General features: G+C 65.4%; 810 protein-coding genes, 7 tRNA genes, 12 pseudogenes and 1 CRISPR repeat array (2 of these 830 running past the window's edge). Of the genes and pseudogenes, 426 read left to right on the top strand and 403 right to left on the bottom strand.

Going from position 1 to position 917460, the window contains the following annotated elements; all coding sequences use genetic code 11:
* Positions 1-801, bottom strand: the 5' portion of a protein-coding gene (locus tag MXF70_RS05225) for a fumarylacetoacetate hydrolase family protein (protein WP_248517951.1). 51 nt of this gene lie to the left of the window's left edge; the window shows 801 of its 852 coding nt (coding positions 1-801); its start codon is at positions 799-801; its stop codon lies beyond the left edge, outside the window.
* A 111-nt stretch (positions 802-912) separates the two neighbouring features.
* Between MXF70_RS05225 and MXF70_RS05220 the strand changes: the two genes are divergently transcribed.
* The gene (locus MXF70_RS05220) at positions 913-2262 is read left to right on the top strand and encodes a nickel pincer cofactor-dependent isomerase, group 22 (RefSeq protein WP_248517950.1); all 1350 of its coding nucleotides are present in this window, start codon (positions 913-915) and stop codon (positions 2260-2262) included.
* A 322-nt stretch (positions 2263-2584) separates the two neighbouring features.
* Here the strand turns inward: MXF70_RS05220 and MXF70_RS15235 are convergent, their stop codons facing one another.
* The 6 genes from MXF70_RS15235 to MXF70_RS05195 all read right to left on the bottom strand — a co-directional run bounded on the left by MXF70_RS15235 (position 2585) and on the right by MXF70_RS05195 (position 12506).
* Complete coding sequence (locus MXF70_RS15235) at positions 2585-3667, bottom strand: ABC transporter ATP-binding protein (RefSeq protein ID WP_259370401.1); 1083 nt, start codon at positions 3665-3667, stop codon at positions 2585-2587.
* Positions 3657-4826, bottom strand: coding sequence for an ABC transporter ATP-binding protein (locus MXF70_RS15230; protein ID WP_259370400.1), 1170 nt, complete (start codon positions 4824-4826; stop codon positions 3657-3659). Before MXF70_RS15230 ends, MXF70_RS15235 begins: the two co-directional genes overlap by 11 nt.
* 588 nt (positions 4827-5414) lie before the next feature.
* Positions 5415-7502, bottom strand: coding sequence for an ABC transporter permease subunit (locus MXF70_RS05210; RefSeq protein ID WP_248517949.1), 2088 nt, complete (start codon positions 7500-7502; stop codon positions 5415-5417).
* Between the two features lie 351 nt (positions 7503-7853).
* On the bottom strand, positions 7854-9272 hold the full coding sequence (locus tag MXF70_RS05205; protein ID WP_248517948.1) for a sulfatase family protein: 1419 nt from the start codon (positions 9270-9272) through the stop codon (positions 7854-7856).
* 292 nt (positions 9273-9564) lie between these two features.
* Entirely contained in the window at positions 9565-11352 is a 1788-nt protein-coding gene (locus MXF70_RS05200) for an ABC transporter substrate-binding protein (protein ID WP_248517947.1), read from the bottom strand.
* A gap of 881 nt (positions 11353-12233) precedes the next feature.
* On the bottom strand, positions 12234-12506 hold the full coding sequence (locus MXF70_RS05195; RefSeq protein WP_248517946.1) for a hypothetical protein: 273 nt from the start codon (positions 12504-12506) through the stop codon (positions 12234-12236).
* A gap of 138 nt (positions 12507-12644) precedes the next feature.
* Between MXF70_RS05195 and MXF70_RS05190 the strand changes: the two genes are divergently transcribed.
* Both MXF70_RS05190 and MXF70_RS05185 read left to right on the top strand, forming a co-directional pair.
* Positions 12645-13412 (top strand): IclR family transcriptional regulator, encoded by a 768-nt coding sequence (locus tag MXF70_RS05190; protein ID WP_248517945.1) that lies wholly within the window; start codon positions 12645-12647, stop codon positions 13410-13412.
* 1092 nt (positions 13413-14504) lie between these two features.
* Positions 14505-15686, top strand: coding sequence for an inorganic phosphate transporter (locus MXF70_RS05185; RefSeq protein ID WP_248517944.1), 1182 nt, complete (start codon positions 14505-14507; stop codon positions 15684-15686).
* 96 nt (positions 15687-15782) lie between these two features.
* On the opposite strand, the gene MXF70_RS05180 is transcribed toward MXF70_RS05185, so the two are convergent.
* Together MXF70_RS05180 and MXF70_RS05175 are read right to left on the bottom strand one after the other, a co-directional pair.
* A complete protein-coding gene (locus tag MXF70_RS05180) occupies positions 15783-16592 on the bottom strand; it encodes a DUF7260 family protein (RefSeq protein WP_445677855.1) in 810 nt (269 codons plus the stop codon).
* Between the two features lie 162 nt (positions 16593-16754).
* Positions 16755-17547: pseudogene (locus MXF70_RS05175) on the bottom strand (transposase); the annotation flags it as partial.
* 932 nt (positions 17548-18479) lie between these two features.
* Between MXF70_RS05175 and MXF70_RS05170 the strand changes: the two are divergent.
* The gene (locus MXF70_RS05170; RefSeq protein ID WP_248517942.1) at positions 18480-18914 is read left to right on the top strand and encodes a hypothetical protein; all 435 of its coding nucleotides are present in this window, start codon (positions 18480-18482) and stop codon (positions 18912-18914) included.
* A gap of 156 nt (positions 18915-19070) precedes the next feature.
* Here MXF70_RS05170 and MXF70_RS05165 read toward each other — a convergent pair whose 3' ends face one another.
* Positions 19071-19559 carry a hypothetical protein gene (locus MXF70_RS05165; RefSeq protein ID WP_248517941.1) on the bottom strand — a complete coding sequence of 163 codons (489 nt, stop codon included), beginning with the start codon at positions 19557-19559 and terminating at the stop codon, positions 19071-19073.
* Between the two features lie 337 nt (positions 19560-19896).
* Between MXF70_RS05165 and MXF70_RS05160 the strand changes: the two genes are divergently transcribed.
* The 5 genes from MXF70_RS05160 to MXF70_RS05140 are packed head-to-tail and all read left to right on the top strand — an operon-like array spanning position 19897 to position 26187.
* Positions 19897-20211, top strand: coding sequence for a hypothetical protein (locus tag MXF70_RS05160; RefSeq protein ID WP_248517940.1), 315 nt, complete (start codon positions 19897-19899; stop codon positions 20209-20211).
* The gene (locus tag MXF70_RS05155; RefSeq protein ID WP_248517939.1) at positions 20198-20596 is read left to right on the top strand and encodes a DUF7344 domain-containing protein; all 399 of its coding nucleotides are present in this window, start codon (positions 20198-20200) and stop codon (positions 20594-20596) included. Before MXF70_RS05160 ends, MXF70_RS05155 begins: the two co-directional genes overlap by 14 nt.
* Positions 20593-21480 carry a hypothetical protein gene (locus MXF70_RS05150; protein WP_248517938.1) on the top strand — a complete coding sequence of 296 codons (888 nt, stop codon included), beginning with the start codon at positions 20593-20595 and terminating at the stop codon, positions 21478-21480. The genes MXF70_RS05155 and MXF70_RS05150 overlap by 4 nt, the downstream gene beginning before the upstream one ends.
* Entirely contained in the window at positions 21477-22709 is a 1233-nt protein-coding gene (locus tag MXF70_RS05145) for a PD-(D/E)XK nuclease family protein (protein WP_248517937.1), read from the top strand. Before MXF70_RS05150 ends, MXF70_RS05145 begins: the two co-directional genes overlap by 4 nt.
* Complete coding sequence (locus MXF70_RS05140; RefSeq protein ID WP_248517936.1) at positions 22699-26187, top strand: UvrD-helicase domain-containing protein; 3489 nt, start codon at positions 22699-22701, stop codon at positions 26185-26187. The genes MXF70_RS05145 and MXF70_RS05140 overlap by 11 nt, the downstream gene beginning before the upstream one ends.
* A gap of 15 nt (positions 26188-26202) precedes the next feature.
* Here MXF70_RS05140 and MXF70_RS05135 read toward each other — a convergent pair whose 3' ends face one another.
* The 4 genes from MXF70_RS05135 to MXF70_RS05120 all read right to left on the bottom strand — a co-directional run bounded on the left by MXF70_RS05135 (position 26203) and on the right by MXF70_RS05120 (position 31654).
* Complete coding sequence (locus MXF70_RS05135) at positions 26203-26877, bottom strand: DUF7344 domain-containing protein (protein WP_248517935.1); 675 nt, start codon at positions 26875-26877, stop codon at positions 26203-26205.
* Between the two features lie 1197 nt (positions 26878-28074).
* Positions 28075-30654 carry an efflux RND transporter permease subunit gene (locus MXF70_RS05130; RefSeq protein ID WP_248517934.1) on the bottom strand — a complete coding sequence of 860 codons (2580 nt, stop codon included), beginning with the start codon at positions 30652-30654 and terminating at the stop codon, positions 28075-28077.
* Positions 30655-30929: 275 nt separating this feature from the next.
* A complete protein-coding gene (locus MXF70_RS05125) occupies positions 30930-31208 on the bottom strand; it encodes a DUF7521 family protein (protein ID WP_248517933.1) in 279 nt (92 codons plus the stop codon).
* Positions 31205-31654: a winged helix-turn-helix domain-containing protein gene (locus MXF70_RS05120; protein ID WP_248517932.1), complete on the bottom strand. Its 450-nt coding sequence runs from the start codon at positions 31652-31654 to the stop codon at positions 31205-31207. The genes MXF70_RS05125 and MXF70_RS05120 overlap by 4 nt, the downstream gene beginning before the upstream one ends.
* Before the next feature lie 365 nt (positions 31655-32019).
* On the opposite strand from MXF70_RS05120, the gene MXF70_RS15405 reads away from it, so the two are divergent.
* The 3 genes and pseudogenes from MXF70_RS15405 to MXF70_RS15395 form a co-directional block, all read left to right on the top strand.
* Positions 32020-32460 (top strand): hypothetical protein, encoded by a 441-nt coding sequence (locus MXF70_RS15405; RefSeq protein ID WP_375140830.1) that lies wholly within the window; start codon positions 32020-32022, stop codon positions 32458-32460.
* Entirely contained in the window at positions 32457-32849 is a 393-nt protein-coding gene (locus MXF70_RS15400) for a tyrosine-type recombinase/integrase (protein WP_375140829.1), read from the top strand. Before MXF70_RS15405 ends, MXF70_RS15400 begins: the two co-directional genes overlap by 4 nt.
* Before the next feature lie 379 nt (positions 32850-33228).
* Positions 33229-33457, top strand: a pseudogene (locus tag MXF70_RS15395) (ATP-binding protein); the annotation flags it as partial.
* A 160-nt stretch (positions 33458-33617) separates the two neighbouring features.
* Here MXF70_RS15395 and MXF70_RS05115 read toward each other — a convergent pair.
* The 4 genes from MXF70_RS05115 to MXF70_RS05100 all read right to left on the bottom strand — a co-directional run bounded on the left by MXF70_RS05115 (position 33618) and on the right by MXF70_RS05100 (position 38356).
* Positions 33618-34112, bottom strand: coding sequence for a DUF8045 domain-containing protein (locus MXF70_RS05115; RefSeq protein WP_248517931.1), 495 nt, complete (start codon positions 34110-34112; stop codon positions 33618-33620).
* 66 nt (positions 34113-34178) lie between these two features.
* A complete protein-coding gene (locus MXF70_RS05110) occupies positions 34179-36272 on the bottom strand; it encodes a hypothetical protein (RefSeq protein ID WP_248517930.1) in 2094 nt (697 codons plus the stop codon).
* 402 nt (positions 36273-36674) lie between these two features.
* Positions 36675-37376, bottom strand: coding sequence for a hypothetical protein (locus tag MXF70_RS05105; protein ID WP_248517929.1), 702 nt, complete (start codon positions 37374-37376; stop codon positions 36675-36677).
* Between the two features lie 383 nt (positions 37377-37759).
* Complete coding sequence (locus tag MXF70_RS05100; protein WP_248517928.1) at positions 37760-38356, bottom strand: hypothetical protein; 597 nt, start codon at positions 38354-38356, stop codon at positions 37760-37762.
* A 1138-nt stretch (positions 38357-39494) separates the two neighbouring features.
* On the opposite strand from MXF70_RS05100, the gene MXF70_RS05095 reads away from it, so the two are divergent.
* On the top strand, positions 39495-41873 hold the full coding sequence (locus MXF70_RS05095) for an MBL fold metallo-hydrolase (RefSeq protein WP_310736355.1): 2379 nt from the start codon (positions 39495-39497) through the stop codon (positions 41871-41873).
* A gap of 113 nt (positions 41874-41986) precedes the next feature.
* On the opposite strand, the gene MXF70_RS05090 is transcribed toward MXF70_RS05095, so the two are convergent.
* The 5 genes from MXF70_RS05090 to MXF70_RS05070 all read right to left on the bottom strand — a co-directional run bounded on the left by MXF70_RS05090 (position 41987) and on the right by MXF70_RS05070 (position 47989).
* Positions 41987-43381 carry an ATP-binding protein gene (locus MXF70_RS05090; protein ID WP_248517926.1) on the bottom strand — a complete coding sequence of 465 codons (1395 nt, stop codon included), beginning with the start codon at positions 43379-43381 and terminating at the stop codon, positions 41987-41989.
* 103 nt (positions 43382-43484) lie between these two features.
* Positions 43485-44225, bottom strand: coding sequence for a tyrosine-type recombinase/integrase (locus tag MXF70_RS05085; protein WP_248517925.1), 741 nt, complete (start codon positions 44223-44225; stop codon positions 43485-43487).
* Positions 44226-44530: 305 nt separating this feature from the next.
* Complete coding sequence (locus MXF70_RS05080) at positions 44531-45223, bottom strand: hypothetical protein (RefSeq protein WP_248517924.1); 693 nt, start codon at positions 45221-45223, stop codon at positions 44531-44533.
* 256 nt (positions 45224-45479) lie between these two features.
* Entirely contained in the window at positions 45480-46472 is a 993-nt protein-coding gene (locus MXF70_RS05075; protein ID WP_259370419.1) for a cytochrome d ubiquinol oxidase subunit II, read from the bottom strand.
* Positions 46473-46507: 35 nt separating this feature from the next.
* A complete protein-coding gene (locus MXF70_RS05070) occupies positions 46508-47989 on the bottom strand; it encodes a cytochrome ubiquinol oxidase subunit I (protein ID WP_248517922.1) in 1482 nt (493 codons plus the stop codon).
* A 353-nt stretch (positions 47990-48342) separates the two neighbouring features.
* On the opposite strand from MXF70_RS05070, the gene MXF70_RS05065 reads away from it, so the two are divergent.
* The 5 genes from MXF70_RS05065 (at position 48343) to MXF70_RS05045 (ending at position 54633) form a co-directional block, all read left to right on the top strand.
* Positions 48343-49410 carry an A24 family peptidase gene (locus tag MXF70_RS05065; RefSeq protein WP_248517921.1) on the top strand — a complete coding sequence of 356 codons (1068 nt, stop codon included), beginning with the start codon at positions 48343-48345 and terminating at the stop codon, positions 49408-49410.
* A gap of 71 nt (positions 49411-49481) precedes the next feature.
* The gene (locus MXF70_RS05060; RefSeq protein ID WP_259370399.1) at positions 49482-50216 is read left to right on the top strand and encodes a MogA/MoaB family molybdenum cofactor biosynthesis protein; all 735 of its coding nucleotides are present in this window, start codon (positions 49482-49484) and stop codon (positions 50214-50216) included.
* A 289-nt stretch (positions 50217-50505) separates the two neighbouring features.
* Positions 50506-52893, top strand: coding sequence for a heterodisulfide reductase-related iron-sulfur binding cluster (locus MXF70_RS05055; protein ID WP_375140841.1), 2388 nt, complete (start codon positions 50506-50508; stop codon positions 52891-52893).
* 225 nt (positions 52894-53118) lie between these two features.
* Entirely contained in the window at positions 53119-53721 is a 603-nt protein-coding gene (locus tag MXF70_RS05050; protein WP_248517919.1) for a conditioned medium-induced protein 4, read from the top strand.
* 252 nt (positions 53722-53973) lie between these two features.
* A complete protein-coding gene (locus MXF70_RS05045; RefSeq protein ID WP_259370398.1) occupies positions 53974-54633 on the top strand; it encodes a CRISPR-associated protein Cas4 in 660 nt (219 codons plus the stop codon).
* A 60-nt stretch (positions 54634-54693) separates the two neighbouring features.
* Here the strand turns inward: MXF70_RS05045 and MXF70_RS05040 are convergent, their stop codons facing one another.
* Positions 54694-55119 carry a hypothetical protein gene (locus tag MXF70_RS05040; protein ID WP_248517917.1) on the bottom strand — a complete coding sequence of 142 codons (426 nt, stop codon included), beginning with the start codon at positions 55117-55119 and terminating at the stop codon, positions 54694-54696.
* A 180-nt stretch (positions 55120-55299) separates the two neighbouring features.
* On the opposite strand from MXF70_RS05040, the gene MXF70_RS05035 reads away from it, so the two are divergent.
* Positions 55300-56505, top strand: coding sequence for an ATPase domain-containing protein (locus MXF70_RS05035; protein ID WP_248517916.1), 1206 nt, complete (start codon positions 55300-55302; stop codon positions 56503-56505).
* Positions 56506-56622: 117 nt separating this feature from the next.
* Positions 56623-57801: an aspartate kinase gene (locus MXF70_RS05030; protein WP_248517915.1), complete on the top strand. Its 1179-nt coding sequence runs from the start codon at positions 56623-56625 to the stop codon at positions 57799-57801.
* 285 nt (positions 57802-58086) lie between these two features.
* On the opposite strand, the pseudogene MXF70_RS05025 reads toward MXF70_RS05030, so the two are convergent.
* From MXF70_RS05025 to hisI, 3 genes and pseudogenes are all read right to left on the bottom strand, one after another.
* Positions 58087-58281: pseudogene (locus MXF70_RS05025) on the bottom strand (DUF7561 family protein); the annotation flags it as partial.
* Between the two features lie 86 nt (positions 58282-58367).
* Positions 58368-59549 carry a DUF7118 family protein gene (locus MXF70_RS05020; RefSeq protein ID WP_248517914.1) on the bottom strand — a complete coding sequence of 394 codons (1182 nt, stop codon included), beginning with the start codon at positions 59547-59549 and terminating at the stop codon, positions 58368-58370.
* A gap of 28 nt (positions 59550-59577) precedes the next feature.
* Positions 59578-59979, bottom strand: a complete 402-nt coding sequence (gene hisI / locus MXF70_RS05015; protein WP_248517913.1) for a phosphoribosyl-AMP cyclohydrolase — start codon at positions 59977-59979, stop codon at positions 59578-59580.
* A gap of 420 nt (positions 59980-60399) precedes the next feature.
* Here hisI and MXF70_RS05010 point away from each other — a divergent pair, with 420 nt between their 5' ends.
* A complete protein-coding gene (locus MXF70_RS05010; RefSeq protein ID WP_248517912.1) occupies positions 60400-62667 on the top strand; it encodes an NADP-dependent malic enzyme in 2268 nt (755 codons plus the stop codon).
* 31 nt (positions 62668-62698) lie between these two features.
* Here the strand turns inward: MXF70_RS05010 and MXF70_RS05005 are convergent, their stop codons facing one another.
* Positions 62699-63133: an NUDIX hydrolase gene (locus MXF70_RS05005; protein WP_248517911.1), complete on the bottom strand. Its 435-nt coding sequence runs from the start codon at positions 63131-63133 to the stop codon at positions 62699-62701.
* Between the two features lie 397 nt (positions 63134-63530).
* Between MXF70_RS05005 and rpiA the strand changes: the two genes are divergently transcribed.
* The 8 genes from rpiA to MXF70_RS04965 all read left to right on the top strand — a co-directional run bounded on the left by rpiA (position 63531) and on the right by MXF70_RS04965 (position 73569).
* Positions 63531-64253 (top strand): ribose-5-phosphate isomerase RpiA, encoded by a 723-nt coding sequence (gene rpiA, locus MXF70_RS05000; RefSeq protein ID WP_248517910.1) that lies wholly within the window; start codon positions 63531-63533, stop codon positions 64251-64253.
* A gap of 91 nt (positions 64254-64344) precedes the next feature.
* A complete protein-coding gene (locus MXF70_RS04995) occupies positions 64345-65031 on the top strand; it encodes a YIP1 family protein (RefSeq protein ID WP_248517909.1) in 687 nt (228 codons plus the stop codon).
* A gap of 160 nt (positions 65032-65191) precedes the next feature.
* Positions 65192-66910, top strand: a complete 1719-nt coding sequence (locus MXF70_RS04990) for a tryptophan--tRNA ligase (RefSeq protein ID WP_248517908.1) — start codon at positions 65192-65194, stop codon at positions 66908-66910.
* 649 nt (positions 66911-67559) lie between these two features.
* Entirely contained in the window at positions 67560-68039 is a 480-nt protein-coding gene (locus tag MXF70_RS04985; protein ID WP_248517907.1) for a hypothetical protein, read from the top strand.
* Positions 68040-68114: 75 nt separating this feature from the next.
* Positions 68115-68846 (top strand): SDR family NAD(P)-dependent oxidoreductase, encoded by a 732-nt coding sequence (locus MXF70_RS04980; protein WP_248517906.1) that lies wholly within the window; start codon positions 68115-68117, stop codon positions 68844-68846.
* A 291-nt stretch (positions 68847-69137) separates the two neighbouring features.
* Positions 69138-70694, top strand: coding sequence for a phenylalanine--tRNA ligase subunit alpha (gene pheS / locus MXF70_RS04975; protein ID WP_248517905.1), 1557 nt, complete (start codon positions 69138-69140; stop codon positions 70692-70694).
* Positions 70694-72562 carry a phenylalanine--tRNA ligase subunit beta gene (gene pheT / locus MXF70_RS04970; protein WP_248517904.1) on the top strand — a complete coding sequence of 623 codons (1869 nt, stop codon included), beginning with the start codon at positions 70694-70696 and terminating at the stop codon, positions 72560-72562. Before pheS ends, pheT begins: the two co-directional genes overlap by 1 nt.
* A 242-nt stretch (positions 72563-72804) precedes the next feature.
* On the top strand, positions 72805-73569 hold the full coding sequence (locus MXF70_RS04965; protein ID WP_248517903.1) for a polyprenyl synthetase family protein: 765 nt from the start codon (positions 72805-72807) through the stop codon (positions 73567-73569).
* A 169-nt stretch (positions 73570-73738) separates the two neighbouring features.
* Here MXF70_RS04965 and MXF70_RS04960 read toward each other — a convergent pair whose 3' ends face one another.
* A complete protein-coding gene (locus MXF70_RS04960) occupies positions 73739-73993 on the bottom strand; it encodes a hypothetical protein (protein WP_248517902.1) in 255 nt (84 codons plus the stop codon).
* Positions 73994-74251: 258 nt separating this feature from the next.
* On the opposite strand from MXF70_RS04960, the gene MXF70_RS04955 reads away from it, so the two are divergent.
* A complete protein-coding gene (locus tag MXF70_RS04955) occupies positions 74252-74845 on the top strand; it encodes a TetR/AcrR family transcriptional regulator (protein WP_248517901.1) in 594 nt (197 codons plus the stop codon).
* Positions 74846-74882: 37 nt separating this feature from the next.
* Here MXF70_RS04955 and MXF70_RS04950 read toward each other — a convergent pair whose 3' ends face one another.
* Complete coding sequence (locus MXF70_RS04950) at positions 74883-75581, bottom strand: LiaF transmembrane domain-containing protein (protein WP_248517900.1); 699 nt, start codon at positions 75579-75581, stop codon at positions 74883-74885.
* Positions 75582-75664: 83 nt separating this feature from the next.
* On the opposite strand from MXF70_RS04950, the gene MXF70_RS04945 reads away from it, so the two are divergent.
* Entirely contained in the window at positions 75665-77068 is a 1404-nt protein-coding gene (locus MXF70_RS04945; protein WP_248517899.1) for a CobW family GTP-binding protein, read from the top strand.
* Between the two features lie 69 nt (positions 77069-77137).
* Here MXF70_RS04945 and MXF70_RS04940 read toward each other — a convergent pair whose 3' ends face one another.
* Positions 77138-77455, bottom strand: coding sequence for a hypothetical protein (locus MXF70_RS04940; RefSeq protein ID WP_248517898.1), 318 nt, complete (start codon positions 77453-77455; stop codon positions 77138-77140).
* Between the two features lie 123 nt (positions 77456-77578).
* On the opposite strand from MXF70_RS04940, the gene MXF70_RS04935 reads away from it, so the two are divergent.
* A complete protein-coding gene (locus MXF70_RS04935; RefSeq protein ID WP_248517897.1) occupies positions 77579-77755 on the top strand; it encodes a DUF8107 family protein in 177 nt (58 codons plus the stop codon).
* 33 nt (positions 77756-77788) lie between these two features.
* On the opposite strand, the gene MXF70_RS04930 is transcribed toward MXF70_RS04935, so the two are convergent.
* From MXF70_RS04930 to MXF70_RS04910, 5 genes are all read right to left on the bottom strand, one after another.
* A complete protein-coding gene (locus MXF70_RS04930) occupies positions 77789-77998 on the bottom strand; it encodes a zinc-ribbon domain-containing protein (RefSeq protein WP_248517896.1) in 210 nt (69 codons plus the stop codon).
* Between the two features lie 113 nt (positions 77999-78111).
* The gene (locus tag MXF70_RS04925; RefSeq protein WP_248517895.1) at positions 78112-78525 is read right to left on the bottom strand and encodes an SRPBCC family protein; all 414 of its coding nucleotides are present in this window, start codon (positions 78523-78525) and stop codon (positions 78112-78114) included.
* Between the two features lie 124 nt (positions 78526-78649).
* Positions 78650-79258, bottom strand: a complete 609-nt coding sequence (locus MXF70_RS04920; RefSeq protein ID WP_248517894.1) for an IMPACT family protein — start codon at positions 79256-79258, stop codon at positions 78650-78652.
* Positions 79255-79884: a hypothetical protein gene (locus tag MXF70_RS04915; RefSeq protein WP_248517893.1), complete on the bottom strand. Its 630-nt coding sequence runs from the start codon at positions 79882-79884 to the stop codon at positions 79255-79257. Before MXF70_RS04915 ends, MXF70_RS04920 begins: the two co-directional genes overlap by 4 nt.
* A 139-nt stretch (positions 79885-80023) precedes the next feature.
* Positions 80024-80599, bottom strand: a complete 576-nt coding sequence (locus MXF70_RS04910) for an NADPH-dependent FMN reductase (RefSeq protein WP_248517892.1) — start codon at positions 80597-80599, stop codon at positions 80024-80026.
* Positions 80600-80665: 66 nt separating this feature from the next.
* Here MXF70_RS04910 and MXF70_RS04905 point away from each other — a divergent pair, with 66 nt between their 5' ends.
* Positions 80666-81271, top strand: coding sequence for a DUF7978 family protein (locus MXF70_RS04905; RefSeq protein WP_510631686.1), 606 nt, complete (start codon positions 80666-80668; stop codon positions 81269-81271).
* A gap of 330 nt (positions 81272-81601) precedes the next feature.
* On the opposite strand, the gene MXF70_RS04900 is transcribed toward MXF70_RS04905, so the two are convergent.
* Together MXF70_RS04900 and MXF70_RS04895 are read right to left on the bottom strand one after the other, a co-directional pair.
* Entirely contained in the window at positions 81602-82579 is a 978-nt protein-coding gene (locus MXF70_RS04900; protein ID WP_248517890.1) for an HhH-GPD family protein, read from the bottom strand.
* Positions 82580-82659: 80 nt separating this feature from the next.
* Positions 82660-82827: a hypothetical protein gene (locus MXF70_RS04895; RefSeq protein WP_248517889.1), complete on the bottom strand. Its 168-nt coding sequence runs from the start codon at positions 82825-82827 to the stop codon at positions 82660-82662.
* Positions 82828-83081: 254 nt separating this feature from the next.
* On the opposite strand from MXF70_RS04895, the gene MXF70_RS04890 reads away from it, so the two are divergent.
* Positions 83082-83639, top strand: a complete 558-nt coding sequence (locus tag MXF70_RS04890; protein WP_248517888.1) for a DUF1684 domain-containing protein — start codon at positions 83082-83084, stop codon at positions 83637-83639.
* 231 nt (positions 83640-83870) lie between these two features.
* Here the strand turns inward: MXF70_RS04890 and alaS are convergent, their stop codons facing one another.
* From alaS to MXF70_RS04870, 4 genes are all read right to left on the bottom strand, one after another.
* Complete coding sequence (gene alaS, locus MXF70_RS04885; protein ID WP_248517887.1) at positions 83871-86699, bottom strand: alanine--tRNA ligase; 2829 nt, start codon at positions 86697-86699, stop codon at positions 83871-83873.
* Positions 86700-86814: 115 nt separating this feature from the next.
* On the bottom strand, positions 86815-89061 hold the full coding sequence (locus tag MXF70_RS04880; protein WP_248517886.1) for an ATP-binding protein: 2247 nt from the start codon (positions 89059-89061) through the stop codon (positions 86815-86817).
* Complete coding sequence (locus tag MXF70_RS04875; RefSeq protein WP_248517885.1) at positions 89061-91103, bottom strand: PAS domain-containing protein; 2043 nt, start codon at positions 91101-91103, stop codon at positions 89061-89063. Before MXF70_RS04875 ends, MXF70_RS04880 begins: the two co-directional genes overlap by 1 nt.
* Positions 91104-91185: 82 nt before the next feature.
* Positions 91186-92184, bottom strand: a complete 999-nt coding sequence (locus MXF70_RS04870) for a S49 family peptidase (RefSeq protein WP_248517884.1) — start codon at positions 92182-92184, stop codon at positions 91186-91188.
* An 875-nt stretch (positions 92185-93059) separates the two neighbouring features.
* Here MXF70_RS04870 and MXF70_RS04865 point away from each other — a divergent pair.
* A complete protein-coding gene (locus MXF70_RS04865; RefSeq protein WP_248517883.1) occupies positions 93060-93941 on the top strand; it encodes a DUF7089 family protein in 882 nt (293 codons plus the stop codon).
* 527 nt (positions 93942-94468) lie between these two features.
* On the opposite strand, the gene MXF70_RS04860 is transcribed toward MXF70_RS04865, so the two are convergent.
* A complete protein-coding gene (locus MXF70_RS04860; protein WP_248517882.1) occupies positions 94469-95002 on the bottom strand; it encodes a cob(I)yrinic acid a,c-diamide adenosyltransferase in 534 nt (177 codons plus the stop codon).
* A gap of 117 nt (positions 95003-95119) precedes the next feature.
* Between MXF70_RS04860 and MXF70_RS04855 the strand changes: the two genes are divergently transcribed.
* On the top strand, positions 95120-95365 hold the full coding sequence (locus MXF70_RS04855; protein WP_248517881.1) for an antitoxin VapB family protein: 246 nt from the start codon (positions 95120-95122) through the stop codon (positions 95363-95365).
* Complete coding sequence (locus MXF70_RS04850) at positions 95362-95760, top strand: PIN domain-containing protein (RefSeq protein ID WP_248517880.1); 399 nt, start codon at positions 95362-95364, stop codon at positions 95758-95760. The genes MXF70_RS04855 and MXF70_RS04850 overlap by 4 nt, the downstream gene beginning before the upstream one ends.
* Before the next feature lie 186 nt (positions 95761-95946).
* Here the strand turns inward: MXF70_RS04850 and MXF70_RS04845 are convergent, their stop codons facing one another.
* The 3 genes from MXF70_RS04845 to MXF70_RS04835 all read right to left on the bottom strand — a co-directional run bounded on the left by MXF70_RS04845 (position 95947) and on the right by MXF70_RS04835 (position 100439).
* Positions 95947-98493: a heavy metal translocating P-type ATPase gene (locus MXF70_RS04845; protein WP_248517879.1), complete on the bottom strand. Its 2547-nt coding sequence runs from the start codon at positions 98491-98493 to the stop codon at positions 95947-95949.
* Positions 98494-98630: 137 nt separating this feature from the next.
* A complete protein-coding gene (locus tag MXF70_RS04840; RefSeq protein WP_248517878.1) occupies positions 98631-99110 on the bottom strand; it encodes a universal stress protein in 480 nt (159 codons plus the stop codon).
* The gene (locus MXF70_RS04835; protein ID WP_248517877.1) at positions 99111-100439 is read right to left on the bottom strand and encodes a putative manganese transporter; all 1329 of its coding nucleotides are present in this window, start codon (positions 100437-100439) and stop codon (positions 99111-99113) included.
* Between the two features lie 556 nt (positions 100440-100995).
* Here MXF70_RS04835 and MXF70_RS04830 point away from each other — a divergent pair.
* On the top strand, positions 100996-101166 hold the full coding sequence (locus MXF70_RS04830) for a DUF7838 family putative zinc beta-ribbon protein (protein ID WP_248517876.1): 171 nt from the start codon (positions 100996-100998) through the stop codon (positions 101164-101166).
* 863 nt (positions 101167-102029) lie between these two features.
* On the opposite strand, the gene MXF70_RS04825 is transcribed toward MXF70_RS04830, so the two are convergent.
* Together MXF70_RS04825 and MXF70_RS04820 are read right to left on the bottom strand one after the other, a co-directional pair.
* A complete protein-coding gene (locus MXF70_RS04825) occupies positions 102030-102401 on the bottom strand; it encodes a hypothetical protein (RefSeq protein WP_248517875.1) in 372 nt (123 codons plus the stop codon).
* Between the two features lie 118 nt (positions 102402-102519).
* Entirely contained in the window at positions 102520-103176 is a 657-nt protein-coding gene (locus MXF70_RS04820; protein WP_248517874.1) for an HAD family hydrolase, read from the bottom strand.
* A gap of 175 nt (positions 103177-103351) precedes the next feature.
* On the opposite strand from MXF70_RS04820, the gene MXF70_RS04815 reads away from it, so the two are divergent.
* Together MXF70_RS04815 and cgi121 are read left to right on the top strand one after the other, a co-directional pair.
* A complete protein-coding gene (locus tag MXF70_RS04815; RefSeq protein WP_248517873.1) occupies positions 103352-105898 on the top strand; it encodes an ATP-dependent DNA helicase in 2547 nt (848 codons plus the stop codon).
* A 55-nt stretch (positions 105899-105953) separates the two neighbouring features.
* On the top strand, positions 105954-106514 hold the full coding sequence (gene cgi121 / locus MXF70_RS04810; protein WP_248517872.1) for a KEOPS complex subunit Cgi121: 561 nt from the start codon (positions 105954-105956) through the stop codon (positions 106512-106514).
* An 88-nt stretch (positions 106515-106602) separates the two neighbouring features.
* Here cgi121 and MXF70_RS04805 read toward each other — a convergent pair whose 3' ends face one another.
* Both MXF70_RS04805 and MXF70_RS04800 read right to left on the bottom strand, forming a co-directional pair.
* Positions 106603-106986: a hypothetical protein gene (locus MXF70_RS04805; RefSeq protein WP_248517871.1), complete on the bottom strand. Its 384-nt coding sequence runs from the start codon at positions 106984-106986 to the stop codon at positions 106603-106605.
* A gap of 295 nt (positions 106987-107281) precedes the next feature.
* The gene (locus MXF70_RS04800; protein WP_248517870.1) at positions 107282-109015 is read right to left on the bottom strand and encodes a methyl-accepting chemotaxis protein; all 1734 of its coding nucleotides are present in this window, start codon (positions 109013-109015) and stop codon (positions 107282-107284) included.
* Positions 109016-109393: 378 nt separating this feature from the next.
* On the opposite strand from MXF70_RS04800, the gene hisA reads away from it, so the two are divergent.
* Complete coding sequence (hisA, locus tag MXF70_RS04795; RefSeq protein ID WP_248517869.1) at positions 109394-110125, top strand: 1-(5-phosphoribosyl)-5-[(5-phosphoribosylamino)methylideneamino]imidazole-4-carboxamide isomerase; 732 nt, start codon at positions 109394-109396, stop codon at positions 110123-110125.
* A 126-nt stretch (positions 110126-110251) separates the two neighbouring features.
* On the opposite strand, the gene MXF70_RS04790 is transcribed toward hisA, so the two are convergent.
* Positions 110252-111340, bottom strand: coding sequence for a TrmB family transcriptional regulator sugar-binding domain-containing protein (locus MXF70_RS04790; protein WP_248517868.1), 1089 nt, complete (start codon positions 111338-111340; stop codon positions 110252-110254).
* Positions 111341-111455: 115 nt separating this feature from the next.
* On the opposite strand from MXF70_RS04790, the gene MXF70_RS04785 reads away from it, so the two are divergent.
* The 3 genes from MXF70_RS04785 (at position 111456) to trpY (ending at position 114260) form a co-directional block, all read left to right on the top strand.
* Positions 111456-112709, top strand: a complete 1254-nt coding sequence (locus MXF70_RS04785) for an MFS transporter (protein ID WP_248517867.1) — start codon at positions 111456-111458, stop codon at positions 112707-112709.
* Positions 112710-113015: 306 nt separating this feature from the next.
* Positions 113016-113603, top strand: a complete 588-nt coding sequence (gene hisB / locus MXF70_RS04780; protein WP_248517866.1) for an imidazoleglycerol-phosphate dehydratase HisB — start codon at positions 113016-113018, stop codon at positions 113601-113603.
* Between the two features lie 153 nt (positions 113604-113756).
* A complete protein-coding gene (gene trpY / locus MXF70_RS04775; protein WP_248517865.1) occupies positions 113757-114260 on the top strand; it encodes a TrpY family transcription regulator in 504 nt (167 codons plus the stop codon).
* Positions 114261-114338: 78 nt separating this feature from the next.
* On the opposite strand, the gene MXF70_RS04770 is transcribed toward trpY, so the two are convergent.
* Positions 114339-114998 (bottom strand): hypothetical protein, encoded by a 660-nt coding sequence (locus MXF70_RS04770; protein ID WP_248517864.1) that lies wholly within the window; start codon positions 114996-114998, stop codon positions 114339-114341.
* A 181-nt stretch (positions 114999-115179) separates the two neighbouring features.
* Positions 115180-115863: a class I SAM-dependent methyltransferase gene (locus tag MXF70_RS04765; protein WP_248517863.1), complete on the bottom strand. Its 684-nt coding sequence runs from the start codon at positions 115861-115863 to the stop codon at positions 115180-115182.
* Positions 115864-116020: 157 nt separating this feature from the next.
* On the opposite strand from MXF70_RS04765, the gene MXF70_RS04760 reads away from it, so the two are divergent.
* The 4 genes from MXF70_RS04760 (at position 116021) to MXF70_RS04745 (ending at position 120028) form a co-directional block, all read left to right on the top strand.
* The gene (locus MXF70_RS04760; protein WP_248517862.1) at positions 116021-116599 is read left to right on the top strand and encodes a DUF7090 family protein; all 579 of its coding nucleotides are present in this window, start codon (positions 116021-116023) and stop codon (positions 116597-116599) included.
* 257 nt (positions 116600-116856) lie between these two features.
* A complete protein-coding gene (locus MXF70_RS04755) occupies positions 116857-118257 on the top strand; it encodes an ATP-binding protein (protein ID WP_248517861.1) in 1401 nt (466 codons plus the stop codon).
* A 99-nt stretch (positions 118258-118356) separates the two neighbouring features.
* Positions 118357-118782 (top strand): hypothetical protein, encoded by a 426-nt coding sequence (locus MXF70_RS04750; RefSeq protein ID WP_248517860.1) that lies wholly within the window; start codon positions 118357-118359, stop codon positions 118780-118782.
* 421 nt (positions 118783-119203) lie between these two features.
* Positions 119204-120028, top strand: coding sequence for an MBL fold metallo-hydrolase (locus MXF70_RS04745; protein ID WP_248517859.1), 825 nt, complete (start codon positions 119204-119206; stop codon positions 120026-120028).
* Between the two features lie 79 nt (positions 120029-120107).
* Here the strand turns inward: MXF70_RS04745 and MXF70_RS04740 are convergent, their stop codons facing one another.
* Positions 120108-121721 (bottom strand): PKD domain-containing protein, encoded by a 1614-nt coding sequence (locus tag MXF70_RS04740; protein ID WP_248517858.1) that lies wholly within the window; start codon positions 121719-121721, stop codon positions 120108-120110.
* 269 nt (positions 121722-121990) lie between these two features.
* On the opposite strand from MXF70_RS04740, the gene MXF70_RS04735 reads away from it, so the two are divergent.
* Positions 121991-122206 (top strand): hypothetical protein, encoded by a 216-nt coding sequence (locus MXF70_RS04735; RefSeq protein WP_248517857.1) that lies wholly within the window; start codon positions 121991-121993, stop codon positions 122204-122206.
* A 78-nt stretch (positions 122207-122284) separates the two neighbouring features.
* Here the strand turns inward: MXF70_RS04735 and MXF70_RS04730 are convergent, their stop codons facing one another.
* The 7 genes from MXF70_RS04730 to MXF70_RS04700 all read right to left on the bottom strand — a co-directional run bounded on the left by MXF70_RS04730 (position 122285) and on the right by MXF70_RS04700 (position 129673).
* The gene (locus tag MXF70_RS04730) at positions 122285-122881 is read right to left on the bottom strand and encodes a DUF7261 family protein (RefSeq protein ID WP_248517856.1); all 597 of its coding nucleotides are present in this window, start codon (positions 122879-122881) and stop codon (positions 122285-122287) included.
* Positions 122878-123321: a DUF7262 family protein gene (locus MXF70_RS04725; RefSeq protein ID WP_248517855.1), complete on the bottom strand. Its 444-nt coding sequence runs from the start codon at positions 123319-123321 to the stop codon at positions 122878-122880. Before MXF70_RS04725 ends, MXF70_RS04730 begins: the two co-directional genes overlap by 4 nt.
* Positions 123318-124073, bottom strand: coding sequence for a DUF7263 family protein (locus tag MXF70_RS04720; protein WP_248517854.1), 756 nt, complete (start codon positions 124071-124073; stop codon positions 123318-123320). Before MXF70_RS04720 ends, MXF70_RS04725 begins: the two co-directional genes overlap by 4 nt.
* On the bottom strand, positions 124070-124552 hold the full coding sequence (locus MXF70_RS04715) for a DUF7266 family protein (RefSeq protein WP_248517853.1): 483 nt from the start codon (positions 124550-124552) through the stop codon (positions 124070-124072). The genes MXF70_RS04720 and MXF70_RS04715 overlap by 4 nt, the downstream gene beginning before the upstream one ends.
* Positions 124549-125364 carry a DUF7289 family protein gene (locus MXF70_RS04710; protein WP_248517852.1) on the bottom strand — a complete coding sequence of 272 codons (816 nt, stop codon included), beginning with the start codon at positions 125362-125364 and terminating at the stop codon, positions 124549-124551. The genes MXF70_RS04715 and MXF70_RS04710 overlap by 4 nt, the downstream gene beginning before the upstream one ends.
* Positions 125361-127154, bottom strand: a complete 1794-nt coding sequence (locus tag MXF70_RS04705; protein WP_375140840.1) for a type II secretion system F family protein — start codon at positions 127152-127154, stop codon at positions 125361-125363. Before MXF70_RS04705 ends, MXF70_RS04710 begins: the two co-directional genes overlap by 4 nt.
* Before the next feature lie 155 nt (positions 127155-127309).
* Positions 127310-129673 (bottom strand): type II/IV secretion system ATPase subunit, encoded by a 2364-nt coding sequence (locus MXF70_RS04700; RefSeq protein ID WP_248517850.1) that lies wholly within the window; start codon positions 129671-129673, stop codon positions 127310-127312.
* A gap of 180 nt (positions 129674-129853) precedes the next feature.
* Here MXF70_RS04700 and MXF70_RS04695 point away from each other — a divergent pair, with 180 nt between their 5' ends.
* Positions 129854-130354 carry a hypothetical protein gene (locus tag MXF70_RS04695; RefSeq protein ID WP_248517849.1) on the top strand — a complete coding sequence of 167 codons (501 nt, stop codon included), beginning with the start codon at positions 129854-129856 and terminating at the stop codon, positions 130352-130354.
* Between the two features lie 51 nt (positions 130355-130405).
* Positions 130406-130894 carry a cupin domain-containing protein gene (locus MXF70_RS04690; protein WP_248517848.1) on the top strand — a complete coding sequence of 163 codons (489 nt, stop codon included), beginning with the start codon at positions 130406-130408 and terminating at the stop codon, positions 130892-130894.
* Positions 130895-130925: 31 nt separating this feature from the next.
* On the opposite strand, the gene MXF70_RS04685 is transcribed toward MXF70_RS04690, so the two are convergent.
* Positions 130926-132038 carry a mandelate racemase/muconate lactonizing enzyme family protein gene (locus MXF70_RS04685; protein WP_248517847.1) on the bottom strand — a complete coding sequence of 371 codons (1113 nt, stop codon included), beginning with the start codon at positions 132036-132038 and terminating at the stop codon, positions 130926-130928.
* 312 nt (positions 132039-132350) lie between these two features.
* On the opposite strand from MXF70_RS04685, the gene MXF70_RS04680 reads away from it, so the two are divergent.
* From MXF70_RS04680 to MXF70_RS04670, 3 genes are all read left to right on the top strand, one after another.
* Positions 132351-132527 carry a hypothetical protein gene (locus MXF70_RS04680; protein ID WP_248517846.1) on the top strand — a complete coding sequence of 59 codons (177 nt, stop codon included), beginning with the start codon at positions 132351-132353 and terminating at the stop codon, positions 132525-132527.
* A gap of 116 nt (positions 132528-132643) precedes the next feature.
* A complete protein-coding gene (locus MXF70_RS04675) occupies positions 132644-133156 on the top strand; it encodes a DUF371 domain-containing protein (protein ID WP_248517845.1) in 513 nt (170 codons plus the stop codon).
* Between the two features lie 151 nt (positions 133157-133307).
* Positions 133308-134909: an HVO_2922 family protein gene (locus MXF70_RS04670; protein ID WP_248517844.1), complete on the top strand. Its 1602-nt coding sequence runs from the start codon at positions 133308-133310 to the stop codon at positions 134907-134909.
* Between the two features lie 123 nt (positions 134910-135032).
* On the opposite strand, the gene MXF70_RS04665 is transcribed toward MXF70_RS04670, so the two are convergent.
* The gene (locus MXF70_RS04665) at positions 135033-135704 is read right to left on the bottom strand and encodes a glycerophosphodiester phosphodiesterase (protein ID WP_248517843.1); all 672 of its coding nucleotides are present in this window, start codon (positions 135702-135704) and stop codon (positions 135033-135035) included.
* A 54-nt stretch (positions 135705-135758) separates the two neighbouring features.
* Entirely contained in the window at positions 135759-136034 is a 276-nt protein-coding gene (locus MXF70_RS04660; RefSeq protein WP_248517842.1) for a HalOD1 output domain-containing protein, read from the bottom strand.
* A gap of 199 nt (positions 136035-136233) precedes the next feature.
* Between MXF70_RS04660 and MXF70_RS04655 the strand changes: the two genes are divergently transcribed.
* Together MXF70_RS04655 and MXF70_RS04650 are read left to right on the top strand one after the other, a co-directional pair.
* Complete coding sequence (locus MXF70_RS04655; RefSeq protein ID WP_248517841.1) at positions 136234-136938, top strand: SDR family oxidoreductase; 705 nt, start codon at positions 136234-136236, stop codon at positions 136936-136938.
* A gap of 198 nt (positions 136939-137136) precedes the next feature.
* Positions 137137-138438, top strand: a complete 1302-nt coding sequence (locus tag MXF70_RS04650; RefSeq protein WP_248517840.1) for an ABC transporter substrate-binding protein — start codon at positions 137137-137139, stop codon at positions 138436-138438.
* 203 nt (positions 138439-138641) lie between these two features.
* On the opposite strand, the gene MXF70_RS04645 is transcribed toward MXF70_RS04650, so the two are convergent.
* The 4 genes from MXF70_RS04645 to MXF70_RS04630 are packed head-to-tail and all read right to left on the bottom strand — an operon-like array spanning position 138642 to position 142710.
* On the bottom strand, positions 138642-139355 hold the full coding sequence (locus MXF70_RS04645; protein ID WP_248517839.1) for an ABC transporter ATP-binding protein: 714 nt from the start codon (positions 139353-139355) through the stop codon (positions 138642-138644).
* Position 139356: 1 nt separating this feature from the next.
* Positions 139357-140223, bottom strand: a complete 867-nt coding sequence (locus MXF70_RS04640) for an ABC transporter ATP-binding protein (RefSeq protein WP_248517838.1) — start codon at positions 140221-140223, stop codon at positions 139357-139359.
* The gene (locus MXF70_RS04635; protein WP_248517837.1) at positions 140216-141607 is read right to left on the bottom strand and encodes a branched-chain amino acid ABC transporter permease; all 1392 of its coding nucleotides are present in this window, start codon (positions 141605-141607) and stop codon (positions 140216-140218) included. The genes MXF70_RS04640 and MXF70_RS04635 overlap by 8 nt, the downstream gene beginning before the upstream one ends.
* Positions 141604-142710 (bottom strand): branched-chain amino acid ABC transporter permease, encoded by a 1107-nt coding sequence (locus MXF70_RS04630; protein WP_248517836.1) that lies wholly within the window; start codon positions 142708-142710, stop codon positions 141604-141606. Before MXF70_RS04630 ends, MXF70_RS04635 begins: the two co-directional genes overlap by 4 nt.
* 93 nt (positions 142711-142803) lie before the next feature.
* Between MXF70_RS04630 and MXF70_RS04625 the strand changes: the two genes are divergently transcribed.
* Entirely contained in the window at positions 142804-144138 is a 1335-nt protein-coding gene (locus MXF70_RS04625; protein WP_248517835.1) for a molybdopterin molybdotransferase MoeA, read from the top strand.
* Entirely contained in the window at positions 144135-146099 is a 1965-nt protein-coding gene (locus MXF70_RS04620) for a molybdopterin biosynthesis protein (protein WP_248517834.1), read from the top strand. The genes MXF70_RS04625 and MXF70_RS04620 overlap by 4 nt, the downstream gene beginning before the upstream one ends.
* A 56-nt stretch (positions 146100-146155) precedes the next feature.
* Here the strand turns inward: MXF70_RS04620 and MXF70_RS04615 are convergent, their stop codons facing one another.
* From MXF70_RS04615 to MXF70_RS04605, 3 genes are all read right to left on the bottom strand, one after another.
* Positions 146156-146956 carry an HAD family hydrolase gene (locus tag MXF70_RS04615; protein ID WP_248517833.1) on the bottom strand — a complete coding sequence of 267 codons (801 nt, stop codon included), beginning with the start codon at positions 146954-146956 and terminating at the stop codon, positions 146156-146158.
* Positions 146957-147102: 146 nt separating this feature from the next.
* Positions 147103-148116, bottom strand: coding sequence for a histone deacetylase family protein (locus MXF70_RS04610; protein ID WP_248517832.1), 1014 nt, complete (start codon positions 148114-148116; stop codon positions 147103-147105).
* A 162-nt stretch (positions 148117-148278) separates the two neighbouring features.
* The gene (locus MXF70_RS04605; protein WP_248517831.1) at positions 148279-148560 is read right to left on the bottom strand and encodes a 4a-hydroxytetrahydrobiopterin dehydratase; all 282 of its coding nucleotides are present in this window, start codon (positions 148558-148560) and stop codon (positions 148279-148281) included.
* Between the two features lie 190 nt (positions 148561-148750).
* Here MXF70_RS04605 and MXF70_RS04600 point away from each other — a divergent pair, with 190 nt between their 5' ends.
* Entirely contained in the window at positions 148751-149311 is a 561-nt protein-coding gene (locus MXF70_RS04600; protein WP_248517830.1) for a 16S rRNA 3'-interacting factor aDim2p, read from the top strand.
* 97 nt (positions 149312-149408) lie between these two features.
* Here the strand turns inward: MXF70_RS04600 and MXF70_RS04595 are convergent, their stop codons facing one another.
* The 4 genes from MXF70_RS04595 to MXF70_RS04580 all read right to left on the bottom strand — a co-directional run bounded on the left by MXF70_RS04595 (position 149409) and on the right by MXF70_RS04580 (position 153982).
* Positions 149409-150554 carry an ABC transporter ATP-binding protein gene (locus MXF70_RS04595; protein WP_248517829.1) on the bottom strand — a complete coding sequence of 382 codons (1146 nt, stop codon included), beginning with the start codon at positions 150552-150554 and terminating at the stop codon, positions 149409-149411.
* A 127-nt stretch (positions 150555-150681) separates the two neighbouring features.
* Positions 150682-151614 carry a carbohydrate ABC transporter permease gene (locus tag MXF70_RS04590; RefSeq protein WP_248517828.1) on the bottom strand — a complete coding sequence of 311 codons (933 nt, stop codon included), beginning with the start codon at positions 151612-151614 and terminating at the stop codon, positions 150682-150684.
* Positions 151611-152588, bottom strand: coding sequence for a carbohydrate ABC transporter permease (locus MXF70_RS04585; RefSeq protein ID WP_248517827.1), 978 nt, complete (start codon positions 152586-152588; stop codon positions 151611-151613). The genes MXF70_RS04590 and MXF70_RS04585 overlap by 4 nt, the downstream gene beginning before the upstream one ends.
* Before the next feature lie 107 nt (positions 152589-152695).
* A complete protein-coding gene (locus MXF70_RS04580; RefSeq protein WP_248517826.1) occupies positions 152696-153982 on the bottom strand; it encodes an extracellular solute-binding protein in 1287 nt (428 codons plus the stop codon).
* Positions 153983-154515: 533 nt separating this feature from the next.
* Here MXF70_RS04580 and MXF70_RS04575 point away from each other — a divergent pair.
* The 4 genes from MXF70_RS04575 to MXF70_RS04560 all read left to right on the top strand — a co-directional run bounded on the left by MXF70_RS04575 (position 154516) and on the right by MXF70_RS04560 (position 160249).
* Complete coding sequence (locus tag MXF70_RS04575; RefSeq protein ID WP_248517825.1) at positions 154516-155724, top strand: aminotransferase class V-fold PLP-dependent enzyme; 1209 nt, start codon at positions 154516-154518, stop codon at positions 155722-155724.
* Between the two features lie 156 nt (positions 155725-155880).
* Complete coding sequence (locus tag MXF70_RS04570) at positions 155881-156261, top strand: Rid family detoxifying hydrolase (RefSeq protein ID WP_248517824.1); 381 nt, start codon at positions 155881-155883, stop codon at positions 156259-156261.
* An 871-nt stretch (positions 156262-157132) separates the two neighbouring features.
* Positions 157133-158638, top strand: coding sequence for an RtcB family protein (locus MXF70_RS04565; protein WP_248517823.1), 1506 nt, complete (start codon positions 157133-157135; stop codon positions 158636-158638).
* A 99-nt stretch (positions 158639-158737) separates the two neighbouring features.
* A complete protein-coding gene (locus MXF70_RS04560) occupies positions 158738-160249 on the top strand; it encodes a cryptochrome/photolyase family protein (RefSeq protein ID WP_248517822.1) in 1512 nt (503 codons plus the stop codon).
* Between the two features lie 33 nt (positions 160250-160282).
* Here the strand turns inward: MXF70_RS04560 and MXF70_RS04555 are convergent, their stop codons facing one another.
* From MXF70_RS04555 to MXF70_RS04535, 5 genes are all read right to left on the bottom strand, one after another.
* Positions 160283-160843, bottom strand: a complete 561-nt coding sequence (locus MXF70_RS04555) for a class I SAM-dependent methyltransferase (protein WP_248517821.1) — start codon at positions 160841-160843, stop codon at positions 160283-160285.
* A 48-nt stretch (positions 160844-160891) separates the two neighbouring features.
* Complete coding sequence (locus MXF70_RS04550) at positions 160892-161113, bottom strand: YgaP family membrane protein (RefSeq protein WP_248517820.1); 222 nt, start codon at positions 161111-161113, stop codon at positions 160892-160894.
* Between the two features lie 120 nt (positions 161114-161233).
* Positions 161234-162097: a ribonucleotide-diphosphate reductase subunit beta gene (locus tag MXF70_RS04545; RefSeq protein ID WP_248517819.1), complete on the bottom strand. Its 864-nt coding sequence runs from the start codon at positions 162095-162097 to the stop codon at positions 161234-161236.
* Between the two features lie 102 nt (positions 162098-162199).
* Entirely contained in the window at positions 162200-162556 is a 357-nt protein-coding gene (locus tag MXF70_RS04540) for an SHOCT domain-containing protein (protein WP_248517818.1), read from the bottom strand.
* Positions 162557-162929: 373 nt separating this feature from the next.
* Positions 162930-163004: transfer RNA gene (locus MXF70_RS04535), tRNA-Val, on the bottom strand.
* Positions 163005-163157: 153 nt separating this feature from the next.
* Here MXF70_RS04535 and MXF70_RS04530 point away from each other — a divergent pair.
* Positions 163158-163787: a hypothetical protein gene (locus MXF70_RS04530; protein WP_248517817.1), complete on the top strand. Its 630-nt coding sequence runs from the start codon at positions 163158-163160 to the stop codon at positions 163785-163787.
* 53 nt (positions 163788-163840) lie between these two features.
* Here the strand turns inward: MXF70_RS04530 and MXF70_RS04525 are convergent, their stop codons facing one another.
* Positions 163841-164635, bottom strand: coding sequence for an NAD+ synthase (locus MXF70_RS04525; RefSeq protein WP_248517816.1), 795 nt, complete (start codon positions 164633-164635; stop codon positions 163841-163843).
* Between the two features lie 310 nt (positions 164636-164945).
* Here MXF70_RS04525 and MXF70_RS04520 point away from each other — a divergent pair.
* The 4 genes from MXF70_RS04520 (at position 164946) to MXF70_RS04505 (ending at position 167792) form a co-directional block, all read left to right on the top strand.
* Positions 164946-165016, top strand: a tRNA-Gly gene (locus tag MXF70_RS04520).
* A 361-nt stretch (positions 165017-165377) separates the two neighbouring features.
* Positions 165378-166412, top strand: coding sequence for an LLM class flavin-dependent oxidoreductase (locus MXF70_RS04515; protein WP_248517815.1), 1035 nt, complete (start codon positions 165378-165380; stop codon positions 166410-166412).
* Between the two features lie 101 nt (positions 166413-166513).
* Entirely contained in the window at positions 166514-167215 is a 702-nt protein-coding gene (locus MXF70_RS04510) for a TVP38/TMEM64 family protein (protein WP_248517814.1), read from the top strand.
* 157 nt (positions 167216-167372) lie between these two features.
* Positions 167373-167792 (top strand): DUF6677 family protein, encoded by a 420-nt coding sequence (locus tag MXF70_RS04505; RefSeq protein WP_248517813.1) that lies wholly within the window; start codon positions 167373-167375, stop codon positions 167790-167792.
* Positions 167793-167907: 115 nt separating this feature from the next.
* Here MXF70_RS04505 and MXF70_RS04500 read toward each other — a convergent pair whose 3' ends face one another.
* A complete protein-coding gene (locus MXF70_RS04500) occupies positions 167908-168522 on the bottom strand; it encodes a TetR/AcrR family transcriptional regulator (protein WP_248517812.1) in 615 nt (204 codons plus the stop codon).
* 315 nt (positions 168523-168837) lie between these two features.
* On the opposite strand from MXF70_RS04500, the gene MXF70_RS04495 reads away from it, so the two are divergent.
* Together MXF70_RS04495 and MXF70_RS04490 are read left to right on the top strand one after the other, a co-directional pair.
* Positions 168838-170289: an MATE family efflux transporter gene (locus tag MXF70_RS04495; RefSeq protein ID WP_248517811.1), complete on the top strand. Its 1452-nt coding sequence runs from the start codon at positions 168838-168840 to the stop codon at positions 170287-170289.
* A 216-nt stretch (positions 170290-170505) separates the two neighbouring features.
* Positions 170506-171555: a phytoene/squalene synthase family protein gene (locus MXF70_RS04490; RefSeq protein WP_248517810.1), complete on the top strand. Its 1050-nt coding sequence runs from the start codon at positions 170506-170508 to the stop codon at positions 171553-171555.
* Between the two features lie 55 nt (positions 171556-171610).
* Here MXF70_RS04490 and MXF70_RS04485 read toward each other — a convergent pair whose 3' ends face one another.
* Positions 171611-172207, bottom strand: coding sequence for a HalX domain-containing protein (locus tag MXF70_RS04485; protein WP_248517809.1), 597 nt, complete (start codon positions 172205-172207; stop codon positions 171611-171613).
* A 308-nt stretch (positions 172208-172515) separates the two neighbouring features.
* On the bottom strand, positions 172516-173781 hold the full coding sequence (locus MXF70_RS04480; protein WP_248517808.1) for an AGE family epimerase/isomerase: 1266 nt from the start codon (positions 173779-173781) through the stop codon (positions 172516-172518).
* 162 nt (positions 173782-173943) lie between these two features.
* On the opposite strand from MXF70_RS04480, the gene MXF70_RS04475 reads away from it, so the two are divergent.
* Entirely contained in the window at positions 173944-174555 is a 612-nt protein-coding gene (locus MXF70_RS04475) for a hypothetical protein (RefSeq protein WP_248517807.1), read from the top strand.
* A 40-nt stretch (positions 174556-174595) separates the two neighbouring features.
* Here MXF70_RS04475 and thiM read toward each other — a convergent pair whose 3' ends face one another.
* Complete coding sequence (gene thiM, locus MXF70_RS04470) at positions 174596-175468, bottom strand: hydroxyethylthiazole kinase (RefSeq protein WP_248517806.1); 873 nt, start codon at positions 175466-175468, stop codon at positions 174596-174598.
* Entirely contained in the window at positions 175465-176121 is a 657-nt protein-coding gene (gene thiE / locus MXF70_RS04465) for a thiamine phosphate synthase (RefSeq protein ID WP_248517805.1), read from the bottom strand. Before thiE ends, thiM begins: the two co-directional genes overlap by 4 nt.
* A gap of 236 nt (positions 176122-176357) precedes the next feature.
* On the opposite strand from thiE, the gene MXF70_RS04460 reads away from it, so the two are divergent.
* The 3 genes from MXF70_RS04460 to MXF70_RS04450 all read left to right on the top strand — a co-directional run bounded on the left by MXF70_RS04460 (position 176358) and on the right by MXF70_RS04450 (position 180048).
* Complete coding sequence (locus tag MXF70_RS04460; RefSeq protein ID WP_248517804.1) at positions 176358-177482, top strand: multicopper oxidase domain-containing protein; 1125 nt, start codon at positions 176358-176360, stop codon at positions 177480-177482.
* 346 nt (positions 177483-177828) lie between these two features.
* Positions 177829-178845, top strand: coding sequence for an MBL fold metallo-hydrolase (locus tag MXF70_RS04455; RefSeq protein WP_248517803.1), 1017 nt, complete (start codon positions 177829-177831; stop codon positions 178843-178845).
* Positions 178846-179040: 195 nt separating this feature from the next.
* Complete coding sequence (locus tag MXF70_RS04450; protein WP_375140839.1) at positions 179041-180048, top strand: AAA family ATPase; 1008 nt, start codon at positions 179041-179043, stop codon at positions 180046-180048.
* A 52-nt stretch (positions 180049-180100) separates the two neighbouring features.
* On the opposite strand, the gene MXF70_RS04445 is transcribed toward MXF70_RS04450, so the two are convergent.
* A complete protein-coding gene (locus tag MXF70_RS04445) occupies positions 180101-180418 on the bottom strand; it encodes a DUF5783 family protein (RefSeq protein WP_248517801.1) in 318 nt (105 codons plus the stop codon).
* A gap of 204 nt (positions 180419-180622) precedes the next feature.
* Between MXF70_RS04445 and MXF70_RS04440 the strand changes: the two genes are divergently transcribed.
* Together MXF70_RS04440 and MXF70_RS04435 are read left to right on the top strand one after the other, a co-directional pair.
* Positions 180623-181876, top strand: a complete 1254-nt coding sequence (locus tag MXF70_RS04440; protein WP_248517800.1) for an outer membrane protein assembly factor BamB family protein — start codon at positions 180623-180625, stop codon at positions 181874-181876.
* Between the two features lie 102 nt (positions 181877-181978).
* Positions 181979-183115, top strand: a complete 1137-nt coding sequence (locus MXF70_RS04435) for a thiolase family protein (protein ID WP_248517799.1) — start codon at positions 181979-181981, stop codon at positions 183113-183115.
* Positions 183116-183620: 505 nt separating this feature from the next.
* On the opposite strand, the gene MXF70_RS04430 is transcribed toward MXF70_RS04435, so the two are convergent.
* The 4 genes from MXF70_RS04430 to nikR all read right to left on the bottom strand — a co-directional run bounded on the left by MXF70_RS04430 (position 183621) and on the right by nikR (position 190286).
* A complete protein-coding gene (locus MXF70_RS04430; RefSeq protein ID WP_248517798.1) occupies positions 183621-184517 on the bottom strand; it encodes a coiled-coil protein in 897 nt (298 codons plus the stop codon).
* 294 nt (positions 184518-184811) lie between these two features.
* Entirely contained in the window at positions 184812-186677 is a 1866-nt protein-coding gene (locus tag MXF70_RS04425) for a glycoside hydrolase family 2 protein (protein ID WP_248517797.1), read from the bottom strand.
* Between the two features lie 760 nt (positions 186678-187437).
* The gene (locus tag MXF70_RS04420) at positions 187438-189507 is read right to left on the bottom strand and encodes a MutS-related protein (protein ID WP_248517796.1); all 2070 of its coding nucleotides are present in this window, start codon (positions 189505-189507) and stop codon (positions 187438-187440) included.
* Positions 189508-189836: 329 nt separating this feature from the next.
* On the bottom strand, positions 189837-190286 hold the full coding sequence (gene nikR / locus MXF70_RS04415; protein WP_248517795.1) for a nickel-responsive transcriptional regulator NikR: 450 nt from the start codon (positions 190284-190286) through the stop codon (positions 189837-189839).
* A 141-nt stretch (positions 190287-190427) separates the two neighbouring features.
* On the opposite strand from nikR, the gene MXF70_RS04410 reads away from it, so the two are divergent.
* Positions 190428-190616: a hypothetical protein gene (locus MXF70_RS04410; protein WP_248517794.1), complete on the top strand. Its 189-nt coding sequence runs from the start codon at positions 190428-190430 to the stop codon at positions 190614-190616.
* Between the two features lie 121 nt (positions 190617-190737).
* Here the strand turns inward: MXF70_RS04410 and gcvPB are convergent, their stop codons facing one another.
* Together gcvPB and gcvPA are read right to left on the bottom strand one after the other, a co-directional pair.
* Positions 190738-192177: an aminomethyl-transferring glycine dehydrogenase subunit GcvPB gene (gcvPB, locus tag MXF70_RS04405; RefSeq protein WP_248517793.1), complete on the bottom strand. Its 1440-nt coding sequence runs from the start codon at positions 192175-192177 to the stop codon at positions 190738-190740.
* 547 nt (positions 192178-192724) lie between these two features.
* On the bottom strand, positions 192725-194056 hold the full coding sequence (gene gcvPA / locus MXF70_RS04400) for an aminomethyl-transferring glycine dehydrogenase subunit GcvPA (protein WP_248517792.1): 1332 nt from the start codon (positions 194054-194056) through the stop codon (positions 192725-192727).
* Positions 194057-194215: 159 nt separating this feature from the next.
* Between gcvPA and MXF70_RS04395 the strand changes: the two genes are divergently transcribed.
* The 11 genes from MXF70_RS04395 (at position 194216) to MXF70_RS04345 (ending at position 206702) form a co-directional block, all read left to right on the top strand.
* Positions 194216-195049: an alpha/beta fold hydrolase gene (locus MXF70_RS04395; protein WP_248517791.1), complete on the top strand. Its 834-nt coding sequence runs from the start codon at positions 194216-194218 to the stop codon at positions 195047-195049.
* Positions 195046-196806: an AMP-binding protein gene (locus MXF70_RS04390; RefSeq protein ID WP_248517790.1), complete on the top strand. Its 1761-nt coding sequence runs from the start codon at positions 195046-195048 to the stop codon at positions 196804-196806. Before MXF70_RS04395 ends, MXF70_RS04390 begins: the two co-directional genes overlap by 4 nt.
* Positions 196807-197416: 610 nt before the next feature.
* A complete protein-coding gene (locus MXF70_RS04385; protein WP_248517789.1) occupies positions 197417-198142 on the top strand; it encodes a helix-turn-helix domain-containing protein in 726 nt (241 codons plus the stop codon).
* 137 nt (positions 198143-198279) lie between these two features.
* On the top strand, positions 198280-199134 hold the full coding sequence (locus tag MXF70_RS04380) for an SDR family oxidoreductase (protein ID WP_248517788.1): 855 nt from the start codon (positions 198280-198282) through the stop codon (positions 199132-199134).
* A gap of 177 nt (positions 199135-199311) precedes the next feature.
* Entirely contained in the window at positions 199312-200679 is a 1368-nt protein-coding gene (locus MXF70_RS04375) for an ABC transporter substrate-binding protein (protein ID WP_248517787.1), read from the top strand.
* On the top strand, positions 200679-201647 hold the full coding sequence (locus tag MXF70_RS04370; protein ID WP_248517786.1) for an ABC transporter ATP-binding protein: 969 nt from the start codon (positions 200679-200681) through the stop codon (positions 201645-201647). The genes MXF70_RS04375 and MXF70_RS04370 overlap by 1 nt, the downstream gene beginning before the upstream one ends.
* The gene (locus tag MXF70_RS04365) at positions 201644-202342 is read left to right on the top strand and encodes an ABC transporter ATP-binding protein (RefSeq protein ID WP_248517785.1); all 699 of its coding nucleotides are present in this window, start codon (positions 201644-201646) and stop codon (positions 202340-202342) included. The genes MXF70_RS04370 and MXF70_RS04365 overlap by 4 nt, the downstream gene beginning before the upstream one ends.
* Positions 202339-203400: a branched-chain amino acid ABC transporter permease gene (locus MXF70_RS04360; RefSeq protein WP_248517784.1), complete on the top strand. Its 1062-nt coding sequence runs from the start codon at positions 202339-202341 to the stop codon at positions 203398-203400. The genes MXF70_RS04365 and MXF70_RS04360 overlap by 4 nt, the downstream gene beginning before the upstream one ends.
* Positions 203390-204754: a branched-chain amino acid ABC transporter permease gene (locus tag MXF70_RS04355; RefSeq protein WP_248517783.1), complete on the top strand. Its 1365-nt coding sequence runs from the start codon at positions 203390-203392 to the stop codon at positions 204752-204754. Before MXF70_RS04360 ends, MXF70_RS04355 begins: the two co-directional genes overlap by 11 nt.
* Before the next feature lie 43 nt (positions 204755-204797).
* Entirely contained in the window at positions 204798-205871 is a 1074-nt protein-coding gene (locus MXF70_RS04350) for a 3-oxoacyl-ACP synthase (RefSeq protein WP_248517782.1), read from the top strand.
* Positions 205872-205952: 81 nt separating this feature from the next.
* Positions 205953-206702, top strand: coding sequence for a DUF5518 domain-containing protein (locus MXF70_RS04345; protein WP_248517781.1), 750 nt, complete (start codon positions 205953-205955; stop codon positions 206700-206702).
* A gap of 39 nt (positions 206703-206741) precedes the next feature.
* On the opposite strand, the gene MXF70_RS04340 is transcribed toward MXF70_RS04345, so the two are convergent.
* The 6 genes from MXF70_RS04340 to MXF70_RS04315 form a co-directional block, all read right to left on the bottom strand.
* Positions 206742-206921, bottom strand: coding sequence for a hypothetical protein (locus tag MXF70_RS04340; protein ID WP_248517780.1), 180 nt, complete (start codon positions 206919-206921; stop codon positions 206742-206744).
* A 101-nt stretch (positions 206922-207022) separates the two neighbouring features.
* The gene (locus MXF70_RS04335) at positions 207023-208366 is read right to left on the bottom strand and encodes a hypothetical protein (protein WP_248517779.1); all 1344 of its coding nucleotides are present in this window, start codon (positions 208364-208366) and stop codon (positions 207023-207025) included.
* The gene (locus MXF70_RS04330; protein ID WP_248517778.1) at positions 208359-209927 is read right to left on the bottom strand and encodes an AAA family ATPase; all 1569 of its coding nucleotides are present in this window, start codon (positions 209925-209927) and stop codon (positions 208359-208361) included. Before MXF70_RS04330 ends, MXF70_RS04335 begins: the two co-directional genes overlap by 8 nt.
* 350 nt (positions 209928-210277) lie before the next feature.
* Complete coding sequence (locus MXF70_RS04325) at positions 210278-211228, bottom strand: D-2-hydroxyacid dehydrogenase (RefSeq protein ID WP_248517777.1); 951 nt, start codon at positions 211226-211228, stop codon at positions 210278-210280.
* Positions 211229-211361: 133 nt separating this feature from the next.
* Positions 211362-212015, bottom strand: coding sequence for a DUF998 domain-containing protein (locus tag MXF70_RS04320; protein ID WP_248517776.1), 654 nt, complete (start codon positions 212013-212015; stop codon positions 211362-211364).
* A gap of 394 nt (positions 212016-212409) precedes the next feature.
* A tRNA-Val gene (locus MXF70_RS04315) sits at positions 212410-212484 on the bottom strand.
* A 237-nt stretch (positions 212485-212721) separates the two neighbouring features.
* Between MXF70_RS04315 and MXF70_RS04310 the strand changes: the two genes are divergently transcribed.
* Positions 212722-213999: a DUF5305 domain-containing protein gene (locus MXF70_RS04310; protein WP_248517775.1), complete on the top strand. Its 1278-nt coding sequence runs from the start codon at positions 212722-212724 to the stop codon at positions 213997-213999.
* 169 nt (positions 214000-214168) lie between these two features.
* Here the strand turns inward: MXF70_RS04310 and MXF70_RS04305 are convergent, their stop codons facing one another.
* Positions 214169-215125 carry a hypothetical protein gene (locus tag MXF70_RS04305; RefSeq protein ID WP_248517774.1) on the bottom strand — a complete coding sequence of 319 codons (957 nt, stop codon included), beginning with the start codon at positions 215123-215125 and terminating at the stop codon, positions 214169-214171.
* Between the two features lie 201 nt (positions 215126-215326).
* Positions 215327-216742: a signal recognition particle protein Srp54 gene (locus MXF70_RS04300; protein ID WP_248517772.1), complete on the bottom strand. Its 1416-nt coding sequence runs from the start codon at positions 216740-216742 to the stop codon at positions 215327-215329.
* Positions 216743-217094: 352 nt separating this feature from the next.
* Between MXF70_RS04300 and MXF70_RS04295 the strand changes: the two genes are divergently transcribed.
* The 6 genes from MXF70_RS04295 (at position 217095) to MXF70_RS04270 (ending at position 225949) form a co-directional block, all read left to right on the top strand.
* Complete coding sequence (locus tag MXF70_RS04295; protein ID WP_248517770.1) at positions 217095-217985, top strand: magnetosome magnetite crystal formation protein family; 891 nt, start codon at positions 217095-217097, stop codon at positions 217983-217985.
* 74 nt (positions 217986-218059) lie between these two features.
* A complete protein-coding gene (trkA, locus tag MXF70_RS04290; protein ID WP_248517768.1) occupies positions 218060-219394 on the top strand; it encodes a Trk system potassium transporter TrkA in 1335 nt (444 codons plus the stop codon).
* Positions 219395-219532: 138 nt separating this feature from the next.
* Positions 219533-221104, top strand: a complete 1572-nt coding sequence (locus tag MXF70_RS04285) for a TrkH family potassium uptake protein (protein ID WP_248517766.1) — start codon at positions 219533-219535, stop codon at positions 221102-221104.
* Positions 221105-221313: 209 nt separating this feature from the next.
* Entirely contained in the window at positions 221314-223560 is a 2247-nt protein-coding gene (locus tag MXF70_RS04280) for an amino acid permease (protein ID WP_248517764.1), read from the top strand.
* Between the two features lie 102 nt (positions 223561-223662).
* A complete protein-coding gene (locus MXF70_RS04275) occupies positions 223663-224091 on the top strand; it encodes a universal stress protein (protein ID WP_248517762.1) in 429 nt (142 codons plus the stop codon).
* A gap of 61 nt (positions 224092-224152) precedes the next feature.
* Positions 224153-225949: a formate/nitrite transporter family protein gene (locus MXF70_RS04270; RefSeq protein WP_248517761.1), complete on the top strand. Its 1797-nt coding sequence runs from the start codon at positions 224153-224155 to the stop codon at positions 225947-225949.
* A 22-nt stretch (positions 225950-225971) separates the two neighbouring features.
* On the opposite strand, the gene MXF70_RS04265 is transcribed toward MXF70_RS04270, so the two are convergent.
* From MXF70_RS04265 to MXF70_RS04245, 5 genes are all read right to left on the bottom strand, one after another.
* On the bottom strand, positions 225972-226778 hold the full coding sequence (locus tag MXF70_RS04265) for a class I SAM-dependent methyltransferase (protein WP_248517759.1): 807 nt from the start codon (positions 226776-226778) through the stop codon (positions 225972-225974).
* Between the two features lie 126 nt (positions 226779-226904).
* On the bottom strand, positions 226905-227939 hold the full coding sequence (locus tag MXF70_RS04260) for a hypothetical protein (protein ID WP_248517757.1): 1035 nt from the start codon (positions 227937-227939) through the stop codon (positions 226905-226907).
* Between the two features lie 171 nt (positions 227940-228110).
* Positions 228111-229658, bottom strand: a complete 1548-nt coding sequence (locus tag MXF70_RS04255; protein WP_248517755.1) for a tryptophan 7-halogenase — start codon at positions 229656-229658, stop codon at positions 228111-228113.
* A 143-nt stretch (positions 229659-229801) separates the two neighbouring features.
* A complete protein-coding gene (locus MXF70_RS04250; RefSeq protein ID WP_248517753.1) occupies positions 229802-231688 on the bottom strand; it encodes a Coenzyme F420 hydrogenase/dehydrogenase, beta subunit C-terminal domain in 1887 nt (628 codons plus the stop codon).
* Positions 231681-233420 (bottom strand): nitrite/sulfite reductase, encoded by a 1740-nt coding sequence (locus tag MXF70_RS04245; protein ID WP_248517751.1) that lies wholly within the window; start codon positions 233418-233420, stop codon positions 231681-231683. Before MXF70_RS04245 ends, MXF70_RS04250 begins: the two co-directional genes overlap by 8 nt.
* A gap of 499 nt (positions 233421-233919) precedes the next feature.
* Between MXF70_RS04245 and MXF70_RS04240 the strand changes: the two genes are divergently transcribed.
* The gene (locus MXF70_RS04240) at positions 233920-234972 is read left to right on the top strand and encodes a sensor histidine kinase (RefSeq protein WP_248517749.1); all 1053 of its coding nucleotides are present in this window, start codon (positions 233920-233922) and stop codon (positions 234970-234972) included.
* A 145-nt stretch (positions 234973-235117) separates the two neighbouring features.
* Complete coding sequence (locus MXF70_RS04235; RefSeq protein WP_248517747.1) at positions 235118-235855, top strand: 2,5-diamino-6-(ribosylamino)-4(3H)-pyrimidinone 5'-phosphate reductase; 738 nt, start codon at positions 235118-235120, stop codon at positions 235853-235855.
* 52 nt (positions 235856-235907) lie between these two features.
* Here MXF70_RS04235 and MXF70_RS04230 read toward each other — a convergent pair whose 3' ends face one another.
* Positions 235908-237740 carry a glycosyltransferase family 39 protein gene (locus MXF70_RS04230; protein WP_248517746.1) on the bottom strand — a complete coding sequence of 611 codons (1833 nt, stop codon included), beginning with the start codon at positions 237738-237740 and terminating at the stop codon, positions 235908-235910.
* A gap of 119 nt (positions 237741-237859) precedes the next feature.
* Entirely contained in the window at positions 237860-238093 is a 234-nt protein-coding gene (locus MXF70_RS04225) for a hypothetical protein (protein ID WP_248517744.1), read from the bottom strand.
* 436 nt (positions 238094-238529) lie between these two features.
* On the opposite strand from MXF70_RS04225, the gene guaB reads away from it, so the two are divergent.
* From guaB to MXF70_RS04210, 3 genes are all read left to right on the top strand, one after another.
* The gene (guaB, locus tag MXF70_RS04220; protein WP_248517742.1) at positions 238530-240038 is read left to right on the top strand and encodes an IMP dehydrogenase; all 1509 of its coding nucleotides are present in this window, start codon (positions 238530-238532) and stop codon (positions 240036-240038) included.
* 116 nt (positions 240039-240154) lie between these two features.
* Positions 240155-240877 carry a helix-turn-helix domain-containing protein gene (locus MXF70_RS04215; protein WP_248517740.1) on the top strand — a complete coding sequence of 241 codons (723 nt, stop codon included), beginning with the start codon at positions 240155-240157 and terminating at the stop codon, positions 240875-240877.
* Between the two features lie 219 nt (positions 240878-241096).
* Positions 241097-241702, top strand: coding sequence for a hypothetical protein (locus tag MXF70_RS04210; RefSeq protein ID WP_248517738.1), 606 nt, complete (start codon positions 241097-241099; stop codon positions 241700-241702).
* 27 nt (positions 241703-241729) lie between these two features.
* On the opposite strand, the gene MXF70_RS15225 is transcribed toward MXF70_RS04210, so the two are convergent.
* Positions 241730-241855: a hypothetical protein gene (locus MXF70_RS15225; protein ID WP_259370397.1), complete on the bottom strand. Its 126-nt coding sequence runs from the start codon at positions 241853-241855 to the stop codon at positions 241730-241732.
* A gap of 359 nt (positions 241856-242214) precedes the next feature.
* Here MXF70_RS15225 and MXF70_RS04205 point away from each other — a divergent pair, with 359 nt between their 5' ends.
* The 8 genes from MXF70_RS04205 (at position 242215) to MXF70_RS04175 (ending at position 250876) form a co-directional block, all read left to right on the top strand.
* Entirely contained in the window at positions 242215-243387 is a 1173-nt protein-coding gene (locus MXF70_RS04205) for an ABC transporter ATP-binding protein (protein WP_248517736.1), read from the top strand.
* Positions 243384-243515, top strand: a complete 132-nt coding sequence (locus tag MXF70_RS15220; protein WP_259370396.1) for a hypothetical protein — start codon at positions 243384-243386, stop codon at positions 243513-243515. Before MXF70_RS04205 ends, MXF70_RS15220 begins: the two co-directional genes overlap by 4 nt.
* Positions 243512-244336, top strand: coding sequence for an ABC transporter permease (locus MXF70_RS04200; RefSeq protein ID WP_248517734.1), 825 nt, complete (start codon positions 243512-243514; stop codon positions 244334-244336). The genes MXF70_RS15220 and MXF70_RS04200 overlap by 4 nt, the downstream gene beginning before the upstream one ends.
* A 101-nt stretch (positions 244337-244437) precedes the next feature.
* On the top strand, positions 244438-245193 hold the full coding sequence (locus MXF70_RS04195) for a TMEM165/GDT1 family protein (protein WP_248517732.1): 756 nt from the start codon (positions 244438-244440) through the stop codon (positions 245191-245193).
* On the top strand, positions 245190-245408 hold the full coding sequence (locus tag MXF70_RS04190) for an HVO_A0114 family putative DNA-binding protein (RefSeq protein ID WP_248517730.1): 219 nt from the start codon (positions 245190-245192) through the stop codon (positions 245406-245408). Before MXF70_RS04195 ends, MXF70_RS04190 begins: the two co-directional genes overlap by 4 nt.
* Positions 245409-245681: 273 nt before the next feature.
* On the top strand, positions 245682-246833 hold the full coding sequence (locus MXF70_RS04185; protein WP_248517728.1) for a sulfatase-like hydrolase/transferase: 1152 nt from the start codon (positions 245682-245684) through the stop codon (positions 246831-246833).
* Positions 246833-248305, top strand: a complete 1473-nt coding sequence (locus tag MXF70_RS04180; protein WP_248517726.1) for an oligosaccharide flippase family protein — start codon at positions 246833-246835, stop codon at positions 248303-248305. Before MXF70_RS04185 ends, MXF70_RS04180 begins: the two co-directional genes overlap by 1 nt.
* Positions 248306-248536: 231 nt before the next feature.
* Positions 248537-250876 (top strand): PAS domain S-box protein, encoded by a 2340-nt coding sequence (locus tag MXF70_RS04175; RefSeq protein ID WP_248517724.1) that lies wholly within the window; start codon positions 248537-248539, stop codon positions 250874-250876.
* A gap of 439 nt (positions 250877-251315) precedes the next feature.
* On the opposite strand, the gene MXF70_RS04170 is transcribed toward MXF70_RS04175, so the two are convergent.
* Complete coding sequence (locus MXF70_RS04170) at positions 251316-252656, bottom strand: sulfatase family protein (protein WP_248517722.1); 1341 nt, start codon at positions 252654-252656, stop codon at positions 251316-251318.
* A 374-nt stretch (positions 252657-253030) separates the two neighbouring features.
* The gene (locus MXF70_RS04165; RefSeq protein WP_248517720.1) at positions 253031-253774 is read right to left on the bottom strand and encodes a DNA polymerase sliding clamp; all 744 of its coding nucleotides are present in this window, start codon (positions 253772-253774) and stop codon (positions 253031-253033) included.
* A gap of 137 nt (positions 253775-253911) precedes the next feature.
* Between MXF70_RS04165 and MXF70_RS04160 the strand changes: the two genes are divergently transcribed.
* From MXF70_RS04160 to ftsY, 5 genes are all read left to right on the top strand, one after another.
* On the top strand, positions 253912-254094 hold the full coding sequence (locus tag MXF70_RS04160) for a hypothetical protein (protein ID WP_248517718.1): 183 nt from the start codon (positions 253912-253914) through the stop codon (positions 254092-254094).
* A 102-nt stretch (positions 254095-254196) separates the two neighbouring features.
* Complete coding sequence (locus MXF70_RS04155) at positions 254197-254382, top strand: hypothetical protein (RefSeq protein ID WP_248517716.1); 186 nt, start codon at positions 254197-254199, stop codon at positions 254380-254382.
* Positions 254383-254438: 56 nt separating this feature from the next.
* A complete protein-coding gene (gene rpl18a, locus MXF70_RS04150) occupies positions 254439-254615 on the top strand; it encodes a 50S ribosomal protein L18Ae (RefSeq protein ID WP_248517714.1) in 177 nt (58 codons plus the stop codon).
* Entirely contained in the window at positions 254612-255067 is a 456-nt protein-coding gene (gene pfdA / locus MXF70_RS04145; protein ID WP_248517712.1) for a prefoldin subunit alpha, read from the top strand. Before rpl18a ends, pfdA begins: the two co-directional genes overlap by 4 nt.
* 11 nt (positions 255068-255078) lie before the next feature.
* A complete protein-coding gene (gene ftsY / locus MXF70_RS04140; protein ID WP_248517711.1) occupies positions 255079-256305 on the top strand; it encodes a signal recognition particle-docking protein FtsY in 1227 nt (408 codons plus the stop codon).
* Positions 256306-256812: 507 nt separating this feature from the next.
* Here ftsY and argF read toward each other — a convergent pair.
* The 11 genes from argF to MXF70_RS04085 form a co-directional block, all read right to left on the bottom strand.
* Positions 256813-257739, bottom strand: coding sequence for an ornithine carbamoyltransferase (gene argF / locus MXF70_RS04135; protein ID WP_248517709.1), 927 nt, complete (start codon positions 257737-257739; stop codon positions 256813-256815).
* A 94-nt stretch (positions 257740-257833) separates the two neighbouring features.
* Positions 257834-258976: a [LysW]-lysine hydrolase gene (locus MXF70_RS04130; protein ID WP_248517707.1), complete on the bottom strand. Its 1143-nt coding sequence runs from the start codon at positions 258974-258976 to the stop codon at positions 257834-257836.
* Position 258977: 1 nt separating this feature from the next.
* Positions 258978-260126, bottom strand: a complete 1149-nt coding sequence (locus MXF70_RS04125) for an aspartate aminotransferase family protein (RefSeq protein ID WP_248517705.1) — start codon at positions 260124-260126, stop codon at positions 258978-258980.
* Positions 260126-261010: an acetylglutamate/acetylaminoadipate kinase gene (locus MXF70_RS04120; protein ID WP_248517703.1), complete on the bottom strand. Its 885-nt coding sequence runs from the start codon at positions 261008-261010 to the stop codon at positions 260126-260128. The genes MXF70_RS04125 and MXF70_RS04120 overlap by 1 nt, the downstream gene beginning before the upstream one ends.
* A gap of 39 nt (positions 261011-261049) precedes the next feature.
* Positions 261050-262102 carry an N-acetyl-gamma-glutamyl-phosphate reductase gene (gene argC / locus MXF70_RS04115; protein ID WP_248517702.1) on the bottom strand — a complete coding sequence of 351 codons (1053 nt, stop codon included), beginning with the start codon at positions 262100-262102 and terminating at the stop codon, positions 261050-261052.
* Positions 262103-262112: 10 nt separating this feature from the next.
* Positions 262113-262997 (bottom strand): lysine biosynthesis protein LysX, encoded by an 885-nt coding sequence (lysX, locus tag MXF70_RS04110; RefSeq protein WP_248517700.1) that lies wholly within the window; start codon positions 262995-262997, stop codon positions 262113-262115.
* 55 nt (positions 262998-263052) lie between these two features.
* Positions 263053-263217 carry a lysine biosynthesis protein LysW gene (gene lysW, locus MXF70_RS04105; protein WP_248517699.1) on the bottom strand — a complete coding sequence of 55 codons (165 nt, stop codon included), beginning with the start codon at positions 263215-263217 and terminating at the stop codon, positions 263053-263055.
* A gap of 254 nt (positions 263218-263471) precedes the next feature.
* On the bottom strand, positions 263472-265046 hold the full coding sequence (gene argH / locus MXF70_RS04100) for an argininosuccinate lyase (RefSeq protein ID WP_248517697.1): 1575 nt from the start codon (positions 265044-265046) through the stop codon (positions 263472-263474).
* Positions 265047-265050: 4 nt separating this feature from the next.
* On the bottom strand, positions 265051-266301 hold the full coding sequence (locus MXF70_RS04095) for an argininosuccinate synthase (RefSeq protein WP_248517695.1): 1251 nt from the start codon (positions 266299-266301) through the stop codon (positions 265051-265053).
* 425 nt (positions 266302-266726) lie between these two features.
* Positions 266727-267581, bottom strand: a complete 855-nt coding sequence (locus tag MXF70_RS04090) for a hypothetical protein (protein ID WP_248517693.1) — start codon at positions 267579-267581, stop codon at positions 266727-266729.
* Between the two features lie 145 nt (positions 267582-267726).
* Positions 267727-269172, bottom strand: a complete 1446-nt coding sequence (locus tag MXF70_RS04085; RefSeq protein WP_248517691.1) for a DUF7345 domain-containing protein — start codon at positions 269170-269172, stop codon at positions 267727-267729.
* 135 nt (positions 269173-269307) lie between these two features.
* Between MXF70_RS04085 and MXF70_RS04080 the strand changes: the two genes are divergently transcribed.
* The 6 genes from MXF70_RS04080 to MXF70_RS04055 all read left to right on the top strand — a co-directional run bounded on the left by MXF70_RS04080 (position 269308) and on the right by MXF70_RS04055 (position 274460).
* Positions 269308-269493 carry a DUF7554 family protein gene (locus tag MXF70_RS04080; protein ID WP_248517689.1) on the top strand — a complete coding sequence of 62 codons (186 nt, stop codon included), beginning with the start codon at positions 269308-269310 and terminating at the stop codon, positions 269491-269493.
* 96 nt (positions 269494-269589) lie between these two features.
* Complete coding sequence (locus MXF70_RS04075; RefSeq protein ID WP_248517687.1) at positions 269590-270090, top strand: 2'-5' RNA ligase family protein; 501 nt, start codon at positions 269590-269592, stop codon at positions 270088-270090.
* A gap of 710 nt (positions 270091-270800) precedes the next feature.
* Entirely contained in the window at positions 270801-271298 is a 498-nt protein-coding gene (locus MXF70_RS04070; protein ID WP_248517685.1) for a cation:proton antiporter regulatory subunit, read from the top strand.
* A 100-nt stretch (positions 271299-271398) separates the two neighbouring features.
* Positions 271399-272610, top strand: a complete 1212-nt coding sequence (locus tag MXF70_RS04065) for a cation:proton antiporter (RefSeq protein WP_248517683.1) — start codon at positions 271399-271401, stop codon at positions 272608-272610.
* Between the two features lie 168 nt (positions 272611-272778).
* A complete protein-coding gene (locus MXF70_RS04060) occupies positions 272779-273438 on the top strand; it encodes an ArsR/SmtB family transcription factor (protein ID WP_248517681.1) in 660 nt (219 codons plus the stop codon).
* A gap of 41 nt (positions 273439-273479) precedes the next feature.
* Positions 273480-274460 carry a hypothetical protein gene (locus MXF70_RS04055; protein ID WP_248517679.1) on the top strand — a complete coding sequence of 327 codons (981 nt, stop codon included), beginning with the start codon at positions 273480-273482 and terminating at the stop codon, positions 274458-274460.
* A gap of 126 nt (positions 274461-274586) precedes the next feature.
* Here the strand turns inward: MXF70_RS04055 and MXF70_RS04050 are convergent, their stop codons facing one another.
* Together MXF70_RS04050 and MXF70_RS04045 are read right to left on the bottom strand one after the other, a co-directional pair.
* Positions 274587-275228, bottom strand: coding sequence for a DUF8127 domain-containing protein (locus MXF70_RS04050; protein ID WP_248517677.1), 642 nt, complete (start codon positions 275226-275228; stop codon positions 274587-274589).
* Between the two features lie 745 nt (positions 275229-275973).
* Entirely contained in the window at positions 275974-277056 is a 1083-nt protein-coding gene (locus MXF70_RS04045) for a S1C family serine protease (protein WP_248517675.1), read from the bottom strand.
* A gap of 182 nt (positions 277057-277238) precedes the next feature.
* Between MXF70_RS04045 and MXF70_RS04040 the strand changes: the two genes are divergently transcribed.
* The 3 genes from MXF70_RS04040 to MXF70_RS04030 are packed head-to-tail and all read left to right on the top strand — an operon-like array spanning position 277239 to position 280527.
* The gene (locus MXF70_RS04040) at positions 277239-277799 is read left to right on the top strand and encodes an amino acid-binding protein (RefSeq protein WP_248517673.1); all 561 of its coding nucleotides are present in this window, start codon (positions 277239-277241) and stop codon (positions 277797-277799) included.
* Entirely contained in the window at positions 277799-278755 is a 957-nt protein-coding gene (locus MXF70_RS04035) for a homoserine dehydrogenase (RefSeq protein WP_248517671.1), read from the top strand. Before MXF70_RS04040 ends, MXF70_RS04035 begins: the two co-directional genes overlap by 1 nt.
* A 59-nt stretch (positions 278756-278814) precedes the next feature.
* Positions 278815-280527 carry a potassium channel family protein gene (locus tag MXF70_RS04030; protein WP_248517669.1) on the top strand — a complete coding sequence of 571 codons (1713 nt, stop codon included), beginning with the start codon at positions 278815-278817 and terminating at the stop codon, positions 280525-280527.
* A 165-nt stretch (positions 280528-280692) separates the two neighbouring features.
* Here MXF70_RS04030 and thiC read toward each other — a convergent pair whose 3' ends face one another.
* A complete protein-coding gene (gene thiC, locus MXF70_RS04025) occupies positions 280693-282165 on the bottom strand; it encodes a phosphomethylpyrimidine synthase ThiC (protein WP_248517667.1) in 1473 nt (490 codons plus the stop codon).
* Between the two features lie 163 nt (positions 282166-282328).
* On the opposite strand from thiC, the gene MXF70_RS04020 reads away from it, so the two are divergent.
* From MXF70_RS04020 to MXF70_RS04005, 5 genes are all read left to right on the top strand, one after another.
* Entirely contained in the window at positions 282329-282538 is a 210-nt protein-coding gene (locus MXF70_RS04020; protein ID WP_248517665.1) for a hypothetical protein, read from the top strand.
* Positions 282539-282568: 30 nt separating this feature from the next.
* Positions 282569-282832, top strand: coding sequence for a hypothetical protein (locus MXF70_RS15215; RefSeq protein WP_259370395.1), 264 nt, complete (start codon positions 282569-282571; stop codon positions 282830-282832).
* A 13-nt stretch (positions 282833-282845) separates the two neighbouring features.
* The gene (locus tag MXF70_RS15210) at positions 282846-283061 is read left to right on the top strand and encodes a hypothetical protein (RefSeq protein WP_259370394.1); all 216 of its coding nucleotides are present in this window, start codon (positions 282846-282848) and stop codon (positions 283059-283061) included.
* A gap of 488 nt (positions 283062-283549) precedes the next feature.
* Entirely contained in the window at positions 283550-283717 is a 168-nt protein-coding gene (locus MXF70_RS04010; protein WP_248517663.1) for a hypothetical protein, read from the top strand.
* Positions 283718-283753: 36 nt separating this feature from the next.
* A complete protein-coding gene (locus tag MXF70_RS04005; RefSeq protein ID WP_248517661.1) occupies positions 283754-284068 on the top strand; it encodes a hypothetical protein in 315 nt (104 codons plus the stop codon).
* 66 nt (positions 284069-284134) lie between these two features.
* On the opposite strand, the gene MXF70_RS04000 is transcribed toward MXF70_RS04005, so the two are convergent.
* The 5 genes from MXF70_RS04000 to MXF70_RS03980 form a co-directional block, all read right to left on the bottom strand.
* Entirely contained in the window at positions 284135-285064 is a 930-nt protein-coding gene (locus tag MXF70_RS04000) for a VOC family protein (RefSeq protein ID WP_248517659.1), read from the bottom strand.
* 60 nt (positions 285065-285124) lie between these two features.
* A complete protein-coding gene (locus MXF70_RS03995; protein ID WP_248517657.1) occupies positions 285125-285268 on the bottom strand; it encodes a hypothetical protein in 144 nt (47 codons plus the stop codon).
* Positions 285269-285312: 44 nt separating this feature from the next.
* Entirely contained in the window at positions 285313-285477 is a 165-nt protein-coding gene (locus MXF70_RS03990; RefSeq protein ID WP_248517655.1) for a hypothetical protein, read from the bottom strand.
* 466 nt (positions 285478-285943) lie between these two features.
* A complete protein-coding gene (locus MXF70_RS03985; RefSeq protein WP_248517653.1) occupies positions 285944-287251 on the bottom strand; it encodes an adenosylhomocysteinase in 1308 nt (435 codons plus the stop codon).
* A gap of 113 nt (positions 287252-287364) precedes the next feature.
* On the bottom strand, positions 287365-288696 hold the full coding sequence (locus tag MXF70_RS03980; RefSeq protein ID WP_248517651.1) for an amidohydrolase: 1332 nt from the start codon (positions 288694-288696) through the stop codon (positions 287365-287367).
* A gap of 363 nt (positions 288697-289059) precedes the next feature.
* Here MXF70_RS03980 and MXF70_RS03975 point away from each other — a divergent pair, with 363 nt between their 5' ends.
* Entirely contained in the window at positions 289060-289857 is a 798-nt protein-coding gene (locus MXF70_RS03975; RefSeq protein ID WP_248517649.1) for a hypothetical protein, read from the top strand.
* A gap of 175 nt (positions 289858-290032) precedes the next feature.
* Here the strand turns inward: MXF70_RS03975 and MXF70_RS03970 are convergent, their stop codons facing one another.
* The gene (locus MXF70_RS03970; protein ID WP_248517647.1) at positions 290033-290272 is read right to left on the bottom strand and encodes a DUF8593 domain-containing protein; all 240 of its coding nucleotides are present in this window, start codon (positions 290270-290272) and stop codon (positions 290033-290035) included.
* A gap of 560 nt (positions 290273-290832) precedes the next feature.
* On the bottom strand, positions 290833-291246 hold the full coding sequence (locus tag MXF70_RS03965; protein WP_248517645.1) for a hypothetical protein: 414 nt from the start codon (positions 291244-291246) through the stop codon (positions 290833-290835).
* 230 nt (positions 291247-291476) lie between these two features.
* Here MXF70_RS03965 and MXF70_RS03960 point away from each other — a divergent pair.
* Both MXF70_RS03960 and MXF70_RS03955 read left to right on the top strand, forming a co-directional pair.
* Positions 291477-291549, top strand: a tRNA-Gln gene (locus MXF70_RS03960).
* Positions 291550-291730: 181 nt separating this feature from the next.
* Positions 291731-291916 carry a DUF7479 domain-containing protein gene (locus tag MXF70_RS03955; protein ID WP_248517643.1) on the top strand — a complete coding sequence of 62 codons (186 nt, stop codon included), beginning with the start codon at positions 291731-291733 and terminating at the stop codon, positions 291914-291916.
* A 46-nt stretch (positions 291917-291962) separates the two neighbouring features.
* Here MXF70_RS03955 and MXF70_RS03950 read toward each other — a convergent pair whose 3' ends face one another.
* The 3 genes from MXF70_RS03950 to MXF70_RS03940 form a co-directional block, all read right to left on the bottom strand.
* A complete protein-coding gene (locus MXF70_RS03950; protein ID WP_248517641.1) occupies positions 291963-293093 on the bottom strand; it encodes a DUF63 family protein in 1131 nt (376 codons plus the stop codon).
* A gap of 197 nt (positions 293094-293290) precedes the next feature.
* Positions 293291-293374: transfer RNA gene (locus tag MXF70_RS03945), tRNA-Leu, on the bottom strand.
* Positions 293375-293788: 414 nt separating this feature from the next.
* A complete protein-coding gene (locus MXF70_RS03940) occupies positions 293789-295627 on the bottom strand; it encodes a Cdc6/Cdc18 family protein (RefSeq protein ID WP_375140828.1) in 1839 nt (612 codons plus the stop codon).
* 644 nt (positions 295628-296271) lie between these two features.
* Between MXF70_RS03940 and msrA the strand changes: the two genes are divergently transcribed.
* Both msrA and MXF70_RS03930 read left to right on the top strand, forming a co-directional pair.
* Positions 296272-296808 carry a peptide-methionine (S)-S-oxide reductase MsrA gene (gene msrA / locus MXF70_RS03935; RefSeq protein WP_248518358.1) on the top strand — a complete coding sequence of 179 codons (537 nt, stop codon included), beginning with the start codon at positions 296272-296274 and terminating at the stop codon, positions 296806-296808.
* Between the two features lie 343 nt (positions 296809-297151).
* Positions 297152-297418, top strand: coding sequence for a DUF7472 family protein (locus MXF70_RS03930; protein WP_248517639.1), 267 nt, complete (start codon positions 297152-297154; stop codon positions 297416-297418).
* Between the two features lie 39 nt (positions 297419-297457).
* Here the strand turns inward: MXF70_RS03930 and MXF70_RS03925 are convergent, their stop codons facing one another.
* The 3 genes from MXF70_RS03925 to MXF70_RS03915 form a co-directional block, all read right to left on the bottom strand.
* Complete coding sequence (locus MXF70_RS03925) at positions 297458-298537, bottom strand: DNA primase large subunit PriL (RefSeq protein WP_248517638.1); 1080 nt, start codon at positions 298535-298537, stop codon at positions 297458-297460.
* A 93-nt stretch (positions 298538-298630) separates the two neighbouring features.
* A complete protein-coding gene (locus tag MXF70_RS03920) occupies positions 298631-299500 on the bottom strand; it encodes an alpha/beta fold hydrolase (protein WP_248517636.1) in 870 nt (289 codons plus the stop codon).
* 65 nt (positions 299501-299565) lie between these two features.
* On the bottom strand, positions 299566-299730 hold the full coding sequence (locus tag MXF70_RS03915) for a DUF8014 family protein (RefSeq protein WP_248517634.1): 165 nt from the start codon (positions 299728-299730) through the stop codon (positions 299566-299568).
* Positions 299731-299935: 205 nt separating this feature from the next.
* Between MXF70_RS03915 and MXF70_RS03910 the strand changes: the two genes are divergently transcribed.
* The 5 genes from MXF70_RS03910 (at position 299936) to MXF70_RS03890 (ending at position 310200) form a co-directional block, all read left to right on the top strand.
* The gene (locus MXF70_RS03910; RefSeq protein WP_445677851.1) at positions 299936-303118 is read left to right on the top strand and encodes a DUF7289 family protein; all 3183 of its coding nucleotides are present in this window, start codon (positions 299936-299938) and stop codon (positions 303116-303118) included.
* 156 nt (positions 303119-303274) lie between these two features.
* On the top strand, positions 303275-306271 hold the full coding sequence (locus tag MXF70_RS03905; RefSeq protein WP_248517630.1) for a DUF7289 family protein: 2997 nt from the start codon (positions 303275-303277) through the stop codon (positions 306269-306271).
* 136 nt (positions 306272-306407) lie between these two features.
* Entirely contained in the window at positions 306408-307148 is a 741-nt protein-coding gene (locus MXF70_RS03900; protein ID WP_248517628.1) for a GNAT family N-acetyltransferase, read from the top strand.
* 109 nt (positions 307149-307257) lie between these two features.
* The gene (locus MXF70_RS03895; RefSeq protein WP_248517626.1) at positions 307258-308931 is read left to right on the top strand and encodes an Hvo_1808 family surface protein; all 1674 of its coding nucleotides are present in this window, start codon (positions 307258-307260) and stop codon (positions 308929-308931) included.
* A 90-nt stretch (positions 308932-309021) separates the two neighbouring features.
* On the top strand, positions 309022-310200 hold the full coding sequence (locus tag MXF70_RS03890; RefSeq protein WP_248517624.1) for a redox-regulated ATPase YchF: 1179 nt from the start codon (positions 309022-309024) through the stop codon (positions 310198-310200).
* 165 nt (positions 310201-310365) lie between these two features.
* On the opposite strand, the gene MXF70_RS03885 is transcribed toward MXF70_RS03890, so the two are convergent.
* Positions 310366-310833 (bottom strand): hypothetical protein, encoded by a 468-nt coding sequence (locus MXF70_RS03885; RefSeq protein ID WP_248517622.1) that lies wholly within the window; start codon positions 310831-310833, stop codon positions 310366-310368.
* A 278-nt stretch (positions 310834-311111) separates the two neighbouring features.
* Here MXF70_RS03885 and ileS point away from each other — a divergent pair, with 278 nt between their 5' ends.
* Positions 311112-314378 (top strand): isoleucine--tRNA ligase, encoded by a 3267-nt coding sequence (gene ileS, locus MXF70_RS03880; protein ID WP_248517620.1) that lies wholly within the window; start codon positions 311112-311114, stop codon positions 314376-314378.
* 138 nt (positions 314379-314516) lie between these two features.
* Positions 314517-315923, top strand: a complete 1407-nt coding sequence (locus tag MXF70_RS03875) for a calcium:cation antiporter family protein (protein ID WP_248517618.1) — start codon at positions 314517-314519, stop codon at positions 315921-315923.
* 51 nt (positions 315924-315974) lie between these two features.
* Here the strand turns inward: MXF70_RS03875 and uvrB are convergent, their stop codons facing one another.
* Positions 315975-318089: an excinuclease ABC subunit UvrB gene (gene uvrB / locus MXF70_RS03870; protein WP_248517616.1), complete on the bottom strand. Its 2115-nt coding sequence runs from the start codon at positions 318087-318089 to the stop codon at positions 315975-315977.
* A gap of 73 nt (positions 318090-318162) precedes the next feature.
* Positions 318163-319311, bottom strand: a complete 1149-nt coding sequence (locus MXF70_RS03865; protein ID WP_248517614.1) for a Fic family protein — start codon at positions 319309-319311, stop codon at positions 318163-318165.
* 558 nt (positions 319312-319869) lie between these two features.
* Between MXF70_RS03865 and MXF70_RS03860 the strand changes: the two genes are divergently transcribed.
* Entirely contained in the window at positions 319870-321036 is a 1167-nt protein-coding gene (locus tag MXF70_RS03860) for a Fic family protein (protein ID WP_248517612.1), read from the top strand.
* Between the two features lie 40 nt (positions 321037-321076).
* Here MXF70_RS03860 and MXF70_RS03855 read toward each other — a convergent pair whose 3' ends face one another.
* Together MXF70_RS03855 and MXF70_RS03850 are read right to left on the bottom strand one after the other, a co-directional pair.
* On the bottom strand, positions 321077-322078 hold the full coding sequence (locus MXF70_RS03855) for an AI-2E family transporter (protein ID WP_248517610.1): 1002 nt from the start codon (positions 322076-322078) through the stop codon (positions 321077-321079).
* A gap of 140 nt (positions 322079-322218) precedes the next feature.
* On the bottom strand, positions 322219-324714 hold the full coding sequence (locus tag MXF70_RS03850; RefSeq protein WP_248517608.1) for an ATP-dependent DNA helicase: 2496 nt from the start codon (positions 324712-324714) through the stop codon (positions 322219-322221).
* A 102-nt stretch (positions 324715-324816) separates the two neighbouring features.
* Here MXF70_RS03850 and MXF70_RS03845 point away from each other — a divergent pair, with 102 nt between their 5' ends.
* Positions 324817-325260, top strand: a complete 444-nt coding sequence (locus MXF70_RS03845) for a DUF2085 domain-containing protein (protein ID WP_248517607.1) — start codon at positions 324817-324819, stop codon at positions 325258-325260.
* A gap of 66 nt (positions 325261-325326) precedes the next feature.
* Complete coding sequence (locus MXF70_RS03840; protein ID WP_248517604.1) at positions 325327-325680, top strand: TM2 domain-containing protein; 354 nt, start codon at positions 325327-325329, stop codon at positions 325678-325680.
* 665 nt (positions 325681-326345) lie between these two features.
* Here MXF70_RS03840 and MXF70_RS03835 read toward each other — a convergent pair.
* The 5 genes from MXF70_RS03835 to MXF70_RS03815 all read right to left on the bottom strand — a co-directional run bounded on the left by MXF70_RS03835 (position 326346) and on the right by MXF70_RS03815 (position 330149).
* Positions 326346-326939, bottom strand: a complete 594-nt coding sequence (locus tag MXF70_RS03835) for a YIP1 family protein (RefSeq protein ID WP_248517602.1) — start codon at positions 326937-326939, stop codon at positions 326346-326348.
* 263 nt (positions 326940-327202) lie between these two features.
* A complete protein-coding gene (locus MXF70_RS03830) occupies positions 327203-327985 on the bottom strand; it encodes an OapC/ArvC family zinc-ribbon domain-containing protein (protein ID WP_248517600.1) in 783 nt (260 codons plus the stop codon).
* Positions 327986-327992: 7 nt separating this feature from the next.
* On the bottom strand, positions 327993-328385 hold the full coding sequence (gene dipB, locus MXF70_RS03825) for a divisome-positioning protein B (RefSeq protein ID WP_248517598.1): 393 nt from the start codon (positions 328383-328385) through the stop codon (positions 327993-327995).
* Between the two features lie 4 nt (positions 328386-328389).
* Positions 328390-329031, bottom strand: coding sequence for a divisome-positioning GTPase DipA (dipA, locus tag MXF70_RS03820; protein WP_248517596.1), 642 nt, complete (start codon positions 329029-329031; stop codon positions 328390-328392).
* Positions 329032-329336: 305 nt separating this feature from the next.
* Positions 329337-330149, bottom strand: coding sequence for a S24/S26 family peptidase (locus MXF70_RS03815; protein WP_248517594.1), 813 nt, complete (start codon positions 330147-330149; stop codon positions 329337-329339).
* 135 nt (positions 330150-330284) lie between these two features.
* Between MXF70_RS03815 and MXF70_RS03810 the strand changes: the two genes are divergently transcribed.
* A complete protein-coding gene (locus tag MXF70_RS03810; RefSeq protein WP_248517592.1) occupies positions 330285-331904 on the top strand; it encodes a DNA-directed DNA polymerase II small subunit in 1620 nt (539 codons plus the stop codon).
* A gap of 132 nt (positions 331905-332036) precedes the next feature.
* A complete protein-coding gene (gene rnhB / locus MXF70_RS03805; RefSeq protein ID WP_248517590.1) occupies positions 332037-332762 on the top strand; it encodes a ribonuclease HII in 726 nt (241 codons plus the stop codon).
* A gap of 55 nt (positions 332763-332817) precedes the next feature.
* Here the strand turns inward: rnhB and MXF70_RS03800 are convergent, their stop codons facing one another.
* Positions 332818-333813, bottom strand: a complete 996-nt coding sequence (locus MXF70_RS03800; protein ID WP_248517588.1) for a replication factor C small subunit — start codon at positions 333811-333813, stop codon at positions 332818-332820.
* Between the two features lie 271 nt (positions 333814-334084).
* On the opposite strand from MXF70_RS03800, the gene MXF70_RS03795 reads away from it, so the two are divergent.
* Positions 334085-334258, top strand: a complete 174-nt coding sequence (locus MXF70_RS03795; RefSeq protein WP_248517586.1) for a DUF5786 family protein — start codon at positions 334085-334087, stop codon at positions 334256-334258.
* A 21-nt stretch (positions 334259-334279) separates the two neighbouring features.
* On the opposite strand, the gene MXF70_RS03790 is transcribed toward MXF70_RS03795, so the two are convergent.
* From MXF70_RS03790 to MXF70_RS03770, 5 genes are all read right to left on the bottom strand, one after another.
* A complete protein-coding gene (locus tag MXF70_RS03790) occupies positions 334280-335140 on the bottom strand; it encodes a DUF7530 family protein (protein WP_445677850.1) in 861 nt (286 codons plus the stop codon).
* Positions 335137-336222, bottom strand: coding sequence for an NAD(P)H-binding protein (locus MXF70_RS03785; protein ID WP_248517584.1), 1086 nt, complete (start codon positions 336220-336222; stop codon positions 335137-335139). Before MXF70_RS03785 ends, MXF70_RS03790 begins: the two co-directional genes overlap by 4 nt.
* Before the next feature lie 113 nt (positions 336223-336335).
* On the bottom strand, positions 336336-337283 hold the full coding sequence (locus tag MXF70_RS03780) for an AEC family transporter (RefSeq protein WP_248517582.1): 948 nt from the start codon (positions 337281-337283) through the stop codon (positions 336336-336338).
* 150 nt (positions 337284-337433) lie between these two features.
* Positions 337434-337685, bottom strand: coding sequence for a DUF7123 family protein (locus MXF70_RS03775; protein WP_248517581.1), 252 nt, complete (start codon positions 337683-337685; stop codon positions 337434-337436).
* Positions 337686-338069: 384 nt separating this feature from the next.
* Positions 338070-338897, bottom strand: coding sequence for a molybdopterin synthase (locus MXF70_RS03770; protein ID WP_248517579.1), 828 nt, complete (start codon positions 338895-338897; stop codon positions 338070-338072).
* A 379-nt stretch (positions 338898-339276) separates the two neighbouring features.
* Between MXF70_RS03770 and MXF70_RS03765 the strand changes: the two genes are divergently transcribed.
* The 3 genes from MXF70_RS03765 to MXF70_RS03755 all read left to right on the top strand — a co-directional run bounded on the left by MXF70_RS03765 (position 339277) and on the right by MXF70_RS03755 (position 340385).
* On the top strand, positions 339277-339732 hold the full coding sequence (locus MXF70_RS03765; protein ID WP_248517577.1) for a DUF5807 family protein: 456 nt from the start codon (positions 339277-339279) through the stop codon (positions 339730-339732).
* Positions 339733-339830: 98 nt separating this feature from the next.
* Positions 339831-340148 carry a hypothetical protein gene (locus MXF70_RS03760; RefSeq protein ID WP_248517575.1) on the top strand — a complete coding sequence of 106 codons (318 nt, stop codon included), beginning with the start codon at positions 339831-339833 and terminating at the stop codon, positions 340146-340148.
* Positions 340149-340226: 78 nt separating this feature from the next.
* The gene (locus MXF70_RS03755; RefSeq protein WP_248517573.1) at positions 340227-340385 is read left to right on the top strand and encodes a hypothetical protein; all 159 of its coding nucleotides are present in this window, start codon (positions 340227-340229) and stop codon (positions 340383-340385) included.
* A gap of 19 nt (positions 340386-340404) precedes the next feature.
* Here MXF70_RS03755 and larE read toward each other — a convergent pair whose 3' ends face one another.
* From larE to MXF70_RS03720, 7 genes are all read right to left on the bottom strand, one after another.
* Positions 340405-341391, bottom strand: coding sequence for an ATP-dependent sacrificial sulfur transferase LarE (gene larE / locus MXF70_RS03750; protein WP_248517571.1), 987 nt, complete (start codon positions 341389-341391; stop codon positions 340405-340407).
* A 143-nt stretch (positions 341392-341534) separates the two neighbouring features.
* Positions 341535-342596: a DUF7972 family membrane protein gene (locus tag MXF70_RS03745; protein ID WP_248517569.1), complete on the bottom strand. Its 1062-nt coding sequence runs from the start codon at positions 342594-342596 to the stop codon at positions 341535-341537.
* Between the two features lie 149 nt (positions 342597-342745).
* Positions 342746-346057 carry a PKD domain-containing protein gene (locus MXF70_RS03740; protein WP_248517567.1) on the bottom strand — a complete coding sequence of 1104 codons (3312 nt, stop codon included), beginning with the start codon at positions 346055-346057 and terminating at the stop codon, positions 342746-342748.
* A 355-nt stretch (positions 346058-346412) separates the two neighbouring features.
* Positions 346413-347411, bottom strand: coding sequence for a lipid II:glycine glycyltransferase FemX (locus tag MXF70_RS03735; RefSeq protein ID WP_248517565.1), 999 nt, complete (start codon positions 347409-347411; stop codon positions 346413-346415).
* Positions 347408-349180 (bottom strand): alkaline phosphatase family protein, encoded by a 1773-nt coding sequence (locus MXF70_RS03730; RefSeq protein WP_248517563.1) that lies wholly within the window; start codon positions 349178-349180, stop codon positions 347408-347410. The genes MXF70_RS03735 and MXF70_RS03730 overlap by 4 nt, the downstream gene beginning before the upstream one ends.
* Positions 349181-349338: 158 nt before the next feature.
* Positions 349339-350424, bottom strand: a complete 1086-nt coding sequence (gene gfo6, locus MXF70_RS03725; RefSeq protein ID WP_248517561.1) for a D-xylose 1-dehydrogenase Gfo6 — start codon at positions 350422-350424, stop codon at positions 349339-349341.
* Between the two features lie 96 nt (positions 350425-350520).
* The gene (locus tag MXF70_RS03720) at positions 350521-351051 is read right to left on the bottom strand and encodes a DUF8173 domain-containing protein (protein WP_248517559.1); all 531 of its coding nucleotides are present in this window, start codon (positions 351049-351051) and stop codon (positions 350521-350523) included.
* 200 nt (positions 351052-351251) lie between these two features.
* On the opposite strand from MXF70_RS03720, the gene pyrG reads away from it, so the two are divergent.
* From pyrG to MXF70_RS03700, 4 genes are all read left to right on the top strand, one after another.
* Positions 351252-352907, top strand: a complete 1656-nt coding sequence (gene pyrG / locus MXF70_RS03715; RefSeq protein ID WP_248517557.1) for a CTP synthase — start codon at positions 351252-351254, stop codon at positions 352905-352907.
* An 84-nt stretch (positions 352908-352991) separates the two neighbouring features.
* A complete protein-coding gene (locus MXF70_RS03710) occupies positions 352992-353495 on the top strand; it encodes a hypothetical protein (RefSeq protein WP_248517555.1) in 504 nt (167 codons plus the stop codon).
* A 174-nt stretch (positions 353496-353669) separates the two neighbouring features.
* Entirely contained in the window at positions 353670-354587 is a 918-nt protein-coding gene (gene guaA / locus MXF70_RS03705; RefSeq protein ID WP_248517553.1) for a glutamine-hydrolyzing GMP synthase, read from the top strand.
* Between the two features lie 242 nt (positions 354588-354829).
* Positions 354830-355759, top strand: a complete 930-nt coding sequence (locus tag MXF70_RS03700; RefSeq protein ID WP_248517551.1) for a branched-chain amino acid transaminase — start codon at positions 354830-354832, stop codon at positions 355757-355759.
* 174 nt (positions 355760-355933) lie between these two features.
* Here MXF70_RS03700 and MXF70_RS03695 read toward each other — a convergent pair whose 3' ends face one another.
* A complete protein-coding gene (locus tag MXF70_RS03695) occupies positions 355934-356722 on the bottom strand; it encodes a DUF502 domain-containing protein (RefSeq protein ID WP_248517549.1) in 789 nt (262 codons plus the stop codon).
* Positions 356723-356888: 166 nt separating this feature from the next.
* Between MXF70_RS03695 and MXF70_RS03690 the strand changes: the two genes are divergently transcribed.
* From MXF70_RS03690 to MXF70_RS03680, 3 genes are read left to right on the top strand one after another with little or no spacing between them, the layout of a single operon-like run.
* A complete protein-coding gene (locus MXF70_RS03690; RefSeq protein WP_248517547.1) occupies positions 356889-358250 on the top strand; it encodes a tail fiber domain-containing protein in 1362 nt (453 codons plus the stop codon).
* The gene (locus tag MXF70_RS03685; protein WP_248517545.1) at positions 358247-359779 is read left to right on the top strand and encodes a hypothetical protein; all 1533 of its coding nucleotides are present in this window, start codon (positions 358247-358249) and stop codon (positions 359777-359779) included. The genes MXF70_RS03690 and MXF70_RS03685 overlap by 4 nt, the downstream gene beginning before the upstream one ends.
* Positions 359779-361611, top strand: a complete 1833-nt coding sequence (locus MXF70_RS03680) for a CARDB domain-containing protein (protein WP_248517544.1) — start codon at positions 359779-359781, stop codon at positions 361609-361611. Before MXF70_RS03685 ends, MXF70_RS03680 begins: the two co-directional genes overlap by 1 nt.
* Before the next feature lie 82 nt (positions 361612-361693).
* On the opposite strand, the gene MXF70_RS03675 is transcribed toward MXF70_RS03680, so the two are convergent.
* Positions 361694-362527, bottom strand: coding sequence for a proline dehydrogenase family protein (locus MXF70_RS03675; RefSeq protein ID WP_248517542.1), 834 nt, complete (start codon positions 362525-362527; stop codon positions 361694-361696).
* A 185-nt stretch (positions 362528-362712) separates the two neighbouring features.
* Between MXF70_RS03675 and MXF70_RS03670 the strand changes: the two genes are divergently transcribed.
* Both MXF70_RS03670 and MXF70_RS03665 read left to right on the top strand, forming a co-directional pair.
* A complete protein-coding gene (locus tag MXF70_RS03670) occupies positions 362713-363255 on the top strand; it encodes a CDP-2,3-bis-(O-geranylgeranyl)-sn-glycerol synthase (RefSeq protein WP_248517540.1) in 543 nt (180 codons plus the stop codon).
* Between the two features lie 183 nt (positions 363256-363438).
* Complete coding sequence (locus MXF70_RS03665) at positions 363439-363645, top strand: DUF7576 family protein (protein WP_248517538.1); 207 nt, start codon at positions 363439-363441, stop codon at positions 363643-363645.
* A 52-nt stretch (positions 363646-363697) separates the two neighbouring features.
* Here MXF70_RS03665 and MXF70_RS03660 read toward each other — a convergent pair whose 3' ends face one another.
* Together MXF70_RS03660 and MXF70_RS03655 are read right to left on the bottom strand one after the other, a co-directional pair.
* Complete coding sequence (locus MXF70_RS03660) at positions 363698-364813, bottom strand: AI-2E family transporter (RefSeq protein ID WP_248517536.1); 1116 nt, start codon at positions 364811-364813, stop codon at positions 363698-363700.
* A gap of 92 nt (positions 364814-364905) precedes the next feature.
* The gene (locus tag MXF70_RS03655; protein ID WP_248517534.1) at positions 364906-365367 is read right to left on the bottom strand and encodes a GNAT family N-acetyltransferase; all 462 of its coding nucleotides are present in this window, start codon (positions 365365-365367) and stop codon (positions 364906-364908) included.
* Between the two features lie 120 nt (positions 365368-365487).
* Here MXF70_RS03655 and MXF70_RS03650 point away from each other — a divergent pair, with 120 nt between their 5' ends.
* Positions 365488-366432: a glycosyltransferase family 2 protein gene (locus MXF70_RS03650; protein ID WP_248517532.1), complete on the top strand. Its 945-nt coding sequence runs from the start codon at positions 365488-365490 to the stop codon at positions 366430-366432.
* A 23-nt stretch (positions 366433-366455) separates the two neighbouring features.
* On the opposite strand, the gene MXF70_RS03645 is transcribed toward MXF70_RS03650, so the two are convergent.
* Positions 366456-368519: a DEAD/DEAH box helicase gene (locus MXF70_RS03645; RefSeq protein ID WP_259370413.1), complete on the bottom strand. Its 2064-nt coding sequence runs from the start codon at positions 368517-368519 to the stop codon at positions 366456-366458.
* Positions 368520-369053: 534 nt separating this feature from the next.
* Between MXF70_RS03645 and MXF70_RS03640 the strand changes: the two genes are divergently transcribed.
* Positions 369054-369917: a DUF4097 family beta strand repeat-containing protein gene (locus MXF70_RS03640; RefSeq protein WP_248517528.1), complete on the top strand. Its 864-nt coding sequence runs from the start codon at positions 369054-369056 to the stop codon at positions 369915-369917.
* Between the two features lie 51 nt (positions 369918-369968).
* Positions 369969-370319: a hypothetical protein gene (locus MXF70_RS03635; RefSeq protein ID WP_248517526.1), complete on the top strand. Its 351-nt coding sequence runs from the start codon at positions 369969-369971 to the stop codon at positions 370317-370319.
* A gap of 14 nt (positions 370320-370333) precedes the next feature.
* Here the strand turns inward: MXF70_RS03635 and MXF70_RS03630 are convergent, their stop codons facing one another.
* The 3 genes from MXF70_RS03630 to MXF70_RS03620 all read right to left on the bottom strand — a co-directional run bounded on the left by MXF70_RS03630 (position 370334) and on the right by MXF70_RS03620 (position 372860).
* Positions 370334-371368 (bottom strand): hypothetical protein, encoded by a 1035-nt coding sequence (locus tag MXF70_RS03630; protein ID WP_248517524.1) that lies wholly within the window; start codon positions 371366-371368, stop codon positions 370334-370336.
* A 251-nt stretch (positions 371369-371619) separates the two neighbouring features.
* Entirely contained in the window at positions 371620-371775 is a 156-nt protein-coding gene (locus MXF70_RS03625) for a hypothetical protein (RefSeq protein ID WP_248517522.1), read from the bottom strand.
* A gap of 2 nt (positions 371776-371777) precedes the next feature.
* Positions 371778-372860 carry a hypothetical protein gene (locus tag MXF70_RS03620; protein ID WP_248517520.1) on the bottom strand — a complete coding sequence of 361 codons (1083 nt, stop codon included), beginning with the start codon at positions 372858-372860 and terminating at the stop codon, positions 371778-371780.
* Between the two features lie 188 nt (positions 372861-373048).
* Here MXF70_RS03620 and MXF70_RS03615 point away from each other — a divergent pair, with 188 nt between their 5' ends.
* Positions 373049-373888 carry an alpha/beta fold hydrolase gene (locus MXF70_RS03615; RefSeq protein WP_248517518.1) on the top strand — a complete coding sequence of 280 codons (840 nt, stop codon included), beginning with the start codon at positions 373049-373051 and terminating at the stop codon, positions 373886-373888.
* A 27-nt stretch (positions 373889-373915) separates the two neighbouring features.
* On the opposite strand, the gene MXF70_RS03610 is transcribed toward MXF70_RS03615, so the two are convergent.
* The 7 genes from MXF70_RS03610 to MXF70_RS03580 all read right to left on the bottom strand — a co-directional run bounded on the left by MXF70_RS03610 (position 373916) and on the right by MXF70_RS03580 (position 381608).
* Positions 373916-374416 (bottom strand): DUF8055 family protein, encoded by a 501-nt coding sequence (locus MXF70_RS03610; protein WP_248517516.1) that lies wholly within the window; start codon positions 374414-374416, stop codon positions 373916-373918.
* Positions 374413-376074, bottom strand: coding sequence for an FAD-dependent monooxygenase (locus MXF70_RS03605; protein WP_248518356.1), 1662 nt, complete (start codon positions 376072-376074; stop codon positions 374413-374415). Before MXF70_RS03605 ends, MXF70_RS03610 begins: the two co-directional genes overlap by 4 nt.
* Before the next feature lie 49 nt (positions 376075-376123).
* Positions 376124-377803 (bottom strand): electron transfer flavoprotein subunit alpha/FixB family protein, encoded by a 1680-nt coding sequence (locus MXF70_RS03600; RefSeq protein ID WP_248517514.1) that lies wholly within the window; start codon positions 377801-377803, stop codon positions 376124-376126.
* A 2-nt stretch (positions 377804-377805) separates the two neighbouring features.
* On the bottom strand, positions 377806-378663 hold the full coding sequence (locus MXF70_RS03595) for an electron transfer flavoprotein subunit beta/FixA family protein (RefSeq protein ID WP_248517512.1): 858 nt from the start codon (positions 378661-378663) through the stop codon (positions 377806-377808).
* Between the two features lie 130 nt (positions 378664-378793).
* Positions 378794-379123 carry a 4Fe-4S dicluster domain-containing protein gene (locus tag MXF70_RS03590; RefSeq protein ID WP_248517510.1) on the bottom strand — a complete coding sequence of 110 codons (330 nt, stop codon included), beginning with the start codon at positions 379121-379123 and terminating at the stop codon, positions 378794-378796.
* 223 nt (positions 379124-379346) lie between these two features.
* Positions 379347-380642, bottom strand: a complete 1296-nt coding sequence (locus MXF70_RS03585) for an LEA/WHy family protein (RefSeq protein ID WP_248517508.1) — start codon at positions 380640-380642, stop codon at positions 379347-379349.
* A 105-nt stretch (positions 380643-380747) separates the two neighbouring features.
* On the bottom strand, positions 380748-381608 hold the full coding sequence (locus MXF70_RS03580; protein ID WP_248517506.1) for a polymer-forming cytoskeletal protein: 861 nt from the start codon (positions 381606-381608) through the stop codon (positions 380748-380750).
* A 211-nt stretch (positions 381609-381819) separates the two neighbouring features.
* Between MXF70_RS03580 and MXF70_RS03575 the strand changes: the two genes are divergently transcribed.
* Together MXF70_RS03575 and MXF70_RS03570 are read left to right on the top strand one after the other, a co-directional pair.
* On the top strand, positions 381820-384033 hold the full coding sequence (locus MXF70_RS03575; protein ID WP_248517505.1) for a CARDB domain-containing protein: 2214 nt from the start codon (positions 381820-381822) through the stop codon (positions 384031-384033).
* A 308-nt stretch (positions 384034-384341) separates the two neighbouring features.
* Entirely contained in the window at positions 384342-385769 is a 1428-nt protein-coding gene (locus MXF70_RS03570; RefSeq protein ID WP_248517503.1) for a hypothetical protein, read from the top strand.
* A gap of 69 nt (positions 385770-385838) precedes the next feature.
* Here the strand turns inward: MXF70_RS03570 and prs are convergent, their stop codons facing one another.
* Positions 385839-386717 (bottom strand): ribose-phosphate diphosphokinase, encoded by an 879-nt coding sequence (gene prs, locus MXF70_RS03565; protein ID WP_248517501.1) that lies wholly within the window; start codon positions 386715-386717, stop codon positions 385839-385841.
* 782 nt (positions 386718-387499) lie between these two features.
* On the opposite strand from prs, the gene MXF70_RS03560 reads away from it, so the two are divergent.
* Positions 387500-388330 carry a COX15/CtaA family protein gene (locus MXF70_RS03560; RefSeq protein WP_248517499.1) on the top strand — a complete coding sequence of 277 codons (831 nt, stop codon included), beginning with the start codon at positions 387500-387502 and terminating at the stop codon, positions 388328-388330.
* Between the two features lie 42 nt (positions 388331-388372).
* Here MXF70_RS03560 and MXF70_RS03555 read toward each other — a convergent pair whose 3' ends face one another.
* The 7 genes from MXF70_RS03555 to MXF70_RS03525 form a co-directional block, all read right to left on the bottom strand.
* Positions 388373-389329, bottom strand: coding sequence for a hypothetical protein (locus MXF70_RS03555; protein WP_248517497.1), 957 nt, complete (start codon positions 389327-389329; stop codon positions 388373-388375).
* Positions 389330-389584: 255 nt separating this feature from the next.
* Positions 389585-390679 (bottom strand): poly-gamma-glutamate biosynthesis protein PgsC/CapC, encoded by a 1095-nt coding sequence (locus MXF70_RS03550; RefSeq protein WP_248517495.1) that lies wholly within the window; start codon positions 390677-390679, stop codon positions 389585-389587.
* 253 nt (positions 390680-390932) lie between these two features.
* A complete protein-coding gene (purQ, locus tag MXF70_RS03545; protein WP_248517493.1) occupies positions 390933-391610 on the bottom strand; it encodes a phosphoribosylformylglycinamidine synthase I in 678 nt (225 codons plus the stop codon).
* The gene (purS, locus tag MXF70_RS03540) at positions 391607-391861 is read right to left on the bottom strand and encodes a phosphoribosylformylglycinamidine synthase subunit PurS (protein ID WP_248517491.1); all 255 of its coding nucleotides are present in this window, start codon (positions 391859-391861) and stop codon (positions 391607-391609) included. Before purS ends, purQ begins: the two co-directional genes overlap by 4 nt.
* Before the next feature lie 397 nt (positions 391862-392258).
* On the bottom strand, positions 392259-392447 hold the full coding sequence (locus MXF70_RS03535; protein ID WP_248517489.1) for a DUF7470 family protein: 189 nt from the start codon (positions 392445-392447) through the stop codon (positions 392259-392261).
* Positions 392448-392632: 185 nt separating this feature from the next.
* Positions 392633-393538, bottom strand: a complete 906-nt coding sequence (locus MXF70_RS03530; RefSeq protein WP_248517487.1) for a universal stress protein — start codon at positions 393536-393538, stop codon at positions 392633-392635.
* Between the two features lie 60 nt (positions 393539-393598).
* Positions 393599-394984: an eIF2B alpha/beta/delta subunit family protein gene (locus MXF70_RS03525; RefSeq protein WP_248517485.1), complete on the bottom strand. Its 1386-nt coding sequence runs from the start codon at positions 394982-394984 to the stop codon at positions 393599-393601.
* 156 nt (positions 394985-395140) lie between these two features.
* Between MXF70_RS03525 and MXF70_RS03520 the strand changes: the two genes are divergently transcribed.
* From MXF70_RS03520 to MXF70_RS03500, 5 genes are all read left to right on the top strand, one after another.
* A complete protein-coding gene (locus tag MXF70_RS03520) occupies positions 395141-395635 on the top strand; it encodes a metallophosphoesterase family protein (RefSeq protein WP_248517483.1) in 495 nt (164 codons plus the stop codon).
* Positions 395636-396347: 712 nt separating this feature from the next.
* On the top strand, positions 396348-397169 hold the full coding sequence (locus MXF70_RS03515) for a HesA/MoeB/ThiF family protein (protein WP_248517481.1): 822 nt from the start codon (positions 396348-396350) through the stop codon (positions 397167-397169).
* Between the two features lie 82 nt (positions 397170-397251).
* Positions 397252-399954, top strand: a complete 2703-nt coding sequence (locus tag MXF70_RS03510; RefSeq protein WP_248517479.1) for a glycosyl hydrolase — start codon at positions 397252-397254, stop codon at positions 399952-399954.
* Between the two features lie 271 nt (positions 399955-400225).
* Positions 400226-401191, top strand: a complete 966-nt coding sequence (locus MXF70_RS03505; RefSeq protein ID WP_248517477.1) for a succinylglutamate desuccinylase/aspartoacylase family protein — start codon at positions 400226-400228, stop codon at positions 401189-401191.
* 185 nt (positions 401192-401376) lie between these two features.
* Positions 401377-401910, top strand: a complete 534-nt coding sequence (locus MXF70_RS03500) for a hypothetical protein (RefSeq protein ID WP_248517475.1) — start codon at positions 401377-401379, stop codon at positions 401908-401910.
* A gap of 33 nt (positions 401911-401943) precedes the next feature.
* Here MXF70_RS03500 and MXF70_RS03495 read toward each other — a convergent pair whose 3' ends face one another.
* Positions 401944-402501, bottom strand: coding sequence for a sugar O-acetyltransferase (locus MXF70_RS03495; protein ID WP_248517473.1), 558 nt, complete (start codon positions 402499-402501; stop codon positions 401944-401946).
* A 223-nt stretch (positions 402502-402724) separates the two neighbouring features.
* Between MXF70_RS03495 and MXF70_RS03490 the strand changes: the two genes are divergently transcribed.
* The 3 genes from MXF70_RS03490 to thpR all read left to right on the top strand — a co-directional run bounded on the left by MXF70_RS03490 (position 402725) and on the right by thpR (position 409353).
* On the top strand, positions 402725-403144 hold the full coding sequence (locus MXF70_RS03490) for a PPC domain-containing DNA-binding protein (protein WP_248517471.1): 420 nt from the start codon (positions 402725-402727) through the stop codon (positions 403142-403144).
* Between the two features lie 61 nt (positions 403145-403205).
* A complete protein-coding gene (gene polC, locus MXF70_RS03485; RefSeq protein ID WP_248517469.1) occupies positions 403206-408299 on the top strand; it encodes a DNA polymerase II large subunit in 5094 nt (1697 codons plus the stop codon).
* A 481-nt stretch (positions 408300-408780) separates the two neighbouring features.
* A complete protein-coding gene (gene thpR / locus MXF70_RS03480) occupies positions 408781-409353 on the top strand; it encodes an RNA 2',3'-cyclic phosphodiesterase (protein WP_248517467.1) in 573 nt (190 codons plus the stop codon).
* Positions 409354-409377: 24 nt separating this feature from the next.
* Here thpR and MXF70_RS03475 read toward each other — a convergent pair whose 3' ends face one another.
* Positions 409378-410232 carry a class I SAM-dependent methyltransferase gene (locus tag MXF70_RS03475; RefSeq protein ID WP_248517465.1) on the bottom strand — a complete coding sequence of 285 codons (855 nt, stop codon included), beginning with the start codon at positions 410230-410232 and terminating at the stop codon, positions 409378-409380.
* Between the two features lie 137 nt (positions 410233-410369).
* Here MXF70_RS03475 and MXF70_RS03470 point away from each other — a divergent pair, with 137 nt between their 5' ends.
* From MXF70_RS03470 to MXF70_RS03450, 5 genes are all read left to right on the top strand, one after another.
* On the top strand, positions 410370-411413 hold the full coding sequence (locus MXF70_RS03470) for a phosphatase PAP2 family protein (RefSeq protein ID WP_248517464.1): 1044 nt from the start codon (positions 410370-410372) through the stop codon (positions 411411-411413).
* Between the two features lie 36 nt (positions 411414-411449).
* On the top strand, positions 411450-411797 hold the full coding sequence (locus MXF70_RS03465) for a hypothetical protein (RefSeq protein WP_248517462.1): 348 nt from the start codon (positions 411450-411452) through the stop codon (positions 411795-411797).
* Positions 411798-411931: 134 nt separating this feature from the next.
* Complete coding sequence (locus MXF70_RS03460; protein WP_248517460.1) at positions 411932-412225, top strand: DUF7130 family rubredoxin-like protein; 294 nt, start codon at positions 411932-411934, stop codon at positions 412223-412225.
* A gap of 64 nt (positions 412226-412289) precedes the next feature.
* A complete protein-coding gene (locus MXF70_RS03455) occupies positions 412290-413348 on the top strand; it encodes an E3 ubiquitin ligase family protein (RefSeq protein WP_248517458.1) in 1059 nt (352 codons plus the stop codon).
* 67 nt (positions 413349-413415) lie between these two features.
* Positions 413416-414465: a ketopantoate reductase family protein gene (locus tag MXF70_RS03450; protein ID WP_248517456.1), complete on the top strand. Its 1050-nt coding sequence runs from the start codon at positions 413416-413418 to the stop codon at positions 414463-414465.
* An 87-nt stretch (positions 414466-414552) separates the two neighbouring features.
* Here MXF70_RS03450 and MXF70_RS03445 read toward each other — a convergent pair whose 3' ends face one another.
* Positions 414553-414918, bottom strand: a complete 366-nt coding sequence (locus MXF70_RS03445; protein ID WP_248517454.1) for a NifU family protein — start codon at positions 414916-414918, stop codon at positions 414553-414555.
* A 126-nt stretch (positions 414919-415044) separates the two neighbouring features.
* A complete protein-coding gene (locus MXF70_RS03440) occupies positions 415045-416469 on the bottom strand; it encodes a zinc metalloprotease (protein WP_248517452.1) in 1425 nt (474 codons plus the stop codon).
* A gap of 252 nt (positions 416470-416721) precedes the next feature.
* On the opposite strand from MXF70_RS03440, the gene MXF70_RS03435 reads away from it, so the two are divergent.
* Positions 416722-417702 (top strand): formyltetrahydrofolate deformylase, encoded by a 981-nt coding sequence (locus MXF70_RS03435; protein WP_248517451.1) that lies wholly within the window; start codon positions 416722-416724, stop codon positions 417700-417702.
* Between the two features lie 157 nt (positions 417703-417859).
* Here MXF70_RS03435 and MXF70_RS03430 read toward each other — a convergent pair whose 3' ends face one another.
* A complete protein-coding gene (locus tag MXF70_RS03430) occupies positions 417860-418036 on the bottom strand; it encodes a DUF7576 family protein (RefSeq protein WP_248517449.1) in 177 nt (58 codons plus the stop codon).
* 646 nt (positions 418037-418682) lie between these two features.
* Here MXF70_RS03430 and MXF70_RS03425 point away from each other — a divergent pair.
* Entirely contained in the window at positions 418683-418940 is a 258-nt protein-coding gene (locus MXF70_RS03425) for a DUF8006 family protein (protein WP_248517447.1), read from the top strand.
* Between the two features lie 108 nt (positions 418941-419048).
* Here the strand turns inward: MXF70_RS03425 and ahbB are convergent, their stop codons facing one another.
* On the bottom strand, positions 419049-420137 hold the full coding sequence (ahbB, locus tag MXF70_RS03420) for a siroheme decarboxylase subunit beta (protein ID WP_248517445.1): 1089 nt from the start codon (positions 420135-420137) through the stop codon (positions 419049-419051).
* A gap of 141 nt (positions 420138-420278) precedes the next feature.
* On the opposite strand from ahbB, the gene MXF70_RS03415 reads away from it, so the two are divergent.
* Complete coding sequence (locus tag MXF70_RS03415) at positions 420279-421265, top strand: SDR family NAD(P)-dependent oxidoreductase (protein WP_248517444.1); 987 nt, start codon at positions 420279-420281, stop codon at positions 421263-421265.
* A gap of 59 nt (positions 421266-421324) precedes the next feature.
* Positions 421325-421525, top strand: a complete 201-nt coding sequence (locus MXF70_RS03410; protein ID WP_248517442.1) for a DUF8144 family membrane protein — start codon at positions 421325-421327, stop codon at positions 421523-421525.
* An 801-nt stretch (positions 421526-422326) separates the two neighbouring features.
* Here the strand turns inward: MXF70_RS03410 and MXF70_RS03405 are convergent.
* Positions 422327-423250, bottom strand: coding sequence for an alpha/beta fold hydrolase (locus tag MXF70_RS03405; RefSeq protein WP_248517440.1), 924 nt, complete (start codon positions 423248-423250; stop codon positions 422327-422329).
* Positions 423251-423498: 248 nt separating this feature from the next.
* On the opposite strand from MXF70_RS03405, the gene MXF70_RS03400 reads away from it, so the two are divergent.
* The 5 genes from MXF70_RS03400 (at position 423499) to MXF70_RS03380 (ending at position 429561) form a co-directional block, all read left to right on the top strand.
* Entirely contained in the window at positions 423499-424566 is a 1068-nt protein-coding gene (locus MXF70_RS03400) for an anthranilate phosphoribosyltransferase (protein WP_248517438.1), read from the top strand.
* Positions 424567-424753: 187 nt separating this feature from the next.
* Positions 424754-425491, top strand: coding sequence for a tetratricopeptide repeat protein (locus MXF70_RS03395; RefSeq protein WP_248517436.1), 738 nt, complete (start codon positions 424754-424756; stop codon positions 425489-425491).
* Positions 425488-425781 carry a DUF424 domain-containing protein gene (locus MXF70_RS03390; RefSeq protein ID WP_248517434.1) on the top strand — a complete coding sequence of 98 codons (294 nt, stop codon included), beginning with the start codon at positions 425488-425490 and terminating at the stop codon, positions 425779-425781. Before MXF70_RS03395 ends, MXF70_RS03390 begins: the two co-directional genes overlap by 4 nt.
* Positions 425782-426088: 307 nt before the next feature.
* Positions 426089-427051 carry a cytochrome c oxidase subunit II gene (coxB, locus tag MXF70_RS03385; protein ID WP_248518355.1) on the top strand — a complete coding sequence of 321 codons (963 nt, stop codon included), beginning with the start codon at positions 426089-426091 and terminating at the stop codon, positions 427049-427051.
* The gene (locus tag MXF70_RS03380; protein ID WP_248517432.1) at positions 427048-429561 is read left to right on the top strand and encodes a cbb3-type cytochrome c oxidase subunit I; all 2514 of its coding nucleotides are present in this window, start codon (positions 427048-427050) and stop codon (positions 429559-429561) included. Before coxB ends, MXF70_RS03380 begins: the two co-directional genes overlap by 4 nt.
* Before the next feature lie 465 nt (positions 429562-430026).
* On the opposite strand, the gene leuS is transcribed toward MXF70_RS03380, so the two are convergent.
* Both leuS and MXF70_RS03370 read right to left on the bottom strand, forming a co-directional pair.
* The gene (gene leuS, locus MXF70_RS03375) at positions 430027-432801 is read right to left on the bottom strand and encodes a leucine--tRNA ligase (RefSeq protein WP_248517430.1); all 2775 of its coding nucleotides are present in this window, start codon (positions 432799-432801) and stop codon (positions 430027-430029) included.
* 632 nt (positions 432802-433433) lie between these two features.
* Positions 433434-434441 (bottom strand): ornithine cyclodeaminase family protein, encoded by a 1008-nt coding sequence (locus MXF70_RS03370; protein ID WP_248517428.1) that lies wholly within the window; start codon positions 434439-434441, stop codon positions 433434-433436.
* Positions 434442-434650: 209 nt separating this feature from the next.
* Between MXF70_RS03370 and MXF70_RS03365 the strand changes: the two genes are divergently transcribed.
* The gene (locus tag MXF70_RS03365) at positions 434651-436306 is read left to right on the top strand and encodes a CARDB domain-containing protein (RefSeq protein WP_248517426.1); all 1656 of its coding nucleotides are present in this window, start codon (positions 434651-434653) and stop codon (positions 436304-436306) included.
* Positions 436307-436629: 323 nt separating this feature from the next.
* The gene (locus tag MXF70_RS03360; protein ID WP_248517424.1) at positions 436630-436908 is read left to right on the top strand and encodes a DUF8028 family protein; all 279 of its coding nucleotides are present in this window, start codon (positions 436630-436632) and stop codon (positions 436906-436908) included.
* A gap of 219 nt (positions 436909-437127) precedes the next feature.
* Here MXF70_RS03360 and MXF70_RS03355 read toward each other — a convergent pair whose 3' ends face one another.
* Positions 437128-438039 carry a DMT family transporter gene (locus tag MXF70_RS03355; protein ID WP_248517422.1) on the bottom strand — a complete coding sequence of 304 codons (912 nt, stop codon included), beginning with the start codon at positions 438037-438039 and terminating at the stop codon, positions 437128-437130.
* Positions 438040-438215: 176 nt separating this feature from the next.
* On the opposite strand from MXF70_RS03355, the gene MXF70_RS03350 reads away from it, so the two are divergent.
* The gene (locus MXF70_RS03350; RefSeq protein WP_248517420.1) at positions 438216-438842 is read left to right on the top strand and encodes a ribonuclease H family protein; all 627 of its coding nucleotides are present in this window, start codon (positions 438216-438218) and stop codon (positions 438840-438842) included.
* Positions 438843-439279: 437 nt separating this feature from the next.
* Here the strand turns inward: MXF70_RS03350 and MXF70_RS03345 are convergent, their stop codons facing one another.
* Positions 439280-440371, bottom strand: a complete 1092-nt coding sequence (locus tag MXF70_RS03345) for an aminopeptidase (RefSeq protein WP_248517418.1) — start codon at positions 440369-440371, stop codon at positions 439280-439282.
* A gap of 50 nt (positions 440372-440421) precedes the next feature.
* Positions 440422-441462 (bottom strand): nucleotidyl transferase family protein, encoded by a 1041-nt coding sequence (locus tag MXF70_RS03340; RefSeq protein WP_248517416.1) that lies wholly within the window; start codon positions 441460-441462, stop codon positions 440422-440424.
* Between the two features lie 126 nt (positions 441463-441588).
* Here MXF70_RS03340 and MXF70_RS03335 point away from each other — a divergent pair, with 126 nt between their 5' ends.
* Positions 441589-442626, top strand: coding sequence for a threonine aldolase family protein (locus MXF70_RS03335; RefSeq protein ID WP_248517414.1), 1038 nt, complete (start codon positions 441589-441591; stop codon positions 442624-442626).
* 84 nt (positions 442627-442710) lie between these two features.
* On the opposite strand, the gene MXF70_RS03330 is transcribed toward MXF70_RS03335, so the two are convergent.
* Positions 442711-442857, bottom strand: coding sequence for a DUF7859 family protein (locus MXF70_RS03330; protein WP_248517412.1), 147 nt, complete (start codon positions 442855-442857; stop codon positions 442711-442713).
* Positions 442858-442973: 116 nt separating this feature from the next.
* Between MXF70_RS03330 and MXF70_RS03325 the strand changes: the two genes are divergently transcribed.
* Positions 442974-444419 (top strand): PKD domain-containing protein, encoded by a 1446-nt coding sequence (locus MXF70_RS03325; RefSeq protein WP_248517410.1) that lies wholly within the window; start codon positions 442974-442976, stop codon positions 444417-444419.
* Between the two features lie 532 nt (positions 444420-444951).
* Here the strand turns inward: MXF70_RS03325 and MXF70_RS03320 are convergent.
* The gene (locus MXF70_RS03320) at positions 444952-446199 is read right to left on the bottom strand and encodes an outer membrane protein assembly factor BamB family protein (RefSeq protein WP_248517409.1); all 1248 of its coding nucleotides are present in this window, start codon (positions 446197-446199) and stop codon (positions 444952-444954) included.
* A gap of 158 nt (positions 446200-446357) precedes the next feature.
* Between MXF70_RS03320 and MXF70_RS03315 the strand changes: the two genes are divergently transcribed.
* The gene (locus MXF70_RS03315; protein WP_248517407.1) at positions 446358-447143 is read left to right on the top strand and encodes an ArsR/SmtB family transcription factor; all 786 of its coding nucleotides are present in this window, start codon (positions 446358-446360) and stop codon (positions 447141-447143) included.
* A gap of 169 nt (positions 447144-447312) precedes the next feature.
* Positions 447313-447900 carry a hypothetical protein gene (locus MXF70_RS03310; protein WP_248517405.1) on the top strand — a complete coding sequence of 196 codons (588 nt, stop codon included), beginning with the start codon at positions 447313-447315 and terminating at the stop codon, positions 447898-447900.
* Between the two features lie 112 nt (positions 447901-448012).
* Here the strand turns inward: MXF70_RS03310 and MXF70_RS03305 are convergent, their stop codons facing one another.
* Complete coding sequence (locus MXF70_RS03305; protein ID WP_248517403.1) at positions 448013-448462, bottom strand: universal stress protein; 450 nt, start codon at positions 448460-448462, stop codon at positions 448013-448015.
* A gap of 343 nt (positions 448463-448805) precedes the next feature.
* Here MXF70_RS03305 and MXF70_RS03300 point away from each other — a divergent pair, with 343 nt between their 5' ends.
* Together MXF70_RS03300 and MXF70_RS03295 are read left to right on the top strand one after the other, a co-directional pair.
* Entirely contained in the window at positions 448806-450125 is a 1320-nt protein-coding gene (locus tag MXF70_RS03300; RefSeq protein ID WP_248517401.1) for a twin-arginine translocation signal domain-containing protein, read from the top strand.
* A 181-nt stretch (positions 450126-450306) separates the two neighbouring features.
* Positions 450307-451233 carry a twin-arginine translocation signal domain-containing protein gene (locus MXF70_RS03295; RefSeq protein ID WP_248517399.1) on the top strand — a complete coding sequence of 309 codons (927 nt, stop codon included), beginning with the start codon at positions 450307-450309 and terminating at the stop codon, positions 451231-451233.
* Positions 451234-451308: 75 nt separating this feature from the next.
* Here MXF70_RS03295 and MXF70_RS03290 read toward each other — a convergent pair whose 3' ends face one another.
* The 5 genes from MXF70_RS03290 to MXF70_RS03270 form a co-directional block, all read right to left on the bottom strand.
* On the bottom strand, positions 451309-451479 hold the full coding sequence (locus MXF70_RS03290) for a hypothetical protein (protein WP_248517397.1): 171 nt from the start codon (positions 451477-451479) through the stop codon (positions 451309-451311).
* A 147-nt stretch (positions 451480-451626) separates the two neighbouring features.
* Complete coding sequence (locus MXF70_RS03285; protein ID WP_248517395.1) at positions 451627-453621, bottom strand: SpoVR family protein; 1995 nt, start codon at positions 453619-453621, stop codon at positions 451627-451629.
* Positions 453622-453656: 35 nt separating this feature from the next.
* On the bottom strand, positions 453657-454961 hold the full coding sequence (locus MXF70_RS03280) for a YeaH/YhbH family protein (RefSeq protein ID WP_248517392.1): 1305 nt from the start codon (positions 454959-454961) through the stop codon (positions 453657-453659).
* 4 nt (positions 454962-454965) lie between these two features.
* The gene (locus MXF70_RS03275; RefSeq protein ID WP_259370391.1) at positions 454966-457431 is read right to left on the bottom strand and encodes a PrkA family serine protein kinase; all 2466 of its coding nucleotides are present in this window, start codon (positions 457429-457431) and stop codon (positions 454966-454968) included.
* Positions 457432-457486: 55 nt separating this feature from the next.
* Positions 457487-459562 carry a PrkA family serine protein kinase gene (locus MXF70_RS03270; RefSeq protein ID WP_248517390.1) on the bottom strand — a complete coding sequence of 692 codons (2076 nt, stop codon included), beginning with the start codon at positions 459560-459562 and terminating at the stop codon, positions 457487-457489.
* A 584-nt stretch (positions 459563-460146) separates the two neighbouring features.
* Between MXF70_RS03270 and MXF70_RS03265 the strand changes: the two genes are divergently transcribed.
* Together MXF70_RS03265 and MXF70_RS03260 are read left to right on the top strand one after the other, a co-directional pair.
* Positions 460147-460530: a DUF5820 family protein gene (locus tag MXF70_RS03265; protein WP_248517388.1), complete on the top strand. Its 384-nt coding sequence runs from the start codon at positions 460147-460149 to the stop codon at positions 460528-460530.
* A 58-nt stretch (positions 460531-460588) separates the two neighbouring features.
* Positions 460589-461116, top strand: a pseudogene (locus MXF70_RS03260) (AAA family ATPase); the annotation flags it as partial.
* A 765-nt stretch (positions 461117-461881) separates the two neighbouring features.
* Here the strand turns inward: MXF70_RS03260 and MXF70_RS03250 are convergent.
* On the bottom strand, positions 461882-463333 hold the full coding sequence (locus tag MXF70_RS03250; protein WP_248517386.1) for a bactofilin family protein: 1452 nt from the start codon (positions 463331-463333) through the stop codon (positions 461882-461884).
* A 212-nt stretch (positions 463334-463545) separates the two neighbouring features.
* A complete protein-coding gene (locus MXF70_RS03245; protein ID WP_248517385.1) occupies positions 463546-464088 on the bottom strand; it encodes a hypothetical protein in 543 nt (180 codons plus the stop codon).
* A 126-nt stretch (positions 464089-464214) separates the two neighbouring features.
* On the opposite strand from MXF70_RS03245, the gene MXF70_RS03240 reads away from it, so the two are divergent.
* On the top strand, positions 464215-464727 hold the full coding sequence (locus tag MXF70_RS03240; protein ID WP_248517383.1) for a hypothetical protein: 513 nt from the start codon (positions 464215-464217) through the stop codon (positions 464725-464727).
* A 76-nt stretch (positions 464728-464803) separates the two neighbouring features.
* Here MXF70_RS03240 and MXF70_RS03235 read toward each other — a convergent pair whose 3' ends face one another.
* A complete protein-coding gene (locus tag MXF70_RS03235) occupies positions 464804-465349 on the bottom strand; it encodes a DUF7344 domain-containing protein (RefSeq protein ID WP_248517381.1) in 546 nt (181 codons plus the stop codon).
* Between the two features lie 245 nt (positions 465350-465594).
* Between MXF70_RS03235 and MXF70_RS03230 the strand changes: the two genes are divergently transcribed.
* From MXF70_RS03230 to MXF70_RS03210, 5 genes are all read left to right on the top strand, one after another.
* Entirely contained in the window at positions 465595-466050 is a 456-nt protein-coding gene (locus MXF70_RS03230; protein WP_248517379.1) for a hypothetical protein, read from the top strand.
* Between the two features lie 58 nt (positions 466051-466108).
* Positions 466109-467287 (top strand): CARDB domain-containing protein, encoded by a 1179-nt coding sequence (locus MXF70_RS03225; RefSeq protein ID WP_248517377.1) that lies wholly within the window; start codon positions 466109-466111, stop codon positions 467285-467287.
* A gap of 231 nt (positions 467288-467518) precedes the next feature.
* Complete coding sequence (locus MXF70_RS03220; RefSeq protein ID WP_248517375.1) at positions 467519-468649, top strand: ORC1-type DNA replication protein; 1131 nt, start codon at positions 467519-467521, stop codon at positions 468647-468649.
* Positions 468650-469124: 475 nt separating this feature from the next.
* The gene (locus MXF70_RS03215) at positions 469125-469343 is read left to right on the top strand and encodes a DUF8151 family protein (protein ID WP_248517373.1); all 219 of its coding nucleotides are present in this window, start codon (positions 469125-469127) and stop codon (positions 469341-469343) included.
* A gap of 117 nt (positions 469344-469460) precedes the next feature.
* Positions 469461-470462 (top strand): HVO_0234 family beta-propeller protein, encoded by a 1002-nt coding sequence (locus MXF70_RS03210; protein ID WP_248517371.1) that lies wholly within the window; start codon positions 469461-469463, stop codon positions 470460-470462.
* Between the two features lie 37 nt (positions 470463-470499).
* Here MXF70_RS03210 and MXF70_RS03205 read toward each other — a convergent pair whose 3' ends face one another.
* Positions 470500-471348, bottom strand: coding sequence for a phosphatase PAP2 family protein (locus MXF70_RS03205; RefSeq protein ID WP_248517369.1), 849 nt, complete (start codon positions 471346-471348; stop codon positions 470500-470502).
* A 104-nt stretch (positions 471349-471452) separates the two neighbouring features.
* On the opposite strand from MXF70_RS03205, the gene MXF70_RS03200 reads away from it, so the two are divergent.
* The 6 genes from MXF70_RS03200 (at position 471453) to MXF70_RS03175 (ending at position 475531) form a co-directional block, all read left to right on the top strand.
* Positions 471453-471692, top strand: a complete 240-nt coding sequence (locus tag MXF70_RS03200; protein WP_375140838.1) for a DUF8001 family protein — start codon at positions 471453-471455, stop codon at positions 471690-471692.
* Between the two features lie 79 nt (positions 471693-471771).
* Positions 471772-472155, top strand: a complete 384-nt coding sequence (locus MXF70_RS03195) for a helix-turn-helix domain-containing protein (RefSeq protein ID WP_248517365.1) — start codon at positions 471772-471774, stop codon at positions 472153-472155.
* A gap of 543 nt (positions 472156-472698) precedes the next feature.
* Positions 472699-473958 (top strand): threonine synthase, encoded by a 1260-nt coding sequence (thrC, locus tag MXF70_RS03190; RefSeq protein WP_248517363.1) that lies wholly within the window; start codon positions 472699-472701, stop codon positions 473956-473958.
* Between the two features lie 130 nt (positions 473959-474088).
* The gene (locus MXF70_RS03185) at positions 474089-474352 is read left to right on the top strand and encodes a PilN family protein (RefSeq protein WP_248517361.1); all 264 of its coding nucleotides are present in this window, start codon (positions 474089-474091) and stop codon (positions 474350-474352) included.
* A 139-nt stretch (positions 474353-474491) separates the two neighbouring features.
* Positions 474492-474866, top strand: coding sequence for a cupin domain-containing protein (locus tag MXF70_RS03180; protein ID WP_248517359.1), 375 nt, complete (start codon positions 474492-474494; stop codon positions 474864-474866).
* A complete protein-coding gene (locus MXF70_RS03175; RefSeq protein ID WP_248517357.1) occupies positions 474863-475531 on the top strand; it encodes a DUF8052 family protein in 669 nt (222 codons plus the stop codon). The genes MXF70_RS03180 and MXF70_RS03175 overlap by 4 nt, the downstream gene beginning before the upstream one ends.
* 222 nt (positions 475532-475753) lie before the next feature.
* Here the strand turns inward: MXF70_RS03175 and MXF70_RS03170 are convergent, their stop codons facing one another.
* The 4 genes from MXF70_RS03170 to MXF70_RS03155 form a co-directional block, all read right to left on the bottom strand.
* Positions 475754-477649, bottom strand: a complete 1896-nt coding sequence (locus MXF70_RS03170) for a carbon starvation CstA family protein (RefSeq protein ID WP_248517355.1) — start codon at positions 477647-477649, stop codon at positions 475754-475756.
* A gap of 213 nt (positions 477650-477862) precedes the next feature.
* Positions 477863-478837, bottom strand: coding sequence for an ArsA family ATPase (locus MXF70_RS03165; RefSeq protein ID WP_248517353.1), 975 nt, complete (start codon positions 478835-478837; stop codon positions 477863-477865).
* Between the two features lie 44 nt (positions 478838-478881).
* Complete coding sequence (locus MXF70_RS03160) at positions 478882-479178, bottom strand: DUF7990 family protein (protein ID WP_248517351.1); 297 nt, start codon at positions 479176-479178, stop codon at positions 478882-478884.
* A gap of 445 nt (positions 479179-479623) precedes the next feature.
* Entirely contained in the window at positions 479624-481726 is a 2103-nt protein-coding gene (locus MXF70_RS03155; protein ID WP_248517349.1) for a DUF460 domain-containing protein, read from the bottom strand.
* Positions 481727-481801: 75 nt separating this feature from the next.
* Here MXF70_RS03155 and pheA point away from each other — a divergent pair, with 75 nt between their 5' ends.
* From pheA to MXF70_RS03135, 4 genes are all read left to right on the top strand, one after another.
* Positions 481802-482605, top strand: a complete 804-nt coding sequence (gene pheA, locus MXF70_RS03150; protein WP_248517347.1) for a prephenate dehydratase — start codon at positions 481802-481804, stop codon at positions 482603-482605.
* Positions 482606-482685: 80 nt separating this feature from the next.
* A complete protein-coding gene (locus tag MXF70_RS03145; protein WP_248517345.1) occupies positions 482686-483084 on the top strand; it encodes a hypothetical protein in 399 nt (132 codons plus the stop codon).
* Positions 483085-483179: 95 nt separating this feature from the next.
* On the top strand, positions 483180-483635 hold the full coding sequence (locus MXF70_RS03140; RefSeq protein ID WP_248517343.1) for a peroxiredoxin: 456 nt from the start codon (positions 483180-483182) through the stop codon (positions 483633-483635).
* Between the two features lie 107 nt (positions 483636-483742).
* A complete protein-coding gene (locus MXF70_RS03135; protein ID WP_248517341.1) occupies positions 483743-484141 on the top strand; it encodes an Hsp20/alpha crystallin family protein in 399 nt (132 codons plus the stop codon).
* Positions 484142-484224: 83 nt separating this feature from the next.
* Here the strand turns inward: MXF70_RS03135 and MXF70_RS03130 are convergent, their stop codons facing one another.
* Positions 484225-484749 (bottom strand): hypothetical protein, encoded by a 525-nt coding sequence (locus MXF70_RS03130; RefSeq protein WP_248517339.1) that lies wholly within the window; start codon positions 484747-484749, stop codon positions 484225-484227.
* Positions 484750-484884: 135 nt separating this feature from the next.
* Here MXF70_RS03130 and MXF70_RS03125 point away from each other — a divergent pair, with 135 nt between their 5' ends.
* The 3 genes from MXF70_RS03125 to MXF70_RS03115 all read left to right on the top strand — a co-directional run bounded on the left by MXF70_RS03125 (position 484885) and on the right by MXF70_RS03115 (position 486444).
* Positions 484885-485226: a glutathione S-transferase N-terminal domain-containing protein gene (locus tag MXF70_RS03125; RefSeq protein ID WP_248517337.1), complete on the top strand. Its 342-nt coding sequence runs from the start codon at positions 484885-484887 to the stop codon at positions 485224-485226.
* A complete protein-coding gene (locus MXF70_RS03120) occupies positions 485227-485739 on the top strand; it encodes a redoxin domain-containing protein (protein ID WP_248517335.1) in 513 nt (170 codons plus the stop codon).
* Between the two features lie 66 nt (positions 485740-485805).
* Positions 485806-486444: an L-threonylcarbamoyladenylate synthase gene (locus MXF70_RS03115; protein WP_248517333.1), complete on the top strand. Its 639-nt coding sequence runs from the start codon at positions 485806-485808 to the stop codon at positions 486442-486444.
* A gap of 34 nt (positions 486445-486478) precedes the next feature.
* Here the strand turns inward: MXF70_RS03115 and MXF70_RS03110 are convergent, their stop codons facing one another.
* Positions 486479-487129 carry a class I SAM-dependent methyltransferase gene (locus tag MXF70_RS03110; protein WP_248517331.1) on the bottom strand — a complete coding sequence of 217 codons (651 nt, stop codon included), beginning with the start codon at positions 487127-487129 and terminating at the stop codon, positions 486479-486481.
* Positions 487130-487511: 382 nt separating this feature from the next.
* Positions 487512-488546 carry a DNA repair and recombination protein RadA gene (radA, locus tag MXF70_RS03105; RefSeq protein WP_248517329.1) on the bottom strand — a complete coding sequence of 345 codons (1035 nt, stop codon included), beginning with the start codon at positions 488544-488546 and terminating at the stop codon, positions 487512-487514.
* A 277-nt stretch (positions 488547-488823) separates the two neighbouring features.
* On the opposite strand from radA, the gene MXF70_RS03100 reads away from it, so the two are divergent.
* From MXF70_RS03100 to MXF70_RS03080, 6 genes are all read left to right on the top strand, one after another.
* Positions 488824-489558 carry a DUF120 domain-containing protein gene (locus tag MXF70_RS03100; protein WP_248517327.1) on the top strand — a complete coding sequence of 245 codons (735 nt, stop codon included), beginning with the start codon at positions 488824-488826 and terminating at the stop codon, positions 489556-489558.
* A gap of 1 nt (position 489559) precedes the next feature.
* The gene (ribB, locus tag MXF70_RS03095; RefSeq protein WP_248517325.1) at positions 489560-490288 is read left to right on the top strand and encodes a 3,4-dihydroxy-2-butanone-4-phosphate synthase; all 729 of its coding nucleotides are present in this window, start codon (positions 489560-489562) and stop codon (positions 490286-490288) included.
* Positions 490289-490450: 162 nt separating this feature from the next.
* A complete protein-coding gene (locus MXF70_RS03090; protein ID WP_248517323.1) occupies positions 490451-490855 on the top strand; it encodes a hypothetical protein in 405 nt (134 codons plus the stop codon).
* A gap of 41 nt (positions 490856-490896) precedes the next feature.
* The gene (locus MXF70_RS15205; RefSeq protein WP_259370390.1) at positions 490897-491022 is read left to right on the top strand and encodes a hypothetical protein; all 126 of its coding nucleotides are present in this window, start codon (positions 490897-490899) and stop codon (positions 491020-491022) included.
* Positions 491023-491061: 39 nt separating this feature from the next.
* A complete protein-coding gene (locus MXF70_RS03085; protein ID WP_248517321.1) occupies positions 491062-491547 on the top strand; it encodes a DUF309 domain-containing protein in 486 nt (161 codons plus the stop codon).
* Positions 491548-491623: 76 nt separating this feature from the next.
* Complete coding sequence (locus MXF70_RS03080; RefSeq protein ID WP_248517319.1) at positions 491624-492409, top strand: M14 family metallopeptidase; 786 nt, start codon at positions 491624-491626, stop codon at positions 492407-492409.
* A 19-nt stretch (positions 492410-492428) separates the two neighbouring features.
* Here MXF70_RS03080 and MXF70_RS03075 read toward each other — a convergent pair whose 3' ends face one another.
* Positions 492429-492875: a UPF0179 family protein gene (locus MXF70_RS03075; protein WP_248517317.1), complete on the bottom strand. Its 447-nt coding sequence runs from the start codon at positions 492873-492875 to the stop codon at positions 492429-492431.
* Positions 492876-493404: 529 nt separating this feature from the next.
* Between MXF70_RS03075 and MXF70_RS03070 the strand changes: the two genes are divergently transcribed.
* Positions 493405-495633, top strand: a complete 2229-nt coding sequence (locus MXF70_RS03070) for an ATP-dependent DNA helicase (protein ID WP_248517315.1) — start codon at positions 493405-493407, stop codon at positions 495631-495633.
* A 565-nt stretch (positions 495634-496198) separates the two neighbouring features.
* On the opposite strand, the gene MXF70_RS03065 is transcribed toward MXF70_RS03070, so the two are convergent.
* Positions 496199-496492, bottom strand: a complete 294-nt coding sequence (locus tag MXF70_RS03065) for a hypothetical protein (protein ID WP_248517313.1) — start codon at positions 496490-496492, stop codon at positions 496199-496201.
* A gap of 628 nt (positions 496493-497120) precedes the next feature.
* Between MXF70_RS03065 and MXF70_RS03060 the strand changes: the two genes are divergently transcribed.
* From MXF70_RS03060 to MXF70_RS15485, 9 genes are all read left to right on the top strand, one after another.
* A complete protein-coding gene (locus tag MXF70_RS03060; protein WP_248517310.1) occupies positions 497121-498323 on the top strand; it encodes an ABC transporter substrate-binding protein in 1203 nt (400 codons plus the stop codon).
* 2 nt (positions 498324-498325) lie between these two features.
* Positions 498326-499507: an ABC transporter substrate-binding protein gene (locus MXF70_RS03055; protein WP_248517308.1), complete on the top strand. Its 1182-nt coding sequence runs from the start codon at positions 498326-498328 to the stop codon at positions 499505-499507.
* Positions 499508-499575: 68 nt separating this feature from the next.
* Positions 499576-500523: a DUF7551 domain-containing protein gene (locus MXF70_RS03050; RefSeq protein ID WP_248517306.1), complete on the top strand. Its 948-nt coding sequence runs from the start codon at positions 499576-499578 to the stop codon at positions 500521-500523.
* 2 nt (positions 500524-500525) lie between these two features.
* The gene (locus MXF70_RS03045) at positions 500526-501326 is read left to right on the top strand and encodes a DUF7260 family protein (protein WP_248517304.1); all 801 of its coding nucleotides are present in this window, start codon (positions 500526-500528) and stop codon (positions 501324-501326) included.
* A gap of 150 nt (positions 501327-501476) precedes the next feature.
* Complete coding sequence (locus tag MXF70_RS03040; protein WP_248517302.1) at positions 501477-502505, top strand: HEAT repeat domain-containing protein; 1029 nt, start codon at positions 501477-501479, stop codon at positions 502503-502505.
* A 103-nt stretch (positions 502506-502608) separates the two neighbouring features.
* Entirely contained in the window at positions 502609-503754 is a 1146-nt protein-coding gene (locus MXF70_RS03035) for an ABC transporter substrate-binding protein (protein ID WP_248517300.1), read from the top strand.
* A complete protein-coding gene (locus MXF70_RS03030; RefSeq protein ID WP_248517298.1) occupies positions 503751-504941 on the top strand; it encodes an ABC transporter substrate-binding protein in 1191 nt (396 codons plus the stop codon). Before MXF70_RS03035 ends, MXF70_RS03030 begins: the two co-directional genes overlap by 4 nt.
* 113 nt (positions 504942-505054) lie before the next feature.
* A complete protein-coding gene (locus tag MXF70_RS03025; protein ID WP_248517296.1) occupies positions 505055-506188 on the top strand; it encodes an ABC transporter substrate-binding protein in 1134 nt (377 codons plus the stop codon).
* 66 nt (positions 506189-506254) lie between these two features.
* Positions 506255-506386 carry a DUF7552 domain-containing protein gene (locus MXF70_RS15485; RefSeq protein ID WP_445677854.1) on the top strand — a complete coding sequence of 44 codons (132 nt, stop codon included), beginning with the start codon at positions 506255-506257 and terminating at the stop codon, positions 506384-506386.
* A gap of 86 nt (positions 506387-506472) precedes the next feature.
* On the opposite strand, the gene MXF70_RS03020 is transcribed toward MXF70_RS15485, so the two are convergent.
* From MXF70_RS03020 to MXF70_RS15200, 3 genes are all read right to left on the bottom strand, one after another.
* Positions 506473-507249, bottom strand: a complete 777-nt coding sequence (locus MXF70_RS03020; RefSeq protein ID WP_248517294.1) for a DUF2797 domain-containing protein — start codon at positions 507247-507249, stop codon at positions 506473-506475.
* A 339-nt stretch (positions 507250-507588) separates the two neighbouring features.
* Positions 507589-508698 carry a glycosyltransferase gene (locus MXF70_RS03015; RefSeq protein ID WP_248517293.1) on the bottom strand — a complete coding sequence of 370 codons (1110 nt, stop codon included), beginning with the start codon at positions 508696-508698 and terminating at the stop codon, positions 507589-507591.
* 342 nt (positions 508699-509040) lie between these two features.
* Complete coding sequence (locus tag MXF70_RS15200) at positions 509041-509172, bottom strand: hypothetical protein (RefSeq protein WP_259370389.1); 132 nt, start codon at positions 509170-509172, stop codon at positions 509041-509043.
* A gap of 217 nt (positions 509173-509389) precedes the next feature.
* Between MXF70_RS15200 and MXF70_RS03010 the strand changes: the two genes are divergently transcribed.
* Entirely contained in the window at positions 509390-510400 is a 1011-nt protein-coding gene (locus MXF70_RS03010) for a glycosyltransferase (RefSeq protein ID WP_248517291.1), read from the top strand.
* 68 nt (positions 510401-510468) lie between these two features.
* Here MXF70_RS03010 and MXF70_RS03005 read toward each other — a convergent pair whose 3' ends face one another.
* From MXF70_RS03005 to MXF70_RS02995, 3 genes are all read right to left on the bottom strand, one after another.
* Positions 510469-512238 carry an ArnT family glycosyltransferase gene (locus MXF70_RS03005; protein WP_248517289.1) on the bottom strand — a complete coding sequence of 590 codons (1770 nt, stop codon included), beginning with the start codon at positions 512236-512238 and terminating at the stop codon, positions 510469-510471.
* Between the two features lie 195 nt (positions 512239-512433).
* Positions 512434-513546 (bottom strand): glycosyltransferase family 2 protein, encoded by a 1113-nt coding sequence (locus MXF70_RS03000; RefSeq protein WP_248517287.1) that lies wholly within the window; start codon positions 513544-513546, stop codon positions 512434-512436.
* Between the two features lie 174 nt (positions 513547-513720).
* Complete coding sequence (locus MXF70_RS02995) at positions 513721-514308, bottom strand: DUF7474 family protein (protein WP_248517285.1); 588 nt, start codon at positions 514306-514308, stop codon at positions 513721-513723.
* Positions 514309-514472: 164 nt separating this feature from the next.
* On the opposite strand from MXF70_RS02995, the gene MXF70_RS02990 reads away from it, so the two are divergent.
* The 3 genes from MXF70_RS02990 to MXF70_RS02980 all read left to right on the top strand — a co-directional run bounded on the left by MXF70_RS02990 (position 514473) and on the right by MXF70_RS02980 (position 517127).
* Entirely contained in the window at positions 514473-514916 is a 444-nt protein-coding gene (locus MXF70_RS02990; RefSeq protein ID WP_248517283.1) for a DUF7112 family protein, read from the top strand.
* A gap of 356 nt (positions 514917-515272) precedes the next feature.
* A complete protein-coding gene (locus MXF70_RS02985; RefSeq protein ID WP_248517281.1) occupies positions 515273-515632 on the top strand; it encodes a DUF4260 domain-containing protein in 360 nt (119 codons plus the stop codon).
* A gap of 133 nt (positions 515633-515765) precedes the next feature.
* A complete protein-coding gene (locus MXF70_RS02980) occupies positions 515766-517127 on the top strand; it encodes a hemolysin family protein (RefSeq protein ID WP_248517279.1) in 1362 nt (453 codons plus the stop codon).
* A gap of 102 nt (positions 517128-517229) precedes the next feature.
* Here MXF70_RS02980 and MXF70_RS02975 read toward each other — a convergent pair whose 3' ends face one another.
* Positions 517230-518414 carry an inorganic phosphate transporter gene (locus tag MXF70_RS02975; RefSeq protein ID WP_248517277.1) on the bottom strand — a complete coding sequence of 395 codons (1185 nt, stop codon included), beginning with the start codon at positions 518412-518414 and terminating at the stop codon, positions 517230-517232.
* A 197-nt stretch (positions 518415-518611) separates the two neighbouring features.
* Between MXF70_RS02975 and MXF70_RS02970 the strand changes: the two genes are divergently transcribed.
* Complete coding sequence (locus tag MXF70_RS02970) at positions 518612-519019, top strand: hypothetical protein (RefSeq protein WP_248517275.1); 408 nt, start codon at positions 518612-518614, stop codon at positions 519017-519019.
* A gap of 73 nt (positions 519020-519092) precedes the next feature.
* Here the strand turns inward: MXF70_RS02970 and MXF70_RS02965 are convergent, their stop codons facing one another.
* From MXF70_RS02965 to serA, 6 genes are all read right to left on the bottom strand, one after another.
* On the bottom strand, positions 519093-521324 hold the full coding sequence (locus tag MXF70_RS02965; RefSeq protein ID WP_248517273.1) for a DUF4397 domain-containing protein: 2232 nt from the start codon (positions 521322-521324) through the stop codon (positions 519093-519095).
* A 369-nt stretch (positions 521325-521693) separates the two neighbouring features.
* Complete coding sequence (locus tag MXF70_RS02960; RefSeq protein ID WP_248517271.1) at positions 521694-522398, bottom strand: DUF5828 family protein; 705 nt, start codon at positions 522396-522398, stop codon at positions 521694-521696.
* 71 nt (positions 522399-522469) lie between these two features.
* Positions 522470-522742, bottom strand: coding sequence for a DUF8007 family protein (locus MXF70_RS02955; RefSeq protein WP_510631685.1), 273 nt, complete (start codon positions 522740-522742; stop codon positions 522470-522472).
* A gap of 568 nt (positions 522743-523310) precedes the next feature.
* Positions 523311-524450: an outer membrane protein assembly factor BamB family protein gene (locus MXF70_RS02950; protein ID WP_248517267.1), complete on the bottom strand. Its 1140-nt coding sequence runs from the start codon at positions 524448-524450 to the stop codon at positions 523311-523313.
* Positions 524451-524571: 121 nt separating this feature from the next.
* Positions 524572-524733, bottom strand: coding sequence for a hypothetical protein (locus MXF70_RS02945; RefSeq protein ID WP_248517265.1), 162 nt, complete (start codon positions 524731-524733; stop codon positions 524572-524574).
* Positions 524734-524840: 107 nt separating this feature from the next.
* Positions 524841-526430 (bottom strand): phosphoglycerate dehydrogenase, encoded by a 1590-nt coding sequence (serA, locus tag MXF70_RS02940; RefSeq protein ID WP_248517263.1) that lies wholly within the window; start codon positions 526428-526430, stop codon positions 524841-524843.
* Between the two features lie 122 nt (positions 526431-526552).
* Between serA and MXF70_RS02935 the strand changes: the two genes are divergently transcribed.
* Entirely contained in the window at positions 526553-527359 is an 807-nt protein-coding gene (locus MXF70_RS02935; protein WP_248517261.1) for an N-acyl homoserine lactonase family protein, read from the top strand.
* Between the two features lie 50 nt (positions 527360-527409).
* Here the strand turns inward: MXF70_RS02935 and MXF70_RS02930 are convergent, their stop codons facing one another.
* Both MXF70_RS02930 and MXF70_RS02925 read right to left on the bottom strand, forming a co-directional pair.
* Positions 527410-527694, bottom strand: coding sequence for an amphi-Trp domain-containing protein (locus MXF70_RS02930; RefSeq protein WP_248517259.1), 285 nt, complete (start codon positions 527692-527694; stop codon positions 527410-527412).
* A gap of 83 nt (positions 527695-527777) precedes the next feature.
* Positions 527778-528218 carry a dCTP deaminase/dUTPase family protein gene (locus MXF70_RS02925; protein WP_248517257.1) on the bottom strand — a complete coding sequence of 147 codons (441 nt, stop codon included), beginning with the start codon at positions 528216-528218 and terminating at the stop codon, positions 527778-527780.
* Between the two features lie 119 nt (positions 528219-528337).
* Here MXF70_RS02925 and MXF70_RS02920 point away from each other — a divergent pair, with 119 nt between their 5' ends.
* On the top strand, positions 528338-528541 hold the full coding sequence (locus MXF70_RS02920; protein ID WP_248517255.1) for a DUF5800 family protein: 204 nt from the start codon (positions 528338-528340) through the stop codon (positions 528539-528541).
* Between the two features lie 80 nt (positions 528542-528621).
* Here MXF70_RS02920 and MXF70_RS02915 read toward each other — a convergent pair whose 3' ends face one another.
* Positions 528622-529197 (bottom strand): hypothetical protein, encoded by a 576-nt coding sequence (locus MXF70_RS02915; protein WP_248517253.1) that lies wholly within the window; start codon positions 529195-529197, stop codon positions 528622-528624.
* A gap of 52 nt (positions 529198-529249) precedes the next feature.
* On the bottom strand, positions 529250-529915 hold the full coding sequence (locus tag MXF70_RS02910) for a DUF7097 family protein (protein WP_248517251.1): 666 nt from the start codon (positions 529913-529915) through the stop codon (positions 529250-529252).
* 410 nt (positions 529916-530325) lie between these two features.
* On the opposite strand from MXF70_RS02910, the gene thsA reads away from it, so the two are divergent.
* Both thsA and MXF70_RS02900 read left to right on the top strand, forming a co-directional pair.
* The gene (thsA, locus tag MXF70_RS02905; protein WP_248518353.1) at positions 530326-532008 is read left to right on the top strand and encodes a thermosome subunit alpha; all 1683 of its coding nucleotides are present in this window, start codon (positions 530326-530328) and stop codon (positions 532006-532008) included.
* A gap of 342 nt (positions 532009-532350) precedes the next feature.
* Positions 532351-532770 carry a hypothetical protein gene (locus tag MXF70_RS02900; protein ID WP_248517249.1) on the top strand — a complete coding sequence of 140 codons (420 nt, stop codon included), beginning with the start codon at positions 532351-532353 and terminating at the stop codon, positions 532768-532770.
* 22 nt (positions 532771-532792) lie between these two features.
* Here the strand turns inward: MXF70_RS02900 and MXF70_RS02895 are convergent, their stop codons facing one another.
* From MXF70_RS02895 to MXF70_RS02880, 4 genes are all read right to left on the bottom strand, one after another.
* Positions 532793-533377, bottom strand: coding sequence for a GNAT family N-acetyltransferase (locus MXF70_RS02895; protein WP_248517247.1), 585 nt, complete (start codon positions 533375-533377; stop codon positions 532793-532795).
* 4 nt (positions 533378-533381) lie between these two features.
* A complete protein-coding gene (locus MXF70_RS02890) occupies positions 533382-533699 on the bottom strand; it encodes a cupin domain-containing protein (protein WP_248517245.1) in 318 nt (105 codons plus the stop codon).
* Positions 533700-533780: 81 nt separating this feature from the next.
* On the bottom strand, positions 533781-535292 hold the full coding sequence (locus MXF70_RS02885) for an MATE family efflux transporter (RefSeq protein ID WP_259370409.1): 1512 nt from the start codon (positions 535290-535292) through the stop codon (positions 533781-533783).
* 77 nt (positions 535293-535369) lie between these two features.
* A complete protein-coding gene (locus MXF70_RS02880; protein ID WP_248517243.1) occupies positions 535370-536062 on the bottom strand; it encodes a TetR/AcrR family transcriptional regulator in 693 nt (230 codons plus the stop codon).
* A 145-nt stretch (positions 536063-536207) separates the two neighbouring features.
* On the opposite strand from MXF70_RS02880, the gene MXF70_RS02875 reads away from it, so the two are divergent.
* On the top strand, positions 536208-536651 hold the full coding sequence (locus MXF70_RS02875) for an acyl-CoA thioesterase (RefSeq protein ID WP_248517241.1): 444 nt from the start codon (positions 536208-536210) through the stop codon (positions 536649-536651).
* Between the two features lie 48 nt (positions 536652-536699).
* Entirely contained in the window at positions 536700-537143 is a 444-nt protein-coding gene (locus MXF70_RS02870) for a DUF3054 domain-containing protein (RefSeq protein WP_248517239.1), read from the top strand.
* Here MXF70_RS02870 and MXF70_RS02865 read toward each other — a convergent pair.
* The 3 genes from MXF70_RS02865 to MXF70_RS02855 form a co-directional block, all read right to left on the bottom strand.
* Complete coding sequence (locus MXF70_RS02865; RefSeq protein ID WP_248517237.1) at positions 537099-538469, bottom strand: MFS transporter; 1371 nt, start codon at positions 538467-538469, stop codon at positions 537099-537101. The genes MXF70_RS02870 and MXF70_RS02865 overlap by 45 nt on opposite strands.
* 82 nt (positions 538470-538551) lie before the next feature.
* Positions 538552-539535 (bottom strand): phosphoribosyltransferase HisG-related protein, encoded by a 984-nt coding sequence (locus MXF70_RS02860; protein WP_248517235.1) that lies wholly within the window; start codon positions 539533-539535, stop codon positions 538552-538554.
* Between the two features lie 163 nt (positions 539536-539698).
* Complete coding sequence (locus tag MXF70_RS02855; RefSeq protein WP_248517233.1) at positions 539699-542179, bottom strand: hypothetical protein; 2481 nt, start codon at positions 542177-542179, stop codon at positions 539699-539701.
* 279 nt (positions 542180-542458) lie between these two features.
* Here MXF70_RS02855 and MXF70_RS02850 point away from each other — a divergent pair, with 279 nt between their 5' ends.
* Positions 542459-543085 (top strand): RAD55 family ATPase, encoded by a 627-nt coding sequence (locus MXF70_RS02850; protein WP_248517231.1) that lies wholly within the window; start codon positions 542459-542461, stop codon positions 543083-543085.
* A 559-nt stretch (positions 543086-543644) separates the two neighbouring features.
* On the opposite strand, the gene MXF70_RS02845 is transcribed toward MXF70_RS02850, so the two are convergent.
* From MXF70_RS02845 to MXF70_RS02830, 4 genes are all read right to left on the bottom strand, one after another.
* Positions 543645-544601: an FKBP-type peptidyl-prolyl cis-trans isomerase gene (locus tag MXF70_RS02845; RefSeq protein WP_248517229.1), complete on the bottom strand. Its 957-nt coding sequence runs from the start codon at positions 544599-544601 to the stop codon at positions 543645-543647.
* A gap of 115 nt (positions 544602-544716) precedes the next feature.
* Positions 544717-546078 carry an NAD(P)/FAD-dependent oxidoreductase gene (locus MXF70_RS02840; RefSeq protein WP_248517227.1) on the bottom strand — a complete coding sequence of 454 codons (1362 nt, stop codon included), beginning with the start codon at positions 546076-546078 and terminating at the stop codon, positions 544717-544719.
* A 458-nt stretch (positions 546079-546536) separates the two neighbouring features.
* Positions 546537-546917, bottom strand: coding sequence for a DUF1801 domain-containing protein (locus tag MXF70_RS02835; RefSeq protein WP_248517225.1), 381 nt, complete (start codon positions 546915-546917; stop codon positions 546537-546539).
* A 235-nt stretch (positions 546918-547152) separates the two neighbouring features.
* Complete coding sequence (locus MXF70_RS02830) at positions 547153-547365, bottom strand: hypothetical protein (RefSeq protein ID WP_248517223.1); 213 nt, start codon at positions 547363-547365, stop codon at positions 547153-547155.
* Between the two features lie 278 nt (positions 547366-547643).
* Here MXF70_RS02830 and prf1 point away from each other — a divergent pair, with 278 nt between their 5' ends.
* Positions 547644-548900, top strand: coding sequence for a peptide chain release factor aRF-1 (gene prf1 / locus MXF70_RS02825; protein ID WP_248517221.1), 1257 nt, complete (start codon positions 547644-547646; stop codon positions 548898-548900).
* Between the two features lie 328 nt (positions 548901-549228).
* On the opposite strand, the gene MXF70_RS02820 is transcribed toward prf1, so the two are convergent.
* Positions 549229-551793: a beta-mannosidase gene (locus MXF70_RS02820; RefSeq protein ID WP_248517219.1), complete on the bottom strand. Its 2565-nt coding sequence runs from the start codon at positions 551791-551793 to the stop codon at positions 549229-549231.
* Between the two features lie 90 nt (positions 551794-551883).
* Here MXF70_RS02820 and MXF70_RS02815 point away from each other — a divergent pair, with 90 nt between their 5' ends.
* Together MXF70_RS02815 and MXF70_RS02810 are read left to right on the top strand one after the other, a co-directional pair.
* Positions 551884-552645 (top strand): hypothetical protein, encoded by a 762-nt coding sequence (locus tag MXF70_RS02815; protein WP_248517217.1) that lies wholly within the window; start codon positions 551884-551886, stop codon positions 552643-552645.
* A 160-nt stretch (positions 552646-552805) separates the two neighbouring features.
* Entirely contained in the window at positions 552806-553072 is a 267-nt protein-coding gene (locus MXF70_RS02810) for a hypothetical protein (protein ID WP_248517216.1), read from the top strand.
* 261 nt (positions 553073-553333) lie between these two features.
* On the opposite strand, the gene larC is transcribed toward MXF70_RS02810, so the two are convergent.
* Both larC and MXF70_RS02800 read right to left on the bottom strand, forming a co-directional pair.
* The gene (gene larC, locus MXF70_RS02805) at positions 553334-554731 is read right to left on the bottom strand and encodes a nickel pincer cofactor biosynthesis protein LarC (RefSeq protein ID WP_248517213.1); all 1398 of its coding nucleotides are present in this window, start codon (positions 554729-554731) and stop codon (positions 553334-553336) included.
* 89 nt (positions 554732-554820) lie between these two features.
* Complete coding sequence (locus MXF70_RS02800; RefSeq protein WP_248517211.1) at positions 554821-555231, bottom strand: hypothetical protein; 411 nt, start codon at positions 555229-555231, stop codon at positions 554821-554823.
* A 407-nt stretch (positions 555232-555638) separates the two neighbouring features.
* On the opposite strand from MXF70_RS02800, the gene MXF70_RS02795 reads away from it, so the two are divergent.
* From MXF70_RS02795 to MXF70_RS02780, 4 genes are all read left to right on the top strand, one after another.
* A complete protein-coding gene (locus MXF70_RS02795; protein ID WP_248517209.1) occupies positions 555639-557864 on the top strand; it encodes a CDC48 family AAA ATPase in 2226 nt (741 codons plus the stop codon).
* A 222-nt stretch (positions 557865-558086) separates the two neighbouring features.
* Positions 558087-558542: a GNAT family N-acetyltransferase gene (locus MXF70_RS02790; protein WP_248517207.1), complete on the top strand. Its 456-nt coding sequence runs from the start codon at positions 558087-558089 to the stop codon at positions 558540-558542.
* A 100-nt stretch (positions 558543-558642) separates the two neighbouring features.
* Positions 558643-559119: a hypothetical protein gene (locus MXF70_RS02785; RefSeq protein WP_248517205.1), complete on the top strand. Its 477-nt coding sequence runs from the start codon at positions 558643-558645 to the stop codon at positions 559117-559119.
* A 247-nt stretch (positions 559120-559366) separates the two neighbouring features.
* A complete protein-coding gene (locus MXF70_RS02780) occupies positions 559367-559609 on the top strand; it encodes a DUF7123 family protein (RefSeq protein WP_248517203.1) in 243 nt (80 codons plus the stop codon).
* Between the two features lie 150 nt (positions 559610-559759).
* On the opposite strand, the gene MXF70_RS02775 is transcribed toward MXF70_RS02780, so the two are convergent.
* The 6 genes from MXF70_RS02775 to MXF70_RS02750 form a co-directional block, all read right to left on the bottom strand.
* A complete protein-coding gene (locus MXF70_RS02775; RefSeq protein WP_248517201.1) occupies positions 559760-560377 on the bottom strand; it encodes a winged helix-turn-helix transcriptional regulator in 618 nt (205 codons plus the stop codon).
* Between the two features lie 530 nt (positions 560378-560907).
* Complete coding sequence (locus MXF70_RS02770) at positions 560908-562053, bottom strand: SPFH domain-containing protein (RefSeq protein ID WP_248517199.1); 1146 nt, start codon at positions 562051-562053, stop codon at positions 560908-560910.
* Positions 562054-562125: 72 nt separating this feature from the next.
* Positions 562126-562683, bottom strand: a complete 558-nt coding sequence (locus MXF70_RS02765; protein ID WP_248517198.1) for an NfeD family protein — start codon at positions 562681-562683, stop codon at positions 562126-562128.
* Between the two features lie 102 nt (positions 562684-562785).
* Positions 562786-563187, bottom strand: a complete 402-nt coding sequence (locus MXF70_RS02760; RefSeq protein WP_248517196.1) for a DUF7312 domain-containing protein — start codon at positions 563185-563187, stop codon at positions 562786-562788.
* Positions 563188-563310: 123 nt separating this feature from the next.
* On the bottom strand, positions 563311-565101 hold the full coding sequence (pyk, locus tag MXF70_RS02755; protein WP_248517193.1) for a pyruvate kinase: 1791 nt from the start codon (positions 565099-565101) through the stop codon (positions 563311-563313).
* Between the two features lie 155 nt (positions 565102-565256).
* Positions 565257-565913 (bottom strand): HAD family hydrolase, encoded by a 657-nt coding sequence (locus MXF70_RS02750; protein WP_248517191.1) that lies wholly within the window; start codon positions 565911-565913, stop codon positions 565257-565259.
* An 86-nt stretch (positions 565914-565999) separates the two neighbouring features.
* On the opposite strand from MXF70_RS02750, the gene MXF70_RS02745 reads away from it, so the two are divergent.
* Positions 566000-566218, top strand: a complete 219-nt coding sequence (locus MXF70_RS02745) for a hypothetical protein (protein ID WP_248517189.1) — start codon at positions 566000-566002, stop codon at positions 566216-566218.
* 74 nt (positions 566219-566292) lie between these two features.
* Here MXF70_RS02745 and arcS read toward each other — a convergent pair whose 3' ends face one another.
* From arcS to MXF70_RS02730, 3 genes are all read right to left on the bottom strand, one after another.
* On the bottom strand, positions 566293-568140 hold the full coding sequence (gene arcS, locus MXF70_RS02740; protein ID WP_248517187.1) for an archaeosine synthase subunit alpha: 1848 nt from the start codon (positions 568138-568140) through the stop codon (positions 566293-566295).
* A gap of 289 nt (positions 568141-568429) precedes the next feature.
* Positions 568430-568618, bottom strand: coding sequence for a hypothetical protein (locus MXF70_RS02735; RefSeq protein ID WP_248517186.1), 189 nt, complete (start codon positions 568616-568618; stop codon positions 568430-568432).
* A 198-nt stretch (positions 568619-568816) separates the two neighbouring features.
* The gene (locus tag MXF70_RS02730; RefSeq protein WP_248517184.1) at positions 568817-571078 is read right to left on the bottom strand and encodes a beta-glucosidase family protein; all 2262 of its coding nucleotides are present in this window, start codon (positions 571076-571078) and stop codon (positions 568817-568819) included.
* A 265-nt stretch (positions 571079-571343) separates the two neighbouring features.
* Between MXF70_RS02730 and MXF70_RS15195 the strand changes: the two genes are divergently transcribed.
* Complete coding sequence (locus MXF70_RS15195) at positions 571344-571478, top strand: DUF7503 family protein (RefSeq protein WP_259370388.1); 135 nt, start codon at positions 571344-571346, stop codon at positions 571476-571478.
* Positions 571479-571482: 4 nt separating this feature from the next.
* Here the strand turns inward: MXF70_RS15195 and MXF70_RS02725 are convergent, their stop codons facing one another.
* Positions 571483-573555 (bottom strand): hypothetical protein, encoded by a 2073-nt coding sequence (locus MXF70_RS02725; RefSeq protein WP_248517182.1) that lies wholly within the window; start codon positions 573553-573555, stop codon positions 571483-571485.
* Positions 573556-573715: 160 nt separating this feature from the next.
* Here MXF70_RS02725 and MXF70_RS02720 point away from each other — a divergent pair, with 160 nt between their 5' ends.
* Entirely contained in the window at positions 573716-574072 is a 357-nt protein-coding gene (locus MXF70_RS02720; RefSeq protein ID WP_248517180.1) for a helix-turn-helix domain-containing protein, read from the top strand.
* Between the two features lie 87 nt (positions 574073-574159).
* Here MXF70_RS02720 and tgtA read toward each other — a convergent pair whose 3' ends face one another.
* From tgtA to MXF70_RS02705, 3 genes are all read right to left on the bottom strand, one after another.
* Positions 574160-575644: a tRNA guanosine(15) transglycosylase TgtA gene (gene tgtA / locus MXF70_RS02715; protein ID WP_248517178.1), complete on the bottom strand. Its 1485-nt coding sequence runs from the start codon at positions 575642-575644 to the stop codon at positions 574160-574162.
* A gap of 82 nt (positions 575645-575726) precedes the next feature.
* Positions 575727-576539, bottom strand: coding sequence for an AAA family ATPase (locus tag MXF70_RS02710; protein ID WP_248517175.1), 813 nt, complete (start codon positions 576537-576539; stop codon positions 575727-575729).
* Positions 576540-576749: 210 nt separating this feature from the next.
* The gene (locus MXF70_RS02705) at positions 576750-577490 is read right to left on the bottom strand and encodes a proteasome assembly chaperone family protein (protein WP_248517173.1); all 741 of its coding nucleotides are present in this window, start codon (positions 577488-577490) and stop codon (positions 576750-576752) included.
* A 100-nt stretch (positions 577491-577590) separates the two neighbouring features.
* Here MXF70_RS02705 and MXF70_RS02700 point away from each other — a divergent pair, with 100 nt between their 5' ends.
* Together MXF70_RS02700 and MXF70_RS02695 are read left to right on the top strand one after the other, a co-directional pair.
* Positions 577591-578502 (top strand): RsmB/NOP family class I SAM-dependent RNA methyltransferase, encoded by a 912-nt coding sequence (locus MXF70_RS02700; protein ID WP_248517171.1) that lies wholly within the window; start codon positions 577591-577593, stop codon positions 578500-578502.
* Entirely contained in the window at positions 578499-579107 is a 609-nt protein-coding gene (locus MXF70_RS02695) for a DUF7122 family protein (protein ID WP_248517169.1), read from the top strand. The genes MXF70_RS02700 and MXF70_RS02695 overlap by 4 nt, the downstream gene beginning before the upstream one ends.
* Before the next feature lie 53 nt (positions 579108-579160).
* Here MXF70_RS02695 and MXF70_RS02690 read toward each other — a convergent pair whose 3' ends face one another.
* Together MXF70_RS02690 and MXF70_RS02685 are read right to left on the bottom strand one after the other, a co-directional pair.
* Positions 579161-579622 carry a universal stress protein gene (locus tag MXF70_RS02690; protein WP_248517167.1) on the bottom strand — a complete coding sequence of 154 codons (462 nt, stop codon included), beginning with the start codon at positions 579620-579622 and terminating at the stop codon, positions 579161-579163.
* Positions 579623-579899: 277 nt separating this feature from the next.
* Positions 579900-580754 (bottom strand): annotated as a pseudogene (locus MXF70_RS02685) (transcription initiation factor IIB); the annotation flags it as partial.
* Positions 580755-580948: 194 nt separating this feature from the next.
* On the opposite strand from MXF70_RS02685, the gene MXF70_RS02680 reads away from it, so the two are divergent.
* Positions 580949-581461, top strand: a complete 513-nt coding sequence (locus tag MXF70_RS02680) for a DUF7858 family protein (protein WP_248517166.1) — start codon at positions 580949-580951, stop codon at positions 581459-581461.
* A gap of 84 nt (positions 581462-581545) precedes the next feature.
* On the opposite strand, the gene MXF70_RS02675 is transcribed toward MXF70_RS02680, so the two are convergent.
* From MXF70_RS02675 to MXF70_RS02655, 5 genes are all read right to left on the bottom strand, one after another.
* Positions 581546-582292 carry an AAA family ATPase gene (locus MXF70_RS02675; protein ID WP_248517164.1) on the bottom strand — a complete coding sequence of 249 codons (747 nt, stop codon included), beginning with the start codon at positions 582290-582292 and terminating at the stop codon, positions 581546-581548.
* 107 nt (positions 582293-582399) lie between these two features.
* Positions 582400-582825 carry an HIT family protein gene (locus tag MXF70_RS02670; RefSeq protein ID WP_248517162.1) on the bottom strand — a complete coding sequence of 142 codons (426 nt, stop codon included), beginning with the start codon at positions 582823-582825 and terminating at the stop codon, positions 582400-582402.
* A 111-nt stretch (positions 582826-582936) separates the two neighbouring features.
* Entirely contained in the window at positions 582937-583137 is a 201-nt protein-coding gene (locus tag MXF70_RS02665) for a hypothetical protein (RefSeq protein ID WP_248517160.1), read from the bottom strand.
* Between the two features lie 93 nt (positions 583138-583230).
* Positions 583231-584067, bottom strand: coding sequence for a M48 family metallopeptidase (locus tag MXF70_RS02660; RefSeq protein ID WP_248517158.1), 837 nt, complete (start codon positions 584065-584067; stop codon positions 583231-583233).
* A gap of 226 nt (positions 584068-584293) precedes the next feature.
* Entirely contained in the window at positions 584294-586279 is a 1986-nt protein-coding gene (locus MXF70_RS02655) for a hypothetical protein (RefSeq protein WP_248517156.1), read from the bottom strand.
* 439 nt (positions 586280-586718) lie between these two features.
* On the opposite strand from MXF70_RS02655, the gene dapA reads away from it, so the two are divergent.
* Positions 586719-587675, top strand: a complete 957-nt coding sequence (gene dapA, locus MXF70_RS02650; RefSeq protein ID WP_248517154.1) for a 4-hydroxy-tetrahydrodipicolinate synthase — start codon at positions 586719-586721, stop codon at positions 587673-587675.
* Positions 587672-588508, top strand: coding sequence for a 4-hydroxy-tetrahydrodipicolinate reductase (gene dapB / locus MXF70_RS02645; RefSeq protein WP_248517152.1), 837 nt, complete (start codon positions 587672-587674; stop codon positions 588506-588508). Before dapA ends, dapB begins: the two co-directional genes overlap by 4 nt.
* Before the next feature lie 62 nt (positions 588509-588570).
* Here the strand turns inward: dapB and MXF70_RS02640 are convergent, their stop codons facing one another.
* The gene (locus tag MXF70_RS02640; RefSeq protein ID WP_248517150.1) at positions 588571-588951 is read right to left on the bottom strand and encodes a hypothetical protein; all 381 of its coding nucleotides are present in this window, start codon (positions 588949-588951) and stop codon (positions 588571-588573) included.
* Between MXF70_RS02640 and MXF70_RS02635 the strand changes: the two genes are divergently transcribed.
* The 3 genes from MXF70_RS02635 (at position 588863) to MXF70_RS02625 (ending at position 590771) form a co-directional block, all read left to right on the top strand.
* Positions 588863-589930 (top strand): 2,3,4,5-tetrahydropyridine-2,6-dicarboxylate N-succinyltransferase, encoded by a 1068-nt coding sequence (locus MXF70_RS02635; RefSeq protein WP_375140827.1) that lies wholly within the window; start codon positions 588863-588865, stop codon positions 589928-589930. The genes MXF70_RS02640 and MXF70_RS02635 overlap by 89 nt on opposite strands.
* Before the next feature lie 206 nt (positions 589931-590136).
* On the top strand, positions 590137-590385 hold the full coding sequence (locus tag MXF70_RS02630) for an antitoxin VapB family protein (protein WP_248517146.1): 249 nt from the start codon (positions 590137-590139) through the stop codon (positions 590383-590385).
* Positions 590382-590771 carry a PIN domain-containing protein gene (locus tag MXF70_RS02625; RefSeq protein WP_248517145.1) on the top strand — a complete coding sequence of 130 codons (390 nt, stop codon included), beginning with the start codon at positions 590382-590384 and terminating at the stop codon, positions 590769-590771. The genes MXF70_RS02630 and MXF70_RS02625 overlap by 4 nt, the downstream gene beginning before the upstream one ends.
* A gap of 428 nt (positions 590772-591199) precedes the next feature.
* On the opposite strand, the gene MXF70_RS02620 is transcribed toward MXF70_RS02625, so the two are convergent.
* Positions 591200-591640: a universal stress protein gene (locus MXF70_RS02620; RefSeq protein WP_248517143.1), complete on the bottom strand. Its 441-nt coding sequence runs from the start codon at positions 591638-591640 to the stop codon at positions 591200-591202.
* A 111-nt stretch (positions 591641-591751) separates the two neighbouring features.
* A complete protein-coding gene (locus MXF70_RS02615; RefSeq protein ID WP_248517141.1) occupies positions 591752-592873 on the bottom strand; it encodes a sulfite exporter TauE/SafE family protein in 1122 nt (373 codons plus the stop codon).
* A 361-nt stretch (positions 592874-593234) separates the two neighbouring features.
* Between MXF70_RS02615 and lysA the strand changes: the two genes are divergently transcribed.
* Positions 593235-594551, top strand: a complete 1317-nt coding sequence (gene lysA, locus MXF70_RS02610) for a diaminopimelate decarboxylase (protein WP_248517139.1) — start codon at positions 593235-593237, stop codon at positions 594549-594551.
* 58 nt (positions 594552-594609) lie between these two features.
* Here lysA and MXF70_RS02605 read toward each other — a convergent pair whose 3' ends face one another.
* Genes MXF70_RS02605 through MXF70_RS02595 form a run of 3 tightly spaced genes read right to left on the bottom strand, consistent with a single transcriptional unit; the run spans position 594610 to position 596312 of the window.
* Positions 594610-595275 (bottom strand): MinD/ParA family ATP-binding protein, encoded by a 666-nt coding sequence (locus MXF70_RS02605; RefSeq protein WP_248517137.1) that lies wholly within the window; start codon positions 595273-595275, stop codon positions 594610-594612.
* Entirely contained in the window at positions 595272-595757 is a 486-nt protein-coding gene (locus MXF70_RS02600) for a DUF7857 domain-containing protein (protein WP_248517135.1), read from the bottom strand. The genes MXF70_RS02605 and MXF70_RS02600 overlap by 4 nt, the downstream gene beginning before the upstream one ends.
* A gap of 48 nt (positions 595758-595805) precedes the next feature.
* Entirely contained in the window at positions 595806-596312 is a 507-nt protein-coding gene (locus tag MXF70_RS02595; RefSeq protein ID WP_248517133.1) for a DUF7984 family protein, read from the bottom strand.
* 334 nt (positions 596313-596646) lie between these two features.
* Here MXF70_RS02595 and MXF70_RS02590 point away from each other — a divergent pair, with 334 nt between their 5' ends.
* The 6 genes from MXF70_RS02590 (at position 596647) to MXF70_RS02565 (ending at position 602743) form a co-directional block, all read left to right on the top strand.
* On the top strand, positions 596647-598575 hold the full coding sequence (locus MXF70_RS02590; protein WP_248517131.1) for a beta-CASP ribonuclease aCPSF1: 1929 nt from the start codon (positions 596647-596649) through the stop codon (positions 598573-598575).
* A 121-nt stretch (positions 598576-598696) separates the two neighbouring features.
* Complete coding sequence (locus MXF70_RS02585) at positions 598697-599368, top strand: DsbA family protein (RefSeq protein ID WP_248517129.1); 672 nt, start codon at positions 598697-598699, stop codon at positions 599366-599368.
* Positions 599365-599955 carry a hypothetical protein gene (locus MXF70_RS02580; protein ID WP_248517127.1) on the top strand — a complete coding sequence of 197 codons (591 nt, stop codon included), beginning with the start codon at positions 599365-599367 and terminating at the stop codon, positions 599953-599955. Before MXF70_RS02585 ends, MXF70_RS02580 begins: the two co-directional genes overlap by 4 nt.
* Positions 599956-600058: 103 nt before the next feature.
* Entirely contained in the window at positions 600059-601024 is a 966-nt protein-coding gene (locus MXF70_RS02575) for an ABC transporter ATP-binding protein (RefSeq protein WP_248517125.1), read from the top strand.
* Positions 601021-601917, top strand: coding sequence for an ABC transporter permease subunit (locus MXF70_RS02570; protein ID WP_248517123.1), 897 nt, complete (start codon positions 601021-601023; stop codon positions 601915-601917). Before MXF70_RS02575 ends, MXF70_RS02570 begins: the two co-directional genes overlap by 4 nt.
* A 247-nt stretch (positions 601918-602164) precedes the next feature.
* Positions 602165-602743 carry a hypothetical protein gene (locus tag MXF70_RS02565; RefSeq protein WP_248517121.1) on the top strand — a complete coding sequence of 193 codons (579 nt, stop codon included), beginning with the start codon at positions 602165-602167 and terminating at the stop codon, positions 602741-602743.
* A 9-nt stretch (positions 602744-602752) separates the two neighbouring features.
* Here the strand turns inward: MXF70_RS02565 and MXF70_RS02560 are convergent, their stop codons facing one another.
* Entirely contained in the window at positions 602753-603649 is an 897-nt protein-coding gene (locus MXF70_RS02560; protein ID WP_248517119.1) for an endonuclease III domain-containing protein, read from the bottom strand.
* Positions 603650-603718: 69 nt separating this feature from the next.
* Entirely contained in the window at positions 603719-604774 is a 1056-nt protein-coding gene (locus MXF70_RS02555; protein ID WP_248517117.1) for a sensor histidine kinase, read from the bottom strand.
* 156 nt (positions 604775-604930) lie between these two features.
* Between MXF70_RS02555 and MXF70_RS02550 the strand changes: the two genes are divergently transcribed.
* Both MXF70_RS02550 and corA read left to right on the top strand, forming a co-directional pair.
* Positions 604931-605098: a hypothetical protein gene (locus MXF70_RS02550; RefSeq protein WP_248517116.1), complete on the top strand. Its 168-nt coding sequence runs from the start codon at positions 604931-604933 to the stop codon at positions 605096-605098.
* Complete coding sequence (gene corA / locus MXF70_RS02545) at positions 605095-606075, top strand: magnesium/cobalt transporter CorA (protein ID WP_248517114.1); 981 nt, start codon at positions 605095-605097, stop codon at positions 606073-606075. The genes MXF70_RS02550 and corA overlap by 4 nt, the downstream gene beginning before the upstream one ends.
* A 46-nt stretch (positions 606076-606121) precedes the next feature.
* On the opposite strand, the gene MXF70_RS02540 is transcribed toward corA, so the two are convergent.
* The 3 genes from MXF70_RS02540 to MXF70_RS02530 form a co-directional block, all read right to left on the bottom strand.
* Entirely contained in the window at positions 606122-606280 is a 159-nt protein-coding gene (locus MXF70_RS02540) for a DUF8106 domain-containing protein (protein WP_248517112.1), read from the bottom strand.
* Positions 606281-606590: 310 nt separating this feature from the next.
* A complete protein-coding gene (ilvD, locus tag MXF70_RS02535) occupies positions 606591-608330 on the bottom strand; it encodes a dihydroxy-acid dehydratase (RefSeq protein ID WP_248517110.1) in 1740 nt (579 codons plus the stop codon).
* A 60-nt stretch (positions 608331-608390) separates the two neighbouring features.
* On the bottom strand, positions 608391-609560 hold the full coding sequence (locus tag MXF70_RS02530) for a glycosyltransferase family protein (RefSeq protein WP_248517108.1): 1170 nt from the start codon (positions 609558-609560) through the stop codon (positions 608391-608393).
* 241 nt (positions 609561-609801) lie between these two features.
* Between MXF70_RS02530 and mfnA the strand changes: the two genes are divergently transcribed.
* Entirely contained in the window at positions 609802-610881 is a 1080-nt protein-coding gene (gene mfnA, locus MXF70_RS02525; RefSeq protein WP_248517106.1) for a tyrosine decarboxylase MfnA, read from the top strand.
* 333 nt (positions 610882-611214) lie between these two features.
* Here mfnA and MXF70_RS02520 read toward each other — a convergent pair whose 3' ends face one another.
* A complete protein-coding gene (locus MXF70_RS02520) occupies positions 611215-611493 on the bottom strand; it encodes a winged helix-turn-helix transcriptional regulator (protein ID WP_248517104.1) in 279 nt (92 codons plus the stop codon).
* Positions 611494-611734: 241 nt separating this feature from the next.
* Between MXF70_RS02520 and MXF70_RS02515 the strand changes: the two genes are divergently transcribed.
* Both MXF70_RS02515 and MXF70_RS02510 read left to right on the top strand, forming a co-directional pair.
* Positions 611735-612136, top strand: coding sequence for a PPOX class F420-dependent oxidoreductase (locus MXF70_RS02515; protein ID WP_248517102.1), 402 nt, complete (start codon positions 611735-611737; stop codon positions 612134-612136).
* Positions 612137-612243: 107 nt separating this feature from the next.
* Entirely contained in the window at positions 612244-612951 is a 708-nt protein-coding gene (locus tag MXF70_RS02510) for a class I SAM-dependent methyltransferase (protein WP_248517100.1), read from the top strand.
* 91 nt (positions 612952-613042) lie between these two features.
* On the opposite strand, the gene MXF70_RS02505 is transcribed toward MXF70_RS02510, so the two are convergent.
* Entirely contained in the window at positions 613043-614020 is a 978-nt protein-coding gene (locus MXF70_RS02505; RefSeq protein WP_248517098.1) for an aldo/keto reductase, read from the bottom strand.
* A gap of 184 nt (positions 614021-614204) precedes the next feature.
* A CRISPR array of direct repeats spans positions 614205-615476; the repeat unit is 30 nt; unit sequence GTTTCAGAAGGACCTCTGTGGGGTTGAAGC.
* A gap of 349 nt (positions 615477-615825) precedes the next feature.
* Here MXF70_RS02505 and MXF70_RS02500 point away from each other — a divergent pair.
* The 3 genes from MXF70_RS02500 to MXF70_RS02490 all read left to right on the top strand — a co-directional run bounded on the left by MXF70_RS02500 (position 615826) and on the right by MXF70_RS02490 (position 619430).
* On the top strand, positions 615826-617079 hold the full coding sequence (locus MXF70_RS02500; RefSeq protein ID WP_248517096.1) for a GNAT family N-acetyltransferase: 1254 nt from the start codon (positions 615826-615828) through the stop codon (positions 617077-617079).
* A gap of 96 nt (positions 617080-617175) precedes the next feature.
* Positions 617176-618681 carry an Asp-tRNA(Asn)/Glu-tRNA(Gln) amidotransferase subunit GatB gene (gene gatB / locus MXF70_RS02495; RefSeq protein ID WP_248517094.1) on the top strand — a complete coding sequence of 502 codons (1506 nt, stop codon included), beginning with the start codon at positions 617176-617178 and terminating at the stop codon, positions 618679-618681.
* A gap of 104 nt (positions 618682-618785) precedes the next feature.
* Positions 618786-619430, top strand: coding sequence for a M48 family metalloprotease (locus tag MXF70_RS02490; protein WP_248517092.1), 645 nt, complete (start codon positions 618786-618788; stop codon positions 619428-619430).
* A 31-nt stretch (positions 619431-619461) separates the two neighbouring features.
* Here MXF70_RS02490 and MXF70_RS02485 read toward each other — a convergent pair whose 3' ends face one another.
* The 3 genes from MXF70_RS02485 to btuC all read right to left on the bottom strand — a co-directional run bounded on the left by MXF70_RS02485 (position 619462) and on the right by btuC (position 623365).
* Positions 619462-620739: an iron-containing alcohol dehydrogenase family protein gene (locus tag MXF70_RS02485; protein ID WP_375140826.1), complete on the bottom strand. Its 1278-nt coding sequence runs from the start codon at positions 620737-620739 to the stop codon at positions 619462-619464.
* Between the two features lie 65 nt (positions 620740-620804).
* On the bottom strand, positions 620805-622262 hold the full coding sequence (locus tag MXF70_RS02480; protein WP_248517089.1) for an ATP-binding cassette domain-containing protein: 1458 nt from the start codon (positions 622260-622262) through the stop codon (positions 620805-620807).
* Entirely contained in the window at positions 622259-623365 is a 1107-nt protein-coding gene (gene btuC, locus MXF70_RS02475) for a vitamin B12 ABC transporter permease BtuC (protein ID WP_248517087.1), read from the bottom strand. Before btuC ends, MXF70_RS02480 begins: the two co-directional genes overlap by 4 nt.
* A 166-nt stretch (positions 623366-623531) precedes the next feature.
* On the opposite strand from btuC, the gene MXF70_RS02470 reads away from it, so the two are divergent.
* Complete coding sequence (locus tag MXF70_RS02470; RefSeq protein ID WP_248517085.1) at positions 623532-624701, top strand: PGF-CTERM-anchored ABC transporter substrate-binding protein; 1170 nt, start codon at positions 623532-623534, stop codon at positions 624699-624701.
* Positions 624702-625004: 303 nt separating this feature from the next.
* Here the strand turns inward: MXF70_RS02470 and MXF70_RS02465 are convergent, their stop codons facing one another.
* Positions 625005-626438, bottom strand: coding sequence for an MATE family efflux transporter (locus MXF70_RS02465; RefSeq protein WP_248518351.1), 1434 nt, complete (start codon positions 626436-626438; stop codon positions 625005-625007).
* A 129-nt stretch (positions 626439-626567) separates the two neighbouring features.
* Here MXF70_RS02465 and MXF70_RS02460 point away from each other — a divergent pair, with 129 nt between their 5' ends.
* From MXF70_RS02460 to MXF70_RS02435, 6 genes are all read left to right on the top strand, one after another.
* Complete coding sequence (locus MXF70_RS02460) at positions 626568-626990, top strand: hypothetical protein (protein WP_248517083.1); 423 nt, start codon at positions 626568-626570, stop codon at positions 626988-626990.
* A gap of 254 nt (positions 626991-627244) precedes the next feature.
* A complete protein-coding gene (locus MXF70_RS02455) occupies positions 627245-629803 on the top strand; it encodes a DNA topoisomerase I (RefSeq protein ID WP_248517081.1) in 2559 nt (852 codons plus the stop codon).
* 149 nt (positions 629804-629952) lie between these two features.
* Complete coding sequence (locus tag MXF70_RS02450; protein ID WP_248517080.1) at positions 629953-631644, top strand: sensor histidine kinase; 1692 nt, start codon at positions 629953-629955, stop codon at positions 631642-631644.
* Between the two features lie 85 nt (positions 631645-631729).
* Entirely contained in the window at positions 631730-632428 is a 699-nt protein-coding gene (locus MXF70_RS02445) for a phosphoglycerol geranylgeranyltransferase (protein WP_248517078.1), read from the top strand.
* A gap of 156 nt (positions 632429-632584) precedes the next feature.
* Positions 632585-633562, top strand: a complete 978-nt coding sequence (locus MXF70_RS02440; RefSeq protein ID WP_248517077.1) for a phosphoadenosine phosphosulfate reductase family protein — start codon at positions 632585-632587, stop codon at positions 633560-633562.
* Positions 633563-633852: 290 nt separating this feature from the next.
* Positions 633853-634230 (top strand): DUF2237 family protein, encoded by a 378-nt coding sequence (locus MXF70_RS02435; protein ID WP_248517076.1) that lies wholly within the window; start codon positions 633853-633855, stop codon positions 634228-634230.
* A 42-nt stretch (positions 634231-634272) separates the two neighbouring features.
* Here the strand turns inward: MXF70_RS02435 and MXF70_RS02430 are convergent, their stop codons facing one another.
* The 4 genes from MXF70_RS02430 to MXF70_RS02415 are packed head-to-tail and all read right to left on the bottom strand — an operon-like array spanning position 634273 to position 637055.
* Positions 634273-634560 carry a winged helix-turn-helix domain-containing protein gene (locus tag MXF70_RS02430; protein ID WP_248517074.1) on the bottom strand — a complete coding sequence of 96 codons (288 nt, stop codon included), beginning with the start codon at positions 634558-634560 and terminating at the stop codon, positions 634273-634275.
* Positions 634561-634564: 4 nt separating this feature from the next.
* Complete coding sequence (locus MXF70_RS02425) at positions 634565-635209, bottom strand: hypothetical protein (protein ID WP_248517072.1); 645 nt, start codon at positions 635207-635209, stop codon at positions 634565-634567.
* Positions 635206-636207 carry an ABC transporter ATP-binding protein gene (locus MXF70_RS02420; protein WP_248517070.1) on the bottom strand — a complete coding sequence of 334 codons (1002 nt, stop codon included), beginning with the start codon at positions 636205-636207 and terminating at the stop codon, positions 635206-635208. The genes MXF70_RS02425 and MXF70_RS02420 overlap by 4 nt, the downstream gene beginning before the upstream one ends.
* Positions 636204-637055 (bottom strand): ABC transporter permease, encoded by an 852-nt coding sequence (locus MXF70_RS02415; protein WP_248517069.1) that lies wholly within the window; start codon positions 637053-637055, stop codon positions 636204-636206. The genes MXF70_RS02420 and MXF70_RS02415 overlap by 4 nt, the downstream gene beginning before the upstream one ends.
* Before the next feature lie 257 nt (positions 637056-637312).
* Between MXF70_RS02415 and metG the strand changes: the two genes are divergently transcribed.
* Positions 637313-639475: a methionine--tRNA ligase gene (gene metG, locus MXF70_RS02410; protein ID WP_248517067.1), complete on the top strand. Its 2163-nt coding sequence runs from the start codon at positions 637313-637315 to the stop codon at positions 639473-639475.
* A 240-nt stretch (positions 639476-639715) separates the two neighbouring features.
* Here metG and MXF70_RS02405 read toward each other — a convergent pair whose 3' ends face one another.
* Positions 639716-640306, bottom strand: a complete 591-nt coding sequence (locus MXF70_RS02405; RefSeq protein ID WP_248517065.1) for a hypothetical protein — start codon at positions 640304-640306, stop codon at positions 639716-639718.
* Between the two features lie 334 nt (positions 640307-640640).
* Positions 640641-642245 carry a helicase HerA domain-containing protein gene (locus MXF70_RS02400; protein WP_248517063.1) on the bottom strand — a complete coding sequence of 535 codons (1605 nt, stop codon included), beginning with the start codon at positions 642243-642245 and terminating at the stop codon, positions 640641-640643.
* 368 nt (positions 642246-642613) lie between these two features.
* Between MXF70_RS02400 and MXF70_RS02395 the strand changes: the two genes are divergently transcribed.
* The gene (locus MXF70_RS02395; protein WP_259370386.1) at positions 642614-644173 is read left to right on the top strand and encodes a Cdc6/Cdc18 family protein; all 1560 of its coding nucleotides are present in this window, start codon (positions 642614-642616) and stop codon (positions 644171-644173) included.
* 84 nt (positions 644174-644257) lie between these two features.
* Positions 644258-644740 carry a VOC family protein gene (locus MXF70_RS02390; protein ID WP_248517061.1) on the top strand — a complete coding sequence of 161 codons (483 nt, stop codon included), beginning with the start codon at positions 644258-644260 and terminating at the stop codon, positions 644738-644740.
* Between the two features lie 25 nt (positions 644741-644765).
* Here the strand turns inward: MXF70_RS02390 and MXF70_RS02385 are convergent, their stop codons facing one another.
* Complete coding sequence (locus MXF70_RS02385; RefSeq protein WP_248517059.1) at positions 644766-646958, bottom strand: elongation factor EF-2; 2193 nt, start codon at positions 646956-646958, stop codon at positions 644766-644768.
* Between the two features lie 147 nt (positions 646959-647105).
* Between MXF70_RS02385 and MXF70_RS02380 the strand changes: the two genes are divergently transcribed.
* Positions 647106-647495 (top strand): hypothetical protein, encoded by a 390-nt coding sequence (locus tag MXF70_RS02380; RefSeq protein WP_248517057.1) that lies wholly within the window; start codon positions 647106-647108, stop codon positions 647493-647495.
* A 33-nt stretch (positions 647496-647528) separates the two neighbouring features.
* Here the strand turns inward: MXF70_RS02380 and MXF70_RS02375 are convergent, their stop codons facing one another.
* From MXF70_RS02375 to MXF70_RS02365, 3 genes are all read right to left on the bottom strand, one after another.
* On the bottom strand, positions 647529-647873 hold the full coding sequence (locus MXF70_RS02375) for a hypothetical protein (RefSeq protein ID WP_248517055.1): 345 nt from the start codon (positions 647871-647873) through the stop codon (positions 647529-647531).
* A complete protein-coding gene (locus MXF70_RS02370) occupies positions 647874-648224 on the bottom strand; it encodes a MarR family transcriptional regulator (RefSeq protein WP_248517053.1) in 351 nt (116 codons plus the stop codon).
* A gap of 122 nt (positions 648225-648346) precedes the next feature.
* The gene (locus MXF70_RS02365; RefSeq protein ID WP_248517052.1) at positions 648347-650320 is read right to left on the bottom strand and encodes an aconitate hydratase; all 1974 of its coding nucleotides are present in this window, start codon (positions 650318-650320) and stop codon (positions 648347-648349) included.
* A gap of 182 nt (positions 650321-650502) precedes the next feature.
* On the opposite strand from MXF70_RS02365, the gene MXF70_RS02360 reads away from it, so the two are divergent.
* From MXF70_RS02360 to MXF70_RS02350, 3 genes are all read left to right on the top strand, one after another.
* Positions 650503-650973 carry a deoxyuridine 5'-triphosphate nucleotidohydrolase gene (locus MXF70_RS02360; protein WP_248517050.1) on the top strand — a complete coding sequence of 157 codons (471 nt, stop codon included), beginning with the start codon at positions 650503-650505 and terminating at the stop codon, positions 650971-650973.
* 556 nt (positions 650974-651529) lie between these two features.
* Entirely contained in the window at positions 651530-652360 is an 831-nt protein-coding gene (locus tag MXF70_RS02355) for a pantoate kinase (protein ID WP_248517049.1), read from the top strand.
* A gap of 205 nt (positions 652361-652565) precedes the next feature.
* The gene (locus MXF70_RS02350) at positions 652566-655430 is read left to right on the top strand and encodes a DUF1508 domain-containing protein (RefSeq protein ID WP_248517048.1); all 2865 of its coding nucleotides are present in this window, start codon (positions 652566-652568) and stop codon (positions 655428-655430) included.
* A 225-nt stretch (positions 655431-655655) separates the two neighbouring features.
* Here MXF70_RS02350 and MXF70_RS02345 read toward each other — a convergent pair whose 3' ends face one another.
* Together MXF70_RS02345 and MXF70_RS02340 are read right to left on the bottom strand one after the other, a co-directional pair.
* The gene (locus MXF70_RS02345; RefSeq protein WP_248517046.1) at positions 655656-655880 is read right to left on the bottom strand and encodes a DUF8150 family protein; all 225 of its coding nucleotides are present in this window, start codon (positions 655878-655880) and stop codon (positions 655656-655658) included.
* Positions 655858-656451, bottom strand: a complete 594-nt coding sequence (locus MXF70_RS02340) for a hypothetical protein (protein ID WP_248517044.1) — start codon at positions 656449-656451, stop codon at positions 655858-655860. The genes MXF70_RS02345 and MXF70_RS02340 overlap by 23 nt, the downstream gene beginning before the upstream one ends.
* Positions 656452-656742: 291 nt before the next feature.
* Here MXF70_RS02340 and MXF70_RS02335 point away from each other — a divergent pair, with 291 nt between their 5' ends.
* From MXF70_RS02335 to MXF70_RS02320, 4 genes are all read left to right on the top strand, one after another.
* Positions 656743-657564 carry a phosphopantothenate/pantothenate synthetase gene (locus MXF70_RS02335; RefSeq protein ID WP_375140837.1) on the top strand — a complete coding sequence of 274 codons (822 nt, stop codon included), beginning with the start codon at positions 656743-656745 and terminating at the stop codon, positions 657562-657564.
* A 250-nt stretch (positions 657565-657814) separates the two neighbouring features.
* The gene (locus MXF70_RS02330; RefSeq protein ID WP_248517041.1) at positions 657815-658744 is read left to right on the top strand and encodes a sulfide-dependent adenosine diphosphate thiazole synthase; all 930 of its coding nucleotides are present in this window, start codon (positions 657815-657817) and stop codon (positions 658742-658744) included.
* Between the two features lie 292 nt (positions 658745-659036).
* The gene (locus tag MXF70_RS02325) at positions 659037-659966 is read left to right on the top strand and encodes a phosphotriesterase family protein (protein ID WP_248517040.1); all 930 of its coding nucleotides are present in this window, start codon (positions 659037-659039) and stop codon (positions 659964-659966) included.
* A gap of 144 nt (positions 659967-660110) precedes the next feature.
* Positions 660111-660926 (top strand): DUF6159 family protein, encoded by an 816-nt coding sequence (locus MXF70_RS02320; protein ID WP_248517038.1) that lies wholly within the window; start codon positions 660111-660113, stop codon positions 660924-660926.
* Here the strand turns inward: MXF70_RS02320 and MXF70_RS02315 are convergent.
* Complete coding sequence (locus MXF70_RS02315) at positions 660895-661266, bottom strand: hypothetical protein (RefSeq protein ID WP_248517036.1); 372 nt, start codon at positions 661264-661266, stop codon at positions 660895-660897. The two genes, MXF70_RS02320 and MXF70_RS02315, sit on opposite strands and share 32 nt — an antisense overlap.
* A gap of 34 nt (positions 661267-661300) precedes the next feature.
* Here MXF70_RS02315 and MXF70_RS02310 point away from each other — a divergent pair, with 34 nt between their 5' ends.
* The 3 genes from MXF70_RS02310 to MXF70_RS02300 all read left to right on the top strand — a co-directional run bounded on the left by MXF70_RS02310 (position 661301) and on the right by MXF70_RS02300 (position 665148).
* Positions 661301-662689, top strand: a complete 1389-nt coding sequence (locus tag MXF70_RS02310) for a hypothetical protein (protein ID WP_248517034.1) — start codon at positions 661301-661303, stop codon at positions 662687-662689.
* 61 nt (positions 662690-662750) lie between these two features.
* Complete coding sequence (locus MXF70_RS02305; protein WP_248517032.1) at positions 662751-663017, top strand: HAH_0734 family protein; 267 nt, start codon at positions 662751-662753, stop codon at positions 663015-663017.
* A gap of 202 nt (positions 663018-663219) precedes the next feature.
* The gene (locus tag MXF70_RS02300; protein ID WP_248517031.1) at positions 663220-665148 is read left to right on the top strand and encodes a cation:proton antiporter domain-containing protein; all 1929 of its coding nucleotides are present in this window, start codon (positions 663220-663222) and stop codon (positions 665146-665148) included.
* A gap of 72 nt (positions 665149-665220) precedes the next feature.
* Here the strand turns inward: MXF70_RS02300 and MXF70_RS02295 are convergent, their stop codons facing one another.
* Both MXF70_RS02295 and MXF70_RS02290 read right to left on the bottom strand, forming a co-directional pair.
* The gene (locus tag MXF70_RS02295; RefSeq protein ID WP_248517029.1) at positions 665221-665592 is read right to left on the bottom strand and encodes a methylglyoxal synthase; all 372 of its coding nucleotides are present in this window, start codon (positions 665590-665592) and stop codon (positions 665221-665223) included.
* A gap of 60 nt (positions 665593-665652) precedes the next feature.
* On the bottom strand, positions 665653-666675 hold the full coding sequence (locus MXF70_RS02290) for a beta-ribofuranosylaminobenzene 5'-phosphate synthase family protein (protein WP_248517027.1): 1023 nt from the start codon (positions 666673-666675) through the stop codon (positions 665653-665655).
* A gap of 177 nt (positions 666676-666852) precedes the next feature.
* On the opposite strand from MXF70_RS02290, the gene MXF70_RS02285 reads away from it, so the two are divergent.
* Positions 666853-667425, top strand: a complete 573-nt coding sequence (locus MXF70_RS02285; RefSeq protein ID WP_248517025.1) for a DNA-3-methyladenine glycosylase family protein — start codon at positions 666853-666855, stop codon at positions 667423-667425.
* 56 nt (positions 667426-667481) lie between these two features.
* Here MXF70_RS02285 and MXF70_RS02280 read toward each other — a convergent pair whose 3' ends face one another.
* Entirely contained in the window at positions 667482-668846 is a 1365-nt protein-coding gene (locus tag MXF70_RS02280) for a putative ATP-dependent zinc protease (protein WP_248518350.1), read from the bottom strand.
* A gap of 353 nt (positions 668847-669199) precedes the next feature.
* Here MXF70_RS02280 and MXF70_RS02275 point away from each other — a divergent pair, with 353 nt between their 5' ends.
* From MXF70_RS02275 to MXF70_RS02240, 8 genes are all read left to right on the top strand, one after another.
* Positions 669200-669673 carry a GNAT family N-acetyltransferase gene (locus tag MXF70_RS02275; RefSeq protein WP_248517024.1) on the top strand — a complete coding sequence of 158 codons (474 nt, stop codon included), beginning with the start codon at positions 669200-669202 and terminating at the stop codon, positions 669671-669673.
* A 461-nt stretch (positions 669674-670134) separates the two neighbouring features.
* Positions 670135-671343: a DNA primase small subunit PriS gene (priS, locus tag MXF70_RS02270; protein WP_248517022.1), complete on the top strand. Its 1209-nt coding sequence runs from the start codon at positions 670135-670137 to the stop codon at positions 671341-671343.
* A gap of 55 nt (positions 671344-671398) precedes the next feature.
* Positions 671399-672373 carry a DNA replication complex subunit Gins51 gene (locus MXF70_RS02265; protein ID WP_248517021.1) on the top strand — a complete coding sequence of 325 codons (975 nt, stop codon included), beginning with the start codon at positions 671399-671401 and terminating at the stop codon, positions 672371-672373.
* A gap of 167 nt (positions 672374-672540) precedes the next feature.
* A complete protein-coding gene (locus MXF70_RS02260; RefSeq protein ID WP_248517019.1) occupies positions 672541-674124 on the top strand; it encodes a methyl-accepting chemotaxis protein in 1584 nt (527 codons plus the stop codon).
* On the top strand, positions 674121-675386 hold the full coding sequence (locus tag MXF70_RS15190) for a 2Fe-2S iron-sulfur cluster-binding protein (RefSeq protein ID WP_259370385.1): 1266 nt from the start codon (positions 674121-674123) through the stop codon (positions 675384-675386). The genes MXF70_RS02260 and MXF70_RS15190 overlap by 4 nt, the downstream gene beginning before the upstream one ends.
* A complete protein-coding gene (locus tag MXF70_RS02250; RefSeq protein ID WP_248517018.1) occupies positions 675383-675991 on the top strand; it encodes a hypothetical protein in 609 nt (202 codons plus the stop codon). The genes MXF70_RS15190 and MXF70_RS02250 overlap by 4 nt, the downstream gene beginning before the upstream one ends.
* Entirely contained in the window at positions 675988-676602 is a 615-nt protein-coding gene (locus MXF70_RS02245; RefSeq protein ID WP_248517016.1) for a plastocyanin/azurin family copper-binding protein, read from the top strand. Before MXF70_RS02250 ends, MXF70_RS02245 begins: the two co-directional genes overlap by 4 nt.
* Positions 676603-676879: 277 nt before the next feature.
* Entirely contained in the window at positions 676880-678511 is a 1632-nt protein-coding gene (locus MXF70_RS02240; protein WP_248517015.1) for an alkaline phosphatase family protein, read from the top strand.
* 144 nt (positions 678512-678655) lie between these two features.
* On the opposite strand, the gene MXF70_RS02235 is transcribed toward MXF70_RS02240, so the two are convergent.
* Positions 678656-681529 carry an autotransporter outer membrane beta-barrel domain-containing protein gene (locus tag MXF70_RS02235; RefSeq protein WP_248517013.1) on the bottom strand — a complete coding sequence of 958 codons (2874 nt, stop codon included), beginning with the start codon at positions 681527-681529 and terminating at the stop codon, positions 678656-678658.
* 469 nt (positions 681530-681998) lie between these two features.
* Here MXF70_RS02235 and MXF70_RS02230 point away from each other — a divergent pair, with 469 nt between their 5' ends.
* The 3 genes from MXF70_RS02230 (at position 681999) to MXF70_RS02220 (ending at position 687310) form a co-directional block, all read left to right on the top strand.
* Positions 681999-684104: an asparagine synthase-related protein gene (locus tag MXF70_RS02230; RefSeq protein ID WP_248517011.1), complete on the top strand. Its 2106-nt coding sequence runs from the start codon at positions 681999-682001 to the stop codon at positions 684102-684104.
* Positions 684101-685549, top strand: coding sequence for a right-handed parallel beta-helix repeat-containing protein (locus MXF70_RS02225; RefSeq protein ID WP_248517009.1), 1449 nt, complete (start codon positions 684101-684103; stop codon positions 685547-685549). The genes MXF70_RS02230 and MXF70_RS02225 overlap by 4 nt, the downstream gene beginning before the upstream one ends.
* A 228-nt stretch (positions 685550-685777) precedes the next feature.
* Positions 685778-687310, top strand: coding sequence for a flippase (locus MXF70_RS02220; RefSeq protein ID WP_248517007.1), 1533 nt, complete (start codon positions 685778-685780; stop codon positions 687308-687310).
* Between the two features lie 277 nt (positions 687311-687587).
* On the opposite strand, the gene MXF70_RS02215 is transcribed toward MXF70_RS02220, so the two are convergent.
* From MXF70_RS02215 to MXF70_RS02205, 3 genes are all read right to left on the bottom strand, one after another.
* Positions 687588-689852 (bottom strand): CDC48 family AAA ATPase, encoded by a 2265-nt coding sequence (locus tag MXF70_RS02215; RefSeq protein ID WP_248517006.1) that lies wholly within the window; start codon positions 689850-689852, stop codon positions 687588-687590.
* On the bottom strand, positions 689849-690094 hold the full coding sequence (locus tag MXF70_RS02210; RefSeq protein WP_248517004.1) for a DUF7127 family protein: 246 nt from the start codon (positions 690092-690094) through the stop codon (positions 689849-689851). The genes MXF70_RS02215 and MXF70_RS02210 overlap by 4 nt, the downstream gene beginning before the upstream one ends.
* A gap of 326 nt (positions 690095-690420) precedes the next feature.
* Positions 690421-691287 (bottom strand): DUF4397 domain-containing protein, encoded by an 867-nt coding sequence (locus MXF70_RS02205; protein WP_248517002.1) that lies wholly within the window; start codon positions 691285-691287, stop codon positions 690421-690423.
* Between the two features lie 506 nt (positions 691288-691793).
* Between MXF70_RS02205 and MXF70_RS02200 the strand changes: the two genes are divergently transcribed.
* From MXF70_RS02200 to MXF70_RS02190, 3 genes are all read left to right on the top strand, one after another.
* Positions 691794-692576 carry an alpha/beta fold hydrolase gene (locus MXF70_RS02200; protein ID WP_248517001.1) on the top strand — a complete coding sequence of 261 codons (783 nt, stop codon included), beginning with the start codon at positions 691794-691796 and terminating at the stop codon, positions 692574-692576.
* Between the two features lie 82 nt (positions 692577-692658).
* Positions 692659-692907 carry a DUF6199 family natural product biosynthesis protein gene (locus MXF70_RS02195; RefSeq protein WP_248517000.1) on the top strand — a complete coding sequence of 83 codons (249 nt, stop codon included), beginning with the start codon at positions 692659-692661 and terminating at the stop codon, positions 692905-692907.
* A 57-nt stretch (positions 692908-692964) separates the two neighbouring features.
* Positions 692965-693582 (top strand): DUF309 domain-containing protein, encoded by a 618-nt coding sequence (locus tag MXF70_RS02190; protein ID WP_248516999.1) that lies wholly within the window; start codon positions 692965-692967, stop codon positions 693580-693582.
* On the opposite strand, the gene MXF70_RS02185 is transcribed toward MXF70_RS02190, so the two are convergent.
* On the bottom strand, positions 693579-693965 hold the full coding sequence (locus tag MXF70_RS02185) for a hypothetical protein (protein ID WP_248516997.1): 387 nt from the start codon (positions 693963-693965) through the stop codon (positions 693579-693581). The genes MXF70_RS02190 and MXF70_RS02185 overlap by 4 nt on opposite strands.
* Before the next feature lie 111 nt (positions 693966-694076).
* Between MXF70_RS02185 and MXF70_RS02180 the strand changes: the two genes are divergently transcribed.
* Together MXF70_RS02180 and MXF70_RS02175 are read left to right on the top strand one after the other, a co-directional pair.
* Positions 694077-694481 carry a VOC family protein gene (locus MXF70_RS02180; RefSeq protein WP_248516995.1) on the top strand — a complete coding sequence of 135 codons (405 nt, stop codon included), beginning with the start codon at positions 694077-694079 and terminating at the stop codon, positions 694479-694481.
* Between the two features lie 105 nt (positions 694482-694586).
* On the top strand, positions 694587-694748 hold the full coding sequence (locus MXF70_RS02175) for a YccF domain-containing protein (protein ID WP_248516994.1): 162 nt from the start codon (positions 694587-694589) through the stop codon (positions 694746-694748).
* Positions 694749-694800: 52 nt separating this feature from the next.
* Here MXF70_RS02175 and azf read toward each other — a convergent pair whose 3' ends face one another.
* The gene (gene azf / locus MXF70_RS02170) at positions 694801-695574 is read right to left on the bottom strand and encodes an NAD-dependent glucose-6-phosphate dehydrogenase Azf (protein WP_248516992.1); all 774 of its coding nucleotides are present in this window, start codon (positions 695572-695574) and stop codon (positions 694801-694803) included.
* Positions 695575-696189: 615 nt separating this feature from the next.
* Here azf and MXF70_RS02165 point away from each other — a divergent pair.
* The 6 genes from MXF70_RS02165 to cruF all read left to right on the top strand — a co-directional run bounded on the left by MXF70_RS02165 (position 696190) and on the right by cruF (position 701812).
* The gene (locus MXF70_RS02165) at positions 696190-696615 is read left to right on the top strand and encodes a dihydroneopterin aldolase family protein (RefSeq protein ID WP_248516991.1); all 426 of its coding nucleotides are present in this window, start codon (positions 696190-696192) and stop codon (positions 696613-696615) included.
* A gap of 113 nt (positions 696616-696728) precedes the next feature.
* On the top strand, positions 696729-697490 hold the full coding sequence (locus tag MXF70_RS02160; protein ID WP_248516989.1) for a proteasome assembly chaperone family protein: 762 nt from the start codon (positions 696729-696731) through the stop codon (positions 697488-697490).
* Positions 697491-697548: 58 nt separating this feature from the next.
* On the top strand, positions 697549-697872 hold the full coding sequence (locus MXF70_RS02155; protein ID WP_248516987.1) for a tRNA-binding protein: 324 nt from the start codon (positions 697549-697551) through the stop codon (positions 697870-697872).
* Positions 697873-698247: 375 nt separating this feature from the next.
* Positions 698248-699954, top strand: a complete 1707-nt coding sequence (locus MXF70_RS02150) for a phytoene desaturase family protein (protein ID WP_248516986.1) — start codon at positions 698248-698250, stop codon at positions 699952-699954.
* Positions 699955-699958: 4 nt separating this feature from the next.
* Complete coding sequence (locus MXF70_RS02145) at positions 699959-700870, top strand: prenyltransferase (protein WP_248516984.1); 912 nt, start codon at positions 699959-699961, stop codon at positions 700868-700870.
* 84 nt (positions 700871-700954) lie between these two features.
* Entirely contained in the window at positions 700955-701812 is an 858-nt protein-coding gene (cruF, locus tag MXF70_RS02140; protein ID WP_248516982.1) for a bisanhydrobacterioruberin hydratase, read from the top strand.
* Positions 701813-701948: 136 nt separating this feature from the next.
* Here cruF and MXF70_RS02135 read toward each other — a convergent pair whose 3' ends face one another.
* Positions 701949-702911, bottom strand: a complete 963-nt coding sequence (locus MXF70_RS02135) for a phytoene/squalene synthase family protein (RefSeq protein ID WP_248516981.1) — start codon at positions 702909-702911, stop codon at positions 701949-701951.
* A gap of 556 nt (positions 702912-703467) precedes the next feature.
* On the opposite strand from MXF70_RS02135, the gene MXF70_RS15505 reads away from it, so the two are divergent.
* The 3 genes from MXF70_RS15505 to MXF70_RS02125 all read left to right on the top strand — a co-directional run bounded on the left by MXF70_RS15505 (position 703468) and on the right by MXF70_RS02125 (position 704455).
* Positions 703468-703593: a DUF8595 family protein gene (locus MXF70_RS15505; protein ID WP_510631684.1), complete on the top strand. Its 126-nt coding sequence runs from the start codon at positions 703468-703470 to the stop codon at positions 703591-703593.
* A 91-nt stretch (positions 703594-703684) separates the two neighbouring features.
* A complete protein-coding gene (locus MXF70_RS02130) occupies positions 703685-704356 on the top strand; it encodes a DUF7119 family protein (protein ID WP_248516980.1) in 672 nt (223 codons plus the stop codon).
* Positions 704357-704381: 25 nt separating this feature from the next.
* A tRNA-Lys gene (locus tag MXF70_RS02125) sits at positions 704382-704455 on the top strand.
* A gap of 220 nt (positions 704456-704675) precedes the next feature.
* Here MXF70_RS02125 and MXF70_RS02120 read toward each other — a convergent pair.
* Complete coding sequence (locus MXF70_RS02120; RefSeq protein ID WP_248516979.1) at positions 704676-706040, bottom strand: APC family permease; 1365 nt, start codon at positions 706038-706040, stop codon at positions 704676-704678.
* A 117-nt stretch (positions 706041-706157) separates the two neighbouring features.
* Between MXF70_RS02120 and MXF70_RS02115 the strand changes: the two genes are divergently transcribed.
* A complete protein-coding gene (locus MXF70_RS02115; RefSeq protein WP_248516977.1) occupies positions 706158-707195 on the top strand; it encodes a succinylglutamate desuccinylase/aspartoacylase family protein in 1038 nt (345 codons plus the stop codon).
* Positions 707196-707264: 69 nt separating this feature from the next.
* On the opposite strand, the gene MXF70_RS02110 is transcribed toward MXF70_RS02115, so the two are convergent.
* From MXF70_RS02110 to nrdR, 3 genes and pseudogenes are all read right to left on the bottom strand, one after another.
* On the bottom strand, positions 707265-708257 hold the full coding sequence (locus tag MXF70_RS02110) for a ribonucleotide-diphosphate reductase subunit beta (protein ID WP_248516975.1): 993 nt from the start codon (positions 708255-708257) through the stop codon (positions 707265-707267).
* Positions 708258-708358: 101 nt separating this feature from the next.
* The gene (locus MXF70_RS02105) at positions 708359-710932 is read right to left on the bottom strand and encodes a ribonucleoside-diphosphate reductase subunit alpha (protein ID WP_248516974.1); all 2574 of its coding nucleotides are present in this window, start codon (positions 710930-710932) and stop codon (positions 708359-708361) included.
* A gap of 124 nt (positions 710933-711056) precedes the next feature.
* Positions 711057-711518, bottom strand: a pseudogene (gene nrdR, locus MXF70_RS02100) (transcriptional regulator NrdR); the annotation flags it as partial.
* A 238-nt stretch (positions 711519-711756) separates the two neighbouring features.
* Here nrdR and MXF70_RS02095 point away from each other — a divergent pair.
* From MXF70_RS02095 to MXF70_RS02080, 4 genes are all read left to right on the top strand, one after another.
* The gene (locus MXF70_RS02095; RefSeq protein ID WP_248516971.1) at positions 711757-711912 is read left to right on the top strand and encodes a DUF7559 family protein; all 156 of its coding nucleotides are present in this window, start codon (positions 711757-711759) and stop codon (positions 711910-711912) included.
* A complete protein-coding gene (locus MXF70_RS02090) occupies positions 711909-712487 on the top strand; it encodes an Hsp20/alpha crystallin family protein (protein ID WP_248516970.1) in 579 nt (192 codons plus the stop codon). The genes MXF70_RS02095 and MXF70_RS02090 overlap by 4 nt, the downstream gene beginning before the upstream one ends.
* Positions 712488-712525: 38 nt before the next feature.
* Positions 712526-713590 (top strand): DUF7544 domain-containing protein, encoded by a 1065-nt coding sequence (locus tag MXF70_RS02085; protein ID WP_248516968.1) that lies wholly within the window; start codon positions 712526-712528, stop codon positions 713588-713590.
* Between the two features lie 162 nt (positions 713591-713752).
* Complete coding sequence (locus tag MXF70_RS02080; RefSeq protein ID WP_248516966.1) at positions 713753-714220, top strand: DUF5790 family protein; 468 nt, start codon at positions 713753-713755, stop codon at positions 714218-714220.
* Positions 714221-714341: 121 nt separating this feature from the next.
* Here the strand turns inward: MXF70_RS02080 and MXF70_RS02075 are convergent, their stop codons facing one another.
* From MXF70_RS02075 to MXF70_RS02050, 6 genes are all read right to left on the bottom strand, one after another.
* Positions 714342-714638, bottom strand: coding sequence for a DUF7521 family protein (locus tag MXF70_RS02075; RefSeq protein WP_248516965.1), 297 nt, complete (start codon positions 714636-714638; stop codon positions 714342-714344).
* Positions 714635-715012, bottom strand: a complete 378-nt coding sequence (locus MXF70_RS02070; protein ID WP_248516964.1) for a winged helix-turn-helix domain-containing protein — start codon at positions 715010-715012, stop codon at positions 714635-714637. The genes MXF70_RS02075 and MXF70_RS02070 overlap by 4 nt, the downstream gene beginning before the upstream one ends.
* Positions 715013-715093: 81 nt before the next feature.
* Positions 715094-716269 carry a CBS domain-containing protein gene (locus MXF70_RS02065; protein ID WP_248516962.1) on the bottom strand — a complete coding sequence of 392 codons (1176 nt, stop codon included), beginning with the start codon at positions 716267-716269 and terminating at the stop codon, positions 715094-715096.
* A gap of 90 nt (positions 716270-716359) precedes the next feature.
* Positions 716360-717367: a glutathione S-transferase family protein gene (locus tag MXF70_RS02060; protein ID WP_248516961.1), complete on the bottom strand. Its 1008-nt coding sequence runs from the start codon at positions 717365-717367 to the stop codon at positions 716360-716362.
* Positions 717368-717469: 102 nt separating this feature from the next.
* A complete protein-coding gene (locus MXF70_RS02055; RefSeq protein WP_248516960.1) occupies positions 717470-719284 on the bottom strand; it encodes a YcaO-like family protein in 1815 nt (604 codons plus the stop codon).
* A gap of 194 nt (positions 719285-719478) precedes the next feature.
* On the bottom strand, positions 719479-720222 hold the full coding sequence (locus MXF70_RS02050) for an Lrp/AsnC family transcriptional regulator (RefSeq protein ID WP_248516959.1): 744 nt from the start codon (positions 720220-720222) through the stop codon (positions 719479-719481).
* A 302-nt stretch (positions 720223-720524) separates the two neighbouring features.
* On the opposite strand from MXF70_RS02050, the gene MXF70_RS02045 reads away from it, so the two are divergent.
* The 5 genes from MXF70_RS02045 (at position 720525) to MXF70_RS02025 (ending at position 724717) form a co-directional block, all read left to right on the top strand.
* Positions 720525-720854, top strand: a complete 330-nt coding sequence (locus MXF70_RS02045) for a hypothetical protein (RefSeq protein ID WP_248516957.1) — start codon at positions 720525-720527, stop codon at positions 720852-720854.
* Between the two features lie 9 nt (positions 720855-720863).
* The gene (locus MXF70_RS02040; RefSeq protein ID WP_248516956.1) at positions 720864-721550 is read left to right on the top strand and encodes a potassium channel family protein; all 687 of its coding nucleotides are present in this window, start codon (positions 720864-720866) and stop codon (positions 721548-721550) included.
* Positions 721551-721557: 7 nt separating this feature from the next.
* On the top strand, positions 721558-723108 hold the full coding sequence (locus MXF70_RS02035) for a TrkH family potassium uptake protein (RefSeq protein WP_248516955.1): 1551 nt from the start codon (positions 721558-721560) through the stop codon (positions 723106-723108).
* A gap of 79 nt (positions 723109-723187) precedes the next feature.
* A complete protein-coding gene (locus MXF70_RS02030; protein ID WP_248516953.1) occupies positions 723188-723739 on the top strand; it encodes a CBS domain-containing protein in 552 nt (183 codons plus the stop codon).
* Positions 723740-723886: 147 nt separating this feature from the next.
* Entirely contained in the window at positions 723887-724717 is an 831-nt protein-coding gene (locus tag MXF70_RS02025) for a ZIP family metal transporter (protein ID WP_248516952.1), read from the top strand.
* A 456-nt stretch (positions 724718-725173) separates the two neighbouring features.
* Here MXF70_RS02025 and purM read toward each other — a convergent pair whose 3' ends face one another.
* The 4 genes from purM to MXF70_RS02005 form a co-directional block, all read right to left on the bottom strand.
* Entirely contained in the window at positions 725174-726202 is a 1029-nt protein-coding gene (purM, locus tag MXF70_RS02020) for a phosphoribosylformylglycinamidine cyclo-ligase (RefSeq protein ID WP_248516951.1), read from the bottom strand.
* A gap of 48 nt (positions 726203-726250) precedes the next feature.
* Positions 726251-726760, bottom strand: a complete 510-nt coding sequence (locus MXF70_RS02015) for a PIN domain-containing protein (protein ID WP_248516950.1) — start codon at positions 726758-726760, stop codon at positions 726251-726253.
* 3 nt (positions 726761-726763) lie between these two features.
* Positions 726764-727054 (bottom strand): UPF0175 family protein, encoded by a 291-nt coding sequence (locus MXF70_RS02010; protein WP_248516948.1) that lies wholly within the window; start codon positions 727052-727054, stop codon positions 726764-726766.
* A 68-nt stretch (positions 727055-727122) separates the two neighbouring features.
* Positions 727123-728031, bottom strand: a complete 909-nt coding sequence (locus MXF70_RS02005) for a DUF3267 domain-containing protein (protein WP_248516946.1) — start codon at positions 728029-728031, stop codon at positions 727123-727125.
* A 220-nt stretch (positions 728032-728251) separates the two neighbouring features.
* On the opposite strand from MXF70_RS02005, the gene MXF70_RS02000 reads away from it, so the two are divergent.
* The 4 genes and pseudogenes from MXF70_RS02000 to MXF70_RS01985 form a co-directional block, all read left to right on the top strand.
* Positions 728252-730999: an ATP-dependent helicase gene (locus MXF70_RS02000; protein ID WP_248516945.1), complete on the top strand. Its 2748-nt coding sequence runs from the start codon at positions 728252-728254 to the stop codon at positions 730997-730999.
* Positions 731000-731486: 487 nt separating this feature from the next.
* Entirely contained in the window at positions 731487-732536 is a 1050-nt protein-coding gene (locus MXF70_RS01995) for a hypothetical protein (RefSeq protein WP_248516944.1), read from the top strand.
* Between the two features lie 982 nt (positions 732537-733518).
* The gene (locus MXF70_RS01990) at positions 733519-734205 is read left to right on the top strand and encodes a class I SAM-dependent methyltransferase (RefSeq protein ID WP_248516942.1); all 687 of its coding nucleotides are present in this window, start codon (positions 733519-733521) and stop codon (positions 734203-734205) included.
* Positions 734206-734536: 331 nt separating this feature from the next.
* Positions 734537-735028 (top strand): annotated as a pseudogene (locus tag MXF70_RS01985) (PAS domain S-box protein); the annotation flags it as partial.
* Positions 735029-735674: 646 nt separating this feature from the next.
* Here the strand turns inward: MXF70_RS01985 and MXF70_RS01980 are convergent.
* The 5 genes from MXF70_RS01980 to MXF70_RS01960 all read right to left on the bottom strand — a co-directional run bounded on the left by MXF70_RS01980 (position 735675) and on the right by MXF70_RS01960 (position 739093).
* Positions 735675-736268 (bottom strand): hypothetical protein, encoded by a 594-nt coding sequence (locus MXF70_RS01980; protein WP_248516940.1) that lies wholly within the window; start codon positions 736266-736268, stop codon positions 735675-735677.
* Positions 736261-736662, bottom strand: coding sequence for a hypothetical protein (locus MXF70_RS01975; RefSeq protein WP_248516939.1), 402 nt, complete (start codon positions 736660-736662; stop codon positions 736261-736263). Before MXF70_RS01975 ends, MXF70_RS01980 begins: the two co-directional genes overlap by 8 nt.
* A gap of 872 nt (positions 736663-737534) precedes the next feature.
* Positions 737535-738044, bottom strand: coding sequence for a DUF8154 family protein (locus tag MXF70_RS01970; RefSeq protein ID WP_248516938.1), 510 nt, complete (start codon positions 738042-738044; stop codon positions 737535-737537).
* Positions 738037-738729, bottom strand: a complete 693-nt coding sequence (locus tag MXF70_RS01965; RefSeq protein WP_248516936.1) for a nucleotidyltransferase domain-containing protein — start codon at positions 738727-738729, stop codon at positions 738037-738039. Before MXF70_RS01965 ends, MXF70_RS01970 begins: the two co-directional genes overlap by 8 nt.
* 148 nt (positions 738730-738877) lie before the next feature.
* Positions 738878-739093, bottom strand: a complete 216-nt coding sequence (locus MXF70_RS01960; RefSeq protein ID WP_248516934.1) for a hypothetical protein — start codon at positions 739091-739093, stop codon at positions 738878-738880.
* A gap of 104 nt (positions 739094-739197) precedes the next feature.
* Between MXF70_RS01960 and MXF70_RS01955 the strand changes: the two genes are divergently transcribed.
* The gene (locus tag MXF70_RS01955) at positions 739198-739527 is read left to right on the top strand and encodes a DUF8065 family protein (RefSeq protein WP_248516932.1); all 330 of its coding nucleotides are present in this window, start codon (positions 739198-739200) and stop codon (positions 739525-739527) included.
* A gap of 98 nt (positions 739528-739625) precedes the next feature.
* Here MXF70_RS01955 and MXF70_RS01950 read toward each other — a convergent pair whose 3' ends face one another.
* The 5 genes and pseudogenes from MXF70_RS01950 to MXF70_RS01925 all read right to left on the bottom strand — a co-directional run bounded on the left by MXF70_RS01950 (position 739626) and on the right by MXF70_RS01925 (position 745509).
* The gene (locus MXF70_RS01950; RefSeq protein WP_248516930.1) at positions 739626-740021 is read right to left on the bottom strand and encodes a MarR family transcriptional regulator; all 396 of its coding nucleotides are present in this window, start codon (positions 740019-740021) and stop codon (positions 739626-739628) included.
* 213 nt (positions 740022-740234) lie between these two features.
* A pseudogene (locus MXF70_RS01940) lies at positions 740235-742499 on the bottom strand (hybrid sensor histidine kinase/response regulator).
* Between the two features lie 199 nt (positions 742500-742698).
* Positions 742699-744267 carry a hypothetical protein gene (locus MXF70_RS01935; RefSeq protein ID WP_248516926.1) on the bottom strand — a complete coding sequence of 523 codons (1569 nt, stop codon included), beginning with the start codon at positions 744265-744267 and terminating at the stop codon, positions 742699-742701.
* Positions 744268-744374: 107 nt separating this feature from the next.
* Entirely contained in the window at positions 744375-745181 is an 807-nt protein-coding gene (locus MXF70_RS01930; RefSeq protein WP_248516925.1) for an ABC transporter ATP-binding protein, read from the bottom strand.
* A 130-nt stretch (positions 745182-745311) separates the two neighbouring features.
* On the bottom strand, positions 745312-745509 hold the full coding sequence (locus MXF70_RS01925; protein WP_248516924.1) for a hypothetical protein: 198 nt from the start codon (positions 745507-745509) through the stop codon (positions 745312-745314).
* Positions 745510-745571: 62 nt separating this feature from the next.
* Here MXF70_RS01925 and MXF70_RS01920 point away from each other — a divergent pair, with 62 nt between their 5' ends.
* Both MXF70_RS01920 and MXF70_RS01915 read left to right on the top strand, forming a co-directional pair.
* Positions 745572-745742: a hypothetical protein gene (locus MXF70_RS01920; RefSeq protein WP_248516923.1), complete on the top strand. Its 171-nt coding sequence runs from the start codon at positions 745572-745574 to the stop codon at positions 745740-745742.
* A 93-nt stretch (positions 745743-745835) separates the two neighbouring features.
* Positions 745836-747350 (top strand): right-handed parallel beta-helix repeat-containing protein, encoded by a 1515-nt coding sequence (locus MXF70_RS01915; protein ID WP_248516921.1) that lies wholly within the window; start codon positions 745836-745838, stop codon positions 747348-747350.
* Between the two features lie 245 nt (positions 747351-747595).
* On the opposite strand, the gene MXF70_RS01910 is transcribed toward MXF70_RS01915, so the two are convergent.
* Positions 747596-748105, bottom strand: coding sequence for a DUF8154 family protein (locus MXF70_RS01910; protein ID WP_248516920.1), 510 nt, complete (start codon positions 748103-748105; stop codon positions 747596-747598).
* Entirely contained in the window at positions 748098-748907 is an 810-nt protein-coding gene (locus tag MXF70_RS01905; protein ID WP_248516919.1) for a nucleotidyltransferase domain-containing protein, read from the bottom strand. Before MXF70_RS01905 ends, MXF70_RS01910 begins: the two co-directional genes overlap by 8 nt.
* A gap of 683 nt (positions 748908-749590) precedes the next feature.
* Here MXF70_RS01905 and MXF70_RS01900 point away from each other — a divergent pair.
* Positions 749591-749977, top strand: coding sequence for a DUF7344 domain-containing protein (locus tag MXF70_RS01900; protein ID WP_248516918.1), 387 nt, complete (start codon positions 749591-749593; stop codon positions 749975-749977).
* Between the two features lie 93 nt (positions 749978-750070).
* On the opposite strand, the gene MXF70_RS01895 is transcribed toward MXF70_RS01900, so the two are convergent.
* From MXF70_RS01895 to MXF70_RS01885, 3 genes are all read right to left on the bottom strand, one after another.
* The gene (locus tag MXF70_RS01895) at positions 750071-750958 is read right to left on the bottom strand and encodes a hypothetical protein (RefSeq protein WP_248516916.1); all 888 of its coding nucleotides are present in this window, start codon (positions 750956-750958) and stop codon (positions 750071-750073) included.
* Positions 750955-751863 carry a hypothetical protein gene (locus MXF70_RS01890; RefSeq protein WP_248516915.1) on the bottom strand — a complete coding sequence of 303 codons (909 nt, stop codon included), beginning with the start codon at positions 751861-751863 and terminating at the stop codon, positions 750955-750957. Before MXF70_RS01890 ends, MXF70_RS01895 begins: the two co-directional genes overlap by 4 nt.
* Before the next feature lie 741 nt (positions 751864-752604).
* Complete coding sequence (locus tag MXF70_RS01885) at positions 752605-753285, bottom strand: class I SAM-dependent methyltransferase (RefSeq protein WP_248516914.1); 681 nt, start codon at positions 753283-753285, stop codon at positions 752605-752607.
* A gap of 276 nt (positions 753286-753561) precedes the next feature.
* On the opposite strand from MXF70_RS01885, the gene MXF70_RS01880 reads away from it, so the two are divergent.
* From MXF70_RS01880 to MXF70_RS01855, 6 genes are all read left to right on the top strand, one after another.
* Complete coding sequence (locus MXF70_RS01880; RefSeq protein WP_248516912.1) at positions 753562-754734, top strand: hypothetical protein; 1173 nt, start codon at positions 753562-753564, stop codon at positions 754732-754734.
* Positions 754735-754891: 157 nt separating this feature from the next.
* Positions 754892-755632 carry an ABC transporter ATP-binding protein gene (locus MXF70_RS01875; RefSeq protein ID WP_259370384.1) on the top strand — a complete coding sequence of 247 codons (741 nt, stop codon included), beginning with the start codon at positions 754892-754894 and terminating at the stop codon, positions 755630-755632.
* A 102-nt stretch (positions 755633-755734) separates the two neighbouring features.
* Positions 755735-756949: an ABC transporter permease gene (locus MXF70_RS01870; RefSeq protein ID WP_248516911.1), complete on the top strand. Its 1215-nt coding sequence runs from the start codon at positions 755735-755737 to the stop codon at positions 756947-756949.
* Between the two features lie 45 nt (positions 756950-756994).
* Positions 756995-758242, top strand: coding sequence for an ABC transporter permease (locus MXF70_RS01865; protein WP_248516910.1), 1248 nt, complete (start codon positions 756995-756997; stop codon positions 758240-758242).
* 219 nt (positions 758243-758461) lie between these two features.
* Entirely contained in the window at positions 758462-759886 is a 1425-nt protein-coding gene (locus tag MXF70_RS01860; protein WP_248516909.1) for a transposase, read from the top strand.
* Between the two features lie 649 nt (positions 759887-760535).
* Positions 760536-762806, top strand: a complete 2271-nt coding sequence (locus MXF70_RS01855) for a CARDB domain-containing protein (protein ID WP_248516907.1) — start codon at positions 760536-760538, stop codon at positions 762804-762806.
* 1250 nt (positions 762807-764056) lie between these two features.
* Here the strand turns inward: MXF70_RS01855 and MXF70_RS01850 are convergent.
* Positions 764057-765256, bottom strand: a complete 1200-nt coding sequence (locus tag MXF70_RS01850; RefSeq protein WP_248516905.1) for a beta-alanine-activating enzyme beta-propeller domain-containing protein — start codon at positions 765254-765256, stop codon at positions 764057-764059.
* A 135-nt stretch (positions 765257-765391) separates the two neighbouring features.
* A complete protein-coding gene (locus MXF70_RS01845) occupies positions 765392-765568 on the bottom strand; it encodes a hypothetical protein (protein ID WP_248516903.1) in 177 nt (58 codons plus the stop codon).
* 121 nt (positions 765569-765689) lie between these two features.
* Between MXF70_RS01845 and MXF70_RS01840 the strand changes: the two genes are divergently transcribed.
* Complete coding sequence (locus MXF70_RS01840) at positions 765690-765896, top strand: PGF-CTERM sorting domain-containing protein (protein WP_248516902.1); 207 nt, start codon at positions 765690-765692, stop codon at positions 765894-765896.
* An 893-nt stretch (positions 765897-766789) separates the two neighbouring features.
* Here MXF70_RS01840 and MXF70_RS01835 read toward each other — a convergent pair.
* A complete protein-coding gene (locus MXF70_RS01835) occupies positions 766790-767047 on the bottom strand; it encodes a hypothetical protein (RefSeq protein WP_248516901.1) in 258 nt (85 codons plus the stop codon).
* Between the two features lie 1214 nt (positions 767048-768261).
* Here MXF70_RS01835 and MXF70_RS01830 point away from each other — a divergent pair.
* A complete protein-coding gene (locus tag MXF70_RS01830) occupies positions 768262-769029 on the top strand; it encodes an FkbM family methyltransferase (RefSeq protein ID WP_248516900.1) in 768 nt (255 codons plus the stop codon).
* A gap of 191 nt (positions 769030-769220) precedes the next feature.
* Here MXF70_RS01830 and MXF70_RS15380 read toward each other — a convergent pair.
* The 4 genes and pseudogenes from MXF70_RS15380 to MXF70_RS01820 form a co-directional block, all read right to left on the bottom strand.
* A pseudogene (locus tag MXF70_RS15380) lies at positions 769221-769472 on the bottom strand (DUF5615 family PIN-like protein); the annotation flags it as partial.
* Positions 769381-769821: a DUF433 domain-containing protein gene (locus MXF70_RS15375; protein ID WP_375140825.1), complete on the bottom strand. Its 441-nt coding sequence runs from the start codon at positions 769819-769821 to the stop codon at positions 769381-769383. The gene MXF70_RS15375 and the pseudogene MXF70_RS15380, both read right to left, overlap by 92 nt.
* Positions 769822-769886: 65 nt before the next feature.
* Positions 769887-771419, bottom strand: a complete 1533-nt coding sequence (locus tag MXF70_RS01825) for a flippase (RefSeq protein ID WP_248516899.1) — start codon at positions 771417-771419, stop codon at positions 769887-769889.
* A 30-nt stretch (positions 771420-771449) separates the two neighbouring features.
* On the bottom strand, positions 771450-772418 hold the full coding sequence (locus MXF70_RS01820; RefSeq protein WP_248516898.1) for a hypothetical protein: 969 nt from the start codon (positions 772416-772418) through the stop codon (positions 771450-771452).
* Positions 772419-773663: 1245 nt separating this feature from the next.
* On the opposite strand from MXF70_RS01820, the gene MXF70_RS01815 reads away from it, so the two are divergent.
* Positions 773664-774602, top strand: coding sequence for a glycosyltransferase family 2 protein (locus MXF70_RS01815; protein WP_248516896.1), 939 nt, complete (start codon positions 773664-773666; stop codon positions 774600-774602).
* Positions 774603-774722: 120 nt separating this feature from the next.
* Here the strand turns inward: MXF70_RS01815 and MXF70_RS01810 are convergent, their stop codons facing one another.
* A complete protein-coding gene (locus MXF70_RS01810) occupies positions 774723-775910 on the bottom strand; it encodes a glycosyltransferase (RefSeq protein WP_248516894.1) in 1188 nt (395 codons plus the stop codon).
* A gap of 747 nt (positions 775911-776657) precedes the next feature.
* On the opposite strand from MXF70_RS01810, the gene MXF70_RS01805 reads away from it, so the two are divergent.
* Positions 776658-778148, top strand: a complete 1491-nt coding sequence (locus MXF70_RS01805; RefSeq protein ID WP_248516893.1) for a glycosyltransferase family protein — start codon at positions 776658-776660, stop codon at positions 778146-778148.
* A 71-nt stretch (positions 778149-778219) separates the two neighbouring features.
* Here MXF70_RS01805 and MXF70_RS01800 read toward each other — a convergent pair whose 3' ends face one another.
* The 4 genes from MXF70_RS01800 to MXF70_RS01785 are packed head-to-tail and all read right to left on the bottom strand — an operon-like array spanning position 778220 to position 782577.
* Positions 778220-779245 (bottom strand): DUF354 domain-containing protein, encoded by a 1026-nt coding sequence (locus MXF70_RS01800; RefSeq protein ID WP_248516891.1) that lies wholly within the window; start codon positions 779243-779245, stop codon positions 778220-778222.
* Positions 779242-780225 (bottom strand): hypothetical protein, encoded by a 984-nt coding sequence (locus MXF70_RS01795; RefSeq protein ID WP_248516889.1) that lies wholly within the window; start codon positions 780223-780225, stop codon positions 779242-779244. The genes MXF70_RS01800 and MXF70_RS01795 overlap by 4 nt, the downstream gene beginning before the upstream one ends.
* A 4-nt stretch (positions 780226-780229) precedes the next feature.
* Positions 780230-781303, bottom strand: a complete 1074-nt coding sequence (locus MXF70_RS01790; RefSeq protein WP_248516887.1) for a glycosyltransferase family 2 protein — start codon at positions 781301-781303, stop codon at positions 780230-780232.
* Between the two features lie 2 nt (positions 781304-781305).
* Positions 781306-782577 carry a nucleotide sugar dehydrogenase gene (locus MXF70_RS01785; RefSeq protein WP_248518348.1) on the bottom strand — a complete coding sequence of 424 codons (1272 nt, stop codon included), beginning with the start codon at positions 782575-782577 and terminating at the stop codon, positions 781306-781308.
* Between the two features lie 1189 nt (positions 782578-783766).
* Between MXF70_RS01785 and MXF70_RS01780 the strand changes: the two genes are divergently transcribed.
* The 4 genes from MXF70_RS01780 (at position 783767) to MXF70_RS15370 (ending at position 785949) form a co-directional block, all read left to right on the top strand.
* A complete protein-coding gene (locus tag MXF70_RS01780) occupies positions 783767-783982 on the top strand; it encodes a hypothetical protein (RefSeq protein ID WP_248516886.1) in 216 nt (71 codons plus the stop codon).
* Positions 783983-784814: 832 nt separating this feature from the next.
* The gene (locus tag MXF70_RS01775) at positions 784815-785087 is read left to right on the top strand and encodes a hypothetical protein (RefSeq protein WP_248516885.1); all 273 of its coding nucleotides are present in this window, start codon (positions 784815-784817) and stop codon (positions 785085-785087) included.
* Positions 785087-785233: a hypothetical protein gene (locus tag MXF70_RS01770; protein ID WP_248516884.1), complete on the top strand. Its 147-nt coding sequence runs from the start codon at positions 785087-785089 to the stop codon at positions 785231-785233. The genes MXF70_RS01775 and MXF70_RS01770 overlap by 1 nt, the downstream gene beginning before the upstream one ends.
* Before the next feature lie 239 nt (positions 785234-785472).
* Positions 785473-785949 carry a phage NrS-1 polymerase family protein gene (locus MXF70_RS15370; protein WP_375140835.1) on the top strand — a complete coding sequence of 159 codons (477 nt, stop codon included), beginning with the start codon at positions 785473-785475 and terminating at the stop codon, positions 785947-785949.
* On the opposite strand, the gene MXF70_RS01765 is transcribed toward MXF70_RS15370, so the two are convergent.
* Positions 785868-787100 carry an HNH endonuclease gene (locus tag MXF70_RS01765; protein WP_248516883.1) on the bottom strand — a complete coding sequence of 411 codons (1233 nt, stop codon included), beginning with the start codon at positions 787098-787100 and terminating at the stop codon, positions 785868-785870. The genes MXF70_RS15370 and MXF70_RS01765 overlap by 82 nt on opposite strands.
* Positions 787101-787272: 172 nt before the next feature.
* Between MXF70_RS01765 and MXF70_RS01760 the strand changes: the two genes are divergently transcribed.
* The 5 genes from MXF70_RS01760 (at position 787273) to MXF70_RS15185 (ending at position 791377) form a co-directional block, all read left to right on the top strand.
* Positions 787273-788523: an RNA-guided endonuclease InsQ/TnpB family protein gene (locus tag MXF70_RS01760; protein ID WP_248516882.1), complete on the top strand. Its 1251-nt coding sequence runs from the start codon at positions 787273-787275 to the stop codon at positions 788521-788523.
* Between the two features lie 71 nt (positions 788524-788594).
* On the top strand, positions 788595-788777 hold the full coding sequence (locus tag MXF70_RS01755; RefSeq protein WP_248516880.1) for a hypothetical protein: 183 nt from the start codon (positions 788595-788597) through the stop codon (positions 788775-788777).
* A 133-nt stretch (positions 788778-788910) separates the two neighbouring features.
* A complete protein-coding gene (locus MXF70_RS01750; protein WP_248516879.1) occupies positions 788911-790359 on the top strand; it encodes a ribonuclease H-like domain-containing protein in 1449 nt (482 codons plus the stop codon).
* A 341-nt stretch (positions 790360-790700) separates the two neighbouring features.
* Positions 790701-791117, top strand: coding sequence for a hypothetical protein (locus tag MXF70_RS01745; RefSeq protein WP_248516877.1), 417 nt, complete (start codon positions 790701-790703; stop codon positions 791115-791117).
* Positions 791118-791251: 134 nt separating this feature from the next.
* Positions 791252-791377, top strand: a complete 126-nt coding sequence (locus tag MXF70_RS15185; RefSeq protein ID WP_259370382.1) for a hypothetical protein — start codon at positions 791252-791254, stop codon at positions 791375-791377.
* A 229-nt stretch (positions 791378-791606) separates the two neighbouring features.
* On the opposite strand, the gene MXF70_RS01740 is transcribed toward MXF70_RS15185, so the two are convergent.
* Entirely contained in the window at positions 791607-791816 is a 210-nt protein-coding gene (locus MXF70_RS01740; RefSeq protein WP_248516875.1) for an NAD-dependent epimerase/dehydratase family protein, read from the bottom strand.
* Between the two features lie 186 nt (positions 791817-792002).
* On the opposite strand from MXF70_RS01740, the gene MXF70_RS15365 reads away from it, so the two are divergent.
* Positions 792003-792167, top strand: a complete 165-nt coding sequence (locus MXF70_RS15365) for an HVO_A0556 family zinc finger protein (protein WP_375140824.1) — start codon at positions 792003-792005, stop codon at positions 792165-792167.
* A 776-nt stretch (positions 792168-792943) separates the two neighbouring features.
* Positions 792944-796573 (top strand): PKD domain-containing protein, encoded by a 3630-nt coding sequence (locus MXF70_RS01735; RefSeq protein WP_248516873.1) that lies wholly within the window; start codon positions 792944-792946, stop codon positions 796571-796573.
* A gap of 106 nt (positions 796574-796679) precedes the next feature.
* Here MXF70_RS01735 and MXF70_RS15360 read toward each other — a convergent pair.
* The 3 genes and pseudogenes from MXF70_RS15360 to MXF70_RS01720 form a co-directional block, all read right to left on the bottom strand.
* A pseudogene (locus MXF70_RS15360) lies at positions 796680-797107 on the bottom strand (transposase); the annotation flags it as partial.
* A 238-nt stretch (positions 797108-797345) separates the two neighbouring features.
* Positions 797346-798515, bottom strand: coding sequence for a DUF1616 domain-containing protein (locus MXF70_RS01725; RefSeq protein ID WP_248516872.1), 1170 nt, complete (start codon positions 798513-798515; stop codon positions 797346-797348).
* A gap of 453 nt (positions 798516-798968) precedes the next feature.
* On the bottom strand, positions 798969-801005 hold the full coding sequence (locus tag MXF70_RS01720) for a DUF4129 domain-containing protein (protein ID WP_248516870.1): 2037 nt from the start codon (positions 801003-801005) through the stop codon (positions 798969-798971).
* A gap of 602 nt (positions 801006-801607) precedes the next feature.
* Here MXF70_RS01720 and MXF70_RS01715 point away from each other — a divergent pair.
* The 3 genes from MXF70_RS01715 to MXF70_RS01705 are packed head-to-tail and all read left to right on the top strand — an operon-like array spanning position 801608 to position 804088.
* Positions 801608-802723, top strand: coding sequence for a DUF58 domain-containing protein (locus tag MXF70_RS01715; protein WP_248516868.1), 1116 nt, complete (start codon positions 801608-801610; stop codon positions 802721-802723).
* The gene (locus tag MXF70_RS01710) at positions 802720-803208 is read left to right on the top strand and encodes a DUF8163 family membrane protein (RefSeq protein WP_248516866.1); all 489 of its coding nucleotides are present in this window, start codon (positions 802720-802722) and stop codon (positions 803206-803208) included. Before MXF70_RS01715 ends, MXF70_RS01710 begins: the two co-directional genes overlap by 4 nt.
* Positions 803201-804088, top strand: a complete 888-nt coding sequence (locus MXF70_RS01705) for a DUF7982 domain-containing protein (protein WP_248516864.1) — start codon at positions 803201-803203, stop codon at positions 804086-804088. Before MXF70_RS01710 ends, MXF70_RS01705 begins: the two co-directional genes overlap by 8 nt.
* Before the next feature lie 106 nt (positions 804089-804194).
* Here MXF70_RS01705 and MXF70_RS01700 read toward each other — a convergent pair whose 3' ends face one another.
* From MXF70_RS01700 to MXF70_RS01690, 3 genes are read right to left on the bottom strand one after another with little or no spacing between them, the layout of a single operon-like run.
* On the bottom strand, positions 804195-805262 hold the full coding sequence (locus MXF70_RS01700; protein WP_248516862.1) for an AAA family ATPase: 1068 nt from the start codon (positions 805260-805262) through the stop codon (positions 804195-804197).
* Positions 805246-806373 (bottom strand): DUF4350 domain-containing protein, encoded by a 1128-nt coding sequence (locus tag MXF70_RS01695; protein WP_248516861.1) that lies wholly within the window; start codon positions 806371-806373, stop codon positions 805246-805248. Before MXF70_RS01695 ends, MXF70_RS01700 begins: the two co-directional genes overlap by 17 nt.
* Entirely contained in the window at positions 806374-806649 is a 276-nt protein-coding gene (locus MXF70_RS01690) for a DUF8044 family membrane protein (RefSeq protein ID WP_248516860.1), read from the bottom strand.
* A gap of 239 nt (positions 806650-806888) precedes the next feature.
* Between MXF70_RS01690 and MXF70_RS01685 the strand changes: the two genes are divergently transcribed.
* On the top strand, positions 806889-807314 hold the full coding sequence (locus MXF70_RS01685; protein WP_248516859.1) for a hypothetical protein: 426 nt from the start codon (positions 806889-806891) through the stop codon (positions 807312-807314).
* Positions 807206-807499 carry a DUF7504 family protein gene (locus MXF70_RS15480; RefSeq protein WP_445677853.1) on the top strand — a complete coding sequence of 98 codons (294 nt, stop codon included), beginning with the start codon at positions 807206-807208 and terminating at the stop codon, positions 807497-807499. The genes MXF70_RS01685 and MXF70_RS15480 overlap by 109 nt, the downstream gene beginning before the upstream one ends.
* Before the next feature lie 15 nt (positions 807500-807514).
* Here MXF70_RS15480 and MXF70_RS01680 read toward each other — a convergent pair whose 3' ends face one another.
* The 4 genes from MXF70_RS01680 to MXF70_RS01665 all read right to left on the bottom strand — a co-directional run bounded on the left by MXF70_RS01680 (position 807515) and on the right by MXF70_RS01665 (position 812673).
* A complete protein-coding gene (locus MXF70_RS01680; protein WP_248516858.1) occupies positions 807515-808618 on the bottom strand; it encodes a hypothetical protein in 1104 nt (367 codons plus the stop codon).
* Positions 808619-808999: 381 nt separating this feature from the next.
* On the bottom strand, positions 809000-810196 hold the full coding sequence (ftsZ, locus tag MXF70_RS01675; RefSeq protein WP_248516856.1) for a cell division protein FtsZ: 1197 nt from the start codon (positions 810194-810196) through the stop codon (positions 809000-809002).
* Positions 810197-810398: 202 nt separating this feature from the next.
* Positions 810399-811886, bottom strand: a complete 1488-nt coding sequence (locus MXF70_RS01670) for a D-aminoacyl-tRNA deacylase (RefSeq protein ID WP_248516854.1) — start codon at positions 811884-811886, stop codon at positions 810399-810401.
* A 109-nt stretch (positions 811887-811995) separates the two neighbouring features.
* Positions 811996-812673 (bottom strand): TetR/AcrR family transcriptional regulator, encoded by a 678-nt coding sequence (locus MXF70_RS01665; protein WP_248516852.1) that lies wholly within the window; start codon positions 812671-812673, stop codon positions 811996-811998.
* Positions 812674-812813: 140 nt separating this feature from the next.
* Between MXF70_RS01665 and MXF70_RS01660 the strand changes: the two genes are divergently transcribed.
* Positions 812814-815480: an efflux RND transporter permease subunit gene (locus MXF70_RS01660; protein WP_248516851.1), complete on the top strand. Its 2667-nt coding sequence runs from the start codon at positions 812814-812816 to the stop codon at positions 815478-815480.
* A 162-nt stretch (positions 815481-815642) separates the two neighbouring features.
* On the opposite strand, the gene MXF70_RS01655 is transcribed toward MXF70_RS01660, so the two are convergent.
* Both MXF70_RS01655 and MXF70_RS01650 read right to left on the bottom strand, forming a co-directional pair.
* Positions 815643-815894: an MTH865 family protein gene (locus MXF70_RS01655; protein ID WP_248516850.1), complete on the bottom strand. Its 252-nt coding sequence runs from the start codon at positions 815892-815894 to the stop codon at positions 815643-815645.
* 182 nt (positions 815895-816076) lie between these two features.
* Positions 816077-818503, bottom strand: a complete 2427-nt coding sequence (locus MXF70_RS01650) for a thioredoxin domain-containing protein (protein WP_248516849.1) — start codon at positions 818501-818503, stop codon at positions 816077-816079.
* Positions 818504-818592: 89 nt separating this feature from the next.
* Between MXF70_RS01650 and MXF70_RS01645 the strand changes: the two genes are divergently transcribed.
* The gene (locus MXF70_RS01645; RefSeq protein WP_248516848.1) at positions 818593-818817 is read left to right on the top strand and encodes a hypothetical protein; all 225 of its coding nucleotides are present in this window, start codon (positions 818593-818595) and stop codon (positions 818815-818817) included.
* Positions 818818-818876: 59 nt separating this feature from the next.
* Here MXF70_RS01645 and MXF70_RS01640 read toward each other — a convergent pair whose 3' ends face one another.
* Together MXF70_RS01640 and MXF70_RS01635 are read right to left on the bottom strand one after the other, a co-directional pair.
* Positions 818877-819446, bottom strand: coding sequence for a DUF8057 family protein (locus MXF70_RS01640; RefSeq protein WP_248516847.1), 570 nt, complete (start codon positions 819444-819446; stop codon positions 818877-818879).
* 55 nt (positions 819447-819501) lie between these two features.
* Positions 819502-820212, bottom strand: coding sequence for an RAD55 family ATPase (locus MXF70_RS01635; RefSeq protein ID WP_248516846.1), 711 nt, complete (start codon positions 820210-820212; stop codon positions 819502-819504).
* Between the two features lie 194 nt (positions 820213-820406).
* Here MXF70_RS01635 and MXF70_RS15180 point away from each other — a divergent pair, with 194 nt between their 5' ends.
* From MXF70_RS15180 to glmS, 8 genes and pseudogenes are all read left to right on the top strand, one after another.
* On the top strand, positions 820407-820535 hold the full coding sequence (locus MXF70_RS15180) for a DUF8556 family small protein (protein WP_259370381.1): 129 nt from the start codon (positions 820407-820409) through the stop codon (positions 820533-820535).
* Positions 820536-820798: 263 nt separating this feature from the next.
* A complete protein-coding gene (locus tag MXF70_RS01630; protein WP_248516845.1) occupies positions 820799-821347 on the top strand; it encodes a DUF367 family protein in 549 nt (182 codons plus the stop codon).
* A gap of 214 nt (positions 821348-821561) precedes the next feature.
* The gene (gene glmM / locus MXF70_RS01625; protein ID WP_248516844.1) at positions 821562-822947 is read left to right on the top strand and encodes a phosphoglucosamine mutase; all 1386 of its coding nucleotides are present in this window, start codon (positions 821562-821564) and stop codon (positions 822945-822947) included.
* Between the two features lie 100 nt (positions 822948-823047).
* Entirely contained in the window at positions 823048-824286 is a 1239-nt protein-coding gene (gene glmU / locus MXF70_RS01620; protein ID WP_248516843.1) for a bifunctional sugar-1-phosphate nucleotidylyltransferase/acetyltransferase, read from the top strand.
* A 456-nt stretch (positions 824287-824742) separates the two neighbouring features.
* Positions 824743-825082, top strand: a pseudogene (locus tag MXF70_RS01615) (toxin-antitoxin system TumE family protein).
* 23 nt (positions 825083-825105) lie between these two features.
* A complete protein-coding gene (locus MXF70_RS01610) occupies positions 825106-825555 on the top strand; it encodes an HVO_A0114 family putative DNA-binding protein (protein WP_248516841.1) in 450 nt (149 codons plus the stop codon).
* 170 nt (positions 825556-825725) lie between these two features.
* A complete protein-coding gene (locus MXF70_RS01605) occupies positions 825726-826916 on the top strand; it encodes a sugar phosphate nucleotidyltransferase (RefSeq protein WP_248516840.1) in 1191 nt (396 codons plus the stop codon).
* Between the two features lies 1 nt (position 826917).
* Positions 826918-828747 (top strand): glutamine--fructose-6-phosphate transaminase (isomerizing), encoded by a 1830-nt coding sequence (gene glmS, locus MXF70_RS01600; protein WP_248516839.1) that lies wholly within the window; start codon positions 826918-826920, stop codon positions 828745-828747.
* Positions 828748-828819: 72 nt separating this feature from the next.
* On the opposite strand, the gene MXF70_RS15175 is transcribed toward glmS, so the two are convergent.
* Positions 828820-828948 carry a DUF8595 family protein gene (locus MXF70_RS15175; RefSeq protein WP_259370380.1) on the bottom strand — a complete coding sequence of 43 codons (129 nt, stop codon included), beginning with the start codon at positions 828946-828948 and terminating at the stop codon, positions 828820-828822.
* Between the two features lie 179 nt (positions 828949-829127).
* On the opposite strand from MXF70_RS15175, the gene MXF70_RS01595 reads away from it, so the two are divergent.
* From MXF70_RS01595 to MXF70_RS01585, 3 genes are all read left to right on the top strand, one after another.
* Positions 829128-830879: an ArnT family glycosyltransferase gene (locus MXF70_RS01595; protein WP_248516838.1), complete on the top strand. Its 1752-nt coding sequence runs from the start codon at positions 829128-829130 to the stop codon at positions 830877-830879.
* Positions 830880-831077: 198 nt separating this feature from the next.
* A complete protein-coding gene (locus tag MXF70_RS01590; protein ID WP_248516837.1) occupies positions 831078-831590 on the top strand; it encodes a winged helix-turn-helix domain-containing protein in 513 nt (170 codons plus the stop codon).
* Entirely contained in the window at positions 831587-832036 is a 450-nt protein-coding gene (locus MXF70_RS01585) for a toxin-antitoxin system TumE family protein (protein WP_248516836.1), read from the top strand. Before MXF70_RS01590 ends, MXF70_RS01585 begins: the two co-directional genes overlap by 4 nt.
* A gap of 32 nt (positions 832037-832068) precedes the next feature.
* Here the strand turns inward: MXF70_RS01585 and MXF70_RS01580 are convergent, their stop codons facing one another.
* From MXF70_RS01580 to MXF70_RS01570, 3 genes are all read right to left on the bottom strand, one after another.
* Positions 832069-833436, bottom strand: coding sequence for a sulfatase family protein (locus tag MXF70_RS01580; RefSeq protein WP_248516835.1), 1368 nt, complete (start codon positions 833434-833436; stop codon positions 832069-832071).
* A complete protein-coding gene (locus MXF70_RS01575; RefSeq protein ID WP_248516834.1) occupies positions 833426-834574 on the bottom strand; it encodes a sulfatase-like hydrolase/transferase in 1149 nt (382 codons plus the stop codon). Before MXF70_RS01575 ends, MXF70_RS01580 begins: the two co-directional genes overlap by 11 nt.
* Before the next feature lie 220 nt (positions 834575-834794).
* Complete coding sequence (locus tag MXF70_RS01570; protein ID WP_248516833.1) at positions 834795-835859, bottom strand: DUF2304 family protein; 1065 nt, start codon at positions 835857-835859, stop codon at positions 834795-834797.
* Positions 835860-836030: 171 nt separating this feature from the next.
* Here MXF70_RS01570 and MXF70_RS01565 point away from each other — a divergent pair, with 171 nt between their 5' ends.
* The 8 genes from MXF70_RS01565 to MXF70_RS01530 all read left to right on the top strand — a co-directional run bounded on the left by MXF70_RS01565 (position 836031) and on the right by MXF70_RS01530 (position 845089).
* Positions 836031-836906 carry a polysaccharide deacetylase family protein gene (locus MXF70_RS01565; RefSeq protein WP_248516832.1) on the top strand — a complete coding sequence of 292 codons (876 nt, stop codon included), beginning with the start codon at positions 836031-836033 and terminating at the stop codon, positions 836904-836906.
* Positions 836903-837934: a lysylphosphatidylglycerol synthase transmembrane domain-containing protein gene (locus MXF70_RS01560; protein WP_248516831.1), complete on the top strand. Its 1032-nt coding sequence runs from the start codon at positions 836903-836905 to the stop codon at positions 837932-837934. Before MXF70_RS01565 ends, MXF70_RS01560 begins: the two co-directional genes overlap by 4 nt.
* Before the next feature lie 212 nt (positions 837935-838146).
* A complete protein-coding gene (locus MXF70_RS01555; RefSeq protein ID WP_248516830.1) occupies positions 838147-839691 on the top strand; it encodes an alkaline phosphatase family protein in 1545 nt (514 codons plus the stop codon).
* A gap of 379 nt (positions 839692-840070) precedes the next feature.
* A complete protein-coding gene (locus MXF70_RS01550; protein WP_248516829.1) occupies positions 840071-841261 on the top strand; it encodes an NAD-dependent epimerase/dehydratase family protein in 1191 nt (396 codons plus the stop codon).
* Positions 841254-842246, top strand: a complete 993-nt coding sequence (locus tag MXF70_RS01545; protein WP_248516828.1) for an NAD-dependent epimerase/dehydratase family protein — start codon at positions 841254-841256, stop codon at positions 842244-842246. Before MXF70_RS01550 ends, MXF70_RS01545 begins: the two co-directional genes overlap by 8 nt.
* Positions 842243-843253, top strand: a complete 1011-nt coding sequence (locus MXF70_RS01540; protein ID WP_248516827.1) for an NAD-dependent epimerase/dehydratase family protein — start codon at positions 842243-842245, stop codon at positions 843251-843253. Before MXF70_RS01545 ends, MXF70_RS01540 begins: the two co-directional genes overlap by 4 nt.
* A gap of 24 nt (positions 843254-843277) precedes the next feature.
* Positions 843278-844126 carry a TrmB family transcriptional regulator gene (locus MXF70_RS01535; protein WP_248516826.1) on the top strand — a complete coding sequence of 283 codons (849 nt, stop codon included), beginning with the start codon at positions 843278-843280 and terminating at the stop codon, positions 844124-844126.
* A gap of 375 nt (positions 844127-844501) precedes the next feature.
* A complete protein-coding gene (locus tag MXF70_RS01530; RefSeq protein WP_248516825.1) occupies positions 844502-845089 on the top strand; it encodes a hypothetical protein in 588 nt (195 codons plus the stop codon).
* A 43-nt stretch (positions 845090-845132) separates the two neighbouring features.
* Here MXF70_RS01530 and MXF70_RS01525 read toward each other — a convergent pair whose 3' ends face one another.
* Together MXF70_RS01525 and MXF70_RS01520 are read right to left on the bottom strand one after the other, a co-directional pair.
* Positions 845133-845999, bottom strand: coding sequence for a DUF2334 domain-containing protein (locus tag MXF70_RS01525; RefSeq protein ID WP_248516824.1), 867 nt, complete (start codon positions 845997-845999; stop codon positions 845133-845135).
* Positions 845996-847156, bottom strand: a complete 1161-nt coding sequence (locus MXF70_RS01520) for a glycosyltransferase family 4 protein (protein ID WP_248516823.1) — start codon at positions 847154-847156, stop codon at positions 845996-845998. The genes MXF70_RS01525 and MXF70_RS01520 overlap by 4 nt, the downstream gene beginning before the upstream one ends.
* Before the next feature lie 71 nt (positions 847157-847227).
* Here MXF70_RS01520 and MXF70_RS01515 point away from each other — a divergent pair, with 71 nt between their 5' ends.
* Positions 847228-847470 carry a hypothetical protein gene (locus MXF70_RS01515; protein ID WP_248516822.1) on the top strand — a complete coding sequence of 81 codons (243 nt, stop codon included), beginning with the start codon at positions 847228-847230 and terminating at the stop codon, positions 847468-847470.
* A 112-nt stretch (positions 847471-847582) separates the two neighbouring features.
* Here MXF70_RS01515 and MXF70_RS15355 read toward each other — a convergent pair.
* The 4 genes and pseudogenes from MXF70_RS15355 to MXF70_RS01500 form a co-directional block, all read right to left on the bottom strand.
* A pseudogene (locus MXF70_RS15355) lies at positions 847583-847921 on the bottom strand (class I SAM-dependent methyltransferase); the annotation flags it as partial.
* A 195-nt stretch (positions 847922-848116) separates the two neighbouring features.
* Positions 848117-849028 carry an alkaline phosphatase family protein gene (locus MXF70_RS01510; protein WP_248516821.1) on the bottom strand — a complete coding sequence of 304 codons (912 nt, stop codon included), beginning with the start codon at positions 849026-849028 and terminating at the stop codon, positions 848117-848119.
* An 803-nt stretch (positions 849029-849831) separates the two neighbouring features.
* Entirely contained in the window at positions 849832-850554 is a 723-nt protein-coding gene (locus tag MXF70_RS01505; protein WP_248516820.1) for an SAM-dependent methyltransferase, read from the bottom strand.
* Positions 850555-850655: 101 nt separating this feature from the next.
* Positions 850656-851714, bottom strand: a complete 1059-nt coding sequence (locus MXF70_RS01500; RefSeq protein ID WP_248516819.1) for a glycosyltransferase family 4 protein — start codon at positions 851712-851714, stop codon at positions 850656-850658.
* Between the two features lie 125 nt (positions 851715-851839).
* On the opposite strand from MXF70_RS01500, the gene MXF70_RS01495 reads away from it, so the two are divergent.
* Positions 851840-852901: a glycosyltransferase family 4 protein gene (locus MXF70_RS01495; protein ID WP_248516818.1), complete on the top strand. Its 1062-nt coding sequence runs from the start codon at positions 851840-851842 to the stop codon at positions 852899-852901.
* A 140-nt stretch (positions 852902-853041) separates the two neighbouring features.
* On the top strand, positions 853042-854526 hold the full coding sequence (locus MXF70_RS01490) for a lipopolysaccharide biosynthesis protein (protein ID WP_248516817.1): 1485 nt from the start codon (positions 853042-853044) through the stop codon (positions 854524-854526).
* An 851-nt stretch (positions 854527-855377) separates the two neighbouring features.
* On the opposite strand, the gene MXF70_RS01485 is transcribed toward MXF70_RS01490, so the two are convergent.
* Together MXF70_RS01485 and aglG are read right to left on the bottom strand one after the other, a co-directional pair.
* Positions 855378-856520 (bottom strand): glycosyltransferase family 4 protein, encoded by a 1143-nt coding sequence (locus MXF70_RS01485; protein WP_248516816.1) that lies wholly within the window; start codon positions 856518-856520, stop codon positions 855378-855380.
* A 3-nt stretch (positions 856521-856523) separates the two neighbouring features.
* Positions 856524-857444, bottom strand: a complete 921-nt coding sequence (gene aglG / locus MXF70_RS01480; RefSeq protein WP_248516815.1) for a glucosyl-dolichyl phosphate glucuronosyltransferase — start codon at positions 857442-857444, stop codon at positions 856524-856526.
* Positions 857445-857567: 123 nt separating this feature from the next.
* Here aglG and MXF70_RS01475 point away from each other — a divergent pair, with 123 nt between their 5' ends.
* Positions 857568-860675: an oligosaccharyl transferase, archaeosortase A system-associated gene (locus tag MXF70_RS01475; protein WP_248516814.1), complete on the top strand. Its 3108-nt coding sequence runs from the start codon at positions 857568-857570 to the stop codon at positions 860673-860675.
* Positions 860676-860679: 4 nt separating this feature from the next.
* The gene (locus tag MXF70_RS01470; RefSeq protein ID WP_248516813.1) at positions 860680-861609 is read left to right on the top strand and encodes a DUF368 domain-containing protein; all 930 of its coding nucleotides are present in this window, start codon (positions 860680-860682) and stop codon (positions 861607-861609) included.
* Positions 861610-861720: 111 nt separating this feature from the next.
* Here MXF70_RS01470 and MXF70_RS01465 read toward each other — a convergent pair whose 3' ends face one another.
* The 5 genes from MXF70_RS01465 to MXF70_RS01445 form a co-directional block, all read right to left on the bottom strand.
* Positions 861721-861897, bottom strand: coding sequence for an RNA-protein complex protein Nop10 (locus MXF70_RS01465; protein WP_248516812.1), 177 nt, complete (start codon positions 861895-861897; stop codon positions 861721-861723).
* 38 nt (positions 861898-861935) lie between these two features.
* Complete coding sequence (locus tag MXF70_RS01460) at positions 861936-862733, bottom strand: translation initiation factor IF-2 subunit alpha (protein ID WP_248516811.1); 798 nt, start codon at positions 862731-862733, stop codon at positions 861936-861938.
* Positions 862730-862915, bottom strand: a complete 186-nt coding sequence (locus MXF70_RS01455) for a 30S ribosomal protein S27e (RefSeq protein ID WP_248516810.1) — start codon at positions 862913-862915, stop codon at positions 862730-862732. The genes MXF70_RS01460 and MXF70_RS01455 overlap by 4 nt, the downstream gene beginning before the upstream one ends.
* A 2-nt stretch (positions 862916-862917) precedes the next feature.
* Positions 862918-863199: a 50S ribosomal protein L44e gene (locus MXF70_RS01450; protein WP_248516809.1), complete on the bottom strand. Its 282-nt coding sequence runs from the start codon at positions 863197-863199 to the stop codon at positions 862918-862920.
* Between the two features lie 186 nt (positions 863200-863385).
* Positions 863386-864984, bottom strand: coding sequence for an ABC transporter permease (locus MXF70_RS01445; RefSeq protein WP_248516808.1), 1599 nt, complete (start codon positions 864982-864984; stop codon positions 863386-863388).
* A 55-nt stretch (positions 864985-865039) separates the two neighbouring features.
* Between MXF70_RS01445 and MXF70_RS01440 the strand changes: the two genes are divergently transcribed.
* The 3 genes from MXF70_RS01440 to MXF70_RS01430 all read left to right on the top strand — a co-directional run bounded on the left by MXF70_RS01440 (position 865040) and on the right by MXF70_RS01430 (position 868090).
* Positions 865040-865582 carry a gluconate 2-dehydrogenase subunit 3 family protein gene (locus MXF70_RS01440; RefSeq protein WP_248516807.1) on the top strand — a complete coding sequence of 181 codons (543 nt, stop codon included), beginning with the start codon at positions 865040-865042 and terminating at the stop codon, positions 865580-865582.
* The gene (locus tag MXF70_RS01435) at positions 865579-867213 is read left to right on the top strand and encodes a GMC family oxidoreductase (RefSeq protein WP_248516806.1); all 1635 of its coding nucleotides are present in this window, start codon (positions 865579-865581) and stop codon (positions 867211-867213) included. The genes MXF70_RS01440 and MXF70_RS01435 overlap by 4 nt, the downstream gene beginning before the upstream one ends.
* A gap of 100 nt (positions 867214-867313) precedes the next feature.
* A complete protein-coding gene (locus MXF70_RS01430; RefSeq protein WP_510631683.1) occupies positions 867314-868090 on the top strand; it encodes a dolichyl-phosphate hexose transferase in 777 nt (258 codons plus the stop codon).
* A 44-nt stretch (positions 868091-868134) separates the two neighbouring features.
* Here MXF70_RS01430 and MXF70_RS01425 read toward each other — a convergent pair whose 3' ends face one another.
* Positions 868135-868458: a DMT family transporter gene (locus tag MXF70_RS01425; RefSeq protein WP_248516805.1), complete on the bottom strand. Its 324-nt coding sequence runs from the start codon at positions 868456-868458 to the stop codon at positions 868135-868137.
* Between the two features lie 246 nt (positions 868459-868704).
* Here MXF70_RS01425 and MXF70_RS01420 point away from each other — a divergent pair, with 246 nt between their 5' ends.
* Entirely contained in the window at positions 868705-869913 is a 1209-nt protein-coding gene (locus MXF70_RS01420; RefSeq protein WP_248516804.1) for a tRNA sulfurtransferase, read from the top strand.
* A 37-nt stretch (positions 869914-869950) separates the two neighbouring features.
* Here the strand turns inward: MXF70_RS01420 and MXF70_RS01415 are convergent, their stop codons facing one another.
* The 3 genes from MXF70_RS01415 to MXF70_RS01405 all read right to left on the bottom strand — a co-directional run bounded on the left by MXF70_RS01415 (position 869951) and on the right by MXF70_RS01405 (position 872344).
* The gene (locus MXF70_RS01415) at positions 869951-870295 is read right to left on the bottom strand and encodes a lycopene cyclase domain-containing protein (protein WP_248516803.1); all 345 of its coding nucleotides are present in this window, start codon (positions 870293-870295) and stop codon (positions 869951-869953) included.
* A gap of 62 nt (positions 870296-870357) precedes the next feature.
* Positions 870358-871188, bottom strand: coding sequence for an ABC transporter permease (locus tag MXF70_RS01410; protein ID WP_248516802.1), 831 nt, complete (start codon positions 871186-871188; stop codon positions 870358-870360).
* Positions 871175-872344, bottom strand: coding sequence for an ABC transporter ATP-binding protein (locus MXF70_RS01405; protein ID WP_248516801.1), 1170 nt, complete (start codon positions 872342-872344; stop codon positions 871175-871177). Before MXF70_RS01405 ends, MXF70_RS01410 begins: the two co-directional genes overlap by 14 nt.
* Positions 872345-872454: 110 nt before the next feature.
* Here MXF70_RS01405 and MXF70_RS01400 point away from each other — a divergent pair, with 110 nt between their 5' ends.
* Positions 872455-873381, top strand: a complete 927-nt coding sequence (locus MXF70_RS01400; RefSeq protein WP_248516800.1) for a winged helix-turn-helix domain-containing protein — start codon at positions 872455-872457, stop codon at positions 873379-873381.
* 57 nt (positions 873382-873438) lie between these two features.
* Here the strand turns inward: MXF70_RS01400 and ppsA are convergent, their stop codons facing one another.
* Positions 873439-875985, bottom strand: coding sequence for a phosphoenolpyruvate synthase (ppsA, locus tag MXF70_RS01395; RefSeq protein ID WP_248516799.1), 2547 nt, complete (start codon positions 875983-875985; stop codon positions 873439-873441).
* Positions 875986-876324: 339 nt separating this feature from the next.
* The gene (locus MXF70_RS01390) at positions 876325-876693 is read right to left on the bottom strand and encodes a DUF555 domain-containing protein (protein WP_248516798.1); all 369 of its coding nucleotides are present in this window, start codon (positions 876691-876693) and stop codon (positions 876325-876327) included.
* A 303-nt stretch (positions 876694-876996) separates the two neighbouring features.
* Here MXF70_RS01390 and MXF70_RS01385 point away from each other — a divergent pair, with 303 nt between their 5' ends.
* From MXF70_RS01385 to MXF70_RS01370, 4 genes are all read left to right on the top strand, one after another.
* Positions 876997-877170 carry a hypothetical protein gene (locus MXF70_RS01385; RefSeq protein WP_248516797.1) on the top strand — a complete coding sequence of 58 codons (174 nt, stop codon included), beginning with the start codon at positions 876997-876999 and terminating at the stop codon, positions 877168-877170.
* Positions 877171-877279: 109 nt separating this feature from the next.
* Entirely contained in the window at positions 877280-877999 is a 720-nt protein-coding gene (psmB, locus tag MXF70_RS01380) for an archaeal proteasome endopeptidase complex subunit beta (RefSeq protein WP_248516796.1), read from the top strand.
* Between the two features lie 467 nt (positions 878000-878466).
* Positions 878467-879507 (top strand): PAS domain-containing sensor histidine kinase, encoded by a 1041-nt coding sequence (locus MXF70_RS01375; RefSeq protein ID WP_248516795.1) that lies wholly within the window; start codon positions 878467-878469, stop codon positions 879505-879507.
* A 157-nt stretch (positions 879508-879664) separates the two neighbouring features.
* The gene (locus tag MXF70_RS01370) at positions 879665-879973 is read left to right on the top strand and encodes an alpha-hydroxy-acid oxidizing protein (RefSeq protein ID WP_248516794.1); all 309 of its coding nucleotides are present in this window, start codon (positions 879665-879667) and stop codon (positions 879971-879973) included.
* Here MXF70_RS01370 and MXF70_RS01365 read toward each other — a convergent pair.
* From MXF70_RS01365 to MXF70_RS01355, 3 genes are all read right to left on the bottom strand, one after another.
* Positions 879961-880836 carry a hypothetical protein gene (locus MXF70_RS01365; protein ID WP_248516793.1) on the bottom strand — a complete coding sequence of 292 codons (876 nt, stop codon included), beginning with the start codon at positions 880834-880836 and terminating at the stop codon, positions 879961-879963. The genes MXF70_RS01370 and MXF70_RS01365 overlap by 13 nt on opposite strands.
* Positions 880837-881045: 209 nt before the next feature.
* Positions 881046-881861, bottom strand: coding sequence for a DUF5806 family protein (locus tag MXF70_RS15350; RefSeq protein WP_248518346.1), 816 nt, complete (start codon positions 881859-881861; stop codon positions 881046-881048).
* Positions 881862-882571: 710 nt separating this feature from the next.
* Positions 882572-883564, bottom strand: coding sequence for a DUF5784 family protein (locus MXF70_RS01355; RefSeq protein ID WP_248516792.1), 993 nt, complete (start codon positions 883562-883564; stop codon positions 882572-882574).
* Positions 883565-883715: 151 nt separating this feature from the next.
* Here MXF70_RS01355 and MXF70_RS01350 point away from each other — a divergent pair, with 151 nt between their 5' ends.
* The 3 genes from MXF70_RS01350 to lysS all read left to right on the top strand — a co-directional run bounded on the left by MXF70_RS01350 (position 883716) and on the right by lysS (position 887323).
* Entirely contained in the window at positions 883716-884009 is a 294-nt protein-coding gene (locus MXF70_RS01350) for a DUF7410 domain-containing protein (protein ID WP_248516791.1), read from the top strand.
* A gap of 699 nt (positions 884010-884708) precedes the next feature.
* Positions 884709-885440 (top strand): UMP kinase, encoded by a 732-nt coding sequence (gene pyrH / locus MXF70_RS01345; RefSeq protein WP_248516790.1) that lies wholly within the window; start codon positions 884709-884711, stop codon positions 885438-885440.
* Complete coding sequence (lysS, locus tag MXF70_RS01340) at positions 885437-887323, top strand: lysine--tRNA ligase (protein ID WP_248516789.1); 1887 nt, start codon at positions 885437-885439, stop codon at positions 887321-887323. The genes pyrH and lysS overlap by 4 nt, the downstream gene beginning before the upstream one ends.
* Before the next feature lie 17 nt (positions 887324-887340).
* Here lysS and MXF70_RS01335 read toward each other — a convergent pair whose 3' ends face one another.
* Positions 887341-888849: a hypothetical protein gene (locus MXF70_RS01335; RefSeq protein ID WP_248516788.1), complete on the bottom strand. Its 1509-nt coding sequence runs from the start codon at positions 888847-888849 to the stop codon at positions 887341-887343.
* A gap of 113 nt (positions 888850-888962) precedes the next feature.
* On the opposite strand from MXF70_RS01335, the gene MXF70_RS01330 reads away from it, so the two are divergent.
* The gene (locus tag MXF70_RS01330) at positions 888963-890741 is read left to right on the top strand and encodes a site-2 protease family protein (RefSeq protein ID WP_248516787.1); all 1779 of its coding nucleotides are present in this window, start codon (positions 888963-888965) and stop codon (positions 890739-890741) included.
* Between the two features lie 102 nt (positions 890742-890843).
* Here MXF70_RS01330 and MXF70_RS01325 read toward each other — a convergent pair whose 3' ends face one another.
* Positions 890844-891368, bottom strand: a complete 525-nt coding sequence (locus tag MXF70_RS01325; RefSeq protein ID WP_248516786.1) for a PadR family transcriptional regulator — start codon at positions 891366-891368, stop codon at positions 890844-890846.
* Positions 891369-891668: 300 nt separating this feature from the next.
* On the opposite strand from MXF70_RS01325, the gene MXF70_RS01320 reads away from it, so the two are divergent.
* Both MXF70_RS01320 and MXF70_RS01315 read left to right on the top strand, forming a co-directional pair.
* Positions 891669-893429 (top strand): heme-binding protein, encoded by a 1761-nt coding sequence (locus MXF70_RS01320; protein ID WP_248516785.1) that lies wholly within the window; start codon positions 891669-891671, stop codon positions 893427-893429.
* Between the two features lie 108 nt (positions 893430-893537).
* Positions 893538-893699: a hypothetical protein gene (locus MXF70_RS01315; protein WP_248516784.1), complete on the top strand. Its 162-nt coding sequence runs from the start codon at positions 893538-893540 to the stop codon at positions 893697-893699.
* Positions 893700-894468: 769 nt separating this feature from the next.
* Here MXF70_RS01315 and dpsA read toward each other — a convergent pair.
* The gene (gene dpsA, locus MXF70_RS01310) at positions 894469-895017 is read right to left on the bottom strand and encodes a DNA starvation/stationary phase protection protein DpsA (protein WP_248516783.1); all 549 of its coding nucleotides are present in this window, start codon (positions 895015-895017) and stop codon (positions 894469-894471) included.
* A 329-nt stretch (positions 895018-895346) separates the two neighbouring features.
* On the opposite strand from dpsA, the gene MXF70_RS01305 reads away from it, so the two are divergent.
* Positions 895347-896363, top strand: coding sequence for a PfkB family carbohydrate kinase (locus MXF70_RS01305; RefSeq protein WP_248516782.1), 1017 nt, complete (start codon positions 895347-895349; stop codon positions 896361-896363).
* Between the two features lie 109 nt (positions 896364-896472).
* On the opposite strand, the gene MXF70_RS01300 is transcribed toward MXF70_RS01305, so the two are convergent.
* Together MXF70_RS01300 and nirK are read right to left on the bottom strand one after the other, a co-directional pair.
* Positions 896473-897108, bottom strand: a complete 636-nt coding sequence (locus MXF70_RS01300) for a DUF502 domain-containing protein (RefSeq protein ID WP_248516781.1) — start codon at positions 897106-897108, stop codon at positions 896473-896475.
* 81 nt (positions 897109-897189) lie between these two features.
* Entirely contained in the window at positions 897190-898272 is a 1083-nt protein-coding gene (gene nirK, locus MXF70_RS01295) for a copper-containing nitrite reductase (protein ID WP_248516780.1), read from the bottom strand.
* Between the two features lie 327 nt (positions 898273-898599).
* Here nirK and MXF70_RS01290 point away from each other — a divergent pair, with 327 nt between their 5' ends.
* Together MXF70_RS01290 and MXF70_RS01285 are read left to right on the top strand one after the other, a co-directional pair.
* The gene (locus MXF70_RS01290) at positions 898600-900303 is read left to right on the top strand and encodes a DNA polymerase Y family protein (protein WP_248516779.1); all 1704 of its coding nucleotides are present in this window, start codon (positions 898600-898602) and stop codon (positions 900301-900303) included.
* A gap of 118 nt (positions 900304-900421) precedes the next feature.
* A complete protein-coding gene (locus MXF70_RS01285; RefSeq protein WP_248516778.1) occupies positions 900422-901540 on the top strand; it encodes a J domain-containing protein in 1119 nt (372 codons plus the stop codon).
* Positions 901541-901811: 271 nt separating this feature from the next.
* Here MXF70_RS01285 and MXF70_RS01280 read toward each other — a convergent pair whose 3' ends face one another.
* A complete protein-coding gene (locus MXF70_RS01280) occupies positions 901812-902006 on the bottom strand; it encodes a cold-shock protein (protein ID WP_020447035.1) in 195 nt (64 codons plus the stop codon).
* Positions 902007-902160: 154 nt separating this feature from the next.
* Between MXF70_RS01280 and MXF70_RS01275 the strand changes: the two genes are divergently transcribed.
* Positions 902161-902955 carry a DUF429 domain-containing protein gene (locus MXF70_RS01275; protein WP_248516777.1) on the top strand — a complete coding sequence of 265 codons (795 nt, stop codon included), beginning with the start codon at positions 902161-902163 and terminating at the stop codon, positions 902953-902955.
* Between the two features lie 45 nt (positions 902956-903000).
* Here the strand turns inward: MXF70_RS01275 and MXF70_RS01270 are convergent, their stop codons facing one another.
* Positions 903001-905112, bottom strand: coding sequence for an ABC transporter ATP-binding protein (locus MXF70_RS01270; RefSeq protein WP_248516776.1), 2112 nt, complete (start codon positions 905110-905112; stop codon positions 903001-903003).
* 397 nt (positions 905113-905509) lie between these two features.
* Here MXF70_RS01270 and MXF70_RS01265 point away from each other — a divergent pair, with 397 nt between their 5' ends.
* From MXF70_RS01265 to MXF70_RS01250, 4 genes are all read left to right on the top strand, one after another.
* Positions 905510-906133, top strand: a complete 624-nt coding sequence (locus tag MXF70_RS01265) for an FxsA family protein (RefSeq protein ID WP_375140834.1) — start codon at positions 905510-905512, stop codon at positions 906131-906133.
* Positions 906134-906202: 69 nt separating this feature from the next.
* Positions 906203-906276 (top strand) — tRNA-Ile (locus MXF70_RS01260).
* Between the two features lie 233 nt (positions 906277-906509).
* Positions 906510-906764: a type II toxin-antitoxin system HicB family antitoxin gene (locus MXF70_RS01255; RefSeq protein WP_248516774.1), complete on the top strand. Its 255-nt coding sequence runs from the start codon at positions 906510-906512 to the stop codon at positions 906762-906764.
* Positions 906694-907014 carry a type II toxin-antitoxin system HicA family toxin gene (locus tag MXF70_RS01250; protein ID WP_310736352.1) on the top strand — a complete coding sequence of 107 codons (321 nt, stop codon included), beginning with the start codon at positions 906694-906696 and terminating at the stop codon, positions 907012-907014. The genes MXF70_RS01255 and MXF70_RS01250 overlap by 71 nt, the downstream gene beginning before the upstream one ends.
* A 115-nt stretch (positions 907015-907129) precedes the next feature.
* On the opposite strand, the gene MXF70_RS01245 is transcribed toward MXF70_RS01250, so the two are convergent.
* The gene (locus MXF70_RS01245) at positions 907130-909418 is read right to left on the bottom strand and encodes a nitric-oxide reductase large subunit (protein WP_248516772.1); all 2289 of its coding nucleotides are present in this window, start codon (positions 909416-909418) and stop codon (positions 907130-907132) included.
* A gap of 179 nt (positions 909419-909597) precedes the next feature.
* Between MXF70_RS01245 and MXF70_RS01240 the strand changes: the two genes are divergently transcribed.
* The gene (locus MXF70_RS01240; RefSeq protein ID WP_248516771.1) at positions 909598-910326 is read left to right on the top strand and encodes a sugar phosphate isomerase/epimerase family protein; all 729 of its coding nucleotides are present in this window, start codon (positions 909598-909600) and stop codon (positions 910324-910326) included.
* 51 nt (positions 910327-910377) lie between these two features.
* On the opposite strand, the gene MXF70_RS01235 is transcribed toward MXF70_RS01240, so the two are convergent.
* Positions 910378-910779, bottom strand: a complete 402-nt coding sequence (locus tag MXF70_RS01235) for a YlbF/YmcA family competence regulator (protein WP_248516770.1) — start codon at positions 910777-910779, stop codon at positions 910378-910380.
* Between the two features lie 186 nt (positions 910780-910965).
* Here MXF70_RS01235 and MXF70_RS01230 point away from each other — a divergent pair, with 186 nt between their 5' ends.
* A complete protein-coding gene (locus MXF70_RS01230) occupies positions 910966-911115 on the top strand; it encodes a 50S ribosomal protein L40e (protein ID WP_248516769.1) in 150 nt (49 codons plus the stop codon).
* 110 nt (positions 911116-911225) lie between these two features.
* Here MXF70_RS01230 and MXF70_RS01225 read toward each other — a convergent pair whose 3' ends face one another.
* Complete coding sequence (locus MXF70_RS01225) at positions 911226-911831, bottom strand: MBL fold metallo-hydrolase (protein ID WP_248516768.1); 606 nt, start codon at positions 911829-911831, stop codon at positions 911226-911228.
* Between the two features lie 96 nt (positions 911832-911927).
* On the opposite strand from MXF70_RS01225, the gene MXF70_RS01220 reads away from it, so the two are divergent.
* The gene (locus tag MXF70_RS01220) at positions 911928-912536 is read left to right on the top strand and encodes a translation initiation factor IF-2 subunit beta (RefSeq protein ID WP_248516767.1); all 609 of its coding nucleotides are present in this window, start codon (positions 911928-911930) and stop codon (positions 912534-912536) included.
* 33 nt (positions 912537-912569) lie between these two features.
* On the opposite strand, the gene MXF70_RS01215 is transcribed toward MXF70_RS01220, so the two are convergent.
* The gene (locus MXF70_RS01215; protein WP_248516766.1) at positions 912570-912713 is read right to left on the bottom strand and encodes a hypothetical protein; all 144 of its coding nucleotides are present in this window, start codon (positions 912711-912713) and stop codon (positions 912570-912572) included.
* 22 nt (positions 912714-912735) lie between these two features.
* Here MXF70_RS01215 and MXF70_RS01210 point away from each other — a divergent pair, with 22 nt between their 5' ends.
* The gene (locus MXF70_RS01210; RefSeq protein WP_248516765.1) at positions 912736-913647 is read left to right on the top strand and encodes an aldo/keto reductase; all 912 of its coding nucleotides are present in this window, start codon (positions 912736-912738) and stop codon (positions 913645-913647) included.
* Between the two features lie 62 nt (positions 913648-913709).
* On the opposite strand, the gene MXF70_RS01205 is transcribed toward MXF70_RS01210, so the two are convergent.
* Entirely contained in the window at positions 913710-914498 is a 789-nt protein-coding gene (locus MXF70_RS01205) for an MBL fold metallo-hydrolase (RefSeq protein ID WP_248516764.1), read from the bottom strand.
* A 96-nt stretch (positions 914499-914594) separates the two neighbouring features.
* Between MXF70_RS01205 and MXF70_RS01200 the strand changes: the two genes are divergently transcribed.
* From MXF70_RS01200 to MXF70_RS01180, 5 genes are all read left to right on the top strand, one after another.
* On the top strand, positions 914595-915023 hold the full coding sequence (locus tag MXF70_RS01200; protein WP_248516763.1) for a DUF488 family protein, N3 subclade: 429 nt from the start codon (positions 914595-914597) through the stop codon (positions 915021-915023).
* An 85-nt stretch (positions 915024-915108) separates the two neighbouring features.
* On the top strand, positions 915109-915432 hold the full coding sequence (locus MXF70_RS01195; RefSeq protein ID WP_248516762.1) for a DUF433 domain-containing protein: 324 nt from the start codon (positions 915109-915111) through the stop codon (positions 915430-915432).
* Positions 915410-915742 (top strand): DUF5615 family PIN-like protein, encoded by a 333-nt coding sequence (locus tag MXF70_RS01190; protein ID WP_248516761.1) that lies wholly within the window; start codon positions 915410-915412, stop codon positions 915740-915742. Before MXF70_RS01195 ends, MXF70_RS01190 begins: the two co-directional genes overlap by 23 nt.
* A gap of 124 nt (positions 915743-915866) precedes the next feature.
* Positions 915867-916874 carry an aldo/keto reductase gene (locus MXF70_RS01185; RefSeq protein ID WP_248516760.1) on the top strand — a complete coding sequence of 336 codons (1008 nt, stop codon included), beginning with the start codon at positions 915867-915869 and terminating at the stop codon, positions 916872-916874.
* Between the two features lie 109 nt (positions 916875-916983).
* Positions 916984-917460, top strand: the 5' portion of a protein-coding gene (locus MXF70_RS01180) for a hypothetical protein (RefSeq protein WP_248516759.1). Its footprint extends 219 nt past the window's final position; 477 of the gene's 696 nt are visible here — the first part of the coding sequence; it begins with the start codon at positions 916984-916986; the stop codon falls past the right edge of the window.

The raw sequence follows: 917460 nt of genomic DNA, 5'->3' as shown, positions 1-917460 counted from the left end.
TTCGGTCGTCTGACCCGGTTCGAGCACGTCGACTGGGTCGCGGAAGATACCGACACCGCCAGGCGTACCGGTCGAGATAACGTCGCCGGCCTCGAGCGTCATCGACTGACTGATGTAGGAGACGAGTTCGTCGACGTCGAAGATGAACTGGTCGGTGTTCGAGGACTGCTTGACCTCGCCGTCGACGCGCATCTCGACGTCGACGCTGTTCGGGTCGAACTCCTCGTCGGCGACCAGCGTCGGACCCATCGGTGCGAACGTGTCGTAGCTCTTCCCGCGGAAGAACTGGCCATCAGTGTCCTGGGCTGTTCGACCGCTAACGTCGTTGATTACCGTGTACCCGGCGATGTAGTCTGCGGCGTCCGCCTCGGAGACGTCCTTACAGCGCGTCCCGATGACGACGCCGAGTTCGACCTCGTAATCGACCAATTCCTCGCCGTCAGGATCCGGGTGAACGATGGGATCGCCAGGGTTAGTGACGGACGTCGCGGCCTTCCCGAACAGCATCGGTCGCTCGGGAATTTCCTCGTCTTGCTCTTCGGCGTGATCTCGGTAGTTGAGGCCACAGCAGATGATTTTGCCCGGCTGGGGGACTGGGGCAAGCAACGAAATCGAATCGCCGTCGATCTGCGGCAGCGAGTCGTGCTCAATGAGCGTTTCCAACTTTGATCGATAGCGAGGGGACGATAGCTCGGCGAAACTCGGCTCTCCCTCCGGGAGGGACGAGAGTGCGTGGATGGTCGATCCGCGCTTCACACCCCACGAAGGGCCGGATCCGTCGGTATATCGAACGAATTGCATCACTTCAATAAGTGGTATTCCCTGCCTTAACTCTTGAGAAAGAGTCTACCGGGACTAAACGGATCCACTGCGACAGACACGTTTATCCCGTAACTGCCCTATCGATATGATATGCCATCGGAACAGTCCGAGAGTGCAGCAAACCACCTCTCGGTTCCGGAGGAAACGATACTCGATGCGTGTGACGACCCCCCATCGCCCGAGCTGGGGATCATTGAGCAAGTCTGGGACACCGATCCGATCCCATCCGAAGAGACCAGCGAAAGCGCGGCGCGCTCCGTCCGGGAGCTGTCGTTCAATGACGTCCCCGAGGGCGGTGAAGTCGCCCTGGGGGTCGGTAGCCGAGGCATCGCAAACCTCCCATCAATCGTAGCAGGGGTTGTCGAAGCGGTGTCGGACGCCGGATACGATCCGTTCGTCTTCCCGGCGATGGGGAGTCACGGCGGTGCGACGGGTGAAGGACAGAAGGAGATGCTGAACGAACTCGGGGTAACCGAAGACGCCATTGGCTGTGAGATCCGTTCGAGCATGGACGTCGTCGAGGTCGGACGGACGCCGGATAAGGACGTCCCGGTCGTCGCCGACGCCAACGCGGTCGGAGCCGACGCTATCGTACCGATCAATCGCGTCAAACCTCACACGGACTTCGGCGGTACCGTCGAGAGCGGACTCTCGAAGATGCTCGTCATCGGGATGGGCAAGCAACGCGGCGCAAAAATAGCCCACAAGTGGGCGGTGGACTGGTCGTTCCGGCGAATGATCCCGGAGATCACCGACCAACTCCTCGAGGCGCTGCCGATCGTCGGCGGGGTTGCCATCGTCGAAGACCAGTACGACGACACGGCGCTCGTCGAGGGTGTCCCCCCGAGTGGTTTTCTAGACCGAGAGGCGGAGCTACTGGAAACTGCATACGACATCATGCCGACACTTCCCTTCGAGGAGCTTGACCTCGTCGTATTCGACCGGCAGGGAAAGGAGATTAGCGGCCAGGGTATCGACACGAACGTCATCGGCAGGCGGGTGTTCTCGATCAATGAGCCCGCCCCCGAGAATCCCGACATCAAGCGGATCTACACGCGCGGATTGACCGAAAAAACTCACGGCAACGGGATGGGTGTCGGCTCTGCTGACGTGATCCACGAAGACATCGTCGCCGAACTGGACGCCGAGACGACACTGATCAACGCACTCACCGCAAGCACGATTCGCGGTGTTCGGCTACCGCCGGTCGTCGAAACCGACCGCGCCGGCGTCGTTGCTGCGCTGTCAACGATCGGCGTCGTCGATCCCGAGACCGTGCGCATGATACGGGCGGCAGACACGATGCATCTCAACCGACTGTACGCCTCACCGGCGCTAGTGGAGGAAGCCCGTAATCGGGACGACCTCCGTGTCGTCGAGGAGCCGTCGCCGGTCGAGTACGACGATGGGGAGTTTGTGGCTCCACCACTACTGAAATAACGTCGTCCCCAGCACCGCTCTTAGGAGTTTTCGCCGTCTCCGCGGTATCTGTGCCGTATCACCGACGCGCTTCTGTTGGAGACTGGTGATACAGCGGCGTGGGGGCTACCGGGCAGAACCGCACATTGATACCGCGTCAGTGGCATCCGACATGCCAACTCTGGGGAGTTACGGCGCCATTGCTGTACGGATTGGGCCAGTATGTTCGGCAAGAAGCCCGGCACGGTCGCTGCACACTCGAAGGCCACCTTCGCAGGCGATTTTTCGTTCGAAGGGTCCTGTAAACAACGGCGTAGTGAGAAAGCAACGGATAGCGAGTCCGTTACGACGTTTGCGTTGGAGTATCTTCCGAGAGCGGCTCGCTGTTCCAGTACTCGTGGTTCTCGTCCAAGAGGTAGCAGGCGGCCTGGTGATCTGTGCCATCGTCTGCCGAAATGAGTTCAGGATTCGTGTCCTTGCAGGCTTCTCGAGCTTCGGGACAGCGCGTATGGAACCGGCAGCCACTCGGCGGGTCAATCGGATCGGGGATGTCCACCGATCGCAGTGGAAGCTCGTTGTCGCTGGTCGAATTGAGGTCCGGTGTCGCCCACCGGAGTGCCTTCGTGTATGGGTGCTGAGGATTGTGGATAATCTGCTCGGGTGGGCCAATCTCGACGATCTGACCGAGGTACATGACGGCGATACGGCCCCCAGCCTTTTGCGCGAGGTAGCGGGCGTTCGAGATGTCGTGGCTGATGAACACGTAGGAGGTGTTGAACGCATCCTGAAGTTCCAGAAACAGATCCATCATTTCTACGCGCAAAGAAACGTCGAGCGCGCTGATCGCCTCGTCAGCAAGAATCAGGTCAGGGTTCATGAGCAGCGCTCGGACGAGCGCGACACGCTGGGTCTCGCCGCCGCTGAGCTGATGGGGGTAACGCGCCGCGTAATCGTCCGGCGGCGTCATTCCGACAGTTTCCAGCATCCCGTAGATATGGTTCTGTCGCTCCTCCTGCGAGAGGTTTGGCCGGTGCTTCTTGAGCGGAATCGAGAGGCTAGAGATCACCTTCTTGTTAGGATTGATCGAGCTCCCAGGATCCTGGTGGATGATTTGAAGCGACCGACGAATCTCCTTGAACGGGATATCGACGTCGCCTTTCCAGTCCTTGGCGTCCCACATATCCTGCCCCCGATACTTGATACTCCCTGCGGTGGGGCGCTCTAGACCAATAATGGACTTGCCCAGTGTGGTCTTACCACAGCCAGACTCCCCTACAAGGGCGATGACGTCATTCTCCTCGATTTCGAACGATACGCCGTCAACGGCCCGAACCGTGTCAGGTTCCTCGAACAGATCGAGCATCCCTGTCTCTTCCTCGAAGTGGATCGATACATCGTCGACCGAGATGATTGGTTCAGAACTCATTGTCTGCTACCTCGTTGGTACTGCCCATATTTTCAGAGGTCGATTCCGCCGTCGGTTCCATCGGCGACGCCGCGTCGTCCTCAGTGAGCAGATGGTTAAGTGGAATCGCCTCGACGGACTCTTCCCAGTGGTGGCACGCAACGGCATGATTGCTGCTCATGCTGTAGTATTGTGGATCCTGTTCGATGCACTCCTCCGTCGCCAGGGGACACCGCGGGTGGTAGGAACAGCCGCTCGGGACGGCCACGGGGTCCGGCGCTGATCCATCGATCGGTTGCATCTCGTCAGGCGGCGCATTCAGGTTCGGTGTCGCGTTCAACAGCGCGCGAGTATACGGATGGCCTGCCTCATCGATGAGTTCGTCGGTTGGCCCGGCCTCAACGAAGTCGAATGCATACAGTACGGCGACCCGGTTACATAGCTCAGCAACCAAGGGAAGGTCGTGAGTGATGAACAGAAGCGTGAGATTGTACTTCTCTTTCAGGTCCATCAGGAGATTGATGATGGACTGCTGCATGAGCAGGTCCAGCGCTGCAGTCGGTTCGTCCATCACGAGCACGCGGGGTTCCAGCACGAGACTGAGTGCGATCAGTGCTCTTTGTCGCATGCCACCACTCAGTTCGTGGGGGTACGCATCAAGGACGCGCTCGGGTTCGAGGTAGAGATCGGACAGCAGTTCGTGGGCACGCTCGATCCCTTCCCCGATATCGTAGTCGTGGGCCTTCAGTGTCTCCTTAAAGTGCCCACGTATCTGCATCGTCGGGTTAAACGAACTCATCGCGCCCTGGAAGACCATCGATATGTCCTCCCAGCGGAGTTGTTTGAGTTCTTCCGGTGAAACGTTCAGCAAATCAACCGACTCATCCGTTGACGGATGGTATGTAATATCGCCGGACAGTTGGCCAGGATCGACGACGGCGTCGAGAAGCGCAGAAGCAAACATCGATTTGCCGCTCCCGCTTTCGCCGACGACGCCCAACACCTCCTGTCGCTGGATGTCGATTGAAACGGAATCGAGTACTCGAGATTCGCCACGCTCCATGTCGAAACTGACGGTGGTATCACGGATTTCGAGGATCGGATCGGATACTGCACCACCTACTGGGTCGGATTCACGCTCTAGGGGCATAATCTCACTATATGCCTCCTCGTCCTTCACCGATATATTACTTTTGCTGTTTAACACCAACACAGCACGGGTTTCCTCGTCCGGAAGGGTTGGTTGTCAACCGAAATATTCCTCGACGAAGCGATCGGCATCGAATGATCGGATCGTTGCACCGCTTAGACGGTCAGCAACGATAGACGCGTCTAAGATCGTACAGCCGTGTTTGGGCCGTACGTCTGGCAGCAACTCGGCAGTCAGGTCACCGAGGGCTTCAGAAGGGAAACAGGTGCTCGGTAGCGTCAAACTGGTCCTCCGGCCCGGGGCTGCAGTCTGGGGACGAAGGAGATTTTGATAGGCCCCGACGAGCTCGGTGATGTTCGTGAGGTTCACTCGGGGGAGAGCAGTTCGGATATCGGAGAATCCCGAGAGTGGTGCAGACGTTGCCCCCGCTCGGTACTTTCTGTGACGCCGCCAGCTATCCGCTCCTCAGACGTATGCAGCGATGTAGTAAACGGATCTGAGTGGAGGGATTTAGATATTCTTCTTGAAAGATTTGAGGGCGACACTCCACTGGGGACGCTATCGACCTAATCGAAGGGAAAGGCGAAAAACGCCCTCAAAAGAGAATATCGCTGACGGTTAGTCCGCAGGAGTTGCTGGAGTAGAGTCCTCGGAGGCCTCTGTTGAGTCTGTCTCACTCCCACCCTTGTGTCGCGCGCGAATCCTCGGGTTGAAGATCTTATCTAATCCCTGTGCGAGGAGGATCATGCCAAGAGTGATCGCGGTGATCACGATCATCGGCAAATAGATCCGATAGTACATACTCGGCGTGTACAGGGCACCGCTCTCATACCCGTTATTGAGTAGAACTCCCCAGTTGTAATTCGAGTACGGGAGGACGCCCAGGAAGTACAGCGCTACCGAACTGAAGATGATCCCGCGAGCGTTGTAGGCGATGTTAACTGTGATGTAGGACATCAGGTTCGGCAGGATATCGCGCCAAATGATCGACGGCGAAGAGAGCCCCATCACGCGACTGGATTCGACGTACTCGATGTCTCGCAACGACAGTACCTCTGACCGGATGGTCCGGGCAAGGCCAGCCCAGGTTGGGACCGATAGGATCAGGCCAATCATGTAGGGGCTCTCCGGTTTGAACACGGCTGCGAGAACGATCAGCAGTGGAAGCCCCGGCAGCGCGATCATCACGTCCGAGAGCGTCATCAGCGACCGGTCGATGGCACCGCCGGCGTATCCCGAGAGAGTGCCAACTATAGTCGCCAGAACTGTCGTAAACAGCGTCCCGGCGAGAATCATCTTGAACATCGGCGGGATGGAGTACACGAGCAATCCAAGCATGCTCTCTCCCTGCGAATTCGTGCCGAGCACGTAGTTCATGTTCTGGAACGGTTGAAGCCTGCGCGGCCCCCCGACAGTTGGTTCAGAAATGAACCAAAGCCCGACCGTCCCAAACAGCAGATAGATCCCGATAATCCCAAGCCCAACCCGTGCGCGCCAGTCGCTCAGGAGCGTGCTAACCATCGCACGACCTTCGGTGCTGAGTCGATCTACCAAGCTATACTTCACCGTGTCGTCAGACGTCTCAACTTTGAAGACAGATTGAGCGTCGTTTTCCACGTCGGAATGGTCGACTTCGGACCTTCCATCGTCAGTTGACGTCCTGAGTCCGCGAACCCACCGAGTGAAGTTTGGGATCAACTTACGCAACGAGAGTGAGGCGTGGGTCTCATCGGACGTAGTCGCTCGTGGGTCAATCCAGCCGTATGTCAGGTCTGCAATGAGGATGGTCAACGTGACTGCGACGGTGATGAGCACGAAAGCCCCCATCATCAACGGGTAGTCGCGCGAGGTGATCCCCTGGAACATGAAGTATCCCAGACCCTTGTAGAGGAAGATGCGTTCCAGGATCACCGCACCGCCGAACATGAACCCGATCGAGATCATCAACTGCGTGTACATCGGTAGCACGGAGTTCCAGACGACGTATCGCGAGGAAATGCGGTTGCTCGATAGGCCGCGGAGTCTGGCAACGCGGAGATAATCCTCGCCGAGAATGCTAACGCTGTTACCGCGCATCCGAATTGCGACACCGCCAACCGCGGTCAGGACAATCGACAGCGCCGGGAGTGTGGCGTACCAGAGGATGTTTACGACGAACGTGGGATCAAGTCCCGGCGGAACGCTGTGGGTCCCACGGGTCGGAAATAGGCTGTAGCGGTATCCGAAGACGAAGAGAAATGCTATCGCGGCCACGTAGTACGGAACGGAGTTGAGCGTGATCGACACGATCGTGCCCACTGAGTCGAACATGGACTTCTCCCGGTATGCCATAGCTGCGCCGAGTAAAATACCGATCACATACGTGAATATAATCGCGATCGACATGACCAGCAGCGTCCACGGCATAGCGTTTAACAGCAGATCGGCAACTGGCTCCTGACGGTGCACCGATCTCCCCATATCTCCCTGTAACAGATTGGCCCAGTAGTCGATGTACTGTTGCCACAACGGTTCATCGAACTTCGTACCGAAGTACGCTTCTGCCAGCTGGTTGGCGGCCTCCGGATCACGTCCCATCTGTGCAAACTGCGCCCGGAGGTACGACACTGGTCCACCGGGGAGCTGTCGGATTAGTACGAAGGAAATCGTGATAACTGCCCAGATCGTGAAGGCTGTTTGTAAAATCCGCTTGGCAAAGCGCTTCATGGGAACATCGGGGGAAGCAGGCAATAAAAACGTTGGGGATATTGCCCCTGGTTGCCAGGGTCCACACACCACAGAGTGTGTGCGTCGAGTTGAGATATCGAACGGAAAATATCCTCCAGGCACGGTGCTGGAATCAGTGTGAATGCGTCGCTGGAGCGAGCCGCGAGAACGGACTCGAGACAGCGCGAACGACATCGTCCCACCGGATCGGCGGGTGCTTCGACGCGTCCTCTGGGCGACGATCCCCCCCGTCGCTGCCACGCGTCCACTAGGCGAACGAGTATCGGTCCTGACCCAGGGTCGAGCCCAGTCCCCCAGTGTCGAACGAAGCCGCGCCGACGCCGAGTGCGATTATATCTCTTCGAGGGCAGTCTTGAGTTCGCGGCTTCGGCCGGGACGATCTTCTGCGACGTTCGTGGTCTCGTTTGGATCCTGAACCAGATCAAAGAGGGCACACGCCACCCCATCGAGACTCGCGGCGTCGTCGTCCGGCGTCCAGTGAGTTACGAACTTGTACCGACCGTCGAAAATCATTCGCCAGTCATCCAGCCCGGAATAGACGTACTCCCTGTGCTCGGTGTCCGTTCCCGACAACAGCGGCCGGAGCGATCGGCTATCGGTCCGCCGCGTCTTCGCGCCCGCAAAGTCGAGGAACGTATCGTGGAGATCGATGAGGCTCACCGGCTCCTCGCACGGGGCTCGAGAATCGACGCCGGGGCCAGCGATCACTAGCGGCACGCCCACCGAGGGCTGGTACGGATCTCCCTTCCCCCAATGGCCGTGGTCCCCGAGCATCTCGCCGTGGTCGCTGCTGAACACGATCACAGTGTCGTCAAGTTCACCACGCTCTTCGAGAACGTCGAGATACCGTCCAACCCACGCGTCGATGTTCTCGATCATCGACGCGTAGTTGCGACGGACCGCTTGATGGTCGTTGACCCCATCTCCGCTGTCGTCAACGGGACCCTGGAACTCGACGTCCGGATCGCGGTACAACTCGTGCATCGCTTCCGTGACGTCGTAGGGCTCGTGCGGGCCGGCAAAGTTGATTACGAGATGCCAAGGGCGGTCCTCGGGACTGTCGGCAAGTAGAGAGAGGCCGCGCCTCGCGATCCAGTTGTCGATGTACGCCTCCTCGGGAAGCTTCGTCGGGAAGGTGCTGTGGCCGTTCGTCTCACTTCGGCGCTGGTAGTCGCTGACGTGGTCGATCAGCAACCCCTCCTCCTCAAGGTATGCGGTGTAGGGCTCCGTAGGTTCGCCCTCTCCCGAGAGTCCGACCTGAAACGCGCGTTCCCACAGGTCGTCCCGGTCGAGGCGTTTCGGATGATCGCCCCACGCTAATGACAGGATCCCGTCCCACTTGCCCGCATTGTCCACACCGTCGGAAAATCCCCACTCCTCCAGCCGGCCCGATCCATCGACACCCCACGAGAACGACCCTTTGTGAAGGTCGAATTTCCCACACCCCATAACGTGGTAGCCGCTCTCGTTCCGGAGTCGCTGGGGGTACGTCGTTGCCGACGCTGGCAGGTCGTCGGCGTTGTTCTGGACGGGAGCGCGAGTGTACCGCATTCCAGTGGCAAGACACCCGCGAGACGGCGCACACACTGGAGCGGGACAGACTGCGTTTGTAAACTGAACGCCACGGTCGATCAGTTGGTCGACGTTCGGCGTCCGGACTGGTACGTCGGGATTCGCCCCTACCCAATCGGGCCGATGCTGGTCGGGGAGGAGAAAGAGCAGGTTTGGTTGTTCTGTCTCGTCTGGCATACGTCGTCGTTGCCGGCACTCTATTATTACATTTTTCTCATCTGAAGTGTGAGTTCGTCAGCAGCGTCTCCGACCGGAGTTCCTGACTACTCAACCAGACACGGGAGAGGACGCGTCGACGAATTGATTCTCCCCGGCGACGAAGTGTTCGTAGCGTCGCTGCACGGACAGCGATGGCCAGCGGAGGTGACGCGGCCCTTTCTGGGCTGGGGATACCGCCGATCGTTCGACAGCACGCGGACAGTGGCGCCGGAAGATAGCGACGAAAACCACCCGAAACGAGACGATGCCGTCAGTTCGAACTCGAAAGCTCGCCCGTCTCAATGAACCAGGGCACGCGGACGTTCTGGTAACCCCACGTGTCCGAGCCATTCTCCGGCCAGTTCCAGTCGCTCTCGTTGTATAACAGCAACGCTTGCGTCTCGACGGCCGGGATTACGGGGAGGGTGACGTTCGCGACCCAGGCGACCTCACGCATGCTCTGGATCATCTCCTCGTTGTCGGAAGCCAGAAGGACCGAGTTGAGCATTTCGTCCACATTCACCGTCTCCTCCTCGCCCTCCATGTCACCAACCGGCGGAACCGACACTTCTTCGGGGAACTGCATGCTCCCGCCGCCGAAGCCGGTGAAGTTCCGGGTCATCCCGAAGTACGGGTGCGAGGTGCCAGCCCCCCAGTGCTCCATAGCGAGATCATAGGATCCTTCGGGGTAGTTTGTGAAGAATGTACTATTTTCTTCGACCAGGACGTCGGTTTCGATACCGAAGCTGCTGAGATTGCCAGCAACCGTCCGTGCCGCAGGGGCGTACGGTCCCGTACTCCAGGTACTGATCGTGGGCGAGAATTGATTCCCATTTGGCTGGTACCACGTGCCGCCGTCTTGGGTAAACCCAGCAGATTCGAGCAGCGAGGCGGCCTCGTCCGTGGAGTCGTACACGTTGACGTTCCCCTCGATGGGATCGCCCATGTATTCGTCCATGAACGTTTGTGAGAACGTGTTCGTGGGGGGAACCGGCGTCGCGATGTGCTCGCCGATCGTTGCGACGACTTCCGGACTCTGGATGATGTGTGCGAAAGCCTGCTTGACCTCACGCATCCCGTAGATTTCGTGTTGATGGTTAGGGATGAGCGCGGGTCCACCACGACTACCCCCTGGCACCGTTTCCGTGTTCCAGCCCGACGGTGGGGATTCGGCCACGTCAGCTGTCGGGGAGAAGTGTCTCACGGTGTCATGTTCACCGCTTCGGGCTGCGGGGATGAAGGCGCTCGGCATGATCACCGGCATACGGATTTCGTCGATATCGACATCGCCGGCCTCGGGATGGTCCTCGTAGAGCGAGAAAGTGAACTCGGTCCCGGACGTCTCGTCAATCTGGTAGAGACCGTTCCCGATGATATCCTGGTGGTCGATCGTCAGCTCGGTCAGTTCAGTTACCACCGATTCCCGCTCGGATTCGCTGGAAGCATTGGCCCAGGTATCAGCATACTCACCGAATTCACTTGTCTTCGTCCAGAGGCACGCGCCGCGGGCCGTATTGGATCCGGCGCCGAAGATCCTGGTCCTGATGAGTTGCTCGTTGTACTCACCATTCAGTTCGACCTCGACCGTGTGTTCGTCGACCTGGCTGATCCCTGAAAATTGAGCGTCAGTAATCCCCAGATTGGGATCATTACCCGTGGCGACTGCAAGCCTGAAATGAGTCACGACGTCCTCGGCAGTTACCGGATCGCCGTTGTGCCACGTACGGTCGTCCTGAATGCTGAATGTCAGCGTCGACCCGTCCACGGAGAATTCCTCGATGAGATTGTACGTGGTTTCGCCGCTTCGGGAGTTGTTATTCAGGTACGACTCGTACATCAGAGCCGGGATTTTCTTGTTTTCGCTGCGTGTTGCCGAGTAATGGTTCGCAGTTGTCGCGGCCAGATCCTGGTTGTTTGAGAAGATGAATGCCGATGACGACCCGCCGGCACTCTCGCTACAACCGGCCAGACTGGCAATTCCGGCAGTAGCCAGTCCACCACCGACAACCTTCATCATTTCTCGGCGCGGTATCTTATCGCTGCTAGTGGGAGAACCCATAGCGTGGAGATTGTTGGCGACATATATATGGTTTGCAGAACAGGCAACAATTTCCGAGTTGTGCAGGGAAGACTGTGTAATCCTCTCCTGAATCGAGAGTGGAAGGAAAACAGAATCGGGCGCCAACAGTATGCCACCACCACGTACCATCGCACTCAACGGATCCGCTGGTGCCGGTCGACATCGTCGGTTCGTTCGACTTCCTCAACCTCACTTCTCACGTCTGTAGCTCTATGGTTATCGCAGTTGTAGTTCCCACACGATCTTTGGGCGACGAAACGGACAGCGTCTTCGAAAGGAGCCATACAATGTTATCCAGTGTCTCGCCACCGGCGCCTTTCGTCGGCAACCTACAGATACCGGGACTGAGAAAGTACATTCCGCGTGCGAGCGCTCAATGGACAATTTTACCGTGCGTCCGAGCATACGGGAATAAGTGCGAATTCTCGAAGCTACTAGCGTTGTCGAGCAGTTCAGTGGTGAGGAGTGACGGCCGACGGACGGACCTACCCTCAATCGGCGAGTTCGTCTAATGCTGACGTGGTCTTCTCGGAATCGTAGTACGGGGGCCAGTGTACGTAGTGCTGGTAACCTGATTAAGGCCGAGTCGATTAATGCTGTCCAGTCATTCTGCGGCGTCGCCTCAGGTAAGTCCGGACGTCCCTGCATAGATCTTTGTCCCCAGTCCAGAACTCGTCAAAGTGTCAGATCCGACTGCGGTGATAACGACTCCACCTCCTCCCGTTGCTGTAATACTGTGCAGTATCGACGTGACGGCATCTGGATTCGAAAGGGAGTTTGACGCTGATAACGCAGCTGTCGGGGCCAATTTTGCCCCGTTCCGAGTCCAATCATGGGGGAATCGTGTACGGTGGCTCCAGCTAAGATGTCCCATCTCCTTTATTCTCCTCAGGTGGGTCGGTGAAATAGAGGATGATACCGGTCGGGAGCAGTACCAACAGGAGAATGACGATATTGATGAGGACGACATAATACGAGGCGTGGCCACGGTCCAGCACCAGAATCAAGAGTATCGACAGTGCGAGGAGCCCGCACTCGACGGCGAATGCATACCGAAGAATTGGCAGCGATCGCTTGAGGAGTGAACGGGCCTCCCCGGCAAATGTTGATGGGTCATCGGTATCTTTACTCATATCTATACAGGTCTCACCGGAGATGATAATTCCGTCGGTGGGGTACGCGAAGAGTGAACGGGGCCAGCCAAGCAATAACGAATATGATTCACTATTGCATGATGCAAGTTTATATGAATAGAACGTATATGGACACATATGGTCGATGCACAATCGCCGAATATGGTCAAGACCGCCCGAACGACGTTTCAAATCCTCGAAAAACTCAAGGAAAAGAACGAGGCCACCGTCACGGAGCTAACCGAAGAATTCGACCTGTCAAAGAGCAGCCTGCACAACTACCTCAGCACGCTTGAAAAGGACGGATACGTCGTCAAGGACAAGAATACCTACCGCGTCGGCGTTCGGCTGCTCGATCTGGGTGGACACGCACGACATAAACGACGGATCTACGACATCGCTAAGGAGGAGGTCACTGAGCTGGCCGAGGAGACCGATGAGTTAGCAAATCTCCTTATCGAGGAACACGGGAAGGGCATCTATCTCCACCGCTCTCACGGAGAGGACGCGGTCAAGACTGATTCGTACATTGGACAGCAGGTCCATCTCCACAACACTGCCCTTGGACAAGCGATCCTCGCCTACCTTCCGCGTGACCGTGTGAACGAGATTATCGATCGACACGGGATGCCGTCGTCCACGGAGAACACGATCACGGAACGAGACGAACTATTTCAGAAGCTCGAACGCGTCCGCGAGAACGGGTTTGCACTCGACGATGAAGCTCGGGTCAAGGGACTACGCTGCGTAGCCGTACCGGTAATCAATAACAACGATAACATCGAGGGCGCAATCAGTGTCTCGGGACCGACGAGCAGGTTCCAAGAGAAGCGATTCCGCGAGGAACTCCCTAAGAAACTTCAGAGCGTCGCCAATGTCATCGAACTCAACATCACCTATACCTAAATTATTCTCTATTAGTACAGCCGCCCCCAATATCTCACGGCAAGCCTACAATGATACTGAATATCAATTTCCTCGGATTGTGTTGCAGCGGTTCACCCTCCCGCGACAGACGCATATTTCAGAATTGGAGCGCAAAGGTGAATACTAGTTCTGTATTTTAATATGTATATTAGGACATGCCAACTGATGGCCCAGTATATTTGCTCATATTATCCATTGACCACTACGTATGCTATTGTGCCATCGTGAAGTAACACTCAGGAGTATTTTGAGGTGCGGATACGAGTGGACAACTCATTCTGAACAAAACTGTCCAGCCGGAAATAGCGATAGTGCGCTGAAGGAAATCCCCATTACATACCTATGCTTGTCATGGAAGGAGCGTTCGCACGTATTCGCGGTTAACAGCTTTTCACCATCTCTCATATTATGTCCATTATCAGTAGATGAAGATGGTATATCACCGGATGACACGGGTCGTGTTTAGTGGCACTGTTTAGTTTAGGACCTCGTCAGCTGGCGGTCGTTCCTCGATCGGTTGATGCGGTCTGAGACAAATGTTTGCGCTCGCTGGGATACCCACGCTTCTTCCTTCCCTCCCGGTCCTGTTCTTCATCGGTGTGTAGAGACACTGGCTGGATAAAGTCCTCTACGGAGGGTGAGTTGAATCCTCGTTTCATCGTTCACGAGGCGAGTCGACGTCGGAGCTCCCGTGATTCTTCTCGTGGTTGTGGTCTCTGTGACCGGCTGCGGCGATACTCGATCGTAATCATCGACGCCACCGGAATGTTTCCCGCGGGCTCATTGGAGTAGGCAACACCGAAGACGATCCAGGTTGCTGTGCTGATTCTCGGACGTGGGGACTCGGCGTGGTCCGATCCGGAGCATGCAGATCAACCCGACGATCGCTCCGGTCCGGCATCTGCGACCACCGATGACGAATGACCTGCGGACATGGTTCGCATCCACGACGTCGCAACCGAGTAGGGAGAGCTAGAATGGTCACGATCCCGCTTTCCCATATCGCAACCCTGTCGTAGCCACTTCGTGAAGCGCAATTCCTTTTTGTCACTCCGTCATTGCCACGCTCATATGGTCGCATTGTCGGCAGTAGCGATGCTGCTCGTCGCATTTGTCGGAAGCCTCTTCATGGCGTGGACGATCGGTGCCGGGTCGTCAGGTTCGACACCGTTTGCACCGGCAGTCGGGGCCAACGCCATTTCCATCATGCGTGCCGGGTTTGTCGTGGGGCTACTCGGACTCGCTGGAGCGATACTACAGGGGGCAAACGTCTCCAGGACCGTCGGAAGCGGACTGATACAGGGGGCGACGCTTTCACCGATGACCGTGGTCATTGGACTGTTTACTGCGGCGCTGCTCGTCACTGTCGGAATCTTCACTGGCTACCCCATCGCGACGGCCTTTACGGTTACTGGGGCCGTTACCGGTGTCGGGGTCGCTTTGGGCGGTGTTCCTGCGTGGGGTACTTACCAGCAGACAGTCGCGCTCTGGCTTGTCATCCCGTTCGTGGGGAGCGGCGTTGCGTACGGAATGGCTCGTGTACTGGCGGACGATCGAGTGCCAACCGGGTACACGATCGGCGTCCTCGGAGTTCTCATTACCGCAGTCGTCGTCAATATGCCATTTACGATACTTGGGCCATCGGGACAGAGCCGCTCCATCTCGGCGACGTTCAACTCTCTCCTCCCCGCCATCGTTGGAATTTCTCGAACGGTGATCACGCTCCTCTTTGCCGGCATCGTCGGAGCGGTTCTGTGGCGTCGACATGAACGGTCCTCCGTGAACACGGAGCGCCATTTCCTGCTCGCGCTCGGCTGTCTCGTTGCCTTCTCGGCCGGAGCAACCCAGGTTGGCCTCGCGGTTGGACCGCTGTTACCGCTCCTCGAGGAGTGGTCGATCCCAATGACCGCGGTCTTAGCGATCGGCGGGCTCGGCCTGTTGGCCGGTTCGTGGACGGGCGCACCACGGATGATTAAGGCGCTCTCACAGGACTATTCGGCGCTCGGACCGAAGCGATCGATCGCAGCGCTCGTCCCGTCCTTTCTCATCGCGCAAACAGCGGTGTTCCTGGGAGCTCCCGTCTCTTTCAACGAGATCATCGTCAGCGCGATCATCGGCAGCGGCTACGCAGCGGAGAGCGCTCCAGTGAGCATCTCGAAGATCCGAAACACGTCGGTTGCCTGGGTAACTTCACTGAGTCTCTCGGGACTCTGCAGTTACGCGCTTGTGTCGGTGCTCCTGATTGTTCAGTGACGACCGTAGATTCCCCACAAACTGACTGCTAGGGGGAACTTCCAGGTTGTGCCCTGACCGAGATCCAGGTCAGGTCATCGAGAGGAGTCGGACGGCTCAGCGACGACGTTCGGTCAACGCTTCGACGGTACGGCGTTGTTCGGCATCAATCTGTTCTAAGAGTTTCGTGCCGGCGTCGAGCACAGGAAAATCGACGTCGAGGTCGTCAAACAGGTAGGTGCTGACCGCGACCGGTGACCGACCGTTGGAGATACCAACTGACGACAGCTCGCTGACCTGTTGTTGGCGCCGAGCCAGCAACGCTTCACACTCCTCCTGGTGCTCATGCAATCGCTGCCACCGTGTCTGAATGTCGGGGAAGGTTCGCTCGGTGAGTTCATCTCCGTCTGTTCGTTCAAATCGCTTGGCGATCGCAGCGAGCTGGTCAGCCGCCGCCTGGAGATCGGTGCGCTCATCGGCAAGCCGCTCAATCACCACGTGCCTATCACGGACTGCATTCCGTGCGCCTGCGACGATGGAACGTCGTAGTGTGGCTGTCAAGTGAGTGCCGTCAATAACTGATGACGCGATCTCTGGGCTTAGCTCGGCGGTCAGATGGGCTTCCAGCGACTCGTCGTAATCAGTATCGAAATGGTCAACTGCCATCACGGTGTCACGGTACGCATCGCGAACTGACTGAAGCTGCCCCGCAGGCTGCTTGCTAGCCAGCAGGAATGCCTCCCTTGAACGACCGCCATCGGATCGGGTCGAGATAGAGAGATCTTCCACTCGATCCGCGAATTCCGTGAAAGCCTCGTACTCTTCGAGCAGCCGATCCCGTTCAGCATTGACTTCGGCTGGGGCCCGACGCACCGCATCGATTGAACCATCCGTGTCAGGCGCGAGTACGCCGAATATGGTCACCATCGTCAATATTGAAACTGCTTCCCACGCGCCGCTAAGGCTGCCAAAGCCGATAGCAGGGGGCTCGATTAGATGGCATGTTACCCCAGTAGCTGTCACTGGTGATTTTTAACAGTGCAATTACAAAGGGTTTACTCATTTTGGGCCTTGTGTGGACGACTGAATTCATGCGTTTGAGTGGCTCAGCATGAGTTCAACGTTCTGACGCCGTATTTCAGCACGAGTTCGCGGAATTGCCCGAACCACGTTCTTGTTCGCAAGATCTCGCCGTATCTGTCCGGAGCGAAAAGCGTCGCTTCGATGTTCGACCGTTGATGTACGTCGTATTATCTACCAAGACATTGTTGGCGACGCCGTGCCAACCAACTTCGCAGGAGTTAATAAAATACCTGTTACTTTCGGAGGGAAATTATTGGCGAAGTAGCTCCCAGTCGTAGACTTTGTCGGCAGTCGGTACAGGCAGCTTGTCGAGGTTCTGCGTAAGCAGCTGCCACGCAACTTGCGAGCCGTGTGGTTGTTTCACTGAAAAGTGTATATAAAAATTCCGCCAGTTTTCAATCGATCAAGGCCGTCTTTTTCACGTCTTGGGCCTTGTAATTCATCGACTTGCGTAATGCTGGCTCACCGCGATCTGATCCATCCTGGTTGCGTCGATTGGCTGAATCTCGCCGGTGTTGTGCAGCTCCGCCGACAGCTGCAGTAGCCGCCAGATCGATATTTCAACTCCTGTATCTTCGAACAGACGGCGGTGAAATCGGGTAAATCGGTCGGTTCAAAGCCGAAAATTCGAGCGATTCGAGGCATCTCGTACAGCACGTCCAGCGGCTGCCAATATGGGAAATCGAGATCCGTTTTGAGGCCGTGAATCGAGACGATTACCCAGTCGGCGTAGCCGTATACGCCGCGCTCTAACGGGTTTCGCGTTGCCGACGACGGCTTTTTGAGCGAGCGTGAAGACTTACTTCACGGAGCGGGCTAGCTACGTCTACACCAACTGAACCTACCCGCTTCACTTCCTAGTAAGTTAAACAGTTATCGACAGCTACTAGGAACACGATACTAGACCATCCGCCGCTGAACGGCCCAATCTCGAGCGCCTAAGCAAGGGCGTGTTTGTTTAAAAGCGAAGGGTGAGGCGGCTGGATTATGTAGTGCTCTATGCCAGAAACTGACCGCCTCAGACAAACTAGCGATCCCTTAGAGTTATATTTTGTAGAGTATAAGTCGATACTAAAGCGCTGATAATGCTTAGTATGAATCTTCACACAGTGAGACACCATATTATTATACTGTCTCTATATTCGATGGCTTTGGTGTCGATCGCATCCGACCGACTGTTCACAACTAGATCCAAAAAGCTGATTTAGAGTTCGAGGGCGCAAATCCCCGGATCATGTCGCGATCGATGAGAGGTGATCAACTTTAACGGCGAGCGGTTTCTGGCTCTACGCTGCCGTCGATCCCGCGACGAACGAATTCCATCACGTTGGCCTCTACAATCGGTGTGTGATGGCATTCTCCCACCAGTGTATCGCTGCGCTACTCGTGAAACACGACTCAACGACGCCATGTTCCTCGTCGATGGAGCGCCGTGGTTGCATGGTGCGCTCCACCGCCTCCGGCTGTGAGTGGCGACATTTGGCACACAGATGACAGAACGCCGTTGAACGGATATTCAAAGAGGTAAAACGACGAACCAACCAGTTTGGAAATACTTCCGAAACGCGTCTGTCGAATGGGCCGAATCGTGGCTCAGGATGCTGGCCTTCGCATGGAATCAGCTAATCTGAACAGTGCCAGAGATTCTGGGAGGAGATTTAATGCCAACATCCATTAGATGAAAATCATGTCCGATCGGCCGTTTTTCGATTTTGTCGAGGATATACAAGGTTGGACAGTGGAGAAAAAGGACCCCAAGAGTATATCTGGGCATCTGCTTCGGATTATGGAGTTAAGGTACGGGCGAACACCGGGATGGTGACCGGACTCGTTCCTCCGAAAAGCATCGATACTGGAGACGGGCAGCCTTCGCTCGGAGAGGTTTACATCATACACCCGGGGACAGGCGTAGTAGAGGAGTCCCTCGATATTGCGACCTCACTGCTAGAAAACCATCCTGTAGAAGTCGACGAGTCAATTCAGGAATTACCTGGTGTTGGAGACCGAACCGCCGAATATCTCCGTCTGGCGAAGAACGTATCGACCGTTCGCGACGTTAAGCGCGAGTTCAAGCATGGAGAGTTGAAGCACATCGTGCAGGAACGGTTTCACGATGAACTCGAGGAGCGGCTGGAAGATGAGACGAATATCGACATCGGTGACTGATTTAAGCCGCCGAAGGTGATTATTCGCTATCAGGATACTGATTTGTAAACACCATGACGAAGAAGCCAGTCCCACGGTGGTCAACACGAGCTGCATAGGGCGTTCTCAAGCTGTTTGGGGCCGGCGGCATCGGACGAATCGCCGGCTTCCAGCGCACTAATCAGTTGGGCGGTCAAGCCTGTCAGGGAGCATCAATTCAGGGTTAACAACTGGCCCTGATCGCAGTCGGTCTACGTATCCATGTTTTTCAAGAGTATAACTGGTCACTCGGGAACCGTTCGAATTCGGAGTTGGTATGACGAGTTTCACTCTCCCGGTGTTTTCGAGAGCTAGTCTACACTGAGGCGCCTCTTGGGGCGACAGAAAGTGATAGCGTTGGTAGGGCGGCCGCTCATCTAATCGATCGCTCAAATCACAGAGGCCGTCGTCCTCGATTTCCCACCACACGTCCCCGTTGATGACTACCTCAGGAAGAGTTATTGGATTATCTATATCTTCGTCAATATCGCTTTGGAACACGTCATCGGGGTCATCACTGGCAATAGTTTGAATCCGTCCTGCAAGGATTGTGAGATAGTGCTCTGAGATTGAGCGGGCAGCAATGGCGTCTCCTTCGCTGAGGTCCCTCACATCGTCAAAATCCACGAGATCACGACTGGTACAGATATCGTCGTATGATGAAGCGTGATGGGTCATATGCTAAACTTGGAAAGTATTCTGAATTGCTTGTAATAAGCACTCGTAAACTTGCGACGCCGGTTGCGCATCGAGATTCCCGATCTTTCACTAAGGTGACGTCGTTGAGGCCACCTCTCTAAATGTTGTCTAAACTCTAAAGGTGATTCTGGAGGCAGAGCCCTTTCTGCAACTACCTGCCTCGACGGCGATTAAGAATACAAATATCTTTTATAGTCTAGCAAGTATCCAATTTTGGCGCGAAATCGCCCCCGGTGCTAGCACACCGGAGACTCAGCTGCCAAGCATGACAGCAAACGATAGTAATAGTGCCGAGAGTGAAAACCCTGTCTCTCAGCGGGAGAACGACAGGATTCACCCGACGGCCCACGACCCGGAACTGGTTCGAATCGCCCGATTTGCCTACGCCGCTGCGGGTGCAGTGACACGTCAGGACCTTGCCGCTGAAACCGGATTAGCCCTGACTGAGATTGACGAACGTCTCGACCAACTTGAGGCTGAAGGCTACGCTGACCTCATTGGAGAACGTGGCAGGCAGGCGGTCTTGCTCACGACTCGTGGAGAGTGGCTTGCTCAGGAGGGAAATGATGAGCGACGTTGACTGCTGTCCCGCGATTCCGCTGGATCCTGTCGATGTCTTCGAGGCAATCTCAAACAGCAGACGGAGGCGGGTTATCCTCTCGCTCTCCCGATCAAACGATCCCGTATCGGCGAGTGATCTCGCCGTCGAAATCGCCGCGCGTGAGAACGCGGTGGATCCGAGTCAAGTCACGGGTGAACAGCGTACCCGTGTCTATATCGGGTTGACACAGGGTCATCTGGAGAAACTCGACGATTTGGGGGTCGCGCAGTACGACGATCGCTCGAAACAGGTCAAGCCGACAGACGCAACTAATCCGCTTGCAAGGCAGATCCGCCGGATCACGACGGAGTGTTACACTCCTGCTGAGGATTCGGCAGAATCAGTTGGGGGAACTGAACGATGATTGCTCTCACAGTACGTGATGGGGATTCGGTCCGGAACGAACTCGTACATCTCGGTCACGCCTCCGCTACCGTCGATGACGTACCCATGGATCAGCCGCCTCAAACGGAGCTACCGAAGAATTTGACTCTCCACGTCGGGAACGACGATGCCCTCCTAGAACGTGCGGACAGTTCACCCCAGCTAACGGAGTTGGTCCTTGCTCCGGTGAAATTACACCGGCGCAACATCCAGCGGAGACTCAGGGAGTCACAGACGCCGAAGGACGGCTTGCAGTTCGCGGATCCCCCTGAGGTCGGCAAGCGTGTTCTCGATGCTGCTGATCTCCCGACGAGAACGACCGACCGCATTGACCGCTTATCGATGATCCGATCCGTACTCTCGGACGAGGACGTCTCGATAACGACCTCCGCAGTGCGTTCGGATCCCCAAACTCTCGAGCAGACTCGAACGGAGCTAGAGGCTGTGACCGGGTTCCATCCGGAACGGGTCGAAATCCTCGAGGGTTTCGCCAGTAGCCTGCCAGCGCCAATCGATGCAGATGCAACCGAGATCCTGAGTGCTGCTACGGACGTGGAACGTGCACTCCGCAAGCGTGCGTCGAAGTCGATTTCCGACGTGGAGATCGTCCGCCGCGCAGCCAGGGAAATTCTCGCTACCAACGGACGGGCTTGGCAGGAAGCCTTTCCGGAGGTGGATAGCGTTTCACTCGTCGGAGTGAGCAGCATTCCAGCCGCCCATATCGACCTGTTGCACGCCGTGCTAAACTCGGTATCCGTGTCTGCCCACATCCACTTTCGACGTGGAACGGGGTCGTACCTCTCACGTCGTGTGCCGCAGCTGTTGGACGTCGCTGAACCGGGAGCGGTGGTGTTCGAGTCATGATGTGCAACCGGCTCGCCCTCGCGGAGCCACTCGACGACGCCGATGTCCCCGCTGCAGAGATAGTGGCGTCGACGCGCCGGAACGAAGCTCGAACGGTGAAGGCTACCGTGTCCTCTCTCAGGAATTGCGGGATTCCGGTACGCGACATCGCGGTCGTCGTACGCGATTTGGACACGTACGAGGAGCCGCTCTATCGTGCGGCCATCCAGTACGGAGTTACTCCCGTAGTCTGGACCCAGCTTCGAGTGACGCGTACACGCCCGTTTGCTCTCGTCGAGTCAGTGTGTGAGGTGCTCGGTTCCGAAGAGCTGCCTCCTGCGATGTTACTCCGACCGCTGGAGCACCGCTGGAGTCCCCGTTCGTCGACGTCGTCGTGGCCAGTCGAGCCCGAGGCGGTGCAGGAATCGCTACAGGCGTTACCGGACGAAGCGCAGACGCTCAGTGAGTGGATCGAGGAACTGGAAGCGAATGCGGAGATTGGCGAACGGCTCGTGACGTATGCTGAGTGGCTCGGTGACTGCCCGGAACCGACCCCGGAAGCTACGACGGACGTCCTCACCGGCGTCGTCGAAGCGTACGAGGAACTCGGTCTCACGGTAACGAAGGAGAACGATTCCCCCTCTCTGGTCGACACAGAGCGCGACGCCCGCGCAGTCGTTCGTGTGAAAACACTCATCCAGCAACTGCGTCACAAGTACGCAGATCGACTCGACGAAGGAACGGTTGACCGGTCGTGGAGCAGCGCTGCAGAGTTGAACCAGCTAATCGCAACGCAGCGCCCTGGTCGAAGGGAACATTCGAACGCGCGAGCGGTGGACGTGTTCGAGGCCAGCGACGTGTGGCTGTTGGACATTCCTTACGTCATTGCGGTCGGGCTAGTCGACGGTGAGTGGCCACAGCAAACAGGGAGCGTCGTCCCCCCGGAGCTCCAGGAAGCAATCCTTCGTGGCGATGGTCGTGTCGGTGCGCTCGCACCGCGATCAGCGTGGACGACAGGGCGGGACCGCGATCAGTTCGACGACACCCACCGAGCCGCTAGAGACGGGCTGATCGTGACTCGCCATACAGAATCCCCCTCTGGTGAGGAACGACGCCCCTCCCCGCTGCTGGAACATCTGGACACCGACGTAGTTTCGGCCGAAGAGCGTCGACGGCTGGTGAGTACCGATCGAAAACTCCCGGACGCTGTTGTAGCGATGCTCGACGCGGAGGTGGCCGATGGCGAGTGACGATCCGGTTCGGCTTCGGGACGCACAGCGGTCGATTCGAGACGCGTACTTCGACGACGATTCGGGATTGTACACGCTCAATTGCGTCCCGGGTGCCGGTAAGTCTGTAGTCTCACAGCATATTGCCGCTGAGGACATTCTACGGCGGTACGTCGAGGGGGACGCGACGCCCGAGCAGCGAGTCTCAGTGATCTCGTTCAACCGATCCGAAGCGGAGAGCATTATTCCGGCTATCACTGACCGTCTCCGGCAGATTGTCGAACACGATCTGGTTCCCGCCGCAGACCAGGTATCATCCGCGGAGTTGGAGCTGCTAATTCAGCGGGTTCGGGAGGCTCCGTTCATCGGTACAATCGACAGTATCCTACGCGATGTTCTGAGCGGGATTGCACACGACATCGGCTTCGAGGAAATGCCGGCTGTCGGGAATACTGCGCGACAAAAGCAACTGCATGCATCTTGTTATCGGGCTCTTCAGAACGATTCAGATCTGGCGCAGCGACTGGAGCGGCTGGAGGACGCCTATCCCGACGCCGAGTACGACGACGGCGTGAGCGATATGCTTGAAGCCGCCGTTACGCACTGCCGGGACCGTCGAATCTCGACGGTGGAGTTTCAAGCTGAACTCGAACGAACCCTCAACGACGTGTACGCGGACGGTCGTCCAGAATCGTTCGACGACGTCGCTGCTGCTGTTGATCGCTACGTGGGAACAGATGTCGACGCTAGAATCTACGACAAAATCGACGACGATGAACGAAGCACGATCAGTGACGCTGATTCACGGCTCTACGACGACTGGAGTGCCTGCATCGAGGACTTCTGTGTCGTGCTCAAAGCGTACCGGCGGGCGTATCGACGAACCATCCGCGATCAAGGAGCCGTCTCACATACGGACGTGGCGTACCTCGTGGACGCGTATTTCGACGACCGACTCGACGACGTCGATGACGACCACCGGACCAGGATCAAACAGCGGTACCAAACACGAGTCCAGAGCCTGATCATCGACGAGGCTCAAGATGTTTCGTCGATTCAGCACGCTGCACTCTCCCACCTGGTCAATCCTCGTACGCGAGTGTTCGCAGCCGGTGACCTCCTCCAGAGCGTCTACCTGTGGAGGCACGCCGAACCAACCCTCTTCGGGACAGCAACGACCGCCGGGAGGTATCTCGGGATCGACTGGGACGTCCACGAGCACCGGACCGCGACGACCACGTATCGGAGTGTCCCCGACGTCGCCAAAGCGATCAACGAAATCTCTGAGGCAGCCCTCACTGATCCGGCACGCGGGGATCTCGGAGAGTTGGACGTCCAGTACCCGGGCCTCGATGCTGCACGAGATCCGACTGGACAGTCAAACGTTCACATCGCTGCGTTCGACCCCGTGGCTTCGGACCCAGATTCTTACACCTGGATCAAACCTCACGAAGGTCGTGGGGAAGCAACGACGCTGGCGACGCTCCTCTCCAAGGGGCTCGCAGATGGGACGTTCACCGACGATGACGGTGACCCCCTCGGAATCACCGTATTGTTCCGGTGGTCCTCGAAAATGGATGCGTACGAAGAAGCGTTCGAAGAGGAGGGGCTCAACGTTCGGAACGCCAGTGAAGACCTCTTCGAATGCGACGTCGTCAACGCAGTGCTCGACGTCTGTGAATGGCTCGGCGCACCAGCTGACGCTGAGCGAACGCGTGGCCTCATCGCCGAGTCGGACCTTGGGATCGAATCACTCGAAAACGAATTCGAGAGCAATCACTGGGACATAGAGGCCGTTCTCGACGACGGTGACCTCGCGGCCGCTCACCAGCACGTACTCGAAGGGCTCGTCGAACTCCGCGAAAGACGCGGCGACTGCCTCTCACGTCCAGCTGGAACATACGTAGATGACATCATCGAGACGCTCGCCCTCCGAGCAAATCCGCATGGATGTTTCGACGTCGATCCTGCACAACGAGTCGCCAATCTCGACGCCCTCGTCGAGACGATCAGAGAATGGGAGGGGGACGAACACCTCCTCCCTCGTGAACTCGCCGAATTACTCGCCCCGTTCAGAGAAGACCCATACATGGGACCGAACGAACCGAGCACCGCCGACACGAAACACGACGTCGAATTCCGCACAGTACACGACTCGAAGGGCGATCAAGACGATGTCATCGTCGTGGCGAATCCCGGATTCGACCTCTGGGCCCACGGTCCACACGCCCAACGCATCATCACTCAGGGGAGCATCGCCGGACTCGCACCGCCGACAAACACCGACATCCCCACAGACATTTCGATCCCACCGTTCGTCAACGGCCTCTACGACCCCGAAGACACGCGCGGCCGCGACGTCGGGCTTCGCTGGGCCACAGGATACTGGTCCGACGACGTCGCCAAATCCGCGGACCCGACGTCACTCGTCGGCCCTGAACGACTCACACGAGTTGCAGCAAACGAGCGAGCTGAGGCGTGGCGTCTGCTCTACGTAGCAATGACCCGTGCACAGGACCATATCGTCGTACCACTCCCACAGTCCTTCCCCGGAGAACCCCGACCCCGTGACCGGTGGCTCGACACCATTCGAGCCGGCCTCAACTTCACCGGCGACGAGACGGGCACCTACACCGTTAACCCGGACGCCGAAACGAACGACACCTCGTTCGACGTCGGCGTCAACGACGTCGCACTCCAAGCAGCATGGTCGAACCCATCCACATCACGCGACGTCGACGTCGCCGTCAATCCACCGCGTCGCTCCGAACTCGCCTCCTGGGTGCCACGATTCACCAACCCCTCCACGCTATGTCCGCTCACCGAAGATCTCGACGGACAGGCACTCAACCACCTCCTCGGGAAGGCGCTACACACAGATGCTAACGACGTTCCTGACCACGTCCCCCTACAGTTCGACGAACTTGGGCCAGACGACGTCGGGTCCTGCTTACACGAAGTCCTGACAACGCTCGTCGAACGCGACCTCCCGGAACGAGCACTCCGGTCCCCAGGGAACGATGTTCGGTCCCTCTTCGACGACGTCGTGGACGGTCACGCTCCACGAATCGATGACAACGAACGCGACGATCTGTACACTTTCTTCCGAGAGGAGGTACTGAACGACTTCCTCACCTCCGACTTGTGGAGCCGGATCCAGCAGGCCGAAAACGTCACCGTCGAAAAACCGGTCGACGGCCTCGTCACCATCGACGACGTCGAAATCGAGATCCATGGAACGTGCGATTTCGTCGTCGAAATGCCCTCCGGGGAACGGTACGTCGACGACGTGAAGATCACGCTGACAGACCAAACACCAGAGACCCAACGTCGGTACGAACTCCAGGTAACCGCCTACTCGTACATCTTTGAGCAGCAGAAGCACTCAACGAACTCCGTCAATCGGGCGGTGGAAACCTTCGGCGTTGAACGCGAGACAGTAGAGTCGTCATGGCCATCCGAAATCGTCGAACGTAGACTGGCAGCACTCGTTCGATAAAGCGTTTGAGAGAAGTCATTCTCTCGGTACGAAGTCGAACTCCTCACCGAGCGCGTTCAGGATCTCGACGAGTTGTTCGAGGGTGTCGGTCGCGCGGACTCGGTCGGTGTCGCGGTCCCATTCGACGACGTCGTAGTCATCGAACAGCGGAAGGTGGCGATCTTTGAGTTCCGCCGCACGGGCGCTACGCTGTTTGACCGACACATCCTGAACGTCGATTCCGATTTCTCTGGCGGCGAGCGCGCCGCCCAGATTGACGATCGTGTGTCCTCGGGGATCGTCGAACAGCTCGTCGGAGGCCAGGAGGCGAAGGAATTCCCGCCTGCGCCGCGATCCGAGGATGTCGAAAGCGATCAGCGGGCGTAGATTGATCGTGCCAGCAACCACCGGCCCCTGCTCCTGGGAGGCCGTGGCGATTGACCCGTCGTCGGCGTCGATGAGCTGCACGAGGTCGCAGGCCTCGCCGCGATCGATAGCAACGGCGCCGCGCTCCTCAAGGGCATCCAGAGCCCGGTTTATCGTCGCCGCGGGATGGCTGAGTGCGGCGATCAACTCCGCCCGCGGGGCGGGACGCTCCCGCGTCTGGAGGTAGCTGAGAATCGGTTCTGTTCTTGCCGTGGTCGTTGCAGGGTCCTCCAACTGTTCATCAGAGTTATCACTCCTGCGATTGGTATTGTGCTCTGCCGTCATGGTTGGCGGCACGGCGCCCCGGGCAAGTTCCAATTCCGTTCCGGGGCCCACTTCTCCGTGGGCGAGCCGTGCGACTAGGCTCGCACTCACCGGCCACAAAAAACGTTCGTAAAGTTACTCTTCGGGACGAGCTGCGTCACCGACTGTGCGGGCTCAAGGCCGGGGAGATCGTCCACAACAACAAGGAACCCCATCAGGATGCCGGCGATACCGGGCGGGCGGCCCAGGCCGTCCGGCGAAACGGTCGTACTGTAAGTCGCTCCCGATTGCTCTCAATCAGCGTGTTTTTTCGGCCCTCCCTGTTCTCGGCTGGGATCGATGAGCGTCCCCGGTTGCGGCCCATCCCTACCGTAGGACGCGTTAATAGTTGCTTCGAGTACCCCCGTGGCGGCTTGCAAGCAGATGATTTTACGCGACGAATGAGACTGTCTCCGGATTATGAAGGATTGGCTCTGTTGAAATCCTCATTCGCTGACGGTTTTCTGAGGCCGTGCTGAATACAGAGTATGCATCTACCAACAGATACTCTGGTTATAGTTCGAATCGGAGGGATGGAACTCAGAGAACTCAATTCGTTCCCTTATTCTTCGATATCAAACCGATCGGACAACAGGGAGAAAGCCGATACCGAGGGGAAATCCGACTACAAACGCAAAGATGACTTAAATGGCCCCTCCGAGTGCTGCGCCCACTTCTTCCCCAGAGCCCTCGGCTTCTTGGGAGGAACGGACGTGATGAATAGAAGCCTTTAGCGGGTTTGAACCAGACGTGTCGAAGCCCAGCACGGCCGAACGAATCGAGATCCGACGGAGTGAGGGTCTATGCACTGGCAAACGGCGAAGCCGTGAGCCAGTGGGGCCGCAGCCCGGACCGTCTCGGCGAGGTTCACAATCCGGGCCGTGGCTTTTCTGACGAACGGACGTGACGAAGAAATGTCTCCAGAGAATTTGATCCAGACGAGTCGCAGCCAGGAACGGCGAACGCAGTGAGACTCCAGCCCGGATCGTCTCGGCGTGGTTCACAATCTGGGCCGCGGCTCTCACATATCCATAAAGCTCAAAGCGACATCAACCACCAAGAGACATTGATTCCATATCCAGACTCGTAACATTTGAAGAGATGTGCTCAGCGGATGGGTTCTATCTGATACATAGAGAAAGATGCAGCAGTACCATTGTGGTTCTATTGCCCTCGTTCTCAGCGGAGGAATCGATCTCTAACCACTAGGAGGGACGGTAGCACGATGACACAGCTAATGAATGCGAAAATAATACTCAACCCAGTTACGAGGCCGAATCGATGGAGTGGTGGAGAGAGTGCGAGTGCGAGGACACCAAAGCCCGCTGCAGTCGTTGCCGCGCTCCCTAATAGTGCGCCGCCAGTTCCGGTGACCGCAGCCACCAGTGATTCGTCGAGTGACTCCCGTCGCTTTCGCTCATCAACAAATCGTTCACTGAGGTGGATGCTGTAATCGACGCCGAGCCCGATCGCCAAACTAGTGATGACGACAGTCTCGCTGTTGAATGGGATATCGAGAAGTGCCATCGTGCCGAGCAACCATGCGAGCGCGAGGAGGACGGGGACGAGTACCACGACCGCAAGCCCTGGCGCACGGTACCGCCACCAGTACAGGCCGATAAGGAACGTCAAGATGACAACCAGCGTCACGGCAAATCCTTCGACGAGCGTATCGAACAGGGCGCTTTGGACGACAGCGGTAATGACTGGCCCACCCGTCGCAACGGCTGATACTGATGCGTTGGCTTCGATACCCCTGGCGATCTGTCTCACGTCATCCGCGGTCGATTGTGCACTCTCATCGGTCTTCACACCTACTAGCAACCTACCTGTCGAATATGATCCGTCCTCGGTACGATAGAGTACGGTCGATGCTCGTTCGGGAGCGCTTTCGTACACGAGATCGTAGACAGACGCGACATCTCTGTCCGGGAGACCATCACCATCCAAGTCGCGTTTCTCAATTGCGGCGGCGACCGTCTGATTCTCGGCCGCGACAGAACGGAGGACAGTCGCCGGACTCTCGACGGCAGCCGTACCGTCTGGCTGCCTGGCTATCGCGCCATTTCGGCTTGCATATTGAGACGCATCGTCGGTTGCGGTGAGCACGGCCGGCGTAGTTACGTTCCCACGTATCAGAATCTGCGCTTCCGAGCCCTGTCCGCGTAGACGGAAGTTATCGCTCAGATATTCGAGATTCTCACGAACCTCGTATTCGGCAGGGGCGAACGGTTCTGGAAGCGATTCCATCCACTCTGGGGCATCCTCTGGAAGGAAGTCTGCCTGGTTAAACTCCGTATCTAGACCGGTCGCACCGTAGGCCCCCATCGAAGCCACCAGCAGTGAAATGAATAGAATAGCGATCGGTGTGCGTCGTGAAATGGTCGCAGTGCCCGAGAGTACACGGCGAATCGGCCCTGACCCGACCCCGAACGCTGGTTTCTGTCGGTCACGGCCGAGTCGAGAGAGTAAACGTTCGACTTCGAGTTTGACGGCTGGGACCAGAGCCGCAAAGACGACGAACATCGCAACGATGCCAATCGCGCTTAGGAGCGCGAAGTCCTGTATCGATCCAAGCGGGCTCACGTAGTTCGAGAAGAAGCCAATTCCGGCCGTGAACGCGGCAGCGGCCAGCGCAACGACGACACTAGCGATCGCTACCCGCATTGCAGTAGTTGGATCCCGATTGTCATCAGACTCTGGATCGGTGTCGCCGTTCTCCGTTTGCGCCTCCCGATAGCGCATGACGACGTGGAGTGAGTAGTCGATACTCAGTCCAATGAGAAGGAACGGGACGGCGATGAGTATCGAACTGGACGGAATTGCGAGCCAACCTTGGATGCCCTGGAGCCACACCATTACCACGCCAATCCCGAACAAACTGATGAGCACGTCAATTACATCGCGGTACGCGATACTGAGGACGGCAAGCAGGAGGACGAGCGCAACGGGAATGATAATGAGGAAGCTGTCCGCGATGGCCTGCGAGGACGCCTCGTCAATGACGCCCTGTCCAAAGACGAATGCGTCGTCGAAGCGCTCGTCAACCAATGAGGAGATGGCCACTTGCGCATCGTACGCCTCCTGGGCCATTCCGCTAGTCGCGCCACTTTCGCTGGATTGGAATACGAGTGTCAGTCTCGCATCTGCACTCGTTGTGCCGGGGTCGTAGTCCGATGGCAGGAATGAAGCAGGGTCTTGACCGGAAGCAGAAGAATCGCGTTCCAGAACATTTCCGAGTATTACTTCGACTTCTTCTGCCGAACGTGATTCGAGGGCCTCAATCTGCTGGGCGAGTGTCGGTGTTGGTGGCTGGCCGTTCCGACCGGCGGCGGCCGTCTCCTGTGTTCCGTTCTCAGTCGTTTGGGTTTCGAAGTATGCTGTAGTCGCTACGATATTTTCGAGCCCACGGAATCCCGACTCTGCTTGGAGCGTCGTATTGATGGCTTCGTTTGCACGTATTTCTTGCTGGAGCCGGAGACTCTGCAGTAGTGACTCGCGGGAGAGTACATCTCCACCTTCGTCTCTGACCACGATTTGTGAAACCACGGCATCGTCGGTTTCGTACGTCGATTCGATCTCTTCGAGCGCTGCCTGTTCTTCAGAGTCGATGCCTGCCTGTCCGATCGCACCGTCATCACTGGTGCCGATCACTGCGCCAGCTCCGACGATCACCGTAAGCACGAGGAACAGAACGATAATGAGTTTGCTCCGCGAAACCAAGACATCGGCATACCGAGACGGTAAATTTCGTTTCATTGATTACCGGCACCTCTTCGGATTCGTGGGGTCCGTGACGGAGCGATAGGTCGATATAACGGCGCATTGGATTCCCTCATTGCTGCATTCTCTGTGCGTTCCTCATAAGGAACGAAGGAGGGCTCCCAAAACGTGGGACAACCAAGACGTTCAGACGGACTCTCGTGAGCGATTTCGCCATCTCATCTGAAATGGCTTCTCAGGAAGAAACAGACGGCGAGAAAGGGCTGAGTGGGGTAATATCTGACCCGCTTCTACTGAACGAGTCGTAGCGGCTATTGACCGTAGAGCCCGTATATCATAATGAGGAAACCGGCACAGTAGATGATACTCTCGAAGAGCATTCCTTGGACGCTGGGAATGCCGAAGATATGATGAAGAATACCGACCAGAAACGTCCCGATGGTGATAACCAAAAGACCCACCGCGAAGTACTGGAGCCCATCGATCTGCGTTCGTTGATACGCTCGGTAGGCTAAGAGGGAGACAACGCCACCGAGTACGAGGGCCCCGATTTTAACAATCCCAAGCAATATGATTATCCCGTCCGTCATGATTCCTTCTTCATCTCCGACCAGAACGTCGCCATACGATCCTCTGCATCCTCGTCTGGTCGATCAACGGAGACGGTGAACTCGTCAGCATCGTCAATGCTAATAGAGATATCGGTGAAATCTCGTTCGTACAAAGTGGCATTAGGTCCGTCACGCCGGACCTCGGTGTACTCTTTGACGAGTGCCGCTTCACGGAGCCGCTCAAGTTTTCGATACGCTGTCGAGCTCGGCAAATCGCATTCATCGCAAAGTTCAGCTGCTGATTTCGGCTCACGCAAAGTCGTGAGTATCGCTCTGCATTTACTGTCTTCCAGTGATTGGAGGACCGCTGAAAGGGGAGGACTATATTCATCCGCCGAGGATTCCTGAACCACGTTAGTAGTATGAGCCGCGTTTGACCGTGGGACGAGCGAAAGCCGGTTTGGGTCTATGAAATCCTCAGTCATCTTAATAGCGCATTCTCCAATTCGTCTCAGAGTTGGGTAGTCTTTCAGTTAGCACTGTCTTCCTGCTTTGGGCGTATAGGGGTATCGGGTTATCCCAACTTGTTGGACTAGTAGGTTATACGACAGATAGCAGGTAGGAGTTCATGACAAATGATGGGCGCCTCTGTATCACGGTCTCGAATCCCACATTTTGGGATACTTCCATTCCCCCTTCTCTCAAGGCACCATTGATACGGATGAATGCAGACCAAAACCCTTGATAAGATGAAACAAGGAAACGAATCCACACCACCTGAAGCAGCTGAATCCGCTGACGATAACGCAGAGACTGGACAATCGACCCGTCTAGTTATTGGGGATCAATGATGGTGACGATGCTCGATGTTGTGATGACCATTCACACTATTTTTGCTGCACTGTGGACCGGTGGCACACTATTGGTTGCAGGTGCTGTGCTCCCTGCGGCTCGTAAAGAACTGCTTGGGAAGAAAGCGTTAGCTCTCATCGGGCGCCGATTCTGGTATCTCACGATTGCGTCAGTTCTGCTATTGCTGTTCACTGGTGGCCATCTCGCAGGGACAATCTACACCGCTGAGTCACTCCAATCAACCGAGCGAGGGCATCTGGTACTAACAATGGTCGGTCTATGGCTCATCCTTCCAATCGTCCTCTATGGAGGATTCCGCCAGCTAACAGATATCCCCTCAGAAAAACCCGCATCAACTGCGGCGGTCGAAGCGCGACCGTGGTTCCTTGGCGCGAGTATCATTTCAATAGCACTCCTCATCGTAGCAGGCCTCCTATGATTTGTACCTATTACAGGAATTCAACTGACGCGCTCGCGTCACGGTGGCATCCGAAGACGGTCACATCCGCAAGATCAATTCCATTCGACCTATCGCTCCGTATCGAGTTGTGTCTGGAACGATTCACAAAGCGCTATGAAGAATTTCCCCGATCTCGCTCGACTGTCAATCGGCGAGTTACGGAGGCTGCCGAGCAGGCCGATCTCAGCGGCCGGATCTATCCACACTGTCTCCGGGCCACTTCGGCCAGCCACCATGCCTACAAAGGTGTCGCGCCGGTTCCACTACAAGCACTGATGGGCTGGAGCGACCTGGCAACCGCTCAGAAATACATCCGGATTTCCGGAACAGCGACTGCTGATGCACTTCGGCAAGTCCACCATCGATAGAGTTCGAGCATTTTCGGCAATCGGTGTGGAGACTACGCAGATCCTCTCGATGGATGTTCGGTGCTTCGTGCTGAATACGCGCCCTGTATTCAGCACGACATTCCTATCCAAGTCTGAAAAGTTCAACAGAGCCGAAGGATTCGATGTTTGTTGCGGCGAAGTATCAGGATTGTCGCGTCGAATAGAGGAGTCGAAATTCAGCGAGAGATGTAGTGTTTAGAAGACTTCTAGGTCGTGTAGCTGAGGTATGGATAAGTGGTGAGATTGCGTTCGATGCCGAGATTGCCAGCCGGGAAAATAACCGCTTCTTCTGTCACCGTCACTCGTCCAGGAGACTATCATCAGATAGCCAATTCTCAATTAGTCTATTCTAGATTAGTCTATTGTGACGGGCGAGTGCAAGTTTACGACTGCACCACTCGATTACAGCGCGCTCGCCTCGCTCAAATCTCACACGGAGGAGATCCGATGGTACGGGCCTTGAGCATGAGTATGCGTTGTTCGCCCGAAACGGGTTCACACAGTCGGTTCATGATTCGGCAGCCGACCGCGACGACCTGCAGTTGTTTGGTCTTGAGCAGATCGTTGATCCGAGTGCATGGCAGTAGGTGCGTCGAGAGCTGTCAGATCGGCCGATGGTGAGAGAATAGCACCGACATCTTCGATTCCGTTTTCCAACGCGTGTGCTGCCCAAAATCCGATGCACGCCAGCAAGTACCCGGCTGGGCAGGAACAAATGAAGCTGTAGAATCGCGGAACTACTGTTCCTTACCGGAGTTCTGAGCCACAGTTCGGACAGAAGCATTCGTCGCCGCCCAGCAGTTGCAGACACTCGACACAGAAGCGGTTGCTTGGTGCGATGGCGATTTCTTCGAGGAAGTCCATCGCAGTTTGGTCTTCAACACCAGGTCCGTAGCCATCAGCATAGCCTGGCAGCGTCGACGCCCACTGAACGGTCTCCGCGTCGTCGACGAGCGCGACGTTGCCGGCGATGTCGAGCTCCCCGTACCGTTTGAACCCCTCTGAAGGGGTCGGCTCGATGGACTGGTTCAGAGCACGATTCCGTTTGAGGTCACGTTCGTAGACGGCTTCTGGCGTGGAAGACCGGACCTCGCCGGGGAACTCCGGTATCGGGTCGTGTTGTTCGTCAATCCGATCGATTTCCACCTCGATGCCGTGGTCTTCGTGAAGCGCTCGCAACAATCGCAGTATATGCTCGTGCCACTCCCGGATATCGGCGTCAGCATAGTAGCAGAGCTTCATGGTCGAATCACCACATGAGAGGAGGTTAATCACTTGGGTCTGGCACCACCTCGGGACAGTCACATTCTATTCCGTCCAGAACGCGTCGTAATCCGCTGGCTCAAAAGCAACGTCCCGAATTGCCTGGAGGAGTTGGGTATGGGTCACATCAAGCCGAAGACCGCGTGGGGAAAGGCCCCGGTTGATCAAGGTGTGCCAATTATAAAACAGAATAGCGATGTGCATACCGTACAGACGCTTTCTGTCATCTTTGCTCTTAATGTGCGGCATGAAATTATTCACAATCTGATTGATAGTCGATTCGATAGCCCACCGTTGAATATACTGAAATCGAACGCCGGAACCCGAGCGATCCCGTAGCGACCGATCCGTGAGATATGTTGCATGTGTTTTGTGTTTATTAATGCCGACTCCATCCTGTGCGGCCACGTCCGAAAACGCTTCAGTCAGCATGGGTATGTGATCGTCAGGCACCAGGGGGCCCTGGACTCTGGTATCCTCTTCATCCTTAGCAGAAAGTGGGACGGCGATTTTTTCTCCGTCTTCTTCATGTTGGATCTCTTCTGTTAACACCTTCTCAGGGTTGATTTCTAGAAGATCCGGATCATCGCCATCGTAAGGGTATGTAACAACATTCGGCTTGGGGTCCGTGTTCCACTTCACGTCCTGCGCGAATCCAATGTGGTTGCTTGGTGTCAGCCGCCTCAAACCTTTGATGATTGTGTGGTCCGGCGCGCTGATGACCCAATCGTCTCCCGCGAAGCGTCGGACTGTCTCGATCAGTTCTCCACCGACGTTTTCGCTGTCGATAAAAATCGAATCGATATCGACAGTGTCGGAGGTGTTCGATAGAATCTCATCAAGAGCAGACGGATAGTCATCCCGTGTCTGCACCAAACGCCCACCGAGGAGAAATCGGCTCTCTGTGTCAATGCCACCGGCGACGAGAAAAGTCCACTCCGAAGAAACGGCCTCGTTGTCAGCCTTCGGTGGACGACCGATTGTGGCTTCAAGAGATTCACCCGTCCAATCGATGCGGAACATATCAGCGCCAATATTGAGTGAATCTTCCTGCGACCAAAATCCAAACTCCTTCGCTAAGTCCAGCGTCTGGGTGTGCACCGCATCGAATTGTGTCTCGATTGATGGTACCGAATCGGAATCTGCGTCGGGAGTAAAGTCGCCCAAGTCATATTCGGACGATACTGATTCAGGGACGTAGTTGTGGAGCCAGCCGCCCCCCGGGATATTCTCTCGGGGATAGTCCCAATCACAGATATCTTTCATATCTTCTAAGCCACAGTCAAATAGTGCCGATGAAGCGAGAGCACCGACAAACGCCCGCATGTCATGTTCAGCGTTCTCGGTAGTGCGGTCGAAGGTTAGCGGATCGGTCGTGTGGTCTAGCAAGAGTCGCACCCAATTCCGCAACTCTTCTTTTTTCGTCTCACGTGAGACGGACTTCTCATTCAGCGGCGGCGAAACAGCATCAAAACGGTACGATTCAATGATTGTGTCCGGTGGAACAACTCCCGCTCGATAGATAGCATACACGGTCCTGGTAACCGCATCTTCGAAGGCATTCAGATCTAATTCGTTGCCCTCGCTAAGCTCGCGGAACTCACGCTGTAAGACATTGTACGAGGGGATAGTATCCGGCCCCTCGTATCCAAGCAGCGTATGAACGACAGAATCGACAGGATCGGGACCAGTTAAATACGCATGCAGTTCCTTCCCATTTTGCCCGCGTGCTAGTCGCAGAAAGAGCGTTTTCAGCCGGCGTTCGGGAATCTCAAGGTCCGCCGGATTAATCCCCTCAAGTTCCAGTTTCTCCTCGCAGAGATTCAGAACAACCTCATCATAGAGCTTCCCGCCATCATTGGCATACTCTGATATATCCGTCCAGAAGTCACGATTCTCGGCGTGAAACTGAGCTGTGAGATGTGTTCGTCGGTATAACCTCTCAACGTCATCAACGGGCGAAGAGATCTCGATGTCGATTCCACGGCGTTCTATCGGTCCATAATCCCGGCCATCCGAGTCAACGCCATCCTTCTCTAGAAACGGCGCATAGGCAGTCGGGGCGATGTAGGTGCCATCATCTGGTGCCCGATTAGGAGCCGAGGCATCAGTATGGTCGATTGGAGGGCCGTCGTACATTAGATATAGATTATTATTAGCCGTGGTACGCAATAACTGATTGCCCTCAATTCAGGTGACCACAACAGTTACTGTGGGCAAAATAAGTCGGCGCTTGGGTTCTATAATATAGCCCCCTGGAATGTGGGTCGCTGTCTGTCGATACACCTCACGGACCGAGGAGCATTCACGCTGGCGAGGTATTATCAAATAATCTATTCCACAGTTCAGATTATAATGCATGGACGTAGCCATATTTACCTCGACATCATCGACAAAGCATACCTTATCTATCAAGATTAAAATAAACAACCGCTTGAGTTTTGATTGTGGGAGAATCGAGGAGTTCAGGGTCGTGAAGTACGACTACGTCAAGGCCTGATCCCTGCGGCGATCAGGTTGAGCCCTGCTCCCGCCCTCGAATCACCCGCTCATCAGGTTTACAACGGCCAAGCCGATGAGAAGGCCAATCATCGCGCCGATCGCCTTCTGGTGTTTTACGACGAACGCGGGGAGAATGCTTTCTGCCTCTCCCTTTGAACGATCGTAGACCGGTCCAGCGGTGATCATCGCGCCGCCGATGAGGGTTGCATACAGTCCGGCCCCGATCTGTACGGCATTCTGGACTTCCTCGCGTGGCGCCTCCTGTCCGATCCAGGGGTCGTAGATGTACACTCCGCCGAAGAACGCGATCAGGCCGCCGAGGACGACCACTCCGACCGCCGGCCACCTGCCCCAGGACCGATCGCCGTAGTGCCATCCAACCGCCCCCGCGGCAACGGCAAAGACGAGCGTGAAGACGCCGTCACGTTCGACGCCGGTCACTTCGACCGTTGTCCCCACCGCCGACGCTGAGAACCAAGGGAGGAACGCGCCGATCGCAGCGAGCGCGGCACCGGCGATGACGAGGCGCTTCCCAGTGACGAGCTCGTCGCCTGACTCCTCGAACCGGTGCGCATCGCCGTCCTCCGCCGACTCCGGTTCCTTGGACTCCTCGACATCATCGCCGCCATCCCCGGCCTGCCCTTGCGTGTCTCGGATCTGCTCCCCACAGTCCATGCAGTACGCTCCCGCCTGGCCTTCAGCCCCGCAGTATGGGCAGTAGACGGGGTCTTCAGTGGCCATAAGGGCTTGATCTGATGCCTGATTGAAAGATGTTCGGGCCACCGGGCCGAACGCGATACCGGCGGAGTCAATCGCTCAGCTCGGACGCGAGCACAGCCGCCAGACACACCGCTACGATTGCAACCGGTAACGCAGCCGGGCCGATTATCGTCACCTCAGACCGTCCGAACGGTGGGAGGTAATCCACCTCAAGGCGGTTCTGCGTTGGTCGAGTTCGCATCGATCTCACCTCCCTGACGCCCAAGGACCACAGTGCAATCGGCATCATTGATGGGTCCAAGGCGCTCCGAGTAATAAGCAGCAAAGCACGTGCGCCCGGCTCTCTTCGTGCTCAAATTTGTAGGTGATGTATAGCCCTCAAGGCCTGCTAAGGGCCGTAGGGCTTACTCGTCGGGGATCGAGTGACCGAGCCAGCCGAGCGTGTGAGCTTTTTGTGAGCAGTCTACGCAGTGAATGAACGGGCGCGCAGTCTCCTCGTTCGCGGTCTCGAACTCATGCTCTCCGTCGTCGCACGTATCTGCCCAGGTGAGCTCGACATCCAAGGCATCGAGTCGCTCGAGGACCTCGGCTGGCGGCCCGCCAGGGTGTTCAGCAGGGTCGCTCCGAGGCATACGCATCGGATCAACCACGGGCGGAGCGCGGGGATCATCAGGCGACTCGATGAGCGCGACCTTTTCGTCTCGATACAACCTGAAGTGGTGTGCCGTTCCGGCGGCATCCCAGATGGCTAACCCGGCGATTTCCGGTGCATCGATCGGGGCGACAAAGCCGGTCGGTCGGTAGCCGGTGACGAGGTGGGCGTCGCCCGGACCACGGTACTCCTCGAGGGCAGACTGCCATTTTCGCAGCAGTCGATACTTGTTCCGCCATCGCGCTTTTCGCTCCATGCGATCGCGGCGCGAGCGTTGTTGCTCGCGTTCCTCGATCTCCTCGGCGAGCTGCTCAAAGGGCGGGGGCGTGCTTTCTGTTGTTTCTTTCATGATTTCTACCTGCATGCCCCGCTACTCATGTAGTATAAAAATGATTTGCAAAATGGTCCCGCCGATCCCACCGTCAAATCGGTGTTGACCACACAGACGACACTCAAATAGTTAGTACCATTTCTTCATCATGGTGAATTCAGGACGCAGTGGATTGCAGATGCTCGGTGCGAACGAAGCATACACCGAGCTACGTGGTGAGCGTCGGTGAAACGTGATTCTGCTCGGTGAGTGCGACTCTTCAGCTACGCCGTCTGCTTGACGTGTCGCGTTGCGAGTTTCGAGAGACGTTCCCAGTCACGTCCGATACTCCATTTCTGTCGAACTCGCTGTGTTGTCGGATCGAAGTGATACAGGCGCAGGGTATCGGACTTGAACGGCCGATCGAGGCGTACGGCAACGACACGACGAGTGTCGTCTCGCCGAATCGGCAGGTACTCGCTGACTGAATATCGTTCATCGATCGGGAGATCGCCCGGTGGTGAGTGCCCACCGTCCTGCTTGAGTGACGTGATTGCCGCGATTTCTTCGGCCCAGTAGTCCGGCCGGACACGCCACGTGTGCGGGTTATTGTGGGAGTGGCCGTTCCGGACCCAACGCTCCAGGCGAATCCGACGTTCGCCTGAGTCCGGGTCAGTGTCGAGTACGAGGCCAGTCCACCACTTCCCGGAGTCGCCGACCGAGATAGCTTCCTCGACGGTGCGATCTGACGTTGACTGTTTTGGTGGGCACGTCATGACTTCGATAGGAAATTGAATCCCTATAGCCATAATACCGATTCATCACCACATAGAACCCCTCTACCGCAAGTTCAGATATTCTCCCAGAAATATTTGATATTGGTACTGTTATCTGAGACAACCAATCGCGCCCGCGAAATCGCGGACGCCCGCGAGCGCGCCCGAATTCGCGGGCGCGAATGAGGATCCGTAGTGCCGAAATCCCCAGATCGGTGAGAGACACCCGAAATCACAGCCAATATCACTGATAAACCCGGACAGATCCAACGTCGATCTTGCGAGACAACGCCCGAGATTCGGCCTCGTCCAACGGAGACTCCTAGCCACGCCTTACTCTCACGAACAGAGCGCCGTGACGAATACCGGCTGTCTCCCCCGGGGACAACGACTATGGTTCTGTGAGAACAGGATTATGCGTGCGACTTTCTTACCACCACGTCAACCCGAGCGGTGGGAACGAGTCGTTTCTCCTCCGCTATCAGCCCGACGGGGAACCTGGTGGGACCTGCGTCCTAGTCGACGCAGGTGCGAACGCCGACCTTGACGGGATCCTCCGGCCCTCCGACGAGCTCGCCGCGATCTGCCTGACACACGCGCACCTAGATCACTACCAGTCGATCGAGCGATGTCACAGCGCTGGAACAGCGGTTTACGCTTCCGAGCCGACCGCGGCGATATTGGACGATGTGTTTGACGTCGCGGAACGCGACTACGATGTCTCCACGTCGGCGACGACCACCGACGCGCTCCATCCCATAGATGGCTGGACAGAGCTGACTCCCGGATTCTCCGTGCACCCTATCCCGGCGGGGCACGTTCCCGGAGCGGTTGGCTATCTTTTCCGGGCCGACGACGGCGACGATACCTACCATGTGTTCGCTACCGGCGACTTCACAGATCGGCGATCGGGAGGATATCCGTCCCTCGACGCGGACGCACTGCACGACATCGACGTTCTCTTCCTCTCCGTCTCAACCGATGACGAGTTCGAGGAGAACTTCACGGAGGGGCTGGGGCGTGCTCTTCAGCGGGCCCACAGTGGATCACGGACGCTCGTAGCGACGAGCGGGCTCGTCGGCGTGCAGGTCGCGTACCTCCTCTCGGCGACGATGGCTGAATTCGACCGAGACGTCCAAATCCGCGTCGTCGGTCAGGTGGCCAAACTCTGGGAGACGCTGGACTACGACCGGCCGGGTGTCGAATCGATCCCTGTTTTCGAAGATCCGACACAGTGTCTCGGAGCAGGAGCGATCACGATCGCCGGTCCGGAGATCCCTCACGAACGAAGCAGTGGTCGTCTCTTCGAGGAACTTGAGGACGATCCCAGCGCGACGGTGATTCAGCTGATCGGGTCGGGTGAATCCCCACTTCGATCGGGGCAGTGCACTGTCCACGCCTACGATGTCGTGAACCATCCGACGCGAGACACCATCGACGAGGTCCACAACGCAGTAGATCCGGTCCACTCGGTCATCGTCCACCGACACCAAGGTGCCGGCGAAGCGTACAACGATCTTGGGAGCATCGTCTGGTCCCCAACCGACGACGAAGAGTACGTCCTCTACGACGATGGCTGGCAGTCTCCACCGTGGATGGACATCAACCGCGGATTCTCTGAGGACGGGACGCAGGCACAGAACATGGGCCATTTCGCTGGCGACCTCCTCTCGGAACTCTCCCTCCCGGGCCTCGATCGCCACGAGACGGTAGATCTCGCAGCCGAGGGTGTCGATCTGGAGCGGATTGAAGAAATCCTCGCCCAGGTTGACGCCTACGAGCGGGAACAACCAGCTGAGGAAACACCCGAGCAATCAGCAGCCGCCAACGGAGGAACGTCACAACCGAGCCCCTCACACGACGCCATGAAAGAGACTGAGGACACGGGTAGCGACGAACCCGACGCCGACGAACGAGTGGAACCGCAAGCGCTGGTCGATACAACGCATCAGGGCGTTGATGGCGTTGACCCGGGCATCCGCGCCGCGATCGAGTCCGGCGACGTCGATCCCGAAACGGTCCGCAGCGCCTTGGAGACGAGTCAGGCGTATCAGCGTGGGGATTTAGAACCAGCGGACGCAGATACGACACCGCCCGAAGACGGTGAAGAAGTGCCCAGCGAAGAGAAGGACGACGGCGATACAACCGAAGCGGACACCGACGACACCGCCGAGGTGGAAGAAGACGATGACACTACCGAAGCGGCTAGTGACGATAGCCCAGAAGTTGACGATGACGACACTGATGATAGTGGGCCTGTGAACGAGGAAACGAACCAAGGGGGCGGAGATAATGGGAGATTGGAACTCGACCGTGAGCGGAGCACGCCTACAGCGGACCTGACGGAGACTAGCACCGAGATCGAATTAGACCCTGTCGCGGCGGCGATCGCAACAGACGCCGCGACGGATGCGGACGAGGCAACAGTCGGAGAATTCGTAGCCATCGCCGTCCGGGAGTACGTTGAGGCCGTGGTCAAGGGGACCGTTGACGAGTCGACCGTTCCTCCGACGGAAGCACTTCTTAAGGGCGACTCGGGTGTCGAGTCCGCGCTGTCGGCGATCGCCCAACACGACGAGGCAGCCAGCTCCGCCGAGGATATCGTCGGTGATGCTGTCGCCGAACGGATCACCCCGGGCGTTGAGACGACCGTTACTGTCCCGGAGATTGATCCCTACCTCGATCTACTAGACACAGTTGCAACGGCCGATCGGTTCGCGGTTGATTCCAGTGCGGGTGCCGTTGCCGTCGCTATCGTGCGCCGGAGCCGCAGGCAGTAACCACCGAACGCTTCCCCAAGCCGTATGCCGCCACGGTCTGCGTCCAACGCGAACGGTCTCTGTTGGTCGCCAAAAACAGCGTCATCCAAGCATATCGAAGATTCTAGGACTAGCTACGAGTTAGGGTGGATCAGCGTATCGAGACCGTCCAGATCGAAAAGGCACCAACTGTCGTCCAGGTCGGATTCGAGCCCGTCGACGAATCCTGCTTTCGAGAAGAGAGCGAACCGTTCCTCCCGTGTGTCCGGACCCCATCGAACGCGATCTGCTTTCGTCTCCAGCCGCTCGACGAGGTCGTGGCCGACTGGCTCACCCGTCCACTTGCACTCAGCCAGCAGGATACGGTCGTCGTCCGGTGCGAGACCGACGATATCGATTTCGTCCTCGCCGTACCACCAGCGGCCTACTTCGGAGTACGTATCCAGCGTCCCCGTTCGAATCGCTTCCCAGACGGCTTCATGGCAGATATCCTCGAACGTCGTTGCGACGTGGTCGGGAAGGTCCGGCTCGATGCTCCCTTCGAGGACGACCTCGGGAGCTTCCTCGATGCTGGATCGGTTCGGCTCGACGTAGCGGAACCAGAAGCGGAGGAACTCGTCCGCGACGGTGTACCGCGATCGCTTGGACTTCTTCGCTTTAGCAGTCACCGGAACCTCGCGTTCGAGGAGGCGGAGCTGACGAAGCGTCTGGAGGTACTTGGACAGTGGCCCGGCGTCGATCCCCGACGCTCCTGCAATCTCGTTCGGCGTCGTGTGGCCGAGCGCGACCGCTTCGAGGATGCTCATGTACCGCGCGGGGTTCCGGAGCTCAGTGCGAAGCAGGAACTCTGGCTCATTATAGAGGACGGCGTTTGGGGACAAGATTTCCGACGTGATGTTCGCCGAAAGCGACTGCTCGTAGTCGAAGAGGGTGAGGTACATCGGCGTGCCGCCGGTCACCGAAAACGACCGAATGGCGCCAGCCAGATCGTACTGAATCACCGGACGCGCTTCCTGGAAGGAGAACGGCTGCAGATCGATCTGGCCAGTACGACGACCGTACAGCGGGCTCTCGTGACCGAGGACCGTCGATTCCATTGTCCCAACGCTCGACCCACAGAGGACGAGCATCGAATCTGTCCCCTGTAGCTGTTCGTCGACGAACGCCTGTAGATACGACGGCAGTGAGTCGTTCTCCTCGACGAGATACGGGAATTCGTCGATGACGAGGACGATCCGCTCCGCAGCGAGTTTCTCGCCGAGGTAATCGAATGCATCGTCCCAGCCCTCGATTTGAGGCATTCGGTCGTCGAAGTAGGTGGCGACCTGCTCGACGAACTTCTCACGTTGTCTGTGCTCGGCTTCCTGCGCTGCGAGGAAGTATATGTGCGGCCGTTCAGCGCAGAATTCCTTGCAGAGCTCCGTCTTCCCGACGCGCCGGCGACCGTAGACGACATGGAACGCGTGTCCGGGACCATCGAACGCGCTATCGAGGGCCGCGAGTTCGTCGCGGCGATCGTGAAAGGTCATTCGTTGGATAATGATTATTGCGATAATGACTTATAGGTTCGCCCTCGCAGGGGAAAGCAGCGAGCGCACAACGCGAGGAGAGAGCAGCAGCTGATGACGAGCATCAGTCAGGACCATACATGTGGACGTGGTCTATGCCCGCGCGCGGGTCGTCATCGACGTAGATTCCTTCTGTAACCTTAACAGAGTGATGACCCATAGCCTGAGACACTTCCCAGAGCCCTGCGTCAGTTTCGTGAACTAGATATGTACCAAATCCATGACGTATTGCATGCGCGCTAATCTTCCACCTGTTCTTTTCCTTTGTGCCTTCCTCGTCCTCTGTTGCGTTGGCGTCAGCGTAAAGTAGTTCGTTGATGCCTGCTCGCCGTGCAGCCTCCTTGACGACATCGTTGATTCTATCTCCTGACAAGGGAGCACCCCGTTCTCCGACCAGAAATCGGCCATGTTCAGCGCCTGCTGCCATTTCCTCGCGTCTTCCCTCGTCCAGCCATTTCTTCATGAGACCATCTAGCGAGGGTTGATACGCTAACACTCGCATTTCGTCGTTCTTAGCGACCTGCTCACGGATAGTGACCTCTCTGTCCTCCCTCTCGATGTCGCGGAGTTCGATGCCAGCTAATTCGCCTCGTCGCATTCCCATCTGCCACAGACAACGAATTATGAGCTGGTCGCGGATGAGATGACGACCGACATTTTCTTCCATGAGTCGAACTTCGTCTTCGTCCGTCGCGTAACGTTGGTCGTTGAGTTTGCGAGATTGCTCAGTACTGCGCGTCAAGCCAAATTCTTCCTTCTTGTCCGAATGCCATTTATCCAGAGGATTAGAATCAATCATATCCATTCTTTGAAGCCAAGAATAGAATGCGTAAATCCGATTCCACCGGAAGAGCCCAGTGCTACCATTAAATTTCAAAGAAAGCACCTGGCCAAGATTGTTTGCGTCAGCCGACGAGAGCTTCCTGGCAGAGTCGATCTCTACAGCATCTAGCCATTCGTCAAACCATCTGAGATCCTGCGTATAGCGGTCGGTACTGGTGTGATCTCTCAACTCTGGGTCCGCGTCGTCGGAACCAGCTTCCAACTTATTGGCATACCTTCGGATTTCAGAGCGGCACTCGCTCAGATCTTTATATCGAGGCGGCAAGATTACTCACCTCTTGTCTTGAAGTAGCGGCGAACGGTCGTTTCACTACCAGGGTTTGATGAGGTCGAGACAGTTCTATCGATACCCGTAGATTGATCGGTGTGACTGGTGGGGCTCTCAACGCTGACATCCCCGTGGAGAAGCGAGCTTTCATCCGAATCGACCTCAGCGCGGACGATCTGAACATCGGGGAAATACTCCTCCATCCGTGCGCAAGCGCGACGCATATCCTGCAGGTCCTCGGAGAAGTACTCGGCCCAAAGCTCTGCCGTCGAGATCGATTGTGCCTTGGCTAGGTCGCTCTTGGCATGTTGGGCCGCCTTGCCCAGATCCGGGAGTTCAGATTCGTCGGCGTGTACAGGCAGCGTCGAGTAGAGATCACGAGCCAAGCGGTCGATTTTGTCATCGTTGCGCACGTTGGAGTCGATCGATACGATGTGCTCCTCTACCTGTTCCAAGCGCTCCGCGAGCGGCGACACTGCAGTGTTCACCGCATCGATTATTTCGTCAGCGTCGACCGATACATCTTCGTCGTCAGCCGCTACATCCCGGTGAGCGAGCACGCGGAAAAATCGGCTCATCGAGTCAAACTCGTTGGAGCTCTCGATGTGTTTTTCGAACTTGTCATGTTCGTCTGGAGTTAGCCGTACTCCGACGTATTCTGTTCTATTTGCCATCGGATCAATCACTTTCATGCACCCTGTCCTTGTAAAACCCAGGTATCACACTGCGGGTGAGAACCGCGTCATCTGAGTTCGCTGCCGTCCGGACAGCCGGACAGGCACCATTTCACACTGTTCGTACTCGTCCGTAGCATCGCCTGCAGAGGTGGAGCCCACCAGTCGACGCACTGGACGGCTCGATCGAGAGGGCGATGCAGACGTGCCGGAACGGGAGACGGCACTGCATCGTGAGCGATCTCTCTCTCTCTCGTTCCCGCTGCCTCATTCCTCACTCCCCGTATCCCTCGGCGTCGACGGTCCCGCCGAACACCGAGTAGAGGTAGACGAAGTAGCCCAGAACGAGCAGGAGCACCGGCACGCCGAGGACCGTCAGGAGGTTGAGCGCCACTGGCGAGACCGAGGCCGCAGCGACTGTGAGTCCCGTCGCCGGGTAGACCGAGGGATAGAGCACCACGGCGACCAGCGAGCCGAGCAGTCCGCCGAGGCCGAGCGTGCTCGCGAACCAGGAGCGGTGGCGGCCCGATCGCGCGAGTGCGACGCCGACGATCGCCAGTCCCACGCTCGCGACGACGATCGACAGCGGGACGATCGACAGCAGCTCGCTGGCAATCCCGCGGGGGTCGAGCGCGAGCACGACGGCAAGCAAGACGACCACGCTCGCGAGATACGCACCCGTTGCGAGCTGGCCGTACCGGGCCAGCTCCCAGCGAAGCGATCCGTCGGTCTTCGCTGCGAGGTACGCCGCACCGCTCGTCAGCGAGAGGGCGATCACGACGACGCCGGTCAGTACCGCCGGGAGCGAGAGCGTGCCGGTACCGAAGGTCCAGCTGCCCACCAGCGTTCCGAGCAGGAGCGGCGAGAGAGTGCTCCCCGCGACGAACAGCCGATCGCAGGTACGTCGCCACGCCGCGTCCTCGCGTTGCTCGCGAAGCTCCGGAGCCACGCCGCGCAGGAGCAGTGCCATCACCGCCGCGATCGCGAGCAGGTAGTGGCGACTCAGGAGGTTCGCGTACGCCGACGGGAACGCGCCGAGCAGCGTCGTTCCGAAGGCAACGAGCCAGACCTCGTTGGCGTCCCACACTGGACCGAAGGCGGCGAGGAACTGCTCGCGGTCGTGCTCCTCGTCCCGGGTCGCGTACCACATCCCGATTCCGAAGTCGAACCCGTCGAGAGCGACGTAGATCGTCAGCGTCGCGAGCACGATTCCGAACCAGATCTCCGGAAGCTGCGGATGGAGGTAGGCGTCGCCGGAGACCACCATCGGGGCCGTCGTCGCTACTGGGTCGATGGGAGCGCTCACTCGCGGTCACCCCCGGCGACGGATCCCAGGATCGGCACACGGGACCAGACGGAGCCGTCCGCGGCCCCGTCGCCCCCGCGGCCCTCTACCCGCGCCAGCTCCGCTTCCACGAGGAGCTTGCAGACGTAGAGGAACGCGGCGAGCAACAGACAGTAGAGCACGACGAAGCCCAGCAGCGTCGCCGTCGCCTCGGCCGATCCGAGACTCGTCGAGACGGCGTCTTCCGTGCGCAGGACGCCCTGGACCACCCACGGCTGGCGGCCGATCTCCGTGACGTACCAGCCGGTGAGCATCGCGGCGAACCCCAGCGGCGACGCGAGCATCATCGCCTGCAGATACCGATCGCTGTCGGTGAGCCGCCCGCGGACCGCGAGGAGACCGCCCCAGAGCGCGAGGCCGATGAACAGGAATCCCAGCCCGACCATAAACCGGAACGCCCAGAAGACGATCGCGACGGGCGGATTCTCCTCGTACTCGTTCAAGCCGAGAATTTCCGCGTCGAAGTCCCCACCGCTGGCGAGATACGAGCCCACCCCTGGCACACTCACCGTCCAGAGATTCTCCGCGCGCGGGTCAGTCAGCGCGTCCGGCTCCTTCGGTATCGCGATGAGGTGCAGATCCGCCTGCCCCGTATCGTAGTGGGCCTCCATCGCCGCGAACTTCTGGGGCTGCGTATCCTCGACGTGACGGGCGTAGGCGTCGCCGTGGACGGCCTGGAACGGCGCGGAGACGAGCAAGATCGCGACGGCGAGTTTGAGGGCGGTACCCCAGGCGGCCGAGTCCCGCTGGCGCCAGAGGAAGAAGGCCGCGACGCCCGCGACCGCCAGGGAGACGGCGATCACGGCGGCGTTCATCATGTGGACGTACATCCACGGGAATCGCGGGTTCAGGAACGCCGCGGCGGGATCGGTGAGCTGTGCGACCTGCTGCCCGTTTCGCTGGACCATCTCGTACCCGCGGGGCGTCTGCATCCAGGCGTTGACGACCAGAATCCAGAAGCCCGAGAGCCACGCCCCCACGCCCACGAGGACGGAGGAGAGCACGTACTGACGGTCCGAGACCCGCTCGCGACCGAACAGCAAGACGCCCAGAAACACCGCCTCGAGGAAGAACGCCATCTTCGCCTCGAAGGCCAGCGGCCCGCCGATCAGCTCGCCGGAGACCTCCGCAAAGCGGGGAAAGTTCGTCCCGAACTGGAAGCTCATCGGGATCCCGGTCACCGTTCCCATCACGAAGCCGACCGCGAAGATGCCCACCCAGAACTCCCGCAGGCGTGCGTACTGCTCGGCACCCGTTCGGACGTCCTTCCAGGTGAAGTAGACGATGAAGGGCGCCAGACCGATCGACAGCGACGCGAACAGGATGTGGACGGAGATCGTCCAGCCAAACTGCATCCGGCTGGCGAGCTCCGGGGACAGGAACGACGGCAGCGCAGCCGCCGCCTCGATCGCAGTGAGTGCGGGCGTCGGATCAGTCATTGATCTGGAAGGTGTCGTCGAGCGTCGGGCGTGACGCCGACGAGTGCGTCAGCGGGTGTCCGGGCGGTGCCGCGCGGCGAGGGACCAGCTGCCGTCGCGTCATACGTACGAGTTCCTCTCGGTGGCATTAACCGATGGCGGGATTCTCGATTGATAAGAATCGGAAGGGGAACACGTTCGCTACGAGCGAACCGGTTCGGGCACCCTCGATCGGCGACGTCTGGTTCTGGGCCTATCGAATCTGTCGCGTGCCGAGATCGCGCTCGCGCAGACGACGTGTCGGAGTCCCGCTCCCCGCACTCGCGTCCCCGCCAGCCGGAACGTTGAAACCGTTTCCGCGCACCCTTGTTGCCGTGTTCCACGAGTCGATGATCGAGGTCGGGCCGGTGCTCGCCCGACCGACGGACCTCCTGCGCCTGCTCGCGGTCCCGGCGTTCGTCTGGGCCGCGTGGACGGACATCAAGGTCCGGCGGGTGCCGAACCGGCTCTGGCCGCCGCTGGCGGTGTTGGGAGCTGTTCTCCTCGCGCTCGATTTCCACCACTACAGCGCGGTCGGCGGAAACACGTACAGAGTGTTCCTGATCGGCACCGCGTTGAGCATCGGCGTCGTGATCCCGCTGGTCTATGGATTCTGGCTGATCGGCGGGTTCGGCGGCGCGGACGTCAAGGCGCTGGCGACGCTCGCGATCCTCTTTCCGGCCTTTCCCGAGTACCACCTCGACGGTACCGTCTACCCGCTCGTCGACACGACGGCGGGCGCGTTCGCCTTCACGATCCTCACGAACGCGGTGCTCGTGGGGCTGGCCTACCCCGGTGCACTCGCAGTGCTCAATCTCGCGCAGGGCAATCGCTCTCGCTGGATGTTCGTCGGTCGCAAGCGAAGCTGGCGGGCGCTCCCGGAGACCCACGGCCGCCTGCTCGAGACTCCCGACGGATTCGATCGCGACGGGCTCGACCTCGACGCCCTCCGGATGTATCTGCGCTGGCGCGGGATCGATCTCGCGGCGCTCCGGGACCGCCCGGGCGAGCTGCGCGATCCGGCGACGCTCCCCGACGAACCCCATCCCGCGACCGACGGAGCAGTGCGTTCCGAGGAATCGCTGCTCTCCGACGGCGGCAGAACCGGGGCCGATACCGAGGCTGCAAGCCGGGACGGGCACTCCGGCGAAGGGACCACCTCCTCCGGCGAGGGGTACGACGATCCGTGGGGCGCACAGGCGTTCCTCGACGACGTCGGCAACGACGTCTACGGCACCACGCCCGCGAAACTCCGCGGCGGCATCGAGGTCGCTGCCGAACGTGATGCCGTCTGGTACTCCCCGGGAATCCCCTTCATCGTCCCAGTCTGCGTCGGGTTCCTGCTCGCGCTCGTCTACGGCGACCTGCTGTTCGGCGTTCTCTCGGCGATCGGGCTGGCCTGAACCCGCTCGCCGCTGCTGTACTTTGAGCCCGCCAGGCGGACATTTACGCCCCCAGCGTCGGAACCGGGAGTATGGTCGATTTCCAGTCGCGGGACACGCGACGCTCACGCGACAGCTCTGACGACGAACCAGACGCGTCTGCCGGCGGTGACGGCAACGATGGGGAAGTCAACGGCGGCGACCCGAACAACGGGAGTGAAGAGGCGAACGGGAGCGATGCAAGCGGGGGGGATCACGAGAGCGATACGAGCGACGAGGGGCACGAATGCGATGCGAGCGACGAGAACGACGCGAGCCACGACCACCACGCCGAAGATCTGGAGACGGTCTCCGCAGCGATCCTCACCGTCTCGAGCACGCGAACCATCGAGGAGGACGCCTCCGGCAACGCCATCGTCGAGGTGCTGGAAAGGGAGGGGCACGAGATCGCGACGCGCGAACTCGTCAACGACGACTACGACGGCGTCCAGTCGGCCGTCGATTCGCTGGTCAACCGTGGCGACGTCGACGCGGTCGTGACGACCGGCGGCACCGGCGTCTCGCCCGACGACGTGACGCCGGAGGCCGTCCGCCCGCTCTTCGAGAAGCAGCTCCCTGGCTTCGGCGAAACGTTCCGCGCGCTCTCCCGCGAGGAGATCGGGACCCGCGCGATCGCGACCCGTGCGCTCGCTGGCATCGCCGACGGCGTGCCCGTCTTCTGTCTGCCCGGTAGCGAGGCCGGCGCTCGGCTCGGCACGGAGGCGGTGATCGAGCCGGAAGTCGGGCATCTCGCAGGGCTCTCCCGGCCCCACGAGACCGAGGAGTGACGAACGGCGAGCGCCGACGCGGTCGTTGAGCGGTGGCAGGACGAGAGAGCGAAGTCGAAGAGTCAGTGATCGCGCCGCCGTTACAACTCGGAACGAATTGTAAATTATCGCAGGAGGGTGGCGGGGTACGTCCGAGTCGGTGCGAACTTTTAAGCCACGGCGCACCGCGTGTGGAATCATGATAGACGGGTACGCAAGCGGAGGGCGATTGGCTGCGACCGTCGATGTCGCGTCGGCCGGCGTCGGTTCCTCGGGACCGTTGGCGGCGCTGGCCGACGCCAGCGTGGCGATCGCCCCGCTGCAGTCCGGCGACGAGGTGACGCGCCCGACCTTCTTCGAGGTTAGTCACATCGGCGAGATTCTCTTCTACGTGTTCGCGGCGATCGCGATCGCGATCTTCCTCCGGGGGCTCTATCTCCGCATCGGCCGGATCACCGGCGGACGGTCGGATCCCCAGGAGCGACTGGCCAATCTCCCCGGGCGGATTCTGACCGCAACCAGATCGATCGGCTCGAACGAGCCGCTGTTCGATCGCGATCCGTACGCGGGCGTGATGCACACCTTCCTGCTCTGGGGCTTCCTCACCCTGTTCGTCGGCACCTCCATCCTCGCGGTGGACATGGACGTCGTCCAGCCGCTCATGGACACGTCCTTCTGGACCGGCGACTTCTACCGCGCCTACGAGGTCGTGATGGACGCGATGGGCCTCCTGTTCGTCGTCGGGGTGGCGATGGCGATGTACCGCCGCTACTGGGTCCGAAGCGAGCGCCTGTGGGGTCCACGCGTCTCCGTGGCCGACGACGCCTTCGTCTGGACGCTGTTCGTCCTCGGCGTCGGCGGCTTTCTGCTGGAAGGGCTGGGAATCCTCGGTCGCGGCATCCCCGACTTCGAGGTCGTGAGCTTCGTCGGCTACGGGCTCGCGGTGGCGTTCGAATCCGCGGGGATGAGCGCGAGCGACGCCACGGCGATCTACCCCGCTATCTGGTGGGTCCACGCCATCCACGCGCTCGCGTTCATCGCGCTGATTCCGTACTTCAAGGCGTTCCACATGCTCTCTTCCTACGCGAACGTCGTCACCCAAGACGACAAGGCGGGTGCCCGCCTCCCCGGCATTCCGGCCGACCTCGACCACGAGAACGCCACCGACGTCGACCACTTCACCTGGAAGGAACAGCTCGATCAGGACGCCTGTACGAACTGCGGTCGCTGTTCCTCGGTCTGTCCGGCGAACGCCTCCGGTCGGTCGCTCGACCCCCGGAACGTGATCCTCGACCTCAAGAACTACCGCAAGTCGCTGGAGGACGGCGGCCCCGAACGGCCGATCGTCGGGGAGTTCGACGGACTCCGGACGGACGGCGGGGCGCGTACTGACGGCGGCGCTGTCGCGGCGGACGCGAGCGCCGAAACCGGCGACCCCGAACCAGGGATCCCCGAGCACGGACCGACCACGGCTGGCACGAACCGCGAGCCGGTCGAGCCCGACGCCGACGACGCCGTCATCGATCGGGACGCGATGGAGTCTTGCATGGCCTGCATGGCCTGCATGGACGCCTGTCCGGTCGAGATCGAGCACCTCACGTCGTTCACGCGGATGAACCGCCAGCTCGTCGACGAGGGCGCCGTCGACCCGAACGTCCAGGACGTCTTCCAGGACGTCATGCAGAAGGGCAACAGCTTCGGCGAGTCCCAGAGCAAGCGTGCGAACTGGGCAGATCCCCTCGACGTCGACCCCACCGACGCACGGGAGGAGTCCGTCGAGTTCCTCTGGTACGTCGGCGACTTCCCGAGCTACGACGACCGGAACAAGCAGGTCGCGCGCTCGCTGGCGAAGCTGTTCGACGCCGCGGGCGTCGACTGGGGGATCGTCTACGACGACGAGAAGATGGACGGCAACGACATCCGACGGATCGGCGAGGAGTTCCTCTTCCTCGAGCTCGCCGGCCACCACGTCGAGACGTTCGAAGACTGCGAGTTCGAGACGGTCGTCTGCACCGATCCCCACTCGTTCAATACGATCAAAAACGAGTACCCGGAGGTCGACTTCGGCGAGTTTGCGGACGACCCGGTGATGCCCTTCGAGTACGACGAGCACTGGAACGCCGACGGCGAGATCGACGTCAAACACTGGACGCAGGTGCTCGCCGATCTGCAGGCCCGTGGCGACCTCGGGCTCGACGGCGACGAACTCGACTACACCGTCACCTTCCACGACCCCTGCCACCTCGGGCGGTACAACGGCGTCTACGAGCCGCCGCGCGATCTGCTGACCGCCGCCGGCTGTGACCTGCACGAGATGCCGAGGAATCGCTCGGATTCCTTCTGCTGTGGCGGCGGTGGCGGGGGCGTCTGGACCGAACACGACGAAGAGACCAAACCCAGCGAGGAGCGCCTCCGCGAGGCGAATCAGGATACGGCCGCCGGCGCTGCCGTCGAGAAGTTCGTCGTGGCCTGCCCGCTCTGTACGACGATGTTCGAAGACGGCCGCAAGACCGGCGACTTCGAAGACGACCTCGACGTCGTGGACGTCGCCGAACTCCTCGTCGAGGCGCTCGACCTCGAGGACCGTGACGCTGCTGAGGATGCGGACGACGAGGGAGATGCGGAGGGCGAGTCATACTCGTCGGACGCCGACGGTGAGGCGTCGGACGGAACGGACGCCGGTAGCGGCGGGGAATAGACCGGAACGCACGTTCGAGAGCGACGAGTGGACAACTGCGCCCGACCCGCGACCGACCACTCTGCACCGTCGATGCGTCCCTCGGGAACACTATCTCCGTGATGAGGACAGTGTTCGTTCGAAATTCCGGCCAGAACTCCCCATTCGTGCATACTGATCCCCGGCAGGTTCGCCGGTCCTGCAGAAGACATATAGGGCATCGGGCGCAGATACCTGCCTACCCCCATGGACGAGAAAACGGAGGAACTCCGTGACATCTTCATGGACGTCACGGACTCCGACACCGTCACCGAGTCCCAGGCCGCCACCAAGGGTTCCCTCACGGACGACGAGCAGGCGCGCGATCGGCTCGCCGATCTCGTCGCGGAGATGCACGACCGCTACGAGTTCGAGACCGATCTCACCGACGGGCAGCTCTGTGAGCTCGCGCTCTCCTTCTACGACGGCGCGAGCGACGCAGAGCTCGCCCGCGAACTCGACGTCGAGCGCCGAACCGTGTTCCGCGCCCGGCTCGATCTCCACCTGTTTCGCGACCGCGATCTCGACGCGCCGTTCGACGTCGAGTCGTTCCGACGCCGGGTCGCCGGCGACGAGTCGGTCGCCACCAGCGACCTCGCCGACGAGTTCGACGTCAGCGAGTCGACGATCCGGCGCTATCGACGCGTCGTGGCTGCCCAGGACGAATCGCGCCGCGCGAACGACCGCTACCGCGACGAGTTCGACTCCATCCTCGGCGACGCCGACCTCGCGGGCCCCATGACGCAGGAAGCCCGCCAGGACGGCCTCGACGACGCGACCGAGGGGATGGAGACGGACGTTTCATTCTAGCCCACCTTTTTTCGCGGAGGGTTTCCTCGCGAGCCTCCGGCTCGCTACGGGAACCCTCCGCGAAAAAAATCTGGACCAAAAAAGGCCGCACCTCACTCGCTCCGCTCGTTCGGTACGGTGAAACGCTCGCTTCGCTCGCGTACGCTTGGACCACACAACCACTGCAGCTCCCGCAGCACAGCCAGCACCCGCAACCACCGCAACCGCCGCGCCGGCCACACCTTTATGACCGATTCCGCGGCGAAGGCCCCCATGCCCGTCGCATTCAGCGACCTCCGGATCGCCGCCTACTGCCCGCGAAAGCTCTACTACCGGCGTCGTGAGCCGGATCGAGAGCCGCCGGAGAGCGTCGCAGAACGCCGCGACCTCGCGACCTGCTACCCCGATCTGCTGGCGGCCGACGACGCGACGCTTCGAGAGCTACCGATCGACGAACCACCGCCGCGTTACCGGCGCACTCTCGAGCGGGCTCGTGACCGTCTCGACTGCTGGGAGGATCTGGTGGATCCGACGGCTCGCAACGTCTACCTGACGGGGAGAGAGTGCCACGGCATCGCCCACAAGGTGCTCGGGGACCCGCCGAGGCCGTCGATCGTCTCGCCGGGGGATCCACCTGATGCCGGCGTCTGGAAACCCCACTCCGTCCAGGCGGTGGCGGCCGCGAAGGCGCTAGCCTGGGAGCGACAGCGACCGGTCGAGTCCGCCGTCGTCGAGTATCCCACGCACGGCGTCGTTCGGACGATCGACCTCACGACCCGGCGGAAAGCCGCGTACCGCGAGGCGCTCCGGTCGGCCGCGTCGCTCGACGGCCCGCCGAGCCGCATCGAGAACGACGCCAAATGCGAGCCCTGCGAGTACGCCAGCGAGTGCGGCGTCCGCTCGCGGTCGCTCAGCTCGCTCCTGGGTGATTGAGGCAGTCCTGGCCGACGGCGACGACGGCGTGACAGAGCGCTGGCGCGGACGTCCTCCGACCTACGGTTCGAGTCGGTAGCGCGTCGTCTGCACGCCTTCGAACCGCGGGCCAGAGCCGACGTCGTCGAACCCCTGACTCCGCGCCGCTGCCGCGACCCCGTCGTTCGCCTCGGGGACGAGGAGTTCGACAATCATCCGCTCGCGCTCGGCAAAGCGGATCGGCTCGGAGAGCAGCAGTTCGCAGGCGTCGTCGGTGCCGTCGAGCTGCGTGACGTGGACGGCGTCCTGCTTGGCGTCGAAGCTCACGAACCCGAGTAGCTGGGGATCCGTGCCCGCGGCATCGGCGTTGGGATCGGCGTCGACGATGTCGGGTTCGGCGACGCGGACCGTCCGGTCGTGGACCAGATTCCGCATCACGTCCTGGGGCGCGTCGGCGATGGCCGCCATCGCCGCCGCGTCGTCCTCGACGGCGTCGCGAACCTGCATTACTAGCCCGTAATGAGTCAGGCGGCTAAAAGTCTGTGCCGCTGTACCACACCACGGAGCGTGCAGGCGGGTGAGAGATCACCGCGTGGAGAGAGCGTCCGCAACACTCGGCCAGTGGCCACCAGCGCCTCCAGAGAGCGCCACACTGTTTTTGTCCCGGGCGATCGTTAGCCGATGGGTATGAGCGACGAGTCCAGCCCCGCGTTCTGTGATTTCTGTCGGCTCCCGCGACCGGCTGGCACGGTCACGGCCGAGATCGGCGGAGAGCAGTACGTCTTCTGTTCCGAGCACTGCCGAGAGGCGATGCTCGACGCCGATCGGGTGTTCACCCGCTACCACGGCCATCGGCGGTTCGATCCCGGCGTCGCAGCCATCGACTCGGTGCTGCCTCAGGGCTGTCCCCGGAACGCGTTCGTGCTCTGTTCGGCGCAGGCCGGCACGCGTGCCGGTGCGCTGCAAGCCGAGCTCGTCTGGCGGGCGCTCCAGCGCGGAGAGCCGGCCGTGCTGGTGACGTTTCAGGAGCCACCCGCGGCCGTCGTCGAGCGGTTCGTCACGCTGGACTGGAACGTGCTTCCCTACCTCGAATCCGGCCAGCTCCGGGTCGTGGACTGCTTCAGCTACCGGATGGCCGACCGTGGCGGTCGCGGCAGGGATGGGAGCCCCTGGAACACCCACCTCGCGGACGCCGTCGCACCCGCGACCGAGCAGGTCCGGGACCCCACGGACGTCGAGGAGGTGACCAACAAGCTCGAGAGCGCCCTCGACGGCGACGGCGTCGCCGCACGGAACGCGGTCAATGCCGGCGAGGATCCCGGCACCGAGCGGATGGTCGAGTGCGGCATCGTCGTGATCGACTCGTTGACGGAGTTCGGCACGCTCGTCCAGCCGGTCCAGGCCTACGACTTCGTGAAGGACGTCCGCGCCGACGTCTGCAAGGCACGGTTCGTCCCCGTCTTCGCGGGCGCGACCTACGGCGGCGACGCCGACGCCTTCCCACACGACCTCGCCTACGTCGCCGACGGTATCCTCGATTGCAAGCTCGACGGCGAGATCGTCGACGACGGACTTCTCAAGCGGCTCCGCGTCCGGAAGCTCGACGGCGTCCTTAGCTATCAGCGCTGGATCGCCTACGAGTTCACCGCAGGCCGCGGGCTCGTCCCGTTCGACCCGCAGGCCGAAATCGAGAAACGCGGGGCCCAGCGCAGCGATCCCGACGCCGACCAGGTCGAGACCGGCGAACAGGCCCCCGATTCAAAGGATCAGGACGTTGACGCCGGCGACGGTCCACAGGACGGCACCGATGCCGACGGGGCAGGCGAGTCACGGGATGCACCCGGCGACGAACCGGGCCGGCCGACGGCAGCCGACGAGAACGCCGAAAACTGATCTCCACTGGACGTCGTCGGTCGATAGCGGTGCCTGGAGGCGCGGGATGGACAGGGTTATGCCGGCCCCCGGGATACGGGAGCCCATGAGCACGGTACGCACGGTTTCGGTGGTAGTATGCGCGTAGTCGCGAAGTTCGGCGGGACCAGTCTCGGGACGGGTGACCGGATCGAACGCGCCGCCGACACGGTCGCTGCGGCCGTCGAAGAGGGCCACGAGGTCGCCGTCGTCGCGAGCGCGATGGGGAGCACGACCGACGACCTCCTCGAGGACATCACCTTCGATACCGATCAGGCCGACCGCGCCCAGATCGTCAGCATGGGCGAGCGGACCTCCGTCCGGATGCTCAAGGCCGCGCTCGCCTCCCGCGGCGTCGACGCGATGTTTCTGGAGCCCGGCTCGGAACTCTGGCCAGTAATCACCGACGTGCACGGCGAACTCGACGTCGAGAAGACCCAGGAGGCCGCGCAAGCGCTTGCGGCCGTCATGGACGGCGTCGTCCCGGTGATTACGGGATTCCTCGCGGAGACCCACGACGGCGACGTGACCACGCTCGGACGCGGCGGCTCGGACACCACGGCGGTCATGCTGGGCAAGTACATGAACGCCGACGAGGTCGTGATCGTCACCGACGTCGAGGGCGTCATGACCGGCGACCCGACCGTGGTCGAAGGCGCGCGGAACGTCGGCGAGATCACCGTCGACGAACTGCGAAACCTCTCCTTCCGCGGCGCGGAGGTCGTCGCCCCCTCGGCGCTGGCCTACAAGGACGACCGGATGGACGTCCGGGTGACCCACTACCAGCACGGCGATCTCCTCCGCGGTGGCACCCGCATCGAGGGCGAGTTCCGGAATCTCGTCGACATGCGCGAGGAGGCGCTCTCCTGTATGACCGTTGCCGGCCGAGCGATTCGCAACAGCCCAGGCATCCTCCAGCGGCTCTCGACCGCACTGGGCGAGAACGAGATCAACGTCGACGCCGTCGCCTCCGGCATGGACTCGATCACGTACTACGTCGATCAGTCCCAGGCAGAGGCCGCTGAAGCGGTGCTGCACGACGAGGTCGTCTCCCAGGAGCCCCTCTCCAGCGTGACGGTCTCCGACGACGTCGCAGTGATTCGGGTGACCGGTGGACAGCTTCCGAACCGCCCCGGCGTGCTCACCGACATCGTGAACCCACTCGGCGAGGCGCACATCAACATCCGCGACCTGATCACCTCCGCGACTTCCGTCGCGATCTTCGTCGACTGGGACGATCGGGAAGAGACGCTCGAGATCGTCCAACAGCAGTTCTGAATCGGGAGCTTTCGGCAGTCGACGATCCTCGATTCGACCCCTTCGTTTCCCGTCGACTCGGCGCGCCCAGTACGCTCAGCCACGGAGCTTCTTCACCGCCAGCGCGACGAAAAACCCGACTGCGACGCCGGTCGTAAAGCCGTACTCCAGATCGCCGATCGCCAGTCCGAGTGCGACGCCAGCCCCGCCCCCTATTGCGATTCCGACGCCGATCGCTCCAATACCGCCGTCCTGCTCTGGGACCGCGTCACCGCGGTCGATCGGCTCGTCCTGTGACCGCTCGGGGAGGGCGGCGACGTCCGCGGCGGTTGGCTCCTCGGGCAGGTCGTCCATGCACTCGAAACAGAGGAAGTGCTCGGAGCCGTCGTCGAGTTCGAGCGTGAGCCCGTCCGTGGTGTCTTTCTCGAAGCTCCAGAGGTTCGCGATGCCGCCAGCGACGGAGACGCGACGGGTGCAGCCGTCACAGGGCATCGTGGTCATACCCAGAGTGGGGAGGTCGGAGCGAAAAGGCGTTGTGATCGGGCGCACGGGAGCGCCGTCGCCGCTAATGGCACCGGTACCGGCAATCAGGGATCCGGTGCGTCCGCGATCGCGTCGTCGAGTCGCTGGACGGCCTCGCGGTGGTCGGCCAGCTCCGTCTCGACGGCACCGGAAGCCAGCCGGTCGCGATCCGCGTCGTCGAGTTGCTCTCTGGCGACGGCAGCGTCACGAAGGCGGTCGTATCGCTCCTGGTCCCGTGCGGACGCGACGAGATCTCGTAGCGCAGCGGTCGCTTCGTCGTCGACGAGGCCCGCTGCGACTCCGCGGAGCTCCCGAACGAGCCACGGGACTTCCTCGGCGGGTGGCGGGGGCCAGTCGATCGTGAGGCCGTCCGCGTCGAGGCGTTCCAGGTAGGTCCGCTCGGTCGCGACGGCGCTGCGGAACGCGCTGGGATCGTCTACGTAGTGATCGAGCTTCGAGCGCGAGAAGTCGGCGTACTCCAGCAGCCGGGCGACGGACTCCTCGCCCGGAGGCTCGGACTCGACGTAGTCGGCGAGGGGTTCCGGCGGCGCGTCGAGATCGACCAGCGGGTAGCGATCCGCGCTCTCGAAGACGGCGAACAGCTCGCGAGCGGGCGCGTCGGTTCGGAGGTCGGCGATCGCCTCGCGGACGGCGTCGTTCCAGGTCTCGATGGGCTCCCGGAGCTCCTCGATTGGCGCGTCGAGATCGGCCTCGCCGAGTTCGAGGAGCCGCTCGCAGCGATCGATCGCGTCCAAATGGTCCTGTCTGGCGTTGCGAGCGTCGGTGAGCGCGGAGACGAGGCGGTCACGTGCGGCGTCCTCGTCGTCGAGCCGCTCGACGAGCGCGGCGGCGGGATCGAGCGCGTCGAGTGCGCGGTCGAAGTCGTCCTCGCTGAGTCGGGTCTTGTCGACCGCCTCGAGGGCAGTCTCGAACGTCTCGCGACGCGGAAGGTCGTCGTCCAGCCCCTCGACGTGGGTGGAGAAGCGCTGCTCGAACTGCGCGAAGTTGAGGAACTCCTGGGCGCCGGTGTCGGTCGCTTTGTCCTGGTACTCCACGAGGAGATCCCGGGCTGTGCAGTACCGGTCGTCGAGCGTGTGGAGGGTGTCGCGGCCGATATCCTCGATCGCGGCCTGCGCGGCGCGGTAGTCCGCCGTCGCCGATTCGAGCTCGGCGACGGCGTCCTCGCTCTCGGGGCGCTCGACCGCACCCGTCGTGCCGGCGTCGCCGGCGTGTTCGCGTTCGCTCATTCGTGGGGCGTCGATTGTGTCACTGGAATCACTCGGCGTCGTAGACGTCGTCGGGATCGAACACCTGCTCGCCGACGACCTCGCCGTCGACGGTGCGGTGGAAGCAGGACTCGTAGCCGGTGTGGCAGGCGCCGCCAGCCTGCTCGACGCGATAGAGGAGCGCGTCACCGTCGCAGTCCACGCGAACCTCCTCGATTGCCTGGGTGTGGCCGCTCGTGGCGCCCTTCTCCCAGAGCTCGTCGCGGCTCCGCGAGTAGTAGTGCGCCCGGCCGGTCTCCCGGGTCTTCTCGAGGGCCTCCGGCGTGACGTAGGCGAGCATCAGGACGTCGCCGGTGTCGGCGTCCTGTGCGACTGCCGGGATGTGCCCGGACTCCCCGAAATCGAGCTCCGGCTCGCTCGCCGTCTCGGCCTGGAGGGCGTCCTCGTCCATGCTCGGGGGCAGGGGAGTGCCGGGAATAGGTCTTTTCCTCGACTATCGGCGGTGGCTGTGGGAATCTTCATTTTCACCGAGTGTGGTAGGCCTCTCATGAGTCCGCGGGACCGGTTATCAGATCCCGATCGTGTGCGGGAACGCTCTTAAGATATTTGTCGAGGCCAGTGACGCACTGTGGGTGCTGTGGCGCGCGTTTCGCGGCTGTGAGCCGAGCGAAGCGAGGCGAACGGCGTCGGATCTTACTCCGACGGTGCCCGGGTAACCGAGCCGTCGGGGGCTTTCGGGGCGCATGCCGTGACGTCTGGAGGGTAGCTCTACCAGCATGAATGAAACCCAGTATCCACGACGGCATCTATCCGTATCCGCGAACCCTGATTCAGTCGGGGATTTTTCACGGGAGCGCTCGTCTGCTCCATCATGTCTCTCGAAGACGACTCTCTGGAGTACCACCGCAGCGATCCACCGGGGAAGGTCGAGATCGCGACGACCAAACCCACCAACACGCAGCGAGACCTGAGTCTCGCGTACTCGCCCGGCGTCGCCGGCCCATGCCGCGAGATCGACGAGGACGCCGAGCGCGCCTACGAGTACACCGCGAAGGGCAACATGGTCGGCGTGATCTCGAACGGCTCCGCCGTCCTGGGGCTGGGCGACATCGGAGCGGCCGCGTCCAAACCGGTGATGGAGGGCAAGGGCGTCCTCTTTAAACGGTTCGCCGACATCGACGTCTTCGATCTCGAACTCGATCTCGACGATCCCGAGGCGATGATCGAGGCGATCGCGGCGATGGAACCGACGTTCGGCGGAATCAACCTCGAGGACATCGCCGCGCCGGCCTGTTTCGAACTCGAGGAGACGCTCCGCGATCGCATGGATATCCCGGTGTTCCACGACGACCAGCACGGGACGGCGATCATCTCCGGCGCCGCGCTCGTCAACGCCGGCCAGGTCGTCGACAAGGAGCTGGCAGAGCTGGACGTCGTCTTCTCTGGCGCGGGCGCGAGTGCGATCGCGACTGCTCGCTTCTTCGTCTCGCTGGGGGTCGATCCCGACCGCGTCACGATGTGTGACTCGGACGGAATCATCACCGAGGAGCGCGCCGCTGCCGGCGAGGTCAACGAGTACAAGGCCGAGTTCGCTGCGGACCGATCCGGCGGAGATCTCGCCGACGCGATGGCCGACGCCGACGTGTTCGTCGGGCTCTCCGTCGGCGGTATCGTCGACGAGGCGATGGTGCAGTCCATGGCTCGGGATCCGATCGTCTTTGCGATGGCGAACCCCGACCCCGAGATCGGCTACGAGGAGGCCAAGGAGTCCCGCGACGACACGGTCGTCGTCGCGACTGGCCGGTCGGACTACCCGAATCAGGTCAACAACGTACTTGGCTTCCCGTTCATCTTCCGCGGCGCGCTGGACGTCCGCGCCCGGGACATCAACGAGCCGATGAAAGTCGCGGCGGCGGAGGCCCTCGCCGAACTCGCGCGGACGGACGTGCCCGACGCCGTGCGCAAAGCCTACGGCGATCAGCCCCTCCAGTTCGGCCCCGACTACATCATCCCGAAACCGCTCGATCCGCGCGTGCTGTTCGAGGTCGCACCCGCCGTAGCGGAGGCCGCGATCGACTCCGGCGCCGCCCGCGCGGAGTCCATCGACGCCGAGGCCTACGAGGAGCGCCTCGAAGCGCGCCTCGGCAAGTCCCGCGAGATGATGCGCGTCGTGCTCAACAAGGCCAAGAGCGACCCCAAGCGCGTCGCGCTCGCGGAGGGCGGCGACGACAAGATCATTCGCGCCGCCGCACAGCTCGAAGAGCAGGGGATCGCCGAGCCCGTCCTCATCGGCGACGAGGAGCGCATCGACAGCACCTGCAGAGAGCTCGGACTACGATTCGATCCCGAGGTCGTCGACCCGGAGAGCGAGGCGGCAGCGGGGACTCGGGAGGAGTACGCCGAGAAGCTCTACGAGGCCCGGCGGCGCAAAGGCATCACCCGCAGCGAGGCCGAGGAGCTCATCGAGGACTCGAACTACTTCGCCTCCGTGATGGTCGACGCTGGCGACGCCGACGCAATGTTGACCGGTCTCACCCACCACTACCCCTCCGCGCTCCGCCCGCCGCTGCAGATCATCGGCACCGCCGACGACGCAGACTACGCAGCCGGGGTCTACCTGCTGACCTTCCGGAACAAGGTCGTGTTCGTCGCCGACGCGACCGTCAATCAGGATCCCGACGAGGCCGTCCTCGAGGAGATCACCCGGCACACCGCAGAGCTCGCTCGACGGTTCAACGTCGAGCCCCGGGCCGCCCTCCTCTCCTACTCGAACTTCGGCTCGGTGAACACCGAAGGGACGGTCAAACCCCGTCAGGCCGCAGCGTCGCTGCGGGATGACCCGACTGTCGACTTCCCCGTCGACGGCGAGATGCAGGCGGACACCGCGGTCGTCGAGGAGCTGCTCGAGGGCACCTACGAGTTCTCCGAGCTGGACGAGCCCGCGAACGTGCTCGTCTTCCCGAATCTGGAGGCTGGCAACATCGGCTACAAGCTGCTCCAGCGACTCGGCGGTGCGGAGGCTGTCGGGCCGATGCTCGTCGGCATGGACCAGCCCGTCCACGTCCTCCAGCGCGGCGACGAGGTCAAAGACATCGTCAATCTGGCCGGCGTTGCGGTCGTGGACGCGCAGGAGGAGTAGGCTCGCCCGGATCGATCGCCATTCGGCAGCGCTACGCCGATTCCAGTAGCTCCGGCAGCGACTCCGGGTAGACGATGTGGTCGTCGAGTTCGTCGATCGCGATCCAGCGGACCGGGAACTCGTGATCGAGCTCGGGTTCGTGGGCGGTGAACGAGTCCGTCTCGTAGGGCCAGTCCTCTACGATCGAGACGTGATAGCACCGCCAGATCTCGTGGGCGGGCTCGCCGTCCTGCGTGAACGTCCGCTCGAGCGTCGTCAGCTGCGTCGCTTCGCTCACCGTCACGTCGAGCTCCTCGGTGAACTCCCGTTTCAGCGCCTCTCGGCTGTGTTCCCCGAACTCGATACCGCCCCCGACCGGGCGGTAGAACTGCTCGCCGGAGGTGGGATCCTCGTGCTCGGCGAGCAGCACCTCCTCGTCCCGGGTCGGAATGCCGATCGCGAGTGGGCGAATCGTCTCCTCGGGCATGGATTCGGACCTCGACAGTTCCATGCAAAAGGGTTGCGAAGGCACCAGGGTGCGAGTTCGAGATGCCGAGAATCCGGTTGGTGCTGTGGCGCGCGTTTCGCGGCGGCGAAGCCGTCGCGTAGCGTGCGAGGGACGACCGAGCGTCAGCGAGGGAGGAGGTTGGGGAGGATCGAGGATGCTGTGGGCGGGGTATCGAAAGGGGCCGGGCGGTCGGTCGTTCCCGGGCGAAGCAAGGACCGCAGGGAGCGAAGCGACTGAGGACCACAGCGAGTCCCGGAATGTCGAGCGTCCGGGGGCTTTCGGAGGCCATAATCGTAGAATTCGATTCAACGTAACTTCCTACAGACTCCTTCCCTAGGAGCCAACGCCTATGTACCGGCGCGCACATCCCCGCGACATGGACGCAGCCACGCTGAAACGCCGCGCCGGCGAGCGGGCGGTCGAAGCCGTCGACGGCGGCGACGTCGTCGGACTGGGCTCGGGCTCGACCGCGGCGGCGGCGATCCGCGCGCTGGGCGAGCGCGTCGACGCTGGCCTGGATATCCAGGGGGTCCCGACCTCCCACCAGTCCCGAGAGGTCGCACTCGACGCGGGGATTCCCGTCGTCGATCTCGATCAGGTCGAAGCGGTCGACGTCGCCATCGACGGCGCGGATCAGGTCGCCACCGGTGGCGGTGGCGCAGACGACACCGCTGCCGACGCTGGAGTGGGAGTCCCCCCGCTGATCAAGGGCGGAGGGGGTTGCCACGCTCGCGAGAAGCTCGTCGACGCCGCGGCCGGGGAGCTGATCATCGTCGTCGATCCCGCGAAGCTCGCGCCAACGCTCGACGCCGCGGTGCCGGTCGAGGTCCTGCCGGCCGCCCGCACGCTCGTCGCTGACCGGCTGCGCGAGCTGGGTGGCGACCCCACGCTCCGCGAAGCGGCAGCGAAGAGCGGCCCAGTCGTGACCGACAACGGCAACCTCGTGCTCGACGCCGAGTTCGGAACGGTCGACGACCCAGCCAGCCTCGCCGCCGACCTCGCGGGAATTCCGGGCGTCCTCGAACACGGACTCTTCGTCGAAATGGCGGACCGGGTGCTCGTCGGACGGGAGGACGGCGTCGAGACGCTATTCGGCTGAGCGACGGTGCAATCTCGGGGGACGAGCCCTCGCTCCGAGCAGAAAGCGATAGGTAGGGCGCTCGAAAACGGTCGGCACGATGTGGCAGCCGATGCGTCGCGCACTGGTCGATCCCGCGGGCTTCTTCGAGTCGGGAGGGCCATCCCGCGGCGTCACGGCTGCCGTGCTGGGGCTGACCGGCCTCTCCGTGCTGGCGCCGATTCCGCTCGTCTTCGTGCTGATCGAACGGACCACCACCGAGGCCGGCGTGCCGGCGGGCGTTCCCCAGCTCGTCTACGCGGCCGGCGAACGGTCGATCGCGGTGCCGGGCTACTTCGCCATCATCGTCGGACTCGCCGCGGGCATCCCGCTGCTGGCGCTGGTGATCTACGGCGCTCTCTTCCAGGGGCTGACCTGGCCCGTGGCAGGGACCGGATCGATCCGCGAGACCGCGGCACTCGTCAGCGTGGGGCTCCTGCCACAGACGTTCGGAAACCTCGCTGTGGTCGCGTTGCTCTACCTCGCCTACCCGATCGCGGGCTTCGACACCGGCATCGGGATCACGTTCCCGGCCAGAGTGGTCGCGCCGATCGGCGACCCGCGGAGTCCCTGGGTCGCCGTCGAGGTGTTCGGCGCGCTCACCGTCGTCTGGAGTGCCTGGCTGTGGATGGAGGGGCTTCGCGTCGTCCGGGGCGTCTCGCGTCGGGCCGCGGCGCTCGTCGGCGGGTTCGTGCTCCTGCTGACGCTGGCGCTGACGCCGCCGTGTCTCCGGATGATCGCGACGGTGCTGACCCACTGATCGCCGCTGGATCGACGGCGGACGATCCCCGCGGGTGCGCTCGGTCGGAGACCCCACGATCGCGCTCGACCGGAGACCTCGCAGTGTCGACGGCGGAGACCGTGTGAACGCGCCGCGAGGAAGCGAACCCCTTTTGGTCGATCCACCGCCATCCTCGGATATGCATAGCGAGTCCCCCGACTCGACTGCACAGCACGACGACCGGAGCGACGCCGCCGCTCCGGCGTGGTGGCGGGGGACCGCAGACGGCGACGGCGCCAACGAGACTGCGGACGCCGGTCCGGAGCTGTTGACTGACGGTGGCACCGCCGAGGGCGCCGACGAAACCACGCTCGACCCGTGGGGATCGGCGACGGTCTCGGACTACCGCAAGCTGTTCGACCAGTTCGGCATCGAGTCCTTCGACGAGATCCTCGATTCGGTTCCGCACCCGCACTATCTCATGCGCCGCGGGGTCATCTTCGGCCACCGCGACTACGACGCCGTCGCCGACGCCATGCGCAACGACGAGCCCTTCGCCGCGCTCTCGGGATTCATGCCCACCGGCGAACCCCACATCGGCCACAAGCTCGTCTTCGACGAGATCGTCTGGCACCAGGAGCAGGGCGGCGACGCCTACGGCCTCATCGCCGATCTCGAGGCTCACAGCGCCCGCGAGATTCCCTGGGACGAGATCGATCAGCACGCGACGGACTACGTGCTCTCCCTACTCGCGCTCGGGTTCGATCCCGAGGAGGGGACCCTCTACCGCCAGTCCGAGAACCGTGCGGTGCAGGATCTCGCCTTCGAGCTCGGCGCGGAGGCGAACTTCTCGGAGCTCCAGGCGATCTACGACTTCGACGGCGGCACCGACGTGAGCCACATGCAGTCCGTCGTGACACAGATGGCCGACATCATGTACCCGCAGCTGGTCGACGGCCCGAAACCCACGGTCATCCCCGTCGGGCCGGACCAGGATCCCCACGTGCGCCTCGCACGGGACCTCGCAGCACGAGTGCGCTACTTCGGCGTCACAGAGGCCTACGCGAGCTTCGAGGCCGACCCAGCAGAGCGCGAACTCCTCGATCGCGCGTGGGAGGCTCGCGAGGCCTACGCCGAGGAGCCGGATCGGCCTCGCTGTGTGGAGGCCGCCGAGTGGCTCGACGCGGCAGATGAGGCCGGCGATCTCGACGCTGCGGCGCTGGCGTTCCAGGGCGGAGACGGCCAGAGTTCCGGCGAGCACGACGTCCTCCAGTCCATCGTCGAGAAGCTCGAAAACGCCGGCAAGGAGCCGCTTCGACCCCGCGTTCGGATCCTCGATCGCAACGCCACCGAGGACGCCTTCGACGCACTGATCGAGGCCGTCGAGGGCGAGAAGCGCGTCTACGACGAGCACGTCGACGCCTTCGACCTCTCGCGTGCCGACGCGGAGGACGTCTCCCGCGAGGTCGAACTCGATCACGGCGGCTACGGGTTCCAGCTCCCCTCCTCGATCTACCACCGCTTCATGACCGGGCTCACCGGCGGGAAGATGTCCTCCTCCATCCCGGCCTCCCACATCAGCCTCCTCGACGATCCCGAGGAGGGCTACGACAAGGTGAAATCGGCGACGACGGGCGGCCGACAGAGCGCAGAGGAACAACGAGAGCTCGGCGGCGAGGCCGACGAATGTCCCGTCTACGAGCTCTACGCCTACCTGCTCGCTGGGGACGACGACGATCTCGCCACGGAGGTTTACGAGGAGTGCGTCGGCGGCGAACGGCTCTGTGGCGGCTGCAAGGAGCAGGCCGCCGAGCTGATGGAGGAGTTCCTCGAAGAGCATCAGGAAAAGCGCGCGGAGTGGGAGGAGAAACTCGACGAACTCGACATCGAACTCGACAGCCCCCGCAAGCGCGCCTGAACGGAATGTCGGGGAGTGTCGAAGAACGACAGCGATCGGTCCCGGTGGTCACTCCATCTCTGACCTGATTTTGGCGAGGTTTCTGCGGGCCTTCCATTCCAGGCTCGGCACCGCTGGCGTCTCCGGGATCACTACTGAACAGCCAGAAAGTCCGCCAGGGCCCCGGATACACAGTGGGCTTTCACGGACCCCCTGCCTGGCGGACTGAAAGGGCGAGGGCGACGTGGCCGGCTACTGCCGGCCACGTTTAAGGCGGTCGGTGGAACCGACCGCCAGTCTCGCGTGCGCCGCAACCGGCCCGATCCGAGCGTCAGCGAGGATATCCGGCTGGCAAGGGGACCGAAGGGAGCCTTCGACAAAAGCGAGCGGGAGCGAACGCAGTGAGCGACACGCGAGCTGACGTGTGCGAGACGGCAGAGGGCTTTCGGGCCGTTGGCGCCCGGTGCACGCGGTTCCGCGACGTGTCAGTGCAAGCGCCGAGCCCGTCTGCTCCCAGTCCGTCGTCGCAATCTCCCCACCGAAGATTCGAACGAAACCACTGCCGTCAGCCAAGCGTCTGACGCCCGTCCTGCAAATTCCTTTTTTATTTGTGAGAAAACAACGTCTGACGGGCGAAAATATTAACCACCAGGGCAATGATTGGCAGCGTATGCAGCCAGGACTCCCCGAGGCGGCTCGCCGCGTCGAGGCCGACCCCGGCGCCGTCTTCGAAAGGCACGGCGCCGAGTCGGTCGACGAGCTGGTGGCCAGCGGGGAGGCCCCCGAGCGCGACGATGTGAGCGATCGCGCCGTGAGCAGTCTGTTCGAGGGCGCACTCGCTCGGCCAGAGCGCCAGTCGGTGTCCTCAGGCGAGGGAAGCGGGACGCCGACGGCCGGAGAGCCATCGAGTGGGGTCGACGAGGAATCCGCCACCGAATCGACGACCACGCCGGCCGTTCTCGCCGACCTGAAGCGAGCCATCGACGAGACCGAGGCCGATGCGCCCGGCGCGGTCGACGGCGAGGAGCTCGACGCGCTCGACGACGCGGAGGTCGCAGAGGCGCTGGCAATCGCCGAGGAACTGGAGACGGCAGACGCTGGAGAGGTCGACTGCCAGACGTCGATTCCAGCGGAGTGGCGAGAAGACTGATTGTCGGCGGCACAGCGCCTGCAGTGTGGTGCCTGACGAAAGGAGTATCAGTCGGTAGTACAACCAGCGGATACGATGAACGTCCTCGTCACCGGCGCCAGTCGCGGAATCGGGCGGTCCACCGCACTCGCACTCGCGGACGAACACGACGTCGCGATCGCCTACAACCAGTCGGCGGACGCGGCAGCGGAGGTCGCGGTCGCTGCCCGGGATCGTGGCGCGGAGGCCGTCACCGTCCAGGCCGACGTGACGGACTCGGATGCCGTCGAGGAGATGGTCGATGCAGCCGCCGACGAGCTCGGTGGCCTCGACGCCGTCGTGAACAACGCGGGAGTCGTCGACCCGGACAGTTTGGACGATCTCGACGACGACCAGTGGGATCGCGTCCTTCAAACGAACCTCACGGGCGCGTTCTACGTCACCCGCGCAGCCATCGACTACCTCCAGCCCGGCGGCGACGTGGTCTTCGTCTCCTCGATCGGTGGCACCGCCGGCACCGTCGACGCCAGCTACGCGGCAAGCAAGGCCGGACTACACGGGCTCACCCGTGCACTCGCCCGCGAGTACGGCGAGGACGGCGTCCAGGTCAACGCCGTCGCCCCCGGTCCCGTCGAGACCAGCATGAACGACGATATTCTCGGATTCCTCGAGGAGATCGAGTTCCGCGGCCACGAGAACCTCGACACGCACCTCCCGGAGTACGCCTGCGACCCGGCGGACGTCGCGGACACGATCGAGTACCTACTCGGCAACGAGTACGTGCAGGGCGAGATCGTGAACGTCAACGGCGGGATGCAGTTCCAGTAACCGGCCGCCTCCACCGTTCAGGGCTCGGCGAGTGGCCGTTCGATTGACCGCAGCGACGCGTAACGCTTTTGCGTCGGCGTTTCGAGGGGTTCGAGTATGCCGTCGAACCCTACGGACAGGCGTTCAGTACGCCCAGCGACTGCCGCCACGGGGTTCGTCTTTTTCGGGCCGGCCTGACTGGCGGCGGACTCCGGCGTGGGCCCCATCGGCCCGACCGGACGAAACCGACCGCGATCCGGCCGGCACCGACTCCGAGCGATCCACCTGCGATCCAACCGACCACACACATCAATGGAACTTCCAGCAGCACAGGTCGCGGTTCTGAACGCCGCGAGCGCGAACGACGCACAGACCACAGACCAGCTCGCCGAGGACACCGATCTCGCTCCCGAGACGGTGACGGGCGCGGCGTTCGCGCTCGAAGAGGCCGGCCTCGTCACAGTCGAGGCCGTCGAGCACGAGCGCGTCGCCACGACCGCCGAGGGCGAGACGTATCTCGAGGACGGCCTGCCCGAGGTGGCGCTCTACCGCGCCGCCATCGACGCCGGGGCGGCGTCGGACCCCGTCTCACTCGGCGAGGTCATCGGCGCCGCGGGACTCGATGGAAACGCCGTCGACATCGCGCTCGCGAACTTCGCACGGAAAGGCTACGGGTCGATCGACGACGGTGCAGTCAGCGCCGATCCCGACGCAGATCCCGACGCCGACGAGGAGGCACTCGCACTCTCCGCGGTCGCAGACGCACTCGACGCGACCGAGGGCGAGGAGGACGATACCACCGTCGCTCCCGACGACCTCGACGTCGGCGCCGACACGCTCGACGACCTCGAACGCCGCGGGCTGATCGAGCGCTCCGAGACGACCGACCGCACCGTGCTCCTCACCGACGACGGCGTCGACGCGCTCATGATGGGTGTCGAGGAGGCCCAGACGGTCGGGCAGGTCACGCCAGAGCTCCTCACGAGTGGCGACTGGGAGTCGGCGGAGTTCGCGGAGTACAGCGTCGAGGCTGACGCCGAGACGCCCGCCGCAGGGAGGACCCACGTCCTCCGACAGACCGTCGAGCGGGTCAAGGACGTGCTCGTCGGGATGGGCTTCTCCGAGATGGAGGGGCCCCACGTCGACGCGGACTTCTGGATCAACGACGCGCTGTTCATGCCCCAGGACCACCCGGCGCGGACGCACTGGGACCGCTTCGCGATGGAGACGCCCAGTGAGATCGACTCCCTCCCCGACGAGCTCGTCGAGCGGGTCGAACGCGCCCACCGCGAGGGCGTCGGCCAGGACGGCGACGGCTACCACTCGCCCTGGGACGAGGAGTTCGCGGAGGCGCTCGCGCTGCGCGGGCACACCACGTCGCTCACCGCTCGCCACCTCGCCGGCGAAGCCATGGGCGATCTCGAACCGCCCCAGCGGTTCTTCAGCGTCGAGAAGGGCTACCGCAACGACACGCTCGACGCGACGCACCTGCTGGAGTTCTTCCAGATCGAGGGCTGGGTGATGGCCGAGGAGCTCTCCGCCCGCGACCTCATGGGCACGTTCGAGGAGTTCTACGCCCAGTTCGGGATCACGGACGTGCAGTTCAAACCCCACTACAACCCCTACACGGAGCCCAGCTTCGAGCTGTTCGGGGAACACCCCGAGACCGGCGAGCTGATCGAGATCGGCAACTCCGGGATCTTCCGCGAGGAGATGCTCGAGCCGCTCGGCGTCGACTGTGACGTGATGGCCTGGGGGCTGGCAGGGGAACGACTCGCGATGCTCGTGACCGGCGCGGAGGACATCCGCGACATCCACGGCACGCTAACCGATCTGGACTTCCTGCGGAACGCGGAGGTGATCTACTGATGCCCGTCGTCGAGATCGATCCCGACGAACTGCGGACCCTCGCCAGCCAACCAGAGAAACCCGAGGACGAACTGATCGACGACCTGTTCGCCCTCGGCCTCGAACTCGAAGGGAAGACCGAGGACGGCGAGCTCGAACTCGAGTTCGCGCCGGATCGGCTCGACCGTCTCTCCGTCGAGGGGATCGCTCGCTCGCTTCGCTACCAGCTCGGCGACGACCGCGGCGCCCACGTTCCGTCCGTCAACGATCCCGACTGGACCATCGAGGTCGACGCCGACGTGCCCGAGGAACGCCCCTACGTCACGGGCGCCGTCCTGCGGGACGTCAACCTCGATCGGGACGCGCTGGACTCGCTGATCCAGCTCCAGGAGAAGCTCCACGCGACGATGGGACGGGGCCGCGCGAAGGGTGCCATCGGCGTCCACGACCTGACGATGCTCAAGGGCGGCGCAGCGGCGACCGACGACACCTCCGAGCCCACCAAGACCGTCCAGTACACCGGAATCGACCGCGATGGCGACACGTTCGTGCCACTGGAAGGTGACGCGGAGATGACCCCCGGCGAAGCGCTTTCCTCCCACCACATGGCCAGCGAGTACGCCGACCTCGTCGCGGAGTATGAACGTATGCCGGCGATCTACGACGACCTGGGCCTCTTCTCCTTCCCACCAGTGATCAACGGCCGGCGGACGGAGGTGACCGCGAACTCCCGGAACCTCTTCGTCGAGATGACCGGCACCGACCAGTGGACGATCGACCGCATGCTGGCGATCCTCTGTTACGCGATGGACGCTCGCGGCGCGACGATCGAGGCCGTCGACGTCGAGTACGCGGAGGATGCGGGCGGCGACTACGCCGGCTCGACGATCCAGCGGCCCGATCTCGCGCTCGATACGAAAACCGTCGCCCACGACCGGGTCGAGTCCGTCATCGGCGTCGACTTCGATCCACGGGAGGTGCTCGATCTGCTGGAGCGGTCGGGACTCGACGCGCGGCAGGTCGAGATCGAGGGCGGCGACGTCGGCGAGGACGGCGACGTCGCGGTCGGTTACGAGGTCGGCGTTCCGGCCTACCGCGTCGACGTACTGCACCCGCAGGACCTCATCGACGACGTCGGACGCGCGTTCGGATTCAACGAACTCGAGCCCAGCTACCCCGACGTCTCGACGCTCGGGGGGCGTCACGAGCGCTCCCGGCACGAGCGAGCGGTGCGGGACACGCTCGTCGGCATCGGCTTCGAGGACATGCTGAACTTCCACATGACGAACGAGGCCGAGACGTTCGAGCGGATGGGGCTACCCATCCCCGAGGCCGACTCCGTCGACGGCGTCGATCTCGAGGCCGGCGGCTCGGTCGAGATCGAGGCGCGGAGCGGCGAGCACGCAAATCGCGACGTGCCCGACGACGCGGTCGGGTTCGCGCCCGCGCCGACGATCGCGACAGCCTACAGCGAGGACTACACCATCCTGCGGACGTGGGCGCTTCCATCCCTGCTGCAGGTGCTCGAGGGGAACACCCACCGGGAGTACCCCCAGAACCTCGCGGAGGTCGGTTTCGTTGCGGAGGTCGATCCCAGCGAGCCGACCAGCGTCGCGGAGTCCCGCTCGGTCGCAGCCGTCGTCGCGAACCACGACGCCTCCTACGAGGACGCACGCGGCCGGCTCCAGGCGCTGGCGTCGGCGTTCGACGTCGATCTGGAGACGCCGGCAACGGACCATCCCAGCTTCCTCGACGGTCGTGTGGCCGACGTAGTGATCGACGGAGACGTTGCGGGCGTCGTCGGCGAGATCGACCCTGCGGTCCTCGTCGAGCACGACCTCGAGGTGCCGGTCGCCGCGTTCGAGCTCCGACGGGACGCACTGGAGTAGCACGGCCGCCTGCAGCCAATCCGATCGACCGAAGCGCTCGTTTTCCTCGGCGACAGTGTGTCCATCACCGCCAACTGGAACCGATCCGTGCGGTGATTCGGCCAGGGCGATCGCCCGTTCTGGAACGCACAATCCACACCAGAACCGGCGGTTTCCCCGTGACTGAACGCTTATTAGGGCCGCGTCCGCAGTTGGTGGTACGCAGTAACGCTGAACATTCGTTCAGTCATAGCCCCGTACCCATGGACGGCGACCACCCCTCCGCGCGACTCGGCGGCCGCGTCCGCGACGAGCTCCGGCAGCGATCGGCCGTGCCGGATCGGCTGTCGAGCGTCGTGACAGATTCGGTGCCCTCGACCGCGCCCGGCGAGATGCTGCTGTGTTTCGCGCGGGCGGATCCCGACGAGCGGGGAGCGGCAGAGCGAGGGGCCGACGGCGCGATGGAGGCCGCCGTGGCCGTCGAGTTCGCGGCGCTCCACCAGTACCTCCACGCGATTCCAGTCGCCAGCGCCCCGCTCGCGGACCCCGCGCGGGACTCGCCGTACGCTGACGACGAGGTGGCGGCGATCATCGACGGCGACTGGCTCCAGGCGGCTGCGTTCGCCCGCGTCGCCGGAAGTACGTCGTCAGCTGGGGCCGCCCGACGATGCCACGCCGCGCTCTCCGGTGGCTCCACCCGCTGCTACGAGCTGTGGGAGCGGTCGAACGAGGCCGCGGATCCGGCGCCGATCGCACCGCTGATCGGGGCCGCTGGTCGCATCGGCGCGATCGTCGCCGGTCTGGATCGATCGGCCGGGGCGACGGTCGCCGACGTCGCCAGATCGATCGGTGCGGCGGTTCCGATCCGGACGCCCGCGGGCACCGGGGCCGGTACAGCCACGACGCCGCCGTCGCGATCTTCGCTGGTCGAGGACCTGTCCGGCGTCGTCGGGGACCCGGAGAGAGTCGTCGACGAACTGGAGCGGCTGGCGAGTGGAGATTCCGCACTGGAGGTCGTCGATAGCTGACTGGGACGTGGCGTCGCATCGTCTGAATCGATCCTGAGGAGGAACGGCACCGTGGCAAGACCGTAGCAGCGACCGGGTACGGAGGAACCGAGATATCGACTGCAGAACAGGGGGAGCAGGTCGGCGAAGAACGCGTGGGACAGCGGGCCCGAACGGCCTCGAGCGACCCCTACAGTCCGACGGCGACGAGGACCGCGACCCACATTACCACGCTGAGCCCGCCGACACCGGCGATACCCACGCCTGCCACGGTGCGATCGTATCTGGTCCAGAGTCCGAGACCACAGTAGACGCTGACGAGCCCTGCGAGGGGAAGAAACAGCCACGCTGCCAGCGCCGTGACGATACCGACGACGAAGAACAGCCGCCCGTCCTCGTTCCAGTCGGAGAGCGAACCCCCCGCCGATGCGGACGCCTCGCTCATCGTAACTCACCAGTGTGTCGGATCTGATCGCCGAGCATGGCTGACTAAACGTTCAGTAAATATTTAAATGATGCGGACCCAGTCCCTCGCGTGGCCGCCGGCTGCAGTCGCCGTCCTATCGACCCGCCGACGGATACCCCTGCCCGGACGCGGTGTACCGAACCGCGACGGCGACAGCACGCCGGGCGAGCCACGCGACGCACGCCGCCAGGGAGAAGTACCCCCAGTGCAACGATTGATTTCAGGAGCGTACACGCGATGACTGACGATGTCAGCCCGACGAAACGGGCAATCATGGAGGCGACGTACGACGCCTTGCACGAGCAGGGGTACGGCGATCTGACGATTCAGGCGATCGCCGACGAGTTCGAGAAGAGCAAGTCGCTGCTGTACTACCATTACGAGGACAAGGAAGCATTGCTCGCCGATTTCCTCGAGTACGCCCTCGAGGAGTTCATGGCTGAAATCGATCTTCAGGATCACGAGCCACTCGAACAGCTCGAGATGCTGATCGACGCCACCGTCCCCGAAACGATCGACGAGGAGCGCTACCGCGTCCAGATCGCACTCCTCGAGCTGCGCGGACAGGTCCCCCACACGGACGTCTATCGCGAACGCTACACCGAGATCGACCGAATGCTCACGGATCGCGTCGCCTCGATCATCGAACGGGGCGTCGAGAGCGGCGCAATCCGCGACGTCGACGTGGAACTCGAGGCAGAGCTTCTCGTTTCGACGATTCTGGGGGTACAGACCCGCAGACTCACGACCTACGCGGAGTTCCCCATCGAGCGAAGCAGAGCCGCACTCTTCGAGCACGTACAACAACGGCTCGTGGCGGCGGAGTCCTGACCGGCATAGACGGCGACGCCGGCACCAGAGTAGACCCTCAGTCGCTCACTTCGACGCCGCCGAACAGTGCGACGCCAGTGAGGACGAGGTCGGATTTCTCGCTTCGGCGAGCAGTGCCGTCGTCCGCGGGCCGCGACCGCTCGTCGCTGGCGCCCCCGAACAGCGGCAAGACGTCGAGGTCGACGGACCACTCCTCGGGCACCCGGATCTCGGCACCGCCGAAGAGGACCACTGCCTCGATCGTCGCCGGCGGCTGATCGATCTCGGCGTCGCGGAGATCGATCTCCGCGCCACCGAACGCGACGATCACCTCGCCGCCGACGAACCGGTCGGTCGTGAGTCGCCGGTCCGCACCGCCGAAGAGCGCGATCGCGTTCAACTCGTCGTTCGCGTCGGTCGCCGTGCGGCCGTGTCCTCTGCGCTGACGCCCGATCAGCAGGAGGACGCCGAACAGCACGACGAACAGCGGCCACCACGTCCCGATCGCCTCGTCGCCGATGACGCCGACGTTCCGCGCGAGGTAGGTTCCGGCGATCGCGATCACCATCACCGGGCCGGTGAGGTTCCGGAAGCCACTGGAGAGCAACGCCCAGAGACCGAGCACCACGAAGATCGCCGGGACCCAGTCCCAGATCGAGTCGGCGGGGAGTGCGTCGGTCGTCGCGAGCAAGAGCAACACGCCGACGAGCACGATCAGCCCGCCCGTCGCGATCCGTCCCGTCAGATTCCGAGCCATAGCAGGGTTCTCGGCGCGGATTCGCATAAGCGTGGGGCACCCCACCACACGCTCAAGTGCCCGCGGCCCGTTCCCTGGCCACGATGACAGGGCAGGGCGGGGACCCCATCCCGGTGACGGTGCTCTCCGGACCGCTGGGCGCCGGCAAGACGACCGTGTTGAACCACCTGCTGACCCACGCCGGCGATCGCCGGATCGCCGTGCTCGTCAACGACATGGGCGACGTCAACGTCGACGCGGACCTGCTCGCGGCGGGCTCGGACCTCGCCGCCGACGGCGGAGTCGCGGAGCTCTCCAACGGCTGCATCTGCTGTGAGCTCCAGGACGATCTCGAAACCGAGGTCGCGCGACTGGCCGAGGAGCGGGCGTTCGACGTGCTCGTCGTCGAGGCTTCGGGCATCTCGGAGCCCGGCCCCGTCGGCCGGCTGTTCGTCACGGACTCCCGCGCCGCCGCGATCTACGACCTCGACGCGCTGGTGACCGTCGTCGACGCGCCCCGATTCTGGGAGACCTTCGGCGGCGACGTCGAGGGCGAAGGCGGACTCGAGGGGCGCGTCCAACGCGAGACCGCGCCAGGCTCGACCGACCGGCCGCTCTCGGACCTCGTGATCGAGCAGATCGAGACGGCGAACGTCCTCCTCCTGAACAAATGCGATCGTCTGAGCGACGAGCAGGTGGGAGCGGCCGAGGCGCTGCTGGGCGCGCTCAACGCTGACGCTCCAGTCCATCGGACGGTCCACGGAGACGTGGCTCTCGATCAGATCCTCGAGACCGGACACTACGCCGAGCAGGAGACTGCTACGGTGGGTGGGCACTCCGACGCGAGGGCCGGCCTGGAGCAAAGCGGTCACCGGCACGGAGACCGCGATCGCGGCGATCACAACCACCGCGCCGACCACGGTGATCACGGCCCTACTAACCACGATCATAACGACCACGATCACAGCGACCACGGCCACAGCGACCACGGTCACGCACATCCGGAAGCAGTCTACGGCGTCGACTCCGTCTCGTTCCGACGCCGCCGACCATTCCACCCGGGCCGACTTCTCGACGTGCTCTCGGAGCTGCCACCGGCGGTCGTGCGCTCGAAAGGGCTCTTCTGGGCCGCCGGACGGGAGGATCTCGCCCTACTCTACAGTCAGGCCGGGCCGACGGCGAGCGTCGAGGGGGTCGGCCCCTGGATCGCGAGCCTGCCCGATATCGAGGCCGACCTCTACCGGTCGAACAATCCCGAGCTACGGTGGGAGGAGCCCCACGGCGACCGGCGCAGCGAGCTGGTGTTCATCGGTCGGGACGTGCCAGAAGAGTCCATCTTCGCGGCGTTGGAGGACGCGCTCGTCACCGACGAGGAGTGGGATCCAGAGGACGGGTGGCTCGGCGACGACGATCCCGCCGAGTCGGCCGGGCTCCCCGCCAGCGAGGCTGACGACGAGCGCATCGAGTTCTCGCCCCGGGACGCCGAGGGGTTCGATCCAGCGCGGTGAGGGCAGGCAGTTCCACGGGACCGATCAACGTCTCGCGGCGTGGGCTCACCACGTACGACAGTGCAATCTCTACACGTAGAGCAGCGCGAGCAACGCCATGAGCACGAGCACCCCGGCGGCGATCGCGTAGAGCAGCGTCCGGAACCGATCGCCGACCGGCACCTCCTCGCGACGATCGGGATTCTCCGTCCAGACGAACCGGTGGAACGCGACCACGACCGTTCCGAGCGCGACAACGCCCGAGACCCCGATCGCGAGCGGCTCGCCGAGTCCGTGGCTCAGTAGGTAGAGCGGCCCCCACGCCATCGCGACGCAGATTCCCAGCAGCGCGACGACCAGGAACGGCACCGGATCGATCGGGCTGCCGTCGCTGTTCCGGAGCTCCATCCCCGGTACGTTCGGTGTGCAGAAAGTTAACAGTGAACGACGAGTGTCGATCCAGCGGGTCGAACGACGGACGGAGTCGGTCCAGCGCCGGGACTTAAGATGCACCGCCGCCCAGAGCCGGCCATGCAGAGTCGTGGCGACCCCAGAGTTCACTTCGTGATGAACCTCCTGCTCTCGGCGGCGTTCGTCTACATGCTACTCCGCGGGCTGGAGTTCCTCGACGTGGTCGCCTTCTCGCTCGTTCGCTTCGCCATCGGCACGCTCCTGTTGATGGCGATTACGCACGTCGTCACGCAGTAAGTGCGATCGAAAACTGTAGCTCCGGCGGCGGACTCAACAGGCACAGCCCGCGCCGTCGGTCGAGCGCTCGAACGACATCGCCTCGCCACAGCCGGGGCAGTCCGGGGCGCCCTCCCCCGTCACGTCGACGTCGCGGATTCGCTCCTGGCAGTCGTGACACCAGTACGCGCCCTTGGAGCCGTCGGTCGTTGTCGTCTGGTTCGAGGCCTGGAAGACCTCCGCGACCGTGCCAAGAATACCCATGGTCCGGCTTTGGCGTCCAGCCCGATAAGCGACGCCCCGGCTGTGCGCTCGCGGGACAGAACCGCTCGCCGGAACGTAGCGTTCGGGTGCCACGGCGGCGTTCGCCGCAGGAATCACCCGACGGCGTCCGAAACCGAGCTCAGAGCGCGCCGGAGTTCGCCGCGGCGCTTCCAGCCCGCGATCCGGTCGGTGATCGTCCGCGGACGGACGCCCATGCTGACCGTCGAGGTCGCGTCGATGCGGGTGCCTTCGTTTTCGGATCGCCAGGAAAGATCGGTCTCCATCGTCTCGAGGGGCGCTCCCTCGTCCTCGATCTGCTCGTAGAAGATGCCGTTCTCACGGAGTTCGAACCGAAAGGAGAGTTCGAGTCCCGCGCCCCCGGCGACGACGTGGACGTCGCCGTCGCGCTCCTCCACGTGACGAACCTCGAAGCTCCCCTCGTGTTCGACGATCGACGCCGGATCCAGCGCCCGCTCGACCACCCCCGGCGGCGCCTGGACGAACTGCGAGACCTCGACCGTGCGCATACGCCGGCCTTCGGCGGGTAGCACCTAAGCGTTCGGGCGAAGTGGTGTGGAGGTGGTAGGGCCGGAGCCGGACGGGTGCGATCGGTGCGAAAGAAGACGTGTCTTCCCGGTTCGAGCCCGCCAGCTACTCGATCGTGGCACGGCCGCTGGTCGTGCTCCGCAGGCGGTCCCGGAGTGCCTCGGCCTCGACGCTCGGCACCGAGACCACGAACTGCACCCGCTCCTCGTAGGCGGCGTCGAAGGAGCCAGGGCCGCCTTCGAGCACCGATCGAACCGATCCCGAATCGTCGTACTCGACGGTGACCGTGAACTGCTCGTGGGGCTCACGCTCGACGACGCCCGCGGCCTCGATCGCGTCCGCCGTCGACCGGCCGTAGGCAGATACCAGCCCGCCGACACCGAGGTTCGTCCCACCGTAGTACCGGACGATCGCGACGGCGACGTTCTCGAGTTCCTGCCCCTGGAGCACGTTGAGCGCCGGCTTCCCGGCAGAGCCGGAGGGCTCGCCGTCGTCGTTGCTATACTCCCGCAGATAGCCGTCTTCTGTCCGAACGCGATAGGCCGGTACGACGTGGGTCGCGTCGTCGTACTCCGCGGCGATCTCGTCGGTGAACGCCTCCGCCGCAGTTTCGCTCTCCACTGGAGCGACGTAGCCGATGAACTCCGACCCTTGCACCTCGAAGGCGGCGCTGGCTCGCTCGGCGACTGTGCTGTAGGGGTCGGTGGCCGTCACGGCTGGTCGTTCCCGGCGCCGTCGGACGGTGGCTCGGGATCGTCGCTCGGCGCAGAGTTGGGGTCGCCGGTCTCGGACGGATCGGGGTCGGCGGTCGGCGCAGAGTCGGGATCGGTACCCGACGCAGAGTTGGGGTCGGCACTCGGCGATGCGGAACTGTCGTCGGCCGTGCGTCCGCGCTCGCCCAGCCAGAGCCACGCGAGCACGATCGCCAGCGCAGCCTCGACGATCTTGGAGACGAGCGCGAGATCGTCCTCTCCGAGGTGCTGGAACAGCGTCTCCACGGGACCCCACTCCGGATGCGGATGCGGCTGGTTCTCGACCCACGGCAACGCGGGGAGATGCCCCATCAGGTGCCAGCCCCAGTAGCCGAAGATGTAGACCAGCATGAGCACGATCCCGAGCACGTAGACGGGTGTGCGCCGGCCGCCGAGGGCGACGTAGGCCACCCCAGCGATGATCGCTGCCGACGAAACCACGAACAGCAGCGGCCGGGGATCGACGTAGACCCCATAGCGCAGCTGCTCCGTGAAGCGATCGAGACCCCAGTAGACGTGCGTTGCGACGACTAACCCCGCGAGCTGGAGGGCGAGGAGCTCGACCCAGGAGCGGGTCTCCTCGTTCATTGGTCGGGCTTGGGCGAGGGGTCCCATTAGTCGTGCGTTCTGGAGTGGATGCTGGGGAGTGGGTGGTTGGAGGAAAGAGCTGCTTCCAAGCGGTTCGTTTCGATTGTCGCCATTCCCTCTGATCCCAGGAGTCCCGTTCCTACTCAGCGCCCACGTTCTGGCCGCCCTCGAAGGAGTCGGGACCTGGTTCGATGTCGGCGTACTGAACGGCCCGCCTGCCGAGCACGAGCGTCCGCTCGTCGAGACTGTCATCGAGAATGTCCCCGTCTTCGATCGCGTTGCGCGCTCGCGGGATCGCGACCTGGTGGGGAATCACCCAGGCGTTGAGCGCGCGACAGACAGAGCGGAGGTGTTCCAGGGCCGGCGTCGGGAAGCCGCCACCGGAGACCGCGAGCAGCCCGACGGTCTCGTCCTCGAACTCGTCGAACCCGCAGTAGTCGAGCGCGGTCTTCAGCGGCGAGGCGAAGGAGCCGTGGTACATCGGCGTGCCGAGGAGGACGGCGTCGGCGGCGCGGACGCGATCCGCGAGATCGATCGCGTCGCCGGCCTCGTCGTGGTCGGCGTCGAAGATCGGCAGGTCGTACTCCCGGAGGTCGATCAGTTCGGTGGTGCCACCGGCGCGCTCGACGCCGTCGAGTGCGCGGCGAGTCGCGACGCGCGTGTAGCTCCCCTCACGAAGGCTGCCCGGAATCGCGACGACGTGTGGACCATCCATACGGATGCACTCATTTCAGGCGATGATGAGTGCGGCGATCACCACCAGGTCGCTACGTGATTGCCTATGACTACCACCGGAATTGTTAACTATAATCCCCTAAAATCGGGGGCTATGTCCACACAGCGTGGGGGAGGCCTGATGGATCGTGTTCCGATCGTGCAGAGCGTCGTAGTTGGTATCGTCTCATACGTGGTGAGCTTCGCTCTCGTTGCGATGGTCGTCGCGGGGATGGAAGACGGCGACGACCTCGTTGGAGCAGCGGGGAACATCCTCTACGGCGCTCACTTCGTCGACGCGAAGTATACCGTGTCGGCGGGGGGGCAAAGCCAATCGGAGACGCACAACTTCATCAGTGAGAGCTCGCTGGAGGCACCGGAGTTCCTCTATCAGATCATCCCGATCGTCGTGTTGCTCGTCGCGGGTATCGCACTCGTGCGCTACCTCGAGATCCCGGACGAAACCGACGCTGCCATCGCTGGCGCAGCGCTGGCGATCGGCTACGTCGTGTTGACGATCGTCGGAACGTTCGTCTTCGAACTGTCCGACACCCAGATGGGCATTACCGCCGAAGTCGTTCCCAAACTCGGCCTCATGACAGTGCTCCTGATGGGCATCGTCTACCCAGTCGTCATCGGCGGGATCGGTGGCTACGTCGGCTCCCGGCTGTAGGACGCTCCGCAGAGCCCGCCACCCAGGGAGATCGAACAATAGAGTACGCCGGCGGTCAGTGATGACCGCCGGGGCCCATTCTCGCAGACGAGGCGTATCAGACACCTCCGGTATCGGACCGATCGCACAAGGTATCGTCGCGGGACTGCTCGCGTGGATCGTTACCCTCGCGTGATCTCTGACTGGTCGCCGCGATAGAGGACGTCGACGGTCGCGAAGATGGGGATCCTCTACTCCGTCCTTTTCGGTAGGCTATGTGCAGCGATCGGTTCCCGGCTGTCGCTCGCTCTGCCCATCGACGTACGGACGGTCTCTCGTCCTTTTCGCACGTTAGCTGCGCAGTTCGACGACGTCGCCCTCGCGAGCGACCAGCCCGTCGTCGGCCAGATCCTCGACGAGATCGCGGAGCCACTCCCGGCTCCCGTCGCCGTCGCTCTCGGGCGCGTAGTCGACCCGGACGCGGGGGCCCAGCTCGTCCAGCTCCTGGGCGCCGTGCTCGGAGAGCGCGGAGAGCACGCGGGCGCGTTTCTGTCGCCGGCTGCCCTCGAAGGGCGGCTGCGTTGGTACGTCCGGCGCGGTGAAGTCGCCGCTGTGGTACGCCGAGCACCACTGCCGCCAGGGGCAGCCGGCCTCGTCACAGCTCGGCGTCTTCTCACAGGCCACCCCGCCCAGTTCCATGATCGCGTTGTTCCAGTCCCGGGACTCGCCAGCGGGCATGAGCGCATTCGCAGCAGCTTCGAAGGCAGCGTCGTCGTCCGGCACGTCGAACGCCCGGTAACAGACACGCTTGACGTTCGTGTCGACGACGGCGTCGCCCTCGTTGAACGCGAAGGAGGCGACGGCGTTGGCGGTGTAGGGGCCGACGCCGTGGAGATCTTGCAGGCCCTCGGGATCCGTCGGGAACTCGCCGGGGTCCAGGTCGTCGCCGCCGACCTCGCCCTCGGTCACCTGCCGGGCTGCCTCGTGGAGGTATTTCGCCCGGTTGTTGTAGCCGAGACTGTGGTCGGTCCAGAAGGAGACCACGTCAGCGCGATCTGCCGCGGCGAGCGCAGCAGCGTCTGGCCAGCGATCGAGAAACGCTGCCCAGGCCGTTTCGACGCGAGAGAGCTGGGTCTGCTGGCTCATCACCTCCGAGACGAGGATCGCGTAGGGATCGGTGGTCTCTCGCCAGGGGAAGGAGCGGTGGTCCTCGCGATACCAGGAGAGGAGCGCGTCCTGCACGGCGTCGAGGTCCTCGGGGAGCGAGACGCCATCGGGGAGATCGCGGTCGGTGGGGGTCGACTCGCCGTCGCCCTCCTCGGTACTCATTGGCAGCGGCTTGCCGACGGGGGCGCTTTACTCGTGCGGTCCGGGAAGGACGCGAGTCGATCGAACACGTATCGCCCGGGCTACCGGACGCCCATCGCCGCGAGTGCGAGGATCGCGAGCACGGCGACGCCGGCGAGGACGGTCGAGCCGTAGACTGTTTGCAACGCCGCGAACGCGCCGGCCAGCGCGACCGCTGCGGCTGCGAGACGACGAACGCGCGTCGAGAGTGGGGGTGGGTGGTCGGACATGGCTGTGGCTCGGCAGGGCCGCGAGTGCAGTCGGACGGCACTACTGCGGCGCCAGCGAGTGATCGGTCGTTACCGACGGTAACGGGTAAGTGAGCGCCGGAAGCTCGGTGGAAGTGGAAATTGGTGGCAATCGGGTGGAGTTGCGTGGATGGAGGTCCAGAATTCGGGCCGCCAGCGGTGTTGCCGGACCGCACGATCGCCGGCTGCGTCACCGAGCCGCGGGGTTCATCCGGCCTCGCGGCCGAGACCCCGCCATGAGCGAGACGCCACCTGGCTGGGCCGACGACCTCGAAACCGGCCGCGCCGAGAAGGACGAGTTCTTCGACACGCACCGACAGTCGCCGATCCCGCCGGAGGAGCGCGACGCGTTCGACGGGCTCGACTACTTCGACCCGGACCCCAAATTCCGCGTCGAAGCGGAGGTCACGATCCACGACGAGCCCGAACAGCTCGAACTCGACACAAGCGACGGCCGGTCGATTCGCTACGATCGCGTTGCGACGTTCGCGTTCGAACTGGACGGCACGGAGATCGAACTCCACGGCTACCAGCAGCCCGACGAGACGCTGGCCGACGCGGCGATCTTCCTCCCCTTCCGCGACAAGACCACCGGGCCCGTGACCTACGACGGCGGGCGGTACATGGACCTGGAGACCGAGCGGGCGCTGGAGACCGGCGACGTGATCCCACTGGATTTCAACGTCGCGTACTCTCCGTTCTGTGCCTACAGCGAGACGTTCTCCTGTCCGCTCCCACCCGAGGAAAACTGGCTGGAGATCCCGATCGAGGCAGGGGAGAAAGGCTGGGAGTAGGAGCGGGGTCTGGCTACGTCATCGCTACGACAAACCGTTCGGAAGCCCCTTTCCAGTCCCGGAAGAGCAAGCTCTTCCGACTTCCGCAGGATCGAAGATCCTTCTCAGTCCCACCCGATGGTAGCTTGGGGAACCATGCGAACCCCCTGTGGACCCCGAGGGTGCTGTAGCAGTGGCACTGGTAGCTGCTCAAAAGCCGTGAAAAATCTGTCTGCGACCGTCGCCGGCCGGTCAGGCGTCGACGACGGCCTGCAGGATCTCCGGAGCGTCGGCGAGCGCGTCGTCGAGCTGGTCGGCGTCGGGACCGCCGCCCTGTGCGAAGTCCGGCGGGCCGCCGCCACCACCGCCGACTCGACTGGCGAGTTGGCTGACGACCTCGCCGGCGTTCACCGCGCAGCCCTCGGGGACGCCGACGACGAACTGAGCGCCGTTGGTTCCGTCAGACGAGTCTGACGACGTCCCGCTCACATCGCTCGCGGGACCCCCGCTACCGAGTACGGCGATCTGGCCGTCCTCGACGAGCGCGTTCGCGGTCGCGCGGAGCTCGTCCATCTCGGCGTCGATGCGCCGGACGACGGCAGTGGTCTCGCCGACCTCGACTTCCGTCGCGTCGTCGTCACCGCCCGCAGCGCGGGCTTCGGCCAGCTCCTCCTGTAATTCCTCGATGCGCTTGCCTCGCTCCTTCCACTCATCGAAGAAGCGCGTGGCAGTATCGGGGACGTCCCAGACGTCGACGTCGAGCGCTGCGGCGGTGTCGTAGAGAGCGTCCTCGGTACGCTGGGTCGCCTCGATCGCCGCGGTGCCCGCCGAGAATGTCAGTCGCTCGACGCCGTCCTGCACGCGCTCGGTCGAGCGGACTTTGATCGCGCCAATGTCGCCCGTTCGCGCGACGTGCGTACCACCGCAGGCCTGGACGTCGGCGTCGACCTGGATGATCCGAATCTGCTCGCCCGGCGGCACGCCGCCCTGGTAGAGGTCGAACCCGTACTCGGCTTCCGCGTCGTTGCGGTGGAGCCACTCCTGGCTGACGGAGACGTTCGCCATCACGATTTCGTTGGCGAGTCGCTCGATCTGCCTGACCTGCTCGCGGTCGATCCGGTCGTAGTGCGCCACGTCGATGCGAGAGGAGTCGACGCCCTTCTGCGCGCCTGCCTGCCGGACGTGGTCGCCCAGAATCCGTCGGGCCGCGTGAATCACGACGTGCGTCGCGGTGTGGTTGCGCATGAGCTGCCGGCGACGATCGACGTCGAGCTTCCCGCGAACCATCGAGCCCTTGTCGAGTTCTTCGTCGGTACGGTGTCGGATCACGCCGTCCTCGATCTGGACGTCGGTGACCTCGACGGTCGCGTCGTCGCTCGTGAGCGTGCCGTGGTCCGGCGGCTGGCCACCGCCCTCCGGATAGAACATCGTCTGGTCGAGCACGACGTCGTAGCCGTCCTCGCGTTCGAACACGTCGAGGACGACCGCCTCGAACTCCGTGCCCTGCTGGTCGTCGTAGTACAGCTGCTCGGTCGCGGGGAGGTCGGCGAACCGCTCGTCGGCGTCGGCGGCCGTGATCCCTCCGGCGTCCTCGTCGTGTCGGGAGGCGACCTGCCCGTAGAAATCCTCGGGGACGTCGACGTCGGCGCCGTGTTCGGCGGCGATATCCTCGACCATGTCCGGCTGGATGCCGTGGGAGTCGTAGAGTTCGACGAGCTCCGGCGTCGGGATCGGTTCGCCGGCGTCGGCGTGTTCGGCAGCCATGTCCTCGACGCGGCGCCGGCCACGCTCCAGCGTCTCGCGATACTTCTCGACCTCCGTTCGCACGACATCGCGTACGTGATCGCGGTTCTCGTAACCCAGGCGCTCTGCCTGCATGTCGACGAGTTCGTCCAGCGGGGCGTCGACGCCGACCTCGTCGACGAGTCGCTTGGTCCGGCGCAGCACCATTCGCGCGAGGTAGCCGGTGCCGACGTTGCTCGGGACGATTTCGTCGCCGAGCATGTACGCGAGCGTGCGGCAGTGGTCCGCGATGGCGTAGATGCTCTCGAGGGGCTCGACGAGCGCCTCGAGATCCGCGACGTCGACGCCGATCTCGGCGGCGATCTCGTCGCGGGCAGCCTCGAGATCCTCGGCCTCGTCGATGTCCATGTTGCCGGCGAGCGCGGCGGCGTCGTGGACGATCCGCTGTTCGTCCTCGGTCAGCTCGATCCCGGCGTTGTCCTTCAGGAAGGCGATCTGGTCGGGGTAGATCGCCTCGTAGACGGTCGGCGTCCCCTGGCTCACCCACGTCCAGCGTTCGAGCCCGTAGCCGGTGTCGACGACGTAGGTGTCCATCTTCGAGTAGCGGTTCCCGTCCTTGAGCTCGTACTCGCCCTCGGGGTCTTGCTCCATCGACATGAAGACGAGCGTCGCCAGCTCCGCGCCCTCGTAGATGACCTCGATGGCGGGCCCGGCGTTGCCGCCGCCGACCCACGGATCTTCGATGTAGGTGATCCCCTCGACGTCCGCGCCCAGCGACTCGAAAAAGCCCTCGCAGAGCTCGACCGTCCGGTCCTTCCAGTAGACCTCGCCCTCGTAGGCGTACTGCTCGGCGTCCTCGATGTCCTCGCGGGCGTTGAACGCGTGGTGGGCCATCATCTCGAAGGCCATCGTGTGCCGGCCAGTGGTGCCCACGTTGTCGATGTCCTGCATCCGGATGCAGGGCTGGCTGATCGTCAGCGGATTTGCAGGCGGCGGCGTTTCGCCCGACGTCACCAGCGGCTGGAAGTCGTAGATCGACGCCTGCGTGAGCAGAACGTCGTCGCGCCAGCGGTTCGCCGCGACGGGGTAGGGCTCGATGCGCTCGTGGTCGTGCTCCTCGAAGTACGACAGGAAGGCCTCCCGCATCTCCTCCAGCGTGTACTCCTCGGCGAAACCGGGGTCGTCGATGAAGGTGTACGTCTCACACGGCGGCTCGCCGCACGTCTCGCGGTCCTCGTCGCGGGTCCAGAAGTGGGCGCCGCACTCGACGCACTCGCGTCGGACGAACCCCTCCTGGTCGAAGAATTCGAGACGGTACTCCTCCTCGAGGTCGCTCATTGAGAGCTATCTGCCGGTCGCCGTGGAAAAGGGTTCCGGGACGCCGATAGAGCGTCGCAGTCGTGCGGTTCGGTGGTAGCGAATCCGCGGTCGAACGGCCCACATCGGGCACCGGTCACTCGTCCGTCGATCGCGTCCGTTCAGTTGTTTGCAGTCCACCGGCCGACGCCGAATCCGTCGACAGGGGCGTAATCCGCACGTGATCGAAGACGGCCGTCGATCGACTGCTCGCGTTGTGGCTACAGACGGCGAGACCAGCCACGACCGATCCGTCGAGGTCGAGCACGTGCTGGTCCACCGGAGCCCAGTCCTCGCCGTCGGTCGAGAGGTAGCAGGTCACGCGCGGGCCGACGCGGTCGAGTCTGAGCCAGATCGGGACGGCCGATCGATCGGAGTGGTTCCGGATGGAGAGCACGTCGTCGGCAGTCTGGCGGTGAATCGACTCGCAGCCGTGGGCGCCGACCGTTCCGAGGAAGGAGAGCGGATGCCCCTCCGCGGGCCAGTCGCCGACGAGCAGGCCGGCCTTCGAGTACTCGCTGACGCGCTCGACGTCGACGGCGCGGGCGACGATCCGGACGTCGGCCTGAACGTTGGCGTAGCCGAGGTGGTACTCCTCGATGTCGCGCCAGAGGTTCTTCCCGCCACCGTCGACGCGCCAGGCCGCCGGACCGGCTGGCTCGTCGACTCCGTCGACCACGCTGCCCGGCTCCAACCGCTGGATGGCACCAGCCGTCGCCACCGGGCCGACGTCGACCGACTCCTCGAGATCGACGGGGTCGCACTCGGTAGCACGGCGATGGGCGTCGGTGCGGAGGATGCACCGTTCGAGCGCGAAACAGGCGCCGTCGTAGCCCCGTGATCCAGGTGGTCCATCAGGCGTCCCGGGCACGGCCACCGCGTCGTCGATCGGCTCGCCGACCGACGGCTCCCAGCGGTGGTACTCGGCGACCTCATCGACGATCGCCAGCCCGAGACCGGTGCCACCGTTCGTGTAGCCGTAGTCGAAGACGCGGGCGGGATCCTCGGCGTCGATGCCGGGGCCGTCGTCGGCGACGTAGAACCCAGTCGCGGTGAGACCGACTTCGATCGCGACGGTGGGGCCGACGTGCTGGACCGAGTTCTTCAGCAGGTTCTCCAAAAGCTGCGTGAACAGCCCGTCCGCGGCCAGCACCGCAACGCCCTCGGGCACCGCGACGGAGAGCGACGCCCGCGGCGCGTCGATTCGCTCCCACGCGTGTTCGATCGCGTCCCGAAGATGCAGCCACGCCATCGTTTCGTCGGTGTCCTCGGGCTGGACGAGCGCGAGCACGTCGTCGATGAGCGTCGCCATGCGCTGTAGCGACTCCTCGACGTTCTCGAGCGCGGTGGGATTCCCGGTCTCCCTGGCGAGCCCCAGGTAGCCACTCGCGATGCTCACGGGGTTCCGGAGATCGTGGGACGCGAAGCTCGCGAACGCTTCGAGCCGGTGGCGCTCCCGCTCGAGCTCCGTCTCGCGAGCCTTCGCCTCGTCGATGGTCTCGGTGATGCCGATCAGGCCACGGCGCTCGTCGTCGGGTCCGAACCAGGGCACCTTCGTCGTACGTAACCAGTTGACCTCGCCGTGACGGGCCTCGTGGCGCTCCTCCTTCTCGACGATCCGTTCCCCGTCTCTCGCGACCGCGAGATCGTCGCGGTAGCCGGACCGGGCCTGCTCCCCGATATCGTCCTCGTAGAGGTCGAGATCGGTCTTGCCGAGCACGGATTCGGTCTGCGCGCTGGCGATCCTGGCGGACGCAGCGACGTGCCGGCCGTCCCGGTCCTTGAAGAAGATCGCCAGCTGGAGGTCGTCGAGTATCACGCGCAGTAGCTGGCCACAGAGTCGGTCGTTCCGGACCGCGTCGTGGCGATCGGCGACGTCGCGGACGGCCTCCAGCAGCTCGGTCGTGGCGTCCGGGTCATCGCCGCCGGTCGCGTCGGTGGCTGCCCCGGGCTGTCGAAGATACCGGGACGCCCCCGCTGCCGTGACGTCGGCGGCCTCGTCGACCGAGCCGGTTTCGGGGTGGACGATCACGGGAACGTCGGGATCTGCCTCGCGAACGGCGGCGACGAACGCCGCGGTCTCCCACTCGCCAGGATCGCTCGGGCAGAGCACGCAGTCGACGCGCTCGGGATCGGGATCCATCCGGACGCAGGTGGCCTCGAGCCGCTCCAGCACGCGCTCGGGAGTGACCCGCTCGAGAGCGACGTCCGGTGCGTCGCCCAGCGCCGCATCGAGGTGGGCCATCGCGCCGGCGTCGGCGGTGTCGGGATCGGTGGCACCCGCACCACTGTCGACGACCGCCGCCACGCGGATCGGGCGCCACTCCGGCGGTGCGAACTCCACTACTCGCTCACCTCCAACTGCACGACCCGGACGTCGTCGAACGTCGCCGTCGCCAGGCGCTCCGTCGAGTGACTACAGACGAGGAGACCGGCGGCGACGCGCTCGGGCCCGTGGAACCGCCGATGATCGACGACGGTCCAGTCCTCGCCGTCGCGAGAGGCCGAGGAGATCGTCCGGTCGCCGACGCGGTCGATCCGGTAGTACAGCCCCGTCCCCTCCCAGCCCGGGATCGGGGAGAGGGTGATCGGCTCGCCATCCCCCGGCCGGCCGGTCGACTCGGTTTCCACGGTTCCCGTCAGCCCGATAGAGGAGAGTACGCCGCCATCTGCGGGATCGAACAGCACGACGCCGGCCTTGCACCGCTCGTGGACGGGTTCGAGATCCGTCACCTGGGCCTCGACGCGAACGTCGCCCGCCACGTCCGTCCAGACGCCGTGGAACTCGCGGACGTCCTGCCAGACGTTGCGACCACCGCCCCTGACAGTCCACTGTCCGTCCTCGCGAGTCGCCTCACCAGGCGGCGCCGCGTCGCCGACGTCGGCAGCCTGGCCGATATCCATCGGGGCGCCCTCGGTGGCGCTGGCGAGTGCGACCGGGCGGAACAGACAGTCGTCGACGACGAATCGGAGGCAGTCGTCGGGTTCCCGCGTGGCCTCGATCGACCAGCCGTGGGCCTCCGCGATGTCGCGGGCGATCGCCATCCGGTGGCCGGCACCCTGGTACTCGAACTCGTTGGGATCGGTGTCGGGCGCCGGATCCAGATCGAGCGGCGGGCCGTCGTACTCGACGAAAAAACCCGTCTCGGAGAGGCCGAGGTGGACGCTGTCGGCGGCAGCCGACTCGCGGTCCAGTACGGCCCGGAACAGATGCTCGAGGAGCCGGTGAAGCTGGTCGGGATCGGCCTGAATCTCGATCGCCTCGTCGACGTCACACTCGAGCGTGGCGGCGGCGCCCTCGATCGCGCCCCAGCTCTGCTCGCCGGCCACCTCGAGGTCGATCCAGCCGAGTTCGGCCGGCTCGGACTGCGGCCGAGCCATGGTGAGCAGCGTTTCGATCAGCGACTGCATGCGATCGAGCGCGTCGTCGATCTCAGCCAGCGAGGCGTCGGCGTCCGTCACGAGCGATCCGTCCGCAGCTCGTGCCCGGTCCAGCGCGTCGAGTGCGGTGGTGACCGGCTCGCGCAGCTCCGTCGAGGTGAACTCCGCGAACTGCTCGAGCCGCCAGCGCTGGCGTTCGAGCTCTCGCTCGCGTTCCTTCATCGCGGTGACCGGCCTGGTGACGCCGACGAGCCCCTGAATCTCGCCGTCGGGTGTCCGCCAGGGCTGTTTCGTCGTGCTGTACCAGCCTTTCTCGCCGACGGCGGACTCACCGCGTGCCACCTTCTCGAGGATCGGCTCGCCGGTCTCGATCACCGACCGATCGTCGCGGTAGCTCTCGAACGCTTTCGCGTCGCCATCGCCGTAGAGATCGACGTCGGTGGTGCCAAGCGGCGACTGCTCGTGACCGGTGGCTACGTAGGACGAAACGGCGACGTGGCGCGCCTCGGCGTCCTTGGCGTACAGCGGGAGCGGAGCGCTCTCCATGAGCGCCGCGAACATCTCCCGCTCGCGCGTGAGCTGCCGGCGACGGTCGTACGACTCGACGACGTCGTCGAGGCGCTCCGCGAGCTCACCGGACGCCGCTCGTCCTCGTGGCAGGTAGACTGTCGCACCCGCCGCAGTGGCCGCCTCCGCGTCTTCGACGCTCCCGGACGCCGGTACGTAGATCACCGGGAGATCGTCGTCGCGCTCCCGGACCGCCGCTGCGAGCTCGATTCCGGTGCCGTCGCTCAGTTCGTCGGTAGTGACGACGCAGTCGACTGGCCCGTCGGGCCGCTCGGTCCGCCTGCCGCTGTCGTCGATCATCGCGAGCGCGTCCTCGACCCCGTCGACGCAGCACAGCTCGACGCCGTCGCCGGTCATCGTCGTGGCGCTTCGCCGGTCGGCGTCGCTCGCCGCGAAGACGACGACCGGCTCGACCGTGTCGTACGCCACGACGTCCATTGCAATATCTAACTCGCGCGGGAGGAAAAACGATGACGGCCCGATCGCTCGGCCGTCTGACGGATCCTGGGCAGAAATCTGGTTACCGCATCTCGGGTCGGTCCCCGGAGACGACCGAGGCGAGTCCCGCGCCGAAGGCGTACGCGATGGCGGCCGTCCCGCCCTGGAGCCGCTGCGGGAAGGAACGCTGGGGTTCGAACCGCTCGACGCTGACCTCGGGTCGGTCCAGTTCCTCGGCGAGGGTCAGCTCGACGGCGTCGCGATCACCCAACTCGTCGACGAAGCCGAGCTCCGCCGCGTCGGTGCCGAGATAGACCTTCGCCTCGGTATCCCGGACCGTCTCGGCGTCGAGACCGGTCGCGTCGGCGACGCGGTCGACGAACTGCTCGTACCACGCGTCGGAGAGCCCCTGGAGGTACTCGCGTTCCGCGTCCTCGAGGGGTTTGAACGGCGCCCCGGAGGCGTCCTTGAACTCGCCGGAGACGATCCCCTCGTAGCTGATGCCGTGCTCCTCGGCGAACTCGTCGAAGCGCGTCTGAGAGAACCGGACGCCGACGGAGCCCACCATCGAGCCCTCGCGTGCCCAGAGCTCGTCGCAGCCGCTGGCGATCCACATCCCGCCGCTGGCACAGAGGTCGCTCGTGTACGCGATCGTCGGCCCGTCGAACTCCTCGGCCGCCGCCCGGACGTCTTCGCTCGGGACGACCTCGCCCCCGGGCGTGTTCAGGTGCAAGAGGAGTGCATCGACCGCACCGTCCTCGTCGGCGCGCTCGATCTGCTCGACGATCTCGTCCGCCGGCGCCGAGGACGGTGCCGAGGGGAGCGGCGAGCCGCCGTCCTCGCGCACGATCGGCCCCTCGACCCCAACCTCCGCGACGTCGTAGGAGCTGAGGGCGTTGCTGGCGATCGAGCGACCCACGCGGAGCCCGAGAATCGTCGCGCCGATCGCGAGCAACACCCCGAGCAGTTCCGTGGTCGATCCAGGGAGATACCAGAAGAGAATCACGCCGACCGCCGCCGTCATCGCTGCGACGACCATCGTGATCGCGAGCGCGAGGAGGTTCGTGAGCGAGTCGTTCATCGAGGATCACCTATAGTGTTGAGAGGTGACGTGGGTCGTCGTGCCATGACGTGCGAAGCGACGACGCCCGGCGAGAAAAACGTGCGTGGAAACCGAGGGAGTGGAGCGCAGGAATCTACTCGACAACAGGCAGCCACGGAAGCCCCCTCCCGCTCGACTCGGGCGACTCGCTGCGCGCTTCCCTCGCTCACTTCGTTCGCTCGGTCCAGTGCTTGCGTCGTCGTCCTTCGTCGACCGGTCGGCCCCTTCCGGAGTATCGAAGGATCTCCGATCCTTCGTACCTCGCGAGAGCTTCGCTCTCGCTCAGCCCCACCCTGGAATTTGTGTAATCGAGCGAAGCTCGGTAGGTAGCGGTGGCGCGCGTTTCGCGGGTGCGTCAGCACCCGAGTAGCGTGCGAGGGACGACTGAGCGAAGCGAAGGAGGAGGTTGGGGAGGACGAGGTTGCTGTGGCTGTGGGTGGGACTGAGCGAAATCTTCGATTTCGCGAGGTACGGAAGATCTCCGATCTTCCGGCACATCGAAAGGGGCCGGGTGGCTCGGCTGTCCCCGGGCGATGAAAGCACCGCAGGGAGCGAAGCGACTGAGGAGCGCATCGAGCCCCGGGAGTCACGCGAGCGAAGCGAGTGTGACCTCGTCGGAGCTTGCTCCGACGGCGCATCGAGCGCCCGGGGGCTTTCGGGCATCCCCTTCAGTAGAGCCCACACGGGGGTGAATTACTTCCCACTACCCCACCCCTCGCCGTACGAGCGATCGGAAAGCGTTTCACCGAGCCCCACGCACGATTTCGCATGAGCGAGCCCACGAAGATCGTGCTCTCGACGGTCGTCATCGCGGCGGTCCTGACGCTGGCGCTGGTCGGCACGTACCTGGTCTGATGTTCAGCGAGCGGGCGCTGTCGCCGGCAGTCGAGGCCGTCCGCGAGGCCCACGCCCCGGAGGCGCTGGTCCTCGACGTCGAGACGGATTTCGAGACGCTGGATCCGGCGGTCGCGGAGGATCTCGGCCTGCTCGTCGACCGGCTCCAGCCCCACAGCTACCCATCGAGCTGGCTGCCAGCCGATTCGCCGGCGCTGCTGGCCCAGTACGCCGGGAGCGAGTTCACGATCGGCGCGCCGGGCGATGGTAGCATCGCTTGGACGCGGCAGACCGAGCCCCCGGTGGTGCTGGTCAAGCCCCGAATCGAGGGGTCGCCCGACTCATTCGTCGACTTCCTGCTCGCCGACGCGCTGGTGAGCCTCGGGCTGGACGTGAGTGTCCCTGGCGCAGAGGACGAGAGCGTCGAGACGGGTGGCCCCGGATTGCCGCCCGCGACGAGCGTGCCACCCGAACATTTCCTGGGATTCTTCCGCGGCCACTACCCCGAGCTGGCCGACGCGACGCCGCTCGGTCCCGCCGGCACCTACCAGCTCGCAGCGGCGCTGTACGACGCCTGGCTGGGGCTGCACACGCGGGACGTGTTCGGGGAGTGGGTCGATTCGGGCGAGGCTGGCGGCGCGGACACCGACGAGCTGGCATCCCTCGGCGACGCCTGGCAGGACGCCGGGGATCGCCTGGAGGGCCGACTCGACGGCCTCGCTGGCGAGGTCGCTCGTGGCGAGACCGAGTTCCCCGACGCCGCGGAGCTGGCCTGCGCGGCAGTCAAGCACGCGCTGGAGCTGCCAGCGCCATATGCCGCGCTCGACACCGAAGCATACCGAAATCGGGGAGCTCCGTTTGCGGTGAAGTGGGCGGAGAAGACCTTCGACGCCCTGGAGTAGCGGCTAGGGTAGAGTGGTTGTGGAGGATTTGGACGTCGTCAATTTTTCTCCGGGCAAACAGCGACCATGTACGGAAGCCCCCTCCCGCTCGACGGTTCTACCTCGCTGTGCTCCTCGCCTCACTCGCTACGCTCGTTCGGCTCCGGTGCTTGCGTCGGTGGAACACGACGAGCGGTCGGCCCCTTCCGAAGCCCCACCCATCGTGGTTCCCAGGAGCGTAGCTCGGTGGACCGGTCCACAGAGCGGAGCACCTGGATCCCCGTCGAGTTCAGCCGAACGGGGATCCATCGTGCTCAGAACCGACCCAACGGAATCGGGTGGGACTGAGCAGGATCTGTGATGCTGCGAAGGCCGGAAGAGCTTGCTCTTCCGGAAATGGAAGGGGCCGACCGCTCGGCGATCGTAACGACGTAAGCACCGCAGGCGAGTGAAGCGAGCCGAGGAGCGCAACGAGTTAGGATCGCCGAGCGGTCGGGGGCTTCCAAGCGGCCCTTCCAATTTGCTGCCCCTCCAGCACGCATCCCCGATCAATACGTCGGGTTCTCTTCCTCGACGCCTTCCCGCTGATTCACGAGCCGGGCCATCACGAACAGCAGATCGGAGAGCCGATTCAGGTAGACCATCGCGGCCTCGTTGGCGCCCTCCTGCGAGGCGAAATCCACAGCCCGCCGCTCGGCTCGCCGACTCACTGCCCGTGCCTGATGCAGTTTCGCGCCCTCGTCGGACCCTCCGGGGAGAATGAACGATTCCAGAGGTTCGAGTTCGTCCTGGAACTCGTCGATCCACGCCTCTAGCTCGTCCGCGTGCTCCTCTCGCACGACCGGATCGCCCTCCTCGGGATCGGGGTTCGCGAAGTCGGCCTGCACGACGTGGAGGTGGTTCTGGATCGCCGCCAGCGCCTCCTCGACGTCCTCGAACGCAGAGGGACGGACGGTCCCGACGACGGCGTTGAGTTCGTCGACCGTACCGTAGGCCTCGATCCGCGGGCTCGTCTTCGAGACGCGGGACATGTCTCGGAGGTCGGTCATTCCCTCGTCGCCACGGCCGGTGTAGATCTTCATGGCCGGGAGGAGGTGGGGCACTCACTTGGGTGTCCCGCCGAATCGCATCGGCCCACGGAGAGCGACGAGAGTGCATCCGGCAACAGATTCATTGTGGTTGTCAACGACGTTTACAGCATGGGGTCGAAGCAGATTCGTCTCGACGACGACGTGTACGCCGAAATCGCGGACGGAAAGCGCGACGACGAGACGTTTAGCGACGCGATCGACCGGATGGTGTCCGACTGGCGGCTTTCCGAGTGGGGAACCGGGCGATCGCAGTCTGAAATCGAGGCCCATCGGGAGCAACTGGACGAAATGGATCGCATCGACGCCGAGGAGACGGCGGAACTCCGCGAACAGCTCGGGATCGACGACGGATGATCCTCGATACGTCGTTTCTCATCGCCCTGGACGAGGGTGACGACGACGCGATCGCGCTCGCCCGAGAACAGGAGGCAGCAGGTATTCCCCAGCGACTTCCCGCGACGACGCTCACGGAACTGTACGTATCTGTGGGCGCCGGAAAGCGTCCGAACCGGAACGCCCGGAAGTACGAGGAGCTGATCGGCAACCTCCCGATCGTCGATGTCGACGCGAACATCGCACGACGAGCCGGAACGGAGTTCCGAGTCCATCTCGAACACGACGAGAAACCGGACATCGGGTTTCGGGACGCGACGATCGCGGCAACCGGACTCGTCTACAACGAGCCCGTGGTTACTGCCGACACGGACGATTTCGAGGCAGTCGATGGACTCCAGGTCGTGACCTGGTAGCCAGCGACGACTGCACGACCCAGTACTCGGCCGCGATTGAACCACGTTCGACGACCTCGTACAGTTCGTACTACGTCTACGTCGTCGACTGCCTCACACCCTACTGACTCTACTGCTACTACCCTTCTACTGGCTCTACTGCTACACCATCTCCTGCTCCGACATCTTCTGCATCCTCGACTGCGTCTACTCTCCCGGCTCCACCCGCGAGAGCCGCATCGCGTTCCCGGTCACGCCGATCGTCATCCCGGCGTCACCCGCCAGGACGGCCAGCCAGATCGGCACCAGTCCGAAGGGGACCGCGACCGCGAGCCCGGCCTTCACGGCGAGGCTGGCGACGATATTCTGTCGAATCACGCCGTTGGCGTCCCCGGCGAGTTCGTAGAGATAGGGCAGCCGTGAGAGGTCGTCGCCCATCAGCGCGACGTCGGCAGTCTCCAACGCGGTGTCGGTGCCCGCCGCGCCCATCGCCACGCCGACGGTCGCCGTCGCGAGCGCGGGGGCGTCGTTGATCCCGTCGCCGACCATCGCCACCCCACCGTCCGTTTCCGCGTCGAGCTCCTCGACGGCCGCGACCTTCTCTTCGGGCAGCAGCTCCGCGCGGAACTCGTCGACGCCGACCCGCTCGGCGATCGCGTTGGCGGTCCGTTCGTTGTCGCCGGTGAGCATGACGGTCCGCTCGACGCCCAGCTCCCGGAGCGCACTGATCGCGCGCGTGGCCTCGGGGCGGACCTCGTCGGCGACCGCGATGACGCCCTCCAGTTCGTCTTCGGTCCCGACCAGCACGACGGTCTTGCCCTCGGACTGGAGCTGGGGGACCAGCCCGTCGAGCAGGTCGAGACAGTTGTTCCGCTCACAGAGCTGCTGGGCCGTTCGGGTCACGACCCCGCCGTCCGTCGTCGCGTGAACGTGTGAGAGGTCGAAACCGAGCTCGTCGAAGAGGTCGGGTTTGCCCGCGAAGTGGGGCTCACCGTCCAGCTCCGCGCGGACGCCCTTGCCGGTGATGCTCTCGAAGGCCTCGACCTCGCGCTCGCCCGACGCCACCCCTGCCGCGCCGGCTTCCGCGACGATCGCCTCGCCGATGGGATGCTCCGAGCGAGCCTCCAGCCCCTGCGCACAGCGCAGGATGTCGTCCTCGTCGTTGCCGTTCAGCGGAACGACGTCGGTGACGGTCAGTTCGCCCTTCGTCAGCGTCCCGGTTTTGTCGAAAGCCACCGCGTCGACGGCACCCAGCGCCTCGAGGTGGTTGCCGCCCTTGATCAACACGCCGTGTTTCGCGGCATTGGTGATGCCCGAAACCACCGAGACGGGCGTGGAGATGACGAACGCACAGGGGCAGGCGAGCACCAGTAGCGTCAGCCCGTAGACGACCGCCGTCGGCCAGGTGACGCCCATCACGAACGGCGTTCCGAGCGTCACGAGGATCGCGAACGCGACGACTGCGGGCGTGTAGTAGCTCGCGAACCGCTCGACGAACTGCTCGCGCTCTGTCTTGTTCGCCTGAGCGTCCTCGACGAGTTCGACGATCCGGGAGAGCGTCGACTCGCCAGCGGCCGAGGTGACCTGGATCTCCAGATAGCCTTCCTCGTTGATCGTCCCGGCGTACACCTCGTCACCGACGGTCTTGTCGACTGGAACGGATTCGCCGGTGATCGGCGCCTGGTTCACCGCGCTCTCGCCGTCGACGACCGCGCCGTCCGCCGGGATCTTCTCGCCGGGGCGAACGATCACGACGTCGCCCACCACCAGCTCGTCGACCGGAACGGTCACTTCGGTAGCGTCGCGGCTCGCGGGTCGCTCGCGCTCCCCGCTCGCTCGTTCGGAGCCCACACTCCCGTCGGTCGTCGCGGGGTCCCGCCGGACTGTCGCCTCGTCGGGCGAAAGTTCGATCAGCTCCTCGAATGAGCTGCGCGCCCGCTGCATCGACGCGGTCTCCAGCAGCTCCGCGATCGAGAAGAGCACGGCGAGCGTCGCGGCCTCGAAGTAGAGCGCCTCGCCGAACCCGACGCTCGCGACGATCGCGCCGACGATCGCGGTCGACATCAGGAAGTCGATGTCGAGGCTCAGCTGTCTGGCGGAGACGTAGCCGCCCCGGAAGATCTCCTGGCCACCGGTCGCGACCGCAGCGAGGAACAGTGCGTCCGCGAGATGCAACTCGCTGCCCAGCAGATCCGCGACGTGGGGGTTCGAGCCCGAGAGCGGGAACTCGAGTGCGAGCCCGAAGGCGAGGAGGATGCCTGCACCGAGGGTTTTCAGCGCCCGCGGGCTCGTCCAGAGACTGCCACCGGAGCCGGCAGCATCTGCGTGCCCGCTGGCGGTGCCGTCCCCATTCGCACGATCGCCAGCGGCGGTCCCCGCGTCGCCGCTTCCCGCTCCAGTCGGCGGATCGACGACCTCGTAGCCAGCGGACTCGATCCCCTCGACGATCGTCGCTGCGGAAACCGCCGTCTCGTCGTAGGTGATCGTCACGGTACCGGTCGCCGGGAGCGTCTGATACTCGAGGATTCCGTCGATTTCGTCGAGTGCGTTCCCGACGGTGGTCGCACACGAAGCGCAGTCCATCGTGGGGACCGAGAGGCGAACGTCGACCGTGGCGGTCGACCCAGCGTCGCTCGCCGGATCGGCTGCCGCGGGATCGACGGGCGCGGAGTCGTCAACCACAGGATCGCCAGCAGCGGGATCGGCGGCCGGGGAGTCGGCTCCCGCTGCGTCGTCCGGGGCGTCGTCAGTCATTGATTCGACCTACTCGCTTCCACGTTATTAACCTAGCTGCGAAAAACGGCCATCTCAGTGGCTAACCTTGGCAAGTGATCGTGTTCGAGTTGTTAATTCTGCGGAGCGACCGGTCCGTCTGCCGAGGATTGGTCGGCCTACGAGTCGTCGTTCGACGGTTCCTGCGTCGACGGCTGGTCGCCAGCTGCCACGCCGATCGTCGTGACCGGCACGCTCGCACCGTTGATCACGCGCTCGGCGACGCTGCCGAGGAGCCGACGCTTGAGTGCGCTGTGGCCGTGCGTCCCGAGCACGACGAGGTCCACGTCGGCCTCCTCGGCGTACGCCAGGACCTCCGCCTCGGGAGCGCCCTCGCGGACGGCGGTCGCCAACTGTACGTCGGCCTCGGTCGCGAAGCGCTCGACCTGCTGGAGCGCCTCCCGGCTGGCTCCTTCGCCGATCTCGCGGATCGAGTCTTTCACGTCGGCCTTCGAGACCGTCAGCCACCCGGTGTCGGTGTCGACCACGAACAGCGCGTGGACGGTCGCGCCCGTCGCGGCAGCGAGGTCGACGGCGTGCTGGGCCGCGGCGGTCGCAGGCTCGCTCCCGTCGGTCGCGATGAGTATGCTGTCGTACATTCAGGCCACCCCGAACCCGAAGCTCGCGAACGGCCAGAGGTAGTACACCGCGACGCCGGTGAGCAGGGCCGGGATCGTCGTGTAGATCGTCGCGATAATCGCGGCCTTCATGTCGATCGCCAGCAGCGGGAACAGCGCGTCCCCGTCCTGGCTGATCGCGTTCGCGGTTAGGGCCGAGAAGGGGATCTCCCCCTCGGCGTAGAGCGTCGCGAAGACGATCTGGGGGGCACAGCCCGGCACGAGTCCGAGCATAGCGCCGGCGATCGGCGCGAACACGCCGGCGGCCGCGGCCAGGGCACCGATGTCCAGGGCGAAGATCGCCATGCCGTACTCGTAGGCGAGGTAGCCGCCGATGACCCAGACCGTAACCATCGCCGTCTCCATTGCCGCGTGCTGGAACGTCTCGTACGTGCTCGCGAAGGACTCGCGGATCCGACCTGCCTCCCCTTCACCGATGTACCGCCGGCCGACGAAGTGGAGGTAAAATGACGTCGTCGTACCGAGCAGTCCCGCGATCGTGAACAGCCCGAAGAACGTCGGCCCGAACTCCATGGCGACCTCCGGGGCACCGCGACGCAGGTACTCGACGCCGGCGATCAGGCCCGCGATTGCGACGACCCACCAGAGGACGTGAACGCCGTGGCTGACGGTCGTCATCGGGCCAGACAGCCAGGGCTCGCCAGCCGATCCGTACTCGGAACCCTGGGTGTGGTGATGCCCGTGTGCGTGGGCGTGGTCGTCCGAGTGCGCGCCGTCATCCGTGGAGGCAGCGGCGTCCCCGGGAGGTTGTGCTCCTGTGGACCCGTAATCGCCCGGATCGTAATCGGGGATGCTGGGGCCGCCTTCGGCGACGCTCGTCGTCGCGAAGCCGCCGTCGGTCATAGGCCGGCTGAACCGCTGGACGGCGCTGTCGACGCGACCGACGCCGAGCCCCCAGAGGTCGATCGCGTAGCCGAAGAGGATAGCCGAGAGGAAGGCCAGCCCGTAGGCGTACGCTGCTGCCTCGGGTGCGAGGGCGAGAATGACGAACGCGGAGTCACCCGCCGTCGCGGCGAGTGTCGCCACGACGGTACCGAAGCTGATGGTCCCGCGGACGTACAACGGCATCGCGACGATCGCACCGCCACAGCCGGGAGTCAGGCCGAGCAGTGCGCCCGCGAGAGGCTGGAGTCGCTCGTTGTTTTCGAGCCACGTGACGATGCGGCCGCCCGTGCGGTACTGGACGTAGCTGAACACGAGGACGGTGATCGCGACGAAAGCGCTCACCTGGACGAACCCGTCCCTGACCGAGAAGGCGAAGATGTCGATCGCTTCCTGCCTGCCGATCATTGGACGGTCACCAGTGCTGGCGGTCTGCGATGTAGTCGTTCGCGATCCGGGCGTCGACCAGAGGAGACGGCCGACGCGGAGTCAGATTGCATCATGTACGAGAAGTAGTTGTCGGCACGAACTATAAAGTAGTTTCCCTCTAACAGAATCATTAGATGCGTCTAATCATTGTGCGCAGGGCAGACGATTGACGACCCCGATTGGCCGATAGCGTTGGCGAGATACCGCAGCGAATCCGGAGAGGGAACCGGGAACAGGACAGTACGCTTGGTCGGACCCTCACGTTCAGGGGTCGACGCGGTTTGTCGTAGTGGACGCCGCCAATTCGTCGTTAAATGGGGAATAGAAGCCCTCAATCCACTCATCTATCGGTTCGGAGGAAGTCAACACCACGGAGAATTGGGACCAAATTTGGTATCGCGTTATCCGATATACTATTTAAAGAATGGGCGGCGAACTGGGCCACGAGCTGTCCGACGGGAACGGCGATCGGCCCGATCGGCGAGATCTCACAGAAATCAGTACGTTCAAACCTCGCGGCCCCCACGATCGAGCAATGAGCGACGCTGCCGAGAAATACTGTCCAGACTGCGACGAGGAGCAAACGTTCTGGCTGACGGCACGCACCGAGCTCCACCTCGGCCGAAAGCGAAAGTTCCGCTGCGAAGAGTGCAACTACGGCTTCGTCACTATCGACGGGACAGTCGACACTTCGGCCACGGCCTGAGGAAAACACGCATCTCGCAGGGCGCGACCTAAGGGAGTGGGCCAGTGGAAATCGCCCACTCGAGACCAAACCCCCGGGTTCGCCCGCATCCGAGACGGCTCGTGGTCTTGCTGATTGTACGCCCGTAGCGACGGCACCAGTCCACTCGAGCAAACCCGACGCAGGGCCCGCCCCGGGCGGTCGCCAGACCGGAGTGCACCCCGGCCGAGGCAGAGCCGAACGAGCTAAATCGTTCGACTATTTCGTGTTGTGGGCCCGGAACTTGCTGCGGCAATGATCTGACCCCACCGCGGTCAAGGTGGGTGTTCGGCCTTACTCGAATCCGCAGCGATGGGGCCCGAACCGCACGCACTGGAGGGGGACTCGTGCGTCGGACAGGGACATTCGGCTGCGAAGCGGCGAGCATCCTTCAGTCCGATCCACGAATATTCAACCTCCCAGAGCGGGGTTTCCGCATCACGAGCTGTTGCTCGCCGTCCTGCCAGTTGCCTCAGTGAGACGAACGTGAGCACGGCAGCTGACCGAAGACGCCCAAGATCGTCCGCCCTGAAGATGGCAGCTGCTGTGGACACTCTGGCGGCCTCCATCCCAAGACGTCGAACGACGAAATCCGCCCCAGTGGGAACGCCTGCCTGATCAGTATGCAGCGTTTGAACAGCAGCAAACTGGCCACCAATATATCGTATTTCGCAATATAGAATTTCGATCCAGCTGCGCATCTGAACGACGAGGGAACTCACGAGAAGGGTGACGCCCTCCGGTGATTGTCCGTGAATTGCAACGATCGAAAAACAGACTCCAGCGGTCCCAGATGTCGGGAGATACAGGCACTACCTATCGAAACGGCTCGGTGAGGTGGCCCCTCACTCCCAGATGAGCCATTCGCCATCGCGCTTCCGCAGCACGTGCTCATTCGTCAGTTCTTCGTCGTTGACGACGAGGTCGTACTCGACGGTGGCCTCACCGTCCGACTCCTCGAGGAGCGACGTGGACTCGATGGAGATGGTCGCACCACCGAACCCCGAGACGGACGGGTTCTCCGCAAGTGGGCCGTCGGGGTGAATCATCGAGCGGGCCGCATCGGCGTCGCCGTCGTCGATCGCCGCGTAGAAGTTCACGACCCGCTTCTCGGGGTCGCTGCGGCCACCGCCGTCGCCACCGAGCAGCCCGGAACAACCGGCCAGCGTCGCGATTGAAACGCTCGTCGCCGTCGTCAGGAATCGTCGTCGGTGCATCCACTGGCATCGTCCATTTAGGACCAGAAAGGCGTGATGGTCGGCACAATTTGTTCAGATTCGAGTCCAAACGGGGGCGAATCCATTCAATCCTGAATATGAAACGTCCAGTGGACGGCTACTCGATCTCGGCGACGAGTTCCCCGAGGTCGGCCACCTCGTACTCCGGCTCGAGCGGAAGCTCGACGTGGTCGTTGTGGGCCCGACGGACGTAGGCAGCGTCGACGCCGACCTTGCGGGCGACCTTCAGATCGTTCACCTTGTCACCGACGTAGACGGCGTCGTCGCCGGAACCGAGATCCTCGAGGGCCCGCTGGAGGTAGTGCGGATCGGGCTTCTTGCGCCCGATGTCGGTGAGCGTGGGCTGGCGGCCGTAGACCACCTCGAAGAGTTCGGCGAGTCCGTAGTGCTCGACGATCGTCTCGACGGTCGCGTGCTGATTGTTCGAGACGACCCCCATCGGCGCGGCGACGCCATGGAGCGCCTCGACGTCCGGAAACAGCCCCTTCCCACCGTTGCGGATCAGCTCGGACTGGTGGTTCGAGCCGGCGGTGTCCCTGGCGTGCCAGAGCTCCTCGGGGTCGAGCCCGTACTCGTCGGCGACTTCCTCGACGTCGTCGACGGTGACGCCGATCAGCCGCTCGACGTGCTCCGCCGCAGGGTCGGTCACCCCGACCTCGTTGAACGCCTCGCGGATCGCCGACCGGAGGACGTTCACGTCAGTCGGTTCCACGAGGACCCCGTCGTTGTCGAAAACGACCGCGTCGTACCCCATTCACGCTCCCGTTGGGGCCGGGACTGCTTGAGACGTTTGGGATCGGATCGCGAGGCGAACGTGCCGAGGGCGTTCGAGACGACGGTCACCACCGATCCGTCAGCGAGCAGCTACGCCGCTCGCCCATCGACGTATCCGGAACCCTAAACCGGAGCACGCGCCAACCTCCTCGCAGATGGACGTCGAGTCGATCCCCGAACTGCCAACCGGCGCCGTCGAGCATCTGCGCTCGGAGGGAGTCGACTCACTCTACCCGCCGCAGGCCGAGGCCGTCGAGGCGGGCGTTACGAAGGGGGAGAATCTCGTTGCGAGCGTGCCGACCGCCAGCGGCAAGACGCTGATCGCACAGCTCGCGATGATCTCGGCGATCGACCGCGGCGGAACCGCCCTCTACATCGTCCCGCTTCGGGCGCTCGCCAGCGAGAAGGCGGCCGAGTTCGAGGCCCTGGAATCGCTTGGGATCGACGTCGGCGTCTCCACCGGGAACTACGAGGCCAGCGGCGAGTGGCTCTCGAGCAAGGATCTCGTGGTCGCAACCTCGGAGAAGGTGGACTCTCTCGTGCGGAACGGCGCCTCCTGGGTCGAGAACCTCGGCTGTGTGGTCTCCGACGAGGTCCACCTCATCGACGACCCCGAGCGCGGGCCGACGCTGGAAGTCACGCTCGCGAAGCTCCGCCAGCTGAATCCCGGCGCACAGCTCGTCGCCCTCTCCGCGACGATCGACAACGCCGACGAGATCGCGGCGTGGCTCGACGCAGAACTCGTCGACACAGACTGGCGCCCGATCGAGCTCCGGATGGGCGTCCACTTCGGCGACGCCGCCCACTTCGACGACGGCGAGGACGAGGCCACGAGGGAGGAGCTCCCCGTCGGCGCCAGCGAATCAGCGACGGGCGCGATCGTCCGGGACACCCTCGAGGACGACGGCTCGACGCTCGTGTTCGTCAACTCCCGCCGGAACGCCGAGGCAGCCGCGGGCAGGCTGGGAAGCGTCGTCGAGCCCAATCTCGACCCCGAAGAACGGGCCAAGCTCGGCAGTCTCGCCGAGGAGATCAGAAGCGTCAGCGACACCGAGACCAGCGACGACCTCGCCGACGCGGTGGCGCAGGGCGCCGCCTTCCACCACGCCGGCCTCGCCAGCGAACATCGCACGCTCATCGAGGACGCGTTCCGCGATCGGCTGGTGAAGGTCGTGTCCGCGACGCCGACGCTCGCAGCGGGCGTGAATACGCCGAGTCGCCGAGTCGTCGTCAGGGACTGGCGGCGGTTCGATGGCAGCTCGGGCGGGATGAAACCGCTACCAGTCCTCGAGGTGCACCAGATGATGGGCCGGGCTGGTCGCCCCGGGATGGACCCATATGGCGAGGCGCTCCTGCTCGCGAAAGGGCACGACGAACTCGACGAGCTGTTCGAGCGATACGTCGAGGCCGATCCAGAGCCCGTGCAGTCCAAGCTCGCGGCCGAGCCCGCCCTCCGGACGCACGTGCTCGCCACCGTCGCGTCCGGGTTCGCCCGCTCGCGAGAGGAGTTGCTCGCCTTCCTCGACGAGACGCTCTACGCGAGCCAGACGGAGGAGGCGGGCCGCATCGAGCGCGTCGTCGAGGACGTGCTCGTCTTCCTCCAGCGCAACGGCTTCCTGGAACGTGATGGAGACACGCTTACTGCCACGAACCTCGGGCACACCGTGTCACGGCTCTATCTCGATCCGATGAGTGCCGCGACGATCGTCGACGGCATCGAGGACGCGCTCGTCGTCGAGGAGAACGCGGTAACCGGATCCAGCGGTGCCGAGGCAGCGATGGGGGGCGATACCGAGACACCGAATCCCGACGATGCCAAGCTGAACGAGGAGAGCGCCGGCGGCGGATTCACACCCGCCAACGAACTCGTCGACGATGAGCGAGACGCGACTCCCCTGGCCGACGATCGGGGAGCAGAGGAGGACGACGGGGGAGACGACAAAACTGGCGATGGCCCGGAGTACGACGAGTCCGTCTCGCTGACGCCGCTCGCGCTCTACCACCTCGTCTCGCGCACGCCGGACATGTACGAGCTCTACCTCAAATCCGGCGACCGCGAGAAATACTCGGAGCTGTACTACGAGCACGAGACCGAGCTGCTCGGCGCCGCGCCGAGCGAGTACGAGGACGACCGGTTCGAACACTGGCTCTCGGCGCTCAAGACCGCGAAGTTGCTCGAAGACTGGGCGGAGGAGCTCGACGAGGACCGGATTACGAACCGCTACGGCGTCGGCCCCGGAGACATCCGCTCGAAGGTCGACACCGCGGAGTGGCTGCTCGGCGCGACCGAGGAAATCGTCTCCGAACTCGACGCGCCCGTCGTGGACGACGTCCGCGAGGCCAGGATGCGCGTCCAGCACGGGGTCAAGGACGAACTCCTCGACCTCGTCGGCGTCCGGAGCGTCGGCCGCAAACGCGCCCGGCGGCTCTACCGCGCCGGGATCGAAGACCGCGAGGCGCTCCGGACGGCTGACAAGAGCGTCATTCTCGGCGCACTCCGGGGACGTGAGGCGACGGCCGAAACTATCCTCGAGAACGCCGGCCGAGAGGACGCCTCGATGGAGTCGATCGACGCCGACGAAACGGCCGAAAATGAGGCGACGCTGGCCGCGACCGGCGGTGCTGCCGACGGGAGTGGAGCCGACGGCGCCCGCGACGACGGTGACGACAGCGACCAGTCGAACCTGGGTGACTTTTCGTGACCGGGGCCGCCGCCGCTCGGCCGTGCCCTGCAGGCACAGACGGAGGTGCGTCGGCGTGGAGCTGATCGAGGGGTACGCCCAAGTCGACGATCTCGACGCCTTCCTCGACGCACTCACCGACGTCGGCGAGGAGCACGGCTGCGTCGTGCAGGCGTTCGACGCACGGGCGATCGCCGGGAGGGCTCATCTCGAACACGCCCTCCGGACCGCTCGCCGGGCGATCGAGCGCGGTGAGGCTATCGCCCGCGATCCCGCGGTCGAGGTGCTCTGCTACGCCGCGGGAACCCGCCAGATCGACGAGGCGCTATCGCTGGGCGTCGGCGAGGGGCGAACGCCCGTCGTCGTGCTCGTCGCAGGAGGGTTCGAAGACGACGCTAAGCCGGCGACCGGGAGCGGCGAGGATGCTGCCGAACGGGCGGCTGCAACGGCCGTCCGTGAACTCGTCGAGCCTGCCGAACTCGAGCGGGGAGCTGCGTACGCGAATCCGGATCGCCTCCGATCCGTCTTCGAGATCGGCGATGCGGAGATCGCCGCCACCGACGTCGCTCTCGACGGGGAGAGCGACCTCGAGACCCTCGTTCGCGAACGGATCGCACTGCTTGCCGTCGAGCGGTGAGCAGTCGCCGAGCCACGGCGCAGCGGCTGGCTCGCAGCGTTGCTACGATATCGAACAGTCACGGCGAGGACGTGGCTCCACGTCGAAATCACTCGTCCGGGGTGACGAGTGAATCGAGGACGACGTCGGGGGGCGCGACGCGCTCGATCGCAAACTGAGCCGCTCGCTCGACGTCGGTCGGACCGTCGTAGCGGCCGACGAAGAGCTTCATCAACTCGACGGCGAGCTCCCCGACGCGCTCCTCGCTCGCGACCGATCGGACCTCCCGCGTCGTCGCGAGCTCCGTGCCCGGAAACAGCGTCAGGGTGAGTCTGTGGGCGTTGCGTCCGAGATCGGCGTTGGGAGGCGTAATTCGGACTCGCACGTCGCCAGAGGCGTGCCTGAAGGCGACGAACGACGGCCGACGCTCCGCATCCACGCCGCCGGGGAGCCGTTCGCGATCCCAGTCGGCGGGCAACTCCTCGTCGATCACAGAGATCGGTTCGATCGGACGCCGTACGTACGTAGAGGTTGGTACAATTATCGCCATCGTTCGACCCGATATTCGTCACTTGTGGAGCAAAGGCGGAATAGATCGGGTTAATAACTGGCCATTCGTCGATTAAAGAGTGCGCCGGTGTGCGAACGTCGATTCCCGTCCTCTCGCGGTGTACTTTCATCGTGCCCGATCGTGAGTCGGACAGCAACTCTGATCGGTAGCCAGGGTGGCAGGTCGGATCGCTGTCCAGGATTCCCCTGTAGAATCGGGCCGTCCGGGGCAGCGCCAGTCACTCCTCCTCGGGTCGCGCAATGCAGGTCGCCGTCGACGACCAGTCGCCAGGCCAGTCGCCGTCGTCAGCAGTGCCAGCGTTCGACGGTGGGATCGCGGCGTCGCCGTTCGTGCGGGCCGACGTTCCGGACACCTGACCTTGCTTCGACGAAGGGGAGCTGGGAGACGACCTCGTTTTCGACGCGGGCGACCGCGGCGGTGGGGACTCAGGGAGCCAACCACCGGTGACGTCGTCGGGGTCGACGTCGGTTCGGAACCGATCGAGTGCGTCACGGAGCGACTGGGCTTCCATCGAGAGCTGCTCTGTGCCGCTCGAGACCTCCGTGAGCGCGCTGGTCTGCTGTTCGGCAGCTGCGGCGACCGTGCCAGCCTCGGCGTCGACCTCACGGCTGAGTTCTGCTGCGTGATCGACCATCGCGACGACGTCGTCGGTGGCTTCGGCCTGCTCGTCCGTCGCCTCGGAAATCTCGAGGACGCCGCGGTGGGTGTCCTCGGCGTAGCCGGCGATCTCTTCGAGGGCGTCGATCGCCGTGGAAACGGTGTCTCGGCCCTCGGTGACCGCCTCGCGCGTCGACTGGACCTCCGCAGCGGAGAGCTCCGTCTGGACCTTGACCTCGCCGACGAGGGTCTCGATGCGCTGGGCGGAGAACTTCGTCTCGGCGGCGAGATCCTTGACCTCCTTCGCCACGACGGCGAACCCTTCGTTGTCGCCGGCCTCCGACCGGGAGGCCTCGATGTTGGCGTTGAGTGCGAGGACGTTCACCTCCTCTGCGAGCTCGGAAATGAACTCGGCGACCTCGTCGATCTCGTCGACGAGCCGCTCGAGCTCGGCCATCTCCTCGGTCGCGCATTTGGAGCTGGCGTCGATCGACTCCATCGCCATGGCAGCGTCCCGGGCGGACTCCCGGCCTCGCTCGCCCGACTCGGCGGTGCGTTTCGCGATCTGGGATACGGACTCCGCGCGCCCAGCGATCGCCTGCGTGGTCGCGGCGAGCTCGTCGATGCGATCCGCGACGCGGTCGAAGGTGTTGGACTGGGTCTCCGTCGTCTCGGAAATCTCCTGAACGGAGACCGAGACCTGCTCGCTCGCGTGTTGGACCTCCTCGGCGCTCGCGGTGACCTCCTCGCCATGCGTGGCCACGTCGTTGGCGAACCGTTTGAGCCGATCCGTCGTCTCCTCGATGTCGGAGAGCATCGCGTCGAACTCCCGCGCGAGCGACGCGAACCGGTCGTCCTCGGCCTCGGCTTCGATGCGAGCCGTGAGATCGCCGCCCGCTGCCCGTTCCATGGCGGCGTCGAAGGCCTCGGCATGTGCCGAGAGCGCATCTGAGAGTGCAGCGAGTTCGGCGGCGCGCTGGTCGGCCAGTCGGCGCTGGGTTGCCGCTCGTCGCTCGGCGTCGTCGAGACGCCCGACGACGGTCTCAAGTGAGGACGCGATCTCACCCACCTCGTCTCCGCGGTCGGTCGGCAGGTCGACGGCCCGTGATCCGTCCGCCAGATCGCTCGTGACAGCGTCGAGTTCGTCGAGCCGGGGGTCAGCGGCGGTGACGGCACCGCCGACGCCCGCGCCGACGATCGCGACCTGACCGCCGGCAAGCACTGCGAGATAGGTCGGCGATGGCGTTACACTCGAGAGTGCAATCGTTCCGGCCCAGATCCCGAGGTACGCCACGGTGACGACGCCGAGGAGCACGAGAAGTGGCGCCGTGAGCACGCGACGGGTCGAAGTCATGTGGTCTGCTACCAAGACAAACTTGTTAAAACGTATTGGTGATTCACTCGAAATTCTTCCTAGGTACAACGTTCTGGGACTGTATTATTTCGTCCGGTGACATATTTTTACGGCGAGGTGCTGTGAGTTTCGGATCGCTGCAGGTAATCGGACCGGTGTGATCATACCCCTGAGTTCTCGGTGCGGGACGGCCCTATGCTGCCGTCGAACCCGATCGCCGATACCCCTCGCAGGGCTGCACAGCAGTTTCACAGAACGGCCTGCGATGGGGCATTCGAGTCTGTATGCGTTCAAAAGTCGGTGTGTTGGGGAGTGCGTGGTGAGAACCCCGGCGAGTGAGACGAAAGCGATAGGCACCCACGCCGCCCGGTCTGATCCATGGCCACGGATCCGTTCACCGTCGTCCCGGCGGTGGACCTCCGCGACGGAGAGGTCGTCCAGCTCGTGCAGGGTGAACGCGGGACGGACCGACGCTACGGCGATCCGGTCGACGCAGCGAACCGATGGCTGGATCAGGGTGCGACGACGCTCCACCTCGTCGATCTCGACGGCGCATTCGAGGGGAAACGGGTGAACGCGAGCGCGGTCAAAGCGATCGTCGAGACCGTCCCCGAGGACGTCGACGTCCAGCTCGGTGGCGGAATTCGCACCGTCGAGGACGCGATCGAGCTCCTCGACCTCGGGATCGACCGCGTCATTCTCGGCACCGCCGCCGTCGAAGAGCCCGAGATCGTCGCGGCGATCAGCGAGCGTCGTCCCGAGAGCGTCGTCGTGAGTCTCGACGCAAAAGACGGTGAAGTCGTCGTCGAGGGGTGGACGGAAGGGACCGGCCTCGATCCAGCGACCGCCGCCGAACGGTACGCCGAGCTCGGTGCTGCAGGCATCCTCTTCACGAACGTCGACGTCGAGGGGAAACTCGAGGGCGTACAGACCGAGCCCGTCGAGCGACTCGTCGACGCGGTTTCGATCCCCGTGATCGCGAGCGGTGGCGTCGCGTCGATCGACGACGTACTCGCGCTCCGCGAGACTGGTGCCGCGGCTGTCGTCGTGGGCAGCGCACTCTACGAGGGAGCGTTCACCCTAGACGACGCGCTGGCGGCGCTCGAATAGCCGGATTTATCGTCGAATTGTCCCGGTGGTTTCGGCCGAGTAGAACGCTGTTTCTACCGAGACATTCTCCTGTCGCACTACGTGTTTTGCAAGTATGGCAGAAAGCATGAGATTTCTCGGTAGTTCCTACCGAGATTCGTCTGCCCGCCGGAGCGTCACCGATGACGCAGCGAACGGCTCGTGATACGCGCCGAATCCCTCCGAGATGCCGCCAACAGAGACCGTCCCTGCGTCGGTCTCGAGCTGGAGTGCGCTCTCGATCGGGAACGCAGCGTTCGTCGGTTCCACGAGACTCTGCCGGACGTCCGTTACACGCGCACCGGATACTGGCCGCTCGTCGCCGGTCTCGGCGTCGACGAGCGTCACGTCAGCCAGCAACTCGGTGCCGGCATCGACGTGTATCGCAGACGTGGTCACGCCCGACCGGAAGAGGTCGAACCGAGCGGGGAGCTCGGGCGGATCGGCCACGGCGCTCTCGACGCCCATCGGCCAGACGTTGCCGAGCGAAGAGCCGTAGAACGCGCCGGCGACCTCCGGTTGACCGAACGCGACGGCGTGTTGCAGCCCGTCGGAGCCAGGAGTGAGGAGGCCGTGCGCTCCCATGACGCCGGCAGTTCCGTCGCGGAGGACGAGCACCGGCGGCGTCCCCTCCCAGGTACGAACGACGGTCGCCCAGTCGGCTGCCGGCTGGTGGTCGGCGAGTGCCGTCTCGGGCTCGGGATCGGTGAGCATGCAGTAGGTCGTAACGCCGCGTTTTCGCGCCGCGACGAGCGGCTCGTGGAGGTCGGCGAGCTCGCTGGCCGGGACGACGAGGTAGAGTTCGGTGTTCGCACGTTCGAGCTGGTGCTGGATCCGGCGACGGACCGTCCTTGCCGAGCGGATCGTCTCGAAGCCGGCGTCTTCGCGGCTGGATTCGGCGTATCGTTCGCTCGCGGCTCGCTCGAACGCCGAGAGCCGCGTCGAGAGCGCTTCGACCGCCTCCGCCGGTGCGCGCGCTCGCAGCACCGTCGGGGTGACGCTCTCGTCGACGGTGACGAGGCCGCGATCGGCGAGCTCACCCGCGATCTCGTAGACGTAGCTCTGGGAGACGTCCGCGCGCTCGGAGACCGTACGCATCGTCGCCTCGCCACCCTCCAAGACGACGAGGTACGCGTCGATCTCCGTGCGAGAGAGGCCGAGGTCGGCGAGTGCGTCGCGTAGCCGGTCCGACGACATGTGAGCCATCTTCTTTTACTATTAGAAAAAGTTTTCTCGATCGCTCTCCTCGGTCGACTCGAATGAGCGAACGCCGAGCCGATGGCAGCACGATCGGGTGGGAGGCGGGTGAGACGTGAGCGGCGAGAAATCAACGGACAGCGGAGGTAGCTCGGAGAGTTCGGGCGAGTCGCACGCCGAGCGAAACCGATCGAACCGTCTGCGGTGGACGGCGGTCATCTTCGCGGCGCTGGCGATCGGTGGCGGTGCGATGATGGCCCGCGGACCAGTCCTCCCGGAACTCGGGGCGACCTTCGAGGCGCCCGAGTGGCAACTCGGTCTCATCGCACCGGCGGGAACCGTCGGCTACCTGCTCTCGGTGACGTTCGTGGGCTTCAAAGCGGGCCATCTCCGGCCGCGGCTGATCGTCGCAGGAGCACTGCTCGCCAACGCCGTTGCCCTCCTGGCCATCGGCGCGGCCCCGATCATGCTCGTCGTGCTCGCAGGCGCAGTCTTCCAGGGTGCCGCGATCGGGGTCGTTCGGGGGTTGAACCGGCCGCTGTTGAGCCACTTCTACCCCACTCGGCGCGGGCGGATCTACGGCTACTACGACATGACGTGGGCGATCGGAGCGGCGCTTGCTCCACTGCTCGTCGTCGCCTGCGTCGCATTTCTCTCCTGGCGGTACGCGTTCTGGATCTTCGCGGTGTTGCTGGCCGGGCTCGGCGTCGTCGTCTGGTCGCTCGACGAGCCCGCCGTCGAGACCGAGGAAGAGCCCCTCGCACGGGAGGACGTCCGGGCGCTCCTCCGGCGGCCCGAGATTCTCGGGATGGCGCTCGTCATGTTCTTCTCGACCGGCGTGGAGGGCGGCCTCTTCCTCTGGCTGCCGACCTACGCCGAGAGCGAGCTTCCGGGCTGGATCGCCGGAGGTACCCTCTCGATCATGATCGCGGGCTACGTTCCGGGCCGGTTCGCCTACGGCCGGCTCTCCGAGCGAATCGGCTACGTCCGGCTCATCGTCGCCGTGCTGGCGTTGATGGTGCCGACGTTCGTCGCGACGTTCGTCTTCGCCGACGGACTCTGGGTGCTCCCGGGGATCCTCACGATCGGCCTGCTGATGTCTGGCTGCTTCCCGCTCCTGGTCTCCTACGCTACCGACGCCGCGCCGGAGTACAGCGGACCGGTCACGGCCGTCGCAGCCATCTCCTCCTCGCTCGGCGTGGGCGTCACACCGGCGGTCATGGGGTTCGTTCTGAGCGACGTCGATCCGGCGACGGGGATGCAGCTGCTCGTGATCCCGCTCCTGATCGCACTCGGCCTGATCGTGCTCGTTCGCGTCGCGGAGATCCGCCGAGCGCCGGCAGAGAAAACCTGTCCCAGCGCCGACTGACGGCAAGCGATATTTCGATGACACAGCTCGATTGCACGTTCCACCGAGCTACAGCAGCCGCACCGACCGCCGGACATCGATTCCTCACCAACGACCGCCCCTGGAGGAATGAAAGGGCGAGGCGCGGTGGCGTTCGCTCGGCCGGCACTATCCGAGCGCCAGCGAGGATATCCGGGCCGAGCGTGCGCGAGCGCGCAGAGGGCTTTCGAGGCCACGCTATCTGCGAATCCTCACCCGATAGCGCGCCCTGCCATCCCCTTCCACGCGAGCGCCACCGATTAATAGGCCCCCTGCGTATCGCCGGCCATGAGCGACCGAGCGGCGGCGGTCAGCCGCGAGACGGCGGAAACCGAGATCGACCTCACCCTCGAGATCGACGGGTCCGGCGAGTCCGACGTAGACACGGGCATCGGATTTTTCGATCACATGCTCGAGGCACTCGCCACGCACGGCCTGTTCGACCTCACCGTCCAGTGCGACGGCGATCTCGAGGTCGACGACCACCACACCGTCGAGGACGTCGGCATCGCGCTCGGCGAGGCATACGACGAGGCGCTGGGCGAGCGCGAGCGGATCGTCCGCTACGCCGACCGCCGGGTGCCCCTCGACGAAGCCGTCGCGTCGGTCGTCGTCGACGTCTCCGGCCGGCCGCGATTCTACTTCGACGGCGCGTTCTCCCAGGCCGCCGTCGGCGAGCTGGCCAGCGACATGGCGCGGCACTTCTTCGAGTCCCTCGCGCTGAATGCCGGGCTGACGCTGCACGCCGATATCGATGGACGAAACGCCCACCACGAGATCGAGGCGCTGTTCAAAGGGTTCGCACGGGCGATGGACGACGCCACGCGAATCGACGAGCGGCGCTCCGGGACGCCCAGTACGAAAGGCGAGCTGTGACATCGCGGGTCAGTCGAGGAGTTCCTTCTGTGCAGTAACGATCGAAGAAACTTCGAAGACTGGCACACTGGCGACCGATTCCACGCCAACCCACATTATTTATAGCCGTATTCATCCCCCACCTTCAAACCACCCCGGGGCGAACGACCGAGCATGTTCGACGAGATTCTAGAGAAGTTCGAGGGCAGTCCGAGTCAGCAGGCGGTGATTCGCCTACTTCTGGAGCGGGGATTCTCCGTCAACGACGAGGGGCGCGTGGTCTCCGGTGGGATCGAGATTCCGAACACGGGGATCGCCCGCGAGATCGACGTCGATCGGCGGGTCGTGGACTCGACGACGGACGCGATCCTCGACGACCCCGAGCTCCGGCGCATCTTCCAGAACATCTCCCAGGTGCCGAGTCTGATGGACCTCGCGCCGGTGCTCGATCTCACCGTGCTGACGGTGGAGGTCGCCGAGGCCGAAGAACACGGCATCGTCGCGGAGGTCAGCCAGCTGCTCGCCGAGCGAGAGCTGTCGATCCGCCAGATCATCACGGAGGATCCAGAGTTCACGGACGAGGCGCGCTGTTACGTCATCATCGACGGCGAGACGCCGGGCGACCTGCTGACCCAGCTGAGCGGCCTGGAGTTCGTTCGGTCGGTGGAGATCAAGTGACCGTGACCGACGGCCGGTAGCGTTCGCAGCGGGACCATCGAGTCCCAAGGAACTGAACGACGGCGAGACCGCGATCGGTCACACGTCGATCGTGACCGACAGCTCCGATTCGAGGACGTCGAGACCGTTCAGATCGTACAGCTGGGCGTCGTTGAACTCTGCGTCGCCCGAGTCGATGTCGCTCTGTGCGGCAGCCTGGTCCCCGTTTATGTAGTGATACATCGCGGTCTGGTAGTCGGCCACCGCGTCTCGCATCCCACCACACCGTGACGTGGCGTCCTGACAGTAGGTTTCGACGGTCGATTCACCGAGCGCCTCGGCGCGGTTCGTCGCGCCGCGGAAATTGTTCTCCGCAGAGTGATAGTACCCGCCGGAGAGATTGAACTCCGCCCTCGCCGCGCGGTAGTTGCTACTCTCCAGGAAGGAGTAGGCGTCGTTGTACGCGTTCGAGGCGTTGTTCTGGTGGGTGATGCCCCAGGAGTACAGATAGAGGATCTGTTTGGCCCGTGAGTTTGCCAGATCCTCTTCGACCTCGCCGAGTTGCTCTTCGAGGTCCGCGTTGGACTCCTCGAGCGAATCGAGCTCGTCGTCAGTTTCGTCGAGTTCCGCTTCGAGCGAGTCGATGCGGTCTCGTCGATCCGCGACGTTGGATTCCTCGTTGACGGTGTATCCGAAACAGCCGGCAGTCACCGCGACAACCCCTGCTCCTGCCATCCCCAGAATGTCTCGCCGTCGCATGCGGCAACAACTGCCCCCATTCCCAAAGTAGCTGCTGGCCGTGGCGGAAGCGCTCCACTGATCACCGGGCGGCCGACCGGCAGGAATCGTGGAACGGTACCGAGCGGTGAGAGACGGACCCCCACTCCGTCAGTACTGAGGGATGCCGGAGGCAGAAAGAGCGCCCAGATACACACCCAGATTACGGAACGACGCCGACGGTGAACAGCGTGCCGTACTCCCGACAGCTTTCACGCTGCTCGTCGGGCGTCTCGTACCACTGTTTGGGGAACTCCGAGGCGGGCGGGATCTCCGTTTCCGTGTCTGGGATTCGGGTCTGCCCGGCGAGGTGGAACCCCGCGTCGCGGAACGCCTCGCGGTACTCGGCCTCGTTCCAGCGAGTCATCGGTACGTCGATCTCGTCGGCCCAGCCGGCGCTGTACTCGTGCTCTGTCCAGAAGTTGACCCCGCAGTAGAAGGTGCCACCGGAGCGGAGGACGCGCCGGAGTTCGGCCAGTGCGGCGTGGGGATCCGCGGCGTAGTAGAACGCCTCCATCGAGAAGGCGTGATCGACCGAATCGTCGGGGAGCGGCAGGTGATGGAAGTCGCCGGCGACGAACTCCACGGGCTCGTCCGCATCGGTGTACTCGCGGGCGTTTCCCACCATCTCCGGTGCGCCATCGATCCCGATGGCGCGGCCAGCGCCGGCAGCCTCCCGGAGCGCTCGGGCTGCGTAGCCGCTGCCCGATCCAAAGTCGAGGACGGTGTCCCCGGCCTCGACGGGCATCGACGAGAGCGCGTGTTTCGCCGTCCGCCAGTGACGTTCCTCCATTCCCCGATCGCGGCCGTCCGCCGCCCAGTCGTCGAACTCCTCGCGAACGCTCATGGGTGAGGCCACTCGCGCCCCTGGCAAGGGTATTTCGACCGGCGAAGACGGTCTGCTCGTCGAGCGGTGGCCCGTCCGGTTCGCCGCCGTCGCCGACCGAGGCCTGTCACGGTCTGTCGAACAGGAATTAAGGTGACTCCGTGCCCAGGCGGTAGGTATGGACTACGAGCTCGCGGTCGACGGGGGTCCAGCGTCGATCCCCGGGGGGACGAGCGTACTGCTGGTACATCCGAGCACGGCAGCAACCGACCGCGTAGACACCGACTTTCTGAAGAAAGACACAGACCATTTCCTCGTGATCTCGACGCGAACGACGGCCCGTGAGGTCACCCAGAAGCTCGACTACTACGACGTCGACGAGGACAGCGCCGTCATCCTCGACACCCTCTCCGTCGAGCGGGGCTACTCTCGGCGGACCCGCGACGACGTCCACTACGTCTCCTCGCCGGACGACACCGACGGCATCGTCGAACAGACCGAGCAGTTCCTCGAGAACCACGACGGCAAGGTCCGCGTCAGCTTCGACTCCGTGACGGAGCTCGCCTACTACGCTGGCGAGGACGACGCTCGCGATGCGGTCGATCGCATTCTCGACCTCCTGGTCGAACACGACGCAGTCGGACTCTTTCACCTCTCGACGGAGGTTCACGACGAGGACGTCCTGGAGTCGTATCGCGACCGCTTCGACGTCGTGATCGACCTCGACGAAGACGACTCGATCGACGTTCAGGAGTAGTCGACTTCCGGATTCGCACGGCCGTTTTTCGCGACGGTCCGAGCGGGCGATTGCAAGGCCCCACCGGCGCCAACGGAGTGTAGACGTCGATTCGAGAATACCCACACTGAGCGAGGGGCACCGATCCCTTCATCGACGAGCCGCTGGTCCGCCATGTAGAACCAGGGGTAACCCGGCCACAATCGGCTGTGTCAGCGGTTGGCAGCCGTTACAGACTTCGACGGGCTTAACGCCCAGGGGCACCAACCACGCTGGGAATGAGTACACCGGAGCTGGACGTCGTCGAATTTCTCCTGACGACGGAGCTATACGGCGACGACCGGGACCTCGACGAGAACGACCTGCCGCCGCGCTACCGGAGCGTTTTCTGGGAGGACGGAACGATCGAGCGACCGCTCGCAACGACGAACGAGACGGCCCGTGCCGCGACCGGGCACGAGCGGCCCTGGGACGCCGCTTCTGGCCTGATGTTCACCGATCGGGACGACTTCTCGGGCACCATCTCCTTCACGAAACGAGAGCTCGCGGAGTCGTGGTTCCTCGAGCGCGTTGATCTCGATCGCCTGCAGACCAACCCCACGCTGGCGTCGTACTTCGAAGATCACGAGGACGCGCCCGAGGAACTCGACTACGAGACCGCCCGCGAGGCCAACCGACCGATCCAGGCAGACCGGGTCTGGATCGACTCGCTGCTCGAGGAGTACTTCGGTGCCGACGACGAGGACGACCAGGAGATGCTCGATCTCGTGGACGTTCGAGCGCCCGAGGAAATCGAGATCACGCTCGACGATCTCGTGTTGACCGCCGATCAGGAAGGCGAGATCGACAAGATCGTCACCGCGATCGAACACCGCGACTACCTCGCGCGGATCGGCCTCCGCGAGATCGGGAAGCTGCTGTTCGTCGGCCCGCCGGGGACCGGCAAGACCTCGACCGCCCGCGGGCTCGCCCACGAGCTCGACCTGCCCTTCGTCGAGGTCAAGCTCTCGATGATCACCAGCCAGTATCTCGGCGAGACCGCGAAGAACGTCGAGAAGGTGTTCGAGGTCGCCAAGCGGCTCTCCCCCTGCATCCTCTTCATCGACGAGTTCGACTTCGTCGCGAAGACCCGCTCCTCCGACGAGCACGCCGCGATCAAGCGCGCGGTCAACACGCTGCTGAAGTCCATCGACGAGATCAGCCTCGTTCGCGACGACGTGCTCCTCATCGGCGCGACCAACCATCCCGACGACCTCGACGCCGCGGCGTGGCGGCGGTTCGACGAGATCGTCAACTTCCCCAAACCGGACTCCGGAATGCGGGCGGACATCTTCGAGATCATCACCCAGGAGATGGTCATCGACGAGTTCGATCCGGCGTCGCTGGGCGACAAGACGGAGGGACTCACCGGGAGCGACCTCCGACTCGTCATGCGCGAGGCGGTCCTCTCCGCGCTCACGGAGGGCCGGACCGAGCTGAATCAGGAGGACCTGCTCGCCGCCATCCAGGACTTCGAGGAGCGGGACAACCTCAAGAACATGGACATGATCGACGGCGACGCCGACGCGCTCGTCGCCGGCGGCGACATCAGCGGCGACGACGGTGACGATGGGACGGCAGCGGACGGCGGTCACGATCACGACCACGATCACGCCGACCACGACCACTCCGACGACTGACCGGCGCAACACTACGTCCGGAGCTCGATCGGGATTCTCGATTCTCCACAATCAGGAGCCACACGCTCGCTATTTGATCCAGGAGCGCCTTTCGTACGTATGGTCTGGACTCCACTCCTCAGTATTCGCCCCAGCGCGTTGATCGCACCGCTGGGCGTCTGGCTCCTGCTGGCCGTCCTCGCAATCGGAAACGGCGTGTTTCGCGAGACGGTGCTCGTGCCACGCATGGACGAGCACCGCGCCCACGTTCTGAGTACGGCGATTCTCGCCGGCGTCATTCTGCTCGTGAGCTACGGCTTCTTCGCGTGGTCGAACAGATCGTTCACCGACGCCGAACTCATCGGGATCGGACTCGTCTGGACCGTGCTCACGGTCGGATTCGAGTTCCTCGTCGGCTACGCCGAGGGCACGCCCGTCTCGGTCACGATCGAGCAGTACGACGTGACCGCCGGCCAGGTCTGGATCGTCGTTCCGATCACGCTGTTGCTCGCGCCCTATCTCTGGGGATCGGTACTGCGGGTGTAACCGGTCAGTGCGGTCGAATCAACCGCCCTCACCAAAAACTCACACCCCACCGCCGCCGAACGCTCCGTGACACAGTCCACAGGGGTTTCGGCGATTCCACCCTCCACCGTGTTTTCGCGAGCCCTGACCAGCCACCATCGGGTGGGACTGGAAGGGGCCGACCGCTCGACCTGCCCCGACGAAGCAAGCACTACAGCGAGGGAGTGGAGCGACCGAGTGAAGCGCGCAGCGAGTCGCGGCCGGTTTCGCGAGCGTAAGCGAGCGAAACCTCGTCGGAGCTTGCTCCGACGGTGGTCGATCGGGAGGGGGCTTCCAAGCTGTTTGCTGTCGTCGGTTATCAGGAACTGAGCACGCATCCACCATTTATCCGAAACCGAACCGCGAACGGTATGACGCCAGCAACCCCTACTCCGACACACGAATGGAGGTCACGCTGCTCGGCACGGGCGATACGATCGGTACACCCGCTCCTGGCTGTGACTGCGAGACCTGCGAGCGAGCCAAAGAGCTCGGCGTCGAGCGTACGCGCTTCTCCGTCCACGTGCGGAACGAATTCACCGGCGAGTCCCTCCTGATCGACTTCAGCCCCGACTTCCGCCAGCAGTTTCTCGACTCAGGCGTCGCCCTCCCCGACGCGGGGATCGTCACGCACGTCCATTTCGACCACCTCGACGGGCTCGGCAACGCCTACCGGCTCGTGCGCGATCTCCCGGTCCACGCAGCGAACGAGACCGATCCCGTGACGGGAAAATCGGTCGCCGAAACCGCCCGCGAGCGGTACGACTATCTCGACACGGTCACGGTTCACGACGCCGATCCCCTCGAGCAAATCGAGACCTGCGGGTTCGAGGCGACGCTGGTGCCCGTCGACCACCCGCCGCTGGTCTGCTACGGCCTGCGGCTCGAGGATCCCGAGACCGGTGCAGCCCTGGCGCTCACCGGCGACACCAGCTTCGGAATCCCGGAGCGATCCCGCGATGTCCTCCGCGGCGCCGACCTCCTCCTGGCCGACGCGATCGTGCCCGCGAGCTACTGCCAATACCACCCGAAGGGCGGCGATCACCACGACGCCGAGGGAGTTCCCAGAACGTTCGGCACGAAACACATGACCCGGACCGGCGCGCTGTCGATGGCCGAGGCGCTCGACGCCGAGACGGTTCGGCTCGTCCACTGCTCGCACAACTTCGAGCCCGACGAGGCATTCGAGGACCCGCTGGCGGTCGACGGCGAGCGCTTCGAGCTGTGACTGTCGACGGTCCTGCCGATCGAGCGCCGCTCGCCCCGCTCGGCCGCCGGGGCGCCTATCAGATTTGCCGGGAGGAAGGTCAGTCGCAGATTCGGGTGTAGCTGCCACCGGAACGGTCGTAGATGCGGACGTTCCGGAAGGCCGAGTGAGCGGCGGTGGCCGCGTCGTCGTCGGTCGCAAACGCGAGGGTGTCGAAGCTGCCGGTGTAGTGCTCGCCGACGGGGATTTCGTAGGCCGTCCAGTTGGCGCCGTCGACGTAGGTGTCGTACCCAGCGATCCCCCAGGACTGGGTGCCGTAGAGTTTGAACACCCTGCGCTGGTCGACGGTGCTGCCGTCGTCGAAGCCGATGCCGTGAATCTCGCCCTCCGCGTCGCTGCGGAACTCGAAGGTCAGGACGGTGTCCGACCCGACGGTGCAGGTCGTCGGTAGCGTCGCCTGCTTCCAGGTGTTGTTCGTCAGTTCGAGGGTGGAGCTGTCGATCACCGTCGCGCCGCCGGCCGTGTCCTGGGACGACGAGTAGGGCGTGATCGTGCTCGCCGAGAAGTCCAGCGGCGCGGGCGCAGGATCGACCGAAACCGTCGTCGTCTCGGTGACGGCGTTCCCCACGGCGTCGGTAGCCGTAACCGAGACGTCGTAGGTCCCGCCGGAGAGGAAGGTGTGATTGAGCGTGGGGCCGGAGTGGGAGCCGATCGAGTCGCCGCTCCACTCGTAGCTGAGCGTGCTGCCGTTGGGTTCGTAGAGCCGGACGTTCCGGAACTCGGAGACGCCGGTGTCGCTGTCGCCGTCCATCGCGAGCGCGAGGTACGCCATCTGCCCGGTGTAGTACTCACCGACCGGAATCTCGTAGCTCTGCCAGCCATCGCCGGTGGTGTAGTTGCCGTCGAACGCTTGGATGCCCCAGTTCTGGCTCCCGTGGAGTTTGAACAGCCGGTTCGCGTCGATACTGCTGCGCTGGCTGTCGAGCCCGATGGCGTGAATCTCGCCTGCGTCGTCGGTCCGGAACTCGAATCGCAAGACGGTGTCCGCCGTGACCGTATACTGGAGGTCGACCGCCCGCCAGGAGTCGCCGTAGACGCCGACGCCGTTCCCGCCCTCGATCACCAGCGAACTTCCATCGGCGTCCTGTGAGCCCCCGTAGCTCTGGATCGTGCGCCCGTCGAAATCGATCGACGTCGGTCGGGCCTCACCCCCGGTCGCGTCGGCTTCGAAAGAGACGGGGAGGGGCGCCGTGCCCGCAGTCTGGGTCGCCGAGAGCGACAGATCGATCGTCAGGTCCACGTTCAGCGTCGTATCGAGTAGCGCGCGGGTGCCGTCGTGGACGACCAGCACGTCGACGCGCTCGCCGCTGGGCGCGTAGGAGTGGCTGCGCCGCTCGCTGGCCTCGAGCGTGCCGTCTCCGTCACCGCTATCGAGCCCGAACGCCGACAGCGGCACACGCTCCAGATCGCCGCCCGCGGAGAGGACCACCGTCGTGGCGTTCTCGTCGAGCCCCGAACCGCCGTGGTGTTCGATCGTCAGCGTGCCGTCGGCGTGTTCGACGGTCAGCGAGGCAGTTGTCGAGGCCTCCTCGGAGTTATAGAGGCCGTCGGCGAAGGAGAACGCCCACAGCCCGAGCACACTCGCTGCCAGAATCACCACGGCCACCATGAGGACCGTGGCGATGGCGCTGGACTGTGCTCGATCGGTGGACATGTTGGTGTTCGTTTGCAACACTGGTACTGAAACGTTGTGGCAGTTCCCGACTGCTTCGGGTCCGGACGGGCCGCAATCGACGGCGACGCTGTTGTCGGGAATATCGAGGTGGGGAGCGTGGTCAGCCTGCTGGAGGCCGCCGTCAGCCAGCCGTGGACCGCGACGATGACCTCCGATGGCGAGCTACCGTCGTTCCAGCCCGGTATCGAACCGACGGTGTCGTAGTCGGTTCCGGTGTGGCCGTCGGTCAGCTGGTCGCCGTACCATCAGTGAATGTCGAAGTGGCCGCGAGTCGTGACGCGAGGGTAGTCGTCGGTGCCGGTGGCGTCCCCGTCGTCGTCGCTGAACGCAGCGGCACTCCCGGCCAGACCTTCGACGCCTGTGAGAGCGACGGCAGCACTGCCAGCCCGCCGGAGGCCGCCACGACGACCGATCGATTCGGTGAGAGTGGGATGGCCGCCAGTATTCCCTATGGTCGATCGTGATGAACCCGTGTGAAAGAGATTGTGCCGAGTGGCCCGCCGCTGCGGACGCCTGGGACCGGGCGGATCTATCCCGGCTAGTCAGTCACTGAGCCGCCCGCCGACCCCCGCGTTGACCACGTACGTCCCGTCGTAGGTCGCGCCCTCCACTACCGTCCGAAGGTCCACCGCGATCGCGACGACGTGCGTGTCACCGCCGCGCTCCTGGACGACGACCCCGTCGATCGCCTCGCACGGGCCGAACTCCCGGCCGGGGCCGTCCGGACAGCTGGCGCTCGCCCACGCTGCCGCGGCTGAGCCGTTTCGCTCGATCTCGTGGACGGTGCCGCGCTCGACGCTCCCGGTCTCGATCGAAGCGACGCGGGCGTCGAATCGGGCCGCAGCGTCGCTCGCCACCGCCGCCCGGGCACTCCACGGCCGCGAACCCTGGAGATCGGTGCTCGCGGAGAACGCCGCCCGTTCGACCGCCCAGCGCGCGTCGTCCGTGGGTGTCGTCGCGCTCGGCGTGCTCGCGGCCATGCCGGCGTAGCCGAGCTGCATGTAGGCGATGACGACCGGTAGCAGGCCCATCGCGATCACGCCGGCAGCGACGAGGACGAGCTGGCCTCGCCGCGATCCGAGTCGGCCCGCAGCGGCCGGATCGCCACAAGCTCCCGCACTCGAATCGTCGGCGCTCACGGGTGCCACACCTCGATTCGAACCTCGCCGTGCTGGGTCGTCACCGTCGACGCACCGGCCACCGCGCCGGTTGGCCGTTCGAACCCGACTGCGCCGTGGGGAGTCTCGATCCGATAGAGGAGGTTCGCCGGAAGGAGCGACTCCACGCGCTGTTCGAGCGCGGGAGCCTCCCGATCGAAGCTCGTCTGCGAGCGGGTCAGTTCGTCGAGACGGGTCGTGCCGCCGTGGCGCGGCGGCTCCTCTGCCAGCACCATTCCGACGTCCTCGGCGTACACGTCGAGCTGGGGATCGTCGGCCGGGGGCGCCGGCGTACCGATCGCGACGAGCGCAGCCAGCGAGAGGATCATCACGACGCCGATTCCTGCCTCGACGACCGGCATCGAGAGCTGTGCGCGATCGGTCGCTGCCCTACCGATACGTCGGGGCGAGCCGCCAGTCACACCGACGCACCTCCGCCGGACGCTCGTTCCGTGTCGTCGACCGTGACTGCGAGGATCACCCGGTCGCTATCCGTCGACTGGTAGGCGATCTCGACGTCGCCGGTGTCGAGTGGACCGGTGGTCTCGAACTCGAGAGACAGCGTTCGGTACGGCGAAGTCAGGACGTCGTAGGTGCCCTCGAGCCCGCCGCCGTCGGCGAGCACGACGCGATCGCCGGAACGAACTTCGGTCACCGTCGTGCTCGAGGGCGGATCGATCGTCAGCTCGACGGCGTCGGTCCGGACGGGGAGGGTGACGCCGGGATCGGTACCGACCAGCACCGGCGTCCGTTCGACGCGCTCGCTCGACTGGACGAGTGCGATCCTGCGAACGACGTGGCCGCCACCTGGATCGCCGACGGCGGCGATACGATCACCGTCGACGGCGACTGCCATTTCGAATCTGTCGGTGGCGCCGACCTGCCGCAGATCCGCGGCGGAGAGCGAATCGAGTTCGTCGGCCGCGAGGACGTTCTGTGAGACCGCGATCGGCCCGCCGGCCGCGACGAGTCGGTCGCTGGCCTGGATCGCGGTCACGCGTTCGGCGTCGCCACGGCGCGTGTCCCGGAACGCGTCCTCGACGATCACCATCGTCCCGGCGAGCGTGATCGTGACGACAGTGATCGCCGCGACGAGCGAGAGGAGCGTCGACAGTCCCCGATCGTCGCCGGCAAGCGTCGATATCGGTTCGTTCGGTTCGAACCCGCGGCTCACGCCGATCCCGCCTCCAACCTGACGACGCGGCCGCTGGACGTCTGCTCGACGGTGACCACGGCCGGCGCACTGCTTCGCCACTCGCCCTCGACGCGCTGGACGTCCGACGGCAGTCGGAGCGGGATCGTCGTACTGATCGCGGCGGTGTCGTGGACAAGTCTGAGCGAGTCGTTCGACGCGACGATTCTGTAGAGCTCGTCGTCGATCGTTCGCGGAAGTTGGTGACGGGTGGTCCCGGTCGCCTTCGAATCGGCCGGCACTGCGGTCTGGACCTCGAGCACGCTCTCTGCCAGCACACGCTCGCCGAGTTCCTCGCCCGTCGTCGCCTGGTACTCCGGAACGACGCCACCGTAGAGGACGCCGACCATCGTCGAGATGTAGAGGACGACGATCCCCGCCTCCAGCGACTTGCCGACGACTGCCGATACTGCCCTATCGTGGTCCCACTCGCATCCGCCTCGCTTCGGTCCGCGAGTCACGGCAGCACCTCCAGATCCGTCTGGTGAACGACGAGATACGTCCGTCGCTGGCCGGAGAACTCCGCGACGACGCTCGACTCGGCGTCGGCGCCGTCCTCTGTGAACGTCCGGGATCGGTTCACGACCGTCGCTCCCTTTCGCTCGAAGAATTCGGCCCACGCACGGGGATAGGCCGTCTGAACGGCGAGCCGAACGGTGCGCTCGCCGAGATCCAGCCGCTGGTGGGACACCGCCGCCCGGAGAGTCACGCGCGCCTGCCCGTTCGTCCCGAAGGAGACGTTCTCTGCGTCGATCTCCGGCGCACCGAGCAACAGAACGCCGGAGCTCCCGCGATCGGCGACGACCGACGGCCGCTCGACCATCGTCGCGCCGCTGCCGGCGCTGCGAAGGACGGCTCCGTTCCCGCCGACGACGGTGTAGTCGTCGACGGTGTAGACCAGTACGTCCGAGTCGACGCGTTCGATCACGCTGCCGTCGCTCGCGTCGATGACGCGGATCGTGCGACGCTCCGTGGTCAACGATCCGTCGCCGAAGCGTAGCTCTGCCTCGGCCGTCCCGATCACGTCACCCGGCTCGGCGACGATCGTCATCGCCTCGGCGACGCGATTTGCCTCCGCGTCGCTGGCGCCCGAATCGACGACAGTTCCGATCGCGACGGTGAGCCCACCCAGAGCCAGCACCGTCAGTCCGATCATGAGACTGACGCCGACGATATGGGACTGCGCGCGGTTCCAGGCGCGAGAGCGATCCGATCCTGCGTCGGCGGCGCGTCGATCGGTGCAGCGACCGCCAACGTCGCGACGCCGGCTCACGCCATTCCCACCCCGCGGAAGATCAGATAGCCCAGCAAAACGAGCAGGCCGGAGTGCAACAGCCCCTCGTACCGCCCGCGGTTCGCGACGCCGGCGAACCACCCACAGGCGACCAGCGTGCACTGGGTGACGACGTAGAAACGAAACCGCATCGCGTCGAGATCGACCGCGCCGGCGTCGAACCCGATCGAACCGTCGACCTCCGAAACCGCCGAGAGCTGCGTGAATCCGTCGATGACGTAGCTGTTGACTGCGATCGTGATCCCGACGATCAGGAGCGCCGTCGTCCAGCCGACCGCGACGTAGACCTGCATCGAGGATCTCAGCGCCTGTTTCTCGTGGTGGAGGCGACCGACCTCGGTCTGGAGTGCGTCGAACACGTCTTCGACGTCTCCGCCGGAGTCCAGCGCACCGGTGACGAGACCGATCGTCTGCTCGGCCAGCGGCGTCCCGACGCGCTCGACGAACCGATCGAGCGCCTCGCTGCGGAGGTCACCGTCGTGGGTCGTGAGCCGAGAGTTGAAGGCGAGATCCGCGACGTCGGGATCCAGTGGGCCGAGATCGACCTCCCGCGCGACGATGCCGACCGCCTCCGAGAACGGTCTGCCGAGCGCGACGTGTCCGGAGACGGCGTGAACGAAGTCCTTGATCTCCCGGTCTTTCGCGTCGTCGATCCGCGATCTGCGGATGGAGATGACGCCGACCGGGATCACACCCGCTGCGTAACTCAACAGCAGGACGTTCAGCGGATCGAACCCGGCAGCGACGAGGACAATCGCGATCCCGGCTGCGATCGGGAGCGCGAACACGATCGCGCAGGCCGGATTGGTCGTCGCACGAGCGAGCGTCTCTGCCATCGTCGCCGGTCGCTCGTAGACGCGAGTCTGTCCCGGTGGCCGGAGGCTCTCGACGGCCATCGACGCCGCCAACCCGACGATGAGCACAAGCACCGCACTCGAGTAGATCACGAGGGCCCGAAGCGTGATCGAGCCAAAGGGCGTCGAAAGGGTGCCGGAGAGACCGGTCGAAAGCACGCTCAGGACGGAGATCACGATCACCAGCAGCGCCGGCAACACGAGCATGACGATGAACAGCTCGGCGAGCAGTTCGAGGAAGTCCTGTCGACGCTGTCGTGCCCGCGATTGCCGATGGGAGAGCATCCGCGCCTCCATTCGCAGGTAGGAGGTCAGCTCCTCCTGGCCCTGGCTGGCGTGTTCGCGGAACTTCAGGAGGAAGGGAGCGAGCGTATCCCGGGAGGGCGTGTCCCGGGCGACGATCCGCAACCCTTCGCCGAGACTCCCCGTCAGCGTCGCTTTGTTGAGTGCGGTTCGGAACGCGACGGAGGTGTGGCCGTACGCCTCGCGGTTGTTCGCTACCTTCCGAAACATTCCGCGTAGATCGTCGCTGCCCGTCGATAGCACCCGAAGGTAGCGGACGGCACCCGGAAGCGTGCGCTCGATGTTCGACGCGCGAGCCGCGGCACGTAGCTTCAGATAGCGTCCGCCTGCGCGAATGGAGCCCCGCTTGAGCAGAGCCGCCGCCGGCAACGCAAGGACGATCGCGGCGACGCCCCGGCTGCCGGTCGGCAGTGCTGCTTGCGTCGCGGCGATCTGTTCGGGCAACAGCGCCGCTACGACGACCGTCGCGAACGCGACACCGAGGAGGAAGACGATCCAGGAGAGGCCGTAGAGCCGGGCGACGAAGACGCCGAAGCTGGTCGAGACGTCGGTGCCGCGGTAGGTGGCCCGGTCGCCAGCGTGGCGACCGCTGTCGGCGTGGCGAGAGAACAGGGCGTAGAGCGCACGATCGAGGAGCGAGAGGCCGACGCCGCTCCCGGCGTCGCGCCCGTCGCTCTCGGCGGCAGCCGCAGCGTGAGCCGCGTTGACCGCGTCCGTCGGCTGGCCGCCGTCGCTTCGGGCTGGCGGGTCGTCGGTTGGGTCGGCGGTCACGACTCACCCCGGCGCCGCAGTCGTTCGACGGTGGCGGCCTCGTTGGTCTCCAGGTCTGCGACGAACGCGAACAGCTCGTCGAAGTCGTCGAGCCCCTCCCGCTGGAAGTAGCGAACGTACCGAAGCTTGCGGTGAAACTCCGCTTCGACGGCCTGTACGGGCCGGTCGGTTCGGTCCGCGATGCGGTGGAAGACCCGAACGTCGCAGCTCGGCGCTGCTTCGTCAGCGTCGTCCGTTGGCGTAGGGGTACCGGTATCGGTCGCGTCTCCGGGAGAACCGCTCGGCGGGGCGTCGGCGCTGTGGGCTCGCTCCTCGGGAGGGTCGAAAGCCGACCGTTCGAGTCGCTCACCGATCGCGACGTCGCCACCGCGGCGGTCGTCGGTCGGAAGTTCCGGGTGGTCGTAGTTGAGGTGGAACGAGCCGGTCGGATCGCGTTCGGCGACCCGGTTCCAGTAGACCGTCGAGTTCCCCTTCTCGATCGCGCCGCGGACGCCGCCGACGGTCTTGTAGGCGTCGTCGCCGAGGAACTCGATCACCTCGCCGACGTACCGCTCGCCGTCGACGTGTTTCGGGAAGACGACGAGGTCGATCTCCCGGAGGAGATACGGCGGGAGCCCCTGTTCGACGACGCGATTGACCAGCTTCTCGACGTCCTCGGCGTGCGTCGTACCGACGAGCCCGTGGCCGGTATTGAGCGTCTCGCCGAACGTCTCGAAGGAGGCCGGCGTGTTGATTTCCGCAATGACCTCGATATCCGGATTCAGATAGTTACACTCCGTCATGAGGTCCGCCATCGTGACGCGCTTGTAGTCGTCCTCGTGGTCGCGCGTCGTGAGCGAGACGCCAGTCTCGTGTGGAAGCCGGACCTCCCGGGAGCCCTCGTCGATGGAGATCGGGCGATCTTCGAACCTGACGAACGGCATATGCGCGTTCATCAACGTCGTTTTTCCCGCGCCTGTCGGCCCCGAAAACAGGACGACACAGCGGTGTTCGTAGAGCTGCCACAGCAGTGCGACCAGCTCCGGCGAGATCGACCCGGCCTCGAGCAGGTCGACGGGCGTCATGGCTTCCGGCGCCTGCTTGCGAATCGAGACGTGCGGGCCGTCCTCGCTGATGACCGGTAGCGCGACCGCACAGCGGATCGTCACGTCGTCGTCCACGCCCTCCGGCGCGAGATTGACCTTCGCGCTGGGGTTTGCGGCGTTGAGTTCGACGCCGTCCGCGGCGGCGAGCTGGCGGACGACGTTGACGAACTCCGTCTCGTCCTCGAAGGTGAGGTTTGTCGGCATCCGGCGGTCGTGTGAGACGGCGGATCTGGGGACGACCTTCACCCGCTCGCCGACCCGGTTCGCCTCGATGTCCTCGAGATTGACGTCCCGGATCGGGACCGTCAGCTTCCCCTCGCCGACGTAGTCCCGGAGGACGTAGTAGACGAGATCCTCGAGGCGATCCTCGGCGAATCGGTCGTCGATCGGCGGAACGGCGAGGTCGTACGTCGAGAGCGCGGAGCGGACGCGGTAGCGGGTCGCGTCGAACCACGCTCGGGTGTTTCGGGCAGTGAGGAGCCGAGAGAGGACCAGCCGGGCGCGCTCGCGAACGAACGCCCCGCGGTCCTCGACCACGCCGTCGACGTTCGTCTCCCAGACGCGGGTCTTGCACTCCTCGACGAGCTGCTCGTCGCCGGGCAGCAGATCCGGCTCCCTGACGGCGTACTTCGTCGTGAACGCGTCGGAACCGATGAGGTGTTCGTGGTAGACGACGACTGGCACCTCGAACTCGCGAAAGGCGACGGTGTAGGTGTTCAGTCGCTCGCTGACGAAGCGATCGAGGAACTCGGGATCGCCGGGGAGCTCGGTGACTGCCGGCGCGTAATGCTCGGTGTGGACGATCAGCGCGTCTTCGGCGGCGTCGGCGACCTCGATCGACTCGTCGAGTGCCAGCGGCGTCAGTTCACCGAGACACCGGAGGTCACGGAGGGCGTAGTAGCGCAGTCGCCGGAGGCTCTCCTCGGTCGCGTCGACGAGCCGTCCGATCGCACGGCGGTATTTCGCCTCGAACCCTGCCGCGATCTGCTCGCGGGTGCCCTCGCGCGTAAGTGGCCGCGAGAGCGTCGCGCCCTCGAAGTGGTCCATGATTTTCGCGAGACGCTCCTCGTCGCCGGGGGAGAGCACCGGCTCGCGAATGCGGTAGGCGAACCCGTCGTCGGTCGCGGAAATCGTTGCGACGACGCCCGGACAGAGTTCGGTCTGCTCGCGGACGTCCGGGGCGTACCACGCGTCGGGATCGTCCGGCGGGACCGGCGCTGGAACGGCAGGTGCGGGATTCGTAGACTGTGTTGCCGCTGTCCCCGTGGTAGCCATGGTAATGACTGGTGGTGACGTTATTTAATTTAAACCTTCGGAACGCGTACCGAATATCTCGCAGATTCGATTACCAACGGCGGAGCTAGAATCAGCCGTTTTGGCGAGAGATATTCTTAGATGTCTAACCGATATTTCGTCAAACGTTACGTTTATTCGGATGACGGCGGGATCGCCGGCATGGATCTCGATTGGCAATCACTGCCGAAATCCGGCAAGGCGACCGTGGTCAGCGGCGCCCTCGTAGCGCTCGGCACCGTACTCCCCTGGATGTCGTACTCGGGTGGATCGGCGTCGCTGCTGCAGGACGGGAAGATGGAGGTTCTCCTCTCGAACGGCCTCTCCTCGCCAGAATCGGCGACGGTCGCGACCTCGCAGACGCTGCTGGTCGCGTTACTCCTCGCGGGCGTCGCTATCGGGCTCCCGCTGGCTCGCGGGTGGGACTGGAAGTCGTCCCTGCCCGCGGCAGTTCTCGGCGTGATCGCGAGCCTCCTGTTCGCGTTCAGTGCCTTCCTGCTCCACGGCGGCGGACAGGAGGCCGTCCTGGTGGGTGGCGAGCAAGTCGCAGAGACCGCGACGCCCGGCACCGGTCTCTACCTGGGGAGCGCAGGCGCAGGTCTGGTCACGATCGTGACCCTCGGTCATCTCGTGTCGGCTGGCCTCGGACAGCTGCGAAGCTGATCCACCGGGCTCGCCGATACCTCTTTGAACTTGCCGATGGTCGTACAGTTCATGGAGAAAGTCACGATCGACGATGTCGAAATCGAGGTGAATCCGCTGCAGGTCCACGACGTACGCCGCCCGGTCACGAAGGCGCTCGACGCCGACCACGTCGCGATGAACTACTTCGAACTCGCCCCGGGCGACTCCTTCTCCGGCGGGCTCCACACCCACCACGATCAGGAAGAGTTGTTCTACGTCGAGTCGGGCACCGCCGAGTTCGAGGTCGGGCGCGAGCGCGACATCGAGATCGTCGACGCCGGCGAGGTGATCCGCTTCGAACCCGGCGAGTTCCAGAAGGGGTACAATCCCGAGGACGCCGAGGAGGATGTCGTCGGCTGGGCGATCGGCGCACCCGGCTACCAGCACGACTGGGAGGACCTGGAGTCGGTCATCTACTGCGGCGAGTGCGAAGCAGAGCGAGCCCACGGCACGCGGATGACCGATGAGGGCCGCTTCGAGTTCACCTGCACGGAGTGTGGAGAACAGTTCCAGATGTGAGATCGCGTTCGACGAATCCTGAGAGTGGGACTCAATCGATCCGATACTCTTCGAGTTTCTCCTCGTCCACTTCTACACCCAGCCCCGGCCCGTCCGGCACCGCGATCTCCGCGTCCTCCACCTCGAAGGGCTCCGTGATCACGTCGTCTTCCCAGGCGTAGTAGATCGTATCCGGCGGTAGATTGATAGCGGGCGTGCTCGCGGTCAGGTGCAACACGGCCGCGGTCTTGATCCCGAGGTCGAACGCGTTGTGGTGGGCCAGGGAGATGCCCGCGTCGTCGGCGACGCCGGCGAGCCGCTTCGCCGCGCGGAACCCGCCCGCTGGCACGACGTCGATCACGGCGCAGTCGACGGCGCCGGCGGCGCCGTGCTCGAAGAGATTCCTGTCGAAGTAGGTGTCCTCGTTGATTGCAACCGGCGTGCGGAGGCGGTGGCGTAGCGACTCGTACGTCCCGACGCTATCGATGCGAACGGGCTGTTCGAGATACTGGCAGTAGACGCCCGCGTCCTCCAGTGCGGCGCCGACGCGGACGGCCTCCTCGGGCGTCCAGCCCTGGTTCGGGTCGAGACGGAACGCGAGCTCGCCGTCGGCCTCGTCGTCCATCGCGAGGATGCGGTTGACGTCCTCCCGCCAGTCGCGGCCGGCCTTCGTCTTGAGCACGGAGAATCCGCCCTCGAGGGCGCGGCGTGCGTGCTCGCGAGAGTCCTCTGGGGAGAGGATACCGACGCAGTACGCGAACTCGACCGTCTCTCGGGTCGTCCCGCCGAGCAGCTCGTGGACGGGCACGCCGCGGATCTTCCCGAGCGCGTCGTGCATCGCCATCTCCACGCCGCCGACGAACGGGCCGACGTCCAGATACTCATAGAAGAAGTCGTCCGTGAACGCCTCGACGTCGGCGACCGAGCGGCCGATCAGTTCGGCGGCGACGTCGTGTTCGATCACGCTCGCGGTCGTCTCCAATGCGAGCGAGGAGCGCATCTCGCCCCATCCGGTGACGCCGCTGTCGGTGTCGACGCGGATCAGCATTCGTTCCATCGTCTCGACCTGCCCGTGGTTGGTGACGTACGGTGCGAGTCCGTCTGGCTCCGACTCGGGGCGGACGTCCATCGCGACGGGGATCGCCGAGACGTCGGTAACGTTCATAGCGTACACTGGTTCGTGGACCCTGTTACGTCTTTCCAGAGTGGCAACCGCGAAGGAACGATACTGACTCTGTGGTGAGTGAATACTGGCGATTTACGCCGATGAATACCACACCAGCGACAGACCGCCTGAGCGCCCCTACAGATCGAATGCACCGGGGAGCGCCCCGCCGTGGAGTGATGCGGTTCGTGGAGCGATGCTCGCCACAGAGCAGCGAGCGAAAATCCAGCCGCAGACCGGCGCTGTGGGCCACTTTCACTTTCACTTCGGTACAGGCACGGGTTAACGTGTGGCCGGTCTGTCGGTTGGGATATGCTCGAACACCTTGCCAGCGTGTGTTCGGCCCCCGACTGCGAGCGAACGCTCTCGGAGGACCGACGGATGCTCACGATGGAGACGCCCGACGGGACCCGCCGCGCATACGAGTGTGAGTGCGGGGCCGTCACGGTCACGGTCCTGAGCGACGAGCAGACGCGAACGCAGCAGTAGCGTACGGGATCGGTCGCTCCTTGCGTAGTCGCGGACCCCACGCAGTCGTCGATGCCCCACGTAGTCGGTCGGTCGAATCGCGACACTCTTCGGTATCCGGCAGTCACTGCCGCTCGATGAGCGACGACGCCAGCTCGACGGTGTCGGACGAGGAGTCGGACGGCGAACGCCACGAGGAGCGGCTGCGCGCCGAGGGCCACGAACACGTCGCAGGCGAACACGCGTCGACGTTCGAGGTGACGACCGACGACTACCTGACGCCGGCGGGCGACTGCATCCTTGGGATCGAGGCTGACCGGACGCCCGCCGAGTTCGACGACGAGTTCGTCGCCGCCTGCCAGCACGCGAACGCGCGGATCGTCACGACGCTCTCGGTCGTCGCCGACGCTGGCGCAGAGCTCGAATCGCCCGAGGAAATTCCGGACCAGCGGATCGTCGCCCGTGGCGATCCCAAACTCACATTCGAGAACGATCGGAGCGCCGTCTGGCGGACCAGCGACTACGTCGACGATCGGACGGTGGCCGTGGGTGCCGATCACGCCGCCGCGGATCTCGACCGGTCCTTCGTCGAGGCGCTCGCCGACGGTGCGGCGCTGACGGTTCGGATCGAGGTCGAAGCGCCGGCGTAGAGCCGGTCGGCACCGTCAGCTGGCTTCTTGCCAGAGTGCTCCCTGGCGCCGTCGTACCCCCACGCGATGGCAACAACTATCGGGCCAGCTTCTGGCGATTGGCTGCCACAACTGTCCCACATCTTTAATAACATGCTTGTGGTTTGTTGACGTGAGGCGATTCATCATGGCCAACGACGGCGTCTTCGGCGGCTGGTACCGCACACATCTCGGGGAGCCCCTCGAACCCGACCACGTGAACGGCTACTGGGCGTTCCTCTTTGGCGCCCTGCTGGCCATGGTCGGGCTCGTACTGTTCCTCGTGGCCTCGACGTTCGATCGGGGCACTGACGACTTCTGGCTGTTCCGCAGGGTGGCGTTCACGCTGGCGCTCATCGCCGGACCGATCGTGGTCCTCTCGATCGTCTACCTGTTGCCGTTACAGGCGAGAGCGGTCTGGCTGGCGGTGCTCGGGCTGCTTGTCTGCGTCGGCGCTGCCGTCGCCTTCAACCTCTTCTACCCGAACGACTGGAACTGGGGATCGGGCGACATGAGCGCCGTCATCATGGGGGGCTACGGCATCGGCATCGCACTCCAGATTCTGACCGTATTTTTCTATCCGCTGGCGTCCTCGAGCACTGCACAACCCGACGTCGCGCCAGCCAGTGAACCAGCGGGTGGCGATGACGCCGACGGCGTCGCTGCAGCTGACACCAGCAAGGCGACGTTCCAGCTGTACGAGGATCGCGCTGGCGAAGACCGCTGGCGACTCGTCCACGACAACGGCAACGTCATCGCTGACTCCGGCGAAGGGTACGCCTCCCGGCAGAAGGCCCGACAGGGCATGGACAGCGTGAAGAAGAACGCCCCCGGAGCCGAGGAAGAGATCCTCGAATCGGTGCCCGACGACGCACCGACAGCAGCGACCGGCGGCGCAGCCGAGGCGGCAGTCGACGATGACGACGGAGCCAGTGGCGACGGCGAGGCTGCCACTGACGACGGCGAGGACGCGGGTGCCTTCGAGTTCGGTACCACGGACGACGATGAGGAAGAGCAGGCGGAGACTGCCGACGCCGAGAGCAACGCCACTTTCGAGGTCTACGAAGACAACGCCGGCGAGTACCGATGGCGGCTCGTTCACGACAACGGGAACGTGATCGCGGACCCCGGCGAAGGGTACAGCCGACGAAGCGGCGTCACGGAGGCCGTCGAGCGGATTCAGCAGGTCGCTGGCGAGGCGGACACGCTGGAGTACGAGCCCGCCGCCTTCGAGCTCTACGCCGACGCCGCCGACGAGTGGCGCTGGCGACTCCGCCACCGCAACGGCCGGATCCTCGCCGACTCCGGTGAGGGGTACGCCTCCCGTCGCAACGCCAAGGACGGCATCGAGAGCGTCCGAAACCACGTCGGCGACGCCGAAAACTTCGAGGTATACGAGGACAGGGGCGGCGACTACCGCTGGCGACTCGTCGCGAGCAACGGCGAGCTAATCGCGGACAGCGGCCAGGGCTACAGCCGGAAAAACCGCGCGCAGGACGCGGTCGACCGCGTCGCCGACTACGCACCCGAGGCCGACACGCTCGACTACGAGCCCGCCGCCTACGAGGTCTTCCAGGACAACGCCGAGGAGTGGCGCTGGCGACTCCGCCACCGCAACGGCCAGATCCTCGCCGACTCCGGCGAGGGGTACGCCTCCAAGCAGAAGGCACGCCAGGGGATGCAAAGCGTGATGTCCAACGCTCCCGGCGCCGACGTCGAAGAGTTAGAAGACTGAGCGAAGCGGCCACTCCGAATCGCCCCGAGCACCGGCCGGCCGGCGCTAGTTCGTCGCGGTGACGGCCGTCGGGCGGTTTCGCCCGACGAGAGACGCGATGTTCTGCCGTGAAGACGGCCACTGCTACCGGTTCGTGGCCACGAAGTCGGAGTGATCGCTCGTGATCGCGTCCGCGCCGAGCAGCTCCACGAGCCGTGCCGTCGCCCGATCGTTTACCGTCCAGACGCCGACGTGGAGGTCGAGCGCCTGCGCCGCCCGGCGGACCGATGGAAGCGCGAGGAGGCGAGGACGGACGTTCACGCCCGCACAGCCGAGCTCGAGCGCGGTCGCGACCGGGCAGTCGCGGAGACTGCCGGCGAGAACGGCTCTCGGTACCGTTGGATCCGCAGCGCGGACGGCCCGAAGGACGTCACGGTCGAAGGCGATGATCGTGACTCGTCCCTCGTGATCGTCGAACGCGTCGAGGACCTCGGTCGCCAGTCCGGACTCCTTCAGCTCGACGTAGAGCGGTGTGTCAGCAGGGAGCGCGGCGGCGACTGCGGCGAGCGTCGGGATGCCCGCACCCGATTCGAGGACGTCCATCGCCGCGAGTTCGTCGGCGGTGAACGCGGAAACCGGCCCGGCGGAGTCGGTCACGCGGTCCACTGTCTCGTCGTGAACCACGACCGGCTCCCCGGAGCCACAGCGACGAACGTCGAACTCGACGGCGTCGGCGATGCCGGCGGCGCGTTCCAGCGCCGGAATCGTGTTTTCGGCTCGCTCCGCGGCGAACCCGCGGTGGGCGATCAGCGCCACGAATTGCGCGTCGCGTCCCAGAAAGAAAGTGATTCTGCCGCCAGGGTGGCGAAGTTAGCTTCCGGGCCGGACGAGCTCCAGAGCCCCGTCCTGCCACACGGTGATCCGGTACTCCTCGTAGCTGAACTCGATCATCAGCTGAGCCTCCGCCGACGGCGGATCGGAGAAGAGGTCCTCGAGAACGCCGTCGATGCAGTCGTACATCGTCGACATCTCGGTCATCTCCCGGTCGTCGATCTCCGCGATTACCTCCGCGATCTGTATGCCGGGACTACCATCGTCAGGAGCGAGTTGTCGCCGAACGATCGATAGCTCTTGGTCGTCCTGCATCAGGTTACCATACCGCGGAGGCCCGACTTATTGCTGGCCATTATGACACGCAGATATCACGAAGGTGGCTGGCAACGATCTGCAGTCGTGGACAAGTGGAACGTAGTCGGCGCCCACCGGCCCACGAGCGCGCAGCCGGTCAGATTCGCAGGCACCGGCCGGGCCCACCTTTTTCTCCGGTCGAGCCGACTAACGACCTATGTCCGTCAGCTTCGATTTCGATGGAACCGTTGCGGTCGTCACGGGTGCCAGCGGCGCGCTCGGCAGCGCCGTCGTCGAGCAGTTCCGCGCGGCAGGCGCCGAGGTCGCCGCGATCGACGTCGTCGCGCCGGATGCCGACGATTCGCTGCTCGATCCGGACGGCGGAACGACGTTCTACGAGACGGATCTCACCGACGAGGACGACGTCGCCGGGACGATCGACGACGTCGTCGACGAGCACGGCCGGATCGACCATCTCGCGAACGTCGCGGGAACCTGGCGCGGCGGCGATCCGATCGAAGCAACGTCGCTGGAGAGCTTCGAGCTGGTCCACGACGTGAACCTGAAGACGATGTTTCTGGCGTCGAAACACGCGCTTCCCCACCTCGAAGAGACCGACGGCGCGATCGTCTCCGTCAGCGCGCGCTCCTCGCTGGAGGGCGGCGAGGGCGACGGCCCCTACCGCGCTTCGAAGGCGGGCGTTCGACTACTGACCGAGACGATCGCCGAGGAACACCGCGGAACTGTCAGAGCCAACGCCATTTTGCCGAGCGTGCTGGACACCCCGATGAATCGGGAGATGATGGAGCCCAGCGACGACTGGGTCGATCCTGCGGACGTGGCGACGACGATCGCGGCGCTGTGTTCGGACGCGGCGCCGGTGACCAGCGGCGCGGCGGTGCCGGTGTACGGCGAGGCGTAGTGCAGCCGGGCGATCGTCCGCTCGGAGTAGCATCCACAATCCGCGTCGACGCCGTACCCACACACAGGCGAAGCGAAGCCGCACTGGCGTCGTATTCCGAGCCAGGGCGCGACGATGGGGTGCGATCCCCGTGGCATTCTAGGACAAACCGATAAAATCCACGGTGATTTTATATAAGTCGAGCGGTATCTATTGGTTATGGCGCGACGAATCGACCGGCGGACGGTGCTAAAGGGAACTGGAGCAGGACTGACCGCAGCCTTCGCGGGCTGTATCGCCGACGACGGAGATGACGGAGACGGCGATAGTGATGGAGATGGAGACGGGACCAGCGACGACGGAACGGGTATTCCCGGGAGTGAGGCAGGCCGGACCGTCAGCGTGGGCGTCCTCCAGCCCGTCAGCGGTGACCTGGGCGATCTGGGCGGCCCGATCCGCGACGCCGCGATCCTGCCCGGGAGCCAGCTCGAGGGCGAGACGGAGTTCGAGATCGACATTCAGGACGAGGACACCGAGTCCGACCCCGAAGCGGGGATCAGTGCCGCCCAGTCGCTCGCCAACGCCGGCTATCCCGCCGTCACGGGGGCGGCCTCCTCTGCAGTCACTCAGAACGTCGCCCAGGGCGTGTTCATCCCCGAAGGAATCGTCGGCTGCTCGCCGGCGTCGACCTCGCCAGCGATCACGGATCTGGACGACGACGACTTCATCTACCGGACCTGCCCGAGCGACGCACTCCAGGGCGAGGTGATGGCACAGGTCGCCTACGAGGATCGCGACCTTTCCTCGGCAGCCACCTTCCACCTCAACAACGAGTACGGCGAGTTGCTCTCAGAATCGTTCGTCTCCGCCTTCGAGGACCTCGGCGGCACGGTTCAGAGCGAGGTCGCCTTCGAGGCCGAACAGCCGTCCTACACCTCGGCGCTCAACAGCGCACTGGGCGGGGATCCCGAACTGCTCGTCGTTATCGGCTACCCGGCCAGCGGGACGCAGATCTTCCGGGACTACTACGCCGAGTTCGATACCGACCAGACACTGATGCTCACCGACGGTCTCCAGTCCGCTGACCTCCCCGGCAACGTCGACAACCCGATGGACAACGCCATCGGCACGGCTCCGCTGGCCAGCGGACCGAACGTCGACGCGTTCACGTCGCTCTACGAGGACGAGTACGATCGTGCGCCCGGCGTGTTCAACGCGCAGGCCTACGACGCGACCGCCGTCCTCCTGCTCGCCAACGTCGCGGCCGGCGAGAACGACGGCACCGCGATCCGCGATCAGATGGAGACGGTCGCCAACCCTGAAGGGACGAACGTCGGTCCGGACAACCTCGCGGAAGGGATCTCGATGGTGGCCAACGGAGAGGACGTCAACTACCAGGGCGCCTCCAGTGCGGTCGACTTCGACGAGAACGGCGACATGCAGGCAGTGAGCTACTCCATCTGGGAGTTCGGAGAGGGCGGCAGCATCGAGCAGATCGAGACGATCGACTACGGACAGTAACCGGATCGATCTGCGGTCGGTCGAACGCCGTCGGTGGCAGTTCGGCGATCGCTCGGTACTGTTCGACAATCAGTCAGCACCAGTCCGCCCGTCGGTTCGACGTAGTTCTGCGGAGGTCCGTTTCGAGGCCCCGAGTTCGTCGACGATCCGTTCCTCCGCGCTATCGCTCTCTCTCTCTCTGGACGAGTCGAGAACGCTCGGCGTTACCCGCCCAGGAAATCCTCTCGCACCTGCTGGTCGGCCAGCAGTGCGTCGCCGTCGTCCTCGTGGCGGTTCTGCCCCTGGACCAGCACGTAGCCGCGGTCACAGCGTCTGAGCGCCTCCTTGGCGTTCTGCTCGACCATGAGGATCGCCGTCCCGCCGTCGTTGATCGCATCGACTCGATCGAAGAGGTCCTCGACCAGATCGGGCGCGAGCCCCGCGCTGGGCTCGTCGAGCAGGAGGAGGTCGGGATCGAGCATCAGCGCACGGCCCATCGCCACCATCTGCTGTTGCCCACCGCTCATCGAACCGGCAGTCTGCCCGGAGCGCTCCTCGAGGACGGGGAACCGGTCGTACACCATGTCGATCCGCTCTTCGGGGATGGAGTCGAGGATGTACGCGCCCATCTCGAGGTTCTCACGAACCGTCAGCGACGGGAAGACGTTGTCCGACTGCGGGACGTAACCGACGCCCTTCCGGATGATCTGATCGGGGCGCAGCCTGCTGATCTCCTCGCCGTCGAACTCGATCGACCCGTCCATGTAGGTGGTGAGTCCGAAAACGGTCTTCATCACCGTCGACTTGCCCGCGCCGTTGGGGCCGACGATGGTGACGTACTCGCCGTCCTCGACGGCCAGATCGACGCCGTCGAGAATCTGGAGGTCACCGTAGCCTGCATCGAGGTCGGCGACCGTCAGGAGAGAGTTCTCGGCCATATCAGACGTTCCCCCCGAGGTAGGCCTCGATAACGCGCTCGTTGTCACGGATCTCCTCGGGCTCGCCCTCGGCGAGCACCGCTCCCTGGTGCATTACGACCACTCTGTCGCAGTGTTCCATGATCAGGTCCATGTCGTGTTCGACGAGCAGGAAGGTGTAGCCCTCCGCCCGGAGGTCGTGAATTCGATCGAGAAGTTTCTCCTCGAGGGTCGGGTTGACGCCCGCCATGGGCTCGTCGAGGAGCAGCAACTCCGGTTCGGTCAGAAACGCCCGCGCGAGCTCCAGCAGCTTCCGCTGGCCACCAGAGAGCGACCGAGCGTACTCCTCGGCCAGGTGGTCGATTTCGAACAGATCGAGCGTCTCCCAGACGGTGTCCACGAGTTCGCGCTCCTGCTCGATCACGCCCCGGCGCGTGCCCGGCAGGACCGACCGGGCGAGGGACTCGCCGCGCTGGTCCGGTGGCGCGGTCATCAGATTCTCGAGGACGGTCATGTCGGGGAACTCGCGCGTGATCTGGAACGTGCGAACGAGCCCGGCTTGCGCGATCTGGTGGGGTCGCAAGCCGGTGACGTCGCGACCATCGAAGCGCACCGAGCCGGCATCCGCCCGCGTGAATCCCGTCACGAGGTCGAACGTCGTCGACTTGCCGGCGCCGTTCGGACCGATGAGGCCGGTGATCGACCCCTGCTCGACGTCGAAGCTGACGCCGTCGACGGCGGTGATCCCGCCGAACTGTTTCTGGAGGCCGTCGATTTCGAGGACTGCGTCGCCATCACCCCAGCCCGCCGGCGAGGGGTCGGAGCTCGACGCGCCCGATTCGGGATCGGTGCTGGCGTCCGTGACCCCGTCCGCGGGTGACTCAGTCATCGGTCTCACCCTCCGGTCGCGAGAGGTCGGTCGCCGCGGCGACCTCTTTGCGGTGCCCGAGTAACCCGTCCGGGCGATAGAGCATGAGGAGGATCAACACCACTCCTACGAACAGCCGCTGGAGGAGGTCGATGTTGGCGATCGAGTAGCCGATAAGTGGCATGATATCCGCGCCACCCAGCGCCGTCACGGCCTCGTAGATCGTGTTCGTCCCCTCGGGGACGCTCTCCCACTGTTCGTTGATGACGCGGGGGAGCATCCGTGGTCCCTGAAGGAGGAGTCCGACGAATGCGATGCCGCCGACGATGCTTCCGGCGTTGGATCCGGAGCCGCCGACGATGAGCGCGACGAAGATGTAGAACGTGACGATCGGCATGAACGCGTCCGCGGCGACCGTGAAGCGGCTCGCCTGCCAGAGCATGCCACCGAGCCCCATCAGCGCACAGCCCAGCACGAAGCTGTAGATCTTGATCCGGCTGGTCGGCTTGCCGAGTGCCTGTGCAGCGCCCTCGTCCTCGCGGATCGCCTTCAACACGCGGCCGAAGGGGGAGTAGGCGATGCGGGAGAGTAACACGTAGGCCAGGAGGACGGCGACGACCAGTAACAGCGCGTAGCCCGCGGACATCACCGTGGGGCGATCGATACCGAACCAGCTACCGAGCTCGAAGAGCTGGGCGCCGACGAACGTGGGATCTGCCCGCGACGTCCCGTCTTCGGTGAACAGTTTGAACACGTACTCCTGTGCGCTGGGAACCTGGATCGAGGAGCCTGCTCCGAGTCCGACCTCGCGGCCGAGGACCCGGTGGTCGTCCACCCAGTCCGATTTGACGGTGAACCGAACGATCTCGGCGATGCCGAGCGTGACGATCGCGAAGTAGTCCGCACGCAGTCTGAGCGCCGGCAACGCGGCCAGGAGCCCCAGTGCCGCTGCCGCGACCATGCCCGCGATCATCCCTACCCAGATCGGGTAGCCGAGACCGACGCCCTGGCCGCCGGAGACGAAGGCGAGCGTGAACACGGCGACGGACATGAACCCCGCGACGCCGATGTTGAACAGTCCTGCGTACCCCCAGTGGAGGTTGAGCGCAAGCACGAGCAGCCCGTAGGCTGCCATCAGGAAGGTGAGCCTGACGAGCGTGTTGACGATCCCGTTCATGTCCAGGCCCTGACCGTAGGCGAGGAGAGTGATCAGCGCGTAGACGAGAACGAGGGCGGAGAGGACGACGAGGGCGTCCGCCTTCCACCGGGAACGCTCGCCCATCCACTCGGTGATGCGGTCGGTGTACTCGCGAACGGTCGTGCGCATATCCGAGAGGGGACCCCGGGAGTCCTGCTCACGCGGGCCAGCGCCGTCCTCACCGACGTCGCCGGATTCGTCAGTCATGCCGTCTCCACCCCGCCGAGGAGACCTTGCGGCCGGAAGATCAGGATGAAGATCATCAGCAAGAATGCGGCGGCCATCGTCATCTCGTTGGGCAGCCAGATGATGGCGACCTCGTCGACGATTCCGATGATCAGGCCGCCGAGGATCGCGCCGTAGACCGATCCGATCCCGCCGAGGATCACGCCCGCGAAGACGGGGAGGAGGAGCGTCCAGCCGCGCGTATAGGTGATCGTCCCGGTGTTGAGAACGATGAGGTAGCCCGCGATGCCGGCCAGCGCCGCGCCGATGACCCACGTCGCGAGGACGACTCGCTCAGTCGGGATGCCGGTGATCTTCGCCAGATCGCGGTTGTCGGCCATCGCACGCATCGACGTGCCCAGCTTCGTGTGCTGGAGCATGAGGTGAACGCCGACCATCAGCACGATCGCGCTCACCACGAGCGTCATCTCGTGAAGATTGACCGTCGTGCTGGCGATCCCGAGATCCAGCGTCGTCTCCGGCGCGCTCGCTGGCACGGCCCGGTTCGACCGCGTGAAGACGAACGCGATCAGATACCGCAGGACGAAGGCGACTCCGACGCTGGCGATCAGCAGGGCGATCGAGGACTGCTTGCGAAGCCGGCGGTAGACGAGTCGGTCGGCAGCCAGCGCGATGGCGACGGTGAACAGGGCTGCGACGACGATACCGCCGAGAATCGCCACGGGCTGGCTGTCGATTGCCATGCCGACCGCGCCGGGCGTCGGATCGTTGTTTGGCCGTACCAGGAGCAGATTTCCGAGGTTGTAGGCGCCGAACCCGGCGATGACGTAGGCCGCGCTCCAGCCCGAGAACATGCCCGTCGTCAGCAGATCACCGTGCGAAAAGTTCGCGAACCGGAGGATGCTGTAGGTCATCGAGAGCCCGATCCCAGCGAGCCCGTAGATGAGGCCAACGACGATACCCCGCCAGAGATACTGCTGGAGCGTCGAGGCCGAGAGCGTCCCGGTGACGAGCTGTCGCAGCAGATCCACGACGAGGTACAACAACAGGACCGCCACGATCGCGCCGAGAACCTGTTCGACCCGGAGGCGCGACAGCGTCCGCCGGACGTCGCTCGCTTCCATGTGCCAATCAGTGACACCGCGCCGTAAAATACTTCACGCTACTGCCGATCGGTGCGCATCACCCTTTTCTTCCCACCGACCGAACCGCAACCTATGACGAGAGACGGCCCGGACACCGTCAGCGGCCCCGATTCGGACCGCCAGGTCACCGGGTTCCAGACGCACACGCCACTTTCCGAGGCCCGCGATCGCCTTCAGGCGCGCGTGACGCCGGTCGATCGCACCGAGAATCTCGGCATCGAACGAGCCGACTGCCGGGTACTCGCCGAACCGATCGCCGCTGACCGCGACGTGCCACAGTTCCGCCGCGCGGCGATGGACGGCTACGCAGTTCGGAGCGACGATGCAGCCGGTGCCTCCGATCGGGCGCCAGCCGTGCTCACCGTCGTCGACCTCGGACCGGAGGGACCCCACGACGCGACGATGGCGCCCGAGAGCGCCGTTCGCGTCCACACCGGCAGCGCGCTGCCGAACGAGGCCGACGCCGTCGTGCCGATCGAGCGCGTGACCGAGATCGACGCGTCGAGCTCTGCCACCGACGACAGCGAGGCGACCGACGGACCCACCCACGCCGAGAACCGCGAGATCGAACTCACCGACCCGGTCGTCCCTGGCGAGAACGTCGCGCCGATCGGCGAGGACGTCGCCGCCGGGCAGGCGCTGTACGAGCCGGGTCACCGACTCCGCCCCTCTGATCTCGGCCTGTTGAAAGCCGCCGGAGTCGAGGAGGTGGCGGTCCGCCAGCAGCCCACGGTCGGCGTCGTGCCGACCGGCGAGGAGCTGGTCCAGCGCGATCCCGGACCCGGGCAGGCCGTCGAAACGAACGGGCTCACGGTGTCCAGACTGGTCGGGCGCTGGGGCGCCAGGGCGGAGTACCGCAACGTCGTCACGGACGATCCTGACGCGCTGCGGGCGGCGATTCAGCGCGATCTGACGAGGGACGTGATCGTGACGACAGGCGGCACCTCCGTCGGGCAGCGCGACCTGTTGCCGGAGGTGCTCGCCGAACTCGGCGAGGTGCTCGTCCACGGCGTGGCGCTCCAGCCGGGCCATCCGGTCTGCCTCGGTGTCGTCGAGGAGACGCCGGTCCTCTGCCTCCCGGGCTACCCAGTCTCCTGTATCGTCACCGCGGTCCAGCTGCTCCGGCCGGTGCTCCACTGGCTGGAGGGAGTCGAGTTCGAGGAGCCACCGACCCGGCCCGCCACGCTCGCCCGGAAGATCGAGAGCGAACCCGGCACCCGGACGTTCGCCCGCGTCGAACTCGGCGTCGAGGACGGTCACACGGTCGCCAGGCCGACCCGGACGAAAGGCGCCGGCGTGCTCTCCTCGGTCGCGCTCGCCGACGGCTGGATCGAGATCGAGCCCGGCGTCGAGGGGCTGCCCGAGGGCGAACTCGTCGCCGTCCAGGACTGGGAGTGGCAGCCGTGACCGACCGCGTAGAGTTCCGAGAGCTCGCCGATCCCGACGCGGTCGCTGCCGCGATCGCCGACCTGCCGATCGCCCCGGACCCGCAGGTCGAATCTGTGCCCCTCGACGACGCTGCAGGCCGGACACTCGCCGAGCGGGTCGATGCCGGGATCGACGTGCCCGGCTTCGACCGCGCGGGTCTCGACGGCTACGCGCTGCGAGCGGCCGACACCGCGGGTGCCGAGGAGACCGAGCCAGTCCGACTCTCCGTCGTCGGTGCGGTCCACGCCGGCCAGACGCCAACCGCAGCGGTCGACGACGGCGAGGCCGTCTCGATCTCGACGGGCGCGATGATGCCTCCCGGCGCCGACGCGATGGTGCCCATCGAGCAGATCGACGAGATCGAGGGCGACGGCGCCGATAGCGACGCGATTGCGATCGACGTTCGCACGGCCGTCGCACCCGGAGGGAACGTTACGCCCGCGGGCGCCGACCTCGCTGCTGGCCAGCGTGCGCTCGGGCCCGGAACGCGACTCACGCCCCGAGAGGTCGGCCTGCTTGCGGCGCTCGGCGTCGGGTCGGTACCGGTTCGCGCCCGGCCGACCGTCGGGATTCTCTCGACTGGCGAGGAGCTCGTCCCGCCCGGCGACCCTCTCGACCACGAACAGGGACAGATCCACGACGTCAACGCGGCGTCGATCGCCGCCGCGGCACGGGAAGCCGGCGCGGACGTCCGACGGTATCCGAAGGCGGGCGACGATCCGGCGGCACTCGCCGCGTCGCTCCAGAGGGCAGCAGCGGACTGCGATCTCCTGCTCACCTCGGGGTCGACCTCCGCCGGCGCCGCCGACGCGCTCCACGCCGTGCTCGAGGACGAGGGCGAACTACTGGTCCACGGCGTCGCGCTCAAGCCGGGGAAGCCGACGCTCGTCGGCCGGCTCGGCGATTGTGGCTACGCCGGCCTACCAGGCTTTCCAGTCTCCGCGATGATGGTGTTCCGGACGCTCGTCGCGCCCGCGATCCGCGAGGCCGCGGGAGTGCCCGATCCCGAGCGGGCGAGCCTGGACGCCGAACTGCTCGAGGAGGCCCGCTTCGAGCCCGGGCGGCGCCGACTGCTTCCCGTAGGGCTGATCGACGCGGGGCACAGGCCCGGCGCAGGCCGAGATCGCGACGATCGTGCAGCCGACGCGGACGTCGATCCGGACGGCCGGCCCCTCGCATACCCGGTCGATCGCGGCTCCGGCGCGACCACGAGCCTCTCGCGTGCGGACGGGCTCGTGACGGTACCCGCCGACACGTCCTACGTGGCGCCCGGCGAGACCGTGGAGGTCGAGCTGTTCTCCGCGGACGTCCGCCCGCCCACGCTGCTCGCGATCGGGGAGGACGACCCGGGTGCTGCGGCGCTGATGGACGAACTCGACGCGCCACGCTACCTGCCCGATGGCACCGCGGCCGGCGTCCGTCGGCTTCGCGACGGCGTGCCCGACGTCGCGGTCGTCGCGGGCGAGCCTCGCCGCGAGCCCCCGGGCGAGGAACTCGCCGCGTGGGCCCGGGAGTGGGGGCTCGTGGTCCCCACCGGGAACCCGGAAGGGATCGAGGGAGCGTCGGATCTCGCAGGTGAGTCGGCCCACTCGTTCGCAAATCTCGCGAGCGGGTCGGGACTCCGCTCGGCGCTCGACGACCGACTGGAGAGCGCGGAGCCGGCGGTCACGCCGGACGCCATCGACGGCTACGGCGTCGGCCTCCGCGGCCACGAGAGCCCGGCCCGCCGAGTGCTGGCCGGCGAGGCGGACGCTGGCCTCGGGCTTCGCGCGACGGCCGACCGGCTCGGTCTGGACTTCGTCTCGCTTGGCTCCCAGCGAGTCCGGCTGATCGGCAACGCAAAGCGAGCCGGGGCTGCGGGACTCACGGCGCTGACGGACGCGCTCGACGCGCTGTCGACGGTTCTCGCGGCGCTGTCGGGGTACGAGGCGGCGGACTGAAACAGAGACGCCACGGGCGGAGAAGAGGGAGCGGTACAGGTTCTGAACGACGGGGATCAGCGGCCGGTGAGCGACGCGAGCGGCCCGCACTCGTCGATCGCGGCGACCCGGTAGTCCGCGAGCACGCAGTGCTCCCGGCGATCGTGGTCGAACCGTTCGACGTGGGCGGCGTCGAGGCCGGCGTTCCAGGCCGCGCCGACGTCGCCGGCGGTGTCGCCGACGTACAGCGCGCGAGCGGACCCCTCCGCTCGCGTGCCAGGCACGCCACCGGATTGGTGCCCGTCGCCGCCGTCGGGCTGCCGCCCGTCGCCGGACGCCGTCCGCTGGTCCCCGGGTGCCGTCCCGCCGTCGGCAGCCACGGAATCGCCGGCGGCGCCGTTCGCGAGGTGGGCGAGCCCCAGCTCCGCGAGCGCGTGTTCGATCGGCCCGGGATCGGGTTTCCAGCCGAGGTCGTCCGAGCAGCAGACCACGGCGTCGAACCACTCGCCGATGCCGTGGTAATCGAGGACCGCTGCGGTGGGTTCGGGCGGGCAGTGCGTGACGAGCGCGGTCGGGACCTGGAGCTCCGCGGCGAGGGACGCGTCGTCGAAAACTCGCATCGCGTCGGCGCGTCGCTGGGGGTCCTCCGTCGCGTCGAAGACGCGCCAGAAGGCGGTCGGATCGACGCCCAGCGCGCGAAGCTGGTCGTTGCGAGGGCCGCCCAGGCCGTGCCAGAGCCGGCGGGCCTCGTCGTCGGAAAAGCCGTGGCCGAGCTGGTCGCCGACCCGGTCGAACACCGATCGGACGTGCTCGAAGCGTGGCGCGACGAGCGTGCCGTCGAGATCGAAGAGCACGGCGTCGTAGGACTGCCCGACCATCTGGTGACGTTCAGTATGGGACCCCGGCGTATATGGATTGTGGGCCAGTTCGGGTCGGTGCAGTCGGGCGATTGCGTCGCGAAGGAGCCGCATTTCAGGGACGTAATGCGGACAGGAAGGTCGTGCGATCCAGCGCTCCGCAGCAGCTACCCCAGCGCCGGCCAGACGTCCGTAGCGCCGTCGATCACACGACGGGCGGCGTCGGTTGGCTCGCCCTCGGGTGCAGGTGGCGTTCCGGTTTCGATCGCGTCGGCCGCGGCGGCGACGGTCTCCGCGAGGAGGCCGGGCTGGTAGCCGCCCTCGAGCACGGTGGCGACCGGAGCGTCGTAGGTCGCGGCGAGATCACGGGTCCAGCCGGCCAGCCAGCCGAAATCCGGCGTCGTCAGTTCGAGGTCCGAGATCGGGTCGTTTTCGTGTGCGTCGAAGCCAGCGCTCAGGACGACGAGATCCGGGGCCATCGCCGCAAAGAGCGGTTCGAGGAGCGTCTCGGTTGCATAGCGGAACGCCGGACCGCCGGCGCCCTCTGGGAGCGGGAGGTTAGCAGTCGCACCGAGGGCGTCGCCGACGCCCGCGGCGTCGACGGAGCCGGTGCCGGGGTAGAGCCCGTCCTGGTGGACCGAGACGTAGTGGACGTCCGAGCGATCGACGAACAGCGACTCCGTGCCGTTGCCGTGGTGGACGTCCCAGTCGAGGATCGCGATGGTGTCGATCCCGGGCTGCTCGAGCGCGTGTTCGGCGGCGTATGCGGCGTTGTTGAGAAAGCAAAACCCCATGGCGTAGTTCTCGAGCGCGTGGTGGCCGGGCGGGCGCGTGAGCGCGAAGGCGACGGCGGGATCCTCGGTTTCGGCAGGAGCTTTTGAGTCCGGATCGGCGGTCGTATCCTCTATCGCACGTTCGACCGCCCAGCGCGCACCGCCAGCGCCGGCGAGGACGGCGTCCCAGGTCCCCGAGGACGTGACGGTGTCGTGGTCGACGCGGCGCTCGTCGGCGCAGGTCTCCCGGAGCCAGCGGAGGTAGCCCGGCGTGTGGACGGCGCTTGCCCCCTCGAAATCGATCGGCTCCGGCGTCTCGATCGTGGTGTCTCGCTCTTGGAGCGCCGCGACGACGGATTCGAGGCGTTTGGGCCGATCCGTGTGGGTCGGTCCCGGATCGTGCTCCATACTGGCGGGCGAATGACCGACGGCGAACGGCGAACCCATAGCTACCAGTTGGCCGCCCACTGGCTTCAACGACCGGTCCAGTTCCCGGAGACTGATGCTCTTCGAACCGATCGACTCGGCGGCGAACCGCCATCACCTCCGCGAAAAGCGTGCTCCCGAGCGTCAGGCGTCGGTCTCGGACTCGATGATCTCCGCCATGTCGAGGTCCTCCTGCGTGACGCCACCGGCCTCGTGGGACGTCAGCGTGATGTCGACCGCCTCGTAGCGGATGACGATCTCGGGGTGGTGGAACTGTGCCTCGGCGATCTCGCCGACGAGCTGGGCGAAGGCGACGCCGCGCAGATACTCGTCGAACTCGTAGGTCCGACTGATCTCGTCGTCCCCGTACTCCCAGCCCTCGGGGAGCCCTGCCTCGATTTCGTCCTCGGATAGCACGTCTGCCATACCCTTCTCGTCGCTCCCGTTCGTGTTGAAGGTTGGGGCCAGGGGCGGATTCGACGGGTGGGTTCGGGGTGAGCGAGTGGGGCTCGGAATCCGCTCACGGACGCCCCACGACCCGAGCCAACGCCACGCACACCGTCGCTCGCGGTCAGTGCCGAACGCTTAACCGCAACCACGTTCTACCGCCGAATATATGCAGCACGTGAAGATTCCGCAGGACCGCATCGGCGTGCTGATCGGCGATGGTGGCGAGACGCTGCGCGAGATCGAGTCGAAAGCCGACGTTCGACTCGACGTCGACTCCGAGAACGGCGCCGTCAAGATCGATCAGCAGGGCGACGCCGATCCCGTTCGGGCGCTCAAGGGCCCGGACATCGTGAAGGCGATCGGCCGCGGGTTCCACCCCGAGGACGCCCTCACGCTGCTCGACGACGAGATGATGATGTTCGATCTGCTGGACATCGACGCGGCGACGCGCAACCGAAACGACCTCACGCGAAAGAAGGGTCGCCTGATCGGCGAGGACGGACGGACCCGCGAGCTGATGGAAGAGCTCACCGGCGCATCTGTCGTGATCTACGGCTCCACGCTGGGCGCGATCGGGACGCCCCAGCAGGTCGACGCGGTGCGACAGGCCGCGGAGATGATCATCGACGGCGCACCCCACGGCACGGTCTACGCCTTCCTCGAGGACAAACACGAGGAGATCAAGCGCGAAGGGATGGAGTACCACCGCTTCCCCGGCAGTAGCTGAAGGTAGTTCTCGATCGTCGATCCGTCTCTCAGTTCGCTCACGCCCAGCAGCGGATAGCTGACAGAAAGCGACGACACTGGCCGCTCGCGGCGGTGAGCTACGGCGCTTCGACGGCGCCGTCGGCGTCGTCGAGCGCTGCAGCTTCGACGTCGCTGTGTTTGTAGGACTCGCCAGTTGCGCGATCGAAGAGGTGAAGCCGCGATTCGTCGACAGCGAGTGTCACCTCGTCACCGGGATTGACGGCCGCGTGGCCCTCCACCGAGACAGTCACCGAGCTGGTCCCGACGTCGACGTAGACGTTGCTCGCGTCGCCCATCGGCTCGACGACGGTGACCGTCGCGGGGATGGCGCCGTCGCCCGCATCGTCGGCAGTCGAGAGGATCACGTCCTCGGGACGGATGCCGAGTACGAGCTCGGAAGAGCCCATGCTGTCGGCGAGGGCGCTGCTGATGGGCAGGACGAACTCGTCGTGGACGAGCGCGTCGTCGGAGAGGCCGACCTCGAGGAAGTTCATCGTCGGTTCGCCGAGGAAGCCCGCGACGAACTGGTTCGCTGGCTGGTGGTAACACTCCAGTGGCGTGCCGACCTGCTGGAGTTCGCCGTGGTTCAGGATCGCGATCCGGTCGCCCATCGTCATCGCCTCGGTCTGGTCGTGCGTGACGTAAACCGTCGTCACGCCGAGATCCTGCTGAAGTTCCTGAAGCTCCGTACGCATCTGAGCACGAAGCTTGGCGTCGAGATTCGAGAGCGGCTCGTCCATCAGGAACACGGCAGGATCACGGACGATCGCCCGGCCGAGCGCGACGCGTTGTTGTTGCCCCCCTGAGAGCGCCTTCGGTTTGTCGGGGAGCAGTTCCTCGATGCCCATGGTGGAGGCGGCGTCGTCGACGCGGTCGGCGCGCTCCTCTTTGGAGAGATCCGTGGACATCTTCAGCCCAAACTCCATGTTCTGCCGGGCAGTCATGTGGGGATAGAGCGCGTAGTTCTGGAACACCATCGCGATGTCCCGATCCTTCGGCCTGTCGTCGGTGACCTCCGTGTCACCGAAGCGGATCGCGCCCTCCGTGACTTCCTCCAGTCCGGCGATACAGCGCAGGGTCGTCGATTTTCCACAGCCCGACGGACCGACGAGTACGAGGAACTCCCCGTCCTCGACGGTGAGGTCGAGGTCGTCGACGGCCGTGACGGATTCGTCGGACGACTGGTACACTTTGGTCAGCTGATCGAGTTCGACGTCGCTCATTGTAGTGACTCCATGACAGCAATTATCGGTTCGGTGGCAGTTCGGTGGCAGCGGACACGCCCGGTAGCGGTGAGCGCACGAGCGGTGCTGCCGACGCGGGTGGCGGGGGAATGCGTCGCCGTCATGGCTACTGCTTCACCCCGCCTTCGGTCAGTCCCTCGACGATCGGCCGCTGGAAGAGCGCAAACAGGATGATGATTGGGATTGTCGCGACCGACGACGCCGCCATCATCTGTCCCCAGTAGGTGGTCTGCTGGGTCTGGAATCGGCTGATGCCGATCGAGAACGGGGTCACCTCCCCACCGGCGAGAATGCCAGCAAAGAGCACCTCGTTGAACGCCGTGAGGAACACGAACATCCCCGTAGCGGCGATACCCGGCGCCGCCATCGGTAAGGCGACCCGGTACAGCGCCTGGAATCTCGTGCAGCCATCGACCCTCGCGGCCTCTTCCATCGAGGCCGGAATCGAATCGAAGAACCCGCGAAGCATCCAGATCGCGACGGGCACGGTGAACGTCATGTAGACGAAGATGATGCCGTGGTAGGTGTCGACCACCTTGAACGGCGTCTCCGTCTGGATCCAGATGAACAACAGGAACATCGGCAACAGGATGAGGACGCCCGGGATCATCTGCGTGGCCAGCAACGCCCCGCCGATGTAGCGCTTGCCGGGGAAGCTATGTCGTGAGAAGGCGTAGCCGCCGAGAATCGCGACGGCGAGCGCCAGCACGGTCGTCACTCCGGCGATAATCAGACTGTTGACGTAGAACTCGAGCAGCGGGATCTGATCCCACATATCCACGTAGTTCGCGAAGTCGACTTCCGACGCGAGCAAATCGAGATCGCCCTCGAAGACGACAGTGCGCAGTTCGTCGAGGGACAACACGAAATAGCTCGGATCGGAGGTGCCAATTTCCTCGGGGTTTCGCAGACTGATCATCACCATCCAGTAGATCGGGAACAGCGCGAGGACGATGAACAGACCGAGGACGCCTCTCGACAGGAGATCGAACAGGAAATCCGCTCGATCCTGCGTGAGTCGCCACTCCTCGGGGATCATGCTCCCGCCCCCGTGGTCTCATCGTCGAACAGATAGCGGTAGTACACCATCGCCATCACCATGGCAATGAGGAACAATACGACGCTCATCGCGGCACCGCGGCCGAACTGGCTGTTACCGAACGCGTAGTTCTCGATGTAGAGGATGGCAACGTTGGCCTGCTTGGGTGGGGCTCCTCCGAGCAGGACGAACGGCGCGGTGTAGTTGATCATCGTCCAAAGCAGCATGAGGAGGACGATGACTGCCGAGACTGGTTTGAGCTGGGGCATCGTCACGTATCGGAACTTCCCCCACCGTCCCGCTCCGTCGATCGCAGCGGCTTCGTAGAGCTGCTTGGGGATCGACTGGAGCCCCGCGTACAGGAATATCATGACGAGTGGAAACTGCGTCCAGGAGTGAGCGAAGATGAGCGCCCACATCGAATTGTCGCCGATGAGGAAAAACATCGGCTCGTCGATGAGTCCGATCGTGAGCAGCGTCTGGTTGATGATTCCCTGCTGGGTGAACATCATGCGCCAGACGTACAACGAGACGACGACGGGCGCGACCCAGGGCAAGAGCAACAGCGTTCGTGCGACGAACCGGCCCTTGAACTTCTGGTTCAACACCAGCGCCGCCGTGAGCCCGAGGACGTACGTGACGACGAGCGTGCCGACCGAGAAGATCACCGAGTTCTTCAGGGCGTTTCGGTACCGCTCGCCGACCACCGTGTCGGACACGAGAACGTCGTCGAAGTTCTCGATACCGAGCACGTACCGGAAGTGGTCGAGTCCGACGAACGGGGCGTCGTACCAGTGGCTTGCATAGGTCAGGTCCACGCCCATGGTGCTGATCGTCAGCCCCCAGAGGATCGGAATGAAGTGAACGATCGTCATCGCCGCGAGCGCGGGCAGCAGGAGCCTGTACGCGAACCGCTGCCCCCCGGAGAGCCGGCGATAGAAGGGGAGTCGGTCCCCGATGCCGAGGCTCGGCACGTGTTTTCGAACGGCAGGAACACGATCCGTGACAGCGGATATTCGTTGACGAATATCGAAATTGGAACCGGCCATATGATAGTGTGAGTCGGTAGTGACCGTGGCGATTAGTTGTTGAGCGCCTCCTCTGCGACGCTCGCAGCGTCGTCGAGGGCCGACTTCGTGTCACCCTCCGACCAGTTGCCGGTGACGGCACTGTTGAGGATATCGGTGGCCGTTTGGTAGATTTCCGTCTCGATTTCGCCCCAGCCCCGAACCTGCGGATAGGTCTTCGCTGCCGGGAAGACCTCTTCGTCGAACGTCTCGTAGAACGGATCACTGTAGAGTTCAGTGTTCATCCCGCCGCTGGTCGGCGGGAGGAACCCGGCGATGTCGGCGAGTTCGGCGTTGACTTCGGGCTGAGCGAGATAGTCGATCCACTGTGCGGCCTCCTCGACCTTGTTGGACCACGAAGCGATCCCCAGCAGCTCCATTCCGAAGAAGGTGCCACTGTCACCGTCGGGGCCCTTCGGCGGCGCGGAGACGCGGAGTTCATCGCGGCTGTTGCCGTCTGCGTCGGCGTAGGCGTTCGTCATCGAGAGTGCACCCCAGGTGCTCGCGACCTCGCCGCCAGCGAATGCAGACTGCAGTCCGCTGGACTCCCAGTCGAGGGACGCCTCGGGGATGATCTCGTGCTCGACGATGAGGTCCTTGTAGAAGTTCATCGCCTCGACGCCCGCCTCGGAGTTGAACGCCGGTGCCGAGTTGTCCTCGTTGAGCAACGAACCGCCGTTCTGCCAGAGGAACATCGCGAAGTTACGACCTGGCTCGATACCACCGGACATCGCACCGAAGTAGTCGCCGTCGCTGGTGACTTCGTTGTAGGCTGTCCCCTGTGAGACGAGTTCGTCCCAGTTCTCCGGGCTGCCCTCGATGCCAGCCTCGTCCATCTTCGGTCCGCTCTCTTGCCACGCACGAGGCCCCCAGTACCACGGGATGCCGACGAGCATGTCGTCGAACTGACCGACTTCCAGTGCACCCGACGGATAGTTGCTCGTGTCGGGGAGTTGCTGGGCCGCAGCCTCGTCGCGGAGGTCCATCCAGCCCCCGGCCTCGACCTGTGCGGGAATCCACGTCGAAGCGATTTCGTGGACGTCGGGACCGGACTTTGCGGTCATGTTCGACTGCATCGTCGACTTGGCGTCGCCCCAGCCAACGAAGTCGTACTCGACCTCGATCCCAGTCTCTTCCTCGAACTTCGAGGTGTGCTTGCTGAAGAAGTCCTCGTAGCCGGGCGTGTCCATGTACTGCGTCTGGAGGGCGCCACTGCCCCCATCTTGTAGGCAGCCAGCGAGACCGAATGCCGTCGCGGCACCGGAAACTTTCAGAAACTTTCTACGCGTTTTCGAAACCATAGTTGTGATACCCAATCATGGGATAGAGTAACGCAGTATTTATAATTACGTATCTGGCAAAATATGCAGACTATATCTGGTCAAATAATTACTATGGCCATAGTTTCAATATAGATCAAAGCTAGAAAACTTTCTTCGGTTTATAGTTGTTATTTTTGGTTCGTGGCGTTTGGAGTGCTCGTGGCGGCGCGTCGGATCCCATCGAGACCGCAGAGACGTCGTCTACGCCGGGATTTCGCCAATCCAATCCTGAAGTGGCGCGACTCCGTCGACGGCGGGACTCACGCACGACCCGGGCGCCTCCGCCTCTGGCCTGACGTCTCCGTAGCCACGGATATCCGCGAAGACGGACAGATCGAACGGAGAAATCGGCAGTCTGTAGACGCCGGCATTCTCGAATTGCACGATCCCGGCGGGCCTCGACCGTCGACGGTCGTGCACTTCTGACGCCGAATCACCTGCCGCCGCGGCAGCGGAATTGACCCCGTTCCGGAACCGAATTGTTTTCACTGGCGTCCGCCGAGAGGGGCCACATGGACGCCGACACGATCTACGAGGAGCTTGGCGCGCCGTCGGTCATCAACGCGACGGGGACGAAGACTCGCATCGGGGGCAGCCGAATCCGGCCGGCGGCGGTCGAGGCGATGAGTGAGGCCTCACAGTCGTTCGTCCGGCTCTCCGATCTCCAGGCCGCGGCGAGCGATCGCATCGCGGAGCTGACGGGCGCAGACAAGGGCTACGTCACGAGCGGTGCGGCGGCCGGGATGTATCTCGGTGCTGCCGCCGCGATCGCCGGCGACGACGTCGCCGCGATGGCCAAACTGCCCGACACCGACGGGCTCGCCGACGAGATCGTCATGCCGCGCACGCACCGCACGGGCTACGATCACGCGCTCCGATCGGCCGGCGCGACGATCGTCGACGTCGGAAGCAACGACCGCCACCTCGGCACCGGCTCCCGGAACGTCGAGCCCTGGGAGATCGAGCGCGCGATCGGCGAGGACACCGCCGCGGTTGGCTACGTCCAGAAGGAGTACACCGAGCCGGAGCTCTCCGTCGTCACGGAGATCGCTCACGAACACGACGTGCCGGTGATCGTCGACGCCGCCGCGGAGCTGCCACCGACCACGAACTTCGAGCGCTTTATCGACGCTGGCGCGGATCTCGTCGTCTTCAGCGGCGGGAAGGCGATCCGCGGCCCCCAGACCACCGGCATCGTCGCGGGCCGTGGCGATCTGATCGAGTCCATCGCCGCGCAACATCTCGACATGCACGCCGCCGAGGCGGTCTACGAGCCCGCGCCGGAGCTCGTCGACGTGGAAGCACTCGGTGGGGTGCCCCGGCAGGGCATCGGCCGACAGTGCAAGGTCGGCAAGGAGGAACTCGCCGGCCTGCTCGTCGCACTGGATGAGTTCCTCGAGGAGGATCAGGACGAGAAGGCGGCCGAGTGGACCGACATCTCGACGCGAATCGCCGACGCCCTGGGGGAGATCGACGGCATCGACACCGAGGTTCCGACCGGCAGCGCCGTCTCCGTCGCGCCGGAGGTCATCGTGACGGTTGATCCCGAGGTCGCCGCCGGCTCCGCGACAGACGTCGTTCGGGGGCTGCGACGCGAGGAGCCCCGGATCTTCGTCGGCGCGGACAGCCTCGACGACGGTGCGTTCACGATCAATCCGATGTGTCTCGCCGAGGAAGAGATCGAGTACGTCGTCGAGCGGATCCGGGCACACGCGACCTGATCGGCAACACGTCCTCCCGAGCGATCCCGTGGAGACACGCCCGTTGTACGAATCGTTACTCGCTGGCGAGTAATCGTTCGGTAGCGGCGCTCTCACCGCCGTCTTTGGCGACTCATCGAAACGTACTTGCTCGCGCCGCGGGGAGCACGTGACGCTATGGAAGAAGTCTCCACCGACGAGGCACCGCCGAGTATCGGCCCGTTCTCACAGGGCGTTATCGACGACGGCCAGGTCTTCGTCTCCGGCCAGGGCCCGATCGATCCCGACTCCGGCGAGATCGTCGGCGAGGACATCCGCGAGGAGACCCACCAGACGATGCAGAACATCGGCGCCGTCCTCGAGGCGGCGGGCAGCTCGCTCGACGACGTCGTGAAGGCGCAGGTGTTCGTTCGCGACATGGACAACTACGACGAGATCAACGACGTGTACGCCGAGTACCTCAGCGAGCCCTACCCCGCTCGGAGCGCGATGCAGGTCGAGCGCCTGCCCGTCGAGATCGGCGTCGAGATCGAGGTCATCGGCCGCGTTACCGAGTAGGCTGATCGAGTCCGCGAGCGGATTTTTCTTCAATCTGATCGGCTTCTTGGAGAGCTTTGCGTGGATCCTCCCCCGAAAGCCCCGATTGTTCGCGGGCTACGCCCGCGAGATCGGGAGAGCTTAGTAGTTCGTTTAAAAATCGAATATTCGACAGGGTCGAAAGCCCCGGCTCGCTCCGGTCCCGCGGCTCGCTGCGCTCCTCGGCCTTCGGCTTGCGGTGCTTACCTCGCCGGGGTTCCCGGAGCGAGCCGCCCCTTTCGATGCCCACCCATACAGCCTCATTCCTCCCCAACCTTCTGCGCTGCTCGGGTTCGCTTCGCTCACCACTACGCTGCTCGGCCCTCGCACGCTGGCTGCCGTGGCCGCTCGCCCGCTTCGGGCTCGCAGCCACGGCAGCGCGCGCCGAGGGCCCCACCGGGGTTTCGGTTGCCGAACTACACCACTGGGCGGGACTGAGCGAGAGCGGAGCTCTCGCGAGGTACGAAGGGTCTCCGATCCTTCGATACTGAGCAGGACCGGAGGTCCTGCGATGTGTGGAAGACCGCCGGTCTTCAAGCACTCCGGAAGGGGCCGACCGCTCGCGTTCACTCACGACGGTGAGCCGAGCGATAGTGAGGCGAACCTCGACAGACGAGCGAAGCGAGTCTGTCGGTGCAAGCACTGCAGCGAGGGAGCGCTAGCGACTGAGCGAAGCGCGCAACGAGTGAGCGAACGCGAGCGGGAGGGGCTGTCGCGGCGGGAGCCGCGACGTCGGGAGACCTCTGGTCTCCCGGGATCCGTGGGCGGTTGCGTTGTGTGAAGCCGCCCCTCAAACTCGTGCGTTCGAACTCCGCTGCGAAACACTAACCGGGATGCCGGCGGAGGTCTAGCTATGACAACGTTCGAGGCGGACGGGATCACCCTGGAGCAGGTCGAGGAGTACGTCTGGGAGATCCCGAAGGAGGGCGACATGCGCGTGCCGGCACGGGTCTACGCCAGCGAGACCCTCCTCGAGGAAATTTCCGACGACAAGACCCTCCAGCAGCTGAAGAACACGACGGAGCTACCGGGGATCACCAGCCACGCGATCTGCATGCCCGACGGCCACCAGGGCTACGGCTTCCCCGTCGGCGGCGTGGGTGCCATGGACGCCGAGAACGGCTGTATTTCGCCGGGAGCAGTCGGTTACGACGTCAACTGCGGCGTCCGGATGATGCGGACGAACCTCACCTACGACGACGTCCAGGGGCGAGAACAGGAGCTCGTCGAGAGCCTGTTCGCGAACGTCCCCTGCGGCCTCGGTGGCGGCGGCGTCGTCGAGACCGACGTCGACACGATCGAGGCGATCCTCGAACGTGGCGTCGAGTGGGCCGTCGAGAACGATTTCGGCGTCGAGGACGATCTGCTGCACTGCGAGGACGAGGGGCGCCGCCCCGACGCCGATCCGAGCGCGATCACCCAGAAGGCCAAGGATCGCGGGAAGAACCAGGTCGGGAGCCTCGGCAGCGGCAACCACTTCCTCGAGGTCCAGCGCGTGACGGACGTCTACCGCGAGGACGTCGCTGAGAGCTTCGGTCTCGAGCCGAACCAGATCGTCGTCCTGATCCACTGTGGCTCGCGCGGACTGGGCCACCAGACCTGCAACGACTACCTCCGGGAGATCGAGCAGGCCCACAGCGGGCTCCTCGACCGGCTTCCCGACAGGGAGCTGGCCGCCGCACCTGCCGGCAGCCAGCTCGCCGAGGAGTACTACGGCGCGATGTGTGCCGCGATCAACTTCGCGTGGGTGAATCGCCAGCTCATCATGCATCGCACGCGACGGGTCTTCGAGCAGGTGTTCGATCGGTCCTGGGAGGCCATGGAGATGGACCTGCTCTACGACGTCGCCCACAACATCGCGAAAAAAGAAGTCCACGAGGTCGGCGTCGACGAGGACGGCACCGCCGTCCCGCGGGATCGCGCGACGGCCACCGAGGAGCGAGAGCTCTACGTCCACCGGAAGGGCGCGACGCGGGCGTTCCCGGCAGGTCGCGAGGAGGTGCCAGCAGCGTACCGCGATGTCGGCCAGCCGATCATCATTCCCGGAAGCATGGGCGCGGGCTCCTACGTCCTCCGCGGCGGCGAGGCGTCGATGGAGCGAACGTTCGGCTCGACGGCCCACGGTGCCGGGCGGCTGATGAGCCGCACGCAGGCGAAAAACGACTACTGGGGCGGCGACGTGCAGACGGATCTCCGCGAGCAAGAGCACGTCTACGTCAAGGCAGACAGCGGCGCGACGATCGCCGAGGAGGCCCCCGGCGTCTACAAGGACGTCGACGAGGTCGTTCGGGTCTCCGACGCCCTGGGGATCGGCGACCGGGTCGCGCGAACGTTCCCGGTCTGCAATATCAAGGGGTAGAGACGGGTCGAAGAACGATCGGCGCTCAGAAAGGGCCAGATCGCAGGGCCACAGCACCGGAAGCCTCGCTTTGATGCCGCTGGCGGCCGCAGTGGTCGTGTGCCCATTCACTGGCATCGACGGGATCTCCGGCCGGCGGACAACGTCGGGCTCGCGAACGCTGCGGCTGCTGCCGTGGCCGCCGGTGACGAACCGGGCGGGGCCGACGCCGAGACCGAGCCGGTGACCACCGCCAGCGACGACGAACTGCTCCCGCTGTTCGTCCTCGACGACGCGCTATTGGCTCACGCCGGTCCGCCGCGGATCGCATTCCTGCGCGACGCGCTGGACTCGCTGAGCGAGTGGTACCGCGACTGCGGGAGCGACCTGCTGATCGTCCGCGGCGATCCACGCACAGTGGTCCCAGAAATCGCCACAGAGTACGGTGCCGACTTCGTCACCTGGAACCGGGACTACTCCCGCGTGGCGCGCGACCGGGACGCCGCCGTGCGCCGTGAGCTCGCCGACCGTGGCATCGACCGCGCCTCCTACGACGACGCCGTCTGCCACGCTCCGGGCTCGATCCTCACCAACAAGGGCGAGCACTACTCCGTGTTCAGCTACTACTGGCGCAAGTGGGCGGAGCGCGATTCGGGCGAGATACCGGCGCCACCTGACGCCGACCCGCTCGCAGACGTGGCGGAAGTGGACGTGGCGACCGACACCGTTGCCGATCTCGGCGCCCTCGACCTCTCCGGGATGAGCGCCAACCTCGACGTCGCCGAACCGGACGCCGACGTCCAGCCCGGCACCCGCGCCGACGGTCTGAACCGGCTCCAGCAGTTCTGTGACGGCCCGATCTACGAGTACGACGATCTGCGCGACGAGCCAGCGACGGCAGCGACTTCTCGACTCTCGCCGCACCTCTCCTTTGGAACGCTGGGGCCCCGAGAGGTGCTGGACGCGGTCGAGACGGCGAAAGCCGACGCACCGGACGACGACGCTCGCCAGAACGCTGAAGAGTATCGCCGACAGCTCTGCTGGCGAGAGTTCTACGCGCAGGTGCTCGCGGACAACCCAGAGATGCCGAACGAGCCGCTGAAGACGTTCGAAAATCCTATCGAGTGGCGCGACGATCCGGAGGGTCTGGAGGCCTGGAAGGACGGCGAGACCGGCTACCCGATCGTCGACGCGGGAATGCGCCAGCTCCGCGCCGAGGCGTTCATGCACAACCGGCTGCGGATGATCGTCGCCTCGTTCCTGACGAAGGACCTCCTGATCGACTGGCGGGCCGGGCTCGCGTGGTTCCGCGAGATGCTGGTCGATCACGACGTCGCCAACGACGCCGGGGGCTGGCAGTGGGCGGCCTCCGTCGGCGTCGACGCACAGCCGTATTTCCGGGTGTTCAACCCCATGACGCAGGGCGAACGCCACGATCCCGACGCCGAGTACATCAAGCGATACGTCCCGGAACTCCGCGACGTCGAGCCGGATCTGATCCACGACTGGACGGAGCTGTCACCGACCCAGCGCCAGCAGACGGCGCCGGAGTATCCGGCACCGATCGTCGATCACGCCGAGCGTCGCGAGGAAGCGATCGCGACGTTCGAGCGGGCCCGCGGCGACGACTAGCAGTCACGCCGAGCAGATGTCCCTGCCCGGGCGCTACTCCGCGACAGCAACCAGCAGGAACGTCTCCGACCGTTCGGCGACGTGCTCGATTCCGAAGCCGTGGTCACGGATGGCGGCCGTCGCTTCCGCCGCACTGAATCGCTCGTCGACGGGTGGCCCCGCTTCGCCCGTTCCCGTAGCCGTCCAGTCGACGATCGCGAGGCGGCCGCCGTCCGCGATCACTCGTCGAAGGTCGGCGAGCGCCGCCTCGCTCGCGAACTCGTGGTAGGTCATAGTCGAGAAGGCGCCGTCGAGTGCGTCGTCCTCGAACGGCAGGTCGGCGACGCCGCTGGTCACCAGTTCGACGCTCTCCGGGACGCCCTTCGCCTGGTAGTACTCCTGCATCGCCGGCTGGACGTCGACCGCGAAACAGGTGGCGACGTGCGGCGCGACGACGTCTGTGTAAAATCCCGTCCCGCTGCCGAGATCCGCGACCGTGGCGTCGCGGGGCGCGTCGAGCGCCCAGCGCAACTCCTCGGCGGAGCAGAACCGGAATCGCCGTTCCGCGCGTTCGAGCCGGTCGGCCCGTGACGCGTCGAACGTGTGGTAGCCCATGGATCGTCGGTTCGTCGCCCCGGCGTGAGTGTCCTCCGGTCGCGGCGATCAGGCGCGATCCGCGGGGCAGGTGCTCATCCCCAGCACCGCGTACAGCCCGCAGAACTGCGTGGCGGCGGTGACGATCAAGACGACTCCGGCGATGCCGGCAACGGCCGCAATGGCGGTGCTTCCGCTCGAGAACGTGAGCGCTGCCGCGACGAGCAAAACTGTGCCGAGGACGCCCCGTGCGAGCCGATCCGTCCTGCCGACGTTCGATGTCAGTGCCATACAGCATATAGGGCGCCGAGAGACGAAAACGTTCGGCCGAATCTCGCGTTCGGGGACCGACGAAACGCCGCCATCGCCGCGAATCCCGCGGAAACGGACCGACGGCGTCCACACCGCCGTTCACACGTCGGTGGCGGTGATCTCCTCCATCCGCTCGGCGTGTTTCTCCATCGCGTACCCGACGAGGTCGACGTCGACGTCGGCCGACGGATCCTCCGCGTCCTGGTCCATGCTGTCCGCGAGTGAGCCCTGGACGAGCATCGCGAGCTCCCCCACGGTGTCGGAAAGCAGGTCGGGATCGACGCCCTCCTCGTGAACGAGGTCGCGGAGCTTCGAGACCCCGAACCCGACGTGGCGCCCCTCGTCCCCCTGAATCAGCCGGATCCCCTCGACGAGCCCGGGTAGCGTGGGCGTCCCGTCGATCTCGTCCCCGTACACCGTCTGGAGTCCGTGATACCCCGTCCGGGCGAAAATGCCCTCGACGACGAGGTGATAGACGCTGTAGGCGCGCGCACGAGCCCGTGGCGAGTCGTCGGTCAGCAGCGCGTCGAGGAAGGTCTCCTGGCGCTCGAACAGTTCGTCGTAGTCGGGATCGAACCACTGCTCGTCGGTCGGCGAGGTGAGCTCGAGCCCCCGCTCACGCTCGACTGGCGTGATCACGTCCCGCCAGTACCGATCGAAGAAGTCGGCGTGTTTGGCCTCCTCGTACAGCTGCGTCGCGATGAAGGACTGGTCCTCGATCGTATCGAGCACGACCGCCAGCGGCGCGAGATCCGCGGTGACGGACTGTTCGCCAGCGCCGAACTTCGCGAGCGCACCGCGCAGCCCGTCGAGTGCCGGCTCCGGCGCGTCGAGCAGCGCCTCGACGTCCGCGCTCAGATCCACGTCGGCTGGATCCCAGTGGCGATCGACCTCCGTCCGGTAGTACTGGTAGCTCCGGTGGTCGCGGTCGATTCCCGTCGATGGGCTGGAGGCTGGGTCCATGTCGAAGAGAAGCACCGCGAGCCACATTAATTGTCACGCGGCAAACGCGACGAGTGCGATCCCCTTCCCGGTGGAGATCCGTTCACTTACCAGCGAATCGGGCTACCCGTCCGTTTCGAGCCGTTCGCGTCGTTCCTCGAACTCCCCCTCAGAGAGTTCACCGCGGGCGTAGGCAACCCGAAGTTCTTCGATCGCTGGATCCGACGCATCGGTGGTCGTCCGACGGACCGCTCCGAACAGCACGTAGCCGATCCCGCCGACGAGAGCGAGCATCACGACCCACATCCCGAGCCCAGCCCAGCCCGCGTCGGATCCCTGCCAACCGCCATCGGCCATCATGTGGCCGCCGCCCATACCTCCCATCATCGGCACGGTGACCAGCATCAACAGGACGGGAACGAGCAGCACCGCTGTGACTACCACGACGACGGTCCGAAGAAGCACGTCGTCAGAATCCATACTCGCCCTACGCGTTGCAGACGGATAACGAACGATTGTGTTCTCAGATGTGGAGAAGGCACACGACTCGGCACTGCCGCCTTGCGGCGACGGTGGATGGACCTGCAGCGAGCTCCTAGAGTAGTGTTTCGTGGGCAGGACCCCAGACAGTGACTTCCGGGGCCACTTCCCTCGCAGCTACTTCTCGTCGCCGTTGCTCCTCGCTATCGCTCGTCGCGTGAGGCCACGAGAAGTGGGTTGGAGCGGAATTGAACCACGCCGAGACGGTCGACCTCGCTCCGGTCGGTCGCTGCGTCTCCTCTGGTTCAATTCCTTCGTCTCCATTTTCGCGACGCAGCGGCTCGCTACGCTCGTCGGATTTGCGTCGCGACAATGGGTTGGGGCGGAATTGAACCGCCGATCTCCTCCATGTCAAGGAGGTGTCATAACCGGACTAGACCACCAACCCGCGTCGTATCTCCGGGTTCGCCACGGCTCCAATAAAGGGTTTCGATGTGGGGGAGGGCGGGAGAGTTCGCGCCGCGATCGCTCCGCAGTATGCAGGGACGGCTATCGGACGTCCGAAACCGTTGTATCGCTCGGGTGCCGAGAGTGCGGAAAGATGCCGGACTGTGAGTACTGCGAGCAGTCGTTCCCCGACGAGGGCTCGCTCCTCGAGCATATGGGTGAGGCTCACGAGGGCGAACTGGGCCGGATCGACCAGCGCCGCGTCGAGGACCACTACGGCGGAGACGACACCGAGCTCTCGACGACCATCGGCTACGCCATCGTCGGGATCGTTTTCGTCGCGGTGATCGGCGGTGCGGTGTACGCTGCGGTCGGTGCGTTCAGCGAGCCGCCTGCCGAGCAGATCCACGAGCACGGGAGCATCGAGATGACGATTGGCAACGAGTCGGTGAATTTCGACCAATCGGAGTACTACACGCCCCAAGAGGATAAGCAAGTTCAGGACTTCCACTTCCACTCGACAGGGCTGCCTGACACCTGGCACATGCACCCGAGTGATAACGAACGACTCACGCTCGCCGAAGCGATGGAGATCGCCGATATTGGAGTGACGAGCGACTCTGTCACCTACGAGGGCGAGACCTACAGCGCAGCGGACCCGAACACGACCATCTCCGTGCTGGTCGACGGTGAACCGGTCGATCCCGAATCCTACGAACTGCAAGGAGCTGGCAATCCCGACAACGGCGACCAAGTCGAGATCGTCGTCGAGACCGGAAACTGAACGCGATTTCGGGGAACCAACGTCCGCCACAGTGCCGTTCCTCGCGCACTCCCTTACTCCAGTGGCTCAGGCGCCGGCGGCATCGCCCGCTTGTGTGCGCTTCGCTCGTGGAGCGTCTGCACCCGCTCGACGACCTCGCGATCGACGCCGAGCTCCCGAGCGGTCGCGTCGGCCGACAGCGGCCCGTCGACGCAAAGCGCCAGGATCGGATCGAGCTCCTCGTAGGAGAGCCCAAGCTCGTCTTCGTCGGTCTGGCCGGCCCAGAGTCCCGCCGTCGGGGGCTTCTCGACGATCGCCTCGGGCACCCCGAGATCGCGAGCAAGCTGACGGACCTGCACCTTGTACAGGTTCCCGATCGGATGGCAGTCCACCGCGCCATCGCCGTACTTCGTGAAGTAGCCCACCAGCGCCTCCGAGCGGTTCCCGGTGCCCAGCACCAGCCGATCGTCGTGGTTCGCGACGAGATAGCCACACACCGCACGCATACGAGCGCGAGCGTTCCCGACAGCCACCCGATCGTCAGCAATTTCGGGGAACCCGTCGAGCACCGCGTCGACCATCCCGCCGATAGGCACGACGTCGTAGGCGATGCCGAGCTCCTCCGCGATCAGCTCGGCGTCGCTCATATTCTCGTCACTGCTGACGGTGCCGGGGAGTACCAGCCCTCGCACGGCGTCTGCGCCGAGAGCGTCCACCGCGATGGAGGCCGTCGTCGCGCTGTCGATACCCCCAGAGAGCCCGATCACCGCGCCGTCGGCGCCGGCCGCGTCGACCTGGGACCGAACGAAGGCAGCGACGTGTTCGCGACGCTCCGCGAGTTCTGCGTCCGAGAATCGGAGATCCACCATTGCCGAACCGTTCGGCTCCGGGGCTGAAATAGCCGTTCGTTGGCGCATATCACTGGACGGTCGTTGGATCGACACGGAGCGCTACGTTGAAGTGCGCGACTCCGGTACGCAGTGATGAACTCACTCGTTCCCCCACCGGCTCCTGTCGGTCGAAGTACGCAGGGTCGGACGTGGAGGATTCGAGCGCCGGTGTCCTGCCGAGCGTAGCGAGGCAGGGCTCGGCGCGCGAGCGAACGAAGTGAGCGATGCGCGCCGGTGACTCGCTGATCGAAGTGAGGCGAGGTACGGCGCGAGTGACCGCTGCAAACGAGCGCCGGTGGTCTAGTGGTAGGACATGAGCTTCCCAAGCTCATAGCCCGGGTTCAACTCCCGGTCGGCGCATCCTGCGACGAACGAACGTGAGGAGCCGATGCGCCCGACGGGAGTTGAATCCTATCAGTCGCAGCGCCCGAGCGAAGCGAGGGTGACCGTCTGATTCTGGTTCAACTCCCGGTCGGCGCACTCCCTTCGGTCGTTTGCCGACCGACCGTCGCAGAAGCTTCGCTTCTGCTCAGTCCCGGTCGGCGCATTCGCGGCGCGAACGAAGTGAGCGCCTCGCTGAGGTGCACGGCGAGCGGAGCGAGCCGTGAAGAATCGTCGCGACGAACGTGAGGAGCAGATACGTCGACAGGCCCGATGGCGATTCCTGGACTGCCGGAGGCAACGACCTTTCCCGAACCGTCGCCGTACCATCGATATCTCGATGGACTGCTCGATCGTCGACATTGCACCGGTCCGGAACGGCGAGACCGCGACGGACGCCTACGAAGACACCATCGCGCTCGCACAGCGGGCCGAGGAGCTCGGCTACTCCCGGTTCTGGGTGGCCGAGCACCACGGGCTCGCGAACGCGATCGCGAGCACGACGCCGGAGGTGCTGATCGCACGCCTCGCCGCGGAGACCGAATCGATCCGGGTCGGCTCCGGAACCGTGCTTCTCAACCACTACAGCCCGTTCAAGGTCGCGGAGACGTTCGCGTCCCTCGACGCGCTCGCGCCCGGGCGGATCGACCTCGGCCTGGGGCGAGCGACGGGGATGCCCGCTGCCGACCGCGCGTTGCGCTCCGGCGTTCCCCACCAGCAATCGGGCGCGGACCACGCCGCGAAGATCGAGGAGACGGCACGCCACGTCTACGGCGGGTTCCCCGACGACCACCCCTACAGCGACGTCGTACTGCCGCGCTCGGCGGACGGCGTCCCCGAGGTCTGGGTGCTGGGGTCGAGCCCGTCGAGCGCCGAAATCGCGGGCAAGCTCGGACTTCCGTACGCGTTCGCCGCGTTCATCCGGCCGACCGTCGCGACGCAGGCGATGGAGCGCTACCGGGCCGCGTTCGAGGCCTCGGAGTTCGACGGCGGCCGCGAGGAGCCCCACAGTATGCTGGCGGTCAACGCCGCCTGCGCCTCGACCGACCACGAGGCGGCGAGGCTTCGCGCGTCCTCCGAAGCCGCCTACCAGCGAATGGCTCGTGGCGCATTCGGGCCGCCACCGACCGTCGAGGAAGCGATCGAGGAGATCGGCGGTGTTCCGGAGCCCACGTCACCCTCGATCGTCGAGACGCCCGAAAACTGGCCGCGCGCGATCTCGGGGAGCCCGGAGACGATCGGCGCGCTCTTCGAGGGCATGACCGACGCCGTGGGTGCCGAGGAGGTCGTCGTGCAGAACCTCATCGAGGACCCCGCCGACCGGATTCGATCCCACGAACTGATCGCCGATGGCGTCGGGCTCGAGGCCCGGTGACGACCACGCAGACAGGGCGGACAGGCGGACAGCGAGTGGAATGTGGTCGGCTTCGGAATAGCACAGAAAGTTCTTGAGTGGCGACCCCACGTGTACAGACGATGGAGGTGTTCTCCTCCCGGCGAGATCGCTGGCGAGCAGCCCTTGGGCTCCTCGTCGTCGCGCTCGCCTTCGCGGGGCTCTACCTGGGACTTCTCCGCTACGCGCCGTTCGTCTTCGACGTTCAGGAGCTTCGGGAGTGGATCGACGGGTTCGGCGTGCTCGCGCCGCTCGTGTTCGTCGTGATCCAGGCGGTGCAGGTCGTCGTCGCGCCGATTCCCGGGCAGGTGGTCGCGCTCGTCTCCGGCTACCTCTTCGGCTCGATCGCCGGCACGATCTACAGCCTCCTCGGCGTCCTCATCGGCAGCGCGATCGCGTTTCTCCTCGCGAAACGGTACGGCCGCTCGTTCGTCGAGGACATCCTCAACGAGGACGTGGTCGAACGGTTCGATGGGTTCGTCGACCGGGTCGGAATCGCGGGACTGATCGCATTCGTCCTCGTACCCGGGCTGCCCGACGACGTCATCTGCTTTTTCGCTGGGCTCACGCAGTGGTCGCTCAAGACGTTCATGATCGTGATCGCGATCGGCCGCCTGCCGGCCTACGTGCTCACCGTCTACGCCGGCGGCCAGTTCGCGAGCGGTCAGTTCCTCCCTGCGATCGCGCTCGTCGGAATCGTGATCTCGCTCTCGCTGTTGGGGCTCCGCAGCCAGGAGCAGATCCAGCAGTTCCTGCGCCGGCTCGAACCGAAGCTTCCGTTCTGATCGCCGGACCGCGATCCCGGCGCCACCGACGCCCGGACGGTTCGCTTGCGGATGATTCTCCAGACCCCTCGTACTCCGACGAGCGAGTCGCCGAAAATACCGAGAGCTCTCGGAGGGAGTATGAAGGGTTATAACTAACTGACCAATTAGTCAACACATGCGCCGATTCGACACTCGAAAGCGGCCGTGGCTCGCCGCGGTGCTCGGTGCGCTCCTCACGGGGCTCGGACACTGTTATATCGGCCGGTGGCGCCGGGCGTTGTTGTGGGCCACTGGCATGGTCGTGGCCGCCATGATCGTCGGTCCCGCGGCGCTCGCATCACTGACGAGCGGCGGAACCGTCGATCTGCTTGCGATCGCGCCGCTACTCGTCCTCGGGAGCCTCAGCGCTGCAGACGCCTACCTTCTCGCGCACGTCCAAAACGCGATCGCGCGAGCGGCCGAGGCCACGGAAAAGGAACGAACGCACTGCCCCGAATGCGGAGGAGAGCTGGATCCGATGCTCGATTTCTGCCACTGGTGTACGACGGAACTCGAGGACGCGACCGTCACCCGCCCGGACGACGGGAGCAACTGACGCGTTCGAATCGAGAGAGAGAGAGTGTGTGTGGGTGGGTGTGGGGGTGGGCGTGGGGGTGAGTGGGGGTGGGCGGGTGTGTGAGTGCGTGAGAGAGTGTGAGAGATCGCGAGACTCAGTCGGTGCTCGACGGCCGGCCGTCGAGGAGAACTGCGCCCACGTACTCCGCTGCGGTCCGTCTGGCCGTCTCCAGAGGCGTCGTGTCATCGAGCACGACCGCCCGCGTGCGCGCGCCGTCGACGATCGTGAGCAGCGACCGGGCGACGTGTTCGGCGTCGACGTCCGCGAAGACGCCCTCGGAGATTCCGTGGTCGATCACCGTCCGGAGCACGTAGCGGACGTACTCCTCGTTCTGCTGGAACCGTTCGCCGAACGCCGGCTTGTAGGGTGCCTGGCTTCGCATCTCCAGCATCGCGATCAGCAGATCGGGATGGTCCTGTGGAGCGACCAGGAGCTTGTCGAGCAGCAGATCCAGCCGTTCCTCGGGCGCGGTCGTCTCGACCTCGTGGATCGTCTCCACGAACTGGTCGAGAATGAAGTCGAGAAACGCGGCGAGCAGATCGTCTTTCGTCTCGTAATGATAGTGGATCGCTGCGGTCGATTTGCCGTACTCCGCCGCGATCCGTTTGATCGTGAGATCGGCGTATCCATGCTCGCGGAGCGCGCGATACGTCGCTCGCATGATCTCCTCGTCCGGATCCGAGGATGACCGCTCCGGTGGATCGTCCATCGGGTCGTGTTGTCGTGGCGACCAGAAAACCGTTGTGACTCGGCCGTTAGATTGCGTGCCGAGTGGAGGCACACGGAGCACACCTCTTAGACAGCTTCAGGGCCAAATACCCGGCAAAAATACTGTTCTAAAGTCTTTTGACTAATCGGTTAGTAAGTCCAGCAGCTGACGTATGGAGGTCGCACCTAGCAGTGTCCCTCGGTTCGCGCTACGCCCCCATCGGTCGGGACGGCCACGTCTCGGACGCCGTCGGCTGGCCGCGGACCGTAGCACTGTCGCCCGCGGAACGGACGACCGCACGGAGGCCGCCATCTGATGGACGTACGCAGACGCCTCGACTCGCTGTTCAAGGGCCCAGACGAGTTCGATCTGACGTCCGGCGGCATCGGGAAACCGCTCTTCTTCCTCTCGATGCCGATCGTCGTCACGAACCTCTTCCAGACCGCCTACAACCTCGCGGATACGTTCTGGCTCGGCCAGTACAGTACGGACGCGCTCGCGGCGATCAGTTTCGCCTTCCCGATGGCGTTTCTCCTGATCTCGCTGGGGATGGGGACCTCCGTCGCCGGAAGCGTGCTCGTGGCCCAGTACACGGGCGCCGGGAAGACGGCCGAGGCCGAGTACGCGGCGTCCCAGACGATGACCTTCGCCGTGATCGCGTCGGTCCTGCTCGGCGGGATCGGCTACTTCCTGATCGAGCAGTTCCTCGGGATCATGGGTGCGTCCGACGACGTATTGCCGCTCGCGACGGACTACATGGAGGTCATCTCGCTGGGGCTCCTGTTCATGTTCGGGTTCGCGGTCTTTATCGCTCTCATGCGGGGCTACGGCGACACGATCACGCCGATGCTCGTGATGTTCGGATCGGTGGTTCTCAACATCGTGATCGATCCGTTCCTCATCTTCGGCTGGGGGCCGTTCCCCGAACTCGGCATTCAGGGCGCCGCCATCGCCACGGTGTTCTCTCGGGGGCTGGCGCTGGTCGTCGGGCTCGCGATCATGTTCCGGGGCGCGCGAGGCGTCCAGATCAACCTCCGGGATATGGCGCCAGAACTCGACTATCTGCGACGCCTCGTACGGATCGGTCTCCCCGCCTCGATCGAGGGAACCGGCCGAGCGGTGTCGATGAATCTCTTGTTGTTCATCGTCGCGCTCTTCCCCGACGCCGTGGTCGCCGCGTACGGCATCGGAACGCGCATGTTCTCCGTCGTGTTCCTCCCGGCGATCGCGGTCGCCCGCGGCGTCGAGACGATGACCGGCCAGAACATGGGCGCGGGCAAACCCGAGCGAGCCGAACGTGCAGCGGGGCTCGCGGCGAAGGTGCTGTTCGGCGTGCTGACGGTCGCTGGAATCGTCGTCTTCCTGTTCCCCGAACCCCTCGCGTCGGTGTTCGTGGGGAGCGGCCAGGAGAACGCCGACCGCGTCGTTACGGTCGCCTCGCAGTTCCTGCGATACGTCGCGCTCACCTTCGGATTCATCGGGATCATGCGGGCCTACACCGGGAGTTTCCGCGGCGCTGGCAAGACGCTCACCGCGGCCGCTATCTCCGTGGTGATGCTGGCCGTCGTCCGGTTCCCGATCGCGTGGATCGGCGCCGAGGCGATCGGCGAGCGGGGGATCTGGCTGTCATTCGCGATCTCCAACGTCGTCGGTGCGGTGATCGCATACGCGTGGTACCGGCGCGGTACGTGGCGTGACGAAGACCTCACGGAGGAGGGCGTCGACATCGGCGACGCAAACGCCGACCACCTGGCCACCGATGACTGACCGCAGAGACCGCACCGAGCGGCGGAAGCCGGAAATTGCAAGCATTACGAGACCGTCGGTAGGGGCAGACGAACGAATGCTACGGCCCACAACCGTACAGCACCCCGAAGCAGTCCCTCGAATCCCTGCTTCCTCCACGACCCCCGCGCTCGTCGCAGCAGGACTGCGCCATCCATCCCTCGTCGGGAGCCGGGTGAACGAACGGGGGCAGCGTTCGTGATCGCCCGCTCACCCCAACCGGATCTCGAGTGGTGTCACGAGGCAGTCCAGGGCGTCTCGCGCACGTTCGCACTCACCGTCGACGTGCTCGAGGAGCCGATGGCGACCGAGATTTGCCTGGGCTACCTCCTCTGTCGCGTCGCCGACACCGTCGAGGACGCCAGCCACGTGCCGCCCGCAGAGCAGGCTGCACTGCTGGAGACGTACGACGCCGCGCTCGATCCGGAGCGCGAGGAGACGATGGCACACTTTCGGGCCGACGTCGACGAGTGGCTCCCGGCACCCAGCGAGCGAACCGACGACTGGACCGTCGTCGCGAACGCGCCGACGGTGTGGGCGACGTTCGCCGAACAGCCCGACGACGTACAGGCGGCCGTCGTGCCACCGGTTCGCGAGATGGTCACCGGGATGGCGACGTTCGTGAATCGGTACGCCGACGCCGGCGGGCTCCGGATCTCCGACCAGTCCGAGCTCGAGTCCTACTGCTACTACGCTGCCGGAACGGTCGGGACGCTCATCACGAACCTGCTCACCCGCGGCGACGTCGACGATGCCCGGTCGCAGGTGCTCTACGAGACGGCCGGCTCCTTCGGCCTCCTCCTGCAGCTGGTGAACGTCTCGAAGGACGTCTACGACGACTACACGGAGGAGAACAACGTCTACCTCCCAGCGGAGTGGCTCGCCGCCGAAGACGTCGCCCAGGACGCCGTACTCGAGCCGGACAACCGCGACGCGGCCGCGGCCGTCGTCGACCGGACTGCAAGCTACGCACAGACGTTCCTCGACGACGCGCAGACGTACCTCGAGGCCGCACCGCAGGCGTTCGGGAACACCATCTCCGCGTGGTCGATCCCCTACCTGCTAAGCGTCGGGACGCTCAGGGAGCTACGCGCCCGACCGGCGGACGCGCTCACCGATGCTGGCGTCAAGGTATCGAAGCAGGAGGTCTTCGCGGTGATGGACGCCGCCCACCGCACAGACCGGGAGTCCCTCGCCGACGTTCGCGAGACGATCGCCCGCGAGCCGTTTCACCTCGCCGTCCAGTAACGAGTGAGGCGGGCAGGCTACTCGGTGACGAGAACGGCGAGAACAGCGCGGGCCCTCACTCGACGACGCGGGTTGGCTCCTCGGAGGCAGAGTCGTCCAGCGAGCGGAACAGCGCCTCGAAGTCGCGGTGTTCGAATCGGTCGACGCAGTGTTCGAGGTTGGCCTCGAGGTCGTCGATCTGACCGGTGAACTCCCGGTAACGTTCGTCGTCGAGCTCGGCGCTCGATTTGTGTTCCTCGAGGACGCTACGCTTGGAGACCAGTGCGAAGTACCGCTGGAGCGAATCCGCGTAGGCGTCGCGCGCGAGCAGCCGTTCGATCGTGCCGATCAGCTCCCCGCGCGTGAGCGGTTTGACGACGTACTCGTCGAACCCCATCTCGAGTATGTCGAAGTCGGGCTCGACGGCGGTTGCCATCGCCACGTTACAGTCGCTCCGCTCGCGGATCGCCGCGAGCACCTCGTCCCCGGGTCGGCCCGGAAGCCGTCGGTCGAGGACGACGACGTCGATGCTGTCGTCGAATAGCTCGACGGCCTCGTCGCCGTCGTGGGCGGTCGTGACGCCGTAATCGTCGTCGAGCCAGCTTTCATAGAGCCGGGCGATTTCGGGCCGGTCCTCGACGATCAGGACGGATGCTCGGTTGGCAGTACTCATGGTTCCGTGGAAGGGTAGTGTATAACCGGACGACAACTCGCGAGTAAAGTGTTATGGCCATCCGCCACAGCGACCAGAATCGTAGATAGAGAGCCTCAACAGCAGATATTTTGCAACCTTCTCGTCGCTCCGGAGTAGAATCATTCCACAGAGCGTTGTATCGATCGTGTGGGAAACGCGTCGGTTCGAGTGGCCCACACTGGGCGGGGTATGGGGTACGGCTGGCGGCGTCGGGCGCTCACTCACGCGGCCCCGACCGGGCCTGATTGGGGCCTACTGGTGCGTTCGACGACGAGACCCAGGATCGGCTACTCCGCAGCCAGCAGGTCGAGACACTCGATCATCGCGCGGCCGTTGTGGTAGGCGCCCTTGTAGAGTGCGCCTTTCCGGCCGACGGGGTCGAGATCCTCCGTGACGCCGGAGTGCCACTCGCCGACATCGTGGTCGATCTGGTAGCTCTGGATGAACGACCACGTCTCCTCGAAGACCTCGGCGTACCGCTCCTCGCCGGTCAGCTCGTACATCCGCAGCGCGCTGGTCAGCACTTCCGCCTGGACCCACCACGCCTTCACGCGGTTCGTCGCCGGCTCGCCGAGCGGGCCGAAGAAGTAGAACCCGCCGTGGTCCTCGTCGTAGCCGTACTCCAGCGAGTAGTCCCACAGCGTCGTGTAGAAGTCCTCGAAGAGCTCCTGGGAGAGGCCGAGCGCTTCGACGGCGTCCATGACGAGCCAGACGTTCTCGAGGTCGTGGCCGTAGGAGGCCAGCGCGAGATCGCCGAGCTGGGGCTCCCAGTCGGGCTCGTACTTGTCGGTGCAGGCGCCGACGCCCTTGCGGAAGACGGTGTTCGTGCAGATGTGAAGCAGCTCCTCGAGCTGGTCCGCACCGTCGCCAGTCGCCCGATGGTACTCGGTGAAGGACTCCATCAGGTGGATGTGCGTGTTCATCAGCTTGAACGACGCGTCGAGCTCCTCGTCTTCGGACTCCTTGGTCGACCAGTCGGGCTCGATGCCGTCGAGGTAGGTCCGGCCCTCGAGGATCGGCGTCCAGTCCGGTTCGAAATACTCGACGTAGCCGCCGTTATCCTCGTCGTGCGCTTCGGCGTCGAACAGCTCGACCAGCTCGTCGGCGTACTCGCGCGCCTGATTGCTCCCCGTCGAGAGGCCGCTGTCGAATGCGCGGTCGAACTCCGCGAGCGCGTAGAGCCCGAACGACTGGCCGTACATGTGCTTGTTCGGCTTGGTGACGGTGCCGTCGCGCTCGACCTGCCAGTAGAAGCCGCCGTGCTCGTCGTCCCACATCTCCTCGAGGATGAACTCGAGGCCCTGCTCGGCGGCCTCGCGATAGTCGCCGTAGCCCTCGCGGTCCAGACGCGAGAAGAACCAGACGAAGCGGGCCTGCGTGACGATCTGCTTTTCGCTGGTGCCGGCAAAGTCGCCTGCAGCGTCGTAGCTCGTGACGTAGCCGCCGTGTTCCTCGTCGATGCAGCGGGGATACCAGAAGTCGACGATGGACTCATCGAGGGTCGTCTCCACTGCCGGGGCGTACTCCTCCCCGAGCGTGCTGAGGTCAGCCATACCGAGAATCGCGCCGCCCGGGAATTAATCCGTTGCGTTCGCGGCCGGGTCGCGCTCGGTCGCACCATGTCGGAATCAATCGGGACGGCCGCGGTCGATCGTCGGTCAGACTGTGGCTACAGCCACCGGCAATTATTTCTGGCACGTGGCCATCCCGCCGGTATGAAGCGACGCAGACTGCTCGGCGCGGTCTGCGGTGGGCTCTCCCTGCAGCTGGGCGGCTGTCTCGAACACGACGGGTCCGATGGAGCGAACGGCAGTCAGCCGAGCGGGACGACCGACGGTCCGGAGGGGTGCAGCGGCGAGGGCACTCACCAGTCAGACGGCGGCATGGCCACGGACGCGTTTCAGGACGAGCCGTGTCCGCCCTACGCCACCGACGCCGATCGGACGGTCTGCTCGCACACGGTGGATCCGGAGACGGCGTCGAGGGTGCTCGAGGCGGCGCCCGTTCGGACGACGCTGGACGACGGGCAGCCAAGCGATGAGATCACCCTCAGCCTTCACAACCTCGGATCCGCTGCGGTCGAGTTCAATCCGCATAGCTGGTCCCTCTGGGAGAGAACTGCCACGGAGTGGCAGACACTCGAAGCGGAGCTCCATGGGAACGGGAGGATGACGCTGGACCCAGGTTGTTCGACCTCGTGGACGTTCGTGGACGTGGTCTCGTCGGTCCGGATCGACCCAGATCTGTCGCCAGGTCGGTACGCCGCCGAGATTTCGGTATCGGGCACCGCGTACACCACCCTGGTCGAGTTCTCGGCGTCGGAGTGACAGAGGGATCGGCCAGTCGGCCCTCGAAAAACGACTCGCCCTACCGCTCGGCGACCAGTTCGACCCGCGAGGCGAGTTCGGCGTCGTCGACGCCGTCGGCGGCCATGCCGGCAACCGCGTCCTGGAACGCCGTCCGGTAGCTCGCTGGGCCGTTCCACTGGTCGTCGGCCGCCGCTGCCCGCTCGCCGGCGATGCCGAAGGCCGCCGTCCCGGCGACCGCCGCCTCGAAGATGTTCTCGACGCCGAGCCCGCCAGCGAAGACGGCAGCGGTGACGCCGAGCATGCAGCCAGAACCGACGAAGGAGCCCATCATCGGATCGCCGCAGGCGACCTCGAACGCCGCATTGGCGTCCGCGACGACGTCGGTCTCGCCGCTCGCGACGACCACGGCGTCGGTGTCGGCGGCGAGCGCCATCGCCGTCTCGGCGATCTGGGAGTACTCGCCGACGGATTCGACGCCCTGGACCTCGGCGTCCTCGCCCGCGAGCGCGGTCACTTCGCCGTAGTTGCCCTTCACGATCGAGACGCCGACCTCGTCGAGGATTCGCTCGGCGACCTCGTTCCGGGCCGGGGTCGAGCCCACGCCGACGGGGTCGAAGGCGACCGGCGCGCCGCCTTCGTTTGCGGCGTGCCCCGCGGCGATCATCTCGTCCTCGTTCTGGTCGACGGTGCCCATGTTGAGATAGAGCCCCGCCGCCGCGCCGGCCATATCCTCGACCTCGCGGGGATCGACCGCCATCACCGGGAGGCCGCCCCAGTGGAGCGTGACGTTCGCGACCTCGCTGACCGAGACGTCGTTCGTGATGCAGTGGACGAGCGGAGGCTGCTCTGCGACCGCGTCGAGTGCATCGGCGAGCGTGACGTCGAGGGGGTTGCCACCGTCACACCGGACTGCCGGCGTTTCGTCGCTCATCGGGCCGTCACCCCCTGAGAGACTGCGCTGGCGAGATCGCGCGTCGCGGCGGTGGGATCGTCGGCCTGCGTGATCGCGGAGATCACGGCGACGCCGTTCGCGCCGGCAGCGACGACGTCGCCGGCGTTCTCGGCCGTGATCCCGCCGATACCGACCATCGGCAGATCGGTGACCTCTCGGACGGCTCGGATTCCTTCGGGCCCGAGATCGCTCTCTTCGGGTGGCTTGTCCTTGGAGTCTGTCGGGAAGATCGCTCCGACGCCGAGATAGTCGGCGCCCGCGCTCTCCGCGGCGCGGGCGGCCTCGGGCGTCGCAACCGACCGGCCGACGATCGCGTCTGGCCCGAGCTGCTCGCGAGCGACGGCGACGGGCAGGTCACTCTCGCCGAGGTGGACGCCGTCGGCGTCGATCGCCACCGCGAGATCGAGGCGGTCGTTGACGATCAGCGGAACGTCGGCATCGGCGGTCAGTTCGCGGAGCTTGCGGCCGAGGTCGTACCGGGCGCGTGCGGAGGACTCTTTCTCTCGAAGCTGGACGACGTCGACGCCGCCGTCGATCGCTGCCTCGACGATCTCGACCGTGCTGCGACCGGCCGAGGCGTCGGCCTGGGTCACGAGGTAGACGGTCGGATCGTCGTCGGTGAAGACGCTCATCGGTCACACTGTGTGACGAAGGGATTTGGGTGTGGTGCATCCGGGTGGTCAGCACACGAGGCGAGGCGTCTTCTCGATGAGGAGCCGAGCCTGGGTGTTCACTGCAAACCGTTCGCTCCGCCCGTCAGACGGTACCGTGTCACCCTCTGTCGTTCCGAATCGGTGCGGTGGCATTCCCACGATCTGGAAACTGGCGGAGCCGACCTAACCCTGAACTCCCAACTGCCAAGTACACGATGACGAACACGATCGGTGCACCCGGCTCGGAGTGGACGCGTCGAGATTTCGCGAAAGCCACTGGCGGCGTCGGGCTGCTCGGCCTCGCCGGCTGTACGGTGCCGGACCAGATCGGCTCGGCCACCGCACAACAGAGTGATCTCCCCGCCGCTGGACCGCCACAGGTTGTCGACGTCACCGAACAGAACAACGAGGTGACGCTCCGTTCGGTCACGTCCCACCTTCCCGTTCACCCCGAAAGCACGCTGGGCGGGCCAGTCCAGCTCCCTCGCGTCTGGGCGTGGCAGGCCGACGACCGCGAGCCGAGCGTCCCCGGTCCCGTGATCCGCACCAAAGAGGGCGAGGACATCGAGGTCACCCTCGACAACACGGACGCCGACATGCCCCACACGGTCCACTTCCACGGCGTCCGGAAGACCTGGGAGAACGACGGCGTGCCGACGACGACGGGAATCACCGTCCAGCCCGGCGAGAAACACACCTACGAGATTCCGGCGAACGTGCCCGGCACGCACCTCTACCACTGCCACTTCCAGACCCATCGTCACATCGACATGGGGATGTACGGCTTCTTCCGCGTCGATCCAGAAGGGTACGAGCCCGCCGACCAGGAGCTGTTCATGACGATCAAGGACTGGGACTCGCGGCTCAACCGCATGCTGAACGGCGAGGACGTCTCCTACTCGCCGCGGAATCGCCACCCGGACGTCTTCACGATCAACGGACGCTCGGCGCCCCGCACGCTCCACCCCGAAGATGGGTCACCGGTGATCGTCTCCCAGGGCGACACCGTTCGGATCCACTTCGCCAACAACGGCTACATGAGCCACCCGATGCACACGCACAACCATCGGTTCCGGCTCGTCGAGAAGGACGGCTCGCAGGTGCCCGAGGCCGCCCAGTACGAACAGGACGTCATCAACGTCGCGCCAGCGGAACGCAAGACCATCGAGTTCGAGGCCGACGCCGATCCCGGCATCTACCTCATGCACTGCCACAAGGTCGCCCACGCGATGAACGGTGACACCTACCCTGGCGGGATGGTCGGCGGCATCGTCTACGAGGAGGCGATGGACTCGGATATCTTCACGAAGCTGATGAACTACGCCGGCTACGAGGGCTAAGGCCGCCATCGCGGGCGGATCGCTGACCGCCGGCACCCAGCCGTACGTCCGCCACTTCCTATCGGATCGTACGCTCTCCAGCAGCGCACGCTCCGATGTTTGCGATCCCGACACCTTCGGGATCCAGAGGCGCTGCGGGCGATTCCGGCGCGAGCACCCCACTCCGCCTGAGGCGTCACCTCGTCGGCGTCGCAGGGAGTCGCCGACTCGTTTCGGGGCCACTCGGGAGCGGGGCAGCTCAAGAGCCGCGAGGAGTGAATCCCCCGTTCTGGCCCAGCGGAACAACCCGGCGCTGTAGCGTCACCCGTTCACGAACGCATTAGGTGGTGGCGGCAGAGGTACGCCCATGTTCGAGCGGGTATCGGTCCCGACGCCGTTCCAGGTCGGGCCCGTCAACGCCTATCTCGCGGGTCGAACGGTCGTCGATCCCGGACCCGATAGCGAGGACGCGCTGTCGGCACTGGAGTCGGGGCTCGCGGCGCGTGACCTGACGATAGCCGACGTCGAGCAGGTGCTCGTCACGCACGCACACCCGGACCACTTCGGGCTCGCGAAGAGATTGCGTGAGCATGGAGCGACCGTGCTGGCGAGCCCGGAAGCCGCCGGGATCATGCGGGACTTCGAGGGGCGACTGGAGTACGAGCAGTCGTACTTCACGGCGCTGTTCGAGGCCCACGGGATGGCCCCCGAGACGACCCAGACCGTCACCCAGCTTCCCGAAGCCTTCGTGGAGTTCGCGCCCTCGACGGCGGTCGACCGCGAGATCGACGGCGGCGACACGGTGACGATCGACGGCGGAACGGTGGCCGTCCGCGATCTCGTCGGCCACTCCGAGCACGAGCTGGCGATCGAGTGGGGGAGCGAGTCGACGGCCGGAACGGCCGGCGACGACGAGTTCGCGGCGATCGTTGGCGACCACGTTTTGCCGGATACGACGCCGAACCCATTCCTCCAGCCGCCGACCCGCGAGGCAGGGTCGACGAGCGTTCCGGAGTACGACGGGCTGGCTGCCGTCGACGACGCCCGATCCCAGCCGCTGATCGCGTTCAACGAGTCGCTACGCGACCTGCGAGCGGTCGGTCACGACCGCATGCTGCCGGGCCACGGCGATCAGATCGACGACCCGGCGAGCCGGATCGACGAGATCCTCGCCGCCCACGAGGAGCGCTCGGCCGACGTCCTCGAGATCCTCGACGACCCTGCGACCGCCGTCGACGTGATGCAGAGTCTGTTCCCGGATCTCGCCGTGATCGACTACTTCCCGGGCATGAGCGAGGCGATGGGTCACCTCGACGTCCTCAGTGAGCGCGGCGAGATCGTCCGCGAGGAGCGCGAGGGAACGCTCGTCTTCCGGACCGCCTGAGTGGCCTCGGGGACCGCAGTGCAGCGTCACCGACGCTTGCTCGGTTCCGTGTGGTGTGGTGTGGTGTGGTGACCGCGAAATGAAGGAGCCGGCGCGGGCAAAAGAGCTAACGCCCTCGCCCCCCAGAACCGGGACGTGTCGAACGATTCGCCCGCTCGCGGGGACGCTGCCAACGACGACCAGCCCGGCGAGCGGATCGGTGACGTCGTCGAACGAATCCGCGCCCGCCGAGAGGAATCCGAGGAGCGCGGAACCGGCGACAGCGACGGCGTCATCGCCGATCAGCTCGACGTCGTCGAGAACCGTCTGCTCTCCTTTACCCGGGCGCTCGGCGCCGACCTCGACGACGTCTCGGAGCTGCCGTTCACCGAGGAGGCCGCCCAAGACGAGATGCCCTCCGCGCTGTACGTGCGCCACGACGAGGTCCTCCTGAACCAGGTGACGAGCTGGCTGCTCCAGGACCAGCACATCGGCCTGGTCTCGCCCTACGGCACGGGGAAGACCGCCTTCCGCGAGGTCGCGCTACGGGATCTCCGCGCCCACGACGACTTCGTCGTCGCCCACGTCGAGAACCCACGGGACACCACGCCGCGACAGCTCTACGGCGAGGTGCTCGAGGCGGCCTACGATGCCGGCTACGAGCTCGATACGGCGCAGTTCACGCAGGCGCGCGACGGCATCCCGTGGGCCACCGACGAGGCCAGGCAGGCCGTCCGGCAGATGGCCGAGGAGATCCGCGCCGACGACCGGCGACCGCTCCTGATCGTCGACGAGATCGAGGTGCTTCCCGCAGAGTTGCTCTCGCCGCTCCAGACCGCCGGCGACGCCGGCGTACGACTCTTCCTGCTCGGCACGCCCGAGGGGAAGGATCGCATCGCGAATCTACGCGGAACGCTCGACTCCCGACTGCGCTACTACGAGGGGATCGAACCGTTCGACGCCGACGCCGTCGAGGAGTACGTCGAGCGCTCACTCGCCTACATGCGCGGCGAGCGCTACGACGGCCAGAGCCAGACGCTGTTCACCCGCGACGCGATCGAGGACGTCGCAGAACGGAGTGGCGGGAACGCTCGCGAGGCCCGGATCGAGTGCCGGGAGCTGTTCACGCGGGCGGCGTTCGTCTGGGACCGGACCGGCCAGTCCATCGACCGGATTCAGGTGACGCCGGAGCTCCGACACCGCCGGTTCGGGATGGACGGCTGAGTTCCAGGGTACGATCGTCCGCTCGCAAGAAACGCAGACAGCTCGCCAGCGACTACACCGAGAACGTCCGCGCGATCTCCGATTTCAGCTCCTCGACGTACGTCTCCATGACGCCCTCGAACTTCGCCTCGTCGACGAGCACGCCGTCGAGTCGGTCGTAGGGATCCTCGGGCAGCTCGATGCGGAACTCGCCGTCGCCCTCGTAGAACGGCTCGCTCTCTGCGAGCACCTGCTGGTCGATCGCGTGGACCAGCTCCGAGTCGTAGGCGTCGTTCATCGTCTCGAAGGCGTTCTTGTAAGCGCGCTGGAGCTTCGGGAAGTCCTCGACGTACTTTCGGGAATCGAAGGTCTCGGGGTCGAGATCACTCATAGGCGGTGAGAGCGGCGGAAGCGGGAAAAGTCGCGCGATCGGGCGGGATCGCTGGCGCCGGGGGTGACAATCGGTCCCCGGCTCGCGAGCAGCGCCCGAGGCACCTCTGCAGGAACCGACGTCGATGAAAAGCTTCCCATGCGGTATTTCCCACTATATCGTTTCGTGAAATATTTACTGTACAGACGCCATAATTTCGATACAGTGAGCGACGATATTCGGCGACGGCGCGTGGTGCAGTCGATCGGCGCAGTGGGTGCGGCGGTGCTCGCGGGTTGTTCCTCAGACGGTGGCGGGGGATCCCCCGAGAACGAGTCGTCCGGGACGACCCCTGCAAACGGGTCGACGAGCGACGAGCCGGGACGCTCGACCGACGACAGCCATCCACAGAACGCGTGGCCGCGCTACGGCTCCGATGCGGGGGAGACGAACGCGAGTCCCGGACCGGCGCCGGTCGCCGAGTCGTTCGAGGAAGCCTGGCGGATCGAAAACGTCGCCAGCGCCCAGCCGGTCGCCGACTCGGAGTATCTCTACGTCCACGCTGGCGAGTCGATCAGGTGCATCGGCTACGACGGCGATCTCGAATGGGAGGTCTCGGCCGGTAGCGCCTCGAATCTGATGCGGTACGACGACACGCTCGCGTACTTCGGCGACGGCGTCTACTATCTCCTCGACGCGACGAACGGCGACCGGATCGCGAGCCTGCAGACGGAGGGGCCTCTCAGCCTCGATACGTTCACCTTCCACGAGGGGCTGCTCGTGACCGGCATGGACGAGCTCGGGCTGGGCGATCCCTGGCTCGCCGCCACCGACGTCGAGAGCGGCGAGGAGCGCTGGCGGGTGACCGTCCCCGCGCCGAAATCGGGAGTGGTGGTCGGGGACGTCGTTCTCGCGACGGACCAGAACGCGATCGGCGCCTACGATCTGGAGAACGGGTCGGCCAGGTGGGAGACCGAGCACGACGCCATCGGGCCCGTGATGACCGCCGACGAGCACGGCGCCTTCGGCACGCTGTCGGGTGGTGTGCTCTCGCCGACGGAGCTGTTCGCCCACGAGGTCGACAGTCCAGAACGCCGCTGGCGCAGGGGGCTACCCGCCGAGGAGAGCGTGATCGATCTCGCGCTCGACGAGGAGGCGCTCTACGTGATCCAGTCCCACGCCGTCAGCGCGCTCGACCGGGAGACGGGCGAGACGAACTGGTCGTTCAACGCGACGGGGGAGATCACCGGCAATCCGCTTCTCACGCCGTCCGCGCTGTATCTCCACGAGGAGGAACTGATCGAGATCGTCGACCCGGAAGCCGGCGAGCAGCAGCAGGTCATCGGGACCGAGTCGCTCCTCGGCACGGAGGATCCACCGGTCTGGTACGACATGATCCCCGCCCACGGCCGACTCTACGTGGGACTAGCTGCTGCCCTCCACGACGACCCGCTGCTGGCGCTCGACGCGCCGGCGTGAGTGGCCGAGTGGCGGCTGGCGCGCTCGGCGACCGACGCCAACTCCACACCACGGGTTCGCGGTTTGTCAGGGTTTAACATGACCGAGACCGACGAGTGGTGTATGGCACCGTCTACGCCCGTCGTCGTTCGCGCGTATCGCACAGCCCAAGGGAAAGAGGACGGCGTCTTCGCCGACGTCCGATCCGAGGACCTCTCCGTCCCGCTGATCGACGAGATTCTCGCCGACACCGGACTCGATTCCGAGGCCATCGACGACCTCATGTGGGGTTGCGCCCAGCAGCGCGGCGAGCAGGGGAACAACCTCGCTCGCGTGATCGCCCTCCTCTCGGAGCTGGGCGAGTCCGTCCCTGCGACCACGATCAACCGCTGGTGTGCCTCCTCGATGCAGGCGGTGATCTCCGCCTCGGACGCCGTCGCCTCGGGCAACCGCGACGCGGTCATCGCCGGCGGCGTCGAGTCGATGAGCCGCGTTCCGATGGGCGAGAACACCCACAACGTCCATCCGCGGCTCGCCGAGCTCTACAACATCGGCGAGCTCCAGATGGGGATGACAGCCGAGGCCGTCGCCGAGCGCTACGATGTTCCACGCGAAGCCCAGGACGAGTACGCCCTCGAGAGCCACCGCCGTGCCGCCGCGGCGACCGACGAGGGCCGCTTCGACGATCAGATCGTCCCAATCGAGACCGAGGACGGAACGGTCGACGAAGACGAGGGGATCCGCCGCGATACGGATCTCGAGACGCTGGCCGGACTCCCCACGGTGTTCAAAAGCGACGGGAGCGTGACACCGGGGAACGCCTCCCAGGTCAGCGACGGAGCGGCGGCGACGCTCGTCACGAGCGAGGCGTTCGCCGAAGAGCACGACCTCGAGATCATGGCGACGATCGGCGCGAACAACGTCGCCGGCGTCGACCCGCGCGTGATGGGGATCGGTCCCGTCCCCGCGACAGAGGGGCTCCTCGAGCGTAACGGCCGCTCGATCGACGAGTACGATCTCGTCGAGCTCAACGAGGCGTTCGCGAGCCAGACGCTCTACGCCCGGGACGAGCTCGGGATCCCAGACGACCAGTTCAACGTCAATGGCGGCGCGATCGCCGTCGGGCATCCCCTCGGCGCCTCCGGCGCGCGACTGCCGGTCACGCTGATCCACGAGCTGCAGGAGCGCGGCGGCGGCCGCGGGCTCGCGACGCTCTGCGTCGGGTTCGGGCAGGGCGCCGCGATCGAGTTCGAGGTCTGAACGAGGAAGCTGCGTTTTCTTTAGTGGGGATTCCGCCTACGGAAGCCCCCTCCCGCTCGCGGATTCTAACTCGTTGCGCGCGGCTTCGCTACGCTCAGCCGTGCTTACGTCGTTACAATCCACGACCGGTCGGCCCCTTCCGGAGCCCCACCCCACAGGTTTGCGTAGACTGGCCAAACACCGGTGGGAAAGCGCGGTGGCGCGCGTTTCGCGGCTGTGCGAGCAGCCGCGTAGCGTGCGAGGGACGACTGAGCGTACGCGAGGGAGGAGGTTGGGGAGGGTGAGGTTGCGGTTGGGTGGGAAATCGAAAGGGGCAGAGCGGTCGGCTGTCCCCGGGTGAAGTAAGCACTGCAGCGAGGGAGGTACGACCGAGCGAAGCGCGCAACGAACCCCGGGTCATCGAGCGTTCTGGGGCTTTCGAACGTCGAATATTTTTAATCGGAGACCTCAGCAGTCGCTCGAGGATATCGAAAAACGTGAGAAACCGCAGATTACGCGATCGCGTTCAGAGCAGCCCCGTCTTCTGGAGCTTCATCAGGTCCTCGGTGTCGAGGGTCTCGCCGTCCTTGAACTTCTGGTAGATCTCCTCGGCCTCCTCCTTTGCGTCCTCCTTCTTCTCCTGGCGCTCGGTCTTGCGCTCTTCTTCCTCTTCCTTGTCGAGCTCGCGCAGGCGCTTCTGGACGCGCACGAAGTCCTCGTGGTGGCGGTCGGCGGCCTCCTGGGCCTCGACGAAGAGTTCGTGCATCTCGTCGGCCTCGTCACGGATGTCGTCGGCCTCTCGGTAGGCCTCGATCATCTCGTTGTGGTGCTCCTGGGCCTCGTCCGCGAGGGAGGTCACCTTGCGGTGGTGTTTGGACGCTTCCGATCGGACCTCCTCGGCCTCCTCCTTGAGCCCCTCGAGGTCGCCGGAGTTGTCGAGCTTCTCCTTGCGGGACTGGTACTCCTCCCGTTTCTCCTCGATCTGCTCGATGAGCTCGCGCTCGTCCTCGGAGCTGAGCACCTCGGTCTGCTGCTTGAACTCGAGGTCCTCGATCTCCTCTTCGAGCGTGTCGAGGCTCTTGCCGTCCTCGAGCTCGAGGTCCTGCTTCTCGTCGTCGACTTCGTCGAAGAGCTCGTTGGCCTCGGCGTTGAGCTCGTTGCGCTGTTCCTTGTGGGACTGGACCAGCTCGTTGAGCTCGTCGCGCTTCTCGCGATGATCCTGGGCCTCGTCGACCTTCTCGCGGGTGGCCGCGTTGAGATCGTCGCGCTTGCCGGCCCGTTCGGAGGCCATCTGGTTGAGTTCGTTGCGCCGGTCCCGAAGCTGGCCGGCTCGTTTGATCAGTTCGCCCTTCGACTCGGACTCGAGGTCCTCGTCGGTGAGTTCAATGTTATCCGCGTCGTCGAGTGTGTCTACGTCTGCCATGTATTCAATCGTGCCTCTGTGCCATACTGCACTGGGAGATGGCGTCGCTCCGGAAGCTGACGACCCGCCACAATAGTTCGTGTCGTTCTTCCGCGTGCGATACCACTGACTCCAGTGACGTTCTGGGTACCCACACCTTTCGCCCGCCCATTTGTAAAGGTACCGGTGAATTAGCGTGAAAACGGCTAGCACGGGCCCGCTACCGCCGTGTTAGCCCAACACACGGTTGTGAAGGTCGGGGACGAGGTGCGAGCAGTTGGGAGCGCCGCCGAGACCGTAGCGCCGAGGCACCAGTCACCAGATCGACAGGTCGTAGGAGTTCGTCACCGTTCCCTCATCGAGTCTGTACTCGAGCGTGAGCCGGTCGGCCCTGTCCGGCACCGAGACCGCCCCACCGTCGGCCCGGTCGAAGGCGCCGACGCTGACGTCGGTCGCTCCGGTCTGGCCGCCGGCGGTCCAGGCCAGCTCCCCGGTCCGCTCCGTCCCCGTGTCGTTGCAGACAGTGATCCCGACGCTGCCGCCGACCGGCGGGCCGTCGAGCACCGCCTGCAGCGGCTGGAACCCGCTCGCGACCGACTGGAAGGCGGTCTTGCGCTCGCCCTCCGCCGTCAGGACGCCCATGCCGCCGGCGACGTCGGCGTCCACCAGCGAGTCCAGCACGATCGTCCCGACGCCCTCGCGCCGGAGCGCGTCGAGGACCGTCCGGACCGTTCGCGCCTGCTCGCGCTGGCTGACGGCCGGATCGTCCCGACCACCGGCGGAAAGGGCGTCGCGATCGATCCCCGCCGCGTTGCCGTCGCCCGGTCGCGAGAGCGAACCGGCCCCGAAGCTGCCGACGACATCGCCGACCTCGGGATACTGCTCGAGCAGCCACTCGACGTCGGTGTCGGCGAGGTAGCGCCAGCCCGGGTAGGCGTGGACGGCGTCCGCGTCGGTTCCTGGCGGGCCGGTGATCGGGAAGACGACCGCGTCCGACGGCAACGAGCCCGACACCGCCTCCGCGCCCGCCGCGTCGTAGCTCGAGCGCCACGCCCGCCAGCGGAACTTCATCTTGTCGAGCAGCCCGCTGCCGATCGCGCTGCCGAAGGGGTCGACCGGGTCGTCGTGGACGCCCCAGCAGACCAGGCTCGGATGGTTCCCGCGCGAGGCCGCGAGCGCCCGTGCGACGTTGCTCCCGCGTTCGACGTCGATATCGCCGGGGCCGACGATCGGGAGGTCCTGCCAGTAGAGGAGGCCCGCTTCGTCGCAGGCCTCGGCGAGCCGCTTCGGCGGAACGTGCGACCGCGCCCGGACGAGCGTCGCGTTCGCTGCCTGGGCCTGCTCGACGACGTCGTCGGGATCCGCCGTCGGTGGCACCGTCACGCCCCGCGGTCGGTGGCGGTGGCCGTTCAAGAGGAGGTCGCCGCGATCGCGCTCGACGTCGACCAGCCCCGTCGTCGCCGAGCGCTCGTACCCGCCGAGCTTCGCCCGGACGGTGTAGCGGGGCTGATCGCCAAGCTCCGCCGGCCACCACCGCCGCTCGTCGCCGATCTGCAGCGAACCCTCTGCGCGGACCCGCTCGCCGGCCTCCGCAGTCACTTCCACCCGCTCCATCGTCCCGCCGCCACGGAACCCCTCCGGGCGCAGCGTCAGCGTCAGCCGGTCGTCGATCGGCTCCGCGGCGTCGATCAGCGCAGACAGCTCGATCGTCGACTCCTCGCCGCTCGTGTCGCCCATCACCGTCAGGTCGTGGACGTACACCGACGGCACCGCCTCGACCGAGACGTCGCCGCGAATCGACGGCACGCGTGCCCGCGCCGGCACCGCGTCCGTATCTTCGATGCCGCCGAAGCGATCCTCCGGCGCCGTGCAGACGACCACCAGCTCGTTCTCCGCCATCGGCGAGAACGGCGCCCGGATCGGCGACGCCCAGTCCCCGCGCACGAGCTGCTGGCCGTTCAGGTAGACCGTCGCACTCGCGTAGACGCCCTCGATCGTGAGGAGCCCACGCTCGACGTCCGCGTCCCGGGGATCCGCGAACCGGGTACGGTAGGCGACCTGGTCCGCGCCCGCGAGCGAGGCCGGTCGGCCCGGCACCTCCACGCGCTCCCACGAATCGGGCTCCGGCGGACCCGCGCCCCCACGATCGTCGACGACGGCTCCCTGCCACTCGAACTCCATTCGATGATGGGGACACGCCCGCGTGACAAAAAGGGTACGCCACTGAACGCGGCTGTTGGTCCGTGGGTTCGTGGAGTGAGAGCCGCGGCAGCTACAGCCCACGGAAGCCCCCTCCCGCTCGACGCAGCTACCTCGCTGTCGCCGAAAATCGGAGATTTTCGAGATCAGACGGGAGCACCGCTCCCGTCGACCTCGCGAGACCGAAGGTCTCGCTCAGTGACGAGAGACGCAGAGCGTCTCTCGAACCACGCGCGGCGTCGCTTCGCTCGCCGTGCTTACGTCGGTACCTGCGACGAGCGGTCGGCCCCTTCCGAAGTCCCACCCCGTCAATTGCCCAATCGAGCTACGTTCTGTGGGTGCTGTGGCGCGCGTTTCGCGGCTGTGACAACAGCCGCGTAGCGAGCGAGGTCTTCGTGAGCGAAGCGAACGACGGCTCGGAAGACGAGCGGAGCGACGTCTTCCGGTGGACGACCGAGCGAAGCGAGGGAGGAGGTTGGGGAGGACGAGGTTGCGGTAAGCGGAGCGGGGTGGGACTTCGAAAGGGGCCGGGCGTCTCGGCTGTCCCCGGGCGAAGTAAGCACCGCAGGGAACGGAGTGACTGAGGAGCGCAGCGAGCGTCACGCGAACGAAGTGAGTGTGACCTCGAAAGACGAGCGAAGCGACGTCTTTCGGTGCCCGGGATTCCGAGCGCTCGGGGGCTTTCGGGACCCGCAATCAGATGGCCCTCGATATTCCGATCGCTACGCCCGAATTCGTTCCGTCAGAATTTCGCTAGCAGGTCTTCGTAGAAATCCTCCCCTTGCTCGTCGGCGAGCTTCTCGACGATCAGCTCCGGCGTCGAGCGCGCGAGATGATCCTTCCGCGGCGACCGATCGACGACCAACTCCCCGTCTTCGAGCCCCTCGGCCTGGATGCCGTCGACGGCCACGTCGAAGGCCGCGGTCTCCGCGATCTCGCCGGCGAGGTGCGAGACGAAGATGCCGGTCGCGTCCTGGTCGTGGAGCGCTTCGAGCACTCCGGCGACGATCTTCGCGGAGGCGCCGGGCTCGGTGATCGATTCGAGTTCGTCGACGAGCACGAGCGCGCCGTCCTCGCCAGCGGCCAGCTCGCCGAACTCCCGGACGGTCGCCTCGAAAGCGCCGGCGTCGAGCGTGCCCTGGGTCTTGGCGTGGTAGTGCAGCGCGTCGAACCGCGTGAGGGTGACGTCGTCGGCCGGGACTGGCAGCCCCATCTGGGCGAGCGTCACCGTCGCGGCCACGAGATCCAGCGTCGACGTCTTCCCGCCGCTGTTGACGCCCGAGAGCAGGGCGACGCCGCCGACGGCGTAGTCCACCGGCTCGATGGCGTCCGGCGGCTCGTCGAGCAGGGGCGATCGGCCGCCCTCGATGTCGATCCAGCCGGCCTCGGAGTCCTCGTCCACGACGACACCCTCGGGCGGACTGACCGCCGATCGACCGTCACCGGCGAGCGTCGAATCCGCGTCGCCCGCCACGTCCGCATCCGCGAACTGCGGCATCGAACAGTCGAAATCCTCGGCGAATCGGGCGATCGCGAGCTCGACGTCGAGCTCCAGTGCGGCCCGGACGAGCGCCCGGGCGTCCTCGCGCATCCCGGCGAGGTCGTCGGCCAGCTCGCGCTTGCGTTTGGCCGCGCGGCGCTCGGCCTCCGCCCGGAGCGATTCGCGCAGCCGGGAGAGTTCGTCGTCGTTGCGCTCGACGGGGAAGGCGGGATCCTCCGGGATGATCCGGCGGGCGCGCTCGGCGTCGGTGCCGTCGAGTTCGAGCGCGTCGACGAGATGCTCGCGAGCGGCCTCGACCGCCTCGGCGTGTTCGTCGGCCAGCTCGCGGTCGAGGATCGATTCGACGCCGGCGCCCTGCTCGACCAGCGACAGGAGATCCGCGCCCTCCACGGAGACCTCGCGTTCGCGCAGGGAGTCTCGCAGGTGGTCGGTCGCGACGCTCTCGGCGGTCGAGACCGTCGTATCGAGATCGTCGAGCGCGGTCTGGAGCCGCTCCAGCTCCTCGTCGCCGACGGGCTCGCCGTCCTCGCCGAGGCGTTCCAGCGCCGCCTCCAATGCGTCGAGATCCAACGGCGCGTCGAGGTCCGCAGCGCGATGCACAGCAACCGCGGCGCGCAACGACTCGCGGTTCGACGCGAAGAAGGAGAGCGCCCGTTCGGGCACCACCTCTGCCGGGCGCTCCAGCGCGTCGGGCTCGACGCGCACGTCGCCGTCGACGTCCACGCCGGCGAAGGACTCGTCGAGCGCGACGACGGTGGCGTACCCTCGGGCCAGCTCCGCGAGCCCGCGGGCGTCGTCGACGACCTCGATCGCGACCTCGGGGATCGCCTCCTTCGCTTCGGAGTACCGTTCTGCGTCCGTCGTCGCGAGGCAGCGATCGCGCACCCTGACGTCCGAGGGCGCGGAGAGCGGCTCGACGCCCGACAGCGCCTCGAGCACCGCATCGTCGGGCTCGCGCTCCATCGCCAATCCCGCGATCGACCGGGCCTCCTCGATTCGTGACGCCGCGGCGGAGGGGTAGAACGTCTCCAATCGACGGGCGGCGTAGCTCGTCACGGTGCGGTCCTGAAGGAGATCGAGCAGCGCCGAGTGAATCTCACGCGTGCGATCGGTCCCGAGGAACCCCCCGGGATCGTCGTGCTCGGCCCGGATCGCGCCGCGGGCGATCCGCGCGGCACGGCCCGGCGTGACCCCCGGTGCCTCCGCGATCCGGGCGACGTTGCCCTCCCGGAGCGCTCGCTCGGGGTCGTCGAGATCCGCCAGGGCGTCGGCCGTCTTCTCGCCCACGCCCGGGATCGCCTCGAGGTCCATCTACGGGGGTCGAACGCACGTGTAGAGAAAAAGCTCCCGACAGCGGGGTGAAAGTAGTTGCCAGTTGCGTACCACGTCGAGCACGCCGCGGGGGCGAGACAGCGAGGCTCTAAACAGCCGGTAGCAACTGAACTGTCGCCCAGGAAACGGGGAACCGACGTTCGATCGTCGGCGCCGGTCGAGCGTGGGTGCCATCAGTGCGATCCCACGGTCGAGTCGTTACTCGGCGTCTCGATCGCGAGAGATCGTCGCATTCGCGCACGGACGGGAGTGTAGATTTCTGGAGGTTCTCGACCTCGCGGCCCCTCCGGGGACAGAGTAGGGACGGGTCAGGAGTCGCCCGACGCCTCCTCCGCGGCCTCCAGCGTCTGGGAGAACTCCTCGATCGGATGCACGGAGTAGTCCACCGAGAGCGTATCGCGCGTCGCTCGCACCTTCCCTACGAACGTCGAGATGTCCGGCAGGGTGCCTTCCAGCACGAACAGCTCCATGCAGTACCGGTCCGCGACGTGAGAGTGGAAGTTCGAGGCGACGAGATGCTCGTGCTCGTGGCGCAGTTCGGTCATGCGCTGCTCGACGCTGGTGGTCTCGTAATCGAAGACGACGGTGACGACGCCCATCAGCTCCTTGTCCTCGAGGGAGGCGTCCTCGAACTCACCGAGGAGGTTTCGACTGGCCTCGCGAACGACCTCGCTACGGCCAGTGTAGCCGTGTTCGTCGGAGAACTCGTCCAGGCGATCGAGTAGTTCGTCGGGCATCGAGACGGAGACGACTGCCATGTGACAACTGAGGAGCCGACGATTATCTAAGTCTTGCTAAAATGGGCCGCAAATCCGGGCTAAGTTAATAATCGGAAGCCAGTTGGCAGCGTCTGCGACGCGGCGAAGCTCCAATACTGAAGGCGGTCGAACCGCGTCTCGATGCCCGTTCCAGTCGCCCCCAGTCCGGATCGCTCGTTGCCGGTGCTGTTCGTCGCCGTCGCCCTCGCCGTGCTCGCGACGCGAATCTACGTGAACGGCGCAGCGCTCTGGCCGTCGCTCTGGATGGGGATCGCAGCAGGAGCAGGGGCGACGGTCGTGACCTGGGCGCTCGATCGACGGGGAGAGTGAGCGAGGGAACGTCCGGATTCGCGATACATCATCGGTGGACGTCGCAGATCCGGCGATCTGCAGCCCTGCGCCAGCGTGAACGAGATACGGCCAGAGACCGGTTCGAACGAAACGGGCCGGTTTACTCCTCGGCGCCCAGATCCTGCCAGCAGAGCCGCGGGCTCCGCGCCGCGCTGGTCTGGTCGATCCGCTTCGCTGCGGTCCGCTCGGGCGCGTTCGCCAGCGTCGCGTCGTCCTCGGACTGGACGGCGTCGAAAGCGGCCGCCAGCTGGTCGAGGGAGTCCCGCGATTCGACCTCCGTCGGCTCGGTCATCAGCGCCTCCGAAACCGTTTCGGGCCACTTCGTCGTCGGCGGGTGGACGCCGTGGTCGAGCATCCGCTTGGCGACCTCCGCGGCGTCGCGATCGCCGGCGGAGGCCACGAACTCGTGGTGGAACGGTCCGAACGGCACGTCGTAGTGGATCTGGCTCGCGAGGTAGTTCGCGTTGAGCACCGCCTTCGCGCTGGCGTCACTCAGGCCGTCGTCGCCGAGCCGGGCGATGTACGCCGCAGCCTTCAACAAGACGAGCCAGTTGCCCTCGAAGCCGTGGACCTTGCCGATGGTCCTGGCGGGCGCGTAGCGCTCGAAGGTCGGGTCCTCCGCGGTGCTATCCTCGGCCTCTCGAACGTGGGGCTCGGGCAGGAACTCGGCGAGGCGCTCCGAAACGCCGACCGGGCCAGCGCCGGGGCCACCGCCGCCGTGTGGCGTCGCGAACGTCTTGTGGACGTTGTAGTGCATCACGTCGAACCCCATGTCGCCGGGGCGAGCGCGGCCGAGCAGGGCGTTGAGGTTCGCGCCGTCGTAGTAGAGCAGCCCGCCGACGTCGTGAACGAGGTCGGCGATCCGCTCGATGTCGCGCTCGAACAGCCCGAGCGTGTTCGGGTTCGTGAGCATCAGCGCCGCGGTGTCCTCCGAGAGCGCGCCTTCGAGGGCGTCGACGTCGACGCGACCGTCCTCGCCGCTGGGGAGTTCGACGACCTCGTAGCCGCCCATCGCCGCGCTCGCGAAGTTCGTGCCGTGGGCGGTGTCGGGGACGATGACCTCCGAGCGGTCGTCGCCGTTAGCCTCGTGGTAGGCCGTCGCGATCAGGATGCCCGCGAACTCGCCGGCTGCGCCCGCCGGCGGCTGGAGCGTGACCGCGTCCATCCCGCCGATCGACGCGAGATCCTGCTGCAGGCGGTGCTGGACCGCCAGAATCCCCTGGATCGACTCGTCCGGGCGGTCGGGGTGGACGAGCGCGTTCGGATCGCTCGCGAGATCCTCGACGAACCAGGGGTTGTACTTCATCGTACAGGAGCCGAGCGGGTAGGGTCCGTGCTCGACGCCGTAGGTCATCTCGGAGAGCCGGGTGTAGTGGCGGGCGAGCTGGGGTTCGGCTGGGTCCGGGAGCGTGAGCTCGTTTCTCGTCAGGTCGTCCGGGAGGTCCACGTCGACGTCGACGGTTCGCTCGTTTGTCTCCGAGAGGAGCGGCTCGTACACCGGCGCGTCGTCCCTGGACCATCTGGCCTGATCGAACTTCATTGGAAATCACCACTACCAGCTGTAGCCGCAGCGTCGGTGACCGCATCCGCCCACCAAAGCCCTCGGCCGTTCGACGCAGCTACCTCGCTGCGCGCGGCTCCGCTTCGCTCCGCCGTGCTTACGTCGTTACCTGCGTCGACCGACCTCGCCCTTTGGAAGTCCGCCAGGAAGCGGTTGCGTGAGCGGCCGTGACTTCCTGGGCCTCGCAGCTCACTGGATCCCGGTGGGCGGTGGCCGATTCGTCCGACCACCGCGCCCTGGCGGCCTGCGAAAATCGAAGATTTTCGGGCGGCCAGAAGACGCGTCTTCTGGCAAACTGAAAGGGCGAGGCGGGCTGGCGTGCGCTCAGCCGGCCCTATCCGAGCGAGCGCAGCGAGCGACGGATATCCGGCTGTCGAGGGCGACCGACGGGAGCCCTCGGCACCGCGAGCGGGAGCGAACGGAGTGAGCGACACGCGAGCAGAGCGTGCGCGAGCGCGCCGAGGGCTTTCGAGGCGTTTTGGGGTACGGCTGCGATCACGGCACGGTCTACTGATACACGTCTCAGTCATCGAACCACCTCCAGAGCGTCGACCAGCTCCCCCGCGTGCTCTCGGTTGGTGTCGGTCACGCAGAGCTGCAGTCGATCGTCGTCGAGGACGTGGACGGCGAACCCTTCCTCGCGGAGCCCGTCACCGATCGCGGATGCCGAGGCGTCGGTCTCGACGAGGAACTCTCGGAACTGCGGTCGGCCGTGAACGGGTGCAGAGTACCCCGACAGATCGTCGACGTCACTCGCCAGCGACGCCGGCGCCTCGATACAGGTCTGGGCCAGCTCGACGAGCCCCTCTGGCCCCAGAGAGACAGCGTGCATCGCGGCCCGTAGCGCGACCCAGGCCTGGTTCGTGCAGACGTTCGAGGTCGCGCGCTCCTTGCGAATGTGTTGCTCTCTGGTCTGGAGCGTGAGCGTGTACGCCCGATTGCCGTCGGCGTCCTCGCTCGCACCGACGAGTCGCCCCGGCACCTGCCGAAGGAACTCGTCGCGCGTCGCGAACAGACCGAGCCCGGTGCCGTAGCTCGCGGGGAGCCCCAGCACGCTCGCGTCGCCGACGACGACGTCCGCGCCGAGCAGAGCCGGCCGCTCCAGCACGGAGAGGGCGATCGGATCGGAACCCAGGGTGAACAGGGCGTCGTGTTCCTCGGCGAGATCGCCGATCGCGGCGAGATTCGGATCGAGCGTCCCGCGGACCGTCGGCGATTCGGCGTAGACCATCGTCACGTCCGCGTCGATCCGCTCGCGGATCGCGTCGACGTCGGCCGCGCCGTCGTCGTGGGCGTAGCTCTCCACGCTGAGCGCCGTGCCGGCGACGTAGTTCTCGAGGACCGATCGCCGCTCCGCGCGGAGCAGCTCCGGAACGAGGATCACGTCGCCGTCGGTGGCGCGGACGCGCTTGGCGAGCAGCGCCGCCTCGCCCAGCGCCGTGGCGGCGTCGTAGAGCGAACAGTTCGCGACGTCCAGCCCGGTGAGCTCGACGACGATCGACTGGTACTCGAAGAGCGCCTGCAGGAACCCCTGCGCGACCTCGGGCTGGTACTGCGTGTAGCTCGTGAGGAACTCAGAGCGGTCGGCGAGATGCTCGACCGCCGAGGGAATGTAGTGGTCGTAATGCCCGCGACCGAGGAACTCGACCAGATCGTCGGTGCGGTCGAGATCGGCCGAAAATTCAGCGCGAACGGCCTGCTCGTCGTGAGCCTCGATGCCGAACTCGCCGTCGAACCGGACGGGCTCGGGCACGTCGAACAGGTCCTCGACGCTCTCGGCGCCAATCGCGTCGAGCATCGCGGCTGTCTCTTCGGGCGTGTGCGGTGCGAAAGGAGTGCCGGTGTCGTGGCCGGTCATGAATAACCCTGTGGGATACGACGAGGTTTCTCCCGGGGCCTAGTGAACGCACGGGTTTCGGATAGCGGTGAGAGGCGTGTGAGCGGTTCACGGCCGAACGATCGCCCCCGTTGATATGCCAACGTCCCCTTACAACCAGATGGAGGCGCAACTGTACCTATGCCAACTGCGAGCAATGGATCCGTCGAGATCCACTACGAGCTCGACGGGCCAAGCGACGGCGAGCCGGTGGTCCTCATCGAGGGACTGGGCTACGGCCGCTGGATGTGGCGCTGGCAGCGCGACCGGCTCACCGACGAGTATCGGGTGATCCTGCCGGACAATCGCGGCACCGGCGACTCGGACGTGCCGGAGGGTCCGTACTCGATCGGGGAGATGGCCGCCGACGTCGACGCGGTTCTCGCGGACGCGGGGCCGGGCGACACCGAATACGACGCCGTTCACGTCGTCGGCGCCAGCATGGGCGGGATGATCGCCCAGCAGTACGCGCTCGACTTCGATCGGGCCGCCACGCTGACCCTCCTCTGTACCAGCCACGGCGGCGAGGAGTCGGTGCCGATGCCGGAGGATACCGCCCAGCAGATCATGTCGGTGCCCGACGGCGCGGACGAGCGCGAGACCATCAAACACCGGATGGGCCCAGCGGTGTCGGATGGCTTCTTAGAGGAGCAGCCGGATCTCGTCGAGTCGATCGTCGACTGGCGACTCGCCGGCGACGCGACGGAGGCAGGACGGAACGCCCAGGCCGCCGCCGTGCAGGCCTTCGACGTGAGCGAGCGCGTCGGTGAGATCGAGCTGCCGGTCCAGTTGCTCCACGGGGACGCCGACCGCGTGGTGCCCGTCGAGAACGGCCGGATGCTCGCCGAGAAGCTCCCGGACAGCGACCTCGAGATCGTCGATGGCGGGCCGCATCTGTTCTTCGTCGAGCAGCCCGACCGCGTGGCCGACCGCACGCGAGCACACCTCCGGGCACATCCGATCGCGGCGCCATGAACTGGAACGCCCGCCCCTACGAGTGGGTCGGCGACTGGAGCGCCCGCAGAGCGTCGCTCTCGCCCGATCGCGAGGCGATCGTCGACGCGACGACGGGCGAACGGTACAGCTACGCCGACCTCGACGCGCGAGCGAATCGAACCGCGCGGCTTCTGGAGCGATACGGCATCGAATCGACGGATAGCGACGCGGCCGAACCCGGTGTCAGCGAGGGCGGCGAGCGCTTCGCCGTCGTCTCGCGCAACCGGATCGAGGTGTTCGACCTGTTCTTCGCGACGGGCAAGACCGGCGGCGTGCTCGCACCGCTGTCCCACCGGCTCGCGCCGCGGGAGCTCGCCGAGCTGCTGGAGCTGGTCGATCCTGCGCTGCTCGTCGTCGAGGCGCCCTTCGCCGAGCGGGTCGACGACGCGCTGGCACACGCAGAGGTCGATCCGCCGGTACTGGGGTTGCCCGTCGATACGACCGAGGACGCCGCGAGCGCAGCCGACGCGGCGTTCGGCGGACTGAATGCGACGAAATTTCGCGACGCGCTACCGAACGACACCTCGCCGATCGAGACCGCCGACGTCTCGCTCGACGATCCGCATCTCCTGCTCCACACCGGCGGCTCGACAGGCACGCCCAAGGAGACGATTATCACCCACGGCTCGATCGTCTGGAACTCCTTTAACACGATCGCGTCCTGGGGGCTCCGCCCGGACGACGTGACGCCGATGGTGTTCCCGACCTTCCACACTGGGGGCTGGAACGTGATCTCGATCCCACTCTTCCACATGGGCGGCACGATCCTGATCGATCGCGAGGTCGATCCGGGTCGCGTCCTCGACCAGATCGAATCCGAGCGTGCGACGGTGCTGGTCGCCGTTCCCGCGGTGCTCCGGATGATGGCCGATCACGAGGAGTGGGCGACGACGGACTGCTCCTCGCTGCGGTTCGTCAAGTCCGGCGGCGGTCCCTGCCGCGAGTCCGTGATCCGCGCGTGGCGCGAGCGCGACGGACCCACGGCCGAGGACGACGGCGTCGACCTCTCGCAGGGCTACGGCCTCACCGAGTGTGGCCCGAACAACTTCGCGATGCCCGACGGCTGGGCGGACGCGCCCGACGACCGGGTCAGCGAACGGGTCGCGAGCGTCGGCAAGCCCGCCATGCACGTCGACGCCCGGATCGTCGACGATCTCGGCGAGCCACTCCCCGACGGCGAAATTGGGGAGCTGGAGCTCGCCGGCCAGCACGCCGCCGCGGGCTACTGGCGCAACCCCGAGGAGACCGAGGCGGCGTTCGGGGCGGCTGCGGAGACGTCCGGCGCCGCGGCGGACGCGACCGGCGGCGCCGAGGACGACGGTGAGCGAGCGCAGGACGTCGATGGCGAGCGCTGGGTGTCGACGGGCGATCTCGCTCGCGTGGACGACGAGGGCTACGTCCACATCGAGGGGCGGAAGAAGAACATGTTCGTCAGCGGCGGCGAGAACGTCTACCCGCCCGCTATCGAGGACGTGATCGCGGATCAGCCCGACGTGGGCGACGTGGTGGTGATCGGCATCCCCGACGATACCTGGGGAACGGTGGGGAAGGCCGTCGTGGAGCCGGCGGCGGACGCCGGTGCCGAGCCGTTCGAACTCGACGAGCTAGCGGCGTTTCTGGACGATCGACTCGCTCGCTACGAGATCCCGCGGGCGCTCGCGTTCGTCGACGAACTGCCGACGAGTGGACCATCGAAGATCGACCGGCAAGCCGTCGTGGACGAGTTCGGGGAGTAAGCCAATATGTCGATTCTCAAGCTGGAGTCATCGCTTCAACGACCGTCCACGGAAGCCCCCTCCCGCTCGACGGTTTACGCTCGCTGCGCTCCTCGCTCAGTCGCTTCGCTCCCTCGCTATGGTGCTTGCGTCGCCTAAACCGACGAGCGGTCGGCCCCTTCCGGAGCCCCACCCCTGTGAATTTTCCTCAGGTCACGAAACCTCCCAGGAATGCCCCGGCGCGCGCTGGCGTGGGTGAGCCGAGCGGAGCGAGGCGAACCTCGTCGGAGCTTGCTCCGACGGTGTCGCGAGCCCCGGAGCGGGCGAGCGGCCGATGCCGGCCAGCGCGCGAGGGCCGAGCACCGTAGCGAAGCGAGGAGCGCAGAAGGCTGGGGAGGAGTGAGGTGGGTGGGGCTCCGAAAGGGACAGGCCGCTCCGGGAAGCCCGGCGACGCAAGCACTGCAGCGACTGAAGGGAGTGAAGCGCGCAGCGAGCCGCGCGACTGGAGCGTCCTGGGGCTTTCGGGCCGACTCGCACCGCCAAACCTACTCACCATTCAACACCACTCAGTACCATCCACCAGACCTCTCCGTGCGCCAACGTTAAGCGCTCACAAACGTTTGAATCGATCATGATCGACCTCACGATGGACATGGAGCAGTACGACTGCCCGTTCATCGCCACCACGGACGATCACGAGGTCTCCTTCGCGGCCGTCCACTGGGAGTTCGACGAGACGGCCCGGGAGCTCGAGACGCGGCTCGTGGTGGAGGGTAGCTCCCGATCGACGCTGGAGACGGGGCTCGACGCACTGCAGAACCACGACGGGATGACCCAGTGCGATCTGTTCCGCAAGCGCGACGACACGGCGTTCATCCGGACGGTGATAGAGGAGACCGACGCGATGGGGGTCATCCGCGCAAACGACGGCTACATCACCGGGCCGTTTCGAATCGCCGATGGCTCGGAGACCTGGGAGGTGGGGTTCGACGACGAACGGATCGCCAGCGACGCGCTCTCCGAGCTCGAACGGAACAACGAGTTCACCGTCGAGTCCCGCGACGTCCTCGCACTCGACGACTGTTTCGATCTGCTGGACAACGCCAACGCCGCCGCGGAGCTCCTCGAAGGCTGTCGGGACCTCTCCGAAACCGAGCGGGCGACCCTCTCCGTCGCGGCGGATGCGGGCTACTTCGAACAGCCCAGGGACGCGACGCTCCAGACGCTCGCCGACGAGTTCGAGGTGTCCGACACCGCGGTCTCGAAGAACCTCCGGCGCGGCGAGCGGAAGGTGCTCCGACGGGTCGTGAACGCGCTCGAATCGCTCGATACGGGGCCGTCCGGGCGGGCGCGGTAGCGTCGCGGCTCGCCGCGACGCGGAGTGGTTCGGGCGGCAGTTCTCACGGTGGATTCGCGACGAACAGCAGTCGATTCGGACGCCGGGTTCGCATGTCAACCCGCCCTGTGACGGTCGACGCGACCCTCTAGTCCAGTATGAGCACCGAGGTCGCGCCGCCGGAACTCGCTCGCGAGGACGTCCACACGATCGACGACGAGCGGTTCACTCGCGACCGGGTCGCGGTCGTGACCGGCGCGGCCTCGGGCATCGGGCGCGCAACCGCGCTCGCGGCCGCGGTGAACGGACTCTCCGTGCTCGCGACGGACGTCGACGAGGACGGGCTCGCCGAGACTGTCGAGCGCGCAGAGGACGTCGGCGGAACGGAGCTTGCCGACGCGATCGAACCGTTCGTGGCGGATCTCCGGGAGGAGTCAGATCTCCGTTCGATCGCCGACGCGGCGCGCGACCTCGGCGACGTCACCTTTCTCGCGAACGTCGCCGGGCTCCAGCACGTCGCGCCGATCGGCGAGTTCCCGACGCCGGCCTACGACCGGATCCAGGCCGTGATGCTCCGGGCGCCGGTGCTCCTGACCCGGGAGCTCTGGGACGATCTCGAGGCCAACGACGGCTGCGTCGGCAACATGGCCTCCGTCCACGGCCACTACGTCACGGCGGACAAGGTCGCGTACAACGTCGTCAAGTTCGGCATCCGCGGGCTGACCCAGTCGATCGCCGCGGAGGGCGACGGCGACCTCCGATCCTTCTCGGTGAGCACCGGTTACGTGGCGACGCCACTCGTGACGGACCAGCTCGAGGACACCGCCGAGCGCCGGGGAATTTCTGTCGACGAGGTGATCGAGGACGTCATGCTCGGGCAGGCGCGCACGAAAGAGATGATGACGCCGGTGGAGGTCGCGAACCTGTTCGTTCTGGGCTTTTCGCACTTCGCGACGCACCTCAACGGCGGCGATCTGCTGTTCGACGGCGGCATGACCACGACCTACGAGTGAGTCGCGTGTGGGAGCGAGAGCGGTCGGGGGACGAGGGCGAAGGATCCACCTGGCAGAGCGCGGCCGACGGGCGAACGGTCACACCGGCGTAGTCGAAGAAACTGCGGCGAAACGGGGCCAAGGTTGAGATATCAACCTGCCACGTCTTGCACCTAGGATGCCTAGTATACTACTAGCATGGCATCAGATCACACGCGGCGTGACGTACTCAAGGCGACGGGTGGCGCGGCGACGGCTGCGAGCTTCGGGCTCGCGGGCTGTATCGCCGGCGACAGCGACGGTGGGGGTGGCACCGTCTCGGGGACGGTCACGATCGGCGTGATGCAGCCGGTCAGCGGCGGGGTGAAGTACTACGGCCTCCAGAGCCTCTGGGGGTTCCTCTCCGGGCTCGGCTACAAAGCCGACGAGGCGCCGCCGAACGTGACGGCGGCGGGGACGACGACGATCGAGGTCGACGAGACGACCTACGAACTCATCGTCGAGGACAGCCAGTTCGTCCCGGACCAGGCCCAGTCCGTGGCGACGTCGCTCGTCGAGGACGACGAGGTCGACCTGCTGTTCGGGACGGCCAACTCCGGCTCGGCGCGGCGGGTCATCGAGAACGTCGCGAAACCCGCCGAGACGCCGTTCGTCGTCGGTCCCGCGGCCGCCGCGGACGTCACGTCCAGTAGCGAGTTCTGCGGTGAGAACATCTTCCGGGCCAGCGAGAACACGGCGATGGACGCCCGGAGCGGTGGTCGGTACGTCGCCCAGAACACCGACGTCGAGCGCGTCTACATCATGGCCGCGGACTACAGCTTCGGCCAGGCGGTCGCGGCGAACTACAAATCCGTGCTGGAGGCAAATGGCGTCGAGGTCGTTGGCACCGACTTCGTGCCCCAGGGGTACTCCGAGTTCGAGGGCCACTTCCAGAGCGCGGTCGACGCCAACGCCGACGCGGTCATCGGCGGGTTCACCGTCCAGACGCTTCCGGCGTTCCTCTCGACCGGGCTCGCCGGCGACTGGGGCCTCCGGATGTTCGGTGGCTTCGCGACCCGGATCACCGCCAACGCGGTCGGCGGGGTCGCCGCGAACGTTCTCGGGACGCCGCTGACCGCCGAGAAGATGGAGGACGCCCTCCTCGGGCCGTTCACCACGCGCTACCACTGGAACCAGTACGACAACTCGATCAACGACTGGTTCGTCGAGAACTATTCCAGCGTCTACGGCACACTCCCGGACCTGTTCACCTCCGGGACGTTCACCGCTGCCTCCTCGATCCACCAGGCCGTGGTCGACGCCGGCTCCACAGCGGGTGCCGACATCGCCGCATCGATGCGTGGCATGACCGTCGCCGACACGCCGAAGGGCGAGGACGGCTACACCTACCAGGAGTACAACAACCAGGCGCGTTCGGCCATGACCGTCGCGTACCCGGTGCCGACGTCCGACGAGTGGAAGGACAACTGGGACGCCTCGATCATGCCCGGCGAACCCATCGAGACGGTGGGCGCCGACCAGGTCACGCTCCCGGCGGATAGCGAGGACATGGACTGCAGCCTGTAATGACGTTGCTCCGAACGCGTGGCCTGACCAAGCGATTCGGCGGGCTCACCGCGGTCGATTCGGTCGATTTCGGGCTCGGTGCCGGGGAATGCGTCTCGCTGATCGGCCCGAACGGCGCCGGCAAGACGACGTTTTTCAACCTGCTGACGGGGACGCTCGTGCCCTCGGGTGGTACCGTCGAGTACCGGTCCGGCGGTAGCAGGGCGGCCGCGGACGGCGGGGCCAGGAACACCACCGCCCAGCGCGCCGACGGCGAAGCGATGCCCGACGGCGGTGCGGTCGCTGAAGGCGGGAGCGGCGGACGTCCGGGTAGCGGCGCAGCCGCGGACGACTGGCAGGACATTACCGACGCCTCGCCGGACGAAACGGCGCGGCTCGGAATCCACCGCTCCTACCAAATTACGAATATCTTCCCGGCGTCGACGGTGCTCGAGAACGTCCGGATCGCCGCACAGGCCCACGGCACGGATAGCTGGCGGCTCTGGCGGAACGCCGGCGCGTTCGGCGAGTACGAGGCGGAGGCCTGGCAGATCCTCGAGCGGGTCGGCCTCGACGACAAGGCCGATCTCGTCGCCGACACGCTGAGCCACGGGCAGAAGCGCCACCTCGAAGTCGCTATCGCGCTGGCCGGCGATCCCGACGTCCTCCTGATGGACGAGCCGACGGCGGGCGTCTCCCGCGACGGCGTCGATCGCATCGTCTCGCTGATCGACGACGTCGCCGCCGACCACGCCATCCTGATCGTCGAACACAACATGGACGTCGTGATGGACGTCAGCGACCGGATCGCGGTGCTCCACCAGGGCTCGCTGATCGCCGACGACGAGCCGGAAGCGGTGCGCGCGGATCCGGCCGTCCAGCGGGCCTACCTCGGTGGCTACGGTGACGAGGAAGACGAATCGGGCGGTGGGACCGGCGGAGCGGACGACAGGTCGGAAACCGCGGACGACGGGGTGGACACAGCGTGAGTGCGATCGAGATCGACGACGTCCACACGTACTACGGGCAGAGCCACGTTTTGCAGGGGCTCTCGCTCACCGTCGAGGCGGGCGAGAACGTCGCGTTGCTCGGACGGAACGGCGTCGGCAAGACGACGACGTTGCGCTCGGTCCTCCAGCTCACGCCGCCGCGGGAGGGGACCGTGCGTATCCACGACGAGGACGTCACGGGCATGGCAACGCACGAGGTCGCCCAGCGCGGCGTCGGGTGGGTACCCGAAGAGCGCCGCATGTTCTCCCACCTCACCGTCGCGGAGAACGTCCGGGCGGCGATCCCACCGGACGCGGATCCCGCAGAGCGCATGCAGCTCGCCTTCGATCGGTTTCCCGACCTCGAAGGGCTGCGTGGACAGGAGGCCGGAAGCCTCAGCGGCGGGCAACAGCAGATGCTCGCCATCGCACGTGCGCTCGTCGGCGACAACGACGTCCTGCTGGTCGACGAGCCCAGCGAGGGGCTCGCGCCGCTGATCGTCGAAGAGGTCGTGGAGGCCCTGGAGGCGCTCCCCGACGACATGACGCTCGTGCTGGTCGAACAGAACGTGCCGATGGCGCTGGAGCTGACCGACCGGTTCTACGTCATCGACCACGGTGAGGTCGTCGCGGAGGGCGACTCTGCGGCAGCCTCTCTCGAAGACGATCGCATTCGGAGGTATCTCACAGCATGACGGGGATCGTCGCGCTGGAGGCTGCCCTCCAGCCCGCGGTCGCTGGCCTCGACGCGATCGTGCCGCTGGCCAACCTCGGCGGGCTCACGGAGCTCGCCGATCCGACGACGCTGCTGGACATCTTCCTCAACGCGATCTCGAAGTTCGGGGTGTACGTGACGATCGCCGCCGGCCTCTCGCTGATCTTCGGGCTGATGGGCGTGCTCAACTTCGCCCACGGCTCGCTGACGATGATCGGGGCGTATCTCGGCGGCGCGCTCATGCTCACGTTCGTCTCGGAGGCGACCAGCGACGTCGTCACGATCGCATTCTTCTTCCTGGCGCTTGCACTCGTGTTCGCGATCGTGACGGCCTTCGGTGCCGTCATCGAGATCGGGCTGATCCGGCCGATATACGACAGACCGCCGCTGTTCCAGATCCTGCTAACCTTCGGGCTCGTGCTCGTCTTCGAGGAGGTCGTCCGGATCGTCCTCGAAATCCAGGACATCCAGCCGAACGTCGACTGGACGGAGGCGGCCGGGACCCGCCCGGACGTCCTCGGCTTCCACGAGATTCTCGGCGTTACGACGCGCGGGATCTACCAGTTCGAGGCGGTCGTGGGGATCCTCGTCGTGGCCGCGACGTGGTGGTTCCTCACGCGAACGAGCTACGGGCTGCACATCCGTGCCGGCAGCGAGGACGCCGAGATGGCACAGGCGCTTGGCATCGACGTCCGACGCTCCTTCACCGTCGTGTTCGGCGTCGGCGCCGGGCTCGCGGCGCTGGCCGGAGTCATGCTGATGTGGGATCCCCGCTACGGCGCGAGCGTCGGCCTCGGCGTCGAGACGCTGCTGATCGCGTTCGTCGTCGTCATCGTCGGCGGTCTCGGATCCTTCAAGGGAACCGTCGTCGCGGCGGCGATCGTCGCGGTCGTCGACGCGCTGGCGTCCTGGATGCTCGTCAACGACGTGGTCACGTTCTCCGGGCTGCCGGAGCTCGTGATCTTCCTGGTGCTCGTGGGCGTGCTCGTCGTCCGTCCACAGGGCCTGTTCGGCGTCGAGGAGGTGGGTGGCCATTAGCCCCGATTCGTCGGTACCGGCCGACGAGGGGGCGAGCGCCGCCACTGCGGACAGCGACGCAGCTGCGGAGCGTGACGCAACTGCAGAGAGCGACGCGGGTGGACCGCTCGGGACCGTCCGGTCGATCGTCGCCGATCACGTCGTCCACATCGCCGTGATCGTCCTCTTCGCGATCTATCCGCTGGCCTACACGCAGATGGTCGCACTGCCGGTGATCGGGGAGGAGCTGGCGCTCCTGATCCCGCGGACCCGGACGATGGTCGCCGTGCTCTACTTCGGGCTGTTCGCGATGAGCTTCGACTTCATCTCGGGGTACACCGGCTACCTCTCCTTCGGCCACTCGATGTTCTACGGCATCGGGGGCTACCTCGTCGTGCTCTCGATGAACGGGAAGGTGCCGTTCCTCGGTGGCATCGACTCCCTGCTCGTGCTGGTGCTCGTCGGCGGGAGCCTGGCGATCGTCGCGGCGCTGATCGTCGGCGCGGTCTCCTTCCGCCTCTCGGGCGTCTACTTCGCGATGGTGACGCTCGGCTTCGCGGAGGTCGCCCACGTGTTCATCCGGAACTGGGACTACGTGAGTTCCAACCCGCGAGACGGCGCGAGCCTCGGGAACAACCCGGTCTCCGTCGGCATTCCCGGGTGGGGACCGCTGCCGGAGTGGAACGTCGACATCGGTCGGATCATCGGTAGCGAGTTCCCGAATTTCCTGGGGACCGGCTTCGACCTCAGCACGAGCGACGTCTCCTTCTACGCCGTCGGCGTCGTCGTCCTCGTCAGCTACTTCGCGATGCAGCGGATCATCCACTCACCCTACGGCAAGGTGATGATCGCGATCCGCGAGAACGAGGAACGGGCGCGAGCCGTCGGCTACAACACGTTCTACTACAAGATGGGCGCGTTCGCGATGAGCGCCTTCTTCGCGGCGGTCGCCGGCGGACTCCTCGCCGGATTCAATCGATCGGTCGCCCCCGAGAACACGTTCGACCTGTTCGTGACCGCCGACGCCCTGCTCGCCGCGATCATCGGCGGGTTCGGCACGCTCGCCGGTGCGCTGTTCGGCGTCCTCTTCCAGAACACGCTGGAGGAGTTCCTCTCGACGGAGGACGGCCTCGCGCAGTATCTCAGGGAGACCCTCTCGGAGTCGACGCTGGACACGTTCGTCGGCGACGGCATCGACCTGCTACTCAACGGGAGAGCGGGGCTGTACGTCGGGATCGTGTTCATCCTCTTCGTGCTGTACGTGCCCGAGGGGATCCTCGGGACGCTCCGCTCGCGGCTGGGCGGCAAAGTCGCACGGAAGCTGCCCGAGCGGATCCAGCGCTACCGCAGCGGTGGCGGAGGTGGCGGCTCGTGACCGACCCCAGCGCCGGCCACCAGACCGCGGGCGGTGATCGCCGATGACCGGGGCTGACGCCAGCCTCACCGGCTACGGCGTCCACGTGCCCGATCAGATCGTCACCGGCGCCGAGATCGCCGCCGAGAGCGGGATTCCCGAGGACGTCGTGGTCGAGAAGATGGGCCTACGCGAGAAGCGGGTCTGCCCGCCAGATTCCGAGCACGTCAGCGACATGTGCGTGCAGGCCGGCGAGCGGGCGATCGCAGACGCCGGGATCGATCCGGCGTCGCTCGATCTCGTCCTCTTCCACGGCAGCGAGTACAAGGATCACGTCGTCTGGAGTGCCGCCGCCGACGTCGCCGAGCGGCTCGACGCGACCGAGGCCTACGCCACCGAGTCCTACTCGCTGTGTGCCGGCGCACCGATCGCGCTGCGGCAGGTGCGGGCACAGCTGCTCGCGGACGACGTCGACGCGGCGCTGCTCGTCGCCGCGAGCCGGGAGGAAGATCTCGTCGACTACGACAACGAGCGATCCTCGTTCATGTTCAACTTCGGCTCCGGCGCCGCCGCGGCCGTCCTCGAGGCAGATCGTGGCGACGCGGCGTCGGCCCACTCTCGAACCGCCGACGGCAGCGTCGCCGATCGCACCCGTGCGACCGTCCACCGGAGCGCCGCGATCACGGACGGGTCCTTCTCGCGAGACGTCGTGATGCCTGCGGGCGGCTCCGTGGAGCCAGCCTCCCACGAGTCAGTCGAGGCGGGCCGACACACGCTCGACGTGCCCGATCAAGACGGGATGAAAGAGCGGCTCGGAGCGGTCTCGCTCCCGAACTATCTCGCGGTCGCCGACGACGCGCTGGCTCGCTCGGGGTTCGACCGATCGGATCTCGATTTTGTCGCTCTCACCCACATGAAGCGGTCCTTTCACGAGACGCTGCTGGAGGAACTCGGCGTCGACCCCGAGACCGACGCCTACTATCTCGATCAGTACGGCCACGTCCAGAGCGCCGATCAGCTCCTCGCCCTCGACGAGGCGCTGCAGCGAGAGCGCATCGCCGCGGGCGACGTCGTCCTGTTTCTCGCGGCCGGAACCGGCTACACCTGGGCGGCGACCGTGCTGACCTGGACCGGGTAAGCCCGGCGCGCGCCGACAGACCGGCTGCCCGCGCGGTGATGACGGCAGTTTCAAGGCGGTACGAACCGAAGGTTTTGGTCGATGTCCTCCACCCCACCAGCGGAGCAGCCCGCTCACGACACCCGCCCTCACGACCGCGATATCCCCGCGTTCGTCGACTGGCTCCTCGGCGCATTCTTCGCTATCCTCGGATTCGTCGCAATCTTCGTCGGAGCCGGCGTGTTCTCGATGATCGACCGCTCTGAGATCCGCGAGGCGGTCGCGGAAGAAGCCATCGTCGTCGAGGGGCTCTCCGACCCCGAGACGGTCGACATGACGCAAGCGCTTGCGAACTGGGCCGCCTTCGGGCTGATCGCAACCGGCATCGTTCTCGTCCTCGCCGGGATCGGCTACGTGCTCATGCGCCGGCGCACCCACCGTCGCGCCGCCGCGGGCGAGCCCGTCAGCCACTACGGCGCGAACGCACTGCTCGGCGCGCTCGTCACGATCGTCGTGTCGTTCGTCCCGTTCTCACAGGTGCTGGGCGGGCTCGTCGCCGGCTACCTCGAGCAAACCGAATCTGAGCGAACGGCCAGCGTCGGCGCCGCTTCGGGCGTGTTGTCGACGGTTCCCGCAGTCGTCGTCCTGCTGTTCGTCACCGGCGGTGCGGCCTCCGGATTCCTCGCGATCGGTGAGGGCGGGGCCGCATTGGTCTCGGTCGCACTGGCGCTGCTCGGGGTGTCCTTCATCGTCCTCCTCGGTGGCGGGCTGGGCGCGATCGGCGGCCACCTCGGCGGCCAGTTCGCCAAGGACGATTCCTCGCCGGACGATCACGCCGAACCGCGAGCCTGAGCGGCAACTGCACTCCTCGACCGACCGTCGGGGCTGATGTTACTCGTGGAAACGCGTCCACTCGTCGACCGGGACGAGCTCGTCGTCACCGCACGAGCCACAGACTGCCGGCGGTTCCCAACTGTGCGTGCCGCCGGATTCGTGGACCGGCGTTCCTGCGTGCATGGTCTGACAGGCCACACAGACGTACTGCTGGACCGATTCGGGGACGTGTGCCATGGGTGAGCGTTCGGCAGAGTGGGAAATACGTGTTATTGAGGACGGGGAGGAGGTGGCTTCAGACTGGAAACAAGTAGTGAGCGGTCGTCGGGACGAACAGCCTATAGCACGCGATCCAGTAGCTCTGGAATTGCTGTCGGGAGTTCCGAAGCCTGTAGAATCCGGATCGTCTCCTGTTCGTCCACCGACGCCGTCGGGCGCCCCTCTATGTCCTGAACGACCAACGCGCCATTCCATCCAGAGCCGAACGGAGACCGCTCCTCGTACACTAGTTCCTCGTCCTTTCGGAGGAACGCCAGATACTCGAGCGTCTCCGTAACTCCCTCGTGAATCGTCTCCGCTTGCGTCGAGTGCTTGACCTCGGTAACCAGATACTCGAACCGGTCGTCGCGTTGGATCTCGAGGACGATGACGTCGGGACGGTTCGTGTGCAGGTGGAACTCGTCGTCCTCGAAGTACTGATCGAGGACCCGACGGGACTCTCGTCGGACGCGTTCCGATCGAGTAAGTTCTGCGTCGGTTTTCTCGATTGGCGCGCGAACGAAGGAGAGATTTCGATCTCGTGCGGAGTTGTCGTGATAGAGCACGACATCTGATCCATCTTCGTTCTCGATCCGCGCGACTTCCTGACGATCAGTCTCGATCGTCGCGACCGTCGCATCGCCGTCCTGATGGTCCTCGATCGCCCCAACGTATTGGAAGAGAACGTACAGTTCGAACAGCGTCTCCTCATCGTCGGGCGTTATCGTCGTCTGTTCGAGGAGATTCCGAATCGCATCGACGTCCCCACGTCGGCTGGCTCGATGGTCACGGAGTAGCGAGGCTGCGTCTCGATAAATTTCGTTGCGGGCAGTCTCGGCACGCTGAAGCATCCGATCGGTCGGTTCGTACCCTTCCGGATCCCGAATCCGCGTCACGTGTACGTTGCGTTCGAAGAGATCCCGGAGCCGATCCACCAGTTCGAGGTTCTCCTGCCAGCGGTCCGTGACCCAGTCGTACTCGGCACGGAGATACGCTTCCGAGTCGTCAAGGGTCGTATAGATCAGCGATAGGAGTCGTTTGAGCACGACGTTCTCGTCGATGTCGTAGCTCTCGTGGCGGGTGTCACAGACGAACAGCGATCGGTCACCGGGGGCGCTCGACGCTCGCGTCGTCATCGTCGCTTCCCAGTCGATGCGGCCCGATATCTCGCCCCGGTTCGCCGTCGTGACGTTCTTGGTCTGTGTCTTGATGCTCCGGATCCGGTGGGGGAGCGACTCGACGAACTCGACCACGTCTGGCCGCAGAACGAAGTGGAGGTCGACGAGCGAGTCGAAGTCTTCGAACCGCTCGTCGAGCCCGTTGGGTTTGATCTGTGCAGCGACGTGGTCCTCCGGCATCGAGCCGTGCATCACGTAGGCGAACAGATCCTCGGACACCGAGTCGATGAGCGCCTCCCTATCCATCGATCTCGACCTGTAGTACGTCCCGTGAGAGAGCTGCGAGCCGCGGCCGGTCGACCGCTTCGATTCGGGAGAGCCGAGTAACGATCGCCTCGCGTCGTGGAGCACCCTCCAGTTGCGGAAGCACAAAGTTCCCGACCGCCGCTGTGATCGCAGTTCGCTGGTCGCGATGGGGCCCGTGTTCGACGCCCTGAATGATGTCCTGAACGATCGCCGGGCCAATTTTTCGATCGGTACGCCCTCCGTTCAGGACGCGCCATACTTCAGAGACAGCGTCGAGCGTCTCCTCGCTCGGATCGAGGGCCCAGCCGTCGGTGTACTTCCGGAGCAGAGCGATTCGCTCTTCGCGATCCTCTGGGATCGTCGGTGCGTCGACGTGGACGAACGAGAATCGACGCATGAACGCGTAGGAGAGTTCATAGAGCGACGTCTTGTCGTAGGTGTTCATCGTCGCGATAAGACGCCAGGAGTCGGGCATGACGTACTCGTTCGGTGCTGGCGTGCTATCGATCGAAGACGCCGGCTGGACGACGATCTCTTCGCCGTCCTTGCGGTATGGGAGCTGGACAGACTGACCCGAGAGCAGAGTAAACAGCTGACCAAACGCCTTGTCGATGTCCGCGCGATTAATCTCGTCGATGACGAGGAGTTCGTTCTCCTGTCGTCCGTCCTGCTTGAAGCGGCGGAGGACCTGTCCCGGCTCGAAAGAGAGGTTCTCGCCGTCGGTCTCGGTCGGCATGTAGCCGCCGACAGTCTCGAACGTCGACCAATCGGCAGTGGCGGTGGTGATCTGTTGACCCGAGTAGATCCCGGGATTCGAATCCACCATCTCAGAGCATACCCGCCTGGCGAGTTCGGTCTTTCCAGTACCAGGCGGACCGGTGAAGATCACGTGCTTCCCGCTGTCGAACGCCGACGCGACTTGATCGAGGATCTCTTCGGCGCGGTCGTCGGGGAAGTGAAGGCCGTCGAGGATGTTGGCGTCGAGGTCGATTTCCGGTTCAGAGCGGACGTCGATCGCAGTGTCATCGGACCCGGCGGATTCGGAATGCGTCTGCTGGCCAGATTCGACACCCTCAGCGAACGCTGCAACCGACCCATACCGGCCCCTGATCCCACCGACCCCGAGTTCGTTGAGCGGACTGAATCCCATCGGGTATGCACGATCGTAGCCCGCGAGGTCGTGGACTTCCTCGGAGGGAACGTCGATTTCGTGCGGTGCGGCGAGGTAGATGATCCGACTCCACGGTTCGTCGTCGAAGTTCGGCCAGATCTCGCGGCCGAGTTCTTCGTTGAGTTCGGTGCCGAGAACCTTCGTCGAGTGGGTGTAGCTGCCGTTCCTGTAGAAGAGGAGATAGTCGTCGGTATCGACGTCGTTCCAGGTGCCATCCAACGTCGACTTCGCCCCCCACAGCCGGACGAGGTCACCGTCCGTCGGCGCATCGTCACTGAACTGCCTGATTCGTTCCGAGGAAATTCCCTCGACGACGGTGTTTTCGAAGTTTTCGAGCGCCGCGTCGTTCCCATACGGCGCGAGAAAAAGCCACGCCCCGTCGTATGCCATGTTCTGGTGATTTGTCGATTGCCTTCAAATATCTACTGGGGCGTAGTTTGAAATCCGAAGGCGGAGCGAAGCGTTGGCGTGCTGGTTCGACGACTGGACGGTCGGGACTGTCCCCTCTGTGGGGCCGCTATCGGCGTCGCGACGAAGGAGGAGCCAAGTGGGTGGAAGGTGTACCGCGTCTGTCTGGCGGAGGAACAATCCTGCCGGACCCGTCGAGTCGGGTCGATTGCTCGGAGCAAAGTCTCGCACTGTGATGAGCTTGAACAGCTGGCCGTCGAACTACTCTGAAAACGCTCCAGCGGACACTCACCGGTTTTCGGGCAGCCGTCATCCCGTGCAATCTTCCGCGTTCAAACGATCCGATTCTCCAGCTCTTCGCCCTCCACGTACGCCCGGTAGTTCTCCGCGAACAGCTCGATCGCCCGGTCGAAGTAGTGGGGCGTCGACCCGGCGATGTGCGGCGTCGTAATCACGTGCTCCATCGACCTGAGCGGCGAGTCCTCCGGCATCGGTTCCGGATCCGAGACGTCGAGACCCGCACCGCGAAGGTCGCCGTCGTCGAGCGCGTCGATCAGCGCCGACTGGTCTACGACCGGCCCGCGAGCAATATTGATCAGAACTGCCCCCTCGTCCAGCCGCGCCAGCTCCTCGCCTCCGATCAGACCCTCCGTCTCGTCGGTGAGCGGGCAGGCGAGCACCAGATAGTCGGCCTGATCGAGGACGGCGTCGAGGCGCTCCGACGGGTAGCACTCGTCGACGGCCTCGGGCGCCGTCGAGGGGTCGCGCTTCGTCCCGACGACGTCCATCCCGAACAGCTGTCCGAGCTCCGCGACGCGGCCGCCGATCGCACCGACGCCCACGATCCCGAGCGTCTCGTCGCCCAGCTCGCCGGCATCGTAGTGATCCCACTCGCCGGCGCGCTGTTGGCGGATGCCCTCGTCGAACCGGCGCTCGAAGTAGAGCATGTATCCGAGGACGTGCTGGCCGATCTGCTCGCGGTGGATGCCGGCGCTGTTGGTGAGCGCCACGCCACGCTCGGCGAGCGCGTCTGTGGGGTAGTCGTCGACGCCGGCGTTCATCGCCTGGACCCACTCGAGGTCCTCGGCGGCCGCTACCTGGTCCTCGGTCAGCGCGAACGTGAGCGCGATCTCGGCGTCGGCGATGGCTTCGAGGGAGTCGGCCTCGTCTTCGGCGACGACGAGTTCGGCGTCGTCGGGGAGTTCGTCCTCGAGTAGCGGCCGAATCTTGGCTTCGCCGTGAGCTGCCTGGTGGAGGAGCAAGACGTCGGGAGCGGCTGGCATAGTTGGTACGTCCGTCGGCACCGGGAAAACGGGTTTGGCTGGCGGCAAGGGCGTGCCGAGGTCGATGGTCTGAGAGGACTGTTCGGCGCCACGGCGGGAGCCTGGCCCATCCGCGGGCATGGCCTCGAGCCAGTCACTGCCGGGAACGACCCCGGACCGGATCGTCCCCGGTGGCACCCATGAGGTAGCCCCCGTAGCCCGAGATCCAGACGAGCAACGGGTATGCAACCCAGCGCTCGATGCCGCCCAGCTCCAGATCACCCAGCGGCCCCGCGGTACCGATCGCGATCGCATAGACCAGCGACGCGAGCGAGAATCCGCCGAGCAGGAGACAGAGATACGCGAACGGCTTCGAGACCGCTCGCGAGGCCAGAACTGCCGCGATGCCACCACTCGTGAACGTGACCAGGGCAGCGATGCCGTGCCAGGGCATCACGTCGCCCGGAAAGACGCCCACGCCGAGCACGCCGGCTCCGAAGACGGCCAGCGGCACCGAGAGTACTCGCCGCGCGCCGGAGCGATAGAGGAAGACCGCCGACAGCAGGACCAGGACGCCAGTCGTGATCATGGTGGCGTTGAATATCGTCGCAGTGGGCTCGTAGCTCACCGGATCCGGCGGGATGGTCGAACCGAGATCGCTGATTTCCTGGGTCGTGGCGTAGTCTGGGTGGAGCGCCTCGGCGGTGATGATGCCGAGCAGTGAGACGCCGCCCGCGAGGAGGAGCAAAACGCCAGCCAGTGCTGTGTCTGGAACGGTGGGGACGAGGGAATCGTCGTGTGAAGACACGAGACAGCCGACGGGACTGATACTGTTGTTTATGAAGGAATTACTGGCGGAGTATCGGGAAGAGAGGGCACGAATTGTAGGAGTCGGTCGAATTCAAGCCAAGGTGCCTCGGCGGGTGATTCTCACCACGCCGAGACGGGGCTGCTCGGTCCTCTGCCTACGCGGGCTGGGACTCGTCGGTTCGAAAATACGCCCCCGAAACCGCCTTACAGAGGCTTCGCGATCGCTCGGCGTTGCGTTCGGTAGAAGAATGGGTTGGAGCGAATTCTCACCACGCCGAGACGGTCCTGCTCGTCGCTCCGCTCCTCGCAGGCTGCGACTCGTCTGGTTCGAACCACCCGCCCATTTCGCCTCACAGACGCCTCGCTACGCTCGGCGTTGCGTTCGGCAGAAGTGGGTTGGGGCGGATTCGAACCGCCGACCCGCTCCGTGTGAAGGAGCTGTCATAACCGGACTAGACCACCAACCCGCACCCGAGCTACCCGGGTGCCAGCCTTAAGGGTTACCTTGTGCCGGACTCCGTACAGCAACCCGAGCATGAATTCCACGACAACCACCCACGCACACAACCGTGCCAATCGCCCGCAAACGGCAGTCTGACGCCCGTCAGACCTGCCAATGGACTTAACACGGCGTACCGATACTGACGGGACATGGTGGGAGTCGTGCGGGGGGCCGGCCAGCCGTCGGCCCCGGAGGGGGTCTCGTGATCGAGAACCCACGGGTCCGCCTCGCGCTGGCCGAGCGCGGGCGACAGATCGCGGTCGCGCTGGCGATTCTGGGTGCGGTGATGTTCGTGCTGGCAATCTGGACGGTGGCGACGCCGGCGACGGAGACCAACCAGGAACGCACCGACGTCGAGACGATCGAGACGGAGGTGACTCACTCCGCGATCGTTACCTCCAGCAGATCGCCGTGGGAGCAGGGCACCGTCCTCGCGGATCATCCGGCGTACCTTCTCAACGCTTCGCCGGTGCTCGACGTGGGGATAGAGACGAACGCGCCGTCGGGGGCGACAGTGTTCCACGACGCACGGCTCCAACTGCAGGTCGTGCGCGACGGCGAGGTCGTCTGGGAGCGCACCGAGTCGCTCGCGGTCGAGGAGGTCAGCGCGACCAACGGCACGGCGACCTCGACGGCCGAGATCGACGTCGAGGAGATCCGGGCCGATCGCCAGGTGCTGCAGTCGGAGTTCGCGGGCGTCGGAACGGTCCAGACCCGAATCGTCGTCGACGCACAGTACGATACCGAGCAGTACGAGGGCTCGCTGAGTGCGACGGGGCCGCTGACGGTGACCAGCCGAGCGTACTGGATCGATGGTACCCCGAGTGATAGCGATACGAAGAGCCAGACGGTCACCGTCGAGCATACCGCGCCGACGGACTGGGGGACGGTCCTCCTGCTGGTCCTGCTCGGACTGACGGCCGTGGGCGGCGCCGCCGCCGCAGCGACCTACCGGGTCGAGGCCGACATCGACTGGCTGCGCCAGGAGCTCCACCGCCAGCGCTACGACGACTGGATCTCCGACGGCGACCTCCCGATGGGCGTCGGCACGGAGTACGTCTCGCTTGACTCGCTGAAGGACGTCGTCGACGTCGCCATCGACACGAACCAGCGCGTCGTCTACGACGACCGCCGGAACGTCTTCGCGGTCATTAGCGGCGAGGTCGTCTACTACTACAGCAAGGACGGCGACTGGAACCGCGTCGCGTGGCCTGGCGGCGAGAGCGGCGGCGACGGCCCCTCCTTCGTCGAGGCGTTCGGGATGGGCGACGACTCGGACGTTCCGGAGGTCGAAGGGCCCCCGGCCGGCGACGCCCAGGGCCCGCCACCCGCCGGCGTCGACGAGGCAGCACCCGGCGACGGCGAGGGGCCACCGGCCGGTTTCGGTCCCGAGAGCGACGAGTCGGTCGAGGGTGCCGAGGACGCCGTCGGCCCGGCCGAGTTCGGATCCGACCGCCAGCCCGACGACGAGGACGAGTAACGACAGACTGAGGACCCAGCGGCGACGAGTGCGGCATCTGATTCTGGAGGCGTGTCTCGAAGCGCGACGGCGACTGGGAAAGCAACTCAGAGAAACGAGTGGTGAAGCGAGCGGGAAGCGCGGGGAATGAATAAACGCACAGCAGCGTGCGCGAATCGTCAGCGGCCGATCACTGCCCGCACTCTGTGACGCCGTCGAGATCGTTCTGGCCTGCCGCACGCTCAGTCTGTGCGTCGCCGAGCCGCCTCTCCTGGGCGGCGATAGCCGACGCTTCGAAGTGGCCGGCCGCGTCGGTCAGCCCGCCGGAGCGACAGAGCGCGGTCTGGACCTCGGTGTCCAGCTCGCCGTCGGTCGCCGTCTCTGCGGTCTCGAAATGGCCAGTCGCCGTCGAAAAGGACGACTGCGCAGCCTGGAACTCTGATTCGGCTGTGGCGAAATCACCGCTCTCGATCGCCGCACGACCGTCTTCCAGGGCGCTGCGCCCGGTCAGCACGGACTGGTAGCCGGTGATCAGCTCGTCGGAGCCGGCCGAGACGTCCTGGACCGTCGCGAGTCCGTCTTCCAGTTCGCCCATCTTCGCGCCGTAGGGATCGAGCGGGTCCGCGTCGAGCTCGTCGGCGGTGGTCTGGGCGTCGCTGATCGTCGTCCCGGCGCTCTCGATGTCGGGCTCGACGTCGTCGAGCGCCTGGGCGGCCGCGTCGAAGTCCTGGGCCTGCAGGGTCGACTCTAGTCCCTGAATCTGGCCGGCCGCATCGACGAGCGTCGCGGTTCCCTGGAGGAGTCCCGCGACGACGTCGAGATAGGAGCGAGCGGCCGCGATCTCGGTCTCGTACTCCTCGGCAGCCTCGGCGTCGGTGACAGCGTCGAGCGCCTGACGACCACTGGCGAGTTGCTCTTCGAGCGCCGCGACGTCGATCTCCACCTGGCTGGTGTCGTCTGCCTGTTCGCGTGCGCTGGCGAGTTCGAAGGCCACGGTGTTGGCCTCGCCGATTGCGGTGCGGATGCCGTCCTCGACGTCGTTCTCGGGCGGCCGTTCGGAGAGGGCCACCTGTTCGTTCCCCAGACAGCCCGCGAACGCCGCCGCAGCGAGCCCGCCCGCGCCGGCGATGAATCCTCGGCGCCGCATATGCCGAGCATGTGAGGGCAGGGCCGTTAACGGTTCCGGGCGGTCGGAGGGGTCGGCCGTGGGGCGGAGGATAGGGAGGAAGAGTACAGAAGTGGCGTAGGGAGGAAAGAGAGGTGGAAAAGCTGCCGGCTACGAGAGGGCAGGGACGAGGGGAACCGCCCGAAAGCGCCAAAAAACGAAGTCGCTACGCCGGGATCGACCTCAGTCGCCGAAGGGGTTGCCGCCACCGCCGCCACCCATACCGCCCATTCCGCCACCGCCCGGCGGACCGCCGCCCTGCTCCATCTGTTTCATCATCCGCTGCATGTCGGCGTCGCCCATCCCCTGGAACTGTTTGATGGTGCGCTCCATCATCTTGTGTTGCTGGAGCAGTTCCCGGACGCGGTCCTCGGTGGTGCCCGAACCCCGGGCGATGCGCTCGGTGCGACTCTGGCCGACGCTCCGGGGGTTCTCGAGCTCGCCGTCGGTCATCGAGTCCATGATAACTTCGAACTCGCGCATGCGCTCCTCGGTGACGCCCATAGCGTCGTCGGGGAGCTGGTCCATCATCCCGCCGCCCATCCCGGGGATCATGTCCATCACCTGATCGAGCGGCCCCATCTTGTTCATCGCCTCCATCTGTTTTTGCATGTCCCGGAGGGTGAACTGCCCCTCGAGCATGTCCTCGGGATCCCAGTCCTCCTCTTCGATGTCGGTCTCCTCCATCGCGCGCTCGACGCGCTCGGCGAGCTGCTTGAGGTCGCCCATCCCGAGCAGCCGCGAGATGAACCCGTCGGGCTCGAACCGCTCGACGTCCTTGACGCCTTCACCGGTCCCGAGGAAGGCGATCGACGAGTCGGTCTGATCGACCGCAGCGAGCGCTCCGCCACCTTTCGCCGTCCCGTCGAGCTTCGTGATGACGACGCCGTCGATGCCGATCGACTCGTCGAACTGCTGGGCCTGGTCCTTCGCGCCCTGGCCGATCGCCGCGTCGAGCACGAGCAGCGAGCGGTCGGGATCGACCGCCGCGTCGATCTCCTCGATCTCGGCGATGAGGTCGTCTTCGAGCGCGTGGCGACCCGCCGTGTCGACGATGTGGACGTCCGCGTCCGAGGTTGCCTCGAGACCGTCCCTCGCGATCTGCACGGGGTCGTCGCCGTCGGGGTCGCCGTAGAAGTCGACCTCCGCGCGCTCGGCCATCTCCTTGCCCTGATCGTAGGCACCGGGCCGGAACGTGTCGGTCTGGATCACGGCGGGCTGGAGCCCCTTCGTCTGGAACCACCACGCCATCTTGGCCGATGAGGTGGTCTTCCCCGATCCCTGCAGCCCGGCCAGCAGAATCGTCTGGTCTTCCAGCGGCAGCTCCGTCGACTCGCCGACGAGTTCGACCAGTTCCTCGTAGACGATGCGCAGCACGTGCTCGCGGGCGGAGGTGCCGGCGGGTGGCTCCTCGTCCAGCGAGCGCTGTTTGATCGAGTCGGATAGCTCCTGGACGAGCTCGACGTCGACGTCGCCCTGGAGCAAGGATCGCTGAATCTCCCGGACGACCTCGTCGACGTCCTCCTCGGAGAGCCGACCCTTCCCCCGGAGGTCGTCGAGGGTCGATCGCAGGGAGCTCCCCAGATCGTCGAGTACCATTGGTTGCTCCTGGGTAGGCAGCCACCCCGGGAAAGCCTTTTCGTCGTGTTCGGAAAGGGCAGCGGGCCACCAGCTCACGAGGCGGGGCGTTCGCGACGTTCAGCGCCGATCACTACGACGACCTCTGCCACATTACGAGAGAGGAGGAGGGGAAAGAGGGGAGAAAGAGGGGAGAGGGGGTGGCAAACCGTCAGCGTCGATACCGCGAACCGGTGCAGTTGCCCGATTTTGGCGTTTGGCGGCCGCCAAAATCCGCTGGGGACTTATGGACCGACCGGTCGAACCGACGATCGTACTGACCGCTATTGCGACCGGTCGTTTGACGCTACCGACCACGACACACCGATAATCAATGACACAGGAACGCGACGCCACGGCCGCACCGACCACGAACCAGGGACCTACACTGCTCGAGGAGCGCCCGCTCCTCGGGATATTCGTCCACCTGCTGGGGCTGGCAACGTCGGTGTTCGCACCCGCCGTCGTCTATCTGGTCTCCGACGACGATTTCACGCGACGCAACGCTCGCAACGCGACGAACTGGCAGCTGCTCGTGCTGGTCGTAACCGTCGGATCGATATTCGGGATGTTCGGCGCCATCGCGCTCGCGAACCAATCGCTGCCGGACGCGGTCTCGGTACCGGACGCCCTTGCAGTTCCGGACGCGCTGGGGCAGGTGGCGGGGTTGGCGCTGGCCGCCGGCGCGGTCGCTGTGATGGGAGCGCTGACGATACTGTTCCTTTTGAACCTCTGTCTCCCGCTGATCGCTACCGGGAAGGCGATCTTCGGTGAGGCGTGGGCGTACCCGGTTGCCCCCGACGCCATCGGCTGGATCGCGACGAGAACGGCGGGCCGCACGATGTGGCCGCTCGTCCTCCTGGGCTACGCGCTCGCCACGCCGCTCACGGCCGCGACCCACGTCCCGCTCGTGCTCGGGTACGAGGGGTTCGTCATCCTCGCTGCCCTGCTCACGCTGGGGCTGATGGGCGGTGCGGCAGTGGCCACTGCCGCGCTCGTCCGAGACGCCCAGGACCTCGCGGAGACGAACGCCTCGTGGCAGCCGAACTGGCTGCCGTTCCTCGGCGTGCCGGTCGTCGCGGGCGTGGCGATCTTTCTGGCGGCAGAGCCACTCTGGGGGTCGGCGAACCCGTCCGGCGACGGCGTCTACGCATTCATGCTCGTTCTCTGGCTCTCGACCGTCGTTTATCTCCTGGTGCGGCACCGGCGAGTCGAGCACCGATAATCGGTGGGCGCTTCGAAACACACTTTTCGCCCGCTCGTGTTCGTCCGACAATTCATGGTTCGCAGGTGGTCCTCGTGCGCGTCGTGATCGTCGGCGCTGGCGAAGTCGGCCGATCGATCGCGTCGAACCTCGAGGGTACCCACGACGTCGTCGTGATCGACACCGACGCCGCCGTGATCGACGATCTGACCTACTCGATGGACGTCCTGCCCCTCCACGGCGACGGGACGGACGTCGAAGTGCTCCGGGAGGCTGGCATCGAGGAGGCGGACATGCTCCTGGCCTGTACCGACGTGGACGAGACGAACATCGTCGCCTGTGGCGCCGCCAAGACCGTCGCGGACGTGTTCACGGTCGCGCGGGTCAAACGCCGCGGGCTGCTCGACACCTGGGAGCACGCCGAGGGCGCCTTCGGCGTCGACTTCATGGTCTGCACTGACCTCCTGACCGCCGAAGCGATCTTTCGGATCTCGGGGCTCCCACGAGCGCTCGACGTCGACCAGTTCGCCGACGGCCTCGTCCGTATGGCGGAGTTCGAACTCGGCCCCGAGAGTCCGATCGGTGGCAAGACCGTGGCGGAGGCAGATCAGTTCGACTCGATGACGTTCGCAGCCGTCTTCCGGGACGAGGACCTGATCGTCCCGCGCGGTGACACGCGGCTCGAACCCGGCGATCGGGTGGTCGTCATCGGGAGCGAGGACTCGATCCGGGAGTTCGCCGACGAGATCACCGCCGGGCAGACCCAGGACGCCGACGACGTCGTCATCCTGGGCGGCAGCGAGCTTGGGTTCCAGATCGCGAAGGTGTTCGAGGATCGGGGGTACAGGCCGCGGCTGATAGAGGTCGACCACGACCGGGCCCGCGAGCTCGCCGAGCGGCTCCCGAACACGACGGTTATGGAGAGCGACGTCACGGACACCGAGTTCCTCGTGCGCGAACACGTCGACAAGTCCGACGTCGTCGTTGCCGCGCTCGGCACCGACGAGCAGAACCTCCTCGCGTCGCTGCTCGCCGAGCGCATCGGCACGCCGCGCACGCTCGCCGTCGTCGAGACCGTCGACTACGCCGACCTGTTCGAGGCAGTCGGGATCGACGCGGCGATCAACCCGCGTGAGGAGGTCGCCGAGGAGATCGTCCGGTTCACGCGCGCCGGCCAGACCGAGAAGGTATCGATCCTCGAACACGACCGCGGCGAGGTTCTCGAGATCGAGATCGGTGAGGAGAGCGTGCTCGCGAACCGGACGATCGTCGAGGCGGCCGCGGAGCTCCCCGACTGCGTCGTCATCGGCGCGATCTCTCGGGAGGGCGAGCTGGTGGTGCCTCGCGGTGCCACGACGATCGTTCCCGGCGATCACGTCGTCGTCTTCGCCGACTCGTCGGTCGTCGACGAGGTCAGCGACCAGATCTAAACGTTCCTCGCCACGGTCGCGGTGCCCAATGCAGCGGGCGTGGCGGACAGACGGTACCGATGCCTACATGACACCGCGCCAGCAGTCGTTTCGTATGTCCGTGGTCGTTGCTGCCGCCGCCAGCGAGGTTGGTAGCTGATGGTCTGGCGCGTCGACCTCCGTGCGACCGGAAGCATGCTGGGCACCGTCGTCACCTACTTCTCGCTGACGATGCTGGTGCCACTCGTCGTCGCGATCGTCTACGGCGAGGACGTCTGGGTGTTCGCCGTCTCGATCGTCATTGCGGCCGGAATCGGGCTGGCGCTCGATCGACTCGATCCCGATCCCGATCTCGGCCCGAAGGAGGCGCTACTGCTGGTCTCGCTCGCCTGGCTGGCCGCTGCGGTGATCGGTGCGATCCCCTACCTGCTCGCCGGCTACGGGACGGAGTCGACGGTCGGGCTCAGCCTCGCCTCGCCCGACGCGTTCCTCGAGTCGATCGTCAACGCACTCTTCGAATCCACCAGTGGCGTCACGACCACTGGTGCGACGGTGCTCGGCGAGATCAGCACCGATCGCCACTCCCACGCGATCATGATGTGGCGCCAGCTCACGCAGTGGCTGGGCGGGATGGGGATCATCGTGTTGATGATCGCGATCCTGCCGGAGATCGCAGTCAACGGGGCGCAGCTGATGCGCTCGGAGGCGCCGGGGCCGGAGCTCCAGAAGCTGACGCCGAAGATCGCCGAGACCGCACGGGCGCTCTGGCTGATCTACTTCGGGTTCACCGTCCTCTGTGCGGCGTCGCTCTACGGGCTCCACCTCGCGGGCTACGCGCCCGAGATGAACCTCTACAACGCGATCGCTCACGGGTTCTCGACGCTACCGACCGGCGGCTTCTCACCACAGGCCCAGAGTATCGCCTACTTCTCCGCGGCCGTCCAGTGGGTCATCATTCCGTTCATGGTCATCGCCGGCGTCAACTTCGCGCTGTTCTGGCACGTGCTGCGCGGCGAGGCCGAAGCGATGGCCCAGAACCGGGAGTTTCGAACGTACGCAGGTGCGATCGCGGTGTTGATCGCGGTGCTCTTCGCTATCCTCTACCGCGGCGCGACGATGGACCCCGCGATCGGCGGGGCGACCCAGGGCATGACCGAGCGCTCGCTTCGCCAGGCCGCCTTCCAGATCGGGTCGCTGATGAACTCGACGGGCTACGCCAACGCGAACTTCGCCCAGTGGGACGCGAACGCCCAGGCAATCCTCCTGTTCGCGATGTTCGTCGGCGGCTCGGCGGGCTCGACCGGAGGTGGGATCAAGGTGATTCGCTGGCTGGTCGTGATGAAGGCGATTAGGCGGGAGCTCCACACCACCGCCCATCCAAACCGAGTGCAGCCAGTGCGTCTCGGCGGCCGGGTCGTCGACGAGGACGCTATCCGCGGGATCGTGGTGTTCACGCTGCTCTACATCGTCCTCTTCGCGGTCGCCGGGGTGTTCATCATGCTCGATCCCAACCACGGCTTCCCGCAGGAGCTAACGGTGCTCGAAGGGTTCAGCGCGTCGCTGGCGACGCTCGGGAACATCGGGCCGGGCTTCGGTCAGCTCGGGCCCTTCGGGAGCTATCTCCACTTCTCGAAGGCCTCGAAACTGCTGATGGTCTTCCTCATGTGGATCGGCCGGCTCGAAATCGTGCCGGTGCTGGCGCTGTTCGTCGCCGGGCTCGAGGGCGACTAGGCACGCGCCACGAGTACGCGAGGGGCACAAACTGCCCGATCTGACGACCGATTCCCGACAGAACGGCCGCACTCCGAAGGTCTTTGTGGGAGGAAGGGCCCCACTACGAACGTGCTCGAACGAGTCCCCAGCCACTGGTCACGCCTGCGAACCGGGACGCCACAGCGTCGGGACTCTCACGCAACGCTCGCTCCAGGTGGTGACGCCGGATGAGCGCGGACGAGGAGCTCGCGAAAGACCTCGGCCCGCTCGCCGCGCTCACGATCGGCATCGGGACGATGATCGGCGCGGGGATCTTCGTCCTGCCCGGGCCAGCGGTCGCCGACGCCGGCTCGCTGGTCGGTGCCGCCTTCGTCATCGGCGGTGCAGTCGCTCTCCTCACGGCCTTTTCCGTCGCCGAACTCGGCACCGCGATGCCCAAATCCGGCGGCATGTACTACTACGTCAACCACGCGCTCGGGCCACTGTTCGGCTCGATTGCGGGCTGGGGGAACTGGCTCGGCCTCGCCTTCGCCTCCGCCTTCTACATGATCGGCTTCGGCGCGTACGTCTCTGCCTTCCTCGCTCTCCCGGCCGTCGACCTCGGCCTCGTTTCCTTCTCGTCCGCACAGCTCTGGGGGCTCATCGGCGGCTCCTTCTTCGTGGGCGTCAACTACGTCGGCGCCAAGGAGACCGGACGGCTCCAGAACGTCATCGTGATTATCCTGCTCGTGATCCTCACCGCGTTCACGCTCGCGGGCATCGTCAACGCCGAGCCGAGTTCGCTGACGCCCATCGAGGACGCGTGGGTCGGCGAACTCCTGCCGGTGACCGCGATCGTCTTCGTCTCCTACCTCGGCTTCGGCCAGATCGCCTCCGTCGGCGAGGAGATCAAGAACCCCGGACGAAACCTCCCGCTCGCGATCCTCGGCAGCGTGCTGGTCGTCACGATCATGTACGCCCTGCTGATGGCCGTCATGCTCGCGGCGGTCCCCGTCGAGCTCGTCGCCGACAACAAGACCGCGGCCGTCGACGCTGCGAAGAACATGATGGAGCCGTTCGGGCTCGCCGCGGTCGGCGGTGCAGTCGTCCTGTTCGGCGCGTTGCTCGCGACGGCCTCCTCCGCGAACGCGTCGATTCTCGCGTCCTCGCGCATCAACTTCGCGATGGGCCGGGACCGCATCGTCTCGACGCAGCTCAACGAGATCCACGACCGGTTCGCGACGCCCTACCGGTCGATCGCACTCACGGGCGCGCTCATCCTGGTGTTCATCGCGATCGGTGGCGTCGAGCCGCTCGCGACCGCGGGCTCCGTGCTCCACCTCATCATCTTCGCGCTGATCAACGTCTCCGTGATCGTGATGCGCACGGCGGACCCGCCCGAGTACGAACCGTCCTTTCACGTCCCGTTCTACCCGATCATACCGCTGATGGGGATCGTCTGCTCGCTCGCCCTGATCGGGTTCATGGCACCGACGATCATCGCGCTCTCCGTCGGGTTCGTCGTTTTCGCGGGGCTCTGGTATCTGCTCTACGCCCGCAGCCACGCCACCAAGCAGGGCGTGCTCGGTCAGTTCATCCAGGAGCGATCGGATGCCTTCCCCGACGCCGCAGTCGACGCCGCCGACTCCGTCCAGCCCGAAGGCGACGAGTTCCGCGTGTTCGTTCCCGTCTCCAACCCCCGGACGGAGACGGATCTGATCTCGATCGCGAGCGCGATGGCACGCTCTCGCGGCGGCACCGTCGACGCCGCACACGTCGTTCAGGTGCCCGACCAGACGACGCTCCAGGCCGGTGCCGACCACGTGGCGGATCTCTCCGCCGAGTCCGATCGCCTGCTCCAGCAAGCACGAGAGGACGCCGAGACGTTCGACGTCGATCTCGAGACCCATACCATCCTCTCCCACCGCGCCTTCGAGGAAGTGTTCGACGCAGCGCGGCGGCACGAGGCCGACCTCGTCGTGATGGGCTGGAGTCCCGACCACCCCGGCCGGGCGGAGTCCCGCATGGAGGAGCTGACCCACGATCTGCCGTGTGACTTCCTGATCCTCCGGGACCGCGGCTGGGACCCCTCGCGAGTCCTGCTGCCGACGGCCGGTGGTCCGGACTCCGACCTCAGCGCCGACCTCGCACGCGTCCTCCAGACGGAGTACGACAGCGAGATCACGCTGCTACACGCGCTGAACGACGGCGAGACCGAGGCGGAGGGCCAGGCCTTCATCGACGACTGGGCCACCGAGCACGAGCTCGGGGGCGTCACCACCATGGTCGCCGGCGAGCCACCACGCGACGCGATCGTCGGCGCCGCGGCCGACCACACGCTCCTCTTGCTCGGTGCGACCGAGCGCGGACTGCTCTCGCGGCTGGTCACCGACTCGATCCACGTCGACGTCGTCGACGACGTCGACTGTTCGGTGCTGCTGGCCGAGCGCGCCCACTCGCGCACGCTGCGCGAGCGCCTCTTCGGAAGAGACTGACGCCGGAGTGCGTGGCAGTCCGGTGCTGGCAGTCCGTCGTGACGTGGCTGCGAAGCCGATCCCTCCCGAACGCCCTTATCCAACGCCTGCCAAGATCGATCCATGCTCTCGATCAGTGCCGACACCGTCGTCGTGCCACTCGCCAGCGAAGACGACGCCGCGACGACCGCGAACGCGCTCTCGGCCGCGATCGACGCCGAGGGGCGTGTCGTCCTGCTCCACGTCATCGAGAAGGCCGGTGGTGCCCCGGACAAGGCCAGCGTCGAGCAGCGGGAGGATCGCGCGGCCGAGATTTTCGCCGTCGCACGCGATCACCTTTCCGGCGACCGAACGATCGAGACCGAGGTCCGCTACGGCACCGACGTCGCCGATACGATCGCCAGCGCCGCTGAGGCGCTCGACGCCGACCTGATCGCCTTCTCGCCGCGGGAGGCCGGCCGACTCACCCGACTGCTCACCGGTGACACGTCGCTGAGCCTGCTGACGGGTTCGCCGGTACCGATGGTCGTGTTGCCGGAGGCGGGCGAGTAGCGTCTCACGCCGACGACCGCGAACCCAAATGCTTTGGACGGGCCGCGTCGATTACATCGACGTGTCAGAAGACGACGGGGACGACGTCGCGGCGACCGCCCACGAGGAGTCACTCGCCCCGTCGACCGGATCGGTCGTTCGCGACCGATTTTCCTCCGACGAGGTGTTCCAGCGCATCGTCGCGGACGCGGACCACGAGGTAACGTCGAGCGCTCGCGAGCTGTTCGCGGCTGGCGTCGCTGGCGGGCTCGCGATCTCGGTGACCTTTCTGCTGTACGTCTCGCTGTCCGCACAGACGGACAGCCCCTTCCTCGCCGTGTTGCTCTACCCGCTGGGGTTCCTCTACATCATCATCGGGGGGTATCAGCTCTACACCGAGAACACGCTCCCACCGGTCGCGCTCGTCCTCGAACGGCTGGCGAGCATCCCCGCGCTGTTACGTCACTGGACGATCGTCTTCTCGGGGAACTTCGTCGGCGGCGCATTCGGGGCATTGGTGCTGGCCTACACCGGCGTCTTCGAGCCGGCTGCGGCCGCAGAGGCGATCTACATCTCAGAGAAAGGCATCGAGACGGGCTGGTGGGACCTCTTCGTCAAGGGTGCCTTCGCCGGGCTAATCGTCGCCGGCGTCGTCTGGATGGACTTCGCCGCGCGCGACACCATCTCCCGGGTCGTGCTCGTCTACATCGCCTTCCTCGCGATCCCGCTAGGCAACCTCTTTCACTCCGTCGTCTCTGTGACGGAGACGATCTTCCTGGTCGCGGAGGGAGAGCTGGCCCTCCTCCCCGGCCTCGGTGGGTTCGTGCTCCCAGTGTTGCTGGGCAACACCGTCGGCGGCGTCGTGCTGGTGACGATCGTCAACTACTACCAGACCAGCGATCGGCGCCTGGAGATCGACCGATTCGAGGGCGTCCGCCGGCTCTCCACCACGGAAATGGTGCTCGGACGCGTCGCCGGGCGCTCCTACGTCCCGCTGTTCGATTCCGTCGACGGCGTTAATTTAGAGGTCGAGGACGGCGCCTACCACGTGCTCGTGCCGGTCTCGAACCCCCGTCTGGAGCGGGAGCTCGTCGAGTTCGCCTGCACACTCGCGAGCGCACACGAGGACGCCGTCGTCCAGACCGTCCACGTCGTCCAGACGCCGGACCGGATGGATCTCGATCGGGACAGCGGCCAGCACCGCCGGATCGTCCGCGAGTCCGACCGGCTGATGGCCGACGTCCGGGAGACAGTCGACGCTCACGACGTCGGCTACCACCACTCGACGATCGTCAGCAACCGATCGTTCGAGGACGTGTTCGACGCCGCCAGCCAGGCCGACCCCGACCTCGTCGTGATGGGCTGGGGCGAGGGACAGCACTGGGACGCCGCCCGCGCGGAGAGCCCCTTCGACCAGCTGGTCGGCCAGCTCCCCTGTGACTTCCTCGTCGTCGATCCACGGGAGCTGGACCCCTCGAAAGTACTCCTGCCGACGAAAGGGGGTCCGGACTCGACGCTCTCGGCCTCGGTCGCCCGCGACCTCCGGACCGCTGTCGGCGCGGAGGTCACGCTACTACAGGTCGCTGAAAACGAGACCGGCGTCGCCGACGCGGAGGCAGACCTCCGGGACTGGGCGGGCGAGAACGACCTCGAAGACGCCGAGGTCCGCGTCGAGCACGGCAACGTCGAGGACGCAATCGTCCGGAGTGCGGCCGATCAGACGCTCGTGATCCTGGGGGCGACCGAACGCGGCCTCCTCTCGCGGCTCCTCCACGGAACCCTCCATCGCGACGTCGCGGATCGGCTGGAGTGTTCGGTCGCGATGGCCGAACGACCCACCGACAGCTCGCTGGTCCGGCGGGTGTTCGGACGCTCCTAACGAGAGGTTCGGCGGCGCTGCGTTAGGAGTGACTCACGCGACCCGAGAGCACGGAAACGCGAGCGTGCTGCTCGAAGGGCTCGTCGCCGAGCGTCCGCAATCGGCGGTCGATTGCGTTCGTGGCCGAATCCAGATCGTCGCCGAACCGATCCGACGACGCGAACGACAGCGAGAGCACGTACTCCACGATCTGCTCGATCGGCCACTCCCGCTCGACCGTGAACGCCACCGTTTCGACGTCCTGAAACCCGCACTCGGTCAGTAGCTCGTCCCAGGGATCGTCGTACTCGACGGCGTCGGGGTCGTACCGCTCCGGGAGCGTCGCGACGTACTCGGCGACGACGTCGTACACTGCCGCCATCCAGGGCTCGTCGCCGGCAGTGAGCCACTCCACGTCGTCGACGATCGCGACGCCCCCAGCCGAACGTGTGTGCTCGCGCAGGCATTCCAGCGTCGCGCGTTCGTCCATCCAGTGGAGGGACCGACCCATCGTCGTCAGATCGAGCGGTGTGAGGTCGTCGATCATCCCACCGCGGAGGTCGGCGTCGCTGCCGAGGACGATTTCGACGTTCGACCGGCCGGCGCGAGAAGCTCGCTCGCGCGTCGCGCGACACATCGCCTCGTTTGGGTCCATCGCGACGACAGAGCCCGCCCGCGCCGCGAGCGGCACGGCGAGCTGCCCGGCGCCACAGCCCAGGTCGAGGAGCCTGGTGTGGGCGTCGAGATCGAAGCGATCCGCGACGTGGCCGATCGCTTCATGGCCGTAGCCCGGTCGCGAGTGAGCGTAGGCGGCCGCCGTACCCGCGAAGGGATCGCCGCTCTCGGTCATTCTCGTCGATGCCGGCAGACTGACCGGGCGGTGAAATGCATTTCGCACGCGAAATCAACCGGAGTGGCCGATGGCGCGTCGGTTCGCGTGGCCCGCCGTGGTCGCGGCAACATCGATTCGGCCGAGTTACCGTTCGGTCGAGACCGCCCGATCGGCCGTCCGTTCGTCGGCGACATCGGGGCCCTCCGTCGGCGGAAACGCCCGCTGACCCACGGTGAGCCGGCTGAGTTCGCGGTCGATGCTCGCGTCGTCGTCGATCCGGAAGCGGACCGTCCGACCGCCGTGCAGGTAGAGAACGACCGACCGCTCGCGGTGGATCCGCCGATCGTCGGCGCGAGGCAGGTGGTCGAATCCCACCGCCGCGCTCGCGACCCCGAGCACCACCGCGAGCGTCAGCCCGAGCGGGATCCAGGCCGTCAACGCGAGGAGGGCGCCGACGCCGATCAGCGCGATCGAGACGGCGAGCCACCCGACGAGTGGCCACGCCTCGACGAACTGCGCCGCCGGCCGCTCGTACCGGCGATGCACGTCGACGGCGCCGATCGGATCCGCATCGCCCAGCGCGTCGTCGATCACAGTGTCCGCGATCAACTCGTCGATGGACGCGAGGGACGCGTCGATCCGGTCGACGCAGGCCGTGACGTGGTCGGCGCCGAGGCCGGCGGTCCGGGTCGAGGAGTCCGTCGATCGGTCCGCCAGCCGCGTGCGGGCCAGCAGGCCGTCCTCGCGTTCCTGGTCGTCGTCTGATCCCAGCGGTCCCCAATCGACGTCCAGCAGTCCAGCCGTCCGAGCGGTCAGTCCGGCCGTCGCGAGGGTTCCGGTGGTAGCCATGAGCGCGAACAGCGCGATGGGGCCGCTCCCGGCGCCCACGAGAAGCGCACCGGCGGCGAGCAGCGCGAGCGCGAGACCGGCGACCAGCGTCGCCTGCGCGCCGAGTTCCCAGTTCCCGCGGCGCGTCGTCGGCCGGCTCCGGATCGAGAGCACCTGCCCACGCGGAACGTCGACGAAGCCGCCGTCCGTCGGGACGAAGAGGATCCGCCGGTCGGTCACGCAGATCGACGCCGGCGTCCACGTTGGCTCCTGGAACAGCGTGGCCGACCCGACGAGCTCCGACGACTCCCCACCAGCCAGGTAGTCGTCGAACGGTGTCGAACTGGTCATCGGGTGCCCGTTCCGTCCGTCCGGTCTTTGTAAGGTGTCGCTTATCGCGATGCCGGACCGGCCGGTGGAGTCGTCAAAAGAGCGCGCCCGCTGGCGATTAGCAGGCGTAGCGGGGCGAACTGTGGCCCAATGGGACGACTGGACCGAACTGTTCGTGAACGGGAGTCCGTGTTAGCCGTTCAGCACGTCTTCGTAGAGCTCGCTGACGGTGAGATGCTGCTGCTGGACCTGGGTGCGGATCCGGCGGTAGAACTGCTCGAGTTCGCGCACGAGGTCGTTGCTCACGCGGAAGTCGTTCGTGTCGTAGAACACCGAGCTGGCGCCCAACGGCCGCATCATCGCGTAGAAGTCCGGCACGGTGAAGATCGACAGCTCCTGCAGACCGTCCTCGTTGGCGCGCTCGACCTGCCAGTCGTAGCCGTAGCGGTCGAACTCCTCGGCGATGCGATCGAGCCGATCGCTGTACTCCCGCGTCGCCATCTCGCGCCAGAGCTCGGTGTCGTCGTAGGAGTACTTGTAGTGGACCGCGATGAAGTCGTAGATCGACTCCCAGGTCCGCTCGACGGCGCGGTTGTACGCCACGCGGACGTCGTCGTCCGCGATCCGGCCGTGTGCGGAGAGGAGGTTCGCGAACTGCATCGCGTTCGAGGCGTTCGCGGTGAGCGCCGTCGACTGCAGGGGCTCGACGAACCCCTCGGCGTTCCCGATCGCGAGACAGTTGTCGACCCACGCCCGCTCGTAGTAGCCGGCGGTGAACTCGTATTTGTCTACGGTCTCGAGGCCGCCGACGGGATCGGGGTCGGCGTCGGCGGTCGACACCTCCGCGACGTAGTCGCGGAACTCCTCGAGAGCAGCCTCGTCGTCCACGTACTCGGAGGCGAACACGTAGCCCAGGTCACGGTTGTCGTAGGTGTCGATGTGCCAGAACCAGCCGTAGTCGCCGGACTCGACGACGGTCGCGGGGATCACGTCGTCGAGCGAGCGGTCGATGCGGACGTTGAACGCGGAGTCGAGCGGGAAGTCGAACTCCCGGAAGGTAGCCTCGGCCTGCTCGCTGCGGAGCACGCGGTTGAACCCCGTTGCGTCGACGAACAGGTCGGCGTCGTAGGAACTGCCGGCGCTGTGGACGGCGTCGACGTGCGAGCCCGTCGTCTCGACGTCGGTGATCTCGTCGTCGACGAGTTCGACGCCGCGCTGGCGGCAGAGTTTGCGGAGATAGCCGTTGAACCGACGGGTGTTGAGGTGGTAGGCGGTCTTGGGGTACTTGTCCAGATCGCCGTTCTGATCGCGGTACCACGGCGATTTCCCCTGACTGACGATCTGCTCACACCGCGTCTGGTGGTCCTGGCTGTCGTAGAGCGCGTCGTAGTAGTAGACGAGATGCTCGGAGGAGTTCCGGGTGTCGGGCTGTTTGAACGTGTCCGAGACGTCGAAGGGGTAGTGGAACGGGTCGGTGCCACACCAGTCCCGGAAGAAGACGGTCGCCTTCCAGATCGGTTTGACCTCGTCGATGAACTCGGGCTCCTCGATCTCCAACTGTCCGTGGAGGATGTTCTGGATGTCGAGGTAGGTGCTCTTGCCGACCTGGGGCACCTGGGTCCCGAAGTCGTCGACGACCCTGACGTCGACGGCCGGGAGCTTCTTTCGGATCCCGAGCGCCGTCAACAGGCCGACGTCGCCGCCCCCGACGACGAGTACGTCATCGATTGTCCCGCTCATGGCTTTCCCAGCGTTCGGAGCCGTCGCGGCAAGAATGCATCGTTACCCCCGTGTGGCCGACGGCTGGGGCAAAACGCGACCGCTTCCCGGGTCAGCGACCCCGACCCGGGTGGCGACGAAACAGTGCCCGCTGTCCGTGGCGCTCAGTGACCCGCTTCGTGCGGGTTCATCTCGGTGCCGTAGTTCTCGGCGTGGTCGGTGTAGTCGATGAAGCGAGGTGCGTCGGGATCGAACTCCCGCTCCAGCGACTCGAAGGCCTTCTTCTTGTCCCAGCTCTGGAGCCCGCCGATCGCCGAGCGATCCTCGAGATCGTGGAAGTCCAGATCGTCTTTGGTGGCGTTCCAGGCCGTCATCCCCTGCTCGGTGCGGACGATGACAGAGGAGTACTCGTCACTCGATCCGACCGAGCCGACGGTGAGGTCGGCGGTGTAGCCGGTGAAGTCCGCACATTCATCACAGCCTTTGAGCGCGGCGTCGTGGAACTCCTCGATCTCCTCCTGGAGCACCATCTCGCCGTCGGTGTCCCAGACCATCAGGTCGCCGTGGAGGACGTCGAGTTTGCCGATGGACTCGATCGGGATCCCGCGTTGGGCCTCGACCATCTCGCCGAGCAGCGTCTCGTAGTTGAAGTTCTTCGTGCACATCAGCGCGATCGTGTAGTCGATCGCCCGGACGCCGGTCTCGTGGGCGGCGTAGTCCCAGTCGAAGTCCTGGAGCGCGCGGATGCCCTCGATCTCGCAGGGCGTGCCGACGAGCGCGAGCGACAGTTCCTCGGGATCGGTGGTGGGCAGCTTGTGCGCCCACTGCTCGACGTCGACGTTGCCCAGCGCCATCGTCTGGTTGTAGAAGCTGCCCGCGTTCGCGATCAGCTCCTCGGGGGTCGTCGCGAGGTCGGCCTCGGCCTTCCAGGGTTCTTCTTCGGACTCGGTCGCGACGAGCGCACCGTCGATCTCGCCGGCCTCAAGCAGGTGGATCAGAACGCTCGTGACGACGCCGCCGTCCTGTGCGTTCTCCCGCCAGTCGTCCTCGACGGTGGCGGAGTACTCCGTGATCGGGTCGCCGGCGCCGGAGACGTTGTCGTCGCCGCCGGTGAGCTTCCACTGACGTTCATAGCGCAGCCCGCCGCGGGGACAGAAATCCCAGCACAGCGAGCAGCCGGTGCACATCTTGACGAGCTCCGGCAGGTCGTCGTCGCCGATCCCGATGGAGTCGGAGGGACAGGCGGCGACGCAGGTCCCACACTGGATACAGCGGTCGTCGTCGATGACGGCCTCGTCGAGCTCCATGAACCACGTCTTCTCGTCGGGCGTCTCGATGTCGTTCATCCGGTCCCGGATCTCGTAGCCGGGCGTGTCGAGGTCGACGCCGTCGGGAAGGCCGACGCGCTCGTCCGGCGGGTCCTCGTGCTCGATGTCCTGGCTCTTGCCCTCGGCCGGCTCGGTCATCTCGCCGAGTTCGAGCTGGCCGTCCGCGGTGACGTTCGAAGGCGCGGTCCCGCCGTCAGAGACGAGCTCTGACGAGCCCTCGCTCGCTTCGCTCGCGAGGACCCCGTCCGTCGCGACGGCGGCCGCGTCAGCGGTCTCCGCGTCGCCGTCCGAGCAGCCACAGCTCGTTCCGCAGCCGCAGTCGTCGGCGTCCGCCTCCCCGTGATCGTGCTCGTGGCCGCTGCCGTGTCCGTGATCGTGGCCGTCGTGGTCTGGTGCGGCGGGCACGGGGCCGTCGGGATCTGCGGGGCCGATTTGATCCGCGGGGATCGTACCGTGCTCGCTCGCGGGGCGGTGAGTGCGGACGCCCTCCGCGCGTGGCACGGAGTGTGCGCCGTCGTCCCCAACGTCGGGGACAGCGGGCTGGCGAGGCTGGTCGTCCGCGTCGGCGTTCGCCGTGGTCTCGGTGAGTTCCGGTGCGGCGTCTGCGGGTGCGTCGGAGCGTTCCTGGTCGGTCTCGGTAGCTCGCGGCTCGCCGTGCTCGCCGCCCGCTCTTTCCGAGGCGCCCGTCGTCGGCGTTGCCTTCTCGAACTCCTCGTTAGTCATCGCCGGCCACCCCCTTGGCCACCGGTGCATCCGCACCCTTCATGACCTGGCGGAGTCGCTCGTTGTCCGTCCGGCGGCACCACTCGTAGAACCGCTCGCCATCCTCGTGCTCGCGGGCGAAGGCGTCGAACAGCTCCTCCAGCGCCGGGATGACGGCGTCGGCGGGCACGGCGGTCTCGACCCAGTCGAGGAACTCGTTGTCGGAGCCGAGCGCGCCGCCCAGCCCGAAGTCCATCCCCTCGACCATGTCGCTGTTCTCGGTCTCGGCTTCGGGGGACTGCGGCGCGTCCGAGTCGGCCTCACCGGTCATCTTGACCGTCTCGCCGCGGAAGCCGATGTCCGCGATCTGGGGCTGGGCACAGGAGGCCGAGCAGCCCGACATGTGCATCCGGACGACCTCGAGGTCGTCGGGGGTGTCGATGCGCTCTTCGAGCTCGCGAGCCCAGCGCTTCACGCGATTTTTCGTCTCGATGATGCCGTAGTTGCAGAACTCCGAGCCGGTACAGCCCACTGCGCCGCGCTCGAAGGGGCCGGGATCGGGCTTGTACTCCTGGGCGAAATCCTCGGCCAGCAGGTCGTCGAGGTTCTCGTCGGGAATGTGCGTGATGAGGAAGTTCTGGTCGGTGGCGAGGCGGATCGAGGCGTCCTCGGTGCCGTACTTTTCGGCTGCCCTCGCGGCTTCGGCGAACTCGTCGCCGCCCATCCGGCCGGTAATGACGTTGAAGCCGACGTAGTTGAGCCCGTCCTGCTTCTGCTCGTGGACGCCGACGTGGTCGCCCGTGTACCCCTCGGTGAGATCCGTACCGCGCTCGCGAAGCTCGACGTCACAGCGGTCGCGGATTGCCTGCTCGAAGGTGTCCGGGCCGACCTGTTCGACGAGGTAGCGCATCCGGCAGACGCCGCGGTTGTTGCGGTCGCCGATCTCCTTGAACGTCTGGGCGACGGCGCGGCAGAACTCGACGGTGTCTTCCGGGCGGACGAACACCTCGATCGGGGAGGCCATCCGCGGGCCGTCGGAGAGCCCGCCGCCGATCTTCGCGTGGAAGCCGTAGACCTCCTGCTCGCCGTCGGCTGTCTCGATCCGCTTGCGGGCGGGCGTCAGGCCGACGTCGTTGATCTGGGACTGCGCGCAGTCCTGGCTGCAGCCCGTGATCGTCATCTTGTACTTCCGGGGGAGGTTCGCGTACTCGCGGTTCTCCGTGAAGTAGTCGGAGACGGCCTCGATGACGGGCTGGGCGTCGAAACACTCGTGCTCGTCGAGGCCAGCGGCCGGGCAGCCCAGCACGTTGCGGGCCGAGTCGCCACAGCCCTGGATCGTGGTGAGGCCGACCTCGTCGTACTTCGCCCAGATCTCGGGGACGTCCTCGACCTCGATCCAGTGCGCCTGGACGTCCTGTCGGGTCGTGATGTCGAGGTAGGCGTCGCCCCACAGCTCGTTCTGGGTCTCGCCGCCGTACTCCTCGGGCGCGGTGGCGTACTCCTCTGAGACCTCGCCGATGACCTCGGCCTGCTCGGGCGTGAGTTTGCCGCCGGGGACCTTCGTCCGCATCATGAAGTAGCCGTCCTGAACGCCGTGGCTATACATGCCAGCCCACTTGAGACGCTCCCACTCGCCGCCGCCGGCGCGCTCCTCGATTTCCTCGAAAGAGAGGCCCTCCTCTGCGTACTCTTTGACGTCCTCGATCACGTCGAGTGGATGTTTGTTCTGCTTGTACTGCTCGACCGAGTTCATGCGAGCCACCTCCGCGTGGCGAGCATGAGCACGTCGGAGTGGGCTCCGACGGAGTTCATCGGAACCACCTCGTGTGGTGACGATGAGCTCGATAGTCGAGCGAAGCGAGTCTATCGGTGTTCATGGCGCGGCCCTCCGACCCGCTCCCTGAGTGGGCCAGCCGCCGCTTCGAGACGTATCGCTCATACGCCGTGTGAACGGACCCGAACGTATAGGGGCGCCCCTACGGGCAGGCGGTGACGGGGCTCCCCACAACTGGAGACACTTGCCGGTATCTCTAGCGAGGACGTGCTGTGGCCGCCGAGGGCGAGCCGGTAGATCGACAGAGGACCGTCGCTGGGCGCCGCAGTGCGCGTCCGACGATAGGCACCTGCCGACGAATAGCACGGCAATCGCCGGAAAATATCTCCTGTACCGGACACTCCGAGTTCCCGAACGGGCGCTGCAGGCTCCCCCGACCAGGTGATCGCTTAAGTCACTGGCGTGGTGACAAGTGACAATGGGAGTGGGCGAGCGTGTGCTACGGCCCGGACGGTTCGATCCGAGGCTGGCATTCTACGCCCTCGGCGCCGTTGGACTCGGCCTCGCCAGCGCTCACTTCGTCCTCGAGGGCCCGGCCATCGGCACCACCCTGGAGGTCGTTATCCTCGTCACGCTCGCCGTGCTGACGGCCTATACGGGCCGGGAGCTCCCCGATCGCTCGCTCTCCGAGCGCGGCGCTATCGACGCGTTCGTCTACACCTGTGGCTTCGCCGCGTCCTTCGTCCTGCTCGCGTTCGCTATCGTGCTGATCTGGCACGTCGACCACGGCGGCGCTCAGGAGTCGCAGTTCATCGTCGTCTTCGCGTTCGTCCTCGGCACCGCGGTCGGCAGCCGCGCGAACGTCTACGCCGTCGAATACCGGGAGTCCTACGAACGTAACCAGGCGTTGACGAAGCTACTGACAGTGAACCAGCGGGTGCTTCGGCACAACCTCCGGAACGAGGTGACGATCGTCCTTGGCTACCTCGAGGACGTCGACGATGCCGCCGAGGTGAAGCTGGTTCGGCGCCACCTGAACGACCTGCTCGAGACCAGCCACGAGGCCCGCAGGATCGCCGAGATCTGGGAGGAGGACGGTACCGGACGGTTCGACTGCACGACGCTCCTCCAGGACCGCGTGTCGGCACTCCGCGAGCGCAATCCCGACGTCGACGTGTCGATCGAGTGTACGACCGACCTCGCCGTCACGGCCAACGTCGGGCTCCCGGAGGCGATCGACGAGTTGCTCGACAACGCCGTCGTTCACAACCCCGCCGACGTGGAGATCACCGCCTCCTGTCGCAGGACCGACGAGGGCGTCGTCATCTCGGTCGCCGACACCGGCGTCGGAATTCCGGCCAGCGAGTCGGCGGTGTTGTTCTCGTCCGCGGAGACGGCCCTCGAGCACGGCAACGGGCTCGGACTCTGGCTCGTCTACTGGACCGTCCAGCGGTCCGACGGCGAGATTCGATTCTACGAACGGGATGGAGGCGGAAGCGTCGTGGAGATGATCCTGCCCGAGACGGCCTAAGGCTCGTTGCGCGCAGCACGGCCGACCGCGTACCCCGAGCGATCCCCGATCGCCAACGAACCCCTCGACTCGGTTGGGCTCCCGATCGACATCCAGCGCCCACAGAACCGAAACGCCGTTGCCCCGCCCGCCGCTACCGCTCCCCGTGCACGTCCGCGTCAACGCAGCGACGAGCGTCGACGGCAAGCTCTCGACGCGCCACCGAACGCAGGTGCCGATCAGCGGCCAGGCGGATTTCGAGCGCGTCGATCGCCTCCGCGCGGACTCAGATGCCGTGATGGTCGGCGTCGGGACCGTCCTCGCCGACGATCCCAGTCTGACCGTCGACGCCGACCGTCACGAGGCGCGGCGAGAGCGGGGCGAGACTGCCAACCCGGATCGCGTCGTCGCTGACTCCCGTGCCCGAACGCCGACGGACGCCCGCGTGCTCGACGGCTCGCAGCGGAGCGAGGGCGGCGATGAGCGCGTGGAGGGTGACGAGCGCGAGGATGACGCGTCGACGACCTACGTCCTCGTCTCGGAAGCCGCACCTGCCGATCGCCGGCGCGGGCTGGCGGCGGCGGGTGCCGAGGTGATCGTCGCCGGCGAGGAGCGCGTCGATCTGGCCGCGGCGTTCGAGCTACTCGAGGCCCATCACGGCGTCGAGTCGATCATGGTCGAAGGCGGTGGAGAACTGCTCTTTTCGTGTTTCGAGGCCGGCCTCGTCGACGAGCTGTCGGTGTTCGTCGGGTCGACCGTGATCGGCGGCCGGGACGCGCCGACGCTCGTCGACGGCGAGGGGTTCGGAGACGTCGATTCGTTCGTCGATCTCGACCTGGAGCGCGTCGAGCGCGTCGACGACGGCGTACTCCTGCACTGGCAGGTCAGCGACGGCGAGAGCTGACGGCAGCGACGGCGAGAACTGACCGCAGGGGCGGTGCGGGCGGAGGCGGCGGCTAGTTCTCCAATCCAGGGCAGTCCGTGACCGGATCGGCGGTGCGCTCCATGACCAGAATCCGCGGATTGTTCGTGTTCCGTGCGGGTGGCTCCAGCGCGAGCGCGCGCTCGAACCGCGTCGCTGCGTCGCCGGCGAGGTTCGGATTCGACGGTCCGAAGCTCGCGACGATCCGGTAGTCCTCCTCTGCGAGCAACGACTCGTAGAGTGCGGTGACGTTCGGTGCGACGGAGGGATCCTCGAAATACCGCTGGTAGTGGAAGCTCGTCAACACCAGCATCTCGGGGCGGTTACACTCCACCCGCGCGATCGCCCGCTGTTTCGCCGTCGCGTTGTCGGCGTCGTAGATCGGGTCCACGACGGTCCGCGAGACGTTCACCCCCTCCGGAAACTCCGGCAGGTAGGTTCGCTGACCGAGTACCGTGACGGTGTCGCCGTCCTCGAGGGTGTCGTGGGTCCACTCCGTCGCCTCGGCGCGGGAGGTGCTCCAGACCGCGGCGCCGCTGGCGGTGTAGAACAGCGAGAGCAGGAGGACGATCGCGACGATCGGCCCGGCCACCCGGCGCACGGAAGGACGCCGCTCCGCGTCGGTGGCCCACGCCGCCGCGAGCCCGACGAACAGCGCCAGCAGCGGGAGGAGCAGGAGCGATCGGTTGTACTGAATGTTGCCCCAGCTCGCGATGATCACGTAGTAGAGCACGGCGAGTCCAAGTGGTACCGCGGTGAACCGGTGGAGCCGCCCGGTGGCGGTCAGCGCGAGTACGCCGACGGTCGCGACCAACGCGAGCGCGAGCAGCGGCGCACCGAGCGCGGTCGCGAGGTGGCCAGCGTGGGCGAGGTAGCCCGGATCCGGATGCGCGTAATAGGCTGCCTCGCCGGCCCGGACGGAGCCGTACCGAGCCAGCTCCGAGACGTACAGGTCGGGGTTGATCAACAGCGAGGGCGTCGTCGCGACGTAGGCGGCGATCGCGGCCGCCGGGTAGCGGGCGATCTCCCGGATCGCCGGCCAGCGCACCAGTTCGTCGATGTCGTACCGACGGAGGGCGTAGTACGCGATCGGGATCGCGAGAATGCCCGTCGTCGCCTTCGCCGACATCGCGAGTCCCGCGACGCCCGCCGCGAGCAGGAGCGGTCGATCCTCGCCGGTGTCGTGGTGGACCGCCATCGGGTAGATCGTCCAGACGAACAAACTGCCGGCGAGCACGTCCTCGGTCGCGTACTTCGCGGTGAGCGCGAAGCCGAGACTCACGGTCAGGGTCGCTCCCGCGAGCACCCCTGCGGGGCGGCCGTACAGCCGACGGGCGAGCAAAGCGACGGCGAGGACCGCGAGGACGCCCGCCGTCGCGGAGACGAACCGTCCGGCCGTCACCAGCGCCGTCCAGGCGTCGACGAGGGCTCCATTTGCGACGTCCCACTGCGTGCCGTGCTGGTGTTCCGCGAGCGCCTGGGCGTTCTCGACGTTCGCGCCGAACTGCCCAGTCACGACCCAATACGTGCCGATCACGAGCAGGACCGGCAGATAGGAGAGTAACAGGAGCCAGATGTGGAGATTGCCGCCCTTCTCGAAGGAGGTCAGCCCCGGACGGCCCTGAATGAGCGTGAACGGCTGCCCGACTGCGCCGGACTCGTCGGGGATCAGCTGATGGGGCTCGACCCGCCAGATCCCGAAGAAGAAGAGGACCGTCGCGGCGACGAGCAGCACCGTTAGCCACGGGTTCTCGCGTGCGCGCTGGCGGAGCCGATCGCGCTGGAGCGCCTGCCGGACGGAGCCAATGTGGAGGAAGCGAGCGAGCCGGTCCGTGCGGAGGAGACGACGGACGCGGTCTGCAGTCATCGTTTGCTGCTGTTCCCCCGTGACGTTTCAAACGATCGGTACTGGCTGCTCGCCGGATCATCGCCGCCCGACGGGAACGGAAGCCGACCGTGAGGTCGACCGGTCGGCGGCTCGGCAGATTACGGGTTCGGACGGGCGTAGGTGTACCGCCGGTAGAGGTAGAACACCGGGAACGGACACAGCAGGGCCGTCAGCAGGTACTCCCCGCGAGCGACGGCGTAGCCGAGCAGGACGGTCGCGAGCAGGATGCAGACGTGGAGATAGAGCCACGCCCAGCGCTGGAGCGAATCCCAGTCGCCGGAAAGATGGTCGTAGAAGAGCCGGTCGATCGACCCGCAGACGTCGGGGCACATACCCGGCTGGTTCTGCCGGTCGGGTCGTAATCGTTGGGGTCCTGAGAGCCCTGTCGGTCGCTGTCGGTCGTTTCACCTCCGCAACCGTACTACACAGCTCTACTTCGCACCCGGAGGCGCATCGTACAGCTCCTCGCACCCGTACTGGAGCCCCGCAGTCACGCCGCACAGGTCTGCTCCGCAACCGCCGCCGCAGGGCCCCGCAGTCACACCGCGCAACACCGCTCCGCAACCGCCGCTGCACAGCCCCAGCAACCGCCGCCGCAGGGCCCCGCATTCCCACCGCACAGCACCGCTCCGCAACCGCCGCCGCACAGCCCCGCAACCGCCGCCGCACCGCGGATTGTGCTAGTGACTGCCGCCCTCGCTCCCTCGCTTCGCTCGGTCGCTCGGGCGGTCTCACAACGTTTTTCACTCATCCCGGCGGACCGACTACATGGCGAACGACGTTCCTACCACGGAGCCCTTTACCGAGAAGCTACGCGTCCCGGAGGCGTTGACCTTCGACGACGTTCTACTGCGACCCAAGGAGAGTACCGTCGAACCCGACGAGGCCGATCTGTCGACGCGCGTCTCTACCAACGTCGAACTGGAAGTTCCGGTTCTCTCTGCGGCGATGGACACCGTCACCGAAGCAGATCTCGCGACCGCGCTGGCCCGACAGGGCGGTCTCGGCGTCCTCCACCGGAACATGGACGTCGACGAGACCGTCGAACACGTCGAGCGCGTCAAGACCGCCGACGAACTCGTGATCGACCGCGAGAACGTCGTGACGGCGACCGCCGACCAGACCGTCCGCGAGGTCGACCAGATGATGGACGAGGAGGGCGTCTCCGGCGCCCCCGTCATCGACGAGGACGACCGCGTGCTCGGGATCATCTCCGCGACGGACGTTCGGCCGTATCTCGAAGTCGGCGAGCGCGACGAGGTCAGCGAAGCGATGACCGACGAGGTCATCACCGCCGGCGGGGACGTCGGCGCGCGGGAGGCCCTCGAGTTGATGTACGAGCACAAGATCGAGCGCGTCCCGATCGTCGACGAGAAAGACCGGCTGATCGGCCTCATCACGATGCAGGGAATCCTCGCGCGTCGCGAGCACACCAACGCCGCTCGCGATCAGCAGGGCCGTCTTCTGGTCGGCGTCGCCGTCGGCCCCTTCGAGTCCGAGCGAGCAACTCGCGCCGACGAGGCCGGTGCTGACATCCTGTTCATCGACACCGCCCACGCGCACAACCGGAACGTCATCGACGGCTCCCGCGAGATCGCGAACGAGGTCGACGCCGACGTCGTCGTCGGTAACGTCGGGACCCGGGAGGCTGCCAGCGAACTCGTCGATTTCGCAGACGGAATCAAGGTCGGCATCGGCCCCGGCTCGATCTGCACGACGCGGATCGTCTCCGGCTCCGGCATGCCCCAGATCACCGCCGTCGCGCAGGTCGCCGACGTGGCGAGCCAGTACGACGTGCCCGTGATCGCCGACGGCGGCATCCGCTACTCCGGCGACGCGATCAAGGCGATCGCCGCCGGCGCCGACGCCGTCATGCTGGGGAGCTACTTCGCCGGCACCGACGAAGCGCCCGGCCGGATCGTCACGATGAACGGCAAGCGCTACAAGCAGTACCGCGGCATGGGCTCCGTCGGCGCGATGGCCGGCGGCGACTCCGAGGAGAACCGCTACCTCAAGGAGGAGCCCGAAGACGATGACGAGTACGTCCCCGAAGGCGTCGAGGCGGCGACGCCGTACAAGGGCAGCGTCGAGAGCGAGCTCCACCAGCTCACCGGTGGGATGCAGTCCGGGATGGGTTACGTCGGCGCCGAGTCGATTCCCGCGTTCAAAGAGCGATCCGAGTTCGTGCGGGTCAGCTCCGCCGGCCAGGCCGAGAGCCACGCCCACGACGTCGTCATCACTGACGAAGCGCCAAACTACAGCCCCGGCGACGAGTAAGGACGTTCGCGGCCGGCTCTCCGCTCGCTCCTCTATTCGCCCTCCACGGGGGTCGTTCACATTCTCGAACTGGTTTCGGCGAATTTTTGCAATTCCGGCAGATAGCACGCTGGTCCATGGGATATCTCGCCGAGTACACCGTCCACTGCGACAGCCTGCCGCTCGTCGACGTTTCGGCCCGCGTGCCGGAGGCCACCCTGACGGTCCAGGTCGGCCAGCCCAATCAGGGCGGCCCGCCGCCGTTCGCGGTCACGATCCGGGGCCCCGACCTCGACGAGGCCGAAGCGGCCCTCGACGCGTCTCCGTTCGTCGCCGAGACGGTCCGCCTCGCCGCCGACGCGGACGCTCGCCGGTACCGGATCGTCCCCGCGCCGACGATGGAGGAACAGCTCGGGCCTGCGATCTCCGACGTCGAGCGCTTGCGGGGACTCGCGGCGACACAGGCCGTCCTCGAACACGTAGAAGTCGTTCGGGACGGCTGGCGGCAGCGCCGGCGCTGCGCCGACCGGGCGGCCTTCGAGAACTACTGGTCGTTCTGGCGCGAGGAGCACAGCGTCACGATCCACCGCCTCGTCGAGTCGCCCGAATGCGAGACTGGCACGCCCGCGACGGACGCGCTCTCGGATCGCCAGCGAGAGGCGCTGCTGACGGCCTTCGAGCTGGGCTACTTCGAGGTGCCGCGCGGAGCGACGCTCGCCGACGTCGCCGCAAAACTCGGGATCTCGGCGGCCTCCGCGTCCGAGCGGCTGCGCCGGGCACAGCGTACGCTGATCGCCGGTAGCCTGGATGCGCCTGGTGCCGGGGCACAAGCCGATTTAATAAAGCGACATACAGTTTAGAGCGAGATTGAGGGGGTTCACCGGGGAGCTATTCCTGCTCATGCAGACCACGAAATCCACGGACGGCACCGCGATCGGCTTCGAAATACACGGCGACCGGGAGCGAGACCCTCAGCGCTGGCCGCTGCTGTCGGTCGACCTCCCGATCCAGTGGTCCCCGTCCACGGTTCGACAGGGCCCCAGGAGAGCTGGCTGCCGCACCTGCCACACCCCCGGGAAGTGAGCTCACTCGCCTCGATAAATCGGCGCGGTCGCGGCGAGAGTGGGGACGCATCCGATTCCTACGCGTTCGAGCGAGAAACCGAGGACGTCGAGGCAGTGATCGAAGCCACGGACGCGAGCAACCTGTTTGGCCACCCTTCGCTGTGCTCTGCGCCCAAACTCGCGACGCGCGACGTCGTCGACCTCGAGGAAATCGTCGTGTTCGAGCCGGCGATCCTCGTCGAGGAGTATCGCGCCTGCAACGCCGCAGATCGCATGGCCGACCTGCTCGACGACGGCGACCGGGAGGGCGCGATGCGACTGGCATCCTGCGTGATGACGGGGATCGATGAGGTCGAGGCGATGCCCCACTGGCCCGAGATGATCGAACTCGCGTCGGTCACGCACCGCGAGTTCGAAGCGGTCGAGTCCACGAACTCCCCGAGACGCTGGACGTCGATCCGGAGGTCATCGTGCTCACGGGCGAGCACAGTCCCGATTTTCCCACAGACGCCGCCCGTGCGGTTCACGATCGACTTCCGGAGAGTCGTCTCGTCGAGGGCGTGGACCACACCGGCCTCGAGAGCCCAGCACGAACGATGGCGCCCGTCGTCGATTTTCTGACGGACTAGCGGCCCGCGATCGGTGGCCTCACACGGCCAACTGGGCCGTCTCGCAGGCCGGGCTGCAGAGGCGTTTCGTCCCGGCGTTCGCTTCGGGGAGGGCTCTGAACGACTTGCCGCAGTTTCGACACTCCAAGGTCTCGAACTGGGACATTGCAACCGTGACGTTGGCTTGCCAGTGACAAAAAGATTCGACGGCTGCTGGTCGCGGCTGTCCGACTTCCGCGTTCTGCTCCCCCAATCGCGAGCGTGTTCGAGCACCGAAAATTGAGGCTACTCTCGCCGAATCCCCGATATCGACGGTCTCGGGTCAGCTGAACTCGAATTTCGCTGTCCGCGAATCGGGGCCCGAGACAGGTATAAATCACATTCCGCGATATACAATTCTGGTCGGATTCCCCGTCCGGCGCCGAACCTTCCTCCAGTTCGGGGCCGGCTGGTTGGAGGTGCTTATAAACGGCTTCACGGCTGAGAGTAGGATATTCCCGGTGACGGCGTGGAGGTGTCGACTCCATGCAATCACAGCATGCACCATCCACGAGCACCGGCCAGCCAACTGACACCGCCGCCAGCACGGGGAGTAACGACGGCGGCCCCGCAGCGATACGCGCCGAGGACGTCCACGTCACCTACGCCGACGGCACTGAGGCAGTCAGCGGCGTCGACCTCGCCGTCGAACCCGGGGAGTGCTTCGGCTTCCTCGGTCCGAACGGCGCCGGAAAGTCGACGACGATCCAGACGCTCGTCTCGCTGTTACACCCGACAGCAGGCTCCGTGTCCGTCCACGGCCACGACGTCGTCGAAGACGCACAGGCCGTCCGCGAGTACGTGGGCTACATGCCCCAGGAGACCAGCGTCGATCCCGAGCTGACCGCCCGGGAGAACGTCCGCTTCTCGGCGCGGATCCACGGGGTGCCGGCGGCCGAGCGCGAGGAGCGCGTCGACGAACTGCTCGACGTCGTCGACCTCGCCGACGTGGCAGACGACCTCGCCGAGACGTTCTCCGGCGGAATGGCGAAGCGTCTCGACGCGGCGAACGCCCTGGTCCACCAGCCGCCAGTCGTCTTCCTCGACGAGCCGACCACTGGGCTCGACCCCCAAGCGCGCATGGAACTGTGGGACTACTTCGAGGCGATCAACGACGCCGGGACCACCGTCTTCCTGACGACGCAGTACCTCGAGGAAGTCGACCGGCTGTGTGACCGGATCGCCCTGCTCCAGGACGGCGAGGTCGTCGCGACGGACACGCCCGCGGCGCTGAAAGCCGCCGTCGGCGGCGACGTGCTCGAGATGAGCCTCGCTGGCGTCGACGACGCCGAGCACTCGGGTAGCACCGGGAAGCGTGGCGCGACGGATCGAACAGACGACCCCGGCCCCGCGAGGGGTACGGAGCTCCGCGACCACGCCGCGTCGGTCGTCCGCTCGGCCAACGCGTTCGACGATCCGACCGTCGAGCGAACCGACGAGGGCCTCGCGATCACCGCAAGCGACGTTCGGACCGGCGTGATGGAGCTGTTCGTCGCGTTCCACGACGCCGGGCTCACGGTCACCGGCGTCGACGTGCGGTCGCCGACGCCCGACGACGTCTTCCTCTCGCTGACCGGCGAAGCGATCGACGAGGGAGAAACCGAGACGACCGCACCGGGACGCGAGTCACGCCACGGTGCCGAGGAGGTGACCCGATGAGCGACGACTCCGCTGCTGCGGCATCCGCTGGCGGGACGGACGCGGTGGAGACCCGCGCTGCTGCGATCGAGGCGCAGCCCCAGCGTGCACAGGGCACCGCGCCATCGGCGACATCTGGATCAGCGTGAAGCGCTGGCTGGTCAAGACCTCGCGCAACCCGTTCGTGACGTTCACGTCCCTCGTCCAGCCGGTGATCTTCTTCGTGCTGATGGCAGAGGTGTTCGGGGCCGTCGCCGGCGGCGCGCTCACCAACGCCGTCGGAGCCGACGTCAGCTACGTGACGTACCTCACGCCGGCGATCGTCGTTCAGTCCGCGCTCGCCGCGGCCTCGATTTCGGGCATCGGCCTCGTGATCGACATGGACTCGGGGATGTTCGAGAAGACGTTGGCGTCGCCGATGGGCCGCGGCGCAATGTTCCTCGGAAAGGTGTTCTCCGAGGTCGTCCGGATCGTCGTCCAGACGGCGATCATCCTCGGCTGTGGCGCCGTCCTCCTGTACTTCGAGACCGGTGACGGACCGGGAACGTTCCTCGAAACCGGCGTGGCGGGCTTCCTCGGCGTGCTCGCGATCACGATCCTCTTTGCTGGGGCGTTCATGTCGTTCTCGAACATCGTGGCGCTGGTCACCCGGGACAAGGAGGCGACGATCCTCATTTCGAACTCGCTGACGTTCCCGCTATTGTTCGTCTCCAGCGCCTTCCTGCCCCTGCAGGTCCTGCCCGACTGGATCAATACCGTCGCGACGGTGAACCCGATCACCTACGGCGTCGACGGCGTCCGTGCCGCCGTGCTCGGCGAGGACGTGATGACGGTGATCGACGTGACGGCTTTCGGTGGCGCCTGGAACGCGATCGTCCCGGCGATCGCCGTGCTCGTCGTCTTCAACGTCGTCCTCGGCGCGATCGCCGTTCGGCTCCTGCACCGCGCATCGCGGGCGGCCGTGCAGTAACCCTGCAGTTGGGGGAAGACCCCGCTCGACGGGAGTTCGGGGAGCAAAACGCCTACATTCGACGCGTCTAATTCTTCACCAATGCGGGCGATCCAGTAGCGATGGCAGGTTTCGTCGAGATCGTCGTGATCGCTGCGATCGCCCAGCTGACGGTGCTGCCCGGGGAGAAGGTGCAGTTCATCATCGCGGGGCTCTCGACGCGCTACGATCCCTTGCTGGTCGTCGGCGCTGCGGGGGCGGCCTTCGCAGGTTGGACGGCACTCGAAATCGCGTTCGGCGAGGCGATCCAGCGCGCTCTTCCGGCGATCGTTCTCGATGGGTTCACCGTCGTCCTCTTCGTGCTGTTCGCGATCATGCTGGTCCGCTCGGCTCCAGAGCCGGACGCCGAGTGGGGCACGGGGACGACGGATGCCGCAGCAGGCACGGCTTCGGACACCGAGACGGACGGCGGGATCGGCGCCCCGGGGCAGATCGCGCCCGACGTCGGCGGCGAGATTTCCGTCTTCGGGCGCTCTATTGGCGGCCGGGTCGGCTCCTTCTGCTCGATCTTCGCGATGATGGCCGCGGGCGAGTTCGGCGACAAAACTCAGCTGATCACGATCAGCCTCGCGGCGACCTACGGCGCGAGCTCGGCGATCTGGATCGGCGAGATGCTCGTGATTGTCCCAGTGAGCCTCCTGAACGCCTACGCCTTCCACCGCTTCGCACACCGGATCGACCTCCGGAAAGCGCATTTCGCCGGCGCTGCTATCTTCGCCTTCTTCGCCGCGGACACCGTGCTCGCGATGACGACGGGAGTGTCGGTCTGGGGGACGGTCGTGGGTTCGATCTCTGAGATCGTGGTCGGGGCCATTTGACTGAGCCAGCGAACGATTCCATCAATCCGCCTGACGGACCTGTGGCTGTATGTCGTCACCCGCCGGACGTACTCGCGAACGTCCGCGAACTCAAAGAGTACGCACTGATCGAACTGGAGCAGGACGGCCGAGCGAAACGACCCCTCGTCCCGTACGATTCGATCGACGTCGACATTCCACTCGGCGACCGCTCCGTTGACCCGGCGCACGCGTAGCGACCCGAGTTCTCCACCGCAGCATACTCCCAGGGAATGACCACAGGGTGGGACTGGAAGGGGCCGACCGCTCGTCCATTCTACCGACGTAAGGACCGCAGGCGAGCGGAGCGAGCCGAGGACCGCAGCGAGATAGAATGGACGAGCGGGAGGGGGCTTCCGGACTGTCGGTTGCCGTCGTGGTTCCCGCTCGAACGACGAGACCTCACCCACAAGTCTAATTCAGCCTCCAGAGCGCAGGACTGAAGTGACGCTCCCGCGGTCATTCACCCAATGAGAGACGTTATCCTCGTATCTGCGGACTCTGTACGCTACGACTTCCTCGACGCGATGCCCTACGTCTCCGCGAATCTCGACAACCACGAGACGATCACGGGCGCCCACTACACCCGCCCGTCGCTCGCGAGCCTCCTCACGTCGAACTACCAGGGCGCGGTCGAATCGCGCGTGATGGAGCCCTCCGTCGCCGACGCGTTTTCCGACGCCGGCTACACCACGATCGGGCTCTCCTCCTCGCCACACACCGACGCCCGCTTCGGGTTCGACCGGGGGTTCGACGTCTACCACCACTTCTCTGAGGCGGGCAACCGCGGTAATCCGATCCGGCAGTTCGCCTCGCAGTTCGATCTCGTCCGGAAGGTGTACCACCGGTTCAAACCGCCCCACGCGAAGCTCTCGAACCGGCTGCCCGACGACGAGCTGATCGACCACTCCATCGAGGCGTTCAACGACGAGTCCGGCCCGCGGTTCATGTGGCTGCACATGATGGGGACCCACCGGCCGTACGGGCTGGGCGACGACGCCGTGCCCAAGGAGATCGACCGGAAGGCGCTGTTCAAACCCGAGAAACTGACCGACGCGGAGGAAGCGACGATCGAAGAGAAGTACCGCGCCACGCTGAAACGCGCCGACGCGGAGATCGAACGGCTCGTCGAATCCGTCGACAGCGAGGACCCCATTGTGGTGTTCACTTCCGATCACGGCGACGAGTTCGGCGAAGAGGGCCACTGGTTCCACCAGCCCCAGCGCGGCCGCGTGGCGGACGCGCTCATCACGGTTCCAGCGGCGACGAACGACCTCGAACTGGCCGAGCCCCTCTCCTCGCTGGACATCGCGCCGTCGATCCTCGCCGACCAGGCCGGGCCCGACGCGATTCCATCCGAATGGCACGGGAAGGACGTTCGGACGAACGCGGCCCGGCCCGAGAGCGAGCAGGCCGACGGCGAGGCCGGCCGAGACCACGCGCTGACCGTCGCGCCGTGGCACGGCTCGGCGACGCTCGCGTGGCAGGACTTCGAGACGAAGATCGTGGCGAAAGACGCCGATCTCGAACTCTCCCGTGACGGCGAGACGATCGAGGCCGAGCGCGGCGACGTCGACGAGGACCTCAAACAGCAGATGCGGGATCTGGGATACGTCGAGTAATGGCGGACGACGACGAGATCCTCAAGGGCTACCTCTCCGTCTTCACGGGGGATCTCGGGCGGCTCTTGATCTTCGCGGCGTTCATTCCTGTCCTCACCCGCACCGTGGGCGAGGCGGGATTCGGCCGATACGCCCTCGTCATGGCGATCTTCGCACCGAGCCGGAAGATCCTGAATATGGGCCTCTTCGAGGCGACGAAGACGTTCGCGAGCCGAGAAGACGGCGAGGAACGCGGCCGGGTCATCGCGACCTCCTTCGCTCTCCACGCGGGGATGCTCGTCGTCGGCATTCCGTTGCTGGCGGTGGGGTTCACGATCTTCACCGACGGCGCACTTCGCGCCGCGTTGTATCTGATGCTCGGCGCGGTCGTGGGCGAGCAGTTCTACTACTTCGGCCGAGGGGTCCTCCACGCCTACAAGCGCGAGGCGGTCGTCGAGCCGCTGATCCCGGTGCGGTCGGTGATCCTGGCCGTCGTTGGGCTGACGCTCGCGTCGCAGGGGTACGGCGTTCCGGGCGTGTTCGCGGGGTTCGCGACCGGGTTCCTCCTGACCGGCGTGCTCTCGACGCTTCTGGCGTTCCGGGAGGCCGGACTCGTCCCCTCGCCGAAGCGGCTCGCGCTGTCGATCTACGCCCGGCCACTCCTCCGGTTCGGCGTCCAGACGATGGCGCTCGTACTGCTGTTGACGAGCATGTACAAGGTCGACATACTGCTCGTGAGCTACTTCGAGGGAGCGGCCACAACGGGCCACTACCGTGCGGCGCTGCAGGTCTCTGAGTTCATGTGGGTCGTCTCCGTCGCGATGGAGCAGGTGATGATCCAGTCGACCGCCGTCATGTGGGAGGAAGAGGCCACCTCGGAGCTGACTGCCCTGCTCTCGCGGATGTTGCGCTACGTCGTCGTGATCACGGTGCTCCTCGTGGCGGGCGTGTTCGTCCTGAGCGAGCAGTTCCTGACGCTGTATTTCGGCCCGGCCTACGAGGCGAGCGTGCTGCCGCTCCGAGTCCTCCTGCCGGGCGTGCTCGGGTTCGCGATCGCGCGAGTCATCTGGCCCGTGTTGCAGGCCGGCGGCCACCTCCGGACGCTCCTGTTCGCGACCGGGTCGGCCGTCGTGTTGAACGTCGTGCTCAATCTCGTGCTCATTCCGGAGTTCGGCATCGTCGGCGCCGCGATCGCGACGTCGATCGCCTACGGCTCGATGGCGATCACGCACGTCCTGGCAGCGCGGACCGTCGATCTGCAGCCCTTCGACGGCTTGCCGATCCTGCGCGTGGCTGGACTCGGACTCGGGACGATCGGGCTCCTCTGGGTGCTCGTCCCGCTGGGCCCGTGGTGGGTCGACCTGTTCGTGCTGCCCTGGATCGGGCTGGCGTTCTACGCGGCCGGAAGCCAGCTGCTCGGCGTGCTGACGGTCGACGAAATTCGGGGGCTGGTCACGGAGTTCACCACCTCCGGATCGACGTCCGAGCGGTGATCACGGGGGTCGCGGTCGCCCGTGCGGCCAGCGAGCTGCTCGATTCGGCGGTAGGGGCACAATGCGTGGTATTGCCGAGGCCCGATTCGTCGATAGTGCCGAGGCCCGGTGCGTCGGTAGTACTGGGGTCCGATCTCGCAGGCCGTTCCCCACGAACAACCGGCATGGCCTGCTGCATTCGGGTGCATTTCCCCGGAAGGGGTATATCTCAGGCGGCGCAAGACCCTGCGAATGGATTCAGCGGTCGGCGTCGACCCCGTCACCGTCCTCGCCGTCACTGCCGACGATACAGTGGCAGCGCACTGTCGGGAGTGCCTCGACGCCGAGGGGCACTTCGAGGTCACGACCGCGACCGCAGTCGGGAGCGCGATCGAGCACCTCGACGCCACGCCCGATGTCGACTGCGTCGTCTCCGATCACGATCTCCCCGACCTCGACGGCATCGCGCTGCTCGAGGCGGTCCGAGCCCAGGCGCCCGAGCTCCCCGTCGTGTTGTTTACCGACGCCGGGAGCGAGTCGGTCGCGAGTCGCGCGATCTCCGCTGGCGTCACGGACTACGTCGCCAGGAACCACCACGCCGACGAGTGGGATCGCCTCGTGACCGTGATCGACGACGCCGTTCGCTACTACCGCGATCACGCGACCGTCGTCGACGCCGAGGCGCAAGCGAAGACGCTGCTGGACGCGGCCCGAGACGCAATCGTCGTCGTGCGAGACGGCCGCGTGGAGTACTGCAACCAGGCGGGTGCGGATCTCTTCGGGCAGCACTCGTCCGCAACGGCGACCGGCGTCCCGATCAGCGACTTGCTCTCGATCGACGTGCGCGATGCGATCGCCGACGGTGACGATGGGTGCTCCACCGCCGATCACGACGGTCAGCACTCCGCCCCCGACGATGGCCAGCGCTCCGGCTCCAGCGACAACCCGCACTCCGCACCCGGCGACGACCCGCTTTCCAGGGACTTCGACGACCTCGAAGCCTTGCTCGCGGCCGTCCAGGCGGGCGAAGAGCGCCTCGACGGCGTCGACGCAACCCTCGCCGACGCCGACGCTCCGGCCGTCTTGCTGGAGGTCACTGGAACGCGGGTCGAGTGGCTCGAGCAGCCAGCGGCCGTACTGGTGATCCGAGACGTCACCGAGCGCGACGCGACCCAACGCACGCTCGAGCGGTTCCGCCGAGCCGTCGAGGCCGCCGGTCACGCCGTGTACATGACCGACCCCGATGGAACCATCACCTACGTCAACCCCGCTTTCGAGGCGATCACGGGCTTCGACGCGGCGGAAGCGATCGGCCGGACGCCGGCACTGCTGGATTCCGGCGAGATGTCGGACGCCTACTTCGAGGACCTCTGGGAGACGATCCTCGCCGGCGAGGTGTGGTCGGAGGAGATCGTCAACCGACGGGCGTCCGGGGAGCTCTACCACGGCCAGCAGACCATCGCACCGATCACCGACGCCGACGGCGAGATCTCGGCGTTCGTCGCGGTGAAGACGGACGTCACCGAGCAGAAGCAACGAGAGGAACAGCTCCGCCACTACGAGCGAGCGATCGAGGGCGCCTCCGACCTCATCGCCGCGGTCGACACCGACCTGGAGTACCTGTTCGCGAACGAAGCCTATCGGACGTTCCACGGCCTCGAGGGCGTCGAGCTGCGTGGGCTCGGCCTCGAGGCGGTCCTCGCCGAGGTGATCGACGCCGACCAGAAGGAGGACGTCCTCCAGCGCGTGCAGGCGGTGCTCCACGGCGAGACGGTGCAGTACCAGATGACGCGTACCGACGCCACGGACGCCGCCAAGACGTTCGAGATCCACTATCGTCGACTGGAGCCACTCGAGGAGGACGAGATCGTCGGCGTCGTCGCCACGATGCGGGACGTCACGGCCCAGCACGAGCGCGAACAGCAACTCGTCGTGCTCGATCGGCTGTTGCGGCACAACCTCCACAACGACCTGAACGTGGTCCTGGGCTACGCCGAGACGATCGCCGCCGAGACGAGCGGGGACCTCGAATACGGAGCGGAGCAGATCGGGGACTCTGCCCGCAGACTGCTCGAACAGACGGACAAGCAACGCGAGATCGTCGACCTCCTCGCCGACCCGCCGTCCCAGGAGTCGGTCGACGTCGCCAGCGCCGTCCGGCGCGTCGTGGCAGACGCGTCGGCGGACCACCCGGAGGCGACCCTCGCCGTGGAGGCTCCCCAGGAGCTACTGCTCTGGACGGTCCCGGTTCTCGAACGGGCGATCGAGGAACTGGTCGAGAACGCACTCGTCCACGACGACGGCGACGCGCCCACGGTTCGCGTCAGCGTCGTCGACGCCGACGATATCGTCGAAATCAGGGTCGCGGACGAGGGTCCGGGGATCCCCGAGGCCGAGCGGTCGATCCTCGACGGCGAGGCCGAGATCGACCCGCTCTTGCACGGCAGCGGGATGGGCCTCTGGCTCGTCGATCGCGTCGCCACCCGCGCGGGCGGCTCCGTGCAGTTCGAGACGGGCGATTCGGCCGGGAGCGTCGTGACGATCGTCCTCCCGCGCCACGAAATCGCGCCACGGGACACCGCAGACGGCTGACCGACAGTGCGATCGCTGGCGGCTGTTCGCGTTTCGGTAAGCCAGTGTGCTCGTTCGCTTTCCGTCGCCGCTTCTTTCGGCATCGAGAACTTCGAGCGCCGTCCGCGCGCTGGTATCGAACGCCGTGTGCAGGCGATCGTCCGCCCGCTCGGGCACAGTTCCGACAAGTGCCCCAGCTGCGGCTCGTCGTCGACGTTGGCACCCAGATCGCGTCGCTGGTAGTCGCTGCCATGTTGCGTGGTTGCTTGGCACTCATCTGCGACGCGGAAGGATAACACTACCTGCTGGTTTCGGTCCGTTGATGTCGGGCGAATCGCAGGAATGCGCCGGGAGGACGTCGGCTTCGAGTTCGGGCTGGAGTTCGCCGACGTGCCTCCTCGGGCGTCCGCACCGCTCGCTGGCGGGTGCGAGGCAGCGGGGTGCGCTCGGTCGAGCCGCCTTACTCCATGTAGCCCAGATCCGCGAGCATCTCCTCGGTATCAGAATCGATCTCCTGGCGTTCGATCTCGCCGAACTCCGCGAGCCAGCGATCCAGATCGTCGGCCATCGCGTCGCGGCGGGCGCCCTCGTCGTTCGCCAGATCGTCCAGCTCCTCGGGGTCGCTCTCGAGGTCGTAGAGCTCCTCGGCGTCTTCCTCCCGATCGCGGATGAGCTTCCAGTCGGGCGTCCGGGTAGCGACGGCGTCGCCGAAGGTGGGGTAGGCCATCGTGAACAGCTGGCGGTCCTCGAGATCGAGATCGGGGGAGTCGGTGTCGTCCTCGGGAAGGCCGAAAATCGGCTCGCCGGCAGCCTCGAGTGGGGGTGCATCCACCAGCGACAGGAGGGTGGGCAGGATGTCGATCGTGCGGACCTGCGTCTCGATTTGTTCGTCCGGCAGCGCGTCGTGGTCGAACGCGAGCGGGACGTTGATCTCCTCGTCGTAGAGCGTGCGGCCGTGGCCCTCGTAGCCGTGTTCGCCGAGCGCCTCGCCGTGGTCGCCGGTGAAGACGACGAGCGTCTCGTCGGCGATGCCGCGGGCCTCGAGTTCGGCCTGGAGCTCGCCGACGTGGTCGTCGACGCGCATCATCGCAGCGGTGTACTCGTCGTGGTCGTCGAGGAGGTCCCGCGGGGCGTTGCGGGGCTCGTGGACGTCGAAGTAGTGCACCCAGCCGAAGAAGCCCGATTCCTCGTCGTTGGTGCCGTGCTCGCCGTCGCCCTCGCTGGCGCTCGGGGGAGCGACGTCGTCGAGACAGTCGATCGCGTCGTCGGTGACGGCGCGTGCGCTCCGGCAGTGCAACGAGATGAGACCGAGATCGCGGAGGAGGTTCTTGACGGTGTAGCGGCCGATGCCGAGGTTCTTGACAGCGCCGAAGACCGTGTTGAACGTCTTGGTGTCGTAGATCCGCGAGAGGATCGGGTAGAGGCGGCCGTAGGCCTGGCCGTCCTCGTACCGGTCGAACCCGCGGTCGAGCTTCGAGTGGTCGGCGGCGAGGTGGTCGACGCTGACGACGCCGAAGGTGTCCATCCCCGCTGCCTGGAACCCTTCGCCGGCGGTGTCGTGCTCCTCGCTCAGACCCCAGCCGTTCTCGACGACGCCGTGCTCGAAGGGGTATTTCGCCGTCATGAACGCAGTGAGACTCGGGTCCGTGGTGTTCGCGACGGTGTAGGTCTCGGTGAAATCGAGAGAGTCGTCGTAGAGCTCCGCGCAGTTCGGGAACAGGCCCTCCTCGAGGCCCTGCTTGAACACGTCCTCGCGGAGACAGTCGACGCTGACCAGCAGGACGTTGCGGATCTCGCTCATTGGCCGTGGTACCGCGACTCGGGAGTTAACGGTGTCGTTCCCTGCTAGCGGGGGTCGCCGCGTCACCCCACAGGGGAACTACAACCTCCGCAATCCACGGAACCGTGATAGGAGGATTTCGATCCGGGTGGGACTGGAAGGGGCCGACCGCTGGACGACGGACGGCGACACAAGGACCGCAGGTGAGTGAGCGAAGCGAGCGAACCGAGGACCGCAGCGAGCCGCCCGAGTCGAGCGGTCGGGGGCTTCCAAGCGGGTCGCTGTTGACGAGCAATTCGCGGAAAACGCGGCAAGAGAGGTTTCGGTGTTCGCCACTCGTGGACGACCGAGGATAGCGGGAACAGGTGCGTCCCCGACTACCGAGATTCGAGTACCTAGTCGCTCTGGATGCGGGGGGCGAGCATGTAGGTCACGCGACCCTGGCCCTCCGCGATCTCGAAGTGGATCTTCACGGGGAACTCCTCGCCGAGTTCGAGGGTGACCTCCGCGTCGCCGGGGATGGCGGACTGGATGTCGCCGAGGTAGTCGAGGCTGAACAGAGAGTGGGCATCGCCGGCGTCGAGACCGATGAGATCGGCGGGATCGAGCTCGAAGTGGACGTCGTCGGTGTCGCCCTCGGCGTCGACGTAGAACAGCTCGGCCTCGGCGTCGACGCCCAGCGCGATGTGGTCCGAAACCATGTCGGCGGCGGTGACCGCGCGGTCGATGTCGGCGCCTTCGAGGACGATCTCGGCGGAGAGGTCCAGATCGGGGATGTCGGGCTCCTGGCGGATCGAGTCGGGATCGATCAGCGCGAGGGTGTACTCGAGCCCGTCGATCTGGGTGTGAAGCTTGCGAGTCTCCTCGTCGAGTTCGAGCTCGACGAGCTGGCCCTTGTCGGCCATGCCCGCGATATCCTGCAGTCGAGAGAGGTCGACGCCGATGAGTCCGCCGTCGGCCTCGTAGGACTCGAAGGCGCTCGCGTCGAGTTCGAGATCGACCATGCCGACGTTCGCGGGGTCGACCGCCCGAATAGCGAGCCCGTCCTCCTCGAGGTGGATCTTGCACTCCTCGACCAACACGCTCACCGCGTCGAGCGCGTCGCCGAGCGTCTCGGCGTCCACGATGGCCTTGAACATATCGTCCGTGGGTAGCCCCCGACCCCATAAAAAGACCAGCGGTTGCGCTCGCGGGCGTGCGCAGTGATCCGCCTGGAATACTCCCGCCGGGACGGGGCGACGGTAGCTTTTCGTGTGGAACGGACGAAGCCGATCGCATGGAGTCGATTTCGAACCGACGGCTGTTTGGCTACGCGCTCCTCGCGGCCATCGTCGTCTTCGTGGCCTGGACGGTGTGGCCGTCACTCAACGGGGGGTTGACCCTCCCAGCCGCGATCGCAGCCTTCAGCGTCCTCGTCTTCGTCGACGGATTCTTCGTGGGCAGGACGGCGAATCGCTGAACCAACGCCCAGCCGCTTGTGGTGTAGCTCCGGCGTGAGCGCGACGCGGCCGGGGGCTGATCGGCGATAGTTTTTCGAATGCTGCTATCCAACTGGCTGACTATGACGTCGGTCCCGCAGCTTAGGCAGTTCGTCTACGCCCTCCTCGTGACGGCCACGGCGTTCGGCATCTGGGCCACGTGGTTCCAGTCCGCCGACGGCATCTGGATCATGCTCGGCGCCATTGCGGCGTTCACCCTCTTGGCTCTCCTCGACGGCGTCGTCGTGGGGCGAGTCGTGGCGGACTGAGCGACGCCCTTCCCGAGTCGGAACGTACTTCCGGCTCCCGGGTCCAGTTCTGGTACATGAGTGAGTACACCGTGAGCGGTCGGTTCCAGGCCCGCGACGGCTGGCAGGAGTTCGAGACCGAGGTCGACGCAGAGAACGAGGACGTCGCCCGCGAGCACGCCTTCTCCGAGATGGGCGCGCGACACAACCTGAAGCGGCGACAGGTCGAGCTCGACGAGGTGCATGCAGCATGAGTGGAAACCAGGAGCTCCAGCAGATCAACGAGCAGATCGAGGAGATCGAACAGCAGATCGAGCTCGTCGGCCAGGAGGTCGACGACCTCGAAGACGAGCAGGACGAGATCGACGAGGCCATCGAAGCGATCGAGGCCCTCGAGTCCGGGTCGACGGTGAAGGTCCCCCTCGGCGGCGACACCTACGTCCACGCTGAGATCGAGGACATCGACGAGATCATCGTCGGCCTCGGCGGCGGCTACGCTGCCGAGCGAGACCAGGAGGACGCAGTCGAGACGCTGCGCTCGAAGCAGGACACCATCGACGACCGCATCGAGGAGTTCGAGAACGACGTCGACGACCTCGAGGACACCCTCGACGAGATGGAGGGTCGCGCACAGTCCCTGCAGCAACAGCAGATGCAACAGCAGATGCAGCAGATGCAGGGCATGGGCGAAGGCGACGGCGAGTGAAGCTTTAGACGATGTTCGACGGGCTGAAAGAGACGCTCGGCAGCTTCCGTGACGACGCCGAAGCCGCGGCTGAAGAGAACGTCGAAGAGGAGGACGTCGAGGACGACGCGGCAGACGAGCAGGACGCGGGAAACGAGCAGGCTGCCGACGGCGAGCAGCCTGCAGAGGATGAGGCAGCCGAGCAGGCCGTTGCGGACCCGGAAGCGAGCGGCGCTGACGTGGAGAACGGCGCCGATGCCCAGACCGACGCAACGCCGGACGCCGAGACTACCCACGGCGGCGAGTCTGCCGACGCGGCCGACGACGGTGACGGGGGAGACGACCCCGCCGACGATACCGACGACGACCCCGACACCGGGTTCGTTCGCAAAGCGAAGTCGCTGACTCGCGGCAAGTTCGTCATCGAGGAGGACGACCTCGAGGGGCCACTGCAGGATCTCGAGATGTCGTTGCTCGCCAGCGACGTCGAGATGGACGTCGCGAACGCGCTGCTGGACAACATCCGTGAGGAGCTGATCGGCGAGACGCGAACCGTCACGACGAGCACCGGCGCCGTCGTCGAAGAGGCACTCCAGAGCGCCCTCATGGACGTCATCAGCGTCGGGCAGTTCGACTTCGAGGAACGCCTGCAGACCGCCGACAAACCCGTCACGATCATTTTCACGGGCGTCAACGGCGTGGGCAAGACCACCTCGATCGCGAAGCTCTCTGAGTATCTCGCCGATCGCGGCCTCACGAGCGTCATGGCCAACGGCGACACGTTCCGGGCCGGCGCGAACCAGCAGATTCGCGAGCACGCCGACGTGCTCGACCGGAAGCTCATCGCCCACGAGCAGGGCGGTGACCCCGCGGCCGTGATCTACGACGCCGTGGAGTACGCCGACGCCAACGACGTCGACGTCGTGCTGGGCGACACCGCAGGCCGACTCCACACCTCCGACGGCCTGATGGACCAGCTCGCGAAGATCGAGCGCGTCGTCGACCCCGACATGACCATCTTCGTCGACGAGGCGGTCGCCGGCCAGGACGCCGTCAACCGCGCGCGTGAGTTCGACGACGCCGCGGCGATCGACGGCACGATCCTGACCAAGGCCGACGCCGATTCGGGTGGCGGCGCGGCGATCTCGATCGCCCACGTCACCGGGAAGCCGATCCTCTTCCTCGGCACCGGGCAGGGGTACGACGACATCGAGCGGTTCGATCCCGAGTGGGTCGCCGAGGAGCTGCTCGGGGAGTAGTTGCGGATCTTCTTGATTGGGTGACGGCGGCCGGGTAACGGCTGCGACACACGAAAGCCCCCGATCGCTCGAGGGCTGCGGCTCGCTGTGCGCTTCGCTCAGTCGCTATACTCCTTCGCTCCAGTGCTTGCTTCGCCTCGCACCGTCGAGCGACCGGCCCCTTTCGAAGCCCACCCAAACTGCCCACGTCCTCCCCAACCGATTCCGTTGCTCGCTACGCTGCGCTACTCATCCCTCGCACGGTGTCGCGCGACTGGCTGCTCGCCGGCAAGCGGCTCGCAGCCAGCGGCAGCGCGCGCCGAGGGCCCAACCGGGGTTTCGCGACACCGAACAAACGTCATCGGGTGGGACAGGAAGGGGCCGACCGCTCGTCGCAGGTACCGAAGTAAGCACTGGACCGACTGAGCTGTGCGAAGGAGGGAAGCGCGCAACGAGGTAGCTGCGTCGAGCGGGAGGGGGCTTCCAAGGCAGAATCTGTACCGGAGGTAACCGAGGAAGCGCCAGAAATCAGGCGTATTCACACAACCACACGAGCAGGCCTTTCTGGGCGTGGAGCCGGTTCTCGGCCTGATCCCAGACGATCGCGTGGTCGGATTCGAGCACGTCGTCGGTGATCTCCTCGCCGCGATGGGCGGGGAGACAGTGCATGACGGCGACGTCGTCGGCTGCGTCGGCGAGCAGATCGTCGTTGACCTGGTAGCCATCGAAGGCGGCGAGCTTCTCCTCGCGCTCGTCCTCCTGGCCCATGCTGACCCAGACGTCGGTGTAGACGACGTCGGCGCCGTCGACGGCCGCTGCGGGGTCGTCGGAGACGGTCGGGGCGGGGCCGAGTTCGCCGGCCCGTTCGATGACGTCGGCGTCGATCTCGTAGCCCTCCGGCGTCGCAATGGTGAGATCGATGCCGGCGAGCGCCGCGCCGATCACGAACGACTGCGCGACGTTGTTGCCGTCGCCGACCCAGGCCACGGTGGCCTCGGACAGGCCGCCCGTGTGCTCTTGAATCGTCAGCAGATCCGCGAGCGTCTGGCATGGATGGGCGTCGTCGGTCAGCCCGTTGACGACGGGGACGTCGGCGTAGGCTGCGATCTCCTCGAGCGCCTCGTGGTCGAACAGCCGGGCCATCAGTACGTCGACGTAGCGGCTGAGCGCTCGCGAGGTGTCTTTCAGGGGCTCGCCACGGCCGAGCTGGAGGTCGGAGTCGCTGAGGAACACGGCGTGGCCGCCGAGCTGGGTCATGCCGGTCTCGAAGGAGACCCGCGTCCGGGTGGAGGGCTTCTCGAACACCATGCCCAGCGTCTGGTTGTCCAGGTCGTCGTGGAGGACGCCCGCCTGCTGTTCGGCCTTGTACTCCGCCGCCAGCCCGAGCACCTCGTCGAGCTCGGCGGCGCTCAGATCGTCGACGTCGAGGAAGTGGCGTGGGTTAGTTTCGGTCATTGGGTATCACCCTCGGGTAGATCGGTCGTGGTGCCCGCGAGGGCCGTTGCACGTGCGCCCGCGAGATCCACACTGTCGAACGCGAGACACGTAGTCATTGCGCATCTGCCTCCGCGCCGGCCGCGTCAGCAGCCTCCGCGAGATCCCCCGCGGCGTCGGTCAGGACCGCGATCGCGCGGTGGTAGGCCGCGAGCGGCAGGCGCTCGTCCGGCGCGTGGTCGAGATCGGAGTCGCCCGGCCCGTAGGTCGCCATCGGACAGTCCCACTCGCGGGCGAAGACGTTCATGTCGCTGGTGCCGGTCTTGCGGAGCAGGCGCGGATCGCCATCCGAACGGCGGATCGCACCGCGCAGCGCACGCCCGACGGGCGTCCGCGGGCTCTCCATCACTGGCGGGATCGGCGTGCCCCAGTTGACGGTCCCGAGCTCCAGCTCGCCGTCGGCCAGCTCGCGCAGCGACCCGGCGTCGAGCGAGGGGGGAATCCGTAGCTGGACGTCCATCGTCGCCTCGACGGAGAGCCCATCGGAGCTGGTGCCACCGTCGATCTGGACGGGTTTGGCAGTGACCTGTTCGAAGACGGGATCGAACTCGTCGCCGCCGACCTCGCTCACGGCCTCGCGAACCGCCGACCACCACGAGATCGCGTGCTCGATGGCGTTGGGCTCGGGACGCGAGGTGTGGCCGGACTCGCTCGTCGCGACGTAGGTGCCGGCGATCAGCCCGCGGTAGCCCAGCGTGATGCCGTCCCACCCGGAGGGCTCGCCGTTGATGACGGCGCCGGGCGCCTCGCGATCGTCGACGAGGAAGTGGGCGCCGGCGGAGTCGGTCTCCTCCTGCATCACGCCGACGAAGGAGACGCCGGTTTCGATGGCCGCGACGGCCATCGACGCGAGCGGGCCGGTGGCGTCGACGCTGCCGCGGCCCCAGAGGACGCGCGAATCGCCGTCCTCGCGGTCACGGTCCTGGAGCACGCCGTCCGAATCGTCGTCCTCGACGCGCACCGGGATCTCGCCGGGCACGGTGTCGACGTGACTCGTCAGGAGCACCGAATCGTCGGCGGGCGCGCGGACGTTGCCGACCTCGTCGCGGAACGCCTCGCGGTCGTGGGCCGCGAAGAAGTCGAGCAGGCGCTCGGCGGCGGCGGCCTCCTCGCCGGAGGGCGAGGGCGTCTCGACGAGGTCGATCAGGAGCGACTCGGCGGCGTCGCCGTCGACCTCGTGGACGGTGCTGGCGGTCATCTCAGCTTCCTCCCGTCACGTCGGCGATCGCCGCGACGACCTCGTCGGCGTGGGACTCCTCGATCGTCAGCGGCGGGAGCAGCCGGAGGACGGAGCGACCCGCCGGCAGCGCCAGAATCCCGTGGTTCAGCGCGAGCTGCTTCAGCAGGCGGTTCGACCCGCGCTTGACCTCGATGCCGATCATCAGCCCCTGGCCGCGGACCCCGCGGGCGTCGATGGCACCTGAGTCGATCGCGGCCTCGATCTCCTCGCGGAGGTAGCCACCGACCTCGGCGGCGTTCTGCGGGAGGTTCTCCTCGACGATCACGTCGAGTGTGGCTTCCGCGGCGGCGCTGACGGTGGGGCCACCCGAGAACGTCGAGCCGTGGTCGCCGTGCTCCTCGGCGAGCCAGTCGGCGACGAGCGTCGCGCCCATCGGCAGCCCGCTGGCGATCCCCTTCGCGGTCGTGAGCGCGTCCGGAACGACGTCGGCCTGCTCGCAGGCCCAGAGGGATCCCGTGCGGCCCAGCCCGGTCTGGATCTCGTCCATCACCAGCGCCGCGCCGGTGTCGTCTGCGACGTCGCGGGCGGCCTGTAGATACTCGGCCGTAGCGGGGTGGACGCCGCCCTCGCCCTGGACGGGTTCGAGGATGATCGCGGCGGTGTCGTCGTCGACCGCCTCGGCCAGCTGGTCCGCGTCGCCGTAGTCGACGTGGTCGACGCCGTCGATCAGCGGCTCGTAGGGCGCCTTGTACTTGCCCTTCCAGGTCGTCGCGAGCGCGCCCATCGTGCGGCCGTGGAACGCCTGCTTCGTCGCCACGATCTTCGAATCGCCGGTCGCCGCGCGGGCGAACTTCAGTGCGGCTTCGTTGGCCTCGGTGCCGGAGTTACAGAGCCAGACGTTCTCCAGATCGCCCGGCGCGATCGCGGCGAGGCGGTCGTAGAGCGCGTCGCGAGCGTCGACGGGGTAGGATCCCTGGACGTAGAGCAACTGTTTGGCCTGCTCGACGACGGCGTCGATCACGTCCGGATGACAGTGGCCCGTCGGTGTACAGGCGTAGCTCGCGCCGAAGTCCAGATACTCGGTCCCGTTGTCGTCGTAGAGGTAGGGCCCCTCGCCGCGCTCGATGCGAATCGGTTTCTCCGAGAAGACGAATCCTGCGTTCCCCATTATTCGGACACCTCCGTTGCTTCGGTATTGGAATCGTCTGCGGCTGCATCGTCGTCCGTCAGCGCGCTCGCCAGAATGTGCGTCCCGCCGCCATCGACTGCGGTCAGAACCGGCTCGTCGACGTTCGCGTCGGCGACGACCACGCGCTCGGCGCCGCCCTCGATCGCCTCGGTTGCGGCCATGACCTTCTTCGTCATGAACCCCTCCGCTGCCGTCTCGATGTTCTCGAACTCGGCAGGCGTCTCGGCGGTCGCGATGAGCGTCGACTCATCGTCGGGATCGGCAAGCACGCCGGGCACGTCCGTCAGAACGACCAATTTCGCGTCGAGTGCGCCGGCAATCGCCGCGGCGGCGCGGTCGGCGTCCGCGTTGACCGGCAACCAATCGTTGTCGTCCTTTCCGGCCATCGGAACGGTCGCGACGGGTGTGTACCCCCCGTCGAGTAGCGTCTCCAGCAAGTCCGCGTTGACCTGCTTGATCGTCCCCGAGTGGTCGCCGCGCTTGATCTTCTTCTTGCCGTCCTCCTGCACGCGGACGGCGGACTTGCGCGGCCCGGCGAGGAGTTTGCCATCGACCCCCGACAGGCCGACCGCGTCGACGCCCTGGTTCTGGAGCCCGGCGACGAGATCGGTGTTGAGCTTCCCGGGCAGCACCATCTCGAAGACCTCCATGGTGCGCTCGTCGGTGAACCGCCCGACGACGCCGCCGGGCGTTTCGACGTAGGTAGGTTCCTCACCGAGCTGTTCGAGCGTCTCGTCGACGGCGGTGGAGCCGCCGTGAACGACGACCACCTCCTCGCCATCGTCGACCAGTTCCGCGACGTCGGCGAGCGCGCCCGCGGGGTCGACCGCGCGGGCGCCGCCGATCTTGAGTACGACAGTCATTGTGTGAAACCTCCGTGTACAGCGGTATGAAAACGGCGATCAGGGCGCGCCGACGGGATGGAGCCCCGTGGACGCCAGCCCGGCGGTCTCCTCGAGGCCCAACGCGACGTTCGCGGCGTGGACCGCCTGGCCCGCCGAGCCCTTCATCATGTTGTCGATGGCCGAGAAGACGACGAGGCGTTTGTTCGACGCGTCCACCTCGAAGCCGATCTCCGCGAAATTCGAGCCAGCGACGGTCTTTGGCTCGGGGTAGCGGTACACCCCACCACCGCCGGAGGCCATGCGGACGAACGGCTCCTCCTCGTAGGCACCGCGGTAGGCGCCCCAGAGGTCGCCCGTGGAGACGGGTTCGCCAGGGAAGACGTGACACGTCGCGGAGGCGCCGCGGATCATGTCCACCGCGTGGACGGTGAAGGAGACGTCGAGCCCGAGGTAGGCCTCGATCTCGGCCTCGTGGCGGTGGCCCGTCGGCGCGTAGGGGCGCACGACGCCCGAGCGCTCGGGGTGCGAGGATGCCTCGCCGCCGCCGGCGCCACCCTCCGAGGAGCCGACCTTGACGTCGATCACGATCTGCTCGTCGCCGGCGAGGATGCCCTCGTCGACGAGTGGCTTTAGCCCGAGAATCGACGCGGTAGCGTTGCAGCCACCGCTGGCGATGAGATCGGCGCCGGGCAGCTCATCGCGCGTGAGTTCGGGGAGCGCGTAGACGGCGTCGTCGAGGTATTCTGGAGAGACGTGGCCGTCGTACCACTCGTCGTAGGCCGCCTCGCTCGGCAGGCGGAAATCCGCCGAGAGGTCGACGACCGTGTCGGCTGCGTCCTGGAACGCGTCGATGCGCTCCATCGAGACGCCGTGGGGCGTCGCCGCGAACAGGACGTCGACCGACGCCAGCTCCTCGGGATCGGTAAAGCGCAGATCGAGGTGGCGCAGGTTCGGGTGTTTGTAGCCGACGGACTTGCCGGCCGTCGAGCGGCTCGTGGCCTCCGCGATCTGGAACTCTGGATGTTGATCGAGCAGGCGAAGCAGTTCGCCGCCGGTGAAGCCGGTGCCGCCGACGACGGATGCAGTCAGGGTATCGGATGTGTCGCTCATTGAAATCGCCTCAGGCAGTCGCCTCGACGTCCTCGGCGACCGTCGCTTCGAGCCAGTCGATCACGCGGGCGGGGACGTCGACCTCGGTGGCGTCGTCGAGCGCCTTGAACTCGACAGTGTGGTTGACCTCGTGGACGGTGTAGTCCTCCACGTTGCCGTCCTCGTCCATCGTCTCCATCAGGTCGACGCCGAGCAGCCCGCCGCCGACGGCCTCGCTGGCCGTCGCGACGAGTTCGCGGGCGCGGTCGTCGAGTTCGAACTCCTCGACGTCTGCGCCTTTCGCCGCGTTGGTGAGCCAGTGGTCGGAGGAACGCACCATCGCGCCGATGGGCTCGCCGTCGACGGCCAGCACGCGAATGTCGCGGCCGGGTTTGTCGACGAACTCCTGGACGTAGAACACCTTGTGCTCGTAGTGGCCGAGCGTCGCCTTGTGCTCGAGGATGGCTTCGGCGGCCGAACGGGAGTCGATTTTCGCCATCAGGCGACCCCAGGAGCCGATCACGGGTTTGAGCACGCAGGGGTAGCCGAACTGCTCGATCGCTTCGAGCGCGGAGTCCTTCGTGAACGCGACCTTGGTTCGGGGGGTCGGGACGTCCGCGCCCTGCAGTGCGAGGGAGTTCTTGACCTTGTCCGCGCAGACGTCGGCGGTGTGGGCGCCGTTGATCACGGGGACGCCGTAGGCCTCGCAGAACTGCGTCACGTAGAGCGAGCGGCTCGTCGAGAGGCAACGATCGAGGACGACGTCGAGCTCCTGCATCGCTTCGGGCGCGCCGTGGACGTCGAAGACCTCCTTGCGGACGTCGATCTTGACGACGTCGTGGCCGCGCTCGCGCAGCTCACCGAGCAGCAGCTTCTCGTCCTTGCGAATCCGGGAGTAGAGGATCCCGACGTTCACGCGAGCCACCCCGAACTGTACGTGTGAGCGGCGCGGTCACCGACCGTCTGCACCCCTACTCACCCCAGTCTTCTTCGAGCTCGGGGGCCGTCTCGAGCTCGGCCGGGTCGACGCCGACGACTTCGAGTTCGGCGCCGCAGGTGGTGCAGTCGACGATCTCTCCGACTTCGAGGTTCTCGTGCAGGGACACCTCTGCCCCGCATTCGACGCATTCGGTCATCGTACCCCCACGTCGTGGGCGCGATACCTTAAACCCATCGAACTTACCAGAAAATAAACAGTAGCCAGACTGCCAGCTAATCGCGCGAAGGGAGTCGAACAGCCGCGAATTCGTGAGTCCAGTGTCAGCTGGATGTGTCGTTCGTCCCCCGCCGGGGACGGCGTCGCCGGCATCGCGCCGGCGGCCCGGTCGGGCGCCGCGGTTGCGGTCCGCCGATCGTGGGATTCCGGTGAGCCGATGCGGCCCCATGCCGCTCAGACATACTCGCTCACCTCGGAGTCGAGGCGCTCGGCTGCGCCCTCGAGACTCTTGCGCGTCGCGACGGTCGCGACGAGGTCGTCCTCGAGATCGGCCTTCGCGCTGGCGATCGCCTCCTCGACTGCGTCGGGTGCGGGGCCGCCAGCGGAGTCGCGGCTCGCCACGCTCTCGACGGGATCGAGTGCGGACCGGAGCGCGGACTCGTCGACGGCGTCGGTGATCGACTCGCCGAGCACCGCGAACGCGGCGTCGTCGAGGACCTCGATCGCGGCGTCGGGATCGGCTGCGCCACCGGATGGATCGTCGCCTTCCAGCCCCGCAACGTCCTCTGCCGCCACCGCGACGACCTCGTGAGCCGTGCGGAAGGGGACGCCGGACTGGGCCAGCAGGTCCGCGACGCCGGTCGCCGTCGAGAACCCCTCGCCAGCGGCCGCGGCGCACGCCTCGGCGTTCCAGTCCGCCGTTGCGACCGCGCCGCCAGCGACGTCGACGGCGCTCGCGACGTCGTCGATTACGGACCAGACGTGCGGGCCCGCACGCTGGAGATCGCGGTTGTACGACCGCGGAAGCCCCGAGAGCGTCGTCGCGAGGGCCTGGTGCGCGCCGGCGGCGTCGCCCGCCACGGCACGGACCAGCTCCAGCGAGTCGGGGTTCTTTTTCTGGGGCATGATCGAGCTGGTCGAGGCGTAGTCGTCGTCGAGATCGACGAACCCGCGATTGCTGTAGACGACGAGGTCCTCGGCCATCCCCGAGAGAGTCGTCGAGAGCGCCGACAGCGCGCCGGCAGTCTCGAGCAGGAAATCCCGCGTCGAGACGGCGTCCATCGCGTTCTCGACGACGCCGTCGAACCCGAGCAGTGCGGCGGTCTGGCGGCGATCCACGTCGAAGGTGGTGCCGGCGAAGGCTGCCGCGCCCAGCGGCGACTCGTTGATCCGCGTGAACGCGTCGAGCAGGCGGCTGACGTCGCGGGCCAGCGCGGCCTCGTAGCTGGCCAGCCAGAACCCGACCGTGATCGGCTGAGCGGGCTGGAGGTGTGTGTAGCCCGGAAGCAGCGTCTCCGAGTGCGCCTCCGCGGCCTCCAGCAGCGCTTCGCGGGTCTCCGCGACGGCTTCGAGCACGTCCAGCACGTCCTCGCGCAGACGGTAACGGATGCACGTCGCCACCTCGTCGTTGCGCGAGCGGGCGGTGTGCATCCGGCCACCCTCGGGACCGACGCGCTCGATGACGGCCGTCTCGATGGCCTCGTGAACGTCCTCGCCGTCGGAGAGGACGGCGTCGTACCCCTGCTCGTCGACCGCAGCTTCGATATCTTCGAGCGCGGCGAGAATCTCCCCAGCGGTGTCCTCTGCGACGATCTCCTGTTCGGCGAGCATCAGCACGTGGGCGCGATCGACGGCGAGATCCGCGTCGAAGATGCGACGGTCGGCAGCAAGCGAGGACATGAACTCGCGGGCTGGCCCGCCGGCGAAGCGGTCACGGCGGACGACGCCCTCGTCCTCGTTGGCGGCATCACTCGCGCTGTCCCCGGCGGCCGTCCCGGCGTCGTCCGGCGTGGCGTCGTCCTCGCTCATCGGATTACTCCTCGTCTTCGGCGTTCTCGGACTCCCCACCGTCCGTGATGGCGGGCGAGCTGTCCTCGAGACCGGCCTTCACGGAGTTGGCGAGGCGCTCCTGCAGGCCGTGGTACTTCGCGACGCCCGTTGCGTCCTCTTGGGCGATGCCTGCGACGTCCTCGGTGTTGAACGACGCCATCTCCTCGGAGTAGACCGCGTACTCGCTGTCGCGAGCGACCGCACGGCAGGAGCCGCCCTGCACCTTGACGGTCGCGGTGCCGGTGACGACGTCCTGGGTCTCCGCGACGAAGGCGTCGAGCGCGTCGACCAGCGGCGCGAAGACGAGCCCCTCGTAGGCCTTCTCCGCCCACTCCTGCTCGATTCCCTTCTTGAAGGAGCGCTCCTCCTTCGTGAGGACGAGATCCTCGAGCGCCTGGTGTGCGGTGAGCAGCACGGTCGCTGCGGGGTGCTCGTAGTTCTCGCGGACTTTGAGGCCGAGCATGCGGTCCTCCATGACGTCCGTGCGGCCGACGCCGTACTGGCCGGCGTACTGATTGAGATGCTCGATCAGCGCGACGGGCTCCATGGCCTCGCCGTCGACGGCGACGGGAACACCCTGCTCGAACTCGATCTCGATGAGTTCGGGGTCGTCCGCACCCTCCGCGGGTTCCTCCGTCCACTGGTAGATGTCCTCCGGCGGGACGTAGTTGGGATGCTCCAGTTCGCCACCCTCGATCGCGCGCGACCAGAGGTTCTGGTCGATCGACCAGATGCCGCCGTCGCCCGCCTCGACGGGGAGGTCGCGCTCGTCGGCGAACTCGATCTCCCACTCGCGGGTGAGGCCCAGCTCGCGGACGGGCGCGATGACTTCCAGATCGGAGCCGCGCCAGACGGCCTCGAAGCGGAGCTGGTCGTTGCCCTTGCCCGTACAGCCGTGGGCGATGCCCTCACAGTCCTCCTGTTCGGCGACCTCCAGGATCGCCTCGGCGATGACCGGGCGTGCGAGCGCGGTGCCGAGCGGGTAGCCCTGGTAGGTGGCGTTCGCGGCGACGGCGTCGAGACAGAGGTCGGCGAACTCCTCCTTGGCGTCGACGACGTGGAGATCCAGCCCCAGCGCATCGGCGGTCTCTTCGGCCTCTTCGAACTCCGATTCGGGCTGACCGACGTCGACGGTGACGCCGATCACTTCGTCGTAGCCGTACTCCTCCTCGAGCAGCGGGACGCAGACCGTGGTGTCGAGTCCGCCGGAGAATGCGAGTGCAACGCGTGACATTTCTGTACGTCACCAAATCGGGTTCGGGGGGATAAATTTGTCCATATTAATCATGCAAGAAACGGAGGGAGATGCGACTGATCGCCCGAAGGAAGTGGGTAGTGCAGACAAAGGACTGCCGTGGAGGTGAGGTGAGTAGGTGGGCCTAGGGGGCCCGTCGCGGTCGTCGCCGGAGAAGGGAAACGGCACCGCCGCTCGCGGAACACTGAGCGGGTGTGGTGGTGCACGCCATCGTGTGCGAACGTAGACGAGGAGGGCTACTAAACGCTTTCGAGACGCAGACGGCCCGAACTGCCCGTTCGCGGGCGTTGGGCGTCGAAAGCGCCAGTAGAATCACGGTCGTCTCACCGCCGGTACCGGTGTGCTCGATGCCGGTGTTGCTCACTCACCGGTACCAGACCGCTCGCCGATCGAGGCCGAACCGGTCACTCCTCGGTCGAACTCCCCGAATCGTCGGTGTCGGCGTCGGAATCACCGCTGGTGCCGTCCGAACCGTCTCCATCGCCGGCCGAGTCGTTGCTAACGCCATCGGTTCCGTTCCCAGCGTCGCCGACTCCGTTCTCGCCGCCGCTGTTCTCACCGACGCCAGGGCCGTTTCCGCCGCCCTCCCCGCCGGGCGGACCGTCACCGCCGAAGCCGGGGATGGTCCCCGGCGCCTTGCCGGGCGGGCCGAACCCGTTTCCGACGCCGGGGCCGGCGATCGACTGCGCCAGCTCCCGGACCTGCTGTCCGCCGAGTTCGCTCGCCCGGCTTCGCAGCGTCTCGATCGCCGTCGTATCGACGCCGTTCTCGGCGAGCACGTCCGCGGGAAGACCCCGGGTCGCGGTCTGGCTCGCGTTGAGCTGCCGGGCGAGGCTGGCGCGCTCGACCTCGATAATCGCGGCCTGTGCCGCGTAGGCGCCGTGGGAGAGCGAGCCATTTTCGTACTGCTCGGCGAGCGTGGCGTTCTGCGCCTCGAGCTCGTCGAGGCGAGTCTCGATCGCGTCGAGCCGCTCGGCGACCACGCCGGCGGTCGAACCGTTAGTCTCCGCGGCGGCCAGCTGCACGCCGAAGGAGCGCTCCGACACCTCGGTATCGAGCGCAGCGCCTTCCGCACCGAGTGCGCCGGCGATCTGTTCGCCGGGAGCGAGAGATGCGTTGCCGGCATCCTGGGTGGATCCGGAGGCGTCCATCGGACCGGCGAACTCGGACGCGCCGGCAAAGCCCGGAGCGGCCGCAGCTGCGATCGGGGCGAGCAACAGCCCCACCGCGAGCAGCGAAACCGCAACGGTTCGTCTCATCGTACACCTACCTCCGAGCGCCGTCCCCATATAGCGGGCACACGCTCGCGCCGGATCAAGGACCGTTTAGCCGAATTAAATACCGTTTTTCGCCGTCGCCGTCGGGCGATTCGCCGGCGAAATCGTTCGAACGGCGTCGCCACCGTCATAGATCCATCTCCCCCGGCAGCGCCAGCACGTTCTCCCGACCGATGCGGAACACCTCGATCTGGTCGTCCTCGCGCATCGAGGTGACGACCTGGCTCGTCTTCGCGTCGGTCCACTCCAGTGACGAGACGACCTGCTGTTGTTTCATCCGACCGCCCTCGGCCTCGAGCAAGCGCAGGACCTGCTCCTCGTTGGAGAGCAGCTCCGCGGGCAGTTCCTCCGTCGCACTCCCGCCGGTGGCGACATCCTCCGTGGAGCCCGCGGCGTCGTCTGCTGAACCGTCGCCGGGAGCGGTATCGTCCCCCGCTGAATCGGCCGGAGCGCCGTCGGAAGTGGAATCATCCGTAGCGCCATCGGAAGGGGAACCGGCCGCGGTGCCGTCGGGCGGGGAGGTGGAGTCGGGGGCGGGGTCGTTGGTCCCGCTCTCGCCGGCGTCGGCACCAGCTCCCGCAGAGCGGTCTGTCCTGCTGGCCGCTGGCGATCCAGCAGCTGTCCCGTCGCTCGCCGTGGCACCCTCGCCAGCGCCGTCGGACGGCGACCCGGCTGCACCGCCGCCCAGCACAGCAGGTCGCCGGAGTCGGCCGCTGTGGACCAGCCACGCCAGCACGAACAGGAGTGCGAGCACGGCGACGATCACACCAACGAGTGGGAGAATCGAGTCGTCCGCTGGCGGCGCGCTCGTCACGACGACCCGGGGCTCACCGGCGATGAAGTCGGTCTCGTCACCCCGCCAGACGGCCGCGGTGTCGGTGCGGTCGTCGGGGGCCGGCTCGATCGACGTGGCGCGATACGCCGCCGGCCACGCGATCGTGAGGCGGGTGTTGGTCTCCAGTAGGAAGGCATCGATGGCGGCACCCGCCCGGAGGCGGTCGCCGTCGACGGCCGCGAAATTCGTCCACGTGAACTCGTAGGCGAGGACGCCGTAGCTGCTCGGGACGCCCTCTGTTCGCGTCGAAACAGTGACGTTCTCCATCGCCATCTCGCGGCCGGTCGCGGCGCTGGCCGAGTCGACGGAGCCGGACATCCGGTCACGGAAGCCCGACGTGTAGTTGGCGGGGTCGTTCTCGACGTCGGCCTCGAGTTCGGCGAACGCCTCCTCGTCGGCGTCGTCTTCGAGACGCGTCCAGAACTCGACGGTCCAGCGGCCGTCGCTGGTAGGCTGGAGGCCGATCCGGATCCGCGTTCGATCGGTGTCGACGGCCTGTGCGAGCGAGGTCGCGTCACTCGTAGGCGTCGGGGTCATCGTGGTGGTCGCGCCGGTTGCGGTACTGGTGGAGGCGGCTGTCGTCCCGGTGGCCGCGGTGCTCGCGCCAACGTTGCCCGATCCAGACGAGGCGCCGGCGACGGCTGCCCCGCCAGCGATCGAGCCGACGAGGCAGAGTGCGACGAGGAGCGCCACTGCCACGTGGCCCAGGTCAATACCGTCGCCGGGATCGATCTGCATCAGTACGGTCTGCGGTTCCGAGACGCAAAACCGCTGTGGCACGCATCGGGCTCGTCCCGGCGGGGGGTAGGATCCGGATACCGACCTGTAGACACCGACACAAGACATTTATTGGGTGGCCGAAGACCGCCGAGTATGTTCGGACAACGGGGGGACATCGACGTCGAAACCCTGCTCAAGATCGTGCTCGTGTTGTTGCTCGTCGTCCTGATCCTCGAGGTGGTCGGCGCGTTCGTCAACGCGATCGTCGGCGTCGGCTCCGGCATCATTACACTGATTCTGGTGATCCTGATCATCCTCTACCTCCTCGGCGAGATCTAAGAGCGGCGCGACGGCGTCGCCCTCGGCCGAAGCTGTCCAACCGGAGGGGCCCGTTCGACCGACACCACTATTCGCCCGGCACGCTCACCCGCTGGTGTGTACAGCCTCAACGCCGCCGTTCCCGGACGCGTTCGCCGGATCGCCGGCGACCTGTACCCCCAGCTTGCCGGCTTCGCGGACGTGCGCGAAGATCACTCGATCTGCGTCAAGCGCCTCGGCGACGACGAGCCCTACAAGACGCTCGCCAACCGGGCTCGCACCGCGCTCGCCGACGCACCGGCGTTCGAGGTCGCAGTGACGGGAATCGACTACTTCGCCGAGCCCACGAGCGGCACCGCTCCCGTCGTCTATCTGACCGTCGAGAGCCCCGGGCTCGAACAGGTCCACGAGACGCTCGTTGCAGAGTTTGGCGCGCTGCCCGGGCTCGAAGGCGAGGCGTTCACCCCGCACGTGACCCTCGCCCGCGACGGGGACGTCGCCGACGCCGAACGGATCGCCGAGCGGAAAATCGACCCCGTGACCTGGACCGTCTCGGAGCTGGATTTCACCGACGCGCTTCACGACAACGCGATCGGGAAGATTCCACTCGGCGAGTGACCGGCGGCGAGTCGGGCCGGGAGAGCAGATGGAGGGTCGGTGCTACGATACTCGACTACTAAGGAACTCATTCGCTAACGGCGGAGTGAACGGGACAACAGACAACTTGGAAGCCCCCTCCCGCTCGCCGAACCTACCTCGCTGCGGTCCTCACCTCGTTCGCTTCGCTCACTCGGTTGCGGTCCTTGTACCGACAGACTCGCCACGCTCGTCTGTCGAGGTTCGCCTCGCTGTGCTCGGCTCACCGTCGGTACGATCGGCGAGCGGTCGGCCCCTTCCAATCCCACCCCGTGGATTTCGAGATGAGCTACGCTCCGGTGGATCGCCCAGCGGAGCGGACGCATTCGGGCGATTCCCTGTTGCTGAGCGCGCCCGGAATCCCGCCGCTCATCGCTCTCCGAGGCCGGTTTCGGGTGGGGCTGAGCGAGATCGAAGATCTCGCGAGGCACGGAAGAGCTCCGCTCTTCCGGCACTCCGGAAGGGGCCGACGAGCGGGAGGGGGCTGTCGTGGGCGTGGCCCGCGACGTCGGGAGACCTCCGGTCTCCCGGAATCCGAAGCTGTCTGCTGTTCAGCCAACTCCCACGCGCTAATCTGCAATACTCAGTAGTCGAGTCGAACGCACATTCGAAGGCGATCCACAGTAACCCCGAACACCAGCAACACGGCCAGAGGGCCCAGGGTTATGGTCTCGGAGGCGAAAGCGGACGCCATGGACGTCATCGAGAGCGACCTCCCCGGCGTGGGGAAGAAACACGAGGTGGAGCTGGGCGACGGCACCAGCCTCGTGATCGTGACCCACAACACTGGCCAGCGGGAGCTCTACCTGAAACCCGACGACGATTCGGACTCCGAGAAGCTCGTCGAGCTCTCCGATCGGCTGGCGCGCATGGTCGGAACGATCCTGGAGGGCGCGTACTTCCAGCCGGTCCAGTCCGAACACGTCGAGACGATGCTCACGGAGGGCACGCTGCTGGAGTGGTACGCCGTCGAGGCGAGCTCGCCGCTGGTGGGGGAGACCCTCGAGAGCGCGCACGTCGGCCGGAAAACTGGGGTCACCGTCGTCGCGATCCAGCGCGACGAGGACGTGATTTCGGCGCCGGACTCCCAGACCGAGATCGAGGCCGAGGACACGCTGGTCGTCATCGGAGACCGCGAAAGCTGCGACGCCTTCGAGACGATGCTGACAGGGGACGAAGTGGAGGAGTAGATGACGGGGAACGGGGAGCCGAGCCGCGACCAGCGGGGGCTCGTCGAAATCGGAGTCACGTCGACCCGCAGACCGCCGAGCAGCGCAGAGGGATCGGCCAGTGGCTGACCTGCTCGCGATCGGCGCGTTGTTCGCAGCGATCGCACTCGCTAGCCTGCTGGCTGCCCGCATCGGCACGTCGGTGATCCCGCTGTACATCGTCGCCGGAATGGCGATCTCGCCGGCGGTCGCGGGAGAACTGGTCGTCGGTGGCTACGACGTCCCAGCGATCCACAGCGGGGAGTTCGTCGAGATCGGGGCGGAGCTGGGGATCGTCTTCCTCCTCTTCTTCCTCGGATTGGAGTTCAACCTGGATCGGCTCGTCGAGAGCAGGAGTCGGATCTTCACCGCGGGAACGATCGATCTCGCGGTGAACTTCGGGGCTGGCCTCGTGCTTGGCTACCTGCTCTTTGGCACGCCGCTGGCCGCATTCCTGCTGGCAGGGATCGTCTACATCTCCTCCTCGGCTATCATCACCAAATCCCTGATCGACCGGGGATGGATCGCGAACGACGAGGCGGCGCCGATGCTCGGAACGCTCGTTTACGAGGATCTCGCGATCGCGGTCTACCTCGCGATTGCCGTCGCGCTCGTCTCCGGCGGCACCGGCGTCGCCGGGCTGGCACAGTCCGTCGGCCTCGCACTCGGGTTCATCCTACTCCTGCTCCTCGTCGTCCAGTTCGGTGGCGAGGCCTTCGAGCGCCTCCTGCAGGGCTCCTCGAACGAGTTTCTCGTACTGCGGGTCGTGGGCGTCACCGTGCTGATCGCCGGGATCGCGCTCGCGATCGGCGTCAGCGAGGCGGTCGCGGCCTTCTTCGTCGGAATGGCGTTCTCTTCGACCTCCCACGTCGAGCGTCTGGAGCGGCTCCTCGAGCCGGTGCGGGACGTGTTCGCGGCCGTGTTCTTCGTCTGGATCGGGCTGGAAACCGACCCGGTGCTGGTTGCGGGCGTCGCAGCCCTCGTCGGGATCGCAGTCCTTGTCACGACGCCGACGAAGCTGTTCTCGGGCTACCTCGGCGGCCGAGCGTACGACCTCGGGCCACGCCGTTCGACCCGCGTCGGGCTGGGGATGGTCACCCGCGGCGAGTTCTCGCTGATCATCGCGGCGGTAGCGCTGGAGGGCGCAGGCGGGACGCTCTCGGCGGCGGTCGCCGGCGACATCTACTCGTTCACGGTCGGCTACGTGCTCGCTATGAGCATATTAGGCACGCTGTTGATGCAGTACTCCGAACCGTTCGAGCGAGTCGCCGTCGAGCGGTTCGGCACGGAGTAACGCGGCGAGGCTGCCACGGGCGTTCCGGAGCGGTCGTGGCTGGCGGCCGGCGATCGACGCCGGAAAACTCGAATGGACCGAACGGACCGACGATCGCCGGCAGGCGAAGACTCAAACGGGCCTTTGAGCGTTCAACGACACTAACGCAGTTCGTCCCCAACTGTGGGTATGGCCTCGTTGCTGCCACTCAAGCCGACCGCCTCGCGGGACGATCGCGAGATCGAGCCCCGGCTCGTCGGCGTCGACGATCCGGAGGCCGAGACGGTGCTCTCGGCCATCTCCTCGACGACCGCTCGCCAGATTCTCGATCTCGTCTACGAGAACCCACGGCCCGCCTCCGAACTCGCCGACGAACTCGACAGCTCGCTCCAGAACGTCAGCTACCACCTCGAACGGCTCGAAGACGCCGGCATCCTCGAGGTCGTCGAGGTGTGGTACTCCGAGCGCGGGCGTGAGATGGACGTCTACGCACCGGGCAACAGCGCCCTCGTGCTCTACGCCGGTGCCGAGGAGGCGAAACCGTCGCTCAGCGACGCCCTGCACCGTGCGCTGGGCGGTGTCGGCCTCGTCGGCCTCACGAGCGCACTCGTTCATACGCACGCGACGGCCAGCACTGACACCGGCTCGGACGTGGGCATCATGGGTAAACAGACGTCCCAGCCCGACCCGACGTACTGGGAGACCGTCGTGAACTTTGCGACCGGGCCGGGGGGCGCCGTGCTCGCACTCGGGCTCTGTACGATCGCGCTGGCGTTCGCGATCTGGTACTGGCGGTCGTACCGGCCGGCCACCCGTCGTACCGGGCGGGTCGGTCAAACAGAGATTTGACATTGGGATAGCCCGATAGGGTCCCCATCCGTAGGGACAGTATGGAACGACGCACGTTCATGACGACAGTCGGCATCGCAGGCGTGACGGCGGCCGCAGGCTGTCTGTCCAGCGCCGACAGCAGCGACGACTCCGCGAACGATTCGGAGAACGATCCCGCCACCGGAGAGAGCACGGATCCCGGCGCGGGCTCCGAGTCGGCCGAGGCCCAGATCGCAAGCGGCGAGACCGACCACGAGACCGTTGGCTCCGGCGCGCTCGAAGGCGATGGGCTCCGGGACCCCCACACCGTCGCGCTCGCCAACCGATCCGACGACGCGATCGAAGCGTCGTTCGCGGTCCGAACCGACGACGGCGTCGCGTTCGAGCGGACCGTCGAACTCGAGAGCGAGGCGTCGATCGCCGTCACCCTGACCGAGATCGCACGCTACGAGATCGAGGCGTCGGTGCCCGGAGAGGGCACGGCGACGACCGAGACGATCCCGCTCGACATGTTCGACTGCAACGGTAGCCAGACGACGATCGCGTTCCGACCCGACGGCACGCTCGAGTCGAGCACGGTCTCGACGATGATGGCGTGTTTCGGTGTCGTCACCGAGCGCATTCCCGCCACCGAGACGTTCGAGCACACGATCGACGGTGCGATCGGCTCGGGCAAATCCGGCACCGGAGATGACCAGCCGAGCGAGGAGCAGCACTCGCTGGGCGTCGTGAACCCGACGGACGAGACCTGGACCGTCCGTGCGGTGCTATCCGGGGCCGAGGGCGCCGTCTTCGACGGCGTGTTCACCCTCGAAGCGGATACTGCGGCGACCCTCCCGATCGCCGAGCCCGGCAACTACGACCTCGAAGCGTCCGTGCTGGAGACCGACGCCTCCGAAGTGGAGTCCGTCGACAGCGACTCCTTCGATTGCAACGTCTCCTCGACGAACGCAACCGTCGGCGCCGACGGCCAGCTCGAGATCCGAACGATCTCGACGATGATCGCGTGTGACGTCGACAGTGACGACGGATCGAACTGAACGCGGACGGACCGGATACGATGGTCGTGACGAACGCTGGCTGCATGCCCGTCGATTGCTCCGAAACCCTCGGCGATGACGCTCTTCGGATTCGGACTCCGAAGTAGACGGAATAACCGGCGGCGGTCACTCGTTCTGCTGTTCTGATCGGTACTGACGTACGAGCGCTCCCACACCGACGAGGACCCCGATAGCACCGAGCACTCCGTATCCGACGTCGGAAATCCAGTCGGTCCACCGCACTCTATCCGCTCGATTACAGAACCCGCCGCCGCTCGAACCACAGGTCGTGACGCCGTCCCCATAGTGCTTGCCTGCCGTGTGGAGTATCGTATAGTAGTCTCCGTCGTCTTTGAGGAGTCGGTTCGTGCGAACGGAACGGGTAGTGGCGATCTTCCCTTCGTCCAGTACCTCCCGCTCCGTCTCCGTCAACCGGTCATTGTCGTCCGCTATCCGTTCGAACGCTTCGGATGGCTCCGTCCGCTCGAACTCCAAATCGGATCCGGGGGGCCGACTGAACTGATAAAACTCGCCGTCCAGATATGCGAAACCGAACTCGCCCGGATAGCTGCTCGTGGCATTGATGATTCCCTCGTACTCTCTGTAGGCGAGTTCGCATTCCCTTGTGAAAGCTGGCAAACAGATAACCGACTCGTCGACGTTTCTCATCGCAACACTGCTCCCCCGCTCTTCCTCCCCAGTGTCAGAGTTCGTCAGAACGAGCTCGTCGTCATCGTGGGTCACCTCGTACGCGGTGTACTGGTTCACCTCGTCCTCCGGGCCAGCGATGGTGCCACCGGTCCACAGCAGCGCGATTCCAAGAACGATCAACAAAAGGGGGACCAACCATGGGCGTTGGATACGCATTTGCTCGTCAAAACGGCCGAATCACCCTATGTTTTGTGACCGCCGCATCTGGACATAGACTATCGATTCGACGCGTTAGTTGCACTCCTGTGTAAGCGTATTTCTGGGCTCGGTATCGGGATCCCACGATGAATGTGATCGATAGTGATGGTGGCGTGAGCGGGTGATTCCGAAGAGCATGGACGAAACGGACGGCGGTCCGACCGCAACCGCCTACGGAAGCCCCCTCACGCTCGGCGATCCTAACTCGCTGCGCCCCTCAGTCGGTCGCTCTGCTCCCTTCTTGCGGTGCTTGCGTCGTTACGATCGCCGACCCGTCGGGCCCTTCCGGAGTCCCACCCGCGGTGGACTGAAGCAGAGCCTGGCGCGGTGGAAAGCCGAATTTCTTGGAAACTCGGTGGTCAGTACAGCAGTCGTACCGACCAATTTCGAGCGGTCAGGACGAGTATCGCACCACCCCTCATCCATCACCATTCAGATAAAACGCCCAGCCCACCCCAGAAACGCTGATTTTCGTATCGCGAAATACGATATATCACCACGAGCTCGCCGAATGGACCCGTCTCTGGATCGACTGTACATCCAACTGAAAACCGCCTGCAAGCGCGGCTGCAGCGGCGTTCTGCGGTCGGCTCGACTGCCGAACCTACACGGCCGGCCGCTCGCCGAACGTCATCTCGACGGCTTGCTCCTCGCCGTCCCGGATCACGGTTATCTCTACCGTCTCGTGTGGGACCGTCTCCAGTGCCAGATAGGTCGAGAGTTCGTGGCGCGTCTGGAGAGTCGTGCCGTCGATGCCGACGATCACGTCGCCGCCGATGGGAATCGACCGGCCACCGACGAACGCCTCGTCTTCTGCTGGTTCGAGTACGCCGTCGGCGGGCCCGCCGTCGACGACCTCCGCGACCATCACGCCGCGCACCTCGTCGAGATCGTTCTCGATCGCGACGCGGCGGTCGACCGGGTAGGTGCGGATCCCGACGTACGTGTGCGCGATCTCGCCGTCCTCGATCAGTTCGGGGACGACCCAGTCCGTGACGGCGGCGGAGATGCCAAAGCCGATGTTCTCCGCACCGCCCGAGTTGATCACAGCGACGACGTTCGCGTCCATGTCGACGAGCGGGCCGCCGCTGTTGCCCGGGTTCACAGAGGCCGTCGTCTGGACGGCGTTGGGGATCGAGAAGCCCGTGGGCGCGGAGAGCGTCCGGTTCGTTCCGCTGACGATGCCCCGAGAGACCGAGGCGTCGTAGCCTAACGGGTTGCCCAGCGCCATCACTTCCTGCCCGACGATCGGTTTCTCGTCGGCAAGGGAGAGCGCAGTGGCGTAGTCGGGTCGCTCGTCGACCTCGATCACGCCGAGGTCGGTGTGGGGGTCGGTGGCCACGACGTCCGCGCCTGTCCAGTCGTTGTCGGCGTACTGCACGTCGATCGTGTCGGCGCCGTCGACGACGTGGTGGTTCGTCACGAGGAGATCGTCCTGGTAGACGAACGCCGAGCCCTGGCCGGCCTGACCGCCGTAGACCTCCAACAGGGCGACGGAGTCGATCGCCTCCTGGTAGACCTCGGTGTAGACGGTCCCCTGGGCCTGCGTGGGTGGGAGCCCGGCAGCCCGCGTGAGGCCGCCGTCGTCGCTCGCCTCGGAGAAGGGCTCGCTGCAGCCGGCGACGGCTGCCATCGCTCCCGCTCCGAGAGTCGCGAGCACGTCGCGCCGCGAGAATCCGTCGGACACGTCGCCGAATACGTGGGGACGCGGGTTAAGCCCACGGCCCGGAATCGACGCGTACGTTCGCCGATCCCGGAGACCACGGATCGAGCGATCGTACCGAGGGCCAGCGAAGTGCTAACTCTTAAGCGCCGGCGCGGCACAGTCGAAGGCGAGATGGCACGACGCGGCCGCTCGGAGGTGGCGCGATGACCGAGGAGTCGATCGAACCCGAAGCCACGCCCGACGGCGGCCAGACAGGCGCCTACACAGTCCGCCTCGAGCTCGCCGACGAACCCGGGGAGCTCCTCGACGCCCTCCAGCCGATCGCCGACAACGGCGGGAACCTCCTCTCGATATTCCACGAGAGAGGGAACCTCACGCCGCGCGGTCGGATCCCCGTCGAGGTCGACCTCGAGTGCCACCCAGACCAGTTCGAGACGATCGTCGACGCGCTCAGGGAGGCCGGGATGAACGTCGTCCAGGCCGGCCGCGAGGAGTACGGCGAGGAGCTGACCGTCCTGCTCGTCGGCCACGTCATCGACACCGACCTCTCGAATACGCTCGAACGGATTCAGACCCAGTCGGCGGCCTCGGTGACCGACCTCGCGCTCTCGGCGCCGGAGGGGACGGAAGACGTCTCCAGCGCCCGGCTCCGAATCGCGACCGCCGCGGATCGAACCGACGACGTGCTCGCGGACGTCCGCGAGGTCGCGACCGAGAAGGACCTGCACGTGATCGAGCCGCAGCTCGATCGAGGTGACGCCTGATGCGTCTGGCAGTGCTCGGTGCCGGCGCAGTCGGGCGCTCGGTCGTCGAACTCGCCGGCGAGTACGGCCACGAGGTCGTCGCGGTCGCGGACTCGAGCAGCGCGGCGATCGGAGCAAACGGGGCGGAGCCACTCGACGCCGATACCGTCCTCCAGCGAAAGGAGGCAGAAGGCGTCGTCGGCGACGCCGATCCCGACGACGCACTCACAGCAGAATACGACGCACTAATCGAGGCCACGCCGACGACGCTCGGCGACGCCGAGCCCGGCTTCGACCACTGCGAAACCGCCCTCCAGCGAGATCGTGACGTGGTGCTGGCGAACAAGGGGCCCGTCGCCGAACGGTACGCCGATCTCCGGGCGCTGGAGGCAAACAGCGCCGGTACGGTCCGCTTCGAGGCGACCGTCGGCGGCGCGATCCCGGCGATCTGTACGATCGAGGATTACGGCGCCGACACCGTCGAGGCCGTTCGCGGCGTGCTCAACGGCACCGCGAACTTCGTCCTCACGCGGATGGCCGCGGAAGGGCTAGGCTACGAGCACGTGCTCGCGGAGGCCCAGGACCTCGGCGTCGCGGAAGCCGATCCAAGCTTCGACGTCGACGGCACCGACGCCGCGCTGAAATGTGTGATTTTGGCGAACGTGCTGACGGGCGGCGAGCCGGAGTTCTCACTCGACGACGCCGAGGTCGAGGGCATCCGGAACGTGCCCGGCTCCGCGCTGGAGCTGGCGACCGAAGAGGGCCAGACCGTCCGGCTAATCGGCGAGGCGACCCGAGACACGGTACGCGTTGGTCCGCGGCTCGTGCCCGAGAACGGCCCGCTCGCGGTGACTGGTACGCGGAACATCGTCCAGCTCGACACCGGGCACGCCGGCCGGCTGAACATCTCGGGTCGCGGGGCAGGCGGCCCGGAAACGGCGACCGCGGTGCTGGCAGATGTCGGCCGCCTGGAGTAGGCGCGCCGGCAGCTACCTTTTAGGGTGATCGGCGAACATCGGACAGTCGAACGGTTGCAATGCGCTCGCTCACCGACGTCAAAGGACTGCGTCCGCGGGATCTCACGCGACGACAGCGGCTGCTCGTTCTGTTCGGAATCGGGATCGTCCTGCTGGTGAGCCTGTTTACGACGCTCTACTACGTTGGGATGCGGACCGTCGAGGACCGGCCACGTGACCTCTTTCACTCGCTCAACATCGTCGTCGAGACGATGACGACGACGGGGTTTGGCTCGGACTCGCCCTGGAAGTCGCCGTGGATGAACGCCCTCATCATCACGATGCAGGCCACTGGGGTTCTGATGGGGTTCATCACCCTCCGGGTGCTCGTCATACCGCTGTTCGAGCGGACGCCGCTGAATCTCGACGACCGCCTCACGCCAAAGCGCGACCACGTCGTGATCGCGGAGTACGAGCGCGACTCAGAGGTGCTGCTCGACGAACTCGAAGAGCTCGGGATCGACTACGTCTTGTTGGAGTCCGAGGAGGCCGAGGCAAAGCAGCTCTCAGACGACGGCTACCAGGCGATCAACGGCAATCCAGAAGAGCGGGGCGACCTGGAACGCGCGACGATCGGGGAGGCCGCACTGCTGATCACCGACGCCGGCGACCGGACCGCGAGCGTCGTGCTCACCGCGCTCGAGCTGAACGAGGAGCTCCGGGTCGTGAGCTTTACCGAGTCGACGCGCCGCAAGGCCGCCCTCGCCGAGGTCGGCGTCGATCGCAGCGTCGCCCCCCACGCCCTGATCGGCCAGCGTCTCGCCGAGAAAGCGACGACGCCGGTCGCGCTCGGGCGAGGGACCGGCGGTGGGAGCGACACTGGGGCCGACGCGACCGAAGGGCCGACGGACGGCGTCGGCATCCGCGAGATCCTGATCCGGCGAGACAGCCCACTCCACGGCGTCCGCATCGGCGACTCGCCGCTGGCCAACCACCCCGATCTGACGCTCGTCGCCGGCTGGCTCGACGGCCACCTTCAGGTGCCGCCCGCGCCGACGAGCCGGCTCACGCCCAACGCCGTGCTCGTCGTCGCCGGACCGGAAAACGAAATCGACGAACTCGTCGGCGAGGTGTCCGCGGTCCGGTCACCGATGGATCGCGTTCACCCCCGGGTGATCGTCGCTGGGCTCGGCGAGGGCGGTCGTGCGGCCGTCGATGTACTTCCTGAGGAGGTCGCCGTCACGACTGTGGACCAGACCGCGGAGCGGAAGCCGGACGTGGTTGGCGACGTCACCGAGCCGGACGTGCTGGAGTCGGCCGGTATCGAGGACGCGAGCGCGCTCGTCGTGACGGTCGACGACGACGCGACGGCGCTGTTGACGATCGCGATGGCCCGCGCGCTCTCTACGGACGTGGAGATCCTCGCGCGTGTGACCGAGAGCGAGAAAGCCGCCGCCGCGTTCCGTGCGGGCGCCGACTACGTGCTCTCGATCCAGCGGGTCAGCGCCCGGCTCGTCGCGGCGGAGGTGCACGGCGAGCGGGTGGTCGATTTCGCCAGCCAGATCCGGGTCGTCCGCGTCGACGGTGCCCCCTTCCACGGCGAGCGACTCGGCGACCTGCGGGGCGTGGAGGACGGCCCCGACGGCGCCGACGACTCGAACTGGACCGTCGTCGGGCTCGTTCGAGACGGCGAGGTTCGCACCGACGAGGGGGAGACGGTTCGGGAGGGCGAGGAGGTGATCGTCGCCGGCAGCGACGAGGCAATCCAGACCTTCGAGCGAACGATGGGGTAGGAAACGAACGGAGCGGAAGAGAGCGAGCGGCGGCAGAGCGCAGGATGAGGAGCGGCAGCGGAGCGTGGGCCGAATCGGCAGCGAAGTGTGGAGGGCCGATCGGCAGCGGACAGTGAAAAGCCGTCGGCAGCGGATGTCGAGTGGTGATCGAGTGACAGAGTGCGTTCAGTCGTCGGCGGGATTCTCCGCGTCCTCGTGGTCTGCACCGCCGTGAACGGCAGCCTCGTCGACGAAATCGGGGAGATCCGGCACCGCGCCGGTGTCGTGGGAGCCGGTGGGCGGGAGGTTCACGTCCGCGGCCGCCGAGGCGTCGAGATCCGTCCGGGTGTCGATCGCGTCCATCTCGCCGTCGGCGACGTCGCGGGCGTCCTGATCGATCCGCATCGAACAGAACTCGACGCCGCACATCGAGCAGAATCTGGCCTCCTTGTAGTTGTCACCGGGCAGCGTCTGGTCGTGGGAGTCCTGTGCGCGCTGGGGGTCGAGCGCGAGATCGAACTGCCGGCGCCAGTCGAACTCGTAGCGGGCTTCCGAGAGGGCGTCGTCCCAGTCCCGCGCACCGGGGAGTCCGTTCGCGACGTCGGCGGCGTGAGCGGCGATCCGGTAGGCCGCCAGCCCCTCGCGAACGTCGTCCTCGTCGGGCAGTCCGAGGTGCTCCTTCGGGGTGACGTAACAGAGCATCGCCGCCCCGGCTCGTCCGGCCTCGGTCGCGCCGATACAGGAGGTGATGTGGTCGTAGCCCGGTGCGACGTCTGTCACGAGCGGGCCGAGGACGTAGAAGGGAGCGCCGTCACAGAGCTCCTGTTGTTTCTCGACGTTGTGTGCGATCTCGTCCATCGGCACGTGGCCGGGCCCCTCGACCATCACCTGGCAGCCGTGGTCCCAGGCGGTGCGGGTCAGCTCGCCGAGGGTCTCGAGCTCCGCGAACTGTGCCTCGTCGCTGGCATCGGCGAGGCTCCCCGGACGCAGGCCGTCACCGAGTGAGAAGGTCACGTCGTGCTCGGCGAAGATCTCACAGATCTCCTCGAACTTCGCGTAGAGGGGGTTCTGCATCTGATTTTCCTCGATCCACTGGGCGAGAATCGAGCCGCCACGCGAGACGATCCCCGTGGTTCGGCCGTCCGTCAGCGGGAGGTGTTCCATCAGGACGCCCGCGTGGATCGTCATGTAGTCCACACCCTGCTCGGCGTGTTTCTCGATCACGTCGAGGAGGATCTCGTGGGTCATCTCTTCGGGGCTGCCGGCCTCCTTCACAGCCTCGTAGATCGGGACCGTGCCGACGGGGACGGGGGAGTAGTCGACGTTGGTCTCGCGGATCTCGTCGAGGTTCGAGCCCGTCGAGAGATCCATCACCGTGTCCGCGCCGTAGTGGACCGCCGTATGGAGCTTCCGGAGCTCGCCCTGGAGGTCGCTGGTCGTCTCCGAGTTGCCGATGTTGGCGTTGACCTTCGTGGAAAACTCCCGACCGATGATCATCGGATCGAGCGAGTCGTGGCCGTGGTTCGCTGGGATGACGGCCTGGCCCGTCGCGACCTGTTCGCGGACGAACTCCGCCTCGTGGTTCTCGCGGTCGGCGATTCGCTCCATCGCCGGCGTAATCTCGCCGTCGCGGGCTCGCTGAATCTGGGTTTGGGGCATGAATCACTAGGTTGTATTACTAGGTGATAAAGCTGGTTCTCCCGATCCCAGCGCCACGTTTACAGCCCGCACGACTCACCACGCATTCGGTGGTCGACCCGCTCAACTCCCTCCGGCACCGCGCTTCGAGCTGTTCCACGCTTCGCTGGTGATCTGTGGGCTCGTGATCGCGGCAGATCCAATCTGGACGGTGCTGACCGAACCGAACTCGATCGACAGCGTGCTGTTCGCCGCTCTCGGGATCGTCACCGGCGCCTGGTTCGTCGGGTGGGGACTCCGGGGCGGCCCCGTCGACAGCGGCCTCGCCAACGACATCACTGGCGGCGTCGACGGCGGGTCTGACAGCCACGGTCGTACAGTTCGCGCCGCCTAACAATTGCCGTCCCCGCCGCTACTAGGCCGTATGGCATCCGACGGGCTCCGGTCGCTCGCCGACTTTGGCACGCGATCGCTGGTCACCCACGCGATCATGGCGGTGACGTTCAGTGGCGCAGTCGTATCGGCGTTCGTCCTCGACGGAACCGTCGCGCTCGTCTCGTTCGTCGCTTTCGTGAACTTCACCGCCGGCGTCTGGATCTGCCAGTCGATTCACTCGCTTGGCAACGCGTACGGCGGCGGAGAGTACGAGGGCATCATCGAGGCACTCAGAAAGCGGGGGCAGCGATGAGGGTGGTGATCCGATGACCGACTCCTCGTTCGACGTCGGTCGGCTGGCCCGCCTCGTACTGCTCATCGCAGGCGTAACGGCGGTCTTTCTGTTCGGGGCAGCCCAGCAACTCGACGACGAGGTCTTTCAGATCGGTGCCGTCGCGATCGCTGCCGTCGCAGTCGTCACTGCGATGACGGCGTTCCTGATCGCCGCAGGAGAGACGTACGATCACACGCAGGGCCGGTGACGCGGCCACCGAAGCGCGAACGGCGCTGGAGCCCGCGAACGGCCAGGGACCACACCCCCATGTGAACGCATCCCATCCTATCACAACCTTTACTATTCGACCGGTATCAGTTGCAGGTAACCTGGGCGCCCCCGGCGCCCGAGGTGTCCCACATGACGACCGCACCCCAGACCCGCCGAGACCTGCACGCTGCGATGGCAGCCGCAGGTGCGCCGCATTTTGCCGGCGGGTATGCTGGGGCAGTCGCGAAGATCGGGGTTGCCGCCGGAATTGCCGGCGGGTTCCTACCCGCACTGTCGGGGAATCTTGCCCCGGTGTCCTGGCACACCTCGAAATGGTCCCGCAATCTCGTCGCGTTGGCCGTCACACCCGCGGCGTGACGGGACCCACGGTCGCCCCGTTGCGGGCGAGCGCTGACGATTTCTTCGCGTCGGATTCGACCAGCCGCCGAGCCCTGTAGTCCACTCGCCGGCCGGTCACTCCTGCCGATGCGTTCCTCGCCACTCGCGAGCCGGCGGTTCGTCTGGATCACCTGCCGTCGGCAGCGATGGCGACACCTCGCCTCCGATCTTATGGACCCGCAGACGAGCGAAGCGAGTCTGGTGGCGGTGAGCGATCCCGACGGGATCGCGATCCTCGCTGGACGAACGGAGTGAGTCCAGCGGTGCGCGTTCGACTCGCGCCGGGGGCCTATGGCAACACGCCAGTCCGCGGTCGACGCGACGGTCGACTGCACGGTCAGAGTAGCCCGCGACGCCAGCGGTACGGTCGCCGACGGCGCCGAAACGCAGCTCGCCCGCGTCGAGGGCGTCGAGGTGGTCGAACCCGTCGACGTCTCGGGGTTGAAACCCGGCCTGAACGACCTCTCCGTCGACGTGCGAGCGGAAATCCGCGTCGTCGACGAGGAGCGGCGCGTCCGCGAGGGTGAACCCCCCGACGAGGTCGTCCGCCAGCGACTGGCGGACGGGTTTGGCGTCGACGTCAGCGACGTGGAGGTTCAGCGCTGATCGGGCTGAGACCCGCGACAGCGCGGCTCATGGGCAGTGGCGTTTCGCAGGCCGTCAGCGAAACGCTCATTCTCCGGTCGGCGCCGCGATCGCACCGTCGACCCGCAGCCTGACCGCGATTCCGTCGGGATCGAACACGGCGGCTACTCCGTCGGCCGGTCGCTCGACGGTGATCCCTGCGTCTTCGAACCGGGCCGCAGCGGCGTCGAGTGCGTCGTCGTCCGGCAGGACCACCTCGAAGGATTCCAGCCCGAGCGAGTCGTTCTCGATGGGCGCAGAGCGGCGTCGCCAGGTGTTCGCGCCGACGTGATGGTGATACTCGCCGGCTGCGAGGAACAGCGCCTGATCGCCCATCCGCTGGCGGGGACCCATCCCCAGCAGGTCGGCGTAAAACTCGTCCGTGGCGTCGAGGTCGGTGACCTCGAGGTGAACGTGGCCGATCGTGGTGCCAGCGGGAAGCGCCCCGGAGCGATCTGAGCTCTCGCCGTCGTCGGCCAGTGCGACCAGGGCATCGAGATCCAGCGGATCGGTACCCATCTCGACGCGATCGCCCGCCATCGGCCACTCCGCCCGGGGTCGGTCGACGTAGAGTTCGAGTCCGTTGCCAGCAGGATCGCGGCAGTAGATCGCCTCGCTGACGCCGTGGTCGGCGGCGCCGTCGATCAGATCTCGCTCGCGCAGGCGGGCAATTGCGGCGCCGAGCGTCGCGCGATCGGGCACCCGGATCGCGAGGTGGTAGAGACCGGCCTCCGCGGGGCTGCGGTTTGGGGCGTCGGGCGCAGCGTCGAGGACGAGGAGGGGATCGCTGGCGACGCCGAACACGGCGCGCTGGAGTTCGGCGCCGTCGGGCGCCGGCGTCGACGCTTCGACGGTGTCCGGGTCGAGCCGATCGAGACCAATCACGTCCTGATAGAACGCAACGGCTTCGTCGAGGTCGGCGACGCGGAGGTGGACGCGACCGATACCGGCTGCGGCGGGAAGGGCGTCCGTGGACATACCGGAAGAATGGGACGAACGTGAATAACGCCTCGGGCCACAGAGCCGGCGCCCGGTGACCTACGCTGGATTCAGCAGCGTCTCGCCCTCGGCCATGTGCGCCTCGACGGCATCCAGATTCAGGGTTACACCGAGCCCTGGTTCCTCGGGCACGGGGATCGCGCCATCGGCGATGATTCCGCCGTCTCGACGAAATCCGCCCACTCCTCGTCGCGGCCGTGGAAGACGAAAACGGTGAGAGTGAACAGTCAGACTGCACGCAGCCGAAGGACGAACGCACCCGAGGAGACGGCAAAGAGGATCGCAATCAGCAGGAGGAATCCAGCGCCGTACGCGAGGCTGAGGGAGAAAAAGAGGAGGTTCAGCCCGATCACGACGGCGAACGCGACGAGCTTCTGGCCGAACGAGATCACGGCCTACGAGTCGTCGAACGGCCACGTAGTTGTTTTGGACTCGTTCGGAGTGAATGCAAGTGATCTGGGGAGACAGACGGGAACCGCCAGGAAGCCACCTCCCGCTCGGCTCGGGCGACTCGCCGCGCTCCTTGGCGGGCGGCAGAGCCGCCCGCCTGCGGTGCTTGCTTCGTCGTCCTTCGTCGAGCGGTCATCGGGAGACCGGAGGTCTCCCGAGCAGACGGACGTAGTCCGTCAACGGCCCCTTCCAGTCCCGCCCTGTGATGGATTCCGAGGAGCGTAGCTCCGTGGACTCCGTGCGAAGCTACGTGCGTGGGGTCGGCCACCGGCTAGAGCAGCCGGGGATCTATCGCGCTCAGACCTACCCGGGAACCCCGGGAGGGACCGGAGCAGTCGGGGGCTTCCAAGCTGTTCGCTGTCCAAGTCGTCGTTCGAAAAATCCCAGCGATCGATCCGGAGCCAGAATCTACGTCCCGTGATCCCAGCTGCCCATGTACTCAGCCTGCGCGTCGGAGATCGCGTCCAGCTCCACGCCCTCCGCGGCGAGCTTAATCTCGGCGACCTCTTTGTCCAGTTCGTCGGGGACGTCGTGGACGCCGGCGCCGTACGCGTCGCCGTTCTCGATGAGCTCTCGGACCACGACGGCCTGGATGCCGAAGCTCTGGTCCATGACCTCGATCGGGTGGCCCTGCGCGTTCGGCGAGGCGAGGTTCACGAGCCGGCCCTCCGCGAGGACGTTGATCCGGCGACCGTCGTCCATCTCGTAGGCCTGCACGCCGTCGCGTGCCTCGTAGGTCTCTGCGGCCAGCTCCTCGAGGCGCTCGAGATTGATCTCGACGTCGAAGTGGCCGGCGTTGGCGAGGACGACGCCGTCCTCCATGTTGGCGAAGGCCTCCTCCGTGATCACGTCGCGGTTGCCCGTCGCCGTGACGAAGACGTCGCCTGCTGCGGCGGCCTCGGCCATCGGCATCACGTCGTAGCCCTCCATGTGAGCCTCCAGTGCGCGGCGTGGCTCGACCTCGGTGACGACCACGTCGGCGTTCTGGCCGGCGGCCTTCGCGGCGATCCCCTTGCCGCAGTAGCCGTAGCCGGCGACGACGACGGTCTTGCCGGCGAAGGAGAGGTTCGTCGTCATGGCGATGTTGGCCAGGGAGGACTCGCCGGTGCCGTGGACGTTGTCGAAGAGGCGCTTCATCGGCGTGTCGTTGACGGCGAAAACGGGGTAGTCGAGCGCGCCGTCGTCGGCCATCGCGCGGAGGCGGTGGACGCCCGTGGTGGTCTCCTCGGCGCCGCCGACGATCGTCTCGATCAGTTCGGGGTAATCTTCGTGCACCGCAGCGACCATGTCCATCCCGTCGTCGACGGTGATCGTCGGCTCGTGGGCGAGGACGGACTCGATCGCCGCGTAGTACTCCTCGTCGTCGACGCCGCGGCGAGCGTAGCTGGTGATGCCGTCGATTGCATCGAGCGCCGCGGAGACGTCGTCGTGGGTCGAGAGCGGGTTGCAGCCCGTGACTGCGACCTCGGCACCGCCTTCCGCGAGCAGCTCGACGAGGACGCCCGTCGACGCCTCGACGTGCATCGCCATCCCGATCGTGTGGCCCGCGAACGGCTGATTCTCGCGAACCTCCTCGCGCAGCGCGGCGAGAATCGGCATGTGCTGGCGCGCCCACTCGAGCTTTCGGTCGCCGGACTCGATCGCGTCGGTCGGTGCGGGATCGTCGGCCGAAGCCGATTCAGCGAGCTGCTCGCGAATCGGCGGATAGGCTGTCATGATCGAGGCGACGGGTACTGGCCCCTAAACGGTAGCGATGGCGGGATGGTGCCAGATCCGCTGGTCACCGCCAGAGTGCGGCAGCCAGATCCAGCGTTCGGTCCTGTACCGCCTCAGTCGGCGCCAGCCCGTTCGACGAGCGCAGCTGCGTGCTCGGCAGCCCGCTCGCGAACGGCGGCCTCCTCCAGCGTCGTCACCTCGCGATCGGCCATCAGCACCTGCCCGTCACAGACCGTGTGGCGGACGTCGCTGCCCCGCGCCGCGTAGGCGAGGTGGCTCACCAAATCGTGTTCGGGCGTGAGGTGGGCAGCGTCGAGATCGATCACGGCGAGATCCGCGGCGGCGCCCGGCTCGATCCGGCCGGCGTCGATTCCGAGCACGTCTGCACCGCCGGCGGTCGCCATGCGAACGGCGTCCTCTGCGGGGACAGCGGCCGCGTCGTCCGCTGCGAGCTTGCCGATCATGGCTGCGTCTCGGAGCTCGTCGAAGACGTCGAGATCGTTGTTCGAGGCAGCGCCGTCGGTGCCGATCGCGACCGGAATGTCGCGGTCGAGCATCGCCTGGACCGGCGCCATGCCGCTGGCGAGCTTCATGTTCGAGGCCGGACAGTGGACGACGCCGGTGCCACGCTCTGCGAGCAGATCGAGCTCCGACTCGTCGACGTGGACGCAGTGAGCGAGCGCGGCGTCCGACCGGAGCAGTCCGAGCTCGTCGGCGTACGCGAGCGGGCGTTCATCCTGCTCTTCGACGATCGGGTCGACCTCGTCGGTGGTCTCGTTAGCGTGGAAATGGAGTAGCTTGGCAGAATTTTCGGCGGATTCCGCAAAGGTATCGAGTGCGTCCTCGCTGACGGTGGTGAGGCTGTGGGGCTGGAGCGTCGTCGAAATGCGGCCATCCGCGGCGCCGTCGAGTTCGGCGGCGACGTCGATGCTGTCACGAACGTCGGCGGCGGCAGCGTTCTCGTCCTTTCCGACGGTGATCGCCGTGTGGCCGAGGACCGCGCGAATCCCCGCGTCGTCGACGGCCTCGGCAATCCGGTCGACGTGGAAGTACATGTCCGAGAAGGTAGTCGTACCGGATCGAATCATCTCGAGGATGCCGAGATCGGCGCCGGCCCGGACGTCCTCCGGCGTGAGTTCGGCTTCGACAGGCCAGATGTCCTCCTGCAGCCAGGCGTCGAGTGGTTTGTCGTCTGCGAGCCCGCGCAGGAGCGTCATCGCGACGTGCGTATGGGCGTTGATCAGACCGGGAACGACGAGGTCACCCTCGGCGTCGAGCGTTCGATCGGCGTTCTCGACGTTGGGCAGGTCCGGGTCATCGTCGATCGCGGCCGGCTCGTCGACGGCGAGGATCTCGCCGGCCTCGGCATCGACCAGGACGTCGGCCGTCTCGATCGTCATGTCGGGACGGAGGACGCGACCGCCAGCGACGCGCAGCGTGGTCATGCGTTGGCGTGTGGGTGCCGCCGCCTTGAGTGCGCCGATGGAGCGAGTGGATACTGCTTGATCCCTCGATGGTGTACAGCTGCTCACACGGCGGCCGTCAACGATGCGCGAGTCCACGTCGAGGGCATCACCGACGCAGAGACCGAGGCCCGCCGGAAGCACGGCGCGAAATTGCCAATCGACGACTGCGCCGGCGAGTATTGCGTGCTGTATGGCAGAAACGACCAGCGGAGTCGCCGTAACCGCGCCATACCGTGATCGATGGGCGCGAACGAGGCCATCCGTCGGTGGTGAATAGGTATAGCGTGAAGCCTCAAGTGACACCGTCCCTACCTACTCGTAGGGAGCGATTACGAGGAACCGATGGCTGGCGACACCACGAATTCGAGCGACGAGGAGACCGAGGGAGCAGGGAGCGATCCGGCTCACTCCACGGAGTACGTTCGCGCTATCGAGCCCACCGAGCTACGGGAAACGGGAACCGATGGCCGTGCTGACGCCGAGTACGGGGCGGTCACGCTCGTCGGCGTCGTCCACGATCATCCGGCGAGCGTCGCTCGCGTTCAGCGCGTCGTCGCCGACAGCGGGCACGAGACGCTCGCACTCGAGCTACCGCCGCTGGCAGTGCCGCTCTTCGAGCGCTACGCGGCCGATACGATCTCGCCACCGAGCACCGGTGGCGAGATGAGCGCCGCCATCCAGGCGAGCGACGCAGCCCGAACGGCGGGGATCGACGGGCCGACGCCGGGGTTCGCGGGACGACTCGGCCGCCACCTCCTCGCGGAACGGCCACCGATCGAGACGACGCGGACCGCAATCGGCCGCTTCGTCCGTGCGTCGGGCCACGCCGTTGCCTGCCGTGCTGGGGCGGTCCTGGGCGCCGTGACGGGGCGAGAACCGGAACTCTCGGCGCCGCGGGAGCACGCCGTCACGGCCGAGGATCCACCGTCCGTACAGGCGCGGGACGAGCGTAAGCAGGTGCGCCTCGCGCGATCGGTCGCAGCGGCCTTCGGCCGGGATCGGTCCGTCGCGACGAGAGACGAGCTCCGGGAGGCGCACATGGCAGATCGGCTGGCGACGCTCGCCCAATCGGGGGCAGTCGTTGCCGTACTTGGCGTCGATCACGTGGACTCGGTAGCAGATAGACTGAGCACCGTCTAGAAACTCCTCGGAGTTCTATCGGGTGGCCGCGGCCCACCGAAAATGCTGCTCGGCATCGCACGAAGAGGAGGGTGTGGAATGGAACCCGATCCGGACCGTCGAACGTGGGGTTCGATCGGCACGGTCGGTACGCGTCGGCTTGCACCGACGAGCGTCAGGGGGCCGACGGCGCGAGCTACGTATCGCGTTTGAGTCTGATCTCGTCGTCGGTGACGGTGTCTATCTTCGATTGTTCGAGCACGTAGTCGTCTTCGTCGACGGATTCCCAGCCGAGTCGCGCGCGGATTCGGTCGCTGATACTGGGGTCGGCGTCGACGTAGACGGTGTCGTTACGAACGCCGCTGACGACACCGATCTTGTCACCCGATGCGTTGACGACCCGCTTTCCTTCGTCCGTCTCTGTGAACGTGTGCATAGATGTTGGTGCGCGGAGTCACAGGCCCGCGATCGGCGGGTAAAGACCGCCGCCGGGGGGTCGGACGGCGGCGGTCCGGAACCCTGGGGAGCGGGGAACCGAGTGGCTGGCCGAACTCCGCGTCGCACCAGCCATCACGATCAAACCGCTTGTGCAGTGATTGTTATACAGCGTGTACCGGGCGACGGCGGCGGATCAGCCGAGGTTACCAGGGCCGGCCGCCTGGGTACGGAGACGACCGATGACCGGCGAGCGATGGACGGTCGGTCGGCGATGCCAGCACACACGAGGCCCACCGTCCCGATTCTTCGAGCGACCGCGTGCAGGGGCTACGCGAGGCGATCATCTCCCTGAGAAACACGTGCTTACCTGGGCGGTCGACCCCAGCGGAGCGGCCCTGCTTCTCGAGGAGGAGGCACGGGGTCGCAGGACGGTGCGCTATCGCTCTGTGAACGTGGAGATCGCTCTCCGTAGCGAGGGGGAAAAGTAGTGGCCGCGACGGCTACCCAGTACAGACGTCACCGCGTCGGACGAACCGCTTCGATTGGCGCTGTGCGTCGTTACGGTTCGCCGTAATACTTCCACTCGCCGTCTTCCTGTCGGACTTCGATGGTGCCCGTGGTCGTCTCGGTTTGCTCCTCGTCATTCACCACGAACGTGACCTTCGTCTTGGCCTCGACGAGGGCCTCCCCGTCCTCGGGGCCCTCGATGACCTCCGAGGACTGCAGACTCATGCCGATCGTCTCGAGCTCCTTTTCTGTCGGAATCTGCCCGGTCTCGGGGGACTCGGAGTGCAGTGCCGCCTCGACGGCGGAGGGATCGGTCCCGTCGTAAGCATCGACGTACGCCTCAACCGCGCCCTCGGGGCCGGAGCTACCGCCGCCGCCGTCGTCGCCGAGAATGCCAGAACAGCCGGCGATGCTCGCGGTTGCAATCGTTGCCGTTGCGGTCGTGATGAATGTTCGTCGTCGCACACTCTCTGCCTTGCCGGTATGGAACAAGAATGGAGGCTCTAGGTGTGTGGTGTCCGGGGGAACTGTGGATTCGAGTTCATGAAACGGGGTATCTGGTTCGTCTGGCGCTATTCGGACGTTGTCGGCACAGTAATCGCCGACGCGTCACCCTGGCCCGGATGTGAAGCGGTCACACGCCGACGGCCAACGCGCAACCCTTACAAGATACGGTAGACTACGATCAATCGCACAGTCCCGTGGGGTAGTGGCCAATCCTGCGAGCTTCTGGGGCTCGCGACCCTGGTTCGAATCCAGGCGGGACTATTCTCGACGGACTCTACGCACCGACGAGCGACGCGGCCGCGACAGCTCTCCCGCCGCTTCGGTTCGGCTGTCGTCGATCCCATCAGGTCGCTTCGAATATGTTTATGCTCGCGGCGTGCGTATCAATGACTTGTATGGGAGTGAGTAGCACACAGCGGCGAGCACTACCGAGGTGGTACCGATGACCACCGAGTTCGACCTCGGCTGTGCGACCTGTGGCAGCGCCCTCACCGAACGAACGGTTGCGGCGGAGTCCCTCGGCGTCCCCGGCGAGGGATCCCTCCCCGTCGCGGAATGCCCCCAGTGCGGCGACCGGTACGTCCCCGAGCAGACGCTCGATCGGGTCGGCAAACGAAAACGAACGTAGCGCGCTCGCGCGACGATCGACAGTTCGCGTTTGACGGTCGTCCGACTCAGACGCCGAACGCCGCACGGAGCACGTCCCGGGTTCCCGGACCGAGTCCGACCGCGAGCACCGCGAGTAGCATCAACACAGAGTAGCGCGGGCTCTCCTCGATGATTTCGTCGTTGAACAGCCAGAGGACGACGACCGCGGCGACCACCTTCACGGGGAAGAATGGCCACGTGACGCCGATCGCATCGGTGAGCCACGCGGGCTGGATCGATCGTGTGACGTCCTGAATTCCGGAGTTGACGACGTGTTTCGGGCTGTAGACGTGAGCGAGATCGAACTCCTCGGCCCAGTCGAGGCTGATCACGTTGGCGATGCCGTCCACGGAGTGACCCCAGATGATCAGGGTGCCGACGATGCCTGTACCGACGTTGACCTCCGGCCAGTAGCGCTCGGTGCCGACCCACGCGATCGCCGTCGCAGCGGTCGCGATCGCGAGGACGACCACAAGCACGAGGGGGTTGAACTCGACGGGGTCTGTGGTCACCGCGAGATAGCTCAGTGCGGCGATCGTCGCCGTGAATAGCGCGACCCCCGTCGCACCGAAGGGGCGTTCCCAGCGCTCGACGCGCCCATCCCGTTCGAGCCAGACGCTCGCGACGATCGCCGCGACCGCCAGCAGGAACACTGTCACGTAGATGAACGGGCTAATGATCGCGGCGCTCCACGGAAAGGGGATCGCGGGATCGCCAGTCGCGCGGAGCATCGCGACGCTCGCGTCCTCGACGGTCCGGAGCGCGCCACCGAAAAGCACCCACGGGAAGAGGGGGTAGAGGGCCTCGACCTTGGCCTCGATCTCGAGGCGCTCGACGAGGAAGTAGACGCCCGCGAGCAGAAGAACCAGCAACACCGCGTAGCTCACCGTCGAGACGACGGTGTAGCCGGGTTCGGCGACCACGCCCGACGCGGTATCACAGCCCGCAGAGAGATAGTCGACCTGTCCGTCCTCGCGAACCGCACACGACGCGCCGTTCCCGTCCGCGGCGACGGGACCCCAGTAATACTTCCAGATGAACTGGTCGTAGACCTGCTTCGGAAAGAGGAGGGAGCCGATCGTCCCGGCGAGTGCGAGGGTGGCGACCACGGCCGCCCAGGCCCTTTCCGGGTCGAGCCGGTCGAAGACGTCGTCCATGGCCCATCACCCGGAAGCGTGGCGCTTCAGCGTTCCGGTCCCGTGCGTCAACGAGACAAATGCGGACCGAGCGATCGGTAGTGCCGCCGCTCGTGAATGTGAAAGCCAAATGCGAGGGCAAGACGCTCCGTCTTGCCTCCCGCCGATGGGAGTCGATCCCACCGGGCGGGCGCATGCGAGCGCAACGCGCTCGGACATGCGAGGGAAGGGATTTGAACCCTCGGACCCCTTCGGGAGCGGATCTTGAGTCCGCCGCCGTTTCCGGGCTTGGCTACCCTCGCACGCGAATGAGCGGTTGGGAGTCGGGGGACTTACGCGCGTCGATGGGTCGTCGAACTGGATCCCGTGACAGACTCGACTGCTGAACATTACAATCTGAATTTGACGAGACTGCACAGCAGACCGCTTCGAAAGGGGCCGACCGCCGGCTACAGCCCGCTGGACGATCCACCGGGGCGAAGACCTGGCCACAATCCTCTGGGTGGGACTGGAAGGGGCCGACCGCTCGGCGATAGCTGGCGACGCAAGGACCGCAGTCGAGCGAATGCGAGCCGAGGACCGCAGCGAGTCAGGATCGTCGAGCAGTCGGGGGCTTCCAAGCGGTTCCTGTCCGTGTCACTCCACGGGCAGCGACTGCTACTCAGTGGTCGAGTATGCAACACTCCCAGCTGCCTCCACAATCCTACGATCAGTCCCTAGCCGTCGAACCGAGACTGCACGTAGGGCTGGGCGTCCTCGATCTCGCCCAGCCGCGAATCGGAGGTGAGGACGGCCTCGGTCTCTTCGCGAGGAACGGAGAGATTGATCTCCTTGGTTCGGCCGTATCGACCCTTCGAGACGACGACGGCGTTCACGATGCCGAGCATGTCGAGCTCGGAGATGAGGTCGGTGACCCGGCGCTGTGTCAGGGGATCGGCGTCGATTTCCTCGCAAAGCTGGTCGTAGACGTTGTAGACCTCGCCGGTGTTGATCGCGGCGACGCCGCGTTTTTCGAGGAGGATGATGGCGTAGAGGACGAGCTTGGACTGCATCGGCAGCGTGCGGACGACCTCGACGACGCGGTCGAGCTCGATCTTCTCCTGGGCCTTGCGAACGTGATCGCCCTGGATCTCCTCGACCTGATCGCGTTCGGCGAGCTCGCCCGAGGTTCGGAGAAGGTCGAGCGCACGGCGAGCGTCCCCGTGTTCCTGCGCCGCGAAGGCCGCACAGAGCGGGATGACGTCCTCGGAGAGCGCGTTCGGCTCGAACGCTTCCTCGGAGCGGTGCTCGAGGATGTCCTGGAGCTGCGTCGCGTCGTAGGGCGGGAAGACGATCTCTTCCTCGCCGAGAGAAGATCTGACGCGGGGATCCAGAAGGTCGGTGAACTTCAGGTCGTTCGAGATGCCGATGATGGAGACGCGGGAGTTCTCGAGATCGGAGTTCATCCGCGAGAGATTGTAGAGCGTGTCGTCCCCGGACTTCTCGACGAGCTTGTCGATCTCGTCGAGCATGATGACGACCACGCGCTCGCGATAGTCGACTGCGTCGAAGAAGACGTTGTAGACGCGATCCGTCGGCCACCCGGTCATGGGGACTTCCTCGATCTCGTCTCGATCGGCCTCGAGCTGCTCGATGCGCTCCTCGATCTCGTCGATCGACGACACGCCGAGATCGGTGGCAGCGGGGGCATCCTCGGCGTCGGCGCCCTCGGGACGAGTGGCAGACGACTCGTCACCAGAATCTGCCGGATCTCCAGCTGCTCGAGCTTCGAAGGCGTTCGACTGCAAGACGGACGGATCTGCTTCCGCGCGCTCGCGAAGCGCCTCGAGGTCGGCGATCTCCTCGGCGATCGCTTCGCGGTTCTGATCGTTGAACTGGTTGGCGAGCTGCGCGAGTACGCGGTACTGCGTGTCGGTCACCTCGCAGTTGATGTACTCGACGTCACAGGGAACCTCGTACTTCTGGGAGGTACGCTCGAGCTCCTGGCTGACGTACTTCGCACTCGCCGTCTTGCCGGTCCCGGTCTTCCCGTAGATGAGAATGTTCGATGGCGTGTCCCCACGGAGTGCCGAGACGAGGATCGTCGCCATCTTGTTGATCTGCTCGTTGCGATGGGGAAGCTCACGGGGCGTGTAGGACGGACGGAGGACTTCCTTGCTGACGAAGATCGGATCGCCGGCGAGGAGATCGTCGAACAGCCCCTCGTCGTCGGACGTCGCCGCGTCGTCGAGGTCGAGTTTACCGTCGGCGTCGGTGCTAAGATCGGTGTCGGTCATCGAATCGACGCCTGCGCCTGCTTCGAGGGACGCAGTATCGACGTCTGTCGCAGCGTCGGCGCCGACTCCCCCCTCGCCGCTCGAGGGAGAGTCGTCAGAACTGCCGACCTCACCGTTCTCTCGATGATCGCCGAGGACGCTCTGTGCGACGTCGAACTCGAAGGCCGAATCCGACTCTGGCGGTGCTTCTTCGCGAGTGTCGGTGTCCGCCGGTGACTCACCGTCTGCATCGTCGTCGCTGGATTCGAACTCGGAGTCAGCGTCGGGGTCGCCACTCACGCTGGGATCGACCCCCTCGTTTCGTCTGGAATATACGGCGAAGGCGTTCGCGGACTGCCGCTAACCCCGCTACACCCCCGAATTCGTCCATCTGCGTTCATACGACAGCACGTAGTCGGTGCAGCGGAACCCGAGGTAGACCAGCGACTTAAACGCTTCCTTCAACGGACGTCGAAGATCACTGACCGCACCTCGTTTTCGCGCTTGACAGCACAAATCGACGAGCGGGACGATCGGCGCAGCTCGAGAAGCCGGCAATCACCAGTCGTAGAAGCCGAGGTCGAAGGGGCCACCCCTTGGTTTCAACTGGAACGTGGAAACGCCAGGGGAGGGCTACTGCCATATACATAGGGCAATCTTTATCACCTATACTCAAAAACCATATCCGTAATCCACTATAGTAGCGTATATAGGTGGAGCTGCGCGGTATTGTTGTTAGGAAATCTAGCAGCTTCAGGCTGAGCGGCACCAAATCCGTCCACAGACGGCGATCGTTCCAGGTGAAACGGAGGGGTGCCCCTCCGAACGACGGCTCGTCACTCCGCCACCACCGCTCAACCGTCCGACCGGACAACCCGCGAACTGTGGACCGGAGCACCCGACCGCCGTGGGCTTAACCGGATTCGGCTCGTAGAGGAGGTATGATCGAACGAGCGACGTTCGCCGGAGGCTGTTTCTGGTGTATCGACGCCGCGCTCGAGGAGCTCGACGGCGTACAGTCGACCACGTCGGGCTACACTGGTGGTCACGAGTCGGATCCGACCTACGAAGAGGTCTGTCGCGAGACGACCGGCCACGCAGAGGCGGTTCGCGTGGAGTTCGACCCCGACGTCGTCGCCTACGCCGACCTCCTCGAGGTGTTCTTCAGCATCCACGATCCGACGACGGAGGATCGGCAGGGGCCAGACGTCGGCTCGCAGTACCGATCGGCGGTGTACTACCACGACGACGCGCAGCGTGAAACTGTGGAGGCGTTCGTCGACGAGCTCGAATCCGCTGAGGTGTACGACGGCCCGATCGTTACGGAGATCGAGCCTGTCGGCGAGTTCTACGTCGCCGAGGAGTACCACCAGGACTACTTCGAGAAGAATCCCGACAAACCATACTGCGCTGCCCAGGTGCTTCCAAAAGTCGAGAAAGTTCGTGAGGAGTTCCGTGATCTAACCGCTCCCCAGCAGTGAGTGACAGGCTGGTCGGCCTGCCCAGTGGCTGACCGCCGCTCTTGGACCGTCCACGTCCTCTGTTGCCCCGATGTGACCCCGACTTCCAGTGGCGACACCGAACGGTCGATTTCGACCCACGTCAGTTTGATACCTCAATTTCATTACCGACGTAAAACGCGATTCACCCCGCTACGGCCTTTTGATTTTCCACCCGAAACGTAGGGGTGTGACTTCGCACAGTGTTAATCGGCCATTCGTTCGTCGACCTGAAACGGTGGCCTCCTCACCGCCTCGATCGGGGTAAATCTACTGTGACGTGCTCTCCGACACTCTTTTGCCGAGTCCTCGCCGATCTATCTGTATGATCGCGCGCGAACGTCTCATCGAGATCGGCGTCTCCCTCACTGGCGTCGGTATCATGGTGGCGTTACTCTACGTCATCGGTCTGAACTACACCAACGAGGCGGCGAACGGCCACCAGGTACTCACATCCACCGGTGGCGAGATGGTCGTCTACGCCATCGTCGCTTTCATCGTCCTCATGGCAGTTGCCGGCCTCGTCCTGACCCACACCGTCACCATCGTCGAAGCCGAAAACGGCGACGGATCGGACTCGAGTAGCGCGTAATTCGTTCCGACCTGGTTCGGTCGTCGACACTCCGTCCGTTCAATCCTCCGCAGCGTCTGCCAGCGCGACCTCGTAGTACGACAGCGGGTGGTTGATCGTGTCGCAGCGCTCGTCCTTGTTCACGCAGTCCCCGTAGACGTCCATCGACGCACACGACGGCGGCGCGTACTCCAGCCCCTGATCGTCACGCACGTGTGCGAGCTGGAAATCGACCGACTCGCGGTCGAGTTCGCCGTCGGCGAGCTCCACGATCGCTCTGGCGTCCATCCCCGCTGCGCCGAGGAAGCCGACGAGCGAGTACTGGGAGTGGGCAGGTAACGACTCGCCGTCGCGAGCACGCTCCAGCAGTGCAGTTACACATGGCGGGAACTGCGCGGGTTCGACCCGGTCGAAAGATAGCGGGATCTCCGCGTCGGCGAGCATACTTTCGATCGTCTCCCGTGGCTCGTCGAGCTCTACGGCGATCTGGTCTGGTACCGATAGCGGCAGCCCGTCGGCGACGCGATCCGCGACGGCGCGTTCGAGCAGATCGTAGAGCTCGGCACGATCGACGGGAACCCGACCCGCCGACAGCGATCGATTCACGAGCGCCCACTGTTCGCCGCCGAGATCTCGCGAGAGTTCGAGATAGACGGCGACGTCGACGGCGAACGGATCGCGTCCGTCGACGTCCTCGGCGAGGCCGAACTCCCCGAGAAGCTCGCGGACGTCGAACTCGGGCTCCTCGACGCCGATTCCGCTCTCCATGCCGTCGCTCGCGCCGGGCTCGGGCAGATCCGTTTGTAGCCGCTGGCGCGCCGTCGCGGCCTCGGCCCGTGCGTAGGCGTCGATTGCCATCGGCTCCTCGAGCAGGGAGACCAGTATTCGCGCGATCGGGTAGGAGAGCAGCTCGATCCTGGTCGAGCGGTGCATCCCCGTCTCGTTCCCTGCGTTACCGGTCCCGACGTGTCCCTCTGACAGTGCAGTCTCGACGCGTTCGCGTGCACGCGAGACTACCATCTCGTCGGCTTCCGCTGCGTCGTCGGCGCCACCGACCAGCGCCCCGATCTCGACGTCCGCGGCCTGGACGGCCTCCCGGGCGCTTTCGAAGAAGGGGAATCGCGCGTGGCGCCGTTCCATCGCGAAAGCGTTGCTGCCGAGTCCGGTTAAATCGCGCGGTGGGCCGATCGTCGCCACGAAATGCGTCGATTCCAGCCTCCTCCGCCTGGCACTTTACTCCTGCAGGTATGCAGTGACGAGCGACTCGAACCGATCCGGTCGGTCGCGTGGGAGCCAGTGTGCGGCGTCCTCGAACACCTCGACCTCGCCCTCGGGGGCGATACCGGCTGCGCGTTCCGCCCACCGTGCTGGGAAGACGTCGTCCTGGCCGCCGTGAACGAACAGTGCCGGGCATTCGAGCTCGTCCAGCCGGGTGTAGTAGTACGTGTTCCAGCCGCCGTAGCCGACCTCGGCGTTGCGCCAGCTCCGGTAGGCCTTCCCAGCCGTCGGCCGCTGGAGCTCCCTGAAGAACGCGTCGACGAGTTCCTCCGGGAGTGCGTCCGGCTCGGACACGACGCCGTCGAGGCTCGATTTCGCGATCGACCGTCGCTGGGACGCCAGCCAGAGCCCCGCGCGATTGAGCAGCCCGAGCTTCGCGAGCAGCCAGGTTCGCCGTCCGTGGGGCAGCTTCGTCCCGAGACCGAAGGCGCTCACGGGAACGAGCCGATCGACAAGCTCCGGCCGGTCGAGCGCGAGCTGAATCGCGATCCCGCCGCCCAGGGAGGCTCCGACGAGGTGGGCGGAATCGAGCCCGACGACGTTCATGAACTCAGCGACGGCGTCCACGTGGCGATCCGTCGAGTACGGTCCCGGTGGGGCGTCGCTCAGCCCGTAGCCCAGCAGGTCCAGCGCGTACACGTCGTGATCGGCGGCGAGAGGACCGATCGCAGAGCCCCACGTGAGATGCGCTGCGTCCACGATTCCGCCGTGGAGCAACAATACTGCTGATTCGTTGTCCTGGCCGGCCCGGAGGTAGCGAAGCTCGTTGCCCGCGACGTAGACGCCGGATTCGGTCACGTCGTCGTGTTCGATCGCGGGTCGCATGGCGAAGGGGTTCGACGGGCTCCCTCAAAGTGGTATCGGGGGCGACTTGAGGAACAATCGGCGAGTCAGGGAAACTCGTCCCCGGCGTCCTCGAGGGGCTCGGCGACGACGCCGTCTGCCGTCGCCAGCGAGCGCGCGTGTGCGGCACAGACTACCCGGTCGTCGGCCCAGGGAACGTGGACGCGAACCGAGGCCGGCCGGTCGCAGTCGGATTCTGCACAGCGGGCCATACCGGACCGACGGTCCACACGCTAACTATCGTTTCGCCCCGACACCCGCCGACGCCGTGAATAATTCTCTGATTCAATGCCGGAAGCAAAGATATCACAATCAAGATTATACTGAAAATATAGTGGAAAACATAATGAAGTAACTGGGAACAAGTGGCTATAAATAAACTACTATTAAGGTAATGGCCAGACAAGCCAAGTTGACATGGTTGAACGCCCTCCCACATCGGAACAAACAGATCGTCCGTTGTGGCGTCGATTGCGAGGCGGAACGGGCCGCCTGCGAGGGCAATCTGACGTCATCGCGATCGTCATCCTCTTCGGGATGATCTTCATCGGCGCCGCGGCAGTGCTCGTCGCCGGTGGCGCACTCGTCGACGACGTTCAAGGAAGCTCACAACACGAACTCGCCGTCGACAGCGCCGTGCAGACCCACCAGGCGATTTCCGAAGCCCTGCAGAGCGGCGAGGCTCGCCAGCTCGCAGTGAGTGACGGCGTGGATATGGAGATCGTCGAGTCAGGGTCGATTTCGATCGCGATGCACAACGGCAGCGACGTCTGTTCTACCGGTCCTGTCGAGGCTAAGATGGGCGCGATCGTCTACGATACGCCCAAAGGCTCTGTCGTCTATCAGGGAGGGGGAATCTGGGAGAAGACGGATGGCGGACTTTCGATCCAGCGGAGTCCTCCGATCAGCTACGACAACGAGACGGCCCGGATTTCGATCCAGACCGTGACCGCGGACTCGGACTCCTTCGATGGGCAGATGGCCATGCCCAACGAGACGATGCAGGAGACGATGGTCGAGGAGACGAACGAACTCCTGACGAACTGCCCGGCAAACGGATACACCGATCTCAATATTTCGGTCACGAGCCCGAACTACGCAGAGGTGTGGAAGGACCACTTCAACTCGCAGATCACTGGCACGAACGTCAAGATCAACGATACGCACGACGAGATGGTCCACGCGACGATCTCCAACGCAACCACCGCACACGAGAGTCGGGGTCTTCGATTCGCGAACATCTCCGCTCCGTCGATCGTTGATCCCGCGAGCGGAGATTACTCAAACGAATTCTATCTCTCGACCGAGATCGCGAACGACGGTTTCGACACCGAGGAAGCCACCGTGAGGCTGGAAATCCACGATATCGGGGCAGCGAACCACAGCAATACTCCCGGAATTAACCCCGGTGAAACTGTTGGTTTAAATTTCACCACGGGAGCTAACAATTTTTCGCCAAGTACATTCACGTACAACGGTCTTGTCAACGCTCATAACCTCACAACTGATCGAGTCTACGGATACACCGTCCGTTTGTACGATGGTGACGGTGAGCGTGTGAGTGAATCGTCCGGTGATTTCTTCCTCGCCGGTAGTGACTCTATGGGACTGTATCTCGCGGATGCTGAGGATACCTTCCTCGATGCGGATCAAACCCAGCTTGCGGTCAACGGAACACTCATCAATACCGGAACGAGCAGCGAAGAGGCTGATCTTACGTTTGAAATAACTGAAGAAAATGTTGACATGGATCCAATGCTTGCTAAGGACGTAAACGTTTCAGCATACGGTGGCATGTCAGAGGTCGGGTTCCAGGTCAACGTTTCGGCATTACGAGCAGGAACCTATGAATACAAGCTTAGCAGTGATGAAGTAACTGAGGGTCCCGAGACGAAGTATGGGGAATTCACAATCACCGAACGCGATGAGGGGACGCTCGTCGACCTGATTCGCGTGGAGTCGGTCACGCCAACGCAACAGTATCTTGAGTACGGTGAGGATTCGTTTTCGGTCGACGTCGGCGTCCACAACGTCGGAAACAGTTCGACCAGTGGCACACTGGCACTGAACATCAGCGGGTTGCCTACCGTAACCAAGCCGATCACTCTTTCCAAGGGGGAGAATACGAGCAAAGGTATCACCGTACCGTCAGAGAACGTCTCGACGCTCCCGCCAGGCGAGACTCATAACTACGAGGTGCAGCTCGTCGAGAACGACGAGGAGTTTATCGCCAACGGTTCGTTTTACCTCGGCAAGAGCGGCGAAGTCCCGGTGATCGAGTCCGTTTCGAACGCGACTGATCCCGATGACTGGGTCACGATCAACTCGACGGTCAGTAACCACGGGCTCAACGACATCGGCGACGAGCCCGTGAACTTGACCCTCCACGACCAGGACGGTACACTAGTCGGCTCAGATAATGTGACCGTGGACGTGCCGGCAGGGGCCACCCCAAATGCCACGTTCGGCTTCAACGCCTCGAATCTTGTCGGCGTCTACAATTACACCATCGAATTTGGCGGCGAGACGGTAACCCGGACGCTGAAGTTCGAAGGTAGCGTGCAGGGTGGAAATGGATCCGTGAGCGTGAATGCACCTGGAAATGGAACGCTGACGGTGCTCGGAACGGAGATTTCCGGGGAATCGGTCAGTTCTCCTTGGTGGAAAGAGTGGGCGCCCGTTGGTGCGGCTGCTGTCATGGAACGCAACGGGCAAACTCAGCGATTCGAGTACACCAACGGTGAAAGGACGACCGTCGATCTGGTCAACGACCAGAACCTGAATACCTACGATACCCAGAACGATATCTACGAGTGGGGCTGGAGCCAAGACGCCGGGGAAACGGTCAGCGTCACGCTCAACGCGACATACTGGACGAGAGAAGATACCGGTGGTATTTGGGGTGGGTGCAGTGAGCCATACGATTCGGGAGAAGATCACACCCGCAACGGCCCCGGATATGACGAGCAGCGAACGTACACGGACTATCACCCTGACCCAATCTACTATCAGGACGAAACCACCACGACGTGGTGGGGAACTGAGGTCACCACTTGCGACTCATACGCTTATTCCGTCGACGCATCCCAGGGTAGCAATCCGAGCAACGTCGAGGTACTGACTGATGGCGACACTGTACCAGGAGTCCAAAGGGCCTATCCGGACCAGCGGAATGTCTCTCAGATCTTGAACGACGGTGCCTCCGATCGGCTCAATTCGGACAACGAACTCCAACTCAACGATAACGAGATGGTGTTCCTCGTCGAACTCACTGACCAGAACGCGAATTTCTCAAAAGCCGTAAACACATCTGGGGGAGCCGATTACAACGACGTGATCGCACTACTTGAGTTCACACCTGCGAACCCCGATCAGAACGTCAGCTTCACTGTGGGTGACGACGACGCGGTGTCGATCACGCTTGAGACCCCCTCGACGGTCTCGGGGGAGGGGCCACAGTATATCAACGATACCGATTCCAGCATCGATGAAGAAAATGGAGCTACTCCGACGCCCGCCAATCCGGAGAGCCCAGCTCCCGGCGACCCCTCCGGCCCTGAAGAAATCGACGTCGACGTCGGCGGTATCGTGATCGGCTAACCGGGTTTTCGAATCTCTGTCGGTGTCCCGCTCGAATCACATGCGTTCAGCACCGCATGCAGCTCTCCTGGCTGGTGTTTGGTACTAGCTAGCACTGGTAACCTGTTGGTTGCCCTTAGTTAATTCTATTACGTGGTAGAACTAAATTACCTCTCAATGCGGACGAGATCAGACCTCTCCGACGACGGCGATCGGTCACAGCAGCGAGGCCAGTCCGAGGTCGTCGGTATGGTCGTTCTAATCGGCGTCATCGTCATTGCCGCCTTTCTGACGGTCGCGATCGGGGCGATGGCGTTGCAGACAGTGCAGGACACGACGGAGTGGGAGAGCACGAAGGATACCGCGATCCAGGCCCACTCGGTGCTCTCCGAGGCGGCGTCGACGGGCGATCCACAAGAGGTCCCGATGGGTAGCGGTGCCGTCGACGCAGAGGTCGTCGAGGGTGGGACACTGACGATCTCGATGCACGACGGGACGACCGCCTGTTCAGAACAGTTGACGGAGGATCTCGGCGCGCTCCGCTATGAGGGTGGGGACGGTGCCATGATCTACGAAGGCGGCGCGATCTGGTCCGAGACCGAGGGCGGCCTCGGAATCGAGCATGCCCCGCCGATCAGCCACGGTCCGGACGGCACGACGGTTTCCGTGCTGTCGGTGTCGGCCGCGACTACCACTGCGTCAGGTACGCTAGTCGCACAACCCAACGAAACAGAGCGGACGCGCCTCGCCAAGGAAATCGAGACGCTCCTCACGGCCTGTCCTGCAGACGATTACACGGATCTCAGGATCAACGTCACGAGTCCGTACCACGACGCCTGGTACGACCACTTCGAACAGCAGGTCGCAACGACGAGCAACGTCACGATCACCCAGCCCACGGAGGAGAGCGTCGTCTCGACGATCGACAACGCGACCGATCCCATCACGCTCGGTGGGCTCGGCATCCACTCCGTTCAGGCACCGACCGTGCTCGCCCCTGGTGAGGAGTTCAGCGTCGAGACAGCCGTCACCAACGACGACTTCGACCCCGCGAACGCGACCGTCGAGTTTGCAATCGACGGTACCAGCGTCTCTCGATCTAACTCGCTCGACGTCGGCGCCTTCGAGACCGGGACTACGAACTTCACTGTCAACGCGTCCACGATCAACTCGACGTTCACCCCGGGGACCACCTACGAGTACTCGGTCGCCGTCCAGAACGAAACCGGATCGACGGTGAGCACGGTCAATGGCTCGGTCACCTACGGAGCGACCGCCGCGATGGTATCTCTCGACGAAGTCGAGCACTCGCTGAGCAACGGTGACGACGATCTCACCGTCACGGGGACGCTACGGAACGACGGTCTCGCGAACGGCACCGGCTCCGTCACGCTCAATCTCACGGATCCAAGCGTCAACGCACCGACGCAGTCCGTCGGGCCGGTGAACGTCACTGGCGGCGGGGCGACGAGCGTCGCGTTCGACCTCAACGTCTCCGGACTCGCTGCTGGCCACTACGAGTACGCCGTCACCGGCCCCAACGGAACGGTGACGGACGCCTTCACGATCGCGGATCGGCCCGACGGCGGTGCGGTCGCGGGCGATATTCGCATCACCGACGTCAGCGCGAGCGCGACCACGCTCACCGTGGGCGAAGACTTCGCGACGACGGTGTCGCTCACGAATCTCGGCAACGACACGGCTGCGGGCGATCTATCGTTGAACGTGACGGGGCTCTCTGCCGCATCCACCAGCCTCTCGCTCAGTGCCGGCGACAGCGAGACTGCCGAGCTGGGTCTCGACGGTGACGCGATCGACGACCTCGCCACCGGCCAGACCCACGACTACGTAATCACCCTCGAGAGCGATGGCGAGTCCGAACAGCTCGCCGGATCCTTCTACCTCGGCGAGTCCGGCGCGGATCTCGGCGTCGAATCGGTGAACGCCACGGCGATGAACGGCTCCGCGACTATTTCCGCGACGCTCGAGAACGCCGGGCTCGCGAACGGTACCGACAGTGCGACGCTATCACTGACCGGGCCCAACGGGACCGCGATCGATTTCGCGACCACGCCACAGCAGACGGTCACCACACGCTGGGGATCGACGTCGACGGTGACGTTCGGCCTGAACGTCAGCTCGCTGGCTGGGAACCACACCTTCACCGTCGAGTACGGCGAGGACGCCGCGTCGGGCACGCTCGCGCTCTCGGGGATCGACGAGGGCGACGGCGGCGTCGCGATCAGTGGCGGCGGCGAAGGGACGGTCACCGTTCTCGGCACCGAAATTTCGGGCGAGGGTCCGTACTCCGCCGACGAGTGGTATAAGAACTGGGCGCCGACGGGCGTCTCCGTCATTCAGGAGACCGACGGGGTGGAAGAGGTCCACCAGTTCGAGAACGACGAAGGCGACGTCGACGACGAGCGCAACCTGAACTCCTACGACACGCAGGAGCAGACCTACGAGTACCAGTGGGAGCAGTCTGCGGGCGAGTCGACGACGATCACGCTCCGGTCGACCTTCTGGAATCCCGACGGCGGCTACGACTACCACCAGCAGCGGACCAAAAATGGCGTGACGTGGTACGACTACCAGCCGTCGAACGGCCTCGGTTCGATCGCTCGTCGCGTCGACGCGAACGCGGGTCAGAACCCCGAGAACGTCCAGGTACTCACCGACGGTGATCAGGTCCCGCAGGTCTCTGGCGTGCTCCCCGACCAGCGGAACGCGTCCGAAGTCCTCAACGAGGGCGCTGCCGACCGGATCGATCCGGAGACCAACGAGCTGACGTTGGATCCCAACGAGGCGGTGTTCCTCTTCGAGATGACCAACACGACCGATCAGGTCCCTGGAGACATGTGGGAGTACGCACTCGAGCACGACGACGCGAGCGACCCTGACTACAACGACGTCATCGCGATCGTCGAGTTCGAATCCGACGGTGGCTCCGTCCCTGTCGAGATGAACACGACCGAAGACGGGAGCGGGCTCGTCATCGGCACGCCGGGCGTCCCCGGCTCTGGCGGTGGTTCGGCAACGGTCGGCGGCGTGAACACGACACAGAGCGACGGCGCGGCCGACGGCGCGCAGCCAGAGGCACCCGAAACGGGCGCCGGCACGCCCTCGCCGCCGGACGACGTCAACGTCGAAGTGGACGTCATCCAGATCGACTGAGTGACTACGGACCGCGGTCCACTGGATCTCGGTCGAGAGCGGTTTTCGCGGTGCGATTGTTCCGGTGTTTCCAGTATCGTCTCTCTCGCGATAATCCACACCAACGTATATTAACGTGTGACGCATTAGCACGGACATGACGCTTCGCCGGCCACTGGAGTTCGACCACGACGACCGCAAGGTACTCTATGAGTACGTCGAGGAGCACGGATCGGTCGCCCCCGACGAGGCCCAGACCGACTGCCTGCCCCACGATCCCGGCGGATTCCGCCACCACGTTGCGATACTTCGGCGGAACGGCCATCTCGAACGAACGCCCGACGGGCAGTTACAGGTCGCCATCGACACCGACGAGGTCGCGGAGGAGTTCGACCGCGAAGAGGTGTCCTTCAGGGTGCGCCCGGCCCGGCAAGCCGATCTCACGGGTATCGTCGGCGCCATGCGCCAGGTCGTCGAGGACGGGAGCTACATCGTCGCAGAGACGGTCGCCCAGGAGGTCGACCACGACCAGGCGCTACTCCGGCACAACGAGCTCGAGTCGCGGATGTTCTTCGTCGCGACGGTCGACGACGAGGTCGTCGGGTGGGTGCATCTGCGCTCGCCGGAGCTGGCCAAGCTCGCGCACACCGCGGAGCTGACCGTCGGTGTCCTGGAGGAGTACCGCGACAACGGCATCGGCAGCCACCTCCTCCAGCGTGGCCTCGAGTGGGCCGCCAGCCGAGGGTTCGAGAAGGTCTACCAGTCGCTCCCGGCGACGAACGAGGAGGCGATCGCGTTTCTGGAGGGCCACGGCTGGGCGATCGAGGCAGTCCGAGAGGATCACTACGTGATCGACGGCGACTACGTCGACGAGACGATGCTGGCCGTCGATCTCTAACTCCGGCGACCGTGCTTTCTCGGACCGGTTCTCCCCTGCAAGATCGGCACAGTTTCCGCCCCTGGGATAGCCCGGGCGACTTTAGGGGCGTCCCCTCCAACGGCCGGCAATGGCCACGGGAACGGTTCGAGTGAGGCGGTGGACGCTGCTGTTGCTAGCGATCGGTGCGGTGGCGCTCCTTGCCGGCGGCGCGATCGCCGCACCGAGCGCTGGTGCATCGAGTCAGGACGAGGTGGAGCCCCTCGTCGAGCCCTGCGCCGCGGAGATGCCCGAGAATTACGCCGATGCTTCCGGTGGAACGACCGGAACGATCGGCTTCGTCGACGGCGTCTGGTACGACGAGCCACTCGACGTGACCACGAGCGACGGACTCACCGACGAGGAGCTCAAGCAGGTGGCGGCCCGGACCGCTGCTCGCGTCGAGGCGCTTCGGTGTCTTCCGTTCGAGGAGGGTCTCCCGCCGATCGAGGTCCTGAACAACGAGGAGTTCGCCGAACGGACGGGCGACCAGTTCGCGAACGTCTCCGAGGCCGCCTCGCGCTCGACCAACGCGCAGTTCGAGACGATGCTCGTCGTCCCCGACGAGGAGAGCGGTGTCGGCGTGATCGAGCAGACCCAGGCCAACGGCACGCTCGGCCAGTATTTCATCGAGGAGGATCGGATCGTGCTGGTGCGGCCGGAGGGCAGCACCACGCCGATCCGGGAATCGACGCTGTTCCAGGAGCTCGGCCACGCGCTACAGGACCAGCAGTTCAATCTCTCCCAGTCCGGGCCGATGACGAGCGACGAGCAGAACGCCTGGCTCGGGGTGATCGAGGGCGACATGAACTGGCTCGAGCACCGGTTCGTCCAGCGCTGTGACGCCGGTCGCTGGGCCCAGTCGTGTATCGAGCCCGAGGAGGAAGCGGGCGGTGGCGGTGACGCCAGCGATCCGCCGAGCTGGGGCGTCACCTTCGAGCGCGGCTTCCCCTACTACGAGGGGCCGCCGTTCGTCCAGCAGCTCTACCAGGAGACCGGCGGCTGGGACGCGGTGAACGCGCTGTACGACGACATCCCCGAGACCTCCGTCACGATCATCGATCCGAAAGCGGCCGAGGGCATCGAGTTCGTCGATCCGGAGATCGGCGTCGAGCCGGAGGGCGACTGGGAGCAACTCGAGATCCCAAACAGCTCGAACACCGACGAGGTCGGTCCCGCCTGGATAGCGAGCATGTTCATGGCGCCGTCCCTGGAGAGTGGCGGCGAGGTGAACGTCGTCGAGCCGACAGCGATCTACAACTACAACCCGGATGGCACGGTCGCCGAGGTCGGCCCCGTCAGCTACCAGCAGGCGCCCGCGATGGGCTGGCGCGGCGACACGATGGCGGTCTATGCTTCCGGCGAGGCGACAACGACCGTCTGGACGACTGCGTGGGCTGACGACGGCGAGGCCGAGGAGTTCGCCGACGCCTACGTCGACCTGCTCGACGTCCGGGAGGCGAGCGAGACTGCCGACGACGCGAACGTCTACGCGTTCGAGTCGAGTAGCGAGTACGAGGGCTCCGTCGCCGTCGTCACCGAGGGTGATCGGGTCACGATCGTCTCGGGTCCCTCGACGGACGCGCTGACGACGGTCGCACCGGAGCTGGCGATCGACGCCACCGGCTCCGACGGCGGAGCGGATGGGAACGGTTCGAACGGGTCCGACGACGGATCCGACGACAGCCTCCCCGGCTTCGGCGTCGCCGTCGGTCTGGTCGCCCTGCTGACGGGCGGGGCGCTGGCAGCGCGATCGTCTCGCTGAATCGGCGGCTGGCCGGAACGGCACGTCCAGCACTCTTCCCGACTCGCGGAAACGAAAGGCAGTTCCCCGGTGCGGGCGGAGATATCGACCATGCTGACCGTCGCGCTCGCGGGCAAGCCCAACGCCGGCAAATCCACGTTTTTCGAGGCTGCAACCCGCGACTCCGTCGAGTCCGCCAACTACCCGTTCACGACGATCGACCCCAACCACGGCGTCGCGTACGTCCGGACGGCCTGCCCATGCCTCGACCGCGAGGAGCGCTGTGGCCACGAGCACTGCCGCGACGGCAAGCGCTACGTCCCGGTCGAGCTGCTCGACGTCGCCGGGCTCGTCCCCGGCGCCCACGAAGGCCGCGGGCTCGGCAACCAGTTCCTCGACGAGCTGACCAATGCCGACGCTGTCATTGCGGTGGTCGACGCGGCGGGCGCGACAAACGCCGAGGGCGAGCCCGTCGAGGTCGGGAGCTACGACCCCATCGAGGAGGTCGATTTCGTCGAGTCCGAACTCGTCGAGTGGCTGGCGGACATTCTGGGCCGCAACTGGGAGACGATCGAGCGCCGCTCGCGGTCGCCGGAGTTCGACGTCGACGAGGCGCTCGCTGACGTGCTGACCGGGTTCGGCGCGACAGAGGCCGACGTCGCCGCCTGCCTGCGCGCGATCGACTACCCCGAGGACCCGATCGCGTGGGAGGACGACGATCGCCACGAGCTCGCCGAGGTGCTCCGCCGGGAGACCAAGCCGATCCTCGTCGCCGCGAACAAGGCCGACATCGCTCCCGAGGAGAATCTGGAGCGCTTGCTCGCGCTGGACCAGCCCGTCGTCCCGACGACCGCCGAGGGCGAACTCGCGCTCCGCCGTGCCGCCGAGGCAGATCTCGTCGACTACGATCCCGGGGACGAGGAGTTCTCGATCGTCGGCGAGGTCAGCGACGACCAGCGCGGCGCCCTCGAAGGGCTGCAGGACACCGTTCGCGAGCACGAGGGGACCGGCGTGCAGACCGCGCTGAACGAGTCGATCTACGAGATGCTCGACCGGATCACCGCCTACCCCGTCGAAGACCAGAGCAAGTGGACCGACGCGACCGGCACCGTGCTGCCCGACGCTCATCTGCTCCGACGCGGCGCGACGCCCCGGGATCTGGCGTTTGCGGTGCACTCGGACATCGGTGAGGGCTACCTCCACGCCGTCGATGCCCGGAGCGGCCGGGATATCGGCGACGACCACGAACTCGAAGAGGGCGACGTCATCAAAATCGTCTCGACGGCGTGAGCGAGTGTGGTCGTTCGTCGGTCGTCCTGTGGCCCGTCGCTACTGGTGTGATCTAACGCGCGAACGGCCAGCAAGTCCAAGCTCGGCCGTCGTCGGACCACGCACAGGCGTGGGTTTCGATCGCTACGCTCGCGAACCCGACGGCGACTCGCATTCGCCCAGGGCCTACTTCGTCTGCTCTGCACGCACGGATTGACAGTCCGCAAACAGCCGAATCTCCGGCCTTCCGTCCTGGGCAGTCTCGATCCACAGTTCGATCCCAACCTCGTTCGCCTCGCCGCAGGGAAGCTCGGGCTGCTCAAATCCCGGCCAGTCGCGTTCGAACTGCGTTCCATCGACCGTCACGACGATAGATTCGGGATCCGTCGATGCCGGAAACGTCGCGTTCTCGTCGGCTTCGTTGCGATCGGAGAGGTGATACGCTCGCTCGAAGACCGTCGCTCCCTCTCCGTCCGTGATCGTAACCGACACGTCACGCTGTTGCTCTCGATCCTGCAGGTAGACGGTGACCCAGTGTGGATCGGGATCCTCGCTCGCGGAGACGGCGGACGAATCCAGGTCGATGCAACCAGCCACCGCGGGGAGTCCGACACAGAGACTTGCAAGCAGCGCACGTCGGGAGGTAGAGGGCATGTAGTCTGAATCACATTGCCATTCGATGTTAACGCTTGGTAAGAATCCTATATATCACGACGTACCTGCCGACGCCTCCGACGGACGTCAGTGCACAGAGTCGGTCCCCTCGTGCCTCTTTCGTCCGAGAGGCCAGCCGGGCTGGCCGGGTGAACGACGGTGGCACCTGGCATCGGGCCATTCGGTCTCTTCACGGCCAGCCGACACCACCAGCGCTCCGTGCCACACTCCACCACCACTCCGATTCTCCTTTATCCCCGGAGTTGCACCGTTACCCTATGAGCGATTCCGAGGACGTTTCGGACCAGTACGATCCCCACGCGGTCGAGGACCACGTCGAGGATCGCTGGGAGGAGCGCAACGCCTACGAGAAGACCGTCGAACACCGTGCCGACGGCGAGGACTTCTTCTTCGTCGACGGCCCGCCCTACACCTCCGGGGCGGCCCACATGGGCACGACCTGGAACAAGACGCTGAAGGACGCGTACATCCGCTACCACCGGATGTGCGGCTACGACGTCACGGATCGCCCGGGCTACGACATGCACGGGCTGCCGATCGAGACGAAGGTCGAGGAACAGCTCGGCTTCGAGAACAAGAAGGACATCGAGAACTTCGGCGAGGAGGCGTTCATCGAGGAGTGCAAGGAGTTCGCCGAGGAACAACTCGAGGGCCTCCAGTCGGACTTCCAGTCCTTCGGCGTCTGGATGGACTGGGAGAACCCCTACAAGACGGTCGATCCGGAGTACATGGAGGCCGCGTGGTGGGGATTCGATCAGGCTCACGAGCGCGGGCTCGTCGAGCAGGGCAAGCGATCGATCTCGCAGTGCCCCCGGTGTGAGACCGCGATCGCCAACAACGAGGTCGAGTACGAGCAGGTCGAGGACCCCTCGATCTACGTGAAGTTCGACCTCCGCGATCGGGACGGCAAACTCGTCATCTGGACGACGACGCCGTGGACGATTCCTGCGAACACCTTCGTCGCGGTCGATCCCGAGGTCGAGTACGCGGCCGTCGACGCCGAGAAGGACGGGGACACCGAACGCCTCTACGTCGCCGCCGACTGCGTCGAGGACGTCCTGACCGAGGGTCGCTACACAGACTACGAGATCGCCGAGACGATGCCGGGCGAGGCGCTGCTCGGATGGGAGTACGACCATCCACTGGCCGAGGAGGTCCCGGATCATGCCGACGGGGAGGGCGCGCTGCAGGTCTACGCTGCGGACTACGTCGAGGTCGACCGGACCGGACTGGTCCACTCAGCGCCGGGTCACGGCGAGGAGGACTTCGAGCGCGGCCAGGAGCTCGGCCTCGACGTCTTCTGTCCGGTGGGCGGCGACGGCGTCTACGACTCTGTGGCCGGGGAGTACGCCGGCGAGTTCGTGAAGGACGCCGACGCCGACGTCGTCGCGGATCTCGAGGAGAAGGGACTGCTGCTCGCACACGGCACGACCACGCACAGCTACGGCCACTGCTGGCGGTGTGACACCGGCATTCTCCAGATCGTCACCGACCAGTGGTTCATCACGATCACCGACATCAAAGACGAGCTGCTCGCCAACATCGAGGACAGCGAGTGGCACCCTCAGTGGGCGCGAGACAACCGCTTCCAGGACTTCGTCGAGGAGGCACCGGACTGGAACGTCTCACGGCAGCGCTACTGGGGCATCCCGATCCCGATCTGGCTCCCCGACGGCGGTGACGACTGGAGCGGGTCGATGGACGACGCGATCGTGATCTGCGATCGTGAGGAGCTCGCCGAGCGCGTCGACCAGGAGATCGACCCCGACGCCGTCGACCTCCACAAGGGCACCGTCGACGACCTGACGATCACGGAGGACGGGACGACCTACGAGCGAGTCCCGGACGTCTTCGACGTCTGGCTCGACTCCTCGGTCGCGAGCTGGGGGACGATCGGCTACCCCTCCCGAACCGACGAGTTCGACGAGCTCTGGCCCGCCGACCTCATCATGGAGGCCCACGACCAGACGCGGGGCTGGTTCTGGTCCCAGCTCGGGATGGGAACCGCCGCCACCGGCGAGATTCCCTACGAGGAGGTGCTGATGCACGGCTACGCGAACATGCCCGACGGCCGCGGCATGAGCAAGTCAAAGGGGATCACCGTCGAACCGGGCGAGGTCATCGATCAGCACGGCGCCGACCCGATGCGATCCTTCCTGCTATCGGTGAACCCGCAGGGCGAGGACATGCGCTTCTCCTGGGAAGGGACCGAGACGATGCAGCGGGACCTCAACATCCTCTGGAACGTGTTCCGGTTCCCGCTACCGTACATGGAGCTCGACGGGTTCGATCCCGCGACCGCCGATCCGGAGCGCCTCGCGTCGCTGGACGACGACGGCGCGCTCACCACGGTCGACCGCTGGCTGCTCGCCCGGCTCCAGAGCGTCGCAATCGAGGCGAACGACCACTGGGACGAGTTCCGACAGGACCGTGCGCTCGAGGCAGTCCGCTCCTTCGTCGTCGACGACCTCTCACGGTTCTACGTCCAGGTCGTTCGCGAGCGAATGTGGGAGGATGGCGACAGCCCGGAGAAGCTCGCGGCCTACGAGACGCTCACCTACGCACTCCACCGCGTGGTCGCCCTTCTGGCGCCGTTCGCGCCCTACCTCACCGACGAGATCTACGAGCAGCTCACCGCCGGTCGCGCAGGCGATGCGGATGGGGGATCGGCCAGTGATGCCGGCCACCCGACGGTCCACATGCTCGACTACCCCGAGCCCGAGCAACGCTGGGTCGACGAACAGCTCGAGGCCGACCTCGCCGTCCTCCGGGAGGTCGAGGAGGCCGGCTCGAACGCTCGCCAGCAGGCCGAACGCAAGCTCCGCTGGCCGGTCAGCCGAGTCGTCGTGGCACCCGGAGACGCCACGGTCCGCGACGCCGTCTCCCGTCACCGCGAGCTGCTCGCCGACCGACTCAATTCCCGCGAGATCGAGCTCCTCGATCCCGACGCGGACTGGGGCGAACTCACCTACAGCGCCGACGCCGACATGGGCGAGCTCGGCCCGGCCTTCGGCGACCGCGCCCACGAGGTCATGACCGCGCTCAACGAGTCCAGCGTCGACGAGCCGACCGTCGAGGCCTTCGCCGCTGCACTCTCCGAGGACGGCGTCCTCGACGATCCCGACGAACTCACCGACGCGATGGTCGAGCCGGTCACCGAGTCGCCCGACGACGTCTCCGGTACGCCGATCGTCGACGAGGGCGAGGAGCTCGGCGTCGTCTACGTCGACACGACGCTCGACGACGACATCGAGAGCGAGGGGTACGCTCGCGAGGTAATCCGCCGCGTTCAGGAGATGCGCAAGGAGCTGGAGCTGGACATGGAGGAGCCCATCCGACTGGAGTATTCGATCGCGGACGATCGCGTTGCCGGACTCGTCGCCGAACACGACGACCTGATCGCGGAGGAAGTCCGTGCGGACGCGGTAGGGTCGGTCGACGACGGGCACCGGCAGACGTGGGACGTGGAGGGAACCGAGATCGAGATCGCGATCGTATCGCTCGCAACAGAAACAGCCGAGTAGACAATTTCTCGGGGCCCCGAACGGAGTGAGGGCCACAGTATTTTTCGCCCACGTTTTTCGAGGAGGCCCACGAAGTGGGCCGACGAGAAAAAGGTGGGTTCGAAACAATCAGGACCCTCCCACTGCTGAACCCTGGTAGTGCTATTCGATCGTCTGCGACATCCGCTCTGGGCCCTCGTCGCCGCGCTCGGGCTCACCGTGCCGTGGGTCGTCGTCTACCTCGCGGGCGCCGTCGGATCGCTGCCGGTCGGACTCCAGGTCGGGCTCAGCGGGCTCGCCGTTCTCGGCGCATCCTTCCTGCTCGCCTGGGGTGCCGAAACTGCCGAGAAGGACGTTCCGCGGGCGTTCGCGATCGCGGTTCTCGCGGTGCTAGCCGTCGCGCCGGAGTACGCCGTCGACGCGCTCTACGCCTGGCAGGCGGGCAGCGGCGGGGCGACCGCCGAAGCCTGTAGCGGCGTCTCACGTTCCGCGATGGAGCAGGGATCGACCGAGCTCGCCCGGGCGTGTCACGACGCGAACCTCGCGGTCGCGAACATGACCGGTGCCAACCGGATTCTCATCGGTCTCGGCTGGTCCGGTATCGCGCTTTTCACCGTCTGGAAAGCTTGGCAGGGCCGTGCGGACCCGAACGTTCTCGAGACGGATCGGTTCCGCGACGGCGGCGTCGAGATCGACCGCGGGCTTTCCCTCGAAATCCTCTTCTTGCTCGCCGCGACGGCGGTCGCGTTCACCGTTCCGTTCATGGGCGGTATCGGGGCGATCGACACGCTCGTTCTCGTGGGACTCTATCTCGTCTACATCTCCGTCGTGATCAAGGGCGACGTCGAGGAACACGAGGAGCAGGTCGGCGTTCCGCGGTATCTCCAGCGCAAATCCTTCCCTGTGCGCTCGGCCGCCTCGATTTCCCTGTTCGTCTACTCCGGCATCATGATCTTCACCGCCGTCGAGCCGTTCGCGCACGGCCTCGAGGAGATCGGGCTCCAGTACGGCATCCCCGAGTTCTTCATGATCCAGTGGATCGCCCCGTTGGCCAGTGAGAGTCCGGAGCTGATCGTCGTCGCCTATCTCGTCAACAAGGCCCGCTCGACGGCCGCGTTCAACGCCTTGATCTCCTCGAAGCTCAACCAGTGGACACTCCTGATCGGGACGCTCGCGGTCGTCTACTCCATCGCACTGGGCGAGTACGGCGTGCTTCCTTTCGACTCCAAACAGGCGGCGGAGATCTGGATCACCGCCGCACAGAGCCTCTTCGCCATCGCGATCCTCGTGAACTTCCGCATCTCGGTCAAGGAGTCACTCCTACTCTTTGGCCTCTTCCTCTCCCAGGTCGTGATCGAGTTCGGGATCATCCAACTGGTCTCCGAGCCGACCGCGACGGACTACTCGATCCTGCTGCTCCAGGCCTACACCGTGTTCTACTTGCTGCTGTCGGCGATCCTCTTCTACCGCCGACGGGCGGCGCTTCGGGAGATCGTCACGCGAGCTTCCGGGACCGTCGCCGACGCGTACGGGATCGGTGACGACGCCGAGGACGCCTCGGCGTAGCGAGCGCGTCGGGGGCGCACTCGGCGCCGTTTCCGCGATCGATCCACCGACTCAGAACTCCGCGTCGGGCTCGGGCGCCACGCCCTCCCCCGCCGACGCGTCCAGATCGAACTCCTCGTGGATCTGCCGGATCCGATCCCGGATGTCCGCCGCGAGCTCGAACTCGAGGTTGTCCGCGGCCTCGGCCATCCGTCGCTGGAGCTCCTCGACGTGGCGTTCGGCCTCCTCCATATCGTCTGGTCCGACGCCAGCGACCGAGCTGGTGTCGGTCTCCGCGCCGGGGAGGTTCGTCTCGCCGATCGGCTTCTCGATCGTCGTGGGTTCGAATCCGTGTTCCTCGTTGAACTCCCGTTGAATCTCGCGGCGCCGCGTCGTCTCTTCGATCGCGCGGTCCATCGAGTCGGTGACCTCGTCGGCGTAGAGCACGACCTCGCCGTTGACGTTCCGGGCGGCCCGGCCCATCGTCTGGACGAGCGTGGTCTCCGAGCGCAGGAACCCCTCCTGATCGGCGTCGAGGATCGCGACCAGCGACACCTCGGGGATGTCGAGCCCCTCCCGGAGGAGGTTGATCCCGATCAGCACATCGATCTCGCCCAGGCGTAAGGAACGGATCAGCTCGTGGCGCTCCAGGGTGTCCGTTTCGTCGTGCATGTAGGCGACGTCGTACCCCGCTCCCTCGAGATACTCCGTGAGGTCCTCGGCCATGCGTTTGGTGAGCGTGGTGACGAGGACGCGCTCCCCGGTGGCGGCGCCGTCCGCTGCTTCGGCGCCGTCCTCACCGCCGGCGGTGCCCTCGACGTTCACCCGCTCGTCGATGCGATCGATGAGGTCGTCGACCTGCCCCTCCGCGGGGGAGACGTCGATGGCGGGGTCGACGAGGTGGGTCGGGCGGACGATCTGCTCGACGACCTGGCCGCTGTGTTCGCGCTCGTAGTCGCTTGGCGTCGCGGAGACGTACAGCGTGCGGCCGGTCTTCTCTTCGAACTCCTCGAAGGTCAGCGGCCGGTTGTCGTAGCTCGTGGGGAGCCTGAAGCCGTTCTCGACGAGGGAGTCCTTCCGTGACTTGTCGCCCTCGTACTGACCCTTGATCTGGGGGATGGTGCGGTGGGACTCGTCGATGACGGTGAGGAAGTCGTCGGGGAAGTAATCCAGCAGGCAGTTCGGCGCGTCGCCCGATTCGCGATCGGAGAGGTAGACCGAGTAGTTCTCGATCCCCGAGCAGTAGCCCGCCTCGCGCATCATCTCGAGGTCGAAGGTCGTGCGCTCCTCGATGCGCTGGGCGGCGACGTGGTTGCCCTGGCGCTCGAAGAACGAGATGCGATCCTGGAGGTCGGATTCGATCTCCGCGATCGCCTTCTCCAGTTGGCTCTTCGGGATCGAGTAGTGTTCCGCTGGGTGCAACAGCGCGACGGATTCCTCGCCGACGACCTCGCCGTCGAGGGGATCGACGCGGACGATCCGGTCGATTTCGTCGCCCCAGAGCTCGACGCGCATCGCGTACCGGTCGTACATCGGGAAGATCTCGACCGTGTCGCCGCGCACCCGGAACGTGCCCTGGGTGAAGTCCACGTCGTTGCGGTCGTAGTTCAGGTCGACCAGCCGGGCGAGCAGATCCTCCCGGTCGATCTGCTGGCCCTCCTCGACCTGGAGGGACATGTCCCGGTAGTTCGCCGGATCACCGAGTCCGTAGATCGCCGAGACCGAGGCGACGACGATGACGTCGTCCCGCGTGAGGAGGGAGCGGGTCGCGGAGTGGCGCAGTTTGTCGATCTCGTCGTTGACGGAGGCGTCCTTGTCGATGTAGGTGTCCGTCTGTTCGACGTATGCCTCGGGCTGGTAGTAGTCGTAGTAGGAGACGAAATACTCGACGGCGTTGTCCGGAAACAGCTCCCGGAACTCCTCGTAGAGCTGCGCGGCGAGGGTCTTGTTGTGCGCGATGACGAGCGTGGGCTGTTGGAGCTCCTCGATCGCCCACGAGACGGTGTTGGTCTTCCCAGAGCCGGTGACGCCCAGGAGGGTCTGGTCGTCGTACCCCTTGTTCTCGTAGCCGTCGACGAGCTGGGCAATCGCGTCGGGCTGGTCGCCCGCCGGCTCGAACGGCGCGTCGACGCGGAACGGGGCTTCGGCGTCCGGGCGGTCGGCGGAGAGTGGACCGCTGTCGCTCATTGACGGGTGCAGGAGACGGAGCGTCTTGAGGTGTGTGCTTCAACTGAGACCGTCGAAACGATCTATACGCCAATCAATCGAACGACTCGTTCAGAATATCGAAGATATCCACGGCTTTGTACTCTCGATAGCGCTCTTTCCCGGTCGTTTCTTCCAGCACGTTCGAAGCTTCGAGTTCGGAGATCGCGTTTCTCGCAGTTTGATCGGATACGTCGAGGAGTTCCACCGCGTCCTTTGTCGTGAGATACGGTTTTTGAAATAGTCGCATCGCCAGTCGGTCTGTCGCCGTTTTTTCGTGTCCGTAGTCGCGTTCGTACTCGCGTCGTAGCGTCCGGAGCCGCTCAGTCCGGGCAACTGCATCGGCCGCTTGCTGGCGAATGCCGTCCATGAAGAACGCGAGCCAGGATTCCCATGCACCCGACTCGCTAACTGCCCGCATCTTTTTGACGTACGTCGTCTTGTGTTCGTTGAAGTAGGCGCTCGGATAGAGGTAGGGCTTCTTGAGATAGCCCTGCTGAATTAGTTGCAACGTGATCAATACTCGCCCCAGGCGTCCGTTGCCATCGCCGAACGGGTGAATCGTCTCGAACTGATAGTGTGTGATCCCTAGCGCCACCAGATCGTGAGCCTCGGTGCTGGCATCGATGTACTGTTCGAGATTCTCCATCAGCTCCGGGATCGCGTTCGCGGATGGAGGTATGAATGACTCCATCGACGGCTCTGGCGGAGGGATATGGACTGGCTTGGCTCGAAACGTGCCGGGATTGTCACACTCATCACGAACGCCATCGAGGAGGATGGCGTGAAGCCGCTTTAGCAGGTCGAGCGATATGGTGCCCGTCGCACTGACGTCGTCAGCACCCTTCCGGATCGCCTCTTCGTAGTTCAGTGCCTCTTTGACGTCTTTTTCGGAGACGGTATTCGACTCGATCTCCGCCGGTCGGAACACCTCCTCGATGTCGATATCGCCGCCTTCGATCAGTATCGACTCCACTGCTTCTCGGCGAACCATCGTTGTGTACACGAGCGGACTCGTGTCACTCTCTTCACCGATACCGTCGAGGCGGCCGAGTTCAAAGATCGCATCTTGAAGACTTGCCTGGAAATCGGCATCGAAATCCAATTCCTTCGCCGGCGGTAGCGGATCCGGGCGATAGTACGATCTGGAGCCGTACGGAACGTACGATCCGGGAGCCTCCTCCGGAAGCGTGTCGCGAGGCATTGTGCTTACTACCACCAATTAACTGCTAACACAAATATCTGGGCAAAAATTTGCGTTAGGTGTGGTGTCGATCGATGGTTTCTTGTCGAACAACTACTGCCAGCGCTTGCTAACCAAAACACGGGGAGCGGTTTGTCGGACACCGTGGCGCCGTTCGCAGAATTGAGGCGATCCTTCTTGACGTACTGGCGCTGAGGACGGCGGCTGTATCGAAACGGCAGCGTGGCGGCGAGGATACAGGTTCGAGATAGGTAAATATCGCTCCAAGCGTATTGTGGTGAGTTGTGCTTACCGCAAGGCAAGCAGTACTAACGCAAAAATCAACGTCGTAATTTGCGTTAGCTTCCACTTGGATCGCTGCATACTTATTGAACGTCACGAGGAGTCTGTCGCTAAGCAAAACGACGGTGGTTGGTGGGTCCAAGCTGTGCCGAACACTCCCGCGCTTCAGATAGCGCTTCCTCTTTTTCGAGTACTACTGCGACAATACTTCGCCTCTAAGTTAGAAAATTAGGAATAGTTATCCTAAAGTGGGTCGCGATCCACTCATAGTTCACCATGGACGTCGCCGACTTCGCCAACGGGCCGGGCTCATTCGACGACTACGAGGGCCTGGCCTGCCACCGCCCGCCGACGCTCCCGCCCGATCTAACCTACACGGACGACCTCTTCGACGTGTACGGCGACGCCCAGTACGCGCTGGGCCGGCTCGCCACCCTCTACCGCGACCTCGAGAACCCTACCCTCCTGATCGCGCCCTTCGTCCACCGCGAGGCGGCGATGAGCTCCCAGGTCGAGGGGACGAACGTCACCATCTCCGACATCTACCAGCACGAGGTCGACGCCGAGCCCGAGCGCTCCGCCGCGGAGATGGCCGACGTCCGGGAAGCCTACAACTACGTCGACGCGATCTCGGCCGGCTTCGACCATCTCGATGGCGTGGCCGACGGCCGCGGGGAACGTGACGGCGGATCGATCGACCTCGCACTCATCAGAGAGCTGCACGAGCGACTCCTCGGGGGCGTGCGGGGCGAAGAAGACGCACCCGGACAGCTCCGCGACGTGCCGGTGTACATCGGGTCGCCGGACGGCTCGCCCGAGGAGGCCGCGTTCATTCCCGCGAGCCCGGCCGTCGTCGAGATCCTGCTCGACCAGCTGCTGGCCTACGTCGAGCGCGGCGAGTACCCGCCGGTCGTCGACGTCGCGATCGCGCACTACCAGTTCGAGGCGATCCATCCGTTCCGGGACGGTAACGGCCGGCTCGGTCGACTGTTGATGATGCTCCAGCTCTACGACGCCGGCCTGCTGCCCGGTCCCTATCTCTACCTCAGCGCGTACTTCAAACGCCACGGCGAGGAGTATCGCGACCGGCTGCTCGCGGTGAGCCGCGAGGGCGACTGGGAGGGCTGGTGCACGTTCGTCCTCGACGCCATCGCCGAGCAGGCGATCGACGCCCACGACTGCGGCGTCGAGCTCACCGACCTTCGTGAGGAGTACCGCTCGCTGTTCCCGTCCTCTCCGGTCGCGAGAGAGCTGGTCGACTACGTCTTCGAGCAGCCCTACCTGACGGGTCCCCGCGCCGTCGAGGCGACGGGTCGATCGAAGCCGGCGGTGTACGACGCGATCGAGGCGCTCGAAGCCGAAGGGATCGTCACGGAGACCACTGGCAAGCAGCGTAACAAGGTGTACGAGGCGCCGGACGTCCTGAACGTGCTCCGATCCTGAACGGATCGCCGGTGGCTGCCCGCGGCATTCCCGAGGGCGGTTACTCCGGGAGCTGTTCTTGCCGTCCGTTCTGCATCTCCGAGCCGAGCAGTTCGACGGCTTCGGAGAGCAGGGCGACGGCGAGTGGCCCAGCGACGATCCCGACCGGTCCGAGACTCAGCAGTCCGCCGATGAACCCGACGAGATAGAGCGTCGCGGGCATGTCGGCCGATGCACGGGCGAGATACGGTCGCACGACGGCATCGGGCAAGATCGCGATCAGGACACCACCGACCGACAGGACGGCAGCCGCGGCGGCGATCTCTCCGACGGAGACGTGATAGCCCGCCAACGCGAGCAACACCACGCTCGGGCCGACGATCGGCACGAACTGCAGGATGCCACTGATGATCGCCAGCGTGAGAAAGTACTCGTACCCCAGCAGGTAGAAGACCGGAATCGCGATGATGGACGTGGCGACCCCGGTGGCGAGCTGGAGGACGTAGATCGCCTGCAGGGTGTGTTCGGTCCGTTCCGCGATCGCATCGTAGACGTCCTGGTAGTCCGGTGGAACGAGCGCGTCGATCGCCGCGCCGACGCGGCGCTGGCCGAGCAAGACGCCGAAGATGACCACGGTGAACAGCGTCAGGTGAAGTGCGAGATCCGGCGTACTCGCGACCAGCCGGAGCGCGACGTCCGAGACGTAGTCGACCAGGTACGCCCGGACGTCTGCGGTCTCGATGGTGTACTCGACGCCGCCAACGTCGATGGGCAGCTCGTCGGGCAGGTCCTCGACCACGGTGATGACCTGCTCTCGCCGCTGGTAGAGGATGTAGCCGATCGGCGCAGCGAGGGCGACGACCCCGAGGAACACGCAAATCGTGGTGATCGCGCTGGCAAGGTGGCGCTGGACGCCCCGATCGACGAGCCAGTGGTACAGCGGTCGAACGACGACGACCACGGTCAACGCGAGGAAGCTGGTCGCCAACACGGCCTGCAGAACCACGACCGCGAGCAACGCGGTCGCGACGAGCAACACTGCCAGTCCGGTTCTCCGGCGCACTGGTGGGGAGAGAGCCGCATTCGGCAAAAACGTGTTCCCCCGACCGCAGGAGGATACCTATCGAACCAGTTTCACATCTCCAGTCGAAACGAAGGGGTTCGGAGGTCCTCGATCAGCACGCAGAGGCGATCTCGCTGGCCTCACCGGCCGTGGCGGTCCCAGAACCGCTCCAGTCCGTACTCGAGCATGTCCGGCGAGACGGCGTCGAACTCGGCGGGGAGATACTGCCGGACGCTATCCCAGTCCTCGCGGGCGTAGCGCTCGTCGACGAACACCCGGACGCCGACCTCCTCCGGCCCGCGGATCACCCGACCGATCGCCTGCCGGGCCTTCCGAACGGCGGGAATGGTCAGCGAGTACTCGAAGCCGACCGACCGCTCGCCACCGCCGAACGCACGGTCGTAGGACGCCCGGATCGCTCGCGTCCGGGGGCTGGAGGTGTCGACGATCGGGACGCCACAGACGACCGCCGCCGACAGCCGGTCGCCGCGGTAGTCGACGCCCTCCGTGAGGGTCCCGCGCAGACTGGTCACGAGCACCTTGGGCTCGCCGGCGAAGAACTCGTCTTTGAGCGCCTGCGTCGCTGCGTCGGCGCTGGATTCGTCGAGCAGAATCTGCTTGTCGACGCGCTGGTCGCCGTCGAGCGCCGCCGCGGCCCACTCCGCTTCGGCGTAGCTCGGCATCCCGACGAGGACGTTCCCCGGCGCGCCGGCGACCGTCGCCATCGCGTCGAGATAGGATCGTCTGACGGCCCGGGTGCCTTCGTCACCGACGCCGGGATGGCCACCGTCACTGCCGGCGTCACCGCCACCGCTGGTCCGTTCTGCGCCGGCACCGCTGCTGGAGCGGCCGCCGTCGCTGGCAGCCTCAGGGGCCGCACCATCGGAGGGCCCCCCGAGCCCACCGCCCGACGGTGGCGGTCCTCGGTTGTCGTAGGTGAACTTCGGTGCAGCGACAGCGAAGCTCTCGCGGTTCTCCACCGGGAACTCGAGGCCGAACTGCCGCGTCTCGACGGGGCGGTCGTACTCCGCCTGAAGGTGTTCCAGTCCCGAGACCTCCGCGAAAACGTCCAGCGGCGCGAGGGTCGCGCTCATCAACACGCCGCCGCCGAAGTCCGCGAGCCGGTCGCCGATCGCGTCGCCGGGGACGCAGTTGTGGAGATTCAGTCGGCCGTTGTACGCACGGCGCCAGGATTCGGGCGGGTGCGTGGCGTCCCAGGTCCGGTCGAGCGCGAGCGAGCGGAAGTAGTGCTCGTGGTCACAGCGCGCCCACGCGGCCAGTGTCCGTCCAGCGGCTGGCGCCGCGCGCTCGCGCTCCTCGTCCTCGTGCTCGTCGAGCAGTCGGCCGACGAACGCGCCGACGGCCTCGGCGCGGTGCCACGCCTCGCCGTGGCCGTTGCGGCTGGCCCACTCCGTGATCTCGTCGACCTGTGGCGACTCCGGCGGCCGGAGCGGGATCTCCTCGTCGGGGAGCCCCTCGAGTGAATCCCGCCAGCCGGAGTGCTCGCGGTTGAGGTAGTCGACGACTCTTCGATCGAGTGATTCCCGAAGATCGCGGACGAAGGAGCGGACGGACTCGAGGTCCGAGCGGGTGAGATCGACCGACGCGAGTTCGGTCCGCACGAGCTGCTCGTCGGCACCCCCTTCGGTGCGTCCCTCTCGCAACGGCTCGATGACGCGCGTCAGTTCTGCCTCCGCGTCGCGAAGCGTCGCGTCGGCCACGCCATCGGAGACGAGATCGCGGACGCGGGGTTCGAGCATGTGGGCTTCGTCGCAGATCACGAACGTCTCGTCGTCGAGTAGCGGGGCGGTGAACGCCGACGCCGTCGTCGGATCGAACGCGTGGTAGTAGTTTCCGAGGACGACCTCGACGCGATCCAGCAGCGCGCCCATCATCGAGTGCGGGCAGGTGCCGTGCTCGACGGAGAGGCCGACCAGATCCTCGGTGTCCATGAGACCGCGTTCGTCGTACTCGAAGGGAATCGCCTCTGCGGGCTCGCCGTCCTCGGGCAGCTCGTCGAGGAACTGCGCGTAGAATGGGCAGTACTCGACCTCGTCCTGGTGCTCCGGGAGCTCCCTGGGATACGGTGCCGGCTCGCCGGCCGTTTCGAGGTAGGACGCCGCCCCGGCGCCACCACCGTCGTCGAGGCCGATCTGCTGGCGTCGTGCCGCGCTGACAAGCTGGCTCGCGGAGGTCTCTCCGTCCTCGCCCGTCAACGCCCGGGTGCGGTCCCGGAGCCCCTCACAGCGGTCGTAGACGTTCTCTTCGTCGATGCCGCCGGCGCGTTCGCGGCTGTACGGACAGACGTCCGCTTTGCCGACGAGGGTGAGCCCCGAGAACGGCCGCCACTTCTCGGGAAGCTCGTCGTTGATCAGTCGGAGGTCCTGCTCGAACTGCCGGAGCTGTTGTTTGACGCTCGTGAGGACGACCACACGCTCGAACTCGCTCGACTCGTCGCGAACGAGATGGAGGCCTGCAGTGAGTGCGAGCATCGTCTTGCCCGTTCCGCAGGCGCCCTCCAGTGCGAGATACCCGCCATCGCGCGCGGTGTCGAGTGCGGTCTCGATACCGTCGACCTGGGGCTCGTAGGGCGTATCGTGCCCGAAAATCGTCTCCCAGTCCGACGACTCCGTCATGCAACTGGGTGGGCGCCCGATCGGGTAAAGGGCTGTGGAGTCGGCGGTCGGCTGGGCCGCGAGAGCAACACCTACCCGTTGGGGGTCGTTTTCTCCAACTGCATGGTCGACTGGTCGGAGTTCCGCTCGGGCCTCGCGGAGACTCGGCAGTATCTCCTCTCTCACCACGAGCCTCACGACCACTATCGGACGTACCTCGTCGAGATCGTCGGCCGGCGGGCGCGGCTCTGTGCCAGGTGTACGGGTGTCTATCCGGGAATCGCTGCCGGGCTCCTCGCTGGACTCCTGGGTGGCGGCTCGTTCGCGTCGCTCCTCCTGGTTGCCCTCTTCCCGCTGCCCGCCCTGCTCGAGTGGACTGCGACGCGGTTCACCCCGCGACGCGGATACAACGCGGTTCGCACCGCGACCGGTCTCCTGCTGGGCTACGCCTACGGCGTTGGCGCCGTCCGACTCTTCGACGGCGATCTGCGAGTGCTCCTCGTCGGATTTTGCTACGGAGCGGCCGCCGCGGTTTTGCTTGTAATTCGTGAGCGAAGACGCCGGTAGCCGTCGGTTACCGAATCCTATCCGATAGCAGCCAGTTATTTATGCGAGGCTGCGTCATACCTGCTCATGGCAGATAACGCCGATAACGGTGGCAACGATCGGAAGCTTGGTGCCGACGAGAAGTTCTGTTCGAGCTGTGGCGAAGTCATGAAGAAGGAGGCGGAGATCTGTCCGTCCTGTGGCGTCAGCAACAAGTCCAGCGGTGGAAGCTCCACCAAGGACCGCACGACAGCAGGGATCCTCGCGATCCTCCTGGGCGGCATCGGCGCCCACAAGTTCTACCTGAACGAGACGGGGATGGGTATTCTCTATCTCTGTTTCAGCTGGACTGGCATTCCGATCATCGCCGGCCTCATCGAGGGTATTCTCTACCTCACGAAGACCGACGAGGAGTTCGAGCGCCAGTACGTCAACAACTGACGTAGAGCGCTGGATCGGTTTCCAGCCAGTCGTTTTTTGCGTTGCCGTGATTCCCGTGTAGCGACGCGAGACGGTCGGTTTCCACGCCCTTCCTTCTCTCGAATCCGTGTCCCGGCCGGTCGGCGCACTCCTCGGAAGGCGGGTCGGAGTACAGATCGTCGGCCGCGACAGCCGTCTCGGAATCGCGGTCGGTACTGCTCTCTGCTGTCGTTTCAGTGCGGCAATCAATGCACAGAGACCGGACAAACAGCGACTCGCGACGATCGCTCAGCGGCGTGCGTTACTCGGCTACGGATTCGGACGGTCGTTCGACGCTGTATCCCCCACACTCGGGACACGTGTAGTGCTGTAGCGCAAAGCCGGCTCCACACCCACGACACACGTACTCACCGGGGGCGCCGGTCCCGACCAACCGTTTCAGTCTGTTGATTGCTCCCACGGGATCCCACTCGGTTACACGCCACACGCCGTATGCACATAATGGGGGTCAATCGTTCAACCGCAGTACTGAACTGATTACTCGGCGATCGTCGTACCTCTCGATTGGGCGGTACTAGACGGTGGCCGATAGGTCGATACCTGGTAACTTCCCGGCCGTTGTCTGGAACGTACCGCCGCAGTCGTGCGATTTGGTGGCCTCTACCACGCCGACGTTTTCAGGGCCTTCACGAGCCGACGAGCAACGCGCGAAGCGCGCCGACGGCCCGAAATCCGTAGCCGTAGGCTACGACGGCTGGCACCGCGCCAAGCACCGCTGCTCGGGCAGGATGGAGTTCGTGGACAGTCGAGAGTCCGAGGACGTACAGCCCGCAGGCCCACGCCGCGACCGCGACTTGCATCGGCGGAATGGGCACGCCGACTGCCACGCAGGGCGCGCTCGCGTACGCGAGGACCTGCACAGTCTCGCTAACGCCACCACGCTCGTCGGTGCCCGCTGCGAGCAGGAGCGTCTGGAGCGCCGCGGTTACGTGCAGGGCGACCGGCGCGACGAGCACGGCCACTGCCGCGAGCCAGAACGCACCCGAGAGGAGCGGCTGTCCGCCGAGAACTGTGTAGCCGTCCGTTCCCACTGCAAAGCGTGTCGCCTGGGAGAGGAGTACGACGGCGATCGCAAACGTCAGTCCCGGCCCCTGATCGCCGGGCGCGACGCCCTCTTCGAAGAACGTCCGCGGCCGAACGATGATCTCTACCCACGCGAGTGCGAGCCCGCGAAGCCCGCGCTGGCGGCCCCCTTCGACGTCCTCGACCCACTGGGTCACGAAGCGTTCACCGTCCTCATTCGCCTGGAGTTCGCACGGTCGGCCTATGGGCGTGTCCATTCGCGAACGCGCTCGCGAGCCGGGTGGGTCGGTGAGTGCGAGTGGACTCGCCGGATCGCTGCCTCTGTTGGGGGAGCGTGGGCCAGATCGGCGTGATCTCACAGCTGCGACTCGGCAACTGCTGTACGTCACGATCAACAGTCGATACGGCGGCGGTCACTCCGGACCCGGAAAAACGGAGGTGCGGGAGCTGCTGCCGTCGATCAGGCGTCGCCGCGCCAGGTCTCGGGCACTTCGATCGCGTAGCGGCCGTCCTCCATCAGCGAGATGATGTACTCCTCGCGGTCGTAGAGCTCCATCAGATTGAGCTCGTACTGACCGCGCTCGACGATCTTGATGGACTCGAACTGATCGTTCAGTTCGGCGCGGAGGTCCGAGAGGTCGGGCGCCTCGTCGGTCCCCGTCTCCCGGTCGCCGCTCCCGGTGAAGGGAGCGCTGCCGGCGGTCTCGGCGTCGTCGGCGGAGTCGTCGACGGCTGTCTCGCTTGCCGAAGGGGTCGGCGACTCTTCGGCCTCGATTTGCTCGTCTGGGAGGCCGGCGTCGTCGGGCGTCGGTCTGTCCGGGAGTTCCTCGGGCGAGACGGTGCCCGAGCGTGCGCTGGCCTGTGCCGTGTCCTCGCTGGCGACGGTGGTGTCGGCACCATTTTCGCGACCGACGGCTGGCCACTCGTGGTCGTCGCCGGTCGCACTGGCGCCAGCGGACGCACCGTCACTGTCGCCGCCGACGATGTTTTTGACCCGCTGGGTGGCGCCGGCGACCGTCTCTGCGACAGAGCCGCCGGGACTCGGTGGCTCCGGCGGTTCGGGTGGCTCCTCCTCAGTCGGCGGTAGCGTTGCCGTGCCGTCTGCCGCAGCGTCGCCGTCCGCGCCGGAGGCGCCGCTTGGCTGGAACTGGAACTTGTTGCCGCCACAGTCCGGACAGCCCGAGAGCATCTCTTTCGAGCCGTCGGGGAAGACGTGGCCACAGCCGGTACACTGGTGGGGCATCGATGGTTTACTTCCGCGAAACGAGCGCGCTGATCAGGGTCTCGTCCTTGTGCAGCGTCTCGATCTGGTTGGCTGGCCCGATGACCGTCAGCTTCGCCGTGTCCTCCTGGCCCATGAGGCGGCCGAGCAGGCTCTTGTCGCGGGCGTCGTTCTGGGGGTAGGTCTCGATCTCGATCCCGTTGAACCCGTCGGGGTCGATTTCGGACATCGTCACCTCGATGAGGCGGCTCTCCTCGTCGGGAGTCAGCCCCTCCTCGAGGATGACGATGTTACCGTCGTGGACGCCATCGAGGATGATCCGGATCTTCTCCATCGAGGCCAGCCCATCCATTCGCTCGCCGCTGATCAGATCGATCTGAACCCCGCTTCCGTCGTCCGTTGGTGCGGTTGCTTCCGGCATCGTCTCACCCGAAGTACTCCGCGATCTTGTCGTAGACTTCGTCCATGTTCTCTCCCTCCAGCGCCGACAGCGGCACTGTCTCGTGCTGTGGGAACGCCGAGGAGACGCGCTGAATGTTCGACTCTTCGAGGTCGATCTTGTTCCCGAAGATGAGGACCGGCAGGTCGCGGCTCTCGATGATGCCGATCAGCATCGTGTTGACCTGCGTGAAGGGATCCTCCGTAGAGTCGAGGACGTAGATGACGCCGTCGACGTCCTCGCGGAGCCAGTGCATAGCCTCCGCGACGCCCTCCGTGGCCTCACGGGACCGGCGAACGGCGTCGTCTTCCTCCATGTCGAAATCGAGGAACTCCTCGTAGTCGACCTTGGTCGTCACGCCCGGCGTGTCGACGACGTCGATCGTCACGGACTTGCCGTTGCGCTCGATCTCGACGTCTTCCTTGCGGCGTGCGCGACGGGTCTCGTGGGGGATGTGGCTCTCCGGTCCGACCGCGTCCCCGGTCCAGTCGCGTGCGATGCGATTCGCGAGCGTCGTCTTGCCGGCGTTCGGCGGGCCGTAGATCCCGATCCGCTTCGGATCCTGTTCCGAGAAGAGGCGGTCGGTGGCCCGCGTGATGCTGGCTTTGAGTCCTGTAAGCAGTCCCATCCTTGCTCCCGCACCGTGTGGTGCTAGTCAGGGGACCGTCCCGCGGTTACTTAATCCTACGTCAGACACATGTCTCGAAATGGAGCAGTTTCGCCTGCAGATAGCTGGTCTGGACGAACCGTTCCCCTCCTGTGGTTCGCTTCTATCCGCCTCGCGAGAGAACGGCCAATCAGCGAGGTCCACACGAAATGGAGGGGTCGTTTCGCCGGAAATGGGCCGCTTGCGATCGAGACCGACATCGGCGAGTGTGCAGTTCGTCGAGCCTCGAACCGCTACTGCGCCGTCCCCGAGCGCTGACGGATCGCTCAGGCCCCGCAGATGCCGCCCTCTGAGAGCGCCAGCCGGACGCAACCGAGATACGGCGTTCGCGTGACTGCCCGCCCGCGAATCCATGCCGGCTTGACGACGGTACTCTGTCCGTCGATCTGGTCGTAGTTCTGGTTCGCGTCCCCGCGCGTTACGTATCCACTGTGCGGAGCGGGGCAGCTCTGGGGGACGTCCGAACACTCGTCGACGCTTCCGAGATGCGTGGGATCGGCCCTGTCGATCCAGTTTTCGCCCTGGTCGACCCACAACACAGCGCGGTGGATAATCGGCGTGCCGTCGTCTCCGTCTGGTTTGTACACAATTACGCTGCCGCCGCGCCCGAACTGCTGGTGCTCAGTGCCACTCGCGTTCGCATGCGTCACGATCCCGTGCTCGTCCGCGAGCTGGGACGCGAAGCGATCCTCCTCGACGACGAGCACGAGATCGCCCTGCTCCATGTTCGGCTGCATACTCCCGCTCTCGACGGCCACCAGCGGCGGCCAGACGCCGCTGACGGCGAACAACGCGAGACCGAGAATCGCGACGATGACCACGCTCGAGAGGATGTCTCGCGAGGCGATCACCAGCGGGCGATCCGATCGAAAATACCACAGGAGCGGGCGGCTCGTCGGATCCGGAACCGACTGGGCCCGCCCCGAGGCGGCGGGCGGCTGACGCGGTGGTACTCGCGCGTCCTCTCTGGCCGGTTCTGCGGGCTGCGTGGAGGGGTCGTCGACCGAGTCGTCGCCGGGGTTGTCGTCGGCAGCGACGTCCTCGTCCCGGGTGGGGGCGCCGCCCCCGGAATTACTCATCGCTCGCGAGTAACTCGCCGAGCGGAATCAACGTTTCCGTTGTGCGAGGCCGTCGACCGCTCGCCAGTTCGCTGCCCAGCCCAACGCCGACGCACGTCCGGCACGCTTTTGCGCGCCTACGGCAGAACGGTGTACGTGCCACTGGAGTCGTCGACCCGGATCGCTCGCGAGCTAGCTGGCCGTGGCTACAACGCCGATCCGGAGGCCGTGACCCTCATTGCGGGTGCGGAGGATCCCGAAGCCATTCTCGCGGCTGCAGTCGACGCAACGCCTGCCGACGCGCTCGTTGTCGAAACTGACGTCGTAAAGGACGTTCTGGCGACGCAGGCGGCCGCTAATCGGGAGAACGGCGAGAGCGAAGACCCCACCGTTTCAACTGGAGATGGCGGCGCCGTCGGATCGAGTCAGACGGCCGTTGCACCCGAAGCTGAGGGGTCTGTCTCGGGAATGGCCGCCGCGGACGCCGGCGGGGAATCGGGGCCTGCTACCGGGCCTGGGGACGACGTTGCAGGTGGAAGCGCCGTCGCTGATCGGGCGAATCGATCGACGGCGAATCGCGATCTGGAGATTCTGGGTGACATCACCGGGGAGAGCACCGGAACCGGGGACTACTCGGATTTCGTCGAGATGTTCCGGGACCGCTACGAGCGGCTCTCGAAGAAGCTCCGCGGGCGAGTGACCCACCGCCCGACGAACCGGCTGGAATCAGACCCCGGCGGCGAGGCCGCGATCATCGGGATGGTCGACGACGTGCGCTCGACGGCGAACGGTCACTGGCTGATCGACCTCGAGGATTTCAACGGGACGTTCCCCGTACTGATCACGAAGGACCGGGCGATCGCCGACCAGGTCGACGAACTGCTGACCGACGAGGTGATCGCCGTCGAGGGAACGATCGCCGACGACGGCGGCATCCTCTTCGTCGACGAGTTGCATTTCCCGGAGGTCCCGCGAACGTTCCAACCCTCGACGGCCGACCGCCACGTCCAGGCGGCGCTGATCAGCGACATTCACGTCGGCAGCCAGGAGTTCGAAGCCGACGCGTGGAACCGCTTTGCCGACTGGCTCCACACGGAGGAGGCCGAGCACATCGAGTATCTGCTAATCGCGGGAGACATGGTCGAGGGCGTCGGCGTCTACCCCGACCAGGACGAGGAACTCTCGATCGTCGACGTCTACGAGCAGTACGAGACGTTCGCAGAACACCTCAAGGCAGTGCCAGCGGACGTCGAGATCGTGATGATCCCAGGCAACCACGACGCGGTCCGCCTCGCCGAACCCCAGCCGGCCTTCGACGAGGAGCTCCGGGAGATCATGTCCGCACACGACGCCCGGATCACGGGCAACCCCTCCACCGTCGAGATCGAGGGCGTCTCGTTCCTGCTGTACCACGGCGTCTCCCTCGACGAGATGATCGCCGAACTGCCCGAGGAGAAGGCGAACTACGACGAGCCCCAGAAGCCCATGTACCAGCTCCTGAAAAAGCGCCACGTCGCGCCGCAGTACGGCGGTCACATGCGCCTCGCGCCGGAGAAAGAAGATTACCTCGTGATCGACGAGGTGCCGGACGTCTTCCACACCGGCCACGTCCACAAGCTCGGGTACGGCAAGTACCGCAACGTCCTCGCGATCAACTCCGGCTGTTGGCAGGCCCAGACGGATTTCCAGCGCAGCGTCAACATCGACCCGGACGTCGCGTACGCCCCGATCGTCGATCTCGACACGCTCGACGTGACGATCCGGAAGTTCCGGTAAGGCGGTATCCGAGCCGAGCAGTACCTCCGCTTCCACTCCAACTTCTGCCGAGTCCGTAGCTGCAGACGACTGTATACGCCAGCACCGTACGGTTCGGAAAGGACTTTGCCTCCAGCCGCTGCACCCTCCTGCATGCACATCGGGACCGACGAGGCCGGCAAAGGCCCCGTCCTCGGGCCGATGGTGGCGGCCGCCGTCGGCGTCCCAGATCCGGACGTCCTCCCCGGAGACGTCGCGGACTCGAAGCGGCTCTCGCCCGCCCGGCGCGAGGAACTCGACGCGACCATTCGCGACGACGATCGGATCGCCGTCGGCGTGGTGGCCGTCGGCGTCGATCGCATCGACGACCCCGACACGGACATGAACGGACTGACCGTCGTGGCCCACGCTGACGCGACCGAATCCGTTCTCGCGAACGGCGAGATGATGGACGCAAATGAGGAGACGACGGAGGCCGCCCCAGGCGCAGCCGACGGATCCCGCGAGATCGAGTTGCTCGCAGACGCCTGTGACACCAGCGAGGAGCGGTTCGCTCGCCGACTCTCCGCGTCGATCGACGCCGACGGTTCGGGGACGGACAAGCTTGCGGTCGACGCTCGCCACGGCGCCGACGACGAGGATCCAGCCGTCGCCGCTGCCTCGATCGTCGCGAAAGTCGAACGCGACGCTCGCGTGGCCGAGATCGCAACCGAGTTCGGTGACGTTGGGAGTGGCTATCCGAGCGATCCGACGACCCGATCCTTCCTCGAAGGCTACGTCCGGGAGCACGAACGGCTGCCCGGCTGTGCGCGGCGGAGCTGGCAGACCTGCGAGGACGTTCTGGCGTCCGTCGAACAGGCAGGTCTCGGTGAATTCTAGCGAACTCTACAAATCTCTTTGCGGATGTCGCGAACAACAACGGCCGCCGACTCCCTCACTCCAGCGCCAGCGACGCGAGCATCGCCTCGAGCTGGATGCGCTCGTCGGCGCCCTCGACGATCCGGTACTCCGCCTCGCCGATGCGATCCATCAGCCGAACGGTGGCCTGTTCCTCGAGTTCGAGGTCCCAGACCGAGCGGTGGAGCTGATCGATGACGTCGCCGCCCGCGATGCCGCGGTCGATCAGGAGCGATTCGAGTGCAGCGCGGGCCGCGAGGAAGTCGCCCTCGATAGCGTGCTCGACCATCTCGAGGACCTCCTCTGGCCGGGCGGTCGAGGTGATCTCGTAGACGGCTTCCTCGTCGACGACGGTCTGGCCAGTCGCCGCGGCGGCCTGGAGGGCGTTGATCGCCCGCCGCATGTCACCGTCGGCGGCGTAGGCGATGGCGTCGTAGCCGCTCTCCTCGACCTCGATCCCTTCCTCGCTGGAGACGATCTCGATCTGCTGTCGGATCGCCTCGTCAGTGAGCGGCGGGAACCGGAACACCGCACACCGGGACTGGATCGGGTCGATGATCCGCGAGGAGTAGTTACACGAGAGGATGAAGCGGGTGTTGTTGGAGAACTGCTCCATCGTCCGCCGGAGCGCGGACTGGGCGTCGCTCGTCAGCGCGTCCGCCTCGTCGAGGAAGATGATCCGGAACCCGTACTTGTCGCCGCTGAAGGACGTCCGGGCGAAGTCCTTGATTCGCCCGCGCACGACGTCGATCCCGCGCTGGTCACTGGCGTTGAGTTCGAGGAAATGTTCTCGCCAGTCGTCGCCGTAGATCTCCTTCGCGATCGCGACGGCGGTCGTCGTCTTGCCGACGCCGGCGGGGCCGGCGAACAGCAGGTTCGGGAGGTCGTCACCCGCGACGTACTGCTGGATGCGTTCTGTGATCGTCTCGTGGCCGACGACGTCCGCGAGACGCTGTGGTCGGTATTTCTCGACCCAGACGTCCTCTCTGGTCGCGGCAGTATCGTCGACCGCGTCGGCGTCGGCCTCGCTCATGGTCGTGCGGAGCGGCGGGGCGGGCTTAAATCGCGCGGGACCGGTCGCGTTCGATCGAGACGCACGCTCAGGAGTGGGGTGCTCTCCGGCGATGACTGTCGTGAGCGAGCTGTGAGGGACGAGGGAGTGATGAGTGGACGAGTCAACTGTCGAACCATCGCTGGAATCGTCGTCAAGGCCGTCTATCGTAGGCAACTGGGAGCTACAGCGCAATGATCCGAACTACCGTTACATTCATTATTGGTACTATCTAACACTGTGTTAGATTACCATGTCAATGGGTGCCTATGACGAAGACGAGCACGAACGTCGCGAGCGGAAGTCCAACACGGTGGACGCGGCTTTCGACGACGACCGGCACGAGTACGAGGGGTCGATGGAGTACGATTCGGGAGACTCGGCGGAGGATCTGCTCGACCAGTTCGAGGAGATAAAATCTCACTGACGCTTCCTCACTGACGCTTCCTCACCGTCGCAACAGAGCGACCGACAGTGAAACGGCCACCGCAACCGCGATTACGTGACCAACTAATGCACCTGCTAGCAGCGGCCGACCCCAGACGATCGGAAGCAGCGCGAGCTGCAGTGCAGCGAACGCGAGCGGCCACAGGTCCGCACGGGCGATGGCACGAGCGGTCTCGGGATCGAACTCGTAACGCCAGGACCGCCAGACGGCGGCGACGCTCGCCCACCAGCCGATGCCGATTCGGTAGACGACGTCCCACGCGAGGAGCAAGGCGAGATACGTCGCTGGCAGCGGCGGATCGACGCCGAGCGCGGACTCGAGCAACGGTGTCTCCGCACCGACCGGGTTTGCGGCGAACAGGTAGGTCACCAGTCCGACGTAGGCCAGCACCGAGAGCACGACCTCGATTCGCGATCCGAAGGCCAGCCGGCGATAGGCGGCCGGCACCGGGAGCGCTCGCAGTTGATCGCCCATTCGCAGCGTGATCGCGCTCCCACCACCGGCGACGAGCACGGCGACGGTTCCGACGATCGCGGCGTCCCAGAGGTCGTACACTGCGGCGAGTGCGAGCACGCCGATCTCGAAGGCGACGATCTGGAGGGCAACGGCGGTCCGCGGCGCAATCGAGAGGCCGGGAATCGCGCCGATCAACCCCTCGTAAGTCCAGGTCTCGCCGTACGCGGGTAGCTCGACCTGTTCGTCTTCGGTCTCGTCCGTGGGCGTATCCGGCCCAGTTCTCGACGCGTCGGCACCTCTCGACCCGTCCCCGTCCCCCGATCCGCTCTCGGATCCTGCCCCGGTCTCAGGCCCTGACTCGCTCTCGTCGTCGGATTCGACCTCCTGGCCCCGGTCGGCCGTCACGGCCGCTCCTCCCCCAGCGCCAGCCGAACCGCGTCGTCGAACGGCGTCTTGTCGACGGTGACGTACTCGTCGATCTCGCTGTCCTCGACCACGACCGGCGTCCGAAGCCCCTCGATCAGCGGTCTCGCGATCGCGGCGTCGACGTCGGTCACGAACCCGACCCAGTAGGAGGACAACCGCGGCGATAGCACGGGCACCGGCAGAATGTGTGGTTCTCGCCCGAGTGCGCGCCCGACGCGCTGGAGCATCTCCCCGTACGGCAGCACCTCCGGGCCGCCGATGCCGTAGGTCCCGCCGGCGGTCTCGGGTGCGTCGAGGACGCCGGCGAGATACGCAACTGCGTCCGCGATCGCTATCGGCTGGCAGGGCGTCTGCACCCAGCTCGGCGTCACCATCACCGGTAGCTTCATCGCGAGCTGTCGGACGATTTCGAACCCGGCGCTGCCCGATCCGACGACGATCGCAGCTCGGAGAGTCGTGAGCTGGTAGTCGCCATCGGCGAGGATCGCCTCGACCTCCCGCCGAGAGCGGAGGTGTGGCGAGAGGTCGTCGAGCGTCCTGCCACGCGCGTCGCCCGAATCAGCCTCGTTCGGTCCGCTGTCGGTCCTCCCGTCTGGTCGTCGGTCACCCGTCTTCTCGCCCGACGCTCTGTCCCCAGTCCCTTCGCCGAGCCCGCCCAGGTAGATCACACGCTCGAGGCCGGCTGCCGACGCCGCATCGGCAAAATTTCGCGCGAGCGTCCGATCCAGTTCTTCGAAATCCTCGCCGGCCCGCATCGAGTGGATGAGATAGTAGGCGGCGTCGCAGTCCCCGATCACCTCGGCAAACGTGGTACTGGTCGTCGACGCGTCGGTAGCCGGTCCGTCGTCGACGGCGGACGACGCGTCGTCGGCCCCTTGCGGTTCGTAGACTGTCACCGACTCCGGTTTCTGCAGATCGCCCTCGATCACTCGCACGTCTGCTGGTAGCCCCGCCGCCGTTCGGTCACGGACGAGCGCAGTGACTTCGTGGCCGCGGTCGAGCAGCGCGGGGAGGAGATGCCGGCCGACGAAGCCGGTCGCACCGGTGAGGAGAACGTGCACGTTCGATACCAGGGCCGCCGGCCACATGATACCGGCGGTGGCGGTGGTCCGCGGTTCTCACCTCCGATTCGACGGTTTCCAGCACCCGTTTCGCCACTCGATCGTGGTTCCAGCTACACCAGGACGCCGTCCTGCAACAGCGCGATCAGCACCGTCAGCGTCACCACGCTCGCGAGCGTCGTGAGGAGGACGGCAGTGCTGAGGAACTCCGGTGCGGTGACGCCCTCCTGCTCCTCGCCGTACTCGACGACGAGCATCAGCGGCGTCACCGCTGCGGGCATCGCACAGGCGAGGACGAACACGCGACCGACCTCGGTCGAGAGCCCGAGACCCATAGCGACTCCCAGTGCGACCACTGGCGCGACGAACAGCTTCAGCAGGGAGGCGGCCACCGCCGAGCGCAGCGCAGCGCCGTAGGTGGTGTTCGCAAGCTGGATTCCCAGCAGGAGGAGCATCACCGGGATCGCGGCGTTTCCGGTGAGCTGGATGGCTTCCATCGCCGCGGAGTCGGCGGGTGGCACCACGGAGAGCGCCCTGGCCAGCCACGCGGCCGCGAGCGCGTAGACGAGTGGGAGGGTGAACACCTCGATCACGGCCTCGCGACCGGAGGCCATCGTTCCGCGAGACGCGATATACACGCCGATCGTGTACATCAACACGGCCTGGAAGACGATGTAGAGGATCGCCGTCGAGCGGCCGACGCTCCCGAACGCGAACGCCGCCAGCGGGATCCCGTAGTTGCCGGCGTTGGGGAACGTGCTTGCGAGTACCATCGCACCGCGCGTCTCGTCCGGGTGTCCAGTGATGCGGGCGACGCCAGTCGCGATCGCCACCATTCCGAGGGTAAACGCGGTCACGCCGACGCCGAGTCGAACAGCGGTCTCGCCACCGATCGGGGTCGTCGCGAGGCTGTGGAAGACGAGCGCCGGCGTCAGGACGTAGATCGAGATCGCCGCAAGCGGCTCGACGTCCACGTCGCGGACCCACCCGAGTGCGTAGCCGGCGCTCGCGATCGCCAGCACCGGCAACACGGCCTGGGTCAGCGCGTCGAACAGCGACACGTGCCTGGCTCTTCGTGTGACTACGAAAGTGTTTGCGCTCGGGCACGACGGTCCGGCTGTCGATGGGAACGTCGGAGAATCAGAAAACGGCTGTCAGCGTGCGTCGAGCGGGGACCAGACGCCGACGGTCTGGAGCCGTGGAGAGGGAACTCAGTTCGGCTCGATGCGCCAGGTCGTCGCGCTCGTGTAGGACCACTTCTCGACGCTGATCTCGCGGGCGGACTCGCTGAGTTTGACCATCAGCGCGCCGATCTCTTTGGGCGAGAGGCCGACCTCGTCCGCGATGAACTTGCTCTTGAAGTATACGATGCCTTCCTCGCTGACCTTGTTCGAGAGGTAGTCCTGGAGTCGCTCCTGCTTGGCGTGCGTACCCTCGCTGGAGGGCTGGGTAGTGGCGCTCATGCGTCACTCCTGCCTATCGCTCACTACCTGTTATAAGCGACAGTCGCTTCGGCCGATTTCGGGAATATTCCCCCAGATCGGCGACGTTTCACACCTTTCGGGCGGCTTAACGGACCTTTCACGAAGGGCTGAAAACTTGTTAGACCTTTTAGAACGCTCTCTAAGAAGCTCATCTCCACCAGAAATAGACCTGTCCGTTTTGCGCCAGAATCCGTGGACATCGCGGCGAAATCGTGGTTTGGATGGTCGCGCGCGGTGCTCCACGGCGCCGCTCGCGGTGCCGAACTCCCCCGTGATCGAGCTCACGAACCACCCGTTCGCCCGGCAATCTGTGGTGTTGGAGACAACTGTCTGGGGTTCCAGCCGAGGAGTCGACCCCTCCGGTCAGCGCTCGTGCCGCCAGAACTCCTCGCCCACAGTGACCTCCTTCTTGAACAACGGCACCTCCGCTTTGAGCCGGTCGATGCCGTCCTCGACCGCCCGAAACGCTGAGGTGCGGTGGCCGGCCAGCACCACGACGAACACGATGTGCTCGCCGGGCTCGAGGACGCCGGTGCGGTGGTGGAGTGCGACGCGCTGCACGTCCTCCCGCGATTCGAGATCCGCACGGAGGCTGGCCATCCGTTCCTCGGCGAGACCGTCGTACCGTTCGAACTCCAGGTGCTCGGTCGGCTCGTCGTCCGGACCGTCGCGGGCCCGCACCCGCCCCGTGAACGTCGCGATAGCACCGGCGCGCTCCGCCGTCTCGGCGCGCTCGACCTCCGCGACGAGCGATTCGAGCGTCTCGTGGGGATCGGTGGCCTCCAGCATCTCGATCAGTGCCTCGACATCGACGGCGTCGGCCCGCTCGGCCTCGCAGAGGACGTCGCCACCGGCCTCACGGCCGCCGAGTGCGACCTGTGGAATGTGCGCGTCACTGTACCCTTCGACGATGGCGTAGTCGTAGGCCGGCGCGAGATCGTCGAGCGTCTCCTCGAGCGTCCGCTCGCTGCCCGTCGCGAACCACCCCTCGTCGTCGGTCAGTCCGAACGTCGCGTCGGCGCCGCTTGCCCGATGTCGGGCAGTGTCCTTGCCCTCGGTGTCGAGATCGGGCTCGTGCGTGCAGTGTTTGATCGTCGCGATTTGACCGCGCTCGGCGAGCTCGCTGACGAGGCGCTCCACGAGGGTCGTCTTTCCACAGTTGGAGGGCCCGACCACGCCCAGAATCTGCATGTTTCACACACTGGTATCGGCCTGTTTGTAGGTGTCGCTGAGCGTGTTTGTTGCTCTACAGTTAGTCCCGACAGGCCGACAGCGAACCGCCTTGGAAGCCCCCTCCCGCTCGACGAATCTAACTCGCTGCGCGCTTCGCTCAGTCGCTCAGCTCCTTCGCTGCAGTGCTTACTTCGTTAGATTCGACGAGCGGTCGGCCCCTTCCAGTCCCGGAAGAGCAAGCTCTTCCGACCTTCGCAGAATCGCAGATTCTGCTCAGTCCCACCCTGTGGACATTCGCCGGTCTCGAACCCCGCTGGATGGTATGGTGAGCGTCTGGGCGGTGGGATCGCTGCCGTCGAACCGCCGACCTTTTGCGGTCAACGACCGGAATTCGTCCATGACCGACGCACGTGCGGAGTTCCTGGCAGGGGAGCGCCCCGAGGACGTGGCGCTGTTTCTGAGCGAGCGAGTGCTCGACGATCCCAGCGCGCTGCTGGAGTACGGCGAGGAGGTGCCCGGCGGCGTCCTGCTCGTGATGGACGGCGAGACCGGCCGGAGCGTCTTCCAGTCCGCGACGGAGATGGACGCGATGGGCTTTGCTGGCAAGGCGATGAAGACCGACGGCGAGATCGCGCTGGATCTCACCGGCGCCAACTGTCCCAAAGTGGACGATCCCGACACGCCAGAGGAAGCCGACCACGTGCCGCGGTTCGTCTTCGCGTTCGCCGAGGCCGAAAACGAGGAGGTCGGCGGGCGCTACGCGGAGGGCGACGTCATCCACGCCTACGCGCACTGTAGCTGTGGTGCCGCGTTCTCCCAGAACTGGGTCGCCGGCGAGCGCGACGAAGAGTAGGCAGCCGGGTGTCGGAACGGACAGTGAGAGGAAGAGAGATACAGCAGCGCGCCCGCCCGCGGAGAAAGACCTAACCGCGGCGCGCGCCGCCACCGGGTATGGGCATCGAGCAGTTCCGCACGCAGATCGAGGAGGCACGGCGACTCGCCGACGAGGCCGAGGATCCACAGGTCGAAGAACAGTACCGACAGCACGCCGACCTGCTCGACAGCGTCGAGTCGATGCTTTCGGCACAACAGCGGCTGCTCGACCGGAAAAACGAGTCGCTCGAAGCGCTCACCGGGCTCCTCCTGACCTTCCACGAACAGTACGCCGGCGAACTCGACGGCGAAGCAGCCGAGCAGCTCGACCGGATCGCGGAGGCTGCCGCGGACGTCAAGGAGAGCGTCGAGAGCGAGCGACAGACCGTCGAGTAGTGGATTTGGCCTCTGCCGAGTACTGCCGATCTGAGCTGCCCGGAACCGTTATTCCCTCCCGCCGCCCGCATTGGGCCAATGGCTGTGTACTACGTGACCTGTTTCGGCGACCGGGTCGCCGGCCCCTTCGACTCCCGGAGCGAGGCCAAGCGGATCGCCGACGAGGAGAACACCACCGAGATCGGCGACAACTACGCCGTCGAGCGCGTCGACGGCGAGGACAGCGCCAGCGCGTGAGCGAACCGAGGGTTTTCTCTCAGTCGCTCGTCGGATAGTCGACGTCGAAGACGTCCTCGACCACCGGCTCGTCCGTGCCGCTACCCGATTCCGCCGGATCGGCCGACGTCTCCGCCTGGTTCGCTCCCGCTGACCCATCCGCTCCAGTCGTCCCGTTTGCTTCCCCAGTTTCGTCTCCGCTCTCCGTCGCCTCCGCGGCGTCGTCGCCGGGGCTCACGCTGCCGGTCTCGTACCCCTGAAGATCCAGCGTCACGTGATCGAACCCCAGGTCGAGCATGTGCTCCCGGGCGGCGTCGGCGAACCCGGCGTCGAGTGCGACCGATAGCTCGTCGGCGCCGACCTCGATCCGCGCGAGCCCGTCGTGATCACGGACGCGGAACTGGTCGAATCCCCAGGTTCGGAGCAGCTGTTCGGCCTTCTCGATCCGGGTGAGTCGCTGTTCGGTGACCTCGAGACCGGTCGGGATCCGCGAGGAGAGACAGGCCATCGAGGGTTTGTCGGCGACGGGGAGGTCGTAGCGCTCCGCGATCTCGCGGACCTCCTCTTTCCCGATGTCGTGTTCGAGCAGCGGCGAGTGAGCGTCGAGCTCCTCGACGGCCTGCAGCCCGGGCCGGTGCCCCTCGCCGGGATCGGAGGCGTTCGTCCCGTCACAGACCGTCTCGACACCGAGCTCCGTCGCGTGCTCGTACATCCGGCCGAGGCGCATCGTCCGGCAGTGGTAGCAGCGGTCCTCTCCGTTGGCGACGAACTGGGGTGAGTCGAGCTCGGAGAACTCGACGACGTCGTGGCGAATCCCGATCGCGTCGGCGACCTCGCGAGCGTCGTCGAGCTCAGCGGCAGGCAGCGTCTCGCTCTTGGCGGTACAGGCGACGGCGTCCTCGCCCAGCGCGTCGTGGGCGATAGCCGCGACGACCGCGGAGTCGACGCCCCCCGAAAAGGCGACGAGTGCGGCCTCTCGCTCGGCGAGGTCTGCTTTCGCCGAAGCGAGTTTCTCGTCGATACTCATTGCCACGTCAACAGGCTCCGCGGCCAAAAGGTCGTGGATACCCGGCCCAGCCCTCCCACACTACCGGGGGAGCGACGTCGAGCGCTGTCGTCTGGACCGCTGCTGGTACGCGAGAATGGTGTCGCCAGCGCTCGCAATCGGATTCAGTCGTCGTCCGGCCGATCCGTCGTGCGGAGGACGAACGGTCCCATCGCCAGCGTCCGCTTCGCCACGGTCGCGATCCGAAGCACGAATGACAGCAAGATCGCGAACGGTGCCAGGGCGACCGTCGTGGCAGTGATCACCAGCCAGGACTGGTTCGCCACGCCGAGCGTCGTGCCGCCGATGGTCCCGGCGTTCCCGAGCACGAGCAGTCCGGCGATCGTGACGACAAGCGCCGGGATCGCCGAGTAGAGCATCGCTTGCGAGAGATCCGTCAGCGACCACTGGAAGTACAGCGTTTTGACGTGCTCGCGGGCTGGTCCGAACCGTTCCAGGTGCGTCACGACGTCGTCGAGCGCGGCGGTCGCGTCCTCGTCGAGCGGTGGGGTCGCGTCGTCGCCATCTTCATCAGATCCGGCATCCGTACCACCGCCGTACAGCCCCTGAATTCGCTTCCCCTCGTAGATCTTCAGCGAGTAGTTGAAGCCGAGCGCGGCCTGGACGACGTCGAAGGTGCCGAACTGCGCGGAATCGAGCCCCTCGCGGACCGTCTCGGCGTTCTCGATCAGCTCGTCTGCGAAGGATTCGACCGCGTCACGGGCCTCCTGGTCGTCGACGTCTGCCACGTCCTCGCGGAGCGCCCGCGCTCGGTCCGCCGTCGCGCCGAGCAACGCGTGGAGAAACGCCGACGGCTCCGGGGGGCTGACGGGTTCGTCGAGATCGTCGGCGACATCGTCCCGAAACGCGAGCGCCGCCTGCATCCGGTCGCGCTGGTCGCCGACCGCGCCGAGCTCCTGGGAGAGCACGACCTGGTTGATCGTCACGACGAGCGTGACCCCGGTGATGATCGACGTGATCATCGCCTGAAACAGCGTCTCCGTCGGGTCCGACGCGGCGATCGCGTCGCTCAACGGCACCGGATCGATCGCGACGAACACGGCCAGTGCCACGAAGATGACTGCCAGGACCATCCCGGCGACTGCCCATCGGTTCGCGCCGAGCAGGAGCCAGAGCCTGAAGCGGCTGCCCGGCACCCGCGAGCGCATGGAGTCGTCGGAGGTCATTGTGTGGCCGGGTCTGACGGCCCGGAACTGCGCGGTACTACCACGCCGTCCCGGAAAAAGATCGGTGCTCTCCGGAGCGAATCCCGAGGCGTCGACGGTGGCCAGCAGGCCGAGGGTTCGCCGATGCGCTTCCCGGGCAGATCGACACGCTACGGTCTGGAACGCCGCTTGCCGAGCACTGCGAGCGCGAGGAGGCTCACGATCGCGAGGATCGCTGCTACCCCACCGAACCCGCTCGTGGCGTTCGAGGATTCTTCCCCGTTTCCGTCGAAGCTGTCGCGCGTTTCGACGCGAACCGACGCCGTCCGGTTGCCGATCGCGAGCTCGTACCGCCCGCTCTCCGCGAACTGGTGGTCGAACGACACCGTGGTCCGTTGCTCGGCGTCGAGGCGGATCGTCTCGGTCGCAACCGTCTCTCCGTCGAGGCGGAGTGCCACGTCGAACTCGCCGGCGGCGTTCCCACGGTTCCGCAGCGTCGCGTCCACGGTGACGGTTTCCTCCGGTGCCGGCTCGGTCTGTGATAGCTCGAACGACGTCACCGAAACAACCGCCAGATCTCGACGGGCGCCCGCGACTGTGACACCGGTGCTCCCCGTTCCACCGACGCCTGCCATCGCTCCGATCTCGACGTTCGCGGTCACGACCGTCTCTTCGCCCGGAGCGATCACGACCGACGCCTCGTGGACGGTTTCCCCGCCAGCCTCGATGGGGATCGTCCATTCTCCGGACTCGTTTCCGGTGTTCTGTGCCGTGATGGCGAGCTCGACGGTCCCGTCGGCCACACTCCCGACGGTCTCGACGCTCCTCACGAACAGCGCGGCACCGTCGCTGCCCACGCCGACTGGCGTCTCGCCCGTGAGGGTCGTCGTCAGGACGATTTCGTTCTCGTTCGCGCCCGCTGCGTCGACGCTGGTCTCGGCTGCCTGCCAGCCGCCGTCGTCAGCATATGCGGTGAGATTCGCCGCCGAAACGCCGGCGGCCGCCGTCGCATTGGGATCGACCGCGAACTCGTAGGTCACGTCCGCGAGTTCGGCCGTCGCGTTCGGCACGTACGCCGCCGGCTGGCTGAACCGCCCCGGAACCGGCCGATGTGCTGGCTCGAAGCGGACCGTGAGCTCGTCGGCGTCGTGGGCCGGGACGAGTTCGAGCGACCGGAGTTCGACCGCACCGGCGCCGGCCCCGCCTTCGCCCTCGACAGTCTCACCGGCGGGCGTTCCGGCGTCGCTTCCTCCGACGGGAACGTCGACCTCGACGGCCTCGTTCGCTCGCGCGTTCTCCACGGTAACGACCACCGTCCCGTTCGTTCGGCCGACCGTCGTCTCGACGGGATCAGGGTCAGGCGCTGGTGCGTAGCCGCCGGAGCCACTCGACCCGCTGCCGGCGTCGCCGCTGTCAGACTCGTCGGACCCGCCACCCTCACTCTGGTCGCCGTCATCGCCGTCGCTCTCGTTGCCGCCGCTCGTTCCGTCGCTGACGGTGACCGTCGTCGTTGCAGTGTCGTTGCCTCCCTCGCCGACGGCGGTCAGCTCGACGGTGTACTCTCCGGGAGTGCTGTAGGCGTGGTCGACCGTCGCGCCGTCGGTGCTGGCGGTCTCGCCGTCGTCGAACCTCCAGTGGTAGCTCGAAATGGCGCCGGTCGATCCGCTGGCGTCGAAGGTCACCGTCTCGTTGAGGGCGACGCTCCCGGAGGCGTTCAGCTGCGCCGTCGGCGCGGCGAGATCGATTTGGACGGTTTCCGTCGTGGAGTTGGTATTGCCGGCCGCGTTGACGACGGTCAGGGTCACCGTGTAGTTGCCTGCCTCGTCGAATCGGTGTATCTCTGTCTCGTTACTCCCAGTCCCACCGTCAGCGAACGTCCAGTTGTACCCGACGACGTTCTCCGACGATTGGCCGGCCTCGAAGGCGATCGCCTCGCCGGTCTCGGCCGTCGTCCGGTTCGCGTCGATCACTGCCACTGGTGGGGCGAACACCTCGATCGTCGTCGCGTTCGTGTCCGTGCCGTAGTCGTCGGAGACGGTCACGGAGACGTTGTACGTGTCGGGCGTTTCGAAGGGGTGCTGGAGGGTGGGGCCGGTCGCGTTGATCGGCGTCCCATCGATCGACCACGCGTAGCTCGCGTTCGGTCCGGTCTCGGAGCCGCTCGCGTCGAACGAGACGGTCTCGTTGACGGTCGTAGCGTCGAGTGCGACGAGCGAGGCGACCGGACCCGGCGGATCGGTAACGGTGACAGTCGCGTTCGTGCTGTTGACGTTCCCTGCCGAATCGGTCACCGTGAGCTGGACGTCGTACTCGCCGGCCGTCGCGTACGTGTGCGTGACGTTCGAACCGTTTGTCGTCTCACCGACCCCGAATTGCCACTCGTAGCTGACGATCGCACCGTTGTCCGCGCTCTCGTTCGCGGAGAAGGCGAGTGGTTTCGTCGCCGCGGTCGTCCCGTTCGTGGCGATCTGGGCGGTCGGTGGCGTCTCGTCCGAGACGTTCACGTCGACCGACGCGACGCCGCTCTCGTAGCCGTCGTCGACGGTGACGGTGACGGTTCGCGGGCCAGCACGCTGGAACGCGTGATCGATGACCGGGGTGGTCGTCGTCACGTCAGTGGTTCCGTCGCCGTCGGTGTCCCAGCGGTACTCAGTGACAGCAGCCGACGAGGTGGCGTTGCTCGCGTCGAGGGTCACGGACTGGCCCGCTTTCGGCGTCGCATTGCTCACCGAAAGGCTGGCGTTTGGCGGCGTGCAGTAGCCCGATTCGATCGTGACTGATTCGGTGAGACTGTCGAACTGTTCGCGGTCGGTGCCGTCTGCGGCGCCAGTGACGACGTCCCAGTCCTCGACGGTTCCGTTGTAGCTCGGGCTGTTGTCGGGATTCACGAGCTGAACCGCACTGTCGTTGAACGCCGGATCGATGGTGATCGACACGTCGCCGCTCAGCCCGCGGTAGGCGGCGCCGTCGGTCCGGCCCTGACTCCACGCCCACTGCAGTTCACTCTCGGTGCCGGTGTGGTTGAACACGTCGACCTGCTCATCGTAGTCGTCGTCCTCGACTACCCATCCCTCCTCGCCGGCCGGCAGCCCGGACACGCCGAACGTCGCGAAGCTGCCGTTTGTTCCCTCCTCGGGGTTCTCGTAGTGTTTCTCGTGGACGAAGACGAGACTCGTTCCGCTGGACCCCTCGTAGAGCAACAGGGTGCTCGTGTCGTCTTCCTGGTACGGTTTGGTTCCGTAGGAGCTGAAGTCCTGGCCGGTACCGTTCCACCGGTAGTCGTAGAACGTCTCGACGGACTGGCTCTCGTCGACGATCGGCGTCACGTCGATGCACTGCTCGCCCTGCGTGATCGCGTACGCGCTCGATCCGTTCTCGTGGGGATCCGCGGCTGCAGTCGGCGCGAATGCGAGCAAAGAGAGGGCTACCAGGGCGACCACGACGACTGCTACGGTCGCCGGTCCCGGGCGTCGACCGGTCATGGATGCTCACCGGTGAGTCGGTGGTGCCTACGAGCGGGGTCGTTCGATAGCGGTTCGGTCGTGGGAGGGTCTGGGAAGCTCATAGGGTCTGAGACGCGTCCGGCCAGCTGTGGCCGAGTGGCTGCGACTACTTGCCCCACGCCGTGAGGACCACTTTGTTATAATACCGCAAACACGCTCGAGGAGTCCCCGTGAATCACCACGTAGCTGGTAACATGCCCGCAGGGACCGGCCTCCGCGCCGAACCGCGGGGTTGTCGACGCTTCTGCTACTACGCGGATTCGATCTCGGCAGGTATACGCCGCGAAACGGAGCTAGGAACCGCTTACCGCCGACTGCGTCGCTTCTACCGCCCTCACCGAACGCGCTTGTAGACTGCCTTGATCGCGTCGGTGGGGGCAGAGCTCGACTCCAGGCTGTAGTGAGTCCGCACCTCGGGGTTGAACTTCGCCTTGTACCCACAGAGTCGCTGATCGTTCGCGCCGATCAGGTCCATCCGCTCGCGGCCGCGATCGCGGGCGTCCTGCATCACCGTCCAGTCGATGAGATCGGTCGCGGGCAGGTCGGCGTCGAGATCCGCGACGGTCTGCCAGCCGTAACAGGTGTCGGCGTCTTCGAGCGTGATCTTCCCGCCGACGAACTCGCCGTCGACTTCACAGACGTAGGCTCGGACGGCTCCGTCCGGGAGCGACTCGTAGAGGCCTCGCGCGAACGCGGGCGTAACGTTGTAGCTGACGTCCTGTTCGGCGTGGCGATCCTGCACCCGTTCGATGATGCGCTCGACGTCGTCGGCGTCGCCCTCGAACTGCTCGTAATCGAACTCCTCGGCTTTCCGGACGTTCCGGCGGACGTCGCTGCTGAAGGACATGAACAGCTCCTCCTCGTCGGGCGTGAGGTCGACGTGGTAGGTGTACCGCGGCGTCGGATCGAAGTCGTTCCAGATGAACGGCCGGGGATCGTCGTAGGCGGTGCCGGCGCGGACGTGCGCGTAGTGTGGAGCGATCTCGTCGTCGACCGCCTCGACGACCGCTTCCACGAACCGACGGTGTCGTTTCTCGGCCTTGCGCTGTTTCGCGCTGTGTCCGTTGAGCTGTGCGGGACCGAGGTAGCTGACCTCGAGATCCGGCGGCGGGGAGAACGCCGTCCGGAGCGGCCACCGTCGGAGGGCAAACACGGGGAACAGCCCGATCGGCTCCTGGCCCTTGTATCCGACGTAGGGGTAGAGCGTCGTCTCCGAGTGATCGGCGACGACCTCCAATGCCTCGTACCGGTGGAACGGCGTCGTTTCCGCGGACCGCTCGACCAGCGCGTTCCACTCCTCGGCGTCGCGAAGGAGCGAGGTCTCGACGCTCATCGCTCCAGATACCCCATATCTGCGAGTCGTTGCTCGACTGCGTCGCCGGCGCTCGGCGCGTCCTCCGGCGACGCGTCGGGATCCGCACCTCCTCCGGACCCTGCCCGCCGTGCCTCGTAGGCGGGGTAGGGCTCCTCGCCAGCGGGTTCGACCACTGGCAACACCGATCCATCCATCCGCGTCGGTGCGGGCACCCCGAACGTCGCCAGGATCGTCGGCGCGAGGTCGAAGAGGTGGGCGCCCTCGATACCGGCATCGGCAACACCGTCTCCGACGGACTCGCCGTCGCCGACGACCTCACTTCTCCCGCCCGTGGCGTCGGTTTCAGCCATTTCGCCGGCCACGTCTCCAGCAACGGCGATCACCCCGTCGCGCTTGTGGTTCCAGGGCTCCTGGGGCGGCCCGAACTGCTCCTCGCGGAGCGACGCCGAGAGAAACTGGTCGAACTCGGTCGGTACGACGACGACGTCCGGCGCCGCATCGACGTGGGGTCCCTCGAAGACGTCCTCTCGCCTGCGGACCGACTCGAAGACGGGCTCGCCGTCGGGCGTCTCCACCGCTGCGAGCGCGTCGATCAGCTCTGATCGGACGATCTCGTACTCTTCCTCGGTGACCACGCCCTCGGGTTCTCGCCCTTCGAGATTAATCCGGACGCCGAGTTCGATCCGGTCGCGAACGTAGGCCCGGGAGTTCGCGAAGTCGACCTGCTCGGCACCCGCCCGCACCGCGTCGGCTGGCGCGATCTGCAGCAGGCGATCTTCGATGCCAAGCCGCCGGGCGACAGTTCCGATGCGCTGGCTCGTGACGCCCACCTGTGCGGCCGCCGCGACGGAGCGTTCGAGCAGCGAGGGACTGGAGGGCTCGCGGTTGCCCGCTGACGGCTCGGTCCCCGCGCCGGTCTGAAGCTCGTTCCGGGCGATCGACGACCACGACGGCATTCCGCCGTCGCCGACCGTCGTCGCCACGTCGCCGCGATCACGCAGGAAGCTGTTGGCCCGGAACTCGTGGCCCTCGTAGGGGCCGATGCCGTGATCGCTACAGAGCACGACGACGTCGGGATCGCAGGCCTCGATCGTGGCTTCTATCTCCCGATCCGCGGCGGCGTAGACGGCGTCGACCACGTCGTCGTCCTCCGGCGATTCGTGGAACACGGTGTCGGTCTGCTGGAACTGAAGGAAGCCGAAATCTGGCTCGAACCGGTCGGCGAGGAACCGAAACGCCGCTCCACGGGATTCGATCAGCTGCTCGTAGCGCTCGATCCGATCCTCCTGGTCGGCCTCCGGGCCCGTGCCGTCGTCGTAGACCTGGTACTCGCCGAGTTCGTCCTCGATATCCTCGAGCACTCCCGGCGGGTGGCACGAGGGCGACTCGGGACCGACGTATCCCGGAACGAGCGCGCCGTCGAAGGCCCGCGGCGGATGCGTCACCGGCGCGTTGACGACGACGCTCGTGTAGCCGCGCTCGCTCAGCAGTTCCCAGATCGCGTACTCCTTGACGTCGGCGTAGTCCACGACGTCCCAGTCGTACCCCTCGAAGTCGAGGAAGCCGAAGACGCCGTGTTTCCCGGGGTTAACGCCTGTGTAGACCGACGGCCACGCGCTGGGGGTCCACGGCGGTAATTGCGATTCGAGCGGTCCCGATGCACCATCCTCGAGCAGCGCCGTGATCGTTGGGGTCACCCCCGCTCCCCGGTCCGCCAACACCTCGAGTGACGCTCCGTCGATGCCAACGAGGAGCGTTCGGAGTCCGTCCGCAGTACTGTCCGGCATGTATCCTCTGGCAAGCGGCAACCACCCTTTGTTATAGCTCGGGTACTGGCCCCGTGGTGGCGATTACTGGACCTGCGGACGGTCGGTAGCTGACCAGGATACGAGTCCGTTACCGGGTGGCTGGCGGGCAATCGACGCCGGTCCGACGGTCGGCGTTCTCAGAGCTCTACGCGTTCGCCTCGCTCGGCGGCCTCGTAGACCGCCTCGATGGCGCGCATGTCGAGCAGGCCGTGTTCTGCGTCGGCCTCGATCGAGCGGTCGTCGCGCAGACAGTCGGCGAAATAGGCCGCCTCGACCTGCATCTGATCGACCGTCTCGAACTCGATCGACGTGTCCGTGACGCCCGAAGTGCCCGTACGACGGTGCAAGGTCGCGCGGTCGTCGTTGAAGAAGGCGGGCTCGAGCCGGAGCTCGCCAGTCGTCCCGATCAGCCGCAGGGATCCCGAGAGCTGTGCGTGCTGGCTCGCGGTGTAGCTGCCGGTCACGCCACCCTCGTACTCCATTAGGAAGCTGGCTGCCTCGTCGGGGACGTCCCCGAACGCTTCGTGCTCGCTGTACATCGAGGCGTGGGCGGCGACGGGGTCCCGGCCGAGGACGTACCGTGCGGTGTTGATCGGGTAGATGCCGAGATCCGTGACCGACGCGCCCGGGCCGGCGAGCGACGGGTCCAGCCGCCAGCTGTCCGCCCCGGCGATGTCGAGCACGTCCTGCGTCATGTGGCCCTGAACTGCCACCGGAGCGCCGATCTCGCCCGCCTCGAACAGCCGCTTCGCGATCCGGATCGCGGGGTCGGTGTGCATCCGGTAGGCGGTCATGATCGGGATGTCCGCGGCGGCGTCGACCAGCTGCTCGGCGCGCTCGACGGTCGATTCGAGCGGTTTCTCACAGAGCACGGCCTTGTCGAGCTCGGCGGCTGTCTCGACGTAAGGGAGGTGGAGCGCGTTCGGCGTGCAGACGTAGACGGCGTCGTACTCCGCGGCGGCTTCGCCGTCGTGGAACGCGTCGTAGTCGATGCCGACGGCGTCGGTGTGGGTCTCATTCGCGACACGCTCGGCCTTCTCCGCCGTCGAGGAGACGAGGACGGTGGTTTCGATCCCCGGTTCGGCCGCGACCGCCGGGATCATCTCCTCGGTCGTCCACCAGCCGAGGCCGATCATCGCGAAGCGGAGCGGGTCGTCGGGATCGGGCTCGGTTCGCTGCCAGTCGCGCTCGTCGAAGGCGTCGCGGAGCTCGGCCAGGTTCATAGATGTACTACGAAGCGAGTACCAAAAGAATGGGTAGTTCGGAGACGGACGGCGTGATTCCGTCGAGGAGCGCCGACCGGACGGCGGTATTGCCGTCTACTGCACGATGCGTCGGATGACGGCGCCCATCCCGACGCTGCCGATGACGAAGCTGATGATGCCTCCGACCACCGGGATCACGTTAAGGACGGCGACAGCTATCGCGGCCACCACCAGCGCCATCCACCGATTGTCGACGAACTCGTCACAGACCGCGATGAACGCCAGCACGTTCCCCATGATCGCGAGCAGAATGAACGCGAACGCGAGCGGGATCACCAGAATGATGCCGACGATGGTGAGCGCGAGGAGGATGATGGCGATAACGAAGACGATCAGGGAAATGATCCCCCAGGCGAAGCTCGCGACGGGCTCCTGTCGGACGTCCTCGACGATCGAGTCGACGTAGTTTGGCGCGGCCGCCAGCATGATCGCTCCGACGACGAGCGTCGCGATCAACCCACCACCGCTCTCGACGGCCGGACTGAACTGTGGTTGGTTCACGTTCCCTGTACCCTGGAGCACGAATGCTCCGATCTCGAGGACGACTGGATCGGCGATCGCGCCGATCGCTGCAGTCATATCCATTGAATTCGGATTCAAAGAACCAGTATAAATTAGTTTTCGTCGCTGGTTCTCCACCACCCTCCCCGACGACGGCCGTCGGCAGACGCCGTCTCTCCTGCCGTCTGTATCGACGGCCCGACCGCCTCTCCCTCCCACGCTACAGCCACCCACCCGACCGCTCCCTCCGAAACGGTTTAGGCCGGTCCCGACACACCCTCGGTATGCCGACGGAGTCCGCCACAGACTACGATCCTTCTCTCGGGAACAAGTTCATCTTCGTCACCGGCGGCGTCATGTCGGGACTCGGCAAGGGGATCACGGCCGCGAGCACCGGCCGACTCCTCAAGAACGCCGGGTTCGACGTCACGGCGGTGAAGGTCGATCCCTATCTCAACGTCGACGCGGGGACGATGAACCCCTTCGAGCACGGCGAGGTGTACGTCCTCTCCGACGGCGGCGAGGTCGACCTCGATCTGGGGAACTACGAGCGGTTCCTCGACGAGGAGATGACCTCCGATCACAACGTCACGACGGGGAAAGTCTACCAGCACGTCGTCGAGGCCGAGCGCGCCGGCGACTACCTGGGCAAGACCGTCCAGATCATCCCCCACGTCACCGACGACATCAAACGCCGCATTCGGGAGGCTGCGGAGGGCACCGACGTCTGCATCGTCGAGGTCGGCGGTACGGTCGGTGACATCGAGGGAATGCAGTATCTCGAAGCGCTCCGGCAGTTCGCCCACGAGGAGGACGAGGAGGACATCCTCTTCACGCACGTCACGCTCGTGCCCTACTCGAAGAACGGCGAACAGAAGACCAAGCCGACCCAGCACTCCGTCAAGGAACTGCGTTCCATCGGTCTCCAGCCCGACGTCCTCGTCGGCCGCTGTGAGGACCGGCTCGACGAGGAGACTCGCGAGAAGATCGCCCTGTTCTGTGACGTGCCGACAGACGCCGTGTTCTCCAACTCCGACGTCGAGGACATCTACGAGGTCCCGCTGATGGTCGAGGAGGAGGGCCTCGACGAGTACGTGATGGAACGACTCGACCTCGCCGACGCCGCCATACCGGCGGGAGAACGCGAGAACGAGTGGCGCCAGCTCGTGACCCGTGAGAAATCCGGCGAGATCGAGATCGCGCTCGTCGGGAAGTACGGTCTCGAGGACGCCTACATCTCCATCCACGAGGCGTTGAAACACGCCGGCATGGAGGCCGGCGTCGACGTGAACCGCACCTGGATCCACAGCGAGAGTCTGGCCGATGGCATCGACGACGAACTCGACGACGTCGACGGCATCATCGTCCCCGGCGGCTTTGGCTCCCGTGGCACCCAGGGCAAGATCAACGCCGTTCGCTACGCACGCGAGAACGACGTCCCCTACCTCGGTCTCTGTCTCGGCTTCCAGATGGCCGTCATCGAGGCGGCGCGGAACGTCGCCGGGCTCCGCGGCGCTCACAGCACCGAGATCGACGAGAACACGGATCATCCCGTCATCGACATCCTGCCCGAACAGTACGAGGTCGAGGACATGGGCGGCACGATGCGACTGGGTGCCCACGACACCGACATCGAGCCAGGCAGCCTCGCACACCAGATCTACGGCACGGACTCCTGCACGGAACGACACCGCCACCGCTACGAGGTCAACCCCGAGTACATCGATCGAATCGAGGAGACGGGGCTAACCTTCTCGGGACGCTCGAACAACCGGATGGAGATCGTCGAATTAGAGGATCATCCGTACTTCCTCGGGACGCAGTTCCACCCCGAGTTCCGCTCGCGGCCGGGGCGGGCGAGTCCGCCGTTCGTGGGGCTAGTGGAGGCGATCGTGGAGCAGGCCGGCGAGGACGTGGGGACGCAGGAAGTCGAGGCCTGAGCGCGGCGCTCGATCTCGGCCAGCTGGGCAGCAAGTGACGATCGAGCGAACCCTTTTGCCATTGGTACGCCCATTTCGTCGCGAATGAAACGTCGGGCAGTGCTTGCCGCGGCCGGCTCCGCACTCACCGTGGGCAGCGTCGGCTGCTCGATGCCATCTGGGGACGATTCCAAGGAGTTCCGGCTCTGGTTCGTCCGGATCCTAAACGACCGAACCGGCGGCGCAGGCGTCGGCGTCAGGATCTTGGATGGCTCCCGGACAGTCGCGGAGCGTCGGTGGGACGCGCTCCCCGGTCGGAGCGCCGACGAGTCACCAGGAGAGGCCACCTTCGCGTGTGAAGCCAATAGTCGGATGATGAACGGCGAGTGGAGTGGGTCACGGAGAGAGTTCGACGTCGAGTTTTCAGTCGGCGGCACTGGGTCGTGGGAGACGCTCGGTTTCGATCGGCCGGCGGTGAATCTCGCGATCGACCTGCACGTCTTCCCGGGCGCGAACCCGCCAGAAACGCTCCGCGAGGTGCTCGAGTTCGAATCGGCGGAGCAAGCCTCGACGCTGCTCGAGGACGCCACTGCCGAGTGCCAGGAGTGATTGACGACACCATCCGCACGCCAGCTCGGCATCTCGGGCCGGGCACTCCGACAGGTCGGTCCGAAACCGTTTTGCGCCGGCCTATCGGAGGCAGGATATGCCGACTAATTCCGTTTCTCGCCGCCCGACGACGGGCGCTGTAGACCGCATCGCACAGACCGAGGTGTCCGGCTGATGGTCAACGCAGACGAATTCATCGACGAGAAGATCGCAGAGATCGACGACGAAATCGGCGACGCCAACGCCGTCATCGCGCTGTCGGGCGGGGTCGACTCCTCGACGGCCGCCGCGCTGGCCTACGAGGCCGTCGGCGACCAGCTCACGCCGGTCTACGTCGACACCGGCCTGATGCGCAAGGGCGAGACCAAGCAAATTCGGGAGACCTTCGACTACATGGACAGTTTGCGGATCGTCGACGCCCGCGACCGGTTCCTGGAGGGGCTGTCGGGCGTCACCGATCCCGAGGAGAAGCGCCACGTCATCGGCGAGCAGTTCATCCGGGAGTTCGAGACGGTGGCGAAGGACGTGGACGCCGATTTCCTCGTCCAGGGGACGATCTACCCCGACCGCATCGAGTCGGAGGGGACGATCAAGTCCCACCACAACGTCGGCGGGCTGCCCGACGTCGTCGACTTCGATGGGATCGTCGAGCCGATGCGTGACCTCTACAAGGACGAGGTTCGCGAGGTCGCGCGGGCGCTCGATCTTGAGGAGGTCGTCTCCGAGCGGATGCCGTTCCCCGGTCCCGGACTCGCAGTCCGAATCATCGGCGAGGTCACCGAGGAGAAACTCGAGGTAGCCCGCGAGTCCAACCACGTCGTCGAGGAGGAGTTAGAGGAGTACGAGCCCTGGCAGGCCCTCGCCGCCGTCATCGGCAAGGCGACCGGCGTCAAGGGCGACAACCGCGTCCACGGCTGGGTCGTCTCGGTGCGCTCCGTCGAGAGCCGCGATGGCATGACCGCCCGCGCCCAGGAGATCGACTGGGACACGCTCCAGCGCATCCAGTCCCGGATCACCGGCGAGAACGAGACCGTCTCGCGGGTCGTCTACGACGTGACCCACAAGCCGCCGGCGACGATCGAGTACGAGTAGTCCAGACGTAGTCGTCGTATTCGTAGTAGTAGTAGTAGTAGTAGTAGTAGTTCCGACGACCGAGTCGTCGGGCGGGTGCGTGCCCACCCGATCGACCGCATTCTCCTCCGATCGCTGGCGGGCGCGGTCGCCACATCCGGTTCGAATCCGACACTCTCGTCCAGGCGTGCCCATGCGTGTCAGCTGGTACCACGCGGCGCGGATCGCACACACTTAGTAGGCACCGGGTCCTGCGTTCTGGCATGGGATTCGAGGACATGGACGTGGACACGATCTGGCTCGACGGGGAGTTCGTGGACTGGGACGACGCCCAGATCCACGTCCTCACCCACAGCCTCCACTATGGAACCGCCGTCTTCGAGGGAATCCGCTGTTACGACACCGAGGACGGTCCCGCGATCTTCCGCTGGGACGAGCACGTGAAGCGGCTGTACGAATCCGCGAAGCCGCTGGATCTCGACATCCAGCACGAGCAAAGGGAGCTTCGGGACGCCACCGAGCAACTGATTCGCGAGCAGGACCTCCCTTCCTGTTACATTCGGCCGATCGCCTTCTACGGCTACGACAGCCTCGGCGTAAGCCCGGAGGGCTGCCCGACGCGAACGGCGATCGCCGCCTGGCCGTGGGGCGCGTATCTCGGAGAGGAGGCCCTCGAGGAGGGCGTCGACGTGATGATCTCCTCCTGGCGGAAACACCACCCGAGCCAGATTCCGACGAACGTCAAGGCCACCGGCCCGTACGTCAACAGCATGCTGGCTGGCGAGGAGGCCCGCCGCAACGGCTACGTCGAGGCCATCGTCCTGAACAAGGACGGGCAGGTCGCGGAGGGCCCCGGCGAGAACCTGTTCCTCGTTCGCGACGGCGAGATCTTCACGCCCGGGCTCTCCGAGAGCATCCTCGAGGGGATCACGCGCGAGTCGATCATCCAGATCGCACGGGATCAGGGCTACACCGTCCACGACCAGGCGTCGATCAGTCGCGGCGAACTCTACACCGCCGACGAACTGTTCTTCACCGGCACCGCCGCGGAAGTCACGCCGATCCGGACCGTCGACGACGTCGAGATCGGCTCGGGCAGCCGCGGACCGGTGACCGAGGAGCTCCAGCAGCGCTTTTTCGACGTCGTCGAGCGCCGCACCGACGACTACGACGAGTGGTTTAGCTACGTCTGAGTGGCCGCCCGTCGATCCGATTGCAGCTCCGCCGGCGAACACGCTGCCCTGAAACTCTGCTGGCGCTTTCGATCGATCTCGTTCGATATCATTGCTGCACCGTTTCTCGGTCGCTACTGCCCGTTCACAAGTGTCGTCTCCGCTGACCGCCACCTCGGCTCCTCTCCGACTACCTCACTCGTCTGCCGATCCATCCGACGTGCCGGCCCGCGCCTCGGCGTCGCGGTCCATACCGATCTCGCCGTCGACGCCCTCGAGTTGCCCTTCGTCGATCGACGCCGCGGATCGGTCAGCCCCTCCGTCCTCAGCGAGTGCGTCGGCGACCTCGGCCTGCTCGTCCGTCGCGTTCCCCGGTAACACGCCGGAGTTCGCCTCATCTTCGTTGCCGAACCCGGCGCTCAGCAGCCGCGTCAGCGCGGTTTCGACGCCTTCGTCAGTCTCGACGACGTTCTCGGGGGCGACCTCCACGACGAACCCGGTCGTGATGTTCGGGGCCGTGGGCATGAACAGGAGCTCTCGACCGTCCTGGGTCTGCTTTCCCGTCTTGAACGCCGTCAGCCGCATGCCGTCCCAGGGCTCGACTTTCACCGGCGTCTGGAGGGACTGGGTCCCGGTCAGCGCCGTTTCGGCGGCCATCTTCGAGGCGTTGTACACCACTCGGAGTCCGGGCACGCGGTTCACGACCCGATCGAGCGTGGACTCGAAGAGGTTCCCGACGGCGGTTCGCATGAGATAGCCGACCCCGAGCACGAGCAGCGCGAAGACGACCAGCGTGACGATCACCCGAACGAGTTCGACGGGAACGCCCGACAGCCCGAAGGACTCGAGCAGCCCCTCGTCGACAGCGGCGAGAAAGGGTGCGTTGGCGATGATGCCATAGACCCACAGCACCACCCAGATCGTGACGATGATCGGGACGAGGACGACGAGACCGCTCGCGAAGTCCCGCTTCCAGGTGGCCATTCGCGTGAACGTGTGATCGCCTGGGTAATGAGCGTGTTCGTTCGTGCCACAGGACACGACGTACCTAGCCAGTCGATTGATTACCGGATAGCATCTGTGTGAAGTCGTTCCAGCCCGAGCCCAGCGCGACGACGGATCGAGGTAGGGAACGGAGGACCATCGAACTATGACGGACGAGATCACTGCTGACGGCGATACCGCATCACCAGCCGAGCGCGTCGACCACCTCGAACGGAGGGTCGCGCGCCTTCGCACCAGACTCCTCGCTCTCGAGGGGGATCGCGACGCGAGTCGCTCGGGCGGCGGTTCGCTCTCGCGACGGTCACTGCTCGGTGCGCTCGGGATCGCGGGGCTGGCTGGCTTCGGCGTGAGCACGGCGAGCGCCGACCCGCAGGGCCAGATTGGCACCCAGTCCGACCCGCTCGAGGAGCTCTACGTCCAGACGATCAGCGGAGCGGACGCGCTGACGCTGGTCACGACCGGGACCAGCGGCAACGCCGGACCGATCGTCGCCGGCAACGAAAACAACGAGTCGACCGACGACCGCGGAACGGTCATCGCTGGCGGCGGCACTGACTCGAACCCCAACCGGGTGACCAGCAAGTTCGCCACTATCGGCGGCGGGTTCAACAACGAGGCCAGTGACAGCGCGACGGTCGCAGGCGGCTACTCCAACGTGGCAGACGGGAACGTGGCGACGATCGCCGGCGGGGACAACAACGTCGCCTCGGGCTACGCCGCCGGAATCGGGTCGGGCGAATCGAACGACTCCCTCGGATACACGTCGTTCGTTGGGGGCGGCGGGTCCAACACCGCCTCCGGCGACAACGCGACGGTCGCAGGTGGCCAGAACAACGAGGCCAGCGGCAGCCACTCGATGGTCGCGGGTGGGCAGGACAACACCGCCTCGGCGCCGAATTCCTTCGCTGCCGGGACGAACGCCAGGGCGAGCAACAACGGTGCCTTCGTCTGGTCCGACACCTCGACTGGGGGCTTCATCTCTGCCAACGACGACGAGTTCGCAGTGTTGGCCTCCGGTGGCACGTACATCTTTTCGGACTCGTCGGCGACCACTGGCGTCCAGCTGTCATCGGGATCGGGCTCGTGGTCCACGGCGTCGTCACGGACGTTGAAATCCGACGTCGATCCCGTGGACGGTCCGGCGGTTCTCGACAAGGTGCAGGACCTCGACATCGCGACCTGGAGCTACGACGGCGAGACCGAGGACGTGCGCCACATGGGCCCGATGGCCGAGGAGTTCTCCGAGGCGTTCGAGCTGGGCGACGACGAGCAGGCGATCAGCAACGTCGACGCCGACGGCGTCGCGCTCGCCGCGATCCAGGGCCTCGCGAAACGGCTCGAGGACCGCAAGGAGGAGACCGACGACCGCATCGACGAACTCGAGACCGAGAACGAGTCGCTTCGCGCGGAGAAGGAGGCGATGCGCGAGGAGCTCGACGAGCTTCGAGAGGCCGTGGAGACGCTTCAGAATGCGGCGATTTCGGCAGACGGCGGTGAGGACGAATGAGCGAGCGAGGGGAAAACGACGCCCAGGCTGGCGAGGAGACGCAGGCTGGTGAGGGCACCCGGGATCGCGAAGCGTCGCAGGCTGATGCGGAGACGGTGGCTGGCAAAGAGGCCCACGCCGACGGCGCGTCCTCCCCAGCCGACGATTCTGCGCACACCTCTGCAGAACCGCCGACAGACGAACAGCCGGACGCCGCGAGCATCTCCCGTCGGTCTGCGCTCGCGGCCGTCGGATTGGCCGGGCTCCTCGGGTTCGGGGCGACGAGCACGGCGAGCGCCGACCCCCAGGGCCAGATCGGCACGCAGTCCGATCCGCTCCAGACGCTCTACGTCGAGGCAATCGAGAGCGCGACCGTCGGCTCGGAGCTGACGATCGGTGGGGGCGGTGATCGCGTCGCCGCGCTCCGCCCGCGGCCGAGCTACGACACCGTCGACGTCGTGTTCGGCCATCACGACAACAGCGTCTCGAACTACGGTGGCACCGTGGCTGGCGGTGGCACCGGAAGCAACCCCAACACTGCTGCGGAGTTTGCCGCCATCGGCGGCGGTCAGGGCAACGTCGCCAGCTCCCGACACGCGACCATCGGTGGCGGCTTCGGGCATTCGGTCACCGACACCGGCGCGACGGTCGGCGGCGGCATCGAGAACACGGCGTCGTACTACGAGTCGACGATCGGCGGCGGCCGCGACAACGTCGTCTCCTCGAACCACGCCACGATCGCCGGCGGATCGTCCAACGAGGCGAGCTCGTCCGGCACGACGATCGGGGGTGGCGAGGATAACACCGCGAGTTCCTACGCCGACGTCGTGGCCGGGGGGAGCCTGAACACCGCGAGCGGTGGCCATGCAACCGTTCCTGGCGGGTGGCGCAACACCGCCAGCGGCGCGGGGTCGCTCGCCGCGGGCGTCGACGCCGCCGCGGACTGGGCGAACGCGTTCGTCTGGAACGACGGCTCCGAGTACAGCTCCCAGAACGACTTCCGGGCCGGCGAGGCGGTGAGCGGCGAGCCCGTCGCCGGGAACGAGACGTTCAACGTGAGCGCGAGCGGCGGCGTCCGATTCGTCACCGGTGGGAGCAGCGTCACCTACATCGAGAGCGGCACGGCGGGCTGGTCGAACACCTCGACCCGAACGGCGAAGACGAACGTCGAAGCGACCGATCCCGAGCAGATTCTCCAGGGCGTGGAATCCCTGGAGGTCGCGACCTGGGAGTACAGGGCGGAGAACGATACGACGGACGACGACGGGACCGACGCGGCTGGCACCGGCTCGCCGCGAATCGGTCCCTTCGCCGAGGAGTTCCACGACGCCTTCGACGTCGGCGGCAGCGAGTCCCACATCAACTCGATCGACGTCGACGGCGTCGCCCTCGCCGCAATCCAGGGCCTGAGCGCTCGGCTCGAGGACCGCGAGGAACGGATCGACCGGCAGGCCGAGCGCGTCGACGACCTGGAATCCGAGAACGATGCGTTGCGGGACCGACTCACCGCGATCGAGGACCGCCTCGACGGCCCCACGGAGGCGCGGTGATGAGCCGACCCACGATCGCGCTCGTCGCGTTCCTCGTACTCGCGGGGACGCTGGCCGTCGCTGCTCCCGCCGCCGCAGCGCCGGACGTCGACTGCGCCGGCGACGGCGGTGGCACGATGGTCGTCGCAGACTCGGGGTTCACTGCCGAGTACAACGGCTCCGAACCAATCCAGTCGGAGCTGGCGTACAACGGCGACGACGGGATCCGGGTCCCCGACGTGAATCTCTCCTCGAGCGCGTCGTCGTTCGTCCGCGTCGAGGACGGTACTGGTCCGGAGACGTGTCTCGCGGCGGTCAACGCGGACCCCGGGACGATCCACGTCGACCCCGACGGCGAGCAGGCGATCGATATCGATGGGGAGGTCGAGACGCTCTCGTTCGCCAACGCCGACTACGGCAGCGGCACGATGGATCTCGCGTACGTCTCGAACGGCGCCTGGACGCTCACGCTCTACGACACCGGCCTCTCTCAGGGCGATACGGTCGAGGCGATACCATCGAGCGGATCGAAAATATCGACCAGCACGGTCGGCGCAAACGGCGTGCTCACGCTGGCGCTGCCCACCGGCACCTACGACGTCGATCTCCAGCAGGCGGGTGGCTCGAGCCAGCCAGGCGGTAGTCCGCAGTTCTCGGTCGCGTCGGCGTCGGCCGACGCGACGGAGGTGTCGACCGGCGAGTCTGTCGACGTCACTGCCGAGATCCAGAACGACGGCAACGCGAGCGGGCAGTACACCGCGACGCTGACCGCCGACGGCCAGTCGGTCGACTCCGCGACGGTTTCGGTCACCGCGAACGACGCAGAGTCGGTCACCCTGACGACGAGCTTCGGGCAGAGTGGCAGCTACCAGCTCGCAGTCGACGGCGAGTCCGCCGGCACCGTCACGGTCAGCGACGGCGCGTCGGTCACGACGAGCGACGTCTCGATCGATCGGACGAGCGTCGAGCCCGGCGAGAACGTCACCGTCTCCGGTCGCCTCTCCAACGGCGGCTCGCAGTCGACGACCGAGACCGTGACGCTCTCCGTCGACGGCCAGCAGGTCGCCAGCAAGACGGTCCAACTCGCCGCCGGCGAGAGCGCGAAGGTCTCCTTCGAGCACAGCTTCGAAGACGACGGCGACCACACCGTCACGTTCGCCGGCCAACAGGCCGGGACGGTGTCCGTGAGCGCGGCCGATGACAGCTCGAGCGGCGGCACCGACGCCGGCAACGACGGTGGGAGCAGCGGAAGCGGCGACGGAACCGGCTTCCTCCTGCCAGCGATCGGTGTCCTCGCAGTGCTCGTGATCCTGACCGCCGTCGTCGTCTGGGCGCGCAACAGCGGCGGAGCGAGCGCGGGCGGCGACCGGACCGACGGGCCAGGCCCGGACGACTCGCCGGACGCCGACGATGCAGGATCGGAGCCTGCATCGGAGCGTGGCGGCGAGGGCACCCCTACGCCGGCGGCCGCGTCGGAACCGACCGAAACGAGTGAGAACTCCACAGCGACCGCCGACGGCAGCGACGAGCCCGCTGACCACGCGGAGCGGGGCGGCGAGCGCGCTTCGCCTGCCGAGCCGGATGCCGATGCGACCGATACCGCCCTGGACGACGGTCCAGTTGGCACCGAGCCGGCGACAGGAACGGGTGGCTCCGGGTCCACTGAGGCCGATGCCGGATCCACTGGGGCGGATAATGGTTCCGGTGACGGCGATTCTGGATCCGATGCCGGCGATTCCGAATCCAATCCCGCCGATTCCAGCGCCACAGCGTCTGGTGACAGTTCCGATGTGGCGGAGACTGCCTCCGAGTCCGACGCTGGTGGCGACTCGACGGACTCCGAGGAGGAGTAGCGGATCGGACGACCAGGCGTCTGCGCTTTGCCGCGACGCCACGGGATCGCGATGGTGCCGTCGAGTTGGCGCCGACCTCGCGCTACCGTCCCAGGATCGCCCGAAGCGCGAACAGCGCGTTCTCCTTGCGCTCCATCACGCGGCGGTAGAAGTAGGAGAGCCACCGGTCGCCGTAGGGGACGTACTGCCAGCACTCGTAGGTCTCGGCGAGTTCGAAGAGGCGGTCCTCGCGCACGCCTGCGAGGAACTGGAACTCGAAGGGCGTCCCGTACTCGTCGTGGCACTCGATCGCGTGTTCGATCATCGCTTCGTCGTGTGAGCCGACGGCGATGCCGCCGTCGTAGCTCTGAAAGGCTTCGGTAAGGCGATCGCGGTAGGCGTCGTTGACTGCGCTGGTATTCGTATAGGCGATCTCCTCGGGCTCGTCGTAGGCGCCCTTGACGAGGCGGATCTTTGCGGGCACGTCCGCGAACCGCTCGACGTCGGCTGCGGTGCGACGGAGGTTGGCCTGCAGACAGACGCCGACGTCGTGTCCGTCCCTGGCGAAGGATTCGACGGCGTCGAGCGTCACGTCCGTCGTCTCGTGGTCCTCCATGTCGAACCAGACGAACCCATCGTGGTCGCTCGCGGCGTCGACGACGAGCGACGCGTTCTCACGGAACGTGTCGGCGCCGAGATCGAGACCGAGCTGGGAGGGCTTGACCGAGACGCAGCCCCGAACCCCTGGATCGTCGAGATCGGCGAGGAGGTCCCGGTAGGCGTCGCGGTCGCCGGCGGCGTCGTCGGGCGCCGTGTGATGCTCTCCGAGCAGATTGAGGATCGCTCCGACGTCTCGGCTCTGGAGGGATCGGGCCGTCTCGATAGCCTCCGGGGCGGTTTCGCCCCCGACGAAACGGTTCGCAATCGGCGGGATCATGCAACACGGTTTGCAGCCGTCCGGTATATGTTCGATGATCGTTCGTGACGGTCGAGGACGATCCCACCGGACGACGAGCATTCGTGGCACTCACACTGGCTGCGTAACCGACGGCCCTCGCTCGTCGATAGGGCTCCGCGGCCGACGCCACCTCATTTATGTGGGCGGGCCTCTCCCAGCGGAGTATGGTGCTCGAGGTCCTCGCCGTCGCCGTCTGGGCGATGCTTCCGGCGTACGTCCCGAACAACGTCGCCGTACTCGCCGGCGGCGGCCGCCCCATCGACGGTGGCCGACGCTGGAACGGATCGCGACTCCTCGGCGACGGCAAGACGTGGCGTGGGACCGCCTTCGGTATCGGTGCGGGACTCGCGCTCGCGCTCCTCCTCGACGCCGTCGCTGGCGACGTGGGGAGCGCTCTGGGCGTGGAACTGCCGGGGGTCCCGATCGCGGCGGCGATCGCGCTGCCGGCCGGGGCGATGGCTGGCGACGTCGGAGCGTCCTTCCTCAAACGGCGAACTGGCAGGGAGCGCGGCGCCGCGTTCCCCGGCGTCGACCAGCTGGACTTCGTGATCGGTGCGCTCGGTCTCACCGCGCTGGTCGCCTGGGACTGGTTCGTCGACGTGTTCACGCCGGGCGTCCTCCTGGCCGTGGCCGTGCTCACGCCCGCACTTCACGTCGGGACCAACGTGATCGCCTACCAGCTCGGACTCAAGGACGAGCCCTGGTAGCTGCAGGGGCGGTATCTGTCTGTCCGACGCGGCCGTCCTGGTAGCCCGGCCTCGAGGATCCGGATGGTCTGGTCGATCGTCTACGGTGGGCACCAGTCCACGCCTACTAAACCAGACTGTAACGAACGATCACATTCGTCCGCGAGCCGACGCCTATAAGTGTACACATGTTTTTCAATTGGTATGGCAGAGAGTAGCGTGGACGAGGGCCCGATCCAGTCGGTCTCGACGCGGATCAGATTCGACGATGGATCGGGGACGTGCGAGGCCTGCGGCACGGCAATCGAAGCGGGGGAGCGGTTCAAGGTCGCGGCAGTCCGGTCCAGCGGCCGAATCGTCTACAACGAGTTCTGCGGTGCGGAGTGCATCGACGACTGGGACGCTGCGTAGCCGTTCGTCGCCGACGCCTCAGTCTCTTGCATCGTCGTCTGGATAGCGCCGCTCAGCCGTCGCCATCTTCCTCGGGTGGAGCGTGTCCGCCATAGTCGTCCTTGTTTGCCGCGGGCTCGGTCTCCAGCCAGCTCAGCCGCCCGTCGCTGGGCGGATCCGGCGGTGGCGTATCGGTCCCGAGCGCGTCGTAGTGGCGATCGAACGCGCGGATCATCGCGGCGAGCATCCCGATCACGATCGGGCCGACGAAGAGCCCGACGGCGCCCAGTGTGTAGATCCCGCCGACGACGCCGACGAGAATCACGCCTGGGTTGACGTCCGCGGACTGGTCGATCGCGATCGATCGCAGGTAGTTGTCGACGAGACTCACCGGGAGGAGCCCCCAGATGACCAGGAACGCCGCCATCTGTGGCTCGCCGACGAGCATGAGATAGCCGGCGGCGGGCCCCCAGACCAGGAACGCACCGATCACAGGGAGCAAGGCGGTGATCACCATCACCGTCGTCCAGAAGGTCGCACTGGGGATGCCCGCGATCCAGAGCCCGATCCCACCGACGATCCCCTGCACGAACGCGACGAAGATGTGCCCCGCGACGACGCCCCAGGTCATTCGATCCATCCGCCCCACGATCTCGTGGGCGACGGCGTCGTCGAGGGGTGCCGTACTCACCGCCCACTGCACGAAGTCGGGGCCGTCGATGAGGACGTAGTAGACGAGAAAGAGGATCACCGTCAGCCCCAGAAGAACGGTCGTCACGTAGGAGACGATCTCCGGTGCGTTGCCGTAGAGGTACTCTCCGAACACTGCGCCGGCGTCGCCGACGGCGCCGGCGAGTTCGATTTCCTGGCCGGTCAGCGACTCGAGCTCCGTCTCGACGGTCGCGAGATCGAGATCGGTCTCGCCGTCGGCGAGCTGCTGGGCGTCGCGATAGACGACGTACCCGATGTAGGCCAGCGGGAGCACGATCGCCAGCGCCGCGCCCGCGATCACGGTGATGGCTGCGGGCCGCTCGCCGAGATGCGGGGCGAGTCGGCAGTGAACGGGACGGAGGGCGTAGCCAAGCAAGAGCGCCCCGAGCACGTAGCTCAGGAACGGCAACAGGACGTAGAAGCTCGCCAGGGCCGTGAGGACGAGCAGCACGAGCAGAAACGCCTGCTCTCGATTCATGCGGCGAACTCCGACCAGCGATGGTATAAAACCAGGTGCGACCGTGTGAATAGACCCGCTCTCGGCCGGCTCGCCCGCCCAGATCGGATCGGTTACAGCTCGGTCTCGTAGACGGTTCCGAACGGCTCCATCCCGACGTGCTCGTAGAAGGCAGCAGCCTCGTCGTTGTCCGCGGTGCAGACGAGTGCGAGATTGTCGCAGTCCCGCCGCTCGCCCCACGTCTCGAGTGCGGCCAGGAGCCCCTCGCCGTGTCCCTCGCCGCGGTGGGCCTCGTCCACGACGAAATCGTGGACCCACAGACTCCGCTCGTGGTGGATCACAGTCTGGACGTAGACGCCAGCGACGGCGACGAGCGTCGATTCGTCCGCGGTGTCCGCGTCGTCGGTAGCGCCGTCTGCGGGGTCGCTGTCGACGAACAGTCCCAGTAGCCGGTACTCCTCGTCCTCGCGCCAGGAGCGAACGAACTCCTCGCTCACGTGGCTCCAGAGCTGGTGGAGTACCGCTTCGCCGCGCTCCCACTCCGGCTCCTCGGCGATCTCGCGTAGTTCGGCCATTGGCGGTTCCAACGAGCCGCCTCTCATTGCGCTTTGGGTGCCACGTCACCGCTCCGCACGGTAACGATTTGCGCGACGGGGATCGGTCCGTTTAGCACGCGGGTCCTCCACTGCCCGGTAATGGCGACGCCGACTCCCGTCAGCGTCCTATTGCCAACGATGCATCCGACCGACGTGATCGCCGACGTCGCTCGGCAGCTCCAGTTCGGGGACGAACTGCTCGTGATCTGCGACGCGGAGGACGATCCCGTCGCCCGGGCGTGGCCGACCGTCGAAACCGAGGTCGACGGCGAGCTCCGTCTCGTCGTCGCCGGCCAGCCACACGGCTGCTCGGGGAAGGCGAACGCCATCGCGGCGGGGATGGCGGCCGCTCGCCACGACCGGCTCGTCTGGACGGACGACGACTTTCACCACCCGCCGGAGTGGCTGGACGAACTGCGGAGCGACTACGAACGCCGCGGACCGGTGACCGAACCGCCCGTTTTCGAGGGGCGCGACCCGCTGTCGATCGCACTCGAACCGCTCTACGCGATCGTCGGCACCGCCAGCACCGTCGACGTCGGCGTCGCGTGGGGCGGAGCCGTCTGTTTCGACCGCTCTGATCTCCCCGACGAAGCCGCCTTCGAAGCGGACCTCCAGCGGACGATCAGCGACGACGGCCTGCTCACCGACGTCCTTCCGAATGTCACCGGCACAAAGCGACCGCGGACCGTCCCGGTCGGTGGGAGTATTCGGGCGTCTCTCGAGCGACACGTCCGGTTCTCACAGATCGTCCGATACCACGATCCAGTGGTGACCGTCGGGCTCCTCGCTGGGCTCCTGGCGTTCACCGTCGGTAGTCTCCTCTTTCCCCTCCTCGGGGCAGCGTTATCGACGAGCCTTGTGGGGATCACGTACGCCAGGTTCGGCGTCCGTCGGTGGACCGTCCTGCTCGCGTTCCCCGTGTTTCTCGCCATGCTTCCACTCGCCGTCTACGGCTTGCTCGTCCGGTCGACGTTCGTCTGGGGTGGCCGGCGCTACTGCTGGCACTCGAAGTTCGACGTAGAAATCGTCGACGACGCGTAGCAGGCGGCCACATCGATCCTCCCTCAGTCCTCGAGCTGGCCGGGCGCGTCGACGTGGACCTCCCGGACGTCGACGCCCTTGCCGGCGAGGTGGCGAGTCCGCTGGCGGGCGAACTCCTCTTCTTCGGTGCCCGTCGTCGCGAGCACGTACACCTGCGCCTTCCCCGCAGGCCGCATCGTCCGGCCGGCTCGCTGGGCTCCCTGTCGACGGGACCCACCCAGCCCAGAGGCGATTATCGCGACCTCGGCCTCGGGGAGGTCGATCCCCTCGTCGCCGACCCTGGAGACGACGAGCGTCCCGATCTCGCCCGTCCGGAAGTTCGAGAGCAGCCGCTCGCGTTCGGCGTGGCGGGTCTCTCCGGAGAGGAAAGGCGCGTCGATGGCTTCGGCGATCGCATTGCCCTGGTCGAGATAGTCCACGAAGACGAGCGCCTGCTGTGTGGGGTGTTCGGCGAGCAGGGCCTCGACGTGAGCGACCTTGGCCGGGTTCGTTGCTGCAGCCTGCCGGCGTTCGTGGCCGTGGCTCGCGGCGTACTCGTCCTGTGCGGTGATCGTCGAGGCGTTCGGGCCGCTCTCGGGCGGCTCGATCTGGACGCCGTTCAGTTCGTCGGCTGGCGCCGCTTCGGCATCACCCGTCTCGGCTGTATCCGCCGAACCATCAGTCTGTTCTTTGTGGCTATCGCTGGATCCGTCATCACCGACCGCCGGGTCGTCGCCGTCCGCTGGATCGTCTCCGTCCGCAACTCCCGCAGCTGCCGCCTCCACTTCTGTCTCGTCCTCGCGCTCGGGCCACGGCACGAAATGAAGCTCCAGTTCGGGCTCGGCGACGTACCCTGCGTCGAACAGCGCGTCCCAGTCGGTGCCGATCGGCGGGCCGATCAGCGTGTAGATGTCGGCCTCGTCGTCGCCTTCCCGGACGGGCGTCGCGGAGAGGCCCAGACGATGGCGGGACTGGAGATCCGCGCTCCGGCGGTAGACCGGCGCGGGGACGTGGTGGGCCTCGTCGAACAGCAACAGGCCCCACTCCCGGGACTCGAACAGTTCGCGGTGGCGATCCATGCCGGCGACGTGGTAGGTCGCGATCGTGATCGGTCGAATCTGCTTCTGTCCGCCGTGGTACTCGCCGACCTGGTCCTCGGTGAGCGTCGTGTGGGTCAGTAGCTCCTCGTGCCACTGGGAGACGAGCTCGCGGCTCGGTACGAGCAGGAGCGTCTCGCCGCCGATCGCGGCCATGATCGCCATCGCGGCGACGGTCTTCCCCGAGCCCGGCGGACCAACGAGCACGCCGGCGCCGGCGTCCTGAAAGCGATCGACCCAGTCCTGCTGATACTCGCGGAGCTGGAGGCGAAGATCGAACTCGATGGCCTCGCCGGATTCGAGCTCGCGCTCGTCGCTGACGGGGTAGCCGGCCTCGTAGAGCGTGCGTTTGACCGCTGCGATGGCGTCCTCGGCAACCCAGGCTTCGGTGTCGGATATCCTGGCCCGGAGCTGGTCGTCCTCGAGCTTTGGCTCGGCGACGTTCCCCATCAGCGAGGCCGACTCGGCTTCGAGCACCTCGTAGCCGTCCTCGTGGGTGTAGAGTCGGAACTTCCCCGCCCGAGCCCACTGATCGGCCATCCAGCCTTCCAGCGCGGGCTCCTGGTCGGGGAGCACTGCCCGGAGCGACGCGATCAGAGACTCGATGCTGTCGTAGGGCGCCGCCCACACGTCCTCGGGGCGTAGTTCGTAGAGATAGCGGCCGTCGTCGGCCTCGACGAGCCGCGCGAACTGCGAGAGCCGTGCCCGTGTGAACTGGCGCGGTCTGTCGACGACGATCTCCTTTCGCGACGGGAAGGGAACGACTCGCTCGGTTTTCGCGAGATCGGCGACGGCGTGGGGGTAGTAGACCACCGGATCGTGGGACACGTCGTCGCGTTCGATGGCGGTCGTCCGCTCGGCGAGCCGGTCGAGCGCGTCGCTGGCCGTGGCTTGTGTGGTATCCAGCGCGCGTGCGAGCTGATCTGCCGTCGCGAACGGCTGGCCGAGTCCCTGTAGTGCGGTCTGCACGTCGTCGACGGAGAGTTCGATCGTCTCGTTGCCCGTTCGGATTGTTACGCTCGGGTCCTCTTCTTCGTCATCTGTCTCTATGCCATTCTCCTCCTTTGCCCCACCTTCCGCCTCGTTGTCCACACCCACTCCATCCTCCGCCTCCACCCGCTCTCCTTCTTCCACTTTCTCTACTCCCTCGTTTCCCTCTGTACCGCGCTCTTCCGGGTCCTCTTCCACGTCCGATTCGCCACTGGAAGGCGCCGTCCCCTCGCTATCGGTCGGTGAGTTCGTTGGGCCCTCCTCGTCGTCAGTCACTGCCGCGTCTAGTTGGTGCGGGCCAAAGTACGCGTCGCCTCGTCGAACCGCTCGCAGCCGGAGGAGGTAGTACCGATCTTGGCCTCTACCCGGAATCTTGCAGGGGCCGAAGAGATCTGCTACCGGCACAATCTCCAGTCGAAACGAAGGGGTCGGTGGGTGCGGTTCCTCTCCCGCCAGCTGCCGATCGGCGGCTATGTGAGGGAGTCCCACAAACGCAGCTTCAGAGTCAGAAACGCTCGTACAGGGTTTTATTACCGGCGTGTCGTATCGGAGGATATGACGACCTCTCGCCGTCGAATCCTCGCCGGCTGCGGCGGGCTCGCACTGAGCCTCACCGCCGGCTGTTCCTGGATCGAGCGGGACGAACACGCGAGCATCGACCGCCAGTACGACCCGACCTCGTTCCAGGCCGTGGCCGTCGAGGGCACCACCGGGTCGGTGTCGGTCACGACTGGGACTGCCTTTCGCGTTCACGGCGAGAAGCTGGCTGCCAGCGACGACGCTATCGACGCCCTCTCGCTGACTGAACGCCGCGACGGCGACCGTCTCGTCCTCGAGACCTCCATCGGCGACGGTCCCTGGCTGACGGGCTGGTGGCGCCAGCCGCGGTTCGATCTGGAGATCGAGGTGCCCGCAAGCGTCCGGGTGGAGCGAACCCAGACGGCCAACGGCGACATCGAGATCACGTCCGTCGCGGGGCCGATAACGGCTCGTGCGGACACTGGGGACGTCTACGTCTCGGACGTGAACGGTGCCGTCGACGCCGGGACGGACACGGGGGACGTCATCGTCCGGGACGTCGACGCACCGATCAGCGCACAATCGGAGACGGGATCGATCACCGCCGACGGCGTGGTACAGGACGTCCGAACGGACACGGGCGCGGTGGAGACGACCGTTCGGGGGCTGGAGGGGCAGCCGTCGATCGTCTCCGAGACCGGCGACGTCTCTCTCGCGATCGAATCGTCTCTCGACGCGACTGTGTCGGTGACCTCCGACACGGGCGAGCTCACGACCCACGGCAGCGGGTTCGCCGACGTCGAGCACTCCGAGATCGGCGGGACCGTCGTCGTCGGTGACGGGGGCGACCAGATCGAGGTCGCGACGGACACGGGCAGCGTCTCGATCGTGACGATCTGACCTGCGTCCGGAGCGCGGAAGCTTTAGGCTCGGGCGACGCAGGGATCGAGCGTGAAGCGATACGAGACAGAGGTACGCGACGGCGTCCTCCACCTCGAGACGCCAGACGGCTGGATCGAGGTCGGCGAGATGGACGACGTCTGCGAGCTGATCGGCGGTGAGACGTACACGCTCCAGTACGACTCTCGCCAGCGCCAGGTCGGCTGGCTCGACACCGACGAGGACGGCCAGCTCAGCTTCGAGGTCCGCGAGACGATCCGGGAGACCACCTTCGACGACGAGTTCGTCGACGGCATCGCCGACGCATCACTCGAGGCGTCCACCGACGACGGCTATCCGAAGCGCACCGCGCGCTTCGCCAGCGCGCTCACCTCGATCTGGGACGCGAAGGGGCAGATGTAGCGCCGCCCCAGCGGCTACCCGAACTGGAGCTCCCACTCGCCTACGGTATCGACGACGATCCAGGAGACGCCAGACTGGCTGACGCGGCGCTCCGCGCCGTCGACCTGTCCGAGTTCGTTGAACACGAGGGCGCCGTCGAGCTGTGAGGTTCCATTCTCCGCCCAGAGCCACACCTGGAAGTTCGACTCTCCGGTGTAGTTCCCGGTGACTATCACGCTGTCCTCGAAACGCACGGGACCGAGGACGGCGGATCCGTTGCCGCTCGCGATCGCCGGCGCGTCGGTGACGCTCGTCGCGTTGGTGGCATTCGTCGGTTCGGTGTCGTTCGTTTCTGGCCCGTCGCTCTCTGTCCCGTTCGTCTCGTTCGCGGTCCCACTCGCGCCCGTTCCGTTCGCGGTCGCGTTCGCCCTCGCCTCGAGCACGGCCGTTGCGTTGGGCTGCACGAGCGTCACGTTCCAGTTTCCGTCGGCCACCACCTCGAGCGAGTAGTTGCCGGCCGAGATCGGTGCGGCAGTCGCCCCCTCGATCGTGCCGATCTCGTTGACGAGAAGCGTCTCTCGTTCGTCGGACGACTCGTTCCAGAGCCACATCTGGACGTTCGAGTCGCCGTCGTGGGCGTAGCTGACGACGAGGAGCCCGTCGTCGAGCGCCACTGGATCGGTGACGGTCTGTCCCTCTCCGTGCAGTTCGATCGGCGCGTCGTCGGCGCCGGTGGCGTTGGCTGGATCGATCGGCGAGAGCTCCGTGGGCGTGGACCCGTTCGCGGACTCGTTCGCCGAGTCGGTGGTCGCGTCGTCGTCCTGAGCGCCCGCGACCACGCCGAGGTGATCCGCGGCCTCAGCGTCGACGAGATCAGTGGCAGCGTGAGCGGCTGATACGTCGGAACTGGCCCCGACGGTCGGTTGGGCAGCGGGACTCGCTGCCGGAGCAGCGGGAACCGCTGTGAGTGCGAGGCCGCTCACGGCTACGAGCGCGACCAGTACGACGACTGCCGCGGCACTCCGCCGGACCGCTCGAGCGAACCGGTCGGTGGTCGGTCTGTACGCCATAGTTCTTCGAGGGCCCGCAGTCGCTTTACCAGTCTCCGGTTACTGCGATCCTGGAAACGCCGCTGGTCCTTGCGTCGTCCGCGCCGATCTGACCGTGCGATCGACGGTCGGCTTACCGATTCGGATCGGGACGTCGGAAACCGCGTGCGGGCAGTCGCTTCACCGAGCGTACCGATCGGTAACGTGTCCTCGAGCTTTCCGGACGCGTCGCCCTCTCCGGACTCGTCCCCCCGGTCGAACCACCGTTTCGATCAGTTCTGGAGAATCTCCCGGTACTGGTGGAGCAGCTCCTCGTCGGGGTCACCGTCGTAGCGGACGGGTCCATCGAGGACGACTAGCAGCACGATCGGTGCGAGATTCCGCCGGACCGTGATCGCCTCTTTGTAGAGCAGGGCGATCAGATCCACGGTTACTGCGAGTCGGCGGCGTCGATCAGCGTCTCCACGTCGGATGCGTAGTTGAACACGACGTGAGCGCCGTTTTGCTCGACCGACAGATGCTGGAGCGCGTCTGGTGCCTCCTCGCTCTGGCCGGCCTGCGCCGTGAGAATCGAGGCCGCGGCCGAGAGCTGCGTCGCGTAGTTCTCGTTGCTCATCGTCACCTGCGCCTCCAGGCCGAGTTCGCCGTCCTCGGTGTAGTAGGTCCCCGTCAGGACCTCCATATTCTGTGCGACGTCGGCGCCCATTCCCGTCTGGTCCTCGCCGGTGTTCTCGGGAACGGTCATCGTGACGGTAGCGTAGCCGTCGCGGGTACTGTTGTAGGCGTCACGCAGGGTACCCGACAGTGCGTCCCCGTCGGCGTACGCGACGTCGAGGGTGTCTTCGACGCTCGATTCGACGCCCAGCACGTACGCGCCATCACCGAGGACGCCGAGGTAGAGTGGGTCCTCCGCAGATTCGGCGTCGTTCGTCAGTTCGTAGAAGACGCCGGACTCCTCGTACTCCAGCGCCTCGATGTGGATGGTGTCGTTGGATTCGACCGCGCCGGTCAGCTCCGCGGTCGTCCAGTCTGTGTTCGCGATGAGTCCGAACTGCTCGTCGGCGTTCGCGTCGTCGACGGAGCCGGGGACCTCGTCGTACTCTCCGAAGTAGATCGCCTCCTCGAACTCGCGCGGGTCGAGTCCGGTCGAGGATTCGAACTCGTCGAGTGATTCCTGGAACTCCTCCTGATCGACGTCTTCGGCTTCCTCACTCACTTCCTCTTCCTCTTCGGCCTGTTCGCTGCCAGCTTCGAGGAACGCCTGGGTCGTCGCGTCCTGCGTGACCGACGTGTTCACGTGGACGAGCAGGTTCTGCTCAGCGGGAACGTGATCGATCAGGGAGACGCCGGGGAGCGCCACGTCAGTATCGTTCGTCGTCGGATCGGTTCCGTTGCCGCCACTGTCGCTGATACCTGCACAGCCCGCGCCGGCGACCAGGCCGAGGACGAGCACTGCGATGGCAAGTGTCCGGATCGTCGATCCATCCGGGAGCCACGAACGGCGATTTCTCATATGATGCGCTGAATACGTCTTCGGAATATAAGTCTGATCACTCCCAGACGGCGAGTCGAAGGGGTCCAGACGACAGCATCACCTCAGACCGAACGCACGGTGCTCTATGAGTCCAGCATCGTTCCATTTCCCGTACCGCATCGGGGGTATCCAGAGCTTTTTGCACAGTCCGTAACCACGACGAAGTAATGGAACCCGACGAGCCAGAGCCACTGCCCGAGGGCTGGACGGCGGGCACGGTCCACGCCAACGGCATCGACGTTCACTACACCAGAACGAGCGACGGCACGACGGCGAAGCCCCCGCTCGTCGTCTGCCACGGCGTCTTCGACGACGGCCCCTGCCGCACCCCGCTCGCCCGGGATCTCGAAGACGAGTTCGACGTGGTGCTCCTCGACGCTCGCGGGCACGGCCGCACCACGGTCACCGCCGAGGGCTACGGGATGGAAGATCGCGTCGCGGACCTCATCGGCGCGATCGACGCCCTCGCCCTCGACAATCCGGTTCTGTTCGGCCATTCGATGGGTGGCGACACAATTGCCGCGACCGCTGCAGCCCACCCCGATCTCCCGCGGGCTGTCGTGATGGTCGACCCTGCCGGCATGCTCGATCACGAGGAGTCACCCCAGGAGGCGGCCGCGTGGGCGAGCGAGCGGATCGAGTGGTGGCACGACCGCTCGAAGGAAGCGCTCCTCGAGGAGGACGACGAACTCCGCGGGCACGTCGAGGCCGGTGAGGAGCTCCTCGCCCGCCTGATCGCGGACGCACGCCTCCGGGTCAGCCCCCACATCACTGCCGTCTTCGAGGCCGGGTGGATCGAGCCGAGCGAGCGCTATCCCGAGATCGAGGTGCCGACGCTCGTTCTCAAAGCCGACGCCGCCGACGCTGGCCGTGAACGCGACGAGGCCAACGCCGAGTATCTCACTGACGGGAAACTCGTCCACGTCGACGGAACCGGTCACACCGTGTTCAGGGACGACCGGAAAACGGCGACGCAGGCGCTCCGAACGTTTCTCGATTCGGTCTGACCGAACCGCTCCACTGCGACGCCGCTGCTATCGCTCCGGAACGTCCGTCAGCAGCTGTGCCACGTCGCGAACGTTGTGCGTCGAGACGAACAGCTCGGCGGCCTCGCGCACGCTAAAATCGACCGACATTTCCTCCCCGTAACACCGCGCGTAGAGTTCGAGCCAGGTGTTGAGCGCCGCCTCCAGCCGGTCGTGGTGTGGATTCCCGAGCTGCGCGTGGGCGCCGCGGCGATCCACGTAGACGGCCAGCACCGGCCAGAGTCCGTGTCGACAGTAGGCCATGGCGCGCAGTTCGGGGACGTCGGGTGTCTCGAACGCATCGCGTGCCTCTTCGGCGATTTCGGCGAGGTCGTCGACACGGGCCTGGAGCCCGTCGGCTGTCCCGCGTAGTACGTCGCGGCCGGTATCGGTCGCGTCCGGCACGCCCGGTGGCGGCGGAGGCGTCTCCGCGTCGCTGTCCTGGCTGCCGCCTCCGCTGTCGCCGTTCGCTGTCGCCGCCTCGCTCCCCGGCGACGGGCCGTCGCTCATCCCTGCTTGAACTCGACGCCCTTGCCGCCGGCGGGGTGTTCCCAGTGCGTGTCGGCGACGACCGCACACGTCCCGCACTCGACGCAGGGCTGCGTGTCGAGGCTAACCACGCGCTCTTTGCTGCCGTTGCTCTCGACGGTCTCCGAGCGGTAACACCCGCCGCCGAAGTCCTCTGCCGAGACCGGACAGGCTGTGACGGCCGTGCCGCTGGCCTCGTAGGAGTTGTCGAGCACCTCGATGTGGGGATCGCCCACGTCGTAGGTGAGATCGCCGATGCGGTCGGCGAGGTCCGGCGGTTCGATCTCGTTGTCCGCGGAGACTGGCTCCCCGAGAACGTCGCCGATCACGGTCGGGACCGTGACGTAGGAGATCTTCGTGTCGGGGATCATCCCGAGCACGAACGGGGAGTTGAAGGACTTCTCTAACAGTCCGTCGAACGTCTTGACCCCGAAACGGCCGATGGGGGAGTTCATCACCGCCGAGCCGATCGACGTCGCGATCGAGCTCTCCGAGAGCCAGCTGGTCGCCTCGTAGCGAGTCGGTCGCAGCTGGTCCATCACGCCCTCTCCCTCGAGTTTCTGCTCGTAGAGGTCGCCCGCCAGAGTCGGATCGCCGCGCGTCTTGGCGTCCTGGAACGCCTCCGCGGCGAGCCCGCCGGCGGAGACGGCGTGGTTCATCCCCTTGATGATCGGGCCCTGGGCCTGCATCTGGCCGGCGGCGTCGCCGACGAGCAGCAGGCGTCCAGAATGTGGCGATGGGTTCGCGACCTTCTTCGAGTCCGGCACCAGCTTCGCGGAGTACTCGAGTTCCTCGTACTCGCCCTGGAACCACTGGTCGAGCAGCGGATGCGTGAGCAACGCGTCGAGGAGATCCTGTGGCTCCGCGCGTTCCTCGGCGATCGAATCGAGGTGGAACACGGTCCCGATCGACAGCGAGTCCTCGTTCGTGTAGAGGAACCCGCCGCCCCGGACGCCCTCGAAGAGGTCCCCCGAGAACAGGTGCGCAGCACCGTCGTCGGGGCCGTCGAGGTCGAAGCGCTCCTCGATTGTCTCGCGGTCCATGTCGACGACGGCCTTGACGCCCTGGAACCAGTCCTCTGGCTCGTCCCAGTTCATCAGCCCGGCGTCGCGAGCCAGTTCGGAGTTGACGCCGTCGGCCGCGACGATGACGTCGGCCGTGATCGGGTCGAGCTCGTCGCAGGTGACGCCAACGATCTCGCCGCCCTCTCGGAGCAGTCCGTTGACCCGGACGTCGGTCAGCAGGCCGCCGCCGGTCTCGCGTGTACGTTCGTGGACCCGATCGGCGAGCCACGAGTCCATCTCTCGGCGGAGCACCGCGTCACACCACTCGGTGCCGCCGTGGTGGATCTCCTCGAGGTCGAAACTCGCGACCTTGTTCCCCGAGACGTTGTGCATCTTGTACTCCTCGGCAGGTCGTTCGGTTGCCTCCTCGCGGAAATCGGGGAACAGATCGTCGATGGTGTAGGGCGCCGCCTCCTCGGCGTAGATTAGCCCGCCCGAGACGTTCTTCGAGCCGGCGTCGACCCCCCGTTCGAGCACGAGCGTCTCGACGTCGTTCTCGGCCAGTGCTGCTGCCGCCGCGGCGCCGCCGGGGCCACAGCCCACGACGATCGCCTCGTAATGTTCGTGCTCACTCATGGTGGATTCCCCGCCGTCGGTCCGCACGGCTGCACTGTCGTTCGCGTCCTCAGTCATCGTCACCACCTCCGGCCGGCACCGCGCCGAAGTTCTGGAGTGCCGCGTCGACGCTCCCCGATTCGACGGCTTCCGTGAACGCCGGCAGCACGTCGAAGAGGTCGCCGTGGATGTAGTAGTCCGACCAGTCGCGGATGTCCGCGTGCTCGTCGGTGTTGATCGCGACGATCGTATCGGACTCCTCACAGCCCACCTTGTGCTGGATCGCACCGGAGACGCCCGCCGCGATGTAGAGGGTCGGTTCGACCTCCTGGCCGGACTCGCCGATCTGGCGATCCTCGCCGGTGTACTGCTCGACGTGGCCGTCGAACTGGAAGGAGGAGGTGATCACGCCGCGAGTGAGCCCGAACGCACCGTCGTCGAACGTCTCCGAGAGCTCGACGCCGAGCTCGATTCCCTCCGTCGGATCGCGGTCGATCCCCCGCCCGACGCAGACGACGACCTCGTGGTCGGTGAGGTCGACGCCGCCCTCGAGTCGGTCGTGGTCGGTGACTTCGACGTCGAGCCACGACTCGTCGAGATCGAAGCTGTGCTCGACGACCTCGCCCTCGCGCTCGGGGTCGGGATCGGGGAGCTCGAACTTGCCCGGGATCACCGACGCGCCCTGCGGGTGGAACTCCCGTCGCGGGGAGTCCAGACACAGGATCGTCGAGTACTCGAACCCGGAGAAGTCGGGACGGGGCATGTGGAGGACGCGCTCGAACTCCACCTTGTCCTTCGCGCCGGTCTTGACGGGGTTCGAGATGACCTCGTTCTCGATGTAGAGGTCCGAACAGTCCGAGGCGAGCCCCGAGTCGAGTTCGGCCTGCACGAGCGCGGAGAGGTCCCGGCCGTTGTGCGTCGCCGGGAAGATGGCGTAGCGCGGCTCGTCGTAGTCGTGCCAGTCCGCCTCGGGTCGGTCCTCGCGACCGTAGGGGTGCCCGGCGCCCCGCGCCATATCGCAGTACACCTCGGCGTAGGGTTTGTGTCGGAACCGCCCAAGTCGCTCGTCCTCGTAGAAGACGGCGAGGTCGGCGCCGTACGCGACCGTCTCCTCGGCGATCGACTCGGCCTCGTCGCCGATGACGACCGCGACGACTTTCTCCTCCTCGTCGTAGTCCTCGTTGTAGCCGTCCATCAGCTCGCGAGCCTTCCCGAGCATCTCCTTCGAGACGTCGAGCAGCTCGCCGTGCTGGGTCTCGCAGTACACCCACATGTCGCGGTACTCGCCGTCCTCGAGCGCGCGGACGTGCTTCTTGTCCGCCGTCGGGTGGTCGAGCTCGGGGTGGGCCTCCTCCGGCGGAAGGATCTCCTCTTCCTCACCGTCGTCGTCGCTGCCCTGGACGGAGTCAATGCGCTGCTGCACGAGGCGTTTCACGGAGTCCCGATTCTCGCCGCTCTCCTCCTGTTCGAGCAGCGCCTCGAGCTCCTCGACCTCGTCGATGTCCCGAATCAGGTTCCCGACGTCGGCGGCGGTCTTCTCGCTCAGGTCGACGGCGCCCGCGTCTTCGGGCTCCTCGTCTTCGGCTTCGAGCGTCTCGATCCGGCTCTCGATGAGCGTCTTGACCGGCGTGCGGTCCTCGCCACTCTCCTCCAGCTCGAGCATCTCTCGGAGTTCATCGGCGTCCTCGACCTGGTTGACTTTGGGGCCGAGGTCGGAAATCTCGTGCTCGGTGGGATCGATCTCCGGCATCGTCAGTCACCCTCCGCGGCGTACTGCGTAATTTCTCCGAGAACCTCGCGCATCCCCTCCTCGTCCTCGGCCTCGATCACGGTGGCCTCGCGCTCGTCGGGTGCCTTCGGAATGGGATCGACGCCGGAGACGATCGTCGGCGAGCCGTCGAGTCCGATGTAGTCGGGATCGAGGTTGAGCTCTTCCTGACTCCAGACGGTGAGGTGGTCGTCGGCGTTTTTGACCCGCTCCTGGGTCTCCTCCCGGAGGTCCTTGTGCCGGAGACGGTGCTCGGCCTTTCGGTAGACCGGCTCGAACTCGGGATCGGTGACGATCGCGCACGGAAGCGGCGCCTCGACGGTCTCGATCTCGCTGACGTCGCCCTTGACGAGCCGTTTCGCGCGGACGGTCTCGGCCTCGGGATCGACGTCCATCGAGATGACGTGCGTAATCAGCGGTCGGTCGAGCGCCCAGCAGGTCTGCGGGCCGGTGTGGCCAGTCTCCCCGTCGGCGGTCTTGAAGCCCGCAAAGACGATGTCGGGCGTCTCGTCCATCTGCTCGATCCCCGTCGCGACGGTGATCGCCGTTGCCCAGGTGTCCGCGGCGGCCATCTCCCGGTCCGAACAGAGGTAGAGTTCGTCGGCGTAGACGGACTCCATCCCTTCCTCGAGAATATCCTGATAGCCCGGCGGCCCCATGCTCATCAGGCCGACGGTGCCGCCCTGCCGGACTTTGGTCTGGAGGGCTGCTTCGAGCGCCTGTTCGTCGTTCGGGTTCATCACGGTGGGTGTGTCCCCCCGTTCGAGGTGGCCGTCCTCGTCGAAGGAGACGGCGCCCTCGCTGAAGTCCGGTACGCCTTTCGTGAGTGCGAGTAGCTTCATGTGTGGATCTGGAAATGGTGGGTCGGCCGCCCCGCGATACGGAGCGTCCGAGTACTCAGCGCGCCGTCTGCGTCTCGGCGACGCCGACGGCATCGCTCGCTGACCGCACTTCTCGCCGCTCCTGTGGTGCTCACTTGCGTCCCGCCCGCCCGGCGTCCACGTCGATGGCGTCTACGGGACAGACGTCGACGCAGAGCATACAGTCGATACACTGCTCCTCGTGGGTCGGATCGGCCTTGATCTCGCTCTCGGGGTGATCCGGCGAGTCGACCCACTCGAAGACGTCCACGGGACAGTCCTCCAGACACGCGCCGTCGGCGATGCAGATGTCGAAGTCCACGGCGACGTGGGTGCCGTGGATGCCCAGTTCGTCGGGCTCCTCGACTGGCCCCCAGACGTCGTGGCCCTCGTGCTCCTCGACGACTTCGCGGTTCTCCTCGAAGTTCGGGTCTATGGCCATTGCTGACTAGGATCGGGGCCAGCGATCACTTAAAACCCTCGCAGCGTCATACCATACCACACCTGGTCTGCCCCCAGCACGGCGGCCGCGTACACCGGACGCGTGATGCGTCTCGCAGACGTTTCGCCCGTTCCCGGGTGAGCGCCTCCTCACCCGTCGGTTCCGGAGATAACTGCACCGAAAGCAATGCGCTGGCTCCTCGCGCGCCCCGCCGCGCACTGCATCAACCGAGAATACCGGATCCGTCGTCGTCCGAATCGGTGCCGTCCGTTCCACCGGTGACGCCGGTCAGGTTCCCGTCGTCACCGGACCCATCGGTCACGTTCGACCCGTCTCCGAAACCGTCCGTCACGTTCCCGTCGTCGCCGCCGGACCCATCGCCGCCCACCAGGCCGTCGCCGTCGTCGGGCGCGTCCTCGGGCGGCACGCCGACCTCGCCCCCTTCGTCGAAGATGTCAGTCCCGATCCACTCGCCGTAGCCCAGCTCGTCGAGCGGGACGGTCGTCGTCTGGCCGCTCGGTAGCTCGACGACGGCGGTGAACTCGATCCGGAAGCGGGTGACCTGGTGCCCGTAGACGGACTCGTTCAGGTGGGAGACCCACCACTCGTCGAGTCGTCGGTTCTGGATCGCCGCCGACGCCTCGAGCGTGTTGGTGGCGCCGCCGGTGACGACGAATGGGTCCTCCGTCGCGCCCTCCGCAAGGAGCACGTCGTTCATGGACACGTCGTACCGGAGTTCGGAGATTGCGTACGGCTCCGTGTTGGGATTGAACATCTCGAACTCCATGTTCAGCGGCGTCTCCGTCGTCGAGGCGGTACCCCAGCTGGCGTCGGTCTCCGTCACGATCAGGAGTGGATCGTCGACGATCGGGAGGTTCCCGTCGATCGGTCGATCCTCCTCGGAGGCGAACGAGCCGAGGACGTCCGTCTGGATCTGCTCCTCGCTGGTGAACGTCTTGCTCTGCCCGATCGTGCTGGAGGACACTTTCGTGTCGACGACGACGTTCGTCCGCTCGCCGTTGTTGACGTGGCTCGCCCACCACGGCGAGATCCGGTCGTTGTAGAGCGTCGTCTCGACGTTCATCGTGGAGTTCCCCGTCCCGATCGAGATCCCCTTCTTCGTCCCGTTTGCCACCCCGACGTCGTTCATCCGGATCTGGTAGTCGGCGGTCACGCCACCCAGCGAGATGCCGACCGGATTGGGGTTGTTGACCGTCAGGTTCGTCTCGATGATCGTCGTCTCCTCGGTCACGGTGCCGACGTCGTTCTCCATCGCGGCGACCTCGGGCGCGCCGATGACGCCGAGGAGGAACGCTGCGCCGGCGAGGCCGACCAGCCCGAGAATCGCAAACAGCGCGATCCGGAGCTTCGAGGCGAACACGACGCCACCGACGCTGCCAGCGACGCGGCTCGCGACCCCTCCGTCCTCGGCAGCCTCGTCGCTCGCCTGTGTCTCCGGACTCGGCGGCGAGGGCGGCCCATCGGCAGCCTCCGCCGACGCTGACGCGTCGTCCGCCATACTACGCGAAGTCAGCCGCTGGTCGTGTAAAAGACTGCTGGGCAGATGTGCCGGCCCAGAATCGACCGCTACACGAGCACCCTCGCGAACCGTAGCGCTGGTTCCTCAGTCGCTCGGTCGCGGCAGCGTTGCGTCCTCGACGATCGTGACTTCGCCGCTGGCGCGCATCGTGCCGTCGACGTCCGCACCGCTGCTCACGGCGAGATCCGAGCAGGCGACGTCGCCGAGCACGCGAGCGCCGTCGTCCAGCGAGACGGTGCCGTCCCGGGTCGATACGTCGCCGTGGATCGTGGTGCCGTCACCGACCACGACGTCGCCTTTCGCCCGGAGGCTGCCGAACACGTCGTTGTCCTCGCCGACGACGATCTCGGTCGCCCGGACGTTCCCGTGGAGTCGGCAGTCGTCGCCGATGCGGGCCGGCGTGTCGGTCTGCCAGCTCTCGTCGCCGACGCGGGCGCCCCGCGGGATGACGAGGGGCTCGGCCTCGATCGAGTCGCTCTCGGTGAGGCTGCCAACGAGCTCCTGGGCGGCGTCCTCCTCGCCCATCCGCAGCAGCTGGGAGAGGTAGACGAACAGGAAGACGATCGTCGGCATCGGGTTGCGGATGACGATCCAGCCGTTGGCCTCGAACCCCTCCTCGATCTCGACGTCGTCGCCGATGTCGAGGTCGCCAGCGACCTTCAGCTCGCCGTCGACGTGGACGCGCTCGCCGAGGTAGGCGTCCCGGCCCACCAGCACGTTGCCGGCGACGTCGGCCCACATGTCCAGCCGACAGTCGGCTTCCGCCTCGATGTCGCCGCCGAACTGGGTGCCTTCGCCGGCGAGCACGTTTCTGCCCCGGACGCCGAACTCGACAGTGCCGCGGCCACCGACGATGACGTCGCCGTCGGTGACGAGATCGTGCTCCTCGACGGTCGTCCCGTCAGGAATCACGAGTTCGTCGAGTGGTCGGTTCCGGAGCGCCATACACGAAGGTGGGATCCCACGATAATAAACGGCCGTCAGACACCCGTATGACGCAGCCCGGTTCGGCGGCGCCCGCCGTGGCTACGTGGCTCACCCGGGAGTGACGGGGTGAACCGACGGCTACCGGCGGCGTAGCCAACTGCTTCTTTTCACCCGAACCGACGACCGCCTGCCAATGCGGTTAATGCGGTCGCCCTCCGAGCGAATCCTCATGCAGCGACGAGTGCAGTCGGGCGATCGAGACCGGCGACTCCGGGCGTCCGTTTGCGTCGCTCTCGTAGTCTCGCTGGCGATCGGTGGCGGCGTCGCGGTCGCGGCGGTCGGTGGCGCCGGTGCGTCCGCGCCAGGCGGTCACGCCGTCTCCGCCACTACTGCTCCAGACCTCCCAACCTCCGCCACCGCTTCACCGGCGCTGGAAACTGCTTCCCTCTCACCAGCGGTCAGATCCAGCAGCTCCAGCGGCTCCACTATTTCCACCAGCTCGACCAGCACCACTGCCACCAGTTCTACCGCCAGCTCGACTCGCCTCAGTCCGTCGTCGACTGCGGTTCAGTCGGGTGGTTCGATCGTCGAGCGCGTCGAGTACAGCCTGCTTCCGGCTCAGCCCGATCGCGTCGAGGCCCGGATCAGCTACGAGATCCCCGACGACGTTCAGTCGCTGAGGTTCGGGATCGTTTACGGCGAGTACGAGATCGCCGGGCTCGACGGGTTCACCGAGACCGACGAGGGGACCTTCGAGTGGGACGGCACGGGTTCCGGTGGGACCGTTACGATTCGCCACGATGTCTCCGAGAGCTTCCGCGAGGGTGACGGAACCGGCACGTACGTCGGCGGCACCGCGGACTGGGCCGTCGTCACCCGGCCACAGACTCGTACGACGTGGAGCTACAGCACCACGAACCCCGGACTCGCCTACGAGATGGCACCTGCCGGCGAGGGGTACGCGGGCGATCGCTTCGCCTTCCTGGGGCCGTACGAGCTCCACACGGAGACGGTCGGCGGCGAGCAACTCTCGCTCGTCGTCCCCGACGCCGCGGATCCGGCATCCTCGCCGACCGCGATCCTCGATTCGGTGGCCTACGCCAGCGAGCAGCTCCACTTCGGCGACACAAACCGCAACGACGAGGTCGTGCTGATCGCGGCGCCGACAGACGGGGTCGACTGGAGCCCGCCCGGCCTGGCCATCGGCTCCGACGCCCGCATCAGCGCCGACGCCGGCGTCGACGACCCGCTCAACATCTGGGTGCACGAGTACGTCCACACCCGACAGTACCGCGACGCTGACCGTTCCGGCGGTGACGCCATCGCCGACGACGCCCACTGGCTGATCGAGGGCAGCGCGGAGTATTACGCCGCGTTGACGAGCTACGAGCAGGGACTGATCGACTTCGAGACGTTCCAGGCCGTGCTCGAACGCGGGACCCAACCGCCCGCCGCCGACGCCGTCCTCGCCGACCGCTCCACCTGGGCGAGCACCGACGCCGAGTACGAGAAGGGCGCGCTCGTCGTCGGAGCGATCGACCGCCAGCTCCGCGCCGCGACCGACGGCGAGACGACCTTCCAGGCTCTGATGGAGCGGTGGAACACCGCGGGCACCTTCTCCGGTGACGATCTCGAATCGGCGGCCGGGGAGCTGGGCGGCGACTCCGTCGAGTCGTTCGTCGAGACGCACACGCGAACGGACGCGACGCCCTCCGTCTGGGACCGCGATACCCACGAAGCGCTGTTCACCGTCGAACAGTCCCGGTTCGAGTACACCGTGATCTCCGACCCGCCGCTGTCGGTCGCCAGCCCCTACAGGACGGGCGAACTCGGCGATACGCTCGCCGTCGGGGAGAACGTCACGACGCGCATCCGGATCGAGAACGTCGCCGACGCCGGCGGCAACTATCGCGCGACGATCACCGTCGACGGCCAGGTGCTGGCAGCGGCGACCGGCACGCTCGCCCCCGGGGAAACCGCGACGGCAAATCTCACCGCCCAGATCGACCAGACCGGCGACGTCAGGATCGTCGCTGGCGACTACGCCCGCACCGTCACCGTGGTAGAGCCAGCGACTCCCGCCGTCGAGGAGCTCCATGTCACGCCACAGCCGGCGGTCGCTGGCGACAGCGTCGACGTCGTCGCCACCGTCTCGAACCCGACGAACGCTCCCGCGGACGGGACGATCACGATCCGCGCCGACGGCGAGGTGATCGGCAGCGAACGGGTCCGTCTCGCTCCGGGCGGAAACGACACCGTCGCGATCACCACCACGTTCGAGAGCACCGGGAGCTACGAGATCACTGCTGGCAACCTCTCCGTCGCGGTCACCGTAGAGGATCCCGGCCCGCTCGATCTCGTGCCGCCGGTCGCGATCGCGGTCGTCGCGATCGCGCTGTTCGCCGGCGTCCTCGGATTCGCAGTCGTTCGACGGCGCCTCTGAGCGGATGCGGCGGTCCTGAGGTGTTCGACCGATTTGCGCGATCTGGCTGCCTTCTGCGATCCCGCTTATTTCTCTGATCCGGCTACTGTCTGCGATTCGGCTGTGATCCGCGATCGCCAGCTAACGTTCGACGGCTGCGGGCGACCCGGGAGGACTGCGACGACGTTCACTAACCGTCAGATCAACCGATAACGTCCCTCCTACGGCAGTTCCCGGCTTCCGGCGGGCGACGGTCGAGCGCAGAATGGGTTCCGTACCTCGCCGCATGCGCTCTATTACAATGCGAAAATCCCCCCAACAGCCGGTTCATGGCAGGGCGATCCGCGTCAGACAGAACGATCGCCCGACCGGGGACGGTCGCTCGCGAGGAGACCGATCGACCGTCCGCTCCGGAAGAGACGGACGCAGGCGCCAGCGCTCGCGACGAGGGCGCCCCGACCGTCGTCGAACGAACCGTCTATCGCAACGGTGACGCCGACGACGCGGTCGACCTCGCGATCGTCTACGAGATCCCCGAGAGCGTCTCGAAGCTCGCGTTCTGGATCGAGCGGCCACAGGTCACCGTCGTCGCGACCGACGGATTCGACCCCAGCGACGTCGAGGGGTACACCTGGCAGGGAGCCGTGGACGGGCCGGCGTTCGAGTGGGACGGCACCGGCGACCGAGCGACCGTCCTCCTGCGACAGCCCGTCGACGCGACGCCGGCGACCTACGGCGCCGGCGCCGACGACTGGGCGCTCTGTCTACGCCCTCGAACTCACACGCGCTGGCGCTACCGTGGCACCGAGCCGCGGATCGACCGGGCGGCGTCCGTCCGTGGCACCGGCACCGCCGGTGAGCAGTTCGCCTTCCTCGGCGCGTACGAGTGCGAGCAGCGTCGCGTTCCGCCCGCTGCGCCGATCGACGACCGATCGAGACTCGCCGGGAGCGGACGGTCGGCCGAGATGGTGCGCCTCGTCGTCCCGACCGCTGCGACGCTCGCTGCGGGCCCGGATCGCGTTCTCGACTCGCTCGTCGCCGCGAGCACCCGCCTGGCCGTCGGCGGTCGAAACGACGTCGTGACGGTGTTCGTTGCACCGACGGAGGGCGTGACCTGGGCCCATCGCGGGCTTTCCCTCGGCCCGGACGCGCGCGTCAACGACGCCGCACCACTGGCGGCACCGACGAACATCTGGGTCCACGAGTACGTCCATACTCGCCAGGATCGCGAGGCGGTCACCCCCGCGACGGAGTGGCTGCTCGAGGCGACCGCTGAGTACTACGCCGTGACGCAGGCGTTCGAGCGCGGTGCGATCGGATTTCAGGAGTACCGCACCGTCCTCGAGCGCGGGGTCGAGGGCCAGCCGGCCGGCGCGGTCCTCGCCGATCCGACGACGTGGGCCGACGACGCCCAGTACCGCAAAGGCGCGCTCGTCGTCGCGGCGCTGGACCGCCGAATCCGCGCGGCGACCGGCGGCGAGCGGACGTTTCAGTCGGTGCTGTCGGCGTGGACTGCTGCGGCGCCGGGGAGCTTCGACGCCGCCGCGTTCGCCGACGCCGTCGAGGCCGCTGGCGGTCCGGCAGCCCGAGCGGCAGCGGTCGCCTACACCCAGCGTCCCACCGCGCCCAGCTGCTGGAGCGGTGCTGCTCACGCGGCTGCGTTCGACGTCTCGCCGGCCGACTGCGGCGTCGAGAGCGCGCGGGCTGGTGAGGTCGCGCTGGGAGACGGCGGTTGCGATCTGGCTCGGTCGGACTAGCGCCGGCACTGGCGGGGCCGCGGATCGGTCGGTCAGAATAGCGCGGCAACTGGTTCCTGGGGTCCCGGTTCAGAGCTCCTCGGCGATCGCCGGGGCCGCGGAGACCGTACTCACGGTCCGCTCGATGGTGTCAGTCGCGAAGATCGCCTCGACGCCGGCGCGGGCCAGCTTGCTCCGTGCGTCGCGAGCCAGTAGCGGGTGGACGCAGGCCACGAACACGCGCCCGACGTTCCGCTCCTGAAGCACCTCGATGGACTCGCTCATCGTCGAACCCGTCGCGACGATGTCGTCGACGACGACCACGTCCCGATTCTCGACGGCCGCGTCGCTGGGCTCGATCGAGACCTCGGTGCCGGAGCTTCGGGTCTTCTCGAAGTGGTCGACGGCGCCCTCGCCGTAGGCGGACTGCACGGTCTCGGCGATCTCGATCGCGCCGGCGTCCGGCGAGAGGAAAAGCGGGTCGGCGAGCGCTGGATCGGGACCGGTTTGGAGCGGCTCCGCCAGGAGCGCTTCCGCGTCGATCGCGGTCGCCGGCGGGTCGAAAAACTCGCAGACGCCCGGCTCGTGGGGCGTGACGGTCAGGATCCGATCCGTGCCGGGCGAAAGCGCCCGTGCGATCGCGCGCGCCGTCACCGGTTCGCCCGCTTCGAAGGCTCGATCCTGGCGGCCGTAGCCCATGTACGGCAACACCGTGACGACCTCGTCGATCCCGGCCTCTCGGGCAGCGTCCTGTAGCTGGAGCACCTCGAGATGGGACGCCGCCGTCGTGGTCGATGCGACGATCACCGCCCGATCGACGTCCGCGAGGGAGTGGGTCGCCGGCGGCGAGAGTGCGAACTTCGACTCGCCGTCCGGGAACGCCGTCTGGTCGACGGCTCCGAGGGGCTCGTCGAGTTCGGCGGCGAGCGCGGCGGCCAGCGACTGCGACGTGGACCCGCTGACGATCATACAGTTCGGTGCGCCCGGCCCGCGAAAACGTGTTTCGGTCCTAGGGGCAACAGGCGGCTTCTGAGAATCGCGTTTGACGGCGACCGCAGCCGCGTACGGAAGCCCCCTCCCGCTCGACGCAGCTACCTCGCTGTGCTCCTCGGCTCGCTTCGCTCGCCTGCGGTGCTTATTCCGAAAGACATCGCTTCGCTCGTCTTTCGACGTTCGCCTCACTTCGTTCGGCTCACCGTCGGTACCTGCGACGAGCGGTCGGCCCCTTCCGGAGTCCCTCCCGGTGTCGGTAATCGGCAGTCACGGATCCCCGGTGGTCCACGTCGGCGCGCGCTGGCGTGGGTGAGCCGAGCGGAGCGAGGCGAACCTCGTCGGAGCTTGCTCCGACGGTGTCGCGAGCCCCGAAGCGGGCGAGCGGCTGCGCCAGCTAGCGTGCGAGGGCCGAGCACCGCAGCGAAGCGAGGAGCGCAGAAGGTTGGGGAGGATTGAGGGCGGGTGGGACTGAGCGAAATCTTTGATTTCGCGAGGTACGGAAGATCTCTGATCTTCCGGCACATCGAAAGGGGCCGAGTGACTCGGCTGTCCCCGGGCGACGCAAGCACTGGACCGACTGCGCGTAGCGAAGGAGGGAAGCGCGCAGCGAGCCCTGGGATTCCGAGCGCTCGGGGGCTTTCGGAGGTTTCAGCAATTGAACTACCTCGTTCTCAATCTGAAGGCCAGTGTTCTCCCCCAACCCTCCCTAGCCGGGATCGACGGTCAGACTGATATGCATCAGGACCCGACCCCCGAGTATGTCGATGCGCTCGCGCGCCAGCGGATTCGTCCCCTCGCTACCCCGTCTTGCGATGGGAACGCTGGCGCTCACGTTCGTCCTCATGCTGCTCGGCATCTGGACCGCCGTCGGTGGCTACGGCCTGACCTGCGAGGGTCGCTGGCCGATCTGTGACGGTGCGGTGTTCGGGCTCTTCCCGGCGAACTTCGGGAGCTTCGTCGAGTGGTTCCACCGGCTGGTCGCGATGGTCGTCGGGTTCGCGATTCTCGGCACGACCGTCTCGGCGTGGCGTGCCGGTTCCGAGCGTCGGGTCGTCGCCGCGTTTGCACTCGCCCTGGTCTTGACGCCGCTCCAGATCGTGCTGGGCGCGTTGACCGTGACGACCTACGAGCGCCTGATTCTCGCGACGCACTTCGCCTCCGCGCTCGCGATCCTCGCGCTGTTCGCGGCCGGCACCGTCTGGACCGTGGGCCGGGTGCCCTCCCGCGATCGTCTCGTCGGGATCGCGGCATTGGTCCTCGCCCCGGCAACGCTGTTGACGCCTGGCGTCGTGATCGCGCACACCGCAGAGCTGCACGTCCTGTTCAACGCGCTGGCACTCGGCGGATTCCTCGCGCTGTTCGTCGCGAGCCTCGCTCCCCAGCGCTCCGACGGGCCGACGCGACTCGCCGCGGGTGGCGGCGCGGCCGCGGCCGCGATCGCGATCGTCGTCGGACGGGTTCGCCTCGACCCGACCGGCCAGGCCACCGTCGCTGCGGGGCTGGCCGTCGCGTTCGCGCTGGCGGTGGCGACGCTCTGGCTCTCGCGGCGCACTGACGCGGGCGGATCGGTCGGCCTCGCAGGCTCCTGAACTCGTAGCGATGACCGTCTCCGCAGCCGCAGACTGCCACTTTCACCCGATTTTCGGCGTTCCAGAGCGCTGGATCCGGCCCGCGATCGCGTTCGCGATCGCCGAGCCCGCTGGCGTCTCCTCGACGCCGGTGACGAGCGTTGGACCGGCAGCGAGCGCCTCGTCGAGGACCGTTTCGCCCGCCGCATCGGGCCCGTACTCGACGGTCGGCGCGGCACAGCGGTCGGCGAACTGCTCGGCGAGCGGGCCGATCGCGTACACCGTCGGCACGGTGCGGCGCTCGTGGCACTCGCTCGCGTAGTTCGCAAGCGTGGCGGCGACGTCCCGACGGCGGCCGTCGGTGACGACGACCAGCTCGACGGGCTCTCCGTCCGAGCAGAGCGCGTGGCGGAGCCGTTCGATCGCGACGGCGTCGGTGACGCCGAGTGCGTCGTAACACTGGCCGGCGGGAAGGTCGATCCACTCCGGCCGGGAGGACGCCGCGAGCGCTTCCCGTTCCTCGTCGGGCATCGGCGCTTCCTCGAGCGCTGCGAGTGCGCCGTCGATCGCCGATCCGAGCTCCGCACCGGGCGCGTCGGCGTCGTGGGCGCCGACGTGGGAGATGGTGGCGCCGCGGCGCTCGATCGCCCTCGCGAGGTAGCGCCGGACGGCGGGCGTCCCCTCGGCGTTGACGACGTGGGCGCCCGCGGGCACTGCGCTGGCGATCGACCGGACGACGTCGCCCCGACCGGGCCCGCGGGTGGCGGTTCCATCGCTTCCGGCGGCCGTCACGACGGCGACGTCCGGCGGTCCGAGCATGTCCCGGGCGCGGCCGACCGCCTCGCCGTCGCCATGGGCGTCCACCAGCAGGAAATCCACCGCACCGCGCTCGTCCCGATTGTCCAGCGTCGGATCGTCGCCGTCGATGCGCACGGACCGAGCGGCGTAGCCGCGGCGCTCGAGCACGGCCCGCAGCCGTTCGGTCACGGCGGCGGTGCCGACCGTGCCGAGGACGAACACGCGCGCCTCGACAGCACCTCGTCGCGGTCGCAGGACGCTGCGTATCGAGCGAATCAGCCCGCCGCCGTCGCTCGACTGCCGCTCTGACGACTCCCGATAGCTCTCCCTGGTTGTCTCCGTCCAGGGCCGGTCAAACACGCCGGATCACCCCGGAGCCGGTGCTCGCGGCCGGCTGGCATCGACCGGCGAACTCCGGCCGGCCACTGGCGGCGTTCGGCCCACTTCCCGGCCGGTGCCGCCAGCGCAAACTGCGCGTCACGAGGGCCACCTCCCTTCGGCGGCGCGGAGGCGAACTTCGCTGGGTCGCTCGCGTTCGCGACGCGCCAGTACCAGCCCGGCCGTGCCGAGCGCGACCACGACTCCGAGCCCGCCGAGGATGCCAGGAAGCGGCCCGCCGATCCCCGCGGTGGCGCCGAGAACGACGACCGCGATGACGTAGAGTGCGCCGCCCAGGGCGAGACCGTCGAGGAGGTCCGCGCCAGCCTGATAGCCCAGCAGCCGGGCGTCCTCTGCGCCGAACGCACCGGCGAGCACCGCCGGCAGCGCTGGCGCCCCGAGCACGGCGGCGACCCCGCCGACCGTCGCTCCGAGGAGTCCGACCGTTGCGCCGAGTCGCCGACTCGAGAGGCGGAGCCGGGGCTGCAGCAGTCCGATCGCGAGAGCGCTCACGAGCCCTGCGGCGAGGAAGGCCAGCGGTACGGCCACGCTCTCGAGTGACCACACGGCGAGCAGTGGGACGGACAGCGCCCCGGTGTGGAGCGCGTATCGCCAGCGAGCGAGCGTTCCCGCGACGAGCGCGAGCACGAGGACGGCTGCCAGCACGGCCAGCTCCCCGACACCGACGCCGCCAACGGCGCTCGCCGCGGCCAGCTGGCCGGGGTCGGCGCCGGCGACCGCTCCACGGAGGACGAGCCCGGAGAGCACGAGCGCGAACAGCGCCGTCACGCCGCCGACCGCGAGCGCGTTCCGCTCCGCCGCTGGCTGGCGGCGCAGGTCGTCGGCGAGAACGCCCGGAACGACCGCGCCGACGAGCCACAGCTCCGGATACGCGGGCGGCTCGCCGAGCGCGGTGGCAACGGCGAGCGTGCCCAGCGGAACCACCGCGCCAGCACCAGCGGCGACGGCGCGCAGCCGACGCCCGTGGAGGAGCGTCCGGCGCTCGACGACGGCGAGCGCGAGGAATGCGAGTCCTGCACCCGCGAGGGCCACGAGCACGATCGCGGGGACGATCACGGACACCGCGGCGACGAGTGGGAGGGCGATCGCGGTCTCGGCCCGGCCGTCGCCGGGGCGTGCGCTGGCGGCGACGACGCCGAGTCCGAGGAGGGCGATCAGGACCGCGACGATCATGGTAGTCTGTACCACTCCCACCGTTTTAGCTCTTGAGGGGCGTGGCTGCCGCTCGGCAGTGGACGGCTGCTATCCCGAGGAAACCGGCAACTACCGGGCCCGAACGACGGAGAGAACTCGGGAGAATCAGTTCCTATCGACGCGGAATGACGGAGAAATGGATCGTCGGGGTATCGCGGGATTCACTGGCCCGCCCGAATCAAATCGCCCGTCTCCGGTCGGTGCCGACCACCGGCACCACGACCGTCCTAGATTAGCCGGACAGCCCTTCGAGAATCGCGCGACCGTCGGTGCCGCCGAGTTCGGGCAGGGTCGCCCGCTCGGGGTGGGGCATCAACACTGCACCGTTGTCGCAGTCGCCGAGCACGCCCGCGACGTTGTCCTTCGAGCCGTTGGGGTTCGCCTCGTCGCTGACCTCGCCGTCGGCGTCGCAGTAGCGGAACAGGACCTTGTCCTCCTCGATCAGGTCGTCGTACACCCCCGACTGGACCTCGTAGCGCCCCTCGCCGTGGGCGATCGGGAGTTCGATCACGTCGCCGACCTCGAAGGAGCTGGTAAACGGCGAGTCTGTGGTCTCGACGCGGAGGTGGACCGGTTCGCACTGGAAGCGCGCGCTCTCGTTGACGGTGAACGCGCCGTCGACGAGCCCCATCTCCGCGCAGATCTGGGCGCCGTTGCAGATGCCCAGGACGGGGGTGCCGTCGTCGGCCGCCTCGCGCACGTCCTGCATGATCGGCGTCCGGGCCGCCATCGCGCCGGCGCGGAGGTAGTCGCCGTAGGAGAAGCCGCCGGGGAGGACGATGCCCGTCGTGTCCGCTGGAAGCCCGTCCTCGTACCAGACGATCTCGGCGTCGATACCGAGATCCTGGAGCGAGCGCAGCGCGTCCCGGTCGCAGTTCGAGCCACCGAACCGGACGACGGCCACCGTCATGTGCGATCCTCGATCTCCACGTCGTAATCGTGGATCGTCGGATTGGCGAGCAGCCGCTCCGCCATCGACTCCGCTCGTTCCGCGGCTGCGTCGGCGTCCGCCGCGTCGAGGTCGATCTCGTAGCGATCCGCGAAACGGAGGTCGTCGAGCTCGAACTCCAGTCGTTCGAGCGCGCGCTGGGTGGTCGCTGCCTCCGGATCGAGGACGCCAGATTTCAGCCGAACCGTCACAATCGCGGTGAACGCGGCCATTACGTCGTGGTCGCAAAGCTGCGAGCAAAACTCTTGCGAAGGGGCGTACGGATCTCAGTTGTTTGCGGCCGCGTCGATCGCACCAACCACCCAGCTACCGCAGGCGCTATCGTTGCAAGGCACAGGGACACCACAGCCTTGGAAGCCCCCTCCCGCTCGCGGCTTCTGACTCGTTGCGCTCCTCGGCTCGCTTACGCTCGCCTGTGGTGCTTACGTCGTCGGAAGCCGCGACCGGTCGGCCCCTTCCAGTCCCTCCCTGGAGGCTATCGAGCAGGCCGGTTCCCGGTGGGAGGCGCACTGAAGCGTCTCGCGGTGGCGAATTTCGCAAGCGAAACGATCCGGAAGCGGAGCTCGCACAGGTCCTCGATCCGACCGCGTGCGCTCGATTCGACCCGAGCTACACCATCCCGCCCATCCCCATCGCGCCGAGCGCGCTGGAGACGAGCGAGCGGACGATCAGCCCGAGGCCGGCGATGGCGATGGCGAGTCCGGCGGCGACGAGCAGGCTGTGCCAGGCGATGATCGCGATGCCGCCGACGAGCAGGAGCAGGCCGACGATACCGCCGATACCGAGATGATTGAGCATATGCTGTGGCGACTCATTCGGGGCCGATAAGCGCGACGGTTCGAAGAGGGGCGGCTCGGGAAAACCCTTCGTCACACGGGGCTCGGTGGGGGTAACTCTCGTCACCGCCGCCCCTGCCCGTGATCGACTGGGGAGTGCAATGGGCCTTTCGTGGCTGGACGGCGGACCGCCCGCACCTGGTGCCGTCAGTCCTCGCTCTCCCGCATCGGCACGCACAACACCGGCACGTCGCCCTCGCGCACGACGTGCTCGGTGACGCTGCCGAGGAGGAACCGATCGAGGCCCGAGCGGCCGTGGGATCCCATCACCACGAGATCGATGGGCTCGTCCTCGCAGAATTCGAGGATCGTCGGTGCGGGTGCGCCGGCTCCGACCGCGCCCACGACGTCGACTCCGGCGGCCTCGCCGCGCTGGCGAACGGCCTCGATGGCGTCGTTGCCGGCGGTGTCCAGCGCGTCGAGCAGCTGCTGGGAGCGGACCGTCGTCGGGAACGGCGTCGCGTCCGCTGCGAACAGCGCGTGCAGCGGCGCGTCGTAGTGCTCCGCGAGGCCGATCGCCCACTCGGTCGCCGCCTCGGCGCCGTCGCTGCCGTCGGTCGGCACGAGCAGTTCGTCGTAGGGCGTCTGGTCGGCGTCGGGATCGCCGGCACCCGGCGGCACGACGAGCACCGGCCGGGTGCTCGTTCGGAGGACGTTCTCGGCGACGCTGCCCAGCAGCACGCGATCCAGCCCGGATCGGCCCTCGGTACCGGCGACGACCACGTCGACGTCGTGCTCGTCGGCGTACTCGGAGATCACGCGGTGGGGCGTCCCAGGCCGGACCGCCGTCGTCACAGACGGTGCGGCGGGGCTGTCCGCCGCCAGGTCCGCGACCGACGCGACTGCCTGCTCGCCGGCCTCGGTCAGCACGTCGTCGGCGTCCGACTCGGCCAGTGCCGTCTCGGCGACCCGACGCGCTGCCTCGTCGACGACCGCGAGCGCGTGGAGATCGGCGCCAGTCGTTGCCGCCAGCGCGATGCCGTGCCGTGCTGCGCGGTCGGCGGGGTCGCTGCCGTCGGTCGCGACGAGCACCGTCTCGATCGGAGGCTCCATGACTGGACGTTGGACTGCCGGGGCCTTAGTCGCCGCGCCGCAGCGGGCGCCCGACGGAGGTCACCGCGCTCCCGCGGGCTCCAGCGCCCGGAGCCTTTCGACGATTTCCGAAACGTCGCCCGGCTCGAGTACGCCACGCTCGGTGACGATCCCGGTTATCGCGTCGGCGGGCGTCACGTCGAACGTCGGGTTCGTCACGTCCACGGCAGCACCGCCGTCGTAGACTGCCGCGGGATGGCCTGACTCGAGATTGACACCCTCGCTGGTGGTGATCTTGTCCGACGCCGCAGCGACGTAGACGGGGATTCCCTCCCGTGCGGCAGCGATCGCCGCGCCGCGGGTCCCGGTCTTGTTGATCACGCCGCCGTCGGGCAGAATCGCGTCCGCTCCCACGAGTACTGCGTCGACGCCTGCCGAGGCGAGCCGGTGGGCGATCGCGGCGTCGGTGTGGACCGTGATCGGCGCGTCGATCGCTGCGGCGAGCGTTTCGGCGACGTCGATGCCCTCCCGTGCAGGGCGGGACTCCGCGATCGAGAGCGCGGCGGCGGTGTCGGCCTGGAGCGCCTCGAAGACGGTGCTCGACCGAGAGAGGGTCAAGACGTGCCAGCCCGAGACGAGGCCCGCGGCTCGCATCGCGGCCTCGGCGTCGCCGGCGAGCGCGCGATTGATTCCGTCGATTGCAGCCCGTTCGACGTCGGCGGGGGTTGCTGCAAAATCGTCTGCGGGCGCTGGGTAAGGATCATCCGTGGGTGCTGGTACAGGATCGCCGGAAGGCGTGGCATCGTTGGCAGTACCCGCACCCTCCGAATCGCCGTCCTCTGCCGTCGCAATTGCTCGATTCACCCGGTTCCTGAGCACCGCCATGCTCGGCCTGGCCTCCCGCAGCCGGTTCGCGAGATACTGCAGTTCGTCGGCGTCGGATTCGCCCTCGGCGACGAGCAGGCCCGCGCGATCGCGGAGCACCTCGAGGGCGCGGATCGACAGCTCCGCAGCGCCGTGTTCGTCGTCCGCGGCGACGGACTGGACCGACGGGGCAACGCGCTGGTAGCTCTCGAACAGTCGCGGCACCGTCTCACGACGGAGCAACTCGGTGGCGGGGAGCCACTCCGCGCTTTGGAGCTCCACGCCGAGGTCGATCTCGCGACCCGGCGCGTCGAAGAGGACGGGCGTGACCTCGAACGTCGCGTCGTATTCGGGCGCCTCGATCGTGAGCGGCGTTCCCGTGCGAACGTGGTCGAGATCACTCAGTCCAACCTCCTCGTGGACCTCCCGGCGAGCCGCTTCGACGGGCGTCTCCTCGTCCCCGACCGGATCCTCCCCCGGCTCGATGACGCCCGAAACGCCGCCCCACTGCCCCGGATAGGTCTGTGCGTCCTCGCTCCGGTGGGTGGCCAACACCTCCCCATCGTGGCGCACGAACGCCGTCGCGACCGCGACTGCCTCCATGGCTGGCACCTCGGTGGGCCCCATCCTATCGCTTTCGACGGCGGACTGGCCATCCTGTTCACTCTCTCGTTTCGCGTGTCGCGTTCCCAGCACGCCTCCACTGGCAGCTCCATCCAGACGAAAAGCGATAGGGCAGTCCACGCCGAACCCTCGCCAATGCCACGCGTCGCCATCCTCTCTGACACGCACATTCCCTCGCGCCGTGCTGCGCTCCCGGGCTACGTTCGCGACGAACTCGACGCGGCCGACTGCGCGATCCACGCCGGCGACTTCGACAGCCGAGAGACCTACGAGACGATCGCCGACCTCGCGGGCGATCTCACCGCCGTCGCCGGGAACATGGATCCCGCGATGGACCTCCCGCGCGTCGCGACCAGGACCGTCGGCGGCGTGACCTTCGTCGTCACCCACGGCACCGGCTCGAAGGCGAAAGGCGCCTACGAGTCTCGCGTCGCCGGAATCGTCCGCGAGCACGACCCCGAGGCAGTCGGTGTGTCCGGGCATACGCACAGCGTGCTCGACACCGAGGCCGAGGGCGTCCGGCTGCTCAACCCCGGGAGCGCGACCGGCGCCGCGCCTGCCGACCGCGCGACGATGTACCGCGCCGACGTGCTGGATGGTGATCTGGAGCTGGAACTACTCGAGGGCTAGGGGATTCGTTCTCAACTGCTACAGTATCGGCGGTGAACTGCTTGGAAGCCCCTCCCGCTCGCGTCCGCTCGCTCGCTGTGGTCCTCGGTTCGCTCCCTTCGGTCGCTCACCTGCGGTCCTTGCACCGACAGACTCGCTTCGCTCGTCTGTCGAGGTTCGCCTCGCGTCACTCGGCTCACCGTCGCGACCGAACGCGAGCGGTCACCGGGAGACCGGAGGTCTCCCGAGCAGACGGACGTAGTCCGTCAACGGCCCCTTCCAGTCCCGGAAGAGCAAGCTCTTCCGACCTTCGCAGGATCGAGGATCCTGCTCAGTCCCACCCGGATTCGTCGCTCATCGAGCGCGAAACCCTGGTGGTTCACGTCGGCGCGCGCTGGTGCCGGCTGCGAGCCCCGAAGCGGGCGAGCGGCCGCGCCAGCCAGCGCGCGAGGGATGAGCACCGCAACGAGCGTAGCGACGTGAGGAGCGCAAGAGGTTGGGGAGGACCGAGGTGCGGTGGGAGGGACATCGAAAGGGGCAGGCCGACTCGGCTGTCCCCGGGCGAAGTAAGCACCACAGCCGAACGAGCGGAACGAGAGAGGCGAGGAGCGCACCGAGCCCCGGGGCATCGAGCGTCCTGGGGCTTTCGAGCGTGTCTGCTATCCGACCACCACTCCAAATGCAGCAATTCGGTCCCGGGCCGCTTTTTGCCGTGCCCCTCCACCATCTACGCATGAGCGACCTCGATCTCGGGCCGGAGCAACTCGAGCGCTACGCCCGGCACGTGGTCATGGACGACGTCGGGCCGGAGGGGCAGGCGGCGCTGCTCGACGCCTCGGTGCTCGTCGTCGGCGCGGGCGGGTTGGGCTCACCGGCGATTCAGTACCTCGCAGCGGCCGGGATCGGGCGGCTCGGGATCGTCGACGACGACGTCGTCGAGCGGTCGAATCTCCAGCGGCAGGTGCTCCACGGCGAGGCCGACGTCGGGCGGCCGAAGGTCGAGAGCGCGGCGGAGGCGGTGGCTGCCCTGAACCCGGACGTGACCGTCGAGGCGTTCGAGACGCGGTTCGACGCCGGGAACGCGATGGAACTGGTGACCGACTACGACATAGTCCTCGACGCCAGCGACAACTTCCCGACGCGGTTTCTCGTCAACGACGCCTGCGTGCTGACCGAGACTCCGTTCGTCCACGGCGCCGTCTACCAGTTCGAGGGGCAGCTGACGACCGTGTCCGGCGGGGGCGAACCCTGCTACCGCTGCCTGTTTCCGGAGGCGCCGCCGGCAGGGACCGTTCCGAACTGTGCGACGGCGGGCGTGCTGGGCGTCCTCCCCGGGACGATCGGTGCGATGCAGGCCACGGAGGCCATCAAGCTCTTGCTCGACGTCGGCGAGCCGCTGACGGAGGCCGTGATCTACTACGACGCGCGCAATCCCGGCACCGAGACCGTCGAGCTGCGCCGGCGACCGGACTGTCCGATCTGCGGCGACGACCCCGACATCGGCTCGGTCGCGGACGTGACCTACGAGGGCGGCTGTACCGCAGACGCGGACTGACCGCGGCGCGGCCGGACGCCACCTGCGCGAGCGCCGGAACTTTTTTCCGCGAAACTGCGGACGTACAGTCGTCTCCGAAACCATGTCTGGGCACCTCGATGGCAGGCGCGGCGCGTCGATCGCGGTCGTCCTCGGCGTCGCGCTGCTGGCCGTCGCGGTCCTCGCGGTTCCCGCAGCAGGCGTGCTCGGATCCATCGGCGCCAGCGCCGGTGCGGTCGATCCAGCGACGGCGAACACCTCCGGAGCGTCCTCGCCAGCCCAGGCGACTCTTTCCGTCGCGATCGGCCAGGAGGCGCGGGGCAACATCTTCCTGACCAACGAGACGCCGCGGATCACCCTCCACGCCGACGGCGAGATCGCCTGGCGCGTCGAGGACTACTACGGGGAGGTCGTCGCGAACGGCACCGAATCGATCGACGGACAGACGACCATCGATTTCCCGCTCGACGAGGTCGGCCACTATACGCTCCGCGTGCTGCCCGCGGCCGGGACCGCGAACGGCGACGGCGCGGCCGCCGACAGTGGCCTCTCGGACGCCGCCGACCGTCCAACGATCGCTCGCACCTCACTCGCCGTGCTGCCGGCCGACGAGTTCGACACCGACGACGAGTTCTACGCGATGTCGACGAAGTTCGGGGCCGGCCGCGACCACGAGATGATGGACACGCTCGAGCACATCGGCGTCGGGACGGTCCGCGACGAGCACGGCTGGCACGACGTCGAGCAGTCTCCCGGCGAGTACGACTTCTCGGGGTCGGATCGCGCCGAGTTCATGGCAGAGCTCCAGCAGCGCGGTTTCGATCGGCTGTTCCTCCTCGTCTACGCGAACCAGCTCTACGCCGAGGAGTGGGACGGGATCTTCACCTTCCCCAGCACCGAGGCGGCCAGGGAGGGCTACGCGAACTACACGGCCGCGGTCCTCGAGGAGTATCCCGATCTCGAGCACGTCGAGGTCTGGAACGAGCCCAACATCGAGAGCTTCTCCGTCGGCCCTGCCGGCCAGGATCCGGCGGCTTACGCTGCCCTCCTCGAATCGACCTACGACGCCGTCCAGAAGACCCGCTCGGACGTCACCGTCGTCGGGGGCAGCACCACTCGAAACTACTCGACCAGCGGCGTCCCTCCGGCCATCGACTTCGGCTACTGGGAGGGGATCTTCGAGGCCGGCGGTGCCGAGCACATGGACGCGATATCGGTCCACCTCTATCGCGATGAGCCCGCGGCGTTCGGCAGCGATCTCGATCAGCTCCGCGAACTCACCCGCGAGTACAACGACGGCGAATCCATGCCGATCTGGGTGACGGAGCTCGGCTGGGCGACCTCGCCACATCTCGCCGGCGGCGACGGGGAGACAACCCAGGCGCGACACCTCGTCCAGAGCCACGCCCACCTCCAGCAGGCCGGCGTCGAGCGCTACTACTGGTACACCCAGGTCGACACCTACTACCAGGACGACATCTGGCAGCACGCGGACGGCAGCGACCAGTTCGGCCTGCTGCGCGGCGGGGACAACCCGCTGGGCGAGAACACGCCCAAACCGAGCTATCTCGCCTACGCAACGATGACCAGACAGCTCGCGGACGCCGAGTTTCAGTCCTCGGCCACCCAGCCAGTCCAGCGCTATCGGTTCGCCGACGGCGACGAGCAGACGAGCGTGCTTTGGACCGAGGAACGCACGGACGTCACGCTCCGCACCGACGAGCCCGTCACCATCTCGACGATGACCGGTGACGAACAGACGCTCACGCCGGTCGACGGCGAGGTCTATCTGACCGTCGGCCCCGATCCGATCTACGTCGGCGGCGGGATCGACGAGATCGAGGCTGGCGCACCGGTCGGTCTCCAGTCCTCGGTGCAGAGCGGCGGGTCGGCGGGACAGCTCGACGCGACCTTCGAGAACGACGGATCGGTCGATCGAACACTCACCCACGAGATCGCTGGCGAGACGCTCTCGCTCACTGCGGGCGGCGGCGAAACGGCGAGCGGGACGATGGCCGTCCCCGACGCCTACGGAAACCGTGCCGCCGTCGCCGTGGACACGCTCCGGATCGACGGCGAAGTCGTCGGGCGCCTCGAGGCGCCGGTCGGCGTCCCACGAGCGCAGTTCTCGGAGCCTGCCGTCGCCACCGGAATGACGGTCGAGACGATCAACGAGGGGCAGTGGAACGGCTTCTCGGAGGTCAACGACGTCGGTACCGACCACAGCGCATTCACTGCGACCACGTGGAAAGGCGTCGCCTGCTACCAGACCGACGTCGACGCCGGCGCGCCGGGACACACGCTGTACGTCGATCTCTCCGACGACCACTTCAGCGGCACCGATACCGGCGCTGCCGTCACCGTCCGGTACTACGACGACGGGAACGGCTCCTTCGGAATCGAGTACGATGGCGGCGTCTCCGAGATCGTCGAACTCGACGGCGACGACGCCTGGGAGACGCACACGTTCGATCTTTCCGAGGTCAATTTCTCCGCGGCCGACGGCGGACTCACGACCCACGGCGGTCACGACTTCCGCATCTCGCTCCAGGGATCGCTGATCGGCACGAGCGAGGGTGATCTCTGCTTCGAGTCGATCACGATGGGCACCGAGCCCGCAACCTCGATCGATCCCGTCGAGGGCGGCGGGTCGGGCGGGAACGGAACTGCGGGCAACGGCACGGCCGGGAACGCAACCGACGGGTCCGGCGGCGACGGCACTCCCGGGTTCGGCCTCGTTCCTGCACTGCTCGCGCTGCTCGTCGCAGGGCTCTGCTCGCGAGGCTGGCACCGGCGCGTCGACTGAGTGCCTCCTGTCTGCGGCTGTCCTCCAGGTCCCGTCTGCACCAGGCTGCCCATCGAGCGTACGCTGTCTGTGGCTATCCACCGAGCGGACTCTGTCCGCCTGTGCGGGATCGCCGAGCGCATTCAGGCGGCAAAATAGCCACGTTGGCCTGGTATCCGTCGGTCACGACCCAGCGAAGGCGCTGGCATCCGCGCGAGCGGCTGCAGGTAGCCGGCGCCTGCTGGCGAAAACGGGCAGAACCCCTAATTACACCGACTCCCATGGCTAGGATATGGCCGGCCACCACGCAGAGACCGTCACCCTCGCCCGGCTCCCCGCTGGCACCGAGGTGGCCACCACGGTTCACACCTACGAGGGCGCCGGCGACGGACCGACGGTGTACGTCCAGGCCGCCCAGCACGGCCAGGAGATCAACGGCACCGAGGTCTGCCGCCGGCTCGACGATCGACTCGACCCCGAGGAGCTGTTCGGGCGCGTGATCGTCGTCCCGGTCGCCAACCCGCTCACGTTCGATCGCGTCTCCTACACGACGCCGGAAGCGCTTGACGGCGTGAACCCGAACATGAATCGGGTCTGGCCCGGCGATCCCGACGGCACAACCCACGAACGCATGGCAGCGCGGCTCTGGGCAATCGCTGGCGAGGCGGACGCTATCGTCGACCTCCACACCGGCTCCGTCGAGATGCTGACCCACGCCGTCTTCACGGAGGGGGATCGGTGCGCCCGCGAGCTCGCGGTCGCCTTCGGCACCGAGCTCCTCCTCGCCGAGCCGGCGGGCGAGTCGGCCAGCGACGAGTGGCACGAGCGTAGCTTCGACGGCAAGCTGCGCGTCGCAGCTGCCAACGCCGGCATTCCGGCGATCACGCCAGAGCTCGCCCACAACAAACAGCTCGTCGAGGACGCGATCGAGGTCGGCGTCCGCGGGGTGCTAGGCGTCCTCCGGGAGCTCGACGCGCTCCGCGGCCAGCGCATCAGCGGCGCCGAGCCGACGATCGCGCGCAACCATCTCGGCCGGGTGACGGCGGGCAACTCCGGACTCTTTCGCATCACGGCCGACCTCGACCTCGGCCAGCGCGTTCCCGAGGGGTTCCAGCTCGGCACCGTCTACCACCCGACGACCTACGAGCCACTGGAGTCCGTCGAGACGGATCGCGCCGGCGTGCTCTACGCGCTGACCCGGGAGGCGACCGTCACCGCGGGCGATCGGCTTGCGAGCGTCGCGATCGATCCGGAGTGAGGCGGCCTGTTGGGCGTGCGGGGATCGAGTCGGAGTGAAACGATCGCTTCGGCGTGCGAGGACCGGTTCGAAACGGGGCGTGCGATGGCCGCTTCGACACCGGAGGTCTGCCGGCCTACCTGCCGACACCAAGTACCTAGCGACCGGGTTGATCGTGAATCAGGAGCTGGGATTTCGTCGAGGCAATGACTCGCGATCGACCGACGGCTCGCTATCACGACGACGCATCGAGCGACAGACAGAACGACGGCGGCGCTGGCAGTGGAGGGACCGACCTCTCCCGCCGCCGGATGCTCGGCGCCGCCGGTGCGGCAGCGGCCGCCGGACTCGCTGGCTGTTCGGGGATCCTGGGTGGCGGCGGTGACGGGGACGGCGGCTCCTCGGGGAGTAGTCCGGACAACGTCCAAAACGAGGTGAATGGCATCGAGGTTACGGACGCGACCGCAGACGCGAGCGGTGGCCAGTACTCGATCACGGTGAATCTCCGGAACACCGGCGGCGAGGAGACGAGCGTGCTCGATTTCGCCTACGACGTCACGCTCTACGATGAATCGGGGTCGGAGATCCAGACGATGGGCTCGGCGGCCGCGAACCGCGATGGGTTCTACAACGGTGACACGGGAACGGTCGAAATCATGCCACAGCTGGAGGCGGAGGCCTCCGCCGTGGACAGGTTCGAACTCACGGTCCGCTGTGACGAAGGCCCATACTGCGAGTAGACCGACGGTGCGAGTGGAGTACGGCCGCTCCGCTCACTCGATCTCCCTGACGACTTCGGCCGGGTTGCCCTGGACCACCACGTCGCTTGGCACGTCCTCGGTGACGACCGCGCCAGATGCGATCACCGCGCGATCGCCGATCGTCACGCCGGGGTTGATCACCGCCTGTCCGCCGATCCAGACCTGATCCCCGATGGTCACCGGCTTCCCGTACTCGACGCCGGAGGTGCGTTCCTCGGCACCGAGTGGATGCGTCGCGGTGTAGACGTGGACGCCCGGCCCGAGCAGGCAGTCGTCGCCGAACTCGATCCGACAGACGTCCAGAAAGACGCAGTCGAAGTTCGCGTAGAAGCCGTCGCCGAGGTGAATGTTGTACCCGTAGTCACAGCGAAACGGCGGCTCCACCCACGGCGAGTCGCCGGCCGATCCCACGAGCTCGCGGAGGAGTTCGCGCCGGCGATCGTCCTCGCCTGGATCGCTCTCGTTGAGCTGCTTCGTGAGCTCGCTCGCGTGCCGTCGGTCCGCGGCAAGCTCCGGATCGCTCGCGTCGTAGCGCTCTCCTGCTAGCATCTTCTCCTTCTCGGTCGGCATATGCCCGGAGAACGCACTCGGCGGGGAAACAGCCTTTCGGCGTTGCCGGTATCCGTCTGGAGGCCCTCGATTCAGGCGGCGTCGAACGGCCGTCCAGGACCGTACAACCGCTCGATGGTGTCGCCTCGACGACCGGTCGGCCCGGTCGGCATTCCGATCGGCCACGGTCGCGCCCCGTCCGCGAAGTCAACACTAAAGGAGTCGGCCTCCGTCTGGATCGCACATGGACTACCGGGCCGTCGAGACGACGGAGGAGTACGTCGCCCGGCTGGAGACGGGTGCGGACTGGCGCGCCGAAATCGAGTCGCTCGCCGACGACGTTGGCGCCGACGCGGGCTGGTTCAGCGGAATCGGATCCGTCTCCGACGCCGAGGTCTGGTTCTACGATCAGGAGACGACTGAGTACGAGCCGGTGACGTTCGACGAGCCGCTCGAGGTCGCGGCCTGCGTCGGGAACGTCTCGCTGCTTGCAGGGGATCGGTTCGCGCACACCCACGCGGTGCTCTCGCGGCCCGACGGTACGGCGATCGCGGGCCACATCGACGCCGCGACCGTGTTCGCCGGCGAGATTCACTTCCGCGCATTCGAGGAACCGCTCGAGCGAGACCACCACGAGCCGACCGATCTGGATCTGTGGCTGTGACGGGCGATCGTCGACCTGCAACGGCGCTCGTGGTCGCCCGAGCGTCAGCGAGGTGTCGCCAGTGAAACCCGAGGACGAGCAGTATTTCGACGAGATCGAGACGGAGCTCGACCGCGCGATCGAGCTCGCCGAGGAGGCGAAATCCCGCGGCGAGGACCCACGACCCGAAGTCGAGATCCCGACCGCCCGGGACATGGCCGACCGCGTCGAGAACATCCTCGGGATCGAAGGCGTCGCCGAGCGCGTCCGCGAACTCGAAGAGGAGTTCAGCCGCGAGGAGGCCGCACTCGAACTCGTCGAGGACTTCGTCGAGGGCCGGGTCGGGAGCTACGAGTCCGACGCCGGCAAGATCGAGGGCGCGGTCCGCACGGCCGTCGCCCTGCTCACCGAGGGCGTGGTCGCCGCGCCGATCGAGGGGATCGACCGCGTCGAGATCGAGCAAAACGACGACGGCACCGACTACGTCACCGTCGCCTACGCCGGCCCGATCCGCTCCGCTGGCGGAACGGCGCAGGCGCTCTCGGTGCTCGTCGCGGACTACGCCCGCAGCCTGCTCGACGTCGGCGCGTTCAAGCCACGCGACGACGAGATCGAGCGCTACGCCGAGGAGATCGAGCTCTACTCGAACGAAACCGGGCTCCAGTACACGCCCAAGGACAAGGAGTCGAAGTTCATCACGGAACACTGTCCCGTGATGCTCGACGGCGAGGCCACCAGCGACGAGGAGGTCTCGGGGTTCCGGGATCTCGAGCGGATCGACACCAACTCCGCACGCGGCGGCATGTGTCTCGTGCTCGCGGAGGGGATCGCGCTCAAGGCGCCGAAGATCCAGCGCTACACTCGCAATCTCGAGGAGGTCGAGTGGCCCTGGCTCCAGGATCTCATCGACGGCACGATCGGGAAGGAGGACGGCGAGTCGACCGACGCCGAGGCGGCCGAGGACGGCGAAGACGACGGCGACGCAGTGGATGACGGCGATTCCGAGGAGGCAGCCGAGGAGAGCGACGCCCCCGACGGTCCGCCTCGCGTCGATCCCAACGGCAAGTTCCTGCTGGACCTCATCGCTGGCAGACCCGTCTTCGGCCATCCCAGCGAGTCCGGCGGCTTCCGCCTGCGCTACGGCCGCAGCCGCAATCTCGGCGACGCGACGGCGGGCGTCCACCCCGCGACGATGCGCCTCGTCGACGACTTCCTCGCGCCGGGCACCCAGATCAAGACCGAACTGCCCGGCAAGGCCGCCGGCGTCGTCCCCGTCGATTCGATCGAGGGGCCGACGGTCCGACTGGCCAACGGCGACGTCCGACGAATCGCCGACGACGCGGAGGCCAAGGAGGTCCGCAACGGCGTCGAGGCGATCCTCGACCTCGGCGAGTATCTCGTGAACTACGGCGAGTTCGTGGAGAACAATCATCCACTCGCACCCGCTGCGTACGCGACCGAGTGGTGGATTCAGGACTTCGAGGCCGCGGGCGTCGACGTGCAGGCGCTGGCGGACGATCCAGCGGTCGATCTCGAGGCCCCGGATCCCGAGACCGCAATCGAGTGGGCCGAGGCCCACGACGCGCCGCTCCATCCCGACTACACCTACGTCTGGCACGACGTCTCCGTCGAGGACGCAGACCGACTCGCCTCGGCGATCGCGACCGGCGACGTTCGGCGAGTCGACGCGGGCCCCGAGGGTGCCGTGGCTCCAGACGGCGGCACGGCCGCCACCGCACCGGCCGGCGACGCGACCGACGCCGACGAACTCGTCCTCGAAGCAGATCCCGAGGGCGACGTCGCGCGAACCCTCGAGACGCTGCTCGTTCCCCACCGTCAGCGTGAGGACGAGATCGTCGTTCCGACGTGGCGGCCGCTCGCCAGCTCGCTCGGCCTCACGGACGATCGCGAGCGATCCTGGGCGCTCGAGGACCTCCCAGAGGACGCTCGCGAGTGGGAGAACGCGGTGCAGGTCGTCAACGCCGTCGCACCCTTCGAAATCCGGGAGAAAGCGCCGACCCGCGTCGGCTGCCGAATGGGCCGTCCCGAGAAGTCAGAGGACCGGGAGCTCTCCCCGGCGGTCCATACGCTCTTTCCGATCGGGGACGCCGGCGGCGACCAGCGCGACGTCGGCGCGGCGACCCACCACGCCGACTCCCTCTCGGAAACGCCCGGCGAGATCACGGTCGAGATCGGCGTCCGTCGCTGCGCGGACTGCCAGACGGAGACCCACAAATCGCGCTGCCCGGACTGTGGCGAGCACATCGAACCCCACTACACCTGCCCGGACTGCGACATGGTGCTTCAGCCCGACGACGCGGGCCGGGTGCAGTGCGACCGCTGCGAGCTCGAGGGCTCCGCCGTCGAGGAGCGCCGGATCGACGTCGGCGAGGCCTACCACGACGCGATGAACGCCGTCGGCGAGCGCGACCACGCCTTCGACATGCTCAAAGGCGTCAAGGGGCTCACCTCCGAGCTCAAGACGCCCGAACCGATCGAGAAGGGCGTTCTCCGCGCCAAGCACGACGTCTCCGCGTTCAAGGACGGCACCGTCCGCTACGACATGACGGACCTCCCGGTCACCGCCGTCAAGCCAGCCGAACTCGACGTCTCCGTCGACCAGTTCCGCGAACTCGGCTACGAGGAGGACGTCAACGGCGAGACGCTCACCCACGAGGACCAGGTGGTCGAGCTGAAGGTTCAGGACGTGATCCTCTCCGAGGGCGGCGCCGATCACATGCTGAAGACCGCTGCCTTCGTCGACGACCTGCTGGAGTCCTACTACGGGCTCGACCCCTACTACGAGCTCGAAGACAAGGACGACCTCGTGGGCGAGCTGGTCTTCGGGATGGCGCCCCACACCTCCGCCGCTGTCGTCGGGCGCGTGATCGGGACGACGAACGTTGCAGGAGGATACGCCCATCCGTACTTCCACGCAGCGAAGCGCCGGAACTGCTTCCACCCAGAGACGCCGATCTGGTACAAGGACGAAGCAGGCCAGTGGCACCACCAGGCCATAGAGGAGGTCGTCGAACCGAGGCTCGAATCGCCCGATACTGACGACTTCGGTACGGAGTCAACAGAACTCACTGCACCGATTCGGGTTCCGACGACCACAGAAGGAGATACCAGATCGGTTGGCTCGGTTGAGACAGTCTCGAAGCACCCAGCTCCAGACCATCTCGTACGCGTGGAGACTCGGAGCGGCCGAGAACTTCGCGTCACTCCCGATCACACGATGTTGGTCGAAAACGGCGACGGCGTCCAAGAACTGCGTGCGAGCGAGGTCCAGGTCGGCCACTCACTCCCGAGTCCAAAGTCCATCGACTTCGAGGGGACGCCCCACCGGTTCGATCTCCTCGACGAACTCCTCGACGTCGAGACCGTCTCGAACGAAGACCTCGTTATCCGCAATATCGGGGAGTCGACGCTCAAATCGATTCTCGACGACGCGACCGACAGTGGGCAGTACCTCAAACCGATCGCGACGGCGCTCGACGTGAGCACGTCGACGGTGTACAACTGGGTGAACCGCGACAGCATTCCGGCGTCAGTGCTGCTCGAGTTCTATGATACGGAGGAGCTGTTACGTCGCGTTCCCGAGTCCGTGGAGCTTGGCGTACGGCGCGATGGGACCTCTGTCGCACGACAGCTCGAAATCGACGAGGAACTCGCGACCGTCTTCGGATACTACGCCGCCGAGGGATTCAGTCGGCAGGAGTCCGGATCGTTCTATCAGACGACGATCTGCATCCCGGATCGAACTGCGCGCGATCAGATAATCGAGACGTTCGAGTCCAGCTTCGGCATCGACGCGTTCGAAGAGAACGAGTGGAAGGTAACGGTGTCCAGCCGGCTCGTGAACGCCCTCTTCGAGGAGGTATTCGAATTCGGAACGAAAGCAGAAGAGAAGCGAATTCCCGATTTCCTCCTCGATGCGCCGACGCCGCAGTTGCGGGCATTCCTCGCTGCGTATTTCAGTGGCGATGGGAGCGCAAGTGCAGATCGAATCGAAATCCGTGCCCACACGATCAGCGACACGCTCAAAGACGATCTCGTCGCTGCACTCAAACGATTCGGCGTAGCGTGCAAGACCTACAGCGAGCGCCGCAGTCCAGAGACGGGGGCGGTTGCCGAGTTCTACGAAGAGGTGCCGGAGTTCGAGAGCTGGGTACTCAAGATCACGTCCGAGCACGCCGCCGTCTTTGCCGACGATATCGGATTCCACCTCGAACGGAAGCAGGCCGCCATCGAGGAGTCGCTGGATTCGACACCACTCCGATCGCAACGACTTTTCGGTGACGGAGGCGATCAGTGGCTCGACGAAGTTGTCGACGTCGAACCGGTCGAATCCGACGTCGAGTACACGTACTGTCTCACCGTCGAAGAGACGCACACACTCGTCGCCAACGACCTCTTCGTCGGCCAGTGCGACGGCGACGAAGACTGCGTCATGCTCCTGCTGGACGGCCTCCTCAACTTCAGCAAGACCTACCTTCCCGACCAGCGCGGCGGCCGGATGGACGCCCCGCTCGTCATGTCCTCCCGGATCGACCCCCAGGAGATCGACGACGAGGCGCACAACGTCGACGTCGTCGACCAGTATCCCCGCGAGTTCTACGAGGCGACCCGCGAGCTGGCCGATCCCGAAGACGTCGACGTCGAGATCGTCGAGGACACGCTCGGCACCGACGAAGAGTACTCCGGCTTCGGCTTCACCCACGAGACCACCGACATCGCCGCCGGCCCCGACCTCTCGGCGTACAAGACCCTCGACTCGATGATGGACAAGATGAACGCGCAGCTCGAGCTTGCCCGCACGCTGCGGGCCGTCGACGAGACCGACGTCGCCGAGCGCGTCATCGAGTATCACTTCCTGCCGGACCTGATCGGCAACCTTCGGGCGTTCTCCCGACAGGAGGTCCGCTGTCTCGACTGCGGCCAGAAGTTCCGCCGCGCGCCCCTCACGCGGGAGTGTCGGGAGTGTGGCGGCGACATCACGCTCACCGTCCACGAGGGCTCCGTGAACAAGTACATGGAGACCGCGATGGAGGTCGCTGAGGAGTACGGCGCCCGCAAGTACACGAAACAGCGCCTTGAGGTCCTCGAGAAGTCGATCGACCGGGTGTTCGAGAACGACAAGAACAAGGCGAGCAGTCTGGATGACTTCATGTGAACCTTTTTCCGGAGAGCGGGCGCTGTGAGCGCCCGCTCTCCGCAAAGACGTTCATGAAAAACGGCTGCACCACAGCCTCCGCAGCCACACAGCACCCGCTCCGCCTCCGCAGCCACACAGCACCCGCTCCGCCTCCGCAGCCGTACCGCACCTGCTCCGCCTCCGCAGCCGTACCGCACCCGCTCCACCTTCCGCAGCCGTACCGCACCCGCTCCACCTTCCGCAGCCGTACCGCACCCGCTCCGCCTTTGCGGCCGCTCAGCTACCCCACCGTCTCCGCAGACGCACAGCACCCGCTCCGCCTCCGCTACCACATAGCATCTGAAACCCCACTCACCGCAGCCACGCAGCAACCGCCTCGTATCCGACCCGCACAGCCTCCGCAGCCGCTACCGTACCGCAACAGCCCAGCCAGCCCAGCCCGACGCCGGCCAACTGCACGGCGCAGTGCGCTTTTGTCTCCGCTCGCCCGAGACCCGCTATGCGACTGTTCGTCAGCGTCGATTTCCCGGAGGCGTTCACGGATGCCATCGCCGAGGTGCAAGAGCAACTCGCCGACGCTAGCGGCGTTCGGCTCACCGATCCCACGCAGACCCACGTCACGCTGAAGTTCCTCGGTGACGTGCCCGAATCGGCACCCGACGGCGAGGTCGATCTCGACGCGACGATCGATGCCATCGAGGCTGGCGTCGCCGACGCCGACGTTGGCCCATTCGACGCGACCGTCGCGGGCCTCGGGGCCTTCCCATCGCGGGAGTATATCAGCGTGCTCTGGCTGGGCATCGACGACGGTACCGCCGAACTCACCGAACTGCACGAGGGAATCGAGAAGCGAGCCGTCGAGTTGGGGTTCGAGCCCGAAGAGCACGCGTTCACGCCACATGCCACCATCGCGCGGATGGACCACGCTGGCGGGAAGGAGCACGCCCAGTCCGTGCTTGAGGAGTACTCACCGGAGATCGGCACGTTTCGCGTCGAGTCGGTGACGCTGACCGAGTCACAGCTTCGCGACGACGGGCCAGTCTACGAGACCGTCGAATCGTTCGAGTGCTGAACGCCCGAACGGCCGTCGGCCCGCTCACTCCCGTTCCAGCACGAACAGATATCGAGTGTCCTCGCCGCGGACGATCTCGGCGATCGACCAGGCCGTCGGCGCGACGAGCGCCTCGAGCGCGGCCGGCGAGGCCATCAGAAGCGTCCGCCAGCGGCCAACCTCACCATCGTAGCGCAGGCGAAAGCGTCGCGTCGCGATCGCCTGCTCTGTCGCGGAGTCATCCGTGCCCACAGCGTCCGGCGTGTCGAGCCAGCGACCGTCGAGATACGCTCTGAGATCGTCGTTCTCGACCGCCGTCGGATCGAACAGGTCCGCGACGACGCGGCCACTACCTGCGGATTGTCCCCCACGATCGCCGTCCGCGATCACGCGGTCGAGTTCCTCGAGGAGTTTGCGGAGGCCACCGATCGTTCCAGCGCCCCCGACGTGCGTGCCGAGAAAGAGCGCGGCGTCGATCGCAGCGCCGTCGTCGCTCGGACGGTCGCCGTCCGCGTCGATGGCTGCACCGTCAGCCAGCGGTAGCCTCGCCTGGTCGCCGACGATCGCCGGCTGGTCGGTCCACTCTCGGGCGACCCGGATTGCATTGGGACTCTCGTCGACCCCGAGGACTGCGGCGCCGCGCGCGGCGAGGGGATCGAGCGCACGACCCGGGCCACAGCCGGCGTCGAGCACGCGTGGTGTGACGCGCCCCGGGCCGGGTGGTGCGGTCGTGCAGGCTTCGATCGCTGCGGTTTCCAGCGGGCCCCACTCCTCGGGCCCGGCGAAGTACCACGCGCAGTGGGCGGGCGACTCGTCGCCGTCGCTGCGCTCGTAGATCGGCTGTCCCCGCAGCTCGTCGCGGTGGTAGTCCGCAACCATCCGCCCGAACACGTCGGCCATCGACCGAGTGCGGTACGGCCGGGGCCTTCTGCCTTCCGGGGGCGTGGTGTGGCGTCCCAGCCTCGTTCGGGTACGGGGTGACTCTGGCCTGCAGGCGCTCCACAGCGCTTACCACCATCGGCGGGATACCACCGGTCGTGTCACGGAGCGTCGGCGCAGTCGACGCCGTCACCTCGCTGCTGCCGGAAGCGGCGGCGCTCCCCGTCGGCCTGCTCACGCAGCTCGGCGACGTCTGGTTTCTCCTCGCCGTGATCGTGCTCGCGTACTGGCTCCGACCTGCCGATCGAAACCGGGTCGCGGTCGTCCTGGCGATCGCGCTCGGAACGATCGCGCTGGTGCAGGCGCTCAAAGGGGTGTTCGGACTCCCGCGCCCCGCCACGCCGGTGGGGGGCGCCGGCGTCTACCCCTCGATACTCCACGGTCTCTTCGACGCGACCGCGACCGCCAGCGGCCACGGCTTCCCGAGCGGGCACGCGACGCTCTCGACGGCGGTCCTGCTGGGTCTCGCCGGCGCGATTCGCGCTGGAACGCCGCGTCGCCGTGCCGTGGTCGCAGTGGGCCTGATCGCACTGATTTCGCTCTCGCGGATCGCACTGGGCGTCCACTTCCTCGTGGACGTCGTCGCTGGCGTGCTCGTCGGGCTCGTGGTGCTGTCCGGGGCCGCGCTCGCAGTGCGAGGCTCGCCGACTGACGCGCCGACGACCGCGTTCGTGGGCGCCGCTGGGATCGGCGTGGTCGCGGTTCTCGTCACTGCGCCGAGCCTCGACGTCGGGGGGCTCCTCGCCCACCCGGCACGGGACTCGCTGCTCTCTCTGGGTGCAGCGCTGGGCGCCCTCGCTGGCTGGCAGACCTACTCTCTTCTGGATCGGGGGGCTGTGAGTCGCTCTACCGGCCGCTTCGCCCGGCCCGGCAGCGTACGGGCCGGTGTCGTCGTCGGCCTCCCCGTCCTGTTGCTGACCGGCGGTATCGCTGGCCTGCTCGCGGGCGAGGCAACGCTCGGGCTGGCGGGTGCTGGCGGCCTCTGTTTCGCGGTGGCCGTCGCGCTGCCCGCGCTCGTTCCGGGATTCGACGCGGAGATCGGGGCTCACCTGCCGGAGTGGGTTCGTGCCGGTAACGCGCCCGACCGGGACGCTGATCGGCCGGCACGCGCCCAATCGTCCGGCAATCTGCCCGAACACTGACGGTCTGTGGGCACCAATCGTGCCAACGATCCGAGGATGGTCCGCTACGAAACCGTCGTGGAGGACGGCGTCGTCTACGTCGCGACGGGGGAGGAGCGCCTGGCAGTCGGCGATCTGGAGACGATCGTCGATCTCGTCGGCGGACGCGCCTGGACCGTGGAGTACTCCGACCGCGAGAAGCAGGCCCATCCGAAGCTGAACACCGCCGACGAGGGGCTGACCGTCGACGTCGTCGACACGATCAACGCGATGACCTTCGGCGAGCCGTTCGTGGAGACGCTGGCTGCCCAGCCCAGCGACGCGGCCGGCGAGGAGGGCGTCTCCCCGCGGCTCGGCCTGTTCGTCGGGCGACTGCTGGAGAACCTCGAGTACGGACTGCGGTAGCGGCCGGCAACCTGTAGGGTTCGGGCTGTCGTCGCCCGCCGTCCTGAGGTGGACTGGGTTTCGGTGCTGGCTTTCGTCGTGGTGGCGTCGACCTGTGCGGTCAATTTATGCCGTGCCGTGGCGTACGTTCGCACATGGCAACGCAAGATACGCCCAGCGTCGCGTTCGGCGACGGGATCTACACCGAGGACGGCCAGCGACTCGGCACCATTCGCGGCTTCGACGACAACGGGTTCTACGTGACGCTGCGCGACGGCGTCGACGCACCGCACCCACAGGCCCAGAGCACGACCGGCGAGGTCGGGGAAATCAACCTGATGTGGCGCTGCTGGCAGTGTGGCGAGACCGGACGGATCGAAGAGATCCCCGATAGCTGTCCCTCCTGTGGCTCCAGTAGGGAGGAGCTCTACTACTGGACGGAGGACTGACTGGAGTCGGCCGAACTCGGAAGGGACACGTTGAAGCACCGTCGGCGCGCCAGCTTCCGCTCAGATGGCTCCCGACGTCGGCGGACTGCTCTCGCTCGCGATCTTGCTCGCCCTGGTGCTCCTTCCCCTCGCGTGGGTGGCCAGACACTACGCGGTGATGGAGAAACTGCGGGCGGTCCGTCGCGTGCTCCGGCTGGACCCCGTCGCGATCGGGGTCGGCGCGCTCCTCCTCGTGGGGAGCGGTGTCCTGTTCGTTCTCGCCTTCGCCCCCGGCTCGCCGATCGCGATGTCGATCGCCGCCGGACTCCTGGTGCTCGGAACGGCCGCGGTCACACTCGCCGTCGGGAACCGCGACTGGTATCTCGCGAGCCGCCGGCTGCCGGTGCTCACGCCCGAAGAGGTCGAGCCGGGTCCGGTCCAGATCGAGGGGCGAGCGGTACCGCTCGACGATCGCGTCTCGTCCTCGGTCACCCAGACGGAGACGCTCGCGTACCGGGCGGTCACCCGCGAGGAGCACGCCGTCCTCGGCCGGGGCTACGCCGCCTCTACCTGGTCGCCCGTCTCCGTCGCCCACGGTGCGACGCGCTTCGGCGTCGTCAGCGCTGCTGCGCTGGGCGGCCAGGCTGCCGAGGACGGCCGCGAACTGCCCGGCACCCTCCGCGCCGAACTCGACGCCCCGGAGGTCTCCCTCCCCGACGACGCCGCGTCCGTCCCCGTCGACGGCCCTGGCGCGGAGTTTCCACTGCTCTCTCCTGCCAGCCGGCTCGCTCGTGCGGGACCGGCGGGATCGACGCTCGAGGGGCTCGAACGAACGGTGCCTACCGAACCGGGAGCCACGGCCCCCGTCTCCGACGACCTCGACCGTGGCACCCGCTCGCGACCGCGAGAGTACAGCGAGCGCCGTCTCGATCCCGGCGATCCCGTCTACGTACTCGGGACCGCGCGCGAGACGGCCGAAGGTATCGAAATCGTCGACGAGCCCGACGGCCCGCCGCTGATCGTCGTCCGGGTGCCCGCCGCGGAGGCGACGGCCCACGCGCGACGGTTCTGTCGCAGCTACGGACTGCTCGGACTCGGCATGCTGGCGGCCGGCGCGGGACTCCTCGTCTCGGTCGGCCTTTGAGCCGGCCGGCACACGTCTCTGATCCCACGACCGGCACGCAAAAGCCCCAGGCCCCCAATTCCGTTCCATGGACGTACTCGTGCTCGGTGCGGGGAGTCTCGGAAGCCTCGTCGGTGGGCTGCTCTCCCCCGATCACGACGTGACGCTGATCGGACGCGAGACACACGTCGCGGCGATCCGCGAGAGCGGGCTCGCGATCGATGGAGCCCTCGAGGGTGTGGTGCACCCGGCAGCGACGACCGATCCCGACGGAGCGTCTGCCGACCTCGCGATCGTGTCGGTCAAGGCCTACGACACGCAGCGTGCCGCCGACGCGCTGGCAGCCTGCGACGTCGATGCCGTCTGGTCGTTGCAGAACGGGCTCGGCAACGAGGCGACGCTGGCGTCAGTGGTCGACGCCCCCGTGCTCGCTGGCACGGCGACCTACGGCGCGGAACGCAGGGCGCCGGGATCGGTAACGTGCACCGGCCTCGGTGAGGTCGCGATCGGTCCCCGCCCCGGAACGCCGACCCCGGACGCTGACGCCTCGCTGGCCGAGCGGATCGGGCGCGATCTCTCGAATCAGGCGGATTCGGTGGGTTCGGCGGCTCCCGCGGATCGGTTCGACGGCCACCCGCGAGTCGTTGTCGACGCTACCATGCCCGAACGGCTCTGGTCGAAACTAGCCGTGAACGTCGCGATCAACCCCGTTACCGCGCTGGCGCGGGTGGAAAACGGAGCGCTGGCCGGGGCAGACATCGCCGTGGCCACAGGAGAGGAAGTCGAGGCAGCGGGAGAGGGTACGGTAGCGGCTGGCCAGGACGAGATGCCTGCGGACGAGCCTCGGGACACCGCTCGACGCGCGGCCAGGGAGGTCGCCCGCGTCGCACAGGCCAGCGGCGTGGCTCTCACGGAGTCCGACGCCGTCGCCGAACTCGACGAAGTCGTCGAGGCGACCGCGGCCAACCGCTCGTCGATGCTCCAGGACGTCGAGGCGGGCCGGCGGACGGAGATCGACGCGATCGCGGGCAGCGTGATCGACCGCGCCGAGGCCCACGACGTGCCCGTGCCGGTGACGCGGACGCTGGCGGCGCTCCTGATGGCGTGGGAACAGGGAGCAGCCGACCAGACCGAGTGAGGGCAGCCCGAAAATCGACGTGGGAACTATCGAGAAGCGAACTACTTCGCGAATGCAACGTGCGAACGACGGGCGAAAACTATCCCGCTAGAACGGCGCCTGCGGGCCTTCGTCGGATTCGGGCTCCTCGCCTACGGACTCCTCGCCGGGGAAGGAGGGGCTCATGCCGCTCTCGCCGCCGTGGCCGCCGCCGTCCATACCGGTCGAGGCGTTGACCTTCTCGATCTCGGGGATCTCCTGGACCATCCGTGACTTGATCGCCTGGATCGTCATCGGGGAGATGCCACAGCCGCTGCAGGCACCGCCGAGCTGGATCGTGACCTCGCCGGTCTCGCGGTCGAGATCCTGGATCGCTGCGGATCCGCCGTGCATCTGAATCTGCGGGAAGTTTCGCCGGAGGAAGTTCGCGACGCGATCCTCCAGGTCGTCGCCGTCCTGTGTCTCGGTGCTCATACGGGCGGATTGGCTACGAACGTGCTTAGGCCTTTGGTTGGCGGGTCAACGCCCGGTGTGGCCGTCGAACCTGCTCGGCCGCGCATTCCCGCGAGCTGTGCCCCAGCGCCGCTCGCTGGCAGATCGTCAGTTCCCCACGGAGACGGCGTAGGTCGACGGCGTGTACATGTGGTCCTCGATGTACCCCCAGTCGTCGAAGTCGTAGATGGAGGCGCCGCCGGTCGAGAAGCCGTACGCGTCGTACGGCGCGTCGTAGTTCATCACGCTCGGGTACTCGCCGTAGCTGTAGGTCTCCGAGTCGATGCCGCCGAACGCGTTCGGGACGAGCCCCAGCGAGTGGCCGAGTTCGTGCATCACCGTGCTGCCGGTCCAGTCCGCCTGGTCGTACTGCTGGACCATCATATCCGGCGAGAGCGCGACGCCGGCCACGTTGGTCCCCGAGGACCTCGCGTCCTCGACGATGAGCAGGTAGTGGTAGCCCTGGCCGCCGTGGTCCTTGTAGGCCGCCCGGTAGTTCTGGTAACTGCCGTCCCAGTCCGTGGAGGGCTCGTAGGGGACGACGTCGTCTGTCTCGAAATGCAGCGAGATACCCGTCGAGCCGTCGGGGTTCGAGATCGGCGCACTGGCGAACTCGTCGACGACATCGTACCTGTCCATATACGGTAGCGCCGTCCCTTCCATCCGATCGACTTCGACGTAGACGTCCGTCCTGAGCGGATCTGCGCCGGGGTAGAGGTTCGTCTGGTGGACTTCGGGTCCGTCGAGCAGTCCGTCGCCGTCCGTATCCTCGTCGGTGGGATCGGTGCCGTGCGTTTCGACCTCCGCGCCGTCCTCCAGCCCATCGTCGTCCGTGTCGGCGTCGGCAGGGTCGGTGCCGTACTGGTCGACCTCCGCGCCGTCCTCGAGTCCGTCGTCGTCGGAATCGGGATCGCTTGGGTCCGTGGCGTAGACGTTCGCCTCGTCGCCGTCTTCGAGTCCGTCGCCGTCGGAGTCGGCAACCAGCGGGTTCGTCCCGTACTGCTGAATTTCCGGCCCGTCGTCGAGCCCGTCTCCGTCCGTGTCGGCGGCGGTTGGATCGGTTCCGTGCTCGCTGACCTCGGAACCGTCCCCGAGACCGTCGTCGTCGGTGTCAGTGAGCGTCGGATCGGTCTCGAACTCCTCGACCTCCTCGCCGTCGCCGAGTCCGTCGCCGTCGGTGTCGGCCGTCGTTGGCTCTGTCCCGTACTCGTGGACTTCGTCGCCGTCGTCGATCCCGTCCCCGTCGCTGTCCGCCACGAGCGGGTCGGCGCCCGCATCGATCTCCGGCCCGTCCTCGAGGCCGTCGTCGTCGGAGTCGGGGTCGGTGGGGTCGGTGCCGGCCTCGCTCTCCGCTCCGTCGTCGAGCCCGTCACCGTCGCTGTCGGCAGCGAGTGGATCCGTTCCGTCGGCGAGTTCGGTGAACGCCGGCTCACCGTCGCCGTCGATATCGACGAGCGAGGTCGCGCCGACGATCCCTGCCGTCGCGATGACCAACACGACGACGACCGCGATCACGATACGGGCTCGGCCCATTGGCAACGATTCGGCAGGAGTCCGGAAGTATCTGATTGCCGATAGCTGGTAGCTACCGACCACGGTTCTCGCCACTACGTCGCCATCGCCAGCGGTGGCGATCTTGGAGTGCCGGCCTCGGGGCCGAACCAGCACCGAGGAGCGGAGCCGATGGCCGATCAGGCCACAGCCTGCAGGCAGACGGGAAGCCTTTTGCGCGCCGACGCGCCACTGACCGGGTATGCAGCGCACAGTCCCGCGGAGGTGGCAGCGATGACGAGCGAGTTCACCGAAATCACGGTAATCGGAGACGACGACACGGGACTGATCGCGCGGGTCACGACGCTCCTCTTCGAGCAGGGGATCAACATCGAGGACCTCGACCAGGCCGTCCGGGAGGGGCTGTTCCGGATGTCGATGACTGTCGACGCGTCGGGGATGGAGTGCACCAAGGACGAACTGCGGGCCGATCTCCAGGAGCTCGGCGACGATCTCGGGGTCGAGGTTCAGGTCCGCTTTCCCGCCGAACGCCAGACGCGACGGATCGCGGTGCTCGTAACGCAGGAGTCGCACTGTCTCGAGGCACTGCTGTCGGCCTGGACGAACGACGAGCTCGGTGCGGACGTGTCCGTCGTGATCGGCAACCACGACGACCTCGAACCGCTCGCGACGAGCTACGGCGTTCCGTTCCACGACGTCGGCTCCGAGGGCGGCCAGCCCGACGAGGAGGAGCTCCTCGAGCTCCTCGCCGAGTACGACGTGGACCTCATCGTACTCGCCCGCTACATGCGGATCCTCTCGCCGAACGTCGTCTTCCGCTACGAGGACCGCATCATCAACGTTCACCCGAGCCTGCTTCCATCCTTCCCGGGCGCTCGCGCGTACGAACAGGCTCGTCAGGAAGGCGTCCGCATCGCCGGCGTGACCGCGCACTACGTGACGACCGATCTCGATCAGGGGCCGATCATCACCCAGCGAGCGTTCGACGTCCCCGACGGCGCCGACGCCGAGGAGCTCGAACGGCGCGGGCAGCCACTCGAGGCCGAGGCCCTGCTGGAAGCCGTCCGGCTCCACCTCGAGGGCGAAATCCACGTCCACCGCGGCCGCACGCACCTCCGCGACGAGGCCGAGCCGTCGGCTTACCAGCTCGGTCTCTCTCGCGAGGCACATCTCGCCAACCCCGATCGGCCGGTCGACGGACTCGGCGACGCGGTCGCGAGCGACGACGCCGACGCCGGCAGCTCGACCGACTGAGCGCGGGCTCCACGCCGGACGGTTGCGCCTACCTGTATTCGACCATTCCGCCGTTCACTTGGATTCGATCACTGCGCTGTCCCCGGCTTCGATCACTGCGGTGTCACCGGATTCGAGCACTGCTGGCCAGCCCGGACTCGAAGCGCACGCTGGCCGCTCAGAACTCGTCCCGGCAGTCCTGGCTGCAGAAATGTCGCGACGCGACGCTCTCGTCCTCGACCCACGTCTCGACGACGTGCTCGGGGTCCTGTACGATCGGATCGCCACAGGTCGCACACGCCGGCGCGTTCTCGGCGGTGAGGTCCTCGCCGAGGTCCGAAGTCGGATCTACCATTTGGCGTCGGTGCGGGGTGGAGAGAGAAAAACGTGCCGTAACGGATCAGTTTCGCGCTTTCTCCGATCTCGGGCACCTCCGAACTGCGTCATCGGGAGCGGAGCCCCCAACGGCGGCTACCGCCCCAGAGACCGCAGCCAGCGGGCAATAAGGCATTAGCGTACCCGTCCGCTATCTCCGACTGGACGCACGCCCACGTCACACGCTCCATGGGACTCCGTGCGTCCGCTCCTCCGAAACTGGAGCGACAGCGCCGTCGGTAGCGTCGTACGATACGGTAGGGTCCCACTCCGGCAGGATCGCCCACTCCGGTAGCATCGCCAACACCAGCATCGTCGCGACAATGTCGCCGGAGCGTGCCAGTGCTCGAGCTGACCTCAGCGCGTCCGCGTCCGCGTCCAGCCAGCACGGCGCGTCCGAATCCACGCAGCACGGCGCGTCCGAATCCACGCAGCACGGCGCGTCCGCGCTCACGCCGACTGTACGCCCCTGTATGCTGGGGGTTCATCGACGCCGGAGCACTCCATGCAGGAGCCAGTTCGGCTGGATTCCCTCGCTGGCACCGGTGCGAGCCCGGCTGCACCGTCCCCGAAGCGGGGCCGGAACGGAACTTTCAAGGGTGCAACTCGGGGAGATATGAGCAGGAATGACGCCGGTACCGCTCCAGTGGATGAACGACTTCCTGCTGGACTACAACATCGGTCACGTGCTCCTCCTGGGGTTCGTCCTCTCTAGCGTCGCAGTCCTGCCCCTGCAGTCCCGCAAACTCTTCGCGCTCAACGCGGGTCTGTTCGGTGTGATCCTCGCGCTCGCACCGATCTCCGCGAGCGGGTTCCAGTGGCGACTGCTCGGGATCGTCCTGATCGTGCTCGCACCCCTGCTCTACCTGACCTCCGACGAGTGAGCACGGGTCTCTCTGGCTGCTGCGCTACGTCCCCATAGCTGTCTCTTTCTCTCGCTATCTCTCTACCTCTCCACCTCTGCCTCTCCCGATTTACCCTGTCTCCGCTCGCTACTCCAGCAGCGCCTCGTACCGAGCGCCGGTCTGCTTGAGCGTCGCCGTCGAAAACAGTCGCTCGTGTTCGACCGGCAGATTCTCCGAGGCCAGCTCGTCCACTTTCGCATCGACGGCGTCGGCGTCCCGACCGTGGATCATCGTGAAGAGATTGTACGGCCAGTCGCGCTCCGGACGGCGGGGTCGGTGGTAACACAGGGTCACAGAGGGCAGTCCACCGACGGTGCGCCCTCTCTCGTCGAGTTCGTCGTCGGGCACGTCCCAGACGACCATACAGTTGCTATCGAACCCGGTGGCGACGTGGTTGACGACGCAGCCGATCCGCTTGATACAGCCCGCCTCGCGGAGTCGCCGAACGCCGTCGAGCACGTCCTCGACCGTCGCGTCGTAGGCCGCAGCTGACGCCGAAAGTGACTCCGCGATATCGCGGTAGGGCGTCGTCGAGAGCGGGAATCCGCCCTGGATCGCCAGCAGGAGGTCGGCGTCGAACGCGGAGAGATCACCGCGGGCGGATTCGGCGATCCGGGTGGCCTCGACGCCCGTCGCGGCGCCGCTCTCGCGAGCGAACCGGTCGTCGTTGACGACGGGAAACTCGAGGTTGATGTAGTAGTCCGTGAGCATCGGGAGTACGAGCGGTTCGAGCCCGGTCTCCGCGGCGACGTCGTCGAGAATCGCATCACGTCGGTCGAGTGATCCCGCCGTCACGACGAACCACATGTTCCACTCGTGCTCGCGACGGTAGTTGTGGTTGACCTGCTCGTGTCCGTTGACGATCTCCGCGACCGCGTCGAACCGATCGCTCTCGGCCTCCCCGCCGCGAATGCCGTCGCCCTCGGGGACTTTCAACGCCGCGAGGGTCGAGGCGCCGATCACCGGCGGATTGAGCACCGGGCCGAACCGACGGAGGAGTCCGCGATCGAGGAGCGCCTCGACGCGATCGAGTGCGTCCGCCTCGTCGGTGCCGATCGCCTCGGCGACCGCGCGGAACGGCCGCTGTTCGATCGGAAAGCCGCTCTGGAACCCATCGAGGATGCGTGCGTCGACCTCGTCGATCGCCGCGCGCCACTCCCCCGTCGCCTCACTCATCGGCGTTCCTATGGAGAGTGGCGGTGTATCGCTTTCGGGATCGGACCGCCGGGCGGCCGTGATATTGCGGCCCCGTGATGTGGGATGCCGTCGTCGTCCGCCACCCCAGACGCTTAGTCGCCAGCCGAAAATCTCCCGACGATGGTATCGACGCCAGAACAGGATTTCGACGGCCGAACGCCGGATCTCGAGGATCGGACGATCGTGCTCACCGGCGCTACCAGCGGCATCGGTCGGCGCGTGGCGGTCGTCCTCGCCGATCGAGGTGCGACCGTCGCCGCCGTCGGCCGCAACGAGGAGCGGGGTCGCGAACTCCAGGCCACGGCCGCGGACGCTCCCGGAGACATCGATTTCCACCGGACGGATCTCGCCGACCAGGGGGCAGTTCGGGAACTCGCTGCCCACCTGCTCGCAACGTACGACGACATTCACGCCCTCGCGAACAACGCCGGCCTCGCGAGCAGCGAGCGCACCGAGAGCCCCGATGGGATCGAACTGACTTTCGCCGTCAACCACCTCGCGCCGTACCTCCTCACGCACGAGCTGCTTCCTCGACTGCGAGAGAGCGGCGACGGCACCGGCAACCGGGGCGGAGGCACGGCCGCAAACGGAGGTGGAACCAGTCCCGCTCGCGTCGTCACCACGAGCTCCGGGCTTCAGGACCGCGGCGAGCTGGATTTCGACGATCTACAGTTCGAGGCCGGCTACGACGGACTCGCGGCGTACTCGCGCTCGAAGCTCGCGAACGCTACGTTCACCGTCGAGCTGGCCGAGCGCCTCGACGCAGCGGGCGTCGACTCCGTCGTCGCGAACTGTTTCAACCCCGGATTCATCCGCGGCACGCGGATCTGGCTCGGCAGTTCGTGGCGGTCGCGACTGCTGACCTGGCTCGTCGCGTGGGCGCCCGGCGTCGGGACGGACGTCGAGACCGGGGCGGCGCGACTGGTCGAACAGCTCACGGCGCCGAAGTACGGCGGGCGCAACGGCGTGTACGTCGACGAGGGCGAGGAGAGCCCACCCGATCCCGACGCTCGGGACGAGGCGGTCCGCCGTGAGCTCTGGGAGCGGAGTGCCGAGCTGGTCGGCGTTGACCCGAACTGGCCGGAGGCGGTGGACCGGGAGCGGTGATCGGCGATACCCCTCCCACACGCCCAGACCTATTTAGGCTCGCGCTCGTAGCACCCGCTATGGCGACCTCCTCCGCGGACGACTCGCAGTGGAAAACCGGCCTCATCATCGTCGCAGCCATGGCGGTCGTCGGAGCCGCAATCGGCGTGCCACTCTGGATGCTTGAGGTCCCCGGCCTGCCGTGGTCCGCATTCGCCGGCGGCGTGGTCGGTGGCGTGCTCGGCTTCGTCGCTGCGTCGTACGTTCTGTACGGTCGATGATTTCGGGCGGACGAGCGGTCGAGTTCGATGCGCGCTGACCGGTCGATCTGACTAATTCGACTACTGCGGAAATCATTCGAAGTGGAGTCTACAGATACATTTCAGAGGCCTTCGAAAGCTCCCGAGCGCTCGATGACCTGGGCACCGTCGGAGCAATCTCCGACGGGCTTCGCCTCGCGTTTGCTCGGCTCAGCACCGAAAGACGTCGCTTCGCTCGTCTTTCGAGGTCACACTCACCTCGTTCGCGTGACGCTCGCTGCGCTCCTCGCCCTTCGGGCTGCGGTGGCCGGAGGTTTCCTCCGGCACTTGACGAGCTTCGCTCGTCATCGCTTACGTCACCCGGGGACAGCCGAGCACCGCGAGAGCTGATCTCTCCCGAGCTCACGGCGCGGAGCGCCGTGAACGTCCGGCCCATTTCGAATTCCCACCCGCAGCCTACCGAAACCTCGTCCTCCCCACCCTCCTCCCTCGCGTACGCTCGGTCGTCCACCGGAAGACGTCGCTCCGCTCGTCTTCCGAGCCTTCGTTCGCTTCGTTCACGAAGACCTCGCACGCTACGCGGCTCCTGCCAGAGCCGCGAAACGTGCGCCACCATTATCCACCGAACTTCACTCGGCTGAACAAATTACAGGGGGCTTCCGGTGGCTGGCTGCTGTGCGGCCTCACTAATTTCAGATTTACAATGCTCAGCAGTCGAAGAAATCACGAACAGTCACTTACCACCCCTGAATGGAACCGCCGTCAGCTCGCATCGACGTCGTCGTTGCCGAATCGGTGTGAGTCGCCCACTTCCCGTCACCCTCAGTCCGTCGCAGGGAGGCCATCCGACAGGTGCTGGAGCGCGCCCAGCCACGCGTCTGCAGCCGCACGGGCGTTGGCCTCGTTCGTCCCACCGTACTGGTGAGTCTCCGCGTGCGACGTCGTGCTGTCGAACCGGTAGGGCACGCGAATCGCGTGGCCGGCGTCGGGGTAGTGGCGGTGTTCGACCGACCATTCGTGGTCGTGGGCCTCGAGACGTGCCAGCGCCCGGTCGGCGAACGTCGACGCTGGCCAGACCGTGTCCTTGCCGCCGGAGACGAGCAGCACTGGTCCGTCGATGGCTTCGACCGGGATCGCCGCCCGGTCGAGCTCCCGGTCGGAGGCTCGCTCGATCGCCAGAGTCGCAGCGTCCGGCTCACCGGCCAGCGGGTCCTCGAGTGCCTCGTCGCTGATCTCCTCCTCGTCGACGAGTGCGTCCACGTCGACGAACGGCAGTGGGTCCCCGTCGAGCGTCCAGGCCGGCTGGTGGGGATCGACGCCCTCCATCCACGCCGGCGCCGGCCAGACGTAGCAGCTCGGAACGTACGAGACGACGGGCCCGATGGCGTCGAACTGTGCGCCGGTGAGCAGGGCTGCTTCCCCGCCGCGAGAGAAGCCGACGACGCCGACTCGGTCGCCAGCGACGTCGTCCCGCTCGAGCAGCCATCGCGCCGCCCGGTCGAAACGCTCCAGGGGAATTTCCGCGAGCGCGTCGGGTACGCCTGATGCACCGAAGTACTCCACGCAGAGCGTCGCGTACCCGTGTTCGGCGAGCAACGCAGCGTAGTTCCGTTCGTACCCACCGGCACCGCCACCCCCGTGGAGTACGAGTACGGCTGGGTGCGGGCCGGTACCGAGACCGGGGTAGAAGCGACCGGCGACTGTGTCGTCCCGAACCGACCGACCGGAAACGAACGACTGGTCCATGTCGGCGGTTTGGCCGATCGGTAGTTGAAGACTCCGCATTCTGAGAGCAGGGTGCCGATCGTCCCAGCTCCGTCCGTCCTGGTGAGGATCGGTCCAGCGAGTGGGCTCTACGCGCTTGCAAAGGCGATGGCGACTGTCACGTGTGGACTGCTCGACGTGCAAGACGCCCCGAAATCGAACACGTTCGTCCACGAATTCATACGAGAGCGACGGGCCTTTGACCATCACACCCCTACCCGCGACCAGACATGGCACAGGCGACCGAGGAGTTCGGCGAGTGGCCCCTGAAGCGGCTGATGACGGCGGTCGTCGGATCCGGACCGAAGTCGGCGGACGACATGGATCGCGAGCAGGCGAGGGAGGCGTTCCAGCGCATCCTCGCCGATGAACCCGACCCGACCACGCTCGGGGCGTTCTGGCTCGCTAACCGCTGGAAACGGAACAACCCGGAGGAGCTTGGCGCGTACGTCGACGTGATGCACGAGGAGTGCGTCGACACCGTCGCGCCCGAGTGTGACCCCGTCGACTGCGGCGCGAACTACGACGGCAAGGGCCGATCCGCCATCCTCGGCGTTGCGGCTGGGATCGTCGCTGCGGGCGCCGGAACGCCGGTCGTCACCCACAGCGGCGACCGCGTCCCGACGCAGAAACAGGACGCGTACAAGCACGTCCTCGACGAGCTCGGGGTCCGTACCGAGATCGACCCCGCGGAAAGCGCCGACATGGTCGACGCGTCCGGCTTCGGCTTCTACTACCAGCCGGCGTTCAACCCCGGCATCGACGACCTGGAGGATCGCCGCGACCAGATGGGCGTCCGGTCGTTCGTCAACACGATCGAGACGCTCGCCAACCCCGCCCAGGCGTCGGTCCACCTCGGGAGCTTCTACCATCTCGCGTTCGCGAAGAAGATCGTCGACACCGCCCGTGAGAGCGAGCGCTGGACTCCGGATCGGGTCGTGATGTTCCAGGGGATGGAGGGGTACGACGACATCCGCCCGGGTTACACGAAAGTCGCGGACTGGCAGGACGGCGAGGAACTCGACGACTTCGAGATCGAGACGGCCGAGTACGGCATGGACTTCGAAGAAGCGGACCTCGAGGTCGACGACGTCGCTGAGGAATCCGCCGCGATCACCGAGGCCGTCGTGGCCGGCGAACGTGACGATCAGTTCGCGGACGCCGTCGCACTGAATGCGGCGTTCCGAATCTACGCTGGTGGCGACGCCGACTCGCTGGCGGACGGACTCGACGACGCTCGCGCTGCGATCGACGATGGGAGCGCGGCTGCGGTGCTCTCGGAGCTTCGCTCGTTCTGAGGAGATCGAAACGGCGACCTCGACGGACGGGATTCGGCGTGAGAATTTACGGGGCGACGATCGAGGTGACGACTCTACCGGAACTGCGATCGACGAGAGAACTCGGACGCAGGCGCTCTCTTCCTTGCCGATTTCCGGCCGTCCCGGTGACGCAGGCCTTAACATCGCTGGACGCCAATTCCGCACAATGACTGACAAGGAGGATCACGAGTATTCCGAGGGACAGGGGCTCCCCGAGTCGCCGGAGGGGTTCGACCTCGATCCGCCGGAGCTGGCCGTCGATCCCGACAAGGTCGATCCGGTCGACTCCCGCGTCGTCACCGACCAGCTCGACGCGCGCCAGATCGCCAGCGAGGACGTCGACACCAACGAGCTGATCGACGTCGGGCTGAACTACATGGAGATCAACCGCTTCGAGGAGGCCACCGAGACCTTCGAGCGGGCCGCCCAGTTCGCCGAGCGCGACGACCTCGAACAGGAGGCCTGGACGAACAAGGGCGTCGCCCACGCCGAACTCGAGGAGTACGACGCTGCGATCGGCGCCTACCGCGAGGCGCTCTCAATCGACGGCACGTCCGACAACGAGGCGTCCGCCGAGACGAACCTCGCGTACGCGCTCTGGGAGGCCGGCCAGACTGCCCAGGCGCTCGAACACGCCGAGCGCGCCGTCGAGGCCGACGAGCGGTTCGCCCGCGGCTGGTACAATCGCGGCTTCTTCCTGCTCGAGCGGGGGCTCGCCGAGGACGCGCTCGACGCGTTCGACAACGCCCAGCGCCTCGGGATGCGCAGTCCCGAGCTGCTCGAGGAGAAGGCCCGTGCCCACGAGGAGGTCGGCGAGTACGACCGCGCCGAGGAGGTCGCCGACGAGGCTCAGGAGCTTCGCGAGCAGGCCGAGGCCGAGATGGTCGATCGTCACACCGAATGATCTGCAACGAACGTACGACTGAGGAGGGGCTGCTCGTCGCGATCTGTGACGACGACGTGCTCGGGGAGTCTTTCGAGGAGGGCGAGATTTCCATCACCGTCAGTGAGGAGTTCTACGGCGGCGAGACGGTCGACGAGGAGTCTGCACTCGCGAGCCTCCGCCGCGCAACCGTCGCGAATCTCGTCGGCGAGCGCGCCGTCGGCATGGCGATCGAGGCAGGGATCGTCGAGGAGGCGAACGTCCTCGACGTCGACGGCACCCGGCACGCACAGGTTCTCTCGCTCCGGTAGCGGGTCATTGGTGTACGCCATTTTCAGCCCCGGCTCAGCTGCGTCGCTTCACGGTCGTTGTCCTTCACTCACGCTCCATCGTGTGATCTGCTCCACAACGGGCACAAGCGAGGCCGACGTTGCGCCGAACCTGTTCGCCTGCCCCGTATACCAGGGGAATCCGTCGGGCAGCCCGCCCGCGCGCCGTGCGCTAAACTCCAAACGTTCAAGGTCGTGAGCCCGAAACCCTCGGGGAGACGTGGCACCAGACATCGCACATCCGGCTGCCGCCGTAGACCTGCTCCTGCAGAGTGGAGGCTACGACGGTATGACGCGGGTCGACGTCTTCTCGCAGATCTACCTGGTCTTCCTCGCTCTCGGGACGATCGTCGGTTCCGTCGTCATCACGTACACTCTCTACAAGGTGTACAAGTATCGCGCCGGCAACGACCACGAGTACGACGTCGGGCGACCACAGCTCGGCGAGCTGCCGACGGGGGCGGACAAGGGCGGCCGCAAGCTCTTCCTCTCGTTCACGCTGTCGGCGATCATCGTCATCTCGCTGATCGCCTGGACCTACGGCCTCCTCCTCTACGTCGAGACGGGTGGCGCCGAAGTCCCCGAAGATGGCGTCGAGGTCGACGTCGTCGGTGACAATTTCGCCTGGGAGTTCGCGTACACGGACAGTGACACGCTCCCCCGCGACCAGCTCAACGACTCCGTCGAGATGATGGGCCAGCAAGCGACTGCAGAGGCGTTGGCGGAGGCGCGATCGAACGACAGCCTGTCCTACTCGGCGGCACTCGCCGCACGGATGGACGAGGCCTCGAACGAGACTGTCACCGAAAGTGACGTCTCGACGAACTACGAGACGGTTACCCGGATGCGCGTGCCGACCGGCAGGGAAATCCACATCGACACGACGTCCGGTGACGTCTGGCACAACTTCGGGATCCCCGAATTCCGGGTCAAGTCCGACGCCATTCCGGACGAGACCTCCGAGACGTGGTTCGTCGCCGACGAGGCGGGCGAGTACCGCATCGCCTGCTACGAGCTGTGTGGCTCCGGCCACTCCGGAATGACCGGCACCGTGATCGCAATGAGCAACGAAGAGTACGAAAACTGGTACGAGGGACAGGTGATCGAAATCGATGCGGCAATCGAAGCGCTCGAGGCGGGAACCTACGGCCAGAGCAGTGCTACCGCCACTGCCGACGGCTCGGGCAACGATGCCGCGAACGCTAGCACGAGCGCCTCGGCCGCCGGAAGCGCTGGAGGTGTCGGCGCATGACGGAGGCTGCACACGGTGGTGACCACGACGACGGCGGACATCTGCCGCCGAAGGACTCCATCAAGCGGTGGTTCGTTACGACCAACCACAAGGACATCGGCATCCTCTATCTCATCACGTCGCTGTTCTTCCTCGTCGCGGGTGGCATCCTCGCGCTCCTCATCCGGGTCCAGCTCTGGAGCTCCGGCGGAACGATCCTGAGTGCGATCGACTACAACCAGGCCGTCACGCTACATGGCCTGTTGATGGTGTTCTGGTTCCTCTCGCCGATCGGATTCGGCTTTGCGAACTACTTCGTTCCCCTCCAGATCGGGGCCAAGGACCTCGCGTTCCCGCGGCTCAACGCGCTCAGCTACTGGCTCTATCTGGCGTCGGGGCTCGTCGTCTTCGCGTCCTTCTTCCAGGGCGGTGCGTTCACCGGCGGGTGGACGATGTACGCGCCGTTGAACATGCCGATCAACACGCCGACGATCGGAGGAACTGCCACCATCCTCGGTCTCACGCTGTTCATCATCTCGACGACGGTCAGTACGATCAACTTCCTGACCAGCATCCATCGCATGCGTGCGGAGGGCATGGGGCTCTGGAATCTCCCAATGTTCACCTGGTCCATCCTCCTGACTGTCTGGATGATGCTGTTCGCCTTCGCGGCGCTGCTGGCGGCGCTGCTCCTGCTGGCGTACGATCGCGTCGTCGCGTACGGGCTCGGAGGTGCGGACGCCATCCACTACTTCGGTCCCGAAGCCAGCGGCTCACTGCTCTGGGCCCACCTCTTCTGGTTCTTCGGACACCCCGAGGTGTACATCGTCTTCTTCCCGGCGCTTGGCGTCATGTTCGAGATCTTCCAGACGTTCACTGGCCGGCGCATCGTCGGCCGTAAGTGGGTCATTCTCGCGATGGTGCTGGTCGCGGTCCAGTCGTTCCTGGTGTGGATGCACCACATGTTCCTCTCCGCGATCAACCTCGAAATCAAGACCCTCATTATGGCGACCACCATCGGGATTTCGCTCCCATTCGACCTGATGGTGTTCTCGATGATCTACACGACGGTCAAGGGGAAGGTGCGCTTTGCGACGCCGTTCCTCTTCGTCCTCGGCGCGTTGCTCCTGTTCATCCTCGGGGGCATTACCGGGGTCTTCCTCGGCGCGGTGGTACTCGACTACGAGTTCCGGGGCACGTACTGGGTCGTCGCGCACTTCCACTACGTGATGCTCTCGGGGGTCACCGCGCTCGTGGGCGGGATGTACTACTGGTGGCCGAAGATGACCGGGAAGATGTACTCGGAGTATCTCGGCAAGATCCACTTCGCCACGTACTTCATCGGGTTCAATCTGGTCTACCTCCCGATGTTCTTCGCCTGGGAGACGCCACGCCGCGTCTTCAACTACGGCGGCTCGCACACCATCTGGCACCAGATGGCGACGGTGGGCGCCTTCGTGTTCGCCTTCTCCTTCGTCATCATGTTCTACACGCTGGCGAAGAGCTACCTCCACGGCGCCGACGCGCCTGACAACCCCTGGGAGTACTCCCAGACTGCCGAGTGGGCGATCAGCTCGCCACCGTCTCTCGAGAACTGGGACGGCCGCGTGAGCTACGCGAGCGGCTCTCTCGAGTTCGTCTCGACTGGGCCCGCGAGCACACAGGGTAGCACGGCGGCTGCCGACGGCGGCACTGCAGCGACCGACGGCGGTGCAATGGTCGCGAGTCAGAGCGAGGCGATCGAGCCCGTCGACGATCACGAGGAGGCCCATCCGGACCACGCGAGCATCTGGCCCGCGGCGATCGGCGGGAGCCTGTTCGTGTTCTTCCTCGGACTCTCCGGGCTCACCACGGGCGGTCCTATGTACACGGCTATCACGGGAGTCGGCCTCCTCCTCTTCCTCGGGGCCTGCCTCGGCTTCGGTCTCGAACAGTTCGACGCACCGGAGCCGGCGGTTGCAGAGCGCTGGCCCTTCGAAGGCGTCGGGAAGAACAAACTCGGTATGTGGTTCTTCCTCGCGAGTGACGTCATCGTCTTCGGCGCCGTCATCGGCGCGTACATCTTCAGCCGGATTGCCTACGGCTGGTCTGAGTGGCATCACGGCGAGGTCGTGCCACCGTTCCTCTGGCCGGGGATGGTCAACACGTTCGTCCTGCTGACCTCCAGCTTCACGGTCGTGCTGGCGATGGTCTACGCCGAGCGCGGCAGCAAGAAGGGTCTGGTCGCCTCGCTTGGGACGACGATCATGCTGGGCTTCCTCTTCCTCGGCATCAAGGCCTGGGAGTGGTCCTACGAGTTCAGCCACGGGATCTACCCCTGGACGGACATCTGGTACACGTCCTACTTCGTGACGACGGGCCTCCACGGGCTCCACGTCATCCTGGGCATGGCGGTCGCCATCTTCATGTTCTGGCGGGCGACCAACGGCGCCTACCTCGAGGACGACGAGCCGGTCGAGCTGTTCGGGCTCTACTGGCACTTCGTCGACATCGTGTGGGTGTTCCTGTTCCCGATGTTCTACCTGATGTAGGCCGTCGCGGTTCGATTTCTCGCGGTCGCTGTTTTTTGAGGCTCTTCGCTGTTACTCGCCGTTCGTACGTTCCTGGTGAGTCCATCGAGCGTAGCGACTGTGCGTGACGGAATCTCTACGGAGCAATTCTGCAGCCGCAATCCTCACGAAGACTGTCTACAAGGGCCTCTCGAGGCCCACGATTGACACAGGAGGCCTATGCGGCTACTGCGACCGCATCTGCTCTCTGCCGATACTGCACTCCGCTGTCCCGCCGGTGCGGTGACCGGCTGACCCTCTACAACCATCGGTCTATGCTGGACCGCTTCATCGCGCAGTGCCAGCGATGCATTGCAGACCGTGCGGGCAGACTACTGCGGACCGGCTCGCCAATGCAGGAGGAGACGGCGAATAAGTGACCGCAAGTCGGCTACGAGTGTCGGTGCACGTGAGGGCGTCAGCGAGCGCCAGCGCGGCGATCGGACGCTACTCCTCGATGTGGATGGCCGGGCGACCGGGCTCGGAGGCGCTCGCGAGGTCGTCCGCTGCGTCCTCGGCGTGCAGGATCTCGACGTCGGCGCCGAACTCGTCGCGCAGCAGCCAGGCCGCTCTATCGAGGGCGGCCAGCTCCTCGTCGGGTGAGAGGTGCTCGTCGATGGCTTCGACCTCGCCGGCGAGATCCTTCGCGAAGTCCGCGGCCTCGTTGCCTTTCTGGCGCAGTTCCTCGTCGCTCATGACGGCGCCGACGACGTCGCCGTCGGCGTTCGTCGCGATCTCGATCGCGCGGTGTTTCCACGCCGGCGCCACGGCGACCGTAATCGATTGTGGATCCTCGATGTCCGCGACGTCGACGATGTCCCGGACGTCCTCGCGCGTGTTCTCGACGAGGCGCTGGGCGATCTCGTAGTCCGCGGGCGGCTCGGCGGCCGGCCACTCGGCCTCGGCGAGCAGCCCGTCGCGATCGAGCAGCGACCAGATCTCCTCGGCGACGTGCGGTGCGACGGGGCCGAGAATCCGCGCGACGACGTCGATCCCCTGCTCGATGGGCTCGCTGGCCGCGTCGTCGCGGTCGGCGTAGCGGCGGAGCAGGGAGACGAGTTCGCGCGTGGACTGCAGCGCGTGGTTGAATCGGAACGCCTCGTACTCCTCGGTGGCCGTGGCGGCCGTGGCGTCGATCTCTCGCTCGACGTAGTCGGCCACATCTCCGTGATCGTCACCGAACTCGTCCCCATCGGCCACGCGCGTCGCAAGCTCGTAGACGCCCTGAAGGAACTGGTTGGCCGATTCCACGCCCTCGGGGCTCCACGCGAACTCCTTCTCGGGCTGGGCGGCCTCCATGATGAACAGCCGCGCGGTGTCGGCGCCGTACTCGTCGACGATCCGCTGGGGCGAGACGCCGTTGTCGCGGCTCTTGGACATCTTGTTGCCGTCCTCGCCCAGGACCATGCCCTGGTTGGTCAGGTTCCTGAAAGGCTCGCGGACGCCGTCGGACCACGGGCCCGACGAGGTCCCACTCGCGTCGCTCCCCGGACCGCCGTCAAGCAGGTCGACGTCGTCGAGCACCTTCGTGAAGAAGCGCGCGTACAGCAGGTGCATGACGGCGTGCTCGATCCCGCCGACGTACTGGTCGACGGGCATCCAGTCGCTGGCCCGGTCACTGTCGAAGGGCGCGTCGTCGAGGTCCGGCGAGCAGTAGCGCAGGAAGTACCACGAGGAGTCGACGAACGTGTCCATCGTGTCCGTCTCGCGGACGGCGTCGCCGCCACACTCCGGACAGCTCGTCTGCTTCCAGTCCTCGGCGGCGTCCAGCGGGTTGCCGGTCGTGTGGACGAACTCGGGGAGCTCGACCGGCAGGTCGTCATCGGGAACGGGGACGTAGCCACAGTCGGCGCAGTCGATCATCGGGATCGGCGTCCCCCAGTAGCGCTGGCGTGAGATCAGCCAGTCGCGCAGGCGGAACTCGATCCGGTGTTCGCCGTCGAAGACGTCGACGAACTGCTCGCGAGCCTCGGCGCTGCCCAGCCCGTCGTACTCGCCGGAGTTGACGAGCACGCCGTCCTCGGGGTAGGCTGCCTCCTGCACGTCGATCTCGTCGGCGGACGCGTCTGCGTCCTCGGCCGGCTCGACGACCTGCTGAATCGGAATGTCGTGTTCTTCGGCGAAGGCGTGGTCGCGCTCGTCGTGGGCCGGCACGGCGTAGAGCGCGCCCGTCCCGACGTCCTCGAGGACGTAGTCGGCGACGTAGACGGGGATCTCCTCGCCGGTCGCCGGATTGACTGCGTACTCGCCCGTGAACGCGCCGGAGGTCTCGGGCAGGTCCTCGTCGTCGCCCGCGGCCTCGGCGCGCTCGACGTACTCGGCGACTTCGGGGTACTCCTCGGGCGCCTCGGCCATTCGCTGGACGACCTCGTGGCCGGGGCTCATCGCGAAGAAGGTCGCGCCGTGGATGGTGTCCAGTCGGGTCGTGAAGATCTCGACCGCGTCGCCGGTGGAGAGGTCGAACTCGACGGAGTCGCCCTCCTGGCGGCCGATCCAGTTGCGCTGCATCTCGCGGACGTTGGCCGGCCAGCCATCGAGGCCGTCGAGCTCCTCGAGCAGCTCGTCGGCGTAGTCCGTGATCGTGAACACCCACTGGTCCAGTTCGCGCGTCTCGACGACCGAGTCACAGCGCCAGCAAATCCCCTCGCCGGCGACGCCGCCCTCGCCGCTGGAGCCGTCGGGCGTTTCGACCTGCTCGTCGGCGAGGACGGTCTCACAGGAGGGACACCAGTTGATCTCCTCGGCGCGACGATCGACCAGCCCCTCCTCGCGGAACTGCTGGAACAGCCACTGGTTCCACTGGTAGTAGTCGGGATCGCAGGTGGCGATCTCGCGCTCCCAGTCGTAGCCAAAGCCCATCGACCCGAGCTGGTCCTTCATCGAGTCGATACACTGCATCGTCCACTCGCGAGGGTTGGTGTCCCGCTCCTCGGCGGCGTTCTCGGCGGGCAGACCGAAGGAGTCCCAGCCCATCGGGTGAAGGACGCTCTCGCCGCGCAGCCGCTCGAAGCGGGCGTACGCGTCCGTGATCGTGTAGTTCCGCACGTGGCCCATGTGGAGGCTCCCCGAGGTGTAGGGGAACATCGCCAGCACGTACTCGGGGTCGGTCTCCTCGTCGTCGATGCGGAACACGTCTTCGTCGTCCCAGGCCGCTTGCCAGGCAGGTTCGATCTCGGCGTGGTCGAACCGGCGCTCCTGTGGCTCCGGCTCTCCGGTTGTCATGGCCCAGTCTCGGGCTTCGGCGGTGCTATAGCTTTTCATTCTCTGAGACGCCGTGACGGGGCGGCAGTGATTTCAACCGACAGTGACAGCTACCGCGACCGCACACGGAAGCCCCCTCCCGCTCGCGCCACCTCACTCGCTTCGGTCCTCGGCTCGCTTCGCTCGCCTCCGGTCCTTGCGTCGTGAGCTGACGCGACCGGTCGACCCCTTCCGGAGTCCCTCCCATGTGATGTTTCGGCGGTCGCGACACCCCGGTGGACCGCGTCGGCGCGCGCTGCGCTTGGCTGCGAGCCCCGAAGCGGGCGAGCAGCCAGTCGCGCGACACCGTGCGAGGGCCGACCGAGCGAAGCGAGGGAGAAGGCTGGGGAGGAATGAGGCTGTTGTGGGCGGGACTGGAAGGGGCCGTCCGGTCGACGAAGGTCGGCGAAGCAAGAACCGCAGGCGACCTACAGGAGGCGAGGATCGCAGCGAGCCGCCCGAGTCACGCGAGCGAAGCGAGCGTGACGTCGAGAGTCGCAGCCCGCGCAGGAGCGGAGCGACGAGTAGGAACGTCTCTCGGAAGTCGAGCGGGCGGGGGCTTTCCAAGGAGGCTGTAGATCGAACTACTCAGGCGCCGAAAACGATTCGCGAACTCAGTCCAGGCCGAGCAGATCGAACTCGGTCCCTTCACCCTCGTCCCTCGCCCGCTCGTAGACGACGTGCGCGGCGGCGACGTCCTGAATCGCGAGCCCGGTCGAGTCGAACAGCGTGATCCCGTCCTCGGCAGTCCGCCCCTCGACCCGCCCGGTAACGATCGCACCGAGTTCGCCGTAGAGGTCGTCCTCGTCGATCTCTCCGTTCGCCCAGGGGACGTTGATCTCGCCGGAGTGCGTGCACTGCTCGTAGTCGTCGATGACGACCTTCGCGTCGAGCAACGTTGCAGCCTCGTGTTCTTGTTTCCCCTCGGCGTCCGCGCCGATGGCGTTGACGTGGGTGTGCTCGCCGAGCGCCTCGTACGGGACGATCGGGTCGCGCACGGGCGTCACCGTCGAGAGCACGTCACAGCCGGCGGCATCGGCGACCGACCCCTCGCGAACGTCGAACTGGTCGCCGTACGCCTCCAGGAACGCCGCCACGCGGGCGTCGTCCAGATCGGAGACGACGACCGTCTCGATCGGGCGAACTGCCGCGATCGCCTCCAGCTGCGAGTAGGACTGGACGCCAGCGCCGACGATTCCGAGACTCGTTGCACCCTCGATCGCGAGATGGTCCGTCGCGACGGCCGCCGCCGCGCCCGTGCGCTGGAGCGTGAGCTCCGTTCCGTCCATGATCGAGAGCGGAAACGCCGTCTCCGGATCGGAGTAGATCATCGTCCCCATCACGGTGGGGAGATCGTGGTCCTCCGGATTGTCGGGGTGGACGTTGACCCACTTCACCGCCGCCGCGTCCCACTCCTCGTCGGTGGCCGATCCAGCGACGTCGAGGTAGGCCGGCATCGAGCGGAAGTCGCCGTTGTACCGATCCAGCTCGATGTAGGATTTCGCGGGCATCTGTACGTCGCCGCGGTCGTCCGCCGCGAACGCTTCCTCCACCGCGGGGATCACGTCGGTCATCGCCGCGTTCGTCGCTACCGCGTCGCTATCCAGCAAGAGCGTCTGCATACTCCTGGCTCTGGAGGCGAGCAGTATAGTGGTTCGCCTGTCTACCGATCTCGCAAGTGGTGCTTCTGCGACGGCAGTGATCGCCACTGGCTGCAAGTGGGGAGTTTCGTCCCTGCGCGATCACCGTCTCACCGCAGCGGTGAACCGCTTCGCGGCGTCACCGGCTTCGGCCCGCACGGCTTTCCCGCTCGGGCTACTACTCGGCCATCGTGCATCACGGCGAACGGACCGGCGATGGAAACAAACCGCGCCAGCGAGCGCCTCGCCCGGCCTCCAGTGCTGCCGCGACCGCCTCAGCACCGCCCGCGTCCGCATCGGGCGTAGAGCAGGGCGGCCCTCTCCGGTTCGGCCCCGGCTACTCGCCGTGGAAAGATCCGACCGTGCTGGTGTTGCTCGCGATCTCACTCATTGCCGGCCTCATGTTCCTCGGCGGCGCTACGATCGGCCCGGCGCTCGCAGGCAGTGACGACGGCGACGGCGTCTTCCCGGTATTCGATCTCCTCTCCGGCGACGACGGGGACGGCGCCAAGCTCTCCCTCGCCGCAAACCGGACCGAACTCACCGCCGGCGACCCGGTTGCCTTCACCGTCACCGATGCGAACGGCTCTGCGGCCGTCGGCGCCACGGTGACGGTCGGCGGGACTGCTCGCGAGGTCGGCGAGGACGGACGCACGGTCGTCCGGATAGCGACAGCTGGGCCGCTGACGGCGACGGCGACCGCACCCGGCGCGAACGACACCACGCTCGAGAGCAACGGCGTCGACCTCGCTGTCGCCCACCGGACCGTCCAGCTCGGGTTCGAGACCAATCGGTCGGTCGCGACGGCCGGCGAGCCCATCGAACTGACGCTGGTCCGGGAGGAGACCGGCGACCCCGTGGACGGCTCGATCGCCGCAGCGGCGGTGTCCGAGGGGGCGGCGATCCCCTCGCAGTTCGAGCACGTCGCCGGCGCCCGACTGGTCGTCGTCCCCGAGCGCGCAGGAACGCTTTACGCCGACGGGGCCGTGGAGACCGACGCCGACGAAACGTTCGCTACTGCGGAACTGCAAATGGACGTCGAGCGTCGCAAGGTACCGCTGAACCTCTCGATCACGCCCACGACGCTACTCGCAAGAGAGTCGGTCACGGCGACGGTCCGAAACGTCGAGACCGGCGACCGCATTGGGGCGACGCTCGCGGTGGGCGACCGGTCGATCCAGACCGGCCCCGACGGCGAGGTCGAGATCACGCTCGACGCCGCGGGCGACCGGACGATCGAGGCGACGGCAGCCTCGACGCCATCGGTGCGGTTCACGCCGGATTCGAGCCTCGTCACGGTCCAGCGCCGCGAGGTCGAACTCGCCGCGACCGTCGATCGCAGCGCGATCACGACCGGCGGATCGGTCGGCATAACGGTCATCAGAAACGACACCGGAGAGCCCGTCGACGCGACCGTCACGGTCGGGGGTCGAGCGCTCTCTACCGGCGCCGACGGCAGCGTCGAGACGACCGTCGAGGACCCCGGCGAGTACGGGATCACCGTCACCGCAGCGAACACGTCCGCGGCGACGTTCGTCGCCACGGAGCGGACGCTGACGGTTACCAACGCGACCTTCGAACTGGGCGACCTCGACGCGCCAGACCCAGCACAGCCCGGGGAAACGGTGACGGTCTCGACGGCCGTCCACAACCTCGGCCCGGCGGACGGGTCGGACACGCTGGTGCTCACGATCGACGGCAGGCGCGTCGCAAGCGTGGTCTCACTGGCTGCTGAGGAGTCCTCGACCGTGGCTTTCGAGATCGCCGCGCCCGCTGATCCCGGGAGCTACCCGATCAGGATCCGGGGGAGCGACGGGAGCACGAACGGCACGATCGTCGTGGAGTGAGCGGTGGGAGGGGCCGAGACGGCCGTGATTCGAGTCGATCCGCCGGCAGTTCGCTGGGCTTCCCCGTCTCGACTGCGGGGCCACTCTCGATTCGGTTCGTGAGCGTTCCAGAACGCCGGATCCGCGTGGCGATGGCCACTTTCCGCGAATCTGCTCTAACGATCCGAGAGTGCTTGATAAAATGTTAGCACCGATTTGCGCCCGTCGTAAAAGGTCGGTCAGCCCCTTTGTAACGGCGTAAAACGACTCGAAAGCGATCCAAAGCTCGCGCCGTTATATGGGGGTAGGGTGTCTTGACGTAATCAGGCGAGGTGCCCATCACGATGTCCAGTCCCCCTTCCAACCTCGAGCTGCCCTCCGACGGTGCCGACGCATCGTTCGACGAGCGTGCCCGATCGGTCCTCCACACGGCGCGTCGACACGTCTTCACACCCGTGCGTGCTGCGGGTTTCTGGAGCGCGGTCGCGCTGCCGTTCCTCTACGTTCCGCTCGTCGCGACGGGGCTCGAGACTCAGGCCGAACTCTCCGTGTTTCTCGCGCTTCTGGTGGCGAACGTCGTCGCCGTCGCGCTGGGACACTCCCACTCGCCCGGCCGGTCCTGATTCGACCGTCCGCGTGGGCGTTGCATCGCCACACGACTGACTCCGACTTGCACCCACCCAATCCGCGTCGTCGACGCCGGGTGGCCCGCGCCGGACCGAGATCCCTGCCAGGATGACCCCGGTTGGCCACCCATCGCGGTGCACCTCGCCCTCCTTCGTTCCGTCTCACTGCCTCCCTCGGTAGCGTGTGTTTGGGGCAGATCGCCGTTCTTGGAATCCTCAGGACCGCAGCGACGCGTACTCCGAGGCCAGCGCACGGCGTTTGACCAGCGCGAAGCCCGCTACGATCGTACAGAAGCCGACGACTGCGAGCGCGTCGACCGTCTCGCCGAGCAGGAGCCAGCCCACGACGGCGGCAACGATCGGCGAGACGTAGGAGACGAGGTTGACCTCGATCGGCCCGAGTCGGTCGAGTAACGCGAAGAACAGCAGGAAGCCCGCGGCGCTGGCGACGATCGAGAGGTAGCCGATCGCGAGCAGCGCCTCCGCGGTAAGCTGTACGTCGGCGATGGACTCGCCGGGCATCGCGAGGCTGACGCCGTGCATGATCGCCGCGCCGAGCAGCATGGCCCAGGCTTCCATCGTGATCGTGGGAAGCCCGGTCTCCGCACGTTGGGTCAGGACGCTCCCGAGCGCGAATGCGGTCGCCGCCCCAGCGATCAGCGGGACGCCGATCGCGTCGGGGGCGAGGAGAGCGTCGGGTTCGGGCCGTGCGACGAGCGCTACGCCGACGACGCCGAGCCCCAGCCCGATGGTCCCGATCGGTGTGAGTCGCTCGTTGGGGAGCGCGAAGCGGGCGAATCCGGTCGTCAGCACGGGCGCGAGACTGACCACGATTGCCGCCGTCGCGCTCGTGGTGTGTTGCTGGCCCAGGAAGAGGAGGGCGTGGTAGGCGGCGATGAAGAAAACCGCCGCTACCACGACGACGCGTAGCTGGTCTCGCCCCTGGGGGATCGGCTGGTCGGTGGCGACGTAGGCGTACGCGAGCATGAGAATACCTGCGATGTCGTATCTGAGCGCGGCAAACAGTACCGGCGGGAAGTAGTCGAGGCCGGCGCTGATCGCTACGAAGGCCGATCCCCAGACTGTCGCGAGCACGAGAAACAAGACTGCGTTCCGGCGAGCGGGCACGCTCGATGCTCAGCAGGGGACCAGTGCAAACGTTTCGGTTCGAAAGCCGATGTATCGTCGGCGTTGCACGGGTCTCGGCTGGCTCCCCTCGGGCGGTCAGCGACGTCTCGTCCCTCTCGCGTGCCACCAGTTGACACAACCATTGCATTCATGGTCGATCCGACCCAAACCAGCATATGGCCGCTCACGGCCGGCCGGCGTTGCGCGAGTTGTTCGACGACTCACCCACCCCGCACATTGCTCACCCGCCCCGCACACATCATCGGGAGTACTATCTCGCGACAGACGGATCGTACCGCGAGGTAGGCGGTGGGCTGGGCGTCGTGGCCGAAACCCGGACTGGCGATCGGGTGCTCCGCCTCTCACTGTCCGACGCCGCACCCGACAACAACGTCGCCGAGTACCGGGCGCTGCATCTCGGCCTCGACGTGCTCGCCGCCCGGGTTCCACGTGGCTCGAGCGTCGGCGTCCTCATCGACCACGACGACCTCGCCGCGAACGTCAACGCGACCGTGCTGGCCGACCGCTCCCCGACGCGCGACCCATTCCCGGAGGTGACCCTCCCGCCAGCGACCGGCCACCACTGGCGCGGCATTCGCGCCCGCATCGCCGGCTTCGACGGGTTCCGCGCCGCCCGCATCGACAGCGACGTCAATCCCGCACACCCGCTGGCGAACTCGCCCGATCGCTACGCCCACGTCAACGAAGAAAGCGATCGCTGCGTCCGTCCAGGGCCGGATCCGCTGGCCGACGGCGAGCAGATCCCGCCGCCTTCACGTGCGGATCGGCACGCGAGTGACTGAGGCCATAGAGCCGAATTTATCGATGCGTTCTACTAGCTTTCCGTGACAGCGAACCGTTTGGAAGCCCCCTTCCGCTCGACGGTTTACGCTCGCTGCGGTCCTCGGCTCGCTTCGCTCACCTGCGGTCCTTGCGTCACCAAACCCGTCGAGGGTCACCGAGAGACCGGAGGTCTCCCGAGCAGACGGACGTAGTCCGTCAACGGCCCCTTCCAGTGGAATGTCCCCGATCGCGACACCTCGGTGGACCACGCTGGCGCGCGCTGCCCGATGGCTGCGAGGCCCTCGCGGGCGAGCAGCCACTCGTCGACACCGTGCGAGGGCCGAGCAACGGAGCGAGCGGAGCGACGCGAGTAGCGCAGAAGGTTGGGGAGGAGTGAGGCTGTTTGGGTGGGCTTTCGAACGTCCTCGACATCCAAACGAAAATCCAAACCCCAGAATCAGTCTTCGGCTTCGAAGTCGTCCTCGAAGACGAAGGTCCCGTTTCGCTGCACGACGTCTCCGTCGAGTTCGATCCGAGAGTCCTCGCTCATGTCGACGATCATGTCGACGTGGACGGCGGACTGGTTCTGCTCGTTGCCCTCGGCGACGGTATCCTCGTACGCCCGCCCGACGGCCATGTGGACGGTGTCACCCATCTTCTCGTCGAAGAGCATGTTGTAGGTGAACCGGTCGATGTCGCGGTTCATCCCGATACCCAGCTCGCCGAGCCGGCGAGCGCCGGCGTCGGTGTCGAGGACCTCCGTGAGAACCTCCTCATTCTTCCCTGCGGAGTGCTCGACGACCTCGCCGCCCTCGAACGTGAGCCGCGCGTCGGTGACCTCTCGGCCCTGGTGGTAGAGGGGCATGTCGAACAGTACCTCGCCCTCGACGGTGTCGGGAATCGGTGCGGTGAACACCTCGCCGCCGGGGAGGTTGTGCTCGGCGTCGTCGTTGATCGTCGGGTTGTCGCCGAGCTGCATCGTCACGTCCGTCGTCTCGCCGGAGACGATCCGAACCTCCTCGGCGTCGTCCATCAGGTCGACCATCTGCTGCTGGTGGGCGGCCTGGGCCTCCCAGTCCTTGCCGATGGCGTCCCAGACGAAGTTCTCGTAGGCCTCTGTGCTCATCTCCGCAAGCTGGGCGTTCGCGGGCGCCGGATACTGCGTGAGGTTCCACTGCTTGCCGAGGCGCTCCTCTCGAATCGGCATCATCGCCTGCGTGTGTGCGGCGTTCGTCTCGGGATCGACGTCGGCGGTCTCGGTGACGTTCGCGTTCGCGCGGACCGAGATGTGGACGTCGCTCTCCTCGACCATCGCCAGCGTGTGTTCTGGCGTCTCGAACTCCTCGCAGGATGTGAGATACGCCCGGTTCACCCGGTCGCTCCCGAGGAGCGTCAGGGGTTTGCCGCCACGGTCGCCGATCACTTCGACGAGCGCGACGACGAGGTCTTCCGCCACCGGCGGCGCGCTGATGACGACGTTGTCTCCCTCCTCGAGGCCGACCGAGTGATCGATCAGAATCTCCGCGTGCTCGCGAATGCGCGGGTCCATGTACGACCGTGATGATTCGGTACCCAAACCGGTTCCGGTTGCGGAGCGTCTCAGTGGCGGGTGGCCTGCCACCGCTCCGCCAGCCCCGCCACGTACTCCGCGTACTCTCTACGGACGGTGGCCCACTCCTCGCCACCAGCTTCGCACGTTGCCGCCAGCGAGTCGAGACGAGCGGCACCGTATCGCGATGCCAGACACATTGCCTGGAAGACGGTCGACTGCGTCGGATCGCTCGGATCGTCGGCGCTCGCGATCCGCTCGGCGACCGTCGCTGGCTCTCCACGCAGGGAGAGCCCGGCGCCGATCGACTTCGACTGCTTGGGGACGTCACCGAACCCCGGAACCATCCTGGTGTAGAGCCCGCCAATGCGCCCAGAAACACCTGCAGCGTCGCGAAACTGGCGTGTCCACGGCGCCAGCGCGTGCTCGTCGATTCCAAACGCGAGCACCAACCGCTCGTACTCCCCTTCGGCGAGGGGATGAAGAAAGTCGGCACCGTGGAGCACGCCACTGTGGGCGTCAGCGGCTTCGGAGGTCGCCCCCGCCGACTCAGCGTTCGCTGACGCCGCCTGCTCGTAGGCCGCATCGACTGCCCGCTGCCAGTCGGAGGTCGCTCCGGCTTCACCGCTTTTCCACTCCGTTGGCCGGTAGTACCGCGCGAGCCGGTGTCCCGTTCTCATGACGGCGGTCGCCTCGGACTGCGTCCGGAGCGTTCCACGGTCCGGATCAAATCCCAGGTCGAGTGCGAACTCGCGATATCGCGCGGCCAGCCGTCGAATCCCTGCTTCGTCTCCGCCGTCGTGGTACGGCTCGAGGTCCGCGAGTACGAACTGCACGTCGAGGCCGGCGTCCTGCAACTCGATGGCCGTCAGCAACTGGCCGACTGTACCGAGATGTGGCGCCCCGGTCATCCCGACGCCCATCGTTGCGAGCGTCGGTCGATCCAGTGCGGCATCGAGAACCGCCATCCTATCGACCGCAACGAACCGTCGCCGGAGCGGTCGGAGCCACGGCGGCACCGAATCCGCACGAGGGCGCTCGTACCCGTTCTGCTCGCGAACAGTCTCGTAGTGCGTCGCGAGTTGCGACATGGTCGGACCGAGGGGTCGACCAGTAAAATGGTACTCTGTGACTCGCTACCGATCCACTCTCTCGAATCTCGGGCCAGTTCCGGCAAACCGGCCAGCTATTTCAGCGCCGGTGTACAACGCACACCCATGATCGATCTCCGCTCGGACACCGTCACGACGCCGACCGCTGCGATGCGAGAGGCCGCCAGCGACGCTGACGTCGGCGACGACGTCTACGGCGAGGACCCGACAGTCAACGAGCTCGAGGCGGAAGTCGCGGATCGGCTCGGCCACGAGGCAGCCGTCTTCGTTCCCACGGGGACGATGGGGAACCAGATCGCCGTCCGCACGCACACAGACCGGGGCCAGGAGGTCCTCGTCGATCGCGAGGCCCACGTCTACAACTGGGAGGTCGGCGGGCTCGCCCAGCACGGCGGGCTCCAGGTCAGGCCCTACGCGGAGACCGTCACCCGCGACGGCCGCGAGCGCGGCGTCCCTACGCCGGCTGCGATCGAGGAGGGGTACGTAGATGAGTCAGTCCACCGCGCCGGCACCGGGCTCGTCTGCCTCGAGAACACGCACAACGGTCGCGGCGGGCTCGCGATCGCGCCGGAACGCATCGACGCCGCTGCCGAGGCCGCCCACGATCGCGGCGTGCCGGTTCACCTCGACGGCGCAAGGTTGTTCAACGCCGCCGTCGCCCACGACGTCCCGGCCGAACGACTCACGCGGAACGTCGACACCACGATGACCTGCCTCTCGAAGGGACTGGGTGCGCCGGTCGGCTCGATGCTTGCCGGTCCTGAATCGTTCGTCGAACGGGCGCGGCGCAACCGCAAGCTGCTCGGCGGTGGAATGCGCCAGGCCGGCGTTATCGCTGCGCCGGGGCTGCTCGCCCTCGACAGCGTCGACCGGCTCGCGGCGGACCATCGCAACGCCGATCGACTCGCTGTCGGATTGAGCGATCTCCCCGGCCTCGGCGTCGTCGCTCCAGAGACGAACATCGTGCTCGTCGACGTCGCCGACGTGGCGGAGAGTGCGGAGGCCTTCACCGAGCGCTGTGCCGACGCGGGCGTCGCGTGCACGGTCATGGACGAGACGACTGCGCGATTTTGCACCCATCGGGACGTTTCAGAGGGCGACGTCGATCGAGCGCTCTCGCTGGTGGCAGAAGCCCTCGAGTAGCGGGGAACTGCGGTCGCACCGGAGAAACCTATCGACGGCTGCGGAAACGCGGCATTCTATCGGACGCGCCGGACTGGATCGTGCTCAGCGTTTGGTGTCGTCCATCCCTTCCTTGAACCCCATGACGGTCCGGCGGAAGAGCAGGAATCCGAAGAAGATCAGACCGAGCAGGACCGCTGCGAGGATCCAGAAGAGCGGATCCAACCCGAGCAGTGCAGGGACTGATGGCATGAATGAGGCTATCGCGGGCGCCCGCAAAGGCGTTTCGACGGGCAACCCGTCCGCCTGATCGCTCCAGTCTGAACACATTTTTATACCAATACGAACGTTAATTTCGCTATACACGAATGAATCAAACTGCTTCGCGGCTCGGTTCGTGTCTCTTCGTTTTCCTCCTCGTCTGCGCTGTAGCCGCCGCCCCCGCGATCGCTTCGTCCCCCGCTGCAACAGCGGCGACGAGCCAGAGCGCTCCGGAGGGTGCTCCGCAGGCAGAGGCAGGACTGGACCAGACGGTCGAACGTAACGCGTCAGTACTGCTCGACGCGACGCAATCGCACTCACCCGAGGGAGAGATCGTTTCCTACGACTGGACGATTACGTCGCCGTCGGGCGACGCCATCACGCAGACCTGTGATTCGACGGACTGCGGCCTCGCTCACTTTCGCGTCCCCGAACTCGGCGACTACACCGTGAGTGTCACCGTCACCGACGATGACGGCCAGACGGCGACGGACACCCTCTACGTAGCGGTCGTGCCGCGTGGCGATTTCGGCGTGGAGCTACAGGGCTCCCCAGATGCGACCGGTGAGGAGGCTAACCTGACGACCACGATCAGCCCCGGCGCTGCCGTCGTCGAGAACGTGACGTGGTACCGCGGCGATCAGAGGATCGGGAACCAGAGCGTTTCTGAGCTCGGTGGGGTCATCAACCACACGGCCCTGATCGCCCCCGGCGCCACGTACCGTGCAGTGGTCGCCGACCAGTGGAATCAGACCGTGAGCGATACGTGGAGCGCGCCAGGGGGAACGGATAGCTGGACGCCGAATACTCCGGAGTCAGAGGAGTACCCTCGGATCGAGGGACCGGCAGTGATCACGGGTGAGCCGGATGCGATAACAGACGATGGCTGGGAATACGAAGGATTGGACTACGTCGTTCGTACGAGCGAGCACGGAACAGTCACGGATGCCATATGGGGAGTTGGAAATGGGGACGCAGAAAATTATGCTGTGGATGGAACACAGGCCGAGTTCACGTTGCGGCCTGGAGTAAACACGGTTACTGCAAACCTCGATCTCACGGTCGAACGACTCGGAAACTACGCAGGCCACGGCATGGGAAACTCCACAGCGTATAGTCGTATTAATACGACAGTATCGACCGAAGCGGTACTTCATCGGAATGTCATCGTGGATCCAGAGCCCGAAATACAAGGTTTGGAGATAGATCTCTCTGGGAATTCACTGCTGATTAAGTATACTTTGAACGACAAGCATAATCCCGCTGATTCTATGGATGTTGTGATTGGTGATTCATATGTAATTACTGGAGAAACTATGGATCCGAGTGGAATAATATATAAAGAGGTTGAAATACCTGATGGTGAGCATGATGAGACGGAGGTTACAGTCAGGGTTGACGATGGCCGTCAGACCGTTTCTAGGACGCAGACCGTGCTGCTACCGCCAGATCCTGAGGAAGCGCGAAGTCGAGTAACGGATGTAATGGAGCGCTTGCTTAAATTATTTAAGAAAATCAATCCCCGCGAATCTAACCGCTCTCGACGCGATTAATGTCTGCCAATTTTTAATTTATGTTCATATGGTCTTCCATATGTATATATTTGGGTTCCAACAACTATCCACTTCATCTAGTCTTGGAAGCAATTATGGCATAAAGTGGTCATAATGGCGGAATGGGTTCTTGTGAAATTGTTTAAATGTGCTGGGGCTTGGTCGGAGATGAAATTATAGATATCATTCCTCATATGGTATTACGGACGGATAAATGTTCGAAAGTCTTTGCGCTCCCCACGCACGCTCAGTAGGATATTCATTCGATGCTACCCTCGGATTTGCCTGGTTGAGTCCTCTTAAGATGATCTCTACCCTTCAACCCGACAATGTGTGTGTGTGTACTCTGTGAACTTTGGTAGGGTACTTCCTGATAAATCGAAAGAACGAATCTGGTTTGCAGGCCATTTCAATCCTTCTCCCAACGAAACACACGTATGTCTGCCAACGGCCGTGAGTGGGTAAGAACTATTGGCTGCTTAATGTCGTATTCTTTAGATGAATCGAAATCTGATCTAAACATTGTCGCATGTTATTTCTCTCCTATTGAAAAGACGCTACCTTTGTCTGATAAAAAGAAAATTTCTCCGTTGGATACCGAAGGATCAAGAAATGTGTCAAAATCTTCGTCAATTTCCCATTCAAGGTCGAACTCATCTACTGAGTATGCAGCGATTCTCTTTTCTCCACCTTCTCCAAATACAATTAAATCCCCGAAAACCACCGGTGCGGGTGGGGTAAACATATTAATTCCCCTTGTCCAATGGAGATCACCGCTTTCTCTATCGAGTGCATGAATCTTTGGCTCAGTGATGTGCTCCTCCACGCCGAACACTCTATTGTGGGTTATGACTGGGACAGATTTGACTTTATTTCCGGTCGAATACTCCCACATCTTATTCCCATCCAAATCGAAGGCGAATACGCCGTCACCGCCAGTGTAGATCCCGCTCTCGTGAACCGATATAGCCCAGCCGAAGTACTCATTTTCGGTGACTGCACTGCGTATATAGCCAGATTCGAGATCTATCTTGACAATCTGTCCGAACTCTGCATCTACAGGCGGACTCTGCCGAATGTATGCATCGCCGTCGAGCACCGCTGGAGCCCCGACGAAGCCAGTTCTGTCTACGGTTGGCTCCTTCGTCCATTGCTCCTGGCTGTTTCCGGCCTTGACGCAGTGAATAATGTCGCTTTCATCAGCAAAGATCACGAGTTCCTCCGTAACAGTCAGTTCCGTTGGGACCTCTGGCGTCGAGTACGACCATTCCTCCGATCCATCGGCCCGATTCAGTGCGAACAGTCCCTCAGAGTGCGGAACGATTAGGAGGTCCTCGACAATGGCAGGTGACACCTTCACCTGTTCACCGCCGAGTGCCTCCGACCAGAGAACTTCTCCCTCCTCGATGGCGTAGGCGGTCCCCTCGGCGTCCCGGAGGTAGACGGTCTTGCCGTCGACGACGGGATTCGAATTGATCGACGTCCCGATATCTAGATTCCACAGCTTCCCGACGTTCTCCCGGGGAGGCTCTACGTCGACAAAGCCGGTATTTTGTGCGTCGTACCTGTACATCGGCCAGCGGTCGATCATGGTTTGCTCCGGTTCGTCGGTCCCGTCGGGATCGGAGCTATTCGGCGACGTGGTGTTGTCAGACCTGCCGTTCGTCGTGTTCGAGCTCTCATCGGTGTCGCCGGAGCCGTCGAGGCAGCCGGCCACGGTGAGTGACCCGAGTGCGACTCCGGAGCGGAGGACCTGTCGGCGACTGCGGAAATCGGTCATGGCGATGTCATCGTCGGATGGTGGTATATAAATTCCGCTCCATCTATGGGGATATAATCGGCTCGTGGGAATCGTCTGCTTGCTACTTTGACGTATGATCCAGATTCGGAACCGTCTGTCAGAAAGCCCATATACGATCGCGTCCATTCGCCGTACGAATGGCCGACCTGCTACCGTCGATTCCGGACGCGTCGGCTCGGGAAGACGCCGAGCCGCGGGTGGTCGGCCTCGATGATGAAGACGCGGAAGCGGTGCTCGGCGCGCTCTCCTCGACCACTGCGCGGGAACTGCTCGCTGCCCTGAACGATGATCCCGGTCATCCCTCGGCGCTCGCGGACCGCGTCGACACTTCGCTGCAAAACGTCCAGTACCATCTCGGAAAGCTCGAGGACGCGGGCGTGGTCGAGGTCGTCGACACCGCCTACTCCGAGAAAGGTCGCGAGATGGACGTCTACGCACCGGCGGATCGGCCGCTGGTGTTGTTCGCCGGCAGGGAGGAAGACGAGACACTGCTCCAGCGGGCGCTCGGCAGGTTGCTCGGTGGAGTTGGCGCACTGGCCGGTCTGAGTCTCGCAGTCCGCGGCCTCGTCGACGCAAACGAGACGTCGGCTGCTACCGGAGCGGCTGCGGTCGACACGACGTCCGGGAGTACGTCGTCGGAGGGTAGCGGAGCCGAGGTGACGACGTCGACGGACGACTCGGCGGCCGATTACAGCCTGGACGGGCAGGCAACCGGTACCGACCAGCAGACCGACGCGGCTACTGACCTTCAACAGGGCGGCGACCAGGCAGTCGAGCCACTGGCCCAGGAGTTCGGCTGGATCGCGGAACCGCTGGACGTCTCCGGAATCCCACCGGAGCTCGTCGTCTTCCTCGCTGGAAGCTGCCTCCTCGCAATCGGCGTCGGCACCTGGTACTGGCGGAAGCGTCAAACGCGCGTTTGAGTCTCCAGCAGGGCCTTTTGAACGGCCCCCGGAGTCACATACGGGTGCCGTTCTGGCGCCCGCTGACTCCGGCCCTCCCCGTTTCCACGTTTTTGCCACCTCGTACCAGCTGCTACTTCTGGGCTCCGAGAGGGGTAGCCCCAAGTGCTCGGCTCTCCAACGACGGTCTATGTCGCTGGAGGTCGACGGCCCCGAACTGCGCGAGCGGGTTCGGAGCGCGTTCGTTGACGCCGAACCGCTGAGCACGGCGGAGGTCGCCGTGGCAGCGGACGTCCCCGAACCCGCTGCAGCGGACGTCATCGAGGACCTCGTCTCCGCCGGTGACCTCCGGCATGCAACCGTTCGTGGCGTCGATATTCGGCAGCGCAAACTCGTCGAAGACGACGATGAGATCGATCTGGGCGAGGCGATCGACTGTTACCACCGTCCAGCAGCGGATCTCGCGGAGACCGTCGGAACGCGCGACGCAAGCGAGATAGGCCCCGACGCCGATCGGATCGGTCGCCGACTCGCTCGCATGGACGTCCCCGGCGCCAGTGAGATGATGCGTGACTGGAAGCGCGACGCCGTACGTGCTGCCCACGAGCACCTGGAAGACGCGGGGCCGTGCGATTCTGAGGAGCTACAGACCGTCGTATATCCGGCCCACGAGGCCGGATTCGACGACGCCGAGTCGTGGTGGGACTGCGTTCGACCACGGCTCGTCAGACTGCCGGGCGTCGTGATCGAGCAGGGCCAATGGAACGTCGACGCGTGAACGCGGGCTCCGTTTGCGCGGCGGTCGGTCCGTCTCTCTGGTAGCGCTGCTCCTCAGATCTCCTCTGACTCGTTCCTCTCGCAGATTCACTCCCCCGATTCACCCCTTTGAGTCACTCCTCCAGGGTTGCGTCGTCGGCCCGAACGACGAGCACCGGGACGGTTGCTCCATCGACGACGCGCTCGGAGACGCTCCCCATGGTGGTAATCTTCTCGCGAGGGGATTTCCCGTGTGATGCGATTGCCACCAGATCGATGGATTCGGATTCGGCGTAGTCGAGCATCTCCTTGTGTGGCGTTCCGTGTCGGTGCTCCGTGACGCTCGGGAGTCCCTTCCGTTCCGCCGCGGCCCGGACGCGCTCGAGGGCCGTCTCGGCCTCCTCGGTCAGCGTCGCCTCGACGTCGGGCCGCGTCTCCGGATCTGCGGCCGTTGTGATCCGTCGATCGACCACGGAGAGTCCGTGTACGACTGCACCGTCATTCTCCGCGATCCGCAGGCCGTGCTCGAGGGCCGTCTTCACCGCGTCGCTACCGTCCGTTGGAACGAGGACAGAGTCGTACATGCGTGGGTCTACGCGCCACGAATGTATGAACATCGGGGGCGGACGACCGCCGCGGCTCAATCGGCGAGAGATCGACCAATGGTTGTCCGGGTGAGGGTCGAACAACCGATAGATAGCAACGTCCACAGCCAGTTGCGGCTCGCGTCTTTACAACTGGTCACGGAGGATATGTGGCGATCCAGGATGCCGCCCCTTGCTGTGTATATTGGAAATTGGGATATTCTGCACTGGTTGAACAGGTGTTCAGGGGACTATGCTATTTTTTGAGAGATAATATAAACGATATCATCTTTCCATGCCGTTGGGTATAAGTGTCTGATAACCCAACGACGTTTCGAAACTTATGGCCGAATCACGACGACGTTTCCTGAAATCAAGTGGGGCACTGGTTGGAACGGGCATACTCGCGTCCGCAGCGGGCTGTACCGGTATTCTCGGCGGCGGTGGCGGTGGGGGTGGCGGTGCGATCCCCGGTAGCTACACGAACTGGCAGTACGCGCCCGGAACGATCCGAGACACCGATAACTACTTTTTCAACGGAATCGCGCCCATCGAGATCAACGAGTACGAGGACTCGTTCGACGAGGAGTGGTTCGATACGACGGAGGCGGAGGTCGAATCCCAGTACGAGCTTCTCGATATCGACTTCGACGAGGTCGAAACGGTGATGAGTTTCGACGGGAGCACCGCCCAGGTCCTGCTTGGCTACGAGGCCGAGCGAGAGGACGTCACCGACGCCCTCGAGGAGAACGAGTTCGAGGAGGGCGAGGAGTACGAGGGCTACCAGATGTTCGTCGGTCCGAACGAACAGCGCGCCGTCGCACTGGACGACAGCGACATCGTCATCGGTCGCTCGACGTCGATGACGGGCGGTACGGACAATCCGATCGAGGGTAACGGCCAGAGCGGTAGCAAGCAGGACCTGCGCTCGATCAACTACGGTGAGAGCTGGAACAGTCAGATCGAGGAAAGCGATCCGGAGTACAGCGGTCTCTACCACAACGAGCCGGTCGAGTTCGAGGCGACTGCAGGTGACATCATCACCATCCACATGGAAGCTTCGGAGGCGGATCCATATCTGGTTCTGGACGACCCAAACGGTGACTCAGTTAGAAACGACGGTGGGCTCGATGGATCGGCCCAGATCTCGGAGCTCGAACTCGAACAGAGTGGCACCTACACGATCAATGCCCAGACGTACTCCTCCGGCGAAACGACGCCGTATACGCTGACGTTGACGCTCGTCGGAACGCCGATCGACCCGCGGACGGTCGCCAAGTCGATCGTCGACACCGGCGCCGGGAAAGAAACGCGGTACGCCGACGATAGCGAGGCGTACGCTGAGCTGACGAGCACCCTTACCGCCGGGACGTTCGTCAGCGGTCGAACCTTCGAGGAGACGGAGGAGACGGCCGAGGAGATGGGGCAGTTCGAGGGAGCGGTCGCACGGGGATCGTCCGTGACCGTCAACGGCGAAACCTCCGACGTCGAATGGGTCATCACCTTCGCGGACGCCGACGACGTCGACACCGGTGACGTCGAAGACTGGACAGAGGACGCCGAAGACGAGACGTTCGACGACGTCGACGACATCTCCATCAGCACTAGTGGCCGATCCGTCGTGATTTCCGGTACGATGGACACTGACGACTACGGAAACTGATCATCTCGGCAGCGTTCGACTCCGTCGCTGCGAGATGGCTCGCTTCTACAACGTTCCGGACATCGGTGTCTGGGCATGCGGTCGGTGGAGCAGTTTTGCACGAAATATGTGCTTTTGTACGAAACGGCTGATCACACAGCCAATGCGTATAAGTATCTGATATACGAATGAACGTGCTACTATGGAAGGATCACGACGGCGCTTCCTGAAATCGAGCGGTGCACTGGTTGGCGCGAGCATGCTGGGCGCTTCGGCGGGCTGTACCGGCATCCTGGGCGGCGGGGGTGGCGGTGGCAGTGGTCTGAGTGCGCAGACCGACTGGTACTACGAGCCCGGGGCCGTCCAAGACAGCGACCACTACGCCGTCTCCTACCAGAACAATCTGGAGATCGTCGACAACGAGGATCAGTTCGACAGCGACGTCTACGACGATCTGGAGAACAACTTCGAATCGACGTACGAGTATCTCGGTCTGGACTTCGACGAAGTCGAGTCACGAACTTACTTCGGTGGCTTCCTCGCGCAGCTACTGAGCGGGTATCAGGTCGATCAGTCGGAGGTCGTGGAGTCTCTCGAGGACGCCGAGTACGATGACGATGACGAGTACGAGGGGTTCCAGGTGTTCCTGGGCCCGAACGAGGTCCAGGCGGTCGGCCTCACGAACAACGACATCGTCGTAGCGGGCTCAGCGTGGAACAGCGACGCCGAGGCACAGGACGTGCTCGAAACGACGATTGACACCTACAACGGTGACGAGGATCGGTACGCGGACGAAAACGAGCAGTTTGCAACGCTCACGAGCCAGCTCGACGGCGGGGCGTTCGACTACGCAACGACGCACGAAGAGACTGAGGAGACCAGCGCCGAGAACGGCGAGTTCGAAGGTGCCGTCGCGCGCGGGTCCTCCCAATCTGTCAACGGTGAAACGATGTCGGCACAGGCCGTGATCGTCTTCGACTCGGCTGACGACATCGACACCGGCGACGTCGAGAACTGGATGGACGCAGAGGGCTCCTTCGACGAGATAGACGACCTCAGCTTCAGCACCAGCGGCCGGTCCGTCGAGGTCACTGGTACGATGGACACCGACGACTACGGAACGAACTGATCGCGTCGTGAGCGGATAGTTCCCTTTCTCTCTTCGTTCGAACTCGACGTGGCTGCAGCGAGCGGAGCGCGACCGTTACTCGGTCGCCAGCAACTGCAGCGCTTCGCGAATGTGAAACCGGGCGTCGGGATCGTCGGTCTGGTCGAGCGCCGCCTCCAGATGACAGGCAATCGTGTCGCCGGTGCAGATACGGGAGTTGATTACCTCGCTGCCGATGGCGCCACCGCCGGTCGCGTCGATCGTCATACGCGAGTAGACTATTTCTTACTTCTTAAGTGTGATGTTAGAATCTCTTATATTCTTAATACAATCGGCAGATGCGGTTGGTAATGGATGCTGTTTCTCGTCGCGTGTAGTCCTCGATTCGGTGTGTAGTTGGCCCCTCTTGTGGGGTCACTGGAGCCAGTCCTCGGGCTTGGTGTCGTAATCGACGTCGTCGGCCGCGAGATCTTCGACCTCGCTCCAGGGAAGGTCGCGGCGTTCGATCTCCGACCCGTCGTAGCGCAGGAGCAACCCGGCCTCCTCGGGTTCTGGCTCGCGGCTCCGTCGTCGGGCGACCTCGACGTCGTGGTCGTCGACCTCCTTCACGATCGTCGCGAGGTTGACGGGCCGCCCCCAGAGCTCGAAGGTCCGTTCGAGGACGCGCTCGGCCTGTTCGAGGTCGAGTGCGACGCCGTTGAACTGGTGGCCCAGCAACAGCTCGTTCCGGTTGCCGTAGTTTCCATCCTCGACCGTAATCGTCGGCTTGCCGAGGTTCGTGAACTGGAGTAGCAGCTTCCGTTTGACGTCCTCGGGATCGGTGCTGGCGACGCGGTGTTCCTCGGCCGCCCTGGAGTACTCGTAGGTGAAGTAGTCGTTGGCGTCGACGAACTCCGCTGTGAGGAAGGCGTCGAGGAAGGTCACGTCGTTGTGGCTCTCCCGGATCTCGAACATACGATTCCAGCCGGCGGCGTAGTCGACGTCGGCGAGAGCCTCCGTCACAGAGTCGTACCGGGAGCCGTCGAAGACGTACCGTGCGATCTCCTCGAGTTCGTCCCGCGAGACGTCCTCCAGGAACTGCCGGTGCTCCGGCCGCACGAGCGAGTAGTGCCGCCGGGCCATACCGTCCGTGCTGAGTAGGCGCCAGGACGCATCGCTGGGGTCGAAGGCGCCATCTCGTGCTGCCCGGATCTCGTCGCGATCGACGAGATGGTCTGGCAACGCGGCGACCGCGTCGAGGTCCGTGGCGCCCGCTGCCGCGATCGCCTCTGGTGGCTCCAGTGCGTCGCGAACCTCGTCCCAGTCGACGGTCTCGTCGAGATTTCGCCAGCCGACGCCCTCGACGGCGAGTAGCCGTTCGAGGACTTCTCGCCGGTTCGTACGGTTCTCGACGTAGGTCCAGAGTTCGAGTCCGAGGGCGTAGGGGTTCAGCCCCGGTGAGGCCAGCACCTTCGCCATGTGGTCGGCGTAGGTGAGGAACTCATCGACGTCCGCGAACGTCTCGCCGGCCATCATTATCGACTCCCAGTAGGCTGCCCATCCCTCGTTCATCACCTTCGTCATCCGCTGGGCGGCGAAGTAGTAGGCCTCTGCGCGGAGGAGTTCGAGAATCTCCCGCTGCCAGTCCTCGAACTCGACGGCGCGCTCGGCCGATTCGTCGTACGCCATCCCGTGCTCTCTGAGGAAGGCGAGCACGTCGGCCTCCGGCGCGTCGCGATCGATCTGCTCGTCCTCGGTCTGGTCGTCGAGCCAGTCGTCGTCGAACACCTCACCGCGGACCTCGTCGCTGACGTCCAGCTCCGCGAGCTGCTCGCTCAGGTCGATTGCTTCCTCTGCCCCCTCGCCGTCCTCGCCGAGCTGTCGCTGAAAGGCGCGCTGCTGGTCGATGGTGTCGTCGAGCGTTAGCACGGTGTCGATCCAGGATTCGACGGCCTCGCGGTCGATCTCGGGGTCGTCCGCGATCTCTGCGATCCGCGTGGCATGGCGTTCCAACATTGCCGCGGCGCCGCCCTCCTCGCCAGGGAAGAGCCCGAACCACTGGTTGTTCGCGAAGAAGTCGGCGTGGGCTTCGACGTGCGTGATGACGGCCTTCTGGTCGGCGAGGCCGTTTGACTCCTGAAGGAAGGCGTTGGCCGGGCTGTCGTTGTTGACGATTTCGAAGGCCTTGCCGCCGGTGTAGCGGTCCTGTTTGCGCTGGCGGTCGTACTTCATCCCCCACCGCCAGTGCGGATAGCGCGTCTGGAACCCGTCGTAGGCGATGAGCTCGTTCATCTCGTCGTGGTCGACGATCCAGTAGTTCACCGGCACCGGCTCGAGCCCGAGCCGTTCGGCGAGTGCACGGGCCGCCGCGACCGGTCCTTCGAGCTCGCGCGCCTGCCGTCGTGCCTCGTAGTGGTCTGCTTTACTCATCGTGATCGCGCTCCGTGGCCGCTCGATCGATCGTCTCACGCATCGGACTCCCCCTCCGTCGAGAGCACGTCGTAGATCGCGTCGCTGACGTCCTCGGGGCCGCCGACGTACGCGACGGCCACGTCCTCCGCGTCCTCCCCGAAGTGCGTCTCAAGCTCCTCGGCGTGCGTGGCGTTGATCGCGTTGCCGCTGGGCTGGGTCTCGACGTAGGCGTGGAGGTTCGCGTCGATCGCGTTCATCATCGGGATGACGGCCTGCTCGGTGTCGTTGCTCGAGTTCTCCGAGTCGCCCGCGGCGAACACGTAGCGGTTCCACTCGCTGTAGGGGTAGGATTCGAGCAGCTCCTCGGCGAGCTCGTACGCCGAGGAGATCTTCGTCCCGCCGCCGGACCTGATGCCGAAAAACTCCTCGCGCTCGACCTCCCAGGCCTCCGCGTCGTGGGCGATGTAGACGAACTCTGCGGTGTCGTACTTGCCCTGGAGATACCAGTCCAGCGGCGTGAACACCCGCTCGACGAGTTCGCGCTTGTTCTGGCGCATCGATCCCGAGACGTCGCGGATGTTCACCACGACGACGTTGCGTTCACGCTCCTCGATCACTTCGGGGAAGCGGTACCGTTCGTCCTCGCGACGGTAGGGAACGTGATCCAGCCCCTCCTGGCGGATCCGCTGGCGAACCGGGGTCCGCTCGACGTTCGCCTCGACCTCGGCGATCGACTCCCACCGCCCCCGTTCGCTTGCGACCTCGTCGTGGAGCGTGACGACCGTGCCGTAGGAGATCGGCACGTGCTCCTCCCGGGCCCACTCGAAGACGTCGTCGACGGTGATCCCCTCGACTGTACAGATCTCGCGGAGGAACGACTCGTCGAACTCCGTCGCGAGCTTGCGTTTGAGCCCCTCCGTGAACATCCGCTCGAAGTCGAGCGTCGAGTCGGGGCCGGCGCGAGCGACGTCGGTGTAGTCTCCCTCGACCTCCTCGACGACCTGCTTGCCCTTGGGATCGAGATCGAGCCCGAGCTCCTCGTCTAGCTCCTGGGCGAACTCCTCGGGATCCATCTCGTAGTACTCGTGCTCGCCGCCCTCATCGCCGGGATCGCCCTCCTCGTCGCCGGGCTGGGGCTCGGCGTCGACAGGCTGGCCGACTTCGGCGTCACCCTGCCCGACGCCGCCCTGGTCGCGCTTGTCGTAGGCGAACTCGGGGAGGTCCACGATCTTGATCGGGATGCGGACGCTGTCGGCGTCGCTGGCCGAGAGGTCGCCGTAGGCGACGAACTCCTCGAGATCCTCGCGCCGGTCCTCGCCGACGGACCGGAACCGTTCGAGGTCGTCGATCAGTCCCATCGGACTACGCACCCCCGTCGGGATCGAGCGTCCGGTCGACGCTCTCCGGGTCCACCGACCGGCTCGATCGATCAGTAGCGTCCTCCTCGTCCCAGTCGTCGGCGACGGTCTCCATCACCCGCCGGCTGGTCAGCTCCGCCGAGGCCGGCGAGTAGCACTGGGCCTCGACCATATGTTCGATCGTCCGTTCCTTGACGGTCGCCGTCTCGGTGTTCGCCGGCGGGTCCGCCCACTGGTTCGGATCGAACTCCTCGTGCCGGCGACGAACGTCGTCCCAGTCGGCGGTTTCGAGCACGTCGGCGATCACTGGAATCGCGGTGAGGTCGACGTCGTCCACCGCGAAATCCTCGCCGCGGTGCTCCCAGGCGTGGCGGTTGAGTGCGGTCACGACCTGCTCCTGGCGGAACTGTGCGACCTCGTCGCTGGCCTCCTTGCCGGCGTAGTCGCCCTCGAGGAACCGGCCGAGCGACTCGATCTCGAAGACCTTCATCGTCAGCGCGTCGGGCTGGATTCGATCGCCGCGATCGTTCTCGATCGGTTCGCCGGTCGCCCAGCCGTAGACGTGCCTGACGTACTCCTCGACGGCGTCGGGGTCGACGGAGCGATCCGCGGTGATCGCGTCGATTACGTCGTCGGTCTGGCGCTCGCGGATCCGTTCGCGAACCGGATCGGCCCGAGAGGCGAACTCCGTGCGTTCCTTGGGCCCGAACACGGGCGCCGTCTCGAGCCCGGAGACCATCGCGTCCAGGACGTCTTCGGGCAGTACGACGTCCTCGACGGGGAGCTCTGGGTGGTGGCGATCCCGGTCGGCCTGGAGCAGCTCCGCGAGCACGTCTCGCGTGAAGGTGACTGGAACCCCGTGACGGCCGTCGCGAGCGCCGTCCACGTCGAACGCTTCGATGCCGACGCGCTCGTCGCCGTCGGTGAGGTAGCCCTGATCGAACAGCAACGCCTTCTCGAGGAGATCGAGGTCGGTCGCATCGCCGTCCTCTTCGGCGAGCCGCGTGAGGACGCTGAACGTCGCAGCGGCCTCGATGGCGTGTGGCGCGAGTTCGATCTCGCGGACCCTTGCTGGCGCTGTACTCGACGTGCCGTCGCCACCGTCTCCTGCACCGCTTTGCTCCGCCGAGGCGTCGGCCTTCGCGATCGTCGCCGCACTGCCGCTCGCTGCAATCGAGCCCGAGGACCGCACCGACAGCGTCGCTGGCGCGCGGACCCGCTCGTCGTGGAGGTCGGGGTCGTCGCGGGTCCAGACCTCGTGCTCGCCGGTCAGTTCTCGGCGAAGCAGCTGTGCCTCCAGCGAGACGTTCGTGAGATAGGTGACGTCGTGGCGATCGAGCCGGCGCTTGAGCGCCTTCAGCGGATCGGCGTCGGCGCGATCGGCGTGCTGGTTCAGCGTCGCCTCGAGGTCGGGATTCGAGATGACCAGGAGCTGCGTGTCCAGATCCATCCCGATGCCCTTGTCGAGTTTCACGCGGCCTTCGTCGGGCACCGACAGCAGCTTCTGCAGCAGATCGGCGTGCTGGGCGGCGTCCTCGACGATCGTGATCAGCCCGTTGCCCTGGGCGAGCACGCCGTCGTAGCTGAACGCCTGCGGGTTCTTCCGTCCGCGCGAGTCCAGTTCCTGGAGCATCCCTGCCATCCAGGAACCGACGAGGCGCTCCTTGGGCCCGCCCTCGTCCTCGGCGTGGAGGACGCCGATGCCCTGCCCGACGTCGACGACGTAGTTCTTCACCCGGAGGTGGTCCGGATCGGTGATCGCGCTGAACAGGTCCTCGGCGCCCTGTCGCCGGTAGCGCTCCTCGAGGAACTCGTAGGCTTCCCGGGAGAACGGGTCGAGATCGGTCTCGACGCGAATCGGAACGTGGTCGTCGCGGGACTCGTTGATCGCGGCCACGATCTCCGCGCGAACGTCCTCCGGGAACACCGCGAGCGGGTGGGTCTGGACCGGGCTCACGTGCCAGTCGTCCTCGTCGCCGGGCTCGTCGTCGCCGTAGGAGAGCCCGCGGGTATCGCTGGCGCCCTGGACGTTCCACTCGATGGTGTACCGCCGGCCGGCCTCGGTCTTCGAGTACTCGCGAAGCCCGTTGACCAGACAGCGTTTGAGCTCGGATTTTCCCGTCGCCGTCGGCCCCTCGATCCAGACGATCTTCTCGCGTTTCCCTCTGTTCGCGGCGATCGATCGCAGGTCGTCGACCAGCGCGTTCAGCGTCGCCGTGTTGCCCAGGATTGCATGCTCGCCGTCGTTGTGTGGATCGTCGAAGAAGCGGTAGCGTTCGAACTCCTCGCCACGCTCGATCACCGTGCGCGTTCCCGCGGCCTCGATGGCGTCCACGAGATATTTCGCGGCGTGGGCCGCGACGTTTGGCTCCTCTAACACCCGATCGACGTACTCGGCGAGACTCGTCGGCGGTTCGTACGCCGCCGCGAGCGACCGGTCTGCCGCAGCGACGTACTCCTCGCCGCTCATCCGACACCACCGTCCTCGAATGGACGACCGCCGCCGCGCACGTAATCGATCGCCATCAGCCGTCCTCCAGTTCGGCTTTTGCGACCTCCGCCCCGGCGAACTCGAGGACCTCGCGGGCGCCCTCCTCCGAGTAGCCCAGATCCATGAGCGAGTCGACCCACTTCGTGCGCTCGTCTTCGTCGAGGTCGTTGGCGCTGACCAGGGCGGAGAAGTTGATGTTGTGTTTCTTGTCCTCCCAGAGCTTGCGTTCGAGCGCGCGGCGGAGCCGTTCGTTGTCCGTCGGATCGAACGCCTCGCCCTCGCGAGCCCGGCGGGAGACCCAGTTGCTGACCTCCTGGCGGAAGTCGTCCTTGCGGTCCTCGGGGATGTCGAGTTTCTCCTCGACGGCCCGGAGGAAGGTCTCGTCGGGTTCGCTCTCTGCGCCCGTAATCGCGTCCTCGATGGTGTCGTCGTCGATGTACGCCATCACGTGATCCATATACTTCTCGCCCTGGCGCTGGATCTCCTCGACGTCGTAGGCCAGCGCGTTGCGGACGTCTTCGATGGCGCGCTCGCGGTACTCCTCGCGGACGCGCTCGAGGTAACGGTAGTACTGCTCGAAGCGCTCCTCGGGAATCGAGCCGTGGTGTTCGAGGTTCTCCTCGAAGAACGCGAACTCGGTCAGCGGCGAGAGGTAATCTCGCCCGCGGTGGGTGGAGTCCATGATCGCCTCCGCGATCTCGTCGCCGATGAACCGCGGCGAGACGCCCTCCATCCCTTCGCCGACGGCGGCGGCCGCCTGGGCCTCCTCGCGGAGTTTCTTGACGTCGACGTCCTCGAGTGCGTCGCCCTCGCCGTTGTAGGCCTTGGCCTTCTGCAAGACATCGACGGTGTCGGCATCGGGCTCCTCAATCCGGGTGAGAACGCCGAAGAGCCCCGCCATCTCGAGGGAGTGGGGCTCGATGTGGATGTCCGGAACGTCGGCGTTGTCGAGCAGCTTCCGGTAGATCTCGGCCTCGTCCTCGTAGGCCATCACGTAGGGGACGTCGATCCGCTTGGTGCGGTCGTTGAACGCCTCCATCTTCTCGTCCCCCTTTTTGTCCTTGTACTCGGGCATGTTCGTCCGCCCGACGATCACCTGGTCGATGTCGATCCGGGGGTTGTTCCGGGGTTTGATCGTCTGCTCCTGGGTGGCGTGCAGGAAATCATAGAGGAACTCCCGCTGGAGTTTCAGCAGCTCTTCGCCGGAGAAGATGCCGCGGTTGGCGTTACAGAACGCACCGGAGTAGTCGAACGCTCGCGGGTCGGACTCCCCATAGACCGCGATCTTCGAGTAGTTGACGTCGCCGGTGAGCTCCGTCTCGTCTTGGTTTTTCTTGTCCTTGGGTTCGAAGGTCTCCAGGGCGCGACGCTTGTTCTCGTCGGCGACTAGCCGGACGACCTCGACGTGATTGTCGAGGACGGACTGGAGGTCGTCGTCGTAGTGAGCCAGCAGCTCGTCCATGTAGAACTCGCTCTCGGGGTCGAGGTTCTGCTCGTTCCGGATGGTGTAGGGCGCGTCGAGCACCTCGTTGACCCGTTCTACCACCTGATCGCGCTGGGGCTGTGGCAAGAGGACGAGCGGGTCCTGTTGCATCGGCGAGCGGACCGTGTCGTCGGCTGGATCCTGATCGGGAATGACGTCCCGAAGATTCGTCCAGCGGAACGTGTACATCCGCCCCGCCTCGTGCATCGTGTAATCCTCGAAATAACGCCGGAGCTGCGCGTCGAATGCGGATTTCCCCGAGCCGACGGGGCCCAACATGAGGAGGATACGGCGTTCGGGCCCGAGCCCGCGGGCACCGGATTTCACCTTGTTGACGAACTCGTGAATCGCCTCGTGGACGACCCGTCCGTAGAACGTGTTCTCGCCGTCGTGGAGGGGATCCTCGCTCGCGAGCGCGTACTCCACGACGCCGCGTTCCTCGTCGTAGGTCGCGCCGTAGTGGTCGAACATGTCGGCGACGCGCTGATGGGCGTTTCGGGCGACCGCGGGATCCCTCTCCAGCAGCTCGAGATACCACTCGAAGGAGCGTGGCTCCCGCAGGTCTTCCGGGATCGACGCCTGGTACTCCGCGCTCAGCTCCTCGAGCTCGACGCTGCCGTCGCTCATCGCTCCACCTCCGGTACCGTGATCGTACTCCTTGGCACCGGCACCGTTGACCTCGGCGGCACGCTCTCGCAAATGAACCTCGGTCGATCGACGTGACGCCCACGCGGCTTCGGGACGGGGCGCCGTCGGTCACTCGTCGTGCGCCGCCGGGAGGTAGTCGTTGTCTGTCGGGCTGGCCTGTTTCGTGCGCGCACGTGCCGCCCGGGGCGGCGGGCGCGTCGGTCGTTCTTGGACATGGGTATGCATACCACGCCCGGCGGCGACGAACACGGCACAACGGCGAGGGACTCGGCGGGGACCGGCGGGCGGATCGGTAGGGGAGTACCGATACTCCTTTCAATACCAGGTTTCCAGCGACATAAGCGTGGCCCCAAAAGATATATGGTGGCAATATTAACCCCATTCTCGCGGATCGAGATCGGGTGCCGGCAGCGTGGTCGGCAATCTCGCAGAACCGCCGCTTGGATACTTTAAATAGGGTGTGATAGTCGATCGCAGCCGTCGGCGGACTCAGTCGGTCCAATCGATCGCCTCTCGACGCGTCAGTCCGCACGACTTTACCGCCAGCCGCCCGAATCGAGCGCATGGACGAGGCTCCGGCGGGCTGGACGGTCTGGAACGCCGGCGACGACGGACGGGTCGTGCTGGCCTATCGCCCGGACGTCTTCGACGGTGACGCCCTCCCAGCGGCATGCATGCCGACGCTCTATCTCACGCGCGGCCGACGGAACAACCGCCGGCCTGGCCCCGAACGCGAAACGGCGACCGACTGGTTCGTCACGCTCTTTCTCGAACCCGAAGTCACTGCGATCGAGGAGCCCTTCGACCGTCGCCCCGACGCGATCGACCGGCTGCGATCGGTCGCCACCGAGTTCGCCGAGGGCGCGATCGACTACCGGGCCAGCTACCAGGTGCCTCGCGAGACCTACTTCGAGGAGCTCGACCGACTCACCGGGCGCGAGCCCTAGCGCTCCCCGCCGCTCGGGATAACAAGCCGTAAGGTCCACACGGCGCTACCCCTGCCCAATGACGGTCATCGCGACGGTGGGGCTGCCGGGGAGCGGCAAAGGGGAGGCCGCGAACCTGGCCGAATCCCTCGACGTGCCGGTGGTGACGATGGGCGACGTGATCCGGAAGGCGTGCCGGGATCGCGGACTCGACCCTGCCGAGCACCACGGCGAGGTCGCGCAGGCGCTCCGTGAGGAGAACGGTCCTGGCGCGATCGCCGAGGCGTCTCTCCCCCAGATTCGCGAGGCGCTCGAGGACAGCGATCTCGTTCTCGTCGACGGCGTCCGGAGCGGCGTCGAGGTCGACCAGTTCGAGGCCGCTTTCGGCGATTCTTTCACGCTGCTCTCGATCGAGGCACCGTTCGATCTCCGGAAAGAACGACTCTCCGACAGGGGCCGGGACAATCTCGACGGCGAGTCACTCGAGGAGCGCGACGAACGGGAACGCGGGTTCGGAATGGACGATGCGATGGAGCGCGCCGACGTTCGGATCACGAACACCGAAACTCTCGCCGCGTTCCAACAGCGCATCCGCGGCATTCTGGAGGCGACGACCGACGAGCCGCTGGGATCGAACGCGGGGGCGGGAGCCGACGACGGGCCCGCTTCCGAATCCGCCGACGATGCGACCGACGCCGAATCTGCCAACGACGCGTCCGAAGCAGCACATGGCGGCGACGCACCCGACGATACGTCTGTCGACGACGTCGCCCCAGACAGTGACGCTGACGTCGACGGCGCTGCCGATACCGCCGCGACCGACGACGATTCTTCCGCCGCCGATTCCACCGCCGATGGCGCTTCGTCCGAGGGCACCTCTCAGGCCGACGCTCCGCGTTCGGACCAATCTGCAGCGGCCACCGACCCGGGGGACTCGGTCTACAAGGTCGACGTCGAGATCACCGCACCGGTCTACCCCACGGAAGTCACCGACCGCGTCGCCGACGCCATCCGGACGAACTTCCCCACCGCCGAGATCGACCACCACGAGGGCGAACTCCTCGCCACCGCCCACTCGATGGAGCACTTCTCCGAACTCCTCCACGAGCGCGAAATCCTCGACACCGCCCGGGACCAGTTCTACGCGAACCAGCGGGGCGACACGATCGCCTTCGACCTCAAGAAACAGCCAGCCTTCGTCGGCGTCGTCAACTTCGCCGTCGGCAAACCCGACGAGCTGGGCGAGATCCACGTGCGGGTCAGCGTGGATGAGCCGAGCGTCGACGAGTACGTCGATCACGTCGCGCCTCGGACGAAGGATGGGCGGCCCGTTGAGCAGGAGTGAGCACTCTCCGCCTGAACTACAGCCGAATCAGTTCTCGCAGGTGGAGACCACGCCGCCCTCAGCGTCCACGTTATCTTCTGTATAGCTGACGTCACAGCCGACGTAGACCGTTCCCCCGCTTTCGATCTCTCCCCAGGCAGTTACCCCGTCCGCGAGATAGACGTCTCCGTCAGTGCTTACTCCGTTGCTCAGGGTCGAGTCAGCCTCGGCGGTTACCGTTCCGCCGGCTTCGATCTCGCCGTGCACCGTGGCTCCAGTCCCTACGGTCACGGAACCGCCGGCGGATACCTCTCCGCTTGCCGTCCCACTGGGACCAATGGTCACGTCGCCACCCGCCTCGATGTTGCCGTGTGCCGTTCCGTCTGCGCCGATCGAGACGTCACCGTCGGCCGCTACGTCGTTACTAGCGGTCGCGCCATCACCGAGGGATACGTCGCCGCCGGACTCGAGATCACCGTGCACCGTTCCACTGTTTCCAACAGTGACGTCGCCGCCAGCGTTGACGTCGTCGTTCGCCGTCGCACCGTTGCCGATTGTAACCGTCCCACCGGCATCGATGTCGCCATTTGCACTCGTTCCGTCTTCGACGACGAGGTCACCGTCCGTCTGTGTATTGCCGTCGTTTCCAATCGCTGGCACAGCGAACGCATCCGTGCCGCTCTCTCCGGTCGTCGTCGAGAACGAAGCACCCCCGTCCTGATCGCTGGTGATCTCGATTCCGCTCACTTCGATCACGAACGGGCCGTCGGTTTTCCCCTGTGAAGTGTACGTGATCGTCCACTCGTTTTTGTCGAACTCGAAATCACGCGACCCCTGTCCACTGGTGATGGTCGCGGAAGCACCGCTGTAGTCGACGCCGGCGTTGGCCTGCGCATCACTCAGATCGATCGTGAATCCGCCCTTGTTCTTGAGATCAGCAATGTTGATCTCGAACTGCTGGGTCCACTGGCCCCCGTCGTACTGCGGATCGTTCGCCGCGAAGCTCGCCGGACCGCTCCCCGGCGGTCCGCCACCGCCGCTGTCTGTACACTGGTAGTCGATCGTCGTCGATGACGATGCGCCAGTAATCGTAATCGACTCACCGGCTGCCTCTGTAACGGTCGTCGTCACTGTTGTGGTGCCGGTGCCACTGTCGCCGTTACACCGAAGGACGACGTCAGTCGTTTGTCCGGCTGCTACCTCGCCATCACCGGGCGTGTCGACTTCGACGTTGCCCGCGTCGTCGATTTCTGTTTCTACGGAAAATGTGAGCGACTCCTCAGCGTTGTTCCGAAGCGTGAAGACCGTCGCCGTATCTCCAAGGCTATTGATCGACTCGTCCGTCGCTTCGAAGCCGACGAGTGCGTTGGCGTCGTTGGTCGTTTCGATCTGGGCGCTTCTGTCTGCAGCGATCGTCTCGAAGCCGAACGTCGGCGTGGCGAGCAGCGCGGCTCCACACAGCACGAACGCCAGCCCAAGATACGCTACTCGCCTGTTCATTCTCCCCCGACGTCGAGCCCCAGCGCGTACGGCTCGCTTGAGTGCAAGTTACTATCCGAAGGCACCTAACCCCATTGGCTTATAACAGCCTCGTCAAAGGCTCACACGAACGAGTTGGGTTCGCGTTTTGCTACGGGATTGTAACATTTCCACTGGCTGGTATCTGGTAAAACAGTCTCTGTGCTGGCGTTGGAGGGTCTGCTCGCTGACAGTTACTCTGCGTCGGCCCGAATCACGACCTCGATGGAGTCCCCATTCGCGACCGTCCCAGGAACTTGGTCGGTTCCGTATCCTGCATCCACGGCGAGCCCGGCGTTCGTACTCGAACCCGGTGTCAACGTCGCTTCGAGCTGGGCGATCGAATCTGGGCCGTCGAACCCTTCCTCTCCAAAGAACACGATGCCGGCGTCCGGCGGCTCCTCAGCCGAAATCACGACAGGGTCCGATCCCTGATTTTGGATTTGGAGTAGTTCGGGGAACACGGTCACCGATCCATCATTGACGCCGTTCCCTGGCTCAGCGCCATTTTCGACCGCGTCGATCTCGATGGTGACTGGTCCAGTCTCGTGGCCAGATACGAAGTTGCCGTCGTCCCCTGGGCCGGGAACGAGGCGAATTAGCGCGTCGTCGTCGACCGTCGTCGAGATGGAGATCCCCCGCGTCGCCTCAGCCTGATCGAATGCGCCGCTCCCGAACGTCACCCCTCCAACGACGGCGAGCCCGCCGAGGCTCGCGACGAACGTCCGGCGTTTCACGGATTCTCTCCCTCGATAAATCGTCCCTGATGGCGAGAATATTTAATATCATTGGCCTTCGAGGTGCTGTTATCGAATGTCGCCCGATATCATTGCTGCCGAGTACATCTGAGTCTAGTGGCACCAATGAACCGGATTCTCCTCGTTGTCGGCTTCGCACTCGTCGCCACGGGGCTCGCATTTGGGGCAGCGCACACCGGTGCGTTCGACCGCGCCAGCGCTGATCGCGACGTGTCGGTGTCGGTCGCCGCCGATAGCGAATCGTATCTTGCGACGGAGGTGACCTACGACGGAAGCGAAGTGTCTAATTATTTTTGCATCTGGATCTTTTGCGGCCAGGTCGATCAGTCTCAAGAGGTTACAAACGTTCAGAATCGGTACAATGGATCCTTCTCATCGGTCACCTTTGAGGTCGCCAACATTCAAGGTACGGCAGATGGCACGCTAGATGTCAGTGAAGATCCTGCCCAATTGGATCCTAGCCAAGCAGATACCGTCGTCCTCGCCTGCTCTGACAACGCGACGGCGAGCGGTACTGGCGATGTGACTCTGCGAGCAGAGGCTTCAGGATCTATAGAGGTCTACGACGGGTCGATCGTCGTGCCCGATGTCCAGTACGACTGCGACGCATCGTATTGATAGCGTCCGTTTCCATCAACTAACTTCTCCATCGCGACGGCCATAGACTGCTACTCTCCTTCCCCTGGACCGGCCGTCACGGCGGTCGTTCACGATCTCCCAGCCGATGCCGCCGACTGGAGTACGTGTGGAACGCGGCCGATACGGCGAACAGCCCCACGACCAGTCCGGCCCAGCCGAGCGGCGAGACGCTACCGCCGCTCGGCAACACGCCGCCCCAGACGCCACCGAGCACCGCAAAGCCGACCGCCGAGAGGCCGAGATAGTAGATGCCCCACGGGATCTCGCCCTCCGGGACGATGTCCATGTAGACCTCGAGCTTCCGCGCATCCTCGGTCAGCTCGACCTCGTGATCCTCGTAGGTGATCATCCCGGCGTCGGCGAGCGTCGGGAGGTGCGTCTGCTGGAGGGAGGTGTACACGCGCTTGCGCTCGTCGGAGGTCAGCTCGTTGACCTGCTTGTCGAGTTCCCAGGCCGCGACGGTCTCGGCCAGATCCGAGGTCGTCACTGGCTCGTCGGCCTGCTTGCAGTAGTGCAGCGTGTAGCGCCGGCGGTGGTTCGAGAGGAGGTCGAACACCTCGTCTCGATTCGGCCCGCCGTCGCCGGCCTCGCTCGTCGCCACTGTGGTTTCAGGCGTGGATTGCCCGACACAAAGTGCTTCCGGCCCGATCCGGGGACGGCGTGGGGTTTCAAGCAGGGCTTTCTACCTGACCGGCGGCACACTGCCCGGTTTCAAGCCCTCCTTGCGGTCGTTCAAGCGGCTCAATACGAAGGGGGTGGGGTAGTATGGATAGCTTACACAGCGTGGCCCGGGGGACCACCACGGGACGCGTGTGACAACCGACGACTACACAACCACGATTCAACATGAGAGCAACTCGACGCAACGTCCTGGTTATTCTGGGCGTACTGACGATCGCCGGCGGCGCACTGTTCGGAACTGGCGCGTTCACCACTGCAGAGGCAGACCGAAGCGTGAGCATCGAGACGGCCGACGACTCGAACGCCGTCATCGGCCTCCAGGCCGGATCCTCGAACTGGGTGACCAGCGAGGACGGTCAGCTGACGATCGACGCGAACAAGCTGAACCGCAACGCGACCTTCAACGTCGATCCGGCCTTTACGGTCGAAAATAATTACGGCGAGGAGATCTCCGTCACGATCTCGCAGGACGCCTCTGGCAGCGCACCGGCCATCACTGCCAACACTACGAGCTTCACGCTGGCAGACAGCGCCACCCAGAACGTCGGGCTCGATATCAATACGACTGGTGTCTCTTCGGGCAGCTACGACGTAACGCTCACCGTCGAAGCCGCGACGTAGACCACGCCGAACTCTTCGATTCGGCACCGCACGCCAACTATTCACATGATCTCCACAGATGACTCGATCACACCTCGTCGTCCTCGCCCTCTTTCTGATAGCGGCGGGAGTGATCGGTCTGGGCGCGGCGGCCAGCGCTGACTCCGGGGGGAGTCCCGAAACCGCCGCGGCGACCGTGGACGCAGCCAACGGCTCCGTCGTTTCCCTCTCGCCGTCTTCTGGACCCAACGGTCAGTACGCACAGATCGACGGCGACGGCGAGCTGGCGCTGACCTTCGAGGATCTCAACGAGGACGCCGAGACCAGAGTCGACGAGGTGTTCACCGTCGGCGTCACCGCCTCGGAGTCAGCCGAGATCAGCGTCGAGAGCGACGCGCCGGGCGTCTCCTTCTACTGGGGCGACGATCCCAGCACCGACGCTGGTGAGCCGCGGACGGTGCAGCCCGGAAGCGACGTTCGGGTCGGCGTCTACGTCGACAGCTTCGACGACGTCGACGACGGGAAGTTCACGGTTATCGCCCAGACCGACGAAGACGACGATGAGGACTCCTCGACGTCCATCGTCGACGCGGACGTCTCGCCAACGGAGATCACGGTCGGCGAGTCGGCGACCGCGTCCGCGACGATCTACAACGAGGGGTCCACGCGGGAGCCACACACCGTTCGCCTGTCCATCGACGGCACGGTCGTCGAGCAGCGAACCGTGGGCGTGGATCCGGGTGACACGCGGACCGTCACCTTCGAGCGCACTTTCCAGCAGCCTGGCGAGTTCGAGGTTGCCTTCGGATGGCTGACCGCTGGCACGGTGACGGTCACCGAGCCTGCGGCCGGCGGCGGATTCGAGGTTTCGAACGCCTCGCTCTCGCCGGCAGCGATCCAGCCCGGCGAGACGACGACGGTCACCGCGGACGTGACCAACGACGGCACAGAGACGGACACGTTCCTCGCCGAGCTGTCGGTCGGTGGCGTGGTCGTCGCGGAGCGAGCCGTCGAGGTCGCTCCCGGTGCGACCGAGCAGGTGACCTTCGAGCGATCGTTCGACCAGCGCGGGCAGTACGAGCTGGCCATCAGCGGAAGCGCGGCCGGCACGCTCGCCGTGGAGTCCGAGACCGCGACCTCGGTGCGGCGCTACGGCAGCGAGTACGGCTGGCTCCTCGGCGCGCTGACGGTGCCGGCGCTCGGCGGCGCGTTCGTTGCCGCCCGCCGGCGTCAGCGGCTTGTGGACGGCGATCGGTAGGCGCTCTGCCCGACGGGGGACGGTTCGTTCGACGGGGCGCTTCCTTCGATGGGGGACGCTCCCTTCGATGTGGTACACCTCGCTCGGCGGGGTACGCTTCGCATCGCGGCCCCACCGCCCAGCGATTTCCCGTTTCACGGATCGTCCAGCGAGTAGCATATCGCAGGAAGGCGTGCTCCTGCCGCCGTCAACGCCGAAAGCTTAAGGCCACTGGGAAGCGTGGTGAAAGTGATGGATGGGGACCCCGATGAGGGGATGCTCGCGTGGGACGAGACGGTGTTCCGGGACGAGCGCGTCTTCGAGATCGACTACGTGCCCGAGACGTTCGCACACCGCGAGTCCGAACTCGAGAGTCTGAAGTACGCGCTTCGGCCCGCGGTACGGGGATCACGGCCGCTGAACGCGCTGGTGCGCGGCCCGCCCGGCACCGGAAAGACGACGGCGATCCACAAGCTCTTCGGCGAGCTGGGTGCCGCCGCCGACGTCTCGACGGTTCGGGTGAACTGCCAGGTCAACGACACCCGCTACGCGGTCTTCTCCCGCCTGTTCGAGCACGTCTTCGACTACGAGCCACCAGCCTCGGGCGTCTCCTTCAAGAAGCTGTTTCGCCAGATAACCGAGCGCCTCGTCGAGAACGAGGAGATCCTCGTGGTCGCGCTCGACGACGTGAACTACCTGTTCTATGAAAACGAGGCCTCCGACACGCTCTACTCGATGCTACGTGCCCACGAGGAGCGCGGCGGCGCCAAGATCGGCGTGTTCGTCGTCTCTTCGGATCCGGATCTCGACGTCATCGAGGCGCTCGACGGCCGCGTTCAGAGCGTCTTCCGCCCCGAGAAGGTTTACTTCCCGACCTACGGGCAGGCCGAACTCATGGATATTCTCGGCGCACGCGTCGAGCGGGGGTTCAACGAGGGCGTCGTCGGGCAGCCGGTGCTCGATCGCGTCGCGGAGCTGACCGCCCAGAGCGGCGACGTCCGCGTCGGCCTCGACCTCCTGCGCCGGGCGGGCCTCAACGCCGAGATGCGCGGCAGCCGGGAGGTCATTCTCGACGACGTCGAGGAGGCCTTCGACGCCGCGAAATACGTCCACCTCACGCACAGCCTCCGGACGCTGTCGGATTCGGAGGCCGAACTGGTCACGGTGCTCGCCGAACACGACGGCGAGCAGGCCGGCGACGTCTACGAAGCGTTCCGGGACGCGACGGATCTCGGCTACACCCGGTACTCCGAGATCGTCAACAAGCTCGACGAGCTCGGAATCGTCGAGACCGAGTACGCGGATCTCGAGGGGCGCGGACGGTCCCGAGAAATCCGGCTCGCCTACGAGGCGGATGCCGTTCTCGACCGCCTCGAGCGTTGAGGGTAGCCTTCGGCACGTTTCTCTGCGGCCCTATCTCGACGAGCGATCTCTCTTCACGATCTCTCCTCGCGAGCATTCCCTGTGAACCGACAGCACGACGCACGGATCGGGGGCTTTTTTGCCGTGGTCGGGAACCAACGTACGTGCCGAAAGTTTCGTGCCCCGAGTGCGATCGTGAGGTCGCGATGCACGAACTCGAAGCGAACACTGTCACGCAGTCCGACGGGTTTTCGACGAGCTACCGGTGTCCGTACTGCCGGGGCCAGATCGAGGACGTTGCCGATCACCTCACGTGAGGGCCGGCCGCTTGATCCCGAGGCGACGTCGACCGGCGGCTTCGGGTCGTTCGTGCCGTGCCGAGCGCCGTTGTAGTTCGCTTTCGTACTCCGACGCTCCAGTATGCCGTCCAGTGTGGCTCTCCACACGGCTGAGCGCTCCGAAAAGGTGATAATAGCCCAGCAGCTGGGTTCCGGCGATGAACTCGATCGTCGAACTCGCCGTCTCACTCGCTGGCGCCACGCTGTTGACGCTGCTGGGGCTGTTCGTGGAGCTCCAGAGCATGCTCAGGTTCACCGCTGGAGAACTCAAGACTGCCGCGTGGTTCGGACTGCTCGGTCTCCTGTTCCTGTACGCCGGCATCTACCTGCTGGGGTACGAACGCGTCGTCAGGACCGTCCTGACGCCCACTGAGTGAGGCGTTTTCTGACTGTCACCGTTCGGTGACCACCTCTCCGGACGGAGACGATCGCCAGGCGACCCCGCTGCAGCCGCCAACGGAACGTTTTCGTCCACTCTCTGATCACGTACGGACATGGACATCGCGGAGAAGCGCGTCTACGACGCGAGCGCCGGCAGGACGCGCCTCGCCGTCGCAACCGAGCAGGGACTCGCGATCGTCGGCCTCTCGGCGGACGTCATCGGCGAGTTCGGGCTGGCGCTCAGAACGCCGGTCCACGACGTCGTGCCAGCCGGTGCTGGCCGACTGCTCGTCGCGACCGAAAACGATCTGCAACTCGTCGCGCTCGGAGACGACGGCGTCGCGGCAACCGCTGGCACCGCACGCACTGGCGTAGGCGCGACGGAGGCAGTAGCGATCGCTGACGGCAGCGAGCGGGACGCTGCAACGGAAAACCGCGCTGCCGTCGTCGCGGCCGGCAGCGACGGGATCGTTCGCCGCGCTTCGCTTTCGGCAGTGCTCCAGCACGCAGGGGCCGATCGCGGTGATGACGCCGTCGACTGGGCCGATATCGGTGAGGCCACGGTTCGGCGCGCCGACGGAGCCCTGCTTGCGACACCCGACGGCGTCTACCGTGCCGGCCCGTCCTCGATCGAGCACGTCGGCCTCGACGACGTGCGTGACGTCGCCGTTCCGACGGGTGGTGCCGGCCCGGGACCGTTCGCCGCGACGGGCGACGGACTCTTTCGGCTCGGTCCAGGCTGGACCGAGGAGCGATCCGGTGCGTTCGAACTCGTGACGGCCGGCGGCCCGCCCGATCACTATGGTCGCGGATCGACTGACGACACTGGCAGCGGATCGACCGACGCCACCGACGACGAAACGACCGGCAGCGGATCGACCGCCCCAGCGGCCCACGCCTGGTCCGATGGGGAGCTCCTCGCACGCGAGGACGACGAGTGGTCGTCCGTCGAGTGGCCGGCCGGGGCCGCAGCTGCCGACGTGTCTTACGCCGCGGACGGCAGTTCTCTCTTCGCCGTCGCGAGGGACGGGACCGTGCTCGTCGACGCCGGCGATGGCTGGCGCACCCGGTCGATCGGTCTACGTGGGGTATCGGCGTCGGCCGTCGTCGAGTAAGTGCCCGATGGCTGCTGGTTTCGCGCCGACTCGCCGGCTAGAGCTTGACCGGATCGAGCGGTCGCCGATCGTCGTCGCCGTCACCGCGGTACAGGGCGACGCTCCACTGGGCCGTACCGACGCTGAGTAGCGCCAGCCCAATCCCAGCGATGACGTCGGTGAACCAGTGGATGCCGAGCGCCATCGTCGCGAGGACGACGCTCGGTGCGATGACAGCGACGATCGCCAGCCAGCGCGGATACTCCTCGCGGGTGTACCACGCGAAGACCAGCACCATCACCGCCATCGAGGTGTGGAGCGACGGAAACGCGTTCGAGTTGGTGTTGATCGCGCTGGTGATGTACATCACCTCCGGGAACTCCTCGAACAGCGGCTGTCGAACCCGGCCGACCTGAAGGTTGCGCGGGCCGAACACGTTGAAGACGATGTAACAGAGCGCGCCGACGAAGTAGTTCACCGCGTAGGCGACGAACAGCATGGCGGGTTTGACGACGTCGTCGAGGACGATGTATGCTATTGGGGGGTACATCAGCAGAGCACCGTAGCCGATGACGTACACTGCGGAGAAGTAGAGGAACATCGGCTCCGGGATCGCCTCCTGGAGGTGTGCGACGAGGTTCCCTTCGAAGTCGTGAATTTCGTGAGTGAAGTTCACCGCGAACGCCGAGGAGAAATCGTCGATACGGGGGCGGAGATAGGCGTTGAACAGCAGTACGACTGCGAGGACGCTGACGTACGGCAGGAGCTCAATCACTCGGCCTACGGGGTCGCGATCGAGCGCTGCGCGGGCGTAGCCGAGCCAGCCCGTCACGAGGGCGAACACCACGACGAGGGCCACCGTCGGCCCGAGGGTGTAGCCCAGGACGTCCCACGGAATGACCGGCATTGCCAACTATCTCCGACTGCGTCGGGTAAAAATACCCCGTTTCGGGGGAGAGATCGGGGTCGGCGATGGGAGGAACGAAGTGGATCCCCGGCGATCGCTGGCGTATGACGGGACCGTTGCGGGTCGACGCCGGTGAGGTGACCGCTGACGAGATCCTGGTCGCGCTCGGGGAGGGTCGATCGGTCGTCGTCAGCACCGAAGTCCTCGGCGACGACCACGAGGTCACGCTCCGTCACGACGGCGACCAGTACTACTGCGACACGCCGACGACGTTGCACACGCACGACACCCGCGAGGAAATGTTGCAGTGCATCGAGAAACACGGGTACGCCAGCGATTCCTGACGCGACTGGGGCCACCGAACTCGCCACTAGACCGATCGCGGTGAACACGCTTAGGTCCCATCGGCTGCAACCGGACTCCATGAGCGAGCCCGATCACGACATGGCGTCGCTGATGGAGGCGTCCGATCCGGCGTTCGACGCCGTGATGACGTGCGTGTTCGGGATTCAGGAACACGAGACCCGAACGTATCTCGCGCTGCTCGATCGCCCCGGCACCACGGCGGAGGAGCTCGCAGACGTGCTCGACCGCGATCGCTCCAACGTGAACCGCTCGCTGACGGCGCTGCTGGAGAAGGGGCTCGTGAGCCGCGATCGCCGGCTGCTCGATCCCGGCGGCTACGTCTACCAGTACACCGCAGTCCCGCTTCCGGAGGCGAAGGGGCTGCTCCACGAGGCGCTCGACGCCTGGACCGAGACCGTCCACGGCGTCATCGACGAGTTCGACGCCGACGATCGGGAGTGAATAGTGGGGATGCGGTCTTGGCTGGCACCCGGCATACTGCCGCTGCGACCGCCCACGGAAGCCCCCTCCCGCTCGTCGATGTACGCTTGCTGCGCTCCTCACTTCGCTCGCTTCTGCTCGCTCGTTGCGGTGCTTGCTACTCCTACCTCGACGAGCGGTCGGCTCCTTCCGGAGTCCCCACCCTGTGGTGATTTGAGGCGAGCGTAGCTCGGTGGACTGCTCCACAGAGCCTGGCGCGTGGGGTCGGCAGCTGACTCCGCCCGACCGGAGGATCCACAGGAGCGATGGCCCACCACACTACCTCGCGGGCGGGACTGAAAGGGGCCGACCGGTCGGCGATAGCTGACGACGCAAGCACCGCAGTGACCGAACGAAGTGAGGGAGTGAGGCGCGCAGCGAGTCAGGATCGTCGAGCGGGAGGGGGCTTTCGACGCGGTTTTGCTTCTCGCATGGTCGAAGCTAGTGATTCGAGCACGATCTGGTCCGCAAGTCCATAATCGCGGAACCGCCTCGCTTTTGCCCGCGGCCCGCAATGCCCTGCCAATGAGCCTCTCACTGACCGAGCCCGCGGCCGCAACGCCCGCCGAGGCCGAGAACGGCGTCTGGCTGGCCTGCATCGACTGCGGGGAGACCCTCGCTCCGTTCGAGAGCGTCGTCTACACCTGCCCCGACTGCGATAGCCTTCTGGAAGTTCGCTACGCCGACCCGCCGACCTTCGATCAGTTCTCGGGATCCGGCGTCTGGCGATACGAGGCGGCCCTGCCGGTCCCTCAGCACGTCTCGATCGAGGAGGGCGACACGCCGCTGTACTCGGTCCCTCGCCTCGAGGAGTCAGTCGGCGTCGACTCGCTCCACGTCAAGCACGAGGGGATGAACGGCACCGGGAGCTTCAAGGATCGCGGGATGACCGTCGGCGTCGGCGCTGCGAAGGAACTCGGCGTCGATCGCCTCGCCTGCGCGTCGACGGGGAACACCTCCGCAGCGCTGGCGGCCTACGGTGCCCGCGGGGGCATGGAGACGCTCGTCCTGCTGCCTGCCGGGAAGGTGGCTGCCGGGAAGGTCGCGCAGGCGAGCCTCCACGGCGCGCGGATTCTCGAGGTGGACGGCAACTTCGACGTCTGTCTCGACATCGTGCAGGATCTCGCGAACCGGGGCGAGGCGTACCTCCTGAACTCGTTGAACCCCTTCCGCCTCGAGGGCCAGAAGACGATCGGTCTGGAGATCCTCGAGGCCCACCGCGAGCGCCTCGGCGAGTATCCCGATCGGATCGTCCTCCCCGTCGGTAACGCGGGCAACACCGCTGCGCTGTACAAGTGTTTTCGCGAACTCGTCCAGGCCGGCGAGCTCGAGCCCGAGCAGGTGCCGAAGCTCACCGGCGTTCAGGCCAGCGGCGCCGCGCCGATGGTCGAGGCGATCGAGAACGGCGCCGACGAGATCCAGCGCTGGGAGAGCGTCGAGACGCGTGCGACCGCGATCCGCATCGGCAACCCCGTCAACGCGCCGAAAGCGCTGCCGGGGATCCGCGAAACCGACGGAACCGCCGTCGCCGTCGACGACGAGGCCATCACCGAGGCCCAGCGCGATCTCGCCGAGGAGGGCGTCGGCGTCGAGCCCGCCTCCGCGGCCTCGCTGGCCGGCCTCCGCGAGCTCCGCGACCGCGACGTCGTGGCCGACGACGAGCAGGTCGTCTGCCTGACCACTGGCCACCTGCTGAAAGATCCCGACGCTGCGGCCGCTGCGGGTGCGGCGCCCGAGTCAGTCCCCGGCACGACCGAAGGCGTGCTAGAGCATCTGGGTGAGTAGCCGTTCCAACCACCGTCGCTCCGCGACCCCGAACGACCCCCAACTCGGCGGAGAATCGCCAGCAGGGACTCCCGTGTGACGACCGTCTGACAAAGTCTTTTGACCACCCGACCCGTGACGGTGTGTCGCCATGTCAGCACCTCCAGAGGACGGAACAACCGCAGGCGGGAACGGGGACGGACCCGCTGCGGCCCAGGTCGCTGCAGAGATCAACGGGAACGGGGAAGTGAGCCGACTCCGCTCGCGTGTCAGCCAACTAGAGAACGAAATCGACCGGAAGAACGCCGAGATCGAGGCCGTTCGTCGGCAGTACGAGGCGATCCTCCAGCGCGGCGCCTACGACGACGGCGCGTCGGAGGCCGGCGATACCGGACTGCTCGATCTGCTCCGATAGGGGCGCGGCGCCGTTCGGTCGCTTCGCGAGCATCTGCCGCTTCACTGTCTGCCGCTTCGGTATCTGCCGGCTCTTTTCCCCTTCTGCGTCGTCCCTCGGGGCCAAAGCTATGTACCCTCGGGGTGACACCAGTTCACACATGGGATATGCAGTGATCGATCCTGCGGAACTGCCGGCCGCCGACGATCCCGACCGGGAGGCGAGCAGGCGATCGATCAGCGACGCTGTGGGACTCACACACCTCGGGGCGCACGTCTACGAGGCCGCACCGGGCGAGACGATCCCGCTGGCGTACCACTACCACGAGGAGCAGGAGGAGCTGTTCTACGTGCTCTCGGGCACTCTCTCCCTCGAGACGCCCGAGGAAGACCTCGCCGCTGACGCCGGTGAGCTGATCGTCGTGGAACCGGGCAGCCCGCAGCGAGCCTACGTCGCCGCAGACGCGGACGAGGCGGCAGAGGTGCTCGCGATCGGCGCGCCGTCGGCCAACGACGCCCACCCCTACGAGCCATGAGCGGCGCTGGCGACTCCCCCGACGCCGAGACAGAAACGGGAACCGACCTCGACGCCGGTGTGGACGGGGATGCCGACGCTGGCGACGAGGCGGATCCCTTTGCCGACGTCCCCGAGTGGGAGGACGAGTACGTCAACGAGGTCGCTGGCCGACTCCTCCACAACTACGATCTCGAGCAGGATCGCACAGTCCACGGCGAGTCCTTCGACCTCTACGGAGAGATGGAGCTCCACAGCCAGAAACACGTGCTCCACCCCTCGATCTCCTTCGCTCACCACGAGTCCCACGAACATCTGTTCCTCCGCCGGGTAAGCTCCGCCACCGTCGCGGAGATCGACCGACTGCTCGAACTCGGCCACGATCTCGCCGACGAGTGGATCGATCCCGATCCCGAGCATTACAGCACGGACTTCACGTTCGTGCTAGTCGCTCCGAAGATTCCCGAGGACGTCCGCGAGACGATCGCGGGAACCGACGAGCGCACGCTGTTGAAATACGGGTACAACGGCCACTACGACGTCCACGTCGCGGTCGTCGCGCCCGACCGCGAGGCGCTGGTCGCCAGCGACGAGGCCGACGTGCGCGAGGCGCTGACGCTCTGGGAACCGATCGAGAACGAGGAGCGGGGCCTCCTCGGGCTGATCTCGCGACGGCTGCAGATCTGAGTCTGTGATCGACGGCGTCGCGGCCCGCCCTTCGTCGCCGCGAGCGCTCCTACGCCCGAGAGGACGGCCAGCGTCCCAGCGGCGATGTGGATCCCGAGCGTCCACGTTTCGAGGGTCGTCATACGTCCCCCTCAGACGCCGGCGGCATACGCGTCACGGCAGTCGGGAGTCACGACTCGCATCCCGTGGATCCGAAAAATGTCCGGTTGGCGGGTAGTGGCGTCAGTCGTCACTGGGCTGGTCGGGATCGCCACCATCTGCGGCGACGCGTTCGCCGCCCAGATCTCTCACCTCCGTGATGTTGTTGTAGCCCATCCAGAGGAGGCCAAGCGCCAGACCGACCAGCGTCAGTCCGATCGCGAGCTGTGCAACCGCGGAGAGCTGTGCCAGTATATCGGTTTCTGCGTCGGCGGTTTCGCCGAGCAAGCGTCCCCCGAGCACCGTATACAGCGTCGTCCACAGCAGGCCACAGATCGTGACCACCGTCATCAGCGCCATCGGGACGCCGGTCGAGACGAGCTGCTTCGTGTCGTCCCAGTTGGCGATCCAGACGGTCGCGGTCAGCAGGGCCATCGCGGCCAGCAGCTGGTTGGCCCCGCCGAACAGCGTCCAGAGGTCCTCCCAGTTACCGGTGTAGACCAGGAGGAACGCCAACACGACGATGACGCTCGTGTTCGCGAAGCGGTTCGCCGCGAACTCCTCTGCGGTCGTCTCCGGCGTGCCGACGATCTCCTCCATCATATACCGGCCTAGCCGACAGGCCGTGTCCATGCTGGTGAGCAGGAAGCTCGCGAGCACGAGCGCCATGAACGGCGCCGCGTACGTCATCGAGATCCCGAGCGTGGTGAGAATCGCGCCACCACCAGTCGCGAAGTTCGGGAGTGCGAGCCCGATCCCGCCGGTCGTCCCCTCGGGAGCGACTGCGATGATCGCCACCGACGCGATCGCGACGGAGGCGAGCAGCCCCTCACCGAGCATCCCACCGTATCCGATCAGGCGGGCGTCGGACTCCTGATCGAGTTGTTTTGCCGTCGTGCCCGAGGACACCAGCGAGTGGAATCCGCTGATCGTCCCGCAGGCGATGGTGACGAACAGCAGTGGGAACAGTGGCATCAGTGGGAGGCTATCGGCGAACGGCCCGCCGTCTCCCATGAAGCCATAGAACATGTCCAGTTCGATGGTGAGGTCGAGTGCCTGGCCGCCGCTGGTCGAGGCGTCGACGCCGGTGATGAACGTGCCGACCACGATCGCCAGTAGTGCGCCACCGACCCCGGTGTACAGCAGGAACGAGGACAGGTAGTCACGCGGCTGGAGCAGCATCCACACCGGGAGAACGCTCGCGATCCCGCCGTAGATCAGCGTGACGACGAGCCACGCGCCGATGTTGGTGCTGTTGAGCACCTCCAGGAACCCTGGCCCAGAGTCGCCGAACAGTATGATCACGTCACTGCTCGCGTTACCGAAGGCGTCCTGCGTGCCAAACAGTGCCATTGGGTAGTTGACGCCTACCCAGACCGACGCGAACACGCCTGCGACGAACAACACCGTTCCCGCCGCGAAGGGAAGGTCGAACTGGTAGAGCCACAACCCGAACAGCACTGCCAGCGTGATGTACAGCATGCTGGCGGTCGCTGCGGACGGGTAGGCGTTGAACGCGACGCCGATCACCAGCGCGAACACCGCCACGACGAGAATGATGAGGAGGAAGGCGAACCACAGCAGCATGTTCTTCCCTCGCTCCCCGACGTACTCGCCGATGATGTAGCCGATCGACTTCCCTTCGTGCCGCAAGCTCCCCGACAGCGACGTGAAGTCGTGGACTGCGCCCAGCAGTGGGTTACCGATCGCGACCCACAGGAACGCCGGGACCCAGCCCCAGATCATCGCTGCCGTAATCGGCCCCACGATCGGGGCGCCGCCCGCGATGCTCGAGTAGTGGTGCCCGAGCAACACGGGTTTCTTGGCCGGTACGTACTCCTGACCGTCTTCGTATTTGTGGGCTGGCGTGTCGCGACTGTCGTCCAGTTCGACGAACTGGGACAGATACCGACCGTACCTGAAGTACGCGACGGTAAACGACGCGAGTACCAGCGCCACGATCCAGATTACCCCTGCCATGACATACCACGGGTACGATCATGAAGATCATGCTCATAAATATAATCCATTTAATTTGATATTTCTTTGCACGATTCGCGCGATATATATCGGGAATCCAAAATCGTGTGTGTGGTCGTGGCCCAGCACAGACGGCCAGATCCAGCGAGTCCGCCGCGCCAGTGAGAACCACTTCATTCCGGAGCCGGCTCTGCGACCGACGGCGTCGATTACTCAGTCTCCCGCGGCGATCTCGGCCGTCGGATCGATCTCGATCTCGTCGGCGACGTCGGCGAGCAGTGAGTCTTTGACCTCGCGGACTCGCGTCTCGATCTCGCCGACGACCGGTACCGAGAATCCCGCGCGGATCTCCTCGAGGCGCTCCCGTTCAGTGTCGACGCGGTCCCGGAGGAAGGTCGCTCCGCGGCCCTCCTCTTCGGGGTCGGGCGCGGGCGTCAGCTTGTTCACGACGAGCCCGTCGACGCGCAGCTCCGTGTCCTCGATGCCGCCGATCGCCCGGTCCGTCTCCCGAATCGACAGCTCGTCGGGGTTGAGGACGAACGTGAAGGTGGCCTGCTCGCGGAGCGTTTCGCCAGCGTACGCGAACCGTTCCTTGCGCTCGGTGAGCCGTTTCAGGATCGGATCGCCCTCCTTCATCCGGCGAGCCTGCTGTTCCCCGATGGCTGCCTTCTCGTAGTAGTCGATGGATTTCTCGCGTTTGTGAAGCAGCCGGTCGATCCACCCCTCGAGGAGCTCCGGAAGCGCAAGCAGGCGTAGCGTTCCGCCCGTCGGCGAGGTGTCGAATACCACGCGGTCGTAGGGGTCGGACTGTTGCATCACCTCGATGAACCGGTCGAACAGCGCGGCCTCGTAGGCGCCGGGCGTCTGGTGGGCCATCTCGAGCTGGAGGGAGACCTCGTTGACCATCGCGGGACTGAGCTGTTCGCCGAGCTGGCTGCGGAGCTCGCCGAGGTGGTTCTGAACCTCATCCTCCGGATCGATCTCCATCGCGTGCAGGTGGTCGTGCCCTTCGACGGGAGCGGGATCGTCGGAAAACGCCTGGTCGAACACGTCGGAGGTGCTGTGGGCCGGATCCGTCGACACCACGAGCGTCTCCAGTCCAGCGTTCGCGCATTTCAGACCGTACGCGGAGGAAACGGTCGTCTTCCCGACGCCGCCTTTCCCGCCGAAAAAGCGAAATCGCGCCATCAGTGATCCCCCGCCGCAGTCGTTCCGGTGACTGGTCCGTTCATTCAGAAGTGGTACTGCTGGCCCTTGCGTTCGACGAGCGAGTCCCGGTCCCACATCCGGCGCTGCCAGGCCTCGAACTCGTCGGAGAGGAACGGTAGGAGCTCCGCGGTGTAGTACGACACCGGGCTGGGGATGCCGAAGGCGTCCGGGAAGCACGCGAGCATGAACGCATCCTCCAGATCCTCGGCCTCCTTCTCGATCTTCTCGTAGGCCGGGTGCGTGAGCATTCCGTGGTAGAGCCCTCGCGCCCAGATTTTCAGGGCGTCGAGAAACTCGTCGATGCGTTCTGCGAGCGTCATGTACGCCGTCTTTCGCTCCGGATCGCAAAAGCGTGTCGCCGACTAGCACGATTGTGCGGTTACTCGTCTGGTTCGAATTCGTGAGGTGGTTGTCATTGTTCTTCGATGGTGGCCTCCGAAAGTCCCCGAGCGCTCGATGCGCCGTCGGAGCAAGCTCCGACGGGGTTCGCCTCGCTTCGCTCGGCTCACCGCCGAAACGCGCGCCACCGCCCACCACCGTACATAGCTCGAATTGACCAAGCAACAGGGTGGGACTGGAAGGGGCCGACCGCTCGCGTTCGCTCGCGAAGTCAAGCACTGAACCGAGCGACCGAAGGGAGCGAGGGAAGCGCGCAGCGAGCGAGCGGGCGCGAGCGGGAGGGGGCTTCCAAGCTGTTAGTTGCCGTGACCCCGTCCCCTCGGAGCGCTACTCACAGAGGCCGACCCACCCCACGAACAGCGATTGTCAGGCTTCGTTGTCGCCGGCGCGGTGCTCGCTGATCAGCTGGTCGACCATCTCGGCGGTCTGTTCGCGTTCGCGCTCGCGCGCCCGGCGCTCCCAGTCGTCGATCACCGCCTCGACGTCGGACTCGCGGGCGACGGCGAGCTCGTCGACCTCCTGCATCGCGACGTCGTCGGCCGGCCCGACCGGAATGTCGGCCTGGAACAACACGGCGTCGGCAATCTCAGAGAGGTTCCCGGTCCCGAGCAACACCACTCGCGGACCGAAATCGACGATCGTCTTGGCGGTCGATCGCCCCGCGCCGCCGGCGTTCCGGAGGTAGATCACGTCGTCTTCGGCGAGGCCGTAGGTCTCGTGGGCTGCCTCGATCGCGGAGGAGGTGAACTCGTCGACGGGTTTGACCGGTACGAGCCCGCGTTTCTCGGGGTCGACGTCGGCGAAGTTCGAGTGGTCGAGCTTCCAGAGCGCTTTCAGCCGGTCGAGTTTGCCTTCGAGGTCCGCGATCGTCTCGTCCTTGCTCTCGAGGTCGCGCTCGAGGGCCTCGTTCCGGCGCTTGAGGCGGGTCACCTCCCGAGTTTCGCGAACTTCTTGGCGCTCGCGGCTGCGTGCGGATTCGAGGTCGGACTCCAGGTCGTCGATGCGGTCGTCCTTCTCGGAAATTGTCGTTTCGAGCTCCGCGACGTGCTCCTGCAGGCGCTCGACCTGCGATTCGAGGTCGCGGATCCGTCGCTCCTCCTCGGTGCGCTCGGGTGGCTGGTGACCGTCGTCGCCGTCCTCCGCGTCGTCGATATCGTCTCCTGCTTCTTCGCGGATGTCCGCGAGCACCGCCTCGACTGAGGTGTCCTCGGCGAGCACCCGGCCGGTGACCTCGCCGTGATCGACGTCTCGGGGGACCTTCCGCGCGATCCGCTCGAACTGGTCGGCGTGATCGTCGTGGGCGAACAGCGCAGCGGCGACCGCGTCGCGCTCGTGGTCGTTGTCGTAGCTGTGATCGGGCGCGCGGTGGAGCTTCTCGTCGACCGGGAGATCCGTCTCGGGGATCCAGCCCGCTGCGTCGAAACTGCGGCGAAGCTTCTCGACGGTCTCGGGCATCGGTTCGACGTCGGCGGCGACGAGAATCGGCCGGCCACGCTCGACGATCCACTCGGTCACCGCGGCGGTGTCGGCGGTCCGCGTCGATAGCACGTCCAGGATCTCCCCGTCGAGACCGACCACGGCGACCGCCGTCGTCGTTCCGGGATCGACGCCGACGAGGACGTGATCCCGGCGTTTCGCGAGGGGTTCGAACTCGATCCCGTCCCGGCGTTCGCGCTCGATCTCGATGCGAACGTCGCCGGCGCGCTCGCGGCCGATCGGTAGCTCCTCTGGGCTGGCTTCGACCTCGAACACGGATCGGGAGAAGCCGCCGTACTTCTCGGTGATCTCCTGCTCGTAGTCCAGCCCGGCGTCGTCGAGCGCCGATTCGACCTCCCGACTCCGTTTGCGGACCGCGCCGTGGATCTTTCGGGTGTAGCGGTCCTCGCTCCAGCCGCCACCGCCCCCGGTGGAGCGACCCCGGGCGACCTTGACGTTCGTCGTGTTCGTAAAGGCCGAAACGATCTGGCCGACGTTCGCCGCGGCGAGGCGCGCCGAGGCCTCGGCCTCCTGCATCGGATCCTTGCCGTAGGGCACGTCGTGGCGCTTGGCGACGCGGGAGAGGGGCTCGGGCTGCTCGTCGCCGGTGACCTGCACGAGTCGCGTTCCGTCGGGCAGCTCCCGGAGGAAGCGCACGAGATCGTCCGCGTCGGTCGCGAGCTCGTAGACGTTGTCCGTCGCGATGAGCGCGGGCTCCTCGCTGGCGATCAGCCGCCGGAGCTTCCGGTGGGTGACGACGTCGCGCTCGATCGACGGAGCGTCGCGAGCGGACGCGGTCGCTCGGCCGCTCTCGGCATCGGCGGGGGAAGTTGCATCGGCGTCGGCAGATCCATCGCCGCCGGCTACGTCGCCGTCGTCGGTCCCCCAGTCGAGGACGACCAGCGCATAGGACGGTGCGTCGCCGCGGACGTCCCCGCTGTGGACGTCGACGCCGAAGATGGCCTCGTCCAGTGCCCGCGTGCGTGGGCTCACTGCGAGATCCAAGGGACTGCGAGGGCAAAAACCCACGGCGGTGGGCTTTTGTCCCGACACGGAGAACCCGCGACCATGACCGCAGTCACGCTCGGGCCCGAGGGAACCTACTCACATCGCGCCGCAGAGGCCGTCGACGAGAGCGTCGCCTTTCGCGAATCCGTGACGGCCATCGTCGAGGCCGTCGAGAGCGGCGAGTTCGAGCGTGGCGTCATCGCGATCGAGAACAGCATCGAGGGCTCCGTCACCGAGAGTCTCGACGCGCTCGCGAACAGCGAGGTCGCGGTCGTCCGTGAGATCGTGACGCCAATCCGGCACGCGCTGCTGGCCCAGACCGACTCCTTCGACCGGATCGAGAGTCACACCCAGGCGCTCGCACAGTGCCGGGGCTATCTCAACGATCACTATCCCGACGCGGACCGCGAGGCCGTCGCCTCCACCGCCCGCGGCGTCGCCCACGCTCGCGAGGATCCCGCAGTCGCGGCGATCGGCCACCCCGCCAACGCCGGTGACGACCTGCAGGTGCTCGCCGAAGACATTCAGGATAGCTCCTCGAACTCGACGCGGTTCTTCGTGATCGCGGGCCCCAACGACGCCACCGACGCGGGCGGGAAGTCCTCCTTCGTCGTCTACCCGAACACGGACTACCCCGGACTCCTGCTCGAGCTGCTCGAGCCGTTCGCCAACCGCGACGTGAACCTCACTCGCGTGGAGTCCCGTCCCAGCGGCGAGCGGCTCGGCGACTACGTCTTCCACGTCGACATCTCGGCGGGGCTCTACGAGGACCGAACGCAGGCGGCCCTCGACGACATTCGTGCGATCGCCGAGGACGGGTGGGTGAAGGAGCTTGGCTCCTACGACGTCGAGACCGTCGTCTGAACCGATCCGGTCGGACACCGACGATTGGTTCTCGGACAAACACCGATAATTTTAGGAAAGCGGTCGGCTGTCAGTTGTGCATGGAACGCGGACGATCCGTTCGATCGGTTGGCATCGCACTCGCACTCGTTCTCGTGGTCTCGCTCGCTGGCTGTGGCGCACTTGGAGGCGGTGGCGGCGGGAGTAGCTGTGGCCCGGGCGAGACCAAAATCTCCTCGGTCGCAGGCGCCGATATGACCGATCGTCAGCAGGTCAGCTTCACGGGTGAGGTCGTTGCACTGGCGTCGCCGGACATGGAAGGCGCTCAGCAGGGCAACTCCTACGCCATCGACGACGGGAGCGGCTCCGCCTTCGTTCCTGGCCTGTCCGATGGAGTCGAGGAGGGTGACTGCGTGACCGTCAGCGGGTCGGCCTACCCGAACCCCGCGGACGCCGGTGCGGACGTCATCATGTCGGCGACGAACGTCACCCAGAACTGAGCGTCGCGACCGAGGGACTGCGATCGGTTCTCCCCGCCTGGATCGATCCTCCGCGAACCGGTGGCGGTAAGCCTCCGGCGTCGGTACGCCCGGATATGCCTCTCGACGCCGGTGCCCCAGCGCCCGAGGTGACCGCTCCGAATCAGGACGGCGAGGTCGTCAGCCCCTCGACCGACGGGCCGACGGTCGTGTACTTCTACCCTCGCGACGACACGCCGGGCTGTACGACCGAGGCGAACCAGTTCCAGGCAGAGATCGATAGCTACCGCGACGCCGGCGTGGCCGTCTACGGCGTCTCGACGGACTCCGTGGACTCCCACCGGGATTTCTGCAACGCCCAGGGTCTGGAGTTCGATCTGCTCGCCGATCCCGAGGCGACCGTCGCCGACGCGTTCGACGTCGACGCGAACAGCGGGGCCGCCCCTCGCACGACCTTCGTCCTCCTCGACGGCGACGTCTGGCGCGTCTACGACTCCGTTTCGCCGGACGGCCACGCTCGCGCCGTGCTGGCCGATCTCCTCGACGCTGGCGTGGTCGAGTTGTCGGAGTGAGTGGCAGCGGGACAGCATTCGCTGGGTTTCTCAGCTTCTGCACTCGTCGATAGATCCCTCGCCGTCGGACGATGCTTATTACGCCCCGGGACGAAGGACAGAACGTCATGGCACGCACACCGTTCGCGGAACTCGAGCGACTGTTCGACCGGATGGAGTCCCAGTTCGACGGCCAGGCGGCGATGGGCCGCGGGATCGCCGTCGACGTGATCGACGAGGACGACGCCTTCACCGTGGAGGCCGAACTGCCCGGCTTCGAGGCGGGTGACCTCGATCTCACCTACTCCGAGGGGCGGCTCTCCATCGCCGCCGATCGCGAGGAACGCGTCGAAACCGAGTTCGTTCGCAACGAGCGCCGAACCGCCGTCGAGCGAACTGTTCGGCTCCCCGATCCCGTCGACGCCGACGCGATCGAGGCCGACCTCGACGAGCGCGGCGTGCTCCGGATCACGCTCCCGAAGGAGGCGCCCGAGGAGGTCGGCCAGCGAATCGAGATCGGCGAGTAACGACTGCTACCGACGATGGAGCCTCGACCGCCGAGCAACCACCGCTACCGACGGTTGCAACCGTCGACCGCAGAATAAGACCGCTACCCGCGGCCGCTACCGCCGACCGCGGAGACGATCGATTCGACTGCCGCATCGACCGCGCCACTCCAGCCGTCGGGCAGCGTCCCGCCGCCCTTTGGCGGATCGATCGGAAGGTCGATCGGCTGGTAGGCTACGGTCTCGAGATACTCTTCAGCGGCTGCGCCGACGAACGTCGCGTCCTTTCGCTTCGAGGAGACACCGCCGCTGGCCAGATCGTAGTAGCTCGTAAACAGCTGGACGACGACGGCGTCCCGGTCCTCGAGCGTCCTCCGGAGCGCCCCGCCCTCGGCGAGATGGCGAAACAGTGTGGCGGTGTTGTTGGCCGGATCCGCACGGCGCCACTCCAGTTCGACGAGCACCAGCCGCTCTTCGGACTCTCCGACGACGTCGACGGGCGTTCCGCCTCCGCCGCCCCCGCCACCATCGGCACCGACGGAGCGCTCGACGGTCCACTCGGCGTCGGGCAGTGCGGCGGCGAGCCGCTCGGCGAGGCGGTCCTGAATCTGGCGCGCGTGCTCGCCCACGAGCTCGTGCTTCCGGGGGCTGGGTCCTGAACGTTTGGGCCCGATCGCGTCCGCACGACTGCGAGCGACTCACGTCACCGGCAACACGTCAGGGACGCCGATGGGCTTACCCGCCGTTCGCCCCAACGATCGCTCATGCCAGCCGAATCGACCGACGAGCAGCCGCCGATCACGCTGTACCGCCTCCAGGCCTGCCCGTACTGTGAGCGGGTCGTTCGCCGCCTGCAAGAACTCGACCTCGATTTCCAGTCGCGGTTCGTCGAGCCGATGCACGGCGATCGCGACGTCGTCAAGCGGGTCGCCGGCGTGCGGACTGTGCCCGTCATCGTCGACGAGACCACCGGGGTCACGATGGCCGAGAGCGGGAACATCGTCTCGTATCTCGACGGAACGTACGGCGAGGGCGGCGACCGCGTGCTGACGGACGGTGGCCACACCCACTCCGACGGAGGCCGCGCCGCCGGAGGTGACGCGTAGATGCCCGACTTCGAGGTCGTCGACCTGCCCGAGACTGATTACGTCGAGGCCGGCGACCAGGCCCCCGACTTCGAGCGCCCGCTCGTGAACGACGAGTTCTGGGAGGACGTCTCGCTCTCGGAGCTCACCGACGATGGACCGGTTGCTCTGATCTTCCACTCGATGGACGGCGCCTTCCCCGCGACCTACGTCTGGAGCGAGATCGACGATCGGGGCTGGATCGACGAGTTCGACGCCCAGTTCGTGGGCCTGTCGATCTCCTCGCCCTACGAGCACGGCGATCTGCTCGAGGACAGCGGGATCGACGCGTCGCTGTTTTCGGACCCCGCCAACGGCGTCGCCGAGGCGTTCGGCATCGTCAACGATCTCGATGGGATGGCCGGCGTCAGCGAGCCCCGCCCCGCAGTCTACCTGATCGACGAGGATCGCACCGTGCAGTACGCCTGGGTGGCGGACGAGTGGCCAGAGTTCCCGCCCTACGACCACGTCGAGGACGCGCTGGCCGATCTGTAGCGCCACGACACCCCCGTTCGTCTCGATCCCGCCCGCTTTTGCGCGAGGAGCCCCGATCAGAGGCCAATGACCGAGGACGGCCCGTCCGAGCCCACTCCAGCGGGCGGTGAACCAGTTTTAGACGGCGATATCGACGCCGCCGCGGCCGCTATCGACCGTGGCGACCTCGTGGTCTACCCCACCGAGACGGTCTACGGACTCGGCGCGGACGCGACCGATCCGGACGCCGTTGCAGCGGTCTTCGACGTGAAGGGACGGGATCGCTCGAAGCCGATCTCGCTGGGCGTCCCCGACGTCGAAGCGGCACTGGCCTATACGACGCCGACCGTCCGCGAGCGTCGCTTCATGCACGAGTTTCTCCCCGGGCCGGTGACAGTCGTCGTCGAGCGAAAACCGATCGTGCCGGACGTGCTGACCGCCGGCAGCGACCGCGTCGGGATTCGCATCCCCGATCACGAGCTGGCGCTAGCCCTGCTGAGGGCCGCTGACGTCCCGATCACTGCCACGAGTGCGAACGTGAGCGGGACCGGGAGCGTCTGCGAGGTCGAGACGCTGAGCGAGTCCGTTCACGAGGCAGTCGCCGCGGTGCTCGACGCCGGCCAGACGCCCGGCACCGAGAGCACCGTCGTCGACGTGGACGCCGGCGAGATCCACCGTCGTGGTGCGATGGCCGACGCGATCGAGGAGTGGCTCGACGAACACTGACCGGAGCGGTAGCGGTGGCGTCTTCGGCGACCGCCTACGATTCCGGCGCCACTGTCGCGTAGCAGTTCCCGCTAGAGACCTGCGAGTCAACGATCTCGAGATCGCTCTGCGCGAGCTCCGCATCGAACTCGTCGGGATCGTAGACGTGGTAGAACCGATCGACGGTCTCGCCGTCGGGCAGTTCCCACGGAATCGCGGCATCGAAGCCGCTCCCGTCGGAGCCCCGTTCCTCTGCGTCGAAGCGGTCGGCCTCGGTGCTCCACGCCGAGACGAGCGCTTCCCCATCGTCCGTGAGCACTCGCGCAATTTCGTCGAGGCTCTGGATCCGGAGCTCGCGGCTCGGGAGGTGGTGCAGCGTCGCGATGGAGATCGCGATGGCGACCGTTCCGTCGCCGAGGGGAAGGCTCGCGGCGTCGCCAGCGAGCAGGTCGGCGTCGACGTCGCTGCGTTCGCTTGCGACGTCGAGGAGTTCGGTGCTGATATCGAGGCCGATGGGTTGCTCCACCCGTTCGGCGAGCGGCGGGAGGTGCCGGCCGTTGCCGCAGCCGACGTCGATTCCGAACGTACCGCCGGCTGTGGATTCGAGGAACTCCGTGACCTCTGGCCAGGGGTATCGGCGCGTCTCCGCGAAGTGGGCCGCTATGTGATCGTAGACCTCCTGCGTCGCGGCCCGAGAGTTGTCCATTCGAGTTCGGTATTGATCGCTTGCCGCTAAACAGCCGCGGTTTCTCGCTCCGGGCCAGCAGACCGCTTGGAAGCCCCCGACCGCTGGAGCGATCTATCTCGCTGCGCCCTTCACTCAGTCGCTTCGCTCCTTCGTTCCAGTGCTTGCGTCGCTACATCGCTCCAGCGGTCGGCCCCTTCCAGTCCCACCCGGTGTGGCCGGTGGGGGCACCGTCTGCGGTTGTCAACGTCGCGAGCGCCACGTGCGCGAGCGGTTCTCCGCGGGTGAGGGACAGAGTCCCGATCCCGCGGCCTTTTTTGGCGGAGATTTTTTTTTTGCGCGAGCGGTGCCCGCAGGCCGCTCGAAGAGCGGCCGAGGACACCCGAGCGGAAAAAAGGTCCTCTTACTCAGGCTTGAGGCCGCCGCCCTCGATCCGCATGACTGCCTCGCCGTCGGCGAGGTTCGGGGCGTCGACGAGGCGGACGATCCGCTTGTCGCCCTTGGACTTCCGGAGGTACATCCGGAAGGTGGACTTGTGGCCGAGGATGTTACCGCCGATCGGCTGGGTCGGGTCCCCGAAGAAGGAGTCGGGGTTGGAGGCGACCTGGTTCGTGACGACGACGGCCGTGTTGTGGAGGTTGCCGACCTTGTCGAGGTCGTGGAGGTGTTTGTTGAGCTTCTGCTGGCGGTCGGCGAGCTCGCCACGACCGACGTACTCCGCGCGGAAGTGGGCGGTCAGCGAGTCGATGCAGAGCAGGCGGACGGGGTACTCGTCGTCCTGACTATCGCCGGCGAGCTCAAGGGCCTTCTCCGCGAGCAGCATCTGGTGGTTGGAGTTGAACGCCTTCGCGACGTGGATATACTCGAGGAACGAGTCGACGAGCGCGTCCATCGTCTCGTCGTCGTCGATGCTGCCCTCGATCTCTCGCTCTTCGAGCATGGCCTTCTGGGCCTCCTCGGGAAGCCCCCGAACCATGTCGTCGATGCGCTCGGGGCGGAACGTGTCCTCGCTGTCGACGAAGATGGCGGAGCCGTGGAGTCCGCCGTGCTCCTTGGGGAGCTGGACGTTGATCGAGAGCTGGTGGGTCACCTGGGACTTGCCGGAGCCGAACTCACCGTAGACCTCGGTGATCGACTGAGTCTCGACGCCGCCGCCGAGCAGTTCGTCGACCTCGTCGACCATCCAGGAGAGCTTGCCGATGCGCTCGCGGCGTTCGAGGACGGCCGACCCGGTCTCGAAACCGCCGATGTCGGCGGCCTCACGCGCTGCACTGACGATGTCGGCGGCGGTGGACTCGCCGACGTCGGCCGTGTTCGACAGCTCGCCGGGGCTCGCGACGGCGAGGCTCTGGAACGACTCGAACCCGTTGTCTGTCAGCTTCTCTGCGGTCGCCGGGCCGACGCCCGGGAGGTCTTCGAGGTCAGCGTCTGCTGCCATACACTCTCCTCGGGCGGGATGGGACATAAACCCCCGTTTACAGGGGAGTGAAAGTGAAAATCTTGGAGTCGGTCACGCTTGTGTACGGCGATCTCCGGTGCCGAAGCCGGTGAAGCGCTGCGGCGGCCGTGACGGCCGCAATCGGCCGGCTGGGGCCCAGCGGGGACCACGAACCCCTCGCCGCGGCATCCCTCCTGAACCTGTGGACTGCCGTCCCAATTTCTGGACGCATCACGCATTCGGCACGCTTATGCGCGATCGGGCGCAACTGACCGGTATGAGCAACGCCGCACGCAGTGCGGTCGGCTACGACGAGCTGGCGGTCCTGAAGCTGCTCGCCCTCGAGGGCGGACTCGACGGCGAGGTCAAGACGTCCTGTGGCGCGCTCGGCGACGCCGTCGGCGCCTCCACGCAGACGGCCTCTCGCCGCCTCCAGCGCCTCGAGGACGCAGGCCTGCTCGTGCGCGACACCGTCAGCGACGGCCAGTGGGTCGAGCTGACCGAGGACGGCGAGCGCGAACTGCGCAACGAGTACGAGGACTACCGGCGCATCTTCGAGGGCGTCTCTCGCGTCGCCCTGCTGGGCACCGTCACCGGCGGCATGGGCGAGGGTCGCCACTACATCACGCTCCCGGGCTACATGAAGCAGTTCCGCGAGCGTCTCGGCTACGAGCCGTTCCCGGGCACGCTCAACGTCGATCTCACGGAGGCGAGTCTGCGCCGCCGCGGCGCGCTCGACGCCATGGATCCGGTGCCGATCGACGGCTGGGAGGACGACGAGCGGACCTACGGTCCGGCGGTCTGTTACCCCGCGACGATTACCAAGACCGATCCCGACGCTGGCGCCGCCGAGGACGACGATGCGCCCACCTACGACGGCGCTCACGTCATCGCGCCCGAGCGCACCCACCACGACGAGGACCAGCTCGAAGTCATCGCGTCGGACAGGCTTCGCGACGAGATCGATCTCGACGACGGCGACCACGTCACGGTCACCGTCCGGGGGACCTGAGATGGGCCGGAGTGACGCCCGCAGCGAGGACGGGCCCCAGAGCGCGACCGGATCGGACGCCTCCAACGCCACGCTCCAGCGCGCGATCGAGGCCGTCCGTGCCGGCGAGCCAGTCTGCGTCCACGACGCCGACGACCGGGAGGGGGAGACCGATCTGTTCTACCCCGCGACCGCCGTCGACGCCGACGCGCTCGCACAACTGCGCAACGACGCCGGGGGCCTGATCTGCGTGGCGCTCGCTGCCACGGTCGCCGACGCAGCGGACCTCCCCTACTACGCCGACGCCGTCGACCATCCCGCAGCCTCCGGCGACGAGACGGCCTACGGCGACCGCCCCTCCTTCTCGCTGACGGTGAACCACCGCGACACCTACACCGGCGTCACCGACGACGACCGCGCGCTTACGATCTCGGAGATCGGTGCGTTCGCGGACGCGGTCGACGCTGGCGAGCTCGCCGATCCGACCGCCGCCTTTGCCGCCGACTTCCGCGTCCCCGGTCACGTTCACCTCCTGCGGGCAGCGCCGGAACTGCTCGCCGAGCGTCGCGGCCACACCGAGTTCGCGGTCGCGCTCGCCGATGCCGCCGGAATCCCGCCCGCCGTCGTCGTCTGCGAGATGCTCGACGACGCGACCGGGGAGGAACTCTCCGTCGCTGGTGCGCGTGAGTACGCCGAGCGCCACGGAATCCCGTTTCTGGAGGGCGAGGACGTGGTGGCGGCGCTCCGATAACCAGTCTGTGGTTTCCCTGATGTTTATGACAGGAACCGAGCAGAATACTCCGCAATGTCGCCGGATGACGCCCCAGGTAAGGAATCCACTGCCGTTTCCAAGCGCGATCTCGGCGTCGTTCGCGAGGAATCGCGGCACGTAGTCGATGCACAACTGCGTACGATGCACGAGACCGACCGGAAAGCGATGGCAACGGCGCGCGTCGATGCGCTGATTGTCGGTCTCCTGCTCTCGGCAGCTTCACTCGCCGAATCTCCTGCTGGCGTCGTGAACCCCTGGTTGGTCGGCGGAAGTACGTTGCTGCTGGCATCGCTTGCATGCGCCGTCCTCACATATTCGGTGGATCGGCCGAGCTACGGGGTCGGTCCTGGGTTCATCGACGATGTCACAGCACGGGAACGACCAGAGATTGCTATCGAGCGTGTCGTCGTTTCGAGCTATGGCGAGTGGATCGAGGAGAACGGTGACGAGATTGCGTCGAACGGGACCTATCTTCTCGTCGCGCAGGGATTGCTCGTCGTTGGCTTGACCGGAATCGCGGCCGGACTGTACCAACTACTCCTGTAACCGGCACAGGTTTTTATCTCACGGAGCGCAATTGCTTCGACATGAGTCGTGAGGACACGTCCGATCGACCGAAGACCGCCCGCGGATACAAGGGCCCCCGCTGGCTGATCGACCGGCTCCCTCGGTACTCCTCCTCCTCGACAGGGCGCGATTCGGAGGACGAATGACGCCGCGGCCGGCGTCCCGGTTTCTTTCGTGGATCCCAGATGAATGACCACACCCGCGCGCCGGACGTTCCAGCTCCTGCCGGCGACCCCACCGGCTGGAACGCCGCCGGGGAGCACTGGGAACACGCAACGCTCCGCCGCGCGACCGTCCACGGCGTAGCGCTGTTCAACGCCGGCGACTACCACGAGTCCCACGACTGCTTCGAGGACGAGTGGTACAACTACGGCAACGGCACCGACGAGAGCCGCTTTCTGCACGGGATGGTCCAGGTCGCAGCGGGCGCGTACAAACACCACGACTTCGAAGACGACGCCGGGATGGCGAGCCTGTTCGAGACTGCCCTGGACTACCTCGCACAGCTCCCGCGAGACTACTACGGCGTCGACCTCCTCGACGTGCGGAGCCAGCTGACGCGAGCGCTCGAGGACCCAGAAGCGATCGAGGGCTGGCAGCTCCGGCTGGACGGCACGATCTCGGAGGCCAACGACGCCGACTACGCCTACGTCGAGGCGCTGGAGCACTGAGCGGCCCCTGGCGCTCGCGGCAAGCGCGGCTCGCGACCGAATGGCCTAACAGCCTACGGTGCCGATTATGCTTCGAATGCGGGTCGAAACGATCGGGAATGGGGAACCGGAAATCGCAGTGGTCGGCGGAATCCACGGCGACGAGCCGTCGGGTCAGCGAGCCGTCGAGGGTCTCATAGACGACCCACCCGAGGTCGAGCGGCCGGTCAAGCTGATCGTCGCCAACGAGGCCGCGCTGGAAGCCGACGAGCGCTACCTCGACGAGGACCTCAACCGGGCCTTCCCCGGCAGTCACGACGCCGACACCCACGAGGGTCGCCTCGCCGCCAGGCTCACCGAGGAGCTCGAGGACACGCTTGCCTTCTCGTTGCACTCCACGCAGTCCTACCCCAAGCCGTTCGCGATCACGACGGAGGTCGACGATCTCGCCCGAGAGATCGTGCCGGCGCTCCCCGTCGACGCGCTCGTCACGTCCGGCGAGTTCACGGACGGTCGGCTGCTCGACGTCGCGAACGTCGTCGAGGTCGAGGCGGGCCACCAGGGAAGTGAGCGGGCCGCCGAGAACGCCGCACTCCTGGTCGACGCGTTCCTGAAGACGACCGGTGTACTCCCCGGTGAGACCGAGCGCAGGACGCACCTTCCGGTCTATCGCCTCTCCCGCTCGGTCCCCAAGGCCGCCGCGACGGACTACGACCTGCTCGCGGCGAACTTCGAGCGGGTCGGCACCGGCGAGGCGTTCGCGGCCGCGGACGACGAGGAGATCGTCGCCGACGAGCCGTTCTACCCCGTGCTCATGTCCGCCGAGGGGTACGAGGGAATCTACGGCTACGCGGCCGAGCGCGTCGGCTCGATCGAAAGCTAGCCTGCGAGTTCGTCGACGTTTACTCGTCTGCTGTAAACCGTACCGTCGTCAGCTCCCGGCCCAGCTCGCAGTGGTCGTGTGGTGGATCGCCGAGCACCTCCTGTATCTGGTGGCTATCTTCGAACCCCGCGCCGTCGGGCTCGCAGAGCTCGTGACTTGGACAGGACGTGTGCGGGCACGGGCCCGCCAGCGAGGTGCTGCTCCCGGCGTAGGCGCCCGTACTCGGGACGTTCGCGGTGACTGCCGCCGGCTCGACGTCGACGGCCCGGACGCCGTCGTCGTGCACCGCGCAGTCGAGTTTCTGGGTGTTCTCCCTGACCGCCGTCACTGCGTACTTCACGCCCTCCGTGAGATTGAGACACTGGCTCCGGTAGGGACAGCCCTCGCAGGCGGCCGTTTCACCCTGATAGACGAACTCGCGGCCCTCCTCTGCGAGGCGCGTTCCGAGGAGGGTCAGCTGCGACATACATGCGGATGAGCACCGGAAGGCCTTGGGCGTTCTGTCCTCGCGACTGGGTTGCAAAGAACGAACGACGCCACCGCCAGGACCGCCTTGGAAGCCCCCTCCCGCTCGCGCACGCTCACTTGCTGTCGTCCGAGAGAGCGGAGCTCTCTCGTGATCGGACGAGAGCACAGCTCTCGTCGACCTCGCGGGATCGAAGATCCCGCTCAGTCACGAAAGGCGCTTCGCGCCTTTCGAACGACGCGCTTCACTCGCTCCCGTTGGTCGCTCGTTCCAGTGCTTGCGGCGTGAGCGAACGCGATCGGTCGGCCCCTTCCAGTCCCGGAAGAGCAAGCTCTTCCGACCTTCGCAGGATCGAGGATCCTGCTCAGTCCCACCCGGATTCCTGGATCACCGAGCGCGAAACCCCGCTGGACGGTGGGGGAGAGCGGGGCGCGCCCTGTGGTCGCCAGTAGCCGCGGTTCGTTCACTTTCGCCGCGCGGGACGCGAACGCTTTACCGCTCGGCGTCGAAATACTCCCCAGATAGTACCGTGGCGTCGACGAACGGCTACACCCGGTTTTTCCCCTACGACGAGCCCTTCGAGAATCAGCGGGAGGCGATGGACCGGGTGTACAACGCGCTAGCACGCGGGCAGGACGTCACGTTCGAAGGCGCCTGCGGGACCGGGAAGACACTCGCCGCGCTCGCGCCCGCGCTGGAGCACGCCAGCGAGACCGACAAGACCGTCGTCATCACCACGAACGTCCACCAGCAACAGCGGCAGTTCGTCCGGGAAGCCCGGCGAATCGCCGAGCAGGAGGACCTTCGCGCGGTCGTCTTCCGCGGCAAGGGGTCGATGTGCCACGTCGACGTGGACTACCAGGAGTGTCAGGTGCTCCGGGACGCGACGCGGGATCTCGTCGACACCGAGCAGGAACAGGAGGAGCTCGAACGACGAGCGGATGCGCTCCAGGCCAGCGCGCAGGCCGGCGAAGAGGACGCCGCGGAGGTCTACGGCGCCGTCACCGAGGAACTCGAGGCCGTCGAGGCCGATCTGGAGGAGCTTCGCGACGCCGCCACCTGCGAGTACTACCGCGCGAACCTCGAACGCGACGCCACCGGCTTCTACGAGTGGCTCTACGACGACGTCCGGACGCCCGACGAGATCTACGAGCGCGCACAGACGGCCGGCTTCTGTGGCTACGAACTGCTCAAGGAGGGCGTCGACTCGGCCGATCTCGCGATCTGCAACTACCACCACCTGCTCGATCCGCAGATCCGGGAGGCGTTCCTTCGCTGGCTCGACTGCGATCCAGAGGACGTCATCGTCGTCTTCGACGAGGCCCACAACGTCGCCGACGCGGCCCGCGAGCACGCCACCGAGACCTGCTCGGAGCGCACGATCGAGCGCGCACTCGACGAGCTCGACGCGACGCCCGATCCCCGGACGGAGGCCGCTGCCAACGTGCTCGAACCGTTCCTCGCCGCGCTCCGGGAGAGCTACGAGGGTGGCCTCGGCTTCGGCGAGGTCGGCGAGCACTGGACCGACGTGTCGATCGACAACGACGACCGTCGGGACGACCTGACCCTTGCTTTCCTCCAGGCGTACTCCGGCCGCGGCGTCGAGGACGACCTCGCCGACGCGGTCGCCCTCGGCCAGGAGCTCGATTCGGAGTACGAGGAAGCCTATCGCGATGGCGACGCCGACGAGCGCCAGGAGTGCCAGACGCTCCAGGCCGCGGGCTTCCTCGACCGCTGGCTCGAGGACGCTCCCGATCCGGGCTACTACCCGACGCTCGGCGTCCGGCGCGATCAGAGCACCGACGAGATATACGGCCGCGCCGAGCTTTTCGCCTGTCTCCCGGGTTCGGTGACCGGCGATCTCACTGCCGAAACCCACGCGACCGTGCTGATGAGCGCAACGTTGCGCCCCTTCGACGTCCTCGAAGACGTGCTCGGGCTCGACGAGCCCGCAACGATGGCCTATGGACTCTCCTTCCCCGAGGAGCATCGCCGAACGTTCGCAGTCGACACGCCGCCGCTGTTCTCCAGCGACCGCGACGACCCCGAGGTGCAGGCGACCGTCGCCGCAGCCTTGCGAGACACAGTCGAGTTCACGCCCGGGAACGCGCTCGCCTTCTTCCCGAGCTACAGCGAGGCTGAACGCTACCACGATCTGCTCACCGGCGTGCGCTCGATCGTCGGTGCAGGGCCAGGGACGGACAAGCCTGCCATCCAGCTCGAGGACGGCACCTCCGTCTACCTCGATCGCCCCGGCACCGCGGCGGAGGATCTCCGCCAGCGCTTCGTCGAGGACGACCACGCCGTGTTGTTCACGTCGCTCTGGGGAACCCTGACCGAAGGCGTGAGCTTCGACGGAGACGACGCGACCACAGTCGCCGTCGTCGGCGTTCCCTACCCGCATCTCGACGACCGCGCCTCGGCGGTGCAGGATGCCTACGAGCTGGCCTTCGCGGATCGGCCGGTCGACGACCCCGGCTGGCGATACGCCGTCGAGATCCCGACAGTTCGCAAGACCCGGCAGGCGCTCGGCCGCGTGTTACGGTCGCCCGAGGACCTGGGCGTTCGGGTGCTGCTCGATCGGCGATACACCGCAGCTGGTCAGGGACAGCTCGGCCAGTACAGCGTCCACGACACCTTCCCCGAGGAAGAACGCGAGGAGCTGATCGACGTCGCTCCCGAGAAACTCAAGTTCGCGATCCGGAACTTCTACACCGACCACGACGCCTACCACGGCGACGCGCCCGTTCCGGAGTAGATCGCGCTCCTTCGCCCCGCTGACACCAGCTCGGGTTCTGAGCATCCATCCCCCAGAGCGGAAGCGTTGCCATCGGCTGCAGCTCGGGCCGTTTCTGCTCGACCGTGCGCATTTGATATCGCGGAGTACAGTTTATTATATGTAGTGCGCAGCTGACGATCCGGGTTTCAGCGCGCACAGTTCGGCCGTTCGCTGGGCCGCAGGCACCGCTGGCGGTTCCATTGCCGGTCTGGTTGGCGACGTTCTCATTCCGGAGTCGAGTCGGTCCTGGGACTGCCGACAGTAGGTGCAAGGAGAACGACGGTACTCATGGGGCGGAGGTCCTGGTCTGGTAACCGTCATTCGATTGTCCATGTGCTGGACCTCTCGCCGAACTTGGGTGCGGATCGGTCTCTCGGACTCGCGGTCTGTCCCGCTTTCTCACTTTTTCGCTCACTGGGGTGGTGGCTCCGCTCGAGGATGTCGACAGCCGCGAGGAAAACTGAGTGGCGATTTGCGCACGGGTCGATTACCACCACCTGCCCCAGGGGTTTCGTCGCCGGTCTGGGGCTCGACACATCGAGCGTTATCGGAGTCGCTGGACGAGTCGTTCACGCGATCGTTTGGAGGGTCGCTCGTTCGTGGAATCGTCGGCGTCCGTGTCCATCTCACCGCGCGCGTACTCGACGGCGTGGCCGCCGGCCGTGCGCGCGTGTGAAAGTGCGGCCGTGGCGTGTTCGGTTGCCTCGGTCGCCTCCGAACGGGCCGCTTCCCGCGGGTCGGGTTCCGCTGCTTCGCGTCGACGTCGACGGAGGGTTCGGACGGTGAGGAGACCAGCTCCCAGTGCGAGCACAGCTACAAGTGTCGTTCTCAGGGACATACACTGACCGTTTGGGTCTTCTTAGGGATAAACGGTTCCATGGGGGAGGAATTGAGTCGAGTATACGACGGGATTTTGGTTCGAATGTATTGGAAAGCAGGACGCATGGTCACAGCCATTGCCTGGTAGCTAGCTGAGTGCCTTCTGGTGCGTGCGTTCCTCGCTGGCCTCCTCGACCGGGCACCTGGCTCGTGGTTCGTTTTGCCGGGGGTTGCCCGCGGGTCCTCGATCGGGGCTGGTGAACTGGTTTCAGGTCGAATGCTGTCCTCTGGCCAGTGCTACAGAGGCCGCTGTCTCCACGGTACTTTAAATAGTATATCGGCTATCGCTATACGAAAAATCACGATGCCGGCGCGAGCGCGCTGTCGAGAATTGTGAGTTTCCTCTTCTGCGAAAAGGCGGCGCCGTCTGTCGGTTTCGACGACGGAAATCTATTGAGTACGGCGCCATCCGCTTCGATCGAACTGATCACCTGCGTGCCCAATTCCAGCGAGAAATGGGCCTTGTAGCCTCTCTATCTGCCACTCGTGTCCTATCCGTCTCTCCTGGGGTACTGGTGTCCCTGTCAATTTTTTGGCCAACCTAAGAAATCGAAACGCATTTAAGAATTTAGGCTGCCCTAAACTCTATGGGACGTGATACCCCCAACGGGGGACCGACGCGACGTGAGTACGTGAAGGCCGGCGGCGCAGCACTCGGCGGTGGGTTGCTCGCCGGCTGCCTCGCAGATGGAGACGGCGAGGACGATGGCGAGCGTGCTGGGGAGAACGGCACGAGCGAATCGACCGGGGACGGCTCCTACACAGTCTCGATGGCGCCGATGGGCGAGGTCACCTTCGAGGAGGTGCCAGCGACCATCTTCACCCGGCTCACCCACCACGCCGGCATGGCGTTCGCGCTCGGGCGTGGCGACGACGTGAACTCGATGCACGCCCCCGACTACTACGACGCGCTCTGGAACCAGTTCACGCCACGGCTCGAGGGCGTCGAGCTCGACTGGACGGGTCTGTTCTCCTCGTGGGAGCCCGGCCGGGAGGACCTCTACGACCTCGACAGCGACGTCCACCTCGCGGACCCGGCGAGCGTCGTCCAGCTCGGTTCGTGGGATCGTGACGATCTCGAGGAGATCGAGGAGCGCGTCGGCCCGTGGTTCGGCAACACGCTGAGCGATCGGCACACGCCGGCACCGGACGGCTGGCAGGACAGTTACGAGTACTACGGTCTCTGGGAGATCTTCGAGAAGGTCGCCCAGGTGTTCAAGGAGACGGACCGGTACGAGGCGCTGGCGTCGATTCACGACGACCTGCTCGCGGAGATCGAGGCAAATCTCCCGCCGGAATCCGAGCGGCCGCGGGCGGTCATGATCGGTGCGAGCTCCATCGACAGCATCTACGCATACACGCTCGACAATCCCGGATTCCTGACGGCACACATCCGCCCGCTCGAGCCGAGTCCCGCGTTCGAGGACGACGTGACCTCCCAGTCCGTCGTCGACATGGAGCAGATGGCCGAGGCGGATCCGGACGTCATCCTCGCGCTGGGTGGGTTCCATCCCGATACGGACATCCAGGTGATCCGCCAGAACTTCCAAGAGCACGAGGTCGGGGCGACGATCACGGCTGTCGACAACGACCGGATCCACGCCCAGGGCGCTCGCTATCAGGGACCCATCGTGAACCTCTTCCAGCTCGAGATGACCGCCAAACAGCTCTACCCCGACGCGTTCGGCGACTGGCCGACGTACACGGAGGGTCCCTACCCCGAGATTCCGCCCGAGGAGCAGCTGTTCGATCGCAACGACGTCGCTTCGATCATCATGGGTGAGTTCTGACCATGACTGACACTGACGACACGCGCGAGACGCCGACGCGACGTGACTGCATGAAGTACGGCGGTGCAGCGGTCGCCGGCGGACTGTTGGCCGGCTGTCTGGGCAGCGATTCCAGTTCGTCCGGCGACGCCCCTGCTCCCCGTTACGAGGCCTGCATCGAGCCGGTGGGCTGCGTCGGGTTCGATACGGTGCCGGAGACTTACGTCGTCAACAACGGCGAGTGGGCCGACATGGCGTTCGCACTCGGCCAGCGCGACGGGTTCCTGACGTCCACGACGATGATTCCTGGTTTCCTCTTCGAGCCCTTCGGGCTGGACGTCCCGCCGCGATCGGAAACAGCCGGCCTCGACACCACCAGCTGGGACAAGGAGGTGTTCTACGAGGAGGAGCCGGACGTCATCCTGATGGACCCGAACTACATGCACGCCACCGGGTGGGACAGCACGTGGGACGAGTCCGATACGCGGGAGATCGCGGAGAACGTTGCTCCCTTCTTCGGTAACAACATCCTGCGGCGACGCGAGTGGCACGACTACCGGCTCTATACGCTGTACGAGGCGTTCGAGCGGCTGGCCGACTGTTTCCAGGAGCGCGAGCGCTACGAGGCTATCGCCGAGATTCACGACAGCGTCCAGGCGGAGATCCAGTCCCGACTACCGCCGGTGGACGACCGGCCGTCGATCGCGCTGATCAACAGCGCGTCGAGTCCAGCGCAGGGGACGTTCTACCCGATGCACACGCAGTCGGAGGGCGTCGAGACGAAACCGTACCGTGATCTCGGCATCGGGAGCGTCTTCTCCGCCGAAACGGCCGCGGGAGGCTCGATCGATTACGAACTGCTCATCGACGTCGACCCTGACGTCATCGTCGTTCACTGGGGTATCGGAACCACGGGTGACGGTGACGGGTTCTCGGCTGCGGCCTTCCGAGAGCAGTACGTCGAACCTTTCGAGGATCACTCCGCAGGCAGCCAGCTGACCGCTGTCGAGAACGGCGCCATCTACCCTGGTGCGTACGGATCGCAAGGGCCGCTCGTGAATCTGCTCCAGACCGAGATGGTCGCTCAGCAGCTCTTCCCCGAGATCTTCGGATCCTTCGATCTTGCGGCCTTTCCCGACGTACCCGCGGAGCAACGGCTGTTCGATCGCCAGGCGGTCGCGGATATCGTTGCCGGCGATTTCTGAACCATGTCACGCACTGGTCCCCCTGCGATCTGCCGCGGTCGGCGTGACTGGAACGGGGTGGTGTCGCCGTGATCGGCACCACGCTCGACGATATCCGCTCCGCCGTCGAAGAGCTCGCCAGCGAGGACGGCAGCTACTATCTCGTCTGCGCTCGGACGGGCGATCGCCCCGTTCCGACGGGCGATTTGCGGTTCGCGAACAGGGTGAGCGCCCGCGCCGCAGCCACTGCGACCGAGCAGTACCGGGCGGCGCTCCGCCGGTACGATCCGCAGCTGCCCTACTACGACGTCGTTGCGTGTGAGGCAGGCGAGTCCGGGGCCGATCGGTACCCTCGAACTGCTGCGGGCGCTGCCACGACGGCTATCGCCCACGAACGACCCGGAGCCCCTCCCTCGGACGCCGCCGGGGCCGGTTCGCCGGTCGGCGGCTCCGGCGATCGGTCGGCACTCGTCGAGTGCTGTCACCGCGTCGCTGCCGCCGTGTTCGAGGCGCTCTCCGCAGCCGGCCACGACGCCGTCGAGTCGGCGGTCATGGACGCATACGTCGACCTCGCGGAGACCGTAGGCGATCCCGACGAGCTCTGCTGTTGCCTGCTCGAGAGCATGGCAGCGGAGATCGACGAGGCGCTCTCTCCCCGCCAGCAGGCCGCGGTCGTCGCGGACGCGGTCGAGCGACAGCCCGCACCGACGCCGACGGATCGGCCGCTCACGGCGACGCTCCAGGGGCTGCAGTCCCGCGGGCTGCTCAGCGGACACGCCCGCTCGCCGTGGTCCTTCGATCGCGACGACGGCGCCAGATCCGTCGTCGTGCTCGTGGACGGCTACGCACTCTCGCCGCGGGACGGCCAGCTGCCCGTGCTTCCAGTCGCCGTCGAACTGTTCCGCCGCCAGCCCGACTGGCAGCCGGCGACGCTGGACGTCGTCGCGCTCGAGGTGGGCTGGAAGCTCGAACTAAGCCTCGGCGGTGACGCGCCGCCGCGTGGGCTCGCCAACGCGCCGATTCGGCCGAGGGCGTAACGATGGTGACGACTCACGTCGATCAGGCGCGCGATCGGGTCGCCGCCGAGCGCGAGGCCGTGGTCGCCAAACGGTCCGCGATCGACGAGTTCGTCGATCGGATCGAGGGTATCTCGGCGAAGTCCTCGACGTCGCCGTCGCCGCTCGCGGGCGGGGCGGTAAGGGCGGGCGCCAGCGGCGTACTCGCCCGGGGCTCCACGTCGGCCGACGACGGCTGTGCCGCGGTCCGGTCGGCGTTCGCGGAGACAGTGCGTCCCCACAGCGTCGCCGACCACGAGGAAGACGAGCCGCTCCTCGAGACGATTCGATCGGAGCTATCGGATTCCATCGCGGTCGCGCTCGCACCGACGACGGACACCTCTCTTTCGCCGGAGCTGAAGCAGCTTATCGTCTCGGAGGCCAGCAATCGGCGGGCCGAGGCGACCGTCTTCGTTCGGGCGCTCGATCGCGAGGCCGACCAGCTCACGACCGCCGCCAGCGTCGTCGACGAAATCACCGGCTGGATCGTCGAGACGGACGAGCGACCGCTCGGTGATCTGGGGTTCGACGCGCTGGCCGAACGCCACCAGACGCTCGCTGCCCACCGGGATCGTTGCGAGGCGCTCGCGGCCGATCGCCAGGCGTTCCTCCAGGCCTCGACGAGCGAGGGGGCCGAGCTGGGAGTGAGCCACGACCAGCTCCCGAGCTACTGCTACGCGGCGTTCCCGATCGACCATCCGGTGCTCGTCACCGCGGCCCGGCTCGACGACGTCTGTGCCGAGTGCCAGCGGGCCGTTCGGGCCCACCTGACGCGGCGGGGCTGAACCGTATGCTGGACGCTCCCAGCGCAGAGTGTGCCACCGCTGGAAATCCGACGGGGAGCACCCTCTGCCGATCTTGCCGTTGCCCGTGCTGGCCCTGTACGATGCATTATTGGACCCGGCACTGTGACACGCTGACAGAGACGAGAATCGATGGACGACGACCGGCCTTCCCCGACCGCGGACAGACTGCTCGGGCTCGAGGCGCCCAGCGAGCCCACGCCGTCACCCGCCGAGCGGGTCGACGAACTGGCGTGCGCTCCGGCTGACGTTCGCAAGACGACGATCCGGTCGCTTCGCGATCGCGTCGACGCGGCGCCGGACGCTGCCGCGGCGCTCCTCCCACTGCTCTCCACGTTCCTGACTGACGAGGAGCGTGCCGTGCGCCTCTCGACGGCGAAGCTGTTCGTCGCCGTGGCGAGCGAGCGGCCGGCGGCGGCCGAGCCGACCGTGTCGGCGCTCGCCGAGCGGCTCGCCGACGAGGACGAGTTCTACTTCGTTCGCGCGCGGGCGGCGGAGGCGCTGGGCTACGTCGCCCTCGCCAGCCCAGACGTCGTTGCGAATCCGGAGACGATCGCAGATCTGACGATCGGCCTCGCATTCGACGAGGAGGCCGTCCGACGGAAGCTCGCGAAGGCGCTCGAACACGTCGCGATCGGCGACCCGGCGCGTCTCACCCACCACGTCGAGACGCTCGCCGAGCACGTCGACGACGAGTGCGAGCTCGTGCGCTATCACTGCTGCACGGCGCTGGCCGCGATCGCCTGCGAGCAGTCTGCCGCCGTGGCACCAGTTGTGGACGATCTCGTCGATCGCTTCGAGGTCGAACCCCGCGACGACGAGGGCGCGTACGTCGCCGGCCGGGTCGCGGAGGCGCTGGGGATCCTCGCTCGGGCCGACGACGTGTCGGTTGGCGTCCCCGAGTTGATCGATGGCACTGCCGACGCCTTCGAAGAGTCGTTCGCGGCCGATCGCATCGAATTCGCCACGTCGGCGTCCGACGCCGCCGATGTTGGTGGCGATGCCACGCCGTCGCGGATCGGCACGATCGAGGGCATCCACGCGACGACCGGCGACGCCGTCGAGGCGATGACAGCGCCCGCGGAGGCCTGCCCGAACTGTGGGATCGCGCGACCGCCACAGGGCCCGCCGGTCTGTCCCGGCTGTGGCGGGCCGCTCTGACCCGTCCGTCGACGATTCGGCTGGAGCGCACGCACACAGCTCATCGATTTAGGCTCGCCGAAAAACCGATAGCCATATATTTGTTTAGGCTGGCCTAAATCACATGGCTACGGACGAGCCGACGACCGACGAATCGACCCGACGGGAGTATCTCGCCTACGGCGGCGCTGTACTCGGTGGCGCGACCCTCGCTGGCTGTTCGGGCATCAACCCAACGAGCACGGAGAGCGACGGCGGCGGCGAGGGCTCGTACTCGGTGACGATGGAGCCGGTCGGAACGGTCGAGTTCGAGGAGGTGCCCGAGACGGTCACCACGTTCACGCCGGACTACATCGAGATGATGGTCGCGCTGGGGCACGGCGACGCCGCCCAGTCCGTCTGGTACCAGAACCGGTACAAGACGATGCACTACGACGAACTCGATGGCGTCTCGATCGACACCGACCAGCTCACCTCGATGTGGAGCGACGGGATCTCGCAGGAGCTGCTCTACGAACTCGACGGCGACCTCCACCTGATGGATCCACACGGGCTGACCGACTGGATGGACGACTGGTCCGACGGCGACGTGGACGAAATTCGCGAGAACGTCGCACCCTTCCTCGGAAACCTGATCTTCCGCCGCACGGACGACTGGCACGACTACCGCTACTACACGCTCTACGAAGCCTTCGAGAAGGTCTCCGAGATCTTCCAGGAGACGGACCGCTTCGAGGCCGTTCGAAGCCTCCACGACGACGTCGTGACCGAGATCGAGTCCCGCATTCCGTCGGCGACGGAGCGGCCAAACGCACTCTTGCTGTTCGCCGGCGAGGAGCCCACGGAGTTTGCCCCCTACCGAATCTCGGGGAAGGGGGCGAACAAGGAGCACTTCCGGACTCTCGGGATCGATGACGCGTTCGCGGGCACGGGCACCGAAGGATACACCGACGGGCAGAGCGTCGACTACGAGACGCTGCTGGACGTCGACCCCGACGCGCTTCTCCTGCGCTACCACGGCAACAAGACGGACGCGGAGTTCGAGAACACCATCGTTGATTTCCTGCGGAACCACGACGTCGCGAGCCGGCTGACGGCCGTCGAGAACGACATGGTGTTCCAGGGGAGCCCGATCTACTGCGGTCCGCTGCACAACCTCTTCGAGCTCGATCGGCTCGCCAGCGCGTTCTACCCCGACGAGTTCGGCGGAGAGGAGCTGTTCGACCGCGACGAGCTCGCGGGTATCATCACGGAGGGGGCGTCCGAATGACGAACGACAACAGTGACACCAACGGCCTGGCACCGACGCGACGACAGTATCTGACTGGCACTGTGGCGGTCTCTGGCGGCCTCCTGGCCGGCTGTGCCGGATACACGCCCGGTGGCAGCGAGGGCGGCGATGGCTCCTACTCGGCGTCGATCTCTCCCGTCGGAGAGGTGCAGTTCGATCGGGTGCCCGAGGAGGTCTTCACCGTCTTCCCGCAGTACGCGGACATGGCGGTCGCGCTCGGTCACGGCGACGCGATCAACGCCGTCTACGTCCCCGAGATGTCGGGGACGACGATGAACCACTACTACACGCATCTCGACGGCGTCTCCTTCGAGTGGGAGGATCTGACTGATCCGCTCTCGAGCGGGCTGGACAAGGAGCAGATCTACTCGCTGGACAGCGACCTCCACCTGACCGACCCGGCCTGGGCGGCCAACCAGAACAACTGGGATCGCTCGGACACGGAGGAGATCGCCGACACCGTCGCACCGTGGTTCGGCAACTTCTACAGCGGGACCCACGACTCGCCCGGGAACGGGTGGGCCAACGACTACGAGTTCTACGATCTCTGGGAGCTCTTTGGCAACGTCGCCGAGGTGTTCGACGCGACCGATCGCTACGAGGCGCTCGCGGAGATCCACGCCGATCTCGTCGCGTCGATCCAGGCCGAGCTCCCGCCGGTCGAAGAGCGTCCGACGGCGGTTCGCGCGACGCTGGCGGCCGACGGCAGTTCCTTTTACACCTACCACCTCAACGAACCGGGCTACTGGCTGGCGGACACCCGACCGCTTGGAGCGAACGACGCCTTCGCCGACGCCGACTGGGACGGTCTCTGGGGCACCGTCGGCTACGAGACGATGCTCGAGGCCGACCCCGACGTGTTCCTCCACCTCTGGGGACTGACCCCCAACTACAGCATGGCCGACACGCGCTCGACGCTCGAAAATCACGACGCGGGCAGCCAGCTGACCGCGGTCGAGACCGACCGGGTCTACCCTGCCGGGATGCGGTATCACGGCCCGATCATGAATCTGTTCCAGATCGAGATGGGGGCCAAGCAGCTCTACCCGGAGCTGTTCGGCGAGTGGCCCGACTACGAGGACGGCGAGCACTACCCCGACATTCCCGCCGAGGAGCAGCTGTTCGATCGCGAACAAGTCGCGGCGATCGTCAACGGAGAGTACTGACCATGCACGACGACGGTATCACCACGACTGCAGCAGTATCGGCGCGGACAGCAACTGCGGCGACGGGTTCTCGGGCGTCGCGATCGGTGGTGGAATCCACTGGCGTCCCCACCATGTCGTCGGCCAACGGGCCAAGCCGTCGAGACGTGGTCAAGGGCGGCGGGGCGATCATCGGTGGCGGGGTCCTCGCGGGCTGTCTCGACGACCTCTCGTCGGGGGTCGTTTCGAACGACGGCGGCGAGGGCGATTCCTACACTGTTCACATTGAGCCAGCCGGCGACGTAACGTTCGACTCGACGCCCCGTCGCTGGGTCGCCGAGAACGCGAGCTGGGCCGACATGGGTGTCGCGCTCGGGATGGATGCGCCGAGTGCGGTCGTCCTGACCGCGGAGTACCGCACCTGGCAGTACGAGGACGTACCCGGCGTTTCGGTCGACACCGACGAGATCACTTCGCTCTGGCAGGACGGTATCTCGAAGGAGCTCCTCTACGATCTCGACGCGGACGTCCACTTCATCGATCCCAACTACATGACGAACTTGATCCCGAACTGGGAGCAGGACGACGTCGACGAGATCGCCGAGCGGGTGGCGCCGTTCTGTGGCAACACCAGCTTCTCGACGTACCCCTGGCACGAGGCGTATCCCTACTTCGGGCTCTACGAGGCGACCGAGAAGGTCGCACAGGTGTTCCAGCGAACCGACCGATTTCAGGCGCTCTCGACGTTCCACGACGAGGTCGTCGCGGAGATCCAGGAGCGACTGCCTCCCGAGTCCCAGCGCCCCGACATCGCGCTCCTCTCGCCGGAGTCGACCGATCCGGACGCGTTCTACCCCTACCGCCTCGGCGACACGACCGCGTACAAACACTGGCACGATCTCGGCGTCGGCGACGCCCTCGACGGATCGAACCTTCAGAGCTTCACGTCTAATCGTGGTTCGATCGACTACGAACCGCTGCTGGAGATCGATCCTGAGATCATCTGCCTGTACACGGACCAGTATCGCCCCAGCGAGGAGTTCCGGGACACCTACCTCGACACCTTGCAGGAACACGACACCGCGAGTCAGCTTCGCGCCGTCGAGAACGGCGAGGTGTACCCTGCCGGAGCGATGTATCAGGGACCGATCCTCCACCTCGCGAATCTCGAACGGGCTGCCCGCCAGCTCTACTCCGAGACGTTTGGTGAGGACGAGCAGCTTTACGACCGCGAGCGACTTGGCGCGATCGTCAACGGAGAGACTTGAGCGATGGCTGGCGCCGGCGACGCCCCGGATCCGCCGCCGGCGACGCTTGCGGAGCTTCGTCAGTGAATCCAGACGCTCGCGGCGCCCCGGGGAGCGTTCGTCGTCGCCTGTGCGCGGACTGGCGAGTCGCCGGTCCCCGTCGACGGCTATCGGTTCGACGACCGGTCGACGGGAGCACGAATCACCCGCCTGCCGTGACGAGGCTCGAGCCACACGACGGCTCGGACAGCTGGGGTTGGCGTCGCCCAGTCGGTGACAACGATGGTCTCACCGGCGAGTGAGCCTCAGGAAAAGGCCCCGAAGCTCGCCTGCTTCTCGCGATCGCTCGCGCCCTCGGTGAGTTCGTAGCCCAGCAGCGATCGCATGTCGACGGCGTAGTCCGTGCCGTGTTCTTCGAGGACCAGAATCCGCCCTTTCACGCCGCGGACGGTCCCGGTCGCGGTCGTCTCTGGCACGGGCGCGGCGTCGAGATCGAAGCCGTAGTCGAAGCTGTACTCGTCGTGTACCTCGAAATCCGGCGGGAGATCGCTCTCGATCGTCGACTGGAACGCTGCTTCGTCGACCGTGTGGTGGAGTCCGGCGATCTTCGTCGGCACCCGCACGCGATCGGTAACTCGCTCGGCGATCTCCGACTCCAGCTCACGAGCGATCCGCCCGTTCGCAACGGTCCGGACGTGCGCTGCGCGATCGGCGCCCTGCTCCTGTAGACGGGTCGGCAGTCGATCGAGATACGTGACGCCGATCTTGTGGACGTCCGGGGCGAAGGCGGCGAGATAGATCGCGTGCTCGCCGTGGCAGTCCATCTCCGGTTTGAGGCAGTCGCCGGTACAGCGCGCGCAGACCCAGGTGTGGGTGTGGACGTCGCAGTACGGCGCGTCGCTCGCTTCGCAGGGCTCGTGGGTGCCGTCGGCGAGCGTCCCCGCACAGCGACGATCGCCGAGACTGTAGGCGAGTTCGACGCCCGGATCGAGCGCCAGCCGCTCGATCGCGCCGGCCTCGTCAGCGAGCAACAGCGCCGGCCCGCCATCGTGACCGGTCCGGACGTAGTCGACGACTTGCACGCTCTCGCGTAGGGGGTCGGTGGGGAAAAGTCGTGCCGATCCGGTCGCGAAGGGATGGTTGTCTGCGAGTGGTTGCTCGCGGCTCCGCTGCTGATGAGGTGTTCGTGAACCGCTTGGAAGCCCCCGACTGCTCGCGCCCGCTCGCTCGCTGCGGTCCTCGTTCGTTCGCTTTGCTCACTCACTGCGGTCCTTGCGTCGCGACCGAACGCGAGCCGCCGGCCCCTTCCAGTCCCACTCCGTGGATCGTTCGTGGAGTTGTGGCCCGGCGGTGGTCGAATCGGTCGCTCTGTGGGGGCCGAATCTGCCGTGCGGTCGAACGCGCGGCGTCGAGAAAAACCGTCAGTCGGTGCCGGCCTCGGCGACCGAGGAGGAGGCAGGCGTCTCGGTGCTGGTGGAGGTCGGCTCCGGCGTCTCGATCCCGGCGGCGTCCCGGTAAATCGATTCGAGCTGGGACATCGTCCTGGTGACGGAGAACCGCTCGACGGCGCCGCGGGTGTCCCGCTCCGTTTGCAGACAGTCCTCGACGGCGTCGGCCATCGCGGTAACGTCGCCGTAGGGGAAGCGGCGGCCGTTCTCGGCGCCGATCGTGTCGTCGAACGGTGGCACGTCGGCGGCCGCGACCGGCGTTCCGCAGGCGTTGGCCTCCAGGGTCGAGAGCCCCAGCGTGTCCGCCGTCGAGGCGGTGACGAACACCGAGAGCGAGGAGAGGAATCCGGGCAGCTGCTCGCGGGGAAGGAAGTCGCGGAACTCGACGGTGTCCGGCGCTCTGGCCTCGAGTCGGTCGCGGTAGGGCCCCTCGCCGACGATCACGAAGCGGTAGTCCTCGAGCACCTCGGCCAGCCGGAGCAACTCGCCGACGTTCTTCTCGTTGGAGACCCGGCCGCTGTAGCCGATCACCGGCTCGTCGTCGAACCAGTCGCCGTCGCGGGGCTGGAAGAACTCCATGTCGATGCCGACGGGGAGCTCGACGTGTTCGACGTCGCGGTCGATCCGGCTCGTCGACGCCGTCACGACGTCGAACGTACCGAGCAGCGCGTTCTCGTAGGGCACGTAGAGCTTTCCGAGCGCGTCGCCGAGGCGCTTGGAGTGAAATCCCTGGTGGAAATACTCCTCGACGGGCGTGTGGTGTGTGTAGATCGCCGGCAGGTCGTTCTGTCTGGCGTAGTAACGGCCGAGAACTCCGACAGAGGCCGGGCCGTGACAGTGGACGACGTCGAGATCGGGCAGCGTCGACGGGCGGCGAAACGTCGGCAGCCGGTAGCCGGCGTAGAACGGGTTCGGTAGCGAGTGGACCGGAATCTCGCGCTCGTCGGGCTCGTAATCGCCGTCGGGATAGACGACGTACACCTCGTGGCCAGCCGCCTCGAGACGTTCCCGCCAGAGCTGGATCGTGTACGTTACCCCGTCGATCTCCGGAAAGTAGCTGTCAGTGAAAAAGCCGATGCGCATCCTATGATCCCCCGATCGTCGTCGACATGGCCGCAGCGACGGCCACCGCCCCGCGTCTGTTCCCCCCTGACTGCACGCAGCGCCCGGCCGCAGCAGTCGATGTACTCGCCCCCCGGCGAGTATTTCGGGCGCGGGCGAGCGGTTCGCCTGCGCCCCTCGGTGGCCGCGGCTGGCGCGCTGTCATGCTGGCTATCATCAAATTAATCAGACAGAACGCATATCAAGGTTCCGTATCCGCGCTCACGGCCGGTCGTCCGAGTATCGACGGGGTCGGCGGCGCGTCCCTTCCTCCGTCCGGTCGCCCGCGTCCAGATTGGAGAGTTACTTGCGTCCGTGCTAGAGTTACTCCCGATCCAGGAGGTAGATAGCGAACGCGAGAATGCCGCCGAAGAACGTGAGAAAGCCGAGTCCACCGACCAGGACGACCCAGATCGCGGCGTTGTCGTTGCCGCGGTTCGTCGCGTCCTGATACACCCAGATCGCGAGGCCAAAGGGGAGGGCGATCAGCGCGAGTATGATGAAAATAATCGTATCTCGGGACCGAGTGGAACGCCGTAGAGGGGGACCATAATCCGACTTCTCATCTGTCGGAACAAATTCGTTGCGGTGGGCCCGCTGGTCGTGGCCCTCGTCCCCGACGGCCGGATGTGCGCATACTTATGCCGAGGGAACCGACTACGATAGTCCAACTGTGACGACCGCTGGGGACCGTGACACCGGGGAGGCGAGCGCTGCCGGGGGCGGCACGATCGCCGTCGGCCACTACTGTGAGGGGGCCGGCCACGCGACCCGGATGCTCGCCGTCGCGGAGGCCCTCGCCGACGCCGGCTACGAGTTCGAGATCGCCGGCGGCGGCCCTGGGGAGCCGTTCGTCGAGGCGAACGGCTACACTGAGCATCCGCTCCCGACGGTGGATTTCATCGAGAGCTACCAGGGCGAGGAGACTGCCCGCGGCTCGGTCCGGGGCGTTCTCGACGACGTCGCGGATTCCACGAGGCGAATTCGTGCGTACGTCTCGTGGCTGCGCGAACTCGACCCCATCGCCTTCGTGACTGACGACTTCAGCGGCTGTATCGCCGGCGCCCTCGCCCGCCAGCGGCTCTTCTACGTCTCACACGATCCGGTCGGGTTCTACGAGACGGCGCCCGAGCGCGCCAGCGCGCAGGTCCGCACCCGCTTCCCGACCGTCGCAGCGGAGACCTTCTGCTTCCCGACGGTCTGGGACGGCGAGCCCGACATCCCGGGGACGACGCGGGTGGGGCCGATGGCGCCGGTCGACGATACGCCCGAATCGGAGCTGCCCGACGTCGACGTGCTCGTGGTGCCCAGCGCCTTCTCCGTCGACGAGCACGAGCTCGCCGCGGCGCTCGCCGAGCGGGGGCGCGAGGCGACGCTCGTCGGTGGCGAAGACTGGACGCTCCAGCCCTCGCTCCAGCCCTACATCCGGGCAGCCGACCTCGTGGTCTGTAGCGGCTACTCGACGGTCATGGAAGCTGCCGTCGCGGAGACTCCCTGCGTCGTCCTGCCCGCGACCTCCGAGCAGCGCGGCGTCGCCGCCGCGATCGCCGACGTGCAGGGGTTCGCCGTCGCCAAGTCGATCGAGGACGTCGTCGACCAGCTCGGCACGCTCGATCCACCCTCGGGCCACGAGAACGGTGCGCTGACGATCGCCGAGATCGTCGACGACGCGCTCGGTGCGTGATTCGGCGGTCCTGTGGCTCGACCCCTCGAACTGCCAGCGGATAGTGACGCGATCCCACGCCCGCGCACTCACGGCTCCTCGAGCGCGATCACCGTGATCCCGTTCTCTGGCCCTTCGATCAGCACGTCGTGGGATCGATCGATCTCGCTCGCGTTGCCGTAGGGGACGATCACGTAGCGGATCGACGGATCGCCGTCGAGCGCGTCTGGCGTGGTGCGTTCGAGCGACCGGTCGGCGTAGAAGTCCACGCTCATGATCGACTGCGTGTCGCCGTCCTCGCCGAGCCAGACGTGGACGGTCTCGTCCTCGGGCACCTCCTCGGCGATCGTCGTGCCGATTGCCCGCTGCTCGTCGTTGTAGGCTTCGTGGAGCGGGGCGCCGTAGGTCGCGAGCAAGAGGACGGCGAGCAGGACGCAGGTCGCGGGGTAGACGGCCGCACCGGCGGCGCTACCCCAGCGATCGGTGGCGGCACTCCGAACGCCGCGCGTCGAGGGCAGCCGATCTCGGAACCGTGAAAGAACGCCGGTTTCCGAACCGAAGCGGCTGCCTGCGGGGGCGTCATCGAGTCGGTCGCCGAAACTGCCGTCGGCGATCCCCGCGACCAGATGGCCGAGCAACACCGCGGCGGGGAGGTACATCGGGAGCAGATACCAGGCGTGGTTCCCGCCACCCAGCACGAAGGTGAGCGGGATCGCGACCGTCCACCAGACGAGCAGGAGGAGCGTGGTATTGCTGGGTGCTTCGGGGAGATAGCCGCCGTCTCCGCCGCTGTCTGCGCCGGCAGGCCGCAGCCGGAGGCCGCTCGCACGCAGACGCCACCACGCGAACGCGAACGCGAGGACGACGCCGGTGCCGAAGAATGGAATCGCGTACTGGTATGGGGGAACGAGCGTTCCGGCAGCGAACTTGAACCAGGGGTAGTTCAAGAATGGCAACAGTGGCTCCGCAGGCGGCTCCGTCGCCTGCCCCGCAACTCGCTGGCCCACGCTCGTCAGGAAATACTCCTCGACGAACAGGTCACCGTGTTCGATGTAGGCGTAGAGATGCCACGGCAGCGCGATTGTGACGGTGCTCGCGACTGCGGCGAGCGTCCAGCGATTCAGATACGACCGGATGTAGCGGACGCCGATCGGGAGCAAGACGATCACGAACACGCCCGCGGCGAGTCCCTTCACCATCACTGCGAGCCCAGCCGCGATCCCGGCGGGGAGCAGGAACCGCGGGTCGTCTCTACCGCGCCAGGTGAGCCAGACGAACAGCGAGCCAAACAGCGCGAGCGGCGTGTCGACGACGGCCGCCGCCCCGCCGTGACTCCCGAGTAACATACCCGGAAACACGAGGAAGGCGAGCGCGGCGGCGAATCCAGCCCGGCGGTCGATCCCGTCGCCGTCGGCCTCGCCGCCGTAGGTCACCGTCGCGACGTGGTACACGAGCGCTGCGCAGCCGAGCGTCGCGAGGGAGGTGGGGAGCCGTGCGGAGAACTCGGAGACGCCGAAGACGGTCATCGCGGCCGCCTGCAGCCAGTAGCCAAGCGGTGGTTTGTTGAGCCGGAGCGACTCGCCCAGCTCCGCCTCGTGCGTGGGCACCCGAATCATCGGATCGAGCCAGCTGCCGCCTTCGGCCATGATCTGGGCGGGTGTGGCATAGCGCGATTCGTCCCAGACGCGAAGCGAGAGGTCGCCGAGGCCGTAGAGATAGAGCGCGGCCCAGACGGCGACGACGACGGCGAAGAGCGCGTGGCCTGCGGTGAGGCCGGCCGGCAGCTTGCGGGAGAGCGCGGCGAGGTGGCCGGTCGCGGCACCGCGCGAAGCCGCCTCGCTATCCTGGGACGTGGACACAGTGTTCGCTGCTATCCGTAGCAGCCTATTATACGGTCGTGGTTCGGTCCTCGGCGACGGCCGTGCGATTTCGTTGATTCAGACGTGACCGTCACCTCCGTTTGGTGTTGGGGCCGCAGTCGCTCAGCCGATTTGACCGATGGATGATCGGGCCGATTTGATCAATCGAGGCCGTCCCGAGCGGCCCGTGCACTCTCAGTGCTCGTCGTCTCCGCGCTCGACGGACTGGATGCGGTACGGCACCTCGCCCTTGTAGTGGATCTTCGTCAGCATCTCAGCGAGGATGCCGAACATCAGCATCTGGAACCCGAAGAGAATCAGCGCGACCGCCAGCACGAGCCGCGGGAGGTGGGGCAACAGTGCGTCCCCGAGCGCGTACTTCATGAACACGGCGTGGCTGCCGATCAGGCCGCCGACCGCCAGCAGGAGGAGGCCGATGCCGCCCATGATATGCATCGGGCGCATCGAGTACTTGTTCCAGAAGATGTTGAAGGCGAGGTCGACGAATCCGCGCACCAGCCGGCCGGCGCCGTACTTCGTCGAGCCGTGGGTTCGCGGCCGATGGTCGACCGGCTCTTCGGTGATCTTGTAGCCGCGATCGTAGAGCTTCGCGGGGATGTAGCGATGCCCCTCGCCCCGGAGGTTGAGCTCCGCGACGGCCTCGCTCCGGTAGGCCTTCATCGTGCAGCCGAAGTCGTGGATGTCCGGTCCGGTAAACCGCGCGAGGTAGGTCTGGATCCCCGAGGGGATCGTCTTCGTGATCGGATCGTCGCGGTCCCGTCGCCAGCCCGAGACGCAGTCGTAGCCGTCGCCGAGCCGATCGAGAAGCATCGGAATGTCGGCCGGGTTGTTCTGGCCGTCGGCGTCCAGCGGAACGACGTAGTCGCCGGCGGCGGTGTCGAAGCCGGCACAGAGCGCTGCGCTCTGGCCGAAGTTTCGTCGGAGGAAGATGCCCGCGACCGCGTCGTACTCCGCGGTGAGCTCCCGGATCACGTCGGCGGTCCCGTCAGTGCTGCCGTCGTCGACGAGCAGGATCTCGACCGGTCGGTACGCTGCCATCGCCTCGCCCGCCACCACGTCGACGATCTCCTCGATCAGCGGCCGAAGGTTCCCAACTTCGTTGTACGCTGGCAGGACGATCGACGTGACGACGTCGTCGGGCGAATCCGCGCCGACCGTCGTCGCGATCTCGGGAGCGTCGGCGTCGGCATCGTTGCCGTCGTCATCGGTCGCCGCGGCGCTGCCCGAGTCCGTCGATTCGGCAGCGTCGGCGGCGTCCGCCGTCTCGCTCTCCAGATCCGACCCCATTGGCGCCTGCTCCGATCCGCCGTCACTTAGCGATGTTGCTCTCCCATCATCGGTACCGAACGAGTCCCTCCGCACCGTCGCTCTCGCAGACACCAGCGGCTCGCTCACTCACCCACTCACTCGCATACACTGTCACGCCCTCTCTCTCTCGCTCTCTCTCGCTCTCGCTCGCTCTTACGCCCGTCGCTCGATCACGCGCTTTGCGGCGGTCGCCTTCTCCTTCCAGCCGTAGCCCTGCTCGTAGACGTGGCGTTTGTCGTCGACGAGCGCCTTCGGATCGGACTCCTCGAACCCGCCGCGGGCCCAGGCACCGCTCTCCTCGAGCCACTCCACGACGCGTTCTCTGGTCTCCTCCCAGGAGAGCCCGACCATCTCGTAGTAGGCGATCATCGCGAACACGCCGTTGTCGTGACAGCCCGGCACCGTTCCCCGCTCGTAGACCGTCCGCAGCGGCTCGTGGGTCGGCGTGCTGATCGCCTCGGTGCGCTCCTCGGGCGTCAGCATCTCGAGGGCGTCCCCGTCCTCGCGCACCCGCTGCTCGCGGCGGAGGCGCGCGAGCGCGCCGTCGTGCAACGGCGACCATTCGCGGGGCACGCGCCGCCGGAGCTCCGTCGCCGGCAGCGGTCCAGTCGAGAGGATCGCCAGCACGTCGGTGTAGGCCCGCTCGATCTCCGACCGGGAGCGGCCGCCGAAGTCGCAGTCCGGGTCGTGCAGGTCCGTCGTCGACCGGCAGTCCGGACACGGGTACGCGAAGTGCGACACTGGGGATGGCTATCTGCTCCGGTCGCTTAGCCGTGACGGTCGGCTGGGTAGGCTTGGATTGTGTGGTTGTGCGTGTGTGGTTGGGCTCGATGGTCGGGCCCTCTCGGCACCGGCTGAGCCCGGTTTTCGCCACCGTTTTGCGCCCGCGACGCCCACTGACGGCCATGAACCGCGTGCGCTCGGAGGGCCTCCAGACGATCGACGCGAGCCTCGTCGGCCACGGCGCGATCGACCGCCCGGCCATCGAACTGCCGACGGACGTCGACACCGGCCCGGACGGGCCAGTGCCGACAGACGAGATCCTCCGGATCGTGCTCGACGGCGCGACGCGACACTGCCGGTTCGAGACGTACTCCGGTAGCGTCCGCGCGACCGGCGTCTTCGACACGTCAGATCTCGTGCGCTCGCCCGGCGACGGCGAGAATCGGCTGCGCGAATGGTTGGGCGACGCCGGGCTGTCGCTGGGTCGGACCGTCCACCTCGACGTGATCGAAGCCGGGTTCGCCTACGGGCTGCGAGCGCCCGGGGAGTCGATCGTCTACGACGCGCCCTCGAGCTCGCCCGACGACTCGCTGGCCTCCATCGCCGAACAGCTCGACGGCGAATAATTCGAAGCGTTGGGTGGCGTTTTGCTCTACGTTGCTGCATGAATCGCATGGCAGCAGACGGCTTGGAAGCCCCCTCCCGCTCGCGCACGCTCAGTCGTTGCGCTCCTCGCCTCACTCCGTTCGGCTGCGGTGCTTACTTCCTGAGCCCACGCGAGCGGTCGGCCCCTTCCATTCCCACCCGATGGTGGCTGGTCAGGGCTCACGAAAACACGGTGGGTGGCGACATCGCCGATACCTCTGTGGGCTGCGTCATGGAGCGTTCGGCGGTCGGCGGTGGCGGTCGTCGCGGTGGGTGATCTCGCGTTCGCGGGGGCGTAGAGGTACACGTTTTTCTCGCCGGCCCGCGAGCGACCTGCATGGACACGAGGCTGTTCTTGCGATTCGAGGCGCTGGCCGTTCTTATTGCGGCGGGCGTCGGCTACCACTGGAACGGGGGTGGGATCCTGCTGTTCGCCCTTCTCCTGTTCGCGCCGGACCTGTCGTCGGCGGGCTACCTGCTCGGCGACGAGGTTGGAGCGTTCACGTACAATCTGGCGCACGTCTACACCTGGCCGCTGGCACTGATTGGGGTCGGACTCTGGAGCGGTGCGGCGCTGGCGACCAGTGGCGGGCTCGTCTGGCTGTTCCACGTCGGAATGGACCGCTCGATCGGCTACGGGCTCAAGGAGGAGAGCTTCCGAGACACTCATCTCGGTCGGATCGGACGATCGGAGTAGTTCGCGGCGCACGGAACACTGTGGTTCGCGCGAGGCTGTGACCGACGGTTCGGAGCATTTGCCGGCTAGAACTGCCCGTTTCCTCGTGCCAGGTCAACAGACTTACTTTAGTACCCGAGCAACTATCGGCTCGATGCATTGGGTGCCCGTACTGACGACTCCTGAGTTCGTCTTGCAGCTCGTCGACCCCTCCACGTCGACGATCACCATTCTCGGCGCACTGTCGATTCTGCTGTTGCTGGGTTTCTCGGCGTTTTTCTCCTCCTCGGAGATCGCGATGTTCTCGCTGCCGGCCCACGCCGTCGACAACCTCGCCGAGGAGGATCTTCCCGGATCCGGGACGCTGAAATCGCTCAAGGACGATCCCCACCGGCTGCTCGTGACGATCCTCGTGGGCAACAACGTCGTCAACATCGCGATGTCGTCGATCGCGACGGCTCTCGTCGGAATCTACTACAGCCCCGGGACGGCGGTGCTGGTGAGCACGTTCGGAATCACGATGATCGTCCTGCTGTTCGGGGAGAGTGCACCCAAGTCCTACGCGGTCGAGAACACCGAGTCGTGGGCGCTCAAGGTCTCCCGCCCGCTGAAGTTCTCGGAGTACGTCATGCTCCCGATGGTCGTCCTGGTCGACTATCTCACGCGGATCCTCAACCGCGTCACTGGGGGCAGATCCTCGATCGAGAGCACGTACGTCACCAGATCGGAGATCAAGGACATGATCGAAACCGGAGAGCGCGCCGGCGTGCTGGAGGAGGACGAACACCAGCTGCTCCAGCGCATCTTCCGTTTCAACAACACCATCGCGAAGGAGGTCATGACGCCCCGTCTCGACATGACGGCCGTCGACGTCGAGGCGAGCGCCGACGAGGCGCTCTCGACCTGCGTTCAGAGCGGCCACGCCCGGATCCCCGTCTACGAAGGCAGCCTCGACAACGTCATCGGCGTGGTCCACATCCGCGACCTCGTCCGGGACACACAGTACGGCGAGAACGACGTCGACATCCGCGACCTGATCAACCCCACGCTCCACGTCCCAGAGTCCAAGAACGCCGACGAACTGCTCTCGGAGATGCGCGAGGAGCGCGTTCACATGGTCGTCGTCATCGACGAGTTCGGCACCACGGAGGGGCTGATCACGATGGAGGACATGGTCGAGGAGATCGTCGGCGAGATCCTCGAGGGCGAAGAGGACGAGCCCATCGAGCGAGTCGACGACAACACGCTCGTCGTCCGAGGCGAGGTCAACATCGAAGAGGTCAACGAGGCCCTCGACGTCGACATCCCGGAGGGCGAGGAGTTCGAGACCATCGCCGGGTTCATCTTCAACCGTGCGGGCCGGCTCGTCGAGGCCGGCGAGGAGATCAGCTACGAGAACATCGACATCCGCGTCGAGCGCGTCGAGAACACGCGCATCCTCGAGGCCCGCCTCCAGAAACACGAGGTCACCGAGGCCGAAGCCGAGGCGCTGGCCGAGGACGAGGCCCAGAACTGAGGCGCCGACGCGTCCGGGGCAGCCGTCGATTTCTCCAGGACTTCATTTTGCTCAGCACACGCTCTCCGGTAGCGAAGCCGGTCGGACAACCCCGCCGCGTGCCTACAGCCCGAGCGCCAGTGACATCACGGTATAGAGACCGAACCCGAGGCCGATCGCGAGCACGAGCGACCCGATCCACGCCAGTACCGTGTAGCCCATCTTCGATTTCGAAACGCCCTCGCCGCCAGCGTAGCCCGCACCGACGATCGAGGAGACGATGATCTCGTTGAAGGAGACCGGGATCCCGAAGAGGACGGCGGCCTGTGCGATCGCGAAGGAGGGAATCAACGCCGCGATCGATCGGCGCGGTCCCAGCGAGGAGTAGTCCTGTGAGATCGCCTTGATCATTCGCGGCGCACCGGTCCATGAGCCGACGAGCAGGCCGAACCCGCCGCCGGCGAGCACAGCGAACACCGAGACGTCGTAGGGATCGAGCAGCGGCAGGAGCGGGCCGATCGCCAGCCCGACCTGGCTCCCACCCGCGGAGAAGGCGACGAGCCCGCCGAGCGCGAGCAGAAACCGTCGCTGGCCGCGAGCGGCGTCGATCCCCATCTCACGGTAGAGCACGCCGGCGAACAGGAGCGCGACGGCGACCGTCGCGAGCGCTTGCCCGACGGTCGGTGACGCAGGAACGCCTGCGCCAAGCCTCGCGGCGATCGTCGACCCCTGTCCGTCGGCTCCGAGGAGCGCGATCTGGACGTTCGCGATCAGCGCCCCGACGACCGCAGCGAGTGCGGGAAGAAGCCGTTCGTCCCGAACACCCTCCCGGCGGAGCAGTCGTGCGGTGAGGAAGGCGATACCGCCGCCGACGAAGGGGACGAGGACCCAGAGGCTGGTGATCTCGACGTACTTGTCCCAGGCGGGATCGCCACCCATCGCCAGTCCGACGCCGACGACGGCACCGGTGACGGTGAACGCCGTCGCGATCGGATAGCCGGCGAAGATTCCAACTGCGACGAGCGCCGCGGCGATCGTCAGCGCGAGCGCCGCCGCCTGCGCGGTGAGTGGGTCGCCGACGATGAGCTCGCGGCCGACGGCCTCCGTGACGTTCGCGCCCTGGACGACGGCGCCGGCGAAGCCCAGCAACCCGACGATGAATCCCGCCCGCATGATGGAGATCGCGTTGGCGCCCACGGCGGGCGCGAAGGGCGTCGAGCCGGAGGAGCCAGCGCCGATCGCCCAGGCCATGAACAGACTCGCGAGTCCGGCGACGAGGAAGGTCGCGATCGTCGCGGGATCGACCATTCGTCACGGGATTCTCGGCCGCGATACAATAGGCTACCGGGACCGGATACCTGGCAGGCCTGGTGGGGAGACTGGGAACTTCGTCCGATCGGTCGCTCTCTCGTCTCGGCCGGTGCGTAGAGACAGCGGGACGGCATCGAACGGCCCGGACGACGCAGAGCGCAACGCAGTTGACGCCGGCGGGGCTGTCGGTGGGTATGAACGCGGAGCGTCTCGAGAGGGTGACGACCGTCGCGGGGATGATCGTCGGCGTCGGCGGTGGCGCACTCGCGGTCGCGGGGACGCTCTCGCCTGAAGCTACGCCGGCGGACGTGGCCTTTCTTCTCCTCGGCCTGGTCTGCGTGCCGCTCGGCCTCGTGATCGCGGCGGCCGGCCGTCGACTGGCCAACCGGACCGAGGCCAGCGATTCCCTGCTCGTACGTGGCGGGTTCGGGCTCCACCTGTTCGCGCTGCTCGTCACGGTCGTGCTCGGTATGGGCTGGCTGCTCCGCGGTGCCGGGAGTGTCCCCGTCGCTGCAGGTTGCTGGGGGTTCGCCGCCGCCGGTTACGCCGGGCTGTCCTACGGCTGGGATCGGGCGACGGGAACCGACGTCGACGCGGTGTGAGTCGATAGCTGCGGAGGGCAACCGGCGGGCCGCACGACTGAAACTCTCGCAGGATGGCCACCGCCACCGCCAGTCAGGTGGATTCGTTCACGCCACCGCCTCCGTCTCCGTCTTCGACATCGGTTCCGTTCTCACCCTCTCCCGCGCCGTCGGCGTCATTCTCGGTCCCAGCATCGGGCCCACTGTCTGAGCCGGTCTGGTTCCCAGCGCCGCTCCCGTCATCGGTATCGGTGTCGTTCCTAGCGCCGGTCCCACCATCTACATCGGCCTCACCATCGGCACCGGTCTGATTCCCGCCGTCGGCATCACCGTTGCCCCCAGCGTCGGTATCGGACTCGTTCCCGCTGTCAGTCCCGTTTCCATCTGCAGCTTCGGACTCCGATTCGTCCCCATTATCCTCGGAGGGATCACTGTCTGACTCATCGTCTGTCTCGCTGGCGTTCGCGGGACGATCGTCGATCGTGTTGTCGGTCCCGTCGATCCCCTCCACCGAATCGCCCTCGGATCCGAACGTGATATCCGTGAACGTGTTCCCGGAGGACAGGTCTCCAACGTAGATTTCGGCGCCGCCGTTGCCGGTGGTCGTGACGTCGGTGACGGTGCTGTCGAAGACTTCCTCGAGCAGCGCCACGCCGTGTTCGGCGTTCCCGGTCGTGGTCGCCCCGGTCACCTGTACGCTGCCTGAATCGAACACACCGATTCCGCTCGCGCCGTTATCGTTCGCGACGACCGAGCTGAGTTCGGTTCCAGCTCCGACCACGAAGAACCCGTGGTGACCGTTGCCGATCGACTGGACGTTCTCGATGCGCGCCGTAGCGGGGCCGGCCGAATTGACTGCCCAGGTGTCGACGCCGACCTGCACGCCGTTGTCCCAGTTCTCGACCCGCAGATTGCGGACCGTCACGTTCTCTACCGTCGACCCGGCCGGGTCGTAGACGTGCACGCCGACGCTCAGGTCTCCGCCGGAGCCACTGACGACGAACCCGCCGCCGTCGAGCACGACGTCACTGCTCTGAATCGCGAGACAGGTCTGCCGGACGATCCCGTTGCCGATGTCGATCGACTGGACGTTCGTGCTCCCGAGGTTCTGGGTCACCTCGAACGTCCCGGGCTCGTCGATGACCCGGCACTCATCGACCGTCTCCGAACCGGCCTCTGACGTGGTGTCGTCCGTTCCGTCGTCGCTGGAAGAATCATCGCCGCTAGCAGCATCGCCGTCGCCATCGCCACTCTCGGCCCCGTCGTCGGTTCCGGGATCGCTCTCGTCCTCACTCTCGTCGGTCGATTCGCCGTTCGAATCGCTATCGTCGTCCGACCCATCCGCGTCATCCGAGCTATCGCCGCCGCCATTGGCTGTTGCATCGTCGTCAGCGTCGGCGCCGTCATCGTCGTCAGCGTCGGCGCCGTCATCGTCGCCAGCATCGTCTCCGGCGTCATCCTCGGTGTCGTGGTCTGTTTTACCCTCATCTTCTCCCTCATCGTTCGTCGCTCGATCGCTTGGCAGCGCAACGGTCTGGGAGGCGTCCTCCGAGAGGACGATCTCGACGGGGATGTCCGCGGGCGCCTCGTCGGGGAGCAGATAGCCGACGGCGAACGCTGAGTACGCCGTACCGTTCTCGAGGGACGCGTCCACGGTCGTGAGAATCGACCCGTCGTTGTCCTCCGTTTCGGCCCTGATCTCGACGGTGTAGTTGCCGGCGGGGACGCTCACGTACTCCGAGGCGTTCCGGAAACTCACGTTCTCTGCGAGGACGACGTTCCCGTTGGCGGCGGTGACGTCCACGGCTGGCGCGTCGGGCACGAGGTGGACGACGCGGAGTGCGCTCTCGTTGGCAGCGGGCGTGAGGCCGTCGTCCTCGAACGCGATCGGTTCGAACGCCGTCGCGGCGCTCTCACTGACCTCGCCGCTAGCGGCGACTGTCGTTACGGATCGGGGATCGAACGTGACCTCCTCGTCGAAGACGATAGCGTCGGAATCAGTCGCCGACGCGATGGTCACGTTGTACGTCCCGGCCTCCACAGTGAGGTAGTCGCTGACCGTCCCGAACTCGACGCCGGAGAGAACCGTCTCGTTGTCGATCGTCACGTCCACCGCTGGTGCGTCCGGTGACGCGTGGACGACTCTGACGAACGAGGTTTGCTGTCGGTCGCTCTCGTTGCCGGCGGTCAGTCCGTCGGCGTCTTGTTGGGTGGCGTCCTGCTGGAGATCCAGCGCTACGACGCCACCGAACGCGACGGCGCCCCCGACCACCGCGATCGCGAGCGCGACGACGAGTACTGTTTTGAAGCGTACGGAGGGCGCCACGCTTGGACCCTGGGTCCAGCCACCCTTTGTTATAGAATTGGTATTTGTCACCGCCGAATCATTCCGGCTGATTACCGCACCTGGCCGTGACGCGCTGGCGCCGAACGTAGCAACTGTTCGACTATTCGTTCGGCGCGGGTTTCGAGAACTCGCCGCTGGCGTCTGGGGAGAAACGAGGTGCACGCAGCGCTGCCGGTCGGGCAGTCGACGCGAAGGACGACCAACAATGCGACCGTACTGCGAGTAGTATCAGTTTCGAACACAGAGTGGGGGCGGGGAGCATCCGACGCCGTCGACGATAGCTGCCCAACGAGCGGGTTGTCAGTAACGAGTGTGGAGCTGTGCGCGAGAAATGGTCGGGTCGAGCGCTCAGTTCGTCGTGTGTTTCGAGCGCCCGTTCCCGTCCTCGGCGGGCGTCTCGACGCCCTCAGCGGCTTCGACGTGTTCGGTCTCTTTTTCGGTGTCGACGTGCCAGCGGTCGACCTCGTCCTCGTACTCGCGAAGGCGGTCGCCGACCTCGGCCTTCAGCTCGTCGTCGTTGACGTTCACCTCGAACACGAACGACTCGTCGCCGCGACCGCTCTGCTGGAGGTTCGCAGAGATCAGCGCGTTGTCGAAGTAGTAGGGTGCGAGCTGGGTCATCACGCGCTGGTAGACCGTGTCCTCGACCTTGCGCAGCGCCTTCCGGCCGGCGGAGTCTGCGGCGCGCGTGACGTAGTCGATAGACTCACTCCACTTCTCTCTCGCGCCGGCCGCGTCGCCGTCGCTCTCCAGTTTCTCGTAGGATTCGGAGAGCTTCTGGCCGGCGTTGCGGACGTCGTCCTCTGGCGATTCCCCGGCCTTCTCGCCCTCGCCTTCGCCGACGCTGGCTTGCTCGGCGGTCTTCTCGGGGACGTCCTCTTCGATGCGCTCGTGGGTCTTGGGCCGCCACTCCTCCCACTCTTCGAATGCCGCGACGAAGGGACCCTCGTCGTTGACGTCGAGATCTCTGAGGGCACGGGTGATCCGCTCGCCGTGCTCGACCATTGCCGGCCAATCGCCGGTGACGCGGAAACCGGAGACGCGCTCTTCCATCTGGTGGGAACGTGGGTCAGAGGGCCTGCGTGATATGCGTTCTGGCTCGCTGGTCTCCCATTGGTGGCGACCTAGGCCCCGTAGATGATCCGGCTCGCGAGCGAGTCGAGTTTCGCCCGGAGCGTTCCGATCGCGACCTCGTGGCGCACGACCGAGGTCACCTCGCGCTCTGGGAGTTCGATGCGCTCGCCGTCGAAGGGGTTCTGGCCCCCGGCCTGGTCGGCGCTGTCTCTGGCGTCGCCGGCCGCAGTCTGGGCCTGGCCGTCACCGTCGGCGGCCTCCTTCGCGTCGATGACCGTGGTCACGCTGCAGCGACCACAGGCTTCTGTGCGTTTGCCTCCCATGGTCAGTATTCACAGATGGATAGGTGCAGGACGCGCATAAAGGTTGGCCGGGTCGCGTTCGGCAGTGTTCAGATAAGCAGCTTTCAGCGCGACAATTGCCTCGAAAGCCCTCGTCCGTCTCGACTTCCGCCGGAGCAAGCTCCGGCGTCGTCACGCTCGCTGGCACTCGCGTGACTCCCGCGGCTCGCTGTCACCGAAAATCGAAGATTTTCGAGATCACGAAAGATCTCCGATCTTTCGGACGACGCGCTTTGCTCGTTCGCTGCGCTCCCTCGCTGCAGTGGCCGGAGGTTCCCTCCGGCAGTTGACGAGCTCCGCTCGTCATCGCTTGCGTCGCCGGGGTTCGTCGAGACGGCCTCGCCCTTTCAGTTTGCCAGAAGACAGAGTCTTCTGGCCGCCCGAAAATCTCCGATTTTCGTAGGCCGCCAGGATGCGGATGGTTGGGCCGGCCGTTCCTCGGCGGTTGAATCCTAATCTGAACAGTGCCGCCGCGTTCTGGCTTGTCGCTGCGCAGGTAGCATTTGCACTCTTGGGCAGAGTTCGGTAATGCCTCCTGGACCACACGCTGTCACGCGCGGGCGTACGCCCGCAACGTCTGCCCGTCGACGACGAGGAGATGTCCGTCGGCGATCGCCGGCGAGACGTGCGTTCCCTTGCCCTTCTCATACGAACGGACCTTCCCGTCGGTCGCGGAGAGCACTGTCACGGAGCGACCGATCGACCCGGCCACTACGGTATCCCCCACCAGGATCGGATTCGAGTAACTGTCGCCGTGGAGGCCGTGGTCGTCGGTCCGCCACTGGACGTCGCCGGTCTGGCGGTCGATGGCCAGTACGTCGAAACCAGCCGTCGCGTAGATCGTTTCGGTGCCAACTGCCGGTGACGTCCAACAGCCGCTCTCCTCGACCGACCACAATTCCTCGCCCGTGGCGAGGTCGAGCGCGACGATCCCGTCGCCCACGACCGCCGCGTAGACCGTTCCTCCGTCGACCGCCGGACTCGAGGTCACCCTGTCACCCGGATAGAACCAGCGCTCCGAACCGTCCGCACGCTCCCGACACCGAACCCCCTCCTGGCCGGGCACAACCACGCAGTCATCGACCAGCGCTAGCGAGAGGTCGACGAAGGAGAAGCGGCTGTGGGGCTCGTAGGCTGGCTCCTCTCGCGTCCAGGCCACCTCGGCGTTCGCGCGATCAATGAGGACGGTCGCCGCATTCGTACGGACAGCCACAGCGTCGTCGTCGGCAACCGGTGCGTGGGGCCGTCCCCCCGCGAGCGACAGCCGCCAGTCGGGGTCGCCGCTGGGATCGAGTCGAACCAGTGCGCCGTCGTCGTCTTCTGACGTGGTCGGTACGAAGATCCCGTCGTCGAGCGTGGGCGTCCCCGAAACGTTCGCCTGGAACTCGAAGAGCTCGAACTCACCAGACGCGATAGAGATCGCTCGCAAGGTGTCGCGGTTCGCCACGTAGACGGTGCCGTCCGCCGCGACCGGCGACGACGTCACTTCACCGACGTCGACGGCCCAGGCCTCCGAGAGGGAGTGTGGTGCAGTCCCGTCGCCGATGGCACCACGGTTTCGCTCGTCGTACGCGACGGTAGGCCAGTCGGTGTCGGGCCAGTCGCCCCCGGAGGACCCGCCGCTCTCGACGCACCCGCCGACGGTGAGAGCGATTCCGCCGGCGAGGACCCCTCTCCGGGTATAATCCATACTGCCTGTACACGTTCAACCATTGGTAATTGTTGCGAATAATAGGGCCATCGAGCGAGCTCTCGCGGACCCCGTTGATCCTCGATCAATTGTCACGGCAGCGCCGAATTTCGTCGTCGGATCAGTACAGTGCCGTGGCTGTCACCCCGATGCCAACGAGGAGTAGTATCATTCCTGGCGCTGCTGCATGGTCATCCGACGGATGGCTGGCGATTGCAAGCAATGCCGTGCCGACGATGCTGCTCTGGAGCCCTGCGAAGGCTGCTCTGACGTCGCTGTCCATAGTTGGTAGCAACGGCTCGGAAATGGAATAAATCCCCGTGTACGACGTTTGGGGCGAGCGATCGATGCCGTCCCCGGAGAGTTACGATAGGACGCCCGAACAACCGGTCACTCCCGGCCGTCGAGCGTGATCTCGCGGATCTCGGTGATCCGGTCGTCGGCGAGCAGTTCCTCGACGACGTCGTCGGGCACATCGTCGTCGAGGTTGTAGACGGTCAGGGCCTCGCCACCGATGGTCTCGCGGGCGTTGAACATCCCCGCGATGTTGACGTCGTGACTGCCCAGCGTGGTGCCGATGAGGCCGATGACGCCGGGCTCGTCGCGGTTCCGGGCGACGAGCATGTGGCCGTAGGGAATCGCGTCCACGCGGTAGCCGTCGATGCGGACGATGCGGGGATCTTCGCCGGCGAAGAGCGTGCCGTCGACGCTGATCTCCTCGCCGTTGTTCGCGACGGTGACGCGGACGACGCTCTGGAAGTCCTCGGTCTGGTGGGATTTGGACTCGGTGACGTCGACGCCGCGGTCCTCCGCGACCTGCGGGGCGTTGACGGCGTTGACCTGCCACTCGAGGGGCTCGAAGACGCCCTTGAGCGCCGAGGCCGTGACGAGATCGAGATCTTCCTCGGCGATGTCGCCTTCATAGCGGACCTCGACGGACTCGACGCGGCCGTCGAACAGCTGGGCGGCGATCTTGCCGGCGGTCTCGGCGACGTCGATGTACGGCTCGATGCGCGGAAAGGCGCTCTCGTCGACGGACGGTGCGTTGAGCGCGTTCAGGACGGGTTCGCCCTCGAAGGCGGCCAGGACCTGCTCGGCGGTGAGCGTTGCGACGCCGGTCTGGGCGGCGGCGGTGCTCGCGCCGAGGTGGGGCGTGGTGACGATCTCGTCGACGTCGAGCAGCGGCGAGTCCTCGGGCAGGGGCTCCGTCTCGTAGACGTCCAGCGCGGCGCCCTGCATGACGCCGTCGTCGACGGCTTCGGCGAGTGCGTCCTCCTGGATGATCCCGCCGCGGGCGCAGTTGATGATGTAGCCGTCCTCGAGCTGGGCGAACTCCTCCTCGCCCAGCAGCCCCTCGGTGTCTGGGGTCAGCGGCGTGTGGACCGTCGCGACGTCCGCTTCCGCGAGCGCGTCGTCGAGGTCCTCGTAGAGCGTCGCGCCGATCTGCTCGGCGCGTTCGGCGGAGATGTAGGGATCAAAGGCGACGACGTCCATCCCGAGCGCGTCGCACTTCTTGGCGACCTGCTGGCCGACGCGGCCGAGGCCGACGACGCCCAGCGCCTTGCCGTTAACTTCGGTGCCGAGATACTCGCTTTTGGCCCACTCGCCGTTCTGGAGCCGGCTGTGGGCCTGCGGGATCGAGCGCGCGGCAGCGAACATCATGCCGACCGTGTGCTCGGCGGTCGCGCGGACGTTCGGGTCCGGCGCGTTCGCGACGATGACGCCGTGGTCGGTCGCCGCGTCGATGTCGATGTTGTCGACGCCGATGCCGGCGCGACCGACGATGACGAGGTCGTCGGCAGCGTCGAACACTGCCTCGTTGACGTCGGTGCCAGAGCGGACGATCAGTGCGTTGGCGTCCGCGACCGCGTCGAGCAGGGCGTCCCCTTCGACGTCGTAGGCCGTCTCGACCGTGTGGCCCGCGTCGCGGAGGAACTCGATGCCCTCCTCCGCGATCGGGTCGGTGACGAGTACCTTCATACCTCCGGCAAGCCGTGGGGGGCCGTTAACGGTTGCTATGTGGGCGCCAGCGGACGCTACCGTGTGGGACCCGATCACGCACGACCACCGACACGTAAGCGGCTGGCGACCCGAGCGATCCTATGGTCGACGCGACGATTCAGGGCATCCACCGCGGCACGATCTACAGCGACGTGAACTTCCACCTCGAAGCAGCGACGGTCTCCACCGCGACCGAGCCCGAACCGACGGCCGAGCGAATCGAGACGCCGATTTACAATCTCGTGATTGAACACCCGGAGGGGACGATCCTCTGGGACACGGGATCACACCCCGACGCCGGCGACGGGCACTGGCCCGCGGCGACGTACGCGACCTTCGAGCAGCCCGACGCTGTAGATCATCCACTCGAGGCGGACCTCGCGGACGCGGGCTACGACCTCGCAGATATCGACGCCGTCGTCTGCTCGCACCTTCACGTCGATCACGCCGGTGGCCTCCACGCCTTCGATGGCACGAATACCCCGATCTACGTCCACGAGAAAGAGCTCCAGTTCGCGTACTACAGCGCCTGCACGCCCGGCGGCGACGGTGGCGGCTACGTGCGCGAGGACTTCGACCACGACCTCGACTGGCGAATCGTCCACCAGGATCGGACGCAGTTCTTCGAGGGAATCGAGTTCATTCGCCTGCCCGGACACGCGCCCGGACTCATGGGCATGCTCGTCCACCTCGACGGCTATGGCTCGCTCCTCTTCGGCAGCGACGTCGCCGAACTCGAGGCGAACTACCACGACGAGCGGCCACTCGGCGCCAGTCTCCTGCGGGATCGCCAGGCCTGGACGGAGAGCATCCGGACGCTCCAGGACCTCGAGCGCCGCCACGACGCCACGGTGATCTACGGCCACGACCCCGATCAGCACGAGCGGGTGCTCGAGGGCTGGGGCTAAAGGAGAGAAATCCGGGGGTCAGCGGCTCCACCTTCGTCGGCTCGAACCCGCTACTCGACGGTCAGCTCGCCGCCCGCGGCTTCCTGGCCCTCCTCGGCCTCGTCCCACTCGATCTCGAGCTCGATCGAGCGCTCGGTCATCGCGCCCTCCGGTCCCTCGTGTTCGACGGCGACCTCGAACTCGGGCTCGGCGGGCACGTCGAGGCTCACCGATTCCTCGCCCTCGGTAAACGTGACGGTTGCGCCGCGATCCAACGACTCCGCGACGGCGCGCAGGTACTCGGCGATCTCCGCGCGTTCCATCCGGCCCTCGCTCTCGAAGACAGTCTCTTCCATGGAATCGGGTAAGGCGGCCGTGGAGATAAAGGCGCGCGTCTTGGGCGGTAAGCAGTGCTACTGGGCGGCGATCGCGCGAGGGCTCACGGCTCGAGCAGCGTCGAGATCCGGGCGTTCTCCTTGAGTCGGAGGCCGGCGCCGCCAACGGCGAACGGGATCCGCTCGATGGTCTCGACGTGCAGCGTCGGGTGGCTCCCGCCACGCTCCAAGATCGCGTCGCGGGGCTGGAGGACGAGGCGGCCGTCGCTGGCGTCGATGCTCCCATCCACGGCGACGGTTTCGTTGAACGCGACGACGTACTGCCCGGCGTCGAGGTGCCACCACTGGTAGTCGTCGTCCTCGTTCCGCCAGACGCGTTCGTGTGGTTCGATATCGGCGGGTTCGAGCTCGCCGCCCCCGAAGTCGACGCGACCAGGCGATGCGATCTCGTAGATTTCGGCGGCGGTGAGATCGATCGCGGCTGCGTCCTCGTGGACCTGCGTCTCCGCGTGAACGATGCCCTCGACGTGGTCGGTAATGGCCATGCCCGGATGATCGGCTGCCGGCGGCAAAAGCGGTGGGCCATCGCCTTGAGAGCGTTCGATCGGATGGCGGTATTCGTGGACGGCGAGGCGCTTTTCAGACCCCGGACCGAACGACGGGTATGACGTCACTCGCGTTCGACGAGCAGGGCGTCGACGTCGTGTACGAGGGAACCGAGTTCCGCCTCGAGAAGGAACTCATCGAGGAGGCCACCCAGAAGTCGTACTGGGAGGTCACCGATCACGAGGTCCTCCAGATGGTCGAGAAGGGGCCGGATCTGCGTGGGGAACCCCGGCGCGTCGGCGACATTCTGCAAGCACACTGACGGCCACCGTCGGACTCTGCCCGGCTGGCGCGGGGGAGGTCGGTGCTGCAGCGGTTTCCAGGCGGCTGGAACCTACGGGCTCATTCACAGCCGGGGGGTAGCGGATCCTCGTAGCTATCGCAGGTGACAGTCACCGCGTAGCTCTCGATCGTCGCGTCTGCATCCGAGGGCACGTCGATACTGTACCCCAGCGTGACCGTTTCTCCCGGCGGCGTCTCTAGCACATCGATCTTGTCGTACTCCCGTTGCGTACTCACTCGTATCCACTGATTGGAGTCCTCTCGCGGCTCATCGATCGCGTAGCCGGTCAGGATGATTCCGTAGTGATCCATCGGCGCCGCTTGATCCGCCGTGTTCCGGAGCGTGATATCGAGTTCGAGTCGCTTCTCCGCGGCTTCGACCTCCTCGATCGCCACGACGGAGACGCTCTCTTGCACCGAGGCGGGGGAGACGTCCAGCCGCCGGGCCATCCCGCTCTCGCCAGTGGGACTCGGCCCATCGCCTTCGTCGTCGGTACTCCCCTCGCCAGTATCGTCTCCTGCGTTCCCGTCGTTCGAGTCGCCGTCCCCGCCGCCCGAACTGTCGATACAGCCTGCGACGGCAGCGGTGCCTGCCGCGACGCCGATCCCCTTCGAAAGAACTGTACGTCGCTTCATACCGGATCGGTGGCTTCGTCGATTGAAAACTGTGGCTCTTCTCCGAGGACCGTCAGTCCTCGCCGAACCGCTCGGCCGCAGTATCGAAGCTCGCTTCGTCGAACTCCCTGCCGCGGCGCTGTTCCCGCGCCGCGATCGCTTCGGGATCGGGCGAAACGTCGTCGTCGATGCGGGCCCAGGATTTGTGGACCTTGGTGTGACACCAGCGGCAGAGCGCGACGGTGATCTCGTGGTCGCCGTCGGTTGGATCGTCCTCGCCGTCGGGCGCTTTCCCGTCTCGCGGCTCTCCGCCGTCGCCGTCTTCTCGCGGGCGCTGCCCGCTCGAATGGTCCGCGGAACTGCGTTCCGCGATACTCGACTGTTCCGAGGCGCTTCGCGCCTCGTTTCCAGCATAGGACAGGTGGTGCTCCTCGATCAGCGGCCGATCGCTAGAGTGTGCCATCCGGCGCTCCTCGATGCCACAGCGCCGGCACTCCTTGCCGTCGGTGGTCGAGGTGAAGTTCGGGCACTCGCTGGCGTCCCACTCGCGGTCGGCGTCGGGGTTCACCACGGGACACCGGTACTCGTCGTCGCGGCGCTCCTCGGCGAACGTCGGATCGGCGGTGAACCGATCGAACGCGAACCGGCAGGTCCCCTCGTCGGTGCAGTGATTGCAGCGGTCGACGTGATCGTAGGGATCGTCGACCCCGACCGGGGTGCCCGTCGGCGTCTCCTCCATCGACCTCGATCTCGGGCCGGATCGACCAAAAGCCCTCCGAGGCCGAGCAGTACCGCGTCGGTGACGTCTGGAGCGAGGAAAGCTGGACGACCGGCGAGGAGACGACGAAGTCGTCGAACTCAGCGGCGTTGCGTCCCATCGGGTCGGCCCTGTGTGGCTGCGTGCTCGAACGGTCCCTTTCGCGAGACTCGATTTTCACAACTCCCGGATCGAGATGCCTAGCCGATACGGAATCGCCCGACCGTGAGTCCTCGAAAACTGGAAATTCGGCACGGGAATAGTATATAAAACCCTGCCCGTCACCGAGTGACACACCCAACGAACGCGTCCGCGTCCCGCGATACGCCGACGGGCTGCAAAAGGTTTATATAGAATCACAATCAATCATCCGGATACCTATGTCACAGCAGATGGGCAACCAGCCGATGATCGTGCTCTCCGACGACAGTCAGCGCACGTCGGGGAAGGACGCTCAGTCGATGAACATCACCGCCGGCAAGGCGGTCTCCGAGTCCGTTCGGACCACACTCGGTCCGAAAGGAATGGACAAGATGCTCGTAGACTCCACGGGTAACGTCGTCGTCACGAACGACGGCGTCACCATCCTCAAGGAGATGGAGATCGAGCACCCCGCGGCCAACATGATCGTCGAGGTCGCGGAGACCCAGGAGAGCGAGGTCGGCGACGGGACGACGACCGCAGTGGTCGTCGCCGGTGAGCTGCTCAAGAAGGCCGAGGACCAGCTCGACCAGGAGATCCACGCCACCACCCTCGCGCAGGGATACCGACAGGCCGCCGAGAAGGCCAAGGAGGCCCTCGAGGGCATCGCCATCGACGTCGAGGAGTCCGACACGGAGATCCTCGAGAACATCGCCGCGACGGCGATGACCGGCAAGGGCGCGGAGAACGCCCGCGACCACCTCGCCAGCCTCGTCGTCCAGGCCGTCCGCTCCGTCGCGGACGAGGACGGCATCGACACTGACAACATCAAGGTCGAGGACGTCGTCGGCGGCGCCATCGAGGAGTCCGAGCTCGTCGAGGGCGTCATCGTCTCGAAGGAGCGCGTACACGACGACATGCCCTACGCCGTCGAGGACGCCAACGTCGCGGTGCTCGACGACGCACTCGAGGTCCGCGAGACCGAGATCGACGCAGAAGTCAACGTCACCGACCCCGACCAGCTCCAGGAGTTCCTCGACCAGGAGGAAGAGCAGCTGAAGGAGATGGTCGACGAGCTCGCCGAGGCCGGCGCCGACGTCGTCTTCGCACAGGACGGCATCGACGACATGGCCCAGCATTTCCTCGCACAGGAGGGCATCCTGGCCGCACGCCGCGTCAAGTCCAGTGACGCCGGCAAGCTCGCCCGCGCGACGGGCGCCAATGTCGTCTCCAACGTCTCCGACGTCGAGGCCGACGATCTCGGCTTCGCGGGCTCCGTCGCCCAGAAGGACGTCGGCGGCGACCAGCAGCTCTTCGTCGAGGACGTCGACGAGGCGAAGTCCGTCACGCTCATCCTGCGCGGCGGCACCGAACACGTCGTCGACGAGGTCGAGCGCGCCATCGAGGACGCGCTCGGCGTCGTCCGCACCACGCTCGAGGACGGCAAGGTCGTCCCCGGCGGCGGTGCACCCGAGATCGCGGTCGGCCTCGCGCTGCAGGACTTCGCCGACTCCGTCGGCGGTCGCGAGCAGATCGCCGTCGAAGCGTTCGCCGAGGCCCTGGATGTCATCCCGCGCACGCTCGCGGAGAACGCCGGCCTCGACCCGATCGACTCCATCGTCGAGCTACGCTCCGAGCACGCCGACGGCGACTCCAACGCCGGTCTCGACGCCTACACCGGCGACGTCACCGACCTCTCCGAGGACGGCGTCGTCGAGCCGCTCCGAGTCAAGACCCAGGCCATCGAGTCCGCTACCGAGGCGGCCGTGATGATCCTGCGCATCGACGACGTGATCGCCGCTGGCGACCTGAAGGGTGGCCAGACCGGCGACGATGACGAAGGCGGCCCCGGCGGCCCCGGTGGCGCGCCCGGCGGAATGGGCGGCGGCATGGGCGGTATGGGCGGCATGGGTGGCATGGGCGGCGCGATGTAAATTCTGTAGAAGACAGAATTTCATCGGGGACCGATCCTCGATCGGTCCTGGCGATGTGAAGTCGGCCACAGCCCACTCCACACCACACCGGTTCCACACGCCACGAATCGCAGGCTGACCACGCCACGCTGGGCGTGCTCCCCACCACGCTGTAGCGTGGATCAACTGATGCGAATTTCCGTCGGCTGACCACAGTGGTCGGCCGTTTTTTTTTCGACGCTTCCCGACAGTGGCAGCTAGATCGGTGGAGTGCTCTGGAGCCTGTTGGCGATTCCGGGGCCGGGGATTCCTGCAAAACCGCTCAGCAAAACGATCATAAGCGACCCGTCACAAGCGACGACCATGGCAACGCTGGCGTCGCGCGCCCGGTCGACCGCGGCCTCGACCAAGTGGTTCGTGGAGGCGTTCCTCGGACTGGCCTTCATGCTGGGCGGCGCCGCGAGCGTCGTCAACGAGGTCGCCGGCCAGCCGCTCCCCGCTCCCTACTTCGGGGCTGCGGCGCTCGGGATCGCGACCCTCGCGACCTACCCATTCGTCACCGGGACGCTCTCGACGGAGTGGCTCGGCAACTACCTCCTCGGGTTCCTGGGCGTACTGCTGGTCCTGCTCGCCGCCGGGCTTGCCACGGTGGCGTTCGGGCTGGCATCCACCGATGCCATCCCATCGGTGGCCGTCGTCGCCGTTGGGAACGTGGCAGGAGTGGTCGTGGCGATCCTGGCCGACGACCCGCTACGGCGGCCGCAGCTCGCAGACACCGACTGAGGGCGCCCTGGAGGCGGGCCCGCTACAGCGACTTTCTGTACAACAGGACTTCGAATTCGCGCCACTGCACCGTCTCCTCGTGATCGTAGCCAAAGGATTCGTAGAGTCGCTGTGCGCCGTCCTGTCGAGCGGTCGTGTCGAGGACGAGCGTCTCGTACCCCAGTTCGCGGGCGCGTTCCTCCAGTCGATTCACGAGCCGGGTGCCGACGCCGCGACGCTGAAACGCCGGATCGACGCGCATCCGCGTGACCTCGCCGGCGGGCTCGTCGTCGGGCCGGACGATCGCGTCGGCCTGGAACGTCCCCTCGCCGATCGGTTCGAGGGCGCCCATGCCGACGATGGATGGGTCGCCGCTGGACTCAGCGTGGTCTTCGCCCGCTACCTCCGCGACCAGGAAGTCGCCGCCGACGTCGACGTAGTTCGCCTCGACGTCCTCGAGGTCCTCGTCCATTCCCGACTCGACGGCCTCCTCGGCGTAGGCGTCGACCTGCCGGAGCGCGACCTCGTTGAGTTCCCGCAGTCGCGGCGCGTCGGCCGGCTCGGCACGGCGGATCGTGACGTCTCCGTCGGCGTCTGCGGCGTCGCCGGTGTCCTGGGCTCCCGTCACGGAATCAGGGTGCGCCGGCGAGGACCCACTGACTGTCCTCGTGGACCGTGATGTCCCGACTGGCGCCCGCGTCGATCCGGACCGCGTCACCGGCATCCAGGTCGACGTCCTCGCCATCGATCGTCACGGTGGCCGCTCCCGAGAGCAGCACGTAGATTTCTTCTTGCCCGTCCTCGGCGTGGTCGTGTTCCATACCCTCCCAGCCCTCCTCGGCGTCGAGAACGGTGACGCCGAGATTCTCCGCGTCGAGTGGATCGCGGAGGAAATGCATGCCCGGTGCGGCCGGCTCGACGGTCTCGTAGTTGACGGTGTCGTAGGACATCACGTGACCGTACGGGAGCCACGCACTTCATGGCTGGTCAGCCGGCGAGCGATGCAGTGGCCTTTCCGCGTGATCGCCGGCTCAGTCGTCCGCTGCCGGTGCCGGGCCGGGTCCCTCTTCGGTCAGGTCTGCGTCGCGCCAGGTCCCCCGCGAGAACCACGCCCAGGCCATCACGGCCGCGGCGACGTTCGAGACGGCGAACGCCAGCCAGATTCCCTGTTCTGCCATCGAGTACTCGAGGATGTCGGCAACGAGCGTGTTTGCGAGGAAGGCCGCGCTAAGCGTCCCGAAGCCGGGAACCTCGATTGTGAGCTCCGCGACGTCGATCGGTCGCGAAGCGACCCAGGCGAGCGGGACGCGGATGAACCCGAGCATCACGATCGCGAGCACTGCGGCGGTGAGCGTCCGTCCCGCACCGCGGAACCCACCGGAGTAGGCTCGAACCACGCCGATGAAGCCGAAGGTGGGCGCGGTCCAGCGCAGGAACTCCGAACCGACGCGCACCACTTCGGGATCGTCGCTGAACACGTCCACCACGGCTGGTGCCGCAACGAAGACCACAACCCCAACGGCCGCGAGGATCAGGAAGGAGGCCTTCGCAGCGAAGTCGTTCGCGACGGCTGCGCGGTCGGGCTTTCCCGCACCGATGTTCTGGCCAGTCATCGTCTCGACGCCACGATCGACCGCGATCGCGGGCATGAAGATCAACGAGAAGATCCGCGTTCCGACGCCGAACGCGGCGACGACGGGTGTGGAGAACGTCCCGACGACCAGCAACATCGCGTTGACAGAGATCGACCGACCGGTCCCCTCGATCGAGGCGGGGAGACCGATCCGGGCGAGCCGGACCATGTAGCTCGGCGACGGGATCATCTCGCGTGGGCGGATCTGCACGCCCCGACGGCCCCGGAGCATGATCCCGAACCCGACGAGTAGCGCGAGGGCCCGGGAGAAGATCGTCGCGATGGCGGCGCCCTGAACCCCGAGTTCGGGGAACGGTCCGACGCCGAAGATGAGGAACGGATCGAGTGCGACGTTCAACACGACCGTTCCAAACATGACGAGCATCGGCGTCACGGTGTCGCCGGCTCCGCGGCTCAGCGCGATGAACACGCCGAACCCGAACAACGCCCAGAGTCCGACCGACATCACTTCGAGGTAGGCCGTCGCGTCAGGTGCGACGTCGGGTGCGGCGCCGAGGAAGCGAACGAAGTCCCCGACGAAGAAGAATCCGACCGCTCCGAGGAGGACGGAGAGCAAGATCGCGAACGTCACGGTCTGGGAGGCTGCATACTGCGCCTTGCGGTCCTCCCCGGCCCCTGTGTACTGGGCGACCAGCACGCTCCCCGCGACCGAGATCCCCATCGCGAGCGAGATGAGGAAAAAGACGAGCGGAAACCCGAACGTGATGGCTGCCAGCGCGTCGGTGCTGTACTGGCCGAGCCAGAAGGTGTCCGCGAGGTTGTAGGCGACCTGCAAGAGGTTCGTGATCACGATCGGTGCCGAGAGATACAGCAGTGGCTTCCCGATCGGTCCCTCCGTCAGCTCGAGGTCATCCTGGTCGCGGAACACGGCCGTGATCTTCTCGACGATCGAGTCCGACTCTGTGGCCGGATCGGTGCCGTCCGCCCCGGATCCGTCGTCCCCGGTCGAATCGTCCTCCGGTTCTGTCACTCGTCGGACGCCCCCGTTGTCTCCCCACCGTCGGTCAGTTGCTCGCTCGCCTTCGACTCCGGCTCAGCGCGCCCGGCGTTCGCGTCCACGAGGTGGCCATCGAGATAATCTTCGAGGGACGCGACTGCGCAGTCGACCGGCACCTCTGCGACGACGTGACGGGCGCCAGCGCCATCGAGCACGACGAGCACGAACTGTGCGACGTGATCGGGGTCGATCTCCTCGTGGTAGGTCCCCGCTGACTGCCCTGCCTCGACGAGTTCGGTGACGGTCTCGGTGACGAAGTCGTCGAAGCGAGCGATGCGCTTCTGGAAGGCGTCCTGGTAGGGCGCCTGGGCCTTGATCTCCAGCATCGCGGTTCGGAACTCCCGCGCCTCGCCGTCGTTCGGGGGGTGGAGGACCGCCGAGATGAACGCGCGCAGTCGCTCGTCCGGATCGGTTGCGTCGACGTCCTCGGAGAGCTCCGCGTCACCCTCGACGCCGTAGCCGCCGACGCGGTCGGTGAACCGATCGTACATGTGATCGAGGAACGCGATGAGCAGTCCCTCCTTGTCGTCGTAATGGTAGTGGAGGGCTGCCTTGCTTCGGTCGGACTCCTCGGCGATGTCCCGCATCGTCAGCTCCGCATAGCCGTGATCGCAGAGGGCGCGAAAGGTCGCACCCATGATGTCTGCAGCAGGATCGTCCATCACGACAACCTGACCAACCGGTCAGTCAAAAGGGTTCGGAAACCACGCTGGACGTGCCGGTTGCTCACGGGCGCTGTCCGGACGGTCATCGAATCGCCCACTGCGTCCCCAAACCCTCATCACGCAACCGGGCGACAGTTCCACCATGCCCTCACTTCTCGACACCTACATCGAGAACCGCAACCGCGTCCAGCCCAACCACGCCAACACCGTCGGGACGGCCCACGGTGGCAACGTGATGAAGTGGCTCGACGAGGTCGGTGCGATGTCCGCGATGCGATTCGCGTCCGAGACCTGCGTCACCGCCCGCATGGATCCCATCGAGTTCCACCGACCGATCGGCGTCGGCGACATCACGGTCATCGAATCCTACGTCTACCAGACCGGAAAGACCAGCGTTCGCGTCAGGCTCACCGCCGACCGCGAGAACCCCCGCACCGGCGAGCGCGAACGAACGACCACCTCCCACGCCGTGTTCGTGGCCGTCGACGAGGAGATGCAGCCCACTGAGGTCCCGGATCTGACGGTCGAGACCGAGCGCGGGGAGAACCTCCGCGCCGCTGCCCAGGAGTCCCGGGACGAGTACTGAGCCACCCGAATCCGCAGGCACTAACCTCCTCCCGGCCCAAGTCCGATCATGTTCGAGGTGCCGGACCGAGACGCACTCGCCCTCGCCGTCGGCGACCACCTCGCGATCGTCGCCATCGTCGGGTGGGGCGTCGTCGATCACAACGGCGTCGACGGTCTGACCGATTCCGCAGAGCTGGCTGGCACGATCGGCCCCTTCCTCGTCGGCTTCGCCGTCGCTGCGCTCCTCGTGGGCTGTTACGAACCGACCCGGACCGCGACCGCCGCCACGCAGCTGCGCTCGGTGGTTGCAGCGGCCGTCGGCGGGGTCGGAATCGGACTCGTGATTCGCACTTCGCCACTGGTCGATGGCGGTGCCGTCTGGCCGTTCGGTCTCGTGATGATCGGGACGATTACGGTCGGACTCTTGTTCTGGCGAGTCCTCGCGATCGCCGCCGGTCGCTGGCGATCAGGCGCCACCGAGTCGCCCGGTCGCGAGACCGCCGGCGAGTAGCGCGGCGACGCCGGCGATCGCCGCGAGACCGAAGAAGAGCGCTTCTGCCGTCGCAACGGTGAGCAGGCCGCCAGCGAGCGCGCCACCCAGCGCGCCGATCCCGAACACGCAGAGGTAGGTGAGGCCGTAGGACGCTCCGCGGGCGGCCTCGGGAGTGAACTCGGCGACTGCAGCCTGGTAGAGCGGCTGGACGACGAACAGCGCGCCACCCAGCAACGCAGCGACGACGAGTAGCGGGACCGCGCCGGCTGCCGATGCGATCGGGAAGGCGACCGCGAGGATCGCGAGGCCGAGGAACGCGGCTGCGATGCCACGAGACGGTTCGAGCGTGTCGGAGAGCCGCCCACCGACGAGCTGGCCGACGACCCCGACGGCGAGCACGCCGACGTACACGAGCCGAGCGGCGGGCAGCTCGCGGCTTCCGACGTCGATCGGCGTCAGCCAGTCGAGATCGGCGAGGATCTCCGGGAGGAAGGTGAGCGCCCCGCGGTAGTAGAGCCCGGAGGCGATCACGATCGCGAGCACGACGAGGAACGGGCCACCGAGCACCGAGCGAATGGTCTGGAGCTCGCCGCGGAGCGACGAGGACGCGTCCGCAGTCGCGTCACCCCCGTCGGGGGCTGTCTCGGCATCCTGGTCGGCCGTCGCACTGTTTGCCGTCGCGCTGTCGTCCGCAGCAGTCGCGTCGTCGTTCGCCGTCGCCGCGCCGTCGTTCGTGGTCGCGTCTGCCGTCGCCGTGTCAACGTCGAGCACCGTCGCCGACAGTCCGACGACGATGGCGCCGACGCCGAGCACGACGGCGACCGTCTGCCAGGAGACCAGCTCGAGCAACAGGATCGTGAGGAGCGGGCCAGTCGCGATCCCGACGTTGCCCGCGGCACCGTGGAGCGCGAACCCGCGCCCGCGCTGCTCGACGGCGGTACTGAGCAGCGTGAGTCCGGAGGGATGGTACGCGCTCGCGGCAACGCCCCAGATCGCCAGCGCCAGCGCGATCGCCCAGACCGGTCCGGGTACGCCGAGCGGGGCGACGTTCTCGAGTGGGAGCCAGCCAGCACCACCGACGAGCAGGAACGCGCCGCCGGAGCCGAGGAGACTCGCACCGATCAATCTGCTCGCGCCGACGCGATCAGCCAGGACGCCCGCCGGGAGCGCGCCGGCGCCGAAGCAGCCGTAGGCGACCGTCGCGACGACGCCCAGGAGCGCGGGCGTCACCGAGTACTCCGCCAGCCAGACCGAGATGAGGATGGGGATCGACAGCTCGTGCGCGTGGACGAGCGCGTGGGACGCCGCCGCCGTTCCGACGACGCGTCGATCCTCCGAGTGCACAGTTGGCGACGCTACGAGAGGGGGTCAATTGAATGCGTTGGGAGGCGACGCGTTCGCCGGAACCGTCGCAGATGGACTGTGTTCAGGACGCCGACAGCGCCGTCTCGATGTCCTCGCCGGCGATCAGCGAGCGGACGGCCGCCTCCGGCGAGTCCGTCTCGACGACGTTCTCCATGAGCACCGTCTCGCTCGGAAACAGCTTCGTCCCGAGATCGAGCCCGTGGTCGCGGGCTGTCGACCCGGTGACGGTGAGGTAGACGCCCAGTCCCGCGTCGGCGATGGCGGCCTCCTCTTCACGACCGTTTTCGGGGTGGACGAACTCGACGCCATCGATAGCGTCGGTACCGAGCACTGCGGCGACGAGACGTTCGTAGCGCGGCGAGACGCAGAGCGGCCCCTCGTACTTCGCGACGAACTCCCGATCGAGATCGACGGGCTGGTCCGCTTCCGCGTGGCGTTGCTCTGGCGTCCCGAGCAGCGTGTGATAGACCGTGTCGCCGAGCCCCGTCGCGACCCGGACGTCAGTGTCCTGTGGATCGATCCGCGCGTTGAGGTCCTCGATCGTGGTGAGTGGCTCGGGCCGCAGCTCGACGACCTCCTCGAGGACGAGGTCGGCGCTGTCGAACGCCAGTGGTACCTCGTGGGTCCGGACGGCGCGGAACGGCTCCTCGCGGCCGACCAGGCGGATCGCGACGCCGTCGATCCACAGCGTCATCGCGTCGAAGACGATTCGGCGGGGTCGGCCGGCCCGGTCGTCTCGCAGCAGAGTGAACTCCGGTCGGTAGGGCGCGTCGAGATCGCTGTACTCGGCGAGCCGTTCGTAGACGGTGTCGTCCGCGCTCGCGTCGTCCTTCGTGATCTGCTTCTCATAGCGCAACGTCGAGATGACGTCGTCGGCGACCGCGGCGACCGTCGGGGCGTCGTCGCTCTCGACGTACTCATCGGTCGCGTCGGCGTCTGCCCCCGGCGCGGCGCTCGCGTCGCCGGCCCGGTCGGCGAGTCGCCCCAGGACGGCCTCCAGCGGGCGACCCTTCCGTGGCACTGCGACGTCGACCGGCTCGCTCATGTGCAGACGGCCGCCACGGTCGACTTTACCCGTTGCGTTTCCGATCGGCGCGATCGACTGCTCGAGTCAGAATACCAGAAACAAAACGACCGAACCGGATCCGAATCGGCGCGAGAAACGAATCGAATCGACGCGAGTGGCGCGATCAGCGGGATCGTGTCGCTCAGTCCGTGAACATCTCGCCGAGCTGGCTGCGCCACTCCTTGATGTCCTCGACGTCCGCGGAGACGGAGTCGAGCTCGTCTTCGAGTGCCGACAGCTCGTCGAGTCGGTCCCGGAGCTGGTCGATCTCGCCCTGCAGCTCGCTCTCGACGCCGTCGACTCGGTCCTCGACGTCGCCGACTTGCCCTTCGACGTCGCTCACCGAGCCTTCCACGCTCCCGACTCTGTCCTCCACGCTGTCCACGTTGTTCTCGACGCTCTCGACGCGGCCCTGCACGTCCGCCGTCGTCGTTTCGACGTCGTCGACGGACGCCTGCAGATCGTCGATCTCGCCGGTCGCCGACGCGAGATCCTCATCCACGGCGGTCACGTCGTCGGAGACGGCGTCGACCTCCGCGGAGACCTCCGAGATGTCGTCGTCGAGGTCGCCGACCCAGCCTGTGAGGTCGTCGACGTCAGTGGAGGCCGCCTCCACGTCGTTCTCGACGGCCTCGAGCTGCTCGGCAACGTTCTCGACCTCGTCGTCGAGGGCCGCGACGTCCTCGCGGAACTCCTGGATGAGCTGGTCGCCGGTACCCTCCTCGTCGAGGAACTCCTCCATCGCGTTCGCGTAGGCGGCGACGTCGTCGACCCTGCCCTGGAGGTGGTTCAGCTTCGCCTCGACGCTGCCAGCACTCGCCGACGCCGATCCACCGTCGTCACCGACGTCGAGGGCGTCCTCGAGCGCCTCGCGCTCCTCCTCGGGAACGTCGCCGGATTCGAGTTCGGCAGCGAGCGCGCCCGCCAGCGAATCGTGATCGGCGAGGGCCGCCGCTGCGGCGCCGGCGACGACCGGCTCGTCTGCACTTTCCTCCTCGTCCTCCACCTCTGCGTCGCTGCCGTCGTCGGCCGCAGCGGCAGCAGGCTCATCGGCCGCTGCCTCCGCGTCGGCGACCGCCTCGTCGACCGCGGCCTCGATCCCGCTGTCGGCATCCTCGTCGTCCGCCTCCACAGCTTCGTCGACCGACTCCTCCTCGTCTTCGACCGCGTCCAGGCCCTCCTCGGTCTCTTCGAGGTCCTCTGCCGTCTCGTCCTCCTCAGCACCGTCGTCTTCGTCGTCAGCCACCTCTTCCTCGTCGAATTTGTCCGTACCATCGTCCTCGGCCGCGTCGTCGGCTTCCGCGTCCGCCGCGATATCCTCGTCCGCAGCGTCGAGCTCTTCGTCGGCGTCCGCGTCCACTTCCAGCTCTTCGTCGTCTGCTTCGGACTCCTCGTCGACCTCGTCTTCTGCCTCCTCGTCCGCAGCCTCCAGCTCTTCGTCCGCAGCTTCTAGCTCGGCGTCCTCTGCTTCCAGATCCTCGTCCGCAACGTCGATTTCCTCGTCCGCAGCATCAACGTCCGCTGCTTCGGAACCCGCTTCGAGCTCGTCCTCCTCTGCCTCGATCTCTTCTTCGTCCTCGTCCAGATCTGCGTCCTCCGACTCAGCGTCGTCGCCATCGTCGGCATCGGCGCCGCCGAGATCCAGGATCGGCTCGTCGTCATCGGGCGCGAGCGTATCGTCCTCGGCATCGTCGCCGGCGTCCTCGTCCGCAGCTGCCTCGACCTTCTCCTCGGCAGCGTCGACGTCGATCTCGATGTCGGGCGTTTCCTCTTCTTCGTCCTCCTCGGCGCTTTCATCGGCTTCGGCTGCGTCGTCTGCCGCCGCGTCGCCTTCCGCCGCTTCGTCGGATTCCTCAGTTACGTCCTCGTCGAGATCGATGTCGTCCTCACCGAGGCCGAGATCGAGGTCCACGTCCTCCGCGTCGCCCAGGTCGTCCTCCGCGGTTCCAAACTCGTCCTCCTCGTCGCTCGCCACGTCGTCGGGCGCCGCCTCGTCGAAGCCGAGATCGATGTCGGGCACGTCGTCGTCGGTATCGTCGTCCTCCGCGGCTACCGTCTCGTTGGGCTCGGTGTCGACGTCGCCGAGATCGAGGTCCAGTCCGCCGTCGGCGTCGTCGGCTTCGGAATCCGCGGGCGTCTCCTCCCCGCCGATCATCTCCTTGACCGCTGCGTCGTCCTCCGCGGGCGCGATGTCGTCGATCGTGGTGCCGTCGATGGACTCGCCCTCGCCCGGTTCGAGCGTGACGCTGTCGCCGGCCGGGCTGACCTCTGCGATCTCGGGATCGGTCATGAACGGGCTGGCCTCGCTGGGGTCGTCGATCCGGATGCCGTAGACCGTCTCGATCTCGTCGTCTGGCTCGAGCGTGCGCTCGTACTCGACGTGGTGGTCCTGGAACGCTGCCCAGTTGTCGCTTTCATAGTCCGGGTGGAAGCCGACGCCGTCCATCGGGAACTCCTCAGGAATCGTCTCGGAAAGGCGGACCGAGACGGTTTCGGATCGGTCGGATGCGATGAGGAATCTGATCGCCGGGACTGGGAAGTCGTCGGCACTGAACTCCTTCTGGACCGTGATCCCGTTGTCGGACACGGTGATCTCGTCGTCGGGGGCGCCCTCGGTACTCATACGGGGTACGTTCCCCGAGCACGCCTATAAATGGAACGACGGGGGGTTCCTTCGGCCGTTCGCGGCCGTCGGTCCGTTCGAGCGGCGAGGTGGCTGGCTGCATCGGTGCCGATCTGGTGCGGAACCGTACGACGAGAATCCAGACGATCGGACTGTAACCGAACTGCCGCCGGCCATCCGGAGCGGACGCACGAGTGCTCTGCGTCCGACATCTGTCACACCCTCAAATAGATTCCGGCCGAAGCCTTATACACGATCCCGCTGCAACGTGTATCCCGAATGCCAGCACGGCTCGAAACGGGGATCGACGTCCTCGACAGGAAGCTCTCCGGGGGGATCCCCGCGGGAAGTCTCATTGCCGTCTGCGCCTCGCCCGCGAGTCAGGCCGAACTCCTGCTCTACCAGCTCACCAACACCAGGGGCACGCTCTACATCACGACCAAGCGCTCCGACCAGGCCGTTCGGGACGCCATCGACTCGACGCAGGCGCCCGTCGGCAGCCCGACGGTCCGTGACATCGCCGGCAGCGAGCCGCTCGACCAGGCGAACCGTCTGATCCGGGCGTTGCCGGAAGGCGCGAACCTCATCATCGACCCCGTGGACGTGCTGGAACGGCGTGAGGACGCACGCTACACGAACTTCCTCAACGAACTGCAGACCCACATGGTCAACACCGGCTCGATCGCCTTCCTCCACTGTCTCGACGGCGGCGATCCGCCGAAAAACCGCGACACCACCCAGCACATGGCCGACGTCGTCTTCGATCTCGAGACGACGACCCGCGGCTCCGACCTCGTGAACTTCCTCTCCGTGCCGAAGTTCCGCGGCGGCCAGCCGTTGACGGAGACGATCAAGCTACAGCTCACCGGCGAAGTCGACATCGACACGAGTCGGGACATCGCCTAGAAGTCTTCGGCGGAGCCTGTACAGTCACTCCCTGCGATTATACCAGCGTGTCAGCAGTCGCTTTCGGAAGCCCCCTCCCGCTCGACGATTCTACCTCGCTGTCGCCGAAAATCGGAGATTTTCGAGATCAGACGGGAGCACCGCTCCCGTCGACCTCGCGAGACCGAAGGTCTCGCTCAGTGACGAGAGACGCAAAGCGTCTCTCGAACCACGCGCGGCGTCGCTCCGCTCAGCCGTGCATATCCGAAAGACGTCGCTTCACTCGTCTTTCGACGTTCGCCTCGCTCCGCTCGGCTCACCGTCGGTACCTGCGACGAGCGGTCGGCCCCTTCCGGAGTCCCGCCCTTTCGTGACTCACCGTAGCTACGCTTCGGTCGGCTGTCGGCAGAGCGCTACTGGTAGAGTGCGCTCACGTGGTGGCTGAGGGGCACTCGGTCAGCAGTAGCTGCTTGACAGCCAGCAGGGAACGAACGGGAGAGGCTCCACGGCGGCTGTTGCAGTCGCTGTCGAGTTGGACTCGCGAGAGAAAGTTCGCGAACCGAACCGAAAAATCTGCGCCTCAGGCGTCGTCTTCGAGCTCCTCGACGAGCTCGTCCGCGTCGACGTCGGCGTCCTCCAGCGCGTCCTCGATATCGCCGCCACCGCCGCCCATGCCACCCATCATGCCGCCCATCGGGCCGCCGCCCATGCCGTCGATGGTCTCCTGCACGACGACGCGGTCGATGCCGAGGCGGTCGATGAGCTGCTGGGCGATCTGCTGCTTGCCCATCATCCACTGCTGGTTCATCGTGAGCTGCGGGGTCGCCTCGATGTAGAGGGACTCCTTCTCGACGGTCTCGGTCTCGAAGTGGCCCTCGTCCTCGTCGTCCTCGTCAGCGTCCTCGTCGTCGCCGGGGCTGACGTAGGTCTCCTCTTCGACCTCGTCGGTCTCGAGCCACATCTCGAGGTCGATGTCGAGGAAGGCGTTGACCAGGCCCTTGGCGCGCTCGAGGCGGTCCTCGACGACGTCGAGGATCTCGTACTCGTACTCGATGTCGTGGCCGGCGAGCGCGTGGTTGAAGTCGACGCGTGCGCGGCCGCCGATGATCGCCTCGACGTGGCCGTGCTCGCCGTCGACGTTGACGTGCGCGCCGGGGTAGCGTTCGTCCTCGGGGATCTTGTCGGAGCTGACGGTACGGACCTGATCGGAGTCCTTCTCGCCGAAGGCTTCTGCTGCGGGAACGGTGACGCTGCCTTCGTCACCCTCCTCCTTGCCCTTGATGTCCGCCTCGACGGGCGGGAAGAGGTGGCCCTCACCGAGCACGATGATGCGGGGCTCGAACGTCTGCTCTTCCTCGTCGACGCCCTCCTCTTCGGCGACCTCCTGGGAGGTCGTGTCGACGAGGCCGTCGTTCTGTGTCTCTCGGGCGGTGTAGGACAGCCGGACGAAGTCGCCGTCCTGCAGTCCGTCTGGCTCTTCCTCGGCCTCGGCGTCCTCGGCTGCGTCCTCGGTAGCCTCGGCGTCGTTCTCGGTCATACGGTGTACGAGCCTCGTTCGGCATATAAGAGCCACGTTTCGGGGGCGAGCGACTCACTCGCGTGGGATGGCCGTAACGGCGCTAAGGGCGCGGAAAACCGGAGAAACCGGCGAATCAGACCTCGAACTCGTGCTCGTGGAGCTGGACGTAGCCGCCGTCTCGGTACTTTCGCTTGGTCCACCAGTACTGCGCGTAGAGTTTGAGCCCCGAGAGCCCCGCCGACGGCGAGAAGCCGATCAGCGACCCTTTCCGTTGCAGCAGATCCCGCGCGGTGCTGAACGCCCGGTCCCAATCTGCGGGCTCGTACTCTGCGACGATATCGGCGAAGGAGACGTTGCGGAGGATCTCGTCGCCGATGGCCTCCTTCCAGGCGTCGTTGTACGCGTCGAGTCGGCGCGTCGCGGCGAGCTCGCCCGCGATCGCGCCCGAGCGCACGGCGACGTGGTAGCCGCCCTCGTGGAACGCGGAGGTCGTGCCCATCGCACCGCCGGCGACGGCGATACCGGCGCCGGTCGGCGAGTCGATCGGGCGCGTCGAGGAGATCGCGTAGGTTTCGGTGCCGCCTTTCTTGCCGCGGTCCTCGACGAGCGGGAAGTCCTCGAGATCGTACTCCGGATACGCACGCTCGAGGAGCCGCTCGATGTACTCGGAGCCGGAGGGGATCGACTCGTCGTCGGCGTCGAGCAGGAGGTAGTCCTCGGGATCGTCGACCTCGTCGAGATCGAGCCCGATCGGCATCGTCAGCCCGACGCGGGCGACGTTGCCGTCGTTGGGGAAGACCCATGGGTAGGCGGTCTCGCCGGGCATGGCACCCCACCAGAAGCGCAGCATGTCTTTCTCGATGGCGTCCTCGGGGAACTCGCGGTGCTCCTGGTAGGCGATGTGGTTCGCTTCGGTCGTGCCGACGTAATCCGTGATCGCCTGGCCGTCGGGGAGCAACGGATCGAGCACCCAGTTCGTCACCTGGCGCTGTGGGCCGTCAGCGAGAATCAGGCGATCCGCCTCGATCTCCTCGCCGTCCCGCAGCGTGAGCGTGTGTTCGGGGTCGCCGGTCAGATCCGGCTCGACGCCCGTGACGCTGGCGCCCACGCGGTACTCCGCGCCGGCGGTTTCAGCGCGTTCGATGAGCCAGTCGTCCATCCGGGCGCGCTGGAAGGTGTAGCCAAAGTTCGGGTAGGCTGCGTCCATCCCGGTGCGCTCGAGCCGGAGCGACTCCGTCGGTCCCTCGAACTCGGTGCCCGACAGCTCCTGGAGGATCACGTCGTCGGGTAGCTCCGCCGGCTCGATGCCCATAATCTCGATCCAGTAGTCGAGCATCCCTGCCGCGTCCGTCGAGTCCGGCCCCATCCCGTCGCGATCGGCGCGCGGGACGCCCTTCTCGAGGACGACCGCCTCGGCGCCCCGGCTGGCGGCCTCGAACGCTGCTGCGGCGCCCGCCGGTCCCCCGCCGACGATCGCCACGTCGTACCGGTCCATACCGTCAACGCCCGCCCCCGACCCCTATAATAACCCCGTTTCGAACCACCTGGATCACATTTTGCCGCGGCCGCCGCCGAACCGCTACTGCGCCGGCGGCCGGTCACCGCGAGCTTTCGCAATCCACCGGGGTTTCGCGATTTTGGCCGGTCCACCGCTTTTCGCGAGCCTCGACCAGCCCCATCCGGGTGGGACTGGAAGGGGCCGACTGCTCGCGTTTGCTCGGGAAGTAAGCACTGCAACGAGGGAGGAACGACCGAGCGAAGCGCACAGCGAGCGAGCGGGCGCGAGCGGGAGGGGGCTTCTAAGCAGTTTGCTGTCCTGTAGCGAGTGTCCTCTTAGGATTCGCATATTCTCGTCTCAGCCTATCACGGCTGACAGTCTGGATGGGAAGCTGTCGAAGATCGAGGTACCTGGGGACGTGCCAACCCATCAGTGAGGCACATCTTCGGTCGTGGTCAGCGTGCCTCGGCGGCGATCTCGATCATTTTCTCGACGTCGTCCAGATCGAGTTCTTCTGGTGAGCGGATCTTGATGTGTCGAGCGTTTTTGCCGGAGCCGTCCAGACGATAGCCGCCGTCCTCGAGTTGCTTCCATCCGTGGAAGAAGAGCCGACACGTGTCCTCGGTCGGCTGGATCCCACAGACGACGTTGTTCGCCCCGCCGATACTGTAGAGCGCTATTCCCATTTTGGCTCCGCCAGAGACCGATTCGTCGGCGTCTGGAATCGTGGCCTGGATGAGTTCCCGCAATCGAGTTGCAACGTCACGGACGTCCGCTGGAAGGGGTTCCAGGAGCGCTTCGAAGCTCGTGGGTCCGTCTTGCGGGTAGGTGGCCATGTTTCGAGACCTCTCCTCGTGAAATGTTAACGGTTGCGTTCAGTTGCACCTGCAGTGGTCTCAGCCGTAGGCACGTGCTCTCGAGATACTGCGTAGACCGCGTGCGTGTTCCCGGGAGCCGAGGAGTGCTGGCATGTCGATTCGAATGGTCGGTACAGGGTACTCACTTATCGGTCAGTGTAGCAGATTATTGAAGTTTCAAGGCTAAAACCCGCCCTTCAAAGCGAAGAGGATGTCAACCTTCGAGTTTGTCTGTTACCGTTTCGAAGAACCGGTCTGTCCACGCTGGGAAGACGAGAGCAGCGAGTGTCCCAACGACGACACCAGCAACAATACCCTGTGTGATATTTTGAAGAACTGTCGTTCCGAGTGCCGCTCCGAACGTCACTCCAACCAGCATTGCAAAGACGACCCGTTCTCCGGCAGTGTTGTCGGAACCCTCAGACATGTGTATCAGATATCTCCCCGGGAGGCAAAATAACTGGGGCAGCGTTCGTGAGCTGACATGACTGTTCGGTTCGCAGCCCTACAGAGCAGTGGGTTCGTTCTCGACCTTCCGAATACAATCGTCGAGACGCGTTGTACGTCCCCTCGTCCTGTCAGCGATCGCCTGGGTCCAGACGAATCCCCAACACCTCGCCTACGACTCATACATCAAACCACTCCACGGCGTTTCGGATCGACCTTCAACAGGTACTTACACCGCGCGGGGCCTCTTTTGTTGCAATGAGCGAGCAGGAGGCCGAACAGAGCGATCGACAAAAGTACGAGTTCAAGAAGGTCATCGAGAAGCTCGACGAGTACGAGGGCTCGGGGACCCAGCTCGTCTCGATCTACGTGCCGGGTGGCACCCGCATCAGCGAGGTGCAGGCGCACGTCACCCAGGAGCACAGCGAGGCCTCCAACATCAAGTCCAAGCAGACGCGGACGAACGTCCAGGACGCGCTCTCCTCGATCAAGTCCCGGCTGCAGTATTACGAGGCGGCACCGGAGAACGGGATGGTGCTGTTCTCGGGCGCGATCGATGCCGGCGGCGGCCAGACCGACATGGTGACGGAGGTTCTCGAGAGTCCGCCGGACCCCATCGAGTCCTTCCGCTACCACTGCGACTCTCACTTCCTCACGGAGCCGCTGGAGTACATGCTCGCGGACAAGGGGCTCTACGGGCTGATCGTCCTCGACCGGCGCGAGGCCAACGTGGGCTGGCTCAAGGGCAAGCGCGTCGAGCCGGTCAAATCGGCGTCCTCGCTGGTTCCGGGCAAGCAGCGCAAAGGGGGTCAGTCCGCACAGCGATTCGCCCGCCTGCGACTCGAAGCGATCGACAACTTCTATCAGGAGGTCGCGGGGATGGCCGACGAGCTGTTCGTTCCCGATCGCCACGAGATGGACGGCATCCTGGTCGGCGGCCCCTCGCCGACGAAGGACGAATTCCTCGACGGCGACTATCTCCACCACGAGCTGCAGGATCTCGTCCTCGGCAAGTTCGACGTCTCCTACACCGACGAGTCCGGACTCCACGATCTCGTCGACCAGGGCGAGGAGGCGCTCGCCGACGCGGAGATCATGCAGGACAAGAACCTCATGGAGGAGTTCTTCAAGCAGCTCCACGATGGGGGCGAGGCCACCTACGGCTTCGATGCGACCCGCCAGAATCTCATGATGGGCTCCGTCGAGACGCTCCTCCTCAGCGAGGACCTCCGCCAGGACGTCGTCGTCGCCGACTGCGATGCCTGCACCGACACGACCTACGAACTCGTCGATCGACGCCACGCCACACCGGAGAGCGTCGACTGCGCGGACTGCGGCGAGACAATCGAAACCGACGAGGAGGACCGCGAGGACGTCATCGAGCATCTGATGAACATCGCCGAGCAGCGCGGCACGGACACGGTCTTCATCTCGACGGACTTCGAGAAGGGCGAGCAGCTCATGGACGCCTTCGGCGGGATCGCGGGCAATCTGCGGTACTCGACGGGCGTCTAGGGACTGCTATTATCGGGAATTTTGGTCGTTTTCTGGGTGTTTGGTAGTTCGACCTACCGAACGTCACCGCGACAGCGACCGCCCACGAAAGCCCCCTCCCGCTCGACCGTGTACACTCGCTGCGCTCCTCACCTCGCTCACTGCGTTCGCTCAGTTGCGGTGCTTGCTTCGTCTACACGGTCGACCAGTCGGCCCCTTTCGGAGTCCCGCCCCGTGGTAGGCGAGGTGAGCGCCATTCGTGGACGGTGTAGCAAAGTGTAGCCGGCAGCGGTGCCCGCTGCTGTAGTGCGATCGATGCCGAGAATCGAAAGATAGCGGTTGACGCCGTTCAGTACGTCTCGCGGAGGTGGGTCAGGGTGAGCGCGTCGTCGAGGGCACCGTCCTCGCCGTCCTGGCGATCGAAGGTCACGGTGCGCTCCTCGCCGGCAGCGAGGTGGAAGAAGTTGTCCGAGAAGTGGCCCTGGAGCTCGCCGGGGCCGAGCCGGACGTAGAGCGCGGCCGCGTCGGCGGCCACCGTCACTTCATCGCCCTCGACGGTCACGTCGAGATCGACGTCGGGGAGGTCGAGTTGCTTGTAGACGTTCAGCACTTCGTGGGCAACGTAGGACTCCTCGGGACCGGTGTACTCCGCGCGGAGCAGGAGGTCCGTCAGATCGGCGTCGACGTCGTCCTCGCCGAGGGCGTCGGGGTCGAGCGTGGCGACGACGGCGCTCTCCTGGGGGCCGACGTCCGCCGCGACGGTCTCGGCGTGGATCGTCTCGCCGTCGAACGTCTCCGCCGCAATTTCGACGTCGCCGTCGAGTGCCTGGGGTTCGTCGCTGGTCACCCAGACCTGCGCGGCTGCGGGATCCTCGTCGCGACCGATCGGATCGCCGTCATCGTCGACGGGGACGATCGAGACGAGCACCGGCGCGTAGAACCGCCGCGTCATGTGCTGCAAGGCCTTCCAGCGACCGCCGTACTCGATCGACGACCAGGAGGCGACCTGCCACATGTCGTTGAGCTGCCAGTAGATCGTCCCGCCGCAGTGTGGTTTGATGCGTCGCCAGTGCTCGATGGCGGTCTCGATCGCGAGCCCCTGCTGGACCTGGCTCAGGTAGACGAAATCGCCCATGTCGAAGGGGACCCGGAAGTGGTCGACCATCCGCTGGAGGATCCGTCCGTTGCCGCCGGGGTTGCGCTGGTGGTGCTCCATCAGCGGCGCCGTCGGGTTCATGTCTGCGGGGTCGAGCACCTCGGAAAGCGTCTCGATCGAGGGGAACGACTGGTAGCCGAACTCGGAGGCAAACCGCGGCTCGGCGTCGAGGTAGGCCGAGAACGGCTTGCCGGAGTGCCAGACGTCCCAGAAGTGGACGTCGCCCTCGCGGTTGTCGTTGGGCAGAACGTCGGGGCTCGAGCTGTGCGGCGAGGCCGGCCAGAACGCGCGATCGTCGGGATCGTACTGCTCCGCGATGGGACCGAGAGTGTCGAGATAGAGCGCGTCGTAGTCGTCGGAGTAGGTGTCGTAATCTTCGGCGTCCTCACCGATCCACTCCCGGAGCATCTCCTCGTTCTCGTTGTTCCCACACCACAGCGCGATCGAGGGGTGGGAGGCGAGTCGCCGAACCTGATACTCGGCTTCGGCGGCGACGGTGTCGAGGAACTCGTCGTCGCTGGGGTAGAGCGCACAGGCGAACATGAAGTCCTGCCAGACGAGCAGCCCCTGCTCGTCGCAGGTCTCGTAGAAGGCGTCCCGCTCGTAGATCCCGCCGCCCCAGACGCGAATCATGTTCATGTTCGCGTCGACGGCGTCGGAGAGGAGCCGCTCGTAATCTGCGTCGTCGACGCGCGTCGGGATGCCGTCGGTCGGGATCCAGTTCGCGCCCTTCGCGTAGATCGGCTGGCCGTTCACTTCGAAGCCGAAGGACTCGCCGGGTTCGTCGGCGTCGCCGTCTGGCTCCCGGACGAGTTCGATCTCGCGGAAGCCGATCCGCTCGCTGGCGGCGTCGGCCGTGGTTCCCCCGGGAGTCGAGAGTTCGACGGTCAGGTCGTAGAGCGGCTGGTCTCCGTGGCCGGCGGGCCACCACAGATCGGGATCCTCGACGGTCAGCGAGACGGTCGGTTCGGAGATGCCGGAGTCGATCGAGACGGTCGTCGTCGACGCGGCATCGATCTCGGCGTCGTCGATCGCGACGGTGACGTCGTGCTCGCCGGCCGCCGGTGCCTCGACGCGGAGATCCACGTCGAGCTCGACAGTACCGTCGTCGTGGTCCTGCCCGACCGCGACGTCGGTGATCCGGGGCTCGGAGAAACTCAGAAGTTCGGCGTCTCGCCAGATTCCCATCGTGGGCAGACAGGTGCCCCAGTCCCAGCCGAAGTGACACTGCGCCTTCCGGATGAAGTTCCGGTGGGGCTGCTCGACGGGGAACTCGATCGATCGGACCTCGTAGGGGTAGGCGTTCGCGCGCTCGGCGGCGTACTCGACCGGCGATTCGAAGGCGACGGCGATCTCGTTCTCGCCGGCCTCCAGCGCCGCACCGACGTCGAACTCGTATCGGCGGTGCATGTTGTCGCTGGTCCCGACGACCTCGCCGTTGAAGGAGACCTCGGCGACGGTGTCGAGCCCCTCGAAGACGAGCCGGTGTTCGTCGTGGGCGATCGCGTCGTCGACCTCGATGGTCGTCTCGTAGGTCCAGTCGGTCTCGCCGACCCACTGGACGTCCAGTTCGGTGTCCTCGACGAAGGGATCCGGAATCTCATCGGCCCGGAGCAGGTCGTGGTAGACGTCGCCGGGCACCTCGGCGGCGAGCGAGCCGTCGAGACCAGCGTTCGCGGGGGCGTCGGTGGGCGTGGCGCCGGTCTGGCGGACTGTCCACTCGCCCGCGAGCGACTGTCGGGTGATCTGCGCAACCATATTTTTACGCGCTTGCGCGTTGCCTTGTAGCTGACTCATCCGGGTGATGTCGTCCAGCGATCTTATTTTCCAGAGGCGCCAAGTCCCCACGTGATCGTCGTCGCGACGGAGGATTTCGAGGTGTATCACGACGTGGTCGCGGAGCTCCGGGATCGCGACGCGGTCTTCACCACGGTCGAGCAGGGCGAACCGCTGCCGGAGTCGGCCTCGGTGCTGATCGTCGCGGCGGACGAGGTCGAGGGCGCTCGGGCGGAGTACAGGGAATCGGACGGCGCTCAGGAGGAGTTCGAGATCGTCGGCGCGGAGCCAGGCGACCCGCGGACCGCCGTCGAGGCGGCGCTGCAGCTCGCCCGTGGGGAGGATGGCCAGCTCGTCGTCGGGATCGATCCGGGCGATCGCCCCGGCGTCGCGGTGCTCGTCGGAGATACCGTCATCGCGGCCTACCACGTGCCACTGGCCGACGTCGGCGAGATCGTCCGGGAGGAGCTCGACGAGGCGCCGGATCCGATCGTACGCATCGGCGACGGCGCACGGCTCCAGGGCGCTCGACTCGTCGACGCACTCGGCGACGTTCGCGTCGAACTCGTCGACGAGACCGGAACGACGCCGTCGCTCGGTGCGGGCGCCAGCGGCATGGGCGACGTGCTCGCGGCGGCGAACATCGCCCGGCGGTCGGGCGAGGTGATCGAGGCCCGGGACGTCGATCCCACCGTTGGCGAGCTCCGGCGGATTCAGGTGCGCTCACGCGACGCCGGCGAGGACAACCGTGCGATCGACGAACAGCTCGCCCGTCGCGTCGCCAGCGGGGAGTTCACCGTCGAAGAGGCGCTCCAGGAACATCGCGACGACTGAGCGGTCTCGTCCTGATCGCGGACTGCGATTTTGCCGATGATCGCTTCGATTCAGTTGCCGCCACGGATCTGACGCGTCGACCGTACGGAGCACTGCAGGAACAGTAGGCGGGGGGATCGGCCCGGGACAACCGCCGGGCCGTGACCGGACGTGTATGCCAGTGAGGATCGGCCGGGACCGAGGCAACTGGAATGGTCGACAGAGGTGGGCCTACCTCGCGGATCGCGCCTCCGTCCACGCACACGCCGGGCAGTCGATCCTGCCCTGGCAGTTGATCGTGCCGGTCCCACAGTGTGGACAGTCGTCTGCACCTGGTGTCGCGGCCCTGATTGTCGCTGTCGCGATGGATCGCGTCGTGCCGATCGATCGGGACGTGGTGGTCGTTGTCGGAGCCGTCGTCGTGGTATGGGCCCTCGTCGTCCTCTGAGCTGTCTCCGTCGTTGGTGCCGTCTTCGCCGCCGCCGTCGTCGCCGATCCTTCGAGTTCGTCGGGCGCCGCATCAGGCGTCGAGTCGGTCGATGTTCGGTCTGTGGGAGGCATCCACGTCAACTGTTCGCATGGCAATGTAAAAGGCTGACCCTGGTACGAACGAAAGGAATCATATCGATATAAGGCCCATTCAGGAATGAATCCGGGGCAATCTACGACGACCGTGGATTTCTCGAATCTGGCGCCCGATTCGCTGTAGCTATCCGTCGATTTGCCGTCGCGCGGCGGCTTCCGCCCGTCGACTGATCTCTCGGACGGGAACTCCGGCCTCGCGTGCGATCGCTGCGGCGTCGTCGTGTTCCGCGCTGACGTCGAACCAATCGCCGTCGGCGTCGGTGCCGATCTTCACCGCGATCTCGTGGTCGTCGCCGTCGACCGACAGCGTGACCTGCTCGATCCGGCGCTCCGCGACCCAGCGGTGGGCCGCGCCGGCCTCGCGAACGCCGAGCGTGCCGGTCTCCTCGGCGAGCCGTCGGGCGACGGCCGCCGAATCGGCGGGATCGACGATCACCTTCACGAGGTGACCCGGTCGGGACTTCTTCATCGTCGTCGGGACGATCGAGACGTCCTTCGCGCCGACCGCAGTCAGCGACGCCTGTAGATCGCCGAGCACCTCCGGCGAGACGTCGTCGACGTTCGTCTCCAGCACCGAGATGGGCTGGCACTCGAACTCGCCGCGGTCTTCGCCGACGACCGCTCGCAGCACGTTCGGGCGGTTACCCAGATCGTAGCCGCCGGCGCCGTAGCCCGAGCCTGCGATCCCCAGCGGTGGAACGCGGCGGCGCCCCTCGGCGGCGTGCGCTAGGATCGCCGCGCCCGTGGGCGTCAGCAGTTCGCGATCGACTGGGCCGTGTTCGAGCTCCCAGCTCGCGCGCTCGGCCAGCTCGACGACTGCCGGTGCCGGCACGGGGTAGGTTCCGTGGCTCGACTGGACTTCGCCGCCGCCAGCCGCGACCGGCGTCGTCTCGACGGAATCGACGCCGAGATCCTCGAGGAGCACCGCGAACCCCACCACGTCCGCGATCGCGTCGTCGGCACCGACCTCGTGGAAATGCGTCGCGTCGAGGTCGGTGCCGTGGACCGCCGCCTCGGCCTCGCCGAGCAGCTCGAAGATCGCCAGTGCGTCCTCGCGTGCGGCCTCGGAGATCGGCAGCTCCGCGACGATCTCCCGAACCTCGGTGTAGGAGCGGTGCGGGCCGTGGCCCTCCGCTGGGGTCGGCTCCTCGTGGCCGTGCGCGGCCGTGTTGTCGTGGGTGTGGTCGTGACCGTGGTCCGTGCCGTGGGAGTGTTCGTGCTCGTGGTCGTGATCCGCCGCGTGATCGTGGGTGTGCTCCTGCTCAGTTCCCTGCTCGTGGGCGTGATCGTGTTTGGCCCCGTGCTCGTGAGTGTGCTCGCTATCGTCGTGAGTCTCGTCGAGTAGCACGCGAACCCGTGTCGCCTGGATCCCGACCTCGTCGACGGACTCGACGTCGTAGCTGACCGGGAGCGCGTCTTCGATCGGTTCGAGCGCCGCGCGATCGGCGCCGGCAGCGAGGAGCGCGCCGAGGAGGAGGTCGCCGCTCGCACCGGTTCGGCCGTCGAAGGCGAGCGTCGTCATACTCTCGAGCAGGCGGGGCGTCCCGAAAAGCGCCGCGGTCGGCCCCAAGCCGCCGTCACTGGACTGGCGCCAGCGGTCCGTGCTCGGTTTCAGGCGACGCCGTCGGTGTCACCGTCGTCGGTGTACGCGTCGACCGATCCCCAGATCACGGCGATCAGGAGGAGGAGGCCGCCCAGCACCGTCAGGTAGAGGCCGAGCTTCGGCTCGTGGGTCGGGTAGTCGGTGATCTGGTCCCAGGCGTTGTACCCGACGGCGATCGTGACCACGCTCGCGAGCGCCCCGCCGAGACGCGCGACGATGCCCCACTCGAACGCCGCGCCGAGCGCGAGCGTGGCCAGCGCGACCCCCATCGTGGTGTAGCCGTCGTCGTACGCCAGCCCCGTCGTCGGGTCGCCGTTCTGGGTGAACCAGGGGAGGAGCGCGGCGACGATCACCGCGAAGATCCCACCGAGCGCGAGATACGCGCTCCAGGGCACCTCGTCGGGGTCCGTGTACACCATCGGTTCAGCGCACGCACCGGGTCACTAAATGCGCTGGGGACTGCTACGAGGCCGGCCGATGTCGGGCGGGTCGGCCGCCTGCCGTCGGACGTTCGTCTGACGGTAGCGCCGATATTCCTAAGTCGACAGGGACCGCAGTTCGGGATGTTAGCACGAACCATGGATTTGCACAGAACGCGACCGGCACGAGGGGCAGAGCGCACGATCGGTCACCAGCGGGTGGGCCATCAGGGACTGCTGTGGCCGCGGCCGACCAGCGCCGCCGTTGCTGTGCCGCGAGGCACCGACGGCCGGTGGCGTCCTCTCCCGGGTAGCGCGAGGCCGAAATCTCGGAGCTGCAGACGGTCGCGCACCAGCACAAGACATATCGGGCGCCGCACCCGAGCACGGCACAACCCTCCCCACCAATGAACGAAGTCCAACTCGAAGTCGCGAAGGCCTACCCCAACGACTCTGGGCGAGGCATCGCCCGGCTGGATCCGGACACGCTGCTCCACCTGAAGCTCTCTCCCGGCGACATCATCGAGATCGAGGGGGCGGACTCGACCGCGGCCAAGGTCTGGCGCGCCGACCGCCAGGACTGGAACACCGACACCGTCCGCATCGACGGGTTCACGCGTCAGAACGCCGACGTCGGGATCGGCGAGCGCGTCGAAATCCGGAAAGCCGAAGCGACGAAAGCGGACTCGCTCGTGCTCGCGCCGCCGGAGGAGGCGTCCGTGCAGTTCGGCTCCGACGCCGCGGGCATGGTCAAGCGGCAGATCCTCAAGCGGCCGGTCGTCGAGCGCGACATCGTCCCGGTCATGTCCTCGACGAACCATCCGTTCATGCGATCTCCGGGGCAGGCGATCCCGCTGATCGCCGTCGAGACCGAGCCCGAGGGCGTCGTCCTCGTCACCGAGGACACCGACGTCGAGCTTCGCGAGGAGCCGATCTCCGGCTTCGAGAAGACCGGCGGCGGCATCACCTACGAGGACATCGGCGGGCTCTCCGGGGAGATCCAGCGGGTGCGAGAGATGGTCGAGCTGCCGATGAAGCACCCCCAGATCTTCAAGAAGCTGGGGATCGAGCCGCCCCAGGGCGTCCTGCTCCACGGCCCGCCCGGGACCGGCAAGACGCTGCTGGCGAAAGCGGTGGCCAACGAGACCTCTGCGAGTTTCTTCTCTATCGCCGGCCCGGAGATCATCTCGAAGTACTACGGTGAGTCCGAACAGCAACTCAGGGAGATCTTCGAGGACGCGACCGAGGAGTCGCCGTCGATCATCTTCATCGACGAACTCGACTCCATCGCGCCCAAACGCGAAGACGTCACGGGCGAAGTCGAGCGCCGCGTCGTCGCCCAGCTGCTGACGATGATGGACGGCCTCGAATCGCGGGGGCAGGTCATCGTCATCGCGGCGACGAACCGCGTCGACTCCGTCGACCCCGCGCTCCGCCGTCCGGGTCGCTTCGACCGCGAGATCGAGATCGGCGTCCCCGACGAGACTGGCCGCGAGGAGATCCTGCAGATCCACACTCGCGGGATGCCGCTCTCCGACGACGTCGATCTTGGCCACCTCGCCGACGAGACCCACGGGTTCGTCGGCGCGGACATCGAGAGCCTGACGAAGGAGGCCGCGATGAAAGCTCTGCGGCGCTACCTCCCCGAGATCGACCTCGACGAGGAAGACATCCCGCCGAGCCTCATCGACCGGATGATCGTCAAACGCGACGACTTCCGCGGCGCGCTCAACGAGGTCGAACCCTCCGCGATGCGGGAGGTACTCGTCGAGCTTCCGAAGGTCTCCTGGGACGACGTCGGCGGTCTCGACGAGGCCAAACGCGACATCAAAGAGTCCGTCGAGTGGCCGATGCGCGATCCTCAGCGGTTCGTCCGCATGGGCATCGAACCGCCGAAAGGGATACTGCTCTACGGCCCGCCGGGCACCGGGAAGACCCTGATGGCGAAAGCCGTCGCCAACGAGACCAACGCGAACTTCATCTCGGTGCGCGGCCCGCAGCTCCTCAGCAAGTGGGTCGGCGAGTCCGAGAAGGCGATCCGCCAGACGTTCCGGAAGGCCCGGCAGGTCGCACCGACGGTGATCTTCTTCGACGAACTGGACTCGCTGGCGCCGAATCGGAGCCAGGAGATGGGGAGCAACGTCTCCGAGCGCGTCGTCAACCAGCTGCTGACCGAGCTGGACGGCCTCGAGGAGATGGAGCACGTGATGGTCATCGGCGCGACGAACCGCCCCGACATGATCGATCCCGCGCTCATCCGGTCCGGGCGCTTCGACCGGCTCGTCATGGTCGGCCAGCCCGATCAGGAGGGCCGCGAGCAGATCCTCCGGATCCACACCGGCGACACGCCGCTGGCCGCCGACGTCAGCCTGCGTGAGATCGCCGAGCGCTCCGACGGCTACGTCGGCTCCGACCTCGAGACGATCGCCCGCGAGGCCGCCATCGAGGCGCTCCGGGACGACGACGAGGCCGAGGAGGTCGAGATGAAACACTTCCGCGGCGCGATGGAGACGGTGCGTCCGACGATCACCGAGGAGCTACTGGAGTACTACGACGGCGTCGAAGAGGAGTTCCGCGGCGGCAGCGCCGAGCCCGGCCGCGGGCGCAGAGGCAGCCGTATCGGGTTCCAATAGCGGACCTTTTTTCGAGGAGGGTTTCCTCGGTCGCGCAGAGCGCGACCTGCGGGAACCCACCACGAAAAAATCTCCACCAAAAAAGGCCGATAGCTCGGGCTCCGCCCTCGCTATCGGTCAAACCGCTCGCGCGCTTTGCGCGCTCGCGGTGTGCTGGACTGAAGCCGGCAGCCGTGGGGGAACGCATTTTGTGATTGCCTGAGGTTGACTAGCCGTACTGCAATGCCCACGGCCCGCTCCATTCACGAGGACGAACTCGACGAGCTGCTGGCGCTCTACGAAATGTTGAGCACGAGCAACGAGTCGCTCGATCCCGTGGATCCGGCGGTTCGCGAGGAGTTCGAGACGATGCTCGCCGAGGACTCGCTGACGATCGTCGCGGTCGAGCACGACGACCGCGTCGTCGCGACGTGCATGGTGTCGGTGACGCGGAATCTCACGCACGACGTGCGGCCGTGGGCGGTGATGGAGAACGTCGTGACACACGAGGCGTACCGCGGACAGGGCTTTGGCACCGCGGCTGTCGAGCACGGGTTCGACGTCGCCGACGCTGCGGGCTGCTACAAGGTCATGCTGCTGACCGGGCGTGAATCCGACGCCGTCCACCAGTTCTACGAGGACTGTGGGTTCGATCGCGAGGAGAAGACCGGGTACGTTCGGTATCTCGATCCGTCCTAACGCGATCGACCGGCGGATCCGACGTCCGACCGTGGATGGCTCGGTTGCAGTCTATGACACAGTGCAGTAGCTTGAAGGGCTGAACCGACGACCTCCAGCCATGTCGCCCGCCCAGACGCCGATCGAGAACGGCGGTCCGCCGGGGATCGCGACGGTCATCCTCGGGATCTTCGTCGTACTTGCCGACCTCGTGCTGGTGTACGGCCTGCTCGCCACCGGAGGCCTTCCGCCGATCGCGGTGTACGGCGCCACCGCGCTCGTCGCGGTTCTCATCGGTGGGTCCTTTCTCGCGGTCGTCGGCCGCCGGGTCGTCGGCGATGGGGCTGTGAATGGTGGAGATCCGCCGTTTCGCACGCGCCTCGCCAGAGTGGTCGTCTCGATCACCGTGCTGACCGGCGTGACGTTTCTGTTCGGATACGGCGGTGGCCTCTTGCTGGCGCTGATCGCGGCCGTCGGCGGCCCGGAGCCGACGACTGCCGACGGCGATCTGCTGCGGAACCGGCTGCTGGAGTGGCCGGATCGCAATCGGGAGTTCATGCAGACAAATGGCCACGGGACGCTCCCGCTCCGGCCCTGATCGGAGATCGATCGGGACCGAGCGCATTCGAACAGTGCGTTTGACTGGCGCTCTCGATTGGTCCACTCCTCCACCGCACCGGGTCTCACTCGACGCGTACCCGACCGTACCAACTGCCATCGTCTGCGCCGCGCACGACGGATCGCCACCGCTGGGGCTGGGGAGAAATTTCCCAAAATCGCAAGCAGGCGTCGCGTTACACGACCGTACCAAACTCGCTAAGGGCGTTCCAGCATTTCGTGTAGATATGAGCGCGACCGCCGCTGTCTCGGCAACCAGCCTCACGGACAAACAACAGCAGATCCTGGGCTACCTTCGCGAGCAGGTGCACGCGAAGACGTACTTCAAGTCCCGACTCATCGCCGAGGAGCTCGGCCTGAGCGCCAAAGAAGTGGGAACGAACATGACCGCCATCGCCGACGGCGACCTCGATCTCGACGTCGAGCGGTGGGGCTACTCGTCGTCCACCACGTGGAAAGTAACCGTGTAAGGGGCATAATCGCGCCGACCCCAAATTTCCGTCGCGAACCCACTTGTGGCTGCGGTCGTGCGGTTCCAAACCTGTGGCTCACGGTTTTTACCAATGCAGCGTCGGACTGTCAGTCGCTCAGCTCTCTCTCTCTCTCGAACGGCGCCGCTCTCAGGGATCGAAAGCGATCAGATCGTCGGCCTCGCTCGCGAGTGCGACCGCGTCGGCGTCGAAGGAGTTCGCGTACCGCACCACCAGTGCCAGCACGGTCTCTGGCTGTTCGAGCCGGTAGCCCTCGTCGTCACGACTGAGGAGTTCGGCGGATTCCAGCGTTCCAGCGTGCCGGCTGACCGTCGGTCGGGAGACGCCGACGGTTTCGGCGAGACTCGCACCGGACTGCCCCGGCTCCCGAAGCAGCGCGAGTACCATCGCTCGCGGGGTCTCCTTTCGCAACGCGGCGAGTGCCGTCCGCTCGACGTCGGAGAACGTGTCTGCGGGGTAGTACCGGGCGTAGTCGCCGTCTTCCTCCCGGACGACGGCGCTGTCGGCCGATAGCTGTCGGAGATGGTGCTGGGTCTCGCCGGTGCCCAGCCGGAGATCGTCCCGGACCTTCGAGAAGTGAGCGCCGGGCGTCGCCGAGAGGTAGCCCACGATCGCCTCGCGGGCGTCGCTACCCTCCGCGGCACCACTGCTGCCGGATGCAGCGAGCCCCGTGGGGATCGCGGCACCGAGCGCTGCGAACCGTCGCAGCGTGGCCCGCTTGTCCTCGTCGACGCCCCGGTCGGTCATGGTAGTAGTACGGTTGGTGGACGGTTACGTCCGTTGGTGGTTCCCCGGTCCGCGCTGCAAAAAGGGTTGCGTCGGCGGACAGCGGTGGTATCGACCGGGATCCGATCCGGGAACCATCGGTGGTGGGCACTCTGGGACGACTGGATACTGCAATCTGGATAGGTGGTGCTCTGGAATTGCGGATCCCGAAAGCCCCAAGCGCTCGATGATCCGGGGCTTGCTGCGCTCTTCGGCCACCGCCGAAACGCGTGCCATCGCTGACCACAGGGACTTCGCTCGACTGGGTGAATCACAGGGTGGGACTTCGGAAGGGGCCGACCGCTCGATCCGGCCCCGACGAAGCAAGCACTGCAGCGAACGTAGTGAGCGAAGCGCGCAGCGAGTCGCGGACGGTCGAGCGGGAGGGGGCTTCCGTAGCGGTTCGCTGGGCGCTCGACCCACCTGAAACTGCAATCCCCTTTAGTCAGATCGACCGCTCACAAACCGACTGACCAGAAGCAAGCGACTTCCAAACCGATTCGATCGCGCGCTCAGGCGTCCTTCGAATCGTTGTCGAACTCGAACTCGTCGTCTGCTTCGTCGACGACCTCGTCGGGGTCCTTGATGTTCGTGGAGGTCTGGCCCTCTTTGACCGCCTCGGCCTGCTCCTCGATCTCCTCGATCGCGCCCTGCATGTCGGCCTCCTCGTCGATGTTCTGCAGGATCTTGTCGATGTCGTCGAGCCCGAGCATCTCGCGGGTTTCGGCGTCGAAGTCGAGCGAGTCGAGCTCTGCGCCGTCGCCCTGGACGTCCGACCCGGTGAGGTGTTTGCCGTAGCGGCCGACGAGCGAGGACAGCTCCTGTGGGAGCACGAACGTCGTGGACTCGCCCTGGCCGATCGCTTCGAGGGTCTCCATCCCCTTCTCGATGACGGCGCGCTCGCCCATCGACTCGGCGGAGCGGGCTCGCAGCACGGTGGAGATGGCGTCACCCTGGGCCTCGAGGATCTGGGACTGCTTCTCACCCTGGGCGCGGATGATGTTGGACTGCTTGTCACCCTCGGCCGTCTCGATTGCACTGCGGCGTTCACCCTGCGCTTCGAGGATCATGGCGCGGCGACGGCGCTCGGCGGAGGTCTGTTCCTCCATCGCCTGCTGGACGTCGGGCGAGGGGTTGACCTCGCGAACTTCGACGGACTCGACCCGGATACCCCACTCGTCGGTGGGCTCGTCGAGCTCCGTGCGGATCTTGGCGTTGATCTGCTGGCGCTTGTTGAGGGTGTCGTCGAGTTCCATGTCGCCGAGTACGGCGCGGAGCGTGGTCTGGGCGAGGTTGGAGACGGCGTTCTTGTAGTTATCGACCTCGAGGAACGCCTTCTTCGCGTCCATCACCTTGATGTAGACGACGGCGTCGGCGGTGACCGGCGAGTTGTCCCGGGTGATCGCCTCCTGGCGCGGGACGTCCAGCGTCTGGGTTCGCATGTCGAACGTGTAGGTCTTCGAGACGAACGGGGGAACGAAGTTGATCCCCGGTTCGAGGAGCTTGCGGTACTCACCGAAGACGGTCAGGGCTCGTTTCTCGTAGGCGTTCACGATCTCGATAGAGCTCGCGACGGCCACGATTGCGAGGATCAACAGGACGGCACCGATGATCGTCACGCCCTGCGTGACCCCTTGGAGCGGGAGGACCTCGATCATAGTTACTTCTTCACGAAGCGCCGTTAAAAATCCTTGCAGCCCGGCGATCGCCCCTCGTTCGCACTGACCTCCTCAGGCGCCGGAGGCCGACTCGGGTTCGCCGACTGGCTCGTCGCCCGTCCCGTCGTCGCTCTCGCGGGCCAGCTCCCGATCGATCTGGTCGTCCTCCAACCCGTCCAGTGCGGTGACCGTGACGACGTTGCCACCACCCGGATCGACGACGATGATCTCCTCGCCCTCCTCGATCGTCCGGTCGACGGCGCGGGCCTGGTAGATGGGATTGAAGCCGCCGTCGTCGAGCTTCACGCGTCCGTCGGTTTCGGTCACCCTGTCGAGGACCCGGCCGGTCGCGCCCCGAAGCGAGTCCGAGCTGCTGGTCTGGGCCGTCGTCCCGCCGTAGAGGTCGTACTCGCGATAGACGAACAGTGCGACCGCACCGATCGCAAGCGTCGTCCCAGCGAGTGCGATCGGCGAGGCCAGCGGCGTGACGACGACGCCGAGCATCCCCGCGAACAGCAGGGCGACGCCGAGTACGATGAGGTGTGCGCCCGGCGACATCGCCTCGGCGATCATGAGGCCAAGCCCGATCAACATCAGGAGGACTGGCAACTCGAATCCGAAGACTGCCATAGCTCACCTTCCCGCCACGGCCGATTAATCCTTCCGCTGGTGCGACCCTGAAACGACGATTCCGGTGCCGATCGACGTACTGCCCCACTCGGCCGCCGACCCTCAGCCGCCGAACACCACGACCGCTCGATAGATAACGAACAGCCCCAGCAGGACCCCGAGCACCACGAAGAGGACGTTTTCGAGCTCCGGCGTCTCGGGGACGATCTCCGGCCGCGGCGGCGCCTCCTCCGATCGAGCGCCGAACACGCCGGCGATCGAGGGTTCGTACTCCTCCTCTTCGTCGTCAGATGCCGCGTTGGTTGCCGCGTTCTTCTCGGCGTCTGGCCTCGAGTCGTCGCCGTCGTGGGGTGTCGCATCCCCGCCGCTCTCGAATCGGTCTGGATCCTCGGTCCCCACACCATCGGCACCGCCGCCGCTACCCGAATCGCCGTCCTGACTCGCCGCACCGGACGATTCGTCGTCCGCTCCGACCCACTCGAAGCCGTCCGAATCGTCGCTCATACCTACTGGTCGGCGCCCCGACGCAAAAAGGCCGCGTCCTGCCCTGCCCTGCGCCTACTCTGTCCCCTGCGCTCTCCCCTGCCGCGTACCCCCCGATCCCGACGTGCCGACCTTGCGTGCCGATCAGGGGCGATCCGACTGCTCGCGGTCCGGATCCGCTCCCCGCCCGTCGCGCCCGCGTTCGATGGTGCCGGCGTAGACCACGCCGCGCTCGGCGCCGAGGGTCACCACGTCACCAGCGCCGATCCAGTCGTCCACCGTCGCACCGCTGATCATCGGCAGTTCGAGTTCGCGCGCGACCATCGCCGGGTAGCCGGTCATCCCCTCGCGGGCGTCGACGATCCCGGCCAGCCGGGAGGCATCGCCGGTGAACTCCGCGTCGAAGGAGTCGTCGAGAACGAGGATAGAGCCTGCCTCGACGGACGTCAGATCGCCGTCGGGTGCTCGCGAGACGGGCCCGGTGACCCGTCCTGCGACGACGGAGCGACCGGTGGCGATTGTCTCCGCAGCGACGTGGACCTTCAGCATGTTCGTCGTCTGCGCGCCCTCGAGCTCGGTCATCATCCCGGAGAGGACGACGACCGTGTCGCCGCTGTCGGCGACCCCGGCGTCCAGCGCGGACTCGACGGAGGTCTCGACGACCTTGTCGGCACCGCCCTCGACGAACGATCTCGTCATCGGGATGACGCCGCCGGAGAGCGCCAGCTGTCTGCGAACTTTCTCGCTGGGCGTCGTGGCGACCACCGGGACGCCGGGTCGGAACTTCGCGGTCTTCAACGCGGTGTACCCGGATTCGGAGGCGGCGACGACCGCCGTCGCTCCGAGATCCCGCGCGAGGAAACGCGCCGAGCGAGCGAGCGCTCCCGTTCGGCTCTCGCCAGCGGCGGGGACGCGCTGCTCCCGGAGTTCGGCGTACTCGTCGCTCTCCTCGGCCTCCTCGACGATCCGGTCCATCGCCTCCACGACGCGGACCGGGTGCTCGCCGACGGCGGTTTCTCCGGAGAGCATCACCGCGTCGGTGCCGTCGAGGACGGCGTTGGCGACGTCGGAGGCCTCCGCGCGGGTCGGCCGACGCTCGGCGATCATCGAGTCGAGCATCTCCGTGGCGGTGATGACCGGAACGCCCGCGGAGCGAGCCTCCCGAATGATCCGCTTTTGAATGATCGGCACGTCCTCCATCGGGCACTCCACGCCGAGGTCGCCGCGGGCAACCATCACGCCGTAGGCGGCGTCGACGATCCCTTCCAGATTGTCGACGGCGCCGGCGCGCTCGATCTTCGCAATGATCGGCACGTCAGCGCCCACGTCCTCGAGCACGCCGTTGACCTCGAGCACGTCCTCGCGGTCCCGGACGAAGCTCGCTGCGACGAAATCCACGCCGGGATCCGCTGCGAGTTCGAGATCCGCCCGATCTTTCTCCGTGACGACGTCGAGTTCGAGATCGACGCCGGGGACGTTCACGCCCTTGCGGCCGCCGAGCTCCCCGCCGTCGACGACGCGGGCGATCACGTCGTCGCCGTCGACCTCGGAGACGATCGTCTCGATGCGGCCGTCGTCGAGCAAGACGTGGTCGTCCGGTTCGACGCCAGCGAGCGGGATCGACAGCCCGACTTCCTCCGGCGTCGCGTCGTCGCCCTCGACGAAGCGGATCATCGAGCCGGTCTCCAGTTCGATGGGCGCCTCGATCGGCGCGGTTCGGATCTCCGGTCCCTGGAGGTCCAGCATGACGGCGACGGGGCGGTCGAGCTCTCGGTCGACCGACCGGACGCGCTCGATCATGGCGCGTCGATCCTCGCGGCTTCCGTGACTGGCGTTCAGCCGAGCGACCGACATCCCGGCCTGGGCCAGCTCTCGGATCGTCTCACGGGAGCCGGAGGCCGGCCCTAGCGTGCAGACGATCTTCGCATTGCGCATGGGAGAGCTATAGACGGACCCCGGGAAAAACACGGTGGTTACTCGCTGCCGAGTCAGCGTCCGTGGGCTGGCGAATCCCCGAGCGATCGGGGCGATTCACACCGAACAGTGTGCGAACGTCCGCATGCCAGCGCCGCCGATCAGTCGACGCCGATTCAGAGCAACAGCGTCTCCAGCGCACCCAGCTGGTTCACGCTCGCGGACGGTCCCTCGTCGTTCCGGACGTGGATCGCCGTCCAGCCCGCCTGTTCTGCCGGTCCGACGTCCGTCTCGTACTCGTCGGCGACGTAGACGTGCTCGGCGGGCTCGACGCCGTTCGAGGCGAGTCGCTCGGCCGCGGTCGCGAATATCGCGGTATCGGGCTTGCGGACGCCGACCTCGTTCGAGATCACGACCGCGTCGAAGGCGTCCTCAAGTCCGTGTGCAGCGAGCTTCTCGCGCTGGAGTGCACCCTCGCCGTTGGAGAGCACGCCGACGGCCGCCGCCCGATCGGCGACGGTCTCGACGGTCTCCCGGGCACCGTCGACGAGCGTCGTCGATTCGACCTCGATTTCGCGGTAGGCCGTGGCCGCTTCCGCGGGGTCGACGCTGACGCCGAGCTCCGTGGCGACGGCTTCGAAGGCCAGTTCGAACGGTTCGGCCTCGCACTCCTCGAGTGCGGAGAAGATCCGCTCGGCGAAGACGTCGTGGGCGGCCTCCGGCGGGTTGCGCACACCGGCGGCGACCAGTGAGTCGCGTACGAGCACGTCGAAGGACTGGTCGAACTGACAGAGCGTGCCGTCGAGGTCGAACCAGACTGCAGTGTCGGTCATACCCCGGGTTCCGGGCGCTGGCCACTTCCATGCCGCGATGCGTGCCGCCGACGGAGTTTCATGCAGCTGGCCATCGTACGACGGGTATGGACCCTCCAGAGAGCGCGCCGCGGTGCCTGGTGTTGTTCGCAACGTCGCTGTTCCTGCTGACGTTCGGGATCGGGTACGCGGTCGTCGTCGGCACGACGTTCGCCGACTTCGCGGTGATCGTCGGCGGACTGATCGTCGGCTGGGTCGCGTTTTTCTACTGTCTCGGCCACCTCTCGAGTTGGGCTGGTCTCCCGACCAGCACCGGGAAGGACTGAACCGCATCTCGTGGCCTCTCGGCCTCAGGCAGCCGGTTCACGTCAGCGCGGTGGCACGTCCGCCCGCAGCAACTTCAGCGCTCCTCGACGTGGCGCACGTCGACCGCGACGCCACGGGAACTCCGTCGCATCTCCGGACCGGACATCGCAGCCCTGCCGACGGCGAAGGCGAGCGGCCCCTCGACGATCACTTCGTCGCCGGGCCGGATGGCGTCGTCAGCGTCCACGACGCCTGGTGCGAGCGCGCTGCCGTGGGGAACGAACTCGTCGATCTCGACGGTCTTGACCGGGGCGTCGGAGTCGACCCACCGCTTCGCGCCCTTGAGCGTGAACGCCAATGTCCCGTACTGCGGGACGACGGCCGCGAGCTGGTCGTCTTCGGCGTCGGACTCTCGCGTGCTGCCGGCGCGGTCGACCTGCAGCTTGGGGTACCGGCCGTGGACGGTGACGTCGTCGAAGATCGCGTCGCCGGCGCCGTCGCCGATCATGTAGTCGGCGATCCCGCGGACGATCGAGCGGTAGCGCTGGCCCCTGCTGTAGCGGAGCTCGCCGTCGAGCGCGGCGTCGAGGTTCGCCAGCGATTCGTCGGTCGTGGGGTGGTCGACGACGGTGTACTCGACCGGCGGGGCGGCGTCGGTGCCGTCGTCGGCCGCGCCGTCGTCCGCTCCGACGGCCGCGATCGCCCGCTCGACGATCGGCCGATAGTCCTCGGGTACGTGAGCGACGATCCGGGGGTAGTCTGCGCGCTCGAGATAGGCGCTGAGCACGTTCGCGACGAACTCGATTTCCGTCTCGGACCAGTCGCCGGTTACGACCGAGTCGTAGTGCTGGGCGGGGTAGGTGAGTTCGAGCTCCGCGGGCACGACGCCGATCGGGCTCGTGATCGAGACGACGTGGCCGCGGAAGTCGATCGCGTCGTGGAACTGTCCGTGGCTCTGTGAGTCGCTGTAGGGTTTGGACGCCGAGCAGGGCACGAGCACGAGCGGGTGGGAATCGAAGCGCGGGCGGTAGCGTGAGGTGACCCGATCTGCGTAGCGCTGGATCTCGACGCGGCGGAGCGTGTCTTCGGAGGCTGCAGTGATCTCGGCCCGGCGGGTGAGCGGCGTTCGCTCCTCGAGATACTCCCACTGGCGGTCGAGTCGGCGGAACGACGCCGTGTGCCACTGCTCGTGGCGGCCCTGCGCCTCGACGTAATCTCGGAGCGTCCCGTCGTCGATCTTCGCACGGACGCGAGCACACTCGGCCCGAAGCTGGGCGACGTTGTGCTCGATGCAGTCCTCCCGATCGAACTCCTCGGCCGGCCCGCGACAGGCCGGACAGGGGCAGGGCAGTTCGTCGCCAGCGAGGTCCGCGAGTCGTTGCTCCCCATCGGGCGTGAGATACCAGCCCTGCGTGCCCCGGATCACTGCGCGGTCGGTGTCGAAGCAGTCGACGCCCGCGTACGCGAGCGTGGCGACGTTCCCTGGCGTCGCGACGCCGGGCAGGTAGAGCGCGGCGTCGGGCTCGATCGCCTCCCGAACTCCCACGATTGCCTCGACGAACGCCGCTGCGTGGCCTACGATCCCCTGCGCGGTGGAGAGGACGTAGGCGTCCTGTCCGAGCGCTGCTGCGGTCTCCTGGTGGATCACGGCCGCGCTCGGGTAGTCGACCGCAGGATACTCCGGCTGGAAGGAGGACTGGACCTCGGGATCGGTTCCAGCGGGGAATCCGCGGTGGGGAAGGATCGTGAGGGCGGCCTCGCTCCCGGGACCGCCGTCGCCATCGCTCGCCGCTTTCGGTACGTCGCGATCCTCGCTCCAGCGACTACCAGCGTCCTCGAGGACGTCGTCGACGAGCGCGGGCGTGGCGACCGGGTCGGTCAGGCGTAACTCGCCGGCGCGGGCTGCCCCGTCGCGCTCGTGGACCTCGAAGTACTCCGTCATACCCAAACGTCGGCATCGCTCGGCGAATAGGCGTGTCGGTCCGTGCAGCGTCGCAGTGGGGCGCCGTTGCCGAATGCCGTCGTGGAATGCTGTCACGGAATGCCCTCACGGAATGTCGTCGAAGAGTGTCACTGAGCAGGGCCTCTGAAAGCGTCACCGAGTAGCGCCTGTGAGTGCGCCATCGAGTAACGCCGTCGGTTCCTCCAGCCCGCTCTGTCACACAGGCTGCCGAGCGTCTCTTCGTTACCGTTGAAGCGGCCCAAAAGATGCCAACCGACATCGACGCGATCTACAGCCGCTCGATTTTGATTCCGCCACAGCTCCGGCAGGTATCGATCTCCATCTCGGGGTCCGAGTAGTACTCCTCCCCACAGCTCTGGCAAACGTGGGTCGGGGGTTCGTCCGGCGTCTCGGCCGTCGCCGCGCTGGCGTCGTCCGATCCACCGAGCAGGTTCTGGACCGCGTCTTTGATGCTCATTGGTTGGTCCAACGTGCATCTAGTACTGCGACAGTGTTAAGTGTTGACGTGGGACAAACAATGTGGTAGACGACTGGCTGCATCGCTCTCTAGCGGGGCAGAAATCGGGGTCCAACGCGTCGTTGCGCGGCGATCTGGTCGGGTATGGTCTCGCGACAAGCGAAGCTGATCAAAGGGCAGGCCGGCGTGGGTCAGCCGTTACCGATCGACGGACGTCTCGAGGCGCAGATCGCCAGCGGATCGCCCGACTTCGACTGCGTACTCGCCGTCCGTCGTGGTCCAGCCCGCCTGCTCCTCGTCGAACTGCTGGAAGGCCAGCTCGTCGAGACTGATCGTCACGCGCGCACTCTCGCCTGCGGGAACGTCCACGGTCGCGAACCCACCGAGTTCGCGAACCGGGCGATCGAGCTCGTCCGCCGCCGAGTCGGCCTCCGGCGGCCGGACGTAGGCCTGCACGACCTCGCGGCCGTCGCGCTCGGCGACGTTCGCGACGGTCACCGCGACCGTCGACTCGTCGACCGCCTCTACGTCGCGGTACTCGAAGGCGGCGTAGGAGTGACCGTGGCCGAACGGGTAGGTCGCCTCGCCCCGGCCCGCGTCGAAATGCCGGTAGCCGACGAAGACGCCCTCCTCGTAGGTGGCGGTCCCGTCGACGCCGGGGTACTGCTCGGGCTCGCTCGCGGGGTACTCACTCTCCGGTGCGAACGTCACGGGCAGCCGTCCGGAGGGATCCACGTCGCCGTAGCAGACCGCGGCGAGCGCCTCGCCGTCGGCCTGTCCGGGGTACCAGGAGGCGAGGACCGCGGCAACGTCCTCGCGCCACGGCAGTTCGACCGGGCCGCTGGAGCGGATCGCGACGACCGTCCGGTCGTTGGCGGCTGCGACTGCCTCGACGAGTTCGTCCTGCTCGCCCGGGAGTCGGAGATCCTCGCGGTCGGCGGCCTCCGTCGCCTGATCGCGGACGACGACCACCGCGACGTCGGCTGCTTCGGCGGCGGCGACGGCGTCGTCGATGGAGACGTCCGCATCGCTCCCACCGTCTGCATGCTCGCCATCCGCGTCGTCCTCGCCCACGTCGAATATTGACTTGTCCTCGATCCGCTGGACGCCCTGCGCGACCGTCACCGAGCCGCCCTCGCTCGTCGCGCGCGCCTCGATCCCGTCGGCGGTCGTGGTCGCTTCGACGGGCGTCGTCTCCGAGGAGCCACCGCCGCCGAGCGTCGGCTCGTCGAGGTTCGGGCCGATCAGTGCGACGTCGGCGTCGTCGGCGAGTGGCAGGACGCCGTCGTTCTCGAGGAGCACCTGTCCGCGGGCAGCGATCTCACTCGCCAGCTCGCGATGCTCGTCGGTGTCGAGCGCGCCGTCGGTCCGCGCACCGGACGACTCGCTACGCTCGTCCTCCGAGCCCGCACTCGCTTCGCTCGCGCGGATCCCGTCGAGTGCGCCAGCGGCTGCCATCTGGCCGAGCACCCGCGCGGCCATGTCGTCGAGTCGAGACTCGGGGACCTCGCCAGCGTCGATGGCCTCGCCGAGGGCCGCGCCGAACTGGTCGTAGTTCTCCGGATCTGGCATGCCGCCTTCGAGCTCGCCGAAGTCCATCTCTTCGGGCATTTCGTCGGCTGGTTCGTCGCTTCTCTCGCCGTCCAAATCGCCGCCGTCGTCGATATCGGTGTCGTCCTCCATCGCGGGCGTCATCATCGCCTGCATCGAGACGCCCGGCATCTCGAGGTCGAGCCCGGCGTTGGCGGCAGCGACCGTGCTCTCGGTTCCGTACCAGTCGGAGACGACGAAGCCGTCGAACCCGAACTCCTCCTTGAGCACGTCCGTGACCAGATCGCCGTGTTCGGACATGTGCGTGCCGTTCACGCGGTTGTAGGCCGTCATCACCGATCCCGCACCGGCGTCGACGGCCGCCTCGAATCCGGGCAGATACAGCTCACGGAGCGCGCGCTCGGAGATGTCGGCGCTGACGACGGCGCGGTCGGTCTCCTGGCTGTTGGCGACGTAGTGTTTCGGCGTAGCGATCACGTCCTCGGACTGTACGCCCTCGACGGACGCTGCGGCGAAGGCGCCGGTCAGCACCGGATCCTCGCTGAAGTACTCGAAGTTCCGCCCGCAGTGGGGAACGCGGATGAGATTCAGTCCCGGCGCGAGCAGCACGTCCTGATCTAGCGCGCGTGCCTCGCGAGCGATGGCAGCACCCTTCTGCCGGCTGAGTTCGGGATCGAACGTCGCCGCGGCCGCGAGCGGTGCCGGAAATGCGGTCGAGGGCGTGCCCGGCACCCGAACGCCGAGGGGCCCGTCGACGAGCCGAAAGTCGGGGACGTCGAGGCGTTCGACGCCCGGCAGGTAGCCGGTCGCCGTTCGCGTCGGGTCCACGTGACCGTGGACGAGTGAGAGCTTCTCCCCGCGCGTGAGCTCGTCGAGGAGCTCTCGAACGCGGTCGGTCTGGTGATCCATAGCGGGAGTGCTGGCCGAACTTGCTTGGGTGTTCGGGCAGGCGACGGTACTGCCTGCTCTCGTGAGTTACCAGCAACCGACGACTGGCGATCGCAGGTAGATATTGCCAATACCCTCCCACGTTGGCAACTTTTCGATCCCAATACGTCCGCAGTCGCTCGTTTTGTGGGTCGAATACGACCGATATCCTGACTGGGATGCATCCATCTTTCATCGGAAAGTATTAGATAATTTTAATTTGTGGCCGGCTCTGTATCCAATTGCAATGTCCAATGACAATGGCCGTATGAAGCAGTACCTCGCGAACAACCCCCGAAAGATCGGCGTGCTGTTCACGCTCCTGCTGGTGCTCTCGCAGGTGGGCGGCGCTGCGGCTGCTCGCGGATCGACCGTCGTATAATCGGTTAGAAATCGTTCGTCGTCAGGTCGTTCGTCCAAGAAAGGAATCCGTTTTTGCGAACTGGGCCGTCCTCGCGGTGGAGGAACTCCTCGAAGTTTGCTGCAGGGACGATGAACTCCGGAACTGCTCCCGATGCCAAATAGTACTGCGTCTGTTCCTCGGTTCCACCGAGGTGTGGGCAGAAGAGGCCGCCCATACCCGCTTGAGCACCGAACATGTCGATATCGATCAAGTAGTCTGACCCGGATTTCTTGACCTCCAGCAAGTGCGGCGTCCCGCTCTCGGGTTGCACGATCGAGAGCCCGCCGTCCCCGATGACGATGTAGTGTGAGCCGATCACGCTCTCGTCGCGTGCGACGTTGAGCGCGGGACGGAGTGGGAAGCCACAGTTGAGCAGTCTGGCCACAGCCTGGCCGATCCGGACGGCACCCATGTTTGCCACGTCTCTGACCGTCACGATGCCGCCGATCGCGCCCTTCCGGACGAGCTCCATGCCCTGCTCGTAGGACTGGCAAGCGTTGAGGAAGAACGCGTCCATGCCCGCTTCGTCGATGGTCGTGGCGTCGAGCCGACCGTCCGAACACCGGAACCCGTCGTCGTCGATGTGGCCGATGTAGTGGAGGAAGTCGCGGTCCTCGGCGAGCAGATCGGCGAGCTCCTCTTTGGTCGTATCCGTCTTGACCGTGACGTCGAAGGGGAGTTCGCTTCGCGAGCCGTAGGTGTCGTCGACGATGTCCTCCTCTTCGGCCATCTCGGGGTCGTTGCAGATCACCGAGATGTCGATCGTTCCCGTCGAGGTCGACCGGCCGACGCGGTTCTCGAACGCCTCCGGCAGCGCCTTCGAGACGCCAAGTGGCGTGCCGTCGCCGACCCACGTCTCCTCGATCGCAGTCTCGGACTGTGCGGGGTGGACGAACGACGTCTCGGTGGCGATCTCGCCACGCATGAGGCGGCCCTGCATCCCGCCGTTTTCGACCTCTTCGATCGGGACGGGCTCTGGATCCTCCGTCTTGACGATCGAGAGGTCGTCGACGAGATACGGCAACGCCTCGACGGACTCCATCGACGGATCGACGTGCGCGACCTGCTTCCAGTCTGGAATGAGATCGGCGATCTCGTCGTAGGAGACGTCGAGGTAGGTTCCAACGCGCTCGGCGTGCGGGGCGTCGTAGAGCTCGGCGAGGGGCAGATCGATGCGCTCCTCGAACAGTTCGCGCTCGTGGAGATCGAGCTGATAGATGCCCTCCGTCCTGGTGACACAATCCAGCAAGAACAGCTTGCCGAGGGTCCGCTCGACGCCGTCTTCGAGGCTCCCGCGGTGGGCGAGCGGATAGTCGATCGACTCGCCGACGATGCGGGCGACGGGCCCTTCACGCACTCCCGCGCCGAGATAGTACGCGAGTGGTGCGACGGCAAACGCGTCCGAGAGCGTTGCAGGAACCTCGAGGTGGAGGTCGTCCGCGGGCGGGGCGAGTCCGTCGGGGATTGTTCGCTCCTCGCCGAGCTCGATCGTCGGTGGGTGGCCTCTATGAGTCGGGAACGATCGCTCGGGGCTGAGCGTCTTCAGCGCGGAGCCAAAGGTGGAGATCGCCGCGAGAACGTCGGTCGGCTCCTCGGTGATGGTCACCGTCGACGCAGGCCGTTCGTGCGTCGAACAGCTCCCGATCTCCACCGGAACGACGTCGTCGAACTCGATCTCGGTGGTGTTCCCCTTCTGTCTGATCTCGACGCCGCTCTCGACGCGGAAATACACCTTCAGGATCCAGGTCGGTTCGATGCAGTACGTGTCCTCGGGGAACGACCGGGCGCTGCCGAGTTGCACTTCGTCGATCATGCGCCCGTCCCCGTCCCGCACGTAGACCTGCGATTCGAGTGGGAGAGTGAGCCTGGAGGTCTCGATCTGGACGGCCGATTCGACGGGTAGTGAAAAGACGTCATCGTCGATGGTCTCCGGCGAGATCGGCTCTGCTGTCCGGATCGTCCGCCGCAACCGTTCGATCGGGTCGACGACGTCGAGACCGTGGTCGACCCCGAAGGATGGGGTGATGAGTGTCCCTGGAGAGTGGGGGTCGGCCATGGGCGGTAGTGAACTGTAGCTAGCCACCCAACGGCAAAAGTGTGCTGGCGTTGCCGATCGCATCACCCCCGCTCTCGTAGTATGCCCCGGCGCTGCCGTACAATTTTCCGATGGCCCAAAGTATTATAAGGAAATCGGCCATATCCAATTACAGCTCGTTATGCGCCTTCGTCAACCGACAGATTTCCTGATACTCGAGGCTCTGCACACCTACGGTCGCAACGTCGCAACCAACATTGCGCAGACGACCGGCAAGAGCCGCAAGAACGTCAACAACCGCCTTCCGGTGCTCGCCGACTTCGGTCTCGTTCGGAAGATCGGGCCAGCTGAACGGTCCGGCCTCTACGAGATCACCGACGAGGGTCGTGCCGCGGTCGGACTCCGCGAAGAGTACGACCGAACGGAGGACTTCGAGGCGCTCATCGAGCGCCGACTCGAGAACACCACCGCACAGACCACTGGCGTCGCGGCCCGCGGGGAGCCCCGTGACGACTCCGACGACGTCGAATCGGCCTGATTTCGCGCCCAATTCTCGGACGCGTTCGTCTTCGCTATCGTCAGTTCGACGAGCCTGTCTTTTTCGCGAGGATCGACCCCAACCAACTCAGTCCTCGACGTCGATACCGCTCACGTCGACGGTCTCGACTGCCTCGGGCAGCGATTCCAGGACCGCCGCTGCCCAGTTACGGTGACCGACCGTGATCGACACGTCGGGATGCTGGTCGTAGAGCAGTGCGATCGCGTCCACTGCACGCTCTCTTGCGCGGCGGTCGGGTCGCTCCGGTAGCTCGGCCGTGAGCGGGTAGGCTCGTGCGATCGCGGGCGGGACGGGGCCGAACGGCGGCCGGAGGTCCCAGCACTCCTCGTAGTCGCCGTGAGGGTCCGCCTCTGACACGAGCAGCGAGTCGGCGGCCACGTCGAGTCGCGAGAGTCGGTCGTGGTATCGCAGCACCTCCGGGCGGTCGGCGCTCTCCGTGGAGGTGTAGAAGAACGTGTCTTTGACGATCGGATCCGACGACTCCAGCCACTCCTCGTGGTCGAGGAGCGCTCGGTAGCCAGCCAGCAGGGCGGGATGGCCCCGGGCTCTGACCTCGACGAGTTCGAGGAGGGTCCCGCTACGAATTGCCTGTCTAATCCGGCGGATCTCCGCGAAGCTCACCCAGAGGTTGTGCTCGGCGAGACGCCGCTCCCGTTCGTGGCTGGGGAGGTCGCGGAGCTCGTCGGCGTCGAACTCCGAACAGATCGGGCACGAACAGGGGAGATACTCGAGCTCCTCGAGCGTCTCCGTGCCCCGAACAGTCATATAGCGGTCGTCGCGGGCGAACAGCGCGTAGGCGGCGGAGTCGAAGAGGTCACAGCCCGCCGCCGCGGCGAGCGCGAAGGTCATCGGGTGGCCGGCCCCGAAGAGGTGGACAGGCGCGTCCTCGCCGAGGCCGCGCTTGGCCGCCGCGACGGCGTCGACGATCTCCGCGAACCGGTAGTCCCCGAGCAGCGGCACGACAGCGCCGACGGGGAACACGTCGAGATCGGTGGCATAGGCCTCGCGAGCCGCGCGCTCCCGGAGATCGGGGTAGGTCGCACCCTGGATCGGCGCCGTGACCAGCATCTCGCCGGTGTCTGCGGCGTCGGCGATCTCGAGGCGATCGAGCGTGGTTTCGAGCTCCGTCTCGGCCCGCTCTCTGCTCGCGTCCGGTGGCGTCGGCAGGTCGACCGGCGTTCCGACGTCCGAGCCGATATCGCGCTGGAAGACGAGGATCTCCTCGGTCGTCACGTCGATCTCGCCGTACTCGGCGAGCTGGAAGGCGCCCGAGTCGGTCATGATCGCCCCCGAGAAATCGAGCATCTCGTGGAGCCCCTCTTCGAGGGCCTGCTCGCGGAGCTCATCGTCGCCGTGAATGATGTAGGAGTTCGTGATGAGCATCTCCGCGCCGAACTCGGTCTCGAGGTCGGCCGGCGAGACCGTGTCGATGTTCGGGTTGATCACCGGCAGCAGTGCGGGCGTCTCAACCGTGACGTCCGCTCGCGGAACCGTCAGCTCGCCGATGCGGCCGGCAGCGTCGACGTCCCGCAGTTCAAAGCACTCGCGCACGGGAGTTGCTGGCGGGCGGCGAGCGCCTAAGCGTTCCGTCTGGCGGTGCGCGCTCTGAGAAGGACGTCTCCCCTGCCCGATCCTACAGCCGGTCGCCTTCGGTGCCGGCCAGCCCCTCGTCCGTAATCGTAAACTGGGCGGTCTCGCCGGCGGGTTTGGCGCGGTGTTTCTCGAGCGTCGCACGACGGTTCCCGCCGCGGAAGCGGTCGAGTCGGAGGATCGTCCCGGTCCAGTGATCGAGCGTGTGGCCCCCGAGAGCGTGGATGCGATCCTCCTCCGGGTCGGTGTAGACCTGGTTCGTGATCACGATCGCGAGATCCTCCCGGCGGGCCAGCGAGAGCAGGTGGGTGATCTGGTCGGCGACTGCCCGGAGCGCCTCGCCACCCTCCTGGTCCTTGTCGCGCTGGAGGCGGTAGAACCCCGTCGCGCTGTCGAGAACGATCAGATCGGCCTGCTCGGCGAACGCCTCCACGTCCCGCACGGCCTCGCGCTGCTCGTCGAAGTCCATCGCGTCCTGCACGACGATCCGCTCGGCGAGCGCCTGGAGGTCCTCGCCCTCGGCATCTGCACCGCCGTTCGCTGCGTTTTCTCCGTCGCTCGTGCCGGCACCGATCGCGTCGTCGATTCCGATGGTGCCGTCCGCTTCGACGTCTCCGTCCCGACCTCCGGCCGCTCGCGCGCCGACGACCTGCTCGAAGCGGTCGATGGAGATGCCCTCCGTATCGACGATGACCGTCGTGCCGCCGTCGGCGGCGACCGCCGCCGCGGCGGAGAGCACGACGTTCGTCTTCCCGGCTGCCGGCGGGCCGTAGAGCTGCGTGACGGTCCCGCGCTCGAACCCGCCGTCTAGCAGCTCGTCGAGTGGCGCACAGCCGGTCGGGATCGGATCGCTCACTGATCGTTCGTAGGAGGGGACCCCGCAAAAGGGCGATGATCGGTCTGGAAGATACGGTCACCGGCGCTCGGTGTGTCGCATCCGTTGGCGCTGCCTTTCACGTGCAGAACAGTGCCAGTGGCCCAACTGCGGCGGGACTGTGCGGTTTTTTTCCAGATTTTTTGGAGGCGGGCGTCGCGCAGCGGGGCCCGTCTCGAAAAAGGTGGGCGCCTATTGGTACATCCTGAGGGGCTTCGCCTCCGAGCTCGCGTCGCCCTCGGCCTCCTGGAGTTTCTTCGCGAGCTGCTCGCGCTGGGCCTGTACGTCTTCGGCCTGTTCGACGAGCGCCTCGACGTCGACCTCGACGCCGGCCAGCGGGCCGATGCCGTCCTCGATCAGCACCCGAGCGGCTTCGGGATCGGGGAACTTGGGGTTCGTCTCGACGACGAGCCCGAGTCCCGGTAGGTTCCGTTCGGCCGCGGCAGCGACGAGCGCGCCGGTCGGGCCAGAGATCGCGCCGCGCTCGTTCGGGGTCGCGAGATCGAGTTCGTCGAGTCGGTCGCCGGCGCCGCCCGTCGAGACGCCGAACATCGCCGGCGGGGTGGCGCGGTTCTCGGCCCCGAGCCCGCTGACGTAGATCGGCGTCACGTCCTCGGCGTCGAACCAGCCGGTGACGCAGTCCGCGAATGCGGGAGCGGCCTGGGGCGAGACGGGAACGTCGCTCTGGAGCGCCAGCAGATCGTTGGCCTCGTCGGCGTAGAGCCGAACGGGCGGCTGGACTTCGCGCTCGCCCTCGGCGTAGACGCCGAGCTTCGGGAGTCCCTCGCAGCTGACGTTCGCGTAGTGTTCCATCTCCAGCGTTTCGACGAGGTGATCGGTCGCGATCTTCCCGACGAGGCCGACGCCCGGGAGCCCCTCGACGAGCGTGGGCGACTGGAGGTCGTGCTCGGTGTGGATCTGAATGCCTGCCATGCAGGTGGGTTCACAGGCCGGCAGCATAATGGGTGGGGCACTGGCCGGAGCGGTCGCGAACCGACACCCACAAGCCCGATCCCGCCGGTACTCGAATCCAATGCACGAGGTTCTCGAGCGCTACCGTCCGATCGTCGACGAGTTCGACGCGTTCGCGGCGGCGGTCGAGCGGCCGCTCGGGAAGACGGTCCGCGTGAACACGATCAAGGCCGACGTGGAGCGCGTTCGCGCAGCTTTCGAGGACGCCGGGATCGCCGCCGAGCCGACGGCGTGGAACCCGGAGCTTCTGGCCGTCGATACGGACGGCCCCGGCTCGACCTGGCCGGCGTTTCACGGCTGGATTCACTCCCAGGAAGCGGTCTCGACGCTGCCGCCGATCGCGCTGGATCCCCAGCCCGGCGAGACGATCTGGGATGCTTGCGCGGCGCCGGGAAGCAAGACGACCCAGATCGCCGCGATGATGGACGACGAGGGGCGCGTCGTCGCCAACGATCGGAACATGGGCCGGCTCTCTGCGCTGCGGTTCAACGCGGAGCGCCTCGGCGTCACGAACGCGATCGTCACAAACAGGGACGCCCGGAACTACTCGCTGGATCCACTCGCCGTCGACGAGTTCGACCGCGCGCTCGTCGACGCGCCCTGCTCCGGCGAGGGCACGCTCCGAAAGAACCCCGCCGCCCTCGACAGCTGGAGCGAGGGATTCCTCGCGGACGTCTCGGGCGTCCAGACCGACGTCCTTCAGCGAGCGATCCAGGCCACGAAGCCCGGCGGTCGCGTGGTCTACTCGACGTGTACCTACGCGCCGGAGGAGAACGAGACCGTCCTCGACCGGGTCCTCGACGCCGAGAACTGCCGAATCGTCGAGCAGGAGCTTCCCATCGAGACGCGCCCCGGCATTACGGAGTGGGACGGCACGTCGTTCGATCCGAGCGTCGAACGGGCCGCCCGGATCTACCCGCACCTGAACGACACTGGTGGCTTCTTCGTGGCGACCCTGGAGGTGGGCGCATGAGCGACGACCACTCCGACGCCGACGACGCTCCGCCGATCGCCACGGACGGCGGGTCCTCGCCGTCCGCGGACGACCTCGACGAGAACGTTAGCCACCGGTTCGACCGCCTGGCACCGACCGATGCGGAGCGGACGGTCGAGGGCAGGCCATCCCGAGCGACCGTTCTCTCGTGGTGGGAGGAGCGGTTCGGGATCCCGCCGGCGACCTTCGAGAACCACACTTTCTGGGAGAAAGGCAACGGCAAGCTCTGGGTCCTGGCTGGAGACGATGCCGATCCCAGCGAGGTCGAGGCGATGGGCGCGACCGTTCTGCGAACGCGCCAGGAGCACTGGAAACCCACGACCGACGCCGTCCAGCGATTCGGTCATCTCGCGACGAAGAACGTCATCGATCTCGATCTCGCGGAGGCCGAGCGGTTCGCTGCCGGCGAGGATCAGGACATCGAACGTTGGGACGGCGACTGGGGCTACCTGATCGCAGCCCACGAGCTGCCCCGCGAGACAGCGGACGACGCCGACGGCGAGCGGGCGATCCTCGGCGTCGGGCTCTACGTCCACGGCGAACTGCGCTCGACGGTGCCGAAAGGGCGTCGCCGGGACCTCTGACTCTGCCACTCTGACCAGTCGTCAACCGATCGATTCGCTGTCGAGACTGTTTCTCAGTCGGCGAGGTCGGGATCCGCGTGCCGGATCACGTGGACGTCGTACTGCGGGTCGTCCGAGACCGGCGAGCCGACGCTCGTGACCGGCGTGGTCACCGATCCCGCGTTCGCGCTCCCGACGAACAGCACCGAGGCGTCGAGCTCCGCGGCGGTCTGTCGGATCCGCCGGACGACGTCGGTCGTGACCGACGCCCGGTAGTCCGTCTCGTCGGTAGTCTCGATCTCGACGCTGGCGTCTGGGGCGACCTCGCGAACGACCGTCCGGAGTCCGCGAGCGATCCGGTCGGCGTCGAACGGTTCGCCTGGATCGATCCATCCCTTCTCGCGTGCGTACTCGGTGCTCGGCGGGACGACGACCAGCGCGACGACCTCCTCGTCCATCGCGCTCGCGAACTCGCCGGCGCGCCGGAGTGCCGTTCTCGAGAGTGGCGAATCGTCGAAGGGAACCACGTACACCATACGAACTGCCCGACGGCTGGCTGCTTAGTCGTTGGGTCGGCAGGGTCGTCGTTCTGGCCGTCGGCGGGCGAGCAGAGTGTGGCCGTCAGTCGTCGCTCAGTGCAAAGGCACTGGGCGCGCTCTCTTCGTCTGTCCGGGTTTCAGGACGTCCAGCCGACTTCTCCGCTGAATCGGCAACTGAATTCTCGCTCCTCGACGCCTCGTCTCTCGACTCTGCTCCGTGCTCTGCGCTCTTCTCGGCTTCTTCGTCCAGTTCATGCTCCTCTCTCGCCGCCTCCAGATCGTAGTGGGCCTTCCGCAGCGTCACGGGGGAGACCCCGGCGGCGTCGGCCGCGTCGGTCTGGGTCAGGCCGTGTCCGTGGTCCTGGGCAGCCGTGTAGAGACAGCCGGCGGCGAACCCGCTTGGATCGCGGCCGCCCGCGATCGTGGCCTCCCGTCCCAGCGCGGCGAGCTCGAGTGCCCGTCGCTCTACGGCGTCGGGGAGGCCGAGTTCGGAGGCGAATCGGGGGACGTACTCGGCGGGGTCGATCGGACCGGTGGGGAGGCCGAGCTCCCGGTTCAGCGCATCGTAGGCCGCGCGGAGTTCGCCTTCGTCGGCGCGAGCGTCGGCGACGACCTCGTCGACAGTCCGTGCGATCGACCGCGTACGACATACTGCGTAGACGGTGGCGGCGGCGAACCCCTCCAACGAACGGCCCTGGATCAGGTCCTCCGACTGTGCGGAGTCGAACAGCGCACACGCCTGCTCGCGAACGTCTCGTGGCAGCCCGAGTGCGCCGATCAACCGTCGAATCTCCGTGAATGCGTACACCTGATTGCGATCCTGCTTCGTCGCGAGCTGTGCGCGGCTGTGCTCGCGGCGCATCCGGGCGAGCCGCTTTCGTTTCCGTCCGGTCAGACGGACGCCGTTGTTGGAGCCGATCTCGGTGCTCAGCCCGCGGTCGTGGCGGCTGCGCGTCAGTGGGGCGCCGGTCCGTTCGCGATTGGAGTCATCGTCCGCGAACGACCGCCACTCTGGGCCGCGATCGAGCCGATCGGTCTCGACGACGAGGCCACAGTCGGTACAGACGGTTTCGTCGTCGGTTCGTGCGAGCGGGGCGGTGCATTCGGGACAGCGATCGTCGTCGGTCATCACGAGTGGAGCTACGCAGGGAACTGTTATTTAAACACTTCTCAGGGCGCAACGAACAGGGGCGGAGCGGGGTGGAGAACGTACCGGTTACCGGTACGTTTGGCCGGTCTGGGCTGGCGGCTGGGGCTGGTGAGCGCTGTAGATTCACTGCACGAACGAAAATTTTATCTGAAGATACTGGAAACGATTGGGCGATGGGGCTCTCGGAGATCGCCGCCGACCTCGCCGTCACGGCCGAGCAGCGCGATACGGGGATCGCCACCGTCGACTCGACGGACGGCGCGCTCGCCGAGCGGCTCGCGTCGGTCGCGGACGATCTCCCCTGTGGGGCCGGGGCAGCCGCCGACGTCGTCGACGCCTACGCAGACGGTGCGAGCGTCGGTGGGGCCGGCGAGGCTGCCGGCGTTCCGCCGATCACGGCCGCGAAGACGCTTCACCTCGTCGGCGTCGACGGCGTCTGCCCGCTTGCGCCGATGGCCCGCGAGATCGTGGGCGACTGGATCGCCGGCGAGCTCTCCCGAAGCGAGGCACGGGAGCTCACCGGCGCCTCGACGACCGAGTTCCTGCTGACAGCCTTCCTCGAGACGCACGAGCCGATCCCCGCCGCCAGAACCGCGGTCGAGCCGACCCTCGGCCCTGGCGATGCGGCGCTCTCCACCGACGATCACCTCGCGGAGACGATGACCGACGCCACTGAGTTCCTGTAGCTCGCCGATCGCGTTCGCTCTGCTATCCTGCTCTTTCAGCAGCTGCCGTGGAACGATCAGTTCCGCGACGTGGCTGTCGACGTGTTAATCGAACCGTCCGGCCAGCAGTCCCTCGTCGGGGAACTCGAGATCGAGATCGACGTCGAAGAGCGCCTCGGCGGCCTCGGCGACGGCCGGCGCGTAGGCCGGATCGGGATCGGCGGTGCTGGGAACCGCTGGCTCGGGGACCTCGTGCGTCGGGAGCGTCGCGTCCGCCGCGTCGACGGGGTGATCGCCGTCTGCCCGGTTCGCGATCGCGAGCCCGGGTGCAGCACCGACGTCTTCGAGACGCTCGCGGAGCCGCTGTAGGGCGTCGACGCCCCGCTCGCTTCCTGGCGTGACGGCGGCGACGCGATCGGCCGTCGTGACGGCGCTCACTGCCGGGTTCGTCGCGACCGGTGGCGTGTCCACCAGCACGAAGTCGAACCGATCGGCGGCACCGGCGACGAGCTCCTCGAACGTCTGTGCAGCGTCGGGCGTTTTCGCGCGGGCGAGCCGTTCGAACGGCGCCCGGGCCGGACAGACCGCGACCTGTCCGCCGGCTTCGGTGACCGCTTCGAGCTCCAGGTCGACGGTCGCAGCGGGAAGTGGAGCCGTCCCGAGCACGACCGCTGTCAGGTCCTCTTCGATTCGTCCCGGCACGTGTGCAGCGAGCCCCTGCGTCGCGACGTCGACGTCGAGTACGGCGACGGAGTAGCCGCCGCGGCCGAGCGTCGCGGCGAGTTCGAGGCTGGTCCGCGTCGCGCCGGCGCCGCCCGTCGCTTTCACGACGGCGGCTGTCGTCGGAGCCATTACTCGATTCGTGGTTCGCCAACTGCAATAAAGGTGTGTCCTCAGTATGCACCCGTCTCATTCCGGCGGTGCTTCGATGTCGACGTGACCGTGACCGATTGTCGCCGCTACTGCTCGTCTCGGATCGCGTCGCCGATCGTTGCGATTTCGTCGTCGTCCAGCTCGGGCCCGGCACCGAACAGCGCGTGGATCGGTCCGTAGCCGTCACCGTCGAAACGCGGCACGACGTGACAGTGGACGTGTGGAACTTCCTGGCCGGCTGCTTCGCCGTTGTTGAACGCGACAGTCGTCCCGTCGGCGTCGACGGCGGCCTCGACAGCGGGCGCGAGCTCCGTCGCGACGCGGCCGATCGCGGCCCCGAGATCGCCGGGCAGGTCCCCGAGCGTCTCGTGGTGGGCCTTCGGAATCACCAGCGTATGTCCCTTCGCGAGCGGGTTCGCGTCGAGGAATGCCAGCACGTCCTCGTCCTCGTAGACGACGTTCCCGGGGATCTCACCGTCCACGATCGCACAGAAGATGCAGTCGGCGCTCATACAGGTGGCGACGGCTGGCGAACCCTTGAAAGTTGCCGGAGTGCGCCGCTCCGGTCGGCTGACCGACTGTGTCGTCTACTGACAGCTTGATCTCCCACAGTGGGTAGCTCGTCAGGACCGGACGCGCTCGGCGATCACGATACCGATCGCGATCGCCGCGGCGCCGAGCCCTACGAGGAACAGCGGGCTTCCGGCCGGTGCGTCGAACCCGCCGTCGCCGAACACGATTGCGACGACGGCTGCAGCCACGCCGAGCAGAAACACCGCGGCGGCGAGCGGCGACTCGCGGGCATCGGAGAGAGTCACGCGCATGCGCCGACGTCGTCGCTCGAGTTCCATAACTGTCCCGCCGATCGACTCTCGGGGATTGGCGAGACCGAAGAAAACGCGCCGACGAGAACCGAGTTACCGGTACTGCGCGACTTCGAGGGACTGCAAGCGCGAGATCCGCTCCTCCGTCGGCGGGTGCGTCGAGAGGAGGCGCTCGGCGCCCCCGAAGATGCAGAGTGCAGCGACGCTATCGTCAACCTCGTTCCCGCTGGACTGGGCGCCACGCGAGATCTTCTCGAGCGCGCGAGCGAGCGGATCCCCGCTGCCAATGACCGCGGCGGCGTCGGCGTCGGCGACGTACTCGCGGTATCGCGAGATCGCCATCACGAACACCATCACGAGCATCTGGGCGAGCATACCGGCGATCCAGCCCAGGAAGTAGTTCGCGATGGACCGCTCGCCGGTCATCATCACGATCCAGTGGACGGCGATCCCGACGATCATCGCGATCGACTGCCCGATGGTCATCGTCAACACGTCACGGTTCTCGATGTGTGCCAGTTCGTGTGCGAGGACGCCCTCGAGCTCGTCGTGATCGAGAATCGCCATCAGCTCCTCGGAGACGACGACGATGCCGGCGCCGCGTCGACCGGTCGCGAAGGCGTTTGGTACGCCCATCCGGGCGACCATCAGCCGGGGTTTCTCGATGCCCATCTCGTCGGAGAACTGCTCGACGCTCCGGTGGACACGGGCGTACTCGCCCTCGTCGGGCATGTCCTCTGCCCCGGTGGACCAGATTGCCATCTTCTTGCCGATGACGTACTGGATACCGACGAGTCCGAACGAGCCGATCAGGACGATCGCGAGTGGGATGCCAAACGCCGCGTAGGCGACCGTCGCGATCGCCAGATAGAACCCAAACAGGATGGTCCCAACGATGGCCATCCGTAGCTGGAGGCCTCTGTGATTCATCGCCAAAAAATAACCAGCGAGATGTCTTAAGGACACGGGTCGGCGGCAGATGCGTTGGCAAGCGACGGCAAGGTGATACCCCTGGCGGGCTGCGACCCGCCGTTGCGATCCACGCTTTGGATCGTGAGTTCACCCGCAAACTCGAATCGCCTGCTCGAGGGCAGCACTCTGGGACAGCCCGACGATCGCGATCCCCTCACCACGCGACCCGATCTCGACGTGCTCGTTACTCTTCAGCGTCCTCGGCCGGATCGACCGCATGCCACCACAGCCCCAGCGCCCCGGCACCGCCGAAGAACGTCACTGCCGCGGCGGGCGACCCAGCGACCGCGAGTCCGACGGTTGCGACGAGCCCGACGGCACCGATCGCGAACGCGAGCAGGTGGGCCACTCCGCGGTGGACTCGCCGGTCGATTTCCGCGCTAATCTCGTCGTCGCTCGTGTACTCGGCCTCGAGCTCCTCCCGGAGCGACTGGATTTCGGAGGCGGTCTCGTTGTGGCGGTCGAGTTGCTCCTCGCGGAGCGATTCGAGGGCGTCGTCGGTCGCGGAGTCGGCAGCCAGTTCCTCGTGGCGGTCGCCGAGCAGATCGATACGCTCGGCGAGGCTGCTCTCGACGGATTCGAGTTCTTCTCGCGCACTCGCGAGGTCCGCCTCCGTGGCAGCCTCGGCCTCGATCGCGTCGAGACGGTTTTCGAGGTCGTCGAGCGCCTCCTCCGTCGCGGCGATGTCCCGGAGCGTCGCGACGTCGTCTTCGACGGCCTCCAGTCGGTCCTCCGTCGCCGCGGCGTCCTCGAGATCTTCGAGTGACTCCCGAACGACCTCGACGTCGGAACGGATGGCCTCGCGATCGGTCTCGGCCGCGCTCTCGAGCGCGTCGAGGTCGTCGTCGGTCGTCTGCAGGTCGTCAGCGAGGGCTTCGAGCGACGCGGAGAGCGACTCGTGGTCCGCCCGGAGCGTCTCGACGGTGTCGCGCTCGGCGCTTCGCTCCTCGAGGGTCTCCAGCTGTTCGCTGAGTTCGCGGAGGTCGCCATCGCTGGCCTTCCCGTCGTCGATCCGGGTGATCGCTCGCTTCAGCGTCGAGACCTCGTTGGCGTCGGCCTTGAGCCCGTAGATCCCCTCCACGCTCTCCTCGAGGGTCTCCAGGTCGTCACGGAGCCGTTCGGTTCGCCGTTGCTGGCGGTCCCGAACGTGCTCGACGAACGCGTTCGTCGAATCCGAGAGGCGAACCTCCAGCGCGTCGGCGAGCGCGTTCCGATGGCGGTCCTCCAGCTCCTCGCTGTTGAGCTCCGCCACGAGCTCGTGGACGACCGAGTCCGTCGGGGTCTCGCTGCGCTGGTCGTTCTCGGCTGTGGCGTTCGCTGGCTCGGTGTCGGCGTTCGCGGCGGCGGTGTCGCTGCCGGAGCTGTCGCCTTCGCTAGCGTCGCTGTCGATACGTTCGCCGGTGGCCGATTTCACACTGCTCGACAGAGGCGCTTCACCGCCCGCCACGTCGGATTCCTCCGCGTTAGCGTCGCCCAGCAGGTCGCCCTCTGGTACCGGCTGGGAGTCGACGCCGACGTCGTCGGCTGTCGCGTCGTCCTCCGTTTGCGTCGAGAGGTCCTCGAGATCCGGAACGGACTCGAGTTCGACGGTACTCGCGTCGGTCGACTCGGCTGAGCCCTCTTCGCCCGGTTCGTCGAGGTCGAGCTCCAGCGACGCCTCCGACGCCGACCCGTCGGCAGCGGCATCCGCCACGGCGTCCTCCTCAGAATCGTGATCGGCGGACTCCCCGCCGTTCGCGTCGACGGTCTCCTCGAGCGTGGGTTTGCTACCGCTCTCGCCGGCCAGATCGGCGATCGAATCCACGGCCGACCCCACCGGTTCCGCCTCGACCGTGGGCGGTTCCAGATCGGGATCGAGGTCGCCGTCGACGCCCCAGGCGGTGCGCACGGCCGTCTCCGGCGGGATCTCGCGCTCGAAGCTGATGCCGTCGCCGTCGCGCTCCCAGTCCTCGCCGCAGTCGCCGGGGAAGCCGAGGTCGTCGATCGCCGTCTCCTCGGGAATCGGCTGGTGGACCCGGACCCGTACCGGGGCAGGGTGATCGGTCTCGACCGCGTACTCCAGCGCCTGCCGGCCGCCGTCGCTGGCGCGCGGTCGGACGCTGACCGTCGCTGCCTCCGTCTCGTAGACGGCGCCGCGACCGTCCCGGTTCGATGCGTGAGCGGGTGTCATTGAGTCGTATCAAACCACTCCGATACCAATAAAATTTTTCACCGTTGGCTGACGCATAATTTTATTTGTCATGCGTCTTTCCGGCCGATCGGACGACCACAGTTTCCGCTGTGACACAGCCGGCCCGACTCGAACGCGCTCACCGCCGCCGTGCTCTGATTGCGGCGCGGCGGGATCGTCACTCTACGGAACGACGTAACGTTCAAGCGTGCGGCGACCGCCATTTCCACTATGCGCCCGCTCGCCACCCGCGATGGCTGCCGGCTGGTGAGCGGCTCCCGCGGAAAACGCGGCCTCGCCAAACGCTCGCAGTAGCACGCTCGCGGCGAGGCTGGCGACCCGTCTCGGGCGATTTTCATTCTCTCGAACAGCATCGCGGTGCAGTCGACGGAGCGACCAACGCGGGGACTTACGTCCCCACGAACCAACACACGATCCAATGACAGCCGACACGCCACAGACAGACGAACCGTTCCGCGGGGTCTATCCCGCGATGATCACGCCCTTCGCGGAGGGCGGCAGTATCGATTTCGACCAGCTCCGCTCGGAGGCCCGCCGGCTCGAAGCTGCCGGCGTCGACGGGCTCGTCCCCGTCGGCTCGACCGGCGAGAGCGCGACGCTCTCTCACGACGAGCACGTCGACGTCGTCGAGGCAGTCGTCGACGCCGTCGACGACGTCCCGGTCATCGCCGGTACCGGGAGCAACAACACCCGGGAGGCACTGGAGCTCTCCCACGCCGCGGCCGACGTCGGCGCCGACGCCCTGTTGCTCATCTCGCCGTACTACAACAAGCCCGAACAGCGCGGTCTCGAGGCACATTTCCGGGAGATCGCCGACGCCATCGACCTCCCGCAGATCGTCTACAACGTTCCGAGCCGAACGGGTCAGAACGTCGAGCCTGACACCGTCGTCGCGCTCGCCGACCATCCGAACGTCGCGGGATACAAGGCCGCGAGCGGTGATCTCGGACAGGTCACCGAGGTCGTCGAGCGTACGCGCGAGTACGACTTTTCGGTGCTCTCCGGGGACGACGCGCTCACGCTGCCGATGCTCTCCGTCGGCGCGACCGGTACGATCTCCGTCGCTGCGAACGTCGAGCCCGAGCGTACCGTCGCGATGGTCCACAGCGCCCTTGAGGGGGACCTCGAGGCAGCCCGTGACCTCCACCACGAGCTCGGCCCGCTCTTCCGCGAGCTGTTCGTCGAGACAAACCCGATCCCAGTGAAGGCGGCCGTCGCGATGCGTGGCAACTGCGGACCGACGATCCGGCCCCCGCTCTCACGTCTCGCCGAGGAACATCGCGAGTCGCTCCGGACGATGCTCGAGGAGCTGGAGTCGACCCGAACTGAGGCGCTCGCCGACGTGACCGCCGCACCGACGCCGGTGGACCGATGACCGCGACCGGCGAATCCGACGCCGCCGGACCGACCCGCCTCGCGATCACCGGCGCGACCGGCCGGATGGGCGAGGAGCTCCTCGCCGAGGCGGCCGATCGCGACGATGCGACGGTCGCGTTGGCGACGAGCCGAACGCCCGAGGACGGCCCACTCGAGGGCGTCGAACTCGATTCCGAAGCGGAGTTCCCCACGCTCCTGGGTGAGCGCGACGTCGACGTGCTGGTGGATTTCACGGTCCCAGAACCCTGCGTCGAGGCAGTCGAGGCCGCCGCCAACGCCGGCGTCGGCGCGGTCGTCGGCACGACTGGGTTCGACAGCTCCGAGACCGCTGCGCTCCGGGCCGCCAGCGAGCAAACGCCCCTGCTCAAGGCCGCGAACTTCGCACGCGGCGTGCAGGCGCTCCTGCAGATCGTCGGAGACGCAGCAGCGGCGATGGAGGGGTACGACGCGGAGCTGATCGAGACCCACCACAACGGCAAACGTGACGCACCCAGCGGGACCGCGAAAGCAATTCTACAGGAGGTCGAGGCCGCCCGCGAGAGCACCGAGAACGCTGCGAGCGACGGTGCCGACGCGTCAGGGAACCGCGTCCACGGACGGGAGGGCACTGCTCCGCGCGAGGACGACGAAATCGGCGTTCACGCGGTCCGTGCGGGCGATATCACCGGAATTCACGAGGTGCTGCTCGCGGGCAATGACGAGGAGCTCCGGCTGACGCATCGCGCTGAGGATCGCGGCGTGTTCGCCGCGGGCGCCCTCGACGCGGCGGTCTGGCTCGACGGTCGGCCGTCTGGCTGGTACGACTTTTCGGACGTGCTCGGCGGGGAGTGACGCCCCTCGAGCGGTCGCTGCCTCTGATCGGCGTCACCGATCGGTGATGCCGGATCCAGCCGCTACGCAGAGTCAGTAGCGAGCCCGTAGACCGTGACCGCCCAGACGGCACAGATGGCGCCGATCGCCTGGTAGCCGACGATCTCGAACGAAGCGACGTAGCTCATCCCGAACAGCACGGCCAGCATCGGAACGAGAAACGCCGCAATCACGAGTAGATCGTTCGCCCGACGGAGTGGCTCCCGATACCGATCGAGCACTGCGGAGAAGCCGACGCCGACGATCGCCCCGATCAGACCGGCCACAGCTCCCCCGAGTGGTTCCACGTGGTACTGAACTGCGAGCACGAGAAAGATGGCTGTGAAGGCCAGACCGAAGAGGAGCTTTCCGTGCGTGGAGAACCCATCGTCGGTCGCCGCCGCTTGCGGTATGGAGGGGGTCATTGGTCGATCGTCACGCGCTCATCACATACAAGTAGCGGGTGGACGATCCGGGGAGGTTTTGTCCCGTGCCCGAGTCCGCTCGCCCATGAGCCTGCAATCCGACGTCGAGGCCCTCTGGGCCCGCTACCAGGACGGCGCAGTCGACGCTGCGAGCGCGAGTGAGGACGATCTGGCGGTGCTCGAAGCCTTCCTCGAATCGCTGGAAGCCGGCGAGCTCCGCGCCGCCGAACCGGTCGAACCCGCCGACCCCGACGCCGTCGGTGAGGGCGACGCCGAGCCCGAAGTCGCCTCCGCGACCGCGGAGTGGAACGCCGTCGAGTGGGTCAAGCAGGGCGTTCTGCTGAACTTCGGCCTCCGCGAAAACGTCGGCCACGAGTACGGCGGCGTCACCTACACCGACGTTCTGCCGCTCCGCCGAACCGACGACCTCGCCGAGCGCGGGACCAGAAACACGCCCGACGGCACCGTCATGCGCAGGGGTTGCTATCTCGGCAGCGACTGCATCATGATGAGCCCCAGCTTCGTCAACATCGGCGCCTACGTCGGCGACGGCACTCTCATCGACTCCTGTGACACAGTAGGCTCGGCAGCCCAGATCGGCCGCAACGTCAAACTCGGCGCGAACACGCTGATCGGCGGCGTGCTCGAACCCGTCGAAGACGCGCCGGTCGTCATCGAGGACGGCGTCTCACTCGGCGCGGGCTGTCGCGTGACCTCCGGCTTCGTCGTCGGCCACGACTCGATCGTCGGCGAGAACACCCTGCTGACTCCCCGAATCCCGGTGTACGACCTCGTCGAGGACGAGGTCCACTACGGCAAGCTGCCGCCGGAGCGCCGCGCTTTCCAGCGCTTCGTGGAGTCGTCGGTCAGTGACGAGGACGTCATTCCGGGGAACGCGTACAAGCCCGCCGTCGTCGCGACGCACGTCGAGGAGGAGACGCTGGGAGCGACGGAGCGGGAGGGCGCACTGCGAGAGTGAGGGCGGGAGCGGCGGTTTTCGCCACCGTCAGCGCGAGGCGCTGACGAGCCTCGCTTAGCAAGCTCGGCGAGACCACGTTTTTCGAGGAGTGGCCGCGAGCGTAGCGAGCGGGCAGGACGAGAAAATGGTGGGAGCACGGGGCCGCGCTACGGAGGACGGACGTGCCTGCCACAGCTTTTTATTTGTATGTGTACACATACACAGACATGGGGACGAAGACGATCTCGCTCGCCGACGACGCGTACGAGCGCCTGAAGCGCCACAAACGCGAGGGTGAGAGCTTCAGCGACGTCGTCCGTCGGCTCACGGGGGACGACTTCTTCCTCCGGGACTACTACGGCGCACTCGACGACACAGGGGAGGAGCTTGATCGAATCGTCGCGGCGAGGCGCGAGGCCAGATCCGACACGCACCGCGAACGCGTCGATCGTATCGTCGAAGAGCTCGAAAAGTGATCCTCGATTCGACGTTTCTGATCGACGTACTGCGTGGCGAAGGGACAGTCGAGGAGCTACTCGGGGAGGTGGACGCGTCGGGACCACCGTTCTTGACGAGCGTGACGGTCATGGAACTATACGAAGGAATCTATCTCGCGGAGTCGACGGAGCGGGAGCGTGCAGTCGTCGAAGAGATGCTGGACGGCATCAACGAGATTCCGTTCGATCGAACCTGCGCGAAACGTGCTGGCAAGATCAACGCAGAACTGATCGCCTCCGGCCAGCCCGTCGACGGGACGGACGTCATGATCGCTGCGACGGCGCTCGACTACGAGCTGCCGGTAGTCACGCGGAACGTCGATCACTTCGAGCGTATCGAAGAGTTGGAGGTCGTCTCGTACTGAGACGGACGCCGGTATGACACACTCTTAGCCACTTGGAGCGCGGCGGACGGATTGCTTCATTCAGTCGGAGCGGGACGGTTTTTCGCCGGTCCGCGCGTCGATTCGCATCTCGACGTAGCGTCCCGGCCAGGTCCGGACATGTCGTCTGAATCCTCGGACTAGCGTTGCCAGAACGCCCTGTGGCTGCGCTTCGACGCCCCGTGGATCGGACGCGCTCGCCCCATCTCCCGGCCGTGGATCCTCGGGATAACTCATCTTGCTAAATATTGGCACGGGTGCATGATAATAGTTCGGGATGAATTGGCACGGCCCACCGTTCGGCTCGCACGGAGAGCAACGCCGCGGTCGTGACTCCGCATGCAGTTTGCAGCAGGCGTGCGAGAAAATCGGGTGGTGCGTCGTCGTCCCGCTTCATTCGTCGTCCCGCCTCACTCGCCGTCGCCGACCCGGACGGTCATCACCGGGACGGGTGACTGTCGGACGACGCGCTCGGCGACGCTTCCGATGAGGTAATGATCGAGTCCTGTCCTGCCGTGCGTTCCCATTACGATCGCGTCGACGGTGCCATCGCGTGCCCGCTCGAGGATCGCCTCGTGTGGAACGTCGGCGACCACCTCACGCTCGACGGGGGCGTCCTCGGGCAGCGCCGCGACCACCGTGTCGACCGCGGCAGTTGCGCGCTCGCGTTCCGCTTCCTCCCAGGCCTCCCCGGCGAGACCGCTGCTCGGGCTCTCGAATCGGTTCCGCGCGTCCGCGACGGAGAGCACGTGGATCCGGGCGTCGTTGGCCTGTGCCAGCGACGCGGCGTGGGCGGCGACCGTGGTCGTTCCGTCGCTACCGTCCGTCGGGAGCAACACGTCGTCGTACATCGGTCTCCGGAGCGTTGTGGCTCCTGGCTGAAAACGCCATCGAGCAGTCGATGCGGGCCGTGACAATCGACGGTGGAAATCGGGGAGCCGAACCGAGCAGAGCGCGCCGGCTCAGAACCCGACGGCCATCCCGAACAGCGCGACGGAGATCACGCTGAACAGGCTGGCGACGCCCCTCGTGATCGTGTCGGTGTCCAGCGCGTTCGACACGTACGGGGCGATCTGGCCGCCGAGCGTCGTCGCCGGCACGGTGAACACCACCATGTTCCAGGGCGTCGAGGCGAGGCTCAGCGAGTGTGCGCCGGGGAGGAAGCCGCCGGCGAACACGTGGACGAGCGACGCCAGAATCGCCGTCGACGCGACGACGACGTGGTTCGTGCCGATCGCGACGCGGACGGGCACGTTCGTGCGGAGCATCGAGATGATGCCGAGTTCGCCGATGCCGAAGCCGGCCAGCCCCTGGAACGCACCGCCGACGCTGTAGTTGGCGAACCGCTCGAGGTACCCCGACCAGGTGTAGCTGTACGTGTCACCTTCGCGATCGACACGGGTGACGGTGCCTTCCTCGTCGATGCCGACGCCAGCGGGCCCCAGCTTGCCGTCGTCGTCGGGGAGGCCGCCGGCCGCGACGGGTTCGCCGCCGTCGGGTGCGCTTTCGGGCGCTTGTCCACTGGCACCTCCTTCGCTCGCACCATCGCCGCCGTCGGGATCGTCGTGCGCGAGGTCGGCCGTGAACAGGAGGTATGCAGCGCCCAGCAGCGCGATCCCCAGCGCGCCGTGGAACAGCGGTTCGGGGATGTAGAAGGAGAGTATCGCCCCGCCGACGACGAAGGGAATGCTCCCGGCGACGAGGCTCAGTCCCAGCCGGCGATCGACGAGCCCGTACTGAATGAACGCGACCGCGGAGCTCGACAGGCCGAAGGACTCGCTGATCAGCCCGATCTTGACGAGCGTCTCGGGCTCTAACTCGTGGGCGAGCAAGGGAAAGATGAAGATCAGGAACGGGACGAACATCGCCGAGCCGCTGATCCCGACCGTGTTGACGATCGTCGCTCCCAGCAGGAAAAAGAAGAACAGCCACCAGTACTCGAGCCAGTAGTCCAGTCCAGCGTTCGCGGGCGTCGGCGCCGCCGTGACGACGAGCAGGACGAACAACACCGGCGCTGCGAAGACGAAGAAGTGCTGGTACTTCAGGAACGACTTCTGGACCTGAGAGGGGTTCGTGGGTGCCATCGTGTTAGTGAGCGGACGATACTCGCCGATCCCGGCCGAACGAACGCAGCGCGGCCATTCAGGTGATCCCTCCGAGCGAGGGGGCGAACGTCGATCGATCGGAAACGCCCGTATCGTGGTGAGACGTCATCGTGGCCGGCGTCTTACGATACGACGCTGAAAAATCCTGTGAGGTGAACTACCTGTGGGAGGTCCCACCACGTGTCTGTGGATGCCATCCCAACGAATCCACGCCCCTCAGGACTACTCCCCAGTCCGATCGTCACCCGGCGGCCCGTTTCTCGATTGCTCCACGACCCTCGAAGTTCACTGCCCGATCGAAACGCAACCTTTGTGCCGCCGAGTCGCGGTCTGTAGGCCAATGAGCGCCGACTCGCCCCGGATCCGCCGCCTCGCGGACTGGGATCACGACGCCCTCTCCGGACTCGCCGCGGAGTACGGAACGCCTCTCTACGTCACGGATCTCGACCGGGTCGCTGCCAACTACAATCGGATCGACGACGCCTTCGCGGGCATCGAATGCATGTACGCCGCGAAGGCCAACACCGGCCAGGCCGTGGTGGCACGCCTCCTGGAGGAGGGCGCACACATCGAGTGCGCCGCCGCGGGCGAACTCCACCGCGCGGTCGAGGCCGGTGCGGAGCCAAACACCCTGCAGTACACGGCCACCAACCCCCCAGCGAACGATCTCGACTGGGTCGTCGACTTCTGGGAGACCGAGGCCCCGGAGCTCACCGTCACGATCGGCGCGACTGACACCCTGGACCGGCTCGAGGCCCGCGGGTTCGACGGTCGTCTCGCGATTCGCGTCAACCCTGGCATCGGCGCCGGCCACCACGAGAAGGTGGCGACCGGCAAGGACGCGAAGTTCGGAATCCCCCACGAGGACGTGCCAGTGGTCGCGGCCGACGCCGCCGAGCGCTTCGACCTCGTCGGACTCCACGCCCACGTCGGCAGCGGGATGTTGACTGCGGAGGACCTCGACGCACATCGCCGCGCGCTGGAGCGGGTGGCCGAGGCCGCGGAATCCATCGAGGCCGATCTCGGTGCGGGCCAGGATTCGGGGGCGGAAGACGCCGCGCTGGAGTTCGTCGACGTCGGCGGCGGGTTCGGGGTGCCCTACCGCGAAGACGAAGCGCCGCTCGACCTCGACGCCGTCGCGGACTACCTCCACGAGACCTTCGACGCCGTCGACGCACGGCTGAAGGTCGAGCCCGGCCGCTACGTCGTCGCCGACGCGAGCCTCGTACTGACCGAGGTGAACACGATCAAGCCCGCCGCGGAGTCCACCGTCGTCGGCGTCGACGCCAGCCTCGCGACGATGATCCGGCCGGCGATGTTCGACTCCTATCATCCGATCCGGAATATCTCTGCCCACGGCGGCGACGGAGGGACAGAAGATGGAGCTGGGGGGACCGACCGCGAGACGATCCCGGCATCCGTCGGCGGCCCGCTGTGTACCAGCGCCGACGTGTTCTGCACCGGACGGCTGATCGCGGAGCCGCGGCGGGGCGACCTCCTCGCAATCGGCAACACGGGCGCCTACGGCATCGAGCTCGCGAACCAGTTCCACTCCCAGCCGAAGCCGGCGGAGGTCGGTCTCTCCGGCGGCGAGGTCTCCGTGCTCCGCGGGCGAGAGGGGTACGAGGACCTGCTGGACCACGAGCGGCTGCGGTAATCCGACGGAGTTCGCGTCTGACTGCTGTTTCGTTTCCCATTGTCTCGGCCCTCTTCAGTCACTGCAACGCCGCGCCGATCTCGCGGAACCGTTCGGCGGGGACGCTCTCCGGTGCGGCGGCGATCACCGACAGGCCGTCCGTCCGGGCCCGATCGACCGCCTCGTGCTCGGGGACGACCGTCACCGGCGCGCCGAGCGTCCGCTCGACGCGTTCGACCGGCGGATCCCGAGCCCGGTTCAACACGACGCGCTCGACGCCTGCGTCGAGCACGCGAGCGAGCGCACGGGTCCGAAGCGCGTCCGGTACTGCGACGCCGTCGGGCGTGGTGACGAGCAGACAGCTCTCCGCGGCGTACAGCGGTAAACCGGCGTCAGCCGCCATGCCAGCGGGGCAGTCGACGACGACCGGGCCGTAGTGCTCGTCGACGCGTTCGAGCGCACGCACCAGCGCCGTCGGATCTGCGGCGCGGGCACCGGCGAGCGTCCGGCCACACGGCAGCACGTCGACCTCTGGCCCAGTGTCGGCGCCGCTGCACTCTCGAACGGCTTCGATCACGTCGGCCCGGTCGGCGAGCACGTCGTGGAGGTCCGGCCCCGGGCCGTAGGGCAGGTCGGCCATCCCGAGATCCGCGTCGACGACCACCCCATCGAGAGCGTCGGCGACGTTGAGGGAGACCGTCGACTTGCCGACGCCACCTTTCCCACCGACGACGGCGAGGATCACGGGCTGGAATCCCCACTGATGACGTCTGGCTCGGCGCCAGCCTCGACGGCGCTGCCCGACGACTCGACGCTCACCGACGGCGGCGCAACGGCGTCTCGAGGCGGCGACGGATCACCGAGCACGCGCAGGACGTCGTCCGCGGTCGGATCGTCGCCGACGTCGTCCGCCACGGCGTCCCCTCGAGAACTGGCCGCCGCTGGTTCCACCGACTCGATCGTCACCGGCGGATCGGCGGGCGGTTCCGGGCTCGCGAAACCGAGACTTCCCACGCGCCCGGTCGGGACGACCACCTCTGCGGCGTCGCCGTCCCAGGGCGCGGCCGGAACGCCCTGGACCCTCGGAGGCCAGGTCGCGCCGTCGATTGCCGACACGAGGCGGATGCGGTGCGCGTCGACGCCGGGTGCATCGACGCGATTGTCCAGTCGCACGGCGACGAGCGTGACGCCGCCCGGACGCGCCGTGGTGCAGTCGAGTTCGACCATGGGAGAGGTCGCCGCGGAATCGCACTTGAAGGTGTGTCTGCAGGGGCCTCACTCCGGAGCCACGTCGAAAGGACTCTCGCCCTCCGTCCAGTCCCAGCCCGGCAGTCGGGTCTGGACGCCGGCGGCCAGCCCGGCGTCGAGGTCGTCCATGCCCGCAGTTTCGTCGGTGTCGTGGGCGATATCGGCGTAGTGGAACGTCGCCTCGGCGAGGAGCCGGCGGGGCTGCTCACCGGCGATCGTCGCGGCGAGTTCCCTGCCGAGCCACTCGTCGACGACGAAGCCTGGGTAGTCCTTCTCGACGTCGATCCCGCGCAAGGTTGCGACGAGCGCGGCGACGTTGACCGCGCGGTCGCCGTCGGCGAAGACCTCCGCGACGACGGATTCGTAGTCCGTGGCGTCGATGTGGTCGACTGAGGTGTCGAAGGCCGTCCCGAGTTCGTCCCGGACGTCGTTGACGAGCGCGACGACGACGGGCGAGCGATCGAGCACCCAGGACCGCTCGGCGGCGACGCGGTCGGGGGTCAGTTCGAGCTCTGGCGTCGGTGGGGGCGTCATACCGAACGTCGCGCGGGGAGCCCAATGCCGTTTGCGGGAACCGACGAGCCGTTTGCGAGAAACGACGGGTGCGTCCGGACGGCCGCCTAAATCGGTGCAATACCGCGTCTATCGCCCATTTCGGGTATTGCCAAGGCTTTTATATTCCTGAGCGGATAGAACGAAGCAAGCGGTTTCTACCGCCGCGGTCACCGACTTCGATTCGAAGAGTACGATGTCCTGTAACGGTATCACTGTCGGCGTCTCAACGGACGGTGCGGTCGTCCGCTGCGGTCGACGATCGGCAGGCGGTTCGACGCAGTCCGGTGCCCCGTCGGTACTCCCGTAGCTACATATGAGTGCTGTAGAGCAACAACTCGACGAACTGAAAGCAGAGATCGTCAGCGAGCTTCCAAGCAGCGTCACTGTCTCGGAGGTTACCTACGAAGGGCCCGAACTCGTCGTCTATACCCGCGACCCCAAGGAGTTCGCCCAGCAGGGCGACCTCGTCCGACAGCTCGCCTCGAAGCTCCGAAAACGCATCACCGTCCGGCCCGATCCCGACGTCCTCCTGCGACCCGAGGAAGCCGAGGAGAAGGTTCTCTCGGTGATCCCCGAGGACGCCGGCGTCACCGACCTCGACTTCCACGCCGACACCGGCGAGGTCGTCATCGAGGCCGAGAAGCCAGGGATGGTCATCGGCCGACACGGCTCGACGCTCCGCGACATCACGAAGGAGGTCGGCTGGACCCCCGAGGTCGTCCGCACGCCCCCGATCGAATCCTCGACGGTCTCGAACGTCCGGAACTTCCTCAAGCAGGAGCGGGACGACCGCCGCGACATCCTCGAGCGGATCGGCCGACAGATCCACCGTGAGGAGCTCTCCGACGACGAATACGTCCGGATCACGACGCTTGGCTGCTGTCGGGAGGTCGGCCGCGCCGCGTTCATTCTCTCGACGCCCGAGACGCGCATTCTCATCGACTGTGGCGACAAGCCCGGCGCCGAGGGCGAGGTGCCCTACCTCCAGGTGCCAGAAGCACTCGGTGCAGGCGCACAGAACCTCGACGCCGTCGTTCTCACGCACGCCCACCTCGACCACTCCGCGCTTTTGCCGCTGATCTTCAAGTACGGCTACGACGGCCCGATCTACACGACCGAGCCGACCCGCGACCTGATGGGCCTCCTCCAACTGGACTACCTCGACGTGGCCGCGAAGGAGGGCCGCGCGCCGCCGTATGAATCAGAGATGGTCCGCGAGACGATCAAACACACAATCCCGCTGGAGTACGGCGACGTCACCGACATCGCGCCGGACGTCAAACTCACGCTGCACAACGCTGGCCACATCCTCGGCTCGGCGGTCTCTCACTTCCACATCGGCGATGGACTCTACAACGTCTGCTTCTCCGGGGACATCCATTACGACGACACCCGGCTGTTCAACGGCGCGCACAACGACTTCCCCCGCGTCGAGACGCTCGTCCTCGAATCCACCTACGGCGGCCGCAACGACTACCAGACCGACCAGGCCGACTCCGAGCGCAAGCTCAAGCGAGTCATCAACGAGACCTACGAGCGCGACGGGAAGGTCCTGATCCCCGCGTTCGCGGTGGGTCGCTCCCAGGAGATGATGCTCGTCCTCGAGGAGGCGATGCGCGAGGGCGAGATTCCGACGATGCCCGTCCACCTCGACGGCATGATCTGGGAGGCCACGGCGATCCACTCCACGTATCCGGAGTATCTCCGGGACGACCTCCGCGATCGCATCTTCCACGAGGACGAGAACCCGTTCCTCGCCGACCAGTTCAACCACATCGACGGCGGCGAGGAGGAGCGCCAGGAAGTCGCCGACGGCGAGCCCTGCATCATTCTCTCGACGTCGGGGATGGTCGAGGGCGGCCCGATCATGTCCTGGCTGCGCCACATCGGTCCCGATCCGGATGCGACGATGGCCTTCGTCGGTTACCAGGCTCAGGGAACCCTCGGCAGCCGCATCCAGAACGGCTGGGACGAGATTCCGATGGACGACCGTGGCCGCAACGGCGGCCGCTCGGGGACTCTCCAGCTCGAACTCAACGTCGAGACGGTCGACGGGTTCTCCGGCCACGCGGACCGCCAGGGGCTCGTCGACTTCGTGAAGACGATGAACCCGCGCCCGGAGAAGGTGCTCTGCGTGCACGGCGACGAAGGTTCCGTACAGGACCTCTCTTCGGCGCTCTACCACAAGTTCGACATGCGAACGTTCGCGCCGAAGAACCTCGAGACGTTCCGCTTCAAGTAGCCCGCCGACGGTCCGTTGGTCTCGTTATTCTCGGTTCTCTCCGGATTCCAAATCCCCCGTTCGTGCGGTCGGCGTACACGACCGGGGAACTGACAGTGTCGACCCCACCGATCAGTTGGGTATGCGACGACGATCGGTCCTTTCCGGCATCGCGAGCGCGGTGGGCGTGGGTGCCACAGCGGGTCTCGCCGGCTGCCTGCAGCAAGGCGGCTCCAGCGGCGAGTCCGTCGAGGACCATCCCGCGGCGAACGCCCTCGACGGCCAGCCGTTCATCGGTGAGGCGCCACTCGAGGCCGAGAAGCTGATCGTCGCCTTCGAGGATCCTACCTGTACGAGCTGTTCGCGGTTCCACACGTCCACCTTCGACGACGTCCGTAGCGAGATCGTCGAGCCGGACTCGGCGTCGTTCGTCTACCGCCCCTACCGCTACACCGGGCGATCGTGGGCGACGCCTGCGATCCACGCCGTGCTCGAAACCACGGCGCGCGATCGCGACGCGGCGTGGGAGTTGCTGGGGTTCTACTACGACACCGTCACCTCGCTGTCGGGGAGTTCGTTCGCGACGGAGACGCGCTCGTTCCTGGAAACGTCGACCTCAGTCGACGCCGAAGCCGTCATCGCGGCCAGCGAGGCGCGCACGCATCAGTCGGTTCTCGAGACGGCCGAGGCCGACGGAGACGAGGCCGGCGTCGTCAGCACGCCGACGTTCTACCTGTTCCAGAATGGCACGTTCGAAACCGAGCTGACGGGGTCGGTCGACGTCACCGCCTTCGAGGCGGGGTTCCGGGTGTGATCTCGCTTCCGACGAGCCGATCGGACTGGCGTCTCGTCGGGCGGACGGTCAGGCTCGTCCTCGGCCGGCCGCCATACGCCTCGTTCGCACTCCTCGTCGGGAGCCTCGTGGCGATCGGGCTGTCAGCCTCGCAGAACCTCCGGTTCGTCGTGCGCGTGCTCGTCTCCGCGGAGGTCTCGATCGGGTTCAAGGTCGAGTTTCTGTCCTCGCTGTTGCCGTTTCTGGGCCCGCAGTTCGACGCGTTCCACGGCACTGCGATCTACGCGATTGCGGCACTGACAGGCGTCAACGTCGCCGTCCTCGCCTACCACCTGCTCGAGCACGACCTATCCGTCGAGGGCAGTGGCGGAAGCGCTGCCGGCGTCGTGTTCGGCACTCTCGGTGCCGGCTGTGCGGCGTGTGGCCCTGGGATCCTCGCGGGGGTCGTCGGGGTCGTCGGCGGTGCCGGCCTTCTCACGGCGCTCCCCTTCCATGGACTCGAGTTCTCGATGGTCGCGGTGGTGGTCCTCCTGCTCTCGATCTACTGGCTCGCGGACGGTATGCGCGGCGGCGAGATCCGGGGCTGTCCGGTGGATCTGGATCGGTAGTTCGCTCTGCCGCCTGGCTCCTCTTATATAAACCCCACCGTCGGATACTGGGTCGGAAGGTGGCCCCCCATTTATACCGAGTGCACCGCCCTCGGTCCAGGTGATGACGGCTATCGAAACGCAGTCGCTGACGAAACGCTACGGCGAGGCGGCCGCCGTCGACGGGCTGGACCTCGTCGTCGAGGAGGGCGAGGTGTTCGGCTTCCTCGGCCCGAACGGCGCCGGCAAATCGACGACGATCAACATGCTGCTGGATTTCATTCGGCCGACCTCGGGCAGCGCGGTGGTGCTTGGAATGGACGCGCGAGCGGAGAGCCAGGCGATCCGTGAGCGCATCGGCGTCCTCGCCGAAGGACTCGACCTCTACGGGCGGCTCACCGGTCGCCGACACCTCGAGCTCGCACTCGAGTGGGCCGACGGCACGGAGCCGCCCACGTCGCTGCTGGAGCGAGTCGGACTCTCGACCGACGCCGCCGAGCGAACGGTCGGTGGCTACTCCAAGGGGATGAAACAGCGCCTCGCGCTCGCGATGGCGCTCGCCGGTGACCCTGACCTGTTGATCCTCGACGAGCCCTCGACCGGTCTGGACCCGAACGGGATTCGAACGATGCGGGAGCTGGTGCGGGACGCGGCCGACGACGGAGCGGCCGTCTTCTTCTCCAGTCACGATCTCGGGCAGGTCGAGTCGGTCTGTGACCGGGTCGGCATCCTCAACGACGGCCAGCTCGTTGCGGTCGACACCGTCGACGGCCTCCGGGAGGCGGTCGGTGCCCACGCCGAACTCTACCTCCGGATCGCCGACGAGCCGGACGTCGACCTGCAGTGGATCGACGGCGTCACCGAGGCCACCTACCAGGACGGCCGGCTGACCGTCACCTGTGACGACCCCCGCGCGAAGGCGCGGGCGATCGGTGCGTTGCGAGACGCCGGCATCGAGGTACTCGACGTCGACGCGTCGTCGGTGTCCCTCGAGGACGTGTTCGCCGCGTACACGAACGGCGACGTCGATCTCGTCGAGGAGAGCGGGGACGCCGAGGAATCGGGCCGCCTCGCGGGGGTGCTCCAATGAGCGTCACCTGGCGGGACGTCGCTCGCAAAGACTTCGAGGACGTCGTCCGCTCGAAGCTCCTCTGGGGGATCACGATCGGGTTCGTCGGCCTGCTGACCCTCTTCCTCGTGGTGGGGTGGGTCTCGGGTGGCACCAACGACTCGACGATGACGGATCTGCTCTCGGGAATGGCCCAGTTCGTCGTCTACTTCGTCCCGCTGATCGCGCTGGTCGCTGGATACATGGCGATCGTCGGCGAGCGTAGATCGGGGAGTCTCCGGGTCCTCCTGAGCTACCCGTTCTCCCGATCTGACGTCGTGTTCGGAAAGGCCATCGGCCGGAGCGTCGTCGTCGCGGCGGCGATCTGCTTTGGATTCCTCGTGGTGACGCTGCTGGGCGTTCCGATGACCGGCGACCTTGCGATCGTCGATCTCGTTCTCGTCGCCGGGTTCACGGTCATGCTCGGCGTTACGTTCACCGCGCTCGCCGTCGGGATCTCCGCGGCCACGTCGTCCCGGGGCATCGCGCTCGCCTGGGCCGTCGGCCTCTTCTTCCTCATGCTGGTCCTGTGGGAGGCGCTCGCCGTCGGCATCTACTATCTGATCGAGGGCACCCGCCCCGGCCTCGAAGCGGAGGCGTGGTACTTCGCGCTCTACCAGGCGAACCCCCTGGAGAGCTACCGGATCGCGATCGGTGCGGTCACGGACTCCTTCGTCTGGCCGTTCGTCCAGCTCGGTCTCGAGGACGTCTCCTTCGCAGAGACCGGTCCAGGCGATCTCCAGACGAGCGCACGCGTCGAGGGCGAGGTTCCGTTCTACCTCCGCCCCTGGTTCTCGGCCGTCACCTTCCTCGCGTGGACGGTGATCCCGCTCGCGATCGGCTACCGACGGTTCGAGAACGCCGACCTGGAGTGACGGACCGCTGACCGCCCTGCCTGCTGCCAGCTGCTCCGCGCCGTCCCGTTTCGGCCCTCCATCCGTTTGCGATTCGGTCCCTGCCCGACCGCGTCGGCTCCCACACCCAGTCCTACCCGACCGCGTCGGTTCGCACAACGACTGGTCCTCACGCCCGCGAAAAGGGACCTCCTTTATCAGCGTCGGCGTCCCTACTCGCTACCGTGTCGAGCCAGGAACCGGTCGCGGGAGCGGTCCCTCGATCGGAATGAACGCTCCCGCCTCGCGAGCCGAGTGGTCGTCGATCTGGCGGGCGATCCACCGGACGCTCGCGACGCCCGGGATGCTCCCGCTGGCGATCGTCGCCGCGATCGTGATCGCCACCATTTCCACGATCGCTCGGCGCCTCTCCTTCGTCGCGAGTGTGCTCGGCGGCGATCTGCCGATCGCGCTACAAGTCGAGTTCCTGCTGCTCTACCTCCCGGTGATCGGTGGCCTTCCGGAGGGTCTCCCCGACGTCGCTGGCCTGCTCCTCGCCGTGCTCGCGGGCGTCACCGTAGCGGTGCTCGTCGACGAAACGGTCACAGGAGACGGCAGTTCGGCGGGATCGTCCCGGCGCGACGCGGGGCTCGTCCTCGGCGTGCTTTCGGTCGTGGTGGTCGGGTTGGGTCCGGCGCTCCTCGCGGGCCTGGCCGGACTGACCGGTGCGACGGGGCTCCTGTCGACGCTCCCACTCGGCGGTCTCGAGTGTTCACTTCTGGGAGTTCCCGGGATGATCCTCGCGATCTTCTGGATCGCACTCGAGGGCGAGGACGCTCCCCCGGGCCCCGATTCCGACGACGGCTGATGCTACCGTTCAGTCGTCGGAGAGGGGCTCGGCCTCCGCGGGATCGACGACCTCGCCAGCGTCAGGGTCGACGCCCACCCGATCGCAAAGATCGAACAGCGGGCAGGCCTCCGGACCGTCGAGACAGGCGGGCTTCCGGGCAGAGCAGTACTCCCGGCCGAACTGGATGCTTGCGGTGTGGCCGAACCCGCATTTCTCGCCGGGAATCTCCGCTTCGAGCACCGCCCTGACACCTTCGTGGTCTGCGTCGGCGGGTGCGATTCCGAGGCGACGATAGATCCGATGAACGTGGGTGTCGACGGGGAAGACGCCCTCGCGGCCAGCGGCGAACAGCAGGACGCAGTCCGCGGTCTTGGGGCCGACGCCGTTCATGTCTAGCAGCGTCTCCCGGACCGTTTCGTACTCCGCCCCTGCGACGAACTCGTCGAAGGCTGCCGCGGAGCCGTACTCCGCGAGGATGCGTTCGGCGACCCGCTGGAGGACCTCCGACTTCTGGTTGTGGAGTCCGGCCGGGGAGATGGTGTCGGCGATCGCCGCGCGGTCGGCGGTGGCGAGGGCCTCGGCGAGGTCGGTCGGCGCGGCGTCGCCCGTCGCGAACGCGAGATCGGGATCGACGCCCTCGGCGTCGGCATCGTCTCGGTCACGGCCAGGCCGCTCGGGATCGAACCGTTCGATCAGCGCGTCGTAGGCCGGCTGGCTCGCCGCGTCGGAGGTGTTCTGTGAGAGGATCGTCCGGACGAGGCAGTCGACGGGCGCCCGTCCGCCGTAGGATTTCTGCCAGTAGAGCCCGCCGAGCCGATCGACGACCGCTTCCGGGCGAGTGGCGGGCTCGCTGGCGTCGAAGCGGGCCTCGCGGCCACCGCCGGACGCTCCGCCGCTGATGTTGCGTGCCGGCTCCTCGGGCATGGACGCGTGTCGGGACGTCTGCGGGGTAGATCTGTCGGAAGCCGGCACCCCGCTACGCGCCGGGTCTCCTCACGACTCACGATCTCCCGGCGGTTCCCCCGCCGGCAGGGAGAACCGGACGACGTTTCCGCGGGGATGATTCTCCTCGAAGGAGAGCTGGCCGCCGAGTGCGTCGACACACCACTGCATGACCCAGAGGCCGAGCCCGGTGCCGTGGGCGGTGCTCGTCGTCGAGGTGTCGCTGTCGAGGGCGTCGACCTCGATCTCTGGGATCGGGGGGCCGTCGTCGGCGATACCGACGAACACGCGTCCGCTCTCCGACCCCTTGCCGATCGAGACCGTCACGGACGGGCGGTCCGTATCGTTGTGCTCGATGGCGTTCTGGATCGCGTGTTCGAGTGCGTACTCCAGTCCCACGTCGGCGTTGACCCAGCAGTCCTCGCGCACGTCGATCGACACGCTGGCAGCGGGATACTGCTCCCGAGCCTCCGTGACGTACGTTTCGACCAGCTCGCCGACGGCCGTCGGGGACCGCTCTGTCGCACCGGGATCCGCGATCTGTTCGATCTGTTGGACCGAATCGCTCAGCTGGCCGATGTCGTGTGCGACCTCCGTGATCGTGTCGACCTCCTCCAGCAGGGTCTCCGACTCGATCGCCGACCTGAGCCGGTCGGCGTACCCCATCAACACGTTCGTCTCGTTGCGGAGGTTGTGACGTATGACGCGATTGAGGAGCCGAAGCCGGCGCTCTCTGGCCTTGTACTCGGTAATGTCGCGGACTTCGGCGAGCACGCACTCCCACCCGTCGATGGTGGTCGCTGTGAGCCGGACGCGAACCCAGAGCAGCTCACCGTTCGCTCGTTCGACGCGCCACTCGAAGGTGGGCGTCTCGCCCGTGGCCGCCGCGCGGATTCGTTCTTTGGCCACCAGGTGGGTATAGCCGGCGTCCGGCGCGCTGTACTCGCCGACGTCCATCTCTCGCAGGTCGTTCGCTGGGTAGCCATAGAGCTGCTCCAGGCGATCGTTGACGTCGAGGGTCGCACCGGACTCGGGGTCGTGGAGCGTCACACCGGTGTCGAGCGAGTCGAAGGAGGGCGGTAATGTCACATCGCAGGGGATCGCCATAGAGCCGTTGTGACTGAGCGACTCAAAAGGGTTGAGATACGGTACGCAGATTGCCTGCGGCTCGCGCCGCGCGGGTGGGTCGACCGTCGCGTCCGGTGGGATCTCGGCCCTTGATTTCGGCAAAACGTTTTCTCCCGCGCCTCCGAGGGTGCCGGTATGTACCGAGTGGCGGTCGTCGGCGTCGTCGTGCTCGTTCTCGGCCTCGTCGGCTACGCCGTCGGCGCCCAGACGGCGTATCCGGGCCGAGCGTTCTCCGTCACGGCGATCATGGCCGGCATCGGTCTGCTCGGCCTCGGCCGCTCGGAGTCGGAGGTGGCGTCGTGACGATCCAGTCCGTGGTCTACGACGACCGGGGGACCACCGAGTACGACGAGGTCGGTTCGGCACGCGCCGCCAACGGTACCACATGGATCCGCGCCTCGAACGCGACGGAAGCCGAGCGCGAGGCGATCTCGGAGGCGTTCGGCATCCATCCGCTCGCGATCGAGGACGTGTTCGGCGAGGTACGGGCCAAGACCGAGGAGTTCCCGACGTACACGTTCGTCCTCGTCAAGAGCGTGGAGTTGACCCGCGGCGAGACGACGTTCGACGAGGAGGTGCTGGCGGAACCTATCGGCCTCTTCGTCGGCGAGGACTGGATCGTCTCGCTGGCACCGGGCGCCGACGAGCCGATCGAGCGGGTCTGGGAGGCCGTCCAGCGCGGCGACGAGCGCATCCTCCAGCGCGGTCCCGACTTCACGGCGTACCGGATCGTCGACGCCGTCGTGGACGAGTATTTCCAGTTACTGGACCACGTCGGCGAGCAGATCGAACGAGTCGAGGACGACGTGCTCGTCTCGACGGAGATCGAGACGCTGGAGGCGATCAACGCCGTCCGTCGGGATCTCCTCTCTTTCCGAAAGCTGGCCTGGCCGATGCGCGAGGCGCTGGGCGTGCTCTCGCGGGGCGACCCCGACCAGGTCGCACAGGAGACGGAGAAGTACTACCGCGACGTCTACGATCACCTCGTTCAGGTGGTCGACCTCGTCGAGACCTACCGCGATCTCACCACTGGCGCCCGGGACATCTACCTCAACACGCTCTCCCAGTCGACGAACGAGGTGATGAAGGTCCTCACGGTTATCGCGACCATATTCCTCCCGCTCACGTTCGTGGTCGGCGTCTACGGCATGAACTTCGAGGGCAGCCCCTACAACATGCCCGAGCTGGGCTGGGAGTTCGGCTATCCGGCGGTCATGCTCGGAATGGTGCTCGTCGCACTGCTGATGGCCTGGGGATTCCGGGAGCGGGGATACATCTGAGCGTTGCCGTGGACAGCTCGAGAGCGGGTGGACGATCGACCGCGGACTAGCGCTTGTGCTCGACGCGCGTGCTGCCACACTCCGGGCAGCGGGTCATCGTGCCGACGCCGGTGACCTCGATCGTGTCCCACTCGTCGCCAGCGGGCGCGCTGAATCGGCAGGCGTGACAGACGAGGGTCGCGGGTTCGGTGGAGGAGGTGCTCATGCGGGGATCACCGTGATGAAGGTTCACACGGGGCGGACAAATAGATTGGCCCGCTAGGAAACTGAGCGTCTCCCGGAATAGTTGGTACCGCGACCGCAGACGCCTTGGAAGCCCCCTCCCGCTCGCGGCCTCTGACTCGCTGCGCGCCTCGCTCCCTCCGGTCGCTCGGTGCTTACGTCGTCAGAGACCGCGAGCGGTCGGCCCCTTCCAGTCCCACCCGGAGGACAGGTGGAGTCGCGCGAATCCCCGGTGGAACGTGAAGAAGAGCGTCGAACGGTCGTCGGTCCAGCGATCGACGGCGGCGGTCAGGTCAGTCCTGCGTCGCGCCAGGGTTCGTGATGGCGCCGTTTGCCGCGGAGCCAAAGAGCGCGCCGTACTTCGCGAGGACCCCGCTCTCGTAGTTCGGCTCGGGCTGCTCCCAGTCCTCGCGGCGGGCTTCGAGCTCCTCGGCCGGGACGTCGACGTCGAGGACGCGGTCGGGAATGTCGATCGTGATCTGGTCGCCGTCTTCGAGCAGGCCGATCGGGCCGCCGTCGTGGGCTTCCGGGGCGACGTGGCCGATCGAGAGCCCCCGCGTCGCGCCGGAGAAGCGGCCGTCGGTGATCAGCGCGACGTCCTCGGAGTGGCCCTGGCCGTCGCGGGCGGCGGTGACGCCGAGCATCTCGCGCATGCCGGGGCCGCCGCGGGGCCCCTCGTTCCGGATGACGATGACGTCGCCGGACTCGACGTTGCCCTCCTGGACGTACTCCATGGCCGCCTCCTCGTCCTCGAACACCCGGGCGGGGCCCTCGTGGTGCATCGTGCCGTCCTTGGCGGTGATCTTGATGACGCCGCCCTCCGGCCCGAGCGAGCCGGTGAGGATCTTGATCGCGCCCTCGTCGTGGATCGGGTCGTCGACGGGGTAGAGGAAGTCGACGTCGAGGTCGGCGATCGCGGGCGGATCGATTCGCTCCAGCTCCTCGACGATCGAGTTGCCGGTGACGGTGAGCGCGTCCTCGTGGAGGTAGCCGCCCTCGTAGAGCGCGTTCAGCACGACCGGCACGCCGCCGACCTCGTGGAGGTCGTTCATGACTTTCGTCCCGCCGGGCTGGAGATCGGCGATCTTCGGCGTGCGCTTCGAGATCTCGTTGAAGTCCTCGATGTCGAGCTCGATGTCGGCCTCCGCCGCGAGGGCGAGCAGGTGGAGCACGGCGTTCGTGGAGCCGCCGATGGCGACCTGCAGCGCGATCGCGTTCTCGAAGCTCTCTCGCGTGAGGAAATCCGAGGGCGACCAGCCCCGTTCGACTGCCTCGACGACGAGTTCGCCGGTTTCGGCGGCGACGTCGTAGCGCTCCTCGACCTCGGCGGGCGGGCCGGCGCTACCGAGGGGTGAGAAGCCGAGCGCTTCGGAGAGGGAAGCCATCGTGTTCGCGGTGAACATCCCGCCACAGGAGCCCGCGCCGGGGCAGGCCTGGTGTTCCATCTCGACGAGCTCGTCCTCGCTCATGTCACCGGTGGCGACCGCGCCGACGCCCTCGAACATGTTCTGGATCGTGATCTCCCGGCCGTCGTGCTCGCCGGGCATGATCGAACCGCCGTAGAGGAAGGCCGAGGGGAGGTCCGTCCGGATCATCGCCATCATCATCCCCGGCATGTTCTTGTCGCAGCCGCCGACGGTGACGAGGCCGTCCATGTGCTCGCCGAAGGCGACGAGTTCGACGGAGTCCGCGATGACCTCTCGGGAGATGAGCGAGGCCTTCATCCCCTCCGTCCCCATCGAGATCGCGTCGGAAATCGTGATCGTGCCGAACTCGATGGGCATCCCCTCGCCATCGTCGACGGCGTCGTAGGCCGAGGCCGCGACGTCGTCGAGGTGGACGTTACACGGCGTGACGTCAGCGGCCGGGTTCGCGACGCCGATCATCGGCGATGCGAGGTCCTGGTCGTCGTACCCCATCGCTCGGAACATCGCACGATGCGGTGCCTTGTCGTACCCCTCGGTGACTTCTGTCGAGGGGAGGTCCTCGCGTTTCTCCGGCGTCTCCTCTGGCTGCTCCTGCTGCTGGCTCATGGTACGTCTCTGCGTGGCGAAGGGATAAAAAGCGTCCCGAAGGCGTGGTGGTTGCTGCTGTCAGTTTCGCGGATCGCTCCCGCGGACCGACACCGCCCCCGAGCCGTCCAGGGCCGCCGCGCGGTCGGTGATCGCCCGGTCCGACGCGGCGTGCACGTCGGCGGGCTCGATCGGCGCGTCGGTCCACGCCGGCAACCGCGAATCGGCGCCTGGCGGTTGGATCGCGTCGGCGTAGGCCCGGACCTGCTCACGTTCGGCAGCGCGGTCGTGGGGCACCCCGTTGTGCCTCGCGTCGGCGGCGTACTGCTCGACGAGGCGATCGCCCGCCGCGAGATAGCGCTCGGTCAGCACGTCGAGTTCGGGCTCGACTCCCTGATCGGCCAGCGCCCGGAACAGCGCCGACCCGACCTGTTCGCTCATCGAGGCGAGGCCGCCGTCGCCGTCGACGCTGCGGTGGTCGTGGCGGTGGATGCCGAGGTCGACCTGGGCGGACCCCTCGGGTCCAGCGAGCCGGTAGGCCTCCCCGAGCGTGCCGATCTCGAGCCCCCACGCGCGCTGGGCGCGCATCGACCGTGCGAGATCTGCCGTCGTCGCGAACTCGCCGGCGAGGGCGTAGCGAAAGGCGCCGAAGTAGTCGACCGCAGGGTGAGGTTCGAGGTCGTCGAGCGCGGCGAGCAACGGCTCGTAGAACAGTCTGCAGAGCCGGCCGTAGAGCCCGTCGTCCTCGACGCGGGCGTAGTAGCCTTTCGTGAAATCGAACCCGTCCGCCAGCGGGGCGAGGAGCCGCTGCACGTGGCTCGCGTCGTAGCTCGTCGCGTCGGCGTCGTGGACGACGACGTACTCCGCGGCGTCGGCGGCGACGCCGAGGCCGAGCCAGACGTCGGCGCCCTTGCCCTGCGGGAGATCGTCGCCACTCGTTCCCTCACGGAGGCCAACGTCGGCGAGCACGGCCTCGACCTCGGGTGCGTTGCACCATAGCACGTCGAGCGGCAGGTCGAATCCAGCCAGCCAGGACTGCACGGCTGCGATCTGCTCGGGCGGCGCTCGGACCGGAACGACGACGGACGCGACGTCGAGATCGGCGAGCGTCTCGAAGGTGTGCTCGGCCGCGGGCCGCTCGACCTCTCGGGGCATGATCGGGACCACGACGGCCGTCTCGGACAGCGGCGCGCCGGGGACCGTCCCGCCGAGGTCGTGGAGGGTGGCGACCCGCTCCTGCACGTACTCCATTGTGACACTGGAGGGGTCCCAGCCTCTAAACCGCGGCGGATCCGGCACGCGCTCGCGTCGTCGTTCGTCTCGCCAATCCGCCACCGATTCGTCGCTCAGTGTCCCGCCGGCCGGCGGCGTTCGTCGGTGTGCGCCGATGTGCACCGTCGCCCGAAGGTGTCCAGATCGGCCGACAGACCGACTGCAAGGGCCGCCTTCCTGAAGCGCAATCCCTAACATCGGTGCTCACGTGGGCAGTCGTATGCGCGCCGAGCCCCAGTCGTTCGACCGGGTGCTGTCCTCGATGTGCACGCCGCCACATCCGACAGCGCGCGAGGCCGCAGAGCAGTTCCTCGCGACCAACCCCGGCGATCCGGCGACCTACCCCGCCGTCGCGGAGATGGAGGCCGAGGTCGTCGACGCACTCGGCGAGATCGCCTCGCTCTCGGACCCACACGGCTTCGTCGCCAGCGGCGGCACCGAGGCCAACATCCAGGCGGTGCGAGCGGCACGAGACAGATCGGACGCCCGCGATCCAAACGTCGTCGCACCCGAGACCGTCCACTTCTCCGTCCGGAAAGCCGCCGAGGTGCTCGGCGTCGAACTCCGAACCACGCCCGTCGACGACGGTTTCCGTGCCGATCCCGCCGCGATCGACGCCGCGACCGACTCGGAGACGGCGCTGATCGTCGGCGTCGCCGGCTCGACGGAGTACGGTCGCGTCGATCCGATCCCGGCGCTGGGCGAGGTGGCGACCGACGCCGGCGCCATGCTCCACGTCGACGCGGCGTGGGGCGGATTCGCCCTACCGTTTACCGACCACGACTGGGATTTCGACGTCGACGCAGTCGACACGCTGACCATCGATCCCCACAAGCTCGGCCGGGCGGCGATTCCCGCCGGCGGTCTGCTGGCACGCGAACAGGCGACCGTCGATGCGCTCGCCGTCGAGACGCCCTACCTCGAATCGACGACGCAGGCCACGCTCACGGGCACGCGATCGGGCGCTGGCGTTGCGAGCGCGGCAGCGGCATTAGATGAGCTCTGGCCGGAGGGCTACCGCGAGAGCTTCGAACGCCAGCAGGCGCTCGCGGCGTGGCTCGCGACCGAGCTCTCAGATCTCGGACTCGACGTGGTCGAGCCGTCGCTCCCGCTCGTCGCCGCCGACATTGGCGCTTCGGCGTTCGACGCGTTGCGCGAGGAGGGCTGGCGCGTCTCGCGAACGCGCGCCGGCGAGCTTCGCGTCGTCTGCATGCCCCACGTCACCGAGTCGATGCTGGAGTCGTTCCTCGCTGACGTTCGTGCGGTTCGACGCAGTGCCGTGCCTGCTGCGGACGATTAGTTCCGGCCACGACGCTTTCTCCACGATCCGTGACGAATCTCGGCTGCTCAGTTTCTATTCGAGCGTCCCGCTGTTCCCGCTGTCTCCGCAGCACCCCGCAGTACCCACCGCCACGTGCCCACTGGATACCACACGCCTGCGTCTTCCAATCCTCTCCCTCCCTCCCCGTTCCTTTGACGTACCGAATTCGTTCGACCGCGTCGCTCGTCGCGACCGGCTATCGGCCTTCGAGATGCGACGAACGAACGACGAAATTGAGAAAAACTGAACGGACGGGCGACCACGGTCGGCTGCAAAGCGGTGGGGGACGGGGTCGTCTACCGCCCTCGGCGATCAGGTTCGGAGGTAGTAGACCTGCTTGCGGGCGTCTCGGAATGAGTAGCGCGAGCCGATGATCTCGGCGTCCTCGAGGCGGTTGAGCGCGTAGCGAACCGTTCGATCCGGCAGCAGGGATTCCTCCGCGAGCTGGCCCTGGGAGAGTGGGTGGTCGCTCTCGAGCACCTTCGCGACGAGTTTCGCGCTCGGTGGGAGCTCGCGCAGACGGTCGCGGTATTCAGTTTCTGAGAGCGTTACTGCCTCCTCCGCACGTTCTTCCGCCGTCGTCGTGCTCATACGTCCACTGCAGCATTCAACCAGTGGTAAAACTTGGTATACTCGTGTAAATATTATAGGTACAATATAAGGTGTTTAATTCACATTCATATTTGGCTGGGCTCCCGTCCGAGCAGGAGGCCGCCCGCTTGCGAATCTGTCCGTCGTTCGGTGGCTGCGGGGTTCGCCAGACCGTAGCGAAGAGCCGGCCCAACCCTCGGCTGCCGTCGAACACTTGTGACTCGCACGAGTGGTCTCTGACATGGTTGCAATTCCAGACGAGTTCCAGGACCTCTTCGAGAAAGAGACGCTCGCCCACGTCGCGACGATGCTCCCGAACGACCTGCCACACGTCACGCCGGTCTGGATCGATTACGATCACGAGCGCGATCACGTCGTGTTCAACACCGCGCGCGGCCGCAGGAAGGAGCGCAACATCCAGGCGAACCCTGCCGTCGGCGTCTCGATGTGTGATCCCGAGAACCCCTATCGGTACTGTTCGGCGTGGGGCGAGGTCGTCGAAACGACCGAAGAGGGTGCCGTCGAGCACATCGACGAACTCGCGCGCCGATATATGGACGTCGAGGAGTACCCCTACAAGGACGCCGACGAGACGCGAGTGATCGTCCGAATCGAGGCCGAGGACGTGGTGACCGGGGAGTGAGCGAGGGGCGCCGCGGAGGACGGCCCCGCGACTGGCCCGCGATCGGCTCAATCGCCAGCGCGCATTCAGTACTGTTTTATCGCCGGAGTGTCGACCGATTCCACAGCGTGAAGGGACAGGAGTGGTACCAGGAGCACGACGTCGCCGAGGCCTACGAGGACAAGCGGTTCTCCGGCGGTGGCAGGCTCATCGACCGACGCGAGAAAGAGGCGGTGCTCGACGCACTGGGCCCCGTCGACGGCGATCGAATCCTCGAAATCGCGTGTGGAACCGGCCGGTTCACCGTTCTCCTCGCCGAGCGCGGCGCGGACGTCGTCGGGCTCGACATCTCCGATGCGATGCTCTCACAGGGCCGGGAGAAGGCTCGCGCCGCGGGCGTCGAGGACCACCTGGATTTCCTGCGTGGCGACGCCGGTCGCCTGCCGTTCCCGGACGACTACTTCGACGCGGTCCTCGCGATGCGGTTCTTCCACCTCGCGGACGCGCCCGAAGCCTTCCTCTCCGAGATGGAGCGTGTGACGACCGATACGGTCGTCTTCGACACGTTCCGGCGATACAGCTTCCGTTCGATCTACAACTGGGCGCTCCCGATGGGGTCGCGACTCTACTCCCGGTCGGAGGTCGAGTCACTCCTCGATAGTGCCGATCTCGAATTGGCCAACTCCGCCCACGACTGGGTGTTCCCCTACGGCTTCTACAGACAGCTCCCCGGCGCCATCGCCAAGCCGTTCCGCTTTATCGACGGCGGCCTCGGCTCGCTTCCCGGCGGCGACCACCTCGCCTCCGTCTCCTACTGGGAAGCGTCCGTGGAGTGAGACGCAGTGGAGTGAGGTGCCGCGGCCAATCGGCCGCTCACGGATTCGATTCTCGCGGTGTGACTCGGTCGCGACTCACCAGTAGCCGTCGCTACTCGTGTCCCGAGACCCGGACGGGCTCGTAGGGCTCCTCGAGGTAGGCCTGATCGCTCTCGGAGAGGTCGATCTCCAGCGCCTCGACGGCCTGTTCGAGATGCTCGACGCTCGTGGTGCCGAGGATCGGCGCGTCCACGGCGTCCTGATGCAGCAGCCAGGAGAGCGCGATCTGGGCCATCGTCACGCCCTTCTCGGCGGCCAGCTCCGCGACGCGCTCGTTGATCTCGCGGCCGCCGCCCTCGCGGTAGGGGTGTTCGTACATGTGTTCCTCCGTCTCGCCGCGGGTCGTCGCGTCGATCTCCTCGTGCGGGCGCGTGAGATACCCTCGCGCCAGCGGGCTCCAGGGCATGACGCCCACGCCCTCCCGTTCGCAGAGGGGGAGCATCTCGCGCTCCTCCTCGCGATAGGCGAGGTTGTAGTGGTTTTGCATCGTCGCGAAGGAGTCGAGACCGAGCCGGTCGCTGGTGTGCTGGGCGTCCGCGAACTGGTGGGCCCACATCGAGGAGGCGCCAGCGTGGCGGATCTGTCCTCTGCGGACGGCGTCGTCGAGGGCCCGAAGCGTCTCAGAAATCGGCGTGTCGTAATCGTAGCGGTGGATCTGATAGAGGTCGATCGTATCCATCCCCAGCCGCTCCAGGGAGTTCGCGAGCTCCTGCTCGATCGCCTTCCGCGAGAGCCCGCCGGAGTTCGGGTTGTCCTCGTCCATCTGGAAGAAGCCCTTCGTCGCGACGACCTGCTCGTCGCGGTCGTACTCGGCGAGGACGTTCCCCAGAACGCGCTCGGACTCGCCCATCGAGTACATGTTCGCCGTGTCGAAGAAGTTGATCCCGAGATCGATCGCCCGTTCGATGATCTCGCGGGACTCCTCCTCGTCGAGCACCCACTCCCGCCAGTCGCTCGATCCGAAGCTCATGCAACCCAGGCAAATGCGGCTGACCTCCATCCCGGTCGAACCGAGAGTCGTGTACTCCATACCGCACGTTTGGCCGGCCTCGCAAAAACGGTAGGGGCGTGGGCAACGATCGGGAACTGGACGAACCGATCGCCGTTCGTGGTCCGATCGTCGACCCCCGGGGGTAAACCCAGAATTAGGGGTCGACGGAATCGTCGGTGGGAAACCCCTGGAGTTATGGCCTATACGGCCATATATGCGGACAGTTTCAGAAGGACCTCTGTGGGGTTGAAGCGACTGTCACCGTTGCACCGGGAACTACTGCAGTGTTTCAGAAGGACCTCTGTGGGGTTGAAGCCGGGCAAATCACCGGCCGGGCCGCAGTTCAGGCGATGGTTTCAGAAGGACCTCTGTGGGGTTGAAGCCTATTACGTCGAATCCGAGGGATATGACGGGCCAGTGTTTCAGAAGGACCTCTGTGGGGTTGAAGCGCCGTCAACATCACGCTTCTCTCGGAACTCAAGACGGTTTCAGAAGGACCTCTGTGGGGTTGAAGCAGCACGGCGGATTTGCAGGTCGTCGACGGCGAGGTGTTTCAGAAGGACCTCTGTGGGGTTGAAGCAAGAAGTACCCGCGCCGTCGGATCAACGGCCAGATTGTTTCAGAAGGACCTCTGTGGGGTTGAAGCATCGTGTGGTTCCTCATCGACGACGGAATTCCTGAGGTTTCAGAAGGACCTCTGTGGGGTTGAAGCAGAGGGCGCAGCTATCGGCGGCCGGGACATCGTTTCGTTTCAGAAGGACCTCTGTGGGGTTGAAGCCTATTACGTCGAATCCGAGGGATATGACGGGCCAGTGTTTCAGAAGGACCTCTGTGGGGTTGAAGCGCGATCGCCGCGCTGTTCGTCGTCGTCGGGGCCGCGTTTCAGAAGGACCTCTGTGGGGTTGAAGCAGCAGCACATCACCGCCCACCTGCGGGGATACTTGGTTTCAGAAGGACCTCTGTGGGGTTGAAGCAGCAGCACATCACCGCCCACCTGCGGGGATACTTGGTTTCAGAAGGACCTCTGTGGGGTTGAAGCGGACTCATTTCGATTTCGGGGCAGACTCGTGATCGGGTTTCAGAAGGACCTCTGTGGGGTTGAAGCTCCTTCCCTGAGTCCTGCGATCGGTAGTAGATGCCGTTTCAGAAGGACCTCTGTGGGGTTGAAGCCGGATAGAGACCGTGTCGTCGCTGATGTCGCCGGGTTTCAGAAGGACCTCTGTGGGGTTGAAGCGCTGGATACCGCCAGCTGCTCGAGGACCGACCGGACAGTTTCAGAAGGACCTCTGTGGGGTTGAAGCGTCGACGAGCAGCTCTCCGGCCTCGCGTTCGCGTTGTTTCAGAAGGACCTCTGTGGGGTTGAAGCTCGGTGTCGGGTGATAACGAGGTTCACGCAATCAAGTTTCAGAAGGACCTCTGTGGGGTTGAAGCGGGATAAACAATCTGTCCTCTGTCGAGAACTTCTGTTTCAGAAGGACCTCTTTGGGGTTGAAGCATGGCCGGCGCTAGCAACGCGGACCTGCGCCGCTACGTTTCAGAAGGATCACTGGGGTTGTATCTGAATGTGAATCCACACGTCGCCAGGACCTGGTCTCACGATCCGTACTCGCCGACGAATCGACCAGCCCGTGTCGACAGCTGGCGTCCGTCAGGTCCTGGATTTCCTCGACGACCCCGAAACAGCCGGGAGCCGAGGCCGCAAGCGTGACGGCGCTGGCTCCACCGACGTTCCGCCGGCATATGCCCCTGACGTTCTGGGTGGCAGCATCAGCTCTCGAAGCCGAGGCGGCGCCCCTCGAAGGCGGAATAGACATTCTGATTGGTGGTCGCTCCTAACCTGTCGTATGGCCGAGTACCGCCCCGTCACGGAGGCTCACCGGGAGCGATACCACGCGATCATGCAGCAGGCGTTCGATCTGGAGAGCGGTCCGGAGCCGAGCTACGCCGCCGAGGAACCGGACGACGATCCCGACGTGTGGCCGCCGGCGCTCTCCGATCCACGCGGCCTGTTCGTCGACGGCGCCGAGGACGCCGACGCCACCGAGATCGTCTCGACGTGCAAGCTCTACTATCTCGATGCGACCGTCCGCGGCGAGTGGACCGCGATCGGCGGGCTCGGCGGCGTGGCGACGCCACCGGAGCACCGGCGGAACGGCTACTCGCGCGCAACGATCGAGGGCGCACTCGACGAGTATCGCGAGAACGGCGTCGATTTCGTTGCCCTATGGCCCTCGACGGTCCGCTTCTACCGCGCGCTCGGCTGGGGCGTCGCGAACCGGAAGACTCGGGTGCGGGTGCCACCCCAGCAGCTTGCCGAAATTGCGGGGGCTCCCCCGGCCGAGAACGGTCGATTCCGCCAGCTCGACGCCGACGAGTGGGAGCGCCTGCGACGGGTCGAGGTCGAGCGCGCCGAGCGGTTCGGCCTCTCGCTCCGGCGCTCGGAGGGGTGGTGGCGCAAGCGGACGCTCGCGGCGTGGCCGGACGGCCCCGCACCGTACGTCTACGGCTACGAGGTCGGCGACGAGCTTCGGGGCTACGCGCTCCTGGACGCCCGAGCGGGCGACGACGGACGCGAACTTCGCGTGCAGGACCTCGCCGGGATCGATCACGAAATCGAGCGCGCGCTGCTGGGCTTCCTCGCGAACTACGACTCCCAGGTGGATGCGGTGGTCCTCGACGGCCCGCTGGCCGGCGACCTCAGCGAGCTGGTGCCCGACCCCGGAGAGCTCGACGTGACGGAGTCGGTCGGGACGATGATCCGGCTGACGGACGTCGAGCGCGGGCTCGAATCGCTGTCCTGGCCCGCAGCCCTTAAGGAGCGGTTCGTGCTCGACGTGACGGATCCGCTGCTCGATCTCAACGACGACCAGTTCGTGGTCTCGATCGCCGACGGTGAGGCGACTGTCGAGTCCGCCGGCGGCGATCTCGCTGGCGACGCGTCGCTCGGAATCGGGACGCTCTCGCGTCTAGCGATCGGTTCGATCGGCGTTGGGGACGCCGAACGCCTTCGCGACCTTACCGTCCACGACGATGGAATCCGGGCCGAGCTCGAGGCTGCGTTCCGTCCCGAACCGGTCTATCTGCGGGAGTTCTTCTGAGCGGGATGGATTCGCTGGCCACGGAGACCGTTTGGATCCGCCGAGCTCCGGTGCGCAGCGAAGCGCTTTAGCGACGCCGCGGCGAATCCGCCGGCAATGAGCGCACAGGCCGCTACGACCGAGGACCTCGCGGTCGTCATCGGGCTGGAAGTCCACGTCCAGCTCGAGACGGACACCAAGATCTTCTGTGGCTGTTCGACCGAGCCCGCCGAGGAGCCCAACACCCGGACCTGTCCCGTCTGTCTGGGGTTGCCCGGCGCGTTGCCGGTCCTCAACGAGGGCGCCGTCGAGGCAGCGGTGAAGGTCGGCAAGGCCATCGACGCGACGATCCCGGAGACGACGCGGTTCCACCGGAAGAACTACTTCTACCCCGACCTGCCGAAGAATTTCCAGATCACGCAGTACGACGAGCCGATCTGCCAGGACGGGGAATTGGAGATCAGCCACGAGGGGGAACACCGCGTCGTCGGCATCGAACGCGCGCATCTCGAGGAGGACCCCGGATCGTTGCGCCACGTCGGCGGCTCGATCGACACCGCGGAGTACACCCTCGTCGACTACAACCGGGCCGGCACGCCGCTGCTCGAGATCGTCACGGAGCCGGACTTCCGGGCGCCCGTGGAGGTCCGATCCTTCCTCGCGAAGCTGACGGAGGTCCTCGAGTATCTCGCCGTGTTCGACGCAGAGCGCGACGGTTCCCTGCGGGTCGACGCCAACATCTCGATCGTCGACGCCGCGGACGTCGACGACGAGACTGGCGAGATTCCAGTCTCCGTCCTCGAGGACGCCAACCGCACGGAAGTCAAGAACATCTCCTCACACAAGGCCGCCGAGCAGGCGCTGGCCTACGAGGTCACCCGCCAGAAGAACGCGATTTCGCGCGGCCGCGAGGTCGCACAGGAGACCCGCCACTGGGACGAGGCCAAGGGTGTCACCGTCTCGATGCGGTCGAAGGAGGCAGAGAAGGACTACCGCTACTTCGAGGAGGCCGACCTGCCGCCCCTGGAGGTCGCCGACTGGAAGGACACAATCGAGATCCCGGAGCTTCCCGACGCTCGCCGCGAGCGGTTCCGCGAGGAGTACGGGCTCGGCCGCGAGGCAGCAGACAAACTCACCTCGACGAAACAGGTCGCGGACTTCTTCGAGCGCGTCGCCGCCGATTTCGCGCCCGACCTCGCCGCGACGTGGGTCGCCGACGAACTGCTCGGCGAGCTCAACTACCGCGACATGGAGATCACGGACGTCGAGGACCGCCTCGACGAGTTCCACCGGCTCGTCGAACTCGTCGCGACTGAGGAGATCACGGCCAAGAACGCTCGCGAGGTCGTCCTGCGGACGATGCTCGACGGGAGCGACGACCTCGGGGAGCGTCCTGCCCCCGACGACGTCGTCGAGGCCGAGGGCCTCGGGAAGACTGACGAGGGCGAAATCGAGGCGGCCGTGACGGCAGCGATCGAGGAGAACCCCGACGCAGTCGACGATTTCCACGACGGCGACGACGGCGCGATCAACTTCCTCGTCGGACAGGTCATGCAGGCCACCGGTGGCAGTGCGGATCCCGGGACCGTCAACGAGCTGCTGCGAGCGGAGCTCGAGTCCTAGGCTAGTCCTCCGAGTCGCCGCACTGGCGCGTTCCATTGTTCAACGGTGCGTCGCGCGAGAAGTCGGCAACGCTTTTTCGAGCCGCACTCAACCTACCGGTACGAATGCTCTGGATCGCGGTCCTCGTCGGGCTCCTCGCGGCGGCGCTGTCGCTGTCGCTCGTCGCGTTCGGTCCGCGGTTTGGCTACACGCTTCGGGAGCCAAGCGGCGACGAGGCCGATCGCCTCCACCGCCTTCGCGAGGCCGCAGACGCCACCGGCTACGATCTCGCGATCCGCACGACGACGAGCGATGGGACAGTCGACTGTGACTGCATCGGGCTCCCGGGTCGACGCACGATCGTCGTCACCGACGCCGCGCTCGACTCCTTGGCAGACGAGTCGCTCCGGGCGCTGCTCGCGGTCGAGGCGGCACGCGGTCGCTCCTGGATCCAGATCGTGCAGTCGATCTCGACGGGGGTCGCCGTCGGGGTCATCGCCGCCGCGTACGTCACGCCGATCGAGTTCCTGCCCGCGATGGTCGGCGGCTGGGCGATCGTCCTCGGTGCGATCGTTCTCGTTCGCCGGCAGTATTACGCCGCCGACGCGGCCGCCGGCGCTCTCGTCGGGCAGGGGACGCTCCGCGACGCCGTCGAGCAGGCCGCCCGGCTCCGCGGCGAATCGCTGGAGCCGGGCCGGCTCTGGCGGGCGCTGTTCGACGTCGAACCCACGGTCGGCAGTCGACTCGAGCGACTCGGGAGCGAGTCGTAGACTGACTGCGCGTGGAGATTTTCGATCGTGCTCACCAGGCTGCGTCGAGAACGGCTTCGAGCGTCGCTGCAGTCGGCTCGTACCCAGCGGGCCCGTTGTCGAGGAACCGATGCTCCGCGACCGCGGCCGCGATCGCAGCCAGATCGTCGCGAGCGAGTCCATCGACGTCGCGGAGCTGCGTCGTCACGCCCAGCGCGTCCCGCGTTTCGGCGACGGCCTCGACGATCGCGGTCTCGGGATCGGCGGCGTCGGCCACTCCGAACGCGTCGGCGAGTAGCCCGGTCCGAACGTCGGCCGCTGCGAGTAGCTCGGCGAGCGCGTGGGGCGCGCAGATCGCGTGCGCGACGCCCTGCTGCACGTCGCCGACAGCGGAGACCTCCTGCCCGAACGCGTGGATCACGGACATCGTGGTGCAGTCGGCTCGAGAGATCCCATACTGGGCGAGCAGCAGGCCTTCGACGGCGGCTGGCACCCCGTCGCGACCTGATTCCTCCCCTTTCGCTCCATCGCCGAACGCGAGCAGCCCCTCGCGGAACCGCCGAACGCTCCGCGCTGCCGTGGCGTCGGTGATGGCCGTCGCGTGCCGGGAGTAGAGCGTCTCCAGCGCTTTGTCGAACCCGTTCATCGCGGAGCCGGCGAGGATCGGTCTGGGCGTCGTCGCGACGAGAGTGGGATCGTAAATCGCCTGGGTGGGCGCGAGCGCCGGATCGCCGAGCCCGCCGCTGACGACGTCCTCGACGACGCCCCCGTCGTGTCCGCTGCCGGTGCCTCCCTCTGACGCGGCCGAGAGCCCGGCACCCTGCGTGAAGTCCGCGCCGGCGAGCGTGGTGGGCACGGTGACGATCGGGAGCGGCTCCGCCGGCACGGCGAGCGTCCCGGTGTCGGCGAACTCCGCTCCGAGCGCCGCGTCGCTGGCGTCCGCTGGCTCACTCCGGCGCCGTCCGACGATCGTGGCGATCGCTTTCGCGGTGTCGATCGAGCTGCCGCTGCCAACGGCGACGAGGACGTCGGCGTCACAGTCGGTGGCTGCGTTCGCGCCATCGATCGCGGTCGCGAGCCGCTTCTCTGGCGTCGTCTCGGCGAAGAGTCCTGCGAGCCGGTCGCCGAGCCCCTGCCGGATCGGGTCCATCACCGCGGCGGTGTCACCGACCGTACTGCCGGTCACGACGAGTGCGCGCTCGAGGTCCAGGGTCGCGAGGTCGTCGCCCAGCGAGGCGACCGCGCCGTCGCCGTAGCGGATCGCTCCCGGCTGGTAGGCGAATCGGAACGGGCCGGAGCCGTCGGCGAGCGCGTGTCCAGTCACGTCCATCTGTTGTGGCGAATAGACCAAAAGCGCTCGCTACACTGCGATCTTGCTGCATCCGCTAGCAGAGTCTATCGTCCGTCTTCTTCCCCGTCGTCCACGCCGCCGTCCGCGAGCGTCGCATCCGCGAGGGCGTCGCTCTCCTGCGATTCGTCCGCACTCTCCGCTTCTCCGCGCCACTCTCCGCTGTCGCCAGATTTCCCTGCGATCGCGTCGACGGCACCCGGCAACGAATCGAGATCGGTCGTCGGTGCGCGCCCGAGCCACGGTGGCGCCTCGTCGCCCGACGAGTTCTCGGAGTCGGCATCGGCGTCGGGACCGGCCGCACCGACGGTGGCGTCGGTGAGTCGAACCACCGGCGCATCGGTCGCGTCGATCACATCCAGCCACGGATCGCCATCCCCGCCGATCCGCTCGGCGGCGAGGAGGACCACGTCCGCGTCTGCAGCGAGCTCGGTGGCTCGCTCCCGGGTCGCCGCGTCGATCCCACCGAATCGCACGGTGGTAACGGTCGTCCCGTCGAACGCCTCGGCCGTCGACACCGCGCGGTCGCCCTCGGGGACCGGCCCGAGCGAGCAGTCGGCACCGGCCTCGCCGAGCCGGCCGATCGCGGCAGCGGCGGGCTCGCCACCGCCGACGACGTGGACCCGGTGGTCGATCTCGGGATCGTCCAGCGCCCGGACGGTCACGCCGCCGTCGATCGGCGAGGGTTCGACGGCGATCCGGGCGTCGAAGGCCGCCGCGAGCACGTCGCGTTTGAGGACGGCCTCGGGGGCGCCGTTCGCGACGATCTCGCCCCCCGCGAGCACGAGAATCCGGTCACAGAACCGCGCGGCCAGCTCGAGGTCGTGGATCGCGGCGAGCGCTGCGGCGCCGTCGGTTTCGACGAGCTCCCTGGCGAGCGTCATCGTCTCGACGGCGTGGTGGAGGTCGAGGTTCGCGGTGGGTTCATCGAGCAAGAGCACCGGCGCGTCCTGGGCGATCGCTCGCGCGAGGAGGATGCGCTGGCGCTCGCCGCCGCTGACGTCCTCGATCGACCGGTCGGCGAAGCGGGCGGTTCGTGTCCGCTCCATCGCGGCGTCGACGAGATCGCGGTCCTCGGCGGAGGGTGCCTGGAACCGGGATCTGTGGGGGTGGCGACCCATCTCGACGAGCTGCCGGACGGAGAAGGAAAAGGAGAGCGTCGTTGTCTGTGGAACGACGGCGATCCGGCGGCTGCTCGCCGCCGAGGAGAGCGCCTGGACGTCCTCGAGCCGCCGCTCCTCGTCGTCGCTGGCGACGCGGACGGTGCCGGACTCCGGGGTGAGGGCGCCGCTGATCGTCCGGAGTAGCGTCGTCTTGCCCGCACCGTTCGGCCCGACGAGCCCGACGAGTTCGCCGGGTTCGACGGTCGCGTCGACGCCGTCGAGGACGGACTCCTCGCCGAAGGAGGCCTCGATGCCCTCGACGTCGATCGCCGGTGAGAGACTGGAATTCGATGGGGTATCGACGGCCTCGTGATCGTCCTCGCCGGATTCTGGTGCCGTCACAGTCCGTGCACCTCCCGCTCGCGAAGCAGGTAGAGGAAAAAGGGTCCACCCGCGACTGCGGTAACGATTCCGACGGGGATGGCCTCCGGCGTCGTGCGAGAGATCGCGTCGGCTGCGACGAGGAAGGCCCCACCGGCAAGCGCACTGGTGGGGAGGAGGACCCGATGGTCCGGCCCGACGAGGAGCCGGAGGACGTGGGGCACGATCAGCCCGACGAAACCGATGACGCCAGCGACGGCGACGCCAGCGGCGGTGACGACGGTCGCGAGCCCCAGCAGTATTCGTTTGGTGCGCTCGACTTCGACGCCGAGGTGGTGGGCGTCCTCCTCCCCGAGCACGAGGACGTTGAGGTCGGCAGCGAACGCCCAGAGTGCGAGCGTGCCCAGGAGGACGATCGGGAGCGTGTATCGCAGATCAGGCCACTGCGCGGCGTGGAGGTTCCCCATCAGCCAGAAGACGACTTTTTCCATGCTGTCGCCGCTGGTGATGAGAAGGTAGGAGGTCGCGGCGCCGAGCAATGCCTGGACCGCGACGCCGGCCAGGAGCAGGGTTGCGACGGGCGTTCGACCGTTCTGCGTCGCGATCCAGTAGACGCCGAAGGCGGTGAGCAGCCCCATGAGGAAGGCCATCGGTTCGAGGAGCCACGCAGCGAACACCGGGAGGGTGATCACGGCGACCGCACCGACGGCCGCGCCGGTCGAGACGCCGATGATCGAAGGGTCAGCGAGGGGGTTCCGGAACAGCCCCTGCATCACGGTCCCGGCGGCGGCGAGTCCACAGCCAACCGTCGCGGCGAGCAGCACTCGCGGCAGCCGGATGTCGACGACGATCGTCTCGTCGGTGCTCGCGACGGCGAGCGAGAACGGCTCGTAGAAGCCCACGGTCGGCGTCGGCATCGGAAGCGTTGCGTCGACGAACGGAACGCCGATCGCGGAGGTCGTGACGCCGAAGGAGGTCGGAATCGCGATCTGGTTGACGAGCGCCGCCGCGACGTCGGCCGGCGGCACGTCGACGCTGCCGATCCCGGCGCTGGCGACGATCGTCGCGAGAAGCACGACGAAGAGCCCAGTGGAGTACGTCGCCGCGCGCCGGTGGGCGTGCATGGGTCGTTCATCCGAGTTGTATTTGCTAAAGTCTGGTGGTTCACGCCGTTGGCGGCAGGTAGCGACCCGCTCGGACCGGTCTGTGACCGTTGATCGCCCCGAAATCGGCGGTAAAGTTGGGTTGAAGTAGATACACTTTTGTTGCTCCCGGGGTCTCACTCTGACGATGACGCGAACGACACGCGTGGCCATCGCCGCGCTCGTCGTGCTCGCCGCGCTCGTGGGGGGCGTGGGGCACGTCGGCGCGACAGCTGACTCGCAGGTCGCTGCGACCGCGGACGGCGGTGCACTCACCGCCGCACCGACGGCCACTGCCACGGCTGCACAGGAGGACTGTTCGTTCCCGGTGACGCTCACCGACGCGTCGGGAACCGAAGTGACGCTCGAGGAGGAGCCGGAGGATATCGTCACCCTCGGCGCCAGTAGCGCCCAGACCGTCTGGGAGATTGGCGAGCAGGAGCACGTCGTCGGAATGCCGGTCGACTCCAGCACCGCGTATCTCAACGGCTCGTCGAACCGGACCCACGTGCTCGACGGCATCAACGTCGACATCGAGACCGTGGTCGATCTCGATCCCGATCTCGTGATTGCGCCCAACATCATCGCGTCGGATGACGTCGAGGCCCTTCGCGACGCCGGCCTCACCGTCTACCGCGAGAACGACGCCAGCTCGATCGCCGACATCCGGGAGCGAACCGAGACCACCGGCCGATTGCTCGGCGCCTGCGGCGCTGCCGACGACACGATCGAGTGGATGAACGAGACGGTCTCGAACGTTGAAGAGACGGTCGCCGACGCCGACAGCCCGAGCGTGTTCTACTGGCTCGGTGGCGGGTTCACGGCGACGCCCGGGAGTTTCCAGGACGAGGGAATCACGACCGCCGGCGCGACCAACGCCGCGGCGAACATCGATCTCGGCTCGCCGCCAAAAGCCGAGGGCGAGGAGATCGTCGCCGAGGATCCCGACTACTTCCTGGTGACCGAGGGCAGTTCGCTCCCCGAGGATCACCCGGTCCAGCAGACCACCGCTGCACAGGAGGGCAACGTGATCACCGTCGACTCCAACTACTGGAACCAGCCCGCACCGCGGTTCGTGCTGGCAATCGAGGAGGTCTCCCAACAGCTGCACGCCGATGCCTGGGCGGCTGCCGAGGAGAACGGGAGTAGCGCCGACGAGGGCGAAAACGACGATGGCGCCTCCGATCCCGACGGATCGAGCGGCGACGGCGAACCGAACGCCTCCGACGACGACAGCGATGGGTCGCCCGGCTTCGGCGCTCCGGCCGCAGTGATCGCACTGCTCGGTGCGGTGCTCGCACTCCGCCGCCGACCGTAACGGACGCCACTTCTCGCCTTCCCGCGTCTGCCTGGGAGTACCGAAACACTCGAATTTTCTCCAGGAACTCGCTTCCGGGAACGCCGTTTTCCATCCCGACGTCGATCGAACCACGCTCTACGCAGAGAGCGACGACGCAGGAACCGTCCGTCGAGGGTGAAGACGATGCCATCTGGTGTAGAAGGCGCGTTCGCGACCGTGGGCGAGGTCCCGACGACCGAGGAGGTGCGGGGTCGCTACCTCCCGCTGACGTGGGTCGGCGACTGAGTGGCCATCACGAGACGACGCCCAGACGCGTGCGATTCAGTCGTCGACACCCGACTCGCCAGCGGGTTCGACCGGTGCAGCGCCGCCGTCGTCCTGTTCGATCACGCCCTCCGTCCACGTTCCGCGGAGGAACCAGGCGAGTCCGAGCGCGAAGGAGGCGATGCCACCGATGGCGTACGCCCACCACAGCCCGACGACGCCCCAGTCGAAGGCGGCGATCTCGAGCCCCAGAAGCGGGATCGTGAGCGTCCAGCCGAACGCGAACAACACCGCCAGCGGGATCCGGAACAGCCACCGCGAGCACAGCGACAGGGCCATCGCGATTCTGGTTGCACCGGCGCCGCGGAAGGCGCCCTGGAGCACCATCAGCCCGCCGAAGAAGCCCCAGGAGATGGTGACGATCCGCAGGAAGTCGACGCCCTCGTCGATCACGGCCGGGTCGTCGAGGAAGAGTCCCATCGCGGTCGCGGGCACGAGCCACGCGAGGCCGGCGGCGCCGAACAGCAGCGCCATCGTCGCGCCGGTCGCGCGGTAGGCCACGGACGCCGCGCGATCGGGTGAGTTGGCACCGAGATTCTGCCCGACGCCGGTCGCGGTCGCCTGCCCCACCGCGCCGGAGACGGTCCAGGTTACGGACATGTAGCGGATGCCGATGCCGTAGGCGGCCGTCGCCGCCTCGCCGAACCTGGCGACGAGGCCGGCCATCGCCACCGCGGCGAAGGAGCGCGCCCAGCCGTCGAGCGTCGAGGGGTAGCCGACGTCGATCAGCTTCGCCAGGAGGGCGCGGTCGGGCCGGAGGTCGCCGGGATGGAGCTGGATCCCCCAGTCGCCACGCAGGAGGATCCAGACGCCGACCGCGGCGGCGAATCCGCGGGCCGCGAACGTCGCCCACGCCGCGCCGCGGATGCCCCACGCCGGGAACGGGCCGATTCCGAGGATGAGGAAGGGATCGACGATCGCGTTGCCGATCGCGGAGATCGCGACGAGCCACATCGCGGTTTTCGTGTCGCCGGCGCCCTGGAGGGCGGCGCGAAAGGCGATGAACAGGAACGTGAGCGGCAGCGAGAGGAAGATCACCTCGATGTAGCGGAGCGCCTCGACGCGGACTGCGCCCCGGGCGCCGATCAGCCCCATGAGTTCGTGGCGGCCGAGGTAGCCAGCGATCGCGATCGCAGACGCGACTCCGATCGCGAGCAGCATCGTCTGGCCGACGACGGCGTCTGCCTGCCGGTCGTTCCCCGCGCCGACGTGCTGGGAGACGAGCGCTATCGTCGCCGCGGAGAGCCCCATCGCCGTCGAGACGAACAGCCAGGAGAGCGGGAACATCAGGGAGACGGCCGCGACGGACTCCGAACTGACCCGACCGACCCAGAACATGTCGGCGAGGTTGTAGAGCGTCTGGAGCAGATTGCCGACGACCAGCGGCCACGCGAGGTAGAAGAGTCTCGGCGTGATCGCACCGGTGGTCATGTCGACCCGGCTGTCCGCGGACACTGTGCTGCCGTCCACCTGCCACGCTCGTCAGACTTGCGACACCGAGAAGCGGATCGACGTGAGGTCAACCCCACTTTAAATAGTCTCGATGATCAGAAATAAAGTATGGCGAACGGCAGCAGTAGTACCGGTGGAGTCCGAATCGCAGAGCTGGCGTTGGCCCTGTTCATTCTAGGATACGTGGCTTTGGCGTGGATAGTCGAGCATCGTGGCGTTCCGGACGTGGAGATCGTGTGGACCCTCCTGTTGTGGGCGGCCGTCTTCGTCGCACCCCTGGGACTCGGTCTGACGATGGTGCTCGGGACCGACCTCCGAGAACGCGACTGGGGCTCGGTGTTCTTTGCTGGCATCGGAGCCCTCACGCTCCTGATCGCGAGCGGCTGTACCGTGATTTACCTCTTCAATACCGTCGTCTCCACGCACAGGGGCGGGCTGGTCCTGTTCCCGTACGTCTCGTTCGGCGTCGGCCTCGTTGCCGCTGTCCTCGTCGTCGCCAGACAGGCAGTCTGGCAGCTCCCGACGCCCTGATCGTCTTCCGGGAACGGTGATCGACGCCCGCTCGTCACGTCCATCCGATGTGGTCTGACGCCGATCGGTGCGTTCGGTGTCGAAGGGATGCACCATTGGGGGACACCGCCACGGTCGTCGCGCCCCCGCGTGTGGTCGCTCGCACACCCACGTTCGCCCCCGCCCACGCCCGCAGCGCGCACCCACGCACACCCGCTCCTTCTTGCGGTTCCGGAAGGTTTAGGATCCCGATAACCGTACTGGACAGCAACCGAATGGACCTCATCGTCACCGAGAAGGAGAACGCGGCCCGCCGCATCGCCGAAATTCTCAGCGACGGCGGCGCCGACGTGGACCGCCGCGGGGACGTGAACGTCTACCGCTGGGGCGATCGCGCCTGCGTCGGCCTCTCCGGGCACGTCGTCGGGGTCGACTTCCCCCCGGAGTACTCCGACTGGCGGGACGTCGAGCCCGTGGAGCTGATCGACGCACCGATCGAGAAGCGCGCGACCCAGGAGGGGATCGTGAACACCCTCAAATCGCTCGCCGAGGGGGCCGATCGGGTCACGATCGCGACCGACTACGACCGCGAGGGCGAGCTGATCGGCAAGGAAGCCTACGAGCTCGTCCGCGACGTGGACGACGAGGTGCCGATCGACCGCGTCCGGTTCTCTTCGATCACGCAGACCGAGGTTCGCTCCGCCTTCGCCGATCCCGACGACATCGACTTCGAGCTCGCGGCCGCTGGCGAGGCTCGCCAGGTCATCGACCTCGTCTGGGGCGCTGCACTCACGCGATTCCTCTCCCTCTCTTCGCGCCAGCTCGGCGACGACTTCATCTCCGTCGGGCGGGTGCAGACGCCGACGCTGAAGCTTCTCGTCGACCGGGAGCGGGAGATTCAGGCGTTCGATCCCGAGAACTACTGGGAGCTGTTCGCCGACCTGGAGAAGACCGAGGACGACGACACCTCCGCGACGTTCGAGTCACAGTACTTCTATCTCGACGAGGACGACACCGAGGCCGAGCGCGTCTGGGACGAGTCCGCTGCGGAGGCCGTCGAGCAGGTGCTGGCCGCCGATTCTGCTGCCGCTACGGTCGAGGACGTCAACCGGCGAACCCGGACCGACGACCCACCGGCGCCCTTCAACACGACTGCGTTCATCCGCGCGGCGGGCGCCCTGAACTACGGCGCACAGCGCGGGATGTCGATCGCGGAGGACCTCTACACCGCTGGCTACATCACCTACCCCCGGACCGACAACACGGTCTACCCCGACGACCTCGACCCCGAGGAGCTCGTTTCTGCCTACGAGGGGCACCCGACGCTGGGGGAGGCCGCCGAAGCCCTTCTCGAGGAAGGACTCAACGATCCCACCGAGGGCGACGACGAGACGACTGACCACCCGCCGATCCACCCGACGGGCGAGTGGCCCGACGGCGGCGAACTCTCCGACGACGAGTGGGAGATCTTCGAGCTCGTCGTCCGGCGCTTTTTCGCGACCGTCGCCGACCCCGCGCGCTGGGAGCACCTCCGCGTCACCGCGGCCGTACCAGCCGACGACGCAGTCCCCACTCCCGCCGAGGTTCTGCCCGACGGCGGGACGGAAGTGACCGTCAAGGCCAACGGCAAGCGCCTGCTCGAGGCCGGCTACCACGACGTCTACCCATACTTTTCCACCAGCGAGAACTACGTTCCCGACGTCACCGAGGGCAAGGTCCTCCCGATCGACGACTCCCGGCTGGAGGCCAAGCAGACCCAGCCGCCCCGCCGGTACGGCCAGTCCCGGCTCATCGAGACGATGGAAGACATGGGAATCGGGACGAAGTCGACTCGACACAACACCATCGAGAAGCTCTACGATCGGGGCTACATCGAGGGCGACCCGCCGCGGCCCACGCAGCTCGCGATGGCCGTCGTCGAGGCTACCGAGGAGTACGCCGACACCGTCGTCAGCGAGGAGATGACAGCGGAGCTGGAGGCGGACATGACCGCGATCGCAGAGGGCGAGATCGACCTCGACGAGGTAACCGACGAGTCCCGCGAGATGCTCGAAGTCGTCTTCGAGGCGCTCGTCGAGTCTCGCGAGGAGATCGGCGAGCATCTGCGGGACTCGCTCAAGGCCGACAAGGCGCTGGGTGAGTGTCCCGACTGCGGCGAGGACCTGCTGCTCCGCGAATCCCGCTACGGCGGCTCCTTCGTCGGCTGCGATGGCTACCCCGACTGTGAGTACACGCTGCCGCTGCCCGACACCGGCGATCCGCTCCTGCTCGAGGAGCGCTGTGAGGAGCACGGACTCCTGCACGTGAAGATGCTCGCCGGCCGGAGCACGTTCGTCCACGGCTGCCCGCTCTGCCGGAAGGAGGAGGCCGGACAGGGTGCGATTCTCGGCGAGTGTCCGGAGTGTGGCACCGCGGAGGGGGGCGAACTCGCCATCAAGACGCTCGAGAACGGCTCGCGGCTCGTAGGCTGTACGCGCTACCCCGACTGTGACTACTCGCTGCCGCTGCCGCGCAACGGTGAGATCGAGGTCACCGACGAGACCTGCGAGCAGCACGGGCTCCCCGAACTCCTGGTCAAGGACGACGACGAGGACGACGAGCCCTGGGAGCTTGGCTGTCCGATCTGTAACTTCCGGGAGTACCAGGCGCGCGAGTCCGACTCCGGGTCGGACCTCGAGGCGCTCGAGGGCGTCGGTGCGGCCACCGCGGAGAAGCTGATGGACGCGGGCGTCGAGAGCATCGACGACCTCGTCGACGCCGACGCCGATCGCGTCGCCGCCGACGTCGACGGCGTGAGCGCGGATAGATTGCGGGAGTGGAAAGCGAAGGCCTGAGTCACCGAATACGGCCCGCCCGAGTGCCGTCGCGGTGGCGTTGGCCGATGGCTCGGCACTACTGCGACACCGAACTCTGACTCGCTCGGAGATGTCCTCTCGCCGGGGCCCCAACGTTGATTGCGATCCGGCCACCTTCGTCCGAACCAGTGGTTCCCGAACTCACCGGGATCGCCATCGTCGCTGCCTGCGTGGCAGCCGGTGTCGGTTCACTCTATCTCCTCGAGTACCTCTACGGCCAGCGCGACAGGCCCGGTGCGAGCTACTTCATGGGGAACATCGCGTCGGTCGCAGCGTGCTGTTTCGCGTACGGTGCTGCCCTGCTGGTCACCGAGTCGGCGCTGCGGATCGCACTGGAGGTGATCACGATCGCCAGCGTCTGCTTCATGGGGCCGTTCTTCCTGGCGTTCGGGCTCGACTACACCGGGCGGGGCGACCTGCTCCGCGGTCCCGTGGCGTGGAGCCTGGCCGTCGTTCCGCTGGCGACCGCCGGACTCGCCGCGACGAACTCTATCCACGAACTCGTCTGGACCGACGCCCAGTTTGGAACCCGGTTCGGTCTCTCGACGCTCACGTACTCCTTCCAGCCCTGGGGGCAGTTCGCGCTGCTCTTCTCCGTGGGGACCGCCGCGGTCGGATCGTTGCTCCTGATCGGCGCGATCGTGAGCTACGGCCCGCTCTACCGCCGCGAAGCGACCGCCGTCACCCTGAGCACCGTGCCGCCGAGCCTCGGCGTCCTCCTGTGGCTGTTCGGGGCCGGCCCTGTCCCGGTACTCCACCTCACGGCGCCGCTGATGGTCGTCCACGTGGCACTGGACGCGTACGCGTTCGTCGGGACGCACATGTTCGATTCCAACCCTGCCACGCAGCGGATGGCCGAGCAAAGTGGGCTCGATTCGCTCTCAGACCCCGTGCTCGTCCTCGATACTGAGGGACAGATCGTCCGGACCAACGACCGAGCGGAGCAGGTCTTCGACGCCCTGCGTTCCGCGGCGCTCCCGATCCCGATCGTGACGGCGCTCGGCGTCGATCTGCCGACGCTGCGCGACAGCGGGGAGATCAGCGTCGGGGCCGGTATCGGGCGAACGTTCGGCGTGTCCCACTCGACGCTGACCGGCCCCGGCGACGACGTCGTCGGGGAGATGGTCGTCCTCTACGACGTCAGCAGGGAGCGACAGCGCGAGCAACAGCTCGCGGTGCTCAACCGGATCCTCCGACACAATCTTCGGAACGAGACGACGGTCATCAGCGGCCACGCGGAGATGCTCCGGGAGACACTCGCCGGTACCGAGCAGAGCGACCAGGCGGCGACGATCGCCAAAGCCAGCGGCCGACTCACCACGATCGCGGAGAAGGTTCACACCTTCGAGACGGTCCAAGAGCGGGACCTCACTCCCGAGCGCCTCTCCGTCACCGACCTGCTGGCTGAGGTCGAAGCGGAGTGTGTAGCGGCCACCACCGGCGCGGCCGTCGACTGGTCCGTCCCGAGCGATGAACTCCGCGTCAGGACCGATTCGGTGTTAGTGTCGCTCCTGGTATCGAATCTCGTCGAAAACGCCGTCGTCCACTCCGAGGCCGCAGAGCCGACCGTCACGGTCACCGCAACGGCACCGCCGGCCGACAGCGGTGGCGTCACGTTCGAGGTCAGCGACAGTAACGATCGGATTCCACCGGTCGAGATCGAGTCGCTCCGGTCGGGCGACGAAACGCCCCTCCAGCACGGTCAGGGGGTCGGTCTCTGGATCGTCTACTGGTGTGTCACCAAGCTGCAGGGCGAAATCGAGTTCGAGTACGACGACGGCAATCACGTATCGGTCACCGTTCCAGACCTCGGCGAGTGAGCGGCTGGGCCGGTCCGTCCGTCGGAACGACCGCCGATCCACCCTTTCGGAGCCTTTTTGCACTCCGCTGAACCACGCTGGCGTAATGACTGCGCCGTGGACGGAGTGGGATCACATTCTGAAGATCGATCCCGACAAGGAGCTCGTCGATGGCGAGACGTTCGCCGACGTCTGCCAGACCGGAACGGACGCCCTCGAGATCGGCGGAACGCTCGACATCACCAGCGAGAAGATGAGTCGGGTGATCGAGGCCTGCGCCGAGTACGACGTGCCGCTCTACCAGGAGCCGAGCAACCCCGCGGTCGTCGTCGACGACGAGGCAGTCGACGGCTTCCTCGTGCCGGTCGTCTTCAACGCCGGCGACATGGCCTGGATGACCGGGTTTCACAAGGAGTGGGTCAAATCCGACCACGTCGACTGGGGCCGGACGACGACGGAGGGCTACATCATCCTCAACCCCGATTCGAGCGTCGGCCAGCTCACCGAGGCCGACTGTGCCCTCGACGCCGACGACGTCGCTGCCTACGCTGAAATCGCCGAGCAGATGTTCGGCCAGGAGATCGTCTATCTCGAATACTCCGGCATGCTCGGCGATCCCGAGAAAGTCCAGGCGGCCGCCGACGCGATCGACGACGCGGCGCTGTTCTACGGCGGCGGCATCCACGACTACGACTCCGCGCACACCATGGCCAGCGAGGCCGACGTGGTCGTCGTCGGCGATCTGGTCCACGACGTCGGTGTGGACGCGGTGCGGGAGACGGTGCAGGCCGCGAGGGACGCCTAGGAGCTGTCCGCTTTCGGAGTTCGGATTCGCGCGACGACCGGGGACCCCACTCGTCGGTGGGTCTGACCCTGTTTTCCGCCGGTATGCCTCCCAGTTGGGGTCCGAATCGATCGCGTAAGGCATTTTGCCCAGGCCGTAATTATATCTCATTACACGATGTCCGACAGCACGACCGCAGTCCCCGAGGTCGACGTCGACTACGAGGACGGCGCCGGCGAGGACCCCGAGGACTACCCGAACCTCCAGGCGAAGATCGAGAAAGCAATCGACGTGACCCGAGAGGGGCTCGAACAGTACGACAATCCTGCCGTGATGTGGACCGGCGGCAAGGACTCCACGCTCACGCTCTACTTCATCAAGGAGGTCGCCGAGAAGTACGACCTCGAGGTGCCCACGGCGGTCTTCATCGACCACTACCAGCATTTCGACGACATCCACGACTTCGTCGACCACTGGGCCGCGGAGTGGGATCTCGACGTCGTCTACGCTCAGAACGAGGACGTCGGCGAGTACGTCGAGGCGAACGACCTCGAACCCGGCGACGACATCCCGATCGACGCGCTGTCGGACCACAACCAGCACCACGTTCGGAACATCCTCGAGTACGAAGAAGAGGAGTTCCCGTTCCTGCTGGACACCTACGTCGGCAACCACCTGCTGAAGACGGTCGCGCTCAACGACGCCCTCGAATCGGAGAACATCGACGGCGTCATCTCCGGCGTTCGCTGGGACGAGCAGGAGGCCCGCGCCGACGAGACGTTCTTCAGCGCGCGCCACGACCCCGACATCTACCCCCCGCACGACCGCATCCAGCCGATCCTGCAGTTCGACGAGCGCGCAGTGTGGGACGCCTTCTGGCACTACGTCGTTCCGGACACCGTCCCCGCCTTCCCCGACGAGGGTCACGTCCCCCAGGACGCCGATGACCTTCCCGAGGGCGTCGAGTGGGAGGACGTCCCGATCTCGCCGAAGTACGTCAAAGGCTTCCGCTCCCTTGGCAGCGAGGTCTCCACGGAGAAGACGACGGAGGACCCCGCGTGGCTCCAGGACCTCGAGGACACCACCGAGCGCGCCGGCCGCGCCCAGGACAAAGAGGACCTGATGGAGCGGCTCCGAGATCTCGGCTACATGTGAACCTTTTTGCTGGGTGGGTTTCCTCGCGCGCCAGAGGCGCGCTGCGGGAACCCGCCCAGCAAAAACGTTCATGAAAAAGCCCTCCGGCTCGGGGCTTTGCCCCTCGCCGGAGTGAAACCGCGGCCGGAGGCCGCGGTACTAGCATCTACCACACAGCTCCGAATCGCTCCAGAACCGCACTCTTGTACTCTCCTCTCGACCCGTCTCAGCACCACGTAGCAGCGCAACCGCCCTCCAATTTCGATTCTCGATCCGACCCTCCCTTCCGTCTGGATCCCACAGTGCAGCGCATGAGCGATTCCGAGGACCTGAACGTCCACGACGAGCCGCTGACGCCCTGTAGCCTCGATCCGGAGACGGGCTACGAGCGCGACGGCTACTGCCGCGAGGTGCTCGCGGACGCCGGCCGCCACGAGATCTGCGCGGTGATGACCGAGGAGTTCCTCGACTACACCGCCGCCCAGGGCAACGACCTCCGCTCCGCCCAGCCGGCGCTGAACTTCCCCGGCCTCGATCCCGGCGACCGCTGGTGCGTCTGCGTCCCGCGGTGGCTCGAAGCAGAGGAGGCCGACTGCGCGCCACCGATCGTGCCCGAAGCGACCGCGAAAGCCGTCCTGACCCACGTCTCTCGCGACACGATCGAGGCGTACGCCCACGAGGAGGGGTAGCGACGCTCACTGCGGGAGGAATGCGGTTGCGGTCGGTCCCGGTCACTCCTCCAGTCCGTCGATCAGGCGCTCCAGCGTCGCGACGTGCTCCTCGAACAGCGCCGTCCCGTCCTCGGTCAGCCGGTACGTCGTCCGTGGTCTGCGGTCGACGAACTCCTTCTCGACGACCAGCGCGCCGGCGTCTTCCATCGTCTGGGCGTGACTCGAGAGGTTCCCCTCCGTCACGTCGAGTTCCTCCTGCAGCTCCGGGAACGTCGCAGTGCCGTGGCGATAGAGGTAGGCGAAGATCCGCAGTCGCGTTGGCTGGTGGACCAGTTCGTCCAGCTCCATCGTGCTAGTCCTCCCTGGTCACGAGGTAGGCAATCAGCGAGTGGAGCGCGAAGAGCGCGCCGAAGACGGCCCAGCCGCCAAGCTGCAGCGTGCGAACGTGGGGGATGAACCCGGCGAGCAGCAGCATCCACGCACCTCCGGCGTAGAAGGGGAGCCGGTCGCGCAGTTCGATCCGTTCGGTACCGAGAACGATCCCCACGACGAGGAAGGTGAGTCCGAGAAAGACCAGTACGTGGCTGAAGAAGTGGGCGCCCCGTTCGGCGCCCGTCGTCGCATTCCCGACGACGTCGCCGACCGACGCCCAGAGCGTGATCAGTGCGACGACCATGACGGTGAACAGCTGGCGCCAGTCGACGCCGGGTGCCGTGACACCGGAGGTCCGCGAGACGAGGCGCCACTGCGCACCGATCACGACCGCGACGAGCGCGAACCAGATCCCGACGTAGCCAGCGCTGGGCAGCTCGAGGGCGAACGCGACGTTCTTGAGGATCGCCGCCAGCCCGATTGCGGCACCGTAGAGCAGCCACATCCGCGCCTGTCCGGGGTAGCGCTGCTCCAGCCCCATCGCCGATTTGATCGCGTCGAGGTCCGCCCGGAGCGCGTCGGGATCGACCGCGTCCTCGGAGTCGTCGGCCGGGTCCTTGCTCATTGCTCTGACCCAACGGGCCCAGCCGTCCCGTCGGTGGACTCCGGTGACCTCGTGGTGGTGGCCTCTCGCGATTGCTGGGATTCCTCACCGGCGAGGTAGGCGTAGTAGTTGAACAGATCGGTAAACGACGGCGGGTCGATCTCCACGAGCGCGTCGTCGGGAAGCTCGGCTTCGATCGCCTCGGCGTCGGTTTCCTGCTCCAGAAACCCCCGGACCTCGTCACCGCGACCGAACGCCCGGTTGCCGACGAACTGCTCGTCGTCGGGGACGGCGCCGCGAACCCGCAGCACGGGCGGCAGCTCGTCGAGCAGCCCCTCGGGTGGTCCGTCGGCGTAGACGCGCCCGTTCCGCAGGAACACCAGCCGATCCGCGATCTGGGCGTCCAGCGGGGTGTGACTCGTGAGGAGCACCGACGCGCCCTCCTCGTCGCGTCGGCGGAGGAGCTCGTCGTGGAGCACCCGGAGCATCGAGAGGTCGAGGGCTGCCGCAGGCTCGTCGAGCAAGAATAGTGGAACGTCGGCGCTCAGCGCGCTGGCGAGTTCGACCTTCCGTGCCATCCCGCCGGAGTAGGCTCCGACGGTGCGATCCATGTCCTCGGTCAGCTCGAACCGCTCGGCGAGCGTCTGCCACTCGTCGGTGCCGGCAGGGTGGAGCTGCTCGAAGAACCTGCAGTTCTCCGCACCGGTGAGCTCCGGATCGGCTGTATCGCCCTGTATCGCGACGCTGAACAGCCCGCGAGCTACTCGTGGGGCGTACCGATCGAAGAACTCGATCTCGCCGCCGTCGGCCCTCAGCGCGCCCGCACAGCAGGAGAGGAACACGGACTTGCCGGCGCCGTTTGGACCCATGAGGACGACGATCTCGCCGGATTCGATCTGGAGATCCACGCCCTCGAGGACGCGCTGGTCACCGATCGTCAACTCGACAGCGCTGGCCTCGAGCACGCTCCCTGCGGAGCGGTCCTGTGCCTTCCGAGCCCTCTCTGCGGTGTCGCTCACAGGGGGTCACCTCCGTAGGCGACGCGACGAACGAGCAGGATCGAGACGGCGAGCCCGACGACGACGTAGGCACCGGTCAGCCCGACGAACTCGATGCCCGAGGGTAGCTCCGGCGGGAGCACGCCCGTGTCGGTGAAGTCGCCGTCGAACAGCGCGTAGAGCTGCTGGCGGGTCGCCAGCGAGTTCGGTAGCACGTTGACGAACCACGGATCGTCGGCGATCATGCCCGGCTGCGTGCCGTTGAACCCCGTCGTGTAGTAGGCGATCAGCGCGAGGACGATTCCGATCGTCGTCATGTACTCTGGTTTCGAGACGACGGCACCGAGCACGAGTGACAGCGCGACCGCGACGACGCAGAAAGACAGGAGCGTCAGCGGCACGAGGCCGATCGCAGCGAGACGCGGCTCGAAACGGGCGCCGGTGGCGAACGCGACCGCGAGGACGACGGCGTGTGAGAACACGGCGAGGACGAGCGCCGCGACGAATCGCCCCGCCAGATCCGCACTCGGTGCGATCGGCAGCGAGCGGAACTTCCGGTAGCGCCCGCCGTCGAGGTCGCCCGCGAACGCGCCGGCGAACACCGCGACGACGACCGTGAACGAGCCGAAGAACGCGTAGCTCACGGCCACCGATCCGAGGGCGAACGCGCCGGCGTCCCCTGGCAGGAACACCGAAACGGTCAGCACGTACCACGCCAGCGGCCAGCCGACAGCGAGGAAGATGATCATCGGACTCCGCACGAGCACGCGGAGGTGGCGCTCCGCGAACGCCCAGGCCTGGCGCTGCCAGGGGACGCGATCGGGAACGGGCGGCTCGGCCGAATCGGGCGCGGCGGTCTCTGTGGACATCGTCGTGGCTGCCTGGAGGAGCCACTCGAACAAAAACATTTGCAGTGCAAAGTTATTAGTTGATTTTCCAATCATTGTCTACAGACGAATTGACGCTGTTTCGCTATGGACGTGGCCCCCACGACGCCAGCCGGTAGCAGTGTCGAGCGGGATGGGACGTTCACGCCGGCTGCTGTGGAGCCGATACCAGTCGCAGCCGCACTCGATCCTGGTCGCGAACGGAAACCGTTAGGGTCGCCTGGCCACAGCAGGAAGGTATGAGCAGCCAGGACTTTCCCACCGAGGAGACTGCCGTCGTCACCTGTGGGCTTCCCTACGCGAACGGGGACCTGCACGTCGGCCACCTCCGGGGCTACACCGCAGCGGACGCGTTCAATCGTGCGCTCGAACGCATCGGGCAGGAGACCGCCTACGTCTCCGGCTCGGACATGCACGGCACACCCGTCGCCGTCAACGCCTGGCAGGAGGGCGTCTCGCCCGAGGAGTTCTCCCTCGAGTGGCACGAGCAGTACGCCGAGACCTTCCCGAAGTTCGACGTCGACTTCGACAACTACGGCCACACCCACGACGAGACCAACACCGAACTGACTCGCGAGATCGTCCGCGAGCTCGAGGCAGAAGGGTTCGTCGAGGAGCGCACGATCGAGGTCGCGTGGGACCCCGAGGAGGACCAGGCCCTGCCGGATCGCTACGTCGAGGGCACCTGTCCCTACTGCGGCGAGCAGGCCCGCGGCGACGAGTGCGACGAGGGCTGCGGTCGCCACCTCGAACCCGGCGAAATCGAGGACCCGGTCTCGACGGTCACCGGCAACCCGGCAGAGTACCGCGAGCGCGAACACAAGTTCTTCACCGTCTCGAAGCTCGCCGATTTCCTGACGGAGTTCCTCGACGATCTCGACGGCACGGACAACGCCCGGAACCAGCCCCGGCAGTGGATCGAAGAGGGGCTCCAGGACTGGTGTATCACCCGGGACATGGACTGGGGAATCGACTATCCGGGCGAGCACAGCTCCGAGGACGATCTCGTCCTCTACGTCTGGGTCGACGCGCCGATCGAGTACATCGCCTCGACGAAGCAGTACTCCGAACGCGTCGGCGCCGACGTCTACGACTGGGAGGACGCGTGGAACGGGAGCGAGCAATCCGACTCGGAGAACGCTGGCGAGATCGTCCACTTCATCGGCCGGGACATCATCCAGCACCACACGATCTTCTGGCCGGCGATGCTCCACGTCGCCGGGTACGACACCCCGCGAGCTGTGTGCGCGACGGGGTTCATCACGATCAACGGGAAGGGGCTCTCGACGAGCCGAAACCGCGCGATCTGGGCACAGGAGTATCTCGACGAGGGGTTCCACCCCGACCTTCTTCGTTACTACCTGACCACGAACGGCGGGCTCCAGCAGGACATCGACTTCTCCTGGGAGAAGTTCGCCGACCGCGTCAACGGCGAGCTCGTCGGCACGCTCGGCAACTTCGCCTACCGCGGTATGCTGTTCGCATTTCGAAACTACGACGGCACCCCAGAGGCGACGGTCTCCGAAGAAGTCGAGGCCGAGATCGAGGACGCGATCGACTCCGTCCACGCCGCCGTCAACGAGTACGACGTCCGCGCGATCGGCACCGCACCGGTCGAGCTCGCTCGCTTCGGTAACGAGTACATCCAGCGCAACGAGCCGTGGTCGCTCGTCGACGACGAGCCCGAGGCCGCCGCACAGGTCATCTACGACTGTGTCCAGCTCTCGAAAGCCTGCGCCGTGCTGGCGGAGCCAGTCATGCCCGGCACGGCCGAGGAGCTGTGGACCCAGCTCGGCGAGGACGGCTCGGTCCACGACGTGGAGCTCGAGGCGGCGCTCGAACCGCCCGCCGACGAGTTCGAGGAACCCACCGAGCTGTTCGAGGGCGTCGAGGACGAGCGCGTCGAGGAGCTCGACGCCAAACTCGCCGACCGGGTCGCCTCAGCAGCAGACGGCGAGGACGAATCCAACGTTGACGAATCTGACGACGCGGCAGACGGCGATTCGGCTGCGGATACCGACGCCACCGACGAGGATGCAGAGAGCGCGGACGACGTGCCCGCCGATCTCGACCCGGTCCTCGAGGACCGGATCGGCTTCGAGGAGTTCCAGGATCTCGACCTTCGCGTCGGACGGATCGAGACTGCCGAGGGAATCGAGGGCGCGGACGAACTCGTCAAGCTAACCGTCGACATCGGGGTCGAGGTCCGTCAGATCGTCGCCGGGCTGAAACAGCTCCACGACGTCGACGAGCTGCCCGGAACGAAGGTGGTGGTGATGGCCAACCTCGAAGCTGCGGAGCTGTTCGGTGTCGAGTCCGATGGCATGGTGCTCGCCGCCGGCGAGCAGGCCGATCTGCTCACGACTTACGAGGACGCGGTGCCTGGCGAGCGAGTTCGATAGGCGCGAGCAACCGGTCCGGTATTGCTCTCTCTCGATCGCACTCCCGCTCGCTCTCCCATCTTCTACTTCTCATCCTCCCACTATCACCGTCTCCTCCCTCCCCTCACTCACTGCCCCGCTGTCGTTTCTATCGACCTCTCGCTGGCGCCGCCGCTCGCCACCGAAGAGCATCGGAAAGGAGAGCCGTTGCGCAGCGGGGCTGCGCGTCGGTGCAGCGTCGCGAGTGGTCAGCCGGCGTGATCAGGCGTCCGCGTCGCCGGATCCGTCCTCGTCGTCGCTGGAGTCGCCGTCGTCGTCAGCGTCGTCGCCCGCAGCGTCGTCAGAGTCTTCGTCGTCGGATTCGACGTCCTCGTCGTCAGCCTCGTCTGCGTCCTCGTCGTCTCCGTCAGCGTCCGCACCTTCGGTATCGTCGCCGTCACTCTCCGATGCATCGTCTTCCTCGGCGTCGTCGTCCATCCCGACGATGTCGGCGATCGCGTCGCCGAGGCCGAAGCTACCGCCGTCGAGGAAGTTCTGGATCGTCTGGTGGATCTCGACGACGTGATCGGGCACGTTCGCGGGCATGTCCGTGGGCGGCCCCTGCTCGCCGTCGGGGCCGACGTCGTCCGGCGCGCTGCCGTTGCCGGGCGCGGCCGCGCTGCCGTTCCCGTTATTCGGAGCGTCGTCCGAGTCGTTGTCCGCGTCGTCCGGTGCGCCCGCGTCGCTCGGCAGCTCGTTCTGCGCGTTCTCGTCGGCCTGTGCGTCCTGGGGCATGGCGGCGCCCGTGGCAGCGACGCCACCGATCAGCAGGGTGGCAGCCAGGGCGACCGCGAGCAGTTTGCGTGCAACCATCGCAGCCGGATCCATGGGCCAGGGGATGAAGAGGGGGCAAGGCCATGGCCGCGATTTCCGGCGACTGAGCGCGTCTCAATCCCAATTAAGCCGAATTAAACGAGTGAAACGGTCCGGGATCCCCGGTCTGGCGTCCGTCGAGATCGGAGGCCGCCGACCGGCACTCTCGCGCGGTCGGTGGTGGGCGCCCGGCGGTGAGCAGTCTGCAGCGAGGATCCATCTGAACCCACGGCGTCGACTGCCGGTTCGATCGAACGGGTCCGGCCCTGGCGCGAGCAGTACCGCTCGGCGCCCGGAGCGGTGAGCCAGGGGGATGGACGGAGCGGTCCTCCGGTCAGGAGAGCTTCCGGCGGAGTTTGTAAGACGCCAGCCGCAGCCGGTAGCTCGTGGACTTCAGCAGGTAGATCGTCATCTCTCCGAACTCGAGGATGACGCCGGCGAGCCCACTGCGGTTGCTCGGCCGGTCCGGCGGCGTCGGCCGTCGTGGTGCCGTCGGGGTGGGCGTCGAGGTCGACGAGTCCTCCGCACCCGACCCCGAGAGTGTCGCCTGTTTGGAGGAGCGTGCCGGCGTCGGTGGCGTCGCCTTCGAGGGTTGGGACGCCTTCCCGCCGGCGCCAGATTCGCTGGCAGCGGTGGAGCCACTCCCTCCATTGGCGAAGCCGATGCCTGCGCCCGCGGTGCCGTTTCCGTCGGCTGCGGTCGCGAAGTCGGGTTGGGTGGCGTGGTCGGCGGCCTGCTCGTGGTCGGGCTCGATGGACTGCAGCAGCGTCCGGAGCTCCTCGACCTCGCGTTCGAGCACGCGGTTCCGCTGCTGGAGGCGCTGGACGGCCTCGTCGGGATCGTCGGCGTCGACCTCGATCGGTTCCGTCTCGATCGGCGACCCGGGCGGGCCGTCGACCGTCCCGGATTCCTCGACGCGTGCCGTCTCGTCGGTCGCTTCGGCAGCGTCTCCCGTCTCCCGTGCCTCCGTCTCCTTCGTCTCGGGATCGGGTGTCGATTCGGGCAGTGTGAGGTCTTCGAGGCTGCCGGTATCTGGCTCGGGCTCCTGGCGAGCGGCGTCTGCTTCGGCGGCGCTTTGTTCGGACGCCTCGATCTCGTTGATGAGGTCGTTGCCGACGGTTTTGAGATCCGGGCGATCGTAGGACTCGAGCCCCGGCGTCGCTCCGGCGTCGTGGGTGTGCTTGCGGCGGAACTGGACGCGCTCGATCGCGTCGTCCCAGTCCGTCATCAGAAAAGCCTCGCCTGGGTCGAGATCGGTCAGCGCTTGCTTGCGCTCCGAGCCGATGATCTTCGAGACCACCTTCACGTCTGCTTCCCAGGTGAGGCGGTGCCAGGCCATCCAGTCACACTGCGTGATGAAGTCCTTGTCCACGGAGGAGGGGCGCTGGGAGACGCCACACATCCCGAGTCCGCGCTTGCGGCCGCGCTTGGCCACGCGTTCGAGAACCTCGCCGAGATCGCCGGCACTGCCCTGCTGTGGGAGGTACTCCTGCATCTCCTCGACGATCAGCAAAAACGGTTTGCGCACTTTCTTCTCGCGGCTGTACAGCTCCTCGATGGTGCGGGTAATGAGCTCCTGGGACTCGTCGACGTCGTCGAACCCCGAGACGTCGAGGATGATCGGAACGTTGCGCTCGAGGCCGATCTCCGCGAGCTTCTCGGCGTGGTCGGGGCCGACGCGAACGTCGGCGAACTCGTCGCCCCCGACGTGGAGTAGCTGGTACTCCTCCTGCAGCCCGTAGTACTCGCCTTCGGTGTCGACGATCAGGAAGTTGTAGCCGTTCTCGAGCAGCTCTTCGGCGATGACGCCGACCGTGTTGGACTTGCCACTCCCGGACTTCCCGGAGACGAACCCCCTGCCAGTCAGGAGCTCGACGACCGGGAGCGATCTCGCGTCCGTGGTGGGCACGATCCACTCGGCGTTGCTGCCCTGGGCCATCGGTCTTCGAAGCCTACCCGCGGAGTCGTTAAATGCTTGTTGTCACCGCCACCGGTCGGGAGGCTACCCGCGGTCGGCATCGATGCGGATCCAGTGCCGGCAGCACGCCAGGGACGCGCGAAACCCTCCGAAACCGGAGAGAAGGCGTCGCTTACTGAACCGAACTGGTAGCCTGCGTCGGTTCGGGTATACGCTGCCAAACCCCATCAACGATCGGACCTGTTCGACCACGGACGAACACGCTTATCACCCTGGTGTGCCTGGCTGATCGGTGTGCACTTTGCGGGACGTCCGGTGGGAACTGGGTCGTGTATATCGCCGGACGGCGGAGCGTTCGCCCCCGTTGGGGGCGGCTGTGGGGATCAGGAATGAACGAGGACGACGCATCTGCGACGGACGAGCCCGACGACACCGACAACGCCGAGGCTGTTGGCGCACACGGTGAGCAGTCCGACGATTCGATCGACGATCGGGCTGCTACACCCGACGGCGCGAGCGACGCGTCTGGAGATACGACGGGACCTGGCTCCGTCGCCGCGACCGAGCTGCAGGTGCCCGATGACGCCACCGAGCAGGAGGAACCTGCCGGGGACGGGCTGTTCGACGAACTGCTCGCCGGGGAACGCATCTTCGAAGACAAAGAGGTGCTTCGCCCCTCCTACACGCCGAATCGGCTGCCACACCGTGGGACGCAAATCAACGAGATCGCGACCGTACTCGTCTCCGCGCTCCGGGGGGACACGCCATCGAACATCCTCGTCTACGGCAAGACGGGGACCGGCAAGACCGCCAGCGCGAAGTACGTCAGCCAGGAGCTGGAGCGCTCCGCATCGGAGTACGAGGTCGACTGCGAGGTCGAGTACATCAACTGCGAGGTCACCGACACGCAGTACCGCGTACTCGCACAGTTGGGCAACGAGTTCATCGAGGACAATCTCGAGCGAGCCGAGGACGACATCTCCGAACTGACCGCCATCGTCGACGCCGTCAACGTCGAACGCGCCCAAGAGCTCGGTTACGAGGATCTCGCCGCCGTCCGCGACCGCATCGAGGAGCTCCGATCCTACACGGAGACGACCGAGGAAATCCCGATGACGGGCTGGCCCACCGACCGGGTCTACCAGTCCTTCTTCGAGGCGATCGACCTCTACGAACGCGTACTGGTGTTCATGTTCGACGAGATCGACAAACTCGTCGAGAAGTCCGGTGACGACACCCTCTACAACCTCTCGCGGATCAACTCCGGCCTCGAACGCTCGAAAGTCTCGATCATCGGCATCTCGAACGACCTCAAGTTCACCGACTTCCTCGATCCGCGCGTCAAATCCTCGCTGGGCGAGGAGGAGATCGTCTTCCCGCCCTACGACGCCCAGCAGATCTCGGACATCCTCGATCAGCGCGCCGAGATGGCGTTCAGCGAGGACGTCATCGAACAGGGCGTCATCCCGCTCTGTGCGGCCTTCGCCGCACAGGAACACGGTGACGCCCGCCGCGCGCTCGACCTGCTGCGCTGCGCCGGCGAGTTCGCCGAGCGTGACGGCGCCGAGCGCGTGGGCGACGAGCACGTCCGGCGCGCGCAGGACAAGATCGAACTGGATCGGATCGTCGAGGCCGTTCGGACGCTCCCGACCCAGTCCAAGCTCGTCCTTCTCTCGATCATCGACCTCGACGAGAACGGGGAGTCCCGGGTGACCACCGGCGAGGTCTACAACGTCTATCGCACGCTCGCCGAGGAGGCCGGCCTCGACCCCCTCACCCAGCGCCGCGCCACCGACCTCATCTCCGAACTCGATATGCTCGGCATCGTCAACGCGGTCGTCGTCTCGAAGGGCCGCTACGGCCGGACGAAGGAGATCAGCGTCTCCGTGCCGACGGACCGCACGCGAGAAGTCATCGAGCAGGACGCGCGGCTGGGCGAGGACAACTGACGCCGTAGTGCCGACCCCGAGGTCGGCAACGATCTCCGCCGTGTCGTCGATTTTTCTGCACTACGTCCGTCGGCGAGCGTACGCATGGTCGAGATCGCACACGTCAACTTCGCCAGCGACGACCCCGCTGAACTCGCGGATTTCTGGGCTGAAGCGCTAGACGCCGAGCGGCTGGACCTGCTCGACGAACTCGGCCTCGAGATCGTCGAGGTACCCGACGGCCCGAACCTCATGCTCCGCGAAGCGCCACGCGGAACGGATCGCGGTCTGCCGATCCACCTCGACCTCCACGCCGAGGATCGCGAGAGCGAGGTCGAGCGCCTCGAAGGACTCGGCGCGATGGTGCGCGAAACGAAGACCGACGAGGAGCACGACACCGTCTGGACGGTGATGGAGGACCTCGCCGGGAACGGCTTCTGCGTGAGCGAGGGGGTAGCAAAGCGGTGCGTCGCGGTTTGCACCACGCAATCCACCGCCAGCGAGGGCGGTGCCCGAGCTGGCGGCCTTTTTTGGTGGAGATTTTTTGGACCGGGGTTCCCGCAACGAGCGACCGCAGGGAGCAAGTGAGGAAATCCCGGTCCAAAAAAGGTCCTTAGAAGTAGTCGACGCCCTCGGGCAGCTCTTCCTTCATACCCTTGCGCTCGCGGATCTCGCCGATGATGTCACGCTGGAGGTTGTCTGCCAGCACGCGGAAGCCAGCGTTCTCGGTGTTCCAGGACGCCCGGCCCTCGGTCGCGGAGCGGATGTCGCTGGAGAAGCCGATCATCTCGTCGACGGGCGCGACGCCCTCGACGACCATGAGGTCGCCTTCCTGGTACATGTCGTCGACGCGGCCACGTCGGCCCTGGATCTCGCCGGAGGCGGCGCCCATGTGTTCGTTGGGCACGTCGATGCGGACCTCCTGGATCGGCTCCAGCAGGCGGATCTCGGTGTGGATCAGCGCGCGGTGGACCGCGTTGCGGACCGCCGGGATGACCTGGGCGGGACCGCGGTGGATGGTGTCCTCGTGGAGGCGGGCGTCGTGGAGTCGGAGGAGCGATCCCTCGACGGGCTCGCCGGCGAGCGGGCCCTCGTCGAGGGCGTCCTCGAGCCCTTCGATGACGAGCTCCATCGTCTCGTTGAGGTGCTGAATCCCCTTCGTGTCGTCGATGAAGATGTTCGCGCCGTGGATCTCCTCGACGTTCTGGGAGGTATCCTTGTCCATGCCGGCGTCCTGTAGCGCCTCGCGGCGCTCCAGCTCGGGCATGTCCATGGACACTTCGCCCTTCTTCAGCGCGTCGATGAGATCCTGCTCGAGCGGCTCGATGGAGATGTAGAAGCGGTTGTGGCGGTTCGGGGAGATCCCCTCGACCTCGCCGCCGGTCGGCTGCTGGGGTGCCTCCCGGAAGACGACGATCGGCTCGCCGGTCTTGACGGGGATGCCCTGGTTGCGCTCGATGCGCTGGGTCTGGACCTCGAGGTGGAGCTCGCCCTGTCCGGAGATGAGGTGCTCGCCAGTGTCCTCGTTGATCTCGATCTGGATCGTCGGGTCCTCCTTGGAGACCTGTCGCAGCGTCTCGATGAGCTTCGGCAGGTCGTCCATGCTCTTGGCCTCGACGGCTTTCGTGATGACGGGCTCGGAGATGTGGTCGACGCTCTCGAAGGGCGTCATTTCGACGGAGGAGACCGTCGAGCCGGCGATCGCGTCGGGGAGACCGGTAACGGACGCGATGTTCCCCGCGGGGACGCGATCCACTTCCTCGCGCTCGTCACCCATGAACAGGCCGACGCTCTGTACGCGATTCTTGCCGGCGGTTCCGGAGACGTAGAGCTCTTGGCCCTCTTCGAGGGTCCCGGAGAAGACGCGCCCGGTGGCGATCTCGCCGGCGTGGGGGTCGACGCCGATGTCGGTGACCATGAAGACGACCTCGCCCTCGGGGTCGACGTCGCGCATCGTCCCGGCGAGCTCCGAGTCCGCGTCGCCGCGCCAGACCCGCGGGATGCGGTGGGGCTGGGCGTCGATCGGGTTCGGGAAGTGCTCACAGACCATGTCGAGCACGACGTCCGAAAGCGGCGTTCGCTCGTGGAGCTCCTGGCGCTTGTCCGCGCGCTCGAGGTCGATGATGTCGCCGAAGTCCATCCCGGTGCGCTGCATCGAGGGCATCGAGACGCCCCACTTGTAGAGCGCGGACCCGAAGCCGACGGTACCTTCCTCGACGCCGACGGTCCAGTCCTCGTCGACGTCGTCCATCTCCTCGGTCATCCCGCGGATGAGCTCGTTGACGTCGCGGATGACCGCAAGCAGGCGCTCCTGCATCTCCTCGGGGCCCTCCTGGAGCTCCGAGATCAGGCGGTCGACCTTGTTGATGAACAGCGTGGGCTTGACGCCCTCGCGGAGTGCCTGTCGCAGCACCGTCTCCGTCTGGGGCATGGCGCCCTCGACGGCGTCGACGACCACGAGCGCACCGTCGACGGCGCGCATCGCGCGGGTGACGTCGCCACCGAAGTCGACGTGGCCCGGCGTGTCGATGAGGTTGATGAGGTAGTCCTCCTCTTCGTACTCGTGGGTCATCGAAACGTTCGCGGCGTCGATCGTGATGCCGCGTTCCTGTTCGTCCTCCTCGGTGTCCATCGCGAGCTGCTCGCCGGCGGTGTCGTCGGAGATCATGCCGGCGCCTGCGAGGAGATTGTCTGTCAGCGTCGTCTTGCCGTGGTCGACGTGGGCGGCGATGGCGATGTTCCGGATCTGTACCGGATCGTCCATCAGCCGCTCGCACTTTTCCACGATCTTCTTGCGGCGTCCCATTGGGGAATCGTATCGCCAGCGGGGTCAAAAGGGTAGTGATCCGCGGGCGCAGTGGCGCCAGCGGTGGGACGCACCGACACAGCACCGTGGCAGCTGGTGACGATCCGGACCAGAACAGTTACCTGCCGATCGGCCGGAGCATCCGGCGTGATCCGCCGTCTCGCTGCACTGGTGGCCGGGCTGGCCCTCGCTGCCGGCCTCTCCCTCGCCCTCGGACAGCTCCTCGCGCTCCGGTACGCGCTCGCGATCGGCGTCGGCGTCGGTACCGGCGTCTTTCTGATCGTCGACGGCTCCGCCGGCGCCGGGGAGGGCTGGCTCTATCACGAGGCCCGGCCGCGGAGCGAACGAATCGTCGACTTCCAGCGATCAGCCGGCGTTGCCGTCGGGATCGGGCTTCTGGTCGCGTGGACGACGGCTGTCGCGTCCGTCGGGCGGATCGGCGCAGCCCTGGTCGTTGCCGTCACCACGATCATCGTCGCGAACCTGGTCTTCCTCTACCAGCGGCCGGCCTACGAGCAGATGCTCGAGGACGAGTAGTAGTCGTCTGGCGAGAGTAGCGTCTGTGGTGAACTACGTCGGGACGTACCCGTGGAGTTCCGCCACAGCGTCTGAAACCAGGTCCGGGGAGAGTTCTCCCTGGAGGTCCTCGAGCTCGCGATGTTTCATCGTCGAGACGTACCACGGCGATATGAACGCGTCAGCGTTCGATCCCCCACGAATCCAGGCATCGCCGGTGACAGCGATTCCGGCGCCGTGAGCCTGCGTCGTCAACGCAAGTACGATGGCTTCCTCGTCCGCGAACGGTTGCGAGCCGTCGCTGACGATCAGCCACGGTCGATATGCTGGCGAGGATTTGTGCAGTGCTGGTCCCCACCAGACCTCACCGCGTCGATTGTCCATCGACGCATCCTCCATCTACGTGTCCTCCCCGACGCCTGGGCCCCAGTCCTCGGAATCTTCGGGACCGAACCGCTCCGTCGCGTTTCGCGCGGTCGCAAGCGACGTCAGCGTCGTGGCGACGTCGGCGTCGGGATCTGCTGCCCAGTACTCGCCTCGGTGGCGCACCAGTTCGCGGTCTTCGAGTCGAGAGAGAACGACGCCGACGCTCCCGCGAGCGATCTCCACTTCCTCGTGGATTTCCTTCGGCGTGAACGCCTGTTCGTCGTTGGCCGAGAGGAAGGCCAGCACCAGCTCCGCGTTCGTGTGACCACCGGGACGTAGCTCGGACTCGTCGTCTTCCTCGAAGCGATCGATCCGGATCGGCACATACGACGTTCGACGCTCCAGTGTAATAGCTGTATTGGGCGTAATTACTGTAATTCCATCTGGTAGCACGTCGTGTCTTGGCCGAGGTATCGCATAAAAAGATCCGCAAGAAATCGCGCCGTTCAGTCGTCAGCGGGCGCCGGGCTGTCGCCGCCTTCGGCCTGCTGCTTCGTCCAGGCGAGCTTGCCACCGGCGGCGAGCATCTCGCGCTCGCGTTCGGAGGCGTCCAGCGTCGCGGTGGCCTCCCAGTCGTCGTTCACGCGGATGGTGAACTCCTCCTGGCCGGAGGCGACCGCTTCGTGGACGTCGTCGACGACGGCGACGTCGTCACCCTGCTCGATCTGCTCGTAAGTCTCCTCGTCGATGAGGAGCGGGACGAGCCCGAAGTTGAAGAGGTTCGCGCGGTGGATCCGTGCGAAGCTCTGTGCGAGGACGCCCTCGATACCGAGATACATCGGGCACATCGCGGCGTGCTCGCGTGAGGAGCCCTGCCCGTAGTTCTCGCCAGCGACGAGCCAGCCACCGTCGGCGGCGGCCGCGCGGTCGGCGAAGGTGTCGTCGACGCGGGAGAGGGTGAACTCAGAGAGCTTGTCGATGTTCGACCGGTACATCAGGATGTCCTGGGTCGCAGGGATGATGTGGTCGGTCGTGATGTTGTCGCCCATCTTGAGGATCGCGGGGCCGTCGATGTCGGCGTCCAGCGCATCCTTGATGGGCACGTCGCCGATGTTGGGGCCCTTGACGAGCCCGTCGTCGGGCGCCTCGTCGGGCGTGATGAGGTCGGTCTTCGAACCGTCGTACTCCTCGGGGAGCTCGAAGCCGGGGTCCTCGAGGTCGCCGAGGTCGTCGGCGAGATCCCGCGGATCGACGATTTCGCCCTTGATCGCCGCGGCGGTGGCGACCTCGGGGCTGCAGAGGTAGACGTTGTCGTCCTCGATGCCGGAACGGCCCTCGAAGTTTCGGTTGAAGGTACGCAGCGAGACGGAGTCGGAGGCGGGCACGTGACCGATGCCGATACACGCACCGCAGGTGGCCTCCGAGAAGTTCACGCCGGCGGCCATCATCTCGGCGACCCAGCCCTGTCGGGCCAGCATCTCCGAGGCCTGCTTGGAGCCGGGTGCGACGATCATCTCGGTCGTCATGTTGACCTCGCGGCCCTCGAGCATCTTCGCGGCGGGGAGGATGTCGGCGAAGGCGCCGTTCGTACAGGAGCCGACCATGACCTGGTCGACGTCCTGGCCAGCGACCTCGCGGACGGGAACGACGTTGTCGGGCATCGAGGGCTCGGCGATGAGCGGCTCGAGGTCCGACAGGTCGACGACGATCTCGTCGGCGTACTCCGCGTCGTCGTCGGGCTGGAGCTCGACGTACTCGTCGGCGCGGTCGACCTTCTCGAGGTACTCCTGGGTGCGCTCGTCCGTCGGGAAGATCGACGACGTGGCGCCCAGCTCCGTACCCATGTTGGTGATCGTCATCCGCTCGGGTGCCGAGAGCGTCTCGACGCCGGGACCGGTGTACTCGAGCACCTTGCCGACGCCGCCCTTGACGGACAGCCGTCGGAGGAGCTCGAGGATGACGTCCTTCGCGGTCGCCCACTCGGGCAGCTCGCCCTCGAGGCGAACGCTGTGGACCTCGGGCATCTCGATGTAGTAGGGCGCGCCACCCATCGCGACGGTGACGTCGATCCCGCCGGCGCCGATGGCGAGCTCGCCGAGCCCGCCGGGCGTCGGCGTGTGAGAGTCCGACCCCAGCATCGTCTTGCCGGGCGCCGCGAAGTTCTCGCGGTGGACGTTGTGACAGATGCCGTTGCCGGGCCGAGAGAAGTACGCGCCGTAGGTGCCGGCCGCAGAGCGCAGGAAGCGGTGGTCGTCGGTGTTCTTGAAGTCGAACTGGTAGGTCTGGTGGTCGCAGTACTGAGCGGCGATCTCGGTCTGGACCTCGTCCAGGCCCATCGCCTCGAACTGCAGCCACACCATCGTCCCCGTGGTGTCCTGGGTCAGGACCTGGTCGATCTCGATACCGATCTCCTCGCCGGGCGTCAGCTCGCCCTCGACGAGGTGGTCATCGAGAATTTTCTCGGTGAGAGTTTGTCCCATAGCGGCCCAATATCGTCACCGCGCGGGTATAAATCCCGCGAGATCCGCGTGTACGATCGTGGGAGACCGCCCCTCGGCGAGCACTATCCGTGCCGAAGCCCGCTCCCGTTTCGGTCTATTCGGCCGCTGGCTGGCGCGCCAACGTCGGAACGAACTTGGCTCCCCCGGTGCCACGAACGCCTATGTTCCGCTCTGGCGCCTTCGTCGCGGAGAACATTAGCCCGATCGAAGAGGAGCAGGTCCAGCCAAACGGCGTCGATCTCACGCTCGAAGCGGTGCTCGAACCCGACGAAGTCGGGCGCATCGGCCGGGACGGCAAGACCGTCGCCGACCGGACTGAGATCGAGCCAGAGGGCGACGATCGCGTGTTCCACCTCGAGCCCGGAGGCTACGTCGTCCGCTATACCGAGACCGTCGCCATTCCCGAGGAACACGTCGGCTTTATTCTGCCCCGCTCCTCGCTCATGCGCAACGGCACCACGCTGGAGACCGCCGTCTGGGATGCGGGCTACGAGGGCAAGGGCGAGGGCCTCCTGCAGGTGACTCATCCCATCGAGATCGAGCAGGGCGCCCGCTTCGGGCAGATCGTCCTCGCGGATGCTGCCCACGAAGACCTCTACGACGGCTCCTACCAGGGCGAACGGCTGGAGTGAATTCGAGAGGGGATACTTTTACTACGATCGTGACCGCTGCGAACCGCTTGGAAGCCCCCTCCCGCTCGTCGTTTCTGAGTCGTTGCGCGCCTCACTCTCTTCGGTCGTTCGGTGCTTACTTCCTCAGAAACGACGAGCGGTCGGCCCCTTCCAGTCCCACCCGAGGGATTTCCCAGGGTAGCTATGCGCACTGGATCGTCCAAAGGGCTATTGCAGGCTGGATTCCCAGCGCGGAGCGCAGCCGGAATCCCCTCGCCGTCACTCAACCGGACTCAGTCCCGGGTGGGGCTTCGGAAGGGGCCGACCGCTCGTCGGTGTAGGCGACGGTGAGCCGAGCACATCGAGCCGAACCTCGACAGACGAGCGGAGCGAGTCTGTCGGTGTAAGCACCGCAGCCGAGCGAGCGCCAGCGAGTGAGGCAAGGCGCGCAGCGAGCGTACACCGACGAGCGGGAGGGGGCTTCCGTAGGAGGTTGCGGTCTATCAGAGACCTACAGTTCCAGCTCAGCAAATTCCTAGGTCGAAACCGGTTTTTGGGAGGCCCCCAAGACAGCCCTATGGCAGGCGAGGCGGTCTCGGCGTTCGTTCCCGGACACGTCACCGGCTTCTTCGCGGTACACGACGGCGAGACTCCGATGACAACGGGCTCTGTCGGCGGGGGAATCACCCTCGCGGACGGGGTGACGGTCACGGTCCGGGCGGGCGAGCGCGAGACATACCTCGACGACACGAGTGCGCCGATCGCGCCGGTCGAGCGGATTCGCGAGGTGCTGGATCTCGACGCGACGGTCCTCGTCGAGAGTGCGCTGCCGCCGGGCTGTGGGTTCGGCGTGTCGGGTGCGGCCACGCTCGGCACCGCGCTCGCGGCGGCGGAGTCATTCGACCTCGAGTACTCCGAGAACGAACTGATCTCGCTGGCCCACGGCGCGGAGGTGCGAGCCGGCACGGGACTCGGCGACGTCGTCGCGCAGGCCCACGGTGGCATGGTGCTTCGAACGGAGCCAGGCGCGCCGGGCGAGGGCGAACTCGATGGCATTTCAGCCCGGGAGACCGTCGAGTATCTCGCGATGGACGAGCTCTCGACAGCCGACGTGCTGGACGGTGAGACGGACGCGCTGAGCGAGTTCGGCGGGCAGTCCCTCCAGATGGTCCGCTCGGAGCCGACTGTGGAGACGTTCATGCGCGCCTCGCGGCGGTTCGCGCGCGAAGCGGAGCTCTTGACCCAGCCGGTGATCGAGGCGATCCAGGAGGCCAACGAGGCCGGCGGCGACGCGGCGATGGCGATGCTCGGCGAGACCGTCTTCTGTCTCGGCACTGGGCTGACCGACGCGGGCTACGACGCCGAGCGGACGGAGATCGATCCAGCGGGCGCGAGCCTCTGCCGGTAGGTCGGCTCGCAGCCCGTGGCGCCGATCGTCGCGACATATCGTTTTCGGCCGATATTCTGGTCAGCTGTCCGAACTGTTCACGCTCCCGACCGCCGTCCATTCACCGCGGAGTCCGGCGAATGTAACTCCAACTGACGGGCGATCTGCCGGCCCGAGAACAGGTGCTGGGGTTTATGCTCCCGCTGTGAGCACCTACCGACCTACCATGGCAGCGTCTGACATTCAGGACGGGCGACTCGTCGAACTCTACCACCGGTACGTCGGCGAACCGGACTCCAAGCGCGACGTCTACGGCTACTGGCTCTTCCTCATGGGGACTGTTGCAGGGATTCTCGGGTTCGTGATCTACGAGGTCGGCGTCGTGATGGGCGGGCAGAACTGGGCGCTCCGGCGCGTCGCGATCGTCCTTGCAGCCTCAGGGGGCGTCTTCGGCTTACTCGGAATCGTCACACTCCTGCCGGTTCGCAGACGCGCGATGCAGGCGAGCATCGTCGGTGCGGCAGTCGCGCTCCTCTCCTTACCGGTCTTCTGGCAGGTCTACCCCGGTAGCTGGAACGTCAGCTCCGGGACGGACTACGCGCCGATCATCATCGCCATCTACAGCCTCGGCGTCGGCGTCGTCGCTGGCGTCGCGGTGCTCGTGCCGATCGTGACGGGGGAGAAGGGGCTGCTCGTCGAACCCGAGCTCGGGATCGACTCGGACGCCTCGCCGGTGCTGCTCGGCGAGGAGACGGAGGACGCCTTCTTCGCGGTCTACGAACACCCGACCAACGACTGGGGCTGGCGAATCATCCAGCGGGACGCAGTCGGCGAGTCCGCCGACCTCGCACCCTCTGACACCGACGCGCGGCTCGCGATCGACGACGTGCGCGAGACGATCGGCGACGCGGGGATGCTGGAGATCACGACGGCGGCCTTCCGCCTCTACAAGACCGAGGCGGGCGGCTGGCGCTGGTCGCTCGTCCGGGACGACGGCAGCGTGCTCGCCCGGAGCGACGAGCCAGCCGCGACGCGTGACGAGGCCGAATCGACGGTCACCTTCCTCAAGGAGGCGATTCCGGGCGCGAGCGTCATCGAGATTCGCTCGGCCGCCTTCGACGTCTCCGAGGACGAACGCGGCGAGTGGCACTGGCGACTGCTGGACGATCAGCGCAAGCCACTCGCGACGGACCCCGACGGCTACGACGACGAGGCGACCGCCCAGCGCGCGACCGACCGCTTCGTCGAGGGCGTCGACGGCACCCGCATCCTCGCGTTCGAGGTCGGCATCGAACTCCTGCCCGGCGACGCCGGCTGGCACTGGCGCGTCGTCGACCGCCAGGATCGCTCCCTCGTGACTAGCGAGGCGGCCTACGAGACTCGGCGAAGCGCCGAGGAGGCGGCCAGCGACGCAGCCGAGCGCGTCGGCGACGCCACGATCGTCGAGCGTGGCACGCCCGGATTCGAATGTTACGGCGTGGGCGAGGGCTACCGCTGGCGGCTGCGCGACGACGCCGACGACCTGATCGCGCACAGCCCCGGGGCCGTCGAGCGATCTGAGACCAACCGCCAGCTGGCCGAGCGAACGCGAGAGGTCGTCGGCAGCGCCGAGACCGTCGAGGTCGCGGGCGCCGACTACGAGGTCTACCCCGTGGACGAACCCGCGTCTGCCGGGGGTGCGGGTGACGGGCAGGCCGCGGACGACGACGCTGCGGGACGGGCCTGGAACTGGCGACTCGTCTCCGCGGATCGTCGGCTGCTCGCGGACAGCACCGAGACGTTCGCGGACAGCGGACTCGCCGAGGAGGCCGCCGGCCGCGTGCGCGAACAGGCGCTGGCGGCGGAGCTCATCGAGTTCGAGCAGGCTGCCTTCCAGCAGTACGAGTCCGGCGGCGAGTGGCGCTGGCGGCTCATCGACGAGGACGGCCAGGTGATGGCCGACAGCGGCGAGGAGTACGGCTCCCGGGAGGAGGTCATGGACGGCATGACGACGCTCAAAGAGAACGCGCCCGACGCCGAGGTGCTGGAGATCGACACCGCCGCCTTCGAGATCTACAAGACCGACGCCGGCGAGTACGCCTGGCGACTCATCGACGAGGCGGGCAAGCTGATCGCCGAGGGTGCGGACACGCATCCCTCCAGAGCCGCCGCACGCGACGCCGTCGAGTTCCTGACCGAACACCTCGACGACGCACGGGTCCGCGGAATGGATACCGCGATCTTCCAGTGCTCGACGGACGCCGAGGCCGACGTCTGGGACTGGTGGCTCGTCGACACCGACGGCACGATCCTCGCGGAGGCGGGCGAGCGCTACCCGACTCGCGACGACGCGACCGCCGCGATCGCGAACGTCAAGGAGGCCGGTGACAGCGCCGAAATCGACGAGATCGGCGCGCTCACCGTTCAGCTCCGGAACGGCAGCGGCTGGCACTGGCGGCTCATCGATCGCGACCGCGAACCGGTCGCGACCGGAGACCGTACCTACGAGGACCGCGGCGCTGCGCTCACCGACGCCCACGCAATCATCGACGGCGCCGACGAGGCACCCGTCTTCGAGCTCGGCGACGGCGTCGTCTGGATCGACAAGACCGAGGATGGCTGGGGCTGGCGGCTCCTCGACGACGATCGCGAGACCGTTGCCGAGGCTGCCGAGCGCTACGACACCCGGCACGCCGCCGTCGAGGCCGTCGAGACGGTCCAGTCCCGGGCACCCGACGCCGGGACGCTCGAGTTCGAGACGCTGGCCTTCGAACTGCACCGCGACGAGGCCGACGGCTGGGCGTGGCGCCTCCTCGACGAGCGCGAGCGCGTCCGCGCCGTCAGCGCTGCGGACTACGAGATTCGCGACGACGTCCAGATCGCGATCGACGAGACGAAAGAGATCGTCGGCGACTCTAGCATCCTCGAGATCGACGAGGCTGCCTTCGAGTTCCACGAGCGCGGCGGCGGGTGGATCTGGCGGCTCGTCGACGAGAACGGACGATCGCTCGCCGAGTCCGTCGAGCCACACCCATCGAGGCAGGTGGCTCGCGAGGAGATGCTGACGGTGAAAGAGCACGGCCCGAACGGTGAGACCGTCGTGACCTGGTGACTGGCAACCCAGCGCAGTAGCCTGATCGTTCGCTGTTCGCTTCCGCGGCCTGCGTTCAACCCTCTTTCAGCTGCTACGAGTTCGCCGCCCGTAGCTACGGCTGATCGTCCATCTGCAGAGAAGCAGCCGAGGGGCGGGGAGCGCCGTAGTCTCACTGCCGGCGAGGGACACGGTCCTGCGTCGGCGGGGCTGTGGTGGGCCGTCACACAGAACGAGTAGCGACCGCTACTCGTCGTCGAACAGCGGTGAGGATCGAAGCTGCTCGGTCGACGGCCGATCCTCGCCGTAGTGCTGGGCGGAGGCAAGCTGTGCGTCGACGAGGGCGTTTACCTGGGGCCCCCATTCCTCGTCGGAATGGGACCGGACGAACGCCGCCCACCGCTTGATCTGCTGCTCGCGCTGGTGGCGGTTGCGCGCGTGCTTGCGATCACGTTCCTCGGAGTTTGTCATATTCCTCGACGACGCCCAGTCGTTCGGCATACTCTTCGAGTGCTCGGCTGTTAAGGCTTGGCTTGGCCATCTCGTAGAGGTATAGGGCGTCTTCGTAATCTCGCTGGGCGCCCATGTTGAGCTTGTACGCGATCTGGAGTTCGAGCGATCCGATGGCGAACTCGGCGTCGGAAAACCGGACCGTCACCTGTTCGTCCAGCGCGGCGCGGTCGTACTCGTCGGTGGCGAACTTCAGCTCCACGTTCGGCACACGCCGATCCGCTCTGGCGACGCGAATCGGGAGGTCGTCGGCGAGGGTATCGTAGAGCTGCTCTAACGGCATCGCCGGTCCCCAGAATCCAGCGTCCTGCAGTGCGTCGGCGAGCGCAGTGCCAGTGGCCTCGTCGAAGGGGTCGACGATCACGTCGATGTCCTCGGTGGCGCGCGAACGGCCGAGCAGTACTGCGACGTACCCGCTGACGACGGCGTAGTCAACGCCTGCGTCAGAGAGAATCTCCGTCACGTCCAGAACGAGGTCGTCGAGTTCGTTGCGCGGCTTGTCCAGGACGAGGACGTCGTCGCGAATCTCCATGGCTGTGCGTGGCCTCGCAGGTGAATAATGGCTTGCCCTGCTGCTCGCTCACGAACCTGTGGCAGTCTGGGACACGCTTCTGTCCGTGCAACGATCGGCACGCACGGATTCACAGGCCGATGGACCGGATATCTTTTGCAGGGCGATCCCCCACGCTGGATCGTGAGCGACGAGGACCACGCGAGCGAGGCCACGCCCGGCGGCGACGGGGATGGCCCCGCCACCGACGATGCCGATGAGGCAGCCGCCGAGACCGCGAGCCAGTCGGCAGTCGCCGAAGCAGTCGCGGACGTGCCCCTCGAGGAGGACGATGCCGAAGACGCGACCGATGGGGCCGCCGCGACCGATCGCACTCGCGACGAACCCGAACATACGCCCGAGGACCACCCCCGCTCGGACGACCTCGAGACGCGCCACCGGATCGAGGCCGGGGTCGAGAAGGGGATCACCCACATCCAGGGGATGCACGCCGAGGGCCGCGGGACGGCCTTCGACTACCTGCTCGGCGAGGAGACGATCCCGAGCGCGGACGAGGCCGCTCGGGCGGCCGCAGCGCAGCTCCTACTCGCCGAGCATCCCGTGCTCTCGGTCAACGGCAACGTCGCCGCGCTCGTGCCCGATGAGTACGTCGAACTCGCCGACGTCGTCGGCGCGGATCTCGAGGTCAACCTCTTCAACCGCACAGAGGAGCGCATGGAGACCATCGCGGAGCACCTCCGCGAGCACGGCGCCGAGGCGGTCAAGGGCCTGAAAGGCGATGGCGAGATACCCGAGGTCGGGCACTATCGCGGGATCGTCGACGCCGACGGGATCGAGGACGCCGACGTGGTGCTGGTTCCGCTGGAGGACGGCGACCGCGCCGAGGCGCTCGGCGAGATGGGCAAGACCGAGATCGTGATCGATCTCAACCCGCTCTCGCGCTCGCCCCAGACCGCGGCGATTCCGATCGTGGATAACGTGGTTCGGGCGATTCCCACAATCTCCGAGCACGCGCGGAATCTGCTCGACGCCGGGGCCAGCGACGAGGAGCTCCAGGCCGTCGTCGAGTCGTTCGACGCCCAGGATCACCTCTGGGACGCCGAGGAGCAAATCCGAACGGCCGCCTGGGAGTAACGCGGACCGTCGTCGGTACCCTTTGGCGTATCCTGCCGGCCGAGGCCGTCGGCCGGTGCTATCTGCCGGTCTTTCTCCGAGTCGGATCGGCTGGCATCCGCCGCACGTACTATCGACTTATACTACCTGCTTATCACATGTCGAAGAGCGTATAGCTTCTCTCGGAGTGGTATCCCCGACACTGTCATGCGGTTCTGGCGCTCCCCGGATCACAACACATATCTACCACGCCATAGTAACACCGAGTGGTATGAGCGAATCCGATTCATTCGACAAGTTCAGCGACGTCGGCGAGGCGGAAGTCACCCGAGCGATCGGCCAGGAGTGGACCGAGGAGTTCATGGACTTCTCCGACTCCGACGTGATCATCGTCGGCGGCGGACCCTCCGGGCTGATGGCCGCCAAAGAGCTCTCCGAGCGCGGCGTCCAGGTCATGGTCGTCGAGAAGAACAACTACCTGGGCGGCGGGTTCTGGCTCGGCGGCTTCCTCATGAACAAGGTAACAGTCCGGGACCCCGCCCAGCACGTCCTCGCCGACCTCGACGTCGACTTCAAGCAGTCCCAGGACTCCGAGGGCCTCTACGTCGCCAACGGCCCCGAGGCCTGTTCCGGCCTCATCAAGGCCGCCTGTGACGCCGGCGCGAAGATGCAGAACATGACGGAGTTCACCGACATCGTGATCCGCGAGGATCACCGCGTCGGCGGCATCGTCATGAACTGGACGCCTGTCCACGCGCTGCCCCGCGAGATCACCTGCGTCGACCCGATCGCCGTCGAGGCAGATCTCGTCATCGACGCCACCGGCCACGACGCGATGGCCGTCAAGAAGCTCGACGAGCGCGGTGTCCTCAACGCACCCGGCCTCGAGGAGGAGGCCTCCGGCATGGACCAGACCGGCGACGACACCTACGGCGCACCCGGCCACGACTCGCCCGGCCACGACTCGATGTGGGTCGGCAAGTCCGAGGACGCCGTCGTCGAACACACCGGCCTCGCCCACGACGGCCTCATCGTCACCGGTATGGCGACCGCAACGACCTACGGCCTCCCGCGCATGGGCCCGACGTTCGGCGCCATGCTCATCTCCGGCAAGCGCGCCGCCCAGGAAGCCCTCGACGAACTCGACGTCGACGCCCCCGACGTCGACATGACGAGCCGAACGACCCCCGCTGACGACTAACACCCACCTTTTTTCGGTTCGGGTGTCCTCGGCGCCTCCGGCGCCTGCGGCACCACTCACCGAAAAAATCTGCACCGCGAGAGCAAGGCTCTCGCGAGCTCTGGCTCGCTCCGCTCGCCAGAAGACCAAAAAACCGCGAGGCTCGCTCGAACACCGCACTCGCTCGCCTCGCGGTTGCTATTCTCGTCTCACCGCGACCGCACTGCAGCCCACGACGCCAGCATTTCAGTACTGCTCGCACATCCCTTGCCGAGAGCCCCGCTTTTGACTATCCCCACCGTCAGAACCCAGTATGACCGAACTTCACACCACTCAGGGAGCGCTCTCTCGCGACGATCTCGATCTAATCCTCCCCCACGAGCACGTCTTCACCGACCTCGGTCCGATGGAGGAGCGAGCCCACGAGTCCGCGGATCTCGAGGAGGTCGTCGAGGTCATCGGCCCGGAGATCGAGCGCGCGAAAGAGGCCGGCGTCACCGGGATGGTCGAGCCGACGCCACGCGGCGTCGGCCGCCGCGTCGACGCCGTCGAGGCGGTCTCGGATGCCACCGACTTCCCGATCGCCGTCGCGACGGGGATTTACCAGGAGCCACGCATTCCCGAGTGGGCCCGGGAGGCCAGCGAGGACGAGCTGACCGAGTGGATGATCGAGGAACTGACCGAGAGCGTCGATGAGGCCGAGACGAAGGCAGCGTTCATCAAGGTCAGCACGGACAACGACGTTCCCGACGCGCTCAGCGAGGACGAGGAAAAGATCCTGCGTGCCGCCGCACGGGCGGGCGCGGAGACCGGCGCCGCGATCGGCAGCCACACGCTCTCCGCCGACATGGTCGAGACCCAGCTCGACGTGATCGAGGCGGCAGGCTACACCGCAGACCGATTCGTCTGGATCCACGCCCAGGCCGAGGCGGATCTCGATCGCCACGTCGAGATCGCGGAGCGAGGCGCCTGGATCGAGTACGACTGGATCGGCGGCGACGACCAGCCCGACGCCGACTACGTCGAGCGAATCCAGCGGCTGCTCGAGGAGGAGTTCGGCGACCAGATCCTCCTGAGCCAGGACCGGGGCTGGTACGATCCCAGCGAGCCACGCGGCGGCGAGGTCGATCCCTACACCTACCTGCCCGACGAGTTCCTGCCGGCACTTCGCGAGGCAGGCGTCGAGGAGGCCACCATCGAGCTGCTGACCGTCGACAACCCTTTCGACGCGTTCGCACGGTGAGCGAGTCGGACGGCTCGGTCTGGGGTCGGCCGACATACACACTCTCTCGCTCTCTCGCTGGCACGACCGGAGGCCCGTGCGCCGTTTTCTCGGGGCTGAAGCGAGACGACAACAGCTAACTGACCCTGCGTCTATGCCTCTCGCATGGGATTCTTCGGTCGACTCACAACTGGATGGAACCTCGCGAAAGATAGCATGCACGTGCTCCGCGAGGAGCCATCGCTCGCGATCTTCCCGCTGCTCAGCGGGATCTTCGGCCTCGTGTTCATGGCTGCACTGTTCGGCGGGACCTACGCCACGATGGGTCTCGAGCAGGGGCCGGTGGCCTACGCCGTCCTCTTCGTCCTCTACTTCGGCTCGACGTTCATTGCCGCCTTCTTCAACGCCGCACTGGTCCACAACGCCCGCGAGGTGTTCCACGGCCGCGATCCCACGCTGGAAGAGGGGATGCGCGCTGCCTGGAGCCACCGGCGCGCGCTCGCTATCTGGGCACTCGTCGCCGCGACGGTCGGTATGATCCTCCGCGCGATCGAGAGCAGCGACAATCCGCTCGCGAACGTCGCCGCGATGCTGTTCAGCGTTGCCTGGAGCATCCTCACCTACTTCATCGTCCCCGTGATCGTCTTCGAGGACGTCGGCCCGACGGAGATGTTCAAGCGCAGCGGTGAGACGTTCAAATCCACCTGGGGCGAGACCGCGGGTGCCGGCTTCGGCGTCGGAATCGTCACCGCATTGTTCGCGCTCGTCGGCTTCGCCATCGCGCTGGCGATCTTCTTCGTCCTCGGCACTGGAACGATCGGTCTCGTCGGCGGCGTCGTCGTTGGCGCAATCGTCCTGCTGGGTGCCTATCTCTTCGGCAGCGCGCTGGGCTACATCGCTCGGACGGCACTGTACGTCTACGCGACGGAGGGCGAACAGCCCGAAGCGTTCAACAACGTCGACTTCGGCCGGACGCACTGAGCGGTCCCTCCCGTCTTCCTTCGTTCCCTCTCCACTCTCTCCACTCTCCACTCTCTGCTCTCTCCACTCTCCACTCTCTGCTCTCTCCACTCTCCACTCTCTGCTCTCTCCACTCTCCACTCTCTCCACTCTCTGCTCTCTCCACTCTCTGCTCTCTCCACTCTCCACTCTCTCCACTCTCTGCTCTCTCCACTCTCCACTCTCTCCACCCCCGCTCTCTCCACTCTCCACTCTCTCCACCCCCGCTCTCTACCCTCTCTGCCTCTCGATTTCCCCGTTCTTCCTCCAGAGTACCCAGTGGGTGCTCGAGTCGACCGAGCACGCCGTCAGTGGCCGTCATGCAATTATTTACGTCGGGTGCCGCATGAATCTCCATGCGCCGTCGGATGGTCGCGATCCACGTGGCGGTGCTGGTTCTCGTTCCGCTGACCCTCTGTGTCACGCCGGTCGCCGACGCCTGCCCCGTCTGTGAGGAGGGTGACGACGATGGCTTCGTTCAGGGCAACGGCGTCGCGCCGGTGAACAGCACGGCCACCGTGACCATCACCGACGACAACACAGCGGCCTGGAGCGTGGTCAACGACGTCTCACTCGGCCCGAACCAGTCGCTCGCGTCGCCAGGCGAGATCGAGAACCGCGTGAGAGATCGGCTTCAGTCCGCGGCAGGACCCAATCGCACCATCGAAACGCTCTCCGTCGACGTCGAGGGCGAGCGCCGCGTCACGCTGACGTTCACAGTCTCCGGGACGGTCCACTCCGGCCCGAACGACGTCGTGATATACGATGGGTTCGCGGTCGACGACGAGTACTCATCGACGGTCGTCAACGCGAGGTCGCTCCTCCTCCGCGGGCCAGGTGAGAGCGTCTACGTCACGAAGGACGGCACCAGAGCCGACGACGTGGGGATCGTGCGCGATGGGACCGTCCGCTACGAACGAAACGACTGGCTCGACACGGACACTCTCGTCGTGTTCGGCATGGCCAACGGCGTTCGAGGGTCGCTCGAACTGCGGTACGCAGTTGCAGCCTATCACCAGGATCGCCTGCGAGGTGCAGCCGTATGGCTTCTCATTCCTGCGGTCGTGGCTGGGGTAGCCGTCCTGACTGTGTCACGGTCGACGGGAACTGCTGGTATCGTTGCGTCACCCGAGCGGCTCACGGCGCGATCAGCGATCGCCGCGTTGACCGTATCGGTCGTGGCCGCAGTCGGACTCGCATCGGGGCTGGTCCCGCTCTCGGCGGTCACGTCCGCCTACGCCGCTGGGCTCGGATTGCTCGCGCTCTCGACGTTTGCGGGAGAACGGTCACGGCGGGCGCAAGTTCTCCTCGCGCTCTGTGGAACGGTCCTCCTCACCGCGATCGTCGGCGTCGTCCTCGCAGCGCTGGGCGGTGGGGCGTCGACGGCCGAGGGCTCGGCTGTCGCAGGACCGCCAAGACCAATCGCAACGCCAGGATCGGTCGGCATCGGCCACGCCGTCTGGTCGACGCTCGTCGCCGTTCCGATGGCGCTCGGTGCCGCGGGGCCGCTCGACCGGCGGGCACACGTTCTCGGTGCCGTCGGCCTCGCTTGCGTGGCGTACGCCGTCCTGCTCGCGTGGTGGTGGCCGGTCGTGGCCCCGGTCTCCGTCGCCTGGTATCTCGCCTCGGTGCTCCTCGCGACTCTCGCACTGGTTGTCATCGCGCTCCTCGCGTACGCCACGGGGTACGCGTTCCGGGCACCACTTCCCGACGAGGGGAACTCGACCGACGCCGGCGGGTCGTGAGGCTGCCGTGGCGCTACGCGCTCTCGAAGCCCTTAATTGACGCTCCCACGAACCCAGGTCCATGAAGCGGCTCATCGTCAACGGGGACCCCGGGATCCGCAAGGACGCGGAGATTACTGTCGACGGCGAGGATCTCGTCGCGTTCCAGGTCACTCGCAACGGCGACTGGCACGGGCCCGAGCGCGTCCAGCTCTGGTGCGTCGTCGGTACCGAAGACGAACGAGAGGCGTACGTCGAGCGGGATTTCGTTCCCCACTGGCTCGACGTCGAACGCATCGAGGACAGCGAGGTCGAGGTTCACAAGAAGGGCGGCGATCTCACCGTCTGAACTGCGCTGGTACGCTCCCGCGTCCCGACTGCGACGCCGACCGCGACCCGACTCGACTCGACTGCCGCGACGTTCTGGGTTTAAGTGACCGCGTGCTCACGTCCCGTCCGTCGACGGAAGCGCAGCTCGCGAAACTGCAGCCGGTCACCCCCATATTCACCGTCCCGGGATACGCTCGGGACACACTACGATTCCCGAACACGTGATTCATTCACTCCCTGCGCTCCAGTGGCTCGCCGTTCCCCTCGCAGGATCAGGTGGGGGATCGAACATTCTGATCCTCGTCGCGATCATCCTCGCACTGGGCGTCGCTGCACAGGTACTGGGCGACGCGTTCCGGATGCCGAGCGTCCTGTTCCTGATTATCGCCGGCATTCTCGTCGGCCCGGAGGGTCTCGGAATCGTGACGTACGCGAAGCTCGAACCTGCCCTGCGGACGATCGTAGGGATCAGCGTCGCGATCATCGTGTTCGAGGGCGCGTTTCACCTGAAGGTCGAGAAACTCCGGGAGGCGCCCTCGGCGACGCTGTTGATGGTGACGCTGGGTGCAGCGATCTCCTTCGTCGGGACGACCGTCGCCGTCGAGCTCCTGTTGCATCCTGGCTGGGGTATCTCCGCGACGACGGGCGCCCTGCTGGTCGCGACCGGGCCGACGGTCATCACGCCGGTTCTCTCCGTCGTCCCGGTGCGTGACCGGGTCGGTGCCCTGCTCGAGACCGAGGGGATCGTCAACGACGTAACTGCGGCGATACTGGCGGTCGTGATCTTCGAGGTGTTCGTCGGACAGGAGAGTCACGCCGGGGACTTCTTCATCGCCTTCGTCGAGCGGCTCAGCGTCGGAATCGTCGTTGGACTCATCACCGCTGGCGTGCTCTGGGCACTCTTCACCCAGATCGATCTCGGCTCCGGCTGGACGCCCCGGAACGCTCGCCTGATGACGCTCGCTGGAGCGGTGCTGGCATTCGCCAGCGCCGACTTCATCTCGACGGAGGCCGGCGTCGCGGCGGTCGCGATGGCGGGCATTCTGCTCGGTAATCTCGATCTGCCATTCGAGCAGGAGATAGAGGAGTTCAAGGGCGACGTCACGCTCATCGTGCTTTCCTTCGTCTTCATATCCCTGGCTGCACTGATCGAGTTCAGCGTCCTCGTCGAGATCGGATTGGCCGGTCTTCTGGTCGTGCTGATCGTCGCGCTGGTGCTCCGCCCGCTGCTCGTGATGCTCTCGACGGTCGGGGGCCGGTTCACGATCCAGGAGCGGGCGTTCATCAGCCTCGTCGGTCCGCGGGGGATCATTCCTGCGAGCGTTGCGACGCTGTTTGCAATCCGGCTCCGGAACAATCCCGAACTCGCGGCGACTGGAAGCTACGGCGCGGACGTCCTCGCGGGGACAGTGTTCCTGGCGATCATGCTCACGGTCATCTTTCAGGCAGGGCTCGCCAGACAGATCGCGAAGAAACTCAACGTCATTCCAATGCGCGTACTCATCATCGGCGGCGGTCGCGTCGGCCTCGCGCTCGCCGAACGACTCGACGAGCGTGGAGAGAACGTCGTCCTCCTCGAAGAGGACGAAGAGAAAATCGACGAACTCCGGGCGGAGGGCTACACCGTACGGGAAGGTGACGGCACCGATCTCGAGTTCCTTGAGAGCTCCGGGGCCGCCAACGCGAAGATCGTGGTGGCGGCGACCGGCGACGACGACACGAACCTGCTCGTCGCCCAGCTCGCCAGATCGAAGTTCGACGCCGAGACGGTCATCTCGCGGGTGAACCAGCCCGAGAACGTCGACGCGTTCCGCGAACTCGACGTCAAGACGGTCTCGGCGTCGATGGCGACCGCGTGGGCGATCGACAACACCATCGAGCGGCCCGCGCTCTCGAACTGGATGAACGAGCTGGGCCGGAGCGGCGACGTGCAAGAAATCGAGGTGACCGACGAGTCTCTCGAGGGCCGGACGATCAGCGAACTCGACGAGGAGCTTCCAAACGGCTGCATCCTCGCGCTCGTCTCACGCGGCGACGTGAACGAAATTCCCGACCCCGACGACGAGATCAGGTGCGGAGATCACCTTACCGTCCTGGGCCGTACCGAGGACGTTCGGACCGCGCTGAAGATGCTCCATCCCCACGACTGAGCTCGGCGGTCGGCGCGCGCCTCCAGTTGCTGCGACGATCCGGCGTTTCGGCGTCGTGATTCACTCGGCGCTTTAGAGGTCCAACAGTCCCGCCAGAAGATGCTCCGCCGACGCTTCGTTCGTCGCGAGCGGGACGTCGTGAACGTCACAGATGCGCAGGAGGGCAGAGATGTCCGGCTCGTGGGGCTGGGCGGTCAGCGGATCCCGGAAGAAGCAGATGGCATCGAGAGCGTCGTCGGCGACCTCCGCGCCTATCTGGAGATCGCCGCCGAGTGGCCCCGACTGTTTGCGCTCGACGTCGAGCTCGGTCGCCTCCTGAATCCGTTTGCCGGTCGTACCGGTGCAGACGAGCGAGCAGTCCTCGAGCGCGTCGCTGTGGCGCTGGACGAATCCGATGAGTGCCGGCTTCTCCTCGTCGTGAGCGATGAACGCGATGCGTTGCATGGGTCACACCTCGAAGCGCCACAGGAAAATCCTTCGCGTCGGAATGGGTCCCAGCGAGGATTACAGCTGTGCGCCCTCGTTCGCGGGCCGAACCACCCGAACGGTCCCCGCACAGCCCGCTGCTTCGAGGGCCGTGGCAGCCGCGTCGCGAGCGGCGTTGGCCTGCTGGTCGGTGGTGAGGCCGTAGACCGTCGGTCCCCAGGAGGACTGGCCGACGGCGTCGATTGCGTCCGCGGTCTGCAGCGACTCGACGATCGCGCCCGCCGGCGGCCGAAAGACGCCGCCCTGTGCGTCCGCGTACCAGCTTCCGTTGAGCCGTTCGATCTCCGCGATTGCGGAGCCAAACGCCGCGCGATCGCCCTGGGCCGCTGCCGGCAGGAGCCTCCGCGTGAGGACCGCCGACACCTGATCCGCGACCGCCGGCGTCGCGCTCTCGACGACGGTTCGCATCGCGGCGTCCTCGTCGTCGCCGTGCCGGCCGCGGTTCACGTTTCGGTCGCCGTCCGCGGATTGATCCCCGCTCGCGGTGACGTCGGGGATCGCAAGCACGAATCGCCAGTCCTCCGGTAGCTCGTGTCGTGCGACGATCGGCGGCACCGTCCACTCGCCGCGGGCCGGTCGCTCGGTGGTGAAGCGAGCGGTCGGATGGCCGCCGTCGACGACGAACCCGCCGCGCTGGAAGCTCGCGACCCCGATCCCGCTCCGCCCGCCCCGTCCGAGATCGGGCGCCGCGGCCCGCACGTCAACGTCCAGATCGTGGGCCCGTGCGATCGCCGCGTAGACCGCCAGGGCGAGCTGGGTACCGCTGCCGAGCCCGACGTGACGGGGGAGCCGCTCGTCGACCGTCACTCCAGCACCGGGGACGTCGAGCAGATCGACAGCGAGCGATGCGTACTCCGCGGCGAGCGGGTCGGGATCACCGCCTGCGGCCGATTTCGCTCGGACGTCGTCGGCGGGCTCGGCGGTCACGGTCACCCGCGGCTCCGCGAGCGCCACGCCGATGCCACCGTAGAGGCGCTCGTGAGCCAGCGAGAGATTGCAGAAGCCGACGTGAAGCCGCGCGCCGGCGCTAACCGTCGCCATTACTGGCTGGTTCGGAGCCTGTCCGGGATGGGCGTTTCGACGGTGGCAACGGGGCGTCTGAATTCCGGCCTGGAACGGTTCCTGGCTGCGGTCCCTGATTGTAGGACCGAGGCGCATCCGGTCCGGCAGATCACCGGGACCGATACACACAGGTACGTCGCCGCCCGACGACCGGGCGTGCCAACGCCGAGCGACACTCTCGGAGCCGATCCGCACCTCGGGCCGCTCTATGACTCCCACGGCCCGGTGACGATCGAGCCCGCCGAGGATCTCTTCGAGCGAACGGTCGTCGCGATCGTCAACCAGCAACTGTCGATTGACTCGGCGGCGGCGATCCGCGAGCGGCTGTTCGAGGCCGTCGAGATCACGCCTGCTGGCGTCCTCGCCGCCGACACCGCCACGCTCCGGGAGACCGGACTGTCGGGAAGCAAAGCCGAGTACGTCCAGAACGTCGCCGAGGCGTTCGACGACAACGGGTACGATCACGCCTACTTCGAGGGGATGAGCGACGAGACGGTCGCCGACGAACTCACCGAGATCGCCGGTATCGGGCCGTGGTCTGCCGACATGGTGCTCATGTTCGGTCTCGGCCGCGAGGACGTGTTCCCGGTCGGCGACCTCGGGATTCGCCAGGGGATGCACGACGTCGTCGATCCGGATCTGACGCGCGCCGAGATGGTCGAGCACGCCGAGACCTGGGCGCCCCACCGCTCCTACGCGAGCCTGCTGCTCTGGAACACCGTGGACTGATCCGCCGGAGAAACCGTGTGGCGCCGACCGATTCTCGAGACGGGCGAGCGGGCGGACTACTCTTCTTCGAGTTCGGGATCTTCGGGCTCGTCGCCGTCCACGCGCTTGCGGACGTCGACCTGGTAATGTTCGAGGATGTCACGACCCAGCAGGAGTGGGTAGTTCATGTGGCTGCGGTCCTCGACGCTCGCCGTCACCGTGTGCTGCGTGCCGCCGATGCCGACGACGAGGTCGACGACGGGACGGGCCTTACCCTGTTTGACGCTGCCCGAGCGCACACGGGTCATGCTCTTGATCGGACCGGCGCCGATCTCGGCGGCGAGCGCGGTGTCGATGCTCGAGCGGGTCGCGCCAGTGTCGGACTTCGCGAGGGTGGTCGTCGAGCCGCTGGTGCCGGAGACGACGACCTCCTCGGTGTAGCCGATCGTCGGTGACGGGGCCCCGGTGTCGCGTGGGTCGGGCCGCGGCGCGGAGCTGGGCCGGGAGTCGTCGAGCGTCCCCGAGAGCTCCTCGACGCGGTCCTCGTCGACGGTGCCGCCCGCGGTCTCGACGCCGAGCTTGGCGATGTACGGTGCGGGGCTGGTGCCGGTCGCCTTGAACAGGCCCTTGAAGCCTGCCGTGGGGTTGACCTCGAGCACGAACCAGCCGTCCTCGCCCTCGATGAGGTCGACGCCAGCGTAGTCCAGCTCCATGACCTCCGCGGCGTAGAGCGCGGTGTCTCGGGCCTCCTCCGGGAGGTCGTCGGTCGCGTCCTTGACGTCACCGCCCAGCGCGACGTTGGTTCGCCAGTCGCCCTCCGGTGCGTACCGGTACATCGCACCGACGATCTCGTCGTCGACGACGTAGACGCGGGCGTCGCGGTGGGCCTCTTCGTCGCGCTCGATGAGATCCTGGAGGAACGCCATCCGGTTGCCGACTCGCGGATTGACCGGCTCGTCGAGATCGACCTTCCAGGTGCCCCCACCGTGGGTGCCGATCGCGGTCTTGTAGACGCCGACGTCGCCGAAGCGGTCGCGCTCGCTGTTGAGCCGATCGTTGGATAGCGCCAGCAACGCGTCGGGGACGTTGACCTTCCAGTCCGCGAGCGTAGTGGCGGTCGCGAACTTGTGGAGCGCCGCCAGCACCGGACCGGGCTCGTTACACATCGGGCGGATGCGGTTGAGCGTCATCGCCAGCCCGAGCCCCTCCGCGGGCTCCTCGGTGTTCGAGAGGAGCATCCGGTTACAGATCGCGTCGACCTCGGGCTCGAGGCTCACCTCGCCCGCCTCGATCGAGACCGCGAGGTTCTCCGCGCGCAGCCAGACCGGCTCGTGGCCCAGCGCCTCGATCGCGTTACAGATCGCCTTCGTCTCCTTGCTCGTGTGGAGACTGAGGACGCCCACGCGGACCGGATCGCTCGCGGTAGCACCGCCGTCCGCCATCAGGTCGGCCCCCTCCTGCCCCGAATCGCTGCGTTCTCCCGCCGCCGTCCCACTGCCGTCTGCTGCGTCGCCGCTCATACACTGACGGTCGGCTGGCCCCGGGAAAACTGTCCCGATCGGGGCATTCGGCCCGTTCGCCCCCGATACGTCGGCAGGGCGCCGCCGATTCGTCAGTAGGAGACGCCGTTTCCCCGGCGGGGGAGCGGGACATTCGCCGGTAGGACGCCGCCGTTTCGCCGATAGCGTCGTCGAACTGCTGCTACGATGCCGTCGGTTCGGCCGTGGGCACGTCCACTTCGGCAACTGCCGAACTGCCGGTGGAGTTATTATTACCTCTCCGCTAGACGCTGGCAGTGAGTGTCACCGTCGAGACCAGGTCCGTCGCTCCGGGGAGCGACGAGTATCTCGAGGCCGCCTGGGAGCTCAAAGAGCGCATCCGGCGCTCGGAAGGCGTGCTGAAGCAGCGCCGTGGCTTCTTCGCGGACGCGTTCCGTCGATCTCGGGTCCACGTCCTCCTCGCCGACGAGGAGCTGGTCGGCTTCGCCGCCGTACGTCGCGACGGCTACGTTCTCTTCCTCGCCATCGCGACCGAGTATCGCGGGCAGGGCTTCGGCGAGCGTCTCATCGCTCGCGTCGCCGAGGCGAACGACTCGATCACCTGCCACGCCCGCGCTTCGAACGAGGATGCGCTCGGTTTCTACGAGAGTCTCGGCTTCCAGATCCAGCGCCGGATCGACAACTACTACGAAGACGGTGGCGACGCCTACTATCTCAAACTCGGCGAGGACACCGGATTGACGAGCAAGATTACGGACGCGCTCAGGTAATCGGTTGCGCGGTGGGTCTGGTGGAATTGCTTTTTTCGAGCACCTGGTGCAGCCCGCCCGACAGCAGACCACTTGGAAGCCCCCTCGCGCTCGACCGTCCGCGGCTCGGTGCGGTCCTCGGTCGCTGGCGCTCCCTGCGGTCCTTCCATCGTCGGGGACGGATCGAGCACTCGGCCCCTTCCAGTCCCTCCCGAAGAATGTTCGATCGAGTGTCGCTCTGTGGGGGGTTCTGGCGGTGCTGCAGACCGGATCGACGACCGCAGGACGGCCGGTGGACGATCCATCGCGCTACGTGCGATCCAGAACCCGGGCAGTGTGTGGGTGAGGGCGGACAGGGCTAGCGTTCCCTTCCGTCGGTGGTCGCGGAGCCATTCCACCACACGCCCGTCGATTCATCCCACGCCTACCGTCTGGAACCTTCGGCAGCGTTTTAGGCGCGTCACGCCAACGACGCAAGCGAGATGGAGGAGCGCACCCGCGCATACCTTCGCGGCCGCTTTCGCGACCACTACCGGCGGGTGGAGCTTTCGATGCCGCCCCTTGCAGAGCGCCGGGAGTGGGGCTACATCCCGTGGTCCCGGGGCGGCACGACGATGGTGCGCCACCAGTCGCTCCTCGAGATGGGCGCCGTCGAGAGCTTCCTCGAGCGCGAGCGCCCGCGACACGTCTACTTCTCGGCGGGCGTCTACCACGACCCCGGCGCGGATGCGATGGAGGCGAAGGGCTGGCGAGGCTCGGACCTCGTCTTCGACCTCGACGCCGACCACCTGCCGGGCGTCGATCCCGAGACGACGAGCTACGCCGACATGCTCGCGGAGTGCAAGGGCGCGCTGTTGAAGCTCCTCTCCTTCCTCGAGGAGGACTTCGGCTTCGAGGACCTGACGATCGCATTCTCTGGCGGTCGCGGGTACCACGTTCACGTGCGCGACGATGGCGTGCGGTCGCTGGACCGGGAGGCGCGCCGCGAGATCGTCGACTACGTCCGTGGCGTCAACGTCGACGCCGACAGCGTCGTCGACACGGAGGCCGTCGTCGGCGAGGCCGGCCGCACCTCGCCGGCTGACAAGCGAACGCTCGATACGAGCGGCGGCTGGAGCGCCCGCGTCCACCGTCGCGTGGTGGCACTCGTCGAGGAGCTGGAAGCCGCGGACGATGCGGACGCGAAGGAGCGCCTCCAGTCCTTCGAAGGCATCGGCGAGGGGCGATCCGAAGCGATCGCCAACGCCATCGACGAGAACGCCGACGCGATCCGCGCGGGCAACGTCGACGTCCACGGATCGTTCAAGGGGCTCGTCGAGGCGCTCATCGAGGAGACCGTCACAGCCGACAGCGCACCGATCGACGAGCCGGTGACGACTGACACGCACAGATTGATCCGACTGCCCGGCAGCCTTCACGGCGGCAGCGGCCTCGCCGTCACGCGGATCGACCGCGAGGATCTCGACGCGTTCGACCCGCTCGTCGACGCCGTCCCGGAGACGTTCGCCGACAACGAGATCACCGTCGAGGTGACCGACCTGACGGGCATGATCCCCTTCGACGACGATCAGCAGGGGATCGTCGAGATCGGCGGCGACAGCTTTAGGGTGGGGCCCGGCACACAACTGCTTCCAGAGCCCGTCGCGATCTTCCTGATGACCAGGGATCGCGCGGAGAAGGAGAAGGAATGAACGGAGCTATCGACGATCGAGCGGCGCTCGCTGGGCCGCTCTGGAGGTGCCCGCCGTGAACCTCGACGAGCTGCGCGCAGTGCAGGATCGCGAGCGCGAGAAAGACAGCCTCCAGCACCTGCGGGACTCGTTCTACAGCGAGGTCGGCCAGTACATCGGCGATCTCCGCGCCGAGCGCGAGCGACAGGCCGAGCGCGCGGAGGACCCCTTCGCCGACGCGGAGGTCCGCCGGCTCACCGACGAGATCGAGACTGCCGAGGAGGTCGCCGAATCCATCTACGAGCGCCGGATGGGCAAGGTCGTCAAGACCGCGAGCCTCGCCGCCGCTGGCTACCGCGCCGAGACGGAGGGGCTGACCGCCGAGGAGGACGCCCTCTTCGACGACCTCGTCGATCGGATCGAGGAGAACCAGGAGACGGTTCTCGACGTCCTCTCCGGCGAGGACGGCGCAGGACCGCCCGGCGACGTCGACTCGCCGATGGAGCCACGGGCCGATGAGGGTCCACCCGGCGGTGCCCTTCCGAACGACTCCGACGCTCCGCCGGCACCGCCCAGCCCGCCCGCTGCGGACGCAAGCGGCACCGACGAGGCCTCCTCCACCGATTCCGGGGCCGCCAGTGCGTCCGACGGCTCCGCGGCTGACGCAGACGGCGCCGCTGGCGCCACCGCCACGGACGACGGGTCTGCCATCGATGACGGGGCTGACGACGCCGAAGACGCCGATCGCCCCGCCGCTGAGGCGGTCGCTGCTGCGGCGCCGGACGACGCCGCGAACGGCGACGACGGTAGCGCTCCCAACGCTGAGAGCGCTACTACCGACGGCAGCACGCCCGACGACGGCATCGGCACCGACGCAGCGACGGCGATGGGTTCCCCGGACCGGATCACGGTCCGGATCACCGCCGACGTGGGCGAGATCGTCGGCGTCGACGGCACCGCCTACGACCTCGAGGCCGACGACGTGGTGACGCTGCCGGAGGAGAACGCGATGCCGCTCGTCGAGAAGGACGCCGCGACGCGGGTCGAGTAGCCCGGCCGGGACGGTCGAGCCACTTTTGCGCGCAGGCTCACGAGCGCCGCTGCTCGGTGCGAGCGCGCCGAGTAGCGACCGTCTGCGACCAGTTCGGGGCGCAATTCCCGTCGAAATTGGGTCGGAGTTCGGCGAATCCCTTTTGGGGAGTTCCCGCGAGAGAGCGTATGGATCGAATCACGTCTGGATCCGACCGCCGGCTGGCCGCGGACTGGCTCGCACGGCGCGTCGATCCGCGTCGGAGTATCGCCGGGAAGTTCGTCGCAGCGGCGGTGGCGTTCGTCGCCGTCACTGCGGCCGTCCTGCTCGTCGGCGTCTGGTGGGTGACCACCGAACTCGTCGCGACGGCGGACGCGGCGACGACGGTCTACCGGGGCGCGCTCGTGCTGGGCGCGCTCCTGATCGGGGTACAGGTGGCTGCACTCACACTGATCGGCCGATCGGTGCGCAACGGGCTGCTCGCGCTGGATCGCGACGCCCGCGACGTCGTGGAGGGCCGAGGGTTCGAATCGACGATCGAGCCCGGCCGTGACGACGAGATCGGGCGCGTCCACTGGAGCGTCGCGGAGCTTCGCGACGAGCTCGCGACGCAGGTCGACGCATTGGAATCGCTCAACCGGGATCTCGCCACGGTCGCGACCGACCAGTCCCGAACGCTCGCGGCGGCCGGCGGCGGCGACCTCACCCAGCGGATGGACGAGGAGACCCAGATCCCGCAGTTCGACGCGCTCGCCCGGAACTTCAACGAGATGATGAACCGCACCGAATCGCTCGTCGGTGAGGTTCACGCGTTCAGTCGGACTGTCGCGGATGCGGCAGAGGGCACCGCCGACGGCGTCCACGATGTCCACGACGCAGCCGAGTCCGTAACTGAAGCGACTGACTCCATCGAGGCGGGCACGAACCACCAGCGGACGGTGCTTGGCGACACCGCCGAGGACGTCACCGCGCTGTCGGAAGGAATCCAGTCGATCGCGGCGGAAGCCGACGAGGTCGCCCAGCGCTCCGAGCAGGCCGCCGACGCCGCGGCAGCCGGACGCGTCGCGGCAGAAGAGGGGCTGGCCGAGCTGGAAACGATCGACGAGACGAGCGATCGCGCCGTCGAGGGGATGGACGCACTGACCTCGATCACCGAGGAGGTCGGGGCGATCACGGATCTCATCGGCGACATGGCCGGCCAGACCAACCACATCGCGATCAACGCCCAGATCGAGGCGGCCAACGAGGCCGGCGCGGGTAACGGCGACGCCGCACAGGCGCTCGCCACGCGGATCAAGGAACTCGCGGAGGACACCGACGAGGCAGCCCGGGAGATCGAGGACCGCCTCGAATCGCTCCAGTCCCAGACCGAAGCCGCCGTCGCCGGCATCCAGGAGACCCGCGAGGCGGTCGATCGCGGCACCGAGACGATCGAGGACTCGCTACAGGCGCTGGCGGCGATCGACGAGGCCGCCTCCGAGACCGCAGCCGGCATCGCTGCGATCGACGACGCGACCGACCGCGAAGCGGAGCGCGCCGCTGCCGTCGCCGACCGCGTCGAGGCTCTGGAGGCCATCGGCGCCCGGACGGCCGAGGAGGCCTCTACCGCCGCCACGGCCACTCGCGAGCAACGGTCTTCGCTGGGAACGATCGACCAGCGCGTCCGGCGGCTGGCCGCGGCCGCGGGCGATCTCGACGACCGGCTCTCGACGTTCACGGTTCGCAAACCGGCCTCTGTCCCGGATCGATCCGCAGTCGGTGATCAGCGATGACCGACGAGCTCGGGCCCGCCGCGAACGGCCAGGACGACGTCTCCACCGACGCCGACGCAGAGGACGACTCACAGAATCTCGGTTCGGCCGGCGACCCGCTGGCGGATCTAGCCACCAACGCAGATAGAGCCGAAGACATCCCCGCCGACGGAGACGAGGACGATCTACGTCCCGAGCCGCTCGCGCTCCGGGCGGATCACTCCCCGGAGCAGGTCCTCGCGACCCTGTTCGAGTCGATCGAATCCTGGACTGCTGGTGGGACGGAGAACCGCGGCGAGCGCCGCCGTCGAGCCCTGCAGGGCGCCGTCGGCCCCTACCGGACCGCCTTCGCCCTCTCATCGCCCCGGCTCCGGACGAGCCACGGCGACGTCGTGGCGTTCGCCACCGCGATGGCGGATCCGATCACGCACCCGCTGTTCGACGCGGCAGCGATCGAACGAGGGCCCGCGGAGATCGACGCGGATCGGGCGGTGTTCACGGTGCTCGCGCGACCCGAAGCCGAAACCGGCGAGACAGACGACGCTCCCTCCGCCGACACTGGCGACGCCAGCGCCGATCGAGAGCCCCGAACGTACGATCTGACGCTTCGCCGCCAGTCCGCGGGGAAGTACGAGGGCTGCTGGCTGATCGACGCGATCGAGATGGTCTACGTGGGCGTCAGCCCCAGATTCCGCCGGATGCCGACCGTCAGCTTCGCCGGCGAGACCGTCCGCTGTGAGGACGGCGACCGGCTCCGGGACGCCCTGCTTACCGCGGAGGGCCGGACGCCGCACAACGACGCCGCCCAGATCGCGAACTGCGGGGGTAACGGCCTCTGTGGCACCTGCGCGGTGAGCGTCGAGGGCGAGACCGACGAGCCCGGGCGCCGCGAACGACGCCGGCTCTCGCTGCCGCCCTTCGACGGCGAGGACGATCTCCGGCTCTCCTGTCAGACCTGCGTCCGCGGCGACGTCGAGGTCCAGAAACACGACGGGCTCTGGGGACAGCACACCGCCAAACTCGACGAGCAGGAAGCAGGAGCGGATTCGGTGGATCCGGCCCCCGCTGCCGATCCGACGTCAGATTCGGCTACCGCTTCGGCTGCTGATTCAGCTGCTGATCCCGCTACCGATTCCGCCGCCGACCCGGCTACCGACGAGGAGCCAGGGGGCGAGTCGATCACAGTGACTGCCGCGGAGTTCGGCGGGAGCTACGAGTACGAGGCGGAGCTGGCCGATCCAGATGCGGACGACGGACGTGGTTCGTCGGGTGATCGCCGATGAGCCAGCGAGGAACTGTCGACGCGAGCCTGCACGAGGGCATCGGGACGAACGGGTTTCTCGCGATCGGCGCCGTCGCCGGTGCGATCGGCTGGGGCGGCACGGAGCTGATCCACCGACGGCCCGCGCTCGCGCTCGATACGCTCGGGATGGACGCGCTGCAGGCCGTCGTCGGTCTCTGGGTCGTCCTGACGCTCGGGATGGCCGCGATCGGGCTGACGTTGGCATCCCGGGCAGTTCGGCTGAGCCCGCCGCTGTGGCTGTGGTCGATCCTCGTCGCCGCGGCGATCGCGATCGACGTCGCGGCGCTCGAGGGGCTGATCGCCAGAGAGCACCTCCGGTACGTGCTCTGGCAGCCGTGGCTGCTGGTCTTCGCGATCGGCTACGGCGTCACGGGAATCGTCGCCTCGGGGCGGAACCGTCGCGCGTACCTCGCCGGGAGCGTCGCGGCTGCCGGCGCCTTCCTGCTGGCGATCCTCTTCACGGCCACGATCGAGCCGCACGCCTTCGTCCTGCTGGGCGTGCTCCACGCCGGACCGCTGCTCGCAGACGCGTACGCGTCGCCGGCCATCACAGGCCACACCGGCGCGGAGGTGGTGGAGTCGTGAGCTCCCAGATCGATCCTGATCGGCGGACGCTCCTCGCCGGCGCGGGTGCCGCGATCGCGAGTCTCGCGGGTTGTCTCGACAACCCCTGGGAGCCAGGCGCGAGCGAGGAGCCGACGGGCGACGCTGGCCCGGCGGACAGCGATGGGACGGACGCGTCCGGAGATGGTGGATCGGGCACCGACGACGCGGACGGTGGAAGCGGTACTGATGGCGGTGGTGGCACGGACGGCGGTGCTGGCGAGGATGGCGGTAGCGACGCAGATGACGGTAGCGCCGGTGGTGACGGCACGAGCGACGGGCCCACGGCGCCGCCCGAGCCAGATATCGTGGTCGAGGTCGCGGCGGAGTCCTTCCAGTTCACGCCCGAGCAGTTCGAGATCACGGCGGGCCAGACCGTGCGGTGGGTCTGGAAATCCGGCGGCCACAACGTCCGCCCGGACTCGATCCCCGAGGGGTCGGACTGGACCGGCACCGACGGCGGCGACTCGGACACCTACCCCGAGGGCCACGAGCTGATCTCGACGTTCGAGACGCCCGGCGAGTACGACTACTACTGCGCGCCACACCGATCGCTGGGGCTCGTAGGCTCGTTCACCGTCGTCGAAGAGTGACGGCCAGCCGGGGTCCGGGCCACGTTACTGACCGACCGCCATCGGCTGTTTTTCGACCCGTAGAACCCTGCGCCTGCTCGCGACCGCTCCGGGCTAAGCGGTCCATAACTATGCCCGGTTCGGGATACCGCCCGGTAGATACTCCGATGCGCGCACGACACCGACCGAGTCTAGCGATCGCCCGGGGAACCGTCTGCGACGACCAGGTCATTCACGGCGACCAGTTCCTCAGCAGTACTCTCGACCGATGAGTGGCAGACCGAGTCCCCAGACCGACGTGAACGAGTCGGACGACGCCGATCGGACGGCGGAGTCCGGCGGAAACGCGTTCGTTCTCGGACTCGACGGCGTCCCATGGGATCTCCTCAGCAAGTGGGCTGCGGCGGGCGAGCTACCGAACGTCGCTCGGCTGTTCGAGGAGGGCGCCGCCGGGCCGATGGAGAGCACGACGCCCGCGACGACGCCGCTCGCGTGGCCGTCGATCGCCACCGGCGTCGGTCCCGACAAACACGGCATCTACGGCTGGCGCGACCTCTCGTCGTCCTACAGCCACCGGATGTACACCGGGAACGACGTCTCCGGGCCGTTTCTCTGGGATCTCCTCTCGCCGGCCGTCGTCGGCAACGTCCCGATGACCTACCCGGCTCGGGAGATCGACGGCAGCATGGTCGCGGGCCTGATGACGCCCGATACCGACGACGAGGGGTTCACCGCGCCACCCGAGCTCGCCGACGAGATCGACGACGCGATTCCGGACTACCAGATCGGGCTCTACTGGGAGGAGTACGACGGCGCGACGCCCGAGTTCCGGACCGATCTGCAGTCGCTCGTGGAGAACCGCCGCGCGCTGATGCGGACGCTGATCGACCGCGAGCCCTGGAAATTGTTCTTCTTCGTCTACACGGCTCCCGACCGGCTCCAGCATCTCGTCTGGGACGAGTCCGTCCTCCTCGACCACTACCGATATCTCGACGAGATCGTCGGCGAGGCGATGGCGCAGGCCGAGGCCAACGACGCGACGCTTTACGTCGTCTCCGACCACGGGTTCGGTCCCGTCGAGACGACGGTGGCGCCGAATCGGGCGCTCGCCGACGCGGGGCTTCTCGAGGGCGTGTCGAGTTCGGGCACGCGGCGCACCTTCGAAGGCCTCGGCATCGACCGCGACCGGGTGCTTGGCGCGCTCGATCGCGTCGGCGTCGACCAGAAGACGATTCTCTCGCACCTGCCGCGATCCCTCGTCGATCGCGTCGCGAGCCAGCTGCCCGGCGACGACGTGCTCTACGACGTCGACTTTTCGGCGACGCAGGCGTTCGTCCACGGCCCCGGCAACGTCTACGTCAACGACACCGAGCGCTTCGACTCGGGAATCGTCCCGCCCGAGGAGGTCTCCGAGGTCACAGACGCCGTCGCGAACGTCCTCCGGTCGATCACCGATCCGGCGACCGGCGAGGGCGTGCTCGAGGTCGTGGATGGCGACGAACTGTTCCCGGCCGATCCCGACTCGCCAGACCTCGCGATCGAGGGACACGATGGCTACGAGGCCGTCAACAGCTGGCGCGGGCGCGGCGTCCTCTCCGAGGCTGGGACGATGGCAGCGGGCCACCGCATGGACGGCGTCCTGCTCGCCTGGGGCGATTCGATCGAAGCGGGTGCGGCCCCGACGGACGCAACCGTCTACGATCTCGCACCGACACTGCTACACGATCTCGGCGAGCCGGTCCCCGATCGCGTCGACGGCCGGGTGCTCACGGAGCTGTTTGCGCCTGGAACTGTGCCGGCAGAGACGGCGGTCCGTACGGCAGCCGATGCCGAGGCTGGGAACGCCCCAGCGACTGCGGATGGCGCGGACTCCGCCGACGATATGGGGTCCGTCGAGGAGCGACTCCGCGGGCTCGGCTACATGGAATGAGTGAGTGAGGACTCGGGGAGTCAGAATGCGTAGAATGAGCGCGTGAGCAAGCGGAGAAATGCGGGGCGTGTGCGGATCGCGCCCCAGCGTGGAGACACGTGGAGAACGGATCACGATGAGGCTCTCCGCCGCGATGGCGGCAGCCTACAGGTCGACCGACGAGCCGTTGACGGTGACCGAGAGATCGCCAGAGGACTCGAAGCTCGTAATCTCGCCAGCGAACTCGAAGCTATCCGTTCCGCCGACGACGTAGCCGCTCGCCGTGGTGCCGGAGACGGATTCTTCGCTGTTGGCGCGATCGCCTTTCGCGACCGCCTCGCTGACGGTGAAGGAGTACTCGACCGGGCTGTCGATGCTGCCACCGGAGAGCCTGATGGAGTTCGTCAGCTCGGGCGCCGTGTCCTCGTCTGTGCTGTCGTCGCTACTGCCGTCGCCGAAGGACGACGGATCGACGGACTCGCCGTCGATTGTGAGCGAGACGTCCCCGGAAGCGGTGAAGCTGGTCACCTCGCCAGCGAACTCGAAGCTGTCCGTTCCGCCGACGACGTAGCCACTCGCTGTGGTGCCGGAGATGGACTCTTCGCTGTTGGCGCGATCGCCTTTCGCGACGGCCTCGCTGACGGTGACGGAGTATTCGACGGTGTTCGACGCGCTCCCGCCCGAGACGGTGAGCGATCGGGAGTGGTCGGGGGCATCGTCGGTGCCATCGTCGGGTTCGCTGTCGTAATCGGCGGGATCGACGGTCTGTCCGTCGACAGTCAGCGAGACGGTATCCGAGGCGTCGAAGCTCGTGATCTCGCCGGCGAACTCGAAGCTGTCCGTTCCACCGATGACGTAGCCGTGGCCTGTGGTGCCGGAGACGGACTCCTCGCTGTTCGCGCGATCGCCTTTCGCGATCGCCTCGGTGACGGTGACGGTGTACTCGACGGTGTTCGAAGCGCTGCCACCCGAGACGGTCAGTCGTCGAGAGAGGTCGGGCCCATCGTCCGTCGAATCGCCGGAGCCGTCGCCGAGTTCGGCGGGATCGACCGTCGAGCCGTTGACGGTGACGGTGGGGTCACCGGTCGTCGAGAAACTCGTCACCTCGCCGGCGAACTCGTAGTCGTCCGTCCCACCGACGACCAGCCCGTCCGCGTCGGTGCCCGAGACGGTGTCTTCGCTATTGGCGTTCGCGCCCTCGGCCAGCGCGTCGCTCACGGAGAAGGCGTACTCGGTCGGGCTGTCGATGCTCCCGCCGGTGATCGAGAGTCCGTTCGGGAGCGGTTCCTCAGTCCCCGAACTGTCCTCCGAGTCGTCGCCGAGTGCCGCCTGATCGACCGCCTCGCCATCGACGGTGACCGTGAGGTCGGCCGTCGCGTCGAAGCTCGTGATCTCGCCGGCGAACTCGAAGCTGTCCGTCCCGCCGATGAGGTAGCCGCTCGCGGTGGTGTCGGAAACGGACTCTTCGCTGTTGGCGCGCTCGCCTTTCGCGACGGCCTCGCTCACGGAGAATGTGTACTCGACAGTCTCCTCTTGAGAGCCTCCGGAGAGCGTGATCGAGCGAGAGAGGACAGGCTCCTCCTCTTCGCTCGTCTCCTCGCCGTCGTCGGTTCGGTAGGAGCCGTCGCTCGCCAGCTCGTTGGGGTCGACGGCCTGCCCGTCGATGCTGACGGTCACGTCGCCGTCAGCGGCGAAATCCGTCACCGTCTCCGTGAACCGGAAGCTGTCGGAGCCACCCGCGAGCTTGCCCGTCGCCGTCGAGCCGGAGACAGTGTCCTCGTCGTTGGCGTCCGCGCCGAGTTCGACGGTGTCGCTGACCTCGAACGCGTACGTGACGACGTTGGAGCCGCTGCCGCCGGTGATCGTGATGACGCTACCGTCGCTACCGCTGTCCAGATTTCCCGAACCACCGGACCCGGAGTCACCGGATCCGTCGCCCGCGGTTCCGTTCGCAGCAGATTTCGGATCTGCGGGACAGCCACTCGGCAGCGAGAGGTCGGGGTTCGATCCCGTTCCGGACTCGTTGACGTTGCCGCCGACGGTCCCGCGGACCTCACAGTCCACGAGATCGATGCCCGCCTCGCTCGCCCAGACTGCGTTTGCCTGGCAAGGACCCGAGTAGTCCCACGGTGCCTCGCAGGTGTTCTCCTCGCGAATGTCGATGTCGCAGTTCTCGACGAGCGTGGTCGAGCCGCTGTAGCTCGTCCAGATGCCACGGGAGGTGACCGCCTGTTCGACGCCGCCGAACGTCCGGGGCAGGTAGACGACCTCGTTGGTGTTCGTCACGACGCAGTTGCGGATCGTGACGTTCCCAGCGGGCCGGATGTGGGCCGAGGAGGAGTTCTCGAAGTAGGAGTTCTCGATCGTCATCGAGCCCCCGGTTCCCTCGCGGCCGAACCCGGAGACGTAGAAACACGTCGTCGAGAAGCCGCCGCAGTTGAAGTTCCGCACGTCGATGTGCCCCTCGTGATTGGTCGCGGTGACCAGCGCGGACTTGTCGACGCCGGGCGCGAGCCCATCGCCGAGATAGACGTTCTCGATCAGTCCGGTGCCGCCGGCGCTGGCGTCGCAGGTGAACACGGAGTTGTAGCCACCTTCCTGCTCGGCGGTGTCGCCACCGGGGCTGTCGTCGCCGATGTCGATCGCACCGCGAATTGCGACGTTCCGAATCTCCCAGCCGTCGCCGTCGGCGCCGATGTGTACGTCCGCACGGTTCGCGCTCACGTCGATCAGAACGTTCTCGAGCGTGTCGCCGCTGCCGAGGCTCACCGTGTAGGCCTCGTCTTCGCCGACCTCGATCAGCTCGTAGGACTCCGCGGCGCCAGCCGTCGCCGTAGCGCCGAGCCCCACGACGGCCGCTGCGGTGCCGCCGAGCAGTTTCATCGCGTTGCGACGGTCGATCAGGGTCGACTCTTCGATGTCAGGCTCGGTAGGGTCGTCTTTCCGCTCGGTATCCTCCCCCGCTCCCCCAGCAGTTTGTTCCTCGCTCGTAGTAGGGTCGCCGGTATCGCCACCGTTCGAATCTGGCCTTCGTGCCATGGCCCGGTAGGACGCTGTTACTCTCTTAATCGTTCTCACCAGAACGGCCTGCCGTTGGCTGGTTTGCACGCCTCCTACGGCCGGATACGTACCAGTCGCTGTCCAGCTGTTGGGACGCAGCCGTTCGTTGATGGTACGTCGGGCTTAATTCCTCGCTCCAGCGGGCCTACGGAACCGGTCATCCCACCGGTTTTGCGGTCAGCATCGAGATGGTCGGCCTCGATAGTCTGGCCGCGTTGGCCGACCATACCCCCAGTAATCGGGGCATACCGCTCTCGTTGAGGTAGCTACAGGCACGATGCACGCGTCACGCCTGCTGGGCGCGCGACGGCGGCGTGAACCGGGATCCGCTGGCCGCCACCACTGCGGATCTCCGAAGAACAGTCCCAGCCGCCCCGGTACGCCGATCCTACGGGCCGAACACGCGCGTCGTTACAAAGGCGAACTGCTTCGTGGGGCCCCGTAGCTCATGCCAGGACTCAGCGTTGCGCTCGGTGACGCCGGCGCAATCGAGGGAGCGGTCGCTGGTTCGCTCGATACCACGGAGTGGTTCGATCACTATCACGCCGAGCAGTTCGACGTCACGTCGCCGGGGCCTCCCGCTGGCTCCGGGGACGGCGATCACGCGTCGCAGAACGGCGCCCATCCGTCCCAGAGCGGCACGCAAGCTGCAGACTCCGCCTCGGATGTCATTCTCGGTACGACCGGCTACGAGGGGTATCCGATCCACCGGGTCGACACCGATCACGGAACTGTCGTTCTCGAGGGCCGGCTCTACGACGTCGATGCGGATCTCGACGACCAGCTCGAGGACGTCGCCGCGCTGATCGCTGCCGACGACACCGACGGGCTCCGCGAGTGGATCGCAGCCCGCGACGGTGACTTCCTGATCGCTGTCGTGCACGGCGAGCAGGTCTCGCTCGTCAGCGACGCCTTCGCACGCCTGCCGGCCTACTGTGCGACGATCGACGGAACGGTTGTCTGCTCGCGCGAACTCGCCTTCGTCCGTGAGTTCGCCCGCCGCCGCGACGCATCCCTCTCGCTCGATCGGCTCGCTGTCGGACAGCTCCTCGCCTTCGGCTACCCGCTTGGCACCAGGACGCCGTTCGCAGGCGTCCGATCGATCCCACCGGGGTCGCTGGTCCGGCTTCGGGCCGATCCCGACGAGCCCGAGTCGGCCGATTCCGTTCCAGGGACTGCAGCGGATCTCCCTGGCGTGGAGATCGACTCCCTCTACGAGCACGATTTCGAGACGTGTGCGCACGCCGATCGGAGCGTCGCGGACAACGCCGACGAGCTGGTCGATCGCATCAGGACGGCGTGCCGACGACGGGCCGATCCGGATCGCCAGACCGTCGTCTCGCTCAGCGGCGGGCTCGATTCGCGGACGGTTGCGGCCGCGTACGCGACCGGCAGCGCCCCGACCAAAGCCGCCACCTTCCAGCGTCGCGGCGATCGGAACTCCCCGGAGGTCGCGGCCGCGGGTGCCGTCGCTGCCCACCTCGACCTCGACTGGACGCTCCACGAGATCGACTCCTCGCCGGAGCGCCGCGAGACGCTCCTCGCGACCAAGCAGGGGATGAACTACCTCGGCATGGCTTTCATCCTCGATTTCTTCGAGCAGCTCCGAGATCGCCACGGCACGACGACCTACGTCACCGGCGACGGCGGCGACAAACTCCTCGTCGGGCTCGAGCCGGCGTCGGAGTTCGACTCGACAGCCGCCCTGGTCGAGCACGTGATCGACGCGAACAGCCGTCTGCCGCTCTCGGACGCGGCCGCGATCGCGAACGTCGATCCCGACGCCATCCGCGCCGCCGTCGCCGAGCGGCTCGACAGCTACCCCGAGGCCGATCGCTCGCGGCGCTACGTCCACTTTTTGATCAGAGAGCGCGGGATCAACTTCCTGCTCCACGGCGAGGACCGGAACCGCTACTACGCATGGAGCGTCTCGCCGTTCTACGCCCTCCCCGTCTTCGAGTACGCGATGAACTGCCCGGACGATCAGAAGGCGTACCGACGGCTGCAGTCCGCGATTCTGGACCGCCTCGATCCCGGCCTGGTTGACCTGCCCTACCCCAACTACGGGGCGCCGATCTCCACCCGCCGCTATCGTGCGAAGCAGTTCGTCTTCGACGCGCTCGAACGGTACCCCGGAGTACGAGACCGCGTCGTCGATCTCGTGACCAGCGACACCGCGGACGCACGGTCGGTCGCCGACGCGATCCGCGCGGATCTCCCGCGGCTGACGGCCGCCGGTCTCTCCGCAGAAGCGACAACGGACGTGATCTCGGACCCGGGAGCGTACGACGCCGGCCAGCTCGAGTATCTGGCGACCGTCACGAGTCTCGCGAGCACGCTGGGGCAGGGAGGTGACGTCGAGCGTCCCGCTCGCGCTCCGTCAAGGGGTGCTCACGGCGGTGAATCAGGTGCTCCCGGTGCTGGCACCAGCGCCACCACTCAGGCTGACGCTACACCGGACGGAGCCGGGCCCACGGGGCCGGGCCTCGACGACGCAACAGAGAGCACCGAACCCGCGGGATCGGATGGATCAAGCGTACGAGTCGAACGATGACTGACGACGCCCGCACGGACCGCGACGGCGACGACGCTGCCAGCGACCGCGGAGCTCCACGACCCCCGGCCACGCCAGCCAAGAGCGATTCCAGCCGATCGGAGAACGGGTCGAGCCGCTCGAACCCCGTCACGCGTCGCCTGGATCGGCGGACTCTCCTCCGACTCGGTGCAGTGGGCGCCGCGACGGCGATCGCGGGCTGTTCGGGTGGCGACTCCGACGGCGACGACGCAGATCCGACCAACGAGACCGACGGCGAACCGGGAACGGACCCCGAGTCGATTCCATACACCGAGGAGTACGGCACCGTCGTCGACGTGGTCGCGGACGGCGGCGCCGATCCGACGGCCGAGGCGTCGATCGTCCCGATGCTCGAGGAGCATGCCGGCGACGACACGCTGTTGTACTTCCCCCCGGGCGAGTATCTGCTCGACGACCTCTGGGAGCTACCGTCGTTCGAACATCTCGGCGTCGTTGGCCAGAACGCGACGATCGTCCCGAAAGAGGGAGACTTCGGCTACCTCTTCGTCTTCGGACTCCCGAACCACGACGCGTCGGATCTCCTGTTCGAGGGACTGACGTTCGACTGTACCGCAGAGGACACCGCACCGCGACCGATCCAGGCCCAGATCGAGGACGGGCTGACCGTGCGAGACGTGTCGGTGAAGGGAATCGGTGGAACCGCGCGATTCGACGTGACCGATCCGGAGGGAAGCGGCGTCGTCAGCAATCTGCGAATGCCCGACGGCGGCCGCGAGCCCAACCCCGTGGGCGTCCTCGTCGGTCCGGCGAACCAGGGGAGCCTCCGCTTCGAGAACTGCGAGGTCTCGGGATTCCCCGGCAACGGCCTCTACGCCTCGCCCTCGAACGGGCCGATCGAAGTCGTCGGAGGCCTTTACGAGAACAACGGCATCGCCAGCGTCCGCGTCAGCAGCCCCGCGACGGTTCGTGACGTGACCGTTCGCTGTACGCGCTCTCCCCAGGGATTTCGAAATATGCGCGGAATCAGGCTGCGCCACGGCGAGTCGATCCTCGTCGAGAACTGCACGATCGAGATGAGCGATCTCACCTACACCGACGGCGGGCTCGTCATCGAGCCGATGATGGAGTCGGCGACGATTCGGGACGTCGACATCGAGTGTTCCGTCGACGACTACCCCGCCGTCCACGTCAAGACTGCCCAGCACGACGCGACCGACACGTCGATCGATTTCGAGCGCGTGCGCGTGACCGGCAGCTCCAGCGAGGGTGCCGCCGTCCAGATCTCCGATCGGGGGAACTGCCATCTCGACGAGCTCCACGTCCAGCAGTCCGGATCGAACAGGGACGGCATCTATCTCGTTCGCCTGACCGACTCGACGCTCAGGGACTCCGAGATCGACGTCACCGGCGACCCGCTCGTGCTCGACGACTCCCAGCTCACGCGAACGAACAACCGCCTCTGACGGGCGCGGAGTCCGATGGCGTCGCGATGTGGGTCTGCGGCGTTGACGCTGGGCACGGCGAGACGCCACTACTGGGCAACTCACCGCGGAAATACGATCTGCCTACTCCCGTAGCACGGCTATAACAATGGCTGACTACCGGACACGTCTCCGTTACATGACTGCCGCGGCGCCTCGTCCGACGACGGATTCGGCTCTGCAGCCACCGCTCCGGAGTGAGCCCGACGCGTGACCACCACGCGAGAACAGCACCTGACGACGCTGCTCACGGGCGCGGGACTCGTCACGATCGGGAAACTCGTCGGCTCGTTGACGACGCTGGGCGAGCGCGTGATCATCGGACGGGTGCTCTCGCCGGACGCCTACGGCGAGGTGTCCGTCGGACTCGCGCTGCTGGCGTTCGCGACGACGGCCTCGCTCGTCGGCTTCTCACAGGGCGTTCCGCGGTACGTCTCGCGGTTCGACGACGAGGCCGACCGGCGTGGCGTCTGGCTCGGCGGACTGGTGGTGACTGGCGTCGTCGCGCTCGCGCTGACGGCACTCTTGCTCGTGAACGTCGAGTTCCTGACAGAGACGCTGCTCTCCCGCGCCGACTCGCCGCGGATGCTCGCGCTGTTCGTGCTCGCACTGCCCTTCGTCGTCGGGATGAAGATCACCGTCGCCGCGATCCGCGGCCACAACAACGCCATCTATCGGATCTACGCCCAGGATCTGGCATACCCGCTGACGCGGCTCGTCCTCCTCGTCGCGCTCCTCTACGTCGGACTGGACGTCCTCGCTGCCGGCTACGCCTACCTCGTGGCCGCGGGGCTGTCCTTCGTCGTCGCGCTCCTCCTGCTCCACCGGCTGACCGCGCTGCGCGGGCGCATTCGGACGCACGTCCGCGAGGTGGGTCGGTTCTCGCTCCCGGTCGTCGTTTCCGGCGTCCTGACGGTCCTCCTGACGCGGACGGACACGCTCATGCTCTCCTACTTTCGGGACACCTACGAGGTCGGCCAGTACGCCGCGGCGTACCCGATCGCGAACGGCCTGATCATCGTGATCTCCTCCTTCGGCTTCCTCTACCTCCCGCTGGCCTCCCGGCTCGACGCCGACGACGAACACGAGGAGATCGACTCGATCTACACGACCACGACGAAGTGGATCTACCTCGTGACGTTCCCGGCGTTGTTGACGTTCGTTCTGTTCGCCGACGACGTGGTCGCGATCGTCTTCGGCGGCGCGTACAGCGAGGCCCCGATCGCGCTGGCGATCCTCTCGGTTGGCTTCTTCACGAACGCGATCGGCGGCCGGAACCGCGAGACTATCTCGGCGCTCGGCGTAACGACGTACCTACTCGTCGTCAACGGCGCTGCCTTCGGGATCAACGTGGTCCTCAATCTCTGGCTCATCCCGCCCTACGGGCTCGTCGGGGCAGCCATCGCCTCGGCGACGGCCTACGGCGTCCTCAATCTCACTGCCTGCCTCATCCTCTGGCACCGCTGGGACATCACGCCGCTCTCGCGGTGGTCGGTCCGAACGTTCCTCGTGCTCCCGATCGCGCTCGTCCCACCGGCGTACCTGGCCTCCCAGTATCTCTCGCTGTCGATCTTCACGCTCTTGCCGTGGCTCGTGATCGTCGGCTTGCTGAGCATCGCTGTCGTCGCCGTGACGGGCTGTCTCCAGGCAGACGATCGGATCGTCGTCGAGTTCGCGGAGAACGCACTGGGCGTGCGGATTCCGCTGATCCGACGGTTCCTTCCGCCGGAGGGGCAAGACTGAGCGAAAAGACCGAAGTGCTGTGCTGTGCTGTGCTGAGGGCGTTCGCTGTGCGGAGCGTGCTGTGGGGTGCGGTAGCTGTTCGGCGGGGTAGCTGTGCAGAGCGGAGCCGTGCAGGGGCGTAGCTGTGCAAAGCGGGGCTGTGCAGTGGCGTAGCTGTGCAGAGCGGAGGTGTGCGGTAGCGGAAAGAAGTAGCGGTGACGGCCGTCGCGGGACGGCCTTTTTCATGAACGTTTTTGCGAGGCGGGGTCGCCGCGCGACCCCGCCTCGGAAAAAGGTTCTATTGGAACGTTCTGCTCGGCTCGCCGCCGGCAGGCTCGGGCTCGTCGCGATCGAACTGCTGTTCGATCTCGTCGTAGCGCTCGCGGACGTCCTTGGTCACGCTGGGGTTGACCTCTTCGAGAGCGTGCTCGAAGTGCTCCTTGCTGATCCGGACGTTGCCGACCGATTCGGCGATCTCGTCCTTCTGGACGGAGCGGACGAACTCGCGGCTGGCAGCCATCGCGGCCTCGCGGGTGACGGCCTCGATGTCGGCGCCGACGTAGCCCTCGGTCTCGCGGGCGAGCCAGTTGAGGTCGATCCCGTCCGCCAGGGGTTTGTCCTGGGTGTGGACCTGGAAGATCTTCCGGCGGGCCTCCTCGTCAGGCACGGGCACGTGGACGTGACGGTCCAGGCGACCGGGTCGGAGCAGGGCGTTGTCGATGAGGTCGGGGCGGTTCGTCGTCGCGATGACGACGACGTCCTCCATGGCCTCGACGCCGTCCAGCTCGGTCAGGAGCTGGGAGACGACGCGCTCGCCGACCTGCGAATCGCCGGACGACTGCCCGCGTTCGCCGGCCATGGCGTCGATCTCGTCGAAGAACACCACGGTCGGGGCGTTCTCGCGGGCCTTGCTGAACACTTCGCGGACGCCCTTCTCGGACTCTCCGACGAACTTGTTCAGCAGCTCGGGCCCCTTCACCGAGATGAAGTTGGACTGGGCCTCGTTGGCGATGGCCTTGGCGAGCAGCGTCTTCCCGGTGCCCGGCGGGCCGTACATGAGGACCCCCTTCGCGGCCTCCATGTCCAGCTCCTCGAAGACCTCGGGGTACTCGAGTGGCCACTGGATCGTCTCGCGGAGCCGTTCCTTGGTGTCCTCGAGTCCGCCGACGTCCTCCCACGTGACGTCGGGGACCTCGACGAAGACCTCGCGGAGCGCGGAGGGCTCGATACCCTTCTGGGCCTCGCGGAAGTCGCGTTCGCTGACCTGCAGCGAGTCGAGCACTTCGGCGTCGATCTCTTCCTCCTCGAGGTCGATCTCGGGGCGGATGCGCCGGAGCGCGTTCATCGCGGCCTCCTTGGTCAGCGATTCGAGGTCCGCGCCGACGAACCCGTGCGTGCTCTCTGCGTACTCGTCGAGGTCGATTCCGTCCGCGAGGGGCATCCCGCGGGTGTGGACCTGCAGGATCTCCCGGCGTCCCTCGCGGTCCGGGACGCCGACCTCGATCTCGCGGTCGAAGCGTCCGCCGCGGCGGAGCGCGGGGTCGATGTCGTCGACGCGGTTCGTCGCGGCGATGACGGTGACCTGGCCGCGGTCCTCGAGGCCGTCCATCAGGGAGAGGAGCTGCGCGACGACGCGGCGTTCCACGTCGCCCTGGGCCTCACCGCGCTTGGGCGCGATGGAGTCCAGTTCATCGATGAAGATGATCGCCGGCTCGTTCTCCTGGGCATCCTCGAAGATGTCCCGGAGCTGCTCCTCGCTCTCGCCGTAGTACTTCGACATGATCTCGGGGCCCGAGATCGTCTGGAAGTGGGCGTCGATCTCGCTGGCGACCGCGCGGGCCATCAGCGTCTTGCCGGTCCCCGGCGGGCCGTGCAGCAATACGCCCTTCGGAGGATCGATGCCGAGCTGGCGGAACAGCTCGGGGTGGCGCATCGGCAGCTCGATCATCTCGCGGACCTGCTCGAGCTCGCCGTCGAGACCACCGATGTCCTCGTACGTGATGTCCGGGACGCCCTCGTGGGCGCCGTCGCCGGACTCGGTGATCTGCTCGGCGGGCGTCTCGCTCACCACGACCTCCGTCGAGTCGGTGATGACGACCGTGCCGGTGGGCTGGGTCTCGGCGACCTTCACCGGGACGGCCTGGCTGGAGTCCGACAGCGGGCCGAACGACAGCGGGAACGGAACGGTCTGGCCCTCGGCGACGGCGCGGCCGCTGAGCTTGTCGCGCACGAGTGGGCCGATGTTACCGCGAATGCGGAGGTTCTGCGGGAGCGCAACGGTGACCGATTCGGCGGGCTGGACGTCCGCGGCCTCGACGCTCACGCGGTCGTCGACGCTAACGCCGGCCTGCTTGCGGATCCGGCCGTCGACGCGCACGACGCCCTTGCCCCGATCCTCGGGGTAGCCGGGCCAGACGCGGGCGACGGCCTTGCCCTCGCCCGGGCCCTCGAGGAGTACGTAATCGCCGTTCTCTACCTCGAGCTCCTGCATCGAAGCGCGATCGACCGCGGCGAGTCCGCGGCCGGCGTCCTTCTGCTTGAGGGGTTTGACAGTCAGTCTCATTCTTCGTCCTCCTCCAATTCAATCGTTAGCACGCCATTCTGCATAAACGCTCGTGCAGCGGGCTCGGGGAGGTCGATATCGGTCTGTTCCTCGCCGTGCATGACGATCGCGGTGTCGCCGACCACGTCCACCGACGCGTCGCTCGCGTCGAGGCCGAAGTCCGCGACCACGGTCTGTCCGCCGTCCCGACGGACGGAGCGGATCGACTGATCGTCGTCTGCGGTGAACTGTTGTAATTCCATTCGACTAACCCTACGTAAGTGCGATTAGTATTTAAAGTTGTCGCTGAACTAATCCGGGTATGGCGACCGATTCCACGGCTTGTCCTTGGTTTGCGGTGGATTTGTAGTTCACGGAGTTCTGCCGCGGCGATTGCGAGTGAGCGTTCCGTCGAGCTTCCCCTCTTGAGTGCCGGATCGTACGGTCGCTCCTGTCCGAGCAGCCCGTCGCCTCACGGAGTGCAGTACCGGCGATCCGCGTTCCGCCACTCGTCGCACTCTCCTGGCGAACGACCGAAAAATGAGTTCTCGGGGCCGCTACGACCGGTCGATTGCGTCGATCGCTGGCGTCATTCCTCCTCGGTGTCTTGACTCTCCTCGTCCTCCTGGCTCTCTCCGTTCTCCGCTTCGTCCTCCTCACCGTCTTCCATCTCGCCCATGTCGTCGGATGGCAGCTGGAGGGTCATCGTGGCGTCCTCCGTCAGCAGCACCTCGAACGGCGTATCGGCGGGCGCCTCGTCGGGGTTCAGGTAGCCGACGGCCCACGCCGTGTACGCGGTCTCACCGTGGAGGGACACGTCGACGGTGGTGACGATCGAGCCGTTGTTGTCCTCCGTCGCCGCCCTGATCTCGGCCGTGTAGTTCCCCGCGGGGACGGTCACGTAGTCGGAGGCGTTCTGGAAGGTCACGTCGTCCGCGAGCACGACGCTCCCGTTCCCGGCGGTCACGTCCACGGCGGGCGCGTCGGGCGCGAGGTGCGCGATGCTGATGGCGCTTTCATTCTCCGCGGGCGTGAACGCCGAGTCCTCGAAGAGCACCGGCTCGAACGTCGTGTCGGCGTCCTCGCTGATCTCGCCGCTGGCGGCGAGCGACGTCACCGAGCGGGGTTCGAAGGTGACGGCATCGTCGAACACGACGGTATCGGGGTCGTCGGCCGCGGCGATCGTGACGTTGTAGGTGCCCGCCTCCACGGTCAGGTACTCGCTGACGTCACCGAAGGAGACGTTCGACAACACCGTCTCGTTATTCACCAACACGTCGACTGCCGGCGCATCCGGCGAGGCGTGAACCGCCCTGACGTAAGCCGATTGCTGTAGATCTGTCTCGTTCGCGCTGTCGGTCTGGTTCTGCATCTCGCCATCGTCCTGGGCGTCGATCGCAGCGACGCCGCCCACCGCCAGGGCAGCACCGACCAGCGCGATCGCGAGCAGTACCACGGTCACCGTGTTTGGTCTCGAAGACAACACACTCCAGCAGTTTGTGCGTACACGTCTTTGTTATATTCTGATACGTGTGAGGAACGGTCGCTCAAATGCGACTAAGCAAAACATATCTTACACATCTTCAGTCACCGACTGTGGTCGAATCGAAGCCAGTATGGCCAGCTTGGATGAACGAAATAGTCCGCTGCACCTGACGTCTCGTCTCGTCTCGTCGCTCGAAGCGTGGGGCGTGGACTCTCTTCGATCGCTGTTCTCGTTGTCCGCTGGCGAGGCTCCGTCGATCCGTGCTGTGCTGCGCCGTCTTCTTCTCTCATATCCTCCCTCCTCCTCACTCGTCCCCTCCTACCCCCTCCTTCCACTCCTTTCGCATTCTCTCTCATCCGCTCCTTTCACCCCTGCCTCTCTTACACACTCTCCCGCGATCTCCGCCAGGCCGGTCGGCCTCACGAGCCTGTCCGTACGTGGATCGATTTATCCCGGCGGGCCCCTACTGTTCGAGTATGCAAACGGTTCGCCACCAGGGTCGGTCCACGGCCTACCGACTCTCCGACCACGGCGGCTCCGAGTCGCCGGTCCTGCTCGTCCACGGTAGCGGCGGCTGCCACGCCATCTGGCGGTCCCAGTTCCGGCTCGCCGACGATCGGCCGGTCGTCGCGCTCGATCTCAGCGGGCACGGCGAATCGGACGACGTCGACGCTGATTCGGGCTACGAAACCCTCGCCGCCTACGCGGACGACGTCGTCGCCGTCGCCGAGGCGACGGACGCCAGCATCGTCGCGGGCAACTCCCTCGGTGGCGCCGTTGCACTCCACGTCGCCCTCGAGCGCACCGACGAGCTCTCACTCGACGGCCTCGTGCTCGCGGGCACCGGCGCCCGCCTCGCCGTTCTGGAGTCGCTTCGCGAGTGGCTCGCCGACGACTTCGATCGCGCGATCGAGTTTCTCCACGCCCCCGGCCGGCTGTTCGCGGATCCCGATCCAGAACTCGTCGAGGCCTCGGAGTCAGTCATGCGCGAGACGGGCCGCGCGGTCACCGAGCGCGATTTCCTGACCTGCCACGCGTTCGACGTGCGGGATCGCCTCGGCGAGATCGACGTGCCCACGCTCGCAATCGTCGGCGAGAATGACCAGCTTACGCCGCCGCGCTATCACGAGTTCCTGGCGAGCGAGCTACCCGACGCCGCGCTCGCGATCGTCGACGACGCCGCACACATGGCGATGCTCGAACAGCCCGACGCGTTCAACTCCGCGCTGGGTCGGTTCACCGGCGACCTGGATCTGTAGGAGCTCGTGTACCGGCGATGGTCTGGCGTCCCGAGCGAGGTGCTCGGGTAGCTTTTTGGACCCCGAGTGACTGCCTCCGTCTATGTACACGATCCGCGAGTATCTCGCGATCGCGCTCGCCGCATTCCTCGGCCTCGCGCTCCTCCTCAAGCCCGAGGCCGTCCTCCGCCTCCAGTGGTTCATGTTCGATCCGACTTCTGGCCGCCACGGCGAGTGGGGCGAGGGCGATCGGATCCACGAGCTCCCCGACTGGACCCACTGGGTCGTCCGGCTGGCCGGCGTCGTCGTCCTCGCGATCGGGGCGGCGATCGCGGCGATGCCGCACCTGTAGTCGCGACGATCCGCCGAGAGACGATTCCTTTTGGTCGCGGCCCCGCAGAGTGCGAGTATGGACCAGCGCCTCCGCGCCGGCCTCGCCGTCTACAACGCCGGCGAGTACCACGCCGCCCACGACGCCTGGGAGGCCCACTGGCTCGACCTCGAGACGGGCACCGCCGACGAGCGGCTGCTCCACGGACTGATCCAGTACACCGCGGCCGTCCACCACGCGACGAACCGGAACTGGGCCGGCGCGGTGGGGCTGGCCGAGAGCGGATCGGCCTACCTCGCCGAGGTTCCCGCGGACTACCGCGGCGTCGACGTCGCGAGAGCGCGGGAGTACCTCGGCCTGCTCGCCGCCGATCCCGAGCGGATCGAACGCGCTCCGGCCTGGCCGCTGGCGATCGACGGCGACGTGATTTCGGTCGGCGAGCTGTCGGCGGCGGAACTGGGGATCGCGGCGGCGACGGTCGCGGAAGACTACGGCTTCGAGGTGTCGGTGTGCGAGCGGGCTGCGGAGCGGCTCGCGGAGGGGACTACCGAGAACGAGGGCCGGTTCCGGGCGCTGCTGGCGGATCTCGTCACGTCGGGTGCCTCGCGGGGGATCGTCCTCCAGCGGCTGGCGGAGCACCTTGAGCGGGAGGAGGCGCGGGACCGGGACGTCGAGGGGCTGTTCGAGGGGAGCTAGAGGGCGATAGCGAACGTCAGTACCAATAGCAAGTGTACCGAGATGCCCAGCAGGTGCTGATTGGTTCGTCGGTGCTGCCGTTCGGTCTTGACCCTGTGCGCCATCGCCATCCCGTCCGCAGTTAGTCCGAAGTCGTCGAGGGTGTCGTCCGACACGTTCCCCGCAGCGAGCCCAAGATCGCAGAGCACGTCCAGTGCGTCGCGTATCGCTTCGCGTGTGAGGTCCGCCTCCCCGGCGATGCGCTCGACGCTGAGCCCCACGGCGTAGGCGTGCTCGGATTCGCCGCTGGAAGCGACCGGCCGCTCCCGGTCCAGCTGCAGCTCGTAGATCGCTTCGAGGGCGTCCACCCACGCCGCCCGCTCCTCCGGCAGTGGAAGGATCATGCTTCTATCCAGCTCCTGCCGCGCCAAAAAATCCAGTCCTCTCGTTCGTACTTCGGGCCGCTCGTACGCGAGGGGCCATACCGTTATCCATCGGTGCGCCGTACGCTCCGTATGGATCCCTCCATCTCGCTGGTCACGCTCGGCGTCACGGACCTCGAGGAATCGATCCGGTTCTACCGCGACGGGCTCGGACTGCCGATGCAGGACCGCGAGCCCGACGCCGACGTCGCCTTCTTCGAACTGGAGGGCACCTGGCTCTCGCTCTATCCTCGCGAGCTGCTCGCGGAGGACGCCATCGTCCCCGACGACGGCTCGGGCTTCGCCGGCGTGACGATCGCGCACAACGTCGAAACGAAGGCTGCAGTGGACGACGTGCTGGAGGAAGCGGCCGAGGCCGGCGGCGAGCTCGTCAAGCCAGCAGCGGACACGTTCTGGGGCGGGTACTCCGGGTACTTCGCGGATCCGGACGGCCATCTGTGGGAGGTCGCGTATCCGCAACTGACCGACGAGAACTGATCGGTGCGGCGGTCCCGGGGGGAGCCGTGTCGATGGCCAACGTCGTCACCATCGTGCTTCGAATCGGTAGCAAGCGCCAACTGCGCCGCGGCCCTCTGACCGACCGTGAACGTCCTCATCCGCATCGTCTGGTTCATGTTGATCGGGTGGTGGCTGGCCGCGCTCTGGTTCGCGGCGTCGCTGATCTTGATGCTGAGCATTATCTTCTTCCCGATCGGCGCGTACGCCGCGACCAAGACCTGGAACGTGATGACGCTGGGCGGGTGAGCCTACTTCGAGATTCGCTTCGGTTGCCGAGAAAACGCCGGACGGCTGCAGTCTACTGAGCGTCTTTCGGCTCGCCCTCGAACGTGAACTCCGCCGAGTCGTCCTGGGGGTCGTACCCCAGCACCTCACGGGCGCTCTCCAGCGAGTAGTACTTGCGCTCGTTGTCGGAGATGCCGTAGACGATCGCGTGCTCGTAGTCGGCCTGGAGGCAGCGATCGAAGAGGTGCGCGCAGTCGCGGTAGGAGAGCCACATCGCCTGGCCGCGCTCGTACTCCTTCGGGGGATGGCCCCGCGTGAGATTGCCGATCCGCACCGAGACGACGTCCATCTCGGAGTGGTCGTAGTAGTAGCGGCCCAGCACTTCGCCGGTGGCCTTCGAGACGCCGTAGAGATTCGAGGGGCGCGGGAACTCCGAGCCGTCGAGGCGGAACTCGTCCTCGGGGCGGTACATCTCTGGCGTGCGCTCGTCGGTCTCGAAGGCGCCGACGGCGTGGTTCGAGGAGGCGTAGGCGACCTTCTCGACGCCGGCCTCCGCGGCGGCCTCCATGATGACCTTCGTCCCGTGGATGTTGTTGTCGAGGACGCTGTCCCAGGGCGCTTCCGGTCGCGGGTCGCCCGCCAGGTGGATCACCGCGCCGGCGCCCTCGACGAGTTCGCGGACCTTCTCCTCCTCGGTGACGTCGCCGACGATGACCTCGCCGTCGACGAGCACCTCGTCGGGGTGGCTGTGATAGAACAGCCGCCAGTCGTACGCCTCGCCGATCCCTTCGAGTATCGCGGTTCCGACGCGACCTCCTGCCCCCGTCAGTACGACCGGTTCGTCCATCGCTCGACCGGAGCCACGGATGGGCCCGATAAGGGGGTTACGCTTCGAGCGGTGGTGTGTGAGCGAGTGGGTAAACGACGATCGGGAGCTGATTGACGTGGGAATGAAATCCCGGTGTATCGCGCGAGGCCGACAGTCACCGCGACTGCCTACGGAAGCCCCCTCCCGCTCGACCGGCCGCGGCTCGCTTCGCTCCTCGCTCACTCCGTTCGCTGCGGTGCTTTCGTCGCCGGGGCCGGGTCGACCGGTCGGCCCCTTCCGAAGTCCCGCCCAAGCGTGCTTCCGGGGAGTGTAGCACGAGGGGATGTCCACCGAGCGTGCCTGGTGAACCCCTACCGCAGAGCTCCGTTGGGCGATCCACAGCTCCTCGCTCCTGGGACACCCAGGCAGGGTGGGACTGGAAGGGGCCGACCGGTCGATCCGTCCTCGACGACGCAAGCACTGGACCGAGCGAAGCGAGGGAAGCGCACAGCGAGTCGCGGACGGTCGAGCGGGAGGGGGCTTCCTGGCGGTTCTCGGTGCAAGCAATTCCCACGCTCACGAGCAATTTCTCTCCCCGTCAATCTGATCCGTTCGACCGGCACGCACTTGCCACAGGCGGACCCACGCAATTCCATGCCCGAGCCCACGGACGCCGAGCAGGCCGCCTTCGAGGCCGGCATCAAGTTCGGCGCGCTCTACCACCAGTTCGCTGGCACCCCGGTCTCCCCCGACAGCGCCGACAGCCTCGCGACGGCGATGGCGGAGTCGATCGAGAACCAGCCGTTCTGCACCAACGTCGAGGTCCACCCCCACGAGGACCGGATCGAGCGCGCAATCGCGGGTCTGGATCCGCTCGACGAGGAGTCCCCGACCGATTCCAGTTCCGACGCCGAATCCGCGGCTGGCGATGCCACCGACGAGGCCGACTACACCGAACTGACCGGCACGCTGTTCGACGCGACCATCGAAATCGAGCGCGAGGGGGTCGCCGTCCGCGCCGAGATGGCGACGGCAGGCGATTACCCGCTGATGTCGCTGGCGGACGTCCAGCGGGAGTAACCGGCTCGTTCGAACGGTTCGGCGGAATCGACCGCACCCGAACGGGCCGTTCTAGCCCCCAGACCTGTCCCGCGACCGACGCGTTGATACGCCGTGATCCCTCCGATTTGGGCATGGACGAGTTCGAGATCGAGCGACCCGCAGAGGTCGACCTCGAGGATGCGGTGCTGGTGGAAGGGCTGCCCGGCGTCGGGCACGTCGGCAAGCTGACGGCCGAGCATCTCGTCGAGGAGCTCGACGCAGAGACGGTCTGCCGGATCCACTCCGAGCATTTCCCGCCGCAGGTCACCGTCGCCGACGACGGCGTCGCGAGCCTCGCGGCGGCGGAGTTCCACGCCGTCTCCACGGAGGGGCGTGACCTCCTCTTGCTCACCGGCGATCACCAGGCCCAGAGCAACGAGGGCCACTACCACCTCACCGACGCAATCCTCGACCTCGCTGCGGAGTTCGACGTGAGCGAGGTCTACGCGCTCGGTGGTGTCCCCACGGGTGAACTGATCGAGGAGTACGACGTCCTCGGTGCTGCCAGCAGCGACGAGATCGTCGAGACCCTGGAAGGATACGGCGTCGAGTTCCGCGAGGACGAGCCCGCCGGCGGCATCGTCGGCGTCAGCGGCCTCCTGCTCGGGATGGGCGCCCGCCGCGGTCTCGACGCCGCCTGTCTCATGGGCGAGACCTCGGGCTATCTCGTCGATCCCAAGTCCGCACAGGCAGTGCTGGAGGTGCTCGAAGAAGTCCTCGAGATCGAGGTCGACGACGAGGATCTGGAGGATCGCGCCGAGGAGATGGAGGAGGTCGTCGGCAAGATCCGCGAGATGGAGCAACAACAGCAGGCGCCCGCGGCGACCGACGACGATCTGCGCTACATCGGCTGAGTCGGATCGAGCGGCTGGGAGGCGTACAGTTTTCACCGCACGTGCCATCAGCACCTCCATGAGCGACGGCCCCTTCGACACGACGTTCCAGGTCGGCGAGATCGTCGACGCCGAGCCCTTCGAGGAAGCCCGGACCGAGGCGCTGGTGAAACTCGAGATCAACCTCGGCGAGGAGATCGTGCACTCCGCGGCACAGCTGGGGTTCAACTACGAGATCGACGAACTTCCCGGTCGACAGGTGCTCTGTGCGACGAATCTCGGGACCGTGCAGATCGCTGACTTCACCTCGGAGGCGTTGACTATCGGGGTTCCGGACGAGGATGGGAACCCCGTGCTCGTGGCTCCGGACTCGGCCGTTCCACTCGGCGGCGAACTGTACTGATCGGCTGGTCTGTTGCTCGTTTCTGCCGGCTCCGTTCTCGCTACCGCTGAAACCGCAAACCGCTCGGAAGCCCCCTCCCGCTCGCCGTCGCTGACTCGCTGTGCGCTTCACTCGGTCGCTTCGCTCCCTCGTTCCAGTGCTTGCGTCGCCAGCGACGGCGAGCGGTCGGCCCCTTCCAGTCCCGCCCTGTTGATTTTTGACGGGGCTGCGCTCCGGTGGATGGCCGATCGGACGCGAAACCCCTGTGGACGGCGTCACGGAGCGTCGAGCGGTGGCGGTCGCGGTTCGTTGCGGGATGGCGGGGCCCCGAAAATCGCGGTGGCGTGGCCCGCCGGATGGTGACTGTTTAACATCCGGCGCTCCGAAGTCGGTGGCATGACCGAGATCGGGGAGCAGTCCGTCGCGGTGATCGGGGGCGGCTTCGGCGGGCTCGCGTCGGCGTGCTTCCTCGCGGACGCCGGCGCGGACGTCACCGTCTACGAGCGCAACGAACAGCTCGGCGGGCGGGCGAGCCGCCTCTACCGCGACGGGTTCCGCTTCGATATGGGGCCGTCCTGGTATCTGATGCCCGACGTCTTCGAGCGCTTTTTCGCCCACTTCGATCGCGAGCCAACCGACTTCTACGACCTCGAACACCTCGATCCTCACTACGGGATCTTCTTCAAGGACGGCGACAGCGTCCAGATTCCCGCCGATCCACGCGCTGCGATCCCGCTCTTCGAGGAGTACGAGGACGGCGCCGGCGCGGCGTTCGAGCGCTACCTCGCGGAGGCCGAGCGCACCTACGAGGCCGGAATGGAGCATTTCGTGTACGAGGACCGCTCGCGCCCCGAGGACTGGCTCGATCCCGGGCTCGCGAAACACGGCCGCGGGCTCTCCTTCCTCGGCTCGATGGAGGACCACGTCGCGGACTACTTCGAGCACCCGAAGCTCCGCCAGATCGTCCAGTACTCGCTGGTCTTCCTCGGCGGCTCGCCCTCGAACACGCCGGCGCTGTACAACCTGATGAGCCACGTCGACTTCGGCCTCGGCGTCTGGTACCCCGAGGGCGGGATGGGCGGCGTCGTCGATGCGCTCGTCGAGCTCGGAACGGAGCTGGGCGTCGAGTACCGCGTCAACTGCGACGTGACCGCGATCCGTGGCCGTCGCGGCGGGTTCAGCCTCGACGTCGCCCGAACCCGGGACACCGGCGGGTTCGATCCCGCGAGTGAGATTCCCGGCGAGATCCCGCCTGCGATCGCGCTGGCCGAAGACGGTCCACCGGCTGGGAACCGACGGCTCGTCCCCGGGAACGCAGACGCGGCCGACGCGACAGATTCGGACGAATCGACCGATCCGACAGCCGCACCGAACGGAGGAACGGCCACCGGAGGACCGGCTACCGGGGGGTCGACCACCGCCGCGGTCCCTGCCGACGTCGTCGTCTCCGACGCCGACCTCGCCCACGTCGAGACGGGGATCCTCGAAGCGGGCCGGCGCGACCGCGAGCCCGAGTACTGGGACGATCGCACGTACGCGCCCTCCGCGTTCCTGCTCTACCTCGGCGTCGAGGGCGACGTCCCGAACCTCGACCACCACACCCTCGTCCTGCCCACGGACTGGTCGGGCCACTTCGACCAGATCTTCGAGGAGCCTGCCTGGCCGGACGATCCGGCCTACTACGTCTGCGCTCCCTCGGTTACGGACGACGAGGTGGCGCCCGAGGGGCACTCCAATCTCTTCGTACTCGTCCCGATCGCACCCCGGCTCGAGGACGACGAGGCGACGCGCCAGGCCTACCGCGACCAGGTGCTTGCGGATCTCGCCGAGCACGCCGGAGAGGACGTTCGGGACCGGATCGTCGTCGAGGAGACCTTCTCCGTCTCGGAGTTCGGCGAGCGCTACAACGCGCCGGGCGGCACCGCGCTCGGGCTGGCCCACACGCTCACCCAGACCGCGGTCATGCGGCCGTCGCATCGCTCCGACGCCGTCGACGGCCTCTACTTCACCGGCTCCTACACGTCGCCGGGGATTGGCGTGCCGATGTGTCTGATCGGCGGCGAACACACGGCGACGAAGGTCCTCGAAGACTACGGCGCCTGAACCGATGACGGGAGTGAGTGCTGAGGACTCGGACGACGACTACGGCGGCGAGGGGTCCGAGGCGGGGCTCCGCGACGCCCTCGTCTACCTCCTCGCGCTCTCGCGGCCCCGCTTCTGGCTCTACCTCGCCGGCCCGGTCATGGTCGGGGTCGTCTACGCGGCCGACGCCCGCGCGGATCTCCTGACGCCGGCCACCGTCGCCCTGTTCGCCTACTTCCTCCTGCCCGCGAACGTCTACCTCTACGGCGTCAACGACGTCTTCGACGCGCCGATCGACGAGGAGAACCCGAAGAAGGACGAGCGGGAGGTCCGCTACCGTGGCCAGCGGTTCGTTCCGATCGCCGTCGCCGTCTCGGGACTGGGACTCCTCGGCGTCGTCGCACTCGTCGATCCGATCGCCTGGCCGTGGCTCGCCGGCTTCTGGCTGCTCGCGACGGCCTACAGCGCGCCGCCGCTGCGGTTCAAGACCACGCCGCTGCTGGACTCGCTCTCGAACGGCCTCTACGTGCTCCCCGGCGCCGCAGCGTACGCGACCGTCGCAGGATCGGAGCCCCCGCTCTGGCCGCTGCTCGGCGGCGTGCTCTGGACGATGGCGATGCACACGTTCTCGGCGATTCCGGACATCGAGCCCGACCGCGCGGCAGGGATCGAGACGACGGCGACGCTGCTGGGCGAGCCGCGGACGCTAGCGTACTGCTTCGTCGTCTGGACGCTCGCAGCGGCGGCCTTCGCGGTCGCGGATCTCCGGGCCGGTGCGGTGCTGGCGCTGTATCCGGTGCTCGTCCTCGGCATCGCCCTCTCGAAGGTCCCTGTCGACCGTGCCTACTGGTGGTACCCCGCGATCAACGGGCTCGTCGGCGCCGGCCTGACGATGTGGGGGCTCGCGCAGGTGGTGCCGCCGTCGTCGTTGTTCTGACGACCGATTCGCCGCGCTCCGTCGGCTGCCCGGGAGCCACCGCGAACGCACCCTTCTTGGTCCAGCGGGTGCCAGCCCAACTCGATGGATCGACTCGGCGGGGCGACGGACCGCGAGCGCGTCGAGTCGGCGCTCGATTCGATCGTCCGCGAGAATCGCGTGACGATCGCGGTCACGGTGCCGCTCGTGGGCGTGGTTCTCTTGCTCGCCGGCGAGGCCGGCTACGTCCCCGACGCACTCGCGTTCAACCCCTACATGATGGTCGCGGCGGTGACCGTGATGGCCCTGCCGCTGATTGCCGGGATCGCGCCGGTCGTCGATCGGCGGGCCGCGCTCGGACTGGTCGCGCTCGCGGCGTTCACGTGGGCGATCGAACTCGTTGGCGTCAATACGGGGTTCCCTTACGGCGATTTCTCCTACCAGCGCGAGCTCGGTCCGATGCTGTTCGGTGAGATTCCGCTCGCGCTCCCAGTGTTCTTCGTCCCGATCTTGCTCAACGGCTATCTGCTGGGCCTGCTCGCCCTCGGCGACCGGGCCGACAGGCTCGCGGTCCGTTTCCCGGTCGTCGTCGCGCTGGTGGTCCTCCTCGACCTGGTGCTGGACCCCGGTGCCGTCTCGCTGTCCTTCTGGGCCTGGGCGGAGCCGGGCGTCTACTACGGCGTCCCGATCGTGAACTTCCTTGGCTGGGTCCTCGCGGCGACGGTCGCGGTGGGGATCCTCACGCTCGCCTTCGACCACGCGGCGATCGTCGAACGGCTCGAGACGTGTCCGTACATGCTGGACGATCTGATCAACTTCGCCGTGTTCTGGGGGCTCGTCAACGCGGCGGCGTTGCAGGTCGTCCCTGCGATCATCGCCGGCGGTGTTTTGCTGGTGCTCGCACGAGCGCCGTGGTTCGACTTCGCCGGGCTCTCGCTGGGAGCCTGGGCGGCAGAGCGGTAGCTTCCTGTCTGGTGTCCAGCCGGTGCATGCCGGTGGAGTTCGTCGCTCGATTCGGGCAACGACCGGCACGGCACCGGCGGCGCTGGAGCGAATCGGGCGGACTGCGTCGACATACGTGAGCGTCGGCGCCGACGGATCAGGGCGTCGGCAGCGTCAGTGGCTCCCCCGTGGGATCGTCGTCGGTCCGGTCGGGCATCGTGATCGGGCTGACTGCGTCGAAGACGGAGACAGGATCTCGGTCGAACTGCCAGCGGAGGCGCGTCCGGGCGAACAGCGAGAGGGTCCGCCGCCGGCTGAGCGTGGGCGGGGTGTCGATGACGTTGCAGCCCTTCGCCCGGATCGAACGGTGGTAGTCCGCGTAGAGGACGGCGGCGAGGAGCACCGGGAACTGACAGTCCGCCGGGAGCGCCTCGATTCCGCTGACGCCGTGGCGGTAGAACCGCTCGGTACGGTGGAGTTCTTCCCGGATTGCAGCGGCGACGCTCGCGTCGAACTCGAGGTCGGCGATCTGCTGGGCATCGACGCCGTGCCGATCGAGCGTGCTCTGTGGGAGGTAGATCCGGTCGCGGTCGACGACGTCTTCGCGGACGTCCCGCAGAAAGTTCGTCAGCTGGAACGCCTCACCGAGGGCCTTCGCGTGGGGCATCGCCCGTTCGCGGTCCGCGGGTTCCATGATCGCGGTCATCATCGCGCCGACGGCGGCCGCCGATCCCCGCATGTACTCCCGGAGCTCCGCGACGTCGGCGTATCTCGATTTGGTGCAGTCGGTCTCCATCGCGTCGACGAACGCGTGAACCTCTTCGTCGGGGATGTCGTGGGTGGCCTTCACCTCGCGAAATGCATCGAGTACGGGATCCGAGGCCGGCGATTCGCCGAGCGCTTCGGCCCGGAACGACTCGAGCGACTCGCGCTTCTCCTCGGCCGGCCGGTCGACGGCCTCGACGTCGTCGACGACCTCGTCGGCGATTCGAAAGAAGGCGTAGAGGACGTGGGTGGGTTCGCGTACGCGATCCGGGAGGAACTTCGTCGCGAAGTAGAAGGTGGGCCCCGTGCGCCGCTGGATCGCCCTGCTCCGCTCTACCTGACTGTCCTCAAGCATGTGGTGGGGGCCCCGCCGCTCTGCCCCCTCGATCATTTTGCCCAGTCATGTGACCATACAAACGGAGGCAATGCGCTTAATCGTTGGCCTACGGGTAGTCGAGGGGACTGCGTACCGTAGACCCTGCCGAGCTGGGTGACGAGACCGGACGATCAGCACCGCATCGAGATCGAGGCGGCAGGAAAACCAGACCATATTGCCGGTTCGTTGCGGCGTCCGGTCGTGGATCCACTGGCACGCCGATCCGTCGCAGGGGACGCCTCGTGTGTGTCGCCGGCCGAACGCCCGGACCCGTTGGTCCTCAGTGCGATCGAACTGGGGCCAGTTGGAGGGCAGTCGATCGGCGACGCTACTTTCTGACGGTTCGCCGTCCAGTCTGTCGATTTGACGCAGAATCGACGACACAGATAGCGGATACACTATCCTGTTCTGGCTAGCGCGGGCCATGCTTGTTGGCGCACGTTGGTTTAAGACGGTTCCCCGAATACAACTGCTCGATGAGCGTCTATGCAGTTTCGTCCGACGACCTGCCTCGAGCAGGGTCGCCCGTGGAGGGATGGCGATGACCGAGGGGGCGACCAAACAGGAAGAAGAGCGCGCAGACGACCACCTGGCCGACGTCGAAGAGGGTGCCGGATGTACCGAGATCTGGGAGCACCTCTCCGAGCGCCGAGAGGAGTGAGCGACGTCGACCGTCGGCCGTCCCGCCGCCCGGCACCGTCGACTCACGGGAGGCAGATCGCTTTTACACGCCGGGGTCGAACCTCCAGCCGATGACTGGCGAGGGCGGTCCCGAGGACATTCCAGCCGACCGGGAGTCACCGGTCGGCGAGCCCGTAATCCGTGGCGACGAGGAGATCGCCGGCCAGCGCGCCGAAGAGGCCGTCCAGTTCGACCCGGACGACCCCGAGAGCCTCGCCCGCGCGGCCGAGGTCGTCCATAGCTTCGCGACGGACACCGTCGGCGCCGAGGACAACATCTACATGCTGCGGGGCGCCGCCGCCTGCGCCGCACTCGTTCGCGGAGAGGGCTCCTACAAGGCCGCAGCCGAGCGCGCCGGCGACGACGTCACAGTCGCGTTCATCCGCAAGTGGGCGCGCGTCCACGATCTGCCGCGGGCCGTCCGTCGCCACGTCGCCATGGGCGAGATCGCACCCACTGCCGCCAAACACATCGCTCGCGTCAGCGGCCCCGCTCGCTACGATCTCGCGTGGGCAACGCTCGATCACGAGCTGACCGTCCGCGACGTTCGCTCGATCGCCAGCGAGATCAACGACGGCGCGACGCCCGCGGCGGCGCTCTCCACCCACGGCGTCCAGCCCGGCGCGCTCGCGCTGCAGCTTCCCATGGAGACCTACCGCGAACTCCGTCGCGAGGCTGCGAACTCGGGTCGGTCGACGGGCGAGATCGTCGACGATGCGCTCGCGGAGTGGGAAGCGTTTTAATCGGCGGCCGGCGAGTGCTCCGATAGGGCCGGTAGCTCAGTCAGGCAGAGCGTCTGGCTTTTAACCAGATGGTCGGGGGTTCAACTCCCTCCCGGCCCGCTTCCACTTTTTACTCCCTCGGGTTTCCTCGCTCGCCAGCGGCTCCGCCGCTGGCTCGCTGCGGGCACCGCTCGGTCGCAAAAACTTGGGGAAAAAGACCGCACTCGCTGCTCGCTCCGCTCGCAGCGAGGGAACCGCGCTCGCTGTGCTCGCGCGGATGCTTGTGGGTGTCCGTCCGGTGGAGTGCAATCTTCGTCGGCGATGTATTTGCTTTGGCCCCTCACTCCGTCTTCCCTGAGCCCGTTCGGCTTGGAATTGCCTCTTCCACCACCTCCTCGATCTCCACGATCTCCTCTTCCAGCACCGCTCGTTCGAAGTAGAGCAGTTCGACGGCGATCACGGCCACGGAGATCACGAGCACCGTCACGAGCGTCCCGGGTTCGGACCGGTACAGGTGGTAGAACATGAGCACGAAGAACAGGAGGCTCGTGACGACGCCAGCGGCCGGCAGGACCGGGTTCACCGCTTCGGTGTCGCGCTGGTCGAGCGCGATGGCACACATCGCACCGAAGACGACGATGAACGCCAGCGAGGCGAAGGCGGTGATCGCGCCGAGGCTGCCGAGCACGGAGAATGCGGCCGTGATCGCGCCGAGCAGGAGGATCGTCCGCCGGGGGACGCCGCTGGCGCTCGAATCGCCCGCGCGATCGGGCAGGAGGTCGGCCGAGAGCATCCCCTTCGCGAGATAGCCCGAGGAAAAGAGCGTGGCGTTGATCGCGCTGCCCGTCGAGAACAGCGCCGCGAGCGAGATGAGCAGGAAACCAGCGGGGAGGAACGGATCGGCGGCCACGGCCAGTGCGCGCTCGGGGTGGCTCCGGATGACGTCGTCGGGCGCCAGCGAGAGCGTGGTGATCGCGACGATCACGTACAGCGCTGCCGCGGATGGAATCGCCACGTAGACCGCTTTGCGAATCGTCTCGGTCGCGTTCTCGATCGACTCCTGATCGTAGTAGAGCAGCTGCCAGCCCTGGAACGCGACGAACGACACGGCAGCGGCCATGATCGGGTTCAGGGAGAGCTGCGTCAACCGACCGACGCCCGTCGAGAGCCCCTCGTGCGCCGCCCCGTAGTAGAGTCCGCCGAGGCCCATCACGAGCAGAATCCCGACCTTCAACCCGACGAGGAGGGTCTCCGTCGAGCCGGTCGCCTGCGCGCCGAGGAGATTGAGCCCGACGAACCCGCCGATCGCGAGCACCGAGACGATCGGTCGGACACCCATCCCTGCCACGGTCTCCGGGACGACGGACAGGCCGACGGCGAAGCTGCCGAACGCGAAGGCGTACATCGCCATCGAGCCGACGTAGCCCACGAGCAACGTCCAGCCCGTCATTCCGGCGAGCGTGGAGTTGCCGGTGAACGTCTGGACGAACGTGACCGAGCCGCCGTTGTCGTCGACGATCCGATTGAGCGCGTTGAACGAGTAGGCCGCGCAGCCGGATACGCCGCCAGCGAGGACGAAGGCCGCCCACGTCGCGGGACCAGTGAGCTGGGCAACGACCCCGAGCACGGCGAAGATGCCCCCGCCGATCATGCCGCCCAGTGCGATCGAGACGCAGGAGAGGAACCCGAGCTGCTGCTCGGTCATCGTGTCGCCGGCCTTGGCCGTCGGGTCCTATGGATCTTCTGCCGTCGCCGGCCCGGCCCACAGGACCGCCCTCGCGCCGTCCAGCGGCTTTATCCGACAGGGACGCTCACAGGACGTATGCCGAACGCGGCGGATTTCACGTACAGCGGGGGCAAGGTCGAGCCCGGCGAAACCGCCAACCTCCGCTTCACGGTCAGCGAAACGTATCTCGGCGATCCGGTGCGGATCCCGGTGACGATCGTCAACGGCGCCCATCCGGGCCCGACGGTCTCGCTCACCGCGGCGGCCCACGGCGACGAACTCAACGGCATCGAGGTCGTCCGCGAGGTCGCCCACGACTGGGCGCACGAGGATCTCCACGGCACGCTCGTCTGTCTCCCGGTGCTCAACGTGCCCGGCTTTCTCGCCCAGCAGCGATATCTCCCGATCTACGATCGCGACATCAACCGCTCCTTCCCGGGCGATCCCGAGTCGACGAGCGCCAAACGCATCGCCCACTCGATCTTTCAGAACTTCATCGAGCCCTGCGACCTCGGGATAGATTTCCACACTTCCACCCGCGGCCGGACCAACATGCTCCACGTCCGCGCGGAGATGACCGACGAGGACGTCGGGCGCGTCGCTCGCGGGTTCGCCTCCAACGTGATCATCGACTCCGACGGTCCGAGCGGTTCGCTGCGGCGAGAGGCCAGCGAGGCGGGCGTCCCGACCATCACCGTCGAGATGGGTGAGGCCCACCGGTTCCAGCGCGGGCTCATCGACCGTGCGCTCACCGGCGTCGCGAGCGTCTTCGCGGAGTTCGGCCTCCATCCCGACGCACCCGTCAAGTGGCCGGGCTGGCGAACGGTGATTTCGGACAACTCCGACAAGACCTGGCTCCGCGCCGACGTCGGCGGCATCGTCGACATGCACGCCGATCGCGGTGGACTGGTCCGCGAGGGCGAGGCGATCTGTACGATCACGAGCCCCTTCAAACAGGACGGCGAGGTGGTCGAAGCACCGTTCACGGGGCTGCTCGTCGGGGTACTCGAGAACCCCGTCGTCTACCCCGGCAATCCGCTCTGTCACATCGTGAAGCTAACCGACGACACGCTGCGTGCACTCGAGCGGAGTCAGGATAGCGGGATCGAGGACGGGGTCGAGGAAGCGATCTGACGGCAGTCGGCTATTTGCGGCCGCGATCCGATCGCCCGGCTCGCCCGGCACGGCCAGGCTGGTCCGCCGTCACCACTCCAGCGCGCCGCCGCTCTGATACTCCGTGACCTGCGTTTCGAAGAAGTTCTTCTCCTTGTTGAGGTCGACCTGCTCGGACATCCAGGGGAAGGGGTTCTCGGTGCCGAAAGAGTCCTCCAGCTCCAGCTGGCGGAGCCGCCGATCCGCGACGAACTCGACGTACTCGGCGAACTGGTCGCCGCTCATCCCGAGGACTTCCTCGGGGCAGGCCTCGAGCGCGTAGATCTGCTCGAGCTCGACGGCCTCCTCGATCAGCTCCGTGACCTCGGCACCGAACTCGTCGGTCCAGGCCTCGGGGTGCTCCTCACGAAGCTGGTTGATGAGGTCGACGCCGAAGCCGACGTGGAGCGATTCGTCGCGCATGATATACTCGAACTGCTGGCCGAGGCCGGGGAGCTTGTTCTGCCGGCGCAGCCCGAGCATCATCGCGAACCCGGCGTAGAAGAAGATCCCCTCCATGATCACGTAGAAGCCGACGAGGTCCCGGAGGAAGGCCCGGACGTCCTCCGTGGTCTCGATCTCGAAGTCCTCCTGGTCGATCGCCCGGGTGAGATCGACGACGAACTCGTCTTTCTCCTCGATGGATGGGACGCGATCGTACATGCCGTAGAGATACTCGGGCTCGAACCCCAGCGAGTCACAGCAGTAGATGAACGTGTCCGTGTGAATCGCCTCTTCGTAGGCCTGCCGCAGGAGATACTGCCGGCACTCCGGCGCGGTGACGTGCTCGTAGATCGCGAGCACGACGTTGTTCGCGGTCAGCGATTCGGCGGTCGAGAAGAAACCGAGGTTCCACTCGACGAGCTGGCGCTCCGCGTCGGTCAACTCGTCGCCTTTCCACTGGGAGACGTCGTCCTGCATCGGAATCTCGTCTGGCACCCAGTTGTTGGCGACGCCCGCTTCGTAATACTCGCGCGCCCAGTCGTAGTCGATGGGCAGGATCTTGTTCGGGTCGTGCTGCGTGTCGGTGTCGAGGATTGGCATTGGTGGTGTTTGATCTGGGGTCGTCGGTGAGCGAGCGATGCTACGGAATCGCGTTCGATGCCCGGGGAGGGCTTCGAAGCCCGGAGCGGGCGATACACCCGTTACTGACAGGCGTCGCAGGTCGGATCCTCGATGGAGCAGAGCTCCTTCGAACCGTCGTCAGCGTCCCGGCTGGACCGTCGCGACCCGCCGTCAGTCATCGCCTCACCGTCTCTGTGTTGTGTCTTCCCGTACTCGGCCATGTCCAGCGTGGACTTTTCGATCTGGGAGGCGCCGAGCGTCCGGAGATAGTAGGTCGTCTTCATGCCGAGCTCCCAGGCGGTCGTGTAGACGTCGTCGAGCAGGGAGCCGTCCGTCGACGGGAAGAAGACGTTGTGGGAGACCGACTGGTCGATCCACGTCTGTCGGTGGGCGGTCAGGCGGAGCTGGTCGCGGGGGTCGATCTCGAAGGCGCCGCGATAGAGCTCTTTGAGATCCTCCGGAACCCGGTCGATCTCCTGGATCGAGCCGTCGTGGAACTTGATCCGATCGATCATCTCGGAATCCCACAGGTCGCGGTCCTTCAGATCCTCGACGAGGTGGTCGTTGACGATCGTGAAGTCGCCGCTCATGTTGGACTTCACGTAGAGGTTCGAGTACATCGGCTCGATGGAGGCCGTGGTGCCGTTGATCGTCGAGACGGTCGCCGTCGGTGCGACCGCCATCGTGTTCGAGTTCCGCATGCCGTGCTCCTCGACGTGTTCGCGGACGACGAACCAGTCCATCGTCTCATCGCGATCGGTCGGGATCTCCTGGCCGCGTTCCGCCTCGAGCTGGTCCACCGTGTCCTGGGGGAGCTGGCCGCGATCCCACTTCGATCCCTCGTAGGAGGGGTAGGTGCCCCGCTCTTTGGCGAGCTTCGAGGAGTTCAGGATCGCGTGGTAGGAGACGAACTCCTGCCAGCGGTTGGCGGCCTCGACGGCCTCCTCTGAGGCCATCGGCACGCCGAGTTCCATCAGCGCGTCGTGGAAGCCCATCGTCCCGAGGCCGACGGGGCGGTGGCGCATGTTCGAGTCCTCGGCTTCGTCGGTCGGGTAGAAACAGAGGTCCACGACGTTGTCGAGCATCCGCATCGCGGTCTCGACGGTGTCGGAGAGTCGCTCACGGTCGAGCGAGGCGTTGGTGTCGCTGCCGGCGTCCGCTCCATCGGCACTGGTGACGTGGTTCGCGAAGTTGACGCTGCCGAGGTTACAGACCGCGTGCTCCTCCGAGCTCGTGTTCAGCGTGATCTCCGTACAGAGGTTCGAGGAGTTGATCACGCCCTCGTGATCCTGCGGACTGCGGACGTTGCAGGGATCCTTGAACGTCACCCACGGGTGACCGGTCTCGAAGAGTCGCGTGAGGAGCTGTCGCCAGAGGTCGGCGGCGTCGACCGTTTCGTACTGCCGAAGCTCGCCCGCCTCCGCGAGGGACTCGTAATGCTCGTACTGCTCGGCGAAGGCCTCGCCGTACGTGCCGTGGAGGTCGGGCACCTCGTCGGGTGAGAAGAGCGTCCACTTCCCATCTTCCTGGACGCGCTCCATGAACAGGTCCGGAATCCAGGCGGCCGTGTTCATGTCCGGAGTGCGGCGGCGTTCGTCGCCGGTGTTCCGCTTGAGATCGAGGAACTGCGGGAAGTCGAGATGCCAGCACTCGAGGTAGGCACAGGCGGCGCCGCGGCGCTTCCCAGAGCGGTTGATCGCTGCGGTCACGTCGTTGCTGATCCGGAGGAAGGGGACGACGCCGGTGGACTCGACGCCGGTCGATTCGATCAGCGAGCCCGCCGCGCGGAGGTTCGTCCAGTCGTTACCGAGCCCGCCGCTCCACTTCGAGAGCTGGGCGTGGTGTTTGTAGGAGTCGAATATGTCGGCGAGGTCGTCCTGGACCGTCGTCAGGTAACAGGAGGAGAGCTGGGGATGGGCTGTGCCGGCGTGGAACAGCGTCGGCGTCGATGGGGTGAACCGCAGCGTCGAGAGCACCTCGTAAAATTCGAGGGCGCGCTCGGTGGGATCGTCCTCCTCGATGGCGAGTCCCATCGCGACGCGCATCCAGAACGCCTGGGGCAGCTCGATCGGCGTCTCCTCGTCGTTGAGGCGGAGGAAGTAGCGCTGCTCGAGCGTCGACATCGCGAGGTACTCGAGTTTCTCGTCGCGCTCGGGGGCCAGCGCTTCGCCGATCGTCGTGAGATCGAACCGGTCGTCGACCAGGCGCTCGTCGAGCTTGCCCGCCTCGACGCCGGTGTGGAGATTGTCGACGAACGTCTCGCGGTAGGCACGGTCGAACTCGTATCCTTCGAGGTCGTCGGGATCGAGGGACGCGGCCAGGGACTGTGATGCGTCCTCGGCATCGTCGTCCCCTTCGTCCCCGTCGTCGCCCACTCGGTCGCCGAGCAGCCGTCGGTAGTATCGCTGTCGGAAGACGTCGGCGGCAACCTGCTTGTAGGCGGGCTCGCGCTCGATCCGGGCGGTCGTGACGTTGAGCAGGGCCTCGTAGATCGTCTCCCGATCCGCGCCGTCGTAGAGGTCTCGCTCGGCGTCCTCGATCAGCGCCTCGACGTCGGCGTCGCTGACCTGTTGCTCGTGGTCGGTGCGTGCCCGCTCGAGAATCGAGCGGATCGTCTCGGTCTGGTGCTCAGTCGGTGTCGTGGTCTGGCTCATGATCTGGGTGGGAGTCGGAACCGTCGGGTGGGCGGCCGTCGGCGCCGTCGCCATCGGCTGGCGGTGGCGTTGCAGTCAGGCCGCCGGTCGCGTCGGTCGTACTGCCAGCTGCCGATCCCCCGTGGTCGGGGAGCTCCGCGTCGAGGACGGCGTCGAGTTCGGCGAGGAACTCCTCGGGTTCGCTGAAGGCCTTGTAGACGGAGACGAACCGGATGTACGCGACGGAGTCGATCTCGCGGAGTCGCGAGGAGACGAGATCGCCGATCACGCTCGTCGTGACGATCTGCGTGTCGATCTCGCGGAGTTCGGTCTCCACGTCCTCGAGGAGTGCCTCGACGGCTGCCTCGTCGACGGGACGTTTCTCGACGGCGCGCTCGACGCCCGCCCGCAGCTTCTCGCGGCGGTAGGGCTCGATCTCGCCGTCGCGTTTCTTCACCTGGAGGCTGTCCCACTCGGGGCGCTCGTACGTGGTGAACCGGAAGCTACAGCGCTGGCACTCGCGGCGACGGCGCACTGACGTACCGTCGTCGCTCGCGCCGGTGTCGACGACGCTCGTCCGGTCGTGCCCGCAGTCTGGGCAGTGCATTGTTGCCACTGTTCGTACCTCCAGGCCCTTCAGCCTACATATGGGGCGTCGGTCGTACTGGCCGCAATATGTGGCGTCTGTCGGATGGGCCATAAACCTTTCCCAACACATTTGATGTAGAACAATCTGAATTGGTTTACGCACGCCGTCCCCGTCATCAGCGGCCGTCCGCCCGCGAGAACCGGCACCCTCGCCCGGACACCAGCCATTGAATAGGGCCGCGGCCGAACGGACGTCCATGCCACCGACCCAGGAAGTCGCCTGTGAGAACGACGACTGTTTCCTCGACATGTTCGAGAACCACTACACCTACGACGTGCCCGACGAGTACGGGATCGACGAACTGGTCTGTCCCGTCTGTGAGGGCTCCGATCTCAGGGCGATCGAGCTGTGATCAGGGAGGTCGGCGAGTCCGTCGGCGACGCGATCGCGGAACGCGCCGGGCGAGCAGCCGCGCGCGTGCAGGAACGTCGGTCCCTCCCGGTCGACCTCCTCGAGAGCGACGAGGCGTATCTCGCCGTCTTCGACGCTCCCGGGGCGACGACCAGCGACGTGCAGGTCCGCTACGCCGACGGGCGCGTGCTCGTTCGCGTCGACCGCTTCCGCGAGTTCCACGACGAGTTCACGATGCGATTCCCCGGTCGCGGGCTCTCACTGGACGGCGAGGTCGAGCTGCCGGAGGACGCCGTCGTGACCGCCGAGCATGCGAGCGCGACCCTCACCGATCGTGGGACGCTGGAGGTCGAGCTCCCGAAGGTCGAGACGGCAGAGATCGAGACGCCCGACGACGCGACGGACGCCGATAGCGTCGATGCCGACGGCGACGGCGACGTGAACGAAACGGCCGACGACGACCACGACGAGAACGCAGCGGCCGCTGACGATCACGGCGCGGAGGCAGCCGACAGCGAACACGACTCTGAAGCGAACGCCGACGACGGCGACCACGACGCCGACACTGCGGCGTGATCGGGAGCTATTAGCCCGGCACTGCGTAACGAACCGATATGGCTCGCACGGCTCTCCGGAGCGTCAGTGACGCGATCGAGGCCACGCGAGTGTTCCTCCTGCCGCTCTCGGTTCGCCGCGTCGCGTCGCTCGCGATCGTCGTCCTGTTCATGGGTACGCCGGGAACGCCGATTCCGGCGACGCCGCAGTTCGCAGACCCGCGCTTCTGGGAGATCTCCGATCCGACGACGGCGACGAACGGCGCCGCCGACTCGCCAGCTTTCGCCGACGGCGTCGCGCTGGCGTCGCCCGGCACGTGGCCCGCGTGGCTACTGATCGGGCTGGGAATCGTCCTCCTGGCTGCGCTCGCGTACGTCCTGCTCGGAACGCTGCTGCGATTCGTGCTCGTGGAGGCGCTTCGCTCCGGCGAGATCCGCATTCGCAGGGACGGGCGACGCCACGGTTCGGGAGCGCTCGGCGTGCTCGCTCTGCGGCTCGGGATCTGGGCAATTGCGGCGTCGATCTTCGGACTCGTCGCGTTCGTGGCGATACAGACTGGCGACGGCGGCAGTGGATTCGGAGCGATCGCAGTCGATCGCGGCCTCGCAGTTCTGCTGGGCGGCGTGGTGGCCGTCGTGCTCGCTCTCGCGTGGGCGATCGACGTGCTGACGCTCCAGTTCGTCGTGCCGACGATGATCGCCGAGGAGAGCGGCGTCTTCGCTGGCTGGCGACGGTTCTGGCCGACGGTGCGCGCTGAGCCCGTCGAGTATCTGCTCTACGGCGTCGTGCGGATCGCGCTTGGCGTCGCGGTCGGGATCGCAGCGGCGCTCGCGGTGCTCGTCGTGCTCGGGCTGGCCGGCGTCGTGCTGGGGACGATCGCTGCGTTCGTCGTGGTGCTCGCCGGCGGATTCGGTTCACTCGGAAGTGCCGGACTGGCAGCCATCGGAGCTCTGGTGGCGACCTTCGCGGTGCTCGCCATCGTCGTTTGGGCCGTCGTCGCCGTCCCGTTCCAGTGTTATCTGTGGATCTACGCGCTGCTCGTCCTCGGCGACGTCGAGCCCGATCTCGACCTGATTCCGCGGCTGCGATCGGCCGCCCGGGGCGAGGGGGCCGCGCCGGTGTGAGTGAGGCGATCCGCACGGCGTGAGCGATCGCCGACCCATATCGACTGCGAACTGATACTGAAACGGCCGCTGCCCAAAATCGGCGATTTCGGCGGCCGAACCGTTCAGTTTCACTTTCACTCTCGGGACATCGCTTAATCACCCAGGACCCGTAGTCGAGGTATGAGCCAGTCAACGCTGGCGGACGACGACCTCTTCGGCGAGGCCGCGAACGAGATGCGTGCCGACGTCGAGGATTCACTCGAACAGGCTCGCGGCGCCCTCCCCGCGGCCGACGACGTCTGGGAGACCGACGCGGACAACACGCTCGGCGTCCTCAACGGGCTGAAGACAGCTCTCGACGTGGGCGACGCCGCCGAACATCTTCGCGACGCCAAGAAGTGGTACACGATGGGCGAGCGCGCCGACGCGTTCGACGACGCCGAGGATCTCGAAGCCGAGATCGAGACGATCGAGGGGCTGCTCGGTACCGTCGAGGACGCTCACGAGGACGTCGCCGACCTGACTTCCACGATCCCGGAGCTTCGCGGCGATCTGGAGGACGCCGCTGCAGCGATCGACGAGGACGACGGCGACGCGGAGAGTGAGGCCGCAGCCGACGGTGGCGAGGAGACGGCGGAAGCAGAGTAATCTGGGGGCAGAGACGTCCGACAGCGCAGTTTTCGACTGTCCCGGCTGCCGCGGCGATTGTCGTCCGTGATGCGAGGTCGAAGTCGGCGGTTGTGCGCGTTTCGTGGGGTTCTCCGGTGCTTCAGGGCTCGTACAGCGAGTACGCGATCACGAGCAGCCCCGCGAGCACCAGCAGGCTCTCGAAGAGGATACCGACGCCGAGGGACTGGTGGAGCAGTTCGGAGAGGAACCCGGCGAGTAACACGCCCATCGTGATCAACCCGAACCCGGTAGCAAGCAGTCCGAGCGACCGCTCTTCCGTCCGGGCGTAGGCCTTGTAGGCGAAGAACGTGACCGCTCCGCCGGTCAGCAGAATGAGGGTCTTGACGATCGCGATCGCGAGCTGTACTTCGGCGCCGACAGTTGCGTGCGGGCTCATAGTTCCTTCTGTACCTCCGACCACATGCGGGCCAGCCGCTCGTCTGCAGTCCGCGTGGGTCGCGTGATCTCCACGGTAAAGCTGCGGGTTTCGTCGAGGCCAACGTCGACGTTCTCGAACGCGATGGCGTACCGCGTCGTGTGTCGGCCGTCGGATCGAATCTCGGTCAGCTCCTCGAGAAGCGTCGCCTCCGAGAGCTGGTCGAGCTTCCGGTATGTCGTCGACTGTGGAATGTCACAGACGTCGGAGAGCTCGGCAGCCGTCATCGGGGAGTCGATCGCGCTGATCAGTTCGCGGCAGTCCGGATCACTCAGGGCGTCGAGGAGGGCGGCGAGCTCGGGCGTCTCTGCCTCCTCGAACGGATCCCGAACCATCGACCGGATGACGACCGGCGCGGCCCTTAAAGGAACCGGCACAGAACTGGGGGAGGGCCGCCGGCAGTCGCCTCACGGCGCTCAGTTCGGCCGGTCCACCGGCGCCTGCCCGGCAGCGGCCGAATCGCTGAGACTCCCGCCCTCCCGCAGGACGTCCAGCGCGGCCATCAGGTCGCTCCGCGAGACGAGCCCGACGAGCGTGCCGTCGTGGACGACTGGGAGCCTGCCGACGCCGTGTTCTTGCATACGGGTCATCGCCGTCATCGCCTCCTCGCCCGGCCCGATCTGGACCAGGTCCGTGCTCATGATCTCGCCGACCTCGTAGGCCTCGCGCTCGATCTCCCGGACCTCCCTGGCGTCGTCGAGCGTGACGATCCCGACGGGCTCGCCGTTCTTGACGACGGGGTACCCCGTATGGCGCTCCTGGACCATCCGCTGGAGCAGCTCCTGGACCGACGCGTCGGGGGCGATGACGTGCAAGCGGTCGACCGGCGTCATGACGTCCTGGACCCGCACGCCCTCGAATGCGGCCTTGGTGGTGACCTGCTGGGCCTCGCCCGACGCCGCGATGTAGACGAAGAAGGCGATGCCGACGAGGATGATGTCGAAACGCACCAGTCCGACCAGCCCCATCAGAATCGCGATCGCTTTGCCGACGTCGGCGGCGATCTGGGTCGCCTCGGCGAAGGATCGGGTCCGACCGAGCAGCGCCCGGAGAATCCGCCCGCCGTCCATCGGGAAGGCGGGCAGGAGATTGAACACCGCGAGCGCAATGTTGAGCGCGCCGAGGTAGAGCAGGAGATACGTGAGCCCGTCGCTGCCGAGCGGGAGCACCGTCGCCAGCCCGTAGCTGGCGACCCCGATGACGACGCTCACCGCAGGCCCGGCGACGGCGATCTGGAGCTCCTTCTTCCAGTCCTCGGGCAGCTCGGAGAGCGACGCGATGCCGCCGAACAGCCAGAGCGTGATGGAGTCGATCGGGTAGCCGTAGTGCATCGCGACCAGCGAGTGGCCGAACTCGTGGGCGAGCACGCAGGCGAACAGCGAAATAGCGGCGACGATCCCGATGAGCCACGGCGTCGACCCGGCCGTCAGCGAGCCGATCGACAGCCCGGCGTCGACGGTGTCGTTGAACAGCTCGGCCGTCGACTCGATCCGCGAGCCGATGAGATACGCGAACAGCGGCAACACGAGCAGGAATGTCAGATCCAGCTTGACCGGCACGCCGAAGGCGGAGCCGATCCGGAAGCTCGGCATAGCACGGCGTAGGGCCGGTAGGGCCTTAAGGAACGGCGTTGCGGCGGGTCGCCATCGACGGTGCCGGCAGCGGCTGGGGACGTGCTCGCGTCAGTCCAGCGCCGTCAGTGCGGCGAGCGCTTCGGGCGGTTCGCCGGGTAGCTCGTCGCGGTCGTGCGGTGCCTCGAAGTCGAGGTCTGGGCCCATCGGAACGATCCGCTTCGGGCTCACGTCGGGATGGGTCGTATAGTAGTGCTCCGTGATGTGCTCCAGATTCACCGTCTTGGCGATGCCCGGCGTTTGATAGAGGTCGCGCAGGTACGGCCAGAGGTTGTCGTACTCGCGGATGAGCTTGTGGTTGCACATGAAGTGCGTGTGGTAGACCGAATCGAAGCGCACCAGCGTCGTGAACATGCAGATATCGGCTTCAGTCAGCCGGTCACCGGCGAGATAGCGCTGGTCTGCGAGGACCGAATCCCAATGCTCCAGCGCGTCGAACAGTTCGTGGACGGCCTCGTCGTAGGCCGACTGACTCTCCGCGAAGCCGGCCCGGTAGACGCCGTTGTTGATCGGCTCGTAGATCTCGTCGATGATCCGGTCGACGTCGTCCTGGTAGCCCTCGGGGTAGAGATCGACGTCGCGAGACGCGATCGAGTCGAATGCGGTGTCGAGCATCCGGAGGATCTCCTCGGACTCGTTGTTGACGATGGTCTCCGCTTCCTTGTCCCAGAGCACCGGCACCGTCACGCGACAGGTCGCGTCGGGATCGGCCAGCTGGTAAATCTCCCGGAGATAGTCCGCGCCGGTGACGGTGTCGGGCGTGCATCCAGCCTTCTCCGGCGTGAACTGCCAGCCGCCGTCGTCCCGGAACGGATCGACGACGTCCACGCTGATCGCGTCCTCGAGTCCCTTCAGCGACCGTGCGAGCAGCGTCCGGTGGGCCCACGGGCACGCGTACGAGACGTAGAGGTGGTAGCGGCCCGGCTCGACCGGATGGTCGGCGTCGGGATCGTCCTCCACGACGTCGTGGAAGTCCGTCGACTGTCGTTGGAAGGAGCCGTCGTCGTCCGTGTACTCCCCTGCGTCCGTGGTCCACTCGCCGTCGACGAGCATGTTCATGGGTACGATGAGCTACTGTCGCTGGCCCGAAAGACTCGTCGCTCGGCTGGGTGATTTCCGCGAGTGCAGTCGTCGGTGGATCGAAGACCAGACTGCTCGGGGTCAGGGATACGGGTGGTGCTGGCGGTCGAGTCGCGACTCGAAGCCAAGCGACGCCGGAACCGTTTCCGCGCGCTCTCCGAACCGCGCTTCACCGGTAAAGAGCGGCTGAGCCTCGGGGACCAGCACCCGGACGGCCTCGAAGCCCAGCGCGTCCAGATCTCGCGTCGTGAGCCGGGCGGCGTAGGCGTCGAGGCCGGCGTCGTCGAGTGCGTCGGTCAGGGCCGCCAGCGCTGCCTCCCCCGTCGGGGGCTCCGACGGCCCGACGTCGCTCGCGGCGACGGAGGGGTCGACGTCGACGAACGCACGTGCTGCGTCGGGGAGGTCGGCGAAGTGACCGATGGCGTCCTCGCGATCCTGGGCCTGCTCGCGGCCGATCGAGCGCAGCTCCATCCAGTTCTGGATCGCCTCTTCGAGCGCGCCGCGGGCCGCCCTCGTCGGGTCGAGCGCCGCGGCCGAGCCGACGGCGAAGCGCGGCCAGGAGTCCTCGCGGTGGACCGCGACGGCGACCACCGGAACGTCGACGTCCTGCGTGACGAGTAGTGGCGTCACGGTCAGGTCCTCGCTCCGCGCCCGTTTCGCGAGCCGCTCGAAGGCCTCGTCCTCGACGGTCAGTCCGAGAGGATCGAACGTCGAGTACCAGGCGAGCATCGTCGCGTCGCGCTCGATGGCCTCGGTGAGGCCGGCGAGCAGTGCCCCGACGCCGGAGGACTCGAGTCCGAGGCCGGTGGTGATCCCCGGAACGACCTGCGGATCCGGCGGCGGGAACTGGACCGCCGCTGCGGGGAGCCAGACGTCCGGGTCGTCGTCCTGGCCGCTCCCGCTGGCGGCGCCGTTCTCGTCACCGCCGTGATCTCCGTTGCTCTCTCCGTCGGTTTCGGTCAGAACCTCGCCGCGGACCCACGGAATGGCACGATCGTCGTCGGGTCCTGGCGCGCTCTCGTCCGCGCCTGCGAACGCGGCTGGCGCGACTGCATCCTCGAGCTCCGATGGCCCAGCGCTCCGGAACTCGTCGGTGCGGTAGATCGCGCCACCGTAGCGTTCCAGGGCCTCGCCCACGCCCTTCGCGAGCGCCGCGTTCCAGTCGTCGGCGATGCCCGCTGCCTTCCGTGGTGCGTCGCCGTCGCTGATTCCGGTCGTGTCAGCGAGCGTGGCGAGGTAGTACGGTGCGGGGAAGGACTCGGCCTCGCCGATCTCGGAGACGATTCCGACGCGCGGGTCGATCGCGCGATCCATCCGTGCAACCGTCTCCTGGAGCGGTCGATCCTCGAACTCGCGCGGGATGGCCGCTACCGATCGCATGGCTCCGCCGCCACAGGCACAGCCGGGAACGGGGAGTAGCTCCCGCTCGGCGTGGGGAACCTCGAGCACGCGCCCGGAGAGACGATCCTCCCCGGCGAGCGCGCGGACGATCTCCCGCCCTGCCACCGCTCCGGCCATTCGCACGGCGCTGCGGTCGGCGCTGGCTGCGTCCGCGGCCTCCGGCCCGTTCGCAGCGACGCGTTGCTGGAGGCAGCGATAGCACGGACCGCCAGCGCCGAGTCCGGTGATCGCAGCGTCGATCCCGCCGATCGGGACGCCGCCGATCCCGCCGACCTCGATGGCGATCCAGCGGCCGCCAGTCCCACCGTCGCTGCCTGTCCCGACCTGCTCGTTCGCGCGCTCGAAGACGCCATCGCCCGCCGTCGCGCAGACGACGCCGAGAGTCGCCGCGTCCAGCCCCTCGACGCCGCCGCGTTCGATCCGGACGTCCACGTCGCCGAGCGCCGTCGCTACGGCGTCGATCGCGGGCCCCTCGCCCACCAGTCGCACGGTCATGTGCAGGTGGAGGATCGGACCGGGGAAAAGGAATCGGGAATCCCCCGTGCGATCCGGGCGGGTAGGCCGTCCTGGCGACCGTCAGACGGTTTGGATCTGATCCCAGGCATCGACGCAATCATCGCAGAGTCGACCGGTGAACCCGTCGACGTCGTAGTGCTGGGTGGAGGAGTCCTCGCCGCAGCGCTCGCACTTCATTGCGTCCCGAACACCTCCAGGGAGTCATTCTCGAGTGACTCCTTCGAGAATAGCGAGACGATGTCGCCGGGTTCGATGCGGGTCTCGCCCCTGGGCGTGAGCACGTCACCCTCGCGTTCGATGCCAACGACGAGCATCCCGTCGTCGAGAAGCCCGTCGTCGACGGCCTCCTCGATCGTCAGCTCCGCGATCTCGGCCCCTTCCGAAACCGTGAACTCGATGACCTCCGACCCGCCAGCGAGGCTCATGAAGTCGGTCAGGGACGGGCCGGTCGGGGCGTCCTCGGGACCGAAGGGGTGGTAGGGGTGGTGGTACTCCTCCTCGACGACGCCCTCGTCCTCGATCTCGAGCCCGAGGTCCGAGAGCTGGCTCGCGATGCGGCTGACGTCGTTCGTGTCGGTGCCCACGGCCGTTATCGCGAGGTTCGCGTGTCCGGCCATTAGCTGCCGGACCGTCACCACCCCGGACACTTCGAGCGCGGATTGGGCAAAGCGGTCTCGATCGGGGATTGGCGCGGTGCAGTTGAACTGGTAGGTGACCCGCCCCTTGATGCGTTCGTAGTCGATGTCGGCGTGGTACCCCCGGACGATCCCATCCTCCTCGAGCTTGCGGATGCGGTTCCGGATCGTTGCCGGCGTCACCTGGACCTCCTCGGCGACCGCCGGCGCCGTGGTGTTGCGCGCATCCTGAGCGAGGTAGTAGAGGATGCGCTTGTCGATCTCGTCGATCCGGTGCTCCATAGCGGGTGTTGGGAGATGACTCATTTGTACCGAACGGATTCTCTGTCGTCCCGGTGGTGCCGGGCTGAGCCCGTCGTTGGTCGACCATCATTTCCGGAAGACAAATATCTTCGGTTGTAATTTCGGCTCCGGGAATTATTTGTGTAGATTTATATCGTAGCAGTACGCGGCTCGGAGTGACGCTAGCCAGGACGCCACGCGACTCGGCGGACGGGCCACCGCTCGGCGGGACAGCCGCTGATCGGCGGAACGGCCGCCGCTCCAGTGACGGGCCGCGGAGTGTCCGGCACAGACCGATCACCATGACAGAACCTGACCCACCCGACCCCGTTCCTGACGCCGTCGCCGACGCTCTTTCGAGCAGTTCAGCCGAGGAGCTCCGGGCGACGATCCGATACGCTCACCACCTCCTCTGGGACCATCCGTCCGTCGAGGAGACGATCGAGCCACGACCCGACGAGGAGATCCTGCGTATCGAAGACGTGGGGACGCACCACGTGGTCGTGGCTGAACGGGCTGACAACGACGAGGGCCCGATCGCCTACCGCGTCCAGTGGGAGCCCCGACCTGACGAGGAGGGGGGTACCTTCACGTGGGACTACCTCGGCCCCGTCGGCGACGAGGAGGCCTGATCGCGTCCCATGTACGTCATCGTCGTCGGCGCAGGCGACATCGGCACGCCTCTGGTCGAGCTCGGCACGCGGACAGGCCACGACATCGTCGTGATCGAACGGGACGAGCAGAAGGCCCAACAGATCTCCAAGGAGTACGACTGCCTCGTGCTCAACGAGGACGCGACGCGCAACGAGACGCTCGCGGAGGCCGGCGCCGAGGAGGCCGACGCGATCGTCTCGACCACCGACGTGGACGCGACGAACATCATGGTCTGTCTCTTGGCAGAAGAGTTCGCCGTCCCGTCGATCGTCTCTGTCGTACACGATCCGGAGCATATGCCGGTGTTCCGTAAGATCGGCGTGAACACGATCGAAAACCCCCAGCGGCTGATCGCGGAGTACCTGTTCCGAGCCATCTCGCGGCCCGCCGTCGTCGACTTCATGCGCATCGGCGACGAGGCAGAGGTGTTCGAGATCACCGTCCGCGAAGACGCGCCGATCGCGGGTCTCTCGCTGACGGAAGTCGGTCAGCAGTCGCTGCTCTCCGACGACGATCTCATCGTCGCAATCGAGCGCGACGGGGTAGCGGATCCCATCACGCCGAGGGGCAAGACCCGGGTTGAGCCGGGCGACCTGGTCACCGTCTACTCGGCGACGGGCGCAACCGCTGCGTTGACTGACGTCTTCGGTCACCACGAGGACCACACCAGATGATCTACTGATGTCGGTCGTCACGACGGATACGGTCGTGCGGGATGTCGGGCGCATCCTTCGGGCAGTCTCGGTGCTGGCGCTCGCCTCGGTCCCTGTCGCGATCGTGAATCGGGAGTTCTACGCGGTGCCCGCGTTCCTGGGGACGGCGCTCGTCATGGCCGGGATCGGTACCGGCCTCGCTCGCTACTATAGCGACGCGGAGCCACCCGGAAAACCCGAAGCGATGGTGACGGCGGCGCTGGCCTGGGCGGTCGTCAGCGCTCTCGGCGCTCTGCCATTCCTGCTGATCGCGTGGACTATCTCGGTCGATCCGTACCCGGCCTGGGCAAACGTGCCGGCGATGGACGACACGACGGCCGTCTTCAAACACCCCCTCGACGCCATCTTCGAGAGCGCCAGCGGCTTCACCGGAACGGGGCTGACGATGGCTGCTGTCGAGGAGGAACTGCCACGGTCGCTGCACTGGTGGCGATCGCTCATCGAATGGATCGGGGGCGTCGGCGTGATCGTGCTGACCGTCGCGATCCTGGCCCGCCCGGGGAGCGGCTCGTTAACCCTCTACGAGAGCGAGGCGCGCTCCGAGAAGATCCACCCGAGCATCGTCCGGACCGTCCGCGAGATCTGGAAGATCTACGTCGGCTTGACGGTGGGGTCGATCCTACTGCTCCTCGCCGCCGGCATGCCGCTTTGGGACGCGATTAACCACGGCATGACGGGCATCGCCACCGGCGGGTACTCCACGCACGCCGACTCGATCGGCCACTACGGCAGTCCGCTGATCGAGTACGCCGTGGTTCCGGTGATGGTCGCGGGGTCGATTGCATTCCCGATCCACTACCTGATCTTCAAAGGGGAGATCGAGAACATCTGGCGGGACGTTCAGACCCGCTGGGTGTTCCTGTGGTTCGGAGGCGGCTCGCTGGGACTCACAGCGATCCTCGCCGCGAACGGGGAGTACGGGTCGCTTGAGGAGGCGTTCCGCGTCGCCCTGTTCCAGTTCGTCTCCGCGACGTCGAACACCGGCTTTGGCACGGCGGCGGTCGGGAACGGCACGGAGGTCGTCTGGACCGCGGGACCCGTACTCGTGCTCTGTCTGGGCATGTTGACCGGAGCCGCTGCAGGGTCGACGGTCAGCGGCATCAAGCTGATCCGCACGATCACGCTCGTGAAGGGAACCGTCTGGCAGGTTCAGGGGATGTTCTACCCCGACAGTGCGGTGCGGTACTTCCAGCTCGGGAAGCGGCGACTCAGCGAACAGCAGTTCCAGCGGGAGTACACCGAGGCGACGGTGGTGCTCGTGCTGTGGTTGGGGGCGCTGGTGGTCGGCGTCGCCGTGTTGCTCCGGGTCCTCTCGCCAGCTCACCCCCTGGAGTACGTGCTCTTCGAGGTGATGAGCGCCCAGAGCAACGTCGGACTCTCCGCTGGGATCACCGGGCCGACGATGCCGGAGACGGCGAAGGCGATGTTGATCGTCAACATGTGGGTCGGCCGTCTCGAGATCATCCCCATCGCCGTGTTGCTGGGCGCGCTCTTCCAGCGCCTGGACCTCTATCGGTAGCGGTACTGCGTCGGGTCGCCAGTCGGGCGAGTGCCCGGGCACCCGAACGTTTTAGTATAACCCAAGGTAATCAATCCGCATGGAGCTACCCACGCCGGCCGACCTCCGGGAACGCCGGAACGAGCTCGATCTGACCCAGAGCGAGCTCGCCGACGCCGCGGAGGTCTCACAGCCGCTGATCGCCCGCATCGAGGGCGGCGACGTGGACCCGCGGCTCTCGACGCTCCGCCGGATCGTCGAGGGGCTCGAGGAGGCGGAGGGCGGCGTCGTTCGAGCGCGGGATCTGATGTACGAGGACGTGGTGACGGTCGCCCCGGACGACGCCGTCCGGGAAGCGAAGGACGTGATGTTCGAGGAGGGCTACTCCCAGCTGCCCGTCGTTCGCGACGGCGCACCCCAGGGGATCATCTCGAACACGGACATCCGGGAAGCCCGCGAGGGCCCCGAGGACGAGATCGGCGATCTGCCGGTCAACGAGGTGATGCACGAGGCGGTGAGTACCGTCGAACCCGACGCCCCGCTCGACGAGGTCGACAGCTACCTGGATCACAACCGCGCCGTGTTCGTCGTCTCGCAGGGCGAGCTCGTCGGTGTCATCACCGAGGCCGACATCGCCGCGCAGGTTTCCTGACGCCATCGGACAGTTCTCGCCAGCAGCGCCAGATACGACCGTGTGGATTCTTGACAGTGGACTGTGTAGCGCCGGAAGAATGCGCGAGTGCGTCGGTGGTCGGTTGGCCCGGTCGGTACCCTCGGCCCCGCTGGAGGTGCTCCGGGGATGAGCCTCTCCGAGACGTTCGTCCGGCTCGTTGGCGACAACCCCATCGTGCAGGCGTTCGTCGGCGGGCTCGTCATCGCCGGGCTGAACCTGCTGGGCGCGTCGATCGTGCTCGTCTGGCGAAACCCCACACAGCGCGGGCTCGACGCGGCCCTCGGGTTCGCCGCTGGCGTGATGCTCGCCGCTGCCTTCACGAGTCTCATCATCCCGGGCATCGAGCAGTACTCCGGTGGCGATCCGATTCCGACGCTCGTCGGCGTCGCGCTCGGGGCCATCTTCCTCGATCAGGCGGACCGACTCGTCCCCCACGCGCACTACCTGCTGACCGGGAGCCGGCGGGCCGACGCCGCGAACCCGCCCGACGACATCGACCTCGACGCGGAGCGGCTCGCGCCAGTCGTCCTCTTCATCCTCGCGATCACGCTGCACAACATGCCGGAGGGGCTCGCCGTCGGCGTCGGCTTCGGCTCCGGGGACGTGGAGAACGGGCTCGCGCTCATGCTCGCCATCGGTATCCAGAACATCCCCGAGGGGCTCGCCGTCTCCGTCGCCGCGATCAACGCTGGCCTCGACCGGCGCTTCTATGCGGCAGTCGCGGGGCTGCGAGCGGGCGTCGTCGAGATCCCACTCGCCGTGCTCGGCGCCGTCGCCGTCACGCAGGTCGAGCCACTCCTGCCGTACGCGATGGGCTTCGCCGCCGGCGCCATGCTGTTCGTCATCTCCGACGAGATCATTCCCGAGACCCACCTTCGGGGCAACGAGCGCCTCGCGACGCTGGGGCTCATGGTCGGGACGATCGTCATGCTGTTTCTGGACGTCAGTCTCGGGTAGTGAGCGGTCGCTGGTGAGGGTGAAGTGATCAAATCGGTTCAGCCGCGAATTCCTGGACAGAACAGCAACCGCACACGGAAGCCCCCTCCCGCTCGACGAATCTGACTCGTTGCGCTCCTCGCCTCGCTCCGCTCGGCTCCGGTGCTTACGTCGTCAGATCCGACGAGCGGTCGGCCCCTTCCGAAGCCCCACCCGGACGGATACCCACCGATCGTTGAACCCGGTGGACCGCCTTAGCGCGCGCTGGCGAGGCCACGAGCCCCGGAGCGGGCGAGGGGCCGATGCCAAGCGTGCGAGGGCCGAGCAGCGCAACGAGCGCCAGCGACGTGAGCAGCGCAGAAGGCTGGGGAGGTATGAGGCGGCCTGGGGCTTTCGTGGCTGTTGGTACCGAGAATCCACCCTCCGTCGCTGATCCATACAGTGCGTTATCAGTAGATCAAAAAGCGGAAATCGCCCCTAGAGCTCCAGACCGCGGATCGCAACGCCGCTCCCTGCCTCGACTTGGCCGATCACGCGGCCGTCGACGGCGTCGGCGAGCCCCTCGGCCTCTGCCTCGGGTAGCGCGGCGACGAAGCCGGTTCCCATGTTGAACGTGCGGTGCATCTCCTCGTCGCTGACGTTCCCGCAGTCCTGAATGAACTCGAACACTGGCTGGGGGTCGAACGGGTCGTCGACCTCGAAATGGTGCTCGCCCATCCGCTCGAGATTCGTCCAGCCGCCGCCGGTGACGTGGGCTGCCGCGCGGACGCCGTGCTCGCGCATCGGTTCGAGCAGGTCAGTGTAGAGCGCGGTCGGTTCGAGGAGCACCTCGCCGATCGTCTTCTCGGGGTTCGGCGGGAACGGGTCGGTGTACTCGTGATCGAGCGTCGCGGCCTCGCGGGCGAGCGTGAGGCCGTTCGAGTGGATCCCCGTGGAGGACACGCCGACGAGCGCGTCGCCGGGCTCGGCCTCGCCGGGGAACACGGCGTCCTGGTCGGCCATCCCGACGCAGGCGCCCGCGAGGTCGAAGCCGGTGACGACCTCCGGCAGGACTGCGGTTTCGCCCCCCAGGAGCGCGATGCCGGTCTCTTCGGCGGCCGTCGCGAGCCCCTGCCCGATCTCGTTGGCGAGGGTTTCGCCAGGTTCGTCGACGGCGAGGTAGTCGACGAAGGCGAGTGGCTCCACGCCGGCCGCGACGAGGTCGTTGACGTTCATCGCGACGCAGTCGATACCGATCGTGGTGTAGTCCTCGATCGCCTCCGCGACCATGAGCTTCGTCCCGACGCCGTCGGTCGCGAGCGCGAGATACTGATCGCCGACCTCGAGCATGCCCGCGTACTCGGTGTCCACGACGTTGCCCACGGCGTCGAGCAACGCGGCCGTTGCGGCCTCGCTCTCGCCGATGTCGACGCCCGCGTCGGAGTAGGTGAGTCCCTCCTCGCCCGGTTCGGTCGCCGGGTCGTCCGCGTCAGTGCCGTTCGCACCCGCGTCCCCGTCCTCGGTCATGACTCGGAGTGCTGTCGTCGCGAGCAAAAGCGCTCCGGTCCGCGTGGGTCAGCCAAGCTCCTCGATCTTGGCGAGTAGTTTCGCGTAGAGGTCCGGGGCACAGTACCAGCCTGCGTCGACCATGTCGTCGACGATCGTCCGGGCTTCCTCGGCGTCGATGTGGTCGTCGCGCAGCGCGCGGAGCACGAGGAACGCCGTCCCGCGCGTTGGAATTCCCTCCGCGTCGGCGACGTCGCGGCCGTACTGCTCGTCCATGACTGCGATCGCGTCTGCCGAGGCTGCGACGGCGAGGACTGCGGCGTCCGCGTCGGTCAGTCGTTCGTTCCGGCCGATCCGTTCGAACGTATCGGCGTCAGACACCGGAACGACCCGGAGCGCCGTTTCGTCGATCGCCCGCTCGACGCGTCGTGCGTCGGCGTGCCCCGCCTCGATCCCGTCGACGACGACCTCCCGGTGGACGTGCTCTGGAACGACCGCTTCCGACACGGTTCCGAGGACGAGCGAGAGACGATCGACTTTCGCGAGGTAGATCAGCGGGGTCGCATCGAAGACGTACATTGCTCAGAGCTCGTCGAGGTCCTCGGCGAGGTGGTCGCCGCCCACCCAGGTAACGTCTCGTTCCTCCGCGAGCTTGGCGAAATCCCACACCGACACGTCGGCGATCTCGGCGGCGCGGGCGAACGAGACCTCGCCAGCCTTCAGCAAGTCGAGCGCCCGCTCCTTTCGCCACGAGTCGAGTCCCTCGGCGAGCAGCTTCCGCACGGCAGTGCTGCGGTCGAACTGTTCGGCCTCCAGATAGGCCTCCAGTTCGTCTTCGAGGTCGTCCGGTACGCGAGCGGAGATCGTCCCCATGTTGTTTACAATGTCTGCAATGTATACAAACGTTGTGGAGGCACGGCGGCCGAGCTAGCGCAACCGACTCACGCTCCCTCCCAGGGGGCGGGCGTTCGCACCCGCAGATAGCTCCGGACGAAGGAGTAGCACAGCCCGAGGAGCGCGCCCAGCACCAGCACGCCAGAGCCGACGCTGACGGAGATTTCCTCGGGCGTGTTGACGTACTCGAAGAGGAAGGTCGGCGTCCCCGGCGTTCCGGCGGTGAACGATTCGGCGCCGATCGCGTCGAGGACGAACAGACCACCGAGGCTCAGGACGACGAGGGTGCCGATCGTCACGACGGCCGCGCCGACCAGTGCGTCCCAGGCCGCCCGCGTCATCGGCAGGTCGCGCGGCTCGTCGCCCGGCCGACCGAGGATGCGAATTCCCGTCGTATGGTCCTCGGCCTGGACGTGCGATGGGTAGCCGAGCAACACCATCGCCATCCACAGATCGCCGACTGCGCCGCCAGCGTTCGCCGCGAGCGGAAGAGCGAGCCAGCCCCACTCGAAGATCACCATCAGTGGGACGCCGATCAACGTCACGACGATCAGCGGCGTCAGCGCCACGACGACGAACTCGTTCCGGCTGAACCGGTGGTCGGTCGTCGCGTACGCGTACGGGAGAACGAAGTGGGCGAGGCCGACGCCGTAGCGCGGCTCGCCGCCGTAGTACCGGATCGCCAGGCCGTGCAGCCACTCGTGGGGGACGATAATGGCGATCGTGAGAGCGATCACCGCGAGGGCGGTCAGCGGGCCGATCCACCACTCGACCCCGCCAGAGATGGGAACGTACGACGCCGTCTCGCCGGTCGCCAGCTGGTAGATGGCGCTGAACGCGCCGAGTGCGACGCCGACGCCCATCGTCCCGACGACCGCCCACTGGATCGTGAGGCTCCGGGAGAGTTCGAGGTCGGCGAGCACCGTCGCGGAGTCGGTTTCGGTCTCCGTGCTCACAGGCATCCTACGACCCACGGGTACAAAATAGGGGCCGACGGTCGCGTGCGCGCCACTTCGACAGCGTCCAATTTCTCTCGCTGTGACCAGATCGCCTCCGCATTGCGGTCAGCTCGATACCCGCTCCCTACACGCCGTCTGCGGATGGTTCCCACCTGCGTGTATCACTTCCACTCCGGGGGGCGAATCGTCTTACCCATCGAACCCCGAACACGTCTCGATGGACTGGCGGGACGGCTTCGCCGCCGCGACCGGATTCGACCCCGAGGAGCACCGGGTGTCCGACGCCGATCTCCTCGATCGGCTCGACCCTGCGGTGCGCCAGTGGTGGATCCGGGAGTTCGGCGAGTTCGTCCCCGAGAACGGCGGCTTCTTCACGCCGCCACAGGAGGAGGCGATCCCGCACGTGCTCGACGGCGAGAACGCGCTCATCTGCGCGCCGACCGGTTCGGGCAAGACGCTCGCCTCGTTCACGGCCGTCATCGACGACCTGATCCGGAAAGGACGGGCAGACCGGCTCGACAACGAGGTCTACTGTCTGTACGTCTCGCCGCTGAAGTCACTGGCCAACGACATCCACCGAAACCTCACGGAGCCACTCGAGGGGATCAGCGACGAACTGGCCGCACAGGACGACGATCCCGTCGAGATCCGCCACGCGATCCGCCACGGCGACACCGACGACGCCGCGCGACAGCGGATGCTCGAGGAGACGCCCCACATCCTCAACACGACACCGGAGACGCTCGCGATCTTGCTGAACTCGCCGAAGTTCAAGGAGAAACTGCGCTCGGTCGAGTACGTGATCGTCGACGAAATCCACGCGCTCGCCGACGGCAAGCGTGGCACCCACCTCTCGGTCTCGCTGGAGCGGCTCGAACACCTCGCCCACGGCTCGCCCACGCGGATCGGCTGCTCGGCGACGATCGAGCCCCTGGAAGCGGTGGGTGAGTTCCTCGTCGGGCAGCGAGAACCGGGCGGTCCCCACCGTGACGTCGAGATCGTCGACACCCGCTTCGCCCGGGAGTTCGACCTCGCGCTCGAGTGTCCGACCGACGACCTGATCGGGACGCCGCGGGAGGCAGTTACCGGCCGCTTCTACGACCGCTTGCACGAACTCATCGGCGCCAACACCAACACGATCGTCTTCACGAACACCCGGTCGGGCGCCGAGCGCGTGCTGCAGACCCTCCGCGAACGCTACGACGCGTACGACGAGGAGAGCTCTGGCTGTCACCACGGCAGCCTCTCCCGGGAGCGACGGGAAGGGATCGAGCAGGGGCTCAAGGACGGCGACCTCGACGTGGTCACCTCCTCGACGAGCCTCGCGCTGGGGATCGACATGCCCCACGTGGACATGGTCGTGCAGGTCGGCTCGCCGAAGTCGGTCGCGGAGCTGCTCCAGCGCGTCGGGCGGGCCGGCCACCGCGTCGGGCAGACCGTGACCGGGCGGATGATCGCGCTCGATCGCGACGAGCTGATCGAGTGTGCGGTCATGCTCAAGAAGGCCGAGGAGGGGTTCGTCGACTCCGTCTCGATTCCGGAGAACCCCCAGGACGTCGCCGCCCAGCAGGTCTACGGGATGGCGATCAACGGCCCCCGGCCCGAGTCGGAGGTCGTCGGGATCCTGCGTAGCGCCTATCCCTACCGGAACTACGACGACGCCCAGTGGGAGCAGCTCGTGCGCTATCTCCGCGCCGAGTACGACGACCTGGAAGACCGGAACGTCTACGCGAAGATCTGGCGGGACGAGAACGACCCGCCGGACGGCCCGCACCACTACGAGGAGTACGACGTCGGCCGGCGGCTGATCGGGAAACGCGGCCGGCTGGCGCGCGTCATCTACATGACGAACATCGGGACGATCCCGGATTCGTTCACCTGCCAGGTGGTGACTCGCGGGAGCGACGAGTGGGTCGGCCAGCTCGACGAGGGCTACCTCGACACGCTCGATCCCGGCGACGTGTTCGTCCTCGGTGGCGATCGTTTCGAGTACCGCTACCGGCGCGGCTCGAAGGTGTACGTCGATCCGACGAGTTCGCGGCCGACGGTGCCCTCCTGGTACTCCGAACGCCTGCCCCTCTCCTTCGACCTCGGCCGGGAGATCCTGACTTTCCAGCAGTCCCTGACCGAGGTCCTCGAGAACCGGGGGCCAGCAGCGGCCCGGACGTGGCTCCGGGAGTTCCCGCTCGACGACAACACCGTCAGGGCGCTGGTGCGCTTCTTCGAAACGCAACTCGAGTTCGCCGGGGCGGAGAGCGTCAGCACGCCGGACCGGCTCGTCGTCGAGGTCGAACGCGACCAGGACGATTACAGCCGGCACTACCACGTCCGCTCCTGCTACGGCCGGCGGTTCAACGACGGACTCTCGCGCCTGCTCGCCTACCGCTGTGCGCAGGTGACCGGTGCGAACGTCTCGATCGCGGTCGCGGACACCGGCTTTACCCTCTCGATGCCGCTGAACCGGAAGGTCGACCTCCAGGGGCTGCTCGAGGACCTCGACCCCGCAGCGGTTCGCGAGGATCTCCGGGCGTCGCTCGAGGGTACCGACCTCCTCCAGCGTTACTTCAGAATCAACGCGACGCGCTCGCTGCTCATCCTGAAACGGTACAAGGGCTATGAAAAATCCGCGAGCGAGCAGCAGGTCTCCAGTGAAATGTTGCTCTCCTTCGCCGAGGGGCTCGAGGAGTTCGCCGTCATCGAGGAGACCTACCGCGAGATCCTCGAGGACAAACTCCACGTCGCTGGCATCGAGTGGGCCTGCCAGCGCGTGCAGGCCGGCGATCTGACGATCGAGCAGTTCACCGTCGACACGCCCTCGCCCGCTGCCTTCGGTCTGGCGACGCTCGCGGCCAGTGACGTGGTGCTGGCCGAAGACGAGAGCGCAGTGTTACAGGAGTTCCACGAGCGGGTGATGGCGGAGATCGGAGACGAATCGCGGTCGGCGGCGCTGACTGGCGAGGACTGATCCGCGGGGCCCGCTGGCGTGGGCGGCTATCGGCGGAGACGCGCGTCGAACTTTCGGGGATCGGTTCCGGTACGATCATATTATCAATCTACTCTACCTGCTGAACGACCGACCAAACTAGGCAAATACATCTAACAAATTCGATACGATCTGTGTATGATGCCGTCGAACGTCCGCCACCAACTCTACACACCCTTGTCTTAGGCCAATACGCAGATTCAGAGCAACCAGAGTGTTTGAAGAAGCCAACTAGAGGCTTTTGAATTCCTCGTAATCATCCAGATTGTTGTCTCCCCCATGGGGTGGCTAGTGCTTCGGTCAGTGGCTGAGTGGTGTTGTTGTTTTTGTTTTTTGACTTGTTTTCTTGAGGGTTGGTGGGTGGTGTGGGGCGTGGGCGATTGATGTGGTGGTCTGGTGGTGTGGGTTGTGGGTGGCGTTGTTGGGTTGCCTCACGTTGGTCTGCCGCGCTGGAAGGCGGGGTTCGGCGGTGATCGTGGTGGTGACATTGTGTTTTTGTTTTTTCGGTTGTCGTATTGCAGGCGTGGTTTTTCGGAGGGTGTCTGTTGCTGCGGGTGGGGCGTCGGTGGTTTGCGTAGCTATTTACCGGGCAGTTCAGGATGAGGAGGTGATGGCATTGGATTACCCTGAGCAAGCGAGGTATTATGAGTTGAACGCGGAGCAGGTGGACATTTTGTTTTTGGCGGCGTGGTGGTATAATGGGAAGCCGCTGGGGATTGATGGCGAGCAGTATCGGATGGGGACCGATCACGAGATGCGGATGGAGGAGATGTTTCGGGCGTGGGAGTCGGAGGAGTATCGATGGCATGAGCCTGCGCATGATGAGTTGTTGGAGCGCGGGTTGTTGCGCGAGGAGTATATTTGTCGGCGGAAGATCGATTGGGTGTTGAGTGAGACGGCGTTGCGGGCGATTCGTGATATGTTTCGGCCGCGTGTGGAGGCGTTGGATTTGCGGCCGGAGTGGGCTGGCGAGGGGGCGGACGGGCCGATTTTCGGGGATCCGAATGAGTTGTTGCTGCACCGGAAGGGTGTTGAGGTTGCTGCTGCGTCGTTGGGTATGTTGGCGTGGTGTGCTGGTGTGGAGTTTTACCCGTCGTCGGGGGGTGATGGTGAGGTCGCGGATTTAGTGATTCGACGGCGTGGTGATTGGCCTGATTGGAGCGTTGAGGTGTTGACGGATACGCATAATTCTGCGCAGTGGACGGCGAAGTGGCGTGCGTACAGCGCGTCGGATCGGAATGTGCTGTGGGTGTTTGAGGATCGTGGGACGATGTGCCGGTTTTTCAATATGCTGTCTAATGCCGGTGAGTACTCGTTGGATGGTGGTGTGTTTAGCAAGCCGTATTCGAATGTTTCGGCTGCGGCGGTGACGCGGAAGTTGTGGCGGAGCAAATCGTTGAATGAGGGTCGTGGTGAGGCGGGTGATTTGGCGCAGACGATCACTGGTGTGTTCGAGGCTGGGCCGGAGGTGGTTGCTGATTGGTTCATCGAGCATTATGATGCGAATGGGAAGTGGTGACTGGTCTGGGCGGCCACTGTTGTGGTAGGATGTTTGGTGGATTGGATTGAGTGCGGGTTTTTCAGTGGATCTGGGGGGTTGTGAGGCGAGCGACTGCGGGGCGACCTGTGGAGCAAGTGGCTTGTGAGCCTTGTCTCAGTACCGCTTGTGAGGCTGTGCAAGGCGAGTGTCAGTGACTGCGTTTGGAGCAAGCACTGCGTGGGTGAGCGGTGAGCCCTGGTAGGTGCGAGGCTTGTGAGTGGTGCGAGTGTGTTGCGGCTGGAGTATGGTGTACTTGGGATTGTGGCGGCGCAGGCTGATGCAGTGGGGTTTTGCTGTGTTTCTGATTATTGTCGGTTGGCCGTTTTTTGGAGTGTTGCCTGTCCCCGAGTAGCCTGGTGAGTCGTGTGTGAGATGGGTGTGTATTTGGGTGCGTTTGACGGTGTAGGTGGGGTGTGAGGGACAGCAATCTAGTTGATTACGGGGTTTTTGTGGATTGTACTCACGCGGTTCACCCGTGTGAGCTGCGTGTGAATCTGCGTAACGGGTTGTGTGAATGTGTGTGTAGAGCCGTTGAGTGACGCGAGGCCGAGTTACACAGTGCGAGGAGGAGGGCCGAGGGGAACAGCGGGGAGAACGCTCGTGCGGTGATCACGGCGACCGGATTCACAGGCCGACCGTTCCGGAGGGGTGATTGTGGCGTGGGGATTGCGGGTGGTGCAGTTCTATCGCAGCGGTCTGTTTACTGGGGGAGATATGGCGCGTTGGCTCGCTGCTGTGAGTGACTCAGCCGGGTGAGTGACTGGTGTGTCTTCGAGGGGCAGCCCGCCGTTGCAGCGAGTGTTGAGGCGCCGGATCGACTGTCGAAGGACTCTCCGTTGCAGGGGGACAGTGGTGAGGCTCTCTGGGCGGCGGTGAGTCGGGGTTGGTGGGCGTTGCATTGTTCTGTCCCTCAGATTCTTGTCGAAGCAGCAGGGTGACTATTAGGAGTGAGGGGCCATTCATGACGGAGTCAGACCGGGCCGATGAAACGGTCAAAGAGCTCGTCCAACAGCATTGGAATGGCCGGGCAGCGACGTTCGATGGGGAAAGCCAACACGGCATTCACTCTGCCGAGCAACACGACCGTTGGCTGGCAGTGTTGCGTGAGTGGGCCGGCGACGACTCTCTTGCCGTACTCGATGTCGGCTGTGGGACGGGCGTTGTCTCGATATTATTGGCAGAACTGGGTCATGCTGTGATCGGGGTGGATTTCGCTCCGGAGATGCTCGAGCGTGCCCGCGTGAAGGCCCGGCGTGCAGATCTGCCGGTTGCGTTCTATCGTGGTGATGCAGAGGCGCTCGCGCTTCCTGACAACGCGTTTGACCTGGTGACGGCTCGCCATCTCGTTTGGACCCTTCCGAATCCCGAGACGGCACTCAGCGAGTGGAAACGGGTGGTCGAACCGGGCGGGCGAATTTTGCTGATTGAGGGCTACTGGGACCACGCTGAACCGTGGGATGAATACGAGGCGGTCCACGGCGATCTCCCGTTGTACGACGGGAAACCGCCTGAGGAAATGCGCGAGGTCCTCGTCGACGCAGGCCTGCAGGCCGTCGAGTATGGGCACGACGAGCTCATGGATTCGGTGCTCTGGGGCCGGGAGCCCCAACATGATTATTATGTTATGACTGGTGAAATTCCTCGTTGATTTCGGGCTGCTTGGCAGTTCTCAACTGGTAGCTCCTGCGCTTGTACTGAACGCGGATCCTGCTATTCCGATCGCTCTTTCCGTGGATCGGCAGCGTACTTTGACCACTCGCTCTTCACCGGTGTTTCTCCCGCTTGTTCCCTCGCTGGGAGGGTCGCAGCGGTGAGGGTCGTAGCAGCGCGCACGCAACGATCGTGGCCAGTCAGACTCATCGGGATCGGTGACGATGGGGGTTTTCGCGACGGCGATACTTCAGTTCGAGCTACGTGTTCACTACGCGGTGTGCATTCGCGAAGCTGCGTTTCGCCGCGAGTAACCGTTCCTCGAGTCGGCGTTGAACTCGGCAGATTCCCTGTTCTCCGTCATCGACGACGACTTCACGTACGTTCGGTGGAACGACCGGTTCGAGACGGTCACCGGGTACTCTTCCTCCTTGGAAATTCGGGAGTTGTCGCCGATGGATCTGTTCGACGACGATACGAATGCCGAGATCGAAGGCGAAATCGAGCGGATTCTCGAGGATGGTGAGCGAGTCGTCGTGGAAGCCGATCTCGTGATCAGCGACGACGGGGTGCTTCCAGACGAGTATCTAGGTGTGCCCGCCGAAGATGCCGGGACGATCGTCGGTGTCGTCGGGATCGGCCGACGAGTAGCCAGGCTGCTCTGTCGTTCTCTCACTCCGAACGGGCTTCGAACGCCGGCACCAGTGCGACGCTCTCCCGGCCTTCGTTGTCCAGCGCGCTACTCGTTTGGTGAGCGGCGGATCGAGACGTTGGTTAGGGTTTCAGTTTGTTTCGAAGCTGGTCTTCTTCTTCCCCGCTGATTTGACGGATGGTCAGCTCGTGAAATTCTCGGCAGGACTTTGCTGGACACCCAGTCAATGGTTGGGGGTGAATTTCCTCTTCGTCTTCGTCGTACAGCCACCTGACGTAGGCTCCGCAATGGCAGCGGATTCTGACTTTGAGCGGCATTAGTTGTGGTTGCTGCGGGGTGTGTGGTTGGGTCGGTGCATGGGGGTGGTCGTGTGGCTGTGTACTTCGATACTGTGTCGTTGCGGTTGTCGGGCGAGTTCGGTGGTTTTGCGGGTTGTGTCGTTGCTTTGGGTTCTGGGCTTGCAATGGGTCGTTGCGTCGGAGGGGTGAGCCGCGCATCGACACCGCGTACGGGCCTGCGGGCTGATTGCGAACTCGGCGGCTCCACAGGGACAGTTCACTGGGACTGGGTGTTCGTGAACATGTGGTCGATCTCCCGATCTCTCTACGAAAGATACCTCCGTTCGACTCGGTGAGCAAGTGCTGGCTTCCGTGCGCCAGCTTTGCTCCGACAGGTGCTGGCTATGGGCGCCTCGTTTTGGATGAATGACTCAACGCTCCGCACTTGTTCTCACCCTTCGACGACACACCTCAGTACGAGTGTAAACTCTTCAAATCCAGTCACAGACTCTCTCATCCGTTCGATCTTTATTTGGTCTATTCGCGAATTCTCGATCCAAGCGACCAGTATGAATCGTGCAAGTGGTGAGATCGAAGCAGCGCAGTATACTGTTCGTCCCAGTGCTTCGACTCGGTGAAGTACGTGAGTAGCATATCGACGTATTCCGTAGAGAGTATCTCGTTGTTTGCAAGCGAGCAGAGAATATGTGGCGTCGTGAACAGCGAATTTCGCTCGTTGAGCATCACATCCACGAAAAGGTAGTTCGACGTGTTGAACTCGTCCGTAACGAAACAGTCCGCAGAACGGTCGTTGGCCAACCAGATACATTCCGACTCGACCCGATCAAGCCCGTTCTCGAGTGATTCGTCGAATTGATCTCTTACATCCTCAACGTTGAGTCGATGACTCACTTGCAGGACAAGCGATGCTGCTGCGGACAAGAGTTTGTCGTCGCCGGTCATCGTGGCGAGTTCCCTGGGCACACTCGCAGGGACGTGCACATCGTAGGCCCTAAGCAGGGCTCTGAGCGGGTCTTCACCAGTCGGTGCTACCGGTCGCCTATCGACGACCGGGGTGGCAAGGTTGACGAGGGCGTTCGTATCGACGACGCAAACTGGTTGCTCATCCATCGGCGTCCGGTTGGCCGTCGTGGGTGGGTGCTGACTCTTCCGGAGCCCACGTCGCCGGCTCTCCTTCGTAGAATGCTTTGCCGGTCGGAAGATCGCCAGCGAGCGTGGGTTCTGGCGGGGAGCGGTCGAGAGACGCTCGGAGCAGTTTCATGCGCACGGCCTCTTCTCGGCCCAGTACGGCATCCACCGTCTCGAAATCGATACGGTCTGAGTAGTACGCATCCTGTAGCTGGCGTCGGAACTCCTCGTCAGTCGTCAGTTCTGCTAGCGCGTCTTCGAGGGCCTCGATGAGAAGACGCGTTCGAGAGACGTCGAGAATATCAGCAACCGCATCTGCTCGTTCAACGAGTGGGGCGGGCGCGTTGAAGTCGACGCGGGTTTTCTCCGATGTCATTGGTGTATGTGTAGAATCTACACATCAATAACGATGGTGTTGGCTTCGGGGCCTGTCGTGGAGTCGTGAGGGTCGGGGCTACCGTTCGATCACTGGATTGGCGATGTTCAGTTGAGTACGCGACTCCTGGACGGAGTTGGAATGAAGATGTACCGAATCACCTCACCTACCCCCACACCGGAGTTGGAGTGAAGACCCTGGAAGGGGCACACCGGAGTTTGAGTGAAGATGTACTGAATCCACTCACCACCCCCACACCGGAGTTGGAGTGAAGACCAAGGTGGACCACACTGAGTACAGACCGGTTCGGGGCCAGTACCGCGACGGGTCACTTCTGACGTCTACTCTTCAGCACGGTCGGTGAGTTTAGAAAGGGGCGGAAGTCACTCACTCTCTGATGTTTCCCACCACGGGTGGTGTGTGGGTCCTGTCCACCACGACAGGCGCCCGCCCCGTTCGGGTGAACGGCCGCGATAATGGTCAATATTGGGCCGTTGCATATCGACGCTGCGTGACGTTGTCAAACCGCCCGCACACCGCTTTATTCAACCGTTTCCGCTGACGGGCGTCTCAAAACCGTAATCACTCGTTGCAATCACGGGTGGTGAACCCAGTGACCTGATCAGCGGCCGTGGCACCATCCTCATAGAGGACATGTCATCGAATACTACAGAGACCGTTCGCCCGGATCACCGTCGTCGGCGCCAGCGGTGAATCGCCCCGGGGCATGTCGATCGAGAATTGAAGCTGCTCGTGAGTACGGAATATTTCCGTTTTCCGGACGCTCCCGAGGCACTCGGCCTGCTCCGCCTGTAGCGGGTGAGAACGACCGTCAGACCCGGTCGACTGTCACCAGCCTTCGGATAACTGACCTAGGAATCACAGGCGCAGACGCCACCCGCTCGGATTTGGTTCTTGGTATAGTGGTGGAGTGCCTCGGCGAGCGCGTGCATTGCTTTAGCCTGGTTTCCGGTTGGCCGTCTGCCGCCATAATAACTGTCTGCTCGATTGTCCGTGTACAGTTCAGCGAGTGTCTCCGCCGTAGAACGGGATAGCAGCCCGAGTTCTCCTGCGCGCTCGTAGCAGTACGTGTGGTCGTGGAACTCTCGTAGCTCGTCTCCACCTTCTGCCAATGCGAACGCTTCCAACGACCGCTCTATCGCCCCAAAACAAAGCTCGATTTCGGCGGTGAAATACCCTTTTCCGTCGATATTAGCAAGAACGCGGAGGAGGCGACAGCCTTTGGTTAGTTGAGTCTTCCACTCTGCATCGATATCGATCTGCCGTTCGGGAGTCGGAGCACCATGTCCTTCCTCATTGAACGCGTCGATGGCGGCTGCGAGAGCGTCCGTCACCGCGCCTGGATCGGATTCATTACTCATCAACTTCACCGTGAATGATTGTTTCCTGAACGCGATCGAACGCTTCAGTTTTGTAGAGGGTGATGCCATCTCTGAGGATCCGCCTGATTTCGGCAGCGTAGTTCGTAACGGCGGGAAGGCTCTCCACGTCGACGTCGAACTCGTATCGGCTCTCGTCGAAGGTTTCGTCCTCGAGATCCGATCTGATTCGGTTCGCTCGCCGTTGATTTTCCATTCTGTGTTCGTCGACCAGTACCCACAGATCGATATCGCTCCGCCTGTCGGCCTCACCGCGTGCGACACTTCCGTACAGGACGATCGCTAGGATGCCTTCTAGTTCCTTGGTCAGCGAATTCGTTGCAGTTCGGACTGGGTCGTGGAACGCTCCCTGGGGTATCTGCAGAAACGGATCGTCGGAGACGGACAGTCGTTCCCTGTTGACCTGTACTAGTCGCCGCGTTCCTTCTCGCTGCTCTACAGCCAGATCGTTCGCGACGAGCGTATCGGTGGCCTTCGTGACTGCTGGCCGGGAGAACTCGATTGACGTCGCGAGCTCCGATATCGAGAACGATCTGCCGGGGTTGCGGCTGAGGAAGTGGAGGAGTTCGTGCACGGTTTCGCTCCTGAATAGCCGTTGATCGGGTGTCGGAATGTCGAGGATGATCGACGTTCCGCCTTTCGAGTTGGTGTTCGGATCCGTTATCATTGTAAACGAATTGTTGTTCTATACACTTAAACTTTATACAGGGATTGTTTGTGTCCCGTCGGAACAGAGTTTCACTGCATGACGTCAAAGCCACTCGCCAGTCGGACAATCTAGCACTGTCGTTCGAGAGCATACGAGGCGATCGCCATCATCGCTCCTGCAGCGTTGGCAGCCACGTTGAGCAGCGATGGCGTCCAATCACCAATTCGCCCAGCAGCAACCCGCAGACTGCGCGGCCGCCCAGGCCGACACCGATTGCAGTGAGGATCGCGAAGGTGACGACGGTCGCGTCGATCGCCGAAGCGAGCCTTTTCGCTCCCGTGTGATCTCCGGTGATGCCGCCCGCGGCGCGGATCCAGTCCACCTCCCAGACCCCTGGTGAGGATCAGTCCGGCGAAGATCACCATGATGTTGTTGAGCCCGGCGGGATGGTCATGAAACGGAGGACTCGTCACAACCTCCATACTCGTGGAGAAAGTCGGTTCCATTGGAATGGCTGGGAACGACAAAGTCGAGTTCCGGGCCGAGACTGAGGAAAAAGCCGCGCAGGTGGTCGATCAGCTGCGCCTCGGCGGGATCAATATCAGCGAACTCGCCCGGAAGGGGCTGCGAGATACTCTTCGGGAAACGCTCTCAGATGAGGAGAAGATCGCGTTGCACCAGCGGTACAAGAACGGTGATATCTCCGACGCTGTTGCCGACGTCCTGATCGGGGATGGGATCGAAGAAATCGAGCGGGAACGCGAGGCCTTCGAGGCAGCCAAAAAGATCGATACAGACGGCTTGCTCCAGGAATGACCTCCTCCCCGCGCGGAAGGGCAGGGAGGATGTCACGCAACGAGGTCACTCAATAACCGGGGGTGATACCCCACGGGACTTTGTGGCTGATCAAACGGCTACGTGTCGCGATCGAGCGACGCTTCTAACGCTTCGACTTCCGCCTCGAGCTCGGCTTCATCGACCTCGGTTGGCGTCGCGCCAGTGCCATCCGGTTCCCCTCGTTCGGCGAACATGCGGTCGAGTTGCTCGAGGGAGGTGACGTACCGGCTGAGATCGTCCCGACGATCGAGCGCGTGATAGTGACTGTCGGTCGTTTTCCCGACGTACCCGTCGTCATGGAGGCGTTTCAGCGTCGTTGTCGCGGTTCCCCGTGGGATATCGAGTTCGGCTCTGATCTCTGCCGGCCGGTACCCGTACTCGGGGTTCCGGTAGAGGAACGCCACGATGTCGGATTTCGTCGTGACGGGCGTGAGGTCGACATCGGGTTCGTGTTCGTCGAGCGGAACCGGCATGTGTTGTAGTCGTGTGTAGTCGGTTGTAGTACTTAGTCGGCTGGATTCAGTATCGTGTCGGAGTCGCAATCAACTCGCGGTACATCCTCCTGTCGACGTTCAACGAGCGACCAGTCATCCTACTCTGTGTGGGTTCAATAGGCGTACCCGTAGCGGATCGTCTAAGGGCTCTCTGACGACGCCAGATGGCCTCCGAAGCGACTACTTCCCGCGTTAGTGCGCGGCGTCTCCGTCATCAGAGTCCACGTCCACGCCGGTGATCTCGAACCGCGCACCACCTGCCTCCCCATCCGTAACACGGATTTCCCACCCGTGTGCCTCCACCACACGGTTGACGATGCTTAATCCGAATCTGGTCCCGTCGTTTGCTGTCGAGAACCCGGCATCGAACACGTGCGAGCGATCTTGTTCCGGAATCCCCGGGCCGTCGTCCTCGACGTAGAATCCGTCCGGCATCGCCCCGATTCGAACCGTTACGTCCTCGCCGCCGTGTTCAACTGCGTTCCGAATGAGGTTCTCGAAGAGCTGCCGGAGGCGGCCCTCGTCAGCGTCCACGTCACCGTCGATCTCGTTGATGAGTGTTGCAGCTCGAGTATCCACCGTGTTCCAGCAATCCTCGACAAGTTCGCGAATGTCAACCGTTGTGATGTCGTCTGGCGACGCCCCTTCCCGCGCGAGGGTCAGCAAGTCATCGATGAGGGTTCGCATCCGCTCGAGAGCCTGAGCGGCATCATCCAGATGGTCAACGTCCCGTTCCTCTCTGGCGAGGTCAACACGACCCATTGCAACCGACAGCGGATTCCGGAGGTCGTGAGACACAACGCTCGCGAACTCCTCGAGGCGATCGTTCTACCGTTCGAGCTCACGCTCGTTCGACCGCAATCGTTCGGTTCGTTCCACCTGCTCGAGAGCGCTCGCGATGTTACCCGCGAGAATCTCTCCCAGGACAATATCTTGATCGGTGAACGCTGCTGGCGTCTTCGACCCGGCGATGAGGATCCCGTACTCACCCAGTGGAAGCAGCATCTCGCTTCGAACCGGCGTGTCCGGGTTGTGAACGTCAGGGTCAGAGCGGACATCGTCAATCGCAGTCGCCTCGCCCGTCTCGAACGCTCGCCAACCGATACTGTCTCCAGGAGTCAACGTCGGAATCTCACCGACGTACTCGATGGCGGTGTCGGTGACAGCGACCGGTTCGAGTTTGGTCTTACTGTCATCGACGAAATGGATGGCGTTGGCATCGAGCCCGAGAACCTTCTTCGCAGTGTCGACACCAATCCTGGCGACGTCGTCCTTCGAATCCGCCGCCATCAACGACTGCGTCGACGTGTTGAGCGCTTCGAGCCTGCGTTCCCGCTCCTTCCGCTCAGTGACATCCTGCTGGAACCCGACGAAGTTCTGAACAACTCCCTCCTCGTCGTACACGGGTGCGATCGATACCTGATTCCAGAACTCGGAACCATCCTTCCGGTAGTTTCGAAGCTCGACGGTGGCGCGTTCACGGTTCTCGATTGCTTCGCGTAACACCGAGACTCGATCAGGATCTGTTCGCTCTCCCTGCAGAAAGCGACAGTTCCGCCCGACTGCGGACTCCTCGGAGTACCCGGTCAACTCCTCGAAGCTGGAGTTCACGTAGATGAGCGGATTGTCTTCTTGGGCAGGATCGGTGATCGAGATTCCGATTGGTGCCTCGTCCATCGCCCGCTTGGAACGCAAGAGTTCCTGCTCACGCTCTTGCCGCTCAGTGTCGTCGCGGACCGTGCAGACGAGCTCGCCACGGTCCGTCCGAGAAAGAACGTGATCTTCGAGGAACGTGCTCCCGTCAGCACGGACGCCGGTCGTCGTCCCGTGCCAGTGGCCGTGTTCGTCGACAGCAGGGATGATCTCTTCCCGGATCCGCGGCAGGTCCTCTTTGAGATACAGCATTTCCCAGTGATTCCCGATGAACTCCTCCGGGTCGTACCCATAGAGGTCCGCGTACGCTCGATTGACGTAGATGAATTTCTCGTCTTCGTTGAGGATGCTGATCCCCTCTTGTGCACTCTCGATCGCGTCGAGTTGCCGGTGCCGTTCGCGCTGGGCACGAGTGGCCTCGACAGCATTCGTGATCCGGTTGGCGAGCACAGCGTACTGGTCCGTCCCTGTTTCTTTCTGCAGATAATCCGTCACGCCGGCGGAGATCGCCTCGCTCGCAACTTCTTCCGACCCTTTCCCGGTGTACAGGAGAAACGGGAGGTCCGGATGCTCCTCTCGGACGATATCGAGAAATTCGAGCCCGTCTGTTCCCGGCATCTCGTAGTCCGAAACGACGCACTCGACCTGGTCGGAAGCGAGAACGTCGAGCCCAGCCGACGCACTGTCAGCCGTCCGGACAGAGATCCGATCGTCGTGCCGCTCGAGGAACTGACCAGCTAACTCGGTGAATGCCGTGTCATCGTCGACATGGAGGACTGTGATGGTATCGTTCCCCTTAGTCATAGATTCGTGCCATTGAACGCTTTTTCATGCCCAGATTCAAAAACCATGAGTCGGACCCCGGGGCGACACCCCCGATACAACGGCGGCCAGTACCGTCGAGAATGCTCGACGCCACGATCGTCGTGACGACAGCACGTCCATCACGCGAGTCCGCCGTCGATCAGCTCGCTCCGGTGCCTGGTATCGAGCCCGCACTGAATCATGCGAGCGTGTATTCGTCGAACCGTCGAACCGCCGACCGGTACGCAACGACCGGCGCAACGACGGCGACCGCGAGCACCACGACGCTCGCCGAGAACAACGTACCTGGCGCGACATCGATCCCGAACGGCAACACGAACGAGAGCAACACTGCGGCGAGTTCCCGCACCGCCTCCTCGTACGTCACACCAGCCGCTGCTGCGGTGAGGAATAAGTACGCGGTGAACAGCACGAACGCCCAGCGACTCGGCAGCACAGTCGTCATCGACCGGGTCACGTTCACTTCATCGAACCGCGGGAACGCCATGCCGATCCCGACCGACACCACCGCAGCGAGCACCATCAACACCGGCGTCGCCGCCGTTAACGCCACGACCGTCCGCGTCTCAACCGGGCTCAACACCGCGAGCACACCAGTCACCACAGTCCCGATCGGGATCGCCACGACCAGCCCCGCGATCATGTGCGCGTGCACGAACGTCCGGCCGTCCACCCCGGACAGGAGCGTCGATGTCAACACCGCTCCCTGATCGCCCAGCGGGTTCAACGTGAAAATCACGCCGGCAGCCCACGCCGCGATCACAACGACCAGGTACGGGAAGAACGCCGGCACATCACCGGTTTGGACGATCTCCGCGACCATCCCGGTGATGAAGAACACCGGGAAAAACGCGTACAGCACCTTCATCGGTGCCCGCACCACGCGGCGCCACGACACGACGATCAGCGTCCCGGTCCGCCGCCCGAAGACACCCTCTATCCACTCCTCGACGCTGGACGCCCCAGACCCGTCGACACTCACCGACTCTTCTGGTTCCTCACCGGCGAGCACCGGATCCGAAAACCAGTGCGTATCCGCGACGCGAGTCCCCGCCACCACGCCGACCCCGACGACCACGACCGCGAACACGGCAGCGCCGACAGCCTGCACCGGCGACGCGTCAACGCCCGGCGTGCCGAGGAACGCGAGGTCCGCGAACCACGCCATCGGCGAGGACTGCATCGGCTCGAACAACGTTACCATCGCCTCATTCAACGCGCCCGCCGATATCAAGACGAAGTACACGAGGAACGCCGCGACGACGACCCCCGACTTGTGCCGCGCGACGAACGGGAACCGTAACGCGACGTGCCTGACGGTCAGCCCGACCGGGTACCCGACGGCCACAGTCGACCACCCCGCCAGTAACAGGGCAACCGGCACCGCAACCACCGGCGTCAGCGCGCCGGTCCCGACTGCGAGCCCGGCACCGGCCCCGGCCGCCGGGCCCAACACCCACATCGCCACGTACGCACACTCCGCGACGTACACACCAACCAGAGCCTCCCACGTCGGCACGATCGTCAACACCGCCTCCGGCTGCGCAAGCGTCCCACGCTCCCCAACAGCACGCGTCACGAAAATCACAGTCACCACAAGCCACAGCAACGCAGCGATCCCGCCAACAACCTCTAGCGGGAACTCCTCGACCCCGAACACCGACCCGTCACCGACTACGACCCCGCCGAGCCGATACCCAGCGTACGCACCGGCCGCCGTCCCGACAACCAGGATCACCGCGTACATTACGACCGCTAGAATCGACGATCCCCGCCGCCAATCACTGTGCTTGCGCAGCATCCGCAGCACGTCGATCCACGCCAACCGTCCTGCGCGATCCACACGCCGCATTGTCACTCACCCACGCCGCCGGCACGCTCGGCCGCAGCGTGCTCCTCGGCGTGATCCGCCGTGACCTCGAGGAACACGTCCTCCAACGACCCGCCAGCACCTGCCTCTGCACGCTCCTTCAACGCCGCCGGCGCCCCCTCAGCGACCAGCCGGCCGTCATGCAACACACCGACCGTATCCGCGAGCTCGTCGACGACCGACAGGATGTGCGTCGACAGGAAAATCGTCGTATCTCCGCCGGCGGACTCCGCGATGATGTCCTTCACTGTCCGTGCCGCCCGCGGATCCAGCCCGCTCGTCGGCTCATCCAGAAACAACACCGACGGGTCATGCAGAATCGCCTGCACCAACCCGACCTTCTTCCGCATCCCCGTCGAGTACCCGTCGATCGCCCGGTCAGCTGCGTCAACCAAGTCGAACCGGTCCAGGTACGCCCGGATCCGCTCCGTCGCGACGTCCTGCGGGATATCGTGCAACGCAGCCACGTGCCGCAACTGCTCCCGGCCCGTCAGCTCATCGAACAACGGCGGTTCCTCCGGCAAGTACCCGACGTGCTCGATCAAACGCTCCCGATCGCTCACGTCGACGCCCATGATCCGCGCCTCGCCCGCCGACGGCCGCGTGAGCGTCGTCAACATGCGCATCGTCGTCGTCTTCCCCGATCCGTTCGGCCCGAGAAACCCGTACACTGCACCCTGCTCGACCGACAGGTCCAGGCCCTCGACCGCCACCACGTCACCGAAGTGTTTCGTGAGGCCTCGCGCCTCGATCGCCACCCCACCGTCACCCACAGAGCCACTCCCACTCACAAGTGTCCGACCCAACACGCTCCTCCTAAATATACCTGCACAGACCACAAACTCTCAGTGCAAAACGCCCGGGACCAGTTGCAGGAGGACTGGAACAGCGGCCTTTCAGGTCTGGTATCGACCACGCGCACTATCTCACCCTCGAGGCCAACTTTGACCTCCTCTCCGCCCTGAAGGGCGAGGCTTGCGCCTCGCTAATTTTAGTCAACTCTCCGTCGCCACTCAGTACGACCTTGGCATCGCGGCAGTGTTCTAGGCGCTCGCGTATTACGCCGCGGGTCATCGGGTGGCTGTCCGTCGGATCCACGCTCTCGTCGAGGCGTTTCATGAGCCCGGCGCAGTGGCCGGGCTCAAGGACCTTTAGATGGCGTCCGATTGTTGTGTGTCGAGATGACCGGGGTGATCCTCGCCGACTACTGCCGCAAGCTCGGCCAGGACGCGGAGCGGGTCGTGACCGTCGTTGCCCTCGGCACCGGCCGGTTTCACCGAGAGTATCGAGCGACCTATTGCGATCAGCAGCCGGCTGCCGACTGGTATGCAATGGCCACTAACAGGTGTTAGAAGCTCTCTACCCCACGAACAGTCGGCTGCCTTCATGCTCGTTGACGATCAATGTTCCACTCCCTGGTAGTCGCATTAGGGAGAGATCGACCCATGGCAACCTACTCCGATGGGCCGGCAACGGCCTTCAGCAGACGTACCGCAGCACGACTACTCCTCGGCGGATCACTCGCGGGGCTAGCGTCCGGCATCGGTACCGCCAACGCTGACGACAGTCCCAGTACGCTCGCGTTCCACTGTCCGTACGGGAAACGCGTCGAATACGCCTTCGAAGCCAGCGGCGATGTGACGGTGCTGGACCACGCCCCTAACCTCGATTTACCGGACGGTAGCGTCTCGGCCGACCGCGGGACAGAGATCGAGGACGGGTCCGTGACGGGTGCCGTGAACGGCGGGTACGACGTGTTCGCCTACGAGGGCGACCTGATCACGTTCGAGGTCACCGGCGGGGACTGCGCCGATCTCGAACTCTGGGACACCGGCAATCCCGTCGACGCGTGCGAACTCGCCGCACGGCTCTCGGATCCATACGGTGGGGTAGGTAGCGACCCGAAGGTCGTCACGACGTGTACCACCATCGAGGAGCCTGGGTACTACGTACTCGACGGCGACCTAACGGGCGGCGATCCGGACGTCTGCCTCGAGATCGCGGCCAACGACGTGGTCCTCGACGGCCGGGGATACGCGATCGAAGGCGGAACAGACGGTGGCGTGGGACTCCAGGTGACCGGCGACGACGCCGTCGTCCGGAACCTCTCGGCGGTCAGCTGGGACGTGTGCGTGCAGGTCCTCGGTGACCGCACACTCCTACAGGGAGCTACGCTCGAGAATGGGGATCGGGTGTTCGAGGACGAACCGGTCGACGACCGCACGATCGGACTCGATGTCGACGGGGCCGCCGGCTGCACAGTCAGGGCCGTCGAGATTTACGCCGGCCGCGAGGGCGCACGGTTCGTGTCGGCACCGGACGCAGTGGTTTTACACAGCTCGATCGAGGGCGGCGGCATCGAAGAGACGACGGGCAACGACGACCGGACCGATGGAGTGGTGCTGCGAGACTCAGCCGACGCGCTCCTCGCCGGCAACACGTTCACTGGATTTCGGTTCGGCGGCCTGGTCCAGGCATCCGACCGCGCCGTCTTCCGAAACAACCTGTTCGAGTCAGCCGACTTGGGGCTCCGTGGGCTGCAGATCTCGAACGCCGATGGACTCGTCATGGTCGACAACGCTGCCACGAGCTTCGCGGGCTTCGAACTTCTGGACGTCACCGACAGCGTCCTCCGGGGGAACGTGGCCAACGGCGCTGAAACCGTCGGCATCCGGATCGAGCACGGGTCGGGCAACGTGCTGGTCGAGAACACGGCCAACAGCAACGCAGATGGACCCGGGATCGAACTGGTCGAAACGGCGGAGAACGTGCTCTTCGAGAACACCGCACGCGACAACTCGTTCACCGGGAACGCGGGCGGGATCCGACTCGTTGACGCCGACGGCAACATCGTCGTCCGGAACACGGTCTGTGAGAACAACGGGCCCGACCAGATCATCGTCGACGGAGCTTCCTCGGGGAACCTGATTAGTGACAACGACACTACGTGCTCTCCTTGACGGCGACGCGTAGCCACGGGGACTTCCCGCTACCCGTGATCGGCGTTCGAACCGCTCTTCGTCGACGAACTTGACCTCCTACTTTTCGTCTCGCTTCGACCCCATTTCTCCCGATACGTGCCGAGTCCGCGGTACTCCTTCTTCCGCTCGAACGCTTCGATGGCGTAGATCACCGCGTTGTCCTTGTCCCAATTCGATGAGCACGCGGAAGTCTCCGACACCAAGATTGTAACCGGAGTGGTTCTTCAATAACACTGACAGTACCGCTCGAGTTGTGGGTCAAATTCGACGATGTGATCATGGACATTCGTGGCTACCCTCCGCATCGCAGTAGCCTGTCCCTCCGTCGTGACGGTCGTCCCGTAGTAGTGTTCCGTCCGGCGTGCCTCGTACAGGGTTTTGAGCGATTCGATGGTGGTATCTTCAAACGGAACTTGCCCTTTCGCGAACTCGTAGGGCGACGTATGATCCCGTAGCTCCCTCGCGTCAGTCCCGGTCATCGCCAGCAGGTATCCTTGTAGCGTGTGTTCGATAGTAATGAACGAATGCTCAAGGATTGCTCCGTAGTACTCGCCCAGTTCATCGATTCTGTTCGTCAGGTCGATGAGGCGGCAGGCTTTCTGTATCTGGACTTCACCGTCACTGGCATCAGAACCGGCATTTAGGGTGGGCTCAAACGTCGGTTGGCCGTGAGCGTGTCCGAAGGCATCCTCGGCCGTCGAAATTTCGTCAAGCAATTCGGCAGGATCACTCATGACCGAGCACCTCCAGTTTGGTTCGGTCGAGTGTCTCCGAAGAGAGGAGGGTAATCCCCCTCCCGAACAGTTTCTCGGCGTCTACCTGATCCGATTGGCTGATGATCGATTGTGGCGTCTCAACGAGGATTTCGAAGGAATGCCGTTGTGCGGATGCCCAGTCTTGCTCGTCCGCTTCCAATATCTCCTTCATATCGTCCCAGCGGCTTTCGAAATTGGCGCTCCGTGCATCTGCCACTGCGATGGTCGGTGGGATCTGGAGCCCCTCGAGGTGTTTTGCGAGTCTGTTTGCCTCGTGTCGTTGCTGCATGTGGTCCCCGTCGACGAGGACCCAGAGGTCAATATCCGATTGGCGGTCGGCTTCTCCCCGAGCAACGCTTCCGAAGAGAATGATTCCCAGTACGTCTTCAAGTTCGTCTTCGATATACTGACGGGCGATACGCACGGGTGTTTGGAACTGTGTTTGTGGGATGCTGCGTATCGGATCGTCTGGGTTATCGAGTCGATCTCTGTTGATGTGGACACGGCGTGCATTGCCTTTATGGAACGTCTCGACGAGTGAATTCGCTTCAAGAACGTTGACGGCCTCACGTGTCGCCCGCTCGCTGAGGGGAACAACCGTTGAGAGTTGTCGGATTGAGACGTTGATGTCGGGGTTGTCGCTAAGGAAACTGAGGATGTGCGTCGTCGCACTGTGCTTGAAGAGGTCAGAATCTCGAATGGGGAGTGCAAGTTCAATGGACAGACCGCTCTCTGGGTCGGGAGCATCACTTAGGTCCTGTGCCGAACTGTTATTCCTCATACGGCGTGATAGAACTCCCGGATATATATACTTTATAACGATTCTCGGAGCTGCTGGTCCAGGGCAGCTGCGGCACAGTCGGGTTGTGTAGAAGCGGGGTGGGAGTCGCTTCGCACTCACTCTCTTCGTACTTTGGGTGGCGTGTCGGGCCTGCCCACCACGGCAGGCGCCCACCCCGTTGGAGTGAAGGGCGGCAATGATGGTCAATACGTGGCCGTTGCGTGTCGACGCTGTGCGGTTTCGCCAATTCGGCTGTACACAGTCTGAATCCGGGATTCTCAGTGATGCATCGTCGCAACACCGCAATCACCCGTTGCACCGAGTGTTTACCAACACCGACCTGACACTCTCGATGAAATCGCTCGACCATCACCGAATTTCAACTGGCTAGATCGAGTAACTTTACACACCTTTAATAGGATAACACTCCCATGCTTAGTTGCGATTCAACGGAAACCGGCCACCAATGATCGCATTGCACAGAAAACCAACGCAATCACGTTGGTTTTCGTGGTCGGACAGGTGTTGTAGCACCTGACCGTTGGGTTGCGCCTCAAACCCATGTGTATCTACACATTTCAGCAGCAAGAAAGTACCGTTCACAACACCAGCAGGCAGTCACACCGGCATCTCGGACGACTGCATCACCGCGACACGCGAGCCGCAACGCCGGGGGTGCAGCGATGGTAACCGCGCCGTCGCCGTTCGACCGCACGAGCGACTATCTCGAAGAGACGGTCGATGAAGACAGGGTGCTCACGATTTGTTGGGTCTTGAGCAACCGGCGACGCCAGCTCCTTGTGCTTTACCTGCTTGGCAAACGCGAGGATGAGTGGGTATCACCAAGCGAGGTTGCGCGGTGGATCACAGGCATCGAAGACGATTGCCCGGCCGACAGCGCCACGGGCAAACCATATCGCAGCGTTCGGAATTCCCTTACTCAAACGCATCTCCCAGAGCTAGATGAGGACGAGATCCTCGAATATAAGAAGGGTCGAAAACGACTGCGGCGCGGTGATTCCTTCAACGCGGTCGCCGACGCATTGCTCACGCTCGCCTGCAACGCCTAAACTCGGTGAAGCAACTTGATGGCTGCATCGCAGTGGGACGGTTCGTTTTGTTGAATTGCCCGGTGCGATCGTTCGGATTACCTTGCACTCATGTTAGTCGTCGGCACTCGGAGTATTCACCACCTCGTCGATTTTGTTTCCGTCGGCCTCGAACACCGCCGTGATCGTGTTCATCAGGGGTGAAGCACTCCCTGAGTCACGATCGCACCAGGATCGCCGAAGCTTCTCGTTCATCGCAGTCGAATTCCAGGTTGAGGGTTCCCTGCACAGCCCGCCGGCCAACTGGAACACGTCCTCCCGATGTAGTTCATTGAACATCCGACACGCAGTTTGACGCGAATCGAATATCCAGACCGTGAACCCGGGGATATCGAGGAAATCCTGCCATTTGTCGATGAAATCGTTCACCGAATCTGTCGACGTGACGACCTCCACACCCATATCGTCCATCGTATCAACCGTTCGGAAACAGAGATCCTGTCGACGCCTCCCTTCTCGGACCGAGTACTCCTCGATTGGCGCGTCCGAATCGCGAAGGGACGAATCCGCCTCCATCGTCGCTCTGACAGTCGCGACGCCTTTTCGATGCAGTAGCGATTCGTTCTCCCACCCACGAAGGAACCCCGACCGGTCAGGGTCAGCTGGCTTTAATTCAACCGTATCACCAGTGTGGACCATGAACTCGTTGATCACATCCCTCGCATGCTGGGTTGGTACCCATTCGACCTGTCGCCGGCAAATGAACTGCGTCTCGAGATAGCCGCGCTCACGTAACCGTTCGAACGCATCATGGTCGAGCGTATAATTGAGCGATTCACACAACGCCTCGATACTAGGCTCATAATGCGTCCCAATGGCCCGCTCTCCCTCGCCAAATGGAAATGAGGCCTCGCAAAACCACCCCGCGATCGGGACGAGGATGTCGAAATCCTGCTCTCGCAGCCCCTGCAACCTCGCTCCAGATGGAAGATCCCACGTCATTGTGCGTGATCGTAGAAGTCTTCGAAGTAGGTCTTAATCTCATCCTGCGACGCTTCCAGCATCCCCGTCACCGTATGGACGATATTGCCGTTCCGGTCAGCGAAGTTCTTCTGTGCCTTCCACACTCGGCGGTTGAGGTTTCGTACTGCCCAGTTCTGCGGCTTCCTGATCTTGCCGTTACGGAACTTGAACATGTTCTGTTCGTGTACTCTATTCAGGATCTTGCACGCATGGACGCGATCCTCAAACAGCCAAACCACCCGGCGATCCATCTGTGTAACATTTCGCCACTTCTTCATGACGTCAAAGTAGTCCTCGTCTCTCGTGACAACCTCCGCTCCCCAGGGCCCGAAATTGTCGCTCGTGGTGATTTCGATATCTAACGTCCGCTCCTCATCTTGGTTCCGTGGATACATGTTAAGCCCGTGCTTATTCATTTTGTCCGGTGGAAGGGGGAACAACCAGTAGAAGTCGAGTTGCTGGCGGGCGATCTCAACGCCTTTGCGATGCAGTAGTGACTCGCCGTCATCGCCGGCCACCGGCGAATGTCTCGATCGGCCACCACGCCATCGAGGCCGGACGTGCTCGGCGTGCTCTTCGCAGGCAATCTCCATCTTCTCGAGGCCCTCTTGCGTCGGGACCCAGTCGACCTTCCGACGGCAGATCGTTTCTTCAGTGAACCACTTCGCTCCGAGCAATCGCTCATGCGCCTCTGGATCGTACTCGAGGCCCTTACTGAGGCACAGGTCCTCTAACGCTGGTTCGTAATGGCTCCCAATCTGATGCTTCTCATCCGCAATCGTGAACGATCTTCCATTGTACCACCCTAAGGCGACGAGCAACAGGTTGTAATCGGTGCGCTTGAGGTTCTGCTCCTTTGCTTCACTCGGTATGGTGTCAATCATACAAACCCATTGGGTGAACCGGGTACTTTTAAAACTCTGGGTGCGATCACCACGGAACCGCTGAAACGCCGGAAATTCGGGGTTTGAGAGGACGGAATGTCCCCGTCTAAAAAACTCGTTATCATCCGATTAGAAAAGCATACATCTCGATTCACCCAGTATCACCATCGCTCCGAGCAATGATCACGTCAGAACCACTGGTGAGAAAACGGCTAGTACAGCCGCTCACAAGTCCGTTATCGCCGATTTCAGAAGCAGGCCCGCCCGACACGAAGCTGGCGAATCCATGAATTGTGTGACGATGATGTCGCGATTTTCAAGGAAATTGTTATGCGGGAAGCGCGCTCGCCCGCAGTCTCATTGACCATTCTGGGGATGTAGTGAACGGTTAGATTCGGTGTCGACGACGGGGACTGAACAGCAGACCGCCACGGAAGCCTCCCGCTCCTCGGTTTACGCTTGCCGCGCGCCTCGCCACGCTTGGCTGCGGTGCTTGCGTCGACTAAACCGAGGAGCGGTCGGCCCTTTCCGGAGTCCCGCCCGGGCGGTATGGCGGTTGGCGCGAAACCTTTGGACAGTCACGTCTCGAGAAACCCCAGTGGTCAGTACAGAGGTCCTCCACATCACTGACGGAGTCGCGGCCGGGTACTGCGACGGATCAATCGGATATGTCGATGCGCTACTCACGTACTAAATCGAGACGAAGCACTGGAACGAACAGTATATTGCGCAACTTCAATCTCACCTCGGGGCTCGGAAGCGAGCAAGGTAGGCGACGTGGTACTTCGGCCGGTGCTCGACCAGTCTTGCCAGCACCGAAAAGAGGACGTGAAACGGGAGTACTCTGGTGTAGTTCGTCGGCCCCGGAAAGCTCCTGACCGCCTCGAGCTCCCAGCGACTGCACCCCTCGATGTCTTCGAGTCGGCCCCACGCGTACTCCGTCGGGAACCGGTCTTCCTCGTGATCGTCGATTCCCTGGAATTCGAACCAGAGTTTGTGAAACCAGAACGGTGTCGCATCGGCGATCCGCGCGTAGTAGTGGCGTGGATTGGGGACCAGGACCATGAACGTCCCTCCGGGTCGAAGGACGCGATCGATCTCGTTGAGCGCTGCATGGGGATCCGGGAGGTGCTCGAACACGTACCGGCAGAACACGAAGTCAAACGCGTCACCGGAGAGGGGCAGCCGGTGGGCATCACCAAGGACTTTCTGCGATACCTCGTTCTTCGCCAGCCCCGCTGGATTCGGATCGAGAGCGACGACGTCGCCCTTCGTTTCGATCCGCTTCCCGAGCCCGTCCTTGTCCCGTCCACACCCCAGGTGCAACGCTCGGTCGAAGTCGACGGCCGCCATCCAGAACGCGAAGATCTCCCGTCGATCGTACTTCGGGGGCGCGATCACGCGATCGACGCGAGTGTTCACGCTCCGGATAGCCGCTATCACCTTCATGCGCTCTCTGTGGGGCGAGGGCCAACGGACGGTTTGTTCTGATCATCATACCGCTTGATGTTTTGACTTCCTCCCCGCCGTGAACGGCGGGGCTTTCTCCTCGCACTTCCGTAATTGCCGGATAGGCTCGGTAGCTGACGTTTATAAACGACCTACAGCTTTGTTTCATCCGTAGTCGTTCCCTGTTCTGTACCGGCGGGTAACGAACGATCGCCAACCTATAACAGGTGCTGTCCCCCTTGTTGCGATATGCACCGGTCTTCGGTCGCGGTCGTCCTCGCCCTCCTCGTAATGGTTTCGCTCGCATCCGCTGGGTTGGCAGCGCCCTACGGCGTGAGCACGAACAACGACGTTAATGTCCCCGCTCAGACCGTGGACATCGACGGGAGTAGTTATCAGATCGATGCGGTTGGGAAAGTCTCGAAGGGCGATGAGATCACCGCAACCGTCTCAGTCGACGGCAATCAGGACTACAACCTTGATCTCTACAATCGCGATGAACAAGTTGAGGACTTTCGTGACGGAACTGGCGACGGCACTGTAACCTTCCCCACGGCAAACCTCGAACCAGGCACGTACGCGTTAGCCCTCCAAGTTGATGGCAGCGTCCAGGCGATCCACCCGGTCGTCGTCTCCGAATACAGTCTCTCTGTCGCTGCACCAGCGGACGCGACCGTTGGCGAGCCCTTCGACGTCAGTATTGAGGTCGGCGAACAGGTCGCTCCCGATGAGACCGTGGAAGTCGGGATCTATAAGGATGGGACCGAGATCAGGCGGACTGCGACCCACACCGGCGGCGGAACGTACGTCGCCACGGTCGATCCAGGTGCGACGGGTGACTGGGTCGTGTACGGCGCCGTCAGGGCTGACGGGGAGGCTGCTGGTTACCCGACCTCGACCGGCATCGCGAACGGCCAGATCGTGACGATCGAGAACGACGGTGGGAACGGTGACGACGGTGGAACTACTGATGGTGGGAGTGGCGATAACGGTGGAAGTACCGATGGCGGGAGTAGCGACGACGGAGCTGGGGACGGCGATGACGGTAGCAGCGACGATGGGGGCGGTCAGACCGATGACGGGAACACCACTGACGACGGGAGCAGTACTGACGATGGAAGTGGATCCGACGACGGGAACAGCTCGGACGAAGGATCGACGAATGACGGCTCCGACGGTAGTGAAGACGGCACCGATGACGGAACGTCGGACGAGACGGACGGTGACACTGACGACGGCAGCGACGACGGTGATGGTGCCGACGATGGGCCGATGGATCCCAACGACCCGGACTCCACCGGCAGCGAGTCCGATACTGCCACCGACGACGATGACGGGAGCCAGGACGACACATTGGCACTGTCGTGGCTAGTACCGATCGTCGCGGCAGTCTTAGCAGTCGCCGCGCTCCAACGCAACTGATCGTGCACCGACCGATCAAACGGCAATTGAGAGCGCGACCGATTGGAGTCCGCGAAATGCGAGCTGGCCGGCCAGCGGGCAAGCGACCGATCGGCATCAGGATCTTCCTGGACAGGTCTCCGCTACACCTTTGGCGACGGAGTGTGCGTCAGGTCCTATGAGCAGTGGTGCAGAAGTGACGTGTTCGGAGGTCCACCGGACCTACCAGATGGGCCGGCAGTCGCGACTCCGTCGTCTGCTCGGCCGCGAGCGGTCCGTTCCCGAGGTGAATGCGATCGATGGCGTCTCGATCGAAGTGGGACGGGGGGAGTTCGTCGGGCTGGCGGGCCCGAGTGGCAGCGGCAAGACGACGCTCCTCCACTTGATCGCCGGGCTCGAAACGCCTACGGCGGGGACGGTCACCGTTGACGGGGTGCGGCTCGACGAGCTATCTTCCCGGGAACGCACGCGGTTTCGCCTGGATACCGTCGGCGTTGTCTTTCAACGATTCCACTTGCTCGGGTCGCTCAGCGCTCGGGCGAACGTGGCTCTCCCGTTGCTCGAGCGCGGTGAGCCTAAGGCCAGGCGCCGCGAGCGGGCAGCGAACCTACTCGAGCAGGTCGGGCTGGGCGACCGCCTAGCTCATCGACCGGGACAGCTTAGCGGCGGCGAGCGCCAGCGCGTCGCAGTTGCGCGTGCGCTCGCGACCGATCCGTCGCTCGTCGTCGCCGACGAGCCGACCGGCGAACTAGACTCGGAGACAGCAGATCGCGTGCTGGACGCGCTGGCTGCGGTGACGGCCGATCGTACCGTCGTGCTTGCCTCCCACGACGATCGGGCACTCGACCGAACGGATCGCGTGATCGAACTCACCGACGCGGAGCGCACCCGCGCCGTTCCCACCACAGATGCAGTTTGAGCGGACTCGGGTTGCGGACAGCGATCTCGAGCCGGGGCTGCGATCCGGACATACAGCGTCCGGTGGCGATCGGCCCGATCGAGTGACACTGGGTGATGGGGCGTGATCCGCGATCGTCTCCGCCGCCTCGTCGGGCTGGCTGGCCTGGGCGTTCGCCGCGTCGTCGGACGCTCGACGGGTCCTGGTGGTCGACGCACGATCGCCGGCGTCGTCGGGACGGCTGTCGCCGTTGCGTTGCTCGTCTCCGTTACCGGCGTCGGCGTCGCGCTCGCCGCGGACGCGACCGTCCTCGGGAGCGATGTCGACTATTGGATCGTCCCCGAATCCGGTGAGAGCTCCGTGCTCGTTGCCTCCGACACCCCCGAACTGGGCTCCGTCCACGACGCGACTGCGCGTATCGACGACGGCGCCGACTACGCGACGCCAGTACTGACTCGACCGATACGGATGGAAGCCGGTAACGCCCAGGAATACGTGCTCGTCGTCGGGGTGATCGGAGCACCTGACGCGTCAAACGTTGCAGGCGCGTCCCCGCAAGCACTCACGCCCGGTGACCCGCACTACGCCAATGGGAGCTACGACGGCCCGTGGACCGGCGATCTGGTCGCGACTGAAGGCGCCGCTCGTGTGCTGGATGTCGACGAGAATGATGCCGTGACACCAACGGGGAGCAACCGGTCGTTCACTGTTGTGAACGTTGATCGATCCTCGGGCAGCCCGACGGTCGATCTGCCGATAGTACTGGTCCACCTCTCGGAGCTCCAAGTACTCGTGGGCGCCGATGAACACGACAGCGCGAACCAGTTCCTCGTGGCGACGAACGATCGTGGCGTTCGCTCGGAGCTGGCGGGCCTCTACGACGGCGCGACCGTCGAGACCCGCTCAAGTCTGTTGGCGCAGGAGACGGTCGACGAAGGGCTGCCGCTAGCGCTCGCGATCGCCGGGCTGCTGGCGGCACTGATCGTCGGCGTGTTATTCGTGTCGGTGACCATCGGGTTGGAGGTGCTCGATCAGGGCCCGGAGCTCTCGACGATGCAGGCGATGGGAATCGGTCGACGCAGTCGTTTGCTCGTGATTGGCGTTCAGACGCTGGCGACCGCGGCGGTCGGTGGGCTGCTCGGCGTGGCGCTTGGTTGGCTGGTCGTGTTCGGGATCGATCGTGGGATCGCGAGTGCCGTTGGCATTCCTGGTGCCGCGATGTTCCATCCACTGTTGATTCCCTACGGGATCGGGATCGCACTCGTCGTCGGCCTGCTTGCGCTTCCCCCCGTGCTTTGGCTGGTCGAACGGGCGAGCAGCGGGTCGAGGGTGATCTGACTGTGGGCCGGAGGGAACTACCCGTTGCACGGGGGGTGAGCTGACGTGTCGGAATCGACGCGGTTCCGGCGAACGAGGCGACTCACCGGCGCGGCAGGCATCGCCGTTGCCCGGCTCCGTCGCCGGCCGTTGCGGACGGTGCTCGCGGTCACTGGCGTGACGCTGGCCGTGCTCGCGGTCATTCTCCTGGCTGCAACCGGTGCCGGCGTGCTCGAGGTCGGCGCGACGCAGTTCGATCAGGCAGACCGGGATCTCTGGGTGAGCGCGGAAGGGACCAGCCTCTCACCTGCTCGTGGTGGCGGCTTCACGAACACGCTGACGGACAGCCACCAGGTCGCCAGCGAAATCGAAGCCCATCCAGACGTGGCGCAGGCAAATCCGATTGCGTTCCAATCGGTGTACATCGACGCCGGCGATGGTGAGTTCCAAACCATCATCGGCGCCGGGATCAGCGGCACCGGGAACTCCGTGTCGATCCAGTCTGGCCGGGACTTCTCGGCGCCGAACCGCCACTACGCGAATGGGAGCTACGACGGCGAGATGACTTACGAGGTAATCCTGGACAGCGACACAGCCGACCAGCTCGACGTCGGAGTGGGCGACACGGTCAGGATCGGCGGCTCGCTGGCAGCAGCTCGCGAGCACGAGTTTACCGTCGTGGCAATCTCATCGACCTTCAGGCAGCTGCTGGGATCGCAGACGGTCATTTTGCCGATCGCAGAGCTCCAGGAGATCACCGGCACAACCGAGCGCGATCCAGCGACGTTCGTCACTGCCGTGACCGAGGACGGCGCGGGGCCCGAGGCCGTTGCGACGGAGATCGAGGAGCAACATCCCACGCTCTCGGTGCGGACCAATGAGGAGCAGCTCCTCGCGGTGTTGCGTCAGCGTGCATCCGTACTGGTCGCCGGAGCAGCGCTTGTGATCGTCGCCATTCTCGCCGGGTTGACGTTGACTGCCAGTCTCCTCTGGTTGTACGTCCACCACCAGCGGGCGACGTTCGCCGCCCTGCTTGCACAGGGCGTCTCCCCGTGGACGGTCGTCGCAACGATCGCCGTCCAAGGGCTCGTGATCGCTTTGCTTGGCGCGCTCGTCGGCGTCGTGCTGGCGGTTCCGGCCGGGGTCGTGCTTTCGCAGGTTGCAGCGTCGCTCGTCGGCTTTTCTGGGCTCGTGACGGTGGCGCCGTGGATGCTGGGACTCGGTGCCGGCATCGCGTTACTCGTCGGGACGATCGTTGCGGTCGTCTCGACTGGCGCGTTGTTGCGCGGCGGCTTGGCCGTCCCGCGGAAGTGAGTTGGGTCGAAGCAGTTGTCGGGCCGGCACCAAACTGATTGTCTGAATGGTATCCTACGTGATTGGTGGTATCCCGGATCCGGTCGATTTGACGGAAGGTATCAAGGTGCAAGCCTCGCCCTTTAGGGCGGGGTAAACCGACACGAAGAGACCCAAACCACTAGACGATAGCCAGCTGCGGTGCCCACGTTTAAGTGACAGTCTATCAAAACTAAATGCATGGACGCGCGGACTAACCAACTCACTGCGAGCTTCCCGACCGAGACGGCGAAGCACGTGTTCTGTGAGTTCGCCGCTGCGTCCGACGCCTGTTACAACTCAATCAACTACCGCCGCCAACAAGCGTACTTCACTGACGGCGAGAATGTCTGGGAGGCCCCAGTCCGTGAATTGCGTGACGAGTACGTTCCAATCATCGGGAGCGGAACGTTCGATCAAATAGAACGCAAGAACGCCGATGCGTGGGAATCGTTCTTTGAATTGCTTGAGGACTACCACGACCCTGAGAACCAGTCCGTAACAGAGAAACCCTCCGTACCGGGCTACTGGGGAAGCCGGTCCGAGGGATATCCGCTCCGAACACTCATTCGAAACGACCTGTACGAGTTCGAGTGGGGTGAAGACGGGTCAACCGTCGAATTCACCATCGGGCAAGCGCTCAAGGAGACGTACGGCTACGGCCACTACGAACGGCTTCGACTGGACGTGCACGGAGACACGCGTTGGACGGGCAAGGACGGGCAACTCGAACTGTGCTACGATGAGGACTTCGACGTGATTCGTGTCAACCACACCGTGCGGCAGCCAGCCCTTCGCACGGGTGGTCACTCATACACCCAGACGGGACACACGAACCGCCTCGAATCTTCTTCAGACGCACGGTTCGCTGCCATCGATCTCGGCGCGAACAACACTATCACTGCCGTCACCAGTGCCGGTGAAGCCGTTGTTTGCAACGCCCGGTCAGAGTTTCAACGATTCCGCTCATTGTCCGAGCGCATCGCCACACTCCAATCCCAACTGGCGACAGACTCGTACTCTTCACGGCAAATCCGTCGAACGTTCGCACGGCGGGGTAACCGACGCGATCACCACCTCGACGCCACCGTCCGCCTCGTCGCCGAGTGGCTGCACGAGACTGGTGTCGAACACGTCGTTGTAGGTGACCTCACGAACGTTCTCTCAACGCACTGGAACGCTCGCGTCAACGAGAAGACGCACGCGTTCTGGAGCCACGGAGGTCTCATCGACCGCATCGAGGTTACGTTCGAGGAAATCGGGGTTGACTGGTCGGAGGAATCCGAGACAGGATCGTCTTCGACGTGCCCAGCGTGTGGCTCTGAACACGTCGAACGGGACGGCGATTCGTTCGACTGTCTGGACTGTGGATACCGTGGGCACTCGGACGTGGTTGGAGCGACGAACCTGCTCGTAGAGCATACAGACGCATCGGCTTTAGAGATTGGGCTGATGGCACAGCCTGCTGGCCACGATGCTGAACGCTCGTGGCGTGGAGACCTTCAGGTCACACACCTCAAGTGGGACGATCACGCGTGGATACCGACTCACACGAGTGAGCGGGAACGCGCGGATCACTCGACCAACGAGGCGTCAGCGAACCCGCAAGTTCACCCGGCGCGATAGCTGGCTGCATCGCACTCGGGGAATCCTCGCTGTTTACCGCGAGGGGATGTCAATGTGTGGCAAATACCTACAGTACTCGGTTGGATTTGCAGGATTGTAACGCGAATTTACACAACACAACGTCGATTCACTGACAGCACGGTTGGACGTGCTGATCGATCGGTCAGATACATCCCTGTAGACGGTTCGAATGGGAACTTCACTCTTCAGATGATCAATATTCGGGAAAACTCTTCCACGCCGATTACCGCAAGAATCGGAGTGTAATGCTGGCTGATATATGGAAACAATTTTACGACTAACACAAAATCATGGAGTATATGTTACAGCGAAGGTCGACGGGTTCGCGGCGAACGCCTATCTCGGTCGGGTTCGGTCCAACCGATCGGAGGTCGGATTCAACGCGGTCATCCACAACGTGCTACGAATCCCAGTCCAACCCCCCGTCACAACCGTCCAAATCCTCTCTCAGGCGGGGATTTTCCACTGCATCGATAAACAGTTCACTCGCTGACGGTCGGCACCAACAACATACGGTGGGCCAGTGACCATGGTTGGAACTACCTCTTGGTCGGAACTGGCGTCGTCCAGAGCAGCGGCCGGCGCGACAGTCCTGTCCATACTCCTTGTCGTCGGTGCGGCTCTCGCAGTGGCCGGCACAGGCGCCGCTGCCGGCGGTGCACCCTCCGCATCGCTTGACGTCAGCGGCCCGGCGACCGCGCCCGCAGGTGAGAACGTCACGATTACGTACGCCGTCACCAACTCGAACGGATCGACTGCGGACTACAGTCTCATCACGCAGACGCCCGACGACTGGACCGTCGCCGACAACGCTTCCGATGATGGCACTTGGTCCAGTGACACGAACGTGACCTTCTCAAACGTCGCCGACGGTGACACCGTTGAAGCGACGATCACGTACGAAGCGACCTCGCCAACGGAGTCGGTCTATCTGTTCAACGCCAGCGTTGCCAACGTTGACACGAAGACAATCGCGGCGAATGCCACGCATCCGGTGGTCGTCCCGGAGAACGTGGCCTGGGAGGGCGCTCCGCTACCCCTCCGTGCTGACACCGACAGTGCAGCCACCGTGGTGGACAATCAGGGTGTCTACATCCGGAATGCGGACGGCCAGGAGCGCTCGGTGAACCGCGACGAGCTCGCCGTCTACGATGCTGGGACGACGATCCCGATTAACCTCAACTCGGTGAATCCCGGTGCGAACCTCGACCAGTTCGACGGCGAGGAGGTCCGCTTCCTCGTCGGCCACATCGCCGAGCAGCCCGACACGAGCGCGGCCTCGAATGTCTCGAGTTCAACGATTCCGCGATCGATCACGGACGCCCAGAGCCTGCTGACAGCAGAGAACATCAGCGAGATCAACGCGAACGTAAACTTCTCACGACCGGTCTCGTCGAGCACACTGGACAGTAGCAACGGGCTCAGCTTCGATCTCGATGCCTCCGATCCTGGCCAGTACGGGATCATCGCCGTCAGCGGCGAGCGGCTCTTCAAGGTGAACGACGGTAACGTCACTGCGGCCGGTCCCTCCAACGGCACCGTCATCGGTGTCGAGGGCGTCGCAGTCCAATCCGGCGCTTCTGACATCGATGCGCCCGACAACGTCGAGCCAGGCGATACAGTGCAGCTGGGAGTTGATACTGATCTTTCGGGCAACGTTAGCCACGCCGTCGCGATCTACCACGAGGACACGTGGACGAACTCACGGACGAACCTCAACCTCACCGAGCCGCTCTCGACGGACATGACGACCGACGACGTGATAGTCGAACATGAGATCACGGGACTCAACGGCGTTGTCTGGGGTGCGGCGAACGTCGACCTCCTCGGCATGTCGTTCTCCGAACGTCGCGCGTCCGGCACGGTACTCGTTGACGACATCGTTTCGACGGCTGCGAACGAGGCCGGTGTCGACAAGCCGAAGACGGTGCCGATCGGATCGACGACGTTGGACGGCTCTACCGTCGCTGTCGCTGACGTCCAACCCGATGGAACGGTCGTCGTTCCGACGTTCGGTAACTGGACGGAAGGCGAGTACCGGTACGTCCACGTCGCCAGCGAGAACGACAGCACGCGTGCCTTCGAGACCAACACCGGAACGCTCTCCATCGAAACGCCAGCTGACGGTGGCGACGACGGCGACGGTGGTGGCGGATACTACCCACCACCGAGTGACGGCGGCGATGAGGGCGGCCTCACGTTCGAAGACATCCAGATCTCCAGCACGGAGATTCAGTCCGGCGGCGATCTCGAAGTCTCGATGACCGTCCGCAACACGGGCGATAGTGGTATCAGCCGATCGCTCACGCTGTACGCTGGCGATACCGCCCTCGATACCCAGACCGTGACGATGGGCGGTGGGGCCTCCCTGGACGTTACGTTCCAGGGAACGATTGAGGAGCCGGGAACCTACGACCTGGTCCTCAATGGAACGACGGTGGGAACGGTCGAAGTGACAGGGTCACAAGATCCCGGCGAACCATCGATCGCCGTGAGCAGTACGGATCTCTCCGCGTCCACGATCACCGTCGGCGAATCGGTGACTGCAACCGCGACCGTCGAGAACACCGGTGACACCGAAGGCGAATCGACCATCGAGTTCAGCGTCGATGGTGAGGTCGTCGACGAGCAGACCGTCACGGTCGCCGCCGGAGGGTCCACCACGGTCGAGTTCACCCGAACGTTCGACCAAGCGGGTACCTACGAACTCGCGATCGGTGACGCCTCGCTGGGCGACCTCACCGTCGAGGAAGCGCCATCCAGTGGCGGCGACGACGGGTCGCCGATCCTCCTGATCGTGGTGGTACTCGGTGTGCTCGTCTCGGCGGTCCTGGGATACCTCTACTACATCGGGGAGCTTGCGACCATCGTCGCGGACATCCGGAGCCGCTTCGAGTAGCCCAACCGCTCGATCGCGCCCGGACGGGCGCTTCGCGGACGTCGTTGATGCAGCATTTTTTCGCGGGCGGGGAACGTGGTCGGTCCGCTCATCAAATCTAAAAGCCACCTCACCAGACTCTGGATCACGCTACCGTCGGTGTCCGGCGGCGTCGCTTGCGAGACTCGTCACTCAGCGGTAGGATCGTACAAGGATCAGCGGGGAATCGAGGGGGCCACAGGTGGTAGACTGAGCGAGCGGCGGAATGCCGCATCCCCCCGTCCCACGATGCCCCGTGGCACTGCGTGGGGCAGCCGGGTCTTGTTAGCCAGGGTGAATAAAATATTTGGCCGAATGCCGACAGGCCGAGCGACAGGGCACGTCGTCGGCTCCTCACGAGTCTGTGATTGTCGTTGTCGCGGCCGATCATCGCCGCTCAGGACGCCTCAATTGCGCACACGCTCCCGTCGCGACACCCGACGGACAGTACTGACGGCATCGTCGCAATCGTAGCGCCAGCGGGCATCGCCGGTAGCTGCGTTGGGATGGCCGAATTGCATCCAGGGATACCGCCCGTAAACTCTGACTCCAAACAACGTAGTTTTATTTCGGATCATGAGTAATATCTTGCTGTCGATCGTCGATTGATCCGCTCACAACCGAGAGACGGGTCGATAGTGAACGAAACCACGCAAATGCAATGAGAGGGGAACACGAAACCGAGCGTTTCGATCGGGACCGGTGGATGGCATCGGTCGCCGGGCGGACGCTTCTCGTGACTGTACCGGAACGTGATCGATCAGTTGGGCAGGAGGCCGCTGGACGGACAGAACCCGTGGAATGTGGCCTCTGTGAGACAGTCGTGCTGCCCTTGGCGGAGGGCGACACCGAGTGTTGCCCGATCTGTGGGTTCGCGGTCTAGTTCGAGCAGATCAGGTGAGCCCGAAGCCGTGATCGAGCCGATCCAGCAGCGTTCCAACTGACACAGCTACGGATCGATTTCCCGTCACCATACCCACGGTGCCTCGGCTGGCATGCAACGACGCGCTCTTGTTCGATCTGACTTCTGAAGGGCGCCGATGCTCGGTTGATGACGGAGCTTTCTCGCCTGCCGTGAGCGTGCCGTGAACAGACAACAGTCTCGAGGGCAACCCCCGTGTCATCCACCTCGTACCGCCTGTGGAATCGAGCACCTCAGACCCCAAGACACACCGTAGTCAACGGTGTGTTCAGCTGCAATTCGCCGGTCCAGCTGTCCCGGCGACACCCGATCACGGAGGTAACCCGATCGCGTGCAGCGTTCCATCCCGACAGCCGACGTAGATGGTGTCGTCCGTGACCGCGGGCGAGGAGTACACACCGTCACCGCACTCATAGCGCCACCGAACGTCTCCCGTGTGGGCATCGAATGCATACAGGTGCGTATCCCAGCTGCCGACGTAGACGGTGTCGCCGTCAACGGCTGGGGAAGCGAATACCTCGGCGCCCGTTTCCGCTGTCCACAGTCGCTCGCCAGACTCGGGATTGAACGCGTAGACGTTGTTGTCGTAGCTGCCAACGTACACGGCGTCGTCGGTCACGGCCGCGGAGGACCAGATCCGGCCGTCGGTGTCGGCGCGCCAGCGGGGCTCTCCGCTTGCAGCCTCGAGCGCGTGGAGCGTGCCACCGTGCGTGCCGACGTACACCGTCTCGTGGGCGACCGCGGGCGAGGCACGAACCTGGCCGTCGAGCTCGCGGTGCCAGCGAGACTCGCCGAGTGCGGCATCGAGAGCGTACAGCATGCCGTCGTCGTCGCCCACAAACGCTGTGTATTCGTCGGCAGTTGCAGCAGCGTCGGCGCGTGGAACGACTGCCGGCGAAGAGAACACGGTTTTGCCGGTATCGAACGACCAGATCGTCTCGCCGGTCGCGGGATCGAGCGTGGTGATTGTGCCGTCCCAACTACCGATGTAGACGGCGACGCCGGCCTGGGTTTCGGAATCTCCGGATGCCGGTGGGAGCGGTGCGATCGCTGGGGAGGCAAACACGGCGTCATCCGTTTCGGCGGTCCATCGGCACTCACCGGTGGCCGCATCGAGCGCGTACACCGTATCGTCGTACCCGCCGACGTAGACGGTCCGCTGTGGAGACTGCGCCCCGGACTCATTCGCGACGAGAGAATCGGCCACCGCAGGCGAGGAGCGAATGACAGCGTCTGTCTCGGTCTCCCACCGGATGTCGCCGCTGTGAGCGTCGAGCGCGTAGAGACAGCCGTCCCAGCTCCCGACGTAGACAGTGCCGTCGACGATCGCTGGCGACGACTGCACGCGCGGGCCGAGTATTGTAGCCCAGCGGCGCGTGGGCGTCGTCGAAGACTCCTCTGCCGACGTCGTACCTGCGCGGACGACGCCAGTGTTGGCGGCGTCTGCGCGGAAGCTCTGCCACCCTCGCGTCTGCGTTCCGCCGTCGGGGTATACGGTGTCGTCGGACATGCTCCTGACCTGTCCGCTCCACACCGCCGAGCCGGTGTGGCCGCTATTGGACAGTCACGAGTCCGCCCGCTTTCTTCAAAGGTAGAAGCCAGCTAACCAAACATAATCGAGGAGTAGCAGCTATGTACTCTCTATCTAGTGATGTTGGAAATCACGAGAGCCAGCACCGAGCGCGGGCGTAACCGTCACCGACGCCTCCCCGAGCTCGGAGACGACCGTCGAGTCCGGCGAGCGGTTCATCGTCGAACTGGACGTCCGGAACGACGGCGAGAGCACGGCCGATCGGACGCTGACGCTCGCCGATGGTAACACGCAGCTCGACGAGCAGACGGTCACTCTCTGACCCGATGCCGAGCAGACGTTCGTATTCGCTGGAAGCATCGAGGACCCCGGAAGCTACGAGCTAACCGTCGGCGACGACACGACCATTCCCGTGATAGTAGCCGAAGCCGACTCTCCGGACGACGACGAAGCGCCGGTTGATACCGGCGATGAGTCGGATTCGGGATCCGACGACACGGGCGACGTGGAACCGATCGACGACGAGGAATCGTCCGAGTCCGACGAGCTACCCGGATTCGGCGTCGTCCTTGCGCTGCTCGCGCTCGTACTCGGCGTTGGTGCTCGATTCCGTCGGTAGTCCCCAACAGGTCAGCAACCGAAGCCTTCGAACACGGAGGGAGCTTGAAACCCGGTCAATGGGATCATCGGCCAATTGATCGGAGTTGAGAGTAGATTCAATGGCGCGGTGCATGACGATCGGGGGCGGCGATGACTCGGGAGAATTCAGCCGGACCTCAGTGGGAACTCTGACTCGGGGTTTAACACCACTCAGTGACTGAAACAGTGCCCTCACTCGGATAATTCAGAGGTTGGAGACTGTAGGGCCGCCTGGCAAGCGGTTCCATTTGCGGTCAATGGTACCGTAGCGCTGTTCGCAGTGCAGTTTCATCGCGGCCCGTAGCGATCTGCTCCGCGAATTCCCGGGTCTGGTATCCAGAACAAGACGGCAATCGGACTTTTTCAGACCCCAGGGGCGATACGGTGCGAGGGGATTGCAGGTCGTCAGCGGAGACGTCAGGGGACCAACGCTACGGTTGTGTGCGTGCAAGGGGCGCCACGGGCAGGTGATGGATGGTGTAGCGAGGCCAGCTCCCCCTGTCCACGCCGCCACGGCATCACATCGCCAAGTCGACGGGACGGAAAAGCTGTTGAGGGCAATCATACTAAATGCTAATGGGTTTGCATTTCTGAGTATCAGATCAGTTCGTCTGTGGATTGGTAGGTTATTAGTTCAATCGTTGAAAACGATTGGAAATTGAGAGCGCGGATTGGCCCCGTATTGACATCCTCCTCGCCCTGAAGGGCGGGGCTTTCTCCTTGATTCTCCGTACCCTATCGACGTACTCTGCCCAGAACTCGCCGGTAGCCGAAACTGCGGATCTGCTACCCGGTCGGCTGTCCTCGAACCGGCATTCGGCACTCACGAATCGTCTCAATCGTCGGCATCATCCGCATCATCGTCCTCGAGGATCACTTGGCCCCGACCACGCCGTCGCCGTCGATATCTACGCCCTCGGTCACGTAGCGGCCGCCGGCGACCTGGACGTCCTCGTCAGTGTCCGAGGTGACGGTCTGCGTCGCGCTCTCCGCCGTCACCGTATAGTACGCCAACTGGTCGTCGGGCACGGAAGGCTCGGCCTCTTGGGCCTGTGCGGCCGGCCCGAGCGCGCCGAGTGCCGCGAGGGCGCTGGCCGCACCCAGCATCCGTTGGCGGGATAACTCGCTCATCACCGTCACAGACGGCACCGAGCGACAAGTTGGTAGTTCCCAGCTCCGGCGACATGACTCCCGATACGGGCGAGTCGGTCGTCAGTTCCGCACGACAACCGTTCACTTCGCTGGTATAGGTAACAAATGGATTCGACCTCGAGGATGCGGATAGAACAGCAGACCGCCACGGAAGCTCTCCTTTCAGAGCCCCGCCCTGGCTGTAGCGGAGGCACTCATCGCCACGGTGGAACACCCGGCCGCGAGGAACGCCCGTGGTCAGTACAGACGAAGAAACTGTCAATACTGACGGAGGAGAAAGCGAGCTTGATGAGCCGCTTATCGTTAAAGCGGACTGGGACGATGATGAGACAGACCGAGGGCGATTGCGTTGGTCCCGCTCGGTGATGGGTCCTAAGACCCACACCAATACACCGATAAAGCATATGACAGATGGTATGACTCCAATCTATCCTATACCTCCCAGATTGTCTACCACGAGGAACACGACCACCCTAGCATCTATACCAACGACAGGGACGGCAACCCACTCAAAATGCTTGACGTCGACGGGGGCACAGCACAAAATAGCCTCACGTAGGAAAAAGGTTGACAGGTTCCGAATCGAAGACACAGATGCAATCTTTGACCCCCACGGATAGCAGACTATGCGGTCTACGCTAATAAATTCGATACCTTACAGGATGCAATAGACGCTGCTGATGCCGGAAACGAGCAGGTCGTCATGGTCCAACGAGACGAGTTTAACCCCGTTACTATCCCGTCGGGGATCGCCCTGGTCGGACACGATAACTGGCTGACCCGGATCGACTCCGACGATGCATCAACGCCCGCCGTCGAATTGACAGGCGATCGGGCCTGTATTGAGAACGTACGCCTCAACAATACTGCTGGCGGCCCAGCGCTCGAAAATACCTCATCTGTCCAATATGGCACACTCATCCAAAATTGTCGATTCGAGGCAGATGACGTTCTCGGGGACGGCAACGTCTTTGAGTACAATCAAATTTCAGACAACTACTTTAGTGGAAATGGTCTCACACTTGGGGTCGAAGCGTCCGAAAAATGCTGTGACCGGTAACACACCAATCGGGGCAGCAACAGATAATGGATCAGACAACGAATGAGCTGCTAATCCGAACGTTATAATCTGATAAATACGCGTGATACTGTCTCGGGAAATAGTTATACGATTGGGAAAAAAGAGGTCAACCATGGCTAATCGATTTGTTAAAACAGTGTACCATGCAATGTCAAAAGTTGGGGCACATCACACCGCCTGGGACTCATGGCTGAATCTCCAGGAAGCTGTAAAGCCAGACCGTCAATTGTCTATCGAAGATCGTACGTTCCAGTTTTCGAGCCACTCATTACCCGAAGATGAGTATCTAAAACCGGAGTTAGAGGTGCTGGAAGACCTGGTTGGCAATATCGAACGTGGCGATGTGTTTTTTGACGTCGGAGCCGATAAGGGACTTTATACAGTCCCAGTGTCTGCACAACCAGATGTCGCGGCTGTAGCGTTTGAACCTCATCCTGTCCGGCAAAATGCTCTCCGGAGGAACCTAAATCAGAACGACGTCTCTGCAAGTATCCAAACAGTGGCACTATCCGATGAGGCACGGACCGCGGAGTTCAATTACCGGATTAGCCAAGAGACTGGATCAGGCGACTTTGAGGCGCAATTGATTCCTGGAGACCGACTGATCCAAGAGCAGGATATTGAGGCCCCGTCCGTGATAAAAATCGATGTCGAAGGTGCGGAGTTAGACGTTTTACGCGGCCTTAGCAGCACTATAAAGTCCGACAGATGTCGTCTGATATATGTCGAGTTGCATAATCGGATCAGCGATTACGGAGGGTCGTGGGACGAGCTCAAGCAATTACTACGAGATTCTGGGTTCCAGATCGAACGAGTCACCGAACGGCACGGTGAGGACTTCACGCAGCCGTATCTCAAAGGCGTCAAAACACCTGATTAGTATTGATCTGCAGTGATCACTTCGCTGGTATAGGTAACAAATGGATTCGACCTCGAGGATGCGGATAGAACAGCAGACCGCCACGGAAGCTCTCCTTTCAGAGCCCCGCCCTGGCTGTAGCGGAGGCACTCATCGCCACGGTGGAACACCCGGCCGCGAGGAACGCTCGTGGTCAGTACAGAGCGGATAGCCTACACCCATCCTCCCGGGACGGTCTCTGTTATCTCACGGGTGCGCTCGTACGCACGGCCGATCGCCCGCACAGCTGCGACGACGTCGCCCGGTTGTGGATTTTCCAGTTGGCTGTAGACGAGGAGGCCGAAAGTGCGTTCGTGACCGAAAAAGTCGCTGTCACTCGTGAAGATCACCCAGTCGATTCGGGACGCGAAGTCGACGATCTCGTCGTCCGGAGCGTCGTATGCAGAGATGTCCTCGACGCGGGGGACCGTGACACCCCTCGGCCCGTTCGAACGCTAGGACGTACTTACTGGCGACGTTCTGATCGCAGCAGATCCGCATTACTCGGGCTGGGGGCTCTGCTAACGGATCGCCCGACGACGAGTCTCGTGCTGGGCTCGGAGCGTCTCCACCAGCTCGGGGGTCCTCGTAGTACTCGAGGGCCGCCTCCGCCTTTGCCCGGTCGAGGTCGAACTCTTGAACGACGTCCTCAACCGATTGCCCGTGGCGGTGGACGAACTCGCCGACCTCCAGCACGCCGACGCGGGTGCCCTTGACGCGGGGCTTCCCGTGGAGCACGTCAGGCGACTCAACGATCCGGACAGTCGTGCTCATGGACGTGGAATTGTGCGGATTCGCTGATAAGGGTTTGACGGGAGGAATCGGAGTTCGTGCGATCACTACCGTTCGATCATTCGGTCCACCAACGGTGCGACGTTCTCGGCGTAGAACTCTTTGTCCTTGTCCTCAAAGCCGAAGAGGACCATCGCAGTTGCGAAGACGATTAGTCCCGACGCGGACCCGATGAACAACAGCGGATAGCCTGAGAGGGCAAACGTCCAAGCGGTCATCGCCGGGGCGGAGATAATCCCCGCGCCGATCGGCTTCAGGAACGAACTGGAGTACGGCGTTATTCCCTCCAGGTACCAGACTTCGATGACTCGGACTACGTTGATGGCAATGAGCGAACCGGCAGTCGCGACTGCAACTCCAACAAAGCCGAACTGGAGGATGAAGAGGTAGTTCAGAATGAGGTTTGAAAGGCCTAGGGTCCACTGGTTCGCGAGATTAACGTACTGGTGGTCGGTCATCATCAACAGGAAACCGCTCGGCCCAACAGCACAGTTCGTAAACTGGGCCACCGCGAAAAGAATCAGCACTGACGAACCGCCGGAGAAACCGTCGCCGAATATCTGCAGAGCCTCGTGGCTGAACACCACGAGTGCGAGCGCGGGTGGAATGACGATGGTGAACGTCCAGCGGGTGATGGTCTGGAAGACATCCTCGAGTTCATCCCGTTCGCCATTCGAGTGGAGGTTCGATGCGATCGGAGGGAACAGCTGATTTATCCCCGATAGCGGGAGTGTCAAGAAAGAACTCAACAGGATCGAGACACGATAAATTCCGACTGACGACCCAGACAGAAAGAGGCCGACCATCAAGATGTCGACCCGGGTGTAGAGCTTTCTACCGAGATCCTTCAGCGTGAGTGGCAGCGAAAAGTTGTAGAACTCCCGGACGCTTCCGCTGGAACGGGCCCCCGTCGGACGGATATCTGTCTGCGAGTACAGGATTGAGAGCGCAACGCTCACAGTAAGCACCGCTCCGATCGCTGTTGCTGCAACTACACCGACCAACGAGTAGCCGAGTGCAAACGCGAAACCGACGGCAATAATCCGGAGTACCGGTTCAGTGAAATCTTTTATAATAATTTGGAAATCGAGGCGTTCAAGCCCGCGGAAAATGGCATTGGTCAGATTGATAGCCGTGTTGAACGGGAGGGCAATCGCAAAGATGCGGAGGGCGACGACAAGCTCAGATTGTCCAAGGGTGAGTTCGTTAATCAACGGAGCGAATACGAAGATAACCCCACCGATGAGTACGCTAGAGACCAGCGCCGTGAGATAGGCCATGGCAGTGATCCAGTTCTGTCGTGCCGGATCATCCACGTTCGCGGGGAGGAATCGCAGGATAGACTTCCCCGTCCCGAGCCGGGCGAGCACCATAAAAAATCCGGCGAGGGTGTTGGCGTAGGTGTACACCCCATACAGTGCGGAACCGAGCATCCGAGTTAGCAACAGGTTGAGCACAAACTTCAGGAGATTCGATGCGATCTTTCCGCCAAAGTGAAGCGACGCGCCCTGGGAGATAACACGCAGTGAGCGACCGCCATCGGTCTCTCCCTCCGGCGGGTGATCAGTTGATTCTACCATGGATCGTCTGTCCGTAGATAACTGTCGCAATTACTGGTCTATGTACCCGAGATCGACCAGGCGATCAGAAACGGTGGCTGACGGTTCGGAATCGTGATCGTGGGGGGTCGTAGTTTCGCTCTTGACCGTCTTCCGTTCGTCTCCCTCAATCACCAGCCACGGGACTTTCCGAAGTTCGTCGGCGTACACTCCAACCGGGTGCCCGTACTTGGGATTGCCGAAGGGTAGTACTCGTTCGCCGACGAAGTTTCCGTGATCGGAGGTGACAACTGTCTTCTCGGGAAACTCATCAACGAGGGGCTCGACGTGGCCTAGGGCAATTTCGAGCGTCTCGTTGTAGGCGTCCCAGACGAGTTCCTCATCGACCTTGCCGTTTTCCAGCAGCTCCCATACCGTTGGATCGTCTCGCTTGGCCGCCTTACCCTGTGCCTTCCTGTACGTCAACTCAAATCCAGAGTGCGCCCCGAGTTCGTCGGCGGCATCGCCGATGAACGGGTAATGAGGTTGCATAAAGTGTGAGATAATTCGCTTCTCGGGGTACTCGCGATATGCTTCGAGCGTCCTCGAAGCCATCTGTTCTGGATAGACGGTTCGCCACTCTTCGTCCCACTCATCCTTCCAAACGTCGACGACATCATGGAAGACGTTCTCTAGGCCCCTGGTCCGATACATCGGGTTGGCAGTCACGTAAACAGTGTCGTGATGTATTTCGCCATCGAAGTTCGCTGTCAGAAATTCCGGAGTCGCAGATCCGCGGGAGGTTCGAACCTGTAGTTCTCCGGGAATTGTGTTGTGGCGCTTGAACTGGTCGTACCGACAAGCATCCAAGATGATGATATTATCCCAATCTTCGTCCATCAACCGAAGCTTGGGCGCCGACGGAGTGTAACGGAATTTCAGATATTGTTTTGCAGGACTTCGAATCAGATACGGAATCGCCTGTCGCCGCCACCAAAACGGGTCGTGAAAGTTCTCTCTCAAAGATCCAAGCTTACTCATATTGATCCCATTCGGATCATGATGTAAAGGTCTTCCATTCTACAATGTACATTCGGGTTTCATCAAAGACTGGGTTGGCTTAATACTCACCACCGAGAGTAAGAGCGCGTAGTCACTTTGCTGTCCAGAACCGAACTGTTGGGTGAGGATAGGCTTCGTCACTAGCCCTCACAATATGAGAGCGATTTTCGCCCCAAATGCCGACGGGAAACTGCGAAGAATGCGACCGCTCATTGATTCCAGATTCCAGGGTCACCACTAAAGGACAAAAGGTTCCTGATTCAGCAGCTATTCAGTACATATCCCAGGGGCGTTGAACCCCGAGACGGTGGTGGATTTCAAACGCATGAATTCAGGCGTCTAAACAAGGCCGACAAAAGTCGTCCCGGAATGAGATAGATGAGGCCGAAGACGATTGGAGTCGTCACGGCAGCCGTCACGCAGACCCGTACAAGCCGGATATCTCGCAACGGGTCAAACTCGGTATCGTCCAGTTGATTCTATATCGTGCGGTTGGCAGACGGAGCATAGGAGACCGTCAGCGCCTCAAGCGAGGGATCCATGAAGTACAAATCCGGGAACGGGCGCTGGGGATTCAATACCCGGTTTTGCCATGCCCTATTGTCCGGCAAGACCTTCCATACCTCCTCGCTTCCGGTATTGGGAACGTCGTAGTCAAGCGAGGCACATCAGTCCACGGCATCGTCGTGGGCATCAGTAGCGATCGATTCGCCACTTGTGGAAAGGTTGGAATCGCAGAAGACCTCAGAGATACGCCTATCTCGAAAACGCCAAGCCATGACCGAGGGTCGGAGTCCCAAGAGGATCGAGACGAGACGCGACCGCTCCTTGGCGCTCGTTCGGTAGTCCACGACCTCAACTTCGGCGTCCCACACTGACGTCAGTGCGCGTTGGAGCGAGCGGGCCTGAGGAGTGCCCCTCGGTTCTCGTTGTTATGAAAGGTCACGATACCTAAACGGGTCACACTCTCCGATTATTCTATAGGAAATATAAGCTTGTGGTATTCCGGTAGTAATCAAGCCAGAGCGGCATCCCCTCCGAGAGTTGGCCGGATTTGAGGCAGTTCGCACATCAATGAGTGGAGATTACTGAGCAACGGTAACCAAAGGGGGAGAACTACTGGTGTGGCCATTGGCATTGGGCCGTATAATCGTTCATGAATGGATCCGTCAGATTGAAACGCCCTTGAAGATGGACTTGATTAAAGTAGAGAACTAGCTGGACATGGAACGGGAACACCGAACTGAAACTATCCGCGAAGAGAACCCCCTGGTTTCGGTGGTCGTACCCACTTACCGTCGCAACGACCACCTGCGCCAGTGTCTAGAAGCCGTCCACGAGCAAACGTACGACGAGGTAGACGTTATAGTGGTAGACGACTCAGGAGACGAGCACGCCAGCGGTGTCGTCTCTTCATTCGACGATGTCGAGTACATATCGCTCTCGGAGAACAGCGGGCCCACGGCCGCACGTAATATAGGCATCAAGGCCGCGGAGGGCGCCTACGTGCAGCTCCTTGATGACGACGATTACCTGCGCAGAGAGAAACTCGAGCGCCAAGTCAATGTTCTTGATGACGAAGAGGACGTCGGAGTAGCATACTGCGGATTTACCTACGGCAAAAGAAACGTGAGACCCCCAGAAAAAGGTCGCGGGGACGTCCTACAAACAGTCCTCGAGCATAATCTGCCGGAGTGCGTTACGTCCGGAATGCTAATCGAAGCAGCGCAACTCGAGACAATCCACCCCCTCCCGCAAACCCCAGGCTCAGACGATACGTACTGGAAGATCGAACTCGCCCAGCGAACCGAATTTGAATACATCGACGACATCCTCCTAGACCGCCAGCAACCAGACGATAGTCGTAGCGGCTCTTGGGGCGCTGTCGAGGGGACTTACGACACGCTTGAACGATACGAGGATCTCTACGAGGAGTTCCCAGATGACGTGCGACAGCGAGCCCGCGCTCATGCAATGCGCCGCGAGGCGAATTACCTCGCGGAGAACAACTTTTGGTCCGGGCGTGCAATCACACTCGCGGTGCGATCACTTCAGGTGGATCCCGATCCAGTTCCGGTCCACTACGCGTTGCCGGTTGCCTACTCCTTCGGGCGTCTCTCGTGGGCGCCTTCGCGTCTGCTCTTCCGGAAGCTGTTGCAGTGAATCGGCGATCAGTGGAAGATTGAACTAGTTTGCGAGGATGGTGCCTACCAAGTTACTCGAACGGCCCATGAGTAATAGCATCCGAGAATGGCTACCGCAGCGTGGCCATATCTCCAGTTGTCAAGTCAGTGCCTCGTCGAGTAGTTCACTGTGTAGCGTAACGAGTTCCTCGCAGACCGCCGGTATGGTGAACTGATCAGCATACTTGACGATCGCATCACGTGACCAATCACGCTCAAGACCACGCTCAACGGCGCTCAAAAAGACACCTCGGTCCGTCGGATCATCAAAAAGGATTCCAACATCGTCAGATGAGATGACGGTCTCACTACCGTCGTTTCGCGCCGCGACCACCGGAGTCCCACAGGCCAGGGCTTCCAACTGCACAACCCCGAAGCTCTCTGCGTGACTCGGGAATACGAATAGATCTGCAGCACTCAGCCAATAGCGCAACTCATCGTCGGGCACGTACCCAAGCAACCGAAGCCGATCCTTGACCTCGAGCTCGGCCGCAAGCTTACGATATTCCCGTTGCTTTGGTCCGTGGCCGCCTATCGCGTATGTTATCTCCCGGTCTTCGGTGAGATCTGGAAGCAGCGAGATCGCATGATGGAACCCTTTCCGTTCAATAAGATCGCCAAGTGAGAACAGTAGATCGTCATCGGGGTCGATACCCAGGTGTCGGCGAGCCTTCCTACGGGGAATCGGCTCAAACCGGTCAACGTCGTAGCCATTAGGAATCACGACTACATTGTCGTTGAATTGCTCCAGTGTCCCGACATTGGCATCGCTAACACGCACAATCCGATCCGCGCTGCGCCACGCGTCGTACAGATCTTCATTGTCCCACTCTAGGTGACTGTTGAGGAGGTTTGGGTTCTCGTGGACCGTAAGAACATGGGGAGCATCGTGGCGCTCTGCGATGCACTGACCAACGTAACCGGCCGTCCAGGTGAGGTGGCTATGAATCAAGTCGAAATCAATCCCGCGTTCTTCAATCACGTCCTTGACCGCGTCGTTGTGACGCGACCCCAAACGGCGACGACTGGATTGCGTCGGGAAGTAGAATAACCCGATAGGGATGACAGTCACGTTCTCGGGCTGATTTTCGCGATTGAGCCTTGTATCAATGCTATGACGTTTAAGATAGTTGATTGGGACATACCGTGAAAGCGTCGCGAACCGATTATATCGTAGCAAGACAGTGACGGAGTCGTAGTACCCGGCCAACTCATCAACCTGATCTTTTACGAAGCGGTTGTAATGGTGGGATACGATGAGAAGACGATGGTCGGAGAGGTTCGCCATCAACCAGTAAAAAACATGAATTGATGAAAAATATTGCGAATATCCGATTGCATCTGTGTAGCCTAATTTCATATTTTAGACGGTTACTGAAAGAAACTAGTTTATATAGATATTATTATCGGAAAAAAAAAAAACATACCTCAGCATCTCGGTACAGGTTGAATTCGTTAGGCCCCATGAGAGGTTGCAGCAGAAGCGTGCATGAACCGCAAAATCACTGGATCTAGATCAGAGTAGAAGGAAACGAAACAGTTTCACAGGGGCGACCTTAATCTGGCGTCACCTCATGGGAATCTACATATCGCACTGTACAGATTTATGAGTCTCTCTCAATTAGTGGGTAAGAACGAAACGTACTCAGATTGGGTTCTTGAGTTACTGAATCGCCTTTTGCCTACATTATTGATATCGGCGTGCGTCTTCGGTACTGCCCTTGCTTACGGTATTGGTCAACCCGATTTAGCGACGAAGGGGATTCTCACGGTTGGTATCCCCTTCTTGCTGTCTAGTGCTTTGATGGTCTGGTGGCGTGGTAGGGCCGATTTAATAGAAACAGGACTAAAGACCAGACTCTTCAAATTTGGATCATCTCGGCGATTGACTCAGGCATCCAGAATCCTGTTCTCCCTCTCGTTTTCGGTATCAGTCATTATTTGGAATCTATTCAGTACACGCCCCCCACTATTCTTTATTGCACTGGGGATCTGTTACTTGCTTTTATTTATAATGGTAAATAATGGCGAGCGAGTGCCTGTCGTTCTCATTCTAACAATATTTACACACCTATTGTCGGTGTACTCTGTCACACTCAAGTATTCCTTTTACATAGGTCAATCCGACCTCCTCTTCCATCTCCGTGCTTCACGATATGTGTACGAGAATGGAGAAGCCTTCCACGGACTAATCAGGTCCTATCAATCATTCCCACTCTTCCACGTTGCCATTGCCTCCTTCGCGAAGGTATTCGGAATCAGTGTAGAACTTGCGTGGGCAATTACCTCACCAATCATCTTTTCAGCTACTATCTTCCTAACATACTGTATCGCTCAATACTTCTTCAAAGATGCGAAGTACGGATTATACTCTGCTACAATATACTCACTCCTCCCGACAGTCGTATTCTACAATCAGTACTTCGTGACCCGAGTGGCTGGATTCGTAGCATTCGCCTTCATCTTCTACTTCTCCATCCGGAGTCGATCGGACCTGCGTTTTCTCCCAATATCGATCGTGATGGCGTTGTACATGTTACTTGTTCATCAAGTATCCTACCCCCAGGCCATGGTAATATTTACTTTATTCGTGTTGTCCGCGGGCTTTGTCAGAGGACGGATCAACAAGAGAACAACCTACTTTCTGACCACTCTCGCGATCCTCTTCATCGGATACTGGGTATTCGTTGCGAACCAATTTACCGAGTTTCTAATTCTCACACGGGTCCAAGGGGTGATGAGTCCAACCAGCACGACACTCCCTGAAGTTGGATCCGATTTCCACCATCCAGGGTACTATACGTATATTTACATTCTGGCGACTCTTTCGCTCGTCTCGGTCCACTATCTCCTTCGAGATACGACCAAGGGCCCGCTGAGAGGGCTAGGAATTTTCATGCTCCTATTGGCCCCTCTGTATATTCCGAATCCTCTCCACACATTTTGGATCACGCGTGACCTCTTCCGAGTAGATAGATTCGCACTTCTCCTTTCCCCCATTCTTGCGATTTTACTAGCGACTGGGATACAGATTGGTGTAGGAGCGCTCAAAGATAGCCGGTTCCGTCCAATACCTGCCTGCATCGTGATCTTGCTGATTTTCACCTCCATCACTGCTGGGACCGCAGCTCCTGTGGCGGCCGACGTGGACCAGTTCAGTTGGACTGGACCAAGGGCCCACCTCACCGAATCCGAGGAGAGTGCATTAACCTACGCCGATCAATCACTTCCCATTGACGATCAAGTGTTGGCGGATAGGGATTCCGCAAGATATTTGAATGAATACCGTACAGGGACCGAACCTGACTCCATGAGGAATCGGGCAAACATCTTCACAAGAAACCTTACGTCAGCACGTGATAGCCCCATTCTATTAAGAAGTGATCAGTTTGAAACCGGCGGAATAACAGTAGGAAAGGGAATTAAGTTCGCAGTTGACCACTCAAACTACCCTTACTTCCAACGTAACTTGAGCATGTCCCGAACCAAAGTCTACGACTCAGGAACAGTTCAGATTTATGGTTGATGAAGGAGCAGGGATGAAGTAGCAAGTTCGTATCCTCAAATTAGGAGATAAAATACAGATGCTGGGGGGCATCAATGATCCAGGTCTTCAACTTCTTGGAGGATGAACTCTGTCGTATTGATTTTTTCTTGAAGGATTACGTCTCGACGCTCCGCCCACTCCTCGGAGTCAGTCTTGAGAACTTCTGTTATCCGTTCAAGAGCACGTTCATGGCGTCGGTCGCCAGAAAATGTAAACACCAGCCCGTACTTCTCCTCAAGCTCGTCGGTGTAACCCCGACGTGTCGAAGAGACGAACACGGCGGGAGTTCCCAGGACAGCGCTCTCTGTTGCCATGGTTGCGCTCTCTCCAATAAAGATATCTGCATAGTACAATAAATGATGAATCTGATGTACAGGAATATCGGCTTGATATTGCTCCAAATGTTCAGGTAGATCGTTTTCTGAAGTAATGACTGGAGTCACACCGACAGACTCCAAGAGTGAAATTAGTTCATCAGGATCATTGAACCCACCATGCCCCACATCATGTACGGCATCCCAAGCCACGAGTCGAATCACTGCAAATCGTCCAGAAGTGAGCGAATGCTGCTTTAAGATACTCGAATCGGGCTCAAAGTGGTCGGGGTGGAGATATGCCAGTTCATGATAGCCGGGATATCGGACTTGGGATTCTCCAAGATCCAACGAGAAGCATTCCGGGGTATAGATCACGTCAGAGAAAGGATTAGCAGTTCGCCGGACGAACGCCGGTTTGTCCTCTGTGTCGTCGAAGACAAGATGAGGGATCCCGAGGAGACATGCTGCGTGAGATGCTGCCGGATTAAATCTACTGACAACTACGTCAGGATCTTCAGAGCGATAGAATTGGGCAGTCCTGATCTCTCTGAGTGGCCATTCTAATAAAAGAGGGAGTGTGCCATCACGGCGTTTCGATAGAACTGAATGCTCAATGTTGTAGTGATCCAATAATTCAGTGGTTAGATCTTTCTCGCGGGACGCAACCACGATCTCGTGACCCCGATTCTGTAATTCGTCAATCGAATTCCGAAACAGATGCACGTGCGCCGGATGAGTGAGATCAAAGAGAATCTTCATACGTACCCGAGATCCTTGAGGCGCTCCTCAATAACGTCGGAGTCCTCTTCACTCGCGGTAGTTTCGTCCTCTGAAGCGGTTTCAGCCGAGATGTGTTTCCTTGAATCAGATTCAATTTCTAGCCAAGGAACGGCGATGAGGTCTTCTGCGTGGATCCCTGTCGGATGACCATATAATTCGATATTGAGGGGAGTTGCGACCTCTCCTAGCATATTACCGTGATCAGAGGTGATGACCGTCTTACCCTCGAATTTTGAGATATTGCTTCCAATATCCGATAATACGAGTTCCAAATTTTCTATGTAGGCATCCCAGACAGCGTCTTCGGGTAATTCCCCATTTTTCAAGCGATCCCAAACTGTGAGACCTTCACGAGAGACATCCTCGTCACTCGCTAGTCGTTTGGATAGTTCGAATCCGGAATGATCCCCGAGATCTTCAGAGTGTTTCTCTCCGATGAATGGATAGTGAGGCTGCATATAGTGGACGATTATGCGTTTATTCGGGTACCGTTCTTGAACCTCGAAGGCCCGTTTCGTCACGAACTGTGGCTCAACGGTCCCGAGCTCATCGTGCCAGTCCGATTTCCAAACGTTCACAACATCGTGAAAGATGTCTGTGTCGAGTCGGAGATTCACCTGAGGGTTTGAAGTCACATAAACCGTATCCGGGAAATCTCCGTTTCGAAACGTTCGTTGGAGAAATTCCGGTGTTGCAGATCCCAGAGAGTTCTTCTGCGTGAGATCCCCATCGATCGTACATGTGGATTCGAACATGTCGTAGCGGCAAGCGTCGAGAATCAGGAGGGTATCCCAATCCTCCTCCATGAAGTCCTCCCCGTCAGGACCGAAGTAGCGGTAATAGGGTTTCAGAACTCCAGCAAGAGCTGTTCGCCGGGCAAAAGGAATCGCTGACTCCTTCCACCACGTTAGATCGTCCCAATTGTCCCTAGCAACGCGGAGAGCAAGTCCAATATCCATCAGATTAGTCCCTCTTCTGCACTTCCTTACTTTCGTTGACTTGCATGTCGAACAGCATCGCGAACATCAGGAACATGCTCCCGATTGAGAACACGAGCAGACTCGTCGATGCACGGATGAACAGTGGGTTCCCCTCGACGATCTTCGTGTAAATCGACCACCCGCCACCGAGCACGCCGAACAGCGCCATCGCCGCCCCGAAGATGTAGAACAGCGCCAGGGGGTGGAAGTCCAACACGAGATACTTCGTCTTGAGCCGCCACAGGAAGTTCCGCAGGAGCATCCCCGAGACCTTCCGGATGTACGTCGTGTAGTTGATGGAGGACTCCTCCTCGCCGTACGTGGCCGGCACGGCGACGTCTGCGACGCGCATCCCCTTGGCGTTGAGCTTCACGAGCAGGTCGTTGCAGTACCCGTAGTACTCGTACATCGCCTCGATGCCGACGTTGTCCAGGGCGTAGTTCGAGATCGCCGTGTAGCCGTTCTGGGGATCCATCGTCTTCCAGTAGCCGCTGGCGATCTTCGTGAGGAAGGTGAGGATCGAGTTGCCCAGAAAGCGGAACTTCGGCATCTCCTGGCGGTACTCCCTGTACAGCAGGCGGTTGGCCTTCGCGTAGTCGGCCTCGTCGTCGACGATGGGATCGAGGAGCTTGGGCATGTACTCGGGATCCATCTGCCCGTCGCCGTCCATCGTGACCGTGACGTCGGCGCCGTCCTGCAGGGCGGCGAGGTAGCCCGTCTTGATCGCCCCGCCGGCGCCGAGGTTCTCACGGTGCTCGATGGGAAGCACGCGCCCGATGGGGTCGTGGACCCTCGCGCGCTGGCTCAGCATGCCGCCGCCGTCGGCCGCGATCTCCTGGGAGTCCTCGGGAGTGGGAACCTCTGTGTCCGGCATCGGCATCTCCCGCTGGTCCTCCTCTGCGACGGTCAGGACCTCCTCCCAGGTGTCGTCAGTCGAGCAGTCGTCGACGACGTAGATCCGGTCGACGTAGCCGGGCATGGTGCGGATCACGTCCCCGATGAGCCCCTCTTCGTTGTAGGCCGGAACGACGACGCCGACGGTGTGGTCCCTGTACATGGTCAGACTCGTTCGTACGTAACCTCCTCGTGCTCGGCAAGGCGCCCGTTAAGCTCGCCCATCACGTCTACCACCAGCGGATCGTCCGTCATACGATGGGCGGCCTCCGTGTAGTCGATTTCGAGGAACGACTCGTGAGGCGTCGCGAGCAATACGCCGTCAACGTCTTGGAAGGACAACTTCGCCTGGACGTCGATGCCGAATTCCTCGCGCATGGCGTCGTCCTCGGCGTAGGGGTCGTACCCGACGACGTCGACGCCGTAGGACTGGAGCTTCTCGATCGTCGAGCCGACGACCGAGGACCTGATATCACCGACGCCAGGTTTGTACGCCATGCCGAGCACGAGAACTGTGCTGTCCCGGAGGACTTTCCCGCAGTCGTTCAGTCCCCGCAGCGTCAACTCTGCGACGTGTTCGGGCATGTACTCGTTGACCTCCCGGCCGGTCTCGATGAGCTTCGGCGTGAAGCCGTTGCGTTCGGCCTCGTAGATCATGAAGAAGGGATCCACGGGGATGCAGTGCCCCCCGACAAGCCCCGGCTGGTAGTCATGGAAGTTCCACTTCGTGCCGGCGGCGTCGAGCACGTCGTGGGTGTCCAGCCCGAGGTTGTTGCACGCGATGGCGAGCTCGTTGACCAGCGCGATGTTGAGGTCCCGCTGAATGTTCTCGATGCACTTGGCCGCCTCAGCGACCTCGATCTCGGGCGCACGATGCACGCCAGCGTCGATGATCGTCTCGTACAGCGATGCAACGTCCTCAAGCACCTCCTCGTTCTGTCCGCTGACAATCTTGACTACGTCCCGAAGACCGTGCTCGTCGTCGCCAGGGACCATCCGTTCGGGTGAATAGCCGACGTAGAAGTCGTCACCGCAGGTCAAACCCGAATGCTCCTCGATCTGGGGCGCGAGAATTTCTCGCGTTGCCCCCGGGTAGACGGTTGACTCGAGAATGACGGTCGTTCTTGGGAGAATCTGCTCCCCGATTGCCTTTCCCGCGCTTTCTACGTATGCTAGATTGGGATTTTCGAGATCGTCGACCGGGGTCGGTACGGCAACGATGACGTAATCTGTTCCCCGGAGTGCACTCACATCGGTCGTAAACTGCACTCCGCTCTCCGCGATCGCCTCGTCGCCGAGATCTCCTGTTGGATCTGTCCCCGATTCGAGTGTTCCGATCCGCCGGTCGTCCACGTCGAACCCGGCTACGTCCAATCCGGCGTCGTCGAATGCCACGGTCAGCGGCAAGCCGACGTACCCGAGTCCTACCACTACCATGGAGCGCTCGGTGTAGTCCTCACCGGCTACCTCAGCGCTGGCGTCGAATGTACTCGTCACGGGCGGATCAGGATTGATTTATTATTCATTACTAGATACGTATATTGCCAACGATATGAGGCCGATTATCTGTTTTTGGTTCCCAGTTCAATTGCCCCACGACCCAATTTGCTCGTGACTGAATTAGGATGGATCTTATTGCTTAAAGGTTGCGGCCTGCTTCAAAGAAGTGTTGTTACGTATATTCTAACTCCAAAGAACTCATCCCAGTAGTTCAGATATGGGAACGTGTATCGGCGTTATTGTTGGATAATATCCAACAAATTGAATAATTGAATGCTGGTAATAATTATGATAAATTATTGATAGTAGATGATGGAAAACCAAACTACCGGAGCTATCTACGCCCCTCCCAGCTGTAGTTCGTCGTGATCTTCACTGTCTGACGATGCCCAGTCCAAACCCCGCTGGATCACCCTGAAGAGGCCTTGTAGCGGAGGCGGTTTCCCACATTATGTGAGAACAATTAACGGAACTTGGAGCGGGTCAAAAGTGGTCTCCAATGAAGTCCCGCGCCAACTGAACCATATGAGGTGGCCAGCATTCTCAAATCTCCTCATTGGCTGTTGATCCGTCGGAATTCTTTGGGGCCGTTGACAAAGCGTCCTCTGGTGATCAGTGTTGCTCTTTCACAAAGCAATACCCCGGTTCGTATTCGGAACAAGCGGCGTCCACGGCCCCTTCGGCACCGACGTGACGACGGCCCTCGCTGTGTCCCTCTGCCAGGGGTCGCCAGCGATGCCGATCGGGTCGTCCTTGTCAGAAATCCGTAAAGGACCGGCGACCTCATAGCCGACGATGTCACGGCGGATGCCCGCGAGTGCGGCGCGGATGTCGTCAACGTGGGCAACGGCGCCGGGGAGCTTGCCGTGGGTGCCCTGGGGGATAACTTTGCTGTTCCGTCCATGGCCTCACGAGCAGCCCGACGGCCACTTCCCGAGCTGCCCCAGTAAGCCGACTGAGGGGTACTGGACCTGCTGCAGACGGTCGTCGGCGCGACCGACGTGGACTTCGGGATCGCCCATGACCGTGACTCTGATCGGCTGATGGCGGTTGACGCAACCGGCGCGTTCGTCGTTGACCCGCTGCTGGGGTGCTTCACTACCGACGCCTCGCTCACGCGCACCGCGTGGACGACGTGTTCGTCGCCGAGCAGGCAACCGAGTCGGACGACGCCTGTGGCGATGAGCCCAGTGGCGCGTGGATCCGGCCCGACCAGACGCTATATCCGGCCGGCCCGCTCGCCGCCTGCAAACTTTCGGCGCTGGTCGACGGGATCGAGCAGTACCCGATCCACCGTGGCAGCCTGGAGGTCGCCGAGAGGACCGCGACGATGGGCGCGTGAAGGCCAGCGCGGGCGACGCCCACGCGGACTCGACGCCACCAACGGCGTCCATGATTCTCTCAAGGACGGCTGGTTCCTTGTGCGAGCCAGCGACACCAGTCGCTGATCCGGTCACTGCGGAGGCCCGCGATCCGGACCGAGCCGACGATCTTCTGCCCCAGCGGCGTTTCTGGCCCTGCGATCGAGTCATTGACTGAACATGAACGATATTGATGACTAATTCGACGAACTACCTTTTCCAGGCCTGGGGGGTCGACGATCGAAACTCGCTGTTCACGACGCCGCATATTCTCTGTTCGCTTGGGGAACGGGACACTCTCCACTGGATGCCACGACGCGCTACTCACGTACTACATCAAGACGCAGTAGTTGGACGGCCAGTATATCGCACAGCTTCGATCCGGACAGGTACACGATTGACCGATGTGGCTGGGACCGAACCAGCGATCTCGGCCAATATGAGGGCGGCAGTTGAACGAAACCGCCGCCCGGGCGTCATGCAATACTAGCTGCAGTACCAAGAGTGTGATTTTCGACCACCCACATTTCACATTGCCCAACTTTTGTCTTGGAATTATTGTGATATGCGGTGTATGGGCACTTCTTATTTGTATGCGGGAGAATGTATATGAGCAAGGATCGATTTCATAATGTCGAGCACGCCAACGCTTGCATTCCATCCTAATCCACAGCAGGATGCGCTCCTCCGGACACGCTCCGGTGCCGCAACCCTGGTACAATAGTACGTAGATCAGTGCGTGACGCCGGCACGCACGACCGTTGGCTGTGCCAGCAGAGTCCGCGACCAACGAGTGGCCTCACCGATCACACCATGACAACGAACACCATTTGTGAAGACAATACCAGGGGCGAACCGGACGTACTGAACGATAGCTTCGAGGAGACGGACCGTGAGACCATCCTCGATCTCGAGGAGTGCGCCATCTACAGTGTCGAGCGAGCGTGCACGGCCTGTGGATCGACGATGATCGGACTTGATAATACGGGATCGCTGCCCCGAACGGCCGACGACCTCGCGTCCGAGTCTACCAACTCTACTGTAGCCTTTATGATGAACCGCGGCAAATCGGGTATCGGTCGCTAATGCTGCTCGGCGAGCAGGTCGAAGCATCAGACCGGAACGCAGCGCCAAACCTGATGTACGACGCTGTCAACCGCGGCTGCAACGACATGGAGAATGGTCGAGCGAAGCGAACTCAAGAAGAGCTGTTCGACACGCTGTTGGGCTAACGCTCCCCGCAGTTCGTTTCTTTTCGAGGCCGGTAACGTAGCACGTGGAGCTTCAAGTGGTTCGCGTACTGCTCGGCGGGGTGAGAGCGAGGCCCGTTGCACTGCCGAAGACACGCGCCCGACACCGACCCATCCGAACCCCCGCGAGCACACGGCACCACTCGATGACGATGAGGTGATCGAGCGGGCCAGATCGGCCGCGAACGGCCGGAAGTTCCGTCGATGTTGAATGGGCAGACATCGGGCTATGCGAGCCACTCGGAGGCCGAAATGGGCTGTGTTGGCTCCTGGCGTTCTGGACACAGGGCGAGGAAACAAAGCTGGATCGACTTTTCCAGCAGTCCGGGCTCGTCCGGCCGAAGTGTGAGGAGATCCACTACGCCGACGGAGCGACCTATGGCGAGCGCACGATCGAGCGAGCGATCGAGACGACTGCCGAGTGTTCTGAGCCCTCGACCGAGCCGCACGAACCAGTGACGGGCGATGGGATGTCGTCCACAACTACGGACCCTGCTCCCGCCGACCGGAGTACTGCCCAATTCGATGAGGAAAGCGGGCTTCTCCGCGAATGGGCCGAGCGTCTGGAGTCCGAACTCCAGTTTTCGTGCCGACCTGATCGCCGAACTCGCTGGCCTCATCCTCCCGAATCCCGATCGGAGCGCTCGATCCACGCATCGAACCCGTCGTGGCCGTCGTATACAGTCGTCGGCGGGTAGAAGGATCCATCGTGGGCAGCCCGGTGGCAGGTCGCACAAAGCGTCGCCAGATTCTCGTCGCGGTTCGTGCCACCGGCTGCGATAGGAACGATGTGGTGCACTGTCAACCCCTCCGGCTCGCCACAGCGGAGACAGTCCCCATCACGCTCGACGATACGCTCTCGCGTTCCGGGGGAGACTTTCTCGTTCTGGGCCGTCTGCGACCAGTCCTTCTCGATGGCAGTCTCGCTCGCCTCGTCGTACGTGAATCGTCGTGCGTGACCGACCGAGCAGCCGACGACGTCGGCGATGGCTTGTGACCTGGCGCCCTTTGCCAGTTCGAGGAGTTCCAGGATCTCCGCTGTGGCGGTCCCACTAGCTTCGACCTCGCTGTCGTAGAGCTGCTCGAGTTCCTCAAGCGACGTCTCGGTCTCCGCGTCATTTTGTCGTCCGTTCTCCCCGATCGTGGCGAAGGTCGTCGACAAGTGCTCCGGGTTCCGTCGGAAGTACTGCTCGACGTGAGCGGAAATTCCGACTCCGAACTCGACGGCGATCGGAAACTCATCGGCGACGGCAGTGCGCACGTCTCGCAACGACGCCAGCTCCGTGATGTCGACGTCGTCCAGAAACCGTTCCAGCAGCGCTTCGTTGATCGTCTCGGCGGCGTCGTCACCGATATACCGGTACCCGTCCACGATACAGGGAACCCCACCAACGACCGAGACGGTGGGCGCTGCTGTGGTATGGGACCGGTGATACGGGTCGTAGGTCCAGTTGGCGGCTTGCCAGCACGCTCTTGGATCACCGGTTTCGTAGGCTGTCGCCAGATCGAGAATGTTCGTCTCCCCGACGAACCGACCGATCGCCGATCCCTCGACGACATCGACGAGTGTCTCGGCGTCCGACCGCGTCGGTGCAAACAGCACGATTCCCTCACCGTCGTACTGTTCGACGAGGAGTTCGATCCGGAACTCGTTCTTCTGGGCGATCGCAGCTTCGATCGTCTCAGCGACTGCTGACTCATCGACCCGTGGATCGTACTCGCTGTAGTCGAACGTCGTCACGTCACTGGCGAGATAGCACGCAAAGCACAGCGGCTGCGGGAGTTGCTGGCTGCGATATCGCGTGACGAGAAATTCGTCGAGTGAGTCACCGCAGCCCGCACAGTCCATATGGTCACTCGACGGCGGTCAGCCTTAGTGCTATCTTTGAGCAGCGAGCGAATCCCGCCGTTCACGGCGGGTGTGAATCGCGTCACTTGACCACACGATCCACCGCCGATGGCAACCTGGATATTCGACGCGAATCCACATTATTAAGTAACCACACTGACATAGTCTATATGTGGCGATTGAGGTCTCGCATACCTACGTTGGTTCCATCCAGAACCACCGGCAGGTCTCCGAAGGTCTAGATTCGCTTGGAGATTCCGCCTCGAAAATCTGGAACGTCGCACGCTGGACAGCCGACCGCATCTGGAACGAAACCGGCGAAATCCCTGATGAGGGCGTGCTGAAAGCGTACATGAAGAACCAATCGTGCTGGAAAGATTTGAATGCCCAATCCAGTCAGAAAGTCATCGAAGAACTTTCCGACGCTTTCCAGTCGTGGTTCGACCTGCAACACAAAGACTCAAAGGCGAATCCGCCCGGCTACCGCAAACACGGCGATACCCGGCCTCGTAGCACGGTCACGTTCAAAGCGGACGGCTTCAAGCACGACCCAGAGAACAACCGTGTTCGACTCAGCAAAGGCTCGAACCACAAAGAAAACTGGTCGGACTTCATCCTCTGCGAGTACCAGACCCGTCCGGACGTTAACCTTTCAGAGGTCAACACGGTGCAAAACGTTCGGGCGGTCTGGAACGGGGACGAGTGGGAGCTGCACTTCGTCTGCAAAGTCGAGCTGGAAACCGCCGACTCGGCAGGTGACGAAGTTGCGGGGATAGACCTCGGCATCACGAACATCGCCACGGTCGCGTTCCCCGACGAATACGTCCTCTACCCCGGCAACTCTCTCAAGGAGGACAAACACTACTTCACCCGAGCCGAGTACGACACCGAGGGTGAGAACGGTCCCTCGGAGCAGTCGATGTGGGCGCGTCGGAAACTCGCAGACCGCGAGACGCACTTCTACCACACGCTGACGGACACCATCATCACGGAGTGTGTCGAACGCGGTGTTGGCACGCTCGCGGTGAGTTGGCCCGAAGACGTGCGTGAGTCGGATTGGGGCCAGACCGGGAACAAGAAGCTGCACTCGTGGGCGTTCGATCGTATCTACCAGTACCTCGAATACAAAGGCGAGATGCGTGGCGTCGAGGTGCTCAAAGAAAACGAGTGGGACACCAGTAAGACGTGTTCACGGTGTGGTGATGACACGAAGTCGAACCGTGTCGAACGTGGCCTCTACGTCTGCTCGTCGTGTGAAATGGTAGCCAACGCGGATTGCAACGGGGCAGAGAACATGCGCCAGAAGATAACTCCGAGTCCGCACGGCGCGGATAGGAGTAACGGCTGTGTGGCACAGCCATCGACACACCTGTTCGACCGCGAGAGCGGGGCGTTTCGAACGAGAGAACAAGTCGTGTCGTAGACCGACAAATATCCCATCCTGCGGTACGGGAAGCCTCGCCGTTTACGGCGAGGAGGATGTCACACGATGATATGATCCATGAAGAGGTGAGTGGAGATTCCATTCACCGGCAAGAGCGCCGTGGACTCACCGACGCTGTGGAATCGCTGGAGGAGGCACGAGATCCACAGACTCACGGCATCCGCCGCGCTCGCGATCTGATCTACGAAGCCGATGGTGAAGATCGGCCGCTCGAACTCGGGCAGATCGATTGATCTGTGAGCACGAGTCGTTCGACGGTCGGGTCTCCAACGCAACGCCTCCTCGATCGGCGGCGAGCACCGACGCCACACATGCCAGCGCTGGAGGCACCTACTGTTTTCCGGGTCGTGCCCGATATCCAGTTGCATGAGATTCTTTGCGTTCTCTGACTGGCGGACACAGTCTATCGACACGCTGTTCGAACTCATCGATGGTCTCGAGGAGCCCGTCGATTTCATCATCTATGCCGGTGACGACGTCGGCCGGTTCGAAGACGACGATCGGAACGTGTTCGCGGAACTCGCCCAACAGACCCGTCGAGGGAAACTCCTGGCCGTCATTGGAAACGACGACCTCGAGTACATCCGTGACGTGCTGGATGCCCCAGGTGTGATCGATCTCCACAGAGAGTCGATTTTCACGAACAACTACGTTTTCCTGGGCCAAGAGGGAGCAGTCGAGGGAGGGCCAGGCTACGTTCTCTACTCCGAGCCGGAAATCCGACAGAATCTCTCAAACCAATATGATGGTCACGAAGAGAAGATTCCGATCCTGGTTTCCCATACGCCCCCTGACGGGGTACTCGACATCGCACGGCGCTTCGGGCAACGACACATCGGCTCTACGGGAGTTCGTGAGTTCGTGGAGCAGGAGTCGCCAGCGCTGACGGTCTGTGGCCACTGTCATCAGTTCGGTGGGCGAAGTGAAACGATCGACGGGTCGACCGTCATCAACGTCGCCTCCCACGATCACGACGGGGCAAAAGGACGCTACGCGATCATCGAGCTGGAGAATCCCGGCATCGAGTATCGTCTGGAGACGACCGACAGTGGCATCGATCACGACCTCCTGACGCTCTCACAGGTCGGCTCCCGGAGAATCAGGCAGTTCGAGGAAGCGGATATTACGGCGCTTGCGGAGATCACAGAAGAGGCTCGCGAGGCGCTCCTGACGCTTCCAGGTGTCTACGAGTGGCATGTCGACATGTGGATCAAAGAGGCCCGTGCAATTCAGGAAGACGAGTTTCGCGTGACCGATCCGGCTGAATTTGCATTTCTTCAGGACGATGCCGTGTTGATCGACATCGAAACGGATCTCGAACAGCAACATATCTGGTTGATCGGAATCTACAATTTGAGCAGCGGGGAGTTCCACCAGATCTTCGAACCCGACGATGAAGTAGCGTTGCTTGAAGCGTTCATCCAGCACCTCAGTCGACTTGATACGCCACCCGTTATTTACTACGGGAACAACCGATTCGACGAGGACTGTCTGCGCCAGCGGCTGACCGCTCACGGGTTCGAATCTGAAACACATCTACTGGCGGAGTCTTATGACCTAGGGATCCGGGTTCACAACCACCTCCTCGGTGACTTCAACGGAACCAGCTTAGATGTGATTGCAAAGCGGATTGCCGACTTTGAGTACGAATATCCGGATATCGACGGATTCATCGTGGGACACCGGTTCACGAAGTACCTTCTTGATGGCACCGAACCCGAGTGGGAAGACCTCCGCGGGTACAATCGCGACGACGTACTTGCGATGCGGGCGGTCGTTCGAGAACTTCGGGAATTGATCGATACCGCCGAATAGGAGCACAGCGGTAGGCGGAGGGGCCACGGCTAGCGAGCGCTCTGACAGCGGTGAGCCTACTCTAGGCCATGCTACACCCCGTGCCTTGGAGTTCAACGCCGAGGGGAAAATACGTCTAATTCTGCTTATCATTGGCAGAAAGCATTTAACTAAGGATTTTCCAAGTTCTTGTTAGGACGCCAACATAGCATCCATCCCAGAACCACACCCGGATGCTCATCCCAGGCTGAATCCAGGTACCATACTCCCCGGTACTACTGTATGCGGTCGTGCGCGGCACGGGCGCGCACCTCTTGGTTTTCCTGTGGAGAGACATCCACGACAGCGGCTGCGACAGAACAATGCCAGAAGCATTCACCACTCACGGCCTTGACGGCGAAGACGTATCGTGCGAGGACCACACGGAGCAGACAGAACGGGTCGACGTGCTGGAGCTTGATGATTGCACGCTCTACTGGGAACAAACCTCTTGCGAGAACTGCCCACTCGAGAAAACAGGCTACTACCTCGAAGGAACGCGGCCCCAGACCGCGAAAGAACTCGCAGAGTTCGTCTACGAACTCTACGAGGACCTGTACAGGGAACCACGGTCGATCGCGTACCCTGCCCTGATGGAGCCCACCCACGACCTCGATGAGATGAAGACCGTTCCCGCGACGAACCTCCTCAGCAGCGCAGTGGATCTAGGCTGCCGAGACAAGGAAGCAGGTCGAGAAAAACGAACGTTCAATGAGGTGGTTGAGTACTTCAGCACCTAACATTACTCCTCGCGATCAGCGTTCTGTAACGGAGAAGGAACCTCTCTTTCTACGTGAATTGAATCCTGTCAGAGCGCTCCAGGTACAAGGATTGGGCCGCGATACCGGGACGATGAGTCAGAGGCTTCACTGGGGTGCCAGAGGCCGTCGACGCAGCCCAGTCACGACCGTCCCGTCACGCTCGTTTCGCCGGTGCGGGCTTCGTCCTCGAGGATCCCGAACAGTGCGTTCAGGGCGACGCCTTCGCTGGCGACACCTGAGAGGGGAACCGTCGTGGAGGCGATCGTGGAAGGTCATTCTCCGCATAATGATGGTCGTAGTAATGATCTATCGATTTTCTGCGCTGATCTGCGAGCGTGGAGGTCCCGGACGAACAGAGCAAACATGAGTTTCGCAGCAGACCGCGCATAGAGATTCACACTGAGGTAACTTCCGGAGCCGATTGTCCAGAATGGGTGCTCCCCTCAGAAAGCGACGTGACGTTAATGTCTACTCCGAAGATTTTGCGTACTGCCGACACACCATCTCGATCCCCTCCTCGAACTCGATCTCGGGCTCCCATCCCGTCGCCTCCTGCATCTTCGAGTAATCCGCACACGTGTCGTGGACGTACACGTCGTTGTCGCTCGCGAGCTCGTTGGCGAGGTTCGAGCCGATGAAGCCCGCACCCCCTGTGACGAGAATTCGGCGTCCTTCCATCGATACCGAAGTCGAGTTAGTTCAGAGAGAAAAACCCCCGGATTTCACGAACATTCAGGACTCCCACGCAATGTCCTTTGGATCGGCCGTGTTGTGGATTATATCCGTACGTTTAGAATCCAATCTTTGGTGATCGTTGTAGAGCAAAAAGATATATTATTCCCTCACCGGGTTGTATGAACGTCAATGGGTGAAATGGGGGACGTGGCGAGACCGGAGCGCCTGCTGCCGCGCTTCGAGGGACAGGATTGCAAGTTCTGCGACGAGGGGGAGCTTGTGCGGGAACAGTACAAGGGTAGCCCGGCGGTCGTGTGCGACGAATGTGATGTCCCGCAGATTCGGTTTTTCTGAAACTATCTGACTGTTGGCAGTGATTCGGCACTTCGGGGACTACCGACCTTGGAGTCAACTGACTGAGGGAACCTCACTAGGATGTATTGGAATCGACAGTAGCCTATCGATCGACGCGGTCACGATCGCACGATGAAGTCCATGAACTATTCTGAAGGTATGCATTGGATGTGATTACTATAATGAGAAATTTGTGATGTGATTTGAAGAGTCTGTGGAGTTCCTCCACAGCATTTAATTAATTGGACTATGATCCGAGTCATACGATGGTACCCGGGGTTGGAGACTGGAGTGGTGTGGTTCGTTCGGTTAGTAGTATCGTTCTCTGTGTCCTTATCGGTGTCTCAGTGCTGGCTGTGGGATTCTCGGCACCTGCAGCGGCAGCGTCACCGAGTATCACATCAGTCGATTTTGCCGATTCCTCACTGACCGGCACGGAGGAGGTAACAGTCACTGTTTCAGGGACGGTCAATACCGACCTCTGTTACAATCACGAGCTAGTGCTCTACGAACGTAACCCGGATGATCTGTTTAATGGTGAAACTGAGGAAGCCAGGGTTTCGTTTTCGCCGTCTAGTTCGAGCTTCACCCAGAACTTCAATTTCGAAGTACCTAACGACGAAACTGGGGAAGAGCAGGAGTACCAAGTAAAACTCGTCCAAGACAGTAGCTGTTCATTTAGCTCTAGCAGCACCCGGTCTGACACGTACAACGAGTTTGTTTCCGCGCCGGACAGCGAGGATCCTGATCCTCAGTTCGTCGACACTGACGAGCGCATGGGTGCGGACTCCTACATCTACTACTTCGCCGACGATGTGGACGACGCCGGTTCATACGACATCAACAATCCCCCCACGATTCATCCGGGCGAAACAGTCGATATCAACGTCTACCTCGAGAACACCGGCGGGACAGCCGGCGAATATAGTGCGATGCAGATGCAGTTCCCCTCGCTAACGGAGTCCGGCGACGATAGCCAGTTCACGGTATCGGCGAGTGGCTTTCCCGAAAACATGCACACGATCGGACCGGGAGACACAGTCTACGACCAGACCGATCCTCCCAAGGACGCGACTTCCTGGCAGTATGAGCTAACGCGCGATTTGGTAAATCCTGGTGGACAGTTGGGGTTCACCGCCGAAGTGACGCCCGAGGAGCCCGGCGAATTTCGGGTACTTGTCCGTGGAACGTTAAGTGACGACACGTCACAGACCACCCACACGGACTTCATCACGACAGACGGTTCGGTGCTCGATCCCGATCAGAAAGACTACGTCATGAAGGAGATCGTCTTCGATGTCCAACCGAAGAACGAAGCTCCCATCGCGGACGCAGGAGGTCCCTACGAGGTTGACGAGGGCGACACTGTCTCGCTGGATTCCAGTGGTAGTTCCGATCCCGACGGAACAATAGATGGGACAAGTTGGACCGTCACGAGTGGGCCAGGGTCGGTTTCCGGTGATACGTATCACGCACCGGATTCGATTGATAATGACGATACGGCGACCGTCGAGTTGGAAGTAACGGACAACGACGGTTCACAAGATACCGATCCTGCAACGATCAAGATTAACCACGTGAACGAGCCGCCGAACGCTGACGCGGGCGGCCCGTACTCCGTCGATGAGGGTGGCTCAGTGTTCCTCGATTCTGACGGTAGTTCCGATCCCGACGGTTCCATCGATCAAACTACGTGGACAGTCGACGGCCAAGGCAGCATCTCCAATGGGGTCTACCAGGCACCAGACGATATCACGGAAGATGCGACCGCAACTGTGGAGCTTGAGGTGACTGACGACGACGGTGAACCTGACACGGACACCGCAACCGTCGACATCACGGCGGTGAACGAGCCACCGAACGCCGACGCGGGCGGCCCGTACTCCGTCGACGAGGGCAGCTCGATCTCACTCGACTCCAGCGGGAGCTCCGATCCTGACGGTTCGATTAGCTCGACGACGTGGTCAGTCTTGAGCGGCCCTGGCAGCATTTCCGGAGGAACGTACCAGGTCTCCAATTCGGCGGGTGATACGACTGCAACTGTCAAACTGAAGGTCACTGACAATGAAGGTGAGCCAGCGACGGACACTGCAACCGTCGACATCCAACCAGTCAATGAACCGCCGAACGCAGACGCTGGCGGCCCCTATTCCGTCGGTGACGGCAGCTCCGTTTCCTTAGACGCGAGCGGAAGCTTCGACCCCGACGGTACCATCGACGACATGAGCTGGTCGATCGTGAGCGGAGGGGGAAGCATCTCCGGTGGCACCTACCACGCCCCCGACTCGGTGGACGGCGATACCACCACGACAGTCGAACTAGAAGTAACCGATGACCAAGGTGAAACTGATACCGACCAGGCCACGGTCGATATCCAGTATTCCAACGAGGCGCCGTCAGCCGATGCCGGGGGCCCCTACGACGTCCAAGAGGATGGTTCAGTTACTCTCGACTCCAGCGGGAGCTCTGACCCCGATGGATCGATCGATGGTGCCTCGTGGACCATCGCGAGCGGTCCCGGATATATCTCCGGTGGCACGTACCACGCACCCGACTCGATGACCAGCGATGCGACGGTGACCGTCGACCTGACCGTGACTGACGACGACGGTACACCAGATTCCGATACCACGACCATCGACGTCAGCGAAGTGAACGATCCACCGACAGCGGACGCTGGCGGTCCTTACTCAGTCGATGAAGGCAGCTCGGTCGCTCTCGATGCTTCCGGTTCGACGGACGGGGACGGATCGATTCAGACGGTCACTTGGGAGGTGATCGACGGCCCAGGCTCGGTGACCGACGGGACTTACTATGCGCCAGACGACGCAGGTGACGAGACTGTGACCGTCCGTGTCACGGTCACCGACGACGACGGCGATCCGGATACCGCGACGGCGACCGTCAACGTCTACCCGCCGAACGCTGGTGATCCCCCGATCGCTAACCTGACTTACGCACCGAAGCAACCGACTGTCGGCGAGTGGGTACAGTTCAATGCGAGCGGCTCCACCGCACCGGACGGGAGCATCGAGAGCTACGAGTGGAAAATCGACGGGAACAGCACGGGGACTGCAACGAATCCGCTGATCGGAGCGAACTTCTCCGCTCCGGGGACCTACGACGTCACGCTCATCGTCACTGACGATGCCGGCGTGAACGACACCGCGAGTACCAGCGTCGAGGTTGTCGAGGCGCCCTCCGACGCACCACCGACTGCGAACGTGAGCTACGGACCGGAGACGCCGAACGTGACCGAACAGGTTACCTTCGACGCCAGTGGCTCCTTCGCACCGGATGGAACCATCCAGTCCTACGAATGGGATCTCAACGGGAACGGAACGGCTGGTGCTACCGGGGAGTCAGTAACTGCGACCTTCACGGACGCCGGAACCCAGGAAATCACCCTCGAAGTAACCGACGATAACGGGAACACCGACTCGACGACCGTAGCAGTCCACGTGATCGATCCAACCCAGAACGGAACTCCCGTTGCTAACGTGATCGCCGTGAAGAACTCAACCGCAGGTGAGACGCTGACGCTCGACGCGTCCGATTCCTACCACACCGGTGATTCGCCGATCGAATACGAGTGGACGCAAACTGCGGGGCCGACAGTGACCCTATCGGCCATTGACACGACGACGCCAACGTTTACAGCACCTACCGTTGATGAGGAGCGATCGGTTGAATTCGAACTGACCGTCACCGATCCGTTAGGCAATACGTCGACGACCGACGTCGCTGTCACCGTCTCGCCGAGCGATCAGGGCGACGATGGGTCCGACGGTGATGGTGCTGCTGGCGGTGGGGGCGGAGGCGGATACGGCGGATACGGTGCGTCCCAGGAGACAGATGTTCACGTGACCGTCGACGACACGTCGTCATCCACGGTTGCACCCGGCGAGACGGTGACGATCGATACGACGTTCGAGAACATTGGAGACGGTGCCGCAGAACAGTCGATCATGTTCTTCGTGGACGGTGAACTCGAGGATATGACGGTGCTCGAACTTTCCGCCGGTGAAACCGTCGACAAGTCGTTCGCGTACGAGGTTTCGAGCAGCAATGCAGGGACGTTGAACGCCACCGTTCAGAGCGCCGACGATACCGCCTCCATCGATGTCACTGTGAATTCCGACGAAGCGGACTCCGACGGCGGACCAGACAGTGGTGATGGTGAGGAGAGCGATCCAGACGAGAACCAATCCTCGACCGAGGATGACGACGAATCCGATTCATCGGCTGATTCGGACGACGAGTCGTCAGCCGGGTCCGACGATGCAAGCGATTCAGGATCCGAAACCGAAGACGCCGACACAGACAGCCTTCCCGGATTCGGCTCCATGGTGGCACTACTGGCTCTTGCCGCTATAACGCTCGGCGCAGTGATGCGCGATCGCTGAACGACTCCCGGAAGTGGGAGTAACGAGTCACGATTTGACCTCCTCCCGCGCCTAAAGTCGCGGGAATCCCACCATGAAATTTCAGGCCAAGCGTGGCCCTAAGGTTTCAAGACGCATACGTTCCAAGCGTCTCATGCTGGGTGTCAGCATCGGCTTGGCTGTCTTTTGGGACGGTCAAACGTCCCTTTCCTCACCCGAGTCATCGTCACTCGTGTAGTCTCTTGAATGGCTCTCCGCTGAGTTAGCGGTCTGCAATATTGAGCGCGGCGTTAACGTCTGCTTGGTACTCCGAAACCCAACACTCCGATTTGGAACACTTGAACGTCGGCTGCTTCGGACGGTAGCCCTGTTCTCCACAAAAGTAGCACGTCTTTGAAGTGTACGCTGGATTCACCGTCTCCACACGAATCCCTTTCTCAGCCGCCTTGTAGCGAATCTAAGCGTGCATTTTCGCAAAGCCCCGTGGGGTCGTCGGTTCATGAACGCGCCGTAGTCCATGTTCTCACGGATGTGCGTCAAGTCTTCCAGAATCACGCCGCGCACGCGAACCGTGTACGGTGCGAACTGTGCATCGTGACCTACGGACGAGAGCCACGCAGCGAGTGCAGGTGAGCGGAAATGGGCCGAACGCAGTGAGAATGCAGTTCTGAACGTGGAGCAATCGGGGCTACGAAATAGAATGCGGGACCTTCTGCACAGATACTGAGCCACGCGGTTACGCACGAAACGACACCGACCGGTGTTTACCCCCACGATCCCGCTGCGTTGGCTCTCACTCACCGCTGCTTTCCACGACGTCGACCCACAGGTGCAAGTCGCGGTACGCCGTCTCGGCGGTCACTGTTTCCGGAGGTTCACCGCGGTAGAGTAGGTACTTGAGCCTGCGATCCTCACCCGTCATTCCCAGGGCGACAATTTCGTGAGGTTGTTGCCACGTTTCACCGTCGGCGAGATCCGCGTTCATCCGGTCGAGTTCCTGGCGCTCAACCACCTCGACCTCGGTCACGTTCGTGCCGTTCTGCACGCCTTCTCCTGCGGACCCGTTCACAACCTCGACGCGCTGGAGCTGCACCACCACCGTGTACGACTCGCGGGAGTGCTCCTCGTTCCCGATCCCGACGGTCATATTCGCCGGCTCACCGACGACCAGCTCCTCGGGGTAGCCGTCGGCCACCAGATCGCCGTCGTCAGTTTCGGTGAGCAGGTAGAATTCAGTGAATGCCTCGCCCTCCGCCGGCACGAGAACCGCGTAGCCGACGGAGCCAGCCGCCAGCAACACGGCGAGCACCAGCACTACGTTCAACACTGCGTCGGTCCGGTCATCGGGATCAAACAGCTCTGCACGACCGGCAGCCCACCATTCGCGGTACGGTACGCGGAACCGGTCTTCAGGTGGCAGCAGCCACCGACGTCGCGCTGCAACGATGGCTGCGAGAATCGTGAACCCGCCAACGGCAACCAGAATCGGAAGCAGCCGAATCCCCCAGGGCGTGAAGTTCAGCACCAGTCCGAGCAACGGAACGATCGCTATCGAAAGGCCAAACGAGAGGGCAACACGCTCGATCCCATCGATGCCTCGCCCGGTCACTGCCGGCGGGCGTGTAATCCGCTCCCGGACAGTATCTGCCATCCCGTCCGCAGATCCGCCGTCGTCCCCGGTGGTAGGCGTCGCAGACTCGTCAGCAGTCGGTGTCCCGTCGTCGGCCTCCTCGTTTGACGCTGTTGGCGGTGCCCCGGTCTCCGGGAATAGCGCTGCGATAAACGCGTATCCCGGCAGAAACAGCACGAACGGTAACCCGAGCGCCACGCGTAACGGCGTCTCGCGTAGCCACGGTGCTAGCGTGACGAGAAGCGTCAGCCCTGTCAGCACGATGGTGGCCGCGAGATCTGCGGGCAGCCGGCGGACCGGCCGAGGCAAAAGCGCCCGCAACGGTGGTTGCATCACTCCGCGGTTTTGTGCCGCCCGGCAAAAACCAGTCGGTACACAGAAGAATTCTAGATGCGTCTGGCGGAGCATGCAATACGATCACCTTACCTGAATTTGGATCTCCTTGTCGGGCGCTTTCCATTGAATTGTCCCACTGCCACCGATTTCGAAGTCGGAAACGCGGCTGCGTGACTACAACGACCATACTGAGACCACACTGATACCTCAGTAACATAATACGATCATACTATTCCAGCCATCTTCCGTACCTGTATTCAGGTCCCCATGATCGGATTCATCACCGAACTCCTGGCTGCGTCGCTGTGGGTCGGCTGGAATATCGGTCGGCTCGTTGCATCGTTCAAGCGGACCCTCACCTAGCCACGCCCGCAGATCAATCCGTCCGCTATTCAAAAGGGGAAATTGGATCGGTCCGGGCGATATTTCTCCCTTTTTCGCGAGCGGCCCCTACGCGACTCGTTCGGCGGCGTCGATCGCATCGCGAGCGTCGTCGATATCGATCCCGGATGGATCGTACATCGCTGCCTCGTATCGATCAGTCAACGTCCGAAGCGCCTCGACGGTGTCAGCCTCGAGGCCGTCGTCCGCACAGGTCTTCAGGAACTCTCGGTGCGTCTGCCCGCCACTCACGGGGACGCGATCTGCCACTGAAGCCCGGGCAGCGCCGTATGCCTGCGTCGTCGCTACGATGGGATCATCGTCGAGATGCTGGCGGGCGTCGTCAACCACCGTGCCTGGATCTTGGCCGCCGAGATCCTCGCCTTCGGTGGTGTCCACTGCCTGGTGCGCTTCGTCCGTATCGTCGTTGTCACTGTCGCTTCGCTGCCAGAGGACCCAGCCAACGGCGGCGATCAGTAGCACTCCGACGCCGAGCAGTATCATCGATTGGAAGCTGCTGAGCCCGAGCAGCGTTCCGGCTTCATCGGGATCGTTTGTGATTGCCGTCGCTGACGTGTTGGCGTCAGACTCTTGGAGGTTCGAGTTGCTGCCGTCGAACTCCGCTGTTATCGTCATCGATTCTGATTCGGCGTTCGACTCAATGATCGTCGAGAACTCGCCTGTCTCGTCGGTCCGAGCGGTCGTCGTCGTTGGAGCGCCTGTAACGCCGAGATCAATCTCAGCGCCGGACACAGGCCCGTTCGTGGTCGTCAGTTGTCCGGTAACCGTCACTGCTCCCGTTGCATTCACCGTTGCGTTCACCGATAGCGACGTTGGTGTCTCCTCGACGACGACCGTCGTCGAGTTCGGCTCGAAAGTAACTGCTCGACCTTCGAAGGGCGTCGCAACCCGGACCGTTCGTTCACCGGCTCCCACAGTAACATCGATCGCCGGATTGAGCGTTACCGACCCATTTGACGACGACTCAGTCGTCTGGCTTCCATCAATTGTCGCACGTACCGGCACACCGCCCAGACCCTCGCCGTCGACCGTCGTCATCACCTCGATGCTCAGATTCTGCCCATAGGCGACGTTCTCGGCGCTTGAACCAGGCTCATCATTGATTGCGAGGTCTGCGGTAAACTGCTGCACAGCAACGGGGATGGTGGCGTCTGCGCTCGCATACGGTGCTGCGGTTTCCGGCTGAAACTCCACGCGTAACGACGTTGCATTTGCTTGGAGCAATACGGGCCGGTGAACTATCGAGAACCGCCCTTCGGCGTCTGTCGTGGTCGTTGTTGCTCCTGCTGGATCCGGAACGGCGATTGTAGCGTTCGAGATCGGTGTCCCGTTCACGTCGGTCAACCGCCCGTCGATTGTCAGGGGATCGTCAGCAGCGATCCGCTCTCGGTCCGCTGTGACGGTAAGATTGACTGCGACGAACGTCTCCTCGGTTATATTCTCGGTGTCCTCCCTCACTGTCATGACGGTACCATTCACTGCATCTGCTGCGCCGCCCAGGTCGGTGCCCGACGTTCCGTTCAAGACGGTAAAGGTCTGCTCGAGTTCGACCCCTGCTGCTTCGATTTCGGACGATAGTTCCGCGAGCTCTCTTGCGAGTTCACGCGCTCGAGTTTCGTTACCGCTGTCCCGCGCAGCTTCGTACGATGCGAGCGTTTCTTCGTAGTCTGCCAGCAGCGAGGCGAGTTCCTGCTGGGTCTGGCCGGCTTGTTCGTACTCGTTGGTTGTGCCGTCGGTCTCGCCCTGGACGTCGATGTACTGCTCGAGCCGCTCTTGGTAGTCTTCGCCGACGTATTCACTCGCGATTTCGTACTCACCTTGATCGAGTTCGATCACACTGTCGGAGAGCATGGCCCCGAGTCGCTGTTCGAGCCAATTTGCTGTCTCTCCCTCAGCGTCATCGCCTCCCTCGTCTGGGTGGACGTGTTCCGGGTCGTCAGCTCCATCGTTTTCTGTCTCGGTGTCGTTGGCCTGTTGCAGAGCGACGGTGCCGGAAGCAGCACCGGCGGCCACGCTGCCTCCGACGGCGAGAAGAAGAACTCCAAGCACGACGATGAACGCCAGAGCCCGAGCACGTCCGGTCACGACCACGGGTGAGTGGCCGCGCCTATTAACCTCTGTGTCTGCGTACTCTAGCCGTTCTCACGCACATCGACTAGTGATCGGCGGTGCTTACCAGTAGATTCAATTGGCGCGATTACTTCCGCCCGTCCATGGATCTGACCCGTCGCGGGTGGGCCGCCACTGCATGCGTGGTGGCACTCGCTGTCGGGGCTTCACTTCTCGCTTCTCCACTTCTTCTAGCGGCAGGTGCCGGTCTCGCCGCATGGTTTCTCGGTTCACAACTCTCCTTCGTCGCTGCGCTTCGCCGTGAACGGAACGCCGTGACCGCGTCAGTGACGGGCCCGGCGGTTTCTACGGGTGTCGGTGAAACGATCGAGCTTTCCCTCACAGCCAGTTCCGACGGGCCGCTACCCAGTGAACTCTCCATCGATATCCCGGCTGCTGCCCGGCCTGTCGACGACGATTCGACTAGACTCACACTTCATCTCGGAGCTGCCGGCGACGAGACTCTTGCAGGGGATAGTGTCACCGCGGAGACCACGATCTCGCTCGAATGCCCTGTTGCTGGCCGGTATCGAATCGGGCCGCCGCAGGTAACGTTGAGCGATCCGCAAGGCTTGTTCGTGGCCGAGTTCGAAGCGTCTGCGACTACCGAGATTCACGTCCGGTCTCGTGAGCCCGACACCACCCACCTCGGCCAGGGCGACGATCGAATCGCCGTCTTCGGTGAGCACAACACCGGTCGTCGTGGTCCAGGTACCGAGCCTGCAGAGCTACGCCCGTATAATCCAGGCGACGACTTCTCGCAGATCGATTGGAACGCGACTGCTCGACTTCGAGACGCATACGTCACTGAATCTGATGCTGAAACTGATCGGCGGACTGTGCTTTTCGTCGATCACCGATCGACCGCCGAGGAAGGCCCGCCAGGTTCGACCCCGTTGGCGTACCTCCGGTACGCCGGGCTCGCGCTCGTCGAAAGCGCCCGTAACCTTGGGGACCCACTGGGCTGTTATGCCATCGGTGACGAAGGCGTAACCGTCGAGCATCCTCCAAGTAACTCACCGGGGCAGTACGACACTGTCGCCGAGTCGATCCAGTCGCTGCGACCGACCGAGAAGCACTCGACCGAGGATGCACGCGGTTCACCTGCTACCTCCCGCAGTCAGGAACCGGCATCCCCTCCTTCAGAAGGGCCGTCAGGCTCGATCTCCGAGTCGACGGACGGAGGGTACAGTACTGATTCCGCGGTGAACGCGACAGCGGGAATCGGACGACCTGCCAATATTTCCAGCGACCCTGCACGTGCTGCTGAGTTCGCCGGGCGTCTCTCAACGGAGGATTCACCGTTCGCAAATCATCTCAACCCGCTTCTCGATGACGCCACGCCGTACCTGCATCGCGTCGCCGACGAGCCACTTTTCCAAGCTGCCCGCACGTACCTCGAACGACTCCAGGGCAGCGTCTGGTCCGTTATCCTCACGGACGGCGAGCATCCAGGCGAGCTCCGCGAGACGGTGAAACTCGCTCGCCGAGGGAACAATACGGTCCTCGTGGTTCTGGCGTCGCCGACGCTGTTCCGGCCCGGACTCACCGACCTGGATGAGCGCCGGCAGACCTACGAAGAACTCGTCGAGTTCGCCAACTCACTCACTGCGATGGACCGCGTAACCGTGCGTGAACTTGCACCGGGGGATATCGCTGAAGCCGTCCTGAGTGCCGGAGGTGAACAGACGTGAACTACGCCCCCGATCAGGCTACCACGATAGCAGCGGGACGGGACCGTCTCGCCCTGCCCGGCGTTGTCGTCACTGCGATCGGGCTCGCCCTCGCTGGCTTCCCAAACGGCGCCGTCGCTGCGCTACTCCTCGCGCTGACCTGGCTCGTCGCGTCTCCCAGCACCATCGTTACGCTCGGTGCATTTCTCGTGGTCGGCACCGGTGCATCGATGCTCACCAGTGCACTGGCCGTCGCAGGAATGGCACTCACCCTCCTCCTACCCCTCGCTCGATCCAGCATCCCCACAGCCGCGCTTGCCGCGACGAGTGTTCTCGCTCTCGCGTTGCTCGGAAGCACGGCGTGGCTGGCAGCGACACAGTCACTCTGGATCGCCAGTGGCGCACTGGTTCTGGTCGCCACGTTCATTGGGTACGGTATCCACCGGTACGTCGTAGTGACCATCGAACGCCAGTCGGTCTCGACGGAGGTGAAGACTCGTGGCTAATCCTTCCAGTCAAACTGAAGCGATGAACGAAGCTTCCACAGCAGAGCCGGAGGCAACTGCGGCTGAAGCGGAGTCTGCACAGTCGCCGGAACTCCTCCGTGCGAGACTCGCCGTGCTCGAAGAGGAGAACCGGCAGCTCCGCGATGAATACGCGTCCGCGCGCCGAAGTCAGTACCGCACCACTGCGCTTGGACTCGCAGCACTCGGTGTTGTAGCGCTCGCCGGCACGGTTATTGCGCCCGGTGAGCGGACCGTGCTGTTCGCGCTTGCCGGCACCGGCCTCTTCGGTGCGCTCCTGACGTGGACGCTGACACCCGAGGAGTTCGTTGCAGCCTCGATCGGTGAGAAAATCACAGCATCCTACGCCGCCGATCGAGACGCGCTCAGCGCAGAACTCGGCCTCCAAGACGACCACATCTACGTCCCTACCGACGACAGGACGGCAACCCTGTTCATTCCACAACGGCCGGATTACGAACTCCCGGACGCATTCGACGGGCTTCTCATCGTTCCAGAAAACGCCTCTGCGCGTGGCGTCGCCTTCACTCCGACGGGCGCACCACTGTATCAGACGTTCCGTGAGGGACTCGCCGGCGAACCTGCTGACGATCCCGGCAGCATCGCTGCCCAACTCGCAGACTCCGTCGTCGAACAGTTCGAACTGGCCCGCTCCGCAACTGTCGCGCCTGACCGGACAGGCTCGGGCGTCGCTGTTCGGATCGAGCGTCCAACCTTCGGCAATCTCGAAACGACTGATCACCCGGTCATCTCAACAATCGCAACCGGTCTCGCAGTCGAACTCGACCGGCCAGTCGACGCGCGCGTCGCCAACACCGATGGCGAAACAACGGTTCTAGAATTCAAATTCGCCGACCAGTAGCCGCGAACGAGGCTGCCTGGACGTCACGTCGCTGCGGCCGAAACGGGGGGCTTCTAACTTCCCAGGCAGTACGAGGCGGATGCCACGGGGTTCGAACCCTTGCGATTTACTCTTCACTCGCCGTCGACCCCTCCTGTTCACTGCTCCCTGGTGCAGCGGGCTCGGAGAGAGACGCCTCGGAGTCATCTGGTTCAGATCCGTCACCAGGAGCATCCGGTGTCGCAGCACTCGGCGGTTCCAGTGACTCAAGAATCTCCTCGATGAGCGACGCAGGATCAACGTTGCCCAGCGCTGCATCCGTTCCCAACACCACGCGATGCGCCAGAACGGGCTGGGCGAGTGCCTTTACGTCATCCGGTAGAACATACTCTCGGCCGTGAATTGCAGCTCGAGCCTTGACAGCGTCCTGCAGGTGCAGCGCCGCCCGCGGCGACGCCCCGTGAGACACAGCATCGTGACTCCGCGTCGCTTCGATGATATCAAGTAGATAATCACCAACCGCCTCAGAGACGTGGACATCCGCAACTGCCTCCCGGAGCATAGGAACCTCGCCTGGCTCGATCACTTGATCGACGACCGACGGGCCGAGTGACGGACTATCGTTGAACCGATCCAGCAACGACCGCTCGATTTCCCGGTCAGGGACACCGACAGTCAGCTTCAAGGAGAACCGATCACGTTGAGCCTCCGGAAGCTCGAATGTCCCTTCCATCTCGATGGGGTTCTGCGTGGCAACCACGAGAAATGGCTCCGGGAGATCGTGCGGATCGCCATCGATCGTTACACGACGCTCCTGCATCGACTCCAGCAATGCTGATTGCGTTTTCGGCGTCGCTCGATTGATCTCGTCTGCGATAACGAGATTCGCAAACACTGGGCCTTTGCGAATCTCGAACTCACCGGTCGCTTCACGGTAAATCGCGCTCCCTGTAATGTCAGCGGGGAGCGTGTCCGGCGTGAGTTGAATACGAGACGCGTCGAGCCCAGTCGCACGCGCGAACAACTCGGCAATCGTCGTCTTGGCGACGCCCGGAACACCTTCAAGAAGAACGTGGCCGTCGGCGAGGAGTGCGATCGTTAGCCGCTCAACGATTTCGTCGTTGCCGACGAGCACCTCGTCGACCGCCGACTGGATCGCATCGTGTGCTGACGCCGGGTCAGTCGACTGTTGCATCGTCGTCACGTTCTAGATCGTCCGTGATAACTCCACCGAGCACGCGCCGACGCTGCTCGGGCTCCCACTCCGGGTACCGATCGGCAAGATAAGCGTCGAGTGCTTCCCGATCAACCGCTTCAAGCTCACCAGGCGACCCCCCGGGAGACGATCCCCTCCCAGACTCCGCGCCCCGTCCACCGGGGAGGAGGCGTCGACCGCGTTCTCCGAACCGCCGAAGCAGCCCACGCTCCCATGCGAGAATCGAACCGACTAGCGCGAGGCCCAGGAGGCCTGGACCGGCTGGATGCCCGCGTAGCCAGATCAGCGCCGCCCGGAGCGGTGGCACACCGTCGTTCGTCCGATCCAGTAACGCACGATTCCGGTCCTCTACCAGATTAGCAACGAAGTTACGGTTCGGATCGTGATCAAGCATCACGTTGATGAAGACGCTCGGATCTGAGACGACGATCACCTCCCCATTGCCGATCGATTGACTCGCGATCACCGGCCGCGACTCAAGCGACTCACCTTCGCTCGGAGCTTCGTTGCCGTCCTCGTCGAGATACGAGAACGAGGAACTGTTCGCAATCGGCCGAGCTGTACCGTTGACCGTAAGCGCGGTCCCATAGTTCAACGCAAGCCCAGTCGTGTTTCGGACCGCGCTATGGTTCGCCGTCGAACTGACCATCGGGAACCCGGGACCGTGAAGCGATTCGACATCATCGCGTAACGTCGGCCCGACGACTCGAACGTCGGTGCCGAGCCCAGCCAGCAGTTCGTTGCCGGAATCTGCATCGCTCGTCGCCACCACCAGCCGACCGCCTTTTTCGACGAACGCTCGCAATGTAGCGCGATCACTGGCCGATCGAGACTCCGGCGCCAGCACGAACGCAACCGAATCGTTCGCATCAACCGTCCTATATCGATCCATCTCGGTCACAATTTCAGAGGTAACCCCAGATTTGTCCGCCGTAGTCCGGAGATCTGAAGCACCCTGCCAATCAGAATTGTACGGAGCAAACGCTGCACCGGTCGTCGCCACGCTGACGCCAAGCGCTACAACGAGCGCCAGCACTAGCATGGCCAGCACGAGCGACGGGATAGAGACTTCGTAGCCGAGGAGCCGCATTCAGATCACCCCCGGTGGCAATATCGCCAGGATCCGTCGCACGACAATCGCGACGAATCCAACCATCGCGAGAGCGAGTATCCAGCGCAGGCGGCGACGCCACTGCGGGGTCACGTTCAACGGCGCAGTCAGCTCCAGAACGACGAGAAACCCGATGAGGGAAATGACGAAGAACAACTCGAGGGAGAGCGCATCCAGTGCCGCCAGACACAGCAGGCTCCCGGCCATCCAAGCGACTTGGCCGTGGAGGAACCGATGCCGCCGGTACGTTGGCACGATCCCACGTTACGTCGGGCATGGTAGGAATCTATCGGATTCGACGGCGACCGCATCCGCGTTCGCATCGGGATCGAACACAAAATGCTGAGTTCGTATTGGACCGGGGAACCCCCGCGACGAAGAAACCTAGTCGGGCTCGCTCGGTCTGGCCAACGCTAGCGACGGAACCGTTGATTGTTATCATTGTCCTCCTCATATATGATTTTGACCCAGTATCTCGTTCACACGAATATCAGATGGATCTCAGTCTCCCGGACACTACCGACCTACCTTTGCCATCACTCGCACCACCAGCGAGCGTCTTCGTCCTCTCACCCGCCTTCCACGCCGAGAGCGAGACAGTCTGCACCGACCCCCTTGCCGTCGACGATCCAGCGAACCGCCGCACTCTGATTATCGATATCACGACGACCCCGCACATAGTACAACGACGCTGCACGGATGACGACAGCGAAGCGCTCCAAGCACTCGGGATCATCGGCGTGAAATATATGGATTCTGCGTCGGAGGAGACTCCCGAACGTTCCTCACTCAATGCTGCTGACCGGACTGAATTCGTCCAGAACCCCGGCGATCTCGCCGGGATCAGTGTCGCCCGCCAGCTCCACCCTTCAGGACTGGGCCGAGCGACGAACAGATCGTCGTCTGCCTCAACTCCCTGACGACGATCCTGCAGTACGCTGATGACGGGCCTGCGCTCGCCTTCCTCAGAGAGCTGCTGGATCACTGCGAGGTCGCGGGTGCGCTGACACACGTCCACCTGGATCCCTCGGCGATCGACGAGCAGACCATCGAGGGCGTGCGCGGGCAGGTTGACGAAACCGTTCGACCGGACGAGTCCGCGTAACGGCCACCCTGACGCTCACTGCTCGGGGAATTCGAACATTTGATCGGTCGCCGCGTCGGGATCGTCGTCCGTTGTACCGTGCTTGATCGCCGTGGATCGGGTGGCGTCCCGTGACTCGTCGTGCTGCATCGCCTTGCCGAGTCGCTCGCGCCACGTGAGCAACGACCGGAGGTTTTGGGCGAGCGCCGAAACGTCGTGCTCGACGGACGACCGGAGCTCCTGGATCGACGCCTCAACCCGCTCGACGTCTTCCGTCTGAGCGGCCTCTATCGACTCGACCGACGACTCCAGCGAATCGAGTTGCTCAGTCACCGTGTTGAGCTCTTGCCGAAGTGATTCGACGTCCTCTTCGAGCGTTTCGATGTCGCCTAGCGGATCCGCCTCGGCGTCGAGGATGTCCTCCATCGCCTGGATATACGCTTCGAGATCCAGAAATCGCGATTTGAGGTGGTTGAGCTGTACTTCGACGCGTTTGGGCGGGCCGACGCCGAGCGCCCTGCGAATCTCCGCCCGCTTCTCGTCGGTCACGTCCTCCGCGGAGACCGCGGCGATGAAGTCGTCAACGGGTGGAGAGTGCGCTTCGTCACCGTCGTCCGTGTCGTCGTGTTCGAGGTCGTCGGTGGCGACTGCAGTGGCCTCCTCGGACGTGTCGCCGGCGGGGGTCTCGCCTGTGGCGTCGTCGTCCGGAGCGTCCCCAGCCTTCTCGCCGGCGGCGTCGACCGTTTCGTCGACGTTCGACCCCGATTCGCCGGAGTCTGATCGCCCGCCATTGGCCACCTCGTCCGGAATTTCACCGAGGGACAACTCGGCGCTCGCGTCGACAGCTTCATCGATCGCTGCTCCCGCCTCCTCGTCATCTGCACCATCTTCGACCCCGTGTTCGTCGATTTCGAGCAGCTCCGTGATGTCGACACCGCCGTCGCTCGGCATCTCCAGCTCGCCGAACGCCTCGAGGAAATCCACGTACTCGGGATCGTCGAGCAACCCCTCGTAGTCAAGCTCCTTCGTCTCGGCTTTCAGAGTGGTGAACTCGGAGTCGTCCGGATTCGACCACTCTCTCCCGGTGTCACGCTCTCGATCCCTCGTCGCTCGGTCGTCGCCCCCACTGTTCCAGTTCATTGGCTCCACCCATTTGTCCGCTACTCCCCAGGCAGCGGTCGGTCTCCAGTTGCAGACTAGTTAGTACACTGAAACTACTTAAGTGATATTGTAGATGTTTGAGTATTCCAGGAAATTACCTCCGATATTGTGTGTCTGCTCTGCAATCTATCTATATTTGTATGCCTATCTGGTATATAGTTCTCATTTGATCATTTTACCACGAGCTTGGTATGGGTATACTCAACAATGAGCACGGAACGTTATGAAATGAAGATTCGTGATGGATTCGAGGCCCTCACTCCAAAACAGGCGACAGCAGCGTCAATCGTCGGAACCGAGGGGTGCGATGAAGGAGCGCAGCAATAACGATCCCATCGCAATCGCGGGCGCCGGCCGCGATTACTCCACGAAGTCGATGTCGTCGCCGTCATCGTCATCGACGGGCGACTGGCTTGCAGCAGGTTCAGGCGTGCTCGCCGCAGCGGCGGACATGTCGGGCTGGGTGTCGCCGCCACCGTAGATCTGTGGCGACTCGACGCCGGTGACGACGATCATCGTGCGCATCGATCCCTCGAGGGATTCGTCGATCGAAGTCCCCCAGATGATGCGGGCGTCGGGGTCGATCCGGTCGTAGATCTCCTCGACGACGCCTTCGGCCTCCTCGATGGCCATGTCGTTGCCGCCGGTGACGTTGACGAGAGCGGAGTTCGCGCCGGAAATGTCGACGTCGAGCAGCGGCGAGCGAAGCGCGCTCTTGACGGAGTCCTGTGCCTTCGCCTCGGAGTCGGACTCGCCCAGGCCGATCATCGCGACGCCACCGCGCTCCATGACGGTGCGCACGTCGGCAAAGTCGAGGTTGACGAGGCCGGGCTTGGTGATCAGCTCGGTGATGCCCTTGACGGAGCGCATCAGGACTTCGTCGGAGACCTTGAACGCCTGCCGGACGGGGAGCTTGCCGACGGAGTCGAGCAGTCGGTCGTTCGGGACGACGATGACGGTGTCGGATACGTCGCGGAGCCGTTCGAGACCGGCCTCGGCGTTCGTCCGTCGGACCTCACCCTCCGCGGTGAACGGCGTCGTGACGATCGAGATCGTCAGCGCTCCGGACTCGCGGGCCGCCTTCGCGACGACCGGTGCCGCGCCGGTCCCGGTGCCGCCGCCGAGTCCGGCCGTCACGAAGATCATGTCGGAGCCGTCGATGGCCTCGTTGATCTCGTCCTGGCTCTCGAGGGCCGCCTCTTCGCCGACCTGCGGGAGCGAACCGGCGCCGCGGCCGCCGGTCTTCTCCTCGCCGATGAGGATCTTCTCGTCGGCCTCGATCTCGACGAGATGCTGAACGTCGGTGTTTGCCGCGACCAGCGACGCGCCGTGGATGCCCTCCTCGAACATCCGGTTGACCGTGTTGTTGCCAGCGCCGCCACAGCCGACGACGGTGATGTTCGTCTGGAGGTCCTCGAGGACGTCCTCGAGCTCCTCGTCGGTCATGTTGCCGGTCCGATTCTCGGGCGCGACCGGCTCGTCGTCGGTCGGCTCCTCGCCGGTCTCGGCCTCCCCATCCTCCGCCTCTTCGATTGCCTCGTCTACGAGCGAGTCCATTTGGCGAACGGATAGCGCGTCGAGGGTTATTATTGTTCCCCCTCTGTCAGACGTGCGCAAGACGCGCTCGCGTCCATCGATTATCGGCGATTCCCCTTCCCCAATCCTTATTTACTCGATACGACGCCACGATTTCCACGTGAATCGAAGGTGGCGGCCGGGCCGTGGTGCGTGGCGATATCCGGCTCGTGTAGCTTCCGACTCACTCGTCGTCCGCTCCCGTTCGAGACGAAAGCTCGAAAGCCACTTCCCGCTGCTCGTGAACGTCAGTCGGCTCGACGGTCTGCCCATCCACCTCGACGGTCTCACCCGCAGACAGTTTCCCGAACGCGGGGCCTTCTGGCACTCCGGCTTCCGACGCGAGTGCGGGGTCGAATGCCGTCTCCTCCGCGACGATTCGGTCCGCCTCGACGGTGAGCGAGTCGTAGCGCTCCCGCAGGATCGTGGCAAGCCCCTCGACGACGCTCTCGGAGATCCCTTCACCGGGGAAGCACCCCCGATCGCCGGGGCGCGTGCCACCCTCCGTGGTCTCGAAGGCCAGCGCGGTCTCGGAGAGGACGGTCATCGTCGCCTCGCGGTCAACGTTCGTGGCTGCCTCCAGCAGTTCACTCGGGAGCTCCACCATTTTCGCGTCGTCGAGTACGTTCGAAGGCTGGCCGGTGGAGGTCGCTTCCGGGGCAGTACGGCGCGCATCCGCCGCCGTACCAGACGCATCCCCCGCTGTCTCCCCGTTCTCACGTGCTGGCGCGCCGAAGCGAAGCCCGTCGTCGACGGAGCAGAGCCGCTCCTCGAGCTCTTCGACTATCGGGAGCGAAACGCCGGTCGTCTCCTGCACCCACGTCTCGGAGACGACCCGGTGGCCGAGATCTTCGATCGCGGTCGTCAGCCTGGGATGGTTCCCTTCGACGACAGCGTGGGTCGCGCGGCTCTGCTCGAACGCTGCCTGGATGACGTCGGCGTTCGCGGAGGGGGCACCGAGCTCATCGAGCGACCAGTTCGCTGCGACGTGGCCGACGGCCCAGTCAGTCTCTCGTGCAATTCGGGTGAATCTGGGTGCGTAGTGACCGCCGCCGAATCCGACGACGTGGCGGCAGTGGGTCCCGGCGCCGGCTCCCTCGGCGGGTGCGTCGATGATGGGCCCGTCCGCGGGCGTTTCGGCGAGGTCGAGAATGGCCCGCGCGACGGCCGCCGCGCCTGCGTCGTCCGTCCACTCGTCAGGCCCGCTACCGAGTTCGACGAACATCGAGGGAGCGCCGACCTCTGTGGGACCGTGGTGGGTGCACTCCAGACTGACGTCGTAGGCCTCTGGAGCGTGGACGGCCAGCCGATCGACGACCGCGGCCAGCGCGTTCGGCGGTGCGCGGGCGAGAGAGCGATTCGCGCCGCCGTACTCCGCGTCGCCGAAGTTTCCGGTGACGTGCGCGGAGAGCAAGGGGCCGGTATCGCCGGCGTGTCGCGACGCGAAGACGAGGAATGCCGGATCGTCGAAGGTCTCGGCGACATCGTCGAGTTCGAGGTGGAGATCGTCGAAGCTGCGGAGTTCGAACGCCTCGGAGCGATAGACGGTGCCGCCGCCGGCCGCCTCGGGCAGATCCGTATCGGTTCGTTCCTCGAACTCACCGATACGACGCAGCTGCTCGCAGATGCGTTCAGAGGCGTCGTCCGCGCGACTCTCGACGATACCGATCACGTGGGAGTGCTCGCGGTCCGGTCGCTAAAGCGTCTCGGAGTCGGACCGCGAACGCGACGCGTGGCCGCTGGGTCGAGCGATCAGTCCGTGCGCTACCCGAGCATCTGCATCACTCGGTGCGCTGCTCGAGTACCTGCGATCGCGGCCACTCGATGTCGTCCGCGACGATCGATGCCATGTAGTCGTCGGCGGCGGCCCGGATGTGCCGGAGCCAGCCGGTCTGGTCGCTGGTGCACTGCACGAGCAGTGCGGTCTCCATGAGCGCGTACAGCGTGGCAGCGTCCTGCTCGACGTCGATCGACGCCCGAACGAGTCCGGCGTCGATCCCGCCCTGTAGGATCTCCTCCGTCCGTGCGAGCCCGACGGCATCGGCGTCCCCGAGCGCGCTCCGGTAGGAGGGGTCCATCGCTGCCTGGGCGCGCAGCTGGAGATACACCTGGTTGATCTCCGAGCCGGCCAGCTCGTCGAGGGTCGTGCCGTCTGCGGCCTCACCGAGAATGAAGAGGTCGAGTCCGTAGGTGAAGAAATCGAGACTCTCCGTCTCGGGCAATTCGAGCATCAGCGCGTCGACGTGGGCACGCATGAACTCGCCCACGAACGACTTCAGCAGATCGTCCTTGCTGTCGAAGTGGTGGTAGATCGTCGACTTGCCCAGCGTCGCCTCGTCCGCGATCTGCTGGATCGAGAGGTCGGCAAGCCCGTGCTGGGTGAGCGCCCGATAGGTTGCCCGGTAGATCTCCTCCTCGCTCGTCTCGGGCTCGGGGAACAGCTCGACGTCGGGGCTCATGTCGACCGATCGTTCGGTCCGCTGTCGGTTAAAGGGCCCGCTGGGGGTGTCCCGACGGTATCCGCAACCGTTTTATCAGACCGAACGTTCGTTCGACACATGACCGAACGTTCGTTCGGTGCCTCGGGAGGTGGTGTCCAGTGCAGGTAAGCGATCTCGCAGACGCGATCGTCGATCGCCGTCGGCTGGTGATCGTCCTCTTTCTGGTCCTCACGGCGGGGATGATCGCCGGCGCGATGCAGGTCGAGCAGCAGTCCTCGCTCGACGGCTTCCAGACGGACTCAGCGGAGTCCCGCGCGCTCGATCGGATCCAGGAGCGCTACGACCGGACCGGCGAGAACGTGACGACGGCGCAGGTCGTGGTCGAGCGCGAGGACGCCCTCAGTAAAGCGGGGCTCCTCGAGACGCTCCGCTACCAGCGCGCGATCGCCGAGGACGAGACGATCGGACCGACGCTCGCGACCGACCGGCGGCCGACGACGAGCGTCGCATCCACGATCGCGACGGCGGCGATCAGACAGGAGCAAGGATCGCAGACGAGCGGGATCGCAGCGAACGGCTCCGGTGGCGCGGCTGGTGCCAGCGAACCGCCGTCGCTCGACGCTCAGATCGCCCAGATCGAGTCCATGGACGAGGCCGACATCGACGCGACGATCCAGAGCGTGCTCACCGCGGACCGTCCGGAGCTGTTGATGCTCCTGCCCGCGGACTACGCGGTCGGCGACACGTCGGCCGACGCCTCGATGGTTCTCGTTCGCCAGGACACCCGCGGGGAGTACGTCTCGATCGACACCGCTCCCGACCACCTGATCGAGAGTCAGGGGGCGATGGCCGACCTCGGGGCGAACCGTGCCGGTGCCGACTACCACGTCTTCGGCGTTGGGATCACGGCCGACGAGTTCAGCAAGTCCCTGAACGAGAGCCTCGCGATCGTCGGACCGTTCGCCTTGCTGTTCGTGCTAGTCGTGCTCGCAATTGCTTACCGCGATCTGGTCGACGTGGTGCTCGGGCTCGCGGGGATCGGCCTCGTGCTGGTGTGGACCTTCGGCTTCATGGGCTGGGCAGGGATCGCGTTCAACCAGATCTTCGTCGCGGTGCCCGTGCTCCTGATCGGACTCTCGATCGACTACGCGATCCACGTGTTCATGCGATCGCGGGAGGCCCGATCCACGGACTCCGATCCGGACGGCGGCCGAGCGAACGGCGTTCCCTCCATCGACGCCGCGATGAAGGCCGGTCTCGCTGGCGTTGGCCTCGCGCTCGTGCTCGTGACCGTGACGACCGCGGTCGGCTTCCTCTCGAACGTCGTCAGCCCGATCACGCCGATCGCGCAGTTCGGGATCGTCAACGCGGCGGGAATCGTCGCCGCGCTGTTCGTATTCACGCTGTTCGTTCCAGCAGTCAAGGTCGAGATCGACGGCTGGCTCGAGGCTCGCGGCCGCGATCGTAGCGCGTCGGCGTTCGGATCGAGCGGCCGGCTCAATGGGGTGTTGCGGGGCGCTGGGACGGTCGCTCGGCGGGCGCCCGCGATCGTGCTCGTGCTCGCCCTTCTCTTGAGTCTCGGCGGCGCCTACGGCGCCACGCAGATCGATTCGAGCTTCGAGAGCCGGGACTTCCTCGCCGACGATCCGCCGGGGTGGACAGAGTCCCTCCCCGACTCGATGCAGCCCAGCGAGTACAGCGCCGTTGAGTCAATGAACGTCCTCGAGAGCCAGTTCGTCCGCCAGGATCTCGACGCGCAGGTGCTCGTCGAAGGAGCGGTCACTGATCCGGCGACGCTGGAGCGCGTGGACGTCGCGTCCCGCACCCTCGCCGGTGCGGAATCGACCGCTCGGCTTCCGGACGGTCGCGCGGCGATCACGACCCCCACGACAACGATGGCCCGCGTCGCCGCGGAGAACGAGTCGTTCAACGCGACGCTGGCGGCCAGCGACACAAATGGTGACGGGGTCCCTGACCGGAACGTCGCGGCGGTGTACGATGCGCTCTACGCGGCGAACCCCGCCGCGGCGTCGGCTGTCGTCGACCGTACCGATGACGGTGAGTATCGCTCCCTCCGGCTCACCGTGCTCGCCGGCGGAACCGACGAGACGACGGCGCTCGTGGAGAATGTTCGCGACGCCGCGTCGCGGATCGAAACGCAGGGCGGTGGTAGCGCCGACTCCGCCGCCGTCCAGGCCACCGCCACCGGCCAGCGGACGGTGTTGACCCAGCAGGTCGCATCGGATATCCTCGACACGGTGCTCTGGAGCCTCGTCGTCACCCTCGCCGCCGTCGGGGTACTCCTGATCGCTTCCTACCGCGTCACCGCGGGACGCGGGACGCTCGGGCTCGTGGCGATGGCGCCGATTCTGATGGCGCTGTCCTGGGTGCTGGGGACGATGTGGCTGCTGGGGATGCCCTTCAACTCCATGACGGGGATGATCACCAGCCTCACGATCGGCATCGGCGTCGCCTACTCCATCCACGTCACCGAGCGGTACAATCAGGAACTCGAAACCCGCGATAGCGTCGCTGGCGCGCTGCAGGCGACGGTCACCGGGACCGGCGGGGCGCTGCTGGGTAGCGCTGCGACCACGGCCGGCGGGTTCGGCGTCCTCACGTTCGCCTTCCTGCCGGTCCTCCAGCAGTTCGGAACCATCACCGCCACGTCGATCGGCTTCGCGTTCCTCGCGAGCGTCGCGGTGTTGCCGAGTCTGCTGGTCCTCTGGACGCGGTTCCTCGGTCCGGAGTGGGCCCGTTCCGAGCTCGCCGCAGACGCACCGGGCGGCCGCGGCCACTCCGAGCCCGATCTCGGCGACGACTGAGTCACTCACACTGTCGCCATCCGCTCGGTCATCCGTTCGGGCCCCACAACGTTGCGCAACGGCGCCGCTTTCTGCCGTAAGAGATCCAGACACAGCAGCCGCTGGCCGATTTGCCGCGCGAGAACGTGAACCGGGCGTGCGTCGCCCGCCGCGGTCGGGTCCTCAGATGAGGTCCTGGTCTTTCAGCTGCTCGAGGACGTCGTCGACGAAGGCCTCGGGACTGTCGTAGGGGAAGTCCCCGCCGCCGAGCTTGGTGTTGAGCTCCATCGCCGTCATCGAGAAGTCGCCCGACTCGAAGCTCGTCGACGGACCGTTGGGGAGCGCCGGAACGAGGTCCATCGGGCTGGAGATCGGGTAGTCTGCGCCTTCGAATGCCTCGATCATCTGCTCTCGGAGTTCGGCTTCGTCTGCCATGCACTCACGTAGTGATGGCCGAGACAATAAACTTTGCCTTGATTGGAAGTTGACTCGGGCCGAACGCGAGCGGTTCGGATCGCCTGGCGCGACAGGTCGTACTCCAACCGCTTCCGAGACGACCGACTCCACGACTGTCTCACCCACTGACTCCAGCGCGATCGATTCCAGACGGGATGGTCTCAGCCGTCAAGCCACTCGTCGGCGGCCGCTGGGTCCGTCAGCGGCCGGGAGCAGGTGAACCCGCGGCACACGTAGGCGGTCGGACCCTCGGCGAACCCAGTCGAATCGCCAGACTGCGAACCTCCGTCGCCGGCCTCCCGCCCCGCCCAGATCGGCGGCGCCTCGTCCAAATCGAGCCGATCGAGCCACGCCGCGAGTCCCTCCGCCGTCGCCGGCCGTGGCGCGAGCAGCCGCCGTGGCAGGTACCGATCGGCGAGCCAGGAGCGCCAGGCGTCCGATAGGCCCACGGCCCCATCGGGAGAGCCGTTCAGGGTGGACGACTCGCCAGACGCGCCAAGTCCGTCGATCGCGAGCGTCACCTCGGTCGACCCGGCGCGAGCGCGCTCCGCTGCGAGCGCGAGCGAGGGATGCTCCAGCGGGCGCTTCTCGAGTCTGCTTTCGTGCGTGGCGAGCACCGCCCGTGCGACCTCGTCGAAGCGGTCGTCCGTCCGGAACGCGTCGAGAGCGAGCAGCAGGTCAGTGCCGACCGCCAGACTCGACGGCGTCGACTGGTCGCGGGGCTCCTGCGGGCGAGCGATCAGGTCCTCGCCGCCTGCGGGCGTGGTGTACAGCGTTTCGCTCGTCTCGTCGTAGAACTGACCGACGATCCGCTCACCGAGATCGAGCGCGAACGCGAGCGCGTCGACGTCGCCCGTGGCCTCGTAACACGCGAGAGCGCCGCGGCCGAGGAATGCGTAGTCTTCGAGATATCCGCGGCCCTGGACGTCTACGGAGCTGCTTTCTTCTGCGTCTCCGCCCCCAGCGTCACCGGGTACGTACCGTCGCGCGAGTTGCTCGCCGTCCCAGAGCTGCGTCCTCACGGCGTCGAGTGCCGTGCTCGCTCGCTTCACGAGCTCGTCGTCTTCGAGGACGATCGATCCGGCTGCCAGCGCACGGATCGCAAGCCCGTTCCACGCAGCGATGACCTTGTCGTCGCGGCGCGGACGCGGTCGGGATTCGCGGACGCGCCGGAGCGTCTCGCGGGCGTCGTCGAGTCGCTTGCGGACGGTCGCCGGTGCGAGGTCGTACGTTTCCGCGAGGGTCTCGATCGACGTGTCGATCGTCAGGACGGTGGCGCCTTCGAAGTTCCCGCGGTCGGTGATTCCGTAGCGATCGCAGACGAGCTCGGAGAGTTCCGGATCGTCGAGCGCGTCGGCGACCTCTGCCGGCGTCCAGACGTAGAACTCGCCCTCCTCGTGCTCGCCAGGCTCGCCGTCGGCCGTTCGGTTCGTCGGCACCGCGCTTCGCGCGTCGAGGGTCGCGGAAATGGAGCCGTCCGGATGCGCCAGCTCGCGGTCGAGAAACGCGAAGGTCTCGCGGGCTACCGTTGCGTACCGGTCGTGGCCCGTGAGCTGGTGGCCCGCGAGGAGGGAGCGCGGGAGCTCCGCGTTGTCGTACAGCATCTTCTCGAAGTGGGGGACCGTCCAGTCTCGGTCGGTACAGTAGCGGTGGAACCCGCCGCCGACGTGGTCGTAGAGGCCGCCGTCGACCATCGCCGCGAGGGCGGCGTTCGCGACCGCGTGGAACTCCGAGGCTGTTCCCTCGTCGTCCGCGTTGCCGTTCTCGCTATCGCCGCTTCCGTCGCCTGCGCCAGCGTCGCCGCTCCCTTCGCTCGTACCAGCGTCGGCAGCACCACCGCTCGGGTCGCCCGCGCCAGCGTCGAACAGCGCTTCGATCCGTGCGGGCTGGGGAAACTTCGGGCCCTGTCCCCAGCCGCCGTGTTCGCGGTCGGCGTTCCGGAGCGCCGCGCTCGCCGCTCGCTCGACCGGGCTGGGGCCCGTCTCCGCTGCCGCTCCGTCGCCGACGGCGGCGTCTGGCTCTGCGCCCGCGCCCTGTGCTGCCGACGGTTCCTCGCCAGTTTCCTCCAGTTCCCCACGGATCCGGGTCGTGACGGTCGCTGCGCGCTGCTCGAACTCCGCGCGCTCCTCGGGATCGGCCCAGGAGTCGGCGACGTCGTCGAGCAGGTCGAGAAAGCCCGGCATCCCCTGGCGTGACTCCCGCGGGAAGTAGGTCCCGACGTAGAATGGCTCGCCCTCGGGCGTGAGCCACGCGGAGAGAGGCCAGCCACCGCGGCCCGACATCATCTGGCAGGCGGTCTGGTAGACCGAGTCGAGATCGGGGCGCTCCTCGCGATCGACCTTGATCGGGACGAAGTTCTCGTTGAGGGCCTCGGCGACGGCGGGATCCTCGAAGCTCTCCTCTTCCATGACGTGACACCAGTGGCAGGCGGCGTAGCCCACCGAGAGGAAGATCGGGACGTCTCGCTCGCGGGCAGCCTCGAGCGCGGCGTCGTCCCACGGCTGCCAGTTGACGGGGTTGTCGGCGTGTTGCTGGAGGTAGGGGCTCGCCTCGCTTTCGAGGCGGTTTCGATCGGTCGGTCCGCTCATGTCTCGGGCTGGGGGAGTGAGCCCTAAAGCACCGGCGCTCCCGGTGGGCGAGCGGCAGCGACTTCCCGCTGGCACCCCACCGATTCTGTATGCGCGTACAGGCCAGACTCCGACTCCTCCGGATCGCGGGGCTGGTCCTGACGGTCCCGATCGCGTTCTTGCTGTTCACCGTCGCGGTCTCGGTCGACGCCGGCGTGATCGTCGGTCTCCTGATCGTGTTCGTACCGCTCGGGTGTTACGCGGCGGGAGTCGCGCTCCTGGTGTACGGACTCGACGGCCGGTCGGACGGCGAGTCGCTGTCCGATGCTGTCTGAAGCTGCTGCAGCTCCCTGGTGACTGTGGTAGCCAGGAAACCGGTGAGAATCGATAGCGGTCAGCTATCGCCGTCGCTTCCGCTATCCGGATCGAGGATCTCCTCGAATTCGGCGCGCTCCTCGTCGGTCGGTCCCTTTTCCTCGTCGTCGCCACTCCCGCCAGAGGAACTGGAGCTACGGCTGCGCCGACGCCGGTGTTCGGGCTCTTCGGCGTCACGGCGACTGAGGAACTTCGGCCGACCGACTGCCTCCCTGGAGTCGTCCGGGCGCGTGTCGATGTCGTAGCCACCGAGCGCGCCGGGCATCCCCTCCTTCTCGTGGGGCTCGGGCTCGTCGGGGCGGTCGCTGGGATCGAGCTGCGTCGTCTCGGCGACGACCTGCTCCCACACCTCGTTGGCGTCGTCGTCAGGCTCGGGATCGACGCGATCCGCCTTGTCCCGGCCCTCGTGATAGGCCAGCTCGACGAAGCTTCGGTCGTAGTTCGACTCGACCTCGTCGCTGATCTTGTCGAGCTCGCCGGGGTAATGCTCGCCCATTCGTGCGGCGACGCCGAGTGCGAACGCGCGGCGGACGGCCTCCTCGCGGTCGTCGATCGACGTCCAGTCCGTCCCGAAGCGATCTTCGTACATCGCTTAGGTGTGTGTCTCGGTCATTGGCGTCACTGTGTCAGGGTTGGCTCTCCCATCAGTCACCGATCGTCGCGCTGGGATCGACGCGCAGGCCGCGATCGCTGAAGCGGGCTGCGTGAATGTTGCTGTCGATCTTGGTCCCGCGCATCTTGATGATCTGGACGCCCCGCTGCATGCCGCCCTCTTCCAGATAGTTGTGCATGAAGAAGACGCCGTGGGCGAGGTAGTGCTCGTCCGAGTAGGAGGTCGGGTCGGTCATCTCGGAGATGACGAGCGCCGTCGCGTCCGCCCGCTTGAGCGCCGTCAGGAACTTGATGAAGTCGTCGAGGTCGTCCGAGAAGTAGTACTCGAGCAACATCGCCGAGTCGATGACCAGCCGGTCGATATCCTTGTTCTCGATGAAGGAGACGATCTGGTTGGTCATGTTCTCGACGTTGTCCGGGAAATCGCCGCCCGAACGCGAGGAGGGCGCGAGCAAGCGCTTGGCCTCGCTCTCGAACACGTTGAGGAACTTCACTCGGCCGGAGCTGACGGCCTTGTCGAACCCGAACTCGTAGTTCGACATGTCCTCGACCAGCTCTTTTTTCGTCTCGTGTAGGGAGAGGAACAGCGACGTCTGCCCGTCGATGGCCCCCTTGGTGACGAACTGCGACGCGAACGTCGTCTTTCCGCTGCCGGGCGGTCCGCTGACGATGTACAGCCGGTCCGTCAGCAACCCGCCATCGACGAGTTCGTCGAACCCGGGGACCCCTGTTGCAACGCGCATCGTTACGCAGGAGGGAGCGGACCGGACAAGAGTGTTCTGGCAGTTCGCGTCCTGGGCCCGAACGGGACCACCGTACTGTCCGTCCCGGAACCCACCAAACCTGAGGTCGCAGCCCAGATCGAGCCAGGACCGCAGCCCAGTTTACTCTATTACGAATTGCAGTAGTTTAATGCTCCTGCCCGCCGTTTGCTCCGATGATGCCCGACATCACGGTGTCAGACTCGCTGTACAGCCAGCTCGACCAGGCCGCCGAAGAGGACCTCGAAGCGGCACTCTGGGAGATGGTGTACCTCCACCGGCGCGGCAACGATCCCTCCGAGTGACGACGGCGGGATGACGGCGCGACGCGTCGTGGATGCCCGTCTCTACCGTCCAGATCAACGGCGACTACGTCGACGACTAGTCCCCCGGACGCTCGCCCGGTTCCGCTCCGCCTCGGCCCACCCCCGATCCCCTGCACCCGTTCCGCTCAGGTCCCCCAGGCCGTTCCGCACAGATTCCACCTCACCGCCGCGCTTGCGTCGCCCCCACGCTCGGGTCAGCCCCACCCCGCGGCGCTTTTGCCACCTGACCGAGTAGTCCAGGTGTGGCCGAGGATACGCCTGTCGACGGACGTCCCGGGTCGCTCGCCCTGCACGCTCGCTACGAGGGCGACGACGACCCCAAGAAGTGTACCGCGCGCCGCCTCGAACGCGAGGGCGCGCTCACGCTCCACCGGAACGACCGCGAGACGCCCTACGGAATAGTGCTGAACCCACACGCCGAGCAGGCGCTCTCGCCCGCCGACCGCGACGCGGCGAACCGGCTCGTCGCGCTGGATTGCTCCTGGGAGACCGCCGAGTCCGCCCAGTTCTCGATCGCCGGCGAACACCGGGCGCTGCCCTTCCTCGTCGCGGCGAACCCGGTGAACTTCGGAAAGCCGTTTCAGCTCACGACCGCGGAAGCGCTGGCTGGAGGGCTCGCGATCCTCGGCGAGCGAGCGGCCGCGGAGGAGCTGCTCGCCTGTTTCTCCTGGGGGCAGGCCTTCATCGATATGAACGACGAGCCGCTCCGACGGTACGCGGCGTGTGCGGACTCTGCCGAGGTCGTCGCCGTACAGGAGGAGTATCTGGCGGATCCCGACGAAGAATCGTAGACCGACAGTTCGGACCACTTCGGCAAGACACACCATTGCGGTTGGGTCCGGACAGTTCGGACCATACGTCCGGACCCACACCACTGCAATTGGATCCAGACCTGTTCCGCTACACTTCGCCAGCCGTACGGCTGGTCGCGGGCACTGTGACTCGCCTCCGGACGCCGGTCCGGCCTCCGGTGTTGCTTAGTACCCCTCGCTCGAACCACCGGCCGTGTTCGGAACGAGTGGCGTCCGCGGCCCGTTCGGCACGGACGTGACGGCAGAGCTCGCGCTGTCGATCGGCCGCGCAGTCGCGGCCGAGGACGCCGATCGGATCGTGATCGGCCGGGATCCCAGAACGACCGGCGATCTCCTCGCGGACGCGGCCGCCGCGGGCGCTCGCGAGTGCGGCGCGGACGTGATTGACCTCGGCATCGCTGCGACGCCGACGATCGCGCGGAGCGTCGCCTGGCAGGACGCCGACGTCGGAATCGCGGTGACGGCGTCGCACAACCCGCCGGAAGACAACGGGATCAAGCTCTGGCAGCGGTCGGGACAGGCCTTCGACGAGGAGCGCCGCGAGCGAATCGCCGAGCGCGTTCGGGCTGACGACGCCACGGCGGCTGCGTGGGACGCGGTCGGAGGTCGCTCGGCGTGGGACGGCGCGGCCGAGCGCCACGTCGCTGCCATCGAGAACGCTGTCCTGGGGCAGGAGACCGCCGCTGGAGCCGACAGTACCGGCCCACTCGCAAATCTCGACGTCGTCGTCGACGTCGGTAACGGGGCCGGCGGTCTGACGGTCCAGGCCCTCCGTGAGCTGGGCTGTTCGGTCGAGGCGCTCAACGAGGGGCCCGACGGACGGTTCCCGAGCCGCCCCAGCGAGCCCACTGCGGAGACGCTCTCGACGCTTCGCTCCGTCGTTGCAGCGACGGACGCGGATCTCGGCGTCGCCCACGACGGCGATGCAGATCGAATGATGGCCGTCGACGAGACCGGGAACTTCGTCGGCGGCGACGCGCTCCTCGCGCTGTTCGCCGTGGATGCGGTGCGCAGCGCAGACGAGGCCGGCAGACAGGCCGGGACGGAGCCGCGCGTTGCGGCGCCCGTCAACACCAGCCTTGCCGTCGACGATGCCCTCGCTGAAGCGGGGGCCGCGGTCGTCAGGACGCGCGTCGGCGACGTCTTCGTCGCCGAACGGGCCAGCGAGCCCGACGTCGTCTTCGGCGGTGAGCCCAGCGGTGCCTGGATCTGGCCCGACGCGACGCTCTGCCCGGACGGGCCGTTGGCAGCCTGCCGGCTCGCGGCGATGGTCGCCGAAAACGGGCCGCTCTCGGCGCTGGTCGACGATCTCGATTCGTATCCGATCCGGCGGGACAGTGAGGAGGTCGCGGAGAAAGCGGCGACGATGGAGCGCATCGAGGCGGCCGCAGCCGACACGTTCGACGACGTGAACGACATCGACGGCGTCAGGGTGACGACCGACGACGGCTGGCTCCTGCTTCGTGCGAGCGGCACCCAGCCACTGATCCGATTGACTGCGGAAGCCCGCGAGCCGGCCCGCGCCGACGATCTTCTCGAGACCGGGCACGAGCTACTCGACGACGCGCTCGCGGACTGATTGGGCTGCGGCCGCGACCGGGGCGATAGCCCGATCGCTGGGACGAGATCCGCACCGCGGAGCCGAACCGTTTTACGGCGACCCACGAATACGCTCTTCCATGGATGCCGTCATCGTCGCCGCGGGCAAGGGAACGCGAATGCGCCCGCTGACCGACGAACGACCGAAACCCCTGCTTCCGGTCGGCACGACGACGCTGCTCGAACGAACGATGGGACAGTGCTCGCCCCACGTCGATCGGTTCGTGCTGGTCGTGGGCTACCGAGGCGACGCAATCCGCGAAGCGATCGGGGATACCTTCGACGGAGCGCCCGTCGAGTACGTCGAGCAGCGCCAGCGCAAGGGAACGGCCCACGCCGTCGGCCGTGCAGCCGACGTCGTCGACGATCGGTTCATCGTCTGCAACGGCGATCTCGTGCTCGACGACGCCCTGTTCGAACGGCTCGCTGCGACCGAGGGCCACGCGTTGACGGTGACGACGGTGCCGAATCCGACGGAGTACGGCGTCGTCGACGTTGACTGGGACGCAGCGAGCACGGGTACTGCCCGCGTCGAGGGGATCGTCGAGAAACCCGACGACCCGCCATCGGATCTCGGCAACGTCGGCGTCTACGCCTTCGAGCCGTCGATCTTCGACGCAATCGATCGCACGACGGAGAGCCCCCGTGGCGAGTTCGAGATCACCGACTCCATCGAGTTGCTCCTCGACGACGGCGCGGAGATCGCCGCCGTGGAGTACGACGGCACCTGGCTCGATGTCGGTCGGCCCTGGGACCTCCTCACCGCGACCGAGACGGTGCTTGGAGAGCTGGACGGCGACAGTTCTTCAGAACAGCTGATCGATGGCACCGTCGAGGACGGCGCGGATCTCCACGGCCCGGTCGTCGTCGAAAACGGTGCCCGCGTTCGTTCGGGTGCCTACGTCGAGGGGCCTGTCGTGATCCGTTCCGGTGCGGACGTCGGTCCGAACGCGTACGTCCGCGGTGCCACGGTGCTCGGTCCGGACGTCCGCGTCGGCAACGGGGTCGAGGTCAAGAACTCGGTGCTGATGGCCGGCGCCCACGCTGCGCACCTCTCCTACGTCGGCGACTCCGTGCTCGGCCGAGACGTGAACTTCGGTGCGGGGACCGTCGTCGCGAATTTGCGACACGACGACGCCAACGTCAGGATGCGCGTCAAGGGCGAGGCCGTCGATACCGGTCGCCGGAAGCTCGGGGTGGTGCTCGGTGATGGCGCGAAGACCGGGATCGACACGAGTCTGAACGCCGGTGTGGTGCTCGGAACGGGCGCCGCGACGGAGCCTGGAGAGACGGTGCGCCGGGATCGCGGACGGGAGTGAGTTCAGTCGCGAAATACTGGCTCATTGTTGTTCCATGATCGGTCGTACGTGCCGATATCGCTAGAACTAGTCGTCCGGTGTGACGCGGCGACCAGGGAGATCCGGCTCGCGCTCCTCGATGGCACGGATCTCTTCGCCGTTCTGAAAGGCGTACACCAGCGCGGCGTGGACTTCGGCGGCCGAAATGTCGAGCCGCTGGCGATAGCATTGGGATCCTCGTCGCCCACGACGTAACGTTGGTAGACGGGAAAGACGCCGATTCGCGTCCCGTCGATGCGTGGGTCGCCGCCAAGAACACCCTCGGTATTGACGATTCGTGGCACGTCGACGTCTGATGGCGTCCCGGAGCCCGTCATAGGCAATCGTTGTTCGTCTCGACACATAGGTTGCGCCGGACTCTCAGGGGCCCCTCGACCAGCACGCTTATTTCATTGGTCTGCGTACCAATGGCCGAGGATGGCCTCGGTGACCGGTGATGACCTGGATGGCGTGAGTGAGGGGAGAAAGTACCCCGACGGGGACCGTCGTCCGCGTGTTCTGCATGCGGACAGATCGTGAGGCGTACCCGTCTGGATGGGCCTACAAACTCCACTACGGTGACACGGAGCCGGATCTGCCCCGCACACTCGAAGACGGCACGATTCGCAGGTACGACAACTCACATGAGGACACCAAAGGGCACGAACTGCACGTCGCACCGGATCCCGAACCAACCAACGTCACGTTCCCCGGGATGGTCGAACTCTGGGAACGGTTCTGGAGCGAAATTCCGAAATTGGAATTCGAGGTCAACTGAAGCCACCCCACCACGGTGATACCATGACTGATTCAACGCCACCGCTGCACCCGATGGAGCGTGAACAGCTCCGGGGCGAATCCACCCTCGTCGTAACCGTCACCAGTTCTAGTGAATTTTATGACGACGTACTCACTGGCATCAAGGATCTCGAACGTGGCAGCGAGGCCGATTCCACGCCGACGCTCTCGTTCACTAGCTACGATGACCTCATGGAGACGCTGACGCCACGCGTCCTCGATCTCATCAAAGCTATCCGGCGAGAGGAACCATCCAGTATCAACGAGACCGCACGGGTCGTCGATAGAGACGTCAAGAACGTCCACGAGGAACTCAGTCGACTCGCCCAGCTAGGCATCATCTTCTTCGAGGAGGACGGCCAGAGCAAGCGCCCTGTCGTCTGGTTCGACGAACTGGTCATCAACCTCCCGTTCGATCCGGATGCTGGCGACACGGCGGCCTCCGCGCCATGACCAACGGTTGTCGTTTCGACGCCTCCTTCTGCGGGATCGACCGAATGGCTGGATGATCTGACACATTCCGAGGTCGAACCCACTCTTCTGGGCTGGGTGTGAGCGACAGCAGCCCCGAACGGCCACCGGTCGACGGTGTATTCAAGTGTGCGCCAGCGATACGAACTGGCATGACTGACGAGACGACGGCAGTGATCCTCGCCGCTGGCGAGGGCCGTCGGCTGGAGCCACTGACGAACCGGCGACCGAAGCCGATGCTTCCGATCGCGGATCGCCCCCTGCTCGAGTACGTGCTCGAGGCCGTCGCGGACGCGGGCATCGACCGCGTCGTCTTCGTGGTCGGGTACGAGCGCGACCGCATCCAGACCCACTTCGGCGATGGCGACGACTGGGGCGTCGAGATCGAATACGCGGTCCAGGAGACCCAGCTCGGCACCGGCCACGCCGTGCTCCAGGCCGAGCCGTTCGTCGACGGTCCATTCCTCGTGCTCAACGGCGACCGGATCATCGAGCCCTCTGCCGTCGAGTCGGTTCGCAGGACGCTCGGCGAGAGCGGTGAGGGATCCGGCAGCGACGAGATTGCGATGGCGGTGTCACGCTCGCCGACCCCCGCAGAGTACGGCGTCGTCACCGTCGAGAACGATCTGGTCGTCGATCTGATCGAGAAGCCCGAGCGCGAGCCACCGTCGGAGCTGATCAACGCCGGCGTCTACGGGTTCACGCCGGACGTCTTCGAGGCGATCCGGGCGACGCCGACCGGCGCGGACGGCGAGCAGTCGATCACCGCGGCGATCGCCGGGGCGATCGACGACGGTGCGGTTCGGGCCGTTCGTTACGACGGACTCTGGCTCGACGTCACGCACCTCTGGGACCTGCTATCTGTTACGGGCCGGATGCTCGACCGATCCGGCGGCGGCATCGAGGGATCCGTCGCGGAGAGCGCGACCGTCGCCCAGGCTGCTCACCTCGCTGCCGGCGCTCGGGTCGGACCGAACGCGACAGTCGGACGGGGCGCGACGATCGCCGACAACGCGAGCATCGGCGCGAACGCCGTCGTCGAGCGATCGGTGATCTTCCCGGACGCGACGATCGGTCCGGGCGCGGTCGTCCGTGACTGCGTCGTCGGCGCCAATGCGACCGTCGGTGCGAACGCGACGGTCCCAGGTGGCGACGCGACGGTGATCGTCGAGGGGAACGTTCACGAGGACGTTCGGCTCGGCGGCGTCGTCGGCGACAACGCACACGTCGGGGGTGGTGCGGTGCTTGCGCCCGGTGCGATCCTCTACGACGAGGTCGACGTTGCGCCCGGCGCGAGCGCGAGCGGGACGGTCGAGCAGGGAACGCAGATCCGGAGGGGGTAGCATGTGTGGAATCGTCGGCTACAACGGCGCGCAGCGCGCTCTCCCACTGGTCACCGAGGGGCTCCAGAACCTGGAGTACAGGGGCTACGACTCGGCTGGCGTCGCGCTCTCGAATGGAACACTGGACGTCTACAAGCGCTCCGGTGAGGTCTCGGCGCTGCTGGACGCGCTCCCCGAGTCCGCCGACCAGTACCGCGGAATCGGCCACACGCGCTGGTCGACCCACGGTCCGCCGACGGACGCGAACGCGCATCCCCACACGGATTGCACCGGGGACGTCGCGGTCGTCCACAACGGCATCGTCGAGAACTACGACGAACTCAAATCGGAGTTGGAAGCGGCCGGCCACGCGTTCACGAGCGAGACCGACACCGAGGTCGTTCCGCATCTGATCGAGACGGCATTGGCCGATGGGAAGTCGCCGAAGGCGGCCGTCCAGTGGGCGGTCGGCCGACTCGAGGGGAGCTTCGCGGTCGTCGTGACGATGGCGGGCGTCGACGCGCTGTTCGCCACTCGGCAGGACAGCCCGCTCGTCGTCGGGTACGGCGACGACGGCGCATTCGTTGCGAGCGACGTGACGGCGTTCCTGGAGCACACCCGCGACGTGACCTATCTGGCGGACGGCGACCTGGCGATCCTCGGTGCGAGCGACGGCCAGACCGCCGGCGACGTTCGGATCGAGCGCGACGGCGAGCCCATCGAGCCCGAGCGGGAGACGCTCGAGTGGGAAGCCGACGCCGCGGAGAAGGGCGGCTACGACCACTACATGCTCAAGGAGATCCACGAGCAGCCCTCCGCGCTCCGACAGGCGCTCTCCGGACGCGTTGACCCCGACGCGGGGACCGTCGACCTCGACCTCGAACTGCCCGCCGAGTACGTCGGCTCGCTCGAGGAGGTCCAGTTCGTCGCTGCGGGGACGTCGAACTACGCCGCACGGTACGCCGCCGAGCTGGTCGAGGAGCTGGCCGACGTCCGCGCGACGGTCGAGATCGCCAGCGAGTACGAGTTCGACGGCGGCCGGGACCCCTGGCGCACGCTCGTCGTTGCGGTGACCCAGAGCGGCGAGACCGCGGACACGCTCGCGGCGATCCGAAAGGCGAGCCGTGCGGGCGCGCGAACGATGGCGGTGACGAACACGCTGGGGAGCACCGTCACGCGGGAGGTCGACGACAGCCTGTTCATTCGTGCCGGCCCCGAGATCGGCGTCGCTGCGACCAAGACGTTCTGCTCACAGGTCGCGACGATGACCATGCTCTCCGTGGCGCTGGGCCGCCAGCGCGGGACGCTCTCCTCCGATCGCGCGAGCGAGGTGCTCTCGGATCTGCGCGGGCTCCCCGGCGCCGTTCAGCAGGTGCTCGATCGCACGGACGACGTCGAGGAGGTCGCGCTGGAGCTGGCGGATTCGGACGCGTTCTTCTTCGTGGGGCGCTGGCTCGGTCACCCGGTGGCGCTGGAGGGGGCGCTCAAGCTGAAGGAGATCTCCTACGACCATGCCGAAGGGTTCGCCGCGGGCGAGCTGAAACACGGGCCACTCGCGCTCGTGACGCCCGAGACGCCGGTCTTGGCCGTGCTAACCGAGGGATCGCGACCCGAGCAGACGCTGAACAACGTCAAGGAGGCGCAGGCGCGCGAAGCGCCGGTGATCGGCGCTTCGTCGGGTGACGGGGCGGGACAGTATCTCGACGTCGAGTGGCCGGTGCCCGACGCCGGACTGCTCGAACCGCTGATCACCAACGTCTACTGGCAGCTGTTCGCATACTACGTGGCCGACTCGAAGGATCGGTCGATCGACAAGCCACGGAACCTCGCAAAGAGCGTGACGGTGGAGTAGGGCGCGCGTCTTTTTCGACGACGGTCGCTCGTCGGTGCTGTCGATGAGCGCGAGATCAGCGAGAACGGCAGGTCAGTCGTCCGCAGCGGCGCGTCGCTCGGAGAGGTGCTCCCAGATCTCCGTGCAGCCGGCGCCTGCGTCGACGTCTGCGAGGTGGTCGTCATCGGAGGGCTCCTCGCGGTCGGCGTCCGAGTTACTCATTGTGTGAGTCACTCCTCTTTGGGAACCGTAATAAGTCCTGTGGGTGGCGGCGGAGACGAGCCCGAACGTGCGGTATCGGCCTCAGTACGGCCCGAAACGGTGGAATTCCGCGACCGCCGGTGTCCGCGAAACACCGGAACCGATCCGTTCAAACGGCTGTAGAGATTCCGCCGCGGTAGATGCATCGCGACCGGATCCGGCGTGCGGTCAGGGAAAACCCCTGGCTCGCCGGCGTGCTCGCCGTCGCCGCAGTGCTTCTCTATCTCGGCATCTGGCGCGTCGAGCCCTACCAGTTCATCCCGGACGAGATCGCAGCGACGACCCAGCCGCTGACGATCGCCCAGGAGCCCTACGGGATGACCGAGTTCAAGAAGGGCGGGAATCTCCACATCTGGCTGCTCGTCGTCGCCTATCTCGTCGTCCTGCTTCCGATCGGCGCGTACTGGTTCGTCACCGGCCAGATCGACGCGGTACTCGCCGAGGCCGAGCGCGTCTCGCAGTACACCGCCGGCGGCCAGTGGGCCGCGGCGAACCAGCAGCTACTCGACACCTACCACCTGCTGGTGACGTCGGGCCGCTTCGTCTCCGCGACCGCCGGGCTCCTCACGGTGCTCGGCGTCGGGCTGCTCGCGCGGCGACTCGGCGGGCGTCCGGCTGGCGTGCTCGCCCCCGCGACGCTCTCGGTCACACTCGGTTTCGTCCTGACGGCGAAGTACGCGACGGAGGACGTGGTCGTGGCCTGTTTCGTGATCTGGACCTTCCTGCTGCTCGCGTATCACTACGACACCGGCGAAGACCGATTCATGCTCTACGGCGCCGCGGCGACGGGACTCGCGATCTCGACGAAGGCGACCGCGGGCGTTCTCGTATTCGTCGTCGCGATCCTGGCCTTCCGACGGTACGAACCACGGGAACTGCTGACCCAGGATGCCCTCCGCGACCTCGTTCGGTATCCCGCGCTCGCGATCGCGACGTACGTGGCGACGACGCCGTCACTGCTCGTCCGTCCCGACCGCTACGCCGCGGAGATCGGCCGTTACTTCGTCGTCAAGTCCGGCGGTGCGACCTTCTACGCGGCCAACGAGCCGGGCTGGATCGCCCACCTCGGTCATCTCGTCACCGCGCTGGGCGTGCCGCTGCTGGCGCTCTCGATCCTCGCGACGGTCGGCGTCGGTCTACTCGCCGTCACGGACCGAATCAGTCGGTTCACGCTCTATCCGCTCGGGTTCGCGGTCACCTTCTTCCTCGTCGATTCGTTCACCTCGAGTACGCAGTACAACCGCATTCTGCTGATCGTGCCGCTCCTCGCCCTGTTCGTCGGGCTCGTCGGTGGCTGGGCGATCGACGCGGAGCGTCGTCCGTCGGTGCGTCGCGTTGCGGGACCGGTGCTGGCGATCGTCCTCCTGCTCTCCCTCTTTTACACCGCCAGCGGCGCGGTCGCCTGGAGCACGTCTCGCGGCGATGCCTCCAAGTGGACCCACGCGAACATCGACGATGGCGAGCAGGTCACGCTGCTCACGAAACCGACCTACCTCCCCTCGATGCCCGATGGCGCGAACGTCACGCAGGCCTCGATCGACCCGCTCTACGACAGACACACCGCCGAGCGCAAGGAGCGCGTCCTCGAACGCGTGCGCTGTCACCGGACCGATTACCTCGTGCTCTCGAGTTTCCACTACGAGCGCTACTTCGAGGATCCCGTCGTCTCGCCGAACCGGACCGCGTTCTACCGGTCCCTGCTCGGCGGCGAGGCCGGCTACGAGGTCGTCGCCGAGTTCGGTCCGAGCGATCCGAATCTCCAGCGCGACGCAGAAGCGAATTTCGAGCGCGCACTTCGGCTCGAACCGCCGTCACGGAACACGAACAACCCCAGAATCGTCGTCATGCAACCGACGGTGCCAGCCGGCGACGGGGAGCATTGCGGGGCGTAACTGCAACGACGACCGACGCGACGACGGGGTAGAGGGAACCACAGTGTGGAGCGGCCACGCTACGATCCCGCGCTCGCCGACCATCCGGGGTACCGTGATTCGGTAGCGGAGCAGGGGCCCACAGCGCTGCACGAGCAGTTATGGGAAAGGATAGTTTTCCTAGAAAATTATTTGTCGTTGCACCCCGTAGCACTCAGTATGACCGATCAGTGGGACGACGTAAACGAGCACGTCGAAGCGGAGTGGAAAGAGGACACCACGCCGTTCGAACGTGTGTACGAGATCGTCGAACAGACCCACGATGGGCAGTCGGCAGCCGAGATCGGGGATCGGGCCCTCGTGAGCGAACCCACGGCACGTCGTCACTGCAAGTCTCTCGTGAATACGGGCTTCGCCGAGACGGATGCGGACGGCCAGACGACGTTGTACCGGCGCAATGGCGACCGAATTCTGATGTCTCGGATCCGCGAACTTCGCGACGAAGCGGACCGAACGGAGTTGCTCGACGGCATCGAGCGAATGAAATCCGAGATTCGGAGCTACGAGAACCGCTACGACGTGGTCTCGCCCGAGGAACTCGTCCAGAAACTCGACGCCGACGAGACGGATGGGTGGGACGATCTCACCGCGTGGCAAACCACGCGGCAGAATCTCGCTGTCGCCCAGGCGGCACTCGCCTACGACGAAGCCAGCCACCATCTCACCGCATGAGCGATCACGACCGTGCCGGTACGTTCGGGCAGATCTATCTTCCGGCTCTCCAGCGAATTCGCGATCTCTGGCTCGAACTTGAGCCGTTCGTCGAAGCGACGTCGTACGACGACGTCGTCGCACCCACGGAACTCCAGATCAGCCTCTCGGACGGATTCGGCGACGCAGACGCTGCTCGAATCGATATCCAGTGGAGTGAGCTTGGAATGTATTCGTTTCACTACGTCGATACTGCGGACGTCAACTGGCGATTCGATCGCCACCCGAATACGCACTCACCGGAGGCCCATTTTCATCCCCCGCCTGATGCGGCCACCGAGACGGCCGAACCGTCGTGTATCGACGTGAACGAGGTGTCACTAGTAACCCGTGCCGTCCAGGCGATGTGGCGAGCTGCGTACGAGGACGATGTCGATCAACTGAATAGCGCAGCAAACCCGCCCTGACGACGGTTCGCCCTCTCGAGGCTGGTAACTGCTTACTTGTACCCCAGATCTTCGAGCAGCCCGTCGATTTCGAGGCGCTCGCCCTCGGTGAGCTCTGCCGTCGGGAACCGCTCGCGATAGGCTTCGATCTCCTCCTCGGCGTCGGAGAGCGGGTAGAGCTCCTGCGGGTCGCGTTCGAGGTCGTAGAACTCCGGCGCCCAGTCCCGGTCGGGGTAGACGACGAGCTTCTTCTTCTCGGCGCGGACTGCCCGAGCCCAGCTTTCCCGTTTCAACAGCGAGGCGCCACAGGCGCGCATGTACACGTCTCGATCCTCGACGGATGCCGGTGGGAGCAATGGCTCGCCGTCGACGGACTCGGCGGGGGCAGCTGTCCCGTTCTCATACCCCTCCGCTTCCCCCTCTTTCTCCTCGGCTGCATCGCTCTCCTCCAGTAGGCCCAGCAGCGTCGGAAACACGTCGACCTGTCTGACCTGCGCGTCGACGTTCGCCGTCGGAATTCCGGGCCCCGAGAGAACGAAGGGGACGTTGGCGACGTGATCGGCGACGTTCTCGCCGTGGCGGTCGTCGAGAAACCGGTCCGGCACCGAACTCGGCCACCGGTCGGCGACGAACCGGTCGACCCGTCGCTCGACGCCGCGGGTGTCGATCCCGAGATAGTAGCGCAACCCCGTTCGTGCGTACTTGCCGAGCTTGTGAACGGGGTTGTGCAGCCAGGTGATCGACTCGCCGTGGTCGCCGTGGAGCGCGATTACGGTGTCCTCGGGAAGTCGGTCGCAGAGCCGTTCGAGCGACCGATCGAGCGCGGAGAGCGTGCGGGCGTAGGGCGTCTCGCCGTACTCGGGGTCGTCGAACGCGGGCGGTACGTCGATCGGCTTGTGGATCGCCCAGAGGTGGAGGAAGCAAAAGAACGGGTCCTCGGCGTCGGCCAGGTCCTCGATCACGTCTATGGCTGTTCCCTCCCACTCGCCGGTCAGGAGCTCGGTGCGGTCGCGGTAGCGGAACTCGTCGAACCCGCGATCGAGTCCGGTGTCCTCGACGAGCGGTCCCGTTACCATCGCCGTCGTCTGGTACCCCGCAGCGGCAAAGCTCTCGGCGAGCGTGCTCACGTCGTCCCGGAGGCGCCCCTCGTCCAGCGAGTGAACGCCGTTGCCCTCGGAGTAGCGGCCGGTCATGAAACTCGCGACCGCGGGCGTGGTCGTCGTCGCAGTCGCGAACATCGAGTCGTAGTGCGTGCCGCGCTCGACCAGGCTATCGATGAATGGCGTGTCGGCGTGGTCGCTCCCGACGAAATCGCTCCGCAGGCAGTCGATACAGACGAAGAAGACGTTCGGGGGATCGCTGGCATCGCACGACGCAGCTTCCTGATCGCCGACGTCGTCCGCCGGCTCCTCACCCGGCATCTTTGTAGCCGAGTTCCTGCAGGCGCTGCTCGACCGATTCGTCGACGTCCGCGCGGCCGACGGCCGCTTCCTCGCCGCCTTCCTCGAAGGAGACGTCCGCGTCGGCGGCGACGAGCGTGCTTTCACGATCCCGCAGTGCGACCGTGGCCTCGTCGTGCCACGGCGCGACGGTCGCGGCTCGCTCGGTGCCGGCCTCCTGCAGATCGGTGCCGCGCCATACCTCGGGGATCTCCGCGCCAACGGCGCTGGCGATGGTGGGCCCGACGTCGAGCAAGCTCGCTCGATCCGCTGCGACGTCGATCCCGTCGATCGCCAGTGGCACCTGGACGATCGGGTCCGGAACGCGGCGGCGGTACCCCTGGTGGTAGTAGTACTCCTCCTCGCCGAGTTCGTCGCCGTGGTCGGACGTGACGACGAGGATCGGATCTTCGGCGTCGATTTCGTCGGTGAGTCGCTCGATGCGCTCGTCGGTGCGTCCGAGCGCCTGCCGATAGGTGTCGACGAGCTCGTCGTGTTCTTCGTCGGTGAGTTCGGGATCGGGGAGAATCGAATCCCGCCCGCTCGCTTCGGCCTTCCGGTCGATCTCGACGGGGAGCGCGTCGTCGCCTCGGCCGTACGGGCGGTGACTGTCCATCAGGTGGACCCAGAGGAAGCGCGGGCCTTCGGCGTCGTTGAAGCGCTCGATCGCGTGATCGATCACCTCGTCGTCCGGCGGCAGGCCCGAGAGAACTGCCTCCATCGGGAAGAAGCGATGATAGACCGCGCGGACGATCTCGAACTGACCGAGATACTCCCGGAGGGAACTCCGGCGGTTCTCGACCGCGTTCCCGCCGCCGTCCATGAAGTTCTCGTACTGGTCGAACCCGCCGTCGAAGTCGAAGGCCGGGTCGGCCTGGGCGGTCGCGGCGGCGCCGAGACAGGTGTAGCCGGCGTCCTGGAGCACCTCCGCGATCGTCGGTGAGACCGCCTTCGAACGAACCGAACCGCCGAGGCGGGCCGAGTGGAGGCCGCCGAGACTCGGTCGGGTGTAGTGACCTGCGGTGATACCGAGAATGGGGTCCAGCGAGTCGACGAACGGCATATCGTCGGCGAAGTCGTAGCGTACGGAGTCGGCGGTGACGAGGACGACGTCTCTCATCGTCCTGACTCGACCTCCGTTCGCCCGGCGGCGATCCTCCGTGATCGGATCGGCCGTCGGTCCGCCTGATCTCCGACCATACTCCGTTGCTGTGATGTCATACTCCGTTTCTCTGCACCGCGGGCGTCTGGTCGTCCGTGCCTCGGCGTGGGGGTAGTATCAGGGTTGTGATGGCGCGTGACTCGCTTGCGTCGTCGCGCTGGTGCCAGAGATCGGGTCGTCACCGCACGACGGTCACGAGAATGGTCCGCGTGAGCCCCATCGCGTAGCCGAGTTTCGGCTTCTTCGTCTCGCCAGCTTTGCGGCGCCGAATCGTAATCGGCACCTCCTCGATGCGGAGGCCGTTCTTCCGGGCCTCGATGATGAGTTCGGGGGCGCTAAAGCGCTCCTCGGTCAGGGTGAGCTCGTCGAGGCGGGAGCCGCGAATCGCGCGGAAGCCGTTCGTGCAGTCCGTGATGTTGGCCTTCGAGACGACGTTGATGAACGCCGTGAACGCGCGGATCCCCGCCTGTCGGGTCGTGCTGTTGCCGGAGTCGTCCTCGCCGAGGTAGCGGGAGCCGAGGACGTAGTCCGCACGGTCCTCGAGGATGGGTTCGACGAGCGCGGGGAGGTCGTCTGCGCGGTGCTGGCCGTCGGCGTCCATGGTCACGACGACGTCAGCACCGTGTTGCTGGGCGATGGCGAACCCGGTCTTGAGTGCGCCACCCTGGCCCTGATTGATCGGATGTTCAGTGACGATCGCGTCGGCGTTGGCAGCGACGTCACGAGTATCGTCGTCGGAGCCGTCGGAGACGACGATCGCCTCGACGCGGTGATCGAGCACGCGTCCGGGCAGGGATTCGACGACGCCACGGACGCTATCGGCCTCGTTGTAGGCCGGGATCACGACGGCGATCGTCTGTTCCTCGTGTTCGAGGCCGTCGACCTTCCGGATCGCGAGCTGCCGGGTCAGCTCGCTGACAGCGAGCTGGTTCGTCCGGATCATCGCGAGCGCGTAGAGCAAGAGGAAGGCGAAGGCGGTGTTCGCGAGCAGTGAGACGACGAGGGACCGCCGCTGGACGTTGAGCACGCCCCCGATCGCTCCGAACACGCCGGGAAGCACGCCGACGGTCAGGATACCGAGCGAGATCGCGGTGGCGACGGCCAGCTCCGTACGGGAGAAGTTTGTGCGGTAGCGTTCGAACCCCCAGGCGAAGACGATCACCGCGAGCGCGACCAGGAACAGCTGCAGGACGGTGTTTCCCAGGCCGGGGATTGCGAGTGCGGAGAGTGACGAAACGGACACAGCTTTTCACCAGAAACGGAGTGCCGCCGCGAGTTAGTCGTTACGAAACGCCACCTCAGCGGCTGAACTGCCGGGTAGGCTGCTCCTACCCCGGCTGTCCGTTCGTTTTCACCCCCATCCGCAGCTGTCAACAGACCCAAGTACGCCTCAGTAGATCCTCCAACAGTACCAATGGCGCCTGGCCGGGCTGCGCTGACGGTCGACCTCGAAACCTTCCAGCAGCTACCGGCCTACCGACAGGCGCCCGGAACCGCCGATCGCGACGATCTCGGGATCGAGCAGATCGAACCGCTTCTCGATCTCCTCGACTCCCACGACGCGACCTGCACCTTCTTCACGGTGTCCAGCCTCGCGGCGGACCATCCCGACCTGCTCGCGACGATCGCCGATCGCGGCCACGAGATCGCATCGCACACGAAGAGCCACGGCCACCTCCCGGAGCTCACCGCCGCCGAGCGCCAAGAAGAGATCGAGGTGTCCCGGTCCACACTCGCGGACGCCACGGGGGCGACGGTTGAGGGCTTTCGCGCGCCCTCCTTCCAGCGGACCGACGACTACCTCGATCTGCTCGCCGACGCCGGCTACGAGTACGACTCGAGCGTCGTCGCTGCACGCTCGATCGGCTGGTACGGCGGTGGACCACAGCTCCACGACCCCTGCGACGCGACGGCCGTGGATCCGGGCGCGCCGGCTGACCTCCGCGAACTGCCGGTCTCGGTGATGCCCGGTCTCAGGCTGCCACTCACCGGCGCGTGGCTCCGCCTGTTCGGCATTCACTACACGCTCGCCGGCATGCGACTCCAGGCCCGCAAGGGCCGCGCACCGGTCCTCTACGTCCATCCCTGGGAGCTCGCGGACCTCCCCGACGTCGAGGCCGTCCCGCGGCGTGTGACGGTCCGCACGGGTGAATGGACCTGGCGAGCGCTCGAACGAATCCTGCAACAGGAGTTCGAGTTCGTCACGGCGCGCACGCTCACGAAGGGAGACTCGAACGCCGCCAAGCCAGCGCCGTCACCGAGCGACACCGACGCGGAGGGCCGACTGTGAGCCGCAAGCGCGTGCTGACAGCGGCCAAACTCTTCGTGGGTCTTGCACTGCTTGCGTGGGTGCTCTCGAGCGTCGACTGGAGCACGCTACGGGGCAATTTCGTTCGCCTCGACGCCTGGGTGCTGGCCGCAATTGTGCTCGTCACGCTCCTCGAGTTCGGGACTCGCTTCGCGATGTGGCACGCCCTGTTGCGTGGCGTCGGGCAACGCTCGGTGCGCACCGTCGCTGAGGTCGACCTCAGCATCAAATTCATCAACCACGTCGTTCCCTCGAAGGCGGCCGGCCATGCGGTCGCTCCACTCGTCCTCCGACAGTTCGCGGACCTCGAGTGGAGCGACGCCGTCGGGATCGCGGGGAGCAACACAGCGCTCTACAGCCTGTTCTACGGACTGATCGCGATCGTTGGGCTCGCCGTTTTCGCGTTCGAACTGCCGCTCTGGCTCCTCGTCGGGATCGCCGCTTCGACCGGCCTGTACCTCCTCGGCGCAACTGCGATCTGGGCCACCGGCTTTGGCGTCGGCACGCAGTCCGGGCAGCGACTCCTCGCGATCTCGGCGTCGGTTCCGCTCGTGGGCTCCTTCGTCGACCGTGCGACTGGCGCGCTTCCGTCGATCGCCGGCCCGGCACGCGACCGGTTCCAGGCAACCGTCACCGATCCACCTGTCGTGATCGAGTACGCCCTCGCGATGGCGGGCACGATTGCGATCTTCCCAGCGATCAGGGTCGGCCTCTTGCTCGCGGCATTCGGCGAGCCCTTCGAGCCCGCCCTCCTCCTGCCCATCGCACTCGTCACCGCATACAGCCTGACGATCATGCCGATCACGCCAGGTGGTGTCGGCGTCGCCGAGTTCTCCGCGCTGTACGTGTTCCTCGCGCTCGGCGTGCCGGAGGCCGCGATCGTCTCCGCAATCCTCATCGACCGCTTCCTCGGCGTCTACCTCCCAGCCGTCGTCGGCTGGTTCCCGATGATGAACGTCGACCTCGGGAGCCTGCTGCGTGGTGAGTCTGCTGCCGACGAACGGGCGTAGCCTGCGGTGGTCTCCTCACAGTAGCGCTGCCGGTGCTATCAACAGCTGACCCGCCTTCACGACCGGGGACAGCGCCCACAACTGACGCGCTTCCACGACCGGGGCAATGCCCATCACTGACGCGTCTCCACGACCAGGGCGCCCCCACGACCGAAGCGGACCTTACGACGGAAGCGAAACGGTATTTCCGCGCGACCCGAAACCCCCTTGCAATGACCAAGACGATCGTCGTGGGGCTCGACGGGGCGAGCTGGGATCTCCTCGACCCGTGGATCGACGACGGCAAACTCCCCACGATCGAGCGCCTGCGCGAGGAGGGTAGCTGGGCGACGAACCGCAGCTGCCACCCGCCGGTGACTTTCCCGAACTGGCACGTCTACGCCTCGGGGAAAAACCCCGGCAAGCTCGGCGTCTTCTGGTTCGAGCGCGTCGACCTCGAGAACGGTTCGATCGACGTGATGGAGGGTGCTGATTTCGACACGGCAGCGGTCTGGGACTACCTCAACGACGCGGAGTACTCGACCGGCGTCGTCAACATGCCCTCGACGTATCCGCCCCGGCCAATCGACGGTGTCATGATCGCTGGCGGGCCGGACGCCGCCGAGGGCGAGTATCGCTCGATCGAATCGGGGTTCACCGAACCGCCAGAGCTCGCCGAAGAGCTCCGCGAGCGCTACGACTACGACGTTCACCCCGACCCGCTCCTCTCATCGAACGCCGAGACCGGCGCGGAGGTCGAGGAGATCCTCCGGCTGCTCGATCTCAGATTCGACGTCGCGATCGACCTGCTAGAGGAGCGCGATCACGAGTTCGTCCACCTCACGCTCTTTTACCTCAACGTCATCCACCACTTCTTCTGGGACGAGGAGCCGAGCCTGCGCGCCTGGCAGCTGATCGACGACCGGCTCGCGGAGATCGACGAAATGGAGGACGTCAACCTCGTCGTCACGTCCGATCACGGCAGCATGGAGACCGAGGCGGAGTTCTACATCAACGAGTGGCTCGCCGAGCACGGCTACCTGCAGAAGGACCGCTCGGCGGACTACTACTTCCAGCGCCTCGGCCTGACCCGCGAGAACGTGCTCTCGGTCGCCAAGCGCCTGGGCGCGGTGGATCTCCTCGCGAAGATCGTGCCCGAGCGCATCCAGCGGATGGTCCCTCAGGAGGACGGCGTCAAGCGCGGCCGCAAGATGGAGGCGATCGACCTCGACGAGACGGCAGCCGTTGCGAGCAGCCAGGGGCCGATCTACCTCAACCCCGACGTGGCGGACGAGGAGACCCGCGACCAGCTCATCGAGGATCTGCGCGCAGTGACGGACGCTGACGGGGAGCCGTACTTCCCCGCGGTCTACCGCGGCGAAGACGTCTACTCCGGCGAGCACGTCGAGGACGGGCCCGACGTCGTCGTCGAGCAACGGCCCGGCGTCCACGTCAACGACGGACTCGGTGGCGGCGAGATCGTCACCGAACCCGATCGCTGGGCCGCGGAAAACACGATGACCGGCATCTTCCTCGCGAAGGGACCGGATTTCGAGCCACAGGGTCACCTGCCGGAGATCGACATGGTCGACGTCGCGCCGACGCTGCTGGCGACCTACGGACTGCCGATCCCCACCGACGTCGATGGCGAGGTGCTGCCGATCTTCGAGGAGCAACGCGATCCCGGCACCCGCGAGCCGATCGAGCTGGGTGACGATCGCGGGAGCGCCGAGGACGAGGTCGAGGATCGACTGAAGCAGCTCGGCTACATGGAGTGAGTCAGTGAGTGGGTCGTATCGACGCGTAGGAATCGGCAACCCTGGCACGGAAACCGCGAAAGCCCTCGGCGCGCTCGCGGCCGCTGTGCGACATATCCTCGCTCGCTTTGCTCGCTCGGATAGGGGCCACACAGCGGCCGCCAGACCCGCCTCGCCCTTTCAGTCCGCCAGGAATGGCGGTTGATCAGGTAGCCGGTCGCGTGGGCTGGCAGCGGAGCGCCGCCGTGGCCAGCCGGGGTGGCAGTCCACCGCCCGGAGCGCCGGACTGCTACAGCGTGGACTGATGGACGGGCTATTTCGGTGGTTGGACGCCGGAGCAGACGCCGTCCGGGTGAGAAGATTTATGCCCAGAGGATAGTAACTCATGAACTGAGTAACCATGTCTGTCATCGTCACTGGCGCGGACGGCTACATCGGCTGGCCGACTGCCCTCCGGATCGCGGATCGAACCGAGGATCGCGTCGTACTGGTCGACAACGGCGGCCGTCGCGAGTGGGTCGAGTCCGTCGGCTCCACGAGCGCGGTGCCGATCGCTTCGATGGAGGAACGCCTTGCGGCCGCGGAGGACGAACTCGGCTTGGCTAACCTCTCGCACGTGGAGATCGACCTCACCGACCGCGCCGCGGTCGACGAGCTCCTCTCGGTCCACGAACCCGACACGATCGTCCACGCTGCTGCCCAGCCCTCCGCGCCGTACTCCCAGATCAACGGCGAGCGGGCGAACTTCACGCAGCACAACAACATGCAGGCCACGCGGAACCTGGTCTGGGGACTCGAGGAGGCCGGGATGACCGACACCCACCTCATCGAAACGACCACGACCGGCGTCTACGGTGCCCCGGAGTTCCCCATCCCCGAGGGCGGCGCGGTGATGGAGAACGACGGCGAGCGCGACGAGGTGCCCTTCCCCGCAATGGCGGGCAGCTGGTATCACCTGACGAAGTCCCACGACGCGGCGAATCTCCGACTCGCCCACGACCAGTTCGACATTCCGATCTCGGACGTCCGCACTGCGATCACCTACGGTACCGGGACCGAGGAGACCGAAGCCCATCCGGATCTCGCGACCCGCTTCGACTTCGACTACTACTTCGGCGTCGTTGCCCACCGCTTCTGCGCCCAGGCCGTCGCTGGCTACCCGATGACCGTCTACGGCAAGGGCGAGCAGCGGAAACCGTTCGTTTCCCTCGAGGACGCCGTCGAAGGCCTCGCACGGCTCGCCGTCGGTGCGGACGCCGGGGACGATCCCGCCGAGCGCCCCGACGACCACGTCGTCTACAACCAGGTCACCCGCGCGATCAGCATCGTCGAGATCGCCCAGACCATCGCCGACGTCGGCGACGAGTTCGATCTCGACGTCGCCGTCGAGCACTTCGAAAACCCCCGCGACGAGGACGAGACGCACAAGATGGAGATGGCCAACGATCGGTATGCGGCACTGATCGACGGGCAATCGGTCACCTACGAAGAGGGCGTCCGGCAGATCCTGGGCGCGCTCGTCGAGTATCAGGACACGATCGAGGCTCACGAGGACCGGTTCCTGCCGGGTGTGTTGACCGACGATGAGTGACGGGTCGACGTCTGCAGATGCCAACGACGGCCAGCGCGTCCTCGTCACCGGCGGCTGTGGCTACATCGGGAGTACGCTCGTGCCACAACTGCTCGACGATGACCGGGTCGCCGACGTCGTCCTGCTCGATTCCCTCGCCTCCGGATCGCCCGCGAATCTCGCGGGATCCGTGGGGGATGGCCTCGAATTCCGACGTGGCGACGTGCGCGAGTACGGCGACGTCGAGAGTGCCACGCGCGGCGTCGACGCGATCATCCACCTCGCGGCGATCACCGGTGCTGCATCGACGCACGACCGGCGTGAGGAGACCTTCGCCGTGAACCGTGACGGGACCGAGAACGTCCTCACCGCCGCGGGGAAGTTCAACGTCGAGAACGTCGTCCTCGCGTCGTCGTGTAACAATTACGGCCGCGTCGCGAGCACCGACATCGACGAGACGGCCGAGCAGAACCCGCTCAACCCCTACGCGGAGTCGAAGGTCGCATCGGAGGAGTTGCTCGCCGACGCCATCGCCGAGCACGAACTCGACGGAACGGCGCTCCGAATGAGCACCGTGTATGGCTGGTCGCCGGGAATCCGGTTCAACCTCGTCGTGAATCACTTCGTGTTCCGCGGGCTGACCGACCGCCAGCTGACGGTCTACGGCGACGGATCGAACTGGCGACCGTTCGTCCACGTCGAGGACGCCGCACGGGCCTACCGATCGGCCGCGCTGGCGCCCGAAGACTGGTCGCAGCAGGTCTACAACGTCGGACGGAACGACCAGAACTTCAGGATCGAGGAAATCGCCGAAATCGTTCGCGATGAACTCGATCGGTCCCTCGATATCACGTATCTCGAAGAGGAGCACCCAGGTCCGTCCTATCACGTGAACTTCGATCGGCTCGCGGAGACCGGCTTCGAACCCGAGTGGACGCTGCCAGACGGCGTTCGGGACGTCGCCGCGCAGCTCGAAGGCTCCGAATCTGGAGAGGTGGTGGTGTGACGCAGACACCAGGCTCCGAGGGTCGCGACGTCGGCGACACCCCCTCCGTAGCGGTGACCGGGGCCGGTGGATACATCGGCAGCCGCGTCCTTCAGATTTTCCAGCGGGACCATCCCGAATGGGAGCTCACCGCGATCGACAACGGCTACCGTTCACAGGTCCAGTCGGTCGGCGACGTCGAGATCGAGCACGTCGATATCCGGAACCGGAGTCGGCTCGAAGACGCGCTTGTGGGAGCTGACGTCGTCGTTCACCTGGCGGCGGTCAGCGGCGTCGACGACTGCGACGACAACGCCGACCTCGCGTACGAGGTCAACGTCACTGGGACGAGCAACGTCGCGTGGTTCTGTCGGAAGACCGGCGCGGCGATGGCGTTCCCGTTCTCGATGGCGGTGCTCGGCGATCCCCAGGAGTTTCCGATCACGGCCGACCTGCCGCGAGATCCGATGAACTGGTACGGCCGGACGAAGGCGATCAGCGAGGGCGACATCGAGTCCTTCGCCGACGGCGCTTTCCCCGCACATATGTTCATGAAGTCGAACCTCTACGGCGAGCACGTCGTCGAGGATACGGTCGTCTCGAAGCCGACCGTCATCAACTTCTTCGTTAACCGCGCGCTCGCTGGCGAGACGTTGACGGTCTACGAGCCGGGTACGCAGTCCCGGAATTTCGTTCACGTCAAGGACGTCGCACGGGTCTACCTGCACAGCACCGAGGCGCTGCTCGAGCGGCTTGCTGCTGGTGAGACTGGAGCGGAGACCTTCGAGGTCGCCAGCGACGAGGATCCGTCCGTGATGGCCGTCGCGGAGCAGGTTCAGTCGATCGCCGCCGAAGAGACCGAAAGCGAGCCGCCGGTCGAACTCGTCGAGAATCCGCGTTCGGCGGAGACGATGGTCGAGAACTTCGCCGTCGACACCTCTCGGATTCGCGAGCAGCTGGGCTGGAAACCCGAGTTCGACGTGGAGTCCTCGATCCGGGAACTGCTCGCTCGGGAGGAGCATTCATGAGCCTGCCCGCGTGAGCGTGATGCAATGAGGAGCGAGGACGAACGCGTCGAACTCCTGGCGTCTCTGGATCTGAAGGAGTACGAGGCCACGGCGCTCGCACACCTGCTGACGGCGGGCCGGACTACCGCACCGGACGTCGCGGAGGCGACCGGCATTCCAAAGGCGCGGGTGTACGACGTGCTCGCGTCGCTGGGCGAGCTGGGCTACGTCAAGGTGATCCCCGGCCGGCCGAAGGAGTACCAGCCCAAGTCGCCAGAGGCGGTGCTGGAGCGGGCTAAGGAGAATCGACGACAGGCCTACGAGGATTATGTCGGTGACGTGGAGTCGCTGCGAGATGAGGTTTTGGAGACCTTCGGCCCGCTCTACGAGCAGGCCGACGAGGACGTGACGCCGACGGCGGAGCTGTTCCACGTCGTCGACGTCGGCGAGCCCAGCGAGACGGAGACGCGGCGGTTGTACAACGTTGCAGAGGAGGCTGTGTACGTGATCACGAACAGCTTCGCGTACTTCGAATCGGTGGAGCCGGCGGTGGCGGATGCACTGGAGCGCGGTGTGGAGGTGTCGGTGCTGTTGTTAGATCCGGCTCACTTGCCCGAGGAGAAGGCCGGGGTGCAGGCCGATGTGGTGGAGCGGATTTCGGCGGAGTATCCTGAGGTCGAGTATCGATTCAGCGAAGAGCGGCTACCCTGGCGGGGAACCTTCGTCGATCCGAGTGGGGAGTACGAGAGCGGACAGGCGATCTTTCTGACCGAGGAACCAGATGTGCCGAACCACCGGCGGCAGGCTGCGATTACGGAGAACGGGTCGTTCGTGGCTGGGATGAAGCGGTACTTCGATCTGGTGTGGGAGTATGAGAGTTTTCGTGATCGGTAATGAATTGCCAACTTCGAATTAATACAGATCGACGAGATTTACCTCATAGTCCATCAACTGAGCGGACATGATTCCTACTCACCGATTCGTCCCCTGGTTCGGAGGCGGTGACGCTGGGCGAGAGCCACGCTCGTACAGATCCTGGAAGTGGGCCTGGCAACGTATAACTAGCCGATCCTACTCATCCGATCTCTTCGATCGGATCGATGCGATCGACTGGGATCTGCTGATCGTTCTCGATGCTTGCCGGTACGACGTGCTCGCCGATGTGGCCGAAGAAAAGTGGTTGTCGACTCAGCTATCTCGCCGGTCTGTGTCACACAACAGTTCGTCGAAGCAGCTTCTCGCGAAGCGATCTTCGACGGAGCTACCTACGTGAGTGCAAATCCGGCCTCAAGAGCGTTCGACAACGCCGTCGATCACAAGGCCGTGTACGAGAGCGACTGGGATGACGATCTCGGAACTGTTCGACCAGAGGCGGTCTACAGTATCGCGTCCGAACGAGTCCGTTCCGGTGAGCGGACGGTGGCGCATACGATGCAGCCGCACTATCCCCACATCTGCCGGATCGGTGGCGATGTTGTTCCTGTCCCCGGTGGTCTCAACCCCACAACGCTCGGCGCAAGCCAGGACGAGACTCCAGCACAGAATATCCCATACGCGTTTTTCACCGGTTCCACCGACGTTCGGCGCGCTCGGCAGTCCTATCGAGCCTGTACGAAATTCGCATGGGAGTCAGCCCTCGAAACCGGTGGCACCCTCGCTGCTGAAGGCTATACTGTCGCCATTACAGCGGATCACGGCGAGCTACTTGGGGAATGGGGGCTCGTCGGTCACCCGTGGCGCGTTCGCATTCGTCCACTGGTCGAGGTTCCATGGATTGTCCTCGGAACGGAGAATAGGCAGTCCGAGACGGCGGACTCCGTCGAGGAGAAACTCGAGGCGCTGGGCTACGTCGAGTAACGGTACGCAATGTCGTCGGCGTGCCGATCCGTCCCACGTCCGATCACTCAAAGAGTTCCTCGATCCCGACGAACTCAACGTCGTAGTTCGAGCGAGCGTAGTCGATCAGCTCGTAAAAGCGATCGCTGAAGGCGTCGTCGCGGAAGGCATGGTAGTGGACTGCGACGCAGAACTTCCCGTCGTGTGCTGCGGCGACGTCGAGGTGACGCTTGACCGGATCGACCGGATTGTGCCTCGTCAGTGAGACGCACGTTATCTCGGTGCTGCCCTGGAGTTCGTAGAGCATCGGGCGAACCGGCATGAACACCGAGTGATCTCCCCGTCGCCAGAATCGATCGGCGTCGCGGAGAAAAGAGACGGGGCCGGCAGTCTTGTTACGGTACTTGAACCAGAGATCGCGGAGGAACACGTGGAGGACTTCGGGCGTCTTTGGGCGGTTGACAGGAGTCGGATAGTAGCAGAGGCGCATTCCGGCGTCCTTCACGGCCTGGATCCCGCGACGTGAGAGGGAATTGTTCGGCGGGACGAACACGTCGACTTCGTGCTCGAGCGTCTTCTCGAGGTGTTCGCGGCCCCGCTCGATCCGGCTCGGCAGGTCGGTCCCGGCGACGAACTCGGGGCGGCCGTCGAAGCGCTCGTGCGAGTAGCCGTGGAGGGCGACGGCGCAGCTGCCGTCCTCAAGGCCGTCTTGGAGGTACTCGATGAGGTCCTCGTTCGCTTCCAGCGGCCGGCGCTCCGCCTCGTCCCAGCGGTCATCCGGGACGGCCGGACACTCCAAACTCGCGTGGTATGGAACGACCGCGAACGAGACCGGAACGTCTGCCGGGAGCCTCGCGTAGGCGCGCTCCAGCTCGGCGACCTCGGTGAAGGCGTTACAGTCGTCGTCGCGGATGGCGAATTGGAGCGTCATGCCTCCCGCTGGAGGATTTCCTCGTGGACGCGCTTTACGCGCTCCGAGAAGTCCGACCAGGTGTTCGATGTCGCAATTTCGCGGGCGCGCTCTCCCATCTCTCGGGCTTCCCTGGGGTTGTCGTAGAGGTAACGGAGCCGGTTCGCGATCGCCTCGGGATCGCGGATCGGTACGACGAAACCGCCCCCGCCGACGTACTCCCGCTGGGCGTGCTCCGTGATCACGACCGGCACCGACGAGGCCATCGCCTCGGCGATGGTCTTCGAGAACCCCTCGGTCAACGATGGGTGGACGAGGACCGACGCACGCTCGTAGTAGTCGGCCGGATCGTCGACGTAGCCGACGTGTTCGACGCCTTCGAGGTCGTCTATCTCCGAGCCGACAATCTTTCGAACCGCGTCGTTGACGGTGCCACAGAGGAGCAGACGCGCGTCGGGTAGGTCAAGCTGCTGCCAAGCATCAAGGAGGTATTGGACGCCCTTCAGCTCGTTCATGTTCGCCACGCTGACGACGGTGAACTCGTCTTCGGGCGGCGTCGTCGCCGGGTGCGCATCAAGGTCCGCCGCAAGGGGCCCCACCTTCAGCAGTCGGTCCTCGGGCACGCCATACTCGCGGAACGTCTCACCGGAGTATTCCGAGAGGTAGAGCACGTAGTCCGCGAGTTCGAAGCCCTCTTGCACGCGCTCGTCGAGGTCGGCGTCGGCGTCGAGACCGTAGCGCTCGCGTTCTTCCACGAGGAGCGACCGGACGTGCTTCGGGTGCGAGGAGGACGCGTAGACGGCCGTCGTGCTCCCCGCCTCGCGAGCGGCACGGAGCGTCTTTACTAGGTGCGGGAACGAGTGAAGCGTCTCCGGTGAACCGACTCGACGACTTGCCAGGTCGTCGAACAGACGGATCGTCGCCTCGCGAGCGTCCAATCGCGGGACGACCGACTCGGCGAGGTAGAAAGCTCGGGGGATCGTCTTCCCGCCTGGAACGGGCACCTCGAAGAGGTCCGGGTTGAGGCCGTACGTTTGCTCGACGTCAAGGACGAATACGTCCTCAAGCACATCAGCGTGGGCGAGGGCCTCGATCGAGTGGTACGTCGGCTCGCTCTTGAGATCCTTGGGGTAGCCGAAGTGGGTGAAGCTCGCCGCGGAGACGGGATTTCGGGTCATCGGAATTCAGGAGTGTCGTGAGTACCTACGCCGACGGGCTGATTTCGGGTAGTCCGGCATCTATCAGTTAGGTGGTCGAGAGCCACCGAACTAAACGCTTTCTGAAGGTCGAGCATACTTGGCACCCGACGACCCTCTATCCGGTCGCTGCAACAGCTGTGGAGCGTGACGTCTGGCTCCTTGTCGAAACGGCGGCCGACTACGATGTCTCCGACGAGCGGCTTGTCCTCCCGCCGGTACAAGCGCCCGACCTGCCGGACGACAGCTTGCGACACACTGCCGTGATCGTTCCCGAGGCGAACGGCAGCTTGTAGAGCTGGTCGACGACCTCGACGGAACACCGTCGTGTCAGGTGCTTCGCCGCGAAGGAGAGCGGCTGGAGCCACCAACGGCCTGGAGTCAGCCAGAACTCCGTGTCAACCGAGATTACCTCGTACGAGAAGTCAAATAGTAAGAGCGCTCGTGCCTGTTCTCGAACCTCCTCACGGTACTGCCGGACCACTGGTGGTGCTCGTGGTCGGGATCCGATGTCGGCCAGATTGTCTCGCCAGGGTTCTCGACGATAGCTACCATACCGCCGGGTTCGAGGACGCGGTGCCACTCGCGCATAGCCGCCGCAACGTCCGGGATTTGGAACCACGTCTTTACGCACCAAATAGCTGCCACTGACTCGTCGTCAAAAGGAAGATTCGTGGCAGTCGCGCGGACGCCGTCCTCGTCTGCGTGTGGATCGACATTTAGCCATTCATCCGCGGTCCGAACCGCCGCCGATGTCGAGTCGGACGGGCTCTCCGCTGGATTGCATTTCCCGAAATATCAATAGTCGGACTGTTTTAATCGATTCGTTGCCCCCTGACATTTGTTCAGTAAATTCATTTGGCGCTATCGTCGAACGGCGACTGCTGCCCGAGTGGGTAAGCCAGCGCACAGCGTTGCGAGAGTCGAATGCGTGTACCGGGGTCAGATGACGTAGCCGAGCTCCCGGAGCTGCTCGTCGACCCGGTCCATGTCGACGGCGGTTCGTTCTGGTGGCTCGGCAACGATCTCCTTACGGGTGTCGCTTTCTTTGACGTGCCACGGGACGTCCACCGTCGGGCCGTTGAAGATCCCTTTGTGGTGCCCGTAGTCCCGCGTCGGGACGAAGTCGTGGCGATCGCCAAGCATCTCCCCGTGGTCTGCCGTGATGACGGTTCGCCCGCGGAGTGCGTCGAGCAGTGTCTCCACTTCGTCGAGCACGATCGACAGATTCTCGCGGTACGCCTCGCGGAGGTCGGCGACAGTGGCCTCGTCCGCCTCGGCGACGACATCGATGAGCGAGTTGGACTGGTGACGGAATATCGCGCTACCCGCTGTCCCGATGAACGGGTGATGAGGCTGGAGGTAGTGGATAATGAGCCGTTTGTCGGGGTACTGCTCGGCGACCTCCTTCGCTACTCTCGTGACAGTCTCCGGGGTGACGACGTTCAACTCTTCGTCGACCCACTCAACGTCATAGCCCCCGTGCTGGAGATCGACGAATGTGTGAACCTCTGCGCCGATCTCGTCGCGGAGTTTGAGGAACCAGCTGTTGGCACCGACGTAAACGGTGTCATGAAGTCTCCTTTCGGCGAAGGTCCCGCGGACCCAGTGGTAGGTCGCAGAGCCAATAGACTCGCGGCGCTCGGTTCGACCGGGCAGCGTTGCCTGCTCGCAAAAGTGGTCGTAGCGACACGCATCGAGGATGATCAGGTTGTCCCAGTCCTCGTCGAGGACGTTCATACCGTCGGGGTTGAACTGGCGTCGGCCGAATCTGGTGTGCAATAGCTTGTTTGCCTCCCGCCCGACCTTCGTGACGTCAGTAAGCGATCGCAAGAACCGACTGGCCGACTGCATATGTCACTTATCTCGATACTCCGTCGCATAAACGGTTCGGATCCGTGCCAGTTGTTCGGCTAGCGAACGTCGTATCACTGCTTCGCTCAGGCGACGGCACGATAGATTTCTACGTACCGATCGGCGATGCGATCTCACTTAGGGTCGTGATGAGTTAGTAGGCCGCGCTTTGCATCGGCAAGTGAGATCAGTGTGCAGCAGTCGCGGAGGATGTCGGCGGCGTGCCCGCCTTCTTAGGCGACGAACATCCCATCTCCGGTGACACAATTACTCGAACTACGCGAACCCGCAGTCGGTCGTGATGTCCAGTACAACTCTTCGCGAGCGCCTGTAGCCCGATCATCTAGAAGCTCTCGAGGTTCGACGGGACACCCACCCGTCGGCGCGCTTGTACTGTTGCTTGACCTCGTCGGAGACGTAGCCGAGATGTCGGTCCGGCTATCTATTGAACGCGAACTCAATGCGGTACACGTCGAACCAATTTGTTAAGAATATCTACTAGGGTGGGTCAGTAAAATCTGCCGGGAATTAGCTCAAGACGCCCGAATCCGCGCGGAGTCAACAATCTGAACAGTATCGTCCGCTAATAGTGCTTGTGGCAGGGATAGGACTTCGATCTACGCATCTTGCCAGGACTTCCAGCAGTCGTCATTGAGTCGTCGGGTTCGAATATGCCATTTCTCCTGGACTGTTCCCAAAGTATATGCTATAAGACTGCTCTCTCCTCCAGACCAGATCGTTACCAGGACACATCTTAGAAGAGTCATGTGAAATCCTCGTGCGATTTTTCATTATGCCATAATCTACCCCGCGACTAATACTTCACCGGAACTTCGGTCCGGTGCTGATTCTATAATTTCCCAATCATTTTTTCTTAAAATCGCTTTGACCTTATCTGTCGAGGCTCCTTTTGATGGATGGGTTTCTACAATAATTTTGTTTATATCTCTGGTTAGGTGAGGGATTATATTCACTTCTGCACCCTCACAATCGAGTTCCGCAATCTCACAGGAGGGCAGATTTGAAGGAGAAACTGATTTTGCATTGCCAGGTAGGCCCTTTAAATCTATTGCATCACCTACGACAGCATGCTTGACAGTTGTCTGTTTTGAAACTCCATTTTGTTCCAACGTGCTTAGGAGGTCATCAACGATTTCCTTAGCTGCTTCATAAATGAATACTTTCCCCCCTTTACCGACTTGTTGCCCTGCTACAACAGATGTAATTCCATATCCTCCTCCCACAATGACGACTGAATCTCCTTCATGAACATATTTACTAATAAAATTGCAGTTTGGTTCCTTATGGTGGTCTGGCCAAGAAAAATCGACACCGATGATATTATCGAACATCTTTGTGCATCGGCCTGACGCCATCACGGAAATACCACGGATCTTGGGATAATCACGGCAAGGCAAGTGTGGGCGTATTGTCTTTTTGAATGCAAATCTAGATGATTCTCTGAGAAGGGAAGGTACCCCTTTTTCTCTGTATACAGTAACAGCGCGTTTGAGAAGACCGGTCATCTCACTACTCTGTTGCCTGTTTCGCAATAAATATGTCCTTCCCTATACGGCGGCGCCAGGTGGTGGATTCTTCTGATCATAACTGACGTATATTCCATCTATCATATATTTATACTCTCTCGATAACATTCTATGTAGGAGTTTGCAATATCCCCCCACGTTAGCTTCTCAGTTTTGTTATATGCATCACATTTCCAGTTCATGATATTGTTTGATGAACTGATGTCTCTCAATATCTCTGCAGCATTTTTTCCGTCATCGGCGACATGGATACCATTGCTCGGCGTGGCCCAATCGAATTGTGCGAGCCCGCAACCCTTTGTGATGATTAGCGTACAGCCTTTTGCCATTGCTTCGAGACCGACCATCGAGAAGTTTTCCAGATTGGATGGGACAATCACGATATCGGCACTCTCGTACTCTCGCTTTAGGTCCTCGTCAGATAGGTATCCAACGTGATGTTCCCACCATCCTTCTAAGGCTGACTCTGCGTAGGAATAGTCACTTATACCTCCCACGATTGTTAAATCCACGCCCCCATCGCCGGGACAAAGGTGGTTGAGAAATGGTCTTTGGCCTTTCCGGGGATCAATTCGTCCAACTAGAAGAGCTTTAGGAGGCCGATTGGTCTTCCCTGGTGAGTGCCTGAAATTCTCAAGAATTCCCAATGGAATGACTTTGTCGGCTCTGGCTCGCCAGAGTCTGTGCATCTGTCTAACTGTCTCTGGACTTTGAGCCACGATAACGTCCGATGAGAGGGCCCCTTTCCTAGAGAACCAATTCATAAGCACCTCGCCAGCCAAAGACTGGATCGGGGGACGCCTGCCGGTCCGTTCCCACATGATAGCCATGTCGGAGGTCCATTGCACGGTCCGGACATCTGAGGTATAGGGATACCGCTCGAGGGCGTGGAACACGTCGGCGTCAGTCGCCCCGACACGACGCTTGACGTCCCGATAGAGCCGTTGCCACTCGCGGACTGAACTTGGCATCGGTGACACCGATTCGAGCTGTACGTCGGGATGAGGTGGATCATCGCGATCGCCGTAGGTGAACACCGTCGGAGCGTGCCCTCGTTCGGCCAGGGCTCGTGACAGACCTGCCGTCACCCGCGAGGGACCGTGGTTCCCGTGGTACTTCCCGAAGAGGGTGACGTTCATCGTGCTGCCGGAGTAGCGCGCTCGTTGGGTTAAGGTTTCGGAACGGCAAGCGCGAGTTGGGGGAGAGAAGTGCGATGCCGAAATGTTTTGACGTCGGCATTCAACCACTCCTGTGAGCGAGTCCAATGCACGTCGCGATTCTTGTCAAGGAGTTTCCACCGGACGTCATCGGTGGAACGGAGACCCAGACGCGCCGCATGGCCGCGGAGCTCCAGCAGCGAACGGACCATGACGTAACTGTCTACACAAAGGCGTATGCTGGCTCGGAGTCGCATTCCGAGTATTCCTTCAACCTCGTTCGCGTCCCGAACTGGAGGCTCACACCGTTCGTCAGCACACTCACGTTCGTTCTCGTCGCCTTCCTCTATCTGCTACGCGATCGCCGAACAATCGACGTGCTCCAGTGCATGATGATCTATCCGAATGGATTCGTCGGCTATCTCCTTCATCGGCTCGCCGGGCTACCGTACTTCGCGTGGATTCGGGGCGGCGACTACTACTTCATGAAGGAGACCCGCTGGAAGCGCTGGATGATCGATCGCGTGCTCGGCGACACGACGGTGCTCGTCCAGACCCCGACGATCGAAAGGGACGTGCGATCAGAGTTCGATCCACAGAATCTTGCCGTCTTCGGCAACGGCGTCGACCTCCCCGATCGCCTGGCTGACGGAGACGAAATCGTCTACGTCGGACGCCTCGAGGACCAGAAAGGAATTGACGTGCTGCTTCGCGCTCTGGAGGACACCGACGAAACACTGGTCGCCGTGGGGGATGGATCGGAGCGTGCGAGGTTGATGACTCTCGCCGACGAACTCGGGGTCGACGCGGAGTTCGTCGGTCTGGTGGATCCGGACGAGGTGGCCGGGTATCTCCGGCGTGGAAAGATCTTTGTCCTCCCGTCGGTGGCTGGGGAGGGACTACCGAACGCGCTCCTCGAAGCGTACGCTCACGGTCTGCCAGCCGTGACAACAGATCTGGCAGGCCTCCCGGACGCAGTCGTGGACGGCGAGACAGGATTCTTGGTGCCCCCGAACTCCCCATCCGAACTCCGAGATCGAATTCTGCAGCTCTGCAATGACGACGAGCGTCGTCAGGCGATGGGCGCGTCCGCCCGTGAATACGTGGAGAGGGAACATTACTGGGCGTCGATTACAGCCCGGCTGGACGAAATTTACGAGTCACAATAAGGAAGATGGCGTTGGTGGCGTTCAATGGTTCCGACTGCTGTTCCCACGCTCAATAGCGCCAAACCCATCGTGCGCTGTCGCGTTTGTCGGATGAAGTCACCAGTGTGCCGTTGGCCACGATCGTCCGCTGGACGCGAACTGTGGACGATCCCCTGCCGTTTCCCGAAATATCGATAGATATTCACGACTACTCCGTTTCCAGTCACGAAGAGGACTTTCGAATGCGTCTGGGACGGACAACGCTCGCTCATTTTGGCTCTCACGTCGCAATATCGATTGCGGGCTTCGTTGCGACGCTGTATATTGCCCGGGAGCTCGGGTCGTCGGTTCTCGGACTCTACAACACGACTGTGGCGTTGCTCTTCTGGACGACCCTCCCCGTGAGCGCACTCGAGAGCGCCATGAAAAAGCGAATCAGCGAGGGAACTGACCAGGGATCGTTCATGGCAGCCGGGGCGATCGGAATTCTCTTTCTGGCGAGCCTCATGGCGATATTCTCTCTTCTTCTCTCCTCACAGATTGACGGGTACGTCGGTGCGTCCGTGAGCTACTTCTTCGTACTACTCCTTCTCGGAAACGGACTCGTCAATATCGTCGGGACGACCCTCAAGGCCCAGAAGAACGTCGGGCGTGCCGGCGCGGTCAACGCGTTCAATCAGGTGCTACGGACGGCGCTCCAGATCGGACTCATCGTCGTCGGTTACGAGCTCGGCGGAATCCTCGTCGGTCACGTCGTCGCATTTTTCGTAGCCGCAGTCGTCGGACTACGATACGTCACTATCTCTCCTTCGCGCCCCGGTCTTGACCACTTTCGCAGTCTCTACGAGTATGCCCGATACTCGTGGCTTGGAACACTGAAGTCGCGTGCCTTCGCCTGGATGGACACTCTCATCCTTGCAGTCTTCGTCGCTCCCGAACTTATCGGGATCTACGGCGTGGCGTGGAACCTCGCCTCCATGCTATCGATGGTGAGTACGTCTGTGAGCCAGACGCTCTTCCCGGAGATGAGCGAGCTTAGCGTTAACGACGGGTACGACCGCATCCACCACTACATGGAAGAGGGTCTCGTCTTCGTCGGCATCTTCTCCTTCCCAGGCTTCGTCGGTGCCCTCGTCATAGGTCCACGCCTGTTGCGGATCTATAGCCCGGAGTTCCAGCGCGGATCGACGATACTCCTCCTTCTCATCGTCGCCACGACCGTCGCTGCGTTCGGCGGTTTGTTCGTGAACACCGTCAATGCCATAGACCGACCGGACATCGCATTCCGAATCAATCTCGCCTTCGTGATCACGAATGCGGTCCTCAACACCGTGTTGATATGGGCTATGGGCTGGTACGGTGCAGCGATCGCAACGTTGCTTTCAGCCACGGTTCTTCTCGGAGCTGGATACTACTCAGTCAGCGAGTTGATTGGTCGGCCTTCAATCCCGGCCGGTGAAATCGCTCGGGAAATCGTCGCTGCATGTGTGATGGGTGTGCTCGTCGTAGGTCTGAACCGTGTGGTACCAACCGGAAATTTCCTCACGGTTGGTATTGTCTTGGTCGGTGCTGCGACGTATACAATCGTTTTAGTCGGCCTATCAGACCGAATTCGATCCAAAGCGATCGGGCTTTCTCCAATGTGATCGTAATTTCACCGTTCTATCCAACTGGCTTGTGTGGGCAGTATGTTTCGCTTCTATCGGACGTATATGGGTGGAAAAGGATATTTGTGCTGAATGGCAGTCTTATCTCTGTTGTAATTGCTGAAAACACTATCTGTGCTAATAATTATGAGTTCCATTATAGACTGAGGTACACCTTCAATTTGCATTATAGGGAAATTGAAAAGGGTTGTATGGGGCGTCAATTTACTACCGTGTAAACACACGCACCAGAATCTATAACAATGGTTGGGACTATGTCATATTTCATGTCCGATCGCCAGCTTGTTGTCCCGTAGCAGCGCCCTCGAGTATAGGATCAGTAATGCGAAAACCGTGCTCGCAATCAGGGCAACGACCAGTGATCGCCGTTCGACGTTGAGGACATCTCCGATGATTCCGAAGACGGTTGGAAACACGCCGACGGTCAGAATACCGAGTGAGATCGCAGTCGCTACGAACAACTCCGTTCGAGAGAAGTTCGTCCGGTAACGTCCGAACCCCAAACGAAGACGAGTAGGGTGACGATTATGAGGAAAAGCTGCAAGGCGGTGTTGCCGAGTCCTGGAATTTCGGCCTGCAGCGGAGAAAGCACCGCCGTACTCGCGTCGATCACAAGCGGGACCGTGCGGGGCGAGGGGGTAGGTGTTTCGGATATGTCGGTGTTGCGGAGTATTCCCCTACGACGATTAATCTCTCTCGTTCTCGATACACCCCGCGGTTGAACAGGAGTCTCTGCCGTTCGACGGCGACGCTGGAACCCGAAGATGAAGTCTCGACCCGCCTCACACAACCTGAGTAATTGTGGGGAGGACGGTCCTTCCTCAGTCGCCTCAGTCCAACTGCGAGAGAATCGTCCGGTAGCGCTCCACAGCCGCCTCGAAGCTGTACTCCTCCTCGATCAGTGTCCGCGCACGGCCGCTCATCGGTTCGAGCGCGTCCGCCGAGAGCGATTCCATGATCGCGTCGGCGATTGCGCCGGGCGACTCGTCGCCCATCGCGAGACCGGTCTCGCCGTCCTGCACCACGTCCGGAACTCCCGAAACTGGCGTTGCGAACGCTGGCGTCCCACAGGCCATCGCCTCGAGAATGGTCGTTGGAAGTCCCTCGGTTGGACGCGACGGCATGACGAGCAGGCGAAGCGAGTTGAGCTGTTCGGGGATCTCGTCGTGATCGACCCATCCCGTTGTTTCCACTGTCCCGGCCGCAATTTCGTCGACAAGCTCCGCTTCGAGCCACGGACTGAGCGGGCCCTCGCCAACGAACCGGAAGGTCACGTCCTTGGGAAGCTGCTTGGCCACCTCAGCGAGCGTCCGGATGCCCTTCTCCTCCGCAATCCTCCCCACAAACCCTACCGTACGGGGCCGCTCGTCGAAGGGAACGCGAACGTCGAACCGATCGGTATTCACGTACCGGGCTCCGGTCGTGTAGAGCTTCGATTCGTACCGATCCAGCCCAAGTTCGGTTGCCATCCCCGGTGTGTAGGTGATGATCGCGTCGCTCGCCCTGTAGCTCCCCCGCTCGAGCAGCTCCACTGGCAGGACGAGGAGTCTGGCCAGCGCCCCCGGCATTTGTCGCTCCCAGCTCAATCGAAGCGTCAATGGAACGTCGCCTCGTGGTTCTACGACTACGGTCTTTCCCACGGCCCGGGCGAAGAGCACCGGAAGGAGGTACGCTGTGGCGCCAAAGAAGAGGATGACGTCTTCGTCGCGCTGCTGAATTGCCCGGCACATCCTGAACTGATTCACGAGAAATCTCACGGCAGCGATCGCGACGTTTGACTGGCTGGCGCCACGCTTGGTCAGTTCCACGACTTCGTGGTCGTCCCTGATCGATGAGCCTGCTGGAAGGTCTGCTGTCACTAGCGATACCGCGGTCACGGCCGAAAGGATGTCGAGCAACGTTCGCGTCGCGTTCTCTCCGGCTGCTCCCAACGGGTGTGTCACGACGCAGACCGATGGGAGATCATCAGTCATCGGTCATCGCCACCGTCGGAACGCGTAGAGATAGCCCAGCCCGACTGCGGCCGTCAACACCCACAACATCAAGAGCTGAACTGCCTGACGCTTCGCATCTTTGCTCAGGACGCCGCGAAGCCGTCGTGGCGTCGAGCGAAAGACGAGGTCTCGGAGATAGTCGGATTCCGTCCCCCCTGTGTTCGGGACCAGTACTTCCATCGCCCGCTTCGAGTACCCCTGCCAGAACGCCCGGTCGACCAGCCATCGCGGTTTCGTCCGGTACTCGAAGACCTTGTGGCCTACCTCGGCCTGCGGATTGTACCACACCCCTTCACCGTAGTCTTCTCGAAGCCGGGCACACAACTCAGTCTCTCCACCCTGCAAGTTCGAATCGCCTTTCCGCCCACCGATCTCGGCGTCGAAGCCACCCAGCTCCAGAAAGACTTCTCTGTCGAAGGAAATGTTGGATCCGAAGGTATTCCGGACTTCTCCCGCCCCGTCCGCGAACCCTCGGTGGGTCACACCGATGAGCCAGTAGAACTCTTCAGGAAGAAATCCGGGCTTCCCGTCGACCCACAGCGGCGTCATCTTTCCGCCGACAGCGATTGCGTCCTGCTCCTCGTATGAGTTCACGAGCTTCTCGATCCACTGTTCGTCTGCCACAGCGTCGTCGTCGATAAACGCGACCACGTCACCGGAGGCCAGCTCTGCACCGGTGTTACGACTTTCGAGCAATCCGACGTTCTCCTCGTTACAGTGGAGAACCACGTTGGAGGTTTCGTCGAACTGGTGCTCTACACGGTCGAAGACTGACACAGTTCCGTCGACGACGACCACGACTTCCACGTCGTCGTACGTCTGAGCGAGCAGACTCTCGACGCATTCGACGAGGTCGTCGAAGCGTTCCATCGAGTAGACGCAGACGACGACCGAAACTCTCATCGACCGCGGGTTTCGGTCGCTTGCGAATAAGCATTGTGCGTTTCGGGATACCGCAACTGGACTCGGCGATCCGCGCCCGTCGTTTCACAAAGTTTATTCGCGCGTTGGGACTGGGCCACGGTAATGAGCGCCGACGCCGAGCAGGATGGACGGTCGGAGTCTGAGGCCGTCCTCGACCGTCTCCATGATTGGTATCACGTGCCCCTCCTCGCTGCGATTCTCGGGGTGATGTTGTGGTTCCGCACACGCGCATACGACCATTTCGTTCAATCCGATACGGTCTATTTCGGTGGTAACGACCCGTACTATCACTACCGTGCGACGATGTACAGCGTCGAGAACTGGCCACGTCGACTCTACGGCGACGCGTGGACCCACTTCCCATTCGGCGGTAACGTCGGCAATTTCGGTAGCCTCATGGACCAGACGGTTGCGACAGTTGCGCTCGTCGTCGGTCTCGGCGATCCCTCCGCGCGTCAGGTCGCTATCGTCGCCGTTCTGGCGCCGGCCGTCATCGGTGCCCTCTGCGTATTCTTGGTCTACTGCATCGGCAATCGGCTGAGTGGTCACCGAATCGGTGGTATCACCGCGGCCGCAGTGCTCGCACTCGTTCCACAGAATTCGTGGGTCCGACGCAGCACCGCCGGATTCTACGATCACCACGTCGCCGAGGCGTTCATGATGGCCGCTGCGATCCTGGCCATGCTCTACGCCCTGGACACGGTACGTCGCGAGCGTCCCGTGTACGAGCAGCTCCTTGATCGTGACTGGGACGGCCTTCGACCGACGCTCCAGGCGAGTGCAGCTGCAGGCGTCGTGATGGGTCTCTACCTACACGTGTGGGCTCCTGGGATAGTTCTTGGTGGCATATTCGGGGTCTTCTTCCTAGTTGCGATGAGTCTCCTGGTCGTCCGCGGCGAGAGCCCGGAGCATCTCGCGTTCGCGGGCGCGATTTCGATGACCGTAGCGGCACTGACGATCCTCCCGTGGACGCTCTCGCTTGAGTTTTCGAGTGCACAGATGTCCTTACTGCAGGTGGTCATTCTTCTCGGGGTCGCTGTCGGCTGTGTCGTGATGGCTGCACTCTCGCGGTTCTGGGACGACGAAGGGTACGATCCCAACCTCTATCCGGCCGCCGTCGGTTCGCTGGTCGTCCTCGGTCTTGCAGTCATGTGGTTCCTCCTTCCGGAGGCCTGGGCTTCTCTCGAGGGCGGCATTTCCCGCGTCGTGCCGATGGGTCAATCCGACACGCTCGGGACCGTCTCCGAGGCTCAGCCGACGGGCTGGGACAACTTCGGTGAGAAGTTCTACGACGGTTACGGGTTCACGTTCTTTACAGCACTCGCAGCTGCCGCCGTGATGACCGTGCGTGCTACGCTCGCCGACAGGCCCCGGTCGGACTATCTCCTGATCGTGGTCTGGTCTGCCTTCGTGTTCTCGATGGCGATGTCCCAGACCCGGTTCCACTACTATCTCGTTCTCGCCGTCGCCGTGCTCAACGGCTGGCTCGTCGTCCAGGCGCTCGAGCTGGCTTCGCTCCCGTCCTTGCAAACGATCGAGAACGTCGAGGCCTATCACGTACTGACCGTGCTCGCGGTCCTCACGATCCTCTTCGTGCCAATCGCCTCGCCGATCGCAGCCACGACGGCCGCGGAGCAGTCCGAAAACAACGGTCCAGGTAGCGTCGCCTTCTGGCAGGACAACCTCGACTGGATGGAGGAAAACACCCCGGAACCGGGGACCTTCGGCGGTGCAGACAACGAGATGAGCTACTACGGCCCCTACGACGAGATCAACGACTACGAGTATCCCGAAGGGGCCTACGGCGTGATGTCGTGGTGGGACTACGGCCACTGGATCACCGTCGAGGGAGAGCGAATACCGATCGCGAATCCGTTCCAGGAAGGGCCGCGTACCGCGAGCTCCTACTTCCAGGAAACCAATGAGACGCGCGCCAACATGTATCTGGAGGCGCTCCCCTCGGACGAAATCAGCGGGGGCCAGCTCTACGGCGCCAACGAGTCAGAGCTCCAGGCCGCCATCGACGCTCGCACCGAGCAGGAGGCGGGCGAAGAGACTCGCTACGTCATGATCGACGATCAGATGGTCGGCGGGAAGTTTAGCGCGATTACGGAGTGGACCGGCCCAGGTGCGTCGGCGTACACGAGTCTCCAGGAGTTCCCGGCGGGCAACGACAGCGTCTCGCTACAGGCGCTGAACGAACAGTACGACAGCACGATGCTCAGCCGGATGTACTTCAACGACGGCAGCACCGTCGGTCAGGCTGACGCCGACGCGCTGGAGCACTACCGGCTGGTCTATGAAAGTCCGACGCAGTCGACCGTCCTCTCCGTCGCCCAGCAGACGGAGAACGGCCTCCGGAGCACCGGTCTGACGGGGATCGACATCGGGACGCTCCAGCAGTACTACCCCGGCGTCTACAACTCGATCAACAGCCCGGGCGGGAGCTTCGTCCCGTACGACGTTCGTTCGGAGTCTGCTGTCAAGACCTTCGAGCGGGTCGAGGGCGCGACGCTCACCGGAGAAGCCGAACCCAACCATACGGTGCAGGCCTCCGTCCAACTGGAAACAAACACCGGCCGCACGTTCACGTACGCCCAGGCCACGGTCGTCGGTGAGAGCGGGCAGTTCGAGATCACGGTGCCCTACGCGACGACGAACGGCCTCGGCCCCGACGACGGTTACACCAACAGCTCCGTGATCGCCAACGGCAGCTACACTGTCAGCTCCGGTACCTTCGTTAACGTCACGGCGGAGGCCGAGAACGTCTCGGTCACCGAGCAGGCGGTCTACGACGGCGAGACGATCGACGTCGATCTCGAAGAGGTCGAGACGAACGGAACTGATGGCACCAACGGTGGGAACCAGAGCACCGGCAACGAGACGAGCACCGACGCCGTCAGCGGCTCATCGACGGATACTGCGAGTGGCTCTTCGACCGACACTGCGAGTGGCGCCTCGACGAGCATTTCCTCAGCATCTGGCTCCAGCGCGGCACCGGTGACCGGGTCCCCGGTTTCCCCAACCGCCTCGGCCTCTACGGCCGCATCAACGTCAATGTCCACCTCGACGGCCGTGACCGCCACCGACTGGGCGGCGCTTGCCCCGAACGAGGCGCTCACAGTGGGCCAGGACGCGCTCGGCGACAGTCTCGAAGCGTCGGTACGTTCGATCACCGATCTACCTACCGACCTACCGTTCGCGGGGTAACACCGTGGAGCCACGCGACGCCCTCACGACTGCGCTGAAAGGGGCTGCCATGGGGACCGCCGACATGGTCCCTGGCGTCTCCGGCGGGACCGTCGCGCTCATCGCCGGCATCTACGACCGGCTCATCGCCGCGATCGCCACACTCCATCCGGCACCGCTCTTGCACCTGCTGCGGCCGCACGACCCCGAGTCGCGTGCAGCGTTCGTCGAGGCCTGGCGGGAGATGGATCTCACCTTCCTGCTCGTCCTCGGCACGGGGATGATCTCGGCAGTGGTCGTGCTCTCCCAGCTGATTCCGATCGCGCTGGAGGACCATCGTGCGCTCACAGGCTCGTTCTTCGTCGGGCTGATCGCCGCGTCGGTCGTGTTGATCGGCCGTGACGTCCCCTGGACGCGGGTGCGGGCCGCCCTCGCCACCGCCGCGGCTGCACTCGTGGTCGCCGTCGCGACGGTCACGGTCAGCCTCGCGGAGCCATCGCCGCTGTTCGTCTTCGTCGCAGGCGCGATCGCGATCTCTGCCATGGTGTTGCCCGGGCTCTCTGGAGCCCTGCTCCTCCTGATTCTCGGCCAGTACGAGTACCTTCTCGGCAAGCTCGACGAGTTCCTCTCGGCGATCGTCGGCATCGCGACCGGAGATGCTCCCGAGACGATCGTCGATCCGGCTGTGGTCGTCGTCGCCTTCTGTTCGGGGGCGGTCATCGGCCTCCTCACGATCGGTCGGCTGGTCGATCGCGCACTCGAGCGCGACCGCGCGACGACGATCGCCGTCCTCGTCGGGCTGATGGCCGGCGGGCTCTACCCACCTGGCCGCATGGCCGGGAACGCGATGAGTGGCTCCGCCGTGGAGGTCGTCGCGGCGGTCGTCGTCGCGATCGTCGGCGCCATCCTCGTGACGGCGTTCGACGCCGTGACGAACGACCTGGACTACGTGTAGTGACTCTTGAGCGCTGGAATCCGATTTTTGCTGGCACTTTGCTCCGGTAGTCCCTCGTCTAGGGATCCTCACGAACCGTTCTCTCCGAAGCTACCGATAGAAACAGTCCGACTACTCCGATCGCCGCGCCTTTCGCCGGTACTCGCCGTAGCGATCCTCCGGGGAGAACGGCGCTGGCGCGCTGTTGACGGCCTCGGCGCCACACTCGGGACAGACGTCGCCAAGTGTGTAGACCGGGCGCTCGTGGGTGGATTTCCAGGCCGAGCAGACGTGAATGTCGGATTTCATCGAAATGGAGACGCTGGCCGCCTTCGGACGCTGTCGCGCTACTCGTCTTCCGTCCGACGATCTCGGTGGAACTCGCCCGCGCCACCGATGCCTTCGATGGCGTCGACCGCCCGCGCGCCACTCTCTTCGAGCTCGCGCTCCGCGGTCTTGTAGTTGGGCGCCTGCACGCGCAGTCGGTACTCGGGCGAGCCGACGTAGGTGACTTCGAGGTCGACCTCGTCGGGGACTTCGCCGTTGCCCTCTGCGGCCTGCAGCGCCTCCTTCACGTCGTCGACGCCGTCGGTGCCGGGTGACTCGAGGTCGACGTAGCCGGTGACGGTGACGTAGGGAACGGAGACGTTATCGCGTGCGGCCTCGACGATTGCGTCGATTTCGTCGTCGTCGAGATCGACGCTCTCCAGGGCCTCGTGCCCGCGGATCGCGGACTCCTCGAAGGCCTCGTACAGCGTGCCGTACTCGGCCAGGAGCGCGTTCGCAACCTCGGTGAGGTCCTCGTCGTCGCCCTCGGGGAAGGCGATCTCCATCCAGTTGTCGGCCTTTTGCTCGTTCTTCCACTCCTGGATGGTGTCCGAGCGCTGGTGGTCGTTGACGTCCTTGATCGAAAGGTCGATCTGCTGGCTGGACTCGTCGACGTCGAGGACCTTCGCGACGACGGTCTGGCCCTCCTGGACGTGGTCGCGGACGTTCTTGATCCAGCCGGAGGCGACCTCACTGATGTGGACCAGCCCGCGCTTGTCCTCGTACTCCTTGAGGTCGACGAACACGCCGAAGTCCTCGATCTCGTCGATTTCGCCGACGACCAGCTCGCCGGGCTCGGGCCAGCCGCTGTACTTCATGTGTGGGACTCCCGGGACTCGACGACCTCGAGGATCTCGGCGTCGAGCGTCGACAGGCCGCCGGTCGGCGTCGCGAGCGTGGTGCCACAGACGGCGCAGACGACCTCGCTGGCGGCCTTGCCGAAGACGACCTGCTCGTTCTCACAGTCCGGGCATTCGACCCGGAGGAAATCTCCCGCCATCGTTACTCCTGGAACTCCAGACGACCGGCACGCCATCCCTCGCGGAGATGCGCCTTGCCGCAGTCGCCACAGCGGTATTTGAGGTCGGTCTTCTTGGTGGGCTTGTCGCCACCGGGGACCTTCGAGAACCGACCGCGGTTCCCGATGCCTTTTCGGCCGGCGCGCTGTCGGCGCGCGTCCCACTTGAGGCCGGTCGTACGACCGGATCGGACCTTCTCGACCTCGTGCTCGTGATGTGCCTTACAGTGCGGGCAGTACGTGTTAAAGCGGCGTGGCATCTCCATGCGTAATCACCTTGGGGAATTGGTTGCGTGGCGTGGCTTAAACCCCCTACGGTTCGCCCCCGGTCCGTTGGGGCGCGGTTCGTCTCCGCTCTGTGTTGGGTAGTGTTCGTTTCCGTTTCGCTGAGCCACCCAGACGCCCGGTCGCTCGTCCATCCGCTGCCCAGTCGCTCGTCACCCGCCGCCCGTTCACAGATCCCGGTCGCCGCTCCCCGAGAGGAGCAGGACGACCATCGAGAGCCCGGAGATCACCATGAGAATGAACGCCGGCATAGCGGCGTACTGGTAGTAGGCCGCGTCCTGGGCGCGCCAGATCTGCGTCGCGATCGTCTCGAACTCCGTCGGCTTGATCATCAGCGTGATCGGCAGCTCCTTCATCGTCGTGAGGAAGACGAGCGCGCCGCCCGCGACGATCCCTGGCAGGATCTGCGGGAGCGTCACCCGCCGGAAGGCCCGGAGCGGCGAGTCGCCGAGCGTCCTGGCCGCCTCCACGAGCCGCGAGTCGACCTGGAGCGACGTCGAGCGAACGTTGCCGACGGCCTCGGGCAGGAACCGGACCACGTAGCCGAAGATCAACAGCGGCAGCGCCTGGTAGGCCCAGGGCACCAGCCGGGTGCCGAAGTAGACGAGGGCAAGCCCGAGCACGACGCCGGGCACGGCGAACCCGAGGTACGTCCCTCGTTCGAAGAGGTCGCCGAGCCGGGAGTCGTGGTGGGCGGAGAGATAGCCGATCGGGATCGCCGCAAGCGCCGCGATCACCGCGGCGGCGAAGGATATCTGGACGGAGTTCGACGCCATCGCCCACTCGAAGGCCAGATCCTGGCGTCGGGTCGTCCCGGGGCTCGTGAGCCACTGGAAGAGGATCCAGAGCGGGACGACGAGTGCGAGACTCGCCACGGCGGCCGGGAACGCCATCGCCGGCCATCGCCAGCGCCCGAGTCTGACCGGCCGGCCGCGGCCCGTCTCGCCCTCGCTCTCGGTGCCTCCCTTCGAAATCCAGCGTTCGAGGACGAGCACCACCACGACGAGCGCGAGGAGCTGGAGCGACAACACCGCCGCCTCGGTCAGCCCCGAGATGTTGAACTCCCGGTAGATCTCGCGGGTGAACACCGGCAGCCGCATGATCGACGGCGTTCCGAAATCCGAGATCGCGTACAGTGCAGCCAGCAGCGCTCCTGCGCCGATCGCCGGCCGGATCTGTGGCAGCGTCACCCGCCAGAACGCCGAGAGCCGGCCGTGGTTGAGCGTCCGCGCCGCGTCGATGAGTCTCGCGTCGACGGTCAACAGCGCTGCACGGGTCGTGAGGTAGACGTAGGGGTAGGTGTAGAGCGTGATGACGAGGATGGCGCCCGGGAGGCCGTAGATCTCCGGTATCTCCTCGACGCCGAGTGGCGCGAGCGCGTTCTGGAACTCGCCACGTGGCCCGAACGCCGAGACGGCCGTGAACGCGCCGACGTAGCTCGGAATCACGAGCGGGAGTGCGACGACGATCGTCCAGAACCGGCGGAATGGAAGGTTCGTCCGAACGGTGAGATACGCGAGCGGGACGCCCAGCAGGATAGATCCGACCGTGACGCCGACCATCAGGTAGATACTGTTGACCAGCACCTCGCGGGCGCCCTCGCTGGTCGTCAACTCCCAGGCAGTGTCCGGATCGATCCCCGCGGCCATCACCAGCAGCCAGCCCAGCGGAAACACCACGACGGCCGCGATCACGCCACTGAGCGCGAGCAACGGCAGTGGCGGTCGCTCCTCCGCAGATCTGCCCAGCCGCTCGCGCACCGACATACGTCCACGAAGCAGTTTCAACGGGTATAAGGTTTAGGTTTGCCTAATCTCCCGCGTGCAGCTGACCAGGCGGGACGCCGCAGCGGCGCTGGCGGCGCTGGGATCCGGCGGTGCGGTCGCACTCGGTGCCAGACAGTGGCAGCGGGACTCGGAGGACCCAGAGGAGGCCGATCTCGCCAGCGACGGTGCAGTCCGGGACGCGATGGTCGCCGTCGCCGAAGTGGTCTATCCCAGCGAGGTCGAGGGAATCGGCGAGTTCGTCGAAGGGTTCCTCGCCGGGCGACTCGACCGCGAGGGCCACGGCGACGGACTCCGACGCGCGGTGGCAAATCTCGACGAGCTCGGGCGGGCGTGGTACGACGATCCCGTCGCCGAGCTTCCGCCCGCGGATCGCGACGCGCTCCTTCGCGAGACCGGCGCGGACGGCGTCGACGAGGCGCCCGACGGCAGTGCCGCCGAGCGGATTCGCTACTACGTCGTGAACGACCTCTTGCTCGCACTCTACGCGTCGCCGACAGGTGGCGAACTCGTCGGCATCGAGAATCCGCAGGGCCACCCCGGCGGGCTCGAGAGCTACCAGCGAGGCCCGAACGGATGAGTGAGACGAGCACCACTGCGGGCGGGAGCGGATCGGCGGCGGACGACGTCGACCGCTCGCCGGTCTCTGGTGCGGACGTCTGCGTAGTCGGCGCCGGTCCCGCGGGCTCGCTCGTCGCCGACCGGCTCGCCGCCCGCGGCCACGAGGTCGTCGTGCTCGACGCTGGCCCGCAATTCGACGATTCCGAGCGGATCGAACGGATGGAGCGGGCGATTCGTCCCGCCTACGATCGACCGGACGTCTGGGACGGTGGCGGCGAGCGCGACGCCTACGCATCCACGGGCGAGCAGTTCTACCCGCTGAACCAGGCCCGTTCGAAGGGAGTCGGCGGCTCGACGCTCCACTGGCAGGGGATGGTGATGCGCCTCCACGAGGACGATTTCAACTCCGGGAGCGCACGCGGCGTCGGCCCGGACTGGCCGATGGACTACGCGGACCTCCGCCCGTACTACGCCGAGGCGGAGACGGAACTGGGCGTCGCGGGGGCGGACGACAACCCCTTCGCGCCGCCCCGGGAGGAGCCCTACCCGATGCCGGCCTTCCCGCCCTCCTACAGCGATAGCCTGTTCGCCGAGGCCTGTGAAGAGGCCGAGATCGCGATGCACTCCGTGCCGAACGCGCGGAACTCCGAGAGCTACGACGGCCGAAGCCAGTGCGTCGGCTACGGCACGTGCCAGCCCGTCTGTCCCTCCGGCGCGAAGTACGACGCGACCGTCCACGCCGATCGCGCGGCCGAGCGCGGCGCGACCGTCGTCGACCGCGCCCCGGTCCAGCGCCTCGACCACGGTCCCGACCGGATCGAGGCCGCGATCTACGCGACGCCCGACGGCGAGGAGCACCGACAGGAGGCCTCGGCCTTCGTTATCGCTGCCGGCGGCGTCGAAACGCCGCGACTCCTCCTGCTATCGGACTCCGAGCACTACCCCGACGGGCTCGCGAACTCCAGCGGTGCGGTCGGGCGCTACTTCATGGACCACCTCTTCGCCGGCGCGGGCGGCGTGCTCGACGAGCCGACGCGACAGAACCACGTCGGATTCATGACCAGCGAATCCCACCAGTTCTACGACGACGCGGACGAAGGCGTGGGGCCGTTCAAGCTCGAGTTTCTCAACTACGCCGGCCCCTCGCCCGTGGAGCAGGCGCTCACCGGCGACGACTGGGGCGACGAGCTGCTTGGACGGCTCCAGGAGTCTTACGGCACCAACGTCGCCGTCGGCGGGCTCGTCGAGCAGCTTCCGCGATCCGAGAGCTACGTGGGCCTCGATCCCGACCGGACCGACGACCACGGCAACCCCGTGCCCGACGTCCACTGGTCGATCGGCGATCGCGCCCGGCGCACGATCGAGCGCGCGAACGAGGTCCAACACGAAATCCTCGACGCGCTCGGTGCGGAGATCACCTGGACCGTCGGCCCTGACGCCACCGGCCCCGCCTACCACCACATGGGCACGACGCGGATGGGGACCGATCCCGCCGAGAGTGTGGTCGACGCCAGCCTCCGGACCCACGACCTCGAGAACTGTTGGATCGCCTCAAGCAGCGTCTTCCCGACCGGTGGCGCGCTCAACCCGACGCTGACGATCGCCGCGCTTGCTCTGAAGACCGCCGATCACGTTGACGAGTCGCTCTGAGCTGGCCGTCTGTGCTTTCGAAGCCCACCGGTGCGTGGGGGTCCCCCACGTTTTAGGCAAACCTAAAAGCTTAACCGTGGGCGCTCGTGAGTCGGTCGTAATGAGTAAGCACGCGGCCGCTACGGACGATGCGGGCGATGACGCCGTGGAGAGTGAGCCCCGCGAGACCGACGATGGCGGTACCGCTGCGGGAGACGACCAGTACACCTTCGACGATCTCGCGGTCGTGATGGGCACTTACAACGAAGAAGAAGCCATCGCCACCGTGCTCGAGGACGTCGAGGAGATTACCGACGGCAAGGCCGAGGTCGTCTGCGTCGACGGCTCTTCGGATCGCACGCCCGAAATCGCCCGCGAGCACGGCGCGACCGTCATCGAGCAGGAGCCCCAGGGGTACGGCGTCGCCGTCTCCGCTGCGATCCACGCGCCCGATCGCCCGATCGTCGTCACCACGGACTGCGACGACACCTATCCGATGGAGAAGCTCCCCGAGTTCCTCGCGGAAATCAACGACGGCGCCGACGTCGTCAGCGGCGACCGGATCTCGCCCGGCGCCGACGCGATGCCCGGATTCAACCGCTTCGGCAATCAGGTGTTCGCGCTCGTCGCCAGCGCGCTCATGCTCCGCCGCGTCCACGACACGACGACCGGCATGCGCGCCTACAGCAAGGAGGTCATCGAGGCCATCGAGTGGACGGAGAACACCGGACTCTCCGCAGAGCTGCTGATCCGCCCGCTCATGCGCGGCTACGACGTCCGGGAGCGGCCCATTCCCTACCGCGAGCGCGCTGGCGAGACGAAGCTAGACCCGATCCAGGGCGGCGCGGCTATCCTGAAGTCGATCGTCAAGGTCTGCGTTCAGGAACGAGTCCGGTAACGCCCCGGCCACGGATCGCAGCGATCGATCGGTGCAACGTCGGTTCAATGGCCGCCAGACGTCGCATGGAGGCCGACGATCCCGACGACGATGACGCCGATGAACCCCAGCCGAAAGAGGGTGGCTGGTTCGTCGAAGATGACGATCCCCAGTGAGGCCGTTCCGACAGCCCCGATACCCGTCCAGACGGCGTAGGCCGTGCCGATCGGGAGGTCCTTCACGGCCTGAGCCAGCAACAGCATGCTGACCACGAGCGCGAGGGCAGTGCCCAGCGTCGGGACCGGCTTCGTGAGTCCATCGGAGTACTCGAGCCCGATCGCCCAGCCGATTTCGAACAGACCAGCCAGGAGCAGGATATACCAGGACATGCCTCTTGCTCGTACCACACGGATCCGTCTATAGGTTCTGTTCGGTGGTGGTCCGCGGCCGATGTTACGACCGAATACACGCTTCCGATGTGGCGCCGAACCGGCGCTCATCGGAGTTTTCGGCCCGATCCGCGACACTCGCACCTTCGCCGAACGTGAACCAGGGTCGTCGTACTCGTCGTGGATAGCGCACTCTCATGGCGAGATGGCGGTGAAGCTAAACGCCCGAACCAGCTACGAACCCTCATGCACCCACCGGGCGCCTCTACCGTCCTTCTGCGCTACGGCGATCTCGCCACGAAGAGCCACGCCGTCGCGACCCGGATGCGTGACACGCTCGAGACCCATCTCCTGTCGCTGCTCGACGCCCGGGATCTCGATGCGACCGTCGACATCGGACACGCGCGGACGATCCTCGAGACCGAGCCGGATGCGGTCGAACCAGTCGCCCACACCGCGGCGGACGTCTTCGGCGTGGTTTCGACGAGTCCGGCGCTGGCCGTCGAGCCCACGCAGGAGGCCATCGAGGCGGCGCTCGCGGAGACCGCCGCAACGCACTACGACGGCGGGACGTTCGCGATCGACGCCCGCCGGGCGCACGACGGCCACCCGTTCACGAGCGAGGGCGCGGGGCGATTCGGCGGCGACGCGGTCGGGGCCGGCGCGCCCGATCACGTCGAGCCCGTGGTCGATCTCGACGATCCCGATCTCACCTTCGAGGTCGAAATCCGCGAATCGGTCGCGTACGTCTCGATCGAGCGAATCGACGGCCCGGGCGGGCTGCCCTACGGCACGCAGGCGCCGCTGGTCGCGTTGATCAGCGGCGGGATCGACTCGCCCGTCGCGGCCTACGAGGTCATGCGCCGGGGCAGCCCGATCGCCCCCGTCTATCTCGATCTGGGGGACTACGGCGGTCCGGACCACGAAGCCCGTGCGGTCGAGACCGTCCGAAAGCTCGCGTGGCACGCCCCTGCGGAGGACTGGGAACTTCACCGCGTTCCAGCGGGCGACGCCGTCGCGTCGATCGCCGATGCCCTGGATCGCGGCCGGATGCTCGCCTTCCGGCGCTACATGGTGGCCGTCGCAGCGGCGATCGCCGAGGAGCAACACGCCGCGGGGATCGTCACGGGCGAGGCGATCGGCCAGAAGTCCTCCCAGACCGTGCGGAACCTCTCGGTGACCGACGCCGCGAGCGATCTGCCAGTCCACCGGCCGCTGCTCACCTGGGACAAGGACGACATCTCGAACGCTGCCCGGGATCTCGACACCTTCTCCGAGTCGACGATCCCCGCGGGCTGCAACCGGTTCGCCCCCGACAGCGCGGAGACCGGCGGCTCGCTGGAGCGGATCCGCGAGCGCGAGCCCGCGGATCTGTTCGAGCGAGCGAAAACCGACGCCGCGGATGCGGAGCTGATCCCCATCGAGCCGGTTGCGCCCACTGACTGGTCGAACTGACCGGAGCGGTCCGAGGGGCGACGGTTCTGCGGGTGTTCTACCGATCGGATTCCTCTCCGAGCAGCCCGTTCTCACCGTGGAGCGTCTCGTGAATGCCGACGATCAGCGCCGGCACCACGATCATGAACAGGTGCTCCTCGATCGGGATCCAGAGGACGTCGACGCCAGTGCGTTTCTCGATCGAAAAGACGCCGACGTGGAGCGTGTACCAGTCCCAGAGGTACGCGATTGGGTAGAGCGCGAGGATGGTCCAGCCGGCCTTTCTGAGCGCGTCAGCCCGATAGAGCAACGCGAGTGCGACGGCACCGAAGGCGACCTCCGTCGCGAGATAGGTGTAGCCGCCGAGCGCGGTGATGTCTGGGAGGAGGCCGGCGTGAGGCATGCTGGCAGTTGGTCCCCCGGCGAGAAAAGCGCTGGTCCGACTTACTGCGCGTCTGCCAGGTTCTAGTACTGTCCGAGCAGGCCCTCTCGCCGCGACCGCCGCTGGGCGAGGTGGAAGCACGCATAGCCTGCGAGCAGGTAGGCCGTCGAGGTCGCGAGCAGCAGGCCGAGCTCCCAGGCGGGCATCCCCCACAGCGGGATTCCCTCTGCCATCGCCTGGCTGGTCAGATAGCTTCCGTGGCTCATCGGAAGCAGCCGCAGTGCGGGGATCTCCCCGACGGGTGCGGCGATCAGGCCGACGAACGCGAACTGCACGAGCTGGAAGAGGTTCTCGACGCGTTTGAACACGAGCGCGAGCCCGGCGAAGGCGAAGCCGATGCCGACGACGGAGCCAAGCGTCAACACGAGCAGCGGCACGACCGTCAGCGGATCGACGGCGAGCACTTGCCCGGTCACGGCCATCATGAGCGCGAGCATGACCCCGCCCCAGAGGAAGCTCAGGAGGACGTTCACCGCGGTCTTGACGCCCATCACGCGACCGATCCCGTGTGGCGACATGAACAGCCGCTCGAGGGTTCCCCACTGCGCCTCTCGCGTGACGTTCCAAGAGAGGCCCGCGTAGGCGACCGTCGACATCGTCCAGAGGAAGAAGCCGACGATGAGGCCGTCCAGCGAGTCCGTGAGAGAGGCACCGGCGACGGCCTGCCCGCCGTAGAAGATCGCGAGGAAGAACGCGAAGATCGTCGCGAACTGGCTCGCGGTGTTGAGCGGGTAGCGCACGAGTAACAGGAACTGCTTGTGCAGGACGACGCGGATCAGCGCGAGCACCGACGGAGCGCTACCGCGCTCGCCGCGGTCGTCTGCGGTCGGCTCGGCACCCTTAGCGCTCGCCATCGGCGATCACCTCGGTGTCGCCGGCTGCAGAATCGTCCGGCTGTTCGCCGACCGACGCTGCCGTCGGTTCCGATCCACCCCCTGGTCCGGTCTCGGTCAGCCTGAGGAACACGTCCTCCAGCGTCGGTTCTGCTGTCTCGACGTCCAAGAGGGGCCGGCCCGCAGATCTGAGCGCGTCGAGTAGACCGGCCGCAGCCTCCGCATCGATCCCCGTAGCGTCGATCGTGACGGCGTTTCCCTCAGCTTCGTGCTCGGTGGCCGATTCGTCGCCGGACATGCGTTCGGGAGCCGAGCCGTCGCCAGGATCGCGTTCGTTGCCCTGTTCGTCTCCTCGCTGTGCGGCAGGCTCACGGATCGTCGCGTCGAAGCGCTCCCGGAGCGTCACAGCGAGTTCGTCGTCGATGGGGCCCGCTGTCGTCACGGAGAAGCGTTTCTCGCGAAGGACGTTCACCAGCTCGCTCATCGAATCGTCGGCGATCACGCGCCCGTCCTGCAGGATCGCGATTCGGTCGCAGACGGCCTCGATGACGGCCATGTCGTGGCTGCAGAGCACGATCGTCACGTTCTCGCCGTCAGCGAGTCGGCGGAGTTCGCTCCGTAACTCGATCGAGGACTCGACGTCGAGTCCGAGGGTCGGCTCGTCGAGGAAGACGACGTCGACGTCCCGGGCCAGCGTCGTCGCGAGCGAGACCTTCTGTTTCATCCCCCGTGAGAGTTCGTTGACGACTGTGTCGGCGACGTCGGCGAGATCGAGGGATTCGAGCAGTCTATCGTGGCGCTCGGTCAGCCGGCCGGGATCCACGCCGCCGAGTCCGGCGAAGTAGCGGAGGTTCTCTCGAACCGTCAGCCGCCAGTAGACGTTTCTGGCGCCTTCGAGCATCGCGTCGACGTGTCTGTATGCGATCGCGGGCTCGTCGTGGACGTCGACGCCGCAGATCTCGACGGTGCCGGCGTCGGGTAGCACGAGCCCGAGCATCGACTTGATCGCAGTCGTCTTTCCGGCGCCGTTGGGGCCGAGAACGCCGAGGACCTCGCCATGATCGACAGACAGTGACACGCCGTCGACTGCCCGGACGGCCTCGCCTCCCTCGCCGAACGTCTTTGCGAGTCCGTCGACCCGGAGCGCAGGGGCCCGAGCTGGTGGGTTCGCTGTCATTACTCGTCCCAGGCGAGGGATCGTCGTAAGGGTTCCCAGAATGGCCGTTCAGTATTATTTCTGACGTGTTTGATCGTAACTGCTACGGCACACGCGTCGAACGAACTGCCATGACCGAGGACGGACGGTTCCAGCAGGGAGGCTCCGAAGCAGCCGAGGACCGACACTCCCTCGCCGACGAGTCGGAGGGCATCTTCTCGCTGTTGGGCGACGAAACCCGTCTCGAGATTCTCCTCGAACTGGCGGACCGATCCGATCCGGAGACCGCCAACAACGCCTGCTCGTTCTCGGAGCTCCGTCGTGCGGTGGGCGTCGACGACGCCGGCCGGTTCAACTACCACATCGACACGCTTCAGGACACCTTCGTCACCAAGGACGAGGAGGGGTATCGCGCCACGCTCGCGGGGCTCGAGGTCGCCTCCTCGCTCTACGCTGGCCGCTACGCACGCAGGGCCGACGAGTACACTGCAGCAACCGAGTACGACTGTCCGACTTGCGAGGCGCCGCTGCAGATGACCTACGAGTCCGAACACGTCGCCCTCTCCTGTGAGAACGACCACACCTGGTTCTCGTTCCCGGTGCCAGCAGGCGCGACTGCGAACCGCTCGCCGGGCGAACTTCTCGACGTCGCGGTAACGCGTGCGTCGGTGAACATCGAACTCGCGCGTGAGGGCCTCTGTCCACGGTGCTGGGGAGAGATGACCGTCGACCTGCAGCCACCCGACGATCACTTCGCCGGGATAGAGACGCCGCGCCCGCGTGCGGACGTCGCCTGCGAGCGTTGCTGGCTCACCTACCACGTTCCGGCGTCGCTTGTCGTCGCTCGAACGCCGCCCGTCGTTGGGTTCTACGCCGACCACGGGCTGGCCCCCGAGGAGGCCGTACTGAGCGATCGGAACGTGCTCGAGAGCGGGGACGTGACGGTGCTCGAGGAAGATCCGCTCGTCGTGGAGCTGGCGATCTCACTCGGCGAGGAGACCCTGACGCTCGAACTGGCAGACGACGGGGAGCTTCGGTCCTACGAACGGACCGGATAGAACGACCTGATTGCGACCCTCGGTCGCTTCGGGCGGTCTAACCGGAACTGCACCGCGTCACTCGGCCCGATCCTCCCGCACGGACTCGAGCAGGAGACGCTGCTCGACCCGCTCGACCTCGCGCTGGACGTCGGCCACGGCGTCGACGTTCGCGGAGATCGAACTGATCCCCGCGTCGACGAGGTGGCGAACCATCGCGGGTTTGGAACCGGCCTGCCCGCAGATGCTCGTCCGCACGTCGTGGGCGCGGCAGGTCTCGATGACGTCGCCGATCAGCTCCAGGACCGCAGGGTGGAGCTCGTCGAAGCGATCGGCGACCCGCTCGTTGTTCCGATCGACCGCCAGCGTGTACTGCGTGAGGTCGTTCGTGCCGAAGGAGACGAAGTCGACGCCTTCCTCGCAGATTCCCTCGACGCAGAGTGCGCTCGCCGGCGTCTCGACCATGACGCCCCACTCGGTGTGGCGGGGGTCCAGCCCCACCGCCTTCATCTGCTCTTTCGCCGCGCGGACGTCCTCGGCGTCGGTCACGAGCGGGAGCATGAGCTCGACGTTGTCGTAGCCGAGATCGTGGCATTTCGCGACGGCGGCCAGCTCCGCGCGGAATGGGTCTGGCCGATCGAGCGAGCGGCGGATCCCGCGGTAGCCGAGCATGGGGTTGTGCTCTTCGGGCTCGTCCCCGCCGCCTTCCAGCGTGCGGAACTCGTCGGTCGGCGCGTCGAGAGTCCGCACCCGTACCGGTCGGGGATAGAACGCCTCGGCGACGGGCTGGATGCCGTCGGCGACCACGTCGACGAACGCGTCCTCGCCCTCCTCGGCGATGAGGTGCTCGGGGGTCTGTCCCGTCGAGAGCACGACGTGCTCGATTCGCAGGAGCCCGACGCCGTCCGCGCCGGTCGCGGCGGCTCGCTCGGCAGCTTCGGGAATCGAGACGTTGACCTTGACCTCGGTCGCCGTCGCTGGCGGGACCCGATCCGTCGCCTGTGAGCCGGCGCCGGCCGCGGTCGATCCGCCCGCACCGACCTCGTTGCCCCCGCTTTCGCCACCGCCACCCTCGGTTGCCGTTCCTGCGTCGAGATCGTCGATCTCACCGGCAGTGACGCGACCCGTCTCGCCGTCGATCGCGATCGACTGCCCGTCCCCAATCTCGGTCGTCGCGGCGCCGGTCCCGACGACGGCAGGCACGCCAAGTTCGCGAGAGATGATCGAGGCGTGGCTCGTCATCCCGCCCTCGTCGGTGACGATGCCCGCGGCTCGCTGCATCGCCGGCACCATGTCGGGCGTGGTCATCTCGGTCACGATCACGTCGCCGGTTTCGACCTTGTCGAGTTCGTCGAGCTTGTCGACGATGCGTGCCGGGCCAGCGGCCGCTCCCGGGGACGCGCCCAGACCGGTGACGAGCAACTCGGCGCTGGCGAGCGTCTGGCTGCCGCCGTCGGCCGCGCTCGTCTGTGGCGTGCCGTCGGTACCGGCGTCCGTGCCAGACTGATTTCCCCCGGCCATGCCCGCGTGATTCACCCCACTCGAACCCGCTGACCCGGAATCGCTGGCAGCGGGACTCGCTTCCTCGCTGGGTGATTCGACGGTCCCCACGTCGTCCGGGAGTGTCGTAATCGGGCGCGACTGGAGCAGATACACGGTCGCTCCGTCGAGCCCCGCCTCGGCGTCGACGCCGCTGACGGGCATCTCCCCGTCCTCGTGCTCGACGATTGCCCACTCGACGTCCTGGGGCGTGCCGTAGTGGTCCTCTACGGACTCCCCGATCTCGCGGAGCCGTTCGAGCGCTTCGGCGTCGAGGACGCGTCGTTCGCGATCCGCGTCGGCCACTGGCTCCTCGATCGTCTCGCCGGTTTCGGGATCGCGCACGTACTGAATGCGCTTGTCGGCGACGGAGACGTCCGCGACGGTCCCCTGCTCCCGATCGAGGACGTAGTTGTCCGGCGAGACTTCCCCGGCGACGACGGCCTCACCGAGCCCCCACGCCGCTTCGAGGATCATCCGGCCGTCGCCGGTCGAGGGGTGGCTGGTGAACATGACGCCGCTGGCGTCGGCGTCGACCATGAGCTGGACGACGACGGCGATGTCGACGTCGCTGGCGGGGTAGCCCTGCTCCTGCCGGTAGTAGATCGCGCGCTGGGTGAACAGCGACGCCCAGCACTCCCGAACCGACTCGAGCAGGCCGTCCCGATCGACGTTGAGGAAGGTCTCCTGCTGGCCCGCGAAGCTGGCGTCGGGCTGGTCCTCGGCGGTCGCGGAGGAGCGCACCGCGACGAAGGGGTCGTCTTCGAGGGACGCGCCGAGCTCGTCGTAGGCGCCGAGGAGCTCCGACTCGAATCCTTCCGGCGTGTCGGCCTCCCGGATGAGCGTCTGCGCTCGCTCGGCAGCGCCCGCGAGCTCGCTCGGATCGTCGGCGTCGACCGAGACGGCGTCGTCGAGGGCGGCCTCGACGCCGGCCGCCTGGAGGAAGGATCGGAACGTTTCCGCCGTGACGACGAACCCTGGCGGGACGGGCAGCCCTGCAGCGGTCAGTTCGCCCAGCGAGGCGCCCTTGCCGCCAACGCTCGCTCCGTCGTCGACCCGGACGTCGGACAGCCATCTGAGGCCCATCTATACGCAGTCCAACACCGACGGCGCCAAAGAATGTTCCGAACGTTCATTATAAAGTTGAATTCGGTCCCGAGTGACCCTGCACGACTGCTGTCAGGTAGGAGGTCGCTTCGGAGAGTTTTGACGCTTCAGCCGCTATGGCCAGTCCCGCTGCTTCGCCCACTCAGGCCATATTGGACTGTCCAGCGAACTGCCTGGCGACGGCTCTCCTTCTTCAAGCGACTCCAGTAGGTATCGACCTGTTGCCCCTCCGAGTGATGCGTCCTGGGTGGAGCTAGCGCTAGCCATGAAGCTACTGGGTACAACCATCGTGGATCGAAGGGAACGCAAACCGCCGTCTCAGCGCTCGTCGTCTTCCTCGTCGTCCTCGTGCTCGATCGTCTCGACGACGTCGAGGGGAACGTCGTGGAGCGCGCCGCCGACCTCGCTCTTGGCGATCCGCTGGGCGTGTTCGGTACTGTCTGCGTTGAAGACTTCCATCTCGAGGACCAGCCCGACGAGAGCGGTCTGCGCGGCGATGAAGGCCGAGTCGAACGGCTCGCCACAGGCCGGACAGCCCGTCGCGCCGACGTCGACCTCGACGTAGTCCATGTCTTTCTGATTGAGGCGTTTGCCCGCCTCGCTGACGGCGACCCCGATGGCGTCGTCGATCGACTCGACGTCTCGCACGAGCCACGCTGCCTCCATCACGACGAGGTAGTTGCTCATACTCCGACCTGTGGGCCGGAGGGAGTGATACCTTGTGGTTCGGCCGCGTCACGGCTGCCGCTCGACGGTCACAGTCCATGCGCACGATCCCTGAATAATCTGCATAACGTATGCCTGCCCACCGGCTCATTGAGCCCTTACTTTGGCGTCACAGCGCCCCGAACACTCATCTAGTTGAGACGAGTGCAACTACAGTTGAACCGCTATACTGCGCCGGGGTGCTCTGTCACTATCGACCGAGCTGTCGGCTAGCGGGCAGTAACCCTTATGTAGGGTCCGGGGACCACGAACGAGGTACGTCCGATGATCGATCGCGTCCACCGCGCAACCCTGTTCGCCCTGTACCAGCTGTCGATCGCCCTCGGCATCGTCATGCTGCCGATCGCACTCGTAACCAACCGCGTCGGCCTCCCGCTTCCGGTCCACCGACTGGTCGATGGGCTCGGCAGTAGGTACGAAGCAGCCTGCGCACGCTGAAGCGACGGCGCTACCGGCTTCTCTCCGGCCGTTCTCTCTATCCGATCGTTCCCCGCCCACCGGCCGGTACCGGACGCCTTTTTATCCTCGGGGGCAGAATCACCCGTTAATGCGACAGCCACCGACCGCCCCGCAGACGCCCGCTGGCATCGACGACGGTCCCGAGGATCCCTTCGAGCCTCGTCTGGGCTCCCTGCCCGACAACGGCAGCGAGGACCTCGACTCCGTGGCCAAGACGGGCACCACGACCATCGGCATCACGACCGAGGAGGGCGTCGTCATCGCGACCGACCAGCGCGCCTCCCTGGCCGGCCGATTCGTCGCGAACAAGAACGTCCAGAAGGTCGAGCAGGTTCACCCCACCGCCGCACTGACGATGGTCGGCTCCGTGGGCGGCGCCCAGTCCTTCATCTCCAGTCTCCGCGCCGAAGCGAACCTCTACGAGGCCCGTCGCGGCGACTCCATGAGCATGCAGGCGCTCTCTACGCTCGCTGGGAACTTCATCCGCGGCGGCCCGTTCTTCGCGATCAACCCGATTCTCGGTGGCGTCGACGACGAGGGCAGCCACGTCTACACCATCGACCCCGCGGGTGGCGTCATGCCCGACGACTACAGCGTCACCGGCAGCGGGATGCAACTCGCCTACGGGACCCTCGAGCAGGAGTACGCCGACGACCTCACGACCGACGAGGCGATCGGCGTGGCGGCCCACGGTATCCAGAGCGCGACCGAGCGCGACACCGGCTCCGGTAACGGGATCTACGTCGCCGAAGTGACTGCGGAGGGCGTCGAGATCCACGGTCACGAAGACTACGCGGACGTCATCTAAAGCCCACCTTTTTCGAGGTGCGTTTCCTCACTCGCTACGCTCGTTGCGGGAACCCTCCGCGAAAAAATCTGGACCAAACAAGCCGCCTGCTCGGGTGTTGCCCTCGCAGGCAGTGAAACGGCTCGCTCCGCTCGCCAGAAGGCGAAAAACCGGCGGCTCGCTCGCAAATCGTGCTCGCTCGCCTTCGGGAACCGCTCGCGCGATTGGCGCTCGCGGATGCTCTTCTGTTTTCACGCGCCAGCCACCGCCGAGCGTGGGGTGGGTGCTCCGCTGCTACGAGGTGCGGTGTTTTCCGTGGATCTCCTTCCCTTCTCGGGGAAATCGATGTAGTTCCTACTTTTCCTTCCAAACAACGCCGTACGTAGTCATAAATGGATTCATCCCGGGTGAATAATGGGATATTAGGGATATTACTGATCGGGCGGCAAGCGTTATGGCCCGCGGCTGGTGACCGTCGCGTGACGCGAATGCACCAGCAGCCTCACCCCGAGCAGGACCTCGACGCCCAGCGCTTTGCACATCTCTTCGAGCACGTCCAGGACGCGATCGTCGACTTCGAACTCGTCGACGACGAGCCCGTCGTTCGGGCAGTCAACGACGCATTCGTCGATCTCTTCGGCTACGAACCATCGGAAGTGCAGGGGGAGTCACTCAACAGCCTGATCGTCCCGAGCTGGCTCGCCGGCGAGAGCGATCGGTTCGACGAGCGAACCGCGAGCGGCAAGCAAAACCACGCCGTCGTCGACCGCCGCACGGACGAGGGCGTCAAGACCGTCCTCTACCGGGGCGTTCCCTACGACGACGGCGATCGCGGCTTCGCGATCTACACGGATCTCACCGACGAAATTCGGCAGGAACGACAGCTCGCCGTGCTCAACAGGGTGCTCAGACACAACCTCCGCACCGAGGTGAACGTCCTCACGGGCCACGCCGAGGAGCTGGTCGAGGCCGCTGATTCGCCCGAACAGGTGGCCGCCGCAGAGACGATTCACGACAGCGCGCTCACGCTCTCCCGGCTCGGCGACGAGGCCCGCGACGTCGAGCAAGCCCTCGACGCGGATCCCACGCTCGACCCGATCGAGATCGAGGCTGCCGTCGACGACGCACGGGAGGCGGTGGAGCTACTCGACCGCGCCGACCTCGTGGTCGACGTCGGCGACGTACCGCGAGCGCTCACGGGCGGCCATCTTGATCGAGCGCTCGCCTCGCTGCTCGACAACGCCGTTCGACACTCCGACGCGGCGACGCCCGTCGTGACCGTTTCGGCACGCGAGACCGATGACGGCGTCGCGATCACGGTCACCGACGACGGACCGGGGCTCCCCGATCGCGAGCGACGGCTGCTCACCGGTGAGCTCGACCTGACGCCCCTCGATCACGGAAATGGGCTCGGACTCTGGCTCGTCCGCTGGATCGTCACGGCCTACGGCGGCGCTGTCGAATACACCGATCGCCCGGAGGGCGGAAGCGCGATCACGATTCTTCTGAACTCCCCTGCAGACCCCTGAACACGGTCGAACACGTCTATCCGTCGCGGGCGCAGGACCAGCCCGCCACGTGGCCGCACGTTCGTCTTTTGAGCGTCACTCGGGACACACTCCATGACCGACGACGGGCCTGACGCGGACGATCCTGAATCCGACGCTCCCGGAGGTCGTCGACCGCGTGGGTGGGGACGCGGACGTCCTCTTCGACATCGGCATCTGCCGCGGCTCGGACGCGATCGTCGCGTTGGCGCTCGGCGCGGACGCGATCATGCTCGGTCGCCCCTACGTCTACGAACTAGCCTTCGAGGGCGCCGACGGCCTGCGGGCAATCGGGCAGGATTTCACAGCGGATCTGGACCTGACGCGCGGGCTATCGGGGACAGCGATCGATTTCCAGGTTGGATCGGTCGGTGATCAGGGAGCGGGAGCAGTAGCGAACACGCTCGTTCGCGACTCTGGGACGGTGGCAGCCAGTCAGGGCTCGTAGTGTACCCGGTGGACGATAGTCTCCTCACCGTCGTCGATCGCCGTTACCACGATCTGGTCGCCGTCGGGATCGAGACTGACCGACCCCCAGGCGCCAGCCCACGTGGTCGACGCGTTCCCGTTCTGGTCGTTGTAGAACTCCACCTCGGTTCCAGCGATCGTCGACTCGATGCGGACGGTGTCGGCCTCGACGCCCGGGTCCTCAGTGAGAATCACCCTTGCCAACTCTGCGTCCGCGGCGGCCTGGTCCTCGCCGTCCTGCTCCCAGTTCCAGTCGACGCGGTCGACGACGTCCCCGTCTTCGTCGCGGATCTCGGGTTCGAACGCTTCCTGCGGATCGTCCGGCGTATCGTCCTCGGTGCTGGCGAACAGCACCGTCCACTCTCCGTCGTCGGTCGCGAGCGCCCAGGTGTCCTGTTCCTCGGAATCCGTCCCCTCAGTAGCGATCTCGACGATCGCGATGTCCTCGGAGCCGATCGCCGTTTCGAGCTCCTCAGCATCGTACCACAGGTCCGCGTACTCGAGCGCGAGCACGTCGTCGACCGTGGCGCCGATCGACATGCCCTCGACCTCGATATCCTCGGGCACATTTCCGTCCTCGATCGTAAACTCCCACTCACTCCCCTCCCATCGATCGGGGTGCATCGCGCTCGCGGGGTGGACGGCGTCCGCGACGGCGTCGACGTCGCCGTCCATGCCGGCGTCGACGTAGGCCTGGATCGCTGCACGGAAGTTCTCCCTGCTGGGGGCGTTGTCGTTCTCGGTGAGCAGTGAGGCGGCGTTCGCGCACCCTGAGAGTGCTGCTGCGGCTGCGGTTCCAGTTGCGAGCAGTACGCTCCGTCGATCTGTGGCTCGGAGGGCCATATCGGCTCATCTGTCGGCGGGGATCCTATACCGGTCCTCCCGGTTCAGAGCGAGAAACTCCCCGAAAGCTACCCCTCCACGGCCATCGCTATCGGCCCGTCTGACGGTACAGACGGGGCACCGGTCGCGGGAGTCTCCCCACCGATCGTCCGTTCGTCGATCCAGTGCAGATGCGTCTCGAAGCGCGCTGGATTGGGCTCCGGTCCGTCTCAGTCCCCGCCGGAGAGCTCCGCCCCGCAGTCCGGACACCGTTCGTGGCGCAGTTCCGCGCTGGAGGATCGCACGTCCCGCATCACGGCAGAAATTCGGTCCTCGGCGTCGAGTTCGTCTTCGACGGAGAGCTCCACGCCCTCGACTTCGAGCAGGAACTTCGCGACCTCCGTGGCCTCGTACATCACGTCGTCGAGCTCTTCGGCGGTGAAGAAGTCACACATCGCGCCGTAGAGGAAGGTCGCGCCAGCTGTCCGGACCTTGTCCTCGAAGGACGAGCGGGCCTGGTTCACGGCCTGTGGCGTGTACGTGTCGGTCATGAAGGGGACGAGCTCCGGGAGATTCTCGCCGATTTTCGTCATCTCGACGCCGGTCTCCGTGCGGAAGTCCGAGCAGAGCCGCGCGATCGCCCACTCGCGGGCGGTGATGTAGGTGCGATCGCGCAGGAACTCGTTGACGCGGTCGTACTGCGAGCCGTCGACCTTCTTGAACCGGTCGTACTTCTGGACGTCGTCGGGAACGCCGGGCTGGTGTCCGTTGTCGGTGGATTCGGCGTCGTCAGCAGACGCATCGTCGGCATCGTCCGTCGCAGTGTCGTCGGCGTCCGTTGCTTCCTGGTCCGCGTCGCCGTCTGAATCGGTCGAGCTGGACTCGTCGCCATCCGCTCCCGCCTCGCCTGGAGCGGCGTCCCCTTCGACCGATTCGGTCTCCGCTCCGTGAGATTCGGCGTCGGCCGATTCGGCTGCCCCAGCGGTGTCGGCACCGCCCTCGCCGTCGCCCGGGCCGTCTTCCTCTGCCTCCGCGGCAGCGTCCAGCGAACTCGTGACCTGGGGCTCGTCGGGATCGCGAACGAGATCTTCGGGGTTGGGGTCCCCGTCGCCATCGTCGTCGCTGTCGTGCTCGTCGTCATCGTCGGCGTCCGTGGCATCGTCCGCAGCGTCGTCGGCGTCCACGGGTTCGTCGGCAGTGTCGTTCGCAGCGTCGTCGGTGACGTCGTCGTCCTGCGAGTCCTCGTCCTCTCGGTCCGCTGCTGCCGCTTCGAGATCGTCGTTGCTCGGCCCGTTTTCTCGCTGGCCGTCATCGCTCGACTCATCTGCTTTTGATTCGCCGTCGCTGGGCTCGGATCTGGCCTCGTCACTCGATTCGCCCAGTTCCCCGTCGTCTTCCTCGTCTTCCTCCTCTTCGTCCTCGTCCGCTCGCCCGATGGCTTCGAGCTCCGCACGAGCGGCGTCGACGTCCGGCTCCTCCTCGCTCCGTGCGGGCGCGAGATCCTCTGCATCGACGTCGGATGGGGGTTCTTCCTCCTGCTCCTCACCACCGACGTCGGACTCGCGTTCTTCGTCCTCGTCGACGTCGGGCGCTCGGTCCCCGTCCTCGGCGTCGGGCTCCGCGTCCGGATCGTCGCCGGACGTCTCCTCGGTCATGCACCGGGGTTCCCCGCCTGCGAGCAAAAGCGTTGTGCGGTGCGGGGCGGCGACGCTTCATTCGGTGGGCGCAGTGTGAACTGGTCAGTGCAGCCTGGGTGTCAGTTCGGCAGGGCGACCGTTCCGGACACGTCGATGGGGACGTTCCCGACCTCGAACGCCTCGATCCCGCGATCTGGCCGGGCCCGGATCACCAGCGTCGGCTGGTAGGGGAGGTCGGGATGCTCCGCGCGGAGCGACCGCCAGGCGTCGTCGGGGAAGCTCGTGCAGTCGACGACGAGCAGCGCGCCGGCGTGGGTGTCGAGCTGGCCGCGGCCCTTCGAGCGAGCCGTCTCTCTGACGGCCGCGATCGGGGTGTTGGCGTTCGTGCGGCGGGCCGGCGGCTGCGGGCGGGCGACCTCGATCAGGGTGTCGTCGACGCGATAGTCCAGCGCGTAGCCGCTGCCGAGTTCGATCTCCGGCTCGAGATCGTAGCCGGCGTCGTGGAGCAGCTTGGCGACGGTGAACTCGCCCATCGCGGCGCGCATCCGCGTGAGATCAAGCCGGCCGCTGGTTCCGAGCTTCCCGGCCATCGTCTCGCGGTGGTCCTCGAGCACGCCGCTTTCGAGGAACTCGTCGTAGAACTGCAGGCCGGCGTCGCGGCTCGCGTTCGGGAATCCCGCGGCGTGCTCCTTGAAGAACTCCAGCGCGGTCTCGGTGCCGTCCTTGCTCATCAACACCGGCAGGAAGAACCACGTCAGATACTCGTACTCTTCGAGCCACGGCGCGCGGTCGTAGAGGTCGTCGAGTAGCTCGCGTCGCGCCCAGCGCGCCAGCTCGAAGGGGACCTCCTCCCAGCCGCGCTTGTTCGTCTTCCAGAGCGCGCTCGGCGTCTCGGTGTTGCCGAGCCAGTAGGCCTCGCCGTCGCGCCACGCGAACAGCGCGAGGTCTCCGTTGCCGAGTTCGAACCGCGCCGCGTCCCAGCCGTGAAGCTCGTGTTCGGGTTCGACCCACGTCACGCCTGCGTAGTCCTCGAGAGAGCCGTAGAGTTCCCGGCGGACGCGCTGGTCGGACCAGCCGCCGGTATCGTAGCGAAATCGAAGCGGGCTCGCCATGCCAGTACTCGGCGTTCCCACCGGATACCGCTTCCGGGACGGTGATTCACACGGTCTGGCCTGCAAGGATGGGTCCTGCGAGCCGTCAGATCGCTCGAATCGCGCCGCCGAGACGCAGGACACTTTGGCTCGCGCCATCTACCCACTTGCAATGGCCACCGCCGACGCCGGCCACGTCCCCGACGACGCGGAGCTCGACGTGCCCGAGGGCACCGAAATCTATCGGTGTCCCTACTGTGAGTATCCGCTCCAGACCGAACGGCTCTGGATCCTCCATCTGGGGATCGAGCACAACTCGAAGATGGACGAGGCCCAGCGAGCGCGCTACGAGGACGAACACGACGAGGAGACCCACGATCTGTTCACGCTGCACGTCAAGCTGACCGTCGTGATCATCCTGCTCTACTTTGGGCTCACCTACTCCTACATGTTCGTCTGGTCGTAGGAGATGTTGTGATTGTCTGGTTTTGGCCTCCGAAAGCCCCAGTGCGCTCGACCATCCGCGACTCGTTGCGCGCTTCCCTTCTTCGCTGACGCTCAGTCGGTCCAGTGCTTACGTCGTCGAGGACGGATCGACCGCCCTGCCCCTTTCGATATGCCGGAAGATCGGAGATCTTCCGTACCTCGCGAAATCGAAGATTTCGCTCAGTCCCACCCCGACCGCCTACCGCATCCTCAATCCTCCCCAACCTCCTGCGCTGCTCACGTCGCTTCGCTCGTTGCGCTGCTCGTCCCTCGCACGCTACGCGGCTGCTGCGCTTCCGTCGGAGCAAGCTCCGACGGCGTTCGCCTCGCGTTCGCTCGGCTCACAGCCGCGAAACGCGCGCCACCGCTCTCCACTGAAGGTAGCTCACTTGAACAAATTCAGGGCGGGACTCCGGAAGGGGCCGACCGCTCGTCGCAGGTACCGACGGTGAGCCGAGCAACGCGAGGCGAACCTCGACAGACGAGCGGAGCGAGTCTGTCGGTGTAAGCACGGCCGAGCGAAGCGAGGCCGCGCACAGCGAGGTAGCTGCGTCGAGCGGGAGGGGGCTTCCGTAAGCGGCTGCGGTCCAGTCACCACCAAGAACCCGAAATCCACCGTTCACCCATCAATTCAGCCTTGACAATCCTTAAGAGCGCAACCCCGGTAGCCGACACCAACATGAAAGTCGTCGTATCCGTGGGCGGAAGCGTGCTCTCGCCGGGGGATCCCGAGCGCGTCGCCGAGCACGCGGCCGTGATCGAGTCCCTGCGCGAGGCGGGCCACACCGTTGCGATCGTGGTCGGTGGCGGATCGACAGCGCTGGAGTACATCGAGGTCGCACGAGAGCTGGGCGCCAACGAGATGAAGCTGGACGAGATCGGAATCGCGGCGACGCGACTCAACGCCCGGCTCCTGATCGAGGCGCTGGGCGAGCCGGCAGTTCAGACGCCGCCGGAGGAGTACGACGCAGCCGGCGACGCGCTCCGTCGCGGTGAGGTGGCGGTGATGGGCGGCGTCGCGCCGGCCCAGACGACCGACGCCGTCAGCGCCGCGCTGGCAGAGTACGTCGACGCGGATCTGCTGGTCTACGCGACGAGCGTTGCGGGCGTCTACACCGCGGATCCGAACGAGAGCGAGGACGCCGAGCATATCCCCGAGCTCTCCGCGGCGGATCTCGTCGAGCGCATCGCCGGGATCCAGATGAACGCGGGCGCGGGGGCACCGGTCGACCTGCTGGCGGCGAAGGTGATCCAGCGCTCGGGCCTGCGAACGATCGTCCTCGACGGCACCGAGCCCGAGCGGATCGCCCGCGCGGTCGAGACCGGTGAGCACGAGGGAACGGACGTCCTGCCAGCGAACGGCGGCGCCGACCCCGCCGAGTGGGATGCCTCCGGCGGAGCGAACGAATGAGTGCGGACGACGACGCCTCCGAGGAAGCGACGACAGGAGCACCGTCCACCGGCGACGGTGCGGACCCGTCAGCGAGCGACGCTGGCGCCGATCCGTACACCCTGCAGTCCACCGCCGGCGACGAGTCCGACGACGGGGAGACGGGCGAGGACGTACACCACGCGTTCTGGGCGGACCGGATCGCCGACGAGATCGAGGCGCGGGTTGCCGACCACCGGCAGGCCACCGAACGAGCGAGTGGGGAGGAACGACCCGCGAGCGGCGATCCCGACGCGCCGATCGTCCTGAAGGGCGGCATCTCGCCGTCTGGAATCCCGCATCTCGGGAACGCCAACGAGATCGTCCTGCCGTACTTCGTCGCGGCGGTCCTGCGAGAGCGCGGTTTCGAGGTGCGACAGGTCTTCACGACGGACGACCGGGATCCGCTACGTGGCCTTCCCCGAAAGCTCGCGGATCTCGACGGCGAGATCGTCGGCCTCGGCGACGTCGACGCCGGGGCGCTGGGCCAGAACCTCGGAAAGCCCTACACCGACATTCCGGACCCCTTCGGCTGCTGTGACTCCTACGGCGCGCACTTTTCGACGCTGATCGCGGGCATCGCCGAGCAGCTCGACGTGCCGATGGACGTCGTCTCGAACACGGAGCTCTACGAGTCGGGTGCCTTCGACGACCAGACGCGGCTCGTCCTCGACCGCGAGGACCTCGCACGCGAGACGCTCGCCGAGTATCAGGACAAGGTCGACGAGGACTACGTCCCGTTCAACCCGATCTGTAGCGATTGCGGGAAGATCACGGAGACGGTGACGGGCGTCGACCTGAGCGAGGGGGACGATGGGGCTATCCACTACCGCTGCACCGACCTGGAGGCCGGCGACGACACCATCGAGGGCTGTGGCCACGAAGGAACGGCGACGATCCGGGACGGCAAGCTCCCCTGGCGCTTCGAGTGGGTCGCCCAGTGGGCCGAACTCGGCGTGGACTTCGAGCCCTTCGGCAAGGACCACGCGGAGGGCTCCTGGCCCAGCGGCGTCGACATCGCGGAGACGGTCTTCGAGATGGAGCCGCCGCTCCCGATGGTCTACGAGTGGTTCACGCTCGACGGCGAGCCCTTCTCCTCTTCGTCGGGCCACGTCGTGCTCGTATCGGAGGTCCTCGAACTGATCGAGCCCGAGGTGCTCCGATACTTCTTCGCGAAGGACCCCTCGAAGGCGCGGGACTTCTCGATCGAGCGACTCGACCAGCTCGTCGGCGAGTTCGACCGGCTGGAGCGCCTCTACTTCGCTGCGGAGGATGGACTCGACGCGTCGACGCTCGCGGACGATCCCGACGCGGTGCAGGGCGTCGACGGCGCCACCGAGGCCGAGTTCCGGTTCGCAGAGCGGGTCTATCCGTTCCTCGTCGAGGAGGTTCGCGAGGAACGACTCCGGATTCCGTACCCCTTCGCTGCCGTGCTCGGGATGACCGACGACCCCGAACTGCGCGAGGAGATCGCCCGCAAGGAGGGCCACATCCCCGACGACGCCCCCGAGTGGGCGATCGAGGAAGCACTCGATCGCGTCGAGCGCGCTCGCACGTGGGCTCGCCGCACCGACAACGAGTACAACTACGAACTCAAGCGCGAGGCGATGCCTGACGTCGACCTCGATCCCGCGACCGAGGCCGCCCTCGACGACCTCGCGGACTTTTACGAATCCCACGACGATCCCGACGCGATCCAGGGCGAGATCTACGAGGCGGCCAAGCGTCACGACGTCGACGTCGGCGACTTCTTCGCGACGGGCTATCGCCTCTTCTTCGATCAGGAGGAGGGCCCACAGCTCGGACAGTTCCTCGCGAAGCTCGACGAGGCGTTCGTTCTGTGGCGGCTGCGGCGGGAGGGGTGAGGCCGTCTTCCTCGCATTCAATCACTCTCGGATAGCTCGGCCGTCAGTTCGTACGTCTGGCCGCGAACCTCGACGAACCGGGTCGTTTCCTCGTAGCCGACGGCGCCCTCGGCGTCGTGCTCGTCGGTCAGCACCACGACGCGCTCGACTTCCGATTCGAACGCGGCAAGCGCGTTTCTGAGCCCGGTCGAGCCGCCAACACCCCAGTCTCCCATTACCTGCTCGGGAATGATCCGGTCGACGTCGACGTCGTCCGCTGGCTCGCTCCGCTCGACGGTCAGCGTTGCATCCGGCGGATGCTCGCCGTCGCCGTGGGCGTCGGACGTCATGACGATCTCCGCGCCGTCCTGCTCGATACTCGCGTCTTCGGTAGGTTCGAACGCCACGGGATCGCCCGTCAGTTCGACCAGCGCCCCCGACTGGCCGGCGGGGTAGCCGAAGCCGACGACGACGGCGTACGTCCCGGGACCGAGATATCCACTGGTCAGACCGCCGGCACAGCCCAGTTCGTCGCCGACGCTCGGCACCGGTGACTCGTTGAAGGCGCGGAGGCGCCAGTTCATCCGCTCTCCGGGTGCAATGAACCGACAATCGCTGTTGTGAGTCCATGGGCCGACGTGGAACCACTCGCCGTCGACGAGCTTGTGGAGGTCCCAGTGGCCACAGCCCGAGGACTCGCGGTCGTTGTAGACCAGTTCGAAGTCGACCGCACCGTCGAGCTCCAGCAGCTCCGTCTCCGGCCGGAGCGTGACCTCCGTCGACTCGTCGGACTCGTGGTACCACTGGATCGACGACTCCTCACCGATCGGCGGGACGGTCTGGTCCTCGAAATACGAGTCGCCCTCGGGGCCGGGTGTGTCAGTATCCCAGAGAGTTATCTGGACTCCCCGGTCGTCACCAGCGAACTCGTAGACTCCCGTCGGGCGGTCGGACATCCCCGGCTCACCGACGAGGACGTACTCGAGTTCGACGAACTCGCCGGGATCGAGGCGGACGGTCGGTTCGATCCAGGGGTCCACGTCGGTAGCGTTCCAGAGCCCATGCTCGTTCCGAGTGATTTCGGGGACCGACGCGGCGACCTCGTTGTTCTCCGTCGGCGCGAGACGGAGCACGTTCTCGTAGTTGTAGTCGGCGGGAGGCTGGCTGTCGACGTTGCCCACGGCCGGGATCCACTCGAGGTCGAACGTGTTCTCGTAGTCGTTCTGGTTCACCAGCCAGCCGGTGAGCCTGGCGGGAGCGTCTTCGGTCGCCGTGCGGTCGAACCAGAGCGCGATGCCCGCGTCGTCGTCCGTGCGAAATGTCGTTGGCGAGAGCGCGACGGTGCGATCGATCGTCTCGAGGTCGATCACACTGCCGCCCTCGTCCGGGGGTTCGGAGAGTTGTGGGTCGTCCCCGGCCGTGCCGCCGTCAGTTCCGTTGGTCCCGCCGGTCTCGGTGGCGTTACCGTCATCACTCGTGGAGAGGCTGACACAGCCGGCGAGACCGACGGTCCCGGCGGCCGTCGTGAGGAGGGCTCGACGTCGCATATTTGAGCAGGTTCCGTTGACTCTGGCAAACCTTTTCTGTACGGTCAAAAATCCGCTGTAGTGACCGTTCCCGTCCGCCAGCCCTATGCCCGATGACGACCGACCTGTGTCCAATGAACGTGCTGGTGTGGGTCGTCGTCGGGATCCTGGCCTACTGGCTGTTGGCGGTCACGCTCGATCGCCAGGGCGTCCTGCCCGAGTGGGTGCACGTCAGCGGCCCGCTGCTCACGCTCCACACGCAGAAGGGCAAGCGGTTCATCGACTGGCTCGCTCGACCCAAGCGGTTCTGGCGCGCGTGGGCCAACCTCGGGCTCGGACTCGCGCTCGTCCTGATGGTGCTCTCCTTCCTGTTCGTGCTCCTCTCGGCAGTCCTCACGATCCAGAACCCGGGGACGACGACGCAGGTCAGCCAGCCCCGGAACATCCTCGTCATCCCAGGCTACAACGACTTTCTGCCCTGGGAGGTCGCGCCGGAGATCCTGCTCGGCCTGCTGGTCGGACTCGTCGTCCACGAAGGCGGTCACGGACTGCTCTGCCGCGTCGAGGACATCGAGATCGACTCGATGGGGCTGGCGCTGCTCTCGATCATTCCGATGGGTGCGTTCGTCGAACCCGACGAGGATGCCCAGCGGGAGGCGGACCGAGGCGCCAGCGCGCGGATGTTCGTCGCGGGCGTGACGAACAACTTCCTCGTCACGCTGATCGCTTTCGCACTCCTGTTCGGGCCGGCGGTCGGCTCGATCGGCGTCGCCAGCGGCGCGGGCGTCGGTGGGTCGCTCGCAGGCTCACCGGCCGACGAGGCCGGGATCGACGCCGGTGATCGGATCGTCGCGCTGGACGGCGATCCGATCGAGTCTAACGACGAGCTGCAGAACGTCCTCGCCAACGACACCTCCGAGCAGGTCACGCTGGAGACGAGCGACGGACAGGAGCGCAGCGTCGATCGACGGGTGATCGTCACCGCCGCACTCGAAGACAGTGCGCTGGAACCGGGCGACGAAATCCTGGCCGTGAATGGCACGTCGGTTCAGACCACGGCGGCGTTCGACGAACAGCTCCGTGCCGGCGGTGAGCGAGTCACCCTGACTGTCGAGAACGACTCCACCACGTACGAATCGGAGATCGTCGCCGGTGGGCGCGTCGCAGTCGTTCCGGACGGTGCGCTCTCCGCGGCCGGGGCCTCCAGCGGTGACGACATGACGATCACCGAGTTCGGCGGTCAGCGCGTGATCGACTACGAGGAGCTCGGCGACGCGATCGACGCACACGAGCCAGGCGAGACTGTCACGGTCGTCGCCTACGAGGAGGGCGAGCGGCGAACGTTCGACGTCGAACTCGGCAAGCGCGACGGTGACGCCCACCTCGGCGTCCAGGGGTACCCTGGAACCGACGGAGTGAGCGTCGACGACCTCGGCGTGCGCTACTACCCCGCCGGGAACTACCTCGCGGTGCTCGGCGGTGACGGGAACGTCGACGGGATGACGACGAACTCCTTCGTCGGCCAGACGCTCTCCGCGGTGTTCCTGCCGATCGCCGGCATCTCCAGTGGCGGCACAGGGCCACTTCCCTTCAACTTCGCCGGGTTCACGGAGAACATTCAGAACTTCTACGTGATCGATGGACCACTCGAGTTCCTCGGTGGCAGCCTGTTCTGGATCGCCACCGCGCTGTTCTGGATCGGCTGGATCAACGTCAATCTCGGCATCGTGAATCTGATCCCTGCGTTCCCGCTCGACGGCGGCCATCTGCTGCGAACGGCGACGGAGTCGGTGGTCTCCCGGCTGCCGATCGACGCGGACTTCGCGCTGACGAAGCTGATCACCGTCTCCGTGGGGCTGGCGATGGGTCTGGGGTTCGTCGTGATGCTCTTTGGCCCGCGCTATCTGTTCTGAGCGCGCGGGTGCCGTCCACGTCTTCGAGTTCGTGAGGAGATGCTGGCGCCAATTCGATCGAGAGCTGCCTGCGAACGATCCGGTTCAGCCGATCCGTACGAATCAGTCCGTCTCCGTGTCGACGCCGTGTTTCTCGTAGAACTCCTCGGGCGTCTCGCCGATCCGCTCGAACTCGCCGAAATCCCGCTCGTGGTGCCGGATCATCTGCTCGATCATCCACGCACTGAACGTGTCGTCGAAACACCAGGCGTCGGGTCGGCAGGGAACGTCGAGGCGATCGTCACAGGCGAGTGCGACGTAGACGTGGTAGAAGCCGAGAACGGTGTCCGCGAAGTCGTGGGCCTTTCCCGCGCTCTCCTCGCGGCGATCGACGAGCTCCTCGGCCCCGGCGTCGGTGAGCTCGAAGTACTTCCGGTCGGGCTCGTCCTCGCGCTCGATGCGCTGGGCCCAGCCCTCCTCCTCGAACTTGTAGAGGACGGGGTAGACCGATCCGTAGGACGGCTCCCAGTGGCCGCCGCTGATCGACTCGATTTCTTTTAGAATCTCGTAGCCGTAGCGTGGCTTCTCTTCGAGTAGCTCCAGCACGAGATAGGAAACGAGCCCCTTCGGCGCACCGCTGTACTCCATTTGACCGTGATGGGGTACGCGCGAGAAAAGGGGTTTCGATCCCTGCAACGGCCGCGCGGACAGCGACCGCGGGTGGCCCGATAGTAGATCGGTCGGGGAAGCACGAATCAGCGCACTCGAAACGCCGGCGTCCAGATGACTACAGCTGGAAGTAGTTTTTCGATCGTGGAAAAATCTGTGGGCCCCCCTCGTCGACGAGCGGCGGTGCGCGTGTTCATAGCGTTGGAGTAGGGCCCCACGAACGATCAGTTTCAGCGCCGACTCGCAAGGGACAAAGGCCCCGGTCGAGAACCCTTAGGCATGCCACGACCGCCCGAAACGGACGAGGGCTGGTACGTCCTCCACGATCTCCGGTCGATCGACTGGGACGCCTGGCGTGAGGCGCCCAGCCGAGAGCGCGACCGCGCGATCGAGGAGGGCCGCGAGTATCTCGAGAACGCCGTCGCCGTCGCGGACGCCGACGACGGTGCTTCGGCGACGTTCGCCGTGCTCGGCCACGAAGCGGATCTCATGGTGCTTCATCTCAGGCCGACGCTCGACGACCTCGACTATCTGGAGCGACAGTTCGCCCAGACCGCACTCGCCGGCTTCACCGAGCGGACTGCCTCCTACGTCTCCGTGACGGAGGCCTCCGGCTACACCGGCGCCGAGGACTACTTCGAACCCGACGCCGAGGCCGATCCGGGCATGCGCAACTACATCGAGTCCCGGCTCTACCCCGAGCTTCCCGACTCCGGATTCGTCAGCTTCTATCCGATGGACAAACGCCGCGAGCCCGAACAGAACTGGTACGATCTCTCCTTCGACGATCGTGCGGAGTACATGTCGGCCCACGGCGACATCGGCCGGACGTACGCCGGCAAGGTCAGCCAGATCATCTCTGGCTCGATCGGCCTCGACGACTTCGAGTGGGGCGTCACGCTGTTCGCCGACGATCCGACGGACGTCAAGGAACTGCTCTACGAGATGCGCTTTGACCCCTCTAGTTCGAAGTTCGCGGAGTTCGGGCCGTTCTACTCGGGTCGGCAGTTCCCGCCCGCGGATCTCGAGGCGTTCCTCGCCGGCGAGCGCGTGCCGACCGAGGAGCCGTCCACGGCCGACGGTGCGAGCGGGGACTCTGGTCTCGACGACGAGCTCGCTTCGCTCGACGTGGAGCCGCCGGCGGACGGCCACGCTGTGCTCGTCCGATCGGAGGCCAGCAGCGACGCAGTCCAGTCGGAGGTCGACGGGCTCCGCGGGAACTTCGAGCATTACGACACGCACCGCGGGACCGAGGTCCACCCAACCGACGACGGCGCAGTCGTCGTTTCCGTCTGGGAGACTGCCTCCGCCGCCGACACGGCGAGCGGATTCCTCGCGGAGATCGATGGCGCTGTGTCGACCGAGACCGGACCGGTCGGCGATGCGGTGGCTGACGCCAGCGCGGAGGGTTCCGAGTCGAGCGACGCTGCCGAGGACGGCGGCACCGCAGCAGCGACCGACCACGACCTGCGCGCCGAGCTCGAAGAAGAAGGCATCTACGCCGGCTCGCCCCACGGTGAGGACGTTTTCGCGCTCGTTTGCTACTCCGATGCCGACTCCACGGCGCTGACCGAGGCCGTCGACGACCTCGCGGACGGGTTCGATCGCTACGACACGCACCGCGGAACCGAGGTCTACGAGGCCGAGGACGCAGATCCTGCGGTCGTCTCGCTCTGGGACACCGAGGACGCCGCCGAGACTGCCAGCGACTATCTCTCGGATCTCCCCGGAATCGTCCGGGAAGCCGGCGACGGCGACGGATTCGGTACGATGGGAATGTTCTACACCGTCAAGCCCGAGTACGGCGAGGAGTTCCGCGAGCAGTTCGCGACCGTCGGCGGGCTCCTTGCGGAGATGGACGGCCACCGCGAGACGACGCTCTACGCGAACCGGGAGGATGCCAACGATATGTTCATCGCATCCCAGTGGGCCTCGAAGGAGGACGCGATGGCCTTCTTCCGCTCCGACGAGTTCGCCGACACCGTCGAGTGGGGCCGGGACGTCCTCGCGGACCGGCCGCGCCACGTGTTCCTGGCCTGAGGACGACCGGCCCATCTCTGCAGCACGGTACCGAATCACACGGAACGGCGACGTTCTTAGGCGTACCAAAACTCTTTTTGCTTTAGGCGGGCCTAACTTCTTCCATAGATGGAATCAGTCGACGCGAACGAGTCTGTCACTGCTGACGCGGAGGGGGAGTCGACCGAGATCTGCATGGCAGAGAGCTGCCCGGGCCGTACTGTCTTCTCCGAACGAGACAATCCCGACGGCTGGATCGGCACCGACCTCACCGTCGACGTCCAGCGATAGCGCGGATTCGGTCTTCGGATCGTTGTTCGTCTCGATCAGCCGGCTCTCCTTCGCGACCTTTCTGTGTGCGATTATATCGACTGCCAGAGAACGCAGTTCAAGGTAGATCGCACAGCACAGCAAACAGGTACGGATTCCGGGAGACCGGAGGTCTCCCGACGTCGCGGGCCACGCCCGCGACAGCCCCTCCCGCTCGACGATCCTAACTCGCTGCGCTCCTCGGTCTCCGGCCTGCGGTGCTTGCGTCGTTAGGATCGACGAGCGGTCGGCCCCTTCCGGAGTACCGGAAGAGCGGAGCTCTTCCGTGCCTCGCGAGATCTTCGATCTCGCTCAGTCCCACCCGGTAGTTTGCTCAATTGAGCTACGTACGGTGGTGAGCGGTGGCGCGCGTTTCGCGGCTGTGTCAACAGCCGTGTAGCGTGCGAGGGACGACCGAGCGAAGCAAGGGAGGAGGTTGGGGAGGACGAGGTCGCGGTCGGCGGTGCGGAGCGGGGTGGGACATCGAAAGGGGCCGGGCGGTTCGGTTGTCCCCGGGCGACATTAGCACCGCAGTGAGTGAGCTGAGCGAACGAATGAGGAGCGCAACGAGCCCCGGGTCATCGAGCGCTCCGGGGGCTTTCGGAACCTCTTGAAACGATAGAATCTCTGACCTCAAACTGCATTCCCCAAGCAGACGGGTCTAGCAGATTCCTCCTCTAACGATCTGAAACGCGATAGCCGACGCTATGGATCGCGTGAACGACGAAAAAGCTGCAGTTGGTGCGGAGCCTTACTCCATCGCGCCCTCGAAGACGAGGGTGTCGTCCTCGAGGTAGTGCTCGATGTGGTGGGCGTGCTCCTCGGTCGTCTCGAGGATCTCGCGCAGCTCCTCCTCGGTGGCGTAATCGCCGAGGTTGTTCGCGAGCGCGATGTGCTCGCGGAGGGACTCGATGACGTCGCCGTACAGCTCCATGTCGTGGTGGAGGGACGTCCGGATGTCGTAGGCGTCGTCGTCCTCGGGCTCGATCGTTGCGTGCTCCTCGAAGGTGGCGCCGCCGGAGAGCGGGACGCCGCCGAGGGCCTGCACGCGCTCGGCGAGCACGTCGGCTGCTTCCTCGGCGTCCATGGCTGCGTCGCCGAGGAACAGGTGGAGGTCGCGGAACTCGGCGCCCTCGACGAGCCAGTGGTGCTTCTTCAGCTGGTGGTAGAGGACGTACGTGTCCGCGAGGTCGGTCTGGAGGGCCTCGACGATCTCCTCGGCCTTGTCTGCGGGCATACGGAGCGCTTCGCTGCCCTCGACGGTGCCGGCCTCCTGGCGGACGGTCTTCTGGGTACTCATGTGCAACTCTAGCTACGGTGGCATCCCACTTAAAGATTCACCTTCAGAAAAGGGATGTTCGCTCTACTGAAAGATATATTCACGATACTGGAAGAGATGGTTGCATCATCGAATCCGATTTCCTGCCCGCAGATCGCCGGACTGCTGCCGTTTCGTTCCGATCCCTTTCGATCTCTTCCGAGTCGGGACGAGTCGTTACGAGCCGGTCCGAGAACGTACTGGGCGTTCCTCTTGGCTGCTGGACGTGTTCCTTCCCCTCCTGAGGACCGCACGCTGCATCCGGCGGTATGACGAGCGATTCATCACGCGGGCCCGCAGACACACCGATCATGACGGATACGCCGCCGCTCGTCGCCGGCGAGAGCCTGATCGACTTCGTGCCTGGGACGGACGATCCGCTCGCCGACGTCGAGTCCTTCGACCGCAGGGCTGGCGGCGCGCCCGCGAACGTCTCCGTCGGCCTCTCGCGACTCGGCCGGCCGCCGCTGTTCTGGACGCGCGTCGGCGCGGACCCCTTCGGCGAGTTCCTCGCTGCACGGCTCGAACGTGAGGGCGTCTCCGAGCGGTTGGTCGAGCACGACCAGGACGCCGCCACCTCGCTCGCGTTCGTCAGCGGTGCTGACGTCGGCCCGCGGTTCACCTTTTACCGCGACGAGACGGCGGATACGCGGCTGCAGGTCGGCACCGTCCCCGACCAGACGCTCGAGAGCACGCCGTGGGTCCACGCCGGCGGCGTCACGCTCGCCGACGAACCTGCACGGAGCGCGACGCTCGATCTCCTCGAACGCGCCGCCGAGGCGGACTGTACCGTCTCTTTCGACCCGAACGTCCGCCCGGAGCTCTGGGGCAACGACGCGGAGCTCGCTGCGGTCTGTGGCTGGGCGATCGAGCACACGGACGTGCTGATCGCGACGCCGGCAGAGCTCCGCACGCTCGGGTACGACGGCGACGATCCTGCGACACTCGCCGAGGACGCGACTGCCGGCGCTCCACACACCGTGGTCTCGACGCTCGGCGAGGCGGGATCCCTCGCTGTCGCGACCCACGACGCCCCGTGGGGTTCGGCCACCTCGGACCACGGCGGCTACGAAATCGAGGCGATCGACGACACCGGCGCCGGCGACGCCTTCACTGCGGGACTGATCCGTGCGCTCGTCGGAGTCGGCACGGAAACCGACGGAACGGAGACCGCCGAGACGGACGCCACCGGAACTGCCAGCGACGACCGACCGCTCGCGGACGCACTGGCGTTCGCCAACGCCGTCGCGGCGATATCGACGACCGAGCGTGGTGCGATGGAAGCGCTACCGACGCGAGAGGCAGTTGCGGCATTCCTCGAGGAGTGAGCGGCGGTTCGGACTCAGCTCGGACTCGGCGCTGATTCGACTCGAATTGGCCTTCGGCTCGGCCTCAGCTTTGGATTCGTTACGGACTCGACGCGGGGTTCAACTCGAATCAGGCTTCGCCGTCGGCTTCGACCGCACGCGCGTCCGCCTCGCTCGGCGGCTCGGAGCGCTCGGCAAACCCCGCGGAGATCACCCGTATGAGCGCGTCCTCGACGGACTCGTCGGCGGGGATGATCCGCGACTCGTCCAGTTCGATGACCCAGCCGACGAAGATCACCGGCGAGGCGGGGACGAACACCGTCGTCCGGCCGTCCTCAGTGTCACGGCCAGTCGGAAACGCGGTCATCCTGGCCTCGTTCCAGAGCTCGACCTTCGCGGGAGAGGTGAGATCCACGTCCTCGTCGACGACGGTCTCCATGGCGATCTTGGAAGCGTTGTAGATGACGCGGAATCCGGGGAGGTGGTTGAAGCTGGCCTCGACCCGGGCGTCGAGGAACGGTCCGAGTTTGGTGCGCATCAGCCAGGAGGCAAAGACGAGTGCGCCAAACAGCAGTCCGATCGTCAGGAGCACTCGTGCGATCGCGGGGTCGAGTACCTGTAGCACGGTGATCCGTCGGGCGATCGCTCCCATCAGCGGTACGCCCGCGACGAACTGGAAGATCCACCAGAGCGTATAGGCCGTCGCGAACAGGGGCGTCAGGACGATGAGCCCGCTGGCGGCGTCACGCTTGATGGACGACCACACGGGCCGTCGTTACGCGGCCACCGTTATCGGTGTTTTCGTCTCGACCGGCCGCGAACGGCGCCGCCGGGGGTCGGTGCTGCCCTACGGGTTCGGGTTGAAGATCTCCGGCCGCTCTTCCCCGTTGACCTGGATCACGCCGAGGGCACCCTTGCGTGCCGCGCGCGTGAGCGAGTGGTCGACGATCTTGATCGGCTGTGGAACCGGCGTGTCGATCTCCGCGGCGGCGACCGTCCCCGGTCGCACCGGGCAGGTCTCGACGTACTTGTCGGGCTCGCTCGCGAGCGAGCCGTCCCGGTAGAGCTTCGTCCAGACGTTGCCGATCGCGTGCCAGGAGCTGGCGAGGTTCGGCCCACCGTTGGAGAGGAAGATCCGGACGCTCTCGTCCTGCTCCACTTCGATCGGGCCGTAGCGGTCGCCCGTGAATGCGTGGGGCTCGCCGTTGAACGTCACGTAGGTCGGCTCCTCCTTCTTCATCGCCTCGAAGTCGAATTTGTGGTGGCCCTCCTGTCCGGCGTCGCCGTTCGTGTAGATCTCGTTCTGGCCGAAGTACAGCTCTCGATCGACCTCCGGCAGCCCGTCCTCGGGCTCGACCAGGATCGCGCCGTACATCCCGGCGCTGATGTGCTGGTCCATGTTGCTCACCGCGCAGTGGTAGATGTGGACGCCCGGGTACATCGCCTGGAAGCTGATCGTGGCGGACTCGCCGGGGCCGATCGTGGTGTCCTCCGCGCCGCCGCCCGGCCCGTAGACCGCGTGGAAGTCGATGTTGTGGGGCAGGCTGTTCGCATCCTCGCTCTCGAGGGTAAGATTCACCGTGTCGCCGCGACGGACCCGGATCATCGGCCCGGGGACGCGTCCCTCGAACGTCATGAAGTCGAACGTGACGCCGGGCTCGAGCTCTGCGGTCACCTCCTGGGTCGTCAGCGTGACGTCGTGTTCGACCGAACTGGACCGGTTGATCGGATCGGGAACGTCGGTCGGGTCCGCTGCGACGCGATCGACGTCCGTGGTTTTGGCCGCGTCGAGTTCCTCGTCCTGGGCCTCCGTATCGTTCGCGCTGACGGAGCCCTCTTCGGGCGCCGAGATACAGCCAGCCAGCCCGAGCGCTGCGCCAGCGCCGAGTGCCGTCATCATACCCCGCCGGGAGCTATCTGGGAATTCCATGGGTGGTCACCTCTACATCTATATCTGGGTGCTCCTGCCCATATACCGGGGCTGCTAGTTCTCGAATCCCGATCCGTTACCCGGAGATGTTCACCGGATCTTCAGATACTGAGAACGACGATCGATACTCGTCGAACCGGCCGGAATTGTTCCGCAGGTGGCCGTTCGCGGTCGAACGAGTTCGGCGCCCCAGTTCACAATAGAGCGACCTACCGCAGTGGCACCGAAGCGGTCTGCCTGGACGGTCGACTGTCGACCGGGGACTCACCGACGGGCCGGACTGCAACGACCGACAGAGTAACCGGGACGTACGACGAACGATCCAGCGTGCAGCAGGGGACGACGCTCCCGGGGGTCGAGACCGGCGACGACGAGGAGCGGATCGTCGTCCACGTCGATCTCGACTGTTTCTACGCGGCCTGTGAGCGCCTCCGCGAGCCCGCTCTCGAGGGCGAACCGGTCGTCGTCGGGATGGGCTATGAAGCCGGCCAGCCCGACGGCGCCGTCGCCACCGCGAGCTACGAGGCTCGCAAACACGGCGTCGAGAGCGCGCAGGCGATCTCGACGGCACTGGAGCGACTTCCTCGCGTAGCGACGGCGGAGAGAGAAGACGAGGAGCAGTCCGAGGAGGAGGAGGAGCCAGATTCCGCGGCCGGAGACGGCGATCCCGACGAGCCACTCGGCCACTACCGGCCCGTCGACATGAGCTACTACGAGTCGACCGCCGCCGACGTCAAGGAGATTCTCCACGACTGTGCGGAGACCGTCCGCGAGGTGTCGATCGACGAGGCGTATCTCGACGTCACCGAGCGCACCGACTGGTCGGTCGTCGAGGGGTTCGCCCGGCACGTCAAACAGCGAATCGACCGCGAGGTCGGTCTCACAGCGAGCGTCGGCGTCGCGCCGACCATGCACGCCGCGAAGGTGGCCTCCGACCACGACAAGCCCGACGGGCTGGTCGTCGTCGAGCCGGGTGAGGTCGCGTCGTTTCTGGCACCGCTCCCGATCGACGAACTCCACGGGATCGGCCCGGTGACGGCGCGAACCCTCCGCGAACACGGCATCGAGACCGTCGCTGACCTCGCCGACGCCGACAGGGAGTGGGTCGTCGAGCAGTGGGGCGATCGCGGCGGCGAACTCCACGAGCGAGCCCGCGGCGTCGACCCTCGCAGCGTCGAGCCACGCGGCCGCCCGAAGAGCCTCTCGCGGGAGTCCTCCTTCGGCGATCCGGAGGACGACTACGCCGCAGTCGAGGAACGCATTCGTGCGCTCGGCGAAGCCGTCGCCGACCGCGCTCGGTCGAAAGCCGCCCTCTACCGGACGATCGGGATCAAGGTCGTGCTCCCGCCCTTCGACGTGAACACGAGGGCGCGATCCCTCCCCGGTCCCGTCGACGATCCCGACCTCGTCGAGGAGGTGGCGCTCGATCTACTCACAGAGTTCGACGACGAGACGCCAAGAAAGGTCGGCGTGCGCGTGTCCAATCTCTCCTTCGCGGACGCGGACCAATCGACGCTTGGCGGCTGGGACGGCGAGCAATCGGCGGACGGGCTCGATGCGAACGCGTCGGAGACAGCTGTAGGGAACGGCGCCGATGGCACCGCCGGAATCGTCGACGCGGATGACACCGGTGGCGCCCTCGGCACCGACGACACTTCTGGGACCGTCGGTACAGACGACGCTACTGGGGGCCCCGGCAGCGACGACATCACTGGGACCCTCGGCACCGCGAACGATGAGGAACCGGACGTACCTGATCTCACCTCATACAGCGACGGCGCCGGATCCTCGTCTGCGGATCCATCTGCCGAATCGACCACCGCCCAGGAACGCTCCGCAGAGCAGCTATCGGAGACCCCGTCCTCCGAGGCCCAGCCCGACGGAGACCGGCGCGAAGAGGCGGTGCACACCGACGACCTGCCTGGGCAGTCGGTCCTCGACCGGGTCTGGTCCGACGGCCCGGCCGAGCACGCCGATCCAGAGCCGATCGGCCAGCCGCCAGATCAGACCACGCTCTCGGAGTTCGACTGAGAGTTCGTCGATCACATCATTTTTCCAGATGCATTGGCGGGAATGCAAGCACCCCGACGCCGTCCCAGGGAAATTATAAGCCTGGACCCGTTTCCGCTGGGTATGGAGGGCATCTCGTATGGCGGATGACTTTTACGCGCTGCTCGAGGTGCCCCGGGACGCGTCGCAGGATCAGATCAAGACGGCGTTCCGCGAGAAGGTCCGTGAGTACCACCCCGACCACAACGACGATCCACGCGCAAACGCACAGTTCACGGCGGTGAAGAAGGCCTACGACACGCTCGGTGATCCCGTCGAGCGCAACGCCTACGATCGGATGGGCCACATCGACTACGTCGCGAAGCGGCTCTCCGGCCTGCCGGATCCGGACAAGTGGGCGCCGGACTCCGGGGGCGATTCGTCGTCCAGCAACCGAACCGGATCGCCCGGTACGAGCAGCACCTCGACGGCCACCGGTGGAACTGCGACGGGCACGCCATCGGGGTCGTCCACGGGGAGCAGCACCTCGACGGGCTCTACGTCGACCAGCAGCGGGGGACGCACCTCCAGCTCCGGAGGTAGTTCCACGGGGACCACGAGCTCCGCCAACACCGGATCGACGGGCTCCTCTGGCAGCGACGCCCAACGAACGGCGTCCGACGGCGCAGGCGCGACCGCATCCGCGCGCAGCGTCGCCTACGCCGACGATCCGATCGTCGACTTCGTCGCCCGGCACAACAGGGTGCGCAAGGCGATCGGCTGGCCACTGCTGTACTTCGTGATGGCGATCTACGCGGCCGGCGTCGGCGCCGTCGTCGCCGCCAATGCGGACGCGTTCGGTTCTCTGGCCGATCGCGTCAGCGCTGCCGGCACCGATACCGGCGCACTCTCCGCCGCGTTCGAGCGGGAGGGGATCCCAACCGTCTACGACGCCACGATCGGCGAACTGATCGCAGGCTCGACGCCTGAGACGACCGTGCTCGTCGGGGGTATCCTGCTCGCGCTCGGCGCCCTGTTGCTCCCGGCAGTCGTCTTCCTGCTCGTCTACCTCACCCGGCTCTCCGCGGGCTGGAAGCCGACGTATCTCTACCCGGTCGCCGTGCTCGGACCCCTCGTCGGTCTCGTAGCGGGGGCCGCGGTCGAGGTTCCGCTGGCCGCCGAGCTCGCGTTGTTCGGGCTGCTCCCCTTCGGCGCGCTCGTGGTGATGGTCCTGAGCGCGTTCGTCCGGCCGAAGATCACGGCGGTGCTGTTCTCCTGACTCGACGGGCGGCGGTCGTTCCTGAATTTTTGCTCCGTCTCGTGGTTGCACTCGATCTACGCGTTCCTCATAGGGACCGCTTCATCTTCTGATTCTGGCGCTATCGCTCGGCGGAACAACTGCCGTTAGACGGCGCGGTGCCGTCGAACGGAGATGGGACTGTCGTCGAACGAAGACGTGACTGCCGAGCAACGGGCCGGCCCTCCACGCTGGAGAGCGCTGTCGCTCGGGAGTTGGTTGCGTCTGAAAGAATCGCGCTCAGCGTCGAACCTTACAGCCGGGTGACGTTGGTCGCGCGGGGGCCCTTGGGGGCCTGTTCGATTTCGAATTCGATCTCTTGGCCTTCCTCGAGGTCGGGGCCGCCAACGTCTTCCATGTGGAAGAAAACGTCCTCGTCCGCGTCCTCAGTTTCGATGAAGCCGTAACCGCCTGTGTCGTTGAAGAAGTCAACCGTACCGGATGCCATTGCAACTCACGAGAGGCGCGGATCGCGGATAAGGCTTCCGAGACGTGACTCGACACGCCACGCACTCGCACAGTGGCCCTTCCGAGGGGCGCTCCAGCCACGCGAGACGGTGTCGGTGCGTGCCCTTTTGCTGCCGGCGTCCGAACCGCCGGCAGTGACCGAGCAGGCTCGCTCAGTTGGCGTCGCACGCACTGCCGGTAGCTGGATCGCCGTGGCGTTCGATGGCCCGGCGTTCGTCGAGGCGGTGGCAACTGACGAAATCGGAGCGATCTGGGCTCGGTACGGCGAGGACGCCGAACTGATCGTCGTCGGCGTGCCGATCGGGCTGATCGGGCGCGTCGACGACGCTGGTAGCACCGGGCCTGCCAGAGGGAGCGACGATCGAGCGCAGTCGGCCGAACGGCAGTGTGACGTGCTCGCTCGCGAGCTACTCGGCGACCGAGCGCGGGCGATCCACGCGCCGCCATCCCGCGAGGCCGCACGGCGCCGCCGATTCCCCGCCGCGCGACGAGTCCACGAACGAACGACCGGCGCGCAGCTCACTCGCGCCGCCTTCGAGCAGTCCGTCGCCATCGCTGCCGTCGACGAACTCCTCCAGGAAGTGCCGGAATCCCGGTCGGTGCTCCGGGGGAGCCATCCCGAACTGGCGTTCCGGGCGTTCGCCGACGAGCCACTCGACCGCGATCCGTCGACGGCTGGCGGCTACGCCGAGCGCATGCGAACCCTCGCCGAGCACGACCGCGACGCGCCGCCCACGGTACAGTCCGCTGCGGAAGCCGTCGCCGACGCCGACGTACCGATCGAGGGCGTGCTCGCTGCCCTCGCGCTGGGCTACACCGCCAGATCGGACGACGCCACCGCGACGCTCCGATCGCTGCCGCCGGAGCCGCCGACCGACGCGACCGGACTTCCCATGGAGCTGGTCTATCGGTCGGACGCGCCGCTGTGAAGGCGTCGTGGGGCGCTACCGAGACGTGTGACTCTTCACCATCGTTCAGCCGTCCTCGTCCTCGCCGTCGCCGTCAGTGGGAGAGCCGCTACCTGCCGATCGCTCCGCTGGCGGTCGTTCGGCCGCACGCTCGCGGGCCTCTTCGAGGAACTCCTCTGGGAGCGATTCGATCTCGCCGGCCTGGACGCCCCACAGCGACGCGTAGAGATCGCCCCGATCGATGAGCGCCTCGTGGGTGCCCCGCTCGACGATCTGGCCGTCCTCCAGAACGAGGATCTGGTCGGCCTCGCGGATGGTCGAGAGCCGGTGGGCGATCACGAACGTCGTGCGGTCCGCGGCGAGTCGGTCCAGCGAGCGCTGGATCAGCAGCTCGGTCTCCGTGTCGACGGCGCTGGTGGCCTCGTCGAAGACGAGGATCTCGGGATCGCGCAGGATCGTGCGGGCGATCGAGAGCCGCTGGCGCTGGCCACCCGAGAGCTTGACGCCGTCCTCGCCGATCCGGGTGTCGTAGCCCTTGGGGAGGTTCTCGATGAACTCGTGGGCCTCGGCCATCCTCGCGGCCTCGACGACGTCCTCTCGCGAGGCATCGAACCGACCGTACCGGACGTTGTCCTCGACGGTGCCGTCGAAGAGCACGACGTCCTGGCTGACGTAGCCGATCGACCGTCGCAGGCTCGCCAGCGAGCACTCTCGGACGTCGTGGCCGTCGACGCGGATCGAGCCGTCGGTCACACCGTCGGACTCGCTGCGCTCCGCCGACGAGCCATCCGAGCCTCGCGGCTCGGAGACGTCGTAGAGCCGGAGCAGGAGTTTGCAGACCGTCGACTTGCCAGCACCCGTCGGCCCGACGAGTGCGACGGTGTCGCCGGGGTCGGCGGTGAGGTTGATGCCCTCGAGGACGAGGTCGCCGGTCGATCGTTCGGCCCGATCCTCGGCTTCGGAATCGCCGGACTCCATCAGTTCGGTCTCGGCGCCTTCAGCGGCAGCCAGCGCGCTCTCGGGGTAGGCGAAGTCGACGTCTTCGTAGACGACGCTGCCGTCGGGATCGTCGAGGTCGACCGGGTCTTCGGGATCCTCGATCCGCACGGGAACGTCCATCAGCCCGAAGACGCGCTCGCTGGAGGCCTTCGCGTTCTCGTACTGATCGACGATGTTGCTGACCTCCGCGAGCGGGGTCACGATCCGCTGGGTCAGGAAGATGAACGTGACGAACTCGCCGACGGTCAGCGAGCCCGAGAACGGCCCCGGTGGGCCGGAGAACAGCCAGACGCCGCCGACCACGAACGTCGCCGCGAAGGAGATGCCGGCGAGGAACTCCATTCCTGGCCGGTAGAGGTAGTTCAGCTTCAGCACCGACATCGTGTGCTGGAAGTAGTCGTAGGAGGCGTCGGTGACTTTCTCGGTCTCGCGCTCTTCCGTCGCGGAGGCCTTCACGAGCTCGATGCCGCTCAGGCTGTTTTCGAGGCGCGTGTTGAGGTCGCCGACGCTGGATCGCTGCGCGACGTAGCGGGGCTCGACCGCGCGCATGAACCAGAGCGTGAAGCCGATCATCACGGGGATGACCGTCAGCGTCACCACCGCGAGCTGCGGATTGATGTAGAAGAGGAGCGCGGCGATGCCGAGCAGCATAACGCCCAGGCGCGCGGAGTTCTGGAGCGCGTTGTCGAGGAAGACCTCGAGGTTCGAGGCGTCGTTGTTCAGGACGCTCATGACCTCGCCGGTCTGCTTGTCGTCGAAGAAGGGCATGTCGAGGCGCTGCATGCGCGCGAACGTGTCCGTGCGGACCTCGTGCATCACCCGGTGGGCGAAAATGTTCGCTGCGACCCCGTAGACCCACGTGAACACGCCGGTCACGACGAACGCGCCGACGATGAGAGCCGCGGAGAACCAGAACTGTCCGGACTGACTCCCCGGCACCCACGCCTGCGGGAGGAAAGGCAAGGAGTACTGCCCCTCGCCGACGAACACCGCGTCGATTGCGACACCGAGCACGAGCGGCGGCAGCAGGCTCGCCGATCGCGCGATCACGTTCGCGACCATCCCGAGCGAGAACCACCGTAGCTCGGGCATGCCGTACTCCGTGAACAGCCGCGACAGCGGCCGATCGACCTGGTCGCGGTAGCGCTCGAAGACGCTCTCTTCTGCTGCAGACGCCATTCTCGTTGGGTGAATCCGCCGAGGCCGATTAAACCCGCGAAGACGGCAGCACCGCCCGTGTTTCTCTCCGCGAATTTCGCACCAGGACCACCGAAGCTCGACGGCCGCTGCACCCTCTCAGACTGGGATTCAGCCACAGGGTATCGGCTTCCTCAACAAACCACACCCTGGCGGACTGAAAGGGCGAGGCCGGGTCCGGGAAGCACGAGCCCTCCAGCACCGCAGGGAGAGAGCGAAGCGAGCGACCGAGGAGCGCAGAGCGGCTCGCGCGAGCGGAGCCGGCCGAGGGCTTTCGAGGCAGTCGCTCCGAAGCAGTCGTTCTGTCTAATGCACCACACCCACTCACCTGTCCATCTCGCGAAGGCCAACGGTTTTCCCGACCGGGCGGGTAGCCGGGATCATGGTGAAGTGGCTGCTGGCGCTGCTGCTCTCGATCCCACTGGTGGACGCCGCAGTGCTGGCGTGGCTCGGTACGAAGCTCGGCTGGGCGGAGGTGGTCCTCCTCGTCGTGCTCACCGCGTTGATCGGCGGAATTCTCGTGCGCGCGGAGGGGCGACGGACGATCCGCGGGATTCAGCGATCCCTCGCCGAGGGCGAGCCGCCGACGGACGGCCTCATCGACGGCGGTCTGCTCATCGCAGCGGGCGCCTTCCTGCTCACGCCGGGGGTCGTGACCGACGCCATCGGCTTCCTGCTCGTCATTCCGGTCACGCGAGCGCCGATCCGCTGGGTCCTCAAGAAGAAGGTCATCATCCCGAAGATGGACGCGAAGACGGGCGGCTTTGCCTCCGGCAACGTCTACACCTTCGGCTTTCCCCAATCCGGCGGGTCGGAGTCGGTCGATCCCGAGGACTTCGACCTCGGCGGCGCCGGCGGCCCCGGCGCTCCCGGCGGACCCTTCGGCGGTGCGGGCGACGGTCCAGACGTGGATTCAGATGCTGGTGAGTCGGGCAGCACGAGCGGTGACGACACGGTCGATCTCGGCAGCGACGAGTACGACGTCGAGGACGACGATCGCTGACCCGTCGCCGCCACGCGGGCAGTCAGTTAGAAACCCTTTTGAGCAACCTCCGATTAGCGGGAACCGCGAGGGCCACTAGCTCAATCAGGTTGAGCGCTCGGCTGATAACCGGGAGGTTCTCGGTTCAAATCCGTGGTGGCCCATTTCCTTCCGAACCATCGTCGACGAGCGACAGCGAGGAGTCCGGTGAGGAAGGAAATACACGCACCTCGGATTTGAGCCCTGCGAGGAACGCGCAGCGACCATCGGGAGCGAGCATTTCTCGCAATGGTTCACAATCCGTGGTGACCCATGTTTTCGGCGAACTACGCGCGAGGAGCGTCAGCAATGGGTTGTCGCCCGAAGGTTTACCACCGAAGGTCAGCTATCCTCCCGTATGAGTTCCAGCCGGGAAATCCGTCTGATCGAGGACGAGGAGATCGGCGGCTGGTCCGCGATTGACGCCGAAACCGGCGTCGCCAGCCAGGGCGAGTCCCGGCAAGAGGCCCTCGAGAACCTCGACGAGGCGGTTGCGTTGCACACCGGCGAAGCTGGGGAGCCCGTCACTGAGGAGGATCTCCGTGAACTCGGGCTGGATCCCGAGCGCGTCGACCCCGACGAGGCGAAGCAGCTGCCGGAGTTCCTCCAGTAGTATCGTGGCGCCGACGGATTTCTCGGGGCGTGACGTGGTCAATGTCTTGCGATCGTTCGGGTACCGGCCGGTGGGTCGGGCTGGAAGCCACGTCCGGCTTCGGTACGAGAATCCCGATACGGATGATGTCCGCCTGGTGACCGTTCCGCTGCACGACCGGATCAAGCGCGGCACACTCCGTGCGATTGCCGAACAGTGCGATGCCGACGACTTCGATCAGTGGTGCCGCTGGATCGACGATCACAGGTAGCATTCTCTGGACTTCTTCCCAAGTTTTGATCTGAACTGTAACCTCGATCGATGATACGCCACCGAAAGAAAGCGTGGGGGCGAATCAGCGTATCACGATCGAGCAGATGCGCCATTCAGTCGTCGTCGCTCGCCCGCAGTCGAGCCGGAATCGAACCGGGCACCTCCTCCGGCATCGAGACGTCCCGCAGCGCGAACCGCTTGGCCACCATGTCGTAGCAGAAGATTAGCGTGCCGACGATGATCAGCGTGTCTCCGGGGAGGCGTGCCCAGAAGAGGAACTGGATCAGGTCACGCTCGTAGAAGGCCAGACTTCGCGCGGCGTCGTAGTTCTCCGTGAACGCGGTCTCGAGCTGGACGAAGCCCACGGGGAGCACGGAGACGAAGACCATCACCGCGAGCCCGATATTCCAGCACCAGAACGCCCAGCGGAGCCGGCGCTCGCTCCAGAGATCGGGCTTGGTCGCGATCCGGAGCATGTAGGTGGCCATCCCGAGCGCGAGGAAGCCGAAAGCGCCGAACATCGCCGCGTGGGCGTGGCCGACGGTGAGGTAGGTGCCGTGCTCGTAGTAGTTGATGATCGGGAGGTTGATGAAGAAGCCCAGCACGCCGGCGCCGACGAAGTTCCAGAAGCCAGAGGCGATGATGAACGTGAACGGCAGCGTGTAGGCGAACTCCTCGCCGGTGGCCATCGCGCGGTACTCGTTGATCGCCTCGAAGAGGATCAGAATGAGCGGGATGAGCTCCAGCGTGGAGAAGACGGAGCCAAGTGGGATCCAGACGTCGGGCTGGCCGACCCACCAGTAGTGGTGGGAGGCGCCGATGATTCCAGAGCCCATGACGAACAGCGCCTGGAAGGCGACGGCTTTCTCCGCGGAGCGCTTGCGAAGCAGGCCCATCGAGACGAGCGTGAGCCCGATGACGGAGACGATGAAGAACTCGAAGGCGCCCTCGACCCACATGTGGACGACCCACCAGCGCCAGAACTCCGTCATCACGATGTTCGTCTCGGGCGTGTAGAACATCCCGGCGACGAACAGCAGGCCGATCGACCCGCCCGCGTAGATGATCATGTGTGCGAGGCCGTAGCGGGACTCCCGGCGGAGCAGCGGCCGGAATCCGCGTGCGACCAGCACCGTCCAGATGACGAACCCGAGGAGAAGGCCGACCTGCCAGAGCCGCCCGACTTCGAGATACTCGAGCCCCTCGTTGCCGATGATCCACCAGAGTTCGCCGTCGACGTAGCCGTTCGCGCCGAGCCAGACGCCGGCGAGGCCACCGACCGCCGCGACGACGAGCGCGACGAGCAGCACGTGGACGTACCGGTGCTGACCGTCGGGCTCGTGGCCGGTGAGCAGTGGCGGGAGGAACAGTCCCGCGGCCAGCCACAGCGTTGCGATCCAGAGGATCCCGAGATCGAGGTGGAACGTTTTCGCGATCGCGAACGGCAGGATCTGCAGGATGTGGGTGCCGAAGATCTCCTCGATGCCGAAGAAGCCGGCACGTTCGATGTAGAAGTGAGCGAGTAGCCCGCCCAGCAGTACCTGGGCGGCGAACAACCCGGCGGCGACGGGGAGGAATCTGGTCGCTGCGCGCTGGCTCGGGGTGAGCGCGATCTCGTCGGGCTCGGGCACTTCGACGGCTCGCACCTGAGGTTCGGGGAGCTCGACGGCCTTGTAGAGCCAGACGCCGATGCCAACGCCAGCGACGAGCAGAACCATGCTGATGACGCTCCAGATCATCGTGTCGCCGGTCGGCGTGTTTCCGGCGAGCGGTGCGTAGGGCCAGTTGTTCGTGTAGGAGCTGTCGGAGCCCGGCCGATCGGTCGAGGCGATCAGCGCCGTCCACAGCGCGAAGTCCGCGAACTCGCGAGCGTCGCTCTCCGAATCGATCATCCCCTCGGGGACGCCCCGTTCGTGGTCGCCCTCGTGGTAGCGCTCGACGTAGACGTTCTGGACCTGCTCGTGCGCGTAGACCTCGGCCTCGGTGTACTGGAGCGTCCCGCCGGTCCCCGACCGATCGAGGTCGGTCTCGACGAGCGAGTCCACGCTCGCCTGTTCGGGCGGATCGAGATTATCGTAGTCCGCCCCGTAGCGCTCGTCGGCGTAGTACTCTTGCATGAACTGGGTCTTCAGATCGAGCGCGTCGGCTGTGTAGTCCTCGCCGTAGTACGCGCCGTTGCCGAGGATCGACCCGTGGTTCATCAGACCGTTCTTCTGGAACGCGATCTTGCCGTCCTGGACCGACTCCTGGGTCATGACCGTCTCGCCCTCGGGCCCCTCGACTGCGTCGGGGATCGGCGGCGTCTGCTGGTAGGAGTACAGCGCTCCACCAGCCATGACGATCAGATTGACGACGAACACGACTGCCAGGAGTGTGGCGATCGTCGACCGAGTGATCTCCATACCGCCCGCTTCGAAGAATACCTACTTCAAGATAATCCCGGCCGCTACGGGCTGAAACGATCCCCGATCGTGTTCGGCTCCGCGACGTCGCGACCGTCGCCTGCCGATTCCGCCCGCCCCTTGCCGATACCGACCGAACCCTGCAAAAACGCTTTCCGCTGGCTGCCGTAGGAGCTATCATGGCACGAACGGCGATCCAGCTGTACACCCTCCGCGACGTCGACGGCTCGCTCGAAGATCTCCTCGAGATGGTCGCTGCCTCCGGTTTCGAGGCCGTCGAGTTCGCCGGGCGGGAGACCGAGCACGAACCCGACGACGTCGCGTCGATGCTCAGCCGAAACGGGCTCGACGTCGCAGCAGCCCACGTCGGCATCGACGATCTGGAGTCCGACGCCGTCGCGCTCGCGGAGCGATACGAGGCCATGGGCTGTACGGATCTGATCTGCCCCGGCGTGGGACCTGAGTACTTCCAGAGCCAGGAGGGCGTCGCGGGCGTCGCGACCCGGCTCCAGGCCGTCGCCGAGGAGCTCGAAGACACGAACTGTACGCTCCACTACCACACCCACGATCAGGAGTTCCAGTCGATCGAGGGCGGCCTCGCCTTCGAGGCGTTCCTCGCCGCGACGGAGATCGGGATCGAACTCGACGTCGGCCACGCGCTCCGGGCTGGCGAGGATCCCGCCGAGTGGCTTCGCCGGCTCGATGGACGCGCTGAGTTTGTCCACTTCGCGGACGTCGACGTCGAATCGGACGCCTCCGTGCCGCTCGGGGCGGGCGACGTCGACCTCGAAGCCTGCGCTGACGCCGCCGCCTCGATCGGCGCGGACTGGTACGTCTACGAGTACGAGGGCGATGAACCGCTGGATACCCTGGACGACGCTGCGCAGTATCTGCTCAATCTGAAGTAGTCCGCAAAAGACCGCTGACTGCCACGAACCGATCGGTCCCGCCGACGGTCGTCAGTCCTCACAGCAGCCGCCCGCCGTCTGTCCGAAGTCCACGTCGAGCGGCTCGGAGATCGCGTCGTTGATCGCCTCGAGTCGACCGTTCAGTGCGGCTTCGGCCTCGAGATACTCCTCCATCACGGGGAGGTCGTGCAGCTCCGCCTGGGCGGACTGGAGCGCCTGCAGATCGGCCTGGTCTGCTTCGCCGATCTGGCGAGCGAGCATGAACTCCTCCCGGAGCTGCTCGACCTCGGCGATGCGTTCCTGGGCGTCCTCGTGGTTCTCGACGGCTGTTTTCGCGGACTCGTATCGCTCGTACTCGGGGAGGCTGGTGATCGCCTCGCCGAGCTCTTGGCCGAGTCGCTCGACGGTCTCGGAGACGCCGGCGTCCGCTTCGATGTCCGCGTCGATGCTCATGCGATCGCCTTGCCGACGAGCGCGTTTCAAGCTGCCGGAACGCTGTAAATGGGCCGGTACGCCCCCGACAGTGGGGACGACGAGGACGCGCTCGTCGGCTGATCCTCTCCGCGAGCGGCACAGCTACACTGTCGCCATCTCGCAGAAACTGACAAGACTTAACCGAACCCACGGCCAACGCCGCCCATGGCCAGATTCGAGCAAGCGGAGGATCGGCTCCTCAACAAGTCGATCTGCATGCGGTGCAACGCCCGGAACGCAAAGGAAGCGGATCGCTGCCGGAAGTGCGGCCACGGCAGCCTTCGACCGAAGGCCCGCGAGTCGCGTTCGGCCTGATCCACGCTCCTCTCTATCCGTCGCTACCCTCGCAGAGTCGAATCGCCGCGCTCTGCTTTCTCACTCCGAATCTCACTCCTCTCTCAGTCGTACTCCTCTCTCTCTCTCTCTCAGTCGTACTTCGGCTCCCGTCGCTCCGCTCGTCCGAGTGCCGTCTCCACGACGTCGCGGACGTCGCCGTGGAACTCGGCGCCGTGGCCGGCGTACATGTGTTCGACCGACGCAGGCATGCGATCCAGCAGCCGTTCGATCGAGTCGATCAGCGTCTCGCGTGACTGCCCGGCCATGTCGGTCCGGCCGAAGCTACCGTAGTCGAACGCGCCGTCGTCGTGGACGACGACGTCGCCGGAGAACAGCGTCGTCTCGCTGACGACGGAGAGGTGGTCGTCGGCGTGCCCCGGGGTCAGCACCGCTTCGAAGCGCTCGTCGCCGATCTGCACCTCGTCGCCGTCGTCGAGCGCCTTCGTCCGGCGGGGATGCTCGGCGCAGGCGTAGAGATCAGCGTCGAAGGCGTCGAGCACGGCGTCGAGCTGTTCGACGTGGTCCCCGTGCTGGTGGGTGAGCACGACGGCGTCGAGGTCGTCGGTGTACTCGGCGATCACGTTCTCGACCCCGTCCATCGCCCCGGCGTCGACGAGAACTGTTCGCTCGCCGGTGACGAGGTAGGCGTTGCAGGTGAACGTCTCCGCGTCGGCGGTGACGGTGTGAACCTCCATGTGCCGGGTTCGGTCCGCTGGCGGGAAAAGCTACGGCTCGGGGAGCCTGGCGCATCGTGTCGGAACCGCTTTACGCCCGACGGACCTTCGAATCGTATGGAATACGAAGCTAGCCTCGACCGGGCATACGACGACCTCCCGGAGCTCGGTACGGAGGAAGCACGCCTCGACGTCCCCGACCCTGCGCTCGAAACGGACGGCGCGTTCGTTCGTTTCACCAACATCGAACAGGTCGCCGACGCTCTCGACCGCGATCCCGATCACCTCCACCGCCACATTCAGGGCGACCTTGGGACCTCCGGAACCTTCGAAGGTGGCCAGGCGCGCTACAGTGGTTCCTTCACTCGAGCGGACTTCGAGAACTCCCTCGACGAGTACGTCGCGGAGTTCGTCACCTGCTCTGAGTGTGGCCTCCCCGACACCCGCCTCGTCAAGGAGAACCGCACGCAGATGCTGCGCTGTACCGCCTGTGGCGCCTTCCGGCCGATCTCCAAGCGCTCGACGGCCAGCTCTGGCCAGCAACAGGAGACCGTCGAAGAGGGAGGCACCTACGAGGTCGAGATCACCGGCACCGGTCGCAAGGGCGACGGCGTCGCCAACCGGGGCAAGTACACTATCTTCGTCGCGGGCGCCCGCGAGGGCGAAACCGTCCAGGCGTACATCAAGTCGACGTCCGGCGACCTCGCCTTCGCGCGGAAGGCCTGAACGCGCGGCGTCTCTCCCTCGTTTTCCCTTTCCTCACGTTTCTCCTCTTCTCGATCTACTGTTCGTCTCTAACTCTTCTTCCGCAGCATCTCCTTCATCTACCACTGCTTCCTCGGCCGCTGCTCTCTCGGCGTCTATTCCCGTCTCCTGCCTCGCCGACTGGCCAAACTGTTTCACGATCCGCTACGTAGCCCTAGCTATGGAAACCAGACCGCTCGGCGAAACCGGCCAGGAATCGAGCGTCCTGACCTTCGGCGCGATCGCGCTGAACTTCCTCGAACAGGACGAGGCCGACGAGATGATGCAGGACGTGCTCGACGCTGGCGTCAACCACGTCGACGTCGCGCCGACCTACGGCGACGCCGAACTGAAACTAGCTCCGACACTCGATGACCACCGCGAGGATATCTTCCTCGGCTGCAAGACTCAGGAGCGCACCTACTACGGCGCGTGGGGCGAGCTCCACCGTTCGCTCGATCGCCTGGGCGTCGACAAGATAGACCTCTACCAGTTTCACGCCGTCACGAGCTACGACGAACTTCGCGCCATCACCGGCGAGTACAGCCCGGAGATGGCCCAGGGTGACCACGATCCCGGCGCGCTCCAGGCGTTCGTGGAGGCGAAGGAGGCGGGCCTCATCGATCACATCGGCCTTACGAGCCACGGCGACCCCGCCCTGATCCGCTCCGCGATCGACCGAATGCCCGAACTCGAGACCGTGATGTTCCCCTACAACTACACGCTTGCCGGGAAGGAGGGCCCGGAGTACGACTACGACGCAGTCCTCGAGAAGGCCCACGAGGAGGGACTCGGCACCCTCTGCATCAAGGGGTTCGCGAAGGGCCCCTGGCCCGACGATCTGCCCGAGGACGAGCGCCCCTACGACACCTGGTACGAGCCATTCGACGACCCCGCGGATCTCGAGGAGTGTCTCCGTTTCTCGCTCTCGAACGGCATGACGACGATCCCGAACGCCGGCGATCCGAAGCTCGTTCCGGCGATTCTGGAGGCCGCCCAGAACTACGAAGCGCTCGACGCCGACGCCCAGGACGAACTGCGCGAGCAGGGTGCGAGCGGCGAGTCGCCAGTTCCGACGACCTACATCGAGTAACGGATCTGGCAGCCGAGCCCCTGCGGTCTATTCTCGAGTCACGGATTCGTCGGCCGGCACGTTCACAGATCTGCCGGCCAGCCCTCGTCCAGCGCGACCGGCACCGAGCGCTTCGCGACGTCGCCTGCGAACGCTGCCGACTCCGATCGGAGCGCGTCGAACGTGTTGTAGTGGATCGGCAGGACGAGCCCCGGGGTTAGCTCGCCCGCGAGCTCGGCCGCCTCGTGGCGATCCATCGTGAACGAGCGTGCGATCGAGGGGAGGAACACGTCCACGTCGAGGGACCGCTGCTCGGGGACGACGTCCGAATCGCCGGTCCAGAAACACCGCGTCCCGTCGAGCGTGACGACGTAGCCACAGCCGAATTCGTAGGGATGGAGCACGTCGACGGACTCGTCAGCCTCCGGGCCGTCAGGGAGATTGTACGCAGGAACGGCCTCGACTGTGACGCCTGCAATCTCCAGCGTATCGCCGTACCCGACGCGCTCGACGTCGTAGGGCAGTTCCTCCGGTTCGACGACGTCCCGATCGCTGTTGGCCGCGACACCCGCTGCCGAGACCGCCTCGTAGACGACCACCGTCGCGTCGTTGCTCGCGACGCGGTCGATGGCGTCGTCGGAGTAGTGGTGGTCGTGCGTGACGACGATTACGTCGCCGTCCTGGGGAGCGATCGCTGGCCCGCTCGGGTGATCGTCGGCGCTGGCCCGTTCCGGGTACTGCTCGGACCAGCTGCCGTCGAGCACACCGTAGCGACCAGGATCGGTGTACACCACCGTCCCGTCGCGGGATTCGATCCGCGCTGTGGCGTAGCCGAGCCAGTCGAGCCGGAGTCCGTCGTAGCGTACTGTCACTGCCCGAACAGAGAGCGCCACGCCGGGAAAATCCAGCCCTTTCGGCAACGCGGTCACCGGGGAGGTATTTTTGGCCGCCGATCCCTACCACCGGCCATGCCCGGCCAGGTTCACGACACGTACGTCGCCGCGATCCAGCACGATCTCGTGGACCTCCCCGACGATGCACGACGGATCGGCGTCGTTCGCCGGCCGACCTCCTGGTTCCACGGTGCCGTCGACGAGAACGTACCCGCGCTCGGCCCACCCGAGGACCTGCTGGAGGAAGCCACACAGCGCGAGGAGGATCTGAAGATGCAGGGGATCTGTGACGACGACGCCCAGAACGTGGCCTGGGACGAGGTGGATTTCGGGACGCGGTATCGGGAGTATCTGGCGACGGAGGCGGGGTCCGCGGCGGTGGACGGACTGGTGGAGCGGCTTCGCGAGGGGGAGGATCTGGTCCTCGTCTGCTTCGAGAACACAGAGAAGAAGCGCTGTCACCGGACGATCCTGCGCGAGGTGCTGGAGGAGCGACTGTCTTGAGATGGGAATCCCGCCGTGAGAAACTGTCGAGGGTAGTGTTGTGACGGGAACAGTATTTTAACCGATAGCGCACCTACGTCGGTCCATGGCGCAGGCTGCGCGGCGTATCGTAACCGAGTTCCACGACGAGCCACATCTGGAAGGGCGTCGTGTGACGGTACGGCGACTTCAGGGGCTCGTCGAGGGGACAGGACAGCCCGCTAGCGAGGTGGCTGCGGAGTTCGATCTCTCGGTTGCCGACGTATACGCTGCGCTCCAGTACTACCACACGCACCCCGACGAGATGGCCGCAGCGGAGGAACGTCGCGCCAAGAGTGAGGAATCTGCACGGCAGGCAGGAGCAAAGACGGTCGCCGAGCTACGGCAGGAACGCGACGAGGAGTTGGATGACGTATCGAATTCTGGTTGACGAGAACACCTCCCCAGGCGTCGCGGAACTGCTCCGAGCGGACGGGCACGACGCGATTCACGTCACCGATGCGCTGGAACCTGGTGTCACGGATCGACGTATACTGGACTACGCAGTCGATGTGGACGCAGTCCTGCTCACCCACGACGACGATTTCTTGCGTGCCCATAGCCCGGAACCCGTCTCAATCCTCTACTATGCGGACGATACAATGGCAGTTTCAGAAATCGTGACGCAAGTTCGGCGAGTAATCCAGTACGTTCCGGATCCACAGAACCTCCCAACGGTTACGAGTCTCGGTGGGTGGTAGCGGGGCATCCTGTCGATAGGCGTTCTCCGTGCTCGCTTCACGTTCGGGTTCCAGCGCGAACTCACCCCCGCGGATCGCCGAGGCGAAAACCTCCAAGTCCCTGGACCGAATCTGTCGTCGTGTAATGGAATACGTACGACTCGGAGAGACTGGACTGCAGGTCTCGCCGCTCTGTCTGGGCACCTGGCGATTCGGTGAGGAGTCCGGCGGCGTGGTCGAGACGGATCGCGAACAGGCCCACGAACTACTGGACGCCTTCGCCGACCACGGCGGGAACTTCATCGACACAGCAAACGGCTACGGTGGCGGCGATTCCGAACGCTGGATCGGCGAGTGGCTCGAGGACAAGGATCGCGAGGAGTTCGTGATCGCCTCGAAATGTTACTGGTCACAGGTCTCGCGGTTCCAGGAGAACCTCTCCCGGAAGAACGTCCGCGCCGAGGTCGAGGGGAGCCTCGATCGCCTCGGCACGGACTACCTCGACGTTCTCTACCTCCACCGGTTCGACGACGACACGCCGATCGAACGGACGCTCCGGACGATCGACGACCTCGTCTCGGAGGGGAAGGTCCACCACGTCGGCCTCTCGACGGCCGACGCCTGGAAGCTCACGAAGGGGCTCTGGAAAGCCGACGTCAACAACTACGAGGCGTTCACCGTCACGCAGCCGATGTTCCACGCCGCGTACAAGGAAGACGTCGCGGACTATCTCGACGTCTGCGCCGACCAGGATCTCGCGGTCTGCCCCTACTCGCCGCTGGGTGGTGGGTTCCTCACCGGGAAGTACGAGCGCGTCGGCGACGGCACCTACGACGTGGAAGCGCCCGACGGCTCCCGCGGCGCACTCACCGACGTCTTCGAGGACTGGTACGTTTCCGAGCGCGGCTGGCACGTCCTCGACGCGATCCGCGCGGTCGCCGACGAGGAGGACGCGACGCCGGCACAGGTCGCGCTCGCCTGGCTGATGGCCCAGGACGAGTTCACCTGCGTCCCGATCGTTGGCGCCCGAACGACTGACCAGCTCGACGAGAACGTCGGCGCCGTCGAGGTCGAACTCTCCGAGACGCAGTTCGCACGCATCGACGAGGCACGCTACGACGAGGACGGCGCGGTCTACGAGAGCGACGCCTGAGTTGCGCTGCGCTCGGGCAACACCCTTCGCCGCCGCTCCGGGCCCAGACTATTAGCGCTATTTGTCCTAGCGCTGCCGTTTCTATCCCACACTCCCTCTGGTGTCGTGTATGCAGCGACGAACCTACGTAGCTGGCATCGGCAGTGTACTGGCAGCGGGAGTCGCGGGCTGTTCGGCTCTCGGGTCGGACGACGATGACGAGGAGCCAGCGGGCAACTCGACTGACCCGAACTCTAGCGACGGCAGTTCGAGTGACGGGGACTCGAGCGACGGCAACGATGGTGACGGGAACGGCGACGAGCCAACTGCCGAATTCGTCAACGGCTCTTTCGAGTCCGGCCTCGAGGGCTGGACCGTCGGCACGGACCTTCCGACCGTCCCCGGCAAGGAGTCCGGCACCGTCGACCATGGCGTTTCGATCCGGAACGGACCGGCAGCCGACGGCGACGCCGCCGTGCAGTTCTACATCTCGGGGGTCGCCGACGACGGGACGATCTGGGTCGAACAGCAGGTCGACTTCTCCGGCGTCTCCGCCGTCGAGGTCGCCGCCTACAGCGAGCAGACGTCGTTCAACGAGATCGCGATG

It is taken from the genome of Salinarchaeum laminariae (assembly GCF_023204835.1).
In the GTDB taxonomy this organism is placed as follows: Archaea; Halobacteriota; Halobacteria; order Halobacteriales; family Salinarchaeaceae; genus Salinarchaeum; species Salinarchaeum laminariae.
The sequence above is the reverse complement of the archived record's forward strand: the minus strand, read 5'-3'. Positions and strand labels throughout refer to the sequence as shown.

What these genes read in the sequence shown, in the direction of transcription:
- MXF70_RS01330 (WP_248516787.1), top strand. Translation starts at nt 888,963, where the DNA reads ATGAACGTGCTGGTGTGGGTCGTCGTCGGGATCCTGGCCTACTGGCTG.
- MXF70_RS01375 (WP_248516795.1), top strand. Translation starts at nt 878,467, where the DNA reads ATGCACCAGCAGCCTCACCCCGAGCAGGACCTCGACGCCCAGCGCTTT.
- MXF70_RS04380 (WP_248517788.1), top strand. Translation starts at nt 198,280, where the DNA reads ATGAGCACCGAGGTCGCGCCGCCGGAACTCGCTCGCGAGGACGTCCAC.
- MXF70_RS01355 (WP_248516792.1), bottom strand. Translation starts at nt 883,564, where the DNA reads ATGGCGAGCCCGCTTCGATTTCGCTACGATACCGGCGGCTGGTCCGAC.
- glmU (WP_248516843.1), top strand. Translation starts at nt 823,048, where the DNA reads ATGGATGCCGTCATCGTCGCCGCGGGCAAGGGAACGCGAATGCGCCCG.
- ilvD (WP_248517110.1), bottom strand. Translation starts at nt 608,330, where the DNA reads ATGAGCCAGCAGCAGGAGCAGCCAGAGGAGACGCCGGAGAAACGCGAG.
- MXF70_RS02180 (WP_248516995.1), top strand. Translation starts at nt 694,077, where the DNA reads ATGGATCCCTCCATCTCGCTGGTCACGCTCGGCGTCACGGACCTCGAG.
- dapA (WP_248517154.1), top strand. Translation starts at nt 586,719, where the DNA reads ATGACAGCCGACACGCCACAGACAGACGAACCGTTCCGCGGGGTCTAT.
- MXF70_RS04225 (WP_248517744.1), bottom strand. Translation starts at nt 238,093, where the DNA reads ATGTGCCCCGACGTCTGCGGGTCGATCGACCGGCTCTTCTACGACCAT.
- MXF70_RS02500 (WP_248517096.1), top strand. Translation starts at nt 615,826, where the DNA reads ATGGCCGAGTACCGCCCCGTCACGGAGGCTCACCGGGAGCGATACCAC.
- MXF70_RS04460 (WP_248517804.1), top strand. Translation starts at nt 176,358, where the DNA reads ATGACGAACACGATCGGTGCACCCGGCTCGGAGTGGACGCGTCGAGAT.
- MXF70_RS03275 (WP_259370391.1), bottom strand. Translation starts at nt 457,431, where the DNA reads ATGAGCGGCGAGGAGTACGTCGCTGCGGCAGACCGGTCGCTCGCGGCG.
- MXF70_RS03320 (WP_248517409.1), bottom strand. Translation starts at nt 446,199, where the DNA reads ATGACCGATTTCCGCAGTCGCCGACAGGTCCTCCGCTCCGGAGTCGCA.
- MXF70_RS03885 (WP_248517622.1), bottom strand. Translation starts at nt 310,833, where the DNA reads ATGCCCTCTACCTCCCGACGTGCGCTGCTTGCAAGTCTCTGTGTCGGA.
- MXF70_RS01475 (WP_248516814.1), top strand. Translation starts at nt 857,568, where the DNA reads ATGAGCGCCGACGCCGAGCAGGATGGACGGTCGGAGTCTGAGGCCGTC.
- MXF70_RS03405 (WP_248517440.1), bottom strand. Translation starts at nt 423,250, where the DNA reads ATGGACCAGTCGTTCGTTTCCGGTCGGTCGGTTCGGGACGACACAGTC.
- MXF70_RS03735 (WP_248517565.1), bottom strand. Translation starts at nt 347,411, where the DNA reads ATGAGCGTCGAGACCTCGCTCCTTCGCGACGCCGAGGAGTGGAACGCG.
- MXF70_RS04575 (WP_248517825.1), top strand. Translation starts at nt 154,516, where the DNA reads ATGGACGCCGACACGATCTACGAGGAGCTTGGCGCGCCGTCGGTCATC.
- MXF70_RS04915 (WP_248517893.1), bottom strand. Translation starts at nt 79,884, where the DNA reads ATGAACGAGGAGACCCGCTCCTGGGTCGAGCTCCTCGCCCTCCAGCTC.
- MXF70_RS04285 (WP_248517766.1), top strand. Translation starts at nt 219,533, where the DNA reads ATGGTCTGGCGCGTCGACCTCCGTGCGACCGGAAGCATGCTGGGCACC.
- MXF70_RS04820 (WP_248517874.1), bottom strand. Translation starts at nt 103,176, where the DNA reads ATGGGGTACGACGCGGTCGTTTTCGACAACGACGGGGTCCTCGTGGAA.
- psmB (WP_248516796.1), top strand. Translation starts at nt 877,280, where the DNA reads ATGCGACAGCCACCGACCGCCCCGCAGACGCCCGCTGGCATCGACGAC.
- rpl18a (WP_248517714.1), top strand. Translation starts at nt 254,439, where the DNA reads ATGAGTGAGTACACCGTGAGCGGTCGGTTCCAGGCCCGCGACGGCTGG.
- MXF70_RS03895 (WP_248517626.1), top strand. Translation starts at nt 307,258, where the DNA reads ATGGCCACGGGAACGGTTCGAGTGAGGCGGTGGACGCTGCTGTTGCTA.
- MXF70_RS03615 (WP_248517518.1), top strand. Translation starts at nt 373,049, where the DNA reads ATGGAACCCGACGAGCCAGAGCCACTGCCCGAGGGCTGGACGGCGGGC.
- MXF70_RS02065 (WP_248516962.1), bottom strand. Translation starts at nt 716,269, where the DNA reads ATGCCGAGCTTCCGGATCGGCTCCGCCTTCGGCGTGCCGGTCAAGCTG.
- MXF70_RS03135 (WP_248517341.1), top strand. Translation starts at nt 483,743, where the DNA reads ATGGCACGCACACCGTTCGCGGAACTCGAGCGACTGTTCGACCGGATG.
- MXF70_RS03370 (WP_248517428.1), bottom strand. Translation starts at nt 434,441, where the DNA reads ATGCAGACGCTCTTGCTGGATAGCGACGCGGTAGCGACGAACGCGGCG.
- MXF70_RS04330 (WP_248517778.1), bottom strand. Translation starts at nt 209,927, where the DNA reads ATGGCATACGACGGGGCGTGGCTTTTTCTCGCGCCGTATGGGAACGAC.
- MXF70_RS04130 (WP_248517707.1), bottom strand. Translation starts at nt 258,976, where the DNA reads ATGACCGCCAGCACCGTCCACGAGGTCGACGGCGACGCCGCCGAGTCG.
- MXF70_RS01700 (WP_248516862.1), bottom strand. Translation starts at nt 805,262, where the DNA reads ATGCAACAGTCGACTGACCCGGCGTCAGCACACGATGCGATCCAGTCG.
- MXF70_RS02320 (WP_248517038.1), top strand. Translation starts at nt 660,111, where the DNA reads ATGGGATTCTTCGGTCGACTCACAACTGGATGGAACCTCGCGAAAGAT.
- priS (WP_248517022.1), top strand. Translation starts at nt 670,135, where the DNA reads ATGGAGGAGCGCACCCGCGCATACCTTCGCGGCCGCTTTCGCGACCAC.
- larC (WP_248517213.1), bottom strand. Translation starts at nt 554,731, where the DNA reads ATGACGACGCTCGCCTTCGACGGCCGAACCGGTGCGAGCGGCGACCTC.
- MXF70_RS03465 (WP_248517462.1), top strand. Translation starts at nt 411,450, where the DNA reads ATGGTCCGCTACGAAACCGTCGTGGAGGACGGCGTCGTCTACGTCGCG.
- MXF70_RS02530 (WP_248517108.1), bottom strand. Translation starts at nt 609,560, where the DNA reads ATGGAGTACGTGCAGGAGCGGGTCGCCACCCTCCACGACCTCGGCGGG.
- MXF70_RS02355 (WP_248517049.1), top strand. Translation starts at nt 651,530, where the DNA reads ATGGCAGGCGAGGCGGTCTCGGCGTTCGTTCCCGGACACGTCACCGGC.
- MXF70_RS01495 (WP_248516818.1), top strand. Translation starts at nt 851,840, where the DNA reads ATGCACGTCGCGATTCTTGTCAAGGAGTTTCCACCGGACGTCATCGGT.
- MXF70_RS04120 (WP_248517703.1), bottom strand. Translation starts at nt 261,010, where the DNA reads ATGACTGTCGTACTCAAGATCGGCGGCGCCCGCGCGGTCGACCCCGCG.
- MXF70_RS04395 (WP_248517791.1), top strand. Translation starts at nt 194,216, where the DNA reads ATGCCAACTGCGAGCAATGGATCCGTCGAGATCCACTACGAGCTCGAC.
- guaA (WP_248517553.1), top strand. Translation starts at nt 353,670, where the DNA reads ATGGTCAACGCAGACGAATTCATCGACGAGAAGATCGCAGAGATCGAC.
- ahbB (WP_248517445.1), bottom strand. Translation starts at nt 420,137, where the DNA reads ATGAGTGAGGCGACGGGGGAGTGGCGCGCGGCGATCGACGAGGTCGAC.
- MXF70_RS03525 (WP_248517485.1), bottom strand. Translation starts at nt 394,984, where the DNA reads ATGGAGGCAGTCGCGGTCGCGACGGCGTTCGTGCGCCACGATGGGGAG.
- MXF70_RS02590 (WP_248517131.1), top strand. Translation starts at nt 596,647, where the DNA reads ATGAGTGCTGTAGAGCAACAACTCGACGAACTGAAAGCAGAGATCGTC.
- MXF70_RS04250 (WP_248517753.1), bottom strand. Translation starts at nt 231,688, where the DNA reads ATGACTAACGAGGAGTTCGAGAAGGCAACGCCGACGACGGGCGCCTCG.
- MXF70_RS05070 (WP_248517922.1), bottom strand. Translation starts at nt 47,989, where the DNA reads ATGACTGATCCGACGCCCGCACTCACTGCGATCGAGGCGGCGGCTGCG.
- MXF70_RS03585 (WP_248517508.1), bottom strand. Translation starts at nt 380,642, where the DNA reads ATGGCGGACGACGCGTCAGCGTCGGCGGAGGCTGCCGATGGGCCGCCC.
- MXF70_RS03860 (WP_248517612.1), top strand. Translation starts at nt 319,870, where the DNA reads ATGGACGTCGCCGACTTCGCCAACGGGCCGGGCTCATTCGACGACTAC.
- MXF70_RS03720 (WP_248517559.1), bottom strand. Translation starts at nt 351,051, where the DNA reads ATGGATATGACTGCAGCGATCGGCGCGATCGCCGATCCAGTCGTCCTC.
- MXF70_RS04760 (WP_248517862.1), top strand. Translation starts at nt 116,021, where the DNA reads ATGGACTACGAGCTCGCGGTCGACGGGGGTCCAGCGTCGATCCCCGGG.
- MXF70_RS05085 (WP_248517925.1), bottom strand. Translation starts at nt 44,225, where the DNA reads ATGGATATGATTGATTCTAATCCTCTGGATAAATGGCATTCGGACAAG.
- MXF70_RS02010 (WP_248516948.1), bottom strand. Translation starts at nt 727,054, where the DNA reads ATGGGGACGATCTCCGCTCGCGTACCGGACGACCTCGAAGACGAACTG.
- MXF70_RS04275 (WP_248517762.1), top strand. Translation starts at nt 223,663, where the DNA reads ATGCTCTCGATCAGTGCCGACACCGTCGTCGTGCCACTCGCCAGCGAA.
- MXF70_RS01500 (WP_248516819.1), bottom strand. Translation starts at nt 851,714, where the DNA reads ATGAACGTCACCCTCTTCGGGAAGTACCACGGGAACCACGGTCCCTCG.
- MXF70_RS04085 (WP_248517691.1), bottom strand. Translation starts at nt 269,172, where the DNA reads ATGCAGATCGATCCCGGCGACGGTATTGACCTGGGCCACGTGGCAGTG.
- MXF70_RS15235 (WP_259370401.1), bottom strand. Translation starts at nt 3,667, where the DNA reads ATGAGTTCTGAACCAATCATCTCGGTCGACGATGTATCGATCCACTTC.
- MXF70_RS04940 (WP_248517898.1), bottom strand. Translation starts at nt 77,455, where the DNA reads ATGGAGCTCCGGAACAGCGACGGCAGCCCGATCGATCCGGTGCCGTTC.
- MXF70_RS03285 (WP_248517395.1), bottom strand. Translation starts at nt 453,621, where the DNA reads ATGAGTAAAGCAGACCACTACGAGGCACGACGGCAGGCGCGCGAGCTC.
- MXF70_RS01520 (WP_248516823.1), bottom strand. Translation starts at nt 847,156, where the DNA reads ATGACCCGAAATCCCGTCTCCGCGGCGAGCTTCACCCACTTCGGCTAC.
- MXF70_RS03395 (WP_248517436.1), top strand. Translation starts at nt 424,754, where the DNA reads ATGACTGACAAGGAGGATCACGAGTATTCCGAGGGACAGGGGCTCCCC.
- MXF70_RS05205 (WP_248517948.1), bottom strand. Translation starts at nt 9,272, where the DNA reads ATGCCAGACGAGACAGAACAACCAAACCTGCTCTTTCTCCTCCCCGAC.
- leuS (WP_248517430.1), bottom strand. Translation starts at nt 432,801, where the DNA reads ATGACAACCGGAGAGCCGGAGCCACAGGAGCGCCGGTTCGACCACGCC.
- MXF70_RS04340 (WP_248517780.1), bottom strand. Translation starts at nt 206,921, where the DNA reads ATGGCACACGTCCCCGAATCGGTCCAGCAGTACGTCTGTGTGGCCTGT.
- MXF70_RS02570 (WP_248517123.1), top strand. Translation starts at nt 601,021, where the DNA reads ATGAGCGTCACCTGGCGGGACGTCGCTCGCAAAGACTTCGAGGACGTC.
- MXF70_RS02110 (WP_248516975.1), bottom strand. Translation starts at nt 708,257, where the DNA reads ATGCCAATCCTCGACACCGACACGCAGCACGACCCGAACAAGATCCTG.
- MXF70_RS04990 (WP_248517908.1), top strand. Translation starts at nt 65,192, where the DNA reads ATGCATAGCGAGTCCCCCGACTCGACTGCACAGCACGACGACCGGAGC.
- MXF70_RS02640 (WP_248517150.1), bottom strand. Translation starts at nt 588,951, where the DNA reads ATGACCCCCTCCATACCGCAAGCGGCGGCGACCGACGATGGGTTCTCC.
- MXF70_RS02115 (WP_248516977.1), top strand. Translation starts at nt 706,158, where the DNA reads ATGCCGAACGCGGCGGATTTCACGTACAGCGGGGGCAAGGTCGAGCCC.
- MXF70_RS02975 (WP_248517277.1), bottom strand. Translation starts at nt 518,414, where the DNA reads ATGGTCGATCCCGCGACGATCGCGACCTTCCTCGTCGCCGGACTCGCG.
- MXF70_RS01590 (WP_248516837.1), top strand. Translation starts at nt 831,078, where the DNA reads ATGACCGATCAGTGGGACGACGTAAACGAGCACGTCGAAGCGGAGTGG.
- MXF70_RS02985 (WP_248517281.1), top strand. Translation starts at nt 515,273, where the DNA reads ATGGACACGAGGCTGTTCTTGCGATTCGAGGCGCTGGCCGTTCTTATT.
- MXF70_RS01665 (WP_248516852.1), bottom strand. Translation starts at nt 812,673, where the DNA reads ATGAGCCCCGACGTCGAGCTGTTCCCCGAGCCCGAGACGAGCGAGGAG.
- MXF70_RS03180 (WP_248517359.1), top strand. Translation starts at nt 474,492, where the DNA reads ATGGGATATGCAGTGATCGATCCTGCGGAACTGCCGGCCGCCGACGAT.
- MXF70_RS04740 (WP_248517858.1), bottom strand. Translation starts at nt 121,721, where the DNA reads ATGTCCACCGATCGAGCACAGTCCAGCGCCATCGCCACGGTCCTCATG.
- MXF70_RS01450 (WP_248516809.1), bottom strand. Translation starts at nt 863,199, where the DNA reads ATGGAGATGCCACGCCGCTTTAACACGTACTGCCCGCACTGTAAGGCA.
- MXF70_RS03165 (WP_248517353.1), bottom strand. Translation starts at nt 478,837, where the DNA reads ATGGCGCGATTTCGCTTTTTCGGCGGGAAAGGCGGCGTCGGGAAGACG.
- MXF70_RS05105 (WP_248517929.1), bottom strand. Translation starts at nt 37,376, where the DNA reads ATGGCCACTGAAGACCCCGTCTACTGCCCATACTGCGGGGCTGAAGGC.
- MXF70_RS03510 (WP_248517479.1), top strand. Translation starts at nt 397,252, where the DNA reads ATGTCTGGGCACCTCGATGGCAGGCGCGGCGCGTCGATCGCGGTCGTC.
- MXF70_RS02930 (WP_248517259.1), bottom strand. Translation starts at nt 527,694, where the DNA reads ATGGAAGAGACTGTCTTCGAGAGCGAGGGCCGGATGGAACGCGCGGAG.
- MXF70_RS03685 (WP_248517545.1), top strand. Translation starts at nt 358,247, where the DNA reads ATGAGCGAGCGAGGGGAAAACGACGCCCAGGCTGGCGAGGAGACGCAG.
- MXF70_RS05050 (WP_248517919.1), top strand. Translation starts at nt 53,119, where the DNA reads ATGGACGAGAAAACGGAGGAACTCCGTGACATCTTCATGGACGTCACG.
- guaB (WP_248517742.1), top strand. Translation starts at nt 238,530, where the DNA reads ATGGCGAACGACGTTCCTACCACGGAGCCCTTTACCGAGAAGCTACGC.
- MXF70_RS03335 (WP_248517414.1), top strand. Translation starts at nt 441,589, where the DNA reads ATGATCGATCTCCGCTCGGACACCGTCACGACGCCGACCGCTGCGATG.
- MXF70_RS01555 (WP_248516830.1), top strand. Translation starts at nt 838,147, where the DNA reads ATGACCAAGACGATCGTCGTGGGGCTCGACGGGGCGAGCTGGGATCTC.
- MXF70_RS02200 (WP_248517001.1), top strand. Translation starts at nt 691,794, where the DNA reads ATGCAAACGGTTCGCCACCAGGGTCGGTCCACGGCCTACCGACTCTCC.
- MXF70_RS01575 (WP_248516834.1), bottom strand. Translation starts at nt 834,574, where the DNA reads ATGAGAGACGTCGTCCTCGTCACCGCCGACTCCGTACGCTACGACTTC.
- MXF70_RS03740 (WP_248517567.1), bottom strand. Translation starts at nt 346,057, where the DNA reads ATGACCGGTCGACGCCCGGGACCGGCGACCGTAGCAGTCGTCGTGGTC.
- MXF70_RS05005 (WP_248517911.1), bottom strand. Translation starts at nt 63,133, where the DNA reads ATGCCCGAGGAGACGATTCGCCCACTCGCGATCGGCATTCCGACCCGG.
- MXF70_RS01895 (WP_248516916.1), bottom strand. Translation starts at nt 750,958, where the DNA reads ATGACGTGGGATCTTCCATCTGGAGCGAGGTTGCAGGGGCTGCGAGAG.
- MXF70_RS02790 (WP_248517207.1), top strand. Translation starts at nt 558,087, where the DNA reads ATGCCCACGGCCCGCTCCATTCACGAGGACGAACTCGACGAGCTGCTG.
- MXF70_RS03225 (WP_248517377.1), top strand. Translation starts at nt 466,109, where the DNA reads ATGACTCGATCACACCTCGTCGTCCTCGCCCTCTTTCTGATAGCGGCG.
- MXF70_RS03950 (WP_248517641.1), bottom strand. Translation starts at nt 293,093, where the DNA reads ATGGACGACGTCTTCGACCGGCTCGACCCGGAAAGGGCCTGGGCGGCC.
- MXF70_RS03415 (WP_248517444.1), top strand. Translation starts at nt 420,279, where the DNA reads ATGGTATCGACGCCAGAACAGGATTTCGACGGCCGAACGCCGGATCTC.
- MXF70_RS04630 (WP_248517836.1), bottom strand. Translation starts at nt 142,710, where the DNA reads ATGGAAGCGAGCGACGTCCGGCGGACGCTGTCGCGCCTCCGGGTCGAA.
- MXF70_RS03435 (WP_248517451.1), top strand. Translation starts at nt 416,722, where the DNA reads ATGACGAGCGAGTTCACCGAAATCACGGTAATCGGAGACGACGACACG.
- MXF70_RS02345 (WP_248517046.1), bottom strand. Translation starts at nt 655,880, where the DNA reads ATGACAAACTCCGAGGAACGTGATCGCAAGCACGCGCGCAACCGCCAC.
- mfnA (WP_248517106.1), top strand. Translation starts at nt 609,802, where the DNA reads ATGCGCGCCGAGCCCCAGTCGTTCGACCGGGTGCTGTCCTCGATGTGC.
- MXF70_RS04500 (WP_248517812.1), bottom strand. Translation starts at nt 168,522, where the DNA reads ATGGACGATCCACCGGAGCGGTCATCCTCGGATCCGGACGAGGAGATC.
- MXF70_RS04510 (WP_248517814.1), top strand. Translation starts at nt 166,514, where the DNA reads ATGGAGGTGTTCTCCTCCCGGCGAGATCGCTGGCGAGCAGCCCTTGGG.
- MXF70_RS04905 (WP_510631686.1), top strand. Translation starts at nt 80,666, where the DNA reads ATGACTACCACCGGAATTGTTAACTATAATCCCCTAAAATCGGGGGCT.
- MXF70_RS03455 (WP_248517458.1), top strand. Translation starts at nt 412,290, where the DNA reads ATGGCTCCCGACGTCGGCGGACTGCTCTCGCTCGCGATCTTGCTCGCC.
- MXF70_RS02725 (WP_248517182.1), bottom strand. Translation starts at nt 573,555, where the DNA reads ATGGCCGACCCCCACTCTCCAGGGACACTCATCACCCCATCCTTCGGG.
- MXF70_RS15215 (WP_259370395.1), top strand. Translation starts at nt 282,569, where the DNA reads ATGGCATCCGACGGGCTCCGGTCGCTCGCCGACTTTGGCACGCGATCG.
- ileS (WP_248517620.1), top strand. Translation starts at nt 311,112, where the DNA reads ATGAGCGATTCCGAGGACGTTTCGGACCAGTACGATCCCCACGCGGTC.
- MXF70_RS02875 (WP_248517241.1), top strand. Translation starts at nt 536,208, where the DNA reads ATGCCCTCACTTCTCGACACCTACATCGAGAACCGCAACCGCGTCCAG.
- MXF70_RS03270 (WP_248517390.1), bottom strand. Translation starts at nt 459,562, where the DNA reads ATGAGCGACGGCAGCGTCGAGCTCGAGGAGCTGAGCGCGGAGTACCAG.
- MXF70_RS05030 (WP_248517915.1), top strand. Translation starts at nt 56,623, where the DNA reads ATGCGCGTAGTCGCGAAGTTCGGCGGGACCAGTCTCGGGACGGGTGAC.
- MXF70_RS04845 (WP_248517879.1), bottom strand. Translation starts at nt 98,493, where the DNA reads ATGACTGACGACGCCCCGGACGACGCAGCGGGAGCCGACTCCCCGGCC.
- MXF70_RS03920 (WP_248517636.1), bottom strand. Translation starts at nt 299,500, where the DNA reads ATGCGACCCGCGATCGAACACGACGACGTGACCGAATCCGGCGTCTAC.
- MXF70_RS01970 (WP_248516938.1), bottom strand. Translation starts at nt 738,044, where the DNA reads ATGAGTAATGAATCCGATCCAGGCGCGGTGACGGACGCTCTCGCAGCC.
- MXF70_RS02485 (WP_375140826.1), bottom strand. Translation starts at nt 620,739, where the DNA reads ATGGACGTGACTGGACACGCGCTCGCCGACGGCTCCGGCCCGTTCCGA.
- MXF70_RS01430 (WP_510631683.1), top strand. Translation starts at nt 867,314, where the DNA reads ATGAGTAAGCACGCGGCCGCTACGGACGATGCGGGCGATGACGCCGTG.
- MXF70_RS03025 (WP_248517296.1), top strand. Translation starts at nt 505,055, where the DNA reads ATGTCGTCGGCCAACGGGCCAAGCCGTCGAGACGTGGTCAAGGGCGGC.
- MXF70_RS01920 (WP_248516923.1), top strand. Translation starts at nt 745,572, where the DNA reads ATGACCGGGGTGATCCTCGCCGACTACTGCCGCAAGCTCGGCCAGGAC.
- MXF70_RS02415 (WP_248517069.1), bottom strand. Translation starts at nt 637,055, where the DNA reads ATGTCCACAGAGACCGCCGCGCCCGATTCGGCCGAGCCGCCCGTTCCC.
- MXF70_RS01910 (WP_248516920.1), bottom strand. Translation starts at nt 748,105, where the DNA reads ATGAGTGATCCTGCCGAATTGCTTGACGAAATTTCGACGGCCGAGGAT.
- MXF70_RS04185 (WP_248517728.1), top strand. Translation starts at nt 245,682, where the DNA reads ATGAGAGACGTTATCCTCGTATCTGCGGACTCTGTACGCTACGACTTC.
- MXF70_RS01750 (WP_248516879.1), top strand. Translation starts at nt 788,911, where the DNA reads ATGAGATTCTTTGCGTTCTCTGACTGGCGGACACAGTCTATCGACACG.
- dpsA (WP_248516783.1), bottom strand. Translation starts at nt 895,017, where the DNA reads ATGAGTACCCAGAAGACCGTCCGCCAGGAGGCCGGCACCGTCGAGGGC.
- MXF70_RS03090 (WP_248517323.1), top strand. Translation starts at nt 490,451, where the DNA reads ATGCACGAGACCGACCGGAAAGCGATGGCAACGGCGCGCGTCGATGCG.
- MXF70_RS03550 (WP_248517495.1), bottom strand. Translation starts at nt 390,679, where the DNA reads ATGATCGTCGCGGTCCTGATCGCCCTCCTCGGACTCGGCGTCGTCGCC.
- MXF70_RS04305 (WP_248517774.1), bottom strand. Translation starts at nt 215,125, where the DNA reads ATGCGGCGCCGAGGATTCATCGCCGGCGCGGGCGGGCTCGCTGCGGCG.
- MXF70_RS01820 (WP_248516898.1), bottom strand. Translation starts at nt 772,418, where the DNA reads ATGAGTAAGCTTGGATCTTTGAGAGAGAACTTTCACGACCCGTTTTGG.
- MXF70_RS04950 (WP_248517900.1), bottom strand. Translation starts at nt 75,581, where the DNA reads ATGGCTCGGAATCTGACGGGACGGATCGCGACGGGCGGGCTGATCGTG.
- MXF70_RS03065 (WP_248517313.1), bottom strand. Translation starts at nt 496,492, where the DNA reads ATGTCCCTGAGAACGACACTTGTAGCTGTGCTCGCACTGGGAGCTGGT.
- MXF70_RS01585 (WP_248516836.1), top strand. Translation starts at nt 831,587, where the DNA reads ATGAGCGATCACGACCGTGCCGGTACGTTCGGGCAGATCTATCTTCCG.
- MXF70_RS02030 (WP_248516953.1), top strand. Translation starts at nt 723,188, where the DNA reads ATGGAGCTACCCACGCCGGCCGACCTCCGGGAACGCCGGAACGAGCTC.
- MXF70_RS02920 (WP_248517255.1), top strand. Translation starts at nt 528,338, where the DNA reads ATGACGTCACTCGCGTTCGACGAGCAGGGCGTCGACGTCGTGTACGAG.
- MXF70_RS05145 (WP_248517937.1), top strand. Translation starts at nt 21,477, where the DNA reads ATGATGTGCAACCGGCTCGCCCTCGCGGAGCCACTCGACGACGCCGAT.
- MXF70_RS01390 (WP_248516798.1), bottom strand. Translation starts at nt 876,693, where the DNA reads ATGAGCAACTACCTCGTCGTGATGGAGGCAGCGTGGCTCGTGCGAGAC.
- MXF70_RS02915 (WP_248517253.1), bottom strand. Translation starts at nt 529,197, where the DNA reads ATGAAGCGACGTACAGTTCTTTCGAAGGGGATCGGCGTCGCGGCAGGC.
- MXF70_RS02900 (WP_248517249.1), top strand. Translation starts at nt 532,351, where the DNA reads ATGGCAACGCTGGCGTCGCGCGCCCGGTCGACCGCGGCCTCGACCAAG.
- pfdA (WP_248517712.1), top strand. Translation starts at nt 254,612, where the DNA reads ATGAGTGGAAACCAGGAGCTCCAGCAGATCAACGAGCAGATCGAGGAG.
- MXF70_RS04095 (WP_248517695.1), bottom strand. Translation starts at nt 266,301, where the DNA reads ATGTCACGCGTTGCACTCGCATTCTCCGGCGGACTCGACACCACGGTC.
- MXF70_RS02780 (WP_248517203.1), top strand. Translation starts at nt 559,367, where the DNA reads ATGAGCGCGACCGCCGCTGTCTCGGCAACCAGCCTCACGGACAAACAA.
- MXF70_RS03580 (WP_248517506.1), bottom strand. Translation starts at nt 381,608, where the DNA reads ATGGCGCTCCGGAACCGACCACTCGACGAACTCGTGATTCCTGACGGG.
- MXF70_RS02550 (WP_248517116.1), top strand. Translation starts at nt 604,931, where the DNA reads ATGTACCGAGTGGCGGTCGTCGGCGTCGTCGTGCTCGTTCTCGGCCTC.
- MXF70_RS05180 (WP_445677855.1), bottom strand. Translation starts at nt 16,592, where the DNA reads ATGGTGACCATATTCGGCGTACTCGCGCCTGACACGGATGGTTCAATC.
- MXF70_RS02970 (WP_248517275.1), top strand. Translation starts at nt 518,612, where the DNA reads ATGAACGCGGAGCGTCTCGAGAGGGTGACGACCGTCGCGGGGATGATC.
- metG (WP_248517067.1), top strand. Translation starts at nt 637,313, where the DNA reads ATGAGCAGCCAGGACTTTCCCACCGAGGAGACTGCCGTCGTCACCTGT.
- MXF70_RS01775 (WP_248516885.1), top strand. Translation starts at nt 784,815, where the DNA reads ATGACAACGAACACCATTTGTGAAGACAATACCAGGGGCGAACCGGAC.
- MXF70_RS03140 (WP_248517343.1), top strand. Translation starts at nt 483,180, where the DNA reads ATGCCTCTCGACGCCGGTGCCCCAGCGCCCGAGGTGACCGCTCCGAAT.
- MXF70_RS03185 (WP_248517361.1), top strand. Translation starts at nt 474,089, where the DNA reads ATGTCAGCACCTCCAGAGGACGGAACAACCGCAGGCGGGAACGGGGAC.
- MXF70_RS02045 (WP_248516957.1), top strand. Translation starts at nt 720,525, where the DNA reads ATGACAGAACCTGACCCACCCGACCCCGTTCCTGACGCCGTCGCCGAC.
- MXF70_RS03120 (WP_248517335.1), top strand. Translation starts at nt 485,227, where the DNA reads ATGCCCGACTTCGAGGTCGTCGACCTGCCCGAGACTGATTACGTCGAG.
- MXF70_RS01850 (WP_248516905.1), bottom strand. Translation starts at nt 765,256, where the DNA reads ATGTCCGACGACACCGTATACCCCGACGGCGGAACGCAGACGCGAGGG.
- MXF70_RS03765 (WP_248517577.1), top strand. Translation starts at nt 339,277, where the DNA reads ATGACCGACGCACGTGCGGAGTTCCTGGCAGGGGAGCGCCCCGAGGAC.
- MXF70_RS01685 (WP_248516859.1), top strand. Translation starts at nt 806,889, where the DNA reads ATGGATCTCAGTCTCCCGGACACTACCGACCTACCTTTGCCATCACTC.
- MXF70_RS02185 (WP_248516997.1), bottom strand. Translation starts at nt 693,965, where the DNA reads ATGATCCTTCCACTGCCGGAGGAGCGGGCGGCGTGGGTGGACGCCCTC.
- MXF70_RS03755 (WP_248517573.1), top strand. Translation starts at nt 340,227, where the DNA reads ATGGCTGTGTACTACGTGACCTGTTTCGGCGACCGGGTCGCCGGCCCC.
- MXF70_RS02620 (WP_248517143.1), bottom strand. Translation starts at nt 591,640, where the DNA reads ATGTACGACGACGTGTTGCTCCCGACGGACGGTAGCGACGGAACGACC.
- MXF70_RS02385 (WP_248517059.1), bottom strand. Translation starts at nt 646,958, where the DNA reads ATGGGACGCCGCAAGAAGATCGTGGAAAAGTGCGAGCGGCTGATGGAC.
- MXF70_RS04530 (WP_248517817.1), top strand. Translation starts at nt 163,158, where the DNA reads ATGCCGGACTGTGAGTACTGCGAGCAGTCGTTCCCCGACGAGGGCTCG.
- MXF70_RS04445 (WP_248517801.1), bottom strand. Translation starts at nt 180,418, where the DNA reads ATGAGTGATCTCGACCCCGAGACCTTCGATTCCCGAAAGTACGTCGAG.
- MXF70_RS03305 (WP_248517403.1), bottom strand. Translation starts at nt 448,462, where the DNA reads ATGTACGACTCTGTCCTCGTTCCAACGGACGGTAGCGACGCGGTGAAG.
- MXF70_RS01975 (WP_248516939.1), bottom strand. Translation starts at nt 736,662, where the DNA reads ATGACATCGGAGAAAACCCGCGTCGACTTCAACGCGCCCGCCCCACTC.
- MXF70_RS04945 (WP_248517899.1), top strand. Translation starts at nt 75,665, where the DNA reads ATGACAGGGCAGGGCGGGGACCCCATCCCGGTGACGGTGCTCTCCGGA.
- MXF70_RS02080 (WP_248516966.1), top strand. Translation starts at nt 713,753, where the DNA reads ATGAGCCAGTCAACGCTGGCGGACGACGACCTCTTCGGCGAGGCCGCG.
- MXF70_RS04265 (WP_248517759.1), bottom strand. Translation starts at nt 226,778, where the DNA reads ATGACCGAGAGCGGCGATCCCTTCGCGGGTACGGCGGCCGCCTACGCT.
- MXF70_RS03730 (WP_248517563.1), bottom strand. Translation starts at nt 349,180, where the DNA reads ATGCCGGACAGTACTGCGGACGGACTCCGAACGCTCCTCGTTGGCATC.
- MXF70_RS03360 (WP_248517424.1), top strand. Translation starts at nt 436,630, where the DNA reads ATGTCCAGTCCCCCTTCCAACCTCGAGCTGCCCTCCGACGGTGCCGAC.
- MXF70_RS15365 (WP_375140824.1), top strand. Translation starts at nt 792,003, where the DNA reads ATGGGTGAAATGGGGGACGTGGCGAGACCGGAGCGCCTGCTGCCGCGC.
- MXF70_RS02195 (WP_248517000.1), top strand. Translation starts at nt 692,659, where the DNA reads ATGTACACGATCCGCGAGTATCTCGCGATCGCGCTCGCCGCATTCCTC.
- MXF70_RS01405 (WP_248516801.1), bottom strand. Translation starts at nt 872,344, where the DNA reads ATGACAGCGAACCCACCAGCTCGGGCCCCTGCGCTCCGGGTCGACGGA.
- dipB (WP_248517598.1), bottom strand. Translation starts at nt 328,385, where the DNA reads ATGCCGGAAGCAACCGCACCAACGGACGACGGAAGCGGGGTTCAGATC.
- MXF70_RS02980 (WP_248517279.1), top strand. Translation starts at nt 515,766, where the DNA reads ATGCATTGGGTGCCCGTACTGACGACTCCTGAGTTCGTCTTGCAGCTC.
- MXF70_RS04390 (WP_248517790.1), top strand. Translation starts at nt 195,046, where the DNA reads ATGAACTGGAACGCCCGCCCCTACGAGTGGGTCGGCGACTGGAGCGCC.
- MXF70_RS04035 (WP_248517671.1), top strand. Translation starts at nt 277,799, where the DNA reads ATGCGTCTGGCAGTGCTCGGTGCCGGCGCAGTCGGGCGCTCGGTCGTC.
- MXF70_RS02760 (WP_248517196.1), bottom strand. Translation starts at nt 563,187, where the DNA reads ATGAGCGACGATTCGGACGGCTTCGAGTGGGTCGGAGCGGACGACGAA.
- ppsA (WP_248516799.1), bottom strand. Translation starts at nt 875,985, where the DNA reads ATGGGCCTCAGATGGCTGTCCGACGTCCGGGTCGACGACGGAGCGAGC.
- MXF70_RS02210 (WP_248517004.1), bottom strand. Translation starts at nt 690,094, where the DNA reads ATGGAATTACAACAGTTCACCGCAGACGACGATCAGTCGATCCGCTCC.
- MXF70_RS03430 (WP_248517449.1), bottom strand. Translation starts at nt 418,036, where the DNA reads ATGGTAGATCCGACTTCGGACCTCGGCGAGGACCTCACCGCCGAGAAC.
- trpY (WP_248517865.1), top strand. Translation starts at nt 113,757, where the DNA reads ATGTTCGACGAGATTCTAGAGAAGTTCGAGGGCAGTCCGAGTCAGCAG.
- MXF70_RS02935 (WP_248517261.1), top strand. Translation starts at nt 526,553, where the DNA reads ATGGTCGACGCGACGATTCAGGGCATCCACCGCGGCACGATCTACAGC.
- MXF70_RS03605 (WP_248518356.1), bottom strand. Translation starts at nt 376,074, where the DNA reads ATGAGTGAGCACGAACATTACGAGGCGATCGTCGTGGGCTGTGGCCCC.
- MXF70_RS03170 (WP_248517355.1), bottom strand. Translation starts at nt 477,649, where the DNA reads ATGGCAGGGGTAATCTGGATCGTGGCGCTGGTACTCGCGTCGTTTACC.
- MXF70_RS03195 (WP_248517365.1), top strand. Translation starts at nt 471,772, where the DNA reads ATGAGCGAGCCCGATCACGACATGGCGTCGCTGATGGAGGCGTCCGAT.
- MXF70_RS03250 (WP_248517386.1), bottom strand. Translation starts at nt 463,333, where the DNA reads ATGAACAGGCGAGTAGCGTATCTTGGGCTGGCGTTCGTGCTGTGTGGA.
- MXF70_RS02910 (WP_248517251.1), bottom strand. Translation starts at nt 529,915, where the DNA reads ATGGAGGAGACGCCGACGGGCACCCCGGTCGGGGTCGACGATCCCTAC.
- MXF70_RS02600 (WP_248517135.1), bottom strand. Translation starts at nt 595,757, where the DNA reads ATGGTCGAACTCGACTGCACCACGGCGCGTCCGGGCGGCGTCACGCTC.
- MXF70_RS03905 (WP_248517630.1), top strand. Translation starts at nt 303,275, where the DNA reads ATGCGGACGAGATCAGACCTCTCCGACGACGGCGATCGGTCACAGCAG.
- dapB (WP_248517152.1), top strand. Translation starts at nt 587,672, where the DNA reads ATGACCGCGACCGGCGAATCCGACGCCGCCGGACCGACCCGCCTCGCG.
- MXF70_RS04655 (WP_248517841.1), top strand. Translation starts at nt 136,234, where the DNA reads ATGTCCGTCAGCTTCGATTTCGATGGAACCGTTGCGGTCGTCACGGGT.
- MXF70_RS02730 (WP_248517184.1), bottom strand. Translation starts at nt 571,078, where the DNA reads ATGGATCACCAGACCGACCGCGTTCGAGAGCTCCTCGACGAGCTCACG.
- MXF70_RS03000 (WP_248517287.1), bottom strand. Translation starts at nt 513,546, where the DNA reads ATGGGGTCGGATCTGGAGAGCGAGACGGCGGACGCCGCCGACGCTGCC.
- MXF70_RS05190 (WP_248517945.1), top strand. Translation starts at nt 12,645, where the DNA reads ATGGTCGATGCACAATCGCCGAATATGGTCAAGACCGCCCGAACGACG.
- ribB (WP_248517325.1), top strand. Translation starts at nt 489,560, where the DNA reads ATGGGCCGGAGTGACGCCCGCAGCGAGGACGGGCCCCAGAGCGCGACC.
- MXF70_RS04935 (WP_248517897.1), top strand. Translation starts at nt 77,579, where the DNA reads ATGCAGAGTCGTGGCGACCCCAGAGTTCACTTCGTGATGAACCTCCTG.
- MXF70_RS01645 (WP_248516848.1), top strand. Translation starts at nt 818,593, where the DNA reads ATGCGCGTACAGGCCAGACTCCGACTCCTCCGGATCGCGGGGCTGGTC.
- MXF70_RS05200 (WP_248517947.1), bottom strand. Translation starts at nt 11,352, where the DNA reads ATGGGTTCTCCCACTAGCAGCGATAAGATACCGCGCCGAGAAATGATG.
- hisA (WP_248517869.1), top strand. Translation starts at nt 109,394, where the DNA reads ATGGCCACGGATCCGTTCACCGTCGTCCCGGCGGTGGACCTCCGCGAC.
- MXF70_RS03055 (WP_248517308.1), top strand. Translation starts at nt 498,326, where the DNA reads ATGACTGACACTGACGACACGCGCGAGACGCCGACGCGACGTGACTGC.
- MXF70_RS01245 (WP_248516772.1), bottom strand. Translation starts at nt 909,418, where the DNA reads ATGGAGATCACTCGGTCGACGATCGCCACACTCCTGGCAGTCGTGTTC.
- MXF70_RS03315 (WP_248517407.1), top strand. Translation starts at nt 446,358, where the DNA reads ATGGCCGACCTGCTACCGTCGATTCCGGACGCGTCGGCTCGGGAAGAC.
- MXF70_RS04605 (WP_248517831.1), bottom strand. Translation starts at nt 148,560, where the DNA reads ATGGCAGACGTGCTATCCGAGGACGAAATCGAGGCAGGGCTCCCCGAG.
- MXF70_RS02845 (WP_248517229.1), bottom strand. Translation starts at nt 544,601, where the DNA reads ATGACCGAGAACGACGCCGAGGCTACCGAGGACGCAGCCGAGGACGCC.
- MXF70_RS04240 (WP_248517749.1), top strand. Translation starts at nt 233,920, where the DNA reads ATGGGAGTGGGCGAGCGTGTGCTACGGCCCGGACGGTTCGATCCGAGG.
- MXF70_RS05035 (WP_248517916.1), top strand. Translation starts at nt 55,300, where the DNA reads ATGAGCGACGAGTCCAGCCCCGCGTTCTGTGATTTCTGTCGGCTCCCG.
- MXF70_RS03085 (WP_248517321.1), top strand. Translation starts at nt 491,062, where the DNA reads ATGAATGACCACACCCGCGCGCCGGACGTTCCAGCTCCTGCCGGCGAC.
- MXF70_RS04960 (WP_248517902.1), bottom strand. Translation starts at nt 73,993, where the DNA reads ATGAGCGAGGCGTCCGCATCGGCGGGGGGTTCGCTCTCCGACTGGAAC.
- MXF70_RS03865 (WP_248517614.1), bottom strand. Translation starts at nt 319,311, where the DNA reads ATGCCTCGCGACACGCTTCCGGAGGAGGCTCCCGGATCGTACGTTCCG.
- MXF70_RS04125 (WP_248517705.1), bottom strand. Translation starts at nt 260,126, where the DNA reads ATGGGGAACGCAGGATTCGTCTTCTCGGAGAAACCGATTCGCATCGAG.
- MXF70_RS01980 (WP_248516940.1), bottom strand. Translation starts at nt 736,268, where the DNA reads ATGGATGAGCAACCAGTTTGCGTCGTCGATACGAACGCCCTCGTCAAC.
- MXF70_RS01990 (WP_248516942.1), top strand. Translation starts at nt 733,519, where the DNA reads ATGACGGAGTCAGACCGGGCCGATGAAACGGTCAAAGAGCTCGTCCAA.
- MXF70_RS02050 (WP_248516959.1), bottom strand. Translation starts at nt 720,222, where the DNA reads ATGGAGCACCGGATCGACGAGATCGACAAGCGCATCCTCTACTACCTC.
- MXF70_RS01680 (WP_248516858.1), bottom strand. Translation starts at nt 808,618, where the DNA reads ATGAACTGGAACAGTGGGGGCGACGACCGAGCGACGAGGGATCGAGAG.
- MXF70_RS03985 (WP_248517653.1), bottom strand. Translation starts at nt 287,251, where the DNA reads ATGACAGCCTATCCGCCGATTCGCGAGCAGCTCGCTGAATCGGCTTCG.
- MXF70_RS02395 (WP_259370386.1), top strand. Translation starts at nt 642,614, where the DNA reads ATGAACGAGGACGACGCATCTGCGACGGACGAGCCCGACGACACCGAC.
- MXF70_RS02490 (WP_248517092.1), top strand. Translation starts at nt 618,786, where the DNA reads ATGCTCTGGATCGCGGTCCTCGTCGGGCTCCTCGCGGCGGCGCTGTCG.
- argC (WP_248517702.1), bottom strand. Translation starts at nt 262,102, where the DNA reads ATGAGCGACACATCCGATACCCTGACTGCATCCGTCGTCGGCGGCACC.
- MXF70_RS04370 (WP_248517786.1), top strand. Translation starts at nt 200,679, where the DNA reads ATGACGTTGCTCCGAACGCGTGGCCTGACCAAGCGATTCGGCGGGCTC.
- MXF70_RS03445 (WP_248517454.1), bottom strand. Translation starts at nt 414,918, where the DNA reads ATGAGCACCGAGACACAGGACGGCGACGACCTGGAGGATCGCGTCGCG.
- MXF70_RS01650 (WP_248516849.1), bottom strand. Translation starts at nt 818,503, where the DNA reads ATGAGCGGACCGACCGATCGAAACCGCCTCGAAAGCGAGGCGAGCCCC.
- MXF70_RS01915 (WP_248516921.1), top strand. Translation starts at nt 745,836, where the DNA reads ATGGCAACCTACTCCGATGGGCCGGCAACGGCCTTCAGCAGACGTACC.
- MXF70_RS15220 (WP_259370396.1), top strand. Translation starts at nt 243,384, where the DNA reads ATGAGCGACGACTCCGCTGCTGCGGCATCCGCTGGCGGGACGGACGCG.
- MXF70_RS03175 (WP_248517357.1), top strand. Translation starts at nt 474,863, where the DNA reads ATGAGCGGCGCTGGCGACTCCCCCGACGCCGAGACAGAAACGGGAACC.
- rnhB (WP_248517590.1), top strand. Translation starts at nt 332,037, where the DNA reads ATGCACATCGGGACCGACGAGGCCGGCAAAGGCCCCGTCCTCGGGCCG.
- MXF70_RS02190 (WP_248516999.1), top strand. Translation starts at nt 692,965, where the DNA reads ATGGACCAGCGCCTCCGCGCCGGCCTCGCCGTCTACAACGCCGGCGAG.
- MXF70_RS01765 (WP_248516883.1), bottom strand. Translation starts at nt 787,100, where the DNA reads ATGGACTGTGCGGGCTGCGGTGACTCACTCGACGAATTTCTCGTCACG.
- MXF70_RS03475 (WP_248517465.1), bottom strand. Translation starts at nt 410,232, where the DNA reads ATGGCCGACGTGTTCGGGCGGATGGTTGCGGACTACCACCGCGACGAG.
- MXF70_RS03890 (WP_248517624.1), top strand. Translation starts at nt 309,022, where the DNA reads ATGCTGACCGTCGCGCTCGCGGGCAAGCCCAACGCCGGCAAATCCACG.
- MXF70_RS03220 (WP_248517375.1), top strand. Translation starts at nt 467,519, where the DNA reads ATGGATGGGGACCCCGATGAGGGGATGCTCGCGTGGGACGAGACGGTG.
- MXF70_RS01790 (WP_248516887.1), bottom strand. Translation starts at nt 781,303, where the DNA reads ATGTACAGGGACCACACCGTCGGCGTCGTCGTTCCGGCCTACAACGAA.
- MXF70_RS03035 (WP_248517300.1), top strand. Translation starts at nt 502,609, where the DNA reads ATGGCTACGGACGAGCCGACGACCGACGAATCGACCCGACGGGAGTAT.
- MXF70_RS03350 (WP_248517420.1), top strand. Translation starts at nt 438,216, where the DNA reads ATGGCCGCTCACGGCCGGCCGGCGTTGCGCGAGTTGTTCGACGACTCA.
- MXF70_RS04625 (WP_248517835.1), top strand. Translation starts at nt 142,804, where the DNA reads ATGACGAGAGACGGCCCGGACACCGTCAGCGGCCCCGATTCGGACCGC.
- MXF70_RS05150 (WP_248517938.1), top strand. Translation starts at nt 20,593, where the DNA reads ATGATTGCTCTCACAGTACGTGATGGGGATTCGGTCCGGAACGAACTC.
- MXF70_RS02515 (WP_248517102.1), top strand. Translation starts at nt 611,735, where the DNA reads ATGGTTGCAATTCCAGACGAGTTCCAGGACCTCTTCGAGAAAGAGACG.
- MXF70_RS04215 (WP_248517740.1), top strand. Translation starts at nt 240,155, where the DNA reads ATGGGATATCTCGCCGAGTACACCGTCCACTGCGACAGCCTGCCGCTC.
- MXF70_RS03795 (WP_248517586.1), top strand. Translation starts at nt 334,085, where the DNA reads ATGTCAATGGGTGCCTATGACGAAGACGAGCACGAACGTCGCGAGCGG.
- MXF70_RS05195 (WP_248517946.1), bottom strand. Translation starts at nt 12,506, where the DNA reads ATGAGTAAAGATACCGATGACCCATCAACATTTGCCGGGGAGGCCCGT.
- MXF70_RS02390 (WP_248517061.1), top strand. Translation starts at nt 644,258, where the DNA reads ATGGTCGAGATCGCACACGTCAACTTCGCCAGCGACGACCCCGCTGAA.
- lysA (WP_248517139.1), top strand. Translation starts at nt 593,235, where the DNA reads ATGAGCGCCGACTCGCCCCGGATCCGCCGCCTCGCGGACTGGGATCAC.
- MXF70_RS04375 (WP_248517787.1), top strand. Translation starts at nt 199,312, where the DNA reads ATGGCATCAGATCACACGCGGCGTGACGTACTCAAGGCGACGGGTGGC.
- rpiA (WP_248517910.1), top strand. Translation starts at nt 63,531, where the DNA reads ATGGACGCAGCCACGCTGAAACGCCGCGCCGGCGAGCGGGCGGTCGAA.
- MXF70_RS02435 (WP_248517076.1), top strand. Translation starts at nt 633,853, where the DNA reads ATGAGCGATTCCGAGGACCTGAACGTCCACGACGAGCCGCTGACGCCC.
- MXF70_RS03930 (WP_248517639.1), top strand. Translation starts at nt 297,152, where the DNA reads ATGATCGCGCGCGAACGTCTCATCGAGATCGGCGTCTCCCTCACTGGC.
- MXF70_RS02595 (WP_248517133.1), bottom strand. Translation starts at nt 596,312, where the DNA reads ATGACGCCCCCACCGACGCCAGAGCTCGAACTGACCCCCGACCGCGTC.
- MXF70_RS02850 (WP_248517231.1), top strand. Translation starts at nt 542,459, where the DNA reads ATGCCAGCACGGCTCGAAACGGGGATCGACGTCCTCGACAGGAAGCTC.
- larE (WP_248517571.1), bottom strand. Translation starts at nt 341,391, where the DNA reads ATGAGTATCGACGAGAAACTCGCTTCGGCGAAAGCAGACCTCGCCGAG.
- MXF70_RS02775 (WP_248517201.1), bottom strand. Translation starts at nt 560,377, where the DNA reads ATGACCGACCGGGGCGTCGACGAGGACAAGCGGGCCACGCTGCGACGG.
- MXF70_RS03630 (WP_248517524.1), bottom strand. Translation starts at nt 371,368, where the DNA reads ATGGCGTACAGACCGACCACCGACCGGTTCGCTCGAGCGGTCCGGCGG.
- pyrH (WP_248516790.1), top strand. Translation starts at nt 884,709, where the DNA reads ATGAAAGTCGTCGTATCCGTGGGCGGAAGCGTGCTCTCGCCGGGGGAT.
- MXF70_RS02310 (WP_248517034.1), top strand. Translation starts at nt 661,301, where the DNA reads ATGCGCCGTCGGATGGTCGCGATCCACGTGGCGGTGCTGGTTCTCGTT.
- MXF70_RS03815 (WP_248517594.1), bottom strand. Translation starts at nt 330,149, where the DNA reads ATGAGTAATTCCGGGGGCGGCGCCCCCACCCGGGACGAGGACGTCGCT.
- MXF70_RS05090 (WP_248517926.1), bottom strand. Translation starts at nt 43,381, where the DNA reads ATGACCTTTCACGATCGCCGCGACGAACTCGCGGCCCTCGATAGCGCG.
- MXF70_RS03030 (WP_248517298.1), top strand. Translation starts at nt 503,751, where the DNA reads ATGACGAACGACAACAGTGACACCAACGGCCTGGCACCGACGCGACGA.
- MXF70_RS02560 (WP_248517119.1), bottom strand. Translation starts at nt 603,649, where the DNA reads ATGCCCGAGGAGCCGGCACGCAACATCAGCGGCGGAGCGTCCGGCGGT.
- MXF70_RS02955 (WP_510631685.1), bottom strand. Translation starts at nt 522,742, where the DNA reads ATGGGAGGCAAACGCACAGAAGCCTGTGGTCGCTGCAGCGTGACCACG.
- MXF70_RS02945 (WP_248517265.1), bottom strand. Translation starts at nt 524,733, where the DNA reads ATGGACAGCGACGTCAGAGCAGCCTTCGCAGGGCTCCAGAGCAGCATC.
- MXF70_RS01240 (WP_248516771.1), top strand. Translation starts at nt 909,598, where the DNA reads ATGGCACGAACGGCGATCCAGCTGTACACCCTCCGCGACGTCGACGGC.
- MXF70_RS02445 (WP_248517078.1), top strand. Translation starts at nt 631,730, where the DNA reads ATGACTGCGCCGTGGACGGAGTGGGATCACATTCTGAAGATCGATCCC.
- MXF70_RS02470 (WP_248517085.1), top strand. Translation starts at nt 623,532, where the DNA reads ATGACGCGAACGACACGCGTGGCCATCGCCGCGCTCGTCGTGCTCGCC.
- MXF70_RS03330 (WP_248517412.1), bottom strand. Translation starts at nt 442,857, where the DNA reads ATGCCATCAGTCCCTGCACTGCTCGGGTTGGATCCGCTCTTCTGGATC.
- MXF70_RS01550 (WP_248516829.1), top strand. Translation starts at nt 840,071, where the DNA reads ATGTCTGTCATCGTCACTGGCGCGGACGGCTACATCGGCTGGCCGACT.
- MXF70_RS02130 (WP_248516980.1), top strand. Translation starts at nt 703,685, where the DNA reads ATGACTGGCGAGGGCGGTCCCGAGGACATTCCAGCCGACCGGGAGTCA.
- MXF70_RS02465 (WP_248518351.1), bottom strand. Translation starts at nt 626,438, where the DNA reads ATGACCACCGGTGCGATCACGCCGAGACTCTTCTACCTCGCGTGGCCG.
- MXF70_RS03590 (WP_248517510.1), bottom strand. Translation starts at nt 379,123, where the DNA reads ATGGCCATAGACCCGAACTTCGAGGAGAACCGCGAAGTCGTCGAGGAG.
- MXF70_RS03075 (WP_248517317.1), bottom strand. Translation starts at nt 492,875, where the DNA reads ATGTCGCAGCTGACCCTCCTCGGAACGCGCCTCGCAGAGGAGGGCCGC.
- MXF70_RS03280 (WP_248517392.1), bottom strand. Translation starts at nt 454,961, where the DNA reads ATGGGACTGATCGACGACCTCGAACGGTTCCGGTCCGTCGGCGAGGAC.
- MXF70_RS04700 (WP_248517850.1), bottom strand. Translation starts at nt 129,673, where the DNA reads ATGGCTACCACGGGGACAGCGGCAACACAGTCTACGAATCCCGCACCT.
- MXF70_RS02365 (WP_248517052.1), bottom strand. Translation starts at nt 650,320, where the DNA reads ATGGGACAAACTCTCACCGAGAAAATTCTCGATGACCACCTCGTCGAG.
- MXF70_RS02230 (WP_248517011.1), top strand. Translation starts at nt 681,999, where the DNA reads ATGCCAGGACTCAGCGTTGCGCTCGGTGACGCCGGCGCAATCGAGGGA.
- MXF70_RS02655 (WP_248517156.1), bottom strand. Translation starts at nt 586,279, where the DNA reads ATGACACCCGCTCACGCATCGAACCGGGACGGTCGCGGCGCCGTCTAC.
- MXF70_RS15175 (WP_259370380.1), bottom strand. Translation starts at nt 828,948, where the DNA reads ATGAGTAACTCGGACGCCGACCGCGAGGAGCCCTCCGATGACGACCAC.
- MXF70_RS02690 (WP_248517167.1), bottom strand. Translation starts at nt 579,622, where the DNA reads ATGGTGTACGTGGTTCCCTTCGACGATTCGCCACTCTCGAGAACGGCA.
- MXF70_RS03300 (WP_248517401.1), top strand. Translation starts at nt 448,806, where the DNA reads ATGGCCGAATCACGACGACGTTTCCTGAAATCAAGTGGGGCACTGGTT.
- MXF70_RS03640 (WP_248517528.1), top strand. Translation starts at nt 369,054, where the DNA reads ATGACGACCTCTCGCCGTCGAATCCTCGCCGGCTGCGGCGGGCTCGCA.
- MXF70_RS04555 (WP_248517821.1), bottom strand. Translation starts at nt 160,843, where the DNA reads ATGGGCTACCACACGTTCGACGCGTCACGGGCCGACCGGCTCGAACGC.
- ftsZ (WP_248516856.1), bottom strand. Translation starts at nt 810,196, where the DNA reads ATGGACTCGCTCGTAGACGAGGCAATCGAAGAGGCGGAGGATGGGGAG.
- MXF70_RS04160 (WP_248517718.1), top strand. Translation starts at nt 253,912, where the DNA reads ATGGAGTCGATTTCGAACCGACGGCTGTTTGGCTACGCGCTCCTCGCG.
- MXF70_RS03345 (WP_248517418.1), bottom strand. Translation starts at nt 440,371, where the DNA reads ATGGACCCGCGCATTCGCGAGCACGCGGAGATTCTGATCGATCACTCG.
- MXF70_RS04870 (WP_248517884.1), bottom strand. Translation starts at nt 92,184, where the DNA reads ATGAACGACTCGCTCACGAACCTCCTCGCGCTCGCGATCACGATGGTC.
- prs (WP_248517501.1), bottom strand. Translation starts at nt 386,717, where the DNA reads ATGATCGTCAGCGGGTCCACGTCGCAGTCGCTGGCCGCCGCGCTCGCC.
- MXF70_RS01445 (WP_248516808.1), bottom strand. Translation starts at nt 864,984, where the DNA reads ATGTCGGTGCGCGAGCGGCTGGGCAGATCTGCGGAGGAGCGACCGCCA.
- MXF70_RS01305 (WP_248516782.1), top strand. Translation starts at nt 895,347, where the DNA reads ATGACGGATACGCCGCCGCTCGTCGCCGGCGAGAGCCTGATCGACTTC.
- MXF70_RS05185 (WP_248517944.1), top strand. Translation starts at nt 14,505, where the DNA reads ATGGTCGCATTGTCGGCAGTAGCGATGCTGCTCGTCGCATTTGTCGGA.
- MXF70_RS04645 (WP_248517839.1), bottom strand. Translation starts at nt 139,355, where the DNA reads ATGGCCGAGAACTCTCTCCTGACGGTCGCCGACCTCGATGCAGGCTAC.
- MXF70_RS02830 (WP_248517223.1), bottom strand. Translation starts at nt 547,365, where the DNA reads ATGTCTGAGGGTTCCGACAACACTGCCGGAGAACGGGTCGTCTTTGCA.
- MXF70_RS15405 (WP_375140830.1), top strand. Translation starts at nt 32,020, where the DNA reads ATGGTGACGATGCTCGATGTTGTGATGACCATTCACACTATTTTTGCT.
- MXF70_RS04855 (WP_248517881.1), top strand. Translation starts at nt 95,120, where the DNA reads ATGGGGTCGAAGCAGATTCGTCTCGACGACGACGTGTACGCCGAAATC.
- MXF70_RS05120 (WP_248517932.1), bottom strand. Translation starts at nt 31,654, where the DNA reads ATGACTGAGGATTTCATAGACCCAAACCGGCTTTCGCTCGTCCCACGG.
- MXF70_RS01595 (WP_248516838.1), top strand. Translation starts at nt 829,128, where the DNA reads ATGCATCGCGACCGGATCCGGCGTGCGGTCAGGGAAAACCCCTGGCTC.
- MXF70_RS03840 (WP_248517604.1), top strand. Translation starts at nt 325,327, where the DNA reads ATGGCAGATAACGCCGATAACGGTGGCAACGATCGGAAGCTTGGTGCC.
- MXF70_RS01935 (WP_248516926.1), bottom strand. Translation starts at nt 744,267, where the DNA reads ATGTACGCGGTGATCCTGGTTGTCGGGACGGCGGCCGGTGCGTACGCT.
- MXF70_RS02630 (WP_248517146.1), top strand. Translation starts at nt 590,137, where the DNA reads ATGGGGACGAAGACGATCTCGCTCGCCGACGACGCGTACGAGCGCCTG.
- MXF70_RS01425 (WP_248516805.1), bottom strand. Translation starts at nt 868,458, where the DNA reads ATGTCCTGGTATATCCTGCTCCTGGCTGGTCTGTTCGAAATCGGCTGG.
- MXF70_RS04580 (WP_248517826.1), bottom strand. Translation starts at nt 153,982, where the DNA reads ATGGTTTCGAAAACGCGTAGAAAGTTTCTGAAAGTTTCCGGTGCCGCG.
- MXF70_RS03205 (WP_248517369.1), bottom strand. Translation starts at nt 471,348, where the DNA reads ATGCCGGTCATTCCGTGGGACGTCCTGGGCTACACCCTCGGGCCGACG.
- MXF70_RS02250 (WP_248517018.1), top strand. Translation starts at nt 675,383, where the DNA reads ATGAGCCAGCGAGGAACTGTCGACGCGAGCCTGCACGAGGGCATCGGG.
- MXF70_RS03850 (WP_248517608.1), bottom strand. Translation starts at nt 324,714, where the DNA reads ATGACGGAGTCGTCGGACTGGGAGACGATTTTCGGGCACGATACGCCC.
- pheS (WP_248517905.1), top strand. Translation starts at nt 69,138, where the DNA reads ATGGAACTTCCAGCAGCACAGGTCGCGGTTCTGAACGCCGCGAGCGCG.
- MXF70_RS03800 (WP_248517588.1), bottom strand. Translation starts at nt 333,813, where the DNA reads ATGAGCGAGGCCGACGCCGACGCGGTCGACGATACTGCCGCGACCAGA.
- MXF70_RS01525 (WP_248516824.1), bottom strand. Translation starts at nt 845,999, where the DNA reads ATGACGCTCCAATTCGCCATCCGCGACGACGACTGTAACGCCTTCACC.
- MXF70_RS04195 (WP_248517732.1), top strand. Translation starts at nt 244,438, where the DNA reads ATGGCAGGTTTCGTCGAGATCGTCGTGATCGCTGCGATCGCCCAGCTG.
- MXF70_RS04525 (WP_248517816.1), bottom strand. Translation starts at nt 164,635, where the DNA reads ATGGTGGATCTCCGATTCTCGGACGCAGAACTCGCGGAGCGTCGCGAA.
- MXF70_RS04980 (WP_248517906.1), top strand. Translation starts at nt 68,115, where the DNA reads ATGAACGTCCTCGTCACCGGCGCCAGTCGCGGAATCGGGCGGTCCACC.
- MXF70_RS01890 (WP_248516915.1), bottom strand. Translation starts at nt 751,863, where the DNA reads ATGATTGACACCATACCGAGTGAAGCAAAGGAGCAGAACCTCAAGCGC.
- pyk (WP_248517193.1), bottom strand. Translation starts at nt 565,101, where the DNA reads ATGCGCAATGCGAAGATCGTCTGCACGCTAGGGCCGGCCTCCGGCTCC.
- MXF70_RS02665 (WP_248517160.1), bottom strand. Translation starts at nt 583,137, where the DNA reads ATGCGCGTGACTCTCTCCGATGCCCGCGAGTCGCCGCTCGCCGCCGCG.
- MXF70_RS04010 (WP_248517663.1), top strand. Translation starts at nt 283,550, where the DNA reads ATGCGTTCCTCGCCACTCGCGAGCCGGCGGTTCGTCTGGATCACCTGC.
- MXF70_RS01315 (WP_248516784.1), top strand. Translation starts at nt 893,538, where the DNA reads ATGGAATCAGTCGACGCGAACGAGTCTGTCACTGCTGACGCGGAGGGG.
- MXF70_RS04790 (WP_248517868.1), bottom strand. Translation starts at nt 111,340, where the DNA reads ATGTCGTCGGACCGGCTACGCGACGCACTCGCCGACCTCGGCCTCTCT.
- MXF70_RS02700 (WP_248517171.1), top strand. Translation starts at nt 577,591, where the DNA reads ATGCACGAGGTTCTCGAGCGCTACCGTCCGATCGTCGACGAGTTCGAC.
- MXF70_RS02990 (WP_248517283.1), top strand. Translation starts at nt 514,473, where the DNA reads ATGAACCGCGTGCGCTCGGAGGGCCTCCAGACGATCGACGCGAGCCTC.
- nikR (WP_248517795.1), bottom strand. Translation starts at nt 190,286, where the DNA reads ATGGCAGTCGTCTCCGTCTCGATGCCCGACGAACTACTCGATCGCCTG.
- MXF70_RS03600 (WP_248517514.1), bottom strand. Translation starts at nt 377,803, where the DNA reads ATGCCGGAGATCGATCCCACCGAGCACGAGATTTCCGACCTCGGCCCC.
- MXF70_RS04410 (WP_248517794.1), top strand. Translation starts at nt 190,428, where the DNA reads ATGCCCGTTCCAGTCGCCCCCAGTCCGGATCGCTCGTTGCCGGTGCTG.
- MXF70_RS01640 (WP_248516847.1), bottom strand. Translation starts at nt 819,446, where the DNA reads ATGTACGAAGATCGCTTCGGGACGGACTGGACGTCGATCGACGACCGC.
- MXF70_RS03310 (WP_248517405.1), top strand. Translation starts at nt 447,313, where the DNA reads ATGTCGCTGGAGGTCGACGGCCCCGAACTGCGCGAGCGGGTTCGGAGC.
- MXF70_RS03690 (WP_248517547.1), top strand. Translation starts at nt 356,889, where the DNA reads ATGACGGACGAGATCACTGCTGACGGCGATACCGCATCACCAGCCGAG.
- MXF70_RS03200 (WP_375140838.1), top strand. Translation starts at nt 471,453, where the DNA reads ATGACGGGACCGTTGCGGGTCGACGCCGGTGAGGTGACCGCTGACGAG.
- MXF70_RS03215 (WP_248517373.1), top strand. Translation starts at nt 469,125, where the DNA reads ATGAACTCGATCGTCGAACTCGCCGTCTCACTCGCTGGCGCCACGCTG.
- MXF70_RS04800 (WP_248517870.1), bottom strand. Translation starts at nt 109,015, where the DNA reads ATGACTTCGACCCGTCGCGTGCTCACGGCGCCACTTCTCGTGCTCCTC.
- MXF70_RS01565 (WP_248516832.1), top strand. Translation starts at nt 836,031, where the DNA reads ATGGCGCCTGGCCGGGCTGCGCTGACGGTCGACCTCGAAACCTTCCAG.
- MXF70_RS02785 (WP_248517205.1), top strand. Translation starts at nt 558,643, where the DNA reads ATGTCGCCCGCCCAGACGCCGATCGAGAACGGCGGTCCGCCGGGGATC.
- MXF70_RS01280 (WP_020447035.1), bottom strand. Translation starts at nt 902,006, where the DNA reads ATGGCATCCGGTACGGTTGACTTCTTCAACGACACAGGCGGTTACGGC.
- MXF70_RS01510 (WP_248516821.1), bottom strand. Translation starts at nt 849,028, where the DNA reads ATGCAGTCGGCCAGTCGGTTCTTGCGATCGCTTACTGACGTCACGAAG.
- MXF70_RS01610 (WP_248516841.1), top strand. Translation starts at nt 825,106, where the DNA reads ATGACTGATTCAACGCCACCGCTGCACCCGATGGAGCGTGAACAGCTC.
- MXF70_RS05155 (WP_248517939.1), top strand. Translation starts at nt 20,198, where the DNA reads ATGAGCGACGTTGACTGCTGTCCCGCGATTCCGCTGGATCCTGTCGAT.
- hisB (WP_248517866.1), top strand. Translation starts at nt 113,016, where the DNA reads ATGAGCGACCGAGCGGCGGCGGTCAGCCGCGAGACGGCGGAAACCGAG.
- MXF70_RS02260 (WP_248517019.1), top strand. Translation starts at nt 672,541, where the DNA reads ATGGATCGAATCACGTCTGGATCCGACCGCCGGCTGGCCGCGGACTGG.
- MXF70_RS01825 (WP_248516899.1), bottom strand. Translation starts at nt 771,419, where the DNA reads ATGGTAGAATCAACTGATCACCCGCCGGAGGGAGAGACCGATGGCGGT.
- MXF70_RS03535 (WP_248517489.1), bottom strand. Translation starts at nt 392,447, where the DNA reads ATGCTCAATCATCTCGGTATCGGCGGTATCGTCGGCCTGCTCCTGCTC.
- MXF70_RS04895 (WP_248517889.1), bottom strand. Translation starts at nt 82,827, where the DNA reads ATGTCCGACCACCCACCCCCACTCTCGACGCGCGTTCGTCGTCTCGCA.
- alaS (WP_248517887.1), bottom strand. Translation starts at nt 86,699, where the DNA reads ATGAGCGACCTCGAGGAGGAGTACCGTCTCGAATTCTTCGACCAGGAG.
- MXF70_RS03110 (WP_248517331.1), bottom strand. Translation starts at nt 487,129, where the DNA reads ATGGACAACTCTCGGGCCGCGACGCAGGAGGTCTACGATCACATAGCG.
- MXF70_RS01635 (WP_248516846.1), bottom strand. Translation starts at nt 820,212, where the DNA reads ATGCGCGTTGCAACAGGGGTCCCCGGGTTCGACGAACTCGTCGATGGC.
- MXF70_RS02880 (WP_248517243.1), bottom strand. Translation starts at nt 536,062, where the DNA reads ATGGACGATCCTGCTGCAGACATCATGGGTGCGACCTTTCGCGCCCTC.
- MXF70_RS04545 (WP_248517819.1), bottom strand. Translation starts at nt 162,097, where the DNA reads ATGGACCCAGCCTCCAGCCCATCGACGGGAATCGACCGCGACCACCGG.
- MXF70_RS04030 (WP_248517669.1), top strand. Translation starts at nt 278,815, where the DNA reads ATGCGCTCGCTCACCGACGTCAAAGGACTGCGTCCGCGGGATCTCACG.
- MXF70_RS15375 (WP_375140825.1), bottom strand. Translation starts at nt 769,821, where the DNA reads ATGAGCACGACTGTCCGGATCGTTGAGTCGCCTGACGTGCTCCACGGG.
- MXF70_RS01200 (WP_248516763.1), top strand. Translation starts at nt 914,595, where the DNA reads ATGCCCGGCCAGGTTCACGACACGTACGTCGCCGCGATCCAGCACGAT.
- MXF70_RS03670 (WP_248517540.1), top strand. Translation starts at nt 362,713, where the DNA reads ATGGTGCTCGAGGTCCTCGCCGTCGCCGTCTGGGCGATGCTTCCGGCG.
- MXF70_RS03450 (WP_248517456.1), top strand. Translation starts at nt 413,416, where the DNA reads ATGGACGTACTCGTGCTCGGTGCGGGGAGTCTCGGAAGCCTCGTCGGT.
- MXF70_RS04435 (WP_248517799.1), top strand. Translation starts at nt 181,979, where the DNA reads ATGGCACCGTCTACGCCCGTCGTCGTTCGCGCGTATCGCACAGCCCAA.
- MXF70_RS03845 (WP_248517607.1), top strand. Translation starts at nt 324,817, where the DNA reads ATGGTCGACTGGTCGGAGTTCCGCTCGGGCCTCGCGGAGACTCGGCAG.
- MXF70_RS03290 (WP_248517397.1), bottom strand. Translation starts at nt 451,479, where the DNA reads ATGACGATCGACGCGACCGGCGGTGGCGCCATCGGCAGCGAGGTAATC.
- MXF70_RS04600 (WP_248517830.1), top strand. Translation starts at nt 148,751, where the DNA reads ATGCAGCACGTGAAGATTCCGCAGGACCGCATCGGCGTGCTGATCGGC.
- MXF70_RS05115 (WP_248517931.1), bottom strand. Translation starts at nt 34,112, where the DNA reads ATGAAGCTCTGCTACTATGCTGACGCCGATATCCGGGAGTGGCACGAG.
- MXF70_RS04420 (WP_248517796.1), bottom strand. Translation starts at nt 189,507, where the DNA reads ATGGACCTCGAGGCGATCCCGGGCGTGGGCGAGAAGACGGCCGACGCC.
- MXF70_RS02400 (WP_248517063.1), bottom strand. Translation starts at nt 642,245, where the DNA reads ATGGCCCAGGGCAGCAACGCCGAGTGGATCGTGCCCACCACGGACGCG.
- MXF70_RS01795 (WP_248516889.1), bottom strand. Translation starts at nt 780,225, where the DNA reads ATGGATATTGGACTTGCTCTCCGCGTTGCTAGGGACAATTGGGACGAT.
- MXF70_RS04325 (WP_248517777.1), bottom strand. Translation starts at nt 211,228, where the DNA reads ATGCCAGCCGCTCCCGACGTCTTGCTCCTCCACCAGGCAGCTCACGGC.
- MXF70_RS04350 (WP_248517782.1), top strand. Translation starts at nt 204,798, where the DNA reads ATGACCGGGGCTGACGCCAGCCTCACCGGCTACGGCGTCCACGTGCCC.
- MXF70_RS03400 (WP_248517438.1), top strand. Translation starts at nt 423,499, where the DNA reads ATGGCACAGGCGACCGAGGAGTTCGGCGAGTGGCCCCTGAAGCGGCTG.
- MXF70_RS04080 (WP_248517689.1), top strand. Translation starts at nt 269,308, where the DNA reads ATGTTCGGACAACGGGGGGACATCGACGTCGAAACCCTGCTCAAGATC.
- MXF70_RS02325 (WP_248517040.1), top strand. Translation starts at nt 659,037, where the DNA reads ATGACCGAACTTCACACCACTCAGGGAGCGCTCTCTCGCGACGATCTC.
- MXF70_RS02290 (WP_248517027.1), bottom strand. Translation starts at nt 666,675, where the DNA reads ATGGCGACGGTTAGCGCCGGCGCGCGGCTTCACGTCGGCTTCTGCAAT.
- MXF70_RS03955 (WP_248517643.1), top strand. Translation starts at nt 291,731, where the DNA reads ATGACCACCGAGTTCGACCTCGGCTGTGCGACCTGTGGCAGCGCCCTC.
- MXF70_RS03390 (WP_248517434.1), top strand. Translation starts at nt 425,488, where the DNA reads ATGATCTGCAACGAACGTACGACTGAGGAGGGGCTGCTCGTCGCGATC.
- MXF70_RS04070 (WP_248517685.1), top strand. Translation starts at nt 270,801, where the DNA reads ATGGACGTCATCGAGAGCGACCTCCCCGGCGTGGGGAAGAAACACGAG.
- MXF70_RS03700 (WP_248517551.1), top strand. Translation starts at nt 354,830, where the DNA reads ATGGGATTCGAGGACATGGACGTGGACACGATCTGGCTCGACGGGGAG.
- MXF70_RS03770 (WP_248517579.1), bottom strand. Translation starts at nt 338,897, where the DNA reads ATGCAGATTCTGGGCGTGGTCGGGCCCTCCAACTGTGGAAAGACGACC.
- MXF70_RS04055 (WP_248517679.1), top strand. Translation starts at nt 273,480, where the DNA reads ATGGAACGACGCACGTTCATGACGACAGTCGGCATCGCAGGCGTGACG.
- azf (WP_248516992.1), bottom strand. Translation starts at nt 695,574, where the DNA reads ATGGACGAACCGGTCGTACTGACGGGGGCAGGAGGTCGCGTCGGAACC.
- MXF70_RS01210 (WP_248516765.1), top strand. Translation starts at nt 912,736, where the DNA reads ATGGAAACCAGACCGCTCGGCGAAACCGGCCAGGAATCGAGCGTCCTG.
- MXF70_RS04635 (WP_248517837.1), bottom strand. Translation starts at nt 141,607, where the DNA reads ATGACTGACGAATCCGGCGACGTCGGTGAGGACGGCGCTGGCCCGCGT.
- MXF70_RS01195 (WP_248516762.1), top strand. Translation starts at nt 915,109, where the DNA reads ATGGCGCAGGCTGCGCGGCGTATCGTAACCGAGTTCCACGACGAGCCA.
- MXF70_RS03125 (WP_248517337.1), top strand. Translation starts at nt 484,885, where the DNA reads ATGCCAGCCGAATCGACCGACGAGCAGCCGCCGATCACGCTGTACCGC.
- MXF70_RS05140 (WP_248517936.1), top strand. Translation starts at nt 22,699, where the DNA reads ATGGCGAGTGACGATCCGGTTCGGCTTCGGGACGCACAGCGGTCGATT.
- MXF70_RS01505 (WP_248516820.1), bottom strand. Translation starts at nt 850,554, where the DNA reads ATGACCGGTCTTCTCAAACGCGCTGTTACTGTATACAGAGAAAAAGGG.
- MXF70_RS03530 (WP_248517487.1), bottom strand. Translation starts at nt 393,538, where the DNA reads ATGGAGCCTCCGATCGAGACGGTGCTCGTCGCGACCGACGGCAGCGAC.
- MXF70_RS04955 (WP_248517901.1), top strand. Translation starts at nt 74,252, where the DNA reads ATGACTGACGATGTCAGCCCGACGAAACGGGCAATCATGGAGGCGACG.
- thiE (WP_248517805.1), bottom strand. Translation starts at nt 176,121, where the DNA reads ATGAGCGTCTTCACCGACGACGATCCGACCGTCTACCTCGTGACCCAG.
- MXF70_RS01465 (WP_248516812.1), bottom strand. Translation starts at nt 861,897, where the DNA reads ATGAAATCCGACATTCACGTCTGCTCGGCCTGGAAATCCACCCACGAG.
- MXF70_RS02405 (WP_248517065.1), bottom strand. Translation starts at nt 640,306, where the DNA reads ATGGTTGCACGCAAACTGCTCGCGGTCGCCCTGGCTGCCACCCTGCTG.
- MXF70_RS03675 (WP_248517542.1), bottom strand. Translation starts at nt 362,527, where the DNA reads ATGATCCCGCCGATTGCGAACCGTTTCGTCGGGGGCGAAACCGCCCCG.
- MXF70_RS04255 (WP_248517755.1), bottom strand. Translation starts at nt 229,658, where the DNA reads ATGAGCGGGACAATCGATGACGTACTCGTCGTCGGGGGCGGCGACGTC.
- prf1 (WP_248517221.1), top strand. Translation starts at nt 547,644, where the DNA reads ATGAGCGAGCAGGAGGCCGAACAGAGCGATCGACAAAAGTACGAGTTC.
- MXF70_RS04850 (WP_248517880.1), top strand. Translation starts at nt 95,362, where the DNA reads ATGATCCTCGATACGTCGTTTCTCATCGCCCTGGACGAGGGTGACGAC.
- MXF70_RS04930 (WP_248517896.1), bottom strand. Translation starts at nt 77,998, where the DNA reads ATGGGTATTCTTGGCACGGTCGCGGAGGTCTTCCAGGCCTCGAACCAG.
- MXF70_RS03970 (WP_248517647.1), bottom strand. Translation starts at nt 290,272, where the DNA reads ATGCACACGTTCACAGAGACGGACGAAGGAAAGCGGGTCGTCAACGCA.
- MXF70_RS04540 (WP_248517818.1), bottom strand. Translation starts at nt 162,556, where the DNA reads ATGGATTCTGACGACGTGCTTCTTCGGACCGTCGTCGTGGTAGTCACA.
- MXF70_RS04515 (WP_248517815.1), top strand. Translation starts at nt 165,378, where the DNA reads ATGGACTGCTCGATCGTCGACATTGCACCGGTCCGGAACGGCGAGACC.
- MXF70_RS02565 (WP_248517121.1), top strand. Translation starts at nt 602,165, where the DNA reads ATGAACGCTCCCGCCTCGCGAGCCGAGTGGTCGTCGATCTGGCGGGCG.
- MXF70_RS02075 (WP_248516965.1), bottom strand. Translation starts at nt 714,638, where the DNA reads ATGAGCCCGCACGCAACTGTCGGCGCCGAAGTACAGCTCGCGATCGCG.
- MXF70_RS01835 (WP_248516901.1), bottom strand. Translation starts at nt 767,047, where the DNA reads ATGAGCGAGTTATCCCGCCAACGGATGCTGGGTGCGGCCAGCGCCCTC.
- MXF70_RS03775 (WP_248517581.1), bottom strand. Translation starts at nt 337,685, where the DNA reads ATGAGCGCCACTACCCAGCCCTCCAGCGAGGGTACGCACGCCAAGCAG.
- MXF70_RS03925 (WP_248517638.1), bottom strand. Translation starts at nt 298,537, where the DNA reads ATGGAACGGCGCCACGCGCGATTCCCCTTCTTCGAAAGCGCCCGGGAG.
- MXF70_RS01385 (WP_248516797.1), top strand. Translation starts at nt 876,997, where the DNA reads ATGATCGATCGCGTCCACCGCGCAACCCTGTTCGCCCTGTACCAGCTG.
- MXF70_RS03160 (WP_248517351.1), bottom strand. Translation starts at nt 479,178, where the DNA reads ATGACGCTCGCAGAACGCATCGACGAGTTTCTCGACGCCCTGAAAATC.
- aglG (WP_248516815.1), bottom strand. Translation starts at nt 857,444, where the DNA reads ATGAGAGTTTCGGTCGTCGTCTGCGTCTACTCGATGGAACGCTTCGAC.
- MXF70_RS02375 (WP_248517055.1), bottom strand. Translation starts at nt 647,873, where the DNA reads ATGGAGGATGCGTCGATGGACAATCGACGCGGTGAGGTCTGGTGGGGA.
- MXF70_RS02315 (WP_248517036.1), bottom strand. Translation starts at nt 661,266, where the DNA reads ATGACGGCCACTGACGGCGTGCTCGGTCGACTCGAGCACCCACTGGGT.
- MXF70_RS01925 (WP_248516924.1), bottom strand. Translation starts at nt 745,509, where the DNA reads ATGAAACGCCTCGACGAGAGCGTGGATCCGACGGACAGCCACCCGATG.
- MXF70_RS04925 (WP_248517895.1), bottom strand. Translation starts at nt 78,525, where the DNA reads ATGCGCACGGTCGAGGTCTCGCAGTTCGTCCAGGCGCCGCCGGGGGTG.
- MXF70_RS02120 (WP_248516979.1), bottom strand. Translation starts at nt 706,040, where the DNA reads ATGACCGAGCAGCAGCTCGGGTTCCTCTCCTGCGTCTCGATCGCACTG.
- thrC (WP_248517363.1), top strand. Translation starts at nt 472,699, where the DNA reads ATGAGCCTCTCACTGACCGAGCCCGCGGCCGCAACGCCCGCCGAGGCC.
- MXF70_RS02925 (WP_248517257.1), bottom strand. Translation starts at nt 528,218, where the DNA reads ATGGCCATTACCGACCACGTCGAGGGCATCGTTCACGCGGAGACGCAG.
- MXF70_RS04770 (WP_248517864.1), bottom strand. Translation starts at nt 114,998, where the DNA reads ATGCGACGGCGAGACATTCTGGGGATGGCAGGAGCAGGGGTTGTCGCG.
- MXF70_RS03760 (WP_248517575.1), top strand. Translation starts at nt 339,831, where the DNA reads ATGGGCATCGAGCAGTTCCGCACGCAGATCGAGGAGGCACGGCGACTC.
- gatB (WP_248517094.1), top strand. Translation starts at nt 617,176, where the DNA reads ATGAGCGCACAGGCCGCTACGACCGAGGACCTCGCGGTCGTCATCGGG.
- MXF70_RS04170 (WP_248517722.1), bottom strand. Translation starts at nt 252,656, where the DNA reads ATGAGCGAGATCCGCAACGTCCTGCTGGTCAGCGTCGACTGTCTCCGC.
- MXF70_RS02135 (WP_248516981.1), bottom strand. Translation starts at nt 702,911, where the DNA reads ATGCTTGAGGACAGTCAGGTAGAGCGGAGCAGGGCGATCCAGCGGCGC.
- pyrG (WP_248517557.1), top strand. Translation starts at nt 351,252, where the DNA reads ATGCCGACGGAGTCCGCCACAGACTACGATCCTTCTCTCGGGAACAAG.
- MXF70_RS02635 (WP_375140827.1), top strand. Translation starts at nt 588,863, where the DNA reads ATGGCTGTGAAGGCCAGACCGAAGAGGAGCTTTCCGTGCGTGGAGAAC.
- MXF70_RS02585 (WP_248517129.1), top strand. Translation starts at nt 598,697, where the DNA reads ATGCGACGACGATCGGTCCTTTCCGGCATCGCGAGCGCGGTGGGCGTG.
- MXF70_RS01435 (WP_248516806.1), top strand. Translation starts at nt 865,579, where the DNA reads ATGAGTGAGACGAGCACCACTGCGGGCGGGAGCGGATCGGCGGCGGAC.
- MXF70_RS02540 (WP_248517112.1), bottom strand. Translation starts at nt 606,280, where the DNA reads ATGAGCACCTCCTCCACCGAACCCGCGACCCTCGTCTGTCACGCCTGC.
- MXF70_RS04745 (WP_248517859.1), top strand. Translation starts at nt 119,204, where the DNA reads ATGGAGGTCACGCTGCTCGGCACGGGCGATACGATCGGTACACCCGCT.
- MXF70_RS01735 (WP_248516873.1), top strand. Translation starts at nt 792,944, where the DNA reads ATGGGTGCGGACTCCTACATCTACTACTTCGCCGACGATGTGGACGAC.
- MXF70_RS02960 (WP_248517271.1), bottom strand. Translation starts at nt 522,398, where the DNA reads ATGGAAGAGCGCGTCTCCGGTTTCCGCGTCACCGGCGATTGGCCGGCA.
- MXF70_RS02440 (WP_248517077.1), top strand. Translation starts at nt 632,585, where the DNA reads ATGTCCGACAGCACGACCGCAGTCCCCGAGGTCGACGTCGACTACGAG.
- MXF70_RS03620 (WP_248517520.1), bottom strand. Translation starts at nt 372,860, where the DNA reads ATGAGAAATCGCCGTTCGTGGCTCCCGGATGGATCGACGATCCGGACA.
- MXF70_RS01185 (WP_248516760.1), top strand. Translation starts at nt 915,867, where the DNA reads ATGGAATACGTACGACTCGGAGAGACTGGACTGCAGGTCTCGCCGCTC.
- MXF70_RS02460 (WP_248517083.1), top strand. Translation starts at nt 626,568, where the DNA reads ATGGCGAACGGCAGCAGTAGTACCGGTGGAGTCCGAATCGCAGAGCTG.
- thiM (WP_248517806.1), bottom strand. Translation starts at nt 175,468, where the DNA reads ATGAGCGACGAAACGCCGGCAGTCCGGTGTGACGGTGGCAACCCCCTC.
- MXF70_RS05060 (WP_259370399.1), top strand. Translation starts at nt 49,482, where the DNA reads ATGGTCGATTTCCAGTCGCGGGACACGCGACGCTCACGCGACAGCTCT.
- MXF70_RS02680 (WP_248517166.1), top strand. Translation starts at nt 580,949, where the DNA reads ATGGGGCTCTCGGAGATCGCCGCCGACCTCGCCGTCACGGCCGAGCAG.
- MXF70_RS02165 (WP_248516991.1), top strand. Translation starts at nt 696,190, where the DNA reads ATGCCCGAGCCCACGGACGCCGAGCAGGCCGCCTTCGAGGCCGGCATC.
- MXF70_RS04550 (WP_248517820.1), bottom strand. Translation starts at nt 161,113, where the DNA reads ATGGCACTGACATCGAACGTCGGCAGGACGGATCGGCTCGCACGGGGC.
- MXF70_RS01335 (WP_248516788.1), bottom strand. Translation starts at nt 888,849, where the DNA reads ATGCGACGTCGAGCCCTCCTCACGACGGCCGCCGGGACCGTCGGTCTC.
- MXF70_RS02085 (WP_248516968.1), top strand. Translation starts at nt 712,526, where the DNA reads ATGGCTCGCACGGCTCTCCGGAGCGTCAGTGACGCGATCGAGGCCACG.
- MXF70_RS01875 (WP_259370384.1), top strand. Translation starts at nt 754,892, where the DNA reads ATGAGCAGTGGTGCAGAAGTGACGTGTTCGGAGGTCCACCGGACCTAC.
- MXF70_RS04640 (WP_248517838.1), bottom strand. Translation starts at nt 140,223, where the DNA reads ATGACTGAGTCACCCGCGGACGGGGTCACGGACGCCAGCACCGATCCC.
- MXF70_RS02820 (WP_248517219.1), bottom strand. Translation starts at nt 551,793, where the DNA reads ATGGTTGCGCAGATCACCCGACAGTCGCTCGCGGGCGAGTGGACAGTC.
- MXF70_RS03570 (WP_248517503.1), top strand. Translation starts at nt 384,342, where the DNA reads ATGGCAGGGCGATCCGCGTCAGACAGAACGATCGCCCGACCGGGGACG.
- MXF70_RS02145 (WP_248516984.1), top strand. Translation starts at nt 699,959, where the DNA reads ATGACGGGAGTGAGTGCTGAGGACTCGGACGACGACTACGGCGGCGAG.
- MXF70_RS01860 (WP_248516909.1), top strand. Translation starts at nt 758,462, where the DNA reads ATGGACGCGCGGACTAACCAACTCACTGCGAGCTTCCCGACCGAGACG.
- MXF70_RS03040 (WP_248517302.1), top strand. Translation starts at nt 501,477, where the DNA reads ATGGACGACGACCGGCCTTCCCCGACCGCGGACAGACTGCTCGGGCTC.
- MXF70_RS05020 (WP_248517914.1), bottom strand. Translation starts at nt 59,549, where the DNA reads ATGAGCGAACGCGAACACGCCGGCGACGCCGGCACGACGGGTGCGGTC.
- MXF70_RS04750 (WP_248517860.1), top strand. Translation starts at nt 118,357, where the DNA reads ATGGTCTGGACTCCACTCCTCAGTATTCGCCCCAGCGCGTTGATCGCA.
- MXF70_RS05075 (WP_259370419.1), bottom strand. Translation starts at nt 46,472, where the DNA reads ATGGTGGTCTCCGGCGACGCCTACCTCCATCCGCAGCTTCCGGAGATC.
- MXF70_RS04840 (WP_248517878.1), bottom strand. Translation starts at nt 99,110, where the DNA reads ATGTACGACAGCATACTCATCGCGACCGACGGGAGCGAGCCTGCGACC.
- MXF70_RS01235 (WP_248516770.1), bottom strand. Translation starts at nt 910,779, where the DNA reads ATGAGCATCGACGCGGACATCGAAGCGGACGCCGGCGTCTCCGAGACC.
- MXF70_RS01695 (WP_248516861.1), bottom strand. Translation starts at nt 806,373, where the DNA reads ATGCGGCTCCTCGGCTACGAAGTCTCTATCCCGTCGCTCGTGCTGGCC.
- MXF70_RS05080 (WP_248517924.1), bottom strand. Translation starts at nt 45,223, where the DNA reads ATGAAAGTGATTGATCCGATGGCAAATAGAACAGAATACGTCGGAGTA.
- MXF70_RS04860 (WP_248517882.1), bottom strand. Translation starts at nt 95,002, where the DNA reads ATGAAGATCTACACCGGCCGTGGCGACGAGGGAATGACCGACCTCCGA.
- MXF70_RS04040 (WP_248517673.1), top strand. Translation starts at nt 277,239, where the DNA reads ATGACCGAGGAGTCGATCGAACCCGAAGCCACGCCCGACGGCGGCCAG.
- serA (WP_248517263.1), bottom strand. Translation starts at nt 526,430, where the DNA reads ATGAAGGTACTCGTCACCGACCCGATCGCGGAGGAGGGCATCGAGTTC.
- MXF70_RS05045 (WP_259370398.1), top strand. Translation starts at nt 53,974, where the DNA reads ATGCCCGTCGCATTCAGCGACCTCCGGATCGCCGCCTACTGCCCGCGA.
- MXF70_RS02305 (WP_248517032.1), top strand. Translation starts at nt 662,751, where the DNA reads ATGAAGCGGCTCATCGTCAACGGGGACCCCGGGATCCGCAAGGACGCG.
- purM (WP_248516951.1), bottom strand. Translation starts at nt 726,202, where the DNA reads ATGACCGAGGACGGGGACGCGGGTGCGAACGGCACTGACGCGGACGAC.
- gcvPB (WP_248517793.1), bottom strand. Translation starts at nt 192,177, where the DNA reads ATGAAGTTCGATCAGGCCAGATGGTCCAGGGACGACGCGCCGGTGTAC.
- MXF70_RS01485 (WP_248516816.1), bottom strand. Translation starts at nt 856,520, where the DNA reads ATGACTGATGATCTCCCATCGGTCTGCGTCGTGACACACCCGTTGGGA.
- MXF70_RS04005 (WP_248517661.1), top strand. Translation starts at nt 283,754, where the DNA reads ATGGCAACACGCCAGTCCGCGGTCGACGCGACGGTCGACTGCACGGTC.
- lysS (WP_248516789.1), top strand. Translation starts at nt 885,437, where the DNA reads ATGAGTGCGGACGACGACGCCTCCGAGGAAGCGACGACAGGAGCACCG.
- MXF70_RS04165 (WP_248517720.1), bottom strand. Translation starts at nt 253,774, where the DNA reads ATGTTCAAGGCCATCGTGGACGCCGAGACGCTCGGCGACGCGCTCGAC.
- lysW (WP_248517699.1), bottom strand. Translation starts at nt 263,217, where the DNA reads ATGACCGAATGCGTCGAATGCGGGGCAGAGGTGTCCCTGCACGAGAAC.
- MXF70_RS02855 (WP_248517233.1), bottom strand. Translation starts at nt 542,179, where the DNA reads ATGAGTACCGAGGGCGCCCCCGACGACGAGATCACCGTGTCCGACAAC.
- MXF70_RS04825 (WP_248517875.1), bottom strand. Translation starts at nt 102,401, where the DNA reads ATGCACCGACGACGATTCCTGACGACGGCGACGAGCGTTTCAATCGCG.
- MXF70_RS02520 (WP_248517104.1), bottom strand. Translation starts at nt 611,493, where the DNA reads ATGAGCACGACGACGGCGGAAGAACGTGCGGAGGAGGCAGTAACGCTC.
- MXF70_RS02765 (WP_248517198.1), bottom strand. Translation starts at nt 562,683, where the DNA reads ATGGCAGTCTTCGGATTCGAGTTGCCAGTCCTCCTGATGTTGATCGGG.
- MXF70_RS04995 (WP_248517909.1), top strand. Translation starts at nt 64,345, where the DNA reads ATGCGTCGCGCACTGGTCGATCCCGCGGGCTTCTTCGAGTCGGGAGGG.
- MXF70_RS03650 (WP_248517532.1), top strand. Translation starts at nt 365,488, where the DNA reads ATGGCGACGCCGACTCCCGTCAGCGTCCTATTGCCAACGATGCATCCG.
- MXF70_RS04425 (WP_248517797.1), bottom strand. Translation starts at nt 186,677, where the DNA reads ATGGAGTTCGAGTGGCAGGGAGCCGTCGTCGACGATCGTGGGGGCGCG.
- MXF70_RS02425 (WP_248517072.1), bottom strand. Translation starts at nt 635,209, where the DNA reads ATGAGCAAGGACCCGGCCGACGACTCCGAGGACGCGGTCGATCCCGAC.
- MXF70_RS04180 (WP_248517726.1), top strand. Translation starts at nt 246,833, where the DNA reads ATGGCGGACGACGACGAGATCCTCAAGGGCTACCTCTCCGTCTTCACG.
- MXF70_RS04890 (WP_248517888.1), top strand. Translation starts at nt 83,082, where the DNA reads ATGAGCGAGACGCCACCTGGCTGGGCCGACGACCTCGAAACCGGCCGC.
- MXF70_RS03460 (WP_248517460.1), top strand. Translation starts at nt 411,932, where the DNA reads ATGGCAACGCAAGATACGCCCAGCGTCGCGTTCGGCGACGGGATCTAC.
- MXF70_RS04985 (WP_248517907.1), top strand. Translation starts at nt 67,560, where the DNA reads ATGCAGCCAGGACTCCCCGAGGCGGCTCGCCGCGTCGAGGCCGACCCC.
- MXF70_RS04430 (WP_248517798.1), bottom strand. Translation starts at nt 184,517, where the DNA reads ATGGCAGACGTAGACACACTCGACGACGCGGATAACATTGAACTCACC.
- MXF70_RS03655 (WP_248517534.1), bottom strand. Translation starts at nt 365,367, where the DNA reads ATGGCCGAACTACGCGAGATCGCCGAGGAGCCGGAGTGGGAGCGCGGC.
- MXF70_RS04155 (WP_248517716.1), top strand. Translation starts at nt 254,197, where the DNA reads ATGACGTCGGTCCCGCAGCTTAGGCAGTTCGTCTACGCCCTCCTCGTG.
- MXF70_RS03080 (WP_248517319.1), top strand. Translation starts at nt 491,624, where the DNA reads ATGCGGGTCGAAACGATCGGGAATGGGGAACCGGAAATCGCAGTGGTC.
- MXF70_RS03115 (WP_248517333.1), top strand. Translation starts at nt 485,806, where the DNA reads ATGACCGAGGACGGCCCGTCCGAGCCCACTCCAGCGGGCGGTGAACCA.
- MXF70_RS04475 (WP_248517807.1), top strand. Translation starts at nt 173,944, where the DNA reads ATGAAGCGACGCAGACTGCTCGGCGCGGTCTGCGGTGGGCTCTCCCTG.
- MXF70_RS02745 (WP_248517189.1), top strand. Translation starts at nt 566,000, where the DNA reads ATGGACCCTCCAGAGAGCGCGCCGCGGTGCCTGGTGTTGTTCGCAACG.
- dipA (WP_248517596.1), bottom strand. Translation starts at nt 329,031, where the DNA reads ATGGGACTGCTTACAGGACTCAAAGCCAGCATCACGCGGGCCACCGAC.
- MXF70_RS04755 (WP_248517861.1), top strand. Translation starts at nt 116,857, where the DNA reads ATGAGTACACCGGAGCTGGACGTCGTCGAATTTCTCCTGACGACGGAG.
- MXF70_RS03505 (WP_248517477.1), top strand. Translation starts at nt 400,226, where the DNA reads ATGGCCGGCCACCACGCAGAGACCGTCACCCTCGCCCGGCTCCCCGCT.
- MXF70_RS01415 (WP_248516803.1), bottom strand. Translation starts at nt 870,295, where the DNA reads ATGCCTCACGCCGGCCTCCTCCCAGACATCACCGCGCTCGGCGGCTAC.
- MXF70_RS01535 (WP_248516826.1), top strand. Translation starts at nt 843,278, where the DNA reads ATGAGGAGCGAGGACGAACGCGTCGAACTCCTGGCGTCTCTGGATCTG.
- MXF70_RS03340 (WP_248517416.1), bottom strand. Translation starts at nt 441,462, where the DNA reads ATGTCGCAACTCGCGACGCACTACGAGACTGTTCGCGAGCAGAACGGG.
- MXF70_RS01255 (WP_248516774.1), top strand. Translation starts at nt 906,510, where the DNA reads ATGAGTTCCAGCCGGGAAATCCGTCTGATCGAGGACGAGGAGATCGGC.
- MXF70_RS02040 (WP_248516956.1), top strand. Translation starts at nt 720,864, where the DNA reads ATGTACGTCATCGTCGTCGGCGCAGGCGACATCGGCACGCCTCTGGTC.
- MXF70_RS01190 (WP_248516761.1), top strand. Translation starts at nt 915,410, where the DNA reads ATGACGTATCGAATTCTGGTTGACGAGAACACCTCCCCAGGCGTCGCG.
- MXF70_RS05100 (WP_248517928.1), bottom strand. Translation starts at nt 38,356, where the DNA reads ATGAAAGAAACAACAGAAAGCACGCCCCCGCCCTTTGAGCAGCTCGCC.
- pheA (WP_248517347.1), top strand. Translation starts at nt 481,802, where the DNA reads ATGACCGCAGTCACGCTCGGGCCCGAGGGAACCTACTCACATCGCGCC.
- MXF70_RS04495 (WP_248517811.1), top strand. Translation starts at nt 168,838, where the DNA reads ATGGACGTACGCAGACGCCTCGACTCGCTGTTCAAGGGCCCAGACGAG.
- MXF70_RS04205 (WP_248517736.1), top strand. Translation starts at nt 242,215, where the DNA reads ATGCAATCACAGCATGCACCATCCACGAGCACCGGCCAGCCAACTGAC.
- MXF70_RS04570 (WP_248517824.1), top strand. Translation starts at nt 155,881, where the DNA reads ATGGAAGAAGTCTCCACCGACGAGGCACCGCCGAGTATCGGCCCGTTC.
- MXF70_RS03500 (WP_248517475.1), top strand. Translation starts at nt 401,377, where the DNA reads ATGACTCGCGATCGACCGACGGCTCGCTATCACGACGACGCATCGAGC.
- MXF70_RS02750 (WP_248517191.1), bottom strand. Translation starts at nt 565,913, where the DNA reads ATGACCGACACTGCAGTCTGGTTCGACCTCGACGGCACGCTCTGTCAG.
- MXF70_RS02070 (WP_248516964.1), bottom strand. Translation starts at nt 715,012, where the DNA reads ATGGTTCGGGATCCGTTCGAGGAGGCAGAGACGCCCGAGCTCGCCGCC.
- purS (WP_248517491.1), bottom strand. Translation starts at nt 391,861, where the DNA reads ATGGCCGCGTTCACCGCGATTGTGACGGTTCGGCTGAAATCTGGCGTC.
- MXF70_RS02835 (WP_248517225.1), bottom strand. Translation starts at nt 546,917, where the DNA reads ATGGCCACCTACCCGCAAGACGGACCCACGAGCTTCGAAGCGCTCCTG.
- MXF70_RS02025 (WP_248516952.1), top strand. Translation starts at nt 723,887, where the DNA reads ATGAGCCTCTCCGAGACGTTCGTCCGGCTCGTTGGCGACAACCCCATC.
- MXF70_RS01320 (WP_248516785.1), top strand. Translation starts at nt 891,669, where the DNA reads ATGCCACGACCGCCCGAAACGGACGAGGGCTGGTACGTCCTCCACGAT.
- MXF70_RS02225 (WP_248517009.1), top strand. Translation starts at nt 684,101, where the DNA reads ATGACTGACGACGCCCGCACGGACCGCGACGGCGACGACGCTGCCAGC.
- MXF70_RS04610 (WP_248517832.1), bottom strand. Translation starts at nt 148,116, where the DNA reads ATGGAGCACGATCCGGGACCGACCCACACGGATCGGCCCAAACGCCTC.
- MXF70_RS02860 (WP_248517235.1), bottom strand. Translation starts at nt 539,535, where the DNA reads ATGAGCGAGCCGGTCGACGTCGCAGTGCCACGGAAGGGTCGCCCGCTG.
- MXF70_RS03975 (WP_248517649.1), top strand. Translation starts at nt 289,060, where the DNA reads ATGGCTGGCGACACCACGAATTCGAGCGACGAGGAGACCGAGGGAGCA.
- MXF70_RS01270 (WP_248516776.1), bottom strand. Translation starts at nt 905,112, where the DNA reads ATGGCGTCTGCAGCAGAAGAGAGCGTCTTCGAGCGCTACCGCGACCAG.
- MXF70_RS01830 (WP_248516900.1), top strand. Translation starts at nt 768,262, where the DNA reads ATGGCTAATCGATTTGTTAAAACAGTGTACCATGCAATGTCAAAAGTT.
- MXF70_RS04230 (WP_248517746.1), bottom strand. Translation starts at nt 237,740, where the DNA reads ATGACTGCAGACCGCGTCCGTCGTCTCCTCCGCACGGACCGGCTCGCT.
- MXF70_RS03325 (WP_248517410.1), top strand. Translation starts at nt 442,974, where the DNA reads ATGAATCAAACTGCTTCGCGGCTCGGTTCGTGTCTCTTCGTTTTCCTC.
- MXF70_RS02235 (WP_248517013.1), bottom strand. Translation starts at nt 681,529, where the DNA reads ATGGCACGAAGGCCAGATTCGAACGGTGGCGATACCGGCGACCCTACT.
- MXF70_RS04505 (WP_248517813.1), top strand. Translation starts at nt 167,373, where the DNA reads ATGCGCCGATTCGACACTCGAAAGCGGCCGTGGCTCGCCGCGGTGCTC.
- MXF70_RS02455 (WP_248517081.1), top strand. Translation starts at nt 627,245, where the DNA reads ATGGACCTCATCGTCACCGAGAAGGAGAACGCGGCCCGCCGCATCGCC.
- MXF70_RS04300 (WP_248517772.1), bottom strand. Translation starts at nt 216,742, where the DNA reads ATGGTACTCGACGATCTGGGGAGCTCCCTGCGATCGACCCTCGACGAC.
- MXF70_RS02695 (WP_248517169.1), top strand. Translation starts at nt 578,499, where the DNA reads ATGAGCGACGACCACTCCGACGCCGACGACGCTCCGCCGATCGCCACG.
- MXF70_RS04000 (WP_248517659.1), bottom strand. Translation starts at nt 285,064, where the DNA reads ATGTCCACGGACGCCCTTCCCGCCGCAGCCGGTATCGGTCGCGTCCAC.
- MXF70_RS03680 (WP_248517544.1), top strand. Translation starts at nt 359,779, where the DNA reads ATGAGCCGACCCACGATCGCGCTCGTCGCGTTCCTCGTACTCGCGGGG.
- MXF70_RS01880 (WP_248516912.1), top strand. Translation starts at nt 753,562, where the DNA reads ATGCACCGGTCTTCGGTCGCGGTCGTCCTCGCCCTCCTCGTAATGGTT.
- MXF70_RS02000 (WP_248516945.1), top strand. Translation starts at nt 728,252, where the DNA reads ATGGACTGGCGGGACGGCTTCGCCGCCGCGACCGGATTCGACCCCGAG.
- MXF70_RS02575 (WP_248517125.1), top strand. Translation starts at nt 600,059, where the DNA reads ATGACGGCTATCGAAACGCAGTCGCTGACGAAACGCTACGGCGAGGCG.
- MXF70_RS01740 (WP_248516875.1), bottom strand. Translation starts at nt 791,816, where the DNA reads ATGGAAGGACGCCGAATTCTCGTCACAGGGGGTGCGGGCTTCATCGGC.
- MXF70_RS04815 (WP_248517873.1), top strand. Translation starts at nt 103,352, where the DNA reads ATGGACGTCGAGTCGATCCCCGAACTGCCAACCGGCGCCGTCGAGCAT.
- MXF70_RS04695 (WP_248517849.1), top strand. Translation starts at nt 129,854, where the DNA reads ATGGATCTCGATTGGCAATCACTGCCGAAATCCGGCAAGGCGACCGTG.
- MXF70_RS15225 (WP_259370397.1), bottom strand. Translation starts at nt 241,855, where the DNA reads ATGTCCCAGTTCGAGACCTTGGAGTGTCGAAACTGCGGCAAGTCGTTC.
- MXF70_RS03015 (WP_248517293.1), bottom strand. Translation starts at nt 508,698, where the DNA reads ATGCGCATCGGCTTTTTCACTGACAGCTACTTTCCGGAGATCGACGGG.
- MXF70_RS01225 (WP_248516768.1), bottom strand. Translation starts at nt 911,831, where the DNA reads ATGGAGGTTCACACCGTCACCGCCGACGCGGAGACGTTCACCTGCAAC.
- cruF (WP_248516982.1), top strand. Translation starts at nt 700,955, where the DNA reads ATGGATCGACTCGGCGGGGCGACGGACCGCGAGCGCGTCGAGTCGGCG.
- argF (WP_248517709.1), bottom strand. Translation starts at nt 257,739, where the DNA reads ATGACCGAAACTAACCCACGCCACTTCCTCGACGTCGACGATCTGAGC.
- MXF70_RS04590 (WP_248517828.1), bottom strand. Translation starts at nt 151,614, where the DNA reads ATGATCCCCGAGGAGTGGCGACTCACGCAGGATCGAGCGGATTTCCTG.
- MXF70_RS03425 (WP_248517447.1), top strand. Translation starts at nt 418,683, where the DNA reads ATGACGCCGGTACCGCTCCAGTGGATGAACGACTTCCTGCTGGACTAC.
- MXF70_RS02280 (WP_248518350.1), bottom strand. Translation starts at nt 668,846, where the DNA reads ATGGCGGACGGCGGTGCTACCGCGAGCGATCCGGTCCGCGTGGGCGTC.
- MXF70_RS01580 (WP_248516835.1), bottom strand. Translation starts at nt 833,436, where the DNA reads ATGCCGGGTGAGGAGCCGGCGGACGACGTCGGCGATCAGGAAGCTGCG.
- MXF70_RS04060 (WP_248517681.1), top strand. Translation starts at nt 272,779, where the DNA reads ATGGCCTCGTTGCTGCCACTCAAGCCGACCGCCTCGCGGGACGATCGC.
- MXF70_RS01785 (WP_248518348.1), bottom strand. Translation starts at nt 782,577, where the DNA reads ATGGTAGTGGTAGGACTCGGGTACGTCGGCTTGCCGCTGACCGTGGCA.
- MXF70_RS02505 (WP_248517098.1), bottom strand. Translation starts at nt 614,020, where the DNA reads ATGGAGTACACGACTCTCGGTTCGACCGGGATGGAGGTCAGCCGCATT.
- MXF70_RS01605 (WP_248516840.1), top strand. Translation starts at nt 825,726, where the DNA reads ATGACTGACGAGACGACGGCAGTGATCCTCGCCGCTGGCGAGGGCCGT.
- arcS (WP_248517187.1), bottom strand. Translation starts at nt 568,140, where the DNA reads ATGACGGAGTACTTCGAGGTCCACGAGCGCGACGGGGCAGCCCGCGCC.
- MXF70_RS04690 (WP_248517848.1), top strand. Translation starts at nt 130,406, where the DNA reads ATGGAGAAAGTCACGATCGACGATGTCGAAATCGAGGTGAATCCGCTG.
- MXF70_RS02360 (WP_248517050.1), top strand. Translation starts at nt 650,503, where the DNA reads ATGTTCCGCTCTGGCGCCTTCGTCGCGGAGAACATTAGCCCGATCGAA.
- MXF70_RS03830 (WP_248517600.1), bottom strand. Translation starts at nt 327,985, where the DNA reads ATGCCCCACCAGTGTACCGGCTGTGGCCACGTCTTCCCCGACGGCTCG.
- MXF70_RS04485 (WP_248517809.1), bottom strand. Translation starts at nt 172,207, where the DNA reads ATGAGTACTGCCAACCGAGCATCCGTCCTGATCGTCGAGGACCGGCCC.
- MXF70_RS01755 (WP_248516880.1), top strand. Translation starts at nt 788,595, where the DNA reads ATGATCCATGAAGAGGTGAGTGGAGATTCCATTCACCGGCAAGAGCGC.
- MXF70_RS04675 (WP_248517845.1), top strand. Translation starts at nt 132,644, where the DNA reads ATGAGCGACGACGCCAGCTCGACGGTGTCGGACGAGGAGTCGGACGGC.
- MXF70_RS02035 (WP_248516955.1), top strand. Translation starts at nt 721,558, where the DNA reads ATGTCGGTCGTCACGACGGATACGGTCGTGCGGGATGTCGGGCGCATC.
- MXF70_RS03520 (WP_248517483.1), top strand. Translation starts at nt 395,141, where the DNA reads ATGCCACGCGTCGCCATCCTCTCTGACACGCACATTCCCTCGCGCCGT.
- MXF70_RS02060 (WP_248516961.1), bottom strand. Translation starts at nt 717,367, where the DNA reads ATGAACATGCTCGTCGACGGCGAGTGGACCACGGACGCAGGGGAGTAC.
- MXF70_RS05135 (WP_248517935.1), bottom strand. Translation starts at nt 26,877, where the DNA reads ATGACGGCAGAGCACAATACCAATCGCAGGAGTGATAACTCTGATGAA.
- MXF70_RS03910 (WP_445677851.1), top strand. Translation starts at nt 299,936, where the DNA reads ATGGTTGAACGCCCTCCCACATCGGAACAAACAGATCGTCCGTTGTGG.
- coxB (WP_248518355.1), top strand. Translation starts at nt 426,089, where the DNA reads ATGACGCGGGTCGACGTCTTCTCGCAGATCTACCTGGTCTTCCTCGCT.
- MXF70_RS03230 (WP_248517379.1), top strand. Translation starts at nt 465,595, where the DNA reads ATGAGAGCAACTCGACGCAACGTCCTGGTTATTCTGGGCGTACTGACG.
- MXF70_RS02670 (WP_248517162.1), bottom strand. Translation starts at nt 582,825, where the DNA reads ATGAGCGCCGACTGCATCTTCTGTGCGATCGTGGACGGTGAGATCCCC.
- MXF70_RS04965 (WP_248517903.1), top strand. Translation starts at nt 72,805, where the DNA reads ATGGACGGCGACCACCCCTCCGCGCGACTCGGCGGCCGCGTCCGCGAC.
- btuC (WP_248517087.1), bottom strand. Translation starts at nt 623,365, where the DNA reads ATGCACGCCCACCGGCGCGCGGCGACGTACTCCACTGGGCTCTTCGTC.
- MXF70_RS05220 (WP_248517950.1), top strand. Translation starts at nt 913, where the DNA reads ATGCCATCGGAACAGTCCGAGAGTGCAGCAAACCACCTCTCGGTTCCG.
- MXF70_RS15205 (WP_259370390.1), top strand. Translation starts at nt 490,897, where the DNA reads ATGAGTCGTGAGGACACGTCCGATCGACCGAAGACCGCCCGCGGATAC.
- MXF70_RS04090 (WP_248517693.1), bottom strand. Translation starts at nt 267,581, where the DNA reads ATGAGACGAACCGTTGCGGTTTCGCTGCTCGCGGTGGGGCTGTTGCTC.
- MXF70_RS03515 (WP_248517481.1), top strand. Translation starts at nt 396,348, where the DNA reads ATGAGCGACCTCGATCTCGGGCCGGAGCAACTCGAGCGCTACGCCCGG.
- MXF70_RS03915 (WP_248517634.1), bottom strand. Translation starts at nt 299,730, where the DNA reads ATGGCCCGCTGTGCAGAATCCGACTGCGACCGGCCGGCCTCGGTTCGC.
- gcvPA (WP_248517792.1), bottom strand. Translation starts at nt 194,056, where the DNA reads ATGACCGGCCACGACACCGGCACTCCTTTCGCACCGCACACGCCCGAA.
- MXF70_RS03145 (WP_248517345.1), top strand. Translation starts at nt 482,686, where the DNA reads ATGGAACGCGGACGATCCGTTCGATCGGTTGGCATCGCACTCGCACTC.
- MXF70_RS03575 (WP_248517505.1), top strand. Translation starts at nt 381,820, where the DNA reads ATGCAGCGACGAGTGCAGTCGGGCGATCGAGACCGGCGACTCCGGGCG.
- MXF70_RS01350 (WP_248516791.1), top strand. Translation starts at nt 883,716, where the DNA reads ATGGCCACCGCCGACGCCGGCCACGTCCCCGACGACGCGGAGCTCGAC.
- MXF70_RS02840 (WP_248517227.1), bottom strand. Translation starts at nt 546,078, where the DNA reads ATGGACCGGTACGACGTGGCGATCGTCGGCGGGGGACCGGCGGGCGCC.
- MXF70_RS03295 (WP_248517399.1), top strand. Translation starts at nt 450,307, where the DNA reads ATGGAAGGATCACGACGGCGCTTCCTGAAATCGAGCGGTGCACTGGTT.
- MXF70_RS03045 (WP_248517304.1), top strand. Translation starts at nt 500,526, where the DNA reads ATGGTGACGACTCACGTCGATCAGGCGCGCGATCGGGTCGCCGCCGAG.
- MXF70_RS04875 (WP_248517885.1), bottom strand. Translation starts at nt 91,103, where the DNA reads ATGGACGTCGTGGCGTACGACACGGTCGAGCCGGTCGTCGTCTTCGCG.
- MXF70_RS04865 (WP_248517883.1), top strand. Translation starts at nt 93,060, where the DNA reads ATGTTCAGCGAGCGGGCGCTGTCGCCGGCAGTCGAGGCCGTCCGCGAG.
- MXF70_RS04295 (WP_248517770.1), top strand. Translation starts at nt 217,095, where the DNA reads ATGACACAGGAACGCGACGCCACGGCCGCACCGACCACGAACCAGGGA.
- MXF70_RS01455 (WP_248516810.1), bottom strand. Translation starts at nt 862,915, where the DNA reads ATGGCGGGAGATTTCCTCCGGGTCGAATGCCCGGACTGTGAGAACGAG.
- MXF70_RS02675 (WP_248517164.1), bottom strand. Translation starts at nt 582,292, where the DNA reads ATGGCTCCGACGACAGCCGCCGTCGTGAAAGCGACGGGCGGCGCCGGC.
- MXF70_RS02055 (WP_248516960.1), bottom strand. Translation starts at nt 719,284, where the DNA reads ATGACCGTGCGACTGGTGGGCGAGGGGCCCGCGATCGACGCCGTAGCG.
- MXF70_RS04360 (WP_248517784.1), top strand. Translation starts at nt 202,339, where the DNA reads ATGACGGGGATCGTCGCGCTGGAGGCTGCCCTCCAGCCCGCGGTCGCT.
- glmS (WP_248516839.1), top strand. Translation starts at nt 826,918, where the DNA reads ATGTGTGGAATCGTCGGCTACAACGGCGCGCAGCGCGCTCTCCCACTG.
- MXF70_RS01900 (WP_248516918.1), top strand. Translation starts at nt 749,591, where the DNA reads ATGGTAACCGCGCCGTCGCCGTTCGACCGCACGAGCGACTATCTCGAA.
- MXF70_RS01325 (WP_248516786.1), bottom strand. Translation starts at nt 891,368, where the DNA reads ATGGAGTACAGCGGTGCGCCGAAGGGGCTCGTTTCCTATCTCGTGCTG.
- thiC (WP_248517667.1), bottom strand. Translation starts at nt 282,165, where the DNA reads ATGCCCCAAACCCAGATTCAGCGAGCCCGCGACGGCGAGATTACGCCG.
- MXF70_RS03490 (WP_248517471.1), top strand. Translation starts at nt 402,725, where the DNA reads ATGGACTACCGGGCCGTCGAGACGACGGAGGAGTACGTCGCCCGGCTG.
- thpR (WP_248517467.1), top strand. Translation starts at nt 408,781, where the DNA reads ATGCGACTGTTCGTCAGCGTCGATTTCCCGGAGGCGTTCACGGATGCC.
- MXF70_RS04900 (WP_248517890.1), bottom strand. Translation starts at nt 82,579, where the DNA reads ATGAGTACCGAGGAGGGCGACGGCGAGTCGACCCCCACCGACCGCGAT.
- MXF70_RS02795 (WP_248517209.1), top strand. Translation starts at nt 555,639, where the DNA reads ATGAACGAAGTCCAACTCGAAGTCGCGAAGGCCTACCCCAACGACTCT.
- MXF70_RS02705 (WP_248517173.1), bottom strand. Translation starts at nt 577,490, where the DNA reads ATGGCAGGCATTCAGATCCACACCGAGCACGACCTCCAGTCGCCCACG.
- MXF70_RS02330 (WP_248517041.1), top strand. Translation starts at nt 657,815, where the DNA reads ATGAGCGAATCCGATTCATTCGACAAGTTCAGCGACGTCGGCGAGGCG.
- MXF70_RS15180 (WP_259370381.1), top strand. Translation starts at nt 820,407, where the DNA reads ATGATGCCCGACATCACGGTGTCAGACTCGCTGTACAGCCAGCTCGAC.
- MXF70_RS01410 (WP_248516802.1), bottom strand. Translation starts at nt 871,188, where the DNA reads ATGGCGAGCGCTAAGGGTGCCGAGCCGACCGCAGACGACCGCGGCGAG.
- MXF70_RS03410 (WP_248517442.1), top strand. Translation starts at nt 421,325, where the DNA reads ATGGCGACCTCCTCCGCGGACGACTCGCAGTGGAAAACCGGCCTCATC.
- MXF70_RS03595 (WP_248517512.1), bottom strand. Translation starts at nt 378,663, where the DNA reads ATGAAGCTACTCGCACTCACGAAAGGCGTACCGGACTTCAGCGAGGGC.
- MXF70_RS04280 (WP_248517764.1), top strand. Translation starts at nt 221,314, where the DNA reads ATGAGCGCGGACGAGGAGCTCGCGAAAGACCTCGGCCCGCTCGCCGCG.
- MXF70_RS01725 (WP_248516872.1), bottom strand. Translation starts at nt 798,515, where the DNA reads ATGCAACCACCGTTGCGGGCGCTTTTGCCTCGGCCGGTCCGCCGGCTG.
- MXF70_RS15400 (WP_375140829.1), top strand. Translation starts at nt 32,457, where the DNA reads ATGATTTGTACCTATTACAGGAATTCAACTGACGCGCTCGCGTCACGG.
- MXF70_RS04680 (WP_248517846.1), top strand. Translation starts at nt 132,351, where the DNA reads ATGCTCGAACACCTTGCCAGCGTGTGTTCGGCCCCCGACTGCGAGCGA.
- MXF70_RS02660 (WP_248517158.1), bottom strand. Translation starts at nt 584,067, where the DNA reads ATGAATCACAGAGGCCTCCAGCTACGGATGGCCATCGTTGGGACCATC.
- pheT (WP_248517904.1), top strand. Translation starts at nt 70,694, where the DNA reads ATGCCCGTCGTCGAGATCGATCCCGACGAACTGCGGACCCTCGCCAGC.
- MXF70_RS02950 (WP_248517267.1), bottom strand. Translation starts at nt 524,450, where the DNA reads ATGGATTATACCCGGAGAGGGGTCCTCGCCGGCGGAATCGCTCTCACC.
- MXF70_RS03100 (WP_248517327.1), top strand. Translation starts at nt 488,824, where the DNA reads ATGAGCAACGCCGCACGCAGTGCGGTCGGCTACGACGAGCTGGCGGTC.
- MXF70_RS05040 (WP_248517917.1), bottom strand. Translation starts at nt 55,119, where the DNA reads ATGCAGGTTCGCGACGCCGTCGAGGACGACGCGGCGGCGATGGCGGCC.
- MXF70_RS02890 (WP_248517245.1), bottom strand. Translation starts at nt 533,699, where the DNA reads ATGTCCTACGACACCGTCAACTACGAGACCGTCGAGCCGGCCGCACCG.
- MXF70_RS04565 (WP_248517823.1), top strand. Translation starts at nt 157,133, where the DNA reads ATGACAACGTTCGAGGCGGACGGGATCACCCTGGAGCAGGTCGAGGAG.
- MXF70_RS02160 (WP_248516989.1), top strand. Translation starts at nt 696,729, where the DNA reads ATGGACGAGTTCGAGATCGAGCGACCCGCAGAGGTCGACCTCGAGGAT.
- MXF70_RS02430 (WP_248517074.1), bottom strand. Translation starts at nt 634,560, where the DNA reads ATGGAGCTGGACGAACTGGTCCACCAGCCAACGCGACTGCGGATCTTC.
- MXF70_RS02615 (WP_248517141.1), bottom strand. Translation starts at nt 592,873, where the DNA reads ATGGCACCCACGAACCCCTCTCAGGTCCAGAAGTCGTTCCTGAAGTAC.
- MXF70_RS01545 (WP_248516828.1), top strand. Translation starts at nt 841,254, where the DNA reads ATGAGTGACGGGTCGACGTCTGCAGATGCCAACGACGGCCAGCGCGTC.
- argH (WP_248517697.1), bottom strand. Translation starts at nt 265,046, where the DNA reads ATGAGCGAGGACGACGCCACGCCGGACGACGCCGGGACGGCCGCCGGG.
- ftsY (WP_248517711.1), top strand. Translation starts at nt 255,079, where the DNA reads ATGTTCGACGGGCTGAAAGAGACGCTCGGCAGCTTCCGTGACGACGCC.
- MXF70_RS03495 (WP_248517473.1), bottom strand. Translation starts at nt 402,501, where the DNA reads ATGCCGACCGAGAAGGAGAAGATGCTAGCAGGAGAGCGCTACGACGCG.
- MXF70_RS04835 (WP_248517877.1), bottom strand. Translation starts at nt 100,439, where the DNA reads ATGATCGGCAGGCAGGAAGCGATCGACATCTTCGCCTTCTCGGTCAGG.
- MXF70_RS02800 (WP_248517211.1), bottom strand. Translation starts at nt 555,231, where the DNA reads ATGGTGTACACGGACCCCGACGAGGTGCCCTGGAGCGCGTATCTCGCG.
- MXF70_RS04685 (WP_248517847.1), bottom strand. Translation starts at nt 132,038, where the DNA reads ATGAACGTTACCGACGTCTCGGCGATCCCCGTCGCGATGGACGTCCGC.
- radA (WP_248517329.1), bottom strand. Translation starts at nt 488,546, where the DNA reads ATGGCAGCAGACGCTGACCTCGAAGACCTCCCGGGCGTCGGCCCGGCG.
- MXF70_RS04455 (WP_248517803.1), top strand. Translation starts at nt 177,829, where the DNA reads ATGTTCGAGCGGGTATCGGTCCCGACGCCGTTCCAGGTCGGGCCCGTC.
- MXF70_RS03380 (WP_248517432.1), top strand. Translation starts at nt 427,048, where the DNA reads ATGACGGAGGCTGCACACGGTGGTGACCACGACGACGGCGGACATCTG.
- MXF70_RS02015 (WP_248516950.1), bottom strand. Translation starts at nt 726,760, where the DNA reads ATGTACGTCTTCGATGCGACCCCGCTGATCTACCTCGCGAAAGTCGAT.
- hisI (WP_248517913.1), bottom strand. Translation starts at nt 59,979, where the DNA reads ATGGACGAGGACGCCCTCCAGGCCGAGACGGCGAGCGAGCCGGAGCTC.
- MXF70_RS02555 (WP_248517117.1), bottom strand. Translation starts at nt 604,774, where the DNA reads ATGGCGATCCCCTGCGATGTGACATTACCGCCCTCCTTCGACTCGCTC.
- MXF70_RS05010 (WP_248517912.1), top strand. Translation starts at nt 60,400, where the DNA reads ATGTCTCTCGAAGACGACTCTCTGGAGTACCACCGCAGCGATCCACCG.
- MXF70_RS01800 (WP_248516891.1), bottom strand. Translation starts at nt 779,245, where the DNA reads ATGAAGATTCTCTTTGATCTCACTCATCCGGCGCACGTGCATCTGTTT.
- MXF70_RS04615 (WP_248517833.1), bottom strand. Translation starts at nt 146,956, where the DNA reads ATGGTCGGGCAGTCCTACGACGCCGTGCTCTTCGATCTCGACGGCACG.
- MXF70_RS01460 (WP_248516811.1), bottom strand. Translation starts at nt 862,733, where the DNA reads ATGAAGTACAGCGGCTGGCCCGAGCCCGGCGAGCTGGTCGTCGGCGAA.
- MXF70_RS02150 (WP_248516986.1), top strand. Translation starts at nt 698,248, where the DNA reads ATGACCGAGATCGGGGAGCAGTCCGTCGCGGTGATCGGGGGCGGCTTC.
- thsA (WP_248518353.1), top strand. Translation starts at nt 530,326, where the DNA reads ATGGGCAACCAGCCGATGATCGTGCTCTCCGACGACAGTCAGCGCACG.
- MXF70_RS05210 (WP_248517949.1), bottom strand. Translation starts at nt 7,502, where the DNA reads ATGAAGCGCTTTGCCAAGCGGATTTTACAAACAGCCTTCACGATCTGG.
- purQ (WP_248517493.1), bottom strand. Translation starts at nt 391,610, where the DNA reads ATGACGGTGGCCGTCGTCCGGTTCGGTGGCTCGAACTGCGACCGGGAC.
- MXF70_RS04910 (WP_248517892.1), bottom strand. Translation starts at nt 80,599, where the DNA reads ATGGATGGTCCACACGTCGTCGCGATTCCGGGCAGCCTTCGTGAGGGG.
- MXF70_RS02105 (WP_248516974.1), bottom strand. Translation starts at nt 710,932, where the DNA reads ATGAGCCAGACCACGACACCGACTGAGCACCAGACCGAGACGATCCGC.
- MXF70_RS02735 (WP_248517186.1), bottom strand. Translation starts at nt 568,618, where the DNA reads ATGAGCATCAAAGACGCGGTCCAGAACCTGCTCGGTGGATCGGACGAC.
- MXF70_RS03665 (WP_248517538.1), top strand. Translation starts at nt 363,439, where the DNA reads ATGGCAGAGAGTAGCGTGGACGAGGGCCCGATCCAGTCGGTCTCGACG.
- MXF70_RS03695 (WP_248517549.1), bottom strand. Translation starts at nt 356,722, where the DNA reads ATGGCCACCTGGAAGCGGGACTTCGCGAGCGGTCTCGTCGTCCTCGTC.
- MXF70_RS03210 (WP_248517371.1), top strand. Translation starts at nt 469,461, where the DNA reads ATGGACATCGCGGAGAAGCGCGTCTACGACGCGAGCGCCGGCAGGACG.
- MXF70_RS03660 (WP_248517536.1), bottom strand. Translation starts at nt 364,813, where the DNA reads ATGAATCGAGAGCAGGCGTTTCTGCTCGTGCTGCTCGTCCTCACGGCC.
- MXF70_RS01810 (WP_248516894.1), bottom strand. Translation starts at nt 775,910, where the DNA reads ATGGCGAACCTCTCCGACCATCGTCTTCTCATCGTATCCCACCATTAC.
- MXF70_RS01420 (WP_248516804.1), top strand. Translation starts at nt 868,705, where the DNA reads ATGCACCCACCGGGCGCCTCTACCGTCCTTCTGCGCTACGGCGATCTC.
- MXF70_RS15505 (WP_510631684.1), top strand. Translation starts at nt 703,468, where the DNA reads ATGGCGATGACCGAGGGGGCGACCAAACAGGAAGAAGAGCGCGCAGAC.
- MXF70_RS01400 (WP_248516800.1), top strand. Translation starts at nt 872,455, where the DNA reads ATGACCGAGGACGGACGGTTCCAGCAGGGAGGCTCCGAAGCAGCCGAG.
- MXF70_RS01285 (WP_248516778.1), top strand. Translation starts at nt 900,422, where the DNA reads ATGGCGGATGACTTTTACGCGCTGCTCGAGGTGCCCCGGGACGCGTCG.
- nirK (WP_248516780.1), bottom strand. Translation starts at nt 898,272, where the DNA reads ATGGAATTCCCAGATAGCTCCCGGCGGGGTATGATGACGGCACTCGGC.
- uvrB (WP_248517616.1), bottom strand. Translation starts at nt 318,089, where the DNA reads ATGAGCGACAGCGGTCCACTCTCCGCCGACCGCCCGGACGCCGAAGCC.
- MXF70_RS02870 (WP_248517239.1), top strand. Translation starts at nt 536,700, where the DNA reads ATGTTCGAGGTGCCGGACCGAGACGCACTCGCCCTCGCCGTCGGCGAC.
- MXF70_RS04765 (WP_248517863.1), bottom strand. Translation starts at nt 115,863, where the DNA reads ATGAGCGTTCGCGAGGAGTTCGACGACTGGGCGGCGGACGGCCGCGAT.
- MXF70_RS02770 (WP_248517199.1), bottom strand. Translation starts at nt 562,053, where the DNA reads ATGATCGAGGTCCTCCCGCTCCAAGGGGTCACGCAGGGCGTGACGATC.
- MXF70_RS01770 (WP_248516884.1), top strand. Translation starts at nt 785,087, where the DNA reads ATGCTGCTCGGCGAGCAGGTCGAAGCATCAGACCGGAACGCAGCGCCA.
- MXF70_RS01815 (WP_248516896.1), top strand. Translation starts at nt 773,664, where the DNA reads ATGGAACGGGAACACCGAACTGAAACTATCCGCGAAGAGAACCCCCTG.
- MXF70_RS04175 (WP_248517724.1), top strand. Translation starts at nt 248,537, where the DNA reads ATGGATTCAGCGGTCGGCGTCGACCCCGTCACCGTCCTCGCCGTCACT.
- MXF70_RS03060 (WP_248517310.1), top strand. Translation starts at nt 497,121, where the DNA reads ATGGGACGTGATACCCCCAACGGGGGACCGACGCGACGTGAGTACGTG.
- MXF70_RS01220 (WP_248516767.1), top strand. Translation starts at nt 911,928, where the DNA reads ATGGAATACGAAGCTAGCCTCGACCGGGCATACGACGACCTCCCGGAG.
- MXF70_RS04595 (WP_248517829.1), bottom strand. Translation starts at nt 150,554, where the DNA reads ATGAGCGACGTCGAACTCGATCAGCTGACCAAAGTGTACCAGTCGTCC.
- MXF70_RS05160 (WP_248517940.1), top strand. Translation starts at nt 19,897, where the DNA reads ATGACAGCAAACGATAGTAATAGTGCCGAGAGTGAAAACCCTGTCTCT.
- MXF70_RS01365 (WP_248516793.1), bottom strand. Translation starts at nt 880,836, where the DNA reads ATGGCCCTCCGAGCCACAGATCGACGGAGCGTACTGCTCGCAACTGGA.
- MXF70_RS03745 (WP_248517569.1), bottom strand. Translation starts at nt 342,596, where the DNA reads ATGACCTCCGACGACTCCATGCGCTCGCGGGTGCCGGGCAGCCGCTTC.
- MXF70_RS03900 (WP_248517628.1), top strand. Translation starts at nt 306,408, where the DNA reads ATGACGCTTCGCCGGCCACTGGAGTTCGACCACGACGACCGCAAGGTA.
- MXF70_RS04650 (WP_248517840.1), top strand. Translation starts at nt 137,137, where the DNA reads ATGGCGCGACGAATCGACCGGCGGACGGTGCTAAAGGGAACTGGAGCA.
- MXF70_RS02350 (WP_248517048.1), top strand. Translation starts at nt 652,566, where the DNA reads ATGGCAGCGTCTGACATTCAGGACGGGCGACTCGTCGAACTCTACCAC.
- MXF70_RS02340 (WP_248517044.1), bottom strand. Translation starts at nt 656,451, where the DNA reads ATGGAGATTCGCGACGACGTCCTCGTCCTGGACAAGCCGCGCAACGAA.
- MXF70_RS02295 (WP_248517029.1), bottom strand. Translation starts at nt 665,592, where the DNA reads ATGCAACGCATCGCGTTCATCGCTCACGACGAGGAGAAGCCGGCACTC.
- MXF70_RS05125 (WP_248517933.1), bottom strand. Translation starts at nt 31,208, where the DNA reads ATGACGGACGGGATAATCATATTGCTTGGGATTGTTAAAATCGGGGCC.
- MXF70_RS03980 (WP_248517651.1), bottom strand. Translation starts at nt 288,696, where the DNA reads ATGACCACGCTGCGCGTCGCTGGCGGTCGCGTCCTCCGTCCCGACATG.
- gfo6 (WP_248517561.1), bottom strand. Translation starts at nt 350,424, where the DNA reads ATGAACCTGGCCGAGCTCCGCGACGCCTTCGACGAGCGCGACTGGCAG.
- MXF70_RS15195 (WP_259370388.1), top strand. Translation starts at nt 571,344, where the DNA reads ATGTCCAATGACAATGGCCGTATGAAGCAGTACCTCGCGAACAACCCC.
- MXF70_RS02215 (WP_248517006.1), bottom strand. Translation starts at nt 689,852, where the DNA reads ATGAGACTGACTGTCAAACCCCTCAAGCAGAAGGACGCCGGCCGCGGA.
- MXF70_RS03610 (WP_248517516.1), bottom strand. Translation starts at nt 374,416, where the DNA reads ATGAGCGACGGCCCGTCGCCGGGGAGCGAGGCGGCGACAGCGAACGGC.
- MXF70_RS04260 (WP_248517757.1), bottom strand. Translation starts at nt 227,939, where the DNA reads ATGACCAGTTCGACACCGTTCGACGACTACCTGGCTGGTGGGGAGTCG.
- MXF70_RS15190 (WP_259370385.1), top strand. Translation starts at nt 674,121, where the DNA reads ATGACCGACGAGCTCGGGCCCGCCGCGAACGGCCAGGACGACGTCTCC.
- MXF70_RS01905 (WP_248516919.1), bottom strand. Translation starts at nt 748,907, where the DNA reads ATGAGGAATAACAGTTCGGCACAGGACCTAAGTGATGCTCCCGACCCA.
- MXF70_RS01655 (WP_248516850.1), bottom strand. Translation starts at nt 815,894, where the DNA reads ATGGCAGACGAAGCCGAACTCCGAGAGCAGATGATCGAGGCATTCGAA.
- MXF70_RS01950 (WP_248516930.1), bottom strand. Translation starts at nt 740,021, where the DNA reads ATGCCGGTTCCGCTCGACGAACACGAACCCGATGTCGACCTCACGCCC.
- MXF70_RS04335 (WP_248517779.1), bottom strand. Translation starts at nt 208,366, where the DNA reads ATGGATAGGGAGGCGCTCATCGACTCGGTGTCCGAGGATCTGTTCGCC.
- MXF70_RS01745 (WP_248516877.1), top strand. Translation starts at nt 790,701, where the DNA reads ATGCCAGAAGCATTCACCACTCACGGCCTTGACGGCGAAGACGTATCG.
- MXF70_RS15210 (WP_259370394.1), top strand. Translation starts at nt 282,846, where the DNA reads ATGACCGACTCCTCGTTCGACGTCGGTCGGCTGGCCCGCCTCGTACTG.
- MXF70_RS01230 (WP_248516769.1), top strand. Translation starts at nt 910,966, where the DNA reads ATGGCCAGATTCGAGCAAGCGGAGGATCGGCTCCTCAACAAGTCGATC.
- MXF70_RS03710 (WP_248517555.1), top strand. Translation starts at nt 352,992, where the DNA reads ATGAAACGTCGGGCAGTGCTTGCCGCGGCCGGCTCCGCACTCACCGTG.
- MXF70_RS03440 (WP_248517452.1), bottom strand. Translation starts at nt 416,469, where the DNA reads ATGGGCCGAGCCCGTATCGTGATCGCGGTCGTCGTCGTGTTGGTCATC.
- MXF70_RS02155 (WP_248516987.1), top strand. Translation starts at nt 697,549, where the DNA reads ATGAGCGACGGCCCCTTCGACACGACGTTCCAGGTCGGCGAGATCGTC.
- MXF70_RS03240 (WP_248517383.1), top strand. Translation starts at nt 464,215, where the DNA reads ATGAACCGGATTCTCCTCGTTGTCGGCTTCGCACTCGTCGCCACGGGG.
- MXF70_RS04830 (WP_248517876.1), top strand. Translation starts at nt 100,996, where the DNA reads ATGAGCGACGCTGCCGAGAAATACTGTCCAGACTGCGACGAGGAGCAA.
- MXF70_RS04660 (WP_248517842.1), bottom strand. Translation starts at nt 136,034, where the DNA reads ATGCAGGACGACCAAGAGCTATCGATCGTTCGGCGACAACTCGCTCCT.
- MXF70_RS04385 (WP_248517789.1), top strand. Translation starts at nt 197,417, where the DNA reads ATGATCGACCTCACGATGGACATGGAGCAGTACGACTGCCCGTTCATC.
- MXF70_RS05130 (WP_248517934.1), bottom strand. Translation starts at nt 30,654, where the DNA reads ATGAAACGAAATTTACCGTCTCGGTATGCCGATGTCTTGGTTTCGCGG.
- MXF70_RS04245 (WP_248517751.1), bottom strand. Translation starts at nt 233,420, where the DNA reads ATGAACTCGGTCGAGCAGTACAAGCAGAACAAACATCCACTCGACGTG.
- MXF70_RS04480 (WP_248517808.1), bottom strand. Translation starts at nt 173,781, where the DNA reads ATGGCTGACCTCAGCACGCTCGGGGAGGAGTACGCCCCGGCAGTGGAG.
- MXF70_RS02720 (WP_248517180.1), top strand. Translation starts at nt 573,716, where the DNA reads ATGCGCCTTCGTCAACCGACAGATTTCCTGATACTCGAGGCTCTGCAC.
- MXF70_RS02095 (WP_248516971.1), top strand. Translation starts at nt 711,757, where the DNA reads ATGCCACCGACCCAGGAAGTCGCCTGTGAGAACGACGACTGTTTCCTC.
- MXF70_RS05110 (WP_248517930.1), bottom strand. Translation starts at nt 36,272, where the DNA reads ATGTACGACGGCCCTCCAATCGACCATACTGATGCCTCGGCTCCTAAT.
- MXF70_RS03265 (WP_248517388.1), top strand. Translation starts at nt 460,147, where the DNA reads ATGGACGAGGCTCCGGCGGGCTGGACGGTCTGGAACGCCGGCGACGAC.
- MXF70_RS01965 (WP_248516936.1), bottom strand. Translation starts at nt 738,729, where the DNA reads ATGATAACGGATCCGAACACCAACTCGAAAGGCGGAACGTCGATCATC.
- MXF70_RS04345 (WP_248517781.1), top strand. Translation starts at nt 205,953, where the DNA reads ATGTCCTCCACCCCACCAGCGGAGCAGCCCGCTCACGACACCCGCCCT.
- MXF70_RS03560 (WP_248517499.1), top strand. Translation starts at nt 387,500, where the DNA reads ATGTCGATGCGCTCGCGCGCCAGCGGATTCGTCCCCTCGCTACCCCGT.